The sequence below is a fragment of the Desulfosarcina variabilis str. Montpellier genome, from assembly GCF_048565275.1.
Lineage (GTDB): Bacteria > Desulfobacterota > Desulfobacteria > Desulfobacterales > Desulfosarcinaceae > Desulfosarcina > Desulfosarcina variabilis.
On sequence record NZ_CP159846.1, the window covers coordinates 2596888 to 3519633 of the forward strand.

The following is a 922746-nucleotide window of genomic DNA, read 5'->3' on the forward strand; positions in this document are numbered from 1 at the left end:
GCCGATGAGATCCGCCTTCATGCCCATGGCAACAATTGAATTTTTCAACATTTGACCGCTAATGATTTCACCGGCAGTGGAACATCCAAATGTATCTGCTTTAGGAAACGCCTGCTGCATGGAGCGACTGATGATGTCGGGATCGTAATGCGATGATGCGAAATAAATAACGACGCTGGGGTTGAATCCTTCCATTTGAGTTTGAAGATGACGGGCAGCTTTTTTCGGGTCTGTCTCGATGCTGTGAGCAGTAATAATGTTCATGTTTTTCCCTTTGCGTCAAAATATGTGCAGGTTCAGATTTAAAGGATCAGCTTGATTCTGTCCGAATTAGACGGGGTTGTCATGGGTATTTGAATGTCCATGTTTTTGGCAATATCGTTTAAGCGCTGGATAATTTGGGGGTCATCAGGGGTGTCAAGGGTATGGATGTCCGGATTGATGCCTTTCAGCATGAGTTTGATGCGGGTCGTTTTGGCCACCATCGGGTCGCCGCCGGAACGCTGGGTGATGATGCTGTCGATAATCAGCCGGGTTCTTCCCCGGGTTTGTTTCGGTTGGATCTGTATGTCAATGCCGTAGGATTGTGCCAATTTTATCAGTTTGCTCAACAGCAAGGGATCATCAGGCGTATTCTGGGTTAGCCTGTTCGGTCTGATTTTCATTCTCTTCAATGCCATTTTTATTTTGATGGTCTTGAAAATGGCACTTATCCCCCGTGACCGTTTCTGCATGATGGCATCGAGTATCTTTTTGGCACGACCTTTCGATCTGTTATCAATGGCGACCAGGTTAATTCCTGGAAGCATCACTTCCTTACTGTATTTATTATTGATTGCCATGGTTTACCTCGCTTTCAGTTAAGAACGATGAATGTCAGATATAACAACAGGAGCAATTCTTCCGATGGATTGATTCACTTCAATATAAGCGAGTATTTAAGCAAAGATAAGATTCTCGCCGGCTATCATTGACTATGGTTGTTGTATTGTCGGGTCTTTTTGACCCGCTGATTGCTTTTGTCTTTGCGTCAGACAAACATTCCGGTGATATTTATTACTTGAAATATCCTTTTTTCTTCAATCCTTTTGTTCCGAGCGTAGAATATGCTGAACGTGTAGATATTCCTTGCTTTTTGTTATGGAAATGAGCTTGCTTGATTACCGATCCAAATGATCAACGCGGGTAAGCCGGATGGGCCTTACCGAGTTCTACACGTTGAATTAGAGATATAAATACAGCAAATTGTAGGCCAATATCTCTTTTAAATTATTTTGGGCGTTTACAATACTGATACAATCACCATGACGATCAACATTTTTCATTGATATCCGCTTCCTTGGAGGTCTTGACAAAAATAGCGGATCTTTCTATACTCCCGCAGTTTCAAATTTTGGGGATCTAATCCGCATTACGAAAATGCACCATCTTCCCAAAACACCACCACCAACAATTTAAACAAATTCAAGCCAGGTAGGCGTATTGGGCCGAAGCTCATATTTCTTCCTGGTTTTTTATTTCTTTGAGTTATGTCTCTTAAAAAAATTGTACGGATAATCGGTTTTTGGGGAATTGCATCCATGGTCTTGCCTTTGGCTCTGGGGATGGCAGCAGATGAAAAAGCAATCGAGCGGGACCTGGATGATGATGGCAAGATCGATCAGATCGCCTATGTAGACAAGCGTGGCAACCCCATCCGCCTGACCATCGACAGCAATGCCGACGGGATTTTCGACAAGACCCAGTTCTACCAGGATGGTAAAATTGTGCGCATCGAAAGCGACCGGGATTTTGACGGACAGGTGGACACCCGGGATCTGTTCGAAAATGAAAAACGGGTGCGTCACGAGCGCCTGACCGCCGACGGCCGGACCCAGCAGATTATTGTCTTCGATGAAAAGGAGCGGCCCCTGACCATGGAGCGGGACACCACGGCGGATGGCCGTTTCGATACCCGTTATGAATTCGTGGACGGCCACGTGGCCCGTTCCACCCGCGACACGGACGCTGACGAAAAGGTCAACGTCTGGCAGACCTACCGCAATGATCTTCCCGTGGAGCAAAAGACCGACGGTGACGGTGACGGCCGTATCGAGCGGGTAGTGCTGTTCGATGAAAAAGGCCAGCCTCACCTGAGCCGGCACGACCTGGACGCAAGCGGCACCTTCGAGACCGTGCGCCACTATGTGGATGGTGAGATTACCCGCCAGGAAAAAGACAGTAACGGCGAAGGCCAATTCGATATCGTCCTGAATTTTGAGGGCGCCGAGCCGGCCCTGCAGAAACGGGACACCAATCATGACGGCCGCTTTGACGTGACCACCTGGTACGAGAACGGGCAGCCGCAAAAAGAGGAAAAAGACACCAATTTCGACGATACGGCCGATGTGTTTGTCACCTTCGACAAGGAATCCCAGCCGCTCAAGATCGAGGAGGACACCCGCTACACCGGCCGCATCGACCGTATCCGCCACTTTAAAAAGGGCATCGTGAGCGAAGTGATCGCCGACGGCGACGGGGACGGCTTTTTGGAAAGCCATAGCTATTTCAAGGACGGCAAAATTGCCACCCAGACCCAGGACGAGAACAAGGATAGCAAGGCCGACGTGACCATTTTCTTCAACGCCAAGGAAGAGAAGGTGCGCGTGGAGAGCGATACGGATTATTCCGGCCGGGTGGATGCCTGGGAATACTTTACGGATCAGGTTCTGGCGCGCGCCGAGCGGGACAGTAATAATGACGGCCAGGTGGACCTGAAGGTGTATTATCAGGATGCCGAGCGGCAGCGGATGATCCAGGATCGCGACCATGACGGGCAGTTTGAAACCACCCAGTGGTTCGACCGGCCGCCCTGGTCCATGGTCATGGAGGTGGATACGGACCTAAACGGCACGCCCGAGGGGATTTATTCCTACCAGGCTGGTGTGCTTCGGGAAAAGCATGTGGATGAAAACGCCGACGGCGGGTTTGATCTGAAGGAAATTTACAACGAGAAGGGCAAGCTCATCCGCAGCGAGGAGGAGCCGGACGACAAGGGCCGTTTCCGGCTGGTGTGGGTCTACGATGACAAGGAAACGGCGATCCGAGCCGAAAAGGATCAGGATGGCGATGGCCGGGCCGATGTCTGGTACACCTATGAAGACAACCATCTGGCCATGGTGGCCGAGGACACCAACGCCGACGGCAAGCCGGATTTATGGGAGGAATACGACGAGGCCGAAGCCCTGGTCAAACGATCCAAGGATTACAACTACGATGGTGAACCGGATTATACCGAAAGTGCCGGAGGACCTGAGGGGTAGTTGATTGGTTTGTTTGTTTGTTTGTTTGTTTGTTTGTTGGTTGATTGGTTGATTGGTTGGATTGGTTGGGCTTGATTTGTTATTTTCGTTAAATAAGGAGAGGTTACATGTTCGATTTTCTTGCCAAAGGCGGCGTTCTGGTTGGGCCGATTTTACTCTGTTCGGTTATTGCACTGGCCCTTTTTCTGGAACGTCTGATTCGCTTGGGACGGGTAAATATCAGGGGCAACGGCCTGGTATCCAGCGTTTCCACGCATTTAAAAAATGGCGAGGATCAACAGGCTTTTGATGTGGCCAGCCGGGATCCGTCGCCCATGGGGCGTATTCTTACCCAGGCCATGGAGGTCAAGGACCAGGACCGCGAGACCCTGGAAGCGGTGCTCGTGCACGCCACCGAGTCCGAAACCCGTGAGCTGTCCCGGTATCTCCAGGCCCTGGCCACGATTGGCAATATTACGCCCCTGTTGGGACTGCTGGGGACGGTCATGGGCATGATCAAGGCCTTTATGGTCATCCAGCAGATGGGCGGTAAGGTCAATGCGGCGGTGCTGGCCGGCGGCATTTGGGAGGCCATGCTGACCACGGCCTTAGGGTTGGCCGTGGCCCTGCCCACCATGGTGGCGCACAGCTACCTGTCCGCCCGGGTGGACCGTTATGAAACCCAGCTTCAGGACGGAACCGTAACGTTTCTCAAGGCCATTGGCTTTCGCTTGAGTAGGAGTTGATCCATGCTTGTCCATACCAAACGGAAAAAACGCTATGCGGTGCAGATGCCCATGACGTCCTTGATCGATATCGTCTTCATGCTCCTGATTTATTTCCTGCTGACCACCAACTTCATGGTGGATGAGGGGATCAAGATCAAATTGCCTCAGGCCAAAGCCGCGGCGCCTCAAACCGAAGAGGTGATTACCGTGTTCGTGGACGCCCAGGGCCGGTCTTTTATCAATGAAGAAGAAGTTTCAATGGATCGCCTTTTTGATCACCTCAAGAAAAAGATCGGCAACAAAGAAAATGAGCTGGTAGTCGTGCGCGCCGACCGGGCATTAATCCTTAACAAGGCGGTCAAGGTGATGGATATCGCCAAGGCCGCCGGTGCCGGCCGGCTCTGCCTGGCCACGGAAAAGGAATTATAGCCGTTATGGAACTTAACGCCCCCATGTCGATGATGGACCGATCGCATGAAGCCAACTGGCTTTTGCGGTCATTGATTATCATCTCCCTTGTCGTCCATACCGTGATATTTTTCCATGTGTCCGGTATTTACCGGTCAAGTACGCTCTCGTTTATTGAAATGTCCCTTCAAAGTATCGACCGGCCGACCGGCAGGGATATCCCGCGGCCGCGGATGCGACCCAAGCCTCCTGATCCCAAGGACCCGGTTAAAAAAATCGACGTGGTGCCGCGGCCCACACCGCGTTTCAAACCCCTGGCCATGGCCCCTGTGGATAAGCACCTGCCGGATTCGCTGATGGAGGGCATCAGTGCGCCGGATGTGCCCCAGACGCCGGGCGTGGATTCATCCGACTGGGTGCCGGGCCCCCAGTCCAATGAAGCGGCCGGTGAGTTCATGACCGCTGCCAGTTATCTGGACATGTTGCGCCTTAAAATCGAAAGCCGTAAACGCTATCCGGAGGCGGCCAAGGCCAGAAGTATTGAAGGGCGGGTCACCATTCGTTTTGTGCTGGAGACCGACGGCAATGTCCGCGACGTTGCCATCACCAACGGCGCCAGACACAAGTCCTTGAATGTGGCCGCTCTGGATGCAGTGCATCGAGCCGCCCCGTTTCCACGGCCACCCTCGAGTTTATTTAAAGGGGAGTTACCGCTCGAACTGACCATCGTGTTTGAACTGACTTAGCAAAGAAAGGAGGTGAGGGAAGACGATTAGAAAGACGATTAGACAAATGGGGGAAGATAAAAGGGGAAGACAGCCAACTCCGGCCAGAGTCCTTGCGCTGCCTTCCCCATGAAGCCCTCCCCGGAAGAGAGGGTTGCTTCATTGGTTTATATACCATTTTAGCATCCCACCTTCAAATTTTTTCCCAAACGAATAGCAATCGTATCGCCGATCCAATTGAACACAATTGGGGGCGCATTGGACCATTCGTCCCAACCATAGATCATATGGCTATTTGTGCCAAATGGTCAGCGGGGGACGACTGGCAATGGAAACCCCAATCAGGTGTGGAACTGTACCCATTGGTCCAGAAAAGGAGAAAGGATATCGATGCGTAAAATCCGCAATGCTAACAATGAAAGAGAATGTACCGTAAGATGACAATAATCCACAAACCATGGCTGATACTATCGCTAATCCTTCTGTTGATGCTTCCCTGGTACGAGCCTGCACCGGCAGCAGCCGCGGCAAAAGACACCCTGGTGGTAGCCCTGAGAGGAGAACCGGAGGACGGCTTCGACCCGTTGATGGGCTGGGGGCGTTACGGGCATCCCCTGTTTCATTCCACCTTGTTGACCCGTGATGATGAGCTGAACATCGTCAACGACCTGGCTGTTTCCCGTGTGATGAGCGCGGACGGCCTGGCCTGGACGATTACCATCCGGTCCGATGTGACCTTCTCGGATGGCCGGCCCCTGACCGCCGAGGATGTGGCCTTCACCTTCAACCAGGCCGCCACCAAGGGCGGCAAGGCGGACCTGTCGCGCCTGGAGCGTGCCGTGGCCACCGCGCCTGACACGGTTGAGCTGCGGCTCAAACGGCCGGATTCAACCTTCATCAACCGCCTGATCACCCTGGGGATCGTTCCCCGGCACGCCTATGATGATGACTATGACCGCCATCCCGTGGGCAGCGGTCCCTTCGAACTCGTCTCGTGGGTGGAAGGGGAGCAATTGATCGTCCGGCGCAATGCCCGCTACTACGGCAGGCAGCCGTATTTTAAAAAAATCGTTTTTCTCTACGGGTCCGAGGACGCCATGTTTGCCGCGGCCAAGGCCGGCCAGGTGGATCTGGTCGTGGTCCCGCCTTATCTCGGTATCCAGAAGATACGGGGCATGCACGTGCATCCGGTCAAGAGTGTGGATCACCGCGGGCTGATGTTTCCCACCATAGCAGATACCGGCCGCCGGACCCCCCAGGGCGCACCCATCGGCAACACTGTGACCGCCGACATTGCCATTCGCAAGGCGGTCAACCGGGCAATCGACCGCAAGGCCCTGGTGGCGGGAATTCTGGAAGGCTTCGGCCGCCCGGCCTATTTTGCCTGCGATGCGCTGCCCTGGGACAATCCCGAGAATCGGATTGCCGATGCTGATCCGCAAGGCGCGCGTCAACTGCTCTCTGAAGCCGGTTGGAAAGACGGGGACAACGACGGCGTGCTGGAGAAAAAGGGCGTCAAGGCCCAGTTCAACCTGGTCTATCCGGCCGGCGATTCGGTGCGCCAGGGCTTGTGCCTGGCGGTGGCGGAAATGCTTCGGCCGGTGGGTATCCGTGCCCTGGTGGAAGGCAAAAGCTGGGATGAGATCAAACGGCGCACCCATCAGGACGTGATCATCTACGGCTGGGGCAGCCACGACCCCCTGGCGCTCTACCATATCCATCACAGCAGTCTCATGGGCCAGGACTACTACAATCCCGGATTTTACCATAACCCCAAAGTGGATGACTACCTGGACCTGGCCGTGGGGGCCGAAACAAAGGACGCCTCCCTGCGCTACTGGCAGCTTGCCCAATGGGACGGGACCACCGGTTGTGGTCCCAAGGGGGACGCACCCTGGGCGTGGCTGGTGGATCTGGATCATGTTTATTTTGTCAGTGACCGGCTGGATGTGGGGCAATCGCGGATCGAACCCCACGGCACCGGCTGGCCCATTACGGCCAACATCCTGGATTGGCGCATACGGGAGTGAACCATGCCTAATATGAATTCTTGCTTGTCTTACCTGGCTCGCCAGCTGCTGCGCATGATCGTGATTATTGCCGTCGTGGCGACCCTGGCCTTTGTGCTCACGGCCACCGCGCCCCTGGACCCGGTCACGGCCTATCTGGGCTTCGATCGGATGCAGATCAGCCCGGAACAGCAGCAGCGCATCATCCAGCGCTGGGGTCTGGACCAGCCACCGACCGTCCGTTTTACCACTTGGGCGAAGAACGTGATCCGCGGCGATCTGGGTGATTCGCTGGTCTATAACGAACCGGTGATCTCGGTGATTCAAAAGCGGTTTGCAGCATCCTTGAAGTTGATGGCCCTGGCCTGGATCCTGTCGGGGATCATCGGCTTCGTTCTGGGAGTGCTGGCCGGCACCTATCAACATTCACTGCTCGACAATGCAGTGCGTATGTATGCGTTTGTGCTGGCGTCCAGCCCGACGTTTTGGATCGGCATGGTGCTGCTGGCTGTCTTCTCTGTTAAGCTGTCATGGTTTCCCATCTGCTGCGCCGGTCCCATGGGCGTCCCGCCGGATGCGGTCTCCTGGGCTCAGCGTCTGCATCATCTGATTCTGCCGGCCGCGACACTTTCCATCATCGGCGTGGCCCAGATTGCTCTGCACACCCGTGAGAAGATGATCGATGTGTTCATGAGCGATTATGCCCTGTATGCCAGGGCCATGGGCGAGTCGCGCCTGGGCATCGCCTGGTGGCATGGTCTGCGCAATGCCCTGTTGCCGGCGGTAACCCTGCAGTTTGCCAGTCTGGGCGAGTTGTTCGGCGGGGCCGTTCTGGCCGAGCAGGTCTTTAACTATCCCGGCCTGGGGCAGGCCACCGTGGAGGCCGGCATCCGGGGGGATGTGCCCCTGCTTTTGGGTATCGCCCTTTTCTCTACCATTTTCGTTGTGACCGGCAATGCCATTGCCGATCTTTTATATCGGCTCATTGACCCGCGCATCCGGCGGGGAGAGGGGGTGGCATGAATACGCAGACCATTGCCCGGCAATTACCCATGCCGGGGATCCGTTTTTCTCTGGGCACGCGTCGGTCCCGTACACTTTGTCTGGTGATCTTCTGCCTGACGATTTTTGTCGGGCTGTTCCTCTGGGCCTGGCTGGTGGGAGAAAACGGACTGGCCGTCAACTTCACCCAGCGCAACCAGCCACCCTCATGGGACCATCCCTTTGGAACCGATTGGCTGGGGCGGGACATGCTGGTTCGAACCATCAAGGGCCTGCGCATCAGCTTAGGCATCGGCATGGCCGCCGCCCTGAGCAGTACGGTGTTCGCCCTGGCCCTGGGACTGGCCGCGGCAACCCTGGGACGCCATATGGACCTTGTGGTGACCGGCATGATCGATGTGGTCATCTCCACGCCGCATCTGGTGATGCTGATTCTGATCTCTTTTTCCATGGGCGGCGGCGTCGTGGGCATCATCATGGCCGTGGCCCTGTCCCACTGGACGCGGCTGGCGCGGATTGTACGCGCCGAGATCATGCAGCTGAAAACCGCCGACTATGTGCGGCTCAGCCGGCGGCTGGGGCGAAGCCCGCTTTGGATCGCCCGCCACCATTTGCTGCCCAACCTGTTGCCCCAGTTTCTGGTGGGGCTGATCCTGCTTTTTCCCCATGCCATCATGCATGCCGCCGGTTTGACGTTTCTGGGGTTCGGACTTCCACCGCATATGCCGGCCATCGGTGTGCTGCTTTCCGAGGCCATGCGCCACATTTCCACCGGGTACTGGTGGCTGGCGGTGGTGCCGGGGGTGGCACTGCTTTTTTTCGTCAAATTGTTCGATCTGTTGGGTCGGGCCCTGCGGATGTTGACAGCCCCGAAAACCAGTAAGGAGTGAAATATGCTTGAGATTAATGACCTATCCATCAGCTTCAGCCGTTACGGCGGTTGGATCAGCCGCTTGCAGCTGCGGCCTATCCGCAGTCTGGATTTGAAACTCGAAGAAGGGCAGATCGTATCCGTGGTGGGCGAATCCGGCGCCGGCAAGAGCCTTCTGGCCCATGCCGTGTTAGGGCTGTTGCCCGGTAATGCCACGATTTCCGGACAGATGCGTTATCAGGGAGCGGATCTCTCCCCAACGCGAATCCGGCAATTGCGCGGCCGGGAGATCGCCTTCATTCCCCAGTCGGTGGGATTCTTGAGCCCCCTGTGGCGGGTCGGCGGTCAGGTGGCGCGCGCCGCCCGTCTGGGCGGTAAGGATGCCGTCCGGGCTGCAGACTCCCGGGACCGGGCCTTTGCGCGCTACCACCTGAGTGAGGACGTGAAGTCCATGTTTCCGTATCAGATTTCGGGCGGCATGGCCCGCCGGGTGATGACCGCCGCGGCCACGGTGACGGACGCCAAGTTGATCGTTGCCGACGAGCCCACCTCGGGCATGGATGAAGATAACAGCCGCAATGCCCTGGCCTATCTAAGGCAGCTGGCGGATCGGGGGCGGGCGGTGTTGCTGATCACCCACGATATCGAGGCGGCCCTGACGGTCAGCGACCAGGTGACGGTTTTTCTCAACGGTGTCAGCGTGGAAACAGCCGACAGCGGCGATTTTGAAGCCGTCGATGGGCTGCGCCATCCCTATACCCAACAATTGCTCAACGCACTGCCCCAACGCCTGTTTACCGAAGCCGTCAATGGCCATCGCCATGGCGGGGGAAACGGAAAGGGCTGCGCTCATTTCGGCGCCTGCCCGCTGGAGAAGGACGTCTGCGGCCATAGGCTGCCGCCGCGCAAGGTGATCGGTAGCGGCTGGGTGAGGTGTCATCATGCTTGAAGTAACCAACGTCTCTTTCAGATATGCTTCGGAATCACCCTGGCTGTTCAAGGATCTCAATCTGAGTGTGGCCCCGGGTGAGATCGTCGGCCTCCAGGGGCCCAGCGGCCAGGGCAAAACCACCCTGGCCAGACTCATTGGCGGATACCTGACCCCCTCGACAGGCAGTATCACGGTCGGCGGGATGTCATTGCCTGCCGAGGGCTTTAGCAGGGTTCAACTTCTTTTCCAGCACCCGGAACTGGCTGTGGATCCACGCTGGAAGATCCGCAGGATTCTCACCGAAGGCCACCATCCCAGCCGGGTGCAGATGGACGCGTTCGATATTCAGGACGATTGGCTGGATCGTTACCCTTGTGAGATGTCCGGCGGCCAACTGGCCCGTATCTGTCTGGTGCGGGCCCTGGGGCCGGATGTGGAATACATCATCGCCGATGAGATTACCTCCATGCTCGATGCCCTGACCCAGGCCCGTATCTGGCGCTCGCTGATTGATTACAGTGAGCAGAACCGTATCGGTATATTGGTGATCAGCCATGACTCGGCGTTGCTCAAACGGCTTTGTCAGCGGCGTGTACGGCTTGCCGCTTGATAAGGAGCTAAATCCGTGGCAGGCCTCGCTGTCTCGACCTGCATCAGGTGACGGGGTGGCGCAAATATACCGCTGAAGGTGAAACTATGATTTTCGATGCGGAAGAAATATTGGCTGATTGTTTTGTGGGATTGCTGACCGGTGAAGCGCTTGGACACGTGGCGAGCGTCAGCCGGCGCATGGCTGCTATCGTTTGCCGGTACCGTTGTTCAGGGTAACGCGCAACTGACGCAAAGGAGGTGATAAAAACAGAAAATAAAAGTGAAGGAAGGGAAGGACAGCCGGCTCCGGCCAGAGTTTTCGGCTGCCCTCCCCGGTGAGGGCCCCTTAAAAAGGGACGCCATGGTTAATACCCTACCACCGGCACCGACCGCTGACAAGCGGACGTTTCACACCCTTTTTGCCTTGTGGGCCTACCAATTATTCATCCCTGTTAGAAGAGCGGTTGGCTTACCCGTCCGATTTATCACCAGGGGTGCGTCCGTGGTTCATTGATGAATTTGATTTGTGAACATTTGAGAGAAAGTGGAGAAAAAAGATGAGAAAAATAGGTTGTTACATCCTTTGGGGATTGATGCTGATCAGCGTCTTGGTCGCTCCTGGCTTTGTGGCCAGCGGGATGGCTGCCGATGGAGCCAATGAAAATGAGGATGAGAAAGCTGCGTCCGTACTTCGGATAGACGATGTGGTGGTTCGCGGAGAAGTGGTCAACAAGGATCTGGAAGCCACGTCGGCTACGGTGTTAACTAACGAGGACATCACCAACCGGATATTTATCACGCCCCTGGATATCGTCACGCTTTCTCCAGGAATAACCATTCGGCAGTACAAACAGGGAGGCACCGCTTCCAATTTCACCATGCGGGGCTTCAGTGGCAATTCACACGGCTCGAACACGGCCATTTTTCTGGACGGCATTCCGCTTAACGAAGGTGACGGATATGCCGACACCAACATCATCAATCCCGATGAGATCGAACGCGTCGAACTGATCAAGGGTCCGGCATCGGCCCTTTACGGCAACTACGCTTCCGCCGGCAGCCTCGCCTACTATACAAAAAAGCGTGTCGATACCAATCATATCAAGTTGCATTATGGTTCCCATAACACCTACGAGGCAAACTTTGTGGGAGGGCTCTCCAACGAGAAATGGGATCAGGTTTACTCCATACAAAACTACCATACCGACGGTTATCAGGACAATTCCGATTGGGATCGGCTGAATGCAGCAGCCAGGGTGACCCGCCATCTTACCGATGATCTCAATCTACGTTTAAGTTTTAGAGGGTTCAACTCTGACTGGGATGCCCCAGGATACATCAACCAGCAACAATATGACGATGATCCCACCCAGGCGGTCAGCGAAACCAACGGTGGCGGCAAGAATCGCACGGCGGCCAGGGCTGATTTCGATTACCGGATCAACGAAGAATCAAAGGCCCTGTTGTATTTCTGGGGCTACGACCAGCAGTTCTGGCGCTGGTACGCCAGTGATCCCACTGGTCTGGCTGCTGATGAAGTTGTGGGCAACCTGCGTGATTTTAATCGATTCGTATATGGGACCGGCGCCAGCTACAACTTTTTGGGGGACGTATTTAATCGGGAACTGCGTCTTACCGTCGGAACTGACTATATGGTCGAGGATATCGGCCGCGAACGCTGGCGACTGTTGGCCGGCTATGGCCGGGAAAAAGGGCCCAAATACTGGGATTACGATATCGACATGGAGACTGTGGATGTCTACGCCGAGGGAAGCTTTCAGATAATAGACCCGCTGCGGGTGATTCTGGGTGCACGCTTTGATCATTTAAGTGGTGATCTGACCGACCATTTGGACAATGACAATGAGTTTTCCATGAAGGATCAGGACATCTTCAGCCCCAAAGCCGGTCTCCTATTGGGGTTTTTCGACAATCGGTTGGAGTTGTTCACCAATTATGGGCAAGGATTTGCCCTGCTCCCCGGTTTTTCCGAACAGGCCGCTTTCAAGCAGGAGGATTGGGATCCCCAGGAGCGTACCCAATACGAACTGGGACTCCGCAGTCGTCCCTTTGACTGGATGTCCGGCGAAATCGTTGGTTATCGCCTGGAGACCAGCAAGGACTTTATCTACAACGCCGACACCGATGATTACGACAATGTGGGTGAAACCACCCGCGACGGAATCGAGGTGCAGGTGGAATTCTACGCATTTGATTTCGGCTATTTGCGGGCCGACTATGGCTACGTGGATGCCACCTATGATCGATATGAATCCGATGGCGTGGACCTTTCCGGAAAAACGTTGCGCAGCGTGCCCCAGGACAACTTCAACGTGGAAATCGGCTATCAACCCCCATCCGGGATCGGTGGGCGCCTGAGCTACCACTATGAAGACAGTTATTACCTGGATGATGCCAATCTGTTCATGAGTGACAGTATCAACCGGGTGGATGCGCAGGTTTCCTATCGCTTTGGAACGTCGGCGCAATACATGCTGGCCTTGGATGTCGTCAACCTCCTAGATGAAAAATATGCCGACTACACCAGTGGAACGACGAACAAGACTTATTCACCGGCTCTGCCGCTGTCTGTTTACGCCACCTTTGTTGTCGACTTTTGATGACCGTTGTCAGAAATGATGACCATCCGGAAATGGCCAATTCGGCCATTTCCGGACAAACAATAGACAACCGAGGAGAAATGATGATTTTCACCTGCAAAAAGATTAAGCCGTTCGTCAGGTCAGGCTTGCTATTTGTGTTGGTGTGTCTGTTTGTCGGCTCTGATTATTGCTTTGCTGACGATTCCGACATAAAGGCCGACCACCAATCAACAAACGTGCAAAATACTTCTAATGATAAGGTCATCGATCTGGGAGAGGTCACGGTGACCGGGAAAATTATTGATGACCGGACCGCCAACATGCCGGCTGTGGTGGAAAGCATCACAGCCGAAGGCATCGAACGCATCAATGCCGTGGAAACCTCCGATGTGTTCAAGTATATGCCGGGTTCCTACCTGAGGAAACTCTACCCGGGCAGCACCAACAGCCCCCTGGTGATCCGGGGCAACAATTCGATGATGACCGGACGGACCCTGGTGCTGATGGACGGTATCCGCATCAGTGATTTCACGGCGGCCGGGCACAGCAATGCGCCCAAATGGTTTGTCGTGGCGCCCCAGGAGATTGAGAAAGTGGATGTGGTTTACGGGCCGTTCTCGGCGGCCTTGAGCGGCAATTCCATGTCCGGCACCGCCATGGTGACCACCCGCTTTCCTGAGAAGCTCGAAATCCATGCAGACGCAAAATACTTTTATCAGAACTATCATGAGTATAACTCTGACGAGAATCTGAGCGGCTACAGCGCGTTTGCCTCGGCCGGTAACAAAACGGGACGGTTTGCCTACAACTTTTGGTACAACCGACTGGAAACAGAGAACCAGCCCATCAGTTACAAGACCAAAGACGCCGCCAGCGGGGATGCAGCAACCGGCAATGCGGTAAGCGGCTGGATTGCCGACAAAGACCCCCAGGGCAATGACCGTTATATCCTGGGAACCACCGGCGTCAGGGAAATCGTCAACAACACCGTCAAGGTCAAGTTGGGCTATGACCTGACCGATCATTCCCAACTGCGTTTTTCCAGTGTGTTGTGGGATTCGCAACAGGACACGGATAGCCCTGAAACCTACCTGACCGATGCCAGTGGGAACCCAGTTTACTCAGGCACCGTGGACATCAATGGGGCAAGTTTTACGCTCAGCGATTCCACGTATACCTACTCGGAAAGCGAGCGACAGGATCTGTTGAATGCGTTGACCTACTCTCTGGATGTCCCCGGCGGGTTGAACCTGATGGTCAGCGCCAGCGCTTACAACACCTTGGACAAGGTTACCCGGACATCTTCGGATGCAGCTCCCGAGGCCGAATCTGGTGGTGAAGGGACGGTGAGCGACGGCGATGAGGGATGGTATACGGGGGATCTCAGAGCCGCCTATGACCTCGGACGGCAGGGCAATCACACCCTTGCTGCCGGCTATCATTTCGACCAGTACTATACGGACAGTGAAACCTGGAACGCCACGGACTGGAAAAATGGCACGCGTACCACATTGGACGAGGGCTCCCAAGGCAAGACACGTACACAGGCGGTTTATCTGGAGGATACCTGGCATATCGAAGATCAGTGGTCGATTTATGTTGGCGGAAGATATGAATGGTGGCGCGGTTTCGATGCTGAGAAATCCATGGATGGCGACACCGGCCGGGTGACCTCGGCACTGGATGACAAGGATGAAACCAATTTTTCACCCAAGTTTTCGACAACCTTCATCCCCAATGATGCATGGCGTGTGCGATTTTCCATGGCCCGCGCCACCCGCTATCCCACGGTGGGCGAACTTTACTATGGCGGGATCACCTCAACGGGGATCATCTCCAATGGAAATCCGGATCTGGAGCCGGAACGCAGTCTGGCCAAGGATTTTACCATTACCCGGTTGATTGGCCAGGCTGGCGAAGCCCGCCTGACCTTTTTCGAGGACGAGATTGAAAACGCCATCTACCGCCAGACCAATGTCTACACCAATATCAGAAACTTTCAGAATGTGGATGAAGTCCGGACCCGGGGAGTGGAGTTCGCCTTCAATATGCACCGTTTTTTCGTGGATGGCCTGGGCTTTTTCGCCAACCTGGCCTGGACCGACTCCGAGATCCTGCGCAACGACAACGTACCCGAGAGCGTGGGCAAGGATTTTCCGCGTGTTCCCAAATGGCGCGTCAAAGGCGTTCTAGACTATTCGCCCGGCGACAAGTGGTCACTTACCCTGGCTGGGCATTACTCCGGTGAGCAATACAACGAACTGGACAATAGCGATACCGAAGGTGGCTATGGTGGCGTCGACGACTTTCTGGTTTTCGATGCCAAGTTTACCTATCGCTTCCTGCCCGGATGGCAGGCCAGTGTTGGTGTGGATAACATTACCGACGAGCTTTACCATGTTTCTCATCCGTACCCGATGAGAACTTATCTGGCAGAGCTGAAGTATACATTTTAAACCACTGCCCATCCATAACTTGCCCATTGGACATTTTTTTGGACGTGCACAAAACCAACCCAATCCAACGGAAAGGAATCTAAAAATGAAAACCAAGCGTATGAACCTGTTGTTCCCGGCCTTGATTGTTCTGTCAGTTCTGGTTTGCGGGCCTGCCTGGGCCCATGACCTGTGGATCACCATGGATGCTGATCAGCTCAAAAATGGTGGACAGGGCATGGCCGCTGTGTTCAGCAGCCATCATTTCCCGGCACCGGTGGCCGACTACATGGCACCTGAACGAACCGATAAAATCTATTTTATCACGCCTGACGGCAGACAGGTCACGGCGAAAAAGGCCAAGGACGGCCGATTTGAACCGCAAAACTCGCTGACGGAAAATGGCACGTATGTGGCCGTGGCCATCCCGGTCAATGGATTTGCGACCAAAACCACCGAGGGCTATCAGAGAGGAAAAAGCAAAAAGGATGTGACCAACGCCATTCAATGCCGCTTTTCTCAAAAATTTGCCAAGGCTGTATTCTCCAAGGGCAATGGTGGCGGCAACGCTTTTTCCAAACCTCTGGGCCATGCCATGGAGATCATCCCCATGAAGGATCCCGCCGCCCTGAAAGCCGGCGACACCCTGCCGGTCAAGGTACTCTTGGAGGGCAAGCCGGCGCGGACTTATATCTACGGCACCTATGCCGGTTTTTCCGAGTCTGCCAATACCTATGCCTATACTACACGCACGGATAAAGAAGGGGTCGCCCAGATCAAGATGCTTCACAATGGGGACTGGCTGCTGCTCGCCAAAATGGAAGAGGGGTATCCGGATGCGGCGGTATGCGATCTCAAGTCCTGGGCCGCGTCGCTGACCTTTGCCATTCAATAGGGTCTGTCCAGAACTAAAAAAAATGGCCTTTTTTTTTCGATAGACTGTGGTAGCGTTCCCTCTCCCCAACGACCCATTGGGGAGAGGGACATGCTCCAGTGGAGTGTTTCCGATTACAATCAGTATCCGATCGGTCCAGATCAGCAGTCGATACCGATGGCTATGTTCACGATCAAACGCAGTGGGTGCTGGCATCGTATCCATCGTAGGTCGGGTTGAGCGTCGCGATACCCGACAACAGATCGGAAGACTGATTACCCTGTCTTTGAAGGGGGCCCGTCATCTCAGCCTCGGCTCATGGTTGCGCATTACCCGCACTTGACCCAGGGGGTATTATACTTTGGGTAACCGTTTCTATTTTATCCGGCACGTCCGCAGCATGGTACGGTAAAGCGTTTGATGAACGCTTTCATTCATGCTCTTCATGGTGGCTACCATGTCAGCGCCGCCATGAAAAATGTGTATTGCGGATTGAAGCCATTCAAGAGGAACCTTGCAGGATTGCATTACCATGAAAAGTCTTATACTACGGATCCATTGTCTCATTGCCGCCAGTAACAGGCAACATTCCATCCCACCGGAGCCGCAGCGCCGGCGGGATTGACAAAATACATAATTAAATGATTTTTTTGGGAGTTTTTTATGTCATACAAACGATTTTTTATGCTTTTCAGCCTCGCGATCATGCTTGCCAGCACTTTCACGGCCAACGCTCACGAAGTTATCCTGGTGCCGCAAGCCTGGGAAACCTATACAACCGGCCAATAGCTTCCATTCAGCACCGTTTCAGCACACGTCTTCATGAAAAGCGAGGAATTGGAAAATCCTGACAATGTCAAATTCAGTTATGGTGGCGCAGATATTCCCGTTAAGGCCAATTCCGCTTTCAAAACCTATGACGGAACCGTTACCTTGAAAAAATCCGGTGCGGCTTTACTGCTGGCGCATCGTTTAGGAGAAGTATGGAGCAATACGCCCAAGGGAATCGTCAAGGGGGACCGCTCAACCCTGAAAGGGGTCGTCTGGTCGAAAAAATATGAGAAATTCTGTAAAACGCTTATTCCGGTGGATGGGAAATCCGACGGATGGGATACTAAAACAGGCGACCTGCTGGAAATCGTCCCCCTTGAAAACCCCCTTGCGCTCAAAACCGGCGACACCCTCAACGTCCAGATCCTGTATCAGGGCAAGCCTGCCTCCCCGGCTGCGGTCACCGCTACCTATGACGGCTTTTCCGACAGTCCCAATGCCTACGCCTACTTCACCGAACCCTACGGTGAGGGTGAGGCGGACATCAAGATTTCCGCTCCAGGATTCTGGATGATCCGGGTAGAGTATACAGTAGATGAAAAAGGCGCTAATTATGAGCAGCATGTGCTGCGATTAGTACTCGCCTTTCCGGTGCGCTGATGAACAGATGCGTCCTGGCCATACTTATATTGCTGTTGACCGGCAGCCCTGCTTTCGGCCGCGGTGTTACCTGCCGGAACGTTGATGAACTGGCTGTTGCGGTTCTTTTTGCCTACAGTGATGGGGAGCCAATGTCGTATGCGGAAACCAAGGTGTTTGGTCCACAGAGTTCTCCTGACCTGGAGTTCCAGAACGGTCGAACCGATGCCCGGGGCATTTTCGGGTTCATCCCCGACCGCCCCGGTAACTGGCGCATTGAAGCCCGTGACGGCATGGGGCACAAAGCAAACCATGAAATCGTTGTCAAAGATACAACCTCCACTGAAAAAAAGCCTGCAACGCCTTCAACCCGTGAACCGCACCTATCGAGCCCAGGCGCGCTGCAAATTCTGCTAGGGTAGAGTATTATCGCAAACCTGGCATTCTTGCTGAGTGCACGGATTTGCCCGTTGTTTTTGAGGCTGAAAAGGGCGGTTTAAGAAACCCAAGCTGAGCTGTCAGCTTTTAGCAATCAGCCGTTAGCCTTGCTTTTTCTTTAATGACATGTTGATACCTGGTTGAAGCCCATTCACGGCATTGTGGTTATCACGGCCACCGTAGGGGCAACCCCCAGTGGTTGCCCTTTACCCCTCCCATTGATTTTGTTAGCCGATCCACACAACAAGATTTTGGCCCGACTTCAAAACCAGGGCAGGCACAGGGGCCTGCCCCTACGACCCGGGTATCCGCATATTGTTAATCATTTCAAATTTTTATAATCATCCGAATTTTTATCCTATTTTTACTATCATTTGAGTCGGCATGGATTATTATAAATGCGATTACCTTGGCGCGGGCACCCTGCAGACTTGACCCTCTCTATCTTTTGAAATAATTTTGATTCTGATATGGATAGCCCCATTGACGGCAAGCCGTTTCCCGGTTTTGGTTCGGTGTTTGACAATGGAGGTACCTTCCCTGAAGGGGGGGGGGCTTTGTTCAAACCAGAGGCGCGTCTATGAATAGGAAATATCTTAAATCCAACCGTCTGACCGTTATCTCTATCGGTTTTTGGCTTCTCCTTTTTGCAAAATTGAGCTGGGCACAAGGCGCCATGCCGGTCCACGTACCGTTGCGGCAGGCTGGAAGCGCCCATTTCCTATACATTTACGAAGCGCCGCTGGAACCCCGGATGCCCGGGATCATCCAAAGCTGCGAGGATGCTTATGATCTTTTGACCCCGGTGTTTCATTGGCAACCCCGGCAAAAGACAGTGATCATGGTCTCCGATGCCATGGATATTCATAATGGATGGGCCACCGTCTATCCCCGACCCATGATTTTGATTTATACAGCCGACGTCCCACCGGAGAGCACCATTTTTGATCCCGGCGACTATATCCGCCGTACCATATTTCATGAATTTGCGCATATCCTTTCCATTGATGCCCAGTACGGCGTGGATGCTGCCTTGACCAATATTTTTGGACGGGTTCTTCCCGGCACCGGCGATCCGCTCTCCCTTGTCCTGACCTTGATGTCGGCTTCACCGGGGCTTTTGGCGCCAGACTGGTATAAAGAGGGGCTGCCCACATGGGTGGAAACCGAATTTGTTGGACCCGGAAGGGGGCGCAGCACCCGGGTGGATATGATCATGCGCATGTCCGTGGCCGATCACCGGCTGCTCCACGGCAATCAGTGGTTCCTGGAACTGCCCGAATGGCCATACGGCGATGCGGCTTATCTTTACGGGCTCAAAACCATGCAATATATCCATGAACACTATGGGATGGGTGAAACGGAAAGAAATGTGCCGGGGGAGCTTTCAGGAGCGGTGGCCCGTTCCTTTATGTTCGGGTTTAATTCCCGTTCCATCAACGCCACGGGAAAGACCTTCCAAACACTGGCCCGGGAGGCCATGCAGGCCGAGGATGCAAAGCAGGTCCGTCGCATGGAGATTCTAAAGTCCATGCCCTTGACCCGGACCCGGCGTTTGACCCCGCAACGGCTCATCGTGACCGAGCCCAGATTCGGCCCGGACGGCAAGGCCATTTTCTTCAGCGGCAGGGAAGAGGCGGACCGCCATACCCTTTTTCGATTTGATGCAGATACCGCCGCGCTGACCAAGCTTCGATCCGTACGCACCACCATTCCTTTGTTTGCGGATATTACGCCGGCGCCGGATCGCAGCCATCTGTACTACACCCGATTGGAAATCCATGGGCGGGACCGCCTTCGCAATGAACTCCACCGGTTGGATACCACCACCGACCGTTCCCGCCGTGTTACCGGTAGCGGCCGCTACCGGTACCCCTGCATCAGCCCTGACGGTCTATACCTGGCGGCCGTTGTCAATCACAGCGGTGAACAATCCCTGGTCCAGGTGCCCCTGGCACATGCAGGCGAGCAGACCTATGAAAAGACGCTGGTCAACGCACCGCCGAATTTTACTCTGGTGGATCCTGTTTTTTCACCGGACGGCGATGCCATCCTATACATTCAGGCCCATGAGAAAGGATCGGAATTGCGGCGCGTGGCAAGGCAATCCGGGGACGTGACATCCTTGCTCAATTGGCCCTGCATGGTATTGTCCCCTGTGTTTCATCCTGTAGACAAATCCCTTATTTTCGTTTCAGATAAAAACGGGGTGTATAACCTTTACCGAATGCCGGTTGGTTACCAAGGCGATCCTGTGGCCATCACCCATGTCCTGGGGGGGCTTTTCAACCCAGACATTTCGCCGGACGGCAAACAGATCGTCGCCGCCGCCTACGACGCCTACGGCTACTATCTGACCCTTCTCGATTATGCGCAGTTGAAACCCTTGGGGCCATTACCCGCCATCGATAGCGGGTGGCAGAGTCTAAAGAAGAATTTGAAAGCCATGGACGCGGTTGACCATCGTCCGGCCGATCCACAGATGCAAACCCAGCCCTACCATTCGATCCGCCACATGGGGTTTGATTACTGGTCTCCCTGGATGACCTTCAGCCAGGATGGTCTCATGGGCGGTCTGTCCGCCAACTTCTCCGAGCCGACACAGTTTCACAACCTGAGTCTGCTGGCCGGCGCGGAGAGTAATTACGGCGCCCCTGTGGGGGCATTGATATATCAGTATTCCGGCTTCTACCCGTTGATCTCCCTATATACCACCACCATGCCGGAGTATTATGATGACCTTGTGGTCGATACCGATAATCTGTACTACGATTACAACGAGCAGGTGAACAGCGCCGGTGTCGCTGTGTCTGTGCCGCTGCCCCGGGTGGACTGGCAGGCCAGTTGGACCCTTGGGTATGAGTTTTCGGACCGCTCGGTGATTGAGAAAAGTGAGGATGATTATCAGGGTCAATCCCTTCAGACGTCTAACCTGTTCGAGGGGCAATCCAGCGCCCTGTGGACCCGGCTGGATTTTTTTAACGCCACGGCCTATGGCCGTAGCCACTCCTATGAAGACGGCCGCTATCTGACCGCCGCCGTGGAGTGGGCCGATGAAAGTCTGGGCAGCGACATCAACTCAACCCGATTCAGAGGCGACTGGTACGAGTATGTCCGTATCCCCTGGTTTGAGAATCACACCTTGAAACTGGAAGCCATATACGCCCGGGGAAGCGGCGATCAGACGGCCCAGGGCCTATTCGGCCTCGGCGGCTATCAGACCGGTTTTTTGGACCAGGGACTGAATCGCAGCATCGATCTGCGGGGCTACACCGCCAACTACCATGTGGGCGATGAAGTGGTTAAGGGGGGGATTGCCTATCGCTTCCCCATTTACCGGTTCTATAAAAACATCGGCACCACCACACCGTTTTATCTGCATCAGGTTTTTGGCGAACTCTTCTATGAGGCGGGCAGCGCCTCCAACACTGAATGGGAGAACGAGGACGACGAGTGGCTCAGCTCCATCGGTACGGAGGTCAATTTTTCGACGACCCTATTCCGTCTGTTGCCCATCGCCACGGGAGTGGGGGCGGTCTACGCCATCGACTATGAGCAGAGAATTCGTGACGGTGAAGATGAAGATGATTTCGATAAATTTCAGGTCTATCTCTCCATCAAGACGACGGTCAATTTTTAGCGGATTGGATCAATCCAAAGCAGTTCTTTTGAAAACACGTGAGTTAGGGTGCAGGCAAAAAATAATTCCTCCAGATGGCGCTGGATTTGTGTTCGCCTACAAGGCACATCCGCCGGTGCATATCAGGATATGTGCCGGTGGGTGTAACGCCGTAGACGGACGCAAGGACAAGCAAGATGGTGGAATTATTTTTTGCCTGCGCCCTTAAATCAGGCATAATTTCTCCGCAGCTTGAATCAATGTCTGGTCCTGTTTGGCGAAGCAGAAACGGACCACCTTATGATCTTTGCGGTCATTGTAAAAAACCGATGGCGGAATCGCGGCCACACCATATTGGGTTGTCAAGCGGCGGGCAAAATCCACGTCCGGCGCGTCGCTAATCTGTTCGTATCCCATCATTTGAAAATAGGTACCGGCGCAGGGCAGAGGCGTAAAACGGGAAGGTTCCATCAATTTTCGAAAAAGATCCCTTTTGGCTTGATAGAATTTCGACAACTGCAAATAATGCTCCGATTTCTCCATGAAATCGGCATAGGCCAGTTGAACGGGCGTGTTGGACGTAAAGGTTAAGAATTGGTGAATTTTGCAAAACTCCTGACTGAGTGCGGCTGGCGCCACGCAATAACCGATTTTCCACCCTGTAGTGTGATAGGTCTTGCCGAATGAGCTGACCACAAAACTTTTTTCCGCCAGCGCCGGATAACGCAACATGCTGTGATGCAGTTGGTCGTCAAAAACAATGTGCTCATAGACCTCATCGCTGAGGATCAACAGGTCGTGGTTGGCGGTTATTTGCTCTAAAGCAGCCATATCCGCCGCACCAAAGACCGTGCCGGTGGGGTTGTGTGGGGAGTTCAGGATAATCAGACGGGTGCGGTCGGTAATCGCATCGCGCACGCGATCCCAGTCCACGGCATAGGACGGGTAGGTGAGCGACACAAAGACGGGTATGCCCCCGTTTAGCTGGATCACCGGCGCATAGGCGTCATATGCCGGTTCAATTACGATGACCTCGTCGTCTTGTTGCACCACCGCCGTGATGGCCGCAAACAGCGCTTCGGTGGCGCCGGATGTAATCGTGATCTGGGTTTGGGGGTCGACCTGGGCGTCATAGATTGCCTTTATTTTTTTTGAGATTTGTTCCCGTAAGGGGAGAACGCCCTGCATGGGGGCATATTGATTCATCCCCGCCCGCATGTAATGGTACACGTTGTCGATAAGCTCCGGGGGCGCGTCAAAGTCGGGATATCCTTGAGAAAGATTGATGGCCCCGTGATCCGCGGCCAATTGGGACATGACAGTAAAAATAGTGATGCCGACATGGGGTAGTTTGGATGTAACGGCCATCTTTAAGATACCTCTTCTTTGTGTAAATTCGTTATTAACGATTGATTATGGTTGTCAAATATAGCGGAGTTTTTCTATTTTTTCTACCATGAAAGATATGAAGCGGCAGCGCATAAAATGCTGCGATTTTAAATCGATTTATTGCTTGATACGTACCCATAATAAGGGTAATACTTAATAAGGCCAACAAGTACATCCAGGAGGCAATATGCCAAACATCACATTAAGCGTTGATGAGGACATCATAAAAAAAGTCCGCAAAATTGCAATCGACAAAAACACCACACTGACCGCAATGGTACGTGAATACCTAAACGCGGTTGCAGAATCGGAAAATTATTCGAAAGCCAGAAAAATACAGGAAATGAAATCGTTGTTCAAAGCGTTAAGCAAGGATATGGGGAAACGAAAGTGGACCCGGGATGATCTTTATGAAAGATAAGGCATTTCTGGACACCAATATACTTGTATACGCCTTTGATACGGCCGACCCGCGTAAGCAGGAAATTTCGCAGGAATTGCTTATCGCCGGGCTCGAGCATGAACAACACATGATTTCGGTTCAGGTATTAGGCGAATTTTTCAATGTCGTTACCCGCCCTCGGGTCACAGAAAACCCAATGTCTTCGGAAGATGCGCGTAAGGCAATCTCCATGTTCAATCTTCTGCCGGTGCAGGAGATTGACCTGAATATGGTTCACAGAGCCATCGATACCCATATCATGTACCAGATTTCCTATTGGGATGCGTTAATCATTTCGGCTGCCGAACGAGGCGGCTGTGCGTCTATCCTCTCTGAAGATTTAAACAATAGCCAAGAATATCATGGAATTGTCGTGATCAACCCATTTGCGGTGTGAAATGTTACGGTTTTTATAAGGAATTTCACACAGCCTGCCTGATCTTTTTCTTCCTTTTATTTTCTTTGCCCTGAAAAGGGTCTTCATTTACAGCCAACCTTTATCTACAAGCGCTGCGATAACTTAAACCGCCCTTTTTGGGCTAAAAAACGGACCTATTTTTCAGCTAAACCCCTACCGATTAGGTATCCGGCTTGGTGACCCGCCCTTTAATGGGTGACCCGGATCCATTACCCACTTTGAAAATATCGACCATAGTTTCCAAACAAGGCCGCAACTCAAAATCATTTGCACCAATCGTAAACCAATCATCCGGCTTCTGATAGATGTCAAAACCGCGACCAATCTTTATCACCCAACCACTATCCAGACGCACTTCCCTGTCGTGGATATTCGCATTGAATGAATAGCTGAATTCAATTTCGTGGTCTTTCAGGCTTTCTTTGAGTGATTCGAATTTTGCCGCAGTTTCGTTTTTTTGATATTCGTCATCAAATCCGGTGACCAATTCAATCTTTTTCGCAGTGCCTATTTTAACGACAAGTTCACAGAATCGGATAAAATTAGCAATCTGATGGGTTGCACGAATATATGGGTCGGTGACGGTAACTTTTTTTGCGCCATGAAGGTAATCGCCGAATATCCGTTGAAAGGTAAAACCTCGCTCTCCATAAAATATTGTGTAATGCTGCTCCTTCAGTTTATTTATTTGATCTTCAGGAGCAGAATCATCAGCTTGTGGTTCTTTTTTTTGATTCGTCTCAATAGTTGTCTCAGTCTCTTGTTTTTCGTCCTTATCCGGCTCCAGTTCCGGTGTCCCTGGTAATCGCTTTCTCACGGGGTTCTGGGTTGCGGAGGCTTTCTTCGATTCAGGACACCAGACAACGACCTCTTTGTCAGTCTTGTCAAAAAAAGAGAGATTGATTGCTTCGTATTCATCGTCAGCTTTACGTTTGTTCAACTGTTCTTTTATCCGGCGCCGGCCCTCAAGTGCGTAAGCCATATATTCATCAAGTTCCTCACGTGAAGGTTCACCAACCGGGTGCAAAATTTTAAGGAGAGCAGAAATGGTTTTTTTGATGGCGATTTCATCACGCCCCTGGATGCTTTTTCCAAAGCGGCAATTCCGGTTTACATAATCATAACGGCTCTGTTTGGACAGATGATGAAACGCTTCTGCGATGTAATCGGTGATAAAGCCATAGTTCGATGTGAGATACTGGCTGCTGTTCTTGGGGATCTCCCAACCGGGAAGGTAGGTGTAGAAACGGTCAATGACGGCCAGGTCAAACTCCGTTGGTAACGGAACAAAAAGGTCGAACTGGGTTGAATTCACCAATTGGTCTACCGAATAGTCGATGTTGCCGACAAAAGCAAAACTGGCATTGGCGATCACCTCGACCCCCCGGGAGAATCGTCCGTTGGCCATGTAATTCTTCATGACCTCGACGGTGTCCTTGTCTTTCAGTTTGACCCGCCCAACTTCATCAAAGGCCACCGTATCCCAATATCCCACCAACCCGACTTTATGACGTTGGAGATTGTAAAAAAGTGTCGGGGTGCTGGCCTGGCTGACAAGCGTCGCATAAGGTGTCAATTCACTGTAAGCAAAGGACTTGCCCGTGCCTCGTGGGCCAAGCTCGATGAAGTTGTAATTGGCTTCCACAAAGCAGAAAAGACGGGCCAAAAAATGCATTTTAAGCCGGTGGCTCAGCTTGGACGGTTCTAAACCGCAGGACCGCGTGATCACATCCAGCCACTCGTCTCGCGAAAATTTTTCCCTGCCGGCGGCGTACTCATCAAAATTAAAACGGGAAAGCTGAATGGGCCGCATTTCCTCAATGTAAAAGGCATAATCGTCCTCATCGATATCATTGTGCGCGACGGTCACTTCAGCCCAGATTCCACCTTCCAGCAACCTGTCGTTATCCCGATAAAACTTGTCCGGGATGGCGATACGCCGTGAGTTGAAGTTCTCCATCTCGGCCCAGTGCCGCTTCTCCTTCTCTTTGTAGGTCACATGAATTTTATCGATGAATTTGTGGCGGCCCTGCTGCTGGACCATGGACTGGGCCTTATTGGCTTCGTCAGGCCGGACATAGTTTTTCGAAAGCGTTTCAAACACAGCCTGAATTCCAGCCTCGATCTCATCCGGATCGTCACTTGCGCAGTAGCGTGCCAACAGGAATTCAAGCACAAAAGAAGGCACGTTGGTTCCTTTTTTTATCCTGTGCAACAGGTCCTTGCGCACCACGCGCCCGGGGTATACTTCGTTGAGTTTTTTATCCAGCTCGTCCATATTTAATCCAGGTAATCGGTTTTTAGTTTCAGAGTGGCGTAATTGACCCCGGTCGTCGGATCGGTGGCTCTGACTTCGAAACTGCCGTGAAATTCATCTTCCATTTTCAGTGGCACTTTAATGGCCTGACCAGGATTGATTGTCACCATATTGGTTGCCGCATTCACGTACTGACTGGCCGCCACCTCGCCGACGACATCTTTTCCTGAATAGGCTTCCAATTGAAATTCGATGGTTTCATCGAACATGGTGCTGAACATGGAAACTTCGATCATGGGCCGGCGTGTGGTTATTTTGCTCACTGCTCCAGCTTTGTAGGCCAAGCATATATCAATATTCGTATTCAACCGCTCCGGTGCCGGGTTGCCGAAATCGATACTGATCACAGGCAACACGCATTCTTGAAGGGACAAGCCCTCATGGGCATAGGGGCTGCCCTTGACAAACGTGCCATATCCTTTGGGCACCACATAGTCCTCAAAATCGCCATCGATGCCGACATCACTTTTCCCGAATGCCTGAACACCCTCCGCAATCATGCATTTTCCCAGCAGGCATCGGGTTTTCATCATATCCCATTCACCGGCCGGCTTAAAAACGCCATCCCCGGCCTGCTGTTCATCAAAGAGTATAAATCCATGGTCGGTGGCAATCACAGCACGGTCAAAACCCAGTTTCCGGACACGATTGATGGCCGCAAGCAGTTTCTGGCTCAAGCGTGGAATCAAGCGGCGCGCTTCAAGTGGGCTGATTTCACCAAATTGGTCAATATCGGTGGTTTTTACCATGAGTAATTGGGTTGTTTCAGGCAATGTGATGCGCGCTCTGGTGACCAGATCGTCCATATCCATCATGTGGCAGCGGTCACCGTATACCTTTTGCATGAAATGAAGACGGTCCTTGGGAATCAGCACCTTCTCACCCTTCACAAAAGGTACAAGCGCGTCGTTTTCCTTTACCAACCTCAGGTTGCCATCGGCTTCAGGCATCAGCGCTGCCATCCCCACCGATGTAATGGTCGGCAGTTGGGCGCAGATCGCCTTCAGTTCAGTTGACCATTTGGTAGACAGCTCGTTGTCCAATTCCGCGGCCAACTCATAGCGCAGCGCATCCACGAGGAAATAGGCAATTTTGCGCCGCTCCTTCAACCATGGGGCCACAAAACGGGCGAACACTTCGGCATGACGGATTTTGCCGCTCACCGGCCATCCTTCGGCCTGAACAGCCAGCAGAAATTTGTTTTGCAGGGCTTCCGCCGTCTTGCAGTAGGACTGTCGTGATTTTTCGACAAACCGGTTCAGTACGTCGAACTCACCATAAGCATCTGCTACGGCCTGTTCAAAATTGCGGTGCAGCCGGTCGAGTCGCCTGAACCGATCACAGTAAAAATCAAAGATCGATTCCAGTTTAGCGGCCATGGTGTTGATTTCCGGCAACAGATCATCGGCGACAATCAACAGCTTGAGCCCCCGGTCGGCAACAGTCCATAACTGCTGACGTTCTCCCTGGTGACGCACCCATATGGAGTGTTCGCGCTGCTCGATCACCTGCCTGGCCAGCCCGTAGTCATCCGCATCAACCGCATCAACAAAAACCTTCAGGTAAACACGCTCCTCAAAAGCAAACGTGTCCCGCAATCCAAGCTCGATGATACCGGCCATGTGCGTTTCAATATTCAAATCCTCGGCCGCTTTTTCGGCCATTTCTATGTATCGCAGCTGATGTTTTTCAGAGCCTCTAAGATTATCGCACACGGAAGAGACAAGTGACCTGAACCGATTCGCCGCACACGGCACATCCTTGAGCGCATCGGGCAGTGATTGAGGCAAATCAATAGCAAACTCGCTGAACAACAAAAATCGCCAGAGTTCCGCGGAAATGGTGGGCAGCTTGGTACTCTTGGTTTTCAGTGAATAATCCAACACTGCGGACAAGAAGGTTTTAAATTCCGGAATCCATGTCTGGTCTGTTGTCAGCGCCTGTTCCTGCTTTTGCGTCGGCGCCACAATGGCCGTCAGGATCTCGGTTGCGGATTCGGCCTTGAGCAGGGTTTTCAGCTTTGGCCAGTTGGCACCGCCACCAATCAGGTTGTTTACCGTTTCGAAATCAGGGATGCCGGCCTCGAACAGCTTGTCGATTTGTGGGGCAAGATCCGGTGCAGCCTTGCGGCACATGGCCTGATAGCTCTCACCATCCCCATCAGGAAGTACGCCACCAGCCAAGGCAAAAATCTGATAAGGGTTTTGCTGCATCTCTTTTTCGCTGGTTGGTTTGGCGATCGGCAGATAGACACCCAGGCGCAGATCCGGATCATCGTTCTCCCCCATCCGGCACCATGTTTCCATGGCCGCTTCACGGCCGAGAATGGTGGAGGCACTGCCATCGATTATGGTTGTCGTGTCGGAGGCCAAGGACATCACCACCTCGCAATACAACTTTTCAGGATCGTAAATTAAAAGCGATTTATGGTCATCCAGCCGTTTCTTTATATGCTGGGATAAATAGTCTTGTATCTTCATGGCGTTTCCTGTTTTCTCCGAAAACGTACCGGATCTTTTTTAAAAGCAGAACATTCCTCCGCAAAGGATACTGTGCATCGCTGCGACAAACGATCCAGATGCCGCTGTGGCTCCATTTCTCCACGGCCAAAGCCATGGGAAACAACAGCCGGACAGCCTACACGTTTAAGCAACGCGGCAATGACCGTAAACGTCCACCGTGAATCCACCATATCATCAATTAACAATACCGCCCCATCGGGCAGCGAAGAATCATCGATTTCAAAAACGCCATCCAGGTTATGGGCCTGGAGGAAACTGTTCTGCATCTCCTTCTGGGGTTATTTTGGCAGCAGCACCTTCCAATGGCCGCCTTTCAGCGGCCCGACCCGTTCCAGCAATCCCCGCTGCCTTAATTTTTCCATGTTATTGCGGATGTTTTTCGGTGTAATACCGATCTGTTCGGACAACTGCTGCTGGGTGACAAATCGATTTTCAAGAACCGCCAAAAGAATCCGCTTTTGGCTGTCCGGCAAAGTCAGTTGATTTATTAGGTCGTTTTTTAGGTCGCCTGGTTTGTTTTTTAGGTCGTTTCTTAGGTCGCTTCCGGTTGTCTGAAAAACCTGAATCCGAAAAAAGTCCCCCATTTCACTGATCTCATACCCGACATCCGGGTATTCTTTCAGCCATTGCCGGATTCGAATAAAACCGGTTCCGTATTTTTCGATCTCGCCCATCAAATAGAAGGCTTCGGCCAATAGCTTGTTCCGGATGGAAGAGACATAATCGTCACGCTGAAGATCGGCAATGGTCAGGTTGCCGTATATGCGACCAGGGCTGGTAAAAAGGATGCGATCATCGAAAATCTTGATTACGATATCCGACGTGTTTTTGTAATCCCGATGAACGACTGCATTGAGCAACAGCTCCCGCAATCCCTCGAGGGGATACTGCCAGCGTTCCTTGCGCTGCAGGCTGCCGTCAAAATCGTATGAGAGATTGATGTGTTTCTTGATAAAGATCATGGCCTCGTCAAGGGCCGTGATCAGCGGCGCCTTGATGAGCAAATCATCAATGATCGTGTCAGCGGCCTTGAAGCGGCCGAGATGCAAGGTATATCCATGATTGCCGAAAAGCAGCATGGCGGCCAGGGTGGGCTTGCCGTTCTGAATCAGTTTGAGTTTGGTCAGGTTGGTCAATAGATCGTCACCCAGATTGACCCGGCCGGTGGTATTGGCCGTTTCAATGAAACGCTCCATCAGTGACTGATCCAATGACTCCAGCGGCTCATTTAGTGGATAGGCGTCATAAGAAATATTCAGACTCTGCTGCTGCAGATCCACGATTTCATCCAGGCTCAGCAGATGATTGCTGTTCTTGACCCGCTTGTAGTAACGGTTTTTACACGAAACCGGTTTAACCGGGTATTCGTTGATCTCGAAAACCAGAACCGCTCTGCCGTCCAGTTCAAAAGCGGTGACATGAGGGATGATCTGCGGGTAAGTCGCCGTCTTGATTTCGTTGATATAACGCTGCTCCGATTCAGGCCCGACCTGAAGCCCGGTGGGCTGCCCGGTATCATCGACTCCCACCACGACCTTTCCGCCGGCGGTATTGGCAAAGGCGGATAGCGAAACGATCACCGCTTTTCCAAAAGTTGCTTTGAACTCCACGGTTTCGGTTTCGCCGATTTGAAGGATGTTTTGGATATCCATATTTTTAACTATCCCTGCTTGCTGAAAAATATCAAGGCACGATCAAGCAGAATCTTCCAGACAGGATTTGTTTCTTTGCGTTCTTTGCGTCTTCGCGAGAGACCACTATTCACGGTAATTGTTATTCGGTTCGTTTAATCCGACTTCATTTCAAACTTCTCTCTTCAAACTTGAAACCTATTTTCAAGAAGTCCGTTTTTTGCGTTTTTTGGCCTTTTTAGGGGCTTCAACCTCACAGATCTCCTCCAGGCCATGGGCAATGGCAATGGAGCGATCTTTCTTGCAGGTTTCACGCACCTTCTCTGGCCAGATGCTATAAGCCAAATGCGCCCAGTTGTATTCACCTGCCTCAAGTTTGTCCCAGCAGTTTTTTAATTCCTTTTGCCACGATTTGAGCTGGAACAGCCTCCACAATGGGGCGGCGGTGATCATCACCCCATCGTTGAGATTGGGTTGATAGGGCAGTTTGGCTACCCGCAGCAGTTCGTCCTTGAATTCCGTCAGTTCCTGTTGAAAATCCATCAGTTTTTCAAGCTGATCTCGCAATTTGGTGTTGCCGCCTTCACCCAAATCTATCTGTACATTGCTGATTTCGTCGGAGACATCTTTTATTTTGGGATCAACGTAATCTTGAATGCAGGAATAAAGGGTTTGATCGGTTAGGCGGTAATAGTAAATCCAGAGCGTATAGGAGCCGGAAGCTGTAGAAAGGGGCCAGTATATCGGTGCCTTGCGTCGGGTTTTGGAATAGCGCTTCAGATGATCCTGGAAAAACTTAGCGGGCTTGCAAAAATAGTTGCGCAGGTCTGAGACGCCGAGAATATCGCAGGTTTCCTGCTCGATGGCCTCGGCGCGGTTTTGCCAGATGGCTTCGATAGTTTCGCGAACACGGGCAACGATGTCCTCAAAGTGTTCCTTGTCGTCTACCAGGATACCGGACCAGGGAATGCGCAACGGGTAATCAGCAGGCAGATCCTCTGGCTCAGCAGGCAAGCCCGCGATGTTCTGGAGCATTCCGGGCGGGCAAATAGGCAATGGGGCGAAGGGATCGGGCAACTCTTGTGGCTGATGTTCGCCGATGGCAGAACGGATGTCCCAACGTCCAAAAGTAGTGCCAAGCACTACCGAGATTAAGCAAGATGCCGCCCCTATCGATGAGGTTAGAACATCATTCCACGCTACAAGATCCTTCTCTCCTGAACGCTCGCGAACTTCTTTTTCCAGCACCTGCAAGTCATGATCTTGGAAGGGCAGGGAGCGTATTAAAATTGATTCAATCTCACCTTCTAAATTCTCGACTTCAGATTTTTTATCTTTTGCGTAGGCTGGTTGGTCTTGAAGACAACCGAAACCGGAATAGCTTTCAATGACATTCCCTGCCTGACGAAGCGTTTCATCTCTTTCTGTCACCCAAGAAAATTTCTTTCGCCAAACTTGCTTTCCAATCTCACCAATCTTAGCGAGCGTTCCGTTATCAATACACACTGGAATTTTTCGAAGTGTTCCACTGATTCGGTCACGATCTGGAGTAAGAATCAGGTGCAGTGCTTCCGCGAATCTTGAATTCAAATAAGCCAGAAGCCCAAAGCGCCGAGATGGATTCTGGATGAAATAGCGAGATGTGCCTGCAAATATAAGATCCTTTGGAAGCACGGTAGCTGCCATCCCCACCTCACAGCTTCTTGTAAAAGCAATCCCAGCATTGAAGTAATATTTTTCATTAGCCCGACGATTTCCCCTTTCTCCAAGCGCATAGTATCCGGCTTTAGACCAATCGATTGTGATCGAAAAATCTGCAAAAAACGTACTTCGAGAGTCGAATTTTCCAAATGCTCGCCAATGATGGTTTCCATCAGCGGGTGTTTCCCACCAGCACCTTAAAAAGCGAAGATCATCCTCGTTTGAGAGACCTTCGGTAACCTTCCCCTCTTCCGGCTCAAGAGTTGGGTATTTCCTAAAAGCATCCAGGATTGCCTCGGGCGCCCAGAGGGAAATCCGCTCACCTGGCATCTCTGAAAACCTTGCGATACGATGAAAAGTGCTCCCAGAATCTAATTCACCGCGCTTTAGATCCTGAACTGCCTGCAATAAGTCTACATCTGGGCTCTTAGTGTGCTTCAGGTTCTTGTAGAAGGTATTCGACTCCATGGAAGATAACTCAAGCACGACAAGAAGTGGCCGAACTGTTGCCGTGTCAAGAACACCAAGATCCAGCTCAGCCAATGCGGATGGCGTCATCAATCCCTCAAGCCATTTGCGACGTAACATGATGTATCGCGATTGGTAAAGGAGTGTTCTAGGTGTAATTGCGCCAATTCGACCAGAGTTATTTAACACGCTTTCGGCGCGTTCGTAGAAGTAGTGGTATAAATCAAACTTCCCGTTTCCATACTCCTTCTCAAAAAGGGTATTACAAGATAGCACCCGATCTCCGAATGGCGGATTCATCAGGACAACATCGTAGTGTTTACGACAAAGATCGATGAATGCAAAACCCCGAGCAGCATCTTTGGCGAATAGCCGCCGTAAAACCGTCCTGCCATTTTCGGCCTTTTGAGCGTATTTTTGAAGAGCATCCAAGATTCTATCTTCTACTTGCTCCCAGAACCCTTCGTCAGTAAACCCCTTGAAGTCGAACTGCAATACCTGCTGTTTTGGTTTCTGATCACCCATTTTAGGAAAAAGGAGTTGTTGCTCATGCCTTGGACCGTTCAACCACTGAGCCTTGGCCTCAGACACGACATCCTTGATTTCCTCCTCAATCTTAAGAAGTGATCCAGCCTCGCCAGCTAGTTTCATCTTTTCGAACGCTGCATCGACAAGTTGACCGAAAACCCGTGGTTTGAGACCAGCGGTGAACTCTTCCTTTATCTCAGCTTCACCGGGCATGGGCTCGGCGGTGACGATGTTCGACTTGGCCACTCGTGGCCGCTCAGACGCTTTGAGGCCAAAGTTTTTCCAAGTTTTCTGTGCCCGCAGCCAAAGAGCCAACGCTGCGATCTGCACGGATCTGGGATCGATGTCGATGCCATGCAGGTTGTGGACCATAATTAGCTTGGGAACCTCCCGGCGCAGATCATCGAGAGTTTCGAAGTCTTCGAAGTCTTCTTGTAAGGTTCGGCCGGTGTTTTCGAAACTGGGGCTTTCAAAATCCTCCCAGGCTTCTTCATAAATCCTCTCCAATAGATCGAAAGCATAGAGCAGGAAATGGCCTGAACCACAGGCCGGATCAAGAACTCGGATATCCCGCGGGTCTTTTTTAGGACGATGCTCAATATAAACCGTTTGCTTGACCAGTTCCTCATGGGAAAGTTCGGTTTGGCCTTCAGCTTCGGCCGGTGCCTTTTCATTTGCTTCAAGAAACACCTCGTTGGGACGCCTTACCAGATAACGGCACTCATCCTTTAGCGCGGTATCTCCTTTGCGCATCTCATACCAGATACGGCCGAGTGTATTATCGGTAAGGAACTCAACCACATAGCGGGGTGTAAAAAACTGGTTGCGCACGGCCAGCTCCCGGGTGTTTCGTGGGGCTGTTGATGCTTTGCGCATGGCCTTGCGCTCTTCGGGCGAATTGAAATATTGGTAAATCCAGCCAATAGTCTCATCCTCCACCCATATGTGCTTCAGTTCCTCGCGATTGATGATTTCCAGCAACTCGATCAAGGCTGATTCTCTGGGAAAAAGCAGACCGAAGGAGGAAAAGCGGTCAAACAGGATTCCCAGATCCACGGCAATCTCGTCGAACACGCAAAACAGGAAAGTGCGGTAACGCTCATACTGTCCGCCTAACGCACTGCCGGCGGTCTGTTGGTAGACCTGAAATCCCTTGGCATTCAGTCCGCCCCCCACGCACTGCTGCAACAGCCCCCGCTCTTCGCACATGCGCAGGGCTGCAAAACGGTTGAGCATGGTAAAGGACTGTTCACGGGTCATGCGGTCCACAGCCGAGGTCAGTGGCTTTTTCTCGGTTTTCATGCCGCTGGCGAGATGGGCCACCCGTTCACGCAGGATGCGGGCAGTTTCACGCTGATAGTCGTCCAGGTGAGTCAGCTTATCCATGGCCGTCATCTTGCCATCGGGCTGGATGCCGAAAATTTCCTGGAGCTGTTCGGTGAAATCGTTGTTCAGTAGGGTGCGGGCATCGGCCACCAGTTTGGCCAGCTTGTTGCGGGTATCGGTATCGAACGCCATGGGTTACCGCCAGGTGATTTTGATGGATTTGCCCTGATCCAGGGACGTTTTAAGGGCTTCCAGTTGCCGGATCAGATCGTCGAGGGTATCGGCCGATTGGATGATGGTCGGCGCGTCCAGGGTTACATCGATGACCTCGGTTTCATTATCGCCGTCGTCTTCATCGCCCTTTTCCCGGGCGAGGGTTTGGATCTCTTTTATCAGGCGGGCGATCTCATTCGAAAAATAGAAACTATCGTTGAGCAGCTTCTGGATACCGTTGAGATTGGCGTCGGCCGTGACAGCAAGTTTGTCGATTTCACCGGCCAGGCGGGTTTTGTCCTCAGTGCCCAACCGCGCCCACTCGGGCATGTTTGGAATTTTGGCTTTTTCCTTTTCCAGGTTCAAGGTGCATTCGGCAATGAACTTTTCGGCGGCCTTTTCCACCTGACCGTTAATGTCTGCAATGCTGTTCTGCATATCGGCCATGTGGTTAAAAAAGTCTTCGCGAGCGATTTGTCCCTCCAATTCCATGCGCTGGGATTCGGTCACATTGACCAGTTCACCAGGCGTGCCGGTTGCGGGCAGTTTGGGGATTTCGGTAAGTAGCTCTCGGGCTTTTTTCACTACATCGCCAATACCGTTGTCAAAGGCCTTCTTTACTTCCCGTGCCCAGCAGAGATCATTGTATAACGGGCAATTCTCTCCGCCAAGACGGTTGGCGGCATCCGATGCATCGCCTTTGAGAATTTCGGCCAGATTGTCCTGGATGCTCTGAGCGCGGTCGCAACCCAGAAGCTTTAAATTTTCGAGCTGCACGGCCAAGGGAGCATAGTGTTGCTGGTAATCCGGAAAGTGGCGCATGACGCACTTGCTGATCTCTTCCTCAAGGGGCATTACCTCGTCGCCGGTCAGCTTCAGCAGGCGGTCGCGGGATCGCAGGAGGTTGTCCGGGTCCACCGGGGCATCACGCAGGGCAATGCCGATTTTGTTAAACCCGTTGGTGTTTTTAAGGCTGTTGATGGCCGTATCGCCCCGAACGGTGACGTCTTCACCGCTGATGCGCAGTTTGATCAGGCCGGCCACCAGCATTGCCGCTACAATGTAACGGGTGGTATCCTTGGACCAGCCATAAGGCGGCGCAAAAAAATCGTCCAGCAGCCGGCGGCCTTCCACCTGTCCGTTTTTCTCCAGGTAGTCCCTGACCGAAACGATGGCCCGATGCTGGGTATCGATGGGAGTCTTGCCGCCCTTTTTAACCAGTTCCAAGGGATCATACTTATCGCTGATCTTAGGCAGGTTCTCTGTTTTTAAAAATCGCTCGGCCGTAGCCGATTCGGTTTGCACCGGAGCCTCGGCGTATTTGTCGAACACCTGCGCGGCCACACTCTCCAGGTGTTTTTTAACGGCGCTGACCACATCCGCGCCCATTTCCCCAACCGCACGTGGCTTAGCGCGAAAAATGAACGAACCGGCGGCCAGTGATTTCTTAAGGCGGGACTCAATTTCCTTGTCCAGCTTCTGGGCACGCTGATCCTGAGCGCGCAGGTATTCCTCTACATCCTTGTCCTTCCCCTTGTTGCGGTTTTGGCGAAAAATTTCCCGGCAACGGTAAATATCCACCAGGATATCGTCCAGACCCTTGTCCTCGACGGTCATGAGAAAAACGGTATTGGCATTGGCGCGCTGTTGGGACTCGGTGATACGCTCATCTTTTTTGGCATCGTATGCGCCGGAGGAAACGAATTCGATGTGGGTCTGAATCGGTTCCTTATCTCCGGCCAGGGCAACCGGCATGGCGCCGGAATAGACTTTGAAACCGGTACTCACCGCCCGGGTACCATTGAGACGCACAGACGGTGCGGGCTTGAATATCTCCTTTAAGGCAGTATTGAAAATATTGCGGGTGTCGGCGATGCGCGGCTGGATTTTCAGACGCTCGTTTTCAAGATCGAGGACCGCCTCGCTCATGAAACGCAGGCTGCCGTCCACTTCGTTTAGAGGAATGGCAGGATCGGCAAGCAGTTCATCCACGGCCTTGCTCACATCATCGTGCAGGGCTGCGGCATCCGCCGCCGGGTGCATCAAGGCGGCCACATTTTCCCGGCTGACCGGAAAATCATCCAAAATCTGGAGCACGGCCACCGATTTGGCAATGCCGCTGTGCAGGGTGCCCGCCCCAAACACGGTTTCCGCCTTGTCCACGCCATTGATGATGTGGGGAAAAGGCCTTGCAATATCCGTCCGCAGGGTATCGAACAAGGTTACTGCCGTAGCCAGGGTGCCAACTTCGGTGTCAGCAAGGAGGGTGGCGCCTTTGCGGACCTTGCCCGGATCCACCAATACATCCTGGATCACCTTGATGGCCGACCGCAACCCCACGCCGCCGCGTGTCTTGGCCAGGCGGGCGAGAAGCTGCAGCAGAATATCGAAATGGTGGGGAAGAAATGGGTAGAATTTGAAAAAGCTCTCCTTATCCAGATCCGATTTATAGTACTTGGTATTTTTCAGTTCCGTGGCATAGCGTAACTGTGATCCGTAGCGGTCGAAAAGTGCCTTGAGTTCCGTTTCGCCCTGGGATGATTTTCCCAGCAAACGCGTGTAGCAGATCTCTTTGATGTCACTGGCTTCCAGATCGATGGTGACCGGGAAACGGTCTTTCAGTTTGAACAGCTTGGCCGTGTTGGTGGCGGCGCGGGGGTCGTCTTCGGTTAAGGTTTGTTGGGCCGTAGAGATCAGCCAGCAGTGGCCCTTGCCGAGATTTTTGATGTTCTTGGCCAGTCCGTCCAGGTTGAGGATCAGGTCATCGCGGGCCGCCACGTACTGGCCCACCTCATCGAGAATGAAAATGATGTTTTTCGTGCCCGCTTTGCGTTCGACCAGATTGAGCATTTGGCTGACCCGGTCGTCTTCCTTGAGTTGCTCTTCGATTCGGATCTGGTTGAATGTTTTGCTGTCCGGAAAAAGGTCGGGGTAGAATTCCGAGGCCACTCGGGACGCCAGGGCTTTGATTACCAATGGCCGATTTTTGATCTCATGCCAGGTTTTGCCCTTGGAAAGCTCGGCAATACGCGATTGAAAATCCTCCAGGCGGCCCTCTTTTTCCAGCATGAACTCCAGGTAGGCAATTTTGGCATCGCGGGAATAGCCGGCCCATTGCATGACCTTGTGGTACAGGACCGTGGTTATTTCGGCCATGGTGGCGCCGGCCAGTTGCTCGCTGGCCAGATCGAGCATGATCACCGCCGCCGGAAAGCGTTTGGCGGCCGTCGCCATGCGCTGGCGCAGCGGTCCGGAGGTGAACTGGTTCTGGAGCCAATTCAAAAAAGGCTTGCCATCGATTTGGCGGGATGGGTCGAGGGCGAATCCCAGGTATTTTGTGAAGGAACTTTTACCGGAGCCGTAAAACCCGGACACCCAGACGCCAGCCTCGATCTCACCGCCGCCGCTCATGCCTTCTTCCAGCCGGTCAAGCATGCGATCAAAGTGGTTTTCGATGCTCTCCGTGGCGACATATTCCTGAATCTCGCGTTTGAGTAGTTCTTCGTTGGTGGCCTCGTAAGTGATGACTTTTTCAATGCGGCGATCGATGGGTTTGGACGCGTCGAACAATTCACGAATGGCAGCCATGACTAAAACCCTCCTATGTGCGTGGAGCGGTAGTTTCCATCCTCCGGATAAATGCCTAAAAAGCTCAGCGTGGTTCTGCCGGCGCGGACACCGGGATAAAGAATGACCGTGGGCACGGTAAACCGGCCCTGAAGTTGCTGCTCGATGGTCCCCACCCGCAGATAGGGGTGCAGGGCTTCCAGATCGGTCACGAACAAAATCGCATCGGCCTGGCCGGCAAGACCCTGCAGGGTTTCATCGAGCATCTTTTTCAAGGCATCATCAGCGGTGAGAACATCGGCCAGGGTGGTGTTGATTTCCTGGAATTCAAGGGGTGCTTCGGCCTCGACATCCAGCCAAACCTCCCTTAGATCATCATTTTGAAAAAGCTGATGGATGGCTTGGGCCATGGAAAAGGTATGTACTTTCCAGTTTTCCAGTTCCAGCTTGGCCCGCCACTGTTTCATGCGCTGTTTGACGGTGAGTATTTTCTGCGGATGGAACACCAGGTAAAAGACCGGGTCATCGCCGGCAACATCGAAACGGCGCCCCTGCTTGAGCCGTTGGCGCAACTCATCAAAGTCCTGCTGTAGCGATTCCACTGAGCGCCTCCTCCATTGTTTTGTATTTCCAACTGATCCGCACCAAGTCACCTGAAAACTGCGGGATGAAATGCCCGTTGGCCACCCGTTCCAGAACATTACGTACATCCATGGGCTCAAGGCCGAATAAGCCCCAATCCTCATGCTCCAATAAGGCGTTATCACTAAAGCCAGAAGAGTGGATCTCATGGGCAAGGTAAAGGGTGGTCAGGGGAGAAATACTGACGGGCAGGATTTCACGTCTGCCAGCACGATCGTCACCGGCGAACTGAAAGTCTGTCAAACAGCCAGTCAGATAGCGAGCGGCTCTGAGCATCATGGTGTCCGACCAACGTGGTGCGATTACCCCATTGTTCGCGGCACGTTCTAAAAAATCAAGGGCATCCTGACGCCTGATGATGCTCTCACCGGCTATGTATTTATCCCAATAAGCTTGGCATATGAAATCGTGCAGCACATCATGGACACGTGCGGTGTGGATCAGAAAAATCTGTCCCATCATTTTGCCGGACACGCCCAAGTCCATCAACTGCTTCAAATAGATGGCCGGTTTATCCTGATCTTGCAGGTAACGTTTGGCAAAAACCCGGCCGACGATATCCTTTACCCGGATGGATGTCGCCCTTCCAATAACTCCATCTTGAACCGCTGCGGCCTTTAGTTCAACCACACTCATACCCGGCGTCCAAAGCTGGAGCAGAGCCAGTGTTTCAGCGATCATGCCCTGTCCCTTGGACAGTTCGGTTGTATATTTCTTTTGATCTGACATTAATTGGCCTTGAAATATGGAAAACACATTTTCTGGTTCTGGAATGCTTCGTAATAATGAACGGCAAGCTCCTGGATAGCGGTATCCTGCAACATGTTTTTGGAATCACCAACCTGGACCGGACCTTCGGGGGCACCAACTGAGTTTGTTACCATGGATTTAAGTGCATCTAAAGCTGTTTCCCCGGACTCAATCAAAGCCATACGGTCGCTGTTGTCCTCGGAAAACATTAACCGATGAAGGTCCTCCTCCATGTCGTTGGGAAAACGGAATAAATGAAAAACACCGCCTTTTCCAATACGCTCATCGTGAACCCGCCTGGCGGCTTCTGTGACCGAATTACATCCGGCGGCAAAGGCCGTGCGAGGAAAATTGATTTCAAGAAACTGCAGGCCGGTTTTGCTCAGAAAGTTGGTATCCCACCAGTTATGTTGCTTTTTCTCGCCAAGATATCCGACTAACAGTCTAAGAAGATTCAGGTTGCTCAAGATTTCTGATTTCTTTTCGCCAGCCATTAATAACCGTTCTCCAATTCTACCTTTGTTAACTTATCCTTTTCGTAAAGAATGGCATAGTGACCTGAAATATTTAAATTTGATGTATTTGTTGAGGATCCGGTGGGTCACCATGAAATGAGACTTACCCCAAAATAGTTTTAGGTGTGAGGAGCCTGACTGTCAATATTTTTGAAACATTTCAGCATATTTATCTGGATAAGGCCATATTGCAGATTGAAAGCAAGTGGTTTTAGTCTGTTGTCGGTTATCGTTGCACTCAACCCGACCTACGATATCCACCATAATCCATTTTATACGCCATACAATATATTGTGTTTATGTTGCCATTGACGCACAATTTTCGGTACACTATACATTCGTGCTGGAAAATTAATTTTTAGCTTCCTATTTTCCAAACGCGAGCCTTTTTGTAAGGAACTGATCGCGCCTTTGCACCGACGCGGGCGGGATGATCCGGCACATAAAATCGAAACGAAGCTGAAGGAGGCTCCATAATGTTCGAAGGCATGATGGGGGAGAAGGACATGGACCTAATCGTTAAAATGAAATTCGGATCGCACCTTTACGGCACGGCCACCGATGCTTCGGACATCGATTATAAAGGTATATACCTGCCTTCCAGACGGGACATTTTGCTCAACCGTGTGCAAAAATGTTACAATTTCACCACCGGCGGCGACCAGAAAAAAAACAGTCCCGATGATATCGATGAAGAGATCTATTCTACGTAAATAGGCCCGAGTGGTATATGACCATCGGCAATAAGAAAGACGTGATCGAACTGCCGGTCGATGAGGTTCTCGATATCAACGGCTGGGATCTGAAAAAGGCGCTGCAGTTGATGAAAAAATCCAGTGTGCCACTGATGGAATGGCTGTCCTCACCGATTCAATACCGCACCTTGCCCCATTTGCTTCAATATCTGACTGTGTTATCCCAACGGGCGTTCATGCCTGAAACGGCGTGCCACCATTATCTTTCCATGGCCAGAAAATATGCGAAGGCATTGGATAATGACAAAAAAGCAAAACTGAAAACCATCATGTATGCGGTCCGTGCCCTTTTGTGTTGCGAATGGATCATCCGGCACCGTTCACACCCGCCCATGCATATTTCGGATGTATTTACCGGCATTGAAGTGGCGCCGAGGTTCAAAGATGAGGTAAACACATTGATCGGCATTAAGCGAAAGCACCCAGAGACATACAAGGCGGCCCGACCGGAAGCGATCGATCGCTATATCAGTGAAAAAATCGCCATGCTGCCCGAAAAGATTCCCAAAAACCCGGAGCGGCCAAGCCTGGATGTTTTCGATGATGTGTTCTTGAGCATCGTCACCAAATCTTTTTCCGCATAGATAGTGCTCACCCATAAATGGCCAATGTGTCCGATATCCTTGTTCAACGGATCGAGTAAAAACATGCCCGGTTACCCATGATCCGGACAGGTTTGGCTATTGACAGGCGATATCCAAGGTGTTACTGAAGCGAGCAAATACTTAAATAGTGGCGGCCGAAGCCGCCCGATTTGCATAAATAATTCAGTCTGTTCGTAAATTTTGGCCACGAAGGCATTCGCCCATGAATGGGGGTGATGGTTTCGTGGCTTTTTTTTGCGCGAATGTTGCGCAAGGGCAGGGTATAAGAACATCAATCCCGATGGTTTACTCGCATTGGGGCAAGGAAGGAGGTGGACAAGAAAGTCTATAACAATAGTGGTGGGGGAGGAAGCAGACTCCGGCAAGAGTATTGATGCTTCCTCCCCCCAAGGAAGTCCCTCGGGATCGAGGGGATGCTTCAATATTGATCATACTACCGCGCCATCCCTTCGTCAACGGGACCCTTTGGGGGTATCCGGATACCAATTTCCGAGGTCAATCGCTAACTGCATTGAATCAGACATCTATTTCCAAAAAGGACAGCGAACATGAAGATCGTTAAGTTCGGCCTTTCGGGCTGGATTGGTCTTTTCTTACTCTTTTGCATCGCACCGTTGGGTTTTGCTCAGGTGGAGGAAAAAAGCGAGGAAGAAAAGGTCTACCGGCTGGACAAGGTTATTGTAAGGGATCATCCCTTAAAGGATGAATCCATGGTCGTGACACCGCAGGCCACGATCATCAACGTGGATGAGTTCAAAAAAGCCGGTAAGGTGGATACCATCCAGGATATTCTGAGTGAAGCCCTTGGCATCAACGTGCTTTCCTCGTCTGTGACGCCGGCGCAAAATGAGGGTGTTTATATTAGAGGGATGGACCAGTCCCGGTACCAGGTATTTATGGATGGCCGTCCCATCAGGCTTCACGGAAGTCATGGATATTTCAAACTCGACTGGACGAGCATTCCGCTTGATATCGTGGATACCATCGAGGTTGTCCGTGGCAGTCATTCGCTCTTGTTCCCCTTTTCCATGGGTGGGGCGGTCAATCTGATTACCAAGAAAGGTAAACAGACCCGCGATCTCAGGCCCAGTGGGTCGGCCAAGATGGGCTTTGGTGCTTTTGGAAACCAAAGCTACAGCGCCAGTGTCAATGGTGGCATGCTGGATCATATCGGATACGCCATCGCCGCGGCGCACCGGGAGGGCGACGGGTATCTGCGGGGTAACGACTATGATACGGACAACATCAACGGTCGCCTGACGCTTTATTTACCCACTGATGGGATGATCAGCTACGGCATCGACCATGTGGATACGGTTACCGGATATGCCGTGATCAATGATCCCGATGATCCGGCGTCTGGCTATGACCCGGACTATCCGGTGGTCAAGGCCGGGGATGTGGACACGTTCAGTCATGACTATGAGGGCACCTGTTATGCCGGCGGGGCCAATCAATGGGAACGCACGGTCAACGACCAGAGTCTGCTCCTCGAGCAGCCCTTGCCCATTGGGCAATTGCGGGGGCAGGTCTACCAGCAGTTGTCCAAGCGGGACCGATACCGGCATAATGTCGATGGCACGGACAGTTCCAATTACAAGGAAGAATTTACCGGCGGGGTCGCCATGGATTATTTGGATTTCAATGCTTTTGAAGCCCATTATTTATCCATTGGTGGCGATTATCGTAATCAGGGCACGCCATCCAATAAGGATTTTTACGCCATTACCGCACTATATGCCCAGGATGTATGGGACATCAACCCGGATACGAGCCTGACCTTCGGGACGCGCTGGTATAAATTCCAAAGCGATGCCTATGAATTGGGGGATACCTCAAAACCCACCACACGCGTGGAAAGGGAGTGGTGCCCGAAGGCACGGCTGGATTATAACTGGAACGAGACAATCTCCCTTTATGCCGCCGTCAGCCGCGAAATGCGCATGCCTTGAATTTGAGATCTCTGGAGATGGGCCCGGGCTGGGTCCGAAGAAGAATACTTGAAGGCAAATCCGGAATTCAAAACCGAAACATCATGGACATATGAAATTGGAGGCATCAAAAGGCTCTGGCAAGACACGAAGTTCAGGGCTGCATTTTTTTACTCGGATATCAGCGACTATCAGCAGCACAATTACATCAGCGGTGAGGCATCGAGTCTGGTGTACAACATCGATATGCTCGTATACGGGGTGGAGGCGGAGCTGTCGCGAAGTTTCCGGCAGGATTTGAGTGGCTATCTGGCCTACACCTATCAGGACTGGAATGCCGACAACCATCCCATGGATACCGAAAACACCCATTATTTGCTGCAAGCCCAGCCGCGTAACAAGGTGGTTTTGGGGCTTGACTACAAACTCTGGGAAGATGGGGTGGTCAATCTCAATGCCAAGTATATCGGCGATCGATACAACAAACAGCACGAAATCATGCATGATGTGATTGTTGTCAACGTGGGTGCCCAGCACACCTTCTGGCTGCCAAAGGATTGTCAGTTGGTCCTGAAAGGCTATGTCAACAATGTCACCAACCAGCAATATCAACTGCGCTATGGCTATGACATGCCCGGCACCAATGCCGGCATCGAAATGACCCTGAAGTATTAACCCCGAACCGTGGGGAGCGGCCATGATCTGGCCGGATCCCCACGGTTTTTACTATTGAGGTGGCTAGAAATGAGAATGTATCACCGACTACCCTTGCAAGGGGGCCTCTGTGCGTTGGCCGTTTGTTTTATCGTGCTTTTGTTTTCTCCTTTGGCCGGTGCCCATGTGGATGGCAAACAGGGCAAATGTTACGTGATTGGTGCCGGACCGGCAGGTCCTGAGCATGCCACGGGCAAGGCCATCGACATCATGCAAAAGGCCGACGTTATTTTTTGCTCCGATGAGGTCTCGAAACGATTTTCAACCTATTTAAAAGGCAAAACCATACTCGGCGATCCGTGGCGGGGAAATTTTAAATACAGCTGGCGCGATGTCCAAAAACTCGGGCCAGAAGAAAAAAAGCTTTACGAGGAAGAGAGAATCCGGTTTTGGGATCAAACCGCTGCGCGCATAAGAAATGAAGTCGGCCAGGGAAAAATCGTGGCCGTAATCGATAGCGGTGATCCTTGCGTATTCGGTCCATCGCACCGGGTGATCGAGGGGCTAAGAGAAGATGAAGTGGAAATTATCCCCGGCTTGGGATGCTTTCAAGCCTCGATGGCCGCGCTTAAAAAATCCTCCATTCCGGCCTATGACACACGGTTTGTCATGCTCACCGCGCCGATGTTTTTATTTGGCAGGCCCGAAGACGAGGCCATTTTAAAAGATTTGTCCAAGTACCCGGTGACCATGGCGTTTTATATGGCGCTGAATTATGCCGACAGCTTGGTTGGCAAATTGAAGGCCTATTACCCCAACGACCTTCCTGTGGCGGTTGTTTATAATGCGGGTTTTGCTGAAAAGGAGAAAGTGGTCAAAGGCACCCTGGAGACGATTCTGGCAAAAATCAAAGCCGAGAAAGAAAGCTGGCTGGGCATGATCATTGTCGGCCGCTGTCTTGAGGGGCAGCCCCAGCGGGGGATGGTCAAACTGTTAGCACAATAAAGCGAAGCGACGCGTATGCGTGGCCATGCGATAATCGCCACGCATACGTATCCCATGGTTGACGAACCAACCAACCAACCAACAAACAAACCAACAAAAAAACTAACTAACTAACTAACTAACTAACTAACTCTACAGCAGCTTTTCCTCACGCAGACGATTGACAATCGCCGTGGTGGACCGGCTACGATCCATGGTGTAAAAATGCAGGGTCGAAAAGCCGTTTTTGATCAATCCGCGGCACTGCTCAACGGCAAAATCGACACCAAAATCAAGCACAGCATCCTTATCCTCAGGGTCCAGTTGATCCAGGCCGCGTTTCATATCATCGGTGATGGTGGTCCCGCAGACTTTGGACAGCATATTGGTCATTTTTACGGTGTAGACCGGCATGATTCCAGGAATGATCGGAATCGTTATACCGGCGGCTTGGCATTTTTCTACATATTTGAAAAACACATCATTGTCATAACAGTACTGGGTAACGGCATATTCAGCGCCATTGTCCTGTTTGAGCTTGAGATAGTCGATGTCCTTTTCAAGACTTTCGGCCTGAATGTGGCCTTCGGGATAGCCGGCGCAGCCCAAACAGAAATCATAATCTTTTTTAATGAAGGCGATGATATCCGAGGCATGCGCAAAACTCTCCGGGTGCGGTTTGAAATTCGGGTCCTGGGGCTGATCCCCGCGGATGACAAAAATCGTCTCCACGCCAAGCGCCTTATAATTGTCCAGCACCTGGGTTATTTCATCCGGTGCGAGGCCGAATCCGGCAAGATAGGCTACGGTGGGGATCTTTTTGTCTTCCACCAATTGCTTTACCGTTTGATAGGACCCTTCCCGGGTCGATCCACCGGCACCGAAGGTAACCGACATGTAATCCGGCGCCAAGGTGGCAAGATTGTCGACCACCTTGCCAAAGGTCTGCGCGGCTTTTTCATTCCTGGGCGGAAAATATTCAAAAGAAATGATTGGTTTTTTGTCTCTGGCATATAATTTCCCAACATGCATAATAAATTCCCCTTTCTTTTTCATGTTTCAAAAGGCGCTATAAAAAGCATGGTCTGTGCCATTGTCAGCGACACGGTCCTTTTTCCAAGAACTATCTGAAAGTATACTATTTTAATTGCCGGGTCCGTTTGGTTTGACGAATCATGGGTTGCGGTAATGCAAATGCACTTGCAAAGATGGTTGCTGTTTTGCGCCTTTTGGGAGCGAAAAGAAGGATTCAGTTCTTGATTTTTTCAGGAGAATCTGAAAGTTGCTGCTTGGGTAAAAGTAGGGCACTGGCGAGCATCTTCATCCTTGTCGCCAGTGGCCAGCCTTTTGTTAACCGACATGTGTTTTTCGACAAGGTGATGGGGCCGCTGCTTGATCCGGAGATTGCCTACCATGTCCACAATGAGTTCGCTGCAAACGGCATTGCGCTCAAGCTTTCCGAGCGGGTCGTGAAAATAGACGGCGATGACCGTGGTAACGTGACCCGTGTGATCACCGACAAGGCAGAGTATCCCGCGGACATGGTCCTGATTGCCGTTGGGGTTCGTCCCAACATCCAAATGGCCCGGGACATGGGCCTTGAGATTGGAGAAACCGGGGCGATCAAGGTCGATGATCGCATGCGCACATCCGATCCGGATATTTATGCCGGGGGGGATTGTGTTGAAAACATCAGCCGGATTACCAGTAAGCCGATCTATGCGGCCATGGACAACATCATCACAACGGCCAACATCGCCGAAAACAAACTCAACGGGCTGGGAAAATCCTATGCCCCCATGGAGGTCAAGGCCAATCTCGATAACAATGATGATTTTATCCGCTTACCGCCTCACCTGGCCGCCCTTGGCAGGATGAGATAGATAAATTGGTTTGTCATTCCTCGAATAAAATCCGATGGTCCACCAGATTCATCCGTTTGATCCGGCCTTTTACCGTCATCTGGTCACCGAAAATCCCGACCAATCGAAATGTGCCGTCCGCTTCGGGCTCCACTACGTCAACGGATTTCATGAGCAAAATTTCCTCACCGTTTTTTACCAAATAGGCATTGGCTTCACACATGATCAATAACCTCCTTTAAACGCTTTTCCACCAATTGTTGGACTAAATGAGGTAAGGGTTCCGCCATCACTCCCATGATTTCCGCATTTTCCTGAAACAATGGCAGCAGGAACTTGGTGGCCGCACAGGACATTACCGCTTCGGCAATTTTAGGGGTGACTTCTCCAAGCATTGCATTGGCCCATGAAATGGACAATGGGCCGACAATACATTGTGCACCCTTAACCGTGTGACAAATGGCATTTTCTCCGGATGCACCCTTGTTGGCACCGGCCCGCAACATCTGGGAGGTGGCGATGGCATTGGTCCCCAGGGCGATGAGTTCAATCTTTTCGCCATAAGCAGATTTGATATATTTGATTACCGTGGCACCGATGCCACCTCCCTGGCCATCGATCACACAAATTTTTTTTTTCAAAAAAACCATCACTTTTTTGGGACCCTTTTGTCTAACTGGAAACAAAAAAGGCCACGATAAAACCGCGCAATGGTAGGTCATGGCGGTGCCTTCGTGGCCTAAAATAACAACCGAGTATATTATGGGAAACAATGGCGGGCCTTCTTGGCCCTGCATTTCGATTGCTGATTTATACCGAAGGGAATGATTCCCGTCAAGTCCATTCAAGTCACTTGTCAAAGGGTGCCGTGTTTCAACTCCGGACTTGGCGGAAATACCATTTTAAAGGTCGTTCCGATATCTTTTTGGGATTCGAACACCAATCGGCCGCCCGATGCGCGTAAAAACTTATTGACCATGGGAAGGCCCAGCCCGCTTCCATTGGTGCCTTTCGTGGTAAAAAAGAGATCAAAAATTTTGGGTTGTTTGTCTGCATCAATGCCACATCCATTATCCTCAACGGCGACCACTAAATGCATGTTTTTTTCAAGCGCGGTGCGGATCCGGATTTCTCCATCCGGCTGATCCCCAATGGCGTCAATGGCATTGACAATCAGATTGATCAGGGCCCGTTGAAATTCCTTACTGTCAATGGTCCAAGAGGGAAGATCGGGGGCCAGGTCGAACACCAGCTTGATTCCATTGGCCTGGGTTTGCGGGATAATGGCTGCTGTATTGTCTTCAATGGCCCGGTTGATGTCCATGGGGGTGGGGGACGAGTCCTGTTCACGGGCATAATCAAGCATTTCCATTGACAGGGCATTGACCCGGGAAAGGCCTTTTTCGATAATTTGCCAGCATTTTTCGACTTTTTGATCTTTAATCCGGTCCAGATGTATCTTCATCAAATCAACGGCGTTCTGGTTCATCATGGTCAGATTTTTAATGTTATGCGCCAGATTGGATATGGTCAGCCCAATGGCCGCCATACGTTCATTACGGATGGCGGTTTGTTGCAGCTGCATGTTGACAATGGTCAGGGCCAGTTCATGGGCAATGGCAGCTGTGAAAGCGACATCGTCTTGGGTGAGCTGGGCCACCGGATTGGCCGAGTCAACGTACAGGACACCGATGACTTTGTTTTTGAAGATAATCGGGACGCAAATGATGGCGTTATAGCGAGTGGTCCGGATGCTGTGAGAATCTTTCAGGCGGGCATCATCCAACACGTTTTGAGTCATCAGGGCAATTTTTTCTGATAACACCCAACCTAAAAGGGTCCGACTGATTTGGAGCTGGGCGTCCTGATCCTGATTGTTGCTTTTGCGATACGCGGCCAACTTCAGTTGCCCCTCATGACCGGTGCGTAGCATGATGGCCGTGCGATCCGCATCGGCAATCGCCTCCAGAATCAGATCCAAGCCTTCGTTTAGGATTTTATTTGTGTTTCGATTTCCCCTCATCCGTTCGCTTAACTGGTAGAGCAATGACAATCGTTGGTGCGCTTGCATCAAACCACTGGTGGGGGCAGTTCCGTCTGCCACATGATCCGGATGCGCTTGAGCTGTTTCCTGAAAACCCCTACTGCCGGATGACGATGCTTCACCTTCTCTCTGATCGGATGGGACCGCATCCGTTAGGGTACGCCCCTCCTCCTTTGGATAAAGGGCTAGACGGGCCCGATCCGCTGCGCAGGCGTAAAGGCTGCCGGGATCGATTTCATCACCACTGAGCGTAATGGTGCTGGTTGCATTCTGAATACAGTCGAGCTGTTTTCCTTTTTTGTTGGCCGATTGTTCTAAAAACAGGAAACACTGATCCCCAAAGGCAATCAGGTCATGATGATGAAGCCTGCTGACCGTGATTTTTTCATCATTGATGAATGTCCCGTTGCGTGAATCCCTATCCTTTACATAATAACTGCCTTCACGGAAGATGATCGTGGCATGTCGGCGGGAAACGGACGTTGATGAAATAACAATGGTATTGCGGGGGGACCGTCCAATGGTCGTTTTAAGCGGGGATATGGCGATGGGTTGAGATGGCGATACAATGGGGTGGGGGAGCAGAAAAGCCGCTGTAAACGGGTCGCTGTCAAGTGTTGACGTATTGCCTTCTATAGTCATCTTCCCATTATTTTCTGATAGATGTAAGGTCGCTGGAATTGGCTATGCTATCGGCATTTTTTCACCAAACATTATCGTGTTTAACGGCAACGTTAATAAATGCGGCCGGTCGGCAAAAGGGGAACAGATACAAGGAGCTGCAATGGTTGGTATTAGGCCGGAGTGACTTGACAGGAGAAGAAGCAAAAGGGATCTTTATCATTAAAAATATCCAAACCCAGGCTGTGGCTGACGGCCATACATCCCCGGCAGACCGGATTCAGCCGGCACTGACCACAGGCCAGGCTGCCGGCACGATAGCGCTCGGCTGCTCGGCGATGATAGATATCGATCAGACTCGTATCCAGTATGTTCCCCAGTGGAGAGGGGAATTTGCGACAGGCATGAATTTCGCCGTCAGGCAAAAGGGCGAGGAAATTAAAGGCCGCTCCACAGCCGTGACCGGTGCACCCGCCGATTGGGGGGTGTCCGGATTCGTGACGAATAATGTTGAACAGATTGTCTTTAAGGCCCATGATCGGGTTGCCTTCAGCGGCGCTGAGATATTCCTGTAAAAAGGTGGCAAATTTTTCACGGTCGACCATCGCCAGGGTGGCACCCTCACCAACGGCGGAAAGGCGGTTGAAGTTGAATGCATCCACCCGATTCTTCAGGTCGGCTGCCAGCGGCAAAATCTGGTCCAGGTTGTCCTGCGTGAGGGTGAGCATGACCATGGTAAAGATTCCCAATCCACGCAATTGCTCCAAAAACCGGATCGTACGATCAAAATGGCCTTTTCCGCGGATAACGTCGTTGTGGCTGGCTAACCCTTCCAGACTGACTTGAAAATACAATGGCTGGGCAATTTTTTTTAATCTACGGATGTCATCGATGGGGCCCGGGTTGCCCAAAATGGCGATGCCGAAACCGTATTGCGTTGCAGCCCGGTAAATACATTCGATATGGGGATAAAGCATTGGATTGCCACCGGTAAACGTTACTTGCCCGCGGACATGCATATGCCGGCAAAAGTCAAATAAATCAGCGAGGACCTTCATGGCCTCGGCCTCTGACATGGCAGCCCGATCACTACGATCATAGCAGTGCTTGCAATGAAGGTCACAGTGCTGGGTAATATGCCATTGAAGGGTAAATACATCGGTTGTGAGAAATGGTTCGAAACACGGATCAACCCTGTTTTCACGAAAAGCGGTTCTATGTATCCGGGAGCCTGGAGAAAGAAGCATCCCCTGGGTGACAGCCTGATCAATGGCGTGTTGAAGGTCTCCTGGTGTTGCATTCCCGTTTCCAAGGGGCGCAACTGCTTTGGGATCGATCTGTTCGACAATGAGTTTCAAGGCCAATAAATCGATCGGTTTGGCTTCTTCGTAGTGCAATGCCCCGGTTTGAGGGTGCTTCCATATGATTACATGACTGGGTTCTTCGATTGGGGTCACGCCGTCGGCATTCATCCGGATCAACTCTGCCAGGTGTTTCCAGGGTGACTCGAGGATTGTCAAGGTTGGGTTGACCATGGCATGGTTGATCCGGGAGGGCAGATCAAGGGCAAGGGATTGGGTCTGATGCAGCCGCCATTCGAGCCTTGCCAGATCAACAATGTAGCCTGGTAAAGCCATGGGACCGACCCGGGCGGATAAGGTGTCGGGAAAATGGTCCGGCCTTGCATTCTCTCCCAATGCCGCCACGATCCTGTGGGGGAATCCATCAATGGATGGATTTTTTATTTCAGCTATAGTTTTCAATCGTTTGGCCGAAAAAGAAAACGGTTGCTGACGATCACAAAACGATGATCCCGGCTTTGACAATATTCGTTACCATCTGCTATAGATCATTGATAAATATAACATTTCAGGTGGCATTGCCTTCACTGCCAAGTGAAACTGGATCATTGGCTTGCATCTTGTCGCGGCACATGTGGGTTGCGGCTGGTATTTATCATCGGCCCGGTCTGTCCTATTCAAATATTTCGGGAAACATGACAGGACACGATATTTTATGATTTCGTCACTTATCGAAGAGCTATTGACCGGTGACAGCAAAGAAATCCAGGACATTGCTAAAAATGAAGCGATTCTGGTCGGTTTTTTGACGCTCGCAAAGGGGATTGATGACCTGCCGGATCTGAGCTCGCGTTTCTATGAGGACTCGCGCAGTCTGTATCAGGTAACCGCATCCGGGCGTGGCATGGATGAACTGATGGGAATCATGACCGATTTTTTTGGTAAACCGGTCAAAGCACCCGGAAAAAGTTTACCCGTCGGTCTGCGATTTGACCCTGCCGTTAAATACCTGGGCGGGATCCGCAAGGATCAGGCGTTTTTCCAAAAGAAACTCAAGACGGGGTCGTATTACGGGGCATTATGGCCCTGGCAGCGGGATGCGGACAAAATCGAGGTCCACCTGGGCTTTTGCTCTCCTGACATGAGCAACGCGGATTACAGCCAGCTGGGGACCCTGGTTAAAAAATTTCTAAGCAAAAAAAAGATAGAAGCGATGTCCGATATCGGCGGGCAGATTCACGGTATCAGCCTGCCGTCTTTTCTCCAGATGTCGGAAATGGAGGGGGCCACTTATACACTGAAGGTCGCCAGCGGCGATCGTGTCGGCTATCTGTACCTGGACGGCGGCAGTCTGATTGCCGCGCAATGTGAGAATCAAGGCGGCAGCGAGGCGGCCTACCAGATCATCAGTTGGGACAATGCGTCCATTCAGATTGAACCGGCAGATGCCGATCGGGAAAGAGAAATTCACGAACCGCTCATGCACGTGATGATGGAGAGTCTGAAAATCAAAGACGAAAGTGGCGCGGATTCGTCAGCCCCACCGTCCCAAAAAGACTCGCCGGATACGGATCAACGGCAAACCCCAAAAAAGAAGCCGCCGGCAAAAAAAGCAGCCCCGCCACCACCACCACCCGTTGCAAAAAAAGCGGGTGCCACGCAAGAATTCCAGCCCATCGTAATAGCGGATGCTCCGGACATCAAACCTTTTGAAAAGGCTGTGGATACCTCGATTGGCAAGCAAAACCAACGCAGCCGGACCACCAAATTGCTGATCGCCTTGGGGATCGTGGCCCTATTGGTGGGTGTTGGCCTTGGAGGTGCCAAATTTCTCACGTATTACCAGGCCAATCAACGCTACGAGACGCTTATGGCTGACCTTGCAGCTGAAAAAGCGCTCGATGGCCAGATTGTTTTGTTGATGAAATATCTCAAATCCTATCCTGGGGATAAGCATTTTGCTGAATTGGAAAAACGTTTGAACCGGGCCAACATTGAGATAGAAAAGCGGGACTATCAAAAGACCATCGCGGACGTCGAAGATCTGCCCATCGATGACCATTACGAAAAGAAGGCACTGTCTTTATACACGGTATTTTTATCTAAATACCCCAGCAGCGTCTATGCGGAGTCAATTAACGAGGCCATTGACGGTATTCGCCAAAATATGGCAACCGCCGATTTTAATTCCTTAAAAAAGCTTCCCCAAGATGATCTCAAGGCACGCTACACGGCCTATCAGGCATATCTTAACCAGTTCCCCAAGGGGGCCGAGCGGCAGACCGTCAACCAAATGCTGGCAGAATTGGGGGAACAATATTACCAGCGGCTTGAGAAACAGGCCAGCGCCTGCGATAAACAAGAAGCCTGGGATGGCTGCCTTGACCTGTGTGATCGTTTTCTAACCGATTTTGCCATGCTCCCCTCAGCGGGAAAAGTCAGGGCTCTGCGGCGCACACTGCAAGACAAAAAAGATTTGGTGGAATTGATCATCAAGGCGGAGCTATCCGGTGACAACTACGTTCAAGCCAAGCAGATCTATACCGATTATCTTAAAAATCAACCGCAGACAACCCAGAAAGCCGCCATTCTGGATAAGGTGGAGGCATTGAATGCCGAGCTTGGCAAAAAGACCGAGTGGGAAGAGACTGAAGCGTATGCCACCAATCCGAGCAATGATGTCAACCGTCGTATTCGGCGCGTAGAGAATTATATTCAGCAACATCCAGGCGGTCCGTATACCGCAAACGCCAGGAATTTGTTGAAAACGCTGGAGCCGGAGCGCCTGGCTGCCATTCATGCCCGGAAAAAGGACGAACAACAGCGCCAGGCGCTTTTGCGTCAGCAGGCCGCAAAAGCCCGCCGGGATCAAGAGAAACAACGCGTTTTACAAATTCGTGAGCAGGTATCCAAACAGCTTCGCAGTGTCAGTCGCCGGTACACCGATAATGGCGATGGAACGGTTACCGACCGGGTTACCGGACTTACCTGGTGCCTTATCGATTCGTATTTGGAATTAGGACGTTGCATTTCCTATAGAACCGCCAAAGCCTACGTTGAGCAATTGAATGTCGGCCGTCATACGGACTGGCGGCTTCCAACGGCCGGCGAACTGGCCGGCATCTATAAGAGCAGCCCTTATTTTCCAGGCAGCGGTGCTAACTGGTATTGGACCTCGGACTCTTTTGTGCGAGGCTATCATCGTGTTGTGGATGTGGTGACATCCGTACCGGAAACCGTGTTCACAAGGCTTTCAAAAAATGAAGAAAGTTGCGGAAATGTTCGCGCCGTTCGCTGATCAATCGATTCTGATGTTAAGCTGAAATATCTAATTTAAGACTGATTTTAGGCTTGTTTGCAATTGGGATCGGCGGTTTTTGTAACACCGACGCTGCCCTTTATCCAACCATCTGCCAATTATTCATTGAAAAAAAATGGATTTGGGTTTATATCTGCTTCGATTTTTCATCGAACAAAGCCCAGATAAGAATCGAAATGGAGGAGGGGGAAGCGTATGCGTAGCTTATCGTTTGTGGGAATCGTGTTGCTCATCGGAATGATTGCCTGTGCCTCATTGGGGGTTGCCGTTGCCGAAGTCGCCGAAGAGGAAACGGCTGTCGAAAATGAGGAAATGATTGTTCCCATGGGGACCATTACGCTGGAGGCACCGGATGCGGTTGAATCCAGACGGGCGGCTGTGGAATTCCCGCATAGCCAGCACATGACTCTTGCCTGCAACAGCTGCCACCACACTTGGCAAGGTACCGAACCAATTACCGGCTGTCTGACCAGTGGCTGTCATGATCTGGAGGCTCTACCCAGAAAAGAAGATGGCAAAACCGTAGACAAGGATCAGGCCTTTCGATACTACAAAAATGCCTTCCATGGTCAGTGTATCGGATGTCATAAGACCATGAAACTTGATATTCAAGAAATGGCCAATACCCTGACCAGCATCGACGGCAAACTGCCGACCACAGGTCCCACCGGCTGCATTGAGTGCCACCCGAAAGACTGATTGAATCCAAAAAACCAAAAATTCTTTCGGATCAGTTGGATCAACAGCTGCAATGTTTACCAAATACCCCCATCTGTTGAGGATGGGGGTATTGCATTCTTCCAATCCCGGTAGCTCTTGTATACGCTTCTGTTGGTGGGTACTTCCTATTTACTTAAAGGCTTTTGTGAGGCCTTTTTACGAGCGCTCTTTCCTAAAACAGCTGTAACACCACGAAGTAGGCGATTGGTAAAAAAACAGCCGGAAGCATATTGCCGACTTTGATATGAGTCAGTTTTAGGATGTTGCATCCGATTGCGGCAATAAGAAGCCCTCCCACACCCGACATCTGGGCGATTACATTGGCACCCAGAAATGGTTTGAGCAGGGACGCTCCCATGGTGATCGTCCCCTGGTAGATCAATACGGGAATGGCGGAAAGGATCACCCCTCCGCCAAATGTGGCGGCAAAAACGATGGAGGTGATTCCATCGAGCAGTGACTTGGCGAAAAGGGTTGTATGATTGCCGACCAAGCCGCTTTCCAATGACCCGACAATCGCCATGGATCCGACACAGAAAATCAAGCTGGCAGTAACAAAACCCTTGGAAAACGAACTTTTGTCTGTTCGGTCAAGACGTTTTTCAGTCCAGGATGCCAGTGCTTCAATACGCAATTCAATATCTAAAAACTCACCCAAGAGGCTGCCTACCGACATACAGATGATAACACCTAATAAATCGGTTGCCTTCAGAGCGGTATGGATACCGATAAAGATAACGGATAATCCGATGGCTTGCATCACTGTCGTTTGATAACGCTCTTTATTGACACGCGTTAATAGCAAACCGACAGTTCCACCGGCAACAATTGCCGCGGTATTGACGATGGTTCCAATCATTGCTCTTCCCATTTTATGAAACAGCGCCTACCCAGTGGATAGACGCTGTAAAGTTCGGTTGGTGGCGAATTCTTGAAATACACATCCCCATAACAAGCGTTACCAAGTGCTGGTATATTATCTTGTATGGGGATTGAGAAGATGGTCGAATCTGCAATCAGCTGACCTGGGAATACTGCCAGAGTTCCAGGAGGGCTTGGTTCAGAATCTCTTCGTTTTAAGGGATTCCATAAATGGTGGTTACAGGATCAGGCCTTCTTTTTTCGAATACCTTGTTCAAAAATTTCAAATGCCACAGTAAGTGTGGATTTCAGGTAGTCTTTGCCAGGATCAATGATTTTTTTACTGGCTTCGAACAATACAACGCCAGAGAACATGGACCAAAAAATGTCGGCCATGGCCATTGGGTGACGGTCGACATAAATCCCTTTCTTAATGCCTTCCTCAAAGATTTTGGCGATGGCGCTATTGGATCGTCGGGAAAGATCCTTGATCTCATTTAGCAGTGTTTCCGACAGGTTCTTCAGGGTCTCGCTGGACTGCAGGTGGAACATATTGATAATGATCAGCGGATCAAAGTCATAGACATCATACATGGCTTCCATAAGCGCTTTGACTTTCTGATCCGGGGACAGGGTTGTATCTTTATTGACGTGGGTGACCCGAATATGAAGGTACTGAAGGATGCGAAGAGACAATGAGGCATACAACTCTTCTTTGTTTTTGAAATATAGGTAGAGGGTGCCCGGGCTTAATTCCGCTTCCTTGGCGATGTCTTCCATGGTGGCTTTATTGAAGCCCTTTTCAGAAAAGACCCTTTTGGCAGCTACAATGATCTGCTGTCGTCTTCGTTCTTTCTCTCTTTCTTTTCGTTCTTGAATACCCATTGTGCGTTTACTTTCTGACTGAATGTTATTTATTTTGAAAATGACTCTATATTGAATATTGATTTAGGGGTCAAGGAAAAACTCCCGAATTTTTCATGCTATTTGTTAAGCTTATGGCACCTTCCGAAAATGCATGTAAAAGACAATAACTAACGCATCATTGTAAGTCATTTTTTAAGAATGTCAACAAGTTCGCATAGGAAAAGGTGCTTTGGCGGATTCCGTCGACATGCCGGAACCGACAAAATGTCAAAAGTAATTCGGGAGTTTTTCCCGATTTGATAGGGCCTTATAATCGATGATGTTAACATCTTTTTTGAATTGGATATAGCTTTCAGGAATACCAATACGTGTTCGCGCCTATACAGTAGGTGAGGGCTTAAGTAGACTATCCCATAAAAACAGACAGGATATTGTTACGGGCGTTGACATGCTGAATGGTGACTTGTACCAGATCTTCGGGTTTCAGGTCGATGCCGCTGGACTGAGGCAATGCACATTCAATCATGTAATTTTTAAGCAAAATGGTATAGGCGTTGCGGCGTCGCTGAAGGACGATGGCCTCTTCCTTTTCACCGATCCGTTCCTCCAAATGTTTCAATAGCCAATACCGGTTTCTGCGAAACTGGATTCGACCGATATTGGCCATGGGTTGGGACAGCACCTCGATGGTGTCTTCAATTTCCTTTGCCGTATAAGCGTTTTCAAGGCCCAGTGCCGCCCGCAACTGACGCTGGGTGACCAGGTCAAAATATTTTCTGATTGGAGAGGACGCGGTTACATAGGCGTCAAGCCCCAATCCGCAGTGTTGCTCGGGGGTGGGGCGCAATACAAACCGGTTGAGTTGTTTGCGTTGCATCCAGTTCTGAAATAATGTACCGGTCCCATTTTTTAACAGTCTATTTTTGGGTTTGGCTTGGGACCGGAAAATGGCCGGAATATCCTTTTCAACCAGGAAGCGAGCCGACAGCCAATTGGATAGAATCATCATTTCGGCGATCAGCATGCGACCGGGACTTTCACGATTGATCCGGCTGACGACCGGTTTGCCGGATTCATCCAGCCAGACATTGATTTCCGGCAGGATGATTTGGACCGCTCCCTGGCTCAAGCGTTTTTCTCTAAATTTTAAGGCAATATCATAAAGCTGGGTGATGGCCTCGCTTGCCTCGGCGTTGATATTGGCTTCAAAATAGCTGAGTTGATGCCTGACGCGGATAATCGAGGGAAAAATATCGTAACTGATGATATCTCCTGCCAAACTGATTTTGACCATGGTGCTGATAGTCGGCCGCGTATGATCCTTTTTCAGGCTAAGCAGGTTTTCCGACAACAACGGCGGGGTCATGGAAATTCGATGGTCCGGCATATAAATGGAACTGCCGCGGAACCTTGCCTCCTGGTCCAGAACATCGTCTTTTTTAATATAGTGGGCAACGTCGGATATATGGATGCCGACGAGAAAATGATCATCACGGGGTTGGATACTCAACGCATCATCGAAATCCAGCGTGGATTGACCATCGATGGTGATGGTGGACAGGTGGGTGAGATCCACTCTGTCCCTTTCTTTAAAAAAATCGACCTTTTTTTTTGATGTTGACTGGGCTTGGTCAATGGCAGACGGTCGAAAATGGGTTGGTAGCTTATACCGCAGCAGGTCAATGTTTTCATCCAGTGTCCAGGCGCCTACAGCAACCAAATGGCTGAAAATTACCTCTGTGGATGTGATGCCTGCCTTTTTCAACATGGCTTTTGCTAAATTGTTGTAGGGGCTTTCCTTTTCGAACAGATAATACGATTTAAGTATTTCAGTTAATTCGATATGTTGTGATGGTGGGTCATCTGTTACCCCAGATCGAACGGACTGGAGCCAGGCGGCACCGGAATCGATCAGCTTTTGATTCCGGGCGGCTTTTTCTTCTTGTGCAATAATGGCATTCACCTGGTCGATAGTGTGGGGAAAAAAGCGATCGGGCTTGAATTTGAAGTAGCGACGATTGCTGAACAGGGCACGGATAACCCCTGATTCATGATCATCATCTGTTTCGTCTGGGAAACACAAGCCGGTCATGGTTTTTAGATCGATCCAGGTCTGTTCCTGGTTAAGAATTTCCCAGAGCTCTTCGATGGTAATGGTTTTAGCGATTTCGTTGCGTTGGTTGGATCGCTTGCGCAACAATGCTGCCAGCCGATCCCTGCCTTCGGTTGGATTCAGCTTTGTTGTTCCGCGGTGTGACAGCCGTTGCAGGGCCAGTTTGATTTCCCGGTTCTGTTCGGTCAACAATTTCAGCCGGTGATTGCCACGCTCCATGACCATCGCGCAGATGATTTTCTGATCGTCAATATATTCTACAATTTCACCTGATTCCATGGATGTTGTATTAGCAACACCCATGATGAAAGTCAATGAATTGGGTATGGGTGAAAAGAGAGCGAACTTGCTGCATATCCCTTTATCCATCGGCATGTCGGCGTTTCATCCTGATAATACAAACAATGCCGACACCCAGAAAATCAACCGCCTAAAAAGAAAGGCAGGGTCCAAAGACCCTGCCTTTTGATTGGTGCTGATTGCCTCATTAATTTACGGCATCTTTAAGGGCCTTGGCAGGGACGAACTTGGGCACGGTTCTGGCCGCGATTTTTATTTCAGCACCGGTTTGGGGGTTACGACCGGTGCGTGCTTCACGCCTGCTGGTTTTAAAACTGCCAAACCCGGCAATTTGAACCGGTTCGTCTCTTTGCAGGGAAGCGGTCAGGGTCGAAAAAACACAGTCGATGACTTCTTGCGCTTGCTTTTTGGTAGAAACGATTTTTGCAACTTCATTGACTAAATCACCTTTATTCATCTTTTTCCTCCATTTAATGTATTCATACAAGGCGGGTTAAGTGCCTCCACCATCTACATCAATTTCCCCCAGCAATCATTATACGCATCGATAGATCTTGTGAAAACCATTTTTCATGTGCTCAGAAAAAGAAAATCGGCTGTGCGGTCTGTCTATAGACGCTTTTTATGTGGATATGGTGGTAATAAACTGTTTATTTTACGGTTGGTGTGTTTCTAAATCGAGAACATACTGAATAATTAACGATATGGTCCCAACTCGAACCGCCAGCGTTTCACGCCGTCATGATCCGGCTTGTCCGTTTCGAAAATGGATAAACGCTTAAGGTCTTCTTCAATGAACAATTTGCTATGGGGACCGTTAATCACATTGCCAGAAAAAATATTTCCGCCAACTTTGATTGATGCAATGCCTTCATCCACTTTTTTTTGCTCTGTAAGTTCCTCAAGGCGGTTTTTCAGGTTTTCAAGGGTTTCCTTGTTCTCTATGACCTTTTTTTCAAGCTCCGCGATTTCCTGGCTGACGGATTCATCTTCTGCCATAAGGTTGGCCACATCCGTGTCATAGGCATCCTGTCTCTTCTTTAGCTCATCGATTGTTTTTTGCAGCTTTTCCGCCTCGGGTCCTTCTTTTTTCAGCAGCCCGGCTTCAACCTTTTCCTGCAGCTGCCGATGTTGAACCATACAGCGATCCTGTTCCTGGGCCACTTTTCCCAGCCTTGTATTGATCTGATCAGATTGTTTTTTCAGCTCTTTGATCGTTTTCGGCAGAATGTCGGATTCTGATTTAATGGCCTGAATTTCTTGACGGGTCGCTTCTATATTCCGTTCCATCTGCTGATCAATACCGACCGTCAGTTCACTGGGATTGGCGGCGCGTGAGCCAATGTCCATTACGGTGATTCCCATTTTGGATGAAATCACGGACGATAGGATAATGCCATCATTGATCAGGCAGCGACCATTGGCTTCGATGGTACTGTCAATGATTTCCTTTTCCACAGCAAGGTCGCCGTCCAGGATGATATTGGCATTATGGATATGCCCGGCTCTCAGATTGCCCTTGCACCGGATGGTCGCACCAAAAATGCCGTTCATGGCGGTGATGTCCCCATCAACATCGATTTGTGCATCTCGTATTTCATTGGCCCGCAGGCTTTCCCCTTTGACACGATATCCTTTTTCAACGGCACCGGCCACTTCAATATGTCCATCAAAGGTAACATGCCCGGTTTCCAGGGAGATGTCCCCCGGAATCTGAAGAGTCGACATCACTGAAATTTCACCCAATACGGAAAGTTTAGGAATTCCTGAAACGATGGCATGCACCTGCATGCCATCTTCCGATCGCCGCGCCCCTTTGGCGCACTTGAATCGGATTTCACGGGATTTAGGGATGGGAATTTTTTTTCCATATACATCCATGCCCTCTTTCCCTTTGGGGCCGGGAATTTTTTCGGCAAGCAGATCCCCTTCTGTTACCTGGGGAAGCAGGCCGCGATCCTTCCAGTCCATCAGCCCATCTTCGGTCAACGTACCGATTTTCAAAGGATCTGTATCAAAATGATAAACGATTTGCGGTGGTGTATCAGGTATTGGCTCTGTGCCGGTAGCGATGGTCCAATCTTTACCCACACAAAATTTTCCTTCTAGGAATCCCTTGATCTGATCATCGTCGGCAATACCATACAGGATGCCTTCGGCATGGAGCATGGTTTTTACATCGTTAATGTCAACTGCCGTTGTGGGCACGTTTCCATCAAAAAAGGCGATCGCCTTGAGTTTGTCTTTGGAGACGGTGATATCAAACGTGTTGCTCGCGTTTGTTTTTTCTTTGCGGGATTTGGTCTTTTTCGATTTGGCGGGTGGGGCTGATACGGCGGATTGGGGCTGAATTTCGATTTCTTCAATTATGCCTAAGATTTCATCCCGCTGGGCAGCTGTAATCGCACCCATTTCGATCAGAACTTCACCAATACACATGCGTACGTTGGTCTTTTCAAAGATTCGTAACCGTACCACTTGGGCTTTGTCCACTTTATCCTGATCAACGAAATTCATTTCAACCGCTAGGTTGCTGAATTGGCTATTTTTTTCTTCTTCATTAGCCATAGTAACGATTCCCATGGGATTAGAAACGGTTTTTTCAGAATCAGCTGGAAAAGGTAACGACCGTGTTTATTATCGTATCGATTGAGGCTATGATCGGATTGTTTACTAAAAACTTTAATTTATCCTGCCTTGTCGGTTGCCTCTTTTACCCCGCGACCACTTTGAGAGTTACGATAATTCCCTATGTGTGGGTAATTCATTTCATAAAAGCGCTTGCTGGCAATTTACGCTATGAATATCCGATTTGCGTTTAACTATTTAAAATATATTTAAAAAATTAAAAACAATCTTTTTTTAGGAAGATGGCACTGTGATTGCTTTAAAGTCCAGCGTGTGAAGCGGCAGCTGATTTGGATGAAAGTGGAGGATGAATTTGCGCTGGAAGTTTGCTGTTCTGGGCGATCACTGAATTGACTTGAGGTTCTTGCCGCTTCACCACCCCCCCCATTTCTGACGACTGCTGATCTGTTCAGCAGTCATTTGTGGCAAACGGATGACCCCGCTCACCGGAGGTAGAAAGGACGGCAGCCGATGGCCATGAACTTCAAAATTTCTCAACTTAAAAGCAAACACAGCGTTCACCTTAAACTTAACGGAGACTTTGACGGAAGCTCGGCCCACGAACTGATCAATACATTGCAATCATACGGCACGGATGTTCATCAGGTATTCATCAACACCAACGGCTTGACATCGATCCATCCCTTTGGTCAGGTTGTACTATATCGCAATCTACCTGCTATGCGCGATGGTTCCCAGAACCTCATTTTTCTTGGCAATTATCGGCGGCGATTTTCTAAACCGTGAGTCCTGTAGACAATAGACAGTCAGCAAGCATTTTATTATACGTATTTGTTTGTTATCACCAACGCGTGCGGCTATTGTCTTAACCCGCCTCAGGTAGCGACGGCCGAACTTTAAAAATGCGTTCCTTTCGTATCTGAACCGTTCCCGGTTTGGCACCACGGGGTTTGCTGACATGACGGGCCAGGGTTCCTGAGACGGCAACGACACCGCCGTTGCGGGCCTTACTGTGATAGGCAGCGATGGCGGCGGCCTGATTTAACGTTTTTTTGTCTGGTGGTTGGTTTTTATCCACCTTTAGCACCACATGACTACCCGGCATGCCGCGAACGTGGAACCACCAATCCGTGGAGGCAGCGGTTTTGAGGCTAAGGTGGTCATTGTCTGTGTCTGTTTTTCCCGCCATTACCCGATACCCGCCAGGCAATATGTATTCCCATACCCGTGGAGGGGATGGCCGCCGACTATTTTCCAGATTGGTTTTCAAAAAAGTCCCTTTGGTATTTTTGATCAGTGGAATTGATTTTTCCCACGCCACGATTCGTCGATTAAGATGAATGTTCAGTACTTGTACTACTTTTTAAGTATCTCAAAAGGAAGGGGCGCCTGTCAATCTCCTTGCTCTGACCTAATGAATAACCCGCGCTTGTTTTCCATCGGTTGCAACTAGGATGATCTATCCTGGTGGCTGCTGGGTAAGGCCGCATCGGTTGGCGATAATTGACAGCGCCCATACACAAAGGATAAGTTGTACCTAAATTGCGCTTAACCGATAGCTTAAAGATATGATATTTCTTGCAGGAGGATGGAATCAACGGATGCTGAAAACCCTATTCTTCATCCTTGTCGCTACCATCTTTGAATTGATGGGGCTTGTTGTCCACGCCGACATGGTAATCCTCAAATCCGGGGAGATGTTTCAGACCAGAAAAGTATGGCGAGAAGACGGCAATGTTTGCTTTTACCGTAACGGGCGGGTGGCCCGCTATCCGGAAAACGATGTGGAGCGAGTGATTGAAAGCAAGACGCCGACAGCAGACCCACCGTCAACACCTGACCGGCCCGCCCCAATGCCCCAACCGTTGGTGCCCCACCTGACCCCAACGGGGGATACCGGTTTTTTAGGCCTGAAATGGGAGCAGCCGCCTTCACAAATCAAGGACTTGCATATGGCGGGAACCGATGCGGCCTATGGTGGTGTGCAACTTTATACCTTTGGCAATCGTCGGAAACACTTCGGCCGGGCCAGTGTGGATTCTATTTTTCTCGGTTTCTGGCAGGGAGGACTGTACACCATTCTCGTAGAGGTCAGCAATTATCTGGACTTTACAGACCTGAAATCAGAAGCGTTCCGCCGTTTTGGCCCAGGCCGGGAAGAGCAGGGACACCAGGAACGGTATCGCTGGTCAGATTCGGTTTCCGATCGACTGCTTTCCTTTGATGACGACGAGGGAACTGGATACCTGTGGATGCGCTCTCATGCGCTGCATGAGAAGGTACGCGCCCGCTATCCAGAGTAAGAGCCTGTTTGATAAATCCGTCTAAGGCCCGCTAACGGCGTTGGAAAGTATCTCAAAATGCTCACATATTCCATATATGCTCTGCTTTTGAGCCACTTTCCGCCTTGTTATCGGGCCTGATCCAGACTTCTCAAGCAGGCTCTAAGTGCCTGCCTGAACATCCCTACATCTGATCCGGGGATTTCAAACGGGCAATCCTATTTCTGGCGCCAGGCGGGGCAGACGCCGTTACTCGACGATCAGCCGTTCGACCACGTTTACCGGATCAGTGATCAGTCCCTGCTGCAACATGATCGATTCGGTCTGTTGCCAGGCCGCCGTGTCGATACGGCCGACCGGTATCGATGGATCCGGCTGAATCATTTGGCGGGTGACCGCCAATTGGCGGTGAATGACGGCTTTGTCCGTATCCCGGTCGTACTCGGCCACAACGCTGACCACCGCATCCGCTTTATCCGGCTGCAGTGCGGCCTGCCAACCGGCTAAAAGCGCCCGGGTAAAACGTTTGACGGTCTGTGGCTGGCTATCGAATATTTTCCGGGATGTGACCACACTGTTGGCCACGAAGCGAACGCCATGGGCCGACGGATCGAAAAACGCCACCCGCTCACCACCGGCTTTGAGCTTGTCGGCCAGAAAAATGCCCTGGGTGTTGCGATAGACCGGCCAGACGTCGACCTGTTTTTGGTAAAATGGGGTGTAATCATACCTCACGCTGGCAAGCTTGACTTGATTGTCTTTGATACCGGCCACCGCCAGAAGGGCGCGCATGATGGTTTCATCATTGCCACCGTAGGTGATGCCCACGCTTCGGCCGGTCAGATCCTGGATATGCGTCAGGGAAAAGTCGTCTTTCCGATAGATCCACTGCAGGGGATTGACTTGAAACAACTGGGCCAGCACGACCACCGAGGCCCCCTTGGACAAGGCGCGAATGACCTGATCGGCAGAGGCTACGCCAAACTGGGCATACCCCAGTTCCAATTCCCGGATGGCATCGCGTTCCGGCCCGCCGGCCTTGACCTCCACCGCCAATCCCTCCCGGGCAAAAAAACCCTGATTCTTTGCGACCACGTCGCCGGCGGTACTGGCATTGATCAGCCATTTGAGGCGGTAGGCGATCGGCTGTGCTGCCTGGCTGGGAGTCGGCGCCATAATGGCGAGCGCAATATAAATGGATATTGGTATCGCTATGATGATTTTCCACGGAAATCGGCGATTGCGCATTGGATTAACCTCCATATTGATTTCTTTGATAGTGTCCGTCCAGAAATAGGAAAATTTGGTCGAGATCAAGGCGCGATGAAAAATTTAACCACAGGCATATGGTTGATATTCCGAGGATTAAATTTTTCGCGCAACGCCGATGTCGGGCAAATTAGCCATTTCTGGATGGACACTTGCTAACCCGCGGCCCAGGCCTTTCTTACCCCGGAACCGATCAGTTCGAGAATCCCCTGATACAAGGATAGGGTGATCCCGATAATAAACAAGGCCACCAATATTTTTGACAGGTCGCTCTGGTACAGGGCGATGCGGATGCTGTAGCCGATGCCGGCATTGGCGGCGATGAATTCGGCCACGATAGTGCCGGCCATGGCCAGCGTGGCACTGCCCGAAATGACTGTGGTCAGCTTGTGCAGGTTTTCAAAGGCCCGGATTTTCACTTCGAGCTGCCAGCGCAATCGTCCGGTTGCCCGATAAAAATGCTCGATGTCGTCGACCGGTTCACTCATGATGCCGATGATGGATAAAAGCAGTGGGAAATAACAGATCATGGCGGCGATGAACAAACGCGTCAGGAAACCGTCCCCCAGCAGAATAAACAGGATCGGCGCAATGGCGACGATGGGATAGGCCTGAACATTGTAGGCCGCCACTTTGATGAAAGAACCGAACCAGGTGGCCCGGCGGCCGGCGATGCCCACAGCCAGCGCCATGGCAATGGAGAGGATCTGGCCGATAACCGCCACGGCAAAGGTGTCCAGCACATCACAGGCGTAACGCACAAATTCCGCCCGCCCGGTTTGCCAGACGCCAGCAGGCCCCGGAATCACATAGTCGGAAAGGTTCAGCGCCAATTTAATCCCGAACAGCAGACCGATACCCAACAGGTAGACAATCAGAAATTGGTAGATGCGTCTATGCAGCATTCATAATCTCCAGCATGACACGCTCCATGGCCATTTTGTCCACGGGCTGGTCTGCGTGGTGGTTTTGGCCCTTGACCATGGCGATCTGGGGGGTGCGGTGCGCGCCTCGAAAAACGACGATTTTGTCACACAGCCGTGCGACCTCCACCACATTGTGAGAAATATAGAGAAAGGCGGCGTCAGGAAATATTTCTTTGATTTTGTAGATAATCGTCTGGCGGGTGGGTTCATCCACGTTGGCCAGGCTTTCATCCATGATCAGGATGCCAAAGGTCTGAAGCAGGTAGCGCACGAGGTTGACCCGGTTGCACTGGCCCATGGAAAGCTGCGCGAACCGCATGCCCACCAGATCGGTCAACCCAAAATGGTCGATCAATTCCTCACGCAACGCCTGACGACCCGGCGGGGTGGTTTTTATGAGATGGCGGCCCACTGATGACCAGCCGGGCAAACGTTCACGATTGTATGTATACAGGCACGGCTTGTTGGTATTGTTTTTAATGTTGCCTGTAAACCCATCGATATCGCCAGAGATAATGCGCGCCAGGGTGGTTTTACCCACGCCTGATGGCCCGAAAAGCGCATGAAATCCAGGCTTGTCGATGGTCAGGGCCAGACCGTCGAAAAGTGGGGTTTCCGCTGCTGGGTAGCGAAACGTGATGTCGTGGCAGGTAATCATTTCTCAATTGAATACGGTTTTTTAGAAGCTCATTTTTTTAATTGACACAGCGATATGGGTTCAATATCAATTGAGATTAAAATTTTCCAGTCCTATTCAAAAAACAAGGCAACGATGGACATTGACGATGATGGCGGCCGGCTTGAGGCGGTGTGGCTGGGTCCTGCGCCCGAGGTTGCACCCACCCTGATTTTTTTGCACGAAGGGCTGGGGTGCGTTGCCCTGTGGCGTGATATCCCTGCGCGGTTGGCCAAAATGACCGGTTGTGGGGCACTGGTCTACAGCCGCCGGGGATATGGTGCGTCGGCACCGTGCAGGCTGCCGCGGCCAATTGATTTCATGCACCGTGAAGGGCAGGTGGTGCTGCCCAAGGTGATCCAGCAGTGTGGTATCCGCGATCATATTCTGATCGGCCATTCAGACGGGGGGTCCATCGCCCTGATCAATGCCGGTGACCGGCCCGCTCCCGGGCTGGCCGGGGTGGTGACCCTGGCGGCGCATGTGTTTTGTGAAAAAATCACCTGCCGTTCCATTGAGGATGCCCGCCGGCGGTATCTGAACGAAGATCTCAAGGCGCGCCTTGCGGTGTATCATGGAGAAAATACCGATTGTGCGTTTTGGGGGTGGAACGATGTCTGGTTGCATCCGGACTTTTTGCGCTGGAACATCGAGGCCTTCCTGCCGTCCATCCAGGTGCCGGTCCTGGCTGTCCAGGGCGTGGATGACCCCTATGGGACCGCCGCCCAGATCGAAGCGATTCGACGGGGTGCCAAAGATCGGGTGTCTGCCAAAATGATTGCCGACTGTGGACATGCCCCGCATTTAGAGCAAAGCGATATTGTCCTGCCCATCATCCGTGATTTTGTTAGCGCCTGTTTGATAAATCCGTCTAAGGCCCGCTAACGGCGTTGGAAACTGTCTCAAAATGCTCACATATTACCTATATGCTCCGCTTTTGAGCCACTTTCCGCCTTGTTATCGAGCCTGATCCAGACTTCTCAAACAGGCTCTTAGACGAATCAAAACCGTGGCTTCCGGCCATGCTGATGAGGAATCAACACCGTGGAAAAGCTGAAACAATTCTGGATACTGGTTGTGGATGTCTGGCAAAAGGGACTTTTTGAGACCAGTTTTGGGCGTATTTTCGTGGCCTTGAGCATTATTCTGCTGGCCCTTTTGGTGCGCAACCTGTTTGTTAAACTGATTATCGGGTGGTTTCATCGACTGGCGAAAAAAACCAAGACGCGTTTTGACGATGACGCCCTGGCTGTGCTGGAGCGGCCCATGGCCTTTATCCCCTTGGTGGTTGGGATCTATTTGGCTGTTGATTATCTGGCCCTTTCCGGCGGCCTGAAAATTTTTGCCGATCGCCTGGTCCGTTCGCTGATTGTCCTGGTTATTTTCTGGGCGTTCAGAAATATGGTGGTGCCGCTTTCCACCATCTTGCGTCAGCTGGAACGCTATTTTACGGCTTCCATGGTGGACTGGCTGATCAAGGCCATCAAGGTCGCTTTGATATTTATCGGGGTGGCCACCGTCCTCGAAATCTGGGGCATCCGCATTGGGCCGATTATTGCCGGCTTGGGGTTGTTTGGCGTTGCCGTTGCCCTGGGAGCCCAGGACTTGTTCAAAAACCTGATCTCCGGTATTTTGATTATCGCCGAGAAGCGTTTCAACCCCGGCGACTGGATCAAGGTGGACGGAGAGGTGGAAGGTACCGTCGAAGATATCGGATTCCGATCCACCCTGATCCGGCAATTCGACAAGGCCCCGGTATATGTGCCCAATGCCAAGCTGTCCGATAATTCACTGGTCAACTACAGCAAGATGAGCCATCGCCGCATCTATTGGGTGATTGGCGTGGAGTACCGTACCACAGTGGATCAACTGCGCCAGATCCGAGACGGCATCGAGGACTATATTCGTGATTGTGATGCGTTTGACACCTCGTCGGCGGTTCCCACGTTTGTTCGTATCGACCGGTTCAGCGATTCGTCCATTGATATTCTGATCTACTGTTTTACCCGCACGACGCTGTGGGGGGAGTGGCTGGCCATTAAAGAAAGCCTGGCCTATGAAATCAAGCGTATCGTTGAAGAGGCGGGCACGGCATTTGCCTTCCCCAGTCAGTCGCTCTATGTGGAAGGCCTGCCGTCTGACATGCCGGAAGTCATGGTCCCGGCCGGCCAGACAACAAAACCGGCGTCTGCCTGAAAACACCGTCATAGAGCCTGTTTGAGAAGTTAGGCTCTAAGACTTGCTATTGGAAAGGATGCAAACTTTTCAGGCAGTCGCCAAGTGACCAGGCTTATCAACTCACGCCTCGGCTGGAAGACGCTCCACAACGTTGCCTTCCTCATCGATCACGAAAATGAGAAATCCGCCCTCGATTGCATGCTGGGCAAGATCCTCGTAGATGATGGCCTGTAATTCGTATTTGCCCTTTTTTTCCAGATGCATGTGAAACATGGCCTGCTGGGCCGCATCCTTACTGAGAAAGGCGGGGATATAAGAGACCTCATGCTCGGTATCGGTCTGGCCGACGATCTGCTCTGCATTGCCGAACTTTTGAATGGCCACATAAAGCCAGGTATTTGCTTGAACGGTCATGGATGCTTTCCTTTTTTAAAATCCCATATCTTCATTGATCAAAATGATTTTCACTCGTTTTTTGGGGAAGCTTTTTTCGGTAATGGTCCAGGTGTTACAGATGCGGTCCGGGCTGCTGCAGTTCTCGCATCGACCGGTTTTGCCACAAGGGCTTTTTTTGTCCAGCCGCATGACATTGACCGGGGCGGCGTAGTTTTTAATCCGCTTGACGGCAGCCTCCTGATCCAGCACGATTTTGTTGCGGCCAACCAGTAACAGAACAGTTTTGGGACCAAATGTCAGCGCCGCGATACGATTGCCGATCATGTCCAGATTGACCAATTGGCCGGTTTCGGTGATGGCGTTGGTGCCGGTGATGAACAGGTCCACTAAAAGGGATTCACGACGCCGTTCGAGGCTTTGTTCCGGTGAAAGACTTTTGTCGTAGGTGTCCAGCACCGTGTAGCGAGGATCATTTTTCAGTGCTTCGTACAGCCGGGTGCCCACAAAAGTGATCGAGCCGCCCCAGGATATCGTTTGGGGAGCGATGGCCGGAATGATCGTTTCATAGGCTATTTTTTTGGCCAGGTTTTTGTTGTCGGCGACATAGACATCAAAATTGTTGGCCTCAAGGGCTTTCTGGGTTCGTTGCAGGCGCAGCTTCCAATACTCATCAATGGGGTTGTCCATTCTATTGTCCTTCTCACCGGTGGGAATTTTTTATTTTTTTGAGGCCGGTTTTATCTTTCCCGGTCCGGCATGTCAAGCCTGCCCAATGTGGTCTGGCAAGGCCCGCTGCTGTTTGCAGACCATTATTTTTCTTGACAGGGCCGTGTCAGAAATCGTTTATGGGGGACCGTACCGGCAGCTAAAAAACAAATCCCAAATGAAGACCACAGTTTGTTTTTCAACTAATTCAGTGATAAAACAGTTGCCATATATACTCTGTATCCCAGTATGTCTGTTGAAAGATTACCTTGGGCGAATCTATCAATGGGCATCAATATAACCATCGGAGGCATTGATGTCATCTTCCACACCCAATCGATTGACCATTATCTGGAGCAGTGCGGATCGAGGAGTCGCAGAAACCATGGTTTTCATGTACGCAACCAATGCCCGCCTTAACGGTTGGTGGGATGACGTTACCGTGCTGATTTGGGGGCCCAGTGCCCGTCTGGCTGCGCGTGACCCCAAGATCCAGGAATATATGGCTGGCATGAAGGAGGCCGGCGTAAAACTGATGGCTTGTAAACAGTGCGCGGACGACTACGGTGTGGCTGCCGCTCTGGAAGAACATGGCGTTGAGGTCTTTTATGCGGGTACCTACCTGACCGAGCTGATTAAAAATGGAGAGAAGTTGATTACTTTTTAAGATTGTTGTTAATTGCGTTGGCCCAAGGCCATCCATGCGGATGGCCGCAACAAAAGGGATGGCCGTAACAAAAAGGGCGACACGGAGGGACTCAGCCGGTGACCCGACGCTGCATGCGATCCAGATAATCGTCCAACTCGCCCATATTGGAAAAAACCTGCTGAGCGGGCAGGGCCTTGATAATGTCGAATACTTTCTGGATCTGCGGCTGGAGATTGAACAAGACAACCTTGCCGTCGAACGCTTTCATGGCCTTTTGGGCCTTGGCGATAACCCGGACGCCCATGCTGGAGATATACTCGAGCGCGGCCATATCGAATACCAGGGTGTGCGGCTTTTCCTGCAGAACCAAATCCACCCGTTCTTCCAGCCCTGGATAAGAATTGGTGTCAAGGCGGCCGGCGGGTGAAATCATATACACACCGTCCATTTTTTGTTTTGATGTTACTGATAGCGTCATCGTTGCGTTCCTTTTTTGAATTGGGTCAGCGAACGCCTATCTTTTGTTCATTCACAAATAGGCAAACGGGCATTTCTGGATGGGCACTATCGATAGTGCTTTTCCATTCGCATTATATTTTTTCCCCGATCCCGCCTGTATTCCATCCGATCCATCAGATTTTTGGCCAGAATGATACCCATACCGCCCTTATCCCGCTCTTCCAAGGGCTTGTCCCGCGAGCCGACGTGAACATTAAGTGGATTAAACGGAATGCCTTCATCCTGAAGGGTCAGAATCAGGGCATCGGTCTCGGCGACAACATGAAACGTGATATTGTGATCCAAATCATCGCCAAACCCATAAAAAACGATGTTGGAAAATATTTCTTCAACGGCCAGGATCACATCATGCACGACCACCGGCGGACATCCCGCCGCATCGGTGATCCTGGTAATGGTATCGGTAATACGGCTCATTTCGCGAATGTCGTTTTTAACTACGATGGTTTTTAATGTTTCACCCACCCGGTCAGGGGAAAAGTAGGTCATGGCCAAAAGGGTCAGATCATCGTCCAGGGCACGGTTGCCGGTAAATTCGCGTACGCGGGAAAGGATCGCCTGGACCCGTTTTTCAGGGGATAAATCGGCGGTCAATGAGACGGTCCGCATCAGGGCTTCCTGGGTAAACATATGATTTTTGCTGTCCTGCGCCTCGGTGACACCGTCGGTATAAAGTAGCAGCCCTTCCTTGTGCTGCAACTGGACGGTGGCCTGACGGTACCCATGTGTTTCATCCAGGCCGATGGCCGGGCATTGGGCATCGCCCAGCAGGACAGAATTTCCCTTAAGGCCAATGAAAAGGGGGGGATTGTGCCCGGCGCTAGTATAGGTCAACATGCCGGTATTCAAATCCAATACCCCTAAAAATACGGTGACGAAGGTGAGTGAAGGATTGTTGCGAGAAATTTCCCGGTTGACATCGGCCAGAATGTATTCGGGCTCAACCAGCAGCCTGGCCGCGGATTTGAGCATGGTTTTGGCCATGGCCATAAAAAGTGCGGCAGGTACACCTTTGCCGGAAACATCTCCGATTACCAGGCACAAGGTGTTTTTATCGATGAAAAAATAATCATAAAAATCTCCCCCGACTTCAAGGGCCGGCTCCAGGCAGGCGAAAATATCGAATTCCTTTCTGCGGGGCATAGAAGGGGAGCGGTCCGGCACAAGCTGCAGTTGTATTTCCCTGGCAACGGCCAGTTCGCTTTCTATTTTCTCTTTTTCGGCGATCGTGTTTTTTAACACCTCGGTACGCCGTTTGACCTGCCGGCTGAGAATCACATTGCCCACGACAATGATTACCATTACCGCGATAATGCTGCAAAGGACCCACAGCGGCTTGAGCCATCGTGGATAGGTCACCGGTCTGACGCCCGTCGTCCACCGTTTCAGGGATTGATGGTAGATGGATCGGGGGGTCGCCTTGAGTTTTTTGAGATAGGCGTCCAGGGTGATCAGGATGTCTGTATTGCGATCCTTTAAAACGGCGAAACATAGCTTTACAGGGCAAAAACTGATTGGGCTTCTTTTAACCTTGAAATGTTTTTCACCATAGGCGCCGTAAATTCGGGAGACGATGCCGGCCGACACTTTTTTTTGATGCACCAGGGACAACACGCTTTTGTAATCGGCCGCCTTGATCATCTGTGGATGAATCTCGAGCACCGTCAGCATGGTTTCAAACGCAGGGGTATAGGGATCTTTTTCGGCAAAGGCGATATCCCGGCCCGTAAAATCCAGCAGATGCGCCGGTGGGGTGTCCGGGTGGATGTACATCTGGCCCCAATCGGTGAGGATCGACTCTTTTCCCAACTGCAGCGCCTTTTCCCGCTTTTTCAATTCAGCCAGCCCCGGTAAAAGATCAACGATACCGGTTTTCAATCGTTTTACACATTGGGACCGTGTACCGGGAAGGTACTGAAGGGTCCATTTTTCCTGCCGGGCAATATAATCAAGCAGATCGACCGCAATACCCCGGTGATGGCCCTTTGAATCGGTGAAAATCAGCGGTGTTTCCTCAAACATGCCCACGACGATGCGCCGCTGGGCAACCACAGAGGGTGGCGCTGAAAGCATGGCCAGCATAAAAAAAAAGAAAAGGATCGAACGCCGCATGGGAAAATTCCCGGTGATGATATTGCATCGGCACCATGAGAGTGGCCGACAATCGGAAAACAACCTGGATTATTTGTACATCCAAACGGCAGGAGGGGTCAACTATGACGGATGGGTCGCTTCACGGGGGCATTTACAAGCAACAGGAAAAATATTTGGAAACAGCACGACTTAAGACGGGCCAAAAAGGCGACGGTGGCAACAGGGCCATCAGACCCTTATGGCCGGTACACACCATACCGGCTTTTGCCACCGTCAGTGCCATGACCCGAAGATAAGCTTAGAAATGAGTTGTTTGTTGACAGATGAGGGCTACACGCTGGCCACGGTCTCAGCCTGTTTGTTAAAAGCCTTCATTGCCTTGCCGCATTTGGGACAAAAGATGGTGGCCAGATTGTTGTTGTCCATGATTGCTTCACTGGGCAGATCGATAAAAAAGGGGCCTTTGTTCAGGCTTCCACAGGCTTTGTTGTGGCAGTAGAAGCGATGGTGGCTTGGACTTTGTTTGGAATCTGCGGGAAGCCGCTGCATGGGTTTGCCGCATCGCTGACAAAAAATGGTCGCCAGGTTGTTTCCGTCCATTACCGCTTCTGATGCCAGTTCGAGTACAAAGGGGCCTTGATCAGAATGAGGACATTGTTCGTTATTGCAATAGAATTTGGTCGACATGGCAAAAACGTTCCTTCCTTAGTAGTGTATTGAATGGGGCCAATCGCTTCCGGCTCGGGCAGGTTGCATGTAGCTTAGGTTGCCAATCTATCGGCAATTTGTTAGTAAACCATTAGCCGCTGCCATTTCAATAGGGCCTTGGTCTCAACGGCACCATCTTTGGTTTGTTAAGCTAAACAATTAATATGCGACCGATGATGGTGGATGTCAAAACCGTAACTGACACAACCCCCAAAATTCATTCAGGATAAAAATTCGAGCAGCTGCTTCCGGGTGAACGCTTTCAATAGACCCGGATCATCCTCACGAACGATATCGGCCATTAATCGGCGTTTTTTTTCGATGATGGCGGATATTTTTTCCTCAAGGGTGCCCAGGGTCACCAGTTTGAAGACCTGGACCCCGCGCTGTTGACCGATGCGATGAACGCGATCCGTGGCCTGGTCTTCCTTGGCCGCATTCCACCAGCGGTCATAATGAATCACCACCGACCCGGCCACCAGGTCGATACCGGTACCACCGGCCTTCAGGCTGCCCACAAATACCTGGCACGAGGGGTCGGTGTTGAACCGCTCAATCAGGCGGCCGCGATGCCGGCTGGCGCCGGTGAGCACCACATGACCGATCGCCTGGTCTTTCAGGTAATCGGCGATGATGGCGATCATTTCGGTAAACTGGCTGTAAACGACCACTTTTTGTCCTGACGCGAGGCTTTCACCAAGCAGTTCCTTGAACAATTCCCATTTGCCCGAATCTTCGCTGTCGGCGGCAACCGGTTGTTTGTCCACCATCGCCGGATGGTTGCAGATCTGCTTGAGCAGGGTGAGCAGGGCGAAAATGTGAATATAGGGAATCGCATCCGCTTCATTTGTCAGAGAGGCGATGATTCCTTGGGACCGGGCGGCAATGGCGTCCCGGTAAAGTTTGACCTGCCGGTCGGTGAGCTCACAATACCGGATATCCTCGATTTTTTCGGGCAGCTCTTCAAGCACCCGGCTTTTCAACCGCCGCAGGGTAAAAGGGTGGATCAGCCGCCGCAGGTGGGCGCGATTTTTCCCGCCGGCGCCGGTAGTTGCCGCGTCGTCCATGAAACGATGCTTGAAATCATCGCTGGATCCCAAATATCCAGGAACCACCACATCCATCAGGGCTTTTAGTTCCAGCACCGAATTTTCGATGGGCGTGCCGGACAGGCCGATCTTGATCGATGCCTGGATCCGGCGGGCGGCTGCGTAGGTTTTGGTGTCGGCGTTTTTGATCTGCTGCATTTCATCGAACACCGCCAGGGCAAAGTCAATGGCGTCGAGGCCATCGATATCCCTGAGCAGCAGGCCGTAGGACGTGACCAGCACATCGGTATCGGTGAGCGTAGCGGTCAGGTCCCGGCCTAAGCCATAATAGGCCTTGGCGGTCAGCGTTGGTGCGTGCTGCTTGATTTTGAGTGTCCAATGGCTGAGTACCGTGGTCGGACAGACCACAAGGATGGGCCGCGGTGGGTTTTCCTGCTTTTGGATGCAGGCCATCAGGGCCATCATCTGATGGGTTTTGCCCAGTCCCATGTCATCGCACAAAAGGCCGCCAAGACGGTTTTCCCACAGCCACCACAGCCATTTCAGACCGATTTTCTGGTAGTCGCGCAAGGTAGAGGCCAGCGATGGATCATCGGGCAGGGCGGATGGTTCCAGGTTGATCAGCCGCGACAGGGTGGCCGCATTGTCGTCCGTTCCGCTGATGGTTGGCAGGTCCGGTTGCAGGGCGGTGATCCGAAACAATTCCTGGCGGGACAATTTTACGGATTTGCCGTCCTTGCTGAATCGATCGGTGGGCAGATCTTCTGTCAGGGCGGCCAGGGTGTCCATGACCGGTGCATGGGTGTCCACCCAACCGTCGGTGGTGCCGATGTAGCGGTTCCCCGCCTTTCGTGTGCCAAGGATGTCGCTCAGCGATACGGTCTCGTCACCGAACCCGTAATCCATCGAGAGCCAGCACCAATCGCGGTCGATGGCACTCGGGGCCAGTTTCAGCGTGTTCCATTGTTTTAGCAGCTTCAGGCCTTTGACGTCCGGGTCGACCAGAAAGCCGTCGCTGGTCAGCGCCTCGCCGACGGTTTCAAGAAAACTGGGGATCTGGTATTTTTTAAAGGTCATGCGCCGGGGTGTTTCAAAGCGCCTTGATTTGCCGGGTTTTTCCAGTTCAGCGAGAATTTTCAGCTCAGGGATATACACCAGATCGCCATAGATAAATTTTTCCAGGTCTTCACGCGAAAAAAAACGGTCTTCACCCTGGTCCTGGATCACTTGAATGACGGGCAGGACATCCAGGTCGGTTTGGGTTTTCTGGCTGACGCGAAACAGGCTTTTCAGCGGAATGGGATGAACGGGCAGATCGTGCTGGTTGGGCAGGTGTTTTCCCAGGCAGGCCAGCAGCGCCTGGACCCGGCCTCTGGGGATGCGAATATGAAAGATGGCCTCGTTTTGGGAATTTTTACCGGTGACAATGAATTGCCCGGTCTTTTCGTCCACCGATGGCCTCAGTTGACAGCCGTCGACACCGAATTCCATGAAGCCGTGATAGGCCAGAAGGTACCACACGCTTTTTTCCAGTCCCTGGCGGCGGGACTGCATGTTGAGCGCGTGCAGCTGACGTTCCGCTTCGGTCATGGTCAACAGCTGCAGGCGCCGCAGTACTTCTGCGCGGTCGGGGATGACGTCCGTGTCCGGAGACGAGAAATGCCCCAGCCGTTCGGCCAGGCGGTTGCGGTCGGCATCGGTGGAAACATAGGTGATTGCGTTTACGCCGTCGGCCGTCTTGATCTCCAGGGTGGTGCGGGCCTTGTTTTGGATAAACTGCACCTGGGCTGAGTCTACGGTCAGGTGATTGCCCTGGTTCAGGGTTTCGGCCAGCGCGTACCAGAGGCTTCGGGTAAACCGGGCCGCAAGATCCGTGGACTGACGTGCCTTGCCGTTTGCGCCCAGGGACTGCATCAGGGCTTTGAGATGAATACAGGTCCGTTTGCTGGATTTCTGGCAGGTACAAAACTGCTGGCTGGGTTTGCCACCAACGAAAAAAGCCACACCTGGATGGCGATCCTCGGCAGCGGGCATGCGGGCCACGGCGTGGCGATGAAATTCCAGATATTGATCAATAGGCATGGGTGATAGTCCATTTTAAAGGGAAAGAAACTTTCTAACGTCGGCAGGCGGGTGCTGTCAAGGAATCTGGCGTTGTTCAAGAATCGTTATTGTGATCGAAAAGCCGACAACGACAACGAAAACGAAAACCCGGTGCGATGGATGTTATTTTTGCCACGTTCCCGCGAAGGAGCATGGGAACCAGTGAGAATCCATAAAAGCGTTTGACAAAAAAATGCCCTCTATGCCATGGGATGAGATAACCATCAGATGTTTTCGGCCGGTTTCCATGCAACCATCCATTTTGTTGCCATCCGCTGATTATTCATCGGTTATGTCCGGACGATGGCTGACCATAAATGCAAAGGACATGCTAATGGCGGATGCTTCCCATCCTTTAATTGTCGCCCTGACCGGGGCCAGCGGTGTGATTTATGGTGTGCGTACGCTGGAAGTCGTCAAATCGCTGGGTATCCCTGCGCACCTGATTATCAGCCAGGCGGCTGCGCTCACTCTTTCCATTGAGACGGATTACCGCCTTTCCCAGATCAAGGCACTGGCAACAACGGTTTACGAGGTTTCCGACATGGCCGCTGCCATTGCCAGCGGATCCTTTCCAACGCGGGGCATGCTCATCAGCCCATGCAGCATCAAGACCCTTTCTGCCGTGGCCCATGCGTTTGATCACAACTTGATTGTCCGGGCGGCCGATGTGTGCCTGAAGGAGCGCAGACCCTTGGTCCTGATGGTCAGGGAAACACCCCTGCATGCCGGTCATCTCGAACTCATGACCAAGGTGGCCAACCTGGGCGGAATTCTTCTGCCGCCGGTTCCCGCTTTTTACCACCAGCCCACCACCATTTCCGACATCATCGATCACAGTGTCGGCAAAGCCCTTGACCTTTTTGGGGTGGCCCACTCGCTTTACAAGCGCTGGAGCGGCCGGCAACGGGAATGATATCGATTTCCACCGCTGTTTGGTAATACTGCAAGTCAACGCTAAATTCTTCGAAAACAAAGTCCGTTGTGGTATAGAATTGGCCGTAATCCGCCAATTTTTCCTTTGCAAAAGGACGATGTCGACCCAATGCCTTATTTCCGAACCCAGGACGGGTGCAGTCTTTATTATGAAACCACGGGCGTCGAGCGCAGCCGTCCGGTGGTGGTCTTTTTAAACGGCACGTTGCAGACGACCATGTACTGGAAGGTGATGGCATCGTCGTTGAAACCTGGGTTTCGAACGCTGTTATACGATGCCCGGGGGCAGGGCGAAAGCGAGTTGGGAGCCATTCCGCTGAGCCTGGACCTGCATCTGGTCGATCTTACGGCGTTGATGCGGCATCTGGAGCTATCCAAGGTCAACCTGGTGGGATTGAGCCACGGTGCCCTCTTGGGGTATGCCATGGCCCGGCTGCATCCCCAACGGATTGATCGGTTGGTGCTTTGCTCTATCGGCACACGGGCATCAATACGATCGCGGCTGATTGTCAGGAGCTGGTTGAAGATTGCCGAAAGTGGCGGGTTGGCAGCCATGGTCGATGCAGCCATGCCCCATGTGTTTGGTGAAGCGTATCTGGCTGACCATCAAAAGCATCTGGACCGGATTGCCAAAACCATCGTCCGGCGCAACCGGGAAGCTTCCATTATCGCCCATTTGACTGCCTTGGGCCGATATCCCGGACTGCGGTCCATGCTGCAGCCCCTAAACCTGCCCCTGCTGGTGATGTGTGGCGCGGATGACCCCCTGGTATCGGCAAACGGGGCGGCCGAGGTCGCTGAAAAAAGCGGCGGACGACACCTGGTGGTCAAGGCGGCCGGGCATTCCATTCCCGCAGAGGCACCGGAACTGTTTCTGAAAACCATCCGCCGTTTTCTGGGTGATCGATTCTCGGAGATGCCCGAAGGGTTTTAAGCATTTTATCCCCGCAAACTGGATGAACTCGTAAAAAGCCTCATCTTGGACCGATTCAGCGTTTTTAAACAGGTGCCAAGGGAAAACCCCTTGACAATCCAACGGCAGCCCCATTATTGAAATTTAAAGTAAAAAAGCGAATTTGTTGACACGTATGGATCCCGAACACAGGATGATTCGTCCTGTTGATCGATACGAAACGGTAATGTTTGAAAGGAGATCGAAAAAAATGATCAGCGTAGGCATCGTCGGATGGCGCGGTATGGTGGGATCGGTCCTGATGGACCGCATGATGGCGGAGAACGATTTTAAAGATTGCAACCCATTTTTTTTCTCCACCTCCCAGACCGGTAAGACCGGTCCGGATATTGGCCGGGGCCCCGAGACGGTGTTGGATGCGAAGGATCTGGACGCGTTGGCCGACATGGCGGTGATTGTGTCATGCCAGGGGGGCAGCTATACGGAGAGCATTCATCCGGCCCTGAGGGAGCGCGGATGGACGGGATATTGGATCGATGCCGCATCCACGCTGAGAATGAAAGCAAACAGCATCATCGTCCTGGACCCGGTCAATCGCCAGGTGATTGACCAGGCGCTGGAGGATGGCATCAAGGATTACATTGGCGGTAACTGCACGGTTTCCCTGATGCTCATGGCCATTGGCGGGCTTTTTGAAAAAAACTGGGTGCAGTGGTTGACATCCATGACCTACCAGAGCGCGTCGGGTGCCGGCGCCAACAATATGCGCGAGCTGGTCACACAGATGGGCCTTTTGGGGGATGGGGCCAAAGCCCAGCTGGCCGATCCGGCGTCCTCCATTTTAGACATCGATCGGCAGATTTCCGCTACACTGGCCGGGCCGGATTTTCCCATCGATTATTTTGGCGCTCCCCTGGCCGCCAGCCTGATCCCCTGGATCGATCGTCCCATGGAAAACGGGCAGACCCGGGAGGAATGGAAAGGACTGGTGGAGACCAACAAGATCCTGGGGCGCGGCCAAAATCCCATTCCCATCGACGGGCAGTGCGTTCGTGTGGGGGCCATGCGGTGCCATAGCCAGGCCTTGACCATCAAGCTGACCCAAGACATTCCCCTTGAGGATATCCAGGAAACCATCGCATCGGCCAATGCGTGGGTGAAGGTCGTGCGCAATGAAAAAGACCCAACACTGGCCAGCTTAAGTCCCGCAGCCGTTTCCGGAACGCTCAGCGTGCCCGTGGGGCGTATCCGCAAAATGATCATAGGGCCTGAATATCTCACCGTTTTTACCGTTGGGGACCAACTACTGTGGGGGGCGGCTGAACCGTTGCGACGAATGCTTAAAATTGTTCTCACCCGTTTGTAAAGAAAATACGTATTTTACATACGTATAAAATCATTGTTTTACGAGTGTTGTATTTTGAATCGCTTAGCGTTAATGTACGTCAAATGGGTGAGTTCTTTTGACTTTGGCTCCGCTAACGTATTGCGTTGGTGGAGCCTTTTTTATAGCCATCGTCAAAATTGATAAGAAAGCCCGACATCGAAGGTAAACGATTGCCAGTTGACCTCATTGAGTCGGGTCTCGCTGACACTGCCATCGGCATGAAAGACACGATCCAGACCGGCGTCAGTGGTCATGTCCACCATATGCATACCGAAACGAATCCCCCAGTGGCGATGAGTATGAAACTGCAGCATTGTTCCCAGCATCACCCCTTTGCCGTCGGCATCGTGGGAAAAGCTGACCGGATGCTGTAAATCGCTGCGCAAGTTCCAATCGGCCTCAGCTGAGTAGTCCACCCAATGATATTCACCGGTGAAAAGGACCTTCAAGCAGCGAAACGGCCCCTTTTGAAAGGGGGTGGAAAACTCCAGCTCCACGCCGACCCAGGGGCCCTTCCAGCGGGTTTGATAATGACTATCCAACCCTTCAATGGGGCCTGTTGATATGTCGGCCAGTGGTGTTGTCGCTATGACCTGGTACCCATCAACGATATTGAAATCCTGCTCGGCCATGGCGTACCCCAGCATCGGGCAAAGGACAACCGTGGATTCCAGAAAAGAAAAGCGCGGGCCGATGCCCAGGGACCCGTCCCAGACGTCTTTGCCGTCGACGCTGTTGATGGAGCGGGAGAATTCCTGGGTACGGTTGTCGCCACTATAATCGGAGTCCTGATTATCTCCGGAGGCAACCACACCATAGTCGAGCTGTCCTTTTAGATAAATCCAGTTTTTGATTGTCGTGCGATTGTCCAATTTCAGCTGATAAATCGTGACGCCTGACCAACTGAGCTCGGAAAGCACATTGGGATTGGCGCCCTCGGTGTTGCCGGCAATATTCCAGCTCAAATTGTCAAGCCGGTAGCCAGCGGAAAGGGTAAAGGTGCTTGTGGCCCAGCGTGCCATGACATTTCCCGTTTTGCCGTCTGTAGACGCGGACATTGGCTGTGCGTGCGGGGCTTGAGAAAAAGCAGGGGGGACGATGATAAAAATCAGCAAACCAAACACCAAGGACATGACCATGTTTCGCATGAACCGTTTCTTCCTCTATTTTAGTCAGCAGCAGATGCAGCGTCAGTGTTCGCGTTAAATTTGTCCGAAGCTATTGGTGAATCAGCGCAAGTAGGATCGTAATCTCATGAAATCGAATAAATTACAAGCCACTAACGCGAATTCCGCCGCTTGACTTGCCGGCATCGCAGATTTAATGTAAAACATTTTTCTGGTAGTGAATTCCCGCTTGATAATCAAGGAAAACAATGTATGACCGACACCGATACAATCGAATCCCCCGTTGCCCGGGCGGGTGAACACCTATTTCAATATGCCATTGACCGGGATGAAATGAAATTGATCCTCGATGCACTGCCACTTCCCGTGCCTGAAAAGCGGGTGGCCTTGGAGTATGAAATTCAATTGCTGCGCATCATCTCGGTGGGGTGGGCGATTACCTATCACCTGGCCGACAACAGCCTGAAAACACCGTTGGGACAGCAATACTGGGAAAATGTCAGGTCATTTTCCTCGACGCTGTCGACGTCCGCATCCCTTACCACCGGAGCGGACATTGACTATTTCGATATCATCAAACAGCGTCTCGAGTTGTATGTCAACGCGTTGGATGCCGCCGGGAAAATATCCGAACCGGCCATGGCCATTGGACCGGCTTTTGCCCAGGCGTGCGGGGACAAGGACGATGCCTGCGCGGTTCTGGCCGGCAGCAAAATGTTCCAGGTGGCCGTCAATGCCGTGCGAGAGTACCTGGATGAGGCCCTAACGCAGCAGGATCACCGTGACGACTGAACTGAAAACCAGATGGTTGCCGGCTGCTGCAAGTGGCCTGTTGCTCACGGCGGCGTTCCCCAAACTGGGCTTGTCCGTGCTCGCCTGGGTGGCGTTTGTGCCGTTGTTCATCGCCTTGGGCAACCTTAGTCCTCAAAAAGCCTTTCGTACCGGGTTGATTGCCGGCATGGTGCATTATTTGACCCTGCTGTATTGGGTGGTTATCACCATGCGCACCTATGGGTATCTGCCCTGGTGGCAATGCATCGGTCTGTTGGTGTTGCTATCCACCTATCTGGGGCTTTATCCGGCCTTTTTTGCCATGCTGATCGTCCGCTTTTGCCGAAAACCCGGGCGATTGCTCCTGCTGGCGCCGATTTGCTGGGTGGCCCTTGAGTATGTGCGCTGTTTTTTACTTACCGGATTTCCCTGGGGGACCCTTGGATATTCCCAGTTTAATCGGTTGCATATCATACAGATCTCAGATATGTTCGGCGTATATGGGATCTCGTTTCTGATCGTGCTTTTCAACGCCGGCGTTTATGTGACAATTCTGCGACTGGCCAAGTGGCAATGGCACGGCCAAGACGTAAGTCCGCGCGACCTGATCCTGGCGGTCATGTTGCCGGTGACGCTGGTCGGTCTTGTGCTGATATACGGAAACAGGCGTATCCACACCGTGGACGCGCGCATGACCAAAGCACCGTCAACCCGCGTGGCCGTGGTTCAGGGCAATATCGATCAAGCCCGCAAATGGGATCCGGTGTTTCAGATCAGCACCACAAAGAAATACCTGGATCTAACGCTATCGGCGGCCACCCACCAACCGGATTTGATCGTCTGGCCGGAAACGGCAACACCGTTTTATTTTGGTGCCAGCCCAAAGCTCACCCGCCTGGTTACGGAGACCGTCCAACAGACCGGTGCCTACCTGCTCGTGGGCAGCGTCAGTGCTCAAGGGACGGCAGATCGGCGTGCCATCTACAACAGTGCCTATATGGTGTCTCCCGATGGGCATGCCACGGGGCGCTATGACAAGGTCCATCTGGTACCGTTTGGCGAGTATGTACCCTTGAAACGGCTACTTTCCTTTGTCGGTAAGATGGTGGCGCAGGTGGGTGACTTTTCCAGTGGGAACAAGGGGCAAACGCTGGCCTGGGGGGACGCCACTCCGCCGATCGGGGTGCAGATATGCTTTGAGATTATTTTCCCGGGACTCTCCCGGGCCCTGGCGAAAAATGGTGCCGGGATGTTGGTCAACCTGACCAATGATGCCTGGTTCGATAGAAGCAGCGCTGCCTATCAGCATTTTGCCATGACCGTTTTTAGGGCGGTGGAGAACCGGCGTGTGCTGGTGCGTTGTGCCAATACAGGGATCAGTGGATTTATCGATCCTGTGGGCCGAATCATAGCGCAATCGGGCTTGTTTGAAGATGCGGTCATCCAAAAGCAAGTCCCCGTATTAAAACAGACCACCCTTTACACACGCATGGGGGATGTGCTGCCCTTGCTTTGTCTGATCGGAATGGGGGCAATGATCGGGCGCGCCATGGTGAAAAAACGAAGCCCTTCGGATTTTACAAAAAGGCCTATCGGCTGATTGATAAGAGGAGACCAACCATGAGTACCGAACCCAAACAACTGCTCAAGGAAAACCAACAAAAGCTTGCCCAGCTTAAGGAGTATCTTTGACCTGGCCAGCCAGGAAGAAAGGCTCCAGGAAATCGAGGCGGAAATTGCCCGGGACGGGTTTTGGGACAACCCTGACGGCACCACCGCGATTTTAAAAGAACGTACGATTTTAAGCACGCGGATCGACACGTTTCACACCCTCGAAAAGGACATTGAGGAAGCCGGCATTATGCTGGAGCTGGCCATCGAAGAGGCGGATGCCGATACCCTGGCCGAAGTCACCGGTCAGATTCGCGGGTTGGGACGTCGGATGCACCAGTTTTCATTGAATATGATGCTGGACGGCGATGACGATCAGAATAATGCCATTATTTCCATCAATGCCGGCGCCGGCGGCACCGAGGCCCAGGATTGGGCCGAGATGCTTTTTCGCATGTATATGCGATGGGTTGAAAGTAAAAAGTTCAAGGCCAGTATTGTCGATTTTCAGCCCGGTGATGAAGCCGGTATCAAAAGTGTGACCTTTACTGCGAGTGGCGCCTTTGCTTATGGCTACCTGAAATCGGAAAGCGGTGTCCATCGGCTGGTCAGAATTTCTCCATTCAATGCCAGCGGCAAACGTCATACCTCTTTTGCCTCGGTTTTTGTTTATCCGGAACTGGATAACGAGATTGAAATCGATGTGGATGACAAGGACCTGCGCATCGATGTGTTCCGCGCCAGCGGCGCCGGTGGCCAGCACGTCAACAAGACCAGCAGTGCCGTGCGCATCACTCATCTGCCCACCGGTATTGTGGTGCAATGCCAGCAGGAAAAATCCCAGCACCGCAACAAGGATATGGCCATGAAGGTGCTCAAGGCCAGACTTTACGAGGCGGAAAAACGCAAGCAGGACGAGCGGCTGCAGGAGATCCACGACGGCAAGGACGATATCGCCTGGGGCAGCCAGATTCGTTCCTATGTGCTGCATCCCTACCAGATGGTCAAGGATCACCGCATCGGACTGGATGTGGGCAATGTTAACAGTGTGCTGGATGGGGACATTGATGTCTTTATCGAAGGGGTACTGTTGTCGAGAAAGTCATAATGCATTCATGCGCCCATTAATGGCCGGCATGAAAAAACAATTGGCGAAATTACGGCCACTCTTGCCCGTTATGGATCGTCCATGATGGATCGTTTTCTTTCGTTGCACCGGTTGTTCACCGAGGTGCCTAATTCTTCATCATCCAATTGAAAAGGGAGTCATGAATCCGGATAATATTCGCGATGTCCTGCGATTTTATTTTATTACCGATGATGCGGCGGGGGGAATGCTCCCCTTGGCGCAGGCCCGCGTGGCCATTGATGCCGGAGCTACCGTCATTCAGTATCGCCATAAATCCTTCTGTCTTGATTCCTATGAGGAAGTCGCGGCGATCCGCCGACTCTGCCGGGAACGGCGGGTTCCTTTTTTAGTCAACGATAATATTCTGTTGGCTAAGGCCGTCGATGCCGACGGTGTTCATGTGGGGCAGGACGATGCACCGCCGTGGCAGGCACGGCAGATCATGGGGGCCGAGGCCATCATTGGGGTGTCGATTTCCACCATGTCGGAATTGGAGCATACGGATCTGGCCGCTTGCGATTACATCGGTATGGGGCCGGTTTTTTCCACCGATACCAAAACCGATGCCAAGCCGGTGCAAGGTCTCACAGGTCTGAGGGATATCGTGAATCTGTCTCCGGTTCCAGTGGTGGCCATCGGTGGCATTGATTCTGACAATGCAGCCGATTGTATTGCCCACGGTGCGGCCGGGGTGGCGGTCATCAGTTGCATCACGCGTGCTGCTGATCCGGTTCGCGCAGCCCAGACCCTGGCGGCGGCGTGTGGGCTTGGCACCCGTTGATACATGACGGATTAGACCCAATTATTTAGAACAGACACGCAGAGACTTCTCGTATGGGAATCCGAAGACGGCTATTGTTTGCCATTGTTATCCTTAGCAGCGTCATGCTGATGGGCAGCAGCGGGTATTACCTTATTTTCGAAGGCCGGTCCAGCTACCTTGACTGCTTGTATATGACCGTTATCTCATTGACCACTGTGGGCTATGGTGAGGTGCTGGGCATTACCGGTAATGCCGGGGCCCAGATTTTCACCATGCTGCTGATCGTTTTTGGCATGGGAATTATTCTATACTGTATCAGTACGTTAACTGCGATGCTGATCGAAGGCGAACTGACCGGCATGCTCCGGAGAAGAAAAATGGAAAAAAAAATCAATGCCCTGACCGGCCATTACATCGTTTGTGGCGGTGGTGAAACCGGGTTTCCCCTGGCGGTTGAACTGGTGACCAGCAAAGCCAGTGTGGTTCTGGTTGATAACGATAACCGGGTGATCGATGAGGCCCGACAGGTCAAGGGGTTGTATCACGTTCACGGTGATGCCACCGATGACAAGAATCTGATCGCCGCCGGCATTGAACGGGCCACGGGGATTACCATTTGTCTGCCGTCGGACAATGACAACCTGTATATTACCATGACCGCGCGGATGCTCAACGCCAAAGCGCGCATCATCAGCCGTATGACCAACAGCCGCCTCAAGCCCAAACTGCTCAAGGCCGGCGCTACGTCGGTGGTGTCGCCCAACTCCATTGGTGCCTTGCGCATGGCTTCCGAGATGCTCCGGCCGGCAGCGGTGGAATTTCTCGATAACCTCCTGCGCAGCGAGCGCGGTGAGCTGCGTATCCACCAGGTCGCCGTCAGCAGTGGCTCTCCTTTAGTGGGCAAGCCGATTCTCCAGTCCGGGCTTCGCGATCAGTTCAATCTGCTGCTGTTGGGGGTTCGTTTTAAAAACGGTGAATTCGAATACCGCCCACCCAGTTCCTTTGTCATGGAAGCGGGCATGACCCTGATTGTACTAGGCGACATTGAGAATATCAATAGGGCGCGGGAAATGCTCTAACGCCATTTTGAGCCATATAACGCCCGGCAATGCACACCGCCGACATGGCGGCCACGGCTTCGACCAGTTCCGGCAGTGAGATCTGGCGGTTGAAGTCGCCCAGGTGAGGGCCGCTGGTGATGAGAATATCGCTTTGACCGGGCTGCATCCCTTCTATTGATTGCGCGTCGTATCCCTTTTGCCTGAGGAACGCATGGAACTGGGCTGGTGTCATGTGCTGCTGGTCAACGCGGCGCAAAAGTTCGCTCATATATCGGTCCACCCCCATTTCTTCGATCATACGCGCAACAAGGCGATGGTGATCGATGGGCAGGCCCGCTGTTGGGGAGGACGTACCGCAAAATCCCGCATAGTAGTTGTCGAAGATTCCATGGATCATCCTTGCCAGCAAGCTGGGATCAAACAGGTCACGGGCATCCACCGGCCGGCCGTCTGCGTCCAGACCCCGCCGGCAGCCATCCTGGCTGCGAAAATAACTGCCGGCCACCAGCAGTAAACTGAAGAAATGGCTGCCGATATGCCGGTACAGCAAACGGCTTGTACCTTCAAAGGAAATAAGATGCTCAAAGTCTCTCAGCCCGGATAATCCCAGGTTGGGAAACGCGCAGGAATCGAGCCACTGATCCAGACGGCCGGCCCGAAACCACTGGTAGCGTCCCTGATCGTCACGGCGCAGTCGTTGGGTGCGATTGTGGAAAAGGGGGATCGGTGCATCGTGAATGATTCCCTTAGCAGCCAGAAATCCCATCAAATAGGCATTGCGGCTCAGTATTTCCAGGGCGGTCTCGCCGCTTACGCGGTGATCGTTCGGATAAACAAAATAATCCTTTTGCGTGACAAATACGATTGCCAATTCCTGGGGGTGCCTGGCAATCGTGCCAGGTGGCTTTATGGGCAGCTGGGTAAGACGAACGACGGGCTCTGTGTTAAACGTAAGGGGCGCAGGAATGTGGAAACGCCGGTCCACGTCATATATGGGGTGCTGGAGGGCTTCCATCCAGCGGATTTCCTGGCTGAGATCGGCAGCACAGTCATCTGTTTTGGCCAGTTTGGCGACCAGTAGACGATTGTTTGGCGATGTCTGTGCCACCAGGCTCCTGCCAATAAAACGGAAATCGCCAATCAGGCGCAGTCCGTGGGCCCGGGCCAGATCATCCAGGGTGACGGATGGGGGGCTGGCAATATCAATATCTGGCATCCGTGGCCCCTTGACCACCAGTGGCAGACTGCCCAGGGCTTCGGCCACACCACGGTGCGCACTGCCATGGGTTTGGCTCAGCAGCCCCTCCATCGTGGCCAGGGCGGCCTGCCCCATGCCATTGCCGGCTGGTCGGACGATCATGTCACTGATTACTTTTGCCGCTTCGCGGAAAAGGAAGTAGCTTTGGCGCACCCGGTGGAATTGGTCTGATTGCAAAAGGGTGGTAACGGCGGCAATGGTCTGCCGGTCCAGGACGTGGGGTGTTTTTTTGAGCAGTCGCCGCAGATCGGTGACCGCATGATATTTGGCGATAAAGTCGAAATTGGAATCGACAAGGGCGTTCTCGGCCTGCTGCTTTAGGGTGGTTGGATAGGCGGACATGGTTTAATGCGTTAAACGGTAAGCCGCTGGATGTCGACCGAAAGTGGGATGCGGGCATCCAGGCAAACAAAACGGTTCGGGTGGGTGATAATTCTCATGCTCTTTTTTCCGTATGACCATTTAGCAAACCAATAATTTCAGACAACCGCTGGATGTGGTGATCAGCGGCAAGCGCTGGGTTGCGGTAGGCCACGAAGCACGTGCCGGCGGCGATGGCCGCTATTTCGTCAACTTTGGAATCACCGATGTACATGACTTCTTCCGGGCGTACCGCAAAATGATTGGCCACTTTGTTGAGAGATTCCGGGTGGGGTTTGGGATGCTGTACGTCCAGGGCACAGACCACCAGGTCGAAAAGGTGATCAATGTGGTTGTCGGTCAGCACACGGGCCATGGTATCGGTACGGTTGGTGGCCACGGCGGTCTTATAGCTTGGGCGCAGACGTTCCAGCAGTGGTACCAGCCCGGGTTCCATCTGCATGTATTTCATGAAGGGCAAATAGCCGAGTTGTTTACGATAGACATGAGCTGCTTCGCGAGTGGCTTCATCCTGGAACAGATGGGCCAGTGATTCGTCCACCGTGTGCATGTGCACATAGGCAAACTGCTCGGGTGTCATGGGCGGTAAGTCAAAACGTTCCAACAGATGATTGTAATAGGCCTGGTTGGCCTGACTGGAGTCGAACATGACACCATCGCAGTCAAAGGCAATGACTTTTAGGGGATTGTCCAACAGATGGTCTCCTTATTAAAAAAGCACCGGCAAAAGGATTGTCGATGCTTTTTGGCCTTATCATGGGTGTGCCTCACCCTTCAAGGGGGGGGCTACCCATTGGTTGCTTTTTTTTGAAGTGGTGCGCCTGGGGCATTTTTCGATGCCGGTTTGGTTGCATAAATCTGGCCGTAGACCCGTACCGTAATGATGGGTTTGACCGTGCTGTCCGTTGTCAGGACCAAGCTGTCCGTATAGCGACCGGTTGCTGTTTTGCGGTTTTCGACAGTCAGAACATAGCCATCGCCATCGGCTTTGTTAAGCTCTTTGAGGTCAAAAGCGATGTCTTTTCCGTTACGCGCACGCACGTCGATTATTTTAAACGGATAATCCTTTTCCCGCATGATGGTGATCGTTTTTTTAATGTCGGTTCCCACTTCACCAACCAGTCGTGCAAACGTCGGTTTTAAAGAGGCAAACTGAACGACATTGCCGGTCATGCTGAGCGTGATCCGACCTTTGGCCGGGTCGTTGGTGAAAACATCGATACTTTTTTTCAGTGTCCTGCCACCATAACCGGATGTGTTGACCTTGATGCTGATTTTCCCCTCGCCGCCGGCGGGGATTTGCCTCGGATAGGAGGCCACCGAGCACCCTCAACCGGTTTTGACGCGGCTGATTTCAAGCACCCCTTTGCCGGTATTTTTGACGGCAAAATTATGGGTTACCACTGTGCCGTCAACAACTTTTTCAAACTCATAGGTCACTTGAGGGAACACGGCATCGGGCGGGGTGTCGGTTGACATGTCCGCGGCAACCAGTGCCTGCCCCATGCTCCCCAAAAGGAAAAACACCATCAAAACGAAAAGACCAAGATATTTCATTGTTGTACTCCTGCTTGTAAGGAAAACGCCGGTATTCGGCGGCTTCCCAGTTGATCGACGTTGGCGATAGTTTTAAGCCTCACGTCCCGAACTGTCAAGCTACATCAGGAAAAAAGGATCCACATCCACGATGACCCTGACATGACGTTTGCCGAACGCGCTGCCGGCTCCGCCGTTCAGCTGTCTGACGAATCGGTGAAGCCTGCCGGTATCGGCACTTTTAACAATGATCTGCCAGCGAAACTGGCCGGCGATCCGTGCAATCGGCGCTTCGATGGGGCCCATCACCTCAACGGTACCTTTATATGGCCCTCCCGCAATCAGCAGTTCGCGGCAACGATCGCCCAAGCGTTGGGCCTGGTCGGCCGTTTGCTGCGCATCCTTACCGGAGATGCGCAGGGCGATCATGCGGGTCAACGGCGGATATCCCAAGGATTTGCGAAAACCGATTTCACGATCGAAAAAGGCCAAGAAATCCTGATCCTTGGCGGCCAGAATGCTGAAATGATCGGGATTGAAAGTCTGCAGAATCACTTTTCCCGGTTGATCTCCGCGACCGGCGCGCCCCGCGACCTGGGCCAATAGCTGAAACGTCTGTTCACCCGCCCGAAAGTCGGGGAAATTCAGGCTCAGGTCGGCACATATCACACCAACGAGTGTAATGCCTGGAAAATCATGGCCCTTGACCACCATCTGGGTCCCCACCAGAATGTCAATGTGTCGATGCTTCAGATCCTTGAGCAGTTTGACGATGGACCCCTTCCGGGTCATGGTGTCCCGATCCATCCGGGCCACCCGGGCATCGGGAAACAACTGCATCAAGGTTTCTTGTATTTTTTCGGTTCCCATGCCCAAAAGCTTGATTTTTTTTGCGCCGCAAGTGGGGCAGGCGGATGTTGCGGGCTTGGAAAAGCCGCAATAATGACAGCGAAAGGCATTGATTTTTTTGTGCAGGGTCAGGGAAATATCACAGTTTTTACAGCGCAAGGGCTGCCCGCAATCGGTGCAGATGGGAAAGGCGGCAAACCCCCGTCGATTAAGAAAGATCAGTGCCTGATTGCCGGCGTCGAGGGTTTGTTGCAGTGCATTTTGTAGCGGTAATGTAATATAACGCCGGATGCCGCGGTCGTCCCGGCCCTGGGAAAGATCAACGGTCTGGATGGCCGGCAAAGGCTTGTCGTTGACTCGCCGATGGAGTGTGGCCGCCCCATACTTGCCGATGGTCACATTATACCAGGACTGAATCGACGGCGTGGCCGACCCCAAAACGACCAGGGCACCATGCTGGCGGGCGCGAACCACGGCCAGGTCTCTGGCATTGTAAGTCAACCCGCCTTCCTGTTTATAGGCGGTGTCGTGTTCCTCATCCACGATGATCAGTCCCACCTGGGCAAAGGGTGCGAAAATGCACGATCGTGCACCAATGGCCACACGCGTTTTGCCGCTGACGATGCGCTGCCACTGATCGTATCTTTCTCCCTGGGACAGTCCGCTGTGCAGCACGGCCACGGTGTCACCAAAACGGGCACGGAAACGGCGTTCAGTCTGGGAAATCAGTGCGATTTCAGGCACCAGGACCACCGTGTTGAGTCCCAAGTCCAGGGCTGCCTGGGTAATCTGCAGATACACCTCGGTTTTTCCGCTGCCGGTAACGCCGGCAAGCACGATGGTGCCAAATCCCTTGCCCAGTCGAGGGGTAATGGTTTCAAGCGCATGAGCCTGTTCCGTGGTGAGGTCTGGGGGGGTATCCGCCTCAATGGGGTCGCCAAAGGGATCGCGATACACGGCTTTTTCGTAGGAGCTTACCAGGCCGGCTTTTTCCATGGCCCGGATCAGCGACGGGGCGGTACGGATATGAGATTTCAGCGTCGCCACACTTTGATCCCCTTTGCTATGCAGAAGATCCAGAATGGTCTGGCGCTGGGCTGAGATTCGCTTGGACGGTGGGGCCGTATCATTGACCGTTACCCAACGGATGGTTTTGGGCCGAATCCGTCCCCCTTTGATCTGGCGGTCCACAAGAATCCACCCCCGTTTTTGCATCTGATGAATCAGGGCCCATGAAAAGGGTTGGCCGATCCTTTTTTGCAGTTGCTTGGTGGTGGCGGTGCCTTTGGCCAATGCTTGGAGGATGCGGGCTTCCAGGGGGGCAAGCGATGCGGTGGTGATGGCCTGGATGCCGGCCTGACTCACGGTCAACAGGGTCACATCGAAAAGATTGAGCCCGGCGGGCAGCGCCGTAGTGATCACCTGTCCCAGCGGGTACATATAATAGCTGGCGATCCATTCGAAAAAGGGGAGCATGGATTCGGGAAACAGGGCCTGATCATCGAGTACGTCCAGAATATGCTTGATTTCAGGCGGGGTCGAATCGTGTGCCGGACCAATCAGATAGCCGGTGACCGATCGTCTGCCAAAGGGCACCAGGACGCGTTTTCCGACACCGGCTTGCGCAGCAAGGTGCGCCGGAATGCTGTAGCTGTAAATATCATGAACCGGTAGGGCCACAGCCACGGCCATCATTTGACGAGAGCGTGTGATTTGATTATCCTTGACAGTTAGTAGACCATCTTTTAGCATGAATTTCATGGTGTTGTGAACGATCGACATCGTGGCTGGTGCAGATGAAAAGCATTATAACGCTGGTATGCGATGGTTTCAACCTTATCTGTTTTCAGTTCAGAAACAGACAACAAATGGTCGATATCAGCCTTTGGGATCATTTGCCAATGGGCATTATCTGGGTTGGCCATGTTCCAATTTTCTGCTAATAACACGAAACACGATTTTAAAAATAGGATTCTGGATCTATAGTAAAGCGAGGCTGATGCCGATATTGACTGATAAGGCACTTTTAAAACGGGATCTAAAATTTAAATGCTTATCCGTATCCAAGCATTGGGTGCGGAGACATAGCCACCCAAAACTCAAGGAGGAAACGGATATGAACGGGACTTTTAAACGTATTGTCGTCCTGGTCACTACATTCGTGCTGATTATGGTTCCCTGCACGACTTGCTTTGCTCAGGAGATTGAACGGGACGATGCCGTGATTGCCGGACAAATGGCTGGAGACGCACTGGTTGCCAGACCTTTGGGGCTTTGTGCAACGGTGATTGGCAGCGCCTTGTTCATCGTATCGCTGCCATTTTCTCTTTTAGGGGGAAACACGGGCGATGCTTTCAACTATTTGATGGCAGACCCATTTAAGTTTACCTTTACCAGACCGCTGGGCGACTTTTAGCGCCTGTTTGAAATACCCTATGTGGATACGCCTGCCAGGTTTGAACACGGCTGCAAAGAAAACTGCTTTCCTAGTGAATCCAATTTAAACATTGCTCACGATGCCCGGCACCTTTTGCCGGGTACGAGAAGGAGGTTGCGTGCCCGTCCATCTTGTCGAACATCCGCTGATCCGGCATAAACTCGGTCTGATGCGGATACATGATGTTTCCACCAAGCAGTTTAGAGAATTGGCCAATGAATTGGCCACATTGTTGACCTACGAAGCCACCAAGGACCTGGAAACTGAAACCGTTACCATCAAGGGATGGGCCGGTGATGTGGCGGTTGAGCATATCAAAGGGAAGAAGATTACCGTCGTGCCAATCCTTCGCGCCGGCCTGGGCATGATGGATGGCGTGCTCAACCTGATTCCATCCGCCAAGGTAAGCGTTGTGGGGCTTTATCGAAATGAGGAAACCCTGGAACCCGTGCGTTATTATGTGAAAATGACCGGCAACATGCAAGAGCGGATTGCTTTGATCCTGGATCCCATGCTGGCCACAGGCGGTACATTGGTGGCCACCATCGACCTGCTCAAGGAATCCGGTTGCCAGCAAATCCGGGGTCTGTTTCTGGTCGCCGCCCCCGAGGGGCTCAGACGACTTGAAAAAGCGCACCCGGATGTTGACGTTTATGTGGCCTCCATCGATGAGAAATTAAACGATATCGGATATATCCTGCCAGGTTTGGGGGATGCTGGCGATAAAATTTTCGGCACCAAGTAATCGAAAAAAAAGAAAAACGCCGCCACCGATATGTAAGACGCACCCGATGGTCAGCCATCGGGTGCGTTTCTTTTTTTTAAAAGAGTCTGTTTGATAAATCCGTCTAAGGGGCATCCCATTGTCATTCACGACCACATTGCGCGTATTTCTCCCCTTTGCCGCCGGCTATTTTCTCTCTTATCTGTATCGGGTGGTCAATGCAGTCATTGCGCCGGATTTAATCGGCGATCTGAATATCGGTCCCTCGGCACTGGGGCTGTTGACCTCCACTTACTTTATTGCCTTTGCCTCTTCCCAATTGCCATTGGGCGTGTTACTGGATCGGTTCGGTGCCCGGCGGGTGGAGGCGTTTTTGTTGCTTTTCGCCGGACTGGGTGCATATTTGTTTGCCTGTTCGAGCAGTTTGACCGGCCTGGTGGTGGGGCGGGCCTTCATCGGATTCGGCGTGTCAGCCTGCCTGATGGCCGCGTTCAAGGCTTATACCCTGTGGTTCGCCAAAGCGCGTTGGCCGCTGGTCAACGGTTTCCAGATGGCTGCCGGCGGCCTTGGGGCCCTGGCTGCAACGGCCCCGGTCGAGGCGGTGTTGCAGATCACCGATTGGCGCGGCGTGTTTATGGCCCTTTGCGTTCTCACCGTGTCGGTTGCCGTGATTGTTTTTCTCATTGTTCCGGAAAAGCCGGCCAGCCAATCGACGGAGTCTTTCAAGGATCAGTTGCAAGGGGTGAAGACCGTTTTCACCAGCTTGGATTTCTGGCGGGTCGCGCCGTTGACCACCTTGTCCCAGGCCTCGTTTCTTTCCATTCAGGGCTTGTGGGCCGGGCCATGGCTTAAAGACGTGGCCGGATTGGATCGGACCGGTGTGGCCGGTGTCCTGTTATGGGTTGCCGTGGCGATGATCGCCGGGTTCATTTTGCTGGGGAGTCTGGCCGATCGCCTGAGTCGGTCGGGGGTCAGTGTGTTGACCACCGCGGTAACCGGCATGGGCCTTTTCATGATGATTTTGCTGCTGATATTGGTTTTGCCGGAAATTCAGGCACGGCCATTGTGGATGATTTTCGGTTTTTTGGGGACATCAGGCATTTTGTCCTACGCCGCCCTTTCCCAGCAGTTTCCTGTTCGGCTGGCCGGCCGGGTCAACACGGCTGTCAATTTGCTGGTATTTGTGGCGGCCTTTGCGGGGCAGTGGGCCATGGGCGCCATTATCGAGCTCTGGCCTGTGGCTGCCGACGGCCGATGTGCCCTGGTGGGCTATCGCGCGGGGTTCGGGATGATGCTCGGGCTGCAGGCGCTCAGCCTGGTTTGGTTTTTTGCTGCCAGCCGAATGGTGAGAAAAAAGGATCACAATAAAAGGAGACGTGCATGAAAATTTACACCGGTACCGGGGACCGGGGCAAGACCAGCCTGTTCAGTGGGGAACGGGTGCTCAAAAGCATCCCGCGTATCGCGGCCTATGGTGATCTGGACGAGCTTAATTCCGTGATGGGATCGGTGGCGGCGGCCATGAATGATGATCATCAGGCGCAAAAAGAGGAAATCCAGGCTATTCAGGGCCGTCTGCTGTCTGTTGGGGCATGGTTGGCAACCACTCCCGGATCGGCTTCCACCCGATTTCTGCAACCCTTTACGGAAGCGCCGGCAAAGCAGTTGGAATCGGCCATTGACCGGATGAATGAATCACTGCCGGAACTCAAACAGTTTGTTTTACCCGGTGGGCACCTGTCCGCGTGTCTGGCCCATATGGCGCGATGTGTGTGCCGGCGAACGGAGCGCCGTGTGATTGCGCTGGTTGAAGCGGAAGACGGTTCAGTAGGCCCCACGGAAACCATGCAGCATATTCTGGTTTTTCTCAACCGGCTTTCCGATTATCTGTTTGTCATGGCGCGCTACTGCAACCATCTGCACGGGCAAGAGGACGTGCTGTGGAACGGATAATTGATCGAGACCGTCTGGCCAGCGCCTTGGTCGCCACCCATGCGATTGCACCCAACATCCTCGAGGTGAGCATGCAGCGACCGGCCGGATTTTCATTTCTCCCCGGCCAGTTTGTGCGCTTTATCATGGACGGTTATCAGCGGGACTACACCCTTGTCTCCCATCCGGATGACGACACCATTGTTTTTTGTATGGCCCTGATCAAAGGCGGGCGATTTTCCAATACCATCGTCAAGGCAAGGGCAGGAGACCGGTTTCAATTCTCCGGCCCCCACGGCCACTTCATATTCCAAAGCGCGGCCCACCAACCGGTGTTTGTGGCCACGGGCACAGGGGTGGCCCCGTTCGTGGCGTTCTGCCGCAGCGGTGTGAACAGCGCGCTTTTACTTCATGGTGTGCCCAACCCGGACCAGTTGATTTGCCGGCATTTGCTGGAGCCTTGCCTGAATACCTATGTTGCCTGTGTCAGCAGAGCTTTCGATGCAAGCGGCCGCCTGAAAAGGGCCTTTGCTGGGCGGGTCACGGCCTACCTGGAAACGATGCTGAAACCGGATGCCTATGATTTTTACCTGTGCGGCCAACGGGCCATGATCAAAGATGTGACCGCCCTGATTGACGACCGTTTTGGTGGATCACGGGTGTTTATCGAGAATTTTGACTAAATAGTGTCCATCCAGAAATAGGAAAATTTGGCTGAGATCAAGGCGCACGAAAAATTTAACCACAGGCATATGGATGATATTCCGAGGATTAAATTTTTCGCGCAACGCCGATATCGGGCAAATTGGCCATTTCTGGATGGGCACTAAATAATTGTCTGCCGGTGTCAATGTGTTTCTTCGCAGTCCGCCGATCCAAACCGGCCATGCGAGCCACCGCTTCAATGGTGCCGTGGGATTGATACAGGCAATAGCAATATCCCGCCACCAGCGTCTTTAGATCAAGTGTTTGACTTTCCAGACCGTTTTTAAGTGTGGACAGCAGATCCTTTGCGGGTTGCGTGGCCAGCGGTGAATACGATTGTTTGAGCAGAATTCGCCGCACACACTGCTCAAGCTCGCGTACATTTCCCGGCCATGGATAATCGCTGCCGGGCGTTCGAGAAATCTGTTTGTTGACCAGCGCCACCAGTTCGCTGGATGGTTCGCCCACAATTCGCTCGATCACAACCGCTATCAGATCTTCCAATTCAGCCGCATCTTCCCCAAGGCGTTGCCTCAGGGGGGGAACGATAATGATATCGGAACACAACCGGTAATAAAAATCCTCTCGCAATGTTTGCCCGCCGATCAATTGCTCGGCGGGCCGGTTGGTTGCGGCGATGACCCGCCCCCTGAACGGGCGCGGGCGATGATCACCCACGCGTTTGAAGAAACGGTCCTGAATGACTTGCAGCAGCTTGATCTGAATGGGTTCGCCAACCTCACCGATTTCATCCAAGAAAATCGCACCATGGGGACTGCAGCGGTCGAATAGGCCTTCATAATCGTCAACCGCGCCGGTGAAGGCGCCCTTGCGATGGCCGAACAATTCCGATTCAATCAGTGTCTCCGGAAATTGAGAAAGGTTGAGGGCAATAAAGCAGCGGGTGAAGCTTTCCGTAAAACAGCCCTTTTTTTCATCAACAGGGATGAACCCCGAGCGGCCAATGGCCATGGCCGCCGTGCCCTTGCCGCTACCGGTTTCCCCGAGCAGCATGGTTGAAAAATCTTCCATCCGGCTCCACAAAAAGCGGTGATACAAGCCCATGTTGTGAGTAAAAACATTGTTCCACAGGTCTTCCCGTAGACGGCGCATGCTGTCGCTACGTCCTTTGAGATTCTTGTCGATAAAAAAAAACGCCCGCCGGAGCTGATAGCACATGGCCACATAACGCCTGGCCATGGGCCGGTCAAACCCCCAGCCGCACAGCTCATCAATGGCTTTACTGACAAACGGCGCCGGCAAGGATTGTTCCCCCGCCTGTAATTGGTCGAGAATGAGCCTGTCAAAGTGATCCGTATAGCGATGAAACAGATCGAAGAGAAAGGAACTGGTCAATAGTTCCTGGTCGTTTGGATCGTATTGATTGATCGACGCCCGCCCCTGGCGTTCAAGTCTGTCGATATGCTGGTGCACCCGGGCCAGCGTGGTTTCGAATTCACCGTCGCCGCTGGTTCCTGGAAAAAGACCGGCAATCTCGTTGTCCTTTTGCCTTCGAAGGTCACTGAAGGGATTGGCATAAACGGCCTCATGGACCAGTTGAAAGAAGCAGCGTTCGGATGATGATAAATGATTCATGAAACACGTCTCAGCTTTTGGCACGATCGGTTTGAAGCGCGGCTGGGTTTCCCAGACCGACGGCAAAGCAATGGTTTGCATCATTTTCAGTTGTCGATTTGTAAGTGTACAAATTATGAATAGCACATAGTCAAAAAATGATCAACGCATCACCAGGGTCAAACGGCATAAGATCATTGAAAAATGATAAATCGCTATTGATTTCGGATGATAATCTAAATGAACACACATCGGCACGGGTTTTGTTAAGGTATTGCCCAGGACAAACCGCGGTAAACCCAATTGTTGACTGACGGATCAGACGTCAAAAAAGTGCGTCACAAGGTGCTTGAAAAAGCTTTCCCGAAAGGATTACAAGATGTCGAAGCAAGACCTGGCTTTTGAAAACCACTTTGCCCAACCAAGTATCACAGTATCCCACGACACATCGCCCGCCCAGCCAAATGCCAATCCGCAAGGGATATTGCGGCTGTTCTCCACGAGCCGGTTTGCACCGTTTTTCTGGACGCAGTTTTTGGGCGCGTTCAACGACAACGTGTTTAAAAATGCCCTGATGCTGATCATTGCGTTTCAGACCAGCCAACAGCTATCAATGGCCCCTGATATGGTTGTTAATCTGGCGGCCGGATTATTTATCCTGCCCTTTTTTCTCTTTTCCGCCATGGCCGGCCAAATGGCCGATAAAATGGAGAAATCGTTTCTCACCCGCACGATCAAGTTCATGGAAATCCTGATTATGACCGGTGCTGCAATTGCTCTCTGGATGGACAGCCTTTTTTTCTTGCTGGCCCTTTTGTTTCTCATGGGCACCCAGAGCGCATTTTTTGGCCCGGTCAAATACAGCATCATGCCCGAGCATTTGAAAGAGACCGAAATCGTTGGCGGCAATGCCCTAGTGGAGATGGGAACCTTTCTGGCCATTTTACTGGGGACCTTGTGCGGCGGCCTGCTGGTTCAAATGCAAGAGGGACCGATGATCACAGGCGGCGTTCTGGTCGCGGTTGCCATCGGCGGCTGGATCGCCAGCCGGGGGATTCCGGTCACAGGCATTGCCGCGCCGGGATTGACCATTCGGTGGAATGTTTTGCGTGAGACCCTGCGTACCATCGGTTTTGCACGTCGGGAGCGATCGGTTTTTCTATCGATACTCGGCATTTCCTGGTTTTGGTTGCTGGGCGCTGCCTACCTGACCCAGCTGCCCAATTTCACCCGGCAGGTGCTGGGGGGCGGGGAAGGGGTGGTCACCTTGCTGTTGACCCTTTTCTCCATTGGCGTCGGAGGGGGATCACTGCTGTGCGAGCGGCTGTCCCATAAAAAGGTTGAATTGGGACTGGTCCCGTTGGGCTCCATTGGATTGAGCATATTCGGGTTTGATCTGTTTTGGAGCTGCCGGTTGCCTGATGTCCATGGCCTGATGTCAGTGGCGGCATTCTTGAAAGCATCGGGCAGCCTGCGGCTGATGCTGGATTTCGTGATGATCGGTGTGTGCGGGGGGGTATACATTGTCCCTTTGTACGCCATGGTTCAGATGCGCACCCGCACGCATGAGCGGGCCCGGGTTATCGCCGCCAACAATATTATCAACGCCCTGTTCATGGTCATTGCGGCTGTTTTGGGGGCTGTCGCGCTGGGGGCTATGGGGATGTCCATTCCGGCTTTTTTTCTTGCTCTGGCACTATCCAATGCCGCTGTTGCGGTATATATCTATTCACTGGTACCTGAATTTGCCATACGTTTTCTGGTATGGATGATTACCCATACCATGTACCGCTTCCGTCATCAGGATCTCGACCGTATTCCGGCCACCGGCGCCGCTGTATTGGTCTGTAACCACGTCAGCTACATGGACGCGTTGCTGATCATCGGTGCCTGCCGCCGGCCGGTTCGGTTTGTGATGCTCGAGTCCATTTATCACATGCCGGTACTGAATTTTGTCTTTCGGGCGGCAGGGGCCATTCCCATCGACTCTCATCGATCCAATCCAGCTGGATTGAAAAAAGCCTTCAAAGCCATTGCATCGACTTTGGATAAAGGCGAAGTGGTTTGTATTTTTCCGGAAGGCCACCTGACCCTGGACGGCCATGTGGATGTCTTCAGGCCCGGAATCGAGCGCATCGTCAAACAAAATCCCGTACCCGTGATACCCCTGGCGTTAAAAGGGCTCTGGGGCAGTTTTTTCAGCCACAAGAACGGCAAGGCCATGGCCAGGTGTCCGCAACGGTTTTGGTCTCATGTTCAGCTATTGGCAGGGTGGCCGGTTAGCCCGGAGCGGGTAACCGCCGAAGGCCTGCGCCATGCAGTCTTGGACTTGCACGGGGATCGACCGTGAAACTATTCCCAATCCAAAATGACCTTGCCCGACTGACCGGAATGCATGACCTCAAAGGCCTGTTTAAAATCGTCGACCTTGAATCGATGGGTGATCACAGGCGAGATGTCAAGGTGGCTCTGAAGCATGCTGGTCATCTTATACCAGGTTTCGAACATTTCGCGGCCGTAGATGCCCTTGAGTTTCAATCCCTTGAGAATGATCTCGGTCAGGTCCAGGGACACATCGCCGGTCGGAATACCCAGGATGGCCACCCGACCACCGTAGTTCATGGCCCCCAGCAGATCTCGAAAAGCCTGGACGTTGCCGGACATCTCAAGCCCCACGTCGAAGCCTTCTTTCATGTCCAGTTTTTTAACGGTGTCGCTGATGGAGGTCCGGGTAACATTGATGGCTTCGGTGACCCCCATGCGGGCGGCAAGCTTCAGCCGGTAGTCATTGACGTCGGTGATGACCACGTAGCGAGCACCCACATGGCGGGCGATGGCCACGGCCAAAATACCGATCGGGCCGGCCCCGGTGATCAGCACATCTTCTCCCACCAGATCAAAGGATAACGCCGTGTGCGCGGCATTGCCAAAAGGATCCAAAATCGAGGCGATCTCATCGCTGATCAGGTCGGGTACCGGGAATACATTGGTGGCCGGAACGCTGATATATTCGGCAAAGCATCCCGGACGATTGACTCCCACGCCGATCGTGTTGCGGCACAAGTGGCGTTTCCCGGCCCGGCAATTCCGGCAGTGACCACAGGTGATGTGACCTTCGGCCGAAACCCGCTGACCTTCCTTGAGACCCCGAACGTCACTACCGATTTCGGTGATGATACCGACGAATTCATGGCCAATGGCCATGGGGATGGGGATGGTTTTACGGCTCCATTCATCCCAGTTGAAAATATGGATGTCGGTGCCGCAGATCGCGGTTTTCTTGACCTTGATCAACACATCGTTGTGACCAACGCTGGGAAACGGAACCTCGTCCATCCAAAGGCCCGGTTCAGGCTTGAGTTTGACAATGGCTTTCATCGGATAACCTATATAACTTTCAGCGCTTTCCCGACCTTGATAAATGCATCAATGGCCTGATCCAGATGATCCCGGGTGTGGGCGGCGGACATCTGTGTGCGGATGCGTGCCTGGCCCTTGGGCACCACCGGAAAACTGAACCCCACCACATAAACCCCTTCCGAAAGCATTTGTGCGGCCATTTTCTGGGCTAATACGGCGTCTCCAAGCATGACCGGTATGATGGGATGGTCTCCGGGTACCAGTGTAAAGCCCGCCGCCTGCATGGCCTTCCGGAAATAGCGGCTGTTCTCCCTTAGCTGGTCCAATAAGGCCGGACTTTCATCCAGCATCTCCAGAACAGCGATGGATGTGGCCACAATCACTGGTGCCAGGGAATTGGAAAACAGGTAGGGGCGGGAGCGTTGCCGCAGCCAGGCGATAATCTCTTTGCGCCCCGAGGTGTATCCGCCAGAGGCACCGCCCAGGGCCTTGCCCAGGGTGCCGGTGAGAATATCCACCCGATCGGAGACACCGCAAAATTCAGGGGTGCCCCGACCATGATCGCCGATAAATCCCACGGCATGGGAGTCGTCCACCATCACCATGGCATGGTATTTTTCCGCCAGGTCACAGATGCCCTTGAGGTTGGCAATGATTCCGTCCATGGAAAAAACGCCATCCGTAGCGATAAGACGGAATCTGCAATCGGCTGAGGCGTTAAGTTGTTTTTCCAGATCGGCCATATCGTTGTTCGCGTAACGCAGGCGTCTGGCTTTGCACAGGCGAATGCCGTCGATGATACTGGCATGGTTGAGTGCGTCACTAATGACGACATCGTTTTCATCCAGCAAGGTTTCAAACAGCCCACCGTTGGCGTCAAAGCAGGAACTATACAATATCGTGTCTTCAGTTCCCAAAAAACGGCTGATACGCTCTTCCAGAATTTTATGGATGTCCTGGGTGCCGCAGATAAACCGAACCGAACTCATGCCGAACCCATGGGTGGCCAGGGCAGCCTGGGCTTTTTTGATCAGCTGGGGATGGTTGGATAGCCCAAGATAGTTGTTGGCGCAAAAATTCAGGACGGTTTTACCGTCTTTCACGGTGATGGCGGCCTGTTGGGCGGATGTGATCACGCGTTCATCCTTGTAAAGGCCCTCTTGTTTCAATTTCTCGATTTCACCAGCCAGGTGATCAAGCAGTTGTGTGCGCATCTAACAGATCTTCCTTTATGATTCGTGTCCGGTGACTTTATTGCGTCCCGTTTCCTTGGATTGATACAAGGCTTCATCCGCGCGATGGACAAAATCATCAGCAGCTTCCTTTTGCCGGTATATGGCAACACCAAAGGAGAGAGTGATACGGCCCAAACTTTCTCCGGTGTTTTTCTTTTTCAGGTCCAGGCTTTCAAATGTCTGGCGCAAGTTATCGGCCAATCTCATCGCCCCGTTAAAGGGCGTTTGGGGCAGGATAATGGCAAATTCTTCACCACCGATGCGAGCCGCATGGTCCTTGCCTTTGATGGATGATTTTATGGTCGAGGCGATCATGCGCAGCACATTGTCACCCACCAGGTGGCCGTGGGTGTCGTTGATTTGTTTAAAATGATCGATATCGGCCATGATCAAACACAAATCGGTTGCCGTTTGATTGGCGTTGTTGATGGCCTGCTGCAGACTTTTCTCAAAGCCGCGACGATTGGTGATGCGGGTTAACGGATCCAGCAATGCTTCATTGCGGTACTGCTGCATTTTGTTCTTTAATTGGTCGATCTCATGGGTGGCCTGCTGAAGTTGTTTTTTAAAGGAACTGCTGGTTAATTCCAGACGCTTGATTTCCGATTTGATCTGCTCCACGATCTTTTCCACATCCGTTTCCGAGAGATTGGGAACGATCGCCTCACCAATGCTCCCCAGATTATTTTCCGATTGGGAAAAATTTTGCCGGGTCGTCTGAATGGCACCGATGATTTCAGTGAATACTTTTTTAAGCTCTTCCCGAACCAGGGTGGTTACTTTCTCCTTGCCGCCGACGATGAACTGGTCATAAAGCGCTTGGCATAGCGATTCCGAAAAGGATTGCTTTTCTTCCAGGTGTTTGTAAATGGCGGCATTGAGCGCGTTGTTTTTCCCTGATGCGTATTCATACCAGACGCTGTAATTGACCGGGGTGGTGGTCAGACCATATTTGCCCATCGATTCTAGGGCAATTCGCAGATACTGCTTGGACTCATCATCGTATCGCATAGGCATCATTTCTCTTTAAATAATTGGAATGTTGGCAAGTTATCATATATTGCGGGTGGATCGTCCATTTGCCGACATGCGCTGGACCGAAAGAACAGATTAAGAAATTGTTGTTGATTTGTACTAGAATGTAAAAGGAAGGCGGAAACGTGTCAATTAAAATCCGGGTCCGGCTTTGGCGGCAGGATGCTCACAATTTGCTTGACCGTCTCTACCACGCAATGCATAATTTATTGACTTGAAAGTGTAATTTCAATTAATCCGTTTGAGCCTGCGGTCATCACCTGCAGTTGCCATACCCATTTCTCCCGTCGTATTTGTGCCTGGTGCGTGCGGCGGTGCACACTAAGGATAGCAATCCGATGAATAAAAAAATACTGGTGGTCGACGACAACCGCATGATCCTGAAATTCTTGTCCAATCTGTTGGAAGGGCAGGGACATGAGGTGAAAACATGTGAAGACGGGTTGGCCGCACTGAGCCTGCTGACCGCTTATCAGCCGGATATTGTTTTCGTGGATCTGATTATTCCTAAAATTGGCGGTGATAAGTTATGCCAGATTATCAGGACCATGGAGCATATGAAAAACTGTTATCTGGTCATCATTTCTGCTGCTGTGGCGGAGATGGGGCTGGATTTCAGAAAAATAGGCGTTAATGCCTGCATTGCCAAAGGTCCTTTTGGGCAGATGGGCAACCATGTGTTGGCGGCCGTCAAAGATGCCAGTGATCCGTCAAAGACCTCCACTGCTGATAAAATTCTCGGTATTTCCTCCGTAGACGGCTTGCCGGTATATGCGCGGCGCATGACCAAGGAATTGATCAACCGCAGCCGACATTTGGAAACCATTTTAGAAAGCATGACCGAGGCCATTTTGGAAGTATATACGGGTCGCGTGGTTTATGCCAACATGGCCGCGGTCAAACTGTTTGGTGTGCCTTTGGAAAACCTCCTGACGGCCAAGCCCCGTGAGCTGTTCGATGATGCATCCAGAAATCGCATCGACGCCCTGATGGGAGAAACGGCAACCCTGCCACCGGTAGTCGGGCTTTCCCAACCATTGGAACTGAACGGACGCCAGATCGTCATACGCAGTTTTCCGGTGAAAGCAGAGCCCGATACGACGATTTTGTTGATTACTGACATTACCGACCAGCGGGATCTGGAGTACCAACTTCAACATGTCCGGCGAATGGATGCCATTGGTAATCTTGCCGGTGGAATTGCGCATAATTTTAATAATCTGTTGATGGGAATCCAGGGCAACGTTTCGATTTTGATGCAGGACAAAAAAGAGGGGGACCCAGGATACGATGAATTGGCGGGAATTGAGCGATGTATTGATAGTGGTGCCAAGCTTACCAGGCAACTGTTGAGTTTTGCCAAAGGCGGCCGCTTTTCCTTAAGTTGTGAGGATGTAAATGAAATTATCGGCAAATCGGCCAGCATGTTTGCCAAAACCCGCAAAGAAATCCATGTGATTCAGCATCTGGACCCGCAACTGGCCGAGGCCGAGGTGGATGCCGCACAGATCGAGCTGGCTCTCATGGACCTGTATGTCAATGCGTGGCACGCCATGTCCAAGGGAGGGACGCTAAGCATCAGCACGGCCAACGCCACGTTGGATGAAGCGTTTGTGAAGCCTTTCAATCTTAGCGCCGGCCGTTATCTAAAAATCGATATCGCCGATACCGGTGCCGGTATGGACGAGGCGACCCTTCAACGGATATTCGAACCCTTTTACACCACCCGGCCCATGGGGGAGGGAACCGGACTGGGGCTGGCTTCGGTGTTTGGCATCATCGAAAAGCACAAGGGCATCATTACGGTAGACAGCGCCATTGGGGTGGGAACAACCTTTTCGGTGTATCTGCCGGCAGCCCAGCCGATGGCTGAAACATCAGCCGCGGTGCCGGTGGATCAGTCAACCCGAATGCCTGAGAAAGGAACGGGAACCATCCTGGTGGTTGACGATGAAGAATACATCCTCAAGGCCGACAAGGCGATGCTTACCGAGCTTGGGTATGATGTTTTGCTCGCTAAGGGCGGAAGGGAAGCCATGGGGGTGTTTGATCAATACAAGGATCAAATTGAGTTGTTAATCCTGGATTTGATCATGCCTGAAGTGGATGGGGAAACTGTTTTTGATTATGTCAAGTCGGTGCGGCCGAAGATGCGGGTCATTCTTTCTTCCGGTTACAGTATCGAAGGCCTTGCCGAATCCATTTTGGGAAAAGGCTGCGACGGCTTCATTCAAAAACCATACACGCTGAACCAACTTTCCCAGAAGATCAAACAAATCCTTACCGACGATTAACCCCAGGCGGATGTTTTTCCAAAAAAAGACCCGCGGGTTATCGATGGATGGGGACCAATTAAGGGCTGAAACCTTTAGCGCCTGTTTGAGAAGTCTGGATCAGGCTCTAAGGGTAGGAAACGCACCATGGTAGATTATTATCCAGCCCCACGGTCAAGGGGCCCGGACAATCAAGGGCGTGACCCAAAGAGAGAAAAGCGTTCGGGGAAACCAATCAAAAACCTTTTTTTGCTGGGGGTGGGCGTTGGATTTATCTACTGGGCGATGGCGTCACTGTTTTGCCAATTGACCACGCAAGACGGGACCTATCTTGATCATTTCTTCCATCCGGGTATCGACGAGATACTCAGCCGGGTATTGGCGCTTTGCTTTTTCGTTTTTTGGGGTGCTCTGGCCATAGGAACGATGTGCCGACGCCAGCGTGCATGTAAGGCCCTGTCCGACAGCGAGGAAAAATACCGCATCATTATTGAAAATATCGAAGATGGCTATTACGAGATCGATCGTGATGGACGCTTCATGATATTCAACAATTCCTTTCGCAGGATCACCGGATATGATGCTCTCGCCCTTCAACGGTTGGATTATCGCCTGCTTCTGACACCTGCGGAAACAAAAACGGTGATCCAGGCGTTTGATACCGTCCGGCAAACGGGGCGTCCGATCAAAGACCTGGGGTTCGTTATTGTGCGCAAAGATGGTACCCCATGCCTGGTAAAGACATCTGTTTCTCTCATTACCGACCGCCGGGGCAAGATGACCGGTTATCGCGGCCTTTTAAAAGACGTGAGCCGCCGACGGCAGGCGGATGCCCTGAAACAGGAGAAGGTTGCTGCCGAGGCGGCCAGCCGTTCTAAAAGTGAATTCCTCGCCAACATGAGCCACGAGATTCGGACACCCCTCAACGCGATTATCGGAATGGCGGAACTCTTGCTGGATTCATCCATGACTCGTGACCAGCGTGAGGATCTCAAGGTGGTTCAATCCGCCGCCTATGCCTTGTTGTCGGTTATCAATGATGTGCTGGATTTTTCCAAAATCGAAGCCGGTAAACTGGAACTTGAACGCTCGGCGTTTAACCTCAGGGATTTTCTTGGGGAGGCGTTAAAAATCCTGGCCATCAAGGCGCATGAGAAAAAAATAGAGCTGGCCTACCGGGTGGCGCCGGATGTGCCGGACCGGTTGATTGGCGATCCGCACCGGTTTCGTCAGATTCTTCTGAATCTGATCGGCAATGCGGTGAAATTCACCGATTCTGGAGAAATTGTCGTTTTTGCCCGCATTAAATCGCGCCAGGCGAATCAGCTACTGCTCCATGTTGCGGTCAGGGATACCGGCGTGGGTATTCCTGCCGGAAAGCAAGCATTGATTTTTGAAGCCTTCAGACAGGCCGACGGAAGTACCAACCGCAAATACGGTGGGACGGGGCTCGGGCTGGCTGTTTCCGCCCAGTTGGTGAATTTGATGGGGGGGCGCATTGGGGTTCGCAGCGAATTGGGCAAAGGCAGTGTCTTTCATTTTACGGTTGCCTTTGATGTGGATCCCGATGCCACGGATGGCACCGTCCTGCCGCGTGAACTGCATCTGGAGGGGTTGAACATTCTTGTTGTCGACGACAATGAAACCAATGCCAATATTCTGTGCGAAATGCTCTCCAGCTGGAAGATGGTTCCGAAATCGGCGCTGTCTGCCACCGCAGGTGCTGCGCTGATGCGAAAGATGAGAAAACGTGGCGTTGATTTTAAGCTGGCATTGATTGACTCGCAACTTCCTGATCCCGGGACGCTAACGCTGGTTCAGCAATTACTGCAGGAAACCGGAGCGGCCATGCGCATTATTACCATGCTCACCACAACGACCACCAAGGAGATGGACCGGTTTTATTTGGCCGGTGTGAGTGCCATGCTAACCAAACCCGTCCGCCCGTCAGATCTTCTGGATGCGATCGTCCAGGCCCTTTCAGAAAAGCATATTCTGACTGATCAACGGCGGAATCACAAAAAGGCCGGCCAGGACGTTACCATCCCTCAGCTTGATATCCTGGTTGCTGAAGACACACCCTTCAACCAAAAATACATCCGGCGGCTGCTGGACAGCTGGCATTGCCGCGCAACCATCGTCGGTAACGGCCGGCAGGCCCTGGACATCCTTTCCCGCCAGACATTTGATTTGGTATTGATGGATGTTCAGATGCCTGACATCGATGGCCTCACCGCTACCATGCGGATTCGTGAAATGGAAAAACAGACCGGCCGCCATGTGCCCATCATCGCCATGACGGCGCATGCCATGCGGGGCGATCGGGAGCGGTGTCTGGAGTCGGGCATGAATGACTATGTGCCCAAACCCATTTCAGCGGCGACGCTCTTGGAAACCATCCGTCGGGTACTGCCATCGACTGCTTCATCGTCCGCGGTTGAGGCGACCAAGCATACATCGACACCTGCCGATGATGACCGCACACTGGCGGAACTACTCGGCGCGTTCAACAATGATCCATCTTTTTTCAAGGACATTGCCGAGATGTTTATCTCTGATTATCCCCCCATGCTGGAAACCATCCAGCAGGCCATTGATGCCAAGGATGGCGAGCTTTTGGGGCGAACGGCCCACGCCATAAAGGGCATGGCGCGCAATTTTCAGATCGATTCGGCAGCTGACATGGCCTTGCGATTGGAGCAAATCGCAGGTAAGGGAGAATTCGGGCAGGCCACGGACCTGGCCCGCCAACTGGCTGATGCGTTGACCGCTTTTGAAGGGCGACTTAAACGGATGATGGGGCGGATCAACGATTGATTCCCTATTTTTAAGGGGCATGTTGGCCGCTGTCATGGGCAAGTGATTCTTACAACCTATATTATTCAACTTCGAGAAATGCTTATCGAGTGATACGAATCATAAAATAAACGGCTTGGTCAAAATTGGCATCAATCTGTTTGATCCATTTCGCCTCTCACTATAAATGCCTATCAAAAGGGCTATCTTTTTCTTTGTTTACATCAATTAAGAAAGATCTTTACATTTCTCAATACTTCTTTTACAAAGTAACGTCAATTTGAGAAAAAGTAGAGGTGGATATGGTGGATTCGTATTGCTTTCATAACTCTCGATGTGTTGTTTTAATATTCCTCATTACTTTAAGTATTCAGATTTTCATTGATATTTGTTATGCTGAAGTCAGCACCGACGGTTCGCTGGGGCCTGCGATCGATTTAACAGGCCCTGATTATGCCGTTACCTCTGACTTAGGACAGATACACGGTTCAAACCTTTTTCACAGTTTCCAAGAATTCAGCATTCAATCCGGAGAAAGCGCTACCTTCAGCGGGCCGGTTGGTATCAATATCAGTAATATCATCAGCCGGGTAACCGGTGGCAATCCCTCCTACATTAACGGCATGCTCCGATCAACCATCGATGGTGTCGATTTCTTCCTTTTGAATCCAAGTGGGGTGTTATTCGGCCCGTCCGCTGAACTGGATATTAACGGCTCGTTTCACGCCAGTACTGCGGATTATCTGCGTTTTGACGATGGTACCCTGTTTCAGGCTGACCCGACTCGGGAAAGCGTGTTGAGTGTGGCCCGACCTGAGGCCTTTGGTTTTCTGACTGACAATCCAGCAGATATTGAAGTTCGAAATTCTCATTTAGCCGCACCTTCTGGTGAAACCATTGCGTTAACAGGAGGTGACATCAGGATAAACGGTGCAGACATTACTGCTCCCGACGGCCGTATACAAATAGTGGCTGTTGGAAAAGCTGGCGATGTGAATTTCGAAGCTCCGGAAGTCCTGAGTGTCTCAGGTGGTGAGGGAGGCAGCGTCAACATATCTAATACGGCGCTTGCCGATTTGAACCATGCTTCTGATGCGGCCGGAACCGTAATTATTAGGGGCGGCCGGATAGAACTCAATGCCGTCTCCGTAGTAGCAGACGGCACACAGACAGAAAATGCCTATGATTATGCCTTGGATATAGAGTCAGGATCACTACTGGAACTGTCTGATAACAGTTATATTTTAGGATATTCATTGGGATCGGATAAGGGCCGTGACTTTCGAATAAAAGCCAATGAATTTGTAATGCAAAATGATTCATCGATTGATCTCATCGCTTACGATCAGGGCGTTGGCGGGGATATCCTTATCGATACACAAACATTTAGGTTGGAAGGCTCCTCAATAGTAAGTAAGGTATATGATCAGGGAGATGGTGGGGATATCAGCATCAATACCCAAACACTCACGCTGGAAAGTCAATCTTCTATCGAGGCATCGTCATATGAATATGGATATACCACAGGAAATATTGGATCCATTCGGATCAATGCTGCCGATAGCATCTTGGTGAGGGAATCATCTTCGATTAAAACTTCGGCTGGTTTGTTTAGCCAAGGAAACTGTGGATCTATACAGATCCAATCAGGTAGGTCTTTGGTGATTGATGGCAGTGATGACCAAGAGTTATCACCAGGTATAAAATCGATTGCCAACGGTTCAGGAAATTCCGGTGATATTTCAGTATGGACGGATTCCTGTGAAATACGGAACGGTAGCATATCAAGCGAAAAAGACTATGGCGTAGGAAATTCTGGGTCTCTATTGATAGAGGCAAACTCCATCCACTTGGATAATGGTACTATCAGCGCCACTGGGGGGTCGCCATTGGGCGGGGGAAATGTCGATTCTGGCGATATATCCATTCGTTCCAAAACGCTTGAGGCTTTCGATGGTTCTACTATTAAAGCCAACGTGTATGGAAGTGGCGATGCTGGTTCGATAGACCTTGTAGCCGAGAATGTCTTGTTTGTGGGGGGGCTGGATAGCTTGGGACTCAATAATTCTTCGGGTATCTACAATAGTACTAGTGGAACTGGTGATGCTGGCGACATACAAATCAGAACAAATTCTTTGACCTTACTGAATTGTGCGAATATCACTTCCGGCACGTCTGGAACTGGAAATGGAGGAGACATTTTCATCGAAACAAATGAACTTGCTGTAATGGGAGATCCTGACGACCAACACCTGCTGCAATTGTCATCCATTTCTACAAGCAGCTTTGTATCTTATAATGCAAGCAGCTCAGAAACAGGTAACGCTGGTAATATCAATATCACAGTAAAAGACACGATGCATCTATCAAAAGGCGGTTATGTGTCTGTTGGAACTTCGGGCACTGGTAAGGGAGGTGTGCTTGAGGTTTCGGCTGGAAATATTCTTATAAATGGATCAAACGCTTATACAACCGGCCTTTGGGCAAATAGTACAGGTGAAGGTGATGCCGGATCAATTCAGGTAAGTGCTGAGGACTTACGCATCCAGAATAGCGCACTTATTTACACCGAAGCGGAAATAGCAACAGGTGGAAACATCAATATCAACGCAGGAAATATCACATTATTAAATGGGGCGGATATCTATGCCAAAAGCACCGGCACATGCAATGCAGGGAATATCAACCTGCAGGTGTCCGGTTCAGTAAATGCGGATCGGTCCACCATCACCACAGAAGCGGCGATGGCCGATGGCGGAAACATCCGCATCATTGCCGGGGACAGGATTTGGTTGAGCGAGAGCGGGGTCTCCACCAGCGTAGGAGGTGGTCAAGATACCACCGGTGGAAACTTGGATCTGCAAGCCAAAAATGTGGTCTTGAAAGATTCGCAGCTGAAGGCCGATGCCTTCGAGGGCAACGGCGGAAACATCGCCATTACGGCCGACGGCTACTTGGCGGATCCGAGCAGCATCGTCGATGCCTCCTCTGCATTGGGCATCGACGGCATGGTGGATATCCGTGCGCCGTTCAGCAATTTGAGTGGCAGCCTCAAACCGCTTCCCAAGAATTTTTTAAGTGCAACCAACCTGCTGAAAGAACCATGCGAGGCGCGTGTGCAGGGAGGTGACTACGGAAGTTTTACCGTTAAAGGGCGTGATGCCTTACCCGTGCAGCCGGGTTCGCTTCAAAAAAGTCCGCTGTTGACGTTTTAGACTGTGCTGATCTGCCAACTGTTGGTCGTATCTGAACACCTGTAACTGAATTGAATAGAGAAAAAGTGCAATGGCATTCCGTATCCGATTATCCGCAGCCCGCTTGGGGTGTACCCTGGTTGTTTTTCTTTTACTTATCTTCCCATCACCGTTGGTAGCCCAGGAACGCCCCGGAATTGATCCCACGCTTAGATCCGGAGACCGTCAAGCCCCCCTTTTAAAGGATGATGAGGATGTGCTTCCCGCGCCGACAATTACCCCGCCTGAAATACCTGATGAGGATATAGGGTCCGGCGAACAGAGTCAGCTCGGTCCGCGAATAAAGGTTTGGGCCAAACAGATACGGACTATCGGGAACAAAACCTTTTCCGATGCGCAGCTAGCCCCAATCACCAAGCCTTTTCTCAACCAACAATTAGACTACCAGGACCTTGAGCAGATTCGTCGCAACCTGACCCTTCACTACATCCAAAACGGCTATATCAATTCAGGGGCTGTGCTGCCGGACCAGACCGTAACCGATGGGGTGGTAACTTTTGTGATTGTTGAAGGGGAATTGACGGAAGTCAATATTTCCGGAAACCGGTGGCTGCGTGACTGGTACTATCGGAGTCGTGTCCAGTTGGCGTCCGGACCACCGGTGAACATAACCAATTTGGAACAGCGCCTCCAACTGCTTCAGCAGGAGGACATGATCCGGCGCGTGCAGGCCGAGCTGAAACCGGGCATGGCCCCCGGAAAAAGTGTCTTGGCGTTGCAGGTGGCGGAGCGTCTTCCGGTGGATGTCTGGGTTGCATTCAACAATTATCAATCCCCTTCCGTGGGTGCCGAACGCGGGCTCATCGCTTTGGCGCATCGTTCCTTGACAGGCCTTGGTGACCGATTGAGTTTTACCTACGGGCGATCACGGGGACTCGACCCGCTGGTCGATGTGGCCTATCAGATTCCTTTCACACCATGGGATACCGAATTGGGGTTGCGTTATCGGAAGAATGATTTTGATATAGTCGAGGAACAGTTTAAGGACCTGGATATCGAAAGCGAATCGGAAATTTATGAAGTCAGACTGCGCCAGCCCGTCTGGCATACGACCAGCCATGAACTCGCAATAGGATTGATTGGCGAGCGGCTCCACAGTCAGTCATGGATCATGGGAACACCCTATTCATTTTCCGCCGGTACCGAGGATGGTGAATCCACTGTCGCTGCCCTGCGCTTTTTTCAGGAGTACCTTTATCGGACGCGGCAAAACGTGGTTGCCGTTAATTCTCGTTTTTCATGGGGATTGGATACCCTTGATGCAACCCAGCATGACAACGAGGAACCCGACGGACAGTTCTTTGCCTGGCTGGGACAGTTTCAATGGGCCGGCATCATTGATCCGTTAGACATTCAAACCATCCTGCGCACCGACGCTCAATTTAGTAACGAACCGCTTTTGGCGTTGGAGCAAATACCTGTGGGAGGCCGCTATTCCGTGAGGGGATATCTGGAAAACCAACTGGTGCGGGACAATGGGGTCGTCGCCTCTCTGGAGATAAGAATCCCGCTGATTCAAAACACCGTTTGGGCGGATTATCTGCAGGTGGCACCTTTTTTTGATTATGGCCAAGCATGGTACGAAGAGGCGTCTACGCCGGACCCACGGACCATCTTCAGTGTGGGGGTCGGCCTGCGCTGGGCGTTGACAATGATGACCGACCCGTTTCCCATTTCCACGGCACTGGAAGTGTATTGGGGGCATCAGCTTGAAGACGTGGAGAACGATGGGGATACGCTGCAGCATGATGGATTCCATTTTCAGTTGGCTGTTTCGGGATTTTAAATGAGGTTGTCTGGCATGAGAATCACGCATACAAAATGGTCTTATATAGTGTTTAAGATAATGTTTTTGGCAAGGCCAGAGGGAGGAAGCTGTATAACCAATACCGCGACGACCGATAACGCAGCCCAAAAACATTATCTTGAATGCTATAGCCTTCTTTTTCTCTGTTTCTTCACATTCTTGAGCGCATGTGCATCAAGGCCGGCAACAATCGATTCATCCCCAAGCCAAAACCACCTGGAGGCTGGTGACGCGAAAGTCCTTTTCGATGAAGGCGGCAACAGTCAACTACGCGGGGATTTGAGAAAGGCCTACATGCTATATCATCAGGCCGCGATCAAGTTTGAGCAGAATGGAGATATGGCCGGCCATTGCGACAGTTTGCTTCGATCCGCATACGTTTGCCTCTCTTTGGGGCATACGGATAAGGCTGCGGCAAACCTGCAAATCGCTGAGCAACTCGCTTCGACAATGGCGGATCAAGCGCGGCTCGGACGCGTTTATGCGCTGCAGGGCAATCTCGACCACTCCAACGGAAATGTTGAGGGTGCTCAAGCGAACCTGCAAAAAGCCGTATCTTTGGCGGAAAAGAACGGTCTTCCCTCAGTATTGATAGCTGTCCACAATGATTTGGGAAACCTTTTTGGCAGCACGCAACGCTATACCGAAGCGCTTGCCGAGTACCGGACCAGCGCATTATTGGCCGAGCAAAATGGCCAGCCGCTACGTAAAACCATCGCCCTGACCAATGGTGCCAGGGTTTGCATCGCCGATGCCGATCAATATCTAAAATATAAGAATAGAAGCCATTCAATTCAGAAGGTCGGTACATATCTCTCAGATAGTGATTTGGAAACCGACTCCCATCAACCGGCGAAAACCAAACGCGTTTCACGCAGCCGTGGGATCACGACTGTATTCGACAGCCGAACGGGTATCGATACTTCAATTGCTGGGGAAAAAACTGTTACGGCAATGTTTACCGACGCCCGCGCCATGCTCAAGGAAGCCGATGCATCCCTGGCGGATTTGCAAAACAGCCAGGATAAGATTCTCAACCAGATCAATCTGGGGTTGGCATTTATGGATCTTGGCGAGCGGTATCCCAAAACAGCCTCGACGAATTTCTCTGCTGCGAACCGCTTGTTCTTGCAAGCCGCCAAGAGCGCCCGGAACTTTCAAGATGCACGGTTATTGTCCTATGCCATCGGGAATTTAGGTCGTCTGTGCCATCAAGAAGGACAGCTTGAGCAGGCAAGCGAACTGACGAATGAGGCGATTTATTGGGCCGATCAAGCAAGCGCTCCTGAATCGCGTTACCGGTGGGAATGGGAACGTGCGCGCATTCTGACCGATCAAAACCATATTCAAGAAGCCCTCGCGGCATATCAGGATGCAATACTAACGTTAGCGTCGATACGTGACGAACTTTCCAATTGCTATGGCATGTATACAGGGGATTTGCGAAAAGCGGCCAATGAACTGTACCTCATGTATGTAGATGTGCTGTTGAGAGATGTTGATGATCTGACAGTCAGCGAACAGACAGAACGCTTGAAAATGGCACGGGAGGTGGTTGAGAAACGAAAGGTCTCCGAACTGCGGGACTATTTCAAAGACGATTGTCTCGGTCAGGCAGCCATTGAAACCAAAGCTGTGGACGAACTTCTCGACAAGGCCGTGGTGATCTACCCCATCCTTTTGTCTGACCGGTTGGAAATTATCGCCGCCTTTCCTAATGCAGCCAACCATGATGATGTGCCGGGCATGCCTACAGCGAAGATTCGTCACTATAAGACAGTAATCGATTCACAGATTGTCATGCGTACCGTAGATAAGTTTCGGCAATCCCTGGAGATCAAGGCCACCGACTACTGTCTCATACAAGCGAAAAACCTTTATGACTGGATTATTCGACCAATGGCAGCGGACCTTAGACAATCCCAAGCGGAAACACTGGTTTTTGTTCCGGATGGCGCACTGAGAAGCATTCCCATGGGCGCTCTTTACGACGGTTCGACGTATTTAATTCAATCTTATGGAATCGCGATTACACCGGGGCTCACCCTGACGGACCCAACGCCCATGAATCCTGAAAAAATCAGGGTCTTGGCTGCAGGCATACAGTCCGCGCACCAGGGATTTCAAGCCCTTCCCGGCGTGGGGGAAGAGTTACAGGCGATTTCATCCCTGCATCGTTCCAAGCTTTTAATCGACGATCAGTTTTCATTGGAGAATTTTGAAGAAGCCCTTCAGAAAGATCAATACAATATAGTGCATATCGCTTCCCATGGAACGTTTAGCGATACGGTTGCGGAAAGTTTTATTTTAACCGCCGATGAACGCCTCACATTCAACGACCTTTCCGAATTGGTTGGATTGTACCGTTTCCGCGAAAAGCCGCTGGAACTGTTAACCCTCAGCGCCTGTGAGACGGCCATGGGGAATGACCAAGCCGCACTGGGACTGGCTGGTATTGCCATTAAAATCGGGGCGCGTAGTGCTCTTGCAACCCTATGGGCAGTGGATGATCAGGCTGCGGCAAAGCTGATTACTGAATTTTATCAGCAGATATGCCATCCCAAAGTATCCCGGTCCGAGGCACTCCGGCAGGCAAAATTGAAAATGCTGGATGATCCGCTTCGAAGCCATCCTGGATACTGGGCACCGTTTATTTTGATCAATAATTGGTTATAAGGGATCCGTGCCAATCAGCGTTGAAGGAAAATACTTAATAATTATGGGAATAATTCCATATTGAGAAAAATATATCCTATCACATTGTGGCATCGTGCAAGGCTTTGCTTGAGAGATATTACTGAAATTTATAATAATTCTAAATTCATAGGCCAATTGTAACATTTGTACATTTTTTGCTTTCCTGCATTTAAATATCCTGTGATAATAACAAGACTTGAACTGGGCAATTCAAATTCTGGGAGGCAATAATGAGCTATCGTGTTGCCATGCTTACCCATTTTCATGCATACCAGAATTTGAATCGCCCAGTTTAGGCAAGAAAAACAGCCGCCCGATCAATGCGGTGGGTGTGTACGAATCTTTTTTCGTTGAATCCTGATGTTGAACATTAGATAGTGTCTGTCCAGAAATAGGAAAATTTGGTCGAGATCAAGGCGCCCGAAAAATTTTACCGGAGGCGCCCGAAGGAAGTGCCCTTGGGGTGCATATGGTTGATATTCCGAGGATAAAATTTTTCGCGCAACGCCGATATCGGGCAAATTAGCCATTTCTGGATGGGTACTATATAATTGCGAAAATTTTGATCTGTCACATGTCCGTTCAGGATATTCAACCGTCTGGTATTCACAAGAACGCCGGGATGCCCTGAAATTGGCGGATTGGTTTGTCCAATGCGGATTCTGCCAAAACGGACCATATCTGTGAAGTGTGATGACCCGCGCACCTTACACATGATCAAGGAATGCACAGTGAAAGAGGTCTATGATAACTACGAGTTTCTCAGGCGACTGACTGAGAAACGTTTTTCGGATATGATTTTAGCTGACGAAGCCTATTCCTATGCGTTTGACAAACTGGTTCAAGATGATTGGCGCCGCGTTCGCGCGTACAAAGGAAAATCATCGTTTCGCTATTATTTAGGTTGTGTCTGGTGCCGTCTGTTGGAGGATTTTGCGATCATGAAGTTCGGCAAAATCACGCCACCCCAATGGGTTAAGAAGCTGGGAAGCGAGTGGGAGGAACTTTTCAAATCCCTGTGCCGTCAACGATATTCAATAGACGAAACGGTAGAGACCATGATCGGCAGGGACACATGCGCATGGGATGCAAAGATGCTGGAAAACGCCGCCAGGCAAATTGTGGCCAGGATTCCTAACTGCGGCCATAAACGCGGCCCTGCATTTTCGTTTGACGACGACCAACATGATGGTATGGCCAACCCAGATTTTTTTGCTGACCATCCCGCTCCCGATGACATTGCCATTAACAAAGAGCGCTGGATTGCCCTGCAGGCCATGGCCAATGTATTTTTTAGCCCCTCGGCTTCCAATTGTCCAAATGAAAATGAAATGGACGATGGAAAGCTGGCCGCCCTGATCCGTGCCATCCGTGAACGTGTTCGGCTCAACGAAGAGGAACAATTGATGTTGACCGCACATTTCATCGATGGCGAACCGATCAGCACGCTCGGCAGACGGTTGGGGCGCAATCAAAACCAGATCCACGGCCAATTCAGACGGCTTAAAGAAAGGATTAAGACCTCGCTTACCGGATTGTTGGAAGCCTATCTTTAATCGTGCAATATTGACAAGAAGCAACATTATTTTACAATATGTTCATTGCCATTTTTTATTGCCGATGCATTAATTGTCGTCGAAACCACCGCCAAATTAGGACGATCTTTCCGTCTCTATTGTAAGAACCTAATTTCGATGAAAAAGAAAATGCCTGAAAATCAAATTGAAAAGCGGAAGGACGACATGCAAGACTATATGCATGTTATGCTATCGGTATTATCCCAGGAAAACGCTGAATCCAGTGATTGCCCTGATCCTGAAGACTTGGCGGCCTTTACAGAAGGCCGGCTTAAGGGAAATGAACACAAAGCGATCATGGCGCATCTGAACGACTGTACCGCATGCCGGCGTCATTGGTTGATGATTCAATCTGTATTGGAGGAAATGAGCTTTCGTAAGGTTACCTGGAAAGAAAAAATCCTTCACACGCTAAAAAAATTGACACCGCGTCGTATATTTACCGGTGCGGGGATCGGCATTGCCGTGGCGACCTGCTTAGTGTTGGTCGTTACAATCCCCCAAAAGGATAAGCTTCCCCAAATGATATCCAGATCCTACATGAACTTATCATCCAGTGACATTGCCCGGTACAATTCATTTGTCAGCAGAGGCGACGCAAAAGATTTGGGACAATTTCAACCTGAAAGGATGTCCGAATCTCGCACGGACACATCCCCCAATGAGATTGACCGGTATGATTCATTTGCCGACGATGACAAAGACAAAGCAATGGAGAAATTCCAACCCCAGCTACAACCACAATTCGAAGAACAATCGCAATCTGATGCGCTGATGGCGTTCAAGGCCGGTATTGCCCAAGGGCGCGCCCGTTTACTGAGCCAAACCAAAACAACCAATCAAGCGGAGGACCAGGAAGCGTTGTCCTCACCCCTGAATAGCTTGGGACGATGGGCGGTGCTGCTTCAGTGCGCTTGCATTTCCGAAAAACCGGTTTCGGAAACGTTCTGGTCCGATCAAGAGATGATTGCCCTTAAATTGCATGATGATATTAACCAATCCGCTACAGGCGAGATCGAGAAACATATCTTTATGCAAACGGTGATGACCATAAAGAACACGATTGGGCAGATCCGTGAGTCCGGCCAGCAGGCCAACGGATGCGAGGATATCAAAACGGCCATCAATTCGCTGGAAAACCACCTTTACTCAACACCAACCCTTCTCAATTGATCATCGTATTACCTCTTTCCCGTTTAATAATGCCAGGGCTGTTTTAACGACCGTTTCGGCCACCCGATGGCTCGATGCTGATGGTGGGCACTGCCCACCTCACATGGACCGGCGGTAAAGCCGGAAACTTTCTGAAGCATCAAACCCTATAGACAAATGGCGAACCGAAAAAAGACATCGTCGGTTGAGAAATTATTCACTGCCGGATGGTCATATGAAAAAAGTCACGACAAAAGTCGCTGTGGTTTCCGTCTAATTATTGCAAATGAATGACTCTGTACAAATCAAGCGAATCTGGTTCGTAAAACGCATATATTTCAGGATTAAATATGACATTCACGACAAGCGTAAAATATTATCTTTGCCTTTCAAGCACCTGCTGCAAAATTAAAGGCCAAATAACCCAATGCTACGTTGGCTGCCATCATGCACGAAAAGAACTGGCGGTTTTGTCGCTCGTCTTTCTCTTTTCTATTCTATCGGTATCTTCTCTACAAGCTTGCCAACTGAAAGCCGACAGTAAGGAAACTATTTCTATGAATCAAAAAAGTGGTATTCCAGAATTGCCAACCGGCGTCGAACTGATCAGGGACCCGTCAAATGGGACCATCCGGCTCCTCAAAGGCACCGGTCTTACAAGCTCATTGATGAAAGATGAGGATTTTAACAAGGCCGTCACCAGTGGAACGCCTGATGAGATATCCATCGCATTCATCAATGCTTATCGCAGGCTCTTCAAGCTGCAAGATCCCATCAATGAACTCAAAGTGAGTAAAATACAAACCGATTCGCTTGGCATGACCCATGTCCGATTGACCCAGCAATATAAAGGCATCGAGGTTTGGCCCGCCGATATCAATGTCCACCTCAATAAGGATGGCGATGTTTATTTGGTTCAGGGCCGCTATGCAAAAACGCCGTCGGATGTGGTTCAACATGCGCGTTTGGATGAAGTGGATGCGCTTGGTGTAGTTTCCAAGGACGTGGGCATGGCAATCGACAACTTGCGAAATTTTCGCACCAAATTGATCATTTATTGTGGATTGTCAGACTCGCCCAGACTTGGCTACCAGATCGATGCTGACATTAGCGTGGATAATGCGTGGCAATATGTTGTGGATGCCCAAAACGGCAAGATCCTGGAGAAAACGTCAGCCATCCAAAACCAGGGTAGAGGGCGTCAACCATCGCATGGGAAAATTATTTTGAAATAACTTTTATCATTGAGAGCCTGATCCAGACTTCTCAAACAGGCTCTGAGGTTACGAAAGGGGGTTGATTGTGAAATCTTGTTGCAAATCGTTTTCGCTGTGCATCGTTTTTTTATTAGTCGTTCTGACAACGATCTTTTCGATGCCAAAAGGCTTGGTGGCTGAGGAAAGTCAACAACTAACCAGGCCAATACCGCTGATTTCAGAAGAGGAGGCAGTCTCTGTCCCTACACCGGTCGAGTACTTAAGTACAACAGAATCGGTTGCGGGAGAAAACCGGGTGGAAACGGTTCGAAAAAGGTTCCAATCCGCCATGGAACAACTCGGACGACCTGTTGAAACCGCTGAACAGAACATAAAACAAACCCAAAAAAACACGATCGCTGCCGATGCCGGTTCGCAATTGCGAAGTGGTAGCCAGGCCGGGCAGGCGATCAAACCGACCGATGCCGATCTGGATGTGCATTACCGTCCCTTTGCCGGAACGCCTCGACAGATAAAAATGAAAGCAAGTGCGGCGACCGGCAGATCGGCGGGCAAGCTAAGCAACGCGATGGTCGACATGGCCCCCGGTAAAGACCGGGATGTTTCCACGGCGCGTGCTTTTTTACGGGAACACAGCGGCCTCTTGAAACTTGCGGATACAGACAAGGAATTGTCGCTCATGCGACATTGGACAGACGATTTAGGCCACACCCATCTTCGCTACACGCAGACTTACAAGGGACTTCCTGTCTGGCCGGCAGAGCTCAATGTTCATCTGGATGCGGACGGTGATGTCGATCTGGTCAATGGCGCTTATGTGGCCACCCCTCGCCGGCTGGTCGACACCCCCGTGGTCTCCCAGGATCGTGCGGAAGGGATTGCAACCCGCCATGTTCAAAGCGCTGAGTCGCCGGATACGGTGACCAGCGAACTGATTGTCTACGCTCCGGGATCCAGTGCCGCCCGGCTCTCCTGGAAGATCCGGGTAATCAAAGCGCCGGCAGCGGACTGGTTGGTGGTCGTCGATGCGCTCAACGGCAATATCCTCACGTCCTACAATCAGGTCAATACGGATGGGGAAAGCGGGGCCGGCACGGACCTGACCAATACCACCCGCAATCTGAATCTCTGGTATGAGGATGATCGATACTATTTGATCGACACCAGCAAAGCGATGTACGACGCTGCATCGGACCCACCCGCGCTGGACCAGACCAACGGCGCAATTGTCGTTCTCGATATGGAAAACAACGAGCTTCCCGATGAGGGTCAGTTTTCTGCGAGATACATTACCTCTACCAGCAGCAATGCCGGGTGGCTTCCGGACGGTGTCAGTCTGGCCTATAACCTTTCTCAAACATACGATTACTTTCATACCGTTCACAATCGGAATTCCATTGACGGTGAGGGTGGAAATATCCTTGGCTTTGTCCGTTTGGGCAGTGGTTTAGATAATGCTTTTTGGAACAGGAATACTAAAGCCTTGTTTTTCGGCGATGCGAATATATATGCCGCGGCGTTGGATGTAGTGGCCCATGAATTCACCCACGGGATTACCAATTTTACTTGTAATTTGGTCTATCGGGATCAACCCGGCGCTTTGAATGAAGCCTTTTCTGATATATTCGGGGAAATGGTGGAGGCGCATGCCACCGGGGCTACGGATTGGATCATGGGAACGGTTCTTGGTGATAGCCTCCGCAATTTGAAAGATCCCTCATCCATGGAGATCACCGCCGGCTACGCTTATCCATCTAAGATGAGCGAGTTCTATAGCCGCGACAGTGAATTACTGCAAATGCTGCAGGATGAGGATTATGGGGGCGTGCACATCAACATGACCATCGTCACGCATGCCTTCTATCTGCTGGCCGAAGGCTTGACCGATGCAATCGGCCAAGACAAGGCGGCGGCGATCTTTTACCGCGTGCAAACTGTCCATTTGGTGACCAATTCTCAGTTTGTCGACATGCGCCTGGCATGCATCCAGTCGGCCGAGGAACTCTACGGTACCGATTCGATAGAGGCGCAAAAGGTGGCGGAAGCGTTCGATGCGGTGGAAATTGTTGATGATGATGGAACCACTGATCCCGAGCCCAGTGATCCGGTTTCCGGTGAAGATTCCTATCTTTTTGTCTCTTACAGGCAGAATGACGGTTACTATCTGGCGCGGCGCGAGGCCGCACAGGGAGATAATGAGTACGGCAGCTGGTTGTCTGCCAGCCCGGTAAAACAGGCGCGTCCATCCGTATCCGGAGATGGCGAACTGGCCTTTTTTGTGGATGCCTCCAACGACGCCTGTTTTATCGCGACCAATAATTATGGTTCAGAGGCGTGCCTGGGAATGCCGGATCAAATCCATTCGGTTGCCATGTCGCCCGATGCGCAGGTCTATGGGTTTGTTCTGCTGGATGATGATGGTGATCCTACGGATCAGATCATGGTGATCGATTTGCGCACTGATGATCCAGGCAAGGTGTTCGACCTGGTCGCCCCGGGAACGGAAGGCTACTCTGTTCAAACGGTGGTATACGCGGACTCCATGGATTTTACCTCGGACAACCGTTACCTGATGTACGACGCCTATAACATCCTGGCACTGGAAGACGGGAGTCAAATCGGCGTTTGGAGCATCTATGCCATTGATTTGGAAACCGAACAAACATATGCCCTTCTCGAGCCGACACCGGAATATGATATCGGCTATCCTGCCCTCAGCCAGTCCACCGACCATATGCTGACCTGGGATAATTACCACACCGCTACAGGCGTTTCCACCGTGGCCGCGGGGAACCTGATCACAGGCGATGCTGTTGCCGTGGGCACCGTGGTCGGCGCTTTTGGTGTGCCCGGTTACAATGGCGACGATTCCGGCATTGCTTATGGACAGGTTGATGCGACCTATGTCACTGGGTATTCCATGGAACTTCAACCGCTCGAAAGCGATATGATCACACCCACAGGAAACCCATCAACCGATCTGGTTGACGCCGAATTCGGAGTGATTTACCGGCGTGGAACATATACGGCTTCTGTTGCGGATATCTCACTTTCCTCCACAAGTGTGAACTTCAGCGATACCATCCTGAATCAAACAGCAACCCAGACGATTACCATAGAAAACAGCGGTAGTGCCGACCTGATGATTGGAAATTTAGAATTGACCGGAGCAAATCAGGCAATGTTCGATTTCAGAAGCAGTTGCATCGGTCAGCAACTTCCGGCGGGCGGTGCCTGCTCGGTAAACGTCGACTTCACACCAACATCTCTCGATTCAAAAACAGCTACGCTGACGGTTAGATCTGATGATCCGGACACTCCCGTGGTGGATGTCTCGCTAGCCGGTTCAGGCGTCGCTGGATACGACGGCACAAATGACGGCGGGGATGACGGCACGGATGACGGCGGAAACAACGGCACAGGCGATGACGGGGATGATGGCACAGATGATGGAGGGGATGATGGAGGGGATGATGGTGGCGGCGGTGGTTGTATGATCAGCACAATCAGCAGCGGTATGAGTGATATCAACAAAATCGGATTGATTTTACCGTTGCTATTTTGTTTGATAATAATTGATATCTGCTACTGTCGTCGTTTTTAACTGAGAATAGAAATGTTGATAGAGGGAATAGCAATGCCCGCTTGCTATTCCCTCTTTTTATTTTTGTGGCTTGCATCTTGAACGGCAAAAGCCGCCTTTGGCAACCAGTTTTACAGCGTTGATCTAAAATTTTTTTTCAGCATCGGCGGTTTGAAAGTCGTCGGGTGTTGGTGACTACCTTTTATTGAAAATTCGAATAATTGATGTTGATTTTTAGGCGATGCTTAAATGGCGTCGCTAAAAAAATGAGATCCTCTCATCATAATCTAACTGTTTCAATTGTTGACATATTGGGAAATAGAAACTACAAAGACTGATACTCACAATCGGAATTATTAATTTAACGGAATTTAGAAAGTTTATAACTATTTTTTATAATTGATAATATGGAGATTTTCCAAGGGAGACAAAAACCCATCTCTTTATAGCACAACCTATTGTACGTAAAGGGATAATATGCAAAACAAAATTTCAAGCGTTTTTCTCTTCAATATTGGGGCAAAGCTGACCGGCATAAACTGATTTGTAAAACGCACATATATTGAGGATTGAAATATGACATTCAACAAAAGGGTCAATGTTTCTCTTTGGCTTTTATACGCCTATCGAAAAATCAAGTTTCAATTTAAAAAAAGCTTTCCTGATAACCGTAACGCATTGAAAATTATCTCGTCTTTTCCTCTTGTAGTTTTTATTTTTCTCCTCTCAATATCTTCTCTTCAGGCTTGTCAACAGATCGTTGCGCCAACGGATACTATCGCCATGAACCAGGACAATGATCCAAAATTGCCGGCAGGCGTTGAATTGATCAGGGACTCGTCGGATGGAACCGTCCGGGTTCTCAAAGGCGACGGCCTTTCAACGCCATTGATGACGGACGAAGATTACAGCAGGGCGGTTGCAGGCGGAACGCCTGGTGAGATATCCATCGCATTTATCAATGCTTATCGCAGGCTTTTCAGGATCGATGATCCAACACGTGAAATGATTGTGAGTGCCATAAAAACCGATAACCTTGGCATGACGCATGTCAAATTAAAACAGCAATATAAAGGCATTGAGGTTTGGCCTGCCGACATCAACGTCCATCTCAACAAGTCTGGTGATGTGTATCTGGTTCAGGGCCGCTATACGCAAACACCATCAGCCATCAATCAAAAAGCATCCCTGGTTGAATCTGAGGCGCTGGATGTCATTTCCAGAGATATAAAAGTCGAGAAAGACAAGTGGCGCAAATGGCGCACGCAACTGATTGTTTATTGCGGATTGCCAAAGTCGCCTCAACTGGGATACCGGATATATGTCGAGATCCGTGTGGATAACGCTTGGAATTATATTGTCGATGCCCAAACGGGCTCGATTATGGAGAAAACGTCTGCCATTCAAAACAAGGGTGGGGGTTGCAACCCATCCGCTGGGAAAATCATTATGAAATAAATTTTATTCTTACGGTGTGAAAAGGAGGTTGGTGGTGAGATTTTGCTGCAAGTCGAGTTCAACATGCATCGTTCTAATTTTGGTCTTATTGGCATCCGTTTTCTCAAATACAGGAGGCCATGCGGCTCAGGAAAAATCCCAAATAACTGAGCCCATACCGATTGCCTCTGAAGCGGACGTCCCCTCTGTCGCCACACCGGTCAACCATTTGAACAGACCTGAAGGGGTTGCGGGAGAAAGCCGGGTTGACGCGGTTCGCAAACGGTTCCAATCCGTTTTGGAACAATTGGGGCGAACGGTTGAAACGTCAACGCAAAAAATTCAGCTAATCCCAAAAAACACCACCGACGCCAATGCAAGCTTGCAAGCAGACGGCGTGGCGGGAAAATCAATTACAGCGACCGGCGTCGATCTGGATGTCCGTTATCGTCCCTTTGCCGGAACTCCCCGACAAATCAAAATGAAGGCAAATGCGACGACCGATCGGTCGGCGGGTAAACTGTGCAGTGCCTTGGAAGGCATGGCCCCGGGAAAAAATAGAGATAAAAGTACTGCGCGCGCTTTTTTACGAGAACAAAGCGGGCTCTTAAAGATTTCGGATACAGACAAGGAATTGGCGCTAAAGCGTTACTGGACAGACGATTTAGGGCGCACCCACCTCCGATATACGCAGAAATACAAAGGGATTCCTGTCTGGCCAGCAGAACTCAATGTTCATCTGGATGCGGACGGTGATGTCGATTTGGTCAATGGTGCATATGTAGCCACGCCCCGCCGGCTGGTTCACATCCCCGTGGTTACCCAGAACAAAGCGGAAGTGATCGCGACCGATCACATTCAAAGCACTGAATTACCAGAGGCAGTGGACAGCGAACTGATCGTTTACGCGCCGGGATCAAACGCGAACCGGCTTTCGTGGAAAGTCAGGCTTCTGGTCAGTCAGTCAGCTGACTGGATCGTGGTTGTCGATGCGGCCAACGGCAACGTGCTCACGGCCTATAATCAGGTCAAGACGGATGGGGAAAGCGGTTCTGGTACGGACCTGACCAATACCACCCGTGATCTGAATGTCTGGTTTGAGGACAATTTGTACTATATGATCGACACCAGCAAATCGATGTTTGACGTTTCATCGGATCCGCCCGCATCAGGCCAGACCGACGGCGCAATCTTTGTTTTTGACATGGCAAACAATGCGCTTTCCGATGACGGGACGCTTTCCGCCCAACACATCACGTCCACCAGCAGCAATTCCGGGTGGCTTCAAGACGGCGTCAGTCTGGCTTATAATCTTTCGCAAACCTATGATTACTTTCAAACCGTTCACAACCGGGATTCCGTTGACGGTAGCGGCGGCAATATTCTGGGCTTTGTCCGGGTGGGGACTGATTTTGATAATGCCTTTTGGACCAGCGAATATAATGCGGTGTTTTTTGGTGACGCCAGATCCTATGCCGCGGCGTTGGATGTGGTGGCGCATGAAATCACGCATGGGATCACCCAATACACTTGCAACCTGGTGTATAAAGATCAGCCTGGGGCCTTGAATGAAGCGTTTTCCGATATATTTGGAGAAATGGTGGAGGCGCGAACCAATGGCTCTACGGACTGGATCAATGGCACGGTTTTCAATGACGATAGCAGCCGGAATCTGAAAGATCCCTCATCGGTGGAGATTGTTCAAGGTTACGACTACACGTATCCGTCAAAAATGAGTGAGTACTATAGCCGGGGAAGCGAACTGCTGCAAATGCTGCAGGACGAGGATTATGGTGGTGTGCACATCAACATGACCATCGTCTCGCATGCCTTCTATCTGTTGGCGGAAGGCCTGACCGATGCCATCGGCCAAGACAAGGCTGCGGAAATTTTTTACCGTGCGCAAACCGTCCACCTGGTGACCAATTCCCAGTTCATCGACATGCGTCTGGCATGTATTCAATCCGCAGAGGAGCTGTACGGTACCGATTCCGTAGAGGTCCAGAAGGTGGCGGAGGCCTTTGATGCGGTGGAAATCACGGATAGCAGCGCCACCCCCACGGATCCAGATTCCAGTGAGCCGGTTTCCGGCGAAGATTCCTATATTTTTCTCTCTTTGAATTCGGAAGATGGTTACTACCGCCTGGCGCGCAGAGAAACCGCGCAGGACGATAATGAGTATGGCACCTTTTTGTCTTACGAGCCGGCCAGGCGGGCGCGCCCATCCGTATCCGGAGATGGTGATACAGCCTTTTTTGTGAATACGGCCAACGATGCCTGTTTTATCGATACCGATACAGAACGTTCTGAATCGTGTCTGGGAATGAGCGGCCAAATCTATTCGGGGGCCATGAGCCCCGATGAGCAGGTTTACGGGTTTGTCATGGTGGATGAAGACACCATTGACGACGAATACGGGCCGATGCCGTTGAATCAGATCACGGTGGTTGATTTGCGGGATGGGGGGACTGACAAGGTATTCGATCTGACGGCCCCCGGAACAGAGGGCTACAGCGTACAAACGGTGGTTTACGCCGACACAATGGATTTTACATCGGATAACCGCTACCTGATATACGACGCCTACAACATCCTGGAACTGGAAGACGGCAGCCAAGCCGGTGTCTGGAGCATCTATGCCATCGATTTAGAAACCGAACAAACCATTGCCCTTATATCACCAACACCGGGATATGACATCGGTTATCCTTCCATCAGCCAGTCTACCGATCATATGCTGACCTGGGACCAGTTTGATAGTTCCTCGGGCATTTCAACGCTGGCCGCGGGAAACCTGATCACCGGCGATGCCGTTGCCGTGGGGACGGTAAACGGTGATTATGGTGTGCCCGGTTATAACGGCGACGACAGTGCCATCGCCTACGGGCAGGTTGATTCGACTTATGACACCGGGTATTCAATGGATATTCAGCCGTTGGCGGAAGATATGATGACGCCTGAGGGCAGCCCAACCAGAGACCTGGTTGATGCTGAATTCGGCGTCATTTACAGGCGCGGAACCTACACGGCTTCCGTTGCTGATATTTCAATTTCTCCCGCCAGTTTAGACTTTGGCGATACCGCCCTGAATGAAACGACAACCCAGACAATTACCATCGAAAACAGCGGTAGTGCCAACCTGATGATTGAAAACCTTGCTCTGGCCGGATTGAATCATACTGTGTTCGCTTTGAGGAGCAGCTGTATTGGACAGCAACTCGCTGCGGGCGGTTCTTGCTCGGTGAACGTCGATTTTACCCCAACCATTCTGGATGTAAAAACGGCAATGCTGACCGTTACGTCAGATGATCCGGATACGCCCTCGGTCACTGTGTCCCTATCCGGTACTGGCATCTCGGAGGATACCAGCGGCACGACCACTGACCCGACAGACAGCAGCAGTGGGGGCGGCGGTGGAGGATGCATGATCAACACCATCAGCGCAGGCACTGGAGATTGCCTGGCCGAGATAGTGATATTGCTGCTTTGTTGCTTGGGACTCAGCATTGCTCGATATGATATGTGAGCATTTTGAGGCAGTTTCCAACGCCGATAGCGGGGCTTAAACGGATTTATCAAACAGGCTCTAATCGATCAATATGGGAACTGTAATGGGGGGTCACAGATGAAATCCAATAAAAGAATTCGATTCAGCCTTATATTGTCGGCTCGCAAATAAAAGCGACAAATATCAGAATCCCCCATGGCAAGTTCCATCTCGAGATCAGTATCGCGGATACGACCGGCGCCAAAACCACCGAGAATTACTTGTTGGTGGTGCAATAATTCCAAAGAACGATGATCATTTCGTAATTTCCGTGGTCAATGCAACCCCCTGCGCCCTTAATTCTCAGTTTTCCGCGTATCGACGATGATGTGTTGCAGCATCTCCCAGGCCCGCGCCTCCTTCAGGCGCTCCTCGGCCTGGTGCTGCGCATGATCATCCCTGCCGGTGGAATAGACAATGGCCGGCCGACCCCCCGGCCGGATGATGGTTTTGATGCCCATGCCATCGTCTTTGGCCTCCTCACGCCGGGCCTCGATTTCGCTTTGCAGCATCATTTGGATGGTTTTTTCGGACACACCGTTTTGTTTTAACAGCAAAATTTCTTCCGCGGTCAGGGCCAGGGCGGTGGCGGGCAGCAGCCACCCCAGAAAAATCGCCAGGCTTATAATTTTAAGATTCATATCCGCTCCTTTGGGAAACGAAAAATTACCAAATGCGGTTTCGACATTGCATATTTTTATATGATCCCCATTTGATCGGTTTGCCGCGTAATGATAAGTCTTGACACAACCCCTTTGATTTCTAATAATATGCTGATAAAAATAGCAATATTTATATCTTGATGTCAAATGGCGATTGCGTGCGAAACGGCTGTCGGAAAGTGGCTGGATGGTTGTTTTATGAGACGGTTTTATTATGAGACGGCTTTATTATGATTGGTAAAGCACCAAAAAGTGAGCTTGGCCTTGAAACGTCTGAAAACTGTTCAGACGCCAAAGCCGGTTGCCAGCCACCGGCCCGGGATGTTGCTACGTCCATTGCCGACCGGCAGTTGTCGGCGACGTCAGACCAATGTGCCGTCGAACGCGATCAGGCCCGCGCCAGGGCTGAGCAACGCTACCGGGCGTTTTTGGAATTTCTTCCGGAGCCGGTGTTCATCGGCAATCTTGACAGCACGGTGTCTTACCTTAATCCTGCATTTGAAAAGGTTTTTGGCTGGACCCTTAATGAGCTCAAGGGACGGCGAATCCCCTTTGTGCCCGACAGTGAACTGCATCGCACACGCGCTGGCGTGAAACAGCTGTTTACCGAAAAAGTGCTGCATGGTTACCAGACCCGTCGTCTGACCCGGGATGGTCGTATCCTGGACGTCAAGGTGGACGGGGCGGTTTTTTTCGACGATGGGGGGCAGCCTGCCGGTCAGGTCATTATCCTTAGGGATATCACTGCGCGCAGTCGTGCCGAACAGACCAATCAGGCGCTGTTCCGGATTGCCCGGGCGCTGCATCGCTTCCGGCAACTGGATCCCATGCTGACCTACATCACTCGCCAGGTCCAAAAACTCGTCAAGGCCGATGGTGCCACGGTGCTGTTGGTTGATGAATCCAGACAGGAATTTTACATCCCGGCGGCCTCTTATCTGGATACCACCACCGGCACCCGCATGCGAGAGATCCGCTTCCCTGTAGACAAGGGTGTCGCGGGGTATGTATTTCAGACTGGAAAACCGATGATCGTTCATGACACGGCGGCCAGTCCGCATTTTTACGACCAGGTGGACATGGACGCCGATTTTGAACATAAAAGCATATTGGATGTGCCCCTGCGTCACCAGGAGCGTGTCATCGGCGTGCTGTGTGCCGTGAACAAACAAGAGGGAATGTTCGACGAGGCCGACGTGGACCTTTTAAGTGCCGTGGCCAATGTGGTGGCCCTGCCCATTGAAAATGCACGGATCCACCAGGCCCTTCAAGCGTCCTTTGAAAATGTACGCCGGCTGAACCGTGCCAAGGAGCAGGTGATCAACCACCTTTCCCATGAACTCAAAACGCCGTTGTCCGTGCTTTCCGCTTCCCTGGGCCTGCTGGAAAAGCGTTTTGCCAGCGGATGGGACAAAGCGGTGGATCGGGTGATGGACCGCATGCATCGTAATCTGAAACGGCTGCTTGACATGCAGTACGAAATCAGCGACATGCTGCGTGAGCAGCATTACCGTGCCCATGGTATTCTCTCTTTTCTGCTGGCCGCCAGTCGTGACATGCTCGTGTCCCTGTTTGAGGAGGTGCCTGATATCCATCACAGCCTGGATATCATTCAACGCACCATCGACAGGGAATTTGGCCGGGCCGACGATCCATGCAGCGAGGTGATGCTAAATCGGCTGGTTCGGGTGCACATGGAAACCCTGCGGCCGAGTTTTGCTCACCGCCGCATTCGGCTGGAGACCCGTTTGCAAAAGGTGGCGCCGGTATGGATACCATTAGAGGTAATAGAGAAGATCGTGGAAGCCTTGCTGAAAAATGCCATTGAAAATACCCCGGACAAGGGACGGGTTGAGGTGGTGGTCCGCAGCGGCGAAAATGGCCCCTTGCTCGAGGTGAAAGATACGGGGGTGGGCATCACGGCGGAAAAACAGCAGCTGATTTTCAATCACTATTTTGCACCCGGTGATACCGCGGATTATGCCTCGCGATCCCCTTATGACTTCAACGCCGGCGGTAAGGGCGTTGATCTGCTGCGCATTACCGTGTTTGCCGAGCGCTACCGCTTTGATACAAGGATACGCTCCACACGCTGCCGCCATATCCCGACGGACAGCGATCAGTGCCCGGGCGACATCCAGCGTTGCCCGTTTTGCAGTGAACCGTCGGATTGTTATGCATCAGGGGGCACGACCATCCAGGTCCGCTTCAGGCCTGCCGGGTTTATCGAAAAAACGGCTGATCGTGTCCCGGCTGAAAATCAATGATCCAAAACCGTGCAAATTGTACCAATGAACAAATTTTCCATATTTTCAAAATCTTCAAAAAAAAGCGGAGAAAATGAGAAGACCGAAAACCCTGGCGCCGTTTCGGACCCGGACGGATTCCTGGGGTGTCTGGATGTCGAATTTCTCATCCACGAGCTTAAAGATCCGCTTGCGGTAATTGAAACCGCCGTTCGGATGGTCCTGGAGAAAACGGACAAATACGGCCCATTGACGGATCGCCAGACCCGGACCCTCAAACGGGCCCTGAAAGGTTCCAAAAAAGTGCGCAGCCTGATCGGTGATCTACTGGAGGTCGGACGCTCGGATGCCGGATGTTTCCAATGCCACGGGTTTGATGCCATGGCGACCATAAGCGACGTGATTATGGAAGCGCTGGAAGCCGCTGACGCCGAGCTTTGGGAAATGCTTCAGGCCGCCGAAACCGAAACAGACCGGACTGCCCTCTTGAACCGCAGCGGCATTGGTTTTAAAGTATCGGAAAATGCTCGTGATCTGCAGCTTTGCCAGGATGAAGGCAAATTCCGTCAGATCCTGGGCAACCTGATAAAAAATGCACTCCAGCATCGCTCCCGGCATCTTGCTATCGGCATGGACTGCCAGGATGAGACGATGATCATTACAGTGAGCGACGATGGACCGGGTATCGAACCAGACCATCAGGAACTGATTTTTAATCGTTACACGCGATTGGCGGCCAGTACGCCATCGTCCAGACCCGGCCATGGTCTCGGACTGGCCGGTGCGCGTATCCTGGCACGTCATCTGGGTGGCGATATCACGGTCAGAAACAATCACGGCGCCGGAGCGGTTTTTTGCCTTACGCTACCCTTGACCTTAAAAAGGTGAGCACGAGGCAACGGCCGAAAAGCGGCCCCTTATTGAGACAGCCCCTTATTGAAAGGAAACACAACCATGGCAGCTGATCAAGCGCATTTGCATGGCAAGCGTATTTTGGCGGTGGATGACGAAGTGGATATTCTGGAGACCATTGAAGACATCCTTGATATGGCCACCGTTGACACTGCGCAGGATTATGAACATGCCTCGGAGAAAATCCGCACCCAGACCTACGATCTGGCGATTTTGGATATCATGGGCGTCAACGGACTCACGCTGCTCGAAGAGACAGTGGCCAAAGGCATTCCCACGGTGATGCTCACGGCCCATGCCGTCAACCCGGAAACCCTGATGGCCTCCATCCGCAAAGGGGCGATTTCCTATCTGCCCAAGGAAACCCTGGTTGAATTGGATGACTTTTTGGAAGCATTATTGGCTGCCCAGGCTGCGGGCAAGCCCCCCTGGAAATTGCTGTTCGACCGGTTGGGAACCTATTTCGACGAGCGCTTCGGACCAGACTGGAAAAACAAAGACGAGGCCTTTTGGTCTGATTTCTCACGGCACTGGGAGGTGGGCAGGGGCATCCAGTCCCGTCTTAAGCATGACCGGCGATTGCTGGACAAGGGGATCTGACACCGGTCATCGTTACGGGTAGTAATCGTTTTACGTGGGGTAATGCCGACCTGGCGACTGGCCGACGGTCAGGGGCGATAATAGGAGGCCTTTTCATCTCCACGGGTATCCACACGCCACCGGACCCGGTCGCCAACACTCAGGATTTCGCTTTCACTATAATTGATTTCCAGAACCGATTGGATGCCTGCCGGTGAATGAATACATTCCAAGCTGCCCGGCTGGCCGTGGGCAATGGATGCGATTGTCTCGTCGGCGGAGATAAAGATGATCGCCAATTCGATCAATGTATTTTTCATCCAAAACACCCGTTTGTCAGCACGCGGGTAGTTGAACAGCATCCCGTTTCCCGGGGCCAGGACCGGGCAATGCATCAGCCCCTGGCGCCGACCTCGGGGCGTGTCGGCCAGCGCCACGGAAAATGTTCCCACCGGTTTGCCTTCCCGGGTGATTTCCACGATTCCTGTTTTGCGATACCGGCAGGTATTGTCCGCGCAGCTTTGGCCAGCGATGCTCAACAGCATCAACAGGGACAACAGGAAAGTGGTGGACGGCTTTTGTTCCATTACGCTTTATTCGTGCAATATTTCATTCCGATCATTTTATAGATCAGCTTGGCGGTGGCAAAGGGAGAGTTGTCATCGTGGTCCCGTTGGGCCAGTTCGACCACGTCGAACCCGATAACCGTTTTGCGGCTAAACACCATCTGGAGAAGATCCATTGCCTCATCCCAGAGCATGCCGCCCGGTTCAGGCGTGCCGGTGCTGGCGATGACGCTCCAGTCAAACACATCCACATCCACGGTGATGAAAAGCAGATCCGGCAAACGGTCCAGTTCGGCCTCCAGATCAAAGCGCCCGTTGCGAAAGCGGTGCATGGTACAAAGGCCCAGATGCTTTTCCTTGACCTGCCGGGCTTCCTGGGCAGACATGCTGCGGATGCCGATTTGGAGGGTATGGGGGGTGATTTCCCGAATGCGGGCCATGGTGCAGGCATGACTCAATGGGCTGTCTTCATAGCTCTCGCGAAGGTCTGCGTGGGCATCCAGCTGCAACACGCCGAAACGCTCAAAGCGATTGGCCAGGGCGCGCACATAACCGGTGGTGATGGAATGGTCCCCGCCAATCACGGCCACGAATTTTTGCTGATCGAGAAGTGTGCCGGCCGTAGTTTCCAGCGTGTCCAGCATGGCGCCGGCAGACGAGGGGATGACCGGCTGCGTAACCGTGGCAATACCGATCCGGCAGGGCTCATCATCGAGGACTTCGTCATACAGCTCCAGATAACAAGACGCCGCCAATACCGCATCCGGCGCGGCCGCAGTGCCCTTGCCGTATGAGACACCGCCTTCGTAGCCGAAGGGCAGCACCACCACGGCAGCGGTTTCAAAATCGGATTGCGGGGCCGGCAGCCCCAGAAACGGTGTGCCATGGGGCTTCATCGCGCGGCCTCCAGGCGGGTGACCATCGCGTCCATGCGATCGCACAGGTTGGCCAAGGCACGCGGCTGGCACAGGTCGGTCACATAGGCGGCCAAGAGCGGGAAAATGATGCTGTACTCTCCCCAGACCTGGACCAGGTTGGCCTCGTCAGCGTGCTGGTATTTGCCCCAGGTGACCGCCTCGCCGAAGGTGCAGCTGGACAGACTGCCTTCCCGTTCCACCGCCGTACCGATTTGAATGCCGCGGTCGGCGCCTTCGAAATCGATGCCCAGGATCTGACTGATGGTGGGGCCGGTTTGTTGAATGAAATTTTTTGGGCCGCCGCCGCCGAGCTCCACAAAACCGGTTTGCTCGGATCCGTAGGCAATGGCTGCCGAGTGGACGATATCCTGCTGCGCCGAAAGCTGAACCGGCAGCCCTTCATAATCGGTGCGGGCCAGGTTCATGGCGATGGAATGGTTGGCCAGCGAGTCCCAGAAAATGGGCACCCCGCTGCGGGCCGCCGCCGCTGTGAAACTGAGTTCCGGATGGGGGGCGGTTTCGGCTACCCAGCGTCCCAACTGGTAGTTGAACTGCCAGGAGGACATAGGGGCACCGGACAGTCGATCGTGACGTTCCCTGACAAACTGCCGGATGATTTCGTCCTGGGCTTCCAGGGTCTCTTTTTCGCGAATACCGATATCGTAGATGCGGGTATCCCCATGACGACGCAGCTGGTCGTCATCCCAGTTGGGATGGATGGATTTGACCGGTAGATGAAAGGCGAAATGCAGATCATGATAGACCTGCGCACCGGTGGAGCAGATGACGTTGACGAACCCGGCTTCGATAAGGGAGATCACCATCCCGCCCATGCCACCGGCAATCCCGGCCCCGGCAATGCCCAGCCAGATGGTGTCGCCCTGGTCGATCATCCGCTGAAAAAGGCTCGCCGCCCGCTGCACGTTACGCGCTTCAAAACAGGTCCGTCCCATCATCGTGATCAGGTCGGGAACGCTTATTCCCTTGGGCAGTTTTTGCGGCACAATATCCGGCGCATGGTGAAACAGTGATTTTTTGCCCATCGGTTTTCCTCCATTATACCAGCAGCATGACGGCCAATGCCACCACCGTCGTCCACAAGCCATCCTTGTGGCCATGGGCGGATTTGGCAACGCTGCGACTGACAAACTGGCGGTCCTTGCCGGCGATATAGAGCTGTTTGCGCTCGTCCCAGGCCTTGTCCGGATCCAGTTCGAATCCCAGGGTAGAGGCCAGCATGGTGGCCGCCAGGTCTTCGGCAAAATCGCCGGACTGAGTGCTGTTTTGACCATAGCCGTGGTGTTCGGAGATATACCCGTATTGTTCCTTGTTCAACGGCCGGGCCATCCCTACGGCCGCGTGGACCAGCCGCGACGGCTCATTGGTTTCCTGGCGGGCCATGACCACAAAGGTGATCTGGCCCGGTACCAGGCTCTTTACCCCTTCGTGCCTGGAGATGATTTTACATTGGGGGGGGTAGATACTGGAAATGGTCACTAAATTGCAGATCTCGACGCCGGCATCACGAAGCGCCAACTCAAAACTTTGCAGCTTGTTGCGATGATAGCCCACGCCTTTGGTGAAGAACATGCGTTTGGGGATGATTTTATCCATTGATCGATCCTTTCCACCGGGGATGATGCTTGTGAACCGCTTATTTTTGACTTACGGGAATTTTCGAAATCATTATATTTGACGCCGCATTATACCAAACATGTGAGAATTACAAATTGAAAATTCAATTCCCTAAAATTAAGCCATCTGCCGATTCAGAATTGATCGTGATCGGTGATCCAATAGCGTGATTCCAATCCTGCGAGCTTGACACCCAGAACTGTGTGCGCTAAGCATAAATGTGCATTTGCCCAATAAATATTCCACTAATTAAATGCCAAACCATAGCAAGTGAGGATGATTATGAGCAAGACGATTTCCATTAAAGCCGTGGACCAGGTTGAAATTCTGACGTTGCAGGACAACCTAATCGATTTTCTGGTTCGAGACAATAGTGCGGTAATTGAAAGGGCCTTGCCGGTGGTGGGCAAAGAATTGCGCAACACGATCCTGGCCGAGCATGGGTTTGCATCGTTTGTCACTCTTACCGAGGATGGCCAGTCCCACCGCATGTTGTTTGATTTCGGTTTTTCAGAACATGGGGCGGCCTTCAATGTCGATGCCCTGGGGGTGGACCTGAGCGGCGTCGAGCAGATGGCGCTTTCCCACGGTCATCTGGACCATGTCGGCGGGATTCAGGCGCTGGTTGAAAAAACAGGCCAATCGGATCTTCCCCTGGTACTGCATCCGGCAGCCTTCCGGCATCCTCGTTTTTTAAAAGTAAGTGAGACCCTGAAATATCATTTCCCCACCTTCACCCCCGAGAAGGCCGCTGCCTCTGGTGCCACCGTGATACCGACAAAAGACCCCTATCTTATGCTGGATCAACGCGCCGCCTTTTTGGGACAGATCCCCCGCACCACGTCGTTTGAAAAGGGTGCGCCCAACTTGTACTGCGAGATCGATGGCCAGGTGGTACAGGATCCTTTTGACGATGATTCGGCAATGGTTTTTAACGTCCGGGATAAAGGATTGGTGGTGCTTTCCGGATGTGCGCATTCAGGAATTATCAATACGGTTCGGTATGCCTGCCAAGTAACCGGTATCGATACGATCATGGCCATCATGGGCGGATTTCACCTGTCCGGCCAGGATCTTGAACAGGTGATCCAGCCGACTGTCGACGCCTTAAAAACGCTTAATCCGACCTACATCATCCCTACGCATTGCACGGGCAGGCAGGCCGTCGGGCTGATTGAAGAGGCCATGCCGGATCAATTTATTTTAAATATGGCGGGTACCAAACTGACGTTCAAGGCCTGATTTACTTTGCCCTGAAACTTGAACCGGCAGTCTTTTTCGTAGTATCATACGCCTCGTCCGTCTGGCTGACCATGAAGCGAGCCATCACGCTCTTACACCAGCGCGACCAGCAATTTATACCTTTAGCGAAAAAGGATTGCCATGTTTCGATACATCATCATGATTGGGGTGCTTATTGGGACACTGACCGCACCGCTTGTGCATGCCGAAGTCAGTTTTGAACCGATCCTGACCGAACATATGGACGAACCCGTTTTGGATTTGGCCACCAATCCCGATCAGGGCTTGATTTTTTTTCTCACGCCATCGGCTGTGCTGCTTTATTCACCCCGGGGAAAAGGCGTAATCGACCGCATTCCCCTGAACGACACGTTTGATCGGATCGATCTATTGGGTGATGATCAACTGATCCTGACCCGTACTCAGCCCTCATGGGTACAGATTATCCAATACAGCCGCATTTTCCCTATTGATATTGCCAACCGGGCGTTCAAAGGGCAGGCGGATGCAAAAGTTACCATTGTCGTTTTTGATGACTACCAGTGTCCCTATTGCGCACGCCTGGAACGGTTTATAGAGCAGGTTCTGGAACAATTCCCCACCGGTGTAAAATATGTGATCAAGCATTTCCCATTGTCCAGCCATCCATTTGCCCACAACGGTGCCATGGCAGCCCTGGCTGCCGGCAAACAAGGTAAATTCTGGGAATTTCACAGCCGGTTGCTGGAAAACCATGACCAGGTCAACGAACAAAAAATTTTGGATATCGCCGGTGAACTGAAACTGGACTTGGATCAATTTAAAAAGGATCGTCAATTGGCATCCAGCCGCAAATTGATTCAAGCGGACATTGAAGACGGTAAAGCCATCGGTGTTTCAGGAACCCCCACGGCATTCATCAACGGGAAGCAGATTCGTAATCGGGAACTGGGGAGCCTGCCGGAGTTGATTATCCGTGAACTCGGGGACAACTAACTATTATCAGATCAAGTTTGCGGAAACTCCGCATCAAATGGAGAAAGGACGACCGTGAAGAAAACCATCCTCTTATGGCCGCTTATGGTTTTGGTCTTGCTGTTTTTTGTTGGCGCATGTACTCACAAACCGGTTCATCCCACCAAAAGTGATCGCCAATGGGCCGCTGATCACAGCGCCTGCGAGAAGTCGGTCAGGGATTTGATTCGAGACGACCCCGACAGCTACGATAACTTGGATGAAATGAAAATGATCAAGTCATGCATGAAACAAAAAGGCTGGACGTGGGAACGGGCCGATTGGCTCAAATTCAAAAAAGAACCCGCCGAATAAAGAAACCAGCATGCGTTACAGGTCAGGTTTAAACAAACGATTCATGGCCTTCAGATAATCCGGTGCACACTGCAGGTAAAATGAGAGCCCCTTTGAGAAATTCATGCCCACCACGCCGTCGATAAACATCTGACTGATCTCCCGTTCCCGCTTGAGTATGGCCTGGCATCCGACAAAGATACGTTTTTCTTCAGGCGAAAGCGTCTTGGACAAATATTTTAACGTGGTGCGCGCCCGGGGTTGATACATCCAGAAATAAAGCAGGTCCAAACTGCCGATAACGATCAGTTTTTCCAAATCCTTGGCATCGGCATTGGGATCAATACGATTATTGCCAATGGCATCAAGGGTCTCCCACACATTCAGCTCCGGTTGCTGGCCTTCCAGACGCGCATAGGTGTCAAACATCTGTGATAGCGTGTCGGCATAATCCTGGAAACGGGTCTGAATGTTGTTGAATCGGTCGGCCGTTCCCTCGATGACCCCGGCTACAACATCAGAGGCGCCTTTGGAGATCACGGCGGCCCATTTTTGCAGGTGCCCTTCGATGCCCACGACACCAAAAACGCCAAGTAGCATGCTGATGAGGGTATTCAGTACAATCGCGATGGGAATGGAAAGAATGCTGCGGAAAAAATTGCCATACACAGCCGTCCGGGGCAGTCCGCGAAACAGGTTGTGACTGGACAGGTATATGCCATTGGCCAGGGCCATGATGGTGTAAAGCGCCATCGGGTTGGTCGCCGTCGTAATCCCCATCAACCGATCGAGCAGCACGGTTTTGACCAGAAAATCCAAAAGCGGGACGGAAAACCCGGTGAACAGCAGAGAATCGGAGAGGCGTACCCAACTCACATAATCATTCCAATGCAACAGCGGCGAACGACCGATGCCGCCACCGCCCAGCACCGACTGAACAATATTTCTGACACCGGTGATGCCGAACCAGATAAATGCACCCAGATAAGCCAATACCCACCATTGATTGGTCAGGTAAAATGAAAGAAACGCCGGGATGAAGCCAAGCAGGATCTTCAGACTGTTGCTCACCGTGCTGTTCAAGTAAGACGGAGACAAATCGGACGTTTTCTCGTTCGTTGTATCACTGTTGAGGCGCAATCCGTTATCGGTGCAATTGGCGATGCCGCCCAGGGTGACAATATTGCCTTTATTGTCCATGTGGGTCAGGTGGGGTTGAATCAACCAATCCACCTGTCGCATTTTCCCCAAAATTTTCAGGATCGGCAAATGTTGCAACAGACGCTGATATAATCCCTGAGATCCTTTGGGACTTTCGTGAGGGACGTAGGTAACGCGTTTATAGACCGGAATCTTGAATGGAATGATACTGCGTTTGGTGCCAACGGAGGGGATCTGCGAATCACCCACGGCACAGGGTCGTGTATTATCTGTATGCCGCCAGCGCCTGCATGAACGGCGGACGCTGGCGGGCAGGGAGTCCAGAACAGCCAGGCCCATGCCATACATACGGGCAGAATGGCCGGTAGAGTCACTGCCGATTCTGGGCTGCAAATGGAAGGACGCATACATGGCACTAAGGGCATTGATATCGTGAAGGATGATGCCCATCTTCTCGATTCGATCCGCTTTTCCAGGAAACGGCTTGGCATTGTTCAGCCGCCCGATGATGTGCCGGATAATCCGTTTCAGATCGATGGTGTTGCCCTCGTTGATGGCCAACTGAAGCTCACTGATTTCTTCGATATGGCTGGTTTTGCCGGCGGTGAAGTCCTTGAGATTGAAGATTTCCAAGCGATTGATGTGTCCTTCACAATCGTAGAGGATTTCCACCACATCCTCGGGCAAAAGATCCGTCAGATTCAGCGTGATGCGATGACCGGTGTGCAAACGGGTGACCCGATCCAGCAGTTGTCGCGGCGTCAGGTAAAGCAGATCCGGGGTCTCGGGATCATCGAAAACCTGGTTGGGGTCGGGAATGTCGGCAAGGGCCGAGGGCCGTAGAAACTGCCTGGCAATGGTTTCCGAATCAAGCTCGTTCATGCGGTCGACCAGGCGATGGATGGCGGCCTGCCGATTGTCATCGGCGTTTTTGATTTCCTGCCGCAGGATTTCCACGTTGTGCTCAAAAAGCGGCATCAGTTGATGGTGGATATACTTGGCCAGATGCAAAATGGACGGTTGGCCGGGACGGACAAAGGCCAGAAATTTGCCAATGTCCAGGGCCGGCAGATTGATTCCGAAATCGGCATTGATGGCCGGCTGGTGAACCTGATTAAAGGCTTCAAGAATAGTGAGTACATATTTTTGGCGGTAGCGGGTTACTTCCCGACCCTGGTCCATGAGCTGCCTGACCGGTTCATCCGCAAGGAAACAGAGAAATGATTGGGCATCGGAAAAGCCCCGGGGGACCCAGATCAGTTGGATGTATTTACCCCTGAAACGGGTCGAAAATTCAATGCCGATCCGGATTTCAAGTCCCATGATCTGGGCCGCTTCGATCAGTTCCGCGGCTGAAGGGGGATCAATAAAATTGTAGTAGATCACGCGCAATCGCCGGATACCTTTGATCCAGGCATCCATGATCAGATGGGAAGCGGATTTGCGTCCTTTGGTATTGATATCATGGACATGATCGTCAAAGGCGAGTTGATTCCAGTCCTCCGGCATTTCCAGCAGGTGATATCTATGTAACATGTTCCTGACGATACGGGGTTTGCCACTGGCTGCCCGCCGGAAATCATGGGCCAGCCGGAGCTGGCTGAACTCGTCACCGTGGGCCCTTACCAAATCCTTCATGATCGAAAGCAATACGCGGGCGGCGTTTTTGGGCATTGAACCGGCAGAGGCGTGCAGGACTTCGTCACGCAGTGAACGTAGGGCGTTCAGACGGTCATCAATATCGCCGGCCTCCAAAGATTCCAACAAATGAATAACCGCATAGGCGATACGAAGTCCCCGGGTTTCAGCCAATTCCTTGATGCCATGGGGATGGAACCAGGGAAAAAGGTTTTTGCGTCCCATGGTATCGGGAGCGGATCGGCTTAGCACACCATTGACGATTTTTAGAAGATCGCGGTCACGCTGATCGAACAGTAAGCTCAAAAAACCTCCATGGGCCGCCGAATCATCCGGGCCGATATACAAATCGCTTCAATTTATTGATGACGGATTCGCAAGCCTTGATCTCCGGCTTTTTACGAATCCGTCCGAACAAAGACTTTTTACGAGTTCATCATTGTTCATATTGAAATTGGCTAATGGCCAATGGGTTATTTATGAATAAGTGTCAGTTTGAGGGTGGAAACTGGTTCAGAATGGATTCCACCAGTGTATCGATAACCTGTGTGGTTTTTTTGGGGTTATCGTACGCCTCAAACCGTTGAATGCCGCTGCCCCGCCAGAGCAGTGTGTCGGATTCAGCGCCAACAAGGTCGATCACCAGCGTTCCCTCATCGATTTCACGGAGGTTATTGCCGGTACTGGTACCGATGGCGATGCCACCCCGACTGCCATAACTGCCGATGCCGAAACCGACGCTGCCACCGCTGCCTGCTGAATCGATTCGCTGGCGTATGGTATACTGATAGCGCACCAAGACATCCGGCGTTTGATCCGGTTTAAACCTCAACCCTTTTTTTTCCAACTGTTGCCGGATGGCCGCTCGAATGCGGGTATCCCGAAATGGATTGTCGATGCGTTCATCACCTGTTTTAGGCTGCGTCGGTGTTGCCCAGGCCACGGTTTGGATCGACTGAAAATCCGTTTTTGGATCATAATCCTGACTGGTCTGGATACCTGAACACCCCACCCACAAAAAAATTGCCAATGCAATAATGCACCATCGATATTTCATCATCACCCCTCCTCATAAGCGGCTTGCGCCATCTTCTTTTTCTGTATCTGCCTTTCATAATTAGCATATTCACCGAATATGTGCAAAAAAATCAAACCTGTGATTCCTGCCGATAAGGTCAACCCACAAGCGCTCGGCAAACACCATCAAAAAGATGCCCCGACTACACGATAATGTCAAAAAAACTCCTGAAAAAAAAGCATATAGATGTAAACTTCAAAGTCACCCTGCCGATAATTAGAGCATCATGATCAGACGCTCACCCACCATCATTTCGATTGCCGATGAAAAGCAAATCGCTTTTCTGATGATGTCCAAGGACGGCCATATAGCGCATCAGGCAGCTTTGCCGTTGGATGACGCGCAACCGGACGGCCGTTTAATCGACGCCGTGCCGAAGTGGGTGCGTCAGGCCACCCACCAACTGATTGTGGTTCCGGATTATTGGTTTGGAAATCATCTTTATGAATTCCACGCCCGTAAACGCTCGATTATCACCGCTTTTATCGAACGAAAACTATCCCTCGAACAACCCAGCCTGACTGATGCGGCAAACTTCTACGATTATGCCATGGTGCGGGACCCGGATCGCCGCCAGATGCTTTATTGCACCTATCTCCAGGAACCGCTGGCATATGCCTTATACCGGCGGTTAGCGTCGCTTGCCATCAGTCCCCACCGCATCAGCACACCGGCATTGATCTGGCAGGCGACGCTGGGTCGACACATCGACGGGTTTGCCGAACGTGGCATCGGCTTTGTTCATCTGACGCAAGGCGACTGTTTTCTTTATTTTTACCATATGGGGCAGTTCCTTTTTTCGCGCCATATTCAACTACCTGAGACCGGCGATGATCCAACCGAAATCCACAACCTGCTCAATTATGAAATCAACCAGTCATTCTACCTGTATTCACAAAAAAGCAAACAATCGGTAGACACGCTGTATATGCTGGCTCAGGATCCAGCAACCGCCGGCCAGCTATCGGAATTGCTGGGCAGAGACATCGTGCAGATGCCTTGCCCGTCTCAACGGGTGGAATTGCCGGATGAAGGCGAAACCTTTGCCGTGTGTCGCGATTTTTCGGCGCTGGACCTTAAAAACCATGACCATCCTTGCATCTCCTACAAACCGCTGCACAAGGAAATAACGTGGCGACCGGTCCAATGGGCGGGAATGGCCGTGGGTGTCTGTCTGGTTGTGCTTTTGGCGGTGGAAGCCGGTTTTCTACGCCAACGTCAGATGGATTTCCAACACCGACAGTTTGCGATGCTTCAGTCCGCTTCTGCCAAAAATCCGGACCAGATTTTCCAGGAACTGAATCAAACAATAAATAGAATCAGTAATGAACTGGGACGGCCGTCGGCAAGCGATGTGATGATGCGTGCCTTGCTGGCCATGCCCACAACGGTAGCGTTGCAAAAAATAACCCTGGATACATCGGATGCTGCCCGCCTGACCATCGAGGCTTCGGTGAACGCGACGCATCCGGCTGCCTTCAAGGCGATTCTCGATGATTTTCTAACCCAAGTGAACCATCGTTTTAATCTGAAAGATCGCCCGTTACAGGAAAAGGACATCCGCATTGGGCTGGAGCGCAAGGTGCATAATGATCGAAAGCCCATATACCAGATTCATTTCAGTTTTGAGCTATCATGAGTAGGCGATTAAAATACAGATGGTTTGCAGTGAGTTTAATTTGGGTGCTGGTGATAGGCCTTTCCGGGTGGAACATGCATCGGATCAACCAGGTCCAGACCATCAGGCGGAATTTGGAGACCATGCAGATGGACCTGCGCTTTTTAAAGGCCAATCAGACCACGATCCAGCAAATCGGCAGGCAAGAATCCCGGTTGACCCATGTGGTGGCATCCGCGGATCTGGGGTTTCTGGTGGTGGAAAACAACCTTAAACGCCTCTCCTGGGAACTGGGTCTTGAGAAGTTATCCGTGAAAAACGATACAAATGCGCAAGGGGCAGACGCGATGCCCATTACCATCATTGCCCATGGAACATTGCCCGCCGTGGCCAGTTGGATTACTGCTGTGGAGGAGGCTTATCCCTATTTAGTTGTCAAACGTATGGACCTCACTTACGAGCCGGCAAAACAAGCTGGAAGACTTCAGGCGACGTTTGACTATCATTTGACGCTTTCCGACAATAATCCGGTGAGCTGAAATGAAATTACTAAAGCATCGGTTTCAGATTATTATCGGATTGTGGGTGCTTGCCGGTCTGATGGTGGCAGGCATCAATGGCTACCTGCTTTTATCGCTTCTGGATCAACCGCTGGCTGGATATTCACCTGGCGCGCGTCAAGTAAGGCGCCAGTTTCAGCAATACCAGAGACTATTGGAATCCGAGACCGAGAAGATATCTTCCGGGATGCAGCTTTTGGCCGAACGCTTTGCATCCCGCACGCCGGATACCGATAGCGCAGTAGCGATCCATGAGAAAGAGAAGTCCGCTGTCAATGTGGAGAAAAAAGTCAATCGGCCGACCGTGGTGTTGCCTGTTTTGGCGGGTATTGTGACCCGCCATACTCCTGTCGGCCGGTTGCAGCGAATCGCCTTGTTGAACAATGGCATTTTTTCCGAAGGCGAGATGCTGCAGGAATTCACCATCCGAAAAATTTCCGCTGACGGTGTTTTGCTGGCCAAGGGAAAGAAAACCTGGTTTTTAAAACGGCCTGAAATTGCCTATTCGCTGAGTCAACAATAACCCATGGCAGGTCTTACGGTTCGAATAGAGGACGCAATGCTTTTCATCCAAGACTCAAAACGTTGGTTGATTATCACGATAATCGCCCTGGTCGTGCTAACCGGGTGCGCGGTTTCATCCCCCCGGAAACCCACCATTGAAAAGGTTGATCGCGATGCGATCAAGGCGGCGCTCAAACGAGAATTCAACGCCGTGCCGCCGGGGCCGCCGCCTTTGGCGCAGAAGATGGTCCCCCAGACCGTTGAACTGGATTTGCCCCAGACCCTTTATACCCTTACGCTCAACAATGTGCCGCTCTCGGTTGCCCTCCAGGCGATTACCACTCAAACCGTGATGAATCTTTCGGTTGAGTCCGATGTTGATTTGAATCGGCCGGTGACGGTGCACATGAAGCAGGCCACCTTTGCTGAAGCCATGGACATGGTGGTCAAAAACGGCGCCGGGTATGGATGGACCATCGAGAATGAAGTGATCCATATAAAAACCGTTGTGGAACGTATCTACGCCTTCGACTACATCGACATGCCCGGTGAAGCCGATATTCAGGTGGGCGGCGATATGCTGGCCTCCAGTGTCGAAGACGCCGGTGTGAGTGGCAAGTACTTGGTCAAAACCAGTAAAAAGGAAGAGACCGCCGATGCCTGGTCGGCCATTGAAGAGACCTTGGAAACGCTCAAATCCGATAGTGGTGTGGTGCGTATCAATCGCAACGGCGGATTGATTTACCTGGCAGACAAACCCAGGAAGGTGGATGCCATGGTCCGGTTTCTGGATGCTCTTGGTGAGGCGCTGTCCCGGCAGGTTTACATTGAGGCCAAAATCATGGAAGTGCGCTTGACCGATCGCAACCAATTGGGCATCGACTGGACGGCCATGAATGCGGCGTTTACCGATGCGTCCGGGTTTTTCGTGGATACGTTCAACCTGAATTTTAACGGTGGCAGTACATTGACGCTGGCCAATCAAAGTGCCCTGGGACTCGTGATGGATTTTCTGCGCACCCAGGGTGAGGTTTCGGTGGTTTCCAATCCCCACCTGGCCCTGATGAATGGCCGATCCGCCCTGTTAACCGTCGGCTATCAGTTCCCCTATGGGGATATCGATGGGGTCGATCGTGATGAAGAGACCAATGTGATTACCTTTGGTACCAGCATTAAACGAGCGGTCTTAGGGCTTCAGTTCGGCATTGCGGTTCAGATCACCGCCGATGGCATCGTGACCATGAACATCGTGCCCACCATTACCCGTATCCAGGAAGAGGCCGACGTGGAGTTGCCGACTTCGGCCACGACGGTTCAGACCATCAAGAACCCGATCATTGATCTTCAGGAACTGTCCACGACCGTCAGGGTCAGACAGGGCAACACCGTGGTTCTGGCCGGGCTTATCAGCCAGGTCAAGGACTACGAGCACGAAGGGCTCACGGGGCTAGGGTCCTTACCCCTGGTGGGAGGGCTGTTCAAGCATGTGGATGATTCGCTTCAGACCCGTGAATTGGTGATTTTTATTACGCCCCATGTGCGTACCCTTGGATAAGGATCAGGATGTTAAAGTCCAAGCATAAACAGCCGATACTGTGGGTGACTACGAACCCGTGAATTTGCCTGTACCCCTGAGGTATTGATTCTTACTGGTTTGAAAAATGATATCTGAAACACGGAGGAAATCAATGTACAAGAACCAAAAAGGGTTTACGCTGGTTGAGATCGCCATTGTCCTGGTAATCATCGGCCTGCTCATCGGTGGCGTCCTCAAGGGCCAGGCCATGATTCAGAATGCCAAAGTGAAAAGAGTGGTCAAATCCGCCGATGAGCTGCGGGCCGCCGTCTACACGTTCTATGACAAATACGGCATGTTCCCTGGTGATGAAACCGTTGACAACAGCTCCAGCGATTCCAGCAATGGCGATGGTAACGGACGGGTGACGTTTGGTACCGAGCATTTTGAGTTGTTCGAGGATTTGGTCTTGGCCGGCATCATTGACGGCACCTATAACGGCACCAGTGACCTGCCCATCCATTCCTTTGGTAGCACCTACATGATGTACTGGACCAACCCGGGCAATGGCAACGGGCATTATATCCGCTATGACAACCTGCCTTGGGATGTGGCCCTGGAGATCGACACAAAATACGATGATGGTGTGTTTAACACCGGTACGATACGCGCCAACGAAGATTATTTGGCCGCGAGCAGCCCGGTGAGATATTTATTTTTGCCATTTTGATCCAACTTCAATTTGGAAAATGACAAATCGCCTGCCGCCGGCCCTGTCGGTGAGGAGGCGATTGCTTTTTGGTCAAGGATGCATTGGAGTGGGGGACGATGACGCTTTTGCCGACTGACATCAAGAACGATCAAGCCGGTTTCACCATCATTGAGATGGCCATTGTGATGATCTTGATCGGTCTGGTCGTGGGGTTTGGCGCATCACTGATCGGACCGCTTTCCATTCGGGCCAAGCGAATTGAATCCACCGAGACAGTCAAGGCCGCCGCCGAGGCCATCATCGGCCATGCCACCGCCAACCAGGCCGTGTTGCCCACTGCGGCCCAGCTAACCCAGACCATCAAAACGCAAAATGATGCCTGGTCCCGTCCCATCCAGTATCTCTACGATTCCGCCTTGGCGGATGGGGATGCGACCACCGGAGATCTATGCACCCGCCGGAGCACCCGAATTACCTTGAATCAGTGCAATGATGCTCTTTGCAGCGCGCCGGTCACCGTGGCTAATGTGGCCTTTGTGCTTCTGAGCGGTGGTGAGAACTTCAATAATCAGACGGCGGCAAGCCTGGCCGTAACCACGTCCACGGTAATCAATGTTTACCCGACAGGGACGGACAACGTGGATGGGGACACCACCGATTTCAACCGCCCGGAGTCCTATGACGATATTGTGTACTGGGCCACCCTCAGCGAGCTGCACGGCCAGGTCGGCTGTCGGGGACCGCAACTGTCCGTACTTAACAATGAACTGCCACCCGGACGGGTCGGCAATCCATACGCAGCTGCCATCTATGCCGATGGCGGTGTACCGTTTGCCAGCGGAGGGAATTACCGTTGGTGCGTCCAGACACCCACCGGCAGCGTGCCGTCCAATCTTCGTTTCCGCAACCACATGGATACGGTTGATATCGGATTCACCACCGACGGCGCCTCCTTGACCGAAACCGACACTGTCTGGATCCAAAGCGACCATCTGGAGATCAACGGGACCCCAGATACCGCCGGCAGTTTTCTATTAACCGCCTGGGTGCGGGATAACAGCAATACGGGGAGTGATCCGGCTTGCGACAGTAACACCAACCTGGACAACTGCACCCATCGCTCGTTTGTATTGACCATTAATCCCTGAGCTAACCTGGTAAAGCGCATGCACCGATCAATCAAGGGACGTTTGGCATCAGCGACCACCCAGACCGGTGTGGCCTTGATCCCGTTGATCCTGACCATTGCCATCGCCGGGGCGCTGATGGGCGCGGGAATGAAACTGGTGGGGCCCCAGGTGCAGCGGTTGCGCACGGCGTCGGCCATTTCCATGCTTGAAAAGGCCTCACGGTCGGTTGTGGCCTGGAGCCAGACCCATGGCCGCCTGCCCACCGCAGCAGAGTTTGGCGCTGCCGCCGGTGTTCATGATGATCCTTGGAAAAAGGGGCTGGTTTATGTGTATGATGTTGATCTTACTGGTATTGACACGGGCGGGGTGTGCGGCCGTGAAACCACGGGGTTGACGATCGGCGGCATTGCCGATGCGGCATTTGCCATTATCAGCGGAGGGGGTGATTTCACCATCGACACCAATCCGTCAACGTCTGGCGCATACGCTGGTAATGTGACGCTTTCCGCATCGGATCTGAGCCTTAGGGTATCGCTTGCCGACCTGCACAACCGGGTTGGCTGTTTTGACCGCACAACCGGTCGGTTGATCCTGCTCAACAATGAACTTCCCGAAGGCTGCGATGGTCAGCCCTATATTGGCGATTTGTTCGCCGAAGGCGGGGCGGCGCCTTATAGCTGGGCCGGTACCACCGTGCCGGCATGGTTGACCATCACGCCGACCGGCAGTTCATGCCACCTGAGCGGGTCACCGCCGGCACCGGGAACGTATCCTTTTGCCTTGAGCCTGGGCGATGCCGCCGGGGCTCAATCAAGACGGCGGTTTACCATCACCGTGGCCGCCTGTACAACAGGGCCCGCACCGGTTTCCCAGTGGGATTTCAACGAAGGCGCAGGATCCATGACCAGTGACGGCGCGGGCAGCAATAATGGAACCTTGACGGGCGATACGGCCTGGTCCAGCGATACACCCGATGGCAGTGGCGCGTCATTGGTGTTTGACGGATCCGGCGATTCCGTTTTTGTTTCCGATAGCGCGAGCCTGCATATCACCGGTGAGGTGACCCTCATGGCCTGGGCCAAGGAGACGGCCATTGGCCAGTATGCCAAAATCATTTCCCGGCGCACCGGTTATTATTTTTACTTTCTTGGTGTCGATAACGGCCATCCCTATGGGGGGATCGGCGACGATATCACCTACACGGTGACCGGCAAATCACTGCTCATGTCCCTTGACCACTGGAACCATTTGAGCGTCGTATATAACGATGCAGCGGATCGCATGTTTTTACATTTTGACGGCACCGAGCGAATGACCGTTGTGCCTGAGAGCCTGCCTGCGATTGTTGGCGTGGATCTATCCATCGGCGCTGATTCTCAAGGGGCTGAGCACTTCTTTGACGGTGACATCGATGACGTGGCGATTTTTGACCGGGCCCTGACCGATTCGGAAATCCGGGGGCTTTTCTACGGTACCGCCCATCCCAACCGCGTGGCCGGTTGGGGATTCAACGGCACCACCGGCGATGCCGGCACTGGCGCCCACGACGGTATCATGGTCGGCGGCAGTTACACCAGCGATCGCTTTGACCTGCCTGATGCGGCCCTGCGCGTGGATGGAAGCGATTGTGTCCGTATTCCCGATCACGCTGATTTCAGGTTGACCGGTCAGCTGACCCTGACGGCATGGATTCGGGAACGATCATCAAGGGCATTTGCCAAAGTCATTTCCCGGCGCACCGGCAATTACTTTTACTTTCTGGGCGTGGATAACGGCAGACCCTATGCCGGCATCGGTGACGGCAGCAGCTACACGGTGACGCGCAAATCCATTGCCATGATTCCCGACCAGTGGCATTTTGTGGCCATGGTTTACGACGATGTTGCGGACCGCCTGCAGATTTACTTTGACGGCGGCTTGGATGATACCACCGTGACGGTGAGTCTGCCTGATGTGCCGGACGTGGACCTGACCATTGGCGCCGATTACCAGGGTACCCAGAATTTTTTCACCGGTTTGATCGACCAGGTGGCGGTCTATGATCAGGCGCTTAGTGTGGAGGAGATTCGGGAGGCGTACTGACTCTAAAAGCGATAAAATCGAAAAAAGTTCATTTTTCGACGGATTCGTAAAAAGCCCAAGATCAAGGCTTGCGAATCCTTAAGGAATGAGGCGTACTGATCGTACTCCGCAGTGACGAAGGATGAAGCGTAACGCCGATATTGGGCTTTTTACGAATCCGTCAAAACTGGCCAATCACATCATACAGTGGCAGCAGAATAGACAGGACGATCATTCCGAAAATACCGCCCAGCATGATGATCGACAGGGGTTCGATGGCGCTGATCATGGTTTGCACGGTACGCTGGGCCTGGCGATCGTAATAGTTGCCCAGCCGTTTGAAGGCCTCATCCAGGGTGCCGGTGGTTTCTCCATTTTTTACGGCACCGAGCAGCAGCGGTGGAAACCCACCGGCTTTTTCAAATCCCCGGGCAATGGACTCTCCCCGCTGAACGGCGTCAAATGACTTTTTGAGCAGCATTTCCAGGTAGCGATTACCCAATACATCTTTGGACAAAATTTCGAAAATGGCATTGATGGACATGCCGGCCTGGTACATGGTGGCGAAATTGTTACTCAGGCGGGCCAGGGCGATATTGAAAAAGACCATGCCCAACACCGGCAGGTTGAGGACATAGCGGTGCATCATGATCCCGCCTTTTTTTGTCCTCGATATCCCGAACAGGGCCATGACCAGCACGGCAATGGCCAGGATGATGATCTTCCACCAGCGTTGAAAAAAATGGCTGATGTCCAGGATAAACTGGGTGATGCCGGGCAGGGCCACCCCCATTTGGGAGAGCAGTCCGGCCAGCTGGGGCAATACATACCCCACCCACACGCCGATTACCGCCACGATAACGATGATCACAAACGAGGGATAGATGGCGGCCCGTCTGACCGTGGAACGAATTTCTTCCTTCCATTCCAGAAATTCTGAAAGGTCCTTGAGACATTTGGGCAGTACGCCGGATTCTTCCCCCATGCGAATGATCGCCATGTCCAGTTTGCCGAACACCTTGGGAAATCTGGACATGGCCGAGGTAAAGCTATTGCCGTTTTCGATGGAAACGCGCATTTCATCGACAATGCGCCGCAATCCGCGGGACGGGAGCTGTGTGGCATTCTCCTCCAACGCCGACAACATGGGCAGGCCCAGTTCCAGGGTCTGGTGAAGGCGGTGGTAAAATTCGATGATGTCGCGTTGGCGGATGCGGTCGCCAAGAAAACTTTTGTCCCAAAATCGGTCGGTATGGCTCTGAACCGATACCAGGGTGAGACCTTTGCCCGCCAGTTTGGCTTCAAGCTCCCGATCACCGGTGGCGATCAGCTCGCCCTTGATCAATCGCCCGGCATCGTCAATGGCCCTATACTTGAACTTAGGCATTGGCTGCCACCACGCGGAAGACTTCTTCCAGTGCCGTCATCCCTGCGGCGGCCTTTCTCAGCGCCTGCTTGATCATCAGGTTGGTACCGGCCTTGACGGCCGCTTCCTCGATGGTGCTTTGCAAGGCGCCGGCGAAGATCAGGGACTGGATTTCCCGATCCACCCGGATGATTTCATAGATACCGGTTCTGCCGCGATAACCGGCATGATAGCAGGAGTCGCACCCGACGGGGACCACCAGATGCGGCGGTGGGGTAATCCCGTACTGATCGAAAATGGCGATGTCGGCCTCGGTGGGCGGCACGGTCTGGCAACAATTGGTGCAGATTTTCCTGACCAATCGCTGGGCAATGACCATGCTCAATGAGGAGGCCAGGATGCCCTTGTTGACCCCCAAGTCCAGCAACCGGTTGATTGCCGATGCTGCGTCGTTGGTATGCAGGGTGGAGAATACCAGATGGCCGGTCATGGAGGCCCTGAGTGCCAGATCCGCGGTTTCCGTATCACGGATCTCGCCGACCAGGATGATGTCCGGGTCCTGGCGCATGGCCGAGCGCAGGGCGTTGCCAAAGGTTAAACCGGCCTTGGGATTGACCGCCGTCTGGCGGATGGTGGGAATCACATATTCAATGGGGTCCTCCACGGTCATCACATTGACATTGGGACTGTTGACCGTCATCAGGGCTGTGTAGAGTGTGGTGGTCTTGCCTGATCCCGTGGGACCGGTGGCCACGATCAATCCATAGGGGCGTTGGATGTTTTTTTGAAAAACCGCCAAATCCTCTGTTTCCAGGCCAAGGCGCTCAAGATCACCGACGACTTTGCTGTAAACCAACAATCGCATGACAACGGTTTCGCCTAAATGCGTGGGGAAGGTGGAAACACGGATATCCATTTCGCCGATTTCACCGCTGAATTTGATACGGCCGTCATGGGGGATGTTGGGGTTGGAAATATCCATGTCGGCCATGATTTTGAAACGGGTGACCAGCCCTTTATGAAATCGGATGGGAAAGAGAAACTGTTGCTGTAGGACGCCGTCGATACGGTAGTAGATACGGGTCAGCTTCACATCCGGGACGATGTGCACATCGCTTGCCCCTAAAAGCAATCCTTTTTCTACAATGCGATCTCCTAACACGACGATCTGGTTTTCTTCGAATTGAGAATCCGCTTCCGTGGTACGCGTGATGTTGTCGATATCGGTATCAATGGCCAGAGCAGTTTTGTAGTAAAGTTCAATGGCTGAGTTCAGCCATTCTTTGGAGGCAATATAAGTCTGGACCTGGCAACCGGTGATGCGGGCCAATTTGTCCTTGGCCACAACGTCAAAGGGGTTGTTGGTGGCGGCCAGGATGGTATTGCCTTTTTTTTGCAAGGGAATGATGTCGTTGGCGGTGACAAAATCCTGAGGCACCTCGCTGATCAGTCCGGGATCCACCTTGACGGCATCGGTATCGAGCAACTTGGCCCCGCTTTGCACAGCCAGACTCATTTGCAGTTGTTCCTGGGTAATCCAGTCAAGGCGCAGGAGCACGTCTCCTAACATGACGCCTGTTTTTTTGGACTCTGTTGCCGCCATTTCCAGCTGATCACGATCGATAAACCCCATATCGATCAGAATATCACCGATGCGTTTTGCCATGCGACTGCCTTTTTGCCTGTGATGAATGGGTGTTCAGATAACGCCGGAGAAGTTCCATACGCCTTACAATGGATGACCGCTCGTTTTGTGATGTTTGGTCTGCCTTAAGCACCCCGTCGTAATAGTAAAGCGCTTGTGGGTAATCCCCCAGCGCGTCATAGGTGAGGGCGAGATTGAATTTTATGCGATAATCCCCGGGCCGCTTGGTTTCAACCTGTTTGTAAAGCGTCAGTGCTTCGGAAAAACGATTCAAGCGTGCCAGCGCCAGGGCCCGGTGGAACTGAATTTGCCACAAAGGGGCGTCGGCCGTGACTTGTGCCTGGTCCAGATAGGAAAGCGCTGCCTGCGCATCATTATTGCCAAGGGCCGTGATGGCCAGGTTTAATAAGACGCCATTGGGTCGCGGATCAAATCCCTCCAACTGTTTGAGAATCGGGTGGGCCTGGTTGAAATCCCCTTGCGCAATATAAACGGCCGCCAGATTCAGCAGGGCCTGGTGGTGGTCGGCATCAATACTCAAAACGTTGCGATAAAATCGGGCGGCCTGGGCCAGGCGACCACTGCGATGACAGGCCAGGGCTTTCTGATAGAACAGGTCTGTCTCTGAATGGCCTGACGTTCCGTTTTCATCGGCCGCATGGCTCGATTTGGATGAACTCGGGTTGACCGTCATGACAGGCGGTGTGTCCGTCCGTGAGCGTATCACGGGCTGCGGCAACGACTGCCAGCTGCCGGCAGATGAATTCGGGCCTGGTTCAAATGCCATATCTTTTTGAGGCCGACCGCTAGTGGGCGAAGGTTGGGAACCTTCCAGTGCGGGCGAATTCGTTTTTATCTCCACCTTTGTTGCGGTCTGCTCGGCCGGTGTTTCAGCGGCTGCCGGTTCGGTGGCAAGCTGCTGATTTTGATGGGGCACGCTTTTTGAGACACCGGGGGGGGGCAATGCCTTGGTCTGAGAAGGGGGTTCCGTTACAGTCAGATCCGTAGATTTGGGCGGTGGTTCATTTGTGCTTGGCGCCCTTGATGGAAAGGCCGACCGCTGCGGCGCAGCACGCATTGAAGATGGATCGGCTGTATCCTCGGCAGACCCTGTTGGGGGCTTGGCAGGCAGCGGGGTTTTGAGAAAAGGGGAACGGTTGGCTTGGGTCTGCCATAAGACCGTGCCGCCAATGATCGCCCCCCCTAACAGGGCCAGTGCTGCCAGTATGACGTACCATTTTTTCGCTTTGCGTTGATTGGGGGGCAAAAAGGGCGCGTCAGCGACGGGATCGGCTCCCGAATCCTCGCGATTTTTTTTGCGTAGTGCATCGTTCATTAAGCTCATGATATCAACATTATCTTGCGTGCATCAGATATCGACGCGGCCTGTTGCAGCGGGGGCAGATAACGAATGTTAGCGCTCGACCACGCTGGCCACAAACCGGTCACTGGCATTGATCTTTTCGGCAACAAGGGCTGCATCTTCGATTTCGGCAAAAAGGCCGGTATAAAATTCTTTATCGCCCGTGAGGCCGGTTTCCATAAGGCAGCCATGCCCCATTTTGGAAAGAAAATCGGGAATCTCGGCGGTGGATAAGGGAGCTTGGCCGGGGGTCACTTTTACCGTCAGCGGTGCATGGATGATCAGGGCCGTTTTCAAACCGTTGTCATTTTTGTACCCTCTGGCGGTTTTCAGGTCCTCAAATTTCCCGGCCATTACACGATACCACTGCCCGTTATTGACTGCTTGCCAGTGGGCCGGGATGCCCTTTTTACGATACCGGGAAACGCTTTGGGCTGCATTTTCTCGGTTGCGAAAGGAGCCTAATTGCATGGCATAGGGAAAGGGCCGGATTAATTCAGCCAAAATGGGTGCCTTTTCCATTGGTTGATCGGCGGCGTTATTCGGTGCGCTGGATGGGGGCGTGGTATCCCAGTCGTGATCCTTGGCCACGAGAGCGCCGGCCATCGGTTGCGGTTGATTTTCTATTCTACCGGGATTGGTGGTGATCAATGCCCCAATCACTGCAAGCAAGACGATGAAAATAGCTGCCGTCTCCCGGCCAAAACGGCTGACGGAATTTGTGGACGGGCCTGCATCGAGGCTTTTTAGTTCGGACAGCGCCCGGCGGACGTGATGTCCATTGATGATCTGCGCATCATCTACATAACCGGCGATCAAGGCATAATCGCAGATTTTATTAATCAACCGCGGAATGCCCGCAGCGGCGTTATGCACGCGCCTTTTGGCGTCGGTGGAAAAGCACACCTGGCCGTGGTTGCCGGCCACAAAAAGCCGCTGGGCAATGTACGCGTCGGTTTCCTCGGCGGACAGGGCCGACAGATGGCAGTGAGCGGCGATGCGTTGCTTGAGCTGGCGCAGTGCGGCGGTGCCCAGCAGATCGATCAGCTCAGGCTGGCCGGATAATACGACCTGGATGAGTTTGTGCTTGTCGGTTTCCAGATTGGATAACAGTCGCAGATCTTCCAATGTTTCCGGGGGCATGGTTTGGGCATCATCGATAATGACCACGAAAGGCCGGCGCTGATCCCGGCTCAGTAAATGCTTGTGGAGACGATCGATGAGCGTCTTTCTGGAGGCATTGGACGCAACAGCGATATGGGCATCGTCGAGGATACCTGTCAACAATTCCTGGCCGGAAACCGATGGATTGATGATATAGACGGTTTCCGCTTTATCCCTCAGCTGGTCGAGCAATGTCCGGCACACGGTGGTCTTGCCGGTGCCCACCTCTCCGGTGAGCAAAATAAATCCCAAAAAGGTGTTGACGGCATAAATGATTTTTTCGATGGCCTGTTGATGATTGCCGGCGGCAAGCAGAAATTCAGGGTCGGGGGTAATGCAAAACGGCGCTTCGGCCAGCTGGTAAAATTGCAGATAGACCCTTGCCTGGGGGCGTTTGATGGGTATCGCGCCGATCGGCGGGGTGGGCAGGGCTTCCATTGTCAGGTTCCTTGAGGAGGTTGGTCGCCCTTTGATATCCAGGTGCGATCACGAAAAATAGTGCAGAATTTTATCTGGGCTTCTCCACCAGTTATCGGTCTCGCGGACAAGTTCTTTAATTAGTGCTTGCACATCCTGGCGTATGGTTTCAAAGGACTTTTCATCCAGACGACGGGGGACCACAATGGGCGGTGCAAATCGGATGAATACTTTGGAAAACGGTTTGGGAACCATGAATCGATCCCAGCTACTGAACATCCAGTATCGCTGGGGGGAGACGATGACCGGAACAATCGGTGCACCGGCAAACTGAGCAATGGTGATCAGACCGGGTTTGACGACGCCAAACGGCCCTTGGGGACCGTCGACGATATGCCCGATGCGATAGCCTTTGCCGGTGAGTTGACGGATTTTTTTAAGGGCCCGCATGCCTCCTTTGGATGACGACCCCCGCACCGCCTGCCAGCCGAGGATGTCCACAATCCGGGCGACCATCTCGCCGTCGCGGCTCTGGCTGATCATGATGGCGATGGGTTTGCGGGTGGCGAAGAAGGTGATCCCCGGGAAGAACCGTTGATGCCAGGACGCGTAAACGACACTGCCGTACCTGTCAAGGGCACCCTGTTCGTTGTGGGTGTCAACCAATCGGTAGGAATAGGTTCGGGAAATCAGTTTGACCAATATCAGGCCGGCTCGCGGAAAAAACTGCTGGTAACAAAAATCTTTTAGGGTGTCTTTCAAAGTCATAATGGGCTCTGTCGGTTTTTCGGTTTCAACGGTTATTGTTCATCAACCTACCAGAATTTCCAGCTTTTATTCAGGTCAAGGGTCACAAGAAATCGGGAGTTCTGGTAATATTCTTCAATCGCTTCTTCATAGTAGTAGACAAATTTGTGCTGGACAGACAGGTTCATGAATGTATTCAATTTTGCTGAAATGGTGTTGTTGATCTCGCTTCTGATCTGCCAGGGATTGCCACTATCGTCCAGAATACCTGACATGGAATCCAATTCAAAGCAATAGGTCAGGTACTTTAGAAAGGGCACGCTGAAACTGGCCAAAAGCTCAATCCCGTACAAACCCGATTTCGCCGGATCCTGAACCTCTTTTTCAAAACCGAAACCGAACTTTCCAGTAAATTGGCTATACACAACGCTGAGACCGAGGGTCTCCCTGAGCACAATCGGTCTTAGCCCATCTACATTCTCAACCACCGTATCACAACGGAATTTGTTGTATGGCCGGAGGGTCTCGAACAGATTATACTCATACAAAAACGTTCCTTTTAAAATATTGTACAGATAATCATCATCCTTGCGGCTGTAGAGCATGTAAGGGGTGAACACAAAGTTATGATAGCGGTTGTAAACGGCAAAATCGATTGTATCTTCTAACCCCCACTTGTTATAGGTTTTTGAAGACTGGCCGGCCGGGACGTCGATGGTTTCGCCTTTTTTAACGCCACTGTTGTCGATAAAATTGGAAAAATAGATATCAATCGTCGTTCTGAAGCGCCGGTCCAGGTATTCATAATCATCACGCAAGACGATACATTGGTTTTTCAGATCGTCTTTCAACAGATCGGTGACGGTCATCCAGGTGTTGGTGAAGTCGATGGGTTTTTTAAGCATATGCATGATTTCTCGCATTGCCGGCTGTGAGGCCGCCACACGATACTCCCGGTCAGCAACCACCGGATACCCTTGAACCCTGATCAGGTTGGGATCCAAACCGGTGATCACCAACCCTTTTTGCTTCGTATTGACCGTGGTGAGTTCATCACCGGTGAGTGAAAATAGAAATACGAAATAATCCTGATTGACCATGGTTAAAAAATCAGACGATTTCAGTTGCTGGCTGATCGATGAGGGATTGATGGTGTCATTCTCAACAATGGCAACTTCGCAGTTAAATCGATCCCGCAGCAGCTGCGAAAAGCGAGTGTCGTCCACTTTGGATTCGGCGGCGTTCAGATTGGCGATGAGCTGGCGCTCATTTTCAATAAACTCCTCTTTCCACAAGGTGAGTCGATTTTTAAAACCATCATAAAAAAAATCATCGGTTGGAATGGGATCCGCTTTTTTCGGCTCAAATGCGGTGATCTCGATTTTGTCGCCGATCATCAGATCCAGTCGGAAATAGTCCACGTTTTCTTTCATCATGACCACCGATCGGCCGTCTTCAATATCCATCCGGGACACCTGGGATGAAAAGAAATGTCCAGTATAGTCCCCGCCGCACAAAGCGATACCAATTTCCGGGTGGTCTTTAAGAATTTCCATTGTATCCGGCAGATTCATTCCCGAGAGCAAGACCACATGCTGGATACCGGCTTCTTTTATTTCTGCCAATGGCTTTGCCAACGCGTCCTGCGTTTCAATCATGCTGTAGCCAAAAAGATCTTTTTCAGCGATATCGATTTCAATCTTTTCCGATGATATGCCCAGAATGGCAATTCGGATTCCCTTTCTTTCAATTTCAAACCATGGTTTAAAAATAGGCGTTTCTTTTTCCACGATATTGGCCGACAATAGACGGACGTTTTTATTTTTTTGTAGATAAACAAGATTGTTGGCGCCGATTTGAAGGTCTTGAGAAGAAACAAGCACGGCCGAACATGAAAAAAAATCCATAAAATCCATCATCGCAGAGCCCATGCTGTATTTGGACAGAACACCGGGGTAAAAGGCATTGCCCAAATCCAGATACAAATCCGCGCCATTGGCGGATTCGAAAAGGATATTTTGTGCCAGGCGTAAAAGCGGATCCGTTTTTTCCTGATTTTCAATATCAAGGGAAAATTTTCCTTGCAGATTTGACGTCAATACAATTGAAAGTGGCTTTTTGGCGTGGGCCTGGGGGGAAAGCATGATAACGGTGATTAGGGGAAAAATGAATAATACCAGCCATCGAAGGCCAAATGAGGAAAAAATCAGCATCCTTATCCAACGCATCAGCGCATATCCTAATTTATGGCATGGGCAATAACAAGTCACAGATTAGCATGCAACGGTTAGGAAACGCAACGTCGCTGGTTGATTTGCCACCTTTAAAAAACGACGTGTTTTAATTGTTGGGCGTTGATGGGGATCCGCTAAATTTGGGTTCCGGATTCATCTTTTTTAAGCTGCAGTTCTTTGAAAAGTTCGTTAAACGTCTTCACCAAGTCAGCATTGGCGGCTCTTTGAGATTCAAGCTCGGCCATGGATTTATCCCTGGCTTTCTTTAAAGACGCGATCGTTTCGGATGTATCGTTTATTTTTTCCTGGTTTTTCTGATTGGCGGCAGCAAGTTCCGTTAATTTACGGGTTTTGTTTTCCAGTGCATTTTCCAAATCGGCTTTGGCGGCCACCAACTTGCTGATTTCCAGGGCATTGCTCTCCAGGTTTTTTTCCAATTCTTTTTTGGCGGATGCCAGAATGTCAATTTCCTGGGTTTTTGTTTCCAGTTCTTTTTCCTTATCCGCCAGCTGGCTGGAAAGAATCGCTTTTTGTTTTTTCTTTTCCTCGATAATTTGCTTGCGTTGGGCAATAAATGTTTGTTCCTGTGTCACCATGGCCTTGTTAAGCGCCGCGATTTGCTCGGTCTTTTCTTGATCCAGCTGTTGCATGGACATTTCGATCTGATTGATATGCTCGTTTTTCGCCGTGATTTCACGGGCGTATTTTTCCTTGGCGTCAGCCAACGCATCGCTCAAGGCGTTGATTTTATCTTCAAGATCACGAACCCATTTCTGGTAGTGCTGATTTTCTTTGGTCAACACATCATTTTCTCTTTCAACCAGCGGCAGGCGTTTTTTCATTGCCCTGTGCTCGGCAAAAAGTTTTTGATGCTGTTCTGGTGCGTTTTTTATCGGGGACGTTGCGCATGAAACACAACATGCCAAAAGACAAGAAAATAGTACCGCGTTTAACATAAACGTCGTTGACTTTCTTTGACGTCGCATTTCAACACTCCTAAAAAAAGGTCATGCGATTAGGGTTACCAACAAATTGTGATCGGGTCATTTTTGATCAAGCCTGCATCCTCACTTTACTATTTCGGCAAAATTTGCAGGGACTTAACCGAAAAGAGCAGGATCACGCATTTACAGGGCGGTTTACCTGATCGATCCTGATCATTGAGCCTGACAGCCAAGCTTTTATTAATCCTGACAGCCAAGCTTTTACTAATATAGTATGAAACACAAACTCGAATAAATCCACCGTTTGATTGTTTTTTTTCGTTACCCGGCAGACGGATGAACGGGCTATGAATTAAGAAAATTGCGGATACAATTTTTTGCGCACGTCCTTTCTATGAAACTAACTGACTTAATAAATATGCGATATTATTATGCAGCAGGCATGCTTGGGTGACGCGATCGCAAGGTGGGATGGCTTGCAGAAAGGCCGCGGAAATAATCTTTCCGCGGCCTTTTTTGAAAATGTTCGGGTTATGGTTAGGGCATAAGTGTGAGAGACGGGGCCTTTCTTGAAGATGACGCCCAGGCCACTTCGGATGCCTTGGAAGATTTGATATCCCTGGTCATCCAGCCGGTTTTATGGGGGGTCAACATGGCATAAAAGCTGATCCACGACAGGCAGGTTAACCAAAGATAACTGTAGGGAAGTGCCCAAATCGCATTTTCACTCTTATACCTGAGGAAATAAAAACATCCCGGTGCACACGCAGCGATGGCTGCCGCAACAAGCATTTTCGGTCCGACCACCAACGGCAGGTAGACCAACAGCGCCAAGCCATAAAACCGAATGATCTGGCCAACGGTCAAACTAAGGATGCCGATCAGGACGTTGATGCGAATGCCCAGGGCGCCACCTTCACGGAATTTGCCAAATACAAAGCGGCTGATCACCAGGGTCTCGCGGATATTGCTTCTGGCCCATCGCAACAGCATCTTCCAGGTTTTGGTCAGCGTTATGGGAGAGGTGGTATGCACCATGGCTTCCCGTTGGTAATGCACGTGGTAGCCGCTTCTGAGAATCAGGTTGGTCATTGCCCGGTCCTCTCCAATATTGGCCGCCCGTCCCAAAAATGTTTGATTGACCCATTCCGGCAAGACTCGCATCACCACACGTCTGCGGTAGGCGGACAGGGCGCCGGGGGTACACAACACCGAATTGATCACGCTTTGTCCGGCCCTCAGAAAATCAAAGCTGTAGGCAAAGGAGACTTCCAGCATTTTGGGAATGAATCCTTCCTTGCGATTGAGGATACGGACGTTGCCGGCCACGGCCCCGACCCGTTTGTCCTGGACAAACGGACTGACAAGGTGGCGCAGGGTGTGCGGATCGACATTGGAATCGCTGTCAATGGTGACAAATACCTCACCTTTGCCGTGCTTGAATCCCCTATACAAGGCGTGTCGTTTGCCTCGGTTGACCGGTTGCCTGAAAAGCTTGACCCGGCCGGGAAATTGCGTGGCCGCTTTTTTCAGCCATTTCCAGGTGTCATCCTTGCTTCCATCGTCAACACCGATAATGCTCATTTTTTCTACAGGATAATCGCTCTTTACGATGCTGGCGATGGTGTCATAGGCCTGCCGCCCCTCGTTGTAGGCCGGAACGATGACCGAACAGGTGGGCAGCTCTTGGTCACTGGCCGGGGGAGCCGGTTTGTACTGGAAACAGAGCACAATGCGCCAGATGAAGACCGATATGTGCGCGATAAAAAACACTTTTGTCAGGAGAAACAATATCTGACCCGTTGGGATGTTTTCCATGGAGGCCCAAATGACGTTGAATTCATTTGTCAGGACCAAAAGTCCCAGTGTCAATAAGGATAGAATCACGACGGTTACGGCGGTAATACCTATCTTGTTCATAACAAATCCTTCATTTTACGTGTTAGTTAGGATCTCAGCAGCAGATCATTTCACCCCTGGCGTTGTGTTCGTCAGCCCATCCAGCACTTTGCCGCTAACGGCAGGCTTGATATGAACGGCGTGACATGTCTTCTCGATGACTGAACTCATGTTCGCAGCATATGCAATGTCCTGTTGCACTGTTCTGCTGTTCCGATCCTTATCTGATTGTTGTACGAGAAGTAGTCTCGTTGCTTCCTATATCAAGAGCTGTGCCAATATGGAATGTGCCTGAATGATTGGTAATATTTTTTGAATCGCGAAAAATCTAAGTTCATGCCCCCTCTTTTTTTTCGCATTCGGTTACGGTTTTTGCGCACCCAGACTAGGGCCGAAAATGTAACCGGTCCAAACGCGTTTGGCGAAATGACACCAATTCAATCTTGATTAAATCGTGTTCATTCAATACGGTTTGGCTATATTTGGTGGTTGCCCCAGACGATTCCATTTGCCAGCCAATCGAACAATGTATGGAGAGGATACCTCAGCCCATGACTAAGCATGTGCCATTGCTTTTTGGGGTGGTGGTTTGGGTCATCTTGGTCGCCTGTACCGCGACCGACGATGATGCGCCAAGTCCCCCATCCCAACCGCGTGCCGTGCGCACCCAAACCGTCGTTGCTCGCGATCTGCCCCTTGTGGTCAAGGCCGTCGGGCGCTTGTTACCGAATCGGGAGGTCGTGGTTTCGGCCGAGGTCCCCGGCATCGTCAAGCATTACGATGTCGATGTGGGTGCATCCGTGGACCAGGGCGCGCTGCTCGCTAAAATCGACCCTGCCGATTACGCGCTTGCCCTGAAGGAGGCCGAGGCCAATCTGCTGGCCGCACAGATTAAACTGCCGGTGGAGAAACGATCCTTCGAGCGTGCCCGGCGCCTTTTACCCGAGAAAGTGATCACCCCGGAGCTATACGATCAGGCCGAGGCGAGCTATCAATCGGCCGAGGCACTGGTGGTGCAGCTTGAAAGCATCGTGGCCCAGGCCCGGCGGCGGGTGAAAAAAACGGATATCATCGCGCCGTTTACCGCTTACGTGGCCCGCCGGTTTGTTGAAAAAGGACAGCACATTGCCACCGGCGACCCGGTTATACAACTGGCGGACCTCAGCGCCATGCGGGTCAAGATTCATATCAACGAACTGGACTACGTCCATGTTGACAAAAATGATCCGGTCACGGTGACCGTGGAGGCATTTCCCGGACGGTCCCTGACCGGACGGGTCGACAAGATCGGTGTTCAGGCCGATAGCCGCACAAACACCTTTGATGTCGAAATCCTGGTGGACAATCCGGATTTTCTGCTCAAAGCCGGTCTCACGGCGCGGGTGACCATCCAGACCGATGCGATTACCGGTGCGCTGATGATCCCCCAGGATACGGTTTTGTTCAGGGAAGATCGAAAGGAAGTCTTTATTGTTGATGATCGGCAAGAGGCTCAGGCCCGGGTGGTCAAGCTAGGACGGATGGACGGCTCCGAGGTTCGGGTGCTGGAAGGGTTGATGCCCGGCCAGCAACTGGTCGTCTCCGGTGCGGCATATCTCAAGCCCGGCGATCGGGTGATGGTGACACAGTGAATTTTTTTTCCCTGGTTCTCAAACGTTGGCTGATTTTTATGCTATTGGTGATCGTTCTGCCCATCGTGGCCGGGACCGTTGCCTACCAGACCCTGCCCAAGGAGGGTGAACCCGAAATATCGGCGCCGGTGGCCATCGTGGTCACCCTTTTTCCGGGCGCGTCGCCCAGTGAGGTGGAAAGCCTGGTCACCACGCCCATCGAGGAGGAACTCAGCGATCTCAAGGACGTTGATGAGATGCGCTCCAATTCCGCCGAAGGGGTGTCGGTGGTTGTCGTTGATTTTCAGGCCGAAGCGGATCTTGAGCGCTCGCTGCAAAAGGTGCGTGAAAAGGTCAGCGACGCCCGCAAGGAACTTCCGGATCAGGCCGAGGACCCGGAGGTCAACGAGGTCAGCTTTTCCGATATTCCGATCATGATTGCCTCGGTCATGGGCGATATCGATCCGGTCCGGCTGCGACGGCTCACCGAGCGGGTGGCCGACGAAATCGAATTGATGCCCGAGATCCTGGCCGCCGACGTGGCCGGGGGACTGATTCGGGAGATTCAGATCTATCTGGACCCAAAGCGGCTCAACCAGTACGGGCTGACCATTCTGGATGTGTTCGAGGCCGTCAGGCAATCGGACGTCAACATTCCCGGCGGGCAGGTCAACCTGGAGGGGCGCCGACTGCTGCTGCGCACGCTGACCGAAATCAAGACCGTGGCCGATTACACCAAAGTGCCGCTGATCCAAAAGGAGGACCGAGTGGTTTTCCTGGGCGACGTGGCCGATGTGGTCGACGGCCATGCCGAGGATGTCACCTACGCGCGGGTGGAAGGCGTGAACTCGGCGTCCATCGCCATAAAAAAACGCAGCGGCGCCAATATTCTGGAAACCACGGCCAAGGTTCGCGCCAAGCTCAAGGAACTGGAAGCCTCGTTTCCGGCCGGCGTGACCACCACGATCACCGCTGAAAAGGCCAAGTTCATCAAGCAGGGCTTCGACCAGATGAACAATTCGGCCGTGGTCGGTCTGATCATCGTCATCGTCGTGCTCTACTTTGCCATGGGGCTGAGAAACTCGGTCATCACCGCCCTGTCGATTCCCTTGTCGCTGCTCTTGACCTTTGTTTTACTGAAGGTTTTCGGCATGTCCAACAACGACATGGTGCGCTTTGCCCTGGTGCTGTGCATCGGCATGCTGGTGGACAACGCCATTATTGTCGTGGAGAATGTCTATCACCACTTTCAATTGGGCAAGGACCGGGTTCAGGCAGTGGTCGACGGGACCGCTGAAATCGCCATGCCGGTGATCTCGGCCACCCTGACCACCATGGCCGCCTTTTTGCCCATGCTGCTCATGACCGGCGTGACCGGTGAGTACATGGGCTTTTTGCCCAAGACTGTCGCCATCGCCCTGTCCGCGTCCCTGGTGATCGCCCTGATCGCCAACCCGCTGATCCTCAGCCGATTCATGAAACGGACCGTCAAAAAAGGGCAGATTGTCCGGCCTGAGGAAGACCTCAAACAGTTGAAGCGGATTTATGTGCGGTTTGTCACCTGGGCGCTGAGCCATCGGGTGACGGTGCTGTGCATGATCGGTTTGAGCCTGGCGCTGGCGATCAGTCTGGTGGCTTTCAAGTTGGTCAAGATCGAAATGTTTCCGGATGCTGATTTCGATTATATTTACATTACCGTGGAAACGCCCCGCGGCACCGATGTGACCATTACCGACGCCGTGGCCCGGCAGGTGGAAGCGCTGGTCGCCGCGCACGTGCCCGAGGCGGTGCAGACCGTGGCCACCGTCGGCCAGCAGGGCCAAAGCGCCTATGAGTTCTCTGTAGGAACCGGGGTCGACAGCCATTTTGCCGAAATCACCATTGAGTTGCTCGACGGCAAGGAATTTGCCCGGGCCTCTCACCGCGACATTCAGGACCGTCTGCGCCCTTATCTGGAGCGCATCCCCGGCGCTGATATCCGGTTCCGGGCCATTCAGTGGGGCCCGCCCACGGCCGCACCGGTATTGATCAAAATCATCGGGCCGGAAATCGAGGTGTTGCGTCGTATTACGGCCGAGGTCCGCAGTATCATGGACGGGGTTAGCGGTGTGGTGGACATCAAGGACGACTTTGCCGATGCCGCGCCTGAACTGCGCGTCAGCGTGGACCGTGCCAAGGCGGCGGCCATGGGCATCCCCCTGGAGGCGTTGGCCTATACACTGCGGGGGGCCACGGCCGGCTTGGAGATCCGCGAATTTCGCGATGAGCTGGATGTCTCCAAAAAATACGACCTGAAGGTCCGTTTCTCTCCGCAGTCCCGGACCCGGCCGTCCGTGCTGAACGACATCCGCTTGCGCTCCAGCACCGGTGAGCTGGTTCCCCTGTCCACCATTGCCACCTTCAGTCAGGGCAGCGGCCTCAATAGCATCCGCCACTCGGACCGGCGCCGCCTTGTCAGACTGTCGGCCAACAATCGGGGTCGATCCGCCGTGGAAATCACCCAGGAACTGATCCCCAAACTGGATGCCCTGGCACTGCCCGCAGGGTATTCTTTTGATTATTCGGGAGAATACGAGGAAACCGCCGAATCCTTTGAAAGCCTGGGGCTGGCCTATATCGTGGCGGCAATCCTGATTTTCACCCTTTTGGTCTCGCAGTTTGATTCCCTGTCCCAGCCTTTTGCCATCCTGACCGCACTGCCCTTGTCCATTGTCGGCGCCATGGTGGGGCTTTATGTTACGGGCAATGATTTCTCGATCATGAGTTTTATCGGCCTGGTGGGCCTTTCCGGCATTGTGGTCAACGACTCGATTGTGCTGGTCGACTGCATCAACCGCATGCGTAAAGGGGGACTGGATTTATTTGAGGCCATTGTGGCCGGCGGCCAGCAGCGGCTGCGGCCGATCATTTCCACCACCTTGTCCACCGTGGGGGGGATCCTGACCCTGACCATTACCGACGAACTGTGGGAGGGACTGGGGGTGGTGATCATCTTCGGCATCTGCTTTGCCACCGTATTGACCCTGGTGGTCGTGCCGGTCATGTACTCCCTGTTCGAGGGGGCGCGCTACGCCATCGTTTCCGCCTTTCGTGGACCGCGATGGCCGGAGGCGCCCCAGGGGATCAGCTATTTTTTCTCCCGGCGCCGGTATGCCCGCCTGGTATTCGGAATGCTCATGCTTGTTCAACTGGCGGTTCTGGCTGCCGGTCTGGCCTATTTTATTCCTCCCATGCTGGAGACCATCGCGCAGACGCCGTTTCAGGCGCCCAGTCTGCTCAAGCTGGCCATTGAGATCACCGTGTTCGGCTTAAAACTGGTATTTCAAGCCATTGGTCTTGTAGCCGTGCTTTTTTTACCGACCTGGATCGGGCTGGTCTACGTGATGGCCAAACGCAGCCGGGAAGGTTATTTTGTGGATATTACCTCCCAAGGGGTGTCCATCGGGATGCCGGCCGATCATTACTTTATTAAGAGAGAGGATCTCACCCGCGTCACCACGGCGCCCTTTTTCCCGGCCTTTCCCTCCCTGTGCATCCACAGCGGGCGGCAATGCATTGTTGTGCGCAAGCTGATCAAGACTGGCGGTCTGCCGGAGAAAAAGCCCCTGAAGGCCTGGCTGACAGCCAAGGCACCGGATCGCAAGGTCATCCGCCAGAGCATGATGGATCTGAAACGTGATCTGGAGGCGCTGATAAAAAGCTAACCTGAGCGTTTTAATGCTGGGCGCATTGTGATAACAAGCAGCTGGACTTTTGGCTGTAACAACAGAAAAAGAAAACATTACCCAATTGTCCGTCCGGAAATGCCAAATTGGTCATTTTTTGGATGGGCAATGGCTTAGGATCAGACCATGGACTTCATACCCGCGTTTCAGCCCCCAGCCGATAACAACCGACCGACCCTGTGGTTTATTTTTGAAAAGAACAAAATCTTAATTAACTGTGAGAATGGTGCTTGTTTCATTCCCGATGATCAAACGATCAAGGACAGCGGCATTACGCCCAGTCACCGCCTTTTTCTTGGATCGTTGGGGGATCAAGACTGCTGGGCAGCGGAAATGTCTGCCGGCGACGCTGTTCCCGAACCCTATGGCCTGATGGATTTGCGAGTCCTTTTGGACACCATCGGTGATGAATTGTTCTGGATTGCCGGCCTGGCCAATCATCTTATCGATTGGGATCGATGCCACCGCTACTGCGGCCGATGCAGCCATCCCACGCAAGATAAAACCGACGAACGGGCCAAACATTGCCCGGCCTGCGGCCTGATCAATTATCCACGCTTGAGTCCGGCGGTGATCGTGGCCGTGGTCAAAGATGACAAGCTGCTGTTGGCCCGCAACAAACGGTTCAAAGGTCCTTTTTACAGCGTTTTGGCCGGCTTTGTCGAACCGGGAGAAACCCTTGAAGCCTGTGTCCGGCGCGAAATCTGCGAAGAAGTGGGGCTTGAGGTAGACAACATCCGCTATTTCGGCAGCCAGCCCTGGCCCTTTCCCAATTCCCTGATGGTGGGGTTCGTGGCCGATTATGCCGACGGGGAGATCCAGGTCGATAATGCCGAGCTGTTGGAAGCGGACTGGTTCTCGGCCGACTCACTTCCCCAGGTTCCCCCTAAAGTCAGCATTGCCCGCCAGTTGATCAACTGGTTTGTTGGCATCCATACCCCGTCGTTATCCAAATAGTGTTTGCTGGCTCCCCCTGTGCGACGTTTAACAGGGGGAGGCCGACAGGGACCGGCGTGTATTTTACATTGGCGCTTACCCTGGGCAAATCCATTTTCTCCCTTGACTTGTTTTTAAATTTTTAAAATTCGATCCTTATTAATCATCTTTTATTCGGCCATAGAATAAGGATACACAATAAACTGATTGACAATCAGTGCTAAAATGTGGCATTTCAATTGACCGAGCGCTCGCTCAGAAATCTTTCTCAATTGATTCAACCCAAACCGATCATGAAAAGGAATCGACAATATTGTCGAGCAATGATAGGATTCGATCCTTTTGTTCTAAAAAACGGGTAATCTATTGATTCAACAGTACTATTGGGGGGATCAGGGTGCTAACCCATTAAACGCATCACTAAAGTGTTTAAAATGAGGTTATGTAGGTAGCCAATCATCTAGTAAAAGGGAGGTTGAGCATGTCGTTGGAGAGTTTTTACCGGGAGGCAATGGAACTGAACACGATCAGGGATATGGGCCAGCGAGAATCAGCGGCAAACGCTTTTTTCGAGAAGCTGAATCAGGCCACATTGCCTGACACCTTTAACTGGGCCGCTGAGATTTTCGAGGGGTTGCACGTCAAGGACCGGGGAGATCAACTGGCCCTGATCTGGACGGATCTGGATACGGATGCCGAGCGCATGTTCACCTACCGCGAATTGGCGGCCAACGGGAATAAATGCCTCAACTATCTGAGGAAAAATGGCGTCGAAAAGGGCGATAACCTCTACATGCTCACGCCCATCGTGCCTGAAACCTGGTTTGCCTCGTTTGCCGGCATCAAGGGTGGGCTGGTCTCCGTGCCTACGGCCACCACCATGACGGAAAGGGAAATCCAGTTCCGCTTTGAAGCCTACGCCCCCGATGTCATTATTGCTTTTGAGGGGCTTTGCGATCTGGTCGACGACGCCCTTCAAAAAGCCGATTGCACGCCCAAGGCTAAAATCGTGCTGGGGCAAAAAGACGGCTGGGTGTCCTATCCTGAGATTGACAGCGAATCACCGGAGGCGGATGCCGCCCAGGTGGGCAAAGATGATGTATTGTTCTGTTTTTTTACTTCCGGTACCACCGGTCTTCCCAAGCGGGTGGGGCACAGCGCCACCTCTTATCCCGTGGGACATTTTTCCACGGCGATCATCCAGGGACTTGAGCCCGGAGACGTTCATCATAACCTGAGTGCGCCCGGTTGGGCCAAATGGGCCTGGAGCAGCTTTTTCGCACCGCTTAATCTGGGTGCCACGGCTACAGGGTTCAACTTTTCGGTCTTGAACATAGAGAAGTACATTGCTACCGTGGCCAAGTATAAGGTGAACTCTTTCTGTGCGCCGCCCACGGCTTGGCGGGCCTTTGTGGGCTTGGATCTGGAGAAGTACGATCTGTCGGCCATGAAGTATAGCTTAAGCGCCGGTGAACCGCTCAACCCTGAAGTGATCGAGCAGTGGAAGAAGGCCACGGGGACTGAAATTCGCGATTTTTACGGCCAGACCGAGTCGACGGCCATGATCGGCAATCCGCCCTGGATGGAAGGCAAGATGCGTTTCGGCTCCTTTGGGTATCCATCCCCCATGTACGATGTGATCCTGGTTGACGATGAGAGTAAAGAGATCAAAACCCCCGACGAGCCCGGCCACATCGTCGTGCGCTTGAGCCAGTGGCGTGCCCTTGGCCTTTTCCATCAATATATCGATGATCCCGAAAAAACCGAAGGCGCGTTTCAGGACAACCTTTACTTCACCGGAGATAAAGCCTCATTTGATCAGGACGGGTACTGGTGGTTTGTGGGGCGCTCTGACGATGTAATCAAATCTTCGGATTACCGCGTCGGTCCCTTTGAAGTGGAGAGCGCGCTGGTGGAACACCCGGCGGTTGTCGAGGCCGCCGTGGTGGGCAGCCCCGATCCCAAGCGCTACCAGCTGGTCAAAGCCTATGTAATTTTAAAGCAAGGCCAAGAGCCGTCCAAGGAACTGGCCCTGGAGCTGTTCAAGCACACCATCGATGTGCTGGCCAAATTCAAAATTCCGCGGATTATCGAATTTGTCGATGAATTGCCCAAGACCATCAGCGGCAAGATTCGGCGTGTCGAGTTGCGCGCGACTGAAGAGAAAAAGAAAAAAAGCGAAGCCGTATCGACCAACGAATACTTCTACCATCAATTTCCAGAGCTGAGTTCCAAGAAAAAGTAACCCCACCGTTGTAACAGTGGAACAGTGTGGGAAATTCTGTCGTGCCTTTGTCCACCCGCCAGACGCCAATGCATCGTGAGATGTTGCCGGCTGGCGGGTGGACATTTTCAGGATCGTGGTTTTCAATTCTATTTATCCGGTTGAAATTCCACCTTGAAGCTGAAACCGGCGGCATCAAAATAGTTGAGCATCTTGCCGTCTACCTGGTACATGAAATCGTCGATCGGCTGAGCTGCGCCGTTCAGTGCCGCACCCCGGGCATCTTTTTCCAGAACCAGACGGAACAGGTCATCGCCGCCCCAGAAGAATTTACGCCAATCTCCTTCCGATGCAGGATCACGGTAAATGGCCGAATCCTCGTAATTGCCGCTGACGTTCATGTCGCTGACCGTCTGAAACGCATCGCTCATGGGGTAGGGCACCCAGAGAATAACGGATTTTTCGCAAATATTTGCGGGTAAAGATATGATCTCTATGATGAGAGAGCAGGGGATAGAGAAAAAAATAATGTGAGTATGGAAACTTATTGGCCAGAGCAAAGCCATGCATATTGATAAGGGGCCAATTCCCACTTGGTGGTTCCGATACGCAGGCCGGAAACCAGATCGGTAAACGGTGGGACTATACCCAAAGGGCCAATATCGATCGGCCGGCGTGTTGGTGTCACATTGGCTAAGGCGTAAAGCACCTGCCCGCCGCCCTCACGCCGAATCGCAAAAACACCGGGGTCCACATCCAAAATGCGAAAGCTCGCTCCGGGATGAAAGGCCGGCTGCTGCTTCCACAGCCGGATCAGTTTCAAATAGGCTGAGAACACCCGTGTGCGAAAAGAGCTTGGATTATGAAGCGCATTGATTACCTGGTCGGCATCGAGCTTTTCGCGGTTGATGGTCCGCGCCCGGCCGGTCTGGTGCACCCCTTCGGCCCAGTTTCGTGACCCCAGCAGGCTATGGATGTAGGTGGCCGGAACGCCGGGCAGGCTGTACTGGATGGCCTGGGAGGCAATGAATGGATCGGCGTTGCCGGAGTGTGTATCGGCCAGGATGGCATCCACATAAGTGATGTTGAGTTCATACGGACTCTGGCTGCTGTCCGGATTCTGCTTGGTCGATACGGCTCCGCCGCCTGCCTTAACCACATCGATGAGCGCATCGATCTCAATGCTTGGCAGAATGCCTTCCAGCGGCCTGACGCCGATACCGTCGTGGGATGCGGTAAAATTGAAAAAGGCGGCCTGGGGAGAGGGCAGCTCAAGGCCGGCGGCCCATTGGGACAGGGCACGGCAGTCCTGTTTGACAAAGGTGTAGAAGAGTAGTGGCGGCAGGGTAAAGTTATAGACCATCTGAGCCTCGTCGCCGCCACTTCCGAAATAGCTGATGTTTTCCGCGTGGGGCACATTGGTCTCGGTAATGAGGATCACATCCGGCGCCACCCTATCGAGTACCGCACGAAACAAGTGTACCATGTCATGGGTCTGGGGCAGGTGAATGCAGGTGGTACCGATTTCTTTCCACAGGTAGGCGATGGCGTCCAGGCGCAGGATTTGGGCGCCTTTTTCCACATAGAAAAGCAGCACCCGGATCATCTGCTCCAATACATCCAGGCTTTTGTAGTTAAAATCGATCTGATCCTCGCTGAAGGTCGTCCACAGGTGCACATTCCGGCCATCGGTTTTGGTAAAGGGCGTGAGCAGGGGAAGCGAACGGGGCCGGGTGACCATGGACAGATCAACGGCCGGATCGGTTTCAATGGCAAAGTCGGTGAAACCGGGCCGTCCGTCAAGGTAATTGGCAAACCATTTGCCCTTGGCGCTGAAATGGTTGATCACAAAGTCGAACATCAAGTTGAAATCTGCGCCGATGCGCGTCACATCGTTCCAATCACCCAGCGTCTCGTCGATGCGATAAAAGTCCATCACCGAGAAACCATCGTCCGAAGAATAGGGGAAAAAGGGCAAAAAATGGATGACCGAAACCGCGTCCTTGAGAAATGTCCGGGCGAATTCATGCAGTGTGGCCAGTGGGCGCTGACCTTGGCGCTGGAGTGTATCGCCATAGGTAATCAGTACATTTTGCCCCTGGGGAAAACCGGCCGGCCCGGTGCGGGTGCGTTTGGCTGCTTTTTGGACCAGCGGCATGATCCGCGCGCAGGCGTCGGCCCCGGTTTTTTCACCGTAAATCCGGCGCAATAGGGTTTGTATGGACTCGGCGGATATCATAACCAAAAGATTATCATTCAAGCATGATGCCGTCAAATGGATGGGCAAAATCGCCTCTGGTCAGCGTCCCCAGCCTTTTTCGCATCTGCCTGACCGGCGGAAATAGGAACGACTAATCCATCTGTAAGTTGACTTCCGTACAACCACAGAGGGTGTACTAAAGGCGATGATTTTTATCCAAACCACGCTTCTGGGCTGCTTTCCTACCGCCGGTTTTTCAGCTATGGCACGCATCGTTCAGCCTGACATGCGCAGCGTGGCCTCCAGCTTTATCACCCCCATTGCGACGGTCATCGGCGGAGGGCTTACGCCCACGCTTCTCGGGTATATGGGAGAGACCTACTCGTTTAGTGCGGGTATCATTGCAATGGGGTGTCTGATTATCATTTGCCTTGTTCTGGTGCTGCCCCTCAAGCTTCTGGATAAATTGGAAGATGGCTGCTGATTGAGCGATTCCCCAGCCATAGCGGCCAAAAATGTCAGGTTATTGGTTTGCGTGCCCGCTTATTAAGCACCACTATTTTCAGCTCTGGGCAGACGAATGGTAAACCGAGCCCCGCCACTTTTCCCGTCCTGCACCCACATTTCACCATTATGATCCTCGGTGATGATAAAATAGGATACAGACAGGCCCAGGCCCGTGCCCTTACCGACGGGTTTGGTGGTAAAAAATGGCTCGAAGACGCTGCGGCGGGTTTTTTCATCCATACCCGGACCATTATCCTCAATTTCCACGATAACCCAGTTCTCCTCGCTTTTTACAGTTAACGTAAATATCGAGGCTTTTCGTTTATCTTTGACCTCGGCCATGGCTTCGGCACCGTTTTTCAGAATATTCAAAAAGACCTGCTGGATCTTGCTGGCCTCACAGGGGACCTGGGCATGGGTGCAGCTGTAATGTCGAAGAATTTTGATTTTTTTAAAGTCATACTTTTTTTTCATGTCATAGTCAGATTCAACCAGTTCAATGGTCTGGTCCAGCAGCTCTGATAGCGGCATAAATACGCTCGATTTCATCAGCCAGATGGGGAAACACGTTTCCCAGGGGCTTGGATTGAGCCTGTTCCATTGACAGCCCGGTGACCTTTTCAGCCTTTGTATTCCACTGGGTTACCCGCCCCTTTCTGTCCACCCCCGCCAGCGCCGAGGGCATGGAGTTGATAATGCCGGACAGGTAGTTGCGCAGGTGTCTGAGATCTTCGTCAGCCGCTTTACGGTCACTGATATCGATAACTATCGCTTCAACTTGCAGGGGCTCACCTTGGTCATCTCTAATTAACGATGCAGCAATGGACACCCAGATGATTGAATGATCAACGCGGTAAAATTGAACTTCCTGATTCTGAATCGAGCCTGTTTCACCTAATAACGTAAAAATTCTCTGGCGATCTTCCGGGTTCACGTAGAGTTCACGGCCAATCTCTTGGTCTGAATGAATCAGCGTCTGTGCAGAATCGTAACCAAGAATCCTGGCCATTGCCGGGTTTGCATTGATGACGCGGCCTTTGATCGAGACCTGAAGAATGCCGACGAGCGAATTTTCAAAAATGCCTCTATAGTTATCTTCACTCTTCTTCAACACCGATAACGTTTTCTTTAAATTGCCGGTCATGATATTGAAAGACCGCGACAGGCTTCCTATTTCATCTTGCGATCCGACTTCCAGGTCAACCCCTTCTAAGTGACCCGCTGCAATCTCCTGGGTTCGCTGGGTCAGTACCTGTAATGGCTTCATCAGTCGCTGCATTGCCAGCAGAATCGCGATGCTGATCAGAATCGCAAAAAAAAGTGTGATAATCGTCAGCAACCGCATCATTTGTATCACTGGCGCAAACAACTCTTTTTCCGGAAGCACACTCGCCACAGACCAGCCGGTAATCGGTATGGGTTGATAGAAGGCGACCATCTTTTCGTTTTCCTGTGAATACCGATAGATACCGGATTCACTGGAAACCATGTGCCGACCTAAAGTCTTCTTCGACGGTGCCTCATGCTGGGTGATTTTTTTCTGCATGACCAGATTGGCGTCAGGGTGTGAAATATAGGTGCCATCTTCGGCAACGATAAATCCATATCCGGTTTGCCCGGCTTTCAGTTCTTCAGCGATCTGCTGGATATACTTGAGCGAGATGCCAGCCCCAACCAATCCTAACGGTGCGTTCTGGTCGTCCAGGATCGGGGCCACCATGAATATCGTTGGGATTCCAGTCGTCCTGGATATCAAGGGCGGGGTGATTTGTGTCGGTCCACCGGCCATGATAGAAAGAAAGTAGGGGCGATTGGCGATATCACCCACAAACAATGAATATCCGTGCTCAGGGACAATAATCCAAGAATGGCAATGGGCATCACCCAGATCAGAATTTTGCCTCTTAGCGATAAATAAATGGAAACGGTCTCATTGCGGGGCCTGGCATTTTTTTGAAAATGCGCTTTCATTTTGATCCCACCGTTTGAATTGAACAACCTTACCGCGTTTTAACAGCCATTTTTTTGCTGAAAAAGCGCTTATTGATTTAACAGGAGAGCATTGAGCGAGAGCAAGGGGCAGTGTCGGAACACTGTCGTAAAACAGCATCTTATGATTGATTGTTTACCATGAATTCGAAATCCATGACAATGATCCCGGCAATAATTCCCTACAAAAGAGGTACTATGGACAACTTGTCAACCAATTTAATACACGGATTCAAGACCGCTTTGGCGGCCGTTCTTGCCTACTATATAACAACGATTTCAGCCCTTGATTTCGGGTACTGGGCCGTCATTTCCGCTGTAATCGTCATGCAGGTGTATGTGGCGGACTCTGTGGAAATGTGCTTCTATCGGTTTTCCGGGACCATCATCGGCGCTGCATTGGGGGTTAGCGTCCTTTTGGTGATGCCCAAAACATCGATCTTCATCGGGGGCGCTTTATTCGTTACCGTGGGAATCTGCAGTTTTTTCACGCGTTATCATACCAGATATCGAATGGCCGGCATCACTGTTGTAATTGTCGTAATGACCGGGCTTTACACGCAGGATGTATTGATGTTCGGGTTGTATCGTGTTCTTGAAATTTGTATCGGCATCCTTTGTGCTTTTCTTGTTTCTGTTTTAGTGCTGCCCAAACGAAAAGTCGATATGCTCAGTGCGGCGCTTCAAAAGCAGGCCAAGGCATGCGCAAAGCGGTGTTCAATACTCGTGGATGCCTTTATCGCAAGGCAGCAAAACATCGATGAAGCGCCCGTGGATGAGCTGGTCAAAGATGTCTGGGGAAATCATGAACTACTGCAAAAAGCCAACCGCAATGAAGCACTGATCTACAGCAAAAAATTCAATGAGAAGTTTCCGCTTAAAGTTTCGGTTGTCAACCGCTCGGTGGAGCACCTGCGCAATATGGTCCGGGCACTCAACGCGGTGGATGATAACGGATATGAAATCATCATGTCTCGGGAACTGACAAAGCTTGCCGAAACAAGCGGCCGCGCGTTGGTGATGTTGATCAATAACGAATACCTGACGGCCAAAGATGAGCTTGAGCAAACCCTATCAGAGATGGACACCAGGCTGATCAGCATTCGCAAGGAAGGATTGATCCGTCGGTTTGATACCAAGAAACTTATTCAGGTATTTTCATTTTACAGCAGTCTGCTTTACTTTGCCGATGATATCCTTTTCGCCATAAGCGAGGCTCAACAGCCTTCTTGAAACGAATCTGATCGTCCAAAAAAAAGTCCGTCAGTGACAACATTGGTTTCATTGTACCCCATCATGTTGTATAGCAGCGGTGGTTTCGTTCTGGAAAAGAAGGGAGGGACAACGTGACCCGGGTGACGGATGATAGGGTCGTGACTACCATCGAGCGGTTTTTCAACGGGCCCGACATTGAAGGCCAATTGGAACGTCTCAGCCGGCGCCTGCCTGCAGACGCCCAAATCCTCATCGCCGGTGGCGCCATCCGTAATCTGATCATCGAAATGATGCACGGCAGTGCCCCGCCGACAAAGGATATTGACCTTTTCATCGGCGGGGTGGGCGCTGATTTCAACCTTGGCGCAGCCCTTAGCGACCTGGTTACCCAGCCGACCGACCTGGGCGGTTTGCGCTGGCAGCCGCAAACGTCGCCGTACGTCTACGATCTATGCCTGTTGCCCAATTTTATCATTATCCATACCTATCATCTCGCGCCCACCGCCCAAAACCTGCTTGCCGGCATCGACCTTACCATCAACGCCATCATTTACGATTACCGCCACCGCACAATCCATGAGAATGGCTGCCTGGCGTCCATCCGCGATCAGATCATCGATTTCAACTGTCAATTCCTTCCCGATAAATGCCTGATCGGCTATCGCCTTTTGCTCATGGCGTACAAGACCGGGTTCCGGTTTTCAAAAGCGACGTTCCAATTTCTAACGCAGCGGTTGGACTTCGGAACAGTAGAGCCCCTGAAACGGTTGATGCAGGTGAAACAGGGCAAGCCACTTGCAAAAAGCATCATGCAGCGCCTTGACCGATTGTGCAAATACGCAAATTACTCAGTCTATCTTGAAACTGAAAGTCGAAAAAAATGAAACATCCCGTTTAGGATTGCATCGATATTTTCAATGGCTTTGCGATGAGTTGATCTGGAATAACAATTTGACCCTGTCTTTACATCTGTGCTCTATCTCTCCTTTCTATTTCTTCACTCTTCATGCAAGATTCAGGCGCCAGATGTTGCGCGAACCCAACCGATGGAGAACAGCAAAAAAATGAAAACCAGCCATTCTGGCATTTCTCGCAGAGCATTTCTCACTGGTACGGCAACGACCATCGCCGGTGCGGCGTTATCGCCCGTTGCGCGGGCCGCCCAATATACCTTGTCATCCATTCAAGTATGGTCCTGCGGCGGGCTGGCCGAGGCCTTTCGTCCCGCAAACGCCCATTTCAAGAAAACAACCGGTATTGATGTGGCATATACCGGTGCCTTTGCCGCTGCCCTGGGTAAATCCCTGCTGGGCAGTGCCACCACGGATGTATTTGCCGCGCGGGTATTGAAATTGGCCCAGAAATTGCGTCAGACCGGCAAGATGATCTACTTCAAACCGCTGTGCTTTACAAAGTATGTAGTCGTGACCCCAAAGGACAATCCGGCGGATGTCAACGGACTCAGCGACCTGGGCAAGCCCGGCATCCGGGTGATTCTCGCACCCGAGGCCTCGCCACCTGGTGGCGCGGCGGCCAATGCGGTCTTGAAAAAAGCCGGTATTCTGGAAGCGGTGATGAAAAACACGATAGAGAAAGGCACCTGTGTGCAGCGAAGCATGCAGTCCCTGGTGGATGGGAAAGGGGACGCGTCAGTGGTCGAATACCGTGTGACACGTCTGCCTCAATTCAAGGGCAAGACCGAGATATTGCCGATCCCCACCGAGTACTTTCCGCTGCCGCCGTTGACGTTCACCATCGGTGTCATGAAAAATGCGCCGGACCGCGCCCTGGCCGATGATTATGTGGATTTTATCCGTTCTGATGAAGGGCAGCAGTATTTTCATGACGCCGGATTCATCCCGGCCATATCCGCTGAAGGGCAGCAACTTGTCCAGAAACTGGGGGTAATCGATGCTTGAGTCCAGACTGCCTGCCACCGAAAAGCCGCAAACCATTGATAATGAGCAACCTAAACGCCTGCACCTTAAATGGTGGCGGCGTCTCACCCAGACCGCCATGCTGGCCGTAATGGGCCAGTGGTCCTTTTATGGAATATTTCGTTGCCCATTTATTGTTCCCTATGTCAGTTGTCAGAACTGTCCTGTGCTGACCTGCCATGGACGGCTGTTTTCGTTTTACTGGGGATTCTGGTTGCTGTTGCCGTTGTCAGTCTTGTTGTTTGGGCGGGCATTTTGCGGGTGGGCATGTCCGGGCGGGCTGGCGGTTCAGATGGCCGATAAAGTGGCGCCATTCAAGCTGCGAGCGAGCCATTTTCTCACCCGACGGCTGCTACCCTTGGGGAAATATCTTGGGTTGGCGTTGGTTTTAGTCGTATGGCTGGTTGTGGGGCAGCCTCGGGAGGCGATTCCCATCCGGATCGGCGATTTTTTCAATTCCGTGGGGCTGACAATGGAGCACGCCAACCTGGTGTGGCTAGTGCGAACCGGTTTTGTCCTGGCAATGCTTATTTCAGGGCTGCTGGTGGCAGGCCTCTGGTGTCGTTTCATGTGCCCGACCGGCGGTTTGCTGGACGCCTTGAAAGGGGCTTCCCTGTTTAAGGTTTATAAAACCGATGATTGCAACAACTGCGATCTGTGCCTGAAAAAATGTGAGATGGGAACCCGTCCGGGTGAATCCAACTGTACCAACTGTGGTGACTGCCTTTCCGTTTGTCCGCAACAGGCCATTCACATCGGCCGTCTCCCGAAAAACAGATAGGTCAATAACCTACCTCTCATCGGCAATCCGCCTATATTAATTTCAGCTACGCTCCGATTGTCATTGACCATAGATTAAGATAGGGTCGATTCCTGAGAGAAGTAACCCAGTCGCCGTACTACTCAATTCCATACCCCTATCACTTATCTAAAAAAGGAGCATTGCGATGTCGAACGAACACACTTTTGTTACTCCCGGACCAGCAGGACTTGGCGCGTTGGCAGTGGCTTGTTTTGGTTTTGGGGCCGTATTTACCGGAAAAGTGACGCTGGGAGGGCTTCCCCTGCTTGCGGCCTGGCTGATTGGCGGCGGTGTGGTTCAATACACCGTTGCGGTGATGGAATTGAAGGACCATAACATGACGGGCGGGAATGTGTTTTTGTTCTTCGCGGCGTTTTTCATGTTTGGGGCGGCCCTTTCCGTTCTCGCCAAATACCTGATGCTGTCGGGGATGATCGGTAATGTCAAGCCGGAACCCATGGTCGAGGGGTTTTGCTGGATGGCCGGTGCCTCTTTCTTGACCGCGGTAACACCGGCATATTCAAAAAGTCCGCTGCCGCTTTTTGTTTTGGTGATTTTGCTTGACGTGGCCCTGTGGCTCATCGTCGGTCTGGACATGGGGATTTTAAGTGCGAGCTTGAAACCAGTGGTCGGATATATTCTCTATGCATCCGGATGGGTGGGCATTTATCTGGTGGCTGCCATCGTCAATAACCACATTTTCGACCGCCCGGTCCTGCCGACCTTTGGTACCCTCCTGAAATAAAGGATTTGCGCAAATTTATAGATCAACACTTGTGCACTATCACTGAATCGTAAAAACGCCTTCTGCTTACCGACATAATCGATGTTTGGTAAACAGAAGGCGTTTGTGTATACCTACCTGCCTGACATCAGACCTCATCGAAAAACTGAATCTCGATGTGCTCTCCATCTGATTTTTGCCGCATGCTGAAAAGCCCTTTGCGGATGATTGTGAGTTGGCGGGCCTGTCCCTCAGCGCTCAACCGATCGGCGATTTTATCCCGTTCTTCTTCCACGGATTCGGTGTTGAAATAAAGGTTGACGATTTCTCCGGAATCGCCCATCTGGAGCAAAAAAGCGTTATGCTCAATATATACGAGATCCTCATACGCATGGGTGATATCAAGCCCGATGGCGTTTACCAGCTCGCGAATATAACCCAGTGGTCTAAACGGTACTGTCATTTGAGATCTAAAGTCTCCTTTCTTGAATTTGTGTTCACCTCATCAAAAGCAAATGGCATGCCGAAAAATGGATTTCTTGATGAGTCATGCTTTGCCTATTGATTTTTTCTGTTGAAATCACAGAAAAATTCGGCACAATGGCAAACAAAAAAAGAAAAAATGCAGGAATCCGTCTAAAAGTATGAATCATCCGATTCAATGATCCCATTTGTGATAGTACAAATATGTTGAGCGGCAATGACAAAAATGTTTACCCTGCTTGACACATCGATCGCCGAGCAACTAAAGATTATCTATTGCTTTTTTTGCCAGATAACCTTTTTGATGTTCCATTGCCAAAAGAAACCGGAAAATGGGGCGGGAGCAACTGATTTCAAAAACCCTGCTGCTTGACCTGGAAACCACCCGTACGGGGCGTCTGAAACACCTGGGCGCGGTGCTCGGCGACACGGTGATCGACATACAAGCCGGTCCTTTCCGGCCTGCGCTGAAACAGCTCGATGGGCTGGCCGGCGGGGCTGACTATATTCTGGGCCACAACCTGCTGGGGCATGATTTTCCGATTCTGAAGGCTGCCTATCCAACACTGCAGGTGTTGATCAAACCGGTGATCGACACCCTTTACCTGTCGCCCCTGGCTTTTCCTCAGAACCCCTACCATCGGCTGGTCAAGGATTACAAATTGGTGCGCGCCACGCTAAACGACCCGGTGGCCGATGCCCGGCTGGCGGCCTCGGTGTTCGACGACCAGTTGGCGCAGTTTGCAGGCCTTGCCGAAAATCAGCCCCGACAGCTCGATTTTTTTCACTACTGCTTTGACGGGGCAACCTTTAACGGCTTCAGCGGCCAGGGGCTGGCGTCAGTGTTCAGTGCCCTGGGGGCCAGGGGATTCGGCAGTGCGGATGCAGCCAATGAATGGTTTGTCAAAAAGACCGATGGCGGAGTCTGCCGGTCTGCCGCGGGTGGGCTGATCGATGTTTTTGACGACCCGGCCCGACGTCCGATGTTGGCTTACTGCCTGGCCTGGCTTACGGTAGCCGGATCCAACTCGGTCCTGCCGCCGTGGGTGCGTCATCGCTTTCCCGAGATTAGTGCGATGTTAACACGTCTTCGCGATGAGGCCTGCGAAGATCCGCATTGTGCCTATTGCCGAGAGAGCCATGACCCGGATCGGCACCTGCGCCGCTTTTTCGGATTTTCCGCTTTTCGGGAAAAACCCGCCACGAATGAGGGCCAAAGCCTGCAGCGGGAAATCGTTAAGGCCGGCATGGCCGATCGACCGCTTCTGGCCATCCTGCCCACCGGTGGCGGCAAATCCCTGTGCTACCAGTTGCCGGCCCTGGTGCGGCACTGGCGACGCGGACGTCTCACCATCGTGATCAGCCCGTTGCAGGCCCTGATGAAGGATCAGGTGGACAACCTGGTCAAAAACACCGGCACGCCCTTTGCCGATGCGGTCTATGGCCTGCTGACCCCCATCGAGCGGGGTGCGGTGCTGGAGCGGGTGCGGTTGGGGGACGTGGCCATTTTATACCTGGCGCCGGAGCAGCTTCGCAGCCGGTCGGTGCGGTACGTGCTCCGGCAGCGGGAGATCGGCTGCTGGGTGTTTGACGAGGCCCACTGCCTTTCCAAATGGGGGCATGATTTTCGGCCGGACTACCTTTACGCGGCACGGTTTATCCGCGAGTTCAGCATTGAAAACAATCAGGCCCCGCCGCCGGTATGCGGTTTTACGGCCACGGCCAAGCTGGATGTCATCGAAGAGTTGACCACCCATTTCCGGGATGTCCTGGATCAGGAACTGGTGCTGTTCGAGGGCGGCGTGGGACGGGACAATCTGGTTTTTGAAGTACTACCGGTGGCGCCCCCTCAGAAGTATGAGCAGACGCTGCGGCTGGTCGAGGAGGCGCTGGCCGAGGAGGCGAGGGCCAGTGTGATTATATACGCCGCCACCCGCCGCCGCACCGAGGAAATCCGCGATTTTTTGCATCATCAGGGCGTGCGTGTCGAGGCATTCCATGGCGGGCTGGAAGCCAAGCAGAAGCGCGATGTGATCGAAGCCTTCACCGATGGGGATGTGCCGGTGATCAGCGCCACCAATGCGTTTGGCATGGGCGTGGACAAGGAGAACATCCGGCTGGTGCTGCACGTGGACATGCCCGGTTCACTGGAGAATTATATTCAGGAGGCGGGACGCGCCGGCCGTGACCGCCAACCGGCCCGCTGCATTCTGCTCTACGACCCGGCCGACGCGGATTGCCAGTTCACCCTGGGGGCGCTTTCCGAGGTCAAACAGCGCGAGATCCAGCGCATCCTGCGTGCCCTGCGCCGGGCCAAGCGCAACACGGCCGGCGAGATCGTCGTCACCAGCGATGAACTGCTGCGCGGGGAGGCGCTTGCCGGGGAAAGCGGGCAAAACCGCGATATTCGCGATACGCGGGTCAAAACCGCCATTTCCTGGCTGGAACGGGCCGGTTTTCTGCAGCGTAATCAGAATCTGACCGACATCTTTCAGGGCCGGCCCCTGGTGACCAGTCTGGACGAGGCCAGAGCGCGTATGGATTCCCTGAATCTCTCGAAAGCCACCACCGGTCTGTGGCTGAATATTTTGCGCTTGATTTTCAACGCGCCGCCGGATCAGGGTTTGAGTGCGGATACCATTGCCGAGGGGCTGTTCCCGGACGCCGGACCGCTTAAACAGATGGAAGCAGCGACGGGCATGACCCCGGCCCAGATGGTGATTCAGGCCCTGCATGACATGGCCGATGCCCGCCTGCTTGACCGCGGGCTGATGTTGTCCGCCATCCTGCGGCCCAAAGGCAAGAATAACGCCGCTGTGCGGCTGCAGCGCGTGATGGATATCGAAACCCGCCTTTTGGGCATCCTGCGCGCCGAGGACCCCGATGCCGACGACGGCCGCTGGGTGCCGCTGAGTGTCCGCCGCCTGTGCCAGCGATTGAGAAACGAGGATGTGGAAACCACCACCACCGTGGTGCAAAGTCTGATTCGGGGGCTCTCCTACGACGGCAAGGGATTGGCCGCGGCTTCAGGCAGCATCGCGCTCAGGCATGCGAGCCGCGATCGCTACGATGTGCGTCTGCAGCGCAGCTGGGAGGCCATCGTCAAAACCGTGAATCTGCGCCACAATGTGGCCCACGCCATCCTCCAAGAACTCTTACGTCTGATAGGAGAGAAGAAAACCCATCCGGAAGGCGACGTCAATATCTCTTTCTCCAGCAACGATCTGGCCGCGGCCATGAAGCGTGACATCACCCTGATGGGGACCGTCAAGAAAGTGCTTCCGGCAATCGACCGCGCATTGATGTTCCTGCACGAGCACAAGGTGATCCATTTGCAGGGCGGCATGGCTGTTTTCCGGCAGGCCATGACCATTCGGTTGGCGCCCCGGGCCAAGGGGCGGCGGTACACCCGGGGCGATTTTAAGCCGCTTGCCGTGCACTACCGTGAACGACGCTTCCAGGTGCATGTGATGATGGAGTATGCTGCCCTGGCACTGGCCAAGATCGCCAGCGCCCTGACGCTGGTGCTGGATTACTTTTCCATGGGGCGGGTGCGTTTTCTCAATCGCTATTTTAGCGGTCGCAAGGATCTGGTCGAAAAGGCCACCACGGCCGAGGCGTACCGCCGTATTGTCGAGCGGCTGGGCAATCCCGTGCAGATCGATGTGGTGGGACGTCCCCCGGACGACAATCTGCTCGTTCTGGCCGGACCGGGAGCGGGTAAAACCACCGTAATTGTGCATCGCTGCGCCTACCTCTTACAGGTGGAACGGATTCCGGCCCGGCAGATCCTGGTCCTCTGCTTCAATCACAACGCCGCGGTTACCTTGAGAAAACGGCTTTACGCACTGATCGGCAGCCGGGCGCGGGGTCTGACGGTGGTCACCTATCATGGGGCGGCCATGCGCCTGGCCGGTATCAGCGTCAGAGATCTGATGGACACGCGTGACCGGGACGGGACTGCCCCGCCCATTGATTTTGACGGCATCATCAATACCGCCCTGCGACTGCTCAAGGGAGAAGCCGACATCCCTGAAAGCGATGAGACCGATGCGCTGCGCGACCAGTTGCTTGGCGGCTACAGCCATATTCTGGTGGATGAATACCAGGACATCGACCAGGCGCAATATGAACTAGTGGTGGCCATTGCCGGTCGCACCCTGGACGAGGCCGACGGGCGCCTGTCGATCCTGGCCGTGGGCGATGATGATCAGAACATCTATGCCTTCAGGGGCACCAACGTGCAGTTCATTCGACAGTTTCAGGAAGATTACAAGGCTACCCCGACGTATCTGGTGGAGAACTACCGCTCCAGCAGACACATTATCCATGCGGCCAACCAGCTGATCAAACACAACCGCGACCGCATGAAAGGCGGGTATCCCATTTGTATCGACCGGGCCCGTGAGCATGTCGAGGCGGGCGGCCGTTGGGCCCGGTTGGATCCGGTGGCGCAAGGGCGCGTTCAGATCATGCCGGTTGCAGACCCGATAGACCAGGCTGCCACCGTGCTGGCTGAGATCGAACGGCTGCGCAGCCTGGACCCCGACTTCAGGGCTGAGCATTGCGCCATCCTGGCCCGTACGCGGGCCGTGTTGCCGCCCATGCGCGGGCTGCTGGAAAAAAATGAGTACCCGGTGAAACGCATCCTTTCCAAATCCTTTCCCATCCACCGGGTTCGGGAGGTGGCCGGTCTCATGGATCGATTACGCTTTGCTGAAACTGCCAATCTACGGGCTTCGGACTTAATCAAGCATTTACAGGATGCCGCCGGTGGGCAGCCGGCCGGCGTGTGGCAGCGAATGCTGTCCGGTTTTTTGGAAAATGATCTGGCAGAAACCGGTGATGCGCTTATGCCCGCCGGTTACCGGTTGGACAAGCTGTTCGAATTTCTTGCCGAACAGCGCCATGAGAAAATCATTGGTGACGGCATTTTTCTGGGCACCTTGCACGCCGCCAAAGGCATGGAGTTCGACCATGTTTTTATCCTGGATGGTGACTGGGGCCGGCCGCGCACCGCTGATGAGCGGGAGGCCGAGCGCCGTTTACTATACGTTGGTATGACCCGGGCCAGGCAGACCCTCGGCCTGATGCGTATGCGGCATCAGCCCAATTTGCTGCTGGCCGATCTGGCCGGCAAGCATATGCTGCCGCGCAAGCGCGTGGAGGAGCATCGCATTGATGACGATTTCGTTTGTTGCGATTATGCCATCCTGGGACTCGAAGATGTCTTCATGGATTATGCCGGCACGTTTGCTCCGGCCCATCCCATCCACCGCCATTTGAGCGATCTGAAAACCGGCCATACGGTCAGGTTGGTGCCGGACAAACGCGGCATCGCCATTTTTGATGGAACCTATTTCAGATTGGGCCGTTTGTCTGCCGACGCCGCCCGGCGCTGGGCGCCGCGTATGGACGCCATCAACAGCGTCCGCGTGCTTGCTATTTTAACGCGTGAGCGGTTGGACCCCGACCCATCCTTTCAACGAGAGATAAAAACCGATCGGTGGGAATTGCCGGTTTTGGAAGTGGCGTTTCGTCGTGAAGAATAAGATTTTTAATAATTTATCGTTGATGGAATTGTAATCGATCTTTTTCCCTAAATAGAAAAAGCTTGACAATTACGCGAGGAATCAATTATTTGAAAATGTAAAAAAAGTTACAAAGCTCTATCTTCAACGGGTGGTTTATGGCAGACCAAAAAAAAACAGTAGCCCAGAAAAAACCCTTGACGTCTGTTATGGAGGATTATCTGGAGGCGATTTTCGATCTGGACAAGGATAAAAAGGTTGTCCGGGTCAAGGATATCGCCAAACGAATGAATGTGAAGATGCCCACTGTCTCCAGCATGCTCAAAACGCTGAACAGCCGCGGGCTTGTGCACTACGAGAAATATGAATATGTTGAATTGACAAAAGACGGCGCCAAGGTGGGCAGGGAAATGCGCCGACGCCATGAGGTGCTGCGTCAGTTTTTAACTGATATTCTCAACATCAGGCCCAAAACCGCGGATGAAGAAGCGTGTATGATGGAGCATGCCCTCAGTACGGCCACGCTTAATCGCCTGGCTGATTTTATGGAGTTTATCCAAATTTGTCCGCGCACGGGAGACAGTTGGCTGCAATTCTTCGAGGACTACCGCAAATATGGTCGCCGGCCGGATATCTGCCAGGCCCGCAGTGCCGACTTTTCATGTGAATTCACCAAGCAGGTCGACGAGTCCGAATCGTCCACGGGCTAGATTTTTCATCGTAACATTCAAAGGCTAAAACAGCCGTCTTAAGGCCTCCGTCCGCAAGACGGTTCTTTTTTAATCTAAAAGTTAGAAGTATAAAACAAAGAAAGGGAGGTAGAATTTTGGTTGCGGATAAAAATGTCCTGGCACATGCGCTGAATTCAAGTATCAAGGATTTACAGCAGGGAATCGATCGGCACTGCGTTCTGATCAGCTCGATCATGGACAATCAGGTAGAATTTCAGGATTTAAAGCCGTTTCTTGAGACCTGTCCTTCAAAAACACGTGAATTGGCACTTAAAAAGGCGATCAAAGACGCCATTGATACCCTGGAGGATACGAGAAAGGCATTCAAGTCCAAGCAATTGGAAATGCTGAGAAAGCGTCTTACCCAAGTGCTTGTCGATGCGGAGTAAAAAAAATGAAAGGAGACAAAAAAAATGACGAGGCTAGCCCAATGCTGTCAGGAAAACGAATTCAAAAGGAAGATTACATCTGAAACCATCATTGATGGTAGCCAGCGGCGACGATGCTGGGAAATCAATCATTTTTTCAAATGCCCGACGATCGGCATGTGCCTGTCTTTTGCCGAGCAGAAACAATTGCTTAAAAAAACCGGTATTTTGGACAAAAAGGACGGGGCTTATGATATCCACGAGAAACTCGTTGCCAGTCTTGAATCTGAAAACCGTCTCTCGCGGCGGGTAGACAACCTGCTTGATCGAAAATATGGCAAACAGGTGATGCCGCTTTTAGACTTGAACGGCGAGGCGTTTACAAACCATTTCAAGGCGGCCCTGGAATCCGGTGAGGCCGCGGCGGTCCTGTGGGCCGCAGGAATCCATCCCAACTTGCCGGTGGAAGCCAACCGGGACATTTTTGGTGAAATTCACATGACCATGCATTGGACAGCCGAAGAACGGCTGCGAAAAAGGCGTAAGCTGGCGCGGCAGGAGAAGGAATTGACAAGGCTGCGCGAGCGTGTGAAAGCGCAGTCGAGCCAGTACCGATCCATGAAAAAACAGGTCGAGGCGTACCAAAAGGACTGCAACCGACTTGAAAGTGAACTGGCCGCCGCAAAGGACGAGAAAACCAATCTGCAGCAAAACCTTGACGCGTTGGATCGCCATCAACAGATAGAGGCCCTGGAAATCGAGAACCGCAGGATCCAGCAGGACTATGTTTCGCTTTCCATGCGATTGGAACAGGCCTTGCGGCAAGTCGCGGCCCTGGAAGAAAAAAACCGCTGTCTTAACCTGCAACTCGAGGAAGCGTCAAATTTGAATCGCCACGTTCAGGAGGAAACGCAGGCCATCATCGGGGAAATGACCAACTGGAACCGGTGTGACGCCAGTTGCCCCTCCTTCGATCTATGTAAAAAACGCATCCTGATGGTGGGCGGGATTACCCGCATGGAATCACTTTATCGTGAACTGGTCGAGGGGTGCGGTGGGGTCTTCGAGTATCACGATGGCTATGTAAAAAAAGGCGCCAAATGCCTCGAGGGACGCTTAAAGCGTGCCGACATGGTCATCTGCCCGGTGAATTGTAACAGCCATGCGGCCTGCTCGATCGTCAAGAACCTGGGTAAAAAACACAACAAGCCGGTCCACATGCTGCCCAATTCCAGTTTGAGTGCCGTATCGCAGGTGATCTGGGGGGAGGATGAAAGGGAAAAGGGCTCGTTAAACTAGTTTCCGTTCAGAAATAGGCAAATGGGTTATTTCTGGATGGGCACTAAATTAACTGCTTAGGTTTGATCAATAAATGGGAGGACATCCTGATGAGCATGAATTTTCAGATCAAGTTCAAACGGGAAAATGGGGATCTACACGTGAATCCGGTTGGCGATTTCGATGGCAGTTCGGCCTGGGAACTGATTCATCTGATCCATGAGCAATATGGTGGTCAGGGTCATGTGCATATTGACACGGGGCGTCTTAAAAGGGTCTGCCCGTTTGGTTGTAATACATTTCAATGCCAGTTCTACCAGAGCCGCATTCCCGCTCACCGACTGCTGATCAAAGGCAAAAATGGGCCTGCCCTTGCGCCCAAAGGTAGCCGTGTGGAGATGAATTCCCAGCCGTTCGACTGCGGGTGCGACGGTAATTGTGCGCATTGCCATTGCGCTTCTGAAGCCATGCAAAAGGAAAGTCATCTTGAAATGGAAAAAGAGGCTTGAAAAAAAGGGCTTGACAATTTTTATGCATGATGTAAAACGCCAAAACAAATTAATTAGGATTCTCTAATGTTTTAAGATAAACCTTACGATCTTCGGATGGTAAATCGCGAAGGCAGTGAAGGCGCAAGGCACCGCAGTTGACAGCGGTCGATAGCGTCTTTTTTTTTGTTCAACGCCAAGATTTGAATAACCATCGGGCATGGAGAGTGATCATGCAATGCGTTTGTCGTCGAACCGGTTGGATTGGACTGAACTTGATTTTTGTCATGCTGCTGACCCTTGTGGGGGTAAGGGAACCGGGTTGGGCGGATGCCCCGATCGATCCACTTGGCATTCACCAGACCGAAAGCGAGGCGATTGCCGTTTCCCAGCAAACCCAGCAGGCCGAGGATCGCTGGGCCGAAGAAAAAATAGCCCTGCAGCACCGATACCGCAGCCTGCAGTCTGATGAAGAAAGGCTGGCCAAGCAGCATACCGCGCTATTGGCCCAGGTTACCGCCTTAAAGAATCGTCAGGCCGAAGCCGAGCGTACGATGGCCGAGACCGCCCGCGTGCAAGCGGAATTGCAGTCCCACCTGGAGGTGTTGATGCAGCGGCTGGAAACGCACATTGATCGTGATCTGCCGTTTCTCCCGGATGAGCGTCAGCAGCGTATGGCCGAGATCAAAACGGTATTGGTACAGCCGGACACGAATATTGCCGAGCGCTCCCGTCGTGTCATGGAAGCCCTCAAGGTGGAGACCGAGTACGGACAGACGGTCGAGGTCTACCAGCAACGCATCCCCATTGGTGATCCGGACGCAGACCAGCGGATCATGGCCGATATTCTGCGGGTGGGGCGGCTGGCGCTGTTCTGGCGCTCCCCGGATGGCAAGTGTGTCGGTCAGTGGGACCGCGTCGCCAACCAATGGACGCCGCTGCCCGATTCCCACCGCCGCACGATCAACGATGCCATGGAAATGGCCTTGAAACGCCGTACCATTGACATGGTCAACCTGCCCCTGGGAAGGATTGCTCAACAATGAAACTACTGCTCATGGCCCTGACGCTGTTGGGATTGACGACGATGGCCGATGCAACCGATCTGCGCGTGGCCAGTCAACAGGCCCGCACCGATTTTGAGGCGGCCCAGGCCGAGGCCCGCGAAAGCCAGGCCCGTATTCTGGAAGACAAGACCGCGCTGACCGAGGCGATGGATGGCCTCAGCGGCCGGGTGGAACAATTGACCACGGATATCGCTGACCTGCAGCGTCATTTAGAGGAATTGCAGGCCGCTGAAATCGTCCGCGAGGAGCAACAAACCGAGGCGCGGTTGGACATGCGCGAATACACCGGCGTGATCCGCGAAGCCGCCCGGGACCTGGAAACGATTCTCTCCCAATCTCATTTTACTGTTTTCGATCCCGAGCGAATGAACCGCCTGGCGCCGGTCTTGGAAGGCAATCGGTTTCCGGGAATGGAAGAAATTACCACCATCGGTGATCTTCTCTTCGATGAGATGACGCGCGGTGGAGAGGTGGATCGCCGATCCGGAACCGTCGTCGATGCGGGCGGCAAAGAGATAACGGCCGACATCCTGACCATCGGACCGTTTTGTGCCGCCTATAGCCATGACGGTCAGACCGGTTTTTTACGGTACCACCCGGACAACCGGCAATTTTTCACCTTGTCCAAGGCACCGCCGCTGGCCATGCGCCGCAGTCTGGGCCGCTATATGCGAGGCGATGCCGAGGCGGTTTATTTTGATTTCTCACGCGGCGCCGCGTTGCGGCAACTGTCCCACCGCGCAACGCTTATGGATAACATCAAAAATGGTGGTCCCATCGTCTGGCCGATTTTGGCTGTCGGCCTGCTGGCCCTGTTGATTGGTCTGGAACGGATCCTGTTCCTCAACCGGGTGCACGCCAATACCGACCGGTTGATGGGCCGCGTCAACGAACTGGCCGGCCAGGGCGATTGGCGCGGCTGTGAAACGGTGCTGCAGCACGACAAGGGCAAGCCGGTCAACAATGTACTCAGGGCTGGACTGAGCGCGGTCAACGAAAGCCGCGAGACATTGGAAAGCGTCCTGCAGGAAGCCATCCTTAAGGAACTGCCCCGCCTGGAGCGGTTTCTACCGGCCCTGAACATCATGGGGGCCGTTGCCCCCCTGCTGGGCCTGTTGGGCACGGTGACCGGCATGATCGAAACCTTCCAGGCCATCACCCTCTATGGGGCCGGCGATCCCAAAATGATGTCCGGCGGCATTTCCGAAGCCCTGGTGACGACCATGCTGGGGCTGGCCGTGGCCATCCCGATCATGCTCATGCACACTTTTCTGCGCCGGCGCCTGGAGCATATCGTGGGCGACATGGAGGAAAAGGCTGTGGCCCTGTCCAATATCATCTGCCGCGAATGCACCCTGGTACCGCTCACATCGAGCCGGCCGGCCGCATCGGAAACCATGCCCCGACGGGCGAGGGCCTAACGCCATGGATTATTTGCTCAACGCATACGACTATTTCCGGCCGGGCGGCGGCATCATGCTCCTGCTCATTGTCGCCTCCCTGTGGATGTGGGGCCTGGTATTTGAACGATTGCTGTGTTTCTGGCGCATGCAGCGAGAAGATGTGACGGTCCACCAGGCCCTGATGTTGCTGCGCGAGGGGCGGCCGGTGTCCCCGGGGGCGGGGATCTGCCGGCGGATGGTGGGTGGATTTCTGCAAAGTCGCACCGGCAGCCCCATTCTTGATCAACGTCTGTTGGATCAGCACGCCCTTGAACAGCGGCCGCGGATTCGGCGCTTTCTGCCGGCCATCACCGTGCTGGCCGCCACGGCGCCGCTGCTGGGCCTTTTAGGGACCGTGACCGGCATGATCACCACGTTTGATGTGATCGCCATTTTCGGCACCGGCAATGCCAAGGCCCTTTCGGGCGGTATCTCCAAGGCCCTGGTCACCACCCAGAGCGGCCTTCTGGTGGGCATTCCGGGGCTGTTCATGAGCCGGCTGTTGATGCGCCGTGCCAATGGCATTGAGCGGCGCCTGACCGAAACCGTCATGGCACTGAAAAGGGCGGTGTGAGATGATCGATATCAGAAAATCCCTGCGCGGCAAATTCCAGGAGGAAGAGATCAACATGGCGCCGCTGATCGACATGGTTTTTTTGCTGCTGATCTTTTTTATGGTGACCACCAGTTTTGTCAAGGAGACCGGCATTGATGTGCATCGTCCCACGGCCTCAACAGCCCAGCTTAAAAACAAGGGCAATATTCTGCTGGGCGTGTCAGCGGACGGGCACATCTTTTTTGAGAAAAAGGCCATCGATCTGCGCAGCGTGCGGGCGCACATTGAGCGCAGTTTGGCGGAAAACCCGGAGGGCGCCGTGGTGATCGTGGCCGACCAAAAAAGCGATACGGGCGTGATTGTGCGGGTCATGGACCAGTGCCGCCTGGCCGGGGCCCGGCAGGTCAGCATTGCCGCATCCAAGCCCACGGCCAAAGGATGATCATGTCGCGCGTTCGGAATTTCAACCATATCCTTCTGGTGACCGTCTTGTCGCTCATGGTCAATGGGATGCTTTTTACTGGCCTTCCCAATCTGCTGCCCAAGGTGAGGCGGCAGGCGGATCTGGAAAGCGTCCAGACCGTCGATTTTCTGCGCGAGCCGCCGGGCCGGCAGACCGATAAACCGCCGGAGCGGCCTGAAGATGCCCCGCCACCGGAGCCGCCGCGGGTCGTTCCCCAGCGGACCCTTGATCCGATCAATGACCAAACGCCATTAACACCACGGATGGAGATGCCGGCCTTTGACCTGGCGGTGAGCACGCCGGACATGGCCCTGGGGGTACCGGTAGATGCGCCGATGGCCCAAACCCCGGCCATGCCGTCACTCAAGGCGTATTATGGCATGGCCGAGGTGGATCAGGTGCCGGTGGCCACCCTGAATCCCCGGCCGGTTTATCCCTACCGGGCCAGGCGGCTGAATCTCGACGGCGCGGTGGATGTCAAGTTCCTGGTGGACACCACTGGTCAGGTAAGCCGGATTTCCATCCTCAGTTCCTCGCCACCGGATTTGTTTAACGACAGTGTGATGGCGGCCCTTTCCGGCTGGCGCTTCACTCCGGGCAAGGTGCAGGGCCGGCCGGTCAGCACCTGGGTGACCACAACCATTGAGTTCAGGATAGACGACATATGAGAACAGGCTTTATACTGAACCCTATCTTCGGGCGTTGGTCCGTTTGGCTGCGGCTGACCGGTGTGCTGATCCTTGTCATGCTTGCCTGGATGCCGGCCGCCGCCGCGAAAAGTGCTGATGGACCGGCATTTTCACGGGCCGAGCAGCGGGTGGTTCACGCGGCCCAACAGGCCATGGCCGCCAAACGCTACGCCGAGGCCCAACGAGATCTATCCGCTTACATCAAAAAGCAGGGCGGCAAGGTCCACTACCGGGTTGAATTCAGCTTAGGCAACGCCTGGATGCTGGACGGAAAGCCCGAGCAGGCGCTGCCTCACTATCAGGCGGCCGCAGCGCAGCATACGTCTGATGCCGCCCTGTGGCAGAACCTGGGTAAGGCCTGTTTCGACTTAGGGCGTTTTGGTGAGGCCGCCGACAGCCTGGCCAAGGCCCATCGGTTGACCACGCCACCATCAAAGACCTTGGCCTATCAGGCAGCCGTGGCCTACATTCAGGCCAAGCATCCCGAAAAGGCCCGTCCGCTCCTCGAGCAGATTATGGATAGGACCGATGATGACCCTGATCCGGCGTGGCTGGAGGCCCTGCTGAAAGTCTATCTTGATCTGGGGCAAAAGGAGCGCGCCCTTGATTTGGCCCGTTCCCTGGTGCAGGGCAAGGGCCAGGATCCGCGCCTGTGGCAGGTGCTCGCCCACCTTTATATGCAGGCCAAGCTTTACGACCAGGCTGCTGCGGCCATGCAGGTACGGGCCTCGCTGACCAGGCCAACCCGTGAGGAAATCATCCTGCTGGGGGATCTGTACCGCATGGCCGGGGTGCCCTTAAAGGCTGCCCGGCAGTATGAGAAACTGCTTGCCGAAAATGTTCGTCCCAAAGACGTGGCCAAAGTGGCCTCCGCCTATCTGGCCGCCAGGCGGGTCGATGCGGCCATCGACGTGCTTGAGCGCGGTGTGGATCGGCATCCCACGTTCCGGCTGTGGTGGCTGCTGGCCGGTGCGTACTATGAACGTGAGGATTTCGAAAAGGCGCTTACGGCCTTCGAGCAGTGCAATCGCTGCAACCCTAAGAACGCCCGGGCCTTTTTGATGAAAGGCTACTGTGCCCTGCAACTGGATCAACTGGAAACTGCCGAAACGGCCTTCACCGAGGCTGCCCGCTTTCCGTGCCAGAACAAAGAGGCTCAGCAACGGCTCAAGGAACTCAGGCAATACCGGATGTCGATTTCAATGCGTGACGACATGCTATAAGACCTCGATAGGGTCAAAGAGAGTAATCACCTTGCTCCCATGCTCCGTGTGGGAGCACCAATTAGATTTTACATGACTCAATACGGGTTCGCATGCGGAGCATGGGAACCCGGCAACATAAGCGTGGGACGACTTACGACTTTCGGCTCTAAATAGTTTAATAGCGCGAAAGCAAGTGAAGGCGTCCATCGGAAATGATCCCCGTTTCCAATGGACGCCTTTTTTTTTGATGATACTGCTGATCACTATCGGGCGAGGATAACAGAAAATGAATTACTACTTGATTCGGTTGTTGCAGGCGATGGTGTTGACCTTACTATTGGCGGCTGTGGGCTGGGCCGAAGATTCTGAATCGGCCAATGAAACAAACATGGAGAAAACCGTGGTCACCGCCACTCGCACGGCACTGTCTCTCAAAGATGCGCCTGGCGCGATTACCGTGATCACTGCCGAGGAAATTGAAAGCATGGCGGCCAACGATGTTTTCGATGTGATTCGCCAGACTGCCGGGATTTCGCTGGCCGGGCGCGGTGTCGGCGGTCGTACGGCGGTTTCGATCCGCGGCCAGGAAAGTCGCCAGACGCTGTTTTTGGTGGACGGCAAACGGGTGGCGGCCAGTGATGCGGTATTCGGTCACTCGGATTATGAAACCAACTGGGTGCCGCTGGCCTCCATCGAGCGCATCGAGATCGTGCGGGGGCCGCTGTCGGCCCTTTATGGATCCGAAGCCATGGGCGGGGTGGTCAACATCATCACCCGCCGTTCCAGCGACAGTTGGCACGGCAGGGCAAGCATCGGCGGCGGGTTGCGCGATGATGGTAACGGCGGAGAAAGCCAGAACTACGCCGCCCAGATTGGCGGTCCCATTGTGGGTAACAAACTCAATCTGGGGGTCTCGGCCGAATACACCCGGGATGAGGATACCCCTGACCCGGACGATCCGGCGTCTTCCGAGCTGGAAGGCAAGGAGGTCATGTCCATCGGCTCACGGCTGACCTATACACCGACTGTTAACCATACTTTCGATGCCGACATCAGTTTTGTCAACGATGATCGCTGGAGCGACGCCGTATCGCGCGGGACCGCCTACGAGAATATCTATGAATTGGACAAGACCATGTACAGCCTCGGCTGGCAAGGGGCCCTGGGGCCCACCCAATCCGCGCTAAAGGCGTACCGCAGCGATATCGACAAGCACACTATAAAAAACTACACCGACGGCACCAGCGATGACAATCCCGAACGGCTCATCGAAGACGTGATCGATGGTCAGACCTCGTTTTCCATCGGCTCGAACCTGTTGACTGTGGGGGGAGAACTGCGCAAGGAGACGTTGGAGAGCACTTCGCTTGTCGATGGAGATGCCGATGTGACCCAACAGGCACTTTTCATCCAGGACGAACTTTCGCTTTTCGGCCGGCGGTTGCTGCTGACGCCCGGGGTCCGGTGGGATGATCATGAAACCTATGGGGACGAAGTGTCGCCGCGGTTGTACGCCCTGGTCAAGTTGAGTGAGCAAATTAATTTCAAGGCCGGGTACGGTCATGCCTTCCGGGCACCGACCATCAAGCAGGTCAGTGACGGCTACGCCTCGGCGTCCGGGCCGCATCTTTTTATTGGCAATCCGGACGTGAAGGCGGAAGAATCGGATACCTACGAGGCCGGCATCGAATATTTCGGCGAGCGGATCTTCTTCCGGGTGATGGGGTTTCTCAACGACATCGAAGACCTGATCGAATATGAGCGGGTAGAAGGCGGAACCGGCAGCATGCGGACTTACAAGGCCCGCAACGTGGCCGAAGCCGAAACCCGGGGCGTGGAAACCGAATTGAACCTGACTTTCCCCCGTGGATGGGGGGCCTCGGCCAGCTATACCTACCTGGATGCCTATGATACTGCCGCCGACATCAGGCTGGACGGCAAACCGCGTCACATTGCCAATGCAAAGCTTTCCTACACCCATTTACGGATCGGGTTTTCCGCAGCCCTGCGGTATCAGTTCATCGGCGATCAAATGCTGTACAACGCGGACGATGTATTGGCGGCGGCGCCGGATTATTCCCTGTGGCATTTTTCCCTCAAGCAGCGTTTTTTGAAACATCTTGAGATCCAGCTGGGGGTTGAGAATATCGGCGATATTCGCCGGGCCGACAAGTCTGATCTGTTCGACTATGAAGAGCGGGGCCGCTTTTATTATGCCAATCTGCGATACGAATTTTAATTATCAGAAATAGGAGAATAAAATGAAAATAGCCAAATCACTGTTGTCTGTTTGCCTGTTGCTGTTCATTGGCCTTTTTGCCGCGCCGGTTGGGTTCGCCCATAACCTGTGGATTAATGCCGTTGACTACAATCCAGAGCTTCGTCCGCGTACCGGCGCGCAGACCAAGGTCTACTTCGGTTTCGGGCACCGGTTTCCGGTTCAGGATTTTCTCGATCACAAAAAGCTGACCGCATTCAAACTGGTCGGTCCCGACGGCACGAGCCGAGAACTTGAAGCAGGGGAGGGGGGCTTTCTGGCGACCGCGCTAAATTTCAGGAAAAAGGGCGGTTACATGGCGACAGCCGCTACCGCCCATGGATTTTATACCATGTATGTCGACCAGGAGGGTCGGCTTCATCACAAGCTGGGATCGCTCGAGGGGCTTAATAACGTCGTGCTCAGCCTTTACTACGAGAATTATACCAAGGCGCTGATCAATGTGGGCGAAACCGATGGTGATGCGTTTGCCAAACCAGTGGGGCACAACATGGAAATCGTAGCCCTGGAGAATCCATATTTGAAACAGCCCGGCGAAGAGCTTGACCTGCAGGTGTTGCACAAGGGACAACCAGCCCGGTTTTGTGAAGTGTCGGCGACCTATGTCGGCTTTTCAACCAAAGAGGACTATGCCTTCTCCAATAAGACCGATTTCAAAGGCCGGTCCACAATCCGTCTGCTCGCGCCCGGCCAGTGGATCGTCAGGGCCGTGGTGCGAAAGCCTGCAGAGGCCGCTTTTCGAGACAAGTGCCTTGAAGAAAAATACTCGGCGACGATCTCTTTTGAAGTGCGATAGCTTTTAGTGGTGCGAAATTGGAGTGAAAACCCGAGGATGAAAAACGCATTGATCCTTAGTCCTTTGCGGCGTTTGATATGATTACGTCCACCTGGGCCATGGGGGTGGTCTTCACCATCGCGGTGTTTGCCGGCAAGGCGGGTCTGGTGGCCGGCAGCGCCAGATTGGGATGGCGGGGCCTGATCGCCCTGGCCCTTTTATACGGCCTGGCGGCCTTTGCCATGGGGGTCGGTTTATCTGTCGTCAACCCGATGGATTATTTTGCCGTTTTTCAGCGCTTCATGGCCTGGGGGGTTGGCGTGCATTTTTTGCTCTCGGTGGGACTGATCGTCTGGGGATGGTCCACCATGCGGACAGCGACGGGACAAACGAAACGCCGGCCTGTGGTCGGCTATCTGTTGATGCTGCCGTGTCCAGTCTGCCTGTCGGCCATGCTGCTCAGTTGCTCGATTTTTGTGGCCCTGACCGGCGCCGACCCCATCCGCGTCGGCACCGGCATGGCCTTTTTATTCATTGCCGTAATTCTCAGCGTAGCCCTTTTGGCCGGGCACCTGATGAAACGCGGCCGGGATGAGCGGCGCAGTGAATTGCTGCTCGGGTTCATCATGCTGCTCACCGGTCTGTACTTTGCGGCCTCGATCATCATCGTTCCCGTTTATGCCAAGGCCAAGGCGCTTTTTTCCATACCGGGGGCGGCCGTTGGTCCACAGCTATCACTGCGGGACGCTTCGATCCTTTTTTTGATTGCGGGTTTTGTCAGTGGTCTGGGCTTTCTGGCCCATCACCGGCGGAAGTCACTTCGGTACGGAAACCGGGATGCCGGCCATTTAAACCATCAACCAGGCAAAGGGTAAGAATCCATGACCGTTCTCAACGTGTTGCAATCCGGGTTGTATCTGCTGATGAATGCACTGCTTTATCCGGTGATCGTGCTGTTGATCGGACTGGTGATCGCGGTGCTTTTTATTCTGGGCGGTTTTGTGTCCGAGCTCGTGTTGCGTCGCAGGCAGGCTGCGGACTCGGACAGCGGCTCCCAACGGCTTGCGTCGCGGGTGGCCGATGACCTGGCAGATGCTCGCTTTGCCTCGGCCGCCGCGCATATTGATGCCTATGCCTGCCAACAGCGGGTTGACAGCCGGTTGCTGCAGGATTTTCTTCAGGATATGGCCTGCCAGGTTAAGCGCGGCCGGGCGCATTTGGGATTGCGTGCGGAGAACGCGCTACGGCGGCAGGAAATTCAGATGGCCGCATTGCTGGACAAAACCCGGTTCATGATCCGGATCGCCCCCATGCTGGGGTTGATGGGCACCCTGATTCCCATGGGGCCGGCGCTTGTGGCCCTGACCCAAGGGGATCTCAAGCAGATGGCCAATTGCCTGATCATCGCTTTCGGCACGACCGTCGCCGGACTGGCGGTGGGCGCACTGGCCTATGTGATATCGATGGTCCGGGAGCGTTGGTATGCCCGGGACCTCATGGAAATGGAGTCTATCCTTGACCTCATGGCCGCGCACATCGATGCGGCCGACGTGACCGTAACCGGTGATGACGCGGCCAAGGCGGCGGTGCTGCCCATGACTATAGCATAGGAAAAACAATCGCATGCGCGAATCAACCATGAAGATGACGCTACGAGAAAAGAGGCGAACACGCCGCCGGAACAATCCGGTCCACCGGGATGATCCCATGAGCGGCGTAGCCAATCTGTTCGATGCGGCCATGGTCTTTGCCGTGGGGCTGATGGTGGCCATGGTCAGCGCCTACCATCTGAACGAGCTGTTTTCCGCCGATGAAATGACCATGATCAAGAACCCCAACCAGCCGGGCAAGATGGAACTCATCACCAAAAAGGGCAAGGAGATCAAGGTGCAGAAGCTGACCAAGGAAATGGCCCAGGGCCAAGGCATGCGTCTGGGAACAGCCTACCGGCTGCAAAACGGCAAGGTGGTCTATATCCCCGAAGAGGAGGAAAAATAGGATGCTGCGCGGTTTATGCGGTATAGTTCTATCTGTTTTGATGTTCATGGCTGGCCCGGCGCCTGCTTGGGCCGGGCAGACGGGCAACCTGGCCTTTTTGATCCCCGACACCAACACCAAGGTGCTATCGGAAGGCATCGCCGAATTTTATAATGAGAACGCCAAGCTCGCATCCAGAGTAAAAATCTCGGTTTATAACGATCAAGCGCTGGCCGATAAATCCAAGCCGGCGGATCTTGCCGGACAGGATGTCATTTTCCTGTATCATTTGAGCTACAAGATTATGCTGGCGCTGGAACCGGCCCTGAAGGCGGCCCGGCAACGGGGTACCCGTGTGATCGGTATCGGCGGGTATGAAATCTTCAAGCGCAAGGGCTATTTTAACGTTGATCTTGACGCCCATCCGGATTTGGCCGCCTATTGGGGGTACAGCGGCGCCCGAAACGCCAAGGGGTTGATCGGCTACCTGCTCAATCGCTTCTGCGGTTTTTCAGAATTAACCATTACGGCGCCTGCGGAGCAACCTATAGATGGGCTTTTCCATCCCGATGCCCCAGGCGGCGAGGTGTTTGCCTCCCTTTCCGATTACCGCGCCTGGTACGACGCCTCCGGACATAAAAAGCAAGGCCCCTGGGTGGGCATTGTCTCCTACAATGTCATCAAGACCGGGCACAGCCAAATCCAGGCGACCTTGATCCGGCAGCTGGAAAAGCAGGGCCTCAACGTGATCTGCGCCATCGGCTATCCGGCCGACATGCTGATTGAAAAGTACCTGTTGGCAGACGCGGTGAAAATCGACCTCTTGGTCTCGTTGATGTTTTCCCATCCCAAGGAGAAGGCCCAGGCGTTGCTGGCCAGGCTGAACATTCCCGTCATCCGGGGGATCAGTCTTTACAGTGAACTGGAAAAGTGGGCAACGGATCCCCAGGGTATCGAGCCGTTCCAACTGGCCTCGCAGATCTTCATGCCCGAACTCTGCGGCCTGATCGAACCCATCGTTCTCGGCGGCAAGCATGTGCATATGGACGAGAAGACCGGTATCGAGGTCACCGAGAAGATTCCCCAGACCGAGCGCATCGCCAAACTATCCGCCAGGGTCAAAGCCTGGCTCAACCTGAGAACCAAAAAAAATGCCGACAAGAAAGTCGCGCTGCTCTATTACAACAACCCGCCCGGCAAGCACAATATCTACGCCAGTTACCTGGACGTGTTCGCCAGCATGCAGGCCCTTCTGGAATCAATGCATGCAGCCGGCTATCTGTTTGAGGAAGATCAGAATTTTTCCAAAGCGGTTCTTCAGGATCTGATCCTCAAGCAGGGTCGCAACATCGGAACCTGGGCGCCCGGAGAGATGGACAAACTGATAAAGTCGGGGCGGATTTCCCTGGTTCCCATGGATGTTTATAAGCAATGGTTCGCCGATCTGCCCCGGGATTTCCATGACCAGGTGATCGCCAAGTGGGGACCGGTGGAAGAGACATCCCTGATGAGCTGGACCGATCCCCAAGGAAAAAAATTCCTGGTGATTCCCGGCATCACCTTGGGCAACATCTTCATCGGTCCTCAGCCGGCCAGAGGCTGGCTCCAGGAATCGGCCCGCCTCTACCATGATATGACCCTGCCACCGCACCATCAGTACCTGGCCTTTTACTTCTGGCTGAAAAAGGAATTCGGGGTCGATGCTATCATCCATTTCGGCAAGCACGGCACCCTGGAGTGGACGCCGGGCAAGCAGGTGGGGCTTTCGCAATCCTGCTCGCCGGATGTGCTCATGCAGGATGTCCCCGACATCTACCCCTACCTGATGGATGATGTGGGCGAAGGCACCCAGGCCAAGCGGCGGGGATACGCGGTGATCATCAGCCACATGGTGCCGGCCCTGAAGCAAAGCGGTCTGTACAAGGAGTATGCCGTCTTGCACAACACTATCCACCTCTACCTGGAAACCAAAAAGGTCACCCCCCAGGTGGCCGAAGGCTACAAGCAGGAGGTGATCAAGCTGAGCCGGGAACTGGGCATTGAAAAGGACCTGGGCGTTACGATCGATGACCTGCCCTTCGAGGAATTCCAGAAGCGGCTGCACGACTACATCCACGAGATGGAGTATATGAACATCCCTTACGGCCTGCATATCCTGGGCAGACCGCTTTCCGGTGAGGCCCTGGCCAGCACGGTCAATGCCATGCTGGGGGTGGAAAGCGACATCCCGGCCCTGGGCGTGATCATCGGCCAAGTCCTGGGCAAGGATTACCTGAAGGTCAAGGCCAATGCGCACAAGTACTGCGACGTGCTCGACAGGATAGAAACGCTGGCCATGGATTTTGTCGGCAAGATCGTTCTGGAGCAGGTCGCCCCCGAGGATGCGGCCCGGCGGTTGTTTGCCGATCAGTACGGGCAATGCCCACAGGCGGTAAAAACTCAACTTAAAAAGGCGGGCGGCATGGCCGCGCGCTACGCCGCCGATTTGATCGGGGTCGATCTCGAGATCAAGAACACCATCCGCGCCTTAAGTGGTGAGTTTATCGCTCCGGGACCGGGTAATGATCCGATCCGTGCCCCGGATGCGCTGCCCACGGGCAAAAATTTTTACGGCTTTGATCCCCAGCGGGTGCCCACCAAAGTGGCCTGGACGGTCGGCCAGAAAATGGCCGAGGATCTGATTGCCGACCACAAGCAAAAGCATGGGCGCTACCCCGACAAGGTGGCCCTGATTCTTTGGGCCACGGAGACCTTGCGGCACCACGGCGTAATGGAAGCCAAGGCCCTGGCCCTTTTGGGCGCCAGACCCATTTGGGACGGCCGGGGAATTTTAAAAGGCGTTGAACTGATCCCTCAGTCAGAGCTGGGGCGGCCCCGGATCGACATTCTGGTCAATGCCTCCGGTCTGTACCGGGATGTCTTCCCCATGCAGATCGGCCTGATCGACGATGCCGTGCAACTGGCCATCGCCGACGAACAAGGAAAACACGAGAACTTCGCCCGGCTGCATACCCTGGAGGCCGAGAAGATATTCGCTGCCAAGGGGTTCTCGGATGAAGAGGCAACAGCGATGGCCCGCTATCGCATCTTCGGCGCGCCCAACCAGGGCTACGGCACGGGATTGGGACAGGCGGTTCCGGCCAGTGGCAGCTGGGATGACGAGAAAAAGCTGGCCGATCTGTATGTCGACCGGTTGAACTTCGCCTATGGCCGCAAGGTGTGGGGCAAAAAGTCCCGCGCGGCATTCACCGAAGCGCTCAAGGGCACCGATGTGGTCATCCACAGCCGGTCCACCAATCTTTTCGGGGTGCTGGACAATGACGACGTCTACCAGTACATGGGCGGCATGGCCATGGCGGTGCGCAACCTTTCCGGTGAAGAACCCGAGCTTTTGGTTTCCGACAACCGGGATCCGTCCGCGCCGGGCAAGATGGTGGCGTTCTCCAAATTCATGGGGCTCGAGACCCGCGGGCGCTATTTCAATCCCAAATGGATCACCGGCATGAAGGAACATGGCTATTCGGGAGCTCTGAAGATGTCGGATTTCGTCGAATACCTCTGGGGCTGGCAGGTGACCGTGCCCAAGGAAGTCACCCAAGAGATGTGGCAGCAGGTCAGTGAGGTCTATGTCAACGACAAATACAAAATGGATTTGAAAAAGTTTTTCGAGAAGAACAGCCCCCACGCTTTCCAATCCATCACCGCCAGGATCATGGAGGTGGATCGCAAGGGGTACCAGAAATTCGATGAAAAGATGCTGCAACAACTTGCTGCCGAGTACGTCGAATCGGTTGCCGACCAGGGCCTGGCTTGCTGCGAGCACACCTGCAACAACATCGCCCTGAACCAGTTCGCGGCCACCATCCTCTCCGTGCCGGGCCTGGTCTCCCCGGCCACCATGCTCAAGTTTCAGCATCAGGTCAAGCTGACCACCGGTAAGGATGTCAGAAATCCGGACTGGGTCAAGAAATCGCAAAATAGGGACGCCAAAACCGCCATGGCGCCGGATGAAGCTGCCAGGGAGGCCGGCCAGCAGAAGATAGAGGACGTCAAGGGGTACGAGATGAAAGAGAAAAAAGATGAAAAGGCGACGGAAATATCCTCCTCCGGGGCCTCCCTGTCCGCCATCCTGCTCGTGGTCGTCATCGTGGCCATTATCGGGCGCGGCTTCTGGAAGGGGCTGAGAAAATGAATATCAAATATAAACAACTGGTAGGCATGTTTTTCCAAAATTCAGGTATTCATCAGAAAAAATAGGAGAGTAAAATGAAAAGGGCCAAATTAGGGTTATTTATTTGCCTGTTGCTGCCCATCGGTCTATTGGCTGCATCACAAGCTGGGATCGCTCGAGGGGCTTAAAAACGTCGTGCTCAACATTGAGAAAGGAATGCTTGAATTGAAAACACTAATCGTCTGTGCCTCGCGCTACGGGTCCACCCTTGAAATCGGCCGCTGGATCGGTGAACGCCTGCCCTGGACGGAAACCGATTGCTTTGCGATTGCCTATGCACCCTCACCGGCGGATTACGATCTGGTGATTTACCGGCTGGAAGGAGCGTATTGATGAAGACCCAAGCCGACTCCCGGGATGGTAAATCCGGTCTTTTTCGGTCATCCCTGGACGAACGGCCGCAAGACGAATTTTTCGCCCGTGAAGGGGTCGATCCGCTGACCCATGCGTTTGACCGCAAACTCGCCGTGCATGCCGGCTTCGGTGGCCGCCCCGTTTTAAAGGAGCATCGGCTGCACGTGATGGATGGCCTGTTGCTGCGGCCGCGGTGCGGCCCTTCCGCCATTTACGTGCATGTCCCGTTTTGCGAAAGCCGTTGTTTGTACTGCGGTTTTTTCAACCGGGCCTACACCCCGGAGGAGAGCGGCCGCTATACCGATGGACTGCTGCGTGAAATCGAGCTGTAGCGGGGTCATCCGGCGTTTTAACAGGGGCCTGTGCATGCCGTCTACATCGGTGGCGGGACGCCCACCGCCCTTGCGGCCCCAGACCTTCAGCGGCTTTTGAAGCATCTGACGGCCGCCTTGCCGCTGGCCAACGACTGTGAGATTACGGTCGAGGGGCGCATCCATCATTTCAATGCCGACAAGATGGCGGCTTGTCTGGAAGGCGGGGCCAACCGGTTTTCCATTGGTGTCCAGACATTCGATACCGAATTGCGACAGGCCATGGGGCGTATGGCCGGTCGTGAATCCGTCATGGCCGCCCTCGACCGGTTGAGCGGCCTGGACCGGGCCGTGGTGGTCATCGATCTGATCTACGGATTTCCGGGACAGACCATGGCCATGTGGCGTCGCGACATCGCCGAATTTCTCAGCCTGTCGCTGGACGGGGTGGATCTTTATCAGTTGAACGTGTTTAAAGGCAGCCCGCTGGACAAGGCCGTGGTCCGGGGGGATATGCCGCCGGCAGCCGATCTGCCGGGCCAGGCGCGAATGTTCGCCGAAGGCGTCGATCTTTTGTCCGGGGCGCGCTACCGGCGCCTTTCCATGAGCCATTGGGGGCGGACCACGCGCGAACGTAACATATACAACCATCTGATGAAGGGGCCCTCGGCCTGACCTCGCTTCTGGACCGGTCGCTCCTGCACCTTTCTGAAGGGGAGAAGCAGAAGGTCGTGCTTGCCTCGATCATGTCGCTGGCCCCCCGTGCCCTGGTGCTTGACGAACTCAGCGCCAACCTGGATCCTTCGGCCACCCGGGACCTGGCTGACAGGATCGCCGAGATCAAGCGGGCCGGCCTGGCCATTCTGATCGTCGATCACCGGCTCTACTGGCTTGGCGACGTGGTCGACCGGGCGCTGGTTATGGACCGTGGGCGCCTGGTTGCCGAGGGTGATTTCAGCCTGCTGGCCGATCCAGAGCTCAGGCGCGCTCACGGGTTGCGCAACGTCCGCGACGACTACCCGCGTCCGCATCTTATGCCGGTGAACGGCAGCCTCGGCCATCTGCGAGTGGAAAACCTTTGTTTCGGCTACCGCAACGCACCGGAGCTGTTTCACGGTGCAACCCTGTCCGTGCCGTCCGGGGTCACGGCACTGCTCGGTAAAAACGGCGCCGGCAAGACCACCCTGGCCCGGCTGCTTACCGGATTGTCGCCCATGGACCGCGGCCGGCTATTTTTCCGAAATCGGCCCATCGCCCCACGAACCCTTCTTGGCCGAACCGGAATTGTCTTGCAGAACGTCGACCATCAGTTGCACATGCAGACCGTTCACGCGGAACTGACCGTATCGGCGCGCAGCGTACGGCCCGCCTGGCGAGGCACCCTAGTCGAGGAGCATCTCGACCTGCTCGGCCTGCGGCCCATGGCCGGGCGGCACCCCCAGTCCCTGTCCGGTGGTGAGAAGCAGCGCCTGGTGATTGCCTGCGGCATGGTCAAGCAGCCGGATCTGCCGATTCTGGACGAACCCACCAGTGGCCTGGACGGCCGCAACCTGGCGCTGGTAATTGCCCTGGTCCGACGGGCCGCCGTGCTGTTGATCAGTCACGATCTGGAGCTGATCGGGGCGAGTTGTGATCACGCGCTGCGTTTGCCTGTCGGCGCTGAAGGGGGTGAATCCATGATTGATCTTTACATCCATCAGCAGAGCCGTTTCAATGCTTGTCATGACCGCTGCTTCCCGCTGCCGAAGTCGCGCGGCAGCGGCTATTTACGTTCGGTCTGCCCACGCCGGGGGATGCTGTTGTTTCTGGAGGCGTATCAACTCCACAGGGAAATGGCGGTGACAACAAGCAACGTTATGCTTCCACTGGGATTCTCCTATTGCCTGTCAGGCCGGGTGGACTGGCGTGTGGAAGGGCGATGCGAACAATTCACCACCCAACGGGGAGAATGTGAACTGCTTTTGACAGATCAAACCAGCGGGAAGTCAGTATACTGGACCGATGAACCGGTGGTTACGGTCAATATCCTGCTCTGTCCGAAACTGCTGCAAAGCTATTTCGAAACACCCCCCGGCTGTCCGGACAACGCTTACATCCCGGGCCTGCCGATGGAAGGGGATCGTTTCCTCTATCGGAAAGGTGTGATTCCCGCATTTATTCAGTCAATTCTGAAACAATTGATGCGTTCACCCTGCCAGCGTGCGGCCGACAAATTACTCATCCAAAGCAAGGTCATGGAACTGGTGGCCTTTCAGTTGGACCAGCTGGATCCATCGGATCGAACCGCTGAAGCCGGGCTTGACAATTCAGCCGATCAGGCCATGATTACCCAGGCCAAGTCTATCCTCAAAGCCAACATGCAATCCCCACCTTCCCTGAAAAGCCTGGCACACCTGGTCGGCACCAACGAAACAAAGCTGAAAAAATGTTTTTCCGCCGTCTGCGGCACCACGGTTTACGGTTATCTGACGGCTTGCCGCATGCAGCGCGCCTGCGAACTGCTCGAAGATCGCGGGCTGACCCTGTCACAGATCGGCTTTGAGCTAGGCTATTCTGAGCGGACTCACTTCTCCCGTGCTTTTTCCCGCTACTATGGCATTCCGCCTTCCCAATACCGCAAACGGTGTTTGTTCAAACAAAAATGATAAAATAAACCGTTTCGGGTACGCAAAGAAACCTCTCGGGTACGCCCTGCCGGCGCATGCTGTGATAGTCGTTTAGCCTGACATCCTTAGATGAATACATCAAGCATGATAAATCTCAGGCTGGAGGATTGGCTTTATGCGTCGAACCCTTTCATTTGCAATACTGTTGACCCTTTTGCTCTTTATATGGACCGGTGTTTGCCTGGGCGAAAAGGCGGGGCCGGATTCCAGGCAGTCCGAGCCATGCCAACTCGAAAAGGTAACTGTCACCGCCCGGAAAAAAGAGGAGGAAGTTCAAAAAATTCCTCTGAGCACGACCGTTGTATCCGGCACTTTGATTGAAGACGCCAATATCAGCGATACCAATGAGCTGACCCGGATGACGCCCAATGTTTATTTCAAAAAATCCACATCGGAGAATGTAATCGTCATGCGGGGCATTACTTCCTTCGATACGTCAGTCTATTCCCCTACTGCCGTCTACATGGACGATCTGATGCTGCCGCTTCATTATGCCCATCTGATCGACCTGTTGGATGTGGAGCGCGTGGAAGTATTGCGTGGCCCCCAGGGTAGTCTATACGGGGGCAACAGTATGGCCGGCGTCATCAATGTCGTTTCCCGGCAGCCGGACAATACAAAACGGATGAAAATCACCGGCGACATCGGCAGCTATACCGGTGTGGACAACAATCCGACACAGTACGGTGTCAGCGCCAGCGGTGCAGGACCGATTATCCGCGATCATTTGTATCTGGGCCTTGCCGGAAGGTTTGAAAAAGGGGATGGCTTTACGACCAACCTTTATGCCAATGACGATCAGGCGGGAGCCATCGACCGTAAAAATGCCCGGGCTATCCTGCGCTGGACGCCCACCTCGAGTTTTGATGTGTCATTGACCGGAGACATTTTGAACAATGATGATCGTATCGCTGTATACCGTTTTGATAGTGGCCCCTATCGTACGGATCAGTATTCCGTGCGGCATGACGCCGACGATTTTCAAAAGGAAAAGGGCTACAGTCAGAACCTGAGGGCGGCCTACAAATGGAAAACCGTAAAGCTTTTGTCAATCACCGGCTTTCGGGATTATCGCAACGAAAACCTCCAGGACTACGATTGCACTGCCGACCCGGCGAGCGATTGGGGCGCCACATCGTCCGAATATGAAGATCAGTTTATCAGCCAGGAATTCCGCCTTTCTTCAACCCGTGACGATTCGCCGTTTACCTGGCTGGTCGGTGCATACGGTTTTACGGAAGAAACAGACATCAAACAGGATAACGATGTCACTGTTCAACATGCAGCTACAGGCATCGATACGACGGGGGGTGCCCTGTTCGGTGAGGGAACCTGGACTTTTTACGAACGCCTGCATACCACCGTCGGTCTGCGCTACGATGTTCGGCGCACCGAGGGTGAAAAACGAGATATCGGCATAGACATCTCCGACGAGATAAAGGACGCAGAAGTACTGCCCAAATTCAGCCTCGGTTTTGATCTGACCGATACGGCCTATGGCTATGCCACTGTTTCCAAGGGCTACCTTGCCGGCGGATACAATTATGGACTGGCCACCGACAAGGATTCCTTTGCCTATGACCCCGAGTATACATGGAACTACGAGATCGGATTCAAAACCGACTGGCTCGAGCGCAGGCTGCAGGTCAATCTGGCGCTGTTCTATATCCAAATGACCGACAAGCAGGTTTTCGAGATGTCGGGCGGTTCTTATCCCACCACCCGGGTGGACAATGCCGCCAAGGCCCATTCCAAGGGGGTTGAACTGGAACTTAAGGCCCGTCCGGCAAGGGGATGGGATATCTTTGCCGGGCTGGGCTATGTCGACGCCGAGTACGATGACTGGACCGCAACGGAATGGAACAGTACCTATACCGCCCTGACCAGAAACGACTATAGCGGCAAGACCTTGCCCAACGTGCCGGAATATACCGGATCCCTTGGCATTCAATACCGCCATGCCAGTGGTCTTTTCGCCCGTGCCGACGTCAGCGCCGTCGGCCCTTTGTATGCCGATCAGAACAATTACTTTGAAGAAGACGCATACGGGTTGGTTGACCTGCAACTGGGGTATGAAGCCGAGACGTTCGATATCGTGCTGTGGGGCAAGAATGTATTCGACACTGGATACCACACCATCGTCTACGACTGGGACGGAGAAAAGCTGGTCCAGGACGGCGAACCGGCCATGGTCGGTGTCCGTGCCACACTGCGGTTTTAGCCATGAACCGGTCGGAATTTAAAACCAAAGCCCATGGTCCCGAACTCGAACCGTTTTTCCCGGCCAGCCGCCATATCATACCCAGCGGCGTTCAGACCAGGGTGCGTGACTGGATCGTCCTGGGCGTGCTCAATGGTCTGGTGGTGGCATTAAGTCACCTGATCTACGCTTTGTATGTCTTTTTCGGGCCGGCGGCCTTTTTCATGGGGTTCTACCACCAAAGCGCCGAAAATTTGCTCATTGCCAGCGTTTATCTGCTGATGGCCGTCACCGCGCCCAACCGCCGTCCCTTCACCCTCAACGCCGTGGTTTGGAGCGCCATGGGCCTCATGCAGGGGTGGTGGACCCTTTTGCCGGTGGCCGTACCCGCCGGATTCCTGGCTGATCGGGTGATCCGATGGGCGGTCCCACAACAGCGGTCGGGGTGGGTGCTGGTGAGTTTTGTCTTTTACACCAGCATGCTCAGTGCCGGTACGTTCTGGCCTTTCCTGCTGCTCAAGCAAAGCGCCGTGATCCAGCGCATGACGGCCATGGATCCGGGTATCGCGGTGATGGTGGACACGTTTACACTGCCATTTTGCGTTTCCATACTGGCGGCCACTTTCATCACGGCCCTGGTGGGCGGATACATGGCCCTGAAACTGATCGCCCGGCACTTCGGAATATATCAAGGATAAACATGTACATTCGATATTTTCTGTTCAACCTGGATGACCGCGTCAAGGTCTGGATAGCCGTGAGCACCGGCGGCTCTGCGATCTATTGTGTGGACCCATATCTTCAGGCCGCTATGCTCGGCATCTGCCTGACGCTGTGCCTTTATTGCGGCGCCAGACGGTTCGTGGCCGGTTTTATCATCGCCGTGGCCGCTCTGGCGGTAACTACTGCCATTTTTGCCTGCCTGCCTTGTCTGGAGGGGAAAACCACCGGGCGGGGCATTTTCTATATTCTGCTCAAGTTCGGACCCATGTTCGCCATGATGGTTTTTCTCCAGGCCAGTCTGAACACCAGCCGTTTTCTGCGCTCCCTGGAATGCATGCGCATGCCGCCGCAATGGGTCATCCCCCTCGGCGTTTGCCTGCGGTTCATGCCTTCGGTGGCGGCTGAATGCCGCCAAATCCGCTACGCCATGCGGATTCGGGGTGTGGGGTTGACCCCGAAGCGGTTGGTGCGTCGCCCCTTTGAATCGGTCGGCTATATGCTGGTGCCGCTTTTGGTCCGTTCCCTGGCCATCGGTGACGAACTGGCCCGGGCCGCGGTGGCTCGCGGCATTGAAACGCCCGGCGCCAAAACCAGCCTGTACGACCTTGGTTTTTGCACCAAGGATGCTGTGGTGCTGGCTGTCTGGACGATGGTGCTCATCATACTGGTGGTCGCGGACCATCAGATCTATGCCGCAATAGTCGGGAGGATGCCATGATCAACGTTGCGGACCTTTCTTTCCAATATGCCGGAAAAACAGACTGGGTGCTCAAGGATGTATGCCTGGACATCCAAAGAGGCGAATGCGTTGTCCTGGCCGGTCCCAGCGGATGCGGCAAATCGACTCTGTTGAAATGCCTCAACGGCCTGATCCCCCATTTTGAAAAGGGCACCCGGGCAGGACGGGTACTAATCGGCGACGTCGACCTGGTCGAGATGCCCATGCACCGCATCGCCGGACGAATAGGGGCCGTTTTCCAGAATCCAAGGTCCCAGTTTTTCACTACCCGCGTGGCCGACGAAGTCGCATTCGGGTGTGAGAATGCCGGCCTGCCCCGGGAACGGTTGCGCAAGCGTATCGATGCTGCCCTTGATCGGTTCCATATCGCTCATTTGCAGCAAAACACGGTGTTTAACCTTTCCGCCGGTGAACGGCAAAAAGCGATCCTTGCGGCGGTCTATGCCATGCACACGGATATCTGGGCGCTGGATGAACCCTCGGCCAACCTGGATTCAACTACCGTAAAGGGATTGAAAACAGTGATTCGGTCATTGAAGCGTGAGGGAAAAACACTGATTATCGCCGACCACCGCTGCCACTATCTAAAGGGTCTGGCCGACCGTATCATTCTTCTGGATGACGGCCGGATCGACAGTGTCCATACGGCAAACACTTTTTATCTGAATAGCAATGCGCAAATAAACCGTCATGGACTGCGCTGGATTCATGCGTCGACCGGTTTTCCCACTGTATCCACGCCGACCATTGAACAACGGGAGAACTCCAGACTGGCTGCACGAAATTTGTGCTTTGGTTATCCGGGCAAAACAAAGGACGTACTACAAAAGGCGAATCTGTCAGGTGCGGGCGGAGAAATTATCGCCCTGACCGGCGCCAACGGAACCGGAAAAACGACCCTGGCCATGATTCTCTGTGGTCTTTTTAAGGCTCGCCAAGGGCAAGTTCATATCGACGGCCGGATTCGGAAACCCAGGGAAAGGCTGGCGCTCTGCCGTCTGGTTTTGCAGGAAGCCGATCACCAGCTTTTCACCGAAAGCGTTTTTCAGGAGTTGAGACTCGGGCTGGGCGGCAGCGGCTGCGATCGCACCCGTATCATGGAACTGCTGAACCAGATCGGCCTGGGAGACAAAGCCCATCTTCACCCACAATTTCTTTCAGGAGGAGAAAAACAGCGCTTGACGGTGGCCACGGCACTGATTGCCGAGCCGGCGATTCTTATTCTCGATGAGCCCACGAGCGGACTGGATGCCGGTAATATGAGCCGAATGGGCGCACTGCTGAAACACGCAGCCGGCCGGGGAAGTCTTGTTTTGGTAATCACCCATGATGAGGAATTCATTCAAACCTGCTGTACACGCGTACTGCGGATGGAAAAAGGAGGTATTGTCGATGCGTAAGTTACCCAGGCTGGAAATCGATTTCAATGAACTGAACAATTTGTATTTTGGCACGGTTACGAGTCGTCTGATGATGACGGCCATTAAAATGAAGGTTTTCGACCATTTGGGAAGCCCTGAATCGGCCAGGAACGTGGCCGAGGCCCTTGACAGCCATTACGGCAATACGGAACTCATGCTGGATGCCTTGTGCGCCTGCGGGCTGGTGGAAAAGAAAAGCGGACGCTATAGTAACCGAAAACTGGCCCATGCGTTCCTGGTTTGCGGCAAACCGGCCTATCTTGGAGAATGGCTGGAACAGGCGGATGAAGCGATGCGACCCTTTTTGGAGAAAATCGAGGATCGAATTCGTATTGGACCGGGTGAGGTGGCCAAAGCGGAAGACATGAACGGCGAAACATACTGTGAACGCTACACGGCGTCCCATGCGGCCAGCAGTCTGGCCGGGATCGCCCGGCAATTTGCAGTGCAGATCGAAAAACTGCCGGCCTTCTCGTCCTGTCGTACCATGCTTGATCTGGGCGGTGGGCCGGGCATCAACGCCATGGCCGTGGCGGAAACCAACCCAAACCTTCAGGCCACTGTGTTCGACCGTCCGGAGATTGCACGCATGGCCCGCTGCTACATTGAGACCTACGGATTTGCGGACCGGGTAAGGGCCGTCGGCGGAGACTACCTCAACGATCCATTGGGGACAGGATATGACATGATCATGATCACCGATTCCCTCTACTACGATGATCAGAAAATCGACCGGGTTTTGGAAAAATGCGGCGCTTGCCTGCGTCCCGGAGGCATGCTGGTGGGAATTCACGCGGTGTTGACCGATGAGCGCACCCGCCCCGTGCATCTGGTCCTCGACCTTTTAGCGGAAACCATGACCGGCCAGGCGCACATGCCGGAAAAGGGCTTTTTGGCACGCGCCCTCGGCCGATGCGGTTTCGACGGCATAACATCGACAATGGTCGTCATCTGCGGAATCCCCATGGAGATGAATGTTGGTTATGCCAAATCAAGCGACTGATAATAACGAACCAGAAACAGGAGATGAGAAAATGAGACCGCTGCCCACACAAGGCCCATCCTTTACGCCCCTGCATGATATGCTGACGGCCGCGATTCCCGCCAGACTGCTCCAGGCCGGTTTGGCATTAGGGATATTCAATGTGCTCGGAACCTTTCGAACGGCCGGTGAAGTGGCCGCCGAACTGGACGCTGACGCAAGCAACACCCGTTTGGTACTGGATGCCCTCACCAATGTCGGCTTGATCGAAAAAAGCGAGGGGCGGTATCAAAATTCGGCATTGGCCAACCATTATTTATCTCCCGATTCAAAGCTTTATCTGGAGCCCTTGTTGGCGATGATAAAGCGCATGAGTATCGATCCGCTGGAACATCTCGAAGAACGGATTCGCAAAGGACCCCTGCTTCCAAACGCAAGGGATGAATCAGGCTCACCGTGCCTTTGGGTGGAAAGCGCACGCGCCAGTGCACCATGGGCGCTTGGAGAAATGGGAACCTGTATCGCCCGAATTGTGTCAAGCCTTCCGGGCTTTTCCGGTTTTAAAAAAATGCTTGATCTGGGAGGCGGCCACGGCCTGTTTACGCTCTATATTGTCCAGGCCGGAGAAACCCTCGAGGGCGTGGTATTCGATCGCGCGCCGGTGATCGCGTTGGCTTCTGAATTCATCGCATCTTACGACATGGGCGATAGTGTCACCGTGATGGCGGGGGATTACCTGACCGACGACATTGGCCACGGATACGATGTCGTCTGGGCCAGCGCCACGCTGAATAATGCCAAAGATAACCTGCCCGCCCTGTTCTCAAAGATATATGACGCCCTCGAACCGAACGGTTATTTCATCAGTCTGCATGACGGTATGACCGGTGAGCAAACCCAGCCGGCGATGATTTTAGAGTGGCTGGGCGGCCTGTTGAGCAGCGGGCGGGATCTGCGTTTCGAACAGGGGGAAGTGGCCGAGGCCATGCTGACCTGCGGTTTTCGCTCGGTCCGTTCCCGCACCCTTAAAACCCCCTTGGGACAAATGGATCTGGACATTGCCCAGAAGTAGAAGTGGTCAAACATATGGTACCGGGAACAATAAAAATTCAGTAAAGATAGGCAACATCTGGGTCGTCGACCGGATATACGGCGGCGTCTTCGACCACCGGGATGGCATCATCCTCGATCGGGCGCAGATGAAAGATGCCTTCCACCCGCACCCACTGGTCGGTGGCCACTTTTTGGGCCCGGTCGGAATCCACGGCCACGGCCACGGGCAGGGCGTCGGCAGCGCAGCAGGTAATCAGGAAACGGTAGACGGCGGTGTCCCGGCCGTCGAAATATTTTTTCAGCGCCTCATCATGCAGCATCATCCCCTTGAAAACCACCCGCCGGCCATCGTATTGATCTGCATTCAATAGCAGGTCCAGGATGGTGAATTCACGGTCCGTGACAGGACTGCGCGGTGTGCCTTCTGCAGCCGGTGTGGCCGTTGTCGATTTGCCGGCCCGTGTGACGGTCACCTCGGGCGTGCCGACAAAGCGGTTGCTGAACACGTGGCTGCCTAGCATGCACCTGTAAACAGGGCGGGAAGGATATCGATGTGCCGCAGAAGGGGTGGCCTTTTCTCGTTTTGCGCAGGGGCTAGCGGGATTGAAGGCAAGTCCAAGTCAAAGGATCCTCGGAAGTCAAGGGTGCAAAGAAGAAATTCGTGTCGAACGGTCCGAAATGACCATGCTGCGCCACCTGGCTGAAAAACCCCAGCCGCGTGTAGCGGATAGTTCGCTCAGGCGTGACGCCCATGATCTGGTAGTAGGTGGTTTTGTCGATGGCCTCGCGTGTTTCGGTCAGGTCGATGACCGCTTTATCGGTTTCACACCAGGCATGCAAAATCCATTGCCGGCCATTGAACAGCCAGCCGTTGACCACATCCACATGGTCATTCTCGCTGGCGACTTCCAACACAGCGTCAAAACAAGTGGCCGTATGGGCTTGTTTGGGGATCAGGGATACCATTGTTGCTCCTTGGAGACGGATTCAGATTGATCAAACAGGCTTTTCGGGTTGCAGGGCAATCAGAATTGCACCCAGGGCATTGCCGACCTCGAAATGGGGCGGCAGGATCAGTTGCGTCTGCAGCCGGCGGGCCACATCGGGAAGGATTGCACTGGCCGCGGCGCCGATGCCAACGATGGGGACCCCCAGCTTGAACGAGAACGAGAGCAGCGCATCGTTGGTATTCGTGCCTGCCAGATTGCCCATGGGTTTGCCGGTTTGCTGTTGATAGACGTAGCCGACAATGGTGTCGGCGATTTTTTGTTGCGTCAGGTCAACGACCTGGCGGCAAAACGTCTCGGGCGGCTGGTGTTGGAGTTTTGCCAAGACCTTCGCGGCCGAGATGCTGCGTTGCGCATCACCGATTTGAAGCTTGCCCAGGACATGCAATGCATCGGTGGGCGTGAACCCGATTTGCCTTACCTGGTCGTTGAATGTGAGATCGTCGAGAAGGCGGTCCAGGCCCAGGTCCGACATCCCCAAACCATCCATCACGTCGGCGGGGGAGCCGCCACCGCGGGATTTCAGATGCCTCAGGATCGAATCGGTCGGTGCGGTCCCTTCGCACCTGCCATCGGTGCCAAGAAGCCAGCGGTTGCGGCTGCCCGCACCGATCCAGTCTGCCGGGTCGGGAATCCCGTTTGCCATGCACAGCGGTTGAACCCGCCGGGGACCAACGGTGAGCGCTCCCAAACGGTTCACCGTGGCCAGGCTGTCTCCACCAATTCCCACCGTGTGCATATCCACTGCGTCAACATGGGTCGGCCAGCGATCGATCAGGCTACCGCCACTTGAAATCAACGGTCTGCCGTCTTTGATCAGGGTGATGTCCGTAGTGGTGCCGCCAACGTCAACCACCAGTGCTGTTTTGGCGGCGGCTGATTTCGCGCCGAAATAGGCTGTTGCCGCAGGACCGCTGGCCACGGTGCTGGCGGCACTAAGGGCTGCCTGGTGCAGATCGATTGCCGTGGCATCGCCATGGATTATCTGTGCTTGGGCGTTGATGTGCCGATGCTTCAACAATTGTTCTGAATGGTCGACGAATGCCTGGATGACCGGTCTCAGGCGGGCGTGAAGAACCGCCGTGGCGGCGCGTTCGCGGATGCCCGCCCGGGTACTGATGGCGTGAGAACAAAACACCGGTTGGGGATCGGTCAGTTCCACCGCCTTGGCCGCCACCTGTTCATGGGCCGGATTCTCGATGCTCATGGCGCCGGCAATGGCATAGGCGGCCACATGACTTTTCATTCCCGCCACGGCGTCCACAATACGTTCGATATCCAGAGGCTTTACTTCTCTGCCCATGTGGTTATGCCCCCCATCCACATAGCAGGTCGAAACCACCGGCGCCTCAAACGGTTTCACCGGCCCGATGACGATCAGGCCCACATTGGCGCCGCGTCCTTCGACGATGGCATTGGTGGCCAGGGTCGTGGAAAAGGCGATTTTTCTGACTTGCTGCGCTTCCCGGTCGGAAATGATCTCGTCCAGTACATCGACGATCCCCTGCTGTAGATTATGGTGCACGGTCGGGCGCTTGGCGCTTCTGACCACGTTCTGACTGGAAAGATCGAAGAGCACCGCGTCGGTATAAGTGCCACCCGTATCGATGCCGATGCCGTAGGCCGGTTTGGTCGCTGCCTTTTGCATTGTTTCCGGTCTTTTTTCCCTGCTGTGATGGTTGTAAAAGCGGGCCATGCCCGCGAAAAAAACGATCCAAATGCCATCATCCAACTTTTTCTGCAGCTATATATTGCAAATTCCAATTTTCTGCAATAAATTTGCATATCAATTTTAATACCCGAAAGTCGATATCAAGTGATTATGATCCGATGTTGATTCCTTCATGGCGGAGTGAACGTTGAAATAGAAATCAGAAAAAATATAAATAAAATAAATAGTAAAGCCGCTTTTCAAGCCGTTTGCCATTTCACCCAACTGAAAAAGAAGAGCGATTCAAAGTAAAAGCAAATAATTTGCATATACGGACACCATCAGACAGCGACATCAACGCTAAAAGGAGAATCAAATGAACCCTCGACGCTTCCGTATTTTTTTTTATCTATTTATATTATTATCATTTTCAAGCTACGGATATGCCGTGGAGAAAATTCCTGTTTTCGTCAGCATTATCCCCCAGAAATACTTCGTGCAACAAATTGGCAAGGATCTGGTCGATGTTCAGGTCATGGTCCAGCCCGGTGCCAGTCCCGCCACCTATGAACCCAGACCCAGACAAATGATGGCTTTATCAAAAGCTGCAGTCTATTTTTCCATTGGCGTACCCTTTGAAAAAAGCTGGCTGGACAAAATCGCCGCCGCGAATCCGGACATGAAAGTGGTGGCCACGGATCATGGCATCGAAAAGCTGCCCATGGCCGGCCACCATCACCATGGAGAGCATGGCCATGACCAAGCGGATGAAATGCACCACGAGGGGCGGCATGATCACCATGGGGGCAAGCATGATCATCACGAAGATTTGGATCGAGCAAAAAAGGACCCCGGGGAAGGGCACCATCATGCCCAGAAGGGGCTCGATCCGCATATCTGGCTGTCACCGCCATTGGTAAAGAGTCAGGCCCGTACGATCATGACGGCCCTGCAGGCAGCGGACCCGGCCCACAGGAGCGTCTACAAGGCCAATTATCAGCATTTTGTGGGGACGATCGATAAACTCGACACCCAATTGAAGCAGACTTTTATCAATCGACAAGGTTTTCAGTTTATGGTTTTCCATCCGGCCTGGGGGTATTTTGCACATGCCTACGGAATTTCTCAGGTGCCCGTTGAAATCGAAGGCAAAGACCCCAAACCTGAGCAATTGCAACACCTGATCGAGCATGCCCGAAAGAGCAAAATCAATGTTATTTTCGTACAGCCCCAGTTTTCCACCAAGAGCGCCGAGCAAATTGCCAGGGCCATCAACGGTCAGGTCATCCCTGCCGACCCGCTGGCCGAGGATTGGTCGGCCAACCTGCTCATGGTGGCCGAGAAATTCAAGGCGGCATTGCGCTGAAAATGTGATTTTGGGTTCCGGTGGTCCTGGTTTATTTAGCCGCCATAATCGTTTGCGCCCATTCCCCGGACAGCCGGGGGGCCTCTGGAAATAAGCAGGGAGGTGTTTCTGATTACCGTCGGTAATTAAAGTAGGGTGGGCACTGCCTGCCATCGACATCAGACCGTGCGAAGCAGCCCCACATACCTGCCCAGAATAACAACCTGCCTGCGCTGAGGACCTTTAAACACCAGCGGCGAATAGGCCGGGTTGGCCGACTCCAGGGTCAAAGTGCTGCGCGTGCACCGCACGATTTTAAGCGTGGCCTCAAGCAGGAGACCCTCCACCATCACAGCAGCGATTTCTCTGCTCTCCACCCGCTGTTGGGGCCGAATGATTACCAGATCCCCGTCAAGGATGTGGGCGTCGATTATGGAGTCGCCTTTTACCCGCAAGCCAAAGCAGCGCTTAGCGCCTGTTTGATAAATCCGTCTAAGGTCCGCTATCGGCGTTGGAAAGTGTTTCAAAATGCTCACATATTACATATATGCTCCGCTTTTGAGCCACTTTCCGCCTTGTTATTGTCCCTGATCCAGACTTCTCAAACAGTCTATTCACGCCGAACAGCGCTGGTGATACGGCCAGTTCTCCTTGCAGGTTCTCAATGGCTTCCACGGGCAGGCCGGCGGCAATGGTGCCGATCAGTGGAATGCCGGCGCCGGTGACGTCCTTGCTGAACCGCCAGGATCGCTTCTTGCTCGGCTCGGCCAGAATATAGCCTTTGTCCTTTAAAACGTTCAGGATGCGGTGAATGCCCGACGGTCCGCTCAGGCCCAGGTGGGCGCAGATTTCTCTCACCGTGGGCGCCATGCGGTGTTCCTGTTGAAATGAAATGACATGCTCAAGCACGCTTTTTTGTCTGGGGGTGAGATCGGATGTCATGGAATCACTCCACAATGATTTTTCCCAAATTGATCGGTTCGCCGTATATTCAATGTTATGCGGTAAGACAATCTTTACTCGTTTAATAGGAACCTTGAATGCGTTTCAAAGCTAATCTAAATGATATTTGGGCGCTGGTTCCCGGACCAAGAAAGCTTTGTGACAGCATCAATAGCCAGAAGGTTCGGGAGACCGTCGATTACGCAGCGACCGAAGTCGAAAAGCATGCTTTGGGGTTCGAGGGCTTCACTGTCACCCATGCAGCGAATCCAAATCACGAGTATTGGCAAGCACGGATACAGAACGACTATGGAATACTTTTGCTCAGAATGACGCTTCACGACGAAACTACGTTCGGTGGATTCAGTGTATTCGGCGATTGCGAGTCACAGCTTCTGCTTGAATTCTGGTCGCATTTCCAATCGATGTTTCCTGCGATCTGGTTATTCGCTCCGGACCTTTGCCTTTACACTCCGGAAACGGCAATCGTAGGGCCAATCGTATAACCATCAGTTTCACCAGAGCGCAGGGGCCATGGCATTTTTGAACTGCATCGTTTTCTTGAAAATCTTTTCATTCTTGAAAGCTTTCGATAGGCTTTGCGCCTTGGTGAACTGAAACGATGGCGTGGCCGCTTCGCGCCACGCCATCGGGCTGCGGATTACCATCCGCAGCCCGTTATGCAGGCCTTCATGACCGATAACAGGTTCTTTTATGTAATTTAAATCTGTTACTTATCGTGTTTAACCCGAAATCTTACATAGATGGGTTGATGCTTATAATGGATAGCGTTATAATATGACCCATGATAAACTCCTTTAAAACCAGGGGCACGGAGGATATTTTTGATGGTAATGGGTCACGAGCTGCCAGAAAATGTTGTCCGCAAGCAATTTGGCCTGTTGCACGTCGAAAGATGGATCAAATCAACCGAGTGAGGGAGGTAAATGAATTAATGGTGCCTCCAGGTAATCGCTTAGAACGTTTAAAGGGGGATCGCGAGGATCAATACAGTATCCGGATTAATCAACAATATCGAATTTGTTTTATTTGGAAGGACGGCCATGCCTACGACATCGAAATCACAGACTATCACTAAAGGGATTGCCGGCAGGCGCTTACCCAGCAATAGACCGCCGACTCATCCGGGGGAAATGCTATTAGAGGAATTTGTTAAACCCCTCGAATTAACACAGGTAGAACTCGCCCGTCGTTTAGGAGTTTCATACCCTCGCCTGAATGAGATTATTAAGAAAAAACGTTCCATAACCCCAGATACCGCTTTGCGTTTGTCGCGTGTATTAGGAATGTCAGCGGATTTTTGGCTGGGGTTACAGCAGGATTGGGATCTTTGGCACGCCATGAACAGCCCCGAGGCAAAAGAGATATCTCGTCTTCAACCTATTTGTCCTGTTGAAAATACCATTGCATAACCCGCCAGTGCACCGGATTGCCATTCCGCTGCCGCTCCATGGCAACCGGTGACCGGCAATGATGGCGTGGCGCTTCGCGCCACGCCATCGGGCTGCGGATTACCATCCGCTTGATGACTGTCGCTACGCGCCAGCCATCAAGCGGATGCAGCGGACAGAACCGCCGCCTAATCGTGACGCTATCGCGCCACATTAGACGGCGAACCTGCCGTTGATCCGCAGCCCGCTATGTGATCGAAGGAATCAAGTACCTCCTTTTTTTCTTTTAGCCAATTGATTTATTTATCACTTCAGCTTTATGGACAACCAGAAAAGATTATTTTGACCGCACAAAGGACGACTCTCAGGAGTGGGCAAGCCCAAGCGCCCAGAAAGTAGCGAATGCTCTTGGATTTGGCATAGCGACAGTTAAAAGAACGATGGCTGACTATAGCCGCGGCGTAAACTTCAATGAGGTGGAAACGGTATTTAGGGGGAGACCCCAACGAGCGCTTTCGGATTCTACACAGGCAATCGTTCGAGACTACATCCGCAAGGCTAACAAAGAAGGCGCATATATTACACTTGAGATGCTCTGCCAGCATCTCGAAGAGGTTGCACCAGAGCAAGACTTCAGTGTTCGAACATTGGGTCGAGCGCTTGATCGGTGGGGTTTTACATTTGGCAAAGGAATACGTTCCCAGCGCTTCAAGGAAAAGGACCATGTTGTGGCTGCAAGACAGCGCTATCTGAGAAGAAAGCTCGCCAATAGAAAGGGAAAAGATACGGTCCGCTCTGAAGTTTCCTTGGATGAGTCTTATGTAAACAAAAACCACAGCAACGATTTTGTGTGGTATTACGACGATGACGGTCCATGGATTCAAAAACCTACGGGCAAGGGTAAACGCTTGATAATAATGAATGCAACCACCAAAGACGGCTGGGTTCCCGGTGCCAAGGTTACTTTCAAAAGCACCCGAAAAACAGGCGACTACCACGGCCAGACGAACCAAGAAATGTTTACGAAGTGGTTCGAGGAAAAACTCCTTCCGAATATCCCTGAGCGCTCACTGATAATCATGGATAACGCTTCTTATCATAACGTTTTATCGCCTGTCTCCGCGCCGACTCCTTCCTGCAAGAAAGATAAGATTCGATTCTGGTTGGAGCGGAATAACTTTCCGGTAAAAGACGATTGTTTAAAAGCCGAGTTGGTTGAGATTTTAATAAGAGTTGGACCGCAACCAACATATGTATTGGATGAAATTGCCATTGAGCAGGGGCATGAAATTCTGTGAACACCACCGTATCATCCAGAGTTGCAACCAATAGAGACATGCTGGGGAATTGTAAAAAACGAAATCGCCCGCAATTGCGATTTTACAATGGACAACCTGATTCTACAGCTTGAACGTGCTTTCGATAAGGTTACCTCGAAAACCTGTGCCGGATTGATAAGGAAAATTCGTGATGTTGAAGATGCCTTTTGGAGAGATGATGCCGCTCTCGATGAACAAAATTGAGTATCAAGTCATATGACCGGAACTATAATTATTGACAAAAACCCCCAAAATATGTACAGTATTTCTGTACATAAATATTGGGGGTAAAAATGGCAATTCAAACAACATATACTCATGCAAGAGCTAAGTTGGCTTCTCTATTGGATGAAGTTACTAAAAATCGCGAAATCGTTATTATTCAAAGACGTGGCAGCGAGGATGTGGCGATGATCACTGCCGACGAATTGGCCGGAATTCTAGAAACCGCACATTTGTTGCGCTCACCAGCCAACGCAAAGCGCCTACTCACCACCCTTGAAAGGGTCAAAAAGGCGTCAGGTATTTCCCAATCGATTGAAGCGCTGCGTGAAGAGGTTGGATTTGAGTAAACGGCGCACTAAAAAGACTCAAAATAAAGCTCAACGAGAGTCGATCTTTCAACCCGAATTTAGAGAGGACCTAAAATGCTGGGTTGAGACAGATCGTAAAACTGCGCTTCGCATTTTTCAATTGATAGAGGCAATCATACGTGACCCCTTCCAAGGAATTGGAAAACCAGAACCATTAAAATTTCTTGGTTCTGGTGTATGGTCGCGCCGGATCACCCAAGAACACCGATTGGTCTATGTTGTGGGACATGAAAGAATTGATTTTGTTCAAGCTCGTTATCATTATTAGTGTATGTCTGGTTATTTATTTGTCGGAACGCCCATTACTCAAATTCGTAGTGGATATCTGTGGAAAAATTTGGCAGATGGCAATCTCGGTAAACATAAGAGCGAAGCTCCATTAAAATTTGCTGTGTCAAACACAATTTATACAGTTATTGGTTTATGTTTTTAGCTGTAGAGTGTTACATGTTTATTTTCAAAAACATGAAATTGGAATCCGTGGTAAGGCATTATAAACCGCAATATTTAAAATTATGCTTCACTATTTTTTTGCTGATTCTGCTTGGTGGAGGGTATGGTATCATTATAAAGAAAATAAGCAATTTCTAACATATAACTTAAACGGAAATGGGATAAACGGTAGCACTTCTAAAAATCAATAAATAAAGATCTACGAAGATCCCAATGAGTTTTGTAAGTATTAACTCCCGGCCCCTTAGTTTTGCGTTCAGCGTTTATAAAATGACATATACATCTCCTTTTAAGCCTTATGAAATTATTGAGATCTTAAATGAGCAGGTAGATCGGTCCCCATCCTTGTTGAGAAGTGCTATTAAATTGAATACTCATTGCTATAGAGGTACATCACCTGTATGTGGGAAAATAAAGGAAAATGCATTTGAGTTAAGAAACCGAAGTGGGCATGCTTTTTCTCTACGAGTGTTGGGTGGAATTAAAGAACATTGTGCTGGATCACAAATCGAGATTGTATTCCATAAAGCTGTCCGTTATACTTGTAGATAATATGCTCTATTTTAGTAAAGGTTGGATTAGTCTAATTCTCAGCATCATAGTTTTCATTTATACGATTGGTTATAGCAAGACAATGGGGTATAGCCTATCACCATTTATTACTAAATATCGTTATGATAGTGGCGGATTTATGGCATTATTTTTTTGTGTTGGTTTATTTTTTATGCTTTTTATTGTTTTTACGCTGCTTTTTATAGTTTCAGAGATACAAAACCTTTATATCTGGTTAATAGAAATAATAAGTCTATCATATTGCCAAAAATAAAAATTGATGAAATAAGAGAGTTAGTAAAAAAGGGCGACAGAATAAAGGCACTTAAAATGTTGCGAGAATTAACCGGTGCCGACCTTTCATCTGCAATTGAGTTCATTGATAGTTTGGATAATTAAACCATAAAAGTATAACATCTATATGGCCTCCCCTTGTCAAGAAAAAACTTCACCCTCGGATCGGAAGGGTAAAAAAATCTAATGCTACTTGTTCCGTCTCTTAATTCAGATTTCTCAACAAGCAACTCGCTTGTTCTAACTTGCGTCTTCGATCGCCGGCGTCAGAGCGTTTTGATAACGCGTCTGCACCAAACATCTATCGGGATTGACTGATCTGCCAAATAGGTTCTTTGACAATCAGCGTGCCATCTTAGGATGGCTTCAGAATATATTTCGGACCCTTATTCCGGCGCAGCCAAAAGAATCGGCTCGTCATTATAAACGCCCAGTTAGGGTGTCACTCGGATAAGGGCCAGAACGTGATCATCACTTGTTAAACAATCCGTATCCGGGGATGGAACCGGAGGATGCCGCCAATCAATTTTTTTGAGCTTAAGGGCATTGGGTCCACTCTTTTTTCGCAGTCTGGGCTGCATGTCATGAATTGAGAGGATCAGATCCACCCGTGTGATCTCAGTTATGCGACAAGCTGACACCCTCCGGTTCCAAACCTATTGATCGAAGAATCGTTTCATATCGAATGCCTCTTTGTTTTTGAGCATGAAACAGATGGCTCGGCCCAACTTGTGAGTAAAGATTCCCAGGGCCTTGCCCTTGTTATATTTACGTTCTAGTTTGGCAACGAAATATTTCGCTTCAGGTGAGTCTCTGAGCATGAGAATAGCAGCTTCCTTGATAGCCCATTTGAGATGATGATTGCCGATTTTCTTGTTGGTGTGACCGGCCCATTTCCCATCGAGTTTCTTAAGGGTTTGGTTCATGGCATTGATCATTTCCAGATCCACCTCAATGCTCTTTCTGACTTCGGGATCGTCAAACCGTTCGGCAACACCGTCGTGATTATATTTGCGAGACAGCTTTTTCTTGAATGCCGGCAGATTGTATTGGGTGTTGGTATTGGTGATATGGGCGACCAGTTCACTGCATCGTCTTGAAATGTACATGCGTCTTCGCAAAAGATCCCGCGTGGCCCGCCATTTTGCTGGATAGGGATAGGCGGTTGGGAAATTGCCACCTTTAATTAACATGGCGATCTTGTAGGAATCGATTTTATCGTTTTTTGTTTTGCCGCCGTGCATGGCTTTCATGTACAATGCATGTCCAAGGACAAAGTCAATTTTGTGATCACTACAAAGATCAGCAAGCCAGTACCAGCAGAAGACGCATTCAACCCCGACAACGACGTCTTCAAGAAAGGAAAAGATCAGTTCGAAAAAGAGTTCGGGATCGGTTTTGATGTTTTCATGGACGACGACCTTTCCCTTGTGGTTCAGGATACAAACGTACATTTTCCTGGCATGCAGATCGATACCGCAATAGTACTTGTGCTGCTGATTGTAAAATTTCATGCTATGCCTCCTTTTGCTTTGGAAAACTAATGTTAGGGGTAACAGAAGTTTACCGGTGCAAGTAAGAGGGTTTAACTTCGGCCCCGTTTCTTCGGGAGGCCATAACTAGTATCAATCAGTTCCACCAGAGCGCAGGGGCTGTGGCATTATTGAAATGCGTCGTTTTTTGAAACTTTTTTTTTCATTAGCGAAAGCTTTCGACTGAACCTGCGCCCTTGTGAACTGAAACGATGGCGTGGCGCTTCGCACCACGCCATCGGGCTGCGGATTACCCGCAGCCCGATGGGTTTCTAAGATAACATGAAGATTCATTTAGGAAATTTAATTGAGCAATCTTAAATTTAAAATAATTTTACGAACACCATTAAAGTTACCAATAAAGAGACTACATTGGACTAACGATGGTCGTATTTTTATTTCTTCTGTATCTGTAAAAAGGTCAATTAGACAATCATTTAGCAAAATTACTGAGTCAAAAATTGCACCGCAAGGTTTATCAGATGATTTATTTGGGACTCTCACGCATGATGTGGCAAGAGCGGGCCAAATTTTAGTATCATCTGCATTCACCGAAGAATTTTCAACGACGGATTTTCAGAACAGTATACAAATTCAAAATGAAACTGGTTCTGTAAAAACAAATATTATTAATGATGAAGAATTCGTTCCTGAAGGAACTATTTTCAGTGGATTGATTCATTCAAGAATTCCAACCAATACAGTTGAGGATATGGCGCTTCGTCTATCCTTACTATCTATTCGAAATATTGGTTCAGAAACATCGCAAGGATGGGGGGCTTGTGAAGTTCAAATATCTGACGAAGATACTCAAACCGAAATATTATATGACTTTGATTCAACCACAAAACCCTCATTATGTTTAGAATCAACAAGGATTTGGGTGCCAAGTTTTGAGGATGAACTTGTTAAATATTTTTCAAAAAATCCTGAAGAAATGTGAAGCATGCCACCGCGTGCATTTGAACAGTTGGTTGCGGCGCTTTTCAGGAAAGAGGGCTTTGATGTAAAACTAATTCCAGAATCAAGGGATGGGGGGTACGACATATTGGCTGTACGCCATAATAAATATACAGGTAATGAGACATTCTTAATTGAGTGCAAGCGATATGCTGAAAATAGACGAGTCGGAATTGACGTAATAAGGAATCTAATTGGTGTAATGCAGTTTGAAAATGCTACAAAAGGAATAATTGCTACAACTACATCCTTTAGTTCTGATGCGAGGCAGAGAGCTGAAACATTTTCAAGCCGTTTAGCACTTCATTATTATGAGTTTATAAAACATTGGCTGCATGACGTTTCTGCAAGTTAATGGATTTAACTAACCAACAATTTGCTGTACGGGCGCAAAAAACGCGCGCCCCGTGAGCATAGTTAGCTTCAATACAAGGAACGTTAAATGATTCTCGATTGGGGATATATTGCTGAACTATATTTTGATTTAGACCTATATTTTTTTTGGGGCACTGTACATTCGTAAAGAGTATATTTAATAATGAACAAGAAATTCTATCAGATAAATTTAATGAATCATTAAGCAGGGTCTCAGAAAATCAGAAAGAGAGATTTTATTCCCATTTTGAAACTGAACAGTACTACATAGGCAGTCTATTTCCGAGCATACATTGGTCGGTAATGTTTGTAGCAGGCTATAATTTATTTGAAAACTAATAATGATATTTGTAAAATAGATCACGCCATATCAGGATCAGAAAAGGGACTAAAAGATTTTCCAGGGCAGGATATTTAAAGGGCAAAAGTATATTTATCGAAAACCCACAGTATTAATGCATCATTTTCAACAAAGCAGTGGGAACGAATAACTTCTTTTGCAAAATATTAGAAATATCCTTTCACATACTGCAGGGGAATTAGATCTATCCCAAAAAAACATCTCAGTGTGTTCAAAATGGCGTAAAAAAAGACAGCTGTTAGAATAGAAAGGCATGATACTGTTTTTGAAACAACAGATATAACCGTCGATGATGAATTTGTTTTAAATTCAATTCAAATATACCGTGAGTTTATAAGCGATTTAGTTTCTGGAATAATGATAAAAGAGTAAGCTAACAAGCCAGTGCATCAGATTGCTATTACGCTGAAGCTTCATGGCAACAAGTGACCGGCGGGGTTATATAATAAATGAAATGGAAATAAAAAAAATACAGCAAATATTCGATAATTATTCTGATGAAGCTTTGGTAGAAGAGGCGCTTTCGCCTCGAGAAAATTATCAAGAAGGAGTTTATGATTTAATAGCAGAAATATGTAAGGAGAGAGGGTTAGAAAATAAAATCAACCGGGTGAAAAGTGAAATTATAGAAAAAAATGGACAAAGTGAAGAAAAAGATAGGATTAATTCTACTGGACCTTATGATTTTTTTAGGTTATCGACCATACAAACAAAAATCCAAGAGCTTTCAGATGAAGAGTTGATAGATGCTCTAAACCATGAGAATGAGGAAATAATTCAGGAAATAATTAAAGAGGAGTTTTTTAATAGAGGAATAGAAGACTCGCTCCTTTTAAAAAAACAAAATCCGAAAATTCAAAACATCAGTATTAATCCATTCAGAGTCATGAAAGAAGGGTTTCAGTTTTTTATTATAAATCCAAATCTTTTACTTTTAGTTTTAATTATCTTAATCACTGAAATAGTATTTAAATTAAATCTAAATTTAAATTTTTTTTAAATTCTTTCATAATCATACCATTAATTTCTGGTGTAATTATAAAATATGTAACAGAGATAAAAACTGATGATTTTTCTTGGAAAAAAACAATCAGATTTGTTTTCAATAGATCTATTATCTCTGATAATTGCTAATTTAATATATGTATCCATTATGTTTATAGGAATAATTTTTCTCATTATTCCAGGTGTTTATATAGGGATAAAGATGGCGCTCTTCAGCCAAGCAATCATTTTAGAGGAAAAAAGAATATTAGGATCTTTGAAAAGAAGCTGGGAATTAACGACTAATAACTTTTGGTCGCTACTGGTGATAGGGTTGGTTTACACCGTACCAATTATAGATATCATTAATTTCCTATATATATTTCCAAATATCATTTCGACAATTTTTCAGGCAGGAATAAATGCCTTTTTTCTATTATGGATGACTTTAGTTTATACTATTGCTTTTTTAAAACTGAATAGTAACAAAAAGTCGAATGGGGAAATTATATATCAAGGCAATTAACTATGACTGGGAAAAAATGGCTCTTTTTTTATAGCCTATGCCTTTTCCATACTCTCTTCTTCGAAGCTTTTACATGCTTTTTCCAGCCTGTTATTGCCGCCAGAGAGTAATCATTATGAATGATACGTTTCTTCAGTTTGATCTTGACGGTACGATAAGTGATCCTATTGATGGAATCGCTCGTTCATTTAATTATGCACTTTCGTTTTTTGGACACGAAGAAATACCGATTTTTGATATCGCGCAGTATATTGGTCCTCCACTGGATGAATCTTTCAAAGCGATCACTGGTAAAAATTTTCTTAGCAGCTCTGCCCGGCCACTTAAAATGGCATTATACTTATCGAATAAAGTGAAAAAATCAGACTGAAAAGGGGCAATAATAATGAGAATTCATAATTTTTTGCTACAAATACTCAATATGACCCCAGAGCATGTATCCCAAAAGACGTTAGTCACCATGGAGAAAGTGATAGAATTGCTGGGAGTATGATGCTGTCCAACCATCGGTTTACAGTAGATAACCTATGGCTACGCACTGAAACCGGCTGTTCGGCTTCAATTCAGGAGGTGGCATATGCGCAAGCCTGAATCCGTGGCGGGGTTCCCGGGTGCGCTCTTCACGGTCGGGGTGCTTGTTCTTGTCGTCGCGGCTGGCTGTGCGCGAGCGCCCGCACTGTCACCGGCAGTCTCAGGGCACTGGCCGACGGCACGCTGGGATACTGCCAGCCCCGAGTCTCAAGGTATCGACAGCAGCGTGCTCATCGACCTGCTTGCCTTTGCCGCACGCAAAGACTTCGGCGTCCACGACATTCTTATCGTTCGTCACGGAGTTATTGTCTTTGACGCCGTTTTCTATCCCTATGACGGAGAAAGCCCGCATGACGTTGCTTCGGTCACCAAATCGGTTACTACTACGCTTCTGGGCGCCGCGATCCACTCGGGCAAACTGGACCGCCTCGATCGATCCATTGCAGCATTGCTGCACCGGAAACGGCCTTCGATGAACCGCGTGAAACGAGAGATCACGCTCGAGCACCTGGCCTCGATGCGCTCCGGCCTCGCGTGTGGCCTTTCGCCGCCAGGCGAGCCGGAACTGATCGCGATGATGCAGAGTCCCGATTGGGTTGACTTCACTCTCGATCTCCCGATGTCATGTACGCCCGGACGACGCTTCGCTTACTGTAGCCCTGGCATGCATCTGCTTTCCGCGGCGATTACCGAACCCACAGGCGAAAGTGAGGCGGACTTTGCTGCCACCACCATCTTCGCTCCCATGGGAATTGTTGACTGGGACTGGCCAAGCGATCCTGCGGGGCTAAGTCATGGCTGGGGCGACTTGCGCCTGCACCCGCGCGACATGGCGAAGGTCGGACTGCTGATGCTCCACGACGGCGTATGGGACGGGCGGCGACTGCTGCCCGCAGGCTGGGCCACGACCGCGGCGCAGTCCCGTGGTCCCACCAGCGCCGGTGGAGATGGTTACGGACTCGGCTGGTGGGTTCCAAGCCGCGATCTGCACGGCGCGTTCGAGGCGCGAGGTCGCGGCGGGCAGCGTATTGTGATATGGCCTGAACTCGATCTGGTTGTTGTCACCACCGGCGCTGGGTTCGAACCGGGGCTGTTCGTTCCGTTCCTCTCCAATGCGATACGTGGCGGGAAGGCGCTTCCTGAGAACGAAGCCCTGTTCGGCCAGCTCGAAGACGCCCTGGCCGCCGCGCGCTCCGAACCGAAGGCGGTTCCTGCAGCGTTGCCCGAACTTGCCGGCCGCGTCTCTGGACGTACCTATGAGATGGACGCCAATCCGCTGGGCTTCGAACGCGTAGGCTTCGATTTCCAGGCAGCAGAGCCCACCTTATCGCTCAAACTGTCTGACGCCATGGGGAGCGGTGCAGCGGGATGGTTCAGATTTATGCTCGGTTTTGACGGGCGCTACCGGATCACCCCTGCTGGTCCGCGCGGCTATGCGGTCGCTATCCGCGCTGCGTGGCGTGGACCGAGTCGGCTCGATATAGACTATGTCGAGTCGTACGGCCCGAACGCCTTTGTCTTTAGCGTGGAGTTCGAGGATGATCGGATGCGCCTCTCGATTCGCGACCAGACCGGTTTGTACGGCGAGCACTTGATCGTGGGGCGCGTACGCCGGAAGTGACAGAACCATATACGATTTCGCGTCGCTGTTCAGATTCTGGTCGTCGGTCACGGGCGGCTACCGAAGCGGATCGTCGTTGGACAAGCCACCGAACCCGTTATTCAATCGGACCGGGAAAGGCCGAAGCTTTTTACAACATTTATCATTTTGCGGGGTTCCGGGGGCGGTTAATACAGGTTTCGGTTTGGGGGTTATCTTCAAAAAAAACTCGTTGAAGGCATAAAGAATGAATTCAGAAAAAAAATTTATTTTTCAAAAAAGAATTTGCGGAAAGATATGATGACGCAGTAAAGCAACAGAAATGGTATGGTGCTGAAATTTTATTTGGAATGGTTTATGAGTACCTTAAAACAGATGATAAAATCTTAGATATAGGTATCGGAACGGGATTAAGCGCAACAGCATTTCACAAAGCAGGTTTAGAAATTTATGGTCTTGATTACTCAGACGAAATGCTTGAAGCGTGTAAACAAAAAAATATTGCAGCAGACTTACGGCAATTTGACCTTAACAATACGCCACTGCCATATCAAGCGAATTATTTTAACCATGTAAGTGCGAATGCTGTCCTTTATTTTATTCCTCAATTAGATGCTCTATTTTCTGAAATTTCGAGGGTATTAAAAAAAACGGGAATATGGGCGTTTATTGTCGAAGAGAATTCCAATCAACAGCAGTCAAAATATATCGAAAAGCCAAGAGGCAAGAACGGATTGGTAAATTATCAGCATAGTAGTAAATATCTTTTTGACCTGATTAAAAACAATGGATTTTTTCTGCTAAAAAAATAGAGTTTGTGGCAGAGAATTTTCAAATGGAAGGGAAAGCCGTATCTTTTTATCTATATGTAACAGAAAAAAGATAACAAAACGCTCCTCGTGCCCGGGGGGCTATCGACTTTTTAAAAGTCCTTGGTTTATGAAAAAATTCGGCTTTTACAACGCTCCCGGCAATTTGCCCAGGTCGGCTGAGTTTATCAGAGGAGCAACGATGCAGCCTGATAAGCTGAAATCTGTCAGTGATTTCAGAGACGGATCGGCGTATGGGAAGATCTTGGAGGTTCACCCAGTCTATGGAAACTTCATTACGGAGTTCGTGAAGGAAGTCATGGAGAAACTTTCCATTAGCAAAGGAGAGCGATTCCTGTTCAAATTTGGCGAAAAGACTTTTAAGCCGCTGTACGGAACCAGCTATGGTGATGTGCCGCGCGGGGAGTGGATTGCATTCCATGTCGCAAACGGATGCCTGCGAATCGCTCGGAATTTCGCCAATGCATCCGAAACGGCAGGATGTGGAAAAGGCGACACTATATGTATTGCCAGGGATTTTAACGACACCTAAGAGTGACAGATGAACATGACAGACCAGATAGGCTGGAATAGAAACCGCCGTATTCGCTTCCATGGAGACCACGGTCCCTTAGTGATCACCCTGCACGGTGGGCCAGGTGCGACGGGTAGCGCAGTGCGAATGGCCCAAGGGCTATCCCGCGATTTCCGTGTGATCGAGCCGTGGCAACGCAGAAGCGGCGAAATACCGCTGACTGTCGGAGTTCACATTCAGGATCTGCGCAACCTAATCCTTTCTCACTGTAAAGGCGAGAAACCCGCCCTTGTCGGTTCGTCGTGGGGTGCCATGCTGGCCTTGGCCTACGCGGCAGAACACTCGGAAACGATCAACAGCATAGCACTTGTTGGCTGCGGGACATTTGACAAGGCATCCCGTAAGGTCATCGCCCAAAAACGAAGGCTGAAGATCGCCGACTACATATCCAAGCACCCCGAGCATAAGGCTGACCTGCAACTGGACATAGGTGCGCAGATGATGAAGTGGCACGGGATGACCGACACCTATGAGCCGTTGACCATTGACGATGCCTCTCTGGCACCCGAACCGTTCGACGTACAAGGCCATACAGAAACTTGGCAAGACATGCTGCGATCCCAAGAAACGGGCATCTACCCACAGTCATTCACTTCCGTGAAGATTCCAGCGATCATGCTACATGGCGCCGACGATCCTCATCCGGGATCGATGATCCGGGATACCCTGCAGCGGTACATACCTCACTTGCAGTACCACGAATTTCCTCGATGCGGTCATGATCCCGAGATCGAAAAACACGCAAAGGACGATTTCTTCGCTGTACTGAGCGGTTGGCTGAAAGAGCATTTGTTCGGCACAAATGGACTTTTTTCGACGCTGTCATTTATTGTTTGAAGGGAAAGGCCGCAGTAATGGTCTGGCTTTTTTCCGCGCCTATCGTAACCGCCTCGAATTCCAGCACCTGTTTTGTGTCCCTGATGTTGGTGATTCGCACTGTATACACCCCCTCCGGCAAAGTGACGACACGGGTTCCTTTTTTAGGCCAGTTGCTCCAGTTGTCGAACACCTTCAATTCCTTCACCAGGCCGGTCAGGACTTCCATTTTTATAATATTGAAGATAAAATTGTGAATTCAACAAGATTATAAACACACAATTTTAAAGGAATGCCATGTTAAAAAAACGATGGCGGTTGTTTCTCTATACCTGCTTTGGTGGCTGTGCTACAGGTGTATCAGCGTCCAAGGCCTGCATCAGGCTTTGGGAAGAGAACCCCGAGGATGTAAAAATAGCCTGCCTCCCAGCCGTGGTAATACCTGGTAAGTTGAAAGAAATGCTAAAATCAGCGGATAAGCGATTACTTGTTGATGCCTGTAGTTTGCGATGCGGTGCAAAACTTTTTGAAAGGGAGGGGATGACCGTTGACACATACCTTGAACTGACGTCTCAACTTAAAATAAAAAAAGAGAAGATATTACCATCGGCAGATTTGCAGGAGAAGATTTATCTATTTTTAAGAACTGAAGTACACAGACTGTTGCAACATTAGGCTATTGCCCATTCAGAAATGACTAATTTGCCCGATATCGGCGTTGCGCGAAAAATTTTATCCTCGGAATATCAACCATATGCACCCCAAGGGCACTTCCTTCGGGCGCCTGTGGTAAAATTTTTTGCGCGTCTTGATCTCGACCAAATTAACCTATTTCTGGACGGACACTAGGCTATATTGCAGCGCTCACCCAATGCCGTATTTTTTCATTTTGTGCCACAAGGTGGTGCACTCCATGCCTAGTTTTCGGGCTGCTTTGAGGAGATGCCCACCGGTTTTTTCCAACGCCTCCAGGATCCGTTGGTGTTCCGGGGTGGGGGACATGGAAAGAACGATTTGCGCCGGGGGCTTCTGCTTGGCTGGTTAGATGCCTGACATAATCTGGCCGGAGATCGGGATGGATAACCGCCTCACGGCAGATGGTCAGTCCGTGTTCGAGGATGCTTTCCAATTCGCGGACATTGCCCGGGTAATCGTAGTTGAGCAGAATCTGCATGGTTGCCTTGGAAATGGCTGGCAGGGGGATGCCGCGATCGGCGCAAAGATTGCGGGCGATATGCCGAATCAACAAGGGCAGGTCTCCCCGGCGTTCCTTTTTTTGGGTTTATCCAATGGTTACTGGCTACGCGCCCAAGCCGCACATGATACAGAAGTTGCGGAGCAACCCTTGGCTCGATACTGAAGAAAATTAAACCTTGGTCAGAATAAGTGGCTCAACAACACCGTTGAACGGGACCTGTAGAAACCGTGCGCTTTTGTTGCCCTCAACTGTAACGTGCCTTTTTTTGAAACAATAATTCCGTAGTCACACATCTCCCGGCCGCTCACTTCCGCATTACTTATTCAATGTGAAATTTGTTCAGGGTGAAAGATTTTCCGGCCTTTTGTTTGCGTTTGCCAAATTGATCCTCGATAATCGAACCAAAAGGGGGTTCGTTTCTGGAAAGGCAGAACGATGGGGGATATAATAAAAATTGATGCACTCGCATCGACCAACGAAACCGACGAGTACCGCTTTGGTTATACTCATAAGGAGATAGAACGGCTAAGGTATCAGCATCACGTCTGGGCCAAAGAAAACCAACGGTTCATCTCCAGAGCTGCATTTAGCAAGGGGGCAACTCTGGTCGATCTTGGTTGCGGCCCCGGATATACAACTCTCGATCTGGCACAAATTGTCGGGTCGGAGGGAAACGTTATTGCCGTGGATCGAGATGGAGAACGCTCTCTCCCGCTATTAAGGGCGCAAGCAGAGGCCGTAGGTCTTTTTAATATTGAGACAAGGGCGGCTAATCTGGAAACATTTGATCTTCAAGAGAAAAGCGTGGATGGCGTTTACGGTCGGTGGGTGCTAATGTATCTTCCCGAGGCAACGGTGAAGTCGTTGATGGAGGTTGTCGGGCGGCGCTCATAATCGCAATTGAGTCCAAACAGTGATTATGAGGAAGAGAAGAAAGCGAACAAAGCTTTTGCCGCAAAGTAAAAGGCGAGAGCCCGCCGATAAGCAATGTTAGCCCCAATGCTGCATAAAAAAATTTGAGAAAAAGGACATTTAAAAACAAATAAGATTCACCCCCCAAAATCCGGATTCATAAACTCAATTTCATCGCCTGATTGCACTATGGTCGTGGCATAGTCCCGCGGGTAGATGAATCGGCCGTTCAATTCCACAATCAGATCCGGGTCCCGTGATAACAAGGCGTCCAACACCGGCGGCGGTCATGTGCAAAGCAGACAATCCGCCCAGACCGCCCACGCCGGCGATCATCACGCTCGCTTGCTTAAGGCGCTTTTGACCGGCAGCACCGATATCGGGCATGATCAGCTGGCGCCGGTATCGACACATCTCGTCTTCGGACAAGCGGGCGGCCATGAGAATATCCTTTCCATTCATAAAAGACAAAAGAGGCCGGCCCGATTCAAGGCCAGGCCAGCCTCTTTCTCAACCAAAAAGAAACGAATCTACTCTTTGTTTGCCTCTTGAATCGCGTTGTAGACCCGTTCCGGTGTCAGCGGCAGCTCAAAGATACGTACGCCGATGGCATCGTAGACCGCATTGAGAAGGGCTGGAATAGTCGGCATGATGGCGCCTTCGCCTACCTCTTTGGCACCAAAGGGGCCATTGGGCTCGTTGGTCTCAACGACGATGGCGTCCACGGGCGGCATATCCAGGGCCGTGACCATTTTGTACTCGGCAAGGTCGTTGTTGATGACATTGCCCTTGGCGTCGAATTTGACTTCCTCATGCATGGCCTCGCCGATGCCCATGGAGATGGAGCCTTGCATCTGCCCCTCCACGGAGGTGGTGTTGATGGCTTTGCCGCAGTCATGGGCGTCGACGATCTGGACGATGGTAATCTGGCCGGTTTCCATATCCACTTCGACCTCGGCCACCTGGGCGCTGCAGCCGTATGCCGGAGACGTGCCCACGGCCGCGCCCTTGTAGGTGCCTCCCAAAAAGTGGGGTTTGTATTTGCCGGTGCCCACGATGGTGCCTTTTTTCAGGTAGGCGATGCGCGAGGCCTCTTTGAAGGTGAGGTATTCGGTATCCGGGTTGTCTGTCCAGCCGCGATGCTCTTTGATGTAGCGGGTGCGCAGCTCACTGAAATCCACCGGGCGGTCGAAGGTGATGCGGCCTTCGACGATATCGATGCCTTCAACCGGCACGTCCAGTTCGTCGGACAACACTTCCAGAATCTGGCGTTTGACATCTTCCGCCGCGTCTTTGGTGGCGTGGCCGGTCATCAGGGTCTGGCGGCTGGAGTAGGCCCCCAGGTCCACACCCATATCCGTGTCGCCCGAGGCCAGCCGGATGCATTCCAGGGGAACGCCCAGGGCTTCGGCGGCGATCATGGCAAAGGCGCTGTCCGAGCCCTGGCCGATTTCGGCAGAGGCCGTGTAGACCAGCACGGTGCCACCGTCCTCGGTCAGTTTGATCATTACCGTGCCATGGTAGGTGTCGGAGCGGTAGATGGGAAAACCGGCGCCGGAAACGAAGAATCCGCAGGCCAGGCCAATGCCCTTGCCCTTGGGCAGTTTGCCTTTTTTGGCCTCCCAATCCGATCCACCGGTCACCGCATCCAGGCATTCGGCCATGCCGAAGCTGCTCATGTTCAGATCGTTGCAGGTGGTGTCGCCGGTCTCCATCATGTTCTTCTGGCGCAGTTCCTTGGGATCGATATTCAGTTCTTCGGCAATCATGTCCAGCTGCTGCTCAAAGGCGGCCCGGGCAATCACCGCACCGTGCCCGCGCTGGGCGCCGCAGGCCGGTTTGTTGGTGTAGATGCGCCAGCCGTCGTATTTCATGTTGGGCAGTTTATAGGGGCCGGCCAACAGCGATCCGGCGTAGTAGACCGTGGCCGGGCCGAAGCTGGCGTAGGCACCGCCGTCCAGGTAGCACTCATGCTCCAGGGCCATCAGGGTGCCGTCTTTTTTGACGCCGATGGTGATTTTGTGGGTGAAGGCGTGGCGTCCGCGGTTGAACATGAACACCTGCTCACGGGAGTAGTTCATTTTTACCGGTTTGCCGGTTTTCAGCGCCATCAGGCTGCAGGCCAGTTCCATGGGGTTGGTGCCGGCCTTGGGGCCGAACCCGGCACCCACATACATTTTTTTCACCCGTACCTTGCCCACGTCCAGTCCCAGCACCATGGCCACGGTGCGCTGAATATAGTGGGGTGACTGGGTCGAGCTGATCAGGTTCAGGGTGCCGTCCAGATCCACTTCGGCAAGGCATCCCTGGGGCTCGATGAAGCCGCCGTCCTGGCGTTTGTTTTTGACCGTGGTGGTTTTGATCAGATCGCACTCCTTGAATGCCGCCGCCACGTCACCGAATTCCTGATGAACCTCGCCGGTGATATTGCGCGGGTATTTCTCGTGCAGCAACGGCGCACCGTCAGCCATGGCATCCTCGATGGTGAGCAATACCGGCAGCTGTTCATACTCCACATTGATAAGGGATACGGCTTTTTCGGCGGTTTCCTTGTCAATGGCTGCCACGGCGGCGATTTCATCGCCCACATAGCGCACCCGGTCATGGCAGAACACGGTTTCATCATAGCGGGCCGGGCTGACGCCATATTTGACCAAGCCGGCTTCCTTGGCCGTGACGACGCACTTGACGCCGGGCAGCGCCTCGGCGGCCGAGGTGTCGATGCTTAAAATTTTGGCATGGGCATGGGGGCTTTGCAGCAATGCGCCATACAACATGCCGGGCTTGCTAAGGTCGTCCACATAGATTGCCCGACCGGTGGCCTTGGCGGGCGTGTCAATTCTCCTGGCCCTGCTGTTGATCACTTTATGGTCACTCATGATATTTTTTATCCTCTCGTTGGTATTGCCATTCTCGCATGGCCGATCGTAAAGGGGTTCGATGGGCTTGGGTGGAGATGCCCGGTCTCAAACGCTTTTGATCGCATCGATAATCTTCTGGTAACCCGTGCACCGGCAAAGGTTGCCTGCGATCCCCGCACGGATTTCGCTTTCGTCGGGGTTGGGATTCTTGTCCAGCAGATGCTTGGCCGAGAGGATCATTCCGGGCGAGCAAAAACCGCACTGGATGGCGCCATGTTCTACAAATGCATCCTGAACCGGATGGAGTCCATCTTCGGTTTCCAACCCTTCAATGGTTTCAACCGTGCAGCCATTGGCCTGAACCGCCAGCACCAGACAGGAGTTGACCGGCAGGCCGTTGAGCAATACGGTACAGGCGCCGCAGTCGCCGGTCTCGCATCCTTTTTTGGTTCCGGTCAGTCCGATTTCATAACGAATCAGGTCGGTAAGGGTCATATTGGGTTCAACGGCGATCTCAACCTCTCGGTCATTCACCGTCAATTGAATCAGTTTTTTCATTGTCCTCTCCTTCTCAAAGTGAGCGGTTAGCCTTTGTCCGTACTATGCCGTGGCCTGCGCAAAAGCGATATCCAAGGTCCGTTTGGTCAGGACCCCCACCATGGCCTTGCGGTAGCTGGCCAACCCCCTGAAATCATCAATCGGGGTGCAGTCCTGCCTTGCGGCCTCACCGGCTTTGCGAAAAAGGGCCTCATCCGGTTTTTCCCCTTTGAGCACGTCTTCCGCAGTGCTGGCGCGAAGCGGTGTCGGGCCGACGGAACCCAAAACGATGCGGGCATCTTTAATGCTGCCATCGGCTGCATCCAGAGCGATGAACGATGCGACGTTGACCACGTTACAGTCCTGGGCCTTGCGTACACCCAGGTTGATGTAACCGGCACCTTCACCGTCACTTGGCACTGGCACGGTGATGGTGGTCAGTATTTCTTCGGGACGCATTTCGGTGAAACCCGGACCCTTGAAGAACTCTCCCAAGAGAACTTCTCTTTTGCCCTTGCTGCTTTGCAGCGTGACGGTTGCACCATAGGCGATGAGCGACGGTGGCAGGTCTGCAGCCGGACGTGCTGAGCCGATATTGCCGCCGATCGTGGCACGGTTGCGCACCAGGGGCGAGCCTAAAGCCCGGGCACCCGAGCGCAGCGCACCTATCTTTTTTTCAACCAGTGCATCCACGGTCAGCTCGGCAACCGTGTAACGACCGCCAATCACGATCTGATCGCCTTTGTCCTCGATACTGTGCATGGGGTCGAGCTTTGAAAGACAGACAATGTTTTCTGGTGCGAGAATTTTTTTCTTCATGTTCACCATGAGATCTGTTCCACCGGCCAACACTTTGGCTTTTGGACCATAGGTCGCCATAATCTCGCAGGCTTCATCGATTGAAGCCGGCTCATGAAATTCAAACCTTGGCAATAGCATCCGTCCCCTCCTTAGAAGTGTGAATTTGATATTGAAATCAACCCATCTTGCCGAACGGGCAATCCGGATACCGGCAATCCGGGCAGTTTGCGCAGAATGCGCCGTGTCCCATGGCGGCGATGTCTTTTTTGGTAAGTGTTTCGCCGGTCAATAGTCTTGGAATCACCAGGTCAAAAATACTGGCGTGGTAATACATGACACATCCCGGCAGGCCAACCACCGGGATGGTTCCCATATAGGCGAGCATGAACATGGCACCGGGCAGGACAGGGGCGCCGTAAGTCACCACACGGGCACCCGAAACGCGGATACTGGTGGGCGTCTGGTCGTCCGGGTCCACGGACATCCCACCGGTCAAGGCGATGAACTCGGCACCCCTGGCAATCAATTCATGAATGGCATCAACGGTCATTTGAATGTCATCGGAAACAAAACGCTGTTCAATGACCTCACTGCCCAGTTCCTCGAATTTTTTACGCAGCACCGGACCGAATTTGTCTTCGATGCGGCCATGATAGATCTCACTTCCCGTGGTCACCACACCGACTTTGACAGGGGTGAAGGGCTTGACCTCGACCAGCGGATAGAAATGACGGCAGATCGCCTCGACGGTCTGGATTCTTTCCTCGTCCGTATATAAAGGTATGATCCGTGTGCCGGCAACGGGCATGTCCGGCTGAACGGGAAAGTGGGTGTGCCTGGAGGCAAACATGATATCCTCGACCTCATTGATCCGGCTCAGGGCGTCGGTGTTCACCGAAAGCAGCCCCTTTTCGGTGCTGATCAAATTGACTTTCCCTTCGGCCGGTTCCGACAGACGCAGACCGCCGCCCGCAGCCGCTTCGGCGATCCGCCTGGCAGCCTCATCCTCATGCAGCATTCCCGGTTTCATATCCTGGACATAAATATTGGCTTTTCCCATGTCGAGCAGTTTGTCCACATCCGCTTGCTTAATGATGCGACCTTTTTTAAACGCCCTGCCTTTGAAGAATCCAGGTACGATTTGAGTGATATCGTGACACAGCATCTTTCCGACTGCATCTTGCACAGGAACCGTTTTCATGGGGGAACTCCAATTGTTAATGATTGGTAAGGAAGAAGAAAAAAATCATTATAATGAACAACAAGATACTTTATGGAATAAATCATTGTCAAGTTTTATTGTTTATTTAGCAGACAAAATTATAAAAAATAAAATAATAACAGTATTTTAAAACTTTACTGGAAATTCTCTATATTTATTTGGGCTGTAATTATAGGTTCATTATGGTGAATATTGGAAAAGACGTTGGCCATTGCATAAGAATCTGCCGGGGTGGGGGCCGGAAATGGTAATAATTCTAAAAAACTCTTGACAGCCAAACAAGCTTAACATATTAATAAAAAACGAGTTACATTGTTGGGGGATTGGCATTTTCTAATAATATTTCGAGCTTGCGACCGAACCAAATAAAAATCGGGAGGACAAATTGAAGATTCTCACAACCATCAAAAAGGTCGTTGATGTGGAACTGAACATCAACGTGGAGAACGGGACAATTGTTGAGGACGGGCTGCAGTACGTCATGAACGCCTGGGATGAAAATGCAGTGGAAGCCGCTGTCCAACTCAAAGAGAACAACAAAGCGGAAACCACACTGGTCAGCATCGGTGGCGGTGAAGACGTCACCAAGATTATCCGTAAAGGCTTTGCCATGGGCATTGAAAACGCGATTCAAATTGATGACGCGTCCCTTGCAGGGGCCGATTCATCCGTGTATGCCAAAGTGCTGCAGAAAGTGGCTGAAAAGGGCGATTACGATCTGATTATCACCGGCAAGCAAGCCCAGGATACAGACAATGGTCAGACAGGTATCATGCTGGCGGAAAACCTGGGGATTCCCTGTGTGAGCAATGTGGTCGCCATTGAACCCATTGATGATCAGACCATCAAAGTTTCCCGGTTGGGCGATGCCGGCACTGAAATCGTCGAAATGACGCTTCCCGGTGTGGTTACGGTGAGCGATAGTATTAATGAGCCGAGACTGCCCCAGATGCGCAGCATCATGATGGCCAAGAAAAAGAAAATCGCGGTGATGGATCTGGGTGCCCTGGGTACCTCTTTTGATGAAGTCGGTGGCAACGCGAAGAAATCTGAAATTGTGGAATTCATGAAGTCAGAATCGCGTCAGGCCGGGCAAAAATTTGAAGGCGATCCCGCCGAGATTACTGCCCAGGTTGTCAATCTACTATCCAGTGAAGCGAAAGTGTTCTAATTTTTTTGCTTCATTACTTTCATTGGACACTAACCGAATTCATATAAGGAAAAAATATCATGGCTAAAGTACTCGTCGTCGCAGACATCAAAGAGGGTGCAGTCAAGGGTAGCACCACCGAACTTTTATCCAAGGCCAAAGGCATCGGCGCGGAAGCCGCGGTCGTAGCCATTGGCAGCAATATCGGTTCACTGGTACCCGATTTGGCCAAGGCTGGTTCCGACACCCAGTATATCGCTGATGATGCTGGGCTGGAGATTTTCTCAGCCGGTCCGTATGCAGCGTGTGTGGTTGACGCCGCCAATCAATTTGGTGCCGACATGATCTGGTTTGGTTTTTCCGAAAGTGGCAAAGCTTCCGCGCCGCGTGTGGCCGCCCAGCTGGATGCTGCCTGCGCCACCGAAATCATCGATGTGACGCTGTCCGGGGATCAGATCGAATATGTCCGGCCCGCCACGGCCAACAAAGTGTTGCAGCGCGTCAAGGTGAATAGCAAACAACTGGTGGCCGTTGTCCGTGCCGGTGCATTCGAAGCCCAGGAAGGCATCAGCGGAGCAGAAAACGCCGTTACCCTCTCGGCTCCGGCTGCCGATTTAAAGGCCGTCATCAAAGAGCTCATCTCCGATGCCAGTGGCGAAATCGATCTGGCTGATGCCGATATCGTCATCTCGGTCGGTCGCGGCGCCAAGGATCAGGCCGGTGTGGACATGGTCAAGGAACTGGCCAACGACCTAAAAGCCGGGTTTGGCTCCTCACGCGCCATGGTGGATGCCGGGTTGATGGCCCATAACAAACAGGTCGGACAGACCGGTAAAATTGTTGCCCCGTCCCTTTATATGGCCATTGGTATTTCCGGTGCCATTCAGCATCTGGCTGGGATGAATGGATCCAAAGTGATTCTGGCCGTAAACAAGGATCCCGAGGCGCCGATCTTCAATGTAGCCGATTATGGCATTGTTGGCGACTTGTTCGAAGTGGTTCCCATTCTCCGTGAAGAAATTAAAAAAGTGAGAAATTAGTTCGTTCCTTTACTAGCAATGTGGCAAGTTCCTGTGTGGGTGCAGGACTTGCCACATGTGCTATGAATGAACCTCTTTTTGAATTAACCCCTATTTGTTGATGAGGCAATTATGAATCCCCTAATGATGGCGGTTGTGATCATTGTTGCGTTGGCGGTATTTACACGGACGATGATCGGTAAAATTCAATTACTTTGGGCACTCGAACCAACCAACAGGTTGGATCATATCACGCAGCGCATCAAGAGTGTGCTGGTTCTGGCCATCGGTCAAAAGCGTTTGGTGGCAAGGGCCAACGAGCGCAGTTCAGGGCTGATGCATGCGTTTATCTTCTGGGGGTTCTGTGTACTGCTGATTCGCAGTATCACCTTATACGGCGAGGGATTTCACGAAGGGTTTACACTGCCGCTTTTAGGGGGCGAGTATCTGATCGGCTATCTTTATGTCGCACTGAAGGATATTATGGAGGGGGTCGTCCTTCTCATGGTCATCTGGGCCATTTACCGGCGTGCCGTGGTGCAGCCCGAGCGACTGCACAACACCTTTGAAGCCTATCTGGTTCTGGCGATGATCGGGATTCTGATGATATCCGATTTATTGTATGACGGGACCCGGTACAACTTGATCCAATTGCATGGGAATCCTGAGAACCTGCACTTTTTAAGCAGTGCGACCTATGGGACTGAATTTGTATGGTCTCCCATTTCCGTGGCCGCCGGCAAATTGGTGTCGAGCCTGGGCGTGGAGGCCAGCCTGACGCTGATGGTGATCATGTTCTGGACCCACGTCTGCACCCAGCTCGTTTTTCTCAATATTTTGCCGACCGGTAAACATTTCCACGTCATCACGGCCTTGCCCAATGTCTTTTTGAAAAGCCTGGGGTATCCGCATGAAAAAGCAAAGGTGCTGGACCTTGAGGATGAAGACGCCTGGGAAAACGAGTCTTTGGGCATCAATCATATCCATCAGCTTGACTGGAAACAGGGACTTGATCTTTACACCTGTACCGAATGCGGGCGCTGCAAGGATGTCTGTCCGGCCTATGTTACGGATAAGCCTTTAAGTCTGTTCCAATTCAATGAAGATCTGAAGCATGAATTGTATGACAATGCGGACAAGATTATCAAACGGGGAAAATTGGCCAGAGACCTCAAGACCATTGATGTCGAGGATCGCAGAGAAAAAATCAAAGAGGAAATGGCAGCCCTGAACAGTGAAAAGCAGCTGGTGGGAGATGTGATCACCGAGGATACGCTCTGGGCCTGCACCACCTGCCGTGCCTGTGAAGAGGTATGCCCGGTGGCCATCGAACAGGTTCCGCGGATTGTGGCCATGCGGCAGGGGCAACTGCTGATGGCCGAAGCCTACCCCAAAGAACTCAACCCGGCATTGAAGGGCCTGGAGAGAAATGGCAACCCCTGGGGTATCGGCTACGATAAGCGGGCCGACTGGGCCGAAGGATTGGACGTCAAAACCATGGCTGAGGATTCGGATGTGGACTACCTGCTGTGGGTGGGGTGCGCCGGCTCGTTCGACGACCGGTCGAAAAAAGTATCTGTCAGCCTGGCCAAAATTCTGAAAAAAGCCGGGATCAATTTCGCCATATTGGGTGTGGAAGAAAAATGCACCGGCGATTTTGCCAGACGTGTGGGCAATGAGATGCTTTACCAGATGATGGCTGAGGAAAATATCGAAACCCTTAACAACTATAAGGTCAAGAAGATTATCGCGGCCTGTCCGCATTGTTTGAATACCCTCAAACACGAATACCCGCAGATGGGGGGGGACTACGAGGTCATTCATCACAGCGAATTTATAGAACAGCTGGTGAAGCAGGGCAAAATCAAACTCAAGAGAACACTGCAGGGGCCGCTGACTTATCATGATCCCTGCTATCTCGGACGCTACAACCAAATTTTTGATCAGCCGCGTAACCTTTTGAATTCCATATCGACATATGGCGTCAAAGAGCTTGATCGATCCCGGACGGAAAGCTTTTGCTGTGGGGCCGGCGGCGGAAGAATGTGGATGGAAGAGACCATCGGTAAACGAATCAATATTCACCGCGCCGAAGAAATCGCGGCACTGCAAGTGGATAATGTTGCCGTGGGTTGTCCGTTCTGCCTGACGATGATTGAGGATGGGATGAAAGAGTTGGGCAAGGAAGAAGACATCAAAACGATGGATATTGCTGAATTTGTAGAAAAAAATATGGAATAAAAGAATAGACGCATACCACCCAATGACAAGGGGGCGTTCACAGCGGATAGCAGGCTGTGGACGCCCCCCCTTTTTAAACATTTCAGTCAAATCACCTTGACACCTGCTTTACAATTTTCAAATAAAGAATTCTGTGTTGTCTGTCGATTCCCCGGTTAACCGGTGGTCGATGGGCATTTGTTTTTGGCAAAGCAAACGCGTTACCTGCTTTCAGTCTTGCTAAACATGTGCTTTAAATGTCCCAGTAGCGTTTGTTTCTCTTCTTTGGAAAAGCTTTTTAAGTAAGTATCCATGTTGTCTTCATGCGCTGTTTTGATATTTTCGATCGCTCTTTTTCCCTTGGGCGTGATTTCAAGCAGGGTGATGCGCTCGTCTTTGGGGTCATTTTTTCTGATAATAAAACCGTTTTTCTCCAGTCGTTTGGCGATTCCGGTCATGTTCGGGCTGGATACAATCATGATTTTGCTGGCGTTGGTGACTGAATTTTGGCCGTTGGTCGATTTGGCCAGCACCCGCAGAACATTATACTGGGAAAAGGTCAATCCGTAATTTTTAAATATGGCATCCGAATCCTTTTTAAAGAGTTCGGATGCTTTAACCAGTGCGACCATCACTTTTTCATTGATTTTCAAATCCGGTTTGTAGCCGCCTAGCTCCATATTATTTTTGTCATCTGTCACTGCAAGAATCCCCCTTCTAAAGTTAATACATTTACCATTAACATGTTAATCATATATATTTGTCAAAATCAACGACTATTTATCGGCCGAACGCAAGGTTGTCTAAAGCACTTGTTGCATTATGCCAGGTTTGCCATAACGCTTTGCCAAAATAGACAATTCTGAATGATGTCCACGTTCGATTCAGATTCAAAAGGTCCCACTTTTCTAAAATTTGCTTAAGGTGAATGGTTTTCAGGGTCGATCGAAAAGCAAGTGCCAAAAGGTTACTCATCGATTACTTCATGTCTGTAACACAATACCCTATAAGCAGTTTTGAATCAAGTTCATTTTTCACATCTGCAGAAAAAATAGACGAGAATATACAACCGGTTATAATTATCCGAGGGTGAATTCAACAGATCCATCCGGTGAACAAAAAGTGAAAACATCTCCTCAAGAAAACTATTGACACCCAAAAAAAGATAATATATTAAACAAATACAAGTTACGTTATGGCATTCTATTTTTAAATGTCAATTTAAAAGGATGACACAAAAAACAGTTTAGAAATGGTACAACAAGCTGAAAAAACTGTGTTTTTATGTTTTTTTGATATTTATTGGATCGCAAAGGCTCAATCATCAAGCAAAAAGGGGCTATAACATGAGGTACGCCGAGACAGGGTTTAACCTAGAAGTTGATTTGACCCGGGGTAACATTGAAAAGGTGGCAACGGACCCCAAGGACACCGAACTGTACCTGGGGGGACTTGGCACCAATGCCAAAATTATGTGGGATCGGGTGCCACCCGAAACCGACCCTTTTTCACCCGACAACCTATTGATATTCGGTGCAGGGCTTCTCTGTGGAACGCCGGCAACGGGTTGCAACCGTACGATCGTTACCACCATTTCTCCCCAAACCCGGTTTTTGGCATTTTCCATGATGGGCGGGTTCTGGGCACCTGAATTGAAATTCGCCGGCTATGACAAGATCATTCTGCGTGGAAAATCGCCCAAGCTGGTCTATCTGTACGTCAACAACGATACGGTTGAACTGCGTGACGCATCCCACCTGAAAGGCAAGGGATCCATTGAAACGGCAGAGATCATCCAAAAGGAACTGAAAGACCCCAAGGTTCAGGTGGCAGCCATCGGCATGGCCGGCGAAAGCCGGGTCTTTTTCGCCTCCATTGAGCAAAGCCGCTCCAGCGCCAGCCGGCAAGGACTCGGAGCTGTAATGGGAGACAAGGGGGTAAAAGCCATTGCCGTGCGTGGCACCAAAGACGTCAACATGGCTAATCCGGAAAAATTTATGGGGCTGTGCCAGGAAGTGCTGGAATACATTAAATTCCGCAATGAAAATCCCATTCCCGGCGTGATGCCGATTCTGGCCGGGCTCGGCTCGCCCCAGGAAATGGCCATCCATGACGAAAAGTGGCATACGGAAAACTTCATGTGGGGCAACTCCCGGACGCGCCGAAAAGGGTTCTGGACCGACGAGGTCGCTACGGACTGGACCGACACGATGAACAATGCGCGAACCCGGTTGATCAGTTGCTATAACTGCCCCATGAACTGCGGGGCGACCATCAACGTGCCGGGTGCCTCCACTTATATGATGAAATGCTTTACCAAGCTGACCTACACCATGGCGGCGTTTTCGAATCTCGATTTCGGCCTGCGCATCGCCCAGCGGGCCACCGAGTACGGCGTCGACGGCTTTTCCGCTCCCCAGGTCATGGCCTTTGCCATCGAGCTTTACGAAAACGGCATCCTCACCGATGACGATATGCCGGGCTTTCCGACGGACAACGAGGAACGCTTTCATTGGCTGCTGGACAAAATCGTGCGCCGGGAAGGCATCGGCGACGTGCTGGCCGACGGCACGTACTGGGCGTCCAAGAAGATCGGCAACGGTGCCGAAGAGTATGCGCACAACAATATCAAGAAGCATGAACAGCTGCCGCTCAAGCTCTCCATGCTCAATCCCATTTACTTTCTCATGTACAGCACCGGAGAAAAGATCAACATCACCCAGATCGAAGGACAGTTTCCCCAGGCGCCATTTCCAAAACGCGAGCACCGCGAAAAGTTTGTAGAGGATTGGTTCCAGGTTCCGGACGACCGTTTCAAGCAGTATTTCCTTGACTGGGAACCGCGGGGGGAAAATTCGATTCCCTACTATCCAACCGTTGACATGTGTTGCGATATCGTGGATTGGCAGGAAATGATGCACTATATTGACGATGCCCTCGGCCAGTGTGCCGGGTTGTCATCCTTCCCGTTGAAACCCCCTTACCATATCCACAATTATCCAAAACTGATTTCAGCTGGCGCCGGTATAGAAATGGATGAAGAAAAATTATCCCAGGCAGCCAGGCGATACCGTACCCTGATTCGAGCAATCAATATCAGCCGGGGGATGCGTAGAAAAGATGACAAACCGCCCAAGAACCACTGGAAGAAGCGTTTTCCGGAGCTTGAAAAGGAACTTATCGATACCTACTACAAATTCAAGGGATGGAATAATAACGGCGTGCCGACTGAAGAATCATTAAGGGCCTTGGGTCTGGACTTCGTTGCCGATGAATTTGTCAAAAGAGGTATCTACAACGAAAGTGAAGAAACGCTTACCGAAGAAGCATAAGCCACCAATAAGTAACTCTTGACTGGAGGGCGTGAACCTTGAGTGGAAATAAAGTAAAAAAAACAATTAAAACAATTAAAATCGATGTTGATAAGTGCAACGGTTGCCGGGCATGTGAGATGATTTGCTCTGCGTTTCACGCCGAACCCAAGTATAGCAGCAACAACCCGGCCCGATCGCGCATTCGGGTCATCCGTGATCCGTTGCGAGATGTTTATGTTCCCGTTTATGCCGGTGATTATGCCGTCGCCGAGTGCGCCGGCAGGGACCGGTATACCATCGACGGAAAAGAGTATGACGAATGCGCATTTTGCCGGGCTTCCTGTCCCTCCCGGGACATATTCAAGGAACCGGATTCCGGGCTGCCGCTCAAATGCGATATGTGCGAAGGCGAAGATGAACCGCTATGCGTCAAATGGTGCATCGTCGATGCCTTGACCCTTGACGTTCGAGAAGAAGAGGTGGAAGAATTTCCTGAAAGAGACGAGCTTGAAATTGGCCTGGAATCGCTGGCTGACCGTTACGGAATTGAGAAAATTCTCGAGACCGTCGCTCGAATTTCAAAGAAAGACTAAATTAATTCCTTACCATTAGAGGACTTGCAAATACCGTGGAAACAGTCGCCCCCTTTAAAGAAGTCATCGAAGAGATCAAGGAAGCTGGCGGTGAAGCCTTCCGGCTTTGCTTTCAGTGTGGATTGTGTGACACCGTCTGCCCGTGGAACCGGGTGCGAGCGTTCAGCATGCGCAAGATCATTCGTGAAGCGACCTATGGCCTGACCGAGATCGAAGGCGAGGATATCTGGCGCTGCACGACCTGCGGCCGCTGTCCCGAGCGCTGCCCGCGCGGGGTCAAACAGATCGATGTGAGTGTATCCCTGCGTCGGGTGGCCTCGGAATACGAGGTGTTTCCGGCCTCGGTGAAATCGGCGCGAACGGCCCGGGCCAGCCTGATATCCGAGGGCAACCCGCTGCAAAACGAGCGCGGCAAGCGCTCGGACTGGGCCAAGGACCTGCCGGTCAAGCCATTCGAGAAGGGGATGGAGGCACTTTATTTTGTGGGCTGCTATTTGAGCTACGACCCGCGCATGAAGAAGGTGGCCGTGGCCACGGCCAACATCCTGAACCAGGCTGGTGTGCGTTTCGGGATTCTGGGTGAAAAAGAAAGCTGCTGCGGGGAGAGCATCCGTAAGACGGGTGCTGAAGACGTGTTCGAGACCCTGGCCAAGGACAACATCAAGACCTTCATCGATGCCGGTGTGCGTAAGATCATCGTTTCCTCACCGCACTGCTATCACACCTTCAAAAACGAATACCCGGAGTTTATGGTCAACTTCGAGGTGGTGCACATGGCGCAGTATCTGTCCGAGTTGATCGAGAGTGGCCGGCTGACCTTAAGCAAGGGGTTTGACAAAAAGGTGACCTATCATGATCCCTGCTACATGGGCCGGCACAACCAGATCTACGATGAGCCGCGGAATGTATTGAGCGCGGTATCGGGATTGGAGCTGATGGAGATGCCGGATCACCATCAGGACAGCCTGTGCTGTGGTGGCGGCGGCGGCCGGATTTGGATGGACACGCCCAAGGAGGAGCGGTTTTCGGACCTGCGGTTGTTGCAGGCCCGAGAAATCGGTGCCCAGGTGCTGGCCACGGCCTGTCCGTACTGCATCACCAACTTTGAGGAGAGCCGCCTGAACCTTGAATTCGATGACGTACTGGAAATCAAGGATATTACGGAGATCATCAACGATGCGCTTTAGGAGGCTACTTGAAAACCCTGTCTAAGGCCCGCTAACGGCGTTGGAAACCGTCTCGAAATGCTCACATATTACATATATGCTCCGCTTTCGAGCCGTTTTCCGCCTTGTTATCGGACCTGATCCAGCATTTTCAAGCAGCCTCTGGGAAGCAAATGCCCATTCATTGAACCACTTATCCGACAAAGGGATTAAAAAAATGGGAAACGACATATTGCCACAAACGATATTAGAACAATTTTCAGCAAAAACAGCTGACCAGAATTATGGTGACGTATTGATTGTCGGCGGCGGTGTCAGCGGTATCCAGGCCTCCCTGGATCTGGCCACGGCCGGTTTCAGGGTCTATCTGGTAGAGAAATCGCCCAGCATCGGCGGGCACATGGCCCAGCTGGACAAGACGTTTCCGACCAACGACTGTTCCATGTGAATTCTTTCACCCAAACTGGTCGAGGTCGGCCGGCATCCAAATATTGAAGTTTTGACACTTACTGAAGTCAGCAGTGTGGAAGGGGAAACAGGCGATTTCAAGGTTACCCTGATAAAGCATCCGCGGTATATCTTAGAGGACAAATGCACGGGTTGCGGGACCTGCGTCAAATACTGCCCTGTCGAGTATCCGGATCCCTTCAATCAGGCCATATCCGCCAACAAAGCCGTGCATGTCTATTTTTCTCAGGCCATTCCCCTGGTGTCGTATATCGATGATAGCTGCCTTTTTCTGAAAGAAAAAAAGTGCGGGATTTGTGAAACCGTCTGCCAGGCGGACGCCATTGACTTCAGGCAGAAGACCGAAAAAATGGAAGTTTCGGTCGGAGCGATCATTCTCTCTTCCGGTATCAAGCCATTTGATCCCAAGGTCAAACCTGAATACGGCTATGGAAAGTATCCCAACGTGGTAACCAGCATGGATTTCGAGCGACTGTTGTCCTCGACGGGCCCCTATTCGGGCGAGGTGCTGCGGGCGTCGGATAAAAAACACCCCAGGAACATCGCCTGGATCCAGTGCGTGGGCTCGCGGCGGGTGACCGAGGGTGAGAACAGCTATTGCTCCGGGGTGTGCTGCACCTATACCCAGAAGCAGGTGATTCTGACCAAGGACCACGAACCGGATACCACATGTACGATCTTTCATAATGACATCCGGGCCTTTGGCAAGGATTTCGAGCGCTACTTCCAGCGCACCGAAGACCTGCCCGGGGTGCAGTTTATCCGCAGCTACGCCTCCATTGCCGGGGAAAACCCCGAGAATCACAATGTGCGGGTGCGCTACGCCACGGCCGATGAAGGCGTCAAGGAAGAAGAGTTCGACATGGTGGTGCTCAGTGTTGGGCTCAATCCGCCGGCCAATAACAAACAGCTGGCCGAGATCTTTGGCATTCAGCTTAACAATCATGGCTTCAACCTGACCGACCATACCAACCCCATTGCCACCAGCCGCAAAGGGATTTATGTAAGCGGCGCCTTCCAGGGCCCCACAGATATTCCCGAGTCGGTGTTCACGGCCAGCGGGGCGGGCTCCCAGGTGGGCACACAGCTGGACCGGCGGCGGGGCAAGCTGGCCAAGGAGCGGATCTATCCGCCTGAGCGGGATGTGTCCCAGGAAGAGCCGCGCATCGGGGTGTTCGTATGCCACTGCGGGGCCAATATATCCAGTGTGGTCAATGTACCCTCGGCCGTGGAGTACGCCATGAGCCTGCCGAATGTGGTCTATGCCCAGGAACAGCTTTTCTCCTGCGCCACGAACTCGGCCCAGGAGATTACCGACCTGGCCCAGGAAAAAGGGCTCAACCGGGTGGTGATCGCGGCCTGTTCGCCCCGGACCCTGGAGCCCTTGTTCCGGGATACCCTCAGAGAGGCCGGTCTCAATCAATACTATCTGGACATGGCCAATATCCGTGAGCATTGCTCGTGGGTGCATTCCAAACAAAAAGAAGAAGCCACCAAAAAGGCCAAGGACATCATCCGTATGTCCGTGGCCCGGGCCGGCAAGCTGCAGCCGCTGCAAGAGTTCGACCTGCCGGTAAACAAGGCGGCCCTGGTGGTGGGCGGCGGGATCGCCGGCATGACCTGCGCGCTGTCCATTGCCGAGCAGGGACACCCGGTGCACCTGGTGGAGCGCAGCAAGGATCTGGGCGGGATGGCCCGACGCATCCACACCACCATCGAGGGCATGGATGTGGAAACCTACGTGGACAACCTGATCCGTAAAATCTACCAGCACCCGTCGATCTACGTGCTGCACGACGCTACCATCATCGATGTGGCCGGTTACGTGGGCAACTTCGTGACCACGGTCGAGTCGGAACGCGGGACCACCCAGATCAAGCACGGCGCCTCGGTGATCGCCATTGGCGCGGACGTTTATGAACCCACCGAGTACCTGTACGGCCAGGACGAGCGGGTGGTTACCCACCTGGAGCTGAGCGAGCAGATCGCCGCGGATGATGAGAAGGTGGCCAGTGCCCAGAGCGTGGTCATGATCCAGTGCGTGGGCTGCCGTAATGAGGATCGCAACTACTGCAGCCGGGTGTGCTGCAGCCATGCCATTAAAAACGCTCTGAAACTCAAGGCCATCAATCCGGACATGGACATCGACATCCTGTTCCGCGACATGCGCACCTACGGCCTGCGCGAAGACTACTACCGTGAGGCCTCGGACAAGGGCGTGCGGTTCATCCGCTATGAGCCCTCGGATCCGCCCCAGGTGGAAACCGGCACCAGTGAAGAAGATGGCCGTGAGGTGATCAAGGTCACCGTGGCCGATCAGATCCTGGGCCAGGGCCTGGAGCTGGACGCCGATATTCTTTCCCTGGCCGCGGCCGTGGTGCCGGCCAAGACCACCGAGGAAATCGCCGGCCTGTTCAAGGTGACCTTGAGCCCGGACGGATTCTACAAGGAAGCGCACGTGAAGCTGCGTCCAGTGGAGTTTGCCACGGACGGTGTATTTCTGTGCGGTACGGCGCATTATCCCAAGCACATCCAGGAGTCGATCAACCAGGCTTACGGCGCGGCCGGCCGCGTACTGACCTTGCTGTCCAAGGACACCGTGGTGGCTTCGGGCGCGGTATGCGAGGTCAACGACAACGACTGCGTATCCTGCGGGGCCTGCATCACGGCCTGTACCTACGATGCGATTTCGTTCCGCGAGACCCCCTTGGGCCGCAAAGCCTGGGTCAACCCGGTACTTTGCAAGGGCGACGGGGTGTGTAACGCCAAATGCCCGACCAACGCCATTGTGCTCAAGCACTTTACCAACGACGAGCTGTGCAGCCAGATCGATGCGGCGGTGACGGCCGAGGAGATAATCAAGCAGATCGAGGAGGCGGCAGTTTGAAAGCATGTTTGAAAACGCCGCCTAAGCCCCGCTACCGGCGTTGGAAAACATCTCAAAATGCTCACATATTGTCATATATGCTCCGCTTTTGAGCCGTTTTCCGCCTTGTTATCGGGGCTGATCCAGCATTTTCAAACACGCTTTCACGTACAACAACGGCTGTCGGTGATTGCAACACAACACGATTTGTAAGAGCGGGCCATGCCCGCGAAAAAACAAGACGAGAACTTTTCTTAAATATAAAGGAGCAACCCCAAATGAGCGCAAGCAAAGATTTCAAGCCCAAAATATTAGGGTTCGTCTGTCACTGGTGAGCATACGGTGCAGCCGATTTAGCTGGAGTTTCCAGACTACAGTATGCAAGTGACATCAGGCTGATTCGCGTCATGTGCTCGGGTCGGGTGGACCTGGAGTTCATTTTCAGGGCCTTTTTAACCGGCCAGGACGGGGTGTTCATCGGCGGTTGCAAACTGGATGAGTGCAACTACATCACCCACGGCAACTACGATGCCCTGAGCAACACCTATCTGAGCCGCAAGATCATGCAGCACATCGGTTTGAATCCGGAACGGCTCCGGATCCGGTTCATGTCCGGCGCGGACGGCAATCTTCTGGCCGAGGAGACCGACAAGTTTACCGAAGAGATCAAAGCGTTGGGTCCCATTGGCCAGGGTGAGGGCATGAGTGCCGAGCAGCTTAAGTTCAAACTGGAGACGGTCAGGCAGCTGGTGCCGTACATGAAACTGGTGGAACGGGAACGGCTTCGGTTCCCGGCCAAATCCAAGGCCGCGTACGATGCGTTTTTCACCAGCCCTGAGTTTGACCGGCTGTTCGAGGAATTGATCATCAACAAACTGGCCATCAGCCAAATTACCACGTTGCTCAAGGACAAACCCCTTTCAACGGCGCAAATGGCTGATATTTTGGGGCTGAACCCGTCTGACTTGTCCAGGCACATCAACTCCTCATCGCGGCAGAGATTGATTCGATATGATGAGGAGCAAAAGAGTTACACGTTGGCGTAGGGCCAGTTGGAAGCCGTCTCTGTTGGAAAAAGTGTTAAGTTAGAAGTGTTAAGTGTTAAGTGGCGGATCGGATCCGATTTAAATAGACAGAATACCTTCACTTAACACTTTAAACTTAACACTTAACACTAATCTTTCAATATAGCGCCGAACTGGAGATTGGCTGGCGCTTTCCAAGGGGTGTGTAACAAAGGGGTGTGGAAACAAAATGGATAAACAGCGAATCGATCAGATCATAGAAAAATATCACGGCGAAGCCAGTTATCTGATCCAGGTACTTCTGGACATTCAGAGTGAGAACAACTGGCTGCCCAAGGAAGCGTTGGAGCAGGTGAGTGAGCGCTTAGCGGTACCGCTGACCCGGATCCAGCACATCGCCACATTTTACAAAGCCTTCAGCCTGGTGCCCAAGGGGCGGCATGGCGTTCACATCTGTATGGGCACGGCCTGCCACGTGCGGGGAGCGACGCGGGTTCTGGACGCGGTCCAGGATCTGACAGGCATCAAGCCCGGCGAAACCGACCTGGACTTGAAGTTCAGCCTGGAGACGGTGAACTGTCTGGGTTGCTGTGCCCTGGGCCCGGTGGTGGAGATTGATGGGAAGACGCACGGCAAGATGGTGCCTGCCGAGGCGGCTGCGGTATTAAAAAACTACGAGTAGGAAGAGAATATGTCGCTGATAAATTCACCCGCTGAATTAGAAACGTTTAGGCAGGGGCTTGTGTCCCAACGAGACCCCAACAAACCGTGTATTACCTTGTGCTCCGGCTCGGCCTGCCATGCCACGGGCAGCCATGATGTGGCCACCAGCCTTGCCGCTGAGCTGGAAAAACAGGGCCTGACCGACAAAGTGGATATCCGCCGCACAGGCTGCCACGGGTTTTGCGAAAGGGGACCGATTATCGTGATTCATCCGGACGAGATCTGTTATTTTCAGATCAAGCCGGAGGATGTGCCGGAGATCATAACAGAGACGATCCAGAACAAGAAGGTTATCGAGCGTCTGCTTTTTGATGATCCGGCGACCAACGAGAAAATCATCAACGAATCCAAGATTCCGTTTTACGAGAACCAGGAGCGCATCGTCTTCGGCTCCAACAGCAGCGTGGATCCCAAGAGCATCGACGACTACCTGGCCATCGGCGGGTACTCGGCCCTGACCAAGGCCCTGTCAACGATGAGTCCGGAAGACGTGCTCGAGGAAGTCAAGAAGTCGAACCTGCGCGGCCGGGGCGGCGGCGGATTTCCGGCCGGGCGCAAGTGGGAAGGCTCGAAAAATGATCCGGAACCGGTCAAATACGTGATCGTCAATGCAGACGAAGGCGACCCCGGGGCGTACATGGACCGTAGTTTGCTCGAGGGCAACCCGCACTCGATCCTGGAAGGGCTGACCCTGGGGGCCTATGCCATCGGGTCCCACGAAGGCTATGTGTACGTGCGCCAGGAATATCCCCTGGCCGTGGAGAACCTGAACACGGCCATCCAGAAGGCCGAGGAGTACGGATTCCTGGGTAAGAACATCCTGGGTTCGGGCTTTGACTTCGTGGTCAAGGTGCACAAGGGCGCCGGTGCATTCGTGTGCGGTGAGTCCACGGCCCTGATGACGGCCATCGAGGGCCGGGTCGGGGAGCCGCGTCCCAAGTACATCCGCTCCAACATCAAAGGCCTGTGGGAAAAACCCTCGGTGCTCAACAACGTCGAGACCTGGGCCAACGTGCCGCTGATCATCAACAAGGGCGCGGACTGGTTTGCCGGTATCGGTACCGAAGGCTCCAAGGGCACCAAGATCTTCTCCCTGGTGGGCAAGATCGTCAATACCGGGCTGGTGGAAGTCCCCATGGGCACGAGCCTCAGAGACATCATCTTCAAGATCGGCGGGGGCATTCCCGGAGGCCGCAAGTTCAAGGCCGTGCAGACCGGTGGCCCGTCCGGCGGGTGCATCCCCGAGGACCTTTTGGACCTGCCGGTGGGTTTTGACGAGCTGACCAAGGCCGGGTCGATGATGGGCTCGGGCGGCATGATCGTCATGGACGAGGACACCTGCATGGTGGACGTGGCCCGCTACTTTATCGCGTTTCTCACCGACGAATCCTGCGGCAAGTGCGTGCCCTGCCGCGAGGGCCTGCGGCAGATGCTCAAGATTCTGACCAATATCACGAAAGGGCAGGGCAAACCCGGCGACATCGAACTGCTCGAAGCCCTATCCGAGACCGCCAAAGAGGCGGCCCTGTGCGCCCTGGGCAAGAGTGCGCCCAACCCGTTTCTTTCCACCCTGCACTATTTCCGGGACGAGTATGAAGCGCATATCAATGAAAAACGCTGTCCGGCGCTGTCCTGTAAGGAGCTTATCTCTTTTTACATTGATCCGTCCAAGTGCAAGGCGTGCATGGTCTGCGCCCGCAAGTGTCCGGCCGATGCGATTATCGGCGGCAAGAACAAGGTTCATATTGTGGACCAGACCAAGTGCACGAAGTGCGGGACCTGTTTTGAAGCCTGTCCGCCGCGGTTTGGCGCGGTGACCAAGCTGTCCGGTGTCCCGGTACCGGATCCCATCCCCGAAGAAGAGCGCACAATCAGAAAGAGAAAATAATCATGAGTGAAATTCATTTGGAGATCGATGGACAAGAGGTGAAGGCGAGCGAGGGGATGACCCTTCTGGAGGCGGCCAAGAGCGTGGGCATCTATATCCCGACCCTGTGCTACCACGAAAAACTGGAGCCCTACGGTGGCTGCCGGCTGTGCATCGTGGAAGTCGAGCAGGGCGGTCGAACCAAGCTGGTGGTCTCCTGCGTGTACCCGGTGGAAAGCGGCATTGTGGTGCGCACCCGCACGGAGAAGATCGACCGCATCCGCAAAATGATTCTGGAACTGCAACTGGCCCACGCGCCGGATTCCTTCGAACTCGTCGAACTGGCCAAGGAATACGGTGCGGATCCCAACCGCTTTGAGAAAGAGGCCTCGTTTTGCATCCACTGCGGGCTGTGCGTGCGCTACTGTGCCGAGGTCAAGGGCAAACACGCGGTGGGCTTCATCGACCGGGGCACGCGCAAGGAGATCAGCTTTATCCCCGAGATTGCCGCCCAGGAATGCTGGCAATGCAAGGAGTGTTTCGAGCTGTGCCCCACCGAGGCGCTCCAGGCCGCTTATGTGCTGACCGAATCGCTGTTCTCCGCCCATCCACCATTTAAACACGATTCTAACCATACGTAATTAAAAGGATATATCTTTTTTTCGAACAAGGCATGATTTGCTTGCCTTGTTCGCTATAATTTGGTAACATGTTAAAAATTAATCATTAAAGAATATGCTTAAAACCAACATGCCGGGCTAAGCTTTTTCGAATTCATCAATTATTAAAAAAAAGAATTGATATTTCTAAGAAGCTACATTATAGCTTTTGAAAAATTATTTTATTTAAAATCTGATCAAATTTGTTATTTAATAATCTGATCAAATATTGTATTCAAAATGAACAACGCCCAATGCGGGGAAAACCAACGGCCTTTGATGAAGACATGGCAGCGCGTCCTGTCCTGAATACAACGGCCTATTACTATTGGGAAAATGTGGATACGGAAACGGTGTGGGGTCGATACGCAATGTAAATCAACGGAAACTTGCTGCAAGTTATCCGATAACCGATAGCCGCTGTCAGACGATCAACGGCAACCATTATCCAAATAGGAGGGGGAGGATCTATGACGGATTTAAAATTTCATGAACTGACGATCGACAAGGGCGTTGCCCGCATTAACCTGAACCGTCCCAAACATAATGTTTTCAACATCGAAATGATGGAGGAACTCACGGCCATGTTGGCCGAACTGGCCGATAATGCGGATCTCAAGTGCGTGGTCATCGGTGCCGTGGGCGCCAGCTGGTGCGCCGGCGTGGAAGTTTCCGATCACAAACCCGAACTGGCACCGGACATGATCCGCGTTTTCGATGCGCTGCTCAAAGGGATCCACGCCCTGCCGGTTCCTTCCGTTGCAGCCGTCAACGGCGCCTGCCTGGGCGGTGGAATGGAAGTTGCCATTGCCTGTGATCTGGTTGTGGCCTCCAAAGCCAGTGTTTTCGGCCAGCCTGAAATCAAGCTGGGATTCCTGCCTCCTTATGCCGCCGTTCGTCTGCCCCATCTTGTGGGACCATCCAAAGCCATCGAGATTTGCACCACCGGCCGGCGCTACAGTGCCCAGGCCATGTATGACATGGGTCTCATTGCCGACCTTTTTGAGGCCGAAGGCTTCGAAGACAGCCTGGCCAAATTGATCAAAGAATTTCAGCACTGCAGCCCGCTGATCATTCGGCTCAACAAGCAGGCCGTCACCATGCATGTGGGCATGGACATCAATAGTGCCATGGATAGTGTCGGTGATCTGTTCCTCAACAAGCTGATGAAAACCGCGGATACCCTCGAGGGAATCAAGAGCTTTGAGGAAAAACGGCGTGCTGAATGGAAGAATCAATAATTTCTTATCCTATTATATCATACTAACCTAGCGTGAGAAGGAGCAGCATTATGTCAACGATGATTTCATGGCAAATGGTCGAACGCAACAAACCACTCGTACGCACAGAAAGCCCCATTCCCGAACCCGGAGCGGGAGAGGTCGTTATCAAAGTCGCCGGTTGCGGCGTATGCCACACGGACTTAGGGTTTTTCTATGACAATGTCCCGATGAAATCCGAAATGCCGATTACCCTCGGGCACGAAATCAGCGGCATCGTCGAAGCGGTCGGAGAGGGCGCCGAAGACTGGAAAGGCTGCGCCGCTGTGATACCGGCGGTCATGCCTTGCGGGGAATGTGCGGATTGTAAAGAAGGACGCGGCAATATCTGCATGAAGCAGAAGATGCCCGGCAATGATATTCAGGGCGGTTTTGCCTCCCACATTCTGGTTCCCGCCAAACAACTGTGCAAAGTCGCTATTGACGAGAACATGAAACCGGTCAGCAAAACCGACATCACTCTGGAAGAGCTGTCCGTGGTGGCCGATGCCATCACCACACCTTACCAGGCGATCGTTGAAGCCAAACTGGCCGAAGAAGACATGGCCGTATTCATCGGCGTCGGCGGCGTTGGTGGATTCGGCGCGCTGCTGGCCAAAAGCTTTGGTGCAACTGTCGTGGCAATCGATGTGGATCAGGAAAAACTGAATAATCTCGCACCTTATCTGGACGCAACCTTTAATGTAAAAGAAGTTCCCTTCAAAGATCTGCGCAAGCAGGTGTATGGGGTGGCCAAAGAAACCGGCCGCTCACGTACCCACCTGAAAATATTCGAAACATCGGGTACGGCCGCCGGCCAGAAAACGGCATATGGTCTGATGACCTTCGGTTCCCATCTGTCCGTGGTCGGATTTACCTTGGATACTGTTGAAATTCGGCTGTCCAACCTGATGGCCTTTAACGCGACGGCCAGAGGCAACTGGGGATGCATACCTGAATACTATCGCCCGGTTGTGGACTTGATCCTGGACGGCAAAATGCCGCTCAAGCCGTTCGTCAAAACGTTCCCGCTGGATTCCATTAATGAGGTGTTCGAGAACGCCCACAATCGCAAGTACAACCAGCGTCCCATTATGGTCCCCTAGACCGTAAGATCGATAATGAAGAAAAAAATGTCGTCGCCGGCGAAATGCCGGCGACCCCTGGAAGGAGAAAAAAATGAGTGATTTAAGTTGGATGCCCAGAGAAGACGGACTCAAAGACCATCACCTGTGGAGTGAAAATACCTTTGGTACTGAGGCTCCGGGTGTGATCTATGAAAAGAAACCGATTCTCGATCCTCAGGGTAAACCGGTGGACGGGGTTTATTCGGCCTGGGTGACCCTGAACAACCCCAAACAGTACAACTCTTACACCACCGAGATGGTCAAGGGCGTCATCGCCGGTTTCCACCGGGCATCCGCCGACACCTCCGTTGTGGCCTGCGTGTTCACCGCCATGGGCGACAAGGCCTTCTGTACCGGCGGCAACACCAAGGAGTATTCAGAATATTATTCCAAGCGGCCCAACGAGTATGGCCTCTACATGGACCTGTTCAACGCCATGGTTGACACCATTCTGTTCTGCAAGAAACCCACCATCTGCCGGGTCAACGGCATGCGCGTGGCCGGTGGTCAGGAAATCGGCATGGCCTGCGACATCGCCATCTCCAGCGACTTGGCGATTTACGGTCAGGCTGGCCCCAAGCACGGCAGCGCCCCGGACGGCGGCAGTTCCGACTTTTTGCCCTGGATGCTGCCCATGGAGCTGGCCATGTGGAACTGCGTCTCCTGCGAGATGTGGAGTGCCTATAAGATGTATCGCCTGGGCCTGATCTCCAAGTGTGTGCCGGTCATCAAAGACGGTGACAAATGGGTTCGCAACCCCACCGTAATCACCGATTCCTATGTGGCCGACGGCGATCTCGTTTACGGCGAATACAAAAGCGGCGATGCCGCCAAAGAGGCACGTGCCTATGTGAAGACGGCGAAAACCGATTTCGAACTGCTGGATAAAGAGGTCAACAAGATTTTGTGGACATACGCCAACCTGTTCCCCGGCTGCCTGATCAAGAGCGTCGAGGGCGTCCGCCTGAAGAAGAAGTTTTTCTGGGATCAGGCCAAGGTGATCAACCGCCACTGGCTGGCCGCCAACATGTCCGGCGAGGCATTCCTGGGCTTTGGCGCTTTCAACACCAAGAAGATCACCGGTACGGACACCATCGATTTCCTCGAGTACCGCCGCCGCCTGGCTGCCGGCGAAACCCTGGACGACGCCCTGATGGCTGCGGTTCTGGGAAAACCCAAAGGATAAATCAACCCCGATTACTTTCAACATATTAGAAAGAGAGAGATCTATGTTGCTGGAAGGAAAAAATGCAATCGTTACCGGAGGATCCCAGGGCATTGGTACCGCAGCATCCCTGATGCTGGCCGAAGAGGGCGCCAATGTCTGCCTGACCTACCGTAGCCATAAGGAAGAGGCCGAGGAAATCGCCAAACAGATCGAGGGCATGGGCCGCAAGGCACTGGCCGTAAAATGCGATATTGCCTCCTTCAAAGAGGCCGAAGCCACGGTCAAGGCTGCTCTGGAGGCTTTTGGCAGAATCGATATTCTGGTCAACAATGCCGGCATGAACTGGGACGGCGTATGCTGGAAAATGACCGAAGAGCAGTGGGATCGTGTTCTTGAAGTCAACCTGAAAGGGTACTTCAACTTCACCCGCCACGTGGCGCCCCTGTTCAAGGATCAGAAGTACGGACGGATCATCAACGTGACCTCCATCAACGGGATGCGCGGCAAGTTCGGGCAGACCAACTACTCGGCCTCCAAGGCCGGCATCATCGGCTACACTAAGGCTGTGGCCAAGGAGCTGGGTGGCTTTGGCGTAACGGTCAACGCTGTGGCGCCGGGGCTCATCGAAACCGCCATGCTCAAACAAAACGAAGCCCGGGACAAAATCATCGATATGGCCATGGCCGAAATCGTATTGAAGCGGGTCGGTCAGCCCGAGGATTTGGCCAATGTCATCGCGTTTTTCGCTTCTGACAAGGCCAAACACGTTACTGGAGAATGTGTCAAAGTCGACGGCGGCCAATATATTTAGCGAGCACTATCCACTGTGTGTCGCAACATATTGTTTCGGGGCCGTTGCCGATTTATTCGTTCTTAAAGGGGGGTTGATCATGGTCATCCATGATCAACCCCCCACAGGACTCGACGGGCAGCGCATTCATCCGCAAACGATTCCACCGGTTATGAACGGACGCCGATACGGTTGACGTGATCCGTTCGCCAACCATCTAAACTAGGAAAAAGGAATTTCCGATGGGAAAAGTAGCTATTATTGGTGTGGGGCAAAGCAAGTTTGTCCGCAAATACCCAGGATCGATCCGTGAACTGGCGTTCGAGGGATTCAAGGAAGCAATCACCGATGCGGGGATTACCGCCAAGGATATTGATGCCTCGGTGTTCTGTTCAGCGCCGGAATATGACAAGCAGCGTTCACCCTCGGCGGTGATTGCTGAATATTTAGGACTTAATCCGCAACCGACCTTTTATGTTGAATCACTCTGCTCATCCTCCAGCACGGGACTCAAGCTGGCCTACAGCATGGTGGCCTCGGGTGTCCACGACTGTGTTGCTGTGATCGGGCTGCAGAAGATGTCCGAAATTTCCTCGGCCGAGTCACAGGAGCGTATGGGACGCGGTGCGGATATTCAGTGGGAAAGTCCCTTCGGTACCATGATGCCGGCCTACTACGCCATGCACGCCCAGGCCCACATGGCCAAATACGGCACCAAACCGGAAGATCTGGCCGCCGTGCGCGTCAAGGCCGCTACCTATGGGCAGATCAATGACCGCGCCGTTTACCGTAAACCCGTGACCCTGGATATGTTTTCCGATCCGGAGAACATGATGGCCAGTCCGGTTTCCTCCCCTTTGCGCGTCGGGGATTGTTGTGCAAACGCCGATGGTACCTCATGCATGATCGTGGCCAATGAAGAAAAAGCCAAACTATTCAGCAAAAAACCGGTCTGGGTCCTGGGCGTGGGGGCAGCCAGCGCCAGCGTCAACCTGACCGGCCGAGACATGCTGCACGGGCTCAAAGCGGCCAAGCAGGCAGCCGACCAGGCTTACAAGATGGCTGGCCTCGGTCCCAAGGATATCGATGTGGCTGAAGTTCACGATTGTTTTACGATTGCTGAAATGCTCGCTTACGAGGCCCTGGGATTTGCCGAGCCGGGCGGTGCCAAGGAACTGATCCAGAGCAAGGAGACCTACAAAGAAGGCAGCATCCCTGTCAACGTAGACGGCGGACTGCTTTCCAAGGGCCATCCCATCGGGGCCACCGGTGGCAGCCAGGTGCGTACGATCGTCCTGCAACTGCGCGGTGAAGCCGGTGATATGCAGGTCAAGGATCCGTCGATCGGGCTGGTACATAACATTGGTGGCGTGGGCATCTATGGCAACGTGACCATTTTTGGCAACGAGTAAACTGGAGGATAAAATGGGCAAAAAACCAGAAGATGTCCGCTTCGCAAAATTTGGCACGGTCAGCTTTACGAAAACGACGCGGGTCAACGATTTTATCGATTACCTGGAAGACGGCAAGGTCATGTACACGCACTGCAAAAAATGCGGCGCTGATTTCTTCCCCCCGCGGGCCGATTGCGAGGGCTGTCTGTCCAGCGATATGGAGTGGCGTGAGGTGAGCGGAACCGGCAAACTGGTCTCTTATAGCCAGCTGAAGTACGCTCCGGTAGGCTTTGACGGCGACCTGCCGTACAGCATCGCGCTCTTGGACTACGGTGATTATCAGGTGTTCGGTCGTCTTGACAGCAGTTTGGGGCCTGCCGACGTGGAAGTCGGTATGGAAATGACCACTGTGGCCAACAAACTTGCTGATGGTCAGATCAACTACGTTTTTAAAAAAGCATAAATGACGGCTAACCGGTCGTTGTCTTGATAAAGGAGTAAAAGCTAAATGGATTTCAAACTTTCCAAAGAACATCAGATGCTGCAAAAGGCCGTCCGCGATTTCTGCAAAAAACAGATCGCGCCCAATGTGGAAGAGTGGGACAAGAACCATTACTTTCCGTACGAAGAAGTCATGAAACCCATGGGTGAGCTGGGATTCTGGGGTACCGTGATCCCCGAGGAATACGGCGGGGAAGACATGGGCTTTCTCGCCGCCATGATCGTGACCGAAGAACTGGCCAGAGTTTGCAGCTCCCTGCGCGTGCAGGTCAACATGCAGGTATTGGGGTGTGCCTTCACGATTCTCCGGTATGGTACCGAGGAAGTGAAGAAAAAATACATCGAAGGCCTGTGTGCCGGCGAGCTGATCGGCGGATTCGGGATCACCGAGCCGGATGCCGGCTCCGACGTCATGGCCATGGCCAGCACGGCGGAAGACAAGGGCGATCACTGGCTGCTCAACGGCAACAAAACCTGGATCTCCAATGCCCAGGTGGCCGACGTCTTGATTTACTATGCCTATACCGATATCGAAGCCGGCTCCAAAGGACTGTCCGCTTTCGTGATCGAGCCCAAAAACTTCAACGGTGTAAAAACCACCGCCTTGGATAAACTGGGGTCCTGGAGCTCACCCACGGGTGAGGTGTTTTTGGATGGCACCAAGGTGCCCAAGGAGAATATCCTGGGCAAACCGGGCGACGGTGCAGGGATCGTTTTCGGTTCCCTGAACCAGACCCGCCTGTCAGCAGCTGCCGGTGCCGTGGGCGTGGCCCAGGCCTGCTTGGACGAGGTCACCAAATACTGTAACGATCGTAAGCAGTTTGGTAAGAAAATCGGGCAGTTCCAGATGAACCAGGACATGATCGCCCAGATGGCCACCGAGATCGATTGCGCCCGCTACTTGGTCTACCGCGCCGCGCTGGAAAAAGACAACGGCAAGCTCCAAAACGGTCTAGATGTGGCCAAGGCCAAATACTTCGCCGGTGAAACGGTCAACAAGTGCGCCAACTACGCCATGCGTATCCTGGGCGCCTACGGTTACTCCACCGAATATCCGATCGCACGGATTTATCGGGATACCCCCACCTACTACATGGTAGAAGGTTCGGCCAACATCTGCAAATGGATCATTGCCCTGGATCAACTGGGCTATCGCAAGGCCAACCGGTAAGCGTGGTTTCCCAATGGTAGAAACGGTTTCGTGGCCGGGGCGAAGTCAATTGCCCGGTGAGTATGCTCCGCTCACCCGGCCGGTCATTCGCCCCTGCCATAGAAACCGAAGGCAGTTTGAAAATACCATTTGAAGTGATTTGTGCGCTCGGGAACCTGACCGGGCGCCACCTGTTTTTACACATATATTCATGACTACCAAGGAATTCCCATGAGACCCTATTTTGAGAAGATGAACTCATTCGGCCGGGAGTTGAACGAAGGCCAGATAAAAAGTAGCGAGCAGAATGTCGATCAGATCAAGGCCGTTGAGGCCGAGGTCCGGGAAACCGTTAAAAAGATTAAGGCTTCAGGGTTTCCTGAAGAGAAGATCAATGCCCGCGGCCAGATGACGGTCTGGCAGCGTATCAATTACTTGATCGATCCGGGAACCTGGTGCCCGCTGCACACCCTGTACAATCCCGAGGGCAACGCCGAAGGCCACACCAATGTTTTTGATGGGATGGCCAAAATTTCCGGTAAATGGTGTATTGTCATCGGTTTCGACAACAAGGTGCTGGCCGGTGCCTGGGTGGCCGGCCAGCCGGATAACATCCTGCGCGTCACCAACCTGTCCAAACGCCTGAATGTGCCCCTGGTGTGGCTGGTCAACTGCAGCGGCGTCAAACTGCCCGAGCAGGAGAAATTCTATGCCAACCGGCGCGGTTCCGGTACCGCCTTTTTCCGACACGCCGAACTGAATCAGATGGGTATACCGATTTTGGCCGGCATTTACGGCACCAACCCGGCCGGCGGCGGTTACCAGGGCATCAGCCCCACGATCCTGTTCGCCCACAAGAACTGCAACATCGCCGTTGGCGGCGGCGGCATCCTCAGCGGTATGTCCCCCAAGGGCTTTTTTGACGAGGAAGGTGCCGAGGCGCTGATCGCAAGCGCCAAGCAGTATAAGGCCAAACCGCCCGGATCAGTGGACATTCACTATGATGAAACCGGATTTTTCCGATACAAGTACGAGGAAGAAACCGGTGTTCTGGACGGCCTTAAAGAGTACATGCGCGATGTGCCGGCCTATCACCCGAAGTATTTTCAGGTGGCCCAGCCCAAGGATCCGGCCTTCAAGGCCGATGATCTGTATCGCCTGGTGCCTTTCAATCAGAAGCAGATGTACAGCTTTGATGAAATCCTGGCGCGCCTGGTGGATGGCAGCGAGCACATGGAATTCCGTCCCGATTACGGCCCTGAAATCTACACCGGCCTGGTCAAGATGGGTGGTTTTCTGGTGGGCTGCATCGGTAACCGCCAGGGCTGGCTGGGAGAAGGCTATCCCGAATACGCCGACTATCCGGGGATCGGCGGCAAACTGTATCGCCAGGGCCTGATCAAAATGAACGAGTTCGTTACCCTTTGCGGTCGTGACCGGGTGCCGATCATCTGGTTCCAGGACACCAGCGGCATTGATGTGGGAGATATTGCTGAAAAGGCCGAACTGCTGGGCTTGGGGCAGAGTCTGATCTACTCGATTCAGAGCACCGATGTCCCCCAGATGCTGGTGGTACTGCGCAAAGGGACGGCGGCGGCCCATTATGTCATGGGCGGTCCCACGGCCAACCGGCACAATGCCTTTACCCTGGGTATCTCCACCACCGAGATCTACGTGATGCACGGTGAGACAGCCGCTGCGGCCAGTTACTCACGGCGTCTGGTCAAGGAGAAAGATGCTGGTCGTTCACTGCAGCCGGTTATCGACAACATGAACAAGATGGCTCAGGAGTACCACGACAATTCAAGGCCGATCTATTGTGCCCAGAAAGGGCTGATCGACGAAGTCGTGCAACTTAATGAGCTGCGCAAATATCTGATGGCTTTTGCCGGCTGTGTTTATCAGAATCCCAAATCGATTTGTCCGCAACACCAGATGTTGCTGCCCAGAAGCATCAAGGGGTAGACTAGTGCATTTGGTTCGAACGGTCAACCGACCGTGTGGATATCATCGAGTAATCATGCGATTGTGTCTCTTTCCGGAGCGCAACGCTAATGCTGTGGATCGCCTTCAATCAAGAGACGCCAAATCATGGTGGTTCCTCCCTTCAGCACCACCTGTCTGCCAAGTGGCACCTCCAACTTTTGTTTGAAGGCGATCCGCCTTTTTTTTTGATTGACCTGGACAGCGTAGTATTTACCGCTTGATGGCCCGAGTCCCTGACTTAACGCCAGACTCGGCGCCTTCATTCAACCATCGATAGGGAGTAGAGATGATCTGATGGAAACGACACTTATTGCTCCGGCAAGTTACACTATATTTGGGATTCCGACGGTTATTTTCTCAGTATTGATTCCGATCCTCGGCGTCGCCGCATTCACCTACATCATGGCCCTGCGAACGGCCCCGCTTGTCAAAGCGGCGCCGGATCTGCGGTTCGACCGCATTCCGCAGCGCCTTGCCAACGTTTTTAAGATCTGGCTGGGCCAGTATCGTCAGCCGCGTTACAAGCAGGCGGGGGTGGTGCACATTATCATCTTCGCCGGTTTCTTGATTTTGAGTATCCGGTCCTGCTCACTGGTAATCATCGGCATCGACCCTGACTTCGTGATGCCTGGTTTTGGCGGGTTTGTGGGGGATATCTACAATTTCCTTAAGGACTACGCGGCCACTGCGGTGCTGATCGCATGTGGTATTGCAGCCTGGCGGCGAGCGGTGGTCAAGCCCGAACGATACAAGGTGCCGGCCAAGTACGGCAAGGATCACACGGCTGAGGCCCTGTTTGTGCTGGGTCTGATTTCGACCCTGATGATTTCCGAGAGCCTGTTCGAGGCCAGCCATGTGGCGGCCAACGCCCAGGCCGGCCTGCATGTAGCGTTCCTGGCCCCTTTAAGCCTGGGCTGGCTGTTCAAGATGGCCCTTTCATCGGCGTCCACTTCGGCATTGCAAGCCATCCACGTGATCGCCTACTACATTCATGACCTGACCTTCTTTTTCTTCCTGTGCTTTTTGCCCCTGGGCAAACACTTTCACGTGATCACCTCGATCTTCAACGTGTTTTTCATGCGCATCGATAAGGGCAACATCAAGCCGGTGCAGCACGGGATCAGCGACGAGCAGCTGGACGACCTGGAATCCTTTGGCGTGAAGAAACTGGAGGATTTTACCTGGAAACACATCCTGGATTTCTACTCCTGCGCGGACTGTGGTCGCTGCTCGGATAACTGTCCGGCCAATGCCGTGGGCCGCCCCCTGTCACCACGGTTCATCTCCATCAAGGGCCGCAACCAGGTGTTCGAGAACTACCCGATCTACCCGTACGGTGCCAAGTTCAAGAAAAGTAAGGACCTGATCGGCACAATTTTTGAGGAGGACGAGATCTGGTCATGTACGACCTGTGGTGCCTGTGAGCAGGAATGTCCCATTGGCATCGAGTATATCGACAAGATCGTGGACCTGCGCCGCGGCATGGTGGACGAGGGCTTGGTTCCCCAGAGCCTGCAGAAACCGCTCAAGGCCCTGGAAAAACGTGGCAATCCCTGGGGCAAGATGGAGAAGAAACGCGCGGACTGGACCAAGGACCTGCCCGAGACCGTCAAGGTCAAAGACCTGTCCAAGGGCAAGGAATCGGCCGAGGCTCTGTACTTTGTGGACAGTATCACCAGCTACGATGACCGTATGCAGGATCTGGGTCGGGCCACAGCGACGATCCTGTCGGCTGCCGGTTCTGATTTCGGTATCCTGGGCAAGAAGGAGAAGGACGCGGGCAACGAGATCCGCCGGTTTGGTGAGGAGATGCTCTTTCAGACCATGAAAGAGATGAACACCGACGCGATCATGGATAGCGGTGTGAAACACATCATCACCGCCGACCCGCATGCCTATAACGTGCTTAAGAACGAATACAAGGATCTGCCGCCGGTGGAGCACATCAGCCAGTTTATCGCGCGCAACGTGAAAAGCGGTGCCCTGCAGCTGACCGGTGTCAATGGGGACAGCGACAAGGTGTATACCTACCACGACCCGTGCTACCTGGGCCGGCACAACGAGGTGTACGATGATCCGCGTTCTGCGCTGGACGCCATTGCCGGCCTGAAGCGGGTGGAGATGGAACGTAGCCGGGATCGCAGTTTTTGCTGCGGCGGCGGCGGGCTGATGCTCTTCTACGAACCGGAAGAGGAACAGCGCATGGGCGTGCTGCGGGTTGAGATGGCCAAAGAAGCCGGTGCCAACGTGATCGTCACGGCCTGTCCGTTCTGTTTGGTCAACATGGAAGATGCCATCAAGGTGGCCGGTCTGGAAGGGGAGATGGAGGCGATTGACCTGTCGGAGCTGATTGCCAGGCACCTGGCATAATTCTGGTTTGAAAATGAACGCATTAATGGATAAAAAATCCCAATAATCAAATGACAAATCCCAAATAAATCCCAATGACCAAATGTCAAATCCCAAACCCGGTTATGCCTTGTTTGAGATTTGAATATTGAGATTTGGGATTTATTTGGAACTTGGTGCTTGGGATTTGGGGTTTTATTTTGAACCAGTTTCGATAAAGACTCACAAGTAAAACTAACCGGAGGAACTATGGAAATTTTAGTATGCGTCAAACGGGTACCCGATACGGCCGAGAACGAGATCGAGGTAAACGGCGACGGTAGCGACATCGAGCGCGACGATCTGGTCTATTCGGTCAACGAATGGGACAACTACGCGGTGGAAGAAGCGATTCAGATCCGCGATAATGTGGGCGGCAGCGTAACGGTCGTGACGGTGGGCGATGACGAGTCCGAAGAAGTGCTGCGCCGTGAGATGGCCATGGGCGCGGACAACGGGATTCTGTTGACCGACGATGCCTTTGAAGGCTCGGACGGCAAGGGCATTGCTACCCTGCTCAAGGCCGCGGTGGAAAAGGGCAAATACGACCTGATCCTGACCGGTGCCCAGGCCGATGACGGCGCGGGCCAGGTGGGCGGTATGCTGGCGGCCATGCTGGACTACCCCTATGCCTCACTGGTCAACAAGGTCGAGGTGGACGGCGACAAACTCAAGGTGGGCCGTGAGATCGAAGGCGGTAACCAGGAGATGAACGAAATTTCCCTGCCTTGTGTCCTGTCGATCCAGACCGGAATCAACGAGCCGCGCTACGTGGGTATCCGCGGTATCCGCAAGGTGGCCTCTGTGGATATTCCCGAGTTGGGTGCCGGTGACCTGGGCGTGGATGCCTCCGCTGTCGGCGAAGCCGGTGCCAAAGTGAAACGCCTGGATTACTTCGTGCCTGAACTGGGCGAGGGCGCCGAGATGCTTGAAGGCAGCACGGAAGAGATCATCGCCAAACTGATCGAACACCTGAAGGCCAAAGGAGGACTGAAATAATGGCTGACATTTACGCATATATTACCCATCATAATGGTGTGGCCGATGATTCGGCCCTGGAACTGATCGTTGCGGCCCAGAAGATCGATGCCGGTGCTGCGGTAACGGCCATCGTGACCGGATCGGGCGCCGAGTTGGACCAGGTGGCCGATGCAGTGGCGGCCACGTATCCCAAAGTCTTGAAATTCGGAAGCGACGCCCTGGCCTATCCCAATGCGGAAGTGGTCAGAAAACTGCTGGTGGGTGTGCTGCCCGCGGATGCCATCGTGCTGGTGCCCCACGACACCTTTGGTATGGACCTGGCCCCGGGCCTGTCGATCAAGCTGGACTCGACCTTTGTGGCCGACGTGGTGGATATCGAAGGCGTGGAAGGCGATGCCCTGAAGGTGATCCGTCAGGAATACTCGGGCATGGTGAGCACGCATGTGCGCTGCGATATCTCATCTGGTGCGGTGGTCAACATCCGCCCGGGGTCTTTTGCGCCGGACGAGAGTAAATCGGCCGGCGGCACCGTGGAAGACAAATCCGGTGACATCGGCGATCTGTCCTGTGGCCGCAAGTTCCTGGAAGTGGTCGAAGCCGAAGTGGGCGATGTGGACATCACCAAAGAGGATGTTCTGGTCTCCGTTGGCCGCGGTATCGAGGACGAAGAGAATATCGAGATCGCCCAGGAACTGGCCGATGCCATGGGCGCGGTGGTCTCCTGCTCGCGTCCCATCGTGGATGCCAAGTGGCTGGAAAAATCCCGTCAGGTGGGAACCAGTGGCCAGACGGTCAAACCCAAGGTGTACATGGCCTGCGGTATCTCCGGCAGCTTCCAGCACATGGGCGGGATCAAGGGTTCCCCGTTTATCGTGGCCATCAACAAGAACGTCAAGGCCCCGATCTTCCAGGTGGCCGACATCGGTATCGAGGCCGACATCCTCGAATTTCTGCCTGAGCTGACTGAAGCGATAGGCGATCTGTAAAATACCTGAATTACCTGAAATACCTAAAATACCCCGCAGGAGGACACCAGAGCCGGCAATATCAAACGCGCTTACGGTAGCCGCAAGACGTCGGCTCTGGCATCTTCCATCTTTAAGGATTGGGAATCTTATCAATGGGTCAACATTGCCCGCGATTTTTCGTGTGGCAATCAAGTTGTTACCCGCCCGTTGATCGGGGTAATCCAGAGTTTTCAAACCGGCCTTAAGATGCTACAAAACGGTTGGCCTACCGCTACCTGGTTATTTGGAAATGGCGCTAGTCGGCGGGCAGAAAATTTATCAGTATTTTAACAGGAGGTTAACATGAAGGATGTCGTTATTGTCAGTGGCGCCCGCACAGCGGTCGGAAATTTTGGTGGATCTTTAAAAGGCACCCGATGCGTGGACATGGGCGCGCTGGTAATAAAAGAGGCGATCAAAAGGGCTGGTTTGCGTCCGACCATCAGCGATGATGTCAAAAAGTGTCGACCCGATACCTTTGGTGATTATGATCGCACCGAAATCAACCAAAAATACTATGACTATGAGGATTCCCTGACGCCCGTTTATTTTGACGAATGCATCATGGGAAACGTTCTGCAGACCGCCCAGGGACAGAACCCGGGCCGTCAGGCAACCATTTACGCCGGACTGCCTGAGGAAACCAATGCCATCACCGTCAACAAAGTGTGCGCTTCTGGAATGAAAGCCATTGTGATTGGCGCGCAGTCCATCATGACCGGTGATGCCGACATCGTGGTTGCCGGTGGAATGGAAAACATGAGCAACGTGCCCTACGCCATCCCGGATAACCGGTGGGGCGGCCGGATGAACATGCCCTTTGGGCAGACCATCGACGTCATGGTCCACGATGGCTTGTATGAGATTTTCAACCAATATCACATGGGCATGACCGCTGAAAACATTGCCAAGCGCTACGATATTAGCCGTGAAGAGCAGGATCAGATCAGCCTGGCCAGCCATCAGCGCGCGATGGCGGCCAATGAAAATGGCACCGCCAAACAAGAAATCGTGCCGGTCATGATTCCTCAGCGTAAAGGCGATCCCAAGGCATTCGATGTTGACGAGCGCCCCATGGAAACCTCCATGGAGAAACTGGGCAAACTAAGACCGGTGTTCGACAAACAGGGTACCGTGACAGCGGGCAATGCATCGGGGATCAACGACGGTGCCGCCGCGGTGGTCATCATGTCGGCGGAAAAAGCTGCCGAGTTGGGGCTCGAGCCGTTGGCCAAAATCAAGGGGTTTGCTTCCGGTGGCGTCGATCCGGCGTATATGGGACTCGGACCGATTCCGGCGACCCGCAAGGTGATGAACCGGCTGGGGCTTTCCATGGCCGATATCGGGTATACCGAATTGAACGAAGCTTTTGCCTGCCAAGCGATTGCCTGTATGCGTGAACTGGGCCTCGACTTTGAGAAATGTAATCATAACGGCAGCGGTATCTCCATCGGACATCCCATTGGTTGTACCGGCGCCCGTATCACCTATGGTCTGGCCATGCAGATGAAGAAATTGGATGTTAAGCTGGGGCTGGCTACCTTGTGTATCGGTGGCGGACAAGGAATGGCCATGGTTCTCGAGCGCCCCTGATTGCTTGATCACCGATAACTTTTGTAAATACATCGTTTATCGATGAATGAAAACCCGGCGGGGGGCCTTGGCGCATTAGGCAAAAACCTCCGCCGGCTTGCATTTGGGCATCCCTTCCGGTCGGGCCATTCGATCCAACGCGACCACGAACCAGACCGACCACCTCGGGGTTCTCTTAATGGAAGCATTGTTTTTCTCCCTGAATGTTGACTGAATATGAAAGGGTAGGCATGATTTAAACTAAGGCTGCAGGCAAAAAAGCCTAACGATTGAAAAGCCAAGGTGCCGTCTATGGATCAGAACACACAATCTAAGGAGATGGAAGCGTTCTTTAACAACCATCGACAAGGCATTATCGACGAGTGGGTCCGGCGACTGCAGTCACAAACCGGATTAAAATACGCCGCACGTCCATTGGAGGAACTCATTGAGACGGTTACGGATGCCTATGATGGTAACTGCGGGGTTTTGCTTTATGGCGATTATTCTTATATTGACGATTTCATCGATAAGATCACCCGATTGAGACTGGACGCAGGGTTTTCCCTTTCCCATGTTCAGATGGCTTTCGAACTCTTTCGCGAGATCGTTATCCCGATGTTTTACCAATCCTTTCCCCTGGATCAATTCCTCGAAGCCACGGTTCGGGTCAACCGCTGCCTGGCCTATACCATCCATCAGTTCAGCGATTATTTCCAGACTGTCCATGAAAAATTGATCCGTGAACACAACCTGCAACTCAAACGGGAAGTCAAGCGGCGAACGGCCGAATTGGCCGAGTCCGAACTGAAATACAAAACCCTGGTCGAGGAGATCAACGACGGGTATGTTGTGGTTCGGGGGGAGAAAATTGTGTTCGCCAATCCGGCTTTTGCCAGGATCCACGGCTGGTCCATGGATGCGGTGATGGGTGCCAAGTTCTACGATTTCGTGGCACCGGAAAGCCGTGACAAAATTATTTCCGTGTACAATCGGGGCATGATCATCGGCAAAAATGTCGCGCCCAAGGCGTTTGAATACATGCGCCTGACCATTGACGGGAAAACCTATCCGACAGAAATCCTTGCCAGAGTCACCCAATACGACAACCATTTGTCAACCATTGCGATCTGCCGGGACATCACCGAGCGGGTGAGAATGGAGAAAAAATTCCGCGAGGCCGAACGCATGGCGACCATCGGGCAGATTACCACATCCTTGTCCCACGAGGTGCGCAACCCGTTGTCGGCCATCAAGCTGAACCTGCAGGTGATCAAGAAAAATGCGATGTTCAAAGGCAATGATGAGCGTCGCATCGACATCTCTGTTCAGGAAGTCAAGCGGTTGGAACGTATTCTTCAGGAATTGCTCGATTTCGCCAAGCCCCTTAATCTTAAATTTCAGCCTGCCGATGTGTATGTGCGCATTTGTCATTGCGCTGAATTGCTGGATGAGAAATTCAAGGAAAAATCCATAACGGTAAAATTCAACCTGGCGCCGGCCATGCCGGAGGTTCCGCTGGATACGGAAAAGTTCCAGCAGGCCATCATGAACCTGTTGCTCAACGCCATCGACGCATCGCCAGCGTCCGGCACGATCCATATTTCCATTGGTATTGCCTGGCGCAATGATCAGCGGTATGCTGCCATTCGCATTCAAGACGAAGGGGCGGGCATCCCACCGGAACTGGTGAAGGAAATCCAAAAGCCGTTTTTTACCACCAAAACCCGTGGCACCGGGCTGGGACTGACCAATACGGAGCGCGTGGTCAGGGATCACGGCGGGTGGCTGGAAATCGGCAACGCCAAAGCGGGCGGGGCCATGTTCGTCCTGATGATACCGGTGGGGGGGGATTGATATGCCCAAGGTGCTGATTATTGATGATGAAGTTTCCATTCTTGAGTCGCTGGAAATGTTTCTCAGCGAGGGGGGCTACACGGTCCGCACCGCAGCTACCGCCAAAGCGGGAAAATCGCTTTTCAAACGGTTTGAACCCGATGTGGTGGTGCTCGATATCCGGCTGCCGGACAGTACGGGGTTTGATGTCCTGTCCTGGCTCAACCGATCGCCCAAACCGCCCAAAGTCATTATGATTACCGCTTTCCACGACATGGAAACGGCCATTACCTCCATGAAAAACGGCGCCTTTGACTATATCCACAAACCCCTGGACGCCGATGAGGTGGAAACCACCATCGAAAAGGCGGTGCGCGCCGTTCAGGCGGAACGTGAGGTCACGGTATCGGGCGACCAGACGGATGCTGTGGAGGAAGATGTCATTATCGGCAAAAGCAAGCCGATTTTGGATGTCTTTAAAACCATCGGTATGCTCTGCCGCAACGATGCCACGGCCCTGATCCTGGGAGAAACCGGCACCGGTAAAGAGCTGATCGCCCGGGTAATCCATAAAAACAGCAAGAACAGCAACGCGCCCTTCATTACCCTGGATTGTTCCGCTGTGGTGGAAACTCTGCTTGAAAGCGAACTTTTCGGGCACGAAAAAGGGGCGTTTACCGGCGCCGATCAAACCAAGCCGGGACAAATCGAGCTGGCCGGCAAGGGCACCCTTTTTTTGGATGAGATCGGCGAACTCTCCTTGGGGATTCAGGGCAAGCTGCTGGGGTTTCTCGAACGGCGTGAGTACCTGCGGGTGGGCGGACAATACCCCCAGCGATCGCAATGCCGCATTTTGGCCGCGACCCATCGGGATTTGAATGCCATGGTCCAGGACGGGAAGTTTCGCAAGGATTTGTATTTCCGGCTCAATGTGGTTACCCTGAATGTCCCTCCACTTTGCGAGCGTCTGGAGGACATTCCTGACCTGGCCCACCATTTTCTCAAAATCATCAGCCAGTCCATGCATAAGCCGTTTCAGCTTCAGGACGGGGCCATGGACATGCTCATGCAGCACCACTTTCCCGGCAACGTCCGTGAGCTGAAAAATATAATCACCGCTGCGGCGGTTCGCTCACCCAGCAATGTTATCCTAAAGGAAGACATTCAACAGGTGTTATCCCTCCATCGCGACAGCACACAAACGCCCGATCCGGCATCCAACCTGGAGAACATCGAGCAGCAGCATATCGAAAGGGTGCTCAAAGCCGTCGGCTGGAACCGCACCCAGGCGGCCCGGCTGCTGGGCATCTCCCTGCCAACGCTGCGCAGCAAGATCCGCAAGTTTGGTATCGATCCGGACGAGCCGTAACGTCGTGAACAAACACGTCATTGGCTGATGCTTAAGATTCGTGCCAGACTTCTCAAACAGGCTCTTATACGAATCGATACCTCATCGTCTTTACCCGGATCCTGCACAATGACAGGATTATTCAATTCCAAGAATTAAGCCCTTGACAATATGGTCTGGTCTGGTCAGACTATATGTAGTCTTTAAGAAAGGGAAGGGGTATTACCATGCAAATCGCCAATATATCAGAGGCTAAAGCACAATTATCCGCACTGGTCGAAAAAGTGATGGCCGGTGAAGAGGTCATTATTGGCAAGGCGGGAAAGCCTGTCGCCCGGCTTGTCAAATATGAAAACAGTACGATTCCAAGGCAACCCGGAGCGTTGAAAGGTAAAATAAAAATTTCAGATGATTTCAATGAACTGCCTGAGGATATAAGGGAGGTATTCGGGATGGATAGCAAATGAATCTTTTGCTCGACACGCATGTCCTCCTGTGGTGGCTGGATGACAATCAGGCACTGTCCGGAACAGGACGAAGTGCGATCTGCGATCCCGACAACCTGATTATCCTGAGTTCCGTGGTGATCTGGGAAATTCGAATTAAACAGGCGCTTGGGAAATTGGAAATTCCACCAGATTTTTTTCAGGTGCTGAAAAATCAAAATTTCGAATTCTTAGCGATAACGGCCAGTCATGCTTGGGCCGTTGGTGATCTTCCCATGCACCACCGGGACCCTTTCGATCGCATGATCATTGCCCAGGCCAAGTTTGAAGGGCTTTGCGTGGTCACCCATGATGCTCAGTTCAAGAACTACAGGGTCCCCATTATTGAAATCTGATCCGTGCCCATCCGGGCCGCGACCCACTGAAATCTAAATGGTATGGTTCAGGAGGGCAAGTTTCGTAAGGATCTGTATTTCAGGCTCAACGTGGTGAACCTGCACGTTCATCCGTTTTGTGAGCGTCTTGAGGTTATTCCTGACCTGCCCCGCCATTTTCTCAAGATCATCAGTCAGTCCATGAACAAGCCGTTTAAGCTCCAGGACGGGGCCATGGACATGCTCATGCAGCACCAATTCCCCGGCAACGTCCGTTGAAAATTCTTTTCTAGCCCTGAAAGTTTCTTTCAGCCCGCCTTGCCTGCCGTCCATTTTCCCCACACATTACCAATCTAAAAAATACAATAGATTACAGTGAATTAAGAAAAATCTAACCGATAAATAAAATTCATTATTAGAAGGCATTTCATTTGCAGTGGTGTATTGCATCAATGCCCCACGGTACCGGAATAGGCTCACTGGAGATGATTTACAATCAAAATGGAGAAGGAGGACCAATGGAAAACGGAACGAGTTTGAAACAGGCTGTTTTTCTGGTGGTATTCGCGGTGTTTACATTGCTGTGTTGGTGCCCCATCGGTTATGGCGCCTACGGTGCGCCGACCTTGATTTTAGGAATGCCCAGCTGGGCGGTCGCCGCCCTGGCGATCGGTGCGGTCATGTTTATGATCGAGTTGGTTTACCTGTTTGGGAGCAAGTTGTCCCTGGACGACGATCAACTGCCCGACATCGTCCAAAGCATCAAATCGGACATTCAATAAACCGCATCTCAACCTTTAAGGAGTGATATATGTTTGCCATCAGCGTAATTACTGCAATCTGCTTAGTTTCGGTTTTTGTTGGCTACCTGGCCTTTCGTCAGGGATACACCCGCACCCCGGACGACTATTTCGTGGCCGGTTCCAGTCTGGGCTACTTTGTTTTGATTTTTAGCTTGCTGGCTTCTTTTTTAAGTGCGTTTTCCATGTTCGGTATGTCCAGCCTGGGCTACCGCACCGGTTTTGGTTCCCTGTTTGTTCTCTCCGTGAACCTCGTTCCGCTGGGGGCGCTGTGGTACTACATGCATCGCAAAACGTTTATCCTGGGCCGGGCCAGAGGCTGGATGTCCATGGGCATGCCCTTTGGTGAACGGTATGGCAACGGCATGCGCGCCGTGATTCCCATCGTCGTACTGCTGGCCTCCATCCCTTACCTGGTGGCCCAGGTGCAGGGCATCGGTGTTATGGTCGAAGCCATCAGCAATAAGGCCATCCCCTATCATGTGGGCATGTTTTTCGTGCCTGTCTTCATCTCCTTATACCTGATCATGGGCGGAATGAAGGGTGCCGCCTGGGTCAATACGGTGCAGGGAGTCTTTTTCTCGATCATGGTGTTTGTGCTCTTCTTTGCCGTCATGGCCAAAAACGGCGGCTTCGTGCCCACCATGGAAATGGTCTTTGAGGCCCATCCGCATCTGTTTGAACTGGGGGCCAAAGGAGGCAAACTGTGGAGCTATCCCATGGTGTTCGGGTTTGCTGCGGCCATGTGCCTGGGCTGCGTTTGCTTTCCCCAACCTTACATGCACGCCTATTCCAGCCGCACTGCCAAGGGCTTCAAGGCCATGGTGCTGAGCTTCGGCGGGATCTGTCTGATCATCATCACCATGCCGACCCTGGTGGGCATCGCCTCCACCGTGATCGTTCCCGGGCTGAAAGGCGTGGATGCGGACAAGGTTTATGGCATCGTGGCCTCCCGCATCCTTCCCGACTGGCTGGCCGCCCTGGCGGTGGCCGGTGGGTTCACGGCGGCCATGTCAACGGTCAACGGCCTGGTCTTCGGCAATGCCACCAACCTGGCCAATGATCTGCTCAAGCTGGTCGCCCCCAATACGGATCAAAAAGGACTGGTCAGTGCGGCGCGCTGGTCGGTGGCCGTAATCATGGCCATCTGCGTGGTCCTCGCCTGGAATCCGAATACCCCGGTGGCGGAGTTGTCCGTGCTTGCCTTCGGCACCGTGGCCGTCACCATATTCCCCCTGTGGGGCGCCTACTTCTGGAAACGTGCCACCGCCGCCGGTGCCATGGCCAGCACCATCGTCGGTTTGGGGCTGAACCTGGTATTCTTTTTCTGGGGCGGCAAGAACATGGTGCTGTTCCCCCAGGCCAATCTTTTCCAGCTCAATGGTTTTCTGGCCGCTTTTCTTGCTACCGGCGTGGTGTTCTTCGTCGTCTGCCTCGTTACCAAACCGGGCAAAGTTGAGGAGAAAAGTCTGGACCTGTTTTTTCATCCCTCACTCAACGGTAATGCCGGTGAAACCATCGATCAGGAATTGGTGAAAGCTTAGTTATTCTCAATGTCAGCGGTTAGCCTTTGGAATGATGCCGCTAATTGCTAACAGCGAACGGCTAATCGCTCAATTTAGATTCTTAAAGTATTCTATCTGACCCGGGCATACACAATACGGGTGCCCCGGATGTTGAAAGGAGTAAGAGAATGGATTTCAATTTAGATTTGCCTGAGAAATTTAATGCAGCCGATTATTTTGTGGATCGCAATATCCGCGAGGGCCGCGCCGACAAGGTGGCAATCCTTTGTGAAGATCGGCAAATGACCTACGGCGAGGTCCAGAAGGGAGTCAACCGGGTCGGTAATGCCCTGAAATCGTTTGATGTCCGGATGGAGGAACGCGTTGCTTTGTTACTCCTGGATAACGAAGTCTATCCCCAGGCCTTTTTCGGGGCCATCAAGATCGGTGCCGTGCCCATCTGCCTCAACACCTTGATGCGGCCCAAAGATTACACATATTTTCTCAACGACAGTCGCGCAAGGGTGCTGTTGGTGGATCAAAGTCTTTTGCCCATCATCGAAGATATCAAGCCGAAATTGATGTTCCTCGAGCATGTGGTTGTTGTTGGTGCCAATGCAGGCCAGGGCAAGGTCACCTTTGATGAATGGGTCGCGGATAAATCCGATGAATTGGACGTGGCGCCGACCACACCCGATGATGCCTGTTTCTGGCTCTACAGTTCAGGCTCCACCGGACTGCCCAAAGGCACGGTGCATCTCCAGCACGATATCGTCTATGCCACTGAAACCTATGGCAAACAGGTGCTAAAGGTCAAGGAAGATGACGTCTGTTTCTCCGCTGCCAAATTGTTTTTTGCATATGGCCTGGGCAACGGACTCTACTTCCCCTTCAGCGTTGGCGCAACAACGGTCTACCATCCGGGACGGCCCACCCCGGATGCCATGTATGCCACGATCGCCAAACATCAGCCGACCATTTTCTTTGCGGTTCCCACCCTTTTTGGCACCATGCTGACCCAAGAGGGGTCTTTAGGGCGCGCGCGGGTGTGTGTCTCGGCTGGTGAAGCCCTGCCGGCAGAGATCCTCAAGCGCTGGAAAGAACGATTCGACGTAGGGATTATGGATGGTATCGGCTCAACGGAAATTTCTCATATTTTTATTTCCAATCGGGTGGATGACATGCGGCCGGGATCGACCGGTAAGCTGGTCCCCGGGTACGAGGCACGGATCGTGGATAACGACTTCAATGATGTGCCCGACGGTGAGATTGGTACGCTGTTGATCAAGGGGGACAGCACGGCGGCCTTTTATTGGAACAAACATGAAAAATCCAAAAACACCATGATCGGTAACTGGATCAACACGGACGACAAATTTTTCCGTGATGAAGACGGGTATTTCTTTTACGTGGGGCGTTCCAACGATATGCTCAAGGTCGGCGGCATCTGGGTTTCTCCCATTGAGGTGGAAGCCTGCATCATGGAGCATGCCAGTGTGCTTGAATGTGCCGTGGTCGGTGCGCCGGATGATGAAAACCTCATCAAGCCCAAGGCCTTCGTGGTTCTTCAAAATGGGGCATCACCAACAGAAGCGTTGTCGGCGGAAATCAAGGCTTACGTTAAAAAGGCCCTGGCCCATTACAAATACCCCCGGTGGATCGAATTCGTGGACGAATTGCCCAAGACCGCCACTGGGAAGATCAAACGGTTCATGTTGCAGGAAAGCGCGACGCAATCCGCCGCATGACACGTTCAGTTTCTGACCATCAATGCCCCCCAATGGAACCTCATTGGGGGGCATTGAGTGCCCATCCAGAAATGGTGAATTTGCCCGATATCTGAAGTAACAAGAGAAAAGGACGGTTGTGATGAAGCAGGGGGCGCCTGAAAAGCCGGCATTACTGATCATTGATATGGTGAAGGATACCTTTGACGAAGCCCATCGTTTGCCGATAACGCCGCTGGCCAAAAAGACAATTGCGCCGATCAACGCGTTGATCGCGGGCTTCCGCAAACAGTCGTGGCCGATTGTGTTTGCCACCGATGCCTACCACGAGACCGATTTTATATTCAAGGGGCGCATGAAACCCCACTCTTTGGTCGGCACCGTGGGGGCCGAAGTGATTGACGAACTGGATCGCCAAGCCGAAGATCGATGGTTGCCCAAGCCCAAGTTCTCGGCTTTTTTTGAAACGGATCTTAACGCATGGTTGAAAGAAAGGGGCGTAACGCTTTGTGCCGTGGGCGGGGTGGCGACGAATTTCTGTGTGCTGGCAACGCTTCTGGATGCAATCTGTTACGATTTCAAGGCGGTGCTGTTAGAAGACTGCAGTGCGACCTGGTCAACCGAGATGCATGAGCAGATTCTGAACAACTATCGCCGCAACCCATTGGATCCATTGTTTCGCGTGCTTGATTCGCATAAGTTTGCCGATGCCATGGGGATGGGGTGAGAGGCGACGTTTCTGGATGAACACTAACTATTGTGACCGCAGGCATCAGAGGAGCGGAGCATGTCCGCGAAAGCGGCTGGCAATAGGCGAGGGGTAGGGGCGAAAAATTTTTCGCCCCTTTCGAAAACAAAAAGTTAACCCACCTTGAGAATCATGGCTGCGCCGGTGTCGCCGGCGGCGCAACCGGTAAACAGCATATAGCCGCCGCCCAGCATGGCGACTTCCTCAATGCCTTCGATGATGCAACGGCCGGCAGTGGGGGCCTGGGGATGACCGAAGATCATGGAGGAGCCGTAGTTGTTGAAGCTCATCACATCTAGGTTCATTTCCTTGGCCATGTAGATGTCGTTGGCGGCAAAGGGGTTGTGGGTCTTGATGGCTTTCATTTCCTCGACCTTGAGGCCGGCTTTCTCAAGCGCCATGTTGGCTGCGGGAACCGGCGCGATGGCCATGTGCGCTTTCTTGACCCGCGAGTACCCATAGGAGATGATCTGAATTTCAATGTCCGGATTAGTACTGAGCTGCTTGGCATGTTCGCGGTCGGTGACCACGAAGGCGCAGTTGCCGTCCGCCGGATGAGTCTGGGCACCGAAGGTGTGAACGCCATTGGGCAATACCGGACGCAGGCCCGCCAGCCCTTCGGCCGTGGAGGCCGTGATGCCTTCGTCCGCATCGAAGTTGATTGTTTTTTTCTTGGACACTTTGACTTCGATGGGGAACATATAGCGTTTCTGGAAGGCCCGGTCGTCCTTCAGCGCATCCATGTACTGCTCGTAGCGGCGCAGGGCAACCTGATCGCATTCCTCGCGGGTGACGCCGGACAGCGCGGCCACGTTTTCGGCGGTCTGAATCATGGCCTGTTTGCCCCAGGGGTCGTAGTTGAAGTGTTCCATCATCCAGTTTTCCGAAACCACCTGTCCGCCAGGACCTTTGGGGTTGGGCCAGATGGTGTGGGGACCGTTGGAGCAACGGTCGGAAAATAGACAGTAGATGTTTTTGCAATAGTCGTTTTCAAGCGCCATGGCGGCCTGGTACAGGCCGGTCGTGGAGGTGGAACAAGCCTGGCTGAGCGTAACGCCGGGACTGTCCTCGGCACCGATCATGGCAGCGGACCATGGCGATGCATAAAACACCTTGGGCTGACCAATGGTAATACCGAAGATGACATAGTCGAAGCTTTTTGCATCCCAGGATTTGCTGTCAATCCATCGCTTTGATGTTTCGGCACCCAGAACAATGGAATTTTCGTTGGCCAGGCTGCCCTGCCATCTGGCAAACGGCGAGCTGTAATATCCGCCATAAGGAATGAATGCTTTACTGAACATAAGTACGATCCCCCTTTTTTCAGTTCGAGTGTTGATGTTTCATATGATGAAATAGATATCATCCTTATATGTAACCAATTACATTTTTTGTCAAGCCTAATTCAGACCTGTTCTTCTTCAGCAAGCTGTCATTATCGTCTGTTCGTTATTCTTCGATAATGAATCCCGATAAGTTCATTAATGCGAATGAGGAGTTGACTAATCGTTAAAAAAATATTGGCCGATGGCCCCTTGTTCGTGTGGCGACAAAGGGGCCACACGACTTTAATCAACTACTACCAGGGGCGTCCAACCGGAAAAATGACTCGCCAATGAATGATTGGATCGGAACAGGGGGATCAGTACATCTTTGGTTGCCTAAAAGCCTGCTTGTTATCGGACCCGATCCAGACTTCTCAAACAAGCTCTAAGACGCACCGGCCGGCCGCTTGGGTGCGGGTGCTTGTTTGAAATCGCTGGATCAGGTCACTTTTAAGAAAAGGTTTTCTTCTTCAGCGACGCCTGGACAGCGGATTCAAACAAGCACCGGGTAGATCATGTTGATGGTTATAAATGAATCAATCAGCCGGCTTTTGGCTCGGCTTCGTCCCTCAGGGTGCGTTTAAGGATCTTGCCGGTGGCGCTTTTGGGCAGTTCCTCAACAAACTCGACCTTGCTGGGGACTTTGTAGGCGGCCATATTCTCACGACAGTAAGCGACGATCTCGTCACTGGTGGCTGTTTCGCCGTCCTTGAGAACGATGGAGGCGCAAACCGCCTCGCCTTTTTCCGGGTGGGGGATGCCGTAAACGGCGAGTTCTTTGATCGCCGGGTGCTGATAGAGGTAATGCTCGACTTCGGCGGGCCAGATTTTAAAACCGGCCGCGTTGATCATGTCCTTGACACGGTCGACAATGTAGACGTAGCCGTCTTCATCCTTTTTGCCGATATCGCCTGAATGCAGCCATCCGTTGCGCAGGGCTTTGGCCGTTTCTTCGGGTTTGTTCCAGTATCCTTTCATCACCCCGGGCCCTTTGATGCAGATTTCGCCCCATTCTCCCGCTGCAACTTCACTGTCGAATTCATCCATGATTTTAATTTCAATGTTTTCGCAAGGGGTGCCAATACTTCCGAACTTATGGAAATAATCGTGATTGTAGCAGGCAAACGGCGAGGATTCGGTCAGGCCATAGCCTTCGTGGATGGTGCGACCGAACTTTTCCTTCCACTTTTTGCTGATTTCCTCAGGCATGGTGGCGGCAGCGGAGAAATCGTAGCGGATGGATGACAGATCATATGCCGACAGATCCATGTTGAGCAGGTTGATGAAGATGGTCGGCACGGCGAAAGACATGGTTACGCGGTGATTTTGGAAGGCCTTGAGTACATCCTCGGGTACGAACCGCCGGAACAGGACCAGGGTCGCGCAGGAGTTGAAGGTGCCGTTCATGATGAAGTTTTGGCCGAACACATGGAAAAGGGGCAAGAACAAAGACATGCGATCGTCCGCGGTAAACCCGGCATGATGGGCGGCGGTGTAGGAGTTGGAGACCACATTCCCGTGGGTCAGGGTCGCGCCCTTGGGAAATCCCGTGGTACCGGATGTATAAAGGATGACGGCGGTTTCTTCACGATCCAGATCCACAGCCTTGACCGATTCGGACGCATCGGCCACCCAGGTGTCGATGGTGGGGTTGCCTTTCGCATCTCCTTCGCAGACAAGCACATGTTGCAGATCCGGATAGTCTTCGCGGTTTACGTTGACGAGCAATTCACCCACGGTGCAAAGCATTACGGAGCCGGAGTCATTGAGCAGATATTTGAGTTCGGCGGATTTGAGCATCGGGTTGACCGACACGGCAACCGCACCGATTTTCAGGGAGGCAATATAGCACACAACGAATTCGGGAATATTGGGCAAGTACAGGGCCACGCGATCACCCTGTTTGACGCCTTTTTTTTGCATGGTATCGGCCAATCGGCCGGCCTGGCTGTCTAACTGACCATAGGTAATTTCGCGGTCTTCAAAAATGATTGCTGGTTTATCCGGGAAAATCCTTGCAGCCTGTTCAACATTCTGAGTTACGTTCATTTAGTTCCTCCTCGTGTCTTAAGGTGGTAAGCAGTCACTTCAAAAAGGTGATACGCAGTTACTTCAAAGTTTAAAATACACAGCAAAGTCCGTGCCGTAAATCAATAAAAATATAATATGTTATAATTATACATAATACGTAAAATGAAGATGATTTACCCTGCGGGGGAATGTTACTTTTGGTAACATGCGGGTTGTCCGCAACTCACCAGTGTGGTCTAAATATAATAAAAAATCTTATGAAAACGAATGATTGTAAAATATGTTACGAAAAGAAACGGTTTATCGTTCAAGGGAAGCGGGAAGCTTGATTTCACCTTCGGCCAGGGCCGGCGGATAGACGATTACCCGTCGACCAGGTTTCTGCCATTGAATCAGGCAAGCGACCGCCGCGTTCTCAGGCGACGTACCGAAAATCACCTGATGCCCCTTATTGAAATCCATCCGTCCCATGGCACCCGAATGGTTACCCTTTTCAAGGGCCAAAACAAGCTGATCCGGATCGAGACTGCCGGTTTTTTCAATGGCCCGGGCCAGCAGATACACGGCCTCGTAGGTGGGCGCCGGTCCATGGCCGGCCTCAATTTGCCTGCCATAGCGCCGGCTGAAGGCGTTATAGAAACGTGTCGCCGGCGGAAATTTTTTCGAGGGAATATTGCCCAGTTCAAAAATGATATTGAGCGCCCCACTGATTTGGCCGTTAAAATGGTTCCATGCGCCAGGACCCATCATGGGGGAGATAAAGCCGCACAGCAGCCCCGGGGTCTGCCGGGTTTTCCATTGGATCACCAGCTGCCCGCTGTGAGGTGTATCGAAAATAGGCAATATCACCTGAGCACCTTTTTGGGTGGCTTCCTGCAACCCCGTACCAAAATCAATCGTTTCATAAGGGTAGTGACGGATGCCCAGTATTTCCCATCCGCCTCGCTTGAAATACAATTTAAGGATCAGCGACGCGGTACTGCGCGCCCAGGCCACATCCTGGATCATCAAATACACCCGTTGAAAATCGTAGCGCTTTTTTAAAAAGCGCATGGATCCGATAAGTGCGTCGGCCAGGTAGCGGGTGTTCAATCCGGTTCTGAAAAGGAATCGGTATGCCGGGGTATTTAGCACCTTGGACTCCATGGCCGGGGTCATGGCAATCGTTTCGATCATGGGAATCTGGTGCTTGGCAATCACATCCATTGCAGGTAAAAGGACTTCTGATCGAAACGGACCGATCAACACCGCCCGGACGGGCCGGGTGTTAAGAAACGTTTCAAGCTGCTTAAGGGCGGTTTCGGCATTTACCTGGGGCGCGGCATCCTTGAGATCGAGGATTTCAATTTTTAGCGGAACGGCTTGGCTGTTGAGCCTGACGCCGCCGCCTTGATTAATTTCCTCAACCGCCAGTTGGGCGGCCATGAGACTTTCCCTGCCTTCCAGGGTCGTGGTTGACGTGGCCACGCCGATGACCACCGGCGTTTGTGCATCCGATACGGGGACCATCCCTACCAGGAGGATGATCAAAAGGGCCGTCCAACGAATAACCTGCCGGGCGCGAAGCCGATTCAGCGAGCGGTGGCGGGGGGCGCTGGACAGGGCAATCCCATGCAGATTTTGCAGGTTGCCTTGCTTTTCGAAATCAGAGTGTCCATGAATGTCAAATGCCCAATGAAAAATGAAAATGTCAAATGGTGGTATTCTATCTATCGATTGCCCTGGGGCATGGGAGCCGGTTGTTGACATGAGGGGCATGGTTTTCCTATTATTTTTTTATTTCAGACCACTGTCATGGGATCCACGATCAGATGAATGTTAGATTTTCCATCTCCTTGAAGCTGCTGCTGTTGATTCTGCCGCTGATCTGCCTGCCGATTGCGTCGACCGGTTATTTCTCCATACATGCCGCCGTAGATCGCGTCAATCGTCTCGTGCGTCATGAACAGATGGCCAAGGCTAGTGCGGCGGCAGAAAAGCTCTCGTATATTTTCGAAAAACTGCGTATTGACCTTGAAACCATTACCGCGTTGCCGGTCCTGGAGGATCACTATATTTCACGATCCTTTCGATTACGGGCCGAAACCGAGTTCAATCGTGACACCATCGCCCGCCTTTTTCAGGATTTTATCGACCGCACCCCCTACTACCGCCAAATTCAATATCTGGATGAAACCGGCAGCGAATTGATCCGCGTCGGCGGTGATAAAGCCGCCGGTACCGCTGGGGGGAGCAGGGCGTATCCTTTTTTTTCCCAGACACGCCACCTGGCGCCCGGTCGGGTATTTATCTCCGACGTCAAGGGCGGCAAAGATGGTCGGCCATCGGTCATGCACTGGTCAAAGCCGGTTTTTTCGGTCATGCGCGAATTTACCGGTGTTGTGGTCATCGAGCTTGATTTCGACAGCATTATCCAAATCATAAAAGACATCCATGTGGGCGAAAGCGGCTATGCTTTTCTCGCCGACCAGTTGGGACGCATCGTGGTGCATCCGCTTTTTGCGCTGTATGACCGTACGCAGGAGAATGTCGAAGACTTCAGCCTGAAAAAAATGGTCGAAAAGATGATGACCGGTACCACGTCATGGGAACAATACAGATTTAATGGCGAATTGAAGGTCGCCGCTATTTCTCCCATTTCACCCATCGGCTGGTCGATCGCGGTGACCATTCCCACTGCCGAATTCAAAAAAGAGGCCCGTGCCATCCAAAAACGGGTTTTGCAGGTGGTGGGGCTGACCCTGGTGATCGCCATCGTCAGCGTCAGTATTCTCAGCTATCTGATTCTGCGGCCGGTGCGCAACCTGGTTGCCGCGACCCGCCAGATATCCGCCGCTGACCTGAATCAGGAACTGCCGGTGCATTCTCACGACGAGTTGGGTGACCTGACCCGTTCCTTTAACCGCATGATCAAAAATCTGGCCCGAACCCAGAACGAGCTGGTGCGATCGGAAAAATTGATATCATTGGGTCGGCTGTCGGCCGGCATGGCCCATGAAATCAGAAACCCCTTGAACGCCATCAAAGGGGCCGTGGTCCACCTTAAACGGCGGCTTCCGGATGATCAACTGGTCCAGGAATACACCCAGCTGGTGTCCGAGGAGATCGACCGCCTGAATAATCTGGTGACCGATTTCTTGTATTTTTCAAAGCAGGCCATCCCCAAGCCCGTGCCCTCGGATTTGAACCAGCTGATTTTGTCTGTGCAGCAGCTTTTTGCCGAGCAGGCCAAAAAATGCAATATTCGCTTCAACAACCATCTGGCCGAAGATCTACCAACAGTGCTGTTAGATATGCAGCAAATTGAACAGGTGGTCGTCAATTTGCTGGTCAATGCCATGGATGCCTTGCCCAACGGGGGCGTGGTGAGCTTTTCAACCGCTTTGCTCCAATCCAGTGACGGCAGCGCGGATCGGGTGCGGGTCGAGATCTGCGACGATGGCATCGGTATTCCGGAAGCGCATTTGCAGTCCATTTTCGATCCTTTTTTCAGCACCAAAGAGTCGGGGTCCGGCATTGGCCTGCCACTGAGTCTGGGGATCATCGAAAGCCATGGCGGCAGCCTGACCATCCGCTCCAGGCCGTCGTTGGCCACCCTGGCCACATTTGAATTGCCTGTGAACGGTGTAACGCTCAGCGAGGAGACCGATTAAGTGAAAGACAAAACCATCATGGTGGTTGAAGACCGTGGCAACACCCTTAAAGTGATATCAGCCATCCTTGAAGATGAAGGTTACCATGTTCTAAAGGCCACCAGCGGCCGTCAGGCATTGGAGACGTTCAATGCCCATCCAAGCATCCAGGCGGTGCTCTCAGATCTGAAAATGCCGGGAATGGATGGCCTGGCCTTGTTCAAACAGATGCAGGCGATTCGCCGCCCGCCGCCATTTATCATCATGACCGCATACGGAACCGTGAAATCCGCGGTTCAGGCGCTCAAGGAAGGGGTCGTCAACTATCTGATCAAACCCCTGGATTATGACGAACTGATCATTGTTCTGGAAAAAGTCATTCATGATCATTCGCTTTCCCAGGAATTACAAGCGTTAAAGGCCAGTATCGATCCCCATGAGGCCTTTCATGAAATGATCGGCGCGGACAAAAAAATGAAAGAGATTTTCGAGCGCGTGCGCATGGTGGGGCCCACCGATGCATCGGTGCTGATCTATGGGGAAACCGGCACGGGCAAGGAACTCCTGGCCCGGGCGATTCATCTGGAGAGCCGGCGTCATGAGCGGCCCATGGTGTGCATCAATTCAGCGGCGTTGTCGGAAAGCCTGCTCGAGGCCGAACTGTTCGGTTACGTCAAAGGGGCCTTCACCGGTGCCTTGGGGGATCGCCAGGGACGATTGGAAATGGCCGACCAGAGCACGCTTTTTCTCGATGAGATTGGTCACATGAGCCTGCAGCTGCAGGCCAAACTGCTCAGGTTTTTGCAGGAAATGAGTTTCGAGCCGGTGGGCGGCAGTGTGACCAAACGCGTGGACGTACGCGTGATTGCGGCCACCAATCTGGATTTACAGCAGTGCATCCGTGAAGGCAAATTTCTCAGCGATCTGCTTTACCGTCTGGAAGTCATGCCCATGCGCCTGCCGCCGCTTAAGGATCGCAGCGGCGATATCTGCCTGATCGCCGATTTTTTTGTCCGGCGCATGGCCCGCCAATATGATAAAAAGATCGATGGCATCACACCGGATGCCCTTAAGGTATTGTCGGCTTACCGCTGGCCCGGGAATATCCGGCAGCTGAAAAACGTGATCGCCCGATCGGTAATTTTATCCCGGGACACGCAATTGGGGGTGGTCGACCTGCCCCAGGACATTGTCGGTGATGTGACCGGCGCTAAGCAACCGGGCCGGGTATGCCTGATCAGCAGCCTGCCGCCCGATGGTGTCACCTTGAAGGATATGGAGCTCGATCTTATCCGACGGACCATCGCCCAGTGCGAAGGCAATAAAAGTTTGGCCGCCCGCCGATTGGGCATTTCGCGTAAAACGCTTTACGAGAAAATTCAGCGCTATGGGCTGGACGGGTGAATCAGGGGGTGATTTCAGATTCCGGAGATCCAAAATGGGTCTGCATGAATTGCGATAAATCCGAGGCATCGTAAACGATGCCCAATTCATTTTTCAATTGATGCAAGTCGTCCTTTATTGCTTCGGCGCTCTGGTAGCGTTTGGCAAGTGATTTTTCCAGGCATTTCATGATGATTGCATTTAATTCAGGGGGAATGTCAGGCCGTTTGGTGATAATCGGAGCAATGGTTATCTTCGGAATCGAACGAATCGCATCAATTTCATTGTCGAATTGATGGACCCGTTTGCCTAAAAGAATCTCATAGAAAACCAAACCCAGCGCATAGATATCGGTCTGATGGTTCGCCTCCTCTCCCATGGCCTGTTCCGGAGATAAATAGGCGAGTTTGCCTTTTATGACGCCGGCCATTGTCAGTGAAGGCTCCGATGTGGCCTTTGAGATTCCAAAATCGCTAATCTTGACCTCCCCGTTCATTGAAATGAGAATGTTTGGCGGACTGATGTCACGGTGGATGATGTTCAGCGGCTTGCCGGTTTTGTCATCTTTGAGCGTGTGGGAGTAATGCAGGCCGCTGCTGATCTGCATGATCAAAAAAATGGCCATGTCCATCGGAAGACCAGCGTTCATAACCTCCATGATTTGAGCCAGATTTTTCCCATTCACATATTCCATGCCGATAAAATATACATTTTGCATTTTCCCGAAATCGGCAATTTGTGTAATGTTGGGGTGTTGTAGAAGGGCGGCCAGACGGGCTTCACGAATAAACATATCAATGAAATCACGGTTATCCGCCAGATGGGGCAAGACTTTCTTAATGGCCACGGTTTTACGGAATCCGTCCTCACGAAGATAATCTGCCAGATAGAGTTCAGCCATTCCTCCTTCAGCAATTTTTCTGGTCAACAGGTATGGACCGATGCGGGTCATGTCCGCCATCATTTTTTCTCTCTTCTGCTTTCGCTTTTTCTGAACGATCATCGTTAGTACAACCATGATGACAAGCAGGATTGCGCTGCCAAAGAGAAAAATCGTTTTGTAAAGATGGTGGGTTATTGCCATGGATTCAAGCTTTTGCGCATCCTGGCCGATCAAAACCGTTCCGATCTTTACCCCCGAATAGGTTACACCGGTTCTATAGGTGACGACCGGGACATGTTCGTCAACCATGCCCGATGAAATTTGTATGCCATTGACGGTATTGAGGAGCTTTTCGTCAACAGCGGGGTTGAATTGCCGATTGATTTTACCTGAATCGGAATGGGTGAGAACAACATTCTGATGATCGAGAATCGCGATATAACGAATATTGGGATCAGCCATCAGGTCGCGAACGGCAACGTTTAAGGCAAGATAATCCATGACCAGGATGGATGAGCCGATTTTGTCAGCCAGGTCATGAGCAAAAAAAACACCTCGATCGTGAAAGGCATTTTCAAATGAATGGCGCTTGCTTTGCAAAATTGAAATAAAAATGATGTTCAGCACAATCCAGCCTAATAAGCCGATCCCTGCATAACGGATAATTGGCGAATTGGATATGAGATTGGAAATTTTTTGGGTAACCATTTGGATGGTCGTGGCTGATTGTCGTTTCATCCATATCATTGTTGTCGCCGCTTTTTCGAATACAGACATGGCTTGACTCCTTGCTGCCCATCCCAAAATGGCTAATCTCCCTTTCGATCATGGGTGAATATCGTGCCATTTTGTATCAATCTGCCTAATATTACAAGAAATATTAAGATCTTCACGGAATGTCAAGAGATGATCTGTTTTTTCTTTTCTACCGGACTGATTTGTACAGAAGTTGAATACAGTCTATCATTGTGCTAACTAGTGCCCATCCAGAAATAGGAAAATTGGGTTGAAATCAATATAAATCAAGATAAGGCAATGAAACGTATATATTCAATTTCCATTGTGGTCGTTAGCATGATGGTCCTTATATCATGTCAGATGGTGAAATTGCCATTTTTAAAGGATCAACAAAAGAACAAAATTGTTGAAACCAAAGAGGCGGATGATGGTCAGATCAATGCCGCAACGGCGCAGGATAAGGGTGCCGAGAATATGGACCCGGACCAACCGGGCATCGCGGAAAACGCCGACATATCCCCAGCCCATGATAGCCAGGAAATGGATGTAACGGCGCAGACCGAGGATACTCAGAACCTGGCGCCGGGCCAACCGGAAAGCGTACCCACCGCCGGAATGGCCCAAGCCGATGATGGTCAGGGAAATGATGTGAATCCGCAGGCTGAGTGGGACCAGATTATGGAACCAAGCCAGCCGGACTACACAGAAAATCCCGAAATGGCCAGCGCAGATGAAGGTCAGGAACGTGCTATAGAGGCGCAGGGGCAGGAAAAACAAGCCGAGACTATCGGTCTGGACCAAGCGGGGGGCGCAGCAGATCAAGAAGGGCTCGAAAAGGAACTGCCGAGTATAGAAGCCGCGCACAGTCATATCTCCCGGTCATACGTTGCGCTGGGCCGCGCGTATTTGAAATCAAAACAGATCGATGAGGCCAAGAGCGCCCTCAAAAGGGCCATGGATCATGACGAGAACTGCCAGGAATGTCCGGCGCTGCTGGCTGACTGCCGCAAGATTGAAGGTGAAGTATTAAGGCGCGAAGGAGAGAATCTCATCCGTGCCGGACAGTTTGACGATGCGGCCGACATGCTTGAGCGAGCCTTGGCGCTGAATTCCGATGATGCGCTCGCATCGGATTTGCTGTTCCAGGCGCATTACCAGAACGCCCTGGAATTATACGATACAGAGTCGTATTTAAAGGCCAAAACGGAATTTGAAAAGGCGGTGGCCGTTAAGCCGAGTTGCACGGACTGCAGAAAATTGATTGAAGACAGCCTGGAGAAATACAAACAGCGGCACTATAATGAGGGCATTAACTATTTTGGCCAGGAAAATCTGAAACAAGCCATCTCGTCCTGGGAGAAAGTCGTTGCCATAGACCCGGATTATAAAAATGTTCGAGAAAATTTACGAAGAGCAATCCTGATGAACGAACGCATCGAGATGATCAAGCAGCACACCGGTGAATAACAGGCCACAAAAACTGCAGGCGTGCATCCATCAACAGATTGAACGTACGATTTTTTTTAATCGTGCCCATCCAGAATTGGCCAATTTATCCGATTTTTCGGATTATAGCATTCAAGATAATGTTCTTGGGCCGCGGTAACGGTCGTCGCAGGATGACAATACGGCGTTCTCCCTTTTGATGACGGGGGGCTGTGATGTGTTACGAAATTACACAGGTGGTTGTTGGACCTGATCCACCGTCCTTAAAAAGGCGGTAAGGATACAGCTATGTCGACTCCCCACTTGCCACTTGAAAACATCCGCGTTCTGGCGTTTACCCATACCATCATGGGACCCGCAGCCGCGATGGTCCTGGCCGATATGGGCGCAGAGGTTATTCTCATCGAACCACCGGCCGGCGACCCCACAAGACGCCTCAAGGGGCTTGGGGTCGGCTATTTTTCTTATTTCAACCGCAACAAGAAAAGCCTGGCCATCGATTTGAAGACGGCACAGGGAAAGCAAATCATTCTCAAGCTGGTCAAAACTGCGGATGTGCTGGTGGAGAATTTTGGGCCGGGGACCATGGAGCGGTTGGGATTTGGCTATGATGCCATCTCGGCCATCAATCCCAGATTGATTTATTGTTCGCTCAAAGGGTTCCTTCCCGGTCCTTACGAAAACCGGGTGGCCATGGATGAGGTGGTGCAGATGATGGGCGGGTTGGCTTATATGACCGGACCACCGGGCAAACCCATGCGGGTGGGCACATCCATCATCGATATCACCAGTGGCATGTTCGGCGTGATTGCCATCCTGACGGCACTTTATGAGCGCCAATCGTCCGGCAAAGGGCGTCTGGTGAAGAGCTCTCTTTTCGAGACCACAGCCTTTGTGATGGGGCAGCACATGGCCTGCGCGGCCATCACCAAACGGCCCGTGCCCCCCATGCCGGTCAGGGTCAGTACCTGGTCGGTCTATCGACTGTTCGACACCGCGGACAACGATCAGGTGTTTATCGGGCTGATCCGCGAGAAGCACTGGCAGCGGTTCTGCCGTGCCTTCCACCTCGACCATCTATTGCAGGATCCGCGGTTGAAAACCAATAATGACCGGGTTCAGGAACGCGCGTGGTTGATTCCGGAAATAGAGAAGACCATCAAGACCTACACCAAGGCGCAGGTCATCGCCATATGCGACCAGGCCGGTATCTGTTTTGCTCCCATCGCCAAACCAGAAGAGCTTTTGGATGACCCGCAGCTGAATCAGAGCGAACATGGTTTGCTCGAGACGACAATTCCTTCAGGGAAAAAAGCAAAACTGCCCCGGCTGCCCATTCAAATCGAACCGTTTGACTTCAATAAGCGGAGTGATCCACCGCTAACAATCGGTCAGGATACAAAAGAAATACTATTATCCCTTGGTTATGATGAAGCGATGATCAATATAATGGCCGAGAAGGGGATTATTACGATAAAAAAAACATGATTACTTTTCTGTCCCATTTAACTCGTTGAACAAGGATATGAATTGCATGCTAAGCTTATGATTGGGCGCATAATTGACCACCGGGCTAGCCTCCTGGTGTGATTCGCGGATGATTACCGAATGCGATAGATAGGTGTCTAGAATAGGCAGTCCTTCTTCGGTAAGCTCTGAAACCAACGCTTTGGGTAGATTGGCGCGCTCCTGAAAGTGATTGACGACGATACCCTCTACATTCAAGTCTCGATTGTGGTCTTGCTGGACTTCACGAACCCGATTGAGGAGCTGATATAGTGCGCGTCGAGAAAAGTCGTCACAATCAAAGGGAATCAGACAGCGGTTGGCGGCAATCAGTGCTGAAAGGGTGTAGAAATTGAGAGCGGGGGGCGTGTCGATATAGACAGCATCGTATTCGTCCAATTGATCCAGGACATCTTTGAGTTTTCCGATTTTATATCGGGAGTCCAGGCGCGACATCAGTTCGCTGAGCGTTTCATGAGCAGGCAAGATTGCCAGCCGGTCAATCGGCGTTTCATGAACATAGGCATTCGCGTCTTTGGGAAACCAGGTAAAACTAAGCGTTTCCTGATAATAGTCAGCCAATGTGAGCTCAAGCGAATCCGCTTTACTGCCGAGCATATATTGTGTTGAGTTCGCCTGAGGATCTAAATCGACCAATAGCGTCCGCTGCCCGTTGGCTGCACTAAGCGCCGCCAGATTACAGGTAATGGTCGTTTTACCAACACCGCCTTTCTGGTTGAAAATCACCCTGCGCATAGGTTCTTCCTAACGTGTTTGTTTAGCATAAATAACCCACCACCTGAAAAAGGGGGGCACTATTAAATGGGCATTTTGCTGAAAACCAGTCACAAAAAAAGGTGGAAGCTGTCCTGTTACCTACAGCGGAACTTGAATAGATTAAAGCATATCAATACAAAGTAGAAAAGGGTTAAATTAAGGCGTTAAGCTTTCGCCTGGCTGAGCGCTTCGACCGATTCTTGCATACACGTTTTAAAAAACTTCGGGTCCGGGAGCATTTCGGGGCAACTCACCGCCGTTAAGACCAAATCATCGCAATAACTGCCGGCAACCAGCAGCAAGCCCATTCCGTCCATGATGAAGCCCCAGTTAAAACATCTGAGCTGCTTGGCGCCACAAAAATAAAGGGGCTGTCGGGATCCGGGGACATTGCTGATGCCGACACCGCTGTCCAGTGACTGGGCGTAATCGGCCATTTTCGTTTTCAGCGCAATTTTGACTCCTCTGTCGATGATTGGCATCGGTGCGATCTCAAGCATCTCCGTCATATTCCGCCCCCCAATCGCCTCCGTAAATTGCTTCGAGTAATTTGTCGCCTCGTGCACTTTCTTCATTCTTTCGAGTGGGTCCGCTATCTCGCTGTGCATGTCAGAAACCATCGAAAATATTTTGTTCCCACCGTCCGCAATTTCTTCTTCCCTTCGGACCGAAATGGGAATCAAGCCAAGTAAGGGTTTCGAGGGGAGTTCCTGGTGGTGCTCCAGATATTTTCTGATGGCACCACCAAAAATGGTAAGCACAACATCATTTACCGTGGAATCGGCCACTAATTTCCGCATGTTGATAATGTCTTTCAAGGAAACGGTAACGGCCTCGAAAACCCGTTTCGGTGATGGAATGGTTCCGGAAAAGCGTGTGCGCGCATAGCTGGGGGTTCGGATCTTATCCATTATAAAAGCATTCAATGCCTTGGACGCGTTTGGAAGTGTCCGATAAAAGAAATTCAGCCGATCAATGGGCTTCTTCAGTAGGCTATTCCAATACGTCTGAACCAACAATTCAGATGCTGAAGGCGTTCGACCTGATGGTTTCTGCTGTTTGGCGGTATCCCCCTCGGCGTCGGTAACGCCTTCGGGTTCGAGCGTGTGCATGACACTCTTCAGATAGGTGGTCGATCCGCCGTCAAACTGACCGTGATGTTTTTTATGCACAATCGCAAAACAACCCTTTGGAAATCCTTCGACCTTATCCAGTCCCTCAATGACATGGATTTCCCAAAGGGGTCTGGAAATGTCCAGCGGCGTTTCAATGATCTGTCCGGCTTTAGCAACCAACTGATCCCAATTCCCGGGTTTGGGAAGTTTGGTGAACCGTACATGATAGTCAAGGTCAAACGCCTCATCTTCAACCCAGTAGGAGTAATCAAGTCCCATTGGTACCGGGACTCGTTTTTCACGCATGAACAGTTTGTCGAGACGCTGGCTGATGTATTTTAATACGTCTTCATTGGTGACACGGCCCTCTGGAGCGGTTGATGGATCGTAAATATGAATGTCGGTAATGTGCATTGGCGAGTTAGGGGCCTCCAGTGAAAAAAACATTTCATCTACGCCTGTGAGCTGCTTCATCTTGTTAATTAATCTCCTTTTTCATATCCGTCAGTTATTAAATCGTTTTGCATAACTACTTAAGGGTGAAGCTGTAATCATCTGCCGCGACGCCTAAACAACGCGGTATCTGAAGTCCTCGGCTTTCCCGAAAGGGTCAAAAAGATGCCTAAATCATACGTTTAAAAAATGGGATGTGGACGAATTGGATCAATTAACGAAGGAAGTAAAGCGCTATTCAAAAACTTCAGCAGCAGCAATGCGCGAGCGGAACTCAACCCATCTTTTCGACAGCTTAAGATTCGTTTTATGTGTCTACTCTTAAAAAATTGGGAAGTAAAAATAATACTACATATTGGTCTAACCTTTTTGGTCAGACCATATTGGTCCTACATAAAATATAAAATAAGGCTTGTCAATACCTATTTCTTTTCTTTGGAGACGGGGCAGATACAAATGTCATCTTCTATCGGATGGTTGCTGGAAACCATGTGACCATGTTCTACGGCATCGCTAAAATCCATGAGAATATTGACGTAATTGCCGGCTTCAATCGATGTTTTTGCATTGGGGTAGCGTTTCTTAAAGACCTGTAGCATAGCCTTGTTTTCACGTAGCACGGTGGCCATGAAACCTGTAAAGTTATTTTGCTTGGCAATGCGTTGCATGATCGAAAGGAGGTAGGACGCGATTCCCATCCCCTGAAAATCCTCGCGGACCACGAAGGCGATTTCGGCACGCGATGCTTCCTCACCCTCATCGGCATAGGATCCGATGGCGACGATTTCCTGGCGGCCGCCGACGCGCACCTGCCCGATCATGGACATGTTTTTGTGGTAATCCACGCTGGCCCACTGCTTCTGGGCCAACTCGTGAGAGAAAAGCTTTATTTTATAAAAGAAACGGGAATAGATGGTTCTTTCCTGGAGCGAGTAAAAAAATTTGCGGTAGGCGAATTCGTCCGAGGGAAGAAGCGGTCGGAACTCGGCGATTTTCCCGTTTTTGAGAGCCATTTGGTTCTTGTACCCCTCAAGAAAGATGAGATCATCCTGGATGGGAGGAAGCTGATCAGCAAAGATATAGTGACGGCTCTTGGCCACCTCGATCAGCTCTTCGCGGAATTTCGGATGAGCGATCTGGGCCAGTTCCATGACCCGCTGGTAGATGCTTTTGCCGGAGAGCTCGGCAATACCATTATAGAACAGATGGACCATGGAGTCCGTACAGACCTGACCGGTCAGATCAACCTCCAAAGCCGAGCTGATCGAGATGAGATTGTCGTTGAGAGCGATAACCGTTGGATCATTGACATACTCCGAGGAGCGGAAATAAAACATGGGATTGTTATCTATATAGCGAAAGATTTTTTCCGAGCCCATACACATCGATGTTAGCACCCTGCCGGGAAACAGGGTCTTTTTGCGGTTGGTGATCACCTTGTGCTCGAACAGCGGCAGGAATACGTCGGTGATCAACTGGGTGTGGATGCCAAGATCGCGTTTGTCGGTCAGGTGCTGAAGGATCGTATTGGGCAGATGGCCGAACCCGATCTAACGGATAGCATCTGGTAGAGCATGATGTCCTGCATGTTCAGGTCTTCCACCATGGTTCGAATCAGATGTTGCGGCTCCCCGCATCCAGAGCCAATGAATACCCGGCTGCCGTTTTTGATTTTGGACATGGCTGTTTCGGCGCCAATCAGTTTGTCCGGACAGGTTTTCTTCAAATCCATGGTTATCCTCCACAAAAGGGCGTCGCAGGGGGGGCGCTCCGGGTGCATCAACGGATCGTACTCGCTGCCTTCTCTGATAAAATGTTGCAATGCACAATATTTTTTATTGACATCTCGTTTAATATTCATATTATCCTTTCAAAACACATCTTGATAGTTATTGCAACGCAAAATTAATATCAAATTTTTCAGATGAAAGGCGCGCTAAATGATTTACGATCAAATATGGAATAGATATTTCAATCAGCTGGCTTTGCATTCTTTAGCTGATTGAAAAATGAGACAGAAGTTATCGCTAAACTTATCAATGTAACCTCAAAGGAGGAAAATGAAATGATCAATCAAAAAAGCATGATCAAGCAGATGGTGGAGTTCAACAAGGCAGCAGCTGACGGCTTCAAGGGGTTTCTCCAGTTTCAGGAACAGGTCGAGGAACATATCAAAACCATGTACGACGAGGCCCCTTATTTTCCGGAAGCGTGCAAAAAGGCAATGGCTGCTTACATCACATGGCATAAAAGCCTTCATAATAATATTATTGCCGTGATGGATGACAGTTTTAAAAAGGCAGAAGAGTATCTCTCCGTCTAACCCAACTTTCCTTACAATGGGGTAAAAAACGGCCGGCTTTTCGGGAATTCTAAGCCGGTCGTCTTCCCGCCTTCCTTCAAAGGAGAAGGCGTAGTCAATAAAATGCAATTTATCATTTTTATGCAACATTGGGATCAATTTATTCCAGTCGAACCTGGCCGAATGCTTCGTTTTTTTACGATATATTGCATTGCAATATATCTCGGCTCCATTATCAGGGAAATATATATAACATATTAAAATAAAGATTTTATATTGTTATGTTGCGCTGCAATATTTTTTTGTTGACATCCTGCTTGGACGGCTTATATTTATTTAAAAAGCGCCGGTTCAAAAACAAACCCGAGGGCAACAACATAACTCTCGGACAGCTCAGGAGGAAATGCCATGGATCAAAAACAAATGTTTAAGCAGTTGGTCGAATGCAACCAAACTATGTTTAATGATTTTTTCCAGGCCTTAACATTATTTCAGAGCCAGTTCGAACCTAACGCTAATTCCGCCGTTGACCAGGACGAAACCCGCAAAGCCCTTGAAAATTGGGATAAATCCTTTGTGGAAGAATGAGGCAACATGATTAGGCCCGTGCCGACTCAAAAAACAAGCCAGACCGCAGAATAAAACCAATTGAAACCCAGGCTTCACCCACGCGTTACTCACGTTTAAGGGCGCAGGAAAGAAATAAATTATTTTTTTCCTGCGCCTAATGTCGCTGATGTTTCCGAACTGCTTGGCTACTTTTCACTATCAGTACTGACGAATAAACTTACCAATCTTATTTATTGCTTCAGAGGCCTCCGGTAGAAAGGGGGCAAACCCTTGAAACGCATGTGGCATTCCATCCCATATTTCAAGGGCCACTTTGCATCCATGCCCGGCTGCATGTTTGGCTAATCGAGTTGAATCATCCAATAAAACTTCCAAATCACCGACTTGTAATAATAGCGGAGGCATCCCGGCATAATTACCGAACAGAGGGGATACATACGGATTGGTTGGCTCAGCATTCATTCCCATGTATAGAGGGATGAGCACAGGCAGGGTGGCCGGATTAATTACCGGGTCTACGAAAGCACGGGTAAGCAGCGAAAGACTTCCACAGGTTAAATCAGTTGCTGGGGAGATGGCAACAACAGCTGTCGGTAAAGGTAGCGAGAAATCTTTGATCTTTAGAAGGGTGGCCAAAGCCAAATTACCCCCAGCAGAGTCCCCCATCAGAAAAGCGGCCAGAGCAGGGCTTTTTTTATCCGGTCCGTTTTCAAGCATCCATTGATAGGCCTGTATGCAATCTTCCAACCCGGCTGGGAACGTATGCTCAGGTGCCAGCCGGTAATCAATGGAAAGAACCACGGCCCCTGTTGCTTGGGATATGTGAGACAAAAAGGATCGATACCCGGCAAGAGAACCCGCAATCCAAGAACCTCCGTGAATATAGAGGATTCGCCGATTGGGATCTGCACCGTTCGCAATCACCCATTCCATTGAAAGATGGCCTGTTTTCACTGGAAACCACTGCCCATGTGTTTCCGATGTTGACGGGTGCACTCGAAAATACTGATCAATTAATTTGCGCGTTGCATCAAGGCCATAGATCAATTCTAAGGCTTGAATTGATATGTTCCTCAGATGATCCATGACTTGTTCTGTCGGATTATTCAAACGATCTCCTATTCGCGAGGTAAGGGCGCAGAAAATAAATAATAGAGACATTCAACGATGCACAAAACAGGGTCATCTGAATAAAATAGCGGATGACCCTGCCTGTAAAGGTTCATTTTTTCTAAACCAGATTGGCCTTCTTCAGCTTATCCAGCGTGCTCGGGCCATAGCCAAAGTATTTCAGATAAATGTGCGCATTGTCATAGCCCACCGGACGGCAGACCCACTTGGTGCGGATGGGGGTCTCGGTCATCTTGTGCTGGGCCTGGGCCACGACAACCTCCCCGTAGACCGGGTCCTGAACCGGAGTAAAAAGACCTCTGTCCAGCCAGTTTTGGTCCTCCATGGTTTCAAGAGGGGTACACACCGGCGCCACGACAGGTGCGATCGGCGCGAGTCGTCCGCTTTTGCCATATTCGATCGACATATTCACCAACTCTTGGTTGGTATATTTTTGAGTTTCCGCGAAAACCAGCGGCGACCACTTGAGCTGCATCTCTTCTTCCGTGAATATGGTCAGGTCCTTCCAATCGGCAGCGCCCCATTCATCCCACACGCCCATCATGTCGGCAAAGGCCTGCCACATCTCAAGGCGCAGTCCCCCCAAAAACACGGCACCGTCCTTGGTCGGTGAAAAACAGTAGAGCCAGGCGCCTTTGTCCAAGCTCCCGAACTGCTTTGCCACCGCACCCGCCCCATGATACCAGACCGGACAGTTGTCATCAAATTTTGCATAAGCCTCGTGGGTGGATACGTCCAGGGCCTGTCCCTCGCCACTGACCTCGCGCCAGTGCAGCGCGGCCAGGATACCGGTAGCCATGAAGGTTGCCGGTTGGGCCCAGCCAATCCAGGGGCCGGCCTTGGTGGGCACGGCCCAGGGGCAATCATCGACGGTGGACCCGTCGGGCATGACCTCACCGGTGGCGGCCTGGATTCCCGAGCGAGCCTGGGCAATATTGTCGTAATCCGGCATCCGGCTGCGGCTTAACGGACCGAATTGACCATTGGCGGTGATGGATGCGAAGATCAGTCGGGGATTGATTTCTTTGAGTTGTTCATACCCGATCCCCCACTCATCCATGACGCCGGGCAAAAATGTTTCAATGAGAATATCTGCCTGAGCCACCAAGGCCTTGAGGATTTCCCGGCCCTCCGGCTCTCTTAAATTCAGCGTAATGTGGGATTTGTTTCGGCCCTCGGTCAGGTAATTGAGCCCTTCCCCCTTGTGCAACATTCCATAAGGGGTGCAGGTTCGGATAAAATCCCCTTCAGGCGGCTCGATGCGGATCACCTCGGCGCCAAACTCAGCCAGCATGGAAGAACAATAGCAGCCGGCATAGCTTTTGGAACTCAGGTCCAAGACGGTGATGTCATCCAGTGCTTCAAGTTTGGTATGCGCATCCTTGGGGTCACTATTTTCCCTAATCCATTGATTCCAGTTTTGACCATTTTCCATCGGCTACTCCTTTTCATCCGCGTCTCTAGACATGATCAACCCGCTTTTCCCATCCCAATCTTCAGGAGGCCGCCGGCCGCGTATATCCCCCCATTTGCCGATGGCGCCGCAATCGTACAGCGCTTTGATCTGGTCCTTGTTTTTACTCAAGTGCTTGGTCAGCACATACTCGTTATCAAATCCCACCGGTCTGACCGTCCACTTGATACGCGGAGGCGTTTTCGACATGTTGACCGGAAAATCATAATCCCTGTACTTTCCGATAAGCGGATCATCAACCTCGGTAATATAACCACGCGCCACACTGTGCGCGTCTTCCATGACATCCTGGTTGGTTTTCACGCACGATGCCGCAAAGCCATGGGTTTCGGCCAGCGCTTCGATTTCGGCGGCGGTTTTGGTTTTGGCCCAATCCGCCACAATGGCCAGGATATCGATGGCGTTCTCTTCTTTCAGGCGGGTCAGATGCTCACCAAACCTGGCGTCGTCCGAAAGTTCCGGCCGATCCATGGCCTTGCACAGCCCTTTGAATTCCTCAGGGGCGGGTGCAGCCAGGGCCACAAACTTTTCATCCGCCGTATACACCGTGTCTGCCGGACAGATGGAGACATCCCGGTTACCGGCTGGCATGGCCTTCTTGCCGGTCAGTTGCTGATAGGGCCAAACCCAGGACATCAAGCGCATGATATTTTCAGATTGAGACAGATCGATAAACTGCCCTTCACCCGTTTTTTTACGATGATGCAGTGCCGCCAGCACGGCCAGTTCACCCATCAGTCCGCCATAGTCATCGCACGGATAGATGCTGCTTTTAAGCGGTGGCTGCCCTGGAAAGCTTGACACCCAGGAGTATCCGCTGAGCCCTTGGGAAGCACCGTCGTTGGAGGGACGGTTTTCAGTCGCGTACTGTCCCCACTGGCCGAAACCGGTCTTGGATATGTAAATGATGCCGGGATTGATCGCCTTGAGGTGGTGGTAGCCCACGTTCCACTTTTCCATCACCCCAGGCCTCAGGTTGATCTCGACAATATCAGACTTGGCGGCCAGTTCCAGGAAAATCTCCTGCCCCTCCGGCTTGTGTAAATCCAGACCAACCCAGTACTTATTGACATTGTTGTGAATGAACACCGGTGGGTAGCCCTTGTAAAAGTAGCCAAACGGGGTCATGTTGCGGCCGGTATCGCCAATGGGAGGAATTTCGCATTTGATGACCTCAGCCCCCATGGATGCGGCATAGCTGGTCCCGACCGGCCCCAGGATGAGGGTTCCCACCTCCAGAACACGAACACCTTGCAATGGCATTGGCTTCGTGTGTTTCGTTTGCTTATAATTTTTCCATGTTTCTTCCGCCATAGCCGTTGACTGTCTCCTTTTAATGAAATCTCATCATCAATCGTTTTTCTATATCCAAGTTGTCTTCTTAATTGATTGAAAAATTTTTCAAATTTAGACCACTTCCCTGTTTGATATGGTCGATTGCGTTTAGACCATCCACTCTAAATAAGCATGTTGGGGATCACCGTGGACAACCACGGCACAAATGCCAGAACAAACAGGGCAACAATATAAATTAGTAGCGGGGGAATTATGGCCTTGGCCACTTGAATGAACGACAGCTTGGTGATGGCCTGGGCCGTATAGAGCAGCAGGCCCAGTGGCGGTGTGATATACCCGATGCCGAGCCCGACGCTGAACAGCAGGCAGTAATGAATGGGATCGATTCCCATGTGCTTGGCGATGGGCATCATGATGGGGATCATGATCATGATGGCGCCAATGGGATCCATGAACGTGCCCACAATCAGAAGAGCGATACAGGTAAAGATCAGGTAGACCGATGGGTTGGGGATGTACACCATGGCGACCTCCAGCAGGGTCTGGGGAATTTGCTGGAGAACGATGTACTCGGAGATGACGCCCGCACCGCTCACCGTGATCACCAGTGACCCGCTGATCACGCCGTTGACGACCATCAATTCTCTCAAGTCTTTATATGTCACCGAGCGGTAGATGGCCATTTCAACGATCAGAACCAGCACGGACGCGACCACCGATGCCTCGGTGACGGTGAACGCACCGGAATAGATGCCGCCGAAAAGCACGACAATGATAAGAATACCGAAAAAGGCTTTCTTTCCGGCGATGAGAAATTCCTTGAAATTAAACGCTTCACGGGCTTCCTTGCCCAGCCCCTTGGTGTGCGATACCCACCAGGCATAAAGAGAGAGCAGGAACATGATCAATGCACCCGGCAGATACCCGGCCGCAAAAAGGCGCAAGACCGATTCGCCGGCAGTCAACGCGCAGATGATCATGATGATGCTGGGGGGGATGATCATTCCCAGAATCGATGCGGCCGTTACCAGTCCCACGGAAAAATCTTTGGGGTATTTGTACCGTTCCATATTGGGAAACAACACGCCGCCGATGGTGACCACAGTGGAGATGGCTGATCCGCTGATGGCGCCAAAGACACCGGAAGACATGACCGAGGTAATGCCCAGGCCACCGGGCAGCCAAGATACGATTTTCCAGGCAAACTGCACCAACCGGTTGGCCGATTGACCTTTCACCATCACCGACCCCATAAAAATGAAAAAGGGGATGCAGATCAAGGAAAAGTTATCGAGCTTTTTGAGCATGGTCTGCGCCACAAAGGTCAGGTCCATGCTGGTGAACATGAAAAGTCCCAGCACACCGGTAAAGTAGAGGCAGATGTAGATGGGGATGCGCAGCATCAACAGCGCGAACAGAATCAAGATCATTATGAGTATTTCCATGGATTAGCTTTCTATTTTCCGTTTGGTAAAGATCAGCTGGCGAAGTCCCTCCAAAGATCGAATCGCCAGAAGAATCCCAAACAGCGGTAGCATACAGGCGATCATACTGGTTGGAATCTGCAGGATCGGCGTCACCGTTTCCATGTCAATCTCGATTACAATAAAGTTGTACCCCGCGAGGATAAACGTTACGCTGGCAGCCAGTCGCAACAGGTTCAGGAACAGATCCAGGATAAAACGTGATCCGGGGAAAGCCATATAAATGGCATCCACTTTCAGTTCCGTGTCATTGCCGATGGACGCACTTGCGCCAAGGAAGGTCATCAGCATGAAAAGATATGTGGTCAACTCATCCGGCCATGTTAACGGTCGATGGAAAACATAGCGGGTCGTGATACTGATGGTCAGCGCCACCAGGCAGATGGAGAAGCTGACCAAGATGCCCCAACGTTCCAGACGATCGATTAAGGCAATAATAGCCTTCATTTTAGAACTCCTTGAAAGGCTAGGCCGTCTTCTTCCAATCGGATAGGGGAGACGGCCTTTTGGGTGTGCCGCGCATTGATTAGTTCAGCGATGCAGTCAATGCTTTGATTTTATCCAGCCATTCCTTGCCGATATCGCCTTCGAACTCATTCCAGACCGCCACCTGTTGCTCTTTAAATTTGGCCATCTCTTCAGGGGCAAGCTCAGTTACGGTGATCCCCTTCTCCTTCAACAACGCATCACCATCGGCAGTCAGCTGCTTGCTCTGCCCACGGGCCTTGGCCATGTTTTCGGATATGATTCCACCCAGGGCGCCGCGGGTATCGGCATCCAGCTTGCTCCACCACTTGTCGTTGACCACGAAAAAGAACAGTCCCACCATGTGCCGGGTGTGGGTGTAGTACTGGCAGACATCGGCAAGACGCAGACGGACGTTATTTTCGGTCTGATCGGTGCCGTCCACCACGCCTTGTTTGAGCCCCGGGAACACATCGGCCCATGCCATGGGCAGGGGGTTCATGCCCAGCGCCTTCCAGAAGGCCAGGGGATAGCGCGCCTGGGTCGTTCTCATCTTGAGGGAGCGGAGTTCTTCCAGGGTTTTGAACGGCTTGGTGCTGGCGATGCCGTAGCGACCGAAAAAGCAAAGATCAAGCACCAGCAACTTCTTTTTCTTAAGGCAGGTAAACAATTCCTCGCGCAGTTCCGGGTTTGCCAGAAGGGCTTCCCATTTTTCATAGGAGTCCATGCAATAGGCCAGGGTACCGATGCCAAACATGTCATTCAGTTCCGGGGCGTAGTTGCCTGTCAGGTAGGCGCCTTGGAGCGCGCCCATACGAACCTTCTTAATGATTTCGATAGCGCTTCCGATCTGTCCGGAATGGAAGTATTTGGCATTGACCTTGTCGCCAATTTTCTCGTTTACATCCTTTTCAATCCATAACCCTGAATTGGGGCCGGGTTCAATGGGGTTGACGAAGTGGGCGAACTTGAATTCCACGGGACCCGCGTGAACTGTCGCGATACCCATACAAAACGCTAAAACGGAAAGAACAATCAGAATTTTGTACTTCATGTGAAATAACTCCTTTTATATGTTGTTAAGCGTTCAACTGACTAAGCGCATCGACCGATTCTTGCATACACGTTTTAAAAAACTTCGGGTCCGGGAGCATTTCGGGGCAACTCACCGCCGTTAAGACCAAATCATCGCAATAACTGCCGGCAACCAGCAGCAAGCCCATTCCGTCCATGATGAAGCCCCAGTTAAAACATCTGAGCTGCTTGGCGCCACAAAAATAAAGGGGCTGTCGGGATCCGGGGACATTGCTGATGCCGACACCGCTGTCCAGTGACTGGGCGTAATCGGCCATTTTCGTTTTCAGCGCAATTTTGACTCCTCTGTCGATGATTGGCATCGGTGCGATCTCAAGCATCTCCGTCATATTCCGCCCCCCAATCGCCTCCGTAAATTGCTTCGAGTAATTTGTCGCCTCGTGCACTTTCTTCATTCTTTCGAGTGGGTCCGCTATCTCGCTGTGCATGTCAGAAACCATCGAAAATATTTTGTTCCCACCGTCCGCAATTTCTTCTTCCCTTCGGACCGAAATGGGAATCAAGCCAAGTAAGGGTTTCGAGGGGAGTTCCTGGTGGTGCTCAAGATATTTTCTGATGGCACCACCAAAAATGGTAAGCACAACATCATTTACCGTGGAACCGGCCACTAATTTCCGCATGTTGATAATGTCTTTCAAGGAAACGGTAACGGCCTCGAAAACCCGTTTCGGTGATGGAATGGTTCCGGAAAAGCGTGTGCGCGCATAGCTGGGGGTTCGGATCTTATCCATTATAAAAGCATTCAATGCCTTGGACGCGTTTGGAAGTGTCCGATAAAAGAAATTCAGCCGATCAATGGGCTTCTTCAGTAGGCTATTCCAATACGTCTGAACCAACAATTCAGATGCTGAAGGCGTTCGACCTGATGGTTTCTGCTGTTTGGCGGTATCCCCCTCGGCGTCGGTAACGCCTTCGGGTTCGAGCGTGTGCATGACACTCTTCAGATAGGTGGTCGATCCGCCGTCAAACTGACCGTGATGTTTTTTATGCACAATCGCAAAACAACCCTTTGGAAATCCTTCGACCTTATCCAGTCCCTCAATGACATGGATTTCCCAAAGGGGTCTGGAAATGTCCAGCGGCGTTTCAATGATCTGTCCGGCTTTAGCAACCAACTGATCCCAATTCCCGGGTTTGGGAAGTTTGGTGAACCGTACATGATAGTCAAGGTCAAACGCCTCATCTTCAACCCAGTAGGAGTAATCAAGTCCCATTGGTACCGGGACTCGTTTTTCACGCATGAACAGTTTGTCGAGACGCTGGCTGATGTATTTTAATACGTCTTCATTGGTGACACGGCCCTCTGGAGCGGTTGATGGATCGTAAATATGAATGTCGGTAATGTGCATTGGCGAGTTAGGGGCCTCCAGTGAAAAAAACATTTCATCTACGCCTGTGAGCTGCTTCATCTTGTTAATTAATCTCCTTTTTCATATCCGTCAGTTATTAAATCGTTTTGCATAACTACTTAAGGGTGAAGCTGTAATCATCTGCCGCGACGCCTAAACAACGCGGTATCTGAAGTCCTCGGCTTTCCCGAAAGGGTCAAAAAGATGCCTAAATCATACGTTTAAAAAATGGGATGTGGACGAATTGGATCAATTAACGAAGGAAGTAAAGCGCTATTCAAAAACTTCAGCAGCAGCAATGCGCGAGCGGAACTCAACCCATCTTTTCGACAGCTTAAGATTCGTTTTATGTGTCTACTCTTAAAAAATTGGGAAGTAAAAATAATACTACATATTGGTCTAACCTTTTTGGTCAGACCATATTGGTCCTACATAAAATATAAAATAAGGCTTGTCAATACCTATTTCTTTTGATAACCAAATTATTCAGTCCTCCAGGACGATTCAGAAGCTGCCGAAAAATTCATCACACATCACAGCAACTGCTTTGGCGAGGCTTTTTTCAAAGCCGACGAAGTATCACCTCATCAATCTGGTCAAAATTGAAAAGTTACCATTGATTGGATGATGAAATAATTATTTTTATCAATTAGGCCAAATCAATAAACAAGGGTAACGATGTATTCATTTCAGCCGATCAAACAAACGAAGGCTACTGACGAAGTTTTAGAGCAGTTAAAAGAGTCTATCATTAAAGGCATGATAAAAGAGGGAGAAAAACTTCCATCAGAGAGAGCGTTGTCCAATGTCTTCAATGTTAGCCGAGGAGTGGTACGGGAAGCTATCCACGGCCTTAAGGCCACTGGTTTTGTTGAAATAAAGCAGGGGCCTCTTGGAGGAACGTTTGTCAAAGAGATTTCTTTGGAGCTACTCGAAACAGGATTTACGGATTTATTTTTTGCAAATAAACTCACGATTGCCGAAATTCTGGATGTTCGTCAATATATTGAACCTGAGATTGCACGACTGGCCGCATTAAATGTCAACGATGACTATCGAAAAGCGCTCAATATTGCCCTGGCCGAGGAAAACCAACCGTTCGTATCACCCGACGATTTATTGAACAAACTAACAGCGGTCCATTTCATCCTTGCAGAAATGTGTGGGAATCGGCTCTTTGAGGGAATGATTTCAGCCATTATTTTAAACCGCCGGATTATAAAAACACTATTGAAAAAGCTGTTGAAACTGCACGGCACCGGAGGACATGATGAAATTGTTCAAGCCGTTATTGCAGGTGATCCGGAAGCCGCCCTGAAGGCCATGGCCCGCCATGTATCAGACTTTAGAAGCGTATTTCTCAAATTAGAGCAAGACGAAGGATAGTTGTGGGGGGGCTATTCAGGAGATGCCTAAATAATCAATGGATTAGCTTCGAAGGAGGGGCTATGCGCATATGCCAACCGAGTTGCACGGCATACAAGGTTGCTATGGATATTGTTACGTTGGGGGCGAAACCAGGAATGGACGAAGTTCTTCCTCCCGGTATTGTCGATGCCACTGAGAAACTGTTGCTTGAATCCGGTGTTGCGAATGAAATCCAGCTCCGATGGTCTCGTTCCCGCGGGATGGTCTCTGTGTACGAAGCTTTTGACTGGATGCTGCCGGGTCAGTTCGAGGCCTTTGGTCATAGAAAGGCATTCTTTGAGCGCCATGTAAGAAATGAAATTGGTGCTGGGGGGGCCACACAAGTGCTTGTTCTGGGGGCCGGTTACGACACGATGGGGTGGCGGTTGGCTCCGGAGTTCTCTAACGTGACTTTCTTTGAAGTTGATCACCCGGCTGCAGCCCGTCTCAAAGCAAAAGGAATAAAGGCGATGGGACAATATGACAATCTTTGGCTGATTCCTGCGGATCTTGGAAAACAGAATTCTTTGGATGTTCTGAAGTCCAATGCGTTATGGGACCAACGAGCGCGAACAGTTATCGTTGCTGAAGGCCTTGTGATGTATCTGCCTCATGAAGCTGTCCAGAATCTGTTTTGTCAATGTGCTGAAATCGCTGGTTTCGACAGCCGAATCGTCTTTTCCTATCTCTCTACCGGCACGGATGGTCGCCCCGATGCCGGTCTGTGGACGGGGTTGCTCTTGTTGATACTCCAAATTAGCGGGGAGCCGTGGCTCTGGAGCATACGACCTGAGGAACTTGGTCCGTTCCTTAAAGATACTGGCTGGACGAATGCCTCTGAAGCGGCGGACGCAGCCTATAAACATGGTGTGGAGTTCTATGGCGTGGCTACAAAATGAATTCGCAGCGCGAACAGCAGGACCGAACAGCGTCCATACACAGATAAACGAAAAGCTGAACCATGGAACCCACTTGATCTTACGGCATATGGTTGATATCCCGAGGATAAAATTTTTTGCGAAGCGCCGAGATCGGCCAAAGCTAAGATTGCTTAGCCATTTCTGGATGGGCACTATTTAATCAACGCTGCCTGCACCATAACAGTGGCCAAGATGTAAAACAATTCCGTCGGGCGATCATATGGCGGCCCCTGTTCTGTATTTCTCCAGGGGCCGTTTTAAAAGCCATCCATTCCCGTTGCGCAGGGAGGATCCTATTGCCGATTCTTCAAGTATACCCCAATCTTTTTTATGCAACATTGGGGTATATTGTCCGCAATCCTAGTCGCTTGTGGCGGCTGCCATCTTTGCCTTCCCCGGCATTTCATTCTTTTTCTGAATCGGGTTGACCAAAATCAGAACATAAAGCGCCACCGCAATGCCCAGGCCCCATGCGGGACCAAATTTGGCGATGAGCATGCCGACAAAAAGCGTGTACCCTTGCGAAATCGGACTCTTTATCATCCCCATTGCCGTATAGGCGCATGCGAAACCCGTCAATATCAGGGTAATTGAGAGTGCAATGGCCAAAAGGGGTTTCATGAACGTAACGATCGGGGTGAAGAAAACGAGGAGTAACGCCAGCCAGTAAAAATTCATGGTTCCCGTGAAAAAAGAGTCAAGATACTTGCGTCCCTGCTTGAAACGTTCCAGCAGGTAAACATGCCCGCCGGTCCAGAGCGGCCCGTGAAGCGGGATAAAAGGGCCGGCAATCAGAAAATGGCCGGCATTGCGGATGAAAAGGGCAATGTGGCTTCTGGAATGGTCGATGTCAAATGTCTCATCGGGTCTCACCTTGGTTGCCTGTTCCAGCAAGGTGCTGCCGACGATCAGATCACCAAATACATAGATGTAAACCATAAGCGCCAGGGGAAAGGCCTTGGCATACAGCCCGACTTCAGGGAATCCAATGGAGAACGGGGAGACAGATTTGATGTAAGCGGTGATGGCCGGTATTTCAAAGCCCATTTTAATGTCGAAGGACAGCTCCCCAAAGATCGGTCCCACAATGGCTGCCATCATGAATCCGATCAACATGGCCCAGGACGACAATTGCGCAAGAAATTTGTTGTTTTTCTTCATGGAGATGAACCATGTCGAGAACATGAGAATAAAAATCGCCACCCATACCACCGGCAATGTTTTCGGGAGGGTGTCCAGACGCCCAAATTCCGTATTAAAGGCGGAAATGGCCCCTCCCATGATAATGGCGGCACGCATCTCGACCGGAACAAACTGAAAGAACTTCTTTCCAAGTCCGGTCATGCCGAAAAAAAGGAAAAGCAGGCACACATCGATGCAGACCGCCATCATGGCGTGCATGGCGGGAAGTCCCGGATCAAACCCGCCTAGAAAGACCAGGATCAGAGGCAGTGCCGGTGTCACCCAGCCCGGTGCATAGGGTTCACCAAGCAGTAACACGGGAACGGCCCAGAGAAAGATCATCTGGATCAGCGCAATGGCCCATGCGACCTCGAAGGGAAGGGCAAAAAACTTCATGTGCAGTGATGCCGCAACACCTGCGGTTGCCGTCGACAGCAATCCGCCTTGGATGATTTCCGGAATTGAAAAATTGATGTGCACACCGGGAATGCGGGTCGTGAATTTCCCCCATTGAATACCGGGTTGAACGGATCCATCTTCTCTCTTAATCGCCATGAACTGCCTCCTTTTTGGGGTTTATACCAGATCAGAATTCTGAATTCTCAAGCACAGCCTTGGCTTCAGCAAATCTTATGCCGTTGTTCGAAAACAATGTAATATATTGAAATTGTATGTATTTTTTAAATTATAAAAAAATCGTACAAAAAAAGTGTTACATTAAGAAACAGAATAGGATTCATTTTTAATAAAATAATACAATCAATATATGGTTAAATACTCTTTAATATAGTATGTTATGCCTGGTGTTACGAAAATATACGTGTAGTTCGGTGCCGGAAAGGTCGATTTCTCATGGGGGGGTATCGTATAGGGGGTGGGGAGAGTGGATGATCACCGTTAAGATATTAACGACTTGCAGTATATGGTTTTCCCGTCTCCAATGGCATAGAAATCCTTGAGTACAGCCTCCAGGCGGTAACCCAGACTTTCGTAGAACGCGCGGGTACTGGCATACTGAACGCGCTGCGAGGTGTCAACATAGATCCGACTTCCGCCGGCCGCCTTGACGCGTCGTTCAACCTCCATGAGCAGACGCCGGCCAAGACCTTTTCCTTGAAAATCCGGATGCACGGCAATCCAGTAAAGGTCATAGCTTGATGCGGTGCAGGGGATGGGACCGAAGCAGGCGTAGGCGGCCAGGCGGCCGTAGTGATCGGCCATGATGAAAGAATACCCGGATGCCTCGCCTTTTTGCAGCCGTTCCACGACGAGTTCTTCAGCTACATCCACTTCATCGGGGTGAAAGAAACCGGTCAGGTCAACCAGTCGGCGCACGCGCTGGCCGTCCCCGGGCACCAGGGTGTCGCGCAGGGTAACGCCATGGATCCGGTTGGACGGAACATGGCGGCTGTCCGCCCAGCGGCCGGCGCCTTCGATCAGTCCGCGAAAGAAGGCCAGGGCGTTTTTCCCCAGGGTCTGGGTGCGGTAACCGCCCTCCTGGATGACGGCCATGGGCAGCCCCAGTTCGCCGATCATGCTTCCGCCTGCCCGAAAATCCTTGACGGTCAGCGACCAGGTTCCCGTGGGATCGCCCTTGGCCGGATCCAGTCCGAATCCGATCACCAGGAACTGCGGCTTGAACTCGTCGATGCGCTTAAGGGCGCGGGTCAGGGCCTTGCGGTACTTCTCACCATCAACGGATTCAGGAAGGGCGAGGTTGAGGTTGAAACCTTCGCCTTCACCCTCACCGTGTTCCTCCTCGAAGCCGGAAAAGTATGGGTAGGCGAATTTGGGATGGCCATGGATCGAAACGGTCAGCACATCGCTGCGGCGATAGAAGATATCCTGGCCGCCGTTGCCGTGGTGATAGTCCACATCCAGGATGGCCACCTTTCCATGCCCGCATAGATACTGGGCGGCGATGGCGTTGTTGTTGAAGTAGCAAAAACCGCCGAATGACCGCCGTTCGGCGTGATGGCCCGGCGGACGGATCAGGGCGTAGGCGATGCGCCGTCCGTCCAGAATTTCGCGAGCCGCGGTCAGGGCACAGTCCACGCTGCGCCGGGCGGCCAGAAAGGCGTTGGCGTTGATGGGTGTGAAGGTGTCGATGCAGTAGTAGCCCGAGAGCACCGACGGCTCTTTGGGCGGACGGGTCTTGTTGCGGATGGGAAAGATGTAGGGATAGAGCGATTTACCGGCCGGCACCTCGGCGCAGGCCCGTTTGAGGTAGCTGACGAAATCAGCATCGTGGACGGCGGTGAGATGTTTGTCCGGAAAGGGACGCGGCTTGATGGTGGCAAACAATCCGCTGGGTTCCAGGACCTTGAGGATGCGTTTAACCCGTACCGGTGACTCCACGTAACCGTGTTCATGGATGTGATGAATGTCATGGCGGTCGTTGACGATCAGGGCAATCTGCTCGGAGGAGCGGCTTTCCACCACCCGAATCACCGCTTCGGGTTTGACGTAGCGAAAGGGTCGGATATGCACCGGGTCGTCCCGGAAGCTGTCCACCACGCGCTCGACATACTCAGCCGGACAGTAGTCTGCGTATTTACGTTCCAGAATGGCCCGCACCACCTGGCGGGCGTATCGCTTTTTCAATGGCCTGCCGGTGCCCAGGTCGTCGACCACCAGATGGGGCATACCAGTGTCGCCGGGTTTGACCGGCAATTCGTAGGCCGTGCCTGTGATCGGCCGCGCGCCATAGCGTTCATAAAAACGCAGCCGTGCCTGGTTTTGCCGGCGCTGGGCCGGGTCCGGGCAATCGGCCGCATCGTCAGGCAGGCACTCGAAGAACAGGCCGTCCACTTTCAGGGCCAGGGATTCCTGGCGGATACGGTCGTACAGTGCCCCGCCGATGCCGGCACCGACGCGGTCCGAGGCGGTGGCGATCCAGTCCAGGTAGGTGAAGCGGATTTCCGGCTCGTGCAGCAGCATGGCAAAGCCGCGTACCTTGCCCTTGATACTCTCGGCTACGAATAGGATGCTGCGGAAGCGCTGTTTGAATGGATTGCGCAGCTTCTCGGCGATGGTTTCGATTTCTTTTGGATCAATGGCCGAAAACTGGCTGCGCAGGATTTCCTGAACCTGAGCGATGGTGCTCCTGTTGACCGGCAGAATGTTGTCATAAATGCGTCTAATGCGCAGCATGAAACGTTTTCCTGTTCATCGGAAACTACCGGCGATGATGCGCGCCACGGCATCTTCGAAGGCAATACCGGCGCGCGTCAGCGCCGCGGCGAAACCGGCGTCCGGGGCGATGCACGGATTGGTGTTGATCTCCAGCACAAAGGGCGTACCGTCGGCGGCCACGCGGAAATCGACGCGGGCGTAACCGGCCAAGCCAAAGCCATGCCAGCAGTCAAGGGCGATCGTTTTCAGCCGCTCGAGGAGATCCCCGTCCGTCGTATCAAAATCGAACTGCCGGGGCGTGTGATGAAATTCATAGGCAGCCTCGTCCCATTTGGCACGGTAGTCGACGATGCGCGGCATGTCGGCGGTATAGCCATCGAAGATGATCTCCGCCGGCGGCAGCACTTCGGGACCGTCTGGGCCGGTAAGCAGGGAGAGGTTGAACTCGCGGCCATCGACGAACGCTTCGGCAAAGCAGGCGCCGCCCAGCGCCGGCGCCCGTCCGGCCAGCGCGGCGTAGGCTGCATCAGCGGTCAGATTTTTAACAATGCTCTCCGGTCCCAATCCAATGGAGGCATGCTCCCACACGGATTTGACAATCCAGGTGGACTTGTCGGCACTGCCGAAGCGGCCTTTTCCGTTACCACCGGGAAAGGGACCGATCCACGCCGGCGTGGCGATGGCTGATGTCTCCATCCACTTTTTGGCCATGGTTTTATTGGAGGTGAGCAGCATGGCCTGGGCCGGTGCGCCGGTGTAGGGCAGGGGCACGGCATCGAGGCAATAGGGGAGCAGATGGATCAGGCGCCCCTTGCCGCCGATGGATTCGACCAGGTTGAACACCAGATCGGCGCCGCCGTTGGAAAGCGTGCGGACAAGCGTGGCCATATCCAGAGAGATTTCCGCTCGGAAATGGGTGTGCCCTAAATGCCTCAGTGCCCCGGCCACGGCATCGGCCTGAGCCAGCACATCTTTCGCATCGGGGGCGTCCTTTTGCCCAACCGTATCGTGAACAATGGCTATATGCACCAGGCCGCTCCTCTTTTGTCTTCGACCGACTGAATGCGCATCGCCGCAGAATCGACAATCCAGCCGATCAGATCCCGGTAGGCAATGCCCAGATGGTTACAGATGATGGGTAGATCCGAGTGCTCGGGATGAATGCCGGCCAGGGGGTTGACCTCAATGAACTGAGGCCGCCCGTGTGCGTCGCAGCGCAGATCAATGCGTCCGCCGTCACGGCAGCCAAGCACCCGCCAGGCCGACAGGGCCACGCGCTCGGCTTCGGCCACCACCAGATCATCGCCAGGCCGGACCAGGCGGTATTCGACCCGGGATTCGCACTCCTCCTTGTTGACATAGGAGTAGACCTCGGCCTCGGCATTATCGAGCAGATGGACCTCGATGGTGCCGATCGCACTGGCGTTGTTGCCGGATCCCACGATTCCGGTGGTGAACTCCCGGCCAGGCAGGAATTTTTCGACAATCACCGGTTGCTTGTAGGTGTCGATCAGGCGCAGGCAAGCCGCGACCAGATCCTTGCGGCGGCGTACGATGGACTGCGGCGTGACCCCCTTGCCGGTGCCCTCGGCCACCGGTTTGACGAAGTAAGGCGGAGCAAACTTGATTTTACTGGTGTCGGCAATGTTTTCAACCACCAGGAAATCACTGGTGGGGATCCCGGCATCGCGGATCACATGCTTGGTCATGCCCTTATGCAGGGTCAGCGCCATCACCAGAGGATCCGAGAATGTGTACGGGATCTGGTACATATCCAGAAGGGCCGGCACCTGGGCCTCGCGGCCGATACCGTAAAGGCCCTCGGCGATATTGAACACCAGGTCCCAGCGAGAGCCGGCCACCAGGGCCGCGGCCAGTTGGCGACTGTGGCCGATGCGCTCGGTACGGTGCCCCAATGACTGGAGCGTTGATTCAATGGCCGCCACGGTATCGTCACGGTCGAACTCGGCGGTTTCCTCTTCGGAAAAGCCCTCCGTCAGGTAAACGGAGCGCAGGTCATAGGTCAATCCGATTGACAGTGTCATCGCTTTTTTTCTCCTTGAGTTGAAATGGTTACGGACACCGTTCAGCCTGGCGTTACCGGGGTGCTGGTCTCTGGATATCGGTATTGCTTGTTTTCATAGTTTTTAAGCACCAGAGCGTCTTGCTCCCGGCCGACGATGTAATCCGGCATCAAGGGAATCTTGCCGCCACCACCGGGGGCATCAATGACATAGGTCGGCAGGGCATAGCCACTGGTAAATCCTCGTAATCCGCGGATAATCGAGAGCCCTGTTTCGATAGTCGTGCGGAAATGAGAAGAACCGGTAATCGGGTCGCACTGATAAAGGTAGTAGGGTCGCACCCGCATTTTGAGCAGGTTGTGAACCAGATCGCGCATGGTATCCACCGTGTCGTTGATGCCCCTGAGTAAAACGGTCTGGGAGCCCAATGGAATACCTGCATCGGCGAGCATCGTGCAGGCGCGGTAAGCTTCCGGTGTACATTCGTCCGGGTGAGTAAAATGAAGGCTCATCCACAAGGGGTGATACTTGCGCAATGTGCGCACCAGGCTTCCGGTGATCCGTTGCGGTAGTACTGCCGGTACCTTGGTGCCGATGCGCACGATTTCCACATGTGGGATCTGGCGCAGGCGGGAGAGAATCCAAGAGAGCTTTTCCTCACCCAACATGAGCGGATCCCCACCGGAAAGCAGCACGTCCCGAACTGCCGGTGTCTGCGCAATATAGGAAAAGGCTTTTTCCAGCCGCTTTCGGCTGGGATGGATGGCCCCATGACCGACCATTCGGGATCGGGTGCAGTAACGGCAATAGGTGGAGCAGAAATCGGACAGGAGCAACAGAACCCGGTCCGGGTAGCGGTGCACCAAACCGGGCACCGGACTCATCCGGTCTTCACCCAGCGGATCATCCGCCTCGCCGATTGAACACACTGTTTCATAAATGGTTGGTATCACTGTGCGCCGGACAGGCTGCTCCGGATTGTCAGGTGCCACTAGGCTCATGTAATAGGGGGTAATGCCCAGTGGAAGGGTCCTGCCCAAGTGGGTAAAGGCAGCACGCTCCGCATCGGACAGCATGATCATCTTTTCCAGTTGTTCCAGGTTGCGGATACGGTTACTGGTCTGCCACCGCCAGTCATTCCAGAGTTTGGTGGTCACGCAAGGAAAATGTTTTTTGCGAAAGGACCAAACGGCCGGCTTTGCAGATCCGGTGGGGGGGGATGGGAAACGGACAATGTGTCCTTTACGGGTTGTGGTGGACAGGGCGGATGAAACCGCCAGACAAGATCCAGGGTCGGGAGGCTCCTCATTGCCTTCCTGAGAGGTCGGCGTCGGTATGCAGCTTTCTTTGTTGCTGCTTTTGATGGGGACGTGCATGGCGTCGATATTCCTCTACTTAGGGGGTGGTTAAGTTATATGATTCCTATTGTTGAACAGCGATAAACAAGAAAATGGTACCTTTTATTCTCGTCTTATAATGATTCTCAGATTGGTGGGCGGTGGTGGCGCGACTCGGTCTGGAGATATATTCTCTGTTGTTTGCTGCTGATTCGCATCCTGTATGAAAAGCGGTGAGCGGATACCAGATACTGCCTTAACTTCCCCGGAAATAGGGTGCGTAATGACGTTAGCGGTCTTGTGCAAAACGTTCATGGATGGATCATCTTTTTCTTCCAGAACGGCGCCGTTATCCGTATGACGCCCGGTTTCCGGCGCCTCGCACCAACCGAATCCGGTCATCCAACCATAACCGAGGACGGTTAAGATCAATAAATCCTTCTTTTTCATCAGTTTATTCTGCCTTATTGGTATGGTTACTAAATAACTGGTAAGCGTTCTTTCGAACGCTTTTCCCGTCGACGATCGTTTTTTGCCTTTCGATAAGCAATTCCATTGCCAAAATTCGTTTTTTTACATGATGCGAAGTTGAAAACAGCGGATGCCCAACTTTGATTTTTCTGATTGATATTATTGGGTATATTGCGAATGTGATTGGGCTGGTGGCAACAATGGGAACAAACCGGGATAGATCCATTCGCCTATGCCTTTCAATTTGCGACATCAGATGTCGCATTTCATTCATTGAGATGGCGCATTTTCCTGGCGATCAGGCTGATGTGGGTTGGCATCAAAGCAACCGGCGTGCCACAAACAGCCACGGCGTTTAAGCAAAAACCGCCCGGTTGCATCACCGTCTGTTGCCGCGGGACCGAGGCAACGGACACGGCAACCGGTTTCTTTCGAATATCGAATTTGTTGTTTTCACGGTTTTTCAAAAAGGCGGACCGGGCGGCTCCGGGGGTTATTTCTGTGACGCTGCGGCCCTGACGCTGAGCAATGGGAACGGACAATGCCGGAACAATTTCTCGGCCGTCGATCCGAGAATCACGCCTGTCAGGTTGCTGCGCCCTTTGGTGCCAATAACGATCATGCGGGGCTTTTCATCACCCGCAACCTCGATCAGGCGTTTGAAGGGCACACCGGTAGCGATTCTGATGTCATATGGCGGAATGGGGCCGTCGATTTTGGCGAGCCGTTTCTTGATATCGGCAATGCGTTCTTCTTTCAGCCCGTCTACATATTCTCCGATTGTGGTTGGGAAATTGTCGACCTGCATGCCGATTTTTCTGATTGCACCTTCCATGGCGGTGATGTCCCGCTGGTTGATGATATTCACAATGATCATCTCAGTATTCAGGTCCTTGGCCAATCCGGCAGCGATGCCCAGGGCCTTGATGGAATGGTCGGACAGGTCGCAGGCGACCATGATTCTATTATTCTCTTTCATTGATGGCTCCTTAAAAAGTGAATCATTGTTTTTTGATTGACCTGTGCTCGCAAAAACGAGGCGAAAATGAGCATCCCAATACCGAGCAGGACCATTCTTAATGCTTCCACACTATGGTATGTGCCTTCCACTGTCGAGGGTAGCGAGTGAGCAGCAGTTGTTTTGTCGATCGTAAGGAAAATGATGGGCAGCACCAAAAGGATCACTTTTTTCAGTGCGTCCATGGTGTTGATCCTCACCTGGTGATGATCGACCGGGTAGTCCATTTCCTTTTTGAACAACACCTGATCCGAACCGGTGGCTTTATGACATGATATTGTATCAAACATTTTCATCCCTCAAATTTTAGCTTGGATAAAAGGATCATTGGTATTGGCAGGACGGCTCAATTCGTCAGTTGAGACGTTGATAAAAGTAATAAAAGCAACCCGTGTGCCAAGACCTTGGGGGATGAGAAGGTAAACAGCAAGACGTCTCTCAGATGAAACCTGGTGGGGTGAATTGATTGGAAAAGTAGTACCTGCCAATCAGAAAAGACCATTTCGTTGGATCATATCCCGTAAAAAACGGAAACCGAATGTCTCGTTATTACAGGCATAGACATACGATGTCCTGTTTCAGATCCGCACCATTCAACAGTCCACATGGCAGCTGCGGTACATTTTAAAGGTTCGTCGCGGCTGAAAAAAAACAGGGCGAAGCGCATCGATACGATGGTGTAGTAAATAAAAATTGAACTTGGGCCTGTTTGTTGCAGATTAAGCGTCAGTTTACGAACACTTTTTATGTAACCATTTGGGTGGATACATGGAAGAAAAAGCGTTGATCGAACTGAAAGGCATTATCATTGCTGCAGGTTGGGAACCCAATGGAGAAGTTTCAGCACTGGATATTGCAGGGTATGATGAAAAGCGCTATCGTATCGCCAATGATCCGGTGGGGTGTCAACTGTTTCAGTTGATAAGAAAAGCTGTTGTCATCCGAGGCAAAATGGATATGGATAATCGACAAAAGGTAATCCATGTTCAATCCTTTCGTCTGGATAACACCGGGTCGACAGCCGTTGACGCGGGCAACTGAATGACATCTGGATATCAACATCGGGTCTTAGGGCTCGCGCAAAAATAACTTCACATTTTCAGCGCCCATCCATCCCGCTCAGCGGCGTTGCGAAAACACGGAATATGCCTGATATTCCTTTGTCTTCGCGTCTTGCTGAACGGGCGCCTGAACACTGACAATTTGTGAATTTATTTTTGCGCGAACCCTTAACGTCGGCTCACATTAAAAATAGTATTGCCTATGGCTTTTTAGTGCTGTAAACAATTTAAATTAGGTTATTTCCGAAAAAACAGTCGCCGATTGTTGATATAAACAATGAATGATGTTCTGATCATTTGTGCTGATCCGAAGGTCAAGCAGCTTATTGAGTGTAAGCTCGGCCGCGATAAGGATGTGCGGCATTTTTCAACCCTTCCGAAAGCCACCGATTTAAATACACAATTCGACCTTGTTTTTTTTGATGTAATGCTGACGGCCGCAGATGGAGATGAGGCATTGCATCAGGCGATCAGGCAATTGCAGAGGCACAATCCGAGGGTTCAATTTGTGGCCCTGGCACCGCAGGCGCAAATCAGGCGCGCCGTTGCTGCCGTCAGGCAATGGGCCAATGATTTTTTGACCTACCCGATTGATCCTGTTGAGATCGAGACGGTGATCGAGGCGCTTTTGCGTGAGCGTGCAAAGCACTTTGAGCTGGAATATCTCAGAGACCGATTCTGGAAGGCGGACTGGCTGGATGCTGTTTATACCGGTAATGCCAAGATGCAGCAGATTTTTAAAATAATCCGCAGGGTCGCGCCAACCATCGCCACGATTCTTCTTCTGGGGCAGACCGGTACCGGGAAGGGGTGGATGGCCCGGTTGATTCACCGGCACAGCAATCGATCCGAAGACGCCTTTGTGGCGGTTCATTGCGGTGCCATCCCCGACACCTTGATCGAAAGCGAACTGTTTGGTCACGAGAAAGGTGCGTTTACCGGAGCGGATCGCAGAAAAATAGGAAAATTTGAACTGGCGCAAAATGGCACCATTTTTCTGGACGAAATCGGGACCATCTCACCGGAGGCACAAATCAAATTGTTGCAAGTCCTGCAGGATGGAACCTTCAGCCGGCTGGGCGGTGAAGAGACCCTGAAGACCAATGCCAGGATCATTGCCGCCACCAATGCGGACTTGGAACAGATGACAGCAAAAGGAACCTTTCGCAAAGATCTGTTTTATCGTCTGAATATCTTTCCCATTCAACTGCTGCCGCTTTCCAAACGCCAGGAGGACATTCCTCATCTGGTTGAGTATTTTCTGACTCGACTGAACAACAAATACGGTAAATCCATAAAAGGCTTGCAGGTTGGTGTGATCGACGACCTGAAAGCCTATGACTGGCCCGGTAACCTGCGGGAATTGGAAAATATTTTAGAAAGGGCATACATACTGGAAAACAGCGATTTGCTGCAACCGGAAAGTTTCCCTGAAACCCTGATCATTGGTTCCAGGATCGTTCAGGCCATGCAAGATGACCAGCCCATACCGCTTTCAAAGGCCCGGCAAATCGCCATTGACGAATTCGAGCGCACCTACCTGGAGCGGCTGCTGAAAAAACACAAGGGAAAGATCAACATCTCCGCCAAAGAGGCGCATATCACCAGCCGGCAACTCAGCCGACTGGTGAACAAGCATGGCCTGGATAAAAAAATATTCAAGCCTTGATAAGGATAGACTCGACCGTGAAAAAGAATATTGGTTTTATTTCGACCCGTTTTTCCGGAACAGACGGGGTGACCCTGGAAGCCAGCAAATGGGCGCAGGTACTCAAAGACATGGGCCACGCCTGTTATTGGTTTGCCGGCCAGTTGGACAAAGACCCGGCCAGCAGCATGCTGGTACCCGAAGCATTTTTCCAGGATGAAAAAAACATCTGGATCAACGCCCGCATCCTTGGGCACAAAAGGCGGGACCATACCGTCACGGACACGATTCAGGACGTCAAAAACCGGCTGAAAAAGCACATCCGCGAGTTCGTTCAGCGATTCAACATCGACCTGATCATTCCCCAAAACGCATTGACCATCCCGATGCATGTGCCTCTGGGAATGGCCGTCACCGAGGTCATTGCCGAAACCCAGATTCCCACCATCGCCCACCACCACGATTTCTACTGGGAGCGCACGCGCTTTAGCGTCAATGCCGTGAACGACTACCTGCGGATGGCCTTTCCGCCCAATCTGCCCGGTATGGAGCATGTGGTCATCAATTCCGCGGCCCAGGAGGAACTGGCCCTGCGCACGGGGTGCTCATCGATTATCATTCCCAATATTCTGGACTTCGAGAACCCGCCCAGGGTCTCATCGTCCACCCGGCCTGCGATTCGCACCGAGCTGGGGTTCGAAAAAGATGACATTGTTTTTTTGCAACCCACCCGTATTGTCCAGCGCAAAGGGATCGAGCACGCCCTTAACCTGGTCAGGGAACTCGGTAATCCACACTTCAAACTACTCATTTCCCACGAGGCCGGCGATGAGGGCTACGAGTACGCCGAGTGGCTCAAGCGCGAAGCCAAAGACATGGGCGTGGACTTGCGCCTTTTGACCACCAGCATGCGCGATCCATGGAACGACAATCATGTGAAAAAGCCGGCCCGGTCATTGCTGGATATCTATCCCTGTGCTGATTTTGTCACCTATCCGAGTCTTTACGAAGGGTTTGGCAATGCCTTTCTCGAGGCCGTGTATTTTCATAAGCCGGTGTTGATCAACCGCTATGCCACCTTTGTTCGGGATATCGAGCCCAAAGGCTTCGATCTGATCGCCATGGACGGGTTTTTGACCGAGAAAACAGTCGACCAGGTCAGGTCGGTGCTTCAGTCCCCCCCGCGCATTGAACGCATGGTCAGGCACAATTTCGAGGTCGCGGCCAAGCATTATTCCTATGCCGTGCTGCGCCGCTGGTTGAATACACTGATGGTCAACTTTTTCGGATTCGAATCCGGTTGAATTTTTAAAGGGTCAACGTCCCAAAAGATGAACCGCCTAATAGACACATTTTTTCGCCACTATGAAAACCATCCTGATATCATTTCCATGGTTGTTGCCGGTCTCGTTCTTGGGGTTGATTATTTAACTGGAAAATATGTCCAGTTCCCAATAATTTATGCCATTCCATGTGGGCTTTCGGCTTGGAAATTGAGCAAACGGTCAGCCTATTCATTAGCCATTGTCTTGCCGGTTATTCGTATTGCTTTTCACTATCCGTGGAAAGAAAGCTTTTCTGTTTCCTATTTGGTTGCCAATACAGCCATACGAATTGTTGCTCTACTGGTTTACGCTTATCTGATTTATCGTATCGCCTGGCAGACAAAAGCCCTGGAAAAGAAAATAAATGTGCTGGAAGGGATTCTTCCCATTTGCTCTTTCTGTAAAAAAATAAGGAATGAAAACGGGCAGTACGAACAAATCGAAAAATATGTGGCCGAGCGATCGAGTGCGAAATTCTCGCATGGAATTTGCGAAGAATGTGCAAAAAAAATGTATCCGGAATTTTACAAGGATAAGCGGTAACGGAGATGCAAACGGATCAAAAAAAGCTCGAGGATAAAGTGAACCATGATCTGTTTGAATAAACCGGTCTAAGTCTAAGTCTGCCTGCGCCCACCCTATTTGTCATCCGTCCACAATTTGCCAGACGCTGATGATGCAAAGCGCCTGCCTGCGGCGTTTCCCTTATTCCGTATGTCTGTTATCTTTACAACCTGTTAAATACTTTTTATCCACATTGCGTTCATCTTCCGGTGGATGGACCCACCGGCACCCGTGATCACAATTGATTTTGTTATTAAAAATTATTCTCTGTGTGCATGGCACAGCCGTTGCTCATCGCCCGATCCAAGAGGCCTTGTGATAAATACGATTGATCCAACGGGAAGTATTGCGGTGCCTTTATAACAACATGAAAATTAGGAGGGTTCGGATAATGAAAGCAAGATTACATCGATTGGGGGCAGGCATTCTGGCGGCGCTACTGCTGATGCTGCCCCAATGGGCGCTGGCCGGTGGGGATAAGGCCACCAATATCGTCGTGGTGGCCGACACCCGGCGGGTAACCGGGGTCATGCACTACTTTGCGGACATGTATAACACCAATATCCTCATGTTTGCCGTGTGGACCGTGGTGCTCACTGTGGTGATGGGATGCAGCCTTGGTTTTCTCATGGATTTTTTCATGTCCCGTACAGGGCTTGATCTCAAATCCCGCAAAATTGTCGAACACTGACCATAAGGAGGAACACATCTATGGATACTGCTTGGCTTTATATGTATATGCCCATCGCCGGTGTGGACATCTTTTGGCCGGGACTGGTACTGATCGGCTACTCGGTGGGGGTGATCGGCGGATTTTTCGGTATGGGCGGGGCGTGGATGGTCACCCCGGGGCTGAACATTCTGGGGTTTCCCATGGCCTTTGCTATCGGTACGGACATCGCCCACATCGCCGGTAAATCGATGATTTCGACTATCCGGCATTCAAAATTCGGCAACGTCGATTACAAGCTCGGCGTCGTGATGGTCATCGGCACCATGGCGGGCATCGAGTGTGGGGCGCAGTTGGTCATGTATCTGGAACGCATCGGTCAGATCGGTCCGGTGGTTCGCTGGGTCTACGTGGGGTTTTTGCTGCTGATTTCCATCATGGTCTTTTCCGACTACGCCAAGGCCGTTAAAAACAAACGCATGGGGGTCGCGGAAGGGGATAAGGGTACCGAAGGGTTTACCTGGTACAAGACCCTGCACAAAATCAATATCCCGCCCATGATGCACTTCAAGGCATCGGGCATCTACTGCTCGGCCTGGCTGCCGATCATGGTCAGTTTTGCCACCGGCGTTCTGGCCGGTTTCCTGGGCATTGGCGGGGGACTGCTGCGCATGCCGGCCCTGATTTACTTCATCGGCACGCCGACCCATGTTGCCGTGGGTACGGATCTGTTTGAAGTCATGATCTCGGGGCTTTACGGCGCTTTTACCTATACTCTCAAAGGCCGCATCGAACTGGTAGCCGTGTTCGTCATGCTTACCGGCGCGGCCATCGGCGCCCAGATCGGTACGGTCGCCACCAAATACGCCAAGGGGTATGGCATCCGCCTGCTCTTTGGTTCGGCGGTGCTGTGCTGCATGATCAGTATCATCCTCAAGCAATTCAAGTATGAAACACCGGCGGCCATATTGATTCTCAGCACGATTGGTATCATCTGCCTTTATATCATGTGGATCATGTTCAAAGGCGCCGCCCAGGAATTACGTGAGAAAAAAGACCGTGAACAGATAACGGTCAGGATTTAAAGGGGAGGGACCATCAAATGAGAAAAAGCAAGCTTGTGTCCGTATCGCTGGCCATGGTTATTGCCTTCAGTCTCATCGGCCTGCCGGTTCTGGCCGCCGAAGTCAGCCAGGGCAAATGCATCCAGTTTGATGAGAGCGGCAAACAGATCGTTATCGAATCCTACGATACCGAGTTCAGTGAAACGTCTCCTTATGGCCGTCCCACGGGTGAAAAAGAAGTCTTCGATGTTTCCGGTGCCACCATCGGTATTCAACCCGAGCCGGGTGATATCCTGCGCCTGGCCTGGGTACCGAAAAACAATGGCAAATTCGCCCTGCGGGTGATGAATGTGTCCAAGCAGGACTTGCGAAAAAAGTAAAACTGAAACTGGACGATTCAAATTTTGGCATACATGAAGATGGGCAAGCAGGGTAATACGACAGGTCATATAAAACAGAAGACCGGCCTGGCCGCCGGGTGGGATCGGAAGATGACACCTGGTGGACAGGCCTTAGGATGCATGAAAAAAGAAAAAGGATAAACCGCCATGTTTGGACCACGTCCGATCGATCCGGGTGACCGCCTCGGATTGAGCCAGCGAATTGTTGTCGGGGTGATGAACGTGCTGCTGCTGGTCGAGTTGACCGTTTGCATGTATATCGGCCAACAGGACCCCGAGACCCTGACGCTGTTTTTTCTCAAGACGTTTCCGCCCCTGGCCGTGACCACGGTAATCATTTCCCGGTTTCTGGTCCGTCGCCTGGCAGGATCTGATGCGGGGGGGAGGTCGCAGTGATGGCGCTGAACCCATCGAGCGAGTCAAACGAAAAACGGCGCCGGTTGATCAAAAGGGCCGGTCTGGTGCTGGGTGTCCTCTTTGTGGCGTCGATTCTGGATGGTTTCATCTGCACGCATCTGGACGGCAAACATCTCATCCGGGCCCTGCCCGGCACGCGCCAGGCCATCAGCGGCGATCTCGATCAGCCGGTGCGCCGGCCCGAGGAAGTCGCCTTTCGTTTTGAAGAAGGCCCGGGGCTGGCCCTGACCATCGCCGAGGTCAGGGGCCGTTTCTGGCGGGGCACGGTCAATGTGCCGTCCGGTGCGCATGAGGGCATCTATCGCCTGAACGTTTCCGGCGGCTCCGGCTCAAAGGACCAGAGGGCCACCCTTTATCGAATTCAGGTCTTTGATTTGCCGGCAGCGCTGAACGATAGCTACCCGTCTTTCATCAGACGCTTTTTCGGCTTTTCGCCTTGGTGGGTGGCAGTCGTTGCTGCACCGCTGCTGGTTGCTTGTCTGGCGTTCGCATTTATTCTTCCAGAGAGTGGCAATCGACTTTCTTCCAAAGAAGGGATCGCCCCGATTGTCAAACTCGCGCGCCGCAAGGATCACTGGGAAGTGGCCGCGGCCTTTTTTCCCGACGCGCCCATCGCTGAAGGCAGCCTGGTCGACGTAGTCGATAAAAACCGGCAGCCCCTGACCCCGATGACCGTTGCGCGGATCGAAAACGGGCTGGTGCATGGCCAGGTGGGCCTAAATGTTCCTATCCGGCCGGGTGGATATATTCGGTATAAGGGGAGCGGTTAGCGAATCACCAACCCCTCAATTCAACTTTCCCTCGCAATCCTTTCTCCATCGGCCGCGTCCAAAAGATCGGATCGAAGCTGATAGTTGCCCTTCAAAAAGGCATCGATCATGTCCTCGACGATTGCATCGCTGTGCATGAGCATGTCCATTTGCCGCGTAAAAATCAGCAGCCGTCCGACCCTATCGAGTTTTTCCGTCAACACTTCAGCGGACTGCTTGGCAATCCGGGCCGTCACCCGATCACCTGTGCTGGAACTTAAAAAACCAAGCGATGAGAGTACCCGTTCGATCATCCGTGCCCGGCGACTGCGCCGGATATCGTCGGCTGCACCGCCCTTGAACTGGAAATTGATGTAGTTCTTGGCGCGGGTCTGACCGCAATAACTGTCCAGTACGCTGTAGTGGTAGCCGATGCGGGAGCTGAAATTCATGTATCGATCCGAAATGATGGCATAACTGCGATCGCCAAACCGCTCCATGGCCAGATTGGGCGGCTCCAGCATCTGCCGGGTCATCACGGAAAAGAACCCGCCGATGTTAATGGGTCGTGGCCCGCAACTTCTCAGGTCATCGTTCAGCATGCCGGAAAGCAGGGCGGCAAATGGTGTTGACGTGACCTGGTCTGCCGATATGCTTCTTCTGTGCGTGGCGTCCACACCAAGCCCGCCACCCAGATCAATCACATACAGGTCGAGCGGCAGGGGGGCGTTAAGGCGCACGGAAAGCCGGCCCCGGTCGGTGACCAGATCCCCCAGCTGGAAGATCTCCGCATAAGCTTTCTCGTGGATGAAGCGCATGATGTCATGAATGGTCCTGCAGTTCTCCGGCTTGAAATTTTGTGATTTCGGATCTGTGAGATGAAGCGGTACGATGCTGCTGGCACGGCGCCGCAAATCCTGATACGCCGGGGTGTCAACCATGACGCCAATCAATGAGTAATCGGCGTTGATCAGTTCCGGTACGCGTCCTTGATAGATGCGTCCGGTAATGGCGTCCACGGTAACTTCTACGCCCGTTTCAAGCGTGGTCGTGGCGTGTTTGAGATTAAGAATGGTCGGGATCATGTATTCCCGGGAAAGCGATGCCATGTGGCCGCTGATATGGCCAAGATCGGTGACAATGGCCTTTGCCTTGGGCATGGCCATGACCAGTTCGGACGATGCCAGGGGGCTGACCAGCACGGCACCATCGGGAAACGCGGCCACGTCCGCCTGGCCGGTGACATGGAAAACCGGACCGGATCCAATGCCCGTGCAGGCGATCTCACCGCCTTCCATCAGCAATGGATAACCGGTTACCGGCTTGCCGGGGGGCCTTTTGCGGTGATTGGTTTCCGCCCCGTGCAATCGCAGCGGCCGGGACTGGAGGATGACAATTCGTCCCCGTGGGTCGATGGCCCATTCCACATCTTGGGGGGGGCCGAAATACGACTCCAGCCGCAGGCCAATGTCAGCCAGAAGGCAGGCTTGCGATTCGGTTAGGCACGGCTGATTCAGGCGCTCGGCAGGAACCGGCACCGCCATCACCTGGCCGTCGGCACTGGCGATCAGTTGTTTGTCCTTTACCGCCGTGGTGGCCGATAGCAGCCGGGGTGGCCTGTCCTTGGACAGGATATACGTGTCCGGCGGCACGATCCCATCCACGGCAAAAGGCCCCAGGCCCCATACCGCATCGATGAGAATGCGGTTTTCCGCCGGATTGACAGGGTTTCGCGTAAACATCACACCGCTTACCGAAGCATCGATCATCTCCTGGCAGGCCACGGCCATGACCGCATCTTCAAAGGTAATGGCCATGTGAAGACGGTAGGCGATGGCATGGGGCGCGAAAAGGCTGGCGATGATGCGCCGGTAGTCTTCAACGATACGCTGTGGTGGCACATTGAGAACCGTCAGATACTGGCCGGCGAAGGACAGTGTGCTGTCTTCGCCAAGAGCGCTGCTGCGCAGTGAGACATTGACCGGCGTATCACGGACGTTCAGTTCCTGCATCAGGTGCGCATGGGCGTCCATTATCTCTTGAACAAGATCGTCCGGTACGCTGGCCGAAAGAATGCACTGCTGAATGGTCTGGCTGACTTCAAGAATCGTCTCGGTTTCGATGAGATCGGCCTTGCGCTTCATGCGCAGAATCGTATCCGCCAGATGGTTGCTTTGAATAAAGTGCTTGAATGCCGCCGTGGTAATGGCAAATCCGTTTGGGGTGGGAAGACCCAGTGCATTTTTGATTTCACCCACATTGGCATTTTTGGCCCCGACCCGTTGAACCGATTCGCGCCGGATCTTGTGGTAAGGCAAGACCAGCGGTTCACCCACGAGCGTTTTAGATTCCCGGGTCGCGGTTTCCGGTTTGATATGGTTGAAGATATCGGTCAGCTTTTTATCCAATGCCGGATAGGGTTTGCCTGACATGTTCTCGAGACAGCGCACCATGCGGGCGGTATGGAAGATGGTCCGAGTGCTCAGGGCGTCGAGGTAGGATGTGCCGAATACGGTCTGCCCCTCGAGCTTTTTCTCGATATCGGATATGATTTCAAGTAATTCCGTGTTGGATGCCAGAAGGGTTTGAAAATTTTCGTATTTGTCCTGAAAGGCCGCCATGAGCTGCTGCCGGGAATGATGGTTCCTTTCCCTGCTGCTGAAAAAGGTTCGTAACTTTTTTATGAACATCATATGGACGCCCAAAAGGTTGCCGGTTAACCCAGTCCTACTGGCCGGTATGCTCAATTTCCCTCGGTGAATACGCAGCAAAGCGTATGCCAGCCGAAATAGCCTGTTATGTAAAAATAACTGATTGTTTTTTTATCTTTTTTTACGGCCAAAGGGACGTTGATCCGTGATGGCCTGTCAGAAAGATTTCCTATCTGTCAGATGCCTGCCATGGCCGCAGCGATCCCGGCAAACCCGAAGCCAGCGGCGATCAACCAACCAACCAACCAACTAACCAACCAAACAATAAAAATGTCAGAGCCTCGGTCATCCCAATCCGGTGAGACGGATAGGGGCCCATCCATGTAAATATTGATTGTGCGAATGGCTTTGTTGGGATTATAGTTTCTTTACAATCCTTGTGATTAAAAAATGTTTAAGGTGGACGCAAAATGAACACAAATTCTGAAAAGCGAGAGTATGAGCGCAAGAACGGATTAATCATTGCAGAATACACGACACCGGATGGTAACGCCAACGGGTTGATCCGGAATATCAGTGCCGGCGGGCTTTTCATCAGAACCGCTAAAAAACCCCTTGCCGGACAATCCATCATACTTCGATTCCCCCTTTTTAAGTTTGAAGAAAATATCTCGGTCACCGGAAAAGTGCTGCGGATTGAGCCCACCGGGTTTGTGGTCAAATTCGACAAGCCGATTTATAATTTGATGGGTGGGGCAGATCGCTTTCCCGAACTGGTCAATGAGGTGGATCGGTAACCCTACTGAACCTTCTCAAACAGGCTCTCCAGGAAATCATTTGGTATCGATATCGCTGCGGCCTTCCTGATTATTTCACCCCATAAACCTGCTGCAAGGTTTCCGGCCCTACGCTGATGCCACTGGATTTCAACATTTTTTTTACTTTTCGCCTGACCAGAAATTTAGCCATGCTGTTCTTTAGCTTTCATGAGCGCCGACACGGTGTGGACGTAGACGGGTGAGATAAAGATGATTCCGTCGGCAGCGAGCATTTTGTCCCGCAACAAAATGGAATCATCTTTCAAGGGGCATTTCTCTTCGCCTTTTTTCATGCAAACCAGGCAGCCCTGGCAATAGTTGAGGTTCAATTTTTTCAGGACCAGATATTCAAAATGAACATCGCCCATTTCAGCCATTTGTTCTTCTACGCGTTGTGTGATTTTAACCGTATTGCCGGCCGGGTGGGGGCTCCCGGAGATAACCAGAATATTTTTCATGACACATAGCCTTTTTGGTGCTGTCGCTCGAACTGTTCAATATTATAGCGGGATAATGCCAAGCGCAGCGCTTTTCTGGTAAAAGCGGACCTGCTTGTGTGAAGCAGCTTTGCTACACGATCAACTTCCTTCAAGCAGCCTGCGGCGCTGGCTGATGGGATTTTCCATCGCCGTAACGCTGGGCATCGGTTATGGAGTGGTTGCCGGCAGGGTGCAATGGATCGAGAAGGCCACCGCCAGGATTCCGCAGTTGATGCTGCTGGTGCCCGGCCTGGCATGGATACCGGTGGCTATTTTGCTTTTTGGGATTGGTGAGACGGCAACCCTTTTCATGATCGCCATTTCCGCCTTTGCACCGGTTGCCATCAACGTGCTGGGCGGGATCAAAAATATCGATATCCATCTGATCCGGGCCGCGCAGATGATGGGGGCTGGAAAAAATGCGCTATTTTTTCGCGTGTTGATCCCAGCGGCCCTGCCGGCCTTGATCAGCGGCCTGCGCATCGGGCTGGGTACCGGCTGGCGTGTGCTGGTGGCTGCCGAAATGGTGGTCGGCACCGGCACGGGTCTGGGGTATTCGATCATCCAGGCCCGCTGGACCCTGGACTATGCGTCATCGTTTGCCTGTATTGCCATGATTTGCATGATCGGCCTTTTGACCGAGCATGTTTTTTTAAGGCAAATCGAAAAACGAACCATCATGCGCTGGACCCCGACCACGGAAAACCAATGATCCGATTTGATCATGTAAGCAAGTATTTTACGCATAACGGCGGTCCACCCACTGGATTGAAACAGCAGGGCATCAAGGGACGCCAGTTGATCCATGCCACCACACAAAATCTCGAGCGCATGGGACTTTCTGAGCATGCGGACAAATATCCGTTTGCCCTTTCCGGTGGCATGCGCCAGCGGGTGGCTATTGCAAGGGTCCTGGCCCTGGAGCCCAAGGTCCTGCTCATGGACGAGCCGTTCAGCGCTCTGGATGCCAATACGCGTGAGCGGCTTCAGGACACGTTGCTGAGCATTTGGGCGGAAAGCCATCGCACCGTGCTTTACATCACCCATAGCGTGGAGGAAGCCGCCTACCTGGCGGATCGGGTCATTGTCATGGGCCAGGTGCCCGGTGGGGTGTTTGAGGATTTGGTGGTGGATTTACCTCGGCCCAGGCAGCGCACCAGTGCCGGGCTTCTGGCCTTGCAGGAAACCTTGCGTAGCTGTCTGGGCAGGCAGCCTTGTTGTATACAGCCGCAAGCAAGAATTAGCAATTAGCTCATAGCTGGCAGATCAATGTCGTTAACGCAGGGATGATAAAAATGCGGGCGCGGTAGGTTGGGTTGAGGTACGAAACCCAACAAGATTTTGTCGGGTATAGCTGCACTCAACCCGGACTTCTCAAACCGCTAACTGGTTCCCAAACTCTGCTTGGTAACCCTTATCCCGCAGAGGTGAACAGCGGTGCGCGCTCCCATGTGTAGCATGGGAGCGCGGTGAAGATATCTGTAATCAACTGTTTGGATGTTATGTAAAATAAGGAGAAGCGTAAATGTCATCGTGCAAGCGAACCGTTCTCCTTGCGCTTACCATTTCGACCTTGTTGCTTCTGGAGAGCCTGGCCTGTGTCGCCCATGCCAATGATTCGCTTTCTTTGCGGTTTGCCTTTCAGGACCGTGTTGGCAGCGTGATCCCCATCCTGGCTGTGAAAAAGGGCTTTTTCAAGGCGCAGCAACTGACCATCAAAACGTTGCGCTTCAGCAGTGGACCGGCCTGCGCCGAAGCCCTGTATTCCGGTGCGGCCGACATCGCTGGCATGGGTGACACCACGGCCATCATCATGGTGACCCGCAGTCCGGATATTGTCATTCTGGCCAGCCATGCCACTGGCGAGCATCGCCACCGGATCATGGTCCGGGAAAAATCCCCGATCCAGACCCTTGAAGATCTGAAGGGCAAACAATTGGCCGTAAAAAAAGGAACGTCCACCTATGGGGGGCTGCTGGCGGCCCTTGGCAAGGCCAATCTTTCACCGGCTGACATCCGGATCATCGATTTGACGCCACCCACCATGACCGAGGCGCTTCTGGCCGGGTCCATTGATGCCTTTGCTGCCAGCGAGCCTACCCCTTCCGCCGCCGAACAAAAGGGGGCGAGGGGACTGACCACCCTGGGCGGCCTGGGAAATGCCTATCCCCTATTGATCCTGGCCAGACGCGGCAAGCTTGCAGGAGGGGCCGAGGCCTTCGGGCGGTTTTTCATTGCCATGCGTCAGGCTGAGGCTTATGCTGCCGGGCATCCCGATGAAATTGCGCGTATGATGGCTGATGAAACCGGCCTGGCCCTGGCGACCACCAGACGGGCCATGCAGCGCCATCAATACCGTCTGCGGCTGGATAATGAAATTTTCTCCAGTCTCGAGCAAACAGCTGTGTTTCTCAAAGACCAGAAGATCATTTCTAACGTACCGGATTTTAAGAGCTGTACGGTTCCGTATGATACAATCACTTCACGTTGATTCCTCACTAGTTAACCGTTGTCAGCGAAGCGGTTGTCGTAATCGTAATCGAAATAGAAAATGACGGTTACGACAACGACAACGATTACGATCACGAAGATATAATGTAATGGGTCCGGTTCTTATCGGTGTATTCCGATTTTTTTAGAAGCCATACAAGGCTACTCAGGCAGCTCGCATTCCAACATGGAATCGCCCACAAATTCGAACACATCGCTCAGTCGGAGCACCCCCACAATTTGCTGTGGATCACGGTCGGCAGTGACCAACAGGGAATGGTGACGTCCGATGATCAGCCGGTGGATGGCCTCGTCCATGGTGGCGGTCTCGTTTACAAATTCTCCTTTGACCGGCGTATACATGATCTTTTTCACCTTGAGGTCGGCGGCTTTGCGGCACAGCCCTTCAAGGGCCTTTTCCCATAGATGATACTGTTCCAGGGTCTTTTTGAAAAATGCATCGCTAAGCCCCAGGCGATGGATCGAACCATCTTCGATTTGGTTTTTCAATTCCTTGTAGTTCGGCTCGAGTGCCTCGATAACATCATGCTGGCTCAATTTACCGACAATATGGTTTTTCTCATCGATCACCAGGATGGCGCGGTGTCGGTGGCGTTCTTTATTGAATACGGCCTGGGCCTTGCGCAGCGCCTTGACCGTATCCAGCAAGGTTGCGGTGACCGGCACCGTGGCATACTCAGCCAGCGGAACCATCATTGCTTTAACGTTTCTGGATTTCATATCACACCTCCGTTGAGTTCATCTTAGAGCCTATTTGAGAAGTCTGGATCAGGCCCGATAACAAGGCGGAAAATGGCTCAAAAGCGGAGCATATATGTAATATGTGAGCATTTTGAGACAGTTTCCAACGCCGTTAGCGGGCCTTAGACGGATTTATCAAACAGGCTCTTAGATTTATTCCGTGCGCAGTGCCTCGATAGGGTTCATGCGAGCCGCCTGACGGGCCGGCAGAATGCCGGACAGCAGACCGATCGTGATGGCCAGCGCCTCGGCCAGTATGACATACCCGATGGGGGTGTGGGTGGGCAGTTGAGGGACCAGAAAATGCAGCAACCAGGCCCCGCCGCTGCCGAAAATGACACCGGCCATGCCACCAATGGCGCCCAGTAGGGTGGCCTCGATGGCAAACAGGCCCATGATCCAGCCCCGTCCGGTGCCCAGGGCCCGCAAAAGGCCGATCTCCGACCGGCGCTGGCGCACGGCAATGGTCATGATGGTGGTGATGCCCACGCCACCGACCAGCAGGGAAATTCCGCCAATGGCACCCACGGCAAGGGTCAGTACCCCCAGCACCGAACCGAGGACATCCAGCATCTGATTTTGCGTTACGATAGTAAAATCCTGGCTGCCGTGGCGGGAGATCAAAAGGGTTCGGATTCGCTTGGCAATGCTATCCGCGTTGCTGCCGGCGGCAAACAGCACATCGATCTCCATGAGGCTTTGGCGGTTGAACATGGACAGGGCGCGCGAGGTGGGAATGTATACGGCATCGTCCAGATCGAATCCCAGCATTTGCCCCTTGGTTGCCATCACGCCAATGGCACGATAGCGTTCGCCGCCAATGCGAATGCGCCGCCCCAAAGGATTGCTTGTACCAAACAGCTCGCGGCTGACCTTGCTGCCTAAAACCGCCAAGGCCCGTGCACCATCCGTCTCATTTTCAGGCAGAAAACGGCCCTGGGCCACATCCAGCCGCCAGACCGTCGGCGCGTCGGCATCCACGCCGAGCACATACGTGCGCCGGCGGCGAGAACCAAACTCCACGGCGGCATTGCCTTGCACCACCGGCACGGCGGCCAGCACCCGTGGAATCCGTGACAGGGCCCGGGCATCAGCTATGGAAAGCGGCCTGACATTGCTGATCACCGCACCGGACATACCCGTGGTGGAGGTTCTTCCGGGGCTGATGCCGATCAGGTTGGTCCCGAACTGGGTGAACTCGGCTAGAACGAAGCGGTGGACCCCTTCACCCAGGGAGGTGAGTAAAACCACGGCGGCGATCCCCACGGCAATGCCCAGGATGGTGAGAAAGCTGCGCAGCCGCTGGCCGGCCAGGGCTGTCAGGGACCAGATTATGGCGTCATTTAGGATCATTATGATTTGGGTTATAAGTAAAGGGTAATGGGTAATGGGTTATTTTAAAGTTAGAAGTTAATGCATTCTATCGATTTTTATATAAAACGATTCCATCCATTCCTTCCACCTTCCACCTTCCACCTTCCACCTTTCACCTTTCAACCTCCCACTTCCCACTTCCGCTCTTCAGTCCACCGATCACCCCTCACCCCTCACCCCTCACCAATCCCTACTTCTCAGCCAACGCCATCACCGGGTCCAGGCGGGCGGCCCGGCGGGCCGGCAACAGACCAAAGATGATCCCGGTAAGAAGGGCCGTGGTGACAGCCGCCACCAGGGCCCATCCGGGGACGGTCATGGGAAACTGGGCGAAAAGTCTCTGCAGCACGCCCACACCCATCATGGAAAACATGAGCCCGGCAACTGTTCCGGTCAGAGAGAGCAGCGTTGATTCCACGAGAAAAAGGGCCATCACCTGTCCATGGGTGGCACCAATGGCCTTGAGAAGACCAATTTCTCCGGTGCGCTGAGAAATGGCGATGAGCATGACGTTCATGATCAGAATCCCGGCAACGGCCAGGCTGATGGCGGCAATCCCGGCCACACTCAGGGTGAGGGTGCGTAAAATACGGTCGAATGTGGCCAGCAGTGCATCCTGGGTGATCACGGTTACATCGTCCTCACCATCATGGCGGTCACGGATGATGGAAAGGATTTCTTTTCTGGCGCGGTCGATGGACTCCCGGTGCCTGGCCTGAACCAGGACACGAAACAACGTGTCCGTGTTGAACAGGGCCGTGGCCGAGGCCACCGGAATAATGGCCACATCGCCGATGTCCACCCCCAGGGACTGGCCTTTTTTGGACAGGGTGCCGATGACGCGGAACCGGCGCTGGCCGATGCGTACGAAGCGGCCAAGCGGTGAACGGTTGCCGAACAGCTCTTTTTTGGCCTTGTGGCCCAATACGCAGACCGCTTCGGACCGGGACACATCGCCCGCAGGGATGAAGCGCCCGACGGCCAGGGTCATGTTGCGGATCGGCAATAGCTCGGCATTGGAGCCCAGGATGGTGATTTCACGCTCCAGGCTGCCAACGGAAACCGGCGCCGAGCCGACCACAATGGGCGCCACCCGGCGTACCGCAGTGCTGCGTGTCAGGGCCATGGCATCGGCAATGGTCAGATCCCTGGGGGTTTGTCCCATCATGGGGGGCGGGCCGCCAACGGTTTCCGAACGGCCCGGCAGGATGATCAAAAGATGGGTTCCCAGGGTGCTGAACTGGTTGGTCACATAAAGGCGGGTGCTCTCGCCCAGGCTGGCCAAAAGGACCACCGCAGCCACGCCAATGGCCATGGCCAACAGCATCAGGCCCGAGCGCAAAGGGTATCCGGTCACGGCATGACGGCAGAACCCGAATGCATCCACGATTCTCATGCGTGCTGCTCCTGATCGCTGACGATACGGCCATCCACCAGACGAATGGACCGCCGGGCCCGTTTTCCGATCTGCGGATCATGGGTGACGATCAGCACGGTCAGGCCCGCTTTGCCCAGGGATTCGATGACCTGGATAATCTCCTCGCCCGAGGCGCGGTCCAGGTTGCCGGTGGGCTCGTCGGCCAGGATGATGGCCGGATTCATGATCACGGCCCGGGCAATGGCCACGCGCTGGCGCTGGCCGCCGGATAGCTGGTCCGGCCGGTGGCGAGCGCGGTCCGTCAGGCCGAAACGGGCCAGGGCGTGGCTTACCCGTTCCCGTCGCTGCCGCGGCGGAACCCCGGCCAGCATCAGCGGCAGGGCCACATTGTCCGCGGCGCTCAGGCGGGGAATCAGATGAAAAAACTGAAAGATGAAACCGATCTGGTGCCGCCGTATGGCCGCCTGACGGTCATCGCCAAGACGGGTGGTGTTCTGATCGTCGATGTGGTAGGTGCCGTGGTCCGGTCGGTCCAGCAGGCCCAGAATATTGAGCAGCGTTGATTTGCCGGACCCGGACGGTCCCATGATGGACAGGTATTCACCTTCTTTTACCGTCAGGGTTACGCGGTCCAGCGCATGAACTTGTTCTCCACCCACATTGAATATGCGGCTGACATGGTCCAGGCGAATCACGGCGTCTCCTCCAGGATTGTGGCGGATGCGCCGTCTTTCAGGCCCGGGATATCGATGTTGACCACCACCTGCTCGCCTGCGCTGACGCCTTCAATCACCTCGGTGAAATCCCAATTGGCCAGGCCCGTGCGAATCTGGCGCTGGTTGATTTGCTCCAGGCCTTCCCGGTAAACGTAAACCTGGCCGTCGACCATGAGCGCCTCGGTGGGGATGCGCACCACGTCGGGGCGCACATCCAGGATAATCTCAATGTCGGCGCTGTAACCGGCCAGAAGGTCGGTGAAATCGTCCGGGTTGGTAAAGGCGACTTCCACATCTACGGTACGGGCCTGTTTTTCCAGGTCCAGCACATAATCGGCAATGCGGCGCACCCGACCATCGAACACGCGGCTGCCGTGGGCATCCATGGTAATGCGGGCCGGCATACCGACCTGAATGCCGGCCACATCGACTTCATCGATGGGGGCGATCACGTAATAACATCCGGTGGCGATGATGTCGATCACCGGTGGGGTGGGGACGCCCAGCGGGGAGGGAGTGACATATTCGAAACGCTCACCGTTGATTTCACCGATGACGCCGTCAAAGGGCGCCGTCAGACGGGTGCGCTCGAGTGTTGCCTGGGCCACGGCCAGCTGGGCCTCCCGTACCAGCACTTCGCTGCGCGCGCCATTGCACTCGGCCCCCAGGGCCTCGGCTTCGGCCAGGGCATTTTCCGTGCGCTCCTGGGTGCCGACATTGGATTTGAGCAGTGCCGACAGCCGGTCGGCGTTTTTGGCGGCCACATCGGCCCGTGAACAGGCGGAACGGGCCCGGGCCCGGGTGGCCATGACTTCGCGCCGGGCCAACAGGATCTGGGCCGCCAGATCCTGGTTCCAGAGTTCAAGGAGCAGGTCACCCGTTTTGACCCGGTCGCCTTCATGCACCGGCAGCCGGGCAATCTGGCCACCGATACTGGGCGACAGCTTGGCCCGGCGACAGGCTTTGACCGTGCCTGCCCGCGTGTTGGCCACCGTATGTTCCACCCTGCCGCGGGTAACGGGTTTGACCACAACAGCCAGTGGGGCAGGGCGGGTGATATATCGGAATCCCCATACCAGTGATACTACAACGATCACCAGAATCATCCATTTAATGATTTTATGGCGCAACCCCCGTTTATTTTTTTGCTCAACGTCCACATTGCCCCTCTACAATAGAAATTTCCTTGACCCTTTCAGCCGATTTCCAGTATACACCATCTTGGTTTATCTTACGCAGCGAAATTTACCGATGGCACATTCACAGTCGTGTATCCGTGTTTCTGCCCTGATTCTGATAGCGCCAAGGAAAGTTGAACAAGAATTTTGAGAAAACCAAATATTTTGAAACAGATCGCCACCCTTGTCTTTATTGTAGCCGGTTTTCATTCAGCAACTGCCAGCGGGTTGGACTCGATTACGTTTGAATGGCAATGGAATGCCGGTAATACTAATTACACTTCAGGGCCCGATGGGGAGATTGCCTTCGATTTGTATATGCGAACCGAAGACGATGCCGAGTATGATTTTGAATACCCGGCTATTGCGGGCATTGATAATTGCTGGCTTGATGGTGACCAATACACTTGCCAGGCTGCCCTGGAACACCCGTTTGAACCGGGCATACACTATTTTTTCTCGGTTGTTGCCTACCTGGTTGATGATCAAGAGTCGGCCAGCACGTTTTCCAACGAGATTGAATACACCGTTGATGACTTGGATTCCTCTGCCGGAAGCACTGTTACCACCGCTGACGCTGCCGATGAAGACAGCAGTGACACTTCTATGACCCCCAATGCAAACAGCAGTGCGCTCTACAGTGGCCAAGGCGATGCCAATGCAGGCTCATCATCCACGACTGGCGGTGCGGGCGGCAACGCTGGTGGATGTTTTATCATTATTAGCCTTACTGAATAGTTTTTTTGCCTGCACCTTTAGGCAAAATAAAAAAACCTCCCGAAGGAGGTTTTTTATCGAATTACTGATAGATGCTCAGCAGTTAACAGCTAAACGCCGACTCGGTTTTTATACCAATCATAAGTTCGTTTGATACCTTCCTTCAGCGTGATCGACGCGCGCCACCCCAAGGCTGACATACGTGACACATCGAGCAGTTTTTGAGATGTCCCGTCCGGTTTCGATGTATCAAATTCTATCTTAATGTCCAGCCCGGCAACATCCCGGATGATATCGGCCAATTCTCTGATCGTGATGTCGGACCCGGTGCCGACGTTAACGAAACACGGCAACGGATAATTCAAAAGATGCTGTGAAACTGTTTGGTCATCGAGGTTCATTACAAACACGCAGGCATCGGCCATATCATCCACGTGTAAAAATTCACGCTTGGGATTTCCAGTCCCCCAAAGCATTACGGATGGCTGCCGGGCGTGGACGGGAGACTTTGCATATTCAAGGGACGCTTTGATGTCGGAAGGGATCGGCCCATAGGTCACTTCGTCCTTTTCAATGCCTTCCCAATCGCCCTTTGCCGCCAACGTGGCCAAATGAAATTTGCGAATCATGGCCGGCAGAACATGAGAATTCTCGAGGTCAAAATTATCATTCGGGCCGTATAAATTGGTGGGCATCACGGCCATGAAGCGTGTTTTGTACTGGCGGTTGTATGCCTCACACAATTTGATGCCGGCGATTTTGGCGATGGCATAGGGCTCGTTTGTGGGTTCAAGCAGGCCGGTGAGCAGGTGCGTCTCCTGCATGGGCTGCGGGGCCAGTTTGGGATAGATACAGGAGGATCCTAAGAAAAGCAGACGTTCCACGCCGCTTTTATAGGCGGCATGAATGATATTGTTCTGGATTACCAGGTTGTCGTGGATAAACCAGGCCGGGTAGGAATTGTTGGCATGAATTCCACCGACCCGTGCCGCCGCGATAAAAACATAGGCCGGATTCTCCTTTTGGAAAAATTGTGAAACCGCGTCCTGGCGGGTCAGGTCGGCTTGAACCAGTTTCAATCCCTCGGGGATTTCTCCTGTGTGATTTGAAAACCATGAGGCATCGGGCCGCCGGTGGTGATAACTGCCGATGAGATTCGTGTACCCCAGGGAAAGCAACCTGCGGATAATGGCGCTGCCGACCATTCCCGTGGAGCCTGCGACAAATATCTTGGCGTCCTTAGGCATGGCTGAGTGCTCAGGTCCGGGGACTGATGCGTTTTCTTGTTGATTTAAATTTTTCATCCTCTGGAATTCCAATGTAATTGAATGCTATATTTACTCCTGATGTTGAATGACCCGGAACCCGGCGCGCTGGACCAGTTCATCGCGCTTGGCTTCTTCCAGGTCTTCCCGAATCATCTCTGTTACCAGATCCTCAAAGCTGGTTTTAGGCACCCAGCCCAGTTTTTCCCTGGCCTTTGCGGGATCACCGAGCAGGGTCTCGACCTCCGTGGGGCGAAAATAGGTTGGATCAACGGCCACGATGGTTTTTCCATTGGCCACATTGATACCTTTTTCATCAACGCCTTCACCCTCCCAGCGGATGGCGATCCCCAGCTCCCGCGCCGCCACATTTACAAAATCCCTGACTGAATGTTGCTCACCGGAGGCAATAACAAAATCATCCGGTTGGTCCTGCTGCAGCATCAGCCACTGCATCTCAACGTAATCTCTGGCGTGGCCCCAGTCGCGCATGGCGTTCAGATTGCCCAAATACAGGCATTCTTCCATGCCCAGATATATCCGCGACAAGGCCCGGGTGATTTTGCGGGTGACGAACGTTTCCCCTCGAATCGGTGACTCATGATTAAAGAGAATCCCGTTGCAGGCAAAGATGCCATAGGCTTCACGATAATTGACGGTTATCCAATAAGCGTACAATTTTGCACAGGCGTATGGAGAGCGTGGGTAAAAAGGGGTTCTTTCTGTCTGGGGCGTCTCCTGTACCAAGCCGTAAAGCTCTGACGTTGACGCCTGATAAAAGCGGGTCTTTTTTTCCAACCCCAACAATCGGATTCCTTCAAGAAGACGCATGGCGCCCAATCCATCCACATCCGCCGTATACTCGGCCGTTTCAAAGGAAACCTGGACATGACTCTGGGCGGCAAGATTATAGACTTAATCCGGCTGAACCTGCTGGAGGACCCGAATGAGGTTGGTGGAATCGGTAAGATCACCGTAATGCAAAATCATTCCACGATCCTGCTCATGCGGATCCTTGTAAAGATGGTCGATGCGATCCGTGTTAAAAAGGGATGCCCTGCGCTTGATGCCATGAACTTCGTATCCTTTTTGCAATAGCATCTCGGCAAGATAAGCACCATCCTGGCCTGTGATTCCTGTAATTAATGCTTTTTTCATTTTTTACACTCATGGTTTTTTAGCTGTTAGCTGTTAGCTGTTAGCTGTTGGCTGTTAGCCGTTAGCCGTTGGTCGTCAGCAAACCGTTTTCATAAGACTTCATGATTATATCTGAAGATCTAACATATTACTATAACAGGAAAATAACGCAAACCTTTTATCCAGCAATTGTAATTATGCCATTTCGAGCTTTCGAACCGATTACGATTACGAGCACCGCTTCGCTGAGCACGAGCACGACGGGCATTGGCGTTTTTCGTGCGCGTAATCGTAATCGATCATTATTTTTACAATCGATCGATGAAATTTCTACTGAACACATCCAAAATTACAATTGCTGTCATTTTATCTTGAGGCTCAATTTCACTTGACCCTTATACATGCGGCAAGCTCGATAATCGCCCAGTTTAGTTGACATTAATGCCTTCGTTATCTTCGATCTTATCTTGCAAAATACGTCATATAAACTTAAGAAAAGAGAACCTGAATTTTAATGTGTCCTTGAGCCCGTCCGCTGATTATGTTGAGCCTCAAATGATTTAGAAAAATTGATAGCGGCAAGCATGCAACAATAGGAACCGAGCCAGAAATAAAAAAACCTCCCGAAGGAGGTTTTCTTATTTCTCTTGAACGATCAGTAGCACAAATTGGTAGAAAACAACATTTCCCAGACAAATTTAGGTTAATATGTTATCAACAGGCTTAACCACCCCCCCAGAAACTGAAAATAAGGCTGAATGCGGGTTCTTATCCTGCTCCATGAACAAGTTTAACTTTGAAAAAAGTTGAACTGAATCAGCTGCGAAAAGTGTAACCAAATAGCTGGATATCTTCATGATATATATTTTTTACATGTGCAATTGATTCTTCGTCATACATGGATCTATAGTCCTCTCCGCTACCTTTTTTTTTATGAGGAAATTCAATTTCAGGTAAATTCAGGCGTTCCTTTATTTTCGTAAAAGTATCTTGCAGAGTCTCAAATTTTCCGATGTAATCCAAAGGTATTAGCCCCTTATAGTTCTTCAACCAATATGTCTGTGGTCTTAACATACCTTTGCCAATATTGACCTTTAGAAATTGATTAAATGTTAAATCTGACGTAATTCCTTGATTCTTTTTGTGTATTTTGTCACGCATAACATTCTTATACCATGAAAAAGCCCTGTCCCATGGATTCCTCACCACAGCAAACTTGAAATATTTTTCATATTGTTCCTTCGTGACTGTAGTTTTATTCTTCTTATTGGCTACTTTTTTATAATTGTAATATTTCACTCTTCTCAAATACTCTTTTATGTTTTCCTTTGATGAGAATGTACATATGGTTAAAACTGGTTTTTCTATAGTTCTTATTGATCTGTGATCTTGCCCTCCTCGTCCATGATGGCCATCAAAATGTCCAAGAGCGCTCTCAATACTTGAACCAGCACATTTAGGAATGTGAATGAAAATGCATTTGTGATTATGTGAAATCATATTTTTTTACCAATAGTGCTTGATTCGGTGACGTGATCCATGGGCATTTTATATTCCTTTAAAGAAAGCTCTTAAGGCTCAACGCTTGCAGTTTATCTAACGGCTATTGCCTGCGAGTTATCAACTTTCTCCGGCGGTTCCTTTTGCTATTCCTGAACCTTGCACCGATGCGCCGTTTTTTTCCCGAAGGAAATATCTTTTTTGGAACCTTTAAAATCTCTATACCGGTATCCGTTGATGGAGACGCAATCCCATCTTGCCCAATTTGAATATCCCTCAAGCTTTCGTCATCGACTTTTTGGCCTCTTCGTTCAGGGATGTGCCTTGTATACGAAAATCGACGCCGATCTGGAATAAGCCGTTTGTCAGATATATTGGAAGCCACGTTCTAATCCGATCCTTAAGTATTAAAACCTGTGTGAGAACCCTGTCTAAAGCCTGCTGACAGCCAACGGCTAACCAACTAACCAACCAACAGCTGACGGCTAATCGCTCATTTTATAGTTATCCGCTTTGGGAATGAACTGACCAGGTACTTGCATCATAAGGTTTTTATTTGGAACGTTAACCCGCGCTTCTCGCGGATCAACCAACCAACTAACTAAATTGGGAAACGCATGAAATTATCCCCGAGTTTCCCATGTCCCCAAAATTCAACAACATCCAACTATGCTGCATGTTCTACCTCGGAACGAATTTTTTCACCCATTTCGTTTTCAGTCAGGGCCAGTTCATAGCGCGATTGAAGGTTCATCCAAAATTGTGGACTATTCCCAAAAAATACAGATAGCCTTAAAGCGGTTTCCGCGGATATCCCTCGTTTTCCATTAATAATTTGCGTAATTCTACCTGAAGTAACTATCAACGCCAACGCTAGTTTATTTGCAGAAAAATTTCTGGATGATAATTCTCTTTTTAAAATTCTACCAGGGTGGATCGCTTTCATTCGTTATCCCTTATGATAATCGGTAATTTCAACATCGTATGCATCACCATCTTTAAACGTGAAACAAATACGCCATGGACCATTTATCGTCATCGCCCATTGGCCGGACCTATTTCCGGATAGTTTAAACTAAACTGGGCGATTCAAATTCTGGTACACATGAAAATGGGTAAGCATGGTAACACAATAGGTCATTATTGCCTTCCAGAATTTGAACCCCTGACGGGTTTGCCGATCCCACCGCATCTTCCCGGTGGCGGGATCTTCGAACCGCGTTAGATGTCTTCCCGCATAGGCGACTATAACGGAAAGCCATCTGCCTTGTATATGCGGCAAGCTCGACAATCGCCCAGCTTAGTTTATGAAGCCCAACGCTTCTTAGCGGACTAAGGTCCTGAAGAGAGACAGTAGCATCCAACATCGCTAAGAGGTTTTCAGTTAGATACAAACGTTATCTTAGAGTCCATTGAAATAAATCCAAAAAAAGGTGTCGAGCTCACCAGCTAAATCGTTTCCCGCCTTTCCAGCGCATCTCGCGGATCAACTTACCAACCAACCAACTAACTAACCAACTAACCGCTCAATCTATTCGTTGTCCGCCTTAGGAATAAAACTAACCAGGTACTTGCACAAAAGATAGAATAGATCTCCATCCCGGTGATTGTAGCGAAACTCCAACTCTTTCAGATAGTGGGGAAATTTATCGAGGGAAATGCCTCTGTGTTTGAGGATCTTTGATTTTGCATACGACCAGAAATCCGATTCGCCGTTTATTTTGTATGTTTCCTGGTATTCATCTTGCTTTTCATATTGCTGGGAACCTTTAAAATTATGGAAAATAAGGGCTACGTAGGGATAACATGCATCGGTGTAAAAGATTTTTGTGTCTCTCAGCATTTTGGGCTTCAGGGTAATCAATGTTGTCATGGGGAAGTATTTTAAAATATCGATTTTAACCCGGCCCTGTTGTTCAATAATGCCGAAAACACCAACCAATGCTTCTTTTTTTTGCCTGTCGACCCATTCTTTACCTCTGAAATAAAAATAATCAAGCCAGCTTGACGAATCCGGTGCGTTGGCAATGATGGCCAGTCTTAACAGTTCAAGTGCTTTCAGCGTGGTTGGATAGCTGATGGTAAGCTTGTCGGTTATCTGTTTCGCAGGAAGCTCAGCTTCAAAAAATTTGATCAACAGCAACCACTGGCGGTATGGGATCTGGCTTTTGCTTATCCAGCGACCGGTAAAATCATGAAATGTATAACCGCAGCGTTTGCAGCGCATGGTTTGCTGGGCCGTACGGTAGTATTGAAAACTGTGGCATCGAATACAGTACCGCCGGTAGTTATCCCAGCATAATTTTCTGAAAAAGGCAGTTGCGGATTTTTCTGTATTAACAATCTGTTCGAAGGTCTTTTTCATCTGGAAAAGTACGGGAGATGGTGTAGAAGCTTTTATAAGTTTCTAAAATCAATGGGTAAAAAAGTGCAACGAATAAGCAAAAAGGTAACGCCGAAGGTGGTGAAAAAGGGTAGTTAAAACATCTTCCAGAAACACTGCCGCATAAATTATTTGCGAAATTTACCTATGTGAAATATTTTTCATATAAAAAATTTCCCAGTTATTATGGATTGATGTGGCATTACTTTTCATAGGAAAAATTCTGAAGACTAATTCCCAATATTGAAACAAAAATAATTGGCACCGATTTTGAACAGAGGTGGGAGGGCCAAAACTTCAGGCCTGTGGATGATTTTCATCCAAAAACAAATAGATAAATAGATTAACCTCATCGAAAAAAGTTTTTTGTATTATAAAGGAGGTGAATAGTCCTTGGTACTAAAAGCAATTGTTGAAAGAAATTTTTTAAAAGCAATCTTCTAACTCATGAACACTATATTGCTCGATAATGGCAAACCATCAGTAATGGTGGGACGCAAAGCCACTGGCCCGACCTCTTGCTAATTAAGGAAGAGAGGGGCGCAGGGTTGCCGAAGGCAAAAAAAGCCTACCTTCGGGACTCCGTTTTCGAGCTACACGGAGATCCAAAAAAATGTTTAAGTGGTTAAAATCCCGTCTGAAATTTTTATATGGGACAACTATAACTTTTGCTCTATTTTCATTTACCCAAGTGTATGCGGCGCAGTTAGCCTTTGAATGGGATGACACAAATGAAGCAGAAGACGGCTATCGACTCTACATGCGAGTTGAAGGAAAGGCTTATGACTATACTTCTCCTGTTTGGGAAGGAGAAGGCACAACCTGCACCTTAAAAGGCTTAGAACCCAATACATACTACTTTGTAGCACGAGCCTATGCAGCAAGTGATGAAAGTATTGATTCAAACGAGGTAGAATACAAAGTCGTCGTCAACAGCGAACCCGTGTCAGAAGCAGGGACAGACCAGACGGTCACCGCAGGCACGCAGGTAGCACTCGACGGTACAGGTTCAACCGATTCCGACGGGACTATCGCTGGATACCAATGGACACAAACCTCCGGGCCGTCGGTCAGTTTGAGCAGTTCCACGAATAGCCAGCCTACCTTCACAGCTCCCAGTGTTACTGAGAGTACTGCCTTGAGCTTCCAACTTGCCGTAACGGACAATGGCGGGCTGACGGGTTTAGATACCTGCCAGGTCACCATTGTACCGGTCGCACCTACAGACAGCGATGGTGACGGTGTCTCGGACGGCCAGGAGGTGGCTGAAACAACCGATCCTACTGCTGGAAATTCTGGGAACGGACTTGTTAAAATCTGGATGGAAGCTGAGGATGCGGATTTGAATGTGCCTATGCAAATTATGGATGACACCGAGGCCTCATCAGGCGGCTACATCGAGGTGCCGAACGGTGAGGGCAATGCATCAAGTCCGTCCTTGAACGCCGGTTACGCCCAGTACAGCTTTGAGGTTCCGGTCAATGGGGACTACATTATCTGGGGTCGGGTGCTGGCTTTGACTGGTGTAGACGATTCCTTCTTTATAGCCGTCGATGAACAAGATGCCGCGTTGTGGTATCCTTCGCATTCGGATGATTGGACCTGGCAAATGATCAATGATCGTTCCATTGCTGGGACAGAAGTCCATCATCTGGCTGCTGGTACGCATACATTGACGGTTTACCAGAGAGAAGACGGCACAAAAATTGACAGAATTCTAATTATCAACGACGCGAACTATATTCCAGAAGGGCAGGGCGAAAGCATCGCGCCAATCTCAACCAACATCTGGATCGAAGCCGAAAACGGCAGTTTGAATTTTCCAATGCAAATCATTGCCGATTCCGGGGCGTCGTCAGGCGGTTACATTGAGGTGCCGAATGGCCAGGGTAATGCATCGAGTCCGTCCCTGGCTGCCGGATACGCTCAGTACACCTTTAACGTGCCGGTCAATGGGGACTACATTATCTGGGGTCGGGTGCTGGCTTTGACTGGTGTAGACGATTCCTTCTTTATAGCCGTCGATGAACAAGATGCCGCGTTGTGGTATCCTTCGCATTCGGATGATTGGACCTGGCAAATGATCAATGATCGTTCCATTGCTGGGACAGAAGTCCATCATCTGGCTGCTGGTACGCATACATTGACGGTTTACCAGAGAGAAGACGGTACCCAATTGGACAGAATCCTTGTCACGGACGATTATAGCTACGTTCCGGAAGGAAAGGGTGAAGATGAGGTGGTAATAAACACCGCACCACAATCCGATGCAGGGCCGAGCCAATCCGTGGATGAAGGTTTGTTCGTAACGTTAGACGGCTCAGGCTCGATTGATACGGATGGGGAAGTTTCTGGCTACCTATGGACACAAACATCGGGCCCATTGGTCAACTTGAACAATCCAACGAGCATGCAGGCTACTTTTACGGCGCCAAGCGTTACAGAAAGTACTGATCTTAGCTTCCAGCTTGTTGTAACTGACAATGGCGGCCTTTCGGATTCAGACACCTGTCTGGTCACCGTGCTACCGGTTGTACCGAAAGACAGCGACAACGATGGTCTTTCCGATGATGATGAATCCTCGATATATGGGACCGATCCCTATAGCGTTGACAGCGATGGAGATGGCCTTTGGGACGGACAAGAGGTAAGCGATGGAACAGATCCCACGAGCGCTGACACACAAAGCGGATATGCAAAAATTTGGATTGAAGCTGAAGATGGGGATTTAAATCTGCCAATGCAGATTATGGATGGCCCAGACGCATCTTCCGGAACCTACGTCGAGGTACCGAATGGTCAGGGTAACGCATCCAGCGCATCCCTTGATGCCGGATACGCCCAGTACACCTTTGATGTACCTGTCGATGGCGACTATGTGATCTGGTGTCGAGTATTAGCTTCGAACGGTAAAGATGACTCTTTCTTCGTTTCGATTGACCAGCAGCAGGCGGGTAAATGGTATCTTTCTGTATCGGAAACCTGGACTTGGCAGAAATTAAAAAACAAAGGATCTAAGATCCATTATTTTACCTCCGATAGTCATACACTGACTGTTTATCAGAGAGAAGACGGTACCAGAATCGACAAGATTCTTATTACCAATGAAGAGAACTATGTTCCCGAAGGGCAGGGAGAGAGCGTTGTGTCACCCTTAGCCAACATCTGGATAGAAGCCGAAGCCGGGAATTTGAATTTCCCCATGCAAATTATGGATGATCCCGAGGCCTCTTCAGGCAGCTACATCGAGGTTCCCAACGGCCAGGGAAACGCCTCAAGTCCCTCACTGGATGACGGCTATGCCCAGTACACCTTTGTTGTACCTACTGATGGCAACTATATAATTTGGTGCAGGGTATTGGCATTGACTGGCATCGATGATTCTTTTTTCATCGGTGTTGATGATCAACCGGCCGCATTGTGGTATCCGTCGCATTCAGATGACTGGATCTGGCAAAAAACAAATGATCGTGCTATTGCCGGAACCGAAGTACATCTTTTAACTGCTGGTACACACAAATTGACAATTTACCAGAGGGAAGACGGCACAAAACTTGACAGGATCTTGATAACCGAAGATGCGGACTTCGTACCACAAGATTAAGATGTTTTAAAAAGTATTTAAAAGGTAGGATAATATAAATATTGCATACGCATAATAATTTATCGGTAAGATGAAGGAAAAATTGATGAGAACAATTCAGATGACTATGATAGTGGCGGTAGCATTAATGGTAATGGGAGCAACTTCATGGGCTGGTACCTATTACATCGACAACACTGATGGACTTGATACTAACGCTGGGACCCTATCCAAGCCTTGGAAAACGATCAGCAAAGCAAATAAATCCTTAGTGGCAGGAGATACAGTATATCTCAGAAATGGTTCATATCAGGAGACGATCAATCCATTGAATAGTGGGGCATCAGGAAAATATATTACCTACGCAAGCTACGGTTCAGAAAATGTGACAATAAAGAATGTAACTTATGGTATCAATTTAAGCAATAAAAATTACATCATAATTGATGGCATTAATGTAGACGGTGAAAATATTGGTGACAATTCAAAAGTTACAACATGGGTCTTATTAGATGGCGGTTCATATAACATAGTAAAAAATGGTGATTTTAAAAAATGCAGAGGATGGGCAGGGATAAGTATCAAATCGAATGCACATCATAATAAGATCTCCAATAATACTATGCAATACTGTGGTAGCTATGCAAGAGACAATGGAGATATGATTGTAATAATAGATAGTAATTACAACTTAATCGATGGTAATACAGCCTCATATGGCGGACACAACATAATCACATTAGACGGTTATAGAAACGTAATAAGAAATAATGATTTTTCTAATCCGTGGGAAAGGATTGCAACAATTCGTAAATATCAGGGGGATGGATCTTGGAATTTGATTGAATGGAACCGTTTGCATGGTGCATCACCTGCAATCGATAATCCGATACCACCAGGAATAAAACTACTTGGTGAATACCAAATTGTTCGAAATAACCTTATATATGACAACGTTTCATATGCCATCCAGATCTCTCCCAAAGTTGATATGCCCGAGGCACACCATCATAAGATTTATAATAATGTTATATATAATAATGGTGGTGAAGCGATCAAAGTATGGCATAATAGTGATAACTCAATAACCACTTCTATACAATTTAAAAACAATATTTTCTATAAAAATGGAGGGTCCCAGGAAGTATGCTATAAAATAAACGGATTAGATTATAATTTTTTTAGTAAAAATAATATCCTAAGATCAACTACGGGGCAAAATATTATCTATACAAAAGATTACGGGTTGCGTGGAATAAAATGGTATAATGATAATTTAACTAACAATTTTTCGGGGAATGTTGAGATCCAGCCTGATTTCATGAATGCTGTAAGCGGAGATTTCCGATTGAAAGAAACTTCAAAAATGATTGATGCTGGTGATTTTTTAACCAAAGTTAAAAGCAGTAATGGAGCAGGAACATCTTTTGTAGTTGAAGATGCAGGATTTTTTGTAGATGGTTGGGGAATCATTGAGGGAGATAAAATTCAACTTGCAAATGAAACTGAATCGTTTAGGATTGTTAAAATAAACTACGCCTCAAACACCATCACTGTAGACCGCAGTATTTCATGGACCGCAGGTCAAGGTGTTGGAATGGTATATACTGGTTCAGCTCCTGATTTGGGAGTTTATGAGGTTGACGGGGGAAGTTCACCTGACTCTTTTGCTTTAGCCCCTCCAAGTAATTTAAAATTCGTTGTTCTCAATAAGTAATGGTGTAATTATTATTAATTTAATAAAATAAGTCAAATTTTTTTCTTATAAACTCAGACAGTGGTCATCTTCAATCCTACTATGGATGGGGATGACCACGGTCGTCTTCCAGATTGAAAGCCTAAAATAAAGCCATTAAAATGATTATGTCTAATTTGTCTATGGATGAAATACGTTAATTCATATAATCCAAACAAATATTGGCGCTTTCAAAGTATAAAATAGATTTATAAAATTGAAAATCAATTTTTGGAGATTGAAAAGAATTTGAATCTGTTGACATAGTAGGCTCTTTTTACTTTGCGAAACTGGAGTTGTAATTTTGATAGCTTTAGATTGTTTAAGATTATACGATTATCTTTACCATCAATTTTTTTTGATATTATTTGCTTTTTGCCTAAGTACTTATTAATTAAACCAAAATTCGTGTTATTTTCATAAATATTCTTAATACATTTTAAAAGATTTTCATCATTGACTTTTTGGTAGTAAATTTGTTTGTATTCTTGTTCAATAGAAGCTACATCTCTCCCACTTTTCTCTAATTCATTCTTGTGTTTTAGAAACCCTTGTTCATTCCTATTAAATAAATGAATTTTTGCGGATGTATTTCCAAAAAGAGTATGATGTGTTTTTTCCCAGTATTTTAATTTTGATTCAAAATAAGGTATCTCAAGAGAATCACAGATTTTTGGTAAAAGATCTTCTTTTGATACTAAATCAGCATACTTAATAGTAAAAAAATCTTTTATCAAAGTAAAATATAGTCTATGGTAATTAATCCAACTGGGTTCAAAAATTTTGAAACGACCTCTTTTTTGAAAGGAATAAGCTGATTCTATTGGCGTTTTATAGATCAATATGTTTTTTGATTGGATATCTGATTTGCGAAGAATATCCATTTGCTCGTTGATCCAAATTGGATCTTTGCTTGAATCAACTATAAAATTAACATTTGGAAAAATTTTAAACAATGTATCATAAATCTTGGATTTACCATTAGTAATAACGTTTTTCCATATTTTGCATTCAGAACTTCCGCAACCACATTCATATTGTTGATGATGCTCTCTTCGTTTATAAAAAAGTGAAGATAATTCACCGCAAGAAAAACCAGTGACATCGTTCGCCAATATCATATCGAATAAGGTAGTTCCACTGTAGGAAACCCCACCTATAAATATTACTTTTTTCACTATTCTATCACTTTGAAAAATTTTATAATCAAAGAAGAGGATAATAAAATTGTGTATCAATAAATATCTAAAGAATTAATAGTTTATCCTCTTACGATTTTGATTTCGGATCGAAAATAAATGAGGAAAATTTTATGTGTTTTATTATCTTCTCCAAAAGCTTAAATCCTTATCTAAAAATTTCTCTAGTTTCTCAATCTGATCCGAAAATATTATATTAAGTCTTTCACGTGTGTTCTGGTTCATTTCTGGAATAGTCGACTTATTAAAATTTTGAATAACATTTGCAAATTTGTAAGATTTAATCTTTTTAGTAAAAAAAAGGTATAAAATATACAATATTTTTGATTGAGCATTTTTGGTAGATGATGCATTTATTCTGTAAATTGAATTTGATGGAACAAAATTATAATCGACTCCTAAGAACTTAAATATTCTCTTATAATGTTTTTGAGATTCTTTTATGAGTTCTTCATAAAATAATATCATAATATTTTCTTTTGGAAAAATATCAAAATATCTATAAAGCATATCATAATAAAAACCTTCTTTAATAAGTCTGTCGTAGCTATGAATTTGATTTTCGAATGTATAATTAAAATATTCATTGTGCATTCGTTTTCTAGCAACTATATTCCAGTAATGTGAATAAGCTCTGTCAGTAGGATTTCTAAGAGAAGCAATAAGTTTTACGTTAGGAATATGCTTTCTGATCAATGGAGGAATATGAGAAAAATAAAGGTAAGCGGGGGTTGCTTCTCCGATGGCTATTTTTTGTACATTCTTAAAAAAATCTTCATAGTAATTTATTCCTTTGTGATAATGCCTATCGAAAAAATGAAGTTCTTTTTTAGGATGTAGAAAAACATCAGGGTGTTGCATGATATTTTTTGAAAGATATGAAGTTGCACATCTTGCAGCACCTATTATAATGAAATTAGGTAGCATATTAACTTAACTCTTTGAATTCATATTTAGTTTGTGATGTAATTATATTACGCGCCAATTTTATTGGAAAACCATAATTTAGTGGTAAGTATTCAGTGAACCCGTCCTTATAGGCCCTCTATCACTAAAAAAATCACCACTATCAAAAAAGTGCGGAACACAGAAAATTTTTTCCTGTATATAACTGGCCATGTCTATCGTCGATATCGCCAGCATCGAGGCTCCCCAAATCGTTGAATGTATCGACTCCTCCGTCGATTGGCAGATGGAGTGCAATACAGCACGGCAGCAGATCGACGTTCTCGAACGGCGCATCGCCCAACTCGAAACTGAACTATCCGCTAAGACCATCCTTTGTGATGAACTCTACCAAACGATCGATGCACTCAAGTCTCACATGGTATGGATGGCAAAACAGATATTCAGTAGGAAATCTGAGGCATCAAGAATCGATGGGGACTCAGACAATCAAGTAACTGATGCGCCTACCGAAGAAGAACCGCAAGACGAGCAGAAAACTGATCAGCCTCCCGATGATGAACAAAAAGACGAACAAGCACCCGAGTCCGATCACCCCAAGAAGAGAGGCAAGCAAGAAGGCGCTAAGGGATATGGGCGCAGAATACGCAAAAATCTGCCTTTTGAAGAAATCTTACACGATATCGACGATGACGATAAGTTTTGTCCCCGGTGCGGCCTGCCATTCGAAGCGTTACCCTTTACCGAAGACAGCGAGCTAATTGATTGGGAAATAAAGATTGTTCGTCATGTCCATCGCCGACGGTGTTATACAACGACCTGCACGTGTCAAGCGGTTCCGGGTATCATCACCGCTGCCCCGGTTCCCAAAATAATTCCCAAGGGGATGTTCACCGAAGGCTTTTGGGTTCGGCTGATACTGGAAAAGTTTTTTTTTCAAAGACCGCTGTACCGCATACGTCAGGTATTGGCCCTTCAGGGATTCGATATCTCACAAGGTACCCTGACCGGCGGCTTGAAGAAAATCAAGGATCTTGTCGAGCCCCTTTATGAAGGGATCATCCAACGCAGTCGCCACGCCGATCACTGGCAAATGGATGAAACCCGTTGGATGGTTTTCGAAGAAATCGCCGGCAAGACTGGCTACCGCTGGTGGCTGTGGGTGGTTGTCACCAAAGACACAGTGGCCTATTTACTCGATCCCACCCGATCGTCCAAAGTCCCCAAAGCGCACTTGGGGCCTTATGCAAAGGGCATTCTCAGTGTCGACCGATATTCTGCCTACAAGACCTTATCTGAGTTGATTCTCCTGGCATTTTGCTGGGCGCATCAGCGCCGCGATTTTATTCGTATCCGTGACGGTTATCGCAGCACCCGGGATTGGGCCATTGCCTGGATCGCCCGTATTGATGACTTATTTCATATCAATGCCCAGCGTTGCGTAGCCATCGCGGATCCAGAGGTGTTCGATCTTCGTCAACAACAGTTGAATACCGCGATCAAGAAAATGGCCCAGACCTGGCAAAAAGAACTATTGGACGATACTTTGCGTCCCTGGCAGACATCGGCACTTAACAGCTTGAAAAACCATTGGTCGGGGCTGACCATTTTTGTCGATCATCCCCATGTCCCCATGGACAACAACGAATCGGAAAGACGCTTGCGTAATCCGGTCACCGGACGAAAGAATTACTATGGTTGTGGTTCGTTATGGAGCAGCGGCCTTTGCGCCATGCTCTTTACGATTCTGCAAACCTGTTGTATCAACCGTATTGATCCTCAGAAGCTATTGCTGGCCTGCTTTCAGGCTTGCGCCAAAAACCGAGGATATGTACCTCAGGACCCATCCGCCTTTTTCCCCTGGAATCTGACGGAAGAAACGCGGCAGGCTTGGCAAATCAACGATGGCTTTCCGTAGTGAGTGCCCATGAAGACTCATCGCTATTGCGGTCGATTGTTTTCCGAAAATGAGATCCTGCACATCCGCCATCTCATTGACAATTATCCGCAGGCCAACCGTGCCAACCTCTCTCGTCTGGTTTGCCGATCCTTACCGTGGCTGAGGCCAGACGGTCGGCTCAAGGATATGTATTGTCGAGTGGCCATGATCCGTATGCAGGAAGACGGGCTAATTCGTTTGCCCGCCCCCTTGCGCAAAAACGGTAATGGTCGCCACCAGCCGACAATTACTCAGGCATCCGATCCACAAACACCCATCTGCCAGGCAGCCGGTAAACTGGGGCCTCTGACATTTTGCTCGGTGGAGAGCACCAAAGACTCTGCCCTGTACAACGAGCTCATCCATCGTTACCATTACTTGGGATACAAGCCATTGACCGGCGCTCAAAAACGATACATGGTTTATGCCGGCAACCAACTGCTCGCCCTTTTGGGTTTCGGAGCATCGGCTTGGCAAGTCGCCGACCGGGATAGCTTCATTGGTTGGTCGAACGAGCAACGCAAACGTAATCTTCAGTTGGTCATCAACAACTCCAGGTATCTGATCTTACCTTGGGTTAAGTTTCATAACCTGGCGTCCCATATTTTATCAATTGCCGCGAAACGCCTGCCTGACGACTGGCAGCAACAATATGGTTATCGTCCGGTCCTATTGGAAACCTTTGTTCACAAGGACCGTTTCAAGGGAACCTGCTATCAAGCTGCGAATTGGATCCATGTTGGCCAAACCACTGGCCGCGGCAAACTGGGTGATCACCAACCACTGCTTCCCAAAAAGCTCGTCTTTCTATACCCTTTGACTCGAAATTTTCGCAGAATCTTAACCGATTGCTGAACCTTGTTCCAATGGGTTCACTGAAAGCTTACATTTAGTGTGGCAGTATAAAATGTATCCTTTTACTAATATAAAGAAAACAATAAGTACTTTGAATATAATAAAATCAAAATAAATTTGAAACGCAGAGATCACAAATTTTGGTTGAAATTTGTAATACATTTAACCAATTAAAAATTTTCAAAAAAAATAAAATGTTTCGAAGTAAGTAAAAAAATATATCAATTGATTGGATTATTAAATTAGTCATTTTGATTATAAAAGAAAATTTATAATTATCATTAAATGATCATTTGAATATGAATGATTATATAAAGCAACAACCTTTTGGGCTAATAATATGATAACAAAATACATTTTTTATAGTCTATTTAAGTTAAACTTTTGTTGCATTCAATGAGAGTTTTCAATTAAATTTACAACTCTATAAATGTTATTTAATGAGTAATTTTGAAATGCAAAAATTTGGGCTCGCGTTCCCATTTCTTCTCTTAGAAATTGATTATTGGCTAGGGTCATAACATCAATAACTAGTTGATTAAAACTTGTCGAATGAAAACCAAGATTGTATTTTTTAATAATACCATCAGGGTCAACATTAAGACTAACTACAGGGACTTTACGCATCCATGCTTGAATAAAAGTATTTGAGAAACCTTCAGCAATACTTGTGTTTACCAGAATATGGGCTTCTTCAAGATGTTTATTTACTATTTCATTTTGAACTTCTCCTAAGAAATACAAATTAGGGGTATTATTAATATCATTAATAATTCGACTATTATTATTGTTTGATCTACCTATCATCATAAATTTTAAATTTTTATTATAACCTAAAATTTGGGCCAATCTAATAAAAATATCGGGCCGTTTCATCGGTTTTAAATTTGCTACCCAAAAGACTTTGATATTGTTATTACATTTTTTGAATTTTTTGACTTTTGGAGCTGGATGACCATTTGGAATAATAAAGCTACTGATTCCAAAATAATGGTATAGCTTTTTTGATTGAAAAGTAGTTTGAGAAATGATTCGGTGAAAATGATAAAGTAGATGTGCAAATAATTTGTGTTCTGGGTATTTTAATATATTTTTAAAAGAAAAGATTATGCGAGGTTTTAATAAGTCATTGTCATGTGCGATATGGAATATTGTTCTGATTTTTTTTATTTTTGCAAATATACAACAAATGATAGAAATAGCAGAACGACCTCTTAAGTAAATGACATCTGGATCAATTTCATTTAAGACACGGATCAATTTTAGAAAATATAAAGGAGTTTCGAGACCTGTACGACCAATATGTTTCAGCTTTTTAATTTTGTGAATAATGATGGGCGAAGAGTAATTTGTTAATGACCTATTCGATAGATACAAATAGTGTACTTCGTGACCATTTTCAATCAGGAATTTCGAAATTAAGTAGCACTGATATTCAGCACCTCCTATTCGTTGATAATAAAAGCTTTTAGTAGCTATAACTATTTTCATTTTGGCTCATGTTGGATTTCAGGGTCGCATTATGGTAAGTGAGAATTCTCATTAATCTCTCACATTCATAATATTAATCTTAAATGCATGTAAATATACAAAATTTGATAGATAATGCCTATTGTTACGCTATGGTGCGCCAATTGCGTTTGGCGGAAGGAACACAGTGTCCGTTCTGTGATTCTAAGCACATTATCAAAAGGGGATTCGACGATAAAGAGCCTGCCAGACAGCGTCATGAGTGCAAAGATTGTGGGAAACGCTTCGATGATCTGACCGGCACTATTTTCGCTGCACATCATCAACCGCTTAAGACCTGGATATTGTGCCTTTATTTTATGGACCTGAACCGCAGCGATGTCCAACAGATGACGACCCAGTTTCGTGAAGGGGTGGAAAAAAAAGAAGATCCGTAACGCTACAGGACGAAGTTGAGTGTGATGAAGTCTATATTGTGGCTGGCCATAAAGGCAATCCCGAAGCAGTCGCCGCAAAGGAACGGGAAGGACGCAGGAACCGGTTAAGAGGTGCGCCAGGCCGAGGCACATTGGAAAAAGAGAAACCACCGGTATTCGGGATGATCCAGCGTTCCGGAGAGGTCGTGATCCGAATGCTTGCCAATGTCCGGCAAGTAACCATTAAACCGCTGATAAAAGCCACCGTGGCACCAGGAACATTGATCTATACCGATGAGTACGCCATTTACAACCGTCTGGATGAATGCGGCTACGAACACGAAAGCGTGAATCACGCTGCCGGTGAATATGCCAGAGATGATGATGGCGATGGCTTTTGTGAATTTCATGTCAATACGATGGAAGGCTTTTGGTCCTTGTTGAGAAGCTGGCTGCGCCCCCACCGTGGGATCTCACAAGAGAAGCTACCTGTATATCTTGGATTCTTTGAGTTTGTTCATAACCTCTATTCCTTAATTGAGTTGCTGGTCAAATAAGACCCTGAAACACAACATAAGCCTTCATTTTTATAGTTTACAGGATAACTTTCTTTTAAAAATATTAAAACATTTCGCTAATTTTTTTATAAGTTTTTTATTTAATAAAGAATCCAAAAGAAAGCAACAGATTGCGTGTTCCGCCGCTAAATAACAATTCATTCCGCTTGAAACTATACAACCATTATGCTCCATTTTGACCACCCACTCCTTTTAATTATTGATAACTTTTGCATTGCATTCATAGGTGATCCGTTTCGCTATGAATGCGATAATGTACCAAACATAAACAAGGTTTTTCCCAGAGAGATCACTAAATTTAATGGGTGCATCGCAAAACCATCATATCAAGAATGGGCAGACTCCCTACTACAGTAAAGGTTGGGAACCTGGTTAGTTCGAGCGGAATATGCATCAGATATAAGTAAATCGTATAATTTCTCTTTTTTATAAATATTTTTGCATTGTTTTTCGAAAAACTGTCCGAACTATTGATTATTAGTAATGTGTAAAAATTTTTAAAGCTTGAGAAAATATATATTTAACGTACATTCCGCACCCAGTAGGCCTATGTTTTCAACAATTTTTTATCCAGGGAAAACAACAGCCTATCGATTCTAACGTACTGTATTTATACAAAATAAAAATATCTAGACATTTCAAATAGTTACTGCTACACTGCCCGTACCTTTGCAATCTCACTCAAAAAGGAGGGGCAGGTGCCACCATTCAATACCGAAAATATGACCATCACCGATGCCAGGCATTTGCCCATCGTCAAGGCCTATGCTCAGAAAATCGGTTTGGTTGAAACTATCGACAAGATGGTCGACTCACAGATGGAATTGAGCCCAGGCATGGCGGTATTCGCAATGGTCCTCGACACGCTATCCGGACGTACACCGCTTTACCGGTTGACCGAATTCTTCGAAGAAAAAGACACGGAATTGCTCCTGGGCTGTGACATCGAACCGGAACGGTTCTGCGATTACAATCTCGGGCGATCCATGGATCAGATTTTCGAGACCGGCACCCAGAAAATCTTTTCTCAAATTTCCCGGAATGCATTGATGGTTTTTGCTGTCGATCCGCGTCGGCTCCATTTCGATACGACGTCCGTAAGCGTTTATGGCGATTTCGATCAGGCCGGTCCACCATTTGACATCACCTACGGTTACAGCAAGGATAAACGTCCTGATCTTAAACAGTTTCTGGTGTCGATGCTGTGTGTCGACCGTAATATCCCCATTTTGGGCACCACTACCGACGGCAACGCCTCAGACAAAACCTTGAACAACGAACTATTGACCAACATTTCGAAATACATGGCCAAGCATAAGCTTCAGCCGGGAGCCTATGTTTACGTGGCCGATTCTGCCTTTGTTACCGAGAACAATTTGCAGGAAACAGAATCACCTCGGACCTGGTTTCTGTCACGCCTGCCCGCAACATACAAGGAATGTAGCCGAATCATTCACGAAGCCGTGTCCGCCGATGAATGGGTGGATATCGGCCAAATCGCTGAGGAACGTGACCACCCCAAGCGACCCGTTGCTTACTACCGGGCCTATGACGGTACCGTAGATCTTTATGGGAAAACCTATCGAGCCATTGTCGTGCATTCGAGTGCGCATGACAAACGTCGTCACAAACGCATTGACCGTATGCTTAAGCAGGACCGCAAACAGATAGAAGCCGACTGTAAGAAGGTCGCTGGTACAGTGTATTATTGCCGGGCAGATGCTCAGGCTGCGGCAGACAAACTGATCCGGCAATCCAACAATAGATACCACGACATCCAGGTTGATGTTCAAGAAGTGCCAAAATATGGCCGCGGAAGGCCTGCTCTCGGAAAACCCAGAAAGGTATCGCGCTATGAATATCGCTTTACGGCAAGAGTTCTCGAATCTCCGGATAAGGTCGATCCGCTCAGAGAAGAAGCCGGTTGTTTTGTCCTGTTAACCAATCTTTTGGATCAACAGGAGGATTGGCCCGCTGAAGAACTGCTTCTATTGTATAAAAGCCAGATCGGTATTGAGAAAAACTTCAGTTTTTTGAAAGATCCCGCCATCGTAAACAGCATCTTTTTGAAGAAGGCTCGTCGGATCGAAGTATTGGGTCTGGTGTTGTTGATATCTCTTTTAATTTGGCGTTTGATGGAGCGTTCCATGCGCAAGTATGTCGAATCCAACGACTGCAATTTGCCTGGTTGGGTGCGCCGGAAAACCCGGAAACCAACCTCCTTTATGATGACAACCAAGTTTACTTCCGTCATGGTCATCACCATCGGTAAACAACGGCAGTTGGCGAAACCTTTAAAGCCATTTCAGTTGGAGTATTTGAAGGCACTGGGTGTCACTGCTGACGCGTTTACCGTTCCTTGAACAACAAATAAATTAACCTCAGAGGTGTTCGTTGGGGTGCGGAATGTACGATTTAAAATAATCAAATATAATATTATTTATCTCAGATTTTATTTCAATTATAATGTATAAAAAATTTGATGCGAAGCAGAAATCCATGCCCTTTGGGCATGGTCAGAGTTCAAAAGCTTTGCCATTTGAACAGCTCACTGCTACCTCGGAGCTGAGTTGTCTCCACAACATCAGCCAAAGGAGATAACAATGAGCCGCTTCAGAAAACTATCACACACGATTTGGCACTGCCAGTACCATATTGTGCTGGTTCCCAAGTACCGTCATCGAATTTTGACTGGGCATGTTGGCCACGAAGTAGGGAACTGCATAAGGGCGTTTTCCCAGCAAAAGAACATCAAGATTGTGGAAATGAATATTCAACCAGACCATGTCCATTTGTTGGTGATGATTCCGCCCAAAGTGTCGGTATCGAATTACTGCGGCATGGTAAAAGGCCGGTCAGCGATCCGAGTATTCAACAAATTCAAAGAACTGAAAAAGCGCCCCTATTGGGGTAGTCATTTCTGGACCGAAGGGTACTGTGTCGATACCGTCGGTTTGGATTCCGAGATGATCCGTAAGTACGTCAAGTACCAAGAAAACCAAGAACGGCGAATGGAACAACGAAGCCTGGTCTGAAATTCAAAGGGGGCAACTCAACGTTCCTTGTCCCCTTTGGGGGCAAGGCAAACTCACCCCCCCTATAGGGGTTAACCCAATACCACCCTTTCTAAGGGTGGATCTTTTATTTTATTGATGCTTATATGGAAAAAAATTTTTAAAAAAATTGGAGTATAATTTTCTACTAAAAATTTTGATAAAGTTCAAATTCCATCGAATTGTTTCAATTAATCCTTTTTCTTTAAGATAAAATATAAAAAGATTTAAAGCATCGAAAATTTTGAAAAATAACATTTTTGTCTGAGAGTATTCTTTAATACTATTATTATAATTGACATCGTAGCCATATGAAGACAAGGCATCGGCAGTAAGAGATTCAATTTTATATTGACGGTTAGCGCTCATATAAATCTTATATTTATTTTTATTATCTTTTTTAATTGTATTAAGATTGATAGCATCTCCTAAATTTTCAACTGGTTGATCTATACGACACATAGCATCAATATATTCAATGTCTAAAAATGCACATATTCCTTTTAATACAAGAGAAGTTTCAGAAATAAGATCCTCATATTTAATTTCGTAAAATCTATCATCAAATAGATGCTTTTCAGACTTAACTTTAATAACAGAATTCCTCCATCTTTGTGCTGCGCGAAACATGTTTTTACCCCAAGCATTGTTTATAGAAAGACAATAGTCTCTAACATCTCTTATTATATGAATAAAACGAGCTTCGGGAAAAATCGTATTGAGTATTGGTAAGTGATTAATATGACTTGGTGATTTATCACCCCAAATTTTATTTGAGGAAAAGTGGGTGTTCGTATCATGTCTAAGCAATGCCTCATAAATTTGTTTTAAAGAGAAATCGCAACAAAGATTATACCAATTTTGATAAGATATGAGTTTATTCTCTTGTTTCATGTAATAAAAATAAGAGTATTTTTGTATTTGATCAAAAAAGTGTTTAAAATTTCTGATGTCAGATAAATCACCATAATCTTTCCACTGGGAGTACAACAGATGTAAAAAGTTAGTTTCAACCCTAGAAATATTAATAGAAGGATGTTTAATAAGCAAACTTCGTAGTAATTTTGTACCGCTCCTCGGCATACCAATCAAAAATAAAGGTCCTTTAAAATCTGCTCTTTTGGATATTTGGAAACCGGAATAACGATTTGTCATAATGGATTTATAGATTAAAATGTAAAATAATTATAGAAGCCTAGTAAATTGCAAATAAAGGAATTATGGTCAATAGTTGTGTATTGAATAATTAGGCAGAGATCCGTTTTCTCCTATCCAATTCACAAGCTTGACTCCCTGTATTACTTCTGTCAAGCGTTCAAGATGGTGTAAGCGTATCCACCGTTTCTAAGCACACATTAAAACTGAAATGAAACTCTTTCTAGGAGACAGACATTATTGCCATCGCGTGATCTAAAGAGTAAGTTTCCATCAAAATAATCCGCCAACTGAGTATAAAAATCCAAAATGATTTATTAGTTTGTGTTCTCGGATATCAAATAATTTCAAATTGTAAAGAACAAGAATTAAAAAGTGTTAATACAATACTGAACATAATCGTACTGAGTAAAACTGATAAAATTTTATAGTGAAGCGTAATAATAAGTATTTTCTATGTTCTTTATTTCGGCTTTAATGTTAAATTTAGTATATGCTACATTTAGGTTGGTATTTGAGATATTTTTCAACAATTTAGGATTAACAATTAGTTTTTTAACTTTTGATGCAAAATCAACAGGATTACTGGTGGAAATAAGGAACCCATTTTTATGATCCATTATAACATCAAGAATTCCAGCTATCGGGCGAGAGATAATAGCAAGACCAAAGCCCATACCCTCCAAAAGACTAATAGGCATACCTTCTCCATATTTAGTAGGATACAACATAATTCCAGATTTAGCTAATATTTCATATTTGCTCTTCCCATCAAGCCATCCGGTAAATATAATAAATTTTTGGAGATTATTTTTTTCAACATAACTTTTGAGCTTTGGTAGTAAAACACCATCTCCAACCATATATAATTTAATTTGAGGGTATTCAGCAATCAATAATTCAATTGTTTTAATTGCAGTAAAACAGCCTTTATTAAAATCAAATCTAGATAAAAAAACTAGATTTAAAGGATTATTGTTTAACTTAAAATTTAGAGGTAGTTCGAAAAGAGTCTTACCAACAGTAATTGATTTTGGATCAATATTCCAGTTTACTAAAGTGTTTTTAAATTGGCTTGAAAGAACAATAATTTTAGAGCCTTTATAAATCGATTGAAACAGTTTAGAAAATTTATTATTAATTAATTGTTCGAATTTTAGAGTCCAACCATGAAAAAAAACGATAGTTTTTTTATGGAAAATACTTTTTGCGATTAGATGAAAAATGCCATCTCGAATTAACGATTTTGGATCCAATGAAGGATTGAAAACTATTAGATCAAACCTTGAAAAAATTAATGTTAATTTTATTAAATCAGATAAACTTTTAAACAATCGAGAATAAAATGTTGGATTGCGCTTTTCATTTCCAATATAAAAAAAATGAGTTTTAATGGTACTAGATGAGAAATGCTTATTTACCAAGAAATAGTAGTATGACACGCCACCTTTAGAATTCAGAGTTGGGCATAAAATAAGAACGTTAATTTTATTATTTTCCAATTTAAACTTAGATAAATTCATAAGATAACAATTATAAAAATAAGTGATATAGGCATTATTTAAGATATCATTTACAACAAGAAAGAAACAATATGAAAATTTATCAATGAAGAACAGATACCTGGATTAAACCGATTATCATTGAAACGAAAAAACCGTAAAAAAATCATTACACTATCAATGTATTTTAGATGGATATTATCCATAAAATCTTTTTAAAAAGGTATATAGTTTATTCGCTTGGTAATTCCAGCTAAAAATCCTTTGATAATTAGATGACAAGGATTTTGCGGACTTCCTCATTTTTATGCGATTTTTATAAGTATATTCGAACGCCAATTTAAAGTCTTCTGAATTGAATCCATTAGTCCAGATGATAGAACAATTTGTATTTTGTATAACTTTATGAGCTGCAATTGGCGTTAAAATAATAGGCCGCCCACATGCAATATATTCAAAAATTTTAATGGGGCTTGACACTTCCCATTCAGGTCGATTTGGTAATGGCGATATGAAACAATCAGAATCCATTAGAGCTTCAGGTATTTTTTCATAAGGTAGATATCCTTTAAATAAAACAATATCCTCAAGATTAAGAGATGTTGTCAATTCCTTTAAATTCTCTAAATAATTTCCGGATCCAATAATTTGAAATCTTATTTTATTTGTAAATTCTCCATTTAGATTTTTTAAAGACTTGATGACAGTATCCAAACCTCGATTCCTAGTAACCACTCCGATATAGGTTACTAAATATTTTTTATTGTTCAAAGGTAAAAAATCTTTAACTGGTTTAAACCGACCAAAATCAACACCAGAATTCCAAATAACAGTATTCTTAAAAGAGGTGTTAAATTCTTTTTCTATATGTTTTTGAAGTAAATAAGTAATGAATGAATAGCTATTTGGAATGGTCTTAAAAAATTTTAATTGTAGATACCAGTGGAGAAAGTAATCTATATGATCGAACACGGAGTGTATTTCAACTGGAATAGTTCTAATATCTAAGTGGATATTTAATTTTTTAAAAAAATTAGTAATTGCACAATAAAATAAGGAAAGAGGAGATATTATTATTATATCATTATTCTTTATATTTTTGAAAAGCCAAAAGAATATAGTTAAACTTAATGAAATCTTAAAAAAAAACGGTAGATTAAATGCTTTAAAATATTTAATGTCAACATGATACCCAAAAGGTACATATTTCTCATGCATATATCCAGTTAAAAGGACGACGTCATATCCATGATTAATAAGATACTCGCTTACTTCAAGCCATGTGCTTTTATCAATCTTTTTATCAAATCTGTTTATATCAATCCAATAAATTTTTTTCATCGTCACCAATGATTAATCTAAACTTTTTGTAGTATTACAAAGAGATAATCTTTAATGTTTATTTTTATATCGATTTTATTCATAATTTTATAAATAAAAGATTTTCGAAACAACATATATGAGTCTCTTGATAAATGCATATAAACCGTTCTCGTTAGTAGCCCATCAAAGATTTTAGATAGACAAACAATCTTTGGAATAAAAGAAATATATAATACTTTAAAACCCATTTTTTTGGATAGATAACTAATATTATTTTTATTTAAAAACCAATTATGATCAATCTCGAAATGATGCCAAAAACCAAAAGAAATCTTGCTTTGTAATGTAAAAATATATGGAACTTCGAAAACAAAAAGTCCATCATGATTAAGTAAATTATGAATTTTATGAAAATTTTTTTTTAAGCTTTTTGTATGTTCTAAGACATTAAACATGGTGATTAACGAAAATTGCTTTTCAAATTTAATATTTTCGAAAAAGTCATTTATCACTTTTACTTCAAATTTATTTTGGATATGCTCTGCACTTTCTTTTGATGGTTCTACACCTATGACATTATAATTTTTGTCATTCAACAATTTAAGAAAAATACCATCTCCGCATCCAATGTCTAATAAATCATTTGAAATATAAGGATTTATAAATGGCTTAATTTTGTTTAAACGTAAATCAAAATTTTTAAAACGAGCACGATACTCAGAATCAGAAAGAATTTTTTTGGGAACAATTTCGAATTCTTTATCAAGTTGAGGATCAGCGAATATTAATCCACAATTATTGCATGAATACAAATTTGGATGATGCTTTTTAGAATGAAGAAATAATTTAAAATTGGTTTTGTTATCACATGCTTCACAATTCATCTTATTTACCATTTTTAAGGTGAAATACTATTAGAAATTTTGACTTTCATGTTTAAGAATTATATTGTTAAAAATTCCAAGATATGACCAGAATACAAAAGATATAGGGTTAATAATTAAGGAAGAGTTATAAATACAAGAAAATAAAATTACGATGACAATTCCTTTTCTTGCTTCTAAAATTCCATTGTAAAATTCAATATTAGTATGAGGGATCTTGTATTTATATAAGAATATAAGAAAGCAAAAGAAAGTAAAAATACCAGAATACCCGAATTCCCAACCAAGACGTGAAAGTAATACTTTATCAATGCCTAATGAAGGAAAACGTTTACTATACTCTCCTTTGCTAAGTTTAAAATAACTGTCAGATGCGTTTCCAATACCATAACCAAATATTTTACTATAAGTAGAATGGTTTATATTTTTAAACATAAAACGAACCTGGCTGATTCGTCGCAACCGCTCATTTTTGGCGTAGGAGATGTCATTAGCACCTAAGGTTTCAAGTGTGCTATCATAATTAATAAAATGACGTTCGATATTTCCATAGATGAAATTATATAAAAAAGCACCAATCATTATAAATATAAAACCCATAAAAAATATTATAATAATTTTTGGTAAATTTTTTACGCCCAAAAAACTTATTATAAAAATAAATGGAAGTATAAAAAAAACAATTTTGCCTTCTGTAATGAATGTTGAAAGTAAAATCGGAATGGAATATAGTAAAAATTTTTTAATTGTGTAGTAACCACATTTATAAAGTGAAATTATAATAGAAAATGATAATAGTTGGAAAATAACTAATGTTCCTGAAGCATTTTGTCCTAACGTACCGACTATCAAATCTCCTGATTTTCCCCAAAAAATAATTTTTTCTGGAATTACAAATAATAATTGTGACGCCGATATTAATATTAATATTTCAAAAAATTTTTCGATTAATTTTAAGGGTAACGGGTATATACTTAAGGCGATGAAAAAAGGAATAAATTTAAAATAATTTCTCACTCCTGCAAAATAGACAAATGGTTTTACGTTATTAATTACTACACCTATAACACTAATAAATAGCCAGACGATTAAAAAACAAGTTAAAAAATTTAATTTTATAGGTAATTTATAAAAGGCAAGATCAGCAAAAATTAACATAAACAAAATCAATGAAAAAATTTCAGCAGCCCAAGTAATTTGTCGTGGTATCAGATTTAAATATCCATTAAAGAAATCAAGAAAGAAAATAGACACTAAAGTACCATAAATAATAAAAAAGAAATAATTTGAACTAATTAAAGTATAATTTTTATTTTCTATCAGGTAGTTGTTTTGTTTAGAATATGATATCATAGCTTGAATAAAATTTTTCTATAATTTATTTTTATTGAATAATGAGATGAAACTTAATGCGTAGAACATCCACGCCTGAGACCATCTCATATAAGGCGTTTTATTGATATAAAAATATTTTTTTTGATAAAAAAAGAAACCTTTTTTTTTATGTTGCAGGTTTTTAATTACATATTCTAAACAATTATGAACCAAATCCGAATATTCAGTAATTTTCTTTAATTTATACAAAGTCACCACTAATACAGATGTTGTATGTACATCAATTGGAAATATTCTGTTGTTGAAGTATTTTGGTATTTCACTGTTTAAAAAAAAGTTGTTAATATAATAGTCAAAACCGTTTACTATATTCTCTGAAAAAGAATTGTCTTTAGTATATTTTTGATATTCTGAAATACATTCCAGATTAAATCCGGTATGGAATGAATCTATCCATTTTTGGTTAGTATTTCTTCCATAATACCATGAACCATTAGAATTCTGATGTGAAATAACTCCTAATAATGATGCTTTAGAAGCAAATAAGTATTCAGTTGAATTAGTGTAATGAAAAGCTCTTGATAAAAGACGAGATCCAAGTAAAGATGCATTGTAAACACAATCACGTTTCATCGGAGTATAGGAAAAAACAAAACCTTTTCCTATTTTTGTCTTCTTTAAATCCTTTAAAATAAATTTACAACTACTAAGAGCGGCATCAAGATATTCTTGATTTTTAGTACAATTGAAAGCATCCATTAGTGCATTTGCTGCAAAAGAGGTCGTCACTACAGTTGGGTAACCTGTTGGTAGGTAAGCACTTCGATTTTGCCATGGGAAATTATAGCCCCAACATGCGCCTGAAAACATATCATTTTTGTGTTTCAATAACGTAGTTGAAAGAAATTTTATAACTTCTAATATTGAAGACTCTCTGGAAACAGAATATAAATTACAATAACCTGATAGAAATAAAGCAATACCCTTTGGATTGTATTCTTTCTTTATCAATAGAATTGGCCGTAAATTTAAAGGAAAGCGTTTAAAGAACTGAATCCAAAAAAATCTTAGAATAAAAGAATTCTCAAATAGCTTGTTTTTTGTAAAAGGAGAATTGAGACCATCATAAGGATCCCAACCTTTAAAGCCATTTTTTTCACAATATATTCTTAGTAATGATAAGTGTTTTTTAAAATTTAACGGTTTCAAAAGTACTCCAAAAAGACAATTTCGATAGAGAAATAATATTTACCAAATTTAAAAAACTTTCAATGATTTCAACTCGGTTATTGAATCAAGTTATCGACATAACCAATTATAGATGAGATTGTTAAATTCAAATCATTTTTATAACTTTTTAATTTTTTATGTTTCAAAATTTTTATTTTTTTCTTAATATCAATTGGTTTTCTAATAATAGTTAATTTTCCCATTTTTTCTAGATATTTGTCGACCTCTCCTGTTTTACCTCCAAAAAAACTATAAGCAGGTACATTAATGGCTGCCGCTTCTCTTATCATCGTACCGCCTCCACTAATTACAATATCGGAAATATTTACAATTTCAACACCATTAATAACTTCATCAGGAATTAAAATTTTTCTTTTAAGAATGTATTCTTTCCATTTTAATTTTATTGACACTTTTTGTTTTTTTGTTCTTGGCAAAAGAATTAATTTTGTATGTTCTTTTGTCACTAGGTAGCTCATGATGAGATCAAATAGTTTACTACTATAGCTACGATGATAATGTGCTTCAGTTGCAGGAGGTCTTATTGTTATAACAATATCTTTTTCATTAATATCAAGAACATTTTTAATGGTATCAATGTATTCAACATTTTGCATGTAAACATTTTCTTTAAGCCCTGGATAAGATTTGTAATTTTTGTTTCTTGAAAGACCACCGTTTTTATACAAAACTTCTGGAACAAGACATAAATTAGGATTTATAAAGATTAGTTTTTGGACAAACTCATAATCATAAGCTGCAATAGTCGGAATTTTTAATAGTTTAGCAGCTAATATCTGTGATCTTGAAAAATGTGAAAAAGCAATGTCAGGATGTTCTTTATGTATTGCTATGAGTAACTGGACTGATCTAAAAAAGAAACCTATTATTTTAATTAATTTTTTTTTCCCGTAATGTTTCCCAATGATTGAGGCATTGATTTCGAATAATTTGACAAGTCCAGTAACCTGAGCATAATCTCTTGCTGTAATCAATAATGAGTAGCCCTTTTTTTCAAGTTCTTTAATAAGTGGATAGAAGAAAAGGACGTGCGGAGAATTATCTAAATCGATCCATATTTTTTTTTTCATTTGAAATATACTCAAAATCCAATATCAGGAGAAAACTAATAGAATATATTTTTAAAAAGGCTCGAATAATTTTTTCTAATCCAATAAATAATGAGCAAATTACATAGATAATTATCTTTATTTGCTAATGGAGATCTATTTATTGAAATACAATATTCTTTTAACAAGCGCCAATGAGTAAATACTTTACGCAACTTAATATTTGGGTCATACCATTCGATTGTTTTTGACTTCGTATTGTGTATTTTCCAATGTTGATTTGGATGAGATCGTTTAAAGAATAAATATTCCGGTATTTGAAAAACAAAACCACGCAAAAGGATCTCAGCGATTAGAACTCTATCTGCTTGATAAAAACTTTCTATTAAACGCGTTTTACTAAGTGCGGAAGATCTGAAAACACCAAAAACCGCACATTGAGCATGGGGACGTTTAAAGTATTCAAATACTCTACGAACAGTGTTGTTATGATGATAATTTCTTGAAGGGTAAGTCTTTATAAAATTATCATTTTCATCAATTTCAAGAATTTTGGAATGGCATAATAGAATGTCAGGATTATTATCTAGGATTTGTATGCATTTTTCAATGAAAAATTTTGATATAAGATCATCGTGCGCAGCCCATTTAAAATATTCACCTTTAGACTTATAGAATACATAATTATAATTCCAAGTTGCGCCTCTGTTTATTTTATTTCGAAAAAACTTTACTCTTTTATCCATTGAAGCAAAATAATCGCATATTTCAGCAGTCTTGTCGGTTGATGCATTATCAGAAATTAAAATTTCAATATTTTTGTAACTCTGTTGCGTCAAACATTTTAATGTTTTTTCTATATAGTTTTCTCCATTGTAAACAGGTAATCCTATACTTACTATCCTTTTACTCATTTTAATATACACTTATTAAAAATACTAAATAATTTATAAAATAGATTTCAGCGCGCATAGATGAAAGGTTTATTAGACTTTTTGGAGATTGAATTATAAGTAATTATCGATAAAAAAACAGCACTGCTAAGATATACAATAAGAGTTGAATAGGCTATGCCAATTAATCCAAATTTATGAAAAAAAATAAAATTAAGCGGGATATTTAGGATTGCAATAGCAAAAGAATTCAACAATAATGATTTTTCTCTTTCTGTAGATTGTAATGTTAAAGTTAATGGAATGGTATAATAGCTGAATACCAAAGCAAATACTAACAACCTTAATATTATTCCGGATTCATAAAATTCTTCTCCAAAGATTAAATTTACAACATCTTTTGCAAAATAGCTAAAAATTAAACAAGCTGTTAACACAAAGAATAACAATAAACAAGAATACTTAAAAATTAAATATGAGTTGTTTTCTTTTTTAGATGTTTTAACAAATATTGGGAAAAATGCGGTTGATAATAATCCGCGAATAATTTCGCCTTCTAAAACAACCTTATATGCTACTGAATAAAGGCCAACGTCTGTTGAATTTGATAAAAAAGATATCATTAAAATATCAATTCGTGTTGCTAATGTATTAACAAAGCCAATCAGCGTAAAAGTAATTCCGGATTTTAATATATGATTATTATATTTGAAGGAAGGCTTAATTTTATAAATAACAAATTTCTTTGAAAATATAAAATTAATAATTAGAATGAAAAATCTAGATGCTAAATTCGAAATCAAAACAGCGATTACACTATAACCTAGATAAAGAAAAAGAATAGAAAAAAATGCAAAAAGTATTTTAGTAATGATTGAAAAAATAGCAAGATATTTCATTTTCTCAATAACTTGATATATCGTACTAAAAAAAGGCCTAAATCCGATCTCCAACAATTCTAAACTGAAAAGAACTATCAATAGTTTTGTTTGATAATTAAAATTAGTAAAGAAAACTGCAATATTACAGATGATAAAAGAAAGAAATACAGCTAATAACTTTATTCCAAACGTATTTTCTATTACAATTGGAAATTGTTTTAAATTTTTTGAACCTTCTCTGATGAGGGATTTAGATAAGCCATTTAATGTAAAAACACCAAATATTCCAACAAAAGCAGTTATAGTTGAATATATTCCAAAGTTCTCAGGACCCAGCTTTTTAGCAATATAAAAAAAGGCTAAAATATTAATTATCTGAGATATTATATTGCCTACCATTAAATATGAGGCATTAATAATTCCATTTATAAAAATATTTTTTTTGATCATAAAATAAAAAATGAAAACTAATTTGTAGCAGAAGAAATATCCATAAAATAATCAAAGAGAGCGATGAAATCAGGATTGGAACCAGCATTTCCTGAAAAAAGACCAATATCATTCATTTGCATTGAAAAGGTAAATGAAGCAAGGGCATTCCAGGTTGTACCATCGTAAGAATAAGATTGAATCCATGTGTCACCTTCACGTTTAACGCGCATATAGCGCGGGGCACCAGAACTTATAACATACTTGTAAATACGTGTTGGTTGTCCATTAGTGAATGATGCACAATGAATTCGAGTGAGGCTTCCATCAGTGTAAAAATCAAAACGCAAGAAATTATAATCATCCTGCTCAACCAATACACCTTCTAATTGGTATGCTTCACTTAGATCAGAATCAAATTTGACTTCGATTTCAAAGTCAATATCTCCGACGTATTGAATGATTCGTGGGGCCAAATTCCCATCGCTCCAGACGTCGTGGTTAGTACCGGCCGGAACGGAGATAGAAACCTGTGAGCCGGTCATGGCAACCGAACCGTCTCCTAGCGGATCAATAAATTGCCAGAGATCAGTGTTTAAACTACCCGTGTTGAAGTCATCAGAGACAATGACATCAGAAATCGAAAGAACGGTCAGGGAGGCAGGATCGGAAGCAACGGAGCCGTAATCGTTCGTGACTGTGCAAGAGAATTGGGCGCCGTCGTCGGCCAATGTAGCGTCTGGTGTGGTGTAAGATGCGCTGGTCTCTCCATCAATGTCCACACCGTCCTTTTGCCACTGGTAGCTTAAGGGGGTTGCTCCAGTGGCAGTAACGCTGAAGGTAGCGCTCTGGCCTTCGTTGACGCTCTGATCGACGGGCTGGGTGGTAATTATTGGTGGCAGGTCACCAGATAATGGAGTAACAGATACACTGCCAAAACTGGTATCTGCATTATGGGAAAGCAGTAGTAGCGATCCATTAAGTGGGCTGGTTAAATCCTCTTCGCCAATAATATCCCAATCAGCAGGTTCGGACTGGCCTTGCTCCCATACCTTTAGCCTATATACGCTACCCACATCGGAAATGGTCTGGACACGCATTTTAAAGATGTAGGGGACACCAAAACTCAATGTTTTCCCACTTGTATCTTCGATGTCCAAATCACTTTCGCCACCAATCATTCTCAGGTTTTCTCTGCCGCCCTGGTAGCGATACCAGCCTAATGCACCCATTGGGTACCATCCGTAAGTCGGTTGAGAACTGGTCCATGCATAGTGACCATCCCATCTCAACAGGATGCCCACACCTGAATCATTAGATCCTGATAAAAGTCCATTGATCGTTACAGGAACTGTAATTTCATAGTCGTCCCACAGGACATCGCCAATGGCGATTAGTCGGTCATATCCGGGAATGACCGTTCGGACGCTTCCGTTTTCCAATGTCCACAACCCGTCGACGATTTGTGATGCATCGTCTATATTTTGCACCTCGCTCCAGTCCACTGAGTATGTGTCAGGCCATATATTGTCGTCAAAATATTCCACATTGACAGTGGACTGAGATTGGTTTCCCAAACTGTCTGTCGCCGTGATTACAATCTCATTGATTTCAGGTGAGGAAAGGAGCTCGGTAAACTCGATTTCAACGTTGAAATCACCGGTACTTTGAAGCCGACGTCCATTGGGGCCAATAGTCAGCGTATTTTCAGAGCCACTGTTCAAAGTGAAGGTTAATGAATCCACTCCATCAGCATCATAAACGTTCCCCAGGACATTGATCCACCGTTGTGGAATGCCGACCTGGCCAAAGGCCTGGTAATAGATACTGTCTCCCTGGTCTTCTGCATACCAGAAATCAAAGAAAGTACTTGAATCCATTACGGTCAGTGTCGCCGGATCGGAGGAAACGGAACCATAATCGTTGGTTACGATGCAGTTGAATTGAGTACCGTCGTCAGTCAGGGTGGTGGCTGGTGTGGTGTACGAGGTACTGGTTGCACCGCTGATGTCTGAGCCGTCTTTTTGCCATTGGTAGCTCAGGGGGGCGGTGCCGGATGCGGTGACGCTGAAAGTCGCGCTTTGACCCTCGACAACGCTCTGGTCAACTGGCTGGGTGCTAATGGATGGTGCACTACCCGCAGCATTGACGGTGAGGGTGGCTGGGGCAGATGAAACAGAGTCGTAGTCATTGGTGACAATGCAGAGAAATTGAGCACCGTCGTCAGCCAGTGTGGTGGCCGGTGTGGTGTACGTGGCACTGGCTGCACCACTGATGTCAGTGCCGTCTTTTTGCCACTGATAGCTCAGTGGAGTAGTACCGGTTGCGGTGACGCTGAAGGAAGCGCTCTGTCCTTCGGTAACGCTCTGATCAACAGGCTGCACGGTGATGGATGGGGCGCTGCCGGTGGTATTGACGGTTAGCGTGGCCGAATTGGATACGACAGAGCCGTAGTCGTTGGTGACGGTGCAGGAGAACTGGGCACCGTCGTCAGCCAGGGTAGTGGCCGGTGTGGTGTACGACGCGCCGGTGGCGGCGGAAATGTCCGCACCTTCCTTTTGCCACTGGTAGCTCAGAGGCGCGGTACCGGTTGCGGTGACGCTGAAGGAAGCGCTCTGTCCTTCGGTAACGCTCTGATCAACAGGCTGCACGGTGATGGATGGAGCGTCGCCGGCGGCATTGACGGTTAGCGTGGCCGAATTTGAGACAACGGAGCCGTAGTCGTTGGTGACGGTGCAGGAGAACTGGGCACCATCGTCGGCCAGGGTGGTGGCGGGAGTGGTGTATGACGCGCTGGTGGCGGCTGAAATGTCCACACCATCCTTTTGCCACTGGTAGCTCAGGGGGGCGGTTCCGGTGGCGGTGACGCTGAAAGAGGTGCTTTGTCCTTCGGTCACGCTCTGGTCGACAGGTTGGACGGTGATGGAGGGGGAGATAAAATCAGAGATATTTAAAAAATAATCAGCTATCGCACTGAACGCCGGACTGGGGCCGGCATTGCCCGCAAAAATACCGATGGCGTTCATCTGCATGGCGAAGGTAAAAGAAGGAAGATCTGTCCAGGAACTGCCGTCGGTTGAATACGACTGGGTCCACAGATCCCCGACTCGTTTCACACGCATGTAAAGTGGGGCACCCGAGCTGATAATCGGTCTGTGAATATGAACCGGCTGTCCATTGGTGAAAGATGCACAATGTATTCGGATGTAACTGCCATCGGTGTAAAAATCGAATCGCAGAAGATTAAGCTCGTCCTGCTCTACTATAATGCCCTCCATCTGGTATCGCTCGCTTAGCAGTGAGTCGAATTTGACTTCGATTTCGAAGTCGGTGTCGTCCACGTACTGAACGATCCGTGGGGCGAAGTTGCCGTCGCTCCATATGTCATGGGATACGCCAGCCGGCACGGAGATGGAGACCTGGGAGCCGGTCATGTCAACCGAACCATCGTCTAAAGGATTGATGAACTGCCACAGGCTCGTGTTCAAACTGGCGGTATTGAAATCGTCGGAGGCAATTTCACCAGTTTCGGAAAGCACATAGAGTATGGCTGAATCGGATGATACCGATCCGTAGTCATTGGTGACGATGCATGTGAACTGGGCACCGTTGTCGGCCAGGCTGGAGGCAGGTGTGTTGTACGACGCGCCGGTGGCGCCGGAAATGTTCACACCATCCTTTTGCCACTGGTAGCTCAGTGGATCGGCACCGGTGGCGGTGACACTGAAGGTGGCACTCTGGCCCTCGACGACGCTCTGGTCGACAGGCTGCACAGTGATCGTGGGTGCACTGCCGGCGGTGGATACGGTCAGGGTGGCCGGATTACTGGCGTCAGAACCATAGTCGTTGGTAACAGTACAGACGAACTGTGCGCCGTCGTCGGCCAGGGTAGTGGCCGGTGTGGTGTATGAGGTGCTGGTTGCACCGCTGATGTCCACTCCGTCCTTCTGCCACTGATAGCCCAGGGGGTCGGTCCCGGTGGCGGTGACGGTGAAGGTGGCGCCCTGTCCTTCAATGACACCCTGGTCTTCCGGTTGGACAGTGATCGTGGGTGCGCTGCCGGCGGTGGATACGGTCAGGGTGGCCGGATTACTGGTGTCAGAACCATAGTCGTTGGTAACAGTACAGACGAACTGTGCGCCGTCGTCGGCCAGGGTGGTGGCAATGGTGGTGTACGACGCGTCGGTGGCGTCGGAGATATCCACTCCGTCCTTCTGCCACTGATAGCCCAGGGGGTCGGTCCCGGTGGCGGTGACGGTGAAGGTGGCGCTCTGTCCTTCAATGACACCCTGGTCTTCCGGTTGGACAGTGATCGTGGGGGCGCTACCGGCGGTGGAAACGGTCAGGGTGGCCGGATTACTGGTTTCAGAACCATAGTCGTTGGTAACGGTACAGACGAACTGTGCGCCGTCGTCGGCCAGAGTGGTTAACGAAGTGGTGTATGAGGCGCCGATGGCACCGGAAATGTCTGCGCCGTCCTTCTGCCACTGATAGCTCAGGGGGGCGGTGCCGGTAGCGGTAACGCTGAAGGTGGCGCTTTGCCCCTCGGTGACGCTCTGGTCAGCGGGTTGAGTGGTGATGGCCGGCGCCGTATACCCGGAGATGTTCAAAAAGTAATCGGCGAGCATGATGAAAGACGGGCAGGGGCCGGCGTTGCCAGTAAAAAGGCCGATCGTGTGCATCTGCATAGAGAAGGTAAAAGTGGGAAACTCGGTCCAGGAACTGCCGTCAGTGGAAAACGATTGGGTCCACAGGTCTGCGGCCCGTTTCACACGCATGTAAAGTGTGGCACCCGAACTGATGACCGACCGGTAAATTCTTGTGGGCTGGCCATCGGTGAACGATGCGCAATGTATCCATGTTGAACTGCCATCGCTGTAAAAATCGAACCGCAGAAACTTCAGGTCGTCCTGATGGACCAGCACGCCTTCCATCTGGTATCGTTCGCTGAGCAGTGAGTCGAATTTGACTTCGATCTCGAAGTCGGTGTCGTCAACGTACTGAACGATCCGGGGCGCGAAATTGCCGTCGTTCCATACGTCATGGGATGTGCCACCCGGTACGGAGATCGAGACCTGGGAGCCGGTCATGTCAACCGAACCATCGTCTAAAGGATTGATGAACTGCCACAGGCTCGTGTCCAAACTGGCTGCATTGAAATCGTCAGATATGATTTCGGCTGAAGCCGGTAGTACTATTAGTGTAGCGGAATCAGAGGAAACGGAACCATAGTCGTTGGTGACAGTGCATGTGAACTGTGCCCCGTCGTCGTCTAAGGTGGTGGCGGGTGTGGTGTATGAGGCACCGGTGGCTCCGGATATGTCCACACTGTCTTTTTGCCACTGGTAACCTAATGGATCGGTACCGGTTGCGGTGATGCTGAAGGTGGCTGTAAAACCTTCATTGACAGTCTGGTCCACGGGCTGGGTGCTTATGTATGGCGTACTTCCAGAGGCATTGACGGTAAGCGTGGCCGAATCGGAGTCAACGGAGCCGTAGTCGTTGGTGACTGTACAGGTAAACAGTGCGCCGTCGTCGGATAGGTTTGTTGCCGGTGTGGTGTATGAAGCGCCCGTTGCGCCTGATATGTCCACGCCGTCTTTTTGCCACTGGTAACTCAGAGGTGTTGTACCGATGGCGGTAACGCTGAATGTGGCACTTTGACCCTCGGTAACGCTCTGGTCTGTGGGCTGTACGGTGATGGTGGGGGCGCTGCCGGCTGCACTCACGGTCAGTGTAACCGCGTTGGAGTCAGTCGATCCATAGTCATTGGTAATGGTGCAGGTAAACAGTGCGCCGTCGTCGTCCAGTGTTGTTGCCGGTGTGGTGTATGAAGCGCCCGTTGCGCCTGATATGTCCACGCCGTCTTTTTGCCACTGGTAGCTCAGAGGCGTTGTACCGATGGCGGTAACGCTGAATGTGGCGCTTTGCCCCTCGGAAACACTCTGGTCTGTGGGCTGTAAGGTGATGGAGGGGGCGCTGCCGGCACTGTTGACGGTGAGTGTGGCCGAATCAGAGTCAACGGAGCCGTAGCCGTTGGTTACAGTGCAGGTGAATTGGGTGCCGTCGTCGTCCAGTGTTGTCGCCGGTGTCGTGTAGGAATTACCGGTAGCACCACTAATATTTACACCGTCCTTTTGCCACTGGTAGCTCAGAGGAGCGGTTCCGGTGGCGGTGACGCTGAAGGTTGCGCTCTGACCCTCGGTGACGCTCTGGTCAACTGGCTGCACGGTGATAGAGGGGGCGATAAAATCGGATATATTCAGAAAATAATCGGCCAGCGCACCAAACGCCGGGTCGGTACCGGCATTGCCTGCAAAGACACCGATAGTGTTTATCTGCATGGCAAAAGTAAACTCGGGAAGTTCGGTCCAGGCACTGCCGTCGGTGGAATAAGACTGGGTCCACAGGTCCGCAGCCCGTTTCACGCGCATGTAAAGCGGTGCACCCGAGCTGATAACCGATCTATGAATGCGCGTTGGTTGTCCATCGGTGAATGATGCACAATGTATCCGGGTGGAGCTGCCATCGCTGTAAAAATCGAAACGCAGAAAATTCAGGTCGTCCTGGTGGACCAGCACGCCTTCCATCTGATATCGTTCGCTCAGCAACGAATCAAACTTGACTTCGATCTCAAAGTCGGTGTCGTCGACAGACTGAACGATCCGTGGGACAAAGTTGCCGTCGCTCCATACGTCGTGGGAAGTCCCGTCCGGTACGGAAATGGAAACCTGTGAGCCGGTCATGGAAACCGAAGCGTCATCCAGCGGATTGATAAACTGCCACAGGCTCGTATTTAAGGTCGCAGAATTGAAATCGTCGGAGATAATTGCAGCTGAGGAATTGGTGTTCAGTGGACCGAAGGAAAATGAGATAAAGAACAAGAGAAATAGAAAAATAGTGTATTTCGCTTTTACATTGAATTGAGAAATCATAATTTTTTCCTCTGCATGGACGGCAATTTCAGCTCGCGCTAAAGTTTCTTTGTGTAGCAGGTGATAAATACAGGATTACAGATCCCTGTATTTGCGGCAAGCTCGACAATCGCACAGTTCAGTTAATCAGATAAAAATTCTGGAGGCGCCTTTTAAAAGCGTGGATGAATGGTGTGATGTTGCTTGTTTTGGTTTTTGACCGCACTCATACTGCCATGAATGTGGGGGTGATGTTCAATTGTTCAGTCCTGTTTTTAATCTCCTCTAAATAATTGGCATTCATGATAAGGATGGCTTCCGGTTGAAAATCCGCGAGAAACTCCGGTGGCACGATTTTCTGGCCGGTGCCTGGAACAAAACGACCTTGTTTGTGAGGATTGATGTCGACAACATATTCTACATACTTCGAATTTTTCAGTACATTCAGGAAGGTCACGCCTTTGGAGCCTCCCCCCCAGATTACTGTTTTCCGGCTATTTTGTCCCAAGAACCCAAGTTCTGTCTCCCAGTAATTGATTTTTTCCTGATACTTATTCGTGAATGCACAGGTGTATTCATGGAAATCCATCATCTCCTCATCGCCTGGATCAGCAGCAATGCCTGCAGCGACGTCAGGTTTAGCATCGATACACAGAAACTGTCCCTGAAAACTGGACTGGAGATCGAGGACGTCGAAGCCGCAAGCTCTGAAAAGATGGAACAGTGACATCATGCTGAAATATCCGCAGTGCTCGTAGATCAAATCCCAGATCCCCATGTCCTTCACGGTGTAAAACACATCGGGGACCTCAAAAAAGACGATGCATCCCAGTCTTTTACCGATTGTCCGTCGCACTGATTGAAGAAAGGCTTGCGGATGTTGAATATGCTCCAGGACGTGACGACAGCAGATCAGATCAGCCGGGTAATGGTGATAACGTTCGGAAAAGTAATCGTTGATGACCGTAAAGCGGCTTGCCGCGTTATGGTTAACACGATTGTTTTCATAACTTGGATCGAAGCCAAGTCCTCGATTCTGTCCCAATTCGCACAGCAGCGCCAGAAAGTCTCCCTTTCCGCATCCGATATCGATTACATCCTTGTCGTGAAGATCGTAATCTTGGACCAGCCGCTGAGCCAGTTGTTTGGCGTAGCGTTGAAAACGGGATGAAAAATGAAGAGAGTTTTCATATTGTTGGTCATAGTCCAACAGACTTGGATCAAAAGCTGAATTAAAAACATGTCCGCATTTTTTACATGCCCGCAATCGAATTCTGCCTTTGGGGGCCGCCAGGGCTTTATCACGGGAGTCCCAGAGTCGATTGCAGTAAATTGGCATTTCGACGATATCGATCAAATCCGTCGTATTGAGCGTACCACAAACCGGGCATTGTCTTGGGTCCATTAGAAGTTACCTGTCAATTTCAGAGCGTCAATATCTCAGGCTGAAGCCCCATCTGGTCAAGATCCTGCTTGATTTCATTGCGATAGATGGTGTTCATGATGATCACGACATCCGGCAGATACTCCTTGAGATGCTGGGGACTGACAACCCGTTGCCCGGTGCCGGCCATATAGGTTCCCTGCCGAAATGGATTGATATCGACCACATACTCAACATCTTTGCCGCCATTTAACGCCGTGAGAAATGCGACTCCTTTGGAACCGGACCCCCACAAAACCACCTTTTTCCCCTGTCCACGAATTCGCTTGAGCGATTTGGACCAATGACCGGTCTTTTCCTTAAACCGCCGGCTGAATTGATCAACGTATTTGCGGAATTCACCCCGTTCGTTTCCAGGCATCGCGTCTCCAGAATGGCCGGCACTTGATGGTTTTGCTTCCAGCATGATATATTGGCCGTTGTAGTCAGTTCTCAGGTCCAGCACCTCGAACCCGTTGTGTTTAAAAAGCTGTGCCAAGGAAGCGGTGCTGAAATAGGAGCAATGCTCATAGTATATATCTTCGAAGGCACAGTCCCGCATTATCCGCATGGCATCCGGAACTTGAAAAAAAACAAGCGTATCCAGATTGCCACCAATGGCTTTTCTTACCGTCTGAACCATTGCGGCTGTATCGGGAATATGTTCCAGCGTCATGCGGCAGCAAATTACGTCAGCGGTGTATGACGCATATTTGTCCGAATAGTAGTCTTTCACAAAAGTCAGGTGGTGGTCCCTGTTATCGCCGGTCCGGCCCTCGACATAGGCCGGATCAAATCCGATTCCCTGATTGCTTCCAAGTTCGCAGATCAGATCCAGGAATTCACCTTTCCCGCAGCCGATCTCCAGAATTTTCTTGCCGTGCAGATCGTATTGATGGACCAGGTGTTCGGCGAGCTGGTGCGCAAAAGCATTGAACGTTGGTGAATACCCTTGGGATTCCTCACAATCCGAGGAATAATGAATTAATTTCGGATTAAAGGACGCATTAAAGACAAAGCCGCATGCATGGCAAAAGCGAAGTGCGATATTTCCGCGAGGAAAATTCAGCGCTTCAGTCCGCGATCGAACATTCACCACGCTGTTCACCGGTACATCATCGATCCGGTGGAAAAGTATAGTGTTCCGTGACCGGCAGCTGGGGCAGGGCGGGCCATTGGAAGACGATGATTTATCAAGTCGTCGAGATTCATGCATATTCATTTGTGTTCTAATCGTTAAATAATGGTCGGTTCTGGTACAGGGATGATAAATTTTCCCCCCCGTTGCCGGTATTCATCCTGTTGTCTCATGATTTCATCGGCAAAATTCCAGGCGAGAATCAGAACATAGTCGGGTTGGTTTTCGATCAGCTTTTCAGTGGCGAAAACAGGAAGATGCTTTCCGGGCATATATTTCCCATGTTTATGAATGTTGCGGTCGACAACAAAATCAATGATTTCCGGACCAATGTTTACATAATTGACCATGGTGCTGCCCTTTGCCGCCGCGCCATATGCAGCAATGGTCTTGGCTTTCGACTTCAATTCGGTCAACAGGGAGAGCAGTCTCTGCTTCAGCCGTTCCACCCCGTTGGCGAAATCCGCATAGTGGTCCAGGGACCCAACGCCTCTTTCCCGCTCCATCTGCATCAATTGGATGACAGAGTCGTCCACTGATTCATGGGGTTCAATAAACAATCGCAGTGACCCCCCATGAATGGGAATCCGTTTCACCCTGTTAAGATAAAGGTGATGACTACGAAACAGATGATCCAGGGCCGTGACCGAAAAATAGCAAAGATGTTCGTGATAGATCGTGTCAAACTCGCATTTGTCGATGAGGTCCTCGACGTAGGGCACTTCCAGGACAGCGACACCGCCGGGTTTCAAGAGGATACGAATACCCTCCACGAAACCGTTGGTATCCGCTACATGGGCCAGGACATTGTTGCCGTGAATAACATCGGCACGCTGGCCTGTTCGGCGAAGGTTTTCAGCCATGGACACGGTAAAAAATTCATTCAATGTTGGCACGCCAATTTTTTCAGCCGCCTTGGCTTGTGCAGGGGCGGGGTCAATGCCCAGGACCGGGATGCCGAATTCCACATAATTTTTAAGCAAATAGCCATCGTTACTAGCCAATTCCAGCACCAGACTATCGGCGCCCAGCTTTCTTTCTGCAATCAGGCTGAGGGCATTTTCCTTTGCATTTTCCAAAATGGTTGGAGAGTACGATGAAAAGTATTGATAGCTGTCAAGGAAGAGGTCTTCCGGTGGAACCGTTTCCAGAATCTGTACGAGGCTGCAATTCGGGCAGAAGGCGACTTCCAGCGGATAGAACGGTTCGGGATGGTTCAGCATGGATTCCGTCAGGATTCGATCGGATGGTGGTTTGTTCCCCAGATCAAGAAAAACGATCAGGCCGGGCTCCTGACATGAACGGCAGGTATGGCTGTTTTTTTTCATCAATACCTCCCTCCCGCGGCAGAAGCGTGCTTCTCAATCCATCGCAGGTCCTCGTCCAACACGCCATCCTGAATCAATTTTTTGATGTGGGCGATTCGCTTAAAGCGGGGGCCTTCGAAATCTTCCACGCTCAACCCCACCTTACTATAGGCGTTGTACAATTCCTCGACACCTCTTTTAAGCGTCCATTGAGGCTTAAAGTTTACAAGCTGCTTGGCAATTTTATTGCAGTCCACACGATAGCAGCGTTTGTCGGGGCTTGCGTCCAGTGCATATTCAATTTCGCATCCCGGGACGATTTCCTTTACCACCTGGGCGATTTCGTAGATCTGGTAGTTTTCGGAGGTCGTGCCGATATTGAACGCCTCGTTGTGGATTTTTTCGCGCGGCGCTTCCAATGCGGCGATATAAGCAAGCGATATGTCGCGGATATGAACAATTGGCCGCCATGGCGTACCGTCGCTCTTCAAGTAAACTCGGCCTGTCGTAAATGCCCATGCCGTCAGATTGTTGGTTACCAGATCGAACCTCAGGCGAGGAGATACACCATATGCGGTGGAGGCACGGATGTACGTGGGGCTGAATTTCTCATCGGCCAGTTGAGACAGCCCTTTTTCAACATTGACTTTGGATTCGCCGTATGGGGTCACGGGGTTGAAATCGGAGTCCTCGGTAAGGAAATCAGCCCCTGCCGCACCATAATTACTGCAGGATGAGGCGAAAAGAAACCGTTGTACGTTTGCCGCTTTTGCTTTCTTCGCCAGCTTCAACGATGCGGATTCATTGATCTCACCCGTCAATTCCGGCCTGAAATCCCCTAAGGGATCGTTGGAAAGACCGGCCAAATGAATAATCGCATCGAAGCCGTGCAGATCATCCACAGCGATATCTCGGACGTCCATCGTCCATGTCTCCACCTGTGGGATCTCTCCCGCGAACGTGCATTGCCTGTACAAATCCGTGTCCAGGCCGATTACATCATAATCTCTTTCCTGTAGCATCGGAACGAGTACCGTTCCGATATATCCTCGGGATCCTGTAACCAGTATTTTCATTGTATTACTCCCATATTTTCCATGGTGCGTTTCCGGTTTGCCATAGATCTTCCAGAATATATTTTTCACGCAACGTGTCCATGCATTGCCAGAAGGATTGGTGCTGGTATGCCATCAATTGTCTATCCCGGGACAGCTTTTCGAGCGGTTCTTTTTCCCATACGGTTTCGTCTCCGTTAATGTAATCGAAAATTTCCGGTTCAAGAACAAAAAATGCACCATTGATCCAGCCTTCCCCTGTTTGCGGCTTCTCAGAAAATTCTTTGACGATTTTATTTTCAATGTCGATATGTCCATAACGCGCTGGCGGTCTTACCGCTGTCATTGTTGCCAGTTTGCCGTGGGATTTGTGAAAATCGATAAGCGCAAAAAGATCAATATTGCAAACCCCGTCGCCCCACGTAAGCATGAAGGTTTCATCGCCGATATAGGGCGCCAGACGTTTAATTCTTCCACCGGTTTGGGTTTTCAAGCCTGTATCGATCAATCGAACAGTCCAGTCTGTTTTTGTTCGTTGGTTCTGTTTTACTTCTCCATTTTTCATGTCGACAGTCAGATCACTGCTCAATGAACAGTAATCGACCATGTATTTTTTTATAAACTCTCCTTTGTACCCTAAGGCGATGATGAAATCGTTGAAACCGTAATGTGAGTATATATTCATGATATGCCAAAGAATCGGTTTCCCACCGATTTCGACCATCGGCTTGGGTTTGATTTCCGTTTCCTCCGCAAGTCGCGTCCCAAATCCTCCAGCGAGAATAGCTACCTTCATGCATACCTCCTTTCCAAAATCATAATCGATATGCAGTATTTATTCAGCATTTAAAATTTTCCCCTCAGGATATTTCTTTAATGCTTCTGACTACCTGGTCGATTTGATACTCGGTTAATTCAGGATAAATGGGCAGAGAAAGAAATTCTTCGGCACATTGCTCGGCGATCGGTTGACTTCCGTTACCATTTGAAAGCTTTGTAAAAGCATCCTGAAGGTGCAAAGGTATTGGATAGTGAATGCCGGCGCTGACATCCCGGTTAGCAAAGGCTTTCAGCATCTTGTTGCGATTTTTTACACGTATCGCATAGATATGAAAAACATGCTTGGCATAATTTGCGGTGACGGGAGTGATGATTCCTTTGACGTCCGACAATAAATGGTTATAGACGCCGGCGCATTTTCTACGCAGTGCATTCCATTCAGGCAGGTGTTTTAGCTTGACGCTGAGAATAGCTGCTTGAATTCCATCCATTCTGGCATTCCAGCCAATCAACTGATGGTCATATTTCTTATCTTGACCATGATCTCTAAGCATGCGTAACTTGATGGCATACTCATTTTCGTTACAGACAACAGCTCCTGCTTCACCGTAGGCCCCTAAATTTTTTCCTGGATAAAAGCTGAAACAACCCATATCACCAATCGTACCCGCTTTTCTCTTTTTATACTCAGCTCCATGAGCTTGGCACGCATCCTCGATTACGTAGAGGCCATTTTCCCTGGCAATATCGGTAATCGCATCCATATCACAGGGTTGACCGAAAATATGGACAGGTATTATCGCTTTTGTTTTTTCGTTAATTGCCTTTCCTAATAAATTTGCATCCATCGTATAAGTTTGTTTGTCGATATCGACAAAAACCGGTTTAGCTCCACAAAACCAGATGGCTTCTGCTGTGGCGATAAAGGTATTTGGAACCGTTATCACCTCATCACCACTCCCGACACCAAGAACGGTCAGTGCCAGCCAAAGCGCCTCGGTACCGCTCCCAACGCCAACGGCATGTTCGATGCCGCAAAAATGAGCAAATTCCTGTTCAAACCTCTCCACAAAAGGACCGCCGGCAAAGGCGCAACTATCGATTACCTGCCTGATGGCATCGTCGATTTCATCTTTGATGGAGGCATATTGGGCTTTTAGGTCGAGGAAAGGGACTTTCATTGGTTTTCCTAATAAGTTGGTTTGTTGGTTGTTTCGTTAGTTAGTTAGTTGGTTAGTTAGTTGGTTGGTTAGTTGGTTGGTTGGTTGGTTTGTTTGTTTGTTTTTTGGTTAGTTGGTTAGTTGATGAGCTGGTGCGCTAATAAGCTGGTTAGCGGTTAGCGATTAGCATTAAAAAAGGATCTGCAAGCGAGGTTGAATATCAACTGCTACTGGTTTGTGATCTGAATTACATCTGGTCAATAAAGAGGATCCTGGACCTTTTTGTCTAACGGCTAACGGCTAATCGCTTAATTTTTTCATGATTTTCGCTGGATTACCGGCAACGATCGTATCGGGCGGAACATCTTTGGTAACCATGCTTCCCGCGCCAACAATGGCATTCTCACCGATCGTGATTCCGCACAGCAAGGTGGCACTGGAACCAATGGAGGCACCCTTTTTTACCAGTGTCGGAATACAGGTCCAGTCCTGTTCCGTTTGCAGATGTCCATCTTCGTTGGTCGCCTTGGGATAAAGATCGTTGGTGAAGGTAACATTGTGGCCGACAAATACATTGTCTTCGATTACGACACCCTCACAGATGAAGGTGTGGCTGGAAATTTTACAGTTTTTGCCGATGGTCGCCTTCTTCTGGACCTCGACGAAGGTGCCTATTTTGGTGTTGTCGCCGATACTACAGCCGTACAGGTTGACATGGCCGTGGATTTTGACATTGTTGCCGAGTTTTACATCTTTGGATATTGTTTTCATGAAAATAGGTTTTTAGCGGTTTAGGCCGAAGGCTGAAGGGCTGTCGGCAGGTTATCGAATTATTAGGGTCGCAGGCATGGCCAGCTCCTACAAAAAGACCGGTGGATAGTTCTTCAGCCTAAACGGCTATCTACGGCAGTCTTTGAAACCACTTCAGATGGGTAGTAAGGCTCTATATCGATTTTACCGCCGCCATCTTTTAATGATTTGGAGGCGGCTTCCAATACCTGCACGACCTTCAACGCCTCGATGCCGCTGGATTCGGATGTATCGCCCGTTTCGATGCAATCCAGAAAATGCCGGCATTCCCGTTTGAGGGGTTCATACTGTTTGATGTAGGGCGCGTGCATGTCGCCATAGTGATAGGAATAATGGAACTCCGCGAAGGTGTCGTAATGGGGCGGGATCTCGACATGCTTGTCGTAGATTTTAATTTTTTCCATGGGTTCCAAATCATTGTAGACCAGCATTTTTTTACTGCCCACCACGGTCATGTCCCGCACCTTGTTCGGGTCGAGCCAACTGCTTTGGATGGTGGCGATGCGCCCATTGTGATAATTCAATACCATATTGGTGATATCCTCGATATTGGGATGAACATGGGCTTTGCCCTGGCAATTGACGGATAATGGAGAATCATCCAACACGTAAAGAATGATGGAGATATCATGGGGCGCCAGATCCCAGGCCACATTGATGTCTTTTTGGAACAAGCCGAGATTCAGTCGTCGTGCGGAAAGATACTGGATTTCGCCAAGCTCGCCGGAATCGATGATTTGCTTCATTTTTCGTACTGCGGGGGAATAGATGAAGGTGTGGCCGACCATCAGGGTCAGGTTATGCTTAGCTGCTGTCTCGAGCAGGATCTTTCCCTCATGCACATTGCCGACCATTGGTTTTTCAACAAACACATGCTTTCCCGATAGTAAACTCTGCAGCGCCATCTCAAAATGAAAACGAACCGGGGTGGCGATAACAACGGCATCAATATCGGTATCCGCTATCAAGCTGGAATAATCCGTTGTCAACTCTACTTGCGAATACAGTGAGGATACGGCTTCCAAACGATGGGGATCGGTATCGCAGAGTGTTTTTACCCTGCACCCTTTAAGAACGGAAAAGTTTCTTACTAAATTGGGGCCCCAATAGCCGCATCCGATCACGCCTATGCTTATCATGGATCATACCTCCGATCTGTATGTATGTTACGTTTGGATAAATAATCCGTCAGCTGTGACAGAACGGCAAAGGGCGTCATCATCAGTATCCGGCAGTCCAGCAAAAAAGATGCTCGCTTCGCATAGGTAATATCGAGCCGTATCATTTCATTGAACCCGAGTTTATTCTTTCCGCTGACCTGCCATAGTCCAGTCAATCCCGGGACGACATCAAAGCGGGTTTTGTGCCAGTGCTGGTATTGGGCAACCTCATAAGGGACCGGTGGCCTGGGCCCAACCAGACTCATATGCCCCATGAGAACATTGACAAGCTGCGGCAGTTCATCCAGGCCTGTAACCCGCAGAAGATTGCCATATTTGATGATGCGGCAATCATTCTCCAGTTTTTTCATGGGAGCGCCGAGACTGCCGCTTGATTGACAACCTCGTATTAGTTGGGACAGGTAGTCCTTATGAACGGTTGTTTCCGCATTACACTTCATCGTGCGAAACTTGAGGCAGGTGAATAGCTTGCCGCCCCGTCCAACCCGTTGTTGTTTGAACAGGATCGGGCCGGGCGAAACGATTTTTATCAAAGTTGCTATGAAAAAGAGAAAAGGCGATAAAATAATCAATCCGCACAATGATAGACCAATATCAATCACTCGTTTCCAGAATGGAACACGCTTTGCAAAAACGGTCTCCAGCAGAGCCGGATGAGCTTCATGGGCGTCCATTTCTAAAGCACTTTGAAAAAACATAAACTTAGCCTCTCGAATTTATTCTCAAGGTGGGTGGTTAGCAATTAGCCTTTAGATAAAAAGGTTCTGCATTCTTTTTTAAAGCTAAACGCAATCGGCTAACGGCTAAAACCTAACCGCTAATCGCTCAATTTAGTCGTTTCCGGATAGGATAGGGTTTCACAGAAAAGGGGCAGCATTGACCCGTTATGCCGGCTGCAAATGTCTTTGACGATATGCTTTGCGCCGGAGGCGGTTGTGTTGGGCAGCAAGATCCCGATATGGCTATCATCATACCAGCCGACCTGATCGATTCGACGCACCCGCTTGGAAATGTGGTTTGCCAGTTCGATGACGTCGTGCTCTTTTTGGGGGTTGACCGAGAAAAGCAACACCGAGAACTGATGGTTGTTGCGATGCACGCGGTCACGTTCCAGTTCAAGCAGGTTATGAAATTCGGAACGGTTATAGATTCTATCGATTCCATTGAGACCATCAACTCGATATTCCGGGGGTGTCCTTCCAAACCAGCGCATTAGCAGCTTTTTCATCTAAACAATGTCCTGTTCTTTGTTTAGTAATAATACGGATGGGGATCTATCTTCGCCTGATTAAGAACGGCGCCGATGATTTTATCCTGCGGCAAGTGATTCAGGGCGCCATTGATTATCTTGAAGGAGAGATGGCCGGCTTTGATCACCAGCACCAGTCCGTCCGCCAGCGGGAAAATCGATTCAATGCCGGATGCCGCATCCAAGGGCGGCGTATCGACCAGCAGCACATCGAAATGATGTTTCAACTTTTCAAAAATCTTTTTCATCAAAATCTGATTCAGGGCACCGATCAGCTTATAAGCCGAGCCGGCGGGCAACAGATAAAGGTTCTCTTTTTCCAGGCCGGTGATATGATCGAACAATTCCTTTTCGATGAATTTGCTGCTTTCGATGCGGCCCAAGTTGTTGATCATCGGTGTATAGTTTTCTTCGAAAAATATCTTTTCATTTTCATAGATCTGAACCATGCCCGGTTTGAATGTAAAATTGCCTTTTTTCCAACTGAACATTTTTTGTAAGTACTCTTCAATTTGGAGGCGCAAGGGTCCTCTGAGCTTTTCTCTGCTGATATAGCCGGCATTGACGAGAATATACCCCAGCGGCTGACCCGTGCGCTGATGCCGCCGCAGGGCGTCGTTCAGCTGGTCCGTGGTAATAAAACCGCCATTGAGTAGCATGGTGCCGATACGGTTGTTTTCCGGATTATCCTTTTTTTGGATATGGATCAGCACGCCATTCTGGAAGTAGGCAACCAGGGTCTGATCCTCGCTCTTGATAATCAGATGCCCGGTTGATTTTTTCAGTGAAATCAGGAAAAACAGATCGTCCACGCTGTAGCTGTCCAGCGAGCCACTGTTTAAGTGATGCGACATGATCCGGTCGATCGATTTGCCCAATCCACCCCCATTGGACACATGAAACAGCTTTTCCAGGGATGGACGCTGGAAATCACAATCCACCAGGAGGACGCGCAAGCCTGCGTCCGTCAGGTTGGATGCGATTTGCGAAATCACCGTGGTTTTGCCTTCGTTCATGGTAACGCTCTCGACAATCAGGACTCTCCCATCCAGGCCGTCCGCTGGTGAGCGCAATTCATGGGGCAGCCGGTTGGAGATGTGGTAAAGCGGGGGCGGCAATGTGTTATTTTCTTCAGGGGTGGTTTTATCCTTTAACAGCAGATCCTTTCCCTTGACGTCCTGTAACGCCTTGTGGAAGGGGACCATGCCCAATACCGGCAGGTCGAGCTTTACGGCGATGTCCAAGGGTGTCTTGACGGTGTTGTCAAGATATTCCAGGAAGAATGCCAGCCCGGTGCCGACGAACAGAGATATCATGATCGATAGAAAAATATTCAACATGATCCTGGGGCTCACGGGCTCGACTGGAACTTCCGCTTTGTCGACAATGTGCATGTTGCTACTGCTGATGGCGCTTGACAAGCCAAGCTGCTCGGATTGTTTTAACAGAAAATCATAAATATCCTGGGTGCTGTCTGCCTGCTGTTTTAACACGTCGTATTCAATGGCTCGCTCGCCTAAAGACATGGCGATCTGTTTTTGTTTGTCCAGTGATCGATTGATTGATGCCTCAATAGCTGCGGCTTTATCCAACTCGGTCTTGATGCCTTTGATCACCCGGTCTTCTTCATTATTTATCTCTTTTTTAATCTGGTCGATCCCATTGCTCAGTTCGATCATCTTGGGGTGTTTGGGGCCGTATTTGGTCGACATTTCAATCTTTTGCGACACTAAACGGACAAGCTGGTTTTTCAGATTCAACAGCACGGGATCATTGGCAAATTCAGGCATCTGCATTACATTGCCATGGGTTCTCAATATCTGCTGAAGTTTCCTGTACGTGGCCTCCTTGACGATCCGGTCCGACTTGGCGCGGGTCAGTGCGCTGTTGATTTCCTGCAGGTCCTGAGAAAAGATGATTTGATTGTCTTCCAACGTGAGCGCATTGTGCTGCTTTTTGAAATTGTAGATTGCCCGTTGTGAATCTTCGACCTCTTTTTTTTGCCTGGCAATCTGCTCTTTCAGCCAATCCAGTGCATCCTTGGCCTGTGCCTGGTGGCGATTGATCGCCCTTTGAATGGCGGCCTTTGCGTGGGTGTTTACGATTTGGGTGATCAGTTTCGCATCCGGTCCTATGAAAGCGACATTCACCAGGCTGCTGTCGGGGATAGGGTCGATGCGCAGATTGCGGAGATACCAATTGATGATTTGCGGACCTACTGCTGTTCCTGGGGCTGACGACGTTTCAGGCAGCGACGATTCTTCTCCAGCACCCTCTTGGGGATTCTGTTGTGCGCTGTTTCGTTCTGTCTCTGTTTTATCTTTTTTAGTTGGCAGGAGTGAGCTGGCAAAAGCCGAAAACGAAGATTGCTCTGAGTTCGCCATAAAGGGCTTTTGAAGTTCCAGTTTTTCAATAACAGTGCGAGCCAATGTTTTGCTGCTTAACAGATTGATCTGTGTCTGATAAAATAAATTGACTTCAGACAACCGCTGGGGAGTATCGCCAGCCGGGTTCATCGGCGTGGGTTGACCGCCCAACAGAATCTGGGCCGTTGCCTCATATTGCGGGGTCGCCAGAAACGATGCCGTGGTGGTGATGCCAACGATTATAAAAAAAAATGAAATGACAACCCATTTCCGCCTTAAAAGAATGTCCATGTAATCTGCAAGATGGACTTCCTGAGGCGTTTGGCGCTGAACTGCAGATTTGGTTTCTATTTGTTTTTTCATTGGCTTGCCTCTTAGAAATAGCTTTCAGGGACTTTCAGGATATCGTTGGGTAAGATTGTGTCGCCGGGGGACGGTTTGATTTCTGTTTCTTTGCCGTCGTCCATTCTGACGATACGAATCCTTCCAATAGCGGCTTTGGGCGTTCCGCCGCCAGCCATTGAAATGGCCTGGCGGACGGTCATCCCCTCTCTGTATTCGATTTCGCCGGGCCTTTTGACTTCGCCGGTGACAAAGATCCTTTCGGCGGCGCTGATATAGATCGAGTCATTGGGTGCGATCCGGATATTCTCCCCTGGATTCCCTTTGGTCAACTGGGTCAAATTAACGGTAATGATTTCATGGCCGGTCGCATCTTCGATGGCTATGGGTTTGGCATCGACATTGCCGTTGGGACTTCTTACCACAGTGCATGTGGGCCCGCGGTTGACTGTGAAGCCGCCTGCGTCGGAGATCAGCTCAAGCAAGCGCATGTTCGATCTCAACACATAGCTTCCGGGGCGAACCACCTCGCCAAAAAGGAAAACTTTTTTGTTATTGTATTCAGTGACATTTACCGACACCTGGGGGCCGACAAGGAATCCATTGGACAGTTTTTCAACCAGGATATTTTCTATCATGAAAGCCGTCTTGTCGGATGCCTGAACCTTGCCGATAAATGGAAAGGAGAAGGTTCCGTCAGGGGCCACCTCAACGGTGCGGTTCAGATCATCATGATCCCATATCTGTATCGTGAGCCTGTCACCGGGGCCGATCGTGTAATCTTTGGTCTGAGGTTGCTGCTTTACTTCCGTAAAGGCAGCACCTGGCAAAAAGACACAGAAGGCCGCCCATGTGACCAGATAATAACAGAGTAGACGTTTTTTCTTCATGACATACCCTCATAAAAAGGTTAAGGTTTGAAATAGTCGATTTGGTCGATGGAGCGAGGAAGACGCTTATGTCGCATATTTCCGTTGGACAAGACAATCAGTTCAGCGAAAACACGGTTTTCCTTATACTTTTGCGTTTCCACGCTGGAATCATTCATTCGATAAAGATAACCGAGGCTGATTGAGAGCCAGTCTTCTATATTGTATTGGGCGGATACACCGGCGCTGTAAAGATCATCCTCGCGGCTGTCCACCGAGGCTTCCGTCAAACGGTAGTCCTTGTTTTCATATCTGCCATAGATCCGGAACCGAAATGGATCCAACCGGGAGTAGGCAATCGACAGCTTGCCCCCCGCATAGATGTAATAGTCCAATGTGTCTCTTGCAGAGCGGGTGCTTTCCCGCACGCCCCGGTATGCGGTGCCGGTGATACGGGTAAAGTCGCTCAGGGCGTATTTAAGGTCCGTGTCGGTGACCCAACCGTCATAGGCCGAGGCGCTATTGAATTCCGACCACAGATAGCCGACTCGCAGACTGCCTGAAAGGCGCTGATCCTGTCTCCACTTGAATCCCGTGTAGGCGGCCTGATAGACAAAGTCCGTGGAACCTGTCGCCGGCTGGTCGTTTTCCTGGGTTTCATAGCGATATTCCAACAGCAGGGGAAAAAGAGAACTCTGTGAATTGACCAGGCCTATCGCAAAAAAATCGCGGTCGAAGTCGTCATCACGATCGATCGTATCATCGAAGCGCCGGCTGCTTCGCTGATACGTGCCAAACAATTCCGTGGCGGAAAATACCATCAGATCCACATCGGCATACAGTGCATGAATGCTGTAATCTTTGCTTCGATCTTCAGTTGAATCGGGTTGATTAGCGCTGTCTTCGCCCCAGGCACCGAGGTTGACGGAAGACCCCTTGGGGGTATCAAGTTGGAAGTTAAGGTGCCCGTAGTGATGGTCCTGCCTGAAATTGTCCGCAGTATTATAGATATCGAAGCGCCCGAGATAAAGCAGTTCTACTCTTGAGCGGGGCGTAAAAGCAATTTGCATGCCCATGTTTGGCAGAACCGAGGTGATATAGTCGTCTGTTTTTTCGTCATCAACAAGGTATATATTGTCCGAATATACTTCTCTCAGGATCACTTCTGGAGATAGCTTTATGTTTTCGGCCAAATTAAAATCCGTTCCCCATGCATCGTATGGGAATATAATGCCGAAGATAACGAGTGCGACGGTAAGTAGTAGTGGGGATAACAAAAAGAATAGGTGCTTATTGAAACGGCCGATGTTGATGGCAAACCATCTGTGTTGGTTTTTGCTGCTCATTCGTTTTTGTCGCTGTTGGTCTTTATTCGTTAGTTGTTGGCGATTAGTAAAACGGAAGCTTGTGCGATGACTTAGAGCCTGTTTAGGAAGTCTGGATCAGGTCCGATAACAAGGCGGAAAGTTGGTCAAAAGCGGAGCATATTTATAATATATGAGCATTTTGAGACACTTTCCAACGCCGTTAGAGGGCCTTAGACGGATTTATCAAGCAGGCTCTTAAGGGCATAGCTCCGCCTCCTCGGTTACATGGTCGAACCGAATTTTCAATCTGTTAAACTATTACTACCGTTTAAATTTTGTGTTCGGCTTGATTTCTACCCAAGTTTCCTATTTCTGGACGAACACGAATCAACGATAATCGTACCCTTGATCCCATTAGGGCCAAAACATTATCTTATACACTATGGCAAAAACAATATTGTTATATCTGGAAAACCAACTTGTATCTGACCAAAAGATTGGTTTTTCAGTAAAAATTATTTTTTTGGGAAAGTAATTGAAGTCTATATTTTGCAGGAAGAACAGAAGGGCTCGAAGAGAGAATCCCTTTAGTTGCCATCCTGTAACGGATGGCTTGACAGGTGAAGGTGAGTAAAAAACGAATTCAAAAAGATAGGTATCTATCATTATTTAACTTTGGATTTTGATAGTGTGTTCAATGTGAAGCATGAATACTTAGCCAATACAACAATATACAATCCAAATTGAATAGTACTCCCTACGCAAAAAAGAATCTGTTTGTCTTCTGACTTGCAGACAGACGATGGGCAAAGCACTACATCCTGACAGCAGTTATTGATCCTCCGATGACGTCCGTCAACTGGTGAGTGAATACTTCTTCTCATCAATTTGCATACCCGACTGCACTTGGATATGCACATTATTGATCAACATGACAAGCTGATTCAATTCAAAGGAAAATATCTGTTGTATGTAAGTTCTGTTTCTTGGAACACTATTGGGGGAGGAAGGTTGCGAGTCGCTATTCTGAGAGAGTTTAACCTCAGAATTTGAAAAATAAAGGGAGATAGAGCGTCAGCGTTAAAATCGTACAATAAATCGCAATGAACGTGCGCAAAGATATTTATAACTGTCAATGTCCCCAATAACTTAACTTGATCAAGCAGAAAGCAATATTGATGCCTCAAAGATTAAAATTGAAAATACCTATTGTTTTCAGCCATAAAGAATAGCTATTATAATGAATTGGAAAAAAAAGTATGTGTAAAAAAAGTAATAAAGTTACATGGATTACATATAAAATATGTAAAAAAATTCCTTTCCTTAACACTTTGAACTTAACACTTAACACTGGCCCATAGATCAATTAAATTCATGCTACTATACTGGAACAGATGTCAGCTGGGGCTTTCCGGATAACCGGATTAGGGTGCAGGTAAAAAATAATTACACCAAATTGCGCCGGATTTGCGTTCGTCTACAAGGCGCATCCGCCGGTGCATATTTGGAATCTGTGCCGGTGGATGGAACGTCGTAGACGGGCGCAAGGACAAGCAAGATGGAGTAATTATTTTTTACCTGCGCCCTTATAGTTTACCGTGACCCAAACACATGAATCAGTCGGTCCTTTTCCGGATGCTGATCTTCAGGGACGGGGCCGTCCCAATGGAGCAGCACGGCAGGATCGGTGATGACCACCACCGGACAGGTGGTGCGGTAGCCGACGCGCTCGACCACGCTGCCAGGATACCATTTGCCTAATGACTGCTTGGTGTGGGAGCCCATAACGATCAAATCGATATTCTCCTTATTGGCGCATTCAAGAATTTCGATATGCGGAAGGGCCCCGGCCCGGATCAGGTATTGATGATCGATTTTTTCCAGGTACGACTGGTATTCGGATGTCAGGCGATCGCGTGTCCGTGCTTCATCGGCCTTGAAATTCTCCCGGGTGTATTTTGGATGCGGGGGAACCGGCAGCATATGAAAGACCGACAGATGGCCGGCATAGCGGGCGGACAGTTGCGCCGCGAAACAGACCGCGGATTCACAGGAACGTGAAAAATCGGTTGCCACCAACACCCGTTGGAAGCTTAACTGATCCATGCTTCCCGGCTGGTTGACGATCATTACCGGACAGGTTTCGCGGGTGATGACATTCTCAACAGTCGAGCCGACCCGACCGGCAATTCTCACCACACCCTTCTCTTCAGCGCGACTCGAATGAGGCCCGAGCAGAATGATATCGCTATCCGTGGTTTTGGCCCAAAGCAGGATTTCCTGCCAGGGGTAGCCGACGGTAATACGAATCTCAAATGAAATATCCGCCAACAGCTGGGGATATGTCGCCGCCAGCGCCTGACGAACGGTATCGGCGTAGCTGACATCGGCGAGCATTTCCTCACCGGTTTCAAAATGGCGAATCAGACGGCGATTGTCTGTTGAGGATGACTCCATGACATGCAGAAGGGAAAGGTGTGCATCGTGCTGGCGGGCAAGGCGAGCGGCCGTAACCACGGGTGCGTCGACTGCGGTCACCATATCGGTGGCGACTAGAATTTTATTAAACATCGCTGCCTCCTTTGGTAGTTTTAAAGCGGGCGGTTAGCTTTTAGCAATTTAGGTCCCACAGCGCATCATGTAAAAGAATCCGACGCAGACAATCCGACGGTGATGCGCTGGTATCCACCCGGATATGGATTGCCGGTTCAATCTCGGTAATAGGCTCATAACGCTGTTTGAAATGATCCAGATGGATCAGCCGGGCATCGGAAAGCGAGGGCTTGGTTTCCCGCCTGCGAAGTCGTTCGGCGAGTACGGCATCCGGTGCCCGGCACTCCACGAAGACCGGTAAGACCTGGCACTGGGCCGCCAACCGCATAATTTTCCGGCGGTGCATGTCCCGGCTGAAGGTGGCATCGATTACCACGCCATGCCCTGTTTTGATCATTTCCTGAGCCAGGTCGAACAGGTGGGTGTAGGTGACCTCAGTTGCATAGGCTGAGTATCGGCCTTTTTTAAAATCGTGATTGCCGGGTGGATCACTGGGCTGGGCAAACAGCGTTTTTCGGACCTGATCCGACCGGATCACCTCAAGGCCATAGACATCAGCCAGGGATTTGGCCAAGGTGCTTTTGCCTGAGGCGGGAAGCCCGCATAAAACCCACAGGGTAGGGCGGCTGAACGTCGTGGCATACCTGTGGGCCAGGTTCAGGTAACCTTTTGCAGCCGCTTTAAAGGTCTGGCGGCGTGCTTTGGAAAGGCTGATTTCTCTGAGAACAAAACAACTCACCTTGCAGCGCACCATGGCACGGTAACAGCGGTAAAAATTGAAAAGGGGCAATGCGTTCACATCGCCGGTGCGCTTGATAAACTCGCGGATCAACAGCCGTGCCGGATGGTCAAACCCGTTGAATTCCAGGTCCATGGCCAGAAATGCCAGATCACTGATCGGATCCAGAATGCGCAAGCGGTCACTAAACTCGATGCAATCGATGATCTGAATGCCCTCATCGGTAAAGTAAATGTGGTCACATCTAAGGTCTCCGTGCCCGTCCCTGATGCGGCCGTTTGTCACGCGCCTTTCAAACAGCTGTTTCTGACGGCTGTAAAAGGCCCTGGACGCCGAACTGACGAAGGAAAATTGCGCCTGATCGATGATTTCGCCGACAAACGGGTGCACCACCTCAAGGTTTTCCTCCCAGGCCGTCCTGCCTGTTGGTTGCGGTGGATGGGTGGGCGGCGTGTGGTTGTAAAAATTGATCAGGCGCTTGACCAACGTCAGGATATCCGTATTTGCCAGTCTGGATTGTTGAAGACGGGGCAGCATCGCATCGGCCTCGTTCAGCTGGCGCATTTTGACCACGCGTTCTACGGTTTCACCGCTGCCGCTCAGCGCGTATCCGTTTTTTTGCCGGGTGATGGGCAGCACATCCAGGTAAACACCGCTGGCCAGGCGGCGATTGAGGCTGACTTCCTGCCGGCAATAATGGGTGCGCTTTTCGAGACTGGTAAAATCCAGAAAACCCAGATTGACCGGTTTTTTCACCTTATAAACGTAAGACCCGGTTAAAAACACGGTTGAAATGTGGGTCTCGCACCGGGCGATGGTGTCCACCCGGTGGGGGTAAAATCCGGGATTCAGCATGGCGGTGAGAATCTCTTTTTGATGGTTGGTTTGCATACGCTGGTTATCCCCCATTTACGCTACGATTTGTTGGTGCCACTGACTTTGGCGGGGACAGGCAAAAGGGCTAAATCGAAAGTGTCCGCCACCCGGTCTACTAACCGGATGGTCATTTCCTGGCGCACCGGTGGCGGCAGATCGTCCAGATCCGGTTCATTGCGACGGGGCAGGAGTACCGTGCGCAATCCGGCTCGGTGCGCGGCCAGCACCTTGGTTTTGATACCTCCCACGGGTAAAAGGCGTCCTCGCAGGGTCACCTCACCGGTCATGCCCATATCATGATGCACGGGCCTGCCGGTATAGATGCTGGCCATGGCCAGGACCATGGCCAGGCCGGCCGAGGGGCCGTCCTTAGGGATCGCACCGGCCGGCACGTGCAGGTGGATGTCCGTGTCCTTGAAGCGTTTGACTTCGATCCCCAGATCCGCAGCCTTGGCCCGCACATAGCTATGGGCGATACGGGCGCTTTCCATCATCACATCACCCAGATGGCCGGTGATGGTCAATTCCCCCTTGCCCGCCATGCGCGTGGCCTCGATAAAGAGGATTTCTCCGCCATAGGTGGTCACGGATAGCCCTGTGGCAATGCCCGGCACCTCAATGGTTTCGGAAATCTCGGATTCGAAGAGCGGCTTTTTTAGAAATTGCCGAACTCGCTCTGGTGTGACCGCCGCCGGCTCAGGCTTGCCGATGGCAATGGCCACGGCCGTCTTACGGCAGATGCTGCCGATCTGACGCTCCAGGTTGCGGACGCCGGCCTCACGGGTATACTCACCGATGATCAGAGACAGCGCCTTACCATCGAAGGCGATCTCTTCGGGCTGCAACCCGTTTAGCTTGATCTGACGGGGCACCAGATGGTTGGTGGCGATGTGAATTTTCTCATATTCCGTGTAGCCGTCCAGGGGGATCACCTCCATGCGGTCGCGCAAGGGCGGCAGGACGGTTTCCAATTGGTTGGCGGTGGTAATGAACATCACCTCGCTGAGATCAAAATCCACATCCAGGTAGTGGTCGCGGAAGGCGTGGTTTTGCGCTGGGTCCAGCACTTCCAGGAGGGCGCTGCTGGGATCGCCGCGCCAGTCGCTGCCCACCTTGTCGATTTCATCTAACATGAAGACCGGATTGCAGGTGCCCGCCCGTTTGATCGCCTGAATGATGCGGCCGGGCATGGCGCCGATATACGTCCGGCGATGCCCCCGGATTTCAGCTTCATCCCGCATGCCACCCAGGCTCATGCGGGTAAATTTTCGTCCCAGGGCCCTGGCGATACTTTGACCCAGGCTGGTCTTGCCCACGCCGGGTGGACCGACAAAGCAGAGCAGGGTACCGGTGCCCTGGATTTCTTCCGGAGCATCTTGCGCGTCTTTTTCTCCATTGCGCTCGCGGACCAGCTTCTTTACCGCCAGGTATTCGATCAGACGGTCCTTGACCGTATCCAGATCATAGTGGTCTTCATCCAAAATGGTACGGGCATGCACGATATCCAGACAGTCGTCGCTGCGAGTATGCCAGGGCAGGGCGATCAGCCAGTTGAGGTAGGTTTTGATGACCGAATGCTCGGCAGAGGATGGATGCATGCCCTTGAGACGTCGCAGTTCACGCATGGCCTCATCAAACGCCTCCCGGGGCAGGGCGGCTTTTTTGAATTTTTCTTCATAGTCGTCCAACTCGTCGGCGCCATCATCCCCTTCGCCCAGCTCTTTCTGGATGGCCTTCATCTGCTGGCGCAGGTAGTAGTCGCGCTGGGCCTTGCCCATCTCTTCGTGAGTCTCCGTGCGGATTTTGTGGTCCAGGGAGAGAACTTCCTTTTCCCGGGTGAGCAGTGATATCAGGGCTCGCAGCTTGTCGTTGAGGTTGTCGATCTCAAGAATTTTCTGGCTGGTGGGGGGCTTGATGCGGGAGTTGGCGGCCACGAGGTAGGCCAGAAAGCGCGGGTCGTCGATGTTTTCTAAAAAGGTACCCGCTTCTTCGGGAACGTTGGGCATCAGGGTCACCACTTCCTGGGCCAGGATCTGCAGACGCCGTTTGAGGGCATCCAATTCGACGCCCTCCTCAATCGGCTCGGGGCTGAGTTTTATTTCGGCTGTTAAATAGGGATCGGTGCGCCGCCATACCTTTACCCGGAAGCGTTCGATGCCCTGAACGATAACATGATAATGTTTGTTGGGGCCCTTGACGGCCCGATGAATGCGGGCCACCGTGCCCACTTCGTACATCTGCCAGGGCATGGGGCCATCGGACGATGTCTCCTTGGCGGCGATCAGGCCGATGAACGGGTTGCCGTCCACTGCATCCTCGATCAATTTGATCGCACTGGGCTGCGCCACAGCCAGGGGCAGGACCATATAGGGGTAAGCAACGGTGTCGCGCAATGGCAGAATGCCGACTTCATGGGGAATGGATTGGATTTCAGTTGGATGGATAGCGTTGGAGACCATTGGGGAACCCTTTTTTGGTATTGCCATACATTCATCCTTTCTTTGGAGAATAGGATCATGCAAACCCAAAACCAATTTCAAGCGGAACTGCCGTTGGATGGTGCAATAGCGGCTCAGAGTACGTTATTTCATTTTAGTATATCATTTTTAGCCGGCGGCACAATGGCCTTAGCCGTTCAATGCACGGGTTATTTCATGCCCTTTCTCGATGGCTATCAACCGGCCGTTCAGATAAAAAGGCTGACCATCGATACCCTAAAAGACAAGCAACACCACCGCCATGGGGGGAAACCCCTTTCCAACCTGTAAAAAAAACGAACACCTGACGGTTCGCCTTTTTCATCTGCGCGATCAATAATCAAATAAAATTCTGATGATACAGACAACCTGTTACCTGGTATGTCTTTTGCTTAGAATAGTACTATCGAAAAAGACAGCTCCATTTCGTCCACCCTGACAAAGGAGATGCGATGGCCAAGAATTTTCATGTTTCCTCCAAGGAAATCAGCAAACAATCCCTGGCATTACAGCTTTTTGGTGATTTTGATGCCACCTCGGCCTGCGAATTGATGGATATTTTGGCTGACGTGGTCAAAAAAAACGACAGGATCGCCATTAATACGGATGGATTAAAAACCGTTAACGCGTTCGGGCTTGATGTGTTTGTTCCCCGCATGGGCAAACTGGCCCGCAGGTGGACGGATATCAAGATAACCGGTCGTTATAAAAAATATTTCATGGAGTCCTGATGCTGAATAACAGAATCAATTGCAAGACAATGCCGCCCGTATTGAAGCCACTGCCCATGCCAACGATAATGCAAAGGGATTTAATGAACAACAGGATGAAAAAGAAACGCCGCAATGAGCCGAGAGCCGATCATCGGATTGCGACGGCGGTGGCGATCGTGTGCCGGCCTTATTCCAGTAAGGGGAGGATGCGGTTGGCAGAAGGGGTGATGCGTAATTTTTCCAGTCGTGGGGCCTATATCGAAATCAATCAAGAATTTAAGATCGGGACTATTCTTATCGTGCGCATGGTCGGATGTCTGCCGGCACCGTCATTTTCAGATGGCAGGGAAAAACCGCGTTCCATTTGCCTGGTTGAAATCAAATGGGAGCAGGATCTGACAGACGTGGAAAAATGTCTTTATGGGATGGGATTGAGATATCTTGACTGAAAGATGGGATTAATATATTCTATTCAATATGATTTTTTAAAGCCGCTTTTTTGTTTTTAATTCGTTCCTTTCTTGTCCATGTTCCTTCTTTAAAGCAGTTGGGCGGTATCGTTTTCTCTCGCACCGTATTGATTTTATCCTATCCAACGTCACAAGCGCTTTCCTCAAAGGGATAACCGGTTGATTGGTTTGCCTATCGGGTAAACAAAGGAGGCTCTCATGAACAGCCAGGTGAAGACCCCTCGCGTATTGGTCGTTACACCGGAAGTCACTTTCGTTCCCCGCGGTATGGGGCCCGGGGCCGGGTCGATTTCCGCCCGGGCCGGTGGGCTGGGTGATATTTGCACGGCCCAGATTCACGCCTTGTTTGATGCGGGTGTCGATGTTCATTTGGCCATGCCCAACTACCGCAATGTATTTAAGATCAATTCTCACCGCATGCCTGGTATTGATATGCCTAACCGCATGCAGGCGTTGCCTGAAAGCCGTATTCATTTGGGCCAGGATCGCTCTTTTTATTATCATCCAAAATTGTTTTTATCCACGGACTGGGAAAACATCCGGATTGCCCTGGCATTCCAACGTGAGGTGATCAACCTCATCATACCGGAGGTTCAGCCGGATCTGATTCACTGCTATGATTGGATGACCGGATTGATTCCGGCCATGGCCCGGTGTATGGGAATCCCCTGTATCTTTAGCATGTACCGGCTTGACTCCCCCCGCCTGCTGTTGTCGACCATTGAGGAACGGGGGATTGATGCCGCCGCCTTCTGGCAGCATTGTTTCTATTCCCGCATGCCCGTCAACTATGAGGAGACACGCAACACCAATCCGGTGGATATGCTGACCACTGGGGTGTTTGCCGCCAACCTGACCACCACGTTGAGTCAGACTTTTCTGAATACCTTGATGGACGGGAATGGACCATCCGCGCCTTGTCTGCTCAAGACTGAATTACTGAACAAACTGCACGCCGGGATACTCTCGACCATTGCCCCGGCGCCAGACCCATCCTTCAATCCTGCAACCGATCGGGCGTTAATGCGGCCGTATGGCCCTGATTCCCATGCGATCGGTAAACCATACAATAAATTGTACCTCCAGGAGGCCATGAATCTGCCCATGGATTCGACCGTTCCGGTGTGTTTCTGGCCCACACGCCTGGATGGATCACGGCCCGGATGGCGGCTCATGGCCGATACCTTGAAAACGATCCTGGATCGCTACCACACCCAGCGGTTGCAAGTGGTGGCGGTGGCCGAGGGCGATTGCCAGGATCATCTGCGCGCCCTGATCGATCGGCTGCAGGCATGGGACCGGGTGGCGGTGTGTGATTTCGATGCCCGGCGTTACCGGTTGGCCTATGCCGGTTCGGATTTTGTATTCATGCCATTGTACCTTGATCCTTGTGCGCTGCCGTGCCGTATCGGTCAACGCTACGGCACCCTGCCCATTGGCTTTGATGCGGGCGCCATTCACGATTGCGTCGAGCATCTGGATGCGGCGTCAGGCCATGGTTCGGGATTTTTATTCAAACATTTTGATGCCGCTGGTTTTCTATGGGCCGTTGACCAGGCCATGGCCTTTTATGCGCGACCGCGGGATTGGCGGGCCTGTCAGATCAGACGAATCATGACCGAGAGTCTGTCGCGCTTTGATCCCGATGAAACGGTAAGGCAAACCATTGATCTTTATGGTCGTGTGCTCAATCGTCCAATGATGGAACCGGAAACTGAGCTCGATCGTGCTTCCCTGCCGCAGATTGCGGCCTGATCGAATGCCCGCCAGGGGCACCCCCGAAAAATGGACAAACAGATAAGGATAGATGGAAAGCAACTTGATTCCGGAACATGCAGAAAAGAGAAGGAGATCGTCAAATGTACAAAACCATTCTCGTTCCCTTGGATGGCTCGCAGCGTTCGGAGGAGATTCTTCCCCATGTGGAGAGTCTGGCCCTGCATCTTCGTTCCTCCATTATTTTGCTGTATGTGGACGAGACGGCAGACCTGAAGCTGGGACACGATGAGGTGGTGGATATCAACCAATTCATGGAAAGGCATCGTCAACAGGTAAAAGATACCAAGGCCTACTTTCAGACCATTATTGATAAGTGGCGCACCGTGGGTATCATCGCCAGGATGCAGATCCGGCGAGGTAGTGTGGTGGCCAATATCCTCGATACGGCCAAACAGGAATCGGTCGACCTGGTGGCCATGGCCAGCCATGGCAAGGGCGGCATGCAAAGAGCGTTCTATGGCAGCGTGGCTGTCGGCGTGCTGAACCAGATCGATCGACCGCTGTTGTTGATCCGTTCGCGGTTCGTCAAATCGACGGCGTGATCGGCATCCGTCCCAACGGCGGCAGGCGTTTGTCCAGAAGCAGGCCATTCCTGGATGGGCTTAGGTGGGAGATGATGCCTGTGAACGACTGTGCTTCGATCGTTTTCCAACCTGACGGCGCGGCCACTGGAATCGGCAGCCTGCCCTACACGAACCCGCTTGTTGCGTTGAACCTGATCAGGGAACACCTGCCGGACATTCCCCATTGGCCCCAGTTGCCCCAGCGCGGCATCCGGGAACATTTTTGCCATCAGTTTCTTCAACCGTTGGTGGATCAGTTTCTGACAATGGGCTGTGCCCTCTGAAGCCAAAAGGGCTGCCATCAGGTCGGACAGGCGAATTTAAAAATGGTACCGTCGGTTTCCGAGGTGGTAAAACTCACCCGCCCGTTTAGGATTTTTTCTCCGAACAGTTTCATCGAATAGGTGCCGATTCCTCTGCCGTCCTGTTCCTTGGTACTGAAATTACGCTGAAAAATCCTGGGGGCGACGGATTGCGGGATAAACGCTTTATTCCAGACACAAAACGATACGAAATCTTCCTCATCCTCAATCCAGAATTTTACCTTGCCGTTTGTGGGGGTGGCTTCCAACCTGTTGATGGTTCCTTGTCGCGGCCAACGCACACATTTTTTCCGTTGGCTGATTTTGCTCCAGGCTGGACACGATGGCAATGGCGGCACCGCATGTTGAGCATGCGCGTGTGGTGCCGCACCCGGCAGGGGGACGGTGGGCGTGGACACAATTCAATGCCTCTCCAGGCCGCAGTCCTAATGTTTGGGCTGGATCGTCAATCCCCAGCATTTTTAAAAATGAATCATTGACCGCGACAATCTGCCGATTTTCGTCCAGGATGGCCAGAAGTCCGCTGATCGAGTGCAGCAGACCGGACATGACTGGATTCTTGCTCACGAGATCAATCTCAAAAGCAAGTTCCCTATCGGTTGTTCGTTCAGGAGAGGCGAAATAAGTATTCATGGCAGTCATTGGAATTTGGTTTACGCTTAGAGCCTGTTTTGGAAGTCTGGATCAGGCCCGATAACAAGGCGGAAAGTGGCTCAAAAGCGGAGCATATACGTAATATGTGAGCATTTTGAGACACTTTCCAACACCGGTAGCGGGCCTTAGACGGATTTATCAAACAGGCTCTTAAAAAATAGATTTGATTGGTTGCCTGGGTCAAGCAGAAATTCCGTATGGTGATCAGATGAATGCATCCCCCAATCTCTCTCTTGCATGGCTTTACTATAGTTGATAGAGTATAAAAAGTGATTGATGAGAGTTTCCATTTCCCAATTTCTATCGTGTTGAGATTAATACTGCGGCTGCGATTCCAACTGTTATTTTCCTGTCCATCGCCATAACGATCGTTGGTTGTATTTTAACTGATCGGCATTGCCATGTACCTGCGCTACAATGTGGAATTATTGCTTTGCCCGATAAAAGGGCATTCCTTTAAAAAATTCTGCTACTGATGCCCGGGGGACATGAAGCCGGCATTGGTTCTCAACCATGGAGTATTTCGGCTTATGAGCTTGGCCCATAAAATAAAATCGTCTGACGAGGCGTTCTACAAATACAATCTCGTCAAAGGCGCCTATGATTATATCATTCCAGCCACGGAAGAAACACCCGCGCTTTTTATACACGAGTGGCTTAACAAAGATAATGGCCCGCTATCAGAAACGCTTCATCCCGAAGACCGTTCCAGAATTCGGGATTATTTCGACCATCTGGCAGGCAAACAGCCCGAACAGGTTCATCGCGCTTCGCTGGAATACCGTCTGAGGTTGAAGGAAGGGGGATTCCGTTGGTTCAGGGACCGGCATGTACTCGTTTTTAACGGCAGCGATTGCCCCCGCGCCCTGATCGGCAGTGTCCGTGATATTACCATGGAAAAGGAAGCCGAAAGTACACTGCAGACCTATGCCCATATTATCTCCGCTTCCAGTGACTATCTGGCCCTGATCGATCGGCAATATACCTATCAGGCGATCAGTACGGCCTACGCCGAACAGCTTCGTCAACCTCCCGGTAATATTATTGGTCGTTCCGTTGCCCAGATTATGGGGCCGGAGGTGTTTGAACAGATCCTGAAACCCCTGGCGGATCGCTGCTTGGCGGGTGAGAAAGTGTCTTTACAATTTTGGCACAATTTTGAAGATGATAAAAGACGGCTTCTCGATATCGTCTATACACCGCACTATGAAAAAGGTCGGACCCCCAAGACGGTTGCCGCCTATGTCGAGCGGACCCGGGATATTACCGACATTGCCAAACTGGAAGAACAACTGCGCCAATCCTGCAAACTGGAAACCATTGGTATGCTGACCGGCAGCATTGCCCACGATTTCAACAATATTCTTTCCGCCATTTTGGGGTATTCCGAAATTTCACTTCAAATGGCGGTAGACAATTCCGAACTTCAAGGCTATCTGAAACGCATTCTCAGTGCCAGCAACAGGGCATCCAATCTGGTCAAGCAGATTCTCAATTTCAGTCGCAAGGGCGAACAGGACGTGAGGCCCGTTCAGATCAAGCATATCGTTGATGAGGCCTTGGCATTGATCCGGGCGTCCCTGCCGGTGACCATCACCATTGAACGGCAACTCAACTCGGAAGCGTTCGTTTTGTGTGACGCCACACAGATTTACCAGATTTTGGTCAATCTGTGCAGCAACGCCGGCTATGCCATGCGTGAAAAAGGGGGCGTGCTCACCGTCCGCCTGGCGGACATCACCCTGGACGCGCCGTTGATCGAACACCATTCGATCGCGCCTGGGCGCTATGTTCAATTGTGTGTCAGTGACACCGGTGTCGGCATGACGGCCGAGGTAAAAAAAAGAATCTTCGATCCATTTTTCACCACCAAGGAAAAAGGCAAGGGGACCGGTATCGGACTATCCCTGACCCATGATATTATCATCAATTACCGGGGGGCACTGGCCGTTGAAAGCGAACCGGGCAAGGGGGCGACGTTTACCGTTTACCTTCCGGTGGTCGAAGATCCATTATTTCTCGAAAATAATGCCGTAGAATCGCTGCCGAGGGGGCACGCACATATTTTGCTGGTTGATGATGAAGATGCGCTGGTCGATCTTGGCAAACAGATGATCGAATCGCTGGGGTATCGGGTCACCTCCCGCGTCAACAGTCTGGAAGCGTTGAGCTTGTTTAAAAATCAACCCGATGCCTTTGATCTGTTGATTACCGATTTGATCATGCCGCACCTGACCGGGGATGAACTGATCAGGAAAATACACCAGGTTCGTCCCAACCTGCCGGTGATCCTGGTTACCGGTTTCACCGACCGGATGACACAGGAACGGGCCGATAGTATGGGCGTTGCCCAATTGGCTATTAAACCTGTCATTATGAAGGACATGGCCCGCTACATTCACCAGGCCCTAAACGCATAAAAACGCGCATCCGAACTTGAATCGGAAATACCTTGCTTCTTTTGCCATTGTCCAATTGTTAATAAAAAACGCATTGCCATGGTCCGGGTGATTGCCTATAAGACGTCCTCAACCAATTCAATATAACAGGTATGCGTTGATGAAGCATCCCGTATGCCGGAAGGGATGACCCGATAACCATGGCAATTAAAAAATACTACGCTGTTGCCGTTGGCAGGCAGCCAGGCATCTATACCCAGTGGTTCGGAAAGACCGGTGCCCATGCCCAGATCGACGGATTTCAGGGCGCCCGCTACAAAGGCTTTCCCACCATTGAGGAAGCCCGCGCCTTTGTTCGCGAGCATGCATCGAATAACCAGGCGGCTTTGCCGAAAAAGAAGCCGCGTACCCGTTCGTCGGGCTCGAACACAGCCACAAACACAGTCGATTGTTCTGATCGCATCATCATCTATACAGACGGCTCCAGTTTAGGAAACCCGGGACCCGGTGGCTACGGGGTGGTCATTCCCTCGAATGGGGACGCGCGTGAACTGTCCGGTGGCTTTCGTAAAACGACCAATAACCGCATGGAACTGCTGGCTTGTATTGTGGGCTTGGAACAGTTCAATACACCCTCGGCCGTTGCGCTATACAGTGATTCGCGTTACGTGGTGGACGGCATCACAAAAGGATGGGCCAAAAAATGGCAACGCAACGGATGGCGCAAGAGTAACGGTGAACCCGCGCTGAACATCGATCTGTGGGAGCGGCTGCTGTCGCTTTGCGACCGCCACGATGTCCGTTTCATCTGGGTCAAGGGGCATGCGGGCAATGCCGGCAACGAGCGATGTGATCAACTGGCAACGCAGGCGGCTGCCCAATCCACGTTGCCGGCGGATACCGGATATAAAGGCGGATAGCAAAACAGCGACAAAAAAACAGGATGCAGATGTATGACACAGGAAAAGAAAGGTACTTCGACTGCCGGTCGGCCAGGAAAACCATCGACTGGAATGGATGAAAAACGGGTTTTTATCAATGATAATGGTCAAGGTACATTCATTTGCCCGGCTTGTAACAAAGGTGTCATCAGGGATTTAAGCGAATTTCTCGAAACGCGGTCAGCTATCCGCCTTAAATGTAAATGCAGTTGCGGTCACCGTTATCGGGTTTTGGTGGAACGCCGCCGACATTTTCGAAAGCCGGTCAATCTGACGGGCATGTTTATTTTTCAAAACAGCCAAGGCAATCCGGTAAAAGGACTGATCAAGGTCCTGGACATTTCTCAATCCGGTGCCTGTTTTTCGGTGAACAGCATCCCTGAGTTCCAGATTGGAGACAAACTGACGATCGAGTTTAACCTGGACGATGAAGACCGCTCCCAAATCCGTGAGGTGGGAACGGTCCGGCGTATCCAGACCAACATTGTCGGCCTGAGCTTTAAAAATACCGATCACTACGGTAAACTGGGGCAGTATCTGTTCCGTTAAATTCCTTTTTTACGAATCCGTCACAATTGATTTTGTTTGGTGATCAACTCCTTATCCGCATCCATCCAGGCCGGAAATTGGTTGCGATAATCCTGCAACACCTTGGCGGAAAACACGCCGGTTATAATTCCCTCCTGATCACTTCGTCCGGCAACCCGTTGCCCAAGTGGATCGACAATACGGCTGTCACCACTATGGTAATACCCATTGCCGTCCTTCCCCACCCGATTCACACCGGCCACATAGCACTGATTTTCGATGGCCCTGGCCGTTAACAGGGCTTTCCAATGGGGGGCGCGCCGTTGTGGCCAATTGGCCACGAAAATGGCTGCATCATAAACAAGATCGAGATTCCGGGTCCATATGGGAAAACGCAGGTCATAACAGATGAACGGGCGAATCTGCCAGCCGTGGCACTCCACCAACAGATGCTGGCGACCGGCGCAATACACGTTGTGTTCACCGGCGTAGCGAAACAGGTGCCGTTTGTCATACCAGTACAATCTGCCGTCGGGCTTCACCCAGATCAGACGATTATAGTAGCAACCCTTTTCCGCAATGATCATACTGCCTGTGATATCCGCCTGTTTTTTCTGTGAACAGGCCTTCATCCAGGCAATGGCAGGACCGTCCATGCGCTGAGCCAGATGCTGAGGGTGCATGGTGAATCCAGTGGTGAACATTTCGGGCAAAACGATCAAATGCACACCGGTTTCGATTTGATCGATTTTTTTTTGGAAAAGATTCAGGTTGGCATCGGTGTCCTCCCAGACCTGCTTGGCTTGGATCAGGGCGAGGGTCAAATCCTGCATGGTGTTCTCCATTGATGGTATATGCGTATGAAAAAAAGGCGGCGTTAACAGATCTTCGGTGTATTTCGTTGTCGGTCGGGTTGATAGTACATCGCCATGGCCGACGCATGCCGGCTGATTGTTTGGCGTAGTTCATCGGGGTCCAGGACTTGGGCGCCGGCCCCCCAGCGCAGCACCCAGTGGCTGATTTCTTCAATGCCGGCTACGGTGGCGGTGAAGATGATCGAGCCGTCCGGTTGATCCGACAAGTGTTGACTGGGGTGCCATACCCGCTCGCGAATATATCCGGCCACGGATTCCAAGAAACGGATTCTCACCGTTACCGGCGGCCCATGGTAAATGCCGAAACTGTCTTGTAAAAAGCCTTTCAAATCAAAGGACTCCGGCAGCTGAAAGGTCTCGCCAGTAACGGTTACCGATTGGATCCGATGCACGGCAAATGTCCGCACTGCTTTGCGCAGGGTGCAATAGCCGATCAGGTAGAGGGTGTCTTCCACATGGCGCAGCTGGTAGGGATGTACTGTGCGCCGGCTTTTTGTTTGGCGCCCCATGGAAAAGTAGTCCAGGTGTATCTTTTTCTCATCCATGATGGCGCGGTTGAGCGCAGTAATTGTTGGGGCGAAAGGGGTGTAGTCCTTACGCGGCGCAGGACCGGCATCCAAACGCCTGCGGATGCGGTCCAGCGTATCCGTGTAAGCGGACGGCAGGGTGGCTTTGATCTTAGATAATAGCGATTCGATGGCATCATGAAACACGGTGCCTTTGTAGGTCTTGAGCATGTCTTTGCCGAAATAAAGGGCCATCAATTCGGAAATGCTGAATGCCAGGGGAATTTTTTGCTGATGGGCGTTCAGAATCAGCCAATACCTGCGGTTGTCCCGGGTTTCCGTGGTAATCGGGAAACCGCCGGCCTGAAGGGCCTCCAGGTCGCGGTAGACGGTCCGTTTCGTACACCCCAGTGTGTCGGCAAGCTCAGTGACTGTTTTGCCGTAGGTGGACGAGATCAGGGTGCGAATCATCTTCCATTGTCGACTCAGTTGATCGCCTCTGGCCATATACAATCCATTCCCATTGGCAAACGTTAATCAGCGCACAATCAATACCGGACACGCCGCCTGCTGTAAAACGCGGTGCGCGACACTGCCCAAGAACAGGCCTTTCAGGTCGGAGCGACCCCTTGATCCCATGATGATCATTTCACAATTTTCAATCTGAGCGATTTCACAAATCTTTTGTCCCGCCGGCCCTTCCATGATGAGATCTTCAAAGGTTACGCCTTTTTCAGAGAGCATTTCGCGGAATGGCGTTATCAGCGTTTGGGACTTGGCCATAATTGTATCGATGGCATTTTGGAAATAGGGTTCTCCCAACTGCACTGGAAAGGGACGGTGACAATAAAGCAACAGCAGACGCGCAAGCATCAATTGGGCCATTTTTATGGCATAGGTTGTCGCACGGACCGAATGTTCTGATCCGTCTACGGGTAATAAAATAGTGGGCGATGACATGAACACCTCCTTAGGAACGGGAATTTTATAAATTGACCCAAATTGCTTGTTCTTGCGCCCGTCTTCGGCGTTGCATCAACGGCCACAGACTTCGAGTATGCAACCGTTAATGCGCCTTGAAGACAAACACAAGCCCGGCGCAATTAGGGTCAATTTATTTCATCCCTATTCCTTAACATAGGGACGTTATCCAATAAATAACCAACGGGTGCCCGTCCAAAAACAGGCATGCGGGGTATTTTGGATAGGCACACCATTAGTCGATTGGCCCGATGAGCACGAGCCGGCTGACAGGCATGCTTTGAGCATAGCGGTGACCTGACAGATTGTCAAAATCGTATTCAGTTCCCGTGGTGCTGAAGAAAAGGAAATAGCGGATTAGGGTTGTGTCAAATAGATAAAAACATATTGTTCGTCATTAATGTCAACGGTGAGGTCACAATTGCAGGATTCAGCATAATTCAGCCAACCGGGTTTGCCTGCGTTGCATTTTTTTTTGGGGGGATGGCATTCACCGGTGGTGGCGTCGTACCATGATATGAGCGTTGGATCCGGGCATAGGGATTTCACCTTTTCTTCTGCCATGGACTGAGCCGTTAGGAAATCCAAGCTTGGTTGATCAGTTTTGATTTTGACCGGATTAATCAGATGGTATTTCAGCGGCGCTTTTGTCATTTCCGTCTCCTTTAGATTGGGTCGGTCAACTCAGAAAAAGTAGCTACTATGGGTTGAACAAAAAAGCAATACTTAGGAAGAGTCTGTGCACAAAAAAGCACAAATTTATGATTGGGATTCAGAAAATACCGGTTATTTATTTTGACCCATTGAAAACGCCAGAAAACACCGCGATTGATTCGTAAGTTCATGTCCTGTGACCACTTCCCACCTATAATCGTAAAAGAAGTGCAGTGATTACAGACCATATCAAGGTACAAGCCGTAACGATCAGGCAAAGGCCACCCATGAAACGGTGAAGGGATTGTTCTCGCCTACGTTCATGGTAACCAAACAGCATTGCCAGCAAGGCGCCGGCGGCCATACCCCCACCATGGGCCCAGTTGTTGATACCCGGCACCATGATTCCAATCAAAAAGATTCCCAGCGCCCAACTTCCCACCTGGCGATAGATGGTCTGCCCGTAATGTCCGCCGCGGCTTTTCCCAAAATATAGTGCTGCTCCGATCAGACCGCACACGGCGGCCGAGGCGCCAATGGTAACCGGCACCCTGGCCACATAGGAGATTAAAAAACCGACCACGCCGCTTAAGGTATAGATGGCAACCATGCGATAGGTGCCATACTCGACAATAATCAGATGAGAAATTTGGCGCAGGGCAACCATGTTGAAAAGGATGTGCAGCATGCTCCCATGCAGATAGGATGCGGATAGCAACGTCCACCAGTGATGAAAACGATCAATGGGAAGTGTGCCGGTGGCGCCCAAAAGAAATAGTGCCTGGCTGTCCGGCGACAGAAACATCATCGGATTTCCAGACACATGGAAGCCTCGCCGGCTGATGAGAAGGCTCAGTATGTACATGAAGATATTCACGGCAATCAGCGCCCCCACCAACCGATTGCCGTCCCTGAATATCTTCAGCCATACGGTCTGTCTCAGATTTGATCCGGGTGACGACAATCCACAATACGGGCACTTGGGTTCATCGGCACTGATCAACCGGTGACAGGCTGGGCAGAGCAGGGGGCCTTTGGTTACCATTTCCACTGTACCGGGTTGTCGTCAATCAGATCGTTGACCGGACGGCTGATACGATCCATGGCTTTCAGATCTGCTTCGGACAGATGAACGGTTGCTGCCTTGGCATTGCCGACGGATTGGTCGGCATTGCGGGCACCAGCAATGGCACAGATACCCGGCCTGGCGATCATCCAGGCCAGGGCCAGCTGAGCCAGCGTAATTCCTTTTTCCTCGGCCATGGGGCGTAGTTCGTCCAGTGCCTTCAGGGCCAGGGGATAGAGATCGCTTTGGAATAGGCGGTTGGTGCTGCGATGGTCTCCTTTTTGAAAACGGTGATCCGGACCGAATTTTCCGGTGAGCAGGCCCTGCGCCATGGGGGAATAGGCCAGTACGGTCACCTGATTGCTCTGGCACCATGCCAGCGTATCGGTTTCCACGTGTCGCCAGAACAGCGAGTAGGGCGGTTGCAGGCTTTCCACAGGACCCAGGGCACAAATATCCTTGAGTTGGTCAAAAGAAAAATTGGATACGCCGATGGCCCGAATTTTTCCCTGATCCTTAAGATCCGTTAAGGCTTTCATCGTCTCTTGCATGGGAACCGGCTTGGCACCGAATGATCCCGGAGGCCAATGAATCTGATAAAGATCCAGATAGTCGGTGCCTAAATTTTTAAGGGAGCGGTTACAGGCGGCGATCACCTGGTCGTAGGCAAGGTGGTTGGAAAAGACCTTGGAAAGGAGGGTGACTTGATCACGCCGCTTGCCGATGGCCTTGCCCAGTACCCGTTCGGAATGACCGTTCCCATAGACCTCGGCGGTATCAAAGGTAGTGATGCCGGCATCCATGGCGGCCTGAATCGCTTTTTCGCTTTGCGCATCGTCGATCCCTGTCCACATGGATTTACCCGTCTGCCAAGTCCCCATGATGATTGCCGACAGCTGAATATCCGTTTTCCCAAGCATTCTTGTTTGCATTATCAATCCTTTTTGTGTTGATGATCGTGTCAAAAGCGCAAGTGGTCCTCGGCTTGACCAATTTCATATTAATCTTTTACAGTAGTTCCCGATTTGAGGCTTGGCAAGGAATTAGTGGTTGATCATATTCGGATGTGGCATGGATGCATTGTCCAGCCGGCGCCAGGGGAAAAGGATATCCTTAAGTGAAAGAACGTCATCAAATTGCCGTTAGAACACTGGTTGAATACGTGCTGCGTAGCGGTGACCTGGACATGCGGTTTGCCGCCCAAGGCCGGCCATTGGAGGGAATCCGCGCCCATCAACGAATCCAGCGGCAGCGGCCGGATGGGTATCAGGCCGAGGTGCCGGTATCGATCGAGCTATCCTCATCTGACTTGGTGCTGGCGATTGGCGGGCGCATTGACGGGGTCCTCGAGACTGAACGCGCCACTGTTGTCGAGGAGATTAAATCCACGACCAAAGATCTTGATCAGCTTAAACGTGATCCCAATCCATGCCACTGGGGGCAGGTCAAAGTGTATGCCTATCTGCTGGCCCATGAGCGCAATCTCGATGGGGTAACCGTTCAATTGACATATGTTCATCTGGATTCCGGAGATATCCTGGAACTGGTCGAATCCCTTGACCGCGACGTGTTGAGGGACTTTTTCGAGGACCTGACCCAGCGATATCTAAAATGGGCCACGGCCCTGACCCGCTGGCGGCATGCTCGGGACCAGACCTTGATGGCCTTGCCATTTCCCTTTGCACGCTATCGAGCGGGACAGCGAACCATGGCGGTGGCTGTGTATCGTGCTATTCGCGATGCGAACCAAGCACTGATCCAGGCCTCCACAGGCATCGGTAAGACCATGGCCGCACTATTTCCAGCGTTGAAAACAATCGGCGAAGGCCTCACCGACCGCATCTTTTTTCTCACGGCCCGCAACACGGGTAAGACGTCTGCCATTAAGGCTCTGAATCTGCTTGAAGAGAAAGGATGTCGACTCAAACGGGTTAGCCTGACTGCAAAAGACCGAATTTGTTTTTCCCCTGAAGCGACCTGTAATCCGGATGGGTGTGAGTATGCCAGAGGCCATTTTGATCGATTGGCCTCAGCGATGGAAGCGGCTTTTGAACATGACAACCTGGATCGAGAAACCATTGAAGCGGCGGCCCGAATTCACAAGGTGTGCCCCTTTGAATTCTCTTTGGAACTTTCCCGGTGGGCGGATTGTATTATCTGCGATTATAACTACGCCTTCGATCCACGTGTTTATTTAAGACGTTTTTTTGATGAAGAAAACGGTGCTTATACGTTTTTAATTGATGAGGCCCACAATCTGGTGGACCGATCCCGTGAGATGTTCTCTGCTCAGCTTCAAAAAGGCGATTTTCTCGAGCTGCGCCGAAAAGTGAAAGGCCAGCTTCCCGATGTTTACAAAGCCGCCGGAAAGATCAATACGTGGATGCGCAGCGCCGCCAAGGCGACACTGGAAAACGGCGGCTTTCAATCTGACCGGCACCCACCCGATGGAATCGAACCGTTATTACGCATATTCGTCAGACTGGCAGAACGCTGGCTGGCCAAAAATCAGCCGGCACCTTACCGTGAGCTGTTGCTTGAACGTTATTTTGAGACCCATGGATTTTTGCGGGTACTGGATAGATATGATGACAGCTATGTCACTTTGCATCAAACAAAGAAAAATGATTTTATTGTGAAGCTGTTTTGCATCGATCCTTCCAGGCATCTGAAGGCGGCGTTAAAGCGCTGCCGGACCACTGTTTTATTTTCCGCAACCATGACACCCGCCCATTATTTTCAAAACATCCTGGGCTGTGATTCCAAAGCTACGAAACTGTCGATTCCTTCTCCATTTCCTCGCCGGCACCTAAACGTTTTCATTGCTGGCAACATATCCACAACCTATGCCCAACGAGCGCATAGTATCGATCGGATTGTTGAATTGATACAAACATTTATCCATTCAAAGAAAGGGAACTACCTCTGCTTTTTCCCTTCCTATGAATACATGGCCATGGCTGTAGAGCGAATCGAATCATGGTCAACGAAATTTTCCCTTATCGTTCAGGAGCGGGAAATGGACGATAAGGGGCGAACCTGTTTTTTAAACCGTTTTTCCGCCCATAACCAAAAGACACTGGTCGGCTTTGCCGTGATGGGGGGGATCTTCGGCGAAGGTATCGATTTGATGGGCGATCGGTTAAGTGGCGCAGTGATTGTCAGTGTGGGATTACCCGCTGTTTGCCCGGAAAGGAATTTGATCCGTGCCTATTTTGATCAAAACGGTGAAGGTTTTGATTTTGCTTACCGGTTTCCGGGAATCAACCGTGTATTGCAGGCTGCTGGCAGAGTAATCCGTTCCGATAAGGATCGTGGTGCGATCCTTTTGGTGGACAGGCGGTTTTGCCGAAGCGATTATCGTTTGTTATTGCCGTCGCAGTGGATGATCCGGTGTGTCAATTCACCCCACCAGCTCAAGACGCACCTCACCCCTTTCTGGTCATCCAGCACTTAAACGGTATGTTAGCGGAAATCAGGCTTGGGTCTCGTTTATTTTTTAGGTGATGAGGCCGGTTTTCCCAGGCAATAGCTGCGCCAGTCACAGTCAATGACGTCGCAATCCTCATTGCCCATGCGAAAACAATCCGTCATTCCCGCCGTTCGCTGTAAACTCCGGACCAGGGCAATAATATCCACATGTCCGGTCGACCATTTCTGTTCCGCGTCTTTTGGACGCGCTACCTCTTCAGAGGATTGGCTTTTTGAACCAAATGATGCTTGGTGGTCTGGCAGGGGGAATCGATATTGATCCATTATCGTTAACTCGATTGTGCTAGATAGGGGTGCAATCAAGAACAAACGGCACGAAAAATACCGTCCACTTTGTTTCGACGAGTTCAGTCCCCCGGTCGAAGGATGGACTTTTAAACGTACAACGCTTAACGACTACCAACCTTGACGTTTGGCAATTTAGATCATTTGCCGGCAATAATCACGGATTAAACATATCCACCGGCATCGGCCGAACCAATGGCATGATCCTGACCATCACGAACCGGAACAACGGGTCGTTAATACGGGGTTATCATGGCCGCTGAAGGTGATTTGACGCTGTAGCGGCTTTCTTCGGTGCAGTCGATTGCACTATAACAGGTACTTTTTGCAGTCATCAGATGAAATTCCTGTACATCGTGCAGGATTTTGCAGTGCTTTAAACATTCGTCTTTGGGATCATTCCTTCTCTCACAATTTTTACACGGAGAAGATATCATGCTTAGCTCCTTTCCTGACCTGATTTTTGCTGTCATGGATAATGGCCGCTTAAAAACCCCTAAACTTACCCACTGTCTTGTTTTTAGCGAAAGCTGATGTCCACCCCTTAAAGATCATCAACTTTTCACTTTTTACTCATATTATCGGCATAAAGAAAAAAGTCTATAGGGTGAATCTTTCATTTTTTTAGGGATTTTGACTATTTCCCGGGAGAAAATCCCAAGTGGTGAGAAAATATCTGGACAGGCAAAAAAGGATAGGATCGTTTATGGGAGATTCGTCAAGATTTCCAAAGATTGTAAATTTTTCCCGATCCGGGAAAAAAAAATTGTTTTTTAGGAAAAAATACCATGTTTTTTTTAAAAAATATCACTCTTTCCACAAATCGATGTCGATCAGGCCCAATTTTGCCGCGTAACGGACCAACTCCATGGCACTGTGCAGATCGAGTTTTTTCATGATATTGGAACGGTGATTCTCAACTGTTTTTATGCTGATACACAAGCGATCGGCAATTTCCGATTTTGAAAGACCTTCGGCCAGCATCCGCATAATTTCCTGTTCTCTAGACGTGAGACGCCCATAGTCACTATCACTCACGCGAGCTTCACGAACCGGTGATCTCATCAGGCGTTCAACCACTTCATGGGAAATGGAGCTGTCTAAAAAATATTCACCTTCGGTTACCGCGTGGAGTCCCTGCACCAATCTGCCGGCAGCCGATTCTTTAACAACGTAGCCGGTTGCACCAGCCTGAAAGGCTTCGACGATATAGTCGATTTTAGAGTGCATGCTGACGATCATGACGCGGGTGTTGGGAAGGGATTCCCGGATACGTCGCGTCAATTGCATGCCACTTTGATCGGGCAGCGAAATGTCCACCAAAGCAACATCGGGCTTGATTTTTTTTGCCATCGCATACCCGTCACGGGCGTTTCCGGCCTCCCCCTCGACCACAAAGTGCTTGTCGCTGGCAATAATGGATTTTAGCCCCTCTCTGAACAGTGGGTGATCATCAATAATCAGAATGCTTTTTTGGGAAGTCAACGGATTTCTCCTTCAAAGGAATTTCAATCAAAATGTAGGTGCCTTTGTTGGGTCGGGATTGGATGTTGATTTTACCCTGCAGCAATCGAACCCGCTCCACCATACTCTGCAGGCCCATCCGTTTTTCTTTCAACGCCTTTTTACGTCGGTCGTTGACGTCGAAGCCTTTGCCATTGTCTTTGATGCGAAGAACGATATCCGGTGAGGATGCGACTAACCGAATGGTCACTTGGTTGGCTTCGGCATGACGTTTGGTGTTGTTCAGGGCTTCCTGGATCAATCGGTAGATGTTGATTTCGGTTTCGTATTCAAGATTCAGTTCATCCATGCCGGCAGCCGCAAAGTCAATTTCCACAGCGTTGGATTTGGAAAAATCCTCACAGTATAGATAGAGTGTTTTCACCAATCCCAGTTGATCCAATCCCGGCGGTCTGAGATCGTAAGCCATGTCCCGGACTGCTGCGATGGAGCGTTGCAAGATGTCGGAAAGGCTTGCGATTTTAACTTTTGTTTCCGGCCCTTGATCCTTGAACAAGGTTTCCAGGCTGATTTTAAGCGTTGATAGATCTTGGGCAATGTGGTCGTGAAGATCCTGAGAAATCTTCAGTCGCTCGTTCTCCTGCGCCTTGATCAATTGGTGAGTCAAAAATTGAACCTGTTCTTGAGCCTGTTTGCGCTGGGTAACATCCACACCGACACTCAGGATTTCAATAATATTGCCTTTTTTATCCCGAATGGGATTGTTGGTCCAGGCAATCCATGCTCGCGAGCCGTCTCGGCGCACATTTTCCATTTCATATGTGGGATAGTGTTCCGGATGTTTTAGAAACCCGATCATCAGGGCGCGATAATCCCTGCCTGAGGATGAACGCCAGGGAATGATGCTCCCTAAGATGTTCAGACCAATAATTTCGCTTTCGGAAAATCCAAAAAACTTGCGTGCATATTCATTTAAAAACGTGAGATGGCCAAGCTGATCATAACGGATGATAATGCTGCTGGCATTTTGGACCAAATGCCTGTATTTTGCCTCACTGCGACGCAAGGCCGCTTCAGACATTTTGCGGGCCGTGATATCCCTGGCAATGGTGTGAGCACAGGGCTTGCCGCTGTACACAATTTTGCGGCTGCTGAATTCGGCGAATATGGTGCGTCCATCTTTGCGGTCGATTTGAACTTCGCCAGAGATGGATTGGCCGGACAAAAGGCGCTTGAAAAAATCAGTGTGCCGTTCCGGGTTTACCTTGGCATACAAATCGAACATTTTGAGTTTTTGAAGCTCATGTGGTTGGTATCCCGTGAGTTGCGATGCGCTGCGGTTGAAAATCAGCAGTGAACCATCCGCACCACTAATGAAAATGGCATCCCGGGAACCGTCAAAAATAATACGATGACGTTCCTGACTCTCCCTCAGGGATTTTTCAACTTTTTTTCGTTCTTCTATCTCGTTGATCAGATGTTCGTTAATCAGCGTCAGATCACGGGTACGGGAACGGACCAGTTCCTCAAGATTGCGTCGGTGCTGCTCCAGTTCTTCTTCCGCTTTTTTCCGGTGGTCAATATCGATGATCATGCCGAATTTGGAGATGCTGCCGCTCGGGTGAAAAACAGGGGTGTCAATGATAAAGTACCAACGCTGGTCCTTGGGGCTTTTGACCTCCCAGTGCACCGTTTCACCCTTGAAAACGTGGCTGTTACGGCACCAGGGGCAGACCGCATCCAAATTGTGCAGCACTTTATAACATAACTGGCCGGTACCATCGAATCCCGTGCGCTGAATCAACCGATCATTCATAAACTCGATGCGGTAATTTTTGTCGCACACATAAACAAAACCGTCAAAGGCCCCAATAATGGCTGATAATTGAAGATCCCGTTCTTTGAGGACCTCTTGTGGGGGGCGGTGGTCAGCGGATGGTGTCTCCAAATGGAAACCGGGTGCGTCGGCGCTATGATACACTTTGGATGGCATGGCAAGAAATTTGAGTCGGCTCGGCGCATTCATTAAAGCTATTTTTCCTATGGTTGGGTGCCGCTGAGTCAAAGTCGATGTGGTATGACAAACACTAAAGCTATCCCAGAACCTCTAGCCTGAAAAGAAAAAACTTTGAAAATAATCAAATATTCGATAGAACAACATACCATTATCAAGCAGGGTCGCAAAAAGGTAGGTAATCGATGGTCAATGACAAGCCGGCGGTGACAGCGGATAACAAAGCAAATGAAAGCCGACAGGCTGTGATCACCTACGCACAAAGCGAAAAAGTGAAATCCGGTTTGATTTGGGTCTGTCAAGTTTCCGAACAGGTTGCCGCCATGGATGATGCCGCCCGGCAACATGGCATGCGGCTTTTGCGCACGCTGGCCCAACTGGTTGGTGACGAAGCCCTTTTGGCTGGCAGGATAACCGGTGACAGACATTGGCTTGAAATCAACCAGAAAATCAACATGGCCCTCGTGATGATTCAATCGGGCGTCCCCCAGGAAACCTCCTTCCACCTGACCCAAGCACTGACCCTGGTCACCCGTCTTGGCGGACAGGCGGCTGCGTTGCTTCAGGAAAAAGGAATGTATTAAGGGACTGTGAAAACTATCATTGCTTAGTGGAAAAATGAATGCCAAAAGCCATTTGTACGGATTGCATACAGGAAAAAAATAAAAAAACCAAGAGCGGTTGTCCTGTTGTGGATACCCATTGGAGACGATCATGGCCATTAGCATCGTTTATATGACTGCCGGTAATGCAGACGAAGCGTCCAGAATCGCCAAAGCCTTAATCCAACGGCGACTTGCTGCCTGTGTGAACATTTTTGACGGGATGCACTCAATTTATGAATGGAAAGGAACGCTCCAGGACGAGCGGGAGGTGGTGATGATCGCCAAGACGCACGCCGATTGTCTGCCAGAACTGGTGGAAGCGGTAAAGGCGATTCACAGCTATGACTGTCCGTGTATTGTTGAACTATCGGTATCCGGTGGCAACAACGCATTTTTGGACTGGGTGGGTGCGCAGGTAGATCTGTCGCCAGAAAAGGATGATTAGCGATATGAAAGATAACGTTGGTATTTACTACCATCCCTTTTTAGACAACAAACGCGTCCGTATGTATGTCCGTGAAAAAGACGGAGATATCGAATTCAGAATGAGAAATGATGACGATCCCAAGATGTGGAATGACCATGGTTGGGTCCCCTATAGTGCCATCCAACAAGCCAATGTGCTTTATGAGAATCGAGGCCGTTTCGATCCCAATCGGGCTTATGATATCACTGTCGCCAAAGCACTGATCCGGGACGGCGGATAAGGGGACAGGGGCTGCCGGGGCAATCGCCTAACTGTTCCAACAGTATCTTAGAGCCTGTTTTGGAAGTCTGGATCAGGCCCGATAACAAGGCGGAAAGTGGCTCAAAAGCGGAGCATATATGTAATATGTGAGCATTTTGAGACACTTTCCAACGCCGTTAGCGGGCCTTAGACGGATTTATCAAACAGGCTCTAAGGGGATATGGGAGAAAGGCATGGCTTTTCAAGGATTAGCCGGACTGGTGACATTCACGGTGTTGGCTTGGCTGATCAGTGAAAATCGAAGACAGGTCCGGGTAAGGCCTATTGTCATTGGTATCGGAACTCAACTGATCATCGGCCTGATCCTCTTGAAAGTGGTGGTCTTCCGGAAGCTTTTTCTGGCGCTCAACCAGGGGGTGATAGCCCTGGAGGCGGCCACGACGGCCGGAACATCCTTTGTCTTTGGTTACCTGGGCGGTGGGACGCTTCCGTTCAGCGAAACCCATCCTGGCGCTACATTTATTTTGGCCTTCAGGGCCCTGCCATTGGTGCTGATCATCAGCGCGCTTTCGGCCCTGCTGTTTTACTGGCGTATTTTGCCGGCGATCGTCAGTGGGTTTTCCTGGTGTCTGCGAAAAACCATGCGCCTGGGAGGGGCTGAAGGACTGGGAGTGTCTGCCAATGTCTTTGTGGGCATGGTGGAGTCGCCGCTTTTTATCCGTCCCTATCTGGCGCAGATGACCCATAGCGAATTGTTCACCCTGATGACCGCCGGTATGGCCACCATTGCCGGGACGGTCATGGTGCTTTATGCCAGTGTGCTGGGGACGGTGATTCCCGATATCATGGGGCATATTCTGACAGCATCCGTCATCAGCGTACCCGCGGCAGTTACCGTGGCCAAGGTGATGGTTCCGGAAACAGACACGCCTACTGGTGGGACGTTGGTAATCGAGCACCCCGATGCCGGCAGCATGGACGCCATTACCCGCGGGACATTGCAAGGGGTTGAACTCTTGATCAATATTATCGCCATGCTGGTGGTTCTGGTGGCGTTGGTGTATCTGGTCAATGCTTTGCTCGCGATATTTCCCGATGTGGCCGGCAAGCCCATTACCCTCCAACGCATGTTGGGGGGGCTGATGGCGCCACTGGTTTGGCTGATGGGGGTGCCTTGGCAGGAAGCGCCGGTGGCTGGCGGGTTGATGGGCATGAAAACGGTATTGAATGAATTCATTGCCTACCTGGAACTTTGCCGTTTGTCTCCGGGCACCCTGAGCGATCGCAGTATGCTCATCATGACCTACGCCATGTGCGGATTTGCCAATCCCGGCAGTTTGGGAATCATGATCGGTGGCATGGGGACCATGGCACCGGAACGGCGCAGTGAGATCGTTGCTTTGGGTGTGCGCTCGGTGGTGGCGGGAACCCTGGCAACCTGTATGACCGGTACCGTGGTGGGTCTCTTAACGTTTTCGAAATAAAAATTTCCAGGGTAAGGATACGATTAAAGCCTGGTTGAAAAGTCTGGATCAGGCCCGATAACAAGGCGGGAAACGTCTCAAAAGCGTCGCATATATTATTTTGAGATGTTTCCCAACGCCGTAAGCGGGTCTCAGACGGGGTTTTCAAACAGGCTTTTAGGCGGGATACTGCTGCAGGACCTTTTTTACGAGATTGCCGTCGGCCGATGCACCGAAATGGGCCATAATAACGCCCATGGCCTGCATTTTGTTTTTAAAGCTGCCGAAATCAACATTGGTGGCGATCCATTGGCGAATTTCCTCTTCACCAGCCATTTTCGGCAGGTACGTTTCAATCACGGTAATAAACGGCGACGTCTGATCCTGGCCGGTTTTTTCCAGCATCTCTTTTTCTGATTTAACCAGTTTCTTTAAGATCTTGATTACCTCATCGTCTGAAAATTCTTTTTTGTCCAGACGGGCCATTTCTCCCATGATGACCCGCAGTGTTTCTTTCTTATTTTCGTCGCGGTCCTTCATGGCAGATTTTAAGTCATCTTTGATTTTATTTTGCAGTGTCATTGAAATGATCCTTCTCAAAAAAACGCGGTTTCAGGTAGTTGGTTTCTCCCCATTTAAATTGGATATCATCGTGTCCGTCATAGTCCATGTCAATGAGGATATAGCCGTAGTCCGGGTAGTGTAAGAAAGAGAGTGTGAACAGGCTGGGATCAAAGGGCGGCTCAATGTCGACATCAAGCTGCATTTCTACCTGCCTGAGCGTACCGTGGCAAAGAATTTGATCGGTGGCCGCCAATGGGGCCTCAATCGGTTCCGGTGCATAGAAGCTTAGTTGCAGCGCATCCGGGTCGACGGTCACCGCAGCGCCGGCAAGGGTATAACGAATGGTCGACAGCTTGCTGTCTAAAAGCGATCGGTCTGAAAAGACAAGCCCCATGGAATGATCGATATTGTCAACAGACCACCAGTTATCCGCACCAAACAGTGATTTTAGGAGAAATTGATTATCATACCATGCCGATTCAGCTATTTTTTCGGAATCTGTCAAGACGGCATCAATTCGCGCTTTTTCGGTCTGGCTGATGCGGTTCAGGCACAGTTCGATAAACGTTCCCTGCCATCTAACGGATAATGGCTTTGTTTTCATGGATTTTCCCGGTAACGGTTTAAAGGTGAGCGGTTAGCAACTATCCATTATTTGCTTGGCATTTATCAGTAAATTGATGTTCACCTGCTGGGATAAATGCCAACATACGGTAACCCTTTGAAACAATTTTGCTAATCGCTAACAGCAAAAGGCTAATCGCTCAATTCAGGTACCTTTGCTGGAGGCCATTAGTCTCAACGGCTATCCATTTTGTCAAGAAAATTGCGTAGCCAGGGTTAAGATGCCGCATTTATATTATTTCACCAACCATGGCCCTTGCAAAGGCTGGCCGCTGCAATTATAGTCTCGATATTATTTTTGGCTCGCAAATTAGGATAAGTAGAGATGCGACTATTGCTGATTGAAGACGACGAAAAAATTGCCTCTTTTATTACCAAAGGGTTTAAGGCAGAGGGGTTTGCCGTGGATCATGCCTTAGATGGCAACAGCGGGTTGGATTTAGCCCTCAGCGAGCCGTATGATGCTGCAGTGGTTGACATTATGCTGCCCGGGATGGACGGTTTTTCTTTGATTGGCCGAATGCGCCGGGAAAAGGTAATGACACCTGTGATTATCCTCAGTGCCAAGGACGCCATTGATGATCGCGTGAAAGGACTGCAGATCGGTGGCGACGATTATTTGAGCAAGCCGTTTGCATTTTCAGAACTGCTGGCTCGTGTTCAGGCGCTGATTCGTCGTTCTAGTGGGGCCAAAGAACCCACACGGTTATCCGTCGGTGACCTGAGTATTGATATGCTGGCGCGGGAAGTGCGCCGGGGAGGGACAAGAATCGATCTGCAACCGCTTGAGTACTCTTTGCTCGAATACCTGATGCGCAACCAGGGACGCGTGGTATCCAAAACCATGATTATGGAACACGTTTGGGATTACCATTTTGATCCGCAGACCAATGTGGTCGAGGCGCGCATCTGCCGCTTGCGGGACAAGGTGGACAAAGAGTTTGATGACAAGCTGATTCATACAGTACGTGGGGTGGGGTATGTCCTTCGGCAGAATGATTAGGCTGCCACAAACCCTTTCTTTTCGCCTGACACTTTGGTACGGCCTGATTTTTTCGATATCTTCATGCTTGGCTTTTCTCTTTTTCTATGTGCTGATCACTACGAATCTGAAAAAACAGCTGGATGACCGTCTGTCCCAAAAAATCTCCGAATTCGAGGCCATTTACAATTTACAAGGCCTTGATGAGGTCAAGGAAGCGGCACTGATCGAATCCCGGGCGGCTGGGGAAAAAAAGATCTTTTTCCGGCTTTTATATGCCTCTGGGGTGGCTTTTTCTTCGTCCAACATGTCCTATTGGAGAGCCATTGGGATCAACCGCAAAGCGGTTCGGCAATTGATGACCAGCCGGAGCCGGGTATATGAGACCCTGTCGATTCCCGGGCGAGATGACCGGGTTCGCATCGCCTATGGGGTGATTGGCCACAAAATTGTGGTCCAGCTTGGCTATTCCATGGAAACCGACATTGCATTCGTTGCGATTTTCAAGCGGATTTTTTTCGTCACCATGTCCGCGTTGATCATTACAGCGGTGCTTGTGGGGTGGTTTATGGCCAGGCGGGCGGTGTCCGGTGTGGAGGCGGTCACCCGAACGGCCAGGCAGATTTCCGAGTCCGATCTTGGACGGCGCGTTCCGATCATGGCCCGCCACGAGGAGATTGATCGGTTGGCGGTAACCTTCAACCAAATGCTGGATCGAATTGAAAAATTGGTTGTTGGAATTCGCGAGATGGGGGATAATATTGCCCATGATCTGAAAAGTCCGGTGGCCCGGATTCGTGGAATGGCTGAACTCAGTCTTTCCGGGGAGGCAGGCGTCAGCGACGAGCTGATTTCCCTGGCCGGCAACACCATCGAAGAGTGCGATCGGCTGCTGGACATGATCAATACCATGCTTATGATCTCAAAGACCGATGCCGGTGCCGGTGATCTCAACCTGGAAATGGTTAATATCGCACAGGTGGCGCGTGGCGCGGTTAAGCTGTTTTCCCCATTGGCCGAAGATAAAGGACTCACCCTTTCCTGCGATACGCCTGAAGCCTTGATGGTGGAAGGGGACCTCAAAATGCTTCAACGGGCAATGGCCAATCTTTTTGACAATGCAATCAAGTATACACCACCACCGGGACATGTCGATGTCCGCGTATTTCGCGAGCCAGGCAACAAACAGCAGATCAATATTGCCGTCAAAGACAGTGGGATTGGTATCGACAATCAAGATCTTTCCAAAATATTCAATCGCTTTTTCCGCTGCGATCAAAGCCGGACAGCCGGTGGTTCCGGTTTGGGATTAAGCCTTGCCCGGGCCATTGCCCGTGCCCACCACGGTGAAATTCATGTGGTCAGCAGCAAAGGAAAGGGAAGCGTTTTCACGGTCAGTTTACCTGACCATCATGTCCACTAGCCCGTTGATTTGGATTCATCGATTCTCCTGCATGATTTCTGTTTTTATTTTATTTTTTATCCTATCAGGGCGATAAGCAATGAAAAGCCATGAATTTGAAAAAGAAAAAAATTGACGTCGCCATTCCGTACAGCAGGCTACGCGTAAGCCTGAACCCGATTACTTTGTGTTTTTCGGGAACTTATAGGACGCTCGAAAAGCCGTTTCGTGAAGCCTATTTCTTGAATTCGTTGGATCATGTGCGCCGATGTAAATTGTATGCCGCTCTTTTCTTCGGTATTTTCGGCCTGTTGGATGTTTTTGTATTTCCCGATCAACTAGGTCAGCTGCTGTTCATTCGTTTCGCTATCGTCTGTCCGATATTTTTAATTGGCCTGCTTTTTTCCTACACCCAGGTTTACCGGCAGGTGTGGCAGTTGATGAATGCGCTTTACATCATGGTGACTGGATATGCTTACGTGGCGATGGTCATGATCACGCCGCAGCCTGAATCCTATTTCTATGGCGTTGGCACGATTTTTTGTGTTTTTTTCGGGTACACGTTTATCCATGCCCGCTTTATTACCGCTTCCCTGGCCGGTTTGATGGTGGTTGGCGGTTATCAGCTAATCATGATGCAGCTGATGGAAGCCTCGGGTGTAATCCAATTGATTAACGGATCGCATTTTCTGGGAATCAATGTATTGGGCATGCTGATTTGTTATTCGATTGAAATCCAGCAACGCAAAAATTTTTACCTGAACCATCTTTTGGAGCGTGAAAAAGAGAAGACAGAGGACATCAACAAAAATCTGGAGCAACGCGTCGAGGAGCGGACAGCGGCACTTCAACGCATCAATCGGGATTTGAACAAAGAAATCGCCGAGAGAAAACAGGCTGAAAAAAAGTCCCGGGCCAGTCGTGAGCGACTTGAAATCATCCTGGACAGCATCGATGCGGATATTTATGTTGTGGATATCAAAACCCATGAAATTTTATTGGCCAACCGTCATACCCGGCAAATTTTTGGTGACGATATTGTGGGGCAGCCTTGCTACAAAGCGCTGGTGGGGAGGAAAACCATTTGTTCCAATTGTAGTTCAGAGCTGCTGCTGGACGAAAACGGTCAACCAGGGGAAAGTCGGTCCTGGGAATCACAAAATCCAAAGAATTCAAGAAATTATATAATTTTTTCGCGTGCGGTGACGTGGGAAGACGGACGGTTGGTCCAGCTTCAGGTGGCAACGGATGTCACGTCGATGAAGCAGATGGAAGCGCGCCTGCAAAGGGCCCAGAAAATGGAGGCCATCGGCACGTTGGCCGGTGGCGTCGCCCATGAATTGAACAATATTCTTTCAGGACTGGTCGGGTATCCGGAGCTGTTGCTCATGGACCTCCCCGAAAATAGTGAATCGCGAACCATTGTTGACAATATTAAACAGACGGGAGAAAAAGCCGCAGCCATTGTTCAGGATATGCTGATGTTGGCCAGGCGGGGACTGTCTGTTACCCATACGATTAATTTGAACCAAATTATCACAGATTGCCTGCAAGGGGCTGAACTGGCCAAGCTGAAGCCCGACTACCCCTTTTTGAGCATTCGTTCAAACCTGGCTTCGGCGCTATTCAAGACCACTGGATCGGCCGACCATGTTAAGCGGGCCGTAATCAATCTGGTGAAAAATGCCGCGGAATCCATGCCCGAGGGCGGCGTCGTGACGCTGAGCACCCAGAATATTTACCTTGATCATCCGATTGTGGGATTCGAGACGATTCCCCAAGGGGAATACATTCGGCTGCGGGTGACGGATACCGGCCCTGGCGTCGCATCATATGACTTGGAACGAATTTTTGAACCCTTTTATTCCAAAAAAAAGATGGATCATCCGGGAACCGGGCTAGGCATGGCCGTGGTTTGGGGGACGGTAAAGGACCATGGCGGATTTTTTGACGCACGCAGTGTTGAAGGCCAGGGGAGCGCCATCGATATCTACCTGCCGGTGACAGGACAAAATGGTGAAATAGAGGTCAGCGAGCGATCCTTGGATAGTTATCGTGGCAATGGTGAACCGATTTTGGTGGTGGATGATATCAAAGAGCAACGGGAACTGGCCACATTTATGTTAAAACGGCTGGGTTACCAGGTGGATGCCGTGGCCAGTGGCAAGGAAGCGATTGAATATATAAAAAAACATCCCGTGGCGGTTATGGTGATTGATATGATATTGGGGCCTGACATGGACGGCCTTGACACCTACCGAGAAATTTTGGCCATTGCGCCGGAACAAAAGGCTGTGATTACCAGTGGATTCTCGGAGTCACAGAGAGTTCTTGAAGTTCAGCGCCTTGGAGCCGGTCGATACCTCAAAAAACCCTACCGCATGGAACAAATCGGAGCGGCAATCCGCGAACAGCTAACCACTTCCTTTTCGGATGGCTCCGCTGACACGTATGCCAAAATCAAACTCGATCGGTGAGCGGGACTGAATCCGTAATAATTACCAATTGGTAATCTTTGCGTAACCTTATCGTAACCCATGGTGGCTATTTTCATAATGCTAAATACAGCACTCAATGAAATTGCTGTTTAAACAAATTGTAATCGATTAGACGCATCAACCAGGAGGTCCATGATGATTAGAACCAAACGCCTGCAATTTTCATTTCCATTGCTCTTGTCAGTATTCGTTGCCGTCGTCTTTCTGTGGACATGCCCCCTATCCATCCAAACGGTGCATGCTTTTTCGGCTCCGGAAAGTTTCAGTGAGTTGGCTGACCAGGCCAAACCGGGCGTCGTCAATATCCGGACCGTCAAGATTATCAAAGGTGGCAGTCCGGTCTTCCGGCATTTCTTTGGCAATCCGTTTGGCGGTAATCGGAATCCGTTTGACGAATTTTTCGGCCCATTTCAGGGAGAGGGCAATCAACGAGACTTTAAGCAGCGCAGCCTTGGATCCGGATTTATCATTGATAAAGACGGTTTCATCGTTACCAACAACCACGTGATTGAAGATGCCGATCAGATAAAAGTGATTTTATCCAACGACAAAGAGTTCGATGCGGAATTGGTTGGGCGGGATCCCAAAACCGACCTTGCCCTGATCCGGATCAAAGGCGCTAAAAATCTTAGGCCCCTTGAACTGGGTAACTCCGACAAATTGGAGGTGGGCAAGTGGGTGGTTGCCATCGGCAGCCCCTTTGGCCTCGAACAAACGGTTACCGCCGGTATCGTGAGTGCCAAGGGGCGTATTATCGGCTCTGGACCTTATGATGATTTTATTCAGACCGATGCATCGATCAACCCCGGCAACAGTGGTGGCCCGTTGTTGAACATGAATGGCGAGGTCGTGGGAATCAACACGGCGATTATTGCCAGTGGACAGGGCATTGGATTTGCCATCCCCATCAACTTGGCCAAAGGAATCCTCGGCCAGCTAAAAGACAAAGGGGAAGTGACCCGTGGGTGGCTGGGGGTGGGAATTCAGGACCTGACACCGGAACTGGCTAATTACTATGGGTTGAGTGAAGAAAAAGGCGTCCTGGTGACTCAGGTATTCGAGGATGATCCCGCGGATAAAGCGGGGGTAAAAGCCAACGACGTGATTTTATCTGTTGACGGTAAAGCGGTTTCCACTGGACGTGAGCTCTCCTCGATGATTGCCAACACACCGGTGGGCCATCGGACCAAGATTGATCTGATCCGTGACGGGAAACGAAAAACCCTGACCGTGACCCTGGCCAAACGGGATGACGACCAGAAGGCCGAGTTGGCAGAGGGCCGGGATAGCGAAGAGATGGGCATTGAGGTGACCGATCTGGATTCTGACATTGCCCGTCGGTTCGGTATCGATGCAAATGAAAACGGCGTGCTGGTGACCGATGTCAAGGACGGTAGCCGCGCCCAGGATGCGGATGTGCGTCCCGGGGACATCATCAAGGAAATCAACCGGACACTGGTCAAGGATCGTAGTGATTTCGTACAACTGATGAAAAAATACAGTGACGACGAAAATATTCAACTGCTGATTCACCGGCGTAATGCAGGATACCTGGTGCTTAAGATCGAGCAAAAATGATATAGCATCCAAGATAATGTTTTTGGGCTGCGTTATCGGTCGTCGCGGTATTGATTATACAGCTTCCTCCCTCTAGCCTTGCCAAAAACATTATCTTAAACACTATAGCTAATGCTTGTTTGCTTTTGACCGAAAATGAAGGTTGGGTGTCAACCGCGCTGTAGGCTATGAAAGAGCGGACGCGTTGCGAAAATGACAACGCGTCCGCTTTCTTCGAAAAGGCCGCCAGGGTTGACCACAAAGGGTATTTTTCGGGGCTTGACATGCGGATTAAACAGAACTAAGTTGACTCCAAAACGAAAGACTTCCAGCAATCAAACCAGGCTGGCTGAGTCAGAAAGGATCTTGAAATGCCGGTTTACGAATTTCAGTGCGAATGTGGTCAAATTACCGAAGAGTTGGTCCGTATGGATACCAAAACCATTGAATGCCCCAAATGTCATAAACAGGCCAAAAAAATCATTTCCGCCTGCAGCTTTGAATTAAAAGGTGGTGGATGGTATGCCGATGGATACGCCTCAAAAAAGAAATGACCGGCCACCCCGATTTCTTTTTAGGGGAATCGGGGAACGCCTTAAAGGCGTCCACCCTCCAATCAAACAGTCCCAAATTTTTTTATTTGAAAGTTTACTCATCACCATTTCGTGTTGCTTCATCAACAACCCTGTTGCTGTTTGATCGTCGACCATTGGCAATTTGTCATACCGGCCTGTCCGAAGGATAGGCTGTTTTTTTTTGTTTCGATAGCCATATTCATATCGTCTGATAACCTGTAGTTTAACGAGCGGGGGGGGACATGACACAAGCGCCAACGCATCAAATTGAATCCTTATCGGCTTTTGCCATCAGCGCCGTCCAAAGCGCAGGAGAGGTGGCATTGGAACGCTTTGGGCAGGGAAGGGGAACCGCTAAATTCGATGAAAGGCTGGTTACCCGCGCGGAGCTGCAGATCAGTGAGCATTTTCAAGCGGCACTAGACAACCAGTTCCCCGATCATTTGGTGTTTACCAGCAAAACGCTGGATACCCATTATACCCATGACAGCCGGCGCTACCTGTGGATTTTCGATCCCATTGATGGGGTGGATAATTACCAGGCCGGTATTCCCATCTGGGGCATGTCCCTGGCGTTGTTGGAAAATTTCTGGCCGGTGATGGGTGCCTTTTACATGCCGGCCACCGGCGATCTTTTTCATGCCCGTGCGGGCGGCGACGCCTACTGGGGCGATAAACGCATCCATATGGGGCGCGACCGGATCATCGATGATGAGAGCGTGATGTTCACCTTTTCCAGATTCCATCGGCATTACCTCTCCGAATTTCCAGGAAAAATAAGAAATTTGGGATGCACCGGCGCCCATTTGTGTTATGTGGCCATGGGCAGAGGAGATGTGGCGCTGACCGCCAATGAAAGCTTTCAGGACCTGGCCGCGACGCGCATGATCGTGGAAGCCGCCGGTGGACAGTTTTATAAAACCAGCGGCGAACGATTCTATTTGAATGATCATTTAAATGGTGAGCGGATTGACGAGCACCTGCTGGTGACGGCAACGGGCAGTTGTCAGGTGGTTTTAGGCTATCTGGAAAAGCGGCGCTGATGACAAATGGAATGGAATGTCAGCGGTGAGGGGTTAATCATTTTCATCGTCAGCCATATGATGGACATTTTCCATACGGTAGATGAAAACGCAAATGCTCAGGGCAGCGGCAAAAAGGGCACAGAATAATAAAAAATCGTCGGCGACCTTCCTCCACGAGAAAAAAAACAACACCGCAGTGATCAACAAAAATTTGGTATTCATGGCCCGATTACCTTTGTGGATTCCCCTTTACCACTAATGTTCTGACCGTTATTATCGGCGGTTTCCCGCTTATCTTAAACTTGATCAACAATGGTCAATGGTCCAAACCATAAGGAGCGACTGACGATGCAGCAGGCGACCGGAAAGATCATCGATTATTTTGAGCAAATCAACCGTATACCGCGCTGTTCGAAACAGGAGCAGCGGATCCGCCAGTGGCTGCAACAATGGGCTGCGAAAAGGGGCCTGACCACCAATGTCGATACGGTTGGCAACCTCGTGATTCAAGTACCGGCCACCCCTGGATTCGGACCGGCGCCGACGGTCGTTTTGCAGGGCCACATGGACATGGTCTGTGAAAAGCATGCCGATTCCGATCACGATTTTTCCACGGATCCCATCCGCATGGTTCAAGATGGTGAGTGGCTGACCGCCGTGGATACCACGTTGGGGGCGGACAATGGGATTGCCCTTGCACTGAGTTTGGCCCTGGTGGATGATCCGGATGTCATCCATCCCGACCTGGAGCTTTTTTTTACGGTGGACGAAGAAACCGGACTGACCGGCGCGATGCAAATGGACCCATCCCTGTTGCGTGGCCGGATCCTGGTCAATCTCGATTCAGAGGACGAAGGGGTTTTTGTGGTCGGTTGTGCCGGCGGGCGAACAACGACCATCACACTGACGCTGGATGAGCAAGATCTCGGCAATGACGATGTCATCATGAACGTTACCGCCACGGGCATGCGAGGGGGGCATAGCGGTGTGGATATTGCCAAGCATCGCGCCAACGCCAACACGATTGTGGGGCGTTTGCTCGGCGCGGGCCTGACGGCCGGGCCGGTCCGCATCGTTGACATTAACGGGGGAACGGCCAATAACGTGATCCCGAGGACGTGCCAGGCCCATATTGCCTGCAGCCGGAAGGATGTGGCTGCCGTGAAACAGGCGATGGACAACTGCGCCCAGGTGATTCGCGGCGAATTCAACCGGACCGAGCCGGATATGACCATCGACATTGATGAGGAGAAAGCCGCCAATGGAGATCGGCGTCGTGTCAGCCAACACGATACGGCAAAAATAGCGGACTTGTTGCTGGCCCTGCCCAGCGGACCGGTTGAGATGGAGCTTGACGACCCGATGCTGGTGAGCACTTCCGTCAACCTGGCTGTCCTTACCATGCAATCCGGACAGCTGGTTGTGACCTCCAGCCAGCGCGCCGCCATTCCTTCCCGTTTGGATGCGATTTGTCGGACCATCGAGGCCATGGGACACCTTTGCGGCGCCGAGGTGCATACCAGCGTAGGATATCCATCGTGGCCCATGAATTCTGAATCCAGGCTGCTCCAGCAGTGCAAGACGGTATATCAGGATCTTTTTGGTGTGGAACCGATCGTACAAACCATGCACGCCGGGCTGGAGTGTGGGGTGATCGGTGATCGATGCCCCGGAATGGACATGATTTCCCTGGGACCAACGCTGCAAAATCCCCACTCGCCTTCAGAACGGCTACATCTTCCTTCCGTTGAAAAGGTCTGGCGGTTGCTGGTCGGCTTGCTTGCCTCTTATGCTACTTAGTGCTCATCTGTAAATAGGCCGATTGGGCATTTCAGAATGGGTTATAGTTAGTGTTCGTTCAGTCAGCGGCTTCTGCCGATCCCCCTGACCCGGCTAACCGGTTTGACCGGCCCCTTGCTTTCCATGGGGTCCACCCCGGCTACACTGCTGCTCTGGCGTCGATATTTTTTATAGATTTCAGCGTAATTGCGGCGGGTATCACGGCCAGCGGATTTTTTTTGTGTTTTCTCGGTTGGGGTTTTTCCGCCGGTCATTTCATCGAGGACCTGTTCAAAGGTTCGGTTTTGTTTTGGTTGGGCGCGCGTATTGGGGGCCGTTTGTGAACTATTGGATCGGCTGCCGGCAAAGGCGTTGAGGGTGTCGAATAAGTGATCCACCCATGAGCGCCGCGGTTTTTCTTGATGGCGCGCGTTGTCATCGCTGGATGCTTTTGGAGACGGACGGGGAGGGCTTTCGGGTTGCGGGTCGACGGCTGCTGGACGCTGCAGGGCCAGGTGTGACTTGACCCGGGCATAGGCGATGTTGATCTGCTTTAACTGTTCATCTGCCGCCGCCTTGAGGCTTGATCCTTCGGGGAACTGGTCCGGATGCCAGCGCCGGACCTGGGCTTTGTATGCCCGCTTGGCGCTATCTTTATCAGCTTGAGAATCAATCCCCAGGATTTTATAACTTGTTGTCAAATCCATGTACGTTTCCCGATTAATTAGTGTGCCTTAACATAAGTGAAAAAAGTCACGACGTCAATCTGGGGCTTGACCCGGCCGAAAAAAGCAATTATGCAAAGCACCCATATGTAATGAACGAATAGCCCTATCGTGGGCATAGCAATACAGACACGGCGAAACCGGGAGTGGAAATGGCCAATCGACCGCTTACTTTTTCATATTTGTTTTTTTATCTGCTTTTATCACCCGATACCTGGCGCATCCTGGCCGGGTTTGTCTTTGCTGTCATATTGGGCCCCATGGTAACCCAGGGACGGGGCCTGGGACACGCCGGCGAGGCGGTGGTCTGGTTGATGATCATGGCCATTGGCTGGTCGGTGACGGCCTGGCCGGCCAAGAAAATCACCGGCTTCCTGCAGCGGGCGGTGAAACGCGCCGCGCGATAGGGGGCGCTTATTTTTCCCGCCCCATCCGATAATTTCCCCCCGTAGGGGCGACCGGCCGGTCGCCCTGATGCCTCAGGGAATTAAGCTGAACACTGAAGGATGTTAGGGCTGTCGCAAGGCAGCCTTTTTTTTATGCTTTTGCCAAACCTTGGACAGGCTATCCGATCATCGTTTTTCCAGCAATTGTAATTTTGAAGGTGTTCAGCAGAAATTTCATCGATCGATTACGATTACGCGCACGAGCACGAGCACGAAAATGCCAATGCCCGTCGTGCTCGTGCTTAAGCTGTGCGGTGCTCGTAATCGTAATCGAAAAGTTCGAAATGGCATAATTACAATTGCTGTTGTTTTTCTCAATCCTTTGACATCGTCATTAAACAATGATATTCGCTACTGATAAATTTAGTAATCGATAATTTTAAATAATATCAAATGGGTAAAGATATTGATTTCTCATATAGATGTTCATAATTTTCTCATTTATTATGAGAGGATTAGGGCCGGAGAGATAAAAGCAGGGAAAAATGGCTGAATTCAAAACACACCTTGCCAGCGGTCTTTCTACCGGGGCCGGTATTGCGATTGTCAGTGCGTTATACCTGCATTTAAATGGCCTGCAGGTGTTTTCCGTCGCCGTCATGGGCGCCCTGGGGGGGATCTTGCCGGATCTGGACAGCGATACCGGCAAACCGGTGAACTTTCTTTTCGGAACCATTTCGGTGCTTGTGCCGGCGTTGTTGCTGGACAAGGTATCCGCTTACGTCACCCCATCGATCGAATTTCTGGTCTTTTACTTTGTTGGTTCGTATGTGTTTATCAACAACGTCATCTGTGAATTACTCAAAAAAATAACCGTCCATCGTGGAATCATGCATAGCATTCCGTTCTCGGCGCTTTGCGGTGAAATCGGATACTTGCTTTATCTCTCATCCGGCCCCGATCTGGCCCTGGCCGTGGGAATCGCCATTTTCATCGGCTGTATCAACCATCTGATTCTTGATGAATTGAGTGCCGTGACGTTTAAAGCCGGCGTGGTCCCGGTCTTCAAGCGTTCGTTCGGCACGGCCATGAAAATTTATTCAAAAAGCATATTCGCGACATTGATTGTGTATTGCACGCTTTGCGGTGCGACTGCCGCCATTTTTGTATAGCAGCGCAATCCGCGGCGGTCCTGAAGGCGCTGTTGATTTAGGTTTTTAGGCAGAAGGCATAAGGTTAATTAACTCACTTTAAAAGCCTTGATCAGTGATCAGCAGGCCGAATATGTTGAATTGGCTCGAATCAAAATTTCAGCTTGGATACCAAGGCCTGAGTGCAAAGAACGAATCATTTTCAGCAGGGTAACCGCATTTGGATCGTGTTGATGTTTTTCTCAGGCATGGCCAGCTCTTACAACCGCCAACGGTTTAGCCATGTGCGGGTTTTTGTAGGAGCTGGCCATGCCTGCGACCCTATTTTTGCAGAATTCGGTTCCGAATGCGGTTGCCCTGTCATTCTTAGTGTAAGCCATAGCTATCCATTTAAAATTTCTGATACCTGTGGACGGCTACCCAGGTAAGGAATGAGATCCGAATTTTTCAGCCCTTTTTGTTCCATCACGAAGCGGATAGCCTCGATTGGAGACGGATTAGGGACCGGATGGTGTTGATCCTCATACGCCCCCACGAGAACAAGCAACACATCAAGCTCATCGCCCTCTGGAGTCCCCGGATCAGTGCCCCATAGTTCCTCGATGCGTGCCAGAGCAGCATCGTAGTCTTCTTCCGTTTTAACAGGGCGGATATTCATGTTTCACCTCCGATGGATCGATTTTATCTTACTCTTTATGCCGGCCGAGCCATTTGACGAAAGTGTCACAATCGCCCGAAGGCTCAGAGGACGCTATCGCTTTAGGTGTTTAGGTAGTGTCCGTCCAGAAGTGGTGAATTTCGCCCGAGGCCAAGGCGGCCAACAAATTCAAACCGGAGGAATATCGATAATATTTTGAGGATTTGAATTTGTTGCCCAACGCCGGAAGCTGGTGAGAGGCGCCGTTTCTGGATGGGCACTATGTAGAAGGCTGAAGGTTTTTAGGGCTGCTGGAATGCAATCGTTTTTTTATTATCCCATACTCATTTCAACGATCAATGAATCCCCTTTTTACAGTTTATTTAACTCTCAATCCCTCCCTCCAATTCTGAACCATCTATTCACCCGAAGGCGCTGATTATCGCTGCGACGTCATTTCTTCTCTTGTTGTTGGTTTGCTCGCTAGTTATAGGTCACAATCGCCCGAAGGCTCTGATTATCGCTGCGACGTAATTTGTCAAAATGGTATATTAATGAAAACGACAATCACCGTCACAATCGCCCGAAGGCTCTGATTATCGCTGCGACGTAATTTGTCAAAATGGTATATTAATGAAAACGACAATCACCGTCACAATCGCCCGAAGGCTCTGATTATCGCTGCGACGGCAATGCTTCTTCGTTGACGGCTGATGGTTTTATTGATGTGTCACAATCGCCCGAAGGCTCTGATTATCTCTGCAACATATTTAACAGAAGAAAAGAGAAAGAAAGGTAGGTACAAGAGTCTCAATCGCCCGAAGGCTCTGATTATCTCTGCAACGAAATATATTGGGAGAAATATTTGGGTGCCACTAGAAAGGTCTCAATCGCCCGAAGGCTCTGATTATCTCTGCAACGTTGGCCTCGATGTAGTCGGCAAACCCGGTCAACGTGTCTCAATCGCCCGAAGGCTCTGATTATCTCTGCAACGGAATCAGCTTATCCTGCGTTGTTGAGTCCGTAAACGATGTCTCAATCGCCCGAAGGCTCTGATTATCTCTGCAACAGCGGCCCGATTTTTATCCTTAGAATCAATAGGTTATACCAATAAAAATGGTAACCTCCAAATTTTTGTTTCTTACGACCTTTCACCATATGCCTGCTGAATATCTGTGATAGTTAATATTGTATATAAAATCAGTGGATTAATCTTTTAATGGTAACCTCGTCGCATTTTGCCTGTTGTATAAGGCTCCACTATATTAATCCCAAGTTGAGCGTTTCAAATTTTGGTTGTCTTGGAATATCGCTATCTTATTGACGTGTTAGACTATTATCCAACTCCAAAATTTGAAACCCTACGGGATTGCCGATCTTACCGCATCTTCCCGGCGGCGGGATCTTCGACCGGCGTCTGATGGCTTACCGCATAGGCGACTATAGCGGAAAGCCATCTTCCTTGTACCTGCGGCAAGCTCGACAATCGCTCAACTTAGATTATTATAAATTCAGGATCTTGGGATACGGTTCCCTGTCCGATGATTTCTATTTTGGTTACACAAAAAGCGCAGTGCGGATAAATTCTAACGCTATCTTCGGTCTGGTCTACCTGCGCCAAAATCCGTTGCCGGAGGCGATCCAGGACTTTTTCATCCAACTCCGCTTCGAATACCGAATACTGAACCCGTGGTCCATAGTCCAGCAAAATTTTTGCTATTTTTAGGCGGCGCTTGTCGTCGGGAATATCATAGCTGATGGTGTAAAGCATATCGTCTACCATTTGAAAATAAATGGCTGGTACATTGTGTTATCGATCACGGCTTTTTTCAGCCGTTCGGCCTGGCGACGGAACAGTCTCCTGAAGGTTGTTTCGGTTTCATCCTTTGCGCAGGCGGTCGGTTGGCTGATGAACTGCTCGTAATCGGCGAAATACTGTTTTCGCGCAGCATCCGTCAGATAATAGGCACCCGATGGCTGGTGCAGATAGAAATCGCTCTCCTGAAAAACACGATTATTGATAATTTTCAGTGTAAAACGATCCACCAACGGTGTGCGAAATTCTTCCAGTAGATCTGAAGCCAGCGTGGCATGTCCGTATCTGGGTTGATGATAATATCCCAGGTAGGGATCGAACCCCATGCCGTCCAGCAGGGAGGCGATCTCGTTGTAAACCATCGTATAACCCAGGGATAGCAGGGCGTTGACCGGGTCGGTGGCCGGTCTTCGTCGGCGGCCGGTGAAGGAAAAACCATGGCGGATCATCTTGGCAAAAGCCTGAAAATAGACTCTTGCGGCGCTGCCTTCAAGCCCCAATAGCGTCGATAGCTCCATCGCTCGATCAACATGAGGGCGCAACGCTTCCAATTCTTCGGTTTCTTCGTCCAACGCCGTATCCGGATGGTTATGACCAAACTGCTTTACAAACTCCAGGCAGTTGGCCAATTTGGCATCCACCAGCCGCCGAGCCAAGGCTTCAACGAAGTCTTTCTCCCCATGACGTTTAAATTGCGCTTTACGCAGATCGATGTTCTTGGTGGCTGGATCGGTAAGCTGGCCCAGCAACCGCCCGCTGCGTGAAAAGAGGGCCAGTTCAACCCCCTTGCGTAAAAGCAACTGCACCGCCTGGGTAGTGAACTGAACGTTTCCGAATATCATCACCCCCTCGATTTTGGCCGCCGGGATGTCCAGCAATTTTTGATCGTCCTTTTCGACGATCAGGCGCTGACCGGTTTTCTTCAATACGGCGCCTTGTTCGGTGAGGTAGAGGAAGGTCATGGATTTGGCCTCTGGGGTTGCCCGGCTGTGACAGACTTACGGTTGGCCAGATAACGTTTAAGATCCAATGGCGGTGGCATGTAGAGTATTTTTTTCGTAGCAGGTGCCCGGTCAAAAGGCACCATAATCGAATCGCCAATGAAGGTCAGCCCCAGATATTTAAAACCCTTTTCAAAATCTGTAATGCCCGTGTCTTCGTCATCCAGGCTGAGATGATGCAAAGCCATGACTTTGTCGGTAAGTTCCAGGGCATCCCTGGCTTCGCTTGCCGACTTAGCCAGAATGATGAAATCATCGGAATAGCGCACGAGCTGGTAGCCGCGACGTATCATTTCCTCGTCAAAATCATCCAGAAACAGGTTTGCCAGTACAGGGGAAACCACCGATCCCTGTGGAATTCCCTTTTCCGGGATATAAATTTTCCTGCCGTCATAGACCTCATTGCGAATCCAACGGCGCAGCAAGCCAACCACGGCATCATCTTTTATGTGGTGGCGCAGTTTGTCTTCGAGGAGCATGTGGTCAATATTGTCGAAATAGGCGTCCAGATCAACTTCCACAACAAAACGGTAGCCTTTATCGCGCAGTTTTTTGATCTGCCTGGCAGCCGTTTTTACCGAACGTCCCTTGCGGTAGGCATGGCTGACATCCTCGAACGCTTTTTCCAGGATCGGCTGGATAATATTCAGCACTGCGGCCTGGGCGACGCGATCGCGTACAGCAGGAACGGCCAGGGGTCGGGGATTTCCGTCCTTTTTTGCCACCTCGAATCTCAGTAGCGGAAGCGGATGGTAGGTGTTGGATTTTATTTCAAAAACCAATTGACGAAGATTTATCTCCAAGCCGCTTTTGAATTCGCGGATGGTTACACCGTCAACGCCGGCCATGCCTTGGGAGGCTTCGACGCGCTCGAATCCGGCAATGAAATTTTCTGTCGAGAGAATATGTCTTATCATATTCAATTTAAACTTCCTCGTCTGGTGATCCTTCACCTCGGAGATAACGCCCCCAATCCATGTGTAAAAAAGCGGTTCTCACCAGGGATTGAAACCAAAGATATTGCAGTGTCATTTCTGTGTCATTGAAGAACAGGTTTTTCCCTGCATGAAGACCGCCACGTAATTCTTGCCGGACTACCACTACAATACGAAGAAAGCAGACCTGTTCCGCTTTCTCTATATGAAACTGATTTGCTATTTTGAATGGATCACGCAACGTTGTCCAATAGGGGATGGTGTAAAAGGTGAGGCTGCCGTTTTTTGTGGTAAGTCGGAGTTCTCGACTCAGTGGTTTCCCTTTAGGTCTTGCTAATGGTAACGGGGTTTCAAGGTGTATCCAATCTGGAAGAAGAATCTGCTTGATCTTTTGACCTTTTAGAAATCGGTTGGCTTTTAGTCTTGTCGGCCATTCATTCGAATTCAATTGCCGGTTAGGGATCTTACCCGCGAATCGCCTGAAAACCGAATAGTACATGGCTTTGTGGGTTAGGGATCGCTTGCCGAATTCGCGCAACATAATCACCAACAATGCTTCTATAAGTTCCGCGAGCAGGTTCCAGCAAACGTTGTCAGGCCCGAAATCTTTCTGGCTGATATTTTTACAAAGCGGCCAATCTTTGAAAAAAACGGGTATCGCCTCTGATTTTTTGAATTCAAATGCTTTTTTTGCCCGATCGGCCGGTTCGTAATCAGCCAGTAATTCCACAGATACCGTTTTTTGTATCGTGTCCACTCGCAACGGCAACGTAATCCCAATGGCTGTCTCTTCGTGAGCTGTTTTAAAGAAGGCAATTTGGAACGCTACTAGAACAACTACCAATAATACTCCTCCAGAGATTACCAGATTCCACACCCAAAACCCGGTGTTCTGAGCATCGGGCCGCATCAACTCCAACAAAGCTGTTGAAAAAAAATTTACACAAATGGCAAAAAAAAATGCAAAAACAATCAGTTCAAATAAAAATCGACGACGCTGGCGGACTTTGTCAAGGGCGGTCCCAAATTTGGCTTCTGGCATTAATAACTCCTATTCCGACTGAATAGCCTCCCATATGCCATTCTTACCGATCAGGAATTGACAGTTTGTGAATACTTTACTACCCGGACTGTAAAATACACCGTGGTATTTTACTTTCCTGCCGGGACCCGAGGCGAGCTCAGCGCCAGCTTGCCATTCCCGGGTGACCAGCGGTTCCGTTTCACCCTGTACCTTACCTTTTGCTAATCGAGTATGCGCCAGCAATCGTCCCGGAGCATTCGCAGTGGCACACACAAAGAGTTTTGGCCTAACGGTTGGATCTGAAATATCAACACTCACCATCCCATTAAAGATGGAAGTGGATTTGCCGATTTGAATTTCATCACATGCAGATTTCGTGACCCGGCCCCATCCATAACATCGTTCAGATCCGAGTTGCAGCCGGTCCAATACGTTTTCCCACTTAAGTTCATCATCCATTGCAAAGATATACCCGATTAAATAAACAGGACTGCAGGCATCCAAATCGTAAGGAGGTATACACTCAACCTCGAATAACGCACCGTTTTCTGATGTTCCCTGGTAATTGTCCAGAGCAGTTGCGATGCGGCTTGCGCGAATCGGATCCGTTTGATTTTGCGACCACGGCCAAATAAGGCGATATTCGTTATTTTTTCGAATTGCTGGATAAAAATAAGTGAACGCTATTTGTTCGTTTATACGCCCACCCATGTCACGATAGTCTTTTGCGTTTGGAGATGCGTTTGAATCTCTTGTCAAGCGTGCCGTTAACGCACCCCAAAGTGTCCGTCCAGTGACATAGGTCCCGGAAACAAGCAAGTTGCCACTTTGCCCTCTACCCGCATGCAACGGCGTCTTTAAGCGTAGTGCGATGTGGTAAACCTTCCATCCCATTTTAGCCTTCCTTGCTAATTTTTTGCTTTGACGCCGTACCTGGCGTACACCATCATTCGTTCAAGGGTCTCCCTGACAATGAGGAGCCGTTCAAGATCGCATGTAACATTGTCGGTAAGAAATTTAAAAATTTTTTCCGGCTCCTGTTTAATGGATGGCTCCACTACCCATCCGAATTTCATTGCGCTGCTCAATTTTTCGACAAGATCCAGGATGGCTTGCATGACCTTTTGGGCGATATCTTTGTCTTTACTGGATCGTGAACAAAGAAACAGCGCACCGGCATAAACGCCGTCTTCTTGAATCACACCCAGTGCCTTTGTAATGACGGCATCGACAAGCGATTTGTTTTCCGAAGTGCATGTATCGTGGACTATTGCCTGGGCGCATTGGGCTGCCATATGGTCGATGTTCGAAAACCGATTAGTTTGTTCCATTTCTCTCTTTCTCCTCATTAATGCAACGGTTTCCAACAACGGCGATGCGTCCGAACCCGCGTGTCCCCATTCCACCGACGCCTAACCATTGAAGATGGCTCAAACCGGCTAGAAAGACATCTTTTGGGCTATGCCAGTTTAGCCCCACGCTGTTTGTATGACCTTTAGCTTCGATAGAAACAGCCTCTGTCCATCCGTTTGCTTGCATTCTCTCTTTCATCTGGTCAGGTACTTTATTTTTCACCCAGGCTGCGAAGCTTTCAATCGTCTCAAGATCTGGGAATCGGTCGGTTCGATAGTTGTCGATAACAACGTCCATTGTAAAAAAAGTGGCCCTCGGAATGGCTTCGTATGTGAAAAGGGCACCCTCTTCTGCGGCTCCGCGATGAGGATCGATACTTACCGAAGTGCGCACTTCCAGATTGCTGTTGACGATATGACTGAACATTTTGTCATTGACCAGTACAATGCGATTTTTAATCTCCAGCCAACGTTTTTCTTCCTTCCAGTTTTTGCATGGGTTTATATCGACTTTTCCGGCATGGTCGAGGACGAGCCATCCAAGGTTGATGGGGCCGGTTTGTTTCAGCGTGCTTTTATACTGTCCGGTTTCGATTTCTTCATCTATTTTTATATCACTGTCTTCAAATCCGGCTTTGTAAAGGCGCTTGATCGTAGATACCCATACCGGTCCGGCCAATGAATGGGCCGGGAAAAAAAGAATTTGCGCATCAAACACATTGACCACGCCTGAAAAAGCCTTGCTCTTATGCCCGGTTTCCTCACCTTCCATTTCGGTTTCGGCGGCGGTTCCGAAGGTGTACAAAACTGGATTAGCCGGCCCGTGTGCGGCGTTGTGGTGGTCTTTGCCCGCCGCTTCCAGGTCTCCATACATTCGAGCGGCGTAGGCGCGGGCAGCGCCATGAATGCTGGAACCGGGAATTTTAGGAATTCCGGTGCCGGGTTCCCGCACAATACTGTTGTCCACCCGTCCAAGCCGATAACCGCCGGTGCCGATATGGATAGGATCGACGGACATGAGTAAAAAATGGAGTGCTTGATAATTCATCATGTTACATGTCCTTTGGGATTGAATCAGGTTGATGTTATAGAATGATATAGTTCGAATATATCGGCCAGTTCGCCTGAAACGCCGGCATTGACGATAATCTGACGATCTTCTTGCGAAAGTGTATTCCAATGGCCCGGCCACTGGGCACCGTTCAGGGTATCGAAAACAAATTGTTGAAAAACACGATCATTCAAATATGCATTGGAGAATCGCCGGCCAAACCAATCGTCACGTTTGCCTTCAATGCGTTGTATGATTTGATACTGTTGCGAGATGGCAAGTCTTGAAAAAGTACTCCAGATTTTTTGATGACGTAGAATGGCCTCCAGCCCATATGGACGACAGGGCAGTGTACACCTTCGACCGCTATCGTCATAGCGGATGTTGTGGCGCCGGTTTGCGGTGTCCAGATACTCGAAGTCAAAACTGCTTTTCATACCTTTCTGAACGATCATGCGGCGGCCGGCCTCGATAACCGCGCGTACAGGTGTTCGTTTGGGAAAGTAGACCGCGCCAAGCTTCAAAGGAAGGTTGTCTTTAACCTTGCATATTTCCCGCTGGTATTTTTCATTGATAAGATTGATTGCCTCAAGTCCCGTTGCGGCCGGCAGCAAAACCATGAACGAGGATGGCTCTATCATGAGTGGTATCAAGGGAAAATATTCTTCTATATCGGCCGCTACACAGCCGTTTAAAACGATAATCGGTTCCTTTTGCCGGTGCCGCTGTTTACCAGCGGAATAAATGGATAGTTTTTGATTGAACAAAGCTTTGACAGCCTTTTTTCTATTGCGAGTTTTTTTACGTAAGGATTCAAAGTCCACATGCTTCAAGTTGGCACAGGTTCGAAAAAAACCTTTTGCACTACCCTGCGCCGGGTGCCAGCAAAGGGGTATACGCTGCCCGCCAACATCGGTCTCATACGTAAACCAATTTCCTAAAGCACCATCCTTGATTTTATTCGTTTCGGCGGGGTGGATGGTTAATCGCCATCCCAACTGGTCCTTTAGCGCCAACAACAGGGTTTGCTCTTTGATCTCATGCCAGAAGGTATAAGTGGTGTCCCAGCAGCGGCGGGTTCGGGCAAACGTCGGCGGTTTTCCCAATGTCTCGATGTGTTCCCCTTTGATCCATCCATTCAAGTCAAAGTGACCGGCCAACAGAACCAGACGCTGATTGGCATCGGCAGCCTCATCGATCCATATCGTTTCTGTTTGGCGCAATGCATGGTTACAGGACCATTCCTGCGCGCGCCGGCTGCGACGCTGCAGGCAAAACCGGCAAATGCCGCGTTCAGCAGCTTTTTCATGAGAAGCCCAGTGCATAAATGATCGGCCCAGGTCTAAATAAGGACCACCAGCAGGTCTGATACCGCAAACCGGGCAGATTTGTGCATTACCCGGTCGGACATCATCTTGCCAGTAAAGTTCGATGCACTCAGGCCTCGGAGCAAGATCAGTGATACGTTTGTCCAGCGTCTCACAAATATGGGTGTGCTTGCCTGTGAGCAGATCCTTGCCGATATCAACGTGAATGCCCAGTTCAGCATGCAGGTCATCATTTTTGAAGAAGGCCAGAATTTTTTCTCTCAAGTCTTGATTTTCATCACTTTTCATGGTCAAGAGGCCATCCAAATCAGGGACAGTGAATAGGCTTCCCGATTCATCCCGGTAGATTTCGTTGCCCATCGGGATCTCAAACTCAAGGAGCCGTCTGACTTGGTCAAGCGCATTATTAAGGCTGGCACGCCGTCCGATAAGGTCTGGAATCCGGTCTGCGCGGTTCCAGAATGCGGTACCCCCCACGGATACCAACAAATAACGCCAGGAAATGTTATCATGAGGTGTACTGCTCCACATGGTTCCTGTCAAAATAAATGCAGCTAATGCGGATTTATAGAGCGACGCCACGGAATGGGATATATCCCAAAGGGTAACATCGTTGATCGGCCGCTGTGTATCGGCAATCGAAGTGACCATTAAATTTTTTGCAAGCGCATAAAATTCACTCCGCATATCTGCCTTTTTGCCCGTATCACGATCTGAACGCAATTCATCTATGTATATTTTGAACTTCTCCAGCAATGTTTTTCGGTCCCGATCGAGTTTGTTTTCATCAATTTCTTTTTCATATTCAAAGGCCGAGGAAATATATGTCGGTGCTGTTAACTGTTTTTCAGCTCTAAAAACCTCCTTTTCCTCTCCCGATGCGACGTGATGAACCGCTTCGAGTAACTCGCTGGCAGAAAGGTCGGGGTACTGTTCAGGATCATGTCGTGCCAATATCTGCTTTCCGGAGCCTTGGGATTTTAGGTTCCCTTTCTTGTTAAAGGGATTATACCACCTCCCATAATTTTGAAACTCGATGAATTCACCTATTGCGTATGGCCTTTTGTTGAATGGGAGGGGAAGGTGAAGCAAACGTTCCTTAAAAAGCGCTTTCGTAGTATCATCAAGAAATTGGTAAGTCACAGGCTTGTGAGATTTGTCTATATAATCCTTAAATACATTTCTTTCATCCTTTGTTAACTCATCTTGATGCTTCTCTGCCCATCCGGCAAAAAGTCCCACGATAGCCTGGTACGCATAGTTTTGATTTTCATCGCGCTGGTATTCTAAAAATATGCTGCCCATCTTGCCGATGTTGTGTATAAACGCCCCTGCTTCGGCAATGAGAAGGGCATCTCTGTTATTTGTTAACACTTGCAGCGCGTTCATTACACGGCTCCCTGTCTTAAAGATGTGGCCATGGCTGAAAAACCTTTTCTAAGATCTTTGATTGTATTGAAAGGAACCTGCCACAGGCAGGACTCAGCCGTGCCATTTTCTAAAGCTTCCGGGTACGGCATTTTTAGTTGCAACACTCCCTGTTCTACCAGGTTGTTTTCCGCTGTACCAAAACCTGAACTGGTTTTGGCACCGAAACCACTTAACAGTAGCATATCATGTGTTGCTTGGCCCAATATCTCCAGATCTTCGGCCAATTGATGCCCCAGACTTATGTTTGTATCGGGCATAGTTTTCACCGAGGCGCCACCTGAACCGGCACTTTTGAACAGGTATAAAAATCCAAACACGCCTTCAGTGCCAGACGGTACGGATTCAAAATAAATTGGCTGCGTGCCCACACGCCTCAGGCGATCATGGGGGTTGATAACTTCAAGTCCTATCCGATCAAAATAGGTTGGAAAACAGTGTAGATGACCGCCATATCCTTCAACGTTGTCCAACATGTAGCCGTTTTGCTTAAGATAATCGTTAAATTCATCGGTGATCCGGTCCTGTTCGAAACGCGGATGATCTTCGGCATTCCGTTTGAATTTGCGGGAAATTGCATTAGTGATTGCTGTATTAAAATGCCTTTTCCAGACGGCGTTTTCATTGCCGAAGATGCGGACACGGCGTATACGTTTGTTCCAGATTGCACTAAAGTCGATATTTTCCACACCCGATTGATCTCCCGGAATGTTGTTTATCTCCTTTCCTATTTCTTCCAGAAAATGGGCGCCATCAGCAGCCCGTAGGCACCCCTTCCATCCGGACGCCGGCATATAAGGAATCCGGAACACCTTTTCCTTGCGAACCGGGTTGTCATGGATGAAGAACGCATCATCGTCCTTGCTTAGATAAGGCTTGGCGGTTTTAAATTTCAATTGAAGACCTGCCGAGTACACGGGCATGCCATCCAGGGCCTTGATCGGCGATTCGTTCAGACCAAGCCGCTCCATTAAATCAAGGCTTTGCTTACAGGCATCATGTACTTCTTCTTCTGACTGCACCAGCAATCGATAATGCTCCCTGGCAGTTTCTTTAAGCCCGGTCGGTAGCGCCGCAGCTAAAAGTTCGATGCGGGTGAACAGAGCAAAATCACGGTGAGAAAGGATTTCAGTGACTTGCTCGGTCTTGATTCCTTTAAAACCCGCATACAGTTCTTTTTGTGACGTATCAATCGCCATTGAACCAGTCCTTTTTTTTATATCGACAGACTATGGTGCTGCCGGGAAACATGCCCTGCCGACCACTGATGTATTCGTTGATGATAGACTCAATCTCATTCCGATCGGGATGCTTTTCATGGCTATTCCAAAGTCCTTCAGGAACGGTACCCCATATCTTCAGCAGCCAGTTTCCGTCTTGGTCCAATCGAAAAGGGTGACTCACATGGATGTGGCTGGCCCAGTTATTTTGATCCCAACTGTTTTTCTTGTCCGTTCCGAAAAGCTTAGCGGCCGTTTTTTTAGACCATTTTGAATTCTTAAAAAATTGTCGCAAGCCGCTGTTTCGACCCTGCCGCATTTGGTTTTTGTAACGGAGGTCAAACGCGCAGGGGTAGAACAACTTTTTTGCGCCATCTGGAACTTTTTCGCCAATAGCCTTCAATTGTGAAAAATAGGAATTGTGATGTTTTAATTGATATGTATGCGAGAAAAAGTCTTGGATGGAAAAATAAACATTATTATTAGAAACCTCATCGTTGTTTCTTACGATTTCAGCGGCGAGGGCTTTGAATTCCTCATTGATTAACAGTCCAGTTACCTTTGGTTCAATCTTAAACTGCCCAAATCCGTTTTGTGTCTTTGCACCGATTGCGCCAAACCGCTCCATAAATCCCAAAAGCGCAATAATCCGGTTTACGGCTTCCTTGTCGCCTATAATTTTCAATTCGGCTCGTCCCCATAACGCACTTGATTGAAATAGTATGCCTCGACCACCCTTTATTCTCCGGCTTTTATAAATCAGTTCGAACCATGAGGTGGTTTGCGTTTGCACCGGTCGGCTGGCCATGAAAAACAGAGGTTGGGAAATCAAACCGGACATGCTGATGCGAAATCTTCTTTTCCATCCTGTTGTTCCAAAAAGTTTACACACCGGGCAAAGTCTCAGATCCTGCGACGTATTGCTGTCTTCTACTACATAGCGGCAGGGGCTATGCTTTTCATCAGGACTATCGGTTACTTGTATACATGGGCTTCCACCGAGCACTCGCACAATTCCTTCATACCAATAGCGCAGGGAGCCCACGATGCCGGTCAAATGAATTTTGTTGCTGTCACCGTCCGTCCCACCTGTCCACAGTGGCGTCAGTGTTTGCAAGATAATGGTTTCCTCTGTCATAAAATCATTATTTCTTTTTGAGTGTTTAAAACGCTTATTCTTTAAATGTAGTTTTTTCCTTTACATCATTTATAAAAGTGCTCGTGGGCTTTACCTAACAAATTTTACCCTTAATCAATCTGGAGCCTTAACCTTTTAAAGGTCAAACCATAATTTTGTCCCCCCCAACCCAAAAGTAACCCCCTGCCCGACATGCACCCGCTCGGCCAATTGCAGCCAGGAAACGAACGGCGTCAGGTCACCGGCAAATGAAATCCTGCCCCTCAGTCCGCCAAGTTTCATCATTGCCTTTTGGCGCGTGGAGTAGCGCGGCCAGTCGTACCAGAATGTTTCGTCCTTCACCGTTTCAATCTGCTTGGCCTGATATAGCAGGGCGGTGAAGTCCGGTGTCCCGTTCTTGCCGTAAAAGGCGCTGAGCAGGGTCAGTCGATGGGCAAGGGCGCCAAACAGGGTAGCGAAATCGAGCCGGGTGACCAGTTTCCCTCTTTGTTTGATGCGCAGTGGTGTTTGCAGTTCAAGGGTAACGGATTCAACCGGTGATTGGGGCCTTTCCGTATAGGGTTCTTTGGGTGGCAAGGCTTTCAGGATCTGGTCGTCACTGCTATAGATCACCGGGTTTTGTCCATTGCGACAAAGGGTTACCTGTTGGAGCAGGTAGCGCCCGCGTTCGCGGCCCAGGCCGCGGCGGCCGATGCGGTCGATGGCATAGATGAAGTAGGGGATCGCGTCCAATGCCCTGCCGATGAGCATCAAATCAAATTCAAGCGGATACTCGGGATGATAGGACTGGCGGTTATCAACGGACGGTTTGAGAACAAAAGGAGGAGGGGCATTCCCGTATTTCCCGGCATCTGGGAAGTCGGGCGGCGGCGGAGGATGAAACATGGCGATGTAGATGCATTGGTCTGCAAGTGAACAGCTTTCACAATGCTCGCGGGGCAGGGGACATGCCAGGCGGCGAAAGGTGTTGTCCAGGGCACCGCGCAACAAGGCACCCTTGTATGGCGGTAGCACATTGAAGGTGCGCATGCGCAGATGAAAACGAAAAGTTTCGAAAACAAAAGGCCGCTCGCGGCCAAGTGCGGTGGCGCTCATGGTTCGACCCCGATACTCGGGTTATTAACGGGTGGTACGCTTTGGATCGGATCGGATGGAACAAGGAAATATTTTGAATCTGTTTTTTCGATAGCACTGTTTGGCTGGATAATCAAGGTCCTAAACCGGGCGATTCAAATTCTGGTACACATGAAAATGGGTAAGCATGGTGATACGGTAGGTCATCATTGCCTTCCAGAATTTGAACCCCTGACGGGGTTGCCGATCTCACCGCATCTTCGTCGTTAGATGTCTTCCCGCATAGGCGGCTATAGCGGAAAGACATCTGCCTTGTATATGCGGCAAGCTCGACAATCGCCCAGTTTAGGAAGGGTATATCTGCGGTTCGGCAGGGTAATGATAAAGGGGGATAGGCGGAAGGCTGAAGGTTTTTAGGGTTGTCGGAATGCAATCGTTTCTTTACCATCACGTACTTATTTCAACGATCAATGAATTCCCTTTTCATAGTTTATTTAGCCCTCAATCCCTCCCTCCAATTTTGAACCATCTTCTCGCCCGAAGGCTCTGATTATCGCTGCAACGCAACCACATAATCGTTAGACGCAATTACATCCATGGTCACAATCGCCCGAAGGCTCTGATTATCGCTGCAACGTTTGACATCTTCCTGGATCCTCGGTTGTACTTCGGAACTGATGGTCACAATCGCCCGAAGGCTCAGAGTACGCTATCGCTTTAGGTTTTTAGGCAGAAGGCTGAAGGTTGTTAGGGCTGCCGGAATGCGATCGTTTTTTATTTCCCTCAAACCGTAACACCAGCCCTGAACCATAATTTCGCCCGAAGGCTCTGATTATCGCTGCAACACCAGTACACTAATGGCGGTCAGTGGAACACAGTGGGAAGTGCGTCACAATCGCCCGAAGGCTCTGATTATCGCTGCAACTTAGTCATGTCAGTGTTCGATATGTATCTTTTTGTCAGTCACAATCGCCCGAAGGCTCAGAGGACGCTATCGCTTTAGGTTTTTAGGCGGAAGGCTGAAGGTTTTTAGGGCTGCCGGAATGCGGTCGTTTTTTTATCATCCGTGCTCATTTCAACGATCAATGAATTCCCTTTTCACAGTTTATTTAACCCTCAATCCCACCCTCCAATTCTGAACCATCTATTCGCCCGAAGGCTCTGATTATCGCTGCAACGCATATGGCAGACAAGATTATTCTTTACCCTTATTTTCTGTCACAATCGCCCGAAGGCTCTGATTAGCGCTGCAACTTCGGCCTGTTGCAATCGTTCCCCTTGATGGCCGATAAGGTCACAATCGCCCGAAGGCTCTGATTAGCGCTGCAACCAAACCGCCGCTCAATAATGCCGGCCACCTGTTCTGCTGTCACAATCGCCCGAAGGCTCTGATTAGCGCTGCAACCGTCTGCCTGCACGCCATAGTAACGGTCCAGGCTTTCTACAGTCACAATCGCCCGAAGGCTCTGATTAGCGCTGCAACGTGATCATCCGATCTTCGACATGTTCGATGATCCTTTGACGTCACAATCGCCCGAAGGCTCTGATTAGCGCTGCAACAGCACGCCTATTTTAATAGTTAATATCAATGTGTTGCAAGGGCAAAAATGGTAACCTCCTTTTGGGTCCGTTGAAATGGATGTCATCCGATCCTCCGCCAATCTTTTGTTTTGCCAATAATCACAATAAATGCAGCGAGATAACCTGCCGGTGGTAACCTCATCCCAAAAACGGATTTTTCCGTGAATCCACTAATTGTCAATAAAATAAGTATCATATATGCCATTTTAGCATTATCTCAATAAGTTGTGGTAGGTATCGTAGGTCGGGTCGAGCGTAGCGATACCCGACAACCGATTGTTGGGTTTCGTTCCTCAACCCAACCTACAATGCCCGGAATTTTGCCATTGCTGCCATCATTTATTAAGAACGTGCCCCTTTTCACGGCTCGGGCTCGATATCCAACTCCGGGTAAAGCTTGCGCGCGCATTCCGGGCACAGGCCATGGCTGAATTCGGCTTCCGAATGATTGCGGATATACGTTTCGATCTGATTCCAATACCCCTTGTCATCCCGAATCTTCTTGCACGATGCACAGATGGGCAGAAAGCCGCGCAGGGTTTTGACTTCCGACAATGCCTTTTGCAGTTTTTCGATCAGGCTCTCTTTTTCTCTTTCCACCGCTTTCCTTGCCGATACATCGTGAACGACCGAGCATAACATGGATTGACCGCAGATGGTGATCGGGCCACTGTAGACCTCGACCTCGCGGATCATGCCGTCCCCAAGCCGATGGCAAAAATCGAAGTAATTTCTCTCTTCGGCTTTGGCTTTCTCCATCTCCTTGAATACTTCTTTTGGGGTAAGGGTATTGATCTGGGTAATGTGCATGCCGGTCAATACGGTTTTGGGATAACCGTAAAAGGTGCAGGCTGCTGGGTTGGCGTCAACGATGGCACCGCTGTCCGGATCGATTAACAGCATGGCCGAGTAGTTTTCTTCGAAAAGCGACCGGAAGAGCTGCTCGCGTTCCTTCAGCAGCGATTCAGCCTGTTTGCGCGCGGTGATGTCACGTACGTATTCGACAACCGCTTCGGTTTCACCGGCCTTGTTGAGCATGGGAAAAGCATACAATTCCAGTGTGCCGATCTGTTCACCCTGCCTGACCAGCGGGATCTCGCTCATTTCCAGTTTTCCGGATTGCATGGCCCGGGCCGCTGGACAGGTCTCACACGCTTGACTGCGAGCATGGTAAACCGCATAGCATTTTTTTCCCTCCAGGGGCAGCCTGTGGGCGTACCATTGTTCCATTGTCCGATTGACGGCGACGATATTGAGGTCCTTATCCAGGATGCTGATACCATCCTGGATGGAGTTGAAAATAGCCTCCAGAAAGGCCGGGCTTTTTTTCAGATGCTGTTCGGTCAGCTTTTGGGGGGTCAGATCGGTAAAGGTGCACAGGATTCGGTTCGGTGTTTTTCCGTCTTGGTGGATGGAAAGGGCTTGGCATCGAAGAAAGATTTTGGAACCATCCTTGTGCCGGCACCGTAAGACCTGTTCATGGGGACGGCTCGGGGCCTCGCCCTGGCGTCTGACCTGCTGGTGCAGCACCTGCCAGTCGTCTGCATCGATCAGGTCCTGCCACCGGGAAACAAGATGCTTCTTTTCTTCGGCGGTGTATCCCAAAAGGCTCCAGAAACGTGCGCTTAGCCAGCCCTTGCCTGGATGCTTTGGATCCCAATACCAGATCCCGTCCGAGGCGTCTTCTTGCAGGAATTCAAAAAGAGACGCATCCGTTGCGATCAGCGCATGAAGTTCTTTTTTCAGGTCATAGACTTGACTATCCATCAGTCATCGCATCCAGGGCCGTTGGCGAATATCCGCGAAAGAATGTCGCTATCAACAATGATCCGTTCATCATAGTCAATAACAAACGCAATAGACAACCTATTTGTTCGCCATATCCACCTGTATCTGTCCGGGGGCAGACACCCCGCGCCGCCTGAGCAGTGATCCGTCCTGGCGGTAAAGATCGGTCAGTGCCTTGAGATAATTGACCAGCGCCCGAACCTCGGCGATGCGGCTGGAAAGCAGATCGCGTTGGGCCTGGGCCACCATAAAACTGGTCGATTTGCCCACGCGCAGCCGTTCGGTTTCGGTGCGCAATTTTTCTTCATCGAACCTGCGGGTCACCGAGGATGCACTGATTTGCTGTTTGGTGCGGCCCACTTCAATATAGGCCGTGCGCACATCGATTTCCACCAGTTGCGTGAGGCTGGAAAGGGCCTTGTCCAACTGCTGGCGCGTTGACAGGGCCCGCTTGTGGAGCGCCTTGGCACTGCGATTGAAGACTGGAAGATCGAGTTTGATGCCGGCCTGGGCATCGTACCGATCTTCATCCATGTGACGGATCGATTCCCCGAATGAATCGGCATACCCGCTTTTGCCCAGGGTGATGAACAGATCCAAAAGGGGAAGCAGTCCGTTACGGGTTTTGACCAGTTCCAGATCACCACGGACTAATTGAAGCCTGGCTTCGTTGAGCAGGGGCTGAAGCCGCATGGCCACCGCCACATGAGTGTCGACGGCTTCGGGGGGAATATCGGGCAGGGCCGGTGGATGGACCAGGGTGATTTCCCGCTGCCAGATGGCCGGTCCCGGCGGATTGAGCAGACGCAACAGCTGCAGGCGGATCCGTTCCATATTGGCCACCGCCTCGATGCGAGCCTGCTCCTGGGAGGCCACTTCGGCCTGCACCGCCGCCAGTTCGGACTTGGCCAGCCGGCCGACATCGATCAGCTGACGGGTTTCGGCCAGTTGCTGGCGCGCCACCTTCAAGGATTCATCCACGATTTCGATCTGGCGCCGTGCCAGCGCAAAATCCCAGTAGGTATTCTCTACATCGGCCACGAGCGATTCGGTAAACCCGCGTAACGCATACTCCGTCATGCGTGTGTCCAGGCGGGCCTGCTGCAGCTGGACCAGATTCACATCGGTTCCCAATCCGCTCAACAGGGCCTGGTTGACGGTCATGCCCAGGCGGGTTTGTGCCAGCCGATCGAGGTATAGCGAGGAGTCGGTGATTTGGGTGCCGGCCTCAATCGCCAGTGTCGTGCCGGTCGGGAAATACTGCGCCAGAGAAATCATACCCTCGGCTGTATCGCTGTTATATTCCTCGGTTGCAGAACCACTTCTGGCCAACCGTTCCCCCTGTTCTCTGCCCACGGAAACCTGTGCTGAAACGACCGGATCGAAATCCGCCCGCGCCTGATCTTCGAAGGTCTGCACGATGGTGGGGTTGAGGCGCTCTACCATCAGGGAACGGTTGTTTTCCAGACACATCAAAATGGCCTGGCTGACACTGAGGGTCAGCGGTTGATCAGGAACTTGAATAGGCGCATCGGTCCGATCCACAGACGCATCGGCCAGCGTCTCCTCGGGCTTGTTTGACTCGGTAATGCTGATGGATGGCGCTGATGGACGGCCGGTTGGTTCGTCGACGCCTGACCAACCGATCCGGGCAATGGTCAGGCCGCCCAAGACGATCAACACTGTTAAGCGAAAATGAAACACCGCCATGTTCATTGCTCCGTAGTTTTAAAAGTCACCGATCGCTTCCGACCAAAACAATCATCCCCAATGCGGTTACCCTGGATGGAAGCATCTTTGCTGTTTTTTAATCTGACCGGCTAGGATATATATTGCTTTTGTCTCACCATGACAACTTGTGAAAGCGTGCTGCCCATGAAATCGACCGGTTCTAAATTGATGCCCCTGATTGTTTTCGTCATTTTTGTTGCGGCGGCTTTGGGATGGATGATCGTGCACCAGTTTCAACCCACCAGCGGTGGAGGGCAGACTGCGGCGATGGCCAGACCCGTGCCGGTGGAGGTGAGGGCGATCAAACGCGGACCCATTGCCCGCAACCGGACGTTCAGTGGCGAACTGGATGCCCAGGCCGAGTTCGTGGTCGCCCCCAAGGTGGGCGGCCGGGTGCTGCGGGTGATGGTGAATCTTGCCGATCGGGTCAGCCGGGGACAGGTTGTGGCCGAACTGGACAACGACGAGTACGTTCAGGCCGTGGCCCAGGCCGAAGCTGATCTGGAGGTCGCCCGGGCCAATCTGTCCCAGGCCAAAAGCGCCCTGGAAATCGCTGACCGCGAGTTCAATCGCACCCGGTCCCTGCTCGAACGCGGCATTGCCTCTGACTCTGAATTCGATGCCGCCCGTCAGGACCAGCGGGCCAAAGACGCGCAACTCAAGGTTGCCGACGCCCAGGTGAAAAAGGCCGAGGCATCCCTCGAGACAGCCAGGATCCGATTGGGATATACCCAGGTAACCGCCGGCTGGACCGGCGGCGACGCAACCCGCGTGGTGGCCGAGCGCTATGTGGATGAAGGGCAGACCGTGGCCGCCAATACCCCGCTGCTGACGATCGTGGAGCTGAATCCCATTGTCGGTATTTTCTTTGTTACGGAAAAGGAATACGCCTATCTTCATCCCGGCCAGGCGGTGTCCATGACCACACAGGCCTATCCTGAGGAGTCGTTTGAAGGACGTATTGAACGCATCGCGCCGGTCTTTCGCAAATCCACCCGACAGGCCCGGGTCGAGATGCACGTCGACAACCCCGACCATCGCCTCAAACCGGGGATGTTCATTCGCGTCAGGGTGGAATTGGAAAGGGTGGCGGACGCCGTGATCGTTGCCCGGCAGGCCCTGACCGTGCGTGATGACAAGGACGGCATTTTCATTGTCCGGGAAGACGGCCGGTCGGTGGGCTGGCACCCGGTGACGGTGGGAGTCGTCGCCGGCGACCGGGTTCAGGTGCGGGGCGACGGCCTGACCGGTCTGGTGGTGACCCTGGGGCAGCAGCTGCTCAGCGACGGCGCATCGATCACCATCCCCCAGCCGGACATGCCGGCCGCCGGCGCTGGTCAAGGGGCCGCATTGCCATGAAACTGCCCCGCCTTGCCGTCAACCGTCCCATATTGACCACCATGGTGACCCTGATTCTGGTGACCCTGGGCGCCATTTCCCTGAGCCGGCTGCAGATCGATATGCTGCCCAATATCGAACTGCCCACCTTGAGTGTTCGCACCGATTATGAAGGGGCCAGCCCCGAAGTCATGGAACGGCTGGTGACCCAGATCATCGAGGAGATCGTGGCCACGGTTCCCGGTGTGGAAGAAATCTCTTCGTCCTCCTCGGAAGGCAGCAGCACGGTCAACGTCAGTTTTGTGTGGGGGACCGACATCGATACGGCCGCCATCGACGTACAGGGCAAACTCGAGGACGAGATCAACGAGCTGCCCGATGATATTGTCCGTCCCCGAATCCGTAAATTCGACATCGCCAGTTTTCCGGTGGTGCTATTGGGCATTTCCAGCAGCCTGGACCCGGTTGAACTGACCGAACTGATCGAGAATCAGATCCGTTATCGGTTTGCGCGTATTCCGGGGGTGGCTCAGGTTGACGTATGGGGCGGCTTCAATCGCGAAGTGCGCATTGAGCTGGATCCTGACCGGATTAAGGCCATTGATCTGCCGTTGGACCGGGTGATCGATGCCATCGAAAACGCCAACCTCGACCTGCCGGCGGGCAAGATCGATCAGGGTCGCTACGAGGTGATCCTGCGTGCCCCGGCCGAGTTCGCCAATCTGGATCAGATTCGTGATACGGTCGTCGGCATGCATGACGGTGCCGCCCTGACCTTGGACCAAATCGCCGATGTGAGGGATACGTATGAGAAACTGACCCGCATCGCACGGGTCAACGGTGGGCGCGGATTGCGGGTGGCCATCCGCAAGCAGGCCGGGGCCAACACCGTCGATGTCGCCAAACGGGTCCTGGCCGAGATCGATGCGGCCAACCGGGCCTATCCGCAGATATCCATCGTGCCGGTGACGAACCAGGGCAATTACATCGAGCGCTCCATCGTCAATGTCGCCCGCTCGGTGCTCTACGGCGGTGGGCTGGCCATTGCCGTGCTGCTGTTCTTTCTGCGCAGCATTCGCAGCACGCTGGTCATCTCACTGTCGATCCCCATCTGTATCGTAACCACGTTTGCCTTGATCTATTTCGGCGGCTTTACCCTCAACCTGATGACCCTGGGAGGACTGGCCCTGGGCGTGGGCATGATGGTCGACAGTTCCATCGTGGTCCTGGAAAACATCTTCCGGCGCTGCAGTGAAAATGACGAGGCCCCGACATTGGCTGCCGTGGAAGGCGCCAGAGAAGTCGGACCGGCCATCATTGCCAGCACGATCACCACCCTGGTGATTTTTTTGCCGTTGATTTTCGTGCGCGGGGTTTCCGGGCTTTTGTTCAAGGAACTGGCCTATGTGATCATTTTTGCTCTGATCTGTTCACTGATATTGGCCTTGAGTCTGGTGCCCATGCTGGCCTCCCGACTGCTCACCAGCAACGGCGCCTGTACCATGAATGCCCCGGCCGCTGCCAACCGGTTGATGACCGGTGTCAGTGCGGTCTCGGAACGGTTGCTCGGCATTTACCTGAGCCTTTTGCGTACCGCCTTGACCCATCGCTTGCTCACCTTATTCTCTGCGGCCGTGCTGTTGGGGGCGAGTCTTTTGCTTTTGCCCTTGATCGGCAGTGAATTTTTACCACCCAGTGATGAGGGAGAAGTGCGGGTAACCGGTAGGATGGAAAACGGGACCCGCCTGGATCTGATTGACCGCCAGACCCGCAAGATGGAAGCGATCATCGCACCGGCGGTGCCCGAGGCGGTTGCTTCCGTGGTCAATATTGGCGGTGCCGGCTGGCGGCCCGATGCCGGATCGGAAGGAGAAATCAGCCTCTCCCTGTTGCCGGTGGCCCAGAGAGGACGCTCCAATGTGGCCATTGCCGAGGACCTGCGCAAGCGCTTGGCCGGCCGCGTGCCCGGCATGGAGATTCGCGTGCGCGCCCCCCAGGGGCAGTTTGTCCTGGAGCGGATTCTGGGCAGTGACGAGGGATTGACCGTCGACATTCGCGGCCACGACCTGTCCACCCTCATGGCCCTGACCGACCGTACCGCCGCGGTGATCGAGACGGTTCGCGGCATCACGGATGTGGAGGCCAGCCTTACGGCCGGCAGTCCCCAACAGGAAATCCGCATCAATCGTGAGAAAATCGCCGATCTGGGCCTGAGCGTGCGTGATGTCACGCAGCTTTTGCAGACCGTCATGGCCGGGACCAAGGCTGGTGAATACCGCAGCGGCGGTAACGCCTATCGAATTCTGGTGCAGCTCAAGGACGCCGAAAAACGGTCGCTCGATGAAATCCTCGACCTGACCTTGACCACCGCTTCCGGAGAAAAAGTGGCGCTGCGCAATGTGGTCACCGCCGAGGCCAGCCGCGGACCGGTGCTGATCGATCGCAAGGACCAGCAGCGGCTGGCAACGGTACGTGCCAATGTGTCCGGCCGGGACCAGGGTTCGGTGGCCATGGATGTCCAGACCCGGCTGGATCAGATTCCGCGCCCCGCCGGATACACCCTACGGGTTGCCGGGACTTTTGAGGAGCAGCAAAAGGCCTTTCGGGAACTGGTGGTCTCTCTGGCCCTGGCTCTGGTTCTGGTGTATATGGTGCTGGCCTGCCAGTATGAGTCCTTTGTCGATCCACTGATCGTCATGTTTTCCGTGCCCCTGGCGGCCATCGGCGTGCTGGTGACCCTGTTCGTGACTGGAACGACGTTGAACGTGCAGTCCTATATCGGCTGCATCATGCTGGGCGGGATCGTGGTCAACAACGCCATCCTCCTGGTGGATCAGGCCGGCCGCCTGGTGAGCCAGGGCATAACCCCGTTTGATGCCCTGGTCGAGGCCGGGCGTCGACGCCTGCGGCCGATTCTGATGACCACTTTGACCACTATTTTGGGACTGCTGCCCTTGGCTCTGGGCATCGGCGAGGGCGCTGATGCCCAGGCCCCCCTGGCCCGGGCCGTGGTCGGGGGACTGGTTGCCTCGACGCTGATTACCCTGGTGCTTATTCCGGTGGTTTATTTGATGGTTCATCCGGATCAAAAGTGAGCTTTGTTATCGATCCAGTTCCTGGCGAATGGCCAGGGCCAATGTTTCCAAAAGAAATGGTTTTTTCACATAGGCGCCGGCACCTAACTGTTGGGCTTCGCGAACCCTTTCCGTTTCGGCGAATCCGCTGGCGATAATCGCTTTTTGACCGGGGTAGAGGTTACAGATGGAACGGTAGGTATCCAGGCCGTCCATGCCTCGCCCCATAATCATATCCAGCACGACCAGATCCACCGCCTCTCCCTTCACAAAGGTAACCGCCGCCTCCCCACAGTCAACCAGATGGACCTGGTAACCCAGCATTTCCAGAATGCGTTGGGCAATATCACGCTGCAGGGGGACATCATCCACCACCAGAATGGATTCCCCCTTGGCCATGAGCGTTTCCTGGTCAATGCGATCGATGGGATGGGGCAGATCCTGACGGGTGGCCGGCAGAAAGACGTTAAAAACCGTTCCCTTGCCTTTTGTGCTGTGAACATCAATGGCGCCGAAATGGTCGAGGATGGTCCCCCATACCACGGCCAGCCCCAGACCGGAGCCGCTCATGCCCAGATTTTTCTTGGTGTAAAAAGGTTCGAAAATCCGTGGCAGATCATCGGCAGCAATACCGGAACCGGTGTCGGCAACTTTCAGTTGGACATATTCACCCTCCGGGATTTTTGTCGTGCCGATCTTCAGTCCGTCAATATAGCGATTTTCGGTGCTGATGGTGATACTGCCGGGTTTTTTGAAGGATTCAAATGCGTTGATGACGAGGTTCATGACGATCTTGGTCAGATCGGCAGGCGCTCCGCGAAGGTGCATCAGGCTGTTGTCGAGCTGTGTCTCGATCTTGACGTGGGGATGCTGCATGGCTTTTTTGAGATGCGCCGGGCTTTGCAGGTATTCATTGACGATGCTGTTCAGATTGATGATTTCCTTTTGTGTGGAACCTCGTTTTGCCAGCGTTAACAGATCCTGAACAATGCTGGCAGCCTGTTCACCCGATGCCTGAATGGTTTGCAGGGGGCGAATCATGGAGCTGTCCTCCGGCAAACGGGCAATGAGCAGTTCCGGATAGCTGATGATTCCAGATAGGATGTTGTTCAAATCATGGGCCACGCCGCCCGCCAGGGCACCGATGGCTTCCATTTTCTGGGCGTGCATCAGTTGCTCATTCAAGCGCTGACGTTCCTTTTCAGCCTCTTTATTGTCGGTCACATCGCGGCTGATGCAGACCAGGCCGGCCAATTGACCGTCATTATCAAAAAGCGGCGCCTTGAAGGTGTCCCAATAGATTTCCCGGCCATCGGCAAGACGCTGAACCTCTTCATAGCGCAAGGCTTCTTTCTGTTCGCGAACAAAGGTGTCCGCTGCAATGCTGCTATCGGTGAGATCGGGTGGCAGCAAGTCTTCATCCCGTTTGCCTAAAATTTGTTGTTTGTCTAAACCGACTCGTTTTTCATAGGCTTTGTTGACGACCAGGTTGCATCCCTTGGCATCTTTAAAGTGGATCACATCCGGCAGTGCCTCGATGAGTGTGTCCAAGCGGTCGTGAAGCTCCCTGAGGGCCACTTCGCTCTGACTGCGTCGACTGACTTCATTTTCAAGATCCGCCACTAGGTCCTGTAACTCTTGATTATGCTGTTCCACCGCCTGCTGAAGCTGTCGCCGATGCCGGAATCCCCATAGTGCAGTCAGAGAAAAACAGCCGGCAAAGAGGGTCGCCAGGGCCATGAGCGCATTGATCAGACGCTTTCGGCGCTGGGCGCCAGTGGCCTGAAGGACTTCATTGAGCGGTGTGGAGAGCCCGATGGTCCAGACATGGTTCTCGAAACGCACCGGTGTCCAGGAGGCGATTTCCTTGCCCTTGTCCGGCAACCAGACGTACCAGCCGATACCCTCACGTGCCTGGGCGACGGCCTCGCACATGTCCGCATAGTGAAAGGCGCCTTTTTCTTTTTGCATGGCGAAAATTTCCGCCATGCTTTTGCCGCGATAAATTTCCGGGAAATCGGAACTCAGGTCGAATACCACGTGGTCCGGGGCATAAATCCAGGCATCGCCGTTTTGAAGCAGGTGAATCGGAGCGACGAAGCGTTTGAGAATTTGCTGCTCGATGGTGTCGATGTCAAAATCGTGGGCCAGACGGTCCCCAACGAAAAATCTGATACTGCGGGCCACCGAGCGGACCACTTCCAATTGCGTTTCCTGGTAAGCGGTGATGACCGTATCAACCAGTGTCTGCTGGTATCGGTGGGCGACAAACCAGCTGAAGATGACAAGGATGATGATCAGTATGGGCAGGCTGACTTCAACGACACGCTCCATCCGGAGCCATGGTTTGGAATGATTTTTTTTGGACGGTTTGTCTGAAATTCGTTCATCATCCATGCAGTAAAACTTCTCCTTGATAAACCAGACGAGGGTTGAGAAATAGGACTGTTCATTTCACATTCAATGATTTGCGCTAAGTCAGTCTATTGCAAAATCCATTGGTATGCAAATAGTATGTTGGCAGAACAGCAATTGTAATTTTGGAGGTGATCAGCGGGAATTTCATCCATCGATAGCAAAAAATGATGATCGATTACGATTACGAGCACGAGCACGAAAAATGCCAATGCCCGTCGTGCTCGTGCTCAGTGAAGCGGTGCTCGTAATCGTAATCGGAAATCTCGACTGAATCAAATCAAGGCCGGCGTTTTACCGGGAATCGATCTGTTGTCGACAGACCGGCAGGGAGATGGTAAAGGTCGTGCCTTCGCCCAAACGGCTTTCGACCTTGATATCCCCGCCGTGGTCTTTGATAAACCCGTAGCAGACTGACAGCCCCAGCCCCACACCTTTGACGCTGTCGGTCTTTGTGGTGAAGAAGGTCTCGAAAATCAGGTCCAGGTGTTCATGCTTGATGCCTGATCCATTGTCGGCAACCGTGATATGAATGAAATAGTCATCGCCCTCGGTGGCCACGGTCAGGCGGCCGCCCTCGGGCATGGCGTCCCGGGCATTGGAGATCAGGTTCAAAAATACCTGGCGCAGTTGATTCTTGGACGCCTTGACCTTGCCGAGATTGTCGGCGAAGTGGTGCACCACCTTGATGGAGTGCTCCCACAGCTGCTTTTCATGCAGCAGCAGGATTTCATCCAGGATGGTGTTGATATCCACCGGGGTGCGCTCTTCCTGGTCGGGTTTGGAAAAAGAGAGCATTTTGCGTAGCATGTCGGTCACGCGTACGGTTTCCGACAGGGACATGTCCAGCAGTTTGCGCCGTTTGTTTCCGACAGGGATTTCGGATTTCATCAGCTCCAGGGTGTTCATGATGCCGTACAAGGGGTTGTTGAGCTCGTGGGCGATCTGGGAGGTGAGGCGGCCCATGGCGGCCAGTTTTTCCGATTGCAGGAGTTGTTCCTGGGTTTTGTGAAGCTGACGTTCCATCTGCAGTTGTTCCTCCAGATCCACGAAGATACCCACCGATGCCTTCTCCTGCCCATCCTCATCATAGATGATGGTGGCCGACAGGTTGCCCTCCACCGTCCGTTTGTCCCTGGCCTTGAAGGTCATGGGATAGGAGCGCAGTTTGCCTTTGCCACCGTAATCCGTACTGCGCATCATGCGCATGACTTGGTGGGCCATGCCGTCGGGGTAGAGATTTTTCACATTCATGGTGCCGATGGTTTGTGACGCCGCGTAGCCGAGGGTCTCCTCGGCGCCCTGATTCCAGATAATGATGTCGCCCTGCATATTGGTCCCTATGATGGCATTGGGGGCGCTCTGGATGATATTGTTGAGAAAATCGTGGGCCTTTTTCAGCTCCTGTTCCATCTGTTTGCGTTGCGACTGGTCCGCGCAGATGCCTTCGTAGCCCAGGACCCTGCCCGTGGGATCGTAGCGCACATGGGCGGTGAGCAACACGGTGATGGGCGTGCCGTCCTTTTTACGGAAATCCACTTCGTAGTCGATCACACGGCCGTTTTTCTCGATCATCGCCTGAAACCGGGCGCGCTCTTTGGCCTCGCGGTAGATGTCACGGGCCAGGTCGAGCTGGAGAAATTCATCCTTGTCCGTATAGCCCAGCATATCCAAAAGGGCGGGGTTGGCATCGAGGAATTTGCCCTCTTTGCTGCTGATATACACGCCCACGGCCACATGGTCGAACAGACTTTGAAAGCTTTCGCGGGAGGTTTTAAGGCGGTATTCCTGATCCTTGCGGTGGCTGATGTCGCGGTAGATGCTCAGCTTGGAAACCGTGCCGTCGCTGCTTTGCAGGGGGATTTCGAGAAGGTTGTAAGTCCGGTCCACCGACGGGACATAGACTTCCTCGTGAACCGTCTGCCTTTTGTCGAACACCTCCGGGCCTCGGCACCAGGGGCAGGGCACGGCACTGTGGTTGACTACCTCATGGCACTTTTTACCGACGCCGTCCCCGAACACCTGAATCATGGCCTTGTTCATAAACTCGACCACGTAATCGTTGTTAACGATGTAGATGCCGTCGGCCATGGCGTCAAGAATGCCGGTCAACATGTGGGCCTGATTCGCGTCCATGGTTTCTCCCATTTAGGGGTAGGGGCACGGCGCGCCGTACCCCTACGGTTTACGCAGCCACAAAAAGTGCTTCGATCTTGGCGATCAGCTGTTCGTCGGTATAATGGGCCAGGGTGATCGCCTTGCCCGGACATTCGGCCACGCAGGTGCCGCAGCCATGGCACTGGGCCGGGTCGATGACCGCATGGCTGTGCTCGTCGATGCGGGGAATATCATAGGGACAGGCGCGTACGCAGGTCAAGCAGGCGGCACACTTGCCCGTGTCCACCGTGGCCACCACGCCGCCGACCATGATGGCATCCCGGGAGAGCAGGGTCATGGCCCGTGAGGCGGCGGCCCGGGCCTGGGCGATGCTCTCTTCCAGGGGTTTGGGGTAGTGGGCCAAGCCGGCCAGGTAGATTCCCTCGGAGGAGAAGTCCACCGGCCTCAGCTTGGCATGGGCCTCGACCAGAAAACCGCTGGCATTGACCGGCACCTTGAAAAGCTCGTACACGTCGCGGTTGGCGTTTGGCACCACGCCGGTGGCCAGGACCAAAAGGTCGGGCCGCAGCCGCACCGGCATGCGCAGCACATGGTCGGTTACCTCCAGTAGCAGGTGATTGTCGGCATCGGTGGACACCCGGGGCGGTGTTTCCGGCTCGTAGCGGATGAACAGGATGCCCGCTTCGCGGGCCTGCTTGTAAAGGTCCTCGCGGAAGCCGTAGGCGCGGATGTCGCGGTAGACAATGCTCACCTTCTTTTGGGGGTGGATCTGTTTGATGGCCAGGGCGCTTTTCAGACTGTGGGTGCAGCAGATCTTGCTGCAATAGGGCCGGTTGTCATCCCGGGAGCCCACGCACTGGATAAAGACCACGCTCCTGGCCCGCAGCAGCCGTTTGTCTTTAACCGCCATGGCCGCATCCATGTCCAGGTGGGTGAGTACATTCGGGTGCCGGCCGTAAAGATAAAGATCCGGCTTGTACTCGCCGCCGCCGGTGGCCAGGATGGTGGCCCCGTGGGCGATAACGGTTTGCGTTTGATCGCCGTTACCCGTAACCAGGGTGGTGGAGAAGTTGCCGATGCTGCCCGTCGTGCGCTTGACCTGGGACCGGGTAAACAGACGAATACGCGGATGGGTTTGGATCCGGTCGATGGTTCGGGCCAGGTAGGGGACGATGGGTTCTCCCTGCCAGGTAGCATTGAGCAGGTTGGCCACGCCGCCCAGCTGGTCCGATCGTTCCACCAGCACCACGTCGCAGCCCTGGTCGGCCACACCCAGGGCCGCTTCCATGCCGGCCACGCCGCCGCCCACCACCAGGGCGGTCTTGGTGATGGTCAGGCTCACCTGATGCAGCGGTTCGATATAGGCGGCCTTGGCCACAGCCATGCGCACCAGATCTTTGGCCTTGGCTGTGGCCCGCGCCGGCTCGTTCATGTGTACCCAGGTGTTCTGGTCACGGATGTTGGCCATCTCGAACAGGTAGCGGTTGAGTCCTGCATCACGGATGGTCTCCTGGAACAATGGCTCGTGGGTACGGGGGGAGCAGGAGGCCACCACCACCCGGTTGATGCCTTTTTCTCGGATGACTGCTTTCATGTGGTCCTGGGCGTCCTGGCTACAGGTGAACAGGTTGTCCTCCACGTGAACCACATTGGGCAGGCCGGCGGCATAGTCGCGCACGGCCGGCACGTCGGCAATGCCGCCGATGTTGATGCCGCAGTTGCACACGAAGACCCCGATGCGCGGCCCCTGGCCGGACACATCCAGTTCCGGGGGCAGCTCATGGCGGCGGCTTTCGGTCCAGCGCGAGTCGGCCAACATCTCGGCGGTGGCCGAGGCGGCGGCCGAGGCTTCCATCACCGAGTGGGGAATGTCCTTGGGTTCCTGGAATGCGCCGCAGACGAAGATGCCCTTGCGGTTGGTGGCCACCGGTGTCAAACAGCCTGTTTTGGCGTGGTTGTAGTGGTTCAGATCCACGCCCAGGCGATGGGCCAGGGCGATGGCATCGGGGTTGGGGGCCAGTCCCACGGACAGGACCACCATGTCGAACTGCTCCTCCACGCTTCTGCCGGCTTCGCTGGCATAGACGATGCGCAGCCGGTCGCCCTCGGCCGGAAACACCGAATGGATGCGCGAGCGGACGTGGCGCACCCCGTGGTCCTCGCGGGCCCTGGTGGCGTACTTGTCGAAATCCTTGCCAAAGGTGCGCAGGTCCATGAAGAAGATCGCGGTGTCAAGTTCCGTTTCGCTGTGTTCCTTGGCGATCACCGCCTGCTTGTTGGCATACATGCAGCAAACCGACGAGCAGTAACCGTTGTCGCAGGCGTTGAGATCCCGTGAGCCCACGCATTGCAGCCAGGCGATTTTGCGCGGCGGCTGACGATCCGAGGGCCGCACCAGGTGTCCGGCATAGGGGCCGGACGCCGAGAGGATGCGCTCGAATTCCAGGCTGGTGACCACGTTGGGATGGCTGCTGTAGCTGTAGGTCTCGTAGATGGAGGGATCAAAGGCGGTAAAGCCCGGGGCCAGGATCACGGCCCCTACCTGAACCTGATGGATCTGCTCGGTCATCTCGTGACAGACCGCGCCGGCCAGGCAGGCCGACACGCACTGGTAGCACTCCGAGCACACGCCGCAGGCCAGGCACCGCTGGACTTCCCGGCTCACCGCCGCCTCGTCCAGGCCCAACTGGACTTCGTCGAAGGTGGTTTTTCGGGTTGCCGGGTCGGCCACAGGCATGGGCTGCCGGGCCAGGGGCACCGCCGCGGACAGGTCCACATCCTCGACCGGTGTCAGCGATGGTGCCCGACCGGCCGCAAGATCCTCACCGGCCAGAAAGCGACAGATCGATTCGGCGGCGGTTTTTCCGGCGGCAATGGCCTCGACAACGGTTTTGGGGCCGCTGACCGCGTCGCCGCCGGCAAAGATGTCGGCATCGGCGGACTGCAACGTCACCGGATCAACGATCATGGTGCCCCAGTCGCTCAAGGTGCAGGCGCACTCATCGGTGAGACAGGCCCAGTCCGACTCCTGGCCGATGGCCGGCACCACCGCATCGACCGCGATGGTGAATTCGGATCCAGCGATGGGCTCGGGACGCCGCCTGCCGGATGCGTCCGGCTCGCCCAGCTGCATGCGAATGCATTCGATAGCCGTGACCCGGCCGTCGGTTTCGACCACCCGCACGGGATTGACCAGGGTCATGATCTCGATGCCCTCCTCACGGCATTCGGCGATCTCCTCGGCGCTGGCCGGCATCTCGGCCTCGCTGCGGCGGTAGATGATAAAGGGCTGTTTGGCGCCGCACCTGAGGGCGGTGCGCACGGCGTCCATGGCCACGTTGCCGCCGCCGATCACGGCCACGCGGTTCCCCAGATCGATCTTCTCGCCCAGGTTGGTGCGCAACAGATAATCCACACCGGGCCACACGCCCTTTATTTCTTCTCCCTCGATGCCCAGCAGTTTGCACTCCTGGGAGCCGATGGCCATGAAAAAGGCCCCGTAGCCCTGGTCGCGCAGCTGGCCGACGGTCACATCGCTGCCCAGGTCGACGCCGGTTTTGAATTCGACGCCGAGCTGGCGCAATACGGCGATTTCCTCGTCGACGATTTCCCGGGGCAGGCGGTAGGCCGGAATACCCAGCACCAGCATGCCGCCCAGTACATCGTGCTTTTCGAAGACAGTCACCGAAAACCCCTCGATGGCCAGAAAATAGGCGCAGGCCAGGCCGGCCGGACCGCTGCCCACCACGGCGACTTTCTCTGATCGCAGGGCCTTTTTCTCAGGAACGAAGGTGATGCCGTTGGCGCGGGCCCAGTCGGCCAGAAATCGGTGCAGGGCCATGATGGACACCGGTGCGTCGACCTGTCCCCGGGTGCAAGCCGTCTCGCAGGGGTGATGGCAGACCCGGCCGCAGACGCCGGGGAAGGGGTGTTCGCTGCGGAACAGTTCGAACGCCTCCTTGTACTTGCCCTGGGCCATGAGGGCCAGGCAGCCCTGGAAACTGGGATTGGCCGGACAGGCGGCCTTGCAGGGCGCCGTGCCTTTTTTCTCGATGGTGTAGGCCGACGGCATGGCCTGGGGATAGCGCTTGAAGGCCGCCTTGCGATCCGCCAGGCCCTGATCGAAGTCGTTGGATACATCGATGGGGCACACCTTGCTGCATTCGCCGCAGGCCGTGCATTTCTCCATGTCGATGTAGCGCGGTCGCTGGCGCAGGGTGACGGAGAAGTTGCCTGCCTGCCCCTCGATGGTTTCAACGTCGGTCATGGTGAACAGGTCGATGTTCAGATGGCGGCCGGCTTCCACCAGCTTGGGGGAGATGATGCACATGGAGCAGTCGTTGGTGGGGAAGGTCTTGTCCAGTTGGGACATCACCCCGCCGATGGCCGAACGCTGCTCGGCCATAACGACCCGATAGCCTGAATCGGCCAGGTCCAGCGCGGCCTGAATGCCGGCAATCCCCCCACCGACGACCAGAACCGCACCTGTGGTTGTGTGTGTCATGATCATACTCCTTTATGGATGCCAGATGTAAGAGCTTGTTTGATAAATCCGTCTAAGGCCCGCTAACGGCGTTGGAAAGTGTCTCAAAATGCTCACATATTACATATATGCTCTGCTTTTGAGCCACTTTCCGCCTTGTTATCGGGCCTGATCCAGACTTCTCAAACAGGCTCTATGCGCTAAGCCCAGGTGTCGGCTGTTGTAACGCTTCCCGTATCGGTTCTACAGACCCAGATCGGCCAGGTCCGGTCCCAGATAGGTGCGTTCGTTTTCTCCCAGGAGGCCCATGGCTATGCACATGATGGTCCAGATGTGCACCACCCGGTAGTGGCCGCCGTAATGCTCGCCCACGTCTTCGATCTGGGTGTGGCAGTTGTGGCAGGGCGCGATGACATACTGCGCGCCGGTGGCCATGACCTGATCGAACTTGATTTTGCCGTAGGCCCGACGCTCGTCGGGAAACCCGCCCTGCAAGGCGCCGCCCCCGCCACCGCAGCAGTAGTTGTTGACGCCGCAGGGGACCATGTCCACGAAATTCTCCTCACCCACGATGGTCTTGACCACAAAGCGCAGCTCGTCGGCCATCTCCTGGCGCAGGGTCTTGCGGACGATATTGCACGGATCCTGGACCGTGAACTTGACCTTCAGGTCCCGGTTCCAGTCGGCGTTGACCTTGAGCTTGCCCTCACGAATCCACTGGGCGTAGAGCTGGATGATACTGGTGAACGCAAAGCGGTGGGGAATCTTGAATTTTCGCAATCCTTCCAGGATCGCAAAGTAACTGTGCCCTCACTCGGTGTTGACCACCAGCTCGCAGCCCAGGGTGTTGTCGATGTGATCGACGAATTCCTCCAGAATATAGCGCCAGCCTTCCTCGTCGGCCAGAAAGAGACAGTAGTTCTCACCGGCCCACATGACCGAGGGGTAGGTCCAGTCGGCTTCCACCAGGTGCAGAATTTTCCACAAGGGGCCCAGCTCGTCAGGCTCGGTGACCGGCTCGCGCGAGTTCTGGTTGATGGCCATATACGCCCCCACCCGGTCCACCGATACCTTAAGGTCCTTGAACCGGGGCTGGGTCTCACGGATTTCTTCAGCCACGTCCTCCACGGTCCAGATGAAGTCCTCGGTGGGCACGCCCATGGCGTTGCCGGCGCGGATATGCTGATCGCAGGATCCGCGGATGCCCTTGGGACGCTTGTCCCGGGGCCAGGATCCGCGCAGCTGATAGACCAGTTTGGGGATGTTGATTTTCATGGGACAGGCATTGACGCAGCGGGCACACATGGTGCACACCCAGGCCCACTTGTTTTTTTTCACCTGTTCGTCCATGCCCAGATTGACCATGCGCAGCAGTTTACGCGGGTCCATATCCATCAGGCCCGATGCCGGACATCCGCCGGTGCAGGTGCCGCAGGTCATGCACAGATCCAAAAGCGAATCGGGCACCTGTTCGAGGACGTCCGCCTTGAATTGACACTCCAGATCTTCCAACTCGATGGGGTCGGTCATTGGGTTGCCTCCAGGTTTAGGGGGTTAGGCTGAAGGTGGATAGACTGAAGGGTGTATATGCTAACCTTCAGTCTTGAGGCTAACAACCTACTTACCTAGTGTCCGTCCAGAAATGGTGAATTTTGCCCGAGTCCAAGGCGGTTAACAAATTCAAACCGGAGGAATATTGGTAATATTTTGAGGATTTGAATTTGTTGCCCAACGCCGGAATCGGGTGAAAGGCGCCGTTTCTGGATGGGCACTACCTAATTTTTGCCGCATCCAGGTACGGCTGAATCTTGTCAATGCCGCCCAGGGTGATGATGTGCACGCCATCGCAAAGATCGCGCAGGCCCTTGATCGTATCGGAGAACAACTCGACACTGGCCTTGAGCTTGTTGGGGGCCTTGTCCAGCTTCTGGATCGCCCAGTCGGGGACCAGCCCGGCCTTGAAATGCCGGTTGATGAAGCGGGCCATGGCGGCATTTCTGAGCAGCATCACCTCGGCAATCACCGGCACATTAAAGGTCTTGATCTGCTTCAGGAATTTCTCGAATTGATCCAGGTCGAAGATCGGGGTGGTCAGGAAATAACCGGTACCGATTTCGCGCATGGTTTCCAGTTCGTTCATGCCCTGTTTGGGCACATTCTTACCCCAGGGCGACTCCACCCCGGAACCCATGATGAAATCCACCGGGCTCGGCAGATCCTTGCCATCCACGGTGCGGCCATCTCTTAAATGCTGCAGGACCGAGGCCAGTTTGCCCGAGTCCACATGGAAGAACATGGTTTCCTGCAGGCTGTCGCCGGAGATGCGGTAATCCTCGGTAAACACCAGCAGGTTTTCGACGCCCGAGTCGTGGGCATGGTTCAGATCCTTTTGCAGTTGAATACGGCTTTTATCGCGGGTGGTGGTCTGGTAGATGGCATCGAAGCGATTCTCGTTGAGCAGCTCGCAGGTACGGATGCTGTCCCCGACGATGCCTTCCATTTCCACGTCGGCAATGGCAACACCGTCCATGCGGCCGCGGATTCGTTTCAGATTTTCCACCAATGTTTCGGGATCATCGTCTCCCATGGGGGCCTGAACCTCCGAGGTAACGATAAATTTCTTTTTTTCCAACGCTTCCTTGAGTTTCATGCGACGCCTCCTTATTTATGGCCGAAAGGCGAAAGTGATCGGTTATCCAGTGTTCGTCCAGAAATAGGAAAATTTGGCCTTAGATCAAGGCGCCTGGAAAATTTTACCGGAGGCATATGGTTGATATTCCGAGGATAAAATTTTTCGGGCAACGCCGATATCGGGCAAATTGGCCATTTCTGGATGGACACTATCTAAGCTCCAACAACCGGGCTACCTCTTCCTTGAGTTGGGGCAGAGGAAGCGGCTTGGAAAAACAGACATCCGCGCCATGGGATTTCATTTCCGCAAACTTCTCCTCATCCAGGTAGGCGGACAGGACGATGATTTTGGTGTCCCGGGTATCCTCGTTGGATTTGATCTTGCGGCAGACCTCGTTGCCCTTGATGTCCGGCATCATGATATCCAGGATCATCAGGTGGGGGTGGAAGTGGTTGACCTGCAGCCCGGCCTCGAATCCATCCGAGGCACTGATCACCTCGTAATCGAATTCGTCCTCTTCCAGTGCCTGGACGATGGTCTCGACGATGATCGGATCGTCGTCCACGACCAGAATGCGATGGCGTTCATCGGCGAATTCCTCTTCCGGGATAGGGATGCCCTGGCGCTGCATGAAGGCTTCCATGTCGCCGCGTTTGATGCGCCGGTGACCGCCTACGGTCTTGTAGGCCTTGATGTGTCCGGCGTCGATCCAGTTGATGATGGTTTTCGAGGAGACATTACAATACTTGCTGGCCTTGAAGACGGTAAGTGTATCTTCCATCGTCCAATCCCTCCTTTAATTGCATAAGGGTTTTAAAAACGGTTTTCTCTGCCGGTGGAATGAACGCTGTGCGTGGGCTTTGGGCGAGCGGGGCATGAACATTGATGATGGGTGATTATCCAACCGGGTGGTGGGAACTTGAGAACGGTTCGCATGGCACGGGGTATGTCGATGTGGAACAAATGCCTTTCCGACCTTTTTAGTCAAAAAGATCATGCCCAATAAACAATGTCAAGATAAAAATAAAAAAACTATAAAAACTATAAAAGCTGAACTAAAATCGGCCATAATGCATACACTTATTATAGTTATTATAGGAATTATAGTTATAAATGATGATCGGTTACGATTACGTGCACGAGCACGAGCACAAAAAACGCCAATGCCAAACGGTCGCGCTCGTGAAAATGTGAAAAATGGGGACGTCGTACCGAATTGGTCGGCGGCGGATTGATTCGAAACCTGGGTGGGTGGTCAGAAGTTAAGAAGATGCGGCTGAAAGGCATGGACCGTATCAAAGGCGATGAACGCATCCTTGGTGATTCAGATTTCGTCCTATCGGTTCTGTCACAAGCCAACGAACGGTTTAAACGCCGCTATGGACCCAAGCAGCGGCTATGCCGTATTACCATGTTTACCAATTTTCATGCATACCAGAATTTGAATCGCCCAGTTTAGGATAATGTCCCTGAATCTCCCAAAGCCATAATTACACCTTGAATGGAGCGGTTAGTTGCTAAGGGCTCGCGCAAAAATAACTTCACATTTTCAGCGCCCATCCATCCCGCTCAGCAGCGTTGCGAAAACACGGAATATACCTGATATTCCTTTGTCTTCGTGCCTTGCTGAGCGGGCGCCTGAACACTGAAAATCTGCGAATTTATTTTTGCGCGAACCCTAAGGACTAACCGCTCATCTTGGGTGTCAACCACGCTAAAAAAACCTATAACTCAATCTTGGTTCCCAGAACGCCCAGGAACTTGGCCAGCCAATCCGGATGGGCGGGCCAGGCTGGTGCGGTGACCAGATTGCCATCCACGTGGGCATCGCAGACCGGAATGTCAACGTACTGGCCGCCCGCGCAGGTGACGTCAGGACCGACTGCCGGGTACGCCGAGCACGATCTGCCTTTTATAACGCCGGCCGCCGCCAGTACCTGGGCACCATGGCAGATGGCGGCAATGGGTTTGCCGGCATCTGCGAAATGCCGCACAATGTCGAGAACGGTCTCATTCAAACGGATGTACTCCGGTGCTCGCCCGCCGGGAATCACCAGCGCGTCATAGTCTTCGGTTTTTACTTCTGCGAACGTGGCATTCAGTGTAAAATTGTGTCCCGGCTTCTCGCTATAGGTCTGGTCGCCCTCGAAATCGTGTACCGCCGTGCGTACCGTCTCACCTTCCTTTTTATCCGGGCATACGGCGTGGACGGTGTGGCCTACCATCTGCAGCGCCTGGAATGGCACCATTACTTCATAGTCTTCAACAAAATCACCAACGAGCATTAAAATCTTCTTTGCTGCCATAATTGCCTCCTTGGATTGGGTTATCGGACTGTCCTTTCTCTTTCTAACAAAAGAGGAGGGAACAATTGCTGATTGTTAATCGTTTTATTTGCGCTTTTCCGCCAAAGGGGTTTTAAAACGCAGGCAGGCCTCGTTGGGAACGGTTTCGGCCCGTAGCAGATACCCCGCCAATGTCCATTCGGTAATTCGACGCCGGCCATTGATCTCAAAATGGGCGCGGACACTCCAAAAGTAACGGGTACCCGGGCTTAAGGGGAGGGGAATTCGGTGTTCAGTGGCAGTCAATCGGTCTCGGGCGTAAACGAGTTTTCCCGTACCCTTGGTGACGGTACGCCAGATACGAATTTCATAATGCACCTTGTCGACATGGGCGTATCCTGTGGTTGTCGATGGGGCTACCAGCGCGATGTTGAGCGGCTGCCAACGAAAGGTGGGGGCCAGTGAGTCGACCTCAACGAATTCGGCAAGCAGGGCATACCATTTTTTCTCCACCGGTGGGTAGTCGGGGCGCAAACCGATCACCGCGGGTTTTCCGCATGCGATGACCGCTCCTGCCACGACGCTCCATACGAGCAAACAGGACAGCCAGGCAGGCAACCTAATCGGATTGACCATCATTCCATTCCACCGGATAGACCAGAAAAAAATCATCGATGATTTTCTCTGCTAATTCAGGTACGCAACTTTTGAATTCATCGACCAGGTCAATGCCTTCATGATCCGCCCAGTCCGCAAATGTTCTTTCCTCATCGCTGGCACAGATTAAATGCTCGTCGAGCAGGGTGCTCCGGTCCGCCGAGCGGATAAGCTGGGCATGGATCCGCAAAAACGTGTCCATTGGCGGATTGATGCTGTAAATTCCACGAAGCCCGGTTACCTCCACGCGAATTAATAATTGTGCATTAATGGAATTCGATTTCGGATCACGTAGCTCGGTGGTACCATGATGGGGCGGTGCAAAGGATGCGTCGGGATAGGGGATGAATTGAATCGGTGTCCGTGCATTGCCCAAATCGATCACGCGGTTCACAAATTGTTCGCGCAGCCCCATCTGCTTGAGGTTATCCGCTGCAATCGTCAACATTGTCTCGGCCTGCTCAACCTCCTGGGCAGGAACAGCGGCTGAGACGCCGTAAACACCACCGGCGACTGCGCTGAACGGTGAGACGAGAAGCCCCAGATACGTCCCTCCCGGCACTGGTGAGGCAAAGCCGAGCATCACCGGCAGGGCCGCGCCGAAGACGATGCCGCGTTTGATTCCGCCCCATACCCCCTTGGCCGGGAGCAGGACCTTGGTTTCCGGCAGCTTCGGGGACAGGCTGACGCCGACGGTCGATATCCCGGATCGAACGGTTTCAAGTGGCACCGGGTTCATGACATAGATGCTCGGCGTTCGCGCACAGGCTGCCACCATCACCAGGAAAGACAGCATGGCAAGCACAGCAGCGTGCGTTGACGTTTTTATGACCACACGTTTTTTGCTCAAGTCGGATGTCATTATTCCTTTTCGCGGTTCTACAGAAAGCTCAAGTTAGAGACGAAAAGTTCCCGACAAGGTCGTTTTGTAGAGGAATCAAAAGAACACCCTCAGATAAAGCAGCATCCCGGCATAGTTGAATTCGACCTTGCCCTTCAGATCGACCCCAGGCCAGTCTTCATTTTCCGATTCCAGGCGAATCCCTAAGGTGTCAAATCCCAATCCGATGCCCACATGCGTCCAGGGATTATATTCCAGGGCGGTTCGAAATTCCATGATCGATCCCGTGAAATTGTCAATTTCAGCATAAAAGACCTGCGCACCGGTTCGGATGAACCACTGGGGCGTTAAGGCGACATCCATTCTCAGAGCGAATACCGGCAGCGGGGCGGTGAATTCTTCCTCCTCTTCCTCATCCAAAAGCCCGCTGACTTTGATGCCGAAATCGATCGGCATCACGTAAATGCCGATTCCGGCCGCCAGATCGATGCGGTCGTCCTGAAAAAATGAATAGCTATAGGCCAGCTCGTAGATGTCGAGATTAAAATAGGCGTCGACCGACGTTCCCGATGGGATGGTGATCGTGTTGCCATCGTCGTCCTCGATGGTGATATCGTCAGTAACCCGGCGGTTGCCGTCACGCCTTAATGAAAACCAGGTAAAATCCAGCCGATGGCGACGGTTTGGGGTGAAACGCCAAAGCGCATCGGCGCGAAAGACCGTGCTGGTCGAGTCCAAATCCAGCGCCTTTTCCACATCGATATCCACTCCGAGACCGGTTCCAAAACGGACGCTGCTGTCCACGGCTGTGAGAAACACACCGGCATCGATACTGAATTTTTTCCATGGCTTTTCCTGTTGGTTCAACTCGTCTGCCAGTGCCGATTGACAGGCCAGAAGCAGAACACCGATCAGGAGCAGCACCATGCAGTTTTGCAAAATGGTTTTCACCGGATTTTCCTTAAAGGCTTTTGGCTGGCATCTTCACAGACTATCATCTGGATGGACACCCGTCCACGGCTGCATCTATTGAGCGGCTTTTAAAACCTCCCGATAACGCTCAATGGTCTTCAGGCTGGATAGGATGCTGCCGTGATCTTCATTGAAACCATAAATGCGAACAGCATCGGCCTGGGCCCGGTAGTCGAGCTCACTGTCCAGTTCCACGGTCCCGTCGTTGTTTTCCATGAACATGCTGCAATTGCCCTTGTGGCTGAAAAACAGATGAAAGGCGACGTCGGGAGACAGGGATTGACCGAAAATCTTCCGGATGAATTCGCTGTCCGGAGCGACATCATGCCAGCTTGGAATGGCCGTGGGGGCTTTTTCGGCGCCTTTCTGGGCCATGCGAACGCCGCCCCAGGGGGTCGACAGGGAAACGAAAAGGTTGATCGGCGCGCTGCCGGCATGATTCCGGTTGGCCAGGATTGCCGCCCGGGAAACGAGTCCGCCCATGCTGTGGGCGGTGATGTAAAGGCGATCGAACTGGTGTTTGTCGTGCAGTATTTGAATCATCCCTTGCAGGATCTCGGCGGCAACGTCCAGGCGGATGCCGGATGGATAATAGTAGAACCAGGACTGGTACCGGCTTTTGTCGAGGCTGTCGGCCATGTCCTGCCAGCCGGTAGGCGTGCCGGTGGCCCCATGCACGAAAAGCACGGGGATGCGTGCCGGATCATAGGGCTCCAGGAAGTAGATGCCGACGCCGAATTGCTTGATAAAGGCCAGTGGTTTCCAATAGCCGGTGCTACCATTGGCCTGATCAAACACCGGAGCATCAAGTTTTGCAATCGTGCCGAGCTTGAATACCGGCATTTGCGTGATGGCCAGGTCATCTGCCATGTCCAGGCCATCGACAAATTGGGTCGCCGGCGATAACTGAATATTCAGATTCTGCCGGGCTCTGCCACCCGGTTTCCTCGCATTCGATTTCGGCGGGGCGACGATGATCGGTTTTCCATATTGTCCGGCCAATTCTCCGCAATCATGATCGAGGTTTTCATTGAGATCTTCAAAAGCCCTTAAATAATAGGTCCCCGGTCCAACCAAAAAAGAGAAATGCCCTGTACTTTCGGGAAACACATAGCGAATTGGAATTTGCTTTCCATCCGTTTCGGAAAATAAGATGACAATGACTTTTCCCTGGTCCGTGGTTGGGGTGAGGATTTCACCCACAAGGGCAAACGACTCTTCATATTCTGCTAAATCATTTTTCAGCTCTCTAAAGACGCAACCATCTATCAATGCCACTAATGCGATGGCAGCCACGGTCATGACCATTGGTCGGGTATGTTTCCACATATTGTCCATCCCTGGTAACGAATAAGAACGATGATCGATTACGCGTACGAGCACGAAAAAACGCCAATGCCAGTCAGTTGTGCTCAGTGAAGCGGTGCTCGTAATCGCAATCGGAACGTTCGATATGGCATAATTGCAATTGCTGATGCTGGCCTTGCTTCAAAGACGCCATCATTGAATACTTACTGTCTGATACGATAGGTGCCGTCCGGGCTCTTAATCAGACGAACCCGGTCGCCGACGGCGAATTCATCGTCTTTTTCCTGGACGACCACCAAAACGCGGCCGTCATCCATTTCAACCTCGATTTCAAGGGCAGGCTTCTGGGCAGCCGCACCTTCAGCGGCATTGCCCGCCGCCGCGCCACCCAGTGCACCGGCGGTGGTTGCCAGCTTTCGTCCGCGGCCACTGCCAATGGTGGAGCCGATGACGCCGCCGACGATCGCGCCTCCAACCGCCCCGGCACCGGTTTGCTGACTCTGGATCGTGACCTCGGAAACCTTGAGGACCGTCCCGTAATACACGGATAGTGGGGTTTGCGCCTGACCCGGCGTATAGGTTTTACTGCCCTGGCTGGCCTGGCAGCCCCACATGGATAAAGCGATACTCAAAACAATGACGATGATATTTGTTCTCTTTTTCATTTTTTATGCTCCTTTTACAGTGATTTCATCCCAAGATTGATGAGCTGTCGGGGGGCATCGTTGATATCGAACCACTCGGCCGATTCGACGACACCGGAGGCCATCTTCTGGTGGGCTCGCACCCATACGAGCAAAATCAATCTGATGCGGTTGATCCGTTCCACGGTGGCCGTGGCCACATTGTCGACTTCCCGCAAACCGCTCCGGTATTCCTCCCAATCCGATTGAATTTCCTGCTGAACCTTGTGCATGGCATTCATACGACCTTGCAGATGCTTGGCAATCTCCCGGAGTTCCTTTTGCGTAGGCCGGCCCTTGGGGATAATTTCCGGTATCCAGATGACGCCGCTTTTCGCCAAGCCGCTCAGGTCGGGGGAATCGGTTCGATAGGCATCGTAGATGGTCTCGAAGGCGCTCAAAATGAAAAACTTTTCATCTTCCAGCTTCTCGTGATAGCGGATGATATCCGCGTATTCAGCCTCGATCTTGCCGTCGATTTTTTCCGCCAGCGTGCCGATCGCCGCACTGAGTTCGGAAAGGCGCATGATGCCGTCCATCACCGCCCGGTTGAGGATCGGTTGTGCCGTCTGCAAGGCGGACAGTAAATCGCTTTGCCGACGGATATCATCAATGAGGGCGTCATAGTGGTGGGGATCCATATTCAGCCGTTGCACGATGTTGGATTTGAACGTGGCCACGTAGTCGGCATAGGCGGCCACCTTGTCCTGTTCGGTTCCGGAGGATTCGGACAAAGAAACGAGGGAGATCGAATATTGTACAATCCTGCCGATTCCTTTTCTTGTCTGGTCCGCCAGCGCCAGCACCCTACGCTCTTCGGGTTCCGATGGGTTGAAAAAGCGCCGCGTGATAACCGTTTCATTGCGCGACATATCCAGTTCCAAATCGTCGAGTATGGCAATCGTGTTATCGGCGAACAGACCGATGTTGGCTTTGGTACTTGGTGTGAATTTCTTTTTCATTGTCGCACAGCCGCCACACGCTACCAAGAGAAAAATAACAGCGATCAGCCAGGTGAGCTGCTTTTGCAGATGGCGGCAGTGTCCCGGCGGTCTGAATGAATTCTGAGTTTGCATCCGCGTGCCTCCTTTTCATCAAAGGTTACCAGTGGTACTGAAGGTATACCGTATTGTAGTTGCTGCCCCCGGAAATCCGTCCGAAAGCGGACGATTTGGAATAGATTCCGGACCGGTGATGAATGCTGTACCCCAGCCACAGGTCTTCCATCCATTCGACACGCAAAAGGTGCCCCAGGCTCAGGTCTAAAGAAAAGTCCAGAAAATTGAGCAGCTGGCTGGGGCGGTAGTCTTTCTCCTGCATGTCTTTTTCTTCCAGGTAGGGGATCCGGTCCAGATACGACAAGCCTTCGGCAAATCCCAAACGCCATGGAATCGGCCATTTGATCGTGTAATAGAATTTTACCGCCAGAACGTATTCGGTGGATCGGTCTTGCACATCCGATGAGTGATGGTGCACGATTCCGGGCGTCAGGTAGGTTGCAATGGGCAGGGTAAACAGCCGATCGGCCAGGGGAACACCAAGAAAAACAGAGGAAAGCTGATTGTTGTAAGGATCGCTTTCGGTATTTCCGGTCATGATTTCACCCAGATTGGATTCGGTTCCCCAGCCATGGGCCAGACGGACATACGGTTTGGATGCTAACGTGTTCACGGGATCTTTTTTGTCATTGAAAAAGCCGATCCCCAAAAAGGCTTCGCTCTGGTAGGATTCATCGATAAAGGAGACGTCCCGGGTATCGCTGTCCAGAAAGAGAATACTGCCCCTTGCCAGCAAATACAAATTCCGCCAAACGTGCAAGCGGATGTCGGCGGCGAGCTGAGCGTCCATGGCCATGCCTGGATCTTCTCTTCCCAGGCCGTAATAGCGATCGTTGAATGCGGCGCTTTTCCAGCGAAATCGTGCATAAGATCTGAGTTCCCAAATCCCTCGTTCGAAATTTATTCCTGGTGCCAGGTTGGCGTGGAAACGTCCGCTTTGATCACTTAATACCTCGACGTTCGTATGCAGCCAGTCTGTGAAATGATAGGTAAACTGCCCCCCCATATCCAATCCGGATTCTCGAATCTCGTTCTGGTACCTTTCGGGAATGTCAAAGAACCGGTATCGGGCAAACGGGCTCAATTGCCATTTTTCTTTTTGAAAAAGCCTGTATCCGAACTCAAGCCCATCGATAAACAGCGGACCGTTTTCATAAAAAATCAAAGGCACGACATCGTTTACGACACCTTTTTCCGCATCAAATACAATGGTCGCCGAACGAAGCCCCATGGCAATGCCCCACTTGTCGGGTGCCCTGGTTTGATGGTTTTCAGGTGGTTGTTCCTCACAAAAAGCATTGTGCCCAATGAGGATTAGCAACGCGATCGACAATCCTAAAAGAATAGTTTTGACTTTCATCTGATATTCCGAGGATTAAATTTTTTGTGTAACGCCGATATCGGCCAAAGCTAAAATTGGCTTGGCCATTTCTGGATGGGCACTTGTTAGAACCGCCAGGACAGCCCGAAAACAAGCCCCTGCTGGCTGACATCATACAAGAAATCATTTTCATCATAGTCGACGTCCAGATAGCGGTACCCGACGGTGATGGAGAACATGGGTGTCCATTGATACCCCAGGTTGAGCATTGCATCCCACATGAAATCCGACCCCATGCCGAAGCCTCCCATGGAGAAGGCGCCACTGATGAAAAACTTGGATGTGCCAAGTGGCAACAGCCCTTTGATGCCGATGAGAGGATCCACCCAATCCTCACGGTTGGACCGCTCGGTCGCGGGCAGGATTCCGGCACCGAATTCCAGTGTAGAATCCACGGACCAGTATCTTACCCCGGCAACGGCGTCCAGAAAGGTTTGATCCTCCTGGATCAGTCGATACAGGCCGGCCGCCGAGACGATCCAGCTTTTTGTGCGGGTCGTGAGCGTTGAATAAAAAGGGCCGGCAGTGGCCTCATCGTCCTCGATATCCGAATAGTCGATGTCGGCCACCACGCCGTACCGGCCCTTGCGGGCCTCGCCGATCAGAGAGAATGATCCGTTGATGTTGCCGAGGATGTCATCATAAAAATCGATGTCGACCTCGGCGGCCGGCAATCCCGGCTGGGTCGCGAGATCTCCTTTTTGTCCGCATAGCCAGGCATACGGGGCAATCTGAAATTGCCACTTGCCATCGCTGTCTGTTTCTGCATGGACCGGGAAGGCCAGAATAAAGATTGTGAGTATCCAACCAATATATACTGGAACGGTTTTTATTGAAAGGCGAATCATTTTAGCCTCCTACAGAAAACAAAACAATTTCAAGGCGCCCCGCTCTCCAGTGCCTCAGCCTCCGCCCGGCAGTCCCCGGTGGGCGGAAGGCCTTTTTCGTGAACCTTTGCATATTCGGCTTTGGCCGCTTTCAAATTCGCACAAAATTGCGGATCGGCGTGCAGTCGGGCGACCGTGGCAGCGCCCATAAAGCGGCCTTCCACCACATCACTGTGCCAGTGCACATTGCAGATGATCCGGCTTTCGCCGAACGCGCGCCCCCGGGCGAGGATGGCATCCGCCCGGTCTGGTGCAATTTCAGCAAGGACAAGCGCCCAGGCCCATCCGATGGCCGTATGCCCGGACGGGTAGGAGCCGTCTTTTCTCAGCTTCGTTTCCTCTTTCGGCGTGCAGACGGGCGCCCCGTTCATCATGAACGGGCGTTTGCGCTGATATTGATTCTTGGCGGTGTAGGTGGACAGCCCGGCATCGGCCAGGGTGCGGCGAAGCAGCATATAAAGATGCGGCGTGTTCTCCTCCGAGATCGGAATGCCCAGGGCACAGGAGAAGGTGTCGGCCGCTTCGGGAAACCTCAGTTCCGCATCCTGAATTGCAACCGTCCAGCGCGGCGTGCCTCTTAGGGCCAGGCTATCTTTGCTTATCTCATCATCCAGTGCTTGCGCAGCAGAGCCTTCGGCCGGGGGCGGCGGAAGGAGTGCCAGGCTGTTGGGAAGGGCATCCCGATTCAAATAGCCCGCCAGGATGCCGGGCATTATTTCCGGAACAGAATCAGGGCCTTGCTTTTGAAAGCCGGCACAGCCCATCATCATCCCCACGCATATAAGCACCAATACGATCTGCCATTTTTTCACGCGATCGACATGGATAAACATGACGTCAGAAATCCTTTCCAAACCAATTGAAGGGCTCAAGGTGTCAGGACGCTTCCCGGTTCCCGATACACAAGCCCGGATTTATTTCAGTCCCGTCTCGGTAAGCGCGTCCAGGCAGCGTTTGCTGACCTTTTTCTTGTTTTTGGTAATGCAGTCCAGCAAACGTCCTTCACCCACAGGCACGTCGGCGCAATACTTCTCCAGATCGTCTTCACACTCGTAGGCCGCATAAGCCAGGGCGGAGACCGCCCGGTCAAGCAGGACCGCGGCGTCAAACAGGGCAAATTCGCACTTCGCGCTCAATTTATCCTCGTGGGCGTACAGACAGGCCAGCACCCGTCCCTCGCCGGGGGTAACACCTTTGCAATAGTTTTCCAGTTCCGCCTTGCAACCATCCGTAACGGTCTGGGTCAAGGGGTCGGTGGCAAATGCCGTGGACGAAATCATCATTGCTGCCGCCATTACAACCAATATTCTCAACATCCTGGACATATCTTCCTCCTAGTGTAAAAATGGGGACACTGAACGAGACGAAATCAACCCGTTCGCATCCGTCACATACCAACGTAAATAAGATCGTAACTGTCTACTCAGTCAATATCGCTGAACTCAGCGGCACTCACTTCCTGTTCGTCGGGATTCTTTATGTCAAATACAACTTTGTGCAATTGCCCTTCCGTAAATTTGAATTTGCCGAACTGAGCGTATTCCTCATTTACCGGCATGCCTTCGTCGCGGCCAATATCGAAGGTTTCATGACCGGTATAAGCACCGTAGACGGTTGCCGTGATGGCCATTTCTCCCACTTTTTCATCGTTGATGAACAGTTCGACGGTAGAGGGGCCGTTGAGCCTTGGCTCCTTCATGGTATGTTTTAGGGTGATTTTTACATCTCCATGGGGAATTTTTAGATCGCCGTCGAAGTCATGCCAATAAAGGCCAAGTGTGGAGTAGCTGTATCTGAGTTTTCCGTCTTTGATGAACAACGCCTGTCCGCCGATATGCTCACCAACCGCATAAATAACACCCTGGGTCGTCTCATCAGCCGTCAAATAGGCATTCACCTCGTAATTGGTGGATTTGATCTCCGGTCCTGCCATTTCGGGCACCCGGTACACATTGGGTGTCAGTTCCCAGTGTCTTTTGGCCGCTCTTTGTGGGTTGGATTCAGGCTGCAGCAAGCGGCCCAGGGATCCGCCGACAGGGTAGACATCGTACTTCTCGGCTTCTTCCCAGAATATTTTTTCCAGATCCTTGACTTTTTCCGGATACTGGTCCGCCACGTTGACCTGCTGGATGGGGTCTTCATCGATGTTGTACAATTCCCATTCGATATTCAGGGGATCGAATTTTGCCATGGCCGCAGGATCTACCGACCAGGGAATCCGATACGGTTTTCCGCTGATGGTCCACCCATCGTGATACAATCCTGCAAAGCCGGTCATTTCAAAATACTGGGTGGGATGGTTGGTTTTGGCATCCGGGTCGTTCCATGCATAGGTCAGCGATTTACCCGGATACGCCTTTCGTTTCTGGCCGTTCACATAGTCGGGTGCCGGAATTCCGGTTACCTCGAGAATGGTGGGAACGATATCCGTAACATTCTGAAATTGTCTGCGCCATTCGCCTTTGGCCTTGATGGCTTTGGGGTATCTTATGGCCGTGGCCGACATGGTTCCTCCAAAATGGGAAGCCATCTGTTTGGTCCACTGGAATGGGGTTGATGATGCATACGCCCAGGCGACCGAATAATGGTTGGCCATGTGCGGCCCTCCCCATTCATCCATGCCGCCGAATTCTTCGAGCTTTTCCAGTTGCTGTTCCATGGTCAGCGGCGGGAAGCCGTTCTGCATCAACAGTTCTGAGAATGTTCCCGTGGGCGTTCCTTCGGCGGTACAGCCGTTGTCGGCGGTCAGATAAATTACCAGGGTGTTGTCCAACTCGCCCATTTCCTCAATGTGGTCGACGACCCGCCCGGTATGAAAATCGACATGCTCCAGAAAGGCTGCATTGACCTCCATCTGCCGTGATAAATACTTCTTTCCCTCCTCACTATAGGAATCCCACTCGGGAATGGATTCCGGCCAATCGACCATTTTGGCATCCTGGGAAACCAGACCCAGTTTCTTCTGGCGCTCCAGTTGTTGGGCCCGGTAGGCATGCCACCCCTCATCGAATTGTCCTTTGTACTTGTCGCGCCATTCTTTGGGAACCTGGATAGGCGCATGAACAGCGCCCGGTGTATAATACATAAAGAAAGGCGCATCCCTTAGTCCCTTCCACCTGTCCAGCCATTTGATGGCCTGATCGGCCATGCCCTGGGAAATGTGAAATTCGGAGCCGTCCGCATTGGTTTTCGGGGTCTCGATGGCGGTCGTGTTTTCATAAAGCAACGGGTGGAACTGGTTGGTCTCACCGCCCATGAATCCCCAGAAATACTCAAACCCCCACATACCTGTGGGCCAGGTCTCAAACGGACCGGCAGGCGAGGCCTCTTCCATGGGGGTATTGTGCCATTTGCCGAATGCTGCCGTAGCATAACCATTGTCCGTTAAAATTTTCGCAATGGAAGGCGTACTGTAATCAATTTGCGAATTGTATCCCGGATAACCGGTGGCAAATTCGGATATGATCCCGGTCCCGATCTGGTGAATGTTATAGCCGGTCAACAGCGAGCCACGGGTCGGGGAACAGACTGCGGCGACAGACATGTGCGTGTACCGGATGCCTTCATCTCCCAGACGGTCGAAGGTCGGTGTGCGCATGACGCCCCCAAAGGATGTGGCGCTCGAATAGCCGGCATCGTCAAGCATCACGATCAGTACATTGGGAGCCCCGTCGGGGGCTTTTTTCTGGCCCACAAAATCGGGTTTCGAGTCGGCCAGAGTCTTCCCCTTGACCCCTTTCCATTCCTCCAGTGGATAGGGAATTGAGTTGTTCTCTCCAATCCTCTGATGAACGGCCAACTGACTGCAGGACGCAATGGATAGAATGCCTAAAAAGAAAATTGCGGTCTTCAATACTTTCATCATGCCTCCTTAATGGTATAATTTCTCTAGAACCGTTGAATTCTGTATTGGAGCAGCAATATGTCACACGTTAATCTGACCGTGGCCTATGGCGCATCAGGCTATTGTCGATTCCTGGGACAACCTGCGGCATTTATTTGACCAGCTCGATCTCACCGGGTTTCCAGGTTTTGTCGAACCATGGTTCCAGGGGGCCATAAAGGCGCAGGATCGGGAACCAGGATTTGCCCGGCACGGTTTCTATCCAGTTGTTTTCTTTGCCTTTGGGCGCTTCAGGTCCGAAGTAGAGGTCGATGGACCCGTCGGCATTGGGGATCATCTTGTCCGCCTCGCTATTTTTGCTTGGAAATGGATCGGAAGTCTGCAGTTCGGAGCGCGTTTGCGGGTCATAGATCACAACCGACCAGAAATCCTTGGCCGGCACGTTGGCCGGGATATTCAACGTATAGGTTTTCCCGCCATCCAGGACATTTCCCTTACTGTCCTGGGTAACCATGGCATATTGCGATCCCATACCCACCATTTGCATCACCATGGCGGGGGTATTTACAGTCGCACCATAGAAGAACAGGGTGCGTGCATCCAGGTAGCGTCCGCCGGCCCCGTCATCTTTGAGCCACTCATGGTTGCCGCCGATAAAGGCCACTTTCCAGTAACTGTTCTCATACAGGTAAGCCTCTTTCTGAGGGGTATGGAAAATCAAGGATCGTGCCGTGGCGTTTGCCACCGCCACCGCATCGGTCAGAATCTTTTTGAGCTCGGGCGTCGGCTTGAATTCTTTCCCCTTTTGCAGGCCGATACTGGCGAACAGGCCGCGCAGTTCCGGGTCGATAAAATCGATGGGCTCTTTTTGCAGCACATCGTTAATCTCTTCGTAAAAGGTAAAATCATTGGCATGGATGGTGTTGTATGAGATGCCGGAACCTGAGGTGATGACCATCTTGGGCGGGTTGTCTTTTTGGGACAGCGGGTAGACATGCACCTTTTCGGAGAACATTTTGGCGGCCGCATCGGGTTTGCCATCTACAAGAAATCCTCGAAGAACGAACAGATTGATGTAACTTGGCGATTTTGCAATGAAGTAGCCTTCAGGTGCCTTTCCCTCGTAACCCGGAGGCAGAATCAGGTATTTGCCGCCTTTACCCCGGTCAGGGCCTGGGGCGCCCATATCCACAACAAAGCGGAAAAAGGCATCATTGACGGTTCCCGGACCGGTACCCGGCGGGACCTCAATCACCAGGGGGCCGGTTTTTTCCAGATCGAAATAGCTGAAGGCATACACTGTATCCGTGTTGGCCGTGAGGAAGAGAGGGTTGGAATCCATTAATTTATCGGTCACGATCATGTGGTTGGCTTCGGTGACCCCAATGCTTTTATACCCTTCCACCAGCGCGTGGATGGACGCCATGGGCACGCCGTTGAGAAACACCTCCACGCCGCGAAGGAAGGTCAGGTGATCAAGTGCTAATTGTGCTGTTTCTTCGGTGGGCACCCCGTCAAAGAAGTCAAGGGTTCCAATGCGGGTTTTGACTTTGTCCGGTGTCATGATGGCGCTGGGGATCGGGGTGTTGTAGCCCTTTGGAATTTTTTCTGCATTGACAACACTTGCCAGAAAAACAGTGACCATGCAGGCAACAAGAAATCCGTTACTCATTTTTTTGAAATCATTCATCCGTGCATCTCCAATTTTAGCAAATGAACTATAGCTGCAAAAAAACACCCAGTCGAAAGTGAAAAGTGCGCCAGAACAGATTATCCTGCCGGCCGGGCTTCCGGTGCAAATTCTACCTTCTATTTAGTGTCCGTCCAGAAAAAGAATCCGTTTCATTTCTCCTGTTGCGAGCCCCCCGGATTTCATTTGACCATTTCAATTTTGCCAGGCCTCCAGGTCTTGTCGAACCAGGGCTCCAGCGGTCCATACAGGCGCAGGATCAGCCAGAACGCTTTTCCCGATGCGGTCTGGATCCAGTTGTTCTCATTACCGGCAGGGGCCTGGGGGCCGAAGTAGACGTCCACACTGCCGTCGGTATTTTCCCGGATCGATCCGCGCTGGCTGTTGAGGCTGGGATACTGCTGGTCGGTCTGCAGCATGGACCGGGTCTGGGAATCGTAGAGCACGATGGACCAGAAATCCTTGGCTGGCACATGGGCAGGCAGCCTGAGTTTATATGTTTTCGAGCCGTCCAGATATTCGCCGTCGGCGTCACGGCAGGCGGCGGCATATTGAGAACCGATGCCGGGCATGGCTACGGCCATGGCCGGGGTGATCCCGATGGCGTTGTACATGAACTGGGTGCGGGCATCGCGGTTCAGCCAGCCGTCCTCGGCCATGAATTCGTGGTTGCCGATGGCAAAGGCGCTGAACCAGGTGCGGTCCGTACCCGGATAGAAATAACTCACATCGTCGCGGGAGGCGAAACTCATGGCGCGGGCGATGGTCGCCCCCACCCGGGCCGCCTCGTCGAGGATAGTGCGCATGCGCGGGTCGGGATCAAAAGGCCGGCCCTTGACGATGCCGAGCAGCGCCAGACGGCCGCGGTCCTCGGGGCTGATGGAATGCGCATGCTCCGCTTGAATCAGGGTGTTCAATTCCTCGAAAAAATGAAAATCATTGGCATGGATGGTATTGTGGACGTCGCCGGAGACATTTTTAAAATCCATGGCAGGCGGGTTGTCTGCCTGGGCGAGGGGGTAGATCCGCAGCTGCCTTCTAATGCTCGCCACCGCCGGGCCAGTATCCCCGTCGACAAGAAATCCGCGTATGAGGAGCCAGACCCCGTAGGTTCTGGAACGGAAAACGTGATACCCATCAGGATCGTCGCCCTCAAAGTCAGGCGGCAGGATGACGAACCGGCCGCCTTTGCCCCTGTCCGGCCCGGCGTTGCCGATATCGCCCACGTAGCGCATCCACATGTCGTCCAGAATGCCCAGGACGTTCGGCGGTGATTCGATCACGGTGGGGCCGTTTTTCTTCAGATCGATAAAGGTGCTGGCATAGACCGTTTCCGAGTTGGCCGTCAGCCACAGGGATTTCGAATCCATGAGACCCTCGAAAACCGCTACCTGGTGGGCGTCGGTGATGCCCAGTTGCCGGTGGCCGTCTCTCAAAGCCACCATGGAGGCGGCCCGCATCTCGTCGAGAAACACATCCACGCCGCGTTGGAAATCCAGAAAATCGTAAGCCCTTTTAACGGTCTGGGCCGTGGGGAAACCGTCGAAGAACTCAAGCCTTCCGATGCGGGAATCGATTTTGTCCGGGACGGTGATCGATGGCGGCATCTCGGTGGTCATACGTATTTTGGCCGGGGGCACGGTATGGTGGGTGCAGCCGCCCCCCATCACTGACAGTATCAGTATCGCAGCGAGCCTGAGGAAAAGCGTTTTTTTCATTATGTTTCTCCGAGATAGGATAAGAGATATCCAGGGTGAGCAGCCTTCAGCCGTTAGCCGCTAATCGCCCCGTTTAGGGGTTAATTGCCGGTGCCAACGGCAATCTCCACCCGCCGGTTGCGCTGTTGGCCAGATGCACTGCCATTGTCGGCAACAGGGTTGAGATCGCCGAACCACAGGGTCACGATGCGATTCGCACCAATTCCGTATTTGTCGACCAGGTGATTTTTGAGGCTTTCCGCCCGACGCCGGGAAAGGGCGAGGTTGTACTCCGCGTCACCGGTATTGTCGGTAAAGCCTGCCGCAACCACATAGGCATCGGGATTCGTCTGCAGATAGTCCGCCAGCAGACCCAGCTTTTCCAGATAAACATCGTGGATAGCGGCGCTGTCGAAATCGAACTGCATATCCGGAGCGACAAAGCCGACCACCTTAGAGACCGGCCTGATGCGCGTATAGCTGGTGGCCTTGACGGTGAACAGGGCACCGCCCAGATAAAAGGGATAATCTACAAACAGTTCGATGGGGACCACCCGCGAGCAGGCGTTGACTTTGGACACCCCTTCCAGCAACTGCTTGTTGACCGCTTCGGTGGCGCTGCTGATCAGATAGAAACAGACATCATTGTCCCTGGCGATTTCTTGGGCGATCTGAAGCGGGCGCTTGGTACCCTTTCTGACCGTAAATTTGCCGTCGGTGAATAGGATCACCGCCGTTTTCCCGGTTAGACCGGCAAGCACTTTGCGCAGACCGCTTAAGCCTGCCTGCAGCATGGCCGGTCCCTGGCCTTTCTCGGGCAGGTTATCGATCGCTTCGGCAAAGCGCTCGCGGTTATAGGGCTGCATGGCGTAGATTTCCTTGAACGTGCCGGTCAAGGTCTGGTTGTTGGTGTACTCGTAAAGCCCAGCCTTGAAATCCAGCTCCGGCAACCAGGCGTTACGGGCTTTCAAGAAGGCCTTGGCCGCCTGGATTTTCGTAACCGGCGCGCCGGGAATTTTTTGGTTGGTCGAACTGGACGTGTCGAACAGGATAATGAAATTATCCACGGTTCTGATGAAATCGATTTCCGTGACGACTTCCCTTTCCATCATTTCGCGGGTAATGATCTCGAACGCGTGGACATTGATGGATGTCAGGGTGATCGCCACGCTGAGCATGGCGGCAATGGCAATGATCCCTTTTTTCATGATGATCCTCCTTTTTTTCCTGAATGAAGCCGTTAAACACGACGATGCCGCACCGTCCAGGCGATGGCGTCGCCGCTCGAAATACGAGCACGGTCATTACCGCATCCCGTCGATGCGCTCTTTGATCTCACTTTCCAAGCTTTTCCTCAGTTCCCGGTACTCGCGGGATCTTTCCGATGCCTGGTCGTGTCCGGATCGCGTCCAGTGCTCGATCGCTTCCGTACATTTCTGGTAGTCATCGCAAAGGCTCTGAAAGGATGGGCTGCTCAAGTACATCTGGCGCAAATTATCCTTCGCCGACGGGAATCGTTGCATGATCAGGAACAGGCCCGGATTGATCACCGACATGGTTTCTCCCCTTGCATATTCTGTTACATTTGTTACATTGATCATCTATAGAGCTTATGTAATATTAAAATGTCTGTTTTGAACACCTATTATAGGATAAACTATACTTCTCTTCCCGGGCGCCACGATCCATAAATTCAGAAAACTTGATTTCCTACAAAAGCATTGACGAGTAAAAAATAAATTTTAACTGGCATTACATGCGCTTATTATTCCGATTCAAAAAATTGTTCATTTTTCTTCAGGAAAATAATAATGATACCTGTCCGATGATTAGAGTCTTAAACTTTACTGCACTGTAGTTAAAGCAATAAGGAAGGTGTCATGCCCCAATTAATTCTTCCGCTGATACCAGAAGGAGCTACACGAATCAGCGATCTGGTGACCGTCTATCGAAGCGAAGATCGATGGACTTATTATATGGGGTTAACTCCGATTTATACGCATGCTGCCGATGATCACCGGCTGTTCAGGCTGATTACATCGATGATGATCAACGCCGGCACGTGCCGTCACAAGGATATTATCGAGACCTTCGGTGTTTCCAAAAGCAACGTCAACCGGGCATTGAAAAAGTTGCGAGAAGGAGGCCCGGAGGCTTTTTTTCAAAGAAAACCAGGTGGTCGGAAAGGCCATATCCTGAAACCGCAGGTGCTCGAGCAAGCCCAGGTCCTTTTGGATCATGGATTCACGCGTCACGATGCCGCTCAGCAGTTAGGCGTTAAGCTCGACACCTTCCGCAAGGCCATCAATGACGGGCGCTTGCACGAACACCAATATGTCGAAGCATCCAAGGCGAGGACGAGCACGGATAAATCATCGCGCAGCGCGGTGGATGCGGCCGCGGCCAAGGGCATGGGTACGGCTTGCACTCGGGTGATGGACCGGGCTTTAGCCTCGATCGGTCAAGGTGAAGCGCAAGTGCGATTCGAGCCCTGCCTGGATGTTCCCAAGGCAGGGGTGTTGTGTGCCGTGCCGGCACTTTTGGCCAACGGCATTTTGGAAGGCGCCGAAAAGCTTTTGGGCAAGATCCGAGGGTATTACACCATCTTCCAAATCTTGCTGGTGCTGGCCTTTATGACGCTTTGCCGGGTCAAGACCGTTGAACGCTTGCGCGAGAATCCGCCAGGTGAATTCGGCAAGCTTTTGGGTTTGGATCGTATTCCGGAAGCGCGGTGCCTGAGAAAAAAGATGGATACAATGAGCGAGGCCAATGCGGCCGAGGTATGGGCCGCGCATCTCAGCAAGCACTGGATGCAGGCCGAGCCAGATGCGGCCGGCACCCTTTACATCGATGGCCATGTTCGCGTTTATCACGGCAAGCTGACCAAACTACCGCGGCGCTATGTCACCCGACAGCGGCTGTGTTTACGAGGCACGACAGATTATTGGGTCAACGATGCCATCGGCAGGCCTTTTTTTCTGATCGAAAAGCCGATCGACCCCGGACTTATCCAGGTAGTCGAGCACAACATCGTGCCACAGCTGCTCGACGAGGTTCCCAATCAGCCCGATGAAAAGGCGTTGGCGGCCAATGCCCATCTTTGTCGCTTCGTTTTGGTTTTCGACCGGGAGGGCTACAGCCCGGCCTTTTTTGCCAGGATGTGGCGCATGCATCGGATTGCCTGCATCACCTATCACAAGCACCCCGCCGAACCGTGGCCGGAGAGTTGGTTTGAGGGAAAAACCGTGATCATGCCCAGCGGCGAGACGGTCACTATGCGTTTGGCTGAGATGGGTAGTTTGCTGGGCTCGGGCAAGAACGCGTTTTGGGTGCGTGAGGTTCGCAAGCTGACCGATTCGGGCCATCAAACCAGTCTGATCAGCACCGCCTACGATCTGCCGCATACCCAACTGGCGGTACGCATGTTTAGCCGGTGGTGTCAGGAAAATTTCTTTCGCTATATGAAGCAACACTTTGAAATCGATATGCTTTGTGAATATGGCGTCGTGGAGATTCCTGACACCGAAAAAGTGGTCAACCCCAACTGGCGGGAACTGAACCGTAGCCGTAATCAGGTGCAAAGCCGGATGCGCTATCGCCGGGCACGTTTTACCGAAATGACCATGCATCCGGAAAGCGAAACGGATCCGGAAAAATACAGAAAATGGCTAAAGCGGAAAAGCGAGCTATTGGAAGAAATCGACCAGCATGAACATCAGTTGGCAACGTTGAAAGCCCAATTGAAACAGACGCCAAAACACATCACCTGGGGGGAACTGGAGGACAAGGACAAGTTCAATCGGCTACTTCCGGGTCGCAAGCGATTGATGGACACCGTGCGCATGATTGCCTATCGGGCGGAAACGGCCATGGCGGCAATGTTGCTCGGCCCAACGGTGGATATGCCCGATGCCAGGCGACTGCTGCAGGGCCTGTTCGTTACAGATGCCGACCTATTGCCCGATATGGAAAATAAACGTTTACTCGTAAGGATTCACAATGCCTCAACGCCGGCGGACAATCGATCAATCGCCGCTCTTTTAGACAAACTCAACAAGGCTGAGATAGAGTATCCCGGAAGTAATTTGGTTCTCGCCTATGAGCTAGTAAATAGTGATGATTGAAGCTGCGTTGGTGTCATTTTAATTTTCACGGAGGTAAGGTGTTCTGAAATTACTTTAGAAAAATTGAGCCATGCCCAAAAAACGATCGAGGAAACCGTCAATCGTTCTGGCCAGAGACCCCGGATGCTCGCCTGCGGTGGTTCGCGAGCAGATGGCGCGGATTCTGAACTCACCGGAATTCAAGGCCACGGATGCCCAGCACGCATTCCTGCGTTACGTGATCGGAAGAACGCTGGCCGGACAGGCGGATGAGATCAAGGGCTACACCGTCGCCACCGAGGTATTCGGGCGGCGGGAGGATTTCGACCAGGCCACCGATCCGGTGGTGAGCATTCAGGCCAACAAGCTCAGAAGGGCACTTGAACGATATTATCTGGTGGCCGGGCAAAAGGACCCCATCCGCATCGACATTCCCAAGGGCGCCTATGTGCCGACGTTTGAGCGGCAATGCGCGTTCCCGGCCGATGACGGGCGACCAATGGATCGCGTTGAAGCAGACGCTCCGGAGAGCGCCTGGCCGACCGTTTCAGTCCAATTGTTTCAGAATCTGACCGGCGATCCGCAGTTGGATTATCTGGCGCACGGCCTGGCAACCGAACTGGCAATGGAAATCACCCGCTATCAGGACCTTCGAGTACTGATGATAAACACATCGATGCCGGGAAGAAGGGAGTCGGACAGCAGTGCCCGCTTTACCATTGGTGGCAATGTGCGCAAGGATGGCCACGGCATTAAGGTGGCCGTCAATTTGAACGATACCCGGACCGGCATCCGCATCTGGGGAGATATGCATCACTGCGAACCGGAGGCGGCCCGATTGATCGGTTCTCAGGAACATGTGGCCCAGGTGATCACCGCCAAAATTGCCGGAGAAACCGGAGTCATCTCCAAGGCCCTGTCCATCGATTCGAAAAAATTTGCGCCGTCGGACCTGCGAACCTACCAGGCCCTTTTGCGATACTACGAATTCCACGTTCAGTTTACAGCCGAAACATACTGGAACGCTTTTGAAGCGCTTGAACAGGCGACCGCGCGGGAGCCGCAATGCGGGCTGGCCTGGTCCATGCTCGCACGGCTTCATGCCATCAATCACTCCATGGCGCTGTTCGACCGCGAGACATCACTGGAAAAAGCCTTTGTCTTTGCCCAGAAAGGGGTGCAGCTGGAACCCGCCGATCAGCGGGTCAGGTTCATTTTCGGCCTCGTCCAGCTATTTCAAGGCAATCTTGCAGCCGCGCTCGGCGAGGCGGAGCGCGCCCTGGCCTTGAATCCCAACGCATTGATTCTGTATGACAAAATAGGCTATCTGATGACGCTCTGCGGGGATTGGGAGCGGGGCCCGGCGCTGATCCGGAAAACGATCCGTCTCAACCCTTACTATAGCATCATTGTGCATTACGGGCTGTGGATGAACTGGATTCGGCAAGAGGACTACGAACAGGCCTATCTGGAAACGCTGAACTTCAGAACCCCCACCCGGTACTTCGACCCGCTGATGAAAGCAGCGGCGCTGGGGCTGCTGGGCAAAATCGATGAAGGCCGGCAGGCCGTCGCCGAACTGCTCAAACTCAAACCCGACTTTTCACGAAACGGTCGCAGACTACTGGGTCATTACATCAAATTCGACGAGATTCTGGACCGCACCATCATAGGCCTTCGTGCATGCGGCCTGGGCATCGCGTGATTGCCCACAGCCGCGTCATCATTTTTCCGGTCGTCACCGCAAAGGGTCAGGGCAGATGATCCTTACGGGAAGAAAACCCTGGCCTGATCAAGAACAGGCCAGGGACAGATCGCCTGCAAAACTTTCCCTTGCATATCGGGCGATATTTGTTACATTGGTTGCATCGATCCGCTTGGGAGCTTCAGTAATACTGACTTGTTTTTTTGACCGCCTGTTATTGGATAGACCGTACTTCTTTTTTACAAGCCACGATTTCAACACCAATGCCCGAAAAACTGAGCGATGCCCAGAAACCGATCAAGAAAACCGTCAACCGTCCTGGCCAGAGACCCCGGATGCTCACCTGGGGCGGTTCGCGAGCAGATGGCGCGGATTCTGAACTCACCGGAATTCAAGGCCACGGATGCCCAGCACGCATTCCTGCGTTACGTGATCGAAAGAACGCTGGCCGGACAGGCGGATGAGATCAAGGGCTACACCGTCGCCACCGAGGTGTTCGGGCGGCGGGAAGATTTCGACCAGTCCACCGATCCGGTCGTGAGCATTCAGGCCAACAAGCTCAGAAGGGCCCTTGAACGGTATTACCTGGTGGATGGACAAAACGATCCCATCCGCATCGACATTCCCAAGGGCACTTACGTGCCGACATTCCAACCGCAAAGCATTGCGGCCGGCACAGTACTTTCCCATGCTGATCAAAATTTCGAACCATGTGTCCAGACAACCTGGCCGCGCCTGACGGTTCAATGTTTTGCCAACCTGACCGGCAACTCGGAACTCGATCCCGTGGGGACTGCCATCGCTTCCGAAATTGCCATGGAGATCACACGCCACCAGGAAATCCATGTTTTTCTGCAACAACCCGAGAGAAGAAAAAGGCGTGCCTCGGACAGCGGGGCACGGTTTGCGTTGAGCGGCAGCGTCAACCACGATGTGCCGGGCTTTAAGGTGAACGTCTTTCTGACGGATCTGACAACGGGGATGCAAATTTGGGCCGATACTTTCCGTGCGGATCTGAATCCAGCCAGCTTGATGCCTTTGTCGGGGGACGTTGCCAGAACCGTGGCCGGTAAGATTTGCGCGGAATACGGAATCATCGCCAGACAGTTGTCCATTGAATCAAAACACACGCCTTTTCACAGGCTCACTACCTATGAAGCCGTGTTGCGGTATTATGAATTTAACGCCCAATACACCCAGCCGTCATTTATCGGTGCCCTGGAAGCACTCCAGCATGCTACTCAAAAAGAACCAGAATGCGGATTGGTGTGGAGCATGCTCGCCCGGCTGTATGCCATCAATTACGGCACGGAGTTGTTTGCCGTAGACACGCCTATCGACGAGGCCGTCGGGTTCGCCCAGACCGGTGTCAAACTGGAACCGGCCAACCAACGCACCCGAACAGCCCTGGCTTTTACCCTGATGCTGGCCAATGAGATTGGGGCCGCCAGGGCCGAAGCCGATCGAACCCTGGCCTTGAATCCGGAATCCCTGATTTTTCTTGACAACATTGGTTATTTGCTGACCCTTCTTGGGGACTGGGTGCAAGGCCCCGACCTGATCAGAAAAGTCATCGATATCAATCCTCACTGTAATGCCATTGTCTATCATGCATTGTGGTTGGACATGTTCAGACAGCAGGATTATTATCAGGCCTATCTGGAATCGCTGAACTTCAGAACCCCCAATCTGTTCTGGGATCACTTGGCCAAAGCAGCGACCCTTGGCCTTTTGGGACGCATTCGCGAGGGACGCCAGGCTGCCGCGGAACTGCTCAAGTTAAAACCCGACTTCTCTCGGCGCGGCAGTGTGTTGATTCGTCACTTTGTAAAATTTGATGAGATCGTTGAGCGAATTGTTCTTGGTTTGGCCCGCGTTGGCGTCAAGGTTAGTTGATCCGCCGAACCCATATGGCTATAAAACAGGCAACCGGCACACGAATTGCTGCTCGTTTACCTCGGTGCCCCACTGACTGCCTTTATGCTGCTGGACCAGGCGAAACCCGGCGCTTTCGTACAGGTGCCGGGCCGCATGTAGGCCCTCGAAGGTCCAGAGATAAATCTGCGGGTATTTTTTCTCAACGCAAAAATCAACGGCCGTGGCAACCAATTCTCGCCCCCAGCCTGATCCACGCAGGGCATCGGAGAGGATGAACCAGCGTAAATGGGCGCCTTTGTCCCAGGCATGGCTGCCGTCGATCACGATGCCGCCTTCCACGCAACCATTTTTGACGACCACCCATAGCCCGTCACGCTGCGGGTCATAGGTCTTTAGAAATGCCGATAGTTCCGTGGCCACCTTGGCTTCGAAGTACAACCCGAATCCCCAGTGTTTCGCATAATAGGTGCCGTGAAGCTCGGCAATACGGCCGATGGTGCCGGGAATATAGCCATTGATGAGTGTGGCTTGCTGAGCGGATGCCATGTCGGGAAACCCTTTGGTCTCTGTAAGTGGTTGCGTGATGTAGGGTAAACTAAATCTGAAACTCGGAGGACTGTCAACCCCGGCCAGCCAACAGGAGGCAATTGTAGCTGCGCCAAACGGGAAAAAAATGTCGGTACCACTGGGATGGTGGGAAAAAAAGGTCATTGGATAAAGCGCGGCCGACTGATTACCTCTCGGCTGGTATTGATATTATTTGATGGCTATGAGTCGGTATGTCATTTGCTAACCGATCATGTCATGAATCCTTTATTTCTTATCCATGGGTCGCTATCTGCTTGTCCGTTGGTTTCTCACACGGCAATGGATGTCTCATGGTATTCTCATTCGAATGCAGGCCTCGCTGATTGCAATGCGAAAATTAATCTGAACATGATGAAGGAGTGAGCATGAACCTACCGTCTACCCCGTTTAACGGCCACCTGACATCCCTGCTGCGTTTTTTTGTCCTGTCACTTGCGGTTGCGTTATCAGCCGTATCGCCCCTTTTGGCCGCCGAGCCGATTATCGTCGATCATACATGTACGGATATCACCTTCATCCCCCAAAGCGCCATCGAGGCGGCCAAGGCCAATCTGCACATCGCTTACGGTCATACCTCCCACGGTAGCCAGATTACCACGGGCATGGCCGGCCTGGTGGGTTTTGCCAATGGCGGCGGGCTTGGCTTGGCCCTGCCCGCGGATATTTTTGACTGGAATAACGGCGGCACCGGGGGGGCGCTGGATCTGCATGATTATGCCATGGGCGGAGACGTGGGGTATTATCCCCAGTGGGTTAACAACACCCGGAGCTATCTGAATGATTCTGCAAACGCGGATGTCAATGTGATTATCTGGTCATGGTGCGGCCAAGTCGATTCAAAATATGCTGCCGGCACCCTGGAGAGCGAGTACTTGACCCCCATGGCTCAACTGGAGGCGGATTACCCAGATGTGACCTTCGTGTATATGACCGGCCATGTGGATATCTGGGACGATGCCAATAACAAAGACGCCAATCAGATGATTCGCGATTATTGCAATGCCAATGACAAGGTATTGTACGACTTTGCCGACATCGAGCGCTATGACCCTGACGGGGTCTATTACGAATTTGTCAATGACAACTGCGATTACTATGACGGGGTTGGTGGCACAAAATTGGGCAATTGGGCCACCGAGTGGCAAAATGATGAAAACCATCCCCAAGGGACAGACTGGTACGATTGCAGCTCCGCTCACAGCGAGCCGCTCAATGCCAACCAGAAGGCCTATGCGGCCTGGTGGCTGTGGGCCAGACTGGCTGGATGGGAAGAAGATGGCTGTACAATTGATGCCAATCAAGATCGTGACGTGGACGGCGAAGACCTGGCGCAATTTTCCATTGCTTTCGATGAAGACTGTGTCGAGTCCTTTGCCGGTGCTTACGGCAATTAAATGCTCCTGTTGGTAACGATGGTGAATGCACTGTGAAGCGCTGTGGGGGTAAAGGCATGAGAAAAAAGCTTCATGTGAATGTGGTGGATGATGCATTGCCCCCCTTCGCCTGCTGAGGATTACAGCGGCTGCCGCCCGCCATCGAATTGGTGAACAGGGGCTTTCAGGGCCTGTTTGAAAATCTCTCTGGACCGGCTAAGGCTTACCCGAAACGGTTACGGCTGCTCATCTGTAACCCAGCATGCAGCTGACGTACGGTTTCCCATCTCGTTTTTTGTCCGGCTCCAGAGGGTTCAAACAGGCCTTCAATATTTGACAACGGCAAATACCCCCCCACTTAAAAAATGCTTGAGTTTACCCTGCCGCTGTGGAACGATATGCAGCATTAACCCGATTCAATTAATCAATTTATTTCATCTCCGATCCTAACAATTTGATAGCGACTTTCTCCCGCCGGATTTATCTGACCGACTTGCGCACGCTCCTGACGGTGTTGTCATTTCCGCTATGAGCGGATCGGCGGCTCCTTTATCGCTCCCGACCTGCCGGTGCCGTTCCTGCTGATGATGGAACTTATGTATGCGGCCATGATCATTCTGTTCATTCTGCGTGCACCGGACAGGCAGACACATCTCGGATAATATTTTTTGAGATCCAAATAGCCAGAAACTAAAACCTAAGCAGTAATAGGCAAGTTATTGATAGGATCGGATATTTCCGATGCCCATGTCAGGTAGTATTATGTGATAAAAAAAGAACAACCCAAGGAGAAACCATTAATTTCGAATTTTACAATCAAATGTAAAGCGCGGTGCGGACATCGCCCGCAAGGAAGGCTGCGACGTGGTTATCGCTCTGGGCGACGGCAGCACCATGGACGCCGCCAAGGTGATCGCTGCAGCAACCCTGTACGATGGCGATCCCTGGAACCTGATTGGCCACGGACAGGAAAACTGGGTGATCCCGACCCAGGCCCTGCCCATCATCACCGTGCCGACCCTGGCCGCCACCGGTTCGGAAATGAATTGTGGTGCGGTCATCAGCAATGCAGAGACAAAAGTGAAATCCATCGGTTGCCCGACGCGTCTTTCCGAGGTGGGGATCGGTGAGGAACTGTTCTCACAGTATGCAGCGGATGCCGTGCTTGTCGTTCGCGACGAAGCGGGCAATCTCCCAGGCCGTCCTGCCCTGAGCAAGGCAGATATCGTCACGGTGCTCAAGTCCGCATTGTAACCGCTACAATTATTTCTCAAAATAACAGGAATTTTGATGGCTGTATCACCGAATTCAAAAATTAAAGTAAATAGAGACGCTTCGATACCGGCGTCTCCCAATTGGTATGTACTCGCGGTCCTCAGCCTGTTGATGGGATTTGCCTCGATCTCGACCGACCTGTACCTGCCCGCCATGCCGGCGATGAGTCGTTCCCTTCATGCGGATGCAGGCATGGTTGAGTTCACGATTTCCGGTTATCTCATCGGCTTCAGCCTGGGGCAGCTGCTTTGGGGGCCTGTCGGCGACCGCTATGGCCGCCGACTATCCGTGGCCATCGGCCTGGTTCTGTTTGTGATCGGCTCGGCCGGCTGCGCGCTTTCGGGCAGCGCCCTGGCAATGATCGGCTGGTGCATGGTCCAGGCACTGGTCGCCTGTGCCAGCGTGGCACTGTCTCGCGCGATGGTACGCGATCTTTACCAAGGCAACCGGGCGGCGCAAATGCTCTCAACGCTGATCACCGTGATGGCGATCGCCCCGCTCATCGGTCCGTTGGTGGGCGGGCAGATCGTTGGCCTTGCCGGATGGCGAGCCATTTTCTGGGTGCTGGTGGGAATCGGGCTCTTGACGCTTGCCGCGCTGTTCACGATTCCCGAAACCCTGCCTGCTGCAAGGCGCAACCGTGAATCACTGGGCCTTGCAATGCTGCGTTACACAAAACTCCTGCGCCACCGCCGGCTGCTGGGCTATGCGGGTGCGGGCGGTTTTTTCTACGCCGGCATGTTCGCCTATATTGCAGGGACACCCTTTGCCTACATCGACTATTACCACGTGCCGGCCCAGCGTTACGGGCTTCTGTTCGGTCTTGGCATCATCGGCATCATGGCAACCAACCTGCTCAATTCGCGTTTGGTGTCCCGATTCGGCTACGACCGTATGCTGCTGTTCGGCACCATCGTCGCCGTGCTTTCGGCCGTAACCACGGCGGTCGTCGTCCACACCGGTTGGGGCGGTCTGTGGGGCCTGGTTGGACCACTGTTCGTGTACGTCTCTGCCACCGGTTTCATTGTCGCCAACTCGATTACGGGGGCACTGGCCGACTTCCCGGAACGCGCCGGTGCCGTGTCCGCGCTGATCGGTGCGATTCAGTATGGCAGCGGCATCGTCGGCTCCGTTCTGGTCGGCACATTCGCCGACGGATCACCGTGGCCCATGGGCTGGGTGATTGGGTTCGCTGGTATCGGAAGTCTGCTTTCCATGCGTCTGCTCACCCCGGTGCCTACTATTCATAAGGCGAACTCGCGTCTGAGTGATCAAAAGGAGAATAAAATGCAAACCGAACGTGCCGATTGAGGACGTGGCAGGGACCGTTGGTGAGTTGATTCAGGCGGGCAAGGTCAGGCACTGGGGGCTTTCCGAAGCGGGCGTTCAGACGATTCGCCGCGCTCACGCCGTCCTTCCGCTCACAGCCAATCAAAGCGAGTACTCTATGGATCGTTCCAATTCCCGGTACGACCAAAATGCATCGCCTGGAAGAAAATTTGGGTGCCGCCGACATCGAGTTGACCGCTGGAGAGTTGCGGGTACTGAATGCAGCCCTTGATGAGATCGAGATTTCCGGAGACCGTTATCCGGCGGAACTCGCCAGAAAAGTGGATAAATAGCCGCTATTTACGGTTTAAAATCTCCAGCCCCAGGCGTCGGGTTGCCTGGGTGATATGGTCGATGGCCGCCGCTCTGGCAGCATCGGCATCGCCGGCGACAATGGCCTGGTAAATGGCCTCGTGTTCTTTTTCAGCAATCAGGGGCAATCCTTTTTTTTGCCTTGAATACCGGCGGGCGTGCTGAATCTGATCGACCAGTTTGGTGTTTAAAAACGCCATGAAATCGAGCAGGTTCGGATTGCCGGCGGCCTCGGCGATCAGGCGGTGGAACTGAAAATCATCGTCCGCACCATCCGTATCCTGCATGACGGCCTCACGCATCCGCGAAAGGCAGGCTGCCATCTGCTCCAGCTGGTCTTGACTCCGGCGAAGTGCGGCTAGGGCTGCGGAACCACTTTCCAAAATGGCCCGCAGTTCGAGAAGATGGATCAGGTCTTTGGGCTCACCGGTGGTGTGGTGTCCGAAGCGGAAGGCACTGCGTTGATGGCTCTCGGAAACCGTGGCACCGCAACCCTGCCGGGATTCCAGCAAACCATCGGATTTAAGCCGTGCCAGGGCTTCACGAATCACCGTGCGGCTGACGCCAAAGGTTTCTGCCAACTTGGTTTCCGTGGGCAATTTCTCTCCGGGTTTGAACACTGCCGTATCGATTTTTTCCCGCAGAATGTCAGACACTTGATCAGAGAGCCGTTTGGGGCGTTCAAGCTTGCTGCTGAGTGTGTTTTTATTCACGTTCATTGTTAGTTTGCTTGATTATTTTTAATGATATGTATATTATTATCATATTGTATGACAAATTTGCAACGGAATTGTCCTTTGAACAAACTTTCCTTTAATAGATTGACATTACAGCTTGATGGCGATGTCGAGCACGATGTCATCGCCCGCTGTCTGCATGCCACGGATGCCAGTATTTTCAACCGGCAGCCGACGGCTGTTGTTTACCCGAAAAACACGGTCGATGTGCTTAAGACGGTTGATTTTTGCCGGGCGCACAAACTTTCAATCCACCCGCGCGGCGCCGGCAGTGGTTTGTGCGGCTCGGCCCTGGGCACTGGTGTAATCGTCGACTTTACCCGTTACATGAACCGGCTCATGGATTTGGATCTCAAGGGAAAAACCTTTACCTGCGAGCCGGGCTACCGTTTCGGTGAGCTGGAAAAAACGCTTGTAGGCCAGGGGCTTTTCTTTCCACCGGATCCTTCCAGTGGTGAATACGCCAGCTTTGGCGGCATGGTGGGTACCAATGCGTCCGGCGCCCATTCGGTCAAGTACGGCAATGTGGCCGACTACCTGATCGATGCCGATATCGTGTTGTCGACTGGTCAGTTGATCACCCTGACTGATTTGAGCGCCGGACCTGTGGACGCCCTGCCGGATCTGTTCAGGCAAATTGCCGAGCTGTACCTGAACAACCAGGAACGCATCGAATCGAGCTATCCACCGGTACGCCATAATGTAACCGGCTATAACCTGCGCGGGATGGTCAGGGAAAACCAGCTGCACCTGGAAAAACTCATCACCGGTGCCGAGGGCACACTGGGCATCGCTGTCAGCCTGAAGTTCCGGCTTTTGGAGAAACCCGCGGCCGACAGCCTGGTGGTGGCATTTTTCGATGACATTGAGAAATCGGCCAGAGCCGTGCAACACCTGCTGCCCATGGGGCCGGCAGGTATCGAGGTGATGGACAAGTCCCTGCTCGAGCTGGCCCGGGACAGTGATCCGGTCCTCAAAGCGCGGATTCCTGCAGGGGTGGACAATGTCCTGCTGGTGGAATTCGACGGCCATACGGCTTCTGAAACCGAAGGCCTGGCCGTGCAGGCCAGGACCCTGATCGAGACCCACAAGCTGTCTACGGCCGCCCGCTTGGCCGTATCGGCGGAAGAGAAAAAACGCTTCTGGGCCATTCGCAAGGCAGCCGTGCCGATTCTCTACAAACTAAAGGGAGAAAAGAAAATCCTGGCCCTGGTCGAGGATGCGGTGGTGCCCACCGACCGGCTGGTTGAGTATTTCAAAGGCATTTACCAGATCATGGAAGATCAGGGCGTGCGCTTTGTGGTCTACGGGCACATTGCCAAAGGCCTGCTGCACACCCGGCCGTTGCTGGACCTTACCAATCCGGCGGACATTGCACGCCTCAAACCTCTTGCCGATGCGGTGTTCGAACTGGTCAGCGGCCTGGGCGGCGCTGTTTCCGGCGAGCATGGCGACGGCCGGCTGCGCAGCGCCTATATCGAGCGCCAGTATCCGCAGATCGTCCATCTTTTCAGGGACGCCAAACGGCTGCTCGATCCGCACAATCTGCTCAATCCGGAAATCAAGACAGCCTCGACACCCGACCAGATGACCCGTCACCTGCGATACGGCGCAGACTACCGGCGGCGTCCCGGCCCGCCGAAAACGCTGCTCGACTGGCCGGATGGATGGGAAACGGAGATCGAGCGCTGCCATGGCTGCAGCAAGTGCACCACGGTGACCACGGCCACGCGCATGTGCCCGATCTACAAATTCACCCGCCATGAGGCAGCGGCTCCCAAGGCCAAGGCCAATGTCCTGCGAGCGCTGATTTCAGGTGCTGTGGACGATGCCATGCTCTATGAACGCCGATTGCAGGATGTGATCGATCACTGCGTGGGTTGCGGCAGCTGCAGCCGGGAGTGCCCATCCGAGGTCAATATTCCCAAAATGGCCATCGAAGCCCGGGCGCGGTATGTCGAGCGCTTTGGCCCCTCTCTGCACAGCCGGCTGGTGACCGCCGCTGAAGATCTGGGACGCCGTGCCGGACCCTTTTCCGGTTTGCTAAAGCCTGCCGCCAAGCTGGATTGGCTACGGCGCACGGGCCAGCTTTTTACCGGCATCAGCGCCAATCGGCCGATGATAACGCCTGCCCGCCATTCGCTTTTCGATCAAATCCCGTCAACCGTTGGCAGTGGAAAACCCCAGGTGCTTTATTTCTCGGGCTGCTATGCCGGCTATCTGCGGCCGGCCATTGGCCAGGCCCTGGTGCGGGTCCTGGAGCGATTGGGAATGACCGTTTATACGCCACCCCAGCATTGCTGCGGGCTGCCCCAGCTCACCAAGGGGATGGTAGGTCAGGCTCGGGAAAAGGTACGGGCCAATCTTTCGTGCTGGGTAGGGTTGCTTGAGCGTGTGGATTACGTTGTAGTGACCTGCTCATCGTGCGGCCTGGCCCTGACAACCGACTGGCTCGATCTGTTGGACGATCGGCAGGTTCATCAGGCTGCCGAAAAAACGATCCATTTCAGCCGCCTGGTCAGTATGTACACGCATCGATGTGCTGTCCGGCCATGGCCGGCACAGCTTGCCTACCATCAGCCTTGTCACCTCAAGATACAGGCCGAACCTGACAGCAGCTTGAAAATGCTGCAGGCCCTGCCGGGCACCACCGTCGATGCCCTGGACAGCCATTGCTGTGGCATGGCCGGCACCTGGGGCCTGGCAGCCAAAAACGACTCCCTCAGCCGCCGCATTGGCCAGGACCTGATCGATCGTATCGATGCCACCGGCGCTGATATTGCCGTAACCGACTGTCCCACCTGCGAGATGCAGATGGCCGCGTTGGGGCGCCTGCCGGTGATGCATCCGGTGGAGGTGGTGGAGAAGGGGATGGGGGGCGGTGGCCTGATGATGTAGTAGCATAGTGATTTAGTGATATAGTTCTATGGGGATATTTGGTAGAGCGGTTGTCGGTTGTCGGTTGTCGGTTGTCGGTTGTCGGTGGAAGGTTGAAGGTGGAAGGTGGAAGGTGGAAGGGCGGAGTGGTTGCGTTGGTGGGCGTTACCTGATAAACGACCGTAAACCGTAAACCGTAAACCGTATACCTTATACCTTAAACCATGCTCCCATGTTCTCCAGCATCCGCTCCAAATTCATTGTGATTTTGCTCCTCTTCGGCGGTCTGCCCATGCTGATCGTCGGTTATCTGGCCTATGAAAGCGCGTCGCGGGCGCTGTTATCCCAGACCAAGGAGCAATTGGGCAATGTGGTTGAAAAAACCGCCCAGCAGCTCGATATCTTTTTCCAGACCGCTAAAAAGGACATCGCCTTTCTTTCCGACTCCCCCTTTCTGCAGCTTTCCTTTTTGCAGCATGAATTCGGTCAACGATTGACCGATGTTGAGCGCCTGTTGAGTGAATATCTGAAGACGCATCAGTATATTCAGCGTATCTATCTGGTCGATCTTTTGGGGAAGTCGATTTTGACCGTGGATGAAACGACAATTGACAGTCGTCAGATGAATTTCTGGACGCTCGACTGGTTTTCGGCCACATTGGCCGATGGTGCCGCGCTGTTCGATCCCATGCAGGCGGTGGACGCCGCCCCAAAAATCGTTCTGGCCAGAAGGGTGCATGATTTCAAACAGCGCCAACAACCCATCGGTGTGCTGGTATTCGTGATTAAATCCGAAGCCTTTATCGATTATGTCCGGTCACTCACCATCGGTGAGAATGGTTATGCATTTCTGCAAAACCATGCGGGATACCTGATTTATCATCCCGAGAAAACCCGAATTTTAAAAGATCGATTAATGGAAAACAGCGATGTCCGTTTGCAGGCGCATGTGGCAAGAATGCGGCAGGGCCAGGCGGGGTTTGGCGATTACCGCTTTATGGGACTGGAAAAATTCCTCGTTTACGCACCTTGCCGGGAACTCGACTGGAGTGTGGCCATCAGCCTGAACGCATCCGAACTGCTGTCCGATATCCTGAGGCTCAGACAGCGGGTGATGACCCTCGTCGTCATTGTTCTGGCGCTCATCAACCCTGTGGCCTATTTTTTCATCCGCGGCGTCACTCGGCCCATCAGCCGACTGATCGAAGGGGCCGCCGCATTGGGACAGGGGGATCTGGAACATAAAATTAGAGTTGAAACGAGTGAAGAGCTGGGCGCCCTGGCAAACGAATTCAACAGCATGGCCGAGGCGATCAAGTCCGGTCGGGATGAGTTGATTGCGCTCAAGACGTTCAATGAGAATATTTTGAGAAGTGTGTCCAGCGGTATCCTGACCGTTGATGGCCAGAATCACCCCACATCCTTCAATGCCAGTGCGGCCAGCATCCTGAATTTAGAGCCCCGGGGAAATGGTGGTTGCGCCCCGCTGGACAACGACGAAGGATTCTCCAAGGTGTTGGGGTTGTTGAAAACAACCCTTAAGGGAGGTAAAAAAAGGCTTCATCACCAGGTGATGCTGGATGCAGGCGATGGCGGAACCAAATATCTGGAGGTACATACAACCCTGCTCAGGGACTCTGAAAACCGAACCTTGGGCGCCATTGCCGATATCCGCGACATCACCCACCGTAAACGCATGGAAACGCGAATGGTCAGGATTGACAAATTGGCCTCGCTGGGCGAATTGTCGGCCGGTATGGCCCATGAGATCCGCAATCCCCTGGCGGGCATCAAAACCAGTGTGCAGGTGCTGGCAAACCGGAACCAGGGCGATCGTGAAATGATTTTAATCTCTGGTATCCTGGATGAAATCAATCGGCTCGATAAAATTGTGACCAAGTTGTTGCGGTTTTCGCGCCCATCACCGCCGGTGTTCAAACCCGAGGACCTGTTGCCCATACTGGAAAAAGCCCTTGATTTGACAATCGAAAAATTGCGCACCAATGGCATCGCACCAACCTACGGGTGGGTGGGCCGTCCTTGCCCGGTTATGGTTGATCGGGAGCAAATTCAGCAGGTATTTTTAAACCTGTTGCTCAATGCCATTAAATCCATGCCTCAGGGCGGTCAGTTGGAAATTGCCATGCAGCGGATGGACGATATTGATGGGATGGGTGTTGGGGTGCTGGCCATGGGCATGGATGATGTCCATGCGTATGAAAGCTATGTCCGTGTGCGGTTTCGGGATACGGGCTGCGGAATCGATGAGAACAAACTGGCCAAGGTGTTCGATCCGTTTTTTACCACGGACCCGGCCGGTACCGGCTTGGGGCTGTCCATCGCCCATAAACTGATTGAGGAAAACAACGGGGTGATCTACATCGAAAGCATCCCCGGCCGGGGAACCGATGTGATCGTCCTGTTACCGACTGTTGAATCGTAAATATTTATGTAGTGCGCTTCCAGAAATGGTGCATCTCGCCCGAGTCCAAGGCGGGCAACAAATTCAAACCGGAGGAATATTTGCTAATATTTTGAGGATTTGAATTTGTTGCCTAACGCCGGAATCGGGTGAGAGGTGCCGTTTCTGGATGGGCACCAGGTAGGATATATGCCCCATCCACGCATACTGATAGTAGATGACGAAACCGTACTCGCCCGGTCGCTGACCATTGATCTGGAGGATGATGGTTTCTCAGTCGACACGGCCGCCAGCGGTGAGGCGGCGCTGGAGTTGATTCAGGTTTCGCGGCCTGACCTGATTCTTCTGGATTTAAGGCTCCCGGGCATGAGCGGCATCGATGTGCTGGAAAAAATACGTACCTTTGATGACCACCCGGCCGTGATCATCATGACCGCCTACGGCGATACCCAGACCACTGTTGAGGCGGTCAAGCGCGGAGCGGATAATTTTATCAATAAGCCCTTTGAACTACATGAATTGAAACAGTTGATCCAGAAGGCACTCAACGCTCAGAAGGAGAAACGTGAGTTTGAATACCTGAAGTACCAGCAGCGACGCTCCCGCCGGTTTGCCAATCTGGTGGGAGAGAGTGAAAGCATGCAATCGGTTTTCGAGAAAATTGAGCTGCTGGCCGGGACGGACGACTGCAACGTGCTGATCCTGGGAGAGAGTGGGACCGGCAAGGATCTGGTGGCCAGTGCCATCCATTACAAGAGCCGGCGCAGTAAATACCCGTTCGTGGAGATCAATTGCACGGCTTTTCCAGAATCACTATTGGAAAGCGAACTGTTCGGCTATGAAAAAGGGGCTTTCACCGATGCCAAGGCCAGGAAAGTTGGGCTTCTGGAACTGGGCGAGGGCGGAACGATCTTTTTGGACGAGATCGGTGAGATGGCTATGCCTTCGCAGGCCAAGCTGCTCATGTTTCTGGAAAAGAAAAAATTCAAGCGCCTGGGCAGCGGCAAGGACCTGGAGGTGGATGCGCGCATCATCGCTGCCACCAACCGGGATCTTGAAAAAGCCATGCGTGACCACCGCTTCCGCCAGGATCTATACTACCGCCTCAACGTAGCTTCGCTGCATCTGCCGCCCCTGCGCCAGCGCAAGTCGGACATCCCGCTGCTGGTGGATTATTTCTTAGGATCGTTCTGCGAGGAAATGGGCAAGGAAATCATAGTGCCATCCAAAGCCGTCATGGACCTTTTTCTCTCCCATCCCTGGTATGGCAATGTCCGTGAACTGCGCAATGTCATTGAACGCGCCGTGATTTTTGCCCGTGGCAATGTCATCGAGATTGAGCATCTACCCCAGGAGATGCGTGGCAGCCAGGTTACAGGCATCCGGGATTTTTTCAAGGCGACTGAGACCGTTGACAATCTGCCCATCGATCAGATACTGGGCGCAGTAGAGAAAGAGTTGCTCGAAAATGCGCTAAAGGAATCCGGCGGCAACAAAACCCTGGCCGCTGAACGATTGGGCATCAGTCGTTTTGCCTTTAAGCGGCGGCTGGACCGGCTGAAGTTGGATTATTGATTGGTTCATCAGTGTTAAGGGCTCGCGCAAAAATAACTTCACATTTTCAGCGCCCATCCATCCCGCTCAGCGGCGTTGCGAAAACACGGAATATGCCTGATATTCCTTTGTCTTCGCGCCATGCTGAGCGGGCGCCTGAACACTGACAATTTGTGAATTTATTTTTGCGCGAACCCTAAGGGAAAAATTTCATGGCATGGGTTGAGAAAATAGTCGGATGGGTAATGATTGGGGCAGTGGTGATGGCTGGCCCGGCGGCTTTGCCTGTCGCGTCCGCCCAATCGAGCCGGACCCGAACCCTGGCCATGATTACCTGGCGGGGCCAGACCGAGGCTGAAAGGGGATTTTTGGATGGCCTTGACCGCAAGATCCACGCCGTGTCCATTGAAACGTATCACGCCGCCCAATCCGTAGAAAATCTCTATCAGATCATCAGGCGTATTCAACAAAAACCCGTCGACCTGATTTATGTGTTCGGTACTACGGCGACCCAAATCGTTTTGGCCCAAGTGAAAACCACACCCGTGGTTTTCAATGTGGTCAGCTTGCCGGTCGCCACCGGTATCATTGATTCCTGGAAAAAATCAGGGCGCAATGCGGTTGGGGTGAGCAATCAGGTGCCTGTTCACCAGCAGTTGAAAGCCTTTATCAATACCTGTGCGTTCAAGCGCCTGGGGATCATATTCAACCCGCTTGAGCAAAACTCCCTGGCGTTGAAGGGGCAGGTCGAACGTCTCAGCGATACGTTTGGTTTCAGTGTGCACGGCTTCCCCATCGCCCGAAAGACCGACATCCAGAGAAAATTAAACGGCCTGCGGGGCAGGGTGGATGCGGTTTATATTCCGGCCGACTCACTGATCAAATCATTGGGCTGCGAGATTGGCACCCAGCTCAAGACCCAGAATATTCCCAGCATGAGTGCCGTGGAAAGCATGGTGCCCGACGATGGTATCCTGCTGGGCCTGGTGCCCAGTTACTACGAACTGGGCCTGGCTGCCGCGCAGAAAGCCAACCGCGTATTGGCCGGTGAACCGCCCGGCAACATCCCTTCGGCCACCCTTGACCACTTTCAATTTTGGGTCAACATGCGTACCGCCGAAACCATCGGCATCCAAATTCCCTTGTCAACGCTGATTATGGCCGATCGGATCGTTCGTTGATACCAATTGAAACCATGGATTTTCATCGGGCCGCTACCGCAGACTGTCCAGAAAACAGCCACCACTTCCGGAGTCGCTGGAGCTGGAATCGTCGCTGGAGTCAGACTCATCACTGGCGTCGGAATCATCGCTGGCGTCGGAATCATCGCTGGCGTCGGAATCATCACTGGCGTCGGAATCATCACTGGAATCCGAATCATCGCTGACGTCTGAATCGCCTGCGGAGCCATCATCCCATCCACCCAGAACCGCCCACAGCCACCAAGCTGCATAGGCTTTCCGGTTGGCATTGAGGGGCTGACTGTGGGCGGAACCGCAACTGTACCAGTCAACATCCTCGGTATGGCTGTTCTGCCATTCGGTGGCCCAGTTTCCCAAAAGGGTGCCGCCCGGACCATCATAATAACCGCAATCGTCGTTAACGTACTCAAAGTAGGTGCCGTCCGGGTCATAGTGCTCGATGTCGGCAAAATCGTATAGTACCTTGTCGTTGGCATTGCAATAATCGCGAATCATTTGATTGGCGGCTTTGTTGTCGGCATCGTCCCAGATATCCACATGGCCGGTCATATACACGAAGGTCACGTCCGGATAGTCGGCTTCCAGTTGGGCCATGGGCGTCAGATATTCGCTTTCCAGGGTCCCGGCAGCATATTTGTCATCCACCTGCCCGCACCAGGACCAGATAATGACATTCACATCTGAATTGGCGCCCAGATAGGACCGGGTGTTGTCGACCCACTGGGGATAGTAGCCCACATCGCCGCCCATGGCGTAATCGTGAAGATCCAGCGCTCCGCCGCTACCGCCGTTGTTCCACGCAAAAATATCCGTTGGCAGCGTCAATTCCAGGCCGCCGCCGTTGGCGAAGGCCACCAGGCCGGTCATGCCTGTCGTCAATTGACTGCCGTGAGAGGTATGGCCATAGGCGATGTGTAAATTGGCCTTGGCTGCCTCGATGGCTGTCTGAGGAAGCCGGGTGATGTTGGTGTGGCGGTGATCGACAATTACCGGATCAGCCTGGACATTTAATGCCAGTATCAGATGGCAGCAGAAAGCCACCGCAACCATCACTGGACGTAAATAGGCAAATTGATTCATTATAAGCGACTCCTTAAATCTCTACATTTTTTCAGGATTGCGGTGCTATACGCGTCTTTATACAGATCGATGGATACAATTGTCAAATACGGATAGAATGGAAAGGGAACCGCCGTCCAGCGGGACAACGCTTTCACAGCAATTGTAATCTTGGAGGTGTTCGACATAGCATAATTACAATTGCTGACGCTTTGACTGACACTTTCTTTATGCCTTATTAGATGCTAAGACAATTCGAGAAAGGGGAGCATCCATTGGCGGGTAAAACGACGATTATCAAACAATCCGGGGACCGAAAAGTGATCATTGCTGATTCAGTCACCGCGGCTACTGATAAAGACAGCGGTGATGTGCTGGTTTGCGGGTCCCATTGTGGCACCAATGTCGGCCAAATCGCCGCTGCCAACAAAATCGGAGCATTGATCGGAAATGATGCCGGCATGGGCAAAAATAACGCCGGCATTGCGGGCCTTGCCGTATGTGACGAACACGGCATCCCCGCCGCTGCCGTTGCCTCCATGTCGGCTGTGATCGGTTCCGGGGTGAGCACTTACGAAGAGGGCAACGTGTCTGCGGTTAATATCTTAGCCGCCAGACTGGGCGTTTCAGAAGGTATGTCCGCTAAGCACGCAGCAAACATGTTTCTGGAAATGCTTGCAAAAAAACGATCCCGAAAGTGCTGATCAGCGCTGGCCTGTGAATGGTTGGCGCTATCCAAAAAATTAAAAAGCGTTCAATTTTTAGCAATTGCTAACATTCCGTCATCTCACTTGGTGTTTGAGATATTGATTCGTGGCTGTTATGCGAAGTTCTCAATCAGTGGTTTGTCCACCACTGAGTCAATTCCGCACGGAACCACCGTGCGGTTTCCGCACGCTATGAGCGCCCGGCATTTCTTAAACATTTCCCGCCTGAAGTTAACAACAAGAAATAACAGTTAATCCTTTTCGAACCGCTTCTAACTGTCCACTGGCACGACAATTGATAACACGTTACCAATATATGCCTGTGGTTACATTTCTCGGGCGCCTTGAGCTCGACCCAATTTGCCTATTTTTTGGATAGGCCCTAATTCGTAGCGTTGTGGAGGAAACCGTTTTGAGCAAAGAGGAAAGCAAACTGTTAAGTTTAAGGGAGGCGGTTGCGCGATACGTTTTTGATGGTGCGCATATCTCCATCGGAGGATTCACCCTTAACCGCAATCCCATGGCGGCCGTTTACGAGATCATCCGCCAGGGGCGAAAAAAACTGCACATGTATGCCCATTCCAACGGCCAGGGGGTCGACGAATTGGTGGGCGCCGGTTGCGTCGATCGTCTAGAAATCGCCTATGGCGGTACCGGTCGGTTTGCGCCCACCTGTATTCGGTTTCGTAAGGCGGTCCAGGAAGGGACGCTTCAGGTGGAGGATTATTCCAATTATCAAATGACCCTGCGGTTCATGGCCGGCGCCATGGGCGTGCCGTTTCTGCCCTGCCGGTCGGGGCTGGGATCGGACATCATCAACCGGTGGGGATTTTCCGAAAACCTGCGCAAATCCGATGTGCGTCTTCCGGATGAGAAAATAGTTGTCATGGACAATCCCTTTGGCGGGTGGGGGGAGGCCAACCGGGTGGTGCTTGTTCCGGCCATCACCACGGACGTCACCATTATTCATGTGCAAAAGGCCGATGCGCTGGGAAACGCTCGCATTGCTGGGCTTTCCTTTGCCGATGTGGAACAGGCCAAGTCCGCCGAGCACCTGATCGTCACCTGTGAAGAACTGGTGAGCACGGACGAGATCAAGGCCGATCCAGACCGTAATGTCATTCCCTTTTTCTGTGTCGATGCCGTCGTGCCCATTCCCCACGGCGCTTATCCCACAGCCTGTTTAGGGTATTACGATTATGATCCGGTGTATTTAAATCAATTCGCCGAATATGCCCGTAGTGATTCCGGGTTCAGCGAATATTTAGACGCCTATGTTTTAGGGGTCGACGATCACGCGCAGCTATTGGAAAAGGTCGGCAGTCAGAGCCTTAAAAGCATCAAGGCGGATCCTGAAACCGGATACGCCAAAAACTTGGATCGACGTTGATCAGGAGAAGGGCATGCAAGACTACACCTTGAAAGAGATGATGGCCGTGGTGGCGGCCAGGGAAATTCAAAACGGGGACATCATTTTTTGCGGCACCGGCATTTCCATGCTGGCCGCCATGGCCGCCAAAAACATCAGCGCACCGGACTGCGTGATTTTCTTTGAAACCGGTGCCATCGACAGCCTGCTGGAAGAAGTCCCCCTGGCCGTGGGCGACTCGCGGGTCATGTACCATACGGCCGTCAACGGCGGTCTGGCCGATGCATTCGGAACCATGCAGAATCGGTTTACCGGCAAACGCGTGGTGGGTATTTTAGGGGCGGCCCAGATCGATTGTTATGGCAATCTCAATTCCACCTGCCTCGGGGGTTACGATAAGCCGGCCGTTCGTTTTTCAGGCAGTGGCGGGGCCAATGATGTCGCCTCGTTCGTCAGCCGCACGATCATTTTCATGAAGCATGAGAAGAGAAAATTTGTCAAACAGCTGGATTATTTGACCAGCCCGGGATGGCTGGATGGTCCCGATGGACGTCAAGAGGCCGGATTGACCGGTGGCGGCCCCTCGGCGGTGATCACCGACATGGCTGTGATGCGCTTTGATCCAGATACGCGGCAAATGTTTTTGGCCGAGTGCTACCCGGGAATCAGTGCGGATGATGTTCAGGAAAACATGGGCTTTCGGGTGGATTGTTCACGGGCAGCCGAGACACAGCCGCCTTCCGCCCGGGAGCTTCATATTCTCAGGAATCGGTGTGATCCGCAACGGCTAATCTTAGGATGAAGAAGAAAATTTACTAACTGCAAAGGAGAGAACATGAACACTCGGACATTGATCTTGATCGTTTGTATCTTAGCAGTGGCTACCCTGATCGGCGCGGGTAGCGGTCAGGCGGCATCGTACAAGTACATGACGATTCTCACCGGTGGCACCGGCGGGGTGTATTATCCGCTGGGTGGCGGGATTGCCGATGTGTTGACCAAGAAAGGCATATCCAATGTCTCGGCCGAATCCACCGGCGGATCGGTGGAGAACTGTAACCTGGTGGGACGGGGACGGGCCGAAATGGGATTTGCCATGGCCGGGGTCTGTTACGATGCCTTCATCGGCCAAGGAAAGTTCAAGGAACGGGGCAAACTGCCCATCGTAGCCATGATGGCCGCCTATCCATCGCCCATGCACATCCTGGTGCTGGATAAGTCAAACGTCCGCAGCATCGCCGATCTCAAAGGAACCAAGATCTCCCTTGGCGCCTTTGGCAGCGGTACGGAAAACATGGCCAAAAACATGCTCGAGCAACTGGGCATCACCTATGAAGACATCAAACCGGCATTTCTCTCTTTTTCCGAAACTGCCATGGGCCTGCGCGACGGCGTGGTAGAGGCCGGCTTCATGGCCGTGGCCATTCCTGCGTCGGCGGTTCTCGATCTGGGCTCCACCCGCAAGGTTCGTTTTATCCCTCTATCTAACGAAGAAATCAAGCAGACGCTCTCTGCCTATCCATACTACTCGTCGGTGACCGTGACCGCCAAAAGCTATGGTGGAATCGGCGGCATCACTGAGGATACCCCGGCCGTAGGTGTCCAGAACGTTTTGGTGTGCCGAAAGGACCTGCCCGAAGATCTCGTGTACAATATGGTCAAAACCATTTTTGAAAGCCAGAAAAAACTTCTCGAGGTCCATCAGGTGGCCAACCAGATTACCCTGGAAAATGCCATCAAGACGCCTATCGATCTTCATCCGGGGGCAATCAAGTACTTCCGCGAGAAAGGTGTCCTGTAACTTCGGCCGGATTGATACGACCGGCGGATTGACAAATGGGCGTACCGTCCGATTTGTTAAAACTCGATGTTCAAGTTTTTGTTAATTTGCCCAACTTGCGGCGTTGGAAAAAAAATTTGATCCTCGAAATACTGGAGTATGCCTGTGGTCAAAATTTTTTTCCGCCTTGAATTTGAACAAATTTCCTAAAAACTTGAAGATCGAGTAAAAGATTAAGATGGAGAGAAAGCGTATGGAAGAGAAAGAACCGAAGGCACTGGATTTGAAGGCGGTTATCGCGCTTCAGGAAAAGCGGGTGCTCCCGTTATTTGCCAGTCGGATCGATTATGGGGTGGTCATTGCCGTGGCGCTGCTCTTGGCGGCCTTTCAGATTTGGACTGCCGGATTTGGTGTGCTCTTTGCCCTCAAACAGCGCATCATTCACATATCCCTTTTAGGGGCCCTGACCTTTTACCTGCGCGGGCTTGGCAGCCGGTTCGATACGGATGCCGATGGACTCAAAAAAGTGTTCGCGTGGGACCGGGGCTTTGCCGTTTTAATGCTGGCGTCAATGGTCTACCTGTTATGGAACTACGATGCCATTCAAAGCCGTGCCGGATTTCCTGAGCCCTGGGATATTGCATTCGGGGTAATCATGATCGTCATGCTTCTGGAGATGACCCGTCGCGTGGTCGGTCTGGCCCTGCCCATCATTGCCATTTGTTTTCTGTTATATGCTTTTCTGGGGCCTTATATGCCAACCCTCATCGGGCACCGCGGCTACGATATCGAACGCATCGTGGCCCAGATGTATCTGACCACCGAAGGTATTTTCGGTGTGCCGGCCGGTGTCTCGGCCACCTTTATTTACATGTTCATCTTGTATGGGGCCTTTTTGGAAAAAAGTGGCGGCGGCATTTTCTTTATCAAACTGGCCTATGCCCTGACCGGCCGCATGCTGGGGGGGCCGGCTAAAGCATCGGTGATGGCCAGCGGGCTCATGGGCTCCATCTCCGGCAGTGCCGTGGCCAACACGGTCACCACCGGGGCGTTTACCATTCCGCTCATGAAAAGCGTTGGGTTTCGGCCCCATTTTGCAGCCGCTGTCGAGTCCTCGGCTTCTTCCGGGGGACAGCTCATGCCGCCCATCATGGGTGCGGCGGCATTTATCATGGCGGTCTTCACCAATATCCCTTACAAATTCATTATGGTATCGGCTGCCGTGCCCGCCGCGCTATATTATTTCGCCATTTTTATCTCCATCCATTTCCGCGCCAAGCGCATGGGGCTGAAACCCGGTAATGCAGAGGATTTGCCCAGGGCCAAAGAACTTCTAAAAGAAGATTGGCAACATCTCTTCTCATTGGTGGTATTGGTGGTATTGCTGCTGATGGACATCACCCCCTTAAGGGCCGCATTCTGGGGCACGCTGACCATCATCATTTCCTGCGGGCTGCGCAAATCCACGCGCATGAGCATGAGATCCATCTATGAAGCCCTGCTTCTGGCCAGCCGCAATACAGCCACCGTGGGTGCCGCCTGTGCCTGTGCCGGTATCGTGGTGGGCGTGGTGACCCTGACCGGCATCGGGCTCAAGTTCGCCACCCTGATCGAGGTCATGGCCGGCGGCAACATCATCATCGCACTGATGATGACCATGGTGGCCTCCCTGATTCTGGGCATGGGGCTGCCCACATCGGCCTGTTATATTGTTCTGGCCGTATTGGCGGCGCCGGTATTGACCAACCTGGGATTCCCGGTTCTGGCCTCGCACCTGTTCATCTTTTATTTCGGAATCATCTCCGCCATCACGCCGCCGGTCGCCCTGGCGGCCTATGCGGGCTCGGGAATCGCCGGCTCGAATCCGTTCAAGACCGCGCTGACGGCGTTATCGCTGGATCTGTCGGCCTTTTTTATTCCCTATTGGTTCATCTTCAACCCGGAACTGCTGTTGAACAAAGGGGCGCTCGCCAACATCAGCGTGATTTTCGTTGCCGCCGTCGGTGTTGTTTCCCTTTCAGCCATGACCCAGGGCTTTTTGCTCAGGAAACTGACCCCGATCGAACGGGTCGTTGCCGTGCTGATCACCTTTGCCCTTTTGATCGTTGATTTTAAATGGCGCGTGGTGGGATTGGCTGTGTTTGCAGGAATGATCATTTATCAAAAGATGACAATCAACAAGTCCCCTGCAGAACCGGCAGGCAGTTTCGCATCGGCGAGGGATTGATTTTTTTGCAGCGCCAGGATTAAGTATTCAAATAAAACGGAACCAACCTTGTTGTGGGTTGGTTCCGTTTCGTTTATATGCAAGGTATGGCATCATTTAATAAAACATGAAATGACCTGGCATTAACAATGAACCTGAAAAAATACCGCCGCTGGAGTATCTATCTGATTTCCTGCCTGCTTTTTGTATTTTCGCAGTTTTACCGATCTTCCATTGCCGTGATCACGCCAAACTTGATCGAAGAGCTTCACTTTGATCCCGAAGAATTGGGGCTCATCTCGGCCGCATTTTTTTATGCCTTTGCCGCGATGCAAATCCCTGTGGGATTGTATCTGGACCGCGTGGGGGCTCGTTTTTTTATGACCGCGCTTTCCTTGCTGGCCGTTGTTGGTGCCATTGTATTTGCTTATGGACAATCCAGTGCCGTCTTGATCACCGGCCGTGTCCTTCTTGGCATTGGTATGGCCTGTAATCTGATGGGGCCGTTGAAGTTGGTCACCGCATGGTTTTCTCCGGCATATTTTGCAACGCTTTCCGCTCTTTTTGTTTCTGTGGGAACCGCAGGAAACATCATGGCCGCGACACCATTGGTGTGGCTTACCAGTCTGGTCGGATGGCGAACGACGTTTGTGCTCTTTGCCTTGAGTAATTTTTTGATCGCCATCCTGTTTTTTCTGATTGCAAGAGACAGCCCTGATGATGCCGCCAGCATTCATCCCACGGCAAAGGAAAACATGCGTTCGTCGTCGGAGGGGAACGGATTGAAACCGTTATTTTTCCGAAGGGACTATTGGTTGATATCATTGGGGACTTTTTTTCGCTACGGCATCTATGCATCGGTCCAGGCGCTTTGGGCCGGTCCATTTCTGATTGTTGCCATGGGATTTTCTCAACTGATGACCGGCAACCTTTTATTTGTCATGAGTATCGGCCTTATTATCGGCAGCCCGGTTTGTGGGTGGATATCCGACAGGGTACTTTTTTCCAGAAAACAGGTCATTATTCCCGGGCTGGTCATCATGGCGGGGATCCTGATTATCCTGTCGCTGTTGCCCACAGGGGCTTGGATGCCGATTCTGTTTGCCCTGTTTCTGGGATTCGGATTTTTCAGCGGTTCCGGGCAAATCATGTACGCCCACATCAAAGAACGGATGCCCCTTAAAAACGCAGGGGCCGCAATGACGGGGATCAATTTTTTTACCATGATGGGGGGCGCATTTTTCCTGCATGCAGTGGGCTGGGCGATTAAGGAATTCTATCCGGGAGGATCGCCCGCGCCGGAAGTTCTCAGATTGGTCTTTGCATTTTTCGGTGGAAGCCTTATCTTGACAGCCTTGATCTATCTGCTCACCGTCGATATAAAAAGATCGTAATGAACCTTTTTTTGCGTCGCCACCCGCCCCGAAGCCCCCGCTACTGGATTGGCGGTTCAAAATTGTTTTGATCGGGAAATTTGTAATAAACCGTGCAAAATGGTATTTAAAGAAAAAATAATGTTTATCGATTCGATGATGGCGCAAATTAAAGGTCGTTTTACCTGGCTTTTTCTTGACAATGGCCGAAAGAGCTTTTAAATGGGGCACCATTTTGCGTTGGCCAAGAGCCTGTTTTGGAAGTCTGGATCAGGCCCGATAACAAGGCGGAAAGTGGCTCAAAAGCGGCGCATATATGGTATATGTGAGCATTTTGAGACACTTCCCAACGCCGTTAGCGGGCCTTAGACGGATTTACCAAACAGGCTCTAAGGGGGGTGGACCCTTGCCGACATCAATGGTCAAATAATACAGGTACGACGTTACTACCACCGTTAGGGAGCATGCATGGCAAAGGCAAAACCAAAGTTGAAGGAGCACCGGATCAACCGGGAGTGGTGCAAGGGTTGCGGGATCTGTGTGGCCTTTTGTCCCAAACAGGTGCTGGAGATGGACCGGGAGGACAAGGCCGTGGCGGCAAGGTTAGGGGATTGCATCGCCTGCCGGTTGTGCGAACTGCGCTGTCCGGATCTGGCTATTACCGTCGAGGTGGAAGAGGGTGATCGGTGATCAGTGATCAGAGGTCAGTGATCAGAGGTCAGAGGTCAGCGGTCAGCGGTCAGAGGTCTCACCATTTTTCCGTAGGGGCGAAAAATCTTTCGCCCTTATCCCGAATACGCAACATGATTAGGCATTCAAAGGCAATTTTATGACCAGACAAATCAAATTCGTCCAGGGCAACGAGGCCTGCGTGGAAGGGGCCCTTTACGCGGGACTGGATTTTTTCGCCGGTTATCCGATTACGCCCTCAACTGAAATCGCCGAGCATTTGAGTGTGCGGTTGCCGCAGCGAGGCGGAAAGTTCATCCAGATGGAAGACGAAATCGCCTCCATGTGCGCCATTATCGGCGCCAGTTTGACGGGGCATAAAGTGCTCACGGCCACATCGGGTCCGGGGTTTTCCCTCAAGCAGGAGGCTCTGGGTTACGCGGTGATGGCCGAGATTCCCTGCGTGATCGTTAACGTGCAGCGCGGCGGTCCGTCCACCGGTGTGCCCACGCATGTCAGCCAGGGAGACGTGATGCAGGCGCGTTGGGGCACCCACGGGGACCACAGCATCGTATGTCTGACGGCCTCCAACCACCAGGACGTGTTTGCCATGACCGTGGAGGCCTTCAACATCGCCGAGACCTACCGTACGCCGGTGATCCTGCTCTTTGACGAGGTGGTGGGGCACATGCGCGAGCGCCTGGAGATCCCCGAGGAGGGAGAAATTCCGTTGGTGAAGCGGCTGCGCACGGCGGTGCGCGCGGGGGTGGACTATCATCCCTATCTGCCCCGTGAGGACGGGCGCCTGCCCATGAGCGACTTCGGGGACGTGCATCGCTTCAATGTGACCGGCCTGGTGCATGACATGTGGGGCTTTCCCTCGGACAACCCCAAGATCGTGCACGGCCTGCTGCGCCACATCGTGGACAAGATCGAGAATAACGCCGGTGCCATGGCGCGCTTCAAGACCTATTATCTTGAAGACGCGGAGACGGTGCTGGTCAGCTATGGCTCATCGGCGCGCTCGGCCCTGCATATCGTGGAGAGCCTGCGACCCCGGGGCGAGCGTATCGGCCTGTTGGAGTTGCAGACCCTGTGGCCCTTTCCGTCCGATGTGGTGCGCGATTACTGCAACGATGCCCACTACACGGTAGTGGTGGAGATGAACATGGGCCAGGTGTGCGAGATGGTTAAACATTCGGTACGCCATCCGGAGCGGGTGTTTCTGGCCAACCGCATCGACGGGGTGTTTATCTCGCCCACGGATATCAAACAGATCTTGCGTCTGATCAAGGGAAGGGGGGTGTAAAGATGGCGGTTCAGGATTATATCCGTCAGCGGTTTTTCCCGCATATCTGGTGTCCGGGCTGTGGCCACGGCATCGTGCTCAACGGCCTGATCCGGGCCGTTGAGAGACTGGGCATGAGCCGCAACGAAATTGTCATGGTCTCGGGCATCGGCTGTTCGTCGCGTATTTCCGGATACGTGGATTTTCACACCCTGCACACCATCCACGGCCGGGCTCTGGCCTTTGCCACCGGCGTCAAGCTGAGTCAGCCCGAGTTGAACGTGATCGTGCCCATGGGCGACGGCGATGCCCTGGCCATCGGCGGCAACCACTTCATCCACGCGGCGCGGCGCAACATCGACATCACGGCCATCGTGATGAACAACCGCATCTACGGCATGACCGGGGGGCAGTACTCACCCCTGACCGGACCGGGGATGCTGGCCACCACGGCGCCCTATACCAACATCGATCAGGGTTTCGACATTGTGGAGATGGCCAAGGCCGCCGGCGCGACCTTCGTGGCCCGCACGACCACCTACCATGTGCAGCAGATGGCCGATATCATCCGTGAGGCCGTCCTACACGAAGGGTTTTCGGTGGTAGAGATCATGAGCCAGTGCCCGACCTACTTCGGCCGCAAGAACAAACAGGGCAGTGCCGTGGACATGATGAAACAGATGAAGGCGATGACCACGCCCATCGGCTCCAAGGCCAAACAGGAAAACCCGGAGCTGATCGAGCGGGGAATTTTTGTCCGATTAGACAAGCCCGAGTATTGTGAGGAGTATGACCGGGTCATTGAGCGGGCCAGGGGAGGAAAGTAATGGAGCGATGCAGAATGGTATTTTCCGGATCCGGCGGCCAGGGGGTGATCACGGCGGCGATCATCCTTGCCGAGACCGCGGTACTGCACGAGGGACTCGAGGCCGTGCAGACCCAGGCCTACGGTGCTGCGGCCCGCGGCGGCGCCACGCGCAGTGATGTGATCATCGCCGACACACCCATCAACTTCCCCAAGGTGATCCAGCCCAACGTACTGGTGTGTTTGACCCAGGAGGCCTACAGCACGTTCATGGGCATCATCCGCCCCGGGGGGCTTTTGCTCACCGACCCGCGTTATGTAACCCCGCAGCTCAAGGTCGATGCGGTTCAGCGGGAGATTCCCATGTACGAGACGGTGATGGAGAAAATCGGCAAACCCATCGTGTTCAACATCTGCATGCTGGGCACGATCATCGGCCTGACCGATCTGGTACGTTCCGAATCGATCATGAAAACCCTGGAAACACGCATCCCATCCGGGTTTTTGGAAATGAACCGGAAAGCCCTGGAGCTGGGCATCCAGCTGGGCAAAAATGCATGAATAGGTAGGGGCGAAAAATCTTTCGCCCCTACAATACTAAAACATCTTCCAAAAGGAACGCTCCAAAGCTATGCCGGCTATCTTGCCCGTTCATCCAACGCCTGCCGGAATCTACATCCACGTGCCGTTCTGTATGGCCAAATGCCCTTACTGTGACTTCTACTCAATTACCGATCTCAAACAGATTCCCGATTACCTTGACGCCCTTTTGCTTGAAATCAATCAATGCCAAGTCGTTTTACCGGCGGTCGATACCATCTACTTTGGCGGTGGCACACCGTCCACGCTGTCGCCACGGCAGATCGAACGCGTTCTTGACACCCTTTGCGATCGTTTTCCTGTTGATCCGGCTGCGGAAATTACCCTGGAAATGAATCCGGGAACGGCTGACCGGAAAAAACTCAGCGGTTATCGCGCGGCCGGCATCGGCCGCCTCAACATCGGACTCCAATCCCTGAATGATCAGACCCTGCGGTGGCTGGGCCGGATTCATGATGTGCGTCAGGGTCTGGATGCCTTCCGGTGGGCCAGGGCAGCCGGCTTTGATAACATCGGCCTTGATCTGATTTACGGGATTCCAGGCCAAACCGAAAAAAAATGGGCGGTCGAATTGTCTGCCGCCGTTGAGATTGGTGCGGAGCACCTTTCCTGCTATACCTTAACGCTTGAACCGGGCACGCCGCTGAGCATGAAAGTGGAAAAGGGGAGGGTCACGCCTTTGGACGAGGACACGACCGGCACGCTTTTCTCGTTTACCAGCGAATTTCTCAGCCACCATGGATACCGCCAGTACGAAGTCTCTAATTATGCCCGTGTTTCAGACTCAGATGCGAAGGATTATCGGTCGCGGCATAACCGCAAATACTGGACCTTCGCCCCCTATCTGGGATTCGGTCCGGCGGCCCACAGCTTCATGGACAACCGTCGCTGGTGGAACCATCGGTCGTTAGACGCCTACCTGAATGCGATTAACTCGGGCCAATCTCCCATCGCCGAAACGGAGACCTTGAGCCCTGAACAACAGATCATGGAGTACATCTATTTGGGGCTCCGTCAGACACAAGGCATTGACACGATCGATTTTGAATCCCGTTTTGAATTGAGTTTCTACCGATGGTATGAACACGAAATTTCTCTTTTATTGAATGAGGAACTGCTCGAAATCCATCATCAATATATTCGGACCACCGCCCGGGGGATGCGGTTTCTTGATCAGGTGGTTGACCGGCTGATCGGCTGATCGCTGATTTGATTGGCAACACGCCACGTTGACCCATTGATTCTACGCCCACTCAAAAGTCACACCTTATCAACATTTTCTACAAAATTTCTCCACATTCTAATGCAATTCTAACAAATCAAAGAAGCGTCGTTAATGAGGTTTTAATGGGGGAGTTCATATGAGTGGCGCCTGGCCGCTGATGGCGGCCTGGATCATTTTTTTGGGGATCGTGGTCATGATCTCCATTTTCTATACCTTCGAAGCGGACCACTTTTACGGTATTGCCGAAAGCCGTGAAATCGTCGTCAATTCGGAAATGCCCGTTGAGATCAAGCGGGTCGATGTGGTGGAAGGCCAGTTCATTGAAAAGCATCAACTCCTGGTGGAGCTGAGCAGCCCGGAGCTGGATTTGAAAATCAATGAAATTTCCCACCAACTGGAACAGCTGAAGGTGCAGAAAGGGTTGGACAAGGCGGAATTAGCCGCAAAGGTAAGGCAGCTTCGAGCGGAAAAACGGTCAAAAACAACAGAGATTGAGAACCGGATCAAACAGCTGGAAAGCCGATATCGCTTGAACAAGGCACTGACCCAGGGCCTGAAAAGCGTCGACGCCAACCTATCGACGGCGGATCAACCGATGAGTCCGATTCGGCAACAGATTGAGAATCTGCGTCTTGAACTGGCCGATGCCGTAAGGCCGTTGAACATCCAGATCGAACTGCTTGAAGCCGCCCTGAGTGCATCCGAAAGCCCCAAGAAAATTCAGGTGGAGCGTCTGGAGAAAGAACTGGAAATGCTCCGTCGGGAAAGTGAGCGGCTGAACATCTATGCCCGCATATCCGGATTGATCGGATCCATCAACTTCAAGCCGGGTGAAAAGGTGGCGCCTTTTGTGCCGATCCTCACCCTTCAGACCCAGACGCCCTCGTTTGTCAAAGGCTATCTGCTCGAAGACGTCGCTTCGCGTGTCAAAATCGGCGATAACATGATGGTGACCGCTTTGTCCGATGGCAAGCGCGCTATAAAGGGGACTCTTGTGGGCGTGGGCGCCCGGTTCGTCCCCTATCCAGTCCGATTGAGAAAACATCCGGATTCGCAGATTTGGGGCCGGGAGGTCCATGTCCGCATTTCGGATAACAATCCGTTCATTTTGGGTGAAAAGGTGGTGTTGGCATCCAATCAAGCGCGGCAACGCTGGACACAGCGATGGCTGGCCTCTATTTCCTCGCGTCTTCCCCATGAGAAGCAGGCATCCGCCACGATGGTAACCCTGCCGATACCGGGGCAACCCCCCAAACCGATCGTTCCACTGACCGTTGACGGCATCGAGGCTTCCCGCCTGGTCAAAGATCCGGACGGAGGTGGCTATCTGGTTATCAGTGACGACACGCCTGACAATCGGCCCTTGATTTTTTTAATGGATAAAAATGGTCAGATTGTCAGTGAGATTCCCATCCTTGGGCTGGATGCCATGGCAGATATGGAAGGGATCGCTGCCGGCGAAAAAGGGGCGTTGTATCTGATCTCTTCCTTGAGCGAAACCAAGGACGGAAAACGACACTGCGCCCGGCACCTGCTCGTCAAGGCGCGCAAGAATGGAGAAAACTGCATCTTGGAGCATGCGGTCGATATGGTTGACCTCTTGACCACCGCTGCGAGAAAAATTGTTGGGGACGCTCCCTGGGCAAGGATTGTCCGCAAGGGGGATCAGGCCCATGTCATGGATGTGGAAGGCATCAGCTGGGATGCAGGGAATCTTTTGTTGGCATTCAAGGCCCCCCTTGAAAACGATGCGGCCGTTGTCCTTCAAATCCGGTATATCGATCGGGTTCTTCAAACCGGTGAATTGGCGCCAGCGGCTGTATCGGTGCGATATCGGATCCGGTTGCCGGCTTCTGATGACGACGGCATGGAGCGCATATCCGATCTCTATTATTGCGGTAACCAGGTTTTTCTCACCAGTGTCCGCAGCGAAAAGGGACGAAAGGCCGGTTCGGTCTGGCAGTATGACCCGTTGACCGGAAAAGGGCATCGCTTAAGCAGTTATGACGGATTTCAACCAGAGGGCCTTACCGAGGGGCTGACACCCGATGCGTTGATTGTCGTTTTTGACCAGGGCGCATCCCGCCCATCTTTTATGACCCATGTAAAGAAACGCGTATGAAATCAAAACCAGTATTGATGATCCTGATGGGCTTTATCGTCATTTATCCGCTACTGTCGGTGTATGGAGCCGGCGACAGCGAAGGGACACTATCCACCGGATCCGTTCTGGAAACGGTGATCAACGATTCTCAGTTGAAAAGTATGGATGAACTGCGCGGCTACCTTCACTCGTTTCCACAGGGCACGCCGTATCTGGACAAGATCGAACTGCGCACCGAGACTGAGGATTTCGATGCGGACAAGCAGAAATTCTCACTTCGCTTTTACCCCAAGGGATGGGGAGAAACCGCCGGTACGAAGCGACTGCGTAAAACCCGCAATCAGTCACATGCGCTGGCCTTTGAAGAGCGATTTCACAAGGCCCTGAAGGACCGCTACGATCTGATTGTCGATTATCTGGAAATCCGGACATTGATGGATATCGAAAAGGAATTGCTGGTCAACCTGGAAGACCAGATTCGTGTTTTACAGGCATTGGGGCCGGGGGACATAAATTTTGATGTCGGTCGGCTTATCGATGCCCAGGACGATCGAACGACCTATCAGTTAAATCAGATTGAACGAGAAGACCGACTCACCGGACTTATCCGCCGCATCAGGCAGCTGACCGGTTGCGACCATCGGTTTGCGATACCAACCACGGGGCTGATTACGGTCGCCGATATCCGTGTCACGGTAACCGATCTTGTGGACTCGGCAAAGGCTTCTTCAAGCCTTAATCCCTTGCTTGCCGAACGGCCAGATGCAGGTGCGGGAAGCCGAGGCGGAATACCACCTTGAAGTAGCCAAAACCCATGATTTCATCTCTTTCTTTGATGTCCGCTACGACCTGGACGACCGGGATGAGATGGAGAAAGCCATATCCCTGGAAGTGGCGTTTCGGCTTCCGTTCATTCATCCGGATCGGGATGATATTTTAAAACGCCGTGTCGAGTATATGGAGGCGAAAAGCGACCTTCGCGAAGTGGAACAACAATGGTCGGATAAAAAAGAATCCACGCATCGCCGGCTGTCGCGGCATTTGGATCAGTACGACGTTTTAACAGCCTGCAAAAAGACTGGGGAGGCGGTGACATCGTATAGCCTGTATCGGCAGATGGATGGTGTCGATCCATTGGATATATTGAAAATCCGTCAGTCAATCCTGGAAACCGATATGCACATTCAAAAAACGCGGTTTGCCGTGCTGCGTTGCTTCGTCGATCTGCTGGATCTAAGCGGTAAGCTTAGCACCCGTCCGCTGGTGAATTACCTGTCGGCCACGAAGGAGGGAATCCTGTGAAATCCGGAAAGCCGCAGGCCACCCCCCTTTTGATGGAACGCTATGAGCTCAAATACACGATTCCACCGTCGTTGATCCGGCCCATCGCCGATTTTGTGGCTGTCTGCTGCAAAAAAGAACCGCACTCCCAGGCATCGGCAACGGGTTTTTACCGGGTGAACAATATCTATATGGATACGCCGGGATATCTATTTCTGCGTATGCGGCGGGAAGGGGCTGAAAAACGGTTTAATATGCGCATCCGGTCCTACGGCGACACCCCTGGGCTGCCTTATTTTTTGGAAATCAAACAAAAATGGAATCAGGTGATCAAGAAATACCGCGCCCGTGTGACGGATCGCAACTGGTATCGGGCGTACACCCAACCGGGATATCGGATCATGGAATCCGACACCGACGAGCAGGAGATCCGAAACCGTCAGCGGTTTGAACGGATGGTGTACACCTACAATGCACAGCCGAAAATATTCACCCAATATCGGCGACTGGCCTGGGTCAGCGAGGTGGACACTTACGCCCGGGTCACCTTCGACGTCAACCTGCGCTATATGACAATCGACGGATATCACCCTGTTCCACGGGAGCACGATCTGATCTCCTGTGACTCGGAAACCTGCTTCGATCCGGGATGCAGTGTGATTTTGGAACTGAAGTGTTATGCGGCGGCCGTTCCGTTCTGGATGATCGATCTGATTCGACACTTCCAGCTGCGGCGGCGCAGCTTTTCAAAATATCTCAACGGCGTCCAGGCGCTTTTTGGAAATGGTGGCGGGGATGGGTTAAGCCGTGTCCCTGTGTTTTAGTGCCCATCCAGAAACGGCGCCTCTCACCCGATTCCGGCGTTGGGCAACAAATTCAAATCCTCAAAATATTACCAATATTTACCCCAAGGGCACTTCCTAAAGGGGCGCCTCCGGTTTGAATTTGTTGGCCGCCTTGGACTCGGGCGAAATTCACCATTTCTGAACGGACACTATTATTACAAAATCCTCGTTTTGCTGGATAACGCATAGGCAAACAAGGTGGAGAAAAAAAGCATGCTCGATTCACTCGCCTTCAACGTGGCGGCGCCCCACACGGAATGGGTGCACGCCATCTATATTGTTCTCATGGCCTTCCTGCTTTCGACAATGGTGGGCGTGACCTATGTAAAAACGTTCCAGGGACTGTCCTTTTCCCGCAACTACGTGCAGGCCGTGATACTGGCATCGATCGTATCGGCGACGGTCATGCTGGCCATCGGCGATAGTCTGGCAAGAGGACTGGGGATGATCGGGGCCCTGGCCATTGTCCGTTTCCGGACCAACTTCAAGGATGCTAAGGATATTCTCTTCATGTTCGTGTCCCTTGCCGCCGGTATCGGATGCGGCGTGGGCGCATACAAGGCTGCGACGGTCGGCACCATGGGGTTTGTTATCACATCGGTGATCCTTCATTTTTCTCCCATCGGACAGGTACGGATGTTCGACGGTATGCTGCGGTTCAACTGTGCGAGCGATGCCGATCAGCAGTCGTTGCTGGAAAAAATTCTACGCACCCACTGCAAAACGTTTGTCCTGGTCACCCTCCGGGAAATGCAGCAGGGACAGCGGCTCGATTACGCCTATCAGGTAAAACTCAAAAAAGGACAAGACGGTCAATTGATTTGCGCGCTTTTTACAGAACTTGCCTCGGCTAGGGGCATCAGTCTGATGCTGCAGGAAGCGACTGTGGAATTGTAAATACTGTAATACTGCAACCAATCAGAGGGTTTTGATTATGAGAAAGCATCGATGGATTTTCTTCTTTGTATGCATCTGTATGTTTTTATTGCTTCTGACGGCCTGTGGAGGCGGTTCTTCAGGTGACGATAGCACGAATCCCGTGGATACTTCGGATGAAGATGCCGGCACGTCGGATGATTCCACTGATAGCGATACGGACGATGACGAAGACGCGGACACTGGCGAAGATACGGATAGTGATGAAAGCACGGACGATGACGATGACGCGGACACTGACGAAGATACGGACGATGGTGGAGGCACGGACGATGACGATGACACGGACACTGATGAAGATACGGACGATGAAGACACCGCGGTGACGGATCATGAGGATGATGACGATTATACCTGGGACGATGGCGCCGTGGTCATCGTGACCCTGAACGGAGATACGGCCGAAATCAACGGGAGCGGTGCTGCGGTGGACGGCAGTGTGGTCACCATTTCTTCCGCCGGCACTTACCAGTTCTCAGGTAATCTAAGCGACGGCATGATCAAGGTCGATACCGCGGACGAGGATACGGTCAGGTTGATCCTCAGCGGCGTTGATATCACCTGTTCATACCAGGCGCCGATCCAGGTGCTGTCGGCAGAGAAAACCGTGATCGTCCTGGCCGATGGATCGGAAAACGATGTTACCGATGGGGCCAGTTACACCTTTGATGACCCGGAGGATGATGAGCCAAATGCCGCGGTTTTCAGCAAGGATGACCTGACCCTTTACGGCAACGGCAACCTTACAGTCATGGCAAACTACAACGACGGCATTTCCAGCAAGGACGGACTGATCATCAACTGTGGGGGAACTGTTACCATCGATGCCGTGGACGATGGTATAAGGGGCAAGGATTACCTGGTGGTCAAAGATGGTAATTTGGTGATCAACGCGGATGGGGATGGGCTCAAGTCGGACAATGAAGAGGACGACGGCACAGGCTATATCAAGATTGAAGGCGGCACTGTTGACGTCACTACCGGTGCAGACGCTATTCAAGCGGCATCCGATATCTGGATCGCCGACGGCACCTTTGATCTGACGACCGGTGGAGGCAGCAGCGATACCGTCAGTGATTCAGATTCGTCGGCCAAGGGGCTCAAGGCCACGGGGTCGCTATCGATTACCAGCGGGAATTTTACCATCAGTTCCGCTGATGACTGCATTCATTCCAACGACACCATCGATATCGAGGGGGGAACGTTTCTCCTTTCCTCAGGAGACGACGGCATCCACGCCGATGTTGAAATCGGAATCGACTACGCCGATTTGGAAATCACCACGAGTTATGAAGGGATTGAAAGCGCGCTGATCACCATTAATGACGGCGAATTCATCATCGTTTCGAGCGACGACGGCCTGAACGTGGCCGGCGGAAACGACGATTCGGGCAATGGTGGTCCTGGCGGGCCGGACGACTTTATGCCGAGCGACAGTGGAGCCCTTTATATCAACGGTGGTTTTTTCGCCATCACATCGGTGGGCGACGGCATCGATGCCAATGGGTCAATCGAGATGACCGGCGGGACAGTGCTGGTGCACGGTCCCACAGAAAGTGGCAACAGCGCCATCGATTATGACAGGTCCTTCACCATCTCCGGCGGCTTGCTTGCGGCCGCCGGAAGTTCCGGCATGGCCATGGGACCCAGTAGCGATTCGGACCAGAGCTACGCTTTGCTCACATTCAGCACCCAGCAGGCGGATACCCTGATCCATGTCGAATCTGAATCTGGTGCGTCGCTGCTGACCTTTGCGCCGTCCAAGGCGTATCAATCACTGGCGTTCTCATCCCCGGACCTGACCCGCGGACAAACCTATAGCCTTTATTTCGGAGGGGCTTCAACCGGCGCACAAACCTATGGCCTGTGCACCGACGGCACTTACTCCGGCGGCAGCCAATCAGGATCGTTTACCGCCAATTGATGAGAAGACTACCGGGCGTCCACAGGCATTCACAGGGCGCCCGGTATTGCTCGCAAAGGGCCGGCAATTGTAATTTTGGACGTGTTCAGCGGGAATTCAATCGATCAAAACGGATACAAGAAACGGCATGTCAGCATTAAATCCGTTGACCCAAAACCGTAAACAGTGTCGGTAAGTCCTCTTCCCAAAGCCGCGCGCAGGTGTCCGCCGGATGCAAATTGATAATCGATCCCCCCGCTGGCCAGCAAATAGTCGATCTCCGTTTTTTTATATAATTCGCCGACAATGCACAGATTTTCCTTCAATGGGTAAATCGCACCGACACCCAAAGACAAAGAGATTTCATAATCATCCGCTGTGGAGCGCCAGTTATTGGTTTCAATGTAGTCCAAACCGACATTTGCCGCCAATACCAGCCCGAATTTAAATGGATAGCGTGCAGCGCCAAATCCGCCCAGGCTTAAATTGCCTTGTTCTATGTCTTCACTGCCCACCGGCACATTGACGTATCCTCCGGCCGAAATTTGCAACCCTGAGATTTTTGATTGGGAATGTTCCTCGGTCCCGAAATCCGCCACCAGGCAGCGAACGGAAATCAGCATGTCGGAAATGCCAGTTTCCTGTTGATCGTAATCCGGATCCCAGTGAACGAAATTGATTTCGGCATCCAGTTGAAGCATGGATAGCATGGACATCCCTGCCTGAACGCCTGAGGTAAAAGACGAGGCTCGGTTATAGTCGTAGTATCCAAGTCCTACATCCATATATGGGTTTGGATCAATAGCGCCGTCTTTATTGAAAAATTGGAAAAAATGCACATCACTGCGAATGTCTTGAGGGGTTCTCAACGGCAGCGCTGTTTCTTCTCCAGATTCGGCACTATTTTGAAAAATTGTATCTTGTTCTGTGACATCTGGTTCGATCGCATCTTGGGTATCTTGGGCAAAAACATTGCAAAGTCCGGTTGCGATTAATACACTCACTACGACGACGCACTTGGATAACATTTAATTCTCCCAACTCGTTTTTCGTTGTTCGCTATAAAACCAATAGTTCGCACAGTTTTGAGCTTTAGCAGCCACAGATGGCGTTCTAATTTAGTCTCTTTCCATACTCAGCACGATATCTCACCACCGGTGAATCCCATTCAAGCATTGCAAAAATAATTTCAATGAAATATGCATCTAATTTTCGTTTTGGATAGAAAAATAGTGGACTATATACCGGACTGTCAGGCAAAGTGCAAGCGAGTAGTGCATCAAGCAGCACTTGCAATTTTGGAGGTGTTCAGCGGGAGTTTTATCGATCGTTGGTAAAAAATGATGATCGATTACGAACACGAAAAATGCCAATTCCCGTCGTGCTCGTGCTCAGTGAAGCGGTGCTCGTAATCGTAATCGAATAGGTCGACACGGCATTAACTAAACCGGGCGATTGTCGAGCTTGCCGCAGATACAAGGCCGGTGGCTTTCCGCTATCGTCGCCTATGCGGCAAGCCACCTAACGCCGTAGAAGCGCTAAGATCGGCAATCCCAACGGGTTTCAAATTAATGAGGAAAAACTCCGAAATACATAATTAAATTAACATAATCTGTAATTCCAAGAAATTTGAAACGCCCAGTTTAGTTAATTCCTCTGCTATAAATAGTATTGACTTATAAAAAAGATCTGAAATGAAGTTGTCCTAGTTGGCAGAAAGGCGTAGCTATGAAGTTCTTCTTGGTTTTATTGCTCAATTCGGCGCTAATACTTGGCTGTGCGAACTCAACCCCAAAAAAATTTTCGATTGCTTCTTCGGGAAAAGATCATTCGGTAAACAATATTGCCATCGGCTATACCGACCAGAAGTTATTGAAGGATGGGTATTATGTTCTCATCGAAAAATCCGATGAGAACTATTATGTAAAAAAGATATCGGATCAGCCCATCAAAAAAAGGCTCAATGAACGGCAGGAGATTCTATTTTTTAATAAAACCCTGGATTACATGCAGCCATATTTCGAGAAGATTGAATACTATAACAAAGAGGTTGGAACCTTTGAATGCACCCCGTTTTTAGATGATAGCAGCGCTGAATCCGATTATACGCCCTGCAACAGCGATCTGATGACTGCGAACATCGGTATGTCACTGGGTAAAAATATCGTGGCGGCAATAACAACCTTTGGGGTTGCATCTGGGGCGCATAAAGCGGTCGATCAAGAAAAATTAGCGGAAATCCTCGAAAAATCAGACATTCTTGATCGGGTGAACAAACATAAGTCGGTTGCCGAACAAGGCAGACCGTCAATCCAGTTTGTCAATACGCGAAGAACCGTTGGCGGCGATACCGCCCGAATTCATCTACGCATTAAAGATAATGGGTTGGGCATTGGTCAAGTTCGTATTTTCATCAATGGATCGGAGATCTATACAAAAGATCGCTCCCTCATGTTTGTAAAGTCTCCAAAAATTGATATTAAAAGTTACGATATTAAAGTTCAGAGCGGATTGAACCACATTACCGCCTATGTTTATGATCATTCCAATACCATCAGAAGCGAAAAGGCCTATTTGGAAATTGTTGGCGATTACGAATTGAATCGAAAACCGGCTTTGCATGCGGTTGTCGCGGGTATTGATTATTATAAAAACAAGACCTTTGATTTAACCTGCGCCGAAGCGGATGCCAATATATTCGGAACCACCATTTATAAACATAGCAAAAAAATCTTCAGCAAGGTCAACGTTTACTATTTGCGTAAGGCGCAGGGAACGACGAAACAGGCAATTTTAAACCAACTTGAACAATTGAAAGATATCTCACCAAATGATTTTTTTATTTTCTACTGCGCCTCTCACGGAGCAATCAAAGACGATATATTTTATCTGATCAGTTCCGATGTCAATTCAATGTCCAACCAGAGTTTGAAGAGCAACGCAATCTCACAGGCCGAGTTGTTGGAACTTTTCAAGCGGATACCGACATCCAATAAACTGTTACTCTTTGATGCCTGCTATTCCGGTGGGATCAATACAAAAATATCAAAAGCGCTGTTTGAACTGTCAGCCAGAAAGTTGAACATTACCAGTATCAGCGCCGCCCAGTCGCAGCAAACCGCATTGGAAGGGTATGCCGACGGGCATGGGGTGTTTACTTACGTATTGAGTGATGCGTTAGAAGGAAAGGCCGATTTTAACGGAGACGGCGTGGTTCAATCCATGGAACTTGTCTCCTATGCCAAAAGGTATGTTCCTATCGCGGCTCAGGAATTTAATCATGTCCAATATCCCGCCGCTTTCCAAGGCGGACAGGTATTTCCGATAACCGTGCATGCCAATAGCGATGGTAAAGCTTCGATTGCACCACAATACTTCGATAATCGGCAGGTCGAACAATTGACGACCTCTATAGCAGCTGGTGATATCGCCTCGTATAATAAAATCATCAAACAAAATAAAACTGAAACCAAACAAGCAATCGAACGTATTAAAAAAGAGGCGGTGCAGTCCGATGCAACAATTGTAGAAAATGAGTTTAAGGGGACGCAACAGCAATTTGCCATTGATCGGATCAAATTCATTTTTCACGACGATTCCGTGTTTCTGGGCATAACGGACAAAGTCAAAGATCATTACACCTTTACTGACCCAAACGGACATAAACTGTTGGTTGTCGATGCCTACTCCGATCAGTTCACAAAACACAGCGTCAACTACATCAATACTTCCAAAATATCCAAAATTGATGTCGGATGGCACAACACCTTTTACCGGGTGACACTTCACCTGAAAGAAATATCGAATTATACATTCAAGCAAACGCAAAGCGGCATATATATCAACATTCATGCAAAGTCGTAGGCTATTGCCCATCCAGAAACGGCGACAAGATGTCTCATAAGCTTCCCGTGTCAACTATCGCACCAGGCCGGATCATCGTGTCCAAGATGGTCCGGCTCCCATAAAACCCAGCAATAGACTTATACCTAAACTGGTGCGAGCCCTAAGTTAATGGTATTGCGTTGATAACCTATTCTGGATCATCTTTTACCGTTAACAGCTCTATTGCTGATTGAATCTAATCCAAGATGTTCAGGGATTATGTGATTAGGGCTAATTTCTCATAACGTAATGCCACCTTCCAAAATTACATTTTTACCAAAATCCAATTCAAGCGATAATTCCAAAATCTTTGTGAAAAACTTTTAACACCTCGATGTCTTGCACAAAAGCTGCTGTAGAGTGGTATTTCATACCTATTCGATTTTTCATTTTGAATCTTTTTTTGCTTGCCCAACGGGCTCTCAGCGTCGCGAACGGGCCGGTGAATAGCTGCGAGACTGCCAGAGCAAGGAACGAGCGGCGGCAGTATTGGCAGTCTGGTCCAATGGCTGGTTATGAGGTAAGTATTTCTTTCACAGTGAACAAGCCAACAAGATCACGCTTTTCCAAGGTGAATTTTTCGTAGAATCATACAGCAGTGGGAACTGAAAACAGTCCGATGAAAGCTTTCTCAGGAGCTGTTGCCTTAATAAACTGAAAAAGGTTTGTCAAAACAACTGTTCCCAATCCCGCTCTCTGATAGTCAGGAAAAACCACAACATCCTGAATATAGGAGTAGATAGCACCATCCCCAACGATACGCACCATCGCGATCACTTGGCCACTTTCATCATGGATAACGACACCCGCGACTGAATGATCAATAGCCTGTTCAGCTACACTGAGATTCATAATCTGCCCCCAACCAACAGAGACACAAAGATATTTGTACTCTGGAACGGTTGGTAAACGGTGTTCTATTCTATACGGGAATGCATGCACCTTTATTAACTGGTTTTGAAGTTGATGAACAATGGTTTGTGATTGCATTTTTTGACACTATTTTTTTAGTTTTTTAAATTAAAGTTAAAAATGTGAAAAAAATTTCACAAGTACATAATAACTATTTCTAAAATTTCGTATGCCCTATTGATGATGAAATACATTTTATGTTGAAAATTTTATAAAATATTAAAAATATTAGAAAAAAAATAAAGTAAAAATTGGTATTTGATTTGCTAAGATATCAAAAAAACATATTTTTTAATGGATTTGGAAAACAAAAATGCGAGCATTAATAACTAAAGATTGGAGGTGAAGATAAAAAAAAGAAATACAAATTTTGGATGATGAATATGGTTATAACACTAAATAAAAAAATATAATGTAGCTTTAAAAAGGGGTGAACATGAAAATGTTTAAATTGGTTTTTTCAATGGTTTTAGCAATAACTTTTTTAACTGCCGTAAATGCCATGGCAACAGAAATGTCCCTGCAAGAAATCTTTGACGATCTAACTGTCGACGGTCCAAGTTCGGTAAATGCGGAAACGGATTACCTCACCAATGATGCCTATTGGAGCATAACAGCTTCAGGCGGCTCGGTTGCGACAATGATTATTGAACTTGCCGGATATGCTTCCGAGAATATCTTTGGTGTTTATAGTGGAGATGAACTTGTTCCACTCTTTACAGGAACTGCTGTAGCTGGCGATCAAACTTTTCTTTCGATTAAAAACGATGGCAGTGTATATGTTAACTTACATGACACAGGGGTAGATTTCTCAGGTAATCTTTTTGGATATTATATCAGTACGCCGAACGGAACTTTTTACAGTGATTCTACGCTGAATGAAGATGGGGAGGACCACTTGATGGCATATCAAGGCAACGACGAGGATGTCATCGAACTTCCTGGCTTGGCTTCAGGCCTTTGGACCGACAATGAATTTATTCTTGCGTGGGAAGACCTTCTTGGTTCTAATAATCCTGACTATGACTATAATGATATGGTCCTGATGGTCGAGTCAGTCCAACCCGCACCCGTTCCTGAGCCCACCACCATGTTGCTGTTAGGCTCCGGTTTGATCGGCTTGGCTGGCGCTGGCAGAAAAAAGCTGTTTAAGAAATAGATCCAATTAAAATTCCAAGCAAAAAAGCCCGCTCTTTGGAGCGGGCTTTTTTTATTCGATTTGGGGGGCAACGGCCGCATGTTAAGTCATCTGAGAAAATTTGAACCGCCCAGTTGTGGTGGAAAAAAAAGTTCATATATCGTAAATTTGCCTAAATAATTTACATTATAGTAATTGTTGCCTATGATGGCAGGCAGCTGGACTGGAGGTGGGTTGTTCAGCAAATGAAGAAAAAAAGGCCTCTCATTTTAAAAAGGGACAAACCTATTTTGAAAAAGGCGATTACAAAAGCGCCGAACTGGAATTTCGCAATGCCATTCAAATCGATCCAGAATTTGTTGCGGCCCATGAAAGCTTGGGGGAAACCTATCTGAGGCTTGGGGATCCGCGTGGTGCGTTTAGAGAGTACTTCAAGGTGGCCAAACTCGATCCGCAAAACACCAAAGCGTCCCTAAAATTGGCGACTTTTTTTCTGTTGGCCAAAAAAACGAGGAATCCAGAAAGAGAGTGGAAACATGATGAATATGAATGGGCGACCACATTTTTACCAACAGTTGTTTTCAACAGCTTTGAAGCGCCGTCGCCAATCATAAAATCGATGGATGATCAGACCGTGTTGTATACAATAAGCCCTTTGGCTCAGGCCGCTTGCCAGCCACTGCTCAATATGCGTTTGCCAAAATTTTCGTCTTTGCTGGGAATCGAATGAATCGTAATCTTCCTGCATGATATCTTCTCCTTTCTTTGGAGAAGCATATTGCCATGCCTGGGCGATCTTGTGAAGATGGGGTTTATTGACTGCTTACTCCTATCAAACCTAAATTTGTCTGGGAAAATTTGTTCTCTACCATGGATTATTGAGAACTTAAAGTTTTTGTAAGAGCAGATCGTGAGTCGTAAGTTTTTTTTTGAGAAATTACGTGACAATGAGGGAAAAAAACTGCATTCTGAGTTTTTTTCTAATTTGAGCTCCTTAATAGGTGTTTTTCGATACCGCTTTTGGACGAAACGACTGGCCCGGCATTCCCGGAAACCGGTAAAAACCGAAATTTGAAAAAGCCTGCGCGAAAAGATATCGAAACGATAAAACGCTGCCACCAAGCATATGAACGACTCGTGATGACCGGTGCCATTGCGCTGGGGGTGCTGCAATTGATTTCAATCAAATTTGAATAATCGGCTTGGAGTTGTTATGAGGGGGTTCTAAGAACCAAATCCCGAGATTTACCGTCTAAACGAACCGTTAAGTCCGTTTATGATCCTAAAAAGATTTTGGATAGGTAACTAAAAATAATGAAATCAAATCCAGAAGAAGAACCGTTAAAAAATAGCTGGCAAAGCAAGGTCTGTGCCCATGCCAGTTCAAGCAAAAATAGCTCCACACTAATTCATCAATCCTTTTTAATTGGGATCATTAGCTTTTTTTGGCTAATCTTTAAAACTGGGCGTAAACCTACACGCCTCCAATACCCATGCCAACAAACAGCATTGACCAATATTAGCATATTCCTGATTCCATCTGTCGCGTTATTGGCGCATAAGTGGCTATCATGGTTGCGCCATCGAACCAGCTCTAAACAGATCCATCAAGTCGGTTTGGGTGGCATAATTTTGATTTTTGTTATTGTATCTACATGGGGACTGTGGCACGCATATTCCAGCCATCAAACCCAACGATACTACCAGGACATTCGCTTAAAAGGGCCGTTCGCCAAAACCTCATTGGCAACATTTGGTGCTGTTTCTTCACTTACTTTTTCAACAGTCCCCCATGCGTCAGTATTACCTTCAGCCCATCGTGTGGTGTCAGTACATGACCCCAACGCCACGAGTTGGACATTTCCTTGCACTTCGTCTGGGCCATGTACAGAATACTATGGGGATGATAATTTTGTAGACCAAGGGGTTGTAGATCAGATGTTTTTAAACGGCATGAAGGCATTAACAGGAGAAGACACAATAAGCAAAGCATGGCAGGCAATATTCCCAGCTTACCAAGCAGGGGAGGTAATTGCTATCAAAGTTAATTTTAACGATTCCATTTTTGGTGGTGGAATTACAGGATACGGTGACAACGATGCCTATGTGGATGCCCTCCCCCAGGTCATCAATAGTATTATTGACGGACTTACTTCAATTGGTGTTTTAGAAGAAAATATCTGGATATTTGATGTTTCCCGTTATATCACAGACCGCTTTCGCACCAGGATTGCATATTTTTCCGTCCGGTTTTTTGATAGAATCGGCAATGGCAATGATGTAGAGCCCGTTACGTTTGACAGTTCGGACCCTTCTGCGATGATCACATATACCAATACAACGTACAACGGTTCTCACCGAATTGCCGACGTCCTGATGGATGCCGATTATATTATTAACGTGCCCATTATGAAACGCCATGGAGGTGCCGGCATCACTTTGTCCTTGAAAAACCATCTGGGTAGCATCAACGGCTTTTATGCCGGCAGCCATTCGATGCATGACTATATTTACCTCAACAATGGAAGTTATGACTCCGACAGCAATCCAATAGTTGACATCAATCTCAATACAAATATTCTGGACAAGACGGCACTTATCATTGGTGATGCTCTCTACGCCGGTTGGAGCAGCAACAACACACCTCCAGAAAAATGGACGTCATTTAACAATGATTCTCCAAACATGCTGTTTTTTGGTGTAGACCCAGTAGCCATTGATTCTGTCATGTTCGATTATCTAGACCGCGAAGGATATGTAAACCCAAAGTCCGAGGACATCCTTATAGTAGCTGCGAATGCTGGCCTTGGGGTCCATGAGCGCTGGAATAATGATACAGATCGAAAATACTCTGTAATTGACTACGTGGAAATTGGAGACTCGGGATCAGAGATAGATGATTCAACCGAAGACTCGGAATCAGAGCCAGATGATTCAACCGAAGACTCGGAATCAGAGCCAGATGATTCAACCGAAGACTCGGAATCAGAGCCAGATGATTCAACTGAAGACTCGGAGTCAGAGATAGATGGTCCAAATGATAATTTTCAAAATAGCTCATCAGGAGGTAGTGGTGGGTGTTTTATTTTGACGTTGCAATTCAGAGGTAAACCAACGACGCCCACCAGTTTGCCTCTGTCATGGTGATCGCCATCGGCAACCACCGGCAGTTGGCAAAGCCTTTGAAACCTTTTTCCCACCCTTTTCCTCCCCTGGAGGAGGCTAACGCCGGGAATAAGGCACGGCGGTTGTTTGCCATCGATCTTAATGCCCTGGTTCGATTCTCTCATGTTGCCTTTAACAACGAATAGATAGCACTTGTCTTTCCTCGGAGTGCCTGCGAAATTTTAATGCAACTGCTGTAGCTACAGTTGCGGCAGACTTCAGGGTTGTCAATATCCCGGCAGTATGTAAACACGCGACTTCATGCCAGTAATTCAATTTGCTTCACAGGTCGCTTCCAATTGCTCTTCTTCATCGCACGGTATGCCGCTCTGGAAAACATAATGGGATAACCCTGTTGTTTGAGATCCCAGATGCGATCAAGAATCCGATTTCGCTCATCTCCAATAAATCCATGTCGTGCCACAATGTCCGGGTTGTGCGTTAAAAGATTGAAGGTTATTCCTTTGAATAGATGGGTGCTGGCTATTTCCTCAACGGCGGCTTCCATGGTATCCGCATTTGTCTTTGACTACCATAATTTCCACAGTTTCAGGAGCACCGCGATTTATCGTATAATTATTTCAAAGAGCAAAAAAAGCAGCAGATCTATTTCCGTTGGCCGCATGACACTGCTAAACTATGGACTGACGAGTTAATAACTGTTAGAAAAATTTTTCAATTCAGAGTTAAGCTGGCAATACTGGAATATCTCCAATATATTTTGCAAGTTCAAGTGTACTTCTCCGAATTGTTCCTACATAATACCAACCTTTTTTACCTTTTGCTTTGGATTTTGATCTAAGATTTGCCTCCAAACGCATAGGGCTGGTTCGGGAAGGATCTTGATCAATTACTTCTTTAGGATCTTTGTGATATTTTTTAGCTGCTTCGTGATATGCCTTTATAATCATTTCGCTACAAACCATTTTGCTTTTAGTTTTAGGGAATTGTTTTTCAATATTAGCTTTAATTTTTGCGCCAACACCGTAATTACTTGAGCCAAGGCAAATGCCCGGGAATTTCCCCACCCCATAACCATGGTATATTTTTTTATTACTTTTAAACCAACGGTTTACCTTATTTAAAGCCTTAATAGCGATTTTGGTATCACTATAACGAAAAACTTCATACATAATTGCACTAGCATCTCTTTCATGTATACCACCTAATCCATCTTCTAATATAACACCATCGCCTTTGTAAATTGCAATATGAGAGTATTTGGGATTATCAGTTTTCCATCGATGAGGACTAAAAATATATCTAAAACTTTGCAAAGATATAATAAAACCACTTGTTATTTTGTCGGTAAAACTTGATTCTTTTTTAAAGTCTTGATCACCATGCTTAACCATTATGTCCCCAGGATACATATCATAATATGCCAACATATTTCCCATTTTAATTCCTCCTAATTGAAATTATTACTAAATGTAATTAATTAACAAGAGAAAAGAACTACTCAGTGGCAAGCTAATGTGTACCCAAAGTTCCGCAGGTTTTAGATCGTTCAGCCTTCAGTCGCCTTCAGGGACGGGCCATGCTATCCATATGAGATAAATTAACTAAACTGGGCGATTGTCGAACTTGCCGCATATAAAAGGCAGATGGCTTTCCATTATAGTCGCCTACGCGGGAAGACATCTAACGCCGGTCGAAGATCCCGTCGCCGGGGAGATGCGGTGAGATCGGCAACCGCGCCAGGGGTTCAAATTTTGGGAGGTAATAATGGCCTATCGTATTTTCCTACATTGCTGTTTTGACCTTAAAAATTGCAATATAGACGGTATTCCGACACGAATTTTCATTTATTATTTTTTAATATTAGTTGTTTATCTTGACCCGTCCTTAAATTCCGCTTTGGTATTTTGGAATTAAATTTTTGGCAAACAGGTTTTGCAGCATAAAGACTGTCAATATAACAATTCTCACATTAAATTTTTTCCTCATGACTGTTTAAAAATCAGATAATTTTTTCTCGAGATTTTTCATCGGTTTAAGGGTCGGAGGCTGATAAATCATATAACTTTGTACAGGATATCTTGTTCCTTTTTCATGTGTTTTCTTTAATCCGTATAAGATCGATTCACAATATCTTGCGGGGAAAGTCATAAACATCTCAGATTCGTCTGTGCCTGCCAGAATACGCTCACCTCTTCCGGGATGAACAAATGTGGGTTTGTCAGTGAAATATGGTTTTAATGCTGAAAGGCAAGAAATGCCGAATCCTGTGGTTCTGGATTCGATAAGTTCACCATTGTGATACAGGTATCCGGAGGCAAGGCGAGCTATCTGCGAAGGTGTTCCGTATATCAGAATTATATCAGGGGCGACAGGTGACATCTCAAGCGGAAAAACAGCTATTCCCTTAATTTGCCCGTATGGTATCGGTTCCAGTTTTTTTGTTGCCTTCTCTGCCAGTTCAATGCTGCCGAAATAGCCCATTTCCAAGAAATACTCTGAAAGGGCTTTGTTGTTTTCCATTCGTTTCAGCCCTAAAGCCGCAAGACATGGTGTGCAGTTGATATCCTCTGCAACTGCACCGAGAATCCGTCCCCAGCGTCTTGCCATTGTCACCCATTGGCAAAGCGATATCTTAACCCCGTACTTAGCAGGTCTGATGGCTTTTTCCGGAAGCGTATTTTCATCTTTTATCAATTTCATTCCGAGAGGATAAGATTGAGGTCGAATCATCCTGGTAATTTCCTCAGAAAAGGATCCATAATCCACTTTATACCTCCCTTTTTCAATGTTAGCACCGCTGAACGGGCGCATGATTGGTCTGGAAACGACAGAGGTCTATGCAAGAGCTAAGTTCAATGATAATTGCGAAGAAGCTAAAAATGGCATCGTTTTCCGGGTCCGCTGTCTATGCGGTTGATGCATGCCGGGCCTTGGCCCGGCTGCTAAATGGTGATGTCTGGTAGTTTGACACGCCTGCCGGACAAAGTCCAGAGCCAGCCTGACGGAGGCGAAGGGCAGCCAAAGGCAAGGGGGCTACAGCAATGAACACCTGAAGGGAGGCCGGAGGTAAAAGCGCGGGTCGACGTACAGGTATGCCCCGCACCCAAAAAGTGGGTCAATATCGCTTTGCCGGATGACTATTTCACATCGCGTGGTCTTTTGTTCCCCCTGGATCTGGTTCTGCCTGGGATCAACCGACTAGTTCAGGCGCAGCTGAAAGCGTAGACAGAACAGCAGTGCGGACCCGTATGCTGCGTGGTGGGGGAGGGGGTAGCCGTAAGGCTACTCCCTATCCCGATAGAAATATCTATATATCTTTTGATAGAACCTATGCTGGGCGACGATCGAACTTGCCGCCTATGCGGTAAGGCATCTAACGCGGTTCGAAGATCTGAGCGTGGACTCGCTAACTGATGGAAACGCGGTCACAAAAAGTGATGGATTGACTTGATAAGGATGCGCTACGCGCAATCTGATTTGATTGGGTTTTTTTAAGGCATGAGCAGGAAGACTTGAATAAAGCCAAAAAAGCGAGGGGAACAGCAAGTGTGGTCTGCTGCTCCCCTCTGTGGCATTATTCAATGCCTCCTGCACCCGGCTATCCCTCGACAGGTTGCTCCCCAGCAGAGCCTGCCTCCGTTTCACCGGGCAACTGGTATACTATCGGTCATGAAAAACCGATGGTCATTTTTTTCTCCTACGCTGGGTTTTAGTTGTTGACGGTGAGAACAACGTAAAGAACAAAGACTCGTCAAGACGAGGCAGGTTCTGTTGGGCCGCCGTGGCGAGCAGTTCGGCGGCCATTTGGTTGAGTACCCGCAGATTGTTTGCCGCGTGTCCGGACAACGTGAGGATCAATTCGTCTGACATCAGTTGGCTGTTCCCGGCCGTTTCGAGAGCAAAATACAAATAATCCTGGAGCTGTTCGGGAGAAAGCGGTTCGAGCAATAATCGCAAACCAATGCGACTACCCAGGGGCAACAAGTCGGCGGTTCGGAACCTGTCAGGCAACCGATTGTCCCCACACAGGATGGTAAATAAAAGGCTTTGCGAGTCGAACCGATGGCTTTGCAGGATGCGCAGTTCGGTCAGGCACTCGGTCGATACCTGCTGGGCCTCGTCAATTAAAAGCACCGGTTTTAGCAACGTCGACTGGCAATGGCGTTCCCACCGATCCCGCAGGGCCTTGAAGCCACCATAGCGGTTGGAGGGGGACAAGTTGACATTGAACAACTCTCCCATTTCCCGGTAAAAGTCCCCCAGCTTGCTTTGGGGGCGTTGCATCACACCGACGGTCAGATCGGGGATCTGTTCGAGTTGATGGGCGATTTTTTGAAGCGTCTTGCTTTTTCCCAATCCCGGCTCGCCGGTAATCAATGCAAAACCTCCGTTTTCGGCCATGGATCTTACACGCAGGCCAAATGACTCGGTGCCGGGTATGGCATACAAGGCTTCGGGTGGTAAATCAGGCAGAAACGGGTTGTATTTGAGCCCGTACAAGCTTCGGATATCGGTATTGTTCATCTTTCTATCTCCTCCTTGGGGATATAAGCCGGAGGCAGACCCGTTGCCGCGTAATCCGCCATCCATTTTCGAAGCAGCGCCGGTAGCGGTCTATCGGTTGATGGAACTGGCGCCGCCGTATTTCTGTCCGGTTGGATGAGGCGACGTTTTCCGGATGCGTTTTTAGTCTTGTCCTGGGGTAAAAGACGAGCCAGGGGGGCGTCGGTATCCGGGTCAACCAGAACCATCTGGCTTTTATCCCATCCGGGTGCCCGTAAGATCACCGATGGCAGATGGGCAAAACGAAAGGGAAGTTCATAACGGATGCCATCGACCACAACGGTGGCATCGCTACGCCGTGGCCGTCTTGTGATTCGACGCGTAAAGGCCAGGCGAAGCGCGTCACTGTCAGGTACCGACCGCGAGACATCGGTTCCATTGAACAGCCGGTTTAAAGGCGTCGTCTTGATTTCGCGGTGGTATTTTCGGTGATAGTCCTGTTCGACCCAGGCTTGGGCCGCCTGGTTAACGAAAGGCAGTTCAAGATTCTCGATCCCGCGCAACAGTTCCATCAATCGGCTTTCCAGTTGCCCCCAAAATGTCTCTTGCTTGCCATGATAAGGCGAATACGCCAAAGTCGTTTGATGAAGGTGCCAGAGGCCATGGACATGGGATACTTCGAAACCGCGTATCTCACGGTTCTGACGTCGCTTTTCGGCTCGCAGTTGTCCATTGGTCGGTTGTGCCGGTGCATTCGTTTTCAGCCAACCGTTTTCGCGCATGCAACGCAGTACGGTTTTGTAACTGGGCACATCTTTAAGACAGGCCTGCTCTTTAGCCATTGCCTTCAAGTTGTCATAGTGCAGTTGAACATTCCACCGGGGGTAATTGTCGTACTGCACTCTTAATGCCTGCAATAATGCCTCAGGCATTGACCACCTTACCCCCGCGTCCGAACGGATTTTCCGTCCCAAAACGGCGATTGGATCAGAAGCGGTCTTGGCTTTGTAGTACCATCGTTCAATGGTCGAGGGGCCGAAACTGATCAGCCGGTTGGAATCGATTGGGTGGCGGTAACTTTTTTGGGCCAACTGACTGATTGCTTTTTGCAGTTCTCCTTTTGGTGGTGGGCAGGACAACAGTTCACCGATCACCGAGAATCGAAACTGTGCCCAGCGCTGCCACATGGGCAGCTGGGAATCGCTCATGGATCACTCCTTTCGATTCGCTTCCTCTGGCCTCCCCCATGGAGGCAAACAGGGTCGAATCGATGGTCGGATCCTCGTTAGCGGATTGATTCGGTTTTGACATCGGCCGATCTTCTGCGTGAGGCATAACCGGATTTCTGGCACCTCACCGATCGGGGCCGTCATGGTCCCAGGGCAAGGATTCGCAAGCAGTTCACCAGTGCTGTTTCGGGGTTTTGGACAGCGCTTTCGAATCGTCCCAGTAGTGCCTTGGGAAGTTGGCTGGAATGGATCGGCGGGATCAGATGTCCGGCCAGACGCCGGTATTTGATGCTTTGGCTTTGGGGAAACAGTTCTTGAAAATAGTGTTTCCAGCGGTTGACGGTGGAACGCCACGGCCCGAAAAGGCCTTTGAGTTGTTCCAGGGTGCGGTCCGGATTTCGGCCCTGTCGGAGGGCGGTGATGATAAGCAACACCGGTGCCCAATATACCCGGCGCTCCCAAAACCGAACTGATGGCGGAAGGACACGGCGACGGCAACCGTCACGACCGCAGCACAGGCTATAGCGAATTTCAAATACCTCATCCAAATCAGGAGGACCGCCCCGAGGCTTTCGCTGATAATTGGCATAGTGCAACGGTCCCCCGCAAAAGGGCAACGCTGGGTCCGCACCTGTTCTGCCATCTCAAAATCTATTTTGTGAAGAAGGGAAAATAACGAATTGCGATTGAGTATCTCTGGTGGTATCATCGGCTCTGCCATTTATGGTTATTGTGGCAGGAGCCTCCTACTACGGTCTGGCCAAAGAACGCGAGGGGGCTCCATCTTTCTTCCCTTACTGTTCTTGTCCATTTTAAGCTATTTTTCCATCATTTTTTGTGGCCGCACTCAGACCGCCGCCGGGAAGATGCGGTGAGATCGACAACCCCGTCAGGGGTTCAAATTCTGGGAGGCAATAATGATCTATCGTCTTACCATGCTTACCCATTTTCATGCACACCAGAATTTGAATCGCCCAGTTTAGGTGTTAATAATATGCGTTTTCAACTGTTTATAAGTCCATCCAATAGTACCAATGTGACCCAACGCATTGCTCACGGGGCGCGCGCTTTTTACGCTCCTGTGCAGCACATTGTTCTGTTAATTCTTTATATAATTAAACAGATACTTGGATGGGGTCTATATCAGAAAGATCTACATTTTGTTTTGCATGCCAAAGGTCATAACTATCCTGCATATGGAGCCAACTTTCAGGGCTACGACCTAAACACTTGGATAAACGAAGAGCCATCGCCGGGCTTATAGAGCTTTGCCCCTTCAATATTCTTATAAATGTTGAAGGGGAGACTTTAAGCCGCAGTGCAACACTCCGGGGTGAAACACCCAGAGGTTCCAAATAAACTTCTTGAATAAATTCCCCTGGATGGGGAGGGTTATACATAGCCATTAGTGATAATCCTCATAGTCTACAATATAGGCGTTACCATCTTTAAATTCAAAAACGATTCGCCAATTACGGTTAATATCTATCGCCCACAATCCTTGACGATCACCTTTTAAACTATGGAGCCGCCAGCCTGGAGTATTCATATCTTCAATACATGTCGCGGTATCAAGTGCAATTAGGCGTATTCTCAGCTTCTGTTTATGGCCTGGCTGAATCCCGGAAACACTACCCGTCTCGAAAAATTTACGCAGCCCTTTATGTTTAAATGATTTTATCATAGATAATATTATATAGTATATTGCGCAATACGCAACACTTTTCCCGAAAACTGAACGGGCTGCGGTAATCTGCAGCCCGATAGCGTGGCGCGAAGCGCCACGCTATCAGCGGGCTTCAGTGGGCGCATGGTCCTCGCGATCCACTGAAAGCCCTGGTTCAAGCAAGCCGCTACGCGGCAGAGTAGCCATCACCTTCCAGATATAAATACAACTCCCCCAGTCCAGTCCTTGCAATATCCATCATCCGGTTTTTAAAACCTCTACAGCGTTCTTATACAACCCACATTGAAAGGAGAGGTAACATGAAACGTAATTCTTGGTGGTACGAATCAAAATGGTGCAAAAAGCATGATGAAGCCATGCAGCTCAACGGCAAAGGCAAGCGAACAAGAAAGGTCTATTCCCGCGCTTTACGTATGTTCGTTGAATTCTTTGACAAAGAACCGGATCAGATCACTGAAGAGGAACTGCAAAAATATTTTCTCCACCGAAAAACAAAAAATAATTGGTCACCGAGCACTCTTCAAATCGCATTTTGTGGCATCAAATTCTTTTACGAACATGTCATCCAACGCGATTGGCATATTCTAGGAATTCTTAAACCCCAAAAAGAACGACGGCTGCCGGATATCCTCAGCCAAAATGAAATTCATCGGGTTTTTTCTAAACTGACCACTTTCCATCATTTCGTTTTTTTAACAACCGTATATTCATGCGGATTGCGACTTCAGGAAGGCTTGTCCCTTGAAGTCTCCGATATCGACAGCGACCGCATGATGATTCACGTTCATCGAGGCAAGGGCGCCAAGGATCGGTATGTTCCGCTGCCCAATGAAACCCTGTCCCTTTTAAGAAAGCACTGGTGTTCTCACCGCCACCATAAGCTTCTTTTTCCCGCAATGAAAAACAGCGGCAAAAATGCAAAAAAACAGATAATCCAATGGCCATTTCAAGTGTTCAATGCGCATTCCACAGTGCAAAGAATGCGGCCGACATCCGAAAAAAACGCGTCACCATTCATACGCTTCGCCATTCCTATGCCACCCACCTGCTGGAGGCCGGTGTAAACCTGCGCGTCATCCAACGCTATTTGGGGCACAGCAACCTCGAAACAACCCTGAGCTACCTGCACCTGACGAAAACGGGGCATGAAGACGCCTATCAACGCATTGATGGCATCATGAAAGGATTCGATCATGACCACCATTAATGAGATTTTCAACAAATTCGGACCAGAATATATTGAAACGTTTGGTGCCTCCATGCCCCAAACCCACTTAAAGGTCATAAGTTAAACGGGGTTAAACTTAAACGGGGTCACCCATTAAAGTGCGGGTCACCCAACCTATCATGCTGAAATTCAAGGATTTAGATCCCAATGCCAGGTGTTATTCGCATCAATATTGCACTTTTCGGCCTCAAAACGGGCATTATAGGGATCAATGGTTTCTTTTAATTCGAAGCCATCCTTCGATGGGGGTGCAATCCCAATTTGTGCCCGACGTCAAATTGCCCCCGATTCAGTTGTAGCAAGTGTTCCAGCATATTATCCCAACGCCCGCAAAGCAATGTGCTCCTGAGAAAAAGCATGACCTCAGCGGTCTCACGCTTCCAAAAAATACCCGGTGATTTTAAACGAAGATTGATCACACGGCGTATTGCGCTTTCAACACAACCACTACCGGTCGGCAGATTTAATAAGCGAAAGGCCGCATACTGCATCCGCCGGAGATTTTTCATGAAGTAATTTTTGAACTTGTTCAATGCTTTCTTCAGCTTCGACGGATACGTGATGTACTGACGTATCTGATTTCGGATTTCCTTCAAATTTCCTCGCCATAACAGGTTTTTCCAATCCTTGAGAATCGCCGCCCGATCTTTGGATTCAAGGGTTTTGGGAAGATGATCCGCAACAATATGCAAATTCTGTTTGGCATGCGTATAGTCGATTACCTGGAAACATTCCTTGACCTCAAGCGTTTCAGCAAGAGCGGAAAATCGTTTCCAATATCTGCGATCGCCGTCCGCACAGAAGATTATTCCGTCGGCCTTGGCAACATCGATTTGACGAAGATAATCTTCCAATAATTCAAACGAACCGTTAATGTCGGCCATCGTGGCATCGTAAAGCGGGGCAATTTCTTTGATCGGATTCCCTTCGGCGTCGAGCCATTGAATAACGATTTGTGTCGGTTCCCGCCAGTCGGTATAATACCCTCTGCGTTTCTGATCACGAGACAATCGTCCTAATTTGGCCCGTCGTTCACGAAGGCGACCGCCGTCGATGCAAACGAACAAAATACGACCACTTACATGGTCTTTTTCCGATAATGTAATCCGATGCCGATTTTCCATTGCCCGATTACCCATGTGCATACACAATCGTCGGATCGGTTTGATACCCATTTCGATGCCAAAAGAAGACAGTGTCCGATTGGCAATCTCAAATGATGGACACAATAAGCTTGCCTGAACAGACGCTGATGCCAAAACAGCGCTGCAACGATCGATTAATCCCAGATAGGCCAGCCCCAGATGACTGCCGCTTTTCGGTTTTCGTTTCTTCCTTTTACTACCACGGCGTGACTTGGGAAGGGCTTTGGCAAAATAAGGGGATTCGATCGGTAACGACCGGCCGGATAAAAGCCGGATGCTGGTGGATTTAAAACCCTTGAAGCGAAACCCGAGTTTTGCTGCCAGCTTTTTTACGGTCTTCAAAAAATATGGATCGGAGAACAGATTCTCAATGACAGATACAATCAAGTCCTCAATGGTAGAAAAAAGGAGCGTTCGTAGATCTATGATTAGCCGGTTGGCATCGTAATGCTTGTGGAAATCGGAAATGATATCATCAATGGACCGTTGCAGCTTTTGAACATCAAAAGTGGTCTCCATGGCAGCCTCGCAGGTAGCAGGTTTTCGAATGCCTGCTGCGTAAGTAGCGAAGCTTCAGCCTACGGCACATAAGCGCTTTTTGAAATCGGCTGTCAACGGATAAACGTACAGGTCTTTGATCGGCACCTTCAACTTTCGATAGCGATCCTGGCGGCTACGACCTTTGGTTTGTCCCAATTTCAGCCAATTGGCAGCCTGATAACAGGTTCCTGCAAAGCGGGAACGATCGACGAATGTTTCAACCAGGCATAAATCGTGGCCATAGCGTGTATACCAATCAGACCGCAACCTTCTGAGACAAGCGCCCAGGATGAAACTGGCCAAATTGGTAATGCGAACCCAGGGTAAAATCAAAAACCGGGTATTGTTGGTTAAAAGTTTCAGATTTCCCTGACGTGTGGCCGCATTCCATCCGATGTAACGGTCTCGTGCGGTAGTTTTCCAGGCTGCCGATCCGAAAAGCAGGCAGGCCAGCGGCCGTTTGTTGCAATCGTAGACCACATATTTCATGTGCTCGCCGACGTGGCCGTGGCACCCCAAATAATGGTAGCGATCCATTAGACAATGAAAAAGGTGATCGCTGTCTGAACGGCCATTGACCATGATGATCTCAATCGGACGAAGATCATCCAGCGATCCCTCGATGGGATCGCAGCGATGAGGGATATCACGGATACGTCGGGTATGATTGCCCGGTCGCAAAGGAGGTGGCAGCACAATGAGCTGACGTTGTTCGAGCTTTCGCAACATAGTACGGCAGGCAATGTCCTTGAGCTGACCTTTATCGGTACGCCAATTCCACATTCGGCATAGTTCAATGGATAACCGGGTGCGGTGCCAATCCGGATTGTCGTCCATCAGCCGACAATAAGCTGCATCGACTTAGGTATAGTTTCTTGGGCGTGATTGTCATAAACTAGTATATGGATGTGATTTGATGTCACTACGTAATTCAGAATACTCAGTCCGTATCTTTTTTTTGCCTCGAAAAGCCACTGCAACCAGCGATGACGATCCTTGACATACTTGAGCAAAAATTCCCTTTTATGACATCGGTGGGTGATATGCCAAATATGCCCTGGTATGTAATGCCGGTGTGCCCGAGCCACAGGCGTCCCCCCTATATTGCGTTTTTTAATGCCCAAAAAGGCGATATTGCCCTATTAAATGGGACAGTTTTTATAACATCTGAAATTTTTTCAAATGGTTAATTTGGGCGACCCCTTTTCCTTTTACCCCTTTTCCTAAAATGGCAACGAAAAGTGTACCACCCATTGAAAGTCAACCCATGGTAGACTCCTTTATGAAAGGAGGGCGTCGCCATGATTGCATGGGAGGCGTACGTGGATATTATTGCATTGAATCGGCGAGGTCATTCCGAAAGAACCATTGCCAGAAAACTGGGTATTCACCGCTGATTTCACGGAAAAGTTGACAGGGATTTGCACCGAACATGATACATAGCGCAATAACTGCTGAAGCGGATGCAGGAGAAAATTCAGCTTTAGAAGTACCTGAGAATTTCATATTCGCATAATGTTATATAAAACCGGCTCGCATTTTATAAATAGCGAGCCGGTTTTGGCAACTATTTCAATTGGTTATAACGGCCAAACTGTTCGGCGGCGTCCATCATGGCCATAACTTTAATTGAGGCCGCCTCGGCCGGAAATTCGCAGCCCGGTGTCAGGATAAATCCACCGGCGTTGTCCTTCCCCAGCTCAAGGGCTTCCTTACAGAGCTGTACGACGTCCTCATAGGGTTTGTTTAGAATTTCTATGGGGTCCACATTGCCGCAAATGATATCATGGTCCCCAAAGGCTTTCATTTGATCGGGAATGGAGGTTTCCGGGCCAAAAATCCAGATGTATCTGCCAAACCAATCACATTCTTCTCTCATTTGTACATAGTAAGGAATGTTTAAATTCTGGTCGGCACACGGATGCATCATTGATATGCCAATGCCGAGTTCTTTTAACTTTTTGTTGAGCTTTAAGATATAGGGATAGACCAAATTTTTAAATGTGACCGGTGAGATCATCCCATTGGCTTCCAAAGGTCCCGCTTGAAAGGTCATGCAGTTCTCGGCACCGAATTTGTCGGCAAAATATACTGAAGCGTTAATGAACATATCGGTGACTTTGTCCATCAACATGTTAACGGCATCCGGTTCCGTGATCACCCATTCTAAAAAACTATTGGTGGGTGCCACCTGGGCAGCTGCGGAGAAAATACTGCCTGCCTGAAATCCTGCCGGCATTCCCATCTCAACACATCGCTCTGCCACCCGGTCGGTAATGGGATATGCACCGGGCAGTTCGCCATTAAAGGTGGGGACCTCCAATTTTTCGATGTCGTCAAGGGTCTTTACCGGCGGTTCAATGACATAAGGCGCTAACTCGGTGGTTCCTTCTCCAGGCATTCCGATTTTTCCACCGAATTCCCAGGGACCACAGGCGGCATATCCAAAAAGAGGTGTTTGCTCATATCCATGGAGTCGCATACTGGCAAAGTTGGCATCAAAGTACTTGTCGCCATCTTCCCAGAAGCCACTGAGAGGCATTCCCATGATTTTAGCCGCATACGATTGAATAAATGGCACAACAGGCACTCTATCCGGTTTTTCCTGCCCCATCAATACTGCCATCATTCTTTCTGGCGGTGTCATCGGTTTTGTCATGTTGGGCTCTCCTTTAATTAGGTTAATACGTTGAGTGATTCGCCAAATTGGGCTGAAGGTAAAATTTCGAAGCTGACTACATTTTATATTCGCTCCGTTTCATAACGATCGGGAAGAAAATTTATAACAGGTAGTTAGTGTTGTTTATCGAGCCGATCTTCCCGGTATGCGTTGAGATAGTTCATACAAAACTCATCCCGACCGGACAGCGCATCCGTGGAAATGACGGCGGCCATCATGGATTTGTTCAGCGGATCAATAATCGCTGCATCTAATCCATGGGCAATCGACATAATTATAAAAGACTCATTTAATAATTTCCGTAGCGGCAGCCCGTACGATATATTGGATAGTCCACAAATGGTGTGGACGCCATCGTAGGTAGTCATGATTTTTTTGACGGTTTTTAAAAATGATTTGCCGGCCTGTGGATCGGTTGATATCGGTTGTACAAGTGGATCTACATAGATATCTTTCATCGGCACATTTTTCTGGGTCAAGCCGTTTATTAGAGTGTCAGCTATAGAAATTCGATCTTCCGGGGTGATCGGCATGCCGTCGTCGCTCATGCACAGGGCAACAACTCTAGAATTGGTCCCGGATACGAGCGATAGCAAGGCCTCGTATCGTGATTTTTCAAGGGAAATGGAGTTGATCATGGCCTCGCCTCGGTGTACCGACAGCGCGGCCTCAATGGCAACCGGGTTTGGGCTGTCAATGCAACAAGGTGTGTCCACAGCCGCCTGCACGGTTTCAACCAACCATTTTAAATAGGTTGGCTCTTTGTCCACAAAGATACCGGCATTCACATCAATATAATTCGCACCATTGCCGACCTGCTCTTTAGCGATCTTTTGAATGCCAAGCGTATCCCTGGCCCTAATCATTTCTCCTACTTTTTTTCGGCTGGCATTGATAAGTTCACCTACTATAAGCATACAAAACTCCTTGCCTGTCGGGAATTATTGGTCGAGAATCGACATCTTGTATGCCTTTGGCGGATTCAGCCATTAACCTTCTTGCCGTTTCCACGGCGTCCGGTCCATTTCCGCCGTATCCATCCGCTCCGATTTTATTTGCAAAATCTAAGGAAATCGGCGCGCCCCCCACCATGGTTTTAACGCCGTTATGTTCTTTTAGATCATTAACGATCTTTTCCATGGCCGGCATACTGGTGGTTAAAAGAGATGATAGCGCAGCAATATTCGCCTTGTTTTCTTCTATCGCCTTTACAAAAGCAGCGGTATCTTTATCGACGCCGATATCAACGACTTTGAATCCGGCACCTTCAAGCATCATGCTCACAAGATTTTTTCCCACATCATGTTGGTCTCCCTTCACGGTGCCGATGACAACGGTACCTTTGGGATCAGTATTTGTTTGGGCCATTATCGGTTTTATGACGGCCAATCCGTTTTTCATAGCCAAGGCGCCGACCATCATTTCCGGCACAAAGAGCTTGCCGTCGCTGTACTGTTTACCGAACTCGTCCATGGCGGCAATGAGGCCATCGTCAAGAATATTGGAAATTTCAGTTTCCGCATCGAGTTCCTTTTGTACAAGACCAGCTATTTCCTTATGTTTAAAAGTCAAAATTGCTTGATAGATATCTTCTACTGCCATTTATTTTTCTCCTCTTTTTTAATTACTGTAAATTGCTGTGTGCTTCCGGCAATACGTCCTTAAGATGCAGCTAACTGAAAGCTACAGCCGGATGTCCAGAGAGTAAATGACGCCTCGGTTTACGAATTAGGTCAGTGGAGATGTTTTAACCGTTCACCCACTTAGACGTTGATGAATATTCAAGCAGTGAATTCTGTTCATCTAAATTGAGTTATATTCAATATAAATAATTCTGTTTTGTCAAGAAGATAAATTGATTTTTTAAAAAAAAATGTGCTATTTCAATAGGTAGAATAAATATTATGGTATAATACTTATAACATATGAACTGAATATACTTCAAAAATAGAGTTAATGAGGCATGATCTATGAAACACACATGGATATTTAGATAGTCTAAAACGAAATAGTTTCAAGCTTTCACCGAATCAATAAATAGCGAACCTTAAAAATGTAAATAAAACAGCAAACAAGATGTTAATCCTAATTTAAATTAGCCTTGGGTGAAAAATACATGTTGATAACGGCTCTTTGGCCGCCTTTGAATAAACCTCAAGAAAGATGCGAAATATCCACAATATGTAACCTGTACCGGGATACTGAATGATTTTGGAGAATCGGAATTTTGATATCTGTAATTGAGGGTGGCTGGTGATTCACACAGGGTATCAGTCGGTGATTGGAAAGGCAGATCAAGAATCAGAAGGGAAGGAACTATCAATATGATGGAAGAATCATTGTTGATAAATAAATTGTAATAAATCGAAAATCACAAACGTCCGCCCATGCCGTGATCCACGATAGGGTTGGCTTCAAGCCACTGGTCTGTGAAACATCATTTGGAATCGGCATGGTACCGAAGGTCTTCTGGGGCTCTTTGAGCCAGGGATGGCATAGACCATCTTGATCCCGATGGGTGACTGGTGCGGATCGACCACAGTCGATCTAACCGACCAAATTGAAGCTACGGGCGCGGAAGAAGGGAAACAGCGAAAACGTCGTTTAAACAAATAATATTGGCCAAGCGAAAAAAGTCTATTTTTTCGTACGGGGAGGTGTTTTTTTACTTGACCCGCACTTTAATGGGCGACCCTTTTCAGCTTTGATCCAGCAACGTACGACTGGCGCAACCCCGTGGTCGAGTTGATTATCGAGCGTATCCGGTAACCTGCCCCAGAAAAAATAATCAGCTTGTGGGCCACCTTGCCTCTACTCCATCAGTCTGTTACCCTTGGCCCCGTGGACTCCTTATTCGGTCCGCGGGGTCAGCGCTTGTTCCAAGGGGTATGGGGAAGATTCGCCATTTTTCTTCTGCTAATTCAAATCCAATGCTTACCTAATAGATGGTGAATGAATCGCTGATTAATGCTATCCTCAGTACAGAATCCCCCAATGCTTCAACATCGGGACTTCGGATACGTTACGGTCTAATTGGGTAACAATACAAGGCCGGGCATCGAAAGAAGGAAAGGCTTGATTATTTTGGACGATAGAAGTTACCAGAAATCATTCATTCTTGATATGGACGGTGTGGTTTATACCGGGTCGCATTTAATTCCAGGTGCGAAAGAATTTGTGAATCGTTTAATCAAAGGGAATTACAAGTTTCTGTTTTTAACGAACAATTCGTATCATACCGCGTCGGAGCTCAGAACACGCCTGCTGGACAGGGGAATCCGTGTACCAGAGGATCATTTTTACACCTCTGCTATGGCCACTGCCAGTTTCCTGAAAGTACAAAAACCAAATGGCTGTTCAGCCTATGTGATAGGTGGTAATGGGGTTTTACGCGAATTGCAGAAGGCGAAAATAAAAATTACATCCAACAATCCAGATTATGTGATCGTCGCCGAGACCGAGGAGTATGACTATGCGAGAATCATAGAGGCGACTCACCTGATCCAAGAAGGTGCAAAATTTATCGCCACCAATCAGGATTTGACCGGACCCAGTCAAAGAGGTCCAGTGCCTGCATGTGGTGCATTGGTTGCTCCGATCCAAAAAGTGACCGGCGTTAATCCATACTTTCTTGGAAAACCGAATCCGGCAATGATGTTTTGGGCAAGAAAGAAACTGGGGGTCCATTCTGCGAACTGCTTTATGATTGGCGACAGGATGGATACGGACATAGTAGGTGGTTTGGAGTCGGGGATGACAACCTGTCTGGTCCTATCCGGAGTGACAACCAGGACGGCAATGACTCGATTCCCGTATCAACCGGATTATGTTTTTCGCAACCTGGGAGAAATTGATCCAGAAATAATCTCCTCAAAAAGGGAGAGGGTAGAAAAATTAAGGTGATTTGACAATCACCTTTTGGCCGTCATTCATGGCGGTTGCATGATAACGGTCTTGCCAGAACACACCTTTTCGTTTTTTTCGCCCTTACGTGGCATGTGTACAGATCCAGCAGCCTGCAATGGGCGCTCCCACGCGGAGCATGGGAGCGAGAGGCAAGTCACTGGAGCTTTATAGAGAACTGGATCGGTTTTTTACCCCCAAAAGTACTCGCCTGATACGTTTCCAGGGAATATTTTCCAAGAATTTATCTTATTATACCAATCTGTTGATTCAGTTACCCGCACTTTAATGGCGGTTACTGTTAAACTTTCATGCGTGACAAACGTTTTACGTGTGCTCAACAATTTGCCATAGTCGCTCAATAAAGCTATATCAATCCTGGTCATCAATGAATATTTTCCGGCGTTCAATTTTCCGAACGATTATATGGCTAATCCACCGATTGGAGAGCCGTGTGCGGGAAAAACACATGCACGTTTCGGAGGTCGGGGAGGGTGTGAACCCTTCCCAACCCCTATTCCCGATAGCTAAATGCTCCTTCAAGAATAATAGTACGGCCACTTAATTCATGGTTCCTTAACGAAAATCCATTATCATCGAATAGATTTCTATAATCATCGATATTTTTAAATTTAACAAAATCGTACCAGCGTGTACCTACTTCTGGATATCCATTCACAATAAAAATTCTGCCATTTTTACATAGAACCCTTTTTATCTCTGAGAACGCCTTACTATGGTTTGTCCAGAAATTTATATTATCAAATACGGTTATGATTTTGATCGATCCATCAGAAATATACATATTTTCAACATCATTGTTGAGTATTTTCACCCTTCCTTCTGAGATTGCTCTTCTATTCATTTTTTTGGATAAATTAACCATATCAGAAGAGATATCTATTCCAAAAACCTGAGCTTTATCGAAGACCTTAGATAGGTGCTTCACGGCGATTCCACCTCCACAGCCAATATCAACAATATTTATGGATTTTTCTTTTTCAGATTTATAAATTTTTTGAACAATTCGTTCATACTGCTTTTTATGTATTAAATTCATAACTCTTCCGGCAAGCTTCCCAATAACGCCCACCGGATTTGCGCCAATTGCTTGTCGATTCATTCCAATATATACCTTTGATTTGAAAAATAGGTTGACTTTTAAAAATTTAAAATTTCTCAAGCTAACATAACCCACCATCACAGGAGAGCAGGGAATGATGACCGCCAAAGGCACGTTAACACAAAATAGAAACAAATTCTTTGATGTTCATGGCAATTCCTCAAACGTAGAGAGTTTTATCCGTCGTCCCGCCATACCATTAAAAAACGAAAGGATGCACTCCACTCAAAAGCAGATCTGACCTCAAAATCTTTTTATCGCGTTGCTGGGTGATGGATAAAACTGGTTGGACTAAGACAATTTGGAGCATATTCTTGAAAAGATTACCATTTTATATGGAGATTGTAAACAGAGGACTACCTCGATGGTTCTGTTGCAAGGGGGGATGAAGCCGTTTTAGCCAAAGCCGCTCGCCTTTTGCGGTCCTGTGCAGGCGAGGGTTATGAGCTGAAATTCATTAAGACCTCAATATGCCCAGTGTGTACATCAACTTTTTCTTTAATAATTTGAAACCCACATTTTTTGTAAAACTCGATACTTTTCGGATTTTCCTTATATACAGTAAGTTCCAACTTGTTCCTTAAGGATTTTGCTTTCTCCATCATTTCTCGTCCAATACCGTTGCTATGAAACTCTGGCGACACAAACATAGCTGCAAGCGTATTACCGTGAAGAGAGAAAAATCCTTTTATAATTTCATTTTCTTTAAAAATATATGTGTCCGAATTGGGGATATATGTTTCACGCATATCAACCGTTTTTGACTTCCAAAATTCCTCATCAATAAAATTATGCGCCTGTATTGAAGCGTTTATCCAAATATTCAAAACATCATTGATTTCTTCTTTTTCAATTTTTCGTATCATGTTGTTTTATGCTTGACCATAACGAAAAGTTGTGGGGTGGCAACCTTCTCAATATGGAAAAGGGTACCACCTCCCACCTATTCGCGATAAGCTGGGCATGGAAAGTTATATGAATTGCGGTTAGAAAAAAAGTTTAAAAATTGAATGTCCCCATTACAACTCATTACAACCCGGTATCGTAGCGATATTTGCCCTTTAGTCTGCTGGACAGTTTGATTTTTGAACTCCAAAGGATCTGCAGGCCCTACCATTCCTGGTGGCTTTATGGTTGACTTTCTACCAAATACCGCTTTACATCCATTTCCAAAATAAATGGTGTATTTTGAAAAATCTATCGATTCCAATGTAGATGCAACTTCCGGATGTTTTTTTTTATATAGTCAACCATAACATCCAGATCTTTTATGTTTTGATACCGTGGTGGCAATGCCGCAATTGCGTACCCAGCAATTATTAAAAAGATCGACAAACATATAATTTTTTTCATGCTTACATCCTGTCTGGTGCGTTTTCTCTTAATCCGGATATTTATCTGCGCAAAGTTGGCCACCGGCGCCCCAATTTTATTTTTTTACTTCTTCGATTTCGATAATACGCCATTTCCCAACCATGTAATGCGGGGACGTCTCTCACCAACAGAAAGCCTTTAGTCTGGATACTTTCGAATCGCTTTACCCTGACTGATTACGGTTTTATCGTCTGATGCTAAAGCTTGAACCGTTATTTCATAAGAATGAACACTCCCAGGAAGTGGACATGGTCCATAGTAGCTGTCCAGTGCACCCTCTTTTATTTTTGATGATCCATCATACGGAATCTCTCCGCCTCCATGTTTTACCGCCGGCATGTCAAGGTCGATCATATTGACTTTGAGGAAACTAGTGTTCTGCGGAATATCCAGCACTCTGATGGGCGGTGATAGGCCTTTGCAACTTGAGTTCTCAGTCCATTGAAATTCGACTTTTAATATTGCCTCTTTTTCAGAACTTTCGGGGTTATTGCAGCTATAAATAACTGATAAGGCAATAAAGAATTGAAAAATCTTATTCTTCATATTGATTCCTTTCTTAATTGAACTGCTATTTTGATTCAGTGAGTTTTGCACGACGAACGGACGCGAGATGGCGAGGCAGATTGCGCCAGTTAAGCGGTGCTGTGCGCCGCTTAACGTTTCGAATCGCCGGTAGAAAAACACAGAGCGAGGAACGAGCGGCGCTTTTTGCTGTCCGAGTGCATGCGATTGTGTACGCCCGGCATGGGCGTGAACTAATGGGGTGCAAGTCCCCTATGTGTGAACCCGATCAGAGCCCCTCTGGCTCAGATCGAAACATTAGCCGACGGCAAGGGCAGCCTCGCGAGGAGCTGTCTGGAGGAAGCCCGAGTGCAAAACTGTGAGCCGACGAACAGAAACGTCATATAAGGCCGAGTCTCCGGGTAAGTTAGCACAACATAACGAAGCCCAGGGTTCAGGAGATACGGTAAATGGCGCGGTTGTGCAGTGACAGTTCACGTCCTTATCCGGGGAGATCTGACCGGCAGGTTGCCACAGACGGCATCCGAAACCATCCGTAGAAACGACCGGCCGGGCAACCGGTTGACCAAGTCCCAATGGCCCCGGGAATGCAGCCGCCCGATGCCATGCAAAGAAACAAAGGGCGCGATCAGGATTGGCTCCGGGTGCTTGTTCGTCGGCAACGCCCTGGCGGGTAACCGTTCGGGTGATCGGTCAGAAGTCAGCAGAGGCCATAGTAGCCCAACGCCCGGCGTAATGGTCGGGACATGGTGAAGGGCCGAACACCAAGCAGGGAAGGAGCCTCCATGAGTTCGCACAACACAACGAAACCGAACGGCGGAGTGCCTGTGCGGCGCGTCACGGAATCGCCCAACCCAGATGAACGCCTGCTCGAATGGATCTTGTCTCGCGCCAATATTTACCAAGCGTGGGATCAGGTCAGGGCCAACAACGGCGCCCCAGGTGTCGATCATATGGCCGTCGACCAGTTTGCCGCATTCGCTCGCGATAAGTGGCCAACGATCCGTCAATCCCTTTTGGCAGGTACATACCAACCCCTACCGGTTAAGCGCGTTCTGATTCCCAAATCATCGGGTGGTAAACGCCCCTTGGGCATCCCCACGGTGAACTCATACTGCACCTCCTACTGCTTCGTTTTGGAATGTTGATTGGATTGGTCTTGAATTTTAGTTGAATTTTTTACTAATTCGGTCAGCTCTTTTTCCTTTTGCGGGTCGATAGAGATCCAGTAAGGCGAACCATGGTTGAGCCTTCTGGCGGTTATAATTTTTCGTTCAATCCAGTGGTAAACGACATACCTACTGACTGTGAACCTATCCATCACTTGATTGACCGTTAGCTCATCAGCCCGTTTCAGTACAGGGCCTAAAATGCCGTGTTTATATCTGATCCACTTGATCATAGATATGGTAAAACGTTTGCTTTTAGCGCTCTTGAGCCCCTCTTCATTAAAAAGGTTGGCAATTTGTGCATCGGTGTAGTTTTGGGACAATTCTCTGACCCTGGCGATAATTTGATCCCCATAGCGAATTTGATCAGAATATTTCGCTGGTATTTCAACCGGGATATCTTCTATGGCTCCACCTTGCCAGCGAATATGCAGTACTATTTGTTTCGGCTCAGCCAGTTTCTCTACGGTGATATCTTTTATGATCAGGCGCAGAATACGTTTGCGATCCTTAGCGCTTGTGCTATGAGCTTTCCATAATTTTGGAAGGTTATGGGCTAGTTTTAAAATTTGGGCTTTTTGATTTTCTGTAGCAGATATCCTGTTTTTTTGTTTGTGTTCATCAAATTTGTGTCTGACTTCTTCGAACTTCAACAGTGCTTCGTTCCACCTTTTTTCCAGTGTTCCGGCCACCAGGCGATTGTCCGGGTCCACCGCTTCATAGCGCCTTTGTGCCAAATTGGCTTCATACTCGGCTCTTTCAATTTGCATGCGCCACTGGTTATCGACAGCTTCCTCTCTTCGTTCGATTTCTTCCAAGGCCTTAACTGCCGCTTCAATCTGTTTTGGTTTAATCACCTCAAGGACTCTGTTGATGACCGGCGTATCAATCAGATCACTGCGCAAGTGCATACATGACCCGGTCGAGAGCCCCTCTCGGCGTTTCCAGTTGCATTCGTAGGTGGGATAGATCCCGCCATTGCCTTTATAGCGCACCGTCAGTCGACGACCGCAACATCCGCAAAGTAAAAGTCCTTGGAGAAGAGCCAACCCTTCCCTGGCCGGGCCTTTTAAAATGGTCTCTTCTCCATTGGTGCGATTACTCTCAATATTTTTTTGATTGTCTATATATTCTCTCCAAGTGATGTAACCTTCATGGTGGTCATTGATTAAAACGGTCCAGGACGACATGGGCATCCTTTTCGCTGTGGAACGAAAGGTCCCATCCGATCCGATCTCTTTAATGCTTTGATACCGGCCATGAACATAAGCCCCGGCATAGGTTGGATTTTTCAATACCCCAAGGACACGGTTTTCTGTCAAGCGGCCCCAGATCAACTTGCCTTTCCAAACACCGCCGTAAGATCGTTTGGGGAAATCCAGACCTTCTTTCGAGAACTTGTGAACCACACCGTAAGCGCTACCAGTCAAGCGAAAAGAATCAAACAAAAAGCGTAGCGCATGTTGAACTTGCATGTCGGGATCGAAAACGATTTTATCTTCATCATCGTAAACATAGCCTACTGGTAAAGGTCGCCTGAGTTCTCCTTTTTTAGCTTTGTTCAACTTCCCGCCTTGGAGGCGCACGCGAAGAAAATGTAACTCGGCTTGAGACATAGTTCCTTTGATGCCTAATAGCAATTGATCGTTGAAGTCCGACGGATTGTAACATCCATCTTCGTCTATGATCAATGTACTCGTGAAGGTGCAAAGCTCCAACAAGCGGTGCCAGTCTGTGCATGATCGGGACAGTCTGGACGCTTCCAGCGCAAAGACCGCACCGGCCTTGCTCATTGAGACCAAGGCGACCAAGCTCTGGAAATCCTTGCGCAGGGCTGCATGTGAACCCGATAGACCCAAGTCCCCATCCAGGATATGAATCATGTTCGCCGGCCATCCCAGTGCGATGGCTTTGTCCCTCAGGGCATACTGGCGCTCGGTGCTTTCCTGGTTGTGCCGGACCTGATTCATGCTTGATTGGCGCAGATAAATATAGGCTGGTTTCTGCAGATGAAATTTTTGAATCTTGCTGTTCATCTTCTACCTCCGCTGTCCAAAGTTGGACGTCATCACATTGCATTGCATTTTCGAGCATGTTAGCCAATAAAATGGCTAACTCTTGAATATCAAAGCAATCCATGGCCATCTAAAGGCTCCGTCAGAGGTATGGAGGGGGTCTGGCTAAAGTTTTTCCCGCCGCCTTATCAGCTCGCGGTTGATTTCGCAAAGCTCTTCCAGAATCGTTTTTATGTGGCGAAAATTTTCTATATATTCTAAAGCTTGCGCTCTGTAATCCAGGGGGATGTAATCCATTTTAAATTTCATTTGTCAATTATTTAATAGAGATATCAAGTTTTTTGAGGAAATCGTTCAGCGCCAAAAGGCCCCGGAAATCAAGTATCAAATTTTCTTGTTGATGATGATCAGGGCTGAAGCTACTATTCTGATCGGTCCATTCAATAGGGACGGCAAATGTTCCGTTAGCTGCCCCCTGCAGGATCAGGGTTTGACAGCCCGAAACGATTCTGGTTTTTAATATAGGAAATTGTTGATCGAGAAGAGGATGAAATGGATGTTTAATTTTAGCGCATCCCGAAGGCTCGCTGTTGTGAAGTGCTTTTACCTTTGACCGTGCCGGTAATCGGTGACAAGCTGGTGCAAACGGCAGCCGCTTCCATCCTGACAGCCATATACGAGCAGGATTTTCTAAATTGCAGTCATGGCTACAGGCACGGAAAAGGCCCACAGAAAGCGGCCCTGGAATTGAGCCAGAGGCTCCACAGGGGCAAATTCGGCTGGGTCTTTGATTGCGATATCAAAGGATTCTTGGAGCCCTCGCCATAATGCCCCCCTTTTTATGAAAGGATTAAAAGAGACCTATCTGTTTGCTTAACACTTTAATATATAAGCCAATTTGTTTGCCGCGACGAACATGAACGGCTTTTAGCTCCCCGCGCTTTACATGTTGCAACACCGTTTGCCGTGAAACACCGAGAATGCTTTTGGCTTCCTTCATCGTCACGTATCCCTCGGGGGCTTTTTCGATAAAGCGAGACCGCAGATCATCAGTCATGCGAATTTGCCAGGGTGCTCCTGCTGTGATCTGTTCACCGGCGATGAAACCGTCAGCAAGCCAGCGATGGACTGTTGAAGCAGCAATGCCGAGTATTTCGGCCGCCTTTGTGATCGTTACCAATTTTCCATCGGTGGGAACCGTCGAAGCATCGAATCGGGGGATTTTCCAATACCGGCGTAAATTTCCGACCTTGTTTGCGGTGAACCGATCACCGCGAGCGGTCTTTCTACCTTGCCGATTGAGTATGCCGGTAATAACTGCATCAGGATAGTGCGCGGCAAGACGGCGCACAAGCTCGATAGTGTCTTGATCAGTCCGGAGAGGGGGAACGTTTTTATATTGCAAATTTACTTCGTGCTCACAGATATTGCCTGTTTTCCATCGCAGGATCAAATGAGCTTTGTTCTCTTTTCGTTTTAAAGAGATGTTTACTTCTTCAAGAAGAATATGAAGCAGCTCTTTTCTATCGCGATCAGTTGTCGTGGGTGCTTGCCAAACGCGTTTGAGATCCTTACCCAAACTAAGAATGCTGTTGCGCTGCTCAGGTGTTAATTTTCCAGGTCTTTGCTTTTGACGCCGCTCAAGTTCTCTCTCTGCATCTTTGAGATCGCTTAGAGATAATTCCCACTGTGTCTCTAATGTGCGAGCCACAAGACGATTTTCTGGCTCTACTGCATGATAGCGACGTTGTGCACGATCAGCCTCGTACCTGGTTCGTTCAACTTGCAGACGCCATTGTTCAAGAGCAGCGTCATAATCCGCTGCAATGTTTTTCTCGGCAAGCAACGCCGCTTTCATTGCGGCAGGAGTGATGGCCTCAAGGAAAGCATTGCCTACTGCTTCATCGATTTTGACACCACCGACACGCATACAATAACGAGCCCGACCTTCCATGGCTTGACTCGCAGCGCAATAATATCCGGGAGTAGAATACTTCCCTTGGTAGTAAACTCTGAGCCGACGACCGCATTTGCCACAGGTGGCGAGACCTTGCAGCAGCGCCGCACCTTCTCGAACAGCTCCTGTGGCTTGATGTTCAACAGGTCTGGTGTTTTTGGCAATTCGAGCCTGAATCATCTCGTAGGTCTCCCAGTCGATAAATCCTTTATGGTGATCCTGGATCAATACCGCCCATTGTTTTTGAGGCAAACGCTTGACTCGTTTTTTTACCTGCCCGAATTCATCCACGAAGGATTCTTGTTTTGTTTTACCATAAGCATAAACGCCTGCATAGACCGGATTCGTTAAGACCGAGTGAATGGCGTGGTAACTGGCCGCAACCCATGTTATCTCTGGCAAAGTGGTTGTTTGCAGTGGGAAATTCAGTTGGTTGGATTGGAACCAAAGCCATACTTGGCGGACTGACCCTATCTGAGCAAATTTTTCAAAAACAGTACGAATAGCTCCGGTGACTGCCTGGTCTGGATGCATTAGGACTTCACCATCCTGTTCACCCCAGATAAAACCGACTGGTAGCCCACGGCGCAATTCACCACGGGCTGCCTTATTGCGAATGCCTCCTTCGAGCCTGGCACGTATCACATGCAGTTCGGCCTCGGCCATGGTTCCTTTCAATCCAAGTAGCAGTCGATCATTGAAAAGCCCCGGATGGTACAAGCCGTCCTCATCACCAATCAGCGTGTCGGTGACACTACACAAATCAAGCAGTCGATACCAATCCGCGTTGTTGCGGGCTACCCTGGAGACCTCGATGGAAAGAATCAGTCCAACCTGGCCTAAGGCAACCTCTGCGGTCATTGTTGTAAATCCACTGCGCTGTATCGTACTGGATCCGGATTGAGCAAGATCGTCATCTATAACCGTTACCTGTTGCTTGGGCCAACCCAAACCAATGGCTCGGTCGACCAACTTATATTGTCGATCGGTAGACTCTCGGTTATATTCAACCTGAGCGGCTGTTGATTGACGTACATACACGTATGCGCATCGTTGCAAGTGGGTTGATGTTACTTTTCTGCTATCGCTCATGGCTTTCCTCCTGACTCTGATTTGCGTCTTGTGAAAGAACCATTTTGCAAATCAGGTTTGCCAGAGCGGCGATGACGTCTTTTTGAAGCTGATGTTCGAGGTTTCTCCAAATTTTCTGAGACTGAGGCGATTCTTTTGGGGTGGCCCAAAGTTGCATTTGTCTTGGCATGATTGCGGCCCTCCTTTGAAGCTTTTTTCGATTCTTGTTTTGAAGAATTGAGCTTACAAAGAAGAGCATCCACTATATTGCGTGTATGGAGCAAGTGGCTTGTAGTGGCAATCAAATTAGATGCCGGAAGGCGGATAGTCGCTGTGGAGTTGCCTTCATTCAGATCAGTCCAATCGGCCGGAATGAGCGATCGGCTCCCGTCTGGCAGAACCAGTGTCAAATTTAATTTTCCATCTCGGTGTGTCCATCCGAGAACTTGCAGGGATTGTCCTTGCAATGGGTGTCGGTTGCGTATTATTTCTACACTTTGAGGAAAACCGTCGAGGTGGGTAGTGTGTCGTGGTTTCCTTCGATACGGTCAACCACGACGTTCTCATGCACCGAGTGGCCCGGAAGGTCCGCGATAAACGTGTCCTGAAACTGATCGGCAAGTACCTGCGTGCCGGAGTGATGGAAAACGGGCGTCTCCAGCAAACCCCGGAAGGGGTGCCGCAAGGAGGACCGTTATCACCGCTTTTGGCCAACATTGTCCTTGACGATCTGGATAAGGAACTTGAACGCCGAAGTCATCGCTTTGTTCGTTACGCCGACGACTTTCTCATTTTCGTGGAAAGCCGGAGTGCCGCAGAACGAGTAATGGCCAGCATCAAGCGCTTTATCGAACGTAAGTTGAAACTCAAGGTCAACATGACCAAAAGCAAGGTTGCCCCCACCGATCAAGCTACTTTCCTTGGCTTCACTTTCAAAGGCAAGAAAATCCGCTGGTCGGACAAGTCGTTCAAAACGTTCAAGCACCGCCTACGGAAATTGACCGGCCGAAGTTGGTTCGTCTCCATGGAGTACCGACTCGAGAAGTTGGCGCAGTATCTCCGGGGCTGGATGAACTACTACGGCATATCGGAGTATTACCGTCCAATCCCGGAAATCGATCACTGGCTAAGAAGGCGGCTACGTATGTGTTTCTGGAAACAGTGGCGCTACGCCCGTACGAAAGTCAGCAATCTTCTCAAACTTGGAACCTACAAGAGAGTCGCGATCCTGACGGCGCTCAGTCGGAAAGGTCCCTGGCATCTATCCCGAACGTTGGCAACCCAAACCGGCATGACCAACCAATGGCTTAAGGATCAAGGTCTGCTATCTGTCAAAGAGCTGTGGGTGAACATCCACTACCCGACTACGGTCCGGTGAGCTTGGTGAAACGCCCAGTGCGGACCCGCATGCTGGGTGTTGTGGGGGCTGGGGGAGAAAAACCCCCGGCTACCCGATTAAGTATGATTTCTGTTTTTCCTCATAAGATTTCCAATTAGCAGCTAGCTCATAGAGCATTCCTATTTCATTCTTCAATGCCTCAATTTCTTCTGCTATTTTTTCACGTCTAAATCTATTGAATTCCCTTTTTTGTGTGATCCACGATATAAGTAAATCAATAACCTTTGTTACTATCAATGTAGATAGGGCCACTATTAAAGTTTGCCACCAATTCATTACTCATTCCTTAGGGTTTAACGGGCTGCGGTAATCCGCAGCCCGATGGCGTGGCGCGAAGCGCCACGCCATCATGTATTAGACGACCGAACAGTCGTCTTATAATACGACACTATTGTTTACGAAATTTTGCTAGGCGACTAATTTGTAGCCTAGCAACCCTATTTAACCTTGCTATATGACTAATTCGTCAAATAAAAAATTGACAGTTCGTAAATTGAGCGGGCAAAATGAACAAATGTTTATATTTCGTGTTTTTCAGACCAGGATTTGAGATAATGATCTATTAAATAGCCGTAATCTATGGTGGTGTCAATATAATTAACTGGTATCATAACTAAACTGGGTGATTCAAATTCTGGTATGCATGAAAACGGGTAAGCATGGTAATACGACAGGTCATTATTGCCTCCCAGAATTTGAACCCCTGACGGGGTTGCCGATCTCACCGCATCTCCCCGGCGACGGGATCTTCGACCGGCGTTAGATGTCTTCCCGCATAGGCGACTATAGCGGAAAGACATCTGCCTTGTATATGCGGCAAGCTCGACAATCGCCCAGTTTAGTCATGGATTAATAAGGATGATTGGTAATGCGCAATTTCTATTTGTCCTTAACTTTTTGATAAATCAACGATATAAATATCAAGACGGCAAGCTTTTCGGCTGATTCTGTATTGCCTGCATCCAGGAATTTACTGGATGCCGGATCAAGTCCGGCATGACGCTGTATGACTTATTTAGTCGCCGGGTTAATAATACCGCAACTGCTTTTCTGAATATCGAACATCGAACGTCCAACATCGAATGATGAGACCGCTTCGCTCCGCCGTTTGATAAAGGAAGAAGCATTCCTTTATTTATGATCGCTTTTGAAGACCGATACCCGCTATAGAAAACGATAGAATTCCACATTCGATGTTCGAAGTTGGACGTTCAGTACTCGATGTTCATTGATCTGGTTTTCAGCCGCCCTTAGAGGCGGGCTTCATCAAGCCACCTGCTATGCAGATGGTCGGTGATTAGCAAAAAGCTCATATTGGCTCAGCATAACTTGTCCTGCAACCGGTCTTTTCCTACTTTTTCACACTATAATGCGGGCCTTTCGGAACCACCGCAAGAACGCAGCGCGTAGGCCTGCGAGAAGTAAAGGTGCACAACAATAAACAGTGCCAGGATTCAAACCAAATGTCTGGGGGATGGCAAACCAGACAGATGATTCGCATGAGGTGTCAGGATGACGACTTTCAGGTTCGGGACATGGCCGGCCGCATGGGTGCTCGTCGGGCTGCTGGCCGGCGGATGTGCCACGGTATCGTTTAAGGAGCACAAGACCCATACGCACGCGATCACCGATATACAGGATACGACACTGGGCCGGTATGCCGCGGCCAAGACCGCCAATTTAGACGGTCAATCCGGATTTTATCCATTAAGCCAGGGCATGGACGCCCTGGGGATTCGGCTTCATCTGGCAGACATGGCGGAAAAGAGCATCGATTTGCAGTATTTTTTGATGAAAAACGATACTGCCGGTGCCGTGATTGCTAATGCGTTGCTCAAGGCGGCGGATCGGGGCGTGCGGGTTCGCTTCCTTCTGGATGATGTTTTCACTACGGTTCCCGATGACAGCTTCCTTCTGATCAATCAACACCCCAACATTGAAATCCGCATCTTCAATCCCGTTTCCCGGCGCGGCAGTTATGCCATCAACTATGTTGCCCAGTTCGATGAGGCGAACCGGCGCATGCACAATAAATCGTTTACCGTGGACAATTCGATCAGCGTTGTCGGCGGGCGAAACATTGCCGACGAGTACTTCCAGCTCAAAGAAAATTCGGTGTTTGTCGACTTCGATGTGCTGGCCGTGGGCCCCATTGCCGAAAAGGTCTCCCGCTCCTTTGATCAATATTGGAACCACGCGCGTGCCGTGCCCATCGACCGGTTCATCGACGATAAAAACGCTGAAAACCTGGATGAGGTTGGGGCGGACATCGCCAACGCGCTTAATGATATCTACGAAACGGTATTTCGCAAGGCCCTGGAGAGCCATTTGCTGCAGGATCTCATTGCCGATCAGGTGCCACTGTTTACCGGACCGGCCCGAGTACTCGCCGATGATCCCGACAAACTCGTCAACCCGATTGACCATGCGCACATGAAACTCGCTCAGGATTTAATCGGCGTTCTGGACCGGGCCGAAGCGGAACTCATTTTTATCACACCTTATTATATACCCGGTGAGAACGGTGTACAGCGTGCTAGGGGTTGGGTGGAAAAGGGCCTGCGCGTCGTGGTGATCACCAATTCACTGGCGTCCACCAACCACGTGCCCGTCCATTCGGCCTATGCGCGCTATCGCCGGGATGTGATCCGGGCCGGGGTCGAATTGTATGAGATGCGTGCCGACGCCGCCCGTGAACTTGACGGCGATGAAAGTGCGCCGGAGAGGCTGACGCTGCATACCAAAGGCATCATCATCGATGGGCGCTACCTTTTCATCGGATCACTCAATCTCGACCCGCGTTCCATCGAGATCAACGCTGAAATGGGCCTGCTGATTGACTGTGCGCCCATGGCCGACCTGTACGTCCGCAACAGTGACGAGCGATTGGCGGCCCTGACCTATCGGGTGCTGGAAAACGACCGGGAAAAGCTGGAATGGCACGGTCAAATCGGCAGCCAGACGGTGATCGACACCCGGGAACCGCTGACCGGATGGTGGCGCCGTTTCAAGGCCTGGTTTATGAAAATTGCTCCGGAAAGTCAGCTATAGTCGCTGGCCTTTGTGGCAGGAGAAATAGCCATGCAAGATTATGTGTCTTCCGTGCTTTTTGTCCACACCATCGAAACCGAACCGCTTGTGGAACGGTTACGCGACCACCCCAGCCAGGCAACGATCAAGCCGGTTTTGTTCGACGCACTCATGGCCGATTCGGAGCGTGTGCTGGCCGGTGTAGAGCATGTGGTGGTCAGCGGGCCCCTGGAAACCATCAAATCCATTGTCCTTTTGGCCGCTGAACATGGTTTCAGTGTCGGGGCCATACCCACCGACAGGCAAAGACGATTGGCCCGGTTTTACGATATCCACACTGACGTGGATTCGGCCATTGATCTCGCCCTTTCTGCCGACCCTGTGACCATGGACCTGGTCCTGTGCAACGGCCATGTGGTGTTGTTTCAGGCAACCGTGGGGCAACTGCCGCTTCTGGATGCACCGGCTGATTCCGGCAAACTCAGTATGCTCAAAGCCGCCCTGCCACGGATATTCAAAATCGATTTGATCAAGTACCGTCTGGCAACCCAGGCGGGAGAAGAGATCATCACCGCCGCCAGCGGATGCATGATTCTGCACCACCCCAAGGGAAGCATTGCGGGGCGGCTGATCGCCGGGGATACCACCATCGCCGATGGGTCCATCGGCGCGCTGATTTCCGCCCCCATGTCCGTCATCAAATACCTGAAATTCCTTTTTCAGTTGATGTCACACTCCGCAGGCAGCGGGAAACTGCTTAGTTCCATCGGCTACCTGAAAAGTCCGGTGATCGAGATCGAACCGGAAACCGAATTGGATATATGGATCGATGGTGAAAAACAGGCCCGTACGCCATTGCGATGCGAGGTGAAAGCATCAGCCATACGGATCAATGCGGGGCCGGCGATTCGATCCGAGGCACCCACCGGACAGATAGGCGCGCAACGGGTGGATACCGATCATCTGCCCAGGGGCAAGGAACTGAAAAAGGCCTGGAAGCGGGAGCGGATTCCCTTCTTCTCCTATGCTTCGGAAGAACGGTTTTATGACCTGTTCACGGCCCTTCGCGATGATTCAAAAATCAATGGGCTCTATCTGGTATTGATGGTGCTCAGCACCATGCTGGCCGCGGCAGGGCTCTACCTGGACAGCGCATCCGTCATCATCGGCGCCATGCTGCTGGCCCCGTTGATGGCACCTATTGTGAGCCTGGCCATGGGACTGTTGCGAGGTGAGGAGACGATGATCAGGAACTCGCTGGTCAAGATCCTGGCCGGCATCGCCATTGCCTTGATCGCGTCCAGCTTTATCACTCTGATTTTTCCTTACCAGGCGGTCACCGGAGAAATGCAGGCCCGTTTGAATCCAAGCTTGCTGGACCTGGCCGTGGCCATTATTTCCGGTGTTGCCGCGGCATACTCCAAGTCATTCAAGGAAATTATTCAGAGTCTGGCCGGTGTGGCCATCGCTGTTGCCCTGGTGCCCCCGCTCACCGTGGCCGGTACCGGTATCGGATGGGGAGATTTTCACTTTTTCTCCCAGGCATTTCTGCTGTTTTCCACCAACCTGGTCGGCATCATCATTGCCGCGGCCTTGACCTTTCGTATCCTGGGATTCTCACCGGCCATCCGCAGCAAACGCAGCATGGGCATCGTGCTGTGTCTGTTGGCGCTGATATCCGTGCCGCTTTGCATCTCCTACGGCCGGATTGTCGAAAAACGTCTAATGGAACAACGCTGGCAAAAGGAACGTTTTCTGGTCAACGGAAAGTATATCATTGTCGAGCAGGCCGATCTTCGAGGGATAGGGGGCAAACAGGTCGTGGTCATGGAAGTCGTTGTCCGGGATTTACTGAACCGACAGGACTTGAAAGAATTCAAAAAGAAAATCAAGATCCACTTTCCCGGGAAACTGATCGTTCGTGTTAAAACCATTTACTTACCATAAGGGGGCAGGGGGATGTGTCTCACAAGGCGAATCACGATGATCATTTTCACGGCGCTTTTGGCATTTGGATGTGAACCCGCACCACCCTCTATAACGCCCAGCGGCAATATCATCAAAATCGGCATCATCGCGCCCTTTTCCGTATCGGATGTGGCCAAAGGCGAGGAAGGCCTGCGCGGTATCCACACGGCCATGGCAATGCATCCCTTGCTGAATAACGGGGACAAGGTGGAACTAATCGTCAGGGACGACCAGAACAACCCCGCCAAAGCGGTGCAGGCACTAAAGGAACTCACTCATACCGAACAGGTGGCGGCAGTCTTGACCTTGTCCGGCAGCGAGACGGTGCTGGCCATGGCCGGTCAGGCAAACGTCCATCAAATCCCGATCGTGGCGGTTCTGGCCACTCACCCAGACGTGACCAAAGACAACCACTGGGTCAGCCAAATCTGTTTTGACAACATTTTTCAGGGGCAGGTAGCGGCCTTTTTCGTCAGAGACGATCTGTTGGTGGACCGGGTGGCGATATTTAAAACACCCACCAATATCTACTCCAGCAACCTGGCGGCCGAGTTCAAAGACCAATTCCGTGCGCTGGGTGGAGACGTTACCGATGTTGTTGAGATTTTGGGAGAAGAGGCCGACCTAGTCCAAACCTTGACGCGGGTCAGGGAAAAGGACCCCGAACTGCTCTATATGCCGCTTGCCGCCCAGGATGTGATCGCCATCCAGCAAGTCCTTAAACAGATGGGATGGGATCCTAGAGAAATGGCCAGCGACGGCCTGCTGGCTACGGTTATTTCCCAGCACACTGAGCACCTGGACCTGCTGGACGGCCTGCTGGCCACCGAATTTTTCCATTATCTCAGCCAGGTCACCGAATTCGGCCAGCGGGCGAAAAAAGCCCACAAGGGCAGGGCGACCAGCTATACCGCCATGGCCGTCGAGGGCTTCTCGATTCTTCTGGATGCCATGAACCGCTGTGATGATCCGGCGGATCGGGATTGCATCAACCGCCAGATTCGGTCAACCACCGACTTTGAAGGCCTTATCGGAAAAATCAGCATCGACGCCAAGGGCAAGGCCCACCGGCCGCTGATCGTCAATGGGATCAAGAACGGACGAATGCAATATATTGTAAAAGTGTATTAGCGCCTGTTTGATAAATCCGTCTAAGGCCCGCTAACGGCGTTGGAAAGTGTCTCAAAATGCTCACATATTACCTATATGCTCCGCTTTTGAGCCACTTTCCGCCTTGTTATCGGGCCTGATCAAGACTTCTCAAACAGGCGCTTAGATCGTGAAAAAAAAGAACCGCGCCGTTTAAACAAACACGGCGCGGTTCTTTTGGCAGGAACGCAGTTAATGGATTGGCAAGCTAATGTTGCATTTCCCCTATATCAGCATATTGGGAATTGCCGTGGACAGCCACGGTACAAATGCAAGCACGAACAACGCGATAATATAGATAAGCAGCGGGGGAATGATCGCCTTGGCCACTTGAACAAACGACAGCTTGGTGATCGCCTGGGCGGTATAGAGCAGCAGGCCAAGGGGCGGCGTGATATACCCGATGCCGAGCCCGACGCTGAAAAGCAGGCAGTAATGAATGGGATCGATCCCCATGTGCTTGGCGATGGGCATCATGATCGGAATCATGATCATGATGGCACCGATGGGATCCATGAACGTGCCCACAATCAAAAGGGCGATACAGGTAAAGATCAGGTAAACCGATGGGTTGGGGATGTAAACCATGGCGACCTCCAGCAGGGTCTGGGGAATTTGCTGAAGGACGATATACTCGGAGATGACGCCCGCACCACTGACCGTGATCACCAAGGATCCGCTGATGATGCCGTTGACAACGATCAATTCCTGCAAGTCTTTGAATGTCACAGCCCGGTAAATAGCCATCTCGACGATCAGCACCAGCACGGACGCGACCACCGATGCCTCGGTGACGGTAAACGCACCGGAATAGATACCGCCGAAAAGCACGGCAATGATGAAAATACCGAAAAAGGCTTCCTTCCCGGCGATGAGAAATTCTTTTATGTTAAACGCTTCACGGGCTTCTTTTCCCAACCCTTTGGAATGCGAGACCCACCAGGCATAAAGGGAGAGCAGGAACATGATCAAGGCACCCGGCAGATATCCGGCCGCGAACAGGCGCAGAACCGATTCGCCGGCTGTCAGGGCGCAGATGATCATGATAATGCTGGGAGGGATGATCATTCCCAGAATCGATGCGGCGGTTACCAGCCCCACGGAAAACGCCTTGGGGTATTTGTACCGTTCCATATTGGGAAACAAAACACCGCCGATGGTGACTACGGTAGAGATGGCAGACCCGCTGATGGCGCCAAAAACACCGGAAGACATGACCGAGGTAATGCCCAGGCCGCCGGGCAGCCAGGATACGGTTTTCCAGGCAAACTGCACCAGCCGGTTGGCCGACTGACCTCTGACCATCACCGATCCCATAAAAATGAAAAAGGGGATGCAAATAAGGGAGAAGTTGTCGAGCTTCTGCAGCATGGTCTGCGCCACAAAGGTCAGGTCCATACTGGCAAAGAAAAACAGGCCCAGCACACCGGTAAAGTAGAGGCAGATGTAGATGGGAATGCGCAGCATCAACAGCGCAAACAGAATCAAGAGCATGATGATGATTTCCATGGATTAGCTCCCTTTTTTCCGGTTTTTAAAGATCAACTGGCGCAGACCTTCCAACGATCGAATGGCCAGAAGAATCCCGAACATTGGCAGCATACAGGCGATGATGCTGGTCGGGATCTGCAGGATCGGTGTAACCGTTTCCATGTCAATCTCGATGATGATAAAGTTATAGCCCGCCATCATAAACGTTATGCTGGCAGCCAGTCGCAACAGGTTCAGGAATAGATCCAGAACGAAGCGTGACCCTGGAAATGCCATATAGATGGCATCCACTTTGAGCTCCGTGTCATTACCAATGGATGCACTTGCGCCAAGAAAGGTCATCAGCATAAAAAGGTAGGTGGTCAACTCATCCGGCCAGGTTAAAGGCCGATGGAAAACATAGCGGGTCGTGATACTGATCGTCAGCGCCACCAGGCAGATGGAGAAGCTGACCAGGATTCCCCAACGTTCCAACCGATCGATAACGGCGATTATGGCCTTCATTTAAACGCTCCTTGTAAGGCTTGTAAGGCTGAGCCGTCCCCGCCAAAAAATGGATACGGGGACGGCTTTGTTTGTCGGTACGTTTAGCCTTTATCAGTTCAAGGATGCGGTAAGCGCCTTGATTTTATCCAACCACTCCTTGCCGATATCACCTTCGAATTGATCCCAGACTTTCATCTGTTTTTCCTTGAATTTGGCCATTTCCTCAGGGGCCAATCGGGTCACGGTCATGCCCTTTTCCTTGAGCACCGCATCGCCTTCGATGGTCAGTCGTTTCATTTTTTCTCGCGCTTTGTCGATGTTTTCAGCGATGATGCCAGCCAGCGGGTCACGGGTGTCCGCATCCAGTTTTTCCCACCATTTTTTGTTGACCACAAAGAAGAACAGGCCCATCATATGATCCGTATGCACAAAGTACTTGCAGACGTCGGTCAGGCGCATACGGGCAACGTTGACGGTCTGGTCCGTGCCGTCGACCACACCCTGTTTGAGGCCCGGAAACACATCGGCCCATGCCATGGGCAGGGGATTCATGCCCAGCGCTTTCCAGAAGGCCAGGGGATAGCGGGCCTGGGTGGTCCGCATTTTCAGGGGTCTTAATTCTTCCAGTGTTGCGAACGGCTTGGTGCTGGCGATGCCGTACTGACCGAAAAAGCACATGTCGAGGACCAGCAGACCCTTTTTCTCAAGGCAGGTGAACAGTTCGTTGCGCAATTCGTCATTGGCCAAAAGGGCCTCCCATTTTTCATAGGAGTCCATGCAATAGGCCAGGGTGCCGATGCCGAACTTGTCATTGAGCTCCGGGGCGTAGTTGCCGGTCAGATAAGCGCCCTGGAGCGCGCCCATGCGAACTTTCTTGATGATTTCGATGGCGCTGCCCACCTGTCCGGAATGAAAGAACTTGGCCTTGACCTTGTCGCTGATCTTCTCGTTGACATCTTTTTCAATCCAAACGCCCGACTCAGGTCCCGGTTCGATGGGATTGATGAAGTGAGCGAACTTGAAGTCCACAGGGCCCGCATGGACCGTAGCCACACCCAGACAAAACGCTACAACAGACACAGCAACCAGCAATTTGTACCTCATGTGAACAACTCCTTTCGTGATGGTCCGGTGGCACCATGTGACGACACCCGGCCCGGTTGGGGAATTAAAGATTGAATATTAATCAGGTCCTGTATGCTCAGGCGTTATTTCCTCCATTTCCAGACATCTGAATTTCGTTCATAATTTAAGTAAAAAAATACAAACTTGTACCGACCTTACTCCAACTGCCTGTTCATCGGAGCGGAAGCGCTCCACCGAAAACAGCTCCGAATGGAGTTGCTATGGCATCATTGGGAGTTGTCCGTAATAGATCGTTTTTGTTCGTTCAGTTATGTATTAACAAAACGCTTGACCATTCTTGAAAATGGACAACCTATTATTAATACAGTATATAATCCATTTGTAAAAATATTGTTAACGAGCTAAAAATAAATTCATTAATAGTAAATGCATTAAAAAAATCGTTTCGTCAAGGTCTATTCAGAGATCTGAACCCGGTATTAAAAAGCGTTCAGCCCGCTGATCAAAAAACAAGCTTGACATGGTCAAACATTATATGGTCTAACATTTACTGTCAACAAAAATGTTGAATGGTATTTAGTTACTCTGATTCATTTAAACTGAAAATGAGGGGTTAGGATGGGGGTATTTACTCCAATTAGGACACCAAGAGCGTCAGAGGAGGTTTTTACCCAAATCAAGTCATCGATCCTGACTGGGAAATTTCAGTCCGGCAGCAAACTTCCATCCGAACGAGAACTCACCACTGCATTCCGGGTCAGTCGTGGCGTCATTCGGGAAGCCTTGCGCATGCTCGAGTTGAGCGGATTTTTAACGATCCGCCAAGGGCACGGCGGCGGGGCCTATGTGACCGGCCTGACCCTCAGTCATGTAGAAAATTCTTTTCTCGACCTGTTTCAAACCAATACCCTTTCCATGGCCGAAGTGGCCCAGGTTCGTCTTTTTGTCGAACCCGAAGTCGCACGACTGGCGGCGCTTAACTTTAACAAATCGCACTTAAAACGACTGGAAGACGCCGAAGCCGCTGAACATCTTCCCTTTCAATCGGAAGGTGAACGCATCGCGCGCCTTACCAAGGTGCACAAGGTGTTGGCCGGCATCTGCGGAAATCAATTTTTCCAAGCCATTGTGCAGTCAATGATGAAGATTACGGCAGAGGTGGTGTTGACTGCCGTAACCGATCTTGAAGTCCTGCATGGACCCGGAGAACACAAGGCGTTGGTCGAGGTTGTCAAGGCTGGTGACGGACCCCGGGCGGCACAGGAAATGGCCACGCATCTGAAGGATTTTGCAAAAAACTTTGTCGAGCTCGAGAAGGTCTACCGGCGGCAGATGACCATTGCTCGTTAGTGAGGCGTTTCTCGACGGTTTGACAATATAAAAGTTGGGGGCTGAGGGTGTTTTAAGCTCAGTTTGAGGGTTTGTATCCTCCACGCGATTGCCGGCGGTTTCCTGCCGATCAGACAAATGGGGTGGATACAAGATACAACGGTGATGAGATTTCATTGAAAGGAGACAGTCAACGGCTATGGCGGAAGAAACATGGAAAAATTATAAGCAAACGAAACACACGAAGCCAATGCCATTGCAAGGTGTTCGTGTTCTGGAGGTGGGAACCCTCATCCTGGGGCCGGTCGGGACCAGCTATGCCGCATCCATGGGGGCTGAGGTCATCAAATGCGAAATTCCTCCCATTGGCGATACCGGCCGCAACATGACCCCGTTTGGCTACTTTTACAAGGGCTACCCACCGGTGTTCATTCACAACAATGTCAATAAGTACTGGGTTGGTCTGGATTTACACAAGCCGGAGGGGCAGGAGATTTTCCTGGAACTGGCCGCCAAGTCTGATATTGTCGAGATCAACCTGAGGCCTGGGGTGATGGAAAAGTGGAACGTGGGCTACCACCACCTCAAGGCGATCAATCCCGGCATCATTTACATATCCAAGACCGGTTTCGGCCAGTGGGGACAGTACGCGACTGAAAACCGTCCCTCCAACGACGGTGCTTCCCAAGGGCTCAGCGGATACTCCTGGGTGTCAAGCTTTCCAGGGCAGCCACCGCTTAAAAGCAGCATCTATCCGTGCGATGACTATGGCGGACTGATGGGTGAACTGGCCGTGCTGGCGGCACTGCATCATCGTAAAAAAACGGGTGAAGGGCAGTTTATCGATCTGTCTCAATCTGAAAATATCATGCGCTTGATGTCCTGGGTTTGGCCCTATCAGCAACTGACCGGCAAGAAGGCCATGCCAGCCGGTAACCGGGATGTCTCCATCTGTCCGGCAGACACGGTGTATACGGCGGATGAAAAGTTTGTGGCCCTGGCTGCACCCGCCCCTGAGGAATTCAAAGGGCTGTGTAAGGCCATGGATCGGCCGGAACTTTCGGACGACGCCAGGTTTGGTGAGCATCTGACCCGCCTGAAAGAAGAGAACGCCATCGATATCCTGGCCATTGTGGCGGATTGGGCCAAAACCAAAACCGCCGCCGAAATCGAAGCGCTGGCCGAAACCCATGGCTTTGCGGCATCGTGCGTGAAAACCAACCAGGATGTCATGGAAGACGCGCACAGTGTGGCGCGTGGTTATATTACCGAGGTTGATGATCCGCTTATCGGAAAGTACAGGGATTATGATTTTCCGGTCAACATGTCGAAAACGCCTCCGCGTATCAAGTGGACGGTCAGACCGGTGGGATTTGATAACGAGTATGTGCTGACCAAGCACTTGAGTAAAAACAAGGACCAGATCAAAGCGCTGTACGATTGCGGCGCCATCGGCATGGGGGGATATACGCGGCCGGCGGCCTCCTGAAGATTGGGATGGGAAAAGCGGGTTGATCATGTATAGAGACGCGGATGAAAAGGAGTAGCCGATGGAAAATGGTCAAAACTGGAATCAATGGATTAGGGAAAATAGTGACCCCAAGGATGCGCATACCAAACTTGAAGCACTGGATGACATCACCGTCTTGGACCTGAGTTCCAAAAGCTATGCCGGCTGCTATTGTTCTTCCATGCTGGCTGAGTTTGGCGCCGAGGTGATCCGCATCGAGCCGCCTGAAGGGGATTTTATCCGAACCTGCACCCCTTATGGAATGTTGCACAAGGGGGAAGGGCTCAATTACCTGACCGAGGGCCGAAACAAATCCCACATTACGCTGAACTTAAGAGAGCCGGAGGGCCGGGAAATCCTCAAGGCCTTGGTGGCTCAGGCAGATATTCTCATTGAAACATTTTTGCCCGGCGTCATGGATGAGTGGGGGATCGGGTATGAACAACTCAAAGAAATCAATCCCCGACTGATCTTCGCATCCATCACCGCCAATGGTCAATTCGGTCCGTTAAGCCGCAGCCGGATGCCGGATTACGACAATATTGCCCAGGCTCGCTCGGGAATCCAGGCCGCCACCGGTGAGGTCATGCCCGACGGGTCCACCGTCGATGATTGCCCCTGGGCCGTGCCCACCAAGGCCGGCCCCTGGATTGGCTGGGCCCAACCGGCAACCTTCATGGCTACCGGTATCCTGGCCGCGCTGCACTGGCGCGAGGTCAGTGGCGAGGGACAGGCCCTGGACGTATCCACCCACGAGGCTTATGCAAAATTTGATGACAACTGTCCGGTCTGGTATCATGGGGCGGGTGCGGTGGCAAAGCAGTTCGGGAGCTTGGACAAAGGCGCCTGGCTCTACTGTTTTTCACCGACCAAGGACGGTGCCGTGTTTTTGGGGGGACTGCGCCTTGAGATGTGGCAGGCCTTTGCCGACATGATGGGCGTGTGGGATGAATGGGGCGCTGCCGATTGGAAGGACCTGACCATATTCACGGAAGAAGAGATGCAGCTCAAGTGGTCGCCGCTGGTTTTCGCGGAAACTCAAAAATATACCAACCAAGAGTTGGTGAATATGTCGATCGAATATGGCAAAAGCGGACGACTCGCGCCGATCGCACCTGTCGTGGCGCCGGTGTGTACCCCTCTTGAAACCATGGAGGACCAAAACTGGCTGGACAGAGGTCTTTTTACTCCGGTTCAGGACCCGGTCTACGGGGAGGTTGTCGTGGCCCAGGCCCAGCACAAGATGACCGAGACCCCCATCCGCACCAAGTGGGTCTGCCGTCCGGTGGGCTATGACAATGCGCACATTTATCTGAAATACTTTGGCTATGGCCCGAGCAGGCTGGATGAGCTGAAAAAGGCCAATCTGGTATAGCGCCCGTTCGTTTTATCATTGAACAGCCAATACCTGAATCGAGCGATTAGCCGTTAGCTGTTAGCGATTAGCAAAACAACTCAATAGAAGTGCTGCATTTTGGCATTTAACCGAACAGGTATTCATCAAATTGCAGATAAACGCTTAACTGTTAAGGGCTAACAGCTTATTGCTAAAAGCTAATCGCTGACCTTGAACAATAATAAAGCCGGGGTGTCGGTGAGTATTGCACCGATGCTCCGGCTTTTTTATTCGATGCTGTTAAAAATCTATTTAATCGTTGCCGTCATCGCCTTGATCTTATCCAACCAGTCCTTGCCGATATCACCTTCGAATTGATCCCAGACTTTCATCTGTTTTTCCTTGAATTTGGCCATTTCCTCGGGGGCCAGTCGGGTTACGGTCATGCCCTTTTCCTTGAGTACCGCATCACCTTCGATGGTCAGCTTTTTACTCGCCTCGCGTGCTTTGTCCATGTTCTCGGCAATGATGGCAGCCAGCGGGTCGCGGGTGTCCGCATCCAGTTTGTCCCACCATTTTTTATTGACCACAAAGAAGAACAGGCCCATCATATGATCGGTATGAACAAAGTACTTGCAGACGTCGGTCAGGCGCATGCGGGCAACGTTGACGGTCTGGTCGGTGCCGTCAACCACGCCCTGCTTGAGGCCCGGAAACACATCGGCCCACGCCATGGGCAGGGGATTCATGCCCAGCGCTTTCCAGAAGGCCAGGGGGTAGCGGGCCTGGGTGGTCCGCATTTTCAGGGGCCTTAATTCTTCCAGGGTGCTGAACGGTTTGGTGCTGGCGATGCCGTACTGACCGAAAAAGCACATGTCGATCACCAGCAGGCCCTTTTTCTCAAGGCAGGAAAACAGCTCATTGCGCAGTTCATCATTGGCCAGCAAGGCTTCCCATTTTTCATAGGAGTCCATGCAATAGGCCAGGGTGCCGATGCCGAACTTGTCATTTAGTTCGGGCGCATAGTTTCCGGTCAGATACGCCCCGTGGAGCGCGCCCATACGAACTTTTTTGATGATTTCGATGGCGCTGCCCACCTGTCCGGAATGAAAGAACTTGGCCTTGACCTTGTCGCTGATCTTCTCGTTGACATCTTTTTCAATCCAAACGCCCGACTCGGGTCCCGGTTCGATGGGATTGATGAAGTGGGCGAACTTGAAGTCCACAGGACCTGCATGGACAGTAGCCACACCCAGACAAAACGCTACAACAGACATGACAACCAGCAATTTGTAGTACTTCATGGGAACAACTCCTTTCGTGATGGTCGGGCGGCGCCTGATGGTGGCATTTGGCCCGGTTGGGAAAATAGAACTTATACCTTGCGATCTTTGTTTTTCCAGTACTCGTCACGGACGACCCGTTTCAGAATTTTGCCTGTCGCGCTTTTGGGCAGGCTATCCATGAACTCGACCGTTTTTGGTTTTTTATAGCTGGCCAGATTCTGCTTGCAAAAGGCGATCAGTTCTTCCTGTGTTGCGGTTTGATCTGGTTTCAGACTGACCACGGCCTTGACCGACTCTCCCCAGTGATCGTCGGGAACCCCGATGACCATGGCTTCCAGCACAGCCGGATGCCGGTAGAGCACTTCCTCAACTTCACGGGGATAGATGTTTTTGCCGCCACTGATGATCATGTCATTTTTACGATCGACAATATAAATGTACCCATCCTCATCCTGCCTGGCATAATCACCGGTATGCAGCCAGCCGCCTTCCATCAATTTCTCGGTCTCCACGGGCAGATCCCAGTAGCCGATGGTCATGGCATCACCCCGAACGGTGAGTTCGCCCACCGCTCCCCGGGAGACTTCGTTATTCAAGTCGTCGACAAGGCGGGCCTCAAAATGCAGGGCCGGGCACCCGCAGGAGGCCAGCCGCTGGATACCGGCGTCACTTTGATTGAGGTGGTCTTCCGGGCGCAGCACCGTTGTCAACGGTCCGGTTTCGGTCTGGCCGAAAAACTGCATGAATCCGCAGGGCAGACGTTTCAGGGCCTGCTTGAGCAGGTTGACCGGCATGGGCGCCGCCGCATAGAGTGCCAGGCGCAGGGCACTTAAATCGTAGCTGTCGATCCCGTCATATTGAAGCAGGGTGTTGATCATGGTGGGCACGAACTGGCAGATGGTGATACGGTGGCGTGACAACAGGTCCAGCACCTCCCGCGGGTCGAAATTGCCTTCCCGGCGAAGGACAATGGTGTTGCCCCGCAGCAGGTGGCAAAAGCGATCCTCGAACGTCACATGATAAAAGGGAAACAAGAGCAATACCCGGTCATCGGGTTTGAGCCCCATTTCAATGGCGCCGGCCAGTGCATTGAGATAGTTATGGCGATGGGTGCGCATGGCGCCTTTGGGTTTGCCGGTGGTACCGGAGGTCAGAAAAATACTCATCAAATCGTCATCGGCAACTGGAACCTGAGGCTCTTTATCGGATTGGCCGTTAAACAGCGTAGCATAGTGACGGTGACCGGATGACGAGGCGGCGCCGATGCAAACCGTATCGATCAATGAGGCGATGTTGCCCTTGATCCGGTCAACGGTGTCGGTAAAGACGGCATCAAAAAACAGAAAGTGCGGACGGATATAGGACAGATCACGGATCAGTTCCTGCTCCCGCAACAGGTTATTGATGGGCACCATGACGGCTCCGATTTTTGTCAGGGCAAGGTAAATTTCATAGAATTCGATGCCGTTATGCGCCAGGACGACGACGCGATGACCGTGCTGGACCTTCATTTCCAGCATGGCGTGGGCCAGTTGATTGACACGCCCGTTCAACTGCCCATAGGTCAGGGCCTTGTCATCCATGATCAAAGCGGTTTTATCGGGTACGCGAGCGGCCGTCATCCGCAACATATCTTTCATGGCCATGGTGTCTCTCCTTCCTGTAAATTCCGTTTGCGCATTATCACTTTTCTGCCTCCTGGACCGTCTTTCGAATGTTGCGTTTGAGAATTTTTCCGGATGGACTTTTGGGTAATTCCTCAACAATATTGTATTGCTTGGGGATTTTGTAAGCGGATAACTGCTTTTTTAGCACCGTTTTGAGCGCATCGATATCGACCGTGTGGCCCATGGCCGGAACAATCATCGCTGTCACGCGCTCGCCCCATTCCTTGTCGGGAAGACCGATCACAGCGCATTCCGAAATTTCAGGAAACGTGTACAGGACCTCTTCGATTTCCCGAGGGTAGACATTCTCTCCACCGGTGATGATCAAATCCTTGATCCGGTCAACAATGAAAAGGTAACCGGAATCGTTAATGAAACCGACATCACCGCTGCGAAACCACTCTCCCCAGAAGGATGCCTGGGTTTCTTCGGGCCGGTTGAGATACCCCTGCATGATGTTGCGACCGCGAATGCAGATTTCTCCTTCATGACCTTGGTCGACCGGGGCTCCCTCGGCATTGCGGATTTGAACCTCGGTGCAGCCCACCGGTGTGCCCACCGATCCCACCTGGTGCCGATAGTAGTGATTGTAGGTCACCATGGAGGCGCTTTCCGTCATGCCGTAAGCCTCGTGAATGTTAAGGCCGGTTTGCTGCTTCCATTTTTGAACCAGCTCGACGGCCATGCTGGCGGCAGCTGAAAAACAGTAGCGCACCGCACCGAGCCGTTGGCGAAGGTCTTTTATGGCCAACAGGCGCACATAAACCGTTGGCACGGCATAAAGCTTGGTAATGCGATCGGCCGCGGTCAGGGTGAGAACTTTTTCCAGATCAAAGCCGGGAATCAGCTCAATGCATCCGCCGCTGAGAAGTGTGGCATTCATGATGTGGATTTGACCAAAAACATGGTTGAACGGCAAAAAACACAGGGCGCGGTCGTTTTCGCTGGAACGTTCGTTGAATACAACATTGTTGATGGCGGTATAAATGTTTTCGTGGCTGAGCATCACGCCTTTGGGAATGCCGGTGGTGCCGCCGGTAAACAGGATTGCCGCCGTATCACTTCGATCCCGGTCGATCGGATTGAATTCTGGCTGACCGTTTTCACACAGACGCTCAAAAGGCATGTCACCTGACGGGCTGATCAGCGTCTCCAGTATGCCGGGACCTCGTAATCGCTCTAATTGACTAACTTTATCGTCGGTTGTAAGGATGCATCGGGGCTGCGCGTCGTTGATCAGATACCCCAGTTCGGCATCGGTCATCAAACCGGGTAGGGTGACGGCGACGGCACCGCATTTGATCGCTCCGTAATAAAAAGCAATCCATTCAAGGGAATTGGGGACATTCAAGGCCACCCGATCGCCTGGGGAAATGCCCGATGCGATCAATGCCGTGGCCACACGGTTGGTTCGCTCCTTTAATTTGCCGTAGGAAATGGTTTGATCGTCAATGCAGATCGCAGGATGTTCGGGAAAGAAATGGGCCGATTGATCGATGATATTGCCAAGGTTCATAACTAAGATGCCTCACAACACAGTGGGTGGTACTGCCGGTTCATAGAAAAATATATAATAATAACATATTTTTAAAACCGATCCGGTATAAGATCAGTCTTGACAATGTCAAACATTATATGGTCATATGTTTGATGTCAATATTAAAAATTGAATAATATTTACTGAATTATGTCCATTACTAAAATATTCACAGCTTTATAATTGTATGTTAGGAGGCGGTATGGTTCTGTTTAAGCCCATTAAAACATCCCGGGCTTCGGAAGATGTGTTTGTCCAGCTCAAGACGTCCATTTTATCGGGAACATTTAAATCCGGCAGTAAATTGCCATCTGAAAGAGAATTAACCGAGATGTTTGAGGTCAGCCGGGGGGTCATTCGGGAGGCTATCCGCATGCTCGAGCTGAGCGGCTTTTTATCCATCCGTCAGGGACATGGCGGTGGTGCCTATGTGACCGATTTGACGCTCAGTCATGTGTCCAATGCGTTTTTGGACTTGTTTCAGACCAACACGCTTTCCATGGCCGAGGTGGCCCAGGTGCGTATGTTCATCGAACCTGAAGTGGCCCGGCTGGCTGCGATCAACTTCACGCCTGCGCATGCGCAGCAGATCGATGAGGCCGAAGCCCGGGAACATGGTACCTATCAGTCGTTGACCGACCAGATCGCATGTCTGACCACGGTGCATAAGGTGCTGGCCAATATTTGCGGCAATCAATTTTTTGAGGCCATCGTCCGGTCGATGCTCAAGATCACCGCCGAGATGGTTCAAAAAGTAGTGCCGGATCCTTATGCCCTGCATGGCCCGGGGGAGCACATACAGCTCATTAAGGCCGTAAAAGCCGGTGACGGCCCAAAGGCTGAGGCAGAAATGCATCGGCATTTAAAGGATTTCATGATCAGCATGGTCAAGCTTGAGAAGGAGTATCGTCAACAAATGAAGGCTCAACCTTAAAGATCCAACAAAGGAGAGAAAATCAATGAGCAATGAGCAAATCACGGCAGTCATTCCATCCCTTCGTCTGCTTTACAGATCCGAGGTCGAAATCGATGCACCGCTTTGTGTGGGGCACCTGGCGGTCGGGGAGCGCCGGATCATCAATATCACTGGGGGGACTTTCACCGGGCCGCGCCTGAATGGGGTCATTTTGCCCGGCGGTGCGGACTGGCAGATCATTCGTCCCGATGGGATTACCGCTGTTGAAGCCCGCTACACCTTGAAAACCGACGATGGTGCGTTAATTTACGTGGACAACCGTGGTTTCCGTCATGGCCCCCCTGATGTGATGGCACGGCTGGCCGCCGGTGAACCGGTGGATCCGAACCTATATTATTTCCGAACCACACCGGTTTTCGAAACTGGAGCAAAAGAGTACCAATGGCTCAACGGCATTGTGGCCGTGGCCGTGGGTGAGCGGCATGCCGATAAGGTCATTATTACGGCTTATGAAGTGACCTAGTGCCCATCCAGAAATGACCAATTTGCCCGATATCGGCGTTGCGCGAAAAATTTAATCCTCGGAATATCAACCATATGCCTGTGGTTAAATTTTTCGGGCGCCTTGATCTCGACCAAATTTGCCTATTTCTGGACGGACACTACCGAATGCCCATCCAGAAATGATCCATTGGTCTGGTGCGGCGGGCGCCACATGCGTTTTTCAATACATTTGAAAGGAAAACCTTGATGAATCTGGACCGTCTTCTAAAACCCGAACGGGTAGCGGTCATTGGTGTATCCACATCCAATGACAACCATCCGGCCAATGTGATTTTTAAAAAACTGCAGTTCCGCTACCCAGTGGATGTCTGCGCCGTCAACAACCGCGGCGGAGAACTCCACGGTGTGCCGGTTTATTCCGGGATTCAATCCATCCCCGGTAGCATCGATCTGGCGATTATTGCCGTGCGCGCCTCTTACAGCCCGCAAATTTTAAAGGATTGTATCGAAAATGGTGTTGGTGGTGCCATCATCGTTTCCGGTGGGTTTGCCGAAACCGGCAATGTGGCGCTTCAGAATCAGGTGGTGAAAATCGCCATGGATGCCGATTTCCCGGTTATCGGGCCGAACTGTCTGGGATATTTCTCTCCCGGCAAGGTCGATACGTTCATTCTGCCCAGTGAGCGCATGGAAACGCCTCGCGCCGGTGGGGTGGCCATCATCAGCCAAAGTGGTGCATTTCTTGTGGATCTTTTGGTCAAGTTCTCCAAGCATGGCATCGGTGTATCTCAGGCGGTGAGCATCGGTAACAAGGCCGTGATTCGCGAAATCGATTTGCTCAATTACCTGAAAGATGATCCGGCCACCAATGTGGTCGTCCTCTACATCGAGGGGTTTGAGAAAAATGAAGGCCGCGCGTTTGCCGAGGCCGCCACATGCATCGGCAAACCCGTGGTGGTGATCAAGTCCGGTAAAAGCGCGGCCGGCAGCCGGGCGGTCAGCAGCCACACCGCCTCCATCGCCGGGGACTACAAGGTCTTTTCCGAGGTCTTTGCCCAGCACGGAATCATTGAAGCGCAAAACGAGTATGAGATTCTTTCTTACTGCAAGGTGCTCAACACTTATCCCAGGAACATTCGCAACAACATCGGCATTATCACCATCAGCGGCGGCCATGGCGTGGCGGCTACGGACATGTGTGCCAGCCGGGGATTTGTCTTGCCGGATATCCCCGAGGAGGTAAGGCAGAAAATCTATCAGCGGCTGAGCCCGTCGGTGCGGGACATCGCCACCATCAGCAATCCGGTGGATCTGACCGCCAGCGCCATTGACGAGGATTTTATCGCCGCTTACGATGAAATGACCAACCTGCCGGATTACGATGCGTTTCTCATGCTGGTGCTGCCTTATTCGACCGGGGTGTCGGTGGACATTGGTGCCAAGGTGAGCAATCCGTCGAAAAAGCGGATTCGTCCCCTGGTGGCCTATATCCCGCATATGGCGAAATACCAGGCGTTTATCGAGGGGTTTGAATTGAACGGCGTGCCGGTGTCCGACTCCATCGAGGGCGCGGTGATGATGCTTGAAGGAATGAGGAGGTACCAGCCATGCTCAGTGCGTTAACGCAAAAACTGTTGTCCGATGCCAAACCCAGGGGATGGGTCTTAGAGCCTGATGCCAAACAGATCATGCGCGAAGCGGGCCTGTCGGTGCCCGAATTCCGGTTTGCCCAAACAAGCGATGCGGCCCTTGACGCCGCCCATGAGCTTGGCTATCCACTGGTGGCCAAGGTCGTGTCGCCGGCTGTGCTGCATAAAACCGAAGTCAAAGGGGTGGCGGTCGGTATCGACAGCGATACGGCTCTGACCGACGTTGTCGCCCGGTTCAGCCAGATCAAAGACTTTGCCGGTGTTCACCTGGAGAAGATGGCCGGCGGCATTGAACTGATCGTGGGCGCCAAGATCGATGACCAGTTCGGGCCGGTGATTCTCATGGGATTGGGCGGAACCGGCGTCGAGATTTACCAGGATGTGGCCATTCGCATGGCACCGCTGGCCCAGGTGGATGTCAAATCCATGATCGACTCACTCAAAGGTCGCAAACTCCTTGAGGGATACCGGGGTGCGGAGGCCGTGAATCGGATGAAATTGACCCAGACGCTTTTGAATTTTTCCAAACTGGTGATGGAAATTCAGGACGACATCGAATCCATTGACCTCAATCCCGTGCTTTGCTCGGCACAGGCGTGCGTGGTCGCCGATGCGCGGATCATTTTAAAACAGGGTTAATGCTTAGCGGTTAGCCTTTAGCGATTCGTTTGTAGGTTGGGTTGAGGAAAGAAACCCAACAAAATTAAGAGGAACGCATGGCCCCCTACCGATTACTCAAGCTGGAATCCCTGGCAACAATGGCGGTCTTTTTATTTTGGTTTTGCCCTACTGCTCTGGCTTCTCCTGACGCAAATGCCGCCGCTCGCGGCCTTTTTGTCGAGACCCGGACGATTACTGGATCAACACGAGAAATAAAATTGTATGATGGCTATCATGCCTTGGTGGTGGGATGCGGAGCCTACCGCGCCGGATGGCCGTTCTTGCCCAATCCGGTGAAGGATGCCCGTGAGGTGGCCGCCATGCTGAAAGGGCTGGGGTGGCACGTGGAAACACTGGAGAACCCGGACAGCCGAATCTTCAGGCGGTCGTTAAATCGTTTGATTACCGGTCCCGGAAAAAAAAAGGAAATCGCCATATTGTTTTGGTATTCCGGCCACGGCCATACCTTGGCCGAGGCGGATGAAACCAAACTGGGCTATCTTGTCCCCGTGGATGCGCCGGACCCGGAAAAGGATCTTCCCGGTTTCATGGACAGCGCCATCAGCATGCGGACCATTGAGACGGTTTCCAAGCAGATCAGCTCTAAACACGTCCTGATGGCATTTGATTCCTGTTTTTCCGGTGCAATTTTTCAAATGGTCAGGGCCAGGCCTTCGTCGTATGTTCAGGAAAAAGTCGCCTACCCGGTGCGACAATTCATTACCGCCGGTACGGAGGATGAGCAGGTTCCGGATCGGTCTATTTTCAAGGATGTATTCATCCAGGCCATTCAAGGCGGTTTTGCGGATTTGAACCAGGACACCTACATCACCGGCGAGGAACTGGGCGGCTATCTTCAAGAGCATGTCGTGAATTATACACGCAAGGCACAACACCCCCAGTTCGGAAAGATAAACAACCCGAAGCTGGACAAGGGCGACTTCGTCTTTCTTCGTGCCGGCTCGGAGGCGATCACCGACCCTTCAACACCTGCACCTGTGCCATCGCAAGCCCAAGGCCGCTTGACGGCAGTCACCAATGTCTCCCACGCCGAGGTGATCGTGGATGGCCGAACGTCGTTGAATTCGATAACGGTGGCACCTGGTCCCCACAGGGTGCCGGTGAATCAAAAAGATTTCAACGCATACCGGAACGGCGTGGTCACCACTCCCGCCGCCGACCAAGTGGGAATCCTGACAAGCAATCAACCATTTCAACAGGGCATGGAACAGGTTTCAGGTTTCCCCAAATCCCGGCTTACCAACAGCCTGGGTATGTATTTCGTGTACATCCAGCCCGGTGCGTTTATGATGGGCCGCCCGACCAGTGACCCGCAAAGAAACAGTGACGAGCGCCAGCACAAGGTAACCCTGACCCAAGGGTACTATCTCCAGACCACGGAGGTGACCCAGGGCCAGTGGAAGCAAGTGGTGGGGAGCAGTCCGTCTTATTTCAAAAATTGCGGCTCCGACTGCCCTGTGGAGAATGTTTCCTGGCACGACGCCCAATTATTCATCCAACGGCTCAACCAAAGGGAAGGCACTGAAACGTACCGTCTGCCCACCGAGGCAGAGTGGGAGTACGCGGCACGTGCAGGAACGCAAACGCCGTTTTCCTTTGGCGACTGTCTGTCCACGGATCAGGCGAATTACAACGGACACTATCCCATACACGGCTGCGGCAAAGGCCAATATCGTGAGCATTTGGTTCCCGTGGGCCGTTTTTCGCCCAATGATTGGGGGTTGCACGACATGCACGGCAATGTCTGTGAATGGTGCCAGGACTGGTACGGGGATTATCCCACCGGTTCGGTAACTGATCCCCAGGGCCCTGAATCCGGCGAGGCCCGGATATACCGGGGCGGCAGCTGGGGCAGCGGGGCTAGGGACTGCCGCTCGGCATTTCGCCAAAGGCTCACACCGGTTGACCGGGGTATATTCCTGGGCCTGCGTCTGGCCAGAACCCGATAGTTGCCTATATGTTCTCAATCTTCAACATCCATCTTCCGGCCCAACCACCGGCCGTGAGGCCATGATCCTGACCAGAAGAGACACCTATCACATCGAAACATTATGAACATTTTGGCGTTGGATACCGTGCCATATTTTAAAACAATTTTGCGCGTCTCTACAAAGCTCAAGTGAAATCTTCTTGGAAGACAACAAGGGCTAATCTTTTTAGGGTTTTGGAGGAGGAGCCCTATCACTTGAGCTTTGTAGAGACGCGCAATTTGTCATTTATCTTTCCGAAGTAGTCAGAAGATTCTATCTCTGTCCTTGTCACTTGACTCACAACAGATAGGTTACGATTCTAGAAGCGCTTCCATCCCCTCTGTTTCCGATTCTTCTATTGATACCTGTTGAGGTTTTAGAAGAAGATCGAGAAGCATTCCGATAACTGCTGAAATCGATATCAGTATAATTGCGGTTTTAAAACTCCCCGTAGCGCCAATGGTTTTCCCTCCAAGGAAAAGGCCTATTGCACCGCCAAAAGTTCCAAAACCGAACCACCAGCCGACCATTCTACCCACAATGCTCGGCGGATAGTTCATCGCGATGAATCCATTGAGGGACGCGCCCATGAAATTCACCCCCCATCCCACAAGCATCATGCATCCAACCAACAGGAGCAGATTGCCGTATACTGACGGCAGAGCCATTGGAAAGGCAAACAGTGCGGTGAGAATGAACCCAATCAGAACAGCGATCTTTTGGTTCCCTTTGGCAATTTTATCAAAAAATGAACCACCGGCGATGGTTGCAATAATGCCGACAATCGTGCCCGCTAATGCAAGTTTACCTGCCGTCATTGGACCCAATCCGACGCCCATGGGAGACGGCGCCGCCAAATAGGGTGGAATAAGGTTCAGGAAACAATAAAGGTTCCATGTATTGAAAAAAACGACGAGTGCGCCAATCCAGGTCATCGGTAACCGGAAGGCCTTTTTGAAGGTAATTTCCCCGGCTGCAGGCTGCATGGCCTGCATCAGCCCCTGGAGCACTTCCGGTGATGGGGGGCGCCGGGTAATGATGACTGCCATTAGTATAGCGACCCAACCAAGCAAAGAAAGAAGGGCAACAACACCTTGCCAGGAAGACCCTGCAGCCAGAATCATGGGCGAAATCAAACCGCCCAATGCTGAGCCGAGAGGGATACAAGCAATAATAATTCCACCGGCAAGACCATGTTCCTTGGGAGGAAACCACAACACCACCGTCGGTCCGATGATTGCGAAAGCAAATCCGAGCGAGGCCCCTTGAACCAATCGGGCAACCATGACCATGCCATAATTTTGTCCGATCAGCGGCATTAATGTGGCAGGGATTGTGGCGCAGAGCAATCCGAGTACGGTCGCAACCGTGACGCCGAATTTATCGACGACCACACCTCCCCAGATGAGCACAGACGCCGTTGCCAACACAAACCCCATCATCAGATTGGTTGCGACGCCCATTTCCACATTAAGATCTTTGGCGACCTCGCCCAATACTGGTGAGATGGCGATCATATCGATGCATATCGAGATAATTGCCAGACACGCCGACACCAGCATCGCCCAACGATACGATGAATACTGAGCCTTTTCCCCCATCGTCTACTCCTTCCAAGTAACACAAGATTGATTGCCAACAAAAAAAAGTCTCACCTAAAAATGATCACAACATAATGATATTATATTTATTTTAGAAACAACCGACAAATATCAGGCAGGCGTTATTTCCTTGGCTGGCATTTTCCACGCCGTATTCAAATTGATAGCGCAGACGCAGTTCCATGGGAAAGGGCTTGAATGCCATCAGGCGGACTTCAGGACCGATCGCATGTCCGCTGAATTTCTCATCGTCCGCGCCGGTTCCTGAGTCGTCAGTCAATTGCGCATAGGAATATCCGGCAATGCCGGCTGTCAATTGAAAGGTCTCACCGATCGGAATTTTTTTGCCAAGCCCGTATTCCGCAACCATATCGGCACCTGGGGTAATCTCGGTGTCGTCATCCTCGGTATTCTTCAGCCATCGGGTTAACAACGAAAGGGTCCACGTGCGGGCATCGTCAAAGTAGTACGTCGCCCCCAAGCCGCCCATAAAACTCCAATAGCCGGCACCCGGCGATGACGGTTCATCACTTTCCCCAGTGGGTATAATCAGACTGAAGACGATCCCGGCATCCCAGTGGGGGGTATGCCAATTCAGGATCAATGGCTCGATGGTGACATCTCCCAAACCAAAGGTGCTTTCATCGGTACCGGCCGACCGAATTTCGATGTCCGTATTCACCAGGGGAACAATGGCGTCGAAACCATAATCGGCGCCCAGTATTTTTAAATCGGTGACATAGCAGAAACGATGGGCATTGGCATAAACGTTCACATCGAATCCCGCATCGATATCATTGCCCTGATCGTCCTTCAGGTTGTCTGCCGAGTAAAAAAGGTTGTACATGACGTAGTAAAATCCCGGTGGCGGTAGCGTTGCCGCATCAATGGCCTCGACACCGGGCGTGTAGTGACCAAAGCCCATGGCCTGGCCAGCAAGTGCCAAAACAACTGCCAGCGCAATTAGGATAATCCGACCGCTACGGTTTTTATCGCTTTGTTTTTTCACTTCTTTTCCTCCTCATTCAATTGTGTGCTCAGTCGCTTCGCTTTCCAGACGCAATTCAAGTGTGTCAGTTTGTTTTTACCGTTCAAACAGATTCAAAACAGTTGTATTGGCGTAAACGGTAGGCTCAAACCTTTTCTGCATACCGGTTCAAGCATTTGGGTGGGGCTTTTCCTGGCCTACCACATGGCATGCCCACCATCGACGACCAGGGCCTGGCCGGAGGTACTATCCGCCTGGCAGAAATAGGCGACCGACTCACCGATTTCCTCGGATGTTTGCGGTCTTCCCATGGGCATGTGAATTTTGGCCAAGGTTTGAAGGAGTTTGTCCGGATCAACACCAAAGGCCGGTGCATATGCCGGGCTGAGATGATCGGACCACATGGGTGACTCCACGAATCCGGGGCAAACCGCATTGACCGTGATGTTATGCTCACCGAGCTCCTGGCACCACACCTGGGTGAGGCCGAGCAGGCCGTGCTTGGAAGCCGCATAAGCGCTTTGCAGCGGCGCAGGACGTTTGGCGGCGACTGAGGAAATATTGATTATTTTCCCGCTTTTTCTCTCGATCATATGGGGACTGACCGCCTGCGCACAGAGAAATGCTCCTTTCAGGTTGACCGCGATAACGCGGTCGAAATCTTCTTCGGACAACTCCGGCAGCGGTCCCAGGGCGATGATGCCGGCATTGTTGATCAGAACGTCTATCTGACCAAATGCATCGATCACCGTCTGCACCATTTTAAGCGTTGCCGCCTTGGAACATACGTCTACGGCCACCCCCAGTGATTGGCCGTTGTCGGCTTCGATTTGCGCGGCAAAGGCATCGCACTGGACCTGATCCAGATCGGCCACAACAACCTGCATGCCCTTTTGGGCCAGTACGCCGCAAATTCCCCGGCCGATGCTGCCGGTGGCGCCGGTTACGATGGCAACCTTATTTTCTAATTCCATTTTTCTCTGCTCCTCTTCGTTTTTCGCTGATCTTGGGCCAAACGGGCTTTAGCGGAGCTGATACCCACAGGTCCACCCCCCATCCACAACCATGGTGTTGCCGGTAACAAATGATGCCGCATCCGAGCACAACCAGACGATGGATTGGGCAATTTCTTTCGGTGTGGCCACCCGCTGCATGGCGGAAAAGCTGGATAATGCGGCATAAAAGTCATCTCTGGGAACCCCGCCGATTTCAGCCGCTTCATCCATCATGGGCGTTTGCACAAACCCCGGGCAGACAGCGGTAATACGGATCCCCTGGCCAGCGTATTCCATGGCCGCCGTCTTGGTCAGCCCTACCACACCATGCTTGGCCGCTGTATAGCCACCGACCAGACTCAAGCCGGTCAGTCCCATGGCCGAGGCGACGTTGACGATTGTGCCTTTGCCTTTCTTGAGCATCTGCGGAATGGCATATTTCATACACAGCCAGACACCGGTCAGATTGATGCCGATGATGCGGTGCCATTCCTCCTCAGGATAATCGGCAGTCAGGGCGTTCGGTCCGCCAATGCCGGCGTTGTTGACCGCATAGTCGACACCACCAAAACGATCGACGGCAGACTGAACCAGGGCTTGCACATCCTCAGACGCAGAGACATCGGTGGGGACGAAAACAGCCTCTCCACCTTTTTCAGCAATCATCTCAACGGTCTGCCGGCCCTGGTTTTCGAGAACATCGGCAACGACGACATTTGCTCCCCGATCGGCCAGCATCAGGGCGGTGGCACGACCGATGCCGCCGCCGGCGCCGGTAACCATTGCGACTTTATTTTTAAATTCTTCCATTGGGCTCCCCTTATTGTGGTCTGAACCAGGTAACGGGCCGATGGTGACGGGCCACCATGCCGGACTGGCGAAATTTCGGATATCCGATGCACAGGCTGGTTTGAACTTTCCAGGGATCATCGAACCCCAGCTTGGATTTCAGTTCGGGCATGGCATTGAGCGGCACCGCACCGAAATTACTCCAGCATGCGCCAAGCCCCAGGGACTGGGCGGCAAGGTTCATGTTCTGGCCGCAAATACCAATGGATACTTCGGGATCATTTGCTTTGGTGTTGGCCCCCATGAAAATAATGGCCGCACAGCCAAAATAGATGGACAGTTTTTTAAGGGCGATACAACGCACGCCCCGCTGGGTTCGAGGATCGAACACGCCGGTGGGCACCATCCCCACCATATTCATCACCGTATCGTCATTGGTGAAGACCGGATAGGTCTCGGCCCAGAACCCATGACAGGTGGTTTCCAGTTCGGCGATAAATTCAGGATCGGTGACAACGGTGAATTTCCAGGGCTGGTGGTTGCCGCCGCTGGGAGCAAACCGGCCGGCTTCGAGAATGCGTTGCAGCAAGGTCTCAGGCACCGGCTTTTTCTTGAAATTACGGACGCTGCGACGTTCCAGAATCACTCGCTCAGTCGGGTTCCACTCATCCGGCTGACCATTTTCATTCCTGGGGTCGATGGGGGGCGTGGACTCAGGGGTATTCGTGTCAAAAAAGCCGCTCTTGATATCAAACGTCCGTTCAACCGACAGAGCATTGGCCTCGCATGCCACCAGGCAGTTGGAGCAGGACATGCAGGTGTAGTCGGCTTTCATTTGGGGATGTTTCTGCTCATCCATTTCAAGGCAGTCAAACGGACAATTGATGATGCAAAGGCCGCAACTGGTACACTTTTCAGGATCGACGCTGATGACCCCCTGAATAATCCCCGTGGGGCGCAGCATGGGTTTTAACTCTTCAAAAGTTGGTTTGTTATCCATTTCAGTTTCCTCCTTGTTGAACGTCTATTGAAGCAGTATTCAAAAAACGACAGTTACCCCAACGTCGCAACCTGGGATTACCTGCCCCAGCTTCCTTTGGGGGCGATGATTTCCGTGAGCATGCCGAGCATGCTCTTGGGGTGGATGAAGGCCGCTTTAAAGTTTTCCATATCGGTCTGGCCGATCACCTTCAGCCCTTTGGACTTGAAATCACTGATGACGTCGTCGAAATCATTTACCTCAAGAGAAATGTGGTGCAGGCCTTCGCCTTTGTTTTCAATGAAGCTGTCAATCATGCTGCCCGGTGCCAGACTGGCCAAGAGTTCGATACGCACGGTTCCCAGCGAAATCAGGGCCGATTCGAATTGCTGGTCCGCGAACTGGCTTCGCCATAGTACCGTGGCGCCGAAAATGGATTCAAAATGGGCGATGGCAGCGTCCAGATCCCGGGTGGCAAACCCGATGTGGTGAAGATTTTCAATCATTGGTTTTTCTCCCTATCGTGCAAGAATATGAATGCCGGCAACAGCACCATGTTCCAGATTGGTTACCAGCCCCCCCAGCATCTGCGCCAGGCCGACCTTGGCATTGGGTGTTTGCCGTTTGCCTGCCTGGCCCCGCAAATGCATCACCACTTCGCACACGGTGCGCACGCCGGATGCACTCAAGGGATGGCCCAGGGAGAGCAGTCCGCCGCTGGGGTTGACCGGAATCCGGCCGCCGATGGCGGTGGCGCCGGAGCGCAGCAATTCGATTCCCTCACCGGGTTTGCAGAGCATCAGGTCTTCGTAACGCAGGATTTCCTCGTTGGCGAAGGCGTCGTGCATTTCCACCAGATCGATATCCTTGGGATCCACACCGGCCATTTCATAGGCCATCTTGGCGACTTTTACCCCCACCGGGGATGCGCAGATATCTTCCTGGGTATACTTGTAATCGGCAGAGCAAAGCGCCGATGAAAGGACACGGATGGGATGATTGGTGAATTTCCGCGCCACGTCCATGCTGCAGAGAATGGTCGCCGCAGCCCCATCGGTGTTGGGACAGCACATCAACAGGGTGATTGGATCGCAGATCATTTTGGACGCCAGTACCTGTTCAACGGTGAACTCTTTTTTGTACTGGGCTTGTGGGTTGAGGCAACCATTGTGGTGGTTTTTCACCGATACCTGGGCAAAGTCCTCCACAGTAGCGCCTTGTTCCATCTGCCGACAGGCCACCATGGCAAACATGCCCGGCATGGTCAGCCCCAGGTGGCCCTCGAGATCGGTCTTCTCCGGAGGGATCAATTTGCCGGCAATGGGACTGGTGGTCATGGATTCCACGCCAATGGCAATGCCCACATCGTAGCGACCGTCGGCAATCTCCTTCCAGACGCCGCGAAAAGCGGTTGCCCCGCCGGCACAGGCGTTTTCAACGTTGATGATCTCAATGTTGCGTACGCCCACTTCCTTCAAAATTCCCTGGCCGGTGCAGTTTGCATCGTAGGCTCTGGCGCAGTAGGCCACCTCGATGGCCTTGGGGGCGATGCCACAGTCGCGGATCGTGGCCCGAACCGCCTCCGCCCCCAGTGACGCCGCCGATCGCTCGGGGAATTTGCCAAACTCGCTCTGGCCGATACCGATTACCGCAACCTCTCTCATACGACCTCCTTTTGTGATGCAACGGGTATGAATTTATACCCCATGACCCGTTTGCCTTCCTCTTCCCACAGCGTATCGATGGTCAGCTGCATGGGCATACCAACCGTCAAGGGCGCATCCGGTGATACCAGCAGCGGGGCAAACACGCGGATGCCCTCGGGAATGTCGATGAGACCGACCACATAAGGCGGCTTGAAGTGGGTGGATGGCAGACGACCGATGGTATAAGCGTAGAGCGTTCCCTGACGGCTCAACACAATATCTTCCATTTCTTCCGCTAGACAATCGAAGCAGAAATCCGCCTTGGGGAAGAACGTTCGTCCGCAGGCGCTGCAGCGATTGGCCAGCAATCGGCCACCATCCTTTTCATCGAAAAGCCCCTCTCTTACGGGCATAGAATCCATCACGTCATCCTCCTTTTTATCTTTTAATCTGATAGCCGGCCTTTTCGCGATCCCAGGTGGTGTCCGTGACCCCCGATTCCCGCAGCTTGGCTTTTTGAACCTTTTCATTGGATGTCTTGGGCAAGCTTTCCCTGAAATCAACAAACCGCGGTACGGCGAAGTAGGGCATGCGGGATTCGCAGTGTTTTATCAATTCAAGGGGCTCCACTGTTTGGCCCGGTTGGGGTACCACAACGACCATGACCTCATCCTCTGAGACTTCGGATTTGACGGAAATGGCAGCCGATTCGGAAACCTGGGGGTGGCTATTGACCACCTTCTCGATTTCCGCTGAGGATATATTCTCACCACGCCGCCGGATATAGTCTTTAATGCGGTCCTGAAAAAAGAGATACCCGTCTTCGTCCAGATAGCCCGCGTCACCGGTGTGATAGAAATGATTGCGCATCAGCTCAACGGTTTTCTCAGGCATGTTTTGATATTCCATGGCCGTAGCCCAGGGGACGGTTCCGCGGGCCACGATTTCTCCGACGGTACCCGCAGGCACAGGCCAGTCGTCGTCGTCGACAATCTGAATTTCAAAACTGTTGGTCGCTTTTCCACAGGAGCCGATTTTCGGACGGTCCCAGGGGTTGTAGGTGATGATCGCCAGCTCGGTCAGGCCGTATCCTTCCACCACCTTGAGATTGTAACGGTTTTCAAAGTCGTCATAGATTTCAGGTGGCATGGGATAGGCCGCGCAGACCCGGATGGGATTATCCCCATCTTCCGTTGTTCTGGGTTGATTGTAGATGAATTGGGCGATAGCGCCCAGCGAGTTGAACATGGTGGCCTTGTGCTTTTTTACCTGGCTCCAGAAACGGCTGGCGCTGAACCGCTCGTAGATGACCACTTTGGTGCCCAATAGCATAGCTGGATAGATACATAAAATACGCGCGTTGGCGTGAAAGAGCGGCAAAAAGGTAAACAGAATGTCGTCTTCCGTGGCCCGCATCGCCTCGATGTACTCAGCTGCCGACAGGTAGATCATCGAATGGCAGTCCAGTACCCCCTTTGACGGTCCCGTGGTCCCCGACGTATAGATGACCATTTGCGGATCATTGCTGCGGATGTCGATTGCATTCGTTTGCGGGCCGTTATTTAGGAGCTGATCATATTCGATGACCCGGGCGTTAAACTGCGGAAGTGCAGGATAATCGCCGGTTTTAGACCACACGACGACCGTTTCGAGTTGGTCGATTTCTGTCTCGATCGCTTTTAACCGGTCGATCAACTCAACATCGATCACGATGACCTTGCACCGTGAATTGTTTAAAATGTGAGACAAAAAATGGCCTTTGTTGGCCAGGTTGATCGGGACTTCGATGATCCCGGCCTTGGCTGCCCCGAACCACAGGGTGATCGAATCGAGACTGTTGGGGATTAAGCTGGCAATCGAATCTCCTTTGCGCAAACCGATCTGATATAAACCGGCCGCCATTTGGCTGGTAATCTGATTGCACTGGGCATAGGTCATGCTGCTGCCATCCTCGAATTCCAGGAAACAGCGCTCTTCATGCGCCCTGGCTTTATCTTCGAGGATATGACCCAATGTCTGTTCGGGAAATGGATATTGCTTCATTACGTTGGCTCCACTTCTATTGGCGGAAAGTAATTCAAGAGGTTGGCAAACGTTTTGGCCCAATGGTTATGCATGCAGCCGTTTGCCCAGTTTAGACATTTTGTAGAATTGGCGCGGATAGGTCTCGGCGATCTTTTTTCCGCCAACCACGGTCAGGGTGTCGTTGGAGCCGTCGCAGATGAGTGTGGTGCGGGCATCCCTGAACAGTTTCTCGATGATATATTCCCTTGAAATACCGTAGCCGCCGAAGATCTGGATGGCATCGCTGGTAACGTCAAGGGCGGTCTGGGTGGCAAACGTCTTGGCGGCCATGGAGTATTCGATGACGCGCTTTTCCGGGTTCATGGGGTGGGACCAGTTGTAGACGAAGGCTGCCCGGCAAAGCTGCCGGCTGGCTTCGATCTGGCGGAACATTTTGAAGAGTTTGTCCTGGATGTTTTTATGCTCGACCAGGGGCTTGCCGCCCTGGATCCGGTTTCTGGCATACTCCAAGGCTTCGTCGAAGCCGGCCCGGGCCAGGCCGGTTGCCCAGGTGCCGACCATGGCCAAGGTCATGCTCAAATGGGCGGCCAAGGCATCTTCATAGTCTTCCGGACCGACGACCAGGGCGCTCTTGGGGACACGCACGTTATCAAAGAAGATTTCTCCCTGATTTAGTTCACGGGTACCGATTTTATCCAGCGGTTTGCCTTTGGAAACGCCCGGGCGATCCAAATCGAAAAGAAACATACCGCTTCCGGCATGGCCTTTGGATGCGTCGATCTGACACATGAGAAGAATCGTCTTGGCAATGGTTCCACCGGATATCCAGGAGGATTTCTGACCTGAAATGACCCACTCCTCGCCATCCAATGTGGCCCGGCATTGGGAACCGATATTGGGATCGCGAAATTCGGGATACCCGGTGACGAGCGTATCGGAACCATGGTCGGGTTCGGTTATGGCCCAACATCCGATGTAGCTGCCGTCTTTACAATTGCAGTAGGGAAGGGTGAACTGGTTGATGTGCTGCTCACCGCCGCCCATGGCCACAGCGGCATCCAGGCTGGTGTTCAACATCAGGGTCAGTCCAAAACTGCCCCATGCCAATTCCTCCATGACCATCTGAATCTGAATGGGCTTGAGACCCGGGCCGCCGAAATCCTCAGGAAAGGGGAGGATGTGATAATCAAGCTCGTAGGCTTTTTTCATAAAGGTCCACAAGGGGGATGCCGGTGCGATGACTTCTTCCGGCGTCATCGGGTCGAGTTCCATGGCTATGGGGCGCATCACTTCTTTGGCGAATTTGTGGGTTTCTTTCTTGAGGGCTGCGTCCTCTTTCGACAGATTCAAGTCCAGTTCAAAATAACTCATGCTAAGCTCCTCTCTTGACGTGATGATTAATGGTGACGAAAAAATTGCATAAAAGATGGTTTATTAATTTTTTTCATTTAAAGAATTGTATTCAGCAATTCGCATGCCAGCTCCATTTTATACTCATACACTTGATATAATTAGAAAAAATAAATCTTTATTTCTGCTCATGACTGTATTAAGACAATAAAGTGTCGTAATAAAGACATCGCCATGGATGACGATGATATTTTATTTTTATAGCCGTCTGAACTCGTTAGCCAACCGCGGAAGGGGCATATGGACTTTCAATCATTTGAAGCTAAAGGTAAATTCGGGGCTACCACCCGTATTGACGAGGGCCTTGTACAAGAAGCGTTGAAATCCGGAGATCAACAGGGCGCCAGCAAGATTCTGTTCCAGGTGTTGGACCGGCTTTCATCCGCCGAACCCTACCCGGAGTTAGACAACCTCTTTGTCTCCGTCACTTTGGAACTGGCGACCTTATGTTTCGTGCTGGGCCAAAATTTCAATGAGGTGTTTAAATACCTGCGTCTGGCATTGGCGGCCGCTCAGCGCCTGGGCAACCGCCGCTCGGAAGCCTTGATAAAACTCCATATCGGGCGCATTTATTATCTGGGCCAGCGGCGCAAGGATGCCATCAAGGTGTTTGAAGAGGGTAAAAAAATCGTCGACGAACTCGGTGATGAAGATATTCATATGCGCGCTGGAGAGTTTCTTGGATTGTATTACCAGATGCAGGGCTTGTTCCGGGAGGCCATGGCGCATTACCAGCACGCCGTAGAGAGTTTTGAAATCCATCTCGACAACCGCTTGATCAACCCTTCTGCAGCCATGTGGATGAGCTATTGCGAAGCCTATCTGGGCCAGTTTCCTCAAGCTTTTGGACGGCTTGATTATTACCGCCGTATCGCCACGGAACACGGCAACCATGGTTTGGCCACGACCTTGAGAGCCGTGCTGGTCATTATTTTACTGATGATCAGAAAGCTGCGCGATGCCTCGTTCCACGGACCGATTGCCCTCGATCAGGCCATCGAAAGCGGCAATGTCCTGGCCCACTACTTTGCGCTCGGTGCGTGTGGTGAAATCCAGCTCTATGAAGGGCGGCCCCAAAAGGCCCGTGAGATGTGGGCCGAGAGCCTTGCCATTGCCGAGCAGGCCGGGATCATCCGGCAATATGCCAGTCCCAATGTGCTCGAGATGCTTTACGAGTTCCACCGCTTGGGGCTCGATCCCATCCCCCAATTCACCTTTCACGGTGAAGCCGAAAGGGTATTGAGTGAGCCCAACCTGCATTTGCGGGGCGTTGCCTTGCGCCTCAGAGCCATGGACAAAAGCCTCACCGGAGTGGACCTTTCAGGCATCGAAAAAGACCTTGAAACCAGTGCAGACTATCTGATCCAATGCGGTGATCCCATTCAGCTTGGAAAAACCTGGCTTGAGCTGTCACGCCTGAGACTCAGACAAAATGATCTATCCCAGGCGCGGGCCATGGCCCGTAAGGCATGGGAGAATTTCTACGGGTATGGCGATGTTTTTTATCCGGATGATCTCAGGCATCTTCTGGAAAGCAATGCGCATCTGCTTTTCACGACCTCACGGGATGAATTTCCCAACCGGTTCATGGAAATTCTTGAAGACCTGTTGCCGACCTATGACACCAGCCAGTTAATCACCCGATTCATCACGGCCACCAACAAGTTCTTCGGTGCCGAGCGTGGTGGTCTTTTTTGGTTTGGCAAAAAAAATAGGCGTGAGGCCCCTGTACTGCGTGCGGCATGCAATCTTACGCAGCAAGAAACCTTATCCGGGACTTTTCGAGCCAATTTTACCTATATATTTAAATCGTATCGGGAAAATAAACCGGTTGTCAGCAGACTTGCCGACAGCGGCCAGGATGGGGTTAAGGCCCTTTTGTGTTTTCCGTTGGAACTCGATGGAGAGATTCGGGGGGTGCTTTATCATGACAACTCATATCTTGAAGATTGTTTCGATTTTCTAAATGGTGACAAGCTGAACCCCATCAGCAGCTATTTAAGCAATTTTATCACCCGGGTCTGGCGGATCAAACGCAAACTGGAGGAGACCACGGCTTCCGAGTCAGGGAGTATTATCCATGTGGAATCCTCCGATGCCCCAAGAATCGTTTCCCAAAGCAAAATCATGGAAAGCGTATTATCTCAGGCAGACCGCATCGCCAAGTTTGACAGCACGGTGCTTTTGCTGGGAGAAACCGGGGTCGGAAAAGAACTGATGGCCCAGCGTATCCACAGGATGAGTGCGCGGCAAGACGCACCGCTGGTTGTCGTGGATATGACCACGATTCCGGATACCTTGGTTGAAAGCGAGCTTTTCGGCCACGAAAAAGGATCGTTTACCGGGGCGGATCGTCAGAAAAAAGGGCGCCTTGAAATGGCCCATAAGGGCACCCTGTTTATCGATGAGCTGGGGGAGATATCAAAAAACATCCAGGTTAAGCTGCTCAGGGCAATACAGGAAAAAACATTTGTCCGGGTGGGGGGAACCCGGCCCATTACCGCCGACTTCCGGTTGATCGCGGCTACCAACCGCGATCTTTCCCATGAAGTCAAGCTGGGCAACTTCAGAGAGGACCTTTACTATCGGCTCAGCACATTTCCGCTCATCATTCCGCCGCTTCGTGAGCGTGCGGAGGACATCGTTCTGCTGGCGCGCCATTTTTTGAAGCGTTTTTCAGCTAAATACGGCTGTCTTGAACACGAATTGTCCGATGCGCATGAAACCATGCTGCGCAACTATTCCTGGCCCGGAAACATCCGGGAACTGATCAACATCATGGAGCGGGCGGTGATTTTATCCACCGGGCAGAAGATGGAACTTAACATCCCCGGAGAAAATCGTGAGACCTCAATATCCCTGACGGCAGACACGCCCACCCTTGATGAGTTGCAGCGTCGTTACATTCAGCATATCATCGAAAAAGCCGGCGGCAAGATCAGCGGGCCCGGCGGGGCGGCGGAAATACTAGGTATGCGACGCACAAGCCTATACAGCCGCATGAAAAAGCTTGGCCTTCGGTGATGGTGCAATAATGGCGCAGGCAAATTTCACGTCAGACACTTGACATCATTTTTTTAATGAATACTTCTATCTTGTGTATAACAGACAAGTCTCTACTGGCGTTGGCTGAATCGGTATTGATGAAACAGTGTCAGTATGCATTGTTAAGTAGCGTTGCATCCGAAATGGGCCACCACAAGAGGAAAATGCGTCAGCGAATTGCCTCTTTATAAATATTTCTTACTATAACGTATTCTTACCAGTAACCCGTAACTACTCAATCGACAATTCGTGGTGTGTTGATTTTACAACGGACACCCTTACCGGGGCGATAGGCACTTTATACTCTCGCTACGGCAGATTCCCTTTTGTCCAACATATCTGTAAGCATATCACGGAAATCGCATCTTCAAAACGCTTTTGCCTGCGCCCTTAACTTGACATGATGAAAGGACTGCGAATATGGCGATATTTGAATTCGGAAAAAATCATAGTCGGTTAAAACGTCCACAGTTTACCCTGAATATCAACAGAGCAACTAATGATCGAACGTTTCAGATCACTTGGCTCTTATCGATCTTCCTTTTTTGCAACCCCGCCATGCTCATCGCCGCCGATCAATCTCCCATCAAAGAGATGTCCGACACAGTCGAGGCGTTATGCCCCAAACTGGCCGCGTTGAATACAGCCGGCCAATTATCCGCTGCACAACAGGATGTTTTTTTACGTTGCCGAGAAGTAAAAATTCAACCTGGAGAAGATTTTACTGATTTGACCGATGCCGATCTGGATGCGCTCGACAATATGACATCTACGCAAACCTCATCCATGAACCGGGTAACGGTTGAATTTGCCGGGCCGCAGGTAGCCACCGTAACCGGCCGAATGCAGGCCTTGAGAGCCGGAAACGTGGGCGGATTGGCCATGCAGATGAACGCCCAGCCGGTGGAACCGGTATACTATGCCGGGCCGATCACTGATTCGTCTTCATCCGCCAGCAGCAGTATATGGAACCACGGCCGTTTGGGGATGTTCGTCAACGGGTCATTTGGGACCGGCAATCGGGACCAGACGGAGTATGAGCCGGGCTTTGATTACGACGCTTACAGCGTCACCGCTGGTGTTGATTATCGATTCACCAACAATCTGGTGGTGGGTACGGCATTGGGTTACGCCTTTTCCGAAGCAGATATTGACAATGATGGAGGAAGTGTTGAATCGGATGGGTATGGCGCGTCCTTGTATGCGACCTACTATATCAGTGAGTTTTATATCGATTTGATCGGAGTTTACGGTAAAAAAGACTATTCCACCGTTCGCAATGTCAATTATTCCATCGTCGAATTCGGTGGCGGCGGCACCACGGTGGTAGACCAGTCTTTTAATGGTGATCCGGATGCCGAGGAATATGGATTTTCCGCCGGCCTCGGTTACAGCTTTTTCAAGTGGGGATTCACCCTTCAGCCTTATGGTCAACTGAGCTATCTGGATACGGAAATTGACGGCTATTCCGAAAGCCTTGACCAAGCCAATACCGATGCTGGATTCGGCCTGGCGCTGGCATTCGATGAGCAAGATATCACCTCATTGACCAGTGCGTTGGGGGCGCGACTGGCATACACGGTGAACACGTCGCTGGGGGTGATTGTCCCTCACATCAGTTTTGACTGGCAGCATGAGTATGAAAACGACAGTCGTAATATAACGGCTCGCTTTGTCAATGGGATCGATGACGTCGACAATTTGATTGTGATTCCCACCGATGATCCGGATCGGGATTATTACCGATTGGGGGCAGGGTGCTCGGCCGTGCTGCCCCATGGTGTGTCGGCCTTTGCCAGTTATGAAACGCTTATTGGTCTTGCGGATATCAGCTCTCATCTGGTGACCATTGGCATGCGTTACGAATTTTGAGTCTTTTTCAGCGGGAGAATGCGCATGGTTACAAAATCAATCGGTCAAATTGCTATAAGGCTCACAATGCCGGCCATTGCCGTGGCCTGCTTTAGCATTTTGCTGGGCTGTCAAACTTCGGGTTCCGTTGGTGACGCGGCAAATACTGAATATCCCCAAGTTCTCGCGGTCGACGCCGACGATGTAGCGGTGGTGGACTGCCTGTTGCCAGGGCAGGTCAGGAAACTTGGCACCATGACCTATCTGACGCCAAGGCGACCGTTGCGGACTACGGCGCTGGAGTGTGAAATCAGGGGCGGGGAGTATGTGGCCTTTGATCGTTCCGATCTTGCCACATCCCTGGCGGTATGGCTGCCCGAGGCCAAATCAGGCAGCCCTGAGGCCCAGACCTATGTGGGTGAAATTTATCAACGGGGCATGGGATCGGTGCCTGATTTCAAACAAGCCGCCAAGTGGTTTGAAAAAGCGGCGGAGCAAGGGTATTCCCGGGCCCAGATGAGTCTCGGGTATCTGTATGAAAAAGGGTTGGGCGTGCCGCAGGATCGGCTGACCGCCCTGAACTGGTACCGCCAGGCGACCGGTCTGGATGACTCGCTGAAAGTGGATACGGTATCGACTGATATCGAAGACAGCACCGAACTGAAGCGGTTGAAAGAAGAAGTCGAGCGACAGAAAGAACAAACCCAAAAGCTCAAGCAAAAACTGGCGTATACCCAAAACAATTTAGAGAATACCAGGAAAGCCCTGGACCAGCAGTCTGCCACGATCGATCAGGATCAATTGCGCCTGGAGGAAATGAGAAAGAAACTGGCCGCGGCCAGAAATGATGCAGATAAAAAGAACAGCCAGGAAACCGTCCAGTTGGAAACCCTGCTGGGTCGGCGGGAGGCTGAACTCGCAGAACGCCAAAAAGAAATCGAGCGATTGGAACAAACGCTTTCTGCTCAACAAAATGAAGTCTTGACCTACCAAAAGACCGTTGCCAGGTACCAACAGCAAATTGAAAACCTGCCATCTCCGATCGTTGAGATCTACGATCCCATCATCGTCGCTACCCGGGGTGTTGAGATTCGCAAGGTCCCGGCTGATCCTCAGTCAGATAAACAGCGTCTGACCGGCCGGGTCTGGGCACCGGCAGGGTTGCGCAGCCTTAAAGTCGGTGAGACAATTCAAACCGCTGCTGAGGATGGCTCGTTTTCGGTATGGGTGCCATTGAAAGAACGCACCCATCGAACGGTTGAAATCGTTGCCGTGGACAACAACGGGAAGGAAGGTCGGCTATCGCTTGAACTGGTAACCAGAAGTAATCAGGTCGTGGCCGCCCCCAGAAAAAGGGAAGTGGAAAAACTTGATCTGGGCAAGTTTTATGCGCTGATCATCGGCAACAATGACTATCAGCATCTTCCTAAACTAAAAACCGCGGTCTACGATGCCCGCAGCATCGCTGATATCCTGAAAACGCGCTATGGTTTTGAAACGGTGCTGCTGCTCAATGCCGGTCGTACTGAAATCTTGCTGGCGCTGGATAAGTTTCGAAAGCAGCTTACGGAAAAAGACAATTTTATGATCTATTACGCCGGCCATGGAGAACTCGATCAGAAGAACAGCCGGGGGTACTGGCTTCCCGTTGATGCGGCCACGGACAGCAGTATTCAATGGATTCGCACCGACCAGATCACGGATACCCTGAATCTGATGTCACCCCTGCGATCGCTTGTGATTGCCGACACCTGTTATTCAGGCATCATGACCCGGTCGGCCATTACCCGGCTGGAATCCGGTGCGTCCAAAAATCTCAGACTCAACCTGATAAAGATTTTGGCCAAGAAACGCGCTCGCGTGGTGCTGAGCTCCGGAGGTCTCAAACCGGTGCTCGACATCGGCAGCCAGGGCCATTCGGTCTATGCCAGTTCTCTGATTAAAGCCCTGTCGGCCAACAACGATATTCTAAAGGCCCAGGAACTTCATGATGAAGTGACCAAACACGTGGCTTTTATTTCCGAGCAGCTGGGACTGCTACAGGTGCCCCAGTATGGCGGTCTGATTCATTCCGGCCATGAAATGGGCGATTTCATTTTTGTTCCCCGAACACTGTCTGCCGTCATTCGCCATGACTCAGAGCCTGTTTGAGAAAATCAAGAGACCTCAACCTTCCTTACGGCAGACACGCCCACCCTTTATGAGTTGCAACGTCGTTACATTCGGCATATCATTGAAAAATCCGGCGGCAAGATCAGCGGGCCTGGAGGGGCGGCGGAAATACTCGGTATGCAGCGTACCAGCCTTTACAGCCGCATGAAAAAGCTTGGTCTTCGGTGACAGTCTGTTGGTTGTGATTTTTAGTGAATTTTGTGATCATGGAAAATAGCAGAAGGGAAAAAGCGCCCATGTCGACAGAAAATCATGTTTTTATGGAAACATATCATGCCTTGCCTTTTCTTGAAAAAAAGATTCTACAGATTCTTTGCATCGCCTATGACAAATTGAATCAGACCCAGTTACGCGCCTGTCTTGTCGCCTTAGACATCAAGACCGAAGACGGTCAACGCTTTGATTCCGGAACAAGAAACGCCATGTCAAAGCTGCTTCGCAGTACGCTGGATGTTCTTCTGGGAACGGATATATTACATGGAAAAAGCCGCAGTGTCCTTGTACTCAACCGAGATTACATTGAAATCTTGACAAGGCACCTCGTTGCAGAAAAGACATTCACCCCCCTGGCCGAGACCCTTCAGCACACACTGAATTTGACTGAAGAGGGATTGGCACAGGTACAGTCGCTGTCCATGGTTCAAGTGGTGGCTGGAATGCGGATTCTTTTTTATCAGGAAAAGGTGGACCAAGCCACTGCGCTTTACCGAAAATTCAAAAACCGTGTTGTTAAAGACAAAGAGCCGCTTCCCATCGTGTGGGAAGAAATCTGCTGTCGCCCCTTTGATCCGGACTGGTTTCGATTGTTGCCGAAGGATATCCATACAAGCCTTCTGGAAGAGCCTTATCTTAATAAAATAGCACGTTGGCAGCAGGACGATTCCCATGCCGATTACCTGGAATCCCTTGTCATGGAGGGGGGTGAAAAATGTGAATCAGACCTTGAGGCAGCGGTATTGGAAAAATGGATGCTCACCGGTCAACAAAAGCGTCTGGATACCTGGCTTAAAAAATATGGAAAGAAAAGCGAGCACCTTGAGAACAGTCTGTGTCTACAGGGATGGATGGCATTTTGTAATGGGGTGACTGCAAAATCCATCGCATTGTATGAAAAAGCACTGGATCTTCTGAACAAAAGAACAAAAAGAAAAAAGAACGTCTTTCTCAGCCGGTTCATGGGTTTTTTTTATATCCTGGCCCTGATTAAAGAGGGCAGTGATGAGACCTTTTCCCGAGCAAGAGCGTGTCTGGCAATGGGAATGAATCGAGAATACGGCTTTGCAAAAATATGTGATTTATTGGAGGGGCTAATGGATTATTTGCAAGGTAACTCCAGGGGGGCGGATCGTATTCTTGGTCACTACGTTTGGATTAGCGCATGGCATCATTCCTCAGATCTGACCCCCAATTTTTTCACCTTGTTTGCTTACTACTGGGTGGACAGGGAAGAAGCAAAAAGAAATCTTGAACATATAAAACAACTTCATAAACTTGCAGCAGATAATCAATACGTCTGGTTTGCCAAAGAACTTGAGGGCCTGATCCAACGTTTGTCAACGTCCAGGGCCAAAACCGGATCTAAAACCGGAAAAAACAAGCACCCGTCTTGTCTGGTCGGACTTACCCGTGAGAGTAATGTCTGGGAGCACACACTGAATGCGCTGCTCGCCTTGAACAAAAAAACATCCCCTGGAAAGCAACGTGCGAAAGAGCAGGGAAAAGATTACGATCAACGCCTGGTCTGGTTCCTTGATTACGTGGATAACGGAAAGTGCAACATCAGCCCCAGGGAGCAAAAGCGAAATGCCAAAGGCGTTTGGACAAAAGGGCGTCCGATTGCCTTGAAACGGTTATGCGATGAGAGAAGAAAATTTCCCTACCTGACGGAGCAGGATAGAAAAATTTGTGGGCATATCTATGCCAATAGCTACAAAGATGGGTGGTACACCAAGGTGGAATATATTTTCGATGACGCCTATATGCCCGACCTCGTTGGCCATCCCTTACTGTTTTCAAGTGATGGAACCACCCGTATGGAGTTGGTGCATGGCAAGCCTGAACTTAGGATTTCAACAAAGGGCAAAGCGCAGTTTACCCTTGTTTTGTCTCCCAGGCCCCGGCGTCATTTCAAGGCGGACCATGTGGTGGTACAGGATACTTCAACGCGTATCAAGTTGGTGCAGCTGGACGCAAAATATCAGGCTATTGCTGATATTTTGGGAAAAGAGGCCACATTTCCGGCATCTGCGAAGGATAAAATTGTACAGGTGATGGATGCGCTGGCAGGGGACATCACCATTCATTCGGATATCGAAGGGGGAAGTGGGGGTGAACGTGTTTCAGAGGTGGAAGCCGATTCAACCCTCCATATTCAGCTCTCTCCCCTGGGAGATGGGCTGAAACTCTCCATGGTTACGCGTCCTCTGGGTGAAGCGGGGCCCGCTTATCCCCCCGGCGGCAAAGGGGAAAATGTCCTCGCCAGGGTGAATGGCGTCCAGATGAAAACCACAAGAGATCTTGAAGCCGAAAACGTGTTGGCGGCCCGGTTGATGAGCGGCTGTCCAACCCTCGCCGCTGCCGAAGAGAATCAGGGAGAATGGCATTTTCCAGATGTGGCGGAATCCCTGGAGTTGATCCAGGAATTGGGGGTTCAAGTAGAAAAAGAAGGGGTTGTGCTTGAGTGGCCCGAGGGCAAACCCTTTGAGTTGGTTGGAAACATCTCCTTTGACAACTGCCGACTCAACATCAACGGCGGAGAAGATTGGTTTGCCATGACCGGACAGGTGGTGGTGGATGATCGTCTCACCTTGGAGATGGGGATGCTTTTGGGATATCTTCAAAAAAGCAGCACTCGATTCTTGGAGATCAAGCCGGGTCAATTCGTCGAATTAACCGAAGCCTTTCGGAAGAGACTTCAGGCCCTTGACAGATACTCCGTTAGAGATGGGAATGGGGTAAAGTTTCACCCCTTGGCTGCTTTGGCCCTGGAGGGATTTTTCCAGGAAGTCGGCTCAGTACGTTCCAACAATGAATGGAAAGCCCACATTGCCAAGCTTCAAACGCAGACCGATCCACTGCTGGCGGCCCCATCCACCCTTAATGCCGAGCTGCGCGATTACCAGCTGGAGGGGATCAATTGGATGAACTGTCTGTCGGACTGGGGCGTGGGGGCTTGCCTGGCCGATGACATGGGAATTGGTAAAACTATGCAGACTCTGGCCATGCTCATCAAGTATGCCCCGAAAGGCCCGTCACTGGTGATTGCCCCCACTTCGGTTTGTGCAAACTGGATTGCCGAAGCCAATCGCTTTGCCCCGAGTCTGAACCTTATTTTATTTGGCGGAAGCAAACGGAAAAAAATTCTGGAAGATGCCGGAAATTTTGATGTGCTGATCTGCAGTTACGGTCTGATGCAGCAAAAAAAGGTGGCTGCCATGTTGTCGGCGATCTCCTGGCAGATGGTGGTGTTGGATGAAGCCCAGGCAATAAAAAATTTCGCCACCCAGAGATCCCGATCCGTCATGAAGCTGACGGCTGCATTCAAGGTGGTTCTAACCGGAACACCCATTGAAAATCACTTGGGTGAGCTGTGGAATCTTTTTCAGTTTATCAATCCCGGACTTCTCGGATCCCTGGAGCAGTTCTACGAGACCTTTACCGTCCCCATTGAAAAAGAGGGGGATGCCCTAGCAAAAAAGGATCTCAAGCGGCTGATCCAGCCGTTTATCCTACGCCGCACCAAAGCCCAGGTCTTGGAAGAGCTGCCCTCCCGCACGGAGATTTTGCTGGATATCGATTTAAGCAAAGAGGAGATGGCGTTTTACGAGGCCTTGCGTCAACAAGCGTTGGAGCGCCTCTCCAATGATGATGAGAGCCATGGCGGCCAAAGGCATATCAAAATACTGGCCGAGATCACAAAATTGCGCCAGGCGTGTTGTCACAGTGAACTCGTCAACAAAGAGATCTCCATTGCCAGCAGTAAACTAGCGGTCTTTTCTGAAATATTGGGGGAACTGATCACCAATGGACACAAAGCGCTTGTCTTCAGCCAGTTTGTGGGATATCTCTTTATTGTTCGTAACTATCTGGATGAATCTAACATCAAATACCAGTACCTGGACGGCAGTACGCCGGCTGCCCAGCGACAAAAGGCGATCCACGGCTTTCAATCCGGAAAGGGGGATGTGTTTCTAATCAGTCTTAAAGCCGGGGGGGTGGGGTTGAACCTGACCGCAGCGGATTATGTGATTCACATGGACCCCTGGTGGAACCCGGCGGTGGAGGATCAGGCATCGGATCGTGCCCATCGGATTGGTCAGCAACGGCCGGTGACCATTTATCGCCTGATTACCAAGGGAACGGTGGAAGAGAAAATTGTACAGATGCATCGCCGGAAACGAAAACTTGCGGATAGTCTACTCACGGGGAGCGATTTAAGTGGGAAAATGTCTGCCGAAGAACTTCTGGCTTTAATCCAAAGGTAAAGGCGTGCTCAACACATCACATTCACCTCAATGCACCTGAAATTCAATTTGCACACTCTGCCAGTCGGCCACCGCCACCGGCGCTTCACCGCGGGTGCCGTGGGCCGCGTTGGTAAGCAGTTGCTCGATTGGATTGAGTGATCGGGTCTTAAACGCCTGCTGCTCCAAAAGGCGAATGTTGATGGGCGCGCGCGTGGCGATAAAGCGCAGTTTATCCCGGCCGGTGTGATCGAGAATGATGCCCACACCGGCATCGTATAAAAGATCTATGCTTTGGCCGGGAGAAAGGCGTGCCATGGAGGCCATGTCCTGGTAGGCCGGGAAGATGGCAATGATCCGGCCGACAGGCTGGATTTCAACCAAATAGGTGAACCATGTTTGCCGGGTCCGGTTGGTCAGGGTGACGCCCAATACATCATTCTTGGACGGGCGCAGACGATCTATCTGCCAAGGGGGGGTGGGGGGCTTTTTGCGGTGCATGCCCAACTGGGGATCAAGGGTGATACAGCCTGTCTCATTTGCTTGGCAGGTCGAATCCAGTCGGTAAAGGGTTGTCTGTAGGCTTATGGCAAATTTCTCGGCCGGTGTTTTGGGCAAGTTCTCCATCTCCTTGAGACGCAGCAGTTTGCGCAGGTTTTGCTCCACAAGCCCTATGCCTTTGGTGATATCGGTCATCCCGATCCGAAGGGCGTCTGCCAGCAGCCTTTCGTCTGGTGATAGAAACCACACTTGGGGATCTGCCTGGGGGATGGACTGCGGCAGGGGTTGCCCGAGTGATCCGCTTGCCGACTGTCCACTACCAGTTGGGGGCCGCAGAATATAAAGAACGAGGTCACACCGGGCCTGATCGGCAGCGATTTCGAATTCGGGCAGGTTGGCGATGTGTCCGCAAAGACGCTGGATCAGCCCCTTGTCCAAGGACTGCGCATAGTCGCCGTTGACAAAGATCCGAACGGGCTTAAACGGATAGATGTGCATGCGTTCGACAAAACCGTCGCCGACCCGGGCGCTGCCATGGAGCAGGCGTCCTTTACTCGAAGTGTCATAGACCCGTGTTATTTTCAGCTCAACCGGTGGGGTGCTTCCGCTTTCGGCCTGATAAATGGAACCGCGGGTGACACCGCTGAGCATGCCAGCATTGAGTTTGACGGTCTGTCCGTTGTTGTCAAAGCCGGTAACGCGAATGACTTTTGACGGCGGTTTAAAGGCGCCGTTAAAGATACTGCGGTTGGCTGCGCCGGTGCGTTGGGGATGTTGGCGCCATCCCACCGTATCGGCCAGGCACAGGCAGGCGCGTTGAAATACGTCATCCCACGTCTCATGGGGTCTGGCATCGCTGAGCGCCTGACACCAATTCCAGGTAAACAGGCCGTAGACGCCGCCCTCATCGTTCATGAACTCACTGGCGGTTTGATCGTCCATTGCCGCACCGATACGCAGTACATTGGATGGCAGTGCAACGCTTTTTTGTCTGCCCTGGGGATGGTGGCGGGGGTCCGCCGGCAGGGCGCGTCCCTGAATGGCAGGGCCCCGGGTGACCGTGGCTGAATGGCAGGAGTCGGAGACGAAAACCACATAGGCTGACTTGTGGGCAATGGGAATCAGCCACTGACAAAGTTCATCATCGATAATGTCGAAATCGTTGAGACCCTCGTGGCGCTTTGCTGTTGACCTGGCGCCGTAGGATACCCAGGTCTGGTCCATGCCGCCGGGTTCATCGTGGTTCAGGTCTTTTGTCTCAGAGCCATGGCCGGAATAATGGATATAGACGCAGTCGCCAGGACGAATTCGATCCGCCAATTGAGAAAAGGCGGCCTTGATGGATGTGTGCGTCGCCTGGGCATTGGTCAATATGCGAATTTGATCGGTTGGAATATTAAACCGCCGGGTCAGAACTGTTTTCAACAGGGTCAGATCGTTCAAGGGGCCGCCCAGTGAGTTGAACGCCGTCTCACTGTAGTCTGAAATGCCGATCAATAGTGCGTGGTTGCCGGCATCGGCATGGGGGGACAGGCCGATCGCAATCAGCACAACCGTCAGCGTGATGCCCATCGGCAAAGGCATTTTTACCATTTCAATCTCCAGCGCCAGATCAACCAACCTAAAATGGATGTTACATGCTCATGCGTTCAGTCGCGCGTTTGCTCAAGCCAGATTTCGGTTGGTTTCCCATTGGTGACAAGAGCGGTGATGCCGCTCGCATAGTCGAGTAAAAGGCCACCCGTGCCGTGGCGCGATGACCGGGGTGGACCGAAGTGGCGATCAAGCTCGGCAAGCGCTTTGCCATTGTCACAGGTGAGGACCACCATGTCAACGAATTCATCCTTCTCGAGTATTTGGGTGCCGTCGGGACCGGTCCAGATTCGTCCCTGCAAATTTCCCTTTCCCCAATTAAAATCAAGATGCGTCCACGATGCGAGTTTTTTTTTGGCGGTTGCATCTTCAAGCAGGTCGGTGCCCAACGCAAGCGGCAGCTGCCATGGTATTGCCGCCGGCTGGCTTGGCGGGGCCAGGCCTTTCTGAGAAATACCGGCTTTCAGGGCCACCGCTGTCTGGATCGGCGCAGGCAGCTGGCTCAAATGAGAAGTCAATGCTTCCCACAGTTGAGCGGCTTTGCCATCGCGACCCCGGTCTTCGTGCAATACCGCCAGATTGTATAGCGCGCATAAATCCGTCGGCGTTTGATTAACGATGATCTCCAATTGATGGGTCGCTTCCTGCCACATGTCGACCATGGGGTCCTGAAGATTTAAAATCAGTGCGCGGGTTGTCGCGATGAGCGGATTTTTGGGAGCCAGGGCATGCGCTTTTTCAATGGCGGCCCGCGAATCAAAAAAATTTTTCAGGTAAAAATGGGTAACGGCCAGATTGAGAAAGGCGGACCAGTGGGTTTGATCTTTCTCGGTGGCGATTTTAAAATATCGCATGGCATCTTCTATCAACGCTCGCGCTTCAGGGGAAAGTGGTTCTTCGTTGCCTCGAACGCCTTTCAATCGGATTTTATCGGCCCTGGTGGCCAGGTCAAGAGCGGACGGCAGCCAATAATGATAGGCAACAGACGGGGGCATTTGCTCGATTGCCTGTTGCAGCCGGCAATAGCCAAGGTTGTTGAATACCTCACGGGAAGGGAAGATATTTTGAAACTCTCGAAAAAAGTAGAGCGCATCCTCGTAGTGGCCAAAATGGGCCAGGCGCACACCGTATTTGTAGAAATCGATTCCATCAGACAATTTTTTCAGCCGGTTTTTTAGGAACCGGGTCCGGTTTTCAGGCGAAGGATGACTCAGATCCACCAATTGATGGGGGGCCTGACGGGTCCAATGGGTGAAAAAATCCGTTGCATCATCGTCTCCATGGATGAGGGTGTCCACGCGAAAGCCTGAAATGCCTGCATACATAAACCCGCAATCATCGGCTCTGACTTCTTTGGCTTGCCTGTGGATGGCCCAGTTCTTTTTGTCGGCTTTGGAAATATCGGAACTATCGGTGATGAGTTGTCTTATTTCCTCAAGGCCCGGTTCCCCTGCCAGGGACATGGCGGTTTTCAGGTGCCAGAAGTCTCCATCGGCCATATGGCCAAGTTCATGTCCCAGAACAAAGGCCATGCGCGCATCTCCTTTTTCCCGATCAACGCCGTTAAAACACACGTTCATGGCCTTTGTGGTCAGGACGATAAAACCATCGGGCAAGGCCATGGCCATCGTGGGACCGCTGCTTTTGAAAATGCGAAGATGAGGATACAGGGCCGCGCGCTTATCCGCTGCGCCAAGAACACGCTTGAAAATACCGTGGGTGCGCATGACCAGCGGGTCTTGGGGATCCGCGGTCTCGTAGGCCGCCAGATAATAGCTGATCTGTTCTTTGGTTGACCCTTTTGGCTGTGGGGCAGGGCCGGCTGCATACGCTGCCCCCACAAGAATCAGGCAGCCGGTGTATAGGGTCAGCACCAGCAGACCCATACCACGGCGTTCAAGGTGCGGGATCGGATTGATTCTATTGCCCATATTCATTTTGACGGCACCGTGGGGCCGATGCGGGCGATGAGCAAATCCATATCGTCAGCCGCCTTCCGGCAATCCCGTTTGGAAGGCGAGGGCATATTGCTTTCCCCCAACAGTCGCAGCACGCCATCTAAACTGTCGATGGCCCAGATGGCTTTTTCATCGTTTGATCGGTCGGCCTCAAAACGCGCCTTTAACTTGGCCGTGCGTTCACCCAAGGCTTGAAAAAGGGCGCCGGGCATATCCGTTGTGGTCCCGGCGCAAATGCTTTTCACCAGAACACACCATTGCCCGAGATAATAGTAAGGCGCATACTGAGTCTGGGGCCAGGCATCATCGGCACCGCCGGCATAGGTGGCGGATGATAAAAAAGCGGGCATTTTTTCAGAATCGGGTTCAGACGCCAGCAACTGCCGCCCGACCCATAACCCCGCGCCAAAAGCTAGGCGCTGCGGCTGGACGCTTGCGGTGTCTGCGAAGCCATAGGTGCCCTGGTCGATTGTCCAGGGCAACTGGAGCACCTGATCCAATTGGGCGTTGGGAATCGGCGGCTGAGAGCGCAGATAGGTATCGAACGCCTTGACCATTGAAATATCGATTGGGGACCGGTCGACAAGCATGAAGCGGGTAACAAAGATGACCAGACAGGCCGCGGCCAGGATCGATAGGGCAGCCTTCAAGCGATGCCCTGAAAAAAATGGTTTTGGCTTTTCTTCGGCCATCTCATCTGCTTGCAGTTGCATGGATGCACCGATCCAGACCTCGTAGCAATCCTCACAGCAACTGATATGCTCGATCATGGCGTCGCGCCTGCGGGCGTCCAGACGATTGTCCACCAGTGCGGCCAGATCCTCATCAGAAGGGCACGCAGATGACGGTTTGGCGTCAGTCAGCGCCAACGCCGTCCGGACCTGAAACTCATCGTCCATTGATCTGTTGGTGGGGCCGTTCTTATGATGCTTTGCCATATCTAACCCATTATCCTTTTATGCTTTGAAAAATCGACAGGCTCTTTCTTGTATGACGAGAAAAAAAGCAAGAATCATCCTCGTTGATGAAAAAAATAGAAAATCAATCTTCATCGTCTTCCAATAAAGACCGGATCATGCTGTCGATTCCAGTCGCTTTGAACGCGCCGCGGACTTTGGCCAGCAGGGTGTTGTGCTTTTTGTGGGGTTTTTTATTCTCCAACCCCAGTGCCCGTGCCGCTTTGCTTACGCTGTACCCGTTGAGATAGACTGTTTTTAATAACATTCGATCCTCAGACGATAAATCAAGGGTGTTACGAAATTGTTCAAGCGCAAGGGCAATGGGGGAGGCGGTCTGGCAGGCATGCGGATTCAATACGATATCAACGATCGCTTTTATGATTGCCTCTTTTTCCGTAAGAATCAGCTCGTCTTCGGTCTTTTGGGGTAATTGTGATTCCGGAACCGAATCAATGGGCAGGTCTGACTCAGAAGCAACATCTCGACAACTTCGTATTCTGGTAATGATTTCCGTGGCGATACGTTCAACTTCCAGCACACAGGTCCGTTTGCGGATCTTATCCAGATATCGTGAATATTGATATTCATCACAGATCGTATCCACGGCTTGCGAAACAGAGCACTTTTCTTTGCATACCATTTCAAAGATTTGAATGTACAGGCCGCCGCAGGCAGCGATCCATTTGGGCGGTTTGGCGGTATCGCCGTACTTTTTTTTACGAAAATCGATGAGCAATCGATTGACCACAATGGTAAGAAAGGTGCGGAAACGCGCCCGCCGGCCGCTAAACGTCCGGATACGACGATAATCGTCGGCTTCCAATTTCTCCATCACATACGCATACGCTTCCTCGGCTGTGACCAGATAATGAAAACGTTTTCTGGAAAGTGATTCTATATAGTCGTTATGATTATATAATTGTTGTTGCCAGTACGCGATGTCATCGATCGATGATCGTTGTTGGAAAGCGGTATCCGACATAACTAAGGTCCTTGGGCGTCATCTGATCAGACGTTCACCATTCATGCTACGCTTATCGCATACGCATGGTTGAATTTGAACAGCAATGAATCAAAGGGGAATGGTGGGTTTCACCGGAAAGTGAACTCGTAGACATATTTTGCTTGTGATGTCAAGAAATCGATTGATTTACCAATTTGTTCTGGATGCCGGATCAAGCCCGACATGACGAGCCCATCACTTTTCAGGCGACCGCAAAGATTGACGGTCGCCTGAAAAGGTGGGCGTTTCAATTCCGGTTCGTGTCCTTAGAGCCTGTTTTGGAAGTCTGGATCAGGCCCGATAACAAGGCGGAAAGTGGCTCAAAAGCGGAGCATATATGGAATATGTGAGCATTTTGAGACACTTTCCAACGCCTTTAGCGGGCCTTAGACGGATTTACCAAACAGGCTCTTAGAGAATTCGGCCATTTATGGATGGGCACTAATTCAGGTTCACACTGACCGGTACAGAGGTGATAATCGCAACATCTTCAGCCACCGCTTCCAGTCGGAAGGCAATGGTCAAGTCCGCATCAGGTTCCAAAAGCCCGCGTTTCAAAGCAACCTGAAAATCGACAACTTCTCCGCAAACCACGTCCGTATAGCCGTCTTCCGGCGAAATGCTCTGAATCAGTTCAAAATAGTCACCAACAGGAACAAGCTTCACATCCGCCTTTTCTGTGGCGGAGCCGATCGCCTCCAAGACCGTCTCAATGATTTCAGCACTGTCGGAAGAGAGCAGAAACGCTTCTCCATCGGTTTCAGCGGCAACCGCCTGGACATCCTCAACGCTATCGCCCGATTGAAGACCAAAGACTTTTATACCTCTGCTTTTGAGCGCAGTCAGGGTGTCGGTCCAGCCAGCACCGAAATAGTCATCCTCTTCGTCTTTATCGTGAAATTCAGCATCGGTTGCCAAAAAGACGATGGGCAGCGCCCCGGTTCTCCAGCCAGCCGGCATTGGGTCAAAACCAAGCTCCGGATACTCGTCAATACTTCTGCCCGCCCCGGTTGCAAGCTGATAAAGGGCCTCCATCTGGCTCTCTGGAACATCCCTCCCACCATAAATACTTAAATTTTGGATCGCGTCGATGACCCCCGCATAGTCATCCGTCAGTGGCGCCTCAAGCCGGTAAGCATAGTCACCGTAGTTACCATATGGATAAATGGGGAAATCAACAAAGGACGCCAGCCCGATGCGAACATCCTTGCCAGCAGAAGAAAACGCTTCGATCAGCTCGATTGCCTGACTTTTGAATTGGCTTAAGTCATCATTGTAACTGGAAGAAAGGTCGACTGCGAACATGATATCCACGGTATTGAAAATTTTATCCTCGGGAACCGTGACCCTGACCGTAATGGTTTCCGTTTCGCCGGGGCTCAAATCCACTTCAACCGGGTCGGTGACAGTCACATTTCGTCCGTGCAGGTGGTCAATTGCACCGTTAATTGCTCCGAGAACACTCAGCCTGGCACCCTGACCAGTTAACTCGCTTCCTTCTCCGACTTCATCCGCAGACAGCGGTGCTGTAAAAACGTCATCGCCAAGACCGGCCTGTTCAACCTGATTGCCCACCGGCAAGGCATTCGAACGCAACACCGTTCGAATGTCATCAGCGCTCAAATAGGGATTGATGGACTGCATTGCAGCAATGGTCGCCACCGTCAATGGCGCGCCAAACGATGTTCCAGACACAGAACCATCTGAATCGGATGATCCCTGAATGATCATGCTGGCGGAAATATCTACTCTGTCGCCATAGTTTGAATCGGTGTGTTTGGATTCCGGTGACACGCCGTCATAGGGCCAGTGACCGCCGACCACAAGCATATTCGGACTTTGAATTCCAGCCGGTAAAACAGAATCTTCAGACACCAACACCGAATCATTTCCGGCCGCGCACACAATCACGGCATTGGCGTAGTTTTCCTCAACCTTCCGGATAAATTTGGTAAACGTTTTCTTAAAAGCATTAAAAATCCACTCATCGTAACATTTGTAGGCAATTTCAATCCCCTCGCTGTTTTGGGTTCCCGCTTTGTTGAGACCGAAGCTCCAGTTGATCACGCTTGCGCCGGCCTTTAACATTCTTTCCGTTGCGTTCAGGACACTGGACATTTCGGAAAGTTCAACACCCGTGTCAACAATGATGTTGAACCCTCCATGGGACCCTTCCAGACCGGCCAATAATCCGGCCATTCGACCCGTATCCATATCCCCTTCGCCAATTTCAGCCGCGATCAGTCCAGTCACCCACGACCCGTGTCGATCGGTCGTGCTGCTGCTGCCAACATCATTGGCATAAATAGCAATGCCATTGGAAGGATTCCGTCCTTTTTCTCCATATCCGTTGAAGTCCTCAAGATTATAATCAACTCCCTTTTCAACGGCACCCACAACGGTAAAAATGGGTTTCAGTTTTTCCGGGTCTTCCGGATCGACCGCCTCGATATAGGCCTGCGCGCCTTCATAAACTTCATTTGAAATCCGTTGCCCGGCAATATCAGGGTCGGTATCAGACCACCCATCTTCCATTTCAGGCAGCTGTGCACAAATGCTGACAAAATCGACTTCAGCGTAACTTTCCAGCGTATTTTTAAGACTTTCCAGAGCGGCAAGATCCGCAACCTCCACTTTAAACTGCCAAAGCTCGGTCAGTGGCAACTCACCTGTAACCTGGGCGCCGATGCGTGCAGCAATCTCATCGGCACCTTCACGATTTGAATAATCAGAGACAAGGGAGACCAGAACATAATCCACGGCAACCTTGTTCCCAAAATCATCATCGACAAAAACCTCAGGCTCTCTGATGCTGGGATAGATCGAAAAAGATACGGAATTGCTTCGAGCATTATCCAGCTGCACATACAGATCGCACGATGTCCCTTCCTTGAATCCAGAAGGAACGACGAAGGTAAGCTTGGTTTCATCTGCAGCTGACACCTCAACCGCTTCGCCGGACAAAAAAATTCTTGCATCTGTAATTGCTTTATCCGCCTGACAAGTTACCGTGATTTCGTCATCGGCCAGGCCTGAACTTGGCGTCACATCAGTGATGATGATACTCGAGGCTGTTTCTGGAGGAGGATCATTGTCTGTGGAGGGGCAACCAAACAGCAGAGAACACGCAAACAACACAACAATCAATTTCAACAATGAAGGCCACGGGTTAATCATTTTAAAACATCCTTTCAGGTGTTGCCAAAGTAAAACAAATATCCAACGTTGAATTGTTTCACTGTGGGAAATGATAAATGAAATTTAATTACAGATAGATATGAATTTTTATGAGAATACTTGATCTGCTTTAATATGGCGCAGATTAAAAAAAGCGCTGCGGCAATTATATGTTATTACATGAGAAAATGTGATTTGCTTTGAAATGAAGCATTCAATGATTTGCTTTATGTTGAGGCAATATCTTCAGAAAATTGAGAAGATACAGTTTTTAAAAATAGTCTTAACCCACTTTTTAGGATTATAAACGCTTATTGTTTCCCTCTCATTCCCACGCAGAGGGTGGGAATGAGAGGGAAGTGGGCAAAGTTATAACCAAGCCCAAAAGGCTTTCCTCCGGAAAGCTACGAGAAAAAGAAAAGAGGGAAGATCCTATTTTTAGGAACGGTCCTTGGGCATGCCAACCTTTTTTACAGTATATGTTCTTCCGGATATGGTCATCTGCCCATTTATATTCAATTTATTCAACGTACTATGAATATCTCGGTTTAGTTTTGCAGCACCAATCCTGGATTTGTAGATATATTCATGGTGCGTTGCCGTGTTCATCCCGGCAGGGTCCGGGCGGTGGGATATATAACCGGAAAACATTTCCAGGCATTCTTCAATATCCATCATATCATCCTGGGAAAATTTATCGAAAATCAGCTTATAGTCATAGACCATCCCCTCGGGGGGGGAGGGCGGCCAACTTGTACATCCTGCCAAAAAGAAAACTATGGTCATCAAAATAATACAGGATTTTGCAAATACTGATCTTTTCATTTAGCTATTCCTCAAAGTATCATGGCCCGTCCAGGGCTGCCGCCCGGGACGGGTTGATTGCTGGCGATGTTGAGCAGACATAATCCGGTCTATTGGCCTATATTCATGAAGAATATTATCTGTTTTTGTGACGGCGATAGCTTTTACGCAAAGATATCATCGATCTCTTCCTGGTCGGCGCCCTGTTTCTCAGCTTCTATTCTTTGCTCCTCTTCGGTTGGTATTTGAATGTCGTTGTCTTGCATGTATTCATGCAAGTGGCTACTCCACGAAGATGCTCTTTTAATATGCTTGGGAAGCGTATTGGCAGACAGTTCCATAAGATCCCACCCCACTAAGAAGTCGCCATTTTTCCACAACCCTTTTAAAGAGGTATCTTTTATGAGGCTTATTCCAAGGTCTACCGCTTTGCTATCCGAAGCTGTTCCCAGCCCCACATTGATAAATGATTTAGTTAGATAAATACGGCCCTTATTTTTCGGTACATTGCTTAGCTGTTCTCGGTCGACTGAGGATTCATCTATTGTTTGATAAGCTTTCTTGTAATCTTCATCAGTGGCTTCACCTTTATCTGATTTGGCTTTCAAATCATTTGCCTGAAGCTGGATCTGTTCGGCAAGTTCCTTGTTTCCCACAGCTTCCTGCATATTACTCAGTGCCTGTAGCAAATTGTAAGTGCCCATCGCCAAAAATTTGGTGTACCTTTTGGCATCGGCTTTAAAATTTCCAGATTTATGTTTATTCGGTATAATGATTTCAATTGCCGACTTCGTGGTATCTTTTATTGATAATAATGATTCCTTTAATGCCGCTTTTTGACATCCTGCCAAAAAGAAGACCATTACAATCAAAACAATACAGAATTTCGCAAATGCTGATCTCTTCATTTAGCTATTCCTCATAAAAACTGACGATATTTGAATTGACTTGTTTGACAAAACTATTGGCAGCCTCTTTTATAAGGAGGGTCTCGAGCTCTCTTTCAAGTATAGCAGGATTTGTTCCCGGTACATATGTGGATACCGTTACCAAATCTGAAGCGATCAGTTTTTCTCCAGTTTTTTCAGGATCGATGTGTAGCAATTCAAACGTCACATCGAGCCCTCCTTCCTGACGCTTCGTGTATTTATTGTACGTAAATCCGATAAAATCGACTTTTTGAATATTCATAGCGAATCCGCTGAGATCACTATACTGATCCACATATTCAAACTTGTGACCATAAGTTATGAATGCTTTTCTTATCTGGGTGAGCAATTTTGTGTTTCGCGGTGTAACTGGAATGCCGGTTTGGGCAACGAATGTAAGATCTCTATTTGATGATTGGCTCTTTTTTTCGAGAATTTTTTTGACATCCCTGTCCACTTTAGCCATCTTGATTTCAGCCTCGATCAGGCACCGCTTGCCGCCAACTGTTTTCTCACATTCCACGACAACAAAATCCGATGTGAAATATCGTTTTTTCAGCTTTTCGGGATCACGGCCATATTTATTGAAGAACATATCCCCCAGATCATCGCCCACTTCATCACCAGCGACAGCCTCCAGCGCCTCCTCGAGCATATCCAGAACGCCATTGGCGATGGCCTCTTTTTCATTGTTTCCAACGGCAGCAATTTCAAAGCTTTCGGTTTTTGATGCAAATACCGGATCGAATGAAAAGAGGACAAGAATCGTAAAAAATCCCCCCCAAAAACACATTCGTTTTATTTTCGAAAAATGAATTTGCATAATCATCTCTGTGTTTGATACCTTTGATTTGTTTGTAATTTTTTGTTTTTATGAGTTTTTCAATCGATGCTTGGCAATCTCCTGCATCAAGGCGATCAGTTTTGGTGAAATGTCTTTTGCAGCCTCACGAAATGAATCCATCGCCAATTCACGGGTTGTGGGACGTTCCATTCCTTTTATGTTTTTGAACACCTTGCAGCCATAAGCGATTGCCGTGCGTTTTTCCTTTCCAACGGTTACCGGCATCCATTTGGGTTTATTACCGGGAACCGGTCTGTAGATTCGCGCAGCAAGCTGGGTGGTAAACTGCTTCTGCGTAGTGAGTTTCGTTTTCTTTATTTTCGAAATATGCGCCCGCGGCAGGGCTGCTCGAACCGTGTATCCGAAAACAGCCGTTTTGCCCTTGAACCTGAACGTGCCACCTTGCTCCATGGTGGGATCCACATAAAACCTGATGGTCGTTTGCTTGGCTCGTTTTCGCCCAACCAGCCTGTTTTTTAAAATTTCACCCACATTTCCCTGCGCCCAGGGCGTTGGAGGAGACATGAGGGCGATATCTGAAATGCCTTTTTCCCTCATCCCTTTTGACACGAACTGGTGCAGCGTATGTAAAAATTCCAGCTTTAATCGTTCCTTTTCCAGATCCGCAACCGTCCCGGCTTTTTGCTTTCCATCAGAAGCGAGCGTGTTTTCGATCAGTTGCGATAATTCTGGGGACATTTTGGGTATATCGAGTTGATTGAATTGAAACACGGCCTTGGCCCGGTCACGCTTCCACCGGAGTTCACCTTCCACCTGCTGCACCAGGTTCTTCAGGGTTTTCTCAAACAGTGCGCTATAGATTGACTTCAACCGCTTTTCTGATAGGGGGGTATCGGTTACGACTGGTTGTTCCCCTACTAGAAGCTTTGAAAATATGGATTCAAGTCTTAGTTGTCTTTTTTTTGCGGCACGATCTGAAAAAATATCCATGCTCAGTGCAATCGACACGACGGTGAGGTATTCATCCCCAACACCAGGGGCCTTGTATTTGATCGATTCGTGCTGAGCCCTGGATACATAAAATGCTACCGCGTTTCCTTTTTTTCCCCAATTCTCATCTTCCGGCTTTTGGGGGTAGAGATCCAAATGGATGAGATCCAGAAACGATGTCTCTTTTTGGAGCAGGCTGTTCACATAGCCTGAAAGCTCGTCTCCCATTAAATCTGAATTCGCCTTGCAAACCGGTTTGACTAAATATTTTACCAGTTGATTATCCGTTCCGCCTGGCAAATCAAAAAATGAACCCACGTAAAAAGTTTCTCGCAAGTCTTTATTTTGAGAAAGTGCAGGAGGTACAGGCGGGGCCAGAACACAGAAAAAAAGCATTATTACGGAAACCAGAACCGCAAAGATCGTTTTTATATAGTGACTGCCACGCATAGAATCTACCACTCCTCATCGGCTTTTTGGGAACGGTCCTTGGGCATCGCCACTTTCTTGACGTTATAGGTTCTTCCGTCAATGGTCACTTGTCCCTTCATATTTAATTTAGCCAACGCCTTATGAAGGTTTCGATTCAGTTTTGCAGCGGAAATCCTGGAGTTGTAGATAAATTCATGATGTGTTGCCGTGTTCATCCCGGCAGGGTCCGGTCGATATGATATATAACCGGAAAACATTTCCAGGTATTCTTCCATATTCATCATATCGTTCTTGGAAAATTGATCAAAAATCAGTTTGTATTCATAGGCCATTCCACCCTGCGCTCCGGTACCGTCGGCGCCGTCCACGCGGTAGGCCAGGTTGTCTTTCAAAGCCTGTCCCACATCACTGGCAAGCGTGGCTGCCATTTCTCCCACTTTTTCTAAAAAGCATTCCCGGTTGCAATCTGCTGGAAGTCTTCCCTGTCTGGGCGCTTGAACATCAAAATTGCCCAGACGCTTACCGGCCTGAACATCCAGCATTCGACCTTCCACCCTGCAGGTGTATTTCTTTGTATATCCCTTGTCGGTAACATTCCCATAAATGGTAAATAAAACAATGACATCAGCGCCTGCATCCTTGGCATTATCGACCAAATGTTCCAGGGGGCGACGTCCCCGCCGACCGACACCCTCCAGTTGAACCCGTTCTTCATAGACATCGAAACCCTCGTTGATGAGGGCGTTTGCAAACGCATTCATAACGCGTTTGTGAACACGGGTGCCACGAGGAACGGTGTCTTGATCTTCATCTTCTCCCATGAGCATCAGACGCGGCAGGTCTCCAGCCAAAACCGGATTGTAAAAACAGCCCACCAACAAAACCATAAACAGAACCCATCCAAGCTTTTTCATGTCGTTCTCCTTTTCAAAAGTTGATCTACTCAAAATACGGATGCACCCATTTGAATTTCAAGCTGCGGCCATCCAGCTTTGACTTATAATTACAATCTTCTTTATCCAGCGCTTTTTTGATTTGTTTAAAGAGATCATCATTCGTTAGAAGGGACCAGTAGGAAGCGATGAATTGATTATCGGTATCTTTTTCCACTTTATGCTGAACGTGACCGCTTAATAAAATAACTTTTTCCTTGAAAAATTGCTCAGCGTTTCCTTTTGGAAAATCGATAAATCTGATGGAATATCTCAACCCCTTTCGTGCTTCGACTTCACGCTGCAGCCCCTCCACCATTTTTCGCGCTAACGACACAGATACGCCAAAAACGTTTTCCTTTGCCGCATCAATGGTTAGCTTAATCCTGTCATTGTCTTTTTTAGGCAAATGAGATGTTTTAAAGTCAGCACTCTCCTTACCGAGAAAAAAGGCATCGGATAGTCGAACCGCCTCGAGAATAAGCTCCCCTTCAATACACTCTTTTTTCGGTTTTGCGTTCAGCTTGACCATGACAGCCAATTCCGCTCCCACTTGCTTGGCAAATAAAATAGCCGCTTTTTTGTCCAATTTTCCGCTTACATCCAGGTGCTTGGCACGTAAGGTGTCCCAGTCCATTACATCGAACCTGAATTTTTCATGAAACACATGGACAACGGTTTTTTTCAGCGGTGCGAATTCATCGATGATACTGGATATGGACTGCATGTCGTCATCGATTCCAAAAATGACAACCTTCGGATGTCCGGTCATTGACATTAAAATTTCAAGGTCTTCAACATGTTGATTGATAAGGCCGCTGTCCACGGTCGCATCGATTTCGATGAAATAAGTACCGTCTGACTCATTTTTTTCATTTAATATATGATAATGACTCACATAACCTCTGGCATGGGAAACGATTTCATCCTTGATCAATTCACCGTATTCCACCACGGTTCGTGTTTCGATAAAGACACCGGCCGCTTCCTCAACAGCCTGTCGAAATGCGTTGGTCAGCGCATTGGCACGGGATACTCCGGTTCCCTGGACGATAACGGCTTGGCTGATAGCGGGTAAAAAAGCAAGATTACAGAAAATAAAGATGATCAGATAGATTTTTTTCAACATGCTTTCTTCCTTAATACAGTGGTAATGGCCGTTATGAGAAATCAGATCTAATTATGCATAAACGAGCCTCCACTTCACGAGTCCGAAAATCCAATGAGGACACATTTCGTGGTTAAATTATCTCGCTCTTAAAAGTTTAACGAGTAAAAAACGAAAATTTTCCTGTTTTTTATATTGTCGGGCGCAGGGCAGTGCCCACAAAAGGTGGGGATGAAATCCGGCATCGAATACCTTGGATGCCGTCGGGGCATCTTGAAAAAATTAGTGGAATGCAAATCAAACTCAACAACAGCCAAACCAGAGAAGTCCTTGTGCGCGTTGTGTCCATAATCCTTTTCTCGATAAAGATTTTACGAAACTATAAACATAGCTATCCAGCCAGAATGCATACAGCGAATTCCCTTGATGAAAAGATTGCTGACTAATCTGTTAAGCGCATGTTTGATAAATCCGTCTAAGGCCCGCTAACGGCGTTGGAACGTGTCTAAAAATGCTCACATATTACCTATATGCTCCGCTTTCGAGCCACTTTCCTCCTTGTTATCGGACCTGATCCAGATGTCTAAAACAGGCTCTAAGATTCTCAAGTCAGGCCAGTCTGATTGTATGTTTTATTAGCGGGCTAAGATTGTGTCATGGGGCAGAATCCCATGACTCTATTCACTATTCGAAAACCGCCAAATGAGAATAAGAAAAAAGAGGATTCGGGATTATCGCCTGCCGGACGTTTGCCCTAGTAGAAGTCAAGCCTATCCTTTACACTTCCGTTACAGACAGGTCAACATTAATATGATAAAAAATTGTGAGAAATCCCATTTTTTGGCTTTTTTATTGACGCATCCACCCAGCCACAAATTTTTTTTTCTCAATCTGTCCGCCGCTGTCGGGCGTTTCTACATCCGAGCGGTAAAAGGCCTTGAAAAGCGATGGCCCGATGATGCAGGTGAGGACGGCCAGCAATATAATGGCATCCTTGAACGCTTCGGTGATAAATCCGAACTGAAGGCCGAGCGTGGCCGCGACAATGATCAAACTAAGCCGCGATGTCATCAACAGACCGATATTTATTGATTTAGACATGGACAAGCCGGCAACAACAAAAAGCAGGCAGGGGAGTACTTTGACTACCATGGCGAGGATTAAAAGCTTGGAAGTAAAAACAAGTTGCCCCAAGGAAAAAACATTGGCAACGTCGAACTGCATGCCCACATGAATGAAAAAAAGCGGTACCAGAAAGCCATATCCGAAACCGGATAGCTTCAGCTCCAATTGCGATTTTTCCAGGAAAACAATGGACAGCAACGCGCCGCCCAGAAAGGCACCCAGGACCGGTTCCAGATGGGCGAGCTCGGACAGGGCCACGAATAAAAACAGCAAAGCCAGAGAAAAGCGTACCCCCAGTTCCTGGGTGTCCCGATCCGAGAGCAGGCGTCCTACCTTTTCCGGATACCACCAGGCCAGAAACCGGACCAGTTTCAGCACGATGCCGAATCCAATAAACAGGGGCAGTGGCCGCAAGAATTCCCAACCAAACCCATTTTGATGCCACACCAGAAAGAAGGTGATGGCGAAAAGAGTCAAGAAATCCGCCAAGGTTGCCGCAATCATGGCATTCTGACCGAGCATGGATTGGATTGCACCCGTGTCCTTGAGCGTTGGTACCACCAGTCCCAGAGAGGTTGTCGACAACACCAGCCCCAGATAAAAGCCCTGGCCCAGAAAGAAAGCGGCGACCATGGAGAGCAGGACGGTGAGACCAAAGACCGCTACCTGAATGGCAAACATGCCGGCCGGTTGGGCGCCGAGCATCTTGAAATTGATCTCCATGCCGGCATGAAACATCAGGATCAAGAAGCCCAAATGGGCCAGAAACGAAAGCCACTGTCCGCCAAACTGAAGATTCAAGAGGCTTTTGCCGATCAGGACACCGAAAAGAATTTCAAGCACCACTGACGGCAGCCGCAGCCGTATGCTGAGGCTGGGTAAGAAAGCAGCCCCCAGCGATACCAATACCAGGGCCCATGCGGAATGAATCACCATTTTTCCCGTTACCCTTGATGAACTCGCAGACAGACGCTCATGCAACCAACAGCACCGAACATGGCGCCCGGTCCACGATCAGGCCTGCCACGTTAACGGACAACCAGCCCGGACGGGTTTCAGCACCGCCTAATACCAGAAGCTGGCAGTCAATGGCCCCGCTCACGATTTCCTTGACCGGATTTCCTCGGCGCACGCGTTCCTCGATCTTGATTTTGTGGATACGGGCCAGCTCTCGTACCTGCTTGAGCATTTGTTGCTCCCATCGACCGCTGGCGGACGACTCACCCCTCAAGTAAGAAGGCTCCACCACAATCATGACCGCCACGGCGGCATCCAGCTGCCGGGCCAGATCCATGGCGATTTCCAGTGCCCGTTGCGCCGCCAATGAGCCGTTGAAGGGAACAAGGACGCGCTCATACGGGGCGCTTTGTTTGGCCAACAGAAGCGGACACGGCAATGCCCGGGTCATGGTGGTCACATCCTTGCTGAAATAGGCGCGCCAGAAGGATCGTTGGTTGTGCGCGCACACGACGATGCCGGCATCGCTTTCTGCGGCAACGCTTAGCATCCGTTTTTTCACATTTGTTTCACCGCCGAGCACATCGATGGCAAGGCTCTCGGACCAGCGGGCCAGGGTGCTTTGAACGCTTGAGGCTGTTTTTTGGCAGATGGTTTTTATTTTCTCAATATGGGTTGCCTGAGCCAGATAAAAGGCTTCATTGAGCAGGCCGGCAACGTCCAGGGCGGCAACCTCATCAATGCCCAAAATCATCCGCTGCCCATATGTTCTTGGAAAATGAAGTTGTTCATCGGCCAGGCGACTTGAAAACGTGTTGTACAATTCAGCTTTTCCCAGAACGAGCAGCCGATCGCCTTCCTCAATGGAAACCGGTCCGTCAATAAACATTAGCGTATTGTTGCGCAGCACCCCCACCATCCGCCATTGTGGATCTTGGTGGGAGACGAGATCCACCAGCCGAGGCAAATCCTGCTTTTTGACGGCCAGCTCCATCAGCTCGCCTTCGCCTTCTCCCAGATCGATGATACGGATACGCGGGTCCTTGAGGAACTGGTACACTTTGCGTGCCGCATCCGATACCATGCTGATCGTCCAGGCCTTCAGTTCCTGAAACGCGGGGAGCATTTCGGGATCACGAACGACGGCCAGCACCGTCTTGATATCGGCTTCTCTGGCAAAGCGGACGATGGCCAGATTGACCGCGTCGTCATTGGTCATGGCCAGCACACCATCTTGTTCGGACAATCCGGCTTTTTCCAGCACTACCGGACTTGAAGCGTCTTCGGCCAGAACCCGTACGATGCTTGGGAAACGATTTGAGAACGGCGCCAGCCGGGCCTCATTTTTCTCGATCAGAGTAATTTCCCAATTTGCACCGATGCGTTTGAGCAACTCGTCGGTGATTCGTCCGGCTCCGCAAACAATTATTTTCATAGTCGCTTCGACACGTAAAAAGCGGCTTACCCGCAAACCGGGGTAAGCCGCTTTTTACGACTTCATTAAAATAGGCCAACCCAAATTATGTGGACAATGTTTTGACCAACTGCCCCAGGTAAAACCGCGCGTGGCTGATGGGCGCTGCCATGTTGGCGCGGTGATTGGAGAAGATGCTGCTCAGGTCGCGATCCAGGACGATCCATGGCGACAACTCGGCGGCCCGCTGACAAGACACGATGGCGTGGTGCAGCAGTTCAGTGGCATTGCGGGATTCAAGGGTCAACAGAAAATCGTGATGCACGGCTTCAAGCACCATGGCCATGGCACTGGCCACCCCCTTGGTATAGTAAAAGTAGTCATCCGCCTTGAAAAAACTCACCGGTGTGCCGTCTTCGTTGGTATCCTTGACCAGGTTCTCATCGCAACTGCCAAGCAGATCCTCGAAAGATGCCAAAAGCGGAATCAGGTTATCGGCACGGATGTAGAATGTGGCCTTGCCGGCCTTGAGGTTTTCAAGGTAGGTCCGCATCTCATCCAATCCATCCTGGTACTTTGATTCAGCGGACGGAAACCAGTAGCTGCTGGCCTTGACCATGAACCAGTTCATGGCTTCCTCAAGGTTGGGGTCCAGGGAATCGGTCACGCCGTGCCGGGAAATGCGTTCGGCCAGGGCCACGACGGTGCGCCGCGTGATTTCCAAAACGCCCAATTGAAAATTGTTCACATTATCCGTAATGTTGATGATGTCATTGGGACGCCATCCCCACCAGCGTTCTTCCAGTTCATACTCCATGGGTTGAATCGCGGCTTCGACAAAAGCCACACCCCTGGGGGTCGGCTTATGGACGGGGGCCGTCATCGGCGTGGCGGGGATGGGATGCCGATCGCTGGGAAGCGCCTCCGCATCCCCGTGGGTATCCCCATGGGCGCTTGAGGCGGTCTGAGCACCCGCAGAGGTGGATGCATGGGGATCATGCGTCGTGGTTGATACCTGGTCATGGGTGCCGGCAGTGTCATGGGCTGCCGCCTCATCGGATTGATGCGTGTCTTCACCCGTGGTCGCTTCGTGGGCAACGCCGTGAGTGGTGTCATCGGATGCGTGCTGGGCAGCCGCTGAGGAGGCCGATGCATGGCTGCCGGCCGTGGTCGTGGCTTCGTGGTCAGACGTGGCGGTCGCCCCATGGGATGACGTCGACGGATGCGCTGCATCCGCTGATGTTTCGGGTTTGTCCGATGTGCCGAATAGAATTGTCAGGGCCCACAGGACAATGATGATAATTACAATCCCGCCGATGATGCGTGGCGTGGCAAATGCTTTGAAATTAAATCCTTTGGCGCTATCTTCGTTGTCTGCCATGGCTACTCCGTTTCCTAAAGCAATCCGTCCGTCACCCGTGCATCGTGGTTGCGGGCTTATTGTCGTTTTCTGAGTTTGCGAATATCCCCTACGCGAATGGTAAGATTGATGGCGTCAAAATGCTCGATCAAAGGTATCACATATTTTCGGGAAGCTCCAGTCATATCCTTGAACTCAGGCGTGGTGATTTCTCCTTTTTCAACCAGATGGGCGATCAGCTCGTCTTTAAGTTTCTCAAGGGTTTGGTGGTCATAGTATAGGTCTTCCTTGACCTTGATCAGCGCCTTTTCGCTGACCAGTAATGCCAGGACTTCCTTGGCCGTCTTGGCATCCACATCCAGATCTTTAACCACCTCTCTGAAATAGGGCGGTGTCAGCCGGCTTTCCTGATATCGGTCCAGAATCTGCTGCTTCAGGGCTTTTTGATCCACTTGGAGGGACACGGTGTGGGTAGTCAGACGCACCGTATCGTCCTCCAGCGTTACCAGTTGATCCTTGATCATGCGGTTGAGCACTTGGGTAAAGAGTTTCCCGCTGGCCTTACGAGGAAATTTGGATTTTAGTTCCTCTTTGGAAATACCCGGTTTGAGTGGATTGGCCGCATGATACTGGGAAAGAACGTCGGTGCTGAGCGTTTTAAGCTGATCAAAAACGCTGTGGTGAATGGTGGTGCGGGTTTCCTTGTCCACCAGCACCAGGGTCTGATTGTTGAGCAGACCACCGATGGTTGTCGAAAGGGCTTTTTCCGGCAGGTTGGTCATCAGGAGCAGTTCGGCAAAGGTCACCCCCGATGGCCCGCTCATCTGCGCCTGATAGCCGATGATGTCTTCGGGCGTGGCATCCACCAGACTGTTCAACCCATCGACGATGTCCTGATGAAAGCGCTTGTGCTTGACGGGAATGGGATTGAGCACCTTGCCGCCGCCGATGGTGCGCACCGGAGAATAGCTGCGCAGGACAAAACGATCGTCACGAATCAGACTGACCGGTTCGTCCAGACGAATCTGGGCCGGGCAATCGTCTCCGGGAAACAGCTCATCCCGGTCCAGCAAAATCAGGTTGCCCATGCTTTCACTGGAACCGGTGTGAAAACGGACCTGGGTGCGGTTTTTCATGGGCTTTCTATTGCTGGCCAGATAGTGAAGCTCAAGATCCACCATATAACTGGGGATCAGCGTGTTTTCCCGGGCGATCATATCGCCGCGATTGATGGACGCTTTTTCCAGTCCCTGAAAATTGATGGCCGTGCGCATGCCGGCCTCGGCGGTTTCCTGGCTCTGGTTGTGTACCTGAAGCCCCCTGACCTTGGAGGTGATTTTGCCGGGATAGATCATGATCGATTCGCCGACGTTGATCCTGCCTGAAATCAAGGTGCCGGTGATGACGGTGCCAAAGCCCTTCATGGTAAAGACGCGGTCAACGGGAAGCCTGAACAGGCCGCTCGACGACCGTTCGGGGACGGATTCGCTCAACGTGTCCAGGGTGTCGATAAACTGAGGCAGTCCTTGACCGGTAACTGCGGAAACCGGCACGATGGGGGCATCCTCAAGAAAGGTGCCCATGGTGAACTCCTGAATATCATCGGTGACCAGTTCGAGCCATTCTTCATCGACCATGTCGATCTTGGTCAGGGCCACCATGCCGTGTTTGACCCCTAAAAGGGTGCAGATTTCCATATGCTCTCGGGTTTGGGGCATCACCCCTTCATCCGCAGCAATGACCATGGTAACAATATCGATGCCGGTGGCGCCGGCAACCATGTTTTTGACGAATTTTTCGTGGCCGGGGACGTCGATGATACCCAAATGCCTGCCGCTGGGCAGGTCCAGCGAAGCAAACCCCAGTTCAATGGTGATGCCGCGTTTTTGTTCTTCCTTTAGTCTGTCGGTATTGGTGCCGGTGACTGCTTTGATGAGGCTGGTTTTGCCATGATCAATATGTCCGGCAGTGCCGAGAATGATTTTTTTCACGATTGATGCGCTCCGGCCAATGGTTTAGGGTTACTGCTTTTTCCGGTTTCGCAGGTATTCGGCAAAATAAGCCAGACCCACCAGGATGACCCCCAGGCCGGCCACATAAATGGCGTTGGCCTCGGGGTAAAACATGCGTGACAGAATCACGGCGAAAACAGCGCCAAGGATGGCCCTGATGATAAAAATATGAAATTGGGTCAAGATATTACCTCATGCCGGGAAAATGGGTGAATAAGTTGCGGAATACTATATTAAAGTGGTGATGTCGGTCAACACCTATAGGGATGGGATCAGACCTTTACTTCCTGTTTGAACCGTTTGGGACCAATGATGAACTGCACGGTGGTCAAGGAACCCAAAATGGTGCCTAAAATGCCGGGGGCCAGGACGCTTTGACCGGCCAGGTACAATCCCTTCAATGCGGTTCGGTTCAACAGCGCGGCCGACATCAGCTGCTCGGTCGAGCGCATGACGCCATAGGCTGAGCCGGCGGGGCTGGCAGACCAGTCCCTGAAGGTAAGTGGTGTATACACATCGATGATCTGTAATCCATCGAAGGCCCCGGTCAGCGGTTCGATGCCGGCAATGACCTTGTTGGCCAGCCTGTTTTTTTCTGCAAGATAGTCTGGTCCGCGGCGGCCGGTTCGGGTATCTGTCCATGGCTGCCACAGGGAGTCGTGCCCCGCGGTAAGCAGGGTGAGCAGATTGTGCTCAGGACGGGCACTGGGACGCAATTGCAGATAGATCAGATCGTGGATGCCACCGTCCGGTTCGGTCTCGACGGAATATACATTGTACGGAAGGGCAGGGTGGGCATCCGCCGGCACCAGGGCGTGGACACCCGCCATGGCGAGCGTATCCGTAAGATTCAGGATGCGCCGCCGGTAAGATGCCTTGAGATGCCCAGGATCGATCAGGCCGACGGCGGTTTTGGGGTGGATCGCGCCGATGACAATGGATGCATCCAATTGCTCCCCCGAGGCAAGGGTCACGCCTGAGACCCGCCCGTTTTGCGTGCGGATAGTCGTTACTGCCTGGCCGGTGCGCAGCGCTGCGCCCAATTCGGTCAGACGGCGGGTACACACATCGGCCAGGGTGGGGCCGTGATGGTCCAGGCGCCAGGCCGAGAACAGATAACTGGCCAGCGTCATGGCATGGAAAAATTGGGGGCATACCGGTGGCGGGACCCCGATGAGGACGGACGGCATACCAAAAACCGCCCGCAGACCAGGCGAGCACCCCAGTGAATCGAAGATCGTTCCCAGGGCCTCGGTTTGATCGATCCAGAAATCGCTGGGTTGATCGGCGTACAGAAAATCCAGACGATCCAGATGCCGGGCGCTGCGGTGCAGCATGTCCATCAAGGCCTGGATCTGTTTTTTTTGGGTGGGAAACGCCGCATTGAGATGGTCTGCATAGGCGTCGAATCCATCGACCAGGTCAAATGTGGTAACGTCCAGGTGTGAGCCATGAAAATGGTAGCGATCCACCGGGCCGTCCACGCCCATGCGAACCAACGGCAATGGATCGGTGATGCCTAAATAATCAAAGCAGCGGCGCAGCACCTGGCCCTCGGCCAGTGCCCCCATGTAATGCACCCCCACGTTGCAGTGGACCCCCTGGCGCACAAAACTACGCAGCATGCCGCCAGGCTGCCTGTTTTTCTCAACGACCGTTACATCGTATCCCAGTTTGGTCAGAATGATGGCGGTGCTCAGCCCGCCCATGCCGGATCCGATAATCAAAACCTTTTCGCTGGAATCTGAGATCGGGTGCATAAAGCCTCTGTTGATTGGGTTGCCGGATATGGGTATGGAAAAATATCAAGTTAAAATTATAGCATATATGCTTGTGAGACAACATTGAAAAATAATCGATTCGGGGGCAATGACCGCAGCCCACTTGCTTCTTGATATCCTGGGGCTCGCCAGCCACGGCCGCTTGGATATCCTTCAACATTAAAAACACATCCAGCACGAGGAAAGAGAGCAGAACCCATCGACGATAATACCGCTTCGTTTCGGAATGAACCTTCGTGATAAGCCAGGCGATTATAGGCGACATAAGGGCCAACAGGAAAAGAGAATGACTGAAGCTCCGGTGGTAAACAAAGTCATTTACCGGGCTGCCGAGGTGGATAAAAACATCCAGATCAGGTATCGTTCCCAATTCATCAGAAGATGGGGCGACCATTCATTGCAATTACCGCAGAATTTGCGGTTTACACAAATTTTCCTCCTTAACGGCGCTGCGTCCACAACCTTCGCAGTAATGGGTAGCCGGTTAAATCAGTGTAATGTATGCCTGAGGATCCCTAACCTGAAGTTCTTCTTCTATAAACGTGCAGAGCGTTTTTACATTGTCCCTAAGCTGGGCGATTCAAATTCTGGTTCACATGAAAATGGGTAAGCATGGCAACACGATAGGTCATTACTGTCTTCCAGAATTTGAACCCCTGACGGGGTTGCCGATCTCACCGCATCTACGGCGTTAGATGTCTTCCCGCATAGGCCACTATAGCGGAAAGACAGCTGCCTTGTATATGCGGCAAGCTCGACAATCGCCCAGTTTAGGTTGTCATCACTCATTATATTGTCCCTCCAATTATGGTAGGTCTGGACTGCCACCATACGATTAATCGACCATCGTTGTCTTTGTGTTTTGATGCCTTAAATTTAACCTAAACATTAAAACCAAGCTTGCCAAAAGGAGTTTTATCATGAATAAGATTAACTGCTTAACCGAAAAATATTCTAGTCGCTTCATTGGCCTTGTTATCTTACCGCTGGCCCTGGCGCTAGGTTTTTTAGGATTCCTGATCGTTCCCGTAGTGGGACTCATTTTTTCTGTGCCCCTGTTTATTCTTGCATTCACATTTATTGCGGCACCTGAAAGCAAAGTCTGCCGACTCATACTGAAGAAAGATTCCAACTAGTTAAAAACCAGGACAAATCCCTGTTGGGTTTCCCATAAGTTTAAAAGAAAGGACCATGCTCATGAACACTGAAACCAATGAAAACGTATACGTAAAGGTGAAAGATATGGCTGGGAATGAATTTGTTTGCCCGCTGAATGAACTCAGGGATGCGCGCAAAATCAGTGAAGCCGAATTGGAGGACTGTTTTGAGGGTGATGTCGTCGGCCGCTATGCCGGACTGCTGAACATCATCGATACGGAAACATGACCGCTTCCGCATCTCTCGTTTTGGCCAATCACCGCCCGGAAACCATCCCCCTGGCCCGGCGGCTGATGGCCGTCCACGACACGATCCTTCTCGAGGAGCCGCCCGAAAAAGGCTTCGAGCCCATGCTCGACGGAAAGATCACCATTTACGCTTATCTCGAAAACCAAGAGCTGGAGTATCCCGAATTCAGCCGCCGGATGGCGCAGGTTCTGCGTGAACGCCGTAAAGCCGGCACCCGGCTGGTGCAAGTTGAACCGTTTATTGATCTGCTGTTATCCATTCACGATCGTTTCGCCAACGGCGATGGTCCCCAGGATCTGCCCGCGGGTACGGATCTGTATCGGGTGTATTGCGCCGAACACTTTGCTACCAAGGCGCTGCTCGACTTTTACGCTGCATCCGGCCGTGACAACTTCGACACCACGATTGATGCTGTCAAGCGCTTTGCCCGGGCCGATGCCCGGCGGTTCGCCCTGCGCGATCAAATGCGGGCCGAGGCGATGGCGGCCCTTTTGCGGGAGCCGGGCAATACCTATATCGAGGCCGGTCAAATTCATTACCCCCTTTGGCACGAACTCAGAAAGCGACTGCCGGCCGGTTTTCCCCTGCGGGTACATTTTCTCATGACCGCTGTGGTGCGCAAACTGGGATACCGTCGCCATCTGTTCGGCCCCGGGGACCTGCTGACCCTCCATTATCGGTTTCATCCCCGGGGCCGTTTCCAGAGCGAAAACCTATTCGCTGCCCGGGCACTGATCTACAATAAACTGATCCTCAAAGAAGAAATTGCCGACGATTTGGACACTTATCCCCACACCCGCGACGAAATTGAGATTGGCAGCGTCACCGACCAGCTGTCCCTGGATGATTGCCGGCGGCTCTATACGTTGGTAAGGCGGGCATCCACGACCGATTCTCGCGAGATTGTCAAGCGTCATCTGGAGGATCGGTGGCCGGTGGGCAGACCAACCTGACCGGCTTTTATGCGGCGGTACAAATCCGACGATAAACATAGGCTGGCATTTTCCCTAAACATTGCAGACCACTATATATAGTGGCCAGCCTTTCGAAAAATGTTGGGAACCTTTTCCCTCCTCTTGTGTATAAAAGAATAAACACCTCTGCCGATGTGAACCCTTTGAGGAAGACCTATGAAAAATGATCTTTGGGCGGACATTATTCACCGAATTCAAAACGGGGATACTCAGGCGTTTCGCGTTATCGTGGAAACATATCAACATCCCCTGTTCGTTTGGGTGGCCCGGTTTCTGGGGCCTGCCGCCGCGTCTGATACAGAGGATATTGTCCAGGAAATATTTCTGTCCGCTTACACCCATATCAGATCATTTGACACGGCAAAGGCCGGTTTCAACACCTGGTTGTTCACCATTGCCAGGAACCGGTGTTTTAACGAACTCCGGAAAAAACGGCCGGAACCCAAGGCGGATGTGGCGGACCTATGTTCAAAAAATGACCCTGCCAAGATCCTGCTGGACAGGGAAATTCATAACAAACTGGACCAGGCCCTGAACCGCCTCTCCCATAACCATCGAGCCGTATTCATCCTGTCGGAATTCCTGGGGTTTACCCATGAGGACATCAGCTGCATCGAAAGAATACGGATCGGAACGGTCAAGTCACGGCTGGCCAGGGCCAGAAAACAGCTTCGCAGGATCCTAAATCAATATTGGGAACAGTATAAGGAGCCGGCATGAAGGATAAGGAAAACATTTACACAGAGTGGAAAACATCCAGGTCAAGGATAGACCTGCCGGACAAATTTTCCGACCGGGTGATGGCACAGATTGCAAGACAGGATCAGGAAAGGTCTGAGCCCAGCGGCATTCCGCCGTTCCTTGAAAAGGCCATTGACATCCTGGTGGGACTTGGCCTGTCCGTTCTGGGGGCCTTTCGAGTCGCCCATCTGGTAGGCGGCCTACTGCTGCCTTAAAAGGGGAAATCATGAAAAAGAGAAAAACTTATATAGCGCCACTGCTGTCGATAGCGGCCCCGGGCCTGGGACATATTTACTGCGGAAAACCCGTGAAGGGATTGATCCTTTTTGGATTGGTACATATCTATTTTCCCATTGTCTTGCTGATGGGAATGACTGGAGAAAAAGGCCTCTGTTATTATATCACCCTGATGGCGGCCGTCCTTTTTACCTCCCTGGTAATGGTCTATGCCATCGGCGATGCCTTTTTGTTGGCCAGGCGGAAAAAAGAAAACGTCATCCCGGGACGACTCAACCAGCCTTGGGTATATGCCCTGGTTATTGCGGCTGGCGTGGCCGCCACCTGGCTCTTTCCAATGAACATCCGAAACAATCATGTACAGGCGTTCAGGATTCCGGCCAGTTCCATGATCCCCAATTTATTGATCGGGGACTACCTGTTTGCCGATAAGTCCTTGTATAAAAAACGGTCACCCCGACGCGGAGAAATTGTGGTCTTTATTTACCCAAAGGATCGTCACAAATACTTTATCAAACGGGTCATTGGCCTGCCAGGTGACCGCATCGAGATCAGGGGGCAAGAGGTGATTCTCAACGGCATTCCTCTGGCCCTTGGTCCTGAAACGCAAGCTGAATTTAAAGGAAACCAAGGGATCATCAAAGGTACCGTAGCCTCGGAGACATTGGGTGACATCACCTATCCCATCCTGCTGGTAAAAACAAAGCGATCAGATCGGCATGGCGGCCCCTTCACGGTGCCGGACGGTTGTTGTTTTGTCATGGGGGACAATCGCGTCAACAGCCGTGATTCCAGGCACTTCGGTCCTGTTCCCCTGGGAGACGTCATAGGGCGGGCAGATTTCATATATTTTCCTGAACGGTCGTGGACACGCTTCGGCAGACTATCGCCAAGATAGTATCACCAACCGGACCACTTCATATGTCTATCATTGATAGTGGCAATTATTTCCCGGCAATCCGATATTCGGATAATTAGTTATCGTTTATTGGACAAAACGATTTTTCAAAACTTAATTACCAGACCTAATAATTATGACCCTTTTTTACCGGGTCAACACTTAAATGCAGAATTAATCAGATCACATTGGATCGTAAATTGGTTCTACGTGATCCTAAAAGTGGCAAGGAATATGAGTTTGTTTTTATCCCTCAGAAAGTGGCGGATCGATTGCGCGAATACGCACTGCAGGTGTGCAATGCGCCCGGTGATCGGATAGTCCCGATTTCCTATGAAGCGGCAAGGATCATGGTGATCAATTCCGGCAAACGGGTCGGTGTCAAACTCAGACCGCATGACCTGCATCGGCATTCTGCCACTTATGCCCGTCGATCTGGCCTACCTATTGAAATTATTTCAAAAGTCATTCTCCGGTACCAAGAAACGATTGAGAAATATAGATTCAAATTTTGCGACAGGTAGCTTCTATCATTTCGTAGGACAATACCTGACGAAAAATACCTGTCCCGTCCTACACCAAAATAAGAAGCCCGCTTATACCTTTTCATGATTGATAGACTTACGTTTCAATTAAAACTTGGAATTAAATCATCAACTCATCGACAAAGGAGAAAGCTATGTATCCTTCCACGAAAACTCCCTTACGCTATCTATTGGTTGCACTGACCGTTGTTCTGGTACTGGGCTTGACCCAGTGTCAATCCCAGTCCGACCATATCAGCGTGGCCTCGGCCACTAAAGATGAAAGGGTTAAACCCACCGCCGCCGGGATATCGACAACCGGCTGGAGAACTGCCATCGCTCAGGTGGCGCGGGAAAACATACCGGCCGTGGTTCATATCGATGTCACCCAGCGGCGAGAAATAGCCGCCCCGATGATGCCTTTCGGAAACGATCCGTTTTTCCGTTTCTTCTTTAACGGCAACCAACCGCCGCAAAAATTCAAACAGGAGTTGAGGGGCCTGGGAACCGGCATGCTCATCGACGATGAAGGCAATATCCTGACCAACAACCATGTCGTTACCGGAGCAACCGAAATCAATGTCCTTTTGGCCGACGGCACCGCCTACCCGGCCAAGCTGGTGGGCACCGATCCCAAAACCGATCTGGCGGTCATTCGCATTAAGGCGGACAAGCCATTGCCATCGGTGACCTTCGGTGACTCGGATCATATGGAGGTCGGCGACTGGGTCGTGGCCATCGGCCATCCCCGTGGGCTCGACCAGACCGTCACCCAAGGGATCATCAGCGCCAAGCACCGACGCGGCGTTTTAAACCCGACCTCCTACCAGGATTACCTGCAGACCGATGCGGCGATCAACCCGGGCAACAGCGGCGGGCCGTTGATTAACATGGCCGGACAGGTCGTGGGGGTCAACGCCGCCATCGCCACCGATTCGGGAGGATTCGAGGGAATCGGTTTCGCCATTCCAAGCAACATGTCAGTACATGTGGCCAAGGCCCTCATCGACCACGGCAAGGTTGTCCGTGGCTGGATAGGTGTCAGTATTAAAGACTTGACCCCGGATCAGATAAAATCCATGAAGCTGGACGGTAAAAAGGGCGCCGTGATCACCGATGTGGTCCCCAACAGCCCGGCCGCCGAAGCAGGTTTAAAAAAAGATGATCTGGTCGTCAACTTCAAGGGCAAAGCCATTTCTGATGCCTCCTCGCTGCAACGGTTGGTAGGCGATACCCCCGTGGGCAACACGGCTAAATTGACGGTCAGACGGGACGGTAAATCCGTCGACCTAACGGTAAAAATCGGCAATCTTGATGATGCGGTGCACAGCATCGCCGCCTCCCTGGAGGATCGCATCGGTGCCGTGGTCCGCCCCCTTAAAGCCGACGAGTGCAGCAAATATGGGCTTGAGTCAGGCCAAGGGGTGGCCATTGCCTCCCTGGACAAGGGCGGTCCGTTGGAAACCGTCGGATTCGAGAAAAATGACGTCATCCTGAATGTGAATAACATGCCTGTAGAAGGGGTTGAAGGATTCGTGGCCTTGATCAAATCCCTGCCTGCCCATCAACAGGTCCTGGTAAAAGCCCTGGATAATCGAACCGGGCAAAGCGGGTTTGTTCAGGTAACCATTGGATAACATCATCGGTCGTCCGTCCGGTAAGCCGCGGCATGCTTCTCGACGGACAACCGTCATAGCTCCTATCCTTTTTTAATCCCACAGGGTTGAGTCCCACCGATCATTCGTTTGCGGAGGTCAGCCATGAAACAACAACAAAAGTTCTCGCTCAGTTATTATCTGCTTGTCTTTTTATCGATTGTTCTGATGGAGTCGATCTTTTTCAGCGGCACGGCAGTCAAAGAAATCTCCTACAGCCAATTTCGTAATCTTTTAACCGACAACCGGATTAAAAGCGTCATTATTGAATCGGATCGCCTCTATGGCCTGGAAAAGGCACAGGCGTTGGACGAGAACCACTCCGACAAGAATTCCCCAATATTTCAGCCCCCCCGTAAAAAGGCCCCCTGGCATATCAACTTCGGTCTGAATAGACCGAAGGATTCTCAGCGTGTCGAACGCCAGTTCGTGGTCACGCGACTTGACGACCCGCATTTGATTGCCGATCTGCAGGAGCATGGCGTAGACTACCGGGGCAAGATCGAGTCTCACTGGCTGTCCAACTTCATCGCCAACTGGATTCTGCCCATGGGGCTTTTCATCGTCTTGGGAAGTTTTCTGGCCCGTCGCAAGGGCAAGGGTGCTGCCGGATTCCTGGATGTGGGCAAGAACAAGGCGCGTATCTATGCCGTGGACCCCTCGCAAAAGGTCACCTTTGACGATGTTGCCGGCGTGGACGAAGCAGTCGAGGAAGTCAAGGAGGTAGTCTCATTTCTTGAGAATCCACAACGTTTCACCCGCTTAGGCGCCAAACTGCCCAAAGGGATTTTGCTGGTCGGCCCTCCGGGAACGGGCAAAACGCTGCTCGCCCGTGCTGTGGCTGGTGAGGCTGGGGTGCCTTTCTTCAATCTGAGCGGATCGGATTTCGTAGAAATGTTTGTTGGCGTCGGTGCCGCCCGGGTACGCGACCTGTTCAAGGATGCCAAGGCCAAGGCTCCTTGCATCATCTTCATCGACGAGTTGGATGCCGTGGGGAAAAATCGATCCCAGGGAGCCATCATCGGCGGTAACGACGAACGGGAGAACACCCTTAACCAGCTATTGACGGAAATGGACGGATTCGATCCCCAATCCGGCATCATCATCATGGGCGCCACCAACCGGCCTGAAGTACTAGACCCGGCCCTATTGCGTCCCGGCCGTTTCGACCGGCAGATCCTGGTGGACCGGCCCGATCTTGACGGGCGCATGGAAATTTTTAAGGTGCATACGAGGGATTTCGCCCTCGGCCCGAATGTCGATTTCCGTAAGCTGGCGGCGGAGACGCCCGGTTTCGCCGGTGCCGAAATCGCCAATGTCTGCAACGAAGCGGCCCTGCTGGCTTCACGCAAGGACCGCCAGGCCATATTACAGGCAGATTTCCAGGACGCCATTGAACGGGTCATCGCCGGGCTTGAGAAGAAAAACAAGTTGATCAATCCCCACGAAAGAAAGGTAGTTGCCTACCATGAATCCGGCCACGCCATCGTGGGTCATCTCACCGCAGGGTCCGACCCGGTCCAGAAGGTGTCCATCATCCCGCGCGGGATTGGTGCCCTGGGCTACACCCTGCAAACACCCCTGGAAGATCGGTTCCTCATGTCGCGCACCGAACTATTGGGAAAAATCAAAGGACTCTTGGGCGGCCGTGCGGCGGAAGATATCATCTTTGGCGATGTCTCCACTGGTGCGTCAAATGATTTGGAAAAAGTGGCTGACATTGTTCGTAACATGCTTACCGTATACGGGATGAGCGAACAGATGCCCAACCGCTCACTGGTGGAAAAATCCTCCAATCCTTTTCTGGGCCAGGGACCGTCAACCCAACGCCGGTCGGAAGACCTCGAGGCGCTCATCGACAAGGAGAGCCAAACGATTATCAACGACGCCTACCAGGAGGCCCGAAAGATTGTCACTGAACATCGAAGCGAACTGGAGGCTATGGCGGCCCTGCTGCTGGAAAAGGAGAAAATCGACGGACAGGATATTAAGCGCATCTTGGACGAAAATCAAAACAACAAGGATCAGGCTGCCGCCTGATAGATCTTGGTTGGGGGCTTCACACTTACTAAACCAGTCCTGCCGGATCACGAGAAAAGAGCAAACGTATATGGAAGATAAAGCGAAAAACAGAATCGGATTTTGGCCGGTGGTGGCCATCGGCATCGGCGGCATGGTGGGCGGCGGCATTTTCGCCGTCCTGGGGCTTTCCGTGCAGATGACCCATGGCGCCGCACCGCTGGCATTCCTGGTTGCCGGCCTGGTGGCCCTGACGACCGCCTACGCCTACACCCGACTGTCGGTGACCTTTCCCGGACAGGGAGGCACCGTGGTCTTTCTGGACCAGGCATTTGGCGCAGGCCTTTTCACTGGGACAGCCAATGTTCTGCTTTGGATCAGCTACATCGTCATGCTTTCTTTGTACGCTTACGCCTTTGGCAGTTATGGCGCAGCCATGTTTCCGGAAGGTTTGCGTTCAGCAGGAAAGCACGTACTGATCAGCGTCGCGGTGCTTGGGGTTACCGGCCTCAATTTTCTCAATGTTGAAACCATCGGCCGTGCCGAAACCTGGATCGTGGCTGTTAAGATCGGGATCCTGCTTTTTTTTATTGGCGTGGGCACCTGGACCGTCGATGTCTCGCGGATTGCCGTGGGCAGCTGGCCCCAGGCCACGAGCATTTTGGCGGGGGCGATGATCATTTTTCTGGCCTACGAAGGCTTCGAGCTGATTGCCAACACCGCCGCGGATGTCCGCGACCCAAACCGAACGCTGCCGCGGGCATACTACTCGGCCGTCGGGTTTGTCATCCTGCTTTATGTCTTGGTGGCTGCGGTGACTGTGGGCAATTTACCGGTTCCACAGATCGTCGCTGCCAAGGACTATGCCCTGGCGGAGGCGGCCAAACCCTTTCTGGGATCTTTCGGGTACCTGTTGATCACCGTAGCGGCCCTTCTCTCCACCCTGTCGGCTATCAACGCGACCCTGTATGGCGCCGCCCGTCTCAGCTACACCATTGCCAAGGACGGCGAGCTGCCGGAAATCCTGGAACGTAAGTTGTGGAACCGCCCGGTGGAGGGCCTTTTGATTACCAGCGGCGCCACGTTGCTGGTCGCCAATCTTTTTGACCTGTCAAGCATCTCGACCATGGGTAGCACCGGCTTCTTGCTCATTTTTGCCGCTGTCAACGCCGCCAACGTCCATCTGGCCAAGCGGACCGGCAGCCGGCGCTGGATATCCATCGCGGGAGTCCTGCTATGCCTGGGCGCCCTTTACAGCCTTCTGCACTATACTTGGCAGCACACACCATCCCACATCTGGGTTTTGGCAGCCATGCTGCTTTTGGCTTTTGCCGTCGAAAGCACCTACCGGTTGTGGCGGCGGGGCAATCTTATTCTGGAGCATTTCCGGTAACACGTCAAAGCCAGCGCAGGTGCCGTTCGCAATATCAAAATTGCATCGGCTGTGCACCTGGAATGCCGTCCATGGAACGATTTGCTCCGGGATGGCGTTTATTAAGACCGTAAAAATTTGACTTTTAACGGTTTTATGGTAGATTTTTTTATGCGTATTTCAAACTGGTTTTTATGGATTACGTGCCTGGCAATTTCGGCGGCCGTTATCCTGAGTTTCCCTTTTTCTCCTCACAACGCATGGGGGGCACCATCCCCATCGCCCCAACCGCCGCAAGCGGGTTTCGCACCGGCGCGCACCGGATCTTCCCGCTCTCCGAAATATATTGACGTACGGATCAAACAGCCCCTTAAAACCCTGATTGCCGGGGAATCGGGCAGCTTCGAACTGGAAACACGGCTGACGGCGCCTGATAACACCGTTGGCAAACCGGTGCAATGGGACCGGGAAGCGGCGGTTCCACTGGTCATCTATATCGCCGCTCCGGAAGCCAGCGGCATCGCATTTATCGACAGGATCCACCCGGACCGGCCTTATCGCCATATTCTGGTGAAATTCGAACGCCCTTCCGGATCCGATTCACAGCCCTTGACCGCAAAAGTGGATTACATCGTCAATCCGCGAACCAGTGCTGGCAGCCACTCTTTCTGGATGGACATCTATGGTGAGCTGGTCGATGCAAAAGGCCTCAAGATCCAGGATATGGGCGTCTACCACCTGCCTTTCGAAATCGACACCCATCTCAAGACCAAAGTCCTGATGCTAACGATCATCGCGGTCGCCGTTTTTCTCTTTATCGTTGAGTGGGTACGTGTGGACGTGGTTGCCATTGCGATGATGGTGCTGCTTCCCGAGTTGGGGCTTTTAAACGCCCGGGACACGTTCAAAGGTCTCAGCAGCAACGCCGTGGTGGCGATCATCGGCGTGATGATCATCAGCTACGGGTTGAACCGGGCCGGGCTGGTCAATCGCATGATTCAACCGCTATTGAAGCACGTCGGCAGGAGTTCACGACGGCTGACGGTCATTTTCTCGGGCCTGATTGCCGTCATCTCCAGCGTCATGCAAAATACCGGCGCCGCCGTGCTCTTCCTGCCCGCCATCCGCCTGGTTGCCTCCTACCGGCTGAAAATGCCCATTTCCCGGGTGCTCATGCCCATCGGCATGGCGGCCATCCTTGGCGGCACCCTGACCATGATCGGCACCAGTCCCCTGATCCTCCTTAACGACATTCTTCCCTCCGGGATGCCCAAGTTTGCATTTCTGGAACTGACGCCCATCGGCCTCGCATTGGTGGTCGGCGGGGTTGCCTATCTTTCGACGGTAGGATTGGGCATACTTGCCGGACGACAGGAGAAACCCGCTTCTGATCCAAACCAACCCGTCGACCCTGCCCGTGAAGGCATCCTCGACGCCTACCCCCTGATCAAGGGACCCTTTGAGATTCATGTTCCCGAGAATTTCCGTCCAGCCCGGCTTCCACTTACCATAATGCAGATACGCAGACGGTTTCTTGTCAATATCGTGGCTTCGGCTGAAATCGATGGCACCTGCAAGGTTGCTCCGCTTCCCGACATGACTGTGCAACCGGGTCATTTCCTGTGTGTCTACGGCCCGGTCAAAGCCGTTGAAAGATTCGTGAGCGCATACGGACTGGATCTGAAAGCGGAACCGGAATTTTTCAAAAACGATATGTTCAATCCCTCGTTGGCGGGAATTGTCGAAGGTGTGGTATCGCCCCGGTCCGGACTTATCGGTCGAACCATCAAGGAAATCCGCTTTCGCGAGACCTTCGGGCTGAATGCCCTGGCCATCCATCAATCCGACAAAGCCTATTATCGGCAATTGGCCGACCGGCCGCTTCAAGCCGGCGATGCGGTGCTGTTGCACGGCACCTGGGAGCAGTTGCATGCCCTGGAAGACCTTCACCGGAACCTGATCATCATCACGCCGTTTGAAAAGGAATTTCACAAGCCCGAAAAAGCCGCCTGGGCATTGATCTGCTTCATGGTAACGCTGGGCCTGATGATTCTGTCGAGCTTCTATTTTCAAAGTCGGCCCTACAATCCGATTCCCCTGTCGGTTTGTCTCATGCTGGGCGCTGTAAGTATGGTGCTCACCCGTGTCATATCGATCAATGAAGCATATCGGGCGGTCGATTGGCGGACGGTTTTCCTTCTGGGGGGGCTTATCCCGCTGGGAATGGCCATGAACCAGACCGGAACGGCCCAGTGGATCGCCGGAGGCATCGTCGCCGGTCTCGGCCCCCTGATGAACCCGCTTTTGCTGTTGATTCTTCTGGCCGCCCTGAGCTGCGGATTCACCATGGTCATCTCCAATGTCGGCGCCTTAACGCTGCTGATCCCGCTGGGCATCTCCATCGCCAGCCAGATCGGCGTCGATCCGCGGGTGGCCGCCATTGTCGTAGGGCTCGGGGTGTCCAACTCCTTCATCCTGCCGACCCATCAGGTAAATGCGCTTTACATGGGGCCCGGTGAATACAGGACTCGGGACTACATCAGGATCGGCGGTGGGCTGGCGGTTATTTACATCGTCATCCTGGTGGCAATGACGTACCTCTTTTACCTGTAGTTCAGCGCCGAACATGGATTTTCGCCGACGGATAGCCACATCCATCGCTCCTCGTTATTTTCTTAAAGCGCACATTTCTGGCCTTTTCCATCTTGTTCATTCGGGTTCGAATTTCAGTTCGGCGGCATGGTTGTTCCGCTGGGCACGTTCCCGGCCGTAGCTTCGCACCACCAGCACCGGAATCTCTACGGCGTGGCGCACGGCCGAGACGGTCTGGCCGAAGACCAGGTCGTCCATTCCACGATGGCCGTGCGAGCCCATCACCAGCATATCGATGCCAACAGTCTTGACGGCATCGACGATGGCCTCGGCCGGCTTTCCGTGGAGCAGCAGAAATTCCACCGGAAGATCCGCTTCTTCGATCTCACGGGTCAGATGGGTGAGATAAAGTTCGTCTTCCGCGCTATGCAGGCTCCAGCTGTCTTTCCCCAGCATGAGCGTGCCGGGCGTATCGACCACATGCAGCAGGGTGACTTTCGCCCGGTGCCCGCGCGCTTCGGCTACGGCCGAAGAAAGAATCTGCCCATCGCCGGGCGCATGCTGCAAGGCCACACCGATATGCCGTATGCGAGGCGGTGCAATGGTCCCCGCCACCCGACCCGCGTCGGTCGTGATCGCGCTCTCCCATCGGCGGCCGGGCCGAAAAAAGGGCTTTGCGGTGATGATGACGAGAACCCCCAGAACCCCGATGATAGGAATCATTAAAGAGATATTCTGCCATAGCGGGAGTTGGCCGCCCCACTCGGCAATGGAATCGAAAACCAATTTCAGGTTCAGGGCGACAATGACTGCTGCAATGGCCCAGGCCACTGTCTGGAGCCAGGGACGATTGGCGAAGCCACCCATCTTGCCCGGATCGGAAGTGAAATGGATCAGTGGGATGATAGCGAAGGGCAGTTGCAGGCTGAGCACGACCTGGGATAGAATCAGAAGCCGGTATAAACCGTGGTCGCCGGCCAGGGCGACGACGATTGTGGCCGGCACCAGGGCCAGGCTGCGGGTCACCAGGCGTCTCAGCCAGGGCTGCATGCGCAGGTTGAGAAACCCTTCCATGACAATCTGGCCCGAGAGGGTGCCGGTGATCGTTGAACTCTGCCCTGCCGCCAGCAGGGCCACTGCAAAGGCGATGGGGGCCAGCCGGGAGCCCAGGACGCCACTGAGCAATCCGTGCGCCTGCTGAATCTCCGTGACCAGGATCCCCCGGCTGTGAAAGTCCGCCGCCGCCATGATCAGGATCGCAGCGTTCACCAGAAAGGCCGCGTTGAGCGCCACCGTGGAATCGACCAGATTGAAACGGCAGGCTTCCTTTTTGGCCGTGACGGTGTCGGATACGGCCCGTGACTGGACCAACGATGAGTGCAGGTAGAGATTGTGCGGCATGACCGTGGCGCCGATCATGCCAATGGCGACATAGAGCGCCGAAGAATCCATGTGTGGAATGAATCCTGCGGCGATACCGCCCCAATCCGGTTTGGCCAGGTAGACTTCGATGAAAAAGCAGGACCCGATGGTGGCCACCAGCATGACGATAAAGGCCTCCATCTTGCGCATCCCCAGGCGCTGCAATGCCAAAAGCAAAAAGGTGTCCATGGCTGTCACCGCGCAGCCCCAGAGCAGGGGCAGACCGAAAAGCAGATTCAACCCGACGATGGTACCGAGAATCTCCGCCAGATCGGTAGCCGCAATGGCAATTTCGGCAAGCCCCCATAAGAAGAGATTGGTCCCTTTTGAGTACTCCCTCCGACAGCCCTGGGCCAGATCCAGGCCGGTGACAATGCCCAGCCGCGCGCTCAATGTCTGTAAAACCACGGCCATGATGTTGGACATCAGCAAAACCCAGATCAACATATAACCAAAACGGGCACCGCCTTCGATGTCCGTGGCCCAGTTTCCCGGATCCATATAACCCACGCTGACAAGATAGGCCGGCCCGACGAAGGCGATCAACCGGTGCAGACCGCCCCGTTTTTTTACATCAATCTTTTTATCGAAGCGGTCTGCCGCCGGTCGTTCGGAATGCGATAGTTCGCGCATGAGAGCAGTCTCCTGTTTCCGTTTTATCTATTTCTCATGGGCATTCAATTTCGAGAGAGTTGGCGGTGGGCAATCAATGGACCGTAGTCGCCACATTGACACCCAGTTGGTAAACCAGTTCACCGCCAAGATAGGCCGTCACGAAAAGGCCGATGATACCGAGCAGGCCCGGAATTTCAGCCAGCCAGCCTCGTTTGCCAGAAAGGGAATACCCGAACCGGTATGCCAGCCATCGCAACAAAGCATGCAGACCGAAAATGCATAAAGTGATGATGGCAACGGTTTCATGGATCTCCAACGGTCCTGCGTCGAAACCGGCTGCAACGGCATGGTCCAACGCGATGTCGCCGAAGACTGCGGCTACGACGGCAAACGCGGTGCCTGCCAGGAGGCTGCAAAACGCAACCACCGGCCAAGCCTGCCGAACGCTCAGATCACCGCCGCGCAGCAGGATTCCAACGGAGAGAAATTCTGCACCGATCCACAGGACAATGGGAAAATGCACCAGCATGGGATGAATTTCAGTAATCGGTATCATGGACGACCTCCTTTTTGCTATCTCTGCCACTTTGCTTTGGTTTGATACAGCCGGCGCGGTAGAGAATGAAGAGCATTTCGATCTGGTTCAGGATCGCAGAGAGAAGAATATTTTTCTCTTTTGAAAGGATAGCGGCCGGAAAAACCATCACGGTCAGCAGGTCGAGATTCTGCTGTCGAGGCCCGATGGTCTGCAGCCCGTCGATCCGGGCGCCATCCAGAATTGCCCGGTTGCCCATGGTGATCGAGGGAAGCGCGGTCCCGGGATGCTGAACGGCATGTTCGTTGATGGTCTGTCCACTGTTGCGGTCGATCATACGAACAAGCAGCCAGGGAGCCTCGGCAATGGTCATCGCCTTCAGGGCCAGTTTGTCGACCAGTGCCCGGAATTCTTTTTTGCATTGTGGATAGAAAGCGACACCGCAAAGCGCCGACTCGATTTCCTGGATCTCCACGTTAACTCTGCCGATGTACCGGAAGGCGTCCGCCAGCCGTGAGATCAGCCTCGATTTTTCGAATGCTGCCCGTTCTGCCGCCTGCTCGTATGAATTAAGGCGATTCATCATACGAATCATGACCAGGAATGAAATGCCGAACAGGACAAGAATCATGACTGTTTCGAGAACGTCTTCTTCGATCATGAACCGGTCGGTGATCGCAATTCCGTGCCGGATCAACAATGGCGTGGTGCTCACACACAACAGCAGAACCAGCAGGATCGAGAAGTAAAAGCCGATAAGATAGTTGGGTTTCCAGACGCTTTCCATATGGCTGCCTGCCTTTTCTATAATTGACGAATTTGCTGTTTAGAAATGCGCGCCGCCATGCATCGAATGCGGCGTCAGGTGATGGTGGACCGTTTTCAGAAACTGTTCGTGGTGCCGACTGCGCAGGTTGAAGTGCCGGTATACCAAGGTTTTTGCCCAATCGGTCAAAAATGCCCAGACGATCGAATAGCCCCAGATCAGAGAAATCTCACGCCAGTGGATGGGTGCGATCAAACCGAAGCCATAGGCTGCCAGAAGGGTGCCGATCAGTTTGGTGGCCAGTGCCGACCAGACCATTACCGGCGCCGGATATGGTTTTTTCAAAAAGAAGCCTTTGCTGCGGGCCACGAAAAGCGTCAGATGTCCGGAAACGGCCATTTTCAGGAATATGTAGGTCTGGACCTGCGGAATGGTCAGATGCAGCACGTCGAGAGCGATGTAAAGCATCAGGAAGCTGCCGGCCACACCGGTCAGTCCCATGACCGCCGATACGGCAATGATGCGGTGCATGTCCCAGCGAACGGGCCCGGGGTCCAGGCCGGTGCGATCATAGGCGATGGTCATGATCGGGACATCGTTGAGAAACGCCAGCAGGATGATCATGATGGCCGTGATCGGATAGAAGTTGAAGACAATCATCGCCAGGACGACAAAAATCATGATCCGGATGGTCTCGGTAATGCGGTAAACGGCATAGCTGTTCATGCGTTCGAAGATGCGGCGCGCCTCCTCTACGGCACGCACCAGCACCGAGAGGCCCGGTGCGGTCAGAACCAGATCCGCCGCCGCTCTGGCGGCATCGGTGGCCCCGCTGACGGCGACGCCCACATCGGCCTGTTTGAGGGCCGGCGCATCGTTGACACCGTCACCGGTCATTCCAACGATATGGCCCTTGTCCTGGAGCGCCTTGACGATGCCGTGCTTGTGTTCGGGGAACACCTGGGCGAAGCCGTCCGCCGCTTCGATTCGTGCGGTCAGGTTCCCGTCCGCCGAACGGTCTTCGCCCAACAGGCGATCGGCATCTTGGATGGCCTGCCCCAATCCCAATTTGCCGGCCATTTCTCGGGCAATGGCCAGGTTGTCTCCAGTCACCATCTTGACCGCTATGCCGTGCGCTTTCGCCTGGGCAATGGTTTCCGCCGAATCCTCCCGCGGCGGATCGAACAGCGGCAGAATGCCCAGAAACTTCCACGGGCCATCAGGCTCACGGGTGCGGGCCACACCGAGCGTACGCTGCCCCTTTGCGGCCAGGTCGTCGATGACTGCCTGCACTTTTCGACGGCGCTGCGAATCGAGTCCGGCCATGTCCATGATCACCTGGGGGGCGCCCTTGGCTGCCTTGAATCGGTGGCCGCCTCTGGCGCGAACCGTCGCTTCGGTGCGTTTGCCCACCGGGTCGAAGGGCATAAACGAAAGAAGGTCGTAACTGTCCAGCGCACCGGGGTTTTCCAGGGTGCCGATTACAGCCGAATCGATACTGTCGTCGTTTTCGGCCTTGGATGCCAGGGCCGCGGTCATCAGCACGGTTTCCGCTTCTGCCGTATCGAAGGTCATCACATCGCCGACGGTGAGCCGGTTCTGCGTGAGTGTCCCGGTTTTGTCCGAACACAGCACGTCCATTCCCGCCATCTCCTCAACGGATTCGAGGCGGGATACGATGGCCTTCATTTTGGACAGCGCCATGGCCCCGACCGCCATGGTTACGGAAAGCACGGCCGGCATGGCCACCGGGATCGATGCGACGGTTAGAATCAGCGCGAACTGAAGCAGTTCGGTGAAGCTGGAACCGCGAAACAATTGCACGAGTACCAAAACCGCCACCAGCCCGAGACTGAGATAAATCAAGTAGTCACCGATCTGCAGAACGGCTTTCTGGAAATGGGACGGTTTGCCGGCCCCGGCCACCAATTTGGCCGTACGCCCGAAATAGGTCTGGGCGCCGGTCGTGACCACCAGGGCCACCATCTCACCCTGCCTGGCGATGGACCCCGAGTAGACGCTGTCTCCCTTCTCTTTCCCGGCGGGCAGGGATTCGCCGGTGAGTGCGGACTGATCCACGCTCAGGTAATCGCCGTCAATGAGCTTGGCATCGGCCGGAATGATGTCGCCGGCCCGCAAGCGGATGATATCGCCGGGAACCAACTCGCGCGCATCGGTTGGCTTCCAGGCGCCGTCCCGTCGCACGCGGCTTTTCAGCGCCAGTTTGTTTTTGAGAGCGGCGACGGCATTACCGGCCTGGTGCTCCTGCCAGAAACCGACCGCGGCATTGAAAGCCAGAAGGGTGACGATGATGCCGAAATCGACCCAATGGTGGACAACCAACGAAAGGATCGCCGCCGCTTCGATCATCCAGGGAATCGGTCCCCAGAAAAAGCCGAGGAATTTGACCAGTGCACTGGTTGACTTCTCGCTGATTTCGTTGGTACCGAACTGCGCCATGCGCCGGCGGGCCTCATCGGCGGACAGGCCCTGGTCGGAGGTATCCAATTGCTGCATCAGTTTCTCGATGGGCGTCTTTTGGGCGTCTTTGATCGATATTGGGTTCACATCCATGATCATGTTCCTTTCCATTTCACTTCTTGCGTTGACCGTAGCGCCGACGACCGAACAAAAACGCCGCCTGACTCCTGCCGTCCGCACTTAATCGATAAATTGCGACAGTTTGCTGTGGCAATTTTTCAATTGAACAATCAGCCGATCATAGTGGTGAATGTTGCGCAGCGCCCGAATGATCAGGTAGCTGCCCAGAACAATCAGGGCGGTCAGCATGATGCCCAAAGGGACGATCAGCGGCAGGACGTGCAGCACATCGTAGTAGCGCGATGTGGCAATCAGCAAGCCAAGCACCGACAGCGGCAGGGCAAACACGGCGATGCCGGTACGCATGGCCGCCAGAGAGGTTCGTTTTTCCGCCAGGATCAACTGTGCCTCGTTGATGATGATGGCATCCGAATCCCCTTTATGTTGGGAGCAGGTAGCGTTCTCATCCGTTTCCCCAAGAAGTTTTTTAATTACGGTCATGACAGGTCTCCTTAACGAACCAGCATCAGGCTTGCCGGCAGCCGGCGAATAATGGCATCGTTGGTCTTGCCGAAGAGAAAGTGTTCCAGACGCCCCTCCCGGTGGGCCAGCATCAGGATAAGATCGACACCTTCCTTCTCTACCGCCTGGGAAATGGCTTTCACCGGATCGCCATCCTTGACCCATTCGTTGATCAACATGCCTTCGGCTTTTTCGATACGGATGATCCGATCCAGTTTCTCGCGCGCCTTGGCAATCATGGCCTTGTACTCCTCGTCCAGGGAGGGCACCGGAAGATTCCATCCGTTGACGTTGAAGGGATCGTGGATGATGTGCAGGACATGCAGTTGCGCCCCGAATTTTCTGGCCAGGGCAACTCCGGTGCGCAGCACCTTGACACAATTTTTGGTAGAACGGCTGACGACAAGAATGTTATTGAATGTTTCCATGGGAACCTCCTTTAGTTGTGGCACACAGTGTTTTTCAGTGCGCCGTGTTTTCGGCAACCGTGTCGACGATACGTTCGAATTCCATGGCCTTGCTCAAAAAATGATCCGCACCCAGGTTCAGGCATGCCTTCCGGTAACGCGGATCATCGAGGGTGGTCATCATGATGACTTTCATTTCCGGGTAAGCCGCCTTGAACCGTTTGAGCAACGTAATCCCGCTTTGATCGGGCAAATGGATATCGAGAATGACCGTATCGGGTCGGGTTTGCTCGACCGTCTCGATGGCCTCGCGACCGCTTCCGGCCTCTCCGACGACGCGAATCAGTGGGGATTCATGTAAAAGTGCGGCAATCCGTTTTCGCATCGTGGAAGAGTCGTCGACAATCAGTACCTGTTTCATTGGCTTGCTCCTTGTTCTCGTTACGCCAATAATAAAAACAATAGGTCTGCACGGAAATCGGCGATCATCTGATCTTGATGTAGGCGTGGGGCGGGAGAAGGTGTCGGTGTTTGTCCGACAACCGGATGCTTGCGGGAAAAGGATGAAAAAGGATAGCTGCGGTTTACGCCGGCCTTATTCCACCAGGCCGTTCTGAACGGCGTAGTAAATCAGCTCGGCATTGTTTTGCATGTGCATTTTCTCGAGGATGCGGGCACGGTAGGTGGAAACGGTCTTGACGCTCAAGGCCAGGGACTCGGCGACCTGGGAGACGGTTTTTCCGGAGCCGATCAGGCACAGCACCTGGTATTCGCGGTCGGATAGGGTTTCATGGGGTAGCCTGCTGGCGTCTTCGTCCAGGGCGAAGGCGATCTTTTCTGCAAGGGATGGATTGATGTACTTGCCGCCGCGGTGCACTTTGCGGATGGCTCGGATCAACTCCTCGTCGGCGCTTGCCTTGGTCAGATAGCCGGACGCACCGGCCTTGATGATTCTCAGGGCGTACTGGGATTCCGGGTGGATGGTGAGGATAACCACCGGCAGGTGGGGTTTTTCGATCTTCAGCTGTTTGAGCACGTCCAGCCCGTCCATCCCGGGCATCGACAGGTCCAGCAGGACGACGTCATAATCATGATGACGAACCAGATTCAGCAGTTCGATGCCGTTGGACGCCTCGCCGACAACGGAGATGTCGGCCTCTTCGGTGATGATCTGTTTCAATCCGGCGCGTACGATCGGGTGGTCATCGGCAATAACGACGTTGATCATGAAGTGACTCCTTTTTGATCGATTTTTTCCATGGGAAGATGGATGGTGACGCGGGTTCCCTGTCCGGCCCGTCCCTTGAAAACAACCTGTCCGCCCATAGGATAGAGGCGCTCGCGGATGCCGAGCAGCCCGAAAGCGTGCGGTGAATTGATCTCATCCTCGGTGATGCCGCGGCCGTTGTCCTCAACCTGTAATCGAAGTTCACCGTCCTGCTTTTCCAGGCGAACGATCACGTCCTTGGCCTCGGCATGACGGATGATATTGGTCAACAGTTCCTGGAAGATTCGAAACAGGGCCGTGGCCTGGTTTTTGGTCAGTTCCGGTTCGTAGCCGTCGTTAACCAATCGGCATTTGATTCCAGTGCGATTACGGAACGTGTCGGCCTGCCATTCGATAGCTGCGGCCAATCCAAAATCGTCCAGAATCCCCGGTCGCAATTCGGCGGTGACAGCGTGCAGGGTTTCCATGGCTTCACCAATCGCCTGAAACATGGCTGCCAGTTTTTCCTCCACGGAGGTGTCGACCGTCGGCAGATGTTTTCTCATCCAGGCAAGATCCATTTTCAAGATGGTCAACGACTGCCCCAACTGGTCGTGGATCTCGCGGGCGATGCGGATGCGATCCTGTTCACGCACATCGTTCTGGTAGGCGCTCAATCGGCGAAGTTGCTCGCGGGACTGCTTTAAGGAAGCCTTGGCCTGTTCCTCGCGTTCGATTCGCATCTGTAAGGTCTGGGCCATTTCGTCGAATACCCCGGCAAGATGATTGATTTCGTCGCGCATGCCGATCCGGCCAATGTGCGCTCGAAAGTCACCGGCCGTCAGTTGGCGGCTGGCATGGACGATGGCACCGATCCGGCGAAGGATGAATTTTTCGGCGGTCCACCAGATGGCCATAACGGCCATGAGCGCCGAAACAATCAGCAGAATCAGATTGCGGACAAAGATGCGATTGGATGTCGCCAGAGCCACCGACTGGGGAATCTTCAGGACGACATAGACCCGGCCCTGTTGAAAGGTGCTCTCCAACCGGGCGAAGGCATAAATCCACGTCTTTTTGTTCTTATCGTCGGCGGTGAGCACTCCCGATGGTTGACTCTCGATCCGCTTTTGCAATGCCGGATCGATCGGTTGGGAAGCGGCCCAGCGGGATTTGTCCACTTCATCACGCAACATGACCTGATTTTCGTTGGCAAGGATCAGCCGAAAACCTGCCGGCAGTTCGTCCAGTTGATCGAGAAAACCGCGATTCATCCAGTTCAGGTCCAAGGCGGCAAAAACCACGGCCATGGCATCCCCGCTGCTGCTAAAAATAGACCGTGCAAAATAAATCACCGGCTCGCCATCGATGCGTTCGCCGCTGTAGGACCCCATCACCAAACCCTGTCGATTGAGGCTCGAAGAAAGCCATTTTCGGCCTGCATAATCGCTCTCCATCCGGTCGGGGTGACTTCCGGCAATCAGGCTGCCGGCAGAGTTGACAATGCCGAAGGCCTTGTACCCGTCGGCAGAATTCTTCAGGTGGGATAGAAATGGCGCGAGTCGTTCGGCTTCCCCATTCACGGCGGTAAAAGTCTCGGCCACGGCAGCCGTCAAATCGCGGGTAGCCTGAATTTTCAGGTTTTCCGTCTCGGCCGCCATCTGAGCCATCAGCTTGGTTTTATGCAGGATGGCGTCTTTTTCAATTGCTTTCTGCTCTTCAGTAACATAGAAAATGATCATCGTCACCGGGATGAAGGCTAATAAGACCAGCGGGTATAATCGTGTTTTCAGACTGACACCGGCAAATTGTTTCATGACATCCCTGTTTTGTGACTGTGGCGGCGGGCAGGCGATCCTGTTTCGATTTCGTTTCTTTTTATACAGCCAAACCAACCCCTGTTGCAACTGCTCTATCTTGATGTCAGGCCATAGCCCTCGTCGACGCCATGGGCCGTCGGCAGGGTACTCCTTGTAATGAGCATTTTTATCTACTGCCACATACTCATTACCGGAAACACGAGGATAAATAAGGGTAATTGCATCAGTAAGCGGCGTTGATAAAAGCAAGCTGGCAACATGGATCAGTCGGATAGCAGGGACGGTAATTTTTTTTCGCGGAACGGTTGCCGGGGTCGTCAACATGGGAGTCATGACAGGCTCCATGATCTCGCAGCCGGCCGTGGGTTTGGTGTTGGACAACATGTGGACCGGCAATTTTTTAAATGGCGTGTGTCTATACGATGCGCAGCCGCCTATCGAAGCGGCTTTTCGATTATGCTTTCCTGGATTGGTATCTTATTCCTGCTATTGATCTTTACCCACAATTCCATATCCGAATGGATATGACGTCATCATCCATTCATTAACGATGAGAATGGGCAGCGGTGTTTGGGGCGTTGGGATACACCACTGGAAGGTGTCGGCGGTCGGGCGGCCACTGTCTAAAAATCCCGCCAAAGGATGGACTGTGCCAGATGAGTGTCGGCATTTCGATCCAGCCGAATACGACAACGGGATAACCGTAGGCTTGAGACATGAGGATACCAGCCAGCGGCTGGATCAGCAGGAGGACATAGAGGCAGACATGCATAACCTCTGAAACGTAGCGCAACACCAGGTGGGTACCCAGAAACGTTGGTCGAGGATTTGCGAGACGCCAGAGCAAGCGCACGGCCATTAAGAAAAAAACAATTTTTTGGCTGATTAAAGGGTAGCGTGTTCTATCGAACCTTGTCAAACAAGAGACGGCAAAACGGTCCAGTCCGAATTGTCTACTGCGATCTCAGCAGAAAATTAGATGTCCGTATTGACGGCATCTGCATAATTTGCGAAAACCGTTAAAAGAAATGAAAAGCGCTGTATCGAGCAATCAATTGCCCAGAGCAACACAGACAAGGAGGTATCCCCATGGCTAATTGTTGTGACATGAAAGAAGGCGATCTGTATGTTTGTAATTCCTGCGGTTTGGAATTGGAGGTAAAAAAAGCCTGCGGCTGTAAACCCGGATCAGCGGACGCCTGTAATGTTCCTCTTATGTGCTGCGGCAAGGAGATGTCCAAAAAGAGCACCTAAGGTTGGCCCAACCTGCCGGATAACAACGAAGGCGTGCTCAGCATTTCATCTTGATGCGCGCCTTTGTTGAATCTGACTATGGTTACCCCATCGTTGCAGTCGATCACGACGGCGGCACCCTTGGCACCTTGGCTCTGAATCGCTCCGGCTTTTGCAACGTTGGGAGTTACTAAAGCGCCATATCCGATCTGAACACATCCTCTATTTTTTGGGGTTTCCACGATCCAGCGCACTTCTGACTGTTTTGGCCAAATCCTTCAAAGCGATTGGTTTCATCAATACATGGCTGATACCTGCCTCGGAAAGATCTTCGGAAATCAGTTTTTCACTAAATCCGGTACTCAAAATAATCGGAATATCCGAACGAAGTTTTTTTATTTCTCTTGCTAAAGTATCTCCTGTCATATGCGGCATGGTCATATCGGAGATCACCAAATCATATTTTTCCGTCTGTGCTTTGAAAGCGTTTAACGCATCTTGAGGGTTGGCCCGGGTTTCAACGGTGTATCCCAGCTGTTCCAGCATCGCTTTTCCGATATCGATAAGGACCTTTTCATCATCCACCAACAGTATGGTTTCATGGCCGGTTTCAAGTGGGGTGGATGTCTCGATCGTTTTCTTGTCTTCTGCTCGCATTAGCGGCAAAAGCACTTCGAAGGTTGTGCCCACGCCGATCTCACTGTAGACTTGGATATCTCCCCCATGATCTCTAACAATACCATGCACCACCGCGAGCCCCAATCCGGTGCCTTCTCCTTGTTCTTTGGTTGTGAAATACGGTTCGAAAATTCGATTCAGGGTGGTCGCATTCATTCCCGTTCCCGTATCCGCAACGACAAGTTTTAAATACGCGCCGGGTTTAACGTTCGGGTAAAAAGCATCATCGGGTGCGATTTCGGTTTCTCCCAGATCAATAACGATTTTCCCACTTTTTGAACCGATCGCTTGGAATGCGTTCGTAGCCAGGTTCATTACGATTTGATGAATTTGGTTCGGATTCGCGGCGACGGCGCCCATACCGGTTCTAACATTCTGTTCGATTTCAATGGTTGTCGGGATGGATGCTCTCAGTAATGTTAACGCCTCTTTCGTTACCAGTCCGATATCCGTGGGAACTTTCTCGGATTTGCTTTGACGGCTGAAAGCCAGTATCTGCTTTACCAGTCCTTTTGCACGATTACTGGCAACGCAGAGCTGATCGATATAATCGCTAGCCTTCGGATTGTCCTTTGAACTTAATTGTGCAAGCTGGGCATAACCAAAGATTCCACCAAGAATGTTATTGAAATCATGAGCAATACCCCCCGCCAGCGTTCCGATGGCTTCCATTTTTTGAGCTTGCTGCATTCGCTCTTCCATCATTTTTCGCTCGGTAATATCCATATGGGTGCCAAGCATTCGTGACGATTTGCCATCAGCATCCTGCTCGACCGTTTTGCCACGAGCGAGGATCCATCTCCACTGGTTGTCCTTGGTTTGCATACGAAATTCCATCTCAAATGGTTTTCCTGACTCGGCATGCCGAAGTACACACTGTTCGGCGCTTGCCCGGTCTTCAGGATGCAAAAGGCTTTTCCACGTTTCGAATTCTTGAGGCAGCTCGTATGGCTCATATCCGAGCATGGTGAACCAGCGTGAACTGAAATAGATCTCTCCCGTGTCAATCCGCCAGTCCCAGACCGCATCGCTGACAGAATCGAGGGCCAGTTTGAGTCTTTCCTCGCTCTTTTGGATCTCCTTCTCGGCCCGCTTACGTTCGGTGATATCGCGACCTTCCGCGATAATCAAATCGACATTACCGGTATCGTCGATCAGCGGCTTCAATGAGAAATCAATGAAATGGACCTGGCCGTCAGCACTTTCATGGGTAACCTCCATTCTTGTGAACTGAGCATTGGCAGCTTTTTCAACGGACTTTTTCAACTTATTTTGTAAGGCCTCGGAATGATTCCAGAACGGTCCTTTCCAGAAGCTTTGGCCAATCAGGTCCTCCTCGTTCTTATTTGCAAAATCAAGGGCCGTCTGGTTGACCTTGCGAGTCGTACCATCCGGATTGAGGATGCCAATAAATTGGAATGTCTGGTTAAAGACGGCCTCGAATAACGCTTCGCTTTTTTGAAGGGACTCGGCGGTTGTTCGATGTTCCTCGATCTCGGCATCGAGTTTTTCATGATATGACTGAAGCCTTTCCAAGAAGGAGTTGTAAAGCCGGGCCAGCTCGCCGATCTCATCGCCAGATCCGGGAATGGCCCGCACGGCAAGATCCCCTTTATCGCCTTGCGTAATAACGGCCATCAGGTGGTTCAACCGTCGGGTAATGGAGTTGCTGATCAGCACGGTCAAAATGGTGCTCAAAAACAAGGCTGCACCGATGAAGTATATTGCGTTTTTTTGCGCAGAATCGATAAACGTATAAATTTCATCCACATATCCGGTCGACCCCACAATCCAATTGAATTCCGGTATATGTCCGAATAAAGACACTTTTTCACGGGATTTCACTTCGCCCGGGTTTTGCCACCAATAGATGACTCTCCCGAATCCTTCCTGAGTCATCGTGTCAAAAAACTGGGTATCCTTTTGGCCCAAATTGAAGAGATTTTGCCCTTCCAGCTCAGGATGAATGAGGATATTACCCCTGCTGTCGGCCAAAAATACATACCCGGAATCACCAAATTTCAGTGCCTGGACACTTTGGCGGATTTCTTCCATGGGAAGCAGGTTTTTGAATTCATCACGATAGGTGGAGACAGAGATAATCCAGTCGAATGGCTCGAAATACGTCATGTAGAGGGCTTTGGGGCGCTCTGCAACTTCGCCGGGGTTCTTCCACTGGTATTCGATATAACCGGTTTTCAGCTCAATTTGTTTGTGTATGAATGGAAATTGTGACCAATTTTTACCTTCCACGAGAGGGTCGGGATGCACCGTTGCGATGGCTTGACTGTTGATGCAATAAATGTATCCTGTATCGCCAATCGTTTGATCCAACAAAATATCGTGAATTCTCTTTTTGGATTCCGCTTCAGTGTATTCACCATCAAGGTGCTGTTGGTAAATGGCTCTGGCAATTTCCAGGTTTTTCTCTGCCACTGCGCGAAGATAATTTTTTATCGAACCCTGGGCAGCGGTTTTTACAAGGTTGATGATGGCGTAGGTTCCATTGCTGAGATTACTTTCAATATTGGATTTGACGGCACGTTTGACCAGTTGGAAGGCAATCACCCCCCCACAAGTAAAAAGGACGATGGATAGGCCCAAATAAGCCAAGAGCAATTTGGTGCGTAATCGCATATTATATATTCTTTTCAGGATAATAATGCTCCCCAGGGGGGAGTCCGCCTATTGCTCATTGGTCATCTGGCTTTCGATGCCAATGGCCGATTCTACGCCGAGCACAAAAGCAATCCCCGTACCGGGTTCGTGAAATCGACCGGCTTTGTGAATGGCCGACAGCACCGGTGCAACCCCACTATCACTGACGAGAAACAGCACCACCTCAGTGCGAATGTCGAGACTCAATCCAAAAAACGTCTTGGCTTCCCGAGCACCGGTACCTGCCGCGTCGATGACGGTGGCCCCCGTTGCGCCGGCTCCCTTCGCCGAGTCGACGACCTTGTCGGTGAGATCCGGTTTGACCATGGCTACGATACATTTAAACGCCACGTGTTTCCTCCTGTGTGAATCGATGGCTGCAAGACGCCCCGATAAGGGTGCATTTCCACCGGGCGTTGCCGACCGGTTGCTTTTGGCATTTCGCTTTCCTCAGGCCGCCATCATGCGGCGTCATTCCAATCAGCCTTTCCTGCGGATCATCCACTGGGCAACTTGGCCATGCTTCGTCCGACGGGGAAAAGCGCCAGATCGAGGCCGCCCAGAAAACAAGCCATTCCAACGAGAACTATAAAAAAACCGAAAACAATGCGTCTGGGCCGGGGGATTGGCTGGCGAAGCACGACTATCTGAAAAAAGACCAGGAGCGCCAGCACCGTGACCACGTCTTTGGCGGTGGCAAGAAGCAGTCGAACCGGATTGAAAAGCATTTCCATGGTGTTGTCATCTCCCGATGTGACGGGTGGCATTTCCGAATGACGCTTTTTGCGCCTTCATCCGGGGACCGCCTTCGATCCATTCCATCAGTGCATGACCAGGCCATAAACCATGACAAAAATCATCGGCGTGAGCGACGCCAAGGCGATGAGGCCGAATCCGTCCGTCAACGGGTCCCGACCCCGTATGGTGCGGGCGAGTCCCACGCCCAAAGCGGTCACAAGGGGCACGGTCACCGTCGAGGTCGTCACCCCACCGAGATCGTAGGCCAGCCCGATGATCTCTTTCGGGGCGAACAGGGTCATCAGCATCACTAGGCCGTAACCCCCTAAACGGACATCGGCATGTTGATACTACGCCCTTGTGTTGGTGCATCGGATTCCAATGCCGGCGCTGAGGCGGCGGCCGTAAACATAGGCGCTTAAACGGACCGAGTAAGCAGGAATCGACATAAGCGTTCATTGTGAAATTTGAGCATAACAGTTTGGTAGGAAAATACAAGATGCCGGGAAACGGTATTCAATTCAAACTGAATCGGACTGAAAGGCCTATGCATGCTGGCGATTCTATAAAAATGACCCCAGCCGATTCTTGTGCCCTTGCCACGGATCCAAAAATCTGGAAATATGAGATATGTTCGGCAGCATAGGATCATCAATCATGGGAATCAAAAGCATGACGGACAAAGAGACCGCTGGTAGCATGAAACGCACGCGGGGAATTACAGAACCCCTGCAAACCAAGATCGATCTCATCGGCCGTCTCGTTCGGCAGGTGGTCGGTCAACAGGCCGGTACCGAAACCGCGCGATTGATCGAGGATCTGATGGATCTTTGCGAGGCCGCTAACCACTCAAATCAGTGGTGGTCCCACATCGATCTGCAGACGCGCATCGAGGCCCTGGAACTGGATCAGCTGGTTTGGATCTGTCGCGCCTTTACCGCCTTTTTCCACTTGGTCAACGAAGCCGAACGGCAGGAGATCATCCGCATCAATCGCCTGGCGGCGCGAAAGGAGACGCCGGAATGCCCGCGCAAGGGATCGATTCTCGAAGCAATCCATCGCCTCAAGCAGAAGGGGATATCCGACGAGGAGATGCAACTCCTTGTCGACGAACTGGACATCGAACCGACCCTTACCGCACACCCCACCGAGGTTCGCCGCGGGACCATTTTGTTCAAGCAAAACCGCATTGCCGAGCTGCTGTCGCGTCTGCCCCAGGATCGTTTGCTTTCCCAGCGAGCCAAGGTTCGCACCATCGACCAAATCGCCCATGAAGTGGCCTTGCTATTGGCGACGGACGACGTACGTCCGGATCGTCTGCGTGTGCAGGATGAGGTGAATAACGGCATCTACTATCAGACCCATGCCATTTGGGAGACCCTGCCACGCATCATCGATGATCTGAGCGAGGCGCTGAGCACCTATTTCAACATCAACGATTCCCCGCCTTTCTTGCGCTTTCGCTCCTGGATCGGCGGCGACCGGGACGGCAACCCCTTTGTGACCCACGATATCACGAACCAAACGCTGGAGGCCCACCGAAATGCAGCGCTGAACAGCTACCGGAAATCCATCGAAGCATTATGGCAGGAGTTGAGTATCTCATCACAGCGGGTGGCTGTGCCCCATGACCTGATGAAAGATATTCAGCGCGAGGCCGAGATGATCGCGCTGCATCCGGACGAACGGCATCGGTACCGTTTCGAGCCCTTTCGGCTTAAAATCGCCTATATGCTGGAACGCCTCAAACAATTCCAGGCGGATCCGGCCAAAGGCATGTATAGTATATCCCAATTTCAGGACGATTTGACCCTTCTGAAAAACAGCCTGACCGACTGCGGTCTTGGAGCCCTTTCCGCCTGCAAGCGCCTTACCCATCTGATCCTGCGCAGCCGGTCGTTCGGTTTTCATTTGGCCGCGCTGGACATTCGGCAGCACAGCCAGGTAAATGAGGCCGCGATCGCGGAGCTTTTAAAGCGATCCGGTGTCAGCGAAAACTACGCGGCCCTTCGGGAGCTGGAAAAAGTCTCTCTCATAGAAAAAGAGCTGGCCAATCCGAGACCGCTTTGTGGGGTTCGGGAAGACTTATCGGATCTAACCATCGAACTGCTGGATGTGTTCAAGTTGATGAGACGTGTGATGCACAAGGATGAGCAGGCCATCGGTGCTTACATCGTCAGCATGACCCATTCGGTGAGTGACTTGCTGGAAGTGCTGCTACTGGCCAAAGAGGTCGGGCTGTGGCGCATGAAGAACGATGTCGTCACCACACCGCTGGATGTGGTGCCTCTCTTTGAAACCATCGAAGATCTGGAAGGGGCTGCATCGCTGATGGAGGCCCTATATAAAAATGCATGCTACCGGCGTCATCTCAAAGCGCGCGACGATTTCCAGGAGATCATGCTGGGGTACTCGGACAGTAACAAAGACGGCGGCTTCTGGATGGCCAACTGGGCACTGCACAAAAGCCAGGAAGATCTGTCGGAAGTCAGCCTGCAAAACAACATCCGGATGCGCTTCTTCCATGGCCGGGGAGGCAGTGTGGGACGCGGCGGTGGCCGCGCCAATCAGGCCATTTTCGCCATCCCCGCCCAGAGCCGCAGTGGCCGCATGCGGTTTACCGAACAGGGCGAAGTGATCTCCTTTCGCTATGCCCGGTCTTCTATCGCCCGTCGGCACCTGGAGCAGATCGTCAATGCCGTGCTGTTGACCGCCCATGACAAAGAATGCGACGTGGGATGCAGTCCGCCCATGCAGGCCCTTATGGAGCGCATCGCCACCCGGTCGATGCAGGCCTACCGCAAGCTCATCGACGATCCAGCGTTTTGGCCGTGGTACAAGCAGTCCACGCCCATCGAGCACATCGGCAACTTGCCCATCGCCTCTCGACCGGTCTCCAGAGTCTCGGCCGGCGAGTTGCAGTTCGACGACCTGCGGGCCATTCCCTGGGTCTTCTCCTGGACCCAGACCCGCTACAACCTGCCGGGCTGGTATGGCGCCGGCACGGCCATTGAAGAAGAAATAAAAAATGATCCAAAGACGTTGGAGCAATTGCAAGCGATGTGGCAACGCTGGCCATTCTTCCGCACGGTGATAGAAAACGTGCAGCTGGAACTGGCCCGCACGCGCATGGAGATCGCCCAGGCCTATAACGGCCTCTCCCGGGATCGTTTCCACGACATCATCGCCGCGGAGTTTGAAAAGATCCGATCAGCCGTGTTGAAGATTACCGGCCAGGAGAGGCTGCTGGACAACCACACGGCCATTCAGCAATCCATTGTTTTGCGCAACCCCTACACCGACGTACTCAACCTTATCCAAGTCGAACTGCTCAAGCGCTGGGCCGCAGGCTCCGAAGAACAGTCGATCCCCCTGCGCCAAGCCCTGTTTCTCAGTATCAACGGCATCGCAGCGGCCATGCAGAGTACAGGGTGATGCATGGCCCTTGCTGCACAAGCTTCGGATGGGTATAGCGAAAATGCAAAAATTCAGATTTCACCTGAATTTCAAAATGGGTTTTTTCAGCGTTCAGGCATCACGTTCCAGATTCTTTTCCACACCCAAGCCAGCCGTCGCCAATCCTGTCTGGTTTTAAATCTTTGATCGTCGATTGGGTTGGGATGTAAATTGTTCAACTTGGCAACCTTGAATCGGAAAACATAATCGGGTTCCGAGCCCATGCGCAAATCGGTCATGATGACATTCTCGTCCACAGTAGAAAAGGCATAATATCCCCTGGTGAACCATTTCAGTTTGACAACCGGCGGGTGTTCTTCGATTCCTGTCATCAGGGCCAGGTTTCTGGGGTAGAAATCGACGAACAACGGTGTGTCTTTATCGAATAGTGAGAAATAGGTTTCGAAATATTGGTCTTTATCGATGCCCACCACCCGCCATAGCAACGTAGTGAACGGTGCGGGAGAGGAGATGATCCGGGAATAGGATACCCCCTGACGCGCAAGTTTTTCCGTCACCCTGCGCTCGACAAATTCCCCGGCGCCAAACGCCCAAACGGTATAGCCCAGACTGAAAATCAGTCCAATCGTATTGATCCGATGGCCCAAGAAACGGTTTCTTTTTATCAATAATGCTGACAGGACGCCTATCAGTATCGGTAAAGTGAAAAAAGGATCAATGATGAATAGAATCGGGATTGCCATCGGCGTGGTGTCAAAAGGCCAGAAGATTTGCGTCCCATAGATGGTCAGCAAATCTAAAAGCACACTGGCCTCCAGCACAAGGAAGCACAACAGAACCCATCGACGATAATACCGCTTCGTTTCGGAATGAACCTTCGTGATAAGCCAGGCAATTATGGGCGACATGAGGGCCAACAGAAAAAGAGAATGGCTGAAGCCCCGGTGGTAGACAAAGTCATTGACCGGCCCGCCGAGGGGGATAAAAACATCCAGATCAGGTATCGTCCCCAAAACGGCACCCCACAAAAGGGCTTTTCTTCCGACCTTTTTACCAAGAACGGCCTCGCCGCAAGCGGCTCCGAAAGTCAGCTGGGTCAAAGAGTCCATCGTATTCCTAAGTCTTGTTCAGGATGATAATATGCACAGGTGGTTCATCGGATACCGGCCTTTGGCTGACGGGTGCAGTCATTGAAATGGGTTTTTTTTGACTATTTCCAGCAATGTAATCTGCCAGACGCCGAAAGCCTTCACTTCCGACCACTTCGAAATCACCTTCCACGTGGGTTTATGCCACGCTATACAAGGGAACAGGCACCCCATCTTCATTCATCAGAAGACGGGGCGACCATTCATTGCAATTACCGCAGAATTTGCGGTTTACACAAATTTTCCTTTTTAACGGCGCTGCGTCCACAACCTTCGCAGTAATGGGTAGCCGGTTTAATCAGTGTAATGTATGCCTGAGGATCCTTAACCTGAAGTTCTTCTTCTATAAATGCGCAAAGCGTTTTTACATTGTCATCACTCATTATATTGTTCCTCCAGTTTTGATTTAAATGCATATACCGCTTATTCAGAATCAACCGTTAAATGATCAGTTTGGTTTAAACGTTGGTACGTGTAACGGGATCGGCAATATGAGTAGAATAGTCGTTTGATGGTGGTGTAAACCTACCCATTAGAGACCTTGATGCGATCTGAATCTTAATCGAGTCGGAGGTTTGATCTGCTACCGCAAAGCTTCGATGTATGCACACAGCATGATTCTTATTCCATAAAACCAAGCTTGCTAAAAGGAGGTTTATCATGAATAAGATTAACTGCTTAACCGAAAAATATTCCAGTCGCTTCATTGGCCTTGTTATCTTACCGCTGGCCCTGGTGCTAGCTTTTTTAGGATTCCTGATCGTTCCCGTAGTGGGGCTCATTTTTTCTGTGCCCCTGTTTATTCTTGCATTCACATTTATTGCGGCACCTGAAAGCAAAGTCTGCCGACTCATACTGAAGAAAGATTCCGACTAGTTAAAAACCAGGACAAATCCCTGCTGGGTTTCCCATAAGTTTACAAGAAAGGACCATGCTCATGAACACTGAAACCAACGAAAACGTATACGTAAAGGTGAAAGATATGGCCGGTAATGAATTTGTTTGCCCGCTGAATGAACTCAGGGATGCGCGCAAAATCAGTGAAGCCGAATTGGAGGACTGTTTTGAGGGTGATGTCGTCGGCCGCTATGCCGGACTGCTGAACATCATCGATACGGAAACATGACCGCTTCCGCATCTCTCGTTTTGGCCAATCACCGCCCGGAAACCATCCCCCTGGCCCGGCGGCTGATGGCCGTCCACGACACGATCCTTCTCGAGGAGCCGCCCGAAAAAGGCTTCGAGCCCATGCTCGACGGAAAGATCAACATTGACGCTTATCTCGAAAACCAGGAGCTGGAGTATCCCGATTGTGAGGTACAGCGAATCTATGCGGTGTGGTTTGAACATTTTCCAGTACTGCAGTCACCCCTTGAGTTTATCGTACGAATCGATGCCACGTCGAGCTGAGAAACCATTTAAAATAAATTTGATCGTAGCGGCCATCGGCTTTCAACCGGGCCAAAAATTGATTTAGAAATTTCATGAAATCCGGGTCGTTTTTGCGTATCGCCCAGGCGATGGGCTCTTCTGTGAAGGGTTCATCCAGAAAGACCAGCTGATTCGACGGATGTAAAGCATGAAACACGGCATTGAAGGGAAAGTCATAGACAAAGGCGTCCGCCCTGCCTTCCAACACCCGCATAGCGCCCTCGATTTCCGTATCCGCAGTCTCATAGGCGGCCCTGGGAATCATACGTTGCACCGCCTCTTCACCGGTCGTGCCGGGTTTGGATACCACGACAAATTTGGGATCATTCAGGTCCTTGTAGGAATGAACGGTCTTCTCGTGCTTTGCATTCAGCAGCACGGTCTGCCCCACGGTCATGAAAGGGTCGGCAAAATCGACCTGCTGCTTTCTTTCCTCGGTAACGGACATTCCGCCGAAAATGATATCAAAACGATCCAATTTCAGTGCTGGAATAATGCTGGGCCAAATGGTGTCGACAAACACCGGCTTGACGCCCAGCGCCTTGGCCATCTCAATGCCCACATCGATATCGAAACCCATCAGGCTGAGCTGGCGACCTTTGTGCCGGAACCCGCCGTGCCGAATCTCCTTCTGGCGCAGTCCGCTGCGTTGGTCAATCATTTCAAACGGCATGTACCCGACCTCCAGGCCGATGCGCAGTTCACCGCGTTGGAGAATCCCCGCCAGCGCTGAACCTTCCGAGAATTCCAGATCGGCTGCCGACGCCGGCCCTTTCCCCGGCCCAATCCACATCCCGGACAGGATGAGTGCAGCCAGTATTGTCAAACGAATAAGCTTACCCATGTCCTGATCTCCTTTATCCTTTTTCCTCGTGACGCCTGCCAATCCAGGCGCGCCGTTTAGGCGGCGCCTTGTTCAGCCGCCATTTCGGTCAGTTCATTTTCTTCCTCCAGAGGATCGATGGTGATATTGAACCAGCCGTAAAGCATGGACACAAGCGGCGTAATCCAACAAAAAAAGTTAAATGGCAGATACGCGATGGTGGGCACCCCCAAAGTGGCCGCCTGATAGGCCCCGCCCGAGTTCCACGGCACCAGATTGGCCGTTACCGTGGCACTGTCCTCGACCGCCCGCGACAGGTTCTTGGGGTGCAGGCCCTTGTCGGTATACGATTGGGCGTACATTTTTCCGGTCATCACGATGGACATGTACTGGTCGCAAAGAATCAGGTTGGAGCCGATGGCGGTCAGGATGGTCGCCGTTATCAGGGAGCCGCTGGTTTGCGCCTTTTTCAGGATAACGGTTACGACGACCCGCAGCTGGTTGGTCTTTTCCATGATACCTCCGAACATCATGGCACAGATCACCAGCGACACGGTATACATCATGGATTCGAATCCGCCTTTGGTCAGCAGGTTGTCCACCGCCTCCACACCGCTGTTGCTGGTGTAGCCGCCATAGGCTGCCGACAGCAGGCCACCAAAGGTGTTGCCCTGGAAGATCACCCCCAGAATGCCGGCCGCCAGGATGCCGATCACAATGCCCGGGACCGCCGGTATCTTCCGAAAGGCCAGCGCCATGACAAGGATCGGGGGAATCAGCAACAGCGGATTGACGGTGAACTGGGCGTCGATGCCGGCCAGGATCTGGTTCACGCTTTCCAGGTTGGCCTTGCCGCCGCCGTAGAAAAAGCCCAGCACGATTTCGATGACCAGGGTCAGCCCGTAGCTGACACCGGTGGTATAGACCATATGCTTGATGTGCGTGTACAAATCGGTACCCACCATGGCCGGCGACATGTTGGTGGTGTCGGACAGCGGGGACATCTTGTCTCCGAAATAGGCGCCGGAAAGCACGGCACCGGCCACGACCGGTAAGGGAAACCCCAGCCCATCGCCGATACCGATCAAGGCGATGCCGATGGTTCCCGAAGTGCCCCAGGAGGAGCCGGTGGCCAGGGAGGTGATCGAACAGATGATCAGCGTCGCCGGCAGGAATATTTTCGGATGCAGGATTTTCAGGCCATAGTAAAGCAAGGTGGGCACCACTCCGGTTAAAATCCAGACGCCGATGAGAATGCCAATAATGACCAGAATCACGATGGCCTGGAGCGAATTGGTGATGCCGTCGAGCATGCCGGTTTCGACCTCTTTCCAGCTGAAGCCGGCCCGCAGGCCCACAATGGCCGCCACGAATACGCCGAGCAGAATGGGAACGTGGGCGTCGGTTTCATAACGCAGGATCGCCAGGCTGATAAAAACAATCAAGCCCAGGATCGAAAGCAATGCCTCCCAGAGATAAGGATCGCGCTTTTGCCGTTTGGTTTCCATGGTGTTCCTCCCTTTATACCGAATGGGCCTTCGATGGCATTGCCTTCAGGCAACCTTGATTAACATGACGGGGACCGTGGCCAGCCGGGACACTTTTTCGGCAACCGATCCGAACATCACTTTTTGGATGGGGCTTCCCGTTCCCATGACGATGAGATCGATCCCCTCGGATTCGACATAATTTAGGATTTGCTTGTAATGGGTTCCGGAAACCACCGCTCTGCCGGCAATCTGGGTGCCGCTTAAATGTCGTTTTTCAAATGCGTCCAGCTTCCTTTGCGCCTGGGACAGGACATGACTTTCAAAGTCGCTTGCAATGCGCTTGAAGTCAGGCTCCGGCGGATCTGATACGTACGTGTCCACGAACCAGTCAAAACGTCGCAGCACATGCAGCAGATGGACCTGTGCATCGAGTTGTCTGGCCAGGGTCACCACATAGGGGGCCACCTTGGGTGAGATGTCGGTGAGTGCGACGGGGTAGAGAATACGCTTAAAATCTTCCATAGGCGCCTCCTTACGGTGAAGGTTATGAAAAGGTTTTCTGGCTTGAACAATGACATTTCATCCTAATAGTTAATTGTAACGTTTGATTTTTCCTGACGCAATTCGGGCTTGATCGTCTCTGAGATCCGCTCGTAATGATCCCATCAGCATATATAAACCGATCACGTTGAATACTGACATGGCAAAAATGGCGGCATCCGTTTTTATAGACCATTGTAGGTCTTCAGGGCCTCGATCAGTTGAGCTTGTTCATGCGTTAGAAGCTCCTGATTATCTTACTCTTGGGAATGGTAAGGTGTAGATTTTTGTGAAGAATAGACTCTGACGAATAAATCTGTCAATTATTAAAGTGATTTATCCACGATCATGCGGAAATTGCGTTCCTTTTAATGTTTGCTGTCTTCGGCGAGTACGGCCGCAAGGGCGCTGGAGCCCTTTACCGCGTTGACTGTGGCCGGAATTTCCTCAGGCTAGAGAAGGCGAAAAACATCGAATCGAAAGGCTTCTGTCTGCCTCTCTTCGTGCGTGTACGTGGCGCCCTCCACGGCAAGCATGCGCACACCGGGACGAAAGGTCACGCGCAGACGCGACGCGCCCTTTGGGAGATGGATGGTGTCAATACCGCGCAGGGTTTGGGCAGCGTGAAGGATTTCCACCTCAAGCGCGTGGTGGATGGGCGGCTGTGCTGCAGAATCGAAGGCTGCCGGGAAAAGGATACACAGTCCTGCCATGGCAATGACAAAAAATAGGGCGCAGGGCGCGTAACACATGGGTATGTCGAGAATCGGATGTCATCATGACCGAACGAAGTAAAGCAAATGTACGTAATGGTAGTTCTGGGCTGCCACCATACGATCAAACGACCATCGTTGTCTTTGACTTTTAATGCCTTATCCTTTTTTTAACGCACTTACGAACTAATCCAGAGGTACGGTCAATAAAATAAAGGAATATGCTCATGAATACTATGAAAATGTACCTCCGCGTATTTATTGCTGTCGGCGGTGTGCTTCTTGTCCTCGGTGGCATGGGTGCGGTTAAAGGGCTTCAAGTTGAAGCGTTGATCGCCCGAAGCGAATCGTTGGTCACTGCGCCGCAAACCGTCACAGTGGCAACGGCAAGGATGACCCGGTGGGACAACACCCTGTCGGCAGTGGGGTCTTTGGAGGCTGTTCAGGGAATGCTGGTATCTGCCGAGATGTCGGGCAAAGTCGATCAGATCGCCTTCGAGGCAGGTACGCAGGTGAAAGCTGGGGAATTGCTGCTGCAGCAGGACGTTTCAGAGGAGCGTGCCGCATTACGGGCGGCAAACAGCCGTGCCCGGCTGGCAGGTAAAGCGCTGCAGCGTGCCAAACTGCTGAACAATGAAAACGTCGTCACGGAATCGGTATTGGATGAAAAGGAAGCCGAGTACGAACAGGCCGTTGCCGAGCGGGAGCGAATCGACGCCATCATCGCCAAGAAGACCATCCGGGCGCCATTTGCTGGTCGACTGGGCATCCGCCTTGTGGATAAGGGACAAGTCCTCGAACCCGGACAAGCGATCGTATCGTTGCAATCCGTCGACCCTATTTTCGTAAACTTCAAGCTCCCCCAACAACACATCCACCACCTCGAAACCGGCCTTGGCGTGCGTGCCTATCCGACGGCAACCAAGGATGACCCTATTTCAGGGCGCATAACGGCCTTGAACCCCGACGTGGATCCCGACACGCGCAGCCTCCAGGTACAGGCCATACTGGCCAATACAGGCGAACGGCTCCGACCGGGAATGTTTGTCCGTGTGAGTGTGCTGATGCCGGAGCCGGAACCGGTGCTCATTATTCCCGTAACGGCCGTTTTGCATGCCCCCTATGGCGATTCCGTGTTTATCTTAGATGGTGGCGCTGCAGCATCGGACCAGGGCTCCCCTGTCCTCCGCCAGACATTCGTCAGGCTCGGTGAAAAACGGGGTGATTTTGTCGCTGTATTAGGCGGCCTTCAGTCGGGTGAAGCCGTCGTCAGCACTGGCGTTTTCCGGCTGCGCAACGGCATGCCGGTGACGATAGACAATCGCCTGTCGCCCGATTTTGAATTGACTCCCCAACCGGAAAATGCATGAGGCGGATCGATCATGAACATCACCGATATTTTTATCCGCAAACCGGTTTTATCGCTGGTTGTAAGCATACTGATCATCATCGCCGGCGTGCAAGCGCTGCTGACATTGAACGTTCGCCAATATCCGCGCAGTGAAAATGCGGCGGTGACGATCACGACCGCTTATGTGGGCGCCGGCGCAGAACTGGTGCGGGGTTTTGTCACGACGCCATTGGAACGCGCCATTGCCGCCGCCGACGGGATCGACTACATCGAGTCCCAAAGCCGCCAAGGGGTCTCAACGATCACGGCTCGGCTGGAGCTCAACGTGGATGCGGTCAAGGCATTGTCGGAAATCAGTTCAAAGGTCGATCAGGTTCGAGGCAATCTGCCGCCGGAAGCCGAGGTGCCAGTCATCAACGTCGAATCTGCGGACAGCCGCTTCGCCGCCGCCTACCTAAGCTTCACCGCGGACATTTTGCAGCAAAACCAGATTACCGATTATCTGGTACGGGTGGTCCAGCCGCGCCTGACGGCGATTACCGGCGTCCAGCGAGCAGATATACTGGGGGCACGGACCTTTGCCATGCGCGTTTGGCTCAAGCCCGACCGCATGGCGGCCTACAACATCAGCCCGGCAGAGGTGCGCCGGGCACTAGCCGCCAACAATTTCATTGCGGCGGTGGGACGGACCAAGGGCGCCTTGGTGGAACTCAATTTATCCACCAACACTGACCTCAGATCCGTAAAAGAGTTCCAGCAGTTGGTGATCCGCGAGCAGAATGGTGCGCTGGTGCGTTTGCAGGACGTCGCGGAGGTGGTGTTGGGCTCCGAAGACTATGACACCGACGTGCGCTTTTCCGGTCAGACCGCTGTATTCATGGGTATCTGGCCACTACCCAATGCCAATTCATTGGATGTGATCACAGCTGTTCGCAAGGAGATGGATGCGATCGTAGCGACGCTGCCCAGCGGTTTGAACGGTCGGGTCGCCTACGACGCGACCCAATACATCGACAGTGCCATCAGCGAAGTGACCCAAACACTGCTGCTTACCTTGGCTATCGTGGCCGCCGTTATCTTTCTTTTCCTGGGATCACTGCGTTCGGCACTCGTCCCCCTGGTTGCCATTCCCCTGGCCCTCGTCGGCGGCCTGTTTCTGATGCAGATTTTCGGATTCAGCCTCAATTTGCTCACATTACTCGCCATTGTGTTGGCGGTGGGGTTGGTCGTGGATGATGCGATTGTGATGGTGGAGAACGTCGAACGGCACCTGCGCAAGGGGCACCCTCCGGTGCAGGCGGCCCTGATCGGGGCCCGGGAGCTGGTCGGGCCGATCATCGCCACCACGGTGGTCCTGGCGGCCGTCTATGCGCCGATCGGCCTGCAGGGCGGTTTGACCGGGTCCCTTTTCCGGGAATTCGCCTTTACCCTGACCGGCGCGGTGATCATATCCACCGTGGTGGCGCTGACCCTCTCGCCCATGATGTCGGCCAAACTGCTCAAACCGGGACTGGCAAATCGCGGACTGGCGAAACGGATCTCCCGGGGCTTTGGCCGTATCCACCGGCTTTACGGTCGATGGCTGGATATTACCCTTCAATCCAGGCCGGCGGTTTACGCGGTTTGGATGTTGCTGGGGCTGGCAACGATTCCCATGTTCATGATGTCTCCCAGGGAACTGGCACCCACGGAAGACCAGGGGGTGATCTTCGGCATCGTCGACGCAGACGCCAGTGCCACGCTTGACCAAACCAGCCGCAATGCAGCCGCGGCCAACGATGTCTTCATGGGGATCCCGGAGACGGAATTCACCTTCCAGATCACCTCGCCCTCATCGGGATTCGGCGGCATGGTGGTATCCCCCTGGGAAGAACGGGAGCGAACCATCTTCGAAATCATGCCCGAGGTGCAACAGGGGCTGAGTCGAATCCCTGGCATCCAAATGTTTGCCGTGACCCCGCCCGCCCTGCCAGGCGGTGGTCAATTTCCGGTGGAGTTCATTCTGGCAGCCACAGACGAGCCGGAAAAGATTCTGACATTTGCCCACCAACTGCGGGGCAAGGCCATTCAGAGCGGCCTGTTCGCCTTTCCGCCCATCATCGATGTCAAGTTCGATCAGCCCGAGGCCCAAATCGTGATCGACCGTGATCTGGCGGCCGATATCGGACTGAATCTCGAGCAGGTGGGCAGGGATCTGTCTTCGCTGGTCGGGGGGGATTTCGTCAACCGGTTTACCATCTCAGGGCGCAGCTACAAGGTCATCCCCCAGGTTCAGCGGGTGGACCGCCTGACGCCCGAACAATTGAAGGACGTATACGTGACTGGACCGGAAGGGCGCCTGATACCCTTGAGTACGATCGCACGGGTGGAAAAACGCACGCTGCCGCGTTCGATCAATCGGTTCCAGCAGTTCAATGCCGTTAAGCTGAGCGGGGTGGCGATTCGGCCTCTGGATGAGGCCCTGACCTTTCTGGAAAAGGAAGCCGCAAAGATATTGCCGCAGGGATATATCCTCGACTACACGGGCGAGTCCCGCCAACTGCGTACCGAGGGCAATACATTTCTTCCTGTTTTCGGCCTGGCACTGATACTTATCTTCCTGACCCTTGCCGCTCAGTACAACAGCTTTCGCGACCCATTTGTCATTTTGGCCGGGTCCGTTCCCCTGGCAATGTTTGGAGCCCTGATTTTTTCTTTCCTCAAAATGCCCGATCCCAACGCGGCATTCTGGACCGACGGTTGGACCACGACGCTCAACATATACTCACAGGTTGGCTTGGTGACCCTGGTGGGTGTGGTGTCGAAAAACGGCATTCTCATTGTGGAATTCGCCAACACGCTTCAACGCCAAGGCATGAGCAAGCTGGAAGCCATCCGTGAGGCGTCCCTTACACGACTGCGGCCGGTCCTGATGACCAGCAGCGCGACCATCGTGGGATATTTTCCCCTGATTCTGGTCAGTGGCGCCGGCGCGGCTGCACGAAATTCCATTGGTCTGTTTTTGGTGGGGGGAATGACGGTGGGCTCCATCTTTACCCTTTTCGTCATTCCTTCGCTTTACATGTTGATTGCCAAGGACCACCAGCGGGAGCCTGTCTCTGCACAAACGCCGTCCGACGGAACGTGCCTGGCACCGGTTATCAAGGGCCTTCGGATTCCGACCAAATGCCACTTGGTGGCCGACGCCGAATGTCAGTGGTCCATTTCCTGTGACAAAAGATAGGATGCGGCGAATTCGGCATAGACGGCACAATCATTCCCCGATGTGAAGCGATCTGCTACTGACTTCCGGCTTGACGGACCGGGAACAGATGCGGTAGTTAGGACATAAGCTTTCCCAACACGATATCTCCATTTTACCCCAGTTCTAAGGGCGATTGACATGCATCTTACCAGATCCAATGGATTCCGGTCTGTGACGTTTGGTGTTGGCCCGTTCCAAATCGATCTCAAACCACGCCATTGGCGATGAAAGGGCCATGGATGCGAAGATCGATCCTTGGCATCACGATGATGGGAATCATTCTGTTGCTCTCAGGCTGCGCCTGGTTTGCCCAAGGCCCCATGGATGTGCTTTATTATCGGGCGGATGAGAATGCTTCTCAGGTTAATCTTTTTGTATTTATGCGCGGGATCGGCGGCAGCCATCGCAGTTTCGAAAAGGAAGGGCTGGTGGACGATGTGCGAACCAATAATCTGCCCTTCGATATGGCCGCTCCCAATGCCCACTTCGGATACTATTCCAATCGTAGCCTGATCAAACGTCTCAAGGCGGATGTGATCGATCCGGCACGATTACATGGCCAAGACCACATCTGGCTGGTGGGGTTCTCCATGGGAGGGCTGGGTTCACTGCTCTACCTGCTAAAGCAGCCCAATGATATCGACGGCATTTGCCTGATATCCCCCTTTCTGGGATATGATACGATCATCGAAGAGATCCAGGCCGCCGGCGGGGTGCGATCCTGGTCGCCCGGGGCCTACGACCCGGAAGAGGACTGGGAGCGGATGCTGTGGCACTGGATCAAAGAGAATGTTGGCAACGATCAGCCCGTGCCGGTTTACCTCGCATACGGTGAAGAAGACAAATACGCTAAGGCGCACGCCTTGCTGGCGGCGGTTTTGCCCGCCAATCGGGTGGTGCACATTCACGGCGGGCACAGCTATGAAACGTTCAAAGCCCTTTGGGACCGCTTTTTGGAAAGTGAAATCTATATGCCTTGACAGCGCATTATTGCGGGGGTGCGAAAATAGAAAGCCACGGTGGACACACCTTTTTTTTCAGTGTTTTGGCATAGGGTTCCAGATTCCTTCTCATAACCAAGCCAGTCGCCGCCAATCCCGGTTGGTTTTCAATCTTTGATCGTCGATTGGGTTGGGATGAATTCTTTCAAGGCGTTGATGTTCGGCTCCCGGTCCTCAATGCGCTCATAGAAGGAATTCAACGCGGGTAAGGCTTTTACAGCGCCCAATTGTATTAACTTGGCCGTTTCAAGGCACCGGCACCATTTGACGCCTTTGTGGCGAAGCCAATTGCCGATACTTCGTGCCTGAGCGCGACCGGTTTCATTCAGGTTGCGCTGCATGGAACAGTCGCCAATCTTAAAATTATAAGGTGGTGTCGATTGCTTTGCCAGTGTCCATGCGGATTTAGGTGCGTCGGGCTCCCTTCTGCGACATCAAAAGCGTTGGAATAAGACGCTCTCCCCCATAGCTGGTGCCGCCGGTAAGCAGAAGAATCCACGGCTGATACTGGTTCACATTTAATGCCACGATGGGGTCAACAGCGGAATCCCCATGATAAGCCCACCGAGGATTGTGCAGAAGATCAGGGCAGGAGGATCGACTGATGAGATCTATCCCGCCGGGGATGGTGGCAATCTACCGGTTCGACTTGCACGTGATTGGATCCGCAAGCAGGCCCAGAACAAATAAATCCATTTGGGGAAAATACTGAGACTCAATGATAGCGGTCATGCGCCCCAGGACAATCCCTTTTCCGCCAGGGTCGATACCGAAAAAACGATTTGGTGTTATGGCCACCGGAACATCCAGGGATTGGCCTACGATTCACTTCGCAACGTGGGAGGAAAAAATGCGAAGCATGAAATTTCTATCCCTTTTCATCATTGCCCTTATGTTTGCAAGTTGTGGCCACTACCCTATCGTGTCGGTATCTTGCCATTCTCCATAAAGATCAAGGAATACATTACCCGTAAAAAGCAGGCTTATTCTTGGGAACGGATTCATAAGGGCCTCCGGCTCAGTTCCGTTAAAGGAAGATATAAGAAATAATGATCATAGCTGACAAAACTAATTTTATTTTTAGGAAATATCCAGCCAAACGGGCTGATATCCCCCAAGCAGAAAATCTCCGCTAATCAAAATGTTCTCATTGCGCAAAAGATTCACCGCCTCATTATATAAGTTGACGAATAGGCGCTTTCAAGCAGTCTCCGTTTTTTGTTCGTAAATATGAATATCGCGCTGAGGGAAAGGAATGGATATGCCTTGGGCATCAAACGTTTTTTTGACCCTTTCCGTGGTTTCAAAGAATATGTCCCAGACATCTGCTGATTTTGACCAGGCGCGCGTGGTCAGATTCACACTGCTGTCGGCCAGTTCGGATAAAACCACCACCGGCTCAGGATCTTTGAGCACCCGTTCGTCATTGGTAATGACATGCATGATGATCTGACGGGCTTTGTCGATATCATCGCCATATCCGATGCTAAACACCATGTCCACCCGACGGGTACCTTTGGTGGAGTAATTGACGATATTGTCCCCAGAAATTTTGGCGTTGGGGATGATGATGGTCTTATTGTCCGGCGTTTTTAGTTGGGTTGTAAATATTTGAATCGATTCAACTGTCCCGGCAACACCTGCGCCCTCAATATAGTCACCGACCTTGAACGGCCTGAAAATGATCATCAATATACCGGCCGCGAAATTCGACAAGGACCCTTGGAGGGCCAGACCGATGGCCAAGCCGGCAGCACCCAGCACCGCGATAAACGAAGCGGTTTGGATGCCCAATTTGTTCAACGCTGCAACAATGACAAAGGCCAGCAACGCCACATAGCCGAGGTTGCTAACGAAGGAAACCAGCGTCTCGTCAACCTTTCGTTTGACCATAAGGCGCTCGATGAGTCGAATCACTCCTTTTGCCACCCATCGTCCAATAACAAAGATGGCGATCGCACTGACGACTCTGAGGCCATAAAGCGTCAGTGTCGTGTATACTTTATCTATCAGATCAGACCATTCCATAAGTTCCTCCTTTGCCTCTGAAATTAAAAGCTATTACCTTTGACGACGTAATTGGTGTTGGTACTTTGAAGTACAATGAATCATGACGCTGTTCGAGCACAAGCATTGAAGGCAAGATGTAAAATACATGCGTGTTTGAATTTCAAAAAACAAGCAACCTGAATAGTCATACCGGCTGTGGTTTTATATGAACATCCCGCTGGGGATAAGGAATATCGATGCCATGCTCTATGAAAACATCCCACATGGCAACGCGCAGGGCAATACCGACATTGGAAATTCCGTTCTCAGGATCGTTTATCCAGATATCGTGTTCGAAACACCGTATTTCGGTGGTATGCTCAAACACAAATGTATATGGTCCGGCATCGCATGACCTTCAAGCAACTCAATCCCTTTTTGCCGACACAAATCTCGAATGATCGACCCGATCTTTTTCCTGAGTTTCCCGTAGATCGTATCTTGCCGAAACTTCGATGTGAACAAAGACCTGGCCTGTTTGTTGTTGCATATTTCCATTTTCATCCCATGCATAAGGCATGGCAACCCCACTTAATGTTTGCATAGATGATTTCAACCTTCTGTTCATGAATTTCTCTATCGGTTTTGGCTATAATTGATTTTTATAGAATGTAGTTTCTCATATACTTGATATGATTTCCCTGCGCTCTGGCAGGCAATGTGGCGCCATTCGGAAAACACTCCAAAAACGGCCCCCGGCCTCGAAGCCGAGGGCCATCATGGACCTTCATCATCTGTATTACGGTGTTACCGGCAACTTGATCGGTGCGAGGGGCTCCATCGTTTTCTCGTTCTGCCGGATGCCGAGCCTGCTTGCCGGATACCACAGACCCATGGCCTTGGCTGTTAGCGGGATGCCGACTGCTGCCAAAACAAGCACCAGCGTGGTCCACCAGCCGTAGGTGGCGTAAAAAATCGGGCTTAGCGACACCAGGAACAGCTCGATGGGCGCGATAATGATGTAGGCCAGTCCGTAGTCTTCCAGCGTGCCGCTTTCGTAATCTGGATCCACGATGCGAAGCAGGGTGACGCCGAATGCAACCACGCCCGTGCACCATCCGAAATTGAAAATCCCGCGTTCGAACCAGTAGTTGTTCAGCATGCGAGGGGCCATCACCAGCAGATTGAACACAACCCAGAGCACGCCTGCGATCACGAGGAACAACAGCGGCTGCCAAAAGGTCACGACAACGGAGATCTTTATGGAGGCCACGCCAAAGCCCACCATGAAATCCGACACGCCGGATCCGATACGGGTGATGGTTTTCTTATCCACGTAGGCGTCCATTTTTATGACGCGCAGCAGCCGTTGCAGCACCATGGCTGCGAGAATAGCGGTACAGACCTCCGGCATATACAGCGGCTTGCCCCCGATGGTCAGCCAGGAGATGGACCCGATCCATTTCGTAATGTAGATACCGGCAAGCGTGGCGGCGCCCACAAGCGCAGCGTGCCATGCCAACGGATCAATGGACATGGGTGACACTGTGCTCTCGCCCAAAGCCGTTCTCTCCTTGGTGGGGATCAGGCCGGTGCGTAGCGAATCCGGGAGTGAACCGGCCTCTTTTACGATGCGGGTATAGTTGCGCTTGGTGGCGAAGCGGATCAGAGCCACCCCGCCGAAGATGGCGATCAAAAGACCAATGGTGGCCATGGTCATCCCCACGGAGATGGCGTCATGAAAGCCGAACTTTTCCAGCGTCCCACCGATCGCCGTGGCATAGCCGTGCCCGCCAGCGAACCCGGCCGGCAGCATCCATGCGAATCCCTCGTGAAGCGAGGGCCAGAGAAATTTCATGACCGTCATGCCCAGCACTGCAGCCAGCGCAAACTGCGCCACTTCGGCAAACACGTTGAACATCAGCGTGCTGCCAGCCTTGTTGAGCACTTCCTTTTTCGATTTCGTTTGGCTCTGGCCGATGGGAAGCGTGGCGAAAAGGATCACCACTAGCAGCCAGGCGTACTTGCCCATCATGGCTGAAAACGGGATGACGTCCAGCAATTGTGGGCCTAGTAGCAGCCCCAGGAAGCCGGCGATCACGGACGCCGGGATAAAGTAGTCCTGGAAAATGGGTATCTTGGCCCGGAGTACTTTTCCGACAAACAGCAACGCGGCCATGAATCCGAAATCCTTGAGAATGGCCAATGGGGCGCCGCCCATAACATTGGCGATTACGGTAGGATCTTTGACGGCTTCGGCAAACAGTTCGGGGGTCATTTTTTATTCTCCTTATATATTAGGACGTTTTATAATGGTTGGTTAACGGCAAAACTGCCTGCCAGTATTCTTCAGGGTGTGTTCGTCACGCATGTAGTTGGGTGCACTGCCATTTCGCTGAATGGCGGTAAACCCCTCCTGATCATAATCTTCGAATTCGTATGCCGGTGCCGAGTCCGGGCTGGTTTCCCGGCAAAGGTTGATGTGCCGCTCGAGTTTGGCGATGGAGAACGAGACCAGCTCTTTGAGGAAACCGAAGGCGTGGCGCATTTGCGTGAAACCGTATTTTTTCATCAGGGCAAAGCCGTTCGCCGCGTCCGCCTCGGCCAGAACGGACGGATGTTCCTCGTGCGTCGTGCAGCCGCTGTGAATGGATGGAAGATCCAGTCTTTTGTAGACATGGCTGAGGAGCAGGTTGGCTGCGTTGTGTGAGAGAAGGCCCAGATCCACGGCGTATTTTTTATTGATGCTGGCGATGGACGGCAGCCCAGCGGGCACCACCACCGTGCCCGGGTTTACGAGCTGGGCCAGCGTGATGCCGAATAGCGCCTCGGCGTGGGTCAGTGTGAGCAGGCCAGACATGGAATAAGGGGCGCTAAGACCGGCCATGGGCATGGTGGACACATATACAGGGATGCCCCGGCGCACACACTCCAGAAATGGTGGTAGCATGCCGCCGATCACGCTCAGCGGGCTGTTGATGATTGAAAATTGCACCGTGATGCCACCACGGCTGTGGTGGATCTCCTCGGCGCGACGGATGCCTTCCTCGGTTACGGCCGCCACGTATATAGGCTTGTGAAAGTGCTCAATCATGGCGTTCATGACATCCACCTCGCGGTTACGAATCAATACGCCGCGTGCCATGAAGGCAACGTCGTCGGCCTTGTCGGCGATCTTGGCGATCTGGACCAAGTGCTCGATGGTCGGCTGAACCAAATCGCCTGTCATGTCGTCATGGATGAACGGTGCCGTGCCACCGACACCGAAAGCGTTTTCCGGAATCCAGTAGGAAGCGGCTTTCGGTGTTGTTTCCAACGCCTGCTCCACCAGCGACGACAGCACATGAATGTGGCCGGTGGTCTCGTCGAAAGCGGCCATTCCGGTATTTTCGAACAATTCACGGACGGTGGGATCCGTGCATTTCACGCCGACTTCTTCCAGTACACGCATGGCGTCTTTGTGGACACGCGCGAGCATCGGCAAATCTGTCAACCGATCGGAAGCGCTGACTTCGGGAATGGGAAACGGAACGACAGATGCCGGTTTTGCCGGTTGGATACGGACATTCATTGAGGTTTCGGTTGCTTGGGTCATTGAAATCGTCATTTTCATTTCCTTTTTTGATTTTCAGGCGGCGTTGTGCCGCTTGTGGTTTTTCACAGCCAGATCGGCCGTATGGTCCAGTACGTCTTTGAGATCTTTCATTTTATCGCTGGCCACCAGATAACAGGCGACACCGTGCTTTCTGACGGCGACTTCCAAAGAGCGGCTGTTGGTCCAAGTGATAGTGACAATCCGAACGTGAATGGGATGGTTGCGATTCATGGTTCTCCTTTGCCTTTCGGGTCCATTTTCTGCCCGAGGTCATGGCAACCATCGTGCCAGAAGCAAGATATTTATAATGTCTTGATATAGTAGGGTTTTATTGTTTAGATGAAAACAGGGGGATAGGGTCCCTACACCCCATATAAATGAAAAACCACTGAAGTTATTTAACAATAAAGAAAATGTGGTGTGGCTGCCCCATTAGGCTGCAAAACCCTACTTTTTGGGCTGGTGAATGCGGTGGGATTTGATTTTCGAAAAAAGTGTCTTTCGGTTGATTTGTAAAATGTCGGCGACTTTGCCACGATGCCAGTTGTGTTCGTTCAACAGGCGTTCGATGTATCGTTTCTCGAAACGATCCAGAGCTGTGCGCAGGTCCGTCGTCTCTGTGGGATCGGTATAATTCCCGTCTCGCTCCGGTCGGAATGCGGGCGCCCCCTTTTTTCCGGCAAAGTCGAGTCGGCCCAATGCCACGTAGCGATGCACCGTGTTTTGAAGCTCCCTCACGTTGCCCGGCCAGGAATGCCCCATGAGGGCTTCCATGATGTTACCTGTAAAAGGGGGGATGGTCTCGTCTTCATATTTTTCCAGGAAATGGTCCACCAGCAGCGGGATATCCTCTCTACGGCGTCGCAGTGGCGGAAGCTGAACGGGGATGACATGAAGCCGGTAATAGAAATCCTCTCTAAAGCGGCCTTGTTTAACCAAATCGTCGAGGTTCCGGTTAGTGGCCGCCACAATACGAAAGTCAGACTGCTTTACCTGGGTCCCACCCACCGGCGTGTATCCGCCACCTTCAATGGCCCGTAGCAGCTTGACCTGCAAGGCCATGGCGATGTCTCCGATTTCGTCTAGGAACAGCGTACCGCCGTCGGCTGCGTCGAGCAATCCGGCTTTGGGTACGTCCGCACCGGTAAAGGCGCCCTTAACGTGTCCGAAAAACTCGCTTTCCAAGAGATTTTCCGGGATGGCACCGCAGTTGACCGGAACGAAGGTGTTCTTCGTACGCCGGCTCAGCTCATGAATAGCACGGGCCGCCAGCTCCTTCCCTGTTCCGGACTCGCCGGTTATGATGACCGGATCTTCCGATGCGCCTGCCTTAACGATCATCCCGTAGACTTCCTGCATGGCCGCGCTCTTACCGATGATACCCCCGAAGCGGAATCGGTCTTTCATTTCTTCCCGGAGTTTTTCGTTCTGCTGGAGGATGGCCAGTTCCGTCTCCTGTTGCTGGGTAATGTCGGATAGGAATCCTTCAAAGGCGGAAAACTCCTCCACATCCCTGGCCACCCCGGCACCCTGATCTCCCACCCACCGGTAGGCACCGGATCGTGTTTTCATGCGGTACATTAAACGGTACGGGACTTTGCGCTCGATGGAAGCCCGCAGGCCTTCGGTGACCATTTTGACGTCTTCAGGGTGAACCAGCTCTCTGAGAGAGGCGATCCGCTGCAAACCGAAGTCATCTGAAGGATAACCTAACAGGAATTCGACGCCTTTGCTGACGAAGACGATCGTCCGATCAAGATCGGCGTGGCAGCGGTAGACCGCTCCCGGCAGGTTTTCCATGAGTGTGGATAGCATGCGGTCTTTTTCCTTAAGCGCCTCGCCTGCAGACTGACGGGCCTCGATCTCTCGTCCCAACGCTTGACCGCTTTGAACCAATTCCAGCGCCTTGCGCCGCACTTGGCGTCGAAGGATCATGCTTGCAAAGAACAGCAGTGCAGCAATTCCCAATGCGGTCACGAGTGCGGTGACGATCCACCGCGACATTCTTTTCTGATCGGCGGTCATTGCCCACCGGTTCATTTCCCAACGATGCATGGATTGGTGAAAAACGGAATCCTTGTCTGTTTTAAATCGACCCAAATGGGCATCGATGGCGTGCATCAATTCCGGACTCGATCGCTTAGGAGCGGCAAAACGCAGTTCCGTTGGCATGAAGATGATCGTGCTTTTTTTGATTCGGTAGTTCTGGGCGTGAAGGAGGCCAAATATGTTGTTGGACACACCCGCATCTACGCGTCCGTCTTCTACGAGCTGAAATATCGTGTCGTAATCCTCCACGGCGACGAATTCGCACTCCATCCCGAGATCCCGAATCAGTTTCATCAGGGCGTCCGAGAAAATGCCCTTACGGTAAACGGCAATCTTACGGTCGTTTAGATCCGTGATCGATTTGATATCAAGTCCCTGCCGCGTATACAGTTGGCCCCAATTCGTAAGGACGGTCTCATTGTTGAAACGGTAGCGTGACGCCCGGTCGATGGACCAGGCGATGGCGGGAAGCAGGTCGATTTGGCCGGTTTCCAATCGCTCGATACAATCCAGCCACGAGCCCTCTATATAATTGATTTGCCAATTTTCCTGGGTGGCTATGGCGTTTAGAAGGTCGGGATAGACGCCCTTGAAATTACCGGTACCGTCTCTGAATATCAAAGGTTTGTAGTCGTATGCGCCCACGTGGACAATACGCGCGGACTCAGCCTGAAGAGAAGATGGCACCAGGGCGTATATAGTCACAAGGAGGAAAAGGATTGTCCCGTATCGCTTGGTAACGGTCATGAATTAATGGATACCATCCCCTTGAAGAAGCTGTCAAATTGCTACATTGATCGGCTCGTAGGGGCGACAATCCAACATAGCGTAGATGCGACTCGGCGCTCGGTCATGCCACTTCTTTGCATCCAATGCCCGCTGCAATCGTTCATTCAACGGGCATGCAAGCAGGTGAGCCATGAACAATGCGACGATGATTAACGTAACTGATCATCATCGGTATTCACCGCTGTGAACACATTAATTACGCAGGGCCATAGAATGCCTCCGGCAGTTTTTCGAAGGCCGGTCTGGCGAATAGATATCCCTGGAAAAGCCTTATCCCCTCGGCTTGCAACCAGCGGAATTCGCTTTCCGTCTCGACCCCTTCCGCGATCACCTCTATGCCCAGATCCGTGCAGGTGCGACGAATGCCCCGTATGATCGCTTGCTTGGGTCCCTTTTTTTCAACATCCCGAACAAGGCGAAGGTCCAGTTTAAGAAAGTCCGGCTGAAATTCGGCAAGCAGATTCAATCCGGCATATCCCGCCCCAAAATCATCAATTGCGAACAGCAACCCGGTGCTTCGGTAATCCCGCAGCGCCGCTGAAAGATCTTTTAACGACCCGATGAACTCACTTTCCAGGATTTCCAAAACGATCTGCTTGGGCGAGATTTTAAACCGCTGTGCCGCCTTCAGAATTGACGCGATGGCGGAAGGAGAGGATGACGCCACGGAGGGCATGATATTCAGATTCAAACGTGTTGAAAGTCCCCGGTACGCCGCCCAGTGTAAGGCCAGAACGCAGCTTTGATCATAAAAACCAGGCCGCCTGGTTGCAGGAATGTCGTTGATCACGTCAATTGCGGATTCTTCGTTTATGCCGCGTACAAGCGCCTCATAGGAAAAAATGCTGCCGTCCGTGACACTTACAATGGGTTGAAAGGCAAAGGAATAGGGCTCGTTAACGGCCGGTCTGCCGGCACTGGCTGATGGAAAGGCGCCATTCAAGCGATACTGCCATGCAGAGCCTTCGTCCCCGATATGGTTGCTGATTTCAGCCCGCCAGCGGCCCTTCTTGAACAAATCGAGCAGTTTCCTCGCTCTTCCGCTATCAATTGCTGTAAGCGGGGCCTCTTGCAGGAAAAAGTCATTGATGCCGACTATTTTTTCGACATCCACTTTAGTGAGGTCGGCGTACCCCATGGTCCAGTCGCCGAATGATCGTTTTGCTATGGGCTCACGGATGATCACGGTAATGTTGCGGTGCCTGTCATCCTTTTCAATGGAGGAAACGAGCTGGTCGACCTTCTTTTTTTCGCCTTCGATGACCTGGAGGAAACTCCGCCCTGCACAGAGCAGCATCCCCGTGATACCCAATTTTTCGTTTCGTTTTTGGGAAACGCGCAGCAAACGCTCGACCCCATCCCGAGTCAGCGCGCTCGTCGCGGCACTGCAATAGACAACCTGAATTAATGGGTATGTTGGCGCGTTCATGGTGTTCGAATGTAACCTGCTCTTATGATGATCGATCTTTTTCCGAGCAAACCCGCCCCGTCGGCCTTTACGGTGGTTGTCCATGCTGCTATACAACCGTTTTAAAATTTACCAAAAATGGTAAAGCATGATCAAGGCCAATCGATCGATGGCAATCAGTATTTGTTCAATTGATAACAGTTTCCTTTGGGGGGAGCCTGTTTATCACAACGTTCCTGGTTTGACCCGTTGATGGCATTTGCGGTAGATTGGCGCCGTAGCGATAGTATCGCTATGGTATCTGACGTTTCTGGCAGGTTGAAATGTTTCAAGAGCGTTTTATTGGGTCGCACACTGTGAAAACGGATTCATCCGATGCGTTGATCAATGGAGGTGTCGTAGAAAAGTGAGTATTTATCATTTAGACAAATTGCTGAAGCCCAAATCCGTTGCCGTAATCGGCGCCAGTAAAAAAAAAGGCAGCCTCGGCGAACTGGTCGTGCGCAATTTACAGAGCCTTGATTTTGAAGGTACGATTCTGCCTGTCAATCCCAACTATAACAGCATATACGGGTTGCCTTGCCGTCAACGCGTCGATGAACTTGAGCCGGATATCGATTTGGCCGTCATTGCCACCCCCATTCATACCGTCCCGTCGATCTTGAATGCTTGTGCTGAAAATAAAATCCAATCCGCCCTGGTGGTTGCCGATACCCGCAGAGAAATCGGTGAAAAGAGACACGTCATCGAAGCTGAAATATCGAGAATCGTGGCGAATAGTGGTATTCGTGTGATCGGCCCCAATAGTGTCGGATTGATTAACACGGCCGCCGGGTTGAATATCAGTTTCGCGTCCGCCATGCCCAACCGCGGAAAGTTGGCGTTTATCTCCCAGAGCAGCTCGATTTATACCTCAGCCCTGGACATGGCATTATTGGAACAGATCGGATTTAGCTATTATATCAGCGCGGGATCCATGGCGGATGTGGATTTCGGGGATTTGGTGGATTATTTTGGCAACGACAAAGCCGTCGGCAGTATTTTGCTCTATCTTGAACAATTGAAAAACCCTCGCAAATTTCTAAGTGCCGCCAGAGCGGTGTCGCATTTTAAACCCATCGTGGTATGGCGGCCGGAACAGAGTATGGCCGGTCGCCACAATACCATGGCGGACACTGCCATCGAGGATATTCACGGTGCTGTCTACGATGCCGCCTTCGACCGGGCCGGCATCGTTTCCGTAAGCAGTATCGATGAGCTGTTCAATTGTGCGAAACTCATGGCCCAACAGCCGCGGCCCAGAGGCAAAAATTTGGTGGTGATCAATAATGGCAGCGCGCCGGGGCTACAGACTGCGACTGCCATGGTTCGCTGCCATATGCAACCCATGGCATTGCGCCCTGAAACCATGGAAGCGCTGGATCGGGTGCTGCCACCGTACTGGAATCGAAACAATCCCATCAATATGTTGAGCGGCACCGATGCAAAAAGCTATGTCGGAGCAGTTTCAGCCTGTCTGAATGACAAATCGGTCAACGGCCTTTTGATCACCATGGCCCCGGAAGCCGCTATATCTCCCACCGAGGTGGCCCGTCGTCTTGTGCAAACCGTCAAAGGTGCTCGAATACCGATCCTCGCCTCGTGGTACGGCGGCCGTGATATGGAAGAAGGCAAGGCACTTTTTAATGCGGCCGGAATTCCCACGTTTCGCACACCGGAAAAAGCCATTCAGGCGTTCTCGCATCTTCTCGAATACAATCGCAACCAGGAGATGCGTTTGGAAGTTCCGGACAAATTGAACCGGGGCCTGAATTTTAACCAAGAAGTAGCCCAAACAGTGCTGAAGAAGCACGACGCACACGAGAGTAGTTTTTTAAATATATGGGAAATCAAAGAACTGTTGGAGGCCTATGGCATTCCATTTGTTTCCACGCATCCGGTGAAGGATGAACAAGAGGCCATTGCCGCAGCCGAAACCATCGGTTATCCGGTGGCCATGAAGAAGCAATCGATTGACGCTTCTTCTTTTGAACTAACCGATGGGATTGAACTTGGCTTGCGCACACCCGCGGACGTACACTACGCATTGGCAAGAATGATGGCGGACAACAACAAAACACAGCCAGATGATCCAGCCCCCCCTGGTGTTATTCTCCAGCCCTATATCACGCGGGCGGATTACAAGCTTATTTTTGCTATCAAAAAAGATCCCCAATTCGGGCCAGTTCTGCTATTCGGTATGGGCGGAGTATTGTCGCTGGTGTTTGACAAACCCAGTGTGGGGCTGCCGCCCTTGAATCGGCTTCTGGCGAGAAGGATGATGGAAAATTCCCGTGCCTCCCATTTGCTGCGGGGCTACCGCAACCGTCCTGCCGCCGATATGGAAAAGCTGGAGGAAATGTTGATTCGTCTGGCGCAAATATCAGTGGACTTCCCCCAAATCGATCAACTGTTGATCAATCCGGTGATTATTAAAAACGGGAAGGTCCTGGCGCTTGACGCCCAAATAAAATTGACATCCACCCGGATTTTGTCACCCAAGCATCTGGTAATCAGTCCATATCCCAAACATCAGGAACGAATCGCCACTACCAAAGACGGTCGCCCCTTGTTCATCCGTCCCGTGAGACCGGAAGACGTCCCCCTGTTTGTTACGTTTCGGGAAAGCCTGTCGGAAAGTTCATTGTATTACCGGTTCTTCCGTAATATCAGTGAATTCACCCCCCGACAGCTTCACCTTTTTACCACCATTGACTATGATCGTGAAATTGCCTTAATTGCGCTTGCCAATATTGACAAAGAAGAGAAGATGCTCGGCGTCATTCGTATTTTGAGCCATCCTGACAGGAAGAAAGGCGATTTCTACATCATTGTCGCCGACGCGATGCAGGGCCAGGGCATCGGTTCGATTCTTTTGCATACGGCATTGGATATCGCTCGCAAACAGGGGTATGAGACCATATTCGGCGTTGTGCTGCCTGAAAATGAAGGCATGAAAAACCTGTCCAAAAAAGTTGGATTTCAGGTCAAATTCAACTTTGATGAGAGAGTGTTCGATTTGAGGTTGGATTTGGATACCCATTCAGATGCCTGAAAACACAATATCTTCATACTGCATTATCAGATACCAACATTGAAATGAGCATGGATGAACACGCACAATAATCCTGCGGAAGGGGCATCTGCCGTGTCCCCCGACCCGCCGGACAGCACCTCCCTGGGGCTCCTCGCGGCGGTGGGGGCCTTTGGCACATGGGCCATTTTCCCCATCTATTTCAACCTGATCGGGCCGGGGGTGTCTTCCTGGGAGATCCTGTTGCAGCGGGTGCTGTGGGCGGCGGTGTTTTTGCTGGGGTATGTCATCATTGCCGGGCGGCTGGATCGGATCAGCGCCTTGATCCGGAGACCCAGGGTCATGTGGGCCCTGGCGGCCAGTGCCCTGGTGCTGATCGGTAATTGGGCCACCTTTATCTGGGCCGTCACCCATGGGGAGATCCTTCAGAGCAGCCTGGGGTATTACATCAACCCCCTGCTCAATGTTTTTTTGGGCTATTGTTTTCTGGGCGAGCGGCTGCAGCCCCTGCAGCGCCTGGCCGTGGTTCTGGCGGCGGCCGGGGTGCTCATCTGCCTAATCGGTTACGGCGAAGTGCCCTGGCTGGCGCTGATGATGGCCGGGTTTTTCGGCATGTACGGGTTGATTCGCAAACAGGTGCAGGTCGACAGCGTCACCGGTCTGCTGGTGGAAACCCTGCTGATGACGCCTGTGGCCTTGGCGTGGCTGCTGGTGATGGTCTCCCGGGGCGAATCGATGTTCCTGCGGGCCGGCCTGTCCATCGACCTGATGCTGGCCGGATCGGGACTGCTTACCATCTTGCCGCTGCTGCTATTCGTGGTTGCCGCCAAGCGGTTGAAACTGGCCACCGTTGGCCTGCTGCAATACATCGCCCCCACCGGGCATTTTCTCACCGGTGTGTTTTTAACCCATGAGCCCTTTACGGCGGCGGATGCGGTGACCTTCGGCTGCATCTGGACCGGACTGGCCCTTTACACGGCCGATATGTGGATCTGGCATCGCAAACGCATGACCGCGGTGTCCAAATAGCGATTTGGCTGATAATGGGGAACTGTGCGGCAAGCTCGCTCATCGCCCGTTTAGGTGACTATATCCTTTTGGAAAGTTCGTCTGGGTATTCGGGCAATCTGCATGCTTACTTTTTCCGGCTTCGCCCATCGGTGGGCGGGGGGGAGATCTTTAACGTCCTGATTTTTCGATAAAGCGTACTATCATCGATCCCCAGGTCCTTTGCCGCGAGTCTGCGGTTGCCGCTATGACGGGCCAGCGCCTCCTCGATCATCAGCCTTTCCATGGCCTTGAGTGTTCTCGTCTCCGTGAAGTCAGCCCTTTTTCGGTCACTTTCCATGCAAAACTCCGGCGGCAGGTGGTGTATCTCAATCAGGCCGCTGTGACAAAGCGCAAACCCATGCTCGATGATGTTTTCCAACTCTCTGACATTGCCTGGATAATGGTGCGCCATCAATCGCAGCATCACCGCTTGCGATACCCCGGCGATATCCTTGTTCTTGAGCCGGTTGAATTTGCCCACCATGTGATCGACGAGCAATGGAATATCCATGCGCCGTTGCTGAAGGTCGGGCAGTTTTAATTCAACCACCCGAATGCGATAGAATAAATCCTTACGGAACTTTTTTTCGCGTACAAGCGTCTCTAAATCTTGATTGGCGGCGGCCACCACGCGTACATCCACCGCGACAGGGTGAACGGCGCCCAAGGGTTCGATCCGTTTTTCCTGCAGCACCCGCAACAGCCGAACCTGCATCGCCGGTGAGATGTCGCCGATTTCATCCAGCAAAATACTGCCGCCTTGGGCCAGGGCAAACCGCCCCGGCTTGTTTTTCCGGGCACCGGTAAAGGCTCCGGCCCGGTAACCAAAAAGCTCGGACTCCAGCAGCGTGTCCGGTAATGCACCGCAGTTAACAGCGATAAATGGTTTTTTTTTGCGGTCGGACAGGTTGTGGATGGCCCGCGCGAAAAGCTCTTTACCGGTTCCGCTGGCGCCGGAAATCAACACGGTGCTGTCGCTTTCGGCAATCTGGGGCATCATTTGGAAAAGGTCCCTCATGACCGGCGTTCGACCGATGATGTCCTCGAATGTATAGTTCGCTTCCAACGCTTTCCGAAGTTGTTCGACCTGGGTCAGATCCTGAAAGGTCTCTACCCCGCCGACCACCGTGCCATCTTTCTCTTTCAGGGGGGCCGTGGACAGGCGGATGGGAATCTGGTTGCCGGATTGGGTGACAATGCGGGTCATTACGTTTACCATCGGCTTGCCGGTGGCAAGGGTCTGTTTCATCGGGCAGGCCGTTTCACAGATGCTGGTCCGAAAGACCTCACCACAAGGCCGGCCGATCGCATCCATGCTTCGAACCCGGGTAATCTTTTCGGCCGCCCGATTGAAGGAAGTAATTCGCCAGTTCAAGTCGACGGTAAAAACGCCTTCATTGATTGAATTCAGGATGGTATCCTGGTGCCTTTTGACAATCTTTGAAGCCAAGGCCGCACCCTCACGAAAAGAATTGCATTTTACAAGGGTTTACTACTTCTAATAATGCAATTTGCATGGTTCAAATGCAAATAAATAATTTGTTTTTGTAAAATCACCTGATTTTAAAGGGTATCTTGTGCGCCTTGGAATTGGCCGGAATATTGCTGTGTTATTTTATCATGAGAATCGCAATTTCCCATCAGCAGGGCCGCATTTCGCCGGTGTTCGATGTGGCTGCGCGCATTTTACTGGTAGATATTCACAACGGCCGGACCGTGCGCCGGAATGAGAGAGCGTTGGATCAAATGGATTCTCTGGCCCGGGCCAGGCAAGTGTCGCAATTCGGAGTAGAGTTATTGATCTGCGGTGCCATCTCCTGGCCTTTGGAAAATGCGCTCTCATCCATGGGCGTGCAGGTGGCCGCATGCATTTGCGGTCCGGTAAATGAGGTTATCAAGGCATATGTGAACGACAAACTTGGCGACCCGGCATTCATCATGCCTGGATGTTTGGACAGACAACAACGCTTAACAACCAAAAAGGAAGGCTCCGTGAATAAACCCAACATCAATTATGATACTCTTGTTCGCATCACCAAGGCAATCTCTACCATCCAAGATCCGGAGGAGATCGTGCTGATCACCGTTGAAGGGGTCACCCACGCGCTCAACGTCAAGGGGTGTGCCCTGTTTCTGTTCAGTGAAAAAAGCGATGAACTCAAGCTGGCCGGTTATTATGGGCTGAGCGATGAATATGTCGACAAGGGGCCGGTCAGTGCCATCCACTCCATCGCCTCGTCGCTTCAGGATAGACAACCGGTGGCTATTTTTGATGTCAGCGATGATCCGCGCATCCAGTACCCTGAGGCGGCTATCAGAGAGGGGATCGCTTCAATTCTTTCCTCTCCCATCATCATCGGAGACCGACTTTTGGGCTGCCTGCGCGTATACACGGCCGAGCCGTGGGAATTTACGCTGAGCGATGTGAATTTCGTTCAGGCCGTTGCCCAGTTGGTCGGCATGGGAATAGAGATGTGCCGGGTCAACCAGGGGTTGCGGGAAAGTATCGATGTTCTGGAAATGATGCAGGATTCGACTGCTTCCCGAATAGCTGTCCTCTGACATCAAATCGTTCCGAGGAAAATCAAGAAGTCGAGCTTATGGACGACTATGAGTAAATCAATGCATGAAAACGCTGGCCGGGTGTGTGGACGTGACAACACTCATTGCTCCCGGCTTAATGGGTAACGTATGGCGGTTCTGTCTATATTCAAACATGCGCTGATGATCAGCTTTTTCGTCTTTGTCATGATGCTGCTGGTCGATTTTATCGATACGGCCAGCCGCAAACAAATGTCGGATCTCATTAAAGGTGGACAGTGGCGGCAATATTTTCTGGCCTCTTTCCTCGGATCTACCCCCGGTTGCCTGGGAGCTTTCATGAACGTAAGCCTATACGTACACGGCATGATCAGTTTCGGGGCCATTGTCGGTGGAATGATCGCGACTTCCGGCGATGAAGCGTTTGTGATGCTGACACAGTTCCCGGGCGTGGCGCTGGCGCTTTTTGGTTTGTTGTTTGTTGCGGGACTCCTTTGTGCCTGGATCAGCGATAAATTCATAACGCGTATGGGGATGATTCCTTGTGAATCTTGCCTGGAAGCGCATTGTGAGCACTGCATATCCAGCGGGGACGAGGCTGAGCGGATTGCGGACATTTTTCGGTTAACCAACCTTTTTGAAAATTTTCGCTCGCTTTCGTTTACCCGTTTTCTTCTGCTGGTACTGATTGCTTCGTTTCTGGTCCTTGTCGCCTTGGGGATTATCGGGCCATCGGTCTGGAGCTGGAAGCGGATTACGTTTATCGTTCTTTGCCTGGGTTCACTGTATATCGCCATCATCGTTTCCGAGCACTATCTGCATGACCACATCTGGGATCACATCATTAAACGGCACCTTTTTCAGATCTTCCTGTGGAGTTTCGGCGCCTTGCTCTTTGTGCATATGGGGCTGGCCTATTGGAATCTGGAGGCCTTCATTCATGCGCATATGCTATGGATTTTGGTCATCGGGGCGATCCTTGGGATTGTACCTGAATTCGGACCGCATCTGATTTTTGTAATGATGTATGCTCAGGGCTTGATTCCGTTTTCCGTATTGTTCACCGCTTCCTTTGTCCAGGACGGCCATGGCATGCTGCCCCTGCTTTCCTACAGCATCAAGGATTCTTTATTGATCAAGGCGTTTAATCTTGTTTTTGGGTTGACCATTGGGGGAGGGCTACTTGCTCTGGGATTCTGAAAGATAAGGATCCGAAATGAAGTCATCTGGGCCAACGCTCGATCGACCCCCAATTCCATCGATCGAAAGAAAGGAGAAACGGGCAATGCAAAATGAACCAAAAAAATGGGTATGCGCCCACTGTGGGCACACGTCTTCGGGTAAATTCTCCGGTGATATCTGTCCCAAATGTGGTTTGACCTATTGGAAATGCGGTGCATGCGGATTTCTCATCACCTCAGCAACGCCCCCGGATGTGTGTCCGGAGTGTAACACCAAATGCGACTTTGTAAATGTCACTTGCTATCTACCCGAATGCGGTGGGCCGGGAAATGTAGATCCGCGTCTCTGAAGGTACAGAAGAAAATAAGGAGTTATCCATGATTATCAGTATCGCAAGTGGAAAAGGGGGGACAGGGAAGACGACCTTTTCAGTAAACCTGGCCCATGCACTGGCCGATCGCAACGATGCTGTCCGGCTCCTTGATTGTGATGTCGAAGAACCCAATGGTCATCTATTCATTCAGCCGAAATTCAGTGAGCAATTTCCCGTAAAGGTCATGAAACCGGCTTGGAATGAGCAATTATGCAATGGCTGTGGCGAGTGTGCCAAGGCATGTCATTTCAATGCCATCGCCGTTGTGAAAGACAACGTGCTGATTTTCAACGAGCTTTGTCATGCCTGCGGGGTATGTGCGTATGTTTGCCCGGAAAAAGCGCTGGTTGAAAGCCCTGTCGAAATCGGTCAGGTTCAGGCGGCGCCGGAACATCAGCCATTTTTTTTCGCTCACGGGATCCTGAACGTTGGCGAGGCCATGGCCCCGGCCGTTATTCAACATGTCAAAAAACATATCGAACAAAATTCCATCAATATCGTGGATGCTGCTCCGGGCACGTCATGCCCCGTAGTGGAAACCGTTAGCGGTTCAGACGTGACGGTGCTGGTAACGGAACCGACCCCTTTCGGCCTTAACGATCTCAAACTGGCCGTGGGGCTGGCCCTCAAGGAGAAGGTGCCGACGGGCATCGTGGTCAACTGCTCCGATGGGAGAGACGATATCATCACCGAATATGCCGACCGCGTGGGGGTTCCGGTTCTTGGACGGATTCCCTACAAGCGTGAATACGCCGAGGCCTATTCCAGTGGACAGATTCTTGTCGACCGCTTTCCCGAATTGAAGGCCACCCTTTTAAAAATATTCGACGGCATTGCTGCTTTGGTGGGAAAGGCGCCTCCACCACCTCCCAGGGACGAATCTTTGGCGGTGCAAGGGGCATCGGCCGGCACATTTGTTACCGGTGATGCAACGCAATACAAGGAAATCGCGATTATCAGTGGCAAGGGGGGGAGCGGTAAAACGACGGTGGTCGCCGCATTGGCCATGCTCGCCGAAAACAGTGTGCTGGCGGACAATGACGTTGATGCCGCCGATCTGCACCTGCTGCTCAAGCCAACCGTATTGGAGGCGCATGATTTTGTGGGCGGGGAAAAAGCGATGATCGATGCGCAGGCTTGCATCGGCTGTGGCGCATGTGCAGAAAACTGCCATTTTGGTGCCATTGGTTGTGACGAAGAAACGGGAATCTGCCAGATCGACGAACTGGCCTGCGAGGGGTGCGGCATGTGTCAATATGTCTGCGAGGTTGACGCCGTCACCACCCGGCCCAATGTGGTAGGGCAATGGTATGTGTCGAATACCCACTGGGGCCCCATGGTGCATGCCCGGTTGGCCATTGCCGAAGAAAATTCAGGGCGTCTGGTCACCCAGGTGCGTGGTGTCGCAGCCGAAATCGCCAAAAAACACAAGAAAAGCCAGATCCTTTGTGACGGCCCGCCTGGAAGCGGGTGCCCGGTTATCGCTGCGGTGAGCGGGGCGGACCGGGTATTGATCGTCACCGAGCCGACGGTTTCCGGTGTCCACGATATGCAGCGCGTGCTTGACCTTAGCCACCACTTTGGAATTCCAGTACTGATTGTCATCAACAAAGCCGATTTGAATATCGAGCAGTCCGAGCGAATCGAGTCCATTGCAAGGGAGAAGAAGTCGCGTGTGATTGCAAAAATCCCTTATGACCGCAATGTGAACGATGCGCTCATCGCCGGTAAGACAGTGATTGAGCACGGCAAGGGGCCGGCTTTCGAGGCATTGCGTCAGATTTGGCAAGTGTTGAAAAAAGAACTTTGATGAAGATGCGATATCCTTACCAGCTTGATCGAACCAGAATTTGTCACCTACATGTAAAAAGGGTGATCGATAAATGGATCAACCAGAGATGCGTTCAACCATCTTTCTTCACTAAGGATGGAAACGTTTTTGTTCCAAGCATGGATCGAACTTTACAGCAATGAAAAAGGGTCAGTATGACATATGGCCTTTTCTACAGAATCTTATTCTGAGGAGGCATTATGAAGATCGCGATCTCGTCCAAAGGAACCGATTTGGATGCGCAGGTAGACCCACAATTCGGGCGGTGCCAATATTTTATCATCGTCGACGCCGCAACCGAGGCATTTGAAGTCGTGGATAACAAGGCCGCTACACTAAGCGGTGGGGCCGGCATCCAGGCCGCTCAGACTGTGCAAAAGGTGGGTTCATGAAAAAAGCCATGCTTTATGAAGCCGGGACCGATGCTACGCTGCATTGCAACCTTTGCAATCATGGATGCCGAATCCGCGAGGGAAAACGCGGAATTTGCAGGGTTAGGGAAAATCGGCAAGGCGTGCTCTATTCCCTCGTCTACGGGAAGATAATCGCCGAACACATCGATCCCATCGAAAAAAAACCGTTTTTCAACTTTTTTCCAGGCTCAAAGGCCTATTCCATCGGCACGGCGGGGTGCAATTTCCGCTGTAAGCATTGCCAGAACTACGACATTTCTCAATATCCTCAGGCGCATGCGGGCAAGATCATCGGCGAAAATCGGACGCCCGAACAGATCGTTGAAAGGGCCAAAGCGTCCGGCTGCAAAACCATCGCGTACACGTATACCGAGCCCACCATATTTTACGAATTCGCCTACGATACGGCGGTTCTGGCCCATCGGGAAGGTCTTAAAAACGTCTTTGTGAGCAATGGTTATATGAGCGCCGATGCCGCACGTGAGATTGCCCCGCATCTGGATGCCATCAACATCGACTTAAAGGCGTTTACGAAAAAATTCTACAAGGAAATCTGCGGTGCCCGCCTCGCGCCGGTGCTGGAAACCATTCAGCGCATGAAAACCCTGGCTGTGTGGGTGGAAGTGACAACGCTCATTATCCCCGGTTTGAATGATGATGAAATGGAACTTAGGGATATGGCCCGTTTTGTGAAAAGCGTCGGCTGTGAAGTGCCGTGGCACGTGACCGCGTTTTACCCCACCTACAAGCTGACCGACCGGCCACCGACGCCTGCGGCCACGCTGCAACGTGCGCGTGAAATCGGTTTAGCGGAAGGGCTTCGTTATGTATACGAAGGCAACGTTCCCGCTGAAGCGGGTGAGAACACTTTCTGCTATGGATGTGGGGCCGTAGTCATTGAGCGCTCCGGTTTCAGTTTCATCCATAATCGGCTGCAGGATGGAAAATGTTCCCAGTGTGGGATGCCAATCGACGGTGTGGGGCTGTAATCCCCAAAAGATTGCTTGACTCTCTCTATCGGCACTCAAGGAGTTCACCATGTCCAAATTTTCCTTGGAAGTTTTGGAGCGGCGTGTGTTTCCATTTATTGAAACGGAAGACCCGGATGTTATTCTAGGGTCTGTTTTCGGTGAAGATGTTGCGTTAACGCGAGTTGGCGGTGATGTCCTGGTCTCCCATGTAGACCCGATCGTTGGTGCTATTGGCAACATCGGCTGGTTGGCTGTCCACGTAGCCTGTAACGACGTCGCCACCAGCGGAGCCCCTCCTCGCTGGATACTGGTGTTGGTTTTGGTTCCGACATCAGGTGACGTGGATCTGCTGGAGCAGATCATGCGTGATGCGAATCGCGCAGCCAAAGAGATTGGCGTTTCCATTATCGGCGGTCACACTGGCTATACGTCTGGAATATCCAGGCCATTGGTCGCTGTCACTGCATTGGGATGTGCATCAGGTCGTAAGCTGGTACGGACCAGCGGAGCCAAAATCGGTGACCATGTGCTGGTTACCAAGGGCATTGCCCTGGAAGGAACGGCCATTCTGGCTCAGGATTTTAGCGATGTAGCGCTAAAATTGGGGTTAAGCGAAAGGGACATAGAAAACGCGCGCAACTTGCTGGGCGATGTGAGCGTTGTTCCAGAGGCCTTAGCACTTGCTGAATTGGGGGCAACGGCTATGCATGACGTGACCCGTGGCGGACTTTTGGAAACCTTGTTGGAGATTGCCCATTTATCAGGAGTCGGTATGATGATCGATGCTTCCCGACTGCCAATCCACCCTTTGGTTGCTCGCTTCGCTGAGACCTTTCAATTCGACCCACTTCGGATGATTTCTTCCGGGACCTTGGCGACTACGGTTCCACCCGATAGAGTAAAAGCGGTGAGGAACGCGTTGACAAAGATTGGGGTGCGTTTATCCGATGTGGGCCACATTTCTGATGGAACTGGTGTGCATCTCTTGGGCAACGAAGAAACCACGCACTACCGCAAAATTCGGTGCGAAGAAGACGAATTGGCCCGTATGTGGACCCTCTACCCCCGTAACGGGTATTCAGCAAATGGATGAAAAATTTGACGGTGATTCAATTGGTTAAGGGGTAGTTAACCAAACCTATAGGAGAGAAAAATGGCCAATGAAAAGTGCGTATCGATAACCGTCAGGAAAGGAATATGGGATGCGCTAAATGAGATCGGTTCAAAGAAAAAAAATGATACGTTAGACCTTATTGAAGAAATTTTGATCGATTACATAGTCAATAACATGAACGACTACCGCAGATTTCCAGATTTGATTGATGACGATGACCAAATCAAACCACGACCGGCCTGTTAGCTTCTAAATATCGTTATACCAGCGTTCTAAAAAACCTGTTGCCGATGCTCTGCTCTTATTTACCCACTTTTAGAGTTGACAGATTCTGAATCAAATGTTATGCATCAAGTGATGTGCAACAAATGAAACCTTACAGTCTATGAAGAACTGGATTTACTACATGCCGCCAAAATTCAAATTTACTAAAGATGAAATCATAGATACGGCCCTCAACCTCATCAGGTCCAAGAGCTGGAGTGCCTTGACGACTAGGACCCTGGCAGAGCATCTCGGATCTTCGGCAAGACCCATATACTCTTATTTCAAATCAATGGAAGCTCTCGACGAGGCAGTTGTTCAAAAAGGAGTTTCCCTTTTGCACACCCACATGGTTCGTAAAAGAACCGGAGACCCCTGGCAGGATCATGGCATTGGGTACGTAATGTTCGCACAGGAGGAGAAAAATCTTTTCAAGGGGCTCAATGACGAAAAACGTATCCGATACTTCAAATATTTTGGTGACGTCATCTGGGAGAAGCTGACTGCATCGCTTGCGGACTACCCGCCCTTTAAAGGGTTGTCTTCAGAGCAGGTCTATCAGATACAGTTAACACGCTGGCTCTATGCTCAGGGCTTGGCCTTTCAAGTCTGCAATCAACCGGCGGGAACGTGGGACGATGAAAAGATCATTTTCATGATGCGGCAGGGCAGCACCGCCATATACGAAGGGCTGAAAAAGGCGTTCACGTTAGCCTAAAACTGTAATCGCCAATTTCTACGGAGGAACCTATGACCGAGAGAGATCCCCGAAAAATGGCACTCCAAATAGCCGGCGTGAGGGCAGGCGAAAACCAGCTTCCTGAAAACGAAAGGGTGTTTGAAGACCCTTATGCCCAATATTTCTTCCCCGAAAATATTCGTGAACAGTTCAAGTGTTCAGCATCAGTGAAGGCGGAACGCGCTAAATACGAACAGCTCATGCCCGGTATAAACGGTGCAATTGTTGCGCGCATCCGTTATATTGACGAATGTTTGGCCAAGAGTTTGCGGGAAGGGCTAACTCAGATGGTAATCATTGGCGCAGGTTATGACACTAGGGCATATCGAATAAAAGGGGTACGTGACGCGCTAAAGGTTTTTGAAGTGGATCATCCCGAAACGCAGGCATTTAAGAAAGCCACCATACAGTCCATATTTGGGGAACTTCCCAAACACGTGGCTTATGTTCCGGTTGTGTTCGGTCAGGATCGTCTCGACCAAAAGCTGATTGGGCAGGGATATAACAAGGAATTGAAAACCCTATTTATTGTCGAGGGGTTGATCATGTATATTCCACCTCCGGCGGTAGACCTCCTGTTATCATTCATTGCTCATGTATCCGGCGCCGGTAGCGCCTTGGTCGGCGATTATTTCGATATCTCGGTAATTGACGGAACCTGCCCTCGACAGGAAGCCCAAGTCTTGAGGAAATTTGTGGAAGCCGAAGGCACTCCTCTTCAGTTCGGTCTTCTGGAACAAGAGGTTGAAGCCTTCTTCATCGACAGGGGATTCTCGAACGTAATTTGCACATCGACAGCATCATGTAAGGAGAAGTATTTCAGGGGAGCCAGCCGAGATAGGACCGTCTCCCCCATACTCAACTTCGTTCATGCAACGGTTGCTGACCGATAGCCTCCCTATAAACCTTATTAAGATGGGTTTTATCTTGGATTTCGCTCTTTAAAATTTGCGTTTTTCTTTTTTCAACCTCCTGTTATCCATTTTTTTCTACTGGCCGAACATTGTCCCAGCTTGAATCGGTAAGGTGTTGGTAGTCATAGTAGTATAACGGAACGTTTAGAATAGACAGAATATCTTTTTGATGATCATTGAGATCGGAAACAAAGCCATCGTTCTTACCATCAGGCAGCTTAATTACTCCTTGGACAATATCTTCGAACTCTTTCAGTATGAACTCGCTGCGAGGATTTCGGACATCTTTTCTGTTGGGCATAAATCCGTCCAGGCCTCGGTCTCGATTGGCGATCTTTTCAGCATTTGCCGCGGGTCTGCCGCGTTTGCTGTTTTTATAAGTAGTAACCGGATTGTTGATCACGGTATAGGTGAAAAATGATTCTGTTTTGTTTTTCCTCAAGATGGCTGCGCAAGCAGCATCTATTTGCTCTTGGCTTTTCAGTTTGTAACGGTTGAGTTTGCCGGAAAGCTCTTTAAAATCATTGCGTGTCCGCTGGACACGGTTTTGCAACGCCTTTTGTTTTTGTTTGCGAAGACCATGGTCGAACAGGATGATCATGCGCAGCGGGTAGTTATTATCTTCATATCTGCCGCGTCAACCCGCTCGAAGACATCCCGCCATTACCCGAAAGCATTTGTTATTCGATATGGCAATTTATCCGTCCGTAGTGATGCTGGCCCGCTGCGGGATGCGGATCAACGAACCGTTACGGCTTTGCCGGCATCATTACCGACCCGATGAAGGCAGTGTTTATATTGAAAGGACCAAGTTCAGAAAAGACCGCCTGATACCCCTTCCTCAATCCGTCCTGGTTGAACTAAAAAACTACCTTTCTGTACGCGAGGCCTTCCGCGCTGGTGATGAGAACCCATATTTGTTGGCGGGAAGAAAAAATCGGCCATTGAGCGACAACCATGTCCGTTCCGTCTTTCACCAGACCATTGAAGCGATAGGTATCCACCACCCCGGGAGAACGATGGGCAATTTAACCTTTATATGTATCCGCAAAGGTCAGCATCGATGGATAAAATCATCTTCATTCCTCAGAAACGAACCCAGCGGCAGCTGATCGGTTTTTTATACCCGGAGGAAATAAACCAAGTCCTCAACACGGTAAATATCAATACGGCGATTGGCTTTCGTTACTACACCATTTTGCATTTGTTGTACGAATCCGGTGCCCGTGCAAGTGATATCGCACAGTTGAATCTCGATTACCTCAACCCATAACAGAAAACTCTCGCCATTTTGGGCAAAGGCAATCGCTTCCGCCTGATCAACTTGTCTCCAACAATGGTTAAGATGATCAAGGCATACGTGTATAATTACCGCCGCCAGCCAAAACCAACCTGCGCGAAGCGGCTGTTTATCAGTCAGCACGGCAGGGTGTTGACATGTCATGGCATCTGTCTTCTTTGCAAAAAATACCTGCGGTTGGCATTATCGGAAAAACGGATGGAGGTTCTCAATCCGGTTCACAGTTGTCGTCATTCCTGCGCAATCAGCATGCTGGCCTCCGGTTGTTCGGTAACCGATATAAAAAACTATTTGGGACACGAAGATGTCCAATCCAGCATGGTTTATCTGCAAATGGATCTTCCGCAACGAAGAAAAATCCAGAAGCGGTTCAACGAATATACCCAGGCCTTATTGAGCCGCAATGCACAAATAGAAGCGTTGATCGACAAACAGGAAGAAGACGAGATCATGAAATGGCTGGATAGTCTCTGAATCCGGCGGGAACCTGTTTGCCGGACACAAAAAGGTGGCTTTAAAGGAAGTTTATTATGTTACCAACTTGAAAAAAATGGGTGCGCTGAAGGTCGTTATATCATTGATATATTTATGAAAAGTATGATTTATATCGCGTGGTAAAATATTTATAATGATAACGGGCGGATAGAATAATTGGCAATATAAGTATTGAAATCTGCCGTTTCGGGCAGGTTGAAAATCTACAGTTTAGGTTTGAAAACCTGTCATTTTAAAGGCGAATATTTTTTGTGATAAACTTTGTAAATATTTACGGTTAGACATTCCGACCAAAATAGGTAGTGATGCTTGGAATTAGCGCCTCCTAAATTTTCCATACACAACTATTGACTATAACTCTGGATTGCCTCTATCATAAAATTTGATTTATCAATAGATTCATGTATTACAAAAATTTTTTTTGCTTTTTGAACTCCCCGCAATACGCAGAATACGAATAAATAAAAAATCAGCACTTAAGGTCATTTTTTATTTGACTTAGGACCAATATACAAGAAGCGGCACTTCGTGCCGAGTAAAAATACCAACTGATTCCCATCCAGAATTCGCTAATGTCCGAAATAGCGGAGTTCGGAACTGAAATACCCACCGTACTGTCATTACTGGTGACGACGGGTATGCTTATTTTATCAATAATATATCGACTCCCTGAATTTTTGGTCCACTTTAGGCAACCTCAAGCCGATCGGACATTTTGTCATAAAAAAAGTCAAAGGAGGTGTGATATGAAATCCAGAAGCGTCAAGGAGATGATGGTGCCATTGGCCGAGTATGCATCGGTTCAGGAAACTGCAACATTGCTAGACGCGGTCAAGGCCTTAAGAAAGGCCCAGGCGGCATTTGACCAACAGCGCCACCGTCATCGAGCCATCCTGGTAATCGATGAGGCCAACCATATTATTGGCAAATTGAGCCAGCATGATGTTATTGAAGCTCTCGAGCCGAATTACAAAGAGATGAGAAATCAAACTGAAGAGGGATCCATGCACCGCTTAGGACTGAGCGATGCATTTTTTAAAAAAACGCTGGAACAGTATCATTTATGGGAAAAGGCCCTTGAGGGACTGTGCTGCAAAGCCGCTGATCTCAAAGTCAAAAAAATGATGTATACGCCTGTAAAAGGAGAATTTGTAAAGGAAAGCGCCACCATGGATGAAGCCATTCATCGGCTGATCATCGGTCGCCACCATTCTCTCTTGGTGACCACCGACCGTGATCCCAGCGAAATTGTTGGCATCCTCCGTCTAAGTGATGTATTTGAATTTGTAGGCGATTCCGTGCTGGAGTGTGAGCTACCCTCTGACGCAGCATAAATTCCATATAGCTGACGTCATTCATATTGTCTGGATTTTGCTTATGGATTCTTTGTCGCTAATCACACTATATCTTGGCATTTTGATGCTAAGCGGTTTGTTTTCTGGTTTAATTGCCTCCCGTTTAGGGCTCCCCAGAGTTGCGGCATATGTTATTGCCGGAATGATCTTCTCACCTGATTTATTAGGAAGTACACTCAATTTAAAGGTAGGCCATTGGGCAGAGCCGCTTGCTACTGTAGCGTTGGGGATTATCGCTTACCTGATTGGGGGGTCGATAACGGCAAAGCAAATTCAGCAAATGGGTAAGACCGTATTAGGAACAGCGCTGAGCGAATCATTCGGAGCTGTTCTGTTTGTTTTTTGTTCCATGATGCTGTTAGCTTCTGATAAGGCTGGCATTACAACATTTCAAATGGCATTGGCTTTTGCTGCCATCGCTGCCTCAACTGCACCGGCTGGTACCATAGCCGTGTTGCACCAGTATCGTGCGTCCGGCCCTGTTTCGTCTGTTCTGCTGGGAGTGGTAGCGCTGGACGATGCCTTAGGCATTGTCGTCTTTTCTTTAGTACTTGTTGTGATTACAGGCGAAACGTTAAGTGCGAAACTGGGTTTGGCAGCGCTCGAAATCTGCGGAGCATTGGTGTTGGGAGCCTTTGCCGGTTGGGGACTTAAAGAATTGGCGAGTCGCATCCATAAACGTGAAATGCGCCTGCCCCTGGTCTTCGGAGCTATCCTGTTTTCAGTCGGATTGGCCGAGATATGGCGACTATCCCCGTTGTTGACCGCAATGGCCATGGGATTTTCGTCACGATACTTTTTGGGCTTTTCTGGTGATCAATTGGTTGAGCCGATTGAATTTCTCGAAGAACTGGTATTCATCATTTTTTTTACCTTGGGCGGCGCTCATTTCGAAATTAATGTGTTTTTTCAACACATGGACCTGATCGGGATCTATTTTATCGCGCGGATCATAGGGAAATATGTTGGCGCCTCCCTCGGTGCTATGATTTCCGGCGCTTCCCCACCGGTAATACGCTGGTTGGGTTTAGGGCTGGTGCCACAAGCCGGTGTTGCTATTGGTCTGGTTTTGACATTAGGCCATAAACCGGCATTTCATGATGTTGCCACTATGATGGTCAATGTTATTTTAGCAACCACGTTACTTTTCGAATTAGTGGGGCCTCTGGCTGCATACTTTGCATTAAGGGGGGCTGGCGAACTTGGCGTTAAGCGGAAAAGGAGAAAGTTTTGAAGGTAGCAGAATGGCTGAAGCGCCATCCAAGTACGGCAATAACCGTTCCTCCTGACTGTCCATTGGAGACGGTGATGGACCGAGTGCTGGCCGAGAGATGTTTGCGAGACATTTATGTTGTATCAAGAGAAGGGAAGTTAATTGGGCACCTTTCCTATCAAAAGCTTATTCATTTTGTCTTGGCCAAGCACCGGGCCGTCCATACCAGGCGTCAACTTATGCAGCGGGTCGCGGCGGAGGTGTCAGAAGATCTAATGAACGCACAAGTTGTTTATGCTAAGCCTGATGAAGAGGTGGATAATGTTATAGATCGACAGCTTGAACACGGTATTGATGACATGCCGGTTATCGATGATCAAGGGGTGATGTTGGGCGTAATAAACATTCATATTACTATAAAAGAATTTAGAAAGAACTCAAAGATGATTATCGAATGAAACAATCGAGAAAGCGTGGATTTGTATAACGGGCGGCCAGGTATTAATCTCTTTTTTTTGCAGTGTCGTCTGACAGCACCTCACTAACTGTTCGATCGCAAACACAGAGAAGCACCGGATCAACTATAACACGGAAGATAAGGAGAGATGGATATTCACGCCTGGATCGCCATCGCTACGCTGGTCGTGGCTATGGTGCTCTTCATCAGTAAGCTGATCCCCCTCGAAGCCACCGCACTCTCGATTCCCGTTGTGCTAGCGGTCACCGGGACCGTCAGCCCGGCCGAGGCAGCACTCCGCGGGTTCGGCAACAATGCGGTGATCGCCCTGGGAGGGATTTTTGTGCTCTCGGCTGGCCTAAAAGAAAGCGGTGTCGCAACGTTGATGGGGCGAATGCTCGAGCGATTCGGTGGCAAAAAAGAGCGGAGTTTGGTTCTTATGATCATGGTCACCACCTGCGTCCTGTCGGCGATCATGTCGAACGCTGCCACCGTTGCGGTTTTCCTACCGGCGGTTCTGGTGCTCTCACGCAGAGCAAAGATTTGCCCCTCTCGATTGATGATGCCCCTCGGATATGCGGCGATTCTCGGCGGCACCCTCACCCTAATCTCAACTACTCCAAACCTTATCCTCGGCAGTGAGCTCGAGCGACTCAGCGGGGGCGTTCGGAAGCTCGGGATGTTCGAGTTCGCCATTGTGGGGATTCCCATCTCGGTCGTAGGCATCGCTTACATGGCACTAATCGGGATTAGATTGATCAGCCGGCGTGAGTCTGACCACACGGCGAAGAGGGAAAATTTCAGGGACCGAATGTTAATGCATTACCATCCCAAAAAGAGGCTCTATAAGCTGACCGTTGCATCGGGGTCCAAGCTGGCCGACAACACGATTGCTCAGGTAGGCCTCGGAAAACGATATCAGATCGAGGTGGTCCAGGTCAGTCGCACAAAGGGCTTTTGGCATCAATTTATAGACGTCCAGCCAGATCTGATGATTAAAACTGGTGATGTTCTCTTCATAGAGGGGAAGGATGAAAACGCACAAGAACTATCCAAGGCACACTCAATTCCCATCGAAATCGCCACAGAGGACGAGGAAGATCAGCTATTGGGGCGCGGTATCAATTTTGCTGAGGTCTCCATCTCGCCCCACTCCGCCTTCCTCAATCGGACCCTGATTGACCTCAGCTTTCGCGGCGTTTTCGGGCTATCGGTCCTCGCCATCTGGAGAGGAGGCGAACTAATCGAAAAGGACGTTGGAGCGACCCCGCTGAAGATAGGAGATGCGCTGCTTGTGTACGGACCTACCCGAAACATCCGAAAAATAGAGGAGAACGATGATCTATTTCTCTTGGATCGGCAACGATCCGAGGAGGATGTCCGGCATGCACCGATCGCATTGCTGCTTCTGGCTGCGGCGCTCCTACCCCCGGTTCTCGGATGGTGCCCACTTGCGGTTAGTGCCCTTGCCAGTGCGCTCCTGATGGTGGCGACCGGCTGCGTGTCGCTTCGAGGCGCTCAAAAAGCAATCGATCTACGTATCCTTTTTTTAATCATAGGTACGGTTCCTCTTGGCGACGCACTCTTCCAAACCGGCTTGGCAGGCAAATTGGCGGCGACTTTGTTCCCGGCGGAGATGAGTTTATGTAATTTCTATGTATTCGGCGCGCTGTTTGCCGTCTCTTCATTGCTTAGCACCACATCGAACAACGCAGCTGCAGCGGTTATCCTTTCGCCAGTCGCATACGCAGCAGCGGAATCGAGCGGCGTTGATGTCGGCATGGCGTTTCTCGCCGTAGCTTACGGTGCCAGCTGCGCATTCGTCCTCCCGTTCGCCCATCAGTGCAATCTAATGATAATGGGATCGGGCGGATATCAGACTAAAGACTTTGTCAAGGTGGGGACCGGTTTGTCGATCGTTATGGCGGTGACAACTGCCGTTCTTCTCGCTCTTTAGGGTGCTTTTGCTAATGCCAGACGCCGAGTGATGCCATCCTCACATGGGTAGGTAGGAGCGCAATCATTAGTTTAGCCAAACCAGTGATTAGGTAAATCAATTTGCTTGAAATCAATATTTTTAAAATTGCAGATTATTAAAAATTTTCGTCGACGGAAGGCGAGTACAGATGCATCAAATTTCCTTCGCTCTATTCTTCGTTCCGCTCTGCAGATTGTAGAACCGTATCTGTAATCGGCTAGAACGCCAGATACATGGTTGATTATCACACGTTTCCTGTGGGCTTTGATACGTACAGGTAATATTTCGTTTCAGAGCCGGTTAAAAAATTGTATTTTCAACTATCTGCAAAAATGTAAGCATGAATTGGGGATAATAAGAAATATGAAAGATTACCTTACACATACCTATTCGGATCTGATCGTCGACGTGGACAGTCCGCTGCTATGGGTGACACTGAACCGCCCCCAGTATTCCAATTCGTTTTCGGACCAGATGATTTCGGACCTTTGCCGTCTGCTACGGGAAGCGGACTGGGATGATGACGTGCGCGTCGTCATCCTGACGGGAGCGGGAAAGAATTTCTGTGCCGGCGGTGACGTCAAGGCCATGGAAGAAAAGACAGGAATGTTTGCCGGCGACCCGGAGGAACTCAGACGCAGATACACAAAGGGCATCCAGCAAATTCCAATAACGATCGAGTCCCTTCAGACCCCGATCATCGCAATGGTCAACGGGGCCGCGATCGGGGCCGGGTGCGACCTGGCCTGCATGTGTGACATGCGCATTGGGTGCCGGCATTCCAGGTTCGGGGAAACCTTTGCCAAACTGGCCCTGGTCCCCGGGGACGGGGGCGCTTTTTTTCTTCAGAGAGTGGTTGGATACGCCAAGGCCATGGAACTATCCCTCACCGGACGGATTGTAACGGCAGAAGAGGCGCTTGCCTTGGGTCTTTTGAATACCCTTGTCGAAGAAGCATCCTTGAAAGAAGAAACTGGAAAAATTGCCCGAATGATTTCCGGAAACAGCCCTGTCGCTGTTTCGATGATCAAAAAAGCGATCCGTCAGGCCCGAACTGCGGAAATCAGCGGACATCTGGATCTGGTCGCCGCCTTTCAGGGCATCACCCAGCGAACGGCCGATCACTTTGAGGGGGTCAGGGCGCTTAAAGAGAAAAGGGAGCCACACTTCAAGGGTCAATAGGCCAAAACCGTTTGGGTCGGAGCCAAAGCTGATGTGATGTGAGCATTTTGAGATAGTTGTAGGCGCCGCTGGCGGGTCTTAGACGGATTTACCAAACAGGCGCTAAAAGATGAAGCCCTATTCCGGACCCATCGGAAGGGTGCGCCGTTGATTGACAAAAACGCTTATTGATGCCCCGAATTGCTACTTCTCAAATTTTCTAACCGATCACCAACGAGGTTAAAGGAAAGAACGGTCAGCATGATGCAAAGGCCGGGGAAGATGGACAGATGGGGGGCGATGAACAGGTAATCCTTGCCTTCCATGAGCAGGGTTCCCCACTCCGGGTCAGGGGGCTGAACCCCGAAACCGAGAAATCCCAGGGCGGACACGCTTAAAATGCCCTTGGCCATTCCGATCGTGGCCAGGACCGTCATGGACGGCCGGACCGTGGGCAGGATATGGCGGATAATGATCATTACCGGTGATACCCCGGACAGACGGGCCGACTTTACGTAAAGGGCTTCCCGGGTGGTCAGGGCGATTCCCCGGGACAGGCGGGCGTATTTTGTCCAGGACACGCAGCTGATGGCAAAGACCAGGTTCAGGTCTCCCGGGCCCATGATGCCGGCCAGGGCAATGGCCGCCACCATCTCGGGGAAGGCCAGGAACATGTCGGTGATGCGCATGAACACTTCATCGGCCCAGCCTTTGAAGTATCCGGCCACCAGCCCGACGGCCGTGCCCAGGCAGGCCGAAAGGGCAACCGCAGCAAACCCGATGCCAAGACAGGCTCTGCACCGTAAATGATCCGGGAAAACAGGCACCGGACCAGGGTATCACAACCCATGGGAAACTGAGCGCTGGGCAGGCAAAGCCGCATGGCCGGGCTTGATGTCAGCGAATCATGGGGCGCCAGGGCCGGTCCGGCCACGACCACAATGACCAGAAGGATCAGGATGCCTGAGGCAACACTGCCCACAGGATTCCGGGCTGCAGCGGCCAAAAGATGGCCGGGTGTGGGTATCTGGGAAGATAAACTCATTGCATGCGTATCCTTGGATCCAGGGTGCTGCAGATCAGATCCACCCCGAAGTTGATCAACACAAAAATGGCGCCGGTGAACAGCACCACGCCCTGGATCAGGGGATAATCCCGGTTGCTGATGGCGTCCACCATGAGGCTGCCAAGCCCGGGCCAGGAAAACACCACCTCTGTTATCACGGCCCCCTCGAGGATCAGTCCGAATTCCAGGCCCACGATGGTAACCACCGGAATCAGGGTGTTTTTAAATATGTGCTTTCCCAGAACTCTTGGGGAGTCGGTCCCTCTGGCCCTCAAGGCAAGGACATGCTCCAATTCCAGGCTCTGGATGACCGAAAGGCGCAGCAGCCTGGCATGTAGGCGGTAAGGGAAGTCCCCAGGGTGAGGGCCGGCATGATCAGATGCTGCCATCCGCCGGTCCCGAAACTGGGCAGCCAGTGTAGATAAACCGAAAAAAGGGTGATTAAAAGCAGCCCCCAGCCAGAAATTGGGAATGGAAAGCCCCAGGACGGACAGGTAAACCGATGCGGAATCCAGCCAGGAGTTTTGCTTTAGCCCAGCCAGGGTGCCCAGGGGCAGGGATACGGTCAGGGCAATCAGGATGGAAGCGACGGCCAGTTCCAGGGTTTTTGAAAACCGGGCGCAGATCAGATGCAAAACACCAGCTTCCTCCACCAGGGAATACCCGAAATCAAGCCGCCCAACATGGGACAGCCACCGTCCGTACTGGACCAGAAAGGGCTGGTCAAGCCCCTCTTTTTCCCTGATATCTTCCACGGTGGCCCGGTCCAGTTGTCCTTCCCCGCCGTACCGGGCCACGGCGATCTCTCTGGCCGCATCCCCCGGAGCCAGAAGAATCATGGCATAGGTCAGAAACGATGCACCGAAAAGGACCAGGGCCATGCCGGCTGTCTTTTTGATCAGGAAACCAGCCATCTCCATTCTCCATTTTTAAATACCACCATTTGACATTCATCGTCGCATTCAGAAAAGATAGTCTGGGTCGGTTGGGCATTGCCCAACACAGACATTACTCCAATTTGAAGTCAATCACCGTCTCGACCTTCGCCTTGACGGGAATGCCCTCGACGGTACCCGGTTTGAACCGCCAGGCGCGTACGCATCGTTCAACGCTTTGGTCAAAAAGGTCTTTGGGTTTGGCATCCAAGATGGTGATGTCGCCCACCCGGCCGGTCTCGTCGACAATAAAGGCCACCTTGACCCAGCCTTCAATCCCACGCTTACGCGCCGCTATCGGGTACACCGGGGGAATACGCGTCAGGGTTGTCAGGGGACCGTCCAACTGATCGACGGAAAATGCGCTTTGCAAGACACTGGTGTTAACCAGGGGCGCACTTTTGAGCGGCGGCAGTACCAGGCTGTTGGGGCCGCCGGGAAGCTTGGTGTTGACCTCAAACGGCAGGGTCAGTTTTTCTCTCAGGGGGTGCCGGGGCATGGTGTCGGGTTTGGGAATCTGTTTGGGCTTGGGAAGTTTGGGCGGTATGCGCGGCTTTCGCCTGACTTCGGAGCCCGGCCGTTTCATGCGAATGACGTTGACCTGGGGCACCAATGTGCCAAAGGATGACCGGGACGGTGCCGGTTCCACAAAATTGGGCATCAGCAAAAACAGCACCACATTCAATCCGACGGCAATCAATCCCGCCTCCAGCCAAGTGGCCCATGTGCGCCGGGAAACAGCATCGAAGTAATCGTTCTGTTCGGTGGTTACTGACATAGTTCATTACTCCTGACGATCGAAAAGAAAGGCGTCGGAGATAGGGTGAACCGGTGATATGAAGACGTGAAAATGAGGCGCTTTTTTATGGTTATTGTTTATAAATAAAATGGTTTTGTATATAGGGTCAAGAGCTCAATAGGAGATTAGGCGATGAGGACGAACGCAGCGTTCAAGACCATCCCGATGAGTGTCTGGGGGCTAGGCCTGGTGAGTATGCTCATGGACATTTCATCCGAGATGATCCACAGTTTGCTGCCCCTGTTCCTTGTCGGCCCCCTGGGTGCGAGTGCGCTTATGGTGGGCCTGATTGAGGGGGCTGCCGAATCCACAGCCCTTATCGCAAAAGTCTTTTCCGGCACCCTCAGCGACTATCTGGGCAAGCGCAAGGTGCTGGCCGTATTCGGTTATGCCTTGAGCGCATTGACCAAACCGCTGTTTGCCATCGCCCCAACCGCAGCCATCGTCCTCATGGCACGTCTGCTGGACCGTGTCGGAAAAGGGGTGCGGGGAGCCCCGCGAGATGCCTTGGTGGCGGATATCGCACCGGTTGAGGTACGCGGCGCGGCATTCGGCCTGCGCCAATCTCTCGACACGTTAGGCGCGCTGCTTGGCCCTCTACTGGCGGTCAGCCTGATGCTGCTTTGGGCCAATGACTTTCGGTCCGTGTTTTGGATGGCCCTCATCCCGGGCATGCTGGCTGTTTTTCTGCTGTTGTTCGGCGTGCATGAACCGAAGCGGCACGTCGGCAGGAAACGCACCAACCCGATTCGCCGTGAAAACCTCGTTCGTCTGAGTGGTATGTACTGGTGGGTGGTCGGCATCGGTGCGGCGTTCGCGTTGGCGCGGTTCAGTGAAGCATTTCTGGTGCTACGCGCCCAACAAGGCGGTATTCCGGTCGCCTACGTTCCTCTGGTGATGGCGGGCATGAACATGGTCTATTCAGGATCTGCCTATCCGTTTGGCAGGTTGTCGGATCGAATGAACCACGGCACGTTGCTGTCGCTGGGCTTGTTGGTCCTGATCATCGCCGATCTAATTTTGGCCGTAAATGATAATTGGCTTACCGTCGCGGCCGGGGTATCCTTATGGGGGCTTCATATGGGAATGACCCAGGGATTGCTTGCGACAATGGTTGCCGATGCCGCTCCGATAGATCTGCGTGGCACGGCCTATGGCTTTTTCAACCTGGTCAGCGGCATCGCCATGTTGACGGCCAGCGCCGCCGCAGGGCTGCTGTGGGACCGCTTCGGCGCATCCGTCACCTTCTATACAGGGGCAATTTTTGCGGTATTGGCGTTGATGGGCATTGTCTTGAAAAACGTGGCGACAGCGACGACTTCTTGACCTACCTCGATAGCAACGGCTCTAAATACATTATTCTGGACCAGGGTAACCGCATTTGGAACCGAATTCTGCAAAAATAGGGTTGCAGGCATGGCCAGCTCCTTCACCTCATCAAGGGCAATGGATAGTCCACCGGAAGTACTACAGCGAAACAGTACTATTATGGCACTTGACCGGCCTGAACCTTTTCTTCAGGTGCGACGGGTAAGCGACCCAGTTACGGTGCAGACGTTCGCCGGTCTGTTTTAAATGCCGCATTGGTTGGTAATTTTTTGAGCGAGTGTGGGGCAGGGATGAAATTATGCACGTATTCAGCCCAGGGAAGTCTTGGGGGGCGTCCGGAACGCCCCTTTTATGTGGCCTGGTGTGATGAAGTCACTATCCGCTTAAAACGGTTTATGGATAAGTCTTTTGCATGATTGAATTTGGTTATTCGCAATTCCCATTGTCATATCTGATATAATTATTGCAAACCGGACAAGTCATTAAGGGAATAAATTCACTTTTGCTGTCGTCCCATACAGCTCGTGCATCTTGAAGAAGTTTTCCCATTCGATCATGGATTGCTGGTTCCTTCAATCTGCTTGTGTCAAACACGGTCCCACATTTCTCACAACTTATAAAATTCATTTTGCCTCCATCGCTTCGTAAGTAGCAAGAATTCATTCTTCAACTGGAGAGTTGTAAAAAAGATATTTAAAACAATCCGTTACTATATGAGCTGAATCCTTTCTAACGATATTAACTTGCTTTTCGAAAGCAGATATAAAACGAAAATACAATAGGTTGTCAAGGCAAAACGGCCACAATATACTGGGGTGCATTTAGAAAAAATATGACGAGCTAGTTTTTTTTCTGCGCTATTTAACGTTACCTGGGCGTTACCGAACGATACCAACTGCGAGTTTTAAACGTGGAGGCACATCTATGCATTCGTTGATAACTACTTATTCTCCCTGCCCATGATCATGAGCGATGATAAGAATCTTTTTTCACCTTGTAAAAAAAGGTGACAGTCATTTCCCGAACGATCGGGCACCGTATGCCGCGAACACTGCATTTTAGCCGATTGCTAAGTGGCACATCCTTTGCTCTTTAAATAGTAGTATACAAAGGAGGTGCATTATGATCGGGAACAAAGCAGGCAACAAGATTGGAAGTAAAGCGATCTATTCCAAGCCGGACGACGGTGCTGAATTCCGGCGAAAGCAAGACCGGCGCAAAAAGGCGAGTCCAGGCTTTGCCTATATCAGCATCGTGGGTTGGATTTGCCGGCGGGAAAAAATCCGGCGAAAAGATGAGTCGTTGGTTCTATCGGTTCATCGCGACTTCTTTGCGGAATAGATCAACCGCTATCTTTTTAAGATAATGATGGCCGGTAAATTGATCAACCCGATTCATGACAATGGATCTGGATAGCAAGGCTTTTTATTGCTGGACAAAATTAATCGAAAAATACTCATATTCACCAAAGGAGGCGTGTAATGAAAAATCTGAAGGCATCCGATGTAATGGTCAGACCCGTGGTGGCGGCCAAAAAAAATGCACCGGTAAGAGACGTTGTCTTTCAGTTTCTAAATGGCTTTTACAGCGGCATGCCGGTCACCGATGATGAAGGTCAGGTCATTGGGATTATCACCGAACTGGATATCCTGGACGCCGTTTTGTCGGGAAAGGAGTTGGTGAAAATTATCGTCAATGATATCATGACGACCAAACCGGTAACGGTAGATGTGGACACGGCCTTGACGGAAGTGGTTAAAACCATGAAAGAAAAAAACATTATCCGGCTGCCGGTTACCCAAGATGGCAAGCTGGTGGGGATCGTATCCAGATGCGATATTCTTACCACTTTGATCGAGCCAGAATTTGTCACCTATATGTAAAAAAAGCATGATCGATAAACGGATCGACCAGAGTGCGTTCAACCATCTTCCTTTGCCGATTGGTCGAAAAGCCTAAGTGTTCGCGAAAAAATAAATTCACAAATTGTATTATCGTGGTCTGCATTAAAACTTACTCCTTCAAGTCTCATCGCATACTTTGATCAATATTGTTCTTGATCAATTATCACTCTCGAAGGCGCCCATGTCGATCAGGTTGTCCCGGAGGCGAGTGGTGTAAGACTGGTGCCGTATATATTGCTGCTGAAGGGCATGGTCAGGGAGAATATCGGCAGGCAGGTCGTCGCCGGCATTGACGCACCGGCTGCCGGTCGCCAGATGATAGTCCTTGTCGGCCATGTCGACAAATCCCGGCGCGGTGCCGGTGGGGTTGTCAGCCGCATTGACAATTCCCAAAAGCGTGCTGTGGGCATCCACCCATCCCTGGGTCAACCAGTTGTGGTGAAGGTTGATGGTGCCGGCGGAATTCAGGATGGCCAGGCGGCCGCTGCCGGCCGTGGCCATGACCACGTTGTTAAAGCATTCGGCATACTCGTCGTTTGTGGAAAGCCGCACTAACGTGGTATTGCCCGAGCGATAGGAGACCACCGTGTTGTTGAAAAACCACAGGGTCCCTTTGCGATAGTCGGCCGTGTTGCCGCTGTCCCCCCCGTAATGCAGCACCTGGTTGTTTTCTTCCACGTCATGCTTGATCAGAACGTTGCCGTAGACGAAGGTTTCCTGGTAAGCGGGAGCCTGGATCAGATCGCTGTCGCCGCTGTCCACCAGATCCAGGGTACGATTGCCGGCTTCGATCCAGTTGTAGCGCACCACCGTGCCGGCCGAGCGGTCCTTGAGGTTGTTCCCAAGGCAGCCGTCTCGTAAAGGACCGAAGTGGTTGTACTGAAACGTGATGCCCTGGCATTCGGTGTAGTTGTTGTGCTGGTACCAGCTGCCTGCAATGCCGTTGTCGGCGATATAATTGTTTTCCAGCAACAGGTCGGCACTGTCTGATCCGGCAAAGAACCCGTTGCCACAGTCGCGCAGGATGCAGTTGCGGATGGTGATGTGACTGCCCATCTCAACGTGGATGGCAGCCGCGTTTTCGCTATAGATTGCCGAATTGCCCCTATCATCGGTGAAAGAATAAGCCGGACGGGCGCTGCACACTTCCAGATTTTCGATGATGACATAACTGGGAAATGCCGACGGCCGGCTTGATCCCCCGACCTTGATTACCGAACGGACTTCATTCCAGTAATCCAGGGCCTGCCGGGTGGTGGCGTCCTCGCCGCTGATCACGGGCAGCACGCCATCCTCGGGGATGCCGCGGACCACGATGGGGGCATCGGCTGTTCCGGCCACGGCCAGCACCCATTTATTGCGGTAAGGGGCCTTACGGTAATGAATCTGGACCAGTGAACCGGCTTCCAGGGATTCCCAGGGCACCTCACCCGGATCTGCATAGGCTTGGCCCGGTCCGACCGCATACACGTGCGAGAAATTTTCCATCAACCCAAACGATGCGGCAAAGCGGGCCATATCGTTGGCCGTGCCGGTGCGTGCAAATGCCGCCAGATCATCTCCATCCACATCGCCATCGTAATTCAGGTCTACCGGTGGCAAACCACCAAATGCTGCAATCGGTAACGCTATGAAAATGGACGCGATCATCATCAATACCGCTGCCATGGTTGTGTTCGTCTGCATGGTCATTTCTCCCTACCGTCCAAATTGTTGCGCGAATACGGATACACAGTCGATGTCGATGAAACTTGCGGTCAAGGCCAGGTCCTTGCCATCCACATCGCCGTCCGTATCCTGATCGACAACGCAAGCCATCATTTCATCGGCGCCGATATCCACGCCCGATCCCTGGGGCCGCGGATCCTGATCAAAATCGTCCGTCGGCAGGTCGATGGCATTGGCCTGATCCACAACCCTGGCAACCGGGGTGGCCAGATGCAGCTCGCCGGTGGGGGCGTCTACAAACCAGCCCTCCTCGGCATCGGTGATGTTCGTTTCAAGGGTTGCTGTGGCGTCATCGCGCTGCAGGATCGGCCGGTTGGTCAGGTTACTGGAGATGATCACGCCGGTGGTGGAACTGAAACGATACTCAATGGCATTGTAGGAATGCAGGAAAAAAACCGTATTGTTGTAAACCTGGGCGCCCGGTGCGGATTCCAAACCGATGCCCACATCATTTTTTCCGGCACCGCCATCGGGAAGGGTAGCGCCGTCGTGGGCGATCATGTTGTTGCGGATTGTGCCGCCGGTGTGGGTGCTGTTGCCCAGACCAAAGCCGATACCCCGGTCGCAGTTGAAAATCCAGTTCCGTTCCACCAGGGTACCACGAGAATCGTTCCAGAAATGGATGGCATGTTCTGCAAAGCGGTTGTCAGGGCTGCGGATAAATTGAAACCGGTTATCGCGTACGACCCAGTTTTTGCCGTGATGGACGTCGATTCCGCCGATGTAGTATTGCGGCCCCACGCCGGCGCTGTATTCAAACAGACAGCCTTCCACCAGGCCGTCGTCCGAATAATCGGCACCCGTCGCCGAAGCAACCTTGAGAAGCTGCTCACCCGCATCGCGCAGGATACAATTGCTGACGATCAGACGGTCCACGGCCACATCCGTTTGAATGCAGTGGTTCCTCACATTCTGGATGGTCAAGTCGGCGATGACGACATCATCGGCCGATATCCAAAAACCATTGTGGCTGCCGGCCGTCATGCCCCATCCCTTAACAACCACCGCCGACCGGTCACCGCTTTCACTCTGGATGGTCAAACCGTGGGTCCGGATGACGATGGTGCCGCTGTCGTTGAGATTGTAAACCCCGTTTTCAAGCAGGATAATATCGCCTTCAAGGCTGCTGCTGACGGCAATCGAGAGTTCAGTGGCGGTCGATACGACGATTTCCTCGGCATGGACGGGAAACCGCCAAACGGTAAGCGTCATAAAAAGGATCAACAGTATCAGCCCTCGAACAGATTGCCACGTCAGTATTTGCATGCAATTCTCCTTTTATCAGATTCCAGACAGCGATCAGCAGCGACAGTTGAAAAACGAAATTTTAAAAAAACGAATGACCTTCAACAAAAAAGAAACAGATCCACTTCAATCCACCATAACCGATTTGGTTAGCAAAGCCTGTGGTTGCAAAACCTTTATATCGAACGTATATCTAATAAAAATGCCATTTTTAGTCCCACCCAACCGGTAACCCGTTTTGAAAGGGAAGACATTGACGATGCCTGCCTTGCAGCGAAACTTTTATGCTTATCTCATGGTTGCCATTTGTTTTAGTATTCAAGCCCTCGGCGTAGGAACCTACATTGCCTTTGGTGTCTTTTTCAACCCCATAATGGAGGAATTCGGCTGGACACGGGCCGCCATTGCCGGCGCTTCTTCTACGGCCTTTTTTTGTTGGGGACTGTTTGGCATCATTATCGGTCGCCTCAACGATCGTTTCGGCCCACGCTATCTCATGACAATTACGGCCATTTTTTTTGGCTTGGGGTGCGTTTTGATGGCACGTCTGACCAGCCTTTCGGAACTTTATTTGTATTACGGTATCATCTTTGGTATTGGACTCAGTTCCATTGATGTGATTGCCCTGACCACTATTGCCAGGTGGTTTACGTCCCGTCGGGGGGTGATGACCGGCATTGCCAAGGTGGGCACCGGTGCCGGTCAATTCGCCATCCCCCTTTTGGCCAGCGGTCTTATTCTCACCCACGGCTGGCGCTGGAGTTTTGCCGCTATCGGTGTCAGTGCCGCCGTGATCTTGATTGCGATTGCTCAATTGATGCGCCGTGACCCCGGCGTGTTGACCCCGGACCAAAGACCCGCACCCGCCCGTCGACATCGCCCCACGCGCCAACCGGCAACCAGCCTGCCGTTATCCCAGGCATTGAAAACAATCCAGTTGTGGACCATTTGTCTGCTCAATCTTTTTCTCGTTTTTTGTTTAATGATCATCATGCTGCATATCGTGCCCCATGCCCGCGACTGCGGCGTTTCTCCCATCAAGGCGGCTGGTATTCTTTCCACCATTGGTGCGGTGAGCATGGTGGGACGCTTTGTCAGCGGTCTAATGATTGATCGAAAAGGGAGCAAAAGGGTAATGCTGGCCTGTTTTATCCTGTTGCTGGCAGGCCTTGGATGGTTGCAGGTCGCCCATAAGCTCTGGATGCTGTATCTTTTTGCCGCCGTGTATGGTCTGGCGCATGGGGGCTTTTTTACCGCTATTTCGCCTCTGGTAGCCGAGTGGTTTGGTATTCATTCTCATGGCGCGCTGTTTGGCCTTGTGGTCTTTTTTGGTACCACCGGTGGTGCCGTGGGACCCTTTTTTGCCGGACATCTGTTTGACCAGAGCGGCAGCTACCAGTCCACGTTTTGGATGATCATGGCCATGGCTGTGATCGCCATGGGATTGCTCATTTCTCTGAGACCGGTCACCCCCCCTGCTGACCGGTCTTGATTTCAATGGGCACCATGGCTCCCCCTATAACCCAATTCTTTTTCGCAGACCCGAAATAATGATGCCCAGCAGGGCCAGGATCATGACGGGAAGCGAAGAAATCAAAACGGGCTGGACGCTGGATACGGAGACGCCGTCCCAGCCTACCAATCTGGCACACAGCCACCAGGCGGCGAAGGCTTTCTGGTTGGCATTGAGTGATTCAGAGTCGGCAGTATAACAATAATACCAATCTTGTCCTTCAACATGAGTGTCCTGCCATTGTGTGGCCCAGTTGCCCAGATTTTTCCCCCCGGGGCCGTCGTAGTAGTCGCAATTGTCATGGGCAAACTCGTAATATTTGCCACTGGGATCATAGCGCTCAATGTCGGCGAAATCGTACAAGACCTTGTTGTTAGCCATACAATAGTCGCGGATTATCTGATTGGCGGTTTTATTGTTGGCATCGTTCCAGATATTCACATGCCCGGTCATATACACAAAGGTCACATGGGGATAGGTGGACTCCAACTGGGCCATGGGCTCGAGGTACTCACTTTTTATGGTGCCGGCAGCATATTTGGCCTCCATCTGATCACACCAGGACCAGATCACGACATTTACCTTGTTGTTGGCCGGATTGTCCAGATAGTTCCTGGTGTTGATGACCCATCGGGGATAATCTCCCATGCTGCCCCCCATGGCGCCATCGTGAAGATCCAATGCCCCGTCGGCGCCGCCATCGTTCCAGGCAAAAATATCCTCTGGCAGAGCCAATCCCAGACCGCCACTATTGGCAAAAGCCACCAGACCGGTCATGCCCGCTGTCAATTGGTTGCCGTGGGTGCTATGGCCATAGGCGATGTGCAGCCGGGCCTTGGCCCTTTCGATGGCGGCCTGAGGAATTTTGGTGATATCCGTGCAGGCATGATCGATGATGATCGGCTCGGCCGCCCAACTTGCCGGTATCACGATTGAAATCAATAAAATTGAAATTGTTATAATCCGAATAACGCGCCCCATTGCACCTCCTTTAAGAAAAAACTCGCATCCATCGTCCCAGCAAAAGGCTCCAGGTTTCGCTGTTCTCATTATGAAAATGTCAGCAAAAAATACGATTGTTATTTGTGCTGACGATTTTTCCCCAAAATGATCAGAAATGGTATGCAATCATCGATTGCATTGGAATTGGCTCTTAGATGACGGCAAGCCGGACCACTAAGTGGTTTTGAGAACTCAATCGAATAAAGAGTAACAATTCGTGTGCCAACTTTCAATATGCTTGTTATCAAGGGCTTGTGAGAAATTGGTCGATTCCATGGTGCCCGATAATTACGCTGGCTTCCCATTGAGTTACCAAATTTTCCTGGGGCGATGGGGGGAGAAAAGTGAAGGCCGTCATTGCATAGGGCTATTCTCCAAATTGTCAAACGGTAACATCGTCTGATCCATCAGGGCATTTTTTTCAGAGCAAGCGCTGCTTCGGCCAGTTCGGCCACGGTGGGACGAGTGAGTGTCAATTGACGGTACAGGTGCAAGGGCGCATGGTCGGACCGGTGCGCCTGCACCAAGGGGCGTAATTGGCTGGTGAGTATCGGCCCTGCGGCCCATATGGCCATGCCGCGTAAATAAGGGTCCGAAGCATTGAAAAAGGCGGGTAGCAAACCAGCCGCCGGTTGGGCGAGGTCCGGCCTGGCGTGGGCCAGGCGACCCATCCCCCACACGGCGCCGCGTTGAAGCCCTGGGTGCTCCAAATAGTTGCCTGACGGATCTACATAAGAGATCAGAATGCGGTGAAATTCCATTGCCAGCATTGGATGGACCGCAGTAATTTCTCCCATGGCTTCGGGTGATCCCCATCCGATACCGCCGGACTCGTCATTTAAATTCCACATGAGCCGGCGCATGATTACGCGCGCCGATTCCATATGGCTGTCGGCCAGCTGGCCGACCACCACACCCATGGCTGTGATGGCCCGCCAGCGAAGCATTTCATCTGTTGAGTAAAAAAAAGAAAAGAGCGGATTGACCGCCTGACGGCCGGGGATCTGCCGGATTTCCGCCAATGCGGCCTGAATATCCTCAGTCCGAAGCAATTGCTGCATACGGATTTTTAATTGCCGGTGTCCCATATCAGAAAGAGATGACCTCAAAGCCCTGGTCGATGTAACTGGACATGGACGGGTGACCGGACATATCGTCCAGTAGGGTCAGCCCCTGACTGACCGCTTCGTCTACCGTACCCATTTTATGTGCGCATCCTTTACAGACGCCGTCCACAATCCCTTCGGCCTTGGCTTTTTCCCAGAGCTTGTGAAGGGGATTTGACGTTTCAGCCAGTTTCGGCAATAGTGCGGTGGCCGAACCTTCCACAATAATACGTCCCTGCAACCCTTTTTCTTTCATGTCCAGCCCGTTGAGCAGAACATGGATAAAACAAACCGGGTCACCGTTAAAAACGAAAAGGGCAATTTTTTTCATGTTTTCCTCGTTAATTAAATGTTAAGGCGCCGATATCGAAAACACAGTCCATTTTTCGGGTGGTGGCGGTCTATTGCTCCTCCCAGCTGATGCAATCTTCCGGACAGTATTTGATGGCCTCATCTACTTCCTTTTGGGGATAGATGTCCATTTCGACGACTTCTATATACCCGGCATCATTTTCCTGAAACACGTCGGGGCAGACCGCCACGCAGCCCATGCACAAAGTGCAGCTGCCGATGTCGACAACAGGTATTTTCATTGGATAAATCCAGAACTCCAGGTTGAAGGTGTTTAGGCTGAAGGCTGAAGGGTTGAAGGAATCCTATCCGTTTGTCCCCCGAGCCTTAAAGCCTAAAACCAGAAACCAGCTATTTAAGGACTGCCTCGCCGATCTTCTTGCCGTATTCCACACACGCCTCGATGTCGTCACCGCCGGGTACGTATTGAATCCGTGGCCCCGCATCGATCATCTGGAATTTCATGGCTTCCATCTCGGCTGCGACCAGTCTGACCGATTCACCGCTCCATCCGTAAGAGCCGAAAGCGCCACCGATTCTGCCCACGGGTTTGAGACCTTTCATGTAGGTCAAAACATCCGCAACGGTGGGGAACATCTGGTTGTTCAGCGTCGGTGAGCCTACCACCACGGCGGCTGCATCCAGTACGTCGGTCATGATTTCACTGCGATGGGAACTGCGAATGTGGATGGGTTTGGCCTGCACGCCGGTCAGGGAAATCCCTTCGGCAATGGCCTTGGCCATGATTTCCGTGCTTTTCCACATGGTGTCATAGATTACGACGGCTTTTTTCTCTGTTTCCTGGCGGCTCCATTTCAGATACATATCGATGATTTTGGCCGGCTCCTTGCGCCAGATCACACCGTGGTCCGGACAGATGACGTCAATCTGAATACCCGAGGCCACAACTTTTTCGATCAGCTTGAGGATACGGGGCGCATAAAGCAACAGAATGTTGGCATAGTATTTCTTTGCCTGTACCATGGCTTCGCTGCCGGCCTGGTCGTCAAATTTGTCGAACCCTGCATAGTGCTGGCCAAATCCGTCGCTGGAGAAAAGAATGTGGTCTTCCTTCAGGTACGTGAACATGCTGTCAGGCCAGTGAATCATTCGGGTTTCGATGAAGGAAAGGGTCCGTTTGCCCAAGGATAGTTCCTCCCCGTCTTTGACCGGATGATAGTCCCAGGCGTTGGGAAAGTGACTGGCTAGGTTTTTGGCGCCCAGCTTGGAGCAGTACAGCGGTTTGTTTTCACCGACTGCTTGCATGATGCGTGGAAGTGAGCCGGAATGGTCCATTTCCGTGTGGTTGCTGATCACGTAATCGATTTTTTGAGGATCAATGATTTGGGAGATATTACCGAGCAGCTCGTCGGCAAACGGTGCCTTTACCGTGTCGATCAGGGCCACTTTTTCGTCAACCACCAAAAAGGCGTTGTAGCTGGTGCCCCGATAGGTCGAGTAGCCGTGAAAATCTCTGATATTCCAGTCGATAACGCCAACATCATAGACGCCTTCTGCAATTTTCGTCGGTTTCATGTGTCGTTTCCTGTCATTCTTTTCTTTTAAAAAAACCTTTTTTGAATCGAAATGCCCTTTTCCCGATTTTCAGAAAAAGGGCATCCGATACGAATCCATCACTTTAAGAAGAATCTATCGTGAAAGAAAATGATAAGGATTAATTATTCTTCTTTTTCAAAATCGTCTTTCGATGCGCCGCAGACCGGGCATTCCCAATCGGCTGGAACATCTTCCCATTTGGTGCCGGGTGCCACACCGTTGTCGGGATCACCTGCTTCAGGATCATAAACATAACCGCAGAGTGTGCAAACATACTTGTCCATTGTAACCTCCGTAGCGTTGGATTGTTTGAGTTAAATAAAAAAATAATCGCATGGCAATGGCGATGCGGTGGCAGGGCCATCAACCATTCATCTGCACGATTTGCGCGTTTTTCTTAACATGAAGATCTGTTGCCTGTCTAACCGAAAGTGGCGCAAGATCGGCAGCCTTACCCAAGGGGGCGGAACATCTTTTTCCCGGCACCGCAGATCGGGCATTTCCAGTCGTCGGGAAGATCCTCAAACGCCGTTCCTTTGGGAATTTTACCTTTACGGTCGCCCTTATCGGGATTGTAGATATAGCCGCAATTAACGGTCTGGCATTGGTACATCTCGTGGGGCTCGGCCATGGGAACTCCTTTTTTTTGCGTGGGTTCAGTCTATTTGCGTTGTCCGTGTTGAGTGATCAGTGTCTCAATGTGAGTCTCAACCTCACCGATCAGCCGTTCCATGGCGGCATGATCATCCGCATCCGGCGCCGACAACGGCCAGTGTTTCGTTTTTACGCCAGGGACGAGATTATCCGGAATAGTTTTGTCCATGACAACGATCAGATCTGGCGGGGTCCCCGAAAGGGTCTGGTCCATGCCCACCGGCTTGCGGTAGCCCAGATCCATCCCCCGGGCCTCGATGGCCTGGATCATGGTCGGTGACAATGCAGATGCCGGCGTCAGACCGGCAAAACCGGTACAAACCTGATCGCCATGCTGCGCCTGGGCGAGGGCCGCGGCCAACGGCGCGCGACAGGCACCCTGGGGGGAGACGAAAAGTATCTGTTTCCGTGACAGCATGGGACGCACGGTTTTCTCGATCAAGGCATCAATGTCGGCTTCCAGCTTCTCATGTTCTCGAATGGCGCCCTTGGACTCAACACCGCGATACGTCAGTGCGTGTTCGAAACGGGCGTCGATGGCATCGAAAAAATACTTGGCGGTCAGATGGATCCCATCAAAGAGTTGCCTGCCGCGCGACGCGGCCACACTGAACAGGATGCCCTGACGGGTCGCTGCCAATGGATCCTTTAGCTTGTAGACATATTTTCTCGACCAAAAAGTCTGACAGCGGTCAATCAGGCCCTTGAGCTGGGCCGAGATACCGTAAAAGTAAACCGGTGAGGCGGCAACCACCAGATCGGCCTTTCGGATCAACCCAAAAATCTCGGTGGCCATGGGATCATCGGTGATTACGCACCTGCCGTGGGACTCGCAATAGCCGCATCCCTTGCAGGCCGCAACACCGGCCTTGGCCACCTGAATGGTGTGGGTGGCCGCGCCCGCCTGGCCGGCTTTCTCCATAAAGGTTCGCAGCATAACATCGGTGTTGCCGTTTTTTCGGGGACTTCCCTGAAGCCCTAAAATAAACATGGTCATCACCCTTTATGACTTCACATGGCACGTCTTGCACGTCAGCGGGCCACTGGGGTTGCCGGCCCGTTTTTCTTCTTTATGGCACTTGATGCATTGCAGGTTCATGACTTTTTTAGGCTTGATGGTGCCTTGGGCTTTCATTTTTTTTATGGCGTCCTTTTCTTGGGGGAAGACGCTGTGGCAGACATTGCAGTCCTGGATCCGTTTCTGGTGCTGGGCATGGGGGAATGGGGTTTTTCCGGACTTGCCGCCAAAGATATCGATGTTGGCCGGCCCGTTGTTGGCGGCCCAGGCCATGACGGCGCTTCCGGTCAGCGCAAATACTGCCAGGGTGATGATTACGATACTGCGATTCATGCGACGCTCCGTATTTGAGATGGATGGGACAGTCTGTTAGATCGTCGGACCGGCCGTCGTTGTCAAATTGGCCGATGCGACGATCCACCTGGTTTTTTGTTTAGTAGGTTTCCTCATGGGCCAAGTCATCATCGGTGACTTTGCCACTGAACAGTTTGTAAGCCCATGCCTGATACGCCAGTACCACTGGAATGAAAAGCACGACCACGATCAACATGATTTTCAAGGTCAACGGACTGGACGATGCATTATACGCCGTCAGGTTGAACTTGGGGTCGATGCTGGAGGGGAACAGGCTGGGAAACAGGCCAATGACGCCGAAAAAAGTGCATGAGACAATGGTTAGGGCTGAAGCACACCAGGCTTTGAAAACACCTTTTTGCAGAAGAAAATAACGAATGCCGAAAATCCCGGCCACACTGATCAAAGGAACGAGGAAGAGTACTGGGTTGGCCAGGTAGTTGTCGTAAAGCGGGGTGAAAATATAGGTGGCCACCAGAAAAATGACCGCCACGCCGGTCAGCACCGGCCACAGTCTGGTTGCCAGCCGTTCGGACCGCTCGGCCAGATCGCCATCGCTGCGGATGGCCAGCCACAGAGCACCGTGCATCAGAAACAGGCAGACAAACAAAACGCCGGCCAGCAGGCCGTAGGGGTTGAGCAGGGTAAACAGTGTCCCCTGGTAAATCCCGTCCCCATCAATGGGAATGCCTTTGAAAATGTTGCCGAAGGCCACGCCGAATAAAAGGGCCGGCAGGAAGCTGCCGATGAAGATGCACCCGTCCCAGACCCGCTTCCAGGCCATGCTTTCGACCTTGTTGCGGAATTCAAAGGATACACCGCGCAGGATCAGCGCAAACAAGATCAGCATCAAGGCAGAGTAAAGGGATGAGAACATCACTGCATAGACCAGGGGAAACGCGGCAAAGGTGACACCGCCGGCCGTCACCAGCCAGACCTCATTGCCGTCCCACAAGGGGCCCATGGCATGGATCATCATGTTCCGATCCCGTTCTGATTTGCCAAGAAATGGATACAAGGATCCAATTCCCAGGTCGAAGCCGTCCGTCATGAAGAAGACCGCCCACAGCAGCCCCCAAAGAAAGAACCATACGGATTGTAGTAGCATTTATAACTCCCGTCTTGTATCAATGGTTGTTGTCATCACGTAAACGATATCAGGCATTGTCAGCAGCCGGCTGAGGGCCTTTTTTAGCGAAATTGGCGATCAGATAGAAACCGGCAATGCCGAGCAGGCCGTAAACCAGAATGAATCCCGCTAACGTGGTCATGACCTGGGAGGCCGCGACCGGTGACGCCGCCTGGGATGTTTTGAGCAGGCCGTAGACGATCCACGGCTGGCGGCCGACTTCGGCCAGGACCCATCCCATTTCATTGGCAATGTAGGGCAGGGGGATGGCAAACAGCATGATCCACAGATACCATCGGGATTCAACCAATCGTTTTCTTAAGACAAAACCAACAATGGTGAGCAGCGGAAACAAGGTTCCCAGGGCCACCATGGTGCGGAAAGAGACAAAGGTTAAAAGCACCGGCGGACGTTCATCTTTGGGGATATCTTTGAGGCCCGTGACCGTCGCGTTGACATCGTGGTGACCGAGAAAGCTCAGCACACCGGGGATACTGCCGATTTCGATCTTGTTGCGTTCATTGGCTTCATCCGGGACGGCAAACAGAACAATCGGTGCCTGGGCCTGGGTGTCCCAATGGGCTTCCATGGCGGCCAGTTTGGACGGTTGGGTTTCGGTGACATGAACGGCATGCATATCACCGGTGATGACCACCACAATCGATGCAATCAGGCCCACCACGAGGCCGATGTTGAAAGAACGGGTGAAAAATTCGATGTGCTGCTTTTTTAAAAGGTGCCAGGCGCTGATGCCCATGACGAAAAAGGCGCTGAGGATGAAGGCCGAAGGGATGGTATGGACGATTTCCAGCAAGCCGAATTTGTTGGTCACAACAGCCAGAAAATCAGTCAGTTCCGCGCGTCCGTTGCGGATGGTGTAACCGACGGGGTGTTGCATCCAGCCGTTGGCCAGAAGAATCCAAATCGCCGAGATGTTGCCGGCGCCGGCAACCAGCCACATGACCGCGGCATGGGCTTTTTTGGATAATTTTTTCCAGCCGAAGATCCAGATGCCGATAAACGTCGATTCCAGAAAAAAGGCCAGGGACGCCTCGATGGCCAACAGTGACCCGAAAATATCGCCCACATAGGCCGAATACCGGGACCAGTTGGTGCCGAACTGAAATTCCAGGGTGATGCCGGTAACCACACCCAGGGCAAAGTTGATCAAAAACAATTTGCCCCAGAACTTTGTCATGCGCAAATACGTCTCGTCATTGGTTTGGACATAACGGGTCTCCATATACGCCACCAGCACCGACAGTCCCAGGGTGAGGGGGACGAACAGGAAATGAAACATGGTAGCGGCGGCGAATTGGAGCCTGGATAACATAACAACGTCCATACAAATCCTCCTTGAACAGGTACAGGCAACCCGCCTAATGATCAAGCGGGCTGCCGTCAAATGAATTCATGTGCAAACGTCTACTTATTCAGGCGCCGGCTTCATAGGTGCATTGATTGAAATCGATCTTTTTACCACATTTGGAACAGGTGTGGGTCTTGTCGAATTCGTCGGAAAAAATTTCCTTGCTTTCACCGCATTCAGGGCATTTGCAGATAAAGGATTTCAGGTTTTTAAAGTTTTCATAACCGGGGCAATGTTGGGGGGTGGACATGGGTAACCTCCTTTTTGATGTGAAACATTGATTAATTTTAATGGTACGTTGATAAGCTGTTATCAGGCCATTTTCTCAGCCACTTCACGGCCATAGTCCTGGGCCATTTTTTGGCCGCCGCCCAGACCCGATGATTTAAGCCGTAGTGGTGCGCTGACCATGTTCATCTGGTAAATGTTTTTCATGGTGTCAAAGATTCGATCAGGGGCTTCACCGCTCCAGCCGAAGGCGCCGAAAGCACCACCGATTTTGCCGTTCAACTCGGCTTTTTCGGCCAGAAAGAGCAGGGTTTTCATCCCTTGAACCATATCGCCATGATAGGTCGGGGAGCCTAACACCACGGCGTCGAATCCTTTTAACTCATCTTCTTTTTTAATCTCGGTTACCTTCTTCGTTTCCGCTTCATGGCCGGAGAACCTGATTCCTTCCGCGATAAGATTGGCGATTTTTTCGGTTTCGCCGGTACGGGTCGCATACACGATAAGTGCTTTGGCCATTTCCTATTCCCTTTCTTTTTATTTTATGCGGGGGTCTTTGCCGTCGTATTGGCAATCGGGGGTGTAGCAGGTGTTGTCCAGAAATTCACATTTTTCCTTGCAAGACGGACATTGCTCCGGTGGCCGATCAGCCTCCAGTTCATAGCCGCAATTGCCGCATTTCCAGTTCGCCATGGTTCACCTCCTTGAATGGTTGGGGTCATGTGGCCGGTGGCCGCCAGGGGATGAAACCTGGTGGACACGGGTCACATCAGTCCTGGGAAGTGGAACGGACTGAGTGTTTGGGGAAAGGCGGCCGGCCTTGTGCGCCGACACCTTTCCCCAAGAAAACCATGCTTGCTGAACGTGGGGTCGAAAATATCTGATCTGATCCAATCCGATAAACAGCCGGAAAAAACTCAAATGTAGAGGCTATCTGGATCTCGGAAACATGTTGAGCTTTTTCTCAATGGCTGTTCGCGGATTTGAGATGGGCTTTTCAAGCTGCCTCTTAGGCTTTCCACAATCCGTGCAGATTACAGTATTCCCTTGCGGAAACGGATGCTGCATCGATCATGAAAACCGCTTCAGGCGTCTGACCCGGTTCAAGGAACTGAAAGTATGACTTGCCGTCGGCGATCAGTTCGATCCACTGGATGTAGTGCTTTTCTTCCATGGGATGGGGCACGTCGCCGACCTTGACCTTGTAGCCGCCGTCGATTTTTTCAATCACCGGCACATGTTTTTCTTTGGCTGCATCGACGGTGTTTTCGGCCAGCTTTTTCATGGGTTGTCCGCAACAGACCAGCTCACCGGCACCGCCGAAAAGAACCTCAACGATGTTGCCGCAAACTTCACATTTGTAAACCTCATACCTTTCCGCCATTTTTTTCTCCTTTATCGTGGTCGTTAATATGAAATGGGCTGACTACCAGTTCTCACCCAATAGTTCGAAATGGGCCTGGGGATGAGCACATGCAGGACATATTTCCGGCGCTTCGGTACCTTCGTGCAGGTAACCGCAGTTGCGGCAACGCCAGGTTACACTGGTATCTCGTTTGAAAACCCGACCGGCCTCGATGTTGGCCTTCAGATCGAGGTAACGTTTTTCATGCTGCTTTTCCGCCACGGCGATGGCTTCGAAAATGAACGCGATGTGATCGAATCCCTCTTCGCGGGCAACCTTGGCGAAGTCCGGATACATGGTGGTCCATTCGTAGTTCTCACCGCCAGCCGATTCGGCCAGATTCTCAGTTGTCGTGCCGATCACACCGGCCGGGAAAGCGCCGGTAATTTCCACTTCTCCGCCTTCAAGCAGTTTGAACAGTCGTTTGGCATGCTCTTTTTCCTGGTTGGCTGTTTCTTCGAAGATATCGGCAATCTGAACATACCCTTCTTTCTTGGCCTGTTTGGCGAAGTAGGTGTAACGGTTTCGAGCCTGGGATTCACCGGAAAATGCAGTTAAAATGTTTTTTTCGGTTTGGGTTCCTTTGATGCTTGCCACGTGGGTTCCTCCTTTGTGTTTACTTTGGTTTCTGAGTATCTAGTTTGCTAACAGCGCTCATCCCACCAGCCTTTGGCCTGGTGCTTTAATTTTTCGGCCTCGGCCAGTTGTTTTATCTTATAGCCAGAATCTCGTAGCATGCCGTAGAGAATGCCGCAGCCGATATCTTCGCGGTCAATGTCTCCCTTGTCGGCCAGTTGAATCATTCGTTCGGCCAATTGGATGGTCTCTTTGATGTTACGATCACACGCTTTCACGGCTTGAGAATCTCCGAAGGAATTGAACACCGTTACCAGAAAAGGGTTTCAACGGTTGTGCCTTCAGGTTAATCAAGATGCGTGCCAAGGCGTTAGATAACGTCTGCAATAATCCTAAAGATTTGAAAAAGTATTAAAAAATAAGCGGTTCAGGCTAATTGTCAATAACTGCAGGCCAGCACACCTTCATTTTATTAAGGGGTATGATAGATATGCACCTGCTGGCATACATGGTATTTTCAATAAAAACGGTGCGATTTATTAGTCTCATTTTCTATGGTGATACAACGGTGTCTCATAATACAAAAAGCTTGGAACAGTACCACCCGGTTTGGGAAAAATCCGTTCCCAATCAAAAGATAAACGACACACTTTGGTTTAACAAAACAGAAGCCGTTTTAGATTATTTCTTCGCTGCCAAGTATTTCAACACCCATAGCCATGTCACCATATAGCCGATAAATCGAGAAACAAGGGGAACAAATTATTTTCCAAGGGGCGGGTCCAGTCAAAAAAGGGCGGCTAATGAGCTATGATAACATCCTTAAAAAATCTTATTATATCGGCTGACGATTCCTTTGGCAATACTATACGAAACCTTAAGTGTCATCTTGCTTTTCATTTTGTCGACCGAAACTTTTACCGGCTGGAAAGATAAGAAAATGCGTATCAGGTGGAATTGTGGAACAGTGGTGTCTCATGCAACAAATTTTACGAATCCGTCCGAAGGGCGACTTTTTACGAGTTCAACAATCTTGATTCACCTGTCAACGTCCAGCGGCATCTTTTGGGACGAAGGCGAGATAGAAAAGGGGGTGTTGGTGGAAGATAGACCACGTTGCATCAATGCTTTATGACCCGGTCGTTTGGGGACTCAACCACATGGTAAGGATTTGTTGATGGCATAGCGAAAAGCGGCATGTTCCGCTTTTCGCTATGCCATCAGTTGTGGACTGTCGATTATTTTGTGCCGACCAGGCGATGGCTGAGCAGCTTGATGTGGGACATTTCTTCCTTGATAATGCTGTCCAGATGGGACTGACCGAGCGCATCGGGAACCAGATCCTTCATTCCCAGATAAAATACGATGGAATCTTTTTCAGCCAGAATGGCGGCTTTCAAAATGCTCTGCATGGAAGTGGTGTCGATCTCTTTTTCAAAAAAAATACGTGTGTCCGCCAGCGCTTTAAGGTACGCTGCCGCTTCATTTTGCGGGTCAAAAACGGTTTTGGTTTTTTCCGTTTCTGTGAGCTTCTTCCTCATACTGGCGAAGGTTTTCTCGTGGTCATCTTCCATTGCCGCCAAATCGGCAAGGAACTGTTTTTCGTCTGGATCACTTACTTCATCAGCGGCTTTTCTGTAGAAGGCGGCGCCGTTTTTTTCGATCTGTTCGGCCATCTCGAATACATCATCAGCGCTAAAGTCATAGCTCATGGTTGTATTTGCCTTTCTTTCCACACGGGTCGAATTGATTAAGGTTAGATTAAAGTTAAAATGGGCATCTGCCGGATTGAACCGTCACCGATACATGCCCATTTCATTGGCCAACTGTCAACCGAAAAACGAACATCGTGGGAATGGATCAGGCTTTTCCTTCATTTAATTGGCATTCCTTGTCCCATTCCGGGCAAGCACTTTTTCGTTCAGCCTTAAACTTTAGCATGCATTCCCCGCATTCCAGTTCAATATTAGGTGTGTCACCATAGCGTTTCATCATCTCTTCCTTGGATAGTGCCTGGGCAAAACTGCATCCACACTGAGGACACGCGGACTTGATCTTATAGCGTTTTTGGCTCATGATCGGACTCCTTTCATCGTTAAAGTCGAAGTTAGAACCACGGTTGAATGGGTAACACAGCAAGATCAATGCCACTATATAGCAAGGTCGATGTTGCGTTGGCACATTTGTTGATTATGTTTAGGCAACACCCGACGAATCTATAAGATGCTCATCTTTTACCTATACACAAAGGAGGAAAACATGGCTCAAACTGCTTTTAAAGGCACGCCCGTAAACCTTTCCGGCGACCTGCCGCGCGTGGGCGAGATGGCGCCGGATTTCGTTCTGACCGGTAAGGACCTGGGCGACATTACCCTTCGTGATTATGCCGGCAAACTCGTTATTCTCAATATCTTTCCCAGTATCGATACTCCTGTCTGCGCCATGTCGGTGAGAAAATTCAACAGCGAAATCGGTAAGCATGACAATGCCGTGGTGATCTGCATCTCTGCCGACCTTCCTTTTGCTCACGACCGGTTTTGTGGTGCAGAAGGGCTGGATCACGTGGTTTCCGCGTCGACTTTTCGAAGCCCTGCGTTTGGTGATGATTATGGCGCGCGGATTACCGATGGCCCCTTGGCCGGACTGATGGCCCGTGCAGTGGTGGTGATCGACGGACAGGGGCAGGTGGCGTATACCCAACTGGTAGAAGAGATTTCCGAAGAACCCGATTATGAGACAGTGCTGGCCTGCCTTACCAACGAAGACATGTTGCAGACATGTACCGCCAGTTTCACGGCTGAGCACTCGCGCAGTCTGTCCGAGGACGGTCCTTGTGACGATGGACGCGCCGGTGGGTGATAAAGATGGGGTAGAAAATGTGCCCAGGCCGCGCTATACCGGGATCAATCATCTTGCCATGGTTACCGGTGAGATGGATGCCACGATCCGCTTCTGGCGTGATCTATTGGGGATGCGGCTCGTGGCCGGACTGGGCCGGAAAGGATATCGACACTATTTTTTTGAAATTTCCGACCAGGACATGATCGCCTTTTTTGAGTGGCCGGATGTTGAAAAAATTCCCGAGCGCGACCACGGCGTGCCGGTCAACGGACCGGTTGCTTTTGATCACATCGCTTTTGGCGTGGAAAGCGATGATGATCTGTGGGTGCTCAAAGATCGCCTGGAGGCGTCTGGGGTGTGGGTGTCGGAGGTAATTGACCATGGGTTCATCCATTCGATCTACACCTTCGACCCCAACCATATCCCCATTGAGTTCAGCGCTCCGGTCGATGGGGTCGACCTGCGTCGGCAACCCAGAATGCTGGACCGTTACCCAACAGCCACCGCCCATGAAGGACCGGATCCAGTGGATGGCCATTGGCCGGCGGTAAAGCGCCCCACCCCGCTAAAGGAGCGGGCGGTGTATCCGGGTGAGGGGATGGCGTTCGTTAAAAGCGAAGATTCATGATTGAGGAGACTCAATAAAGGAGACCTAATGACAAATGAGACGGTACTCATCCGGTGTCGTAATTGCAATACCCGCAATCGGATTCCCGTGGCCCGGCTGCAGGACAGACCTCGTTGCGGGCGGTGTAAACAATCGTTCCCGCCGATTTCCATTACCAACCGGCCGGTCATGGTGACCGACAAGACCTTTGCCGCCGAGGTACTGGAGAGTCCGCTGCCGGTATTGCTGGACTGCTGGGCCGCCTGGTGTGCGCCATGCGGCGCCATGTCACCGGTCCTGGACGATGTGGCCCGATCCTATGCCGGCCGGCTGAAAGTCGCCAAACTCAATGTGGACCAAAACCCGGCTACCGCCAGCCGTTATAGTGTAATGAGTCTGCCGACTCTGCTGTTTTTCAGGGACGGTCAGGTGGTGGATACCGCTGCCGGTGCTTTGCCCAGGCAGGAGATTGAACGGTATCTGTACCGTTTTCTGAATAGATAGACGTCGGGCTCGGAATCGGCATCCAATCATTGCGATGCCCCTTTCTTTGTACCATTTGGGGGTATGAAAACCATCTGACTCAGGAGGTGTTCATGAATATCAGCATCGCCGGCGCATCGGGATTTGTCGGCAAGGCATTGACCCGTATGCTGTTGGAAAAAGGTCATACCGTCACCGGCTTGGGTACATCGCGGTCGCATCCACTGCAATCCGTGCCAAATTTTTCCTGGATCAGTGCAGACACCACCCGGCCGGGAGCATGGCAGGAATCCATAGCCGCTGCCGATGCAGTGGTAAATCTGGCCGGGCGAACCATTTTCAAACGATGGACACGGGCCTACAAATCACAGCTGGTTGAAAGCCGCCAGCTGACCACCCGCCATATCGTCGAAGCCATGACCGGCAGCAGTCAGACCCTGATCAGTACCTCGGCTGTCGGGTATTACGGCAATCGAGGAGAAGAGACATTGATTGAAACCTCGCCACCGGGAGAAGATTTTTTGGCACGCCTGTCCGTGGACTGGGAGCAAGAAGCACTGGCGGGCGAGTCGCGTGGCGTCCGGGTGGCGATCTTGCGTTTCGGTGTGGTACTGGGAACGGGCGGCGGCGCGCTGGCTCAGATGCTGCCGGCGTTTCGTGCCTTTGCCGGAGGCCCCATCGGTAGCGGCAGACAATGGTTCGCCTGGATTCATATGGATGATTTGTTGGCTGCCATTGTGTTTCTTTTGGAAAACGGAAAGGCGCATGGTCCTTACAATGCCTGCTCGCCCGGTATGGTCCGGCAACGTGATTTCGCCAGTACACTCGGCAGTGTCCTGGGACGGCCGGCACTGGTTCCGGTGCCTTCCCTGGCACTGCGGTTGTTGCTGGGAGAAATGGCCGGTGTGCTGCTGGCCAGCCAGCGGGCCAAGCCGGAACGCCTGATCGAGGACGGCTTTTCTTTTCGATTTGCCGATGTTGAGCATGCGTTGGCTGACTTGGTCAGTCGGGCTTAGAAGGTGGAAGGTGGAAGGGTGAAGGGTGAAGGGTGAAGGGTGAAGGGTGAAGGGCTGGCGGAATTCTATCCATTTACAGCGCCAAACGATAGACTACGAACCGTAAACCATAAAACTGAGGAAAAACATGCCGCCATCCATTTTATCGGCCGCCGCGTATCACCGGCTTACCAGTTACGACCGGTTTGAAATGTCGCCCCATTATCTGGATTGGGCCAACCAGCCACGATTGGATAAACGCTATCCGCCTTTGGATACGCTTCGCCTGGATCGTGAAGGTGTCGTTCCAACGATCGACTACCTGGACTTGGTTGAGCGTGCAGCCGGGGGGGATGATCGTTCCGCAAAATCTCTTGACATAAAGACCATTGCTTCTCTTTTCCATCTCACCCATGCCATCACCGCCCGCAGCATGCACGGTAATCAACCGTTTTACTTTCGTAGCGTGGCTTCAGCCGGTGCCTTGTATCCTTTTGAACTTTATCTGGCGGTTCACCGCGTCGATGGGATGAAACCGGGTCTATATCATTATGATCTGTTCAATTTCTCATTGGAAAAGCTTCGCCGTACCCCGATGCCTGTCATTTCTCCGTCTGGTTCCGGCATCGCGGCCACGATTCTCATTGGCGGGATTTTTTTTCGCAGTGCCTGGAAATATCGCCACCGGGCCTATCGATACGTGCTCTTGGATGCAGGGCATCTGATTGAAAATTTACGGTTGGCATTATCGGCCCTGGGACTGAAAGGTTCCATGGAACTGGATTTTGATGACCAGGCGGCCAACGTTTTGTTGGGGGTGGATGAAACGCGGGAAGTGTGTCTGGCGTGTGTCCACCTCATTGACGGACAGACGGATAAGGACGAGACCCGACTGCCGGCCGATTCATCGCCACTGCCTGATCCGATCCAAAATGCATCCCAGGTGTCCATGAAAGAGACCGTTTACGAACAGATTGTACAGGTTCATCGTGCAGGGTATACAAAAATCAATGCCACCGACGATGGTTCGTTGAATGCCGTCGATGGTCTGGGGCGCTCGCCAGATGCGTGGCAACCCGTGGTTTCATCCTCTCAACCGAACCTTCCGGATTATGACAAGGTATTGTGGCAGCGCCGTTCCAGGCGCAATTTCATGCCCGCCCCCCTGGATGAGGAACAATGGGTCGGATTTTTGGATTTAATTGCCGCTGCGGCCAAAAGACCGGCTTCGCGTTGGATTTCTCCTGGCATTGGAATCCTGGCGGGTCAGGGAATGCCGATCCCGCCTGGGTTTTACCTGTTTGATCCGCATGATAGGCGATTGGGCCTGATGGTGGCCGGTGATTTGATGGAATCCATGGCCAGGGCCTGTCTGGATCAGATGTGGCTGAAAAATGCGGCCTTTCACCTGCTGTTTATCAGTGACCCGGCCGTCTTGGATCGCAATTGGGGGGCAAGGGCTTACCGACATGTGATGATCGAGGCCGGGCGCCTGGGGCAGCAAGCCTACCTTGCGGCTACCGCACTGGGACTTGGCGCCTGCGGTATCGGTGCGGTTTATGATCGTGAAGCCGCTGATCTTCTGACCTTATCGGAGACAGGTGTGCTACTTTATCTGGTTGGTGTGGGGCCTGTCAAAAAGCGTTAGCACCTGACGCCAACGGGTCAATTTTCAACATTAGGGAGAAAAATCATGTCCAGCGATTTGAAAGTGTTTAGCGGCAGCGCCAACCCAATGCTGGCCGAGTCGATCTGCCATACATTGGGGATACCGCTCAGCCGTCTGGCCATATCTCGATTTTCCAATGACAATCTGTTCGTTCAGGTCCAGGAGAATGTGCGGGAAAAGGATGTTTTCGTTGTCCAGCCTTTCACCATGCCCGTGGGGGACACGATTATGGAATTATTTATTACCCTGGACGCCTTAAGAAGTGCTTCCGCCCAACGCATCACAGCGGTGATTCCCTATTTCTCCTATGCCCGATCCGATAAAAAGGATGCACCGCGGATCTCCATTACCGGGCGGTTGATGGCGGATTTGATAAAGACCGCCGGGGCCAACCGGGTGTTGACCATGGATCTGCATTCCGATGCGGTGCACGGTTTTTTCAGTGTGCCGGTGGATCATCTCACAGCCATTCCCAGTTTCGTGAAACATTTTCAAAACCAGATGGACCTGTCCAATGCCGTGGTGGTGGCCACCGATGCCGGTGGTGCCAAACGGGCCGGGCGGTTTGCCAACCGCATCCATCTGCCCATGGCCATTATCGATAAACGGCGTGTTGCCGATACCCAGGTGGTCCAAGGGCTGGTGGTGGGAGATGTCAAAGGGCGGGATGCAATTATTTTTGAAGATGAAATTTCTACCGGTGGCACACTTGCCGCTTCGGTGGATACACTGTTGGCTGCCGGGGTGGAGCGAATTTTTGTGGGCGCCACTCACGGGGTGTTGTGCGGTCCTGCGGTTCAGCGTCTGGAAAATAGCCCTGTCAATACAGTGGTTGTGACGGATACAGTAGACATTCCTCAGCAAAAACGAAAAGAGAAAATTGAGACCATTTCCGTCGCCCCGCTGTTTGCCGAGGCCATCCGAAGGATCCATACGGGGGAGAGTGTGGGCGCCCTGTTTGATTAACTTTGCCATTCATACGCCCGGCCATACACCGGGATCCGTGGTGTATCTGGTGGAATCGGATGGCATGCGAGTGCTGTTCGGTCAGGATGTGCATGGCCCCTTGCATGACGATTTCGCCTCCGACCGGCGGGCTTACCAAAAATCCCTTCTGAAGATGGTTGAATTGGAGGCGGATATCCTATGCGAGGGCCTTTTTGGCGTTTTCCAAGGGGCTGACAGGGTTAAGGAATTTATTCTATCATTTCTTTAGCGCCTTCTTTTTGAAAGTGCTGTTATTATAAACAATATGAAACCATCGGCTGCTAACGAAACGGTTCGAGCCATTATTGATGCTTCATCGGCGATCCTGCTTTATAAAGCGGGGTTGCTTGATGCCTATTGCCGGATGATTCAGCTGCTGATGACCCGCTCCGTGTTTGCAGAAGTTACCGTTCCCCAGCAATGCGGGGCGGACGCTATCGGGCATCTGTCCGGTCAGCGACCGGGAATTGTCGTGCTTGATGATCCTCGCCATCCGGATTGCCATGAATCTGTTGCTGATATCGGCCGACTTCATCGAGGGGAGCGGGATACGCTGTTGCACTACTTGAATGGTGCAGCCCGTTTTGTTGTTATTGATGACGGCAAGGCCGTGCGGGTTTGTCGCAGACAGGACATTCCACATATAAATGCATTGTTGGTCCCCAAGTTGCTCTATTTCGCCCAAAGACTTTCCATGGATCAAATCGATCACTATTTTTTTCGTCTTTGTTCACTTGGACGCTATTCAGACAAAGTGGTTGACTGGGCAAAAAGATGCGGCGCAAGCCAACTTGAATTTTTTTTAAGGCAATGAGAACCAAAAACAATGGGACGGCGGTAATCCGTCCCATTTTGGGGAGTCCAGCGTCAGCGTGGGAGGTTAGACGCTGACGTCGATGTTCTGACCAATCCCGCCTTCAATGAGCAGTTGGGCGATTTGTTCCTGACTTTCAGCCAGTTCACGCAAAATGGCCATTTGGGCTTCCATGACGCCCTGGACCTGTTGTGAAAGGCTTGTGGCGGACATGGGACTTGATGATACGCTGCTGATATCCATTATTATCTCCAGGTATTGGCTTATAACCCTGTTATCGCCTGTTCGTCCGGCCAACTTTAATGTTTTTTACGGTAAAGTGTTTATCTTGCAGGCCGATAGCATTACTATAGAGTGTCGCTTGGACATATCGCCATATCATGGGAGGTTTTAAAATGGATATTGTTGTAATCGGCAGTGCTTTGTTAAGAAACGAAGCAAAGGAAAAAACCACGACACGGGTGCCTGGAAAAAAAAGCCAGGGTGTGGAAAGGCGTCGCAACCGAAAGGATCGACGCAAGGGGGTTCGGGATGGTGTGGTGGTCAGCCTGTCCTATCCCAACGACCGACGATTCCAACCAGACCGCAGAACCACCAATACAGATTAGATTGGATCTTCATCCTTACTGCCCCCACCAATAATCGACAGCGGATTCCAGTTTAAAACCGTTTTCTTTTTTCGCTTGGTTCGCTCTTATAGACACTGGTAAGCCGTTTTTTTACTTTTCCAATTAAATATATGCTCCGCTTTTGAGCCACTTTCCGCCTTGTTATCGGGCCTGATCCAGACTTCCAAAACAGGCTCTTAGTAATTTAACCCGCTAAAAAATTACGGTTTCAGCCATTGTACTTTTACAGGCGATGCTAATATTCATACCTTAAAAGACATTTTGATTGTGTCAAAACCGTAAAAGAACCCTCGATTTCAATTACCGTGCGCTGACTAAAGACAACTAATCCAGATAAAGGCAGTTGCACCCCGGTTTTATTCGATAGCATTGGGAGGTGAGATGATTACACTTGAAAAAATACGATTCACCAGTACGGAAGATGAAAGTGGTACCCAGGGCGGACGAACCATTATCGACGGGATGAATTACACGTTTGAAAAAGGCAAATTTTATACAATCACAGGGCCCAATGGTAGCGGCAAAACCACACTGGCCAAATTGATGATGGGAATTTTTCCGTTAACATCCGGAAAACTTGTCCTGGATGGTGAAGATATTTCCGGTTTTTCCATAACCGAGCGATCCAAAAAGGGCATTGCATACAGCTTCCAGCATCCAGCCCGATTCAAAGGCATGACTTTTCGGCAATTGCTGACCATCGCCGCCGGAACCGATGACGAAAATCAACTGGTCGAGATTTTGGCCCGGGTGGGTATATGCTCGTTGGACTATCTGGAAAAAGATGTGGATGCCAAGCTTTCCGGCGGAGAGATAAAAAAGATTGAGCTGGCGACCACGATTGCGCGCAACCCCAAAGTGGCCATCTATGACGAGCCGGACACGGGCATTGATCTGTGGACCATTGGGCCAATGGTGGATTTGATCAAACGCGAATGCCGCGATCAAGGCACAACCACTATTGTTATCAGCCATAACAAGGCTTTTCTTGAAGCTGCCGATCAATTGCTGCTGATCAAGGCTGGCGAAATTGCCTACGACGGCGATTACTCAGGAGTCAAACCCATTCTTGAGGATTTGAGTGTTTGTGAATTTACTCAAACTTGTGAAGGAGAAGGCAATGCTGGATGCTATCGATAAAAAACTACTGTCTGCGGTTGCTGATTTGGAAAGCCTGCCTAAGGGTGCCTATAATATTCGTAAGAACGGCCAACTGCTGAACCGTGAGGTAACGGCCAACATCGATATTCGAACCAATGATGCGCAAAATGGTATCGTGATTGACATAAAGCCTGGCACCACCAACGAATCCGTCCATATCCCGGTGATTTTGAGCCAGGCGGGTCTGCACGATACGGTTTACAATACCTTTAATATCGGCGCGGATGCTGATGTGACCATTATCGCCGGATGCGGCATTCATTGTGGCGGTAAACAATCCGAGGGGCATGAGGGCATTCATGATTTCCATGTGGGGCCCGGGGCCCGGGTACGCTACGTTGAAAAACATGTTGCCATCGGTGAAGGTACGGGAAAGCGTATTCTCAACCCCACCACCCGCGTTTTTTTGAACGAAAATAGTTATGCGGAGTTTGAATTGGTCCAAAACGGTGGGGTGGACATGGCCAAACGGGTCAACGAGGCACAGCTCAAAGCACGCAGCACATTTATTATTTCAGAGCGTGTATTGACCGATGGCGCCCAAGAGGCGACCTCGCACAATCTGATTAAAATGCTCGGTGCCGACAGCCGTTCCAATCTGGTCTCACGGTCCGTTATCCGCGATCAGTCCCTGCAGAACTTTTATGTGACTCTGGAAGCACATGAGAAATGTTTTGGACACATCGAATGCGATGCCATCATCATGGACCAGGGTAGAAATGAGACGGTCCCTGGCCTAAAGGCGCTGCATCCGGATGCGGAGTTGACCCACGAGGCCTCTATCGGCAAAATTGCCAATGAGCAATTGGTCAAATTGATGTCAATGGGGCTGACGTATGATGAGGCGGTCAATAAAATCATCGAGTGCTTCATGAACTGAGACAAAAGCATCTGAAACACCGTATCCAATCCTTGCAGAATCGTCTAACAGGCAAACAATCGGCCCGGCTTGATACCATTTGATGATCAGGTTTGGGCTGATTGTTGCACAAACATTTAATTTGCTTTATGTCTCGATTCAGCGTATAAAATTGGGTTATTCAATCCAATCCCGACACATCACGGGATAGTTTCTTTCTGAAGGAACACCCCATTATAAAAATGGCATCCTCCAGCGAGCGACGTTGAAAATATCAAGAAAGGAGGATGTTGCTATGGCTAGTGGTATCGTCAAATGGTTCAACGACAGTAAAGGTTATGGTTTCATTGAACAAGAAAATGGTCCGGACGTTTTTGTTCATCACACGGGAATCAACGCAACCGGTTTCAAAAGCCTGAACGAAGGTGACCGCGTAACCTTCGATATCGAGCAGGGTCAAAAAGGTCCTGCTGCTGTAAATGTTACCGTCCAATAAATCAGATTTACAAAGGGCATGCTTTAACTGCTGGAAAGCATGCCCTTTGATTTTAGGGCGTGATTTCCTGAAGAGCCGACCAAACAGCATTGCCTGGCTTTTCCACGACCCTTCGGGGGGATATCACGCTTTGATCGACTCCCTGCAATAAGCGCCATCATTGCTCAACCACGGTTTTTCGTTATACCCATCGTTTGTCCGACATCAAGGGACACTGCTTGTTTTGTATCCAGGGCATGCCAACCAAGGACGAAAGGCTTTTGTATATGAATATTTATATCGGTAATTTATCGCAGAATATCACCGAAGATAAACTCAAGACCATGTTTGCTGAATTCGGGGATATTGAAAGTGTAAAAGTCATCAAGGACCGGTTTTCCGGTCGGCCGAAGGGGTATGGCTTTATTGAAATGCCCAGCAATTCAGAGGCAGACCAGGCCATCAAGGCACTCAATGGCAATCGATTGGATGGCAACCACATCAAAGTCAAACCCGCGGATTCAGGTGGTAAAAAAAGAAAAAAGAAACGCTCCTTTCGCAGAAGGGCGTATTGAATCACCCTTTTTTTTGAAGATCGTCTGCTTTTTAACAAAAATGACAACATTATCTTGAATGCTATAGCATGAGATTCGATATGAATAACGCTGTGCCGGTTACTGTATCAATCGTATCAGAACCGGCCGGCGCATATCCAAAAAATTTCTTTTGCGATAAATCGCCTCGGCAACCGCCGGCATCCCGCTTTTAACCTGATCCATTCGTGGTGTAGATTTCAAATACCTCCATTTTTTGTCTCTTCTAATTTTCCCCACTGTCGTTCGTCAACGGACATTAAGCGACTTTTGTACGGCGCCGATCTTTTCTTTGTGAACGATCACCCATGATTGATTGGATCTTGGTGATCCATTAAAATTAACGAATTTTGTTTAAAAATTATTGACAAACAATAAAAATTAACTGTATTTCAGTAAATATTCGTAAGCGTCGGATTTAGTTTTCGTTGAGTATTGATAACAACTACAGACTCGCATTGGAGCGTCGTTATGCAGAACAGAGAACGGATTCAACGGGCCAGTCGGAGATTGCGCATGATCCTGAATTCGGTTTTCTGGGCCATGCCGGTAGTCAACGCACTAGTCTGGATTTTTATGAATCATTTTCCAGACTACCTGACCAGTGAAATGCTGCCATATTGTGCCAGGATTCCGCTACCCGCCTCGGCGCGGCTGATGGGTTTTGCGGCGGTAATGATTCCCACCGGCGTGGCCATGACCGGCGCCTTTTACTTGATGCGCCTTTTTAAACTCTATGAGCAGGGAGAGATCTTCAAGCTCAATAACGTCCATTGCTATAAAAAACTCTCCCGGGTGCTGATCTGGTGGTTTATCGCCGGCATTCTCTGCCGATCGCTGCTTACCACCGCTTTGACCCTGCATCATCCGCCTGGACAGCGGATGATTTCCTTTGGACTGACATCAACGGATTTGACCACCTTGCTGGTGGGGCTGATCCTGATGGTGATTGCCTGGGTGATGGAAGAGGGGAGGAAACTTCAGGAGGACCAGGATCTAACCGTATAAAGGAGCATCATGCCCATTCAGATCAACCTCGACGTGATGCTTGCCCGGCGCAAGATGAAATCCAACGACCTGGCGGCCAGGATCGGGATTACCCCCCAGAATTTGTCCATTTTGAAAACGGGCAAGGCGCGTGCCATCCGCCTGGAGACGCTGGATGCGATCTGCCGGCACCTTCAGTGTCAGCCGGGCGATATCTTGGAGTATATCGAAGATGAAAGGAAAGACGATGAAGACGATTAACCTGAGAGTCTGCTGTATGCTGACCGGGATGATGCTAAGCGCTGTTGTGGTCATCACCGGTTGCGCCGGCCAGAAGGTGTTGGTCAAGCCGGCTATTGCCGAGAAAGTGATTCACTACAGCGAATTGAGAGGATGGGATGAAACCAAAGATCTCAACGGCTATGTGGTCTACGTCAATGAAGGCGAAACGGTTCCTCTCAAGCTTTCGATGGAAAGCGATTTCATGGATTTCAAACAGGATCAAATCGATGTGATTGCCAAACAAAAACTCTATTTCATGATCAAGATGCCCGAGGATTTGACCATAGAGGAATTGGCCCGGCTGGAGGACTTGGAAGCTGGCCATTTTTCAAAAATGAGTCGTGAGGAAAAAACCGCATTTTTTAAAGATTACATGCTGTATGTGAGCAGGGATGCCAAGCATTGGGCGCCGCTTTATGGCAGCCGTGTCTACCGCAAGGTATTGGGGTTCAAGCATGGCTTGATTCACTTTGGGATAATGGCCGGCCCCGTTAATGGCCTCGAGGCCAATCTGGGGATTGAAACGGTCAAGTAGAAACGGAAAAAAGGGTTTATGGCAATGCCTAACTAGTGATATGCAAAGTGAGTATGCTACAGGTCTTACAGGAATGACGAATCGATAAGCATAGGGGAGTCAACTCGCCATGCTGAGGATCTTATGTTTTGCAATCAGTCTTTGTCTTTGCGTGACCGGATGTTCCATTGAAAAAATCCAGCAAACCGCTCTGAACGGCTACGAGCGCATCACAAACTGGTCCTTTTTGGGGGTCCGCAAAGAGGTCCAGCGTGCCTACACCACCACCACCCTTGTGGGAACGGCTTCCTATGCGGGGGCGACCGGTGGTGCGCCGCTGGTGGTCGCGGCTTATGCAAACAACGGACAGGCATGTGACATTACCCATTACACCCTGCTGCATGAACCCGGTCCCTTTGAGCTATTGGTTGTTGCCGGCGATTATATGATCGTTGGTTTTGTGGATCAAAATGGCGATCTTACCTATCAACCCGGGGAACCGGCCGGACAGTACCGTGACCAGCCGCTTGAGGTTGACGAATCCAGCAGTCTGGTTCTCGATCTCAATATCACACTCGCCGCACCAGGCCGCGCGGATATCGATTTTCCGGCTGGAACGGTCGTTACCAACCAGCCGCCGGAATACCCCGTCTATACCTCTCCCGGAGTCGTTGTGGATCTGGATGATCCCGTTTTCGACCCTGAAAATGGGGCCTTTGGCTACTGGCATCCCATGGATTTTTTCCGGTTTCGCAGATCCATCTGGTGGCCCACAGCATGGGCGGGCTGGTGGCCAGATCCTTTCTCGTGGACTACGGCCAGACGTTTCCGGAAGTACGCACACTGACTTCCATCGCCACGCCGTGGGGCGGAGACAGCATGGCCGGCAAGGGGGCACAGCATTCGCCGGTGATGCTGCCGGTCTGGAATGACATGGACCCTGACAGTGAATTCTTTAAATCCATCTATCGCCGATCCCTGCCATCCGGTGTGGCTTTCCACTTGTTCTTTGCTCACCGCGGGAGCCGCAGCCTGCTACGATCGAATCCGTTCGTCGGGAATAACGATTGCGTAATCGCGCTTTCCAGCCAACTCGATCCACGTGCCCAGTCGGAAGCCGTGAGCGTTTACGGATTGGATGAAGACCACGACTCGATTCTTTTAAACGATACGCTATGTACCAAGATCAGTCGCATTTTTGAGACTCACTATTCCGTCCAGGCATCTGATGAAAAACCGGTGCTTGGCAAACTGAGTGTTCGCTATACCTATGCCGATGAAGCGCCACCAACCGATGTCGTGCCCTTTATGGTGCTTATACCGAGTGCTGGCAAGTGATTCCCGGCAAGCCCAGTTCCCCCAAAGGGATCGAATTGACACCCTTGCTGTCAACGGAGCGCTAATCGTGTTTTCCCCAATCGTGTTCGTCGTTGTCGTGATCGCAATCGGATTTATTTGGCCGTCAAGGCATAATACACGTCATCATTTCGAATATCCGCGCGGATGCGGTCGTTGCGGATGAGGTGGCCCAAAATTTTAGAGACCTCATTGAGATGAATGCCGAAGGCCGCTTCGACCTGTTTCATGGTGCAGGGCCGCCGTGCCAGCATGGCAAGAATGCTGGCTTCATCGGCGATTGTTTTGGATGTCCGACGCGGTGTGAAGTCGGCGGCAATTTGGGCCGGTGGATCAAACAGGCCGGCCAGCTGCTCCAACTGAGCCATGGGAACCGGCGCGGCAAAATCCTCGGCCGGTGGTCTGGCAATGGTATTGAGATGAATGCGATCCGGTTTGAGATCCCGTGTCAGGCGGGCAATCTTCTCCGTATCCTTGGCCATGGCATTGATACCGGCGAGCAGAAACACCTCCAACCATAGTTGACCGTCGAAGGCGTTGCGGAATTCCTGCAGGCCTTTATAGATAGTCATGAAATCAAGTTGTGCATGGGGCCGGTTGACCCACTCGAAGGAATGCTGGTCCCAGGCGCTCAGTGAAACTTTGACCACACGCGCCAGACCGGCTGCCTCGCGTACCTCGGGCAGATGAAACAGGGTGCCATTGGTGAGCAATACGGACGGAATCGATTGAGGACGTAAAAAGTCCAGCACCTGTCCAAACTGGGCGTGCAGGGTGGGTTCGCCGGAGCCTGAAAGCGTCAGATAGTCGGCCTCGACCCCGCTTTTCAGCCACGTTTCAATTTCTTTGATCACATCGGTGGTGGGAACGTATTCTTCCCGATCCAATGTTTTGCATGTGGTCCGGCCCAACTGACAGAACACGCAGTCCAGGCTGCAGGTTTTCAGCGGGATCAGATCGATTCCAAGGCTGCGTCCGAACCGACGGGACGGTACAGGACCGAAAAGATAACTATAATGGGGGGTGCTCATTTTGTGCTAATCGCCTTTGACCTTTTTTTTCATATATTGGCTGAGCGCTTCCTGAACGGTTGCCGCGGCCAGGAATGCGCAGTGATGATCCTCTTCGGGGAAGCGTCCGATTTTTTCGAGCACGGCTTCGCCGGTAATTTCCGTCAATTCATCAACGGTTTTGCCAAGGGCCATTTCAGCCGCAAAAGACCCGCATACCGTGCTGGACCCGCACCCATCGGTAAGATAGGCCGCATCACAGACCCGGTCCTTGTCGTCAAATTTAAGAAACATCTCCATTGTATCGCCACAGGTGCCTTTCACACGGGAGTGGGAATCTGCACCCTCCAGCGGCCCGCGGTAAAGCGGGTTGCGCCAGCGCTCAAACCCGGCTTCGCCAAACGCCTCTCGGGTCTCGGTAAAGATTTGTTCCTGAAGCTCGGCCACAAAGGCATCGATTTTGTCGGTCATGGGACTCCTCTTGTCAAGTCAAATCCTTGATTTTCGCTTCGATGGCAGCCATTTGCCGCTTCAATTCATCGGCCTGCTGCTGCAATTGGGCGAGTTCCTCCTGCTTGGATCGGGGGGCTGCTGATGGTTGCCCGCCTGGTTGGTTGATACCGAAGGTGCCGGCGCATCGGCGGCCCATCCCCATGCCGCGACCGCCGCCGCCCATACCGCGTCCACCACCCATGCCGCGACCGCCGCCCCGGCCTGATCCCCAGGCTGCCTGGGGGGCTGCGGACGCCGTCTTACTAGATGTTTGCGGAAGATTCCCGCTGGTCGATGCATCGAGATCTCCTTTTTTAAACGTTTCAATGACATCCCGGATAACACCGTGTTGCCCCAGGATGACAGGGATCTGGGTTTGGTTGAACACCTGCATGGCTTTGGGCCCGCAGTTGCCGGTAATAACCACTTTGGCCCCGGCGTTGGCCACCTGGCTTGCCGCTTGAATACCGGCACTGCTCGATAATTCGGCATTGGTGTTGTCCATTACCTCAACGCTCATATCATCGGTTTCCACGATAAGAAAATGGCGACAGCGACCAAAACGCTCATCAATGGTTGCCGAAAGATCGGTGCCGGTAGAACTGACTGCAATTTTCATAATGGTCCCTCCAGTTTCCCGTGCCAAGGCGCCTTGTGGAAAACAAAAGGGCCAAGCACACGAGAAATGGTTGTAAAATCATTTAAGGCTAACTTTTGTAATCTCCTCGGCGATGGAGAGGAAGGCTTTTGATACCGGAGCGTCGGCATACTGTTGCTGGTAGGATAAGCCCGCATCCCCGCACTTTACCAGATTGGGGTCAAAGGGAATCCGTCCCAGCAGTTTCAAGCCGGTCTGCATCGCTGTGCGCTCACCTCCGCCACGGCCAAAGATGTCGGTCGTTTTTCCGCAGTGGGGGCAGACATAGCCACTCATGTTTTCCACTATCCCGAGAACATTCATGTTCACGGTTTTACAAAAATTGATCGATTTGCGTACATCGGCCAGGGCGATTTCCTGGGGCGTGGTGACGATAACGGCCCGGGCATCATTGATCAATTGGGCCACGGTAAGCGGTTCATCACCGGTTCCAGGAGGAGAGTCGATGATCAGATAGTCTAGTGCTCCCCATTCCACCTCACCGATAAACTGGCGGATGACACCATGTTTCATGGGGCCTCGCCAGATGATCGCATCATCTTTTTCAGACATCAGGGATTCGATGGAAACGGCCTTGAGATTGCCGGAATACCGCATAGGTTCCAATTTCTTTTCCGCGTTGGCCGACATCATGCCCGAAAGTCCCAGCATTCTGGGAATGTCAGGTCCATGGATATCCACATCCATCAATCCCACGGTGAAGCCTTTTTCTGCCAAGGCAATTGCCAGATTAACCGAAACACTGGATTTGCCGACGCCCCCTTTGCCGCTCATGATCATGATTTTGTTTTTAATGCGGGTGAGAGAACGCTTGGCTTTTTCGTCAGGGCTGGGCTCGGGTGGTTTGTCCATAATATCGACGCCATTGGATGTATTTTTCATGGGATTACCTCTTGTGGTCTCAATCGCCGGTGGCGGCTGTAAATCCTAAAACTTTTTTCAAATATGCCATTAGGGCCTGGCCATCAGACTGGCTCGGCTGTGCGGGGAGCTGCATTAAAATGCCAAGCCCTTCGCTGGCTTCGTGATACTCGGACTTGGACAGAGAACTTACTGCTGCGCAGTTGATCATGGGGTTGATTTTTACCAGTTTTTCTACGAGTGCCAGGCCGGTCATATCTGCCAGCTTCTCGTCGGAAATAACCAAATCAAAGGTCTTTTGATTGATGATTTCCAATGCCTCATCGCCGGATGAGGCCCAGTGAATCGCCCCATTGGGCAAGTCCAATCCCAGAGCTAAATCTTTCAAATTGTTTTTGTCGGTGGTAACCAATAGTGCTTGGGTCAATGCTAACTCCTCAATAGATGTTTTCGAAAAAAACGGGTTGCCCCGTTTATAAGGTAACGGTTTTCGACGGTACGCGTTTTGGCCATTATCTCCGGAGTCCTTGGTCGGTTACTGGGGGGCCGAGTTGCCGGCTGTCGAGGAAGATCCATGACAACCCGGCATCAGGAATGTGGGTTCCAGTGATTCTCCCCTGGCAAAAGCTTCCAGCACACGGTCCACCTGACCGGTAATAAACGGCATTAAGGTGATATCGGCGGCATTGATAATGGTGGCCGGCAATTGGGAAACCGCACCGCAGATCAGAACCTCGACGCCAAGACTGGCCAGGGTTTTAGCTAGGCCGGAAGGCTGTTCGGGATCAAACACAAGGAACGATCGCTCACCAATTCTGGAATTTTCAATGTCGACGATCAACAATCGCCTGGAGGCATCAAACACAGGTGAAATACGGTCTTCCCAGATTGTTATGGCAATTTTCATCCGCCCTCCTTTTAGAGGGCCAACTTCGCAAGGCGTGTGCCATAATGGATAAAGGCCTGACGAATAATAAAATATAATGAATTCAAACAAATATAATTATTTTTGCTGGTTGCTTGGCTTTGGTTTGAGAGAAAAGGGTGCAAAATTGCGTCTTTGTCAGCGTTGCGAGACTTTTAAATGCTACTCTTGCCGATTGGAACTGGATCGGCCATCCGTTTCAGGCAGTATCAGACCCAACCGCTTGATTTTGCGGAACAGTGTGCTTTTATGCATACCGAGTGCCCTGGCTGCGGCCAACCGGTTGTAGTTATTGCGTTTGAGCGCATTCATAATCGCAATTGCCTCGGTGGTATGCAGGGTGTGGGTTAACGTATCCTGGGCGCGGGTGGCCAGTTGCGGACCGACCAGGTTGCCGGGCAGATGGCGGGCCTGTATCAAGCCGCTACTGCACAGGACAAAGGCATGCTCCACGATATTTTCCAGCTCGCGGATATTGCCGGGGTAATCGTGGCACATGAGGATTTGAAGGGCTTCGGCGTCCACGCCGGTGATGGATTTACCACGCAGCATGTTCATCTTTTCGATAAAATGGTCAATCAACAGGGGAATGTCTTCTTTGCGTTCGCGTAAAGGGGGCAACTTGAGGCGTACCACATTAATGCGGTAATAAAGATCCTGGCGAAATTCTCCCTTGACGACAAGTTCGTTAAGATTTTTATTGGTTGCAGCGATCACACGCACATCAGATTTAATTTTATCGACCGCACCAAGGGGCACAAAGGCCTGCTCTTCGAGCACACGTAGCAGCTTGACCTGAAATGCAGAACTGGTGTCTCCAATCTCGTCGAGCAGGATGGTACCCTTTTCGGTAGCGGTAAAGTAACCGGGTTTGTCTTTGACCGCGTTGGTAAACGCACCGGCTTTATAGCCGAACAACTCGGATTCGAGCAGGGTGTCGGGTAGGGCACTGCAATTGATGGCAACAAACGGTTTGGTTTTGCGTGGGCTGGCATTGTGGATGGCCCGAGCCAAGAGTTCCTTGCCGGTGCCGGTTTCTCCTTCCAATAACACCGTGCTGCCGCTTTCTGCCACCATGGGCAGGATGGCCAGGATTTCATGCATGGCATCACTGCGGCTGACGATATCGCCAATCTGAAAGCGGCCATCCAACCGTTTGCGAAGGGCTTCCACGAGACTATGATCTCGGAAGGTTTCCACACCGCCCAGCACGGTTCCGTCCTTATCTTTCAAAAGGGCGGTGGAAACAGTGATGGGGATCCGTTTTTTCTGGCTGTTGACAATATAGGTCGTGCTGTTGGTCAAAGACGCGCCTTCTTTCATGGTGCGTTTCAGCGCGCAATCGTCCTCGCACATATTGGAACGGAATACCTCCCAGCAATGGCGGCCGATGGCTTCTTCACGGGGAATCCCGGTGATGGCTTCCGCAGCACGGTTGAAGGACATGATCCGCCATTCATGGTCGACGGTAAACACCCCATCGGAAATGCTTTCCAGGATAATGTCCGTGACATTTCCGGGCGGCGGCGGGGTGGGGGTGGGCTTTTTTAGCGAATGGCTCATCAGGTTACCTATGCGTCTGGCGGCTTACGACGCTTTTTTGTGTCTGTACCAAAAAGGAATGAAGCGATTGTCCATGGATCGTCACAGGCTATTTCAAAAAATGGTTATACGCTATTGTGCTTTCAAGATCCAGTCTGAACTATTTTCAAGTGGTGCCGTTGCCGCCGCCATTGATCATAGGCGTCGAGGTGGGCCAACAGGTCCCTGCACTCCATCCGAAGCAAGCGGACCTGCCAGATGCTGGTGGGTTTGATACGCTGGCTGAAAATATGAAAAATGCTTCCACGGCCTGCCGGGTCCAGGCGTTGCATGTGGTCTAAAAGTTTTTCCACGGTTGGAAAATAGGCGTCGATATCAATGCGGTGGTTTACCACGTAAGCGGCCAGGGATTTGAGCTCACGGTAGGTGCAGGGATGTTTGGTGGTAGAAAGGCGCGTTGCACAAAGTGCGTCTTTCCAACGAGCCTCGAGTTCCGAAACAGTAAGTTGTTGATCGCTCATGGGCTGACGTGTCTTGGAGTTAGGGGTTGCAGCAGTCGTAAATTACCGGCGCCTCATTTGTAAGATGCGATTTGTGCACTTACGGTTCAAGGTCTTCCGCTTTACACCGCTTTTTGTTCGCCCTTCGTCCTTTCTCAGCTTTGCCCTATCGATCACGCGTTTTGCAGGGCTTTAGGGGCGACCGGCCGGTCGCCCCTTGTACAACCTATTCATGTTCAAGGCTACATTGCCGTTTCCGGATGAAAGACGTTGACTTCCTTGAGATCATCGAGCAGGTATTCCCGTTCATTGGGACCGAGCACGCCCAAGGAAAGGCAGATCAGCGTCCACAGATGCACCACGCCGTAGTTGGCGCCATAATGCTCGCTCAGCTCATGGATTTGAGCGTGGCAATTGTGGCAGGCGGCAATACAATAATCCGCCCCGGTGGCCTGGATCTGATTGTCTTTAAGCTGCCCGTACTTCAGACGCTCTTCTTTAAATCCGGACTGCAGGAAACCGCCTCCCCCACCGCAACAGAAATTGTTCGAACGGTTGGGGTGCATGTCAACAAAGTTCTCTTCTCCAACAACCGACTTCACCACAAAGCGCAGGTCTTCAGCAACCGAATCCCCATAGCTTTTGCGAATGATCTGGCAGGGATCCTGCACAGTGAACTTGATTTTGAGATCTTTGTTCCAGTCGGAATTGACCTTGAGCCTGCCTTCCCGGATCCAACGGGCATAATACTCATAAATACTTTTGACTTCAAATTTATGAGGGATGTTGAATTTTTTCAGTCCGGCCCGGACTGAGAAAGTGACGTGCCCTCACTCGGTGTTGAGAAATGTTTTACACCCCAGTTTGTCCGCCTGGTTGGCAGAAGTGGTGGTGATATGTTTCCAGGCATCGTCGTCGGCCAGAAACATACAGTAATTCTCCCCACCCCACCCATGGCTGCCATAGGTCCAATCCACACCGGCCAAGTGCAGAATTTTCCACAGCGGTACCATTTCATCCGGTTCGGTGACCGGTTCGCGGGAATTCTGGTTGAGGAAAAACTCGGCTCCTTCTTTGTCAATCGGCGCCTTCATTTCGGCAAATTCGGGTTGGGCTTCCTGGTACTCTTCAAGCACATCCTCGACGACGAAAATAAAATCATCGGGAGATGTCCCCATGGCGCTGGTGCTTTCGTTACGCAGAGCCATGTCACAGGACCCCAGAATGCCTTTGGGGCGTTCTTCGCGGGGGCGCAGTGCCCTGGCATGATAAACCAGCTGCGGAATGTCAATTTGCATGGGGCAGACATAAATGCAGCGTTGGCACATGGAACACATCCACGGCCAGTCGGATTTGGCAATTTCCTCATCCAACCCCAAGGCCGCCATGCGCAGGAACTTGCGCGGATCCATGCCAGCCAGACCGGTTGCCGGGCAACCCGAAGAGCATGCCCCGCAGGTAAGGCAAAGGTTCAGATTGCCACCCTCGGGAAGCACCTCCTTGACCTTATCCATAAAGGTGCTTTTTTTGTTTGCGCCCAATTGTATGAGCTGTTCAGCCATTAATCCTGCCTCCTTTCTGATTTAATCGTGACCATCCATCAAAGACCCAATGGATTGTTTATGGACGTACACTATATCAATTTCATTGGCAACGATTAACGATCGGCTTGCGGATTCCCAGCATCGGAACTGCGCACCTTAGTTATCGCCATCCCCATCAATAGAGCATAAACTATGCCCGTTCCGACCTCTATCAGGTGACGGTGGTCCACGTCAATAACCATCCACACGATAGGTAAAGTATCTATAATAAAGGGTACCACTATTGCGTCGGTAGGGGACGATGGGGGTTCTTTTTGTGCGACCCTGAAAGGGTTGTGGCATTGAGAAAATAGAGGACGCCCGCAGCGGCATCTTGTGGAGAAAAAAAATAGGCACAAATCTTCGAAAATCATCAATTATCTATTGCAAATTCAAATTTTCTATTATACAGACGTTGCAAACGTAACGGATTATCAAGAGACCTTACGTTTACCCCTACGTAAAGTGGTGTTTACCTCCCTATACAACTAAGTAAAGATGTAAATCCCTGAACGGCAGGTTGATGGTTAACCATCACACAGATGATGCGCTGTCTGAATTAGATGTTGATCCAGCAGAAGAACCGGAAAATGCAGGCTCGTGAATTGGAAAAATCATAATCATCTCCTTAACCGAAAAGAAGAAAGATGGACGAATACAAACGCAAACAAATTGAAGCTAAACTACTCCAGCTGTTTACACAAACAAACGCAAACCAACAAAAAGATTCCTCAAAGAAAACTTCACCCGTGGTAAAAGTGATCCGTCGTCGCAAAGGCAAACCCGACCTACAGGTCGCCTAATTTCATAATTTAAGCCGGGGCATAGGTTTAGCGCCCAATTTTTGCAGGCGTGTCCAGTGGCGATGGTGTCCTGTGTCCTTTCGGCTCTGTTCCGTTGTTTTGCCAATGCTTGGTTTCGTCGGTGCTATGCGCCAAATGCGTAGAACGGATTTGCCAAGTTGCGCCTTCAACCAGACAGGAAACCATTGCGCCCTCTCCGAAATAGTGGTATTTAATGGGTATTTAAACAACCCAACAAAGGCAACAGGTGGCCATGAAGCAATCCCTGATCGCTTGCCACACCTGTGATTTGTTACATCGTGTGATACCCTTACCGGAGAAAAGCACCGCGCGTTGTATTCGTTGCGGAACCCTGCTGTATTCTCACACACCGCGATCTATCGAGCGAACCTTGGCTTCTGCGTTGACCGGTTTGGTGATGATTATCATTGCCAATGTATATCCCTTTTTGTCATTGCAATCCCAGGGAACGATTCTGGAAACCAATCTCATCACGGGTGCCATCATTCTCTCTGAGCAGAGTATGGCTGGGCTGGCGTTGCTGGTTTTGCTCACCAGTATGCTGCTTCCGTGTACGCTTCTAGCTGCTTTGGTGTATGTATTATGGCCCCTAAAATGCGGGTATTGCCTGCCTGCCAGCCGTCGGATGTTCAGACTGGCACTGGCGCTGCGTCCATGGAGCATGACTGAGGTTTTCCTGCTTGGGATTTTAGTGTCCGTGATCAAACTGGCCAAATTGGCGACCATTATTCCCGGTGTGGCCCTGTTTGCTTTTTTGGTTCTGGTGTTTGCTTTGGCGGCGGTCAATACGTTTGTCAATCCGCATACGATCTGGGAGAAAATCGACCGATGCCAATGACCACGTCCACAGAAAGACAGCGCACGGCGGCCCATGCCGGCCTGCTGAGCTGTCACAGCTGCAGCATGGTGATCCATAGTCGATCGCCCCAGGATGATGGCGCCGCCCGATGCCCTCGCTGCGGAGCGCGGTTGCATCTTAGAAAACCCCACAGTATTCATCGCACCTGGGCCCTGGTCATCGCCGCGATTATTTTCTATTTTCCCGCCAACTTGCTGCCGATCACGGTTACAACCTACCTGGGAAGTGCGCAGCGCGATACGATCATAAGCGGCGTGCTCTACTTCATGCACACTGGATCATGGGGCATCGCGTTGATCATCTTTGTGGCCAGCATTGTGGTTCCGATTGCCAAACTGGCCATTTTGTGCGGTTTGTTGTTGTCGGTACAGCGGCAAAGCCATTGGCGCCTGAAAGAGCGTTCACAACTCTATCGCATTATCGAGGTCGTGGGACGGTGGTCAATGTTGGATGTGTTTGTGGTGACGGTGATGGTCGCCCTGGTTCGACTTGGCTATCTGAGTACCATTGAGGCCGGTCCGGGGGTGATTTATTTTGCCGCCGTGGTGGTGATCACCATGATTGCCGCCATGACCTTTGATCCCAGGCTCATGTGGGATGCACTGGAGGCTGATGATGAATGAACCGTCCACCGAATCCGGCCTTGTCCAGTCCGCATCGGAACCGGAAATCCAGTCGCGCAAACGGTTTTCCGTCATCTGGTTGATCCCAATGATTGCCGCCCTGATCGGCATTTGGCTGGCTGTCAAGGCCATCCGCGAAACCGGGCCGACAATTACCATTGTTTTCAGGTCTGCCGAAGGTCTGGTCGCTGGAAAAACAGAAATCAAGTACAAAGATGTTACCGTGGGTAAGGTTGAAACGATCAAGCTCAGCGAGGACCTTTCCCAGGTGTGGGTCACCGCCGCCATGAGTCCTGATGTCGCCGGCCATCTTAGCCAGGACACCCAGTTCTGGATTGTGCGCGCGCGCGTGGCCGTGGGTGAAGTTTCCGGTATCAGCACATTGCTTTCCGGTGCATATATTGGGATGTCACCCGGCACGAACGGAAAAATTGTTTATCGTTTTCAAGGCCAGGAAAAACCGCCGGCCATTTCACGGGAAATCGAGGGGCAGCAATTCACCTTGCGCGCCGAGCAACTCGGCTCTTTGGATATCGGATCGCCGGTGTATTTCCGCCAACTAAAGGTTGGGCGAGTGACCAATGTCGCGATGGCCGAGGATGGTTCCGGGGTGATGCTGGAAATTTTTATCGAAGCGCCGTACAACGACAAAGTCAAACGGAGCTCCCGTTTTTATAACGCCAGTGGCCTGGATTTGAAAATCGAGGCTGATGGTGTTCGGCTGGATACACCATCTTTGGCCAGCTTTCTGGTCGGCGGAATCTCATTTTTCACGTCCGGTGATCTGCGGACCTCACCTCCGGTCAGTGAAAATCACATCTTTACCCTTTACGACAACCGTGATGCGGCCAACGCCGCATCCTTCAGCTATCGTGAGTATTATCTGCTCTATTTTGATGAAACGGTGCGTGGGTTGTCACCTGGCGCACCGGTTGAATTTCATGGCATCCGGATCGGTGAGGTGATCAGTGTCCGGTTGCTTTTCGATCAGGACAACCTGAATTTTCGAATTCCGGTGTTAATCGCCATCGAGCCGGATCGGATCGAGTTATCTGGCAAACTCGCTATTTCTGAGAACACAGTGTTGGAAAAACTCGTCCAGAAGGGATTGCGGGCGCAGCAACGGACGGGGAATCTGTTGACCGGTCAAAGCTATGTGTGTTTGAATTTTATTGAGGGTACTTCTTCCCAGCAGATTAACTACGATGATGTCTACCCGGTGCTGCCCACAATCCCCAACGCCATGGAGGAAATTGCGGCGACCGCCAAGAAAATGGTGGAGCGGTTCAATAAACTGCCCTTGGAAGAGACGCTGGCAGATATCCGATCGGCGGCCCTTCAGGTCAAGGCCATGACCGGATCCAAAAGCCTTGAAAGCGCCATCAGCAATATTGATCAGAGTTTTGCACGGTTTAAGCAGGTGGCAGCGGATTTCGACGAACAAACGCTTGTACGCATTGACGAATTATTGGCTCGTGGTGACGAACTGTTGATCACGGCCAATTCAGTTTTGGGAGAAGGCGCACCGGCCGTCTATAACCTGAATCGACTGCTCATTGAACTGCAGGATGCGGCCCGGGCCGTGGAAGCGTTGGCCGACTACCTTGAGCGGCATCCCAACGCCATTGTTTTTGGAAAAGGAAATCAGGAATGATCCGACTATCGATATGGGCCGTTGCACTGGGTCTGCTGACGGTGATGGTTTATTCCGGGTGTCGGTCCACAACACCCCCAGTGACGTATTATACCCTCAATCCCATTGCGCCCTCGGCTGGTGAAACGCAATATGACAATCACCGCAACCAGATTATCGGCATCAGGCCGGTGGATTTGCCTGGAATCATTGACCGCATTCAGATGGTTACCCGTAGTGGGCCATATCAACTGGCCATTTCTTCTTCACACCGCTGGGCCGACTACCCGAATCAGTTGATCCAACAAGCCATTGGAGAAAATCTCCAACTCCTCATGCCCGATTCACGTGTGATCAGCGCGCCATGGCCCATGGGACTGAAACCGGATGTTACCGTCACGGTCAAGTTTTATGAATTGATCGGCACGGAAGATAAAAAGGTTCAGCTTAACGCGCTATGGACCATTACGGCTGCCGATCCGGCGTTTATGGATTCTCATCGCATCAATCTTACGGAGCCACTGACGGGCACGGGCTACGAAGAATTGGCCGCCGCGCATAGCCGCGTACTGGCGGTATTTTGCCGAAAAATGGCTGATTCGCTCAAGGCCTTTCAAAGATAGCCTGTTTGTTTCCCATGGTGGGCGGTTCGCTGTTCGCCCTTATCAAGCAAGGGAGAAAAAAATGAAGCGACTCTCTTGGACCGAAATGTTTCAGGAAAAAGCGCAAGCGGAAACCATCAACCGGGCAGATCTTTTGTATCTGGACGACCTTTTGTATGACCTATGGTCGCTGGGCCGCAACATTATTTTGGTTTGGACACCCTGCCACAATGGGATCGATCTGCTGGTAATTCCATACTATACCATCGGCGAAGCCATCGCCAGTCGCAGTGCTGCGAAAACAGACACGGAACGCAAAGACTATCACTCACCGGTGGATGACTTTTTGGAAAGAATTGTCAGCGGCCCCAAACACGTACCAGCCAAACAATTGCAGGAAACCGCCAAACTGTTCAACACGACCCCTCGGCATTTTGATCTTCCCTTTACACCGGGCGATGCGATGCCGCTGAAAACCGTCAGCGCATTGATCAAACGCTACAGTATCACACGGGTCGAAGATCGGGCCGTGGCGTTGTTTGACATTGTCGGCTTTTCCCGTTATTCGCCTCTGGAGCAGGTGACGCAGCTCAACAGCCTTTCTTATTCGGTTAACATTGCCTACAGCAAACTGATGGACAAGGATATCGAAATCCGGTTTGCCCGTACCAACACCGGTGATGGATTTTACATCTGGAACCGGGACCGGGGCATTGATTCCAATGTTGATCTTTATCATTTCATGCATCTGGTTTTGGCCGAAAACGCCGTTGCGCGCAGCCGAGCCATCAAACATACCGCCCCTTTACTGCGTACCTGTTTCCACGTCGGCGGGCACTATGAGTTTTACCAATCCGAGGGCTTGAGCCCGACCACGTTCAGCTACATTGTCGGTGACGTGACCATCGCACTGGCGCGAATGATCGAACAGGCCAAGGCCGGCCAGATCCTGATCGGTGATTTTCTGATTCCGATGGTCGATGAGAAAACCAAGGAGATGATTTCGATCGACAGCGTTGAATTCATCAACCGTGTCCAGCCACGGTTATCCAGTTTGAAAAATTTGGTTCTTGGAGATGATGATCGCGTCGTTTCGATTAAATGCTACTTGACCGGTGACAAACGGGCAGACGGCAGTTATGCCGTCAAACAATACATGATTACCGACAAGCACGGATACTCGCGTAATGTTTTCAATGCCAAGGTCAACATCCAACGGGGAAAGGGCATTCCCATTTACCTGGGAATCCAGGAGGCGGATTTGGATGATTTCGGCATGGCTGACGAGGACTAACCATGACCCCTCGTCCCGAAAAAAAAGAAAAAGAACAGTATCATGGCTTTGAACAGGGGCCTATCCGGCCACCCAGCGAGGCTCGCAGCCTGTTGATCCGGGTTACCCGCAATTGTCCATGGAACCGTTGCCGTTTTTGCCATGTGTATAAAGGCCAGCGGTTTTCGATTCGCCCGGAATCCCATGTGATAGAAGATATCGACAGCGTCCATCGGCATGTGACACTGCTGAGAAAAATGGCCGACGGATCCGGAAGTATTTTGCGTGAGGACATTCAGAAGGTCATCCAGGAATTACCGGTCCATGAAGAACAGGCCTTTCACGCCGCCTTGAACTGGTATGCGGCCGGCATGCAGTCCATCTTTATCCAGGATGCCAACAGCCTGGTGGTCAAGCCGGATCATCTGATTCGTATTCTGCGTCATTTGCGATCTCGCTTTCCGTGGGTGGACCGCATCACTTCCTATGCCCGATCCCACATCGTGGCCCGGATCAGCGATGATAATCTGACCCAAATGCGTGAAGCCGGGCTGAATCGGATCCACATGGGACTGGAGTCTGGCTCCGATGTGGTTCTGGCCATGATCCGCAAAGGGGTGGACAAGCGCACCCAGATCAAGGCCGGGCAGAAAGCCAAAAAGGCCGGCATGCAGCTGTCCGAGTACGTGATGCCGGGCATGGGCGGCAAGGCGCTGAGCCGGGACCATGCCCGCGAAACCGCGGACGCCTTGAACCAGATCAATCCGGATTTCATTCGCTTGCGGACCCTGGCCATTCCCGACGGCATCCCCTTGGCCGATGATTATCGTTCCGGAAAATTTATCAAACTGGGGGATACCGACACCGTGCGGGAAATCCGGTTGTTCATTCAACATCTGGACGGTATCACCAGCATGATCACCAGTGATCATATTCTTAACCTGCTCGATGAGGTTCAAGGACGGCTTCCCGAGGCCAAGCCGGACATGCTGGCTGTGCTGGATCAGTTTTTGGCCCTTCCTGAAATGGAGCAATGCCGTTTTCAGGTGGGCCGCCGTATGGGGGTGTTTACCCGGTTGGCCGACCTTGACAGTGCCAGACGGCGGGCCCGGGTGGATGCCGTCTGCAAGCAGTATGGGATCACGCCACAGAATGTGGATGCAATGATCGGTGAGATGATGACGCGCTTTATCTGATGGCGCTATCTTAGAGCCTGTTTGAGAAGTCTGGATCAGGCCCGATAACAAGACGGAAAGTGGCTCAAAAGCGGAGCATATATGTAATATGTGAGCATTTTGAGACACTTTCCAACGCCGTTAGCGGGCCTTAGACGGATTTATCAAACAGGCTCTTAGGGTTTTTTCCCAATGGGACTCAAGCACGACCTTCAGACCGCCCGCAAAAAACTCGCCGCCCTGGATAGGGGGGAGCGCGAATCGTTGATGCAAATATGCGCCGATATTTATGGCGCCCAGCAGGCCCTGACAGAAAAAGCAGCCCCGCTTCTGGATCAATGCATGACCCGTTGTCAAGGACTTTGCTGTCGCAACATCCGGGTGGCGGAAATCATCACCAAATGGGATTTGATTTATATCCTGGCCATGCGGCCGGAACTTGGCAGCCGCATGGCCAGCTGTTTGGAAAAAGAAGATCTGTTTGCGGCCGATTGCCTGTTCCTTGAAAACGGCACCGGCCCTTGCCTTTTCCCGGCATACGTGCGTCCGGAACGCTGTATCATCTCCTTTTGCCGGGTTGAACCGCTGGTGGAAAAAGAGATTGCCCAGGTCATGAAAGGCTTCAGCCGGCTGATTCGTTTTTTTCTGTTCAGGCCTTGGCACCGTTTCAGGAGACGGTTTTTGCCTGTTGCCGCTTCTGCACCAGATCGACGTTGAATAGGCAAACAGCGATTCAAGTGGTCGTCGGGTCATCTCTATCGATCCAGAATTCCAAAACAGGCTCTAAGAGCTTAGTGATGGATTCTGATTGTCAATAAAGAGCGGGTAGAGCGTCCGCGTTAGCGGGCAACCGTTAGGGTATGATTATGAGGTGATTGGGCGTGTACGCCTGTTTCAGTTTCAAAAGGCGTTTTTCAAGAGGAAACTGTATGCGGACAACGCCTCCGGCATCGGCCCCAAATACAGCGTTGTTGCCCAGTAACCCCCTGGCATTTTTTAAAAACGGATTACTTATCAATCTTTTCTGCCTCAAGCTCTAAATGTTCGGCGATGAATTCCTGGAGCATTTTTCTACCACCCATGTCGTCTCGGGCGGTAAATTCGGTTCCGCAAACCCATCCCTGTCTGAAAAAAAGACGCCTGTGATCTGGCTTATACTGGGAAACATGCCGGGGGATACCGGCTACTCGCACGGATTTGACACCATTTTCGATCAACGGTTGGATTGGGCTGCCGATTTTAATTTCATCCGGTGCATCGATTAAAAATCCCACACCATATTCATTGATATTGAAAATGTGATAATTTTTCCCATTGATGGCAATGGTCAGATCCTTAACCGCATATCTGTGTTTTTTCCTGTTACCCAATGTCTGATCCATACCATCCTCCTGTCTTTTTTGGTGAATTGCCCAGGATTGGGGGGTGCTCCTGGAGTGCAGTTTGAATTACCTTTTACTTATATCGGACATCCCATCGCGGGCTTTAGTTGAAATGACTGAATAAACTTCATGCCACTATCGACCGTTGGTATGATCTTTTGCCGCACGCGAATATCCCATCGTTTGGCCGGGCTTTTTAGACCATGGATTGACGAAACCGTATACCCTGCCTAAATTTATGGTATTATTCCGCTGACCGATATATTGTTGCAACGGGAGCAATGGTCACATGTCCTTGATCATGGATCGCAACGCACGGTGCTGATGATGGTCAATGCTGGCCAAAGGTATTTTTCCCAGGTAAAGGAACCCATGGGCAGTTCTCAGATAGAGATACTTTCGATTCTCAGTCGACTCCATTTCTTCAGCTCGTTCACAACCGAGGAAAAGCAGCGGATTGTTTCCGACGACGCCCATTTCAGGGTCTACCGTCCCGGTGAAATGCTGATTCGCCAGGGCAGTGGGGACCAGAGTCTGTTTATCATTCTTACCGGCACGGTGAACGTCAAAGAAGGCCATGGAGATACGGTGTTGGCCGTTTTGAGGGCCGGTGACATTTTGGGCGAAATGGCGCTATTAACCAAAATGCGGCGCACTGCCAATGTAATTGCTCGGGAGCCGGTGATTGCCTTGAAACTGGACAAGCCGCGGTTTGATCAGCTCGCTCCGGAAATCCGCGAAAAATTCAAGGACAAGATCATTGAAAAATTGGTGCGCCGGCTGGATGCGGCCAACAAGGAGTTGACCCGACTCAGTGCGGCGGCGAAAGACAGTGCCCTGGATGCTGCTCATGCCGCCGCCACAGACAAGGTGCGGTATTTTAACGAGCCGGCACAGACGGAGCTGCTTTCAGGGCGTGAGCTGATTCGCAAAATTATTGCCAATACCGCATCACTGCCGGCCATGCCGGAAGTCATGATCAAGGTCCAGCATCTGATCAAACTGCCGGGGACCACGCCAGGCCAATTGGCCAAAATTATTGAAACCGATCCGGCTATTGTGGCCGGTATCCTCAAAGTTGCCAATTCCGCCTATTATGGGTTTCGGGGAAAAGTGACCAGCATTCAGCATGCCTCAGCCCTGTTCGGCACGAGGCGGCTGGCTGAATTGATTACCGCCATGAGTGCCGGTGGGATGTTGGGTAAAGCCATGGACGGCTACGGCCTTGAGGCGGGTGATATGTGGCGCCATTCCATTGCCGTGGCCGTTATGGCCAGTGAAATGGCTGCGTCTGTATCGGAGGATACCCTTGAAAGTGCATACATGGCCGGGTTGCTGCACGATGTGGGCAAGATCATCCTCAATCCCTATGTGCAGCAACGCAGCCTGCTGTTCGACCAGTTTTTTATATCCAATCCGGGAAAATCCATTCAGGAGGCCGAACGACATATTTTGGGCTTTGATCATGCTATCATTGCTGGTATTCTTTGCGATAATTGGAATTTGCCGAAATCCATCAGCTTTGCCATCCGGCACCACCACCAACCATCGAGAGCAGATGATCACCAACTGTCCCATATTGTACACTTGGCAGACTATTATACCGGAAAGGCGGGAATGGCGGTAACCGGCAAGGCTGGTGGGCAGATGCTGGATAGCAGCAGTCATACTGTCTTGGCCATGGAACCGGATGTACTGCGGTCCATGGCCGAAAAGGCACGCCAGTATGTGAAAAGCTTGACCGGCCGTCTGTTGCGTGCTTAATCCATTACCATACTGAATAGTCCTCAAAGATACGGCCCGGATTAACATTTGCCCTTGAAATTAGGCCATGTGATATAATATAATAATAAGTTAGCCATTATGCGTCAACGATGCGTAATGGTGGGAATAAATAAACCGGTCACCAGACCAACAGCCAAAAAGACGACCCCCATGTTTCCCGGATTTGAACAACTCATTGAGGCACGAATAAAAAAAGCCCAGGATAATGGGGCTTTTGAAGACCTGCCGGGCAGCGGCGAGCCGCTTGATCTGGAAGATGATCGCCATATTCCTGAAGATCTGCGTATGGCCCATAAAATTCTTAAAAATGCCGGTTGTACGCCACCAGAGGTCCAGTTGCGTAAGGAAATACGGACCACCGAGGATCTGTTGGCCAACATGACTGACACGGAACAAAAATACCGCACTATCAAGAAACTCAATTACTTGGTATTGAAATTAAATGCCATGCGAAACACCAACACATCCTTTGACATCCCCCAACGCTATTACGCGGAGGTGGTTGATCGCCTCGAGCCCAATAAAAAATAAATTGGTGGTAGTATGTTTGGAAAAAAAAAAGAAGGCGACGGACTGATTAAAAGCGTTTTGCTCGCCTATTTTATTCTGGCGCTGCATGTCCTTTTGATTGCCGGATTGGCGATCCTGGTTCTGTTTTTCCGAGGCGTTGTCAACTATATGCTTTGGATCTTGATTGGTGGGATTGTCCTTGTTGCATTTTCATTGTTTTACTTCTTTAGACGAATGCGGGCCGAGGGACGATCCCTACGGGAGATGCTAAAAAACCCAATGTTCAACGGCCGATCCGTTGAAGTGAGCCTATTGGGTGGGATGGCTACCGTTAAACTGGGCCAACCGGCAAAGCAGCACCCCGCTTTAGAAAGCGGGGCGACCATTGATTTTCCGCAGCTTGAAGACCCGGAAACGGCTCGTCATCGCGAGATTTCCGAATTATCGGAACTGGCCCGTCTTCTTGAAAAAGACCTCATCACTGTCGACGAGTTCAACAAAGCCAAACGACGCTTATTAAACGGCTGAAAAAAACTAAGTTGCATCAATGCAAGGGGCGTTGTGGCCACAAAAGCCGGGGCGTGACCCATTGGCTGTTTGAGTCCCCAAAAAAATAGGCTGAATGCCTCTTGCGGTCTATGATGAAATCATAAATGCGCCATTAACACCACCATGACGCAGTGCCAGATGTTATCAAGCAAAACAATCGGCACGGCGGTTTTTCCGTTTCACTTTTCCTGGAAGACCGGTCAGCCTCAATCAACGGCCGATTCTTTATTGACGTCAAATGAATCAGGAGCGTATGGACATGCAAAAAAAAACGATCGCTTTGATTTTCGGTGGTATCTCGTCAGAACGGGAGGTCTCGCTAAATAGCGGCAAGCAGGTGCTCGGTGCGCTGGACAAAGAGAAATATAACGTCCGGACCTATGATCCCAAGTCGGATATTTTGCGTCTGGTCAATGAGGCGGCACAGATCGATTGCGCTCTGATCATCCTGCACGGTCCTTACGGTGAAGATGGGACGGTTCAGGGCCTTCTCGATCTGTTGGACATTCCTTATCAGGGGGCCGGCGTGCTGGGCAGTGCGGTGGCCATGAATAAACTCCTTTCCAAGCATCTTTACGAACAGGCCGGCCTGACCGTCCCCCCATACATGGTGGTCCGGCGGGGGGCGGCCATCGACATGGACCAAATCGTGACCACGCTGGGACTTCCCGTGGTGGTCAAGCCCGTTGAAACCGGATCCAGTGTGGGCATGAGCATTGTCCGCGAAGCGTACGTTTTGCCTGCCGCAGTGGATAAGGCCCTGGAATATGGCGCTACGGCCATGATCGAGGCGTATATCAGTGGAAAGGAAATCACCTGTGGGGTGCTGGGCAACGAAACCCTTGAAGCCCTGCCGCTGATCGAAATCATTCCCGGTGACCAGTATGAGTTTTTCGACTACGAGGCCAAATACCAGGCCGGGGCCACCGAGGAGATTTGTCCGGCGCGGATTGACGACGCGCTGACCCGGCGGGCCCAGGCGTGCGCCATGACTGCCCACAAGGCATTGTACGGTCAGGGTTACAGTCGGACCGATATGATTTTAAAAGATGATGAATTTTATGTTTTGGAGACCAACACGATTCCTGGTATGACTGCCACCAGTCTTTTTCCGCAGTCGGCCCAGGCGGCGGGTCTGTCTTTCAGCGCGTTGCTGGACCGACTGATTGAGTTGGGCATTCAAGCCCGGCGTCGCTCATCGACCTCGGGATAGCTATAAGTTACCATTAATTACGCCTGCGGTTAGGCCACAGGCCACAGAAGGAGGGAGGAAGCCTATGAAAGTGTTGGTTATCGGCGGTGGTGGAAGAGAGCACGCCCTGGTCTGGAAAATTGCCCAGAGCCCAGCGGTTAAAAAGATTTATTGCGCGCCGGGAAACGCCGGTATTGCCCGGTTGGCCGACTGCGTTTCCATTGGCGCCGCCGAAATCGACAAACTATTGGCTTTTGCCCAGGATGAGAAAATTGATTTGACTGTTGTCGGGCCGGAGGATCCGCTTTCCATGGGGATTGTGGATCAGTTTGAAGCTGCAGGGCTGAGGATTTTCGGTGCCAGCCAGAAAGCGGCACAAATCGAGTCCAGTAAATCCTTTGCCAAAATGATTATGCAAAAATATGGTGTCCCGACCGCCGAGGGCCAGACCTTCACCCGTATTGCTCAGGCCAAGGCCTATGTGAAAAAAATCGGAGCACCATTGGTTGTCAAGGCGGATGGACTGGCTGCCGGCAAGGGGGTCATTGTTTGCAGTACTGAGAAAATGGCCTTGGACGCACTCCAGCAGATTATGGTTGATCGCCAGTTTGGTGATGCCGGCACACAGGTCGTGATTGAGGAATGCCTGGTGGGGGAGGAAGCGTCCTTTCTGGCCTTTACGGATGGCAAAACCGTTTTGCCTTTGCCATCGTCACAGGACCATAAACCGGTTTTCGATGATGACAAGGGACTCAACACCGGTGGCATGGGCGCCTATTCTCCTGCACCGGTGGTGGATCAGTATCTTCATCAGCGGATCATGAACGAGGTGATGATTCCCATGGTCAAGGGCATGGCCACCGAAGGCTGTCCGTACAAGGGCGTTTTGTATGCAGGGCTGATGATCGACGGGGATTCGATCAAGGTTCTGGAATTCAACGGCCGTTTTGGTGATCCGGAAGCCCAGCCGTTGTTGGTGCGGTTGCAAAACGACATCATCCCGCTTTTCGAGGCGGTTATCGACGAACGGCTTGAAGCCTGCCGCCTTGAAATCGATCCGCGGGCATCGGTCTGTGTGGTCATGGCCGCCGGCGGTTATCCGGAAAAATACAAAAAGGGCCTTCCCATCACCGGCATCGAAAAGGCCAACCGAATGCGCGATGTGGTGGTTTTTCATGCCGGTACCGCGTTGGACGGCAAGAAGATCATATCCAGCGGCGGCCGGGTGCTGGGGGTCACCGCTTTGGGCGATAACGTTGAACTGGCAATCCAGAAAGCCTACCAGGCAGTGGCCAAAATCAACTGGTCAAAGGTTCACTACCGGACGGATATCGGAAAAAAAGCCCTGGTCCGGATGCAGACCCGTCCTCAGGTGGGCATTGTCATGGGCAGCGACTCGGATCTGAAGGTGATGGAAAGCGCCTTGGGAATTTTTAAAAAATTTGGGATTCCCATTGAAATGACCGTGGCCTCGGCCCACCGCAGCCCGCAAAAGGCCGCGGAATACGCCAGTACGGCAAGGGATCGAGGCCTCAAGGCGATCATTGCCGGTGCCGGACACGCAGCCCATCTGGCCGGTGTGCTGGCCGCCCATACGACCCTGCCGGTCATCGGCGTGCCCATTGATTCGTCGTGCCTGCAGGGGCTCGATGCCCTGTTGTCCACTGTTCAGATGCCGCCGGGTATCCCTGTGGCCACGGTTTCCATTGGTAAACCCGGCGCCAAGAACGCGGCGATTCTGGCCGTTCAGATCATGGCCGCCACCGATGACGCCCTGGCCGATCAATTAGCGGCATTCAAACAGGAAATGGCCGATCAGGTTGAAAAGAAAGCCCAAAAACTCAAAGACTATCGCTAATCGGGCGCGGATCGATCCCGCTGATCCAGATCCGGTAGTGGTACGGTCGGCTAGTCAGGTTCTGAAACAAGATGGTGTGCTGGTGTTTCCCACCAGTGGATTATACGGGCTTGGGGCTGATGCGCTGAGCCCGACGGCCGTAAAAAAGATTTTCTCCATCAAGCGCCGACCGGCCCACAAACCGGTGCTGGTGTTGTTGTCCGCGCTGGGCGAGATGTCGGAATTGGTGGCAGAGATTCCGGATTACGCCCAGGCGCTTATGGATTTGTGGCCTGGCGGGTTAACGTTGGTATTTGAGGCCGGAAAGCGCGTGCCCACGGCGCTTACCGGCGGAACGGGAAAAATCGGTGTGCGCCTGCCTGTCCATCCGGTGGCACGGGCGCTGACCGAAGCGTTTGGCGGGCCCATCACCGGAACCAGTGCCAATTTGTCCGGCCGGCCGGCTGTGGCCAGTGCCGAAGCACTCGATCCCGACCTGTGCCATGAGGTGGACCTGGTCCTGGATGCCGGCCTGCTTGCCGGCGGGCCTGGATCCACGATTGTGGACGTGACCGTCTGGCCCGTTGTCATATTGCGGCAGGGCGCGGTTGACCGGCAGGCCATTGATCGCGTTTTATATTGAATCGTTTATGCTTGACATAAAAACATGAGAACTGACCGCCGTAAAATGATTGACAAGCCAGCGTCTTTTCAATATATAAGCACAGCCAAGCCGGAGTGGTGAAATTGGTAGACGCAGTGGACTCAAAATCCACCGGGGGCGACCCCGTCTCGGTTCGATTCCGAGCTCCGGCACCATTAAAAAAAACAGCGGGTTACGGTAAAAAGTCAAATTTCCGTAACCCGCTTTTTTTGTGTTTGATCACCGTTTTTCCATCGTAAATCATTTCTCAGTCCGTATCTTCGACACCTTCTCTGGAGGGAAAAAGCAAATATCGCCAAGCATTCGTCAACCCCAACCACCTGGGCACTTTGATCATCGGCTTGGCTGACCGTACGTCCATCATCATCACCACCGCCCGCCAGGGCAATCGCATGTAGAATGTCGGACGGAACGTCTTTTCATTTGGCAGCCTTTATCTCGGACATCAAGCGATCCCCCCTCACTAAAGCAACGGCTATTTTCGTTGTCGTTGCTATAGTGGAGCGTAGCGAAGCTGTTGTCGTAATCGAAATGCAAGAGGCCGATTACGACAACGATAACGAAGATTGTGGTGTATAGGAACAAAGCATATTTGATACCAAGGTTACATGCGATGGCCCTGCACCGCCCGCCGCCCAAAATTGATGTTTTTGTTAAATTGTAATAAAGTTTGTTGAACATGTATAAACTAACATGAGTCATTATGCTTTTGCATTCAGCCCTTTTTAAGGTGCATATGAAATGAAAAAGATAATAAAATTGCGGTAAACTCTATTTCAATCAAGAACAATTAAACCGATTTGGGATTAATCTGCCGGATAATATGAGAAAGCGGGCGGTCTTTCGGTAAATGGTTTCCCAAAAAAGATAGAAACATAGGGTGATTGCGTCCGGCTTTTCCCGCCCATTCAAAAAAATCCGTCGGAGAGGATAATGCATCTTCGCTTTTTAAGCGGGATTATCGTGGAGTAACCCTTTCTTGGATTGGACGATCAAACCTAACTGCAAATCCACCAGCCTCGCAGCGAACGACTGTGCCTTCCACGCTGGGTCTCTTGTCAAAGGCAAAAATCGGGAAACGCAGACGGATCGGTTGGTCCGCTTTGATTGGCCGATTGCTGCAAATGTAGATGCCGCCTGCACTGACATTGCTGATTGAATCTTTGTAAGTTGCAGACTTGATGGTGTATTTTGCATCATACAGCGCTGGATGACGAGGGTGTTTTCGTTTTTCAGATACGGTTGCCATGATTGATTCATCCTCAATTGTTTTCTTTCACACTAGGTTCTGGCATAATTCTGATCTTAATGATAATAACCAAATCAAAGCCTTTTCGCAATCTCGGTAAACATGAGACGCGCACCATGCTCAAGGTAAGGTAGATGTGCCAACATAACGGTTCGCATGTCTGATGGTGACCGAAGACGATCGGGTAAATGATGAAAATCCCCAACGGGTTGTTGTTGAAGACGTTGAATAAACATATATATTGAGATTCAAGCTATTTTGTGCTAGTGACAATAATAAGATGAAACAATATGTAATTGATGAAATTCGCCCTCAGGATTACGAAAAAATAAAAACCTATTTGGATGAAACGTTCAGTGCATCGGGCCTGGATGGGTTGTACTGGCTACCCCTTGACGAGACGCTGCTTTCCGAGGTGCAAAAGGCGCATCGTGATTGCGCTCCTTTTGTCATCAGTCTGGAGCTTACCGAGGATCGTCTGGCCGGTGAATTGCTGGTCCGGACCCGCAAACGGGTGCGGTGCGATTGTATCCAATACGCGAACAAGCGGCAGCGCGACTGGTTGATCGAAACCATGGATGCCATGTTCGATCAGTTGGGAATCATCACCTGAACCAATTAATAGTGCCACCTTCCATGCTGAAATCATATTTACAATTCTTGCATACGCTGGTTATCGTTGCGTGGGTTATTGTTAGCACAATCCTTGTTGGGCTTTCCGTCATCCTATGTTCCTTTTTCAGTCGTAATGGCAATGTACCGCATTTAATGGCGCGTTTTTGGGCGAATGCCATTTTGTGGCTGAGCCGGGCCAGGGTAACGGTTACGGGGGGTGAGAAGCTATCACCAGATCGCTCCTACATCTACATGGCCAATCATCAAAGCAATGCCGACATCCCGGTACTGTTGGGGCGGCTTCCGGTTCAGTTTCGGTGGCTGGCCAAGGCCGAACTGTTCAAGATCCCTATTTTCGGCAGGGCCATGCGCGGCGTGGGATATATCAGTATCGATCGGTCCAACCGCAAGTCCGCTTTCCAAAGCCTGGCCAGGGCCGCCGCTACCATCCGTAACGGCACCAGTGTATTGATATTCCCCGAGGGGACGCGCAGCAGGGACGGCAGGCTTTTGCCGTTTAAGAAAGGTGGATTTGTTCTTGCCGTGGACTCCGGTGTACCCATCGTGCCGGTAATTATTCGAGGGACCCGCAATATCATTCCCAAAGGGCATTTTGTGATCCGCTCAGCCCCCATTACCATGCAGATTCTGGATCCGGTGGAAACCGCCGATTACACCCGCAAGACCAAAGATGCCCTTTTAGCGCGCATTCGGACCATTTTGGTTGACCATTTGGACGTTGACCCTTTGGAAAATGAGCCGCAGGAGGCGTCTTAGACCATGCTGAAGCTTATCCCTTTGGGCGGTCTGGGAGAAATCGGACTGAATATGATGGCGGTGGAGTATGGCGATACCATTTTCGTCATTGACGCCGGCCTGATGTTTCCGGAAGCCTACATGTTGGGGGTGGATTATGTTATTCCGGACATTGATTACCTGCGTCAGAACCAGTCTCGGTTGTCGGGCGTTGTGCTCACCCATGCCCACGAGGATCACATCGGGGCGCTTCCCTTTCTGCTAAAAGAAATCAATGTGCCGATTTTCGGCACCCCCTTCACGTTAGGAATTGTGCGTCACAAGCTTGAAGAGCATGATTTACTGCTCAGCGCATCCCTGCACGAGGTGCTGCCCCGTGAACATTTAAAAATCGGCCCCTTTGATGTTGAGTTTATCCGGGTTAACCACAGCATTGTGGATGGTGTGGGGCTGGCGGTACGTACACCGGTCGGAATGGTGATCCATACCGGCGACTTCAAGATGAGCCACACCACCATGGAGGGCATGCTCACCGACGTCAACCGCTTTGCCCAGATCGGAGAAGAAGGGGTCTTGGCGTTGCTCTCGGACTCCACAAACGTGGAAAAGGAGGGCCACACCATTTCATCCCACGAGATCGGCGATGAACTGGCCAGAATCACCGAAGCTGCCAGTGGACGGATCATCGTGGCCTTATTTGCTTCCAACATCGCCCGAATTCAACAGATCGTCAATATTGCCCAGACTCGGGGCCGAAAAATTATCTTCAACGGACGCAGCATCGAAGTCAGCGTATCCATCGCCCGCAAACTGGGGTATTTGAAGATTCCCGAAGGCATGGAAATCGATATCGACGAATTGGGGACCTATTCCGACGACGAGGTGATCCTGGTCACCACCGGTAGTCAGGGCGAGCCCATGTCAGCCCTGGCCCGCATGGCTGCAGGCACGCACCGGCAGATCAAGATTCACTCGGCGGACACGGTAGTTCTTTCCTCAAAGTTCATTCCCGGGAATGAGAAAGCCATTGGTAACATCATCAACAACCTCTACCGGCAGGGCGCGGACGTGGTCTATGAGAAGATTTCCAAGATCCACGTTTCCGGGCATGCTTTCCAGGAAGAGCTCAAAATGATGATCAGCCTTACCAAACCGCGTTTTTTCATGCCCGTGCACGGTGAATATCGTCACCTGGTCCTGCACAGCCGTCTGGCGCAGCAGATGGGGATTCCCAAGGATCACCTGATTCTGGCCCAAAACGGCCAAGTGATCGAAATGAATGAAAACGGATTCAAGATTCGGGACAGTATCTGCGCAGGGCGGGTTTTGATTGACGGTAAAGGAATCGGTGACGTGGGGCGCAGTGTGCTCAAGGAACGTCGGGTACTGTCCGAAGAGGGACTGGTAGTCGTCAATATGGCTTTCGATGAAGAGACCGGTATTGTGGTGTACGGTCCTGAAATCGTGTCCCGCGGATTTGTTTTCGAAACCGAAACGGGCTATTTGTTGCAAGATGCCCAGTGTGTCATCCTTGAAATCGTGGAGGAGATCACGCCGGATGTACCGGGCCGGGTAGACAAAATCCGCGCACGTTTGCAAACGGCCCTGCGGCAGTATTTCTTCTATACCATCGGCCGGCGCCCGGTCATTTTGCCTTTTCTGGTGGAAGTCTGACCCCACGATAAGGCCGGTCATGCCAAAACGAAAACCCAAGAGCCGACAGCCAGAGCCAGCCCAGGAATCGGGCGGCCATCAGAGAACAATGAAAAAAGAGATTATCGGCATCCTTTTTTTCTTTTTGGTGGTATTTAGCCTGATCAGTATGCTTTCCTTTAGTCCGGATGATCCATGCTTGTTTTTTCATGCCGGCCACAGTGGATCTGTCCATAATCTGTTTGGTGTTTTCGGCGCCAATTTTTCGGGTATCCTGATCGGGCTTTTCGGCATCGGTGCCTTCTGGTTCCCTTTTCTCTGTCTGCTCGGCAGTGTGCTTTTTTTTGGCAAGCAGTCCAATCAGGCTTTGTTGACCCTGGCCGTGGGCGGCATCGTATTGATTGTTACCACGGGCAGCCTGCTGGCGCTGAAACAAAACCATTATCAGCTTTTCGGCAGTCAGTTCTCTGCCGGCGGAATTGTCGGCATTTCCTTTAAATCGTTTATCGTGCGTTACTCCAATCCGGCCGGCGGTTCGATTATTCTGATGCTGGCGTGGTTGATTGGTTTTATCATGGCCACGGGCTTTTCCGTGGTGGCTTTTTATCGCCGATTCAAGGCCACCAATTCGGCGCTTTTCGATAGGATCGCAACGGCTTATATCAAGTGGAAGGAACGTCGCCACAAAAGTCGCCGCCTTAAGGTGCATATCAAAACCGAGAAGAAAAAGAAAAAAGCGGCGATTCAGATTAAAAAGCCCGACCCCCAGCACGTTGCCGCCAAACCGGTTCCCAAACAGGCGGTGTTTGAATTCATGAAAAATGACGGCGGTTATAGTCTGCCGTCGGTTAATTTTCTCGACGATCCCAAACCTCGCCCCCAATCCACCAATGAGTCCAACTTAAGGGCGCAATCCCAGCTTTTGGAAAAGAAACTGGAGGACTTCGGCGTCAATGGCAAGGTAACCGCGGTCACGCCAGGACCGGTGATTACCACGTTCGAGTATGAGCCGGCGCCGGGGGTCAAAATCAACCGTATTGTGGGGCTTTCAGACGATTTGGCCCTGGCCTTGCGCGCCATCAGTATTCGTATTGTGGCGCCTATTCCCGGGAAATCGGTCATTGGCGTGGAAATCCCCAATACCGACCGAGAGACGGTACGCTTCAAGGAGATGATTCTTTCTCCCGCATTTGAACAGACCAAAACGGCGCTGACCCTCTGTTTGGGCAAGGATATTGTGGGCAACCCGGTATCATCCGGCCTGGAGAAAATGCCGCATCTGCTCATCGCCGGGGCGACCGGTACCGGTAAAAGCGTGGCCTTGAATACCATGATCTGCAGCTTGCTTTACAAGTCGAGGCCGGATCAGGTCAAATTGATCATGGTCGATCCCAAGCGTATCGAGCTTTCCATGTATGACGGCATTCCTCATCTGATTACGCCGGTGGTCACCGACGTGAAAAAGGCCACGCATGCCCTGTTCTGGGCGGTGAGGGAGATGGAACACCGTTATGAACTCCTCTCCCAGATGAAGGTCCGTAACATCGATCAGTACAACCGCAAGGTTGAAAAGGATCCCACCCCACCGCCCCAGCCGCCGGCAGACGGGGAAGGGGAGGGCGAGGCCGCTGAGCCCCAGGAACCCCTGACAAAGCTACCTTACATTGTGATTATCATCGATGAGCTGGCCGATCTGATGATGGTGGCTTCCCGGGACGTTGAGGTGGCGCTCACCCGTCTGGCCCAGATGGCCCGTGCCGCTGGATTGCATCTGATCCTGGCCACTCAGCGGCCGTCGGTGGATGTACTCACCGGTATCATCAAGGCCAACTTTCCCACGCGCCTGACCTTTCAGGTCTCTTCCAAAACCGACTCGCGCACCATTATCGACAGCAACGGCGCGGAAAGTCTGTTGGGTAACGGGGACATGCTTTTTCTGCCGCCAGGCACGGCCCGCTTGCAGCGTATCCACGGGGCGTATATCTCCGAGGCTGAGTTGACCCGTGTTGTCGAATTTCTCAAAAAACAAGGGTCACCCGATTATGATAAGAGCGTGGTCCAGGCACCGGCCAAGGAGGCCGAGGCAAATGGAGAAAAGGAATACGACGAGCGTTACGATGATGCCGTGGCCCTGGTCACAAAGGCCGGCCAGGCTTCCATCTCCATGGTGCAGCGGCACCTGCGCATCGGCTACAACCGGGCCGCGCGGATTATCGAGATGATGGAGCAGGAGGGGATTATCGGGCCTCAGGATGGGGTTAAGCCGAGGGAGGTGTTGGCAAGAAATTATGACGACATGTCCTGAACGCCAGCTTGAAAGCCCCGTATCAGACCCGCTACCGGCGTTGGAAAACGACTCAAAATGCTCACATACTCTCGTGTATGCTCCGCTTTTGAGTCGTTTTCCGCCTTGTTATCGGGCCTGATCCAGAACTTTCAAGCAGGCGCTTGGTTTTTACGAAACCGTCAGAAGACTCAGTATTTTTGAACCCAGGCCGGCGTTCTCACTCTGGCGAAATCCTCAACGTAGCGTTGGCTACGCCTGCGGTTTTTCCATGGATGCGGCCTTGTCCTGAGTCAAAAGCTACCCTTTACTTCTATAGCTATCAGCTACCCCCCAACTAAAAAACCAAAAGACCAAATAACTAATCAACCCAATCAACCCAATCAACCCAATAAACCCAATAAACCCAATAAACCCAATAAACCCAATGAACCCAATGAACTCAATGAACTCAATGAACTCAACAAACCCAATACAACTTAACCAACCTTTAATCGACAGAATCAAAGGTTTTTTAGATATAGAAGAGGGCAGAGCGCTGTACGATATCGCCCTTGAGGCATCCTGTCAGGGGCCGTGCCTGGAGATCGGCAGCTATTGCGGCAAGTCGGCAGTATATTTAGGCAGCGCCTGCCGGGAGAACGGGGCCATTCTTTTCTCCATCGACCACCACTGCGGGTCAGAAGAACAGCAGCCCGGAGAGCAGTACTTCGATCCCTCGCTTTTCGATTTTAAGACTTTTTCCATCAATACCTTACCAAGCTTTCGCCAGACCCTGGCCCAGGCCGACTTGGAGGAAACCGTTGTGCCCATTGTCAGTCGGTCGGATGTTGTCGCCCGCACCTGGGCTACACCGCTCTCCCTTGTCTTCATCGACGGCGGTCACGCCTTTGAAACTGCGCGTCTGGATTATGACTGCTGGGCCGGACATATTATACCCGGCGGCTACCTTCTGATTCACGACCTTTTCGAGGATCCTGCCGACGGCGGCCAGGCCCCCTGGGAAGTATTCAAGCTGGCCGTTTCTTCAGGTCGGTTTGTCGAGTTGCCGCGGGTTAGATCGCTCGGAGTGCTGAAAAGAGCCTTCATATAGGAAACATTCCCAATTCAAGATCCTGTTATTCCTGTTCGTCTTTCTGGTTGCGACTGGTACGGCAACCGCTGATCCGGCCGGCCCAAATGTTCTGCTGGTGCCTGACATGCTCCAGAACGGGGATGTTTTGGCCGGTTCGGCGAACGCGCACACCCTGGCCATCCAGTACAGGACCGGTGAAACCTCCCTGGATGATCTGCTTGAGCGCATCGCGGCAGGGCTGGGCGGGCGGAAGGCCGCTGTTATCGGCATCGGCTCTCACCACAGCGGGGAAAATGCCTTTTATCTCACCGGCCGGGAGGTGGTCAGCCTGGGCTCGACCCTGTCTGGCACGGCCCAGCAGGATTTCTGGAAAAAATTGGGCACCCACATTGCCGCTGGCGGCCGGATCGATCTTCTGGCCTGCAACCTGGCCCGGGGCGACAAGGGTGCGCTGCTGATCTCCGCCCTGCAATCGACCACGGGTCTCAGTTTCGCCGCTTCCACGGATGCCACCGGCAATCCCGCATTCGGCGGCAACTGGCTGCTGGAAACCGCCAGCGTCGATGTCCGGGACATCTATTTTGCGGAACCGGCCATCGGGCGTTTCAGCGGGGTCATGGCCCAGTGGGACAGCCAGACCAAACTGGTAGCGTCCGCCTTCGGGTTCTGGACGCAGCTGATACGATCGAGGCGTTGATGATGTTGCCAAGCAACCGCTTCAAAGCTCTCACTGTCAAACGGAAAGGCCAATACAGCATCCGAATTAACAATCAATGGCGAATATGTTTCGAGTGGGGCTCAGCCGGGCCAGAGAATGTAGAGATTGTGGATTACCATTAAAAAAAAGAAATCAAAAATGGCACATGAACCTATCCATCCGGGAGAGATCTTGGCAGATGAATTAGAGGAACTTGGAATCTCGGCCGCTGAACTGGCCAGAAATATAAAAGTTCCCCCAAACAGAATCTCTCAGATACTTTCAGGCAAGCGGTCCATCACTGCCGATACAGCATTGAGGCTTGGCAAGTGGTTTGGCACAGGACCCAAAATATGGCTCAACCTGCAGCAGGCATATGATCTGGACCTTGCACAGCGCCAGTTCGCCAAAGATCTTGAAGACATAAAACCACGTGAGGCGGCATAACGGTGTTCAATTTCGTGCAAGGTTCTGATCCCCCTGATGAAACCCATGGTCCACCTGGACCTGGGCTAGACCCTGCTGCATGACGATCCGAATTACCCGATAAGTGAGTTCGACCCGGCCTTGGGTGTGGACATTGCCGTGGGTGTGCAGCGCAAGGCCATCAACCCTGCGTTTAGGATATCGCTATTTCGAGCTGGACGGGGGCGAGCTTCAGATCGGAACGGCCTCGGCCGACGACTCGCTGAATCTGTCCGGGTATAAATGTGTAAATACCGCACCTTGAAAAACGGTGATTCGAGGTTGATATATATAAAAGCTGAGTCTTGTCAAAGCCTCCGTCTTTATCGTTTTGTTTGAAAAACTATCTGTTTACCAAGTTTTCGCCAGACCCTGGCCCAGGCCGACTTGGAGGACACCGTCGTGCCCATTGTCAGTCGGTCGGATGTTGTCGCCCGCACCTGGGCTACACCGCTCTCCCTTGTCTTCATCGACGGCGGGCAGGCCCCCTGGGAAGTATTCAAGCTGGCCGTTTCTTCAGGACGGTTTGTCGAGTTGCCGCGCGTCAAATCGCTTGGCGTACTCAAAAAGATCCGGACATCGTAGGTTGGGTTGAGGCACGAAACCCAACAATTTACTGGTATGTTATCCCGCCAGCTTCACTAATTTGCCGTTTTAATGATGGCCCATCTATAAATGGTTGGGGTATTTTTTGCTAAAGTTGCCCGCTCAGTGCACGATAACATAATGGCTTGATGCTGTGGATCTTGTTGCGCTTAAAAAGGTCAAAAAAGATTCTTTTTTCACCCTCACGTTTGGTTCACCGGTGTTGACCTGCAACACGCCCTATAACAGTGGATTTAGTTCAAGCAACTTCCGATCACCTGAACAGCAATTCGATTAATCAAATACCCGTTGGGGGGTAAGCATCATGAAAAAATGGATGTTTGTGTATGCTATTCTTGCAATATCGTTTCCCATATTTACCAACCCGGCAATCGCAGGCACGCCTTCAATTTCCGGTTTGAGTAATTTTGGATTTACGGAACAGGATGCGGCTGCTGTAATTGATAATGACGTCAGTTTTTCTGGCGGTGGTAGCTACTCGGGCGGTTATTTGGAATTTGAGCTGGCCAGTGGAACCAACGGGGACACGTTGGCGTTGGAGGAGGATGGCTCCGCATCCACGGTCGATGGTCAGTTGTCCATCGTGGATGGAACCGTCTATCTCGGAGACGGCTCCAATGCTGCGGTGATCGGTTCGGTGGACAGCACCTATGACGGCCAGAACGGCCAGACCCTGCGTATCAATTTTTCCAACGAGTTTGAAAACGGGAATTTCGAGACCGGTGTTAACGGCGATACGGTTATCACCGGCTGGACCGCCGTGAAGGAACAAATCCATTTGAACGGTACGGATCAAATCGCCGGTCAGAACACCGCGCTGGATACGACCTGGCCGACGAGTAACGGCACTATCCACGATGAAGTAACTTGGTCAAGCGACCCCAGTCGTAGCGTTTATCTGGAGGACGAATATCAGACAGGTGGCGACCTTGCGATCAGAATGAATACCGGCCAAATATATATCAATGAAGGTTATGGCGTACTTCGCGGTCCTTACGTTTACAGTAACGGCACGGTGTCGCTTCAGCAAGGGGATACCATATCTTTTGACTGGAAAGCTCTCAGCGGTGGAGACGCATATGATGCTTATGGCTATATCATCGATGTAAACACCGGCAATACCATCACCATCCTTGACCAAACAGGGACAAGCGCCAACCAGGAGACAGACTGGGCAACGGTAACAATCACCATCGGCAATGGCGAGGATGGTAGCTATCGTTTTGTATTTGTAGCAGGATCATATGACTTCACAGGCTTTCGCCTTGTTGGCGGAGAGCTTATGATTGACGATATAATCGTCACTCAGGCCAATGCTCCCTCCACTGTCGGTGATGCCATCATTTCCGAAATCGCCAGGCGGGTGAATTTTGAAAACACATCCGATGATCCGCCCGACACCGCTCGTACCCTGACCGTCACTGCTGGGGCTGAGGATAGCTCCACTGGATCAGCAACCTCAACCATTACGATTACTCCTGTCAATGATGATCCCACGGACATTTCCCTTTCCAATACCGAGATCGATGCAGCCGGCGGCATCAACAGCGTGGTGGGTTTGCTTTCTTCCTCGGACCCGGACTCTTCAAGTTTTTCTTATTCTTTGGTTGCTGGCGCCGGTGATACCGACAACGGTTCATTCAATATCAGTGGTAGCAATCTCAGGGCCTATGACGCAGATATGGCCGGAGGCAGTTACCAAATTCGTATTGAATCAAACGATGGTGCGGGTGGGACATTTGAGAAGCGTTTTACCCTGACTGTCGCAGATGCGGATGGTGATGGTATATCGGATGTCCGGGAAGGCACCGATGATACAGATGGCGACGGCACGCCGGATTACCAGGACACGGACAGTGACGGTGATGGTATTGATGACGTGGACGAAGGCACCGATGATACAGATGGTGACGGCACACCAGATTACCAGGACACGGACAGTGACGGTGATGGTATTGATGACGTGGACGAAGGCACCGATGATACAGATGGTGACGGCACACCAGATTACCAGGACACGGACAGTGACGGCGACGGCATTAATGACAGTGACGAAAGTGCCAATGATACGGACGGTGATGGCACGCCGGATTACCAGGACACGGACAGCGACGGCGACGGCATCAATGACAGCGACGAAAGTGCCAATGATACGGACGGTGACGGCACACCGGATTACAATGACACGGACAGTGACGGTGACGGCATCAATGACAGCGACGAAAGCGCTGATGATACGGACGGTGACGGCACGCCGGATTACCAGGACACGGACAGCGACGGCGACGGTATTGAGGACGTGGATGAAGGCGCCGATGACACCGACGGTGACGGCACCCCGGACTACCAGGATACAGACAGCGACGGTGATGGTATCACCGATGAAGTGGAAGGCAACACCGATACGGACAGCGACGGTACACCGGATTTCCAGGACACTGAGTCCGACGGTGATGGTGTGGGGGATGAAATCGAAAACGGTGCGGCCAACGATGGTGACGGCAACAACGACAGCACCCCGGACCGGCTGCAAGCCCGGGTGACCACGCTGATGACCTATGATGAAGCGGAATATGTCACCATGGAAACGCCGGAGGGAACCACATTGACCGATGTTGTGGCCATCGACAACCCGTCTCCCGATGATATGCCCGCAGGTAGTACGTTGACCCATGGCATGTACGATTTTACCATCAATAACGTGGAAGTCGGCGGCAGTGTCACGTTGACCCTCTATTTGCCGGCAGACGCCCGTCCGGATTCCTATCTCAAGTACGGTCCCACACCGGATGACGAGACCGACCACTGGTATGAATTCGTTTATGACGGCGTGACCGGTGCCGAGATCAACGATAATGTGATCACCCTGCATTTCGTAGATGGGGACGAAGGGGATGATGTTCTCACTGCAGATGGTATGATCTTCGATGCCGGTGGGCCAATGGCGGATAGCGGAGTCGTACCCGATTCGGATGATTACGGTCCTGCGAACGGGTGTTTTATAGATAGTCTGACGGCCGGTGGCAGCATCGGTAATCGCTTCAACGCCGTGGTGGCCGCAGCGCTGGCGTCACTGCTGGCCCTATCATTTATCTTACGCAGAAAAGCCGTTCGGCAGATTTTTGTTGCCGTGGGACTGATTGGCGCCCTGATCCTGGGTGTGCCGGAAACAGGGACGGCACAGGATGAAGCCACGGGGGCATCGGATGCCTTTGCGCGCTTTTACCTGAACGCCGGCATCGGTGTCGCTTACATCGATGAAAGTATCGGCGCTGATTACCAGGGCCAGCATTACGAGATGAAGGTGGATAACGACATCTACCCGGTACTGCGCGCTGGCTACGCGTTTTCAGATAACCTGGCCCTGGAACTGGGCTTTCGCTGGGATATCTACAGCGGTGAGATGGACCGTTCGGGTGCGGGCGGGTCAGGCAGCCCCAAAGGATATACCTTTCTTTTAGGGCCGGTCTACACCTTTGATGAATACCAGTGCAAGGTTTTGGGGCCGCTTAAACCCATGGTCCACCTGGATCTGGGTTATACCCTGCTGCATGATGATCCGGATTATCCGGTCAGTGACTTCGACCCGGCCTTTGGCGTGGACATTGCCGTGGGTGTGCAGCGCAAGGCCGTCGACCTGCGCCTGGGGTACCGCTATTTTGAGCTGGACGGGGGCGACCTTCAGGACGGGACAACCAATGCCGACGGTTCACTGAATCTGTCGGGCGTCTACATGGAAGTCTCCTACCGGTTCAATTTCGGGATGTAAATCTGTTTGTCAGTTTGGCCCAAACAGCGGGCCAATCTGATCTGCACATGAAAACTCTGCGCAACCACCCAACCGGTATCGGCCAGGGAACGGGCGACCCGCCCGTTCCCTGAAGTACTTAGGCATCCAAGGGAGTAAAGAAGGTGCGCCTCGTTAAAGATCCCCGCCTTTTTCATCTACCGGTAAGCCATACCCAGACTCAAGGCTACTTTTTGCAGCCTTTTATCCGCTGTCCATAGTGTGCCGTCTGCTAACAACGCAGATGCCAGAAGGTGCACATCCACGAAACCAATTCCAACACCAAACAACCGGTTTTGATCAATAAACATCATGTATTCATTAAATTCTATGGTTGGTGTACGCTCAAGCTCGCCAAGTGCGCTTAAGATCTCCGCACGGTTTTTTAAATTGCCGCAAGCCAGTTCACCAATGATGAATGGATGGCACAGAACCTGGCCTTTATCAAGCAGCTGCGTAAGGTGCGTATCGCCTTTTCGTAAATGGTCAATCCACACTGACGTATCAACCAAGACCCTCATATCAGTCAACCCGGCGCCGATGAACAGGCTTGAGTTCTTTTTCAGTGCCACCCAGTTTTGCCAGGCGCTTTGCACTTTCCTGAGCAATCAGTGCCTTGAGGCCCAATTTGACCAATGACGTCTTTTCATTGATGCCGGTCAACAAAGAAGCCCTTTTAATCAGATCGTCATCTATGTTTATTGTCGTTCTCATATGCATTATGATGTATAATCTATGCATACTTGTCAACCCATCTGCAAATTTATAAAGAATCATTTTACAAGCAGGCGCGTGGGAACCCGGTAAAAAAAAAGGGCGGAGCCTCTTTTGAGGCCCCGCCTTTTTAATCGCGCCCATCCCAACCGAATCCTGGATAGATGGCTAAGGAGGAAAGTGTGTAGCATTAATAAATAAAATACCCCGATGGCATCACACTTGGTCTATTTGTGGAAGCGGCCGGGCGGTAGCCATGGGTCGCGGAAAAACGGTTATCCAATTGCCAATTACTCTGAAGTAATGAGACAATAAAATTGATCTTTTTTATCCGCCTTCAAGTGAAGACGGATTCATCGTTGCTGTCAAGGAAGTCAGAAGTCAGGATCCAGAACGCCGTATTTGCCTATGGTTGCATTTGCGAGATGGATGCGACAAATATAAATTACATTAACATTCTTGTTGTGTTCTGAATCCTGACTCCCGGCTCCTATGGTCTCGAACAATCGCAAAGGCTTCTTTTTTTTGATCGGAGCAAATCATGGTTTGAAGCCTTTGAAAGCGTTCGTTTACCAGTTATACAGTGTGTCCAACTGCTCGTCGCTGACATCGAAAACAACATTGTGCGGTGCCAGTGCTTCCCGGCGGAAGTAACGGGGCAGCCGGTCATCAGCGGCGGTAAAGCCGGCCCGGCGGTTGAAATCCCGCTCCATGGAGAGGATTTTCTGACCCAGGGCCACGACATCGTCGCCGGTCAGATTGATATCGAACATGCCGTTGATGATTTCCACCATGGCATCGAATGTGTCCTGCTGATCGAGAATGGCAAAAGCAATGAACAGGCAGAATCCCGTAGCGTCCAGGGCTGCCGTGGCGATCTGCAGGTTGCGGGAGAGCTCGATCTGGCCTTCTGCGGAAAGCGGGTCCACATCGCCGCCGACTTTAAGCAGGTTGGTGGCCACGGCATATCCGGCCGTGTGATCGGCACCCATGGTGCTGGTGGCGTAGGTTACCCCAATGCCCTTGACGGCACGCGGGTCGTAGGCCGGCATGGCCTGTCCCTTGACTACCGGTGCCCGTTCCAGACCGAAGGCCTTGGCCGTGGCAGCGGCGCCGGCACCCAGGATACGGCCTAAGGGTGTGCCTTTACCCACTTCCTCTTCGAGCAGGCGGATGGCGCCGTCAGCGTCGCCAAAGGGAAGGATGCCGGCTTCCATGGCCACACCGATCGTGGCGCCCATTTCAATGGTATCCAGCCCGATGGTGTCATCCAGGTAGTCCAGCCGGGCAACGACATCCGGATCACAAATGCCGCAGTTGCCGCCATGGGACCATACGGTTTCGTACTCGGGCTGCTTGGAAATATAGTTTCCGTCTTTGTCGACATAGATCCCGGAACAGCGGATCGCGCAACCGCGATGGCAGCCATGGGTGGGATTGCCGCCGCGCTGGGTTTCCAGTTCGGCAAAGGTTTCGCCGCTGAGCTGGGAGGCATCGTCATACTGCCCCTGCTTGAAATTGTAGGTGGGGTAGGCCCCGGCTTCGTTGACCACGTTGGTCAATACGTTGGTGCCGTAGGCGGGCAGGCCTTCACCGGTGACGGCGTGGCGTTTCAGGCCTTCGGCGAAACGCTTGTTGGCGGCTTTGAAGCGTTCGGCATCCTTGGGCTTGCGCATTTTGGTGCCGGCATCGTCAATCACGATCACCTTGACGCCTTTGGAGCCCATGACGGCGCCGACGCCACCGCGACCCGCATGCCGGGTGGGACGGAACTCCCGGTCGGTCACGGCCACGGAGGCAGCGGCCATGCGCATTTCACCGGCCGGTCCAATGGCGATCATGGCGACTTTGTCACTGTATTCGGCTTTGATTTTTTCAGCCAACTCATAAGTGCGCAGATTTTTATATTCCGCTGCGCTTGAAATTTGTACACCCTGGGCATTGATCAGAATTTTATAAAACTGATCATCGGCCGGTGTTCCTTCCAGAATGATCGCGGCATAGCCCAGACGCGCCATCACCTGGCCGGCCTGACCGCCGGCATTGGCTTCTTTGATACCACCGGTCAGCGGGCTTTTGCATCCCACGGAGATGCGGCCCGAAGTCGATGCTGCCGATCCGGTGACCATACCCGGAGCGATAACGAATTTGTTTTCCGGCCCTAAAGGATGGCAGTCCGCGGGGACCTCTTCGGAAACCACCATGGAGGTCATGCCCCGGCCACCCATGCCTTCATATTTACCCAATGGGTCAACGGTTGTTTTGGGACCGCCAGGGGCGCCCATGTCGATTCTTAGAATCTTGTCCATCGAATTCTCCTTGGTCAACGTTTAGCCTTGATTGATTTCATCCAGCGCCTTTTCGATTGCTTCCGCTTTGAAGCCGACAATGACGTGTTCGCCGACGCGCAGGGTTGGAAAGGAAATCGCAGGATTGATGCGTTTCAATTCCCGCAGCGTATCGTTACGCTCCTGGCCGATCAACATGTCCACATAAATCGTTCGAAAGGTCACCTTTTTCTGCGCCAGAAAATTTCTGGCCGATTTGCAATGACTGCAGGTCTGTAGACCGTACAGGACGATGGCCGGCGATTGTTGCTCAGCCGCCTGGGTCATCCATGCCTCCATGATTTGACGTACTGCAAGAAGGATGGCCGGTCCGCGTTGGGCGATGCGGACCGGCCATATTCAGCCGCGGTTAATTGCGGAACCCCTGCCGTTGCTTACAGTGCATTTTTGTAAATGCCGATCACGTCATCCAGCGTGGGGCAGCGGGGGTTGGTCAGCCCGCAAGCATCTTTCTGCGCGTTTTCAGCCATGATCTTCAGATCTTCTTCCTTAACACCCAGTTCGGTCAATCCGGACGGGATGCCGACGTCTGAGGAGAGCGTCTTGATGGCTTCCAGGGCCAGATCGGCAGCGGCGCGGGTGGACAGACCCTCGACGTTTTCGCCCATGGCAATGGCGATGTCGACGAAGCGATCCATTTTGGCGATCAGGTTGAAACGCTCCACATGGGGAAGGAGGATGGCGTTGCAAACCCCATGGGGCAGATCGTAAAAGCCGCCCAGCTGGTGGGCCATGGCATGCACGTGACCGAGGCTGGCGTTGTTGAAAGCCATACCGGCCAGGTACTGAGCGTAGCACATCTTGTCTCTGGCTTCCATGTCATTGCCATTGGCAACGGCGGCGCGGAGATAAGTGGCGACCAGTTCGATGGCTTTGATGGCACAGGCGTCGGTGACCGGAGTCGCAGCCGTGGAAACATAGGCTTCAACAGCGTGGGTCAGGGCGTCCATACCGGTTGCGGCGGTCAGTGCCGGCGGCATGCCAACCATCAGCAGCGGATCATCGATGGCCACGTTGGGGGTGACGCGCCAGTCGACGATAGCCATTTTAACCTTGCGGCTGGTATCGGTGATGATGCAGAAACGGGTCATCTCGCTGGCCGTTCCAGCAGTGGTGTTGACGGCGATAAAAGGCGGCATGGCCTTGGATGATTGATCAACACCTTCGTAGTCCCGAATGTTTCCGCCATTGGTGGCTACGATGCCGATACCTTTACCACAGTCGTGGGAGCTGCCGCCGCCCAGGCTGATGATCAGGTCGCAGCCTTTCTCTTTATAGAGGTCATAGCCTTCATGGACGTTTTTGTCGGTGGGGTTCGGCTGGGTACCATCATAGATGACCGCATCCACACCGCAATCGGCCTTGATCACCTCGGTAATTTGATCGGCAATGCCGGCACCGGTGATGCCTTTGTCCGTGCAGATGAACGGTTTGGTCCCACCGAGCACCTTGATTTGGTTTCCTATTTCTTTGTAGGATCCCACACCCATGAGCGTAACAGTCGGAATGAAAAAACCAAAAACTTGTTCTTGTACTGCCATGTTGTCCTCCTCGTTAGAAAATTATTTGGGTGGTGATTGACTGCAAGGGGTAATGGCAATTCATGGGCCAACTCGGTCATCAGGCTTGTCAAAAGTATCGGCGGTGCATACAACTAATTGAAAAAACGCTCTATAAATTTTTAATGAAGATGATTGCAGTGGCTAAACAATTCTTTTTTTGTTAAATCTGTTCAAATGATCGCGAATGTGGCGGGGCAGGATGACACGTCGATGAAAACGCTTTTGGGTCGAATTGACACAGGCGGTCTCCGGCGAATCTGTCGCGCTGGTCCGGAAATTGATAAACTCAGGCTTTGATCAAGGCCTCCAAAAAAAATGGCGACAGGTATATGGTTGATATTTTATGGATAAATGTTTGTCTCGGTCTGATATCGGACAACTTGGCCGTTCGTGGACGCGTATACGCCAAACCACCTAAAAATTATTGGTTATGCCATGTGGCATACCCTTCGCAGCGCATCAGCTAAAGGAGGTGCGACCCATGGAAGTGCGTAAATTCTCGATTCCTGAAATTCTATTCGGACGCGGCAGTTTGAATTATGCGGCCCTTTGCGCCAATCGCATGGGGGCCGAAAAGGTGTTTTTGGTAAGTGATGAAGGGCTCGAAAAGGCCGGATGGGTGGAGCGGGTCTTTTCGATCCTTAAAGAGGAGCATCTGGCTTGGCATTACTATAGTGCGGTCAACTCCAACCCTCGGGATTACCAGGTCAGCGAGGGGGCCGAGCGCTACCGGCAGGAGGGCTGTGATGTGGTCATGGCCATCGGTGGCGGCAGCCCCATGGACGCGGCCAAGGGCATTGCCATGGTGGCCAGTAATGGGGGTAGGGTTCAGGATTATGAAGGCGCCAATCGAATTCAGCGGCCGCTGCCGCCCATGGTGTTTATGCCCTCGACGGCCGGTAGCGGTGCAGACATTTCCCAGTTCGCGATCATCACGGACATGCAGCGACAGGTAAAAATGTCCATTATCAGCCGGACCCTGGTGCCCAATATTTCCATTACCGACCCGCAGCTGTTGACCACCAAACCCAACGATTTGATTATTTCATCGGCCATCGATGCCCTTTCCCATGCCGTGGAAGCGTATATTTCCACCATCGCCTCGACGTTGACCGACATTCAGGCCCTGAAAGCCATCGATCTGATATTAAATTACCTGCCCATCGCGCTTCAGGACCGCTCCATGGAGGCGCTTGAAAAGCTTTCCAGCGCCGGTACATTCGCCGGCATGGCATTTAGTAACGCCAGTTTGGGATTGGATCACGCCCTGGCCCACAGCCTGGGCGGTAAGCTAGATGTGGCCCATGGCCTGATTCATCCGGTGCTCCTACCGCCGGTCATGCGGTTTAACCTGCCCACCTGCGTGGACAAAATGGCGGCGATTGGAGAAATTATCCTGGGCGGCCGTCGTGGTAGTGCCGAAGCCACGGCCCAGGCGGGAATTGAACGGCTGGAGGAATTTTTTAGCAATTTGAACATCGCCACTCGCCTGCGCGACATCGTTGATGATCCCGATGTCCTGCCGCAAATATGTGAAATGGCGGTTTATGACACCTGTCTGGTGACCAATCCCAGAGAGGCCACGGTCGAAGACATGATCGATATTTGTAAGGTATCCTGGTAATGAGACAAAAACCAAAACTTGAAGACCTGATCGGACTCGGGCACAGCAAACTGGGCTTCTTTAAAGAAGTCCAGGAAAAAATGGCTGAATTGCGTAAATCCAACCGGGCGCTTGAACATCAGCGGTTGCATGTTCAGGCCATCCTTGACGGGATTACGGATATTGTCGCGGTCATCTCACCCGACTACCGGATTCGTTCGGTCAACCATAGCTTTTTTGACATCTATACGCATCCCGATCCGGAAAATCAGCCGTGTTATCAAATTTTTCGGGGTCGTGATGACCCTTGCCAGAAATGCATTCTGCGCAAGGCCCTGTCCGCCAATCGGGTCTGTCGATCCAACGTTATTATCCCCGTGGGCGGCCGCAATCGCCATTTCTCCCTGACGGCCTCTCCGCTTCGCAACCATCACGGGCATCCAACAGACATCCTGGTGGTCAAACGCGATGCGACCCTGGAAAAAGAATTCCAGGCCAAGTACTATCACGCTGAGAAGATGGCTACGATCGGACTCCTGGCCGCCGGCGTCGCCCATGAAATCAATAACCCACTGACTTCGATCAGAGGATTTGCCGAAGGACTGCAGCGGCGGATGACCTCGCTTTCCGAGATGCTTCCCGACGGTGACCTGAAAAACGATTTTGAGGAGTACATCGATATTATCCTCAAAGAATGTCAGCGGTGCAGCGGGATTGTCCGCAGCCTGCTGACTTTCAGTCCCCGGAAAACCACCGAGTTTTCCCGTCTTTGTCTGAATCCCCTGGTTCGCAATGTGCTGCGCATTTTGCACCACAAGCTCAAGCATTATCCGGCAGATTTGATCAATCTGGACCTTGATGAAGGGTTGCCGTTTGTCCAGGGGAATACCGCGGAGCTTGAACAAGTGATTCTGAATCTGATCCTCAACGGCCTGGATGCCATCAGCCCGGAAGGGCACATCGACATTCGGACCCGTATGATCAGGGACGGGTGGGCGCTTCTGGAGGTGGCGGACGACGGCTGCGGCATTCGTCCGGAAAATCTTCCAAAACTGTTCGAACCTTTTTTTACCACCAAACCCGTAGGCAGTGGCATTGGTATCGGCCTTTCCACCTGCTATCATATCATTCAATCCCATGGGGGAGAAATCAGTGTGCAAAGCACGCATGGACAGGGCTCCCGGTTTACCGTGACACTGCCGGTCCACACGCAATCGGAGGAATCATGACATCGGCCATCGAAACCATTCAAGTGCTGGTTGTTGACGATGAGCCTTCTATCCGGCGCCTCATCGAAAAGGAACTGGGCAGCGACAGGCGCCGCATAACGGCCGTGGGAGCGGTCGCGGAGGCCAGACGGGCCTTTACCCAGGAGGCTTTCGATATCGTTTTGTTGGACATGCAACTGCCGGACGGCAACGGTATGGACCTGTTGACCTATTTTCAGGAACTGGCGCCCGAGGTTCAAGTGATCATCATTACCGGTTTCGGCGAGGTCGACGACGCGGTTCAGGCTATGAAACTCGGTGCCTATGACTACATTACCAAACCGTTTGCCCTGGATCGGTTGACCCTGGTGATGGAAAAAGCCTACCAGCGGACCTGTCTGCAACGGGAGAATCGCCTTTTGCGACAGGCCCAGTCCGATCGGTCGACGCCGAAACTGGTAGGCTATTCTGAGGCCCTGGAGAATATTCGCTTTCTGATCCGCAAGGTGGCGCCGACCCAGGTCCCGGTGCTGCTCACCGGTGAAAGCGGTACCGGCAAAAATGTGGTCGCACAGTTGATTCACGCGCTCAGCGAGCGTTGCGATCTGCCGTTGATCACCAAAAACTGCGGCACGTTCCAGAAGGACCTGTTACGCAGTGAATTGTTCGGCTACCGCAAAGGTGCCTTTACCGGTGCCAACGATTCCTACGAGGGGCTTTTGTCCTTTGCTCATCGGGGTACCATGTTCCTGGATGAGATCGGCGAACTTTCTCCGGAGGTGCAAAGTTCTCTCTTGAGGGTGATCGAAAACCAGACCTTCCGGCGGCTTGGCGAAAAAGAGGAGAAAAAGGTTGATGTACGCTTTGTTTGCGCCACCAACCGAGATCTCCAGGCCGAGGTGGAAGCCGGTCGTTTCAGTGAAGCCATGTATCATCGCCTCAATGTGTTCAAAATTGCCTTGCCGCCCCTTCGCAATCGAAAAGAGGACCTCCCGGCGCTGATCGAATATTTCTTGGGGCGGCTGCGGCCCGGTGAACGCATGGCGCGTATCAGCGATCAAGCCTTGCAGTGCCTGATGGCCTACGACTGGCCGGGAAATATCCGCGAACTGCAGAATGTGCTTGAGCGCGGCCTGATTCTCTCCGAAGGCGGTTTGATCACTGAACGCTCCCTGCCTAAAGAGCTATCCGACCAGATTACGGAAAATGCGCCGGACAAACCCTTTTTGTCGCTGAGGGCCATTGAACAACAGCATATTCTGGCGGTACTGCAATATGTTGGGGGCAGCCGGACGCGTGCAGCCGAAATTCTGGGCATTGGCAGAAAAACGCTTTACCGCAAGCTCCGCGCACTATCATTGTCCTGAAAAAACACCACCATTTGACAAGCTGGTCTGAAAATGGGGTGGCTTTCCCCCGATCAACAATCTTGCCGGTTTTGGCCGGCTGCCGGTGTTATCCATGATGGTCTGCCTTTCATGGTTTTCCTGTCATGGTCTGCCTTGGAAAGGGTGCTTCACTTTTGCAGTGGAAAGCATGGTTGCCGAGCCAAACCGGGGCAGGGCCGTTGCCGGCGGGGTGGGGGGCTTATCGCCCTCCTTGCAGGCAGCTTCAACGGCCTTGCAAATCCATCTGGCAGAATCAACCCGATTGCCTTCCAGCACATACACCATGGCCGGCAGCTCGGGAGCTGACTGCTTCAGGTCATTAAAAATTTTCCAGCCAGAAAAGTCCTTTAGGGATTGATTAATCAGTACCAGGTCTGGCGCTGCATTGGCGCTTGAAAAAAGGGCCTGCCTGATATCTTCAGTCCGTCGAACCTGGTGCCGGTTTCGCATTAATGCCATTTTTAGAAATGCTGATGTTGAACGGTTATCATCGATAATCAAAACGCTTGCCATCTGTCCTCCTTAAATACTACCGCATCCAACCGTCATGCGATGACTTGGAATAGGCCATTTCATGAATGTGGCCATGCGGCGGATTGTCTGTTGGATCTGGAGCGTGATTTTTTTAAGCCTAAGCAATTAACCTTAAGCGGGTTGCACCCTACTGCACAAAGCTTACGTCCACCTGATGTCAGGATTACCAAATCGTCATTTTACCTTGGTGTAAGTGGTCATCATTGAGCAACGTCTATTCATCTGATTTCCAATGTGTGGTAAACTAAAAAAATAAACAATACTGCATAAGGATGACATCCATGTCTCAATTGACCGTTAAACACCTCAAGACACATACTTATCAACGATCTGATGTCGACAAAGGTTACACGGATCACTATCTTGACATTGATTTATCCAGCTTGACGGTGACCATCCATCCCATTGAAGAGAAAATCAGACGGACATTAACCGGGGGCAAAGGGTTCGATCTATGGCTGCTCTGGCAAGCTGTCGACGGCGATACCCGCTGGGATGATCCGCACAACGCTATCTGCATTGCCTCAGGGCCCATGGGGGGCACGCCATCCTATCCTGGTTCGGGGAAAAGCATTGTTACCGCCATTTCTCCCTTAACCGGTTCAGTGATGGATTCCAATGTGGGAGGCTATTTTGGCCCGTATCTGAAATTTTCCGGATTTGATGCGCTGCGGATTAACGGCAAAACCAAAGGGGATGCGGTCATTTTCATTGATGGTGTGGACGGCAAAATCCAAATGATGCAGATCCCCGACCTGCCCAGCGATGCCTACGCATTGTGCCGGACCCTCACCGACTATTTTGCGGATGGTAACAAAGGCGATATTTCAGTGGTTTGTGCCGGACCGGGAGGCAGCTATACCCATATGGGGTGCCTGAATTTTTCTTGGTACGACAATGCCCGTAAACGGGTACGCTACAAACAAGCCGGGCGTGGTGGCCTCGGCAGTGTATTCGCCAATAAAGGGATCAAAGCAGTCGTCGCCCGCTGGAAACAGGTTTCGATGAAATCCAACAATCCGGCCGATCTGTCGGCGCTCAAGATCGTGGCCAAATGCCATGCCAAAGAGATTGTCGCGCTTGATCCCAAACAGAACGAAATGGCCCGGATTGGCACGACGCATCTGGTTCCGATCATGAACGATTTTGATCTGCTGCCCACCCACAATTTCCAGTATGGATCACATCCGCGTGCGGCCTTGATCGGCCGGGACGCATTTGAAAAGTTATTCGATCCGGGGTTCGATGGCTGCTGGAAGGGATGCACCGTCGCCTGTGCCCATGGGGTGAAGGACTTTGTGCCGCTTACCGGAAAATACAAGGGACAAAAAGTGTTTGTGGATGGACCGGAATATGAAACCATTGCCGGTTGCGGGTCCAACTTGGGGATATTCGATCCTTTTACGATTCTTGAAATGAATTTTTACTGTGACGCCTATGGATTGGACACGATCAGTGTGGGCACGTCCATTGCCTTTGTTATGGAATGCTATGAACGAGGATTGATCAACAGCCAGCACACCGGTGGCATGGACCTTTCCTTTGGCAACCGGTTGGGGGCACTGGAACTGATTCACCAAATGGCCGCGGGCAAAGGGTTGGGTGCTATTGTGGGCCAGGGGGTCCGTCAAATGAAGGCTATTTTTGCCGATCGGTATGGTGCCGATGAATCGGTGATGCAGGATATTGGTATGGAGTCCAAGGGGTTGGAGTTTTCCGAATACATGACCAAAGAGTCCCTTGCGCAGCAAGGGGGGTACGGGTTGGCCCTTAAGGGCCCTCAGCACGATGAAGCATGGCTGATTTTTTTGGACATGGTGCACAACTTCATGCCGACATTTGAGCAAAAGGCCGAAGCGCTGCACTGGTTTCCCATGTTCCGTACCTGGTTTGGGCTATGCGGGCTTTGCAAATTGCCCTGGAATGACATTGTTCCCGAAGATAACAAGGATACCCCGGAGCCGGCCAAGGTGATGAAGCACGTGGAATGGTACGCTGATTATTTCACCGCGGTCACCGGGAAAAAAGCCACGCCTGATGATTTGATTGCCATGAGCGAAGCGGTATACAATTTTCAGCGCGTTTTCAACCTGAAGATGGGGTATGGTACCAGAGCACATGACACGTTGCCTTACCGCGCCGTTGGACCGGTGACCGACCAAGAATACGAATCCCGGCAGGAGCGATACGATACTGAACTGGCAGAGAAATATGGTACCGATATCACGGGGAAAAAAACATCCTGGAAGGTGGCCCGGCTGCGTAAGCATCGCGAATCCCAATATGAAACCCTGAAAGATGCAGTCTATAAACGCCGTGGCTGGACGGCCAACGGCATTCCAACGGTGGCGACGGTCAAACGTCTGGGAATCGATTTCCCCGAGGTGTTGGCGGTACTCGCCGCCCATGGGGTGAAATAGATGATCAAACTGGGCAATCAGGCCAACTTTTTGGTCAGGTGCTTTCAGATACCCTAACAAATGGCTGAATTGCGTTGGCCCCTTTCCTCCTGTGAATCCCTGCGCTTCCATGAAAAACCTTGACGAATCCGAGGAAAAGATCGTATTTTTCCTTTGTTGTATGTCCTAACATGTCCCTTTAATGGCCAATTATTTTTGTTAAGGAATTTCGTTGTATGTATATTGTAGGTTATTTTCTGATGGCGGCAGCCAAAGTGATGGATATTGTATTGCTTCTTTTTATGTGGATCGTTATTGCGCGTGCCGTATTATCCTGGGTGAATCCGGACCCTTACAATCCAATCGTCAGATTTATTCATAATGTTACCGAACCGATCATGTATCCCGTTCGCTCGAAACTGCCGGTCAACTTCGGAGGAATCGATTTTTCTCCAATCATCATTTTCCTCGGGATTATTTTCCTGCGGGCATTTGTGGTGAACAGCCTTTTACGAATGGCTGCATCCATGATTTAATACCGTCAAAGACAGGGGTGCTTCCATGAAGCTCACGCCGTTGGATATTCAGCAACAGCAATTCAAGGTTCGCTTTCGCGGATTTGATGTCCGTGAAGTGGATCGGTTTCTTGAGCACACGGCCGATGCGGTTGCGGATTTACAGGAAACCATTAAGCGACAGGAAGAAGAAATCCGCCGTTTGAAGCTTGAGACGCAAGGATACAAAGAGCGCGAGGAGACGTTCAAACGGGCGATGCTCAATTCTCAAAAAATTCTCGAACAGATGAAAGATAATGCCCGTAAATCGGCCGAGATTATTATCGCTGATGCAGAGGTCAAGGCTGAAAAAATTCTCAATCGGGCTCACAGTCGTCTGTCCCAACTTCATGAAGATATTGCAGAACTCAAGCGTCAGCGCGTTCAGATAGAAGTGCAGATAAGATCGATTATTGATGCGCATACCAAACTTTTGGATGTTGGCAAAGAAGGGATGGAATCCCTGGATGCGGAAGATACAAAAATAAAAGTGCTTAACAAGTAAGGCGGACAACCGATATATCGATAGTATGTGTCTGTCTCGGATACCCGCTCCCGTCGGTTGAGGAGGGCATTCGACTGACGATCAGTTGCCAACCCCGTAATATTCAGGAGATTCGTATGGCCAAGATCGATGCTTTTTTTAAGCTTATGCACGAACAAAATGCGTCCGACCTTCACCTGCTTTCCGGCCAGCCTCCTGCATTGCGTATCCACGGTGATATCGAGCGGGTAAAATACAAAGTGCTTGACAACGATGATCTGCGCAAGATGCTGTATGAAATTACCCCGGAAGACAAAGTCAAGCTCTTTGAAGAAACCGGCGATGTGGATTTCGGCTATGAAATTCCAGGACTGGCCCGCTACCGTGCCAACTATTTCATGCAGAAAAACGGCATTGGCGCCGTATTTCGGGAGATCCCCAGCACCATTTTAACCGCTGAGCAGTTAGGGCTTCCACCGGTCATGTCCAAGTTGGCCTCCCTGCCACGCGGACTGGTTATTGTTACCGGACCTACTGGTTCGGGTAAATCCACGACTTTGGCGGCCATTATCGATGTGGCCAACCGGACCCGTTCGGATCACATTATTACCATTGAGGATCCGATCGAGTTTGTCCACAAAAGCCGGTCGTGTCTGGTCAACCATCGTGAAGTCGGTTTGCATACCAAATCCTTCAGCGCCGCCTTGCGTGGTGCCCTGCGTGAAGACCCCGACATTATCCTGGTGGGTGAAATGCGGGATCTGGAGACGATTTCACTGGCCATCGAGGCTGCATCAACCGGCCATCTGGTGTTCGGTACCCTGCACACCACCAGTGCTCCCAAGACGGTTGACCGGATTGTTGAGGTCTTTCCTGCTCAGGAGCAGGCGCAAATCCGTTCCACCCTTTCCGATGGTATTCGGGCCATTATTTCCCAGACCTTGTTCAAGCGGGTCGACAAAAAGGGCCGGGTGCCGGCATTGGAAATCCTGATTGCCACGCCGGCCGTACGTAATCTGATCCGCGAGTCCAAATCCCATCAGTTGCCATCCATGATGCAGACTGGAAAAAAATATGGCATGCAGCTATTGGACGATGCGATTATGGATTTGTACAACAAAGGCCGTATCACCGCTGATGACGCCTATACCAAAGCCAATGATAAATCACGTTTCAGGCCGCTGCTGAAAACGCCGCCAACCGATTTCACTGAAGCCTAGGTAAAGGAAATTATGAAAAAGCAGGAAGTCGATCACATCCTGACACGCATGCTGGATTCCCACAGCAATGTTTCCGATCTCAATATTACCGTGGGAAAACCACTGCAGGTGGAAAGCTCAGGTGAGTTGGTACCCGTTGACATTAAGCCGGAGATCAAGGAACTGACTCCCTATCAGACCGAAACCTTCGCTCTGAATTTGATCAATCAGGATCGACGGCTTACCGAAAATTTGATCGAAACAGGTTCGTGTGACCTTTCTTATGCGCTGCCCGGCAAAGCACGCTTCCGTGTTAATATTTTTTCCCAGATGGGTCACTACTCCATTGTCTTACGAAAACTAGAATCCAAAATCCCAACCATTCGCGATTTGAACCTGCCGGATACATTCTACAAAATCGGCAAGGAACTCAACGGCATCGTTTTCGTTACCGGGGCGACGGGGTCAGGAAAGTCAACTTCTTTGGCCGCGATCCTGGAAGAGATCAACGAGGCCCGATCGGTCCATGTGGTGACACTGGAAGATCCCATTGAATACCAACACCCCCATAAAAAGGCCACCTTTAACCAGCGCGAACTGGGGGCGGATTTTGATACGTTTGCCAATGGCCTTCGGGCTGCTTTGCGTCAGGCCCCCAAAGTGGTTCTCGTGGGTGAAATGCGTGACCGGGAAACAGTGGAAATCGGTCTCAACGCCGCAGAAACCGGCCACCTGGTGCTGACCACATTGCACACCGTGGACGCCGGTCAGACGATTAACCGCATTTTGGGTATGTTTCCCAACGAAGAGGAAAAACAGGTTAGAATCAGGTTGGCCGACACCGTGCGCTGGGTCGTTGGCCAACGGCTGCTGCCCAAGATTGGCGGGGGGCGTGTGGCTGCTTTTGAAATTTTGGGAACTAACCTGCGGGTCAAGGATGCCATTTTGAACGGTGAGTCGGAAGGCAAAACCTTTTATGAAATCATGGAGGCCGGCCGTCCCTTTGGTATGACCACTTTCGATGACCATATCGTCGGCCTTTACGAGCAGGGATTGATATCTCAAGAAACCGCCATGACATTTGCATCCCATAAGGGGGTGGCCGGCCGCGGGATTGACCGGGTGAAAAGTGCCAGGGGGGAATCCACCACAGATATCGAAAACCTTGAGATTGACCGTAATTACGATAACGCCTGATGAATCATTATCGATCTGACCATTACCCAATCGCAACGGATCGATTGGAGAAACCATGGAAATTATCTGTGACAGCTGCCAAAGTAAATTTCGGATTGCCGATGAAAAACTGCCCAAGGACAAAACGGCATTCCTGAAGTGTCCCAAATGTGAAAATCGCATCAGCGTCAAGCCAAAAGCCAGTGAGGCGGCGCCTGCACCCGAACAACCGGCCATTGAGGATGACTTTTTTGCCTTTGATGAGGATGATAGCGAAGGCTATGATGCATCGGACAAGCCGTTTGATTTTGTGGAAGAGGAGGGGAAAACAGCCCTTTTGTGCGAATCCGATCCAATGATCAAAAAAGCGATTCTACCGGTCTTGGAGGTTCTCGAATACCACATTACCGAAGCGAATAATAGCCGTGAAGCGTTGAAGACCATGCGCTATCACGGTTATGACCTGATTGTGGTCAACGAGTATTTTGATACCAAAGACCCTGACACCAATGGCGTGTTGATTTACCTGGAACGACTCAACATGGCCATCCGGCGCAATATTTACGTAGCCATGATTTCCCGCCGTTTTCGTACCATGGACCATATGATCGCCTTTCAAAAAAGTGTGAATATGATTGTCAACACCGATAATATTGCCGATTTCGACAAAATTTTAAGACGCGGAATGGCGGATTTCGGGCTTTTTTACCAAGCCTATAAAGATTGTCTTGCCTGATAGGGCGTATCAGGGTAAATAATACCGGTTCCCTAAAACAAAGATCGATAAGTGCATTGATTTAAAGAATCTTTTTTAGGTATGGGATATTATGAGTCCAACCGGTAAATACACATGCTCGGAATATCGCGAAGAGATGCTGCTTTTGGGATTGAAACGGCAACTCGAAGATCCAACCCTTTCGGAATCCGAAAAAAAACAACTTTCCGAAAAAATTACTAAACTGGAACAACAGATGGGAATGGATTGACCATGACGGCTTCCATTCGTCCCCTTGCCCCCCATCTTTTCCTGGTTTGCCTAAACCCTCCCATCGACGGCTTTGAGGATTTTATCGGTGCATGGCTGGTGAAAAGGCCGGATGTCGTCTATTTGGTCGATGTCGGCCCGGCAGTCACGGCAAAGCCGCTCATTGAGGCGATAACAACCCTGGGGGTGACGCATCTGGATTATATCTGCCTGACCCATATTCATATCGATCATGCCGGCGCAATTGGCCATCTGACCCGTCACTTTTCAGATACACCGGTGGTTTGCCACCCCAAGGGCACCGCCCACCTTGTGGACCCGGAGCGGTTATGGCAAGGAACGGTAAAGACGCTGGGCCAAACCGGCCGTGCCTATGGCCGCATGCTGCCCATCGATCCGTCAGCCATTGCGCAGCCAGACCAGGTTGCATCCGCACCCTTTCAATTGATCGATACGCCGGGGCATTCTCCCCATCACTATGCCATTGCCGATGAAAACTTTCTTTTTGCCGGAGAGGCCGGTGGGGTTTGTCTCTCTCTGCCATCGGGTGAAATGTATCTGCGTCCGGCAACGCCGCCGCGTTTCTTTCTGGAAACATCCCTATCCAGCATTGACCGATTGATGGCGGCCCACCCGGAAACCCTGTGCTATGGCCACTTTGGAATGAGGCACGATGGGATGGCCATGTTGAACAAACACCGTGATCAACTGCTTTTATGGAAGCAGATATTGGCGGATCAGGTTGCGGTAAAGCGTGACATCCCCTCCGATGCTGTCGATGGATGGGTGGACTTGCTACTCAAGGAAGACCCGCTCTTGTATGGCTTTAAGCACCTGGCACCAGCCGTGCAATCCCGTGAACGGAGCTTTTTGGTCAATAGCGTGAAAGGGTTTGTTGGGTATCTGACCGCACCGGAGGCGTAGCCTTTCTTATCTCACTTGAGTCCGTCACTGATGATGCGAAGCCCTTCCAGGGTGAGTGAGCCATCCACTTTGTCGATTAGATTGGCCACATTGGACATCAGCGGCGCTAATCCACCCGTGGCCAGAACCATGGGATCGATTTCCATTTGTGCCTTTATCCGGGTTACAATCCCATCCACCAAACCGGCATAGCCGAAGATGATTCCCGATTTGATGCTACTGGCCGTGTCCTTGCCGACCACATTCTCAGGGGATTCAAAAATTTCCACCCGTGGCAGCTTCGATGCTTCACGAAACAGCGCTTCAGAGGCGATCATAATTCCCGGGCTGATTGCCCCGCCTAAATATTCCCCGTTTTGGGATACGACATCAAACGTTGTGGCGGTTCCGAAATCAATGATAATAAGGCTCTTTTTATATCTGTGATACGCGGCTACCGAATTGACGATGCGGTCCGCTCCCAGCTCGGCAGGGTTGTTAATCAAGATTGGCATGCCGGTATATGAACGGGCGTCCACCCATTGGGGGGAATGGCCTAAGTATTTGCGGCAAAACGAGTCCAGGATGGTAACCATGGGGGGAACGACGGATGAAATGATGGTTTTACGAATTTGTTTGGCATCGATTCCGTCGATAGAGAACAAACTGGTGACAATGACATTGAATTCATCTTCAGTGGTTTTTCTCTCGGTGCGGATACGCCAGTCTTTGATCAGTGTATCCTGTTGATAGATGCCCATGACCGTATTGGTGTTGCCCACATCAATGACAAGCAGCATGATCGCCTCCAACATATCATTTGCTAATGGTAACGGAAAATCGTTCGGGAGTCACTTGAACCAAGGTGGTATGAAGCGGCAGTTTGATGGCGGCCTTGAGAGAATGGGATCCCGGTGTCAGACCTTCCAGATCAATTGTTACGGAAAATGCCGGATTGGTTTCAATCTCACTGACGATCGCTTCCGGACCGCTGATGGCCAGCGTAATACCGTTGGGTTCAATCCGGTAGCCGGTCGTCTTCCCTTTGGCTGTGATGGGTATATTTTCGAGCAGCCGTGTGATCAGGCGCGCCTGGATATCAATCTCGGCAACCACAATGCGTGAGGACGGTTCCACAATCAGGGCCGCCGGCAGATCCAGGGGGACCTCTTTCTTAAATGATTCGGATGCATTTCTAAGATTGATGGGACGCGTTCTGACGGTGTCAACGTCCTCCAGCATGGCTGCGGTGCCGGTTAACTGGATGCGATCCGGTCGCAGACGTACGGCCACGACGGCAGCTCCCCGTGCGGGTTTGCCTTCCAGTTCAGCAAGCACATCGATGGTTTTGGTTATTTTTTTTTCAAGCTGGATGGTCAGGATGGTGGTAACCGGCTCCAATAATGAAACACCGTCGGGTAAGCGGATATCCGCCGCCCCTACGCGAAGCGCATGCGTACCCTGGCCGAGGCCGGATAGATCGAACTGACAGACGGTCTTGCGGTCCTTTACGTTTTCAAAGGTGGACGTCGCTGCCACGACCCGCAAACGCACCGATTGCGCCTGCGTACCGATGACCAGCAAGTCTTCGGCAAGGTGGGTGAAAATCGGGTCGGCATTGATTTCCCACTGTCTGGTCTCCGTTTGTGCGATCAGGGCCATTGTCGCCCCACCCAACAGAAGCGGCAGTACCATCCATCGAATCCAGGCCCCGATGGCGCGTGTTTTGGCGTTTGTACGTAAATTCATGGAATTATGCGGAGCGGATCGCATCAATCACAGCAAGTGTTGCACGGGTGCGGGCCACATCGTGAACCCGAACGATCTGGGCGCCGCCCATGGCGGCAGCGGCAACGGCTGCCTGGGTACCCCGGGCAACCTCGGCTGAAAGCGGGTCGATATCCTTAGCCTTGGCGTTTTTAACCAGCTGACGAATGAACATCTTTCGTGACGGACCGATCAGGATCGGCTTGCCCAATGAGGCAAACCGATCGGTATGATTCAAAATTTCCAAATTGTGGGCAATTGTTTTGCCAAAACCGATGCCCGGGTCAATGATCAGATGGGTCGGGTCCACACCGGCTGTGATTGCCTTTTGCATGGCATCGGAAAGAAAATCTTTAATGTCTGGGATCAGGTCATCGTAAACCGGTTTGACCTGCATGTTTTTTGGGGTGCCCTGCATGTGCATCAGGATCAGGGGCACGTTGCACTGGGCGGCGGTGACCGCCATTTGCGGATCCATCCGCAGGGCACTGATATCATTTATGATGGTGGCACCGGCGGCCACGGCGTTGCGGGCCACCGATGCTTTGGTCGTATCAATGGAAATGGGGACGGAAATCCGTTGGGCCAGTTTTTCGATGACCGGCAGGACCCGATCCTGTTCTTCGGTTTCATCCACTGGCTCCGAGTAGGGACGGGTGGATTCGCCGCCAATATCAAGAATATCGGCTCCCTCATCGACCAATTGCAGCCCGTGGTCGATGGCCTTTTCAGATGAGTAAAAATGACCGCCATCGGAAAACGAGTCAGGGGTGATATTTACAATTCCCATAATCAGAGTGCGTTTGTTCATCTCCAATGCATGGGGGCCACAAGCCAGTGTAAAAGCAGGCATGCGATTGTTCACAGGTACGTTCCGGTTGGTTGCATGATGATTCTATTCAATTCCAAATCAATGATTTATCGCCGAATTTAGGCTTGCATACGGCTACTCAGTCGCATCATTTCAGTTTTTGGATGGATCGTCTTTTCTGTTTTCGGCCCCATCCGCCGATGGTTCGTCAGCAGGCGTGTCGGTTTTTTCCGCGACGTTGTCGGATGGGTCGGATGCATCATCATCGGATGCCGACGATGCATCGGTTTCTTTCTCTGTCTCATCATCAAGATTGTCTTGCGGCCTTTCAGGAAGATCGATGTCAGGCCGCACCTGACGAATCAATTCATCCAGCTCCGCACCTAATATGGTCTCCTTTTCCAGAAGCTGTTCGGCCAGTTTGTGCAGCACATCTATGTGTTCGGTCAATACGGACTTGGCCCGTTCATAGGACTCCATGACCAGTTTGTTGATCTGGGAATCGATTTTTCTGGCTGTTTCCTCGGAATAATCGCGATGCTGGGCGATTTCCCGACCCAGAAAGACCTGCTCTTCATCCTTGGCAAAAGACAGCGGACCCATCTCGCTCATTCCCCAGCTGCGTACCATCTGTTGGGCCAGTTCGGTGGCTTTTTTAATGTCGTTGGATGCACCGGTACTGATCCGGTCAAAAACGATTTCCTCGGCGACCCGCCCGCCAAAGGCGATGGCCAGTTCCGCTTCCAGTTGATCTTTGTAGCGAAAATCGCGCTCTTCGGGAAGGAACCACGTGATCCCTGCGGCGCGTCCCCTGGGAATGATGGTGATTTTGTTGACCGCATCGGTGCCTGGAATAAAGCGGGCGACCAGGGCGTGGCCCCCTTCATGATAGGCCGTGGTCAATCGATCCTCTTCGCGGATGACCCTGGATTTTCTCTCGAGGCCCATGTAGACCTTGTCTTTGGCATCCTCGAAATCCATCATGTCCAGTCGTTCCTTGTTGCGTTTGGCTGCCAGCAGTGCCGCTTCATTGACCAGGTTTTCCAGATCGGCACCGGAAAAACCCGGTGTGCCTTTGGCCAAGATCACGGCATTGACATCTGACGCGATGGGGGTGCGTTTCATATGGACGCGCAGAATCTTTTCCCGTCCTCGAATGTCTGGAAGCGAAACCACGACCTGACGGTCAAATCGGCCGGGACGCAGCAGTGCGGGATCCAAAACGTCCGGCCTGTTGGTGGCGGAAATAAGGATCACGCCCTCGTTGGATTCGAATCCGTCCATTTCCACCAACAGTTGGTTCAGGGTCTGTTCCCGTTCGTCATGCCCACCGCCCAGTCCGGCTCCCCGGTGGCGGCCGACGGCGTCGATTTCATCGATGAAGATAATGCAGGGGGCGTTTTTTTTGCCTTGCACGAAAAGGTCTCTGACCCTGGATGCACCCACGCCAACAAACATTTCCACAAAATCCGATCCGCTGATACTGAAAAACGGTACACCAGCTTCACCGGCAATGGCCCGGGCCAGAAGCGTTTTACCCGTACCCGGAGGTCCCATCAGCAGAACGCCCTTGGGAATCCGTCCGCCCAAGCGGGTGAATTTTTTTGGATCTCTTAAAAAATCGACGATTTCGCCAAGCTCTTCCTTGGCTTCGTCAATACCGGCGACATCTTCAAACGTGACCTTTTCCTGCTGGTCCGAAAGCAGTCGCGCGCGGCTTTTGCCAAAGGACATGGCTTTTCCGCCACCGCTTTGCATCTGGCGCATGAAGAAAATCCATACGCCGATCAGTACAATCATCGGAAACCAGGAAACCAGTACGGACATGTACCAGGGTGACTCCGCCGGTGGTTTGGCATTGATGGTTACCCCTTTTTCCTTAAGTCGCTGGATCAAGGCCGGGTCCTGAGGTGCATAAATTTTGAAATTGCTTCGATTGAGGTCCGTGACCCTGATTTCCTGGCCCTGGATCGTTACTTCAGAAACCCGGTCGGCATCAACCATGGCCAAGAATTCCGAATAGCTGATGTCGTTCTGGGATAGTTGCTGCTGGCTGAAGAGGTTGTAGAGCATCACCATCATCAACGTGATGACCAGCCATAGGGCCAAGTTTTTGTAAAATGGATTCAACTGCAGGTTCCTCCTAAAAATGCTTCAGGTTTGGGAAGCGGTTGCCTTGTTTCTGGTTCATATTTTGAGTTCGCGTTTATTTTACCAGATAAATGCGATAAACGAAAAATAATTTCCTTAAGATCAGATCCATAAATCCATAGCAAAAATGTTGCCGGACAAGTTTCGGCCACCATTCCCCACAGGCCAAGGTAAAATAAATCAAGCTCATATTAAGCATCATCGGGTGTCAAGCAAGAAAAATTCAGCGGCGAGGATTTTTGATGTTGCAGATGTCACCTTCACCCGGTCATCAATACGATGGCCGACCAACCAGACAGGTTGGCGCTGATCAGAAAGAATCGGCGTGTCGACTCTATCCTTTCTGGAAATATGATGATCAATGAAATATTTTTTCACCTTTTGGGATCCCTTGCCACCTAGGGGAATAAATCGATCTCCGGGCCGCTTGGAACGTAGCGTCAACGGAAGCCGGAGCCGATCCATATCGAAAAAGGCCTGGTGGGGGCCGATTTTCTGCCACGGTGGCACCTGATCCGGTCCACAGGCAAAAAATGTCATGCCGATGCCCATGGGGTCAAATTGGATTGTGCATGGCAAGAACAACGGGACGTCGATCTGTTTTCCTACTGGATCGGCCAAATTTTGCCGATCCACGGGACGACGGTAGTCCTTGACCCTTGAAATCTGCAATTGGTTTTGATTGATGCAGACGCGGATACCGCGGGGCAAATGCACGCTTTTGCCGTCGGTACCTTTCCAGATCAGCCACTGTACATCCTGAATGTGAGCGAAGCTGATTCGTCGCAGGGTGCCGCAAACATCGAACAGTGCGCGTCGAATCAACCGTCGCAGCAAAGCGGGATGCATCCTTTTTAGGGCATTGGTATTGAAAATCAGACTGCCTTCTTTGTGCCCAACAATCGCATCGGTATATGCCGGTGTGATCAGGCCGTCTATCCATTCCTCCTCGGTGCGCATTACATCGGCCAACTGACTCAACTGTCTTTGGATGCGCGGGTTGTATGCGGATGAAATAAGCGGCAACAAGTGGTGACGGATGCGGTTGCGCATCAATCGAAGATCCTGGTTGCTGGCATCGGTCGCCCAGGGGATGTCATTTTTTTCGGCATAGGCTTCGATCTGTGAGCGCCGAACCTGGATGAGCGGCCTTAAAATACGGTTTTGGCGCAAGGGGGCGATACCGGCAAGACCCAGTGGGCCCGACCCGCGCAAAATAGCCATCAGCACCTGTTCGGCATTGTCATCCAGGTGATGTCCCAGCGCCAGCTTGGAAAAGTTTGCGTCTCGCATGATCTTTTTAAAAAATGCGTATCGAACGCGCCGTGCCGCTTCTTCGAGCGATAGCTTGAGCCCTTGCCTGACCCTTGCCACATCGGCCCTGACCATATAAAAGGGAAGCCCCAGGCGCGTTGCCGCCTGCCTGGCGATGCGGGCATCGTGGGCGGCGCATGCCCCTCTTAGGCCGTGATTGAGATGGGCCACCCCGAGGCTGATTTTGAAATCCGACGCCAAGCGATATAAAAGGTCGAGCAAGACCATTGAATCCGGGCCGCCGGAAACACCGACCAGTACGCGGTCACCCGGTATCAGCATGTGATAGGCGACCAGTGCGCGTTTAACCTCGGCCAGTAGGTTGGATGGATCAGATTGTGTTGCGGATGGTGACATGAATCAGTTCGGCGGTTTTTCGGTCCCAGAAGCCAATGCGTCCGCACCGGACGGCCACTTCGGTCATATTGTTATCCGTGGCACGCATTCTCACCGTCACAGGCGATCCATCATTTTGGTGCGCTCTGATCAAGGTTGCATCGTTTTCCTGCTTTTTCTCATCGACAGCGATTTTAAGGTAATTCAGGCTCTGAATGGTCGCGTCGTAGGTCTGGTTGACGTCGGCTGCGTAAGCGCTGATCAATTCTCCTTTAACATATGTATATACCCCGGCGCCGGCGCCGGCACCGATAACCAGGGCGGCACAGCCGGTGATGATGGATAAGACGAGTAGTAGGCCAACCAAGAGAACGGATCGTGCCATGCGAGGTCCCTTCCGATTCAATTCTGGGGATTTTTTTATATCTTCGTAACCTATTGATTTATTGCATAGCAGGCGCGAAGTCAACACTTCAGCGCTGATCCTGCAAATAGGCTTTGAGATACCGTCCCACGAATACGGCTCACTTATCTCTTGAAAAAGCAGGGTGATCTGTACTATAGAGGCTGCGGTTGTGCTAGGCGGGGAGCCAGCGGTGCCCTATACCCGAAATCCGCTTTATGCGGGGCTGAATTCCCTCCTGAGAGTTAATTGCGATACAATCAGGTCATTTTGACCGGCCGCCGCGCAACAGACGGTCTCGAACCTCGTCAGGTCCGGAAGGAAGCAGCGATAAGGGATGCAGTCTGTGTCGTGGATCGATCCCGGTCAGATGGTGACACTGATTTTTCGGATTATCCCGATGGGGGGTGCACAACCAACTTTTCTTCAATCTGCACACCATTTAGAAATAATCCCCTGAAAAGTAGCAACCTACCAGATTTACAATTAATTATTTTAGTCGTCCAAGGCCTTGGCTTATCCTTGACAAGCCACCATCTGGTCTTATTATCTAACAACTTTGCGGTCTTGATTGTTGTCAAGCGCAAATAATTCAAGCGCTTTTAAACGGTCAGACGCCCACCGGCCTCTTACAATGAGAAAATAAAGCATAATCAGGAGAGACAGGAGCTGATGGCAAAAAAGAAAAATATTATTATCGAGGATGAGAGCGAAAGAAATTCCGAGGATGCACCTTCAACGTTACCAAATGAAAATGGGCAGGCGGATGAAGCGTCAGAAACCGTGGATCCGCTGAAGGAGCTCGAAGAAAAAGTAAATGCCGCCCAGGCGGAGGCGCGTGAGAATCATGACCGTATGTTAAGGATGGCCGCTGAATTTGAAAATTACAAAAAGCGGACCAACCGCGAAATGGAAGACTTGAAAAAGTACGCCACCGAAAATTTGATTCGCCAATTGCTCACCATTGTAGACAACCTTGAGCGTGCGATTGAATCGGCTTCAGCTGACAACCAAAATGGTCAAAGTGTCGTTGATGGCGTGTCGCTGACGCTGGCCGAGGTGATGAAAATTTTGGAAAAGCACCATGTCGCGCCGATTGAGGCATTGGGGGAGCCGTTTGATCCGACATTTCACCAGGCCATGTGTCAGGAGGAAAGCCAGGATCATCCACCCAACACGGTGGTACAGGAATACCAAAAAGGATACATGATCCATGATCGGCTGCTGCGTCCCGCCATGGTCGTGGTTTCCAAAGCTTCCCAAAAGGGGCAAACACAAGAGAAATCAGTTGATACCAACGCATAATTAATTTTTACACTATAGGATTGTTGAAGGTTAAGGAGGAATACCATATGGGCAAGATTATCGGAATCGATCTGGGGACCACCAATTCCTGCGTGGCGGTCATGGACGGCGGCGATGCAAAAGTCATTACCAACGCGGAAGGGGGGCGGACCACCCCGTCGGTTGTGGCCGTCAGCGAAAGTGGAGAACGGATGGTGGGTCAGGTTGCCAAACGCCAGGCGATCACCAACCCGGAAAACACGGTTTTTGCCGTCAAGCGGCTGATTGGTCGTAAATTTTCGTCTGCCGAGGTTCAGAAAGATGTCCAGATTCTTCCTTACCACATCAAACAGGCGGAAAATGGCGATGTTCGCATCGACTTGAGAGGAAAACTGCATAGTCCGGCCGAAATTTCTTCGTTTATTCTCGCCCACATCAAAAAGTACGCCGAGGATTATTTAGGAGAAACGATTACGGATGCGGTCATTACCGTACCGGCCTATTTTAACGATAGTCAGCGCCAGGCCACAAAGGACGCCGGTAAGATCGCCGGCCTCAACGTACAGCGCATCATCAACGAACCCACCGCCGCCTCGCTGGCCTATGGTCTGGACAAACGTACCGAGGAAAAGATTGCTGTTTTCGACCTGGGTGGGGGGACCTTCGATATTTCAATCCTTGAGATCGGTGAAGGTGTGTTTGAAGTCAAGTCCACCAACGGTGATACGCATTTGGGCGGTGAGGATTTCGATCTGCGCCTGATCGACTATCTGGCTGACGAGTTCAAAAAAGATCAGGGGATCGACCTGAGAAGTGACAAAATGGCTTTGCAGCGGCTTAAAGAGGCGGCTGAGAAGGCAAAAATGGAACTCTCTTCATCCATGGAAACCGATGTTAATCTCCCGTTCATCACCGCCGATGCCAGTGGTCCCAAACATCTGAATGTCAAGATCACGCGGGCCAAACTCGAAGGATTGGTGTCCGATTTGTTGGATAAATTGGAACCGCCTTGCCGCATGGCAATAAAGGATGCCGGACTGTCGACGGGAGAGATCAATGAAGTCATCCTCGTTGGCGGCATGACCCGGATGCCGGCGGTTCAGGATCGGGTCAAACGGATTTTTGGCAAAGATCCTCACAAAGGCGTGAATCCCGATGAAGTGGTGGCGCTGGGTGCGGCCATTCAGGGCGGCGTACTCAAAGGGGATGTAAAAGATGTCCTGCTCCTGGACGTAACCCCGTTGTCCCTTGGAATTGAAACCCTGGGCGGGATCATGACCAAGCTGATCGAAAAAAATACCACGATCCCGACCCGCAAGAGCCAGGTGTTTTCCACCGCCGCAGACAACCAGCCGGCAGTGTCCATTCATGTTCTGCAGGGGGAACGTGAAATGGCGGCCAACAACAAGACGTTGGGACGCTTTGAACTGGTGGGCATCCCGCCGGCGCCCCGCGGTGTTCCTCAGATCGAGGTGACCTTTGACATCGATGCCAACGGGATCGTGAACGTATCGGCCAAGGATATGGCCACCGCTAAGGAACAGTCTATCCAAATCACGGCTTCCAGTGGCCTTTCCAAAGAAGAGATCGACAAACTGGTCAAGGATGCCGAGATGCATGCGGATGATGACAAGAAGAAAAAGGAATTGGTTGAAGCCAGAAACCATGCCGACACCCTTATCTATTCCACCGAAAAATCCTTGAAAGATCTGGGCGATAAGGTGGACGCTGAAACGCGCAGTAAAATCGAAACGGCTTCAGCAGCACTGAAGAAGGCCATGGAAGGGGAAGACGTGGCGGAAATTCAGCGGTTGAGTGAAGAACTCACCCAGGCCTCCCATAAAGTGGCCGAAGCCATGTACAAACAAGCCTCCGAAGCGGGCGCTGCCGGTGGCGCACCTGGTGCGGATGCTGCCGGCGATGCGGGTGCTGGTGGCGGCGCTGGTGCTGCCGATGATGATGTGGTGGATGCCGATTTTGAAGAGGTGAAGGATAAAAAATAGTTAGGTCTAAAGCCGCCCATTATTCGATGAAGGGCGGTATTGGCAGCCTGATTCGATGTCAATAAAAAGCCACGCCCCCTAAAAGCGTGGCTTTTTCATTTTTGATGAACTCGCAAAAAGTCACCGTTTGAACGGATTCGTAAAAAGCGCGAGATCAAGGCTTGCGAATCCTGAGGAATATTGCTACCGCGGGTGCCGAAGGCAGCGTACGAATCGTACTCCGCAGTGACGAAGGATGAAGCGTAACGCCGATATCGGACTTTTTACGAATCCGTCATACCTGAAAGCTTTCTTCCTGACCGGCATATTGTTTGCGCAGTTTGGGTTTTTCAATTTTGCCGGTGGGATTGCGGGGGACATCCGCGAAAATGATTTTGCGGGGGCGTTTGTATCGAGCCAAGGCGCCGCAATAGTCTTCCACTTGTGTTTTCGTCAGGCTGGCGCCGTCTTTTACCTGGATGATGGCGGTGGCGATTTCTCCCAAGCGCAGGCTGGGCAGGCCAATCACGGCGGCATCCTGGACCTGGGGATGGCCCATCAAAAAATCTTCGATTTCAACGGGGTAAATGTTTTCTCCACCGGTGATGACCACATCTTTTTTGCGGTCCACCAGCCAGATGAACCCCTCTGTGTCCACCCGGGCCACATCACCGGTGAGCAGCCAACCGTCAACAATGGTCTCGGCCGTGGCTTCGGGATTTTTATAATATTCTTTCATTACGCCGGGGCCCTTGATGATCAACTCGCCGGGCATTCCCACGGGCACCGGATTTAACTGCTCATCGACGATCTGAAACTCCCAGTCAAAACCGGGAACACCGATGGCACCGACTTTGTGCCGGTTCTCCACCCCCAAATGAATGCACCCGGGGCCGGTGCTCTCGGTCAATCCGTAATTGGTGTCGTACTGGTGGCTGGGAAAATGCTTCTGCCATTCCCGGATCAGGCTCGACGGCACCGGTTGGGCGCCGATGTGCATGAGGCGCCACTGGTCCAGTTGATAATTCTTTAATTTGACATCACCGCTTTCAATGGCAAATAAAAGATCCAGCGCCCAGGGGACCAGGAGCCAGACAATGGTCACCTGTTCTTCGGAGATGGCCTCTAAAATCCATCGCGGTTCGATGCCCTTGAGAATGACGGCCTTGGCCCCGACAATGAAATTCCCGAACCAGTGCATCTTGGCGCCCGTATGATACAGGGGCGGGATGCAAAGAAAGTTGTCCGCATGGGTCTGGTTGTGATGGCGGTTTTCCACATAGCAGGCATGTTCCAGGTTGCGGTGGGTCAGCCGGGTGGCCTTGGGGGTGCCGGTGGTGCCGGAGGTAAAATAAAGGGCCGCGTCATCACTGATATCCATGGCGATTTTTGGGTCTTGGGTCGGAAAATCGGCGATCCACTGATCCAGGGATTCGGCCCAGGCCGGCCGTATTTCCTCAGGCCCGGCGAAGATGAATGTTTTTACATGACACCCGATATCGTCTCGAATCTGGCTTACCCGGTCGATGAATTCCTCTCCGAAGATAAACGCTTTGGCCTCGGCCGTGTGGGTGCAACCGGCAATGGTCCGGGCGACAAACCGGAAATTCAAGGGCACAGCCCAAGCACCGGTGCGCAGGATACCAAAATAAGCCGGTAACCACTGGATGCTGTTCATCATCAGGTGAACGACACGGTCTCCTTTTTCAATTCCCCTGGCGATCAGCCCTTGGGCGATGGCATTGGCCTGATCGTCAAACGTTTTCCAGCTAATTTCAACCCGGCGATTTTTTGCCGGTTCGCGTTCGATGAGGGCGGTCTGCTGGCCAAACATTCTAGCATTTCTGGCGAGGATCTCAGTAATCAGCATGATTTTTATTTCCTGTTTGTAATAGTCGCTTTGGTTCACCGTCATACGCATGGCGGTAAACGAAGGGGCCATAGCAAAATGCCGCCGGATGGTCAAGCATACGCGGCGAATTGTTTACCTGCGCCCTAAGTTGACGGGGATGGGCTCTGCGTGGGAATGAGGGCAAAATTAGGTGAAATTAGAGCCAAACCCTGTAAAAGCTTTCATCTATTTTGTGAAAAAGATACCATAAAACCACCTGCTCAGCGCATTCATTGATAATGATAACCTATCAGAAATATTACGATTAGAAAAAAATGAAATTCTTGCATACTTTTTGCTATGTTTATCGAAAAATCGATCAAGCGCCAGTTCCAATTGTACCGCCTCTTGTTTTTTCCTCCAGCTCATCCTGATCTGATCCAGGACCCCATGTTGTTTTAATACGTTTAAAAGTTTTATTTGACGTCATCTCGACGCGGGCCGGAATCCGTGTTTTCAAGATGTTCTGGATGCCGGATCAAGTCCGTTATGTCGAATCTGGCACTTTTTACAAGTTGATCACTTCTTCAAATTGAGAAGAAGACGTTTCAAAACGCCTGATGATCCTGAAAAGATGAACTTAAAAAAGCATTGCTCCTTAAACGACACGATTTCCTTTCTTGAGATGATAAACGCCTGTGTCTGCTGCGACAATCACAAGGACTTGTATCAAATCGTGGACAAGCTGAAAACGCTGACCCATTCGGTATGTGCAATCTTGACCTATAGTGAATACATGGCCGTGCTGAACGGAAGCACCGCTGAAATTCATTCCGCGAATTTTGGTTTTCCGGAAGATTTCTTGAGGCGGTATTTTGCCAAAAAACTGTTTAAAAATGACATTCCGGTGATGGCTTTCAGCAAAACGTTCGAATTGCAGAACTGGCGGGAGTGCAACAATATCTACAACGAAGGAAAGCAAAACCGGATTGATGAGGAACTGAAAGCCTACGGCATTCGTGACGGCTGGGTCTACGGTGTACGCGATTTTACGCGGACAAAACTCACCACGATCTCCATCGGGTCGGGAATTATCGATGCCACCGACCGCACCAAAGCAATCATCCGGATGATAACGCCTCATATTGCCGAAGCTTACAATCGGGTTCGAAAAGTGGAAAACCTGCAGCAGTATCATTTGACGAAACGGGAAGTAGAAGTATTGAACTGGCTCAAGGAAGGAAAAACTTCCTGGGAAATATCCCGGATTTTAAAAATCAGCCAAAGATCCGTTAATTTTCATATTGATAATGCGAAAAACAAACTCAACTCAACAAACCGAACTCAGGCCGTGGCCGTTGCTTTGGGTGCTGAATTGATCACACTTTGACTCAGACCTAAACTGGGCGATTGTCGCGCTTGACACCTATCTGTCGAGCCATTGGACGGCTTCGTAACGATTATTTACCTCAATCTTTTTGAAAATCCGGTGAATATGGGTTTTTACGGTATGGGGGCTGATGCATAGCCGATCGGAGATATCCGTATTGCTCAGGCCTTTTTTCATCAGATTGAGAATCTCTTGTTGCCTTCGGGTAAGAAGAATTTCCCCGCGTGGCGGCTCGGCAGGTCCTTGTTTGCAGTTGAACAGGTGCTGTTCGAGTATTTTGCGGGGATACCAGAATTCATCGTTCAGGACGGCATCGATGGCTTTCGAAAACATCGATATGGACTGGTCGTTATAGAGAATGCCGTCCAGCCCCCGCTTCAGTGCTTTTTTATCACAATCGCTTTGGGGCTCGACATTGAAGCACACAACCTTGCAATTGTGATTTTGGAGAAAATTTCGCTTGAAACGGGTGCGTCGGCATACCTTTCTGATTCCCCTGGACGCACAATCAAGAAAGATCAACAGCGATCGATCAAAGCCAGGGCCGGACAACCTCAGCGTTTTTAGATTGCTGCTTTGAATGCTCTGACAACAAACAAAACGGGTGTGTGTTGACAGGTATTCTGCCAGCACGTCGTTGTTAAACGAGTAGTCCCCCGCGACATAGATGTGAGCCGGTTCAAGTGAGGATGCAGTATTCCTGCACGCGGTACAGTTGATCATGTTCGCCATGGTCTCTTCAGTTCTGTCAATTCAATTCAAATCAATTCAGTTCAGATAACCGTTCCATTGGAATCGAAATGCTGAACGCATATGCCGTTAATAAAGGGTAAATCAACAGCGAAGAACAATATAACGCTTTGTTGCGATTAAACTTTGACCCAAATTAAGAAAATTGGTAATGCCTGAAAAAATCGTTTGCCCAGCGTGAAGCATGAAGGCGGTTGGTTACGTTTAATTTTTTATAGATTTTGTAAAGATGATTTCTAACGGTATTCATGCTGATCTGCATGGTGTCGGCAATTTCCTGGTTACTGCTCCCCGCGGTCAGGTGCTTTAAAATTTCAATCTCACGATTGGATAGCAATTCTCCACGGTGACTATCGTGCTCGGTATCATCATTCCGGTTAGCGCGGATACACGCGCTAAGCAATTGCCGGGGCAGCCACAGATGATCGGCCAGTATGAGTCTGATCCCTTTATTGATTGTTTCCGGCGGATCATCGAGGTAAAAAATGCCTCGAATTTTATAACGGAAGGTCATTGTTGCCAATCGGTTATTGGAGAAGTCGACATTGTAAAGTGCAATGAAAGACTGCTCGGATGCATGGGCGGTGATCGTGTCCAGATTGTCCTGGATCGCCTCCGGTGTTAAACCATGGCAGTCGACCAGAATAAAACAAGGTTTGGTAAGGGGCAGGATCGCCATTCCTTGGGGCAGGTGGTCATACCATTGCGGGGTTACCGAGAATTCCATGTTCAGTTGCATCATCAGCGATTTGGACGGATTCAGGTGGGCACTGACAATCAGGAATTCAGGTAGACTCTGATAGTTGGCGATGGAACAGGAGTAGGTGTTCACTTTAATAGCCCGCGACAGTTAGGTGTTAGAATAGCATGTATTCAAAATCGTACTGAAACGCCGGACAAAGCAAGCTGAAAGCTTGGGGCGATGTTTATTCTATATTTTTATAACTGTTTGCCTTGGCCCAATTGGACGCTTGCATACGGTTCGTCACCTGGATCTTTCGGTAAATGTTGTAGACGTGCGTTTTTACCGTATGCTGGCTGATGTCGTATTTTTGGGCGATGCCGCTATTGTTCATGCCTTTGGCGATACAGTGAAGTACTTCCCGTTCACGGTTTGATAACAGTTCCCATTGTTTTTTCAGTCCCGACACGTCCGGAACGGTTGCCGTCGGCTGTAACTCCTGAGATGAAACCCGGGAAAGCCATTTCCCGCCTGCGAGGATTGCCCGCATGCCTTTAATAAAGGCAGCCATGGAATCGTTCCGATAAAAAACACCGCCGACAATGCCGCTATCGATAAATTCTTTGAAATCATCGCCGTTATTGGCATTGAACAGGACGATCCGGGCCTTGCCGGCAATTCGCTTGGCATTCAGCCGGATAAGCTTTAAAAGCGTATCTGTCTCACAGGCCATACAGTCGATCAGGTACAGTGTGGCATTGACATCCAATTGATCTGTATCCGGTCCCATCGGACAAACAGCGTTGTCGTTGCACCCGGCACCCACTGCCGTCCGCAAGATTGCTGCCAGGGACTGCCTCAGGGCCCGGTTGGAACTGAAAACATGAATCAGGCCTGACTCCCCTGCACGGGTCAATTGATCATCAACAAAAGCAATAGATCTCACCTGTGCTGTCTGCAATGCCTTCATGTCGCCAACTATTATCGCTGCTGAAAGTAATGCATACGTTTAAATATAGGAGAAAAAATGATAGCTGAATATATATTAACCCTAAAATAAACTGTCAATAAAAAAGTAACCTGTGAAAAATGACAGGTTTTATGTAAGCTTCTGATAAAATAATAAAAAATATCGCTTTTCGATGGGCCGCCATTGAATCGGTTGTAGCGGGCAATGTAATAGAACGGAAGAAGAACTTGGACGGACTTTTGTGTTGTCGGATGAGAATCGGAAGGGTGGCCGGTCCATGGACATGCATCCCGGTAAGTAAACAGATGGTGCGAATGCAACCAGGCTAGGCAGGACTGTCCAACAAGGGCAGTCGTTTTTGAAACGGAAGTATTAGGAAAAGTGTCGGAGGGGTACAAAGGATCAATACCGAAGCAATGGCCATTTTAATCCCACGAATCCCAAAATTGCTGTGGAGATCAGCAAAAGGGTGCCAGGCGCGGGGACAGTGCTGTTCTCCTCGCCTTGCACATCAAGAAAGGATTCGTAGAAATAAAAATCACCGCACAGCCTGGTGATGGTCACCGACAACTGGCCGCTACTGTTCAGCGCGGCAATACCGGCTATGGAAAAGTCAAGTTCGATATTGCTATAGTCGATTTCAACGATGGCGTCATTCCACCATGCTCCGGGAAGATCGATATAAGCCACTTCAATCCAATCCGCGAAATAGCCGGCGTCGTCTCTCAGATTGATGGAGAGACTGTAGCTGGTTGCCCTGTCCACACCCACGTCAAATCCGTTGTCGGTGATGTCGTGCAAATAGCCGTAGGATTCAAAACACGTATTAAAATACACCGGGCTATCCGGGGTATACGTGTCTGTCCAATTCGCATGCACCGGTGCCGTGATGATCAGCAATAGACAGGTCAGGCAGAGTGAGAGGACTGAAAACCGGTTTTTGTAATTCACGGAGTGGATCTCCTTCGGCGCTATAGGCAGGCGGCAGCATGAATGGCGCCGGTTATTCTGGTATGCCCGGCGCCAACAGATCATTTTGCAATCAAGAGCAATTTTTATTTTAACCCTAAAAAAACAAAAATCTGAAACGCTTAGTTTGGGTTTACGTTCAGCCTTTAAACACCTGCCTGCGGAACATGAACAGGCCTGAGAAGGCCGTTCCGATTAGCAGGCCGATTGAGGGGATGGGTGTGGATGCGAAACCATCACCACTACTGGTATCTGTAGACAAAATTTCCAAATTGAAGGTGGTGGAGGGAACATTATCAAAATTAAGCACTGCAATTGCCCATGTATTTATTCCATCTGTATCCCAGTTAGTACCGCCGAAACTGACAGAGCCGTTAGAAATTTCTGTAAGATTGTTATAGACCAGTCCAAAAAAAATCTGCTGAGTAGATTCAACGTTAAAAGTTATGTCATCGTTCCAGTCCCAGGAAGTCCAGTTACTTACGTTACCAGCGCCGGTAAAGCTATAATAAAAAGCAGTATTCGAAGGGAGCCCAATAGGATCCACACTCACTAACATTTGATTATCCTGGCTATTATTAGCATCATAACCATCTACAAGATAAAGACTGACAGATCCAAATGATGGGCTAACCATAACCAAAGTAAGCAAAATTGTAAGGAACAGTTTTATTAAACTTTGTTTCATCCCTCTCCTCCTCTGTGACAGTGGCTCACTCAAAATGTAAAACTGAATAACTTCAGAAAAAAAGAAGCAGCCTTTCCATGAATAGTCTATCTATAGCAACCGAATAGGGGAATAATCAATACGATGTAAGTTGTATTTTAGTACTATAATGTATTTTGAAACCCGATGGAATCGCTGATCTCAGCGCATCTTCCCGGTAGCGGGATCTTCGACCGGCGTCTGATGGTATGCCGCATAGAGGGTTATAGGGGGATTGGCTTGGTGTTTAAATTGATGGAACCCTCCGACTCGTGCAAGATCCAGGTAGTAAAAAATAACCCTTTCTTCCGATTGATTTACTTTTTTCCTCTCTGCTACAAAACAGTCGCATTGTTGATTAGGCAGGTGAATCGATTCGCCTTTTTTAGAGACGTGTAATCGAGAAAGCGGAGCTATATCTTCTTATCAAAATTTTTTTTAATTGCTTACATTATGATGCCGGCAATCTGTAAAATGATGTAATACTTCTTGGGGGAAGAAATACTAAAGAAAAGGTGCTTATGAAACGAACCCAGATTCAACTCCATAACGGACAGTTGAAATGGTTGAAAAAAGAGGCACTGGAACAGGGCATTTCAATGTCCCAGTTGCTCCGTGACATCATCGATAGTTTCAGGATGCAGGCTGAACGAGATCGGCAAGTGGATTCCAACAAGGCCTTCGCCCTGGAGGCCGTGGGACGCTTTTCCTCAATGCGTACCAATGCATCCTGAAAAAATCTTCATCGATACATCCGCTTTTTGCGCGCTGATTGACAGTGCCGACCAATATCACCAGTGCGCCAAGATGCTCTGGCCTTCGCTGCTGGAGAAAAATGTCGCGCTCCTCACCAGTAGCTATGTGGTTGCAGAAACCATGAACCGCATACAGGATCTTTTGGGTTACGAGGCTGCGGATCTCTGGTACAAGGCCGTGCTTGGTGTTGTGGACGTCAAGTGGGCGGATGAATTGCAGCACGCATTGGGATATGAATTGTGGATGAGTCTGGGCCGTTTAGGGTTCAGTTTCGTGGACTGCGTCAGTCAAATTTTGATGAATCGCCATCAGGTTAAAAAGGCATTTTGCTTGTTACCTGGTACCTGATTCGTGCAAGAGGTGAATTGATGATAGGCGCTAATTCAAACACACTACTCGCTGAGAATTGGAGATTGTCATTTCGGATTCTGGAAGGTGTCCATTTGAACAGTCGTAACTCGGAATTGTCGACGGTCAATATCGTGGATGGCAACATGCGGTTTTTCAGTCCCACCAGAATTGAATCCGGAAAGATAATTGCTCTGGAGATGTGTCCCGAAACCCCTGGAAGGAATATTATCGCAACGGCAAAGGTGGTGTGGTGCAAGTCCCGGCCAAAGAAGAGCCGACATCTTGTAAACATCGAATTCCTCTGGATCGGCTGGAAGGACCCGTCCATTCAAAATGCGATCGCTGAGTTTATCAATGAAAGCATTGAAAAAATCGATGGCATCGCCTGCAACTGCGAAAGTTACAGGTCCATTACCGGCGTCATGCTCGCCCTCGGCTACCTGAGTTCGTTTGTTTTTATCGGGTATTTATTGTTTAGCTGATCAACCTCAACAACGAAACAACCTCCCGCCATACCCGATTTTGACAAAATGCGTTTGATGTCATATTATAACATCACATTGAATCTAAAATATGACATCGTCTGTCGGGGGTTCTTATGAAATCCGTTACAATCAGGGGTGTTGAAGAAGCGGTTTCTGAGAAACTGAAAACAGTTGCGGCCGAACAAGGTAAAAGTGTCAATCAATTCACAATTGAAATCATTAAAAAAAGCCTTGGATTTGATAAAGAAAAAAAATTTACCCGAGAATATCAGGATTTGGATGACTTGTTTGGCAGGTGGAGCCAAAAGGAGTTCGAAGAGATAAATGCCAAAATCAGCCAAAACAGGCGAATTGATCCGGAGCTTTGGGATTGAAGAGCGTATTGCTTGATACAAATATCTATTCTCTGGCGATGAAAGGCGACACGGATATTGTCAATGCCATTCGCAAAATTGATCGCATTGGCTTTTCTGCAATCAGTATTGGTGAGCTTTTATCAGGCTTTAAAGGAGGTAGCCTTGAAAAGAAAAATAGGGAAGAACTCAATATTTTTCTGGATTCTCCCAGGGTAGTTGTTCATAACATTGATGAAACGACTGCCGATTTTTATGCCTCTGTTCTAAATACCCTCAAAAAGGCAGGAACACCAATTCCAACGAACCATATCTGGATCGCAGCGGTTGCTTTTCAGCATGGCTATAAAATTTTCTCGAAAGATCGACATTTTGATATCGTGCCTGGCTTGGTTCAATACTCAGCATAGCACACTGCAACCAAAAGACTTGCAAATGGCTATCTAAATGGCTATCTTGTACTTGAGATTAGATAGTCCGAATTAAACAGAGGGTCGCATAATGGAAAACCAATTCACCATATCTGAGGCCAAAAATAAATTGCCAGCGATTGTTCACGCCGTCGAAAAAGGGCCGTCAGTACAACTGACACGGCGCGGTCGTCCAGTTGCAGTCTTATTGTCAATCAAGGAATATGAGGCACTTTGTCAAAATCGTGTTGGCTTTTGGAATGCACTGGCTACATTTCGGGAAAATAACCAAATTGTCGATTTCTCTGATCAGGATTTTGAAAACCTGAGAGATAGATCGCCGGGGAGAAAGGTAGATTTGACATGCTGAGGTATCTTTTAGATACCAATGTCCTTTCTGAGATGATTAAACCTGTTCCCAATAAACATGTCATGAGAAAAGTCAAGCTTTATCAAAACGAGATTGCAACGGCATCACCGGTTTGGCACGAACTGAAATTTGGATGCCTTCGTCTTCCTGCTTCCCGAAAGCGTTCGATGATTGAAGCCTTTCTGTCAGAAGTTGTAAAATCGACATTATCGATTCTTCCTTATGATGAAACCGCAGCAACGTGGCATGCAGAGCAGCGGGCTGCGCTCACCAGGTCGGGAAGACAACCGGCCTTTGTCGATGGACAAATAGCCGCTATTGCTATAGTGAATCAAATGATTCTGGTTACAGGAAATACATCGGACTATGAAGGATTTTCTGATTTGCTGGTTGAAAACTGGCATGCATAAGAGACCTGATTCCCGTTCAAGCAGACCGTTTTTTCCACCTCAGCACTCGTGTCTCAGGACTCAGCACTCGCGTCTCAGTACTTTGCTTTTATGGTTCCAGCACTTCGGTCTTATCCCACGCATCACTCATAACTCATCACGCATCACGGCTTCCAGCCCTCTGTTCACAGATCACCGATTACCGTTCGTTGAAGCCGGATTGGGAAACGCATATTTTCATCCCCGCAAGTTCCCCTTGTTGAGTTGATTCACGCGATCGCCTTTGTTAATCGTGGGCTTAAACATCCGTATCCAGCCACACAATGTCGCAACCGGACGTCTGACTCGACAAAACTGGTTTGTTCACAACATTGGCTGGAAGATGACCTATAACGAGATCCTTGAAACCTGGGGCAGCTTTATGGAATGGGGACGATATCTGCTTGAAGGAGGGGTTGCCACCGCACAACCCGGTAAATCGAGTATTTTCAGCAAACTCAAAAGGGTGCTGCTTTTCAATATCGATCGACAGGCGTTGAATGCTGTGGGGACTTGATGAAAGGCGTTTCTTGGATATTTTGAAACGTTCCGCAAGTTTCCTAATAATCCTTTCTTCGTGCTCTTTGCGTCTCAAGCGAAGCGGGTGTGAGTATAAAAAATAAAAAATCGGATAATTGGACGAATCTACCTTTATTAATTTTTTTTTGACATAAGGAACTATAGAATGTCCCGCAAATTTCCCGGGCTTTCTTTTAAGTGTTTCAATTTTACCGCGCTATTTAAAATATTGACTTTAAAAATATCCATGCTATTTTTAAGGTATGTTTGAACGATGGCTTGAAATACCCTCGAAAAAAAGTTGCTTGATTCTCGGTCCCCGGCGTTGCGGAAAAACTACTTTCTTGCGCCACCGGTATCCGGATTACAAATATGCCACACTGGATGATTTGGATCTCTTGGATTGGGCGAAAAAAGATCCCAAAGGATTTGTGACTGATCTTGGGAGTGCGGCGATCATTGATGAAATACAGCGGCTGCCGATTTTAACCGTGGCAGTGAAATATGCTGTAGATAACGAAGGTGCCAGGTTTATGATGACCGGCTCAAGTAGCCTGGGGCTGATGGATGCTGCTGCGGATACCTTGGCCGGGCGTATAGATATCCTTTCTCTGCCCACCCTGTGCTGGGGTGAATCAGCAGGTCCGGGGACGCATTCGATTTTTTCAGAAAAAGCAGCGTTCAGTCAGATTAAAACTGGCTGGCGATCCTTACAGATTGCCCTTGAATGCGGTCTGTTTCCAGAAGTAGAGGCATTGGAAAATGAACCGGACAGGCGGTCGCAGCTTCAGAATTATAAAAACACCTACTTTACCAGAGATCTCATGCAGCTTTCCAATATCGAGAATTTGGATGGGTTGATGGGTATCTTTCACAATCTGGCCAGATCCATCGGATCTCATCTGGAAGTCTCCAATTTCGCTCGGGAATCCGGGTTGAGTCATCAAACGACCAAGAAGTACCTCAATGCATTGAACCAGGCACAGCTGACTTTCAAGTTGCATGGATTTCAATATGGACCGGCAAAGCGCTATCTTAAGGCTGCCAAGACTTATTTTTCAGATAACGGCATTCTCGGCAGCTTCAATGTGGATGTCGCTTTCGGGCAGCGTCTGGAAAACTTCGTTATTTCGGAGCTGGAAAAGCGGCGAAAGATAGGCCTTCTGCCGGTGGAGCAATTATTTTACTACAAAAGTGCGGCTGGCCATGAAATCGATCTTCTTTTTGAACTGGATGGCTGCATTTATGCCTGCGAGGTAAAAGCCTCCCAACGGCCTGGGCCCAAAGCGTTCCGTAACCTCAGAAATTTCGAGGATCGACTAAAGCGGCCCGTGAAGCGGTTTCTTTTCTACATGGGAAATGAGTACAAGGATCAGGATGGCGTTGCAATGATTCCGGTTGCTGCGCTTTTTAACGGGCGATAGGTGCTTAAACCGGCCATGCCTTCACACCGATGATCATCAGCCCCAGACGCTGTTTCAACCAAAAAAGCAAGAATTATTAATAATCTGTGTAATATTTTCAGGGTGTCGCTCTTTGGAAAGACCGATCTGCGGTTGTGGATTTAAATTTCCGTTACCCATAACCCATCACGCATTACTCATAACTGATTCAGTCTCACGCCCGCTGTGCTCAAGCCGCAACATATCGCGGAAAAAGAAGCGGTAATGAAAAAGCGTTTAAGCGTTGACATGTTGTGCGAAGATGCAGTGTTGATCCTAACGCCTAACGCCTAACGCCTAACGCCTAACGCCGGTTTCTCGCTTTTCCCGCATGTCTCGCAGGTTTCCTTTTGCAATCAGCGCGCATCCGCGAAGATCCGCGTCCCAATTTCTGACAACTGACTTCTGATCTCTGTCAGTCCTTTGCGCATCACTCATAACGCATCACCGATCACAAACTTCTGGCTTTTTATCTCAGTGAACTGGCAACTGTTTCCCGCGTTTCACGCCTTTCCCGCGTGTCTCGCAGATTTCCTTTTACAATCAGCGTGCATCCGCGAAGATCCGCGTCCCAATTTTTGACAACTGACTTCTGATCTCAGATTTCTGACCTCAGGTCTCGCTTCTCAGCAATCAGTACTAGTTTTTATGGTCTCAGCACTTCGGTCTTATCCCACGGATTACCGATCACCGATTACCGTCGGTTTCAACCGGATTGGGAAACGCATAAAATCATGCCCGTAGCCGAATTTCCCCGAATTTCACTGAAACTTTTAACGATATTGATAGTGTTTACCCACTGTGGTATTTATTCAATATTAAAAAAGATAATGATATAGGGACGACGCTATGCATAAATATACAGCTGTAATCGAAAAATGCCAGGAAACAGGGATGTATGTTGGATACATTCCAGGCTTTCCAGGTGCTCATTCGCAAGGTGAAACCCTTGATGAATTAAATAGGAATCTTAAGGAAGTTGTGCAAATGCTATTAGAGGATGGTACGCCGAAATTTGATGGTGAATTTATCGGCACTCAGCTTATCGAAGTAGCTTAATCATGGGTAACCTGCCGGTTTTAAGACCAAAGGCAGTCACCCGAGCCCTTGAAAAACTGGGAATTGTTGAAATTCGTCAAAAAGGCTCCCATAAACAATTCCGGCATGAAGATGGAAGATGTACAACAGTGCCGTTTCATTCCGGGAGAGACATTTCACCAATTTTACTAAAACAAATTCTTAAGGACATCGGTCTCACCATCGAAGACTTTCCATTTAAAAAATAAGTGTTCCAGCCCGGACTGGTAGAAAAACAGGTAGGGCAGGAAAGAAAACGCATAAAATCATGCCCGTGCCCAAGTTTTCCCTACAAAAAAGCAAGCGGTAAAATATGAACGAATAAAAGCATGGATGTCCCCATTATTCCCCCAACTGCGGCTGAAAAATTGACTATCAGCATTGGCCATGATAGATGGCAATTAAGTCGTGATATTGAATGATTAAAATGTTTTTTGCGATATCGAGGTGATTTTATGGGGCAACAACAAATCCTAAATACTTTATCTGCATAAACAATTTGGTCTCCTGTCAATTGGGTTATTTGGCTCCTATGCGAAGAGTCAGGAACGGCCTGATAGCGATACAGACCTTCTTATCGAACTGGCTGAACCCCGTTTTTCTTACCTTGCAGGTCTACAAATCTATTTGGAGCAAAAACTGGGACAACCCATTGAACTGGTGCGTAAACGCAAAGGCATGAGCGAACAGTTCTTAGAGCGTATAGAAAAAAATATTCATTATGTCTAAAGATGAAACCATCGATATCCTGCTTAGGGCTCGCGCAAAAATAACTTCACATTTTCAGCGCCCATCCATCCCGCTCAGCGGCGTTGCGAAAACACGGAATATGCCTGATATTCCTTTGTCTTCGCGCCTTGCTGAGCGGGCGCCTGAACACTGACAATTTGTGAATTTATTTTTGCGCGAACCCTTACAGAAAATGAAGAATGATCTCTCGTGATTTTATCCAAAGATCTTTTAGTGCTGTGCATTTAATCTGGTGACTCGCGTCTCATCACTCATCACCCATTACAGGATAACGGCTCTTAACGCTTTTCCCACGCGTCTCGCAGGTTTCCTTTTACAATCCGCGTGCATCCGCGAAGATCCGCGTCCCAATTTCTGGCAACTGTTTCCCGCGTTTCGCGCCTTTCCCGCGTGTCTCGCAGTTCCTCCAGAGCCGTCAACTGGTAACCGTGAACCATCGACTGTATCAACCTTTTTTACGCTCCCAACGTTCTAAACGATTTCAACGAACTTAGCGGATATGCATAATTTGTCAACAACGTCCCCAAAAAATCAGAACGTATCAAGTTAGTGAAAGCGTCCCCATAATCCTTCCAACAAAAACTTTGCATTTCATGAAATTGTAATGTATGTTCATGAAAAGGTTGAAAAGGAGGGAATATGTCGAATTTACAGATCAAGGGAATCGATGAAGGCTTGTATCAGCAATTAAAGCAATGGGCAGCCGATGAGAATCGATCTGTGAGTCAACAGGTCCTTTATCTAATTCGAAACCATCTCGCTAGGAAACATCAAACGCATGAGCTCAAAACTTCGGCGCAGGCTTTACTATCATTGGCGGGATCATGGGAGGATCCACGGACAGCGGATCAAATCGTTCAGGACCTAAAAAATGCCCGTCGCTCATCGCGTAAACTGGCAAAGGGTTTGCCCTGATGTATTTGTTAGATACGGATACGATAATTTACAGCCTCAAGGGAGAGCAAAACGTCGTTCAAAATCTGGCTATACACATGAACGATCCCTTGAAAATAAGTGTAATCGTTCTACTTGAACTTTACTATGGTGCCTATAAATCCCAGAAAAAGAATTCTAATCTGGCAAAGGTAAGACATATTGAAAAGTCTTTCGATGCAATTCCGGTTGACTTTTTGATCTCTGAAACATTCGGTATGCTTAAGTCACAGCTGGAATCCAAGGGGACGCCTCTTGATGATTTCGACCTTATTATTGCTGCGACAGCATTGGCTCACAATTTGATTCTGGTGTCAAACAACGAGAAACACTTCCGTCGAATCGATGGGCTTAAACTTGTCAACTGGAATAAGTGAAATCGGAATGGGAAACGCATAAAATCATGCCCGTCCCCGAGTTTGCACATATGACTAAAACGCGCTCAGATCCTTGCTGTAAAAAGTTAGATGTGCTACTTTTTTGCATATAAAAAAGAATGTTGCCGAAGGCATAATTGCTTTAGCCATAAATTGAATAAACGATGTTTTCTATAAGGTTTTGATATGAAAAGGCATTTTCCGATTGTCATCGAACAGGACGAAAACGGTGTCTATATTGTTAATTGCCCCTCATTTAAGGGATGTCGTAGTTAAGGCAATACAATGGAGGAGGCTATCGAAAACATTAGCGAGGCCATTGAAGTCTGTTTGATGGAAGAATCCGATGACCTCCCTCCCTCCCTGACTTTTGTCGGCATTCGAGATTTGGAATTAGCCGTTTCATGACTGACAACCCATCAATATCATTCAAGAATTTAATAAAAAGGGATAGACAATTGGGATTCGAGTCTGTTCGGCAAAAAGGATCACATATCAGATTCATTCATCCAGATGGCAGAAAAACCACAATACCCGATCACGGCAGTAAAACTGTCCCTGTTGGTCTCCTTTCTAAAATCGTGCGCTATGACTTGGATATGGATTTGGATTCTTTTCTAAAAGATTGAATTTTGATTATCTGTAAACAGAGAGCCCAGCGCATGGTACCGAGCTTTTTTGTATACCGTCCATTGTTCACTATGCCGAATGCCCATCCCCGAGTTTTCGTCCAGAACGCCTGTGAGTGATGGCAAAAGGCAGTTTGGTCCAGCCCCGAAGGTGCATTTGAACTGCGGGAGAGGCAATCGGCCTATAATGCGATTTTTAGCCCTGAAAATCGTAAAATAGACCCCCAATAGACCACTTTTTTCAGCCTTTTTATTTTATTTGCAGTTGGTTGGCCTGGCCCGTCCCCAGACCAGTCGCCAACTGTTTCACGCCTTTCCCGCGTGTCTCGCAGGTTCCCTTTTACAATCCGCGTGCATCCGCGAAGATCCGCGTCCCATTTTCTGACAACTGACTTCTGATCTCTGTCAGTCGTTTGCGCATCACTCATAACGCATCACCGATCACGGCTTTAAGCCCTCTGACCTCTGGTCTCTCTCAGCACTTTGCTTTTATGGCAATCAGGCAAAGAAACAAATAAAGAGGGAATTGCATGCAATCTTATCTTTTGTGCTCTGAAAAAAAAGCCTTGTCATGACATCGTCCGGTCATTATAATTGATTAATCATTTAAGGAGGTGCTTATGACTGTGGCGAAAACTTCGAAATCAACACGCATTGATGTGCGAGCAAGCATCGCCGTAAAGCAGCTGCTACAGGAAGCTGCTCAATCCTGTCACAAGAATGTTAGTGAGTTTCTGCTGGAAGCCGGTATTAATGCTGCCAATCATGCTTTGGCGGACCGGTTGCATTTTGGACTGGATGAAAAAAAGTGGGAACTGTTTCTTCAAACGTTAGACCGCCCGGTACAAAAGAAACCCAAACTTGAGAAACTACTTAGTGAGCCGGGATTTTTGGATTGAACGGTTTTCAATATAGTCTGATCCGCAAGCTGACTATCGATGATTATACTGAGAATTTTGATTGCGGCAGCTATTCCTTAAATGAGTTCTTGCAGCGATACGCACTCATCAACCAGAAGGCGGGTGGCGCACAAACCTATGTCTGCTGCAAAGATAAACAAATTGTAGCATTTTATAGCCTGGCCGTAGGAAGTGTGGAGCCCCAAAGAGCTCCTGCCAGAGTGATGAAGGGGTTGGCTCGCCATCCAGTGCCAGTGGTCATTTTAGCCAGGCTTGCCGTAGACAAGATACATCAAAAGAAAGGTTTGGGACGTGCCCTTCTCAAGGATGCACTTCTACGCACCGTGCAAGCAGCGGATATCGTAGGCATACGCGCGCTCCTTGTCCACGCGAAGAATGATGAAACCCGCCAGTGGTATCTGCAATGGGAATTTGAACATAGCCCTACTGATCCTTATCATCTATTCCTTCTTCTTAAAGACTTGAAGGCAATTGTTCAAAAGACGTAATTAAAGGCAGAAGAAATCAGCAAAATGCTTAGTGCACTGACCAGATCCATGAAAAAACTCATAACGCATCACCGATCACAAACTTCTGGCTTTTTATCTCAGTGAACTGGCAACTGTTTCCCGCGTTTCACGCCTTTCCCGCGTGTCTCGCAGATTTCCTTTTACAATCCGCTCGCATCCGCGAAGATCCGCGTCCCAATTTCTGACAACTGATCACTGTTCACCGATTACCGTTCGTTGAAATCGGATTGGGAAACGCATAAAATCATGCCCGTTCCCGAGTTTCATAATCTGTGTGAATCTGCGTAATCTGCGGATATTCATTGGGCTGCCAGCCGCTCTCCTTACGCTGCTGATCATCATCCAGGCCGCGTTCTTTTGGCATGTTCTTCTCCAAAAGGATCACCTGGAAAAAGCAGACGTGATCGTTGCCTTTCAGGGGGCCGATGGCCGGGCCAGTGAGGCTTATCACTTGATCGATCGTGGCCGCGCGCCGACGCTGATCATATCACCGGCCACTCCATCGCAGCTTAAAGCCTACGACCGGCTTTATCAACCAACCAAAAAATTCGAATCGATCATTGAACAGCAAGCCCGAACCACTTTTGAAAATGCCCTCTACACCGCACACATTATTAAAAGGTACGGCTTCAAATCCGTGATACTGATAACATCCTGGAACCACACGCCACGATCATATTTTTTGCTCAACATGCTGCTCCTGGGATCAGATATCGATGTCAAAATCAAAAGTGTTGCCACCGGTCGTCTGGACCAGGGCAATTGGTTCCGCCATGCCATCGGATGGAAAATGATTTACAACGAAATGTTGGAGACCTGGGGTAGCCTGGTGGAATGGATCAAATACCTGAACCGAGGTGATCTTTCTGATATCCAACCCGGGAAATCAGGTTTCTTCAGTGGATTGAAAGACTTTTTGCTCTTCGATATCGATTGGCAAAAATTGTGACTCATTGGAGCGTTAGAAAGGTCACCGTTCGTCAATCATAGAAAAAAGATCTGTGATGGTTAAAACGCATAATTTCATCCCCGTTATTATTTCCCCTGTCCTTGGCAACCCGATTCCAACTGAATAGAACTAATTAAGCAGACAAATTTCACATGGATTCAAACAAGTTGGGAAATAATACGATGAATAAAAAGAAATATGTTTACTGGCAAGATGAGAATATGTGGCTTGGATATCTGTCCGAATTTCCAGATTATATGACCCAAGGCGACTCTTTGGATGAACTGAAAGAAAACTTAAAAGACATCTATTATGAATTAAGCTCAGGCATTATCCCCTGTGTTCGTAGGGTTGATGAGCTGGAAGTTGCATGAAAAGGAAAGATCTGATTAAGAGTTTAGAAAAAGAGATGGTTGTGTTTTGCTCCGGCATGGCGGTAAACACGATTGGTACCACAACCCGACTACGAAAATATCACAACCAGTTCCACGCCACAAAGAAATTAACGAATACCTCGCCAAACACATTCTAAAAATGATGAAAAAATAGACTGTTTTTTTGGTCTTCCCGCTGTTGCGAACTAAACCAATCAAACCAACAGAACCAATAAACCACCTACCTGGGCATTGCCTGCCTGACCATTCTTGTCCCACGGATCACGGATCACCGATCACCGTTCGTTTAAACCGGATTGGGAAACGCATTAAATCATGCCCGTCCCCGAGTTTCCTGACTTTTTATTTCAGTGAACTGGCAACTGTTTCCCGCGTTTCACGCCTCTCCCGCGTGTCTCGCAGATTTCCTTTTCAATCCGCGCGCATCCGCGAAGATCCGCGTCCCAATTTCTGACAACTGACCTCTGATCTCAGACATCTGGCATCTGAAACCTGACCTCAGGTCTCGCGTCTCAGCACTCAGTACTGACTTTTGACTTCTGTCAACTGTTTCCCGCGTTTCACGCCTCTCCCGCGTGTCTCGCAGATTTCCTTTTTCAATCCGCGCGCATCCGCGAAGATCCGCGTCCCAATTTCTGACAACTGTTTCTCGTGTTTCGCGCCTTTCCCGCGTGTCTCGCAGTCACCCAAATCTGTTAATCTGCGAAAATCTGCGCAAACTTGTCCGGGCGTAGCTTCCTGCGAAGACTGATCTGCGGATCATGCTGGATAACCGTAACGATCAGATCAAAAGTTCGCCGAAGGAAGAGAATACCTCGCCATCATTTTTGTCAAAATCAACAGGAGAGGTGCGTATTTTGAACCAAGTTATTTTTATCCAACTGTTTTTACAATGTTTATTTTTTTGTTGACATAAGGAATATAGAATGTCCCCGAGTTTCGCTATGTCCGTCCCCGAGTTTCGCCCTTGACGAAATGCCCTGTAAATTATAGATTAAACAATACTTTTAAGAATGGCAGGTGCAGCATGCAATCAGTTGAGGAACTTGAAAACCAAGTATCACAATTATCGCCTAAAAACTTATCAAAATTCCGCGCTTGGTTCGAGAATTTCGATTCTGAAAATTGGGACCGGCAATTTGAAACAGACGCTAAAACAGGCGCTCTTGATGCTGCTGTAAAAGATGCCCTTGCTGAGTATGATGCAGGAACAACTACCGAATTATGAAACATCATTTCAGCTCTTCTTTTTGGGCGTGTTATGAGAGTCTTCCCCCAACTATTCGTACAATTGCAGACAAAAACTTCCAGCTTATAAAAGAAAATCTTCACCATCCATCCTTGCATATGAAAAAGGTTGGGAAATATTTTTCTGTCCGGATCGGAATGAAATATAGAGCACTGGCAGTAGAAGTAGATGATGGCCTTTTATGGTTTTGGATCGGTACCCACTCAGAATATGATCGCCTGATAGAAAAATAGTTACTCATATTCTTCTCAAAAACTAATTCCGTCCTCGAATTCTGGAAACCGCCAACCGATAACAGTAAACTGGCTATTAGCCCTCTGTCATCTGTTCACCGTCTCGCAGTTCCCCAAATCCGTACACTGTGAACCGTAAATCGTAAACTGTAAACTGTATCAAACTTTTTTACGTTTCCAACAGCTCAACAGCTTACCAGCTGAATAAATTGCCCCGTTAATCTGCGAAAATCTGCGCAAACTTGTCCGGGCGTAGCTTTCTGCGAAGACTGATCTGCGGATCATGCTGGATAACCGTAACGATCAGATCATAAGTTCGCCGAAGGAAGAGAATACCTCGCCACCATTTTTGCAAAAATCAACAGGAGAGGTGCGTAATTTGAATCAATCCGTTCGTATCCAATTGTTTTTACATGGTTTATTTTTTTTCTTGACATAAGGATTACAGAATGTCCCGCAAATTCCCCGAGTTTGCCCCAAAAAATCCCATTATTTCCCCAAAACTTGACACGTTGCAAAATTTGCTGGATATTTATGGCAATCAGGCAAAGAAACCAATATTGAGGGAATTGCATGCAATCCTATGAAATAAAAATGAAGGTTCCCCGGGAGTTACCTATAATCCTTCACAAGCGTCCCGAAGAGGTAGAAGGGGATATAAGAAGGCAAGCTGCAATCCGATACTATAAACAGCAAATCCTTTCTTTAGGCAAGGCTGCTGATCTTGCTGGAATTACGCGTATCGAATTTATAGATTTGCTTAAATTCTGTGGAGAACCAATCTTCGATTTTTCTGCAGAAGAGCTAAAGGAAATTAATCAGGACACGGAGCGTTTGGGAACGATATTGGAATAATAAAAAAAGCCTCGCCGATTCTCAAAGAGATGGTTGAAAAAGGTCGATGGTATTCGGATGATGTCGTTGCTCGGTTTTTAAAGAGCGTCGGTGAATAATTCCATCTGACCTTGAACAAACAAGACCGCAAAAGTGATAAACGCCTGTTAGATATTTAGGACCGTTTCTTCCTGTCGTTATAGTAAACAACAACGAAACATCGTCGCCGAAAAATCCATATCCATCAAAACGCCATAATACGCTATATATTTGGGATTTCAGCCAACGTTTCTCAATCCGCGTGCATCCGAGAAGATCCGCGTCCCAATTTCTGGCAACTGTTTCCCGCGTTTCGCGCCTTTCCCGCGTGTCTCGCATTTCCCCCAAAGCCGAAAACTGGCAACCGTGAACCATCAACTGCATCAAACATCTTTACGCTCTCAACGTTCTAAACGAGCTTAACGGATATGTATAATTAGTCAACAACGTCCTCGAAAAATCCAATAAACTGCCATCTTGACATTGTCCTACAACGTAAATACAATGTCGTTATGAAAGAACTACGTTTCGAATGGGACCCAATTAAATCAAAAGCTAATCGGGAAAAACACGGTGTCTCATTTGAGGAGGCTGCCACCGTCTTTTATGACGAATGGGCGATTGAGTTCTATGATGACGACAATTCGGAATGGGAGGATCGCTTCCTCTTATTAGGCATCAGTGCCAAGCTGCGCTTGCTTATGATCTGTCACTGTTACAGAGCCGATGAGTCTGTCATCAGGATCATCTCCGCCCGCAAAGCCACCAGGAAAGAAGCTAAGCATTACCGGAGGTGAAAAATGAAAAATGAGTATGATCTTTCTAAGATGAAGTCGAGGCGAAATCCGTACGCAAAACAATTAAAAAAGCAGGTTACTCTGAGAATTCGACCAGATATTATAGAATATTTTAAAGACATGGCTAATGAAACCGGAATACCCTACCAAAGTCTAATCAATCTTTATTTACAAGATTGTGTTAACAACCAGCGAAAGTTGGATATTCAGTGGTCTCCTCAATGATGCGTGCAGAACCAGACCAAAACTAGAATGTCCCCTAAAAATCCTTTTTGCAAAATACCAATAAATATTATATATAGGTACTAAATGTTTTGTAGGGGAGACGGTACTATGCAAAAAAATACCAGCGTTACGCTTGGCAAGCATTATGAGGCATTTATTTCCCGACAGATTGAACTCGGACATTTTGCATCCGCCAGCGAAACGATTCGGGCCGGGCTGAGGCTCCTTGAGGAAAAAGATATCAAAATAGAAGCGTTGCGACGGGCACTGGAGGATGGCGAACAGAGTGGTTTTGTTGCCTACTCTCTGGCAAATCTAACAGAATCTCTCGATAAGGAAGGTGTTGGATAGTGCCCTTATTTCGCCTCACTGCCAAAGCCGTTGATGACATGAAGTCCATCGGCCGCTTCACTGAACGGAAATGGGGGCGAGAGCAGCGAAATAGATATTTGGCCATGCTTGATTCCAGCTTTAATACAATTGCGTATCAACCTGAAATCGGAACTGCTTGTGGTTATATCAAAAAAGGTTACAGGAAATATCACGTTGGCAGGCATCTTATTTTTTACCGCCAAGAGAACCAGGACATTGAGATTATTCGCATCCTACATGACAGCATGGATATAGAAACTCATTTTTAATAACATCGCTATCAGCCATCGGCCTATAATGCGATTTTTAGCCCTGAAAATCGTAAAATAGACCCCCAATAGACCACCTTTTTCAGCCTTTTTAATTTATTTGCAGTTGGTTGGCCTGGCCCGTCCCAGACCACACGCCCTGGCAATTTTTACAGCCCTGCTGCTTCCATTGGGGTTAGGAATCTTCAGCTATGGCTTGAATATGGCACGCCAAGACGGAAGCCTGATCCATTATTGAAAAAGGACAAGGATCTTTCTGATCTCTGATCTCTGACCACTGATCTCTGATATCTGTTCACCGTCCTCGAGTTTTCCAGGTTTTTTTGCCATTGAAACCTTGATTAGGGGTTGCTATAGTAGAGCATCCGATTTGAAAAAAGGTCCCTTATAACTAACTTTTATTTGAAATATATTTGGGTTTTTCAGATAACAGAAGATGAAAAATATAAAATATGTAGTTTATAAAGATGGCGATTATTATGTATCTCAATGCCTGAATGTTGATGTGTCCAGTTTCGGCGACACAATTGATGAGGCAATTGAAGCGTTGAAAGAAGCCATAACATTATATTTTGAAGATGAGAGCAGCAGTGAATACCACGAGATCGGTGTAACCCTATTGGGGGATGATGTAATTCATGCATAGGTTGCTGTCATCCAAAGAAATTATCAAAGTTTTAATGGACAATGGGTTTTCTTTGGTATCCCAGAAAGGTAGCCATAAAAAATATAGGAAAGAGGACAGAATCGTAATCGTTCCAGATCCTAAAAAAGAAATTCCACGAGGTACATTTTCATCAATATTGCGTCAATCTGGTTTGGATAAAAAAATATTTTTTATCAATGATTGATTTGCCTCATATATCGCAATTATCAGACAGAAAAATCGCACCAGAGCCTGCTTGTGCGTCTCGTATTTAAAATTTAACTTCGCTGGCTTCCATGGAAGCGGCTCTGTGCCATGGTTCCCCACCAAATGAACTAAACAAGACCAGCAGTTTATGAAACGCATAAAATCATCCCTATCCCTGAGTTCCCCAGCATATAGGTTAATTGCGTTTTTGCTGTCCACGGATCACAAGTTCACCGGCTTCTGACCGCTGACCTCCGACCGCTGATCCCAGTCAGTTGTTGTCTACGCATCACTCATAACGCATCACCGATCACGGCTTTAAGCCCTCTGACCTCAGATCTCGCGTCTCAGCACTCTGCTTGTATGGTCTCAGTACTGGTTTTTATCATCTGTTCACCGCCAACCGTCAACTGTTTCCCGCGTTTCGCGCCTTTCCCGCGTGTCTCGCAGTTCCTCCAAATCCGTAAACTGTTAACCGTAAACCATAAACTGCATCAAACCTCCTTAATTCGAACAAAACACTCCAAACGCTCCAAACAGCTTTTAGAATGTCCCCATGATCCCCCAGAAAATCCGTGGCTTGCAATGAGGAGCTGAATTATTGGGGATGATTCTCATCCTGGAGCCGCTTGAAGATTAGTTTGTAAATTTCCGCTTTCTCCCTTTTGCCGATGCCGATGATTTCGACAATTTCCAGGCGTTCCTGAGAAAGACGGTAAACAATGCGGTATTTTTTTCGCACGGCATAAAGCTTAAAAAAACCGGTCAGGTCCATCCCCATTTTGTTGCCCAGCGGTTTGCCAAGGAACGGGTTGCTCGAAAGCGCATCAATTTTTTTAGCGATTTCCTTCTGGATGGAACCGTCCAAGGCGGCAAAATCGCCCGCCGCGTCGGGGTGGAATTCAATTTTAAATGCCATGTTTCGCCTTAATCGTATCCCAGGATACATTCCGGGAAGGATCATGGTCCTTCAAGCGCTTTTCAATCATATCGGCGATTTCAAAATGATCCAACACTTCATCAGCGTCCCTAAGCAATTCATATTCGGCTGGTGAAATCACAACGGCTGCAAGGGTATTATTCCGCATAACGAAAAGCGGCTCCTCCCTATCGGTAACCTCTCTAAGTTTCGCGGTCAGCTCTTTTTGCAGACGAGCAACTGAAATAATCCGTTCGGTATCGATTTGCATGATGACCTCCATGTATTTTAATATGTATTTTAATAATTACTTTTTAGCTGTCAAGAAAATTCTGGAAGGGTTAAAAATCAAATGAAACAGGCCGCGACTTGCACTAATTTTCACGAATTTGTATAGCTCGCCATATTCGTGCCCATTCGTGTTGACAACTGATCTTTCTTTGTTCACCGAAAACTGGCAACTGTTTCCCGCGTTTCGCGCCTTTCCCGCGTGTCTCGCATTTCCCCCAATTCCGTCAACTGGTAACCGTGAACCGTTAAGCGAACGCTTTGACTTTGATTTCGTCTGCTCTCTGCAGCGCCTGCCATAAATCATATTGAGCTTGCTGGGTAAGCCAACTCTCGGGGCTGCCACCGAATGCCTTGGAGAGTCGAATGGCCATTTCTGGAGAGATTCCGAATCGGCCGTTCAGCAGCGCAGACAACGTCTTTCTCGATACACCTAATCCTTTGGCGGTTTCAGTGACGGTGAGACCTAACGGTTCCATACATAATTCCCGGATTACTTCCCCCGGGTGGGGTGGATTATGCATAACCATATTATTACCTCTTCAGTACTAAACTGTGCGATTCAAATTATAGGAGGCAATGATGCCCTATCGTATTCCCTTGCCTGCAAATTTTCATGCATACCAAAATTTGAATCGCCCAGCTTAGGTCAGTGATAGTCGATATAGTCAACATCAACCGCATGATTTTCTTCAAAACGAAAGATGACGCGCCAATTACCTGAGACCGATACTGACCAGAAATCTTTGTAATTCCCCTTTAATGGATGCAGACTCAAACCCGGCAGATTCATATCTTGTGGGTTATTGCTGGCATCGAGCCTGGCCAGGATCAATCGGAGCCGTTTGACATGTTCCGGAAGAATACCCTGCTGACTCCCTGTTTCGTATAGTTTTTTAAGACCCTTATGTTTAAAGTTGCGTATCATATGGCCATATCACTGATACTCAATCAATCCGTTTGAAGAAAGCGATATTCAAACGTACTGTAACCTGATTATGGGCAGGTGTCAATTCCGATTGAAATCGGATTGGGAAACGCATTAAATCATGCCCGTCCCCGCAGGTTCCCGTCCCCGCAGGTTCCCGAATGCCCATCCCCGAGTTTTCGTCCAGAACTCCTGTGAGTGATGGCAAAAGGCAGTTTGGTCCAACCCACCGAAGGTGCATTTGAACTGCGGGAGAGGCAATCGGCCTATAATGCGATTTTTAGCCCTGAAAATCGTAAAATAGACCCCCAATAGACCACTTTTTTCAGCCTTTTTAGTTTATTTGCAGTTGGTTGGCCTGGCCCGTCCCCAGACCAAGCCAGTCCCCAGACCAAGCCCAGACCACAATACGGCCCGTCCCCAGACCACAATACATAAAATCATGCCTGTCCCCGAATTTCCCAGGTTTTTTACCATTGAAACCTTGATTAGGGGTTGCTATAGTAGGTCATCTAAATGACCCAATATGGCGGGGGATAGCATGGAAACGATAAGTGTTGCGGATACAAAAGCCCATCTATCAGAATTGTTGGATCGTGTTGAAAAGGGTGAAGAAATAGTTGTTACCCGTCGCGGGAGGCCTGTGGCAAGATTGTCACCTATTAAATCCCGCAAGAAACCTTTTCCGTCGCTGGTGGACTTCCGTAGTGAAATACCACCGCTTAAAACGGCTGGCTCAGAAGTTCTCCGGATGATCCGCGAAGATGAGCGCTAATGTTTTACTTTGATACTAGTATTCTGTTGCCATTATTATTACCGGAGGAAACTAGCGCTAAAATTGATCTTCTTTTCCATCAACTGCCTGCCGATGCAGACTTGGTAATCAGTCAATGGACGAGAGTAGAGTTCGCCAGTGTTCTTTCGCGGTTGGTTCGAATGGGTGAGTTGGAAAAGGAGGTTGCTTTGCGATGCAGTGACAAGTTCAGTACGCTGCTTTCTGAAAACCTCCACGTTCGGTTGCCAAGTGTGGCCGATTTTAATCTTTGCTGGAAATACCTGACCAGGTATGACAATAGCCTGCGAGCAGGTGACGCGCTTCATTTAGCCATTGCAGCCAATCTGGCTGTAGAAAAGATTTACACGCTGGATAAGGGCATGCTGAAAGCTGGGAGGCAGTTGGGGCTTCCTATCGAAACGGGAATCATGATGTAGCAATGAAACGGATCACAGTTCCATCGACAACGATTTCCCAACTTTCCCGCGTGTCTCGCAGTCCCCTAAAGCCGTCAACTGCATCAACCTTTTTTACGCTCCCAACGTTCTAAACGAACTTAGCGGATATTTATAGTTTGTCAACAAAGCCCCAAAAAATCCCATTATTTCCCCAAAACTTGACACGTTGCAAAATTTGCTGGATATTTATGGCAATCAGGCAAAGAAACCAATATTGAGGGAATTGCATGCAATCCTATGAAATAAAAATGAAGGTTCCCCGGGAGTTACCTATAATCCTTCACAAGCGTCCCGAAGAGGTAGAAGGGGATATAAGAGATACTATAAGCAGCAAATCCTTTCTTTAGGCAAGGCTGCTGATCTTGCTGGAATTACGCGTATCGAATTTATAGATTTGCTTAAAGTCTGTGGAGAACCAATCTTCGATTTTTCTGCAGAAGAGCTAAAGGAAATTAATCAGGACACGGAGCGTTTAGGAAAGATATTGGAATAATAAAAAAAGCCTCGCCGATTCTCAAAGAGATGGTTGAAAAAGGTCGATTGTATTCGGATGATGTCGTTGCTCGGTTTTTAAAGAGCGTCGGTGAATAATCCCATCTGATCTTGAGCAAACAAAACCGCAAAAGGGATGAACGCCTGTTAGATATTTAGGACCGTTTCTTCCTGTCGTTATAGTAAACAACAACGAAACATCGTCGCCGAAAAATCCATATCCATCAAAACGCCATAATACGCTATATATTTGGGATTTCAGCCAACGTCTCTCAATCCGCGCGCATCCGCGAAGATCCGTGTCCCAATTTCTGACAACTGACTTCTGATCTCAGACCTCTGGTCTCTCTCAGTCGTTTGCGCATCACTCATAACGCATCACCGATCACAAACTTCTGACTTTTTATTTCAGTGAACTGTCAACTGTTTCCCGCGTTTCACGCCTTTCCCGCGTGTCTCGCAGATTTCCTTTTTCAATCCGCGTGCATCCGCGAAGATCCGCGTCCCAATTTCTGACAACTGATATCTGTTCACCGCCAACTGGCAACCGTGAACCCTAAACCGGATCAAACTTATTGCGTTAATTAGAGACGTTCCGCAGTTCCCTATTCTCCATACATATCAGTAATAATCTTTCGCAACTGAGCGGCTTTACCATCGGACAATTGATCAATTTTCTTTTTTAACCTTTTTTTGCTGATTGTGCGAATTTGGTCAACGGCGATTTCAGCATCTTTTTTGGCACATTTAATTTGAATCCGGCTTCTCCAAAGCGGGTGCAAGCTTGAGGTAAGCGGGCATACCACTACCGTTTCCAAATACTTATTCATTTCATCCTGGCTGATGATAACAACGGGGCGAACCTTCTTTATTTCGCTTCCAATGGTTGGATTAAGGTCTGCGAAATATATCTCGTACCGTTTAATATTCAAAATCATCATCCTCCAGTCCGTCGAGAACGGTTGACTCAAAATCGTCCCAACTTTCTTTTTCATCGGCCATGGCTTTGTAAGTTTCTTCCCATGACAGCTTGTTTTCTTCTTTTTTCCGAAGGAGCAGACCGCTTTCCGTTTCTTCAATTAAAAGTGAATTTTTCAGGCCGTATTTCTGTAGGAGGGCTTTGGGGATACGCACCCCCTTTGAGTTGCCGATAGGGACCAGCTTTGCATCTCTGATTCTTACATGGTTTTCCATGGAATGGCTCCTGGCATTTAATTGTGATTTTTGTGATCACTGTAATTACAATTGGCCGGTGTGTCAAGCGAATCAGGAAAAATCGATTAGGAGAGCAAAAACGCATAAAATCATGCCCGTCCCCAAGTTTCTTTATTGATTTAATGTCTCTATCGACAGAGGTATCTAAAATAGTTGGCGGATTAAGATCATCGGTGCAAAAACGTCGAGATGCTAATAAATGAAGTGGCACAATGCTGTTCATCCTCAGCACTCAGGTCTCGCGTCTCAGCACTCAGTACTGACTTTTGACTTCTGTCAACTGTTTCCCGCGTTTCACGCCTTTCCCGCGTGTCTCGCAGATTTCCTTTTACAATCCACGTGCATCGGCGAAGATCCGCGTCCCAATTTCTGACAACTGATCACTGTTCACCGATTACCGTTCGTTGAAATCGGATTGGGAAACGCATAAAATCATGCCCGTTCCCGAGTTTCATAATCTGTGTGAATCTGCGGATATTCATTGGGCTACCAGCCGCTCTCCTTACGCTGCTGATCATCATCCAGGCCGCGTTCTTTTGGCATGTTCTTCTCCAAAAGGATCACCTGGAAAAAGCAGACGTGATCGTTGCCTTTCAGGGGGCGGATGGCCGGGCCAGTGAGACTTATCACTTGATCGATCGTGGCCGCGCGCCAACGCTGATCATATCACCGGCCACTCCATCGCAGCTTAAAGCCTACGACCGGCTTTATTACCCAACAAAAAAATTCGAATCGATCATTGAACAGCAAGCCCGAACCACTTTTGAAAATGCCCTCTACACCGCACGCATTATTAAAAGGTACGGCTTCAAATCCGTGATACTGATAACATCCTAGAACCACACGCCACGATCATATTTTTTGCTCAACATGCTGCTCCTGGGATCAGATATCGATGTCAAAATCAAAAGTGTTGCCACCGGTCGTCTGGACCAGGGCAATTGGTTCCGCCATGCCATCGGATGGAAAATGATTTACAACGAAATGTTGGAGACCTGGGGTAGCCTGGTGGAATGGATCAAATACCTGAACCGAGGTGATCTTTCTGATATCCAACCCGGGAAATCAGGTTTCTTCAGTGGATTGAAAGACTTTTTGCTCTTCGATATCGATTGGCAGAAATTGTAACTCATTGGAGTGTTAAAAAGGTCACCGTTCGTCAATCATCGAAAAAAGATCTGTGATGGATAAAACGCATAATTTCATCCCCGTCCCGCAAATTCCGCAAAAACAAGGCATCCTATCAAATACCATCCGTATTCGATCTTGCTGCTGCCTATGCCGCTGGCATCATTTTGAACCACCCTTTCGTAGATGGCAATAAACGCACAGGATTCCTTGCCGCATATGTATTTCTAATCATCAATGGATGGACGCTAACTGCATCTGAAGCAGAAGCCGTCGATGCAGTATTGGCTTTGGCCGTGAAAGATATAGGCGAAACCGCTTTTTCGAAATGGTTAAAGGATAGGGCGGTAAGGGGCCCCGCCGATGAAGCCTGACCGCTGATTAACACCTAAATTGGGCGATTGTCGAGAAAACGATATTGTTTTTTCTCTAAACCCTTTTCAATTAGGCATTCAGCTTGGTCTGATCCCAGTTTTCCGCCAGTTTTATCCACACTATTGTATTAAATCGAAAGCGATGCTATTTTTGTTACATCAATCATTAAATAAGGTCTCAAAGTGCCAGGAAAACGATAACGTAAGCGAAGCGTCAGCAAGGAGTTGACCGATGGGAAATAAACCTTTCTTTATCAGAGCCGAATGGGACGAAAAGGCACGGGTGTGGGTGGCCACCAGTGATGATGTCCCAGGGCTTGTGGCCGAAGACGACTCTTTGGAAAATCTGATTCTACGGTTGAAGGTCATGATCCCCGAACTCCTTTCCGCAAACGGTTATAACATCGAAGATGAAATGCCGTTTGAACTACTCACCCGGCGTTTTGAAATTGCTCGCCCGGCTGCATAATGACTGTTTTTCAGAAAGCACTGAAAGATCATTTGCAAAAGGTTGGATGCAAATTCGAACGCCAGGGAAAAGGCGATCACGAAATTTGGTACAGTCCGATCACAAAAATTCGTTTCGTCGTCGATGGCAAAATTAAGTCCAGGCACACCGCCAACGCTGTACTGAAGCAGGCTGGCATTCCAAAGAAATTTTAAGAAAATTTGATCTGATAGATGCCTCTCAAGCCGCCCCTAACGAGTTCAATCAATTAGACCAATCAAACGAGGAGAACCAATAAGACCGCTCTTATACGCTCCTATTGTTCACAACGAACTAAACGATCGCAACGTGCATAGCAGTTGGAATAATTTGTAAACAAAGTCCCCGAATCTTCCTTGACTGCGCAGTAGTGTTAAGCTTTTTTTTCCTTACGCCTTACGCCTTACGCCTTACGCCTTACGCCTTACGCCTTACGCCTTACGCCTTACGCCTTACGCCTTACGCCTTACGCCTTACACATAGAAAAAACCGGATTAGGAAACGCATAAAATCATGACCGTCCCTGAGTTTCCCCTTTTTAATAACATCGCTATCAGCAATCGGCCTATAATGCGATTTTTATCCCTGAAAATCGCAAAATAGACCCCAAATAGACCACCTTTTTCCAGTAACTTTTTAGTTTATTTTCAGTTGGTTGGCCTGGCCCGTCCCAGAAGCCGAAAAGAATCAAAAAAATCAGGCTTTTCTCTTACACCGACAACCAAAAGCTTGACAAACTCCTTACATACTTATAGTAAGGAATAGATAAAGTAAGGAAAGGGAGAGGCCGAATCATGCTTACGAAAATAACATCAAAAAATCAAATAACGATTCCCAAAAAAATAATGGATCAGCTACCCGAGGTACGTCATTTTGATGTCGAGCTTAAGGATGGCACCGTAATCCTTAAACCATTGCGACTTTATGATACGAATTTAGAACAAATCCGTACAAAAATCGCCAAACTTGGAATCAAGCAAAATGCTGTGGCTGAAGCGATCAAATGGGCAAGAGAAAAGTAATTCGTGTTGTTTTAGATACCAATGTCGTTATTTCGGCCCTATTATTCGGAGGGCCAAATGGAAAACTTCTTTTTGAATGGAAAAAATGCACGATTCAACCTCTATTATGCCAGCCCATCATTGATGAATATTTGCGGGTCCTGGCTTATCCAAAATTTGGATTGACCAGGCAGGAAATTGACTTTTTACTTTTCCAGGAAATCTTACCCTTTTTCGAAGTCGTGCAAATACAATCCGAAAAATTGCCGGTAATAATCAAAGAAGATCCTTCTGATGACATGTTCTTGCATTGCGCACGGGCGGGCAATGCTGCATTTGTGATTTCAGGTGATCGGCATTTATTATCGTTAAAGTCATACGAGAATATAACGATCATACCGCCTGAAGCCTTTTTATCAACAGTTCTTTAGTCCTAAAGCCGGAAACTACCAACCGATAACCATAAACTGGCAACTGTTTCCCGTGTCTCGCATTTCCCTCAATTCCGTCAACCGATAACCGTAAACTGCTTTAAACTTCTTTGTGTTCCTGACAATTTTATTTAGTTAATTAAGGACGTTATATATTAAAATCATTACAGAATACACCGCCACAAGTAGTATAAAAATAGAATCTTTTTCGCGTAGAAAAAGAGAAAACCTCCTGATAGATAATGAGAAAAAATTGGGCTTATAGGATTACAGGAGGTTAAAGAAATGGACGACATTGCCCGCTTTGAATTGTTTTGTAAACTCCGTAGCCAGATTCGGGGCTCGGACAACCACCTGATCGTCGGAATCGATATTGCCAAGGACAAGCACCATGCTTTTTTCGGCACCCCCAAAGGCCAGTCACTGTGGCGGCGCCTGATTTTTACCAACGATCTGACAGGGTTTAACCGGCTCATCGAACAGGCGGATACACTCATGACCCAGCACAACCTGAAATCGGCCGTGTTCGGCATGGAACCGACCAGCAACTACCACAAACCGCTGATCCACTGGCTTACCGAGCAAGGTCATTTGGTTGTCCTTGTGGGTGGCAAGGCGGTGAAGGACAACCGGGAACTGCTCGATGGGCGCTGGGACAAAAACGATACCAAGGACAGCGCTAATGTGGCTGATCTGATCAGTCAGGGCAAGTGCCTGTTCTATGAAAATCCAGAGGCCGACATGTTGGCCCTGCGCAACCTTTTGTCAGTCCGCCGGCAGCTGAAAAAAGAAGATCATCGCCTACGAATGCGCATCCGCAACGGTCTGCTGGCCAAATACTTCCCTGAAATGGATCGCCACTGGGGATCGTGCATAACTGAAAACCTGGCCATCGTCCGGTGGTATCTGGACCCGCGTCAGATTGCCGCAACCGAGTTCGACGTTTTTGTCCGCCATGTCACGACCACCGACCGGGGCGCACGTCAGGCGAGTCGTTTGAGAAAAATCTACAATGCGGCTGAACATACCATCGGGCTTCCCGTGGATGACGCAGCCCGATATGAAGCGACAATGCTGGTGGAGCGTTTCAAGTCTGTCGAGGAACAACTTGCCAGTGTCATGGATCAGGTAAAGTCCGTATGTAATCGTTTGCCCGCATACAAGCTGTTACTGACCATTCCCGGGTTCGGTGTTTATATTGCGCCCCTGGTACTATCTGCCTTGGCCAATCCAATGCGGTTTAAAAGTCGCAAGCAGGTGATCCGGCTGGCCGGTCTGGATCTCAACGCCAGCCGCAGCGGCAAAAAAAGTAAGGAGAAGGTTCCGGTGATTTCCAAAAGAGGCGATTCTGAGCTGCGCTACGGGCTGTATCAGGCTGCGTTAATCGCCTCCTATCACAATGATGCCTTCCGCCGTATCTACAACCGCATGCTGGAAGGCCGCCAAGGGGAGCGAGGAATCAAGACAAAGGCCCGCGTAAAGATCGCAGCCAAAATGCTGGTGATTGCCTGGACCATGCTGAAAAATAACGAACCGTTCAATCCAAACTATCTGCTGGCAGAGCCCGTTCATCCCCGTTGAAACATTGATTTCGGGAGGGACAATCCTGGGCCTGCCAGCTCCATCTAAGAAGTAATACATCTCGATGAAGTGAGGATGAGATTGAACAGCTGACACAAGCACCGCTTTAACATTTTCGGCGAGAGAGCCCGTCCATAGACGTAGAGGCGAAAGAACCTCGTGAGGGACAATCAGTGGGCCTCTCTTCCGAACTTGAGAATCTGGATAAGGAATGATTGGCGGATCCGCAGGTTCGGGTCATGCCGGATAAACGTAACGATCAGATCAAAAGTTCGCCGAAGGAAGAGAATACCTCGCCAACCCTTTTATAAAATCAACAAGAGAGGTGCGTATTTTAAACCAGTCCGCTTATAAACAATTGTTTTTACAGTATTAATTTTTTTATTGACATAAGGAATATAGAATGTCCCCCAATTTCCCTTTTTAATAACATCGCTATCAGCCATCGGCCTATAATGCGATTTTTAGCCCTGAAAATCGTAAAATAGACCCCAAATAGACCATCTTTTTCAGCCTTTTTAGTTTATTTGCAGTTGGTTGGCCTGGCCCGTCCCCAGACCAATTCGGTTGGCCTGGCCCGTCCCCAGACCAATTTTCAATGGCGTGCCCGAACAACTACCCCCTTTCAATACAAATCAATTTCAACGACTGTTTGGATTAGTTTGAAATGAGAATCCAGTGAATAAACAACGCTTTGATGGTGCCTGGCATTTTGAGCGATAATCAGATCCGGAATGCCGATGCCGTTGAAACCTTGCTTCAAACATTGATATTGCCATTCAATCAGCTGATTCCAACGAATGGTCAATGGGAAGTTTTCGATGGCGTAGAGTAGTTCTACAATTCTACGCTGATTCCGCAATTGAAGATAAGGGACAAGTTCGACAAGGATCAGGTTATTGGTAGCGACAAGGTTTTCATCGATCAGATTGTCAAGGCGTTCGCTGCTGGCGCCTGATCTGAAATAATCAATCCAGACCGAAGAATCGACCAGGACTGTCATGAGCGGTCTCTCAATCTGTCCAGATCAATTTCCAGATCTGTCACTTTGCCCTTGAACTGTTTTAATTCAGCGATCTTTGTTTTACGTACCAATTCCTCCAATGCGGTAATGATGACCTTGGTTTTCGTTCGGATGTGGGTCGCTTTCATCGCTTCAGCCACTAAATCGTCGGGTAAATCAAGGGTGGTTCTCATTGTCGGCCTCCTTTTATATGCATAAAAATAAAAACTTATGCATAAAAAGTCAAATGCAATTTTCAGCAGTTAGCGTAACTTGTCCGTGTGTATCGCAAATCATTAACAATTGGTCGATTGAAAGCATTTGCGCAGAAATGTAGAGATGTCAATAAATGAAGTGGAAAAATGCTGTTCATTCTCAGCACTGAGGTTTCGCGTCTCAGCACTCAGTACTGGTTTTTATCCTCTGACTTCTGATCTAAGATCTCTGACCCCTGGTCTCTGTAACTCGCGTCTCATCACTCATCACCCATTACAGGATAACGGCTCTTCACGCTTTTCCCGCGCGTCCCGCAGCTTCCCTTTTGCAATCAGCGCGTATCCGCGAAGATCCGCGTCCCAATTTCTGACAACTGACCTCTGATCTCAGACATCTGGCATCTGAAACCTGACCTCAGGTCTCGCGTCTAAGCACTCAGTACTGACTTTTGACTTCTGTCAACTGTTTCCCGCGTTTCGCGCCTTTCCCGCGTGTCTCGCGGATTTCCTTTTTCAATCCGCGCGCATCCGCGAAGATCCGCGTCCCAATTTCTGACAACTGACCTCTGATCTCAGACATCTGGCATCTGAAACCTGACCTCAGGTCTCGCGTCTCAGCACTCAGTACTGACTTTTAACTTCTGTCAACTGTTTCCCGCGTTTCACGCCTTTCCCGCGTGTCTCGCAGATTTCCTTTTTCAATCCGCGCGCATCCGCGAAGATCCGCGTCCCAATTTCTGACAACTGATATCTACTTTCCTTGACAAGCTGGACAAGAATGCTTTTTCGCGCCTTACGCCTTACGCCTTACGCCTTACGCCTTACGCCTTACGCCTTAAGCCCTGGTTGAAACCGGAATGGGAAACGCATAAAATCATGCCCGTCCCTGAGTTTCCCCGGTAGTAAAAAATAACCCTTTCTACCGATTGATTTACTTTTTACTTCTCTGCTACAAGATGTTCGCATTGTGGATTTGGCAAGTGAATCGATTCGTCTTTTTTAGAGGCGTGTAACCGAGGAAGCGGAGCTATATCTTTTCGTCATAAAATTTTTTAAAATTGCTTACATTATGATGCCGGCAATCTGTAAAATGATGTGATACTTCTTGGGGAAAGAAATACTAAAGAAAAGGTGCTTATGAAACGAACCCAGATTCAACTCCATGACGCACAGTTGAAATGGCTGAAAACAGAGGCACTGGAACAGGGCATTTCAATGTCCCAATTGCTCCGTGATATCGTCGATAGTTTCAGGATGCAGGCTGAACGAGATCAGCAGGTGGATTCCAACAAGGCGTTCGCCTTGGAGGCCGTGGGACGCTTTTCATCAACACGTACCAATGCATCCTGAAAAAATCTTTATCGATACAACCGCTTTTTGCGCACTGATTGACAGTGCCGACCAATATCACCAGTGCGCCAAGATGCTTTGGCCTTCGCTGCTGGAGAAAAATGTCGCGCTTCTCACCAGTAGTTATGTGGTTGCGGAAACCATGAACCGCATACAGGATCTGTTGGGGTACGAGGCCGCGGATCTCTGGTACAAGGCAGTGCTTGGTGTTGTGGATGTCAAGTGGGCGGATGAATGGCTGCATTCATTGGGATATGAATTGTGGATGAGTCTGGGCCGTTTAGGGTTCAGTTTCGTGGACTGCGTCAGCCAGATTCTGATGAATCGCCATCAGGTTAAAAAGGCATTTTGCTTTAAGCCTAATTTCGCTGATCAGGGCATCACCGTGGTACCATAATCTGTGTGAATCTGCGTAAACTTGTCCGGGCGTAGCTTTCTGCGAAGACTGATCTGTGGATATTCATTCTGGAATCACATGCCACGCTCATATCTTCTACTCAACATGCTGCTTCGGGGATCTATGATCGATGTAAGAATCAATAGTGTTGCGACCAGCCGTATAGACCAAAACAATTGGTATCACCATGCCATCGGTTGGAAAATGATTTACAACGAAATGTTGGAGACCTGGGGTAGCCTGGTGGAATGGATCAAATACCTGAACCGAGGTGATCTTTCAGATATCCAACCCGGTAAATCAGGTTTCTTCAGTGGATTGAAAGACTTTTTGCTCTTCGATATCGATTGGCAGAAATTGCAGATCATTGGAGTGTTAGAAAGGTCACCGTTCGTCAATCATCGAAAAAAGATCTGTGATGGATAAAACGCATAATTTCATCCCCGTCCAGCAAATTCCCACTGGTCTCTGTCACTCGCGTCTCATCACTCATCACCCATTACAGGATAACGGCTCTTCACGCCTTTCCCGCGTGTCTCGCATTTCCCCCAATTACGTCAACCGATAACCGTAAACTGCTTTAAACTTCTTTGTGTTCCTGACAATTTTAATATAGTTAATTAAGGATGTCCCCATTATTACCCCAGGTCTCGCGTCTCAGAACTTTGCTTTTATGATCTCAGCACTCAGTACTATTTTTTATGGCACTCATGTCTCGCGTCTCAAGTCTCAGTACTGCTTTTTTACGTTCTAAACGCTCCCAACGAACTTAACGGATATGTATAATTTGTAAACAACGTCCCCTAAAATTCCCGCACTTTCCCCAAGCCTATTGACATGCTATAGGTTGTAAATTATTATGGTCATAATAATTTCAGACTGAGGTGGATTATGGACGACATCCAACAAATAATGTCGGTTACCAAGGCAAAGCGCGAGCTTCTTGACGTCATTAAAACAATGCAAGAGGAAGACTCAACCATTACGCTCACTCGAAATGGTGCACCGGTCGGAGTCATGATGACGCCTAACCGATATGAGGCGCTCATAGAAACAATTGAAATTCTGGTAGATAAGGATATTTTAGCTTCGCTTGGGGCTTCAGCCAGGGATTTTAAAAGCGGCCGGGTCTTTGAAGATAGCGCTGTTTGGGATGATTGATGATTATTTACCGATTGCTCTATTCAGAAACATGCCGCAATCAAATTAAAAAACTGCATCCTACCCTAAAACCCGTCATTCGTTCAAGAATAGACAAATTAAAGAATGAACCGTTTTCAGGAAAACCATTGGAACGGGAATTATCGGGTTACCGGTCCTTCCGGGCCAAACGATTCAGAATAATCTACAAAGTTAAGGAACTTGATCAGGTTGTCGAGATTCATTATGTTGGACATCGGAAAGATGTCTACGAACTTTTTGCTGAGAAAGCAGGTCGTTCATTCTTTGAGGACCTTTAAGCTTAATGCCGTCAGCTTACGAACTAATCAACGTAACTGCTGATAGGGTGGGACAAAAACGCATAAAATCATGCCCGTCCCTGAGTTTCCCCTGAGTTTCCCTGTCACGACCACCGACCGGGGCGCACGTCAGGCGAGTCGTTTGAGAAAAATCTACAATGCTGCTGAACATTCCATCGGTCTTCCCGTGGACGACGCTGCCCGGTATGAAGCGACAATGCTGGTGGAGCGCTTCAAGTCTGTCGAGGAACAACTTGCCGGTGTCATGGATCAGGTAAAGTCCGTATGTCCCCAAAAATTCCTCACCACTAAGAGTAGGTACTTTGAATAATATTCTTAATGATCTGTCTGTGCAATTAGAATTGGATAAAGCAAAGCTTATCGAGATCCTCTTCTGACAAAAAATCGGTCAATAGTGGACGTTCCCGAATTCCGAATTTTGCAATCCGCGTGCATCCGCGAAGATCCGCGTCCCAATTTCTGACAACCGTTCTAAACGAGCTTAACGGACATGTATAATTAGTCAACAACGTCCTCGAGAATCCCAAATGACCGTTGACTTTGTACACCTATTGTACTAACGTTTATTTGAAATAAGATTCATAGGGGGCACCATGTCGTCAACACAACCAACTAAAAAAAGATCTGTTAAATCATCACGGATTGGGCTCAGAACCACACCGGAACAGGAAGCAATTTTTCGTCGAGCAGCAGAGGCATGCCACAAGTCGTTGACCGAATTCATCATAGACAGTGCTTATCGTGCCGCTGAACAGGCTTTGCTGGACCAGCGATTGTTCGTCGTTCCCAACAACCGGTATCAATCCTTTTTGGAATTGCTGGATCAACCTGCTTCAGAAAATCAAGGATTACGAGATTTGTTTTCTAAAGTTGCCCCTTGGGAATGAACATGCAATTGAGTTCCCCGGAAGCACTAAATAAGGGACATCTCCTCAAGTCCTTTACCTGCGGCAGCCCTAGTTTGGATGATTGGCTGATTCGCTATGCACGACAAGCGCATACATCAGGGTCCGCCAGAACTTTCGTCGTGACAGAAGCAGAAAACGTTGTTGGCTATTACAGTTTGACAGTCGGCCAAATAGAACCGATCGAAGCACCTCCACGAATTCAGAAAGGAATGGGCAGGCACCCAATTCCCGTAATCATTCTTGCTCGACTTGCCGTATCAAAAGACCACCAGGGGCTGGGGATTGGCCGTGGGCTTCTTCAAGATGCTATCCGTAGAGCGCTGGTGATAGCGGAACAAGCCGGTATTCGTGCGCTGCTGACACATCCGATTGACGAAAATGCCACCAACTTTTACCGTCGCTTTGGATTTGTCTCATCACCATTAAGAGAACAGCAATTTCTGCTTTTATTAAAAGATGCGAGACGTCTATTGACCGATTCACCTTGAATGGAATGGGCTTCTGATATCTGTTCCCCGTCTCGCAGGTTTCATTTTTCAATCCGCGTGCATCCGCGAAGATCCGCGTCCCAATTTCTGACAATTGATCTCAGATCTCTGGCCGCTGACTTCTGATATCTGTTCACTGTCCCCGACAGTTCTATATTCTATGACCAACTTTTTATTGAGCGAAACGCTCTCAACGAACTTAGCGTATATGTACAATTAGTCAACAACGTCCTCGAAAAATCCAATAAACTGCCATCTTGACATTGTCCTACAACGTAAATACAATGTCGTTATGAAAGAACTACGTTTCGAATGGGACCCAATTAAATCAAAAGCTAATCGGGAAAAACACGGTATCTCATTTGAGGAGGCGGCCACCGTCTTTTATGACGAATGGGCGATTGAGTTCTATGATGACGATAATTCGGAATGGTAGGATCGCTTCCTCTTATTAGGCATCAGTGCCAAGCTGCGCTTGCTTATGATCTGTCACTGTTACAGAGCTGATGAGTCTGTCATCAGGATCATCTCCGCCCGCAAAGCAACCAGGAAAGAAGCTAAGCATTACCGGAGGTGAAAAATGAAAAATGAGTATGATCTTTCTAAAATGAAGTCGAGGCGAAATCCGTATGCAAAACAATTAAAAAAGCAGGTTACTCTGAGAATTCGACCAGATATTATAGAATATTTTAAAGACATGGCTAATGAAACCGGAATACCCTACCAAAGTCTAATAAATCTTTATTTACAAGATTGTGTTAACAACCAGCGAAAGTTGGATATTCAGTGGTCTCCTCAATGATGCGGGCAGAACCAGACACTAAACGCATATGGCAAATTCCGTTCACCAGCTATTTTCGTTTCATTACTTCAGGTTTAACTTGACATCATACTTCAGTCGTAACGATTCACATCCCCATAGAAAAGGCAGCATTTTATACAGCTGGGATAGGAATGACAATTCCTTTGCGCCCTTGCGCAAGAACTTCCGCGATATAGTTCCAGGGATCAATGTTTCTTAGCCGGCATGTTTCGATGATGCTTAGCGTCGCCGAAAATGAGAGGCTGCCCTCGGTTGTACGGGTGCCAAAAGTGATTTTTCGGAATAGAACCACCCACCGCAGGGCACGCTCGGCTTCATTGTTCGTGGCTGGCAAGCCGGGATTTTTAACAAACGCCACCACCGCATCGCAATCATTTAAAATCTCTTTTGCCAGAGCTTTTAATTTGGCATGATCTGATTTGGATCCCAGATTGCAAGCCCTTTTTAAGCGGGCGAGGATTGGGTTGCATTTTTTCTTGCCATCCTCGCCCTGGGCCATTGTCTTGATCAGCCCTCGCAGTTCCCTCAAGAACCAATCCCCGGCTTTCTGAGCATCCTCGTTCACCGCGCCCGTTAACGCAACGGCTTTTCGGATTAAATGGGCCAGGCAGCGCTGTCTTTTCGAGTAGCTTCGATAAGCCCCATAACCATCGGTGATCAGCCACCCGAAAAAGGCTTCGGTGATCAATTCCAACAGTGCCTCTTTTTTACGGGTACCGATTCGATAGATTGCCGTTGTCTTGCTGATTGCCACCCAAACCCATAAAAAGATGCCCTTCTGGTACCAGGGGGTCTCGTCCAGATGGACTTGCTCTTCTTTTTGTAATTCCTTTATCAACTCATCCACCACGGGATTACAGGCAATGCCGACTTCTCGAATTGATTTGCAGATCAGACCAATGGACAGCTCAAAATTCAACCAGTTTTGAAGAAATTCCTTGATTTTGTTGCGGGACATACCGCAGCGGCGATTCAATGCCGCTATGAAAGTGGCGAGCATCGGACCGACCATCGTATACTCGCTCAATTTGATGTTTCGTTTGCGGCCTTCCAAAATCGATACATATCCTTCACCGGGTTGCTCGATGTTATCATGCCCGCACTCACAAACGGCGCTATAATAATAATGAAGGGTACAGGTGATTTCCAAGCCGTTTGGATTTCTTTCCAGCTCATAGGTATAAAAACCGGTGTGCGGCGATACCTTCAAGGCAAGTTTTTTCTCGCAGATGATGCACTGCTGCGGATGATGATGTTCGATATAATCGGCTTTAGGTTTTTGTGCTCGCCAAAAGCCTTGTGAGCCGGGTTGACGCCCTGCGTTACGTTTTTGACTGTCATCGGATGCTGTGGGAGCGTTTCGATCTTCAACGGGTTGATCATCGTCTGCGGGGTTATCACCGTCTTTTTCTTGATCCTCGGTCTTGGATTCTTTGGACGGATCTGCTTTATCTTTCTTCTTAAAAGGATCGTCTGATGACGGAGGCCTGGAGCTGTTGCTGGAATCCTGGTTTAAATTCTCATACAATTCGATCCCGAAATCACGAAGCCTCAACGTCAGCGAGACTAAATCCGATTTATTCAGGCGGTTTAAAGATTCTATACTGATTTGATTCAGGTCATCCGGGCTAAATCGATTTTTCCGCTTATTCTTCACAACGTGAGAATATCAGATTGAAATCAATTTGTCTTGTTAAAAGGCTATTCCTCATTGCACTCTCTATGGGGGTGTGAATCGTTACCTTCAGTCAGTCTCGGTACTAATTTTTAGGGCGCGCTGACAGCACGGTCATAAGTGAGAAGGGGATAGCAAAACGCATAAAATCATGACCGTTCCTGACTCAAGATGCTGTTCATTCTCAGCACTCAGGTCTCGCGTCTCAGCACTATTTTTTGTCACCCGCGTGTCTCGCAGATTTCCTTTTTCAATCCGCGTGCATCCGCGAAGATCCGTGTCCCATTTTCTGTCAACTGTTTCCCGCGTTTCGCGCCTTTCCCGCGTGTCTCGCATTTCCCTCAATTCCGTCAACCGATAACCGTAAACTGCTTTAAACTTCTTTGTGTTCCTGACAATTTTATTTAGTTAATTTAGGACGTTCCCCAATTTCCCTTTTTAATAACATCGCTATCAGCCATCGGCCTATAATGCGATTTTTAGCCCTGAAAATCGCAAAATAGACCCCAAATAGACCACCTTTTTCAGCCTTTTTAATTTATTTGCAGTTGGTTGGCCTGGCCCGTCCCCAGACAATTTCCCCAGACAATGTGTCAGTTGTTTACGCATCACTGACCACGGCTTTCAGCCCTCTGATTACCGTCCGTTTAAACCGGATTGGGAAACGCATGAAATCATCACCGGACCCAAAATACCCCCTGTTGCAATAAAGCCCAATTGGCATTAAGATATGTTGGATATAGGAAATTTAAATAATTGAGGGTGTGGGGATATGCCAAAAATTATATTAAAAACAGACATGCCAGATAAAGCGGTTGAGATTATATCCGAGGCTCTGGAAACGGAATCATTACGGCTTAAATACAGTCTACAGCTTTCAAAAAAGCGGCTTTCCAAGTTTGAAAAAAAATATCAAATTTCGTCAGAAATGTTCATGGATGAATGGAGCGCCGAGGACCTGGAAGGGAAGGATTTGGAATATGTTGAGTGGGCTGGCGAATATCATCTTTCCAAGAGGCTTAGTGAAAGATTAGATGCATTAAAGAGCATCCGTCATGTCTCTTCGTGACTATCTGGAGGCTTTTCATCGCGCTGTTGAAAGAATTGATGATTATGGATTCGCAGAATCAATAGACATTAAAGAAGAGCGAAGAGCTGCAAAACAATCTATTATAAAATCGAAAATCATTCTCGTTGATGGCTCTGTTTTGCATGTCGAAGAATTTATCGATGCTAAATATACAATTGAAAAAGTTCATTATGCCTATCAATACCAGGATAGGGATGGAAAACTAATTTTCAGATATGACAATGCTCGTCACAGGCCTGATTTGGGATTTAGTAACCATAAGCATCTTTCAGACGGATCAATAGAAGAATCATCCATACCTGATATCTCCGATGTGGTTGATGAAGTGATCAGCCATATATAGTTCAAAAAAATTGCAGGCTTGGTTAAAAATTGATTTTTTAACTTAAGTTAATGGGCTGATAAGATCGTAAGCCTGTAGGTCGTCAGTTGTTCATCTTTCTTTTATCTCATCAGCTCAACAACTAATCAGGGACAGGCTGGGCGTGAGAATAAAAAAATGGAAAAGACGGTCAATAGACCATTGGACGTGACGAATCTTCCTTGTTCCCCGCAACAATGAAACAACGTCCCTCCGTACTGACGCTGATCTCAGTCATTTGTTACGCATCACTCATAACGCATTACCGATCACGGCCTTCAGCCCTCTGACCTCTGAAACCTGAGCTCTGAAAACTGATATCTGTTCACCGCTAACCGATAACAGTAAACTGGCTTCTGACCTCTGATCTCTGTTAGTTGTTTACGCATCACTCATAACGCATCACTAATCACGGCCTTCAGCCCTCTGACCTTCGTTAATTGGGCATTCAGCTTGGTCCAACCCACCGAAGGGGCATTTGAACTGCGGGAGAGGCAATCGGCCTATAATGCGATTTTTAGCCCTGAAAATCGCAAAATAGACCCCAAATAGACCACCATTTTCAGCCTTTTTAGTTTAATTGCAGTTTGTTGGCCTGGCCCGTCCCCGGACCCGCAGGCGCGTTTCACGCCTTTCCCGCGCGTCCCGCAGCTTCCCTTTTGCAATCCGCGCGTATCCGCGAAGATCCGCGTCCCAATTTCTGACAACTGATATCTACTTTCCTTGACAAGCTGGACAAGAATGCTTTTTCGCGCCTTACGCCTTACGCCTTACGCCTTACGCCTTAAGCCCTGGTTGAAACCGGAATGGGAAACGCATAAAATCATGCCCGTCCCTGAGTTTCCCGTCCCTGAGTTTCCCCGGTAGTAAAAAATAACCCTTTCTACCGATTGATTTACTTTTTACTTCTCTGCTACAAGATGTTCGCATTGTGGATTTGGCAAGTGAATCGATTCGTCTTTTTTAGAGGCGTGTAACCGAGGAAGCGGAGCTATATCTTTTCGTCATAAAATTTTTTAAAATTGCTTACATTATGATGCCGGCAATCTGTAAAATGATGTGATACTTCTTGGGGAAAGAAATACTAAAGAAAAGGTGCTTATGAAACGAACCCAGATTCAACTCCATGACGCACAGTTGAAATGGCTGAAAACAGAGGCACTGGAACAGGGCATTTCAATGTCCCAATTGCTCCGTGATATCGTCGATAGTTTCAGGATGCAGGCTGAACGAGATCAGCAGGTGGATTCCAACAAGGCGTTCGCCTTGGAGGCCGTGGGACGCTTTTCATCAACACGTACCAATGCATCCTGAAAAAATCTTTATCGATACAACCGCTTTTTGCGCACTGATTGACAGTGCCGACCAATATCACCAGTGCGCCAAGATGCTTTGGCCTTCGCTGCTGGAGAAAAATGTCGCGCTTCTAACCAGTAGTTATGTGGTTGCGGAAACCATGAACCGCATACAGGATCTGTTGGGGTACGAGGCCGCGGATCTCTGGTACAAGGCAGTGCTTGGTGTTGTGGACGTCAAGTGGGCGGATGAATGGCAGCATGATTTGGGATATGAATTGTGGATGAGTCTGGGCCGTTTAGGGTTCAGTTTCGTGGACTGCGTCAGCCAGATTATGATGAATCGCCATCAGGTTAAAAAGGCATTTTGCTTTAAGCCTAATTTCGCTGATCAGGGCATCACCGTGGTACCATAATCTGTGTGAATCTGCGTAAACTTGTCCGGGCGTAGCTTTCTGCGAAGACTGATCTGTGGATATTCATTCTGGAATCACATGCCACGCTCATATCTTCTACTCAACATGCTGCTTCGGGGATCTATGATCGATTTAAGAATCAATAGTGTTGCGACCAGCCGTATAGACCAAAACAATTGGTATCACCATGCCATCGGTTGGAAAATGATTTACAACGAAATGTTGGAGACCTGGGGTAGCCTGGTGGAATGGATCAAATACCTGAACCGAGGTGATCTTTCAGATATCCAACCCGGTAAATCAGGTTTCTTCAGTGGATTGAAAGACTTTTTGCTCTTCGATATCGATTGGCAGAAATTGCAGATCATTGGAGTGTTAGAAAGGTCACCGTTCGTCAATCATCGAAAAAAGATCTGTGATGGATAAAACGCATAATTTCATCCCCGTCCCGCAAGTTCCCCGCAAGTTCCCCGCAAGTTCCCCCAGCTTGGTCCAACCCACCGAAGGGGCATTTGAACTGCGGGAGAGGCCATCGGCCTATAATGCGATTTTTGGCCCTGAAAATCGTAAAATAGACTCCCAATAGACCACCTTTTTCAGCCTTTTTAATTTAATTGCAGTTGGTTGGCCTGGCCCGTCCCCAGACCAGGTCAATAAGCATGCCCACGAAAGCAGCGCCGGCACATACAAAAAACGTTTTTGCACCAACGACAGGATATTTGGATCAACTTTAACATCCGGCCTTGAACGTCGCCGGAGTTTAAAGTAATTTACATATTGAACATCCGGCCTTGATACGGAGTTCACCTTGAAAGCCCGGAAGGGATAGTTCCGGGCTTTCTCTTCATTTTCCTGGACCATACGAATGCCCCATTACGGTTTACAATAGAACTGCAGAAAAGACGATTGCCAACGGGAGCTATTACAGCGGGGTAGGCGGGGTACGTTTATTCATTTTTGGGGCGGGGTATCGCTGCGGGATAGTAGAACCAACCGTTACACTTTTGCCGCATAGGCGAGGTAGGCCGTTACACTATTTTTGTCTTAGCATCTGTTCACCGCTAACCGATAACAGTAAACTGGCTTCTGACCTCTGATCTCTGTTAGTTGTTTACGCATCACTCATAACGCATCACTAATCACGGCCTTCAGCCCTCTGACCTTCGTTAATTGGGCATTCAGCTTGGTCCAACCCACCGAAGGGGCATTTGAACTGCGGGAGAGGCAATCGGCCTATAATGCGATTTTTGGCCCTGAAAATCGCAAAATAGACCCCAAATAGACCACCATTTTCAGCCTTTTTAGTTTAATTGCAGTTTGTTGGCCTGGCCCGTCCCCGGACCCGCATCGGCAGAACCGTAACCGTCCCTGAGTATTGGTTGTTAATATCATTTGACACAATGACGATGGGTCTTGTTTTTGCAATCTCCCGACCGAAAGTAGGATCCAGCGCTGCCAGATGAATTTCAGCCCGTTTAATAGTCATCCCAGCCCTCCAAGTCTGCAGGTTCAAATTCTGACGACAAATCGAGGCTTTCCTGATGGCGGACCCTGTAGCCTTCGACCAGGTTATCTTTCAAGGTTTCCTGGCGGATCTGGTTAATTTTGAGTTCGATGGCTTCTGAAATAAATGCGCTGCGCTTTCTGGGCCCTGACATCTGATCCATAACCATCACAAGATGTTTCGGCAAATTGATATTTAAACGCACATTTTCTGTGCTCATATAGAACCTCCATTTGTGTGTATTGTATTGTGTTTTATTTTATGCCTTAATGTGGAAATGTCAAGGATGGTTTGGAGCCGCCCCCGTTGGCCAGTCCCAGTCAGGGCCTGAAAAAAGCGAAGCGATTTCGTGATTCTGTGTTCGATTTTCGGTAGTGGATGATGTAGAGCTTGAAGGGGATGTCCTGAATGCGTGATGCGTCCAAAGATATCGTCATAAATACGATGTCGCTCATTGCTCTAACGGCAGTATTTGGTAAGCTTGATGAAAGGTTGAGCATAACGCATGAAATCATGCCTGTCCCTGAATTCCCCCTAACTAAGATTAAAAAAGCAGAATAAAGTTTAAAAGTAAAGGGCGTCCCCCTCTCCCTCTTCTGATGACATGTTCTTGCATTGCGCACGGGCGGGCAATGCTGCATTTGTGATTTCAGGTGATCGGCATTTATTATCGTTAAAGTCATACGAGAATATAACGATCATACCGCCTGAAGCCTTTTTATCAACAGTTCTTTAGTCCTAAAGCCGGAAACTACCAACCGATAACCATAAACTGGAAACTGTTTCCCGTGTCTCGCAAGTTCACTTTTACAATCCGCGTGCATCCGCGAAGATCCGCGTCCCATTTTCTGTCAACTGTTTCCCGCGTTTCGCGCCTTTCCCGCGTGTCTCGCATTTCCCTCAATTCCGTCAACCGATAACCGTAAACTGCTTTAAACTTCTTTGTGTTCCTGACAATTTTATTTAGTTAATTAAGGACGTCCCCCAAGTTCCCTTTTTAATAACATCGCTATCAGCCATCGGCCTATAATGAGATTTTTAGCCCTGAAAATCGTAAAATAGACCCCAAATAGACCACCTTTTTCAGCCTTTTTAATTTATTTGCAGTTGGTTGGCCTGGCCCGTCCCCGGACACGTCTGTTTCCCGCGTTTCGCGCCTTTCCCGCGTGTCTCGCAGATTTCCTTTTTCAATCCGCGCGCATCCGCGAAGATCCGCGTCCCAATTTCTGAAAACTGATATCCACTTTCCTTGGCAAGCTGGACAAGAATGCTTTTTCGCGCCTTACGCCTTACGCCTTAAGCCCTGGTTGAAACCGGAATGGGAAACGCATAAAATCATGCCCGTCCCCGAGTTTCTCGCCACCGGGAAGATGCGGTGAGATCGGCAATCCCGGAAGGGGTTCTGCCTTTCGAGATGAAAAAACACGAACAACCTCATGAGGCCCTATTATTTCTTTATTTTTCGAAAAAGATAAAACGCTTGCTTTTTAGGTGGAAGCAAGTTTGTATAATTTGTAAACAACGTCCCCTAAAAATCCTAATTTGTAAACAACGTCCCCTAAAAATCATAGTAAACAACAACGAAACATCGTCGCCGAAAAATCCATATCCATAAAAATGCCATAATACGCGATATATTTGGGATTTAAGCCAACGTTTCTCAATCAGCGCGCATCCGCGAAGATCCGCGTCCCATTTTCTGACAGCTGACAACTGACTTCTGACCTCTGGTCTCTCTCAGCACTGGTTTTTATCATCTGTTCACCGCCAACCGTCAACTGAATCAAACTTCTTTACGTTCTAAACGATCTCAACGAACTTAACGGATATGTATAATTTGTCAACAACGTCCCCGAGTTTCCCCGGGTTTGCCTTAATCGGAATGACTAAAGATTGGATAAAAAGCTTATATATATAGCCGGTTCTAGCCGAACAGGTTCCACGCTTCTGGATCTTTTGCTGAACAACCATAAATGGATAATATCCATTGGCGAAATGGATCGATTACCTTGGTTCATGAGCCAAGCATCGCTTACCTGCTCATGTGGAAATGATTTTAACCATTGTGTATTCTGGCGAAAGGTTCAGTCTTTGGGGTGCGAGAAACTCGGTGTACCTCCATACACGCCCCTACTAATTGAGCGTTCTCCAAGTTTTAGAGAGGTGAGTATTGGAACAATCAGTAGGTTGCTCTACAAAGCACTAATGATTCAGCCATCCAAGACGATTTATCATCTTGCTAACTTGAGCCTGTTTCGCCCCTTCCAAAAGGCTGCACAAAACTGCCTTTTCTGGAATGACATAATTAGAGAGGTTACTGACTGCCCGGTTGTTGTAGATTCCAGCAAGATCGCTTTTCGGATGAAAGCACTGTATTTTGCCGATCCGAAAAATATCCGGATTATACATATGATCAGGGACGGAAGGGCTGTGGCTGCATCGGAAATACGGCGAACTCAAAGACCTATGAAAATTGCAGCGAGACGGTGGTATCAAGCCCAAAAAAAAATAATTTTCTGCCTGAAGGGAATCCCGAATGGGCAGATTTTTAGGCTCCATTACGAGCAATTCTGCTCAGACCCAAATTCCACACTGCAAGAATTATGCGATTTTGTAAATATTCCTTACCAGGAGAATATGTTGGTTCTGAACAAACATGGAATACACAATGTCGGAGGAAATCCGATGAGGTTTCGACGTGGGGAGACCGATATCAAACTGGATGAAAGGTGGAAACAGGAGTTGGGACCTGAAGATTTAGACACGTTTAACGGCATTGCAGGTCGATTAAACCGTTCTTTTAGATATTCATGATAACAACTTTTCATGAGAAAACGATTGATGTCGGAAAAAGAGACGGAAATAGAAAAAGCTATTGAAGTAAGCCGCAAGCGGATAACTATTAATGCGGCAGCAAGTTATATAAGTCTATTGGTTGAATTAGCCGCAGGTTTATTTCTTCAGGCTTTTATCGTTCGTGTTCTGGGCAGAAGCCAATACTCTCTCTGGCCGATAACTAGTGCATGTATCGGTTTCGTTTCACTCATTCCTGTGGGTGTTGGCTACGGGGCGGGTCGATTCATCGCTCACAGCCTGTCCAAAGGGCGATTGGATGAGGTTCAACAGATTTCCTCCAGCCTTTTTTGGGGCATGTGTGTTACAGCGATTTTCTATTTTGCTGTTGCAGCGGGAATCAGCTTTTATTTTGAAACGTTGTTTACCATTCCGGTAGGATCCGAGGGTGTTGGGCCATGGATTATGTTGTATCTCGGCATGGCCGGCGCTCTTGCAATGCCTATCAGTGTGTTTCGTGGTGGTCTAGTGGCCACGCAGCAGTATGTTGCCATCAACACCATTGGGATCTTTGTCTGTTTGTTGCGTGTAGGGTTGACCGTCGCATTGTTTACCATTGGGCTTAAAAACCTTGTTTGGGTGGCTGCCGTAAGTCTAATGGTATCAGTTATGGAGGGGGTAGCTATCTGGAGAGTATGTCGGCGTTTGGTCCCATGGCAGCAAATCAGATTCAGTGCCTTTCGCTGGAAGATTCTTCGCGAGACGACCAGCTACAGCAGCCTTGTCCTTTTATTGAGACTTTTCAACCTATTATATTATCAGACGGATTACATTCTTATAAACAAAATGATGGAGCCAACGCTGGTTACAGGGTATGCAATAGTTGCCTCATTCGTACTGAAGATCGAATCCGTGCTGAATAGGGGATGCGGTGTCATCATGCCAGCCGTTGCCACGCTCCAAGCCCATTGCAATTATGATCGAATAGCAAGACTTGTGGAACGAACAAACCGTATAATCGTACCAGTTGCTGTCCCTGCCTACCTTTTCTTAATACTTTTTGGTGAAGAGGTATTGAGTCTGTATGTCGGTGAAGAATATATGGAATATGCGGGGCTTTTTTATATTATAGCAGCATATGAGATACTGTGGAGTACGCAGAAAGCATCTCGTCAAGTACTTCATGGATTGGGAAAGTTAGGTTTGTATGTTCCCGTTCACCTTTTTTTTGCGGCACTCAACCTTGTTTTATCCCTTTTCTTCGTTCGGGTTGCAGGGTGGGGATTATACGGTTTGGCTGCTGGAACGGCGATTTCGCAGGTCTTGCTTGGCCCCGTTTTTTTGAATATCTATATCGGATATCTTTTAAAACAGCCTATAGGCAGGCAGCTTTTTCGTCATGTTGCGGTTCCGTTGATGCATTGCCTGCCTGTTTCGGGCGTGATGATGTTATTGTATCACACGGTTGCATGCAGCAGTTTGTGCTCCTTGTTATCAGTGCTTTGCATCAGCCTTTTTATTCATCTTGTTTGGTTATTGATGTTTGGACTGCCGTTTCAGGAAAGGAGAACGCTTCAACGATTTTGCAGAGTGTTCCTTCTAAACCGGGCAGGACGAGCTCGAGGCAATTTACCTTTCTAAAAATTCGATACACTTACGAAACGTGAAATTAAAGAGAAAAATAGAAAATGCTGAAAAAATACGAATCGGTCTATTTGTGTCCGGAAATGACGGCGGCGGTGTTCGGACATCACTGTTGAACCTTATTCATCATGTTGACCGAGAAAGGTTTATTTTTTACTACATCGCATGTGCGCCAGGTCAACTAGTGGATGATATGAAGAAGTTGGGATTGACGGGTATTGTTTTAGGTCGGCCATTACCAGCCATTAAATCCGACCCCCATGACGCCCAATCCGGTATGTTGTTCACCAGCGCGTTATACGGGATTGCATGGATGGGTTCCAGGCTTCCAGGTCTTATTCGAGCAATTCAGGCTCTGAATCTGGATCTGTTGCATTCGCACAGAGTTCATCTGCATGTGATAGGTGGGATTGCAGCAAAATTGGTGGGGATACGATCTGTGTGGCATATTCGGGGAGTGCTTAACCGGCGGTCGTTGCGAGGTATGGCCGTACCTGTATACTGCATGATGGCAAAAATGTTCGGGGATCTTCTGATTGCCAACTCAATGGCGGTGTATCAAAGCCTTTTGCAGTCAGCACAGAAAAAAACCGTCGTCGTATATAACGGACATCCAATAGAAAAAATTAGACGAGAGCAGGTTTCTCGTGATTTCTGGCACAAATTTGGTGTTCCCGATGATGCTCTTCTCGTTGGATTAGTGGGTAGAATCAATCCCAATAAGGGACAGGATTTTTTTATCCGTATCGCAAAGCGGATTGCCCAGCATCGGACAGATATCCGGTTTATTATTGTTGGTGATGTTGCTCCGGGCCAGGATGCATATTGCCGTTGGCTGCATAATTTTACAAGGCAGTCAAACCTTGATAAGTATATAGTTTTTACCGGATTTGTTGAGAAAGCATATCGGCTATACAGCACATTTGATATTTCCACGTTTTGTACACAGGATACCGAAGCCTGCCCCAATACGGTTCTGGAGGCAATGGCGGCGGGTGTTCCCATTGTAGCAACCGCTGTCGGAGGTGCAAGGGAACTGATATCCCATGACCATACCGGTTATCTGGTTGATTCAAAAGATGAAGAGATGTTCTCAGATCGCTTGTTATGTCTGCTGGAGAATATGAAGGAAGCCAAAGCCATGGGGCAAAAGGGTTACCATCGTGCTGTTGCGCATTTTTCCGAATTGCGAATGATTCGCAGTATAGAACAGCAGTACATTCAACTTATTCCAAGTGAATCATTAGCTTAGGCCTTTTCTCGATCAATAGAACAGATTGGTATCTCATCCTTGATATCCGGTGAACTTCTACACTATGTGGCAGTGCTCGTCATTTTGGCTGTTGTTGTTTGCGTTATCGTGTTTCCCTTGAGCTCTGTCATCATTTTCAACTCCATCTATATAGTGAAGCCCATTGCCCGTGTTTTCATGCCGGCTCTGCTTTATAGCTATACCTATGATATGTTCACATTGTGCATGGGATATTTAGGGGCTGCAACTCTTTGGATTAAAAATACGCCAGGTTCGGTAAAAATGCGGCCGTTTCCAATTTTTGTCATGTTATTCATTATATTCATGCTCGCGGTGGGGCTGTTGAATACACGGGTTCCCGAGTTTGGTTTAAAAAAGTTCCTCATTTTCAGTGTTTTTAATTTTTTAAGCCTGTTGTTGCCGATGGTCCTAGTCCGAAATATCAGTGTGGCCAATGATATATTAAAATGGTTTTTGATTTTTGGATTGTTGCTGCCATTTATCATGATGATCCCCGGCGTTTCCATGCAGGGAATGTCCGCACGTTCGACAGTACTGGGTGCAAATCCCTTAGCACCGGCCGAATTGATGAATTGTGCCCTTTTGATTCTGATTGTAAGGCTTTTGCTGAAACCAAGCAAAAAGACCGTTACCCTGTCCATCTTATTCATACCCTTGCTTATTTTCAGCATTGCAAAAACCGGAAGTCGCGGCCCATTACTTAGTAGCGCGATTTTAACCATAGGGCTGGTCGGTATTTACAGTCGCCGGCGTGTCTTTTTGATTTCTATCGTTTCCCTCGTCATCGGTATAGGGTCATATTTGGTGTTATCACAGTTTCTACCCGAGAATCTTGCTATTCGGTTTAGCAAGGAGAAATCCGCTTGCTCTATGGAATATCGGTTGCAATTAACCAGAATAACGGTGTTACGAATGTTTCGAAATCCTATAATGGGAAATGGGCCAGGGGATAGCGCCATGGATGTGGGAGAATCAGATCAACAAGGCTATGCCCATACCGTTGTGCTGGAAGTTTTCGACGAGGCTGGCATACCGGGAGGAATTTTATATTTTCTGATGTTCGTTAATGCATTCAGTGTCGGTATTAAGGCTGTTCGTTCCAACCCAATTGGAAGTTCAAGGAAAATTATTGCTCTCACCTTTGTTATCCTGTTAGCTGGAAAATTCATCGAATCATTTAAAACCGGTAGTTATGCTGGAAGCAATCTGCTGTATTTTCTTCTAGGGTGCCTTTTTGCTGTCGGTAATACCGTAACCCAAAAAAAATCGGAGGAAGGTTCTTTAAAACATAGACCTACCGAGATTTTTATCCGGTTGGGTGGTGCAATAGGCCGTATAAATGCAAAGTAGGAAATTCAAGAGGATCTATGTTTCATAATCTCGACAATCTGTTAATCCATATCGGGTATCACAAAACCGGTTCAACCTGGCTGCAGAAACAGCTATTCACGTCGGGAAACGAAGTCTTTGAACCCCTGTCAATGGCCAATAAGGGACATAGTACCTTGGCAAAACACTTTATCTACGATGCTGAGGATTATCTTTTATCGCCATTCGACTACAATGAAGAGGCAATAAGGAACGCACTTTCAAAAATACTCAATGCCAATGAAAAAGTGCGATCCAAGATACCCGTACTCTCTCATGAACGGTTATCCGGAAACCCGCATAGCGGCGGATTCGATTCGGTGAAAATAGCCTTGATGCTGAAGAGGATTTTTCCTAAAGCAAGAATCCTTATTGTCATTCGAGAGCAAAAGAGCTTTATTCTGTCGAATTATTTTCAATACCTATCGATTGGTGGCTTATGTGGGATAGAGAAATATCTTGACACGAAATACGATGGCAGACGTCCCTTTTTTTCACCAAGTTTTATTGATTTTGTGCCCCTTGTTTCAAAATACCATGATTTGTATGGAGAACAAAACGTGCTTGTTCTACCTTATGAACTGTTTAAGCTGCATCCCCAAGAATTTATAACAAGTATTGAGAGGTTTCTATCCTTAAATATCAATATTAATTCCATTACTTTTGATATCTTTCTCAATAAAAAAAAGGATCACTTTCTCATGCACGGTTTGAGATTCACAAATTTGTTCCGCAGAAGTACTTCCGTAAACAACTATTCTTGGTTATGTAATTGCTGCACTATGATCGTGGCTGAAGCGGGGTTGAATATTCTGGGAAAAGTCGTTCCCGATAGATTGAACCGGATAACTACTGAGCGTCTCAAGCGTATCATTTATAAATGGACTGGAACTAGATACTTAAAATCAAATCAAATGCTAAGCAAAATAATAGGAATTGATCTTTCGGAATATGGATATTTCTGATGGTTCAAATAGACATGAACAGAAGCAGGCGAATTGCCATTGTGACAGGGTATTTTTGGGAAGGCCGTGGCTACCAGGAAAACCTATGGGCTGAATACCTTTCACTCGCAGGGTTTCAGGTGTGCGTTTTTACAAGCAATTCTCATAACCTCATTTTTCAGAATTCTGAAGTTTCCCAGGGAAAACGTTTCGAAGTGACGCGGCTAACTACCTGGCGAATGCCTTTTGGAATTCTATTGTCATCCAAGCTTTCCCGTGCATTGGATCGTTTTCAACCTGAATTGGTTTTCTGGATTGGGGTTGGACAGTTTTTCGGCCTGCCGTTGATCCTGCATCGGAAGTTCAGACATCTACCTGTGGTGAGCTTTTTTGGCGAAAACCTTGGCATGCATGAATTTGACTGGCGAAAATCCGGTATTTCATTCAAACAACGCATCAAGGCAGTTGGATTCAGGCTGATGCGGGGCGGGTATTATCGCCATGTTTTCAGGCGGAGCAACATTATCGTCGCAACCAAACAGCAGACGTCTGAAATTCTTTTAAGTCTCTGCTCATCCGTTCGGGAACGATCCGACTGCAGGGAAAAACTGGTTGAGTTGCCTTTGGGCTACGATCCTCGCTTGTTCCGGGTGGACGCCCATGCCCGCAGAGCTGTTCGAGATACATATGGTCTGAAGGAACAGGATCTGCTCATTGTAGTGTCTTCGCGATTTTCTAAAGGTAAACGGCTGGACAGGCTTGTGAAATTTCTGTCGTCAGCGTTTGACGACAATAAGAGGCTGAAAGTAGTATTGATCGGATTTGTTGCCAATGATCCGGTCAGCGAGTCGATTCGTCGTCAGATTGATGCATCTATCTACAAAGATCGTTTTATCACGCAGCCGTTTCTGCCCAGGGAGGACCTTTCCAGGTGGTTTAACGCGGCTGACATAGGCCTTTATCACAACCCGTCAATTTCCGTTCAGGAGGCAATGGGGACCGGACTTTACATGTGTTTGTCCAATGACGGATCCATGTCTCACCTCATTTCATCAGCCGAATATGGGCTTTTTTTTGACCGGAATGATCAGGCATCCTTGATTCGGTGTATTCGGGATGCGGCACAAACCGTGTCGATCCACATGGACAACGGCTACCATGCATGGCGGCTGGCCGCCAGCCTAAACCATGCCTGGTTGGGGTATGATCGACTAACATGGGATCTAATGGAAAGATTGAAGAACACCGATGCGTATTGCCGTTATTGCCTATAATCTTCGTGTGGCCGGTGGGCTTTCTGTGGGACTGAATGTGGTGCGGGCCTTGGTAGCAGTAGGCGGCCAACACAAATACCTGTTCATATTGCCTGAAAAAGTTGGCTATGAGCAGCTAACTTTTCCGAAACACGCCAATTGTGCATATCTCAGGCCGAATAGTCCCTTCCGCCAAGCCTGTTACGATTTGTCATGCTTGCCGAGGCTTATAGACGATTATAGACCTGACATCATTTGGGGGCTAGGCAACACGGGCGTGTACCGAAAAGTTTGCCTACAGGCCGTATTGATACACAATCCTCATCGGTTTTACCCTATCCGGCACGCCGGTCCCATCGGTTTCAAGAAACGCATTGAGCGTGTCCTGCGCGGGTTGCAGCTGAAAATGCTAATGCGTAGCATTGATCTAGTTTTCTGCCAGACCGAATCAATGCGAAAAAGGATGATCAAAAATTATGCCTACACAGGCCGGACATCTTTGATGCCCAATGCAATCTCAATCAAGACTCTGTCTCACCATGATCTTGTACGGCCAGATGAAATGACATCTCATGAGGGTAAATTTCGGCTGTTAACGCTGACCAAGTACTACCCTCATAAAAATCTTGAGCGAATCGTGGAAACGTTTTCACGGCACCGCCAGCAGCTGAGGGATGTGGTGGTATTCATGCCCATCAGTGCAGATCAGGGTCGCGGAGCTGCTAAACTGATTCAGCGCATCGCGGACGAAAGGCTTACATCCAACGTGATATGCACGGGTGCCATCCCTCAGGAGGATCTTGCATCCTGGTTTCAACATTGTGATGGGATGCTCTTTCCCACCTTATTGGAATCCTTCAGCGGTACCTATGTGGAATCCATGCATTTTGGTCTGCCGATCATAACGAGCGATCTCGATTTTGCACATGATGTATGTGGGGATGCCGCATACTACTGTAATCCGTGGCAAGTAAAGGGTATTCGGGATGCCATCCTGACTTTGAAGAATTCTAAAAGTCTGCGGCAAGAGCTTGTGCAAAAGGGGCGTCGACGGCTACAGGGGATTGATCGGCCTTGGGATGACATCGTTGCTTCTGCTTTGGCGGATATCGAGGCACTGGCCGTCGCGTCCCTATAGATTACATGAGTACATTATTGGAAATATATGAAAATAGTCCACTCTGGATGCAGAACTTTTTATGCGATCTGCAAGGGATGCGGATTCTTAATAGCCGGTACGGCCCTCGCTTCAGAAGGGCTTTGGAATTCCTGTCTGAAAGCCAATGGTGGCCGTATGAAAAACTAAGGGAATACCAAAATGCGCGGTTGCGGATTGTCGTCGATCATGCATACAGAAACGTTCCTTATTACACGAGATTATTCGACGAGTTAGGTCTGCATCCCAGAGATATTCGGAATTCAACAGATTTGCAAAAGCTTCCTGTATTGACCAAAGAGCAGGTGGTTGAGGCTGGTGAGGATTTAATATCCACCGCTTTTTCAAGAAAACGCCTGTGTCAAGGATTTACTAGTGGCACTACCGGCAGCAGTCTAAAAGTGGTATCCCTGCCAGAAAGTGTGGCTATGCAATGGGCAGTCTGGTGGCGGCATCGACGGCGGTTCGGGTTGCGTCTTGGTGATCCGCATGTGCAATTCACGGCCAAGCATATTGTACCATTTAAGCAGCAGCGACCACCTTTCTGGCGCATGTGTCGACCGTTGAATCAACTAAGAATATCCCTTGCCCACCTGAAACCAGATCATATAGAAAAGATAATTGGGTTTCTGGAGCAAGGTGGTTGGTACTATTACGCTGGCTATCCTTCAGCGGTATATTTGCTGGCAGATTATTTGTGTCTGCAAAACCGGACGATCAAAAATGGTCCTGAGTTTTTTGTAAGTGGTTCGGAATCACTTCTTCCCTTTCAGCGCAGTCATATATCTAAATGGCTCAACTGCCGGGTAATCGATCAATATGGAATGGCAGAGGGCGTGGCCAATATCTCCCAGTGTGAAGCGGCTAATTATCATATTGACATGGAATTTGCGATTGTGGAAGACCACCATGTGGTTTCTAAAGAAAACGGCAGCTACTCATGTAAAATTATCGGAACGGCTCTCCATAATTCAGCCATGCCACTGCTGAGATACGACACCGGGGATATCATGACCATCAGCGGGCGGCAGTGCACCTGTGGGCGGAAAAGCCCGGTTGTCGACAGCATCGATGGCAGAATTGAGAGCTACATCGTAACCCCAAGTGGTCGACGCTTGGGGCGGCTAATGACAGTTTTCAAGGACATGACGGCTATCAGGGAGGCACAAATTTGTCAGGACCAAGTGGATACCATTACGGTTAAAATCGCTAAATATCCGAAGTACAGGAAAAAGGATGAGATCCAGTTACTTGAAAATTTTCGCATGCGGGTGGGAGATGAACTTAAAATTAACTTTCAGTATGTGGATCGGATTGCGCGACAGTCCGGGAAAAAATTCCGGGCTGTTATTAGTACGGTCGATGACAATTTAAGAAAGGTTTGAAATGGTTGTAATCTGTACGATATTACAGGTTGTGACGAAAAGAAACAGTCGCTCTATCGGGAAAAAAAACTTACGCCAAATTACCGGAAGTATAGTCAGTAGCGTGGCTTTGATAATTATATCACACCTGCCGGTAGTAGCGGCAGCGAGTCAGGTAGCCCCTCCCATTCATATTCAGATAAACACTCCTGATCATATTGGGCTACCGACATCTATTCGTATCGTTAACAACGGGTTGGCCACAGCTATTATCATCCTGCCAGATGATGTTTCCAATCAGTTGGAACTTTCGGCGAAAATCTTGCAGTCCTATATCGAAAAATCTTCCGGCGCCAGACTTCCCATTCGTTTAAAGCACTTAAACAATCTCCAGCCCAATAATAAAAAAGTGAAAATATGGATTGGGTTTAATCCTACCACTGGTAAGAGTAAAAGACGGGCGGATTGGGAGCAGCTTGATGACGATGGTTTTCTGATATTATTTCATGGTAATTATGACATATTTATATGTGGCAAAACCAACTGGGGAACTAAGTTCGGTGTCTATCATTTTTTAGAAACATATTTGGGGGTTCGATGGCTTTTGCCTGGACCGGATGGTGAATACGTACCCAAGCTCGAGACTGTGGATGTCCCAAAGGAGGACATCTGGGAAAACCCGTCGTTTATTCAACGAAGAATTGGTGGCCTCAGAGGGAAATGGCAAACAGAATGGGCGTATTACAATCGAATGCACAAAAGAGCAAAATATGGCCACAATCTTTATAATGTCATTCCACCGGCCATATATTCAGAAAGCCACCCTGAATTTTTCCCGCTGGTTAACGGTAAGCGATTAATACCCACAGAGGACGAGAGGAATAAATGGCAACCATGCTTTACTGCCAGCGGTATTGTTGAGGCAGCGGTGAAAAATATTTGCCGTTATTTTAAGATGCATCCAGATGAAATATTTTTCTCCTTGGGAGCCAATCACACCACCAAATGGTGCGAGTGCGACAAATGTCGATTATTAGATAGCGGGGGAAAAAACTATTTGGGACTCGAAGATTACTCTGATCGATATTTTACGTGGGCTAACCAAGTTGTCGAAAGGGTTCTAAAAAAATATCCTGATAAATGGTTTGGGGCACTGGCGCATGCAAATTTGGCAGAACCTCCGAAAACCGTTTCCGTACATCCACGAATCATTCCATTTATCACATACGAGCGCCTTAAATGGGTCAGGGAGGATATTGAAGAAGAGGGGAAGAAAGTAACCGAAGCTTGGGCTAATAAATGTAGTGTTGTAGGTTGGTATGACTATATATATGGGACGCCTTATTGCCTTCCACGGATATACTTTCATCAAATGGCAAAGTACTATCGCTACGGACATTCTAAAAACGTGAAATACATGGCGGTAGAGGCCTTCCCGAACTGGGGAGAAGGTCCAAAATACTACCTTTCGTTGCGGTTGCAATGGGACCCATATTTGAATGTAGACCAGTTATTGACTGAATGGTATGAAGCTGCTGTGGGGAAAGAGGCGGCACCTTATCTCGCGGTATATTACAAAAAATGGGAGCGATTCTGGACTGAAAGAATTCCGAAATCCGATTGGTATACTAAAAAAGGTGCCTACCTCCCTTTTAAAAATCCTCACTACTTGGACATAGTTACTTATGATGACATTTCAGAGAGCCGCCGTTTGCTCGAAACAGTTTTAAACAAAGCCGTCTCCAAAGAACAAGTTGCCAGAGCCACTATACTATTACGTGCATTTGAATACTATGAAGCCTCTGCGATTTCATATTTAGGGATTGTTTTGAAGAAGAAATTGCCAGACAAATCGGATGAATACTATAAAGCTATGAACAGAAAAAGATACGAATTAATAGAAGAATTCCGACGAGATCCGATACTTATTCATCCAATTGCCTTCGACGAAAAAAACTTTCCGGAGTACAGGTGGTAATGAAATTTCTTTGTTAATAAATGCGTACTCTTTATGCCACACTTTCGAATAATAAAAACAGTGATTAAACGACGTTGAAAGGCCATTTTCGAGGTGAAATTATGATTTCGAACCTATCGAATTGTCTACGCTTTAAGAAAAATATATCGATAGATTATGAATATGTGACCGGGAAAAAGCTGTTTGGCGATGACATGTGTAAAGAGGATATCTTGCTATGGTACAAGCAAGAAGCCGATGGTTACTCCAGTTTGCTGGCGCAACGTCAATCGAAGTACCGCTATCCCTATTTTGCACTAAATCATTGGCTGTTTTGGAAACACATTTTGCCCATGCATTTAGAACATGTACTAGGGTTTGGATCAGCTTTTGGTCATGAGTTGTTACCGATAGCGGCTCGATCAAAACGAATAACCATTTTAGACCCAGGTGAAGGTTTTCTGGAAAATACGGTTTTGGCAAATGTATCGATTGATTATGTTAAACCGACTTTGGTAGGTAGGCTGCCATTTCGGGATGGAAGTTTCGATTTGATTACATGTTTTGGAGTGCTTCATCATATTCCTAACGTTTCCTATGTGTTGAAAGAGTTTTATCGATGTTGCAAAAAAGGGGCACTTGTATTGCTGCGTGAACCCACGACATCACTTGGCGGTTGGTGGAATCCAAGACCACGTCTTACTGTAAACGAACGTGGAATACCGTTGGAGATCATGCGGAAGCTTTTACTAAGTGTCGGATTTCAGGTCGAACATGAGCAACGATGTATGACTACGGTTACCCCTCGGATAAACCGAATATTAAGACTTTCCGGGTATAATTCGAGAATAGTTGTTTATATTGATTTAGTTCTTTCAATCATGCTCTCATGGAATAAGGTCTATCATCCCAGGAATATATTGGAAAAGTTTCGTCCTGGTGCTGTCGCTTATATTTTAAGACGAACTTGAAAAAGATTCCAACGTTACATGATGCTATTTCTTTAATGAAGCTTGTTTATTATGTCATTGTTGTCATTCAGGACCTCGAATAAAATATGAAACAGATATTGCAAAATTTAGGCAATGGTCACACTTCTTCTATCGAGGTTCCCATACCCTCAATAATAAATTACAATCTAATAATTTGTTCACATTGTTCTTTGATTTCTGCCGGCACTGAACGCATGCTGGTTAGTTTTGGTAAATCAAGTTTGATGGGTAAAGCAAGGAGTCAGCCGGACAAGGTGAAACAGGTTATCGATAAAATCAAAACCGATGGTTTGGCAAACACCATTCACGCAATTAGATCAAAACTCGATCAACCGTTGCCATTGGGCTATTGTAATGTTGGTATAGTCACAGACGTCAGAGGCCAGAGGTCGGATGTCGGAGGATTGAGCGTTGGTGACCGGGTAGTGAGCAATGGGCCGCATGCGGAGGTGGTGTCCGTGCCGGAGAATCTGTGCGCCAAGGTGCCGGATAGTGTTTCAGACGAAGCCGCGGTGTTTAGCGTCCTCGGTGCTATTGGACTGCAGGGGATCCGGCTTGCACAACCCACATTAGGTGAAGTTTTTGTCGTTACTGGACTAGGGCTGATTGGCCAACTCACGGCACAATTGTTGATGGCTCATGGGTGTCGGGTGATGGGTATTGACATGGATCCCAAGAAGTGTGTGCTTGCAGAGAAATTCGGTATAACTACCGTGGATTTATCAAAGGGTGAGGATCCCCTCCAAGCGGCAGACCAATTCAGTAGAGGTAATGGAGTGGACGGTGTGCTCATAACGGCCGCAACCAAGAGCAGTAGACCCGTGCATCAGGCAGCGCAAATGTGCCGAAAGCGTGGCCGTATCGTGTTAATAGGTGTGACAGGGCTTGAATTGTCTCGTGCGGATTTTTATGAAAAGGAGCTTTCTTTTCAGGTATCTTGTTCTTATGGTCCTGGGCGCTACGATCCTGTGCATGAAGAAAAAGGGATAGATTATCCTTTTGGATTTGTGCGCTGGACTGAAAAACGCAATTTCGAGGCGGTGCTGGACATGATGGCGGCAGGGAAGATCGACGTTGGTCCGCTGATTACGCATCGATTTGCTTTTGAGGATGCTGAGAAGGCTTATCAGCTTATTAGTGAGAATACTGAGCCTTATTTGGGGATTATCTTAGATTACGGTAAGGATTTAAAAGAAAAAGATCCACAGATCAGACTTCGCGAATCCGCTACGCCTCGACAAGTTCCGCAGATTAGCGATAGGACTATAAGATTAAAAGAAAAAGATATTGAAACGTCAACAGATCCAAAACAACCGGTTATTGGGTTGATTGGCGCTGGCAACTATACTGGGCAGGTGTTGCTGCCGGCATTGACCAAAACCGGTGCGCGGTTGAAAAAAATTGCTTCAGGCGGCGGGGTCAGCGGAACCCACAACGGTAAGAAATTCGGCTTCGAACTGTCTACCACTGATATTAAAACCATCTTCGACGATCCGGATATCAACACGGTCTTCATAACAACCCGCCACAACACTCACGCCCGTTTCGCGATAGATGCTCTCGAAGCAGGTAAGAACGTCTTCGTGGAAAAACCGTTGTGTTTAACTCTCAAAGAATTAGACAGCATCCAATCCCTATACGCCTCTCGCCTCTCGCCTAACGCCTCACGGTTGTTAATGGTCGGCTTCAACCGCCGCTTCGCACCCCACATAGTCAAGGCCAAACAACTCCTGAACACAGTCCATGAACCCAAAAGCATGATTATGACGGTGAATGCCGGTGCAATTCCAATTGAGCATTGGACCCAGGACCCCGAGGTGGGAGGAGGGAGGATCATCGGTGAGGCGTGTCATTTTATCGATCTTTTGCGCTTTCTTGCAGGATTCGAGATAAGCAGCGCCTCCATGAAAACGATGCCGAGTAAAACCAATGATACAGTCACTATGCAGCTTGGGTTTAAAGATGGTTCCATGGGAACCGTTCATTATTTCGCCAATGGAAACAAGGCATTCCCAAAGGAGAAACTGGAGATTTTTACAGCTGGTCGTATCCTCCAGCTTGACAATTTTCGGGTGCTGCGTGGTTATGGCTGGAAAGGATTCAAGACAATGAAGTCATGGCGCCAGGACAAAGGGCATGCGGCTTGTACCAAGGCCTTTGTTCAGGCTGTGGCTGAGGGTAAAGATGCACCCATTCCTTTTGAGGAGATTGTCGAAGTTACTCAGACTACACTGTCTTTAGTTGTCCAAGCTCATTGATCCGCAGATTACACAGATTATCGCAGATTCTTAAAACGACGAGAGAGCGTTAATGCGTCAGGCCGTGAGGGCGATAGAGCGCAACGTATAAAGAAACAGAGCTGGGGAATTTGAGATTGAGTACGAAGTTGACAGCAGCGGTTGTATTGTATAATTTTATTAATTGGATAAAGCGGTACGCAGCAATTTCATTTTTTGAGCCTTAAATTCCGGATTAGCCGGATTAGAAAGCGAGGCCATATGGCACGTGTTACTATAGAGCCGAAAGCCGACAATAATGTTAGGGATCTAATTCGGATGGCAGTTGAAAACGAGTTAAAAGCGCTCAGGTCCGGGATTGAAAGGACATCCGAAATTCTATCAGAAATGGAAAAGAAATATCGGATGAGCAGCCAGGAGTTCTATGATCGATTTGATCAGGGTGAAATGGGCGATGACATGGACTTCATTCGCTGGGCTGGTGAATTTGAGACCTTGAAACAGCTTAAACGCGATTTTGGCGATTTGTCGGAGATTGAAATTTGCTCATAGAAGAATATTTCCAGCAAATTGAGAATGATATCGCAGAGTGCCTATTCATTATCGAAACCGAGATCAAGAAAGATAGAAGATCTTATCATATTGGTATAGTTGAAGGCAAAATTAGATTCACAGACCACTCAGTTTTGCACTTTATTGAATTTGTTAATGTAAAGAATGTGATTGAAAAATACAAATACGCATACCACTTTCAGAACCAAGAGCTAAAATTGATCTTCAGATACGATATGGCTCCACATCATAAAAGCGTCAATACATTCCCTCACCATAAACATATCTCCTCGGAACATGTTGTCGCGTCCTCGGAACCAACACTGCGTCAAGTGCTGTCTGAAATCGAAGGCTATTTGGAAAAGAAACGCTTAACTTAGTTTTCTATTGAGATGCTTTATGACTGAACAAAGACTCTTGATGAACTTTCTTGCACAATAACGCTACTAATTGATATCCCAAACAATTAACCTCATTCGACTTCTGGGGCCTAAATGGATAGCCGGAAGGATTTTGTATGCGCTTAAAATGCGCAGCGGCTGGCTCAGAAGAAAGACCCCCTGCCGTCCATGGACGCATGAAGCCCCCGTAATAGTTAGCCGGTTCTTCAATGAACAAGCAGCATCCATGGGTAATGGCCATAGTCTTGAGAGTGAGGCCGATAAGATTCTGCAAGGTCGTTTTAAGTTCTTCAATAATCAAATTTTGCAATGCGGGCTCCCGCCGGATTGGTTTTCCAATCCTCTCGATGAAACCGTAGCCGATGATAATGCGCTTCAGCAGCATTGGTCTGAAATTTCCGATTTCAGCCATGGTGACATCAAATGCATCTGGGAGTTGAGCCGGTTCGGCTGGGTGTTTCCGCTTCTGCGCAGCTATCAGGCCACGAAAAAAGAGATCTATGCTGATACATTTTGGCAATTGGTTGAGGATTGGGCCGATCGCAACCCTCCGAACCGTGGCGTTCATTGGAAGTGCGGCCAGGAGGTTGCCATTCGCATGTTCGCGCTGGCGAGCGGTTATTTCAGCCTTGGGCATGTTGTATCAGAACAAAAGGCGCTGGTCGCAGAAATCATCTTTGAATCGGCGAAACGCATCGAAGCCAATATCGGTTACGCGCTCAGCCAAAAAAACAACCATGGTATTTCCGAAGCCGCCGGATTGTTTACCGCGGGGATTCTGTTGGGCAGTCAGAATTGGGTTGAAAAAGGCTCATCTCTTCTTGAGGATCAGATATCGACCTTGGTCTCATCGGATGGGTCGTTTTCTCAGCATTCTGCAAACTATCATCGGCTAATGCTGCATGCATGTCTGTGGGCGGTTCAACTTGGCCGGGCTAACGGGTTTGAATTCAGTATAGCATTTATCGAGCGAATCCGAAAAGCCGGAGAATGGCTGACCTCACTATACGATACATCCACCGGACACATGCCGAATTTGGGGTCAAATGATGGGGCGCTTATTCTGCCGTATTCTGCCTGCGATTACCTTGATTATCAGCCGACGATTCAGGCAACAGGAGCGGTTGTAGACAATCAGCGATGGCTGCCAGTCGGTGAATGGGATGATTTAGCCCTGTGGTTGGTTCCAGATCTTGGTAATAAGCAGGAAACGCATGCAGTTGGCGGGTGCCAAGTCATTGCGCGAAAGCATACAAAGGAACGTGACACACCAACGAGCCTGAAGGTCCTTGAAGAAGGTGGGTATGCAATCTTGTCCAACCATAGCAGCAATCTGATTTTTCGATGCCCAAAGCGTTTTCAATTTCGGCCTGCCCAATGCGATCTACTACACATCGATTTATGGTACAACGGCATCAACCTTCTCAGGGATGCCGGCACATACAGCTATAATTGTCCATCCCCCTGGCAGAATTATTTCAAAAGCAATGCGGCCCACAACACGATCCAATTTGACGATCACGATCAAATGCCACAAATCAGCAGGTTTCTATATGGGAAATGGCCGCAACTCGATGTTCGACATGGGGCTGAGGGTGAAAAACCTTATATAGAGGCTGGCTTCACGGACTGGAACGGTTGCTTTCATAAGCGTTCTATTACGTCTACCTCAAGCGGCTTCAACGTTGTAGATAATATCAAAGGTAATTTCACTACAGCGGTACTTCGCTGGCGACTATCCCCGGAATTGGATTGGAAGTTGGATGGGAATATTTGCACATCCGACCGCGTCTCCCTATCAATCACCAGTTCTGCAGGAAAGAAATCCAATCTTACCGTAGGTTGGGAATCACTCCACTATATGGAAAAAACACCCGTCCCGGTGCTGGAAACCACTGTCGGTCCCGATTGCCGCGAACTCACGACTACTATCAGCTTTTCATAAATCCTAATAATCTGTGTAATCAGCGTAACGTTGTCAGGGCGTAGCTTTTTGCAAAGACCGATCTGCGGATAAACAATGCATATTCTACTAATCCATCAAGCCTTCGTCTCCCCGAAACAGGCCGGCGGAACGCGCCACTTTGAATTCGCCCAACGCTGTCTCAAGCGAGGCCACAAATTTACGATTGTTGCCAGCAATATTTCATATATAGACGGAAAGCGAAATACTGCCGGCAACCGTCTGGTAACTCACGAAGAAGCAGAAGGTGTCGGAGTATCACGTGCCTTCACTTACGCGGCATTGCATAAAAGCTTTATCTGGCGCGTGGTCAGTTTTCTCAGCTTCATGATAACGTCCATCGTTGCCGGCCTTCGTGCCAAAGATGTGGATCTGGTAATGGGCACTTCACCGCCGATTTTCCAGGCCGTATCAGCATGGTTACTGGCAAAATTAAAGGGCAAGCCGTTTTTGCTTGAGATCAGAGATCTTTGGCCAGAGTTCGCAATTGATATGGGGGTGCTGAAAAATCCAAGCCTGATTTGGCTTTCACGTAAATTGGAGAGTTTTCTTTATCAAAAAGCAAACCATCTGATAGTCAATTCACCCGCTTACAAAAATTACCTGATCGACAAAGGCATCCCACCGGAAAAGATTTCCCTGGTTCCAAATGGTGTCGATCCGAATATGTTCAAACCGAATGAAAAGGGAAATGGTTTTCGGAAACGTTACCAATTAGACGGAAAGTTTGTGGCGACCTATGCAGGGGCGCTGGGCATGGCCAATGATATTCAAACAATTTTAGGTGCGGCAGATTGCCTGAAAAACAATAGCGATATTCATTTCCTATTGGTTGGTGATGGCAAAGAGCGCCAGCATTTGGAATCAAGGGCGAAAGTCATGGAGCTGAACAATGTCACTTTCACCGGAGCGCAACCGAAAAACAGTATGGCTAATATTTTGGCTTCCTCCGATGCCTGTCTGGCAACCCTTATGAATATTCCAATGTTTAAGACCACCTATCCAAATAAGGTGTTTGACTATATGGCAGCTGGACGACCCACCGTGCTCGCTATTGACGGTGTAATTCGAGACGTGATTGAGGCAGCTCAAGGCGGTATTTTCGTGCCACCGAACAATCCGGAGGAATTGGCCGAGGCGGTGGCCATGCTTCATGATGATCCGGACAGGGCAAAGGAAATGGGCCAATCGGCACGCCATCATGTAGCAACTTTTTTCAACCGCAATGTTCAAGCAAAGCAATTCATCGATTTGGTTGAAAGCCTTTATTGATCTATATCCCTGCTATGGTTAAAAGACTTTTTGATCTCGTCCTGACGGTTCCGGCTTTCTTGATACTCAGCCCACTGCTCTTGTCCATCGCCACAAGTATCAGGCTGATTATCGGCCAACCGATTCTGTTTAGCCAGACCCGGCCTGGATTGGACGGCATGCCGTTTACACTGTATAAATTTCGTACCATGACCGATGCCAGGGATGAAAAAGGAAACCTATTGCCCGACGCCGACCGGCTGACACCTTTGGGAAGGTTTCTGCGCTCCACGTCGTTGGACGAACTGCCCGAGCTGATCAATATCCTTAAAGGCGACATGAGTATTGTGGGCCCAAGACCGCTGTTGATGCAGTATTTGGATCGCTATACCCCGGAGCAGGCGAGGCGGCATGAGGTGAAGCCGGGATTGACCGGATGGGCGCAGATCAATGGGCGCAATGCGATCAGTTGGGAAGAGAAGTTTGCATTGGATGTCTGGTATGTGGATCATCGATCGTTTTGGTTGGATTTGAAGATTATTGCTTTGACGGTGTTGAAGGTGCTTCGGCGGGAGGGGATTTCGGCTGAGGGGGAGGCTACTGCTTCCGAATTCAATCCGCAGATTACGCAGATTCGCTCAGATTAGAGGGCAGGGGGCTAAAAGCCGTGAGATCGAAAGGCGAGAGCGCGTAAGAGCGTAAGAGCGGGAAAGCGGGAGGTCGGAGGTCAGAGGTCGGAGGTCAGAGGTCAGAGGGCGGAAGAGCAGAAGAACGGGAGAGGGAAGAAGGACGATTTTAGTTGACCGTCAACCATTTCTCGCGTTTCCCGCATTTCCCGCTCGTCTCGCCTTAACACTTTTCGCGAAGTCTGATCTGCGGATTCTACTTTTATTCCTAATATAAATCTTAAAGTAAAAGGGTAATTTGAATGGCAAATGCAATCAAATTATTGATTTTGATGTTTATTTTTGTGAATATTGGATGTGCATCGCTTGGGGAGCGTTCATCGCTTGAGAAGGATTCATTGATTGAGGAGGATTGGATTCAAGCCTCGAACAGGCATGATATTGCAGGTTATAAGAACTTTCTAATAGAATATCCTATCTCTAAGTATTCCAATGAGGCCAAGAGTAGAATTGAACAAATTCGTTGGGAAAAAGCTATAGATGACAATTCAGCCCAGGCATTTTCTGATTTTCTTCATGAACACCCTCATTCACAACATTCCAATGAGGCCAAGAGTAGACTTGAACCGATTCGTTGGGAAAAAGCTATAAATGCCAATTCAGCTCAGCTGAAGTTTGACAGTTGCGTTTTCGAAATCGCTGTAAATCCGCATAAAAAAATCGTAAGTGCCTGAAATCACGTTGGCCGGGCTGAAAAAGGTAGTGCCACAGAATCCCGGATTTATGCTTGACATCATAGAATAATACTATCTAATCTGGGGGTGTCCTTAACTAAGGAGGCTCCCATGTTCGCCAGAGTGAAAAAATCGGGCAAGTATCAGTACCTGCAAATCGTTGAGAACCGGAAAGAAAACGGTAAAGTGAAACAACGCGTTATCACGACACTGGGTCGAATGGATCGTCTTCAAGAACAAGGACGCGTTGAGGCGCTCATTCGTTCTCTTTCAAGATTCTCGGAAAGAGCCTTGCTTATTATCTCGGGAAAAAGTGATGTCTCCGCCGATGCGAAAAAGATTGGTCCGGTATTGATCTTCGAACGGTTGTGGTTGGAAACAGGGATTAAAAATGCAATCCAACGTCTGTTGAACGGCCGCAAATATCAGTTTGATGTGGAACGAGCGATTTTCTTAACGGTCTTAAATCGTCTAATGGTTTCAGGTTCGGACCGAAATTGCGATCGGTGGCGCCGGGACTATCTCATTGACGGAGTTGATGATCTTGAGCTTCATCACCTTTACCGTGCCATGGCTTTTTTGGGAGAAGAGACGGTCGACCAAAAAGATGCGACCCCTTTTTCACCACGTTGCAACAAGGACCTTATCGAAGAGTCTCTTTTTTTCCATCGGCGACACTTGTTTTCAGAACTGGATATCGTCTTTTTCGATACGACCAGTATTTACTTTGAAGGTAATGGAGGACAAACGATCGGGCAACGGGGATTCAGCAAGGACCACCGGCCGGATATGAAGCAGATGGTCGTCGGCGCTGTGATCAACGACAAGGGCTGTCCGATCTGCTGCGAGATGTGGCCCGGCAACACCACCGATGTCAAAACATTGATACCGGTCATCAAGCGTTTACAAGCGCGCTTTCCCATCAAACGGGTTTGCATCGTGGCCGATCGGGGGATGATCAGTTCGGAAACGATTGAAATACTCGAATCACCCGACAATCCGATACCATACATTTTGGGTACACGCATGCGTAAGGTGAAAGCGATACGGGACAAGGTTCTATCTCGTGCGGGCCGATATCAAGAAGTTCGTCCGGAAGGGGTTAGTTCAAACGATCCTGCTTCGCTGAAAGTCAAAGAAGTGATGGTCGATGATACTCGTTACATCGTTTGTCTGAATCCCGCGCAGGCACGAAAAGAGGCAAACGATAGGGAGAACATCGTCGCCGCTCTGAAAGCCCAGCTTAAAAAAGGCGCTAAAAGCCTGGTGGGCAACAAAGGCTACCGCAAATATCTGAACGTCGATAAAGACAGTGTCCGGATCGACACGGCCAAGCTCAAATCCGAAGCCCGTTTCGACGGCAAATGGGTATTGACCACCAATACGGATCTTTCACCATCCGACGTGGCGCTCAAGTATAAGGAACTTTGGCAGGTGGAACGCGTGTTTCGAGACGTCAAATCACTATTGGAAACGCGTCCGATTTTCCATCAACGTGACGAAACCATTCGTGGCCATGTGTTTTGCAGTTTTCTGGCTCTTGTCTTGCGCAAAGAACTGCAAAGACGTCTTGAGCAGTCCGGTTACGATTTTGAATGGCTACACATCAAACAGGACCTGAGGGCTTTACAGAGAGTAGATATCGAAGAGAACGGTCGGCGTTTTTCCATCCGAACCCAAAGCCAAGGCAAATGTGGCAAAATATTTCAAGCCGTTGGTGTAGCGATACCACCGACGATAAGTGAGATTTAATTTTGACCAGAATTTGCCGCGGTAGTGCCAAGAACTATTGGCGCGCCCGTAACTTTCTGTTTTTACGTAAGTTTAAAAAATCAACTGTCAAAAATCAGCTCAGGCATTTTCTGATTTTCTTCATGAAAACCCTGATTCAAAGCATGCTAGTGATGCCGAAAATAGACTTAAAGAGTGCCTTGCATTGCAATATGGATATGGCAATACAAAAAATATAAACCTCCTTATGGAGAATGGTGCTGATTTTAACCTATTAATTTCCGGTGTGGCAACGACATTGTTTATTGCATCGCGAGATGGGAATATAAAAATTGTCAAACTCCTTTTGGAAAATGGCGTGGATGCAAACATGAAATTAAATGATAAAGGAACAACTGCTTTAATAAATGCATCACAGAATGGGCATCAAGAAATTGTAAAACTCCTATTGGAAGGCGGCGCTGATATTAATGCGGTAAATACAGATGGCGAAACAGCTTTCAGGCAGGCATGCTTGATGGACCACGTCGAATTGGCCACTTATTTATTTGAAAAAGGAGCACTTACTGAATTTGAGGATTCTTCAATTAAAGGCATGGAATTAAATGGTACGATACATAACATTATTGGGGACTATTTTTTATCCCAGGATATTATGGACAAAGCTCGTGATTCATATGTAAAAAGCCACAAATATTATAGCAAGTTGGTTGATGAATATAGTGGCGACGTAACTTCACTTGCATGGAAACAATTTGGAATGTTCATGCTCCAGGGCCTTGCAGCAACGGCTCAGTCATATGTTTCACACCATCAATCTATGACGCAAAATCAACAATTTGCACAAATATCAGCTATGAAGTATGCTGGGAGATCCAATACTGGTATTCAAGGTTACTATTCATATATGTCTAAATATAATCATTCCTATAGACCGACATATCAAGGAGGAAATTTTTTTAGACCAACAAAAAGTGGCTCTCTTGACGAGAAGAAGGCTTATGCAAAGGCGAAGAAAAAACATTATCAGTGCTGTGAATCATTAATTGAAAAAGTCCTCAATTGTTTTGATGAGAACAAAGATCCAGCAGATCTACATAGATGCGTAAATGTTTTGACTATAAGAAACAATTGACTTTATGCTTATTTGGGTCGCACTTTAACGGTTAAAGTTCGATTGGCCCATATGAAATAGCGAGGAACTTTTTTAATCCAAGCAATCCGTGAAATCTGTGTAAACTTGTCTGGGCGTAGCTTCCTGCGAAGACTGATCTGTGGATACTATTTTTTTTTAATCCGACCAATCAGTGAAATCTGTGTAATCTGTGGATAATGAAAGAAAAGATACCAGGGTTCTAATCAAGGGTGCCGGCGGCCATGGGATGGTTGTTGCCGATATACTGTGGAATATGCATCGTCAACAATCGGGACTCCTCCCCATCGGTTTCATTGATGATAATTGCTCGCTCACCGGCCACCGCAGTCTGGACTTGGAGGTGTTGGGTGCTGATCTGGTCGATGCCGCAGGAAAATATGATGCATTGATCGTTGCCATCGGGAACAACCTTACGCGCAGGGGGTTTTTTGAGGAATTCGAAAAGAGAGGTCTGGCGATGGCTACCGCCATCCATCCCAATACAATTATTGCTGACAGTGTGAGTGTCGGACGAGGAACGATGATTTGTGCTGGGGCCATCATCAATCCGTTCGCTATGATTGGTTCAAACTGCATCCTAAATACGGGCAGTACCATTGATCACCACAACGTGATCGGGGATCATGTGCATATCGCGCCTGGGGTAAACCTGGGAGGGGAGGTGAATATTGCAGACGGGGTGCTGGTTGGGATCGGGGCAACGATATTGCCTGGCCGGTCGATCGGCAGATGGAGTGTTGTTGCTGCTGGCGCAGCGGTGACCCACGATGTGCCCGAAGGTACAATCGTTGCCGGCGTTCCCGCAAAACCGATCGGGAAAGTACCAAAAAACAGGTAGACGCTATGTTCGATGATCAAAAGTTAAAGCAGGTATTTGAGAATGTAATTGGAGAATTCAACGTTCAAGTCGATGCTGACAACCAGCTTACGTTTCATCAAGATCAGAAGCTTTTTGGTAAGGACGGTGCGCTCGACTCCCTTGGTTTGGTCAATTTAATTACCTTGCTCGAAGAACAGATAGAAGACGAATACGATTTGACGATCACCCTCGCAGATGAACGGGCCATGTCCCGAAAGACCAGCCCTTTCCTGACTGTCGACAGCCTCATGGAATATGTCCGTGAACGACTAGCGGATACCATGAATGAATGATCGCCCGGTTATGGTGATCACTGGATCCAGCCGCGGCATTGGATTCTACTTGGCTAACTATTTTCTTGACAGGGGATTTCTGGTTGCCGGATTCAGTCGTCGGGATGCTGAGATCAGTCATCCTTCGTACCGGCATTTTTCCGTTTGGGTAAGCGATGAGACGGGTATCAAAAAAGCTTTCAAGGAGATCCGGCAAGGTTATGGCCGCCTTGATGTACTCATCAACAATGCCGGCATCGCTGCCATGAACCACAGCCTGCTGATGCCCACTGATAGTTTCGAAGCGATTTACAGTACCAACGTGAAAGGGGTTTTTCTGTGCTCGCGGGAGTCGGCCAAATTGATGAAAAAAAACGGTTTTGGGAGAATTGTTAATTTTTCAACCGTTGCGGTGCCGCTGAAGCTGGCCGGAGAAGCGGTATATGCCTCATCAAAAGCAGCTGTCGTCAGCCTGACTCAGATTCTTGCCAAGGAACTGGCCGAGTTTGGTATTACCGTCAACGCGATCGGGCCAACGCCCATTAAAACGGACCTGATCAGGTCGGTCCCTGAAGAAAAACTCGCAGCACTCCTTGAGCTTCAGGCAATCCCCCGCTTTGGTGAGTTCCGGGACATCTCGAATGTCATCGACTTTTTCATCCGTCCTGGAAGCGATTTTGTCACCGGGCAGACGATTTATCTGGGGGGCGTGTCATGAATGCCGAGGCGCTGGTCGAACGCTTTTCTGATTATGCAGATCGCGATGCGATTGTCTGGAAAGATAAAACCTACACTTTCGATTGGCTTCAGGACGCCGCACAATCATGGCAGGCAAAACTAAACGATTCCGGTATTGATAAAGGCCATGTGGTGGTCCTGAAAGCGGACTTCTCGCCCAATGCGGTGGCCCTGTTTTTAGCCCTCTCTCGGCTCGATTCTATTATTGTCCCGCTGACAACGGCATTGACCCAGAACGAAGATGATCTGTTAAAGATCGCCCAGGCGCAATACGTCATTACCATTGATGCCGATGATGATGCCCATGTGGCTCGCTTGCCTTACCGGCCAACCCATGAGCGCTATCGCCGGCTGACCGAAATCGACCACCCGGGGCTGGTATTGTTTTCATCGGGTTCCACCGGCCCGAGCAAGGCGGCCTTGCATGATCTGCAATTGCTGATGGAGAAGTTCGAGCCGCCCCGCAGAGCGTTTCGCAGCATCGCCTTCCTTCTATACGATCATATTGGTGGCATCAACACCATGCTCTACGCTCTGGCCAACGGCGGTTGCCTGGTTACGGTCAAGGATCGATCGCCGGATGCCGTGCTGGCAAGTGTTGCCAAACATCATGTTGAATTACTGCCCACTTCACCGACCTTTATCAACCTTATTCTGTTGAGCGAAGCATATCGCCGCTACGACCTGTCGACATTGCGGATCGTTACCTATGGTACCGAGCCCATGCCGCAGGCAACATTGGACCGTTTTCACCGGGTTTTACCGCATATCGAACTGCGCCAGACCTATGGCCTATCGGAAATCGGTATTATGCGTTCAAAATCGAAAGGCTCTGAATCGTTGTGGGTCAAAATCGGCGGTGAAGGGTATGCGACAAGGGTCGTTGACGGCATATTGCACGTCAAAGCCAATTCCGCCATGCTTGGCTATCTCAACCACCCCGACCCATTCACCGATGACGGCTGGCTGGTTACCGGAGATCGGGTCGAACAGGACGGCGACTACTTTCGGTTTTTGGGCCGCGATTCAGAGCTGATCAATGTCGGGGGAGAAAAGGTTTACCCGGCGGCGGTGGAAAACGTCATTCAAGCCATGGACAATGTCGCCGAAGTGGCAGTCTACGGTCGGTCCAATTCCATCGTTGGACAGATTGTTTGTGCCGATGTGCGCTTACAAATGTCCGAGGACAAGAAACAGTTTGTCAGACGGCTTAAAAAAAACTGCCAGGACCAATTGATGCCTTATATGGTGCCGGTTAAGGTGAATCTGGTTTCCAGGCCCATCCACAGTGCCAGATACAAGAAGATCAGGGAGAACTATGCGTGACATTGTCATCGTCGGTGCCGGCGGGTTCGGGAGAGAAGTCTATGTTTGGGCAAAGCGCCTGTTGGAAGGCCCGGATTATCGATTCAAAGGATTTATCGATGACAATCCCGACAGCGCCAATAATTTGCCAGCGCACACCAGATTGTTAGGTGCCATTCAACCCGGTGCGAAACAGTATCAAATTCTCGAAAAAGACCGTTTCATCTATGCCATCGGGAGTATTGACAACAAGCGTGAAATCGCCACGGGCATGCAGGACAGGGGCGCGAAATTCATTTCCCTGATTCATCCCACCGCCGTGGTCGCTGAGACCGCTACCATCGGCCAGGGGGTTGTGATCTGCCCATTTGCACTGGTCAGCGATCAGGCTGATCTATCTGATTTTGTGATGGTTAACTGTTACGCATCTTGTGCCCACGATACGCGGGTCGATAGCTATAGCATATTATCTCCCTATGCTGCGTTGAACGGCTATGTTGAACTGGGGCAAGAGGTGTTCCTTGGGACGCATGCCACGGTCACGGCAGGGAAAAAGGTCGGTGCGCGTTCAAGAATCAGCGCCAATTCGGTTGCCATGAAAGACATCCCTGCCCAGTCGATCGTTGTGGGCGTTCCGGGGAAACATAAGATGATTTTTTTCTGATTTTCGTTAAATTGCTTGTCCACAGATCGGTCTTCACAAAGCGCTACGCCCTGACAATGTTACGCAGATTGACGCAGATTAGAGGGTCGGAGGACGGACCAGATAGATGGACGATGGACGACCGCTTCGCTGGGATGAGGGACGATATTGGTGAACAGAGGCCGAAAAATCGTAAGGCGAGAGGGCGTTAGAGCGAGTAACAGCCGGCAGTCGAGAAGGCGGGAGGGCGAGTAACAGCCGGTAGTCGAGAGAGCGTTAGGGCGTAAGAGCGAGAGGGCGGTTCGTTGCAAATTAAGGATTTTACGTCTTTTTTCGCCTTCCGCCTTCCGCTCTAACGACTCACGCCTAGTGCGAGAGATCAAGCATTATGCAAAAGCCGCATAAAAATCTGGATGTATGGAAAATTTCCATGGAACTCGTTGAATTCGTTTATCGAGTTACGTCAAGGTTCCCGAATAATGAAATTTATGGATTGACAAGTCAGATTCGAAGATGCTCAGTCAGTATACCATCCAACATCGCTGAAGGTGCTGCGCGTCAGACTGACAAGGAGTTAATCAATTTCCTGCATATCGCTCAAGGGTCACTCAGTGAGCTTGATACGCAGTTGGATATTTCATTGAGATTGAGGTATTTATCTGCTGATGAGAGGGGACAGATTGATGAGTCGCTCGTACGAATCGATAAAATGCTAACCGCATTCATTCGTTCCAAAAAAAAGGCAAATTAGGGATTGTCCGCTTTTTTCGCCTTCCGCTCTAACGACTCACGGATTACAAAAAAAGGCTGTTGAACAAGGGAAAATGATCGGTTATCTGCCCTAACGCCTAACGCCTAACGCCTAACGCCTAACGCCTAACGCCTAACTTTTCCGTCCGTGTGAGTCTGTGTGTGTCTGTGGCAAAGAAGATGACAGTTATGCCATGATTTTTAGCTTTTCACGTAGAAACTCTGGTGCAAAGTCTGCCCCGTTTGGCCAAACAATGGTATGTATTTCATGATTGACAGAAAACATTTTAAAAAATGAAAGATCTTTCAAAGGCTCAAATATTTCCCCTGTTAATTCAGGCTCGAGGTTCACTTCTCCCTCGGATCCGTCAGAAAAATGAAGATAAAGCTTGTAACCTTCAGTATATTTGGCTGATGTAATCTTTGGTATCATTTTATTACTCCAATGGCTGTATTTTATTTAAAGGTCGTCTTCCCTCAGCCAATTGCCAATTTTCAAGTAACTCATCCTTGTGAATGTCCAACCACTCGAAGACAAGTTTAAGCGCTCGTTTGGGAAATCGACCGTTGATGATTCCAGATTCTATTTCTACGGTAATTTCATAGTCACCATAGATTGCATGGAAATGCGGTGGCGAATGGTCCCGGTAATACATTGCTATTATAATCCCGAGAAATCTTGAAATTTCAGGCATAAAAAATCTCCGAATTTCATTCAATGATATAATTATATTGGCTTGTCACTTATGCCGCAAGAACAAACATCTTTTGATCACATATGTAATTTCTTTTGATCTTTGGAAATTGGCAGAAAGACATGACTTAAGGTTTACGGTGGTTCGGGTCGGAATCCGGTTGGGCTTGAGGACGGAGGTCGATCCGCAGATTACGCAGATTGACGCAGATTAAAGGGCAAAAGAGGTCCACAGATTACGCAGATTGGCGCAGATTAAAAAACAAAGGCTGGCGAAGACCTGGATTTTGTGTGAAGATTTAAACCTCATGATCTGAAAAGAATTAATTTTAAATGATTATGAGGTGTTTAGTATGAATGATGAAAGGACTTACCGAATCATTGGGTGTGCAATGGAAGTCCACAAAGACCTTGGATGTGGATTTCTCGAAGCGGTATATCAAGAGGCGCTCGAAAGAGAATTAAAGGATCAGCACATACCTTGTCAGGTACAGCCAACAGTACCTGTATACTATAAGGGAAATGTCCTGAACAAAGCCTATCAGCCGGATTTTATTTGCTTTGAAGATGTGATTGTTGAGATCAAAGCGTTGTTAAAATTGTCGGGCCTCGAAGAAGCCCAGCTGATCAATTATTTGAAGGCAACCCGTCTGAATGTTGGGCTGCTGATTAATTTTGGCGCTAAATCCCTTGAATACAGGCGTTTTGTAAATAATCCGTGATCCGCAGATTACGCAGATTAGCGCAGATTAAAAGAATTGAAAATGAATGATTTCTTTTTTGATTGGCATCAAAGGAGCTATTTTTTAAATCTGAGTAATCCGTGAAATCTGTGGATAAATGTCCGCAGATTACGCAGATTGGCGCAGATTAAAAGAATTGAAAATGAATGATTTTCTTTTTTGATTGGCATCAAAGGAGCTATTTTTTTAAATCTGAGTAATCCGTGAAATCTGTGGATAAATGTCCGCAGATTACGCAGATTAGCGCAGATTAAAAGAATTGAAAATGAATGATTTTCTTTTTTGATTGGCATCAAAGGAGCTATTTTTTAAATCTGAGTAATCCGTGAAATCTGTGGATAAATGTCCGCAGATTAAGCAGATTGGCGCAGATTAAAAGAATTGAAAATGAATGATTTCTTTTTTGATTGGCATCAAAGGAGCTATTTTTTTTAAATCTGAGTAATCCGTGAAATCTGTGGATAAATGTCCGCAGATTACGCAGATTAGAAATGCGTTAGGCGAAGGCCGATTTGTGGATAGGAAATTATGAAATCCCTTGGAATGGGGTAGATACCAAGATTCTGACTTGTTATGGTGATTAGCACAGTGCTATCATAAATTAAAAAAATGAATATTAAAAGGCAGCTGCAATGAAAACCATAACAATAGAATATCCTGAGGCAATACCGGCTGTTCTAAATATCAGCCCTGAAATTTTCGAGAAGGAAGCCAAGCTTGCCTTGGCGGTAAAACTATATGAACTAGGCCGACTAACATCAGGGCAGGCTGCAAAACTGGCAAGTGTCAATAGGGTTGATTTTTTGTTGGCCTGTCGCCAATTTAATGCGGCCAGTGTAGAGTGGGATCAGTCTGAAATTGATGCTGAATTTGCGGAAATAATCCCATGACTTTAAAAATTGTATGTAATGCAGGACCTATAATTGCGTTCTCGATGGTAGGTCGGCTTGATATTCTTAAAAGTCTATTTGAAGTGGTATTAATTCCTGAATCCGTCCATAGCGAAGTTATGGAGGGAGGGAAAAATAATACAGGATTGGACCAATACCGTAATGCACATTGGATAGCAGTTGAAAAAGTCAGCAATCCTATCGACCCACTGCTAAAAACGGCTCTTGATCATGGCGAGGCTGAAGTAATCAGTCTCGCTCGTGAAATCGGGGCGAATCTTATTCTCATTGATGAACGAAAAGCCAGAAAAATAGCACGTACGATTTACAGCCTCAAGGTCATCGGTTCTGCGAGAATCTTAGTCGAAGCAAAAAAACATAAATTGATTGATAAGGTCGGTGATATGCTTCAAAAAATGCGTAAGGGTGGGTATTACATTAGTGATTCAATTGTTGCTGAAATCCTTAAGCAAGCTGGCGAGCCATTTGTTTCGATTTAGGGCTAACTCCCTTGAATACAAACGTTTTGTCAATAATCCGTGATCCGCAGATTACGCAGATTAAAAGAATTGAAAATGAATGATTTTCTTTTTTGATTGGCATCAAAAGAGCTATTTTTTTAAATCTGAGTAATCCGTGAAACTTTGAATATTAACGTTTTGTGAATAATCTGTGAAATCTGCGCAATCTGTGGATCTATCTTTGTCCTAAACAGCTCTATGATCACCCATTGATGGCAGTCGGTGGGAGTGTTTCGGCCACGTAATCAGGAAACATTTTTTGAAGTTTTTTATCAAAACTGACCAGCCGTTTTGCTTTCGACCGCTTAGCCTGATTGACAATCACCAAGTCAGCGAAGTCACCGCCGTGTCGATACCGGGAAACCACGCCCCGTATCACCGTTGGATCGTTGGTGGTAAACGCGGGGGTATGAATTAACGTTTCCAGAAAACCGGAGATTTCAGCGCGTGTACACTGGTAGACACTTTCAAGCACCCAAACGGTTTCGATCAGCACCTCGGGCAGTATCAGGATCTGATCGCCTGCGGATTCGACCTGCGTGACGATCGCTTTTACGATTTCAGCTTGCCGGAAGTCATCTTCAACCAACATGCGAACGATCGCATTGGTATCAAAGGCAATCATTTAGCGACTCTTTTTTTTCGTCTGTCCTGAATGGCGGCCTCCATTTCCTCTACAGATACCGGTCTTTCGGGTTTACGGTGACCCAGCATGCCAAATAGTGCCTGCGCAGGTTTCTGCTGGCTGGTCATCAGTACCTTCCCGTCTTCCAGCAGTGTGAACTCGATCCTGTCAGAAACATCGATGTTCAGGAATTCCCTGACTTTTTTGGGAATCGTAACCTGGCCCTTGGCGGTTAGTTTACTGACGATCATAAGTGCCCCCGTTTTAAGAAGCTAAACCATGGTTGAAATCCTTACTTTGTTGTAAGGATAGCACAGCTTTGATTTTAGTCAACCGGAATGGTGGTTGGTAGGTTCGTTGGGCTGTAGGGCAGAAGGCGTAGGGGGTAAGCGTGGGAGGTGGGAGGTGGGAGGTGGGAGGTCAGGGGCCAGAGGTCAGAGGTCAGAGGTCGGAGGACGGAAAAGAACGATGGATGAGGGACGAGGGACGAAGGAAGATTTTGTTTGACCGTGACCGTTGCTCGCGTTTCCCGCGCGTCTCGCTCAACCGTCAACCGTCAACCATTTCTCGCGTTTCCCGCATTTCCCGCGCGTCTCGCTCAAACATCAACCGTCAACCATTTCTCGCGTTTCCCGCATTTCCCGCGCGTCTCGCTTCACCCCTCACCCTCCCTTTTTCGTCCGTCTATGCCAATTAATTTACAGGCGCGGCGTGCTATCAGCTATGAGCGACCAGCTGGGAGAAGTCAGACGTTGAAATCAGCCAACGACATCACCATCACCTGGTCGGCGATGGGGTAGGGGGAATCGACCGGTGCGATGACGACCGTTTTGTCCGGGGAGATGTCGTCAATGCAATTCCAGAAACGTTGGGTAAGTTTTGGGGTGGTCGACGATTTTATTTCGACTGCTATTTTTTTCGTCCCACGGGTTAACACGAGATCGATCTCGGCACCGTTTGACGTCCGATAGAATGATGGCTCCCAGCGCGGTAACCGGGAGACGATGTTTTCTATGACAAAGCCCTCGAAAGATGATCCATAAACCGGGTGGCCGAAAAGATCTTCCATGGTTTCGATATCCAGCAGCGCATGCAGAATTCCGGAATCGCGAATGTACACCTTGGGGGATTTGACGAGACGTTTTTTAATATTTCCAGAATAGGGTACCAGTGTTCGCACCATGAATGTCTGTTCCAACAGATCGATATATTTTCTGATCGTATGTGAACTGACGCCCATGGACCCAGCCAGTTTGGATGCGTTGAGGACTTGACCATGACAGTGTGCCAGCATTCGCCAGAAGCGGCCAATCGTATTTGCAGGCAGTTGGAACCCAAGTTGGGGAATATCTCTTTCCAGAAACGTTCGGATGTAATCCTCACGCCATTGAAAACTGATGTCATCATTTCCCGATAGCAGGCTCCGTGGGTAGCCGCCTTTGAGCCAGTGGGTTGCCGAATCACAAAATGCGGTTTCTTTATGGTTGAAGGGTGTGGTTTCGATATAGGAAATCCGGCCGGCCAGGGACTCGGCACTTTGCCGGATTAAATCTCTGGAGGCGGAACCAAGAATCAGAAACTGGCCGTTTCTGCCGTGCCGATCGATAAAACCCCTTAGAATGGGGAAAATATCAGGCAACCGCTGAATTTCATCCAGGCATATCAAATGATCGTTGAACTGCTCGAAGAAGGCCTCCGGGTCAGTCAATTTGTTCAAGTCCGCAGGTCGTTCCAGATCCAAATAAATTGATTTTGGGAATTGGTCAATGACAATGCCGGCGATTGTTGTCTTGCCTACTTGGCGGGCACCAAGAAGTGCAACGGCAGGAAAGTTTTTCAATCGGGTGCGAACCGTTTCCGTGATTTCTCTGGGGATGATATTATGCATATTTGAACCCTAACTTCAAAATTGCATAATGTCAAGAAAGGGGAGGATAATTGAAAATGGAGGTCGGAGGTCAGAGGTCGGAGGTCGGAGGTCAGAGGTCAGAGGTCGGAGGTCAGAGGTCGGAGGTCGGAGGTCAGAGGTCAGAGGTCAGAGGTCAGAGGTCGGAGGTCGGAAGTGGGAAGTGGGAGAGTGGGAGAGTGGGAGAGTGGGAGAGTGGGAGAGTGGGAGGTCGGAGGTCAGAGGTCGGAGGTCGGACCAGATAGATGGACGATGGACGACCGCTTCGCTGGGATGAGGGACGATGTTGGTTGACAGTAAACGGTAAACAATTAGCCCTTGTCAACCGCCAGCGATTTCTCGCGTTTCCCGCATTTCCCGCGCGTCTCGCTCTATCATCAACCGTCAACCATTTCTCGCGTTTCCCGCATTTCCCGCGCGTCTCGCTCAAACATCAACCGTCAACCATTTCTCGCGTTTCCCGCATTTCCCGCGCGTCTCGCTCTATCGTCAACCGCCAGTGATTTCTCGCGTTTCCCGCATTTCCCGCGCGTCTCGCTCTATCATCAACCGTCAACCGTCAACTTATGCTTCATTTTGTCTGTGTGAGTCCGTGTGTGTCTGTGGCAATTCATGATGGTGACTGGAAAAGACGATAAACAAGTCCGGGAATAGTTACAAAATGTCTGATTATCACGGATTTTGGGGAGGTCCTCTAAACCCCCCGAGTGACGCCGAAATAAGAAGATTTTGCAACCAATTCTCATGATATCGGAAGCCATTCAGTCTTTCGGCCGGACTTTGCAAGCCATGATACTTGGCGACCGTCCTCGGATTTGAAGGCGCAAAATTCTGGATGAGTGCCCATCCGCGAATACCCTGCTCGGCTGCCTCAAGACTTCCATGGAAATATTGGGTGCAGAATAGGTAACGATCCAATCGTTGCATGAGCCTATCGACCATGTTGCTTGTCCGATGCGCGCCGGGATGGTTATAAGCAATTGAAAATGAGGGAAGATTATTGCGCAGCTTTTCAAGCTTGGTCATGATGACAGATGGCATCTCACGGCAGGAAGCCCATTCGTGAAGACGCCTCACCCGTTGAGCAAAAGAGGCTTTGCTTTTAGCCTGATAGCAGCTCCACAGCTTATCTGAAACCAACCGGAAGATATCTTTGAACTTTTTCCGTGATCGATCTCGGATGGAAATGTAAAGGTGTAAAAAGCAGGAGATGAGCACCATAGCCGGGAATAATGACTTGAATGCGTTCATGGTTGGCATCCAGCCATCCGTGTTGCAGGTTTGCGGAGAGTAAGTCGGGTTCAAGTCCTGCGCTTCCTTTTTAAAAACACCATAGCCGGCCTCAAGGTCCTGTTGGCCGGCACTTTTCTTCACGGCCACGCCTAAAATGCAATCGTTGCCGACCGTGCAGGGCACATAGACCTTTTCGCCCTTGATTCGGCTGTGTTTTTCATCCGCGCTGATATGCTGGGGCAGGTATTCAGGGTTTTTAATGGAGGTGCCGATGAGGCTGTTTTTGCCAAGAGACGTCTCCATTCGGTACCAATACATCGGGTTTTTTCCGAAGCCGTAGGCTAACATCCAGAAGGGAACAGCAGCCTTGCGCAACATGAGAGGTTTTTCAACATCCTTTGTAAACCCAGTCATATAGGGCATAGCAAAGGCTGGACGTATCGTATAGGCGATGCCATCAACTTTAATACGGCGGATCCAAATCGACAGCTTTTTCGAACGATACTTATCTTTCATCCGATAGCCTTTGGAAAATGAAGGCGGAAACAGTTCTGGGAAAAGGTCATATTGCGCATCCAGAAATTTTCTGAAATCGACGGCCGAATTGATTTTGTTGTCATAGGGTTCTTGAGAAAATGGTAAACATATGGTTCTATTGAGTCGGGTGGTGGATGTTGCTGCATCTGCTTTTCCCATGTATAGTTAGAGACCTCCTTGCCAGGGTATGGTCTCTAACTATACAAAATCATTAATAAAAAGTCTAGTTGTTTAAATATTACGAAAAATCAACATGTTACACTAATGTTCATCCAGCTCCCCTAAATCCGTTATAATCAGCAAAATGTTTGTCGAGTGTCGCTAACTCTGTGCCTGTCTCCATTGTCTGCGCAGCTATCCATATATCATTTGACGGGATCGGCGTCCCCTGTTTTTTCAGTATCGCGGCAATCCTGGAATATCTGTCTGATGTTATCTCTGAAATCGCAATTCGCATGACAGCATTATCGGCAAGGAAAAGGTCAAGCTCTTTCATATTCTGGTCGTAACGTGAGCCGTTTCGAAATCCAAACATAAGCTCACCCAGCACAATCGGCGACATCAATATGCGTTCTGCCCTTATCAGATACTCGACAACTTCCGGATAGCCGAGTTTAAATCCAACATAGGCATTTGTGTCCAGAAGCAGTTTCATTTCCACATATCTTCATCAATATCATCGCAGGTTTGAATAGCGTGTTCGAACTCCATGGCGTCTTTCGCGGTCCAACCGCCTGCGAGCTTTTTCAAGGATTCTGACGGCGGCCGGGCGCTGTCAAATTCCTTGTAGATAATTTCCTTGATAACCTGATTGATGGATTTTTGGCTGCTTTTGGCAATTTTTCGGATCTGTTGTTCTATTTGAGGCTCCAAGCCTCTGATGGTAATTTGTTGCATGACTCACTCCTTGATGCTTTTTGACTCACTATATGACCCAATGCATTTCATGTCAATTTTGCTTGATAAATAATTCACAGATCGGTCTTCACAAAGCGCTGCGCTCAGAGGTCGGAGAGTGGGAAAGCGGGAGGTCAGAGGTCAGAGGTCGGAGGTCAGAGGTCGGAGGACGGAAAAGAACGATGGATGAGGGACGAGGGACGAAGGAAGATTTTGTTTGACCGTGACCATTTCTCGCGTTTCCCGCATTTCCCGCGCGTCTCGCTCAAACATCATGCATTACTGTTCACATATTTGTCAGAGGTCAGTGGGCAGCCACGGACCCACACAGAAAGACACAGACATGAAAAAGATCAGCCCCTGACATTGCATTTTGTCCGTGTGCGTCAGTGTGTGTCTGTGGCAATTCATTCACTGATCCACAGATTGACGCAGATTAAAGGATGGGGCCAGATTAGGGTTACCGTATCCACTCCACCGGGGTGAGATCCGCTACTTTATTAAATTCGGGGTCTCCGGTAACAATGGTGGCTGAGTACGCTAAGGCGCACGCTACGGCAAAACAGTCGGCATAGGAAATCGCGTATTCCGCCTTTATCTCTGCAGCCGCATAAACCATATCATCTGAAACGGAGATAACTTTTAAACCGAGTGCCTGGATGCGCCCCAGTATCTCTATTTTTTTTACATCACCGAACCGCCTTTTCGTCATGTAGATTATTTCGCCAAGATTGATGATGCACAGCAATCTTTCAGTGCGCCGCTTAACGGCTTTTGTCAAAATATTTTCAACAACATCTGCACCGTCTTCGTTCTGGAAGAATGCCAAAAGCGCGTGACTGTCAAAAATGTACGATGGGTTCATTTTTTAGAATCCCTCTGTCTCTCTTCGAGAAGCTGTTTCGACAAAGAGGGTTTCGGCGGTAAGCAACCCTTCGCTTCTTTTACAGGGTCTTCCGAAGGGGGAATGAGATAAATCAGGTTGTCGTATTCGAGCAGCTGAATTTTCCCACCCGGGTGTATCCCGTACTTTTTTCGAATGCGTGCGGGCAGAACGACCTGCCCTTTTGCTGAAACTTTTAACGTTTCCATGACATCCAACCTTTAAAAAGTTTAACGTTTTTTCAAATCGTAAAACGTAGTGGGTAAATTGTCAAACTTTTAGGATGCCACTGGAAGCGCAACAGAGATCTACAGATCAGTCTTCGCAGGAAGCTACGCCCAGACAAGTTTACGCAGATTCTTAAAACGACGAGAGAGCGTTAATGCGACAGGGCGTGAGAGCGTGAGAGCGTGAGAGCGGGAGAGTGGGAGAGTGGGAGAGTGGGAGAGTGGGAGGTCGGAGGTCAGAGGTCAGAGGTCAGAGGTCGGAGGACGGAAAAGAACGATGGATGAGGGACGAGGGGCGAAGGAAGATTTTGTTTGACCGTGACCGTTGCTCGCGTTTCCCGCATTTCCCGCGCGTCTCGCTCAAACATCAACCGCCAGCGATTTCTCGCGTTTCCCGCATTTCCCGCGCGTCTCGCTCAAACATCAACCGCCAGCGATTTCTCGCGTTTCCCGCATTTCCCGCGCGACTCGCTCAAACATCATGCATTACTGTTCACATATTTGTCAGAGGTCAGTGGGCAGCCACGGACCTACACAAACGGACACAGACGAAAAAAAGATTTGCTACTGACGTTGTGATGTCGTGAGGGTGTGAGCGTGTGGGGTCACTGTTAAGCAGGTCAGCCTTCTTCAATCATTAAAATTCGTGTAATCCGTGTAATCTGTGGATAAATGTCTGCCGATTACGCAGACTATAGGGTAAGTTGTATGTGCAGCATCTATAAAAGTTCCCGATGTTTCCGGAAGGCAGCTTTCAGTTTTTCGTTCGGGAGGGGCGGATTTTCGATGGCATCAAAAAATTTCCTGGCCGATTCCCCTGAAAGCTGAATTATACGTTCCTGTTCAATTACCGTATGGGCCCGTTCCAAGGCGGACTGGACTAAAAATTGATTGACTGTAGCCCCGGTAAGGTCCGCCGCTTGGCGCAGCATCTGATGTACATGCGCGGGTACGCGGGCAGATATGCGTTCTGTTTTCATCGACATGTTTCACCTCCATATGCCATAATAGGTCATTTTTTTAACGTGCTGGTGCCAAAATGGCAATGAAAATAATATTGTATGTGATATCAGTCTTTAATCTGTGAAATCAGCGTAATCTGTGGATCTATGTTTTTCCCATCCATCAATCCGCAGATTACGCAGATTGGCGCAGATTAAAAAAGAAACTGATTGGACTCACGCAAAGGCGCTGAGACGCAAAGGGTTATTCCTGGCAGCCTTATCGGTTTAGCTTAGCAAATAGTAATCACACAATTTCCGGGTGCCGTGCGATTATGATTGGAAAGGTTGCAAAACCTTTCGGTTTGAGCGATGCGGGCGTGAAGGTAATCGATACAAACCTAAGCGGCAAAATAGATTTCTCCATTTTTAGCATAATCGGCAACAAATGAATCTCCGCGTTCCCATTCTTCCTGGGTGAATGCCGTCGCTTCTATGGGGGCAAAAATTTCAAATATAACCTCGGTAAGAAGGTCAATACGTTCCCAGTAATTCATCTTTTTAAAGTCATCCGAGATGACGGCAAGGTCGATATCGCTGTCTTCCCTGTGGCTATGCGTGGCATAGGAACCAAACAGTACGATTTTGTTTGGCCCAATTCCTCGGGAAAGCAGACCCTGGTGGAACTTGCCGATAATCTCTACAACTGCTGCTTTATCCATTGAACAAGTTCCTTCCCCTCCAGAATAATGTCCCTGACGACGGCTTCATGGTATATCTGCTGGAGTTTGTAAAGATTTTCTGGATACCTGGTGGGAATGCTGGCTTCATTCAGTTTCACAATAGATTTGCCATGGCTTTTGGGCGGTTGAAGCCCAATTTTGCTTAGAAGGTAAATTAAATTGTGTGATTTAGGGGGGATCTGTCCACTTTTTTCATAGTACAGGCCTTTAAGTGCCTTTTCGATGGAAAGGTGGCACATAAAAACCGCGTGAATGTGCCGACCACCCTCATGCATATATGTTGCGGTATCCATGTCATAATCGGACTGTTTTAGCCACTCTGCGGTTTTTTTTTTCATGTTTTTGCTAATTACATATGATTTCAATATGTTGGTTTTTAATACTAATCACTTAAGACGTATCGTGTAAAGTCATATTTTAGCAATTGCCTTTTTTATGTTTAAAAAAGTTATGTACAACTAATTGAAATCGATGATTAAAATTAAAATTGACCTGACCGCTGGTGCCCGGTCTAACTTCATGAAGATCGCACCCATAACGTAAAAAAATAATCTGTGAAATCTGCGTAAACTTGTCTGGGCGTAGCTTCCTGCGAAGACTGATCTGTGGATCTTTTAAAACTTCCAGAAATCATCAAACGATTCGGCCCAAAATGGGTGATGGTCGGCTGTGGTACACGTTGAAGCTTCGAGCAGGGATCCTTGAACGTAAAACCCCCATTCAATCTTGGGAGGCTATCCCCGATCTAAGGGTCACAGGCCGTTTTTTCGCTGATGGTATGGCATCTGTTTCAGCCATACCAACCGCTGAACAAATCATTAAGTGTAATGCTGCATGCCTGCTTATGGGCTGTCCAACTGGGACGAGCAAACGGGGTTGAATTCAGCGCTGCATTTATCGAGCGAATCCGAAAAGCCGGAGAATGGCTGACCTCACTATACGATACATCCACCGGACACATGCCGAATCTGGGATCAAATGATGGGGCGCTTATTCTGCCATATTCTGTTTGTGATTACATTGATTATCGGCCCACGATTCAGGCAACAGGTGCGGTTGTAGACAATCAGCGCTGGCTGCCCCCTGGCGAGTGGGATGATATGGCGTTGTGGTTGGTGCCGGATCTCGATCATGATTCAGAAGGCAATTCAATAAAGGGCAAAAGCGATCCACAGATTACGCAGATTGGCGCAGATTAGAGGGCAAAACCGATCCACAGATCAGCCTTCGCAGGAAGCTACGCCCAGACAAGTTTACGCAGATTCTTAAAACGACGAGAGAGCGTTAATGCGACAGGGCGTGAGAGCGTGAGAGCGTGAGAGCGTGAGAGCGGGAGAGCGGGAGAGTGGGAGAGTGGGAGAGTGGGAGAGTGGGAGAGTGGGAGGTCGGAGGTCAGAGGTCAGAGGTCAGAGGTCGGAGGACGGAAAAGAACGATGGATGAGGGACGAAGGAAGATTTTGTTTGACCGTGACCGTTGCTCGCGTTTCCCGCATTTCCCGCGCGTCTCGCTCAAACGTCTCCCACCCACCAGATCAACGGTTGTTCAAGTTAACTGTTATGTAAGAGCGGGAGGATAGAGGAATTTATTCATTTTTCTGCCCATTGCATTGGACTCATTGATCTTATGTATCATCGGCAACCCAATTCTCAAGCTTCAATCCTTTGACGCGGCTGAACTCCCGAAGATTATTGGTTACCAGGGAAAGATCGAGGCTCAGTGCGTGAGCGGCAATAAACAAGTCGTTACCGCCAATCACCATACCTCGCTTCTCAAGATCGGATCGAACATCGCCATAAATGACGGCAGCATCTTTATCAAAAGGAATGACATCGATTATTTCACTTAAAAGATTTAAACGCTTTATGTTGTCTTTCACAAAAAGGCTTTTTTTTGCGCCATTCATTAGTTCGGCAAAGGTTATCGCGGACATGACAACCATGCCGGGCTGAAGTGATTCAAGTCGTTTTAGCACACTAATGGGCTTACGCTTGATCGTATAGATACAGATATCCGTATCCAGCATAACAGTCATAGCGACTCTCTATCCTGAATCGATGGTTGGCAGCGTCCTTCGTCCATGAAATCATCAGACATTTCAGTAAGCAATTCAAATGCTTTGGAAAGATTTCGAGGCTTACGTTTTAAAACAACTTCATCTCCCCGCCGAAAAATTTGAACTTCGGAGACATCGAACTGGTATGCCTTGGGCAAGCGAACCGCCTGGGAGTTGCCATTTTTAAATATTTTTGCTGTATCCATTGTTACCGTCCTTGCTGTTGATTGTGTGTGTACAAAATATATATATTATTTTGGCGTTTTGTCAATAGAAGCTGACAATTGGTGCTGGTGCTGGGACCGGCGGTTGGAGGTCGATCCGCAGATTACGCAGATTGACGCAGATTTTGGTCAGAGGTCGGAGGTCAGGTGTCAGGTGTCAGATGTCAGATGTCAGATGTCAGATGTCAGAGGACGGAAAAGAACGATGGATGAGGGACGAGGGACGAAGGAAGATTTTGTTTGACCGTGACCGTTGCTCGCGTTTCCCGCGCGTCTCGCTCAAACATCAACCGTCAACCATTTCTCGCGTTTCCCGCATTTCCCGCGCGTCTCGCTCAAACATCAACCGTCAACCATTTCTCGCGTTTCCCGCATTTCCCGCGCGTCTCGCTCAAACATCAACCGTCAACCATTTCTCGCGTTTCCCGCATTTCCCGCGCGTCTCGCTCAAACGTCAACCGTCAACCATTTCTCGCGTTTCCCGCATTTCCCGCGCGTCTCGCTCAAACGTCAACCGTCAACCATTTCTCGCGTTTCCCGCATTTCCCGCGCGTCTCGCTCAAACGTCAACCGTCAACCATTTCTCGCGTTTCCCGCATTTCCCGCGCGTCTCGCTCAAACATCAACCGTCAACCATTTCTCGCGTTTCCCGCATTTCCCGCGCGTCTCGCTCAAACGTCAACCGTCAACCATTTCTCGCGTTTCCCGCATTTCCCGCGCGTCTCGCTCAAACATCAACCGTCAACCATTTCTCGCGTTTCCCGCATTTCCCGCGCGTCTCGCTCAAACATCATGCATTACTATTCACATATTTGTCAGAGGTCAGGGGGCTGTGTGATCAGTGAAAAGAAATTGGATTGGCGTCATTTCCTGCTCCAATCATCAATCAGCAAGCCGGGGATACGTTCGAATTCGTTGGTATTGTTTGTGATCAGAATCAGGCCATTGGCCCGGGCATGACCGGCGATCATCATATCATAGGGGCCAATTGGCCTTCCAATACGGTACAGTGCCGCGCGGATTTGGCCAAAATGGTAGGCAGCCGTATTGTTAAATGGTAAAACGTCAAGCCGCGCCACAAATGACTCGATGTCTGCCAGGTTCCTTTCCACCTCTTGCGAATGCTCGGCACCAAACACCAGCTCCCCAAGCGTTACCGCAGAGATTGCCATGCGTCCATGATGCTCCTGGAATCGTCGTTTAAGCCGTTGAGGGCGATTTTTCATGGTATAGATGACAATATTGGTGTCCAACAAATACTTCAGCATCAAAAATTCTCTCTCTGCTGATCTTCAGGCTGTTGTCGCTCGTTCATAAAATCGTCGGAAACACCGGGGCCATCGAACCATTCATCCCATGACTGGCCGACTGGTGAGATGATCCGCCGGTTTCCGATGGCGACAATTTCAACGTCCTTGATTGTTTCCGCAAAGGCGACTTCCTTGGGCAGACGGACCGCCTGACTCCGATTGCTTTTAAAGATTTTTGTTTTTACACATCCCATAACGGTAGGCCTCCATGTGATTCGCTTTTTTGTGTATTTTAGAACAACTCCTGGGATATGTCAAAGGGATATACAACAGAGATCCGCAGATTACGCAGATTGGCGCAGATTAAAAGACTGGAGATTGATTGATATCCTTTTTTTAAATCCGTGAAATCTGTGTAAACTTGTCTGGGCGTAGCTTCCTGCGAAGACTGATCTGTGGATGCGAAAGCCGCATAAGAATCTGGATGTATTTAGCTTTCCGATGAATGTCGGGGTGTTTTTTCGCCTTACGGGTTCAGTGCTGGTCCAAAAACGCTTTGGGGGTCAAGATGCTGATTCCCATGTAGTTTTTGACAGCAAGCAAAGCTTTGTCTCCAGATATAACAACCCTTGCGTTCAATGCCACCGCACACTCGATGAATTTATCGTCATCAGGATCATCAGCAACGATTTTTAGCGAAGGTGTTCGGTGCGTAAAAATGATAGAATGCCCTCGTGCAAAGAAACGCAGCAACGCTTCCAGCTCATCTTCTTTGTCCAATCCGAGCCGATGAAGGACTTCGATGTATTCATCGACGATTCCGGGTGAAAGGCATAGCCACAGTTGTCCGTTTTTCCATAGGTCGATGACTTTTCGAGGATTGCCCCCGAAAAAAGATGATACAAAAATGTTTGTATCGATCACAGCACGAATCATGATTTTCGCCTGACTGACAGAATCGCTTCTTCAATCGAGTCAGGCCCGACGCCTTTTTCAATTAATTTGTTGCCGATCCGTTGCCACAAACTGTCAATATAGCCGCCAATGTCTCGGTCGGTGACATAATGTTCGAGCATCTCGCGCACAACCTGGCTGGCATTTTTCCCTTCAGCCATGGCAAACTGTGTCACCTTTTGTTTCAGTTCATCGTCGATTCGAATCACTAATTGTGAAGCCATAAAGCCTCCTCTTTTGTATTAATTGTAGTAACAGTATATACAATTGGGCTGTATGTCAATGATAGATCGTGACCGGTGAACTGATCAGAAGCTGTAGGGCGGAGGACGGAACAGCACGATGGACGAGGGATGACCGCTTCGGTCTTCGTGCTTTAAACTACACCCTGACAAGTCGCTATGGCGAGGGACGAATTTGGTTGACCGTCAACTGTAAACCGTAAACTGTTTCTCGCGTTTCCCGCATTTCCCGCGCGTCTCGCTCAAACATCATGCATTACTGTTCACATATTTGTCAGAGGTCAGTGGGCAGCCACGGACCCACACAGAAAGACACAGACGTGAAAAAAGGCTGCTGAACAAGGGAAAATGATCGGTCATCTGCCCTTACACCTTACACCTCACCCATCACCCAAAAACTACCATGAAAAATCCAAAACGCATCTTTCTTTCACCGCCGCACATGAACGGCCATGAACTGGCCTATGTACAAAAAGCCTTCGAGAGCAACTACATCGCACCGGTGGGGCCCATGGTGGACGCCTTTGAACAGGCTTTTGCCGACTATGTGGGGATTCCCCATGTGCTGGCCCTTTCCAGCGGCACGGCGGCCATCCATCTGGCCCTGCGCAATCTGGGGGTGGGGCCGGGCGACGAGGTGTTTGCCTCCACGCTGACCTTTATCGGCAGTGTGTCGCCCATTGTTTTTCAGGGGGCACGGCCCGTATTCATCGATGCGGACCCCGCTACCTGGAACATGGACCCCGTTCTTCTGGCCAAGGAACTGGAACGCTGCGCGGCCCGCGGCCGACTGCCCCGGGCCGTGTTGCCGACCGATCTCTACGGCCAGTGCGCCGACCTTACGCGCATCCTGTCGGTCTGCGACCGGTATGGGGTGCCGGTGGTCACCGACAGCGCCGAGGCCCTGGGGGCGACCTGCAACGGCCGGCACGCCGGCGTGGGGGCGGCCGCGGCCATCTATTCGTTCAACGGCAACAAGATCATCACCACGTCGGGGGGCGGGGTGCTGGCATCCCATGATCCGGCGCTGATCCGGCACGCCCGCTTCCTGTCCCAGCAGGCCCGCGAGGACGCGCCCTATTACCAGCACGACACCATCGGCTACAACTACCGCATGAGCAATCTGCTGGCCGCCGTGGGTTTAGGGCAACTGGAGTCCATCGACCAGCGCGTGCGGCGCAAACGGGAAATCTTCTTCGCCTATAAATCGGCGCTGGCGCAGGTGCCCGGCATCTATTTTATGCCCGAGGCATCCTACGGCCAGTGCACCCGCTGGTTGACGGTGATCTTTGTCGACCCTGACCGGTTCGGGGCCGATTACGAGACCTTGCGGCTGGCTCTGGAAGCGGAGAACATCGAGTCGCGACCGGTCTGGAAACCCATGCACCTACAGCCGGTTTTCAAGGCGATTTCCCCCGTTCAGATCGATGCGGCAGATGCCCGTTCACACGTTTGCTTCGAGCGGGGCAGGGCGGTGGCCTGCCGGGTGGTCGGCGGCGGCGTCAGCGAGGCCCTGTTTGCCAGCGGACTTTGCCTGCCGTCGGGAACGGCGATGGACGCCGGAGACCTCGAGCGCGTGGTGGATGTGATCACCCGGCTTCACCATGAAAGGATCCAAAACAGTGGCGGTTTCAGACAACGCAGACACAACTTCCGGCAAGATGGCAGTGGCGCAGACCCTGGCCGTGGCAATGGCGGTAATCCTGACGTTCTGGGGCACCTGGTCTAAGCTGTTTAGCCAGTGGAGCCGCAGCGACGATTACGCCTACGGCATGATGATTCCGCCCATTTGTCTGCTGCTGGTCTGGGAGCGGCGCAAAGCCCTGGCCGCGCTTGCCTTGCGGGCCGACTTGCGGGGGCTTCTGCTCATGCTCTTTGCCGTGATCCTGTTCGGGTTGGGGGAACTGGGCGCGGAGCTGTTTACCACCCGGGCGGCCGTGATCACGCTTTTCATCGGTGCCCTGTGGTGGATGCACGGCCGCGCGGTGGTGCGCACCCTGGCCCTGCCGCTGCTGCTGCTCTATTTCATGCTGCCCCTGCCCGGCTTCGTGTACCGCAGCATCACCTTCCCGTTGCAGATCATGGCCTCGACGATCTCTGTCCATCTGCTCAACGCCCTCGGGTTTCTGGCCTACCGGGAGGGCAACATCATCGATATGGGGTTCGGCCAGTTTCAGATCGTGGAGGCCTGCAACGGGTTGCGGTTCATTCTGCCGTTGCTGTGCATGGGGGTGGTGATCGCCTTTTTCAGGCCCATGGCCGGGTGGAAACGCACGGTGCTGATCGGCATTACCATTCCCCTGGCCCTGGCCACCAACATTGTCAGAATCGTCGGCACCGGCATCCTGGCCCGCTACCTGGGGACCGAGGTGGCCGAAGGCTTTTTTCACGACTTCTCCGGCTGGGCCGTGTTCACGGCCGCCTTTGCCCTGTTCATGGTGATCGCCGCGGTGTTGAACCGGCTCCCGGGCCGCGCGCAGCCGCCGGCGCCCCGGCCCCCGTCGAGACGGCCGGCCAGGCCCATCAAAACGGTCAATTGGAAGCGGGCGGTCGCAACCACCGCCATTGCCCTGGCCGTGTGCCTGGTCAGTCCCCTGACCGTGAACGTGTTGGGCGATGTGCCGCCCGTTGCGCTGAAGCAGACCCTGGACGACTTCCCCCTGACCCTGGACGGCCGGGACGGGCAACGGGCGCAAATGGCCCCGGAGATCTGGGAGCGGGTCGGCGGACAGGCCTATACGATGATCGCCTACCAGAAAAAGGGCCATCCGCCCATCGATTTTTACACGGCGTACTATGCCCATCAGAAAAAGGGCGGGGATTTCATTCATTCGCCGCGCCTTTGCCTGCCCGGGGCGGGTTGGAGTATCCGCAGCAACCGGGTGCGCACGTTAAGAGGGGCGCCCGGGACCGGCGACCAGATGCTGAAGATCAACGAAATGCTGGTGGAGAAAAACGGCGCCTGGCAACTGGCCTATTTCTGGTACCAGGGCCGTGACCGCAACTTTACCAGCGAGTGGGCGGCCAAGTTCTACATGGTCTGGGACGGGATTTTCCGCCGCCGCACCGATGGCGCCCTGGTCCGGTTGATCATGCCTTTGAACGCCCAGGACCAGGTCCCTGCCGCCCGACGGGAACTGGACCGCTTTGCCTTGCTGACCGCCCGAACGCTGGACACATACCTGCCATGATCACCAGACGCCTCAAACGGTAAGGACCAACAGGATTTTAAACAATGGGTTTTAAACAATGATGGCTGTATTGAACAACGTTGTCGATTCACCGGTGATGCACCGGATCATTCAGTGGATGCTGCCCTATCGCCTGTTGATCAACATCGTGATCCATACGATGCTGATCGTTACCAGCTATTTCTACAGCCTGCTGTTTTTCAACGGATTGCTGCTCGATCGCTACCTGGTGGACATGTTCGTGGTTACCGTCTGGCCGCTGCTGCTGATCCGGCTGGCGGTGTTTCACTACTACGGTCTGTTTACCGGCATGTGGCGGTTCGTCAGCCTCGGTGACGTGGTCAAGATCATCCACGCGGTCATCATCAGCACCCTTCTGGTCTACGGCTTGAGCCTTGTCTGGGACCGAATTTTCATTGCCGGTCAGGTCTATCTTCTGGACATGATGTTTTGCGGCATGCTCTGCAGCGGCATTCGCCTGCTGGTGAGAAATTTCCGGGAGGTGCATCTGGTCGGCGGCAGCATGCGCAACCGCAAACGCATTCTGCTATTGGGCCCGGTGTTCAGGATTCAGCCGATTTTAAAGGATATCACGACTGATCCCAAAGCGGCCTACTGGCCGGTGGCCATCATCGATCCCGAAGAATCCGACCGCTCCGACGGCGGCCGCATCGCCGATGTCACCGTACTGAGCCTGGGACATTTCAAAAAGCAGTATCGGGGCATGGGCCTGCTGGACAGTGTGATCATCTGCTGGCCGGGCGCGACCCGCCGGCAGATCAACGATGTGGTCGAGCAGCTGCGATTTCTCAAGGTGACCTTCAAGATCATTCCCCATTTTGGCGAGATCATGGACGGCCGGGTCAGCATCAAGAACCTGCGCCACGTGGAAATCGAGGACCTGCTCGGCCGCGAGCCGGTGCAGATCGAACTGGACAGGATCCGCGCCTTTCTCAAGGGCAAGGCGGTGCTGGTGACCGGCGGGGCCGGCTCCATCGGTTCCGAGATCTGCCGGCAGGTGGCCGGTTCCGAGCCGCGGCGGCTGGTCATTCTGGACCGGGCCGAAAACAGCCTCTACGATTTCGAACGCGAGATCCGGGGGCGTTATCCCGATGTTTCCATCCACAGCAGAATCGCTTCGGTCAACGACGCGGCCGGCCTGGCGCATCTGATGCGCGTGCATCGCATCGATGTCGTGTTTCATGCGGCCGCTTACAAGCATGTGCCCTTGATGGAGAGCGTGCCCATCGAATCGGCCTACAACAACATCATCGGCACCCACAACACGGCCCGCGCCGCCCGACAAGCCGGTGTCAAACGCTTTGTGATGATATCCACGGACAAGGCGGTCAACCCCACCAACGTCATGGGCGTGACCAAACGCATTGCCGAAATGTGCGTCCAGAGCATGGACGACCCGGCCGGCACCCGGTTCATGACCGTGCGCTTCGGCAATGTGCTGGGCAGCGCCGGCAGTGTGGTGCCGATCTTCAAGCGCCAGATTGAAACGGGCGGGCCGGTTAGCGTCACACACCCGAATATCGAGCGCTTTTTCATGACCATTCCCGAGGCGGTGCAACTGGTGCTCCAGGCGGGATGGATGGCTAAGGGCGGTGAAATTTTCGTCCTGGACATGGGCGAGCCGGTCAAAATCATGGACCTGGCCGAGAAGCTCATCACCCTTTCCGGCATGCAGCCCCATGAAGACATCGCGATCGAATTTACCGGCCTGCGCCCCGGTGAGAAGATGTACGAGGAATTGTTCAATGCCTCGGAAATACTGATGCCCACGCGGCATCCGCGTATTCGCACGGCCCAGTGCGCGCCCGTGGACCACAACCGGATGGCTGCCGAGATCGCGGTCATGAAGACCGTCATCCAGAGAAAGGACGAGACCGCGTTGTTGAACCGGTTCGTCGAACTGGTCCCGGGTTACCGCTGCCAGCGCCTGAATGACCCGACGTGCCAGGACCCTGACGTCGGAAACACCGGCGCGGCCGGACGTCTGGCCGATGGACGCCGCAACGCGGAACTGCCCAATTGAAGGATGGAATCGATAAAACAGGTCATTTGCGCAGTGGCCGCCAAAGAGAAGATAAGGATCGTGTTATGGCACCATTTATCGCTGTGATGAGAAGCGGCATCGTGCTGCTGGTACTGCTGACAGCCATTTGCGGATGCGCCAGCCAGGAAGAGAAGATGCAGCAGTTTTTCGAAACCGGCAAGACCGCCTACCACTCCGGCGATTTTGTCAAGGCCCGGCTGGCGTTTAAAAACGTTATCCAGATCAATCCCAAATACGCCCAGGCCTATTACATGCTCGGGATGGCGGAGCTGAAGCAAAGCCATTTCCAGCCGGCGTTCCGGGCGCTGCAAAAAGCCGTTGATCTGGACCCCCAGCTGTTGGATGCGCAGCTTCAGCTGGGACGGCTCCTGCTCTCGGCCAGACAGGTCCAGGCGGCCATGGAAAAGGTGGACCTGATTCTGGACCAGCGCCCCCGGCACGCGGACGCCCTGCTGTTGAAAGGCGCCATTTTACTGGCCGGCAAGGATACGGATGCGGCGATTGCCTATCTGCAGGGGCTTTTTGATAGCGGCATGGACCAGACGGACCTTTATCTGATGCTTGCCTCGGCCTTTGCCCGCAACGACAACCTGGCGCAAACCGGCGCGCTGCTGGCCCGCGGGGTGGCGGCGCATCCCGACAACATCGGGCTGAACCTGGGCATGGTGCAGTATTGTCTGCGCACCGGGCAAAGCGAAGCGGCGGAACGCGGTTTGAAAAAGATCATTGCCCTGGCACCGGATCAGCCGGTGCACCGGTTCAATCTGGCGCAATTCTATTTTTCCCAGGACCGCGCCGATGACGCCCGGGCCCTTATCGCCGACATGGTGGCAGGGGACCCCGGCAATGTTCAGCTGCGCCTGGGCGCGGCCCAGCTGCTCAGTGAAAACGCTGCCCTGCGACAGGCCGAGACCCTGCTTGCCGACGGGATTCAAGCCGCGCCCGGGAATACGGCCATGCATCTGGCGCTGGCCGATGTGCAGATCAACGATAACCGCCCGCAAGCCGCGCTGGAAACCCTCAAGGCCTTTGTGACGCTTGCCGAGAAAAAGGATGATCCGGCGGCCATCAAGGCCAAAACGGGCATGGCGCGGGCATACCTGGCCATGCGTCGCACCGATGATGCCCGGCGGTGCATTGACGGGGTGCTGGGCGGCAGCCCGGACAACGTTGACGCCCGGTTCCTGAACGGCAGCATCCGGTTGCTCGAAGGCAATGCCAGCGCTGCGGTCTCCGACTTCCGGACCGTGATTGACGAACGCCGGGAATTCATTCCCGCATACCTTGGCCTGGCCAGCGCTCACCTGATGGACGCGTCCCCGACCATGGCGCTGGATGTCTTGAAACGGGCGCTTGAGATCAAGCCCACGGACAAACAGGTTCGCCGCGCCATGGCCCGCGTTTATGTCAATGCCGATGACCGGGCCGCGGCCCAGGACCAGTTGAGACGTATCGTTGCCGATCATCCCGCGGATCTGCGGGCCCAGGTGGAACTGGGGGATTTTCTGTTTGCCGGGGGAAAGCAGGCCGACGCCGAGCGGGTCTACCTGGCCGTGGTCCGTGATTTTCCCGAACAGCCGGAAGGCTACCTGCGTCTGCACCGCCTTTACCGGATGAAGGGCATTTCTGAAAACGGGCTGACGCTCCTTGAAACCGGCCTGGCCCGCAACCCGCAGTCCGGACCGCTGGTGAGCAAACTGGTCAAGGACCATGTCGATCACGATCGCATGGACGCGGCCCGTGAAGCCTGCCGGCGTTTCATGGCCGCGGGCGGCGAGAAAGCCCTGGGCCTGAACCTTTTGGGCTTCGTTCACCTGTCCAGCGGTCAATATGCCGAGGCGGAAAAAGCGCTTTTGCAGAGCATTGACCGCCAACCCCTCAATCCCACCATCCACGAGAACCTGGCCAGACTGTATCTCCTGCAGGGCAAAAAAGATCAGGCCGTGTCCAACCTGGAAGCGACCCTCGCCAAACTGCCGGAAGCCCGGTCCACCTATCTGACCCTGGCCCAGATCCATTACCAGGATGGGGATTATGCCGCGGCCATGGATGTTTTCAAGCGCGCCCTGGACCGCAATCCAGATTTTGTCTCGGCCATGAACAACCTGGCCTTTCTGATGAGTGTCACCGCCAGGGATGCCAATGACTTCAACCAGGCAATGGACATGGCCCAGCGCGCCCTGGCCCGCCGGCCGGACGATCCGTCGATCCTGGACACCGTGGGATGGCTGTACTACCGCCTGGGGGATTACGCCAAGGCCTTGCCCCCTTTGGAACAGGCCCTGGCACGCGCCCCGGATTCCGAGGAGATCCTCAGCCATATGGGCATCCTGCTCTACCAGCTGGGCCGCGAGAACGAAGCCCGGCAGACCCTGGAAAAGGCATTGGCCGGCGACCATGCGTTCCCGGCCCGCGAGGACGCGGAACAGGTGCTCAAGCACCTGAGCTGATTTTCGGGCGTTCATCAGATTATAGAACAACCTAAATTCACAAGAAGAGGATGTCATGCAGCCCATCGAAACAATGACCCTTGCTGACTGGTTGAACATCTTCAAGCGACACCGGTTGATTTTCTTTCTGACTGCAACGGGTATTTTTCTCGCTGCGGTGTTGATCGCCTTTGCCATGCCGGCGGTTTATCGCTCCGAGGCAACGATTATGATCGAAGCCCAGGAAGTGCCGTCCGATTTCGTGACCTCCACGGTGACCAGTTTTGCCGAACAGCGTATCCAGACCATTGAGCAGCAGATCATGAGCTACACCTCGCTGCTTGAGATTATCAACACCCATGACCCCTATCCCGAACTCAAGGACAAGGCCTCGAGCGAAGAGATCGTCGCCAAAATGCGCTCGGACACGCTGCTCAAACCGCTCAGCGCCGAAATCCTCGATACCCGCACCGGCCGCGCCACCCAGGCCACGATCGCCTTCAACCTGAGCTTTCAGGGCAAGAATCCCCGCAAGGTGCAGGAGATTACCAATGTCCTTGTCTCGCTCTACATGGAGAAGAATATCGCCGAGCGCGTTCAGCAGGTCGAGGAAACCTCGGCATTTTTGCGTTCCGAATCCGAGCGCATCAAAAAAGAGCTTTCGGTCATCGAGGGACGGGTGGCCCAGTTCAAGCAGGCGCATATCAACCAGCTGCCCGAAATGCTGCAGGTGAATATGCAGAGCCTCAACAACGTCGATCGCAATATGGAAGCCGCCAAGCAGGAAATGCGCAGCCTCAAGGAGCGTGAAAGCTACCTGAGAGCGCAGCTGGCGGGGCTGCAGCCGTACGTCAAAGATGAGTCCGAGATCGCTGCCCGCCAGCGGCTGGAAACGCTGAAAATTGAACTGGTGGCATTGACCAAACGATTCACCGACGAATATCCGGATGTGGTCAAGACCCGTGCTGAAATCGAAGAATTCGAAAGCAAGCTGGCCGCGCTTGAGTCCGGCAAAAAGGGGGCGCCGGACAATCCGGTATACGTCAGCATGATGTCCCAGCTGGCCGCGGTGAAAGCCGACATTCGTTCCACGCAACAGCAGATCGACAGTCTGGCTTCCGAGGCCGACGAGTACCAGCGCCGCGTGGTGGCCACACCCAACGTGGAAGAGGCCTACAGCCAGCTCCTCATGCTTCGCAACAGTACCCAGGCCAAATACAACGACCTGATGAACAAACTTCTCGAATCCCAGATCGCCCACGGCCTGGAAGCGGAGCAGAAAGGTGAGCGGTTCAGCCTGCTGGAGTCCCCGCGCCTGCCCCGCAAGCCCTTCAAACCCAACCGCCTGGCCATTGTCGTGGTCGGCGTTGTGCTGGCGATCTTCGCCGGTGGCGGACTGGTCCTGGCCATTGCCTACTTCGATGACCGCATTTACAGCCCGGATCTGCTCAGCCATGTGACGGGTTTGCCGATGCTGACCGGTGTGCCGCTGATCCTTACGGACAGGGATCTGCTTAAACGCCGGAATTGGCGCATTGCCGCGGTTGGCGCCGCAGTGGTGTTGATCGTGGCGGGCCTGGTGGCGATTCATTTCACCATGACCGATCTCGATCTGGTGGTGATGAAACTGCTGCGGCGTCTGGATCTGTCGAGCTGACCGATCCAGCCGCTGCCACTTACCCTATCCACAACCCACAGGACAACGACATGACGTTTCAAGGCTTGATCGAAAAAGTTCGCACCAGGCGCCGGTCGGACGCCAAATCATCCACGCTTGCCCACCGCCATCCGGCGATGGCGAAGGGGGCCAGAACACCGAACCCACCGCCCGGCATCTCGCCGGTCTACAACCGGTCAACCGCGATGCAGGCGGATCCGTGCGTTGTCAAGTCGAATCGGTGCATCTGCATCGAGCCGGATTCGCCGGAAGTGGATGCCTACAAGATTCTGCGTACCAGGATTCAAAAGCGCGCCCAGGATCATGACCACCGTGTCGTGATGATCACCAGCCCGACCCCCGGGGATGGCAAGACGCTGACGTCGGTGAACCTGGCCCTGACCATGGCCAGGGCCTACGACCAGACGGTGATGCTGGTCGATTGCGATGCCAAACGCCAGGATGTTCACAAGTATTTCGGCATTGAAAGCGGTGTCGGGCTTCGTGACCACCTCATCGATGACGTGCCCCTGGAGGATGTCATCATCTGGCCGGGAATTGATAAGTTGAGTTTTATTTCCGGGGGGGTCGCCACCGTCAGCGAGGCCGAAGCGCTGGGGTCCTCGCGCATGAAATGCCTTGTCGATGAAATGAAATCGCGCTATGCGGATCGGATTGTCCTTCTGGATACACCGCCCGTGCTCAGTGGCGCAGATACCCTGGCCCTGGTCCCGCTGGTGGACTGCATCATCCTGGTGGTGGCGGAGGGCAGAACCAACATGAAGGATGTCTTCAAAAGCCTGGAAGTACTCCCCGAGAAGAAACTGCTGGGCTTTGTGATGAATCGTCAAAAAGAAGCCGACACAAGCTATCCCTACTATTATCGGTAATGGAGTATCCCCGATGACGATGGCCCACTGACAGCCATCCCATCATCAATTACACTCACAAGGGCGGCACGCTGACCAATAGCGTGACCGCCCTTGTTGTTTTGGGCAGCCTGTTCAGAGCGTACGGCGGTGCCGATCTTCCCGGTGGTGTAGGGGGCAGGGCTTGTTCCCAACGCTCCAACAATGAAAACGAGTCGTCCCGCTGCAGAACGCTTGCTTTGGCAACTCGATAACCTTCCTGGGCTGAAAAAGGAACCGGGCCGCCAAATGGCGGCCCGGCGAGGCAGAGAGAAAAATGAAGAGAGTATTTATAAGATCGGACGCCCTGACACCATGAACCGGCCGGCAGGGGCTCCGTTTGTTGAGCGCAAGGTACCACCCGAAGCTTACGGGAAAATGACAGAAAGATTACCGAAAAGTCATCTTGAGCCGATACCGGCGGGAATTGCCTGCTGTTTGGGCGATTGATGTCCTCACCTAAACCCAATGATGCGGGGCAGGAAGGGAACCACGAATGGGAATGAGTAAAAACGATTCGTGTGATTCGCGCAATTCGTGGTTAAAATAAGGGCGTGGACAACCGCATATCAATCCCAACCCCAACCGACTTACCGGACGATCCCGAACCCCAGCCTGATGGCATCGTGGCGCTCTTTAAAGTGCAGCAATGTTTCGGCGTAACCGCTGAAGTATTGTGCCTGCAGATAAAAGTTCAGGCTTTTTCCCAAAATGAAATTTCGATACCCAGGACGCTTTTTCCGCGATGTAGCCATCGGGATTGAAAAGCCGGTATTTGAAACTGAATTGGAACTTGCTTTGCTGCAGCCCCGGCTCCACGCCCAATAAAAAATACATGGGGGCATTAACGGATAAATCGTTCAAAAAAGACTGCGCCAAAATTTGCCCCTGATCGATGGGTACCTGTTGCCCGATCCAGGCTTCGGGCGGTGCTTTGGTTGCAATAAGCGCGATCAGACAAAGATCCAGTACTACATCATCCCCGCCGTGAACCACCGATGATGCGCTGGACAGCTTTATGACGATCGCATTTGTCCCGGCAGTGGCGGGAATGACCAGCATCATCCATACCATGAAAATCGGTCCAGCAAATCTGAGCATTGAGGATTTCCTTTTGGCTGCAGTTGTTGTTATGCCATGTCGAAATTTGTCAGGAATGTAGCTGGTGATGATTTTATACGTTGGTAGTGACTTGAGGCAAATTCTTTTACGCGTTGATCAGAATTTGACGAGGGGAAAAAAAACGGCAGCGCCTCGGTGGAGGCACTGCCGTTTGCAAAAAATCTTCTTATTTGTTTTTATCAAACCACCTGTGATGCAGGGGCCGGTGATTCATCGGTCAACGAATCAGATTACTGCCCGCGGCCACGGCAGCGTCAAACACCGGTCCGGGCAGCACTCCCAGCAGCAGCACCAGACCGGCCAGCATCAGGCCCCAGACATTGCTGAAAAGGGGCTCGCGCTGCAGGGCGCCCAGGCGCTCGGGTTCGTCATGGGTGTAGGCGTGACGGACGAGATTGAGGTAGTAGTAGATACTGATGGCCGTGTTCACGGCCGCGACCACGACCAGCCAGTTGTAGCCGTGATCCCAGGCGCTGGTGAGCAGAAAGAACTTGCCCATGAACCCTGCCGTAGGCGGCAGGCCAACCAGAGAAAAGGCGCCCACGGCCAGCACAAAGGCCAGGGCCGGTGACCGGTGATGAAGACCGTTAAGGTCCGTCAGCTTCAGGTTGCGGCCGTCGGCCCCCACCCGGCAGATGACCCAAAAGCAGGCGAAATTCATCAGCACGTAAACCAGGATATAGAATGCGGCGGCGTCCAGGCCCTGGTTGGTGCCCGCCACCAGACCGACCATCAGGTAGCCGGCGTGGGCAATGGCCGAATAGCCTAAAAGTCGCTTGACGTCGGTCTGGGCCAGGGCCGACAGGTTGCCGTAGGTCATGGATGCCGCCGCCAGAATGGCGATCACCAGGGTCACCTGGGGGCCGGGAATCACAGCCACCAGGCGCATGAGAACGACCAGGGCGCCCAGTTTGGGCAGGGTGGCGATAAAGGTCGCGGTTTCGTTGCTGGCTCCCTGGTAGACATCCGGGGCCCAGAAGTGCAGGGGAAAAAGGGCCAGCTTGTAGAACATGCCGCCCATGAACAGGGTCATGCCCACGATGGCCAGGGGGGTTTCGGACCAGCTCCATGTTTTCTCAGCCAGCTGGACCAGATAACTGGTGTGCTGGGTGGCCAGAATATAGCTGAAGCCATACAGGGCCAGGGCCGTGGCCGCGGCCCCGAAAAAGATGTATTTGATGGCCGCCTCGGCCGCCCGGCACTCACGGCCGCGCAGGGCCACCAGGGCGTACAGGCTGTATGAGCTGAGCTCCAGGGCCAGATAAATGGTGATCATTTCCGCGGCCGAGGCCAGGATCATCAGCCCCAGCACGGACAGGCCCATGAGCAGAAAGTAGTCGGCGCGCTTCTCCCTGTCCAGCGTGGGCTGGCGGCTGGCGTTGAGCACGGCCAGGGCAAAGCCCATGCTGATCAGCACCTTGAAGAACTGGGAGAGCTTGTCCACGCAGTAGGTACCGGAAAAGATCACGCCGCTGGCATTCAGATTATAAAGGGCCAGGCACACGCCCAGGCCGGCCATGGTGGGCAGCCAGCATCTCACGGCGGGCTTTTGCAGGCGCTGGTCAAGGCTCTGGATGAAAAGCAGCGCCACCAAAAGCAGCTGATAGCCCTCACTCAAAATCAATTCGGGTCGGATATCCATTTTTATCGCTCCTGCGCGGGATTGTGCGGTTTTGCATCGGTCAGCAGTATTGCGCGTTTTGCGGATGCTTCGTTTGATTGGGGGCCGCTGTGACCTGCCACGGCAGTCGGTTCGGTCTGCAGCCGGGCCGTGACCGTTTTCAGGGACGGGTCCATGACCTTGAACAGCGGGGTCGGCGCCAGCCCGATATAAAGCACGAAAAACGCCAGGGGCAACAGATACAGCCATTCGCGCTTGTTCAGGTCCTTCCAGGTGGCAGCATTGGCCGGGGCGCCCCAGGCCATTTTCTGGGTCAGGCGCAGCATGTAGGCCGCGGCAAGCAAGGCGCCGGGCACGGTTGCAAGGCCGATCCAGGTCTTCACCTCAAAGGCGCCCAGCATCACCAGCAGCTCGCCCACGAAACTGTTGGTGCCGGGAAAACCGAAGGAACTGAAGGCGAACAGTCCCCAGAAACCCATGTAGGCCGGCAGGTATTTGCCCATCCCCATGTTGTCCGTAACCTCGCGGCTGTGACTGCGCTCGTACACCGCCCCGACCATCATGAACAGGGCGCCGGTGGTGATGCCGTGGTTGAGCATTTGAAACAGGGCGCCTTCCAGGCCGCGCAGGTTGAACAGGAAAATGCCCAGGGTTACAAAGCCCATGTGCCCCACCGAGCTGTAGGCGATGATCTTCTTGATATCGGTCTGCGACAGGGCCACGGCCCCGCCGTAGATGATGGAGGCAATGGAAAAGGCGATCATCAGGGGGGCGAAAAAATGGCTGGCGTCCGGTGTCAGCGGCAGGGTGAAGCGCAGGAACCCGTAGGTGCCCATCTTGAGCAGGATCGCCGCCAGGATCACACTGCCGGCCGTAGGGGCCTGAACGTGGGCCGCGGGCAGCCAGGTATGAAACGGAAACATGGGCACCTTGATGGCAAAGGCCAGGGCCATGGCCAGAAAGGTCCAGCACTGAAAGCCAAAGGCATAGTCGCCGGTCATCAACTCCGGAATGGAGAAGGTGCCGCCCACATACCGGAAGGCGATCAGGGCCACCAGCAGCAGGGTGGAACCGGCCAGGGTGTAGAGAAAAAACTTGATCGAGGCGTAGCGCCGGTCCGGTCCGCCCCATACGGCGATGAGCAGATACATGGGAACCAGCATGGCTTCCCAGAAGATGTAGAAGAGGACAAAATCCAGGGCCGAGAAGACGCCCACGCAGGCGCTGGTCATAAACAGCAGGCAGAAATGAAACTCCTTGACCCGCCGGCTGATGTAGCGCCAGGAGCACAATACGCAAAGGGGCATGATGGCCACGGTCAGGGCCACCATGAACAGGCTGATGCCGTCCAGCCCCACATGGTAGAAAAGCCCCCAGGCCTCGACCCAGGGCACTTTCTGAACGAACTGAAACCCGCCCGCGGCGGGATCGAAGCCCAAAAGCGGCATGGCCAGGGCCAGTTCCAGCACCAGCGCGCCGAGGGTATAATAACGGATGGCTGTTTCATGGCGCAGCAGGATCAGCCCCAGGCAGGCCGCCAGGGGAAAAAAGATCAGCACCGTGAGTACGGAATGAGCGGTTTCAAACATCGGTAGCTCCAATTTTTTATTGTTTACGGATTCGTAAAAAGCCCGATATCGGCGTTACGCTTCATCCTTCGTCACTGCGGAGTACTCTATGTACGCTGCCTACGGCACCCGCGATAGCGGTATTCCTCAGGACTCGCAAGCCTTGATCTCGGGCTTTTTACAAACCCGTCCGACTAGCGGCTTTTAACGAGTTCATCCTTTTTTCGCCTACTTATATTCCAATGTCGGCAACCCACCACACCACCGCAAAAACCAGAAGGGCCAGAACCATCATCCAGGCCAGGTGATCCTGCAGGCGGCCGGTCTGCATGCGTACAGCCAGACGGCCGGTGTTGCGCACGGTATAGGCGGTGCCGTCCACCACGGTATCGATGCCTTGCTTATCGAAAATGCCGGCCATGCGGGCCACGCCGGTGAGCACGCGCAGGCCCACGACCCGGTAGACCGTGGTCCACACGCTATCGATGGCGGCCAGCGGCCGGGTGATCGCCGCGGTCAGGCCGCGGCCGATCACCCGGTAAAGGGCGTCGACGTCCAGGTTGCGCCCCGCGTGGGGGCGGATCGTCCGACGCACCAGTATAAAGCCTAAGCCGGTGAAGCCCAGCAAAAGCAGGGCCTGCAGCACCTTCCAGGTGTCGTAGGGCACGTACTCGACCGGAAAGGGCAGCATGCGGTAAAGCATCTGGGGATAGACGCCCTGTAGAAAGCAAAGCCCGGCGGCAATGGCCATGGCCACCATCATGTTCCTGGGAATGGGTTTCAGGGTTACCGGATTGTCGGCCTTGGCGAAAAAGGCGAAGTAGGGCAGCTTGATGCCCACCGACAAAAAGGTTCCCACGGCGGCCACTTCCAGCAGGAGGCCGATGATCTGGTGATGATGTTCAACAGCCCCGTGAATGGTCATGGTCTTGGAGATGAACCCGTTGAAAAAGGGCACGCCGGAAATACTCACCGCGCCGACCATGTAAAGGATCATCACCCAGGGCAGCCGCCGCACCAGGCCGCCCAGTTGGTCCAGATTGGCGGTGCCGGCAGCATATAGCAGACAGCCGGTGCCCATGAACAGCAGGCCCTTGTAAAGAATATGGGCATAGGCATGGGCCACCGCACCGTTGATGGTCATGGCCGTGCCGATGCCGATACCGGCCACCATGTAGCCGACCTGGCTGACGATGTGATAGCTCAGGATGCGACGGGCGTTGTTCTCCATGGAGGCGTACAGCACCCCGTAAACCGCCATGATCGTGCCGGCCACGGCCAGGATCTCGAACCCGGCAAAAGCCCGGGCCAGCACGTAGACCGCGGTTTTGGTGGTGAAGGCGCACATGAACACCGCGCCGGGGACCGTGGCTTCCGGGTAGGTGTCGGGCAGCCAGGCATGCAGGGGCACCACGGCGGCATTGACGCAGAATCCGCCCAGGATCAGCCAGTCATACAGCTGGGCCGCCGCCGGATCGATGGGATCGAAGGCCAGGGAGCCGGTGGCCTGCCAGCGCAGCAGCAAACCGCCCAGGAGCAGCAATCCGCCCAGGGTGTGAAACATAAAATAGCGGAACCCGGCCCGGGTGGAGCGCTCGCAGCGATTGAGCCATACCAGGCAGGTGCTGGCCACACTCATCAGTTCCCAGAAGATAAACAGGGTCAGGTAGTCACCTGCGAACACGCAGCCGAAGGCACCGGCCACATACAGGCTGGCCGCGGCCTGGTGGGCCCGGTCGGCAAGGTGCAGGCTGTAAATCATGCCGATCAGGGCCTGGATGGCGAACACGCTGGCGAAGACCACGCTCAAGGTATCGACCCGGCCCAGCACCAAATCGGCGCCCAGGTAGGAAATCTGGCCATAGGTGCCGTGGTTCATGACCAAGACGGCGATGATGGCCACGACCGGCGGCACCAGCAGCAGGCAGCGCCCTCGCGGTTTTTCAAGTTTGACCCAGGGCAGGGCCAGGGCCAGGGCGATAAACAGCCAGGCCGGATGCAGGAAATCAGTTGTCCAGATCATCGTTCTCCTCGGGGCGCACCAAAATGGGCTGAATGATTTTTTTCATGATCACGACCATCATCACCGTGACCACCAATCCGAAGGCGGCCCAGAATCCGGTATAGGCGTCGATGCCGAACTCGGCGTGGTGGGGATGGACAAAATGGTTGGCAATCAGGAGAATTCCCAGAAAAAGCAGCAGCCCCAGCTTCCATGGCCCGGCGTGTCGCTTGCGGGTGTGATCCAGCATGTCTCCCAGTTTTTCTCCGCTAAAGTCACTCATGTTGACGACCTCTTTACTTCAAATAATAGTTGGTCTAAGTCTGTTTACCGTTCACTGGCCGGCAAAAACCGAAAAGAACTGCATGAAAACCTGGGGGTAAAGGCCCAGCAGCACGGACACGGTTGCCGTAAAACACAGTGCCAAGACCATGCAGGTCGGCGCCTCGCGGATGGATTCGATGGCCACTTCGGGATGAGGCCGGCCGAAAAAGCCCTTGATCACGATGGGCGTGAAGTACATGGCGTTTAAGAGGGTGCTGGTCAGAAGGGCGGCCAGCAGAATCATGTGGCCCGTGTCCACCGCGCCGTTGACCAGATACCACTTGCTGACAAAGCCGCACACCGGCGGTACGCCGATCATGGACAGGGCCGCCAGGGAAAAGGCGCCGAAGGTAAACGGCATGCGCCGGCCCAGGCCGCCCATGCGGCTGATCTGCTTCAGGTGCGAGGCCACGTAGATGGCGCCGGCCCCGAAGAAGAGGGTGATCTTGGAAAAGGCGTGATGGGCGATGTGCAGGACCCCGCCCTCCACGGCCAGGGGGGTGAGCATGGCCACGCCGATGACGATGTAGCTCAGCTGGCTGACCGTGGAGTAGGCCAGCCGCGCCTTGATGTCGTCCTTGGTGATAGCGATCAGGGAGGCGACCACGATGGTCAGGGCGGCCAGATAAGCCGTGGGCAGTCCCAGTCCCAGGTCGGCCATGGTCTGAACGCCGAAGCCCGAGAGGATCACCCGCGAGATGGAGAATACGCCCGCCTTGACCACGGCCACGGCGTGCAGCAGGGCCGATACCGGTGTGGGGGCCACCATGGCCGAGGGCAGCCAGTTATGCAGCGGCATCAGCGCCGCCTTGGCCAGGCCGAAGATGTACAGCCAGTAGGTCAGCTGAACCAGGAAAGGATCGGCGTCAGGCGGGAAGATGCCGGTGACCATATCGCCCAGATGAAAGTCCAGGGTGCCGCACAAGAGATAGGTGATGACCATGGCCGGCAGGAAGAAGAGCTTGCTGGTGCCGACCAGATAGATCAGATACTTGCGGGCACCGGCATAGCCGGCCTCGTCCTGGTGGTGGGCCACCAGCGGGTAGGTGAACATGGTGATGATTTCATAGAACAGGTACAAGGTGAAAATGTTACCCGAGAAGGCCACGCCCTGGGCACCAAAGATCGCTACGGCGAAGCAGACGTAGTAGCGGGTCTGGGCGTGCTCGTTGAGCGAGCGCATGTAGCCGATGTTGTAGGCGGTGGTCACGCCCCACAACAGGCT

At 50.9% G+C, this 922746-nt stretch carries 829 protein-coding genes, 1 tRNA gene, 1 other RNA gene, 12 pseudogenes, 2 CRISPR repeat arrays and 1 riboswitch (2 of these 846 cut by a window edge); of the genes and pseudogenes, 466 read left to right on the forward strand and 377 right to left on the reverse strand.

From position 1 onward, the window contains the following. The 3 genes from Dvar_RS11710 to Dvar_RS11720 all read right to left on the reverse strand — a co-directional run. A protein-coding gene (locus Dvar_RS11710) for an FIST signal transduction protein (RefSeq protein ID WP_419661882.1) crosses the window boundary here: on the reverse strand, positions 1–264 show its beginning. The gene continues 843 nt to the left of window position 1, outside the view; the window shows 264 of its 1107 coding nt (coding positions 1–264); its start codon is at positions 262–264; its stop codon lies beyond the left edge, outside the window. Positions 265–302: 38 nt separating this feature from the next. Next, positions 303–842 (reverse strand): hypothetical protein, encoded by a 540-nt coding sequence (locus Dvar_RS11715; RefSeq protein WP_419661883.1) that lies wholly within the window; start codon positions 840–842, stop codon positions 303–305. 569 nt (positions 843–1411) lie between these two features. After that, positions 1412–1582: a hypothetical protein gene (locus tag Dvar_RS11720; RefSeq protein ID WP_419661884.1), complete on the reverse strand. Its 171-nt coding sequence runs from the start codon at positions 1580–1582 to the stop codon at positions 1412–1414. On the opposite strand from Dvar_RS11720, the gene Dvar_RS11725 reads away from it, so the two are divergent. The 17 genes from Dvar_RS11725 to Dvar_RS11805 all read left to right on the forward strand — a co-directional run bounded on the left by Dvar_RS11725 (position 1581) and on the right by Dvar_RS11805 (position 21946). Continuing rightward, on the forward strand, positions 1581–3302 hold the full coding sequence (locus Dvar_RS11725) for a hypothetical protein (RefSeq protein WP_419661885.1): 1722 nt from the start codon (positions 1581–1583) through the stop codon (positions 3300–3302). The two genes, Dvar_RS11720 and Dvar_RS11725, sit on opposite strands and share 2 nt — an antisense overlap. Positions 3303–3409: 107 nt before the next feature. After that, complete coding sequence (locus tag Dvar_RS11730; protein WP_419661886.1) at positions 3410–4027, forward strand: MotA/TolQ/ExbB proton channel family protein; 618 nt, start codon at positions 3410–3412, stop codon at positions 4025–4027. 3 nt (positions 4028–4030) lie between these two features. Then, positions 4031–4438, forward strand: a complete 408-nt coding sequence (locus Dvar_RS11735; protein WP_419661887.1) for an ExbD/TolR family protein — start codon at positions 4031–4033, stop codon at positions 4436–4438. Between the two features lie 5 nt (positions 4439–4443). Beyond that, positions 4444–5163, forward strand: a complete 720-nt coding sequence (locus tag Dvar_RS11740) for an energy transducer TonB (RefSeq protein WP_419661888.1) — start codon at positions 4444–4446, stop codon at positions 5161–5163. A gap of 416 nt (positions 5164–5579) precedes the next feature. Continuing rightward, complete coding sequence (locus Dvar_RS11745) at positions 5580–7172, forward strand: ABC transporter substrate-binding protein (protein ID WP_419661889.1); 1593 nt, start codon at positions 5580–5582, stop codon at positions 7170–7172. A 3-nt stretch (positions 7173–7175) separates the two neighbouring features. After that, the gene (locus Dvar_RS11750) at positions 7176–8174 is read left to right on the forward strand and encodes an ABC transporter permease (RefSeq protein ID WP_419661890.1); all 999 of its coding nucleotides are present in this window, start codon (positions 7176–7178) and stop codon (positions 8172–8174) included. Beyond that, positions 8171–9043 carry an ABC transporter permease gene (locus tag Dvar_RS11755; protein WP_419661891.1) on the forward strand — a complete coding sequence of 291 codons (873 nt, stop codon included), beginning with the start codon at positions 8171–8173 and terminating at the stop codon, positions 9041–9043. The genes Dvar_RS11750 and Dvar_RS11755 overlap by 4 nt, the downstream gene beginning before the upstream one ends. Before the next feature lie 3 nt (positions 9044–9046). Then, positions 9047–9973 (forward strand): ATP-binding cassette domain-containing protein, encoded by a 927-nt coding sequence (locus tag Dvar_RS11760; RefSeq protein ID WP_419661892.1) that lies wholly within the window; start codon positions 9047–9049, stop codon positions 9971–9973. Beyond that, a complete protein-coding gene (locus Dvar_RS11765) occupies positions 9966–10565 on the forward strand; it encodes an ABC transporter ATP-binding protein (protein ID WP_419661893.1) in 600 nt (199 codons plus the stop codon). Before Dvar_RS11760 ends, Dvar_RS11765 begins: the two co-directional genes overlap by 8 nt. Before the next feature lie 86 nt (positions 10566–10651). Then, positions 10652–10783, forward strand: a complete 132-nt coding sequence (locus Dvar_RS11770; RefSeq protein ID WP_419661894.1) for a hypothetical protein — start codon at positions 10652–10654, stop codon at positions 10781–10783. 320 nt (positions 10784–11103) lie between these two features. Further along, positions 11104–13167, forward strand: coding sequence for a TonB-dependent receptor family protein (locus tag Dvar_RS11775; RefSeq protein ID WP_419661895.1), 2064 nt, complete (start codon positions 11104–11106; stop codon positions 13165–13167). Then, entirely contained in the window at positions 13167–15605 is a 2439-nt protein-coding gene (locus tag Dvar_RS11780; protein ID WP_419661896.1) for a TonB-dependent receptor, read from the forward strand. The genes Dvar_RS11775 and Dvar_RS11780 overlap by 1 nt, the downstream gene beginning before the upstream one ends. A gap of 85 nt (positions 15606–15690) precedes the next feature. Then, a complete protein-coding gene (locus Dvar_RS11785) occupies positions 15691–16479 on the forward strand; it encodes a DUF4198 domain-containing protein (protein WP_419661897.1) in 789 nt (262 codons plus the stop codon). A gap of 642 nt (positions 16480–17121) precedes the next feature. Then, the gene (locus Dvar_RS11790) at positions 17122–17247 is read left to right on the forward strand and encodes a hypothetical protein (RefSeq protein ID WP_419661898.1); all 126 of its coding nucleotides are present in this window, start codon (positions 17122–17124) and stop codon (positions 17245–17247) included. 33 nt (positions 17248–17280) lie between these two features. After that, positions 17281–17889, forward strand: a complete 609-nt coding sequence (locus Dvar_RS11795; protein WP_419661899.1) for a DUF4198 domain-containing protein — start codon at positions 17281–17283, stop codon at positions 17887–17889. Then, on the forward strand, positions 17889–18290 hold the full coding sequence (locus Dvar_RS11800; RefSeq protein ID WP_419661900.1) for a hypothetical protein: 402 nt from the start codon (positions 17889–17891) through the stop codon (positions 18288–18290). The genes Dvar_RS11795 and Dvar_RS11800 overlap by 1 nt, the downstream gene beginning before the upstream one ends. 596 nt (positions 18291–18886) lie before the next feature. After that, on the forward strand, positions 18887–21946 hold the full coding sequence (locus tag Dvar_RS11805) for a hypothetical protein (protein WP_419661901.1): 3060 nt from the start codon (positions 18887–18889) through the stop codon (positions 21944–21946). A gap of 204 nt (positions 21947–22150) precedes the next feature. Here Dvar_RS11805 and Dvar_RS11810 read toward each other — a convergent pair whose 3' ends face one another. Next, positions 22151–23293, reverse strand: coding sequence for a methionine aminotransferase (locus tag Dvar_RS11810; protein ID WP_419661902.1), 1143 nt, complete (start codon positions 23291–23293; stop codon positions 22151–22153). Between the two features lie 208 nt (positions 23294–23501). On the opposite strand from Dvar_RS11810, the gene Dvar_RS11815 reads away from it, so the two are divergent. Together Dvar_RS11815 and Dvar_RS11820 are read left to right on the forward strand one after the other, a co-directional pair. Beyond that, positions 23502–23735, forward strand: coding sequence for a DUF6364 family protein (locus tag Dvar_RS11815; protein WP_419661903.1), 234 nt, complete (start codon positions 23502–23504; stop codon positions 23733–23735). Continuing rightward, positions 23725–24153, forward strand: a complete 429-nt coding sequence (locus Dvar_RS11820) for a PIN domain-containing protein (RefSeq protein ID WP_419661904.1) — start codon at positions 23725–23727, stop codon at positions 24151–24153. Before Dvar_RS11815 ends, Dvar_RS11820 begins: the two co-directional genes overlap by 11 nt. A gap of 181 nt (positions 24154–24334) precedes the next feature. Here the strand turns inward: Dvar_RS11820 and brxL are convergent, their stop codons facing one another. From brxL to Dvar_RS11865, 9 genes are all read right to left on the reverse strand, one after another. Then, on the reverse strand, positions 24335–26452 hold the full coding sequence (brxL, locus tag Dvar_RS11825) for a BREX system Lon protease-like protein BrxL (RefSeq protein WP_419661905.1): 2118 nt from the start codon (positions 26450–26452) through the stop codon (positions 24335–24337). Between the two features lie 2 nt (positions 26453–26454). Further along, entirely contained in the window at positions 26455–28971 is a 2517-nt protein-coding gene (locus tag Dvar_RS11830) for a PglZ domain-containing protein (protein WP_419661906.1), read from the reverse strand. Further along, positions 28968–29279, reverse strand: a complete 312-nt coding sequence (locus tag Dvar_RS11835) for a hypothetical protein (protein WP_419661907.1) — start codon at positions 29277–29279, stop codon at positions 28968–28970. The genes Dvar_RS11830 and Dvar_RS11835 overlap by 4 nt, the downstream gene beginning before the upstream one ends. A gap of 12 nt (positions 29280–29291) precedes the next feature. Beyond that, the gene (locus Dvar_RS11840; protein WP_419661908.1) at positions 29292–30665 is read right to left on the reverse strand and encodes an RNA-binding domain-containing protein; all 1374 of its coding nucleotides are present in this window, start codon (positions 30663–30665) and stop codon (positions 29292–29294) included. A 183-nt stretch (positions 30666–30848) separates the two neighbouring features. Continuing rightward, positions 30849–34859 carry a BREX-1 system adenine-specific DNA-methyltransferase PglX gene (pglX, locus tag Dvar_RS11845; RefSeq protein WP_419661909.1) on the reverse strand — a complete coding sequence of 1337 codons (4011 nt, stop codon included), beginning with the start codon at positions 34857–34859 and terminating at the stop codon, positions 30849–30851. A gap of 3 nt (positions 34860–34862) precedes the next feature. Then, a complete protein-coding gene (brxC, locus tag Dvar_RS11850; RefSeq protein ID WP_419661910.1) occupies positions 34863–38468 on the reverse strand; it encodes a BREX system P-loop protein BrxC in 3606 nt (1201 codons plus the stop codon). A gap of 2 nt (positions 38469–38470) precedes the next feature. Next, on the reverse strand, positions 38471–39049 hold the full coding sequence (locus Dvar_RS11855; protein ID WP_419661911.1) for a BREX protein BrxB domain-containing protein: 579 nt from the start codon (positions 39047–39049) through the stop codon (positions 38471–38473). Next, the gene (locus Dvar_RS11860; protein ID WP_419661912.1) at positions 39024–39818 is read right to left on the reverse strand and encodes a BrxA family protein; all 795 of its coding nucleotides are present in this window, start codon (positions 39816–39818) and stop codon (positions 39024–39026) included. The genes Dvar_RS11855 and Dvar_RS11860 overlap by 26 nt, the downstream gene beginning before the upstream one ends. Then, entirely contained in the window at positions 39818–40333 is a 516-nt protein-coding gene (locus Dvar_RS11865) for a BrxE family protein (RefSeq protein ID WP_419661913.1), read from the reverse strand. The genes Dvar_RS11860 and Dvar_RS11865 overlap by 1 nt, the downstream gene beginning before the upstream one ends. Before the next feature lie 497 nt (positions 40334–40830). Here Dvar_RS11865 and Dvar_RS11870 point away from each other — a divergent pair, with 497 nt between their 5' ends. The 4 genes and pseudogenes from Dvar_RS11870 to Dvar_RS11885 all read left to right on the forward strand — a co-directional run bounded on the left by Dvar_RS11870 (position 40831) and on the right by Dvar_RS11885 (position 45304). Further along, positions 40831–41067 (forward strand): DNA polymerase beta superfamily protein, encoded by a 237-nt coding sequence (locus Dvar_RS11870; protein ID WP_419661914.1) that lies wholly within the window; start codon positions 40831–40833, stop codon positions 41065–41067. Positions 41068–41084: 17 nt separating this feature from the next. Next, positions 41085–41693 (forward strand): DNA polymerase beta superfamily protein, encoded by a 609-nt coding sequence (locus tag Dvar_RS11875; protein ID WP_419661915.1) that lies wholly within the window; start codon positions 41085–41087, stop codon positions 41691–41693. Between the two features lie 731 nt (positions 41694–42424). Then, positions 42425–44320 (forward strand): annotated as a pseudogene (locus Dvar_RS11880) (TonB-dependent receptor). Between the two features lie 69 nt (positions 44321–44389). Further along, positions 44390–45304: an SAM-dependent methyltransferase gene (locus Dvar_RS11885; protein ID WP_419661916.1), complete on the forward strand. Its 915-nt coding sequence runs from the start codon at positions 44390–44392 to the stop codon at positions 45302–45304. 132 nt (positions 45305–45436) lie between these two features. On the opposite strand, the gene Dvar_RS11890 is transcribed toward Dvar_RS11885, so the two are convergent. After that, positions 45437–46315 carry a methylenetetrahydrofolate reductase gene (locus Dvar_RS11890; protein WP_419661917.1) on the reverse strand — a complete coding sequence of 293 codons (879 nt, stop codon included), beginning with the start codon at positions 46313–46315 and terminating at the stop codon, positions 45437–45439. Positions 46316–46572: 257 nt separating this feature from the next. Between Dvar_RS11890 and Dvar_RS11895 the strand changes: the two genes are divergently transcribed. Beyond that, entirely contained in the window at positions 46573–47166 is a 594-nt protein-coding gene (locus tag Dvar_RS11895) for an NAD(P)/FAD-dependent oxidoreductase (RefSeq protein WP_419661918.1), read from the forward strand. 13 nt (positions 47167–47179) lie between these two features. On the opposite strand, the gene Dvar_RS11900 is transcribed toward Dvar_RS11895, so the two are convergent. From Dvar_RS11900 to sbtM, 4 genes are all read right to left on the reverse strand, one after another. After that, positions 47180–47368, reverse strand: coding sequence for a CooT family nickel-binding protein (locus tag Dvar_RS11900; protein ID WP_419661919.1), 189 nt, complete (start codon positions 47366–47368; stop codon positions 47180–47182). Beyond that, the gene (locus Dvar_RS11905; protein ID WP_419661920.1) at positions 47361–47795 is read right to left on the reverse strand and encodes a DUF3842 family protein; all 435 of its coding nucleotides are present in this window, start codon (positions 47793–47795) and stop codon (positions 47361–47363) included. Before Dvar_RS11905 ends, Dvar_RS11900 begins: the two co-directional genes overlap by 8 nt. 206 nt (positions 47796–48001) lie before the next feature. Further along, the gene (locus Dvar_RS11910; RefSeq protein WP_419661921.1) at positions 48002–49831 is read right to left on the reverse strand and encodes an ATP-binding protein; all 1830 of its coding nucleotides are present in this window, start codon (positions 49829–49831) and stop codon (positions 48002–48004) included. A 152-nt stretch (positions 49832–49983) separates the two neighbouring features. Then, entirely contained in the window at positions 49984–51573 is a 1590-nt protein-coding gene (gene sbtM, locus Dvar_RS11915) for a thio(seleno)oxazole modification radical SAM maturase SbtM (protein WP_419661922.1), read from the reverse strand. 253 nt (positions 51574–51826) lie between these two features. Between sbtM and Dvar_RS11920 the strand changes: the two genes are divergently transcribed. Further along, positions 51827–54409 carry a DUF4388 domain-containing protein gene (locus Dvar_RS11920; RefSeq protein WP_419661923.1) on the forward strand — a complete coding sequence of 861 codons (2583 nt, stop codon included), beginning with the start codon at positions 51827–51829 and terminating at the stop codon, positions 54407–54409. Positions 54410–54625: 216 nt separating this feature from the next. After that, on the forward strand, positions 54626–55129 hold the full coding sequence (locus Dvar_RS11925) for a cytochrome c3 family protein (RefSeq protein ID WP_419661924.1): 504 nt from the start codon (positions 54626–54628) through the stop codon (positions 55127–55129). Positions 55130–55322: 193 nt separating this feature from the next. Here Dvar_RS11925 and Dvar_RS11930 read toward each other — a convergent pair whose 3' ends face one another. The 5 genes from Dvar_RS11930 to Dvar_RS11950 form a co-directional block, all read right to left on the reverse strand. Beyond that, a complete protein-coding gene (locus Dvar_RS11930; protein WP_419661925.1) occupies positions 55323–56009 on the reverse strand; it encodes a DUF554 domain-containing protein in 687 nt (228 codons plus the stop codon). A gap of 248 nt (positions 56010–56257) precedes the next feature. After that, on the reverse strand, positions 56258–56896 hold the full coding sequence (locus Dvar_RS11935) for a TetR/AcrR family transcriptional regulator (protein ID WP_419661926.1): 639 nt from the start codon (positions 56894–56896) through the stop codon (positions 56258–56260). Positions 56897–57284: 388 nt separating this feature from the next. Continuing rightward, on the reverse strand, positions 57285–59366 hold the full coding sequence (locus Dvar_RS11940; protein WP_419661927.1) for a ribonuclease catalytic domain-containing protein: 2082 nt from the start codon (positions 59364–59366) through the stop codon (positions 57285–57287). 112 nt (positions 59367–59478) lie between these two features. Further along, entirely contained in the window at positions 59479–59748 is a 270-nt protein-coding gene (locus Dvar_RS11945) for an HU family DNA-binding protein (RefSeq protein ID WP_419661928.1), read from the reverse strand. 239 nt (positions 59749–59987) lie between these two features. Further along, positions 59988–61808, reverse strand: coding sequence for a FapA family protein (locus tag Dvar_RS11950; RefSeq protein WP_419661929.1), 1821 nt, complete (start codon positions 61806–61808; stop codon positions 59988–59990). Between the two features lie 588 nt (positions 61809–62396). Between Dvar_RS11950 and Dvar_RS11955 the strand changes: the two genes are divergently transcribed. Beyond that, positions 62397–62666 (forward strand): hypothetical protein, encoded by a 270-nt coding sequence (locus tag Dvar_RS11955; protein WP_419661930.1) that lies wholly within the window; start codon positions 62397–62399, stop codon positions 62664–62666. Between the two features lie 79 nt (positions 62667–62745). Here Dvar_RS11955 and Dvar_RS11960 read toward each other — a convergent pair whose 3' ends face one another. Next, complete coding sequence (locus Dvar_RS11960) at positions 62746–63150, reverse strand: NFACT RNA binding domain-containing protein (RefSeq protein WP_419661931.1); 405 nt, start codon at positions 63148–63150, stop codon at positions 62746–62748. Positions 63151–63481: 331 nt separating this feature from the next. Here Dvar_RS11960 and Dvar_RS11965 point away from each other — a divergent pair, with 331 nt between their 5' ends. After that, positions 63482–64183 carry a hypothetical protein gene (locus tag Dvar_RS11965; RefSeq protein WP_419661932.1) on the forward strand — a complete coding sequence of 234 codons (702 nt, stop codon included), beginning with the start codon at positions 63482–63484 and terminating at the stop codon, positions 64181–64183. Between the two features lie 228 nt (positions 64184–64411). Here the strand turns inward: Dvar_RS11965 and Dvar_RS11970 are convergent, their stop codons facing one another. The 3 genes from Dvar_RS11970 to Dvar_RS11980 form a co-directional block, all read right to left on the reverse strand. After that, a complete protein-coding gene (locus Dvar_RS11970) occupies positions 64412–65410 on the reverse strand; it encodes an ABC transporter substrate-binding protein (protein WP_419661933.1) in 999 nt (332 codons plus the stop codon). A gap of 176 nt (positions 65411–65586) precedes the next feature. Continuing rightward, positions 65587–66336 (reverse strand): ABC transporter permease, encoded by a 750-nt coding sequence (locus Dvar_RS11975; protein ID WP_419661934.1) that lies wholly within the window; start codon positions 66334–66336, stop codon positions 65587–65589. Beyond that, complete coding sequence (locus tag Dvar_RS11980) at positions 66326–67015, reverse strand: ATP-binding cassette domain-containing protein (protein ID WP_419661935.1); 690 nt, start codon at positions 67013–67015, stop codon at positions 66326–66328. The genes Dvar_RS11975 and Dvar_RS11980 overlap by 11 nt, the downstream gene beginning before the upstream one ends. 54 nt (positions 67016–67069) lie before the next feature. Here Dvar_RS11980 and Dvar_RS11985 point away from each other — a divergent pair, with 54 nt between their 5' ends. Next, the gene (locus Dvar_RS11985) at positions 67070–67918 is read left to right on the forward strand and encodes an alpha/beta fold hydrolase (RefSeq protein WP_419661936.1); all 849 of its coding nucleotides are present in this window, start codon (positions 67070–67072) and stop codon (positions 67916–67918) included. Positions 67919–68077: 159 nt separating this feature from the next. Next, complete coding sequence (locus Dvar_RS11990; protein WP_419661937.1) at positions 68078–69229, forward strand: mechanosensitive ion channel family protein; 1152 nt, start codon at positions 68078–68080, stop codon at positions 69227–69229. Between the two features lie 102 nt (positions 69230–69331). On the opposite strand, the gene Dvar_RS11995 is transcribed toward Dvar_RS11990, so the two are convergent. Beyond that, positions 69332–69625, reverse strand: a complete 294-nt coding sequence (locus Dvar_RS11995) for a hypothetical protein (protein WP_419661938.1) — start codon at positions 69623–69625, stop codon at positions 69332–69334. Positions 69626–69640: 15 nt separating this feature from the next. Continuing rightward, positions 69641–70294 carry a lactate utilization protein gene (locus Dvar_RS12000; RefSeq protein ID WP_419661939.1) on the reverse strand — a complete coding sequence of 218 codons (654 nt, stop codon included), beginning with the start codon at positions 70292–70294 and terminating at the stop codon, positions 69641–69643. Positions 70295–70628: 334 nt separating this feature from the next. Between Dvar_RS12000 and Dvar_RS12005 the strand changes: the two genes are divergently transcribed. After that, entirely contained in the window at positions 70629–70979 is a 351-nt protein-coding gene (locus tag Dvar_RS12005; RefSeq protein WP_419661940.1) for a DsrE family protein, read from the forward strand. A 91-nt stretch (positions 70980–71070) separates the two neighbouring features. Here Dvar_RS12005 and Dvar_RS12010 read toward each other — a convergent pair whose 3' ends face one another. Both Dvar_RS12010 and Dvar_RS12015 read right to left on the reverse strand, forming a co-directional pair. Then, complete coding sequence (locus Dvar_RS12010) at positions 71071–71439, reverse strand: STAS domain-containing protein (protein ID WP_419661941.1); 369 nt, start codon at positions 71437–71439, stop codon at positions 71071–71073. A gap of 86 nt (positions 71440–71525) precedes the next feature. Then, entirely contained in the window at positions 71526–73592 is a 2067-nt protein-coding gene (locus tag Dvar_RS12015; RefSeq protein WP_419661942.1) for a SpoIIE family protein phosphatase, read from the reverse strand. A gap of 104 nt (positions 73593–73696) precedes the next feature. On the opposite strand from Dvar_RS12015, the gene Dvar_RS12020 reads away from it, so the two are divergent. After that, positions 73697–73870 carry a hypothetical protein gene (locus Dvar_RS12020; RefSeq protein WP_419661943.1) on the forward strand — a complete coding sequence of 58 codons (174 nt, stop codon included), beginning with the start codon at positions 73697–73699 and terminating at the stop codon, positions 73868–73870. 34 nt (positions 73871–73904) lie between these two features. On the opposite strand, the gene Dvar_RS12025 is transcribed toward Dvar_RS12020, so the two are convergent. Continuing rightward, the gene (locus Dvar_RS12025; RefSeq protein ID WP_419661944.1) at positions 73905–74261 is read right to left on the reverse strand and encodes a hypothetical protein; all 357 of its coding nucleotides are present in this window, start codon (positions 74259–74261) and stop codon (positions 73905–73907) included. 242 nt (positions 74262–74503) lie between these two features. After that, complete coding sequence (locus tag Dvar_RS12030) at positions 74504–77413, reverse strand: DEAD/DEAH box helicase (protein WP_419661945.1); 2910 nt, start codon at positions 77411–77413, stop codon at positions 74504–74506. A 268-nt stretch (positions 77414–77681) separates the two neighbouring features. On the opposite strand from Dvar_RS12030, the gene Dvar_RS12035 reads away from it, so the two are divergent. The 3 genes from Dvar_RS12035 (at position 77682) to asd (ending at position 80649) form a co-directional block, all read left to right on the forward strand. Beyond that, positions 77682–78350, forward strand: coding sequence for a UbiX family flavin prenyltransferase (locus Dvar_RS12035; protein ID WP_419661946.1), 669 nt, complete (start codon positions 77682–77684; stop codon positions 78348–78350). Between the two features lie 129 nt (positions 78351–78479). Beyond that, entirely contained in the window at positions 78480–79304 is an 825-nt protein-coding gene (locus Dvar_RS12040) for an alpha/beta fold hydrolase (RefSeq protein ID WP_419661947.1), read from the forward strand. A gap of 229 nt (positions 79305–79533) precedes the next feature. Continuing rightward, on the forward strand, positions 79534–80649 hold the full coding sequence (gene asd, locus Dvar_RS12045; protein ID WP_419661948.1) for an aspartate-semialdehyde dehydrogenase: 1116 nt from the start codon (positions 79534–79536) through the stop codon (positions 80647–80649). Positions 80650–80801: 152 nt separating this feature from the next. On the opposite strand, the gene Dvar_RS12050 is transcribed toward asd, so the two are convergent. Continuing rightward, complete coding sequence (locus Dvar_RS12050) at positions 80802–81818, reverse strand: hypothetical protein (protein WP_419661949.1); 1017 nt, start codon at positions 81816–81818, stop codon at positions 80802–80804. 231 nt (positions 81819–82049) lie between these two features. Between Dvar_RS12050 and Dvar_RS12055 the strand changes: the two genes are divergently transcribed. The 5 genes from Dvar_RS12055 to Dvar_RS12075 all read left to right on the forward strand — a co-directional run bounded on the left by Dvar_RS12055 (position 82050) and on the right by Dvar_RS12075 (position 87150). Continuing rightward, positions 82050–82589 (forward strand): hypothetical protein, encoded by a 540-nt coding sequence (locus Dvar_RS12055; protein ID WP_419661950.1) that lies wholly within the window; start codon positions 82050–82052, stop codon positions 82587–82589. After that, on the forward strand, positions 82579–84168 hold the full coding sequence (gene lnt / locus Dvar_RS12060) for an apolipoprotein N-acyltransferase (RefSeq protein WP_419661951.1): 1590 nt from the start codon (positions 82579–82581) through the stop codon (positions 84166–84168). The genes Dvar_RS12055 and lnt overlap by 11 nt, the downstream gene beginning before the upstream one ends. 20 nt (positions 84169–84188) lie before the next feature. Further along, positions 84189–85287, forward strand: a protein-coding gene (prfB, locus tag Dvar_RS12065; protein ID WP_419661952.1) for a peptide chain release factor 2 whose coding sequence is annotated in 2 segments (ribosomal slippage) — positions 84189–84257 and positions 84259–85287 — 1098 coding nt in all. Because the reading frame shifts where the segments join, the coding sequence is not laid out codon by codon here. Positions 85288–85447: 160 nt separating this feature from the next. Next, positions 85448–86089 (forward strand): thiamine phosphate synthase, encoded by a 642-nt coding sequence (gene thiE / locus Dvar_RS12070; RefSeq protein ID WP_419661953.1) that lies wholly within the window; start codon positions 85448–85450, stop codon positions 86087–86089. Between the two features lie 53 nt (positions 86090–86142). Then, positions 86143–87150 carry a potassium channel family protein gene (locus Dvar_RS12075; RefSeq protein ID WP_419661954.1) on the forward strand — a complete coding sequence of 336 codons (1008 nt, stop codon included), beginning with the start codon at positions 86143–86145 and terminating at the stop codon, positions 87148–87150. Here Dvar_RS12075 and Dvar_RS12080 read toward each other — a convergent pair. The 4 genes from Dvar_RS12080 to priA form a co-directional block, all read right to left on the reverse strand. Then, complete coding sequence (locus tag Dvar_RS12080) at positions 87125–88732, reverse strand: SidJ-related pseudokinase (RefSeq protein WP_419661955.1); 1608 nt, start codon at positions 88730–88732, stop codon at positions 87125–87127. The two genes, Dvar_RS12075 and Dvar_RS12080, sit on opposite strands and share 26 nt — an antisense overlap. Positions 88733–88826: 94 nt before the next feature. Continuing rightward, complete coding sequence (locus Dvar_RS12085; protein ID WP_419661956.1) at positions 88827–89465, reverse strand: HAD family hydrolase; 639 nt, start codon at positions 89463–89465, stop codon at positions 88827–88829. A 92-nt stretch (positions 89466–89557) separates the two neighbouring features. Next, complete coding sequence (locus tag Dvar_RS12090; RefSeq protein ID WP_419664105.1) at positions 89558–90277, reverse strand: OS_HP2 family (seleno)protein; 720 nt, start codon at positions 90275–90277, stop codon at positions 89558–89560. 150 nt (positions 90278–90427) lie between these two features. Then, positions 90428–92908, reverse strand: coding sequence for a replication restart helicase PriA (gene priA / locus Dvar_RS12095; RefSeq protein ID WP_419661957.1), 2481 nt, complete (start codon positions 92906–92908; stop codon positions 90428–90430). Positions 92909–93272: 364 nt separating this feature from the next. Here priA and Dvar_RS12100 point away from each other — a divergent pair, with 364 nt between their 5' ends. The 5 genes from Dvar_RS12100 (at position 93273) to Dvar_RS12120 (ending at position 96932) form a co-directional block, all read left to right on the forward strand. Next, the gene (locus tag Dvar_RS12100; RefSeq protein WP_419661958.1) at positions 93273–93572 is read left to right on the forward strand and encodes a hypothetical protein; all 300 of its coding nucleotides are present in this window, start codon (positions 93273–93275) and stop codon (positions 93570–93572) included. Between the two features lie 100 nt (positions 93573–93672). Then, the gene (gene upp, locus Dvar_RS12105; protein WP_419661959.1) at positions 93673–94338 is read left to right on the forward strand and encodes a uracil phosphoribosyltransferase; all 666 of its coding nucleotides are present in this window, start codon (positions 93673–93675) and stop codon (positions 94336–94338) included. 118 nt (positions 94339–94456) lie between these two features. After that, positions 94457–95701: an MFS transporter gene (locus Dvar_RS12110; RefSeq protein ID WP_419661960.1), complete on the forward strand. Its 1245-nt coding sequence runs from the start codon at positions 94457–94459 to the stop codon at positions 95699–95701. After that, positions 95698–96270 carry a cob(I)yrinic acid a,c-diamide adenosyltransferase gene (locus Dvar_RS12115; RefSeq protein ID WP_419661961.1) on the forward strand — a complete coding sequence of 191 codons (573 nt, stop codon included), beginning with the start codon at positions 95698–95700 and terminating at the stop codon, positions 96268–96270. Before Dvar_RS12110 ends, Dvar_RS12115 begins: the two co-directional genes overlap by 4 nt. After that, positions 96258–96932, forward strand: a complete 675-nt coding sequence (locus Dvar_RS12120; protein WP_419661962.1) for a ferredoxin--NADP reductase — start codon at positions 96258–96260, stop codon at positions 96930–96932. Before Dvar_RS12115 ends, Dvar_RS12120 begins: the two co-directional genes overlap by 13 nt. Positions 96933–97020: 88 nt before the next feature. On the opposite strand, the gene Dvar_RS12125 is transcribed toward Dvar_RS12120, so the two are convergent. Then, positions 97021–98550, reverse strand: a complete 1530-nt coding sequence (locus Dvar_RS12125; protein WP_419661963.1) for a sigma-54-dependent transcriptional regulator — start codon at positions 98548–98550, stop codon at positions 97021–97023. Positions 98551–98908: 358 nt separating this feature from the next. Between Dvar_RS12125 and Dvar_RS12130 the strand changes: the two genes are divergently transcribed. Further along, the gene (locus Dvar_RS12130; protein ID WP_419661964.1) at positions 98909–100879 is read left to right on the forward strand and encodes an MFS transporter; all 1971 of its coding nucleotides are present in this window, start codon (positions 98909–98911) and stop codon (positions 100877–100879) included. 2 nt (positions 100880–100881) lie between these two features. Here the strand turns inward: Dvar_RS12130 and tdh are convergent, their stop codons facing one another. From tdh to Dvar_RS12145, 3 genes are read right to left on the reverse strand one after another with little or no spacing between them, the layout of a single operon-like run. Beyond that, positions 100882–101907, reverse strand: a complete 1026-nt coding sequence (gene tdh, locus Dvar_RS12135) for an L-threonine 3-dehydrogenase (protein ID WP_419661965.1) — start codon at positions 101905–101907, stop codon at positions 100882–100884. An 8-nt stretch (positions 101908–101915) separates the two neighbouring features. After that, a complete protein-coding gene (locus tag Dvar_RS12140; RefSeq protein ID WP_419661966.1) occupies positions 101916–103103 on the reverse strand; it encodes a glycine C-acetyltransferase in 1188 nt (395 codons plus the stop codon). Positions 103104–103118: 15 nt separating this feature from the next. Next, positions 103119–104135, reverse strand: a complete 1017-nt coding sequence (locus tag Dvar_RS12145) for a diguanylate cyclase (protein WP_419661967.1) — start codon at positions 104133–104135, stop codon at positions 103119–103121. Positions 104136–104497: 362 nt separating this feature from the next. Here Dvar_RS12145 and Dvar_RS12150 point away from each other — a divergent pair, with 362 nt between their 5' ends. The 11 genes from Dvar_RS12150 (at position 104498) to Dvar_RS12200 (ending at position 129478) form a co-directional block, all read left to right on the forward strand. Then, entirely contained in the window at positions 104498–106453 is a 1956-nt protein-coding gene (locus Dvar_RS12150; protein ID WP_419661968.1) for a response regulator, read from the forward strand. Between the two features lie 126 nt (positions 106454–106579). Further along, complete coding sequence (locus Dvar_RS12155) at positions 106580–109249, forward strand: response regulator (RefSeq protein WP_419661969.1); 2670 nt, start codon at positions 106580–106582, stop codon at positions 109247–109249. A 281-nt stretch (positions 109250–109530) separates the two neighbouring features. Then, positions 109531–112443: a filamentous hemagglutinin N-terminal domain-containing protein gene (locus tag Dvar_RS12160; protein WP_419661970.1), complete on the forward strand. Its 2913-nt coding sequence runs from the start codon at positions 109531–109533 to the stop codon at positions 112441–112443. Positions 112444–112513: 70 nt separating this feature from the next. Beyond that, positions 112514–114268, forward strand: a complete 1755-nt coding sequence (locus Dvar_RS12165; RefSeq protein WP_419661971.1) for a ShlB/FhaC/HecB family hemolysin secretion/activation protein — start codon at positions 112514–112516, stop codon at positions 114266–114268. A gap of 15 nt (positions 114269–114283) precedes the next feature. Beyond that, positions 114284–116965: a CHAT domain-containing protein gene (locus Dvar_RS12170; RefSeq protein ID WP_419661972.1), complete on the forward strand. Its 2682-nt coding sequence runs from the start codon at positions 114284–114286 to the stop codon at positions 116963–116965. Between the two features lie 752 nt (positions 116966–117717). After that, complete coding sequence (locus Dvar_RS12175) at positions 117718–118542, forward strand: hypothetical protein (protein WP_419661973.1); 825 nt, start codon at positions 117718–117720, stop codon at positions 118540–118542. 150 nt (positions 118543–118692) lie between these two features. Next, complete coding sequence (locus Dvar_RS12180) at positions 118693–119736, forward strand: hypothetical protein (RefSeq protein WP_419661974.1); 1044 nt, start codon at positions 118693–118695, stop codon at positions 119734–119736. Positions 119737–120272: 536 nt separating this feature from the next. Next, positions 120273–120950, forward strand: coding sequence for a hypothetical protein (locus Dvar_RS12185; RefSeq protein ID WP_419661975.1), 678 nt, complete (start codon positions 120273–120275; stop codon positions 120948–120950). Between the two features lie 139 nt (positions 120951–121089). Beyond that, positions 121090–124536 carry a M4 family metallopeptidase gene (locus Dvar_RS12190; RefSeq protein WP_419661976.1) on the forward strand — a complete coding sequence of 1149 codons (3447 nt, stop codon included), beginning with the start codon at positions 121090–121092 and terminating at the stop codon, positions 124534–124536. Between the two features lie 762 nt (positions 124537–125298). Continuing rightward, positions 125299–125973 (forward strand): hypothetical protein, encoded by a 675-nt coding sequence (locus Dvar_RS12195; RefSeq protein WP_419661977.1) that lies wholly within the window; start codon positions 125299–125301, stop codon positions 125971–125973. Positions 125974–126181: 208 nt separating this feature from the next. Then, a complete protein-coding gene (locus Dvar_RS12200; RefSeq protein WP_419661978.1) occupies positions 126182–129478 on the forward strand; it encodes a M4 family metallopeptidase in 3297 nt (1098 codons plus the stop codon). 317 nt (positions 129479–129795) lie between these two features. On the opposite strand, the gene Dvar_RS12205 is transcribed toward Dvar_RS12200, so the two are convergent. After that, positions 129796–130140, reverse strand: a complete 345-nt coding sequence (locus tag Dvar_RS12205; protein WP_419661979.1) for a hypothetical protein — start codon at positions 130138–130140, stop codon at positions 129796–129798. A 251-nt stretch (positions 130141–130391) separates the two neighbouring features. Here Dvar_RS12205 and Dvar_RS12210 point away from each other — a divergent pair, with 251 nt between their 5' ends. The 3 genes from Dvar_RS12210 to Dvar_RS12220 all read left to right on the forward strand — a co-directional run bounded on the left by Dvar_RS12210 (position 130392) and on the right by Dvar_RS12220 (position 133919). Continuing rightward, on the forward strand, positions 130392–132428 hold the full coding sequence (locus tag Dvar_RS12210) for a GAF domain-containing protein (RefSeq protein WP_419661980.1): 2037 nt from the start codon (positions 130392–130394) through the stop codon (positions 132426–132428). A gap of 24 nt (positions 132429–132452) precedes the next feature. Continuing rightward, on the forward strand, positions 132453–133295 hold the full coding sequence (locus tag Dvar_RS12215; RefSeq protein ID WP_419661981.1) for a sensor histidine kinase: 843 nt from the start codon (positions 132453–132455) through the stop codon (positions 133293–133295). Positions 133296–133361: 66 nt separating this feature from the next. Further along, complete coding sequence (locus tag Dvar_RS12220; RefSeq protein WP_419661982.1) at positions 133362–133919, forward strand: response regulator; 558 nt, start codon at positions 133362–133364, stop codon at positions 133917–133919. Between the two features lie 68 nt (positions 133920–133987). Here Dvar_RS12220 and Dvar_RS12225 read toward each other — a convergent pair whose 3' ends face one another. From Dvar_RS12225 to Dvar_RS12240, 4 genes are read right to left on the reverse strand one after another with little or no spacing between them, the layout of a single operon-like run. Further along, on the reverse strand, positions 133988–134485 hold the full coding sequence (locus tag Dvar_RS12225; RefSeq protein ID WP_419661983.1) for a DUF192 domain-containing protein: 498 nt from the start codon (positions 134483–134485) through the stop codon (positions 133988–133990). Then, entirely contained in the window at positions 134485–135360 is an 876-nt protein-coding gene (gene speB / locus Dvar_RS12230) for an agmatinase (protein ID WP_419661984.1), read from the reverse strand. Before speB ends, Dvar_RS12225 begins: the two co-directional genes overlap by 1 nt. Beyond that, complete coding sequence (locus tag Dvar_RS12235) at positions 135357–136424, reverse strand: deoxyhypusine synthase family protein (protein ID WP_419661985.1); 1068 nt, start codon at positions 136422–136424, stop codon at positions 135357–135359. Before Dvar_RS12235 ends, speB begins: the two co-directional genes overlap by 4 nt. Positions 136425–136437: 13 nt before the next feature. Next, complete coding sequence (locus Dvar_RS12240) at positions 136438–136995, reverse strand: pyruvoyl-dependent arginine decarboxylase (protein ID WP_419661986.1); 558 nt, start codon at positions 136993–136995, stop codon at positions 136438–136440. Between the two features lie 303 nt (positions 136996–137298). On the opposite strand from Dvar_RS12240, the gene Dvar_RS12245 reads away from it, so the two are divergent. The 3 genes from Dvar_RS12245 to Dvar_RS12255 all read left to right on the forward strand — a co-directional run bounded on the left by Dvar_RS12245 (position 137299) and on the right by Dvar_RS12255 (position 139566). Next, entirely contained in the window at positions 137299–138258 is a 960-nt protein-coding gene (locus Dvar_RS12245) for an MBL fold metallo-hydrolase (protein ID WP_419661987.1), read from the forward strand. A gap of 141 nt (positions 138259–138399) precedes the next feature. After that, positions 138400–139233, forward strand: a complete 834-nt coding sequence (locus Dvar_RS12250; RefSeq protein ID WP_419661988.1) for a DsbA family protein — start codon at positions 138400–138402, stop codon at positions 139231–139233. Between the two features lie 54 nt (positions 139234–139287). Continuing rightward, positions 139288–139566: a hypothetical protein gene (locus Dvar_RS12255; RefSeq protein WP_419661989.1), complete on the forward strand. Its 279-nt coding sequence runs from the start codon at positions 139288–139290 to the stop codon at positions 139564–139566. Between the two features lie 15 nt (positions 139567–139581). Here the strand turns inward: Dvar_RS12255 and Dvar_RS12260 are convergent, their stop codons facing one another. Beyond that, complete coding sequence (locus Dvar_RS12260) at positions 139582–142650, reverse strand: hypothetical protein (RefSeq protein WP_419661990.1); 3069 nt, start codon at positions 142648–142650, stop codon at positions 139582–139584. A gap of 184 nt (positions 142651–142834) precedes the next feature. Next, positions 142835–143404: a DUF4136 domain-containing protein gene (locus tag Dvar_RS12265; protein WP_419661991.1), complete on the reverse strand. Its 570-nt coding sequence runs from the start codon at positions 143402–143404 to the stop codon at positions 142835–142837. A gap of 244 nt (positions 143405–143648) precedes the next feature. On the opposite strand from Dvar_RS12265, the gene Dvar_RS12270 reads away from it, so the two are divergent. The 7 genes from Dvar_RS12270 to Dvar_RS12300 all read left to right on the forward strand — a co-directional run bounded on the left by Dvar_RS12270 (position 143649) and on the right by Dvar_RS12300 (position 151544). Next, positions 143649–145061 (forward strand): hypothetical protein, encoded by a 1413-nt coding sequence (locus Dvar_RS12270; protein WP_419661992.1) that lies wholly within the window; start codon positions 143649–143651, stop codon positions 145059–145061. A 29-nt stretch (positions 145062–145090) separates the two neighbouring features. Continuing rightward, entirely contained in the window at positions 145091–145579 is a 489-nt protein-coding gene (locus Dvar_RS12275) for a hypothetical protein (protein ID WP_419661993.1), read from the forward strand. A gap of 1 nt (position 145580) precedes the next feature. Continuing rightward, positions 145581–146123: a hypothetical protein gene (locus tag Dvar_RS12280; RefSeq protein WP_419661994.1), complete on the forward strand. Its 543-nt coding sequence runs from the start codon at positions 145581–145583 to the stop codon at positions 146121–146123. Between the two features lie 36 nt (positions 146124–146159). Beyond that, complete coding sequence (locus Dvar_RS12285) at positions 146160–147659, forward strand: type II secretion system protein GspD (RefSeq protein WP_419661995.1); 1500 nt, start codon at positions 146160–146162, stop codon at positions 147657–147659. A gap of 133 nt (positions 147660–147792) precedes the next feature. After that, on the forward strand, positions 147793–148350 hold the full coding sequence (locus Dvar_RS12290) for a type II secretion system protein (RefSeq protein WP_419661996.1): 558 nt from the start codon (positions 147793–147795) through the stop codon (positions 148348–148350). Between the two features lie 68 nt (positions 148351–148418). After that, positions 148419–149480 carry a type II secretion system protein gene (locus Dvar_RS12295; RefSeq protein ID WP_419661997.1) on the forward strand — a complete coding sequence of 354 codons (1062 nt, stop codon included), beginning with the start codon at positions 148419–148421 and terminating at the stop codon, positions 149478–149480. An 18-nt stretch (positions 149481–149498) separates the two neighbouring features. Beyond that, positions 149499–151544 (forward strand): LamG-like jellyroll fold domain-containing protein, encoded by a 2046-nt coding sequence (locus tag Dvar_RS12300; RefSeq protein ID WP_419661998.1) that lies wholly within the window; start codon positions 149499–149501, stop codon positions 151542–151544. 160 nt (positions 151545–151704) lie between these two features. Here the strand turns inward: Dvar_RS12300 and Dvar_RS12305 are convergent, their stop codons facing one another. The 8 genes from Dvar_RS12305 to Dvar_RS12340 all read right to left on the reverse strand — a co-directional run bounded on the left by Dvar_RS12305 (position 151705) and on the right by Dvar_RS12340 (position 163323). Further along, positions 151705–152910, reverse strand: coding sequence for a type II secretion system F family protein (locus Dvar_RS12305; protein WP_419661999.1), 1206 nt, complete (start codon positions 152908–152910; stop codon positions 151705–151707). Further along, positions 152903–154555, reverse strand: a complete 1653-nt coding sequence (locus Dvar_RS12310) for a GspE/PulE family protein (RefSeq protein WP_419662000.1) — start codon at positions 154553–154555, stop codon at positions 152903–152905. The genes Dvar_RS12305 and Dvar_RS12310 overlap by 8 nt, the downstream gene beginning before the upstream one ends. Continuing rightward, a complete protein-coding gene (locus Dvar_RS12315; RefSeq protein ID WP_419662001.1) occupies positions 154536–155870 on the reverse strand; it encodes a tetratricopeptide repeat protein in 1335 nt (444 codons plus the stop codon). Before Dvar_RS12315 ends, Dvar_RS12310 begins: the two co-directional genes overlap by 20 nt. Before the next feature lie 78 nt (positions 155871–155948). Continuing rightward, positions 155949–157499, reverse strand: coding sequence for an AAA family ATPase (locus Dvar_RS12320; RefSeq protein WP_419662002.1), 1551 nt, complete (start codon positions 157497–157499; stop codon positions 155949–155951). Positions 157500–157547: 48 nt separating this feature from the next. Next, positions 157548–158246 carry a lysophospholipid acyltransferase family protein gene (locus Dvar_RS12325; RefSeq protein WP_419662003.1) on the reverse strand — a complete coding sequence of 233 codons (699 nt, stop codon included), beginning with the start codon at positions 158244–158246 and terminating at the stop codon, positions 157548–157550. 47 nt (positions 158247–158293) lie between these two features. After that, the gene (locus Dvar_RS12330; RefSeq protein WP_419662004.1) at positions 158294–160453 is read right to left on the reverse strand and encodes a hypothetical protein; all 2160 of its coding nucleotides are present in this window, start codon (positions 160451–160453) and stop codon (positions 158294–158296) included. Between the two features lie 140 nt (positions 160454–160593). Continuing rightward, a complete protein-coding gene (locus tag Dvar_RS12335; protein WP_419662005.1) occupies positions 160594–161301 on the reverse strand; it encodes a hypothetical protein in 708 nt (235 codons plus the stop codon). Positions 161302–161940: 639 nt separating this feature from the next. Then, entirely contained in the window at positions 161941–163323 is a 1383-nt protein-coding gene (locus Dvar_RS12340; RefSeq protein WP_419662006.1) for a glycosyltransferase, read from the reverse strand. 530 nt (positions 163324–163853) lie between these two features. Here Dvar_RS12340 and Dvar_RS12345 point away from each other — a divergent pair. The 4 genes from Dvar_RS12345 to Dvar_RS12360 all read left to right on the forward strand — a co-directional run bounded on the left by Dvar_RS12345 (position 163854) and on the right by Dvar_RS12360 (position 171818). Next, entirely contained in the window at positions 163854–164933 is a 1080-nt protein-coding gene (locus Dvar_RS12345) for an efflux RND transporter periplasmic adaptor subunit (protein ID WP_419662007.1), read from the forward strand. Then, on the forward strand, positions 164930–168616 hold the full coding sequence (locus Dvar_RS12350; protein ID WP_419662008.1) for an efflux RND transporter permease subunit: 3687 nt from the start codon (positions 164930–164932) through the stop codon (positions 168614–168616). Before Dvar_RS12345 ends, Dvar_RS12350 begins: the two co-directional genes overlap by 4 nt. Positions 168617–168763: 147 nt before the next feature. Next, the gene (gene nudC / locus Dvar_RS12355) at positions 168764–169594 is read left to right on the forward strand and encodes an NAD(+) diphosphatase (RefSeq protein ID WP_419662009.1); all 831 of its coding nucleotides are present in this window, start codon (positions 168764–168766) and stop codon (positions 169592–169594) included. Between the two features lie 460 nt (positions 169595–170054). Beyond that, on the forward strand, positions 170055–171818 hold the full coding sequence (locus tag Dvar_RS12360; protein ID WP_419662010.1) for an acyl-CoA synthetase: 1764 nt from the start codon (positions 170055–170057) through the stop codon (positions 171816–171818). A gap of 128 nt (positions 171819–171946) precedes the next feature. On the opposite strand, the gene Dvar_RS12365 is transcribed toward Dvar_RS12360, so the two are convergent. Beyond that, positions 171947–172228 carry a hypothetical protein gene (locus Dvar_RS12365; RefSeq protein ID WP_419662011.1) on the reverse strand — a complete coding sequence of 94 codons (282 nt, stop codon included), beginning with the start codon at positions 172226–172228 and terminating at the stop codon, positions 171947–171949. A gap of 113 nt (positions 172229–172341) precedes the next feature. Continuing rightward, positions 172342–174036, reverse strand: coding sequence for a sugar phosphorylase (locus tag Dvar_RS12370; protein WP_419664106.1), 1695 nt, complete (start codon positions 174034–174036; stop codon positions 172342–172344). Positions 174037–174202: 166 nt separating this feature from the next. Here Dvar_RS12370 and Dvar_RS12375 point away from each other — a divergent pair, with 166 nt between their 5' ends. Beyond that, positions 174203–174481, forward strand: a complete 279-nt coding sequence (locus Dvar_RS12375; protein WP_419662012.1) for a hypothetical protein — start codon at positions 174203–174205, stop codon at positions 174479–174481. A gap of 62 nt (positions 174482–174543) precedes the next feature. Here Dvar_RS12375 and Dvar_RS12380 read toward each other — a convergent pair whose 3' ends face one another. Further along, positions 174544–175035 (reverse strand): sensor histidine kinase, encoded by a 492-nt coding sequence (locus Dvar_RS12380; RefSeq protein ID WP_419662013.1) that lies wholly within the window; start codon positions 175033–175035, stop codon positions 174544–174546. Continuing rightward, positions 175001–176332: a PAS domain S-box protein gene (locus Dvar_RS12385; RefSeq protein WP_419662014.1), complete on the reverse strand. Its 1332-nt coding sequence runs from the start codon at positions 176330–176332 to the stop codon at positions 175001–175003. Before Dvar_RS12385 ends, Dvar_RS12380 begins: the two co-directional genes overlap by 35 nt. Positions 176333–176691: 359 nt before the next feature. On the opposite strand from Dvar_RS12385, the gene Dvar_RS12390 reads away from it, so the two are divergent. From Dvar_RS12390 to Dvar_RS12410, 5 genes are all read left to right on the forward strand, one after another. Further along, positions 176692–177726 (forward strand): FUSC family protein, encoded by a 1035-nt coding sequence (locus Dvar_RS12390; RefSeq protein ID WP_419662015.1) that lies wholly within the window; start codon positions 176692–176694, stop codon positions 177724–177726. A gap of 113 nt (positions 177727–177839) precedes the next feature. Next, positions 177840–178592: a hypothetical protein gene (locus tag Dvar_RS12395; RefSeq protein WP_419662016.1), complete on the forward strand. Its 753-nt coding sequence runs from the start codon at positions 177840–177842 to the stop codon at positions 178590–178592. 180 nt (positions 178593–178772) lie between these two features. Beyond that, on the forward strand, positions 178773–179627 hold the full coding sequence (locus tag Dvar_RS12400; RefSeq protein WP_419662017.1) for a substrate-binding domain-containing protein: 855 nt from the start codon (positions 178773–178775) through the stop codon (positions 179625–179627). Then, complete coding sequence (locus tag Dvar_RS12405; protein WP_419662018.1) at positions 179620–180426, forward strand: 4Fe-4S binding protein; 807 nt, start codon at positions 179620–179622, stop codon at positions 180424–180426. Before Dvar_RS12400 ends, Dvar_RS12405 begins: the two co-directional genes overlap by 8 nt. Before the next feature lie 166 nt (positions 180427–180592). Continuing rightward, positions 180593–181192 carry a GPR1/FUN34/YaaH family transporter gene (locus Dvar_RS12410; protein ID WP_419662019.1) on the forward strand — a complete coding sequence of 200 codons (600 nt, stop codon included), beginning with the start codon at positions 180593–180595 and terminating at the stop codon, positions 181190–181192. Between the two features lie 127 nt (positions 181193–181319). On the opposite strand, the gene Dvar_RS12415 is transcribed toward Dvar_RS12410, so the two are convergent. Further along, positions 181320–181634, reverse strand: a complete 315-nt coding sequence (locus tag Dvar_RS12415) for a hypothetical protein (RefSeq protein ID WP_419662020.1) — start codon at positions 181632–181634, stop codon at positions 181320–181322. 352 nt (positions 181635–181986) lie between these two features. On the opposite strand from Dvar_RS12415, the gene Dvar_RS12420 reads away from it, so the two are divergent. The 27 genes from Dvar_RS12420 (at position 181987) to Dvar_RS12550 (ending at position 215201) form a co-directional block, all read left to right on the forward strand. After that, complete coding sequence (locus Dvar_RS12420) at positions 181987–187206, forward strand: RecQ family ATP-dependent DNA helicase (protein WP_419662021.1); 5220 nt, start codon at positions 181987–181989, stop codon at positions 187204–187206. A gap of 137 nt (positions 187207–187343) precedes the next feature. Then, a complete protein-coding gene (locus tag Dvar_RS12425; RefSeq protein ID WP_419662022.1) occupies positions 187344–187895 on the forward strand; it encodes a metal-dependent transcriptional regulator in 552 nt (183 codons plus the stop codon). Between the two features lie 116 nt (positions 187896–188011). Next, positions 188012–188305, forward strand: a complete 294-nt coding sequence (locus Dvar_RS12430; RefSeq protein ID WP_419662023.1) for a hypothetical protein — start codon at positions 188012–188014, stop codon at positions 188303–188305. 24 nt (positions 188306–188329) lie between these two features. After that, positions 188330–189583, forward strand: a complete 1254-nt coding sequence (locus tag Dvar_RS12435; RefSeq protein WP_419662024.1) for a DUF2325 domain-containing protein — start codon at positions 188330–188332, stop codon at positions 189581–189583. Between the two features lie 89 nt (positions 189584–189672). Next, complete coding sequence (locus Dvar_RS12440) at positions 189673–190071, forward strand: hypothetical protein (protein WP_419662025.1); 399 nt, start codon at positions 189673–189675, stop codon at positions 190069–190071. 212 nt (positions 190072–190283) lie between these two features. After that, positions 190284–191096, forward strand: a complete 813-nt coding sequence (locus Dvar_RS12445) for a DUF3450 domain-containing protein (protein ID WP_419662026.1) — start codon at positions 190284–190286, stop codon at positions 191094–191096. Further along, positions 191093–192538, forward strand: a complete 1446-nt coding sequence (locus Dvar_RS12450; protein WP_419662027.1) for a MotA/TolQ/ExbB proton channel family protein — start codon at positions 191093–191095, stop codon at positions 192536–192538. The genes Dvar_RS12445 and Dvar_RS12450 overlap by 4 nt, the downstream gene beginning before the upstream one ends. Positions 192539–192542: 4 nt before the next feature. Beyond that, positions 192543–193133: a MotA/TolQ/ExbB proton channel family protein gene (locus Dvar_RS12455; RefSeq protein WP_419662028.1), complete on the forward strand. Its 591-nt coding sequence runs from the start codon at positions 192543–192545 to the stop codon at positions 193131–193133. A 1-nt stretch (position 193134) separates the two neighbouring features. After that, a complete protein-coding gene (locus Dvar_RS12460) occupies positions 193135–193557 on the forward strand; it encodes an ExbD/TolR family protein (RefSeq protein WP_419662029.1) in 423 nt (140 codons plus the stop codon). A gap of 2 nt (positions 193558–193559) precedes the next feature. Beyond that, complete coding sequence (locus Dvar_RS12465; protein WP_419662030.1) at positions 193560–194246, forward strand: energy transducer TonB; 687 nt, start codon at positions 193560–193562, stop codon at positions 194244–194246. Then, the gene (locus tag Dvar_RS12470) at positions 194243–195490 is read left to right on the forward strand and encodes a tetratricopeptide repeat protein (RefSeq protein WP_419662031.1); all 1248 of its coding nucleotides are present in this window, start codon (positions 194243–194245) and stop codon (positions 195488–195490) included. Before Dvar_RS12465 ends, Dvar_RS12470 begins: the two co-directional genes overlap by 4 nt. Before the next feature lie 268 nt (positions 195491–195758). Continuing rightward, a complete protein-coding gene (locus Dvar_RS12475) occupies positions 195759–197711 on the forward strand; it encodes a TonB-dependent receptor plug domain-containing protein (RefSeq protein WP_419662032.1) in 1953 nt (650 codons plus the stop codon). Between the two features lie 22 nt (positions 197712–197733). Further along, positions 197734–198546: a DUF4198 domain-containing protein gene (locus Dvar_RS12480; protein ID WP_419662033.1), complete on the forward strand. Its 813-nt coding sequence runs from the start codon at positions 197734–197736 to the stop codon at positions 198544–198546. A gap of 77 nt (positions 198547–198623) precedes the next feature. Beyond that, on the forward strand, positions 198624–199400 hold the full coding sequence (locus tag Dvar_RS12485; protein ID WP_419662034.1) for a DUF2162 family putative transporter: 777 nt from the start codon (positions 198624–198626) through the stop codon (positions 199398–199400). A gap of 6 nt (positions 199401–199406) precedes the next feature. After that, the gene (locus Dvar_RS12490) at positions 199407–200135 is read left to right on the forward strand and encodes a MotA/TolQ/ExbB proton channel family protein (RefSeq protein WP_419662035.1); all 729 of its coding nucleotides are present in this window, start codon (positions 199407–199409) and stop codon (positions 200133–200135) included. 13 nt (positions 200136–200148) lie between these two features. Next, entirely contained in the window at positions 200149–200523 is a 375-nt protein-coding gene (locus Dvar_RS12495; protein WP_419662036.1) for a DUF2149 domain-containing protein, read from the forward strand. A 1-nt stretch (position 200524) separates the two neighbouring features. Next, the gene (locus Dvar_RS12500) at positions 200525–204694 is read left to right on the forward strand and encodes a cobaltochelatase subunit CobN (protein ID WP_419662037.1); all 4170 of its coding nucleotides are present in this window, start codon (positions 200525–200527) and stop codon (positions 204692–204694) included. A 204-nt stretch (positions 204695–204898) separates the two neighbouring features. Next, complete coding sequence (locus tag Dvar_RS12505) at positions 204899–205066, forward strand: hypothetical protein (RefSeq protein ID WP_419662038.1); 168 nt, start codon at positions 204899–204901, stop codon at positions 205064–205066. Then, positions 205066–205419 carry a hypothetical protein gene (locus Dvar_RS12510; protein WP_419662039.1) on the forward strand — a complete coding sequence of 118 codons (354 nt, stop codon included), beginning with the start codon at positions 205066–205068 and terminating at the stop codon, positions 205417–205419. Before Dvar_RS12505 ends, Dvar_RS12510 begins: the two co-directional genes overlap by 1 nt. A 30-nt stretch (positions 205420–205449) precedes the next feature. Continuing rightward, the gene (locus Dvar_RS12515; protein ID WP_419662040.1) at positions 205450–206073 is read left to right on the forward strand and encodes a radical SAM protein; all 624 of its coding nucleotides are present in this window, start codon (positions 205450–205452) and stop codon (positions 206071–206073) included. A 56-nt stretch (positions 206074–206129) separates the two neighbouring features. Further along, the gene (locus Dvar_RS12520) at positions 206130–208043 is read left to right on the forward strand and encodes an ATP-binding cassette domain-containing protein (protein WP_419662041.1); all 1914 of its coding nucleotides are present in this window, start codon (positions 206130–206132) and stop codon (positions 208041–208043) included. A gap of 136 nt (positions 208044–208179) precedes the next feature. Further along, positions 208180–210285 carry a TonB-dependent receptor gene (locus Dvar_RS12525; protein WP_419662042.1) on the forward strand — a complete coding sequence of 702 codons (2106 nt, stop codon included), beginning with the start codon at positions 208180–208182 and terminating at the stop codon, positions 210283–210285. Positions 210286–210287: 2 nt separating this feature from the next. Next, complete coding sequence (locus Dvar_RS12530; RefSeq protein WP_419662043.1) at positions 210288–210962, forward strand: MptD family putative ECF transporter S component; 675 nt, start codon at positions 210288–210290, stop codon at positions 210960–210962. A gap of 2 nt (positions 210963–210964) precedes the next feature. Then, positions 210965–211705, forward strand: a complete 741-nt coding sequence (locus Dvar_RS12535) for an energy-coupling factor transporter transmembrane component T (RefSeq protein ID WP_419662044.1) — start codon at positions 210965–210967, stop codon at positions 211703–211705. Then, positions 211702–213126 carry an ABC transporter ATP-binding protein gene (locus tag Dvar_RS12540; RefSeq protein ID WP_419662045.1) on the forward strand — a complete coding sequence of 475 codons (1425 nt, stop codon included), beginning with the start codon at positions 211702–211704 and terminating at the stop codon, positions 213124–213126. The genes Dvar_RS12535 and Dvar_RS12540 overlap by 4 nt, the downstream gene beginning before the upstream one ends. Beyond that, positions 213119–214150 (forward strand): methyltransferase, encoded by a 1032-nt coding sequence (locus Dvar_RS12545; RefSeq protein WP_419662046.1) that lies wholly within the window; start codon positions 213119–213121, stop codon positions 214148–214150. Before Dvar_RS12540 ends, Dvar_RS12545 begins: the two co-directional genes overlap by 8 nt. A 31-nt stretch (positions 214151–214181) precedes the next feature. After that, entirely contained in the window at positions 214182–215201 is a 1020-nt protein-coding gene (locus tag Dvar_RS12550) for a methyltransferase (RefSeq protein ID WP_419662047.1), read from the forward strand. A gap of 37 nt (positions 215202–215238) precedes the next feature. Here the strand turns inward: Dvar_RS12550 and Dvar_RS12555 are convergent, their stop codons facing one another. The 3 genes from Dvar_RS12555 to Dvar_RS12565 all read right to left on the reverse strand — a co-directional run bounded on the left by Dvar_RS12555 (position 215239) and on the right by Dvar_RS12565 (position 217921). Beyond that, a complete protein-coding gene (locus Dvar_RS12555) occupies positions 215239–215703 on the reverse strand; it encodes a TIGR03943 family putative permease subunit (RefSeq protein WP_419662048.1) in 465 nt (154 codons plus the stop codon). A gap of 73 nt (positions 215704–215776) precedes the next feature. Next, on the reverse strand, positions 215777–216148 hold the full coding sequence (locus Dvar_RS12560) for a hypothetical protein (RefSeq protein WP_419662049.1): 372 nt from the start codon (positions 216146–216148) through the stop codon (positions 215777–215779). A 30-nt stretch (positions 216149–216178) separates the two neighbouring features. Further along, on the reverse strand, positions 216179–217921 hold the full coding sequence (locus Dvar_RS12565) for a hydantoinase/oxoprolinase N-terminal domain-containing protein (RefSeq protein WP_419662050.1): 1743 nt from the start codon (positions 217919–217921) through the stop codon (positions 216179–216181). Positions 217922–218216: 295 nt separating this feature from the next. Here Dvar_RS12565 and Dvar_RS12570 point away from each other — a divergent pair, with 295 nt between their 5' ends. After that, complete coding sequence (locus tag Dvar_RS12570) at positions 218217–219206, forward strand: metal ABC transporter solute-binding protein, Zn/Mn family (RefSeq protein WP_419662051.1); 990 nt, start codon at positions 218217–218219, stop codon at positions 219204–219206. Between the two features lie 158 nt (positions 219207–219364). Here the strand turns inward: Dvar_RS12570 and Dvar_RS12575 are convergent, their stop codons facing one another. Together Dvar_RS12575 and Dvar_RS12580 are read right to left on the reverse strand one after the other, a co-directional pair. Beyond that, positions 219365–219712 (reverse strand): LexA family protein, encoded by a 348-nt coding sequence (locus Dvar_RS12575; RefSeq protein WP_419662052.1) that lies wholly within the window; start codon positions 219710–219712, stop codon positions 219365–219367. After that, positions 219678–220127 (reverse strand): LexA family protein, encoded by a 450-nt coding sequence (locus Dvar_RS12580; protein WP_419662053.1) that lies wholly within the window; start codon positions 220125–220127, stop codon positions 219678–219680. The genes Dvar_RS12575 and Dvar_RS12580 overlap by 35 nt, the downstream gene beginning before the upstream one ends. A gap of 98 nt (positions 220128–220225) precedes the next feature. Between Dvar_RS12580 and Dvar_RS12585 the strand changes: the two genes are divergently transcribed. Beyond that, positions 220226–220633 (forward strand): hypothetical protein, encoded by a 408-nt coding sequence (locus Dvar_RS12585; RefSeq protein WP_419662054.1) that lies wholly within the window; start codon positions 220226–220228, stop codon positions 220631–220633. Between the two features lie 9 nt (positions 220634–220642). Here the strand turns inward: Dvar_RS12585 and Dvar_RS12590 are convergent, their stop codons facing one another. After that, positions 220643–220795: a hypothetical protein gene (locus Dvar_RS12590; RefSeq protein WP_419662055.1), complete on the reverse strand. Its 153-nt coding sequence runs from the start codon at positions 220793–220795 to the stop codon at positions 220643–220645. Positions 220796–221043: 248 nt separating this feature from the next. On the opposite strand from Dvar_RS12590, the gene Dvar_RS12595 reads away from it, so the two are divergent. From Dvar_RS12595 to Dvar_RS12615, 5 genes are all read left to right on the forward strand, one after another. Then, complete coding sequence (locus Dvar_RS12595) at positions 221044–221226, forward strand: type II toxin-antitoxin system RelE/ParE family toxin (RefSeq protein ID WP_419662056.1); 183 nt, start codon at positions 221044–221046, stop codon at positions 221224–221226. Further along, positions 221192–221560 carry a HigA family addiction module antitoxin gene (locus tag Dvar_RS12600; protein ID WP_419662057.1) on the forward strand — a complete coding sequence of 123 codons (369 nt, stop codon included), beginning with the start codon at positions 221192–221194 and terminating at the stop codon, positions 221558–221560. Before Dvar_RS12595 ends, Dvar_RS12600 begins: the two co-directional genes overlap by 35 nt. A 419-nt stretch (positions 221561–221979) precedes the next feature. After that, positions 221980–222837 (forward strand): hypothetical protein, encoded by an 858-nt coding sequence (locus Dvar_RS12605; RefSeq protein ID WP_419662058.1) that lies wholly within the window; start codon positions 221980–221982, stop codon positions 222835–222837. Positions 222838–223151: 314 nt separating this feature from the next. Next, positions 223152–223430: a type II toxin-antitoxin system Phd/YefM family antitoxin gene (locus Dvar_RS12610; protein ID WP_419662059.1), complete on the forward strand. Its 279-nt coding sequence runs from the start codon at positions 223152–223154 to the stop codon at positions 223428–223430. Further along, positions 223408–223719 (forward strand): Txe/YoeB family addiction module toxin, encoded by a 312-nt coding sequence (locus Dvar_RS12615; RefSeq protein ID WP_419662060.1) that lies wholly within the window; start codon positions 223408–223410, stop codon positions 223717–223719. Before Dvar_RS12610 ends, Dvar_RS12615 begins: the two co-directional genes overlap by 23 nt. A gap of 1687 nt (positions 223720–225406) precedes the next feature. Here the strand turns inward: Dvar_RS12615 and Dvar_RS12620 are convergent. Beyond that, on the reverse strand, positions 225407–226264 hold the full coding sequence (locus tag Dvar_RS12620; RefSeq protein WP_419662061.1) for an IS110 family transposase: 858 nt from the start codon (positions 226262–226264) through the stop codon (positions 225407–225409). Between the two features lie 325 nt (positions 226265–226589). On the opposite strand from Dvar_RS12620, the gene Dvar_RS12625 reads away from it, so the two are divergent. The 9 genes from Dvar_RS12625 (at position 226590) to Dvar_RS12665 (ending at position 233860) form a co-directional block, all read left to right on the forward strand. Beyond that, positions 226590–227225 carry a hypothetical protein gene (locus Dvar_RS12625; RefSeq protein ID WP_419662062.1) on the forward strand — a complete coding sequence of 212 codons (636 nt, stop codon included), beginning with the start codon at positions 226590–226592 and terminating at the stop codon, positions 227223–227225. A 3-nt stretch (positions 227226–227228) separates the two neighbouring features. Continuing rightward, the gene (locus Dvar_RS12630) at positions 227229–227597 is read left to right on the forward strand and encodes a restriction endonuclease (RefSeq protein WP_419662063.1); all 369 of its coding nucleotides are present in this window, start codon (positions 227229–227231) and stop codon (positions 227595–227597) included. A gap of 796 nt (positions 227598–228393) precedes the next feature. Then, positions 228394–228978 (forward strand): hypothetical protein, encoded by a 585-nt coding sequence (locus tag Dvar_RS12635; RefSeq protein WP_419662064.1) that lies wholly within the window; start codon positions 228394–228396, stop codon positions 228976–228978. 66 nt (positions 228979–229044) lie between these two features. Continuing rightward, a complete protein-coding gene (locus Dvar_RS12640) occupies positions 229045–229488 on the forward strand; it encodes a hypothetical protein (protein WP_419662065.1) in 444 nt (147 codons plus the stop codon). A gap of 115 nt (positions 229489–229603) precedes the next feature. Beyond that, positions 229604–229858, forward strand: a complete 255-nt coding sequence (locus tag Dvar_RS12645; RefSeq protein WP_419662066.1) for an HAD hydrolase-like protein — start codon at positions 229604–229606, stop codon at positions 229856–229858. Between the two features lie 207 nt (positions 229859–230065). Beyond that, positions 230066–231640 carry a serine hydrolase domain-containing protein gene (locus Dvar_RS12650; RefSeq protein WP_419662067.1) on the forward strand — a complete coding sequence of 525 codons (1575 nt, stop codon included), beginning with the start codon at positions 230066–230068 and terminating at the stop codon, positions 231638–231640. 329 nt (positions 231641–231969) lie between these two features. Continuing rightward, a complete protein-coding gene (locus tag Dvar_RS12655) occupies positions 231970–232431 on the forward strand; it encodes a class I SAM-dependent methyltransferase (RefSeq protein WP_419662068.1) in 462 nt (153 codons plus the stop codon). Between the two features lie 199 nt (positions 232432–232630). Beyond that, positions 232631–232981: an SAM hydroxide adenosyltransferase gene (locus tag Dvar_RS12660; RefSeq protein WP_419662069.1), complete on the forward strand. Its 351-nt coding sequence runs from the start codon at positions 232631–232633 to the stop codon at positions 232979–232981. 9 nt (positions 232982–232990) lie between these two features. Then, positions 232991–233860, forward strand: coding sequence for an alpha/beta fold hydrolase (locus Dvar_RS12665; protein WP_419662070.1), 870 nt, complete (start codon positions 232991–232993; stop codon positions 233858–233860). On the opposite strand, the gene Dvar_RS12670 is transcribed toward Dvar_RS12665, so the two are convergent. Then, positions 233850–234068: a hypothetical protein gene (locus Dvar_RS12670; protein ID WP_419662071.1), complete on the reverse strand. Its 219-nt coding sequence runs from the start codon at positions 234066–234068 to the stop codon at positions 233850–233852. The two genes, Dvar_RS12665 and Dvar_RS12670, sit on opposite strands and share 11 nt — an antisense overlap. Positions 234069–234136: 68 nt before the next feature. On the opposite strand from Dvar_RS12670, the gene Dvar_RS12675 reads away from it, so the two are divergent. Continuing rightward, positions 234137–234514 (forward strand): putative zinc-binding protein, encoded by a 378-nt coding sequence (locus Dvar_RS12675; RefSeq protein ID WP_419662072.1) that lies wholly within the window; start codon positions 234137–234139, stop codon positions 234512–234514. A 189-nt stretch (positions 234515–234703) separates the two neighbouring features. On the opposite strand, the gene Dvar_RS12680 is transcribed toward Dvar_RS12675, so the two are convergent. Further along, positions 234704–234841 carry a helix-turn-helix domain-containing protein gene (locus tag Dvar_RS12680; protein ID WP_419662073.1) on the reverse strand — a complete coding sequence of 46 codons (138 nt, stop codon included), beginning with the start codon at positions 234839–234841 and terminating at the stop codon, positions 234704–234706. Between the two features lie 73 nt (positions 234842–234914). Here Dvar_RS12680 and Dvar_RS12685 point away from each other — a divergent pair, with 73 nt between their 5' ends. Continuing rightward, entirely contained in the window at positions 234915–235199 is a 285-nt protein-coding gene (locus Dvar_RS12685) for a hypothetical protein (protein WP_419662074.1), read from the forward strand. Between the two features lie 273 nt (positions 235200–235472). Further along, positions 235473–235931 carry a class I SAM-dependent methyltransferase gene (locus Dvar_RS12690; protein WP_419662075.1) on the forward strand — a complete coding sequence of 153 codons (459 nt, stop codon included), beginning with the start codon at positions 235473–235475 and terminating at the stop codon, positions 235929–235931. A gap of 155 nt (positions 235932–236086) precedes the next feature. Here Dvar_RS12690 and Dvar_RS12695 read toward each other — a convergent pair whose 3' ends face one another. The 6 genes and pseudogenes from Dvar_RS12695 to Dvar_RS12720 form a co-directional block, all read right to left on the reverse strand. After that, positions 236087–236227, reverse strand: a complete 141-nt coding sequence (locus tag Dvar_RS12695; RefSeq protein ID WP_419662076.1) for a MoaD/ThiS family protein — start codon at positions 236225–236227, stop codon at positions 236087–236089. Beyond that, a pseudogene (locus tag Dvar_RS12700) lies at positions 236220–236411 on the reverse strand (ThiF family adenylyltransferase); the annotation flags it as partial. The gene Dvar_RS12695 and the pseudogene Dvar_RS12700, both read right to left, overlap by 8 nt. 68 nt (positions 236412–236479) lie before the next feature. After that, positions 236480–238828, reverse strand: coding sequence for a xanthine dehydrogenase family protein molybdopterin-binding subunit (locus tag Dvar_RS12705; RefSeq protein WP_419662077.1), 2349 nt, complete (start codon positions 238826–238828; stop codon positions 236480–236482). Positions 238829–238915: 87 nt separating this feature from the next. Next, the gene (locus Dvar_RS12710; protein ID WP_419662078.1) at positions 238916–239368 is read right to left on the reverse strand and encodes a (2Fe-2S)-binding protein; all 453 of its coding nucleotides are present in this window, start codon (positions 239366–239368) and stop codon (positions 238916–238918) included. 42 nt (positions 239369–239410) lie between these two features. After that, positions 239411–240286, reverse strand: a complete 876-nt coding sequence (locus tag Dvar_RS12715) for an FAD binding domain-containing protein (RefSeq protein ID WP_419662079.1) — start codon at positions 240284–240286, stop codon at positions 239411–239413. Between the two features lie 37 nt (positions 240287–240323). Continuing rightward, positions 240324–241349 (reverse strand): molybdopterin-binding protein, encoded by a 1026-nt coding sequence (locus Dvar_RS12720; RefSeq protein ID WP_419662080.1) that lies wholly within the window; start codon positions 241347–241349, stop codon positions 240324–240326. On the opposite strand from Dvar_RS12720, the gene Dvar_RS12725 reads away from it, so the two are divergent. The 4 genes from Dvar_RS12725 (at position 241348) to Dvar_RS12740 (ending at position 245780) form a co-directional block, all read left to right on the forward strand. Next, positions 241348–241500 carry a hypothetical protein gene (locus Dvar_RS12725; RefSeq protein WP_419662081.1) on the forward strand — a complete coding sequence of 51 codons (153 nt, stop codon included), beginning with the start codon at positions 241348–241350 and terminating at the stop codon, positions 241498–241500. The genes Dvar_RS12720 and Dvar_RS12725 overlap by 2 nt on opposite strands. Before the next feature lie 255 nt (positions 241501–241755). Continuing rightward, a complete protein-coding gene (locus Dvar_RS12730; RefSeq protein WP_419662082.1) occupies positions 241756–242541 on the forward strand; it encodes an electron transfer flavoprotein subunit beta/FixA family protein in 786 nt (261 codons plus the stop codon). A 59-nt stretch (positions 242542–242600) separates the two neighbouring features. After that, positions 242601–243560: an electron transfer flavoprotein subunit alpha/FixB family protein gene (locus tag Dvar_RS12735; protein WP_419662083.1), complete on the forward strand. Its 960-nt coding sequence runs from the start codon at positions 242601–242603 to the stop codon at positions 243558–243560. Between the two features lie 111 nt (positions 243561–243671). After that, positions 243672–245780 (forward strand): (Fe-S)-binding protein, encoded by a 2109-nt coding sequence (locus Dvar_RS12740; RefSeq protein ID WP_419662084.1) that lies wholly within the window; start codon positions 243672–243674, stop codon positions 245778–245780. Between the two features lie 200 nt (positions 245781–245980). On the opposite strand, the gene Dvar_RS12745 is transcribed toward Dvar_RS12740, so the two are convergent. Next, on the reverse strand, positions 245981–246460 hold the full coding sequence (locus tag Dvar_RS12745; RefSeq protein ID WP_419662085.1) for a MarR family winged helix-turn-helix transcriptional regulator: 480 nt from the start codon (positions 246458–246460) through the stop codon (positions 245981–245983). A 645-nt stretch (positions 246461–247105) separates the two neighbouring features. Between Dvar_RS12745 and Dvar_RS12750 the strand changes: the two genes are divergently transcribed. The 29 genes and pseudogenes from Dvar_RS12750 to Dvar_RS12890 all read left to right on the forward strand — a co-directional run bounded on the left by Dvar_RS12750 (position 247106) and on the right by Dvar_RS12890 (position 282526). Beyond that, positions 247106–249091: an aldehyde ferredoxin oxidoreductase N-terminal domain-containing protein gene (locus tag Dvar_RS12750; RefSeq protein WP_419662086.1), complete on the forward strand. Its 1986-nt coding sequence runs from the start codon at positions 247106–247108 to the stop codon at positions 249089–249091. A 38-nt stretch (positions 249092–249129) separates the two neighbouring features. Further along, positions 249130–249666 carry a (4Fe-4S)-binding protein gene (locus tag Dvar_RS12755; RefSeq protein ID WP_419662087.1) on the forward strand — a complete coding sequence of 179 codons (537 nt, stop codon included), beginning with the start codon at positions 249130–249132 and terminating at the stop codon, positions 249664–249666. A 35-nt stretch (positions 249667–249701) separates the two neighbouring features. Continuing rightward, on the forward strand, positions 249702–250853 hold the full coding sequence (locus tag Dvar_RS12760; RefSeq protein ID WP_419655833.1) for a (Fe-S)-binding protein: 1152 nt from the start codon (positions 249702–249704) through the stop codon (positions 250851–250853). 196 nt (positions 250854–251049) lie between these two features. Then, on the forward strand, positions 251050–254187 hold the full coding sequence (locus Dvar_RS12765) for an FAD-dependent oxidoreductase (RefSeq protein ID WP_419662088.1): 3138 nt from the start codon (positions 251050–251052) through the stop codon (positions 254185–254187). A 257-nt stretch (positions 254188–254444) separates the two neighbouring features. Further along, positions 254445–255212, forward strand: a complete 768-nt coding sequence (locus Dvar_RS12770) for a hydrogenase iron-sulfur subunit (protein ID WP_419662089.1) — start codon at positions 254445–254447, stop codon at positions 255210–255212. Between the two features lie 208 nt (positions 255213–255420). Continuing rightward, complete coding sequence (locus Dvar_RS12775; RefSeq protein WP_419655832.1) at positions 255421–255873, forward strand: complex I 24 kDa subunit family protein; 453 nt, start codon at positions 255421–255423, stop codon at positions 255871–255873. Between the two features lie 9 nt (positions 255874–255882). Further along, positions 255883–257802 (forward strand): NADH-ubiquinone oxidoreductase-F iron-sulfur binding region domain-containing protein, encoded by a 1920-nt coding sequence (locus Dvar_RS12780; protein ID WP_419662090.1) that lies wholly within the window; start codon positions 255883–255885, stop codon positions 257800–257802. 2 nt (positions 257803–257804) lie between these two features. Further along, positions 257805–258422: a 2Fe-2S iron-sulfur cluster-binding protein gene (locus Dvar_RS12785; protein WP_419662091.1), complete on the forward strand. Its 618-nt coding sequence runs from the start codon at positions 257805–257807 to the stop codon at positions 258420–258422. 488 nt (positions 258423–258910) lie between these two features. Continuing rightward, on the forward strand, positions 258911–259681 hold the full coding sequence (locus Dvar_RS12790) for an enoyl-CoA hydratase/isomerase family protein (protein ID WP_419662092.1): 771 nt from the start codon (positions 258911–258913) through the stop codon (positions 259679–259681). A 50-nt stretch (positions 259682–259731) separates the two neighbouring features. After that, on the forward strand, positions 259732–260805 hold the full coding sequence (gene had / locus Dvar_RS12795) for a 6-hydroxycyclohex-1-ene-1-carbonyl-CoA dehydrogenase (protein ID WP_419662093.1): 1074 nt from the start codon (positions 259732–259734) through the stop codon (positions 260803–260805). 73 nt (positions 260806–260878) lie between these two features. Continuing rightward, complete coding sequence (oah, locus tag Dvar_RS12800; RefSeq protein ID WP_419662094.1) at positions 260879–262012, forward strand: 6-oxocyclohex-1-ene-1-carbonyl-CoA hydratase; 1134 nt, start codon at positions 260879–260881, stop codon at positions 262010–262012. A 43-nt stretch (positions 262013–262055) separates the two neighbouring features. Beyond that, on the forward strand, positions 262056–262805 hold the full coding sequence (locus Dvar_RS12805) for an SDR family NAD(P)-dependent oxidoreductase (RefSeq protein WP_419662095.1): 750 nt from the start codon (positions 262056–262058) through the stop codon (positions 262803–262805). A gap of 221 nt (positions 262806–263026) precedes the next feature. Beyond that, positions 263027–264196 carry a thiolase C-terminal domain-containing protein gene (locus Dvar_RS12810; RefSeq protein ID WP_419662096.1) on the forward strand — a complete coding sequence of 390 codons (1170 nt, stop codon included), beginning with the start codon at positions 263027–263029 and terminating at the stop codon, positions 264194–264196. A 13-nt stretch (positions 264197–264209) separates the two neighbouring features. Beyond that, complete coding sequence (locus Dvar_RS12815) at positions 264210–264641, forward strand: Zn-ribbon domain-containing OB-fold protein (RefSeq protein WP_419662097.1); 432 nt, start codon at positions 264210–264212, stop codon at positions 264639–264641. Between the two features lie 45 nt (positions 264642–264686). Continuing rightward, positions 264687–265850, forward strand: a complete 1164-nt coding sequence (acd, locus tag Dvar_RS12820) for a glutaryl-CoA dehydrogenase Acd (RefSeq protein ID WP_419662098.1) — start codon at positions 264687–264689, stop codon at positions 265848–265850. 210 nt (positions 265851–266060) lie between these two features. After that, on the forward strand, positions 266061–267794 hold the full coding sequence (locus Dvar_RS12825; protein ID WP_419662099.1) for an acyl-CoA carboxylase subunit beta: 1734 nt from the start codon (positions 266061–266063) through the stop codon (positions 267792–267794). A 315-nt stretch (positions 267795–268109) separates the two neighbouring features. Then, complete coding sequence (locus tag Dvar_RS12830; RefSeq protein ID WP_419662100.1) at positions 268110–270185, forward strand: (Fe-S)-binding protein; 2076 nt, start codon at positions 268110–268112, stop codon at positions 270183–270185. Positions 270186–270413: 228 nt separating this feature from the next. Further along, a complete protein-coding gene (locus tag Dvar_RS12835; RefSeq protein WP_419657053.1) occupies positions 270414–271202 on the forward strand; it encodes an electron transfer flavoprotein subunit beta/FixA family protein in 789 nt (262 codons plus the stop codon). Next, positions 271202–272170, forward strand: coding sequence for an electron transfer flavoprotein subunit alpha/FixB family protein (locus Dvar_RS12840; protein ID WP_419657052.1), 969 nt, complete (start codon positions 271202–271204; stop codon positions 272168–272170). Before Dvar_RS12835 ends, Dvar_RS12840 begins: the two co-directional genes overlap by 1 nt. 324 nt (positions 272171–272494) lie before the next feature. Beyond that, positions 272495–273784: an acetyl-CoA C-acetyltransferase gene (locus tag Dvar_RS12845; protein WP_419662101.1), complete on the forward strand. Its 1290-nt coding sequence runs from the start codon at positions 272495–272497 to the stop codon at positions 273782–273784. 291 nt (positions 273785–274075) lie between these two features. Beyond that, positions 274076–275620 carry an ATP-binding protein gene (locus Dvar_RS12850; RefSeq protein ID WP_419662102.1) on the forward strand — a complete coding sequence of 515 codons (1545 nt, stop codon included), beginning with the start codon at positions 274076–274078 and terminating at the stop codon, positions 275618–275620. Position 275621: 1 nt separating this feature from the next. Then, a complete protein-coding gene (locus Dvar_RS12855; protein ID WP_419662103.1) occupies positions 275622–276968 on the forward strand; it encodes a sigma-54-dependent transcriptional regulator in 1347 nt (448 codons plus the stop codon). Positions 276969–277174: 206 nt separating this feature from the next. After that, positions 277175–277414, forward strand: a complete 240-nt coding sequence (locus tag Dvar_RS12860; protein WP_419662104.1) for a type II toxin-antitoxin system Phd/YefM family antitoxin — start codon at positions 277175–277177, stop codon at positions 277412–277414. Next, complete coding sequence (locus Dvar_RS12865) at positions 277411–277788, forward strand: type II toxin-antitoxin system VapC family toxin (RefSeq protein WP_419662105.1); 378 nt, start codon at positions 277411–277413, stop codon at positions 277786–277788. The genes Dvar_RS12860 and Dvar_RS12865 overlap by 4 nt, the downstream gene beginning before the upstream one ends. Before the next feature lie 39 nt (positions 277789–277827). Continuing rightward, positions 277828–278046 (forward strand): annotated as a pseudogene (locus Dvar_RS12870) (hypothetical protein); the annotation flags it as partial. A gap of 239 nt (positions 278047–278285) precedes the next feature. After that, positions 278286–278549 carry a DUF997 domain-containing protein gene (locus tag Dvar_RS12875; RefSeq protein WP_419662106.1) on the forward strand — a complete coding sequence of 88 codons (264 nt, stop codon included), beginning with the start codon at positions 278286–278288 and terminating at the stop codon, positions 278547–278549. A gap of 29 nt (positions 278550–278578) precedes the next feature. Next, positions 278579–280111, forward strand: a complete 1533-nt coding sequence (locus Dvar_RS12880) for a sodium:solute symporter family protein (RefSeq protein ID WP_419662107.1) — start codon at positions 278579–278581, stop codon at positions 280109–280111. 149 nt (positions 280112–280260) lie between these two features. Next, on the forward strand, positions 280261–281820 hold the full coding sequence (locus tag Dvar_RS12885; protein WP_419662108.1) for a benzoate-CoA ligase family protein: 1560 nt from the start codon (positions 280261–280263) through the stop codon (positions 281818–281820). Positions 281821–281941: 121 nt separating this feature from the next. After that, positions 281942–282526, forward strand: a complete 585-nt coding sequence (locus tag Dvar_RS12890; RefSeq protein ID WP_419662109.1) for a cysteine hydrolase family protein — start codon at positions 281942–281944, stop codon at positions 282524–282526. A 134-nt stretch (positions 282527–282660) separates the two neighbouring features. On the opposite strand, the gene Dvar_RS12895 is transcribed toward Dvar_RS12890, so the two are convergent. From Dvar_RS12895 to Dvar_RS12905, 3 genes are all read right to left on the reverse strand, one after another. Beyond that, positions 282661–283851 (reverse strand): thiolase family protein, encoded by a 1191-nt coding sequence (locus Dvar_RS12895; RefSeq protein ID WP_419662110.1) that lies wholly within the window; start codon positions 283849–283851, stop codon positions 282661–282663. A gap of 561 nt (positions 283852–284412) precedes the next feature. Then, positions 284413–285921 carry a class I adenylate-forming enzyme family protein gene (locus tag Dvar_RS12900; RefSeq protein ID WP_419662111.1) on the reverse strand — a complete coding sequence of 503 codons (1509 nt, stop codon included), beginning with the start codon at positions 285919–285921 and terminating at the stop codon, positions 284413–284415. Positions 285922–286203: 282 nt separating this feature from the next. Next, positions 286204–287652 carry an ABC transporter substrate-binding protein gene (locus Dvar_RS12905; protein ID WP_419662112.1) on the reverse strand — a complete coding sequence of 483 codons (1449 nt, stop codon included), beginning with the start codon at positions 287650–287652 and terminating at the stop codon, positions 286204–286206. Positions 287653–287714: 62 nt separating this feature from the next. Here Dvar_RS12905 and Dvar_RS12910 point away from each other — a divergent pair, with 62 nt between their 5' ends. Together Dvar_RS12910 and Dvar_RS12915 are read left to right on the forward strand one after the other, a co-directional pair. After that, positions 287715–289556, forward strand: a complete 1842-nt coding sequence (locus Dvar_RS12910; protein ID WP_419662113.1) for a cache domain-containing protein — start codon at positions 287715–287717, stop codon at positions 289554–289556. After that, positions 289557–290939, forward strand: coding sequence for a sigma-54-dependent transcriptional regulator (locus Dvar_RS12915; protein ID WP_419662114.1), 1383 nt, complete (start codon positions 289557–289559; stop codon positions 290937–290939). It abuts the gene before it with no gap. A gap of 1 nt (position 290940) precedes the next feature. Here the strand turns inward: Dvar_RS12915 and Dvar_RS12920 are convergent, their stop codons facing one another. Then, positions 290941–292578: a protein kinase domain-containing protein gene (locus tag Dvar_RS12920; RefSeq protein WP_419662115.1), complete on the reverse strand. Its 1638-nt coding sequence runs from the start codon at positions 292576–292578 to the stop codon at positions 290941–290943. A gap of 258 nt (positions 292579–292836) precedes the next feature. Here Dvar_RS12920 and Dvar_RS12925 point away from each other — a divergent pair, with 258 nt between their 5' ends. Next, positions 292837–294006: a tetratricopeptide repeat protein gene (locus tag Dvar_RS12925; RefSeq protein WP_419662116.1), complete on the forward strand. Its 1170-nt coding sequence runs from the start codon at positions 292837–292839 to the stop codon at positions 294004–294006. A gap of 267 nt (positions 294007–294273) precedes the next feature. Then, a complete protein-coding gene (locus tag Dvar_RS12930) occupies positions 294274–295473 on the forward strand; it encodes a CaiB/BaiF CoA transferase family protein (RefSeq protein ID WP_419662117.1) in 1200 nt (399 codons plus the stop codon). Here Dvar_RS12930 and Dvar_RS12935 read toward each other — a convergent pair whose 3' ends face one another. The 4 genes from Dvar_RS12935 to Dvar_RS12950 form a co-directional block, all read right to left on the reverse strand. Beyond that, positions 295474–296247, reverse strand: a complete 774-nt coding sequence (locus Dvar_RS12935; RefSeq protein WP_419662118.1) for a ParA family protein — start codon at positions 296245–296247, stop codon at positions 295474–295476. A gap of 185 nt (positions 296248–296432) precedes the next feature. Further along, on the reverse strand, positions 296433–297857 hold the full coding sequence (locus tag Dvar_RS12940; protein ID WP_419662119.1) for a wax ester/triacylglycerol synthase family O-acyltransferase: 1425 nt from the start codon (positions 297855–297857) through the stop codon (positions 296433–296435). Between the two features lie 401 nt (positions 297858–298258). Continuing rightward, on the reverse strand, positions 298259–299311 hold the full coding sequence (locus Dvar_RS12945) for a GNAT family N-acetyltransferase (RefSeq protein WP_419662120.1): 1053 nt from the start codon (positions 299309–299311) through the stop codon (positions 298259–298261). A gap of 32 nt (positions 299312–299343) precedes the next feature. After that, positions 299344–299697 carry a hypothetical protein gene (locus tag Dvar_RS12950; protein WP_419662121.1) on the reverse strand — a complete coding sequence of 118 codons (354 nt, stop codon included), beginning with the start codon at positions 299695–299697 and terminating at the stop codon, positions 299344–299346. A 204-nt stretch (positions 299698–299901) separates the two neighbouring features. Here Dvar_RS12950 and Dvar_RS12955 point away from each other — a divergent pair, with 204 nt between their 5' ends. Together Dvar_RS12955 and Dvar_RS12960 are read left to right on the forward strand one after the other, a co-directional pair. After that, positions 299902–300159 (forward strand): hypothetical protein, encoded by a 258-nt coding sequence (locus Dvar_RS12955; protein WP_419662122.1) that lies wholly within the window; start codon positions 299902–299904, stop codon positions 300157–300159. 387 nt (positions 300160–300546) lie between these two features. Continuing rightward, positions 300547–300726, forward strand: a complete 180-nt coding sequence (locus Dvar_RS12960) for a hypothetical protein (RefSeq protein ID WP_419662123.1) — start codon at positions 300547–300549, stop codon at positions 300724–300726. Between the two features lie 180 nt (positions 300727–300906). Here Dvar_RS12960 and Dvar_RS12965 read toward each other — a convergent pair whose 3' ends face one another. The 7 genes from Dvar_RS12965 to Dvar_RS12995 all read right to left on the reverse strand — a co-directional run bounded on the left by Dvar_RS12965 (position 300907) and on the right by Dvar_RS12995 (position 309062). Continuing rightward, positions 300907–301818, reverse strand: coding sequence for an alpha/beta hydrolase (locus Dvar_RS12965; protein WP_419662124.1), 912 nt, complete (start codon positions 301816–301818; stop codon positions 300907–300909). A 121-nt stretch (positions 301819–301939) separates the two neighbouring features. Continuing rightward, positions 301940–303274 carry a CaiB/BaiF CoA transferase family protein gene (locus Dvar_RS12970; RefSeq protein WP_419662125.1) on the reverse strand — a complete coding sequence of 445 codons (1335 nt, stop codon included), beginning with the start codon at positions 303272–303274 and terminating at the stop codon, positions 301940–301942. A 3-nt stretch (positions 303275–303277) separates the two neighbouring features. Then, complete coding sequence (locus Dvar_RS12975) at positions 303278–304576, reverse strand: CaiB/BaiF CoA transferase family protein (protein WP_419662126.1); 1299 nt, start codon at positions 304574–304576, stop codon at positions 303278–303280. Positions 304577–304770: 194 nt separating this feature from the next. Then, positions 304771–306054: a TRAP transporter large permease gene (locus Dvar_RS12980; RefSeq protein WP_419662127.1), complete on the reverse strand. Its 1284-nt coding sequence runs from the start codon at positions 306052–306054 to the stop codon at positions 304771–304773. Positions 306055–306057: 3 nt separating this feature from the next. Next, a complete protein-coding gene (locus tag Dvar_RS12985) occupies positions 306058–306540 on the reverse strand; it encodes a TRAP transporter small permease (protein WP_419662128.1) in 483 nt (160 codons plus the stop codon). Positions 306541–306619: 79 nt separating this feature from the next. Then, positions 306620–307612, reverse strand: coding sequence for a TRAP transporter substrate-binding protein (locus Dvar_RS12990; RefSeq protein WP_419662129.1), 993 nt, complete (start codon positions 307610–307612; stop codon positions 306620–306622). Positions 307613–307637: 25 nt separating this feature from the next. Further along, positions 307638–309062: a wax ester/triacylglycerol synthase family O-acyltransferase gene (locus tag Dvar_RS12995; RefSeq protein ID WP_419662130.1), complete on the reverse strand. Its 1425-nt coding sequence runs from the start codon at positions 309060–309062 to the stop codon at positions 307638–307640. 618 nt (positions 309063–309680) lie between these two features. On the opposite strand from Dvar_RS12995, the gene Dvar_RS13000 reads away from it, so the two are divergent. Together Dvar_RS13000 and Dvar_RS13005 are read left to right on the forward strand one after the other, a co-directional pair. After that, positions 309681–310388, forward strand: coding sequence for a FadR/GntR family transcriptional regulator (locus Dvar_RS13000; RefSeq protein ID WP_419662131.1), 708 nt, complete (start codon positions 309681–309683; stop codon positions 310386–310388). A 104-nt stretch (positions 310389–310492) separates the two neighbouring features. Then, on the forward strand, positions 310493–311308 hold the full coding sequence (locus Dvar_RS13005) for a class I SAM-dependent methyltransferase (protein ID WP_419662132.1): 816 nt from the start codon (positions 310493–310495) through the stop codon (positions 311306–311308). 381 nt (positions 311309–311689) lie between these two features. On the opposite strand, the gene Dvar_RS13010 is transcribed toward Dvar_RS13005, so the two are convergent. From Dvar_RS13010 to Dvar_RS13050, 9 genes are all read right to left on the reverse strand, one after another. Continuing rightward, positions 311690–313066, reverse strand: a complete 1377-nt coding sequence (locus Dvar_RS13010) for a hypothetical protein (protein ID WP_419662133.1) — start codon at positions 313064–313066, stop codon at positions 311690–311692. A gap of 342 nt (positions 313067–313408) precedes the next feature. After that, on the reverse strand, positions 313409–315664 hold the full coding sequence (locus tag Dvar_RS13015; RefSeq protein WP_419662134.1) for a GNAT family N-acetyltransferase: 2256 nt from the start codon (positions 315662–315664) through the stop codon (positions 313409–313411). 15 nt (positions 315665–315679) lie between these two features. After that, positions 315680–316675, reverse strand: coding sequence for a D-alanine--D-alanine ligase family protein (locus Dvar_RS13020; RefSeq protein WP_419662135.1), 996 nt, complete (start codon positions 316673–316675; stop codon positions 315680–315682). Further along, entirely contained in the window at positions 316666–317691 is a 1026-nt protein-coding gene (locus Dvar_RS13025) for a D-alanine--D-alanine ligase family protein (RefSeq protein WP_419662136.1), read from the reverse strand. Before Dvar_RS13025 ends, Dvar_RS13020 begins: the two co-directional genes overlap by 10 nt. A 41-nt stretch (positions 317692–317732) precedes the next feature. Next, the gene (locus tag Dvar_RS13030; RefSeq protein WP_419662137.1) at positions 317733–319046 is read right to left on the reverse strand and encodes a KamA family radical SAM protein; all 1314 of its coding nucleotides are present in this window, start codon (positions 319044–319046) and stop codon (positions 317733–317735) included. 84 nt (positions 319047–319130) lie between these two features. Further along, positions 319131–319457 (reverse strand): hypothetical protein, encoded by a 327-nt coding sequence (locus Dvar_RS13035; RefSeq protein WP_419662138.1) that lies wholly within the window; start codon positions 319455–319457, stop codon positions 319131–319133. A 287-nt stretch (positions 319458–319744) separates the two neighbouring features. After that, entirely contained in the window at positions 319745–319945 is a 201-nt protein-coding gene (locus Dvar_RS13040) for a hypothetical protein (RefSeq protein WP_419662139.1), read from the reverse strand. Positions 319946–319971: 26 nt separating this feature from the next. After that, a complete protein-coding gene (locus tag Dvar_RS13045) occupies positions 319972–320457 on the reverse strand; it encodes a universal stress protein (protein WP_419662140.1) in 486 nt (161 codons plus the stop codon). Further along, a complete protein-coding gene (locus Dvar_RS13050) occupies positions 320454–320786 on the reverse strand; it encodes a hypothetical protein (RefSeq protein ID WP_419662141.1) in 333 nt (110 codons plus the stop codon). Before Dvar_RS13050 ends, Dvar_RS13045 begins: the two co-directional genes overlap by 4 nt. Before the next feature lie 478 nt (positions 320787–321264). Between Dvar_RS13050 and Dvar_RS13055 the strand changes: the two genes are divergently transcribed. The 9 genes from Dvar_RS13055 to Dvar_RS13095 all read left to right on the forward strand — a co-directional run bounded on the left by Dvar_RS13055 (position 321265) and on the right by Dvar_RS13095 (position 328416). Next, entirely contained in the window at positions 321265–321537 is a 273-nt protein-coding gene (locus tag Dvar_RS13055) for a hypothetical protein (RefSeq protein WP_419662142.1), read from the forward strand. 297 nt (positions 321538–321834) lie between these two features. After that, positions 321835–323226 (forward strand): sigma-54-dependent transcriptional regulator, encoded by a 1392-nt coding sequence (locus Dvar_RS13060; protein ID WP_419662143.1) that lies wholly within the window; start codon positions 321835–321837, stop codon positions 323224–323226. A gap of 17 nt (positions 323227–323243) precedes the next feature. Beyond that, a complete protein-coding gene (locus Dvar_RS13065; protein WP_419662144.1) occupies positions 323244–324509 on the forward strand; it encodes a glycosyltransferase in 1266 nt (421 codons plus the stop codon). A 27-nt stretch (positions 324510–324536) separates the two neighbouring features. After that, a complete protein-coding gene (locus Dvar_RS13070; protein WP_419662145.1) occupies positions 324537–325073 on the forward strand; it encodes a hypothetical protein in 537 nt (178 codons plus the stop codon). Between the two features lie 412 nt (positions 325074–325485). After that, positions 325486–325785: a DVU0150 family protein gene (locus tag Dvar_RS13075; protein WP_419662146.1), complete on the forward strand. Its 300-nt coding sequence runs from the start codon at positions 325486–325488 to the stop codon at positions 325783–325785. Positions 325786–325805: 20 nt separating this feature from the next. Next, entirely contained in the window at positions 325806–326849 is a 1044-nt protein-coding gene (locus Dvar_RS13080) for a sulfite exporter TauE/SafE family protein (protein WP_419662147.1), read from the forward strand. Positions 326850–326866: 17 nt separating this feature from the next. Then, entirely contained in the window at positions 326867–327208 is a 342-nt protein-coding gene (locus Dvar_RS13085) for a hypothetical protein (protein WP_419662148.1), read from the forward strand. 168 nt (positions 327209–327376) lie between these two features. Continuing rightward, complete coding sequence (locus tag Dvar_RS13090) at positions 327377–327625, forward strand: hypothetical protein (RefSeq protein WP_419662149.1); 249 nt, start codon at positions 327377–327379, stop codon at positions 327623–327625. Beyond that, positions 327625–328416: a hypothetical protein gene (locus tag Dvar_RS13095; protein WP_419662150.1), complete on the forward strand. Its 792-nt coding sequence runs from the start codon at positions 327625–327627 to the stop codon at positions 328414–328416. The genes Dvar_RS13090 and Dvar_RS13095 overlap by 1 nt, the downstream gene beginning before the upstream one ends. Positions 328417–328436: 20 nt before the next feature. Here Dvar_RS13095 and Dvar_RS13100 read toward each other — a convergent pair whose 3' ends face one another. Next, on the reverse strand, positions 328437–331088 hold the full coding sequence (locus tag Dvar_RS13100) for a PEP/pyruvate-binding domain-containing protein (protein WP_419662151.1): 2652 nt from the start codon (positions 331086–331088) through the stop codon (positions 328437–328439). A 428-nt stretch (positions 331089–331516) separates the two neighbouring features. Here Dvar_RS13100 and Dvar_RS13105 point away from each other — a divergent pair, with 428 nt between their 5' ends. After that, positions 331517–331843, forward strand: coding sequence for a PilZ domain-containing protein (locus Dvar_RS13105; RefSeq protein WP_419662152.1), 327 nt, complete (start codon positions 331517–331519; stop codon positions 331841–331843). Positions 331844–332007: 164 nt separating this feature from the next. Here Dvar_RS13105 and Dvar_RS13110 read toward each other — a convergent pair whose 3' ends face one another. After that, positions 332008–332322 (reverse strand): flavodoxin family protein, encoded by a 315-nt coding sequence (locus Dvar_RS13110; protein WP_419662153.1) that lies wholly within the window; start codon positions 332320–332322, stop codon positions 332008–332010. Positions 332323–332431: 109 nt separating this feature from the next. On the opposite strand from Dvar_RS13110, the gene Dvar_RS13115 reads away from it, so the two are divergent. The 3 genes from Dvar_RS13115 (at position 332432) to Dvar_RS13125 (ending at position 334834) form a co-directional block, all read left to right on the forward strand. Beyond that, on the forward strand, positions 332432–333055 hold the full coding sequence (locus Dvar_RS13115) for an ABC transporter permease (protein WP_419662154.1): 624 nt from the start codon (positions 332432–332434) through the stop codon (positions 333053–333055). After that, a complete protein-coding gene (locus Dvar_RS13120) occupies positions 333052–333594 on the forward strand; it encodes an ABC transporter ATP-binding protein (protein WP_419662155.1) in 543 nt (180 codons plus the stop codon). Before Dvar_RS13115 ends, Dvar_RS13120 begins: the two co-directional genes overlap by 4 nt. Positions 333595–333868: 274 nt before the next feature. Next, the gene (locus tag Dvar_RS13125) at positions 333869–334834 is read left to right on the forward strand and encodes an ABC transporter substrate-binding protein (RefSeq protein WP_419662156.1); all 966 of its coding nucleotides are present in this window, start codon (positions 333869–333871) and stop codon (positions 334832–334834) included. A 161-nt stretch (positions 334835–334995) separates the two neighbouring features. On the opposite strand, the gene Dvar_RS13130 is transcribed toward Dvar_RS13125, so the two are convergent. The 5 genes from Dvar_RS13130 to Dvar_RS13150 form a co-directional block, all read right to left on the reverse strand. Continuing rightward, positions 334996–335574, reverse strand: a complete 579-nt coding sequence (locus Dvar_RS13130) for an HPP family protein (protein WP_419662157.1) — start codon at positions 335572–335574, stop codon at positions 334996–334998. 174 nt (positions 335575–335748) lie between these two features. Further along, the gene (locus Dvar_RS13135) at positions 335749–336948 is read right to left on the reverse strand and encodes an ABC transporter permease (protein ID WP_419662158.1); all 1200 of its coding nucleotides are present in this window, start codon (positions 336946–336948) and stop codon (positions 335749–335751) included. Positions 336949–337159: 211 nt separating this feature from the next. Next, positions 337160–338365, reverse strand: coding sequence for an ABC transporter permease (locus tag Dvar_RS13140; RefSeq protein WP_419662159.1), 1206 nt, complete (start codon positions 338363–338365; stop codon positions 337160–337162). After that, positions 338362–339042, reverse strand: coding sequence for an ABC transporter ATP-binding protein (locus Dvar_RS13145; protein ID WP_419662160.1), 681 nt, complete (start codon positions 339040–339042; stop codon positions 338362–338364). The genes Dvar_RS13140 and Dvar_RS13145 overlap by 4 nt, the downstream gene beginning before the upstream one ends. Beyond that, the gene (locus Dvar_RS13150; protein WP_419662161.1) at positions 339039–340160 is read right to left on the reverse strand and encodes an efflux RND transporter periplasmic adaptor subunit; all 1122 of its coding nucleotides are present in this window, start codon (positions 340158–340160) and stop codon (positions 339039–339041) included. Before Dvar_RS13150 ends, Dvar_RS13145 begins: the two co-directional genes overlap by 4 nt. Positions 340161–340388: 228 nt before the next feature. Between Dvar_RS13150 and Dvar_RS13155 the strand changes: the two genes are divergently transcribed. Next, a complete protein-coding gene (locus Dvar_RS13155; RefSeq protein WP_419662162.1) occupies positions 340389–340979 on the forward strand; it encodes a hypothetical protein in 591 nt (196 codons plus the stop codon). 89 nt (positions 340980–341068) lie between these two features. Here the strand turns inward: Dvar_RS13155 and Dvar_RS13160 are convergent, their stop codons facing one another. The 5 genes and pseudogenes from Dvar_RS13160 to Dvar_RS13180 all read right to left on the reverse strand — a co-directional run bounded on the left by Dvar_RS13160 (position 341069) and on the right by Dvar_RS13180 (position 347225). Further along, positions 341069–342205, reverse strand: coding sequence for a GDP-L-fucose synthase family protein (locus Dvar_RS13160; protein WP_419664107.1), 1137 nt, complete (start codon positions 342203–342205; stop codon positions 341069–341071). A 90-nt stretch (positions 342206–342295) separates the two neighbouring features. Then, a pseudogene (gene gmd, locus Dvar_RS13165) lies at positions 342296–343381 on the reverse strand (GDP-mannose 4,6-dehydratase). A 795-nt stretch (positions 343382–344176) separates the two neighbouring features. After that, positions 344177–344860, reverse strand: coding sequence for a sulfotransferase family 2 domain-containing protein (locus tag Dvar_RS13170; protein WP_419662163.1), 684 nt, complete (start codon positions 344858–344860; stop codon positions 344177–344179). Between the two features lie 667 nt (positions 344861–345527). Then, positions 345528–345806, reverse strand: coding sequence for a HigA family addiction module antitoxin (locus Dvar_RS13175; protein ID WP_419662164.1), 279 nt, complete (start codon positions 345804–345806; stop codon positions 345528–345530). A gap of 585 nt (positions 345807–346391) precedes the next feature. After that, the gene (locus Dvar_RS13180; protein WP_419662165.1) at positions 346392–347225 is read right to left on the reverse strand and encodes a transposase; all 834 of its coding nucleotides are present in this window, start codon (positions 347223–347225) and stop codon (positions 346392–346394) included. A 479-nt stretch (positions 347226–347704) separates the two neighbouring features. Next, a riboswitch (cyclic di-GMP riboswitch) is annotated at positions 347705–347799 on the forward strand. Between the two features lie 57 nt (positions 347800–347856). Here Dvar_RS13180 and Dvar_RS13185 point away from each other — a divergent pair. Next, positions 347857–350847, forward strand: a complete 2991-nt coding sequence (locus Dvar_RS13185) for a PKD domain-containing protein (protein WP_419662166.1) — start codon at positions 347857–347859, stop codon at positions 350845–350847. An 85-nt stretch (positions 350848–350932) separates the two neighbouring features. Then, positions 350933–352543 carry a right-handed parallel beta-helix repeat-containing protein gene (locus Dvar_RS13190; protein ID WP_419662167.1) on the forward strand — a complete coding sequence of 537 codons (1611 nt, stop codon included), beginning with the start codon at positions 350933–350935 and terminating at the stop codon, positions 352541–352543. 242 nt (positions 352544–352785) lie between these two features. Here the strand turns inward: Dvar_RS13190 and Dvar_RS13195 are convergent, their stop codons facing one another. Together Dvar_RS13195 and Dvar_RS13200 are read right to left on the reverse strand one after the other, a co-directional pair. After that, on the reverse strand, positions 352786–353739 hold the full coding sequence (locus Dvar_RS13195) for a hypothetical protein (protein WP_419662168.1): 954 nt from the start codon (positions 353737–353739) through the stop codon (positions 352786–352788). A gap of 144 nt (positions 353740–353883) precedes the next feature. After that, positions 353884–354687, reverse strand: a complete 804-nt coding sequence (locus tag Dvar_RS13200) for a sulfotransferase family protein (RefSeq protein ID WP_419662169.1) — start codon at positions 354685–354687, stop codon at positions 353884–353886. A 190-nt stretch (positions 354688–354877) separates the two neighbouring features. On the opposite strand from Dvar_RS13200, the gene tnpC (Dvar_RS13205) reads away from it, so the two are divergent. Both tnpC (Dvar_RS13205) and Dvar_RS13210 read left to right on the forward strand, forming a co-directional pair. Beyond that, positions 354878–356584 carry an IS66 family transposase gene (gene tnpC / locus Dvar_RS13205; RefSeq protein ID WP_419662170.1) on the forward strand — a complete coding sequence of 569 codons (1707 nt, stop codon included), beginning with the start codon at positions 354878–354880 and terminating at the stop codon, positions 356582–356584. Positions 356585–356593: 9 nt separating this feature from the next. Continuing rightward, the gene (locus Dvar_RS13210; RefSeq protein WP_419662171.1) at positions 356594–357460 is read left to right on the forward strand and encodes a DUF4338 domain-containing protein; all 867 of its coding nucleotides are present in this window, start codon (positions 356594–356596) and stop codon (positions 357458–357460) included. Between the two features lie 393 nt (positions 357461–357853). Here the strand turns inward: Dvar_RS13210 and Dvar_RS13215 are convergent, their stop codons facing one another. Continuing rightward, on the reverse strand, positions 357854–358951 hold the full coding sequence (locus tag Dvar_RS13215; protein WP_419662172.1) for a glycosyltransferase family 4 protein: 1098 nt from the start codon (positions 358949–358951) through the stop codon (positions 357854–357856). Between the two features lie 83 nt (positions 358952–359034). Between Dvar_RS13215 and Dvar_RS13220 the strand changes: the two genes are divergently transcribed. From Dvar_RS13220 to tnpA (Dvar_RS13235), 4 genes are all read left to right on the forward strand, one after another. After that, complete coding sequence (locus Dvar_RS13220; RefSeq protein ID WP_419662173.1) at positions 359035–359367, forward strand: transposase; 333 nt, start codon at positions 359035–359037, stop codon at positions 359365–359367. A 38-nt stretch (positions 359368–359405) separates the two neighbouring features. Next, positions 359406–359903: an IS1595 family transposase gene (locus Dvar_RS13225; RefSeq protein WP_419662174.1), complete on the forward strand. Its 498-nt coding sequence runs from the start codon at positions 359406–359408 to the stop codon at positions 359901–359903. Between the two features lie 719 nt (positions 359904–360622). Further along, positions 360623–362287, forward strand: a complete 1665-nt coding sequence (locus tag Dvar_RS13230; RefSeq protein ID WP_419656579.1) for an IS1634 family transposase — start codon at positions 360623–360625, stop codon at positions 362285–362287. A 240-nt stretch (positions 362288–362527) separates the two neighbouring features. Beyond that, positions 362528–362959, forward strand: coding sequence for an IS200/IS605 family transposase (gene tnpA / locus Dvar_RS13235; protein ID WP_419662175.1), 432 nt, complete (start codon positions 362528–362530; stop codon positions 362957–362959). Between the two features lie 111 nt (positions 362960–363070). Here the strand turns inward: tnpA (Dvar_RS13235) and Dvar_RS13240 are convergent, their stop codons facing one another. The 26 genes from Dvar_RS13240 to lon all read right to left on the reverse strand — a co-directional run bounded on the left by Dvar_RS13240 (position 363071) and on the right by lon (position 402234). Then, a complete protein-coding gene (locus Dvar_RS13240) occupies positions 363071–364132 on the reverse strand; it encodes a sulfotransferase family protein (protein WP_419662176.1) in 1062 nt (353 codons plus the stop codon). Between the two features lie 425 nt (positions 364133–364557). Further along, positions 364558–365634: a glycosyltransferase family 4 protein gene (locus Dvar_RS13245; protein WP_419662177.1), complete on the reverse strand. Its 1077-nt coding sequence runs from the start codon at positions 365632–365634 to the stop codon at positions 364558–364560. 198 nt (positions 365635–365832) lie between these two features. After that, positions 365833–366975, reverse strand: coding sequence for a glycosyltransferase (locus tag Dvar_RS13250; RefSeq protein WP_419662178.1), 1143 nt, complete (start codon positions 366973–366975; stop codon positions 365833–365835). Between the two features lie 17 nt (positions 366976–366992). Beyond that, a complete protein-coding gene (locus Dvar_RS13255) occupies positions 366993–367841 on the reverse strand; it encodes a class I SAM-dependent methyltransferase (RefSeq protein WP_419662179.1) in 849 nt (282 codons plus the stop codon). A 30-nt stretch (positions 367842–367871) separates the two neighbouring features. After that, positions 367872–369194, reverse strand: a complete 1323-nt coding sequence (locus Dvar_RS13260; RefSeq protein ID WP_419662180.1) for a hypothetical protein — start codon at positions 369192–369194, stop codon at positions 367872–367874. Between the two features lie 18 nt (positions 369195–369212). Then, positions 369213–370385 carry a hypothetical protein gene (locus tag Dvar_RS13265; protein ID WP_419662181.1) on the reverse strand — a complete coding sequence of 391 codons (1173 nt, stop codon included), beginning with the start codon at positions 370383–370385 and terminating at the stop codon, positions 369213–369215. Between the two features lie 77 nt (positions 370386–370462). After that, on the reverse strand, positions 370463–371497 hold the full coding sequence (locus Dvar_RS13270; protein WP_419662182.1) for a DUF354 domain-containing protein: 1035 nt from the start codon (positions 371495–371497) through the stop codon (positions 370463–370465). A gap of 35 nt (positions 371498–371532) precedes the next feature. Then, a complete protein-coding gene (locus Dvar_RS13275) occupies positions 371533–372390 on the reverse strand; it encodes a glycosyltransferase family 2 protein (RefSeq protein WP_419662183.1) in 858 nt (285 codons plus the stop codon). A 47-nt stretch (positions 372391–372437) separates the two neighbouring features. Further along, positions 372438–373700 carry a flippase gene (locus tag Dvar_RS13280; protein WP_419662184.1) on the reverse strand — a complete coding sequence of 421 codons (1263 nt, stop codon included), beginning with the start codon at positions 373698–373700 and terminating at the stop codon, positions 372438–372440. A 17-nt stretch (positions 373701–373717) separates the two neighbouring features. Next, on the reverse strand, positions 373718–380614 hold the full coding sequence (locus tag Dvar_RS13285) for an immunoglobulin domain-containing protein (RefSeq protein ID WP_419662185.1): 6897 nt from the start codon (positions 380612–380614) through the stop codon (positions 373718–373720). A gap of 205 nt (positions 380615–380819) precedes the next feature. Beyond that, positions 380820–381998 carry a methyltransferase domain-containing protein gene (locus tag Dvar_RS13290; RefSeq protein ID WP_419662186.1) on the reverse strand — a complete coding sequence of 393 codons (1179 nt, stop codon included), beginning with the start codon at positions 381996–381998 and terminating at the stop codon, positions 380820–380822. Positions 381999–382017: 19 nt separating this feature from the next. After that, positions 382018–383115: a class I SAM-dependent methyltransferase gene (locus Dvar_RS13295; protein WP_419662187.1), complete on the reverse strand. Its 1098-nt coding sequence runs from the start codon at positions 383113–383115 to the stop codon at positions 382018–382020. 137 nt (positions 383116–383252) lie between these two features. Next, the gene (locus Dvar_RS13300) at positions 383253–384482 is read right to left on the reverse strand and encodes a methyltransferase domain-containing protein (RefSeq protein ID WP_419662188.1); all 1230 of its coding nucleotides are present in this window, start codon (positions 384480–384482) and stop codon (positions 383253–383255) included. Then, a complete protein-coding gene (locus tag Dvar_RS13305; RefSeq protein WP_419662189.1) occupies positions 384482–385537 on the reverse strand; it encodes an NAD-dependent epimerase/dehydratase family protein in 1056 nt (351 codons plus the stop codon). Before Dvar_RS13305 ends, Dvar_RS13300 begins: the two co-directional genes overlap by 1 nt. A gap of 4 nt (positions 385538–385541) precedes the next feature. Next, entirely contained in the window at positions 385542–386312 is a 771-nt protein-coding gene (gene rfbF / locus Dvar_RS13310; protein ID WP_419662190.1) for a glucose-1-phosphate cytidylyltransferase, read from the reverse strand. A gap of 64 nt (positions 386313–386376) precedes the next feature. Continuing rightward, positions 386377–387477, reverse strand: a complete 1101-nt coding sequence (locus Dvar_RS13315; RefSeq protein ID WP_419662191.1) for a DegT/DnrJ/EryC1/StrS family aminotransferase — start codon at positions 387475–387477, stop codon at positions 386377–386379. Positions 387478–387756: 279 nt separating this feature from the next. Beyond that, positions 387757–388227, reverse strand: a complete 471-nt coding sequence (locus Dvar_RS13320; protein ID WP_419662192.1) for an acyltransferase — start codon at positions 388225–388227, stop codon at positions 387757–387759. A gap of 113 nt (positions 388228–388340) precedes the next feature. Beyond that, the gene (locus Dvar_RS13325) at positions 388341–389405 is read right to left on the reverse strand and encodes a Gfo/Idh/MocA family protein (protein ID WP_419662193.1); all 1065 of its coding nucleotides are present in this window, start codon (positions 389403–389405) and stop codon (positions 388341–388343) included. Further along, the gene (locus Dvar_RS13330) at positions 389402–390145 is read right to left on the reverse strand and encodes a sugar transferase (protein ID WP_419662194.1); all 744 of its coding nucleotides are present in this window, start codon (positions 390143–390145) and stop codon (positions 389402–389404) included. Before Dvar_RS13330 ends, Dvar_RS13325 begins: the two co-directional genes overlap by 4 nt. A gap of 119 nt (positions 390146–390264) precedes the next feature. After that, positions 390265–390675: a diguanylate cyclase domain-containing protein gene (locus Dvar_RS13335; RefSeq protein ID WP_419662195.1), complete on the reverse strand. Its 411-nt coding sequence runs from the start codon at positions 390673–390675 to the stop codon at positions 390265–390267. Positions 390676–390698: 23 nt separating this feature from the next. Next, entirely contained in the window at positions 390699–393425 is a 2727-nt protein-coding gene (locus Dvar_RS13340) for a DUF4388 domain-containing protein (protein ID WP_419662196.1), read from the reverse strand. Between the two features lie 11 nt (positions 393426–393436). After that, complete coding sequence (locus Dvar_RS13345) at positions 393437–394294, reverse strand: SLBB domain-containing protein (protein ID WP_419662197.1); 858 nt, start codon at positions 394292–394294, stop codon at positions 393437–393439. A 20-nt stretch (positions 394295–394314) separates the two neighbouring features. Next, positions 394315–395466: an outer membrane beta-barrel protein gene (locus Dvar_RS13350; RefSeq protein WP_419662198.1), complete on the reverse strand. Its 1152-nt coding sequence runs from the start codon at positions 395464–395466 to the stop codon at positions 394315–394317. A gap of 1707 nt (positions 395467–397173) precedes the next feature. Continuing rightward, entirely contained in the window at positions 397174–398151 is a 978-nt protein-coding gene (locus tag Dvar_RS13355; RefSeq protein WP_419662199.1) for a universal stress protein, read from the reverse strand. A 40-nt stretch (positions 398152–398191) separates the two neighbouring features. Continuing rightward, the gene (locus tag Dvar_RS13360; RefSeq protein ID WP_419662200.1) at positions 398192–399763 is read right to left on the reverse strand and encodes an AAA family ATPase; all 1572 of its coding nucleotides are present in this window, start codon (positions 399761–399763) and stop codon (positions 398192–398194) included. A 23-nt stretch (positions 399764–399786) separates the two neighbouring features. After that, on the reverse strand, positions 399787–402234 hold the full coding sequence (gene lon / locus Dvar_RS13365) for an endopeptidase La (protein WP_419662201.1): 2448 nt from the start codon (positions 402232–402234) through the stop codon (positions 399787–399789). 30 nt (positions 402235–402264) lie between these two features. Here lon and Dvar_RS13370 point away from each other — a divergent pair, with 30 nt between their 5' ends. The 6 genes from Dvar_RS13370 (at position 402265) to Dvar_RS13395 (ending at position 406034) form a co-directional block, all read left to right on the forward strand. Further along, a complete protein-coding gene (locus Dvar_RS13370) occupies positions 402265–402516 on the forward strand; it encodes a hypothetical protein (protein WP_419662202.1) in 252 nt (83 codons plus the stop codon). 161 nt (positions 402517–402677) lie between these two features. Continuing rightward, positions 402678–402956: a hypothetical protein gene (locus Dvar_RS13375; RefSeq protein ID WP_419662203.1), complete on the forward strand. Its 279-nt coding sequence runs from the start codon at positions 402678–402680 to the stop codon at positions 402954–402956. Between the two features lie 95 nt (positions 402957–403051). Then, entirely contained in the window at positions 403052–403387 is a 336-nt protein-coding gene (locus Dvar_RS13380) for a PilZ domain-containing protein (protein WP_419662204.1), read from the forward strand. 219 nt (positions 403388–403606) lie between these two features. Then, positions 403607–405163, forward strand: a complete 1557-nt coding sequence (locus Dvar_RS13385; RefSeq protein WP_419662205.1) for a glycogen synthase — start codon at positions 403607–403609, stop codon at positions 405161–405163. A gap of 104 nt (positions 405164–405267) precedes the next feature. Beyond that, positions 405268–405729, forward strand: a complete 462-nt coding sequence (locus tag Dvar_RS13390; RefSeq protein WP_419662206.1) for a universal stress protein — start codon at positions 405268–405270, stop codon at positions 405727–405729. A gap of 80 nt (positions 405730–405809) precedes the next feature. After that, positions 405810–406034 (forward strand): hypothetical protein, encoded by a 225-nt coding sequence (locus Dvar_RS13395; protein WP_419662207.1) that lies wholly within the window; start codon positions 405810–405812, stop codon positions 406032–406034. 17 nt (positions 406035–406051) lie between these two features. On the opposite strand, the gene Dvar_RS13400 is transcribed toward Dvar_RS13395, so the two are convergent. Together Dvar_RS13400 and Dvar_RS13405 are read right to left on the reverse strand one after the other, a co-directional pair. Next, positions 406052–406321, reverse strand: a complete 270-nt coding sequence (locus tag Dvar_RS13400; protein WP_419662208.1) for an ATP-binding protein — start codon at positions 406319–406321, stop codon at positions 406052–406054. Then, positions 406278–406640 (reverse strand): PAS domain-containing protein, encoded by a 363-nt coding sequence (locus Dvar_RS13405; RefSeq protein ID WP_419662209.1) that lies wholly within the window; start codon positions 406638–406640, stop codon positions 406278–406280. Before Dvar_RS13405 ends, Dvar_RS13400 begins: the two co-directional genes overlap by 44 nt. Positions 406641–407257: 617 nt before the next feature. Here Dvar_RS13405 and Dvar_RS13410 point away from each other — a divergent pair. The 3 genes from Dvar_RS13410 (at position 407258) to Dvar_RS13420 (ending at position 410616) form a co-directional block, all read left to right on the forward strand. Beyond that, entirely contained in the window at positions 407258–409147 is a 1890-nt protein-coding gene (locus Dvar_RS13410) for an ATP-binding protein (protein WP_419662210.1), read from the forward strand. Between the two features lie 179 nt (positions 409148–409326). Beyond that, positions 409327–410046: a ribonuclease HI gene (gene rnhA / locus Dvar_RS13415; protein ID WP_419662211.1), complete on the forward strand. Its 720-nt coding sequence runs from the start codon at positions 409327–409329 to the stop codon at positions 410044–410046. A gap of 33 nt (positions 410047–410079) precedes the next feature. Next, positions 410080–410616 (forward strand): PilZ domain-containing protein, encoded by a 537-nt coding sequence (locus tag Dvar_RS13420; protein WP_419662212.1) that lies wholly within the window; start codon positions 410080–410082, stop codon positions 410614–410616. Positions 410617–410636: 20 nt separating this feature from the next. Here Dvar_RS13420 and Dvar_RS13425 read toward each other — a convergent pair whose 3' ends face one another. The 6 genes from Dvar_RS13425 to Dvar_RS13450 all read right to left on the reverse strand — a co-directional run bounded on the left by Dvar_RS13425 (position 410637) and on the right by Dvar_RS13450 (position 415609). Then, positions 410637–411428: an amidohydrolase gene (locus tag Dvar_RS13425; protein WP_419662213.1), complete on the reverse strand. Its 792-nt coding sequence runs from the start codon at positions 411426–411428 to the stop codon at positions 410637–410639. Positions 411429–411472: 44 nt separating this feature from the next. Next, positions 411473–412483: a helix-turn-helix transcriptional regulator gene (locus Dvar_RS13430; protein ID WP_419662214.1), complete on the reverse strand. Its 1011-nt coding sequence runs from the start codon at positions 412481–412483 to the stop codon at positions 411473–411475. 30 nt (positions 412484–412513) lie between these two features. Continuing rightward, entirely contained in the window at positions 412514–412936 is a 423-nt protein-coding gene (locus Dvar_RS13435; RefSeq protein ID WP_419662215.1) for a universal stress protein, read from the reverse strand. A 378-nt stretch (positions 412937–413314) separates the two neighbouring features. Continuing rightward, positions 413315–413611, reverse strand: coding sequence for an AF1514 family protein (locus Dvar_RS13440; RefSeq protein WP_419662216.1), 297 nt, complete (start codon positions 413609–413611; stop codon positions 413315–413317). A 211-nt stretch (positions 413612–413822) separates the two neighbouring features. After that, the gene (locus tag Dvar_RS13445; protein ID WP_419662217.1) at positions 413823–414656 is read right to left on the reverse strand and encodes a rhomboid family intramembrane serine protease; all 834 of its coding nucleotides are present in this window, start codon (positions 414654–414656) and stop codon (positions 413823–413825) included. Then, positions 414650–415609 (reverse strand): aldo/keto reductase, encoded by a 960-nt coding sequence (locus Dvar_RS13450; protein WP_419662218.1) that lies wholly within the window; start codon positions 415607–415609, stop codon positions 414650–414652. Before Dvar_RS13450 ends, Dvar_RS13445 begins: the two co-directional genes overlap by 7 nt. A 185-nt stretch (positions 415610–415794) precedes the next feature. On the opposite strand from Dvar_RS13450, the gene Dvar_RS13455 reads away from it, so the two are divergent. Further along, entirely contained in the window at positions 415795–418134 is a 2340-nt protein-coding gene (locus Dvar_RS13455) for a helicase C-terminal domain-containing protein (protein WP_419662219.1), read from the forward strand. 1127 nt (positions 418135–419261) lie between these two features. Here the strand turns inward: Dvar_RS13455 and Dvar_RS13460 are convergent. Both Dvar_RS13460 and Dvar_RS13465 read right to left on the reverse strand, forming a co-directional pair. Next, positions 419262–419939 carry a response regulator gene (locus tag Dvar_RS13460; protein ID WP_419662220.1) on the reverse strand — a complete coding sequence of 226 codons (678 nt, stop codon included), beginning with the start codon at positions 419937–419939 and terminating at the stop codon, positions 419262–419264. Continuing rightward, on the reverse strand, positions 419908–421944 hold the full coding sequence (locus Dvar_RS13465; RefSeq protein WP_419662221.1) for a PAS domain S-box protein: 2037 nt from the start codon (positions 421942–421944) through the stop codon (positions 419908–419910). The genes Dvar_RS13460 and Dvar_RS13465 overlap by 32 nt, the downstream gene beginning before the upstream one ends. A 173-nt stretch (positions 421945–422117) precedes the next feature. Between Dvar_RS13465 and Dvar_RS13470 the strand changes: the two genes are divergently transcribed. From Dvar_RS13470 to Dvar_RS13485, 4 genes are all read left to right on the forward strand, one after another. Next, entirely contained in the window at positions 422118–422516 is a 399-nt protein-coding gene (locus Dvar_RS13470) for a hypothetical protein (RefSeq protein ID WP_419662222.1), read from the forward strand. Positions 422517–422646: 130 nt separating this feature from the next. After that, positions 422647–422982 (forward strand): divalent-cation tolerance protein CutA, encoded by a 336-nt coding sequence (gene cutA, locus Dvar_RS13475; protein ID WP_419662223.1) that lies wholly within the window; start codon positions 422647–422649, stop codon positions 422980–422982. Positions 422983–422986: 4 nt separating this feature from the next. Continuing rightward, positions 422987–423244: a hypothetical protein gene (locus Dvar_RS13480; protein WP_419662224.1), complete on the forward strand. Its 258-nt coding sequence runs from the start codon at positions 422987–422989 to the stop codon at positions 423242–423244. Between the two features lie 214 nt (positions 423245–423458). Beyond that, positions 423459–424709: a NupC/NupG family nucleoside CNT transporter gene (locus Dvar_RS13485; protein WP_419662225.1), complete on the forward strand. Its 1251-nt coding sequence runs from the start codon at positions 423459–423461 to the stop codon at positions 424707–424709. 156 nt (positions 424710–424865) lie between these two features. Here Dvar_RS13485 and Dvar_RS13490 read toward each other — a convergent pair whose 3' ends face one another. Beyond that, a complete protein-coding gene (locus Dvar_RS13490; protein ID WP_419662226.1) occupies positions 424866–425270 on the reverse strand; it encodes a GatB/YqeY domain-containing protein in 405 nt (134 codons plus the stop codon). Further along, positions 425254–425856, reverse strand: a complete 603-nt coding sequence (locus Dvar_RS13495) for a hypothetical protein (protein WP_419662227.1) — start codon at positions 425854–425856, stop codon at positions 425254–425256. The genes Dvar_RS13490 and Dvar_RS13495 overlap by 17 nt, the downstream gene beginning before the upstream one ends. A 345-nt stretch (positions 425857–426201) precedes the next feature. On the opposite strand from Dvar_RS13495, the gene Dvar_RS13500 reads away from it, so the two are divergent. The 6 genes from Dvar_RS13500 to Dvar_RS13525 all read left to right on the forward strand — a co-directional run bounded on the left by Dvar_RS13500 (position 426202) and on the right by Dvar_RS13525 (position 433933). Beyond that, positions 426202–426879 carry a winged helix-turn-helix domain-containing protein gene (locus tag Dvar_RS13500; protein ID WP_419662228.1) on the forward strand — a complete coding sequence of 226 codons (678 nt, stop codon included), beginning with the start codon at positions 426202–426204 and terminating at the stop codon, positions 426877–426879. 67 nt (positions 426880–426946) lie between these two features. Next, positions 426947–428281: a sensor histidine kinase gene (locus tag Dvar_RS13505; RefSeq protein WP_419662229.1), complete on the forward strand. Its 1335-nt coding sequence runs from the start codon at positions 426947–426949 to the stop codon at positions 428279–428281. Positions 428282–428370: 89 nt separating this feature from the next. Beyond that, on the forward strand, positions 428371–430737 hold the full coding sequence (locus tag Dvar_RS13510; RefSeq protein ID WP_419662230.1) for a response regulator: 2367 nt from the start codon (positions 428371–428373) through the stop codon (positions 430735–430737). 153 nt (positions 430738–430890) lie between these two features. Further along, positions 430891–432336, forward strand: a complete 1446-nt coding sequence (locus tag Dvar_RS13515; protein WP_419662231.1) for a DegQ family serine endoprotease — start codon at positions 430891–430893, stop codon at positions 432334–432336. Between the two features lie 350 nt (positions 432337–432686). Then, a complete protein-coding gene (locus Dvar_RS13520; RefSeq protein WP_419662232.1) occupies positions 432687–432869 on the forward strand; it encodes an FmdB family zinc ribbon protein in 183 nt (60 codons plus the stop codon). Between the two features lie 263 nt (positions 432870–433132). After that, on the forward strand, positions 433133–433933 hold the full coding sequence (locus tag Dvar_RS13525; RefSeq protein ID WP_419662233.1) for an inositol monophosphatase family protein: 801 nt from the start codon (positions 433133–433135) through the stop codon (positions 433931–433933). A gap of 33 nt (positions 433934–433966) precedes the next feature. Here the strand turns inward: Dvar_RS13525 and Dvar_RS13530 are convergent, their stop codons facing one another. Further along, entirely contained in the window at positions 433967–434137 is a 171-nt protein-coding gene (locus Dvar_RS13530) for a hypothetical protein (RefSeq protein ID WP_419662234.1), read from the reverse strand. Between the two features lie 126 nt (positions 434138–434263). On the opposite strand from Dvar_RS13530, the gene Dvar_RS13535 reads away from it, so the two are divergent. Next, entirely contained in the window at positions 434264–435715 is a 1452-nt protein-coding gene (locus tag Dvar_RS13535; RefSeq protein ID WP_419662235.1) for an aminoacyl-histidine dipeptidase, read from the forward strand. A gap of 62 nt (positions 435716–435777) precedes the next feature. On the opposite strand, the gene Dvar_RS13540 is transcribed toward Dvar_RS13535, so the two are convergent. Beyond that, positions 435778–436401: a DnaJ domain-containing protein gene (locus Dvar_RS13540; protein WP_419662236.1), complete on the reverse strand. Its 624-nt coding sequence runs from the start codon at positions 436399–436401 to the stop codon at positions 435778–435780. 170 nt (positions 436402–436571) lie between these two features. Between Dvar_RS13540 and Dvar_RS13545 the strand changes: the two genes are divergently transcribed. Both Dvar_RS13545 and Dvar_RS13550 read left to right on the forward strand, forming a co-directional pair. Beyond that, positions 436572–436826, forward strand: a complete 255-nt coding sequence (locus Dvar_RS13545) for a hypothetical protein (protein ID WP_023400180.1) — start codon at positions 436572–436574, stop codon at positions 436824–436826. A gap of 524 nt (positions 436827–437350) precedes the next feature. After that, positions 437351–437977: a metal-dependent hydrolase gene (locus tag Dvar_RS13550; protein ID WP_419662237.1), complete on the forward strand. Its 627-nt coding sequence runs from the start codon at positions 437351–437353 to the stop codon at positions 437975–437977. 361 nt (positions 437978–438338) lie between these two features. On the opposite strand, the gene Dvar_RS13555 is transcribed toward Dvar_RS13550, so the two are convergent. From Dvar_RS13555 to Dvar_RS13620, 14 genes are all read right to left on the reverse strand, one after another. Then, complete coding sequence (locus Dvar_RS13555) at positions 438339–438614, reverse strand: helix-turn-helix domain-containing protein (RefSeq protein WP_419662238.1); 276 nt, start codon at positions 438612–438614, stop codon at positions 438339–438341. Between the two features lie 472 nt (positions 438615–439086). Then, positions 439087–439663: direct repeats of the CRISPR family, unit length 38 nt; unit sequence GTCTCAATCGCCCGAAGGCTCTGATTATCTCTGCAACG. 425 nt (positions 439664–440088) lie between these two features. Beyond that, a complete protein-coding gene (cas2, locus tag Dvar_RS13560) occupies positions 440089–440364 on the reverse strand; it encodes a CRISPR-associated endonuclease Cas2 (protein WP_419662239.1) in 276 nt (91 codons plus the stop codon). Positions 440365–440369: 5 nt separating this feature from the next. After that, positions 440370–441371 carry a CRISPR-associated endonuclease Cas1 gene (gene cas1 / locus Dvar_RS13565; protein ID WP_419662240.1) on the reverse strand — a complete coding sequence of 334 codons (1002 nt, stop codon included), beginning with the start codon at positions 441369–441371 and terminating at the stop codon, positions 440370–440372. After that, positions 441368–442327, reverse strand: a complete 960-nt coding sequence (locus tag Dvar_RS13570; protein WP_419664108.1) for a reverse transcriptase domain-containing protein — start codon at positions 442325–442327, stop codon at positions 441368–441370. The genes cas1 and Dvar_RS13570 overlap by 4 nt, the downstream gene beginning before the upstream one ends. Before the next feature lie 7 nt (positions 442328–442334). Beyond that, positions 442335–443387, reverse strand: a complete 1053-nt coding sequence (locus tag Dvar_RS13575) for a hypothetical protein (RefSeq protein ID WP_419662241.1) — start codon at positions 443385–443387, stop codon at positions 442335–442337. Between the two features lie 9 nt (positions 443388–443396). After that, on the reverse strand, positions 443397–444263 hold the full coding sequence (locus Dvar_RS13580; protein WP_419662242.1) for a hypothetical protein: 867 nt from the start codon (positions 444261–444263) through the stop codon (positions 443397–443399). A 14-nt stretch (positions 444264–444277) separates the two neighbouring features. Then, complete coding sequence (locus tag Dvar_RS13585; protein WP_419662243.1) at positions 444278–444700, reverse strand: hypothetical protein; 423 nt, start codon at positions 444698–444700, stop codon at positions 444278–444280. After that, positions 444687–445772 carry a type III-B CRISPR module RAMP protein Cmr4 gene (gene cmr4, locus Dvar_RS13590; protein WP_419662244.1) on the reverse strand — a complete coding sequence of 362 codons (1086 nt, stop codon included), beginning with the start codon at positions 445770–445772 and terminating at the stop codon, positions 444687–444689. The genes Dvar_RS13585 and cmr4 overlap by 14 nt, the downstream gene beginning before the upstream one ends. Before the next feature lie 23 nt (positions 445773–445795). Then, positions 445796–448489, reverse strand: coding sequence for a hypothetical protein (locus Dvar_RS13595; protein ID WP_419662245.1), 2694 nt, complete (start codon positions 448487–448489; stop codon positions 445796–445798). Next, positions 448489–449727 (reverse strand): RAMP superfamily CRISPR-associated protein, encoded by a 1239-nt coding sequence (locus tag Dvar_RS13600; RefSeq protein WP_419662246.1) that lies wholly within the window; start codon positions 449725–449727, stop codon positions 448489–448491. The genes Dvar_RS13595 and Dvar_RS13600 overlap by 1 nt, the downstream gene beginning before the upstream one ends. After that, positions 449717–450886, reverse strand: coding sequence for a type III-B CRISPR module RAMP protein Cmr1 (gene cmr1, locus Dvar_RS13605; RefSeq protein WP_419662247.1), 1170 nt, complete (start codon positions 450884–450886; stop codon positions 449717–449719). The genes Dvar_RS13600 and cmr1 overlap by 11 nt, the downstream gene beginning before the upstream one ends. Before the next feature lie 135 nt (positions 450887–451021). After that, positions 451022–451981 carry a CRISPR system precrRNA processing endoribonuclease RAMP protein Cas6 gene (cas6, locus tag Dvar_RS13610; protein WP_419662248.1) on the reverse strand — a complete coding sequence of 320 codons (960 nt, stop codon included), beginning with the start codon at positions 451979–451981 and terminating at the stop codon, positions 451022–451024. 1120 nt (positions 451982–453101) lie between these two features. After that, a CRISPR array of direct repeats spans positions 453102–453520; the repeat unit is 37 nt; unit sequence GTCACAATCGCCCGAAGGCTCTGATTAGCGCTGCAAC. A 381-nt stretch (positions 453521–453901) separates the two neighbouring features. Further along, entirely contained in the window at positions 453902–455308 is a 1407-nt protein-coding gene (locus Dvar_RS13615) for a PAS domain S-box protein (protein ID WP_419662249.1), read from the reverse strand. Positions 455309–455407: 99 nt separating this feature from the next. Beyond that, the gene (locus Dvar_RS13620; RefSeq protein WP_419662250.1) at positions 455408–457039 is read right to left on the reverse strand and encodes a TolC family protein; all 1632 of its coding nucleotides are present in this window, start codon (positions 457037–457039) and stop codon (positions 455408–455410) included. Between the two features lie 165 nt (positions 457040–457204). Between Dvar_RS13620 and Dvar_RS13625 the strand changes: the two genes are divergently transcribed. Continuing rightward, positions 457205–458419: an efflux RND transporter periplasmic adaptor subunit gene (locus Dvar_RS13625; RefSeq protein WP_419662251.1), complete on the forward strand. Its 1215-nt coding sequence runs from the start codon at positions 457205–457207 to the stop codon at positions 458417–458419. Beyond that, positions 458416–461493 carry an efflux RND transporter permease subunit gene (locus Dvar_RS13630; RefSeq protein ID WP_419662252.1) on the forward strand — a complete coding sequence of 1026 codons (3078 nt, stop codon included), beginning with the start codon at positions 458416–458418 and terminating at the stop codon, positions 461491–461493. The genes Dvar_RS13625 and Dvar_RS13630 overlap by 4 nt, the downstream gene beginning before the upstream one ends. A 6-nt stretch (positions 461494–461499) precedes the next feature. Here Dvar_RS13630 and Dvar_RS13635 read toward each other — a convergent pair whose 3' ends face one another. The 22 genes from Dvar_RS13635 to Dvar_RS13740 form a co-directional block, all read right to left on the reverse strand. After that, complete coding sequence (locus tag Dvar_RS13635) at positions 461500–463869, reverse strand: hybrid sensor histidine kinase/response regulator (RefSeq protein ID WP_419662253.1); 2370 nt, start codon at positions 463867–463869, stop codon at positions 461500–461502. A 312-nt stretch (positions 463870–464181) separates the two neighbouring features. Then, positions 464182–466023, reverse strand: a complete 1842-nt coding sequence (locus Dvar_RS13640) for a PAS domain-containing sensor histidine kinase (RefSeq protein WP_419662254.1) — start codon at positions 466021–466023, stop codon at positions 464182–464184. Positions 466024–466072: 49 nt separating this feature from the next. Beyond that, positions 466073–470509: an FAD-dependent oxidoreductase gene (locus Dvar_RS13645; RefSeq protein WP_419662255.1), complete on the reverse strand. Its 4437-nt coding sequence runs from the start codon at positions 470507–470509 to the stop codon at positions 466073–466075. A 222-nt stretch (positions 470510–470731) separates the two neighbouring features. Beyond that, positions 470732–472018, reverse strand: coding sequence for a (Fe-S)-binding protein (locus Dvar_RS13650; RefSeq protein ID WP_419662256.1), 1287 nt, complete (start codon positions 472016–472018; stop codon positions 470732–470734). 241 nt (positions 472019–472259) lie between these two features. Then, positions 472260–473138: a methylenetetrahydrofolate reductase gene (locus Dvar_RS13655; protein WP_419662257.1), complete on the reverse strand. Its 879-nt coding sequence runs from the start codon at positions 473136–473138 to the stop codon at positions 472260–472262. Between the two features lie 190 nt (positions 473139–473328). Further along, positions 473329–473901, reverse strand: a complete 573-nt coding sequence (locus Dvar_RS13660; RefSeq protein WP_419662258.1) for a response regulator — start codon at positions 473899–473901, stop codon at positions 473329–473331. 943 nt (positions 473902–474844) lie between these two features. After that, a complete protein-coding gene (locus Dvar_RS13665) occupies positions 474845–475426 on the reverse strand; it encodes a DJ-1/PfpI family protein (protein ID WP_419662259.1) in 582 nt (193 codons plus the stop codon). Positions 475427–475510: 84 nt separating this feature from the next. Then, entirely contained in the window at positions 475511–476044 is a 534-nt protein-coding gene (locus tag Dvar_RS13670) for a hypothetical protein (protein ID WP_419662260.1), read from the reverse strand. Next, positions 476025–476912 carry a hypothetical protein gene (locus Dvar_RS13675; protein ID WP_419662261.1) on the reverse strand — a complete coding sequence of 296 codons (888 nt, stop codon included), beginning with the start codon at positions 476910–476912 and terminating at the stop codon, positions 476025–476027. The genes Dvar_RS13670 and Dvar_RS13675 overlap by 20 nt, the downstream gene beginning before the upstream one ends. An 87-nt stretch (positions 476913–476999) precedes the next feature. After that, positions 477000–477854: a hypothetical protein gene (locus tag Dvar_RS13680; RefSeq protein ID WP_419662262.1), complete on the reverse strand. Its 855-nt coding sequence runs from the start codon at positions 477852–477854 to the stop codon at positions 477000–477002. A 75-nt stretch (positions 477855–477929) separates the two neighbouring features. Continuing rightward, positions 477930–479204, reverse strand: coding sequence for an esterase/lipase family protein (locus Dvar_RS13685; protein WP_419662263.1), 1275 nt, complete (start codon positions 479202–479204; stop codon positions 477930–477932). 182 nt (positions 479205–479386) lie between these two features. Further along, positions 479387–479848, reverse strand: coding sequence for a glycine zipper 2TM domain-containing protein (locus tag Dvar_RS13690; protein WP_419662264.1), 462 nt, complete (start codon positions 479846–479848; stop codon positions 479387–479389). 14 nt (positions 479849–479862) lie between these two features. Next, positions 479863–480942, reverse strand: coding sequence for a hypothetical protein (locus tag Dvar_RS13695; protein ID WP_419662265.1), 1080 nt, complete (start codon positions 480940–480942; stop codon positions 479863–479865). A gap of 25 nt (positions 480943–480967) precedes the next feature. Further along, positions 480968–482284 carry a MipA/OmpV family protein gene (locus tag Dvar_RS13700; RefSeq protein ID WP_419662266.1) on the reverse strand — a complete coding sequence of 439 codons (1317 nt, stop codon included), beginning with the start codon at positions 482282–482284 and terminating at the stop codon, positions 480968–480970. A gap of 86 nt (positions 482285–482370) precedes the next feature. Beyond that, positions 482371–483153, reverse strand: a complete 783-nt coding sequence (locus tag Dvar_RS13705) for a hypothetical protein (protein WP_419662267.1) — start codon at positions 483151–483153, stop codon at positions 482371–482373. Between the two features lie 29 nt (positions 483154–483182). Beyond that, positions 483183–484025, reverse strand: a complete 843-nt coding sequence (locus Dvar_RS13710; RefSeq protein WP_419662268.1) for an acid phosphatase — start codon at positions 484023–484025, stop codon at positions 483183–483185. Between the two features lie 81 nt (positions 484026–484106). After that, the gene (locus Dvar_RS13715; RefSeq protein ID WP_419662269.1) at positions 484107–484517 is read right to left on the reverse strand and encodes a cysteine rich repeat-containing protein; all 411 of its coding nucleotides are present in this window, start codon (positions 484515–484517) and stop codon (positions 484107–484109) included. 98 nt (positions 484518–484615) lie between these two features. Next, entirely contained in the window at positions 484616–487057 is a 2442-nt protein-coding gene (locus Dvar_RS13720) for an arylsulfatase (RefSeq protein WP_419662270.1), read from the reverse strand. A 130-nt stretch (positions 487058–487187) separates the two neighbouring features. Then, positions 487188–488726 (reverse strand): DUF1254 domain-containing protein, encoded by a 1539-nt coding sequence (locus Dvar_RS13725; protein ID WP_419662271.1) that lies wholly within the window; start codon positions 488724–488726, stop codon positions 487188–487190. A gap of 182 nt (positions 488727–488908) precedes the next feature. Continuing rightward, complete coding sequence (locus Dvar_RS13730) at positions 488909–490444, reverse strand: DUF1254 domain-containing protein (RefSeq protein ID WP_419662272.1); 1536 nt, start codon at positions 490442–490444, stop codon at positions 488909–488911. 80 nt (positions 490445–490524) lie between these two features. Further along, a complete protein-coding gene (locus Dvar_RS13735; protein WP_419662273.1) occupies positions 490525–491631 on the reverse strand; it encodes an OmpA family protein in 1107 nt (368 codons plus the stop codon). 96 nt (positions 491632–491727) lie between these two features. Further along, positions 491728–491979 carry a hypothetical protein gene (locus tag Dvar_RS13740; RefSeq protein ID WP_419662274.1) on the reverse strand — a complete coding sequence of 84 codons (252 nt, stop codon included), beginning with the start codon at positions 491977–491979 and terminating at the stop codon, positions 491728–491730. A gap of 324 nt (positions 491980–492303) precedes the next feature. Here Dvar_RS13740 and Dvar_RS13745 point away from each other — a divergent pair, with 324 nt between their 5' ends. The 3 genes from Dvar_RS13745 (at position 492304) to Dvar_RS13755 (ending at position 498127) form a co-directional block, all read left to right on the forward strand. After that, a complete protein-coding gene (locus Dvar_RS13745; RefSeq protein ID WP_419662275.1) occupies positions 492304–494547 on the forward strand; it encodes a putative transposase in 2244 nt (747 codons plus the stop codon). A 70-nt stretch (positions 494548–494617) separates the two neighbouring features. Next, positions 494618–496231 (forward strand): hypothetical protein, encoded by a 1614-nt coding sequence (locus tag Dvar_RS13750; RefSeq protein ID WP_419662276.1) that lies wholly within the window; start codon positions 494618–494620, stop codon positions 496229–496231. A gap of 282 nt (positions 496232–496513) precedes the next feature. Beyond that, positions 496514–498127 carry a hypothetical protein gene (locus Dvar_RS13755; RefSeq protein WP_419662277.1) on the forward strand — a complete coding sequence of 538 codons (1614 nt, stop codon included), beginning with the start codon at positions 496514–496516 and terminating at the stop codon, positions 498125–498127. Between the two features lie 18 nt (positions 498128–498145). Here Dvar_RS13755 and Dvar_RS13760 read toward each other — a convergent pair whose 3' ends face one another. Continuing rightward, positions 498146–498655, reverse strand: coding sequence for a GNAT family N-acetyltransferase (locus Dvar_RS13760; protein ID WP_419662278.1), 510 nt, complete (start codon positions 498653–498655; stop codon positions 498146–498148). Positions 498656–499062: 407 nt separating this feature from the next. On the opposite strand from Dvar_RS13760, the gene Dvar_RS13765 reads away from it, so the two are divergent. From Dvar_RS13765 to Dvar_RS13785, 5 genes and pseudogenes are all read left to right on the forward strand, one after another. After that, on the forward strand, positions 499063–500091 hold the full coding sequence (locus Dvar_RS13765) for a hypothetical protein (RefSeq protein ID WP_419662279.1): 1029 nt from the start codon (positions 499063–499065) through the stop codon (positions 500089–500091). Between the two features lie 786 nt (positions 500092–500877). Beyond that, positions 500878–501324 carry an iron-containing alcohol dehydrogenase gene (locus Dvar_RS13770; protein ID WP_419664109.1) on the forward strand — a complete coding sequence of 149 codons (447 nt, stop codon included), beginning with the start codon at positions 500878–500880 and terminating at the stop codon, positions 501322–501324. Positions 501325–501360: 36 nt separating this feature from the next. Beyond that, a complete protein-coding gene (locus Dvar_RS13775; RefSeq protein WP_419662280.1) occupies positions 501361–502656 on the forward strand; it encodes a multidrug effflux MFS transporter in 1296 nt (431 codons plus the stop codon). Between the two features lie 4 nt (positions 502657–502660). Beyond that, a pseudogene (locus tag Dvar_RS13780) lies at positions 502661–502738 on the forward strand (hypothetical protein); the annotation flags it as partial. A gap of 85 nt (positions 502739–502823) precedes the next feature. After that, positions 502824–502967, forward strand: coding sequence for a hypothetical protein (locus Dvar_RS13785; protein WP_419664258.1), 144 nt, complete (start codon positions 502824–502826; stop codon positions 502965–502967). A gap of 3 nt (positions 502968–502970) precedes the next feature. Here Dvar_RS13785 and Dvar_RS13790 read toward each other — a convergent pair whose 3' ends face one another. After that, positions 502971–503705: a FadR/GntR family transcriptional regulator gene (locus Dvar_RS13790; protein WP_419662281.1), complete on the reverse strand. Its 735-nt coding sequence runs from the start codon at positions 503703–503705 to the stop codon at positions 502971–502973. 78 nt (positions 503706–503783) lie between these two features. Between Dvar_RS13790 and Dvar_RS13795 the strand changes: the two genes are divergently transcribed. The 4 genes from Dvar_RS13795 to Dvar_RS13810 all read left to right on the forward strand — a co-directional run bounded on the left by Dvar_RS13795 (position 503784) and on the right by Dvar_RS13810 (position 511757). Further along, the gene (locus Dvar_RS13795) at positions 503784–506621 is read left to right on the forward strand and encodes an FAD-binding and (Fe-S)-binding domain-containing protein (protein ID WP_419662282.1); all 2838 of its coding nucleotides are present in this window, start codon (positions 503784–503786) and stop codon (positions 506619–506621) included. Between the two features lie 211 nt (positions 506622–506832). Next, entirely contained in the window at positions 506833–509043 is a 2211-nt protein-coding gene (locus tag Dvar_RS13800; protein ID WP_419662283.1) for an ATP-binding protein, read from the forward strand. A gap of 168 nt (positions 509044–509211) precedes the next feature. Continuing rightward, positions 509212–510597 carry a sigma-54-dependent transcriptional regulator gene (locus tag Dvar_RS13805; RefSeq protein WP_419662284.1) on the forward strand — a complete coding sequence of 462 codons (1386 nt, stop codon included), beginning with the start codon at positions 509212–509214 and terminating at the stop codon, positions 510595–510597. 191 nt (positions 510598–510788) lie between these two features. Further along, positions 510789–511757, forward strand: a complete 969-nt coding sequence (locus Dvar_RS13810) for an ABC transporter substrate-binding protein (RefSeq protein ID WP_419662285.1) — start codon at positions 510789–510791, stop codon at positions 511755–511757. 33 nt (positions 511758–511790) lie between these two features. Here Dvar_RS13810 and Dvar_RS13815 read toward each other — a convergent pair whose 3' ends face one another. Next, a complete protein-coding gene (locus Dvar_RS13815) occupies positions 511791–512858 on the reverse strand; it encodes a hypothetical protein (protein ID WP_419662286.1) in 1068 nt (355 codons plus the stop codon). 254 nt (positions 512859–513112) lie between these two features. Between Dvar_RS13815 and Dvar_RS13820 the strand changes: the two genes are divergently transcribed. The 17 genes from Dvar_RS13820 (at position 513113) to Dvar_RS13900 (ending at position 531949) form a co-directional block, all read left to right on the forward strand. Beyond that, the gene (locus Dvar_RS13820) at positions 513113–513541 is read left to right on the forward strand and encodes a hypothetical protein (protein ID WP_419662287.1); all 429 of its coding nucleotides are present in this window, start codon (positions 513113–513115) and stop codon (positions 513539–513541) included. 415 nt (positions 513542–513956) lie between these two features. Continuing rightward, entirely contained in the window at positions 513957–514934 is a 978-nt protein-coding gene (locus Dvar_RS13825; protein WP_419662288.1) for a CoA transferase subunit A, read from the forward strand. Between the two features lie 13 nt (positions 514935–514947). Further along, positions 514948–515715 (forward strand): CoA-transferase subunit beta, encoded by a 768-nt coding sequence (locus Dvar_RS13830; RefSeq protein ID WP_419662289.1) that lies wholly within the window; start codon positions 514948–514950, stop codon positions 515713–515715. Positions 515716–515748: 33 nt separating this feature from the next. Next, entirely contained in the window at positions 515749–516714 is a 966-nt protein-coding gene (locus Dvar_RS13835; protein WP_419662290.1) for a TAXI family TRAP transporter solute-binding subunit, read from the forward strand. Between the two features lie 232 nt (positions 516715–516946). Next, positions 516947–518920: a TRAP transporter permease gene (locus tag Dvar_RS13840; RefSeq protein ID WP_419662291.1), complete on the forward strand. Its 1974-nt coding sequence runs from the start codon at positions 516947–516949 to the stop codon at positions 518918–518920. A gap of 128 nt (positions 518921–519048) precedes the next feature. Continuing rightward, on the forward strand, positions 519049–520293 hold the full coding sequence (locus Dvar_RS13845) for an MFS transporter (protein ID WP_419662292.1): 1245 nt from the start codon (positions 519049–519051) through the stop codon (positions 520291–520293). Between the two features lie 447 nt (positions 520294–520740). After that, positions 520741–520962, forward strand: coding sequence for a 4Fe-4S dicluster domain-containing protein (locus Dvar_RS13850; protein WP_419662293.1), 222 nt, complete (start codon positions 520741–520743; stop codon positions 520960–520962). 139 nt (positions 520963–521101) lie between these two features. Beyond that, complete coding sequence (locus Dvar_RS13855) at positions 521102–522250, forward strand: 2-oxoacid:acceptor oxidoreductase subunit alpha (RefSeq protein ID WP_419662294.1); 1149 nt, start codon at positions 521102–521104, stop codon at positions 522248–522250. 2 nt (positions 522251–522252) lie between these two features. Next, positions 522253–523056: a 2-oxoacid:ferredoxin oxidoreductase subunit beta gene (locus Dvar_RS13860; RefSeq protein ID WP_419662295.1), complete on the forward strand. Its 804-nt coding sequence runs from the start codon at positions 522253–522255 to the stop codon at positions 523054–523056. After that, complete coding sequence (locus Dvar_RS13865) at positions 523056–523595, forward strand: 2-oxoacid:acceptor oxidoreductase family protein (RefSeq protein WP_419662296.1); 540 nt, start codon at positions 523056–523058, stop codon at positions 523593–523595. The genes Dvar_RS13860 and Dvar_RS13865 overlap by 1 nt, the downstream gene beginning before the upstream one ends. Before the next feature lie 70 nt (positions 523596–523665). Next, the gene (gene hemW, locus Dvar_RS13870; protein ID WP_419662297.1) at positions 523666–524835 is read left to right on the forward strand and encodes a radical SAM family heme chaperone HemW; all 1170 of its coding nucleotides are present in this window, start codon (positions 523666–523668) and stop codon (positions 524833–524835) included. Positions 524836–524995: 160 nt separating this feature from the next. Beyond that, complete coding sequence (locus Dvar_RS13875) at positions 524996–526981, forward strand: hypothetical protein (protein WP_419662298.1); 1986 nt, start codon at positions 524996–524998, stop codon at positions 526979–526981. Beyond that, the gene (locus tag Dvar_RS13880) at positions 526978–527763 is read left to right on the forward strand and encodes a hypothetical protein (protein WP_419662299.1); all 786 of its coding nucleotides are present in this window, start codon (positions 526978–526980) and stop codon (positions 527761–527763) included. Before Dvar_RS13875 ends, Dvar_RS13880 begins: the two co-directional genes overlap by 4 nt. After that, complete coding sequence (locus Dvar_RS13885; RefSeq protein WP_419662300.1) at positions 527726–528265, forward strand: hypothetical protein; 540 nt, start codon at positions 527726–527728, stop codon at positions 528263–528265. Before Dvar_RS13880 ends, Dvar_RS13885 begins: the two co-directional genes overlap by 38 nt. Continuing rightward, positions 528262–529068: a VTC domain-containing protein gene (locus Dvar_RS13890; RefSeq protein WP_419662301.1), complete on the forward strand. Its 807-nt coding sequence runs from the start codon at positions 528262–528264 to the stop codon at positions 529066–529068. The genes Dvar_RS13885 and Dvar_RS13890 overlap by 4 nt, the downstream gene beginning before the upstream one ends. Positions 529069–529302: 234 nt before the next feature. Beyond that, positions 529303–529986, forward strand: a complete 684-nt coding sequence (locus tag Dvar_RS13895) for a DUF4956 domain-containing protein (RefSeq protein WP_419662302.1) — start codon at positions 529303–529305, stop codon at positions 529984–529986. Positions 529987–530023: 37 nt separating this feature from the next. Beyond that, positions 530024–531949, forward strand: a complete 1926-nt coding sequence (locus tag Dvar_RS13900; protein ID WP_419662303.1) for a carbohydrate-binding domain-containing protein — start codon at positions 530024–530026, stop codon at positions 531947–531949. A gap of 104 nt (positions 531950–532053) precedes the next feature. Here the strand turns inward: Dvar_RS13900 and Dvar_RS13905 are convergent, their stop codons facing one another. Beyond that, complete coding sequence (locus tag Dvar_RS13905; protein WP_419662304.1) at positions 532054–532956, reverse strand: transporter; 903 nt, start codon at positions 532954–532956, stop codon at positions 532054–532056. 700 nt (positions 532957–533656) lie between these two features. Here Dvar_RS13905 and Dvar_RS13910 point away from each other — a divergent pair. Then, positions 533657–535792 carry a caspase family protein gene (locus Dvar_RS13910; RefSeq protein ID WP_419662305.1) on the forward strand — a complete coding sequence of 712 codons (2136 nt, stop codon included), beginning with the start codon at positions 533657–533659 and terminating at the stop codon, positions 535790–535792. Between the two features lie 609 nt (positions 535793–536401). Here the strand turns inward: Dvar_RS13910 and Dvar_RS13915 are convergent. Continuing rightward, a complete protein-coding gene (locus Dvar_RS13915) occupies positions 536402–536803 on the reverse strand; it encodes a GNAT family N-acetyltransferase (protein ID WP_419662306.1) in 402 nt (133 codons plus the stop codon). Between the two features lie 358 nt (positions 536804–537161). On the opposite strand from Dvar_RS13915, the gene Dvar_RS13920 reads away from it, so the two are divergent. Both Dvar_RS13920 and Dvar_RS13925 read left to right on the forward strand, forming a co-directional pair. Continuing rightward, a complete protein-coding gene (locus tag Dvar_RS13920; RefSeq protein WP_419662307.1) occupies positions 537162–537884 on the forward strand; it encodes a DUF4114 domain-containing protein in 723 nt (240 codons plus the stop codon). Between the two features lie 208 nt (positions 537885–538092). Continuing rightward, positions 538093–538311, forward strand: a pseudogene (locus Dvar_RS13925) (tetratricopeptide repeat protein); the annotation flags it as partial. 117 nt (positions 538312–538428) lie between these two features. On the opposite strand, the gene tnpA (Dvar_RS13930) reads toward Dvar_RS13925, so the two are convergent. Next, a complete protein-coding gene (gene tnpA, locus Dvar_RS13930) occupies positions 538429–538611 on the reverse strand; it encodes an IS66 family insertion sequence element accessory protein TnpA (protein WP_419662308.1) in 183 nt (60 codons plus the stop codon). Between the two features lie 566 nt (positions 538612–539177). Here tnpA (Dvar_RS13930) and Dvar_RS13935 point away from each other — a divergent pair. After that, positions 539178–541010, forward strand: a complete 1833-nt coding sequence (locus Dvar_RS13935) for a DUF362 domain-containing protein (protein ID WP_419662309.1) — start codon at positions 539178–539180, stop codon at positions 541008–541010. Positions 541011–541287: 277 nt separating this feature from the next. On the opposite strand, the gene Dvar_RS13940 is transcribed toward Dvar_RS13935, so the two are convergent. The 9 genes from Dvar_RS13940 to Dvar_RS13980 form a co-directional block, all read right to left on the reverse strand. Beyond that, entirely contained in the window at positions 541288–541536 is a 249-nt protein-coding gene (locus Dvar_RS13940) for a hypothetical protein (protein WP_419662310.1), read from the reverse strand. 178 nt (positions 541537–541714) lie between these two features. After that, positions 541715–542428: a hypothetical protein gene (locus Dvar_RS13945; RefSeq protein ID WP_419662311.1), complete on the reverse strand. Its 714-nt coding sequence runs from the start codon at positions 542426–542428 to the stop codon at positions 541715–541717. A gap of 556 nt (positions 542429–542984) precedes the next feature. Further along, on the reverse strand, positions 542985–543722 hold the full coding sequence (locus Dvar_RS13950) for a DUF169 domain-containing protein (RefSeq protein WP_419662312.1): 738 nt from the start codon (positions 543720–543722) through the stop codon (positions 542985–542987). A gap of 954 nt (positions 543723–544676) precedes the next feature. Beyond that, positions 544677–545516 carry an ExeA family protein gene (locus Dvar_RS13955; protein ID WP_419662313.1) on the reverse strand — a complete coding sequence of 280 codons (840 nt, stop codon included), beginning with the start codon at positions 545514–545516 and terminating at the stop codon, positions 544677–544679. After that, positions 545513–546703, reverse strand: coding sequence for an IS481 family transposase (locus Dvar_RS13960; protein ID WP_419662314.1), 1191 nt, complete (start codon positions 546701–546703; stop codon positions 545513–545515). Before Dvar_RS13960 ends, Dvar_RS13955 begins: the two co-directional genes overlap by 4 nt. Beyond that, complete coding sequence (locus Dvar_RS13965) at positions 546639–546806, reverse strand: hypothetical protein (protein WP_419662315.1); 168 nt, start codon at positions 546804–546806, stop codon at positions 546639–546641. The genes Dvar_RS13960 and Dvar_RS13965 overlap by 65 nt, the downstream gene beginning before the upstream one ends. Positions 546807–546864: 58 nt before the next feature. Next, on the reverse strand, positions 546865–547272 hold the full coding sequence (locus Dvar_RS13970) for a hypothetical protein (RefSeq protein WP_419662316.1): 408 nt from the start codon (positions 547270–547272) through the stop codon (positions 546865–546867). A 567-nt stretch (positions 547273–547839) separates the two neighbouring features. Next, the gene (locus Dvar_RS13975; RefSeq protein WP_419662317.1) at positions 547840–548130 is read right to left on the reverse strand and encodes a HigA family addiction module antitoxin; all 291 of its coding nucleotides are present in this window, start codon (positions 548128–548130) and stop codon (positions 547840–547842) included. Continuing rightward, positions 548130–548408, reverse strand: coding sequence for a type II toxin-antitoxin system RelE/ParE family toxin (locus Dvar_RS13980; protein WP_419662318.1), 279 nt, complete (start codon positions 548406–548408; stop codon positions 548130–548132). Before Dvar_RS13980 ends, Dvar_RS13975 begins: the two co-directional genes overlap by 1 nt. Positions 548409–548767: 359 nt before the next feature. Between Dvar_RS13980 and Dvar_RS13985 the strand changes: the two are divergent. Together Dvar_RS13985 and Dvar_RS13990 are read left to right on the forward strand one after the other, a co-directional pair. Beyond that, positions 548768–549244 (forward strand): annotated as a pseudogene (locus tag Dvar_RS13985) (tyrosine-type recombinase/integrase); the annotation flags it as partial. Between the two features lie 104 nt (positions 549245–549348). Next, the gene (locus Dvar_RS13990; RefSeq protein ID WP_419662319.1) at positions 549349–549618 is read left to right on the forward strand and encodes a tyrosine-type recombinase/integrase; all 270 of its coding nucleotides are present in this window, start codon (positions 549349–549351) and stop codon (positions 549616–549618) included. Positions 549619–549860: 242 nt separating this feature from the next. Here Dvar_RS13990 and Dvar_RS13995 read toward each other — a convergent pair whose 3' ends face one another. The 6 genes from Dvar_RS13995 to Dvar_RS14020 all read right to left on the reverse strand — a co-directional run bounded on the left by Dvar_RS13995 (position 549861) and on the right by Dvar_RS14020 (position 555606). Continuing rightward, the gene (locus Dvar_RS13995) at positions 549861–551303 is read right to left on the reverse strand and encodes a hypothetical protein (protein WP_419662320.1); all 1443 of its coding nucleotides are present in this window, start codon (positions 551301–551303) and stop codon (positions 549861–549863) included. Positions 551304–551357: 54 nt separating this feature from the next. Continuing rightward, positions 551358–552161: a Druantia anti-phage system protein DruA gene (locus Dvar_RS14000; RefSeq protein ID WP_419662321.1), complete on the reverse strand. Its 804-nt coding sequence runs from the start codon at positions 552159–552161 to the stop codon at positions 551358–551360. Continuing rightward, entirely contained in the window at positions 552161–552412 is a 252-nt protein-coding gene (locus Dvar_RS14005) for a transposase (protein ID WP_419664110.1), read from the reverse strand. The genes Dvar_RS14000 and Dvar_RS14005 overlap by 1 nt, the downstream gene beginning before the upstream one ends. A 479-nt stretch (positions 552413–552891) precedes the next feature. Further along, entirely contained in the window at positions 552892–553983 is a 1092-nt protein-coding gene (locus tag Dvar_RS14010) for a uroporphyrinogen decarboxylase family protein (protein WP_419662322.1), read from the reverse strand. Positions 553984–554117: 134 nt separating this feature from the next. Next, a complete protein-coding gene (locus Dvar_RS14015) occupies positions 554118–554921 on the reverse strand; it encodes a methyltetrahydrofolate cobalamin methyltransferase (RefSeq protein WP_419662323.1) in 804 nt (267 codons plus the stop codon). Further along, positions 554905–555606 carry a cobalamin B12-binding domain-containing protein gene (locus tag Dvar_RS14020; protein ID WP_419662324.1) on the reverse strand — a complete coding sequence of 234 codons (702 nt, stop codon included), beginning with the start codon at positions 555604–555606 and terminating at the stop codon, positions 554905–554907. Before Dvar_RS14020 ends, Dvar_RS14015 begins: the two co-directional genes overlap by 17 nt. A gap of 1473 nt (positions 555607–557079) precedes the next feature. Between Dvar_RS14020 and Dvar_RS14025 the strand changes: the two genes are divergently transcribed. Next, positions 557080–557907, forward strand: a complete 828-nt coding sequence (locus Dvar_RS14025) for an HAD-IIA family hydrolase (protein WP_419662325.1) — start codon at positions 557080–557082, stop codon at positions 557905–557907. Between the two features lie 514 nt (positions 557908–558421). Here Dvar_RS14025 and Dvar_RS14030 read toward each other — a convergent pair. Further along, positions 558422–559030, reverse strand: a complete 609-nt coding sequence (locus Dvar_RS14030; protein ID WP_419662326.1) for a methyltransferase domain-containing protein — start codon at positions 559028–559030, stop codon at positions 558422–558424. A gap of 94 nt (positions 559031–559124) precedes the next feature. Between Dvar_RS14030 and Dvar_RS14035 the strand changes: the two genes are divergently transcribed. After that, positions 559125–559271, forward strand: a complete 147-nt coding sequence (locus tag Dvar_RS14035) for a hypothetical protein (RefSeq protein WP_419662327.1) — start codon at positions 559125–559127, stop codon at positions 559269–559271. A gap of 199 nt (positions 559272–559470) precedes the next feature. Here Dvar_RS14035 and Dvar_RS14040 read toward each other — a convergent pair whose 3' ends face one another. Together Dvar_RS14040 and Dvar_RS14045 are read right to left on the reverse strand one after the other, a co-directional pair. Then, on the reverse strand, positions 559471–559896 hold the full coding sequence (locus tag Dvar_RS14040) for a GNAT family N-acetyltransferase (protein ID WP_419662328.1): 426 nt from the start codon (positions 559894–559896) through the stop codon (positions 559471–559473). Positions 559897–560542: 646 nt separating this feature from the next. Continuing rightward, on the reverse strand, positions 560543–560950 hold the full coding sequence (locus Dvar_RS14045; protein ID WP_419662329.1) for a hypothetical protein: 408 nt from the start codon (positions 560948–560950) through the stop codon (positions 560543–560545). Positions 560951–561714: 764 nt separating this feature from the next. Here Dvar_RS14045 and Dvar_RS14050 point away from each other — a divergent pair. Next, entirely contained in the window at positions 561715–562077 is a 363-nt protein-coding gene (locus tag Dvar_RS14050) for a hypothetical protein (RefSeq protein ID WP_419659582.1), read from the forward strand. Here Dvar_RS14050 and Dvar_RS14055 read toward each other — a convergent pair. The 4 genes from Dvar_RS14055 to Dvar_RS14070 form a co-directional block, all read right to left on the reverse strand. Further along, positions 562053–564134: a recombinase family protein gene (locus Dvar_RS14055; protein ID WP_419662330.1), complete on the reverse strand. Its 2082-nt coding sequence runs from the start codon at positions 564132–564134 to the stop codon at positions 562053–562055. The genes Dvar_RS14050 and Dvar_RS14055 overlap by 25 nt on opposite strands. Before the next feature lie 295 nt (positions 564135–564429). Then, a complete protein-coding gene (locus Dvar_RS14060) occupies positions 564430–564843 on the reverse strand; it encodes a DUF5372 family protein (protein ID WP_419662331.1) in 414 nt (137 codons plus the stop codon). A 120-nt stretch (positions 564844–564963) separates the two neighbouring features. Next, positions 564964–567162, reverse strand: a complete 2199-nt coding sequence (locus Dvar_RS14065; protein WP_419656366.1) for a recombinase family protein — start codon at positions 567160–567162, stop codon at positions 564964–564966. Next, complete coding sequence (locus Dvar_RS14070) at positions 567152–567331, reverse strand: hypothetical protein (protein WP_419656365.1); 180 nt, start codon at positions 567329–567331, stop codon at positions 567152–567154. The genes Dvar_RS14065 and Dvar_RS14070 overlap by 11 nt, the downstream gene beginning before the upstream one ends. Before the next feature lie 339 nt (positions 567332–567670). On the opposite strand from Dvar_RS14070, the gene Dvar_RS14075 reads away from it, so the two are divergent. After that, a complete protein-coding gene (locus Dvar_RS14075) occupies positions 567671–568519 on the forward strand; it encodes a reverse transcriptase domain-containing protein (protein WP_419659581.1) in 849 nt (282 codons plus the stop codon). 69 nt (positions 568520–568588) lie between these two features. Here Dvar_RS14075 and Dvar_RS14080 read toward each other — a convergent pair whose 3' ends face one another. Then, positions 568589–568816: a hypothetical protein gene (locus tag Dvar_RS14080; protein ID WP_419662332.1), complete on the reverse strand. Its 228-nt coding sequence runs from the start codon at positions 568814–568816 to the stop codon at positions 568589–568591. Between the two features lie 1236 nt (positions 568817–570052). Here Dvar_RS14080 and Dvar_RS14085 point away from each other — a divergent pair. Genes Dvar_RS14085 through Dvar_RS14095 form a run of 3 tightly spaced genes read left to right on the forward strand, consistent with a single transcriptional unit; the run spans position 570053 to position 574669 of the window. Further along, positions 570053–571591 carry a phospholipase D family protein gene (locus Dvar_RS14085; protein WP_419662333.1) on the forward strand — a complete coding sequence of 513 codons (1539 nt, stop codon included), beginning with the start codon at positions 570053–570055 and terminating at the stop codon, positions 571589–571591. A 30-nt stretch (positions 571592–571621) separates the two neighbouring features. Further along, the gene (locus Dvar_RS14090; protein ID WP_419662334.1) at positions 571622–573517 is read left to right on the forward strand and encodes a DUF389 domain-containing protein; all 1896 of its coding nucleotides are present in this window, start codon (positions 571622–571624) and stop codon (positions 573515–573517) included. Positions 573518–573553: 36 nt separating this feature from the next. Then, positions 573554–574669 carry an ABC transporter substrate-binding protein gene (locus Dvar_RS14095; protein WP_419662335.1) on the forward strand — a complete coding sequence of 372 codons (1116 nt, stop codon included), beginning with the start codon at positions 573554–573556 and terminating at the stop codon, positions 574667–574669. A gap of 243 nt (positions 574670–574912) precedes the next feature. Here the strand turns inward: Dvar_RS14095 and Dvar_RS14100 are convergent, their stop codons facing one another. The 3 genes from Dvar_RS14100 to Dvar_RS14110 all read right to left on the reverse strand — a co-directional run bounded on the left by Dvar_RS14100 (position 574913) and on the right by Dvar_RS14110 (position 577768). Beyond that, a complete protein-coding gene (locus tag Dvar_RS14100; protein WP_419662336.1) occupies positions 574913–576196 on the reverse strand; it encodes a TRAP transporter large permease in 1284 nt (427 codons plus the stop codon). Between the two features lie 3 nt (positions 576197–576199). Continuing rightward, complete coding sequence (locus Dvar_RS14105; protein WP_419662337.1) at positions 576200–576682, reverse strand: TRAP transporter small permease; 483 nt, start codon at positions 576680–576682, stop codon at positions 576200–576202. 93 nt (positions 576683–576775) lie between these two features. After that, positions 576776–577768: a TRAP transporter substrate-binding protein gene (locus Dvar_RS14110; protein WP_419662338.1), complete on the reverse strand. Its 993-nt coding sequence runs from the start codon at positions 577766–577768 to the stop codon at positions 576776–576778. Between the two features lie 600 nt (positions 577769–578368). Between Dvar_RS14110 and Dvar_RS14115 the strand changes: the two genes are divergently transcribed. The 3 genes from Dvar_RS14115 to Dvar_RS14125 all read left to right on the forward strand — a co-directional run bounded on the left by Dvar_RS14115 (position 578369) and on the right by Dvar_RS14125 (position 581964). Beyond that, positions 578369–579100, forward strand: coding sequence for a FadR/GntR family transcriptional regulator (locus tag Dvar_RS14115; protein WP_419662339.1), 732 nt, complete (start codon positions 578369–578371; stop codon positions 579098–579100). Positions 579101–579329: 229 nt separating this feature from the next. Further along, on the forward strand, positions 579330–580568 hold the full coding sequence (locus Dvar_RS14120) for a CaiB/BaiF CoA transferase family protein (RefSeq protein ID WP_419662340.1): 1239 nt from the start codon (positions 579330–579332) through the stop codon (positions 580566–580568). A gap of 61 nt (positions 580569–580629) precedes the next feature. After that, a complete protein-coding gene (locus tag Dvar_RS14125) occupies positions 580630–581964 on the forward strand; it encodes a CaiB/BaiF CoA transferase family protein (RefSeq protein ID WP_419662341.1) in 1335 nt (444 codons plus the stop codon). 269 nt (positions 581965–582233) lie between these two features. Here the strand turns inward: Dvar_RS14125 and Dvar_RS14130 are convergent, their stop codons facing one another. The 3 genes from Dvar_RS14130 to Dvar_RS14140 all read right to left on the reverse strand — a co-directional run bounded on the left by Dvar_RS14130 (position 582234) and on the right by Dvar_RS14140 (position 586394). Then, a complete protein-coding gene (locus Dvar_RS14130) occupies positions 582234–583229 on the reverse strand; it encodes a TRAP transporter substrate-binding protein (RefSeq protein ID WP_419662342.1) in 996 nt (331 codons plus the stop codon). 71 nt (positions 583230–583300) lie between these two features. After that, positions 583301–584857 (reverse strand): long-chain-fatty-acid--CoA ligase, encoded by a 1557-nt coding sequence (locus Dvar_RS14135; RefSeq protein WP_419662343.1) that lies wholly within the window; start codon positions 584855–584857, stop codon positions 583301–583303. A gap of 37 nt (positions 584858–584894) precedes the next feature. Then, positions 584895–586394, reverse strand: a complete 1500-nt coding sequence (locus Dvar_RS14140; protein ID WP_419662344.1) for a class I adenylate-forming enzyme family protein — start codon at positions 586392–586394, stop codon at positions 584895–584897. Positions 586395–586617: 223 nt separating this feature from the next. Here Dvar_RS14140 and Dvar_RS14145 point away from each other — a divergent pair, with 223 nt between their 5' ends. The 5 genes from Dvar_RS14145 (at position 586618) to Dvar_RS14165 (ending at position 592114) form a co-directional block, all read left to right on the forward strand. Further along, on the forward strand, positions 586618–587349 hold the full coding sequence (locus Dvar_RS14145) for a FadR/GntR family transcriptional regulator (protein WP_419662345.1): 732 nt from the start codon (positions 586618–586620) through the stop codon (positions 587347–587349). 25 nt (positions 587350–587374) lie between these two features. Further along, positions 587375–587854, forward strand: a complete 480-nt coding sequence (locus Dvar_RS14150) for a DUF3237 domain-containing protein (protein WP_419662346.1) — start codon at positions 587375–587377, stop codon at positions 587852–587854. 227 nt (positions 587855–588081) lie between these two features. Next, positions 588082–589458: a CoA-binding protein gene (locus Dvar_RS14155; protein ID WP_419662347.1), complete on the forward strand. Its 1377-nt coding sequence runs from the start codon at positions 588082–588084 to the stop codon at positions 589456–589458. Then, on the forward strand, positions 589443–590123 hold the full coding sequence (locus Dvar_RS14160; RefSeq protein ID WP_419662348.1) for an acetate--CoA ligase family protein: 681 nt from the start codon (positions 589443–589445) through the stop codon (positions 590121–590123). Before Dvar_RS14155 ends, Dvar_RS14160 begins: the two co-directional genes overlap by 16 nt. A 77-nt stretch (positions 590124–590200) precedes the next feature. Further along, positions 590201–592114, forward strand: coding sequence for an SUMF1/EgtB/PvdO family nonheme iron enzyme (locus Dvar_RS14165; RefSeq protein WP_419662349.1), 1914 nt, complete (start codon positions 590201–590203; stop codon positions 592112–592114). 332 nt (positions 592115–592446) lie between these two features. Here the strand turns inward: Dvar_RS14165 and Dvar_RS14170 are convergent, their stop codons facing one another. From Dvar_RS14170 to Dvar_RS14215, 10 genes are all read right to left on the reverse strand, one after another. Further along, on the reverse strand, positions 592447–593736 hold the full coding sequence (locus Dvar_RS14170) for an MFS transporter (protein WP_419662350.1): 1290 nt from the start codon (positions 593734–593736) through the stop codon (positions 592447–592449). 91 nt (positions 593737–593827) lie between these two features. After that, a complete protein-coding gene (locus tag Dvar_RS14175; protein ID WP_419662351.1) occupies positions 593828–594745 on the reverse strand; it encodes a SphA family protein in 918 nt (305 codons plus the stop codon). A 176-nt stretch (positions 594746–594921) separates the two neighbouring features. Continuing rightward, on the reverse strand, positions 594922–595698 hold the full coding sequence (locus tag Dvar_RS14180; protein WP_419662352.1) for an SDR family NAD(P)-dependent oxidoreductase: 777 nt from the start codon (positions 595696–595698) through the stop codon (positions 594922–594924). A gap of 48 nt (positions 595699–595746) precedes the next feature. Continuing rightward, positions 595747–596529 carry an SDR family NAD(P)-dependent oxidoreductase gene (locus Dvar_RS14185; protein WP_419662353.1) on the reverse strand — a complete coding sequence of 261 codons (783 nt, stop codon included), beginning with the start codon at positions 596527–596529 and terminating at the stop codon, positions 595747–595749. Positions 596530–596539: 10 nt separating this feature from the next. After that, entirely contained in the window at positions 596540–597508 is a 969-nt protein-coding gene (locus Dvar_RS14190) for a nitroreductase family protein (RefSeq protein ID WP_419662354.1), read from the reverse strand. A gap of 77 nt (positions 597509–597585) precedes the next feature. Then, positions 597586–597993: a VOC family protein gene (locus tag Dvar_RS14195; protein WP_419662355.1), complete on the reverse strand. Its 408-nt coding sequence runs from the start codon at positions 597991–597993 to the stop codon at positions 597586–597588. 12 nt (positions 597994–598005) lie between these two features. After that, positions 598006–599151, reverse strand: coding sequence for a thiolase family protein (locus tag Dvar_RS14200; protein WP_419662356.1), 1146 nt, complete (start codon positions 599149–599151; stop codon positions 598006–598008). Then, a complete protein-coding gene (locus Dvar_RS14205) occupies positions 599148–599555 on the reverse strand; it encodes a Zn-ribbon domain-containing OB-fold protein (RefSeq protein WP_419662357.1) in 408 nt (135 codons plus the stop codon). The genes Dvar_RS14200 and Dvar_RS14205 overlap by 4 nt, the downstream gene beginning before the upstream one ends. A gap of 16 nt (positions 599556–599571) precedes the next feature. Continuing rightward, complete coding sequence (locus Dvar_RS14210) at positions 599572–601176, reverse strand: ATP-dependent acyl-CoA ligase (protein WP_419662358.1); 1605 nt, start codon at positions 601174–601176, stop codon at positions 599572–599574. A 66-nt stretch (positions 601177–601242) separates the two neighbouring features. Beyond that, positions 601243–602529: an acyl-CoA dehydrogenase family protein gene (locus Dvar_RS14215; protein WP_419662359.1), complete on the reverse strand. Its 1287-nt coding sequence runs from the start codon at positions 602527–602529 to the stop codon at positions 601243–601245. A gap of 279 nt (positions 602530–602808) precedes the next feature. On the opposite strand from Dvar_RS14215, the gene Dvar_RS14220 reads away from it, so the two are divergent. The 5 genes from Dvar_RS14220 (at position 602809) to Dvar_RS14240 (ending at position 614120) form a co-directional block, all read left to right on the forward strand. Beyond that, positions 602809–605592: a sigma 54-interacting transcriptional regulator gene (locus Dvar_RS14220; protein WP_419662360.1), complete on the forward strand. Its 2784-nt coding sequence runs from the start codon at positions 602809–602811 to the stop codon at positions 605590–605592. A gap of 579 nt (positions 605593–606171) precedes the next feature. Further along, positions 606172–607485: an autotransporter outer membrane beta-barrel domain-containing protein gene (locus tag Dvar_RS14225; protein ID WP_419662361.1), complete on the forward strand. Its 1314-nt coding sequence runs from the start codon at positions 606172–606174 to the stop codon at positions 607483–607485. A 24-nt stretch (positions 607486–607509) separates the two neighbouring features. After that, positions 607510–609615, forward strand: a complete 2106-nt coding sequence (locus tag Dvar_RS14230) for a caspase family protein (RefSeq protein WP_419662362.1) — start codon at positions 607510–607512, stop codon at positions 609613–609615. Between the two features lie 54 nt (positions 609616–609669). Further along, a complete protein-coding gene (locus Dvar_RS14235) occupies positions 609670–609804 on the forward strand; it encodes a helix-turn-helix domain-containing protein (protein ID WP_419662363.1) in 135 nt (44 codons plus the stop codon). Between the two features lie 68 nt (positions 609805–609872). After that, positions 609873–614120 (forward strand): DEAD/DEAH box helicase, encoded by a 4248-nt coding sequence (locus tag Dvar_RS14240; protein WP_419662364.1) that lies wholly within the window; start codon positions 609873–609875, stop codon positions 614118–614120. Positions 614121–614147: 27 nt separating this feature from the next. Here the strand turns inward: Dvar_RS14240 and Dvar_RS14245 are convergent, their stop codons facing one another. The 18 genes from Dvar_RS14245 to Dvar_RS14330 form a co-directional block, all read right to left on the reverse strand. Next, a complete protein-coding gene (locus Dvar_RS14245; protein WP_419662365.1) occupies positions 614148–616193 on the reverse strand; it encodes a caspase family protein in 2046 nt (681 codons plus the stop codon). Positions 616194–616249: 56 nt separating this feature from the next. After that, a complete protein-coding gene (locus Dvar_RS14250) occupies positions 616250–618130 on the reverse strand; it encodes a M48 family metalloprotease (protein ID WP_419662366.1) in 1881 nt (626 codons plus the stop codon). Then, positions 618127–619089, reverse strand: coding sequence for a hypothetical protein (locus tag Dvar_RS14255; RefSeq protein WP_419662367.1), 963 nt, complete (start codon positions 619087–619089; stop codon positions 618127–618129). Before Dvar_RS14255 ends, Dvar_RS14250 begins: the two co-directional genes overlap by 4 nt. 103 nt (positions 619090–619192) lie before the next feature. Then, positions 619193–620092, reverse strand: coding sequence for a hypothetical protein (locus tag Dvar_RS14260; protein WP_419662368.1), 900 nt, complete (start codon positions 620090–620092; stop codon positions 619193–619195). Positions 620093–620554: 462 nt separating this feature from the next. Further along, entirely contained in the window at positions 620555–623290 is a 2736-nt protein-coding gene (locus tag Dvar_RS14265; RefSeq protein WP_419662369.1) for a S8 family serine peptidase, read from the reverse strand. Between the two features lie 438 nt (positions 623291–623728). Then, positions 623729–624115: a hypothetical protein gene (locus tag Dvar_RS14270; protein ID WP_419662370.1), complete on the reverse strand. Its 387-nt coding sequence runs from the start codon at positions 624113–624115 to the stop codon at positions 623729–623731. Between the two features lie 143 nt (positions 624116–624258). Beyond that, positions 624259–625002: a hypothetical protein gene (locus tag Dvar_RS14275; RefSeq protein ID WP_419662371.1), complete on the reverse strand. Its 744-nt coding sequence runs from the start codon at positions 625000–625002 to the stop codon at positions 624259–624261. Positions 625003–625006: 4 nt separating this feature from the next. Beyond that, positions 625007–625846 carry a hypothetical protein gene (locus tag Dvar_RS14280; RefSeq protein ID WP_419662372.1) on the reverse strand — a complete coding sequence of 280 codons (840 nt, stop codon included), beginning with the start codon at positions 625844–625846 and terminating at the stop codon, positions 625007–625009. Between the two features lie 48 nt (positions 625847–625894). Further along, complete coding sequence (locus Dvar_RS14285; protein ID WP_419662373.1) at positions 625895–627046, reverse strand: hypothetical protein; 1152 nt, start codon at positions 627044–627046, stop codon at positions 625895–625897. A gap of 227 nt (positions 627047–627273) precedes the next feature. After that, positions 627274–628164 carry a hypothetical protein gene (locus Dvar_RS14290; protein ID WP_419662374.1) on the reverse strand — a complete coding sequence of 297 codons (891 nt, stop codon included), beginning with the start codon at positions 628162–628164 and terminating at the stop codon, positions 627274–627276. Between the two features lie 25 nt (positions 628165–628189). Next, positions 628190–629134: a hypothetical protein gene (locus Dvar_RS14295; RefSeq protein WP_419662375.1), complete on the reverse strand. Its 945-nt coding sequence runs from the start codon at positions 629132–629134 to the stop codon at positions 628190–628192. Positions 629135–630139: 1005 nt separating this feature from the next. After that, a complete protein-coding gene (locus Dvar_RS14300) occupies positions 630140–631351 on the reverse strand; it encodes a cation:proton antiporter (protein ID WP_419662376.1) in 1212 nt (403 codons plus the stop codon). Positions 631352–631388: 37 nt separating this feature from the next. After that, positions 631389–632807, reverse strand: a complete 1419-nt coding sequence (locus tag Dvar_RS14305) for an NAD-binding protein (RefSeq protein WP_419662377.1) — start codon at positions 632805–632807, stop codon at positions 631389–631391. A gap of 85 nt (positions 632808–632892) precedes the next feature. Continuing rightward, positions 632893–634167, reverse strand: a complete 1275-nt coding sequence (locus Dvar_RS14310) for a DUF2333 family protein (RefSeq protein ID WP_419662378.1) — start codon at positions 634165–634167, stop codon at positions 632893–632895. Positions 634168–634223: 56 nt separating this feature from the next. Beyond that, complete coding sequence (gene selB / locus Dvar_RS14315; protein ID WP_419662379.1) at positions 634224–636137, reverse strand: selenocysteine-specific translation elongation factor; 1914 nt, start codon at positions 636135–636137, stop codon at positions 634224–634226. A 30-nt stretch (positions 636138–636167) separates the two neighbouring features. Then, complete coding sequence (locus Dvar_RS14320) at positions 636168–636341, reverse strand: hypothetical protein (protein ID WP_419662380.1); 174 nt, start codon at positions 636339–636341, stop codon at positions 636168–636170. Between the two features lie 89 nt (positions 636342–636430). Then, positions 636431–637918 (reverse strand): phytoene desaturase family protein, encoded by a 1488-nt coding sequence (locus tag Dvar_RS14325; protein WP_419662381.1) that lies wholly within the window; start codon positions 637916–637918, stop codon positions 636431–636433. After that, positions 637806–638333, reverse strand: a complete 528-nt coding sequence (locus Dvar_RS14330) for a metal-dependent hydrolase (protein ID WP_419662382.1) — start codon at positions 638331–638333, stop codon at positions 637806–637808. The genes Dvar_RS14325 and Dvar_RS14330 overlap by 113 nt, the downstream gene beginning before the upstream one ends. Here Dvar_RS14330 and Dvar_RS14335 point away from each other — a divergent pair. The 11 genes from Dvar_RS14335 to Dvar_RS14385 all read left to right on the forward strand — a co-directional run bounded on the left by Dvar_RS14335 (position 638226) and on the right by Dvar_RS14385 (position 650379). Then, positions 638226–638549: a hypothetical protein gene (locus tag Dvar_RS14335; protein ID WP_419664259.1), complete on the forward strand. Its 324-nt coding sequence runs from the start codon at positions 638226–638228 to the stop codon at positions 638547–638549. The genes Dvar_RS14330 and Dvar_RS14335 overlap by 108 nt on opposite strands. A gap of 310 nt (positions 638550–638859) precedes the next feature. Then, positions 638860–639075, forward strand: coding sequence for a hypothetical protein (locus Dvar_RS14340; protein ID WP_419662383.1), 216 nt, complete (start codon positions 638860–638862; stop codon positions 639073–639075). 61 nt (positions 639076–639136) lie between these two features. Then, a complete protein-coding gene (locus tag Dvar_RS14345; protein WP_419662384.1) occupies positions 639137–639325 on the forward strand; it encodes a hypothetical protein in 189 nt (62 codons plus the stop codon). Next, the gene (locus Dvar_RS14350) at positions 639322–640299 is read left to right on the forward strand and encodes a hypothetical protein (RefSeq protein ID WP_419662385.1); all 978 of its coding nucleotides are present in this window, start codon (positions 639322–639324) and stop codon (positions 640297–640299) included. Before Dvar_RS14345 ends, Dvar_RS14350 begins: the two co-directional genes overlap by 4 nt. Positions 640300–640476: 177 nt before the next feature. After that, on the forward strand, positions 640477–641040 hold the full coding sequence (locus Dvar_RS14355; RefSeq protein ID WP_419662386.1) for an RNA polymerase sigma factor: 564 nt from the start codon (positions 640477–640479) through the stop codon (positions 641038–641040). Next, positions 641037–641276, forward strand: coding sequence for a hypothetical protein (locus tag Dvar_RS14360; protein WP_419662387.1), 240 nt, complete (start codon positions 641037–641039; stop codon positions 641274–641276). The genes Dvar_RS14355 and Dvar_RS14360 overlap by 4 nt, the downstream gene beginning before the upstream one ends. An 11-nt stretch (positions 641277–641287) precedes the next feature. Beyond that, the gene (lepB, locus tag Dvar_RS14365; RefSeq protein ID WP_419662388.1) at positions 641288–642196 is read left to right on the forward strand and encodes a signal peptidase I; all 909 of its coding nucleotides are present in this window, start codon (positions 641288–641290) and stop codon (positions 642194–642196) included. A gap of 679 nt (positions 642197–642875) precedes the next feature. Beyond that, the gene (locus Dvar_RS14370) at positions 642876–644357 is read left to right on the forward strand and encodes a Do family serine endopeptidase (protein ID WP_419662389.1); all 1482 of its coding nucleotides are present in this window, start codon (positions 642876–642878) and stop codon (positions 644355–644357) included. A 123-nt stretch (positions 644358–644480) separates the two neighbouring features. Further along, positions 644481–646415, forward strand: coding sequence for an ATP-dependent zinc metalloprotease FtsH (ftsH, locus tag Dvar_RS14375; RefSeq protein WP_419662390.1), 1935 nt, complete (start codon positions 644481–644483; stop codon positions 646413–646415). Between the two features lie 70 nt (positions 646416–646485). After that, positions 646486–647787 (forward strand): APC family permease, encoded by a 1302-nt coding sequence (locus Dvar_RS14380; RefSeq protein WP_419662391.1) that lies wholly within the window; start codon positions 646486–646488, stop codon positions 647785–647787. Positions 647788–647937: 150 nt separating this feature from the next. After that, positions 647938–650379 carry an SLC13 family permease gene (locus Dvar_RS14385; protein ID WP_419662392.1) on the forward strand — a complete coding sequence of 814 codons (2442 nt, stop codon included), beginning with the start codon at positions 647938–647940 and terminating at the stop codon, positions 650377–650379. Positions 650380–650475: 96 nt separating this feature from the next. Here Dvar_RS14385 and Dvar_RS14390 read toward each other — a convergent pair whose 3' ends face one another. The 9 genes from Dvar_RS14390 to Dvar_RS14430 form a co-directional block, all read right to left on the reverse strand. Continuing rightward, positions 650476–652413: an Nramp family divalent metal transporter gene (locus Dvar_RS14390; RefSeq protein WP_419662393.1), complete on the reverse strand. Its 1938-nt coding sequence runs from the start codon at positions 652411–652413 to the stop codon at positions 650476–650478. A gap of 73 nt (positions 652414–652486) precedes the next feature. Next, the gene (locus tag Dvar_RS14395) at positions 652487–652951 is read right to left on the reverse strand and encodes a DUF2231 domain-containing protein (protein ID WP_419662394.1); all 465 of its coding nucleotides are present in this window, start codon (positions 652949–652951) and stop codon (positions 652487–652489) included. After that, complete coding sequence (locus Dvar_RS14400) at positions 652935–653717, reverse strand: hypothetical protein (protein ID WP_419662395.1); 783 nt, start codon at positions 653715–653717, stop codon at positions 652935–652937. Before Dvar_RS14400 ends, Dvar_RS14395 begins: the two co-directional genes overlap by 17 nt. Before the next feature lie 39 nt (positions 653718–653756). Next, positions 653757–656270: a plasma-membrane proton-efflux P-type ATPase gene (locus Dvar_RS14405; RefSeq protein WP_419662396.1), complete on the reverse strand. Its 2514-nt coding sequence runs from the start codon at positions 656268–656270 to the stop codon at positions 653757–653759. Positions 656271–656357: 87 nt separating this feature from the next. After that, on the reverse strand, positions 656358–656738 hold the full coding sequence (locus Dvar_RS14410) for a hypothetical protein (RefSeq protein WP_419662397.1): 381 nt from the start codon (positions 656736–656738) through the stop codon (positions 656358–656360). A gap of 11 nt (positions 656739–656749) precedes the next feature. Then, positions 656750–657187, reverse strand: a complete 438-nt coding sequence (locus Dvar_RS14415; RefSeq protein WP_419662398.1) for a universal stress protein — start codon at positions 657185–657187, stop codon at positions 656750–656752. Between the two features lie 34 nt (positions 657188–657221). Next, on the reverse strand, positions 657222–657587 hold the full coding sequence (locus Dvar_RS14420) for a response regulator (protein WP_419662399.1): 366 nt from the start codon (positions 657585–657587) through the stop codon (positions 657222–657224). 174 nt (positions 657588–657761) lie between these two features. Then, positions 657762–658394, reverse strand: coding sequence for a response regulator (locus Dvar_RS14425; protein ID WP_419662400.1), 633 nt, complete (start codon positions 658392–658394; stop codon positions 657762–657764). After that, positions 658391–660526, reverse strand: a complete 2136-nt coding sequence (locus Dvar_RS14430) for an ATP-binding protein (protein ID WP_419662401.1) — start codon at positions 660524–660526, stop codon at positions 658391–658393. Before Dvar_RS14430 ends, Dvar_RS14425 begins: the two co-directional genes overlap by 4 nt. 316 nt (positions 660527–660842) lie before the next feature. Between Dvar_RS14430 and Dvar_RS14435 the strand changes: the two genes are divergently transcribed. Next, positions 660843–660974 carry a hypothetical protein gene (locus Dvar_RS14435; protein WP_419662402.1) on the forward strand — a complete coding sequence of 44 codons (132 nt, stop codon included), beginning with the start codon at positions 660843–660845 and terminating at the stop codon, positions 660972–660974. A 308-nt stretch (positions 660975–661282) separates the two neighbouring features. Beyond that, the gene (locus Dvar_RS14440; RefSeq protein ID WP_419662403.1) at positions 661283–661447 is read left to right on the forward strand and encodes a hypothetical protein; all 165 of its coding nucleotides are present in this window, start codon (positions 661283–661285) and stop codon (positions 661445–661447) included. A 201-nt stretch (positions 661448–661648) separates the two neighbouring features. Here the strand turns inward: Dvar_RS14440 and Dvar_RS14445 are convergent, their stop codons facing one another. From Dvar_RS14445 to Dvar_RS14460, 4 genes and pseudogenes are all read right to left on the reverse strand, one after another. Continuing rightward, positions 661649–664741, reverse strand: a complete 3093-nt coding sequence (locus Dvar_RS14445; protein WP_419662404.1) for a cache domain-containing protein — start codon at positions 664739–664741, stop codon at positions 661649–661651. A 48-nt stretch (positions 664742–664789) separates the two neighbouring features. After that, a complete protein-coding gene (locus Dvar_RS14450; RefSeq protein WP_419662405.1) occupies positions 664790–665113 on the reverse strand; it encodes a P-II family nitrogen regulator in 324 nt (107 codons plus the stop codon). Positions 665114–665259: 146 nt separating this feature from the next. Next, positions 665260–665529 carry a DUF1538 family protein gene (locus Dvar_RS14455; protein ID WP_419662406.1) on the reverse strand — a complete coding sequence of 90 codons (270 nt, stop codon included), beginning with the start codon at positions 665527–665529 and terminating at the stop codon, positions 665260–665262. A gap of 54 nt (positions 665530–665583) precedes the next feature. Continuing rightward, positions 665584–665817: pseudogene (locus Dvar_RS14460) on the reverse strand (DUF1538 family protein); the annotation flags it as partial. Positions 665818–666157: 340 nt separating this feature from the next. On the opposite strand from Dvar_RS14460, the gene ppc reads away from it, so the two are divergent. Next, positions 666158–668935 (forward strand): phosphoenolpyruvate carboxylase, encoded by a 2778-nt coding sequence (gene ppc / locus Dvar_RS14465; protein ID WP_419662407.1) that lies wholly within the window; start codon positions 666158–666160, stop codon positions 668933–668935. 86 nt (positions 668936–669021) lie between these two features. Here the strand turns inward: ppc and Dvar_RS14470 are convergent, their stop codons facing one another. The 3 genes from Dvar_RS14470 to Dvar_RS14480 form a co-directional block, all read right to left on the reverse strand. Next, positions 669022–670026, reverse strand: a complete 1005-nt coding sequence (locus Dvar_RS14470; RefSeq protein ID WP_419662408.1) for a metal-dependent hydrolase — start codon at positions 670024–670026, stop codon at positions 669022–669024. 7 nt (positions 670027–670033) lie between these two features. Continuing rightward, complete coding sequence (locus tag Dvar_RS14475; protein ID WP_419662409.1) at positions 670034–670198, reverse strand: heme-binding protein; 165 nt, start codon at positions 670196–670198, stop codon at positions 670034–670036. Between the two features lie 79 nt (positions 670199–670277). Further along, positions 670278–670448 carry a hypothetical protein gene (locus Dvar_RS14480; RefSeq protein WP_419662410.1) on the reverse strand — a complete coding sequence of 57 codons (171 nt, stop codon included), beginning with the start codon at positions 670446–670448 and terminating at the stop codon, positions 670278–670280. A gap of 277 nt (positions 670449–670725) precedes the next feature. Between Dvar_RS14480 and Dvar_RS14485 the strand changes: the two genes are divergently transcribed. The 3 genes from Dvar_RS14485 (at position 670726) to Dvar_RS14495 (ending at position 671475) form a co-directional block, all read left to right on the forward strand. Further along, positions 670726–670941, forward strand: coding sequence for a hypothetical protein (locus Dvar_RS14485; RefSeq protein WP_419662411.1), 216 nt, complete (start codon positions 670726–670728; stop codon positions 670939–670941). 61 nt (positions 670942–671002) lie between these two features. Next, positions 671003–671191 carry a hypothetical protein gene (locus Dvar_RS14490; RefSeq protein ID WP_419662384.1) on the forward strand — a complete coding sequence of 63 codons (189 nt, stop codon included), beginning with the start codon at positions 671003–671005 and terminating at the stop codon, positions 671189–671191. Further along, a complete protein-coding gene (locus tag Dvar_RS14495) occupies positions 671188–671475 on the forward strand; it encodes a hypothetical protein (protein WP_419662412.1) in 288 nt (95 codons plus the stop codon). The genes Dvar_RS14490 and Dvar_RS14495 overlap by 4 nt, the downstream gene beginning before the upstream one ends. Here the strand turns inward: Dvar_RS14495 and Dvar_RS14500 are convergent. The 4 genes from Dvar_RS14500 to Dvar_RS14515 all read right to left on the reverse strand — a co-directional run bounded on the left by Dvar_RS14500 (position 671444) and on the right by Dvar_RS14515 (position 675101). Continuing rightward, positions 671444–672340: a transporter substrate-binding domain-containing protein gene (locus Dvar_RS14500; RefSeq protein ID WP_419662413.1), complete on the reverse strand. Its 897-nt coding sequence runs from the start codon at positions 672338–672340 to the stop codon at positions 671444–671446. The genes Dvar_RS14495 and Dvar_RS14500 overlap by 32 nt on opposite strands. A gap of 56 nt (positions 672341–672396) precedes the next feature. After that, on the reverse strand, positions 672397–673827 hold the full coding sequence (nhaC, locus tag Dvar_RS14505; protein WP_419662414.1) for a Na+/H+ antiporter NhaC: 1431 nt from the start codon (positions 673825–673827) through the stop codon (positions 672397–672399). Positions 673828–673872: 45 nt separating this feature from the next. Then, positions 673873–674331 (reverse strand): universal stress protein, encoded by a 459-nt coding sequence (locus tag Dvar_RS14510; protein ID WP_419662415.1) that lies wholly within the window; start codon positions 674329–674331, stop codon positions 673873–673875. 470 nt (positions 674332–674801) lie between these two features. Next, complete coding sequence (locus Dvar_RS14515) at positions 674802–675101, reverse strand: hypothetical protein (protein WP_419662416.1); 300 nt, start codon at positions 675099–675101, stop codon at positions 674802–674804. Between the two features lie 197 nt (positions 675102–675298). On the opposite strand from Dvar_RS14515, the gene Dvar_RS14520 reads away from it, so the two are divergent. The 3 genes from Dvar_RS14520 to Dvar_RS14530 all read left to right on the forward strand — a co-directional run bounded on the left by Dvar_RS14520 (position 675299) and on the right by Dvar_RS14530 (position 680637). Beyond that, positions 675299–676432 carry an efflux RND transporter periplasmic adaptor subunit gene (locus tag Dvar_RS14520; protein ID WP_419662417.1) on the forward strand — a complete coding sequence of 378 codons (1134 nt, stop codon included), beginning with the start codon at positions 675299–675301 and terminating at the stop codon, positions 676430–676432. A gap of 12 nt (positions 676433–676444) precedes the next feature. Next, on the forward strand, positions 676445–679636 hold the full coding sequence (locus tag Dvar_RS14525) for an efflux RND transporter permease subunit (RefSeq protein WP_419662418.1): 3192 nt from the start codon (positions 676445–676447) through the stop codon (positions 679634–679636). 260 nt (positions 679637–679896) lie between these two features. Continuing rightward, positions 679897–680637, forward strand: a complete 741-nt coding sequence (locus tag Dvar_RS14530) for an alpha/beta fold hydrolase (RefSeq protein WP_419662419.1) — start codon at positions 679897–679899, stop codon at positions 680635–680637. Positions 680638–680765: 128 nt separating this feature from the next. Here Dvar_RS14530 and Dvar_RS14535 read toward each other — a convergent pair whose 3' ends face one another. After that, on the reverse strand, positions 680766–680999 hold the full coding sequence (locus Dvar_RS14535) for a hypothetical protein (RefSeq protein ID WP_419662420.1): 234 nt from the start codon (positions 680997–680999) through the stop codon (positions 680766–680768). A 355-nt stretch (positions 681000–681354) separates the two neighbouring features. Here Dvar_RS14535 and Dvar_RS14540 point away from each other — a divergent pair, with 355 nt between their 5' ends. Further along, a complete protein-coding gene (locus Dvar_RS14540; RefSeq protein WP_419662421.1) occupies positions 681355–681708 on the forward strand; it encodes a PQQ-dependent sugar dehydrogenase in 354 nt (117 codons plus the stop codon). Between the two features lie 150 nt (positions 681709–681858). Here the strand turns inward: Dvar_RS14540 and Dvar_RS14545 are convergent, their stop codons facing one another. Continuing rightward, the gene (locus Dvar_RS14545) at positions 681859–682686 is read right to left on the reverse strand and encodes a mechanosensitive ion channel family protein (RefSeq protein ID WP_419662422.1); all 828 of its coding nucleotides are present in this window, start codon (positions 682684–682686) and stop codon (positions 681859–681861) included. A gap of 187 nt (positions 682687–682873) precedes the next feature. Between Dvar_RS14545 and Dvar_RS14550 the strand changes: the two genes are divergently transcribed. Further along, positions 682874–683062, forward strand: coding sequence for a hypothetical protein (locus Dvar_RS14550; protein WP_419664260.1), 189 nt, complete (start codon positions 682874–682876; stop codon positions 683060–683062). Here the strand turns inward: Dvar_RS14550 and tnpA (Dvar_RS14555) are convergent. The 6 genes from tnpA (Dvar_RS14555) to Dvar_RS14580 form a co-directional block, all read right to left on the reverse strand. Further along, positions 682984–683220 carry an IS200/IS605 family transposase gene (gene tnpA, locus Dvar_RS14555; RefSeq protein ID WP_419662423.1) on the reverse strand — a complete coding sequence of 79 codons (237 nt, stop codon included), beginning with the start codon at positions 683218–683220 and terminating at the stop codon, positions 682984–682986. The two genes, Dvar_RS14550 and tnpA (Dvar_RS14555), sit on opposite strands and share 79 nt — an antisense overlap. 226 nt (positions 683221–683446) lie before the next feature. Further along, the gene (locus Dvar_RS14560; RefSeq protein WP_419662424.1) at positions 683447–684925 is read right to left on the reverse strand and encodes a sodium/glutamate symporter; all 1479 of its coding nucleotides are present in this window, start codon (positions 684923–684925) and stop codon (positions 683447–683449) included. Positions 684926–684967: 42 nt separating this feature from the next. Then, complete coding sequence (locus tag Dvar_RS14565) at positions 684968–686254, reverse strand: trimethylamine methyltransferase family protein (RefSeq protein ID WP_419662425.1); 1287 nt, start codon at positions 686252–686254, stop codon at positions 684968–684970. 21 nt (positions 686255–686275) lie between these two features. Then, positions 686276–686473: a hypothetical protein gene (locus Dvar_RS14570; RefSeq protein ID WP_419662426.1), complete on the reverse strand. Its 198-nt coding sequence runs from the start codon at positions 686471–686473 to the stop codon at positions 686276–686278. Between the two features lie 216 nt (positions 686474–686689). After that, a complete protein-coding gene (locus Dvar_RS14575; RefSeq protein ID WP_419662427.1) occupies positions 686690–689038 on the reverse strand; it encodes a sigma 54-interacting transcriptional regulator in 2349 nt (782 codons plus the stop codon). Positions 689039–689276: 238 nt separating this feature from the next. Continuing rightward, a complete protein-coding gene (locus tag Dvar_RS14580) occupies positions 689277–690509 on the reverse strand; it encodes a diguanylate phosphodiesterase (protein WP_419662428.1) in 1233 nt (410 codons plus the stop codon). A 385-nt stretch (positions 690510–690894) separates the two neighbouring features. On the opposite strand from Dvar_RS14580, the gene Dvar_RS14585 reads away from it, so the two are divergent. Further along, positions 690895–693582, forward strand: a complete 2688-nt coding sequence (locus Dvar_RS14585) for a GNAT family N-acetyltransferase (RefSeq protein WP_419662429.1) — start codon at positions 690895–690897, stop codon at positions 693580–693582. 54 nt (positions 693583–693636) lie between these two features. Then, positions 693637–694590 (forward strand): EamA family transporter RarD, encoded by a 954-nt coding sequence (rarD, locus tag Dvar_RS14590; protein ID WP_419662430.1) that lies wholly within the window; start codon positions 693637–693639, stop codon positions 694588–694590. A 106-nt stretch (positions 694591–694696) separates the two neighbouring features. On the opposite strand, the gene Dvar_RS14595 is transcribed toward rarD, so the two are convergent. Beyond that, on the reverse strand, positions 694697–696061 hold the full coding sequence (locus Dvar_RS14595) for a sigma-54 interaction domain-containing protein (protein WP_419662431.1): 1365 nt from the start codon (positions 696059–696061) through the stop codon (positions 694697–694699). Between the two features lie 170 nt (positions 696062–696231). Here Dvar_RS14595 and Dvar_RS14600 point away from each other — a divergent pair, with 170 nt between their 5' ends. The 10 genes from Dvar_RS14600 (at position 696232) to Dvar_RS14645 (ending at position 704932) form a co-directional block, all read left to right on the forward strand. Continuing rightward, complete coding sequence (locus tag Dvar_RS14600) at positions 696232–697173, forward strand: GAF domain-containing protein (protein ID WP_419662432.1); 942 nt, start codon at positions 696232–696234, stop codon at positions 697171–697173. Between the two features lie 129 nt (positions 697174–697302). Then, entirely contained in the window at positions 697303–698352 is a 1050-nt protein-coding gene (locus Dvar_RS14605) for a putative manganese transporter (protein ID WP_419662433.1), read from the forward strand. Positions 698353–698437: 85 nt separating this feature from the next. Next, positions 698438–698683, forward strand: coding sequence for a rubredoxin-like domain-containing protein (locus Dvar_RS14610; protein WP_419662434.1), 246 nt, complete (start codon positions 698438–698440; stop codon positions 698681–698683). Between the two features lie 28 nt (positions 698684–698711). Beyond that, positions 698712–700517 carry a P-loop NTPase gene (locus Dvar_RS14615; RefSeq protein ID WP_419662435.1) on the forward strand — a complete coding sequence of 602 codons (1806 nt, stop codon included), beginning with the start codon at positions 698712–698714 and terminating at the stop codon, positions 700515–700517. Positions 700518–700738: 221 nt separating this feature from the next. Continuing rightward, a complete protein-coding gene (locus Dvar_RS14620) occupies positions 700739–700930 on the forward strand; it encodes a NifB/NifX family molybdenum-iron cluster-binding protein (protein ID WP_419662436.1) in 192 nt (63 codons plus the stop codon). Continuing rightward, positions 700927–701940 carry an AmmeMemoRadiSam system radical SAM enzyme gene (gene amrS / locus Dvar_RS14625; protein ID WP_419662437.1) on the forward strand — a complete coding sequence of 338 codons (1014 nt, stop codon included), beginning with the start codon at positions 700927–700929 and terminating at the stop codon, positions 701938–701940. The genes Dvar_RS14620 and amrS overlap by 4 nt, the downstream gene beginning before the upstream one ends. 49 nt (positions 701941–701989) lie before the next feature. Next, positions 701990–703015 (forward strand): AIR synthase family protein, encoded by a 1026-nt coding sequence (locus tag Dvar_RS14630; protein ID WP_419662438.1) that lies wholly within the window; start codon positions 701990–701992, stop codon positions 703013–703015. Positions 703016–703075: 60 nt separating this feature from the next. After that, positions 703076–703282, forward strand: coding sequence for a hypothetical protein (locus tag Dvar_RS14635; RefSeq protein WP_419662439.1), 207 nt, complete (start codon positions 703076–703078; stop codon positions 703280–703282). Positions 703283–703421: 139 nt separating this feature from the next. Continuing rightward, a complete protein-coding gene (locus Dvar_RS14640) occupies positions 703422–704018 on the forward strand; it encodes a TetR/AcrR family transcriptional regulator (RefSeq protein ID WP_419662440.1) in 597 nt (198 codons plus the stop codon). Between the two features lie 32 nt (positions 704019–704050). Then, positions 704051–704932 (forward strand): SAM-dependent methyltransferase, encoded by an 882-nt coding sequence (locus Dvar_RS14645; protein WP_419662441.1) that lies wholly within the window; start codon positions 704051–704053, stop codon positions 704930–704932. A gap of 82 nt (positions 704933–705014) precedes the next feature. Here the strand turns inward: Dvar_RS14645 and Dvar_RS14650 are convergent, their stop codons facing one another. Next, positions 705015–705554 (reverse strand): hypothetical protein, encoded by a 540-nt coding sequence (locus Dvar_RS14650; RefSeq protein ID WP_419662442.1) that lies wholly within the window; start codon positions 705552–705554, stop codon positions 705015–705017. Between the two features lie 112 nt (positions 705555–705666). Between Dvar_RS14650 and Dvar_RS14655 the strand changes: the two genes are divergently transcribed. The 8 genes from Dvar_RS14655 (at position 705667) to Dvar_RS14690 (ending at position 712933) form a co-directional block, all read left to right on the forward strand. Further along, positions 705667–706065 (forward strand): tyrosine-type recombinase/integrase, encoded by a 399-nt coding sequence (locus Dvar_RS14655; protein ID WP_419664111.1) that lies wholly within the window; start codon positions 705667–705669, stop codon positions 706063–706065. Next, the gene (locus tag Dvar_RS14660; RefSeq protein ID WP_419664261.1) at positions 706017–706226 is read left to right on the forward strand and encodes a hypothetical protein; all 210 of its coding nucleotides are present in this window, start codon (positions 706017–706019) and stop codon (positions 706224–706226) included. The genes Dvar_RS14655 and Dvar_RS14660 overlap by 49 nt, the downstream gene beginning before the upstream one ends. Before the next feature lie 18 nt (positions 706227–706244). Then, positions 706245–706727, forward strand: coding sequence for a tyrosine-type recombinase/integrase (locus tag Dvar_RS14665; RefSeq protein ID WP_419662443.1), 483 nt, complete (start codon positions 706245–706247; stop codon positions 706725–706727). A 767-nt stretch (positions 706728–707494) separates the two neighbouring features. Next, on the forward strand, positions 707495–708082 hold the full coding sequence (locus Dvar_RS14670; protein ID WP_419662444.1) for an HPP family protein: 588 nt from the start codon (positions 707495–707497) through the stop codon (positions 708080–708082). A 43-nt stretch (positions 708083–708125) separates the two neighbouring features. Next, positions 708126–709337 (forward strand): cation:proton antiporter, encoded by a 1212-nt coding sequence (locus Dvar_RS14675; RefSeq protein ID WP_419662445.1) that lies wholly within the window; start codon positions 708126–708128, stop codon positions 709335–709337. Further along, the gene (locus tag Dvar_RS14680; RefSeq protein ID WP_419662446.1) at positions 709334–709774 is read left to right on the forward strand and encodes an HPP family protein; all 441 of its coding nucleotides are present in this window, start codon (positions 709334–709336) and stop codon (positions 709772–709774) included. Before Dvar_RS14675 ends, Dvar_RS14680 begins: the two co-directional genes overlap by 4 nt. 147 nt (positions 709775–709921) lie before the next feature. After that, positions 709922–711730 carry an SLC13 family permease gene (locus Dvar_RS14685; RefSeq protein ID WP_419662447.1) on the forward strand — a complete coding sequence of 603 codons (1809 nt, stop codon included), beginning with the start codon at positions 709922–709924 and terminating at the stop codon, positions 711728–711730. Positions 711731–712114: 384 nt separating this feature from the next. Next, the gene (locus Dvar_RS14690) at positions 712115–712933 is read left to right on the forward strand and encodes an enoyl-CoA hydratase-related protein (protein ID WP_419662448.1); all 819 of its coding nucleotides are present in this window, start codon (positions 712115–712117) and stop codon (positions 712931–712933) included. Between the two features lie 164 nt (positions 712934–713097). Here the strand turns inward: Dvar_RS14690 and Dvar_RS14695 are convergent, their stop codons facing one another. From Dvar_RS14695 to Dvar_RS14705, 3 genes are all read right to left on the reverse strand, one after another. Then, positions 713098–713739 carry an ABC transporter permease gene (locus Dvar_RS14695; RefSeq protein WP_419662449.1) on the reverse strand — a complete coding sequence of 214 codons (642 nt, stop codon included), beginning with the start codon at positions 713737–713739 and terminating at the stop codon, positions 713098–713100. 214 nt (positions 713740–713953) lie between these two features. Then, positions 713954–714892, reverse strand: a complete 939-nt coding sequence (locus tag Dvar_RS14700) for an ABC transporter permease (protein ID WP_419662450.1) — start codon at positions 714890–714892, stop codon at positions 713954–713956. A 94-nt stretch (positions 714893–714986) separates the two neighbouring features. Further along, on the reverse strand, positions 714987–715691 hold the full coding sequence (locus tag Dvar_RS14705) for a TonB family protein (protein ID WP_419662451.1): 705 nt from the start codon (positions 715689–715691) through the stop codon (positions 714987–714989). A gap of 153 nt (positions 715692–715844) precedes the next feature. Here Dvar_RS14705 and Dvar_RS14710 point away from each other — a divergent pair, with 153 nt between their 5' ends. From Dvar_RS14710 to Dvar_RS14720, 3 genes are all read left to right on the forward strand, one after another. Further along, positions 715845–717038: an MFS transporter gene (locus Dvar_RS14710; RefSeq protein ID WP_419662452.1), complete on the forward strand. Its 1194-nt coding sequence runs from the start codon at positions 715845–715847 to the stop codon at positions 717036–717038. A 1125-nt stretch (positions 717039–718163) separates the two neighbouring features. After that, positions 718164–718382, forward strand: a complete 219-nt coding sequence (locus tag Dvar_RS14715) for a hypothetical protein (protein ID WP_419662453.1) — start codon at positions 718164–718166, stop codon at positions 718380–718382. A 140-nt stretch (positions 718383–718522) separates the two neighbouring features. Continuing rightward, the gene (locus tag Dvar_RS14720) at positions 718523–718924 is read left to right on the forward strand and encodes an HPP family protein (protein ID WP_419662454.1); all 402 of its coding nucleotides are present in this window, start codon (positions 718523–718525) and stop codon (positions 718922–718924) included. 177 nt (positions 718925–719101) lie between these two features. On the opposite strand, the gene Dvar_RS14725 is transcribed toward Dvar_RS14720, so the two are convergent. Next, the gene (locus Dvar_RS14725) at positions 719102–720631 is read right to left on the reverse strand and encodes a right-handed parallel beta-helix repeat-containing protein (RefSeq protein WP_419662455.1); all 1530 of its coding nucleotides are present in this window, start codon (positions 720629–720631) and stop codon (positions 719102–719104) included. Between the two features lie 12 nt (positions 720632–720643). Beyond that, positions 720644–721939, reverse strand: coding sequence for a hypothetical protein (locus Dvar_RS14730; protein ID WP_419662456.1), 1296 nt, complete (start codon positions 721937–721939; stop codon positions 720644–720646). 238 nt (positions 721940–722177) lie between these two features. On the opposite strand from Dvar_RS14730, the gene Dvar_RS14735 reads away from it, so the two are divergent. Beyond that, positions 722178–723410 carry an MFS transporter gene (locus Dvar_RS14735; RefSeq protein WP_419662457.1) on the forward strand — a complete coding sequence of 411 codons (1233 nt, stop codon included), beginning with the start codon at positions 722178–722180 and terminating at the stop codon, positions 723408–723410. A 24-nt stretch (positions 723411–723434) separates the two neighbouring features. Here Dvar_RS14735 and Dvar_RS14740 read toward each other — a convergent pair whose 3' ends face one another. The 19 genes from Dvar_RS14740 to Dvar_RS14830 all read right to left on the reverse strand — a co-directional run bounded on the left by Dvar_RS14740 (position 723435) and on the right by Dvar_RS14830 (position 736256). Further along, on the reverse strand, positions 723435–724412 hold the full coding sequence (locus tag Dvar_RS14740; protein WP_419662458.1) for a hypothetical protein: 978 nt from the start codon (positions 724410–724412) through the stop codon (positions 723435–723437). A gap of 428 nt (positions 724413–724840) precedes the next feature. Next, the gene (locus tag Dvar_RS14745; protein ID WP_419662459.1) at positions 724841–725521 is read right to left on the reverse strand and encodes a DVU0298 family protein; all 681 of its coding nucleotides are present in this window, start codon (positions 725519–725521) and stop codon (positions 724841–724843) included. A 1-nt stretch (position 725522) separates the two neighbouring features. Next, positions 725523–725870, reverse strand: a complete 348-nt coding sequence (locus Dvar_RS14750; RefSeq protein ID WP_419662460.1) for a cytoplasmic protein — start codon at positions 725868–725870, stop codon at positions 725523–725525. 70 nt (positions 725871–725940) lie between these two features. After that, complete coding sequence (locus Dvar_RS14755; RefSeq protein ID WP_419662461.1) at positions 725941–726132, reverse strand: ferredoxin; 192 nt, start codon at positions 726130–726132, stop codon at positions 725941–725943. A 109-nt stretch (positions 726133–726241) separates the two neighbouring features. Continuing rightward, a complete protein-coding gene (locus tag Dvar_RS14760) occupies positions 726242–727426 on the reverse strand; it encodes an FprA family A-type flavoprotein (protein ID WP_419662462.1) in 1185 nt (394 codons plus the stop codon). A gap of 143 nt (positions 727427–727569) precedes the next feature. Then, on the reverse strand, positions 727570–727731 hold the full coding sequence (gene rd, locus Dvar_RS14765) for a rubredoxin (protein WP_419662463.1): 162 nt from the start codon (positions 727729–727731) through the stop codon (positions 727570–727572). Positions 727732–727898: 167 nt separating this feature from the next. Further along, positions 727899–728078 (reverse strand): rubredoxin, encoded by a 180-nt coding sequence (locus Dvar_RS14770; RefSeq protein WP_419662464.1) that lies wholly within the window; start codon positions 728076–728078, stop codon positions 727899–727901. 30 nt (positions 728079–728108) lie between these two features. After that, positions 728109–729092 (reverse strand): NAD(P)H-dependent oxidoreductase, encoded by a 984-nt coding sequence (locus tag Dvar_RS14775; protein WP_419662465.1) that lies wholly within the window; start codon positions 729090–729092, stop codon positions 728109–728111. 12 nt (positions 729093–729104) lie between these two features. Beyond that, positions 729105–729452 (reverse strand): cytochrome c3 family protein, encoded by a 348-nt coding sequence (locus Dvar_RS14780; protein ID WP_419662466.1) that lies wholly within the window; start codon positions 729450–729452, stop codon positions 729105–729107. A gap of 100 nt (positions 729453–729552) precedes the next feature. Beyond that, on the reverse strand, positions 729553–730581 hold the full coding sequence (cydB, locus tag Dvar_RS14785; protein ID WP_419662467.1) for a cytochrome d ubiquinol oxidase subunit II: 1029 nt from the start codon (positions 730579–730581) through the stop codon (positions 729553–729555). A 49-nt stretch (positions 730582–730630) separates the two neighbouring features. After that, the gene (locus tag Dvar_RS14790) at positions 730631–731947 is read right to left on the reverse strand and encodes a cytochrome ubiquinol oxidase subunit I (protein ID WP_419662468.1); all 1317 of its coding nucleotides are present in this window, start codon (positions 731945–731947) and stop codon (positions 730631–730633) included. Between the two features lie 88 nt (positions 731948–732035). Continuing rightward, positions 732036–732221 (reverse strand): hypothetical protein, encoded by a 186-nt coding sequence (locus tag Dvar_RS14795; protein ID WP_419662469.1) that lies wholly within the window; start codon positions 732219–732221, stop codon positions 732036–732038. A gap of 62 nt (positions 732222–732283) precedes the next feature. Continuing rightward, positions 732284–732718 (reverse strand): flavodoxin domain-containing protein, encoded by a 435-nt coding sequence (locus Dvar_RS14800; protein WP_419662470.1) that lies wholly within the window; start codon positions 732716–732718, stop codon positions 732284–732286. Positions 732719–732736: 18 nt separating this feature from the next. Further along, on the reverse strand, positions 732737–732892 hold the full coding sequence (locus Dvar_RS14805) for a rubredoxin-like domain-containing protein (protein WP_419662471.1): 156 nt from the start codon (positions 732890–732892) through the stop codon (positions 732737–732739). Positions 732893–733208: 316 nt separating this feature from the next. After that, positions 733209–733583 (reverse strand): desulfoferrodoxin, encoded by a 375-nt coding sequence (locus Dvar_RS14810; RefSeq protein ID WP_419662472.1) that lies wholly within the window; start codon positions 733581–733583, stop codon positions 733209–733211. A 42-nt stretch (positions 733584–733625) separates the two neighbouring features. Then, positions 733626–734201 carry a rubrerythrin gene (gene rbr / locus Dvar_RS14815; protein WP_419662473.1) on the reverse strand — a complete coding sequence of 192 codons (576 nt, stop codon included), beginning with the start codon at positions 734199–734201 and terminating at the stop codon, positions 733626–733628. 47 nt (positions 734202–734248) lie between these two features. Beyond that, on the reverse strand, positions 734249–734458 hold the full coding sequence (locus Dvar_RS14820) for a hypothetical protein (RefSeq protein ID WP_419662474.1): 210 nt from the start codon (positions 734456–734458) through the stop codon (positions 734249–734251). A 960-nt stretch (positions 734459–735418) separates the two neighbouring features. Continuing rightward, positions 735419–735916 carry a ferritin-like domain-containing protein gene (locus tag Dvar_RS14825; RefSeq protein ID WP_419662475.1) on the reverse strand — a complete coding sequence of 166 codons (498 nt, stop codon included), beginning with the start codon at positions 735914–735916 and terminating at the stop codon, positions 735419–735421. A gap of 124 nt (positions 735917–736040) precedes the next feature. Beyond that, positions 736041–736256, reverse strand: coding sequence for a hypothetical protein (locus Dvar_RS14830; protein ID WP_419662476.1), 216 nt, complete (start codon positions 736254–736256; stop codon positions 736041–736043). Positions 736257–736439: 183 nt separating this feature from the next. On the opposite strand from Dvar_RS14830, the gene tpx reads away from it, so the two are divergent. The 8 genes from tpx to Dvar_RS14870 all read left to right on the forward strand — a co-directional run bounded on the left by tpx (position 736440) and on the right by Dvar_RS14870 (position 742576). After that, positions 736440–737039 carry a thiol peroxidase gene (tpx, locus tag Dvar_RS14835; protein WP_419662477.1) on the forward strand — a complete coding sequence of 200 codons (600 nt, stop codon included), beginning with the start codon at positions 736440–736442 and terminating at the stop codon, positions 737037–737039. Next, positions 737020–737649, forward strand: coding sequence for a VOC family protein (locus Dvar_RS14840; RefSeq protein ID WP_419664112.1), 630 nt, complete (start codon positions 737020–737022; stop codon positions 737647–737649). The genes tpx and Dvar_RS14840 overlap by 20 nt, the downstream gene beginning before the upstream one ends. A gap of 27 nt (positions 737650–737676) precedes the next feature. Next, the gene (gene trxA, locus Dvar_RS14845; protein ID WP_419662478.1) at positions 737677–738132 is read left to right on the forward strand and encodes a thioredoxin; all 456 of its coding nucleotides are present in this window, start codon (positions 737677–737679) and stop codon (positions 738130–738132) included. Positions 738133–738224: 92 nt separating this feature from the next. Continuing rightward, the gene (locus Dvar_RS14850) at positions 738225–739127 is read left to right on the forward strand and encodes a TIGR01777 family oxidoreductase (protein WP_419662479.1); all 903 of its coding nucleotides are present in this window, start codon (positions 738225–738227) and stop codon (positions 739125–739127) included. 127 nt (positions 739128–739254) lie between these two features. After that, positions 739255–740754 carry a SagB/ThcOx family dehydrogenase gene (locus Dvar_RS14855; protein ID WP_419662480.1) on the forward strand — a complete coding sequence of 500 codons (1500 nt, stop codon included), beginning with the start codon at positions 739255–739257 and terminating at the stop codon, positions 740752–740754. 45 nt (positions 740755–740799) lie between these two features. Then, the gene (locus tag Dvar_RS14860) at positions 740800–741741 is read left to right on the forward strand and encodes a ribose-phosphate diphosphokinase (RefSeq protein ID WP_419662481.1); all 942 of its coding nucleotides are present in this window, start codon (positions 740800–740802) and stop codon (positions 741739–741741) included. After that, positions 741734–741991: a hypothetical protein gene (locus Dvar_RS14865; protein WP_419662482.1), complete on the forward strand. Its 258-nt coding sequence runs from the start codon at positions 741734–741736 to the stop codon at positions 741989–741991. The genes Dvar_RS14860 and Dvar_RS14865 overlap by 8 nt, the downstream gene beginning before the upstream one ends. Before the next feature lie 36 nt (positions 741992–742027). Beyond that, entirely contained in the window at positions 742028–742576 is a 549-nt protein-coding gene (locus tag Dvar_RS14870; RefSeq protein ID WP_419662483.1) for a hypothetical protein, read from the forward strand. Between the two features lie 66 nt (positions 742577–742642). Here Dvar_RS14870 and Dvar_RS14875 read toward each other — a convergent pair whose 3' ends face one another. After that, a complete protein-coding gene (locus tag Dvar_RS14875) occupies positions 742643–742819 on the reverse strand; it encodes a hypothetical protein (protein ID WP_419662484.1) in 177 nt (58 codons plus the stop codon). Positions 742820–742971: 152 nt separating this feature from the next. Here Dvar_RS14875 and Dvar_RS14880 point away from each other — a divergent pair, with 152 nt between their 5' ends. The 10 genes from Dvar_RS14880 (at position 742972) to Dvar_RS14925 (ending at position 749414) form a co-directional block, all read left to right on the forward strand. Further along, positions 742972–743184: a hypothetical protein gene (locus Dvar_RS14880; protein ID WP_419662485.1), complete on the forward strand. Its 213-nt coding sequence runs from the start codon at positions 742972–742974 to the stop codon at positions 743182–743184. Between the two features lie 402 nt (positions 743185–743586). Continuing rightward, complete coding sequence (locus tag Dvar_RS14885; protein WP_419662486.1) at positions 743587–744345, forward strand: ATP-binding cassette domain-containing protein; 759 nt, start codon at positions 743587–743589, stop codon at positions 744343–744345. Beyond that, complete coding sequence (locus tag Dvar_RS14890; RefSeq protein WP_419662487.1) at positions 744326–745246, forward strand: SufB/SufD family protein; 921 nt, start codon at positions 744326–744328, stop codon at positions 745244–745246. Before Dvar_RS14885 ends, Dvar_RS14890 begins: the two co-directional genes overlap by 20 nt. A 274-nt stretch (positions 745247–745520) precedes the next feature. After that, a complete protein-coding gene (locus Dvar_RS14895) occupies positions 745521–745721 on the forward strand; it encodes a cold-shock protein (RefSeq protein WP_419662488.1) in 201 nt (66 codons plus the stop codon). A 266-nt stretch (positions 745722–745987) separates the two neighbouring features. After that, complete coding sequence (locus Dvar_RS14900; RefSeq protein WP_419662489.1) at positions 745988–746275, forward strand: RNA recognition motif domain-containing protein; 288 nt, start codon at positions 745988–745990, stop codon at positions 746273–746275. Positions 746276–746809: 534 nt separating this feature from the next. Further along, the gene (locus tag Dvar_RS14905; RefSeq protein WP_419662490.1) at positions 746810–747301 is read left to right on the forward strand and encodes a DUF2975 domain-containing protein; all 492 of its coding nucleotides are present in this window, start codon (positions 746810–746812) and stop codon (positions 747299–747301) included. 9 nt (positions 747302–747310) lie between these two features. Next, positions 747311–747541 (forward strand): helix-turn-helix domain-containing protein, encoded by a 231-nt coding sequence (locus tag Dvar_RS14910; protein WP_419662491.1) that lies wholly within the window; start codon positions 747311–747313, stop codon positions 747539–747541. Next, entirely contained in the window at positions 747528–748097 is a 570-nt protein-coding gene (locus Dvar_RS14915) for a hypothetical protein (RefSeq protein ID WP_419662492.1), read from the forward strand. Before Dvar_RS14910 ends, Dvar_RS14915 begins: the two co-directional genes overlap by 14 nt. 109 nt (positions 748098–748206) lie before the next feature. Then, on the forward strand, positions 748207–748923 hold the full coding sequence (locus Dvar_RS14920) for a hypothetical protein (protein WP_419662493.1): 717 nt from the start codon (positions 748207–748209) through the stop codon (positions 748921–748923). Further along, positions 748866–749414 carry a hypothetical protein gene (locus Dvar_RS14925; protein ID WP_419662494.1) on the forward strand — a complete coding sequence of 183 codons (549 nt, stop codon included), beginning with the start codon at positions 748866–748868 and terminating at the stop codon, positions 749412–749414. The genes Dvar_RS14920 and Dvar_RS14925 overlap by 58 nt, the downstream gene beginning before the upstream one ends. A gap of 113 nt (positions 749415–749527) precedes the next feature. Here the strand turns inward: Dvar_RS14925 and Dvar_RS14930 are convergent, their stop codons facing one another. From Dvar_RS14930 to Dvar_RS14970, 9 genes are all read right to left on the reverse strand, one after another. Continuing rightward, positions 749528–750463, reverse strand: coding sequence for a radical SAM protein (locus tag Dvar_RS14930; RefSeq protein WP_419662495.1), 936 nt, complete (start codon positions 750461–750463; stop codon positions 749528–749530). A 6-nt stretch (positions 750464–750469) separates the two neighbouring features. After that, positions 750470–750913, reverse strand: a complete 444-nt coding sequence (locus Dvar_RS14935; RefSeq protein WP_419662496.1) for an iron-sulfur cluster assembly scaffold protein — start codon at positions 750911–750913, stop codon at positions 750470–750472. A gap of 13 nt (positions 750914–750926) precedes the next feature. Next, positions 750927–751553 carry a NifB/NifX family molybdenum-iron cluster-binding protein gene (locus Dvar_RS14940; RefSeq protein ID WP_419662497.1) on the reverse strand — a complete coding sequence of 209 codons (627 nt, stop codon included), beginning with the start codon at positions 751551–751553 and terminating at the stop codon, positions 750927–750929. Between the two features lie 78 nt (positions 751554–751631). Next, complete coding sequence (locus Dvar_RS14945) at positions 751632–752474, reverse strand: P-loop NTPase (RefSeq protein ID WP_419662498.1); 843 nt, start codon at positions 752472–752474, stop codon at positions 751632–751634. A 19-nt stretch (positions 752475–752493) separates the two neighbouring features. Beyond that, complete coding sequence (locus tag Dvar_RS14950) at positions 752494–752865, reverse strand: response regulator transcription factor (protein WP_419662499.1); 372 nt, start codon at positions 752863–752865, stop codon at positions 752494–752496. 123 nt (positions 752866–752988) lie between these two features. Beyond that, the gene (locus Dvar_RS14955) at positions 752989–753360 is read right to left on the reverse strand and encodes a NifB/NifX family molybdenum-iron cluster-binding protein (protein ID WP_419662500.1); all 372 of its coding nucleotides are present in this window, start codon (positions 753358–753360) and stop codon (positions 752989–752991) included. A gap of 180 nt (positions 753361–753540) precedes the next feature. Continuing rightward, the gene (locus Dvar_RS14960) at positions 753541–754941 is read right to left on the reverse strand and encodes a sigma-54 interaction domain-containing protein (protein WP_419662501.1); all 1401 of its coding nucleotides are present in this window, start codon (positions 754939–754941) and stop codon (positions 753541–753543) included. A 122-nt stretch (positions 754942–755063) separates the two neighbouring features. Beyond that, a complete protein-coding gene (locus Dvar_RS14965) occupies positions 755064–755441 on the reverse strand; it encodes a hypothetical protein (protein ID WP_419662502.1) in 378 nt (125 codons plus the stop codon). Between the two features lie 221 nt (positions 755442–755662). Next, positions 755663–756982, reverse strand: a complete 1320-nt coding sequence (locus Dvar_RS14970; protein WP_419662503.1) for a (Fe-S)-binding protein — start codon at positions 756980–756982, stop codon at positions 755663–755665. Positions 756983–757650: 668 nt separating this feature from the next. On the opposite strand from Dvar_RS14970, the gene Dvar_RS14975 reads away from it, so the two are divergent. From Dvar_RS14975 to Dvar_RS15010, 8 genes are all read left to right on the forward strand, one after another. Beyond that, a complete protein-coding gene (locus Dvar_RS14975) occupies positions 757651–757806 on the forward strand; it encodes a hypothetical protein (protein ID WP_419662504.1) in 156 nt (51 codons plus the stop codon). 253 nt (positions 757807–758059) lie between these two features. Then, a complete protein-coding gene (locus Dvar_RS14980; RefSeq protein WP_419662505.1) occupies positions 758060–758665 on the forward strand; it encodes a paraquat-inducible protein A in 606 nt (201 codons plus the stop codon). Then, positions 758656–759309: a paraquat-inducible protein A gene (locus Dvar_RS14985; protein ID WP_419662506.1), complete on the forward strand. Its 654-nt coding sequence runs from the start codon at positions 758656–758658 to the stop codon at positions 759307–759309. Before Dvar_RS14980 ends, Dvar_RS14985 begins: the two co-directional genes overlap by 10 nt. Then, positions 759299–760963, forward strand: a complete 1665-nt coding sequence (locus Dvar_RS14990) for an intermembrane transport protein PqiB (protein WP_419662507.1) — start codon at positions 759299–759301, stop codon at positions 760961–760963. The genes Dvar_RS14985 and Dvar_RS14990 overlap by 11 nt, the downstream gene beginning before the upstream one ends. Then, on the forward strand, positions 760960–761565 hold the full coding sequence (locus Dvar_RS14995; protein WP_419662508.1) for a PqiC family protein: 606 nt from the start codon (positions 760960–760962) through the stop codon (positions 761563–761565). The genes Dvar_RS14990 and Dvar_RS14995 overlap by 4 nt, the downstream gene beginning before the upstream one ends. Before the next feature lie 61 nt (positions 761566–761626). Further along, positions 761627–762838 (forward strand): hypothetical protein, encoded by a 1212-nt coding sequence (locus Dvar_RS15000; protein ID WP_419662509.1) that lies wholly within the window; start codon positions 761627–761629, stop codon positions 762836–762838. A gap of 2 nt (positions 762839–762840) precedes the next feature. Continuing rightward, positions 762841–764013: a radical SAM protein gene (locus Dvar_RS15005; RefSeq protein WP_419662510.1), complete on the forward strand. Its 1173-nt coding sequence runs from the start codon at positions 762841–762843 to the stop codon at positions 764011–764013. Positions 764014–764184: 171 nt separating this feature from the next. Then, positions 764185–764709: a hypothetical protein gene (locus tag Dvar_RS15010; protein WP_419662511.1), complete on the forward strand. Its 525-nt coding sequence runs from the start codon at positions 764185–764187 to the stop codon at positions 764707–764709. A 290-nt stretch (positions 764710–764999) separates the two neighbouring features. On the opposite strand, the gene Dvar_RS15015 is transcribed toward Dvar_RS15010, so the two are convergent. Further along, positions 765000–765374: a hypothetical protein gene (locus tag Dvar_RS15015; protein ID WP_419662512.1), complete on the reverse strand. Its 375-nt coding sequence runs from the start codon at positions 765372–765374 to the stop codon at positions 765000–765002. Between the two features lie 372 nt (positions 765375–765746). On the opposite strand from Dvar_RS15015, the gene Dvar_RS15020 reads away from it, so the two are divergent. The 7 genes from Dvar_RS15020 (at position 765747) to Dvar_RS15050 (ending at position 772066) form a co-directional block, all read left to right on the forward strand. Then, positions 765747–767138: an HDOD domain-containing protein gene (locus Dvar_RS15020; protein ID WP_419662513.1), complete on the forward strand. Its 1392-nt coding sequence runs from the start codon at positions 765747–765749 to the stop codon at positions 767136–767138. Positions 767139–767255: 117 nt separating this feature from the next. Continuing rightward, positions 767256–767690 carry a DnaJ family domain-containing protein gene (locus Dvar_RS15025; protein WP_419662514.1) on the forward strand — a complete coding sequence of 145 codons (435 nt, stop codon included), beginning with the start codon at positions 767256–767258 and terminating at the stop codon, positions 767688–767690. A 12-nt stretch (positions 767691–767702) separates the two neighbouring features. Beyond that, entirely contained in the window at positions 767703–768197 is a 495-nt protein-coding gene (locus Dvar_RS15030; protein WP_419662515.1) for an SHOCT domain-containing protein, read from the forward strand. Positions 768198–768477: 280 nt separating this feature from the next. Then, complete coding sequence (locus Dvar_RS15035) at positions 768478–769431, forward strand: D-alanine--D-alanine ligase family protein (RefSeq protein ID WP_419662516.1); 954 nt, start codon at positions 768478–768480, stop codon at positions 769429–769431. A gap of 64 nt (positions 769432–769495) precedes the next feature. Further along, the gene (gene purD, locus Dvar_RS15040) at positions 769496–771268 is read left to right on the forward strand and encodes a phosphoribosylamine--glycine ligase (RefSeq protein ID WP_419662517.1); all 1773 of its coding nucleotides are present in this window, start codon (positions 769496–769498) and stop codon (positions 771266–771268) included. Further along, positions 771231–771890 carry an L-threonylcarbamoyladenylate synthase gene (locus tag Dvar_RS15045; protein WP_419662518.1) on the forward strand — a complete coding sequence of 220 codons (660 nt, stop codon included), beginning with the start codon at positions 771231–771233 and terminating at the stop codon, positions 771888–771890. Before purD ends, Dvar_RS15045 begins: the two co-directional genes overlap by 38 nt. A gap of 89 nt (positions 771891–771979) precedes the next feature. Then, positions 771980–772066, forward strand: a tRNA-Leu gene (locus tag Dvar_RS15050). Positions 772067–772869: 803 nt separating this feature from the next. Here Dvar_RS15050 and Dvar_RS15055 read toward each other — a convergent pair. Beyond that, entirely contained in the window at positions 772870–773160 is a 291-nt protein-coding gene (locus Dvar_RS15055) for a PilZ domain-containing protein (protein ID WP_419662519.1), read from the reverse strand. 280 nt (positions 773161–773440) lie between these two features. Between Dvar_RS15055 and Dvar_RS15060 the strand changes: the two genes are divergently transcribed. The 10 genes from Dvar_RS15060 (at position 773441) to Dvar_RS15105 (ending at position 785080) form a co-directional block, all read left to right on the forward strand. Then, a complete protein-coding gene (locus Dvar_RS15060) occupies positions 773441–773773 on the forward strand; it encodes a hypothetical protein (RefSeq protein ID WP_419662520.1) in 333 nt (110 codons plus the stop codon). Between the two features lie 155 nt (positions 773774–773928). After that, positions 773929–774552: a lysophospholipid acyltransferase family protein gene (locus Dvar_RS15065; RefSeq protein ID WP_419662521.1), complete on the forward strand. Its 624-nt coding sequence runs from the start codon at positions 773929–773931 to the stop codon at positions 774550–774552. A gap of 3 nt (positions 774553–774555) precedes the next feature. Next, positions 774556–776205: a ribonuclease J gene (locus tag Dvar_RS15070; protein WP_419662522.1), complete on the forward strand. Its 1650-nt coding sequence runs from the start codon at positions 774556–774558 to the stop codon at positions 776203–776205. Positions 776206–776224: 19 nt separating this feature from the next. Next, positions 776225–778489, forward strand: coding sequence for a DNA translocase FtsK (locus tag Dvar_RS15075; protein ID WP_419662523.1), 2265 nt, complete (start codon positions 776225–776227; stop codon positions 778487–778489). 433 nt (positions 778490–778922) lie between these two features. Then, complete coding sequence (locus Dvar_RS15080) at positions 778923–779561, forward strand: class I SAM-dependent methyltransferase (RefSeq protein WP_419662524.1); 639 nt, start codon at positions 778923–778925, stop codon at positions 779559–779561. Between the two features lie 106 nt (positions 779562–779667). Continuing rightward, a complete protein-coding gene (locus tag Dvar_RS15085; protein ID WP_419662525.1) occupies positions 779668–780240 on the forward strand; it encodes a DUF4347 domain-containing protein in 573 nt (190 codons plus the stop codon). 2 nt (positions 780241–780242) lie between these two features. Beyond that, the gene (locus Dvar_RS15090; protein ID WP_419664113.1) at positions 780243–780383 is read left to right on the forward strand and encodes a type II toxin-antitoxin system RelE/ParE family toxin; all 141 of its coding nucleotides are present in this window, start codon (positions 780243–780245) and stop codon (positions 780381–780383) included. Beyond that, on the forward strand, positions 780367–780687 hold the full coding sequence (locus Dvar_RS15095; RefSeq protein ID WP_419662526.1) for a HigA family addiction module antitoxin: 321 nt from the start codon (positions 780367–780369) through the stop codon (positions 780685–780687). The genes Dvar_RS15090 and Dvar_RS15095 overlap by 17 nt, the downstream gene beginning before the upstream one ends. A gap of 420 nt (positions 780688–781107) precedes the next feature. After that, positions 781108–781290 carry a hypothetical protein gene (locus tag Dvar_RS15100; protein ID WP_419662527.1) on the forward strand — a complete coding sequence of 61 codons (183 nt, stop codon included), beginning with the start codon at positions 781108–781110 and terminating at the stop codon, positions 781288–781290. Between the two features lie 325 nt (positions 781291–781615). After that, positions 781616–785080, forward strand: coding sequence for a choice-of-anchor U domain-containing protein (locus Dvar_RS15105; RefSeq protein ID WP_419662528.1), 3465 nt, complete (start codon positions 781616–781618; stop codon positions 785078–785080). A gap of 176 nt (positions 785081–785256) precedes the next feature. Here the strand turns inward: Dvar_RS15105 and Dvar_RS15110 are convergent, their stop codons facing one another. The 5 genes from Dvar_RS15110 to Dvar_RS15130 form a co-directional block, all read right to left on the reverse strand. Beyond that, positions 785257–785670: a type II toxin-antitoxin system VapC family toxin gene (locus tag Dvar_RS15110; protein WP_419662529.1), complete on the reverse strand. Its 414-nt coding sequence runs from the start codon at positions 785668–785670 to the stop codon at positions 785257–785259. Continuing rightward, complete coding sequence (locus Dvar_RS15115; protein ID WP_419662530.1) at positions 785621–785956, reverse strand: type II toxin-antitoxin system VapB family antitoxin; 336 nt, start codon at positions 785954–785956, stop codon at positions 785621–785623. The genes Dvar_RS15110 and Dvar_RS15115 overlap by 50 nt, the downstream gene beginning before the upstream one ends. Before the next feature lie 425 nt (positions 785957–786381). Next, the gene (locus Dvar_RS15120; RefSeq protein ID WP_419662531.1) at positions 786382–788121 is read right to left on the reverse strand and encodes an aldehyde ferredoxin oxidoreductase family protein; all 1740 of its coding nucleotides are present in this window, start codon (positions 788119–788121) and stop codon (positions 786382–786384) included. Between the two features lie 21 nt (positions 788122–788142). Continuing rightward, on the reverse strand, positions 788143–788427 hold the full coding sequence (locus Dvar_RS15125; protein WP_419662532.1) for a glutaredoxin family protein: 285 nt from the start codon (positions 788425–788427) through the stop codon (positions 788143–788145). Positions 788428–788534: 107 nt separating this feature from the next. Continuing rightward, on the reverse strand, positions 788535–789701 hold the full coding sequence (locus tag Dvar_RS15130; protein ID WP_419662533.1) for an iron-containing alcohol dehydrogenase: 1167 nt from the start codon (positions 789699–789701) through the stop codon (positions 788535–788537). Positions 789702–790203: 502 nt separating this feature from the next. Between Dvar_RS15130 and Dvar_RS15135 the strand changes: the two genes are divergently transcribed. From Dvar_RS15135 to Dvar_RS15145, 3 genes are read left to right on the forward strand one after another with little or no spacing between them, the layout of a single operon-like run. Then, positions 790204–791346 carry an iron-containing alcohol dehydrogenase gene (locus Dvar_RS15135; protein WP_419662534.1) on the forward strand — a complete coding sequence of 381 codons (1143 nt, stop codon included), beginning with the start codon at positions 790204–790206 and terminating at the stop codon, positions 791344–791346. Beyond that, positions 791346–792554 (forward strand): two-component system sensor histidine kinase NtrB, encoded by a 1209-nt coding sequence (locus Dvar_RS15140; protein WP_419662535.1) that lies wholly within the window; start codon positions 791346–791348, stop codon positions 792552–792554. Before Dvar_RS15135 ends, Dvar_RS15140 begins: the two co-directional genes overlap by 1 nt. Next, complete coding sequence (locus Dvar_RS15145; RefSeq protein WP_419662536.1) at positions 792551–793900, forward strand: sigma-54-dependent transcriptional regulator; 1350 nt, start codon at positions 792551–792553, stop codon at positions 793898–793900. The genes Dvar_RS15140 and Dvar_RS15145 overlap by 4 nt, the downstream gene beginning before the upstream one ends. Positions 793901–794023: 123 nt before the next feature. Here the strand turns inward: Dvar_RS15145 and Dvar_RS15150 are convergent, their stop codons facing one another. Continuing rightward, positions 794024–794434 carry a response regulator gene (locus Dvar_RS15150; protein ID WP_419662537.1) on the reverse strand — a complete coding sequence of 137 codons (411 nt, stop codon included), beginning with the start codon at positions 794432–794434 and terminating at the stop codon, positions 794024–794026. Positions 794435–794736: 302 nt separating this feature from the next. On the opposite strand from Dvar_RS15150, the gene Dvar_RS15155 reads away from it, so the two are divergent. The 8 genes from Dvar_RS15155 to Dvar_RS15190 all read left to right on the forward strand — a co-directional run bounded on the left by Dvar_RS15155 (position 794737) and on the right by Dvar_RS15190 (position 802176). Beyond that, positions 794737–796875, forward strand: a complete 2139-nt coding sequence (locus Dvar_RS15155) for an aldehyde ferredoxin oxidoreductase family protein (protein WP_419662538.1) — start codon at positions 794737–794739, stop codon at positions 796873–796875. A 215-nt stretch (positions 796876–797090) separates the two neighbouring features. Continuing rightward, positions 797091–797390, forward strand: a complete 300-nt coding sequence (locus Dvar_RS15160) for a YggT family protein (protein ID WP_419662539.1) — start codon at positions 797091–797093, stop codon at positions 797388–797390. A gap of 25 nt (positions 797391–797415) precedes the next feature. Further along, complete coding sequence (locus Dvar_RS15165; RefSeq protein ID WP_419662540.1) at positions 797416–797913, forward strand: DivIVA domain-containing protein; 498 nt, start codon at positions 797416–797418, stop codon at positions 797911–797913. A 116-nt stretch (positions 797914–798029) separates the two neighbouring features. Beyond that, a complete protein-coding gene (locus Dvar_RS15170; protein WP_419662541.1) occupies positions 798030–799112 on the forward strand; it encodes a type IV pilus twitching motility protein PilT in 1083 nt (360 codons plus the stop codon). Between the two features lie 12 nt (positions 799113–799124). Further along, positions 799125–800288 carry a type IV pilus twitching motility protein PilT gene (locus Dvar_RS15175; RefSeq protein ID WP_419662542.1) on the forward strand — a complete coding sequence of 388 codons (1164 nt, stop codon included), beginning with the start codon at positions 799125–799127 and terminating at the stop codon, positions 800286–800288. A gap of 55 nt (positions 800289–800343) precedes the next feature. Continuing rightward, a complete protein-coding gene (locus Dvar_RS15180; RefSeq protein ID WP_419662543.1) occupies positions 800344–801003 on the forward strand; it encodes a zinc-ribbon domain-containing protein in 660 nt (219 codons plus the stop codon). 91 nt (positions 801004–801094) lie between these two features. Further along, a complete protein-coding gene (locus Dvar_RS15185; protein WP_419662544.1) occupies positions 801095–801253 on the forward strand; it encodes a hypothetical protein in 159 nt (52 codons plus the stop codon). A gap of 2 nt (positions 801254–801255) precedes the next feature. Further along, a complete protein-coding gene (locus tag Dvar_RS15190) occupies positions 801256–802176 on the forward strand; it encodes an MBL fold metallo-hydrolase (RefSeq protein ID WP_419662545.1) in 921 nt (306 codons plus the stop codon). Positions 802177–802187: 11 nt separating this feature from the next. Here the strand turns inward: Dvar_RS15190 and Dvar_RS15195 are convergent, their stop codons facing one another. The 6 genes from Dvar_RS15195 to Dvar_RS15220 form a co-directional block, all read right to left on the reverse strand. Continuing rightward, positions 802188–802955, reverse strand: a complete 768-nt coding sequence (locus tag Dvar_RS15195; RefSeq protein ID WP_419662546.1) for a type III pantothenate kinase — start codon at positions 802953–802955, stop codon at positions 802188–802190. Between the two features lie 16 nt (positions 802956–802971). Then, complete coding sequence (locus Dvar_RS15200) at positions 802972–803904, reverse strand: YbbR-like domain-containing protein (protein WP_419662547.1); 933 nt, start codon at positions 803902–803904, stop codon at positions 802972–802974. A 4-nt stretch (positions 803905–803908) separates the two neighbouring features. Next, entirely contained in the window at positions 803909–804787 is an 879-nt protein-coding gene (gene folP, locus Dvar_RS15205; protein WP_419662548.1) for a dihydropteroate synthase, read from the reverse strand. 99 nt (positions 804788–804886) lie between these two features. Beyond that, positions 804887–806863 (reverse strand): ATP-dependent zinc metalloprotease FtsH, encoded by a 1977-nt coding sequence (gene ftsH / locus Dvar_RS15210; protein WP_419662549.1) that lies wholly within the window; start codon positions 806861–806863, stop codon positions 804887–804889. 219 nt (positions 806864–807082) lie between these two features. Continuing rightward, on the reverse strand, positions 807083–808555 hold the full coding sequence (gene tilS / locus Dvar_RS15215) for a tRNA lysidine(34) synthetase TilS (protein ID WP_419662550.1): 1473 nt from the start codon (positions 808553–808555) through the stop codon (positions 807083–807085). After that, a complete protein-coding gene (locus tag Dvar_RS15220) occupies positions 808530–808919 on the reverse strand; it encodes a DUF3568 family protein (RefSeq protein WP_419662551.1) in 390 nt (129 codons plus the stop codon). Before Dvar_RS15220 ends, tilS begins: the two co-directional genes overlap by 26 nt. 188 nt (positions 808920–809107) lie before the next feature. Here Dvar_RS15220 and ffs point away from each other — a divergent pair. From ffs to dnaK, 3 genes are all read left to right on the forward strand, one after another. Further along, positions 809108–809352, forward strand: an RNA gene (gene ffs / locus Dvar_RS15225) — signal recognition particle sRNA large type. Between the two features lie 257 nt (positions 809353–809609). Beyond that, a complete protein-coding gene (gene grpE, locus Dvar_RS15230) occupies positions 809610–810242 on the forward strand; it encodes a nucleotide exchange factor GrpE (RefSeq protein WP_419662552.1) in 633 nt (210 codons plus the stop codon). Positions 810243–810289: 47 nt separating this feature from the next. Then, positions 810290–812224, forward strand: a complete 1935-nt coding sequence (gene dnaK / locus Dvar_RS15235) for a molecular chaperone DnaK (RefSeq protein ID WP_419662553.1) — start codon at positions 810290–810292, stop codon at positions 812222–812224. A 274-nt stretch (positions 812225–812498) separates the two neighbouring features. Here dnaK and Dvar_RS15240 read toward each other — a convergent pair whose 3' ends face one another. Next, on the reverse strand, positions 812499–814073 hold the full coding sequence (locus Dvar_RS15240; RefSeq protein WP_419664114.1) for a class I adenylate-forming enzyme family protein: 1575 nt from the start codon (positions 814071–814073) through the stop codon (positions 812499–812501). Between the two features lie 595 nt (positions 814074–814668). On the opposite strand from Dvar_RS15240, the gene Dvar_RS15245 reads away from it, so the two are divergent. Next, positions 814669–815424: a LuxR C-terminal-related transcriptional regulator gene (locus Dvar_RS15245; protein ID WP_419662554.1), complete on the forward strand. Its 756-nt coding sequence runs from the start codon at positions 814669–814671 to the stop codon at positions 815422–815424. A gap of 36 nt (positions 815425–815460) precedes the next feature. Here the strand turns inward: Dvar_RS15245 and Dvar_RS15250 are convergent, their stop codons facing one another. From Dvar_RS15250 to Dvar_RS15270, 5 genes are all read right to left on the reverse strand, one after another. Next, entirely contained in the window at positions 815461–816156 is a 696-nt protein-coding gene (locus Dvar_RS15250) for a response regulator transcription factor (RefSeq protein WP_419662555.1), read from the reverse strand. 154 nt (positions 816157–816310) lie between these two features. After that, positions 816311–817006 (reverse strand): response regulator transcription factor, encoded by a 696-nt coding sequence (locus tag Dvar_RS15255; protein ID WP_419662556.1) that lies wholly within the window; start codon positions 817004–817006, stop codon positions 816311–816313. 94 nt (positions 817007–817100) lie between these two features. After that, complete coding sequence (locus Dvar_RS15260) at positions 817101–817802, reverse strand: response regulator transcription factor (RefSeq protein ID WP_419662557.1); 702 nt, start codon at positions 817800–817802, stop codon at positions 817101–817103. 426 nt (positions 817803–818228) lie between these two features. Continuing rightward, the gene (locus Dvar_RS15265; protein WP_419662558.1) at positions 818229–818777 is read right to left on the reverse strand and encodes a hypothetical protein; all 549 of its coding nucleotides are present in this window, start codon (positions 818775–818777) and stop codon (positions 818229–818231) included. 157 nt (positions 818778–818934) lie between these two features. Beyond that, positions 818935–819483: a hypothetical protein gene (locus Dvar_RS15270; RefSeq protein WP_419662559.1), complete on the reverse strand. Its 549-nt coding sequence runs from the start codon at positions 819481–819483 to the stop codon at positions 818935–818937. 539 nt (positions 819484–820022) lie between these two features. On the opposite strand from Dvar_RS15270, the gene Dvar_RS15275 reads away from it, so the two are divergent. The 30 genes and pseudogenes from Dvar_RS15275 (at position 820023) to Dvar_RS15420 (ending at position 836023) form a co-directional block, all read left to right on the forward strand. Next, positions 820023–820235 (forward strand): hypothetical protein, encoded by a 213-nt coding sequence (locus Dvar_RS15275; protein ID WP_419662560.1) that lies wholly within the window; start codon positions 820023–820025, stop codon positions 820233–820235. Then, positions 820225–820605 carry a type II toxin-antitoxin system VapC family toxin gene (locus Dvar_RS15280; protein ID WP_419662561.1) on the forward strand — a complete coding sequence of 127 codons (381 nt, stop codon included), beginning with the start codon at positions 820225–820227 and terminating at the stop codon, positions 820603–820605. Before Dvar_RS15275 ends, Dvar_RS15280 begins: the two co-directional genes overlap by 11 nt. 95 nt (positions 820606–820700) lie before the next feature. Next, positions 820701–821090 carry a hypothetical protein gene (locus Dvar_RS15285; RefSeq protein ID WP_419662562.1) on the forward strand — a complete coding sequence of 130 codons (390 nt, stop codon included), beginning with the start codon at positions 820701–820703 and terminating at the stop codon, positions 821088–821090. Positions 821091–821206: 116 nt separating this feature from the next. Next, complete coding sequence (locus Dvar_RS15290; protein WP_419662563.1) at positions 821207–821467, forward strand: antitoxin; 261 nt, start codon at positions 821207–821209, stop codon at positions 821465–821467. Then, a complete protein-coding gene (locus Dvar_RS15295) occupies positions 821464–821856 on the forward strand; it encodes a type II toxin-antitoxin system VapC family toxin (protein WP_419662564.1) in 393 nt (130 codons plus the stop codon). Before Dvar_RS15290 ends, Dvar_RS15295 begins: the two co-directional genes overlap by 4 nt. 91 nt (positions 821857–821947) lie before the next feature. Continuing rightward, positions 821948–822226, forward strand: a complete 279-nt coding sequence (locus Dvar_RS15300; protein WP_419662565.1) for a type II toxin-antitoxin system Phd/YefM family antitoxin — start codon at positions 821948–821950, stop codon at positions 822224–822226. Continuing rightward, positions 822220–822636, forward strand: a complete 417-nt coding sequence (locus Dvar_RS15305) for a type II toxin-antitoxin system VapC family toxin (RefSeq protein ID WP_419662566.1) — start codon at positions 822220–822222, stop codon at positions 822634–822636. Before Dvar_RS15300 ends, Dvar_RS15305 begins: the two co-directional genes overlap by 7 nt. Positions 822637–822997: 361 nt before the next feature. Beyond that, on the forward strand, positions 822998–823171 hold the full coding sequence (locus Dvar_RS15310; RefSeq protein ID WP_419662567.1) for a hypothetical protein: 174 nt from the start codon (positions 822998–823000) through the stop codon (positions 823169–823171). A 265-nt stretch (positions 823172–823436) separates the two neighbouring features. Continuing rightward, positions 823437–824597, forward strand: a complete 1161-nt coding sequence (locus Dvar_RS15315) for an ATP-binding protein (protein ID WP_419662568.1) — start codon at positions 823437–823439, stop codon at positions 824595–824597. 864 nt (positions 824598–825461) lie between these two features. Further along, a pseudogene (locus tag Dvar_RS15320) lies at positions 825462–825674 on the forward strand (type II toxin-antitoxin system HicB family antitoxin); the annotation flags it as partial. 2 nt (positions 825675–825676) lie between these two features. Beyond that, positions 825677–825901 carry a type II toxin-antitoxin system HicA family toxin gene (locus Dvar_RS15325; RefSeq protein WP_419662569.1) on the forward strand — a complete coding sequence of 75 codons (225 nt, stop codon included), beginning with the start codon at positions 825677–825679 and terminating at the stop codon, positions 825899–825901. A 277-nt stretch (positions 825902–826178) separates the two neighbouring features. Beyond that, the gene (locus Dvar_RS15330) at positions 826179–826421 is read left to right on the forward strand and encodes a nucleotidyltransferase family protein (protein WP_419664115.1); all 243 of its coding nucleotides are present in this window, start codon (positions 826179–826181) and stop codon (positions 826419–826421) included. 660 nt (positions 826422–827081) lie between these two features. Beyond that, entirely contained in the window at positions 827082–827357 is a 276-nt protein-coding gene (locus tag Dvar_RS15335) for a ribbon-helix-helix domain-containing protein (RefSeq protein ID WP_419662570.1), read from the forward strand. Further along, entirely contained in the window at positions 827357–827752 is a 396-nt protein-coding gene (locus Dvar_RS15340) for a type II toxin-antitoxin system VapC family toxin (protein WP_419662571.1), read from the forward strand. The genes Dvar_RS15335 and Dvar_RS15340 overlap by 1 nt, the downstream gene beginning before the upstream one ends. Positions 827753–828156: 404 nt before the next feature. After that, positions 828157–828381 (forward strand): type II toxin-antitoxin system HicA family toxin, encoded by a 225-nt coding sequence (locus tag Dvar_RS15345; RefSeq protein WP_419662572.1) that lies wholly within the window; start codon positions 828157–828159, stop codon positions 828379–828381. 620 nt (positions 828382–829001) lie between these two features. After that, the gene (locus Dvar_RS15350) at positions 829002–829280 is read left to right on the forward strand and encodes a DUF1778 domain-containing protein (RefSeq protein WP_419662573.1); all 279 of its coding nucleotides are present in this window, start codon (positions 829002–829004) and stop codon (positions 829278–829280) included. Beyond that, positions 829277–829789, forward strand: coding sequence for a GNAT family N-acetyltransferase (locus Dvar_RS15355; RefSeq protein ID WP_419662574.1), 513 nt, complete (start codon positions 829277–829279; stop codon positions 829787–829789). The genes Dvar_RS15350 and Dvar_RS15355 overlap by 4 nt, the downstream gene beginning before the upstream one ends. A gap of 421 nt (positions 829790–830210) precedes the next feature. Beyond that, the gene (locus Dvar_RS15360) at positions 830211–830759 is read left to right on the forward strand and encodes a YdcF family protein (RefSeq protein WP_419662575.1); all 549 of its coding nucleotides are present in this window, start codon (positions 830211–830213) and stop codon (positions 830757–830759) included. A 182-nt stretch (positions 830760–830941) separates the two neighbouring features. Then, positions 830942–831133 (forward strand): type II toxin-antitoxin system HicB family antitoxin, encoded by a 192-nt coding sequence (locus Dvar_RS15365; RefSeq protein ID WP_419662576.1) that lies wholly within the window; start codon positions 830942–830944, stop codon positions 831131–831133. Positions 831134–831173: 40 nt separating this feature from the next. Continuing rightward, a pseudogene (locus tag Dvar_RS15370) lies at positions 831174–831308 on the forward strand (type II toxin-antitoxin system HicA family toxin); the annotation flags it as partial. An 873-nt stretch (positions 831309–832181) separates the two neighbouring features. Further along, a complete protein-coding gene (locus Dvar_RS15375) occupies positions 832182–832382 on the forward strand; it encodes a hypothetical protein (protein WP_419662577.1) in 201 nt (66 codons plus the stop codon). Further along, entirely contained in the window at positions 832379–832636 is a 258-nt protein-coding gene (locus Dvar_RS15380; protein ID WP_419662578.1) for a hypothetical protein, read from the forward strand. The genes Dvar_RS15375 and Dvar_RS15380 overlap by 4 nt, the downstream gene beginning before the upstream one ends. 573 nt (positions 832637–833209) lie before the next feature. Next, positions 833210–833491: a UPF0175 family protein gene (locus tag Dvar_RS15385; protein ID WP_419662579.1), complete on the forward strand. Its 282-nt coding sequence runs from the start codon at positions 833210–833212 to the stop codon at positions 833489–833491. 29 nt (positions 833492–833520) lie between these two features. Then, entirely contained in the window at positions 833521–833589 is a 69-nt protein-coding gene (locus tag Dvar_RS15390; protein WP_419664116.1) for a hypothetical protein, read from the forward strand. Between the two features lie 432 nt (positions 833590–834021). After that, a complete protein-coding gene (locus Dvar_RS15395) occupies positions 834022–834306 on the forward strand; it encodes a BrnT family toxin (RefSeq protein WP_419662580.1) in 285 nt (94 codons plus the stop codon). A 3-nt stretch (positions 834307–834309) separates the two neighbouring features. Then, positions 834310–834531, forward strand: a complete 222-nt coding sequence (locus Dvar_RS15400) for a CopG family antitoxin (RefSeq protein ID WP_419662581.1) — start codon at positions 834310–834312, stop codon at positions 834529–834531. 108 nt (positions 834532–834639) lie between these two features. Then, positions 834640–834882 carry a type II toxin-antitoxin system ParD family antitoxin gene (locus Dvar_RS15405; RefSeq protein WP_419662582.1) on the forward strand — a complete coding sequence of 81 codons (243 nt, stop codon included), beginning with the start codon at positions 834640–834642 and terminating at the stop codon, positions 834880–834882. Further along, the gene (locus Dvar_RS15410; protein ID WP_419662583.1) at positions 834882–835172 is read left to right on the forward strand and encodes a type II toxin-antitoxin system RelE/ParE family toxin; all 291 of its coding nucleotides are present in this window, start codon (positions 834882–834884) and stop codon (positions 835170–835172) included. The genes Dvar_RS15405 and Dvar_RS15410 overlap by 1 nt, the downstream gene beginning before the upstream one ends. Before the next feature lie 436 nt (positions 835173–835608). After that, entirely contained in the window at positions 835609–835818 is a 210-nt protein-coding gene (locus tag Dvar_RS15415; protein WP_419662584.1) for a type II toxin-antitoxin system HicB family antitoxin, read from the forward strand. Continuing rightward, entirely contained in the window at positions 835811–836023 is a 213-nt protein-coding gene (locus tag Dvar_RS15420) for a type II toxin-antitoxin system HicA family toxin (RefSeq protein ID WP_419662585.1), read from the forward strand. The genes Dvar_RS15415 and Dvar_RS15420 overlap by 8 nt, the downstream gene beginning before the upstream one ends. A gap of 600 nt (positions 836024–836623) precedes the next feature. On the opposite strand, the gene Dvar_RS15425 is transcribed toward Dvar_RS15420, so the two are convergent. From Dvar_RS15425 to Dvar_RS15440, 4 genes are all read right to left on the reverse strand, one after another. Further along, positions 836624–836944 (reverse strand): type II toxin-antitoxin system RelE family toxin, encoded by a 321-nt coding sequence (locus Dvar_RS15425; protein WP_419662586.1) that lies wholly within the window; start codon positions 836942–836944, stop codon positions 836624–836626. Beyond that, positions 836934–837215 carry a type II toxin-antitoxin system Phd/YefM family antitoxin gene (locus tag Dvar_RS15430; RefSeq protein ID WP_419662587.1) on the reverse strand — a complete coding sequence of 94 codons (282 nt, stop codon included), beginning with the start codon at positions 837213–837215 and terminating at the stop codon, positions 836934–836936. The genes Dvar_RS15425 and Dvar_RS15430 overlap by 11 nt, the downstream gene beginning before the upstream one ends. A gap of 265 nt (positions 837216–837480) precedes the next feature. Beyond that, complete coding sequence (locus Dvar_RS15435) at positions 837481–837762, reverse strand: HigA family addiction module antitoxin (protein ID WP_419662588.1); 282 nt, start codon at positions 837760–837762, stop codon at positions 837481–837483. A gap of 119 nt (positions 837763–837881) precedes the next feature. Continuing rightward, positions 837882–838160 carry a type II toxin-antitoxin system RelE/ParE family toxin gene (locus Dvar_RS15440; protein ID WP_419662589.1) on the reverse strand — a complete coding sequence of 93 codons (279 nt, stop codon included), beginning with the start codon at positions 838158–838160 and terminating at the stop codon, positions 837882–837884. Positions 838161–838701: 541 nt separating this feature from the next. Here Dvar_RS15440 and Dvar_RS15445 point away from each other — a divergent pair. The 3 genes and pseudogenes from Dvar_RS15445 to Dvar_RS15455 form a co-directional block, all read left to right on the forward strand. After that, a complete protein-coding gene (locus Dvar_RS15445; RefSeq protein ID WP_419662590.1) occupies positions 838702–838935 on the forward strand; it encodes a type II toxin-antitoxin system Phd/YefM family antitoxin in 234 nt (77 codons plus the stop codon). Next, positions 838935–839372: a type II toxin-antitoxin system VapC family toxin gene (locus Dvar_RS15450; RefSeq protein WP_419662591.1), complete on the forward strand. Its 438-nt coding sequence runs from the start codon at positions 838935–838937 to the stop codon at positions 839370–839372. Before Dvar_RS15445 ends, Dvar_RS15450 begins: the two co-directional genes overlap by 1 nt. A 352-nt stretch (positions 839373–839724) precedes the next feature. Beyond that, positions 839725–839886, forward strand: a pseudogene (locus Dvar_RS15455) (UPF0175 family protein); the annotation flags it as partial. Positions 839887–840490: 604 nt separating this feature from the next. On the opposite strand, the gene Dvar_RS15460 reads toward Dvar_RS15455, so the two are convergent. Both Dvar_RS15460 and Dvar_RS15465 read right to left on the reverse strand, forming a co-directional pair. After that, a complete protein-coding gene (locus Dvar_RS15460; protein WP_419664117.1) occupies positions 840491–840823 on the reverse strand; it encodes a type II toxin-antitoxin system PemK/MazF family toxin in 333 nt (110 codons plus the stop codon). Further along, positions 840807–841079, reverse strand: a complete 273-nt coding sequence (locus Dvar_RS15465; protein WP_419662592.1) for an AbrB/MazE/SpoVT family DNA-binding domain-containing protein — start codon at positions 841077–841079, stop codon at positions 840807–840809. The genes Dvar_RS15460 and Dvar_RS15465 overlap by 17 nt, the downstream gene beginning before the upstream one ends. 483 nt (positions 841080–841562) lie before the next feature. On the opposite strand from Dvar_RS15465, the gene Dvar_RS15470 reads away from it, so the two are divergent. The 8 genes from Dvar_RS15470 to Dvar_RS15505 all read left to right on the forward strand — a co-directional run bounded on the left by Dvar_RS15470 (position 841563) and on the right by Dvar_RS15505 (position 846102). Continuing rightward, positions 841563–841937 (forward strand): YdcF family protein, encoded by a 375-nt coding sequence (locus Dvar_RS15470; protein ID WP_419662593.1) that lies wholly within the window; start codon positions 841563–841565, stop codon positions 841935–841937. A gap of 24 nt (positions 841938–841961) precedes the next feature. Next, entirely contained in the window at positions 841962–842228 is a 267-nt protein-coding gene (locus Dvar_RS15475) for a hypothetical protein (RefSeq protein WP_419662594.1), read from the forward strand. A gap of 71 nt (positions 842229–842299) precedes the next feature. Then, positions 842300–842602 carry a type II toxin-antitoxin system death-on-curing family toxin gene (locus Dvar_RS15480; protein ID WP_419664118.1) on the forward strand — a complete coding sequence of 101 codons (303 nt, stop codon included), beginning with the start codon at positions 842300–842302 and terminating at the stop codon, positions 842600–842602. 232 nt (positions 842603–842834) lie between these two features. Continuing rightward, positions 842835–843071, forward strand: coding sequence for a DUF1902 domain-containing protein (locus Dvar_RS15485; protein ID WP_419662595.1), 237 nt, complete (start codon positions 842835–842837; stop codon positions 843069–843071). After that, a complete protein-coding gene (locus Dvar_RS15490) occupies positions 843071–843265 on the forward strand; it encodes a type II toxin-antitoxin system HicA family toxin (protein WP_419662596.1) in 195 nt (64 codons plus the stop codon). The genes Dvar_RS15485 and Dvar_RS15490 overlap by 1 nt, the downstream gene beginning before the upstream one ends. A 618-nt stretch (positions 843266–843883) precedes the next feature. After that, entirely contained in the window at positions 843884–844111 is a 228-nt protein-coding gene (locus tag Dvar_RS15495) for an AbrB/MazE/SpoVT family DNA-binding domain-containing protein (protein ID WP_419662597.1), read from the forward strand. Further along, positions 844093–844521 carry a putative toxin-antitoxin system toxin component, PIN family gene (locus Dvar_RS15500; RefSeq protein ID WP_419662598.1) on the forward strand — a complete coding sequence of 143 codons (429 nt, stop codon included), beginning with the start codon at positions 844093–844095 and terminating at the stop codon, positions 844519–844521. Before Dvar_RS15495 ends, Dvar_RS15500 begins: the two co-directional genes overlap by 19 nt. 285 nt (positions 844522–844806) lie before the next feature. Beyond that, complete coding sequence (locus tag Dvar_RS15505) at positions 844807–846102, forward strand: IS110 family transposase (RefSeq protein WP_419657888.1); 1296 nt, start codon at positions 844807–844809, stop codon at positions 846100–846102. A 625-nt stretch (positions 846103–846727) separates the two neighbouring features. On the opposite strand, the gene Dvar_RS15510 is transcribed toward Dvar_RS15505, so the two are convergent. Continuing rightward, a complete protein-coding gene (locus Dvar_RS15510) occupies positions 846728–847105 on the reverse strand; it encodes a PIN domain-containing protein (RefSeq protein WP_419662599.1) in 378 nt (125 codons plus the stop codon). After that, on the reverse strand, positions 847102–847299 hold the full coding sequence (locus tag Dvar_RS15515) for a type II toxin-antitoxin system VapB family antitoxin (protein WP_419662600.1): 198 nt from the start codon (positions 847297–847299) through the stop codon (positions 847102–847104). The genes Dvar_RS15510 and Dvar_RS15515 overlap by 4 nt, the downstream gene beginning before the upstream one ends. 1158 nt (positions 847300–848457) lie before the next feature. Here Dvar_RS15515 and Dvar_RS15520 point away from each other — a divergent pair. The 10 genes and pseudogenes from Dvar_RS15520 to Dvar_RS15565 all read left to right on the forward strand — a co-directional run bounded on the left by Dvar_RS15520 (position 848458) and on the right by Dvar_RS15565 (position 852746). After that, positions 848458–848670 carry a hypothetical protein gene (locus Dvar_RS15520; RefSeq protein WP_419662601.1) on the forward strand — a complete coding sequence of 71 codons (213 nt, stop codon included), beginning with the start codon at positions 848458–848460 and terminating at the stop codon, positions 848668–848670. After that, positions 848660–849067 carry a type II toxin-antitoxin system VapC family toxin gene (locus tag Dvar_RS15525; protein ID WP_419662602.1) on the forward strand — a complete coding sequence of 136 codons (408 nt, stop codon included), beginning with the start codon at positions 848660–848662 and terminating at the stop codon, positions 849065–849067. Before Dvar_RS15520 ends, Dvar_RS15525 begins: the two co-directional genes overlap by 11 nt. Positions 849068–849190: 123 nt before the next feature. After that, the gene (locus Dvar_RS15530; protein ID WP_419662603.1) at positions 849191–849493 is read left to right on the forward strand and encodes a hypothetical protein; all 303 of its coding nucleotides are present in this window, start codon (positions 849191–849193) and stop codon (positions 849491–849493) included. 465 nt (positions 849494–849958) lie between these two features. Further along, on the forward strand, positions 849959–850228 hold the full coding sequence (locus tag Dvar_RS15535; RefSeq protein WP_419662604.1) for a type II toxin-antitoxin system Phd/YefM family antitoxin: 270 nt from the start codon (positions 849959–849961) through the stop codon (positions 850226–850228). Further along, positions 850228–850527, forward strand: coding sequence for a type II toxin-antitoxin system RelE family toxin (locus Dvar_RS15540; RefSeq protein WP_419662605.1), 300 nt, complete (start codon positions 850228–850230; stop codon positions 850525–850527). Before Dvar_RS15535 ends, Dvar_RS15540 begins: the two co-directional genes overlap by 1 nt. 70 nt (positions 850528–850597) lie before the next feature. Beyond that, on the forward strand, positions 850598–850858 hold the full coding sequence (locus tag Dvar_RS15545) for a hypothetical protein (RefSeq protein WP_419662606.1): 261 nt from the start codon (positions 850598–850600) through the stop codon (positions 850856–850858). Positions 850859–851141: 283 nt separating this feature from the next. Then, positions 851142–851435: a DUF1778 domain-containing protein gene (locus Dvar_RS15550; protein WP_419662607.1), complete on the forward strand. Its 294-nt coding sequence runs from the start codon at positions 851142–851144 to the stop codon at positions 851433–851435. 2 nt (positions 851436–851437) lie between these two features. Beyond that, positions 851438–851944, forward strand: coding sequence for a GNAT family N-acetyltransferase (locus tag Dvar_RS15555; RefSeq protein ID WP_419662608.1), 507 nt, complete (start codon positions 851438–851440; stop codon positions 851942–851944). Positions 851945–852236: 292 nt separating this feature from the next. Continuing rightward, positions 852237–852521, forward strand: a pseudogene (locus tag Dvar_RS15560) (BrnT family toxin). 3 nt (positions 852522–852524) lie between these two features. After that, a complete protein-coding gene (locus Dvar_RS15565; protein ID WP_419662581.1) occupies positions 852525–852746 on the forward strand; it encodes a CopG family antitoxin in 222 nt (73 codons plus the stop codon). A gap of 133 nt (positions 852747–852879) precedes the next feature. Here Dvar_RS15565 and tnpC (Dvar_RS15570) read toward each other — a convergent pair whose 3' ends face one another. Next, complete coding sequence (tnpC, locus tag Dvar_RS15570; RefSeq protein ID WP_419662609.1) at positions 852880–854295, reverse strand: IS66 family transposase; 1416 nt, start codon at positions 854293–854295, stop codon at positions 852880–852882. A 919-nt stretch (positions 854296–855214) separates the two neighbouring features. Here tnpC (Dvar_RS15570) and Dvar_RS15575 point away from each other — a divergent pair. From Dvar_RS15575 to Dvar_RS15595, 5 genes are all read left to right on the forward strand, one after another. Further along, complete coding sequence (locus Dvar_RS15575) at positions 855215–855511, forward strand: hypothetical protein (RefSeq protein WP_419662610.1); 297 nt, start codon at positions 855215–855217, stop codon at positions 855509–855511. Next, positions 855498–855875: a toxin-antitoxin system TumE family protein gene (locus Dvar_RS15580; RefSeq protein ID WP_419662611.1), complete on the forward strand. Its 378-nt coding sequence runs from the start codon at positions 855498–855500 to the stop codon at positions 855873–855875. The genes Dvar_RS15575 and Dvar_RS15580 overlap by 14 nt, the downstream gene beginning before the upstream one ends. A gap of 1119 nt (positions 855876–856994) precedes the next feature. Continuing rightward, entirely contained in the window at positions 856995–857207 is a 213-nt protein-coding gene (locus tag Dvar_RS15585; RefSeq protein ID WP_419662601.1) for a hypothetical protein, read from the forward strand. Continuing rightward, positions 857197–857604, forward strand: a complete 408-nt coding sequence (locus Dvar_RS15590; RefSeq protein WP_419662612.1) for a type II toxin-antitoxin system VapC family toxin — start codon at positions 857197–857199, stop codon at positions 857602–857604. The genes Dvar_RS15585 and Dvar_RS15590 overlap by 11 nt, the downstream gene beginning before the upstream one ends. Before the next feature lie 123 nt (positions 857605–857727). Continuing rightward, positions 857728–858030, forward strand: a complete 303-nt coding sequence (locus tag Dvar_RS15595; RefSeq protein WP_419662613.1) for a hypothetical protein — start codon at positions 857728–857730, stop codon at positions 858028–858030. Positions 858031–858141: 111 nt separating this feature from the next. Here the strand turns inward: Dvar_RS15595 and Dvar_RS15600 are convergent, their stop codons facing one another. The 3 genes from Dvar_RS15600 to Dvar_RS15610 form a co-directional block, all read right to left on the reverse strand. After that, positions 858142–858465, reverse strand: a complete 324-nt coding sequence (locus tag Dvar_RS15600) for a hypothetical protein (RefSeq protein ID WP_419662614.1) — start codon at positions 858463–858465, stop codon at positions 858142–858144. Between the two features lie 445 nt (positions 858466–858910). Then, positions 858911–859090: a type II toxin-antitoxin system PemK/MazF family toxin gene (locus tag Dvar_RS15605; protein WP_419662615.1), complete on the reverse strand. Its 180-nt coding sequence runs from the start codon at positions 859088–859090 to the stop codon at positions 858911–858913. Then, a complete protein-coding gene (locus Dvar_RS15610; RefSeq protein WP_419662616.1) occupies positions 859080–859328 on the reverse strand; it encodes a hypothetical protein in 249 nt (82 codons plus the stop codon). The genes Dvar_RS15605 and Dvar_RS15610 overlap by 11 nt, the downstream gene beginning before the upstream one ends. A gap of 188 nt (positions 859329–859516) precedes the next feature. Here Dvar_RS15610 and Dvar_RS15615 point away from each other — a divergent pair, with 188 nt between their 5' ends. The 26 genes from Dvar_RS15615 to Dvar_RS15740 all read left to right on the forward strand — a co-directional run bounded on the left by Dvar_RS15615 (position 859517) and on the right by Dvar_RS15740 (position 889071). After that, complete coding sequence (locus tag Dvar_RS15615; protein WP_419662617.1) at positions 859517–859669, forward strand: hypothetical protein; 153 nt, start codon at positions 859517–859519, stop codon at positions 859667–859669. Positions 859670–861001: 1332 nt separating this feature from the next. Then, complete coding sequence (locus Dvar_RS15620; protein WP_419662618.1) at positions 861002–861922, forward strand: sulfotransferase family protein; 921 nt, start codon at positions 861002–861004, stop codon at positions 861920–861922. Positions 861923–861934: 12 nt separating this feature from the next. Further along, positions 861935–863542 (forward strand): lipopolysaccharide biosynthesis protein, encoded by a 1608-nt coding sequence (locus Dvar_RS15625; RefSeq protein WP_419662619.1) that lies wholly within the window; start codon positions 861935–861937, stop codon positions 863540–863542. A gap of 22 nt (positions 863543–863564) precedes the next feature. After that, positions 863565–864797 (forward strand): glycosyltransferase, encoded by a 1233-nt coding sequence (locus tag Dvar_RS15630; RefSeq protein WP_419662620.1) that lies wholly within the window; start codon positions 863565–863567, stop codon positions 864795–864797. 66 nt (positions 864798–864863) lie between these two features. Continuing rightward, complete coding sequence (locus Dvar_RS15635; RefSeq protein WP_419662621.1) at positions 864864–866168, forward strand: O-antigen ligase family protein; 1305 nt, start codon at positions 864864–864866, stop codon at positions 866166–866168. A 17-nt stretch (positions 866169–866185) separates the two neighbouring features. Next, positions 866186–867151 carry a sulfotransferase domain-containing protein gene (locus Dvar_RS15640; protein WP_419662622.1) on the forward strand — a complete coding sequence of 322 codons (966 nt, stop codon included), beginning with the start codon at positions 866186–866188 and terminating at the stop codon, positions 867149–867151. 236 nt (positions 867152–867387) lie between these two features. Then, positions 867388–868404: a glycosyltransferase gene (locus Dvar_RS15645; protein WP_419662623.1), complete on the forward strand. Its 1017-nt coding sequence runs from the start codon at positions 867388–867390 to the stop codon at positions 868402–868404. Continuing rightward, entirely contained in the window at positions 868379–869521 is a 1143-nt protein-coding gene (locus Dvar_RS15650) for a glycosyltransferase (RefSeq protein WP_419662624.1), read from the forward strand. The genes Dvar_RS15645 and Dvar_RS15650 overlap by 26 nt, the downstream gene beginning before the upstream one ends. A 17-nt stretch (positions 869522–869538) precedes the next feature. Continuing rightward, positions 869539–870924 carry a phenylacetate--CoA ligase family protein gene (locus Dvar_RS15655; RefSeq protein ID WP_419662625.1) on the forward strand — a complete coding sequence of 462 codons (1386 nt, stop codon included), beginning with the start codon at positions 869539–869541 and terminating at the stop codon, positions 870922–870924. Position 870925: 1 nt separating this feature from the next. Continuing rightward, positions 870926–872881, forward strand: coding sequence for a DUF4838 domain-containing protein (locus Dvar_RS15660; RefSeq protein WP_419662626.1), 1956 nt, complete (start codon positions 870926–870928; stop codon positions 872879–872881). A gap of 101 nt (positions 872882–872982) precedes the next feature. Further along, positions 872983–873831: a class I SAM-dependent methyltransferase gene (locus tag Dvar_RS15665; protein ID WP_419662627.1), complete on the forward strand. Its 849-nt coding sequence runs from the start codon at positions 872983–872985 to the stop codon at positions 873829–873831. Between the two features lie 86 nt (positions 873832–873917). Next, on the forward strand, positions 873918–876110 hold the full coding sequence (locus tag Dvar_RS15670; RefSeq protein WP_419662628.1) for a bi-domain-containing oxidoreductase: 2193 nt from the start codon (positions 873918–873920) through the stop codon (positions 876108–876110). A 240-nt stretch (positions 876111–876350) separates the two neighbouring features. Then, positions 876351–876641 (forward strand): hypothetical protein, encoded by a 291-nt coding sequence (locus Dvar_RS15675; protein ID WP_419662629.1) that lies wholly within the window; start codon positions 876351–876353, stop codon positions 876639–876641. Further along, on the forward strand, positions 876632–877021 hold the full coding sequence (locus Dvar_RS15680) for a toxin-antitoxin system TumE family protein (RefSeq protein WP_419662630.1): 390 nt from the start codon (positions 876632–876634) through the stop codon (positions 877019–877021). The genes Dvar_RS15675 and Dvar_RS15680 overlap by 10 nt, the downstream gene beginning before the upstream one ends. 133 nt (positions 877022–877154) lie before the next feature. Further along, positions 877155–878987: an alginate lyase family protein gene (locus tag Dvar_RS15685; RefSeq protein ID WP_419662631.1), complete on the forward strand. Its 1833-nt coding sequence runs from the start codon at positions 877155–877157 to the stop codon at positions 878985–878987. A gap of 75 nt (positions 878988–879062) precedes the next feature. Beyond that, positions 879063–880277: a glycosyltransferase family 4 protein gene (locus Dvar_RS15690; RefSeq protein ID WP_419662632.1), complete on the forward strand. Its 1215-nt coding sequence runs from the start codon at positions 879063–879065 to the stop codon at positions 880275–880277. A gap of 14 nt (positions 880278–880291) precedes the next feature. Then, complete coding sequence (locus Dvar_RS15695; protein WP_419662633.1) at positions 880292–880903, forward strand: sugar transferase; 612 nt, start codon at positions 880292–880294, stop codon at positions 880901–880903. A gap of 281 nt (positions 880904–881184) precedes the next feature. Further along, on the forward strand, positions 881185–881616 hold the full coding sequence (locus tag Dvar_RS15700) for a hypothetical protein (RefSeq protein WP_419662634.1): 432 nt from the start codon (positions 881185–881187) through the stop codon (positions 881614–881616). Between the two features lie 111 nt (positions 881617–881727). Beyond that, entirely contained in the window at positions 881728–883368 is a 1641-nt protein-coding gene (locus tag Dvar_RS15705; RefSeq protein WP_419662635.1) for an IS1634 family transposase, read from the forward strand. A gap of 184 nt (positions 883369–883552) precedes the next feature. Continuing rightward, positions 883553–884482: an ankyrin repeat domain-containing protein gene (locus tag Dvar_RS15710; protein WP_419662636.1), complete on the forward strand. Its 930-nt coding sequence runs from the start codon at positions 883553–883555 to the stop codon at positions 884480–884482. A 190-nt stretch (positions 884483–884672) separates the two neighbouring features. Further along, positions 884673–885341 carry an acetyltransferase gene (locus Dvar_RS15715; protein ID WP_419662637.1) on the forward strand — a complete coding sequence of 223 codons (669 nt, stop codon included), beginning with the start codon at positions 884673–884675 and terminating at the stop codon, positions 885339–885341. Between the two features lie 5 nt (positions 885342–885346). After that, positions 885347–885655 carry a hypothetical protein gene (locus Dvar_RS15720; RefSeq protein ID WP_419662638.1) on the forward strand — a complete coding sequence of 103 codons (309 nt, stop codon included), beginning with the start codon at positions 885347–885349 and terminating at the stop codon, positions 885653–885655. Next, complete coding sequence (locus tag Dvar_RS15725) at positions 885648–886352, forward strand: SDR family NAD(P)-dependent oxidoreductase (protein ID WP_419662639.1); 705 nt, start codon at positions 885648–885650, stop codon at positions 886350–886352. The genes Dvar_RS15720 and Dvar_RS15725 overlap by 8 nt, the downstream gene beginning before the upstream one ends. Next, the gene (locus Dvar_RS15730; protein WP_419662640.1) at positions 886349–887698 is read left to right on the forward strand and encodes a class I adenylate-forming enzyme family protein; all 1350 of its coding nucleotides are present in this window, start codon (positions 886349–886351) and stop codon (positions 887696–887698) included. The genes Dvar_RS15725 and Dvar_RS15730 overlap by 4 nt, the downstream gene beginning before the upstream one ends. Then, the gene (locus tag Dvar_RS15735) at positions 887691–888341 is read left to right on the forward strand and encodes a NeuD/PglB/VioB family sugar acetyltransferase (protein WP_419662641.1); all 651 of its coding nucleotides are present in this window, start codon (positions 887691–887693) and stop codon (positions 888339–888341) included. The genes Dvar_RS15730 and Dvar_RS15735 overlap by 8 nt, the downstream gene beginning before the upstream one ends. Positions 888342–888708: 367 nt before the next feature. Beyond that, complete coding sequence (locus tag Dvar_RS15740) at positions 888709–889071, forward strand: four helix bundle protein (RefSeq protein WP_419662642.1); 363 nt, start codon at positions 888709–888711, stop codon at positions 889069–889071. Between the two features lie 186 nt (positions 889072–889257). Here Dvar_RS15740 and Dvar_RS15745 read toward each other — a convergent pair whose 3' ends face one another. After that, entirely contained in the window at positions 889258–889503 is a 246-nt protein-coding gene (locus Dvar_RS15745; RefSeq protein ID WP_419662643.1) for a DUF2442 domain-containing protein, read from the reverse strand. Between the two features lie 4 nt (positions 889504–889507). Continuing rightward, positions 889508–889765, reverse strand: a complete 258-nt coding sequence (locus Dvar_RS15750) for a DUF4160 domain-containing protein (RefSeq protein ID WP_419662644.1) — start codon at positions 889763–889765, stop codon at positions 889508–889510. A 352-nt stretch (positions 889766–890117) separates the two neighbouring features. Here Dvar_RS15750 and Dvar_RS15755 point away from each other — a divergent pair, with 352 nt between their 5' ends. The 3 genes from Dvar_RS15755 to Dvar_RS15765 all read left to right on the forward strand — a co-directional run bounded on the left by Dvar_RS15755 (position 890118) and on the right by Dvar_RS15765 (position 891897). Then, positions 890118–890486 carry a GxxExxY protein gene (locus Dvar_RS15755; protein WP_419662645.1) on the forward strand — a complete coding sequence of 123 codons (369 nt, stop codon included), beginning with the start codon at positions 890118–890120 and terminating at the stop codon, positions 890484–890486. Between the two features lie 653 nt (positions 890487–891139). After that, the gene (locus Dvar_RS15760; RefSeq protein ID WP_419662646.1) at positions 891140–891397 is read left to right on the forward strand and encodes a UPF0175 family protein; all 258 of its coding nucleotides are present in this window, start codon (positions 891140–891142) and stop codon (positions 891395–891397) included. Next, positions 891394–891897: a DUF3368 domain-containing protein gene (locus tag Dvar_RS15765; RefSeq protein ID WP_419662647.1), complete on the forward strand. Its 504-nt coding sequence runs from the start codon at positions 891394–891396 to the stop codon at positions 891895–891897. Before Dvar_RS15760 ends, Dvar_RS15765 begins: the two co-directional genes overlap by 4 nt. A 223-nt stretch (positions 891898–892120) precedes the next feature. Here Dvar_RS15765 and Dvar_RS15770 read toward each other — a convergent pair whose 3' ends face one another. From Dvar_RS15770 to Dvar_RS15820, 11 genes are all read right to left on the reverse strand, one after another. After that, complete coding sequence (locus tag Dvar_RS15770; RefSeq protein ID WP_419662648.1) at positions 892121–892543, reverse strand: PIN domain-containing protein; 423 nt, start codon at positions 892541–892543, stop codon at positions 892121–892123. Next, entirely contained in the window at positions 892540–892794 is a 255-nt protein-coding gene (locus tag Dvar_RS15775; protein WP_419662649.1) for an AbrB/MazE/SpoVT family DNA-binding domain-containing protein, read from the reverse strand. Before Dvar_RS15775 ends, Dvar_RS15770 begins: the two co-directional genes overlap by 4 nt. 494 nt (positions 892795–893288) lie before the next feature. Then, a complete protein-coding gene (locus Dvar_RS15780) occupies positions 893289–894431 on the reverse strand; it encodes an ATP-binding protein (protein WP_419662650.1) in 1143 nt (380 codons plus the stop codon). A gap of 690 nt (positions 894432–895121) precedes the next feature. Next, positions 895122–896378, reverse strand: coding sequence for a hypothetical protein (locus Dvar_RS15785; protein WP_419662651.1), 1257 nt, complete (start codon positions 896376–896378; stop codon positions 895122–895124). Between the two features lie 109 nt (positions 896379–896487). Beyond that, the gene (locus tag Dvar_RS15790; RefSeq protein WP_419662652.1) at positions 896488–896874 is read right to left on the reverse strand and encodes a type II toxin-antitoxin system VapC family toxin; all 387 of its coding nucleotides are present in this window, start codon (positions 896872–896874) and stop codon (positions 896488–896490) included. Further along, positions 896871–897116, reverse strand: coding sequence for a hypothetical protein (locus Dvar_RS15795; RefSeq protein ID WP_419662653.1), 246 nt, complete (start codon positions 897114–897116; stop codon positions 896871–896873). Before Dvar_RS15795 ends, Dvar_RS15790 begins: the two co-directional genes overlap by 4 nt. Before the next feature lie 460 nt (positions 897117–897576). After that, positions 897577–897981: a type II toxin-antitoxin system VapC family toxin gene (locus Dvar_RS15800; protein WP_419662654.1), complete on the reverse strand. Its 405-nt coding sequence runs from the start codon at positions 897979–897981 to the stop codon at positions 897577–897579. Next, positions 897978–898208, reverse strand: a complete 231-nt coding sequence (locus Dvar_RS15805) for an AbrB/MazE/SpoVT family DNA-binding domain-containing protein (RefSeq protein ID WP_419662655.1) — start codon at positions 898206–898208, stop codon at positions 897978–897980. Before Dvar_RS15805 ends, Dvar_RS15800 begins: the two co-directional genes overlap by 4 nt. Before the next feature lie 737 nt (positions 898209–898945). After that, positions 898946–899212: a DUF1778 domain-containing protein gene (locus tag Dvar_RS15810; RefSeq protein WP_419662656.1), complete on the reverse strand. Its 267-nt coding sequence runs from the start codon at positions 899210–899212 to the stop codon at positions 898946–898948. A 356-nt stretch (positions 899213–899568) separates the two neighbouring features. Continuing rightward, positions 899569–899889 (reverse strand): nucleotidyltransferase domain-containing protein, encoded by a 321-nt coding sequence (locus tag Dvar_RS15815; RefSeq protein WP_023399639.1) that lies wholly within the window; start codon positions 899887–899889, stop codon positions 899569–899571. Continuing rightward, positions 899868–900248 (reverse strand): HEPN domain-containing protein, encoded by a 381-nt coding sequence (locus tag Dvar_RS15820; RefSeq protein ID WP_419662657.1) that lies wholly within the window; start codon positions 900246–900248, stop codon positions 899868–899870. The genes Dvar_RS15815 and Dvar_RS15820 overlap by 22 nt, the downstream gene beginning before the upstream one ends. Positions 900249–900683: 435 nt before the next feature. On the opposite strand from Dvar_RS15820, the gene Dvar_RS15825 reads away from it, so the two are divergent. Next, entirely contained in the window at positions 900684–901109 is a 426-nt protein-coding gene (locus Dvar_RS15825) for a hypothetical protein (RefSeq protein ID WP_419662658.1), read from the forward strand. Positions 901110–901532: 423 nt separating this feature from the next. Here Dvar_RS15825 and vapC (Dvar_RS15830) read toward each other — a convergent pair whose 3' ends face one another. Together vapC (Dvar_RS15830) and Dvar_RS15835 are read right to left on the reverse strand one after the other, a co-directional pair. Beyond that, positions 901533–901943, reverse strand: coding sequence for a type II toxin-antitoxin system tRNA(fMet)-specific endonuclease VapC (gene vapC / locus Dvar_RS15830; RefSeq protein WP_023400164.1), 411 nt, complete (start codon positions 901941–901943; stop codon positions 901533–901535). Then, positions 901940–902170, reverse strand: a complete 231-nt coding sequence (locus Dvar_RS15835) for an antitoxin (RefSeq protein ID WP_419662659.1) — start codon at positions 902168–902170, stop codon at positions 901940–901942. The genes vapC (Dvar_RS15830) and Dvar_RS15835 overlap by 4 nt, the downstream gene beginning before the upstream one ends. A gap of 254 nt (positions 902171–902424) precedes the next feature. Here Dvar_RS15835 and Dvar_RS15840 point away from each other — a divergent pair, with 254 nt between their 5' ends. Further along, positions 902425–903033 (forward strand): hypothetical protein, encoded by a 609-nt coding sequence (locus Dvar_RS15840; protein ID WP_419662660.1) that lies wholly within the window; start codon positions 902425–902427, stop codon positions 903031–903033. Between the two features lie 18 nt (positions 903034–903051). On the opposite strand, the gene vapC (Dvar_RS15845) is transcribed toward Dvar_RS15840, so the two are convergent. From vapC (Dvar_RS15845) to Dvar_RS15860, 4 genes are all read right to left on the reverse strand, one after another. Beyond that, complete coding sequence (gene vapC / locus Dvar_RS15845) at positions 903052–903456, reverse strand: type II toxin-antitoxin system tRNA(fMet)-specific endonuclease VapC (protein WP_419662661.1); 405 nt, start codon at positions 903454–903456, stop codon at positions 903052–903054. After that, positions 903456–903692, reverse strand: coding sequence for a type II toxin-antitoxin system VapB family antitoxin (vapB, locus tag Dvar_RS15850; protein WP_419662662.1), 237 nt, complete (start codon positions 903690–903692; stop codon positions 903456–903458). Before vapB ends, vapC (Dvar_RS15845) begins: the two co-directional genes overlap by 1 nt. A 280-nt stretch (positions 903693–903972) precedes the next feature. Beyond that, positions 903973–904374 (reverse strand): putative toxin-antitoxin system toxin component, PIN family, encoded by a 402-nt coding sequence (locus tag Dvar_RS15855; RefSeq protein ID WP_419662663.1) that lies wholly within the window; start codon positions 904372–904374, stop codon positions 903973–903975. Then, on the reverse strand, positions 904371–904616 hold the full coding sequence (locus Dvar_RS15860) for a ribbon-helix-helix protein, CopG family (RefSeq protein ID WP_419662664.1): 246 nt from the start codon (positions 904614–904616) through the stop codon (positions 904371–904373). The genes Dvar_RS15855 and Dvar_RS15860 overlap by 4 nt, the downstream gene beginning before the upstream one ends. Before the next feature lie 421 nt (positions 904617–905037). Between Dvar_RS15860 and Dvar_RS15865 the strand changes: the two genes are divergently transcribed. The 6 genes from Dvar_RS15865 (at position 905038) to Dvar_RS15890 (ending at position 914866) form a co-directional block, all read left to right on the forward strand. Then, complete coding sequence (locus Dvar_RS15865) at positions 905038–906363, forward strand: aminotransferase class I/II-fold pyridoxal phosphate-dependent enzyme (protein WP_419662665.1); 1326 nt, start codon at positions 905038–905040, stop codon at positions 906361–906363. Next, a complete protein-coding gene (gene xrtD, locus Dvar_RS15870; protein WP_419664119.1) occupies positions 906326–907825 on the forward strand; it encodes a VPLPA-CTERM-specific exosortase XrtD in 1500 nt (499 codons plus the stop codon). Before Dvar_RS15865 ends, xrtD begins: the two co-directional genes overlap by 38 nt. Before the next feature lie 70 nt (positions 907826–907895). Next, complete coding sequence (locus tag Dvar_RS15875; protein ID WP_419662666.1) at positions 907896–909869, forward strand: polysaccharide biosynthesis protein; 1974 nt, start codon at positions 907896–907898, stop codon at positions 909867–909869. A 65-nt stretch (positions 909870–909934) separates the two neighbouring features. Next, the gene (locus tag Dvar_RS15880; protein ID WP_419662667.1) at positions 909935–912340 is read left to right on the forward strand and encodes a tetratricopeptide repeat protein; all 2406 of its coding nucleotides are present in this window, start codon (positions 909935–909937) and stop codon (positions 912338–912340) included. 55 nt (positions 912341–912395) lie between these two features. After that, the gene (locus Dvar_RS15885; RefSeq protein ID WP_419662668.1) at positions 912396–913976 is read left to right on the forward strand and encodes a GumC family protein; all 1581 of its coding nucleotides are present in this window, start codon (positions 912396–912398) and stop codon (positions 913974–913976) included. Positions 913977–914026: 50 nt separating this feature from the next. Beyond that, positions 914027–914866 carry an AAA family ATPase gene (locus Dvar_RS15890; RefSeq protein WP_419662669.1) on the forward strand — a complete coding sequence of 280 codons (840 nt, stop codon included), beginning with the start codon at positions 914027–914029 and terminating at the stop codon, positions 914864–914866. A gap of 654 nt (positions 914867–915520) precedes the next feature. Here Dvar_RS15890 and Dvar_RS15895 read toward each other — a convergent pair. The 6 genes from Dvar_RS15895 to Dvar_RS15920 all read right to left on the reverse strand — a co-directional run. Continuing rightward, positions 915521–915985 carry a hypothetical protein gene (locus Dvar_RS15895; RefSeq protein WP_419662670.1) on the reverse strand — a complete coding sequence of 155 codons (465 nt, stop codon included), beginning with the start codon at positions 915983–915985 and terminating at the stop codon, positions 915521–915523. A gap of 238 nt (positions 915986–916223) precedes the next feature. Continuing rightward, a complete protein-coding gene (locus tag Dvar_RS15900) occupies positions 916224–917648 on the reverse strand; it encodes an NADH-quinone oxidoreductase subunit N (protein WP_419662671.1) in 1425 nt (474 codons plus the stop codon). A 2-nt stretch (positions 917649–917650) separates the two neighbouring features. Further along, positions 917651–919216, reverse strand: coding sequence for a complex I subunit 4 family protein (locus Dvar_RS15905; protein WP_419662672.1), 1566 nt, complete (start codon positions 919214–919216; stop codon positions 917651–917653). Between the two features lie 211 nt (positions 919217–919427). After that, a complete protein-coding gene (locus Dvar_RS15910) occupies positions 919428–921218 on the reverse strand; it encodes a Na(+)/H(+) antiporter subunit D (RefSeq protein ID WP_419662673.1) in 1791 nt (596 codons plus the stop codon). Then, positions 921202–921480 carry a hypothetical protein gene (locus tag Dvar_RS15915; protein WP_419662674.1) on the reverse strand — a complete coding sequence of 93 codons (279 nt, stop codon included), beginning with the start codon at positions 921478–921480 and terminating at the stop codon, positions 921202–921204. Before Dvar_RS15915 ends, Dvar_RS15910 begins: the two co-directional genes overlap by 17 nt. A 51-nt stretch (positions 921481–921531) precedes the next feature. After that, positions 921532–922746, reverse strand: partial view of a monovalent cation/H+ antiporter subunit D family protein gene (locus Dvar_RS15920; protein WP_419662675.1) — the 3' portion only. Its footprint extends 279 nt past the window's final position; the window shows 1215 of its 1494 coding nt (coding positions 280–1494); the start codon falls outside the window, past its right edge; the stop codon is at positions 921532–921534.

Excerpts from the sequence above, each read along its gene's own strand:
- Dvar_RS15155 (WP_419662538.1), top strand. The coding sequence starts at position 794,737 with ATGTCTCAATTGACCGTTAAACACCTCAAGACACATACTTATCAACGA.
- Dvar_RS15535 (WP_419662604.1), top strand. The coding sequence starts at position 849,959 with ATGGACGACATCCAACAAATAATGTCGGTTACCAAGGCAAAGCGCGAG.
- Dvar_RS14945 (WP_419662498.1), bottom strand. The coding sequence starts at position 752,474 with ATGAAAAATACATCCAATGGCGTCGATATTATGGACAAACCACCCGAG.
- Dvar_RS12345 (WP_419662007.1), top strand. The coding sequence starts at position 163,854 with ATGACTAAGCATGTGCCATTGCTTTTTGGGGTGGTGGTTTGGGTCATC.
- Dvar_RS13800 (WP_419662283.1), top strand. The coding sequence starts at position 506,833 with ATGTTCTCCAGCATCCGCTCCAAATTCATTGTGATTTTGCTCCTCTTC.
- Dvar_RS12375 (WP_419662012.1), top strand. The coding sequence starts at position 174,203 with ATGATTTTTATCCAAACCACGCTTCTGGGCTGCTTTCCTACCGCCGGT.
- Dvar_RS14065 (WP_419656366.1), bottom strand. The coding sequence starts at position 567,162 with ATGAGCGATAGCAGAAAAGTAACATCAACCCACTTGCAACGATGCGCA.
- cas1 (WP_419662240.1), bottom strand. The coding sequence starts at position 441,371 with ATGACCTTCCTCTACCTCACCGAACAAGGCGCCGTATTGAAGAAAACC.
- Dvar_RS12410 (WP_419662019.1), top strand. The coding sequence starts at position 180,593 with ATGTCGAACGAACACACTTTTGTTACTCCCGGACCAGCAGGACTTGGC.
- Dvar_RS13470 (WP_419662222.1), top strand. The coding sequence starts at position 422,118 with ATGGTCAATGACAAGCCGGCGGTGACAGCGGATAACAAAGCAAATGAA.
- Dvar_RS12490 (WP_419662035.1), top strand. The coding sequence starts at position 199,407 with ATGACCGTTCTCAACGTGTTGCAATCCGGGTTGTATCTGCTGATGAAT.
- Dvar_RS13960 (WP_419662314.1), bottom strand. The coding sequence starts at position 546,703 with ATGAGCGATTCCCAGCTGCCCATGTGGCAGCGCTGGGCACAGTTTCGA.
- Dvar_RS12000 (WP_419661939.1), bottom strand. The coding sequence starts at position 70,294 with ATGGACAACCCCATTGATGAGTATTGGAAGCTGCGCCTGCAACGAACC.
- Dvar_RS15005 (WP_419662510.1), top strand. The coding sequence starts at position 762,841 with ATGACCCCTCGTCCCGAAAAAAAAGAAAAAGAACAGTATCATGGCTTT.
- Dvar_RS13250 (WP_419662178.1), bottom strand. The coding sequence starts at position 366,975 with ATGAAAAAAATTTATTGGATTGATATAAACAGATTTGATAAAAAGATT.
- Dvar_RS13345 (WP_419662197.1), bottom strand. The coding sequence starts at position 394,294 with ATGAAGAAAAAACGTCTACTCTGTTATTATCTGGTCACATGGGCGGCC.
- Dvar_RS15365 (WP_419662576.1), top strand. The coding sequence starts at position 830,942 with ATGAATAAAAAGAAATATGTTTACTGGCAAGATGAGAATATGTGGCTT.
- Dvar_RS14185 (WP_419662353.1), bottom strand. The coding sequence starts at position 596,529 with ATGGAAGAATTTAAAAATAAAGTCGCAATGGTTACCGGCGCCGGCGGC.
- Dvar_RS13530 (WP_419662234.1), bottom strand. The coding sequence starts at position 434,137 with ATGAATACCAAATTTTTGTTGATCACTGCGGTGTTGTTTTTTTTCTCG.
- vapC (WP_023400164.1), bottom strand. The coding sequence starts at position 901,943 with ATGACTGTTATGCTGGATACGGATATCTGTATCTATACGATCAAGCGT.
- Dvar_RS13140 (WP_419662159.1), bottom strand. The coding sequence starts at position 338,365 with ATGAGAATCGTGGATGCATTCGGGTTCTGCCGTCATGCCGTGACCGGA.
- Dvar_RS12250 (WP_419661988.1), top strand. The coding sequence starts at position 138,400 with ATGTTTCGATACATCATCATGATTGGGGTGCTTATTGGGACACTGACC.
- Dvar_RS14290 (WP_419662374.1), bottom strand. The coding sequence starts at position 628,164 with ATGAAAAAGCTTGGATGGGTTCTGTTTATGGTTTTGTTGGTGGGCTGT.
- Dvar_RS12215 (WP_419661981.1), top strand. The coding sequence starts at position 132,453 with ATGAACAAATTTTCCATATTTTCAAAATCTTCAAAAAAAAGCGGAGAA.
- Dvar_RS12435 (WP_419662024.1), top strand. The coding sequence starts at position 188,330 with ATGACGAGGCTAGCCCAATGCTGTCAGGAAAACGAATTCAAAAGGAAG.
- acd (WP_419662098.1), top strand. The coding sequence starts at position 264,687 with ATGGATTTCAAACTTTCCAAAGAACATCAGATGCTGCAAAAGGCCGTC.
- Dvar_RS12655 (WP_419662068.1), top strand. The coding sequence starts at position 231,970 with ATGGTTTATGAGTACCTTAAAACAGATGATAAAATCTTAGATATAGGT.
- Dvar_RS13995 (WP_419662320.1), bottom strand. The coding sequence starts at position 551,303 with ATGGAGACCACTTTTGATGTTCAAAAGCTGCAACGGTCCATTGATGAT.
- cmr1 (WP_419662247.1), bottom strand. The coding sequence starts at position 450,886 with ATGACAGAGGAAACCATTATCTTGCAAACACTGACGCCACTGTGGACA.
- Dvar_RS12975 (WP_419662126.1), bottom strand. The coding sequence starts at position 304,576 with ATGCCATTGCAAGGTGTTCGTGTTCTGGAGGTGGGAACCCTCATCCTG.
- Dvar_RS15735 (WP_419662641.1), top strand. The coding sequence starts at position 887,691 with ATGCGTGACATTGTCATCGTCGGTGCCGGCGGGTTCGGGAGAGAAGTC.
- Dvar_RS13005 (WP_419662132.1), top strand. The coding sequence starts at position 310,493 with ATGGATATTGTTACGTTGGGGGCGAAACCAGGAATGGACGAAGTTCTT.
- Dvar_RS12525 (WP_419662042.1), top strand. The coding sequence starts at position 208,180 with ATGCGTCGAACCCTTTCATTTGCAATACTGTTGACCCTTTTGCTCTTT.
- Dvar_RS11920 (WP_419661923.1), top strand. The coding sequence starts at position 51,827 with ATGATTTCGTCACTTATCGAAGAGCTATTGACCGGTGACAGCAAAGAA.
- Dvar_RS13200 (WP_419662169.1), bottom strand. The coding sequence starts at position 354,687 with ATGCTACCTAATTTCATTATAATAGGTGCTGCAAGATGTGCAACTTCA.
- Dvar_RS13425 (WP_419662213.1), bottom strand. The coding sequence starts at position 411,428 with ATGCAGGATTTGACCCTCGCCCTGATCCAAGCCAAGCAGGTCTGGGAG.
- Dvar_RS12570 (WP_419662051.1), top strand. The coding sequence starts at position 218,217 with ATGAACCCTCGACGCTTCCGTATTTTTTTTTATCTATTTATATTATTA.
- Dvar_RS11865 (WP_419661913.1), bottom strand. The coding sequence starts at position 40,333 with ATGGCTGGCGAAAAGAAATCAGAAATCTTGAGCAACCTGAATCTTCTT.
- Dvar_RS13125 (WP_419662156.1), top strand. The coding sequence starts at position 333,869 with ATGTCATCGTGCAAGCGAACCGTTCTCCTTGCGCTTACCATTTCGACC.
- Dvar_RS13955 (WP_419662313.1), bottom strand. The coding sequence starts at position 545,516 with ATGAACAATACCGATATCCGAAGCTTGTACGGGCTCAAATACAACCCG.
- Dvar_RS14155 (WP_419662347.1), top strand. The coding sequence starts at position 588,082 with ATGAATCTGGACCGTCTTCTAAAACCCGAACGGGTAGCGGTCATTGGT.
- Dvar_RS11795 (WP_419661899.1), top strand. The coding sequence starts at position 17,281 with ATGAAAAGCGAGGAATTGGAAAATCCTGACAATGTCAAATTCAGTTAT.
- Dvar_RS11835 (WP_419661907.1), bottom strand. The coding sequence starts at position 29,279 with ATGCAGAACAGTTTCCTCCAGGCCCATAACCTGGATGGCGTTTTTGAA.
- Dvar_RS11735 (WP_419661887.1), top strand. The coding sequence starts at position 4,031 with ATGCTTGTCCATACCAAACGGAAAAAACGCTATGCGGTGCAGATGCCC.
- Dvar_RS11785 (WP_419661897.1), top strand. The coding sequence starts at position 15,691 with ATGAAAACCAAGCGTATGAACCTGTTGTTCCCGGCCTTGATTGTTCTG.
- Dvar_RS15105 (WP_419662528.1), top strand. The coding sequence starts at position 781,616 with ATGAAAAAATGGATGTTTGTGTATGCTATTCTTGCAATATCGTTTCCC.
- Dvar_RS12825 (WP_419662099.1), top strand. The coding sequence starts at position 266,061 with ATGAGACCCTATTTTGAGAAGATGAACTCATTCGGCCGGGAGTTGAAC.
- Dvar_RS13090 (WP_419662149.1), top strand. The coding sequence starts at position 327,377 with ATGTTTGGACCACGTCCGATCGATCCGGGTGACCGCCTCGGATTGAGC.
- Dvar_RS14205 (WP_419662357.1), bottom strand. The coding sequence starts at position 599,555 with ATGGATTCTATGCCCGTAAGAGAGGGGCTTTTCGATGAAAAGGATGGT.
- Dvar_RS12925 (WP_419662116.1), top strand. The coding sequence starts at position 292,837 with ATGAAACGTATATATTCAATTTCCATTGTGGTCGTTAGCATGATGGTC.
- Dvar_RS14105 (WP_419662337.1), bottom strand. The coding sequence starts at position 576,682 with ATGAAGGCCATAATCGCCGTTATCGATCGGTTGGAACGTTGGGGAATC.
- Dvar_RS15650 (WP_419662624.1), top strand. The coding sequence starts at position 868,379 with ATGCGTATTGCCGTTATTGCCTATAATCTTCGTGTGGCCGGTGGGCTT.
- Dvar_RS12910 (WP_419662113.1), top strand. The coding sequence starts at position 287,715 with ATGAATGTTAGATTTTCCATCTCCTTGAAGCTGCTGCTGTTGATTCTG.
- Dvar_RS14705 (WP_419662451.1), bottom strand. The coding sequence starts at position 715,691 with ATGTCAGTAACCACCGAACAGAACGATTACTTCGATGCTGTTTCCCGG.
- Dvar_RS15770 (WP_419662648.1), bottom strand. The coding sequence starts at position 892,543 with ATGATTGCCTTTGATACCAATGCGATCGTTCGCATGTTGGTTGAAGAT.
- Dvar_RS12585 (WP_419662054.1), top strand. The coding sequence starts at position 220,226 with ATGCGTTTCAAAGCTAATCTAAATGATATTTGGGCGCTGGTTCCCGGA.
- Dvar_RS12460 (WP_419662029.1), top strand. The coding sequence starts at position 193,135 with ATGATCGATATCAGAAAATCCCTGCGCGGCAAATTCCAGGAGGAAGAG.
- Dvar_RS14030 (WP_419662326.1), bottom strand. The coding sequence starts at position 559,030 with ATGAATCGACAAGCAATTGGCGCAAATCCGGTGGGCGTTATTGGGAAG.
- Dvar_RS15730 (WP_419662640.1), top strand. The coding sequence starts at position 886,349 with ATGAATGCCGAGGCGCTGGTCGAACGCTTTTCTGATTATGCAGATCGC.
- Dvar_RS13620 (WP_419662250.1), bottom strand. The coding sequence starts at position 457,039 with ATGGCGGTGTTTCATTTTCGCTTAACAGTGTTGATCGTCTTGGGCGGC.
- Dvar_RS13720 (WP_419662270.1), bottom strand. The coding sequence starts at position 487,057 with ATGATGAAAGTATTGAAGACCGCAATTTTCTTTTTAGGCATTCTATCC.
- Dvar_RS15890 (WP_419662669.1), top strand. The coding sequence starts at position 914,027 with ATGACGTTTCAAGGCTTGATCGAAAAAGTTCGCACCAGGCGCCGGTCG.
- Dvar_RS12325 (WP_419662003.1), bottom strand. The coding sequence starts at position 158,246 with ATGACTTTGAAAGACACCCTAAAAGATTTTTGTTACCAGCAGTTTTTT.
- Dvar_RS13420 (WP_419662212.1), top strand. The coding sequence starts at position 410,080 with ATGACACAGGAAAAGAAAGGTACTTCGACTGCCGGTCGGCCAGGAAAA.
- Dvar_RS14140 (WP_419662344.1), bottom strand. The coding sequence starts at position 586,394 with ATGAACCTTGGCAATATCATCGATCAATCGGCCCATTTCTTTCCCGAA.
- Dvar_RS14530 (WP_419662419.1), top strand. The coding sequence starts at position 679,897 with ATGCGAAGATCGATCCTTGGCATCACGATGATGGGAATCATTCTGTTG.
- Dvar_RS15115 (WP_419662530.1), bottom strand. The coding sequence starts at position 785,956 with ATGGGCGCGATTAAAAAGGCGGGGCCTCAAAAGAGGCTCCGCCCTTTT.
- Dvar_RS12015 (WP_419661942.1), bottom strand. The coding sequence starts at position 73,592 with ATGCGGCGTTCGATCCTTTTCTTTTTTTTTATGCTGGCCATGCTTTCA.
- Dvar_RS15440 (WP_419662589.1), bottom strand. The coding sequence starts at position 838,160 with ATGATACGCAACTTTAAACATAAGGGTCTTAAAAAACTATACGAAACA.
- Dvar_RS15695 (WP_419662633.1), top strand. The coding sequence starts at position 880,292 with ATGGTTAAAAGACTTTTTGATCTCGTCCTGACGGTTCCGGCTTTCTTG.
- Dvar_RS14730 (WP_419662456.1), bottom strand. The coding sequence starts at position 721,939 with ATGCAAATACTGACGTGGCAATCTGTTCGAGGGCTGATACTGTTGATC.
- Dvar_RS13215 (WP_419662172.1), bottom strand. The coding sequence starts at position 358,951 with ATGAAAATAGTTATAGCTACTAAAAGCTTTTATTATCAACGAATAGGA.
- Dvar_RS12670 (WP_419662071.1), bottom strand. The coding sequence starts at position 234,068 with ATGGAAGTCCTGACCGGCCTGGTGAAGGAATTGAAGGTGTTCGACAAC.
- Dvar_RS14535 (WP_419662420.1), bottom strand. The coding sequence starts at position 680,999 with ATGCAGCGCAACCTGAATGAAACCGGTCGCGCTCAGGCACGAAGTATC.
- Dvar_RS12590 (WP_419662055.1), bottom strand. The coding sequence starts at position 220,795 with ATGGTAATCCGCAGCCCGATGGCGTGGCGCGAAGCGGCCACGCCATCG.
- tnpA (WP_419662308.1), bottom strand. The coding sequence starts at position 538,611 with ATGCAGGAAGATTACGATTCATTCGATTCCCAGCAAAGACGAAAATTT.
- Dvar_RS15200 (WP_419662547.1), bottom strand. The coding sequence starts at position 803,904 with ATGAATTTACGTACAAACGCCAAAACACGCGCCATCGGGGCCTGGATT.
- Dvar_RS14930 (WP_419662495.1), bottom strand. The coding sequence starts at position 750,463 with ATGAGCACCCCCCATTATAGTTATCTTTTCGGTCCTGTACCGTCCCGT.
- Dvar_RS15450 (WP_419662591.1), top strand. The coding sequence starts at position 838,935 with ATGTTTTACTTTGATACTAGTATTCTGTTGCCATTATTATTACCGGAG.
- Dvar_RS14575 (WP_419662427.1), bottom strand. The coding sequence starts at position 689,038 with ATGACCGTTACCAAGCGATACGGGACAATCCTTTTCCTCCTTGTGACT.
- Dvar_RS14310 (WP_419662378.1), bottom strand. The coding sequence starts at position 634,167 with ATGGCAGACAACGAAGATAGCGCCAAAGGATTTAATTTCAAAGCATTT.
- Dvar_RS13515 (WP_419662231.1), top strand. The coding sequence starts at position 430,891 with ATGATGATTAGAACCAAACGCCTGCAATTTTCATTTCCATTGCTCTTG.
- Dvar_RS14240 (WP_419662364.1), top strand. The coding sequence starts at position 609,873 with ATGTCGACAGAAAATCATGTTTTTATGGAAACATATCATGCCTTGCCT.
- Dvar_RS15640 (WP_419662622.1), top strand. The coding sequence starts at position 866,186 with ATGTTTCATAATCTCGACAATCTGTTAATCCATATCGGGTATCACAAA.
- Dvar_RS15740 (WP_419662642.1), top strand. The coding sequence starts at position 888,709 with ATGCAAAAGCCGCATAAAAATCTGGATGTATGGAAAATTTCCATGGAA.
- Dvar_RS15795 (WP_419662653.1), bottom strand. The coding sequence starts at position 897,116 with ATGCAACAAATTACCATCAGAGGCTTGGAGCCTCAAATAGAACAACAG.
- Dvar_RS14485 (WP_419662411.1), top strand. The coding sequence starts at position 670,726 with ATGAATAAGATTAACTGCTTAACCGAAAAATATTCCAGTCGCTTCATT.
- Dvar_RS13320 (WP_419662192.1), bottom strand. The coding sequence starts at position 388,227 with ATGAAAACAATATCCAAAGATGTAAAACTCGGCAACAATGTCAAAATC.
- cmr4 (WP_419662244.1), bottom strand. The coding sequence starts at position 445,772 with ATGATGAATTATCAAGCACTCCATTTTTTACTCATGTCCGTCGATCCT.
- Dvar_RS12055 (WP_419661950.1), top strand. The coding sequence starts at position 82,050 with ATGACCGACACCGATACAATCGAATCCCCCGTTGCCCGGGCGGGTGAA.
- Dvar_RS12905 (WP_419662112.1), bottom strand. The coding sequence starts at position 287,652 with ATGTCAACAACCGGCTCCCATGCCCCAGGGCAATCGATAGATAGAATA.
- Dvar_RS11975 (WP_419661934.1), bottom strand. The coding sequence starts at position 66,336 with ATGCTGCATAGACGCATCTACCAATTTCTGATTGTCTACCTGTTGGGT.
- Dvar_RS13025 (WP_419662136.1), bottom strand. The coding sequence starts at position 317,691 with ATGACACTGTCAATCGGATTGACCTATGACCTGCGCTCCGTTTACCTG.
- Dvar_RS14045 (WP_419662329.1), bottom strand. The coding sequence starts at position 560,950 with ATGAAGAATAAGATTTTTCAATTCTTTATTGCCTTATCAGTTATTTAT.
- Dvar_RS12280 (WP_419661994.1), top strand. The coding sequence starts at position 145,581 with ATGAAATTACTAAAGCATCGGTTTCAGATTATTATCGGATTGTGGGTG.
- Dvar_RS15515 (WP_419662600.1), bottom strand. The coding sequence starts at position 847,299 with ATGAGAACCACCCTTGATTTACCCGACGATTTAGTGGCTGAAGCGATG.
- Dvar_RS14255 (WP_419662367.1), bottom strand. The coding sequence starts at position 619,089 with ATGGCAAAGCATCATAAGAACGGCCCCACCAACAGATCAATGGACGAT.
- Dvar_RS12100 (WP_419661958.1), top strand. The coding sequence starts at position 93,273 with ATGAACGGGACTTTTAAACGTATTGTCGTCCTGGTCACTACATTCGTG.
- Dvar_RS15270 (WP_419662559.1), bottom strand. The coding sequence starts at position 819,483 with ATGAAACAAAGTTTAATAAAACTGTTCCTTACAATTTTGCTTACTTTG.
- upp (WP_419661959.1), top strand. The coding sequence starts at position 93,673 with ATGCCCGGCACCTTTTGCCGGGTACGAGAAGGAGGTTGCGTGCCCGTC.
- Dvar_RS11755 (WP_419661891.1), top strand. The coding sequence starts at position 8,171 with ATGAATACGCAGACCATTGCCCGGCAATTACCCATGCCGGGGATCCGT.
- Dvar_RS14660 (WP_419664261.1), top strand. The coding sequence starts at position 706,017 with ATGGATAAAATCATCTTCATTCCTCAGAAACGAACCCAGCGGCAGCTG.
- Dvar_RS12540 (WP_419662045.1), top strand. The coding sequence starts at position 211,702 with ATGATCAACGTTGCGGACCTTTCTTTCCAATATGCCGGAAAAACAGAC.
- Dvar_RS14210 (WP_419662358.1), bottom strand. The coding sequence starts at position 601,176 with ATGAAGCAATATCCATTTCCCGAACAGACATTGGGTCATATCCTCGAA.
- Dvar_RS14125 (WP_419662341.1), top strand. The coding sequence starts at position 580,630 with ATGGAAAATGGTCAAAACTGGAATCAATGGATTAGGGAAAATAGTGAC.
- Dvar_RS13330 (WP_419662194.1), bottom strand. The coding sequence starts at position 390,145 with ATGTTTTTTCAAAGTGCTTTAGAAATGGACGCCCATGAAGCTCATCCG.
- Dvar_RS15400 (WP_419662581.1), top strand. The coding sequence starts at position 834,310 with ATGAAAAATGAGTATGATCTTTCTAAGATGAAGTCGAGGCGAAATCCG.
- Dvar_RS12595 (WP_419662056.1), top strand. The coding sequence starts at position 221,044 with ATGGATCAAATCAACCGAGTGAGGGAGGTAAATGAATTAATGGTGCCT.
- Dvar_RS14400 (WP_419662395.1), bottom strand. The coding sequence starts at position 653,717 with ATGGAAAGCGTCTGGAAACCCAACTATCTTATCGGCTTTTACTTCTCG.
- Dvar_RS12285 (WP_419661995.1), top strand. The coding sequence starts at position 146,160 with ATGCTTTTCATCCAAGACTCAAAACGTTGGTTGATTATCACGATAATC.
- Dvar_RS14965 (WP_419662502.1), bottom strand. The coding sequence starts at position 755,441 with ATGAGCGATCAACAACTTACTGTTTCGGAACTCGAGGCTCGTTGGAAA.
- rnhA (WP_419662211.1), top strand. The coding sequence starts at position 409,327 with ATGGCAATTAAAAAATACTACGCTGTTGCCGTTGGCAGGCAGCCAGGC.
- Dvar_RS11725 (WP_419661885.1), top strand. The coding sequence starts at position 1,581 with ATGGTCTTGCCTTTGGCTCTGGGGATGGCAGCAGATGAAAAAGCAATC.
- Dvar_RS12865 (WP_419662105.1), top strand. The coding sequence starts at position 277,411 with ATGAATCTTTTGCTCGACACGCATGTCCTCCTGTGGTGGCTGGATGAC.
- Dvar_RS12130 (WP_419661964.1), top strand. The coding sequence starts at position 98,909 with ATGTCGAAGCAAGACCTGGCTTTTGAAAACCACTTTGCCCAACCAAGT.
- Dvar_RS12305 (WP_419661999.1), bottom strand. The coding sequence starts at position 152,910 with ATGCCTAAGTTCAAGTATAGGGCCATTGACGATGCCGGGCGATTGATC.
- Dvar_RS15490 (WP_419662596.1), top strand. The coding sequence starts at position 843,071 with ATGACTGTTTTTCAGAAAGCACTGAAAGATCATTTGCAAAAGGTTGGA.
- Dvar_RS12935 (WP_419662118.1), bottom strand. The coding sequence starts at position 296,247 with ATGCGCAGGGTGATTTTCAACCAGAAAGGCGGTGTTGGTAAAACGACC.
- Dvar_RS15025 (WP_419662514.1), top strand. The coding sequence starts at position 767,256 with ATGGTGGGAATAAATAAACCGGTCACCAGACCAACAGCCAAAAAGACG.
- Dvar_RS11925 (WP_419661924.1), top strand. The coding sequence starts at position 54,626 with ATGCGTAGCTTATCGTTTGTGGGAATCGTGTTGCTCATCGGAATGATT.
- Dvar_RS12560 (WP_419662049.1), bottom strand. The coding sequence starts at position 216,148 with ATGGTATCCCTGATCCCCAAACAAGCCCATACGGCCACTTGTTTTGAC.
- Dvar_RS13160 (WP_419664107.1), bottom strand. The coding sequence starts at position 342,205 with ATGCCTAAGGACGCCAAGATATTTGTCGCAGGCTCCACGGGAATGGTC.
- Dvar_RS13120 (WP_419662155.1), top strand. The coding sequence starts at position 333,052 with ATGATCCGATTTGATCATGTAAGCAAGTATTTTACGCATAACGGCGGT.
- Dvar_RS15305 (WP_419662566.1), top strand. The coding sequence starts at position 822,220 with ATGCTGAGGTATCTTTTAGATACCAATGTCCTTTCTGAGATGATTAAA.
- Dvar_RS12440 (WP_419662025.1), top strand. The coding sequence starts at position 189,673 with ATGAGCATGAATTTTCAGATCAAGTTCAAACGGGAAAATGGGGATCTA.
- Dvar_RS14760 (WP_419662462.1), bottom strand. The coding sequence starts at position 727,426 with ATGAAACCGACGAAAATTGCAGAAGGCGTCTATGATGTTGGCGTTATC.
- Dvar_RS14270 (WP_419662370.1), bottom strand. The coding sequence starts at position 624,115 with ATGAAAAGATCAGTATTTGCAAAATCCTGTATTATTTTGATGACCATA.
- Dvar_RS14935 (WP_419662496.1), bottom strand. The coding sequence starts at position 750,913 with ATGACCGACAAAATCGATGCCTTTGTGGCCGAGCTTCAGGAACAAATC.
- Dvar_RS12185 (WP_419661975.1), top strand. The coding sequence starts at position 120,273 with ATGAATCAAAAAAGTGGTATTCCAGAATTGCCAACCGGCGTCGAACTG.
- Dvar_RS12220 (WP_419661982.1), top strand. The coding sequence starts at position 133,362 with ATGGCAGCTGATCAAGCGCATTTGCATGGCAAGCGTATTTTGGCGGTG.
- Dvar_RS12630 (WP_419662063.1), top strand. The coding sequence starts at position 227,229 with ATGCCACCGCGTGCATTTGAACAGTTGGTTGCGGCGCTTTTCAGGAAA.
- Dvar_RS15545 (WP_419662606.1), top strand. The coding sequence starts at position 850,598 with ATGCCCGTCCCTGAGTTTCCCCTGAGTTTCCCTGTCACGACCACCGAC.
- Dvar_RS13750 (WP_419662276.1), top strand. The coding sequence starts at position 494,618 with ATGCCCAAAAAACGATCGAGGAAACCGTCAATCGTTCTGGCCAGAGAC.
- Dvar_RS13380 (WP_419662204.1), top strand. The coding sequence starts at position 403,052 with ATGAAAAAGAAACGCCGCAATGAGCCGAGAGCCGATCATCGGATTGCG.
- Dvar_RS12785 (WP_419662091.1), top strand. The coding sequence starts at position 257,805 with ATGAGTGAAATTCATTTGGAGATCGATGGACAAGAGGTGAAGGCGAGC.
- Dvar_RS12675 (WP_419662072.1), top strand. The coding sequence starts at position 234,137 with ATGTTAAAAAAACGATGGCGGTTGTTTCTCTATACCTGCTTTGGTGGC.
- Dvar_RS11775 (WP_419661895.1), top strand. The coding sequence starts at position 11,104 with ATGAGAAAAATAGGTTGTTACATCCTTTGGGGATTGATGCTGATCAGC.
- Dvar_RS14370 (WP_419662389.1), top strand. The coding sequence starts at position 642,876 with ATGTATCCTTCCACGAAAACTCCCTTACGCTATCTATTGGTTGCACTG.
- Dvar_RS14675 (WP_419662445.1), top strand. The coding sequence starts at position 708,126 with ATGGATTCTTTGTCGCTAATCACACTATATCTTGGCATTTTGATGCTA.
- Dvar_RS14525 (WP_419662418.1), top strand. The coding sequence starts at position 676,445 with ATGAACATCACCGATATTTTTATCCGCAAACCGGTTTTATCGCTGGTT.
- Dvar_RS13980 (WP_419662318.1), bottom strand. The coding sequence starts at position 548,408 with ATGATAAAATCATTTAAACATAAAGGGCTGCGTAAATTTTTCGAGACG.
- Dvar_RS12140 (WP_419661966.1), bottom strand. The coding sequence starts at position 103,103 with ATGCGCACACAACTGCTTGATCACCTGGCTGGTGAAATCGAGAAATTG.
- brxL (WP_419661905.1), bottom strand. The coding sequence starts at position 26,452 with ATGGACGAGCTGGATAAAAAACTCAACGAAGTATACCCCGGGCGCGTG.
- pglX (WP_419661909.1), bottom strand. The coding sequence starts at position 34,859 with ATGGCGTTCGATACCGATACCCGCAACAAGCTGGCCAAACTGGTGGCC.
- Dvar_RS14055 (WP_419662330.1), bottom strand. The coding sequence starts at position 564,134 with ATGAACAGCAAGATTCAAAAATTTCATCTGCAGAAACCAGCCTATATT.
- Dvar_RS13055 (WP_419662142.1), top strand. The coding sequence starts at position 321,265 with ATGGAAGAAAAAGCGTTGATCGAACTGAAAGGCATTATCATTGCTGCA.
- Dvar_RS15505 (WP_419657888.1), top strand. The coding sequence starts at position 844,807 with ATGGACGACATTGCCCGCTTTGAATTGTTTTGTAAACTCCGTAGCCAG.
- Dvar_RS12500 (WP_419662037.1), top strand. The coding sequence starts at position 200,525 with ATGCTGCGCGGTTTATGCGGTATAGTTCTATCTGTTTTGATGTTCATG.
- Dvar_RS13805 (WP_419662284.1), top strand. The coding sequence starts at position 509,212 with ATGCCCCATCCACGCATACTGATAGTAGATGACGAAACCGTACTCGCC.
- Dvar_RS13325 (WP_419662193.1), bottom strand. The coding sequence starts at position 389,405 with ATGATAAGCATAGGCGTGATCGGATGCGGCTATTGGGGCCCCAATTTA.
- Dvar_RS13910 (WP_419662305.1), top strand. The coding sequence starts at position 533,657 with ATGAAGTTCTTCTTGGTTTTATTGCTCAATTCGGCGCTAATACTTGGC.
- thiE (WP_419661953.1), top strand. The coding sequence starts at position 85,448 with ATGAATCCGGATAATATTCGCGATGTCCTGCGATTTTATTTTATTACC.
- Dvar_RS13070 (WP_419662145.1), top strand. The coding sequence starts at position 324,537 with ATGAACCGCCTAATAGACACATTTTTTCGCCACTATGAAAACCATCCT.
- Dvar_RS13540 (WP_419662236.1), bottom strand. The coding sequence starts at position 436,401 with ATGGATTTGACAACAAGTTATAAAATCCTGGGGATTGATTCTCAAGCT.
- Dvar_RS11950 (WP_419661929.1), bottom strand. The coding sequence starts at position 61,808 with ATGAATTTCGTTGATCAGGATAAAGTGGACAAAGCCCAAGTGGTACGG.
- Dvar_RS12710 (WP_419662078.1), bottom strand. The coding sequence starts at position 239,368 with ATGAAAAAACTGATTCAATTGACGGTGAATGACCGAGAGGTTGAGATC.
- Dvar_RS13915 (WP_419662306.1), bottom strand. The coding sequence starts at position 536,803 with ATGCAATCACAAACCATTGTTCATCAACTTCAAAACCAGTTAATAAAG.
- had (WP_419662093.1), top strand. The coding sequence starts at position 259,732 with ATGTCAACGATGATTTCATGGCAAATGGTCGAACGCAACAAACCACTC.
- Dvar_RS12150 (WP_419661968.1), top strand. The coding sequence starts at position 104,498 with ATGAATAAAAAAATACTGGTGGTCGACGACAACCGCATGATCCTGAAA.
- Dvar_RS13585 (WP_419662243.1), bottom strand. The coding sequence starts at position 444,700 with ATGGAACAAACTAATCGGTTTTCGAACATCGACCATATGGCAGCCCAA.
- Dvar_RS12030 (WP_419661945.1), bottom strand. The coding sequence starts at position 77,413 with ATGCCTATTGATCAATATCTGGAATTTCATCGCCACGCCGTGGCCCGC.
- Dvar_RS12880 (WP_419662107.1), top strand. The coding sequence starts at position 278,579 with ATGTTTGCCATCAGCGTAATTACTGCAATCTGCTTAGTTTCGGTTTTT.
- Dvar_RS15500 (WP_419662598.1), top strand. The coding sequence starts at position 844,093 with ATGGGCAAGAGAAAAGTAATTCGTGTTGTTTTAGATACCAATGTCGTT.
- Dvar_RS14810 (WP_419662472.1), bottom strand. The coding sequence starts at position 733,583 with ATGGCGGAAAGGTATGAGGTTTACAAATGTGAAGTTTGCGGCAACATC.
- Dvar_RS13240 (WP_419662176.1), bottom strand. The coding sequence starts at position 364,132 with ATGACAAATCGTTATTCCGGTTTCCAAATATCCAAAAGAGCAGATTTT.
- ppc (WP_419662407.1), top strand. The coding sequence starts at position 666,158 with ATGGGAATCAAAAGCATGACGGACAAAGAGACCGCTGGTAGCATGAAA.
- Dvar_RS13550 (WP_419662237.1), top strand. The coding sequence starts at position 437,351 with ATGGCTGAATTCAAAACACACCTTGCCAGCGGTCTTTCTACCGGGGCC.
- Dvar_RS13760 (WP_419662278.1), bottom strand. The coding sequence starts at position 498,655 with ATGGCATCCGCTCAGCAAGCCACACTCATCAATGGCTATATTCCCGGC.
- Dvar_RS12310 (WP_419662000.1), bottom strand. The coding sequence starts at position 154,555 with ATGGCAAAACGCATCGGTGATATTCTGATCGATATGGGGTTTATCGAT.
- Dvar_RS15835 (WP_419662659.1), bottom strand. The coding sequence starts at position 902,170 with ATGGATACAGCAAAAATATTTAAAAATGGCAACTCCCAGGCGGTTCGC.
- Dvar_RS12145 (WP_419661967.1), bottom strand. The coding sequence starts at position 104,135 with ATGCGATACGATGATGAGTCCAAGCAGTATCTGCGAATTGCCCTAGAA.
- Dvar_RS13080 (WP_419662147.1), top strand. The coding sequence starts at position 325,806 with ATGGATACTGCTTGGCTTTATATGTATATGCCCATCGCCGGTGTGGAC.
- Dvar_RS12805 (WP_419662095.1), top strand. The coding sequence starts at position 262,056 with ATGTTGCTGGAAGGAAAAAATGCAATCGTTACCGGAGGATCCCAGGGC.
- Dvar_RS14690 (WP_419662448.1), top strand. The coding sequence starts at position 712,115 with ATGAAAGATTACCTTACACATACCTATTCGGATCTGATCGTCGACGTG.
- Dvar_RS14560 (WP_419662424.1), bottom strand. The coding sequence starts at position 684,925 with ATGACCCCCGAACTGTTTGCCGAAGCCGTCAAAGATCCTACCGTAATC.
- Dvar_RS12580 (WP_419662053.1), bottom strand. The coding sequence starts at position 220,127 with ATGACATCCGATCTCACCCCCAGACAAAAAAGCGTGCTTGAGCATGTC.
- Dvar_RS12245 (WP_419661987.1), top strand. The coding sequence starts at position 137,299 with ATGAGCAAGACGATTTCCATTAAAGCCGTGGACCAGGTTGAAATTCTG.
- Dvar_RS14890 (WP_419662487.1), top strand. The coding sequence starts at position 744,326 with ATGCTGGATGCTATCGATAAAAAACTACTGTCTGCGGTTGCTGATTTG.
- Dvar_RS15790 (WP_419662652.1), bottom strand. The coding sequence starts at position 896,874 with ATGAAACTGCTTCTGGACACAAATGCCTATGTTGGATTTAAACTCGGC.
- Dvar_RS15585 (WP_419662601.1), top strand. The coding sequence starts at position 856,995 with ATGAAACGAACCCAGATTCAACTCCATGACGCACAGTTGAAATGGCTG.
- ftsH (WP_419662390.1), top strand. The coding sequence starts at position 644,481 with ATGAAACAACAACAAAAGTTCTCGCTCAGTTATTATCTGCTTGTCTTT.
- Dvar_RS12985 (WP_419662128.1), bottom strand. The coding sequence starts at position 306,540 with ATGAAGGCTATTATTGCCTTAATCGATCGTCTGGAACGTTGGGGCATC.
- Dvar_RS13625 (WP_419662251.1), top strand. The coding sequence starts at position 457,205 with ATGAAATCGACCGGTTCTAAATTGATGCCCCTGATTGTTTTCGTCATT.
- Dvar_RS15170 (WP_419662541.1), top strand. The coding sequence starts at position 798,030 with ATGGCCAAGATCGATGCTTTTTTTAAGCTTATGCACGAACAAAATGCG.
- Dvar_RS15240 (WP_419664114.1), bottom strand. The coding sequence starts at position 814,073 with ATGCTGATTACTGAGATCCTCGCCAGAAATGCTAGAATGTTTGGCCAG.
- Dvar_RS12035 (WP_419661946.1), top strand. The coding sequence starts at position 77,682 with ATGCAACCATCCATTTTGTTGCCATCCGCTGATTATTCATCGGTTATG.
- Dvar_RS15775 (WP_419662649.1), bottom strand. The coding sequence starts at position 892,794 with ATGATCGTCAGTAAACTAACCGCCAAGGGCCAGGTTACGATTCCCAAA.
- Dvar_RS15090 (WP_419664113.1), top strand. The coding sequence starts at position 780,243 with ATGTTGCCAAGCAACCGCTTCAAAGCTCTCACTGTCAAACGGAAAGGC.
- Dvar_RS15275 (WP_419662560.1), top strand. The coding sequence starts at position 820,023 with ATGAAACGAACCCAGATTCAACTCCATAACGGACAGTTGAAATGGTTG.
- Dvar_RS13630 (WP_419662252.1), top strand. The coding sequence starts at position 458,416 with ATGAAACTGCCCCGCCTTGCCGTCAACCGTCCCATATTGACCACCATG.
- Dvar_RS15525 (WP_419662602.1), top strand. The coding sequence starts at position 848,660 with ATGCATCCTGAAAAAATCTTTATCGATACAACCGCTTTTTGCGCACTG.
- Dvar_RS13210 (WP_419662171.1), top strand. The coding sequence starts at position 356,594 with ATGAAGACTCATCGCTATTGCGGTCGATTGTTTTCCGAAAATGAGATC.
- Dvar_RS14260 (WP_419662368.1), bottom strand. The coding sequence starts at position 620,092 with ATGTCGGATACCGCTTTCCAACAACGATCATCGATCGATGACATCGCG.
- Dvar_RS13375 (WP_419662203.1), top strand. The coding sequence starts at position 402,678 with ATGGCCAAGAATTTTCATGTTTCCTCCAAGGAAATCAGCAAACAATCC.
- Dvar_RS14640 (WP_419662440.1), top strand. The coding sequence starts at position 703,422 with ATGAAGAACTGGATTTACTACATGCCGCCAAAATTCAAATTTACTAAA.
- Dvar_RS14355 (WP_419662386.1), top strand. The coding sequence starts at position 640,477 with ATGAAAAATGATCTTTGGGCGGACATTATTCACCGAATTCAAAACGGG.
- Dvar_RS11815 (WP_419661903.1), top strand. The coding sequence starts at position 23,502 with ATGCCAAACATCACATTAAGCGTTGATGAGGACATCATAAAAAAAGTC.
- Dvar_RS13740 (WP_419662274.1), bottom strand. The coding sequence starts at position 491,979 with ATGTCGGTGATCAATCCGGGCCTGTTCCTGATCATGCAACGATTCCCG.
- Dvar_RS14265 (WP_419662369.1), bottom strand. The coding sequence starts at position 623,290 with ATGATTAACCCGTGGCCTTCATTGTTGAAATTGATTGTTGTGTTGTTT.
- Dvar_RS12835 (WP_419657053.1), top strand. The coding sequence starts at position 270,414 with ATGGAAATTTTAGTATGCGTCAAACGGGTACCCGATACGGCCGAGAAC.
- Dvar_RS15120 (WP_419662531.1), bottom strand. The coding sequence starts at position 788,121 with ATGGACAAGATTCTAAGAATCGACATGGGCGCCCCTGGCGGTCCCAAA.
- Dvar_RS14830 (WP_419662476.1), bottom strand. The coding sequence starts at position 736,256 with ATGAGCCAAAAACGCTATAAGATCAAGTCCGCGTGTCCTCAGTGTGGA.
- Dvar_RS13905 (WP_419662304.1), bottom strand. The coding sequence starts at position 532,956 with ATGTTATCCAAGTGCGTCGTCGTAGTGAGTGTATTAATCGCAACCGGA.
- Dvar_RS12330 (WP_419662004.1), bottom strand. The coding sequence starts at position 160,453 with ATGCGTTGGATAAGGATGCTGATTTTTTCCTCATTTGGCCTTCGATGG.
- Dvar_RS13440 (WP_419662216.1), bottom strand. The coding sequence starts at position 413,611 with ATGACAAAAGCGCCGCTGAAATACCATCTGATTAATCCGGTCAAAATC.
- amrS (WP_419662437.1), top strand. The coding sequence starts at position 700,927 with ATGAAAAAAGCCATGCTTTATGAAGCCGGGACCGATGCTACGCTGCAT.
- Dvar_RS14510 (WP_419662415.1), bottom strand. The coding sequence starts at position 674,331 with ATGGAAGATTTTAAGCGTATTCTCTACCCCGTCGCACTCACCGACATC.
- Dvar_RS14380 (WP_419662391.1), top strand. The coding sequence starts at position 646,486 with ATGGAAGATAAAGCGAAAAACAGAATCGGATTTTGGCCGGTGGTGGCC.
- Dvar_RS14130 (WP_419662342.1), bottom strand. The coding sequence starts at position 583,229 with ATGAAGTACTACAAATTGCTGGTTGTCATGTCTGTTGTAGCGTTTTGT.
- Dvar_RS14250 (WP_419662366.1), bottom strand. The coding sequence starts at position 618,130 with ATGAATATGGGCAATAGAATCAATCCGATCCCGCACCTTGAACGCCGT.
- Dvar_RS15700 (WP_419662634.1), top strand. The coding sequence starts at position 881,185 with ATGGCAAATGCAATCAAATTATTGATTTTGATGTTTATTTTTGTGAAT.
- Dvar_RS14630 (WP_419662438.1), top strand. The coding sequence starts at position 701,990 with ATGTCCAAATTTTCCTTGGAAGTTTTGGAGCGGCGTGTGTTTCCATTT.
- Dvar_RS11940 (WP_419661927.1), bottom strand. The coding sequence starts at position 59,366 with ATGCCGATGGATAAAGGGATATGCAGCAAGTTCGCTCTCTTTTCACCC.
- Dvar_RS14225 (WP_419662361.1), top strand. The coding sequence starts at position 606,172 with ATGCTCATCGCCGCCGATCAATCTCCCATCAAAGAGATGTCCGACACA.
- Dvar_RS13390 (WP_419662206.1), top strand. The coding sequence starts at position 405,268 with ATGTACAAAACCATTCTCGTTCCCTTGGATGGCTCGCAGCGTTCGGAG.
- Dvar_RS14805 (WP_419662471.1), bottom strand. The coding sequence starts at position 732,892 with ATGGCGAACTGGAAATGCGGCAATTGCGGCTATGAACTGGAGGCTGAT.
- Dvar_RS13950 (WP_419662312.1), bottom strand. The coding sequence starts at position 543,722 with ATGATTCGACCTCAATCTTATCCTCTCGGAATGAAATTGATAAAAGAT.
- Dvar_RS14780 (WP_419662466.1), bottom strand. The coding sequence starts at position 729,452 with ATGAATCGCAGTATCGTAATCATCACCCTGGCAGTATTTGCGCTGACC.
- Dvar_RS12235 (WP_419661985.1), bottom strand. The coding sequence starts at position 136,424 with ATGGGCAAAAAATCACTGTTTCACCATGCGCCGGATATTGTGCCGCAA.
- Dvar_RS11945 (WP_419661928.1), bottom strand. The coding sequence starts at position 59,748 with ATGAATAAAGGTGATTTAGTCAATGAAGTTGCAAAAATCGTTTCTACC.
- Dvar_RS14120 (WP_419662340.1), top strand. The coding sequence starts at position 579,330 with ATGCCATTGCAAGGTGTTCGTGTTCTGGAGGTGGGAACCCTCATCCTG.
- Dvar_RS12930 (WP_419662117.1), top strand. The coding sequence starts at position 294,274 with ATGTCGACTCCCCACTTGCCACTTGAAAACATCCGCGTTCTGGCGTTT.
- Dvar_RS14215 (WP_419662359.1), bottom strand. The coding sequence starts at position 602,529 with ATGAGTTATTTTGAACTGGACTTGAATCTGTCGAAAGAGGACGCAGCC.
- Dvar_RS14220 (WP_419662360.1), top strand. The coding sequence starts at position 602,809 with ATGGACTTTCAATCATTTGAAGCTAAAGGTAAATTCGGGGCTACCACC.
- Dvar_RS14300 (WP_419662376.1), bottom strand. The coding sequence starts at position 631,351 with ATGGTGATTCATTCCGCATGGGCCCTGGTATTGGTATCGCTGGGGGCT.
- Dvar_RS11800 (WP_419661900.1), top strand. The coding sequence starts at position 17,889 with ATGAACAGATGCGTCCTGGCCATACTTATATTGCTGTTGACCGGCAGC.
- Dvar_RS13660 (WP_419662258.1), bottom strand. The coding sequence starts at position 473,901 with ATGGAAGATACACTTACCGTCTTCAAGGCCAGCAAGTATTGTAATGTC.
- Dvar_RS12635 (WP_419662064.1), top strand. The coding sequence starts at position 228,394 with ATGGCAACAAGTGACCGGCGGGGTTATATAATAAATGAAATGGAAATA.
- Dvar_RS14895 (WP_419662488.1), top strand. The coding sequence starts at position 745,521 with ATGGCTAGTGGTATCGTCAAATGGTTCAACGACAGTAAAGGTTATGGT.
- Dvar_RS12790 (WP_419662092.1), top strand. The coding sequence starts at position 258,911 with ATGACGGATTTAAAATTTCATGAACTGACGATCGACAAGGGCGTTGCC.
- Dvar_RS13370 (WP_419662202.1), top strand. The coding sequence starts at position 402,265 with ATGCAAACCCAAAACCAATTTCAAGCGGAACTGCCGTTGGATGGTGCA.
- Dvar_RS14875 (WP_419662484.1), bottom strand. The coding sequence starts at position 742,819 with ATGGATATCAGCAGCGTATCATCAAGTCCCATGTCCGCCACAAGCCTT.
- Dvar_RS13135 (WP_419662158.1), bottom strand. The coding sequence starts at position 336,948 with ATGATCCTAAATGACGCCATAATCTGGTCCCTGACAGCCCTGGCCGGC.
- Dvar_RS11760 (WP_419661892.1), top strand. The coding sequence starts at position 9,047 with ATGCTTGAGATTAATGACCTATCCATCAGCTTCAGCCGTTACGGCGGT.
- Dvar_RS14770 (WP_419662464.1), bottom strand. The coding sequence starts at position 728,078 with ATGGCCGAGCCCCACGAGATGTACCAATGCCAGACCGTTAATTGCGGC.
- Dvar_RS15070 (WP_419662522.1), top strand. The coding sequence starts at position 774,556 with ATGCTGAAGCTTATCCCTTTGGGCGGTCTGGGAGAAATCGGACTGAAT.
- Dvar_RS14975 (WP_419662504.1), top strand. The coding sequence starts at position 757,651 with ATGGACGAATACAAACGCAAACAAATTGAAGCTAAACTACTCCAGCTG.
- Dvar_RS14990 (WP_419662507.1), top strand. The coding sequence starts at position 759,299 with ATGATGAATGAACCGTCCACCGAATCCGGCCTTGTCCAGTCCGCATCG.
- Dvar_RS11750 (WP_419661890.1), top strand. The coding sequence starts at position 7,176 with ATGCCTAATATGAATTCTTGCTTGTCTTACCTGGCTCGCCAGCTGCTG.
- Dvar_RS15065 (WP_419662521.1), top strand. The coding sequence starts at position 773,929 with ATGGCGCGTTTTTGGGCGAATGCCATTTTGTGGCTGAGCCGGGCCAGG.
- Dvar_RS12950 (WP_419662121.1), bottom strand. The coding sequence starts at position 299,697 with ATGAATATTAAACGAGATGTCAATAAAAAATATTGTGCATTGCAACAT.
- hemW (WP_419662297.1), top strand. The coding sequence starts at position 523,666 with ATGCCGGCTATCTTGCCCGTTCATCCAACGCCTGCCGGAATCTACATC.
- Dvar_RS13725 (WP_419662271.1), bottom strand. The coding sequence starts at position 488,726 with ATGAATGATTTCAAAAAAATGAGTAACGGATTTCTTGTTGCCTGCATG.
- Dvar_RS15705 (WP_419662635.1), top strand. The coding sequence starts at position 881,728 with ATGTTCGCCAGAGTGAAAAAATCGGGCAAGTATCAGTACCTGCAAATC.
- Dvar_RS11930 (WP_419661925.1), bottom strand. The coding sequence starts at position 56,009 with ATGATTGGAACCATCGTCAATACCGCGGCAATTGTTGCCGGTGGAACT.
- Dvar_RS13575 (WP_419662241.1), bottom strand. The coding sequence starts at position 443,387 with ATGCCAGAAGCCAAATTTGGGACCGCCCTTGACAAAGTCCGCCAGCGT.
- Dvar_RS14520 (WP_419662417.1), top strand. The coding sequence starts at position 675,299 with ATGAAAATGTACCTCCGCGTATTTATTGCTGTCGGCGGTGTGCTTCTT.
- Dvar_RS13185 (WP_419662166.1), top strand. The coding sequence starts at position 347,857 with ATGTTTAAGTGGTTAAAATCCCGTCTGAAATTTTTATATGGGACAACT.
- Dvar_RS14000 (WP_419662321.1), bottom strand. The coding sequence starts at position 552,161 with ATGGACGACAATCCGGATTGGCACCGCACCCGGTTATCCATTGAACTA.
- Dvar_RS14325 (WP_419662381.1), bottom strand. The coding sequence starts at position 637,918 with ATGCACCCGATCTCAGATTCCAGCGAAAAGGTTTTGATTATCGGATCC.
- Dvar_RS14050 (WP_419659582.1), top strand. The coding sequence starts at position 561,715 with ATGAGTTCGCACAACACAACGAAACCGAACGGCGGAGTGCCTGTGCGG.
- Dvar_RS12530 (WP_419662043.1), top strand. The coding sequence starts at position 210,288 with ATGAACCGGTCGGAATTTAAAACCAAAGCCCATGGTCCCGAACTCGAA.
- Dvar_RS15660 (WP_419662626.1), top strand. The coding sequence starts at position 870,926 with ATGGTTGTAATCTGTACGATATTACAGGTTGTGACGAAAAGAAACAGT.
- Dvar_RS15075 (WP_419662523.1), top strand. The coding sequence starts at position 776,225 with ATGCCAAAACGAAAACCCAAGAGCCGACAGCCAGAGCCAGCCCAGGAA.
- Dvar_RS13730 (WP_419662272.1), bottom strand. The coding sequence starts at position 490,444 with ATGAAAAAAACGCTTTTCCTCAGGCTCGCTGCGATACTGATACTGTCA.
- Dvar_RS12380 (WP_419662013.1), bottom strand. The coding sequence starts at position 175,035 with ATGCCGCTATCAGAGCTGCTGGACCAGACCATTGAACTGGTTGAATCT.
- Dvar_RS14330 (WP_419662382.1), bottom strand. The coding sequence starts at position 638,333 with ATGGTCGCCCCATCTTCTGATGAATTGGGAACGATACCTGATCTGGAT.
- Dvar_RS15895 (WP_419662670.1), bottom strand. The coding sequence starts at position 915,985 with ATGCTCAGATTTGCTGGACCGATTTTCATGGTATGGATGATGCTGGTC.
- Dvar_RS13685 (WP_419662263.1), bottom strand. The coding sequence starts at position 479,204 with ATGTGGAAACATACCCGACCAATGGTCATGACCGTGGCTGCCATCGCA.
- Dvar_RS15780 (WP_419662650.1), bottom strand. The coding sequence starts at position 894,431 with ATGCATAATATCATCCCCAGAGAAATCACGGAAACGGTTCGCACCCGA.
- cas6 (WP_419662248.1), bottom strand. The coding sequence starts at position 451,981 with ATGAGCGCCACCGCACTTGGCCGCGAGCGGCCTTTTGTTTTCGAAACT.
- Dvar_RS15510 (WP_419662599.1), bottom strand. The coding sequence starts at position 847,105 with ATGACAGTCCTGGTCGATTCTTCGGTCTGGATTGATTATTTCAGATCA.
- Dvar_RS14420 (WP_419662399.1), bottom strand. The coding sequence starts at position 657,587 with ATGAAACAGGTACTGATTGTCGACGACTCTTCCACGATGCGAAAACGG.
- Dvar_RS14490 (WP_419662384.1), top strand. The coding sequence starts at position 671,003 with ATGAACACTGAAACCAACGAAAACGTATACGTAAAGGTGAAAGATATG.
- Dvar_RS12115 (WP_419661961.1), top strand. The coding sequence starts at position 95,698 with ATGAAAATTTACACCGGTACCGGGGACCGGGGCAAGACCAGCCTGTTC.
- Dvar_RS15335 (WP_419662570.1), top strand. The coding sequence starts at position 827,082 with ATGTCGAATTTACAGATCAAGGGAATCGATGAAGGCTTGTATCAGCAA.
- Dvar_RS15380 (WP_419662578.1), top strand. The coding sequence starts at position 832,379 with ATGAAACATCATTTCAGCTCTTCTTTTTGGGCGTGTTATGAGAGTCTT.
- vapC (WP_419662661.1), bottom strand. The coding sequence starts at position 903,456 with ATGCTGAAGTATTTGTTGGACACCAATATTGTCATCTATACCATGAAA.
- Dvar_RS13830 (WP_419662289.1), top strand. The coding sequence starts at position 514,948 with ATGCAAGACTACACCTTGAAAGAGATGATGGCCGTGGTGGCGGCCAGG.
- Dvar_RS12320 (WP_419662002.1), bottom strand. The coding sequence starts at position 157,499 with ATGGAAGCCCTGCCCACCCCGCCGATCGGCGCGATACCCATCAAACGC.
- trxA (WP_419662478.1), top strand. The coding sequence starts at position 737,677 with ATGACAAATGAGACGGTACTCATCCGGTGTCGTAATTGCAATACCCGC.
- Dvar_RS15675 (WP_419662629.1), top strand. The coding sequence starts at position 876,351 with ATGGCACGTGTTACTATAGAGCCGAAAGCCGACAATAATGTTAGGGAT.
- Dvar_RS12455 (WP_419662028.1), top strand. The coding sequence starts at position 192,543 with ATGGATTATTTGCTCAACGCATACGACTATTTCCGGCCGGGCGGCGGC.
- Dvar_RS15015 (WP_419662512.1), bottom strand. The coding sequence starts at position 765,374 with ATGGATCAGACATTGGGTAACAGGAAAAAACACAGATATGCGGTTAAG.
- Dvar_RS12390 (WP_419662015.1), top strand. The coding sequence starts at position 176,692 with ATGGACAACTTGTCAACCAATTTAATACACGGATTCAAGACCGCTTTG.
- Dvar_RS13385 (WP_419662205.1), top strand. The coding sequence starts at position 403,607 with ATGAACAGCCAGGTGAAGACCCCTCGCGTATTGGTCGTTACACCGGAA.
- Dvar_RS14200 (WP_419662356.1), bottom strand. The coding sequence starts at position 599,151 with ATGAGAGAGGTTGCGGTAATCGGTATCGGCCAGAGCGAGTTTGGCAAA.
- Dvar_RS13075 (WP_419662146.1), top strand. The coding sequence starts at position 325,486 with ATGAAAGCAAGATTACATCGATTGGGGGCAGGCATTCTGGCGGCGCTA.
- Dvar_RS12920 (WP_419662115.1), bottom strand. The coding sequence starts at position 292,578 with ATGTCTGTATTCGAAAAAGCGGCGACAACAATGATATGGATGAAACGA.
- Dvar_RS14390 (WP_419662393.1), bottom strand. The coding sequence starts at position 652,413 with ATGCGCGAACTATCGCATTCCGAACGACCGGCGGCAGACCGCTTCGAT.
- Dvar_RS12300 (WP_419661998.1), top strand. The coding sequence starts at position 149,499 with ATGCACCGATCAATCAAGGGACGTTTGGCATCAGCGACCACCCAGACC.
- Dvar_RS14455 (WP_419662406.1), bottom strand. The coding sequence starts at position 665,529 with ATGCCACCCGTCACATCGGGAGATGACAACACCATGGAAATGCTTTTC.
- Dvar_RS14495 (WP_419662412.1), top strand. The coding sequence starts at position 671,188 with ATGACCGCTTCCGCATCTCTCGTTTTGGCCAATCACCGCCCGGAAACC.
- Dvar_RS14775 (WP_419662465.1), bottom strand. The coding sequence starts at position 729,092 with ATGTTTATTTTAGGGCTTCAGGGAAGTCCCCGAAAAAACGGCAACACC.
- Dvar_RS14445 (WP_419662404.1), bottom strand. The coding sequence starts at position 664,741 with ATGCGATTACGCACCAAATTGCTCTTGGCTTATTTGGGCCTATCCATC.
- Dvar_RS12990 (WP_419662129.1), bottom strand. The coding sequence starts at position 307,612 with ATGAAGTACAAAATTCTGATTGTTCTTTCCGTTTTAGCGTTTTGTATG.
- Dvar_RS14840 (WP_419664112.1), top strand. The coding sequence starts at position 737,020 with ATGGACGCGCCGGTGGGTGATAAAGATGGGGTAGAAAATGTGCCCAGG.
- Dvar_RS13050 (WP_419662141.1), bottom strand. The coding sequence starts at position 320,786 with ATGTTTGATACAATATCATGTCATAAAGCCACCGGTTCGGATCAGGTG.
- Dvar_RS15665 (WP_419662627.1), top strand. The coding sequence starts at position 872,983 with ATGATTTCGAACCTATCGAATTGTCTACGCTTTAAGAAAAATATATCG.
- Dvar_RS14980 (WP_419662505.1), top strand. The coding sequence starts at position 758,060 with ATGAAGCAATCCCTGATCGCTTGCCACACCTGTGATTTGTTACATCGT.
- Dvar_RS15540 (WP_419662605.1), top strand. The coding sequence starts at position 850,228 with ATGATTATTTACCGATTGCTCTATTCAGAAACATGCCGCAATCAAATT.
- Dvar_RS15145 (WP_419662536.1), top strand. The coding sequence starts at position 792,551 with ATGACATCGGCCATCGAAACCATTCAAGTGCTGGTTGTTGACGATGAG.
- Dvar_RS14335 (WP_419664259.1), top strand. The coding sequence starts at position 638,226 with ATGACTGAAGCTCCGGTGGTAAACAAAGTCATTTACCGGGCTGCCGAG.
- Dvar_RS11935 (WP_419661926.1), bottom strand. The coding sequence starts at position 56,896 with ATGGGTATTCAAGAACGAAAAGAAAGAGAGAAAGAACGAAGACGACAG.
- Dvar_RS12550 (WP_419662047.1), top strand. The coding sequence starts at position 214,182 with ATGAGACCGCTGCCCACACAAGGCCCATCCTTTACGCCCCTGCATGAT.
- Dvar_RS11980 (WP_419661935.1), bottom strand. The coding sequence starts at position 67,015 with ATGATTACCTGCCACGACATCACGTTTCGCTACCCAGCAGCGGAAACC.
- Dvar_RS15820 (WP_419662657.1), bottom strand. The coding sequence starts at position 900,248 with ATGAAAAAAAAAACCGCAGAGTGGCTAAAACAGTCCGATTATGACATG.
- Dvar_RS13045 (WP_419662140.1), bottom strand. The coding sequence starts at position 320,457 with ATGAAAGAGAATAATAGAATCATGGTCGCCTGCGACCTGTCCGACCAT.
- Dvar_RS12610 (WP_419662059.1), top strand. The coding sequence starts at position 223,152 with ATGGCAATTCAAACAACATATACTCATGCAAGAGCTAAGTTGGCTTCT.
- Dvar_RS11970 (WP_419661933.1), bottom strand. The coding sequence starts at position 65,410 with ATGCGCAATCGCCGATTTCCGTGGAAAATCATCATAGCGATACCAATA.
- Dvar_RS14040 (WP_419662328.1), bottom strand. The coding sequence starts at position 559,896 with ATGATACGAAAAATTGAAAAAGAAGAAATCAATGATGTTTTGAATATT.
- Dvar_RS11745 (WP_419661889.1), top strand. The coding sequence starts at position 5,580 with ATGACAATAATCCACAAACCATGGCTGATACTATCGCTAATCCTTCTG.
- Dvar_RS12020 (WP_419661943.1), top strand. The coding sequence starts at position 73,697 with ATGACGGATGGGTCGCTTCACGGGGGCATTTACAAGCAACAGGAAAAA.
- Dvar_RS11985 (WP_419661936.1), top strand. The coding sequence starts at position 67,070 with ATGGGTTCAATATCAATTGAGATTAAAATTTTCCAGTCCTATTCAAAA.
- Dvar_RS13315 (WP_419662191.1), bottom strand. The coding sequence starts at position 387,477 with ATGAAAGTCCCTTTCCTCGACCTAAAAGCCCAATATGCCTCCATCAAA.
- Dvar_RS12360 (WP_419662010.1), top strand. The coding sequence starts at position 170,055 with ATGTCGTTGGAGAGTTTTTACCGGGAGGCAATGGAACTGAACACGATC.
- Dvar_RS12890 (WP_419662109.1), top strand. The coding sequence starts at position 281,942 with ATGAAGCAGGGGGCGCCTGAAAAGCCGGCATTACTGATCATTGATATG.
- Dvar_RS12205 (WP_419661979.1), bottom strand. The coding sequence starts at position 130,140 with ATGAATCTTAAAATTATAAGCCTGGCGATTTTTCTGGGGTGGCTGCTG.
- Dvar_RS13190 (WP_419662167.1), top strand. The coding sequence starts at position 350,933 with ATGAGAACAATTCAGATGACTATGATAGTGGCGGTAGCATTAATGGTA.
- Dvar_RS11995 (WP_419661938.1), bottom strand. The coding sequence starts at position 69,625 with ATGACCGTTCAAGCAAATACCTGGCTTTATGTGGCCATTCAAAAGTTC.
- Dvar_RS14350 (WP_419662385.1), top strand. The coding sequence starts at position 639,322 with ATGACCGCTTCCGCATCTCTCGTTTTGGCCAATCACCGCCCGGAAACC.
- Dvar_RS14570 (WP_419662426.1), bottom strand. The coding sequence starts at position 686,473 with ATGAATCGCAACCATCCCATTCACGTTCGGATTGTCACTATCACTTGG.
- Dvar_RS12480 (WP_419662033.1), top strand. The coding sequence starts at position 197,734 with ATGAAAATAGCCAAATCACTGTTGTCTGTTTGCCTGTTGCTGTTCATT.
- Dvar_RS15430 (WP_419662587.1), bottom strand. The coding sequence starts at position 837,215 with ATGCAAATCGATACCGAACGGATTATTTCAGTTGCTCGTCTGCAAAAA.
- Dvar_RS12405 (WP_419662018.1), top strand. The coding sequence starts at position 179,620 with ATGCTTGAGTCCAGACTGCCTGCCACCGAAAAGCCGCAAACCATTGAT.
- Dvar_RS15000 (WP_419662509.1), top strand. The coding sequence starts at position 761,627 with ATGAAGCGACTCTCTTGGACCGAAATGTTTCAGGAAAAAGCGCAAGCG.
- cydB (WP_419662467.1), bottom strand. The coding sequence starts at position 730,581 with ATGCTACTACAATCCGTATGGTTCTTTCTTTGGGGGCTGCTGTGGGCG.
- Dvar_RS12425 (WP_419662022.1), top strand. The coding sequence starts at position 187,344 with ATGGCAGACCAAAAAAAAACAGTAGCCCAGAAAAAACCCTTGACGTCT.
- Dvar_RS13775 (WP_419662280.1), top strand. The coding sequence starts at position 501,361 with ATGGCTGTATCACCGAATTCAAAAATTAAAGTAAATAGAGACGCTTCG.
- Dvar_RS15805 (WP_419662655.1), bottom strand. The coding sequence starts at position 898,208 with ATGGAAACGTTAAAAGTTTCAGCAAAAGGGCAGGTCGTTCTGCCCGCA.
- Dvar_RS13000 (WP_419662131.1), top strand. The coding sequence starts at position 309,681 with ATGTATTCATTTCAGCCGATCAAACAAACGAAGGCTACTGACGAAGTT.
- Dvar_RS12815 (WP_419662097.1), top strand. The coding sequence starts at position 264,210 with ATGGGCAAAAAACCAGAAGATGTCCGCTTCGCAAAATTTGGCACGGTC.
- Dvar_RS12475 (WP_419662032.1), top strand. The coding sequence starts at position 195,759 with ATGAATTACTACTTGATTCGGTTGTTGCAGGCGATGGTGTTGACCTTA.
- cas2 (WP_419662239.1), bottom strand. The coding sequence starts at position 440,364 with ATGCTTTACACCATCAGCTATGATATTCCCGACGACAAGCGCCGCCTA.
- Dvar_RS14565 (WP_419662425.1), bottom strand. The coding sequence starts at position 686,254 with ATGACGATTTCAATGACCCAAGCAACCGAAACCTCAATGAATGTCCGT.
- Dvar_RS15595 (WP_419662613.1), top strand. The coding sequence starts at position 857,728 with ATGATCGATTTAAGAATCAATAGTGTTGCGACCAGCCGTATAGACCAA.
- Dvar_RS14885 (WP_419662486.1), top strand. The coding sequence starts at position 743,587 with ATGATTACACTTGAAAAAATACGATTCACCAGTACGGAAGATGAAAGT.
- tnpA (WP_419662423.1), bottom strand. The coding sequence starts at position 683,220 with ATGCATGGGATGAAAATGGAAATATGCAACAACAAACAGGCCAGGTCT.
- Dvar_RS13850 (WP_419662293.1), top strand. The coding sequence starts at position 520,741 with ATGGCAAAGGCAAAACCAAAGTTGAAGGAGCACCGGATCAACCGGGAG.
- Dvar_RS14755 (WP_419662461.1), bottom strand. The coding sequence starts at position 726,132 with ATGAAAATACCTGTTGTCGACATCGGCAGCTGCACTTTGTGCATGGGC.
- Dvar_RS15345 (WP_419662572.1), top strand. The coding sequence starts at position 828,157 with ATGACTGACAACCCATCAATATCATTCAAGAATTTAATAAAAAGGGAT.
- Dvar_RS15670 (WP_419662628.1), top strand. The coding sequence starts at position 873,918 with ATGAAACAGATATTGCAAAATTTAGGCAATGGTCACACTTCTTCTATC.
- Dvar_RS13810 (WP_419662285.1), top strand. The coding sequence starts at position 510,789 with ATGGCATGGGTTGAGAAAATAGTCGGATGGGTAATGATTGGGGCAGTG.
- Dvar_RS15810 (WP_419662656.1), bottom strand. The coding sequence starts at position 899,212 with ATGTCGATGAAAACAGAACGCATATCTGCCCGCGTACCCGCGCATGTA.
- Dvar_RS14080 (WP_419662332.1), bottom strand. The coding sequence starts at position 568,816 with ATGAATTGGTGGCAAACTTTAATAGTGGCCCTATCTACATTGATAGTA.
- Dvar_RS15325 (WP_419662569.1), top strand. The coding sequence starts at position 825,677 with ATGGGTAACCTGCCGGTTTTAAGACCAAAGGCAGTCACCCGAGCCCTT.
- Dvar_RS15625 (WP_419662619.1), top strand. The coding sequence starts at position 861,935 with ATGAGAAAACGATTGATGTCGGAAAAAGAGACGGAAATAGAAAAAGCT.
- Dvar_RS14180 (WP_419662352.1), bottom strand. The coding sequence starts at position 595,698 with ATGGAATTAGAAAATAAGGTTGCCATCGTAACCGGCGCCACCGGCAGC.
- Dvar_RS13845 (WP_419662292.1), top strand. The coding sequence starts at position 519,049 with ATGAACCTGAAAAAATACCGCCGCTGGAGTATCTATCTGATTTCCTGC.
- Dvar_RS13785 (WP_419664258.1), top strand. The coding sequence starts at position 502,824 with ATGCATCGCCTGGAAGAAAATTTGGGTGCCGCCGACATCGAGTTGACC.
- Dvar_RS12365 (WP_419662011.1), bottom strand. The coding sequence starts at position 172,228 with ATGAGCGATGCGTTTCAGACGGTCAGCGACATGAACGTCAGCGGCAAT.
- Dvar_RS13885 (WP_419662300.1), top strand. The coding sequence starts at position 527,726 with ATGCAGGTGCGGGAAGCCGAGGCGGAATACCACCTTGAAGTAGCCAAA.
- Dvar_RS12240 (WP_419661986.1), bottom strand. The coding sequence starts at position 136,995 with ATGGATAAAATCATCCCCAAACGCATGTTCTTCACCAAAGGCGTGGGC.
- nhaC (WP_419662414.1), bottom strand. The coding sequence starts at position 673,827 with ATGGAAACCAAACGGCAAAAGCGCGATCCTTATCTCTGGGAGGCATTG.
- purD (WP_419662517.1), top strand. The coding sequence starts at position 769,496 with ATGAAAGTGTTGGTTATCGGCGGTGGTGGAAGAGAGCACGCCCTGGTC.
- Dvar_RS11870 (WP_419661914.1), top strand. The coding sequence starts at position 40,831 with ATGTTCGAAGGCATGATGGGGGAGAAGGACATGGACCTAATCGTTAAA.
- Dvar_RS14600 (WP_419662432.1), top strand. The coding sequence starts at position 696,232 with ATGAGAATCGCAATTTCCCATCAGCAGGGCCGCATTTCGCCGGTGTTC.
- Dvar_RS13180 (WP_419662165.1), bottom strand. The coding sequence starts at position 347,225 with ATGAAAAAGACCTTCGAACAGATTGTTAATACAGAAAAATCCGCAACT.
- Dvar_RS15495 (WP_419662597.1), top strand. The coding sequence starts at position 843,884 with ATGCTTACGAAAATAACATCAAAAAATCAAATAACGATTCCCAAAAAA.
- rarD (WP_419662430.1), top strand. The coding sequence starts at position 693,637 with ATGAACACGCACAATAATCCTGCGGAAGGGGCATCTGCCGTGTCCCCC.
- Dvar_RS14160 (WP_419662348.1), top strand. The coding sequence starts at position 589,443 with ATGCTCAGTGCGTTAACGCAAAAACTGTTGTCCGATGCCAAACCCAGG.
- Dvar_RS11810 (WP_419661902.1), bottom strand. The coding sequence starts at position 23,293 with ATGGCCGTTACATCCAAACTACCCCATGTCGGCATCACTATTTTTACT.
- Dvar_RS14940 (WP_419662497.1), bottom strand. The coding sequence starts at position 751,553 with ATGAAAATTGCAGTCAGTTCTACCGGCACCGATCTTTCGGCAACCATT.
- Dvar_RS12735 (WP_419662083.1), top strand. The coding sequence starts at position 242,601 with ATGGCTAAAGTACTCGTCGTCGCAGACATCAAAGAGGGTGCAGTCAAG.
- Dvar_RS12645 (WP_419662066.1), top strand. The coding sequence starts at position 229,604 with ATGAATGATACGTTTCTTCAGTTTGATCTTGACGGTACGATAAGTGAT.
- Dvar_RS12225 (WP_419661983.1), bottom strand. The coding sequence starts at position 134,485 with ATGGAACAAAAGCCGTCCACCACTTTCCTGTTGTCCCTGTTGATGCTG.
- Dvar_RS15245 (WP_419662554.1), top strand. The coding sequence starts at position 814,669 with ATGAACTTAAAAAAGCATTGCTCCTTAAACGACACGATTTCCTTTCTT.
- Dvar_RS12270 (WP_419661992.1), top strand. The coding sequence starts at position 143,649 with ATGATCAGACGCTCACCCACCATCATTTCGATTGCCGATGAAAAGCAA.
- Dvar_RS13965 (WP_419662315.1), bottom strand. The coding sequence starts at position 546,806 with ATGTCAAAACCGAATCAATCCGCTAACGAGGATCCGACCATCGATTCG.
- Dvar_RS13495 (WP_419662227.1), bottom strand. The coding sequence starts at position 425,856 with ATGAAAACAAAGCCATTATCCGTTAGATGGCAGGGAACGTTTATCGAA.
- Dvar_RS14195 (WP_419662355.1), bottom strand. The coding sequence starts at position 597,993 with ATGATTGAAAATCTTCACCACATCGGGTTTGCCACCCGGGATCTGGAC.
- Dvar_RS15290 (WP_419662563.1), top strand. The coding sequence starts at position 821,207 with ATGAAATCCGTTACAATCAGGGGTGTTGAAGAAGCGGTTTCTGAGAAA.
- brxC (WP_419661910.1), bottom strand. The coding sequence starts at position 38,468 with ATGGCTGCCATTCGTGAATTGTTCGACGCGTCCAAACCCATCGATCGC.
- Dvar_RS12290 (WP_419661996.1), top strand. The coding sequence starts at position 147,793 with ATGTACAAGAACCAAAAAGGGTTTACGCTGGTTGAGATCGCCATTGTC.
- Dvar_RS15555 (WP_419662608.1), top strand. The coding sequence starts at position 851,438 with ATGCAATTGAGTTCCCCGGAAGCACTAAATAAGGGACATCTCCTCAAG.
- Dvar_RS13945 (WP_419662311.1), bottom strand. The coding sequence starts at position 542,428 with ATGGGAAATATGTTGGCATATTATGATATGTATCCTGGGGACATAATG.
- Dvar_RS15220 (WP_419662551.1), bottom strand. The coding sequence starts at position 808,919 with ATGGCACGATCCGTTCTCTTGGTTGGCCTACTACTCGTCTTATCCATC.
- xrtD (WP_419664119.1), top strand. The coding sequence starts at position 906,326 with ATGGCGGTAATCCTGACGTTCTGGGGCACCTGGTCTAAGCTGTTTAGC.
- Dvar_RS15815 (WP_023399639.1), bottom strand. The coding sequence starts at position 899,889 with ATGGATAAAGCAGCAGTTGTAGAGATTATCGGCAAGTTCCACCAGGGT.
- Dvar_RS14740 (WP_419662458.1), bottom strand. The coding sequence starts at position 724,412 with ATGGGGCGCGTTATTCGGATTATAACAATTTCAATTTTATTGATTTCA.
- Dvar_RS14720 (WP_419662454.1), top strand. The coding sequence starts at position 718,523 with ATGAAAAATCTGAAGGCATCCGATGTAATGGTCAGACCCGTGGTGGCG.
- Dvar_RS12470 (WP_419662031.1), top strand. The coding sequence starts at position 194,243 with ATGAGAACAGGCTTTATACTGAACCCTATCTTCGGGCGTTGGTCCGTT.
- Dvar_RS13500 (WP_419662228.1), top strand. The coding sequence starts at position 426,202 with ATGCGACTATTGCTGATTGAAGACGACGAAAAAATTGCCTCTTTTATT.
- Dvar_RS13095 (WP_419662150.1), top strand. The coding sequence starts at position 327,625 with ATGGCGCTGAACCCATCGAGCGAGTCAAACGAAAAACGGCGCCGGTTG.
- Dvar_RS11840 (WP_419661908.1), bottom strand. The coding sequence starts at position 30,665 with ATGGATATCCAAAACATCCTTCAAATCGGCGAAACCGAAACCGTGGAG.
- Dvar_RS13580 (WP_419662242.1), bottom strand. The coding sequence starts at position 444,263 with ATGGGATGGAAGGTTTACCACATCGCACTACGCTTAAAGACGCCGTTG.
- Dvar_RS13450 (WP_419662218.1), bottom strand. The coding sequence starts at position 415,609 with ATGCAAACAAGAATGCTTGGGAAAACGGATATTCAGCTGTCGGCAATC.
- Dvar_RS12740 (WP_419662084.1), top strand. The coding sequence starts at position 243,672 with ATGAATCCCCTAATGATGGCGGTTGTGATCATTGTTGCGTTGGCGGTA.
- Dvar_RS15465 (WP_419662592.1), bottom strand. The coding sequence starts at position 841,079 with ATGGAAAACCATGTAAGAATCAGAGATGCAAAGCTGGTCCCTATCGGC.
- Dvar_RS14230 (WP_419662362.1), top strand. The coding sequence starts at position 607,510 with ATGGTTACAAAATCAATCGGTCAAATTGCTATAAGGCTCACAATGCCG.
- Dvar_RS14920 (WP_419662493.1), top strand. The coding sequence starts at position 748,207 with ATGCTGAGGATCTTATGTTTTGCAATCAGTCTTTGTCTTTGCGTGACC.
- Dvar_RS15915 (WP_419662674.1), bottom strand. The coding sequence starts at position 921,480 with ATGAGTGACTTTAGCGGAGAAAAACTGGGAGACATGCTGGATCACACC.
- Dvar_RS14905 (WP_419662490.1), top strand. The coding sequence starts at position 746,810 with ATGATCCTGAATTCGGTTTTCTGGGCCATGCCGGTAGTCAACGCACTA.
- Dvar_RS12010 (WP_419661941.1), bottom strand. The coding sequence starts at position 71,439 with ATGACGCTATCAGTAACATCAAAACAAAAAATGGACGGTGTGTATATG.
- Dvar_RS13015 (WP_419662134.1), bottom strand. The coding sequence starts at position 315,664 with ATGCTGCGCATTAGACGCATTTATGACAACATTCTGCCGGTCAACAGG.
- Dvar_RS13335 (WP_419662195.1), bottom strand. The coding sequence starts at position 390,675 with ATGAAAAAGCTGCTAATGCGCTGGTTTGGAAGGACACCCCCGGAATAT.
- Dvar_RS12850 (WP_419662102.1), top strand. The coding sequence starts at position 274,076 with ATGGATCAGAACACACAATCTAAGGAGATGGAAGCGTTCTTTAACAAC.
- Dvar_RS12400 (WP_419662017.1), top strand. The coding sequence starts at position 178,773 with ATGAAAACCAGCCATTCTGGCATTTCTCGCAGAGCATTTCTCACTGGT.
- Dvar_RS13875 (WP_419662298.1), top strand. The coding sequence starts at position 524,996 with ATGAGTGGCGCCTGGCCGCTGATGGCGGCCTGGATCATTTTTTTGGGG.
- Dvar_RS12450 (WP_419662027.1), top strand. The coding sequence starts at position 191,093 with ATGAAACTACTGCTCATGGCCCTGACGCTGTTGGGATTGACGACGATG.
- Dvar_RS13480 (WP_419662224.1), top strand. The coding sequence starts at position 422,987 with ATGAAAGATAACGTTGGTATTTACTACCATCCCTTTTTAGACAACAAA.
- Dvar_RS13855 (WP_419662294.1), top strand. The coding sequence starts at position 521,102 with ATGACCAGACAAATCAAATTCGTCCAGGGCAACGAGGCCTGCGTGGAA.
- Dvar_RS14430 (WP_419662401.1), bottom strand. The coding sequence starts at position 660,526 with ATGACTCCCATGTTGACGACCCCGGCAACCGTTCCGCGAAAAAAAATT.
- Dvar_RS12125 (WP_419661963.1), bottom strand. The coding sequence starts at position 98,550 with ATGAATCATTTATCATCATCCGAACGCTGCTTCTTTCAACTGGTCCAT.
- Dvar_RS13490 (WP_419662226.1), bottom strand. The coding sequence starts at position 425,270 with ATGACACTGCAAAATAAAATCAAAGATGACTTAAAATCTGCCATGAAG.
- Dvar_RS14035 (WP_419662327.1), top strand. The coding sequence starts at position 559,125 with ATGATGACCGCCAAAGGCACGTTAACACAAAATAGAAACAAATTCTTT.
- Dvar_RS15020 (WP_419662513.1), top strand. The coding sequence starts at position 765,747 with ATGGGCAGTTCTCAGATAGAGATACTTTCGATTCTCAGTCGACTCCAT.
- Dvar_RS12685 (WP_419662074.1), top strand. The coding sequence starts at position 234,915 with ATGGATAACCGCCTCACGGCAGATGGTCAGTCCGTGTTCGAGGATGCT.
- Dvar_RS14170 (WP_419662350.1), bottom strand. The coding sequence starts at position 593,736 with ATGGGGGAAAAGGCTCAGTATTCATCGTATCGTTGGGCGATGCTGGTG.
- Dvar_RS15375 (WP_419662577.1), top strand. The coding sequence starts at position 832,182 with ATGCAATCAGTTGAGGAACTTGAAAACCAAGTATCACAATTATCGCCT.
- Dvar_RS14100 (WP_419662336.1), bottom strand. The coding sequence starts at position 576,196 with ATGGAAATCATCATCATGCTCTTGATTCTGTTTGCGCTGTTGATGCTG.
- Dvar_RS14870 (WP_419662483.1), top strand. The coding sequence starts at position 742,028 with ATGAAACCATCGGCTGCTAACGAAACGGTTCGAGCCATTATTGATGCT.
- Dvar_RS12955 (WP_419662122.1), top strand. The coding sequence starts at position 299,902 with ATGATCAATCAAAAAAGCATGATCAAGCAGATGGTGGAGTTCAACAAG.
- Dvar_RS13175 (WP_419662164.1), bottom strand. The coding sequence starts at position 345,806 with ATGAAAGCGATCCACCCTGGTAGAATTTTAAAAAGAGAATTATCATCC.
- Dvar_RS13255 (WP_419662179.1), bottom strand. The coding sequence starts at position 367,841 with ATGAATTGTGAAGCATGTGATAACAAAACCAATTTTAAATTATTTCTT.
- Dvar_RS13645 (WP_419662255.1), bottom strand. The coding sequence starts at position 470,509 with ATGACACACACAACCACAGGTGCGGTTCTGGTCGTCGGTGGGGGGATT.
- Dvar_RS15160 (WP_419662539.1), top strand. The coding sequence starts at position 797,091 with ATGTATATTGTAGGTTATTTTCTGATGGCGGCAGCCAAAGTGATGGAT.
- Dvar_RS13130 (WP_419662157.1), bottom strand. The coding sequence starts at position 335,574 with ATGAAATCCAGAAACGTTAAAGCAATGATGGTTCCGCTGGCTGAGTAT.
- Dvar_RS14960 (WP_419662501.1), bottom strand. The coding sequence starts at position 754,941 with ATGAGCCATTCGCTAAAAAAGCCCACCCCCACCCCGCCGCCGCCCGGA.
- Dvar_RS13105 (WP_419662152.1), top strand. The coding sequence starts at position 331,517 with ATGAACACAAATTCTGAAAAGCGAGAGTATGAGCGCAAGAACGGATTA.
- Dvar_RS12265 (WP_419661991.1), bottom strand. The coding sequence starts at position 143,404 with ATGATGAAATATCGATGGTGCATTATTGCATTGGCAATTTTTTTGTGG.
- Dvar_RS13600 (WP_419662246.1), bottom strand. The coding sequence starts at position 449,727 with ATGGCGATTGATACGTCACAAAAAGAACTGTATGCGGGTTTTAAAGGA.
- Dvar_RS13430 (WP_419662214.1), bottom strand. The coding sequence starts at position 412,483 with ATGGCCAGAGGCGATCAACTGAGTCGACAATGGAAGATGATTCGCACC.
- Dvar_RS15605 (WP_419662615.1), bottom strand. The coding sequence starts at position 859,090 with ATGACTATTAAACGGGCTGAAATTCATCTGGCAGCGCTGGATCCTACT.
- Dvar_RS15765 (WP_419662647.1), top strand. The coding sequence starts at position 891,394 with ATGACTTTAAAAATTGTATGTAATGCAGGACCTATAATTGCGTTCTCG.
- Dvar_RS13840 (WP_419662291.1), top strand. The coding sequence starts at position 516,947 with ATGGAAGAGAAAGAACCGAAGGCACTGGATTTGAAGGCGGTTATCGCG.
- Dvar_RS14410 (WP_419662397.1), bottom strand. The coding sequence starts at position 656,738 with ATGACCGTAATTAAAAAACTTCTTGGGGAAACGGATGAGAACGCTACC.
- Dvar_RS12960 (WP_419662123.1), top strand. The coding sequence starts at position 300,547 with ATGGATCAAAAACAAATGTTTAAGCAGTTGGTCGAATGCAACCAAACT.
- Dvar_RS15010 (WP_419662511.1), top strand. The coding sequence starts at position 764,185 with ATGGGACTCAAGCACGACCTTCAGACCGCCCGCAAAAAACTCGCCGCC.
- Dvar_RS14620 (WP_419662436.1), top strand. The coding sequence starts at position 700,739 with ATGAAGATCGCGATCTCGTCCAAAGGAACCGATTTGGATGCGCAGGTA.
- Dvar_RS15720 (WP_419662638.1), top strand. The coding sequence starts at position 885,347 with ATGTTCGATGATCAAAAGTTAAAGCAGGTATTTGAGAATGTAATTGGA.
- Dvar_RS12715 (WP_419662079.1), bottom strand. The coding sequence starts at position 240,286 with ATGCTATTGCCAAGGTTTGAATTTCATGAGCCGGCTTCAATCGATGAA.
- tilS (WP_419662550.1), bottom strand. The coding sequence starts at position 808,555 with ATGTCACCATCCGCAACACAATCTGATCCATCCAACCTACTGGCCGAG.
- Dvar_RS13260 (WP_419662180.1), bottom strand. The coding sequence starts at position 369,194 with ATGATATCATATTCTAAACAAAACAACTACCTGATAGAAAATAAAAAT.
- Dvar_RS14245 (WP_419662365.1), bottom strand. The coding sequence starts at position 616,193 with ATGGTAAAAATGCCTTTGCCGATGGGCATCACGCTGACGGTTGTGCTG.
- Dvar_RS12040 (WP_419661947.1), top strand. The coding sequence starts at position 78,480 with ATGCCTTATTTCCGAACCCAGGACGGGTGCAGTCTTTATTATGAAACC.
- Dvar_RS14345 (WP_419662384.1), top strand. The coding sequence starts at position 639,137 with ATGAACACTGAAACCAATGAAAACGTATACGTAAAGGTGAAAGATATG.
- Dvar_RS14285 (WP_419662373.1), bottom strand. The coding sequence starts at position 627,046 with ATGGGAGACGAGCTTTCAGGCTATGTGAACAGCCTGCTCCAAAAAGAG.
- Dvar_RS12340 (WP_419662006.1), bottom strand. The coding sequence starts at position 163,323 with ATGAACAAGATAGGTATTACCGCCGTAACCGTCGTGATTCTATCCTTA.
- Dvar_RS12195 (WP_419661977.1), top strand. The coding sequence starts at position 125,299 with ATGAACCAGGACAATGATCCAAAATTGCCGGCAGGCGTTGAATTGATC.
- Dvar_RS13570 (WP_419664108.1), bottom strand. The coding sequence starts at position 442,327 with ATGATAAGACATATTCTCTCGACAGAAAATTTCATTGCCGGATTCGAG.
- Dvar_RS13765 (WP_419662279.1), top strand. The coding sequence starts at position 499,063 with ATGAACCTACCGTCTACCCCGTTTAACGGCCACCTGACATCCCTGCTG.
- Dvar_RS12810 (WP_419662096.1), top strand. The coding sequence starts at position 263,027 with ATGGGAAAAGTAGCTATTATTGGTGTGGGGCAAAGCAAGTTTGTCCGC.
- Dvar_RS15130 (WP_419662533.1), bottom strand. The coding sequence starts at position 789,701 with ATGGCAGTACAAGAACAAGTTTTTGGTTTTTTCATTCCGACTGTTACG.
- Dvar_RS12160 (WP_419661970.1), top strand. The coding sequence starts at position 109,531 with ATGGTGGATTCGTATTGCTTTCATAACTCTCGATGTGTTGTTTTAATA.
- Dvar_RS13900 (WP_419662303.1), top strand. The coding sequence starts at position 530,024 with ATGAGAAAGCATCGATGGATTTTCTTCTTTGTATGCATCTGTATGTTT.
- Dvar_RS12875 (WP_419662106.1), top strand. The coding sequence starts at position 278,286 with ATGGAAAACGGAACGAGTTTGAAACAGGCTGTTTTTCTGGTGGTATTC.
- Dvar_RS14650 (WP_419662442.1), bottom strand. The coding sequence starts at position 705,554 with ATGATCATCCTGTTCGACCATGGTCTTCGCAAACAAAAACAAAAGGCG.
- tnpC (WP_419662170.1), top strand. The coding sequence starts at position 354,878 with ATGTCTATCGTCGATATCGCCAGCATCGAGGCTCCCCAAATCGTTGAA.
- Dvar_RS15340 (WP_419662571.1), top strand. The coding sequence starts at position 827,357 with ATGTATTTGTTAGATACGGATACGATAATTTACAGCCTCAAGGGAGAG.
- Dvar_RS11765 (WP_419661893.1), top strand. The coding sequence starts at position 9,966 with ATGCTTGAAGTAACCAACGTCTCTTTCAGATATGCTTCGGAATCACCC.
- Dvar_RS14735 (WP_419662457.1), top strand. The coding sequence starts at position 722,178 with ATGCCTGCCTTGCAGCGAAACTTTTATGCTTATCTCATGGTTGCCATT.
- Dvar_RS12535 (WP_419662044.1), top strand. The coding sequence starts at position 210,965 with ATGTACATTCGATATTTTCTGTTCAACCTGGATGACCGCGTCAAGGTC.
- speB (WP_419661984.1), bottom strand. The coding sequence starts at position 135,360 with ATGAAGCCCCATGGCACACCGTTTCTGGGGCTGCCGGCCCCGCAATCC.
- Dvar_RS13865 (WP_419662296.1), top strand. The coding sequence starts at position 523,056 with ATGGAGCGATGCAGAATGGTATTTTCCGGATCCGGCGGCCAGGGGGTG.
- Dvar_RS12335 (WP_419662005.1), bottom strand. The coding sequence starts at position 161,301 with ATGAAAAAACGCCTGCCGCTGGTTGAAAGAGAAAATGATGTGTTGACC.
- Dvar_RS12420 (WP_419662021.1), top strand. The coding sequence starts at position 181,987 with ATGGGGCGGGAGCAACTGATTTCAAAAACCCTGCTGCTTGACCTGGAA.
- Dvar_RS13555 (WP_419662238.1), bottom strand. The coding sequence starts at position 438,614 with ATGAATATCCGCCCTGTTAAAACGGAAGAAGACTACGATGCTGCTCTG.
- Dvar_RS15565 (WP_419662581.1), top strand. The coding sequence starts at position 852,525 with ATGAAAAATGAGTATGATCTTTCTAAAATGAAGTCGAGGCGAAATCCG.
- Dvar_RS15300 (WP_419662565.1), top strand. The coding sequence starts at position 821,948 with ATGGAAAACCAATTCACCATATCTGAGGCCAAAAATAAATTGCCAGCG.
- Dvar_RS13085 (WP_419662148.1), top strand. The coding sequence starts at position 326,867 with ATGAGAAAAAGCAAGCTTGTGTCCGTATCGCTGGCCATGGTTATTGCC.
- Dvar_RS14985 (WP_419662506.1), top strand. The coding sequence starts at position 758,656 with ATGCCAATGACCACGTCCACAGAAAGACAGCGCACGGCGGCCCATGCC.
- Dvar_RS12180 (WP_419661974.1), top strand. The coding sequence starts at position 118,693 with ATGCCTGAAAATCAAATTGAAAAGCGGAAGGACGACATGCAAGACTAT.
- Dvar_RS14900 (WP_419662489.1), top strand. The coding sequence starts at position 745,988 with ATGAATATTTATATCGGTAATTTATCGCAGAATATCACCGAAGATAAA.
- Dvar_RS12940 (WP_419662119.1), bottom strand. The coding sequence starts at position 297,857 with ATGAAGCAGCTCACAGGCGTAGATGAAATGTTTTTTTCACTGGAGGCC.
- Dvar_RS14580 (WP_419662428.1), bottom strand. The coding sequence starts at position 690,509 with ATGAACGCGCCAACATACCCATTAATTCAGGTTGTCTATTGCAGTGCC.
- Dvar_RS14480 (WP_419662410.1), bottom strand. The coding sequence starts at position 670,448 with ATGAGTGATGACAATGTAAAAACGCTTTGCGCATTTATAGAAGAAGAA.
- priA (WP_419661957.1), bottom strand. The coding sequence starts at position 92,908 with ATGCTAAAAGATGGTCTACTAACTGTCAAGGATAATCAAATCACACGC.
- Dvar_RS12600 (WP_419662057.1), top strand. The coding sequence starts at position 221,192 with ATGCCTACGACATCGAAATCACAGACTATCACTAAAGGGATTGCCGGC.
- Dvar_RS14955 (WP_419662500.1), bottom strand. The coding sequence starts at position 753,360 with ATGAAAATTGCCATAACAATCTGGGAAGACCGTATTTCACCTGTGTTT.
- Dvar_RS15385 (WP_419662579.1), top strand. The coding sequence starts at position 833,210 with ATGCAATCCTATGAAATAAAAATGAAGGTTCCCCGGGAGTTACCTATA.
- Dvar_RS15395 (WP_419662580.1), top strand. The coding sequence starts at position 834,022 with ATGAAAGAACTACGTTTCGAATGGGACCCAATTAAATCAAAAGCTAAT.
- Dvar_RS14795 (WP_419662469.1), bottom strand. The coding sequence starts at position 732,221 with ATGTCCACCCCCCAACATTGCCCCGGTTATGAAAACTTTAAAAACCTG.
- Dvar_RS15030 (WP_419662515.1), top strand. The coding sequence starts at position 767,703 with ATGTTTGGAAAAAAAAAAGAAGGCGACGGACTGATTAAAAGCGTTTTG.
- Dvar_RS12860 (WP_419662104.1), top strand. The coding sequence starts at position 277,175 with ATGCAAATCGCCAATATATCAGAGGCTAAAGCACAATTATCCGCACTG.
- Dvar_RS13815 (WP_419662286.1), bottom strand. The coding sequence starts at position 512,858 with ATGAATCAATTTGCCTATTTACGTCCAGTGATGGTTGCGGTGGCTTTC.
- Dvar_RS12705 (WP_419662077.1), bottom strand. The coding sequence starts at position 238,828 with ATGAGTGACCATAAAGTGATCAACAGCAGGGCCAGGAGAATTGACACG.
- Dvar_RS14515 (WP_419662416.1), bottom strand. The coding sequence starts at position 675,101 with ATGTGTTACGCGCCCTGCGCCCTATTTTTTGTCATTGCCATGGCAGGA.
- Dvar_RS14995 (WP_419662508.1), top strand. The coding sequence starts at position 760,960 with ATGATCCGACTATCGATATGGGCCGTTGCACTGGGTCTGCTGACGGTG.
- Dvar_RS13280 (WP_419662184.1), bottom strand. The coding sequence starts at position 373,700 with ATGATCAAAAAAAATATTTTTATAAATGGAATTATTAATGCCTCATAT.
- Dvar_RS14340 (WP_419662383.1), top strand. The coding sequence starts at position 638,860 with ATGAATAAGATTAACTGCTTAACCGAAAAATATTCTAGTCGCTTCATT.
- Dvar_RS15725 (WP_419662639.1), top strand. The coding sequence starts at position 885,648 with ATGAATGATCGCCCGGTTATGGTGATCACTGGATCCAGCCGCGGCATT.
- Dvar_RS15190 (WP_419662545.1), top strand. The coding sequence starts at position 801,256 with ATGACGGCTTCCATTCGTCCCCTTGCCCCCCATCTTTTCCTGGTTTGC.
- lon (WP_419662201.1), bottom strand. The coding sequence starts at position 402,234 with ATGGCAATACCAAAAAAGGGTTCCCCAATGGTCTCCAACGCTATCCAT.
- lepB (WP_419662388.1), top strand. The coding sequence starts at position 641,288 with ATGAAAAAGAGAAAAACTTATATAGCGCCACTGCTGTCGATAGCGGCC.
- Dvar_RS11720 (WP_419661884.1), bottom strand. The coding sequence starts at position 1,582 with ATGGATGCAATTCCCCAAAAACCGATTATCCGTACAATTTTTTTAAGA.
- Dvar_RS13035 (WP_419662138.1), bottom strand. The coding sequence starts at position 319,457 with ATGAAAAAGAAGGATTTATTGATCTTAACCGTCCTCGGTTATGGTTGG.
- Dvar_RS14670 (WP_419662444.1), top strand. The coding sequence starts at position 707,495 with ATGAAATCCAGAAGCGTCAAGGAGATGATGGTGCCATTGGCCGAGTAT.
- Dvar_RS12720 (WP_419662080.1), bottom strand. The coding sequence starts at position 241,349 with ATGAAAACGGTTCCTGTGCAAGATGCAGTCGGAAAGATGCTGTGTCAC.
- tpx (WP_419662477.1), top strand. The coding sequence starts at position 736,440 with ATGGCTCAAACTGCTTTTAAAGGCACGCCCGTAAACCTTTCCGGCGAC.
- Dvar_RS11875 (WP_419661915.1), top strand. The coding sequence starts at position 41,085 with ATGACCATCGGCAATAAGAAAGACGTGATCGAACTGCCGGTCGATGAG.
- Dvar_RS12650 (WP_419662067.1), top strand. The coding sequence starts at position 230,066 with ATGCGCAAGCCTGAATCCGTGGCGGGGTTCCCGGGTGCGCTCTTCACG.
- Dvar_RS15165 (WP_419662540.1), top strand. The coding sequence starts at position 797,416 with ATGAAGCTCACGCCGTTGGATATTCAGCAACAGCAATTCAAGGTTCGC.
- Dvar_RS14715 (WP_419662453.1), top strand. The coding sequence starts at position 718,164 with ATGATCGGGAACAAAGCAGGCAACAAGATTGGAAGTAAAGCGATCTAT.
- Dvar_RS12995 (WP_419662130.1), bottom strand. The coding sequence starts at position 309,062 with ATGAAGCAGCTCACAGGCGTAGATGAAATGTTTTTTTCACTGGAGGCC.
- Dvar_RS13975 (WP_419662317.1), bottom strand. The coding sequence starts at position 548,130 with ATGGCTATGTATAACCCTCCCCATCCAGGGGAATTTATTCAAGAAGTT.
- Dvar_RS14685 (WP_419662447.1), top strand. The coding sequence starts at position 709,922 with ATGGATATTCACGCCTGGATCGCCATCGCTACGCTGGTCGTGGCTATG.
- Dvar_RS12545 (WP_419662046.1), top strand. The coding sequence starts at position 213,119 with ATGCGTAAGTTACCCAGGCTGGAAATCGATTTCAATGAACTGAACAAT.
- Dvar_RS15600 (WP_419662614.1), bottom strand. The coding sequence starts at position 858,465 with ATGGTCCAGGAAAATGAAGAGAAAGCCCGGAACTATCCCTTCCGGGCT.
- Dvar_RS14360 (WP_419662387.1), top strand. The coding sequence starts at position 641,037 with ATGAAGGATAAGGAAAACATTTACACAGAGTGGAAAACATCCAGGTCA.
- Dvar_RS12155 (WP_419661969.1), top strand. The coding sequence starts at position 106,580 with ATGGTAGATTATTATCCAGCCCCACGGTCAAGGGGCCCGGACAATCAA.
- Dvar_RS15185 (WP_419662544.1), top strand. The coding sequence starts at position 801,095 with ATGAGTCCAACCGGTAAATACACATGCTCGGAATATCGCGAAGAGATG.
- Dvar_RS15035 (WP_419662516.1), top strand. The coding sequence starts at position 768,478 with ATGCAAAAAAAAACGATCGCTTTGATTTTCGGTGGTATCTCGTCAGAA.
- Dvar_RS14470 (WP_419662408.1), bottom strand. The coding sequence starts at position 670,026 with ATGGACTCTTTGACCCAGCTGACTTTCGGAGCCGCTTGCGGCGAGGCC.
- Dvar_RS13410 (WP_419662210.1), top strand. The coding sequence starts at position 407,258 with ATGAGCTTGGCCCATAAAATAAAATCGTCTGACGAGGCGTTCTACAAA.
- Dvar_RS13715 (WP_419662269.1), bottom strand. The coding sequence starts at position 484,517 with ATGTCCAGGATGTTGAGAATATTGGTTGTAATGGCGGCAGCAATGATG.
- Dvar_RS13030 (WP_419662137.1), bottom strand. The coding sequence starts at position 319,046 with ATGCACGTCCCCATCAAAAGCAGCAACAAAGAAAGCTGCATACCGACG.
- Dvar_RS13670 (WP_419662260.1), bottom strand. The coding sequence starts at position 476,044 with ATGATGGTCAATCCGATTAGGTTGCCTGCCTGGCTGTCCTGTTTGCTC.
- Dvar_RS13835 (WP_419662290.1), top strand. The coding sequence starts at position 515,749 with ATGAACACTCGGACATTGATCTTGATCGTTTGTATCTTAGCAGTGGCT.
- Dvar_RS11910 (WP_419661921.1), bottom strand. The coding sequence starts at position 49,831 with ATGACTATAGAAGGCAATACGTCAACACTTGACAGCGACCCGTTTACA.
- Dvar_RS13735 (WP_419662273.1), bottom strand. The coding sequence starts at position 491,631 with ATGAAAAAAGGGATCATTGCCATTGCCGCCATGCTCAGCGTGGCGATC.
- Dvar_RS12075 (WP_419661954.1), top strand. The coding sequence starts at position 86,143 with ATGGGAATCCGAAGACGGCTATTGTTTGCCATTGTTATCCTTAGCAGC.
- Dvar_RS12465 (WP_419662030.1), top strand. The coding sequence starts at position 193,560 with ATGTCGCGCGTTCGGAATTTCAACCATATCCTTCTGGTGACCGTCTTG.
- Dvar_RS12005 (WP_419661940.1), top strand. The coding sequence starts at position 70,629 with ATGTCATCTTCCACACCCAATCGATTGACCATTATCTGGAGCAGTGCG.
- Dvar_RS12690 (WP_419662075.1), top strand. The coding sequence starts at position 235,473 with ATGGGGGATATAATAAAAATTGATGCACTCGCATCGACCAACGAAACC.
- Dvar_RS13275 (WP_419662183.1), bottom strand. The coding sequence starts at position 372,390 with ATGAGTAAAAGGATAGTAAGTATAGGATTACCTGTTTACAATGGAGAA.
- Dvar_RS13880 (WP_419662299.1), top strand. The coding sequence starts at position 526,978 with ATGAAATCAAAACCAGTATTGATGATCCTGATGGGCTTTATCGTCATT.
- Dvar_RS14135 (WP_419662343.1), bottom strand. The coding sequence starts at position 584,857 with ATGGCCATGAAAGATATGTTGCGGATGACGGCCGCTCGCGTACCCGAT.
- Dvar_RS13290 (WP_419662186.1), bottom strand. The coding sequence starts at position 381,998 with ATGGACCCAAGACAATGCCCGGTTTGTGGTACGCTCAATACGACGGAT.
- Dvar_RS13485 (WP_419662225.1), top strand. The coding sequence starts at position 423,459 with ATGGCTTTTCAAGGATTAGCCGGACTGGTGACATTCACGGTGTTGGCT.
- asd (WP_419661948.1), top strand. The coding sequence starts at position 79,534 with ATGATCAGCGTAGGCATCGTCGGATGGCGCGGTATGGTGGGATCGGTC.
- Dvar_RS13360 (WP_419662200.1), bottom strand. The coding sequence starts at position 399,763 with ATGCAAACCAACCATCAAAAAGAGATTCTCACCGCCATGCTGAATCCC.
- Dvar_RS11740 (WP_419661888.1), top strand. The coding sequence starts at position 4,444 with ATGGAACTTAACGCCCCCATGTCGATGATGGACCGATCGCATGAAGCC.
- Dvar_RS14700 (WP_419662450.1), bottom strand. The coding sequence starts at position 714,892 with ATGGCTGGTTTCCTGATCAAAAAGACAGCCGGCATGGCCCTGGTCCTT.
- Dvar_RS12900 (WP_419662111.1), bottom strand. The coding sequence starts at position 285,921 with ATGAACGTAACTCAGAATGTTGAACAGGCTGCAAGGATTTTCCCGGAT.
- rd (WP_419662463.1), bottom strand. The coding sequence starts at position 727,731 with ATGGACAAGTATGTTTGCACACTCTGCGGTTATGTTTATGATCCTGAA.
- Dvar_RS15860 (WP_419662664.1), bottom strand. The coding sequence starts at position 904,616 with ATGGCTTCACAATTAGTGATTCGAATCGACGATGAACTGAAACAAAAG.
- Dvar_RS12415 (WP_419662020.1), bottom strand. The coding sequence starts at position 181,634 with ATGACAGTACCGTTTAGACCACTGGGTTATATTCGCGAGCTGGTAAAC.
- Dvar_RS15785 (WP_419662651.1), bottom strand. The coding sequence starts at position 896,378 with ATGGGAAAAGCAGATGCAGCAACATCCACCACCCGACTCAATAGAACC.
- Dvar_RS14800 (WP_419662470.1), bottom strand. The coding sequence starts at position 732,718 with ATGGCCAAAGCACTTATCGTGTATGCGACCCGTACCGGCGAAACCGAA.
- Dvar_RS15405 (WP_419662582.1), top strand. The coding sequence starts at position 834,640 with ATGCAAAAAAATACCAGCGTTACGCTTGGCAAGCATTATGAGGCATTT.
- Dvar_RS15085 (WP_419662525.1), top strand. The coding sequence starts at position 779,668 with ATGCTCCAGAACGGGGATGTTTTGGCCGGTTCGGCGAACGCGCACACC.
- Dvar_RS15825 (WP_419662658.1), top strand. The coding sequence starts at position 900,684 with ATGGTATGGCATCTGTTTCAGCCATACCAACCGCTGAACAAATCATTA.
- Dvar_RS14915 (WP_419662492.1), top strand. The coding sequence starts at position 747,528 with ATGAAGACGATTAACCTGAGAGTCTGCTGTATGCTGACCGGGATGATG.
- Dvar_RS12170 (WP_419661972.1), top strand. The coding sequence starts at position 114,284 with ATGAGAATCACGCATACAAAATGGTCTTATATAGTGTTTAAGATAATG.
- Dvar_RS14910 (WP_419662491.1), top strand. The coding sequence starts at position 747,311 with ATGCCCATTCAGATCAACCTCGACGTGATGCTTGCCCGGCGCAAGATG.
- Dvar_RS12980 (WP_419662127.1), bottom strand. The coding sequence starts at position 306,054 with ATGGAAATACTCATAATGATCTTGATTCTGTTCGCGCTGTTGATGCTG.
- Dvar_RS13270 (WP_419662182.1), bottom strand. The coding sequence starts at position 371,497 with ATGAAAAAAAAAATATGGATCGATTTAGATAATTCTCCGCACGTCCTT.
- Dvar_RS15460 (WP_419664117.1), bottom strand. The coding sequence starts at position 840,823 with ATGATTTTGAATATTAAACGGTACGAGATATATTTCGCAGACCTTAAT.
- Dvar_RS12640 (WP_419662065.1), top strand. The coding sequence starts at position 229,045 with ATGATTTTTCTTGGAAAAAAACAATCAGATTTGTTTTCAATAGATCTA.
- Dvar_RS13100 (WP_419662151.1), bottom strand. The coding sequence starts at position 331,088 with ATGATGTTCATAAAAAAGTTACGAACCTTTTTCAGCAGCAGGGAAAGG.
- Dvar_RS14090 (WP_419662334.1), top strand. The coding sequence starts at position 571,622 with ATGCAAGATTATGTGTCTTCCGTGCTTTTTGTCCACACCATCGAAACC.
- Dvar_RS14275 (WP_419662371.1), bottom strand. The coding sequence starts at position 625,002 with ATGAAGAGATCAGCATTTGCGAAATTCTGTATTGTTTTGATTGTAATG.
- Dvar_RS15530 (WP_419662603.1), top strand. The coding sequence starts at position 849,191 with ATGATCGATGTAAGAATCAATAGTGTTGCGACCAGCCGTATAGACCAA.
- Dvar_RS15865 (WP_419662665.1), top strand. The coding sequence starts at position 905,038 with ATGAAAAATCCAAAACGCATCTTTCTTTCACCGCCGCACATGAACGGC.
- Dvar_RS14745 (WP_419662459.1), bottom strand. The coding sequence starts at position 725,521 with ATGGGACACCGGCAATTAAAAATCCGTATGCAGCAATTGCTTCGGACT.
- Dvar_RS11805 (WP_419661901.1), top strand. The coding sequence starts at position 18,887 with ATGAATAGGAAATATCTTAAATCCAACCGTCTGACCGTTATCTCTATC.
- Dvar_RS14635 (WP_419662439.1), top strand. The coding sequence starts at position 703,076 with ATGGCCAATGAAAAGTGCGTATCGATAACCGTCAGGAAAGGAATATGG.
- Dvar_RS11965 (WP_419661932.1), top strand. The coding sequence starts at position 63,482 with ATGCTGAAAACCCTATTCTTCATCCTTGTCGCTACCATCTTTGAATTG.
- Dvar_RS13615 (WP_419662249.1), bottom strand. The coding sequence starts at position 455,308 with ATGGATAGTCAAGTCTATGACCTGAAAAAAGAACTTCATGCGCTGATC.
- Dvar_RS14725 (WP_419662455.1), bottom strand. The coding sequence starts at position 720,631 with ATGCAGACGAACACAACCATGGCAGCGGTATTGATGATGATCGCGTCC.
- Dvar_RS14750 (WP_419662460.1), bottom strand. The coding sequence starts at position 725,870 with ATGAAAAAAATTGCCCTTTTCGTTTTTAACGGTGACCCGGTTTGTTTT.
- Dvar_RS15485 (WP_419662595.1), top strand. The coding sequence starts at position 842,835 with ATGGGAAATAAACCTTTCTTTATCAGAGCCGAATGGGACGAAAAGGCA.
- Dvar_RS12725 (WP_419662081.1), top strand. The coding sequence starts at position 241,348 with ATGGGGGAACTCCAATTGTTAATGATTGGTAAGGAAGAAGAAAAAAAT.
- Dvar_RS15150 (WP_419662537.1), bottom strand. The coding sequence starts at position 794,434 with ATGGCAAGCGTTTTGATTATCGATGATAACCGTTCAACATCAGCATTT.
- Dvar_RS14790 (WP_419662468.1), bottom strand. The coding sequence starts at position 731,947 with ATGGACGTTGTTATGTTATCCAGGCTCCAATTCGCCGCCGCTACCATG.
- Dvar_RS12680 (WP_419662073.1), bottom strand. The coding sequence starts at position 234,841 with ATGTCCCCCACCCCGGAACACCAACGGATCCTGGAGGCGTTGGAAAAA.
- Dvar_RS12555 (WP_419662048.1), bottom strand. The coding sequence starts at position 215,703 with ATGCTAGGCAGCCACGTGTTCAGCAACCGCTTTGTCGGCACGCCCGAG.
- Dvar_RS15350 (WP_419662573.1), top strand. The coding sequence starts at position 829,002 with ATGACTGTGGCGAAAACTTCGAAATCAACACGCATTGATGTGCGAGCA.
- Dvar_RS13710 (WP_419662268.1), bottom strand. The coding sequence starts at position 484,025 with ATGTTTATCCATGTCGATCGCGTGAAAAAATGGCAGATCGTATTGGTG.
- Dvar_RS14645 (WP_419662441.1), top strand. The coding sequence starts at position 704,051 with ATGACCGAGAGAGATCCCCGAAAAATGGCACTCCAAATAGCCGGCGTG.
- Dvar_RS11715 (WP_419661883.1), bottom strand. The coding sequence starts at position 842 with ATGGCAATCAATAATAAATACAGTAAGGAAGTGATGCTTCCAGGAATT.
- Dvar_RS12830 (WP_419662100.1), top strand. The coding sequence starts at position 268,110 with ATGGAAACGACACTTATTGCTCCGGCAAGTTACACTATATTTGGGATT.
- Dvar_RS14880 (WP_419662485.1), top strand. The coding sequence starts at position 742,972 with ATGGATATTGTTGTAATCGGCAGTGCTTTGTTAAGAAACGAAGCAAAG.
- grpE (WP_419662552.1), top strand. The coding sequence starts at position 809,610 with ATGGCAAAAAAGAAAAATATTATTATCGAGGATGAGAGCGAAAGAAAT.
- Dvar_RS13935 (WP_419662309.1), top strand. The coding sequence starts at position 539,178 with ATGAAATCAAATCCAGAAGAAGAACCGTTAAAAAATAGCTGGCAAAGC.
- Dvar_RS13790 (WP_419662281.1), bottom strand. The coding sequence starts at position 503,705 with ATGAACGTGAATAAAAACACACTCAGCAGCAAGCTTGAACGCCCCAAA.
- Dvar_RS13940 (WP_419662310.1), bottom strand. The coding sequence starts at position 541,536 with ATGGAAGCCGCCGTTGAGGAAATAGCCAGCACCCATCTATTCAAAGGA.
- Dvar_RS13745 (WP_419662275.1), top strand. The coding sequence starts at position 492,304 with ATGCCCCAATTAATTCTTCCGCTGATACCAGAAGGAGCTACACGAATC.
- Dvar_RS12485 (WP_419662034.1), top strand. The coding sequence starts at position 198,624 with ATGATTACGTCCACCTGGGCCATGGGGGTGGTCTTCACCATCGCGGTG.
- Dvar_RS14855 (WP_419662480.1), top strand. The coding sequence starts at position 739,255 with ATGCCGCCATCCATTTTATCGGCCGCCGCGTATCACCGGCTTACCAGT.
- Dvar_RS13355 (WP_419662199.1), bottom strand. The coding sequence starts at position 398,151 with ATGTTTAATAAAATTCTAGTCGCCACCGATATGGTGACCGCAGTCGAC.
- Dvar_RS12660 (WP_419662069.1), top strand. The coding sequence starts at position 232,631 with ATGCAGCCTGATAAGCTGAAATCTGTCAGTGATTTCAGAGACGGATCG.
- Dvar_RS15755 (WP_419662645.1), top strand. The coding sequence starts at position 890,118 with ATGAATGATGAAAGGACTTACCGAATCATTGGGTGTGCAATGGAAGTC.
- Dvar_RS13465 (WP_419662221.1), bottom strand. The coding sequence starts at position 421,944 with ATGAATGCGCCGAGCCGACTCAAATTTCTTGCCATGCCATCCAAAGTG.
- Dvar_RS15280 (WP_419662561.1), top strand. The coding sequence starts at position 820,225 with ATGCATCCTGAAAAAATCTTCATCGATACATCCGCTTTTTGCGCGCTG.
- oah (WP_419662094.1), top strand. The coding sequence starts at position 260,879 with ATGAGTGATTTAAGTTGGATGCCCAGAGAAGACGGACTCAAAGACCAT.
- Dvar_RS15180 (WP_419662543.1), top strand. The coding sequence starts at position 800,344 with ATGGAAATTATCTGTGACAGCTGCCAAAGTAAATTTCGGATTGCCGAT.
- Dvar_RS15140 (WP_419662535.1), top strand. The coding sequence starts at position 791,346 with ATGAGACAAAAACCAAAACTTGAAGACCTGATCGGACTCGGGCACAGC.
- Dvar_RS14605 (WP_419662433.1), top strand. The coding sequence starts at position 697,303 with ATGGCGGTTCTGTCTATATTCAAACATGCGCTGATGATCAGCTTTTTC.
- Dvar_RS12855 (WP_419662103.1), top strand. The coding sequence starts at position 275,622 with ATGCCCAAGGTGCTGATTATTGATGATGAAGTTTCCATTCTTGAGTCG.
- Dvar_RS13220 (WP_419662173.1), top strand. The coding sequence starts at position 359,035 with ATGCATGTAAATATACAAAATTTGATAGATAATGCCTATTGTTACGCT.
- Dvar_RS11770 (WP_419661894.1), top strand. The coding sequence starts at position 10,652 with ATGATTTTCGATGCGGAAGAAATATTGGCTGATTGTTTTGTGGGATTG.
- Dvar_RS12495 (WP_419662036.1), top strand. The coding sequence starts at position 200,149 with ATGCGCGAATCAACCATGAAGATGACGCTACGAGAAAAGAGGCGAACA.
- Dvar_RS15435 (WP_419662588.1), bottom strand. The coding sequence starts at position 837,762 with ATGGTTATGCATAATCCACCCCACCCGGGGGAAGTAATCCGGGAATTA.
- Dvar_RS14415 (WP_419662398.1), bottom strand. The coding sequence starts at position 657,187 with ATGGAAACATTCAATAACATTCTTGTCGTCAGCCGTTCTACCAAAAAT.
- Dvar_RS13535 (WP_419662235.1), top strand. The coding sequence starts at position 434,264 with ATGCAGCAGGCGACCGGAAAGATCATCGATTATTTTGAGCAAATCAAC.
- Dvar_RS13520 (WP_419662232.1), top strand. The coding sequence starts at position 432,687 with ATGCCGGTTTACGAATTTCAGTGCGAATGTGGTCAAATTACCGAAGAG.
- dnaK (WP_419662553.1), top strand. The coding sequence starts at position 810,290 with ATGGGCAAGATTATCGGAATCGATCTGGGGACCACCAATTCCTGCGTG.
- tnpA (WP_419662175.1), top strand. The coding sequence starts at position 362,528 with ATGAGCCGCTTCAGAAAACTATCACACACGATTTGGCACTGCCAGTAC.
- Dvar_RS13060 (WP_419662143.1), top strand. The coding sequence starts at position 321,835 with ATGAATGATGTTCTGATCATTTGTGCTGATCCGAAGGTCAAGCAGCTT.
- Dvar_RS13510 (WP_419662230.1), top strand. The coding sequence starts at position 428,371 with ATGAATTTGAAAAAGAAAAAAATTGACGTCGCCATTCCGTACAGCAGG.
- Dvar_RS13110 (WP_419662153.1), bottom strand. The coding sequence starts at position 332,322 with ATGAAAAATATTCTGGTTATCTCCGGGAGCCCCCACCCGGCCGGCAAT.
- Dvar_RS13305 (WP_419662189.1), bottom strand. The coding sequence starts at position 385,537 with ATGAAAATACTGGTTACAGGATCCCGAGGATATATCGGAACGGTACTC.
- Dvar_RS13545 (WP_023400180.1), top strand. The coding sequence starts at position 436,572 with ATGGCCAATCGACCGCTTACTTTTTCATATTTGTTTTTTTATCTGCTT.
- Dvar_RS11830 (WP_419661906.1), bottom strand. The coding sequence starts at position 28,971 with ATGAAGATACAAGACTATTTATCCCAGCATATAAAGAAACGGCTGGAT.
- Dvar_RS14655 (WP_419664111.1), top strand. The coding sequence starts at position 705,667 with ATGCTGGCCCGCTGCGGGATGCGGATCAACGAACCGTTACGGCTTTGC.
- Dvar_RS12620 (WP_419662061.1), bottom strand. The coding sequence starts at position 226,264 with ATGAAATTTTACAATCAGCAGCACAAGTACTATTGCGGTATCGATCTG.
- Dvar_RS14145 (WP_419662345.1), top strand. The coding sequence starts at position 586,618 with ATGGTTCTGTTTAAGCCCATTAAAACATCCCGGGCTTCGGAAGATGTG.
- Dvar_RS14425 (WP_419662400.1), bottom strand. The coding sequence starts at position 658,394 with ATGATCAACGTCGTTATTGCCGATGACCACCCGATCGTACGCGCCGGA.
- Dvar_RS15415 (WP_419662584.1), top strand. The coding sequence starts at position 835,609 with ATGAAAAATATAAAATATGTAGTTTATAAAGATGGCGATTATTATGTA.
- Dvar_RS12665 (WP_419662070.1), top strand. The coding sequence starts at position 232,991 with ATGAACATGACAGACCAGATAGGCTGGAATAGAAACCGCCGTATTCGC.
- Dvar_RS14545 (WP_419662422.1), bottom strand. The coding sequence starts at position 682,686 with ATGGAATGGTCTGATCTGATAGATAAAGTATACACGACACTGACGCTT.
- Dvar_RS13655 (WP_419662257.1), bottom strand. The coding sequence starts at position 473,138 with ATGAAACTCAAGGAAGCGTTGGAAAAAAAGAAATTTATCGTTACCTCG.
- Dvar_RS13170 (WP_419662163.1), bottom strand. The coding sequence starts at position 344,860 with ATGATTTCACATAATCACAAATGCATTTTCATTCACATTCCTAAATGT.
- Dvar_RS11890 (WP_419661917.1), bottom strand. The coding sequence starts at position 46,315 with ATGCATGTTGGGAAATTATATGCCAGAGACAAAAAACCAATCATTTCT.
- Dvar_RS15135 (WP_419662534.1), top strand. The coding sequence starts at position 790,204 with ATGGAAGTGCGTAAATTCTCGATTCCTGAAATTCTATTCGGACGCGGC.
- Dvar_RS11820 (WP_419661904.1), top strand. The coding sequence starts at position 23,725 with ATGAAAGATAAGGCATTTCTGGACACCAATATACTTGTATACGCCTTT.
- Dvar_RS14165 (WP_419662349.1), top strand. The coding sequence starts at position 590,201 with ATGGCCCCCTACCGATTACTCAAGCTGGAATCCCTGGCAACAATGGCG.
- Dvar_RS15520 (WP_419662601.1), top strand. The coding sequence starts at position 848,458 with ATGAAACGAACCCAGATTCAACTCCATGACGCACAGTTGAAATGGCTG.
- cutA (WP_419662223.1), top strand. The coding sequence starts at position 422,647 with ATGGCCATTAGCATCGTTTATATGACTGCCGGTAATGCAGACGAAGCG.
- Dvar_RS13695 (WP_419662265.1), bottom strand. The coding sequence starts at position 480,942 with ATGCAAACTCAGAATTCATTCAGACCGCCGGGACACTGCCGCCATCTG.
- Dvar_RS12840 (WP_419657052.1), top strand. The coding sequence starts at position 271,202 with ATGGCTGACATTTACGCATATATTACCCATCATAATGGTGTGGCCGAT.
- Dvar_RS13340 (WP_419662196.1), bottom strand. The coding sequence starts at position 393,425 with ATGAAAAAACAAATAGAAACCAAATCTGCAGTTCAGCGCCAAACGCCT.
- Dvar_RS13705 (WP_419662267.1), bottom strand. The coding sequence starts at position 483,153 with ATGATTCGCCTTTCAATAAAAACCGTTCCAGTATATATTGGTTGGATA.
- Dvar_RS15550 (WP_419662607.1), top strand. The coding sequence starts at position 851,142 with ATGTCGTCAACACAACCAACTAAAAAAAGATCTGTTAAATCATCACGG.
- Dvar_RS12445 (WP_419662026.1), top strand. The coding sequence starts at position 190,284 with ATGCAATGCGTTTGTCGTCGAACCGGTTGGATTGGACTGAACTTGATT.
- Dvar_RS14615 (WP_419662435.1), top strand. The coding sequence starts at position 698,712 with ATGATTATCAGTATCGCAAGTGGAAAAGGGGGGACAGGGAAGACGACC.
- Dvar_RS14280 (WP_419662372.1), bottom strand. The coding sequence starts at position 625,846 with ATGCAAATTCATTTTTCGAAAATAAAACGAATGTGTTTTTGGGGGGGA.
- Dvar_RS15175 (WP_419662542.1), top strand. The coding sequence starts at position 799,125 with ATGAAAAAGCAGGAAGTCGATCACATCCTGACACGCATGCTGGATTCC.
- Dvar_RS15055 (WP_419662519.1), bottom strand. The coding sequence starts at position 773,160 with ATGGCAACCGTATCTGAAAAACGAAAACACCCTCGTCATCCAGCGCTG.
- Dvar_RS14150 (WP_419662346.1), top strand. The coding sequence starts at position 587,375 with ATGAGCAATGAGCAAATCACGGCAGTCATTCCATCCCTTCGTCTGCTT.
- Dvar_RS15315 (WP_419662568.1), top strand. The coding sequence starts at position 823,437 with ATGTTTGAACGATGGCTTGAAATACCCTCGAAAAAAAGTTGCTTGATT.
- Dvar_RS15905 (WP_419662672.1), bottom strand. The coding sequence starts at position 919,216 with ATGTTTGAAACCGCTCATTCCGTACTCACGGTGCTGATCTTTTTTCCC.
- Dvar_RS12780 (WP_419662090.1), top strand. The coding sequence starts at position 255,883 with ATGTCGCTGATAAATTCACCCGCTGAATTAGAAACGTTTAGGCAGGGG.
- Dvar_RS15750 (WP_419662644.1), bottom strand. The coding sequence starts at position 889,765 with ATGCCTGAAATTTCAAGATTTCTCGGGATTATAATAGCAATGTATTAC.
- Dvar_RS15060 (WP_419662520.1), top strand. The coding sequence starts at position 773,441 with ATGAAACAATATGTAATTGATGAAATTCGCCCTCAGGATTACGAAAAA.
- Dvar_RS15910 (WP_419662673.1), bottom strand. The coding sequence starts at position 921,218 with ATGATCTGGACAACTGATTTCCTGCATCCGGCCTGGCTGTTTATCGCC.
- Dvar_RS14085 (WP_419662333.1), top strand. The coding sequence starts at position 570,053 with ATGACGACTTTCAGGTTCGGGACATGGCCGGCCGCATGGGTGCTCGTC.
- Dvar_RS15615 (WP_419662617.1), top strand. The coding sequence starts at position 859,517 with ATGCGTGATGCGTCCAAAGATATCGTCATAAATACGATGTCGCTCATT.
- Dvar_RS12370 (WP_419664106.1), bottom strand. The coding sequence starts at position 174,036 with ATGATATCCGCCGAGTCCATACAAACCCTATTGCGCCGGATTTACGGT.
- Dvar_RS13700 (WP_419662266.1), bottom strand. The coding sequence starts at position 482,284 with ATGAAAGTCAAAACTATTCTTTTAGGATTGTCGATCGCGTTGCTAATC.
- Dvar_RS15580 (WP_419662611.1), top strand. The coding sequence starts at position 855,498 with ATGTCTCTTCGTGACTATCTGGAGGCTTTTCATCGCGCTGTTGAAAGA.
- Dvar_RS15310 (WP_419662567.1), top strand. The coding sequence starts at position 822,998 with ATGACCTATAACGAGATCCTTGAAACCTGGGGCAGCTTTATGGAATGG.
- Dvar_RS14710 (WP_419662452.1), top strand. The coding sequence starts at position 715,845 with ATGAGGACGAACGCAGCGTTCAAGACCATCCCGATGAGTGTCTGGGGG.
- Dvar_RS14015 (WP_419662323.1), bottom strand. The coding sequence starts at position 554,921 with ATGCTTATAGTAGGTGAACTTATCAATGCCAGCCGAAAAAAAGTAGGA.
- Dvar_RS12605 (WP_419662058.1), top strand. The coding sequence starts at position 221,980 with ATGGCTGACTATAGCCGCGGCGTAAACTTCAATGAGGTGGAAACGGTA.
- Dvar_RS11955 (WP_419661930.1), top strand. The coding sequence starts at position 62,397 with ATGAACTTCAAAATTTCTCAACTTAAAAGCAAACACAGCGTTCACCTT.
- Dvar_RS12970 (WP_419662125.1), bottom strand. The coding sequence starts at position 303,274 with ATGGAAAATGGTCAAAACTGGAATCAATGGATTAGGGAAAATAGTGAC.
- Dvar_RS12080 (WP_419661955.1), bottom strand. The coding sequence starts at position 88,732 with ATGTCCGCCTATCCAACCACCCTAAAGCAGCAGGCCGAGAACGCCCTT.
- Dvar_RS14440 (WP_419662403.1), top strand. The coding sequence starts at position 661,283 with ATGGCTAATTGTTGTGACATGAAAGAAGGCGATCTGTATGTTTGTAAT.
- Dvar_RS15610 (WP_419662616.1), bottom strand. The coding sequence starts at position 859,328 with ATGAGCACAGAAAATGTGCGTTTAAATATCAATTTGCCGAAACATCTT.
- Dvar_RS13635 (WP_419662253.1), bottom strand. The coding sequence starts at position 463,869 with ATGGATGATGAACGAATTTCAGACAAACCGTCCAAAAAAAATCATTCC.
- Dvar_RS15445 (WP_419662590.1), top strand. The coding sequence starts at position 838,702 with ATGGAAACGATAAGTGTTGCGGATACAAAAGCCCATCTATCAGAATTG.
- Dvar_RS12315 (WP_419662001.1), bottom strand. The coding sequence starts at position 155,870 with ATGAACGATGCACTACGCAAAAAAAATCGCGAGGATTCGGGAGCCGAT.
- Dvar_RS15420 (WP_419662585.1), top strand. The coding sequence starts at position 835,811 with ATGCATAGGTTGCTGTCATCCAAAGAAATTATCAAAGTTTTAATGGAC.
- Dvar_RS15745 (WP_419662643.1), bottom strand. The coding sequence starts at position 889,503 with ATGATACCAAAGATTACATCAGCCAAATATACTGAAGGTTACAAGCTT.
- Dvar_RS15900 (WP_419662671.1), bottom strand. The coding sequence starts at position 917,648 with ATGGATATCCGACCCGAATTGATTTTGAGTGAGGGCTATCAGCTGCTT.
- Dvar_RS13010 (WP_419662133.1), bottom strand. The coding sequence starts at position 313,066 with ATGGCGATTAAGAGAGAAGATGGATCCGTTCAACCCGGTATTCAATGG.
- Dvar_RS12210 (WP_419661980.1), top strand. The coding sequence starts at position 130,392 with ATGATTGGTAAAGCACCAAAAAGTGAGCTTGGCCTTGAAACGTCTGAA.
- Dvar_RS15880 (WP_419662667.1), top strand. The coding sequence starts at position 909,935 with ATGGCACCATTTATCGCTGTGATGAGAAGCGGCATCGTGCTGCTGGTA.
- Dvar_RS14395 (WP_419662394.1), bottom strand. The coding sequence starts at position 652,951 with ATGATACCGATTACTGAAATTCATCCCATGCTGGTGCATTTTCCCATT.
- nudC (WP_419662009.1), top strand. The coding sequence starts at position 168,764 with ATGGACTTCATACCCGCGTTTCAGCCCCCAGCCGATAACAACCGACCG.
- Dvar_RS11790 (WP_419661898.1), top strand. The coding sequence starts at position 17,122 with ATGTCATACAAACGATTTTTTATGCTTTTCAGCCTCGCGATCATGCTT.
- Dvar_RS14110 (WP_419662338.1), bottom strand. The coding sequence starts at position 577,768 with ATGAGGTACAAATTGCTGGTTGCTGTGTCTGTTGTAGCGTTTTGTCTG.
- Dvar_RS15080 (WP_419662524.1), top strand. The coding sequence starts at position 778,923 with ATGAACTCAACAAACCCAATACAACTTAACCAACCTTTAATCGACAGA.
- Dvar_RS13990 (WP_419662319.1), top strand. The coding sequence starts at position 549,349 with ATGGCCATTTCAAGTGTTCAATGCGCATTCCACAGTGCAAAGAATGCG.
- Dvar_RS14610 (WP_419662434.1), top strand. The coding sequence starts at position 698,438 with ATGCAAAATGAACCAAAAAAATGGGTATGCGCCCACTGTGGGCACACG.
- Dvar_RS15760 (WP_419662646.1), top strand. The coding sequence starts at position 891,140 with ATGAAAACCATAACAATAGAATATCCTGAGGCAATACCGGCTGTTCTA.
- Dvar_RS14850 (WP_419662479.1), top strand. The coding sequence starts at position 738,225 with ATGAATATCAGCATCGCCGGCGCATCGGGATTTGTCGGCAAGGCATTG.
- Dvar_RS12025 (WP_419661944.1), bottom strand. The coding sequence starts at position 74,261 with ATGTCGACCAAATTCTATTGCAATAACGAACAATGTCCTCATTCTGAT.
- Dvar_RS15690 (WP_419662632.1), top strand. The coding sequence starts at position 879,063 with ATGCATATTCTACTAATCCATCAAGCCTTCGTCTCCCCGAAACAGGCC.
- Dvar_RS12845 (WP_419662101.1), top strand. The coding sequence starts at position 272,495 with ATGAAGGATGTCGTTATTGTCAGTGGCGCCCGCACAGCGGTCGGAAAT.
- Dvar_RS12510 (WP_419662039.1), top strand. The coding sequence starts at position 205,066 with ATGAAGACCCAAGCCGACTCCCGGGATGGTAAATCCGGTCTTTTTCGG.
- Dvar_RS11885 (WP_419661916.1), top strand. The coding sequence starts at position 44,390 with ATGAGAATGTATCACCGACTACCCTTGCAAGGGGGCCTCTGTGCGTTG.
- Dvar_RS14500 (WP_419662413.1), bottom strand. The coding sequence starts at position 672,340 with ATGGGTAAGCTTATTCGTTTGACAATACTGGCTGCACTCATCCTGTCC.
- Dvar_RS13860 (WP_419662295.1), top strand. The coding sequence starts at position 522,253 with ATGGCGGTTCAGGATTATATCCGTCAGCGGTTTTTCCCGCATATCTGG.
- Dvar_RS11730 (WP_419661886.1), top strand. The coding sequence starts at position 3,410 with ATGTTCGATTTTCTTGCCAAAGGCGGCGTTCTGGTTGGGCCGATTTTA.
- Dvar_RS15885 (WP_419662668.1), top strand. The coding sequence starts at position 912,396 with ATGCAGCCCATCGAAACAATGACCCTTGCTGACTGGTTGAACATCTTC.
- Dvar_RS15125 (WP_419662532.1), bottom strand. The coding sequence starts at position 788,427 with ATGACCCAGGCGGCTGAGCAACAATCGCCGGCCATCGTCCTGTACGGT.
- Dvar_RS13595 (WP_419662245.1), bottom strand. The coding sequence starts at position 448,489 with ATGAACGCGCTGCAAGTGTTAACAAATAACAGAGATGCCCTTCTCATT.
- Dvar_RS13895 (WP_419662302.1), top strand. The coding sequence starts at position 529,303 with ATGCTCGATTCACTCGCCTTCAACGTGGCGGCGCCCCACACGGAATGG.
- Dvar_RS15250 (WP_419662555.1), bottom strand. The coding sequence starts at position 816,156 with ATGGCGAACATGATCAACTGTACCGCGTGCAGGAATACTGCATCCTCA.
- Dvar_RS15425 (WP_419662586.1), bottom strand. The coding sequence starts at position 836,944 with ATGGCATTTAAAATTGAATTCCACCCCGACGCGGCGGGCGATTTTGCC.
- Dvar_RS15800 (WP_419662654.1), bottom strand. The coding sequence starts at position 897,981 with ATGAACCCATCGTACATTTTTGACAGTCACGCGCTTTTGGCATTCTTC.
- Dvar_RS14405 (WP_419662396.1), bottom strand. The coding sequence starts at position 656,270 with ATGGATGTGAACCCAATATCGATCAAAGACGCCCAAAAGACGCCCATC.
- vapB (WP_419662662.1), bottom strand. The coding sequence starts at position 903,692 with ATGGGATGTGTAAAAACAAAAATCTTTAAAAGCAATCGGAGTCAGGCG.
- Dvar_RS13690 (WP_419662264.1), bottom strand. The coding sequence starts at position 479,848 with ATGAAAAAGAGAACAAATATCATCGTCATTGTTTTGAGTATCGCTTTA.
- Dvar_RS14115 (WP_419662339.1), top strand. The coding sequence starts at position 578,369 with ATGGGGGTATTTACTCCAATTAGGACACCAAGAGCGTCAGAGGAGGTT.
- Dvar_RS11780 (WP_419661896.1), top strand. The coding sequence starts at position 13,167 with ATGACCGTTGTCAGAAATGATGACCATCCGGAAATGGCCAATTCGGCC.
- Dvar_RS15590 (WP_419662612.1), top strand. The coding sequence starts at position 857,197 with ATGCATCCTGAAAAAATCTTTATCGATACAACCGCTTTTTGCGCACTG.
- rfbF (WP_419662190.1), bottom strand. The coding sequence starts at position 386,312 with ATGAAGGTAGCTATTCTCGCTGGAGGATTTGGGACGCGACTTGCGGAG.
- Dvar_RS14385 (WP_419662392.1), top strand. The coding sequence starts at position 647,938 with ATGCGTATTTCAAACTGGTTTTTATGGATTACGTGCCTGGCAATTTCG.
- Dvar_RS13665 (WP_419662259.1), bottom strand. The coding sequence starts at position 475,426 with ATGGCAGCAAAGAAGATTTTAATGCTCGTTGGTGATTTTGTTGAAGAC.
- Dvar_RS14550 (WP_419664260.1), top strand. The coding sequence starts at position 682,874 with ATGAACATCCCGCTGGGGATAAGGAATATCGATGCCATGCTCTATGAA.
- Dvar_RS13435 (WP_419662215.1), bottom strand. The coding sequence starts at position 412,936 with ATGTCATCGCCCACTATTTTATTACCCGTAGACGGATCAGAACATTCG.
- Dvar_RS13755 (WP_419662277.1), top strand. The coding sequence starts at position 496,514 with ATGCCCAGAAACCGATCAAGAAAACCGTCAACCGTCCTGGCCAGAGAC.
- Dvar_RS11860 (WP_419661912.1), bottom strand. The coding sequence starts at position 39,818 with ATGTCAGATCAAAAGAAATATACAACCGAACTGTCCAAGGGACAGGGC.
- Dvar_RS14305 (WP_419662377.1), bottom strand. The coding sequence starts at position 632,807 with ATGAAAATAATTGTTTGCGGAGCCGGACGAATCACCGACGAGTTGCTC.
- Dvar_RS13920 (WP_419662307.1), top strand. The coding sequence starts at position 537,162 with ATGAAAATGTTTAAATTGGTTTTTTCAATGGTTTTAGCAATAACTTTT.
- Dvar_RS12165 (WP_419661971.1), top strand. The coding sequence starts at position 112,514 with ATGGCATTCCGTATCCGATTATCCGCAGCCCGCTTGGGGTGTACCCTG.
- Dvar_RS12775 (WP_419655832.1), top strand. The coding sequence starts at position 255,421 with ATGGATAAACAGCGAATCGATCAGATCATAGAAAAATATCACGGCGAA.
- Dvar_RS14070 (WP_419656365.1), bottom strand. The coding sequence starts at position 567,331 with ATGCCAAGACAAATGCAACTTTGGGCCACCCCAAAAGAATCGCCTCAG.
- Dvar_RS12050 (WP_419661949.1), bottom strand. The coding sequence starts at position 81,818 with ATGCGAAACATGGTCATGTCCTTGGTGTTTGGTTTGCTGATTTTTATC.
- Dvar_RS14020 (WP_419662324.1), bottom strand. The coding sequence starts at position 555,606 with ATGGCAGTAGAAGATATCTATCAAGCAATTTTGACTTTTAAACATAAG.
- Dvar_RS13640 (WP_419662254.1), bottom strand. The coding sequence starts at position 466,023 with ATGGACGCGAATCAGGCCCACATGTTGACCGGCATTCTTGACGCCATG.
- Dvar_RS15855 (WP_419662663.1), bottom strand. The coding sequence starts at position 904,374 with ATGATTCGTGCTGTGATCGATACAAACATTTTTGTATCATCTTTTTTC.
- Dvar_RS14095 (WP_419662335.1), top strand. The coding sequence starts at position 573,554 with ATGATCATTTTCACGGCGCTTTTGGCATTTGGATGTGAACCCGCACCA.
- Dvar_RS14860 (WP_419662481.1), top strand. The coding sequence starts at position 740,800 with ATGTCCAGCGATTTGAAAGTGTTTAGCGGCAGCGCCAACCCAATGCTG.
- Dvar_RS14190 (WP_419662354.1), bottom strand. The coding sequence starts at position 597,508 with ATGGATAACAAACCAACTTTTGAAGAGTTAAAACCCATGCTGCGCCCC.
- Dvar_RS12190 (WP_419661976.1), top strand. The coding sequence starts at position 121,090 with ATGCCAAAAGGCTTGGTGGCTGAGGAAAGTCAACAACTAACCAGGCCA.
- Dvar_RS15575 (WP_419662610.1), top strand. The coding sequence starts at position 855,215 with ATGCCAAAAATTATATTAAAAACAGACATGCCAGATAAAGCGGTTGAG.
- Dvar_RS12750 (WP_419662086.1), top strand. The coding sequence starts at position 247,106 with ATGAGGTACGCCGAGACAGGGTTTAACCTAGAAGTTGATTTGACCCGG.
- Dvar_RS14010 (WP_419662322.1), bottom strand. The coding sequence starts at position 553,983 with ATGACAAAACCGATGACACCGCCAGAAAGAATGATGGCAGTATTGATG.
- Dvar_RS13285 (WP_419662185.1), bottom strand. The coding sequence starts at position 380,614 with ATGATTTCTCAATTCAATGTAAAAGCGAAATACACTATTTTTCTATTT.
- Dvar_RS15195 (WP_419662546.1), bottom strand. The coding sequence starts at position 802,955 with ATGCTGCTTGTCATTGATGTGGGCAACACCAATACGGTCATGGGCATC.
- Dvar_RS13300 (WP_419662188.1), bottom strand. The coding sequence starts at position 384,482 with ATGAAAAAAAACAGCCATACCTGCCGTTCATGTCAGGAGCCCGGCCTG.
- Dvar_RS11905 (WP_419661920.1), bottom strand. The coding sequence starts at position 47,795 with ATGGTTTTTTTGAAAAAAAAAATTTGTGTGATCGATGGCCAGGGAGGT.
- Dvar_RS13445 (WP_419662217.1), bottom strand. The coding sequence starts at position 414,656 with ATGGTAACCAAAGGCCCCCTGCTCTGCCCAGCCTGTCACCGGTTGATC.
- Dvar_RS12895 (WP_419662110.1), bottom strand. The coding sequence starts at position 283,851 with ATGTTCAGTAAAGCATTCATTCCTTATGGCGGATATTACAGCTCGCCG.
- Dvar_RS13525 (WP_419662233.1), top strand. The coding sequence starts at position 433,133 with ATGACACAAGCGCCAACGCATCAAATTGAATCCTTATCGGCTTTTGCC.
- tdh (WP_419661965.1), bottom strand. The coding sequence starts at position 101,907 with ATGAAAGCCATTGTCAAACTCAAGCCTGAACCGGGCCTTTGGATGGAC.
- Dvar_RS11900 (WP_419661919.1), bottom strand. The coding sequence starts at position 47,368 with ATGTGTGAAGCCAATGCCTATTTGGTAAAAAACGGTGAGGAAATTTTG.
- Dvar_RS12885 (WP_419662108.1), top strand. The coding sequence starts at position 280,261 with ATGGATTTCAATTTAGATTTGCCTGAGAAATTTAATGCAGCCGATTAT.